Source organism: Chryseobacterium sp. SNU WT5 (assembly GCF_007362475.1).
Taxonomy (GTDB): domain Bacteria; phylum Bacteroidota; class Bacteroidia; order Flavobacteriales; family Weeksellaceae; genus Kaistella.
Map to the genome: position 1 here is coordinate 461,372 of NZ_CP041687.1, position 922,746 is coordinate 1,384,117.

General features: G+C 35.4%; 882 protein-coding genes, 11 tRNA genes, 6 rRNA genes, 1 other RNA gene, 10 pseudogenes and 4 riboswitches (2 of these 914 only partly in view). Of the genes and pseudogenes, 338 read left to right on the plus strand and 572 right to left on the minus strand.

Features of this window, described 5'->3' with window-relative positions; translation table 11 throughout:
- From tnpA (FNJ88_RS02175) to aceB, 6 genes are all read right to left on the minus strand, one after another.
- Positions 1 to 413, minus strand: the 5' portion of a protein-coding gene (gene tnpA, locus FNJ88_RS02175) for an IS200/IS605 family transposase (protein WP_143851527.1). The gene continues 67 nt to the left of window position 1, outside the view; the window shows 413 of its 480 coding nt (coding positions 1-413); the start codon lies at positions 411 to 413; its stop codon lies off the left edge, out of view.
- A gap of 110 nt (positions 414 to 523) precedes the next feature.
- Positions 524 to 937 carry a hydroxyisourate hydrolase gene (gene uraH, locus FNJ88_RS02180; protein WP_143851528.1) on the minus strand — a complete coding sequence of 138 codons (414 nt, stop codon included), beginning with the start codon at positions 935 to 937 and terminating at the stop codon, positions 524 to 526.
- A 94-nt stretch (positions 938 to 1,031) separates the two neighbouring features.
- Positions 1,032 to 1,796: a UDP-2,3-diacylglucosamine diphosphatase gene (locus tag FNJ88_RS02185; protein WP_143851529.1), complete on the minus strand. Its 765-nt coding sequence runs from the start codon at positions 1,794 to 1,796 to the stop codon at positions 1,032 to 1,034.
- Positions 1,797 to 1,892: 96 nt separating this feature from the next.
- Positions 1,893 to 2,339, minus strand: coding sequence for a 6-pyruvoyl trahydropterin synthase family protein (locus FNJ88_RS02190; protein WP_143851530.1), 447 nt, complete (start codon positions 2,337 to 2,339; stop codon positions 1,893 to 1,895).
- A 407-nt stretch (positions 2,340 to 2,746) separates the two neighbouring features.
- On the minus strand, positions 2,747 to 4,033 hold the full coding sequence (aceA, locus tag FNJ88_RS02195) for an isocitrate lyase (protein WP_143851531.1): 1,287 nt from the start codon (positions 4,031 to 4,033) through the stop codon (positions 2,747 to 2,749).
- A gap of 304 nt (positions 4,034 to 4,337) precedes the next feature.
- A complete protein-coding gene (gene aceB, locus FNJ88_RS02200; RefSeq protein ID WP_143851532.1) occupies positions 4,338 to 5,915 on the minus strand; it encodes a malate synthase A in 1,578 nt (525 codons plus the stop codon).
- A gap of 177 nt (positions 5,916 to 6,092) precedes the next feature.
- On the opposite strand from aceB, the gene FNJ88_RS02205 reads away from it, so the two are divergent.
- Positions 6,093 to 7,562 (plus strand): helix-turn-helix domain-containing protein, encoded by a 1,470-nt coding sequence (locus tag FNJ88_RS02205; protein WP_143851533.1) that lies wholly within the window; start codon positions 6,093 to 6,095, stop codon positions 7,560 to 7,562.
- A gap of 207 nt (positions 7,563 to 7,769) precedes the next feature.
- Positions 7,770 to 8,423 carry a ComF family protein gene (locus tag FNJ88_RS02210; protein WP_143851534.1) on the plus strand — a complete coding sequence of 218 codons (654 nt, stop codon included), beginning with the start codon at positions 7,770 to 7,772 and terminating at the stop codon, positions 8,421 to 8,423.
- 152 nt (positions 8,424 to 8,575) lie between these two features.
- Here FNJ88_RS02210 and upp read toward each other — a convergent pair whose 3' ends face one another.
- The 3 genes from upp to der are packed head-to-tail and all read right to left on the minus strand — an operon-like array spanning position 8,576 to position 10,987.
- Positions 8,576 to 9,226, minus strand: coding sequence for a uracil phosphoribosyltransferase (upp, locus tag FNJ88_RS02215; RefSeq protein ID WP_143851535.1), 651 nt, complete (start codon positions 9,224 to 9,226; stop codon positions 8,576 to 8,578).
- Positions 9,227 to 9,285: 59 nt separating this feature from the next.
- Positions 9,286 to 9,633, minus strand: a complete 348-nt coding sequence (locus FNJ88_RS02220) for a four helix bundle protein (protein ID WP_143851536.1) — start codon at positions 9,631 to 9,633, stop codon at positions 9,286 to 9,288.
- A 46-nt stretch (positions 9,634 to 9,679) separates the two neighbouring features.
- Positions 9,680 to 10,987, minus strand: coding sequence for a ribosome biogenesis GTPase Der (gene der / locus FNJ88_RS02225; RefSeq protein ID WP_143851537.1), 1,308 nt, complete (start codon positions 10,985 to 10,987; stop codon positions 9,680 to 9,682).
- Between the two features lie 204 nt (positions 10,988 to 11,191).
- Here der and FNJ88_RS02230 point away from each other — a divergent pair, with 204 nt between their 5' ends.
- The gene (locus tag FNJ88_RS02230; protein WP_143851538.1) at positions 11,192 to 11,746 is read left to right on the plus strand and encodes a LemA family protein; all 555 of its coding nucleotides are present in this window, start codon (positions 11,192 to 11,194) and stop codon (positions 11,744 to 11,746) included.
- A 3-nt stretch (positions 11,747 to 11,749) separates the two neighbouring features.
- The gene (locus FNJ88_RS02235) at positions 11,750 to 13,675 is read left to right on the plus strand and encodes a DUF2207 domain-containing protein (RefSeq protein ID WP_143851539.1); all 1,926 of its coding nucleotides are present in this window, start codon (positions 11,750 to 11,752) and stop codon (positions 13,673 to 13,675) included.
- Positions 13,676 to 13,740: 65 nt separating this feature from the next.
- On the opposite strand, the gene murA is transcribed toward FNJ88_RS02235, so the two are convergent.
- The 4 genes from murA to FNJ88_RS02255 form a co-directional block, all read right to left on the minus strand.
- Positions 13,741 to 15,048 (minus strand): UDP-N-acetylglucosamine 1-carboxyvinyltransferase, encoded by a 1,308-nt coding sequence (murA, locus tag FNJ88_RS02240; RefSeq protein ID WP_143851540.1) that lies wholly within the window; start codon positions 15,046 to 15,048, stop codon positions 13,741 to 13,743.
- Between the two features lie 2 nt (positions 15,049 to 15,050).
- Positions 15,051 to 15,695 (minus strand): DUF4290 domain-containing protein, encoded by a 645-nt coding sequence (locus FNJ88_RS02245; RefSeq protein ID WP_143851541.1) that lies wholly within the window; start codon positions 15,693 to 15,695, stop codon positions 15,051 to 15,053.
- Between the two features lie 305 nt (positions 15,696 to 16,000).
- Positions 16,001 to 16,411, minus strand: coding sequence for a thiol-disulfide oxidoreductase DCC family protein (locus FNJ88_RS02250; RefSeq protein ID WP_143851542.1), 411 nt, complete (start codon positions 16,409 to 16,411; stop codon positions 16,001 to 16,003).
- Positions 16,411 to 16,908 carry a heme-binding domain-containing protein gene (locus FNJ88_RS02255; RefSeq protein ID WP_143851543.1) on the minus strand — a complete coding sequence of 166 codons (498 nt, stop codon included), beginning with the start codon at positions 16,906 to 16,908 and terminating at the stop codon, positions 16,411 to 16,413. The genes FNJ88_RS02250 and FNJ88_RS02255 overlap by 1 nt, the downstream gene beginning before the upstream one ends.
- A gap of 161 nt (positions 16,909 to 17,069) precedes the next feature.
- Here FNJ88_RS02255 and FNJ88_RS02260 point away from each other — a divergent pair, with 161 nt between their 5' ends.
- Genes FNJ88_RS02260 through FNJ88_RS02270 form a run of 3 tightly spaced genes read left to right on the plus strand, consistent with a single transcriptional unit; the run spans position 17,070 to position 18,270 of the window.
- Complete coding sequence (locus tag FNJ88_RS02260) at positions 17,070 to 17,705, plus strand: peroxiredoxin (RefSeq protein WP_143851544.1); 636 nt, start codon at positions 17,070 to 17,072, stop codon at positions 17,703 to 17,705.
- 8 nt (positions 17,706 to 17,713) lie between these two features.
- On the plus strand, positions 17,714 to 18,022 hold the full coding sequence (locus FNJ88_RS02265; protein ID WP_143851545.1) for a thioredoxin family protein: 309 nt from the start codon (positions 17,714 to 17,716) through the stop codon (positions 18,020 to 18,022).
- Positions 18,022 to 18,270, plus strand: coding sequence for a DUF6952 family protein (locus FNJ88_RS02270; protein WP_143851546.1), 249 nt, complete (start codon positions 18,022 to 18,024; stop codon positions 18,268 to 18,270). Before FNJ88_RS02265 ends, FNJ88_RS02270 begins: the two co-directional genes overlap by 1 nt.
- A 53-nt stretch (positions 18,271 to 18,323) precedes the next feature.
- Here FNJ88_RS02270 and FNJ88_RS14260 read toward each other — a convergent pair whose 3' ends face one another.
- The 6 genes and pseudogenes from FNJ88_RS14260 to FNJ88_RS02300 all read right to left on the minus strand — a co-directional run bounded on the left by FNJ88_RS14260 (position 18,324) and on the right by FNJ88_RS02300 (position 24,440).
- Positions 18,324 to 18,806 (minus strand): hypothetical protein, encoded by a 483-nt coding sequence (locus FNJ88_RS14260; protein ID WP_185145844.1) that lies wholly within the window; start codon positions 18,804 to 18,806, stop codon positions 18,324 to 18,326.
- 66 nt (positions 18,807 to 18,872) lie between these two features.
- Entirely contained in the window at positions 18,873 to 19,385 is a 513-nt protein-coding gene (locus tag FNJ88_RS02280; protein WP_185145845.1) for a GNAT family N-acetyltransferase, read from the minus strand.
- Positions 19,386 to 19,408: 23 nt separating this feature from the next.
- A pseudogene (locus FNJ88_RS14590) lies at positions 19,409 to 19,926 on the minus strand (DUF421 domain-containing protein).
- A gap of 82 nt (positions 19,927 to 20,008) precedes the next feature.
- Positions 20,009 to 22,840 (minus strand): excinuclease ABC subunit UvrA, encoded by a 2,832-nt coding sequence (uvrA, locus tag FNJ88_RS02290; protein WP_143851548.1) that lies wholly within the window; start codon positions 22,838 to 22,840, stop codon positions 20,009 to 20,011.
- A gap of 652 nt (positions 22,841 to 23,492) precedes the next feature.
- Positions 23,493 to 23,566 (minus strand) — tRNA-Ala (locus FNJ88_RS02295).
- A gap of 82 nt (positions 23,567 to 23,648) precedes the next feature.
- Entirely contained in the window at positions 23,649 to 24,440 is a 792-nt protein-coding gene (locus FNJ88_RS02300) for a class I SAM-dependent methyltransferase (protein WP_143851549.1), read from the minus strand.
- A gap of 145 nt (positions 24,441 to 24,585) precedes the next feature.
- On the opposite strand from FNJ88_RS02300, the gene FNJ88_RS02305 reads away from it, so the two are divergent.
- On the plus strand, positions 24,586 to 24,804 hold the full coding sequence (locus tag FNJ88_RS02305; protein ID WP_143851550.1) for a hypothetical protein: 219 nt from the start codon (positions 24,586 to 24,588) through the stop codon (positions 24,802 to 24,804).
- Positions 24,805 to 24,811: 7 nt separating this feature from the next.
- Here FNJ88_RS02305 and FNJ88_RS02310 read toward each other — a convergent pair whose 3' ends face one another.
- The 5 genes from FNJ88_RS02310 to FNJ88_RS02330 all read right to left on the minus strand — a co-directional run bounded on the left by FNJ88_RS02310 (position 24,812) and on the right by FNJ88_RS02330 (position 28,344).
- Positions 24,812 to 25,228, minus strand: a complete 417-nt coding sequence (locus tag FNJ88_RS02310; protein WP_125023509.1) for an EamA family transporter — start codon at positions 25,226 to 25,228, stop codon at positions 24,812 to 24,814.
- A gap of 210 nt (positions 25,229 to 25,438) precedes the next feature.
- On the minus strand, positions 25,439 to 26,788 hold the full coding sequence (gene hisS / locus FNJ88_RS02315; RefSeq protein ID WP_143851551.1) for a histidine--tRNA ligase: 1,350 nt from the start codon (positions 26,786 to 26,788) through the stop codon (positions 25,439 to 25,441).
- Positions 26,789 to 26,881: 93 nt separating this feature from the next.
- Complete coding sequence (locus FNJ88_RS02320; RefSeq protein WP_143851552.1) at positions 26,882 to 27,364, minus strand: GNAT family N-acetyltransferase; 483 nt, start codon at positions 27,362 to 27,364, stop codon at positions 26,882 to 26,884.
- A 124-nt stretch (positions 27,365 to 27,488) separates the two neighbouring features.
- Complete coding sequence (locus tag FNJ88_RS02325; protein WP_143851553.1) at positions 27,489 to 27,935, minus strand: HRDC domain-containing protein; 447 nt, start codon at positions 27,933 to 27,935, stop codon at positions 27,489 to 27,491.
- Between the two features lie 79 nt (positions 27,936 to 28,014).
- Positions 28,015 to 28,344 (minus strand): single-stranded DNA-binding protein, encoded by a 330-nt coding sequence (locus FNJ88_RS02330; RefSeq protein ID WP_143851554.1) that lies wholly within the window; start codon positions 28,342 to 28,344, stop codon positions 28,015 to 28,017.
- A 555-nt stretch (positions 28,345 to 28,899) separates the two neighbouring features.
- On the opposite strand from FNJ88_RS02330, the gene FNJ88_RS02335 reads away from it, so the two are divergent.
- The 3 genes from FNJ88_RS02335 (at position 28,900) to FNJ88_RS02345 (ending at position 31,742) form a co-directional block, all read left to right on the plus strand.
- A complete protein-coding gene (locus FNJ88_RS02335) occupies positions 28,900 to 29,553 on the plus strand; it encodes a hypothetical protein (RefSeq protein ID WP_143851555.1) in 654 nt (217 codons plus the stop codon).
- Positions 29,554 to 29,796: 243 nt separating this feature from the next.
- The gene (locus tag FNJ88_RS02340) at positions 29,797 to 30,702 is read left to right on the plus strand and encodes an IS1595 family transposase (protein WP_143851556.1); all 906 of its coding nucleotides are present in this window, start codon (positions 29,797 to 29,799) and stop codon (positions 30,700 to 30,702) included.
- Between the two features lie 92 nt (positions 30,703 to 30,794).
- Positions 30,795 to 31,742, plus strand: a complete 948-nt coding sequence (locus FNJ88_RS02345; protein WP_143851557.1) for an ADP-ribosylglycohydrolase family protein — start codon at positions 30,795 to 30,797, stop codon at positions 31,740 to 31,742.
- Here the strand turns inward: FNJ88_RS02345 and FNJ88_RS02350 are convergent.
- A complete protein-coding gene (locus tag FNJ88_RS02350) occupies positions 31,739 to 32,356 on the minus strand; it encodes a pyruvate decarboxylase (RefSeq protein WP_185145846.1) in 618 nt (205 codons plus the stop codon). The two genes, FNJ88_RS02345 and FNJ88_RS02350, sit on opposite strands and share 4 nt — an antisense overlap.
- 174 nt (positions 32,357 to 32,530) lie before the next feature.
- On the opposite strand from FNJ88_RS02350, the gene rpsO reads away from it, so the two are divergent.
- A complete protein-coding gene (rpsO, locus tag FNJ88_RS02355) occupies positions 32,531 to 32,800 on the plus strand; it encodes a 30S ribosomal protein S15 (RefSeq protein WP_143851558.1) in 270 nt (89 codons plus the stop codon).
- A 133-nt stretch (positions 32,801 to 32,933) separates the two neighbouring features.
- On the opposite strand, the gene FNJ88_RS02360 is transcribed toward rpsO, so the two are convergent.
- On the minus strand, positions 32,934 to 33,176 hold the full coding sequence (locus FNJ88_RS02360) for a GlsB/YeaQ/YmgE family stress response membrane protein (RefSeq protein ID WP_143851559.1): 243 nt from the start codon (positions 33,174 to 33,176) through the stop codon (positions 32,934 to 32,936).
- A gap of 370 nt (positions 33,177 to 33,546) precedes the next feature.
- On the opposite strand from FNJ88_RS02360, the gene FNJ88_RS02365 reads away from it, so the two are divergent.
- The 4 genes from FNJ88_RS02365 (at position 33,547) to FNJ88_RS02380 (ending at position 41,752) form a co-directional block, all read left to right on the plus strand.
- Positions 33,547 to 35,814, plus strand: coding sequence for a polyribonucleotide nucleotidyltransferase (locus FNJ88_RS02365; protein WP_143851560.1), 2,268 nt, complete (start codon positions 33,547 to 33,549; stop codon positions 35,812 to 35,814).
- A 114-nt stretch (positions 35,815 to 35,928) separates the two neighbouring features.
- Positions 35,929 to 37,287 carry an acyl-CoA dehydrogenase family protein gene (locus FNJ88_RS02370; RefSeq protein ID WP_143851561.1) on the plus strand — a complete coding sequence of 453 codons (1,359 nt, stop codon included), beginning with the start codon at positions 35,929 to 35,931 and terminating at the stop codon, positions 37,285 to 37,287.
- A gap of 128 nt (positions 37,288 to 37,415) precedes the next feature.
- Positions 37,416 to 41,414, plus strand: coding sequence for an AAA domain-containing protein (locus tag FNJ88_RS02375; RefSeq protein ID WP_143851562.1), 3,999 nt, complete (start codon positions 37,416 to 37,418; stop codon positions 41,412 to 41,414).
- Complete coding sequence (locus FNJ88_RS02380; RefSeq protein WP_143851563.1) at positions 41,411 to 41,752, plus strand: HopJ type III effector protein; 342 nt, start codon at positions 41,411 to 41,413, stop codon at positions 41,750 to 41,752. Before FNJ88_RS02375 ends, FNJ88_RS02380 begins: the two co-directional genes overlap by 4 nt.
- Before the next feature lie 52 nt (positions 41,753 to 41,804).
- Here FNJ88_RS02380 and FNJ88_RS02385 read toward each other — a convergent pair whose 3' ends face one another.
- The 4 genes from FNJ88_RS02385 to FNJ88_RS02400 form a co-directional block, all read right to left on the minus strand.
- On the minus strand, positions 41,805 to 43,184 hold the full coding sequence (locus FNJ88_RS02385) for a tyrosine phenol-lyase (protein ID WP_143851564.1): 1,380 nt from the start codon (positions 43,182 to 43,184) through the stop codon (positions 41,805 to 41,807).
- A gap of 444 nt (positions 43,185 to 43,628) precedes the next feature.
- Positions 43,629 to 44,573, minus strand: coding sequence for an NAD(P)H-dependent flavin oxidoreductase (locus tag FNJ88_RS02390; protein ID WP_143853856.1), 945 nt, complete (start codon positions 44,571 to 44,573; stop codon positions 43,629 to 43,631).
- Positions 44,574 to 44,840: 267 nt separating this feature from the next.
- Positions 44,841 to 45,206 (minus strand): hypothetical protein, encoded by a 366-nt coding sequence (locus FNJ88_RS02395; protein ID WP_143851565.1) that lies wholly within the window; start codon positions 45,204 to 45,206, stop codon positions 44,841 to 44,843.
- 207 nt (positions 45,207 to 45,413) lie between these two features.
- Positions 45,414 to 45,923 carry a YceI family protein gene (locus tag FNJ88_RS02400; protein WP_143851566.1) on the minus strand — a complete coding sequence of 170 codons (510 nt, stop codon included), beginning with the start codon at positions 45,921 to 45,923 and terminating at the stop codon, positions 45,414 to 45,416.
- 526 nt (positions 45,924 to 46,449) lie between these two features.
- On the opposite strand from FNJ88_RS02400, the gene FNJ88_RS02405 reads away from it, so the two are divergent.
- From FNJ88_RS02405 to FNJ88_RS02420, 4 genes are all read left to right on the plus strand, one after another.
- Positions 46,450 to 46,650 (plus strand): hypothetical protein, encoded by a 201-nt coding sequence (locus FNJ88_RS02405; protein WP_143851567.1) that lies wholly within the window; start codon positions 46,450 to 46,452, stop codon positions 46,648 to 46,650.
- A 133-nt stretch (positions 46,651 to 46,783) separates the two neighbouring features.
- The gene (locus FNJ88_RS02410; RefSeq protein ID WP_143851568.1) at positions 46,784 to 47,686 is read left to right on the plus strand and encodes a tyrosine-type recombinase/integrase; all 903 of its coding nucleotides are present in this window, start codon (positions 46,784 to 46,786) and stop codon (positions 47,684 to 47,686) included.
- Positions 47,687 to 47,765: 79 nt separating this feature from the next.
- Complete coding sequence (locus FNJ88_RS02415; RefSeq protein WP_262711461.1) at positions 47,766 to 48,668, plus strand: IS91 family transposase; 903 nt, start codon at positions 47,766 to 47,768, stop codon at positions 48,666 to 48,668.
- Positions 48,665 to 48,883: a hypothetical protein gene (locus tag FNJ88_RS02420; RefSeq protein ID WP_143851570.1), complete on the plus strand. Its 219-nt coding sequence runs from the start codon at positions 48,665 to 48,667 to the stop codon at positions 48,881 to 48,883. Before FNJ88_RS02415 ends, FNJ88_RS02420 begins: the two co-directional genes overlap by 4 nt.
- A gap of 280 nt (positions 48,884 to 49,163) precedes the next feature.
- Here FNJ88_RS02420 and FNJ88_RS02425 read toward each other — a convergent pair whose 3' ends face one another.
- The 5 genes from FNJ88_RS02425 to FNJ88_RS02445 form a co-directional block, all read right to left on the minus strand.
- Positions 49,164 to 49,817, minus strand: a complete 654-nt coding sequence (locus FNJ88_RS02425; protein WP_143851571.1) for a DUF4919 domain-containing protein — start codon at positions 49,815 to 49,817, stop codon at positions 49,164 to 49,166.
- 454 nt (positions 49,818 to 50,271) lie between these two features.
- The gene (locus tag FNJ88_RS02430) at positions 50,272 to 51,528 is read right to left on the minus strand and encodes a hypothetical protein (protein ID WP_143851572.1); all 1,257 of its coding nucleotides are present in this window, start codon (positions 51,526 to 51,528) and stop codon (positions 50,272 to 50,274) included.
- Positions 51,529 to 51,542: 14 nt separating this feature from the next.
- Positions 51,543 to 52,355, minus strand: coding sequence for a DNA-methyltransferase (locus tag FNJ88_RS02435; RefSeq protein ID WP_143851573.1), 813 nt, complete (start codon positions 52,353 to 52,355; stop codon positions 51,543 to 51,545).
- Positions 52,348 to 53,406, minus strand: a complete 1,059-nt coding sequence (locus FNJ88_RS02440) for a DNA methyltransferase (protein WP_143851574.1) — start codon at positions 53,404 to 53,406, stop codon at positions 52,348 to 52,350. The genes FNJ88_RS02435 and FNJ88_RS02440 overlap by 8 nt, the downstream gene beginning before the upstream one ends.
- A 3-nt stretch (positions 53,407 to 53,409) precedes the next feature.
- A complete protein-coding gene (locus FNJ88_RS02445) occupies positions 53,410 to 53,700 on the minus strand; it encodes a helix-turn-helix domain-containing protein (protein ID WP_143851575.1) in 291 nt (96 codons plus the stop codon).
- A 494-nt stretch (positions 53,701 to 54,194) separates the two neighbouring features.
- On the opposite strand from FNJ88_RS02445, the gene FNJ88_RS02450 reads away from it, so the two are divergent.
- A complete protein-coding gene (locus FNJ88_RS02450) occupies positions 54,195 to 55,196 on the plus strand; it encodes an IS110 family transposase (RefSeq protein WP_143851576.1) in 1,002 nt (333 codons plus the stop codon).
- 54 nt (positions 55,197 to 55,250) lie between these two features.
- Here the strand turns inward: FNJ88_RS02450 and FNJ88_RS02455 are convergent, their stop codons facing one another.
- The 4 genes from FNJ88_RS02455 to FNJ88_RS02470 all read right to left on the minus strand — a co-directional run bounded on the left by FNJ88_RS02455 (position 55,251) and on the right by FNJ88_RS02470 (position 58,555).
- Entirely contained in the window at positions 55,251 to 55,931 is a 681-nt protein-coding gene (locus FNJ88_RS02455) for an ecotin family protein (RefSeq protein ID WP_143851577.1), read from the minus strand.
- Between the two features lie 153 nt (positions 55,932 to 56,084).
- Complete coding sequence (locus tag FNJ88_RS02460) at positions 56,085 to 56,531, minus strand: hypothetical protein (RefSeq protein ID WP_228414555.1); 447 nt, start codon at positions 56,529 to 56,531, stop codon at positions 56,085 to 56,087.
- 284 nt (positions 56,532 to 56,815) lie between these two features.
- Entirely contained in the window at positions 56,816 to 57,394 is a 579-nt protein-coding gene (locus FNJ88_RS02465) for a hypothetical protein (RefSeq protein ID WP_143851579.1), read from the minus strand.
- A gap of 183 nt (positions 57,395 to 57,577) precedes the next feature.
- Entirely contained in the window at positions 57,578 to 58,555 is a 978-nt protein-coding gene (locus tag FNJ88_RS02470) for a hypothetical protein (protein WP_143851580.1), read from the minus strand.
- Positions 58,556 to 59,199: 644 nt separating this feature from the next.
- Between FNJ88_RS02470 and ltrA the strand changes: the two genes are divergently transcribed.
- On the plus strand, positions 59,200 to 60,516 hold the full coding sequence (gene ltrA / locus FNJ88_RS02475; protein WP_143851581.1) for a group II intron reverse transcriptase/maturase: 1,317 nt from the start codon (positions 59,200 to 59,202) through the stop codon (positions 60,514 to 60,516).
- Between the two features lie 58 nt (positions 60,517 to 60,574).
- On the opposite strand, the gene FNJ88_RS02480 is transcribed toward ltrA, so the two are convergent.
- The 7 genes from FNJ88_RS02480 to mutY all read right to left on the minus strand — a co-directional run bounded on the left by FNJ88_RS02480 (position 60,575) and on the right by mutY (position 68,854).
- A complete protein-coding gene (locus FNJ88_RS02480) occupies positions 60,575 to 61,315 on the minus strand; it encodes a hypothetical protein (RefSeq protein ID WP_143851582.1) in 741 nt (246 codons plus the stop codon).
- 330 nt (positions 61,316 to 61,645) lie between these two features.
- Positions 61,646 to 62,272 carry a hypothetical protein gene (locus FNJ88_RS02485; protein WP_143851583.1) on the minus strand — a complete coding sequence of 209 codons (627 nt, stop codon included), beginning with the start codon at positions 62,270 to 62,272 and terminating at the stop codon, positions 61,646 to 61,648.
- Between the two features lie 465 nt (positions 62,273 to 62,737).
- On the minus strand, positions 62,738 to 64,111 hold the full coding sequence (locus tag FNJ88_RS02490; protein WP_143851584.1) for a peptidylprolyl isomerase: 1,374 nt from the start codon (positions 64,109 to 64,111) through the stop codon (positions 62,738 to 62,740).
- A gap of 65 nt (positions 64,112 to 64,176) precedes the next feature.
- Positions 64,177 to 66,006 (minus strand): hypothetical protein, encoded by a 1,830-nt coding sequence (locus tag FNJ88_RS02495; protein WP_143851585.1) that lies wholly within the window; start codon positions 66,004 to 66,006, stop codon positions 64,177 to 64,179.
- Between the two features lie 71 nt (positions 66,007 to 66,077).
- On the minus strand, positions 66,078 to 66,998 hold the full coding sequence (locus FNJ88_RS02500; protein ID WP_143851586.1) for a PfkB family carbohydrate kinase: 921 nt from the start codon (positions 66,996 to 66,998) through the stop codon (positions 66,078 to 66,080).
- Between the two features lie 46 nt (positions 66,999 to 67,044).
- Complete coding sequence (gldD, locus tag FNJ88_RS02505) at positions 67,045 to 67,599, minus strand: gliding motility lipoprotein GldD (RefSeq protein WP_143851587.1); 555 nt, start codon at positions 67,597 to 67,599, stop codon at positions 67,045 to 67,047.
- Between the two features lie 214 nt (positions 67,600 to 67,813).
- Entirely contained in the window at positions 67,814 to 68,854 is a 1,041-nt protein-coding gene (gene mutY, locus FNJ88_RS02510) for an A/G-specific adenine glycosylase (protein ID WP_143851588.1), read from the minus strand.
- 47 nt (positions 68,855 to 68,901) lie between these two features.
- Here mutY and FNJ88_RS02515 point away from each other — a divergent pair, with 47 nt between their 5' ends.
- The 10 genes from FNJ88_RS02515 to FNJ88_RS02560 all read left to right on the plus strand — a co-directional run bounded on the left by FNJ88_RS02515 (position 68,902) and on the right by FNJ88_RS02560 (position 80,023).
- Positions 68,902 to 69,192 carry an HU family DNA-binding protein gene (locus tag FNJ88_RS02515; protein ID WP_143851589.1) on the plus strand — a complete coding sequence of 97 codons (291 nt, stop codon included), beginning with the start codon at positions 68,902 to 68,904 and terminating at the stop codon, positions 69,190 to 69,192.
- 364 nt (positions 69,193 to 69,556) lie between these two features.
- A complete protein-coding gene (locus tag FNJ88_RS02520) occupies positions 69,557 to 71,119 on the plus strand; it encodes a ribonuclease E/G (protein ID WP_143851590.1) in 1,563 nt (520 codons plus the stop codon).
- A gap of 300 nt (positions 71,120 to 71,419) precedes the next feature.
- Positions 71,420 to 72,229 (plus strand): alpha/beta hydrolase-fold protein, encoded by an 810-nt coding sequence (locus tag FNJ88_RS02525; RefSeq protein ID WP_143851591.1) that lies wholly within the window; start codon positions 71,420 to 71,422, stop codon positions 72,227 to 72,229.
- A 47-nt stretch (positions 72,230 to 72,276) separates the two neighbouring features.
- Positions 72,277 to 72,822: a GNAT family N-acetyltransferase gene (locus FNJ88_RS02530; protein WP_228414556.1), complete on the plus strand. Its 546-nt coding sequence runs from the start codon at positions 72,277 to 72,279 to the stop codon at positions 72,820 to 72,822.
- A gap of 115 nt (positions 72,823 to 72,937) precedes the next feature.
- Positions 72,938 to 73,201, plus strand: coding sequence for a DUF3781 domain-containing protein (locus FNJ88_RS02535; protein ID WP_143851592.1), 264 nt, complete (start codon positions 72,938 to 72,940; stop codon positions 73,199 to 73,201).
- A gap of 276 nt (positions 73,202 to 73,477) precedes the next feature.
- Positions 73,478 to 74,533 carry a Gfo/Idh/MocA family oxidoreductase gene (locus FNJ88_RS02540; RefSeq protein WP_143851593.1) on the plus strand — a complete coding sequence of 352 codons (1,056 nt, stop codon included), beginning with the start codon at positions 73,478 to 73,480 and terminating at the stop codon, positions 74,531 to 74,533.
- A 346-nt stretch (positions 74,534 to 74,879) separates the two neighbouring features.
- Complete coding sequence (locus FNJ88_RS02545; protein ID WP_410495114.1) at positions 74,880 to 76,046, plus strand: vWA domain-containing protein; 1,167 nt, start codon at positions 74,880 to 74,882, stop codon at positions 76,044 to 76,046.
- A 72-nt stretch (positions 76,047 to 76,118) separates the two neighbouring features.
- Positions 76,119 to 77,573, plus strand: a complete 1,455-nt coding sequence (locus FNJ88_RS02550; protein WP_143851595.1) for a sigma 54-interacting transcriptional regulator — start codon at positions 76,119 to 76,121, stop codon at positions 77,571 to 77,573.
- Between the two features lie 377 nt (positions 77,574 to 77,950).
- Positions 77,951 to 78,388, plus strand: a complete 438-nt coding sequence (locus tag FNJ88_RS02555) for a carboxymuconolactone decarboxylase family protein (RefSeq protein WP_143851596.1) — start codon at positions 77,951 to 77,953, stop codon at positions 78,386 to 78,388.
- 207 nt (positions 78,389 to 78,595) lie between these two features.
- Entirely contained in the window at positions 78,596 to 80,023 is a 1,428-nt protein-coding gene (locus FNJ88_RS02560; RefSeq protein ID WP_228414557.1) for a pyridoxal phosphate-dependent decarboxylase family protein, read from the plus strand.
- 234 nt (positions 80,024 to 80,257) lie between these two features.
- On the opposite strand, the gene FNJ88_RS02565 is transcribed toward FNJ88_RS02560, so the two are convergent.
- From FNJ88_RS02565 to FNJ88_RS02580, 4 genes are read right to left on the minus strand one after another with little or no spacing between them, the layout of a single operon-like run.
- Positions 80,258 to 81,418, minus strand: coding sequence for a metal ABC transporter permease (locus tag FNJ88_RS02565; protein ID WP_143851597.1), 1,161 nt, complete (start codon positions 81,416 to 81,418; stop codon positions 80,258 to 80,260).
- The gene (locus tag FNJ88_RS02570; RefSeq protein ID WP_143851598.1) at positions 81,411 to 82,535 is read right to left on the minus strand and encodes a metal ABC transporter permease; all 1,125 of its coding nucleotides are present in this window, start codon (positions 82,533 to 82,535) and stop codon (positions 81,411 to 81,413) included. The genes FNJ88_RS02565 and FNJ88_RS02570 overlap by 8 nt, the downstream gene beginning before the upstream one ends.
- A gap of 1 nt (position 82,536) precedes the next feature.
- A complete protein-coding gene (locus FNJ88_RS02575; protein WP_143851599.1) occupies positions 82,537 to 83,271 on the minus strand; it encodes a metal ABC transporter ATP-binding protein in 735 nt (244 codons plus the stop codon).
- Positions 83,271 to 84,182: a metal ABC transporter solute-binding protein, Zn/Mn family gene (locus tag FNJ88_RS02580; protein ID WP_143851600.1), complete on the minus strand. Its 912-nt coding sequence runs from the start codon at positions 84,180 to 84,182 to the stop codon at positions 83,271 to 83,273. Before FNJ88_RS02580 ends, FNJ88_RS02575 begins: the two co-directional genes overlap by 1 nt.
- A 194-nt stretch (positions 84,183 to 84,376) precedes the next feature.
- On the opposite strand from FNJ88_RS02580, the gene FNJ88_RS02585 reads away from it, so the two are divergent.
- Positions 84,377 to 84,940, plus strand: coding sequence for a YeeE/YedE family protein (locus FNJ88_RS02585; protein ID WP_143851601.1), 564 nt, complete (start codon positions 84,377 to 84,379; stop codon positions 84,938 to 84,940).
- Entirely contained in the window at positions 84,937 to 85,350 is a 414-nt protein-coding gene (locus FNJ88_RS02590) for a DUF6691 family protein (RefSeq protein ID WP_143851602.1), read from the plus strand. Before FNJ88_RS02585 ends, FNJ88_RS02590 begins: the two co-directional genes overlap by 4 nt.
- Positions 85,351 to 85,506: 156 nt before the next feature.
- On the opposite strand, the gene FNJ88_RS02595 is transcribed toward FNJ88_RS02590, so the two are convergent.
- On the minus strand, positions 85,507 to 87,555 hold the full coding sequence (locus FNJ88_RS02595) for a M16 family metallopeptidase (RefSeq protein ID WP_143851603.1): 2,049 nt from the start codon (positions 87,553 to 87,555) through the stop codon (positions 85,507 to 85,509).
- A gap of 6 nt (positions 87,556 to 87,561) precedes the next feature.
- Positions 87,562 to 88,875 (minus strand): M16 family metallopeptidase, encoded by a 1,314-nt coding sequence (locus tag FNJ88_RS02600; RefSeq protein ID WP_143851604.1) that lies wholly within the window; start codon positions 88,873 to 88,875, stop codon positions 87,562 to 87,564.
- A gap of 766 nt (positions 88,876 to 89,641) precedes the next feature.
- Here FNJ88_RS02600 and FNJ88_RS02605 point away from each other — a divergent pair.
- Positions 89,642 to 91,066, plus strand: coding sequence for an FAD-dependent oxidoreductase (locus tag FNJ88_RS02605; RefSeq protein WP_143851605.1), 1,425 nt, complete (start codon positions 89,642 to 89,644; stop codon positions 91,064 to 91,066).
- 340 nt (positions 91,067 to 91,406) lie between these two features.
- Positions 91,407 to 91,721, plus strand: a complete 315-nt coding sequence (locus FNJ88_RS02610; protein ID WP_143851606.1) for an HPF/RaiA family ribosome-associated protein — start codon at positions 91,407 to 91,409, stop codon at positions 91,719 to 91,721.
- Between the two features lie 156 nt (positions 91,722 to 91,877).
- Here the strand turns inward: FNJ88_RS02610 and FNJ88_RS02615 are convergent, their stop codons facing one another.
- Both FNJ88_RS02615 and FNJ88_RS02620 read right to left on the minus strand, forming a co-directional pair.
- Positions 91,878 to 92,324, minus strand: coding sequence for a KTSC domain-containing protein (locus FNJ88_RS02615; protein WP_143851607.1), 447 nt, complete (start codon positions 92,322 to 92,324; stop codon positions 91,878 to 91,880).
- 304 nt (positions 92,325 to 92,628) lie between these two features.
- Positions 92,629 to 93,552 (minus strand): mechanosensitive ion channel family protein, encoded by a 924-nt coding sequence (locus tag FNJ88_RS02620; RefSeq protein ID WP_143851608.1) that lies wholly within the window; start codon positions 93,550 to 93,552, stop codon positions 92,629 to 92,631.
- Between the two features lie 202 nt (positions 93,553 to 93,754).
- On the opposite strand from FNJ88_RS02620, the gene tyrS reads away from it, so the two are divergent.
- Together tyrS and FNJ88_RS02630 are read left to right on the plus strand one after the other, a co-directional pair.
- Complete coding sequence (gene tyrS, locus FNJ88_RS02625) at positions 93,755 to 95,050, plus strand: tyrosine--tRNA ligase (protein ID WP_143851609.1); 1,296 nt, start codon at positions 93,755 to 93,757, stop codon at positions 95,048 to 95,050.
- A 101-nt stretch (positions 95,051 to 95,151) separates the two neighbouring features.
- Positions 95,152 to 95,904 carry an acyl-CoA desaturase gene (locus tag FNJ88_RS02630; protein ID WP_143851610.1) on the plus strand — a complete coding sequence of 251 codons (753 nt, stop codon included), beginning with the start codon at positions 95,152 to 95,154 and terminating at the stop codon, positions 95,902 to 95,904.
- A 56-nt stretch (positions 95,905 to 95,960) separates the two neighbouring features.
- On the opposite strand, the gene folB is transcribed toward FNJ88_RS02630, so the two are convergent.
- From folB to FNJ88_RS02645, 3 genes are all read right to left on the minus strand, one after another.
- Positions 95,961 to 96,728: a dihydroneopterin aldolase gene (gene folB, locus FNJ88_RS02635; RefSeq protein WP_143851611.1), complete on the minus strand. Its 768-nt coding sequence runs from the start codon at positions 96,726 to 96,728 to the stop codon at positions 95,961 to 95,963.
- A gap of 144 nt (positions 96,729 to 96,872) precedes the next feature.
- The gene (locus FNJ88_RS02640) at positions 96,873 to 97,592 is read right to left on the minus strand and encodes an SDR family oxidoreductase (RefSeq protein ID WP_185145848.1); all 720 of its coding nucleotides are present in this window, start codon (positions 97,590 to 97,592) and stop codon (positions 96,873 to 96,875) included.
- A gap of 75 nt (positions 97,593 to 97,667) precedes the next feature.
- Positions 97,668 to 98,333: an FAD-binding oxidoreductase gene (locus tag FNJ88_RS02645; protein ID WP_143851613.1), complete on the minus strand. Its 666-nt coding sequence runs from the start codon at positions 98,331 to 98,333 to the stop codon at positions 97,668 to 97,670.
- Between the two features lie 126 nt (positions 98,334 to 98,459).
- On the opposite strand from FNJ88_RS02645, the gene FNJ88_RS02650 reads away from it, so the two are divergent.
- Positions 98,460 to 99,098: an alpha/beta hydrolase gene (locus FNJ88_RS02650; protein ID WP_143851614.1), complete on the plus strand. Its 639-nt coding sequence runs from the start codon at positions 98,460 to 98,462 to the stop codon at positions 99,096 to 99,098.
- Between the two features lie 19 nt (positions 99,099 to 99,117).
- Here the strand turns inward: FNJ88_RS02650 and FNJ88_RS02655 are convergent, their stop codons facing one another.
- Positions 99,118 to 99,573: an Lrp/AsnC family transcriptional regulator gene (locus FNJ88_RS02655; protein ID WP_143851615.1), complete on the minus strand. Its 456-nt coding sequence runs from the start codon at positions 99,571 to 99,573 to the stop codon at positions 99,118 to 99,120.
- Between the two features lie 155 nt (positions 99,574 to 99,728).
- On the opposite strand from FNJ88_RS02655, the gene FNJ88_RS02660 reads away from it, so the two are divergent.
- Positions 99,729 to 100,934 (plus strand): aminotransferase class I/II-fold pyridoxal phosphate-dependent enzyme, encoded by a 1,206-nt coding sequence (locus FNJ88_RS02660; RefSeq protein WP_143851616.1) that lies wholly within the window; start codon positions 99,729 to 99,731, stop codon positions 100,932 to 100,934.
- A 103-nt stretch (positions 100,935 to 101,037) separates the two neighbouring features.
- Here the strand turns inward: FNJ88_RS02660 and purE are convergent, their stop codons facing one another.
- From purE to FNJ88_RS02675, 3 genes are all read right to left on the minus strand, one after another.
- Positions 101,038 to 101,541 (minus strand): 5-(carboxyamino)imidazole ribonucleotide mutase, encoded by a 504-nt coding sequence (gene purE / locus FNJ88_RS02665; RefSeq protein ID WP_143851617.1) that lies wholly within the window; start codon positions 101,539 to 101,541, stop codon positions 101,038 to 101,040.
- A gap of 191 nt (positions 101,542 to 101,732) precedes the next feature.
- Positions 101,733 to 102,899, minus strand: coding sequence for an NAD(P)/FAD-dependent oxidoreductase (locus tag FNJ88_RS02670; RefSeq protein ID WP_143851618.1), 1,167 nt, complete (start codon positions 102,897 to 102,899; stop codon positions 101,733 to 101,735).
- Between the two features lie 120 nt (positions 102,900 to 103,019).
- Positions 103,020 to 103,490, minus strand: a complete 471-nt coding sequence (locus FNJ88_RS02675; protein ID WP_143851619.1) for a CYTH domain-containing protein — start codon at positions 103,488 to 103,490, stop codon at positions 103,020 to 103,022.
- Between the two features lie 201 nt (positions 103,491 to 103,691).
- Between FNJ88_RS02675 and FNJ88_RS02680 the strand changes: the two genes are divergently transcribed.
- A complete protein-coding gene (locus FNJ88_RS02680) occupies positions 103,692 to 104,594 on the plus strand; it encodes a DMT family transporter (protein WP_143851620.1) in 903 nt (300 codons plus the stop codon).
- Between the two features lie 148 nt (positions 104,595 to 104,742).
- Here FNJ88_RS02680 and FNJ88_RS02685 read toward each other — a convergent pair whose 3' ends face one another.
- The 10 genes from FNJ88_RS02685 to FNJ88_RS02730 all read right to left on the minus strand — a co-directional run bounded on the left by FNJ88_RS02685 (position 104,743) and on the right by FNJ88_RS02730 (position 114,148).
- Positions 104,743 to 105,855, minus strand: a complete 1,113-nt coding sequence (locus FNJ88_RS02685; RefSeq protein WP_143851621.1) for a 5-(carboxyamino)imidazole ribonucleotide synthase — start codon at positions 105,853 to 105,855, stop codon at positions 104,743 to 104,745.
- Positions 105,856 to 105,859: 4 nt separating this feature from the next.
- Positions 105,860 to 106,411, minus strand: a complete 552-nt coding sequence (locus FNJ88_RS02690; RefSeq protein ID WP_143851622.1) for a DUF1543 domain-containing protein — start codon at positions 106,409 to 106,411, stop codon at positions 105,860 to 105,862.
- Positions 106,412 to 106,482: 71 nt separating this feature from the next.
- Positions 106,483 to 107,451: a chorismate-binding protein gene (locus tag FNJ88_RS02695; RefSeq protein WP_143851623.1), complete on the minus strand. Its 969-nt coding sequence runs from the start codon at positions 107,449 to 107,451 to the stop codon at positions 106,483 to 106,485.
- A 43-nt stretch (positions 107,452 to 107,494) separates the two neighbouring features.
- The gene (locus tag FNJ88_RS02700) at positions 107,495 to 107,911 is read right to left on the minus strand and encodes a PaaI family thioesterase (RefSeq protein ID WP_143851624.1); all 417 of its coding nucleotides are present in this window, start codon (positions 107,909 to 107,911) and stop codon (positions 107,495 to 107,497) included.
- Between the two features lie 49 nt (positions 107,912 to 107,960).
- Positions 107,961 to 108,527, minus strand: a complete 567-nt coding sequence (locus FNJ88_RS02705) for a 1-acyl-sn-glycerol-3-phosphate acyltransferase (protein WP_143851625.1) — start codon at positions 108,525 to 108,527, stop codon at positions 107,961 to 107,963.
- Positions 108,528 to 108,870: 343 nt separating this feature from the next.
- A complete protein-coding gene (locus FNJ88_RS02710; protein WP_143851626.1) occupies positions 108,871 to 110,595 on the minus strand; it encodes a PspC domain-containing protein in 1,725 nt (574 codons plus the stop codon).
- Between the two features lie 4 nt (positions 110,596 to 110,599).
- Entirely contained in the window at positions 110,600 to 110,971 is a 372-nt protein-coding gene (locus tag FNJ88_RS02715; protein ID WP_143853859.1) for a PadR family transcriptional regulator, read from the minus strand.
- A gap of 274 nt (positions 110,972 to 111,245) precedes the next feature.
- Positions 111,246 to 112,814: a T9SS type A sorting domain-containing protein gene (locus tag FNJ88_RS02720; RefSeq protein ID WP_143851627.1), complete on the minus strand. Its 1,569-nt coding sequence runs from the start codon at positions 112,812 to 112,814 to the stop codon at positions 111,246 to 111,248.
- A 150-nt stretch (positions 112,815 to 112,964) separates the two neighbouring features.
- The gene (locus FNJ88_RS02725) at positions 112,965 to 113,249 is read right to left on the minus strand and encodes a chaperone modulator CbpM (RefSeq protein ID WP_143851628.1); all 285 of its coding nucleotides are present in this window, start codon (positions 113,247 to 113,249) and stop codon (positions 112,965 to 112,967) included.
- Positions 113,246 to 114,148, minus strand: a complete 903-nt coding sequence (locus FNJ88_RS02730; protein WP_143851629.1) for a DnaJ C-terminal domain-containing protein — start codon at positions 114,146 to 114,148, stop codon at positions 113,246 to 113,248. Before FNJ88_RS02730 ends, FNJ88_RS02725 begins: the two co-directional genes overlap by 4 nt.
- 143 nt (positions 114,149 to 114,291) lie before the next feature.
- Between FNJ88_RS02730 and FNJ88_RS02735 the strand changes: the two genes are divergently transcribed.
- Positions 114,292 to 114,933, plus strand: a complete 642-nt coding sequence (locus FNJ88_RS02735; RefSeq protein ID WP_143851630.1) for a hypothetical protein — start codon at positions 114,292 to 114,294, stop codon at positions 114,931 to 114,933.
- A gap of 81 nt (positions 114,934 to 115,014) precedes the next feature.
- Here the strand turns inward: FNJ88_RS02735 and FNJ88_RS02740 are convergent, their stop codons facing one another.
- The 8 genes from FNJ88_RS02740 to FNJ88_RS02775 all read right to left on the minus strand — a co-directional run bounded on the left by FNJ88_RS02740 (position 115,015) and on the right by FNJ88_RS02775 (position 123,214).
- Positions 115,015 to 117,528, minus strand: a complete 2,514-nt coding sequence (locus tag FNJ88_RS02740) for a M1 family metallopeptidase (RefSeq protein WP_143851631.1) — start codon at positions 117,526 to 117,528, stop codon at positions 115,015 to 115,017.
- 47 nt (positions 117,529 to 117,575) lie between these two features.
- Positions 117,576 to 117,800, minus strand: a complete 225-nt coding sequence (locus FNJ88_RS02745) for a hypothetical protein (protein WP_143851632.1) — start codon at positions 117,798 to 117,800, stop codon at positions 117,576 to 117,578.
- A 75-nt stretch (positions 117,801 to 117,875) separates the two neighbouring features.
- Positions 117,876 to 118,670: a thymidylate synthase gene (locus FNJ88_RS02750; RefSeq protein ID WP_143851633.1), complete on the minus strand. Its 795-nt coding sequence runs from the start codon at positions 118,668 to 118,670 to the stop codon at positions 117,876 to 117,878.
- Between the two features lie 65 nt (positions 118,671 to 118,735).
- Complete coding sequence (locus tag FNJ88_RS02755; protein WP_143851634.1) at positions 118,736 to 119,176, minus strand: hypothetical protein; 441 nt, start codon at positions 119,174 to 119,176, stop codon at positions 118,736 to 118,738.
- Between the two features lie 105 nt (positions 119,177 to 119,281).
- Positions 119,282 to 120,559, minus strand: coding sequence for an alpha-amylase family glycosyl hydrolase (locus FNJ88_RS02760; RefSeq protein WP_143851635.1), 1,278 nt, complete (start codon positions 120,557 to 120,559; stop codon positions 119,282 to 119,284).
- 199 nt (positions 120,560 to 120,758) lie between these two features.
- Positions 120,759 to 121,334: an IS1096 element passenger TnpR family protein gene (locus FNJ88_RS02765; RefSeq protein WP_143851636.1), complete on the minus strand. Its 576-nt coding sequence runs from the start codon at positions 121,332 to 121,334 to the stop codon at positions 120,759 to 120,761.
- Between the two features lie 127 nt (positions 121,335 to 121,461).
- Positions 121,462 to 122,493 (minus strand): sensor histidine kinase, encoded by a 1,032-nt coding sequence (locus FNJ88_RS02770; RefSeq protein WP_143851637.1) that lies wholly within the window; start codon positions 122,491 to 122,493, stop codon positions 121,462 to 121,464.
- Between the two features lie 43 nt (positions 122,494 to 122,536).
- Positions 122,537 to 123,214: a response regulator gene (locus FNJ88_RS02775; protein WP_143851638.1), complete on the minus strand. Its 678-nt coding sequence runs from the start codon at positions 123,212 to 123,214 to the stop codon at positions 122,537 to 122,539.
- Positions 123,215 to 123,408: 194 nt separating this feature from the next.
- Between FNJ88_RS02775 and FNJ88_RS02780 the strand changes: the two genes are divergently transcribed.
- Complete coding sequence (locus FNJ88_RS02780; RefSeq protein WP_143851639.1) at positions 123,409 to 126,015, plus strand: TonB-dependent receptor plug domain-containing protein; 2,607 nt, start codon at positions 123,409 to 123,411, stop codon at positions 126,013 to 126,015.
- A gap of 28 nt (positions 126,016 to 126,043) precedes the next feature.
- Positions 126,044 to 127,264 (plus strand): hypothetical protein, encoded by a 1,221-nt coding sequence (locus FNJ88_RS02785; RefSeq protein ID WP_143851640.1) that lies wholly within the window; start codon positions 126,044 to 126,046, stop codon positions 127,262 to 127,264.
- A 54-nt stretch (positions 127,265 to 127,318) separates the two neighbouring features.
- On the opposite strand, the gene FNJ88_RS02790 is transcribed toward FNJ88_RS02785, so the two are convergent.
- The 4 genes from FNJ88_RS02790 to FNJ88_RS02805 all read right to left on the minus strand — a co-directional run bounded on the left by FNJ88_RS02790 (position 127,319) and on the right by FNJ88_RS02805 (position 129,611).
- On the minus strand, positions 127,319 to 127,609 hold the full coding sequence (locus FNJ88_RS02790; protein WP_143851641.1) for a barstar family protein: 291 nt from the start codon (positions 127,607 to 127,609) through the stop codon (positions 127,319 to 127,321).
- Positions 127,610 to 127,724: 115 nt separating this feature from the next.
- A complete protein-coding gene (locus FNJ88_RS02795; protein WP_228414558.1) occupies positions 127,725 to 128,252 on the minus strand; it encodes a ribonuclease domain-containing protein in 528 nt (175 codons plus the stop codon).
- Between the two features lie 21 nt (positions 128,253 to 128,273).
- A complete protein-coding gene (gene nadE, locus FNJ88_RS02800; RefSeq protein WP_143851642.1) occupies positions 128,274 to 129,062 on the minus strand; it encodes an NAD(+) synthase in 789 nt (262 codons plus the stop codon).
- Complete coding sequence (locus FNJ88_RS02805) at positions 129,063 to 129,611, minus strand: GNAT family N-acetyltransferase (RefSeq protein ID WP_143851643.1); 549 nt, start codon at positions 129,609 to 129,611, stop codon at positions 129,063 to 129,065.
- 91 nt (positions 129,612 to 129,702) lie between these two features.
- Between FNJ88_RS02805 and FNJ88_RS02810 the strand changes: the two genes are divergently transcribed.
- The 5 genes from FNJ88_RS02810 to FNJ88_RS02830 all read left to right on the plus strand — a co-directional run bounded on the left by FNJ88_RS02810 (position 129,703) and on the right by FNJ88_RS02830 (position 133,335).
- Positions 129,703 to 130,635 carry a gliding motility protein GldB gene (locus FNJ88_RS02810; protein WP_228414559.1) on the plus strand — a complete coding sequence of 311 codons (933 nt, stop codon included), beginning with the start codon at positions 129,703 to 129,705 and terminating at the stop codon, positions 130,633 to 130,635.
- Entirely contained in the window at positions 130,635 to 130,961 is a 327-nt protein-coding gene (gene gldC / locus FNJ88_RS02815) for a gliding motility protein GldC (protein WP_143851645.1), read from the plus strand. The genes FNJ88_RS02810 and gldC overlap by 1 nt, the downstream gene beginning before the upstream one ends.
- Before the next feature lie 45 nt (positions 130,962 to 131,006).
- A complete protein-coding gene (locus FNJ88_RS02820) occupies positions 131,007 to 132,149 on the plus strand; it encodes a cystathionine gamma-synthase (RefSeq protein ID WP_143851646.1) in 1,143 nt (380 codons plus the stop codon).
- Positions 132,150 to 132,332: 183 nt separating this feature from the next.
- Entirely contained in the window at positions 132,333 to 132,839 is a 507-nt protein-coding gene (locus FNJ88_RS02825) for a DinB family protein (protein WP_143851647.1), read from the plus strand.
- Positions 132,840 to 132,957: 118 nt separating this feature from the next.
- The gene (locus tag FNJ88_RS02830; RefSeq protein WP_143851648.1) at positions 132,958 to 133,335 is read left to right on the plus strand and encodes a YchJ family protein; all 378 of its coding nucleotides are present in this window, start codon (positions 132,958 to 132,960) and stop codon (positions 133,333 to 133,335) included.
- Between the two features lie 4 nt (positions 133,336 to 133,339).
- On the opposite strand, the gene FNJ88_RS02835 is transcribed toward FNJ88_RS02830, so the two are convergent.
- The gene (locus FNJ88_RS02835) at positions 133,340 to 133,588 is read right to left on the minus strand and encodes a VF530 family DNA-binding protein (RefSeq protein ID WP_143851649.1); all 249 of its coding nucleotides are present in this window, start codon (positions 133,586 to 133,588) and stop codon (positions 133,340 to 133,342) included.
- A gap of 149 nt (positions 133,589 to 133,737) precedes the next feature.
- Here FNJ88_RS02835 and FNJ88_RS02840 point away from each other — a divergent pair, with 149 nt between their 5' ends.
- Both FNJ88_RS02840 and FNJ88_RS02845 read left to right on the plus strand, forming a co-directional pair.
- Positions 133,738 to 134,943: an exonuclease SbcCD subunit D gene (locus FNJ88_RS02840; RefSeq protein ID WP_143851650.1), complete on the plus strand. Its 1,206-nt coding sequence runs from the start codon at positions 133,738 to 133,740 to the stop codon at positions 134,941 to 134,943.
- 3 nt (positions 134,944 to 134,946) lie between these two features.
- Entirely contained in the window at positions 134,947 to 137,985 is a 3,039-nt protein-coding gene (locus FNJ88_RS02845; RefSeq protein ID WP_143851651.1) for an AAA family ATPase, read from the plus strand.
- An 86-nt stretch (positions 137,986 to 138,071) separates the two neighbouring features.
- On the opposite strand, the gene FNJ88_RS02850 is transcribed toward FNJ88_RS02845, so the two are convergent.
- Entirely contained in the window at positions 138,072 to 139,091 is a 1,020-nt protein-coding gene (locus FNJ88_RS02850) for an LLM class flavin-dependent oxidoreductase (protein WP_143851652.1), read from the minus strand.
- Between the two features lie 144 nt (positions 139,092 to 139,235).
- Here FNJ88_RS02850 and FNJ88_RS02855 point away from each other — a divergent pair, with 144 nt between their 5' ends.
- Positions 139,236 to 139,784, plus strand: coding sequence for an L-threonylcarbamoyladenylate synthase (locus tag FNJ88_RS02855; RefSeq protein ID WP_143851653.1), 549 nt, complete (start codon positions 139,236 to 139,238; stop codon positions 139,782 to 139,784).
- A 54-nt stretch (positions 139,785 to 139,838) separates the two neighbouring features.
- Here the strand turns inward: FNJ88_RS02855 and FNJ88_RS02860 are convergent, their stop codons facing one another.
- The 3 genes from FNJ88_RS02860 to hutH all read right to left on the minus strand — a co-directional run bounded on the left by FNJ88_RS02860 (position 139,839) and on the right by hutH (position 143,722).
- Positions 139,839 to 141,134 carry an O-acetylhomoserine aminocarboxypropyltransferase/cysteine synthase family protein gene (locus tag FNJ88_RS02860; protein WP_143851654.1) on the minus strand — a complete coding sequence of 432 codons (1,296 nt, stop codon included), beginning with the start codon at positions 141,132 to 141,134 and terminating at the stop codon, positions 139,839 to 139,841.
- 136 nt (positions 141,135 to 141,270) lie between these two features.
- Positions 141,271 to 141,376: riboswitch (SAM riboswitch) on the minus strand.
- Between the two features lie 142 nt (positions 141,377 to 141,518).
- Entirely contained in the window at positions 141,519 to 142,094 is a 576-nt protein-coding gene (locus FNJ88_RS02865; protein WP_143851655.1) for a hypothetical protein, read from the minus strand.
- A gap of 137 nt (positions 142,095 to 142,231) precedes the next feature.
- Positions 142,232 to 143,722 carry a histidine ammonia-lyase gene (gene hutH / locus FNJ88_RS02870; protein WP_143851656.1) on the minus strand — a complete coding sequence of 497 codons (1,491 nt, stop codon included), beginning with the start codon at positions 143,720 to 143,722 and terminating at the stop codon, positions 142,232 to 142,234.
- A 176-nt stretch (positions 143,723 to 143,898) separates the two neighbouring features.
- On the opposite strand from hutH, the gene FNJ88_RS02875 reads away from it, so the two are divergent.
- Complete coding sequence (locus FNJ88_RS02875; protein ID WP_143851657.1) at positions 143,899 to 145,713, plus strand: hypothetical protein; 1,815 nt, start codon at positions 143,899 to 143,901, stop codon at positions 145,711 to 145,713.
- Positions 145,714 to 145,819: 106 nt separating this feature from the next.
- Positions 145,820 to 147,613, plus strand: a complete 1,794-nt coding sequence (gene uvrC, locus FNJ88_RS02880) for an excinuclease ABC subunit UvrC (RefSeq protein WP_143851658.1) — start codon at positions 145,820 to 145,822, stop codon at positions 147,611 to 147,613.
- 3 nt (positions 147,614 to 147,616) lie between these two features.
- On the opposite strand, the gene FNJ88_RS02885 is transcribed toward uvrC, so the two are convergent.
- The 3 genes from FNJ88_RS02885 to FNJ88_RS02895 all read right to left on the minus strand — a co-directional run bounded on the left by FNJ88_RS02885 (position 147,617) and on the right by FNJ88_RS02895 (position 150,473).
- Positions 147,617 to 148,393, minus strand: coding sequence for a hypothetical protein (locus FNJ88_RS02885; RefSeq protein ID WP_143851659.1), 777 nt, complete (start codon positions 148,391 to 148,393; stop codon positions 147,617 to 147,619).
- Positions 148,394 to 148,500: 107 nt separating this feature from the next.
- A complete protein-coding gene (locus FNJ88_RS02890) occupies positions 148,501 to 149,583 on the minus strand; it encodes a PorV/PorQ family protein (protein WP_143851660.1) in 1,083 nt (360 codons plus the stop codon).
- Positions 149,583 to 150,473, minus strand: a complete 891-nt coding sequence (locus FNJ88_RS02895; RefSeq protein ID WP_143851661.1) for a DMT family transporter — start codon at positions 150,471 to 150,473, stop codon at positions 149,583 to 149,585. The genes FNJ88_RS02890 and FNJ88_RS02895 overlap by 1 nt, the downstream gene beginning before the upstream one ends.
- A 321-nt stretch (positions 150,474 to 150,794) precedes the next feature.
- On the opposite strand from FNJ88_RS02895, the gene FNJ88_RS02900 reads away from it, so the two are divergent.
- The 4 genes from FNJ88_RS02900 to FNJ88_RS02915 all read left to right on the plus strand — a co-directional run bounded on the left by FNJ88_RS02900 (position 150,795) and on the right by FNJ88_RS02915 (position 156,532).
- Positions 150,795 to 152,423: an acyl-CoA carboxylase subunit beta gene (locus FNJ88_RS02900; protein ID WP_143851662.1), complete on the plus strand. Its 1,629-nt coding sequence runs from the start codon at positions 150,795 to 150,797 to the stop codon at positions 152,421 to 152,423.
- Between the two features lie 352 nt (positions 152,424 to 152,775).
- Positions 152,776 to 153,354, plus strand: coding sequence for a phosphatase PAP2 family protein (locus FNJ88_RS02905; RefSeq protein ID WP_185145849.1), 579 nt, complete (start codon positions 152,776 to 152,778; stop codon positions 153,352 to 153,354).
- A 1-nt stretch (position 153,355) separates the two neighbouring features.
- Positions 153,356 to 154,324 carry a phosphatase PAP2 family protein gene (locus FNJ88_RS02910; protein ID WP_143851664.1) on the plus strand — a complete coding sequence of 323 codons (969 nt, stop codon included), beginning with the start codon at positions 153,356 to 153,358 and terminating at the stop codon, positions 154,322 to 154,324.
- 63 nt (positions 154,325 to 154,387) lie between these two features.
- A complete protein-coding gene (locus tag FNJ88_RS02915) occupies positions 154,388 to 156,532 on the plus strand; it encodes a S9 family peptidase (protein ID WP_143851665.1) in 2,145 nt (714 codons plus the stop codon).
- Between the two features lie 698 nt (positions 156,533 to 157,230).
- On the opposite strand, the gene rrf (FNJ88_RS02920) is transcribed toward FNJ88_RS02915, so the two are convergent.
- The 5 genes from rrf (FNJ88_RS02920) to FNJ88_RS02940 form a co-directional block, all read right to left on the minus strand.
- Positions 157,231 to 157,338, minus strand: a 5S ribosomal RNA gene (gene rrf, locus FNJ88_RS02920).
- Positions 157,339 to 157,519: 181 nt separating this feature from the next.
- Positions 157,520 to 160,281 (minus strand): 23S ribosomal RNA (locus tag FNJ88_RS02925).
- Between the two features lie 398 nt (positions 160,282 to 160,679).
- A tRNA-Ala gene (locus FNJ88_RS02930) sits at positions 160,680 to 160,753 on the minus strand.
- Between the two features lie 92 nt (positions 160,754 to 160,845).
- Positions 160,846 to 160,919, minus strand: a tRNA-Ile gene (locus FNJ88_RS02935).
- A 179-nt stretch (positions 160,920 to 161,098) separates the two neighbouring features.
- Positions 161,099 to 162,615, minus strand: a 16S ribosomal RNA gene (locus tag FNJ88_RS02940).
- The 16S, 23S and 5S rRNA genes sit together here with 2 tRNA genes alongside, the layout of an rRNA operon.
- 1,247 nt (positions 162,616 to 163,862) lie before the next feature.
- On the opposite strand from FNJ88_RS02940, the gene FNJ88_RS02950 reads away from it, so the two are divergent.
- Positions 163,863 to 165,065: an IS256 family transposase gene (locus FNJ88_RS02950; protein ID WP_143851667.1), complete on the plus strand. Its 1,203-nt coding sequence runs from the start codon at positions 163,863 to 163,865 to the stop codon at positions 165,063 to 165,065.
- Between the two features lie 693 nt (positions 165,066 to 165,758).
- Positions 165,759 to 165,950 carry a hypothetical protein gene (locus tag FNJ88_RS02955; RefSeq protein ID WP_143851668.1) on the plus strand — a complete coding sequence of 64 codons (192 nt, stop codon included), beginning with the start codon at positions 165,759 to 165,761 and terminating at the stop codon, positions 165,948 to 165,950.
- 367 nt (positions 165,951 to 166,317) lie between these two features.
- Here the strand turns inward: FNJ88_RS02955 and rrf (FNJ88_RS02960) are convergent.
- From rrf (FNJ88_RS02960) to gcvH, 7 genes are all read right to left on the minus strand, one after another.
- Positions 166,318 to 166,425 (minus strand): 5S ribosomal RNA (gene rrf / locus FNJ88_RS02960).
- 181 nt (positions 166,426 to 166,606) lie between these two features.
- Positions 166,607 to 169,370, minus strand: a 23S ribosomal RNA gene (locus FNJ88_RS02965).
- A 398-nt stretch (positions 169,371 to 169,768) separates the two neighbouring features.
- Positions 169,769 to 169,842, minus strand: a tRNA-Ala gene (locus FNJ88_RS02970).
- A 92-nt stretch (positions 169,843 to 169,934) separates the two neighbouring features.
- Positions 169,935 to 170,008 (minus strand) — tRNA-Ile (locus FNJ88_RS02975).
- Between the two features lie 179 nt (positions 170,009 to 170,187).
- Positions 170,188 to 171,704 (minus strand): 16S ribosomal RNA (locus tag FNJ88_RS02980).
- 751 nt (positions 171,705 to 172,455) lie between these two features.
- The gene (locus FNJ88_RS02985; RefSeq protein WP_262711462.1) at positions 172,456 to 172,752 is read right to left on the minus strand and encodes a VanZ family protein; all 297 of its coding nucleotides are present in this window, start codon (positions 172,750 to 172,752) and stop codon (positions 172,456 to 172,458) included.
- Between the two features lie 55 nt (positions 172,753 to 172,807).
- Positions 172,808 to 173,185: a glycine cleavage system protein GcvH gene (gene gcvH / locus FNJ88_RS02990; RefSeq protein ID WP_143851670.1), complete on the minus strand. Its 378-nt coding sequence runs from the start codon at positions 173,183 to 173,185 to the stop codon at positions 172,808 to 172,810.
- A 267-nt stretch (positions 173,186 to 173,452) separates the two neighbouring features.
- Here gcvH and FNJ88_RS02995 point away from each other — a divergent pair, with 267 nt between their 5' ends.
- Both FNJ88_RS02995 and FNJ88_RS03000 read left to right on the plus strand, forming a co-directional pair.
- Positions 173,453 to 174,739, plus strand: coding sequence for an aldehyde dehydrogenase family protein (locus FNJ88_RS02995; protein WP_185145850.1), 1,287 nt, complete (start codon positions 173,453 to 173,455; stop codon positions 174,737 to 174,739).
- Positions 174,740 to 174,856: 117 nt separating this feature from the next.
- Positions 174,857 to 175,315 (plus strand): hypothetical protein, encoded by a 459-nt coding sequence (locus FNJ88_RS03000; protein ID WP_143851671.1) that lies wholly within the window; start codon positions 174,857 to 174,859, stop codon positions 175,313 to 175,315.
- On the opposite strand, the gene FNJ88_RS03005 is transcribed toward FNJ88_RS03000, so the two are convergent.
- Positions 175,312 to 177,054, minus strand: coding sequence for an ABC transporter ATP-binding protein (locus tag FNJ88_RS03005; protein WP_143851672.1), 1,743 nt, complete (start codon positions 177,052 to 177,054; stop codon positions 175,312 to 175,314). The two genes, FNJ88_RS03000 and FNJ88_RS03005, sit on opposite strands and share 4 nt — an antisense overlap.
- A 90-nt stretch (positions 177,055 to 177,144) precedes the next feature.
- Positions 177,145 to 177,876 (minus strand): tRNA pseudouridine(38-40) synthase TruA, encoded by a 732-nt coding sequence (truA, locus tag FNJ88_RS03010; RefSeq protein ID WP_143851673.1) that lies wholly within the window; start codon positions 177,874 to 177,876, stop codon positions 177,145 to 177,147.
- A 337-nt stretch (positions 177,877 to 178,213) separates the two neighbouring features.
- On the opposite strand from truA, the gene FNJ88_RS14410 reads away from it, so the two are divergent.
- The 3 genes from FNJ88_RS14410 to FNJ88_RS03025 all read left to right on the plus strand — a co-directional run bounded on the left by FNJ88_RS14410 (position 178,214) and on the right by FNJ88_RS03025 (position 179,709).
- Positions 178,214 to 178,561, plus strand: coding sequence for a hypothetical protein (locus FNJ88_RS14410; RefSeq protein WP_228414601.1), 348 nt, complete (start codon positions 178,214 to 178,216; stop codon positions 178,559 to 178,561).
- Between the two features lie 128 nt (positions 178,562 to 178,689).
- On the plus strand, positions 178,690 to 179,112 hold the full coding sequence (locus FNJ88_RS03020) for a hypothetical protein (protein WP_143851674.1): 423 nt from the start codon (positions 178,690 to 178,692) through the stop codon (positions 179,110 to 179,112).
- A 105-nt stretch (positions 179,113 to 179,217) separates the two neighbouring features.
- The gene (locus FNJ88_RS03025) at positions 179,218 to 179,709 is read left to right on the plus strand and encodes a metallophosphoesterase family protein (protein WP_143851675.1); all 492 of its coding nucleotides are present in this window, start codon (positions 179,218 to 179,220) and stop codon (positions 179,707 to 179,709) included.
- A 21-nt stretch (positions 179,710 to 179,730) separates the two neighbouring features.
- Here FNJ88_RS03025 and FNJ88_RS03030 read toward each other — a convergent pair whose 3' ends face one another.
- Together FNJ88_RS03030 and cdd are read right to left on the minus strand one after the other, a co-directional pair.
- On the minus strand, positions 179,731 to 180,615 hold the full coding sequence (locus FNJ88_RS03030) for an exopolyphosphatase (protein WP_143851676.1): 885 nt from the start codon (positions 180,613 to 180,615) through the stop codon (positions 179,731 to 179,733).
- A 50-nt stretch (positions 180,616 to 180,665) separates the two neighbouring features.
- The gene (gene cdd, locus FNJ88_RS03035) at positions 180,666 to 181,145 is read right to left on the minus strand and encodes a cytidine deaminase (RefSeq protein ID WP_143851677.1); all 480 of its coding nucleotides are present in this window, start codon (positions 181,143 to 181,145) and stop codon (positions 180,666 to 180,668) included.
- 413 nt (positions 181,146 to 181,558) lie between these two features.
- Here cdd and FNJ88_RS03040 point away from each other — a divergent pair, with 413 nt between their 5' ends.
- Entirely contained in the window at positions 181,559 to 182,125 is a 567-nt protein-coding gene (locus tag FNJ88_RS03040) for a ferritin-like domain-containing protein (RefSeq protein WP_143851678.1), read from the plus strand.
- Between the two features lie 33 nt (positions 182,126 to 182,158).
- Entirely contained in the window at positions 182,159 to 184,297 is a 2,139-nt protein-coding gene (locus FNJ88_RS03045) for a catalase (RefSeq protein ID WP_143851679.1), read from the plus strand.
- A gap of 55 nt (positions 184,298 to 184,352) precedes the next feature.
- On the opposite strand, the gene FNJ88_RS03050 is transcribed toward FNJ88_RS03045, so the two are convergent.
- Positions 184,353 to 186,194: an FAD/NAD(P)-binding protein gene (locus tag FNJ88_RS03050; protein ID WP_143851680.1), complete on the minus strand. Its 1,842-nt coding sequence runs from the start codon at positions 186,192 to 186,194 to the stop codon at positions 184,353 to 184,355.
- Positions 186,195 to 186,522: 328 nt separating this feature from the next.
- Here FNJ88_RS03050 and FNJ88_RS03055 point away from each other — a divergent pair, with 328 nt between their 5' ends.
- On the plus strand, positions 186,523 to 187,080 hold the full coding sequence (locus tag FNJ88_RS03055; protein ID WP_185145851.1) for a ferritin-like domain-containing protein: 558 nt from the start codon (positions 186,523 to 186,525) through the stop codon (positions 187,078 to 187,080).
- 145 nt (positions 187,081 to 187,225) lie between these two features.
- Positions 187,226 to 188,272, plus strand: coding sequence for an NADPH dehydrogenase NamA (gene namA, locus FNJ88_RS03060; RefSeq protein WP_143853862.1), 1,047 nt, complete (start codon positions 187,226 to 187,228; stop codon positions 188,270 to 188,272).
- 176 nt (positions 188,273 to 188,448) lie between these two features.
- Here namA and hemL read toward each other — a convergent pair whose 3' ends face one another.
- From hemL to FNJ88_RS03080, 4 genes are all read right to left on the minus strand, one after another.
- Positions 188,449 to 189,732 carry a glutamate-1-semialdehyde 2,1-aminomutase gene (hemL, locus tag FNJ88_RS03065; protein WP_143851682.1) on the minus strand — a complete coding sequence of 428 codons (1,284 nt, stop codon included), beginning with the start codon at positions 189,730 to 189,732 and terminating at the stop codon, positions 188,449 to 188,451.
- A 160-nt stretch (positions 189,733 to 189,892) separates the two neighbouring features.
- The gene (locus tag FNJ88_RS03070; RefSeq protein WP_143851683.1) at positions 189,893 to 190,942 is read right to left on the minus strand and encodes a glucosaminidase domain-containing protein; all 1,050 of its coding nucleotides are present in this window, start codon (positions 190,940 to 190,942) and stop codon (positions 189,893 to 189,895) included.
- 47 nt (positions 190,943 to 190,989) lie between these two features.
- Positions 190,990 to 191,898, minus strand: a complete 909-nt coding sequence (locus tag FNJ88_RS03075; protein ID WP_185145852.1) for a 1-aminocyclopropane-1-carboxylate deaminase/D-cysteine desulfhydrase — start codon at positions 191,896 to 191,898, stop codon at positions 190,990 to 190,992.
- Between the two features lie 531 nt (positions 191,899 to 192,429).
- The gene (locus FNJ88_RS03080) at positions 192,430 to 192,759 is read right to left on the minus strand and encodes a hypothetical protein (protein WP_143851684.1); all 330 of its coding nucleotides are present in this window, start codon (positions 192,757 to 192,759) and stop codon (positions 192,430 to 192,432) included.
- Positions 192,760 to 192,798: 39 nt separating this feature from the next.
- Between FNJ88_RS03080 and FNJ88_RS03085 the strand changes: the two genes are divergently transcribed.
- From FNJ88_RS03085 to FNJ88_RS03095, 3 genes are all read left to right on the plus strand, one after another.
- Positions 192,799 to 192,987, plus strand: coding sequence for a DUF5522 domain-containing protein (locus FNJ88_RS03085; RefSeq protein ID WP_143851685.1), 189 nt, complete (start codon positions 192,799 to 192,801; stop codon positions 192,985 to 192,987).
- 52 nt (positions 192,988 to 193,039) lie between these two features.
- Entirely contained in the window at positions 193,040 to 193,573 is a 534-nt protein-coding gene (locus FNJ88_RS03090; RefSeq protein ID WP_143851686.1) for a DUF4136 domain-containing protein, read from the plus strand.
- Between the two features lie 276 nt (positions 193,574 to 193,849).
- Positions 193,850 to 196,408 (plus strand): M4 family metallopeptidase, encoded by a 2,559-nt coding sequence (locus FNJ88_RS03095; RefSeq protein WP_143851687.1) that lies wholly within the window; start codon positions 193,850 to 193,852, stop codon positions 196,406 to 196,408.
- Between the two features lie 496 nt (positions 196,409 to 196,904).
- Here the strand turns inward: FNJ88_RS03095 and pafA are convergent, their stop codons facing one another.
- Complete coding sequence (gene pafA / locus FNJ88_RS03100; RefSeq protein ID WP_143851688.1) at positions 196,905 to 198,545, minus strand: alkaline phosphatase PafA; 1,641 nt, start codon at positions 198,543 to 198,545, stop codon at positions 196,905 to 196,907.
- A gap of 509 nt (positions 198,546 to 199,054) precedes the next feature.
- Entirely contained in the window at positions 199,055 to 199,981 is a 927-nt protein-coding gene (locus FNJ88_RS03105; RefSeq protein ID WP_143851689.1) for a malate dehydrogenase, read from the minus strand.
- 353 nt (positions 199,982 to 200,334) lie between these two features.
- Here FNJ88_RS03105 and epsC point away from each other — a divergent pair, with 353 nt between their 5' ends.
- Both epsC and cysK read left to right on the plus strand, forming a co-directional pair.
- A complete protein-coding gene (epsC, locus tag FNJ88_RS03110) occupies positions 200,335 to 201,150 on the plus strand; it encodes a serine O-acetyltransferase EpsC (protein ID WP_143851690.1) in 816 nt (271 codons plus the stop codon).
- 62 nt (positions 201,151 to 201,212) lie between these two features.
- Complete coding sequence (cysK, locus tag FNJ88_RS03115) at positions 201,213 to 202,145, plus strand: cysteine synthase A (RefSeq protein ID WP_143851691.1); 933 nt, start codon at positions 201,213 to 201,215, stop codon at positions 202,143 to 202,145.
- A 53-nt stretch (positions 202,146 to 202,198) separates the two neighbouring features.
- Here the strand turns inward: cysK and FNJ88_RS03120 are convergent, their stop codons facing one another.
- The 3 genes from FNJ88_RS03120 to FNJ88_RS03130 form a co-directional block, all read right to left on the minus strand.
- Positions 202,199 to 202,927 (minus strand): hypothetical protein, encoded by a 729-nt coding sequence (locus FNJ88_RS03120; RefSeq protein ID WP_143851692.1) that lies wholly within the window; start codon positions 202,925 to 202,927, stop codon positions 202,199 to 202,201.
- Positions 202,928 to 203,009: 82 nt separating this feature from the next.
- A complete protein-coding gene (locus FNJ88_RS03125) occupies positions 203,010 to 203,672 on the minus strand; it encodes a phosphatase PAP2 family protein (protein WP_143851693.1) in 663 nt (220 codons plus the stop codon).
- A 90-nt stretch (positions 203,673 to 203,762) separates the two neighbouring features.
- Positions 203,763 to 204,776, minus strand: a complete 1,014-nt coding sequence (locus FNJ88_RS03130; RefSeq protein WP_143851694.1) for a nucleoid-associated protein — start codon at positions 204,774 to 204,776, stop codon at positions 203,763 to 203,765.
- Between the two features lie 206 nt (positions 204,777 to 204,982).
- Between FNJ88_RS03130 and FNJ88_RS03135 the strand changes: the two genes are divergently transcribed.
- Entirely contained in the window at positions 204,983 to 205,552 is a 570-nt protein-coding gene (locus FNJ88_RS03135) for a tetratricopeptide repeat protein (RefSeq protein WP_143851695.1), read from the plus strand.
- 196 nt (positions 205,553 to 205,748) lie between these two features.
- Here FNJ88_RS03135 and FNJ88_RS03140 read toward each other — a convergent pair whose 3' ends face one another.
- From FNJ88_RS03140 to FNJ88_RS03275, 28 genes are all read right to left on the minus strand, one after another.
- Positions 205,749 to 206,264, minus strand: a complete 516-nt coding sequence (locus tag FNJ88_RS03140; RefSeq protein WP_143851696.1) for a thioredoxin family protein — start codon at positions 206,262 to 206,264, stop codon at positions 205,749 to 205,751.
- 328 nt (positions 206,265 to 206,592) lie between these two features.
- Positions 206,593 to 207,426 (minus strand): hypothetical protein, encoded by an 834-nt coding sequence (locus FNJ88_RS03145; RefSeq protein WP_143851697.1) that lies wholly within the window; start codon positions 207,424 to 207,426, stop codon positions 206,593 to 206,595.
- A gap of 131 nt (positions 207,427 to 207,557) precedes the next feature.
- Positions 207,558 to 208,169: a DUF6088 family protein gene (locus FNJ88_RS03150; RefSeq protein ID WP_143851698.1), complete on the minus strand. Its 612-nt coding sequence runs from the start codon at positions 208,167 to 208,169 to the stop codon at positions 207,558 to 207,560.
- 131 nt (positions 208,170 to 208,300) lie between these two features.
- Positions 208,301 to 209,281 (minus strand): virulence protein RhuM/Fic/DOC family protein, encoded by a 981-nt coding sequence (gene rhuM, locus FNJ88_RS03155; protein ID WP_143851699.1) that lies wholly within the window; start codon positions 209,279 to 209,281, stop codon positions 208,301 to 208,303.
- 215 nt (positions 209,282 to 209,496) lie between these two features.
- Entirely contained in the window at positions 209,497 to 210,624 is a 1,128-nt protein-coding gene (locus FNJ88_RS03160) for an HNH endonuclease (RefSeq protein ID WP_143851700.1), read from the minus strand.
- A 198-nt stretch (positions 210,625 to 210,822) separates the two neighbouring features.
- Positions 210,823 to 211,260: a hypothetical protein gene (locus FNJ88_RS03165; RefSeq protein ID WP_228414560.1), complete on the minus strand. Its 438-nt coding sequence runs from the start codon at positions 211,258 to 211,260 to the stop codon at positions 210,823 to 210,825.
- The gene (locus tag FNJ88_RS03170; RefSeq protein WP_143851701.1) at positions 211,238 to 212,524 is read right to left on the minus strand and encodes a nucleotidyltransferase; all 1,287 of its coding nucleotides are present in this window, start codon (positions 212,522 to 212,524) and stop codon (positions 211,238 to 211,240) included. The genes FNJ88_RS03165 and FNJ88_RS03170 overlap by 23 nt, the downstream gene beginning before the upstream one ends.
- Positions 212,525 to 212,940: 416 nt before the next feature.
- Positions 212,941 to 216,426, minus strand: a complete 3,486-nt coding sequence (locus FNJ88_RS03175) for a DEAD/DEAH box helicase family protein (RefSeq protein ID WP_143851702.1) — start codon at positions 216,424 to 216,426, stop codon at positions 212,941 to 212,943.
- Positions 216,427 to 216,441: 15 nt separating this feature from the next.
- Positions 216,442 to 217,797 (minus strand): hypothetical protein, encoded by a 1,356-nt coding sequence (locus FNJ88_RS03180; protein ID WP_143851703.1) that lies wholly within the window; start codon positions 217,795 to 217,797, stop codon positions 216,442 to 216,444.
- Entirely contained in the window at positions 217,794 to 218,522 is a 729-nt protein-coding gene (locus tag FNJ88_RS03185; RefSeq protein WP_143851704.1) for an HNH endonuclease, read from the minus strand. Before FNJ88_RS03185 ends, FNJ88_RS03180 begins: the two co-directional genes overlap by 4 nt.
- A 76-nt stretch (positions 218,523 to 218,598) precedes the next feature.
- Positions 218,599 to 219,795 (minus strand): restriction endonuclease subunit S, encoded by a 1,197-nt coding sequence (locus FNJ88_RS03190; protein WP_143851705.1) that lies wholly within the window; start codon positions 219,793 to 219,795, stop codon positions 218,599 to 218,601.
- Positions 219,792 to 221,429 (minus strand): class I SAM-dependent DNA methyltransferase, encoded by a 1,638-nt coding sequence (locus FNJ88_RS03195; protein ID WP_143851706.1) that lies wholly within the window; start codon positions 221,427 to 221,429, stop codon positions 219,792 to 219,794. Before FNJ88_RS03195 ends, FNJ88_RS03190 begins: the two co-directional genes overlap by 4 nt.
- 15 nt (positions 221,430 to 221,444) lie before the next feature.
- Entirely contained in the window at positions 221,445 to 222,362 is a 918-nt protein-coding gene (locus FNJ88_RS03200; protein WP_143851707.1) for a hypothetical protein, read from the minus strand.
- Entirely contained in the window at positions 222,359 to 224,824 is a 2,466-nt protein-coding gene (locus FNJ88_RS03205; protein ID WP_143851708.1) for an N-6 DNA methylase, read from the minus strand. Before FNJ88_RS03205 ends, FNJ88_RS03200 begins: the two co-directional genes overlap by 4 nt.
- A gap of 55 nt (positions 224,825 to 224,879) precedes the next feature.
- Positions 224,880 to 225,869, minus strand: coding sequence for a helix-turn-helix transcriptional regulator (locus tag FNJ88_RS03210; protein ID WP_143851709.1), 990 nt, complete (start codon positions 225,867 to 225,869; stop codon positions 224,880 to 224,882).
- 344 nt (positions 225,870 to 226,213) lie between these two features.
- Positions 226,214 to 232,096, minus strand: a complete 5,883-nt coding sequence (locus FNJ88_RS03215) for a DEAD/DEAH box helicase (RefSeq protein WP_143851710.1) — start codon at positions 232,094 to 232,096, stop codon at positions 226,214 to 226,216.
- A 6-nt stretch (positions 232,097 to 232,102) separates the two neighbouring features.
- Positions 232,103 to 235,126: a hypothetical protein gene (locus tag FNJ88_RS03220; RefSeq protein ID WP_143851711.1), complete on the minus strand. Its 3,024-nt coding sequence runs from the start codon at positions 235,124 to 235,126 to the stop codon at positions 232,103 to 232,105.
- 488 nt (positions 235,127 to 235,614) lie between these two features.
- Positions 235,615 to 236,265, minus strand: a complete 651-nt coding sequence (locus FNJ88_RS03225; protein WP_143851712.1) for a hypothetical protein — start codon at positions 236,263 to 236,265, stop codon at positions 235,615 to 235,617.
- Positions 236,266 to 236,277: 12 nt separating this feature from the next.
- Entirely contained in the window at positions 236,278 to 237,426 is a 1,149-nt protein-coding gene (locus tag FNJ88_RS03230) for a relaxase/mobilization nuclease domain-containing protein (RefSeq protein WP_143851713.1), read from the minus strand.
- A complete protein-coding gene (locus FNJ88_RS03235; protein ID WP_143851714.1) occupies positions 237,423 to 237,878 on the minus strand; it encodes a plasmid mobilization protein in 456 nt (151 codons plus the stop codon). Before FNJ88_RS03235 ends, FNJ88_RS03230 begins: the two co-directional genes overlap by 4 nt.
- A gap of 181 nt (positions 237,879 to 238,059) precedes the next feature.
- Positions 238,060 to 238,941 carry a toprim domain-containing protein gene (locus tag FNJ88_RS03240; protein ID WP_143851715.1) on the minus strand — a complete coding sequence of 294 codons (882 nt, stop codon included), beginning with the start codon at positions 238,939 to 238,941 and terminating at the stop codon, positions 238,060 to 238,062.
- Positions 238,942 to 239,162: 221 nt separating this feature from the next.
- Positions 239,163 to 240,401, minus strand: a complete 1,239-nt coding sequence (locus tag FNJ88_RS03245) for a primase-helicase family protein (RefSeq protein ID WP_143851716.1) — start codon at positions 240,399 to 240,401, stop codon at positions 239,163 to 239,165.
- Positions 240,398 to 240,775 carry a helix-turn-helix domain-containing protein gene (locus FNJ88_RS03250; RefSeq protein ID WP_143851717.1) on the minus strand — a complete coding sequence of 126 codons (378 nt, stop codon included), beginning with the start codon at positions 240,773 to 240,775 and terminating at the stop codon, positions 240,398 to 240,400. The genes FNJ88_RS03245 and FNJ88_RS03250 overlap by 4 nt, the downstream gene beginning before the upstream one ends.
- A gap of 112 nt (positions 240,776 to 240,887) precedes the next feature.
- Positions 240,888 to 241,679: a hypothetical protein gene (locus tag FNJ88_RS03255; protein WP_143851718.1), complete on the minus strand. Its 792-nt coding sequence runs from the start codon at positions 241,677 to 241,679 to the stop codon at positions 240,888 to 240,890.
- A gap of 1 nt (position 241,680) precedes the next feature.
- Positions 241,681 to 242,922 (minus strand): site-specific integrase, encoded by a 1,242-nt coding sequence (locus tag FNJ88_RS03260; RefSeq protein WP_143851719.1) that lies wholly within the window; start codon positions 242,920 to 242,922, stop codon positions 241,681 to 241,683.
- A complete protein-coding gene (locus FNJ88_RS03265) occupies positions 242,919 to 243,488 on the minus strand; it encodes a helix-turn-helix domain-containing protein (protein ID WP_143851720.1) in 570 nt (189 codons plus the stop codon). Before FNJ88_RS03265 ends, FNJ88_RS03260 begins: the two co-directional genes overlap by 4 nt.
- Positions 243,489 to 243,719: 231 nt before the next feature.
- Positions 243,720 to 245,612, minus strand: a complete 1,893-nt coding sequence (gene dnaK / locus FNJ88_RS03270) for a molecular chaperone DnaK (protein ID WP_143851721.1) — start codon at positions 245,610 to 245,612, stop codon at positions 243,720 to 243,722.
- A gap of 163 nt (positions 245,613 to 245,775) precedes the next feature.
- Entirely contained in the window at positions 245,776 to 246,162 is a 387-nt protein-coding gene (locus FNJ88_RS03275; protein ID WP_143851722.1) for a c-type cytochrome, read from the minus strand.
- A 135-nt stretch (positions 246,163 to 246,297) separates the two neighbouring features.
- Here FNJ88_RS03275 and FNJ88_RS03280 point away from each other — a divergent pair, with 135 nt between their 5' ends.
- The 8 genes from FNJ88_RS03280 to FNJ88_RS03315 all read left to right on the plus strand — a co-directional run bounded on the left by FNJ88_RS03280 (position 246,298) and on the right by FNJ88_RS03315 (position 253,609).
- Positions 246,298 to 246,801, plus strand: coding sequence for a c-type cytochrome (locus tag FNJ88_RS03280; protein WP_143851723.1), 504 nt, complete (start codon positions 246,298 to 246,300; stop codon positions 246,799 to 246,801).
- A gap of 89 nt (positions 246,802 to 246,890) precedes the next feature.
- The gene (gene nosZ, locus FNJ88_RS03285) at positions 246,891 to 248,885 is read left to right on the plus strand and encodes a Sec-dependent nitrous-oxide reductase (RefSeq protein WP_143851724.1); all 1,995 of its coding nucleotides are present in this window, start codon (positions 246,891 to 246,893) and stop codon (positions 248,883 to 248,885) included.
- A 147-nt stretch (positions 248,886 to 249,032) separates the two neighbouring features.
- On the plus strand, positions 249,033 to 249,620 hold the full coding sequence (locus FNJ88_RS03290) for a hypothetical protein (RefSeq protein ID WP_143851725.1): 588 nt from the start codon (positions 249,033 to 249,035) through the stop codon (positions 249,618 to 249,620).
- Positions 249,621 to 249,653: 33 nt separating this feature from the next.
- Positions 249,654 to 250,067 carry a nitrous oxide reductase accessory protein NosL gene (locus FNJ88_RS03295; RefSeq protein WP_143851726.1) on the plus strand — a complete coding sequence of 138 codons (414 nt, stop codon included), beginning with the start codon at positions 249,654 to 249,656 and terminating at the stop codon, positions 250,065 to 250,067.
- A gap of 46 nt (positions 250,068 to 250,113) precedes the next feature.
- Positions 250,114 to 251,364: a nitrous oxide reductase family maturation protein NosD gene (locus FNJ88_RS03300; protein ID WP_143851727.1), complete on the plus strand. Its 1,251-nt coding sequence runs from the start codon at positions 250,114 to 250,116 to the stop codon at positions 251,362 to 251,364.
- A gap of 49 nt (positions 251,365 to 251,413) precedes the next feature.
- Positions 251,414 to 252,127, plus strand: coding sequence for an ABC transporter ATP-binding protein (locus FNJ88_RS03305; protein WP_143851728.1), 714 nt, complete (start codon positions 251,414 to 251,416; stop codon positions 252,125 to 252,127).
- On the plus strand, positions 252,124 to 252,891 hold the full coding sequence (locus FNJ88_RS03310) for an ABC transporter permease subunit (protein ID WP_143851729.1): 768 nt from the start codon (positions 252,124 to 252,126) through the stop codon (positions 252,889 to 252,891). Before FNJ88_RS03305 ends, FNJ88_RS03310 begins: the two co-directional genes overlap by 4 nt.
- 166 nt (positions 252,892 to 253,057) lie before the next feature.
- Positions 253,058 to 253,609, plus strand: coding sequence for a fasciclin domain-containing protein (locus FNJ88_RS03315; protein ID WP_143851730.1), 552 nt, complete (start codon positions 253,058 to 253,060; stop codon positions 253,607 to 253,609).
- A gap of 65 nt (positions 253,610 to 253,674) precedes the next feature.
- On the opposite strand, the gene FNJ88_RS03320 is transcribed toward FNJ88_RS03315, so the two are convergent.
- Complete coding sequence (locus FNJ88_RS03320; protein WP_143851731.1) at positions 253,675 to 254,889, minus strand: hypothetical protein; 1,215 nt, start codon at positions 254,887 to 254,889, stop codon at positions 253,675 to 253,677.
- Between the two features lie 51 nt (positions 254,890 to 254,940).
- Complete coding sequence (locus FNJ88_RS03325; RefSeq protein WP_143851732.1) at positions 254,941 to 255,543, minus strand: Crp/Fnr family transcriptional regulator; 603 nt, start codon at positions 255,541 to 255,543, stop codon at positions 254,941 to 254,943.
- A 139-nt stretch (positions 255,544 to 255,682) separates the two neighbouring features.
- Between FNJ88_RS03325 and ppk1 the strand changes: the two genes are divergently transcribed.
- From ppk1 to FNJ88_RS03345, 4 genes are all read left to right on the plus strand, one after another.
- Complete coding sequence (ppk1, locus tag FNJ88_RS03330) at positions 255,683 to 257,749, plus strand: polyphosphate kinase 1 (RefSeq protein ID WP_143851733.1); 2,067 nt, start codon at positions 255,683 to 255,685, stop codon at positions 257,747 to 257,749.
- 13 nt (positions 257,750 to 257,762) lie between these two features.
- Positions 257,763 to 257,935: riboswitch (cobalamin riboswitch) on the plus strand.
- 29 nt (positions 257,936 to 257,964) lie between these two features.
- Positions 257,965 to 259,791: a TonB-dependent receptor plug domain-containing protein gene (locus FNJ88_RS03335; protein WP_143851734.1), complete on the plus strand. Its 1,827-nt coding sequence runs from the start codon at positions 257,965 to 257,967 to the stop codon at positions 259,789 to 259,791.
- 11 nt (positions 259,792 to 259,802) lie between these two features.
- Positions 259,803 to 260,843 (plus strand): YncE family protein, encoded by a 1,041-nt coding sequence (locus tag FNJ88_RS03340; RefSeq protein WP_143851735.1) that lies wholly within the window; start codon positions 259,803 to 259,805, stop codon positions 260,841 to 260,843.
- A 95-nt stretch (positions 260,844 to 260,938) separates the two neighbouring features.
- Positions 260,939 to 261,901: a T9SS type A sorting domain-containing protein gene (locus FNJ88_RS03345; RefSeq protein ID WP_143851736.1), complete on the plus strand. Its 963-nt coding sequence runs from the start codon at positions 260,939 to 260,941 to the stop codon at positions 261,899 to 261,901.
- Positions 261,902 to 262,149: 248 nt separating this feature from the next.
- On the opposite strand, the gene FNJ88_RS03350 is transcribed toward FNJ88_RS03345, so the two are convergent.
- Together FNJ88_RS03350 and FNJ88_RS03355 are read right to left on the minus strand one after the other, a co-directional pair.
- Entirely contained in the window at positions 262,150 to 263,568 is a 1,419-nt protein-coding gene (locus FNJ88_RS03350) for a CCA tRNA nucleotidyltransferase (protein ID WP_143851737.1), read from the minus strand.
- A 124-nt stretch (positions 263,569 to 263,692) separates the two neighbouring features.
- Complete coding sequence (locus tag FNJ88_RS03355; RefSeq protein ID WP_228414561.1) at positions 263,693 to 263,962, minus strand: hypothetical protein; 270 nt, start codon at positions 263,960 to 263,962, stop codon at positions 263,693 to 263,695.
- Positions 263,963 to 264,149: 187 nt separating this feature from the next.
- Between FNJ88_RS03355 and FNJ88_RS03360 the strand changes: the two genes are divergently transcribed.
- The 4 genes from FNJ88_RS03360 to FNJ88_RS03375 all read left to right on the plus strand — a co-directional run bounded on the left by FNJ88_RS03360 (position 264,150) and on the right by FNJ88_RS03375 (position 268,090).
- Positions 264,150 to 264,608, plus strand: a complete 459-nt coding sequence (locus tag FNJ88_RS03360) for a GtrA family protein (RefSeq protein ID WP_143851738.1) — start codon at positions 264,150 to 264,152, stop codon at positions 264,606 to 264,608.
- A 23-nt stretch (positions 264,609 to 264,631) separates the two neighbouring features.
- Positions 264,632 to 265,357: a lysophospholipid acyltransferase family protein gene (locus FNJ88_RS03365; RefSeq protein ID WP_143851739.1), complete on the plus strand. Its 726-nt coding sequence runs from the start codon at positions 264,632 to 264,634 to the stop codon at positions 265,355 to 265,357.
- Positions 265,358 to 265,410: 53 nt separating this feature from the next.
- Complete coding sequence (locus tag FNJ88_RS03370) at positions 265,411 to 267,027, plus strand: MFS transporter (RefSeq protein ID WP_143851740.1); 1,617 nt, start codon at positions 265,411 to 265,413, stop codon at positions 267,025 to 267,027.
- A 169-nt stretch (positions 267,028 to 267,196) separates the two neighbouring features.
- Complete coding sequence (locus FNJ88_RS03375; RefSeq protein ID WP_262711471.1) at positions 267,197 to 268,090, plus strand: DUF3810 domain-containing protein; 894 nt, start codon at positions 267,197 to 267,199, stop codon at positions 268,088 to 268,090.
- Positions 268,091 to 268,402: 312 nt separating this feature from the next.
- Here FNJ88_RS03375 and FNJ88_RS03380 read toward each other — a convergent pair.
- From FNJ88_RS03380 to greA, 7 genes are all read right to left on the minus strand, one after another.
- A tRNA-Met gene (locus FNJ88_RS03380) sits at positions 268,403 to 268,476 on the minus strand.
- Positions 268,477 to 268,526: 50 nt separating this feature from the next.
- A complete protein-coding gene (locus FNJ88_RS03385; protein ID WP_143851741.1) occupies positions 268,527 to 269,807 on the minus strand; it encodes a peroxiredoxin family protein in 1,281 nt (426 codons plus the stop codon).
- Between the two features lie 61 nt (positions 269,808 to 269,868).
- Positions 269,869 to 270,054 (minus strand): hypothetical protein, encoded by a 186-nt coding sequence (locus FNJ88_RS03390; RefSeq protein WP_228414563.1) that lies wholly within the window; start codon positions 270,052 to 270,054, stop codon positions 269,869 to 269,871.
- Positions 270,055 to 270,111: 57 nt separating this feature from the next.
- Positions 270,112 to 272,070: a T9SS type A sorting domain-containing protein gene (locus tag FNJ88_RS03395; RefSeq protein WP_143851743.1), complete on the minus strand. Its 1,959-nt coding sequence runs from the start codon at positions 272,068 to 272,070 to the stop codon at positions 270,112 to 270,114.
- 99 nt (positions 272,071 to 272,169) lie between these two features.
- Positions 272,170 to 273,351, minus strand: a complete 1,182-nt coding sequence (gene clpX / locus FNJ88_RS03400; RefSeq protein ID WP_143851744.1) for an ATP-dependent Clp protease ATP-binding subunit ClpX — start codon at positions 273,349 to 273,351, stop codon at positions 272,170 to 272,172.
- A 66-nt stretch (positions 273,352 to 273,417) separates the two neighbouring features.
- Positions 273,418 to 273,807 carry an HIT family protein gene (locus FNJ88_RS03405; RefSeq protein ID WP_143851745.1) on the minus strand — a complete coding sequence of 130 codons (390 nt, stop codon included), beginning with the start codon at positions 273,805 to 273,807 and terminating at the stop codon, positions 273,418 to 273,420.
- Between the two features lie 134 nt (positions 273,808 to 273,941).
- A complete protein-coding gene (greA, locus tag FNJ88_RS03410; RefSeq protein WP_143851746.1) occupies positions 273,942 to 274,418 on the minus strand; it encodes a transcription elongation factor GreA in 477 nt (158 codons plus the stop codon).
- A 101-nt stretch (positions 274,419 to 274,519) separates the two neighbouring features.
- Here greA and FNJ88_RS03415 point away from each other — a divergent pair, with 101 nt between their 5' ends.
- From FNJ88_RS03415 to FNJ88_RS03435, 5 genes are all read left to right on the plus strand, one after another.
- Positions 274,520 to 274,969: a hypothetical protein gene (locus tag FNJ88_RS03415; RefSeq protein WP_143851747.1), complete on the plus strand. Its 450-nt coding sequence runs from the start codon at positions 274,520 to 274,522 to the stop codon at positions 274,967 to 274,969.
- Between the two features lie 6 nt (positions 274,970 to 274,975).
- Positions 274,976 to 275,425, plus strand: coding sequence for a D-aminoacyl-tRNA deacylase (gene dtd / locus FNJ88_RS03420; protein ID WP_143851748.1), 450 nt, complete (start codon positions 274,976 to 274,978; stop codon positions 275,423 to 275,425).
- Between the two features lie 69 nt (positions 275,426 to 275,494).
- A complete protein-coding gene (locus FNJ88_RS03425) occupies positions 275,495 to 276,001 on the plus strand; it encodes a hypothetical protein (RefSeq protein WP_143851749.1) in 507 nt (168 codons plus the stop codon).
- 11 nt (positions 276,002 to 276,012) lie between these two features.
- Positions 276,013 to 276,795 (plus strand): alpha/beta fold hydrolase, encoded by a 783-nt coding sequence (locus tag FNJ88_RS03430; protein WP_143851750.1) that lies wholly within the window; start codon positions 276,013 to 276,015, stop codon positions 276,793 to 276,795.
- Positions 276,796 to 276,816: 21 nt separating this feature from the next.
- Positions 276,817 to 277,182, plus strand: coding sequence for a DUF1304 domain-containing protein (locus tag FNJ88_RS03435; protein WP_143851751.1), 366 nt, complete (start codon positions 276,817 to 276,819; stop codon positions 277,180 to 277,182).
- Positions 277,183 to 277,191: 9 nt separating this feature from the next.
- Here the strand turns inward: FNJ88_RS03435 and FNJ88_RS03440 are convergent, their stop codons facing one another.
- Positions 277,192 to 278,199, minus strand: coding sequence for a DHH family phosphoesterase (locus tag FNJ88_RS03440; protein ID WP_143851752.1), 1,008 nt, complete (start codon positions 278,197 to 278,199; stop codon positions 277,192 to 277,194).
- A gap of 361 nt (positions 278,200 to 278,560) precedes the next feature.
- Here FNJ88_RS03440 and rpmH point away from each other — a divergent pair, with 361 nt between their 5' ends.
- Both rpmH and FNJ88_RS03450 read left to right on the plus strand, forming a co-directional pair.
- Positions 278,561 to 278,719 carry a 50S ribosomal protein L34 gene (gene rpmH / locus FNJ88_RS03445; RefSeq protein WP_143851753.1) on the plus strand — a complete coding sequence of 53 codons (159 nt, stop codon included), beginning with the start codon at positions 278,561 to 278,563 and terminating at the stop codon, positions 278,717 to 278,719.
- 157 nt (positions 278,720 to 278,876) lie between these two features.
- Positions 278,877 to 279,587 (plus strand): cell division ATP-binding protein FtsE, encoded by a 711-nt coding sequence (locus tag FNJ88_RS03450; protein ID WP_143851754.1) that lies wholly within the window; start codon positions 278,877 to 278,879, stop codon positions 279,585 to 279,587.
- A 76-nt stretch (positions 279,588 to 279,663) separates the two neighbouring features.
- Here the strand turns inward: FNJ88_RS03450 and FNJ88_RS03455 are convergent, their stop codons facing one another.
- Entirely contained in the window at positions 279,664 to 280,620 is a 957-nt protein-coding gene (locus FNJ88_RS03455; protein WP_143851755.1) for an acetyl-CoA carboxylase carboxyltransferase subunit alpha, read from the minus strand.
- Positions 280,621 to 280,667: 47 nt separating this feature from the next.
- Positions 280,668 to 282,179, minus strand: a complete 1,512-nt coding sequence (gene gltX, locus FNJ88_RS03460; protein WP_143851756.1) for a glutamate--tRNA ligase — start codon at positions 282,177 to 282,179, stop codon at positions 280,668 to 280,670.
- A gap of 73 nt (positions 282,180 to 282,252) precedes the next feature.
- Between gltX and FNJ88_RS03465 the strand changes: the two genes are divergently transcribed.
- On the plus strand, positions 282,253 to 283,191 hold the full coding sequence (locus FNJ88_RS03465; RefSeq protein WP_143851757.1) for a glycosyl transferase family 90: 939 nt from the start codon (positions 282,253 to 282,255) through the stop codon (positions 283,189 to 283,191).
- Positions 283,192 to 283,211: 20 nt separating this feature from the next.
- A complete protein-coding gene (locus FNJ88_RS03470; RefSeq protein WP_262711463.1) occupies positions 283,212 to 283,553 on the plus strand; it encodes a phosphomannose isomerase type II C-terminal cupin domain in 342 nt (113 codons plus the stop codon).
- 417 nt (positions 283,554 to 283,970) lie between these two features.
- On the opposite strand, the gene FNJ88_RS03475 is transcribed toward FNJ88_RS03470, so the two are convergent.
- From FNJ88_RS03475 to pdxA, 12 genes are all read right to left on the minus strand, one after another.
- Entirely contained in the window at positions 283,971 to 284,981 is a 1,011-nt protein-coding gene (locus FNJ88_RS03475) for a hypothetical protein (RefSeq protein WP_143851759.1), read from the minus strand.
- Between the two features lie 59 nt (positions 284,982 to 285,040).
- Positions 285,041 to 286,015: a hypothetical protein gene (locus FNJ88_RS03480; protein WP_143851760.1), complete on the minus strand. Its 975-nt coding sequence runs from the start codon at positions 286,013 to 286,015 to the stop codon at positions 285,041 to 285,043.
- Positions 286,016 to 286,025: 10 nt separating this feature from the next.
- A complete protein-coding gene (locus FNJ88_RS03485; RefSeq protein WP_143851761.1) occupies positions 286,026 to 287,084 on the minus strand; it encodes a glycosyltransferase family 2 protein in 1,059 nt (352 codons plus the stop codon).
- Positions 287,081 to 288,055 carry a glycosyltransferase family 2 protein gene (locus FNJ88_RS03490; protein ID WP_143851762.1) on the minus strand — a complete coding sequence of 325 codons (975 nt, stop codon included), beginning with the start codon at positions 288,053 to 288,055 and terminating at the stop codon, positions 287,081 to 287,083. Before FNJ88_RS03490 ends, FNJ88_RS03485 begins: the two co-directional genes overlap by 4 nt.
- Positions 288,048 to 288,857 (minus strand): glycosyltransferase family 2 protein, encoded by an 810-nt coding sequence (locus FNJ88_RS03495; RefSeq protein ID WP_143851763.1) that lies wholly within the window; start codon positions 288,855 to 288,857, stop codon positions 288,048 to 288,050. The genes FNJ88_RS03490 and FNJ88_RS03495 overlap by 8 nt, the downstream gene beginning before the upstream one ends.
- Positions 288,858 to 289,604 carry a glycosyltransferase family 2 protein gene (locus FNJ88_RS03500; RefSeq protein WP_143851764.1) on the minus strand — a complete coding sequence of 249 codons (747 nt, stop codon included), beginning with the start codon at positions 289,602 to 289,604 and terminating at the stop codon, positions 288,858 to 288,860. It abuts the gene before it with no gap.
- 2 nt (positions 289,605 to 289,606) lie between these two features.
- Complete coding sequence (gene rocD, locus FNJ88_RS03505) at positions 289,607 to 290,851, minus strand: ornithine--oxo-acid transaminase (protein ID WP_143851765.1); 1,245 nt, start codon at positions 290,849 to 290,851, stop codon at positions 289,607 to 289,609.
- Positions 290,852 to 290,943: 92 nt separating this feature from the next.
- Entirely contained in the window at positions 290,944 to 292,296 is a 1,353-nt protein-coding gene (gene accC / locus FNJ88_RS03510) for an acetyl-CoA carboxylase biotin carboxylase subunit (RefSeq protein WP_143851766.1), read from the minus strand.
- Between the two features lie 98 nt (positions 292,297 to 292,394).
- Positions 292,395 to 292,877 carry an acetyl-CoA carboxylase biotin carboxyl carrier protein gene (gene accB, locus FNJ88_RS03515; protein ID WP_143851767.1) on the minus strand — a complete coding sequence of 161 codons (483 nt, stop codon included), beginning with the start codon at positions 292,875 to 292,877 and terminating at the stop codon, positions 292,395 to 292,397.
- A gap of 115 nt (positions 292,878 to 292,992) precedes the next feature.
- Entirely contained in the window at positions 292,993 to 293,196 is a 204-nt protein-coding gene (gene rpmF, locus FNJ88_RS03520; RefSeq protein WP_143851768.1) for a 50S ribosomal protein L32, read from the minus strand.
- Positions 293,197 to 293,265: 69 nt separating this feature from the next.
- On the minus strand, positions 293,266 to 293,787 hold the full coding sequence (locus FNJ88_RS03525) for a YceD family protein (RefSeq protein ID WP_143851769.1): 522 nt from the start codon (positions 293,785 to 293,787) through the stop codon (positions 293,266 to 293,268).
- A gap of 89 nt (positions 293,788 to 293,876) precedes the next feature.
- Positions 293,877 to 294,965, minus strand: coding sequence for a 4-hydroxythreonine-4-phosphate dehydrogenase PdxA (gene pdxA, locus FNJ88_RS03530; protein WP_143851770.1), 1,089 nt, complete (start codon positions 294,963 to 294,965; stop codon positions 293,877 to 293,879).
- Between the two features lie 126 nt (positions 294,966 to 295,091).
- Here pdxA and FNJ88_RS03535 point away from each other — a divergent pair, with 126 nt between their 5' ends.
- Genes FNJ88_RS03535 through FNJ88_RS03545 form a run of 3 tightly spaced genes read left to right on the plus strand, consistent with a single transcriptional unit; the run spans position 295,092 to position 297,876 of the window.
- On the plus strand, positions 295,092 to 295,688 hold the full coding sequence (locus tag FNJ88_RS03535; protein WP_143851771.1) for a riboflavin synthase: 597 nt from the start codon (positions 295,092 to 295,094) through the stop codon (positions 295,686 to 295,688).
- On the plus strand, positions 295,675 to 297,129 hold the full coding sequence (locus FNJ88_RS03540) for a sensor histidine kinase (protein ID WP_143851772.1): 1,455 nt from the start codon (positions 295,675 to 295,677) through the stop codon (positions 297,127 to 297,129). The genes FNJ88_RS03535 and FNJ88_RS03540 overlap by 14 nt, the downstream gene beginning before the upstream one ends.
- A gap of 51 nt (positions 297,130 to 297,180) precedes the next feature.
- Positions 297,181 to 297,876, plus strand: a complete 696-nt coding sequence (locus tag FNJ88_RS03545) for a tRNA1(Val) (adenine(37)-N6)-methyltransferase (RefSeq protein ID WP_143851773.1) — start codon at positions 297,181 to 297,183, stop codon at positions 297,874 to 297,876.
- A gap of 5 nt (positions 297,877 to 297,881) precedes the next feature.
- Here FNJ88_RS03545 and FNJ88_RS03550 read toward each other — a convergent pair whose 3' ends face one another.
- Positions 297,882 to 298,460, minus strand: a complete 579-nt coding sequence (locus FNJ88_RS03550) for a DUF6759 domain-containing protein (protein WP_143851774.1) — start codon at positions 298,458 to 298,460, stop codon at positions 297,882 to 297,884.
- 136 nt (positions 298,461 to 298,596) lie between these two features.
- On the opposite strand from FNJ88_RS03550, the gene tsf reads away from it, so the two are divergent.
- Positions 298,597 to 299,421 carry a translation elongation factor Ts gene (tsf, locus tag FNJ88_RS03555; RefSeq protein ID WP_143851775.1) on the plus strand — a complete coding sequence of 275 codons (825 nt, stop codon included), beginning with the start codon at positions 298,597 to 298,599 and terminating at the stop codon, positions 299,419 to 299,421.
- Positions 299,422 to 299,703: 282 nt separating this feature from the next.
- Here tsf and fmt read toward each other — a convergent pair whose 3' ends face one another.
- The 5 genes from fmt to folK all read right to left on the minus strand — a co-directional run bounded on the left by fmt (position 299,704) and on the right by folK (position 305,717).
- The gene (gene fmt, locus FNJ88_RS03560) at positions 299,704 to 300,651 is read right to left on the minus strand and encodes a methionyl-tRNA formyltransferase (RefSeq protein WP_143851776.1); all 948 of its coding nucleotides are present in this window, start codon (positions 300,649 to 300,651) and stop codon (positions 299,704 to 299,706) included.
- A 34-nt stretch (positions 300,652 to 300,685) separates the two neighbouring features.
- A complete protein-coding gene (locus FNJ88_RS03565; protein WP_143851777.1) occupies positions 300,686 to 302,593 on the minus strand; it encodes an ATP-dependent DNA helicase RecQ in 1,908 nt (635 codons plus the stop codon).
- Between the two features lie 88 nt (positions 302,594 to 302,681).
- Positions 302,682 to 304,115, minus strand: a complete 1,434-nt coding sequence (locus FNJ88_RS03570; RefSeq protein WP_143851778.1) for an OmpA family protein — start codon at positions 304,113 to 304,115, stop codon at positions 302,682 to 302,684.
- Positions 304,116 to 304,191: 76 nt separating this feature from the next.
- Entirely contained in the window at positions 304,192 to 305,283 is a 1,092-nt protein-coding gene (locus tag FNJ88_RS03575) for an OmpA family protein (protein ID WP_143851779.1), read from the minus strand.
- A gap of 17 nt (positions 305,284 to 305,300) precedes the next feature.
- On the minus strand, positions 305,301 to 305,717 hold the full coding sequence (gene folK, locus FNJ88_RS03580) for a 2-amino-4-hydroxy-6-hydroxymethyldihydropteridine diphosphokinase (RefSeq protein ID WP_143851780.1): 417 nt from the start codon (positions 305,715 to 305,717) through the stop codon (positions 305,301 to 305,303).
- A 21-nt stretch (positions 305,718 to 305,738) separates the two neighbouring features.
- Here folK and sppA point away from each other — a divergent pair, with 21 nt between their 5' ends.
- Positions 305,739 to 307,496 carry a signal peptide peptidase SppA gene (gene sppA / locus FNJ88_RS03585; RefSeq protein ID WP_143851781.1) on the plus strand — a complete coding sequence of 586 codons (1,758 nt, stop codon included), beginning with the start codon at positions 305,739 to 305,741 and terminating at the stop codon, positions 307,494 to 307,496.
- Positions 307,497 to 307,557: 61 nt separating this feature from the next.
- Here sppA and FNJ88_RS03590 read toward each other — a convergent pair whose 3' ends face one another.
- The 10 genes from FNJ88_RS03590 to FNJ88_RS03635 all read right to left on the minus strand — a co-directional run bounded on the left by FNJ88_RS03590 (position 307,558) and on the right by FNJ88_RS03635 (position 315,928).
- Positions 307,558 to 307,812: a GlsB/YeaQ/YmgE family stress response membrane protein gene (locus FNJ88_RS03590; RefSeq protein ID WP_143851782.1), complete on the minus strand. Its 255-nt coding sequence runs from the start codon at positions 307,810 to 307,812 to the stop codon at positions 307,558 to 307,560.
- Positions 307,813 to 307,938: 126 nt separating this feature from the next.
- Positions 307,939 to 308,892, minus strand: coding sequence for a signal recognition particle-docking protein FtsY (gene ftsY / locus FNJ88_RS03595; protein WP_143851783.1), 954 nt, complete (start codon positions 308,890 to 308,892; stop codon positions 307,939 to 307,941).
- Between the two features lie 108 nt (positions 308,893 to 309,000).
- Entirely contained in the window at positions 309,001 to 309,156 is a 156-nt protein-coding gene (locus tag FNJ88_RS03600) for a DUF4295 family protein (protein WP_133439611.1), read from the minus strand.
- A gap of 19 nt (positions 309,157 to 309,175) precedes the next feature.
- Positions 309,176 to 309,358, minus strand: a complete 183-nt coding sequence (gene rpmG, locus FNJ88_RS03605; protein WP_015806891.1) for a 50S ribosomal protein L33 — start codon at positions 309,356 to 309,358, stop codon at positions 309,176 to 309,178.
- 2 nt (positions 309,359 to 309,360) lie between these two features.
- A complete protein-coding gene (gene rpmB / locus FNJ88_RS03610) occupies positions 309,361 to 309,603 on the minus strand; it encodes a 50S ribosomal protein L28 (protein ID WP_143851784.1) in 243 nt (80 codons plus the stop codon).
- 169 nt (positions 309,604 to 309,772) lie between these two features.
- The gene (proC, locus tag FNJ88_RS03615; protein WP_143851785.1) at positions 309,773 to 310,576 is read right to left on the minus strand and encodes a pyrroline-5-carboxylate reductase; all 804 of its coding nucleotides are present in this window, start codon (positions 310,574 to 310,576) and stop codon (positions 309,773 to 309,775) included.
- Between the two features lie 43 nt (positions 310,577 to 310,619).
- Entirely contained in the window at positions 310,620 to 311,639 is a 1,020-nt protein-coding gene (gene murB, locus FNJ88_RS03620; protein WP_143851786.1) for a UDP-N-acetylmuramate dehydrogenase, read from the minus strand.
- A gap of 3 nt (positions 311,640 to 311,642) precedes the next feature.
- Positions 311,643 to 312,161: a DUF2199 domain-containing protein gene (locus tag FNJ88_RS03625; protein ID WP_143851787.1), complete on the minus strand. Its 519-nt coding sequence runs from the start codon at positions 312,159 to 312,161 to the stop codon at positions 311,643 to 311,645.
- 73 nt (positions 312,162 to 312,234) lie between these two features.
- Entirely contained in the window at positions 312,235 to 313,440 is a 1,206-nt protein-coding gene (locus FNJ88_RS03630; RefSeq protein ID WP_143851788.1) for a pyridoxal phosphate-dependent aminotransferase, read from the minus strand.
- A gap of 343 nt (positions 313,441 to 313,783) precedes the next feature.
- Positions 313,784 to 315,928, minus strand: coding sequence for a M3 family metallopeptidase (locus tag FNJ88_RS03635; RefSeq protein WP_143851789.1), 2,145 nt, complete (start codon positions 315,926 to 315,928; stop codon positions 313,784 to 313,786).
- A gap of 81 nt (positions 315,929 to 316,009) precedes the next feature.
- Here FNJ88_RS03635 and FNJ88_RS03640 point away from each other — a divergent pair, with 81 nt between their 5' ends.
- From FNJ88_RS03640 to FNJ88_RS03650, 3 genes and pseudogenes are all read left to right on the plus strand, one after another.
- Entirely contained in the window at positions 316,010 to 316,807 is a 798-nt protein-coding gene (locus tag FNJ88_RS03640; protein WP_143851790.1) for a head GIN domain-containing protein, read from the plus strand.
- 185 nt (positions 316,808 to 316,992) lie between these two features.
- A pseudogene (locus tag FNJ88_RS03645) lies at positions 316,993 to 317,414 on the plus strand (Fur family transcriptional regulator).
- 49 nt (positions 317,415 to 317,463) lie between these two features.
- The gene (locus FNJ88_RS03650) at positions 317,464 to 319,494 is read left to right on the plus strand and encodes a heavy metal translocating P-type ATPase (RefSeq protein ID WP_143851791.1); all 2,031 of its coding nucleotides are present in this window, start codon (positions 317,464 to 317,466) and stop codon (positions 319,492 to 319,494) included.
- Positions 319,495 to 319,751: 257 nt separating this feature from the next.
- Here the strand turns inward: FNJ88_RS03650 and FNJ88_RS03655 are convergent, their stop codons facing one another.
- The 3 genes from FNJ88_RS03655 to FNJ88_RS03665 are packed head-to-tail and all read right to left on the minus strand — an operon-like array spanning position 319,752 to position 321,563.
- A complete protein-coding gene (locus tag FNJ88_RS03655) occupies positions 319,752 to 320,546 on the minus strand; it encodes a TPM domain-containing protein (protein WP_143851792.1) in 795 nt (264 codons plus the stop codon).
- Entirely contained in the window at positions 320,527 to 320,955 is a 429-nt protein-coding gene (locus FNJ88_RS03660; protein WP_143851793.1) for a TPM domain-containing protein, read from the minus strand. Before FNJ88_RS03660 ends, FNJ88_RS03655 begins: the two co-directional genes overlap by 20 nt.
- A complete protein-coding gene (locus tag FNJ88_RS03665) occupies positions 320,955 to 321,563 on the minus strand; it encodes a LemA family protein (RefSeq protein ID WP_143851794.1) in 609 nt (202 codons plus the stop codon). The genes FNJ88_RS03660 and FNJ88_RS03665 overlap by 1 nt, the downstream gene beginning before the upstream one ends.
- Before the next feature lie 77 nt (positions 321,564 to 321,640).
- Here FNJ88_RS03665 and FNJ88_RS03670 point away from each other — a divergent pair, with 77 nt between their 5' ends.
- Both FNJ88_RS03670 and FNJ88_RS03675 read left to right on the plus strand, forming a co-directional pair.
- On the plus strand, positions 321,641 to 322,138 hold the full coding sequence (locus FNJ88_RS03670) for a dihydrofolate reductase (RefSeq protein ID WP_143851795.1): 498 nt from the start codon (positions 321,641 to 321,643) through the stop codon (positions 322,136 to 322,138).
- Positions 322,139 to 322,197: 59 nt separating this feature from the next.
- Positions 322,198 to 322,764 carry a DUF2892 domain-containing protein gene (locus FNJ88_RS03675; protein WP_143851796.1) on the plus strand — a complete coding sequence of 189 codons (567 nt, stop codon included), beginning with the start codon at positions 322,198 to 322,200 and terminating at the stop codon, positions 322,762 to 322,764.
- Between the two features lie 166 nt (positions 322,765 to 322,930).
- On the opposite strand, the gene FNJ88_RS03680 is transcribed toward FNJ88_RS03675, so the two are convergent.
- The 3 genes from FNJ88_RS03680 to FNJ88_RS03690 form a co-directional block, all read right to left on the minus strand.
- The gene (locus tag FNJ88_RS03680; protein ID WP_143853867.1) at positions 322,931 to 323,509 is read right to left on the minus strand and encodes a trimeric intracellular cation channel family protein; all 579 of its coding nucleotides are present in this window, start codon (positions 323,507 to 323,509) and stop codon (positions 322,931 to 322,933) included.
- Between the two features lie 65 nt (positions 323,510 to 323,574).
- Positions 323,575 to 324,048, minus strand: coding sequence for a pantetheine-phosphate adenylyltransferase (gene coaD, locus FNJ88_RS03685; protein ID WP_143851797.1), 474 nt, complete (start codon positions 324,046 to 324,048; stop codon positions 323,575 to 323,577).
- Between the two features lie 71 nt (positions 324,049 to 324,119).
- Positions 324,120 to 325,106 carry a D-alanine--D-alanine ligase gene (locus tag FNJ88_RS03690; RefSeq protein ID WP_143851798.1) on the minus strand — a complete coding sequence of 329 codons (987 nt, stop codon included), beginning with the start codon at positions 325,104 to 325,106 and terminating at the stop codon, positions 324,120 to 324,122.
- Between the two features lie 166 nt (positions 325,107 to 325,272).
- On the opposite strand from FNJ88_RS03690, the gene lpxK reads away from it, so the two are divergent.
- Together lpxK and FNJ88_RS03700 are read left to right on the plus strand one after the other, a co-directional pair.
- Entirely contained in the window at positions 325,273 to 326,298 is a 1,026-nt protein-coding gene (gene lpxK / locus FNJ88_RS03695) for a tetraacyldisaccharide 4'-kinase (RefSeq protein WP_143851799.1), read from the plus strand.
- Entirely contained in the window at positions 326,282 to 327,100 is an 819-nt protein-coding gene (locus FNJ88_RS03700) for a purine-nucleoside phosphorylase (protein WP_143851800.1), read from the plus strand. The genes lpxK and FNJ88_RS03700 overlap by 17 nt, the downstream gene beginning before the upstream one ends.
- 76 nt (positions 327,101 to 327,176) lie before the next feature.
- On the opposite strand, the gene FNJ88_RS03705 is transcribed toward FNJ88_RS03700, so the two are convergent.
- Positions 327,177 to 327,932 carry an NYN domain-containing protein gene (locus FNJ88_RS03705; protein WP_143851801.1) on the minus strand — a complete coding sequence of 252 codons (756 nt, stop codon included), beginning with the start codon at positions 327,930 to 327,932 and terminating at the stop codon, positions 327,177 to 327,179.
- Positions 327,933 to 328,088: 156 nt separating this feature from the next.
- Here FNJ88_RS03705 and dinB point away from each other — a divergent pair, with 156 nt between their 5' ends.
- The 3 genes from dinB (at position 328,089) to FNJ88_RS03720 (ending at position 331,852) form a co-directional block, all read left to right on the plus strand.
- The gene (gene dinB, locus FNJ88_RS03710; RefSeq protein WP_262711472.1) at positions 328,089 to 329,138 is read left to right on the plus strand and encodes a DNA polymerase IV; all 1,050 of its coding nucleotides are present in this window, start codon (positions 328,089 to 328,091) and stop codon (positions 329,136 to 329,138) included.
- 97 nt (positions 329,139 to 329,235) lie between these two features.
- The gene (locus tag FNJ88_RS03715; RefSeq protein WP_143851803.1) at positions 329,236 to 330,711 is read left to right on the plus strand and encodes an alpha-amylase; all 1,476 of its coding nucleotides are present in this window, start codon (positions 329,236 to 329,238) and stop codon (positions 330,709 to 330,711) included.
- Positions 330,712 to 330,790: 79 nt separating this feature from the next.
- Positions 330,791 to 331,852: an NAD(P)-dependent alcohol dehydrogenase gene (locus FNJ88_RS03720; RefSeq protein ID WP_143851804.1), complete on the plus strand. Its 1,062-nt coding sequence runs from the start codon at positions 330,791 to 330,793 to the stop codon at positions 331,850 to 331,852.
- A 55-nt stretch (positions 331,853 to 331,907) separates the two neighbouring features.
- Here FNJ88_RS03720 and FNJ88_RS03725 read toward each other — a convergent pair whose 3' ends face one another.
- On the minus strand, positions 331,908 to 333,173 hold the full coding sequence (locus FNJ88_RS03725) for an ectonucleotide pyrophosphatase/phosphodiesterase (RefSeq protein ID WP_143851805.1): 1,266 nt from the start codon (positions 333,171 to 333,173) through the stop codon (positions 331,908 to 331,910).
- 167 nt (positions 333,174 to 333,340) lie between these two features.
- Between FNJ88_RS03725 and FNJ88_RS03730 the strand changes: the two genes are divergently transcribed.
- A complete protein-coding gene (locus FNJ88_RS03730; RefSeq protein WP_143851806.1) occupies positions 333,341 to 336,754 on the plus strand; it encodes a gliding motility-associated C-terminal domain-containing protein in 3,414 nt (1,137 codons plus the stop codon).
- A 91-nt stretch (positions 336,755 to 336,845) separates the two neighbouring features.
- On the opposite strand, the gene coaE is transcribed toward FNJ88_RS03730, so the two are convergent.
- The 4 genes from coaE to ruvB all read right to left on the minus strand — a co-directional run bounded on the left by coaE (position 336,846) and on the right by ruvB (position 340,012).
- Positions 336,846 to 337,466 (minus strand): dephospho-CoA kinase, encoded by a 621-nt coding sequence (gene coaE / locus FNJ88_RS03735; protein ID WP_143851807.1) that lies wholly within the window; start codon positions 337,464 to 337,466, stop codon positions 336,846 to 336,848.
- Positions 337,467 to 337,491: 25 nt separating this feature from the next.
- On the minus strand, positions 337,492 to 338,358 hold the full coding sequence (locus FNJ88_RS03740) for an MBL fold metallo-hydrolase (RefSeq protein WP_143851808.1): 867 nt from the start codon (positions 338,356 to 338,358) through the stop codon (positions 337,492 to 337,494).
- A 113-nt stretch (positions 338,359 to 338,471) separates the two neighbouring features.
- Positions 338,472 to 338,849: a GxxExxY protein gene (locus tag FNJ88_RS03745; RefSeq protein WP_143851809.1), complete on the minus strand. Its 378-nt coding sequence runs from the start codon at positions 338,847 to 338,849 to the stop codon at positions 338,472 to 338,474.
- Positions 338,850 to 338,989: 140 nt separating this feature from the next.
- On the minus strand, positions 338,990 to 340,012 hold the full coding sequence (gene ruvB / locus FNJ88_RS03750) for a Holliday junction branch migration DNA helicase RuvB (protein WP_143851810.1): 1,023 nt from the start codon (positions 340,010 to 340,012) through the stop codon (positions 338,990 to 338,992).
- A gap of 104 nt (positions 340,013 to 340,116) precedes the next feature.
- Between ruvB and FNJ88_RS03755 the strand changes: the two genes are divergently transcribed.
- The 14 genes from FNJ88_RS03755 (at position 340,117) to FNJ88_RS03820 (ending at position 352,167) form a co-directional block, all read left to right on the plus strand.
- Positions 340,117 to 340,782 (plus strand): transporter, encoded by a 666-nt coding sequence (locus FNJ88_RS03755; protein ID WP_185145853.1) that lies wholly within the window; start codon positions 340,117 to 340,119, stop codon positions 340,780 to 340,782.
- Between the two features lie 113 nt (positions 340,783 to 340,895).
- Positions 340,896 to 342,041, plus strand: a complete 1,146-nt coding sequence (locus tag FNJ88_RS03760) for an MFS transporter (protein ID WP_143851812.1) — start codon at positions 340,896 to 340,898, stop codon at positions 342,039 to 342,041.
- Between the two features lie 287 nt (positions 342,042 to 342,328).
- A complete protein-coding gene (gene hutI / locus FNJ88_RS03765) occupies positions 342,329 to 343,552 on the plus strand; it encodes an imidazolonepropionase (RefSeq protein WP_143851813.1) in 1,224 nt (407 codons plus the stop codon).
- A 37-nt stretch (positions 343,553 to 343,589) separates the two neighbouring features.
- On the plus strand, positions 343,590 to 343,871 hold the full coding sequence (gene paaB / locus FNJ88_RS03770) for a 1,2-phenylacetyl-CoA epoxidase subunit PaaB (protein WP_039341363.1): 282 nt from the start codon (positions 343,590 to 343,592) through the stop codon (positions 343,869 to 343,871).
- A gap of 87 nt (positions 343,872 to 343,958) precedes the next feature.
- Positions 343,959 to 344,708, plus strand: coding sequence for a 1,2-phenylacetyl-CoA epoxidase subunit PaaC (paaC, locus tag FNJ88_RS03775; RefSeq protein WP_143851814.1), 750 nt, complete (start codon positions 343,959 to 343,961; stop codon positions 344,706 to 344,708).
- A gap of 431 nt (positions 344,709 to 345,139) precedes the next feature.
- A complete protein-coding gene (gene paaD, locus FNJ88_RS03780) occupies positions 345,140 to 345,604 on the plus strand; it encodes a 1,2-phenylacetyl-CoA epoxidase subunit PaaD (RefSeq protein ID WP_185145854.1) in 465 nt (154 codons plus the stop codon).
- 118 nt (positions 345,605 to 345,722) lie between these two features.
- Positions 345,723 to 346,520, plus strand: coding sequence for an enoyl-CoA hydratase-related protein (locus FNJ88_RS03785; protein ID WP_143851816.1), 798 nt, complete (start codon positions 345,723 to 345,725; stop codon positions 346,518 to 346,520).
- A 39-nt stretch (positions 346,521 to 346,559) separates the two neighbouring features.
- On the plus strand, positions 346,560 to 346,910 hold the full coding sequence (locus FNJ88_RS03790; RefSeq protein WP_143853868.1) for a four helix bundle protein: 351 nt from the start codon (positions 346,560 to 346,562) through the stop codon (positions 346,908 to 346,910).
- A gap of 40 nt (positions 346,911 to 346,950) precedes the next feature.
- The gene (locus tag FNJ88_RS03795; RefSeq protein WP_143851817.1) at positions 346,951 to 348,081 is read left to right on the plus strand and encodes a 3-hydroxyacyl-CoA dehydrogenase NAD-binding domain-containing protein; all 1,131 of its coding nucleotides are present in this window, start codon (positions 346,951 to 346,953) and stop codon (positions 348,079 to 348,081) included.
- A 477-nt stretch (positions 348,082 to 348,558) separates the two neighbouring features.
- The gene (locus FNJ88_RS03800; RefSeq protein ID WP_143851818.1) at positions 348,559 to 348,972 is read left to right on the plus strand and encodes a PaaI family thioesterase; all 414 of its coding nucleotides are present in this window, start codon (positions 348,559 to 348,561) and stop codon (positions 348,970 to 348,972) included.
- Positions 348,973 to 349,184: 212 nt separating this feature from the next.
- Positions 349,185 to 349,697, plus strand: a complete 513-nt coding sequence (locus FNJ88_RS03805; protein WP_143851819.1) for an RNA polymerase sigma factor — start codon at positions 349,185 to 349,187, stop codon at positions 349,695 to 349,697.
- Positions 349,698 to 349,708: 11 nt separating this feature from the next.
- Entirely contained in the window at positions 349,709 to 350,380 is a 672-nt protein-coding gene (locus FNJ88_RS03810) for a hypothetical protein (RefSeq protein ID WP_143851820.1), read from the plus strand.
- 10 nt (positions 350,381 to 350,390) lie between these two features.
- A complete protein-coding gene (locus FNJ88_RS03815; protein WP_185145855.1) occupies positions 350,391 to 351,638 on the plus strand; it encodes a DUF4252 domain-containing protein in 1,248 nt (415 codons plus the stop codon).
- Between the two features lie 4 nt (positions 351,639 to 351,642).
- The gene (locus FNJ88_RS03820) at positions 351,643 to 352,167 is read left to right on the plus strand and encodes a DUF4252 domain-containing protein (RefSeq protein ID WP_143851822.1); all 525 of its coding nucleotides are present in this window, start codon (positions 351,643 to 351,645) and stop codon (positions 352,165 to 352,167) included.
- A 51-nt stretch (positions 352,168 to 352,218) separates the two neighbouring features.
- Here FNJ88_RS03820 and FNJ88_RS03825 read toward each other — a convergent pair whose 3' ends face one another.
- Both FNJ88_RS03825 and FNJ88_RS14595 read right to left on the minus strand, forming a co-directional pair.
- Positions 352,219 to 354,189 (minus strand): TonB-dependent receptor plug domain-containing protein, encoded by a 1,971-nt coding sequence (locus FNJ88_RS03825; RefSeq protein WP_143851823.1) that lies wholly within the window; start codon positions 354,187 to 354,189, stop codon positions 352,219 to 352,221.
- Between the two features lie 45 nt (positions 354,190 to 354,234).
- Entirely contained in the window at positions 354,235 to 354,555 is a 321-nt protein-coding gene (locus tag FNJ88_RS14595) for a DUF6660 family protein (RefSeq protein ID WP_410495154.1), read from the minus strand.
- Between the two features lie 140 nt (positions 354,556 to 354,695).
- On the opposite strand from FNJ88_RS14595, the gene guaB reads away from it, so the two are divergent.
- From guaB to FNJ88_RS03850, 5 genes are all read left to right on the plus strand, one after another.
- Positions 354,696 to 356,156 (plus strand): IMP dehydrogenase, encoded by a 1,461-nt coding sequence (gene guaB / locus FNJ88_RS03830; protein WP_143851824.1) that lies wholly within the window; start codon positions 354,696 to 354,698, stop codon positions 356,154 to 356,156.
- Between the two features lie 97 nt (positions 356,157 to 356,253).
- Positions 356,254 to 356,709 carry a DUF6759 domain-containing protein gene (locus FNJ88_RS03835; protein WP_143851825.1) on the plus strand — a complete coding sequence of 152 codons (456 nt, stop codon included), beginning with the start codon at positions 356,254 to 356,256 and terminating at the stop codon, positions 356,707 to 356,709.
- A 199-nt stretch (positions 356,710 to 356,908) separates the two neighbouring features.
- On the plus strand, positions 356,909 to 357,943 hold the full coding sequence (gene nirK / locus FNJ88_RS03840; RefSeq protein WP_143851826.1) for a copper-containing nitrite reductase: 1,035 nt from the start codon (positions 356,909 to 356,911) through the stop codon (positions 357,941 to 357,943).
- A gap of 35 nt (positions 357,944 to 357,978) precedes the next feature.
- The gene (locus FNJ88_RS03845) at positions 357,979 to 358,830 is read left to right on the plus strand and encodes a formylglycine-generating enzyme family protein (RefSeq protein WP_143851827.1); all 852 of its coding nucleotides are present in this window, start codon (positions 357,979 to 357,981) and stop codon (positions 358,828 to 358,830) included.
- Entirely contained in the window at positions 358,827 to 359,402 is a 576-nt protein-coding gene (locus tag FNJ88_RS03850; protein ID WP_143851828.1) for an SCO family protein, read from the plus strand. The genes FNJ88_RS03845 and FNJ88_RS03850 overlap by 4 nt, the downstream gene beginning before the upstream one ends.
- Before the next feature lie 63 nt (positions 359,403 to 359,465).
- On the opposite strand, the gene FNJ88_RS03855 is transcribed toward FNJ88_RS03850, so the two are convergent.
- On the minus strand, positions 359,466 to 360,539 hold the full coding sequence (locus FNJ88_RS03855; RefSeq protein WP_143851829.1) for a DUF4407 domain-containing protein: 1,074 nt from the start codon (positions 360,537 to 360,539) through the stop codon (positions 359,466 to 359,468).
- Positions 360,540 to 360,731: 192 nt separating this feature from the next.
- Here FNJ88_RS03855 and FNJ88_RS03860 point away from each other — a divergent pair, with 192 nt between their 5' ends.
- Together FNJ88_RS03860 and FNJ88_RS03865 are read left to right on the plus strand one after the other, a co-directional pair.
- Positions 360,732 to 362,552: a GEVED domain-containing protein gene (locus tag FNJ88_RS03860; protein ID WP_143851830.1), complete on the plus strand. Its 1,821-nt coding sequence runs from the start codon at positions 360,732 to 360,734 to the stop codon at positions 362,550 to 362,552.
- A gap of 58 nt (positions 362,553 to 362,610) precedes the next feature.
- Positions 362,611 to 363,081 (plus strand): hypothetical protein, encoded by a 471-nt coding sequence (locus tag FNJ88_RS03865; protein ID WP_143851831.1) that lies wholly within the window; start codon positions 362,611 to 362,613, stop codon positions 363,079 to 363,081.
- Between the two features lie 2 nt (positions 363,082 to 363,083).
- Here the strand turns inward: FNJ88_RS03865 and ruvC are convergent, their stop codons facing one another.
- Entirely contained in the window at positions 363,084 to 363,638 is a 555-nt protein-coding gene (gene ruvC / locus FNJ88_RS03870) for a crossover junction endodeoxyribonuclease RuvC (protein ID WP_143851832.1), read from the minus strand.
- Positions 363,639 to 363,980: 342 nt separating this feature from the next.
- On the opposite strand from ruvC, the gene FNJ88_RS03875 reads away from it, so the two are divergent.
- Positions 363,981 to 366,470 carry an ATP-dependent Clp protease ATP-binding subunit gene (locus FNJ88_RS03875; RefSeq protein WP_143851833.1) on the plus strand — a complete coding sequence of 830 codons (2,490 nt, stop codon included), beginning with the start codon at positions 363,981 to 363,983 and terminating at the stop codon, positions 366,468 to 366,470.
- 331 nt (positions 366,471 to 366,801) lie between these two features.
- Here FNJ88_RS03875 and FNJ88_RS03880 read toward each other — a convergent pair whose 3' ends face one another.
- The 10 genes from FNJ88_RS03880 to tssD (FNJ88_RS03925) all read right to left on the minus strand — a co-directional run bounded on the left by FNJ88_RS03880 (position 366,802) and on the right by tssD (FNJ88_RS03925) (position 376,524).
- Complete coding sequence (locus FNJ88_RS03880) at positions 366,802 to 367,830, minus strand: DUF2931 family protein (RefSeq protein ID WP_143851834.1); 1,029 nt, start codon at positions 367,828 to 367,830, stop codon at positions 366,802 to 366,804.
- Positions 367,831 to 367,843: 13 nt separating this feature from the next.
- Positions 367,844 to 368,437: a DUF2931 family protein gene (locus FNJ88_RS14485; RefSeq protein ID WP_143851835.1), complete on the minus strand. Its 594-nt coding sequence runs from the start codon at positions 368,435 to 368,437 to the stop codon at positions 367,844 to 367,846.
- The gene (locus tag FNJ88_RS14490) at positions 368,434 to 368,865 is read right to left on the minus strand and encodes a DUF2931 family protein (RefSeq protein WP_143851836.1); all 432 of its coding nucleotides are present in this window, start codon (positions 368,863 to 368,865) and stop codon (positions 368,434 to 368,436) included. The genes FNJ88_RS14485 and FNJ88_RS14490 overlap by 4 nt, the downstream gene beginning before the upstream one ends.
- Before the next feature lie 12 nt (positions 368,866 to 368,877).
- The gene (locus FNJ88_RS03895) at positions 368,878 to 369,903 is read right to left on the minus strand and encodes a DUF2931 family protein (protein ID WP_143851837.1); all 1,026 of its coding nucleotides are present in this window, start codon (positions 369,901 to 369,903) and stop codon (positions 368,878 to 368,880) included.
- Between the two features lie 13 nt (positions 369,904 to 369,916).
- Positions 369,917 to 370,945, minus strand: coding sequence for a DUF2931 family protein (locus tag FNJ88_RS03900; protein WP_143851838.1), 1,029 nt, complete (start codon positions 370,943 to 370,945; stop codon positions 369,917 to 369,919).
- An 11-nt stretch (positions 370,946 to 370,956) separates the two neighbouring features.
- On the minus strand, positions 370,957 to 372,036 hold the full coding sequence (locus FNJ88_RS03905; protein ID WP_143851839.1) for a DUF2931 family protein: 1,080 nt from the start codon (positions 372,034 to 372,036) through the stop codon (positions 370,957 to 370,959).
- Positions 372,008 to 374,527: a phospholipase effector Tle1 domain-containing protein gene (locus FNJ88_RS03910; protein WP_143851840.1), complete on the minus strand. Its 2,520-nt coding sequence runs from the start codon at positions 374,525 to 374,527 to the stop codon at positions 372,008 to 372,010. The genes FNJ88_RS03905 and FNJ88_RS03910 overlap by 29 nt, the downstream gene beginning before the upstream one ends.
- On the minus strand, positions 374,524 to 375,021 hold the full coding sequence (locus FNJ88_RS03915) for a DUF4280 domain-containing protein (protein ID WP_143851841.1): 498 nt from the start codon (positions 375,019 to 375,021) through the stop codon (positions 374,524 to 374,526). Before FNJ88_RS03915 ends, FNJ88_RS03910 begins: the two co-directional genes overlap by 4 nt.
- Positions 375,022 to 375,050: 29 nt before the next feature.
- A complete protein-coding gene (locus FNJ88_RS03920; RefSeq protein WP_143851842.1) occupies positions 375,051 to 376,028 on the minus strand; it encodes a hypothetical protein in 978 nt (325 codons plus the stop codon).
- 88 nt (positions 376,029 to 376,116) lie between these two features.
- Entirely contained in the window at positions 376,117 to 376,524 is a 408-nt protein-coding gene (tssD, locus tag FNJ88_RS03925; protein WP_143851843.1) for a type VI secretion system tube protein TssD, read from the minus strand.
- 417 nt (positions 376,525 to 376,941) lie between these two features.
- Here tssD (FNJ88_RS03925) and FNJ88_RS03930 point away from each other — a divergent pair, with 417 nt between their 5' ends.
- From FNJ88_RS03930 to FNJ88_RS14600, 4 genes and pseudogenes are all read left to right on the plus strand, one after another.
- Positions 376,942 to 378,903: a type VI secretion system Vgr family protein gene (locus tag FNJ88_RS03930; protein ID WP_143851844.1), complete on the plus strand. Its 1,962-nt coding sequence runs from the start codon at positions 376,942 to 376,944 to the stop codon at positions 378,901 to 378,903.
- A gap of 2 nt (positions 378,904 to 378,905) precedes the next feature.
- On the plus strand, positions 378,906 to 380,285 hold the full coding sequence (locus FNJ88_RS03935; RefSeq protein ID WP_143851845.1) for a hypothetical protein: 1,380 nt from the start codon (positions 378,906 to 378,908) through the stop codon (positions 380,283 to 380,285).
- Between the two features lie 76 nt (positions 380,286 to 380,361).
- Positions 380,362 to 381,342 (plus strand): hypothetical protein, encoded by a 981-nt coding sequence (locus tag FNJ88_RS03940; protein WP_143851846.1) that lies wholly within the window; start codon positions 380,362 to 380,364, stop codon positions 381,340 to 381,342.
- A 29-nt stretch (positions 381,343 to 381,371) separates the two neighbouring features.
- Positions 381,372 to 381,455 (plus strand): annotated as a pseudogene (locus FNJ88_RS14600) (phage baseplate assembly protein V); the annotation flags it as partial.
- Between the two features lie 131 nt (positions 381,456 to 381,586).
- Here the strand turns inward: FNJ88_RS14600 and FNJ88_RS03945 are convergent.
- The 3 genes and pseudogenes from FNJ88_RS03945 to FNJ88_RS03960 form a co-directional block, all read right to left on the minus strand.
- Positions 381,587 to 382,599: pseudogene (locus FNJ88_RS03945) on the minus strand (IS3 family transposase); the annotation flags it as partial.
- A 157-nt stretch (positions 382,600 to 382,756) separates the two neighbouring features.
- Entirely contained in the window at positions 382,757 to 383,617 is an 861-nt protein-coding gene (locus FNJ88_RS03955; RefSeq protein ID WP_143851849.1) for an IS3 family transposase, read from the minus strand.
- Entirely contained in the window at positions 383,614 to 383,886 is a 273-nt protein-coding gene (locus FNJ88_RS03960; RefSeq protein WP_143851850.1) for a transposase, read from the minus strand. The genes FNJ88_RS03955 and FNJ88_RS03960 overlap by 4 nt, the downstream gene beginning before the upstream one ends.
- A 447-nt stretch (positions 383,887 to 384,333) precedes the next feature.
- On the opposite strand from FNJ88_RS03960, the gene FNJ88_RS03965 reads away from it, so the two are divergent.
- From FNJ88_RS03965 to FNJ88_RS03985, 6 genes are all read left to right on the plus strand, one after another.
- Entirely contained in the window at positions 384,334 to 385,092 is a 759-nt protein-coding gene (locus FNJ88_RS03965; RefSeq protein ID WP_143851851.1) for a hypothetical protein, read from the plus strand.
- A gap of 106 nt (positions 385,093 to 385,198) precedes the next feature.
- Positions 385,199 to 385,867 carry a phage baseplate assembly protein V gene (locus FNJ88_RS03970; protein WP_143851852.1) on the plus strand — a complete coding sequence of 223 codons (669 nt, stop codon included), beginning with the start codon at positions 385,199 to 385,201 and terminating at the stop codon, positions 385,865 to 385,867.
- A gap of 11 nt (positions 385,868 to 385,878) precedes the next feature.
- The gene (locus FNJ88_RS14265; protein ID WP_185145856.1) at positions 385,879 to 386,055 is read left to right on the plus strand and encodes a hypothetical protein; all 177 of its coding nucleotides are present in this window, start codon (positions 385,879 to 385,881) and stop codon (positions 386,053 to 386,055) included.
- Between the two features lie 137 nt (positions 386,056 to 386,192).
- Entirely contained in the window at positions 386,193 to 387,530 is a 1,338-nt protein-coding gene (locus FNJ88_RS03975; RefSeq protein WP_143851853.1) for a hypothetical protein, read from the plus strand.
- On the plus strand, positions 387,512 to 387,805 hold the full coding sequence (locus tag FNJ88_RS03980) for a hypothetical protein (protein ID WP_143851854.1): 294 nt from the start codon (positions 387,512 to 387,514) through the stop codon (positions 387,803 to 387,805). The genes FNJ88_RS03975 and FNJ88_RS03980 overlap by 19 nt, the downstream gene beginning before the upstream one ends.
- Entirely contained in the window at positions 387,795 to 388,499 is a 705-nt protein-coding gene (locus tag FNJ88_RS03985; protein ID WP_143851855.1) for a hypothetical protein, read from the plus strand. Before FNJ88_RS03980 ends, FNJ88_RS03985 begins: the two co-directional genes overlap by 11 nt.
- Before the next feature lie 601 nt (positions 388,500 to 389,100).
- Here FNJ88_RS03985 and FNJ88_RS14420 read toward each other — a convergent pair.
- The 38 genes and pseudogenes from FNJ88_RS14420 to FNJ88_RS04170 all read right to left on the minus strand — a co-directional run bounded on the left by FNJ88_RS14420 (position 389,101) and on the right by FNJ88_RS04170 (position 425,926).
- The gene (locus FNJ88_RS14420) at positions 389,101 to 389,574 is read right to left on the minus strand and encodes a transposase (protein ID WP_317132178.1); all 474 of its coding nucleotides are present in this window, start codon (positions 389,572 to 389,574) and stop codon (positions 389,101 to 389,103) included.
- Positions 389,463 to 389,870 (minus strand): hypothetical protein, encoded by a 408-nt coding sequence (locus FNJ88_RS14425; protein ID WP_228414635.1) that lies wholly within the window; start codon positions 389,868 to 389,870, stop codon positions 389,463 to 389,465. The genes FNJ88_RS14420 and FNJ88_RS14425 overlap by 112 nt, the downstream gene beginning before the upstream one ends.
- A gap of 174 nt (positions 389,871 to 390,044) precedes the next feature.
- Positions 390,045 to 391,120: pseudogene (locus tag FNJ88_RS03995) on the minus strand (IS3 family transposase); the annotation flags it as partial.
- Between the two features lie 27 nt (positions 391,121 to 391,147).
- Positions 391,148 to 391,678: a hypothetical protein gene (locus FNJ88_RS04000; protein WP_143851856.1), complete on the minus strand. Its 531-nt coding sequence runs from the start codon at positions 391,676 to 391,678 to the stop codon at positions 391,148 to 391,150.
- Positions 391,662 to 392,282: a hypothetical protein gene (locus tag FNJ88_RS04005; RefSeq protein WP_143851857.1), complete on the minus strand. Its 621-nt coding sequence runs from the start codon at positions 392,280 to 392,282 to the stop codon at positions 391,662 to 391,664. Before FNJ88_RS04005 ends, FNJ88_RS04000 begins: the two co-directional genes overlap by 17 nt.
- Entirely contained in the window at positions 392,266 to 392,886 is a 621-nt protein-coding gene (locus FNJ88_RS04010) for a hypothetical protein (protein ID WP_143851858.1), read from the minus strand. Before FNJ88_RS04010 ends, FNJ88_RS04005 begins: the two co-directional genes overlap by 17 nt.
- The gene (locus tag FNJ88_RS04015) at positions 392,870 to 393,517 is read right to left on the minus strand and encodes a hypothetical protein (RefSeq protein ID WP_143851859.1); all 648 of its coding nucleotides are present in this window, start codon (positions 393,515 to 393,517) and stop codon (positions 392,870 to 392,872) included. Before FNJ88_RS04015 ends, FNJ88_RS04010 begins: the two co-directional genes overlap by 17 nt.
- Positions 393,501 to 394,118: a hypothetical protein gene (locus tag FNJ88_RS04020; protein WP_143851860.1), complete on the minus strand. Its 618-nt coding sequence runs from the start codon at positions 394,116 to 394,118 to the stop codon at positions 393,501 to 393,503. The genes FNJ88_RS04015 and FNJ88_RS04020 overlap by 17 nt, the downstream gene beginning before the upstream one ends.
- Positions 394,102 to 394,707 (minus strand): hypothetical protein, encoded by a 606-nt coding sequence (locus FNJ88_RS04025; protein WP_143851861.1) that lies wholly within the window; start codon positions 394,705 to 394,707, stop codon positions 394,102 to 394,104. The genes FNJ88_RS04020 and FNJ88_RS04025 overlap by 17 nt, the downstream gene beginning before the upstream one ends.
- Positions 394,704 to 395,828 (minus strand): PAAR-like protein, encoded by a 1,125-nt coding sequence (locus FNJ88_RS04030; RefSeq protein WP_143851862.1) that lies wholly within the window; start codon positions 395,826 to 395,828, stop codon positions 394,704 to 394,706. Before FNJ88_RS04030 ends, FNJ88_RS04025 begins: the two co-directional genes overlap by 4 nt.
- A gap of 2 nt (positions 395,829 to 395,830) precedes the next feature.
- On the minus strand, positions 395,831 to 396,892 hold the full coding sequence (locus FNJ88_RS04035) for a LysM peptidoglycan-binding domain-containing protein (protein ID WP_143851863.1): 1,062 nt from the start codon (positions 396,890 to 396,892) through the stop codon (positions 395,831 to 395,833).
- 4 nt (positions 396,893 to 396,896) lie between these two features.
- Positions 396,897 to 397,784: a phage baseplate assembly protein V gene (locus tag FNJ88_RS04040; protein WP_143851864.1), complete on the minus strand. Its 888-nt coding sequence runs from the start codon at positions 397,782 to 397,784 to the stop codon at positions 396,897 to 396,899.
- Positions 397,785 to 398,033: 249 nt separating this feature from the next.
- The gene (locus tag FNJ88_RS04045) at positions 398,034 to 398,378 is read right to left on the minus strand and encodes a hypothetical protein (protein ID WP_143851865.1); all 345 of its coding nucleotides are present in this window, start codon (positions 398,376 to 398,378) and stop codon (positions 398,034 to 398,036) included.
- 51 nt (positions 398,379 to 398,429) lie between these two features.
- Positions 398,430 to 398,735: an immunity protein Tsi6 family protein gene (locus FNJ88_RS04050; protein WP_143851866.1), complete on the minus strand. Its 306-nt coding sequence runs from the start codon at positions 398,733 to 398,735 to the stop codon at positions 398,430 to 398,432.
- Positions 398,736 to 398,874: 139 nt separating this feature from the next.
- Positions 398,875 to 399,330 carry a tetratricopeptide repeat protein gene (locus FNJ88_RS04055; RefSeq protein WP_143851867.1) on the minus strand — a complete coding sequence of 152 codons (456 nt, stop codon included), beginning with the start codon at positions 399,328 to 399,330 and terminating at the stop codon, positions 398,875 to 398,877.
- A gap of 3 nt (positions 399,331 to 399,333) precedes the next feature.
- On the minus strand, positions 399,334 to 399,972 hold the full coding sequence (locus tag FNJ88_RS04060; RefSeq protein WP_143851868.1) for a hypothetical protein: 639 nt from the start codon (positions 399,970 to 399,972) through the stop codon (positions 399,334 to 399,336).
- Positions 399,973 to 401,325, minus strand: a complete 1,353-nt coding sequence (locus FNJ88_RS04065; protein WP_143851869.1) for a PAAR-like protein — start codon at positions 401,323 to 401,325, stop codon at positions 399,973 to 399,975.
- Between the two features lie 4 nt (positions 401,326 to 401,329).
- Positions 401,330 to 402,382 carry a hypothetical protein gene (locus FNJ88_RS04070; RefSeq protein WP_143851870.1) on the minus strand — a complete coding sequence of 351 codons (1,053 nt, stop codon included), beginning with the start codon at positions 402,380 to 402,382 and terminating at the stop codon, positions 401,330 to 401,332.
- 4 nt (positions 402,383 to 402,386) lie between these two features.
- On the minus strand, positions 402,387 to 404,420 hold the full coding sequence (locus FNJ88_RS04075; RefSeq protein WP_410495164.1) for a type VI secretion system Vgr family protein: 2,034 nt from the start codon (positions 404,418 to 404,420) through the stop codon (positions 402,387 to 402,389).
- Between the two features lie 217 nt (positions 404,421 to 404,637).
- A complete protein-coding gene (gene tssD / locus FNJ88_RS04080) occupies positions 404,638 to 405,045 on the minus strand; it encodes a type VI secretion system tube protein TssD (protein ID WP_143851871.1) in 408 nt (135 codons plus the stop codon).
- A 742-nt stretch (positions 405,046 to 405,787) separates the two neighbouring features.
- Positions 405,788 to 407,158 (minus strand): DUF5458 family protein, encoded by a 1,371-nt coding sequence (locus tag FNJ88_RS04085; protein WP_143851872.1) that lies wholly within the window; start codon positions 407,156 to 407,158, stop codon positions 405,788 to 405,790.
- A gap of 25 nt (positions 407,159 to 407,183) precedes the next feature.
- Positions 407,184 to 407,726, minus strand: a complete 543-nt coding sequence (locus tag FNJ88_RS04090) for a hypothetical protein (RefSeq protein WP_143851873.1) — start codon at positions 407,724 to 407,726, stop codon at positions 407,184 to 407,186.
- Between the two features lie 58 nt (positions 407,727 to 407,784).
- Positions 407,785 to 408,930 (minus strand): hypothetical protein, encoded by a 1,146-nt coding sequence (locus tag FNJ88_RS04095; RefSeq protein WP_143851874.1) that lies wholly within the window; start codon positions 408,928 to 408,930, stop codon positions 407,785 to 407,787.
- A 13-nt stretch (positions 408,931 to 408,943) separates the two neighbouring features.
- Positions 408,944 to 409,858 (minus strand): TssN family type VI secretion system protein, encoded by a 915-nt coding sequence (locus tag FNJ88_RS04100; RefSeq protein ID WP_143851875.1) that lies wholly within the window; start codon positions 409,856 to 409,858, stop codon positions 408,944 to 408,946.
- Between the two features lie 51 nt (positions 409,859 to 409,909).
- Positions 409,910 to 410,854 (minus strand): type VI secretion system baseplate subunit TssG, encoded by a 945-nt coding sequence (locus FNJ88_RS04105; RefSeq protein ID WP_143851876.1) that lies wholly within the window; start codon positions 410,852 to 410,854, stop codon positions 409,910 to 409,912.
- 24 nt (positions 410,855 to 410,878) lie between these two features.
- A complete protein-coding gene (locus FNJ88_RS04110) occupies positions 410,879 to 412,759 on the minus strand; it encodes a type VI secretion system baseplate subunit TssF (RefSeq protein ID WP_143851877.1) in 1,881 nt (626 codons plus the stop codon).
- A gap of 12 nt (positions 412,760 to 412,771) precedes the next feature.
- Entirely contained in the window at positions 412,772 to 413,212 is a 441-nt protein-coding gene (locus tag FNJ88_RS04115; protein ID WP_143851878.1) for a GPW/gp25 family protein, read from the minus strand.
- 80 nt (positions 413,213 to 413,292) lie between these two features.
- Complete coding sequence (locus tag FNJ88_RS04120) at positions 413,293 to 414,180, minus strand: lytic transglycosylase domain-containing protein (RefSeq protein WP_228414566.1); 888 nt, start codon at positions 414,178 to 414,180, stop codon at positions 413,293 to 413,295.
- Between the two features lie 98 nt (positions 414,181 to 414,278).
- Entirely contained in the window at positions 414,279 to 416,645 is a 2,367-nt protein-coding gene (gene tssR / locus FNJ88_RS04125; protein ID WP_143851879.1) for a VWA domain-containing protein, read from the minus strand.
- A gap of 25 nt (positions 416,646 to 416,670) precedes the next feature.
- Entirely contained in the window at positions 416,671 to 417,588 is a 918-nt protein-coding gene (locus tag FNJ88_RS04130) for a PKD domain-containing protein (protein WP_143851880.1), read from the minus strand.
- A gap of 20 nt (positions 417,589 to 417,608) precedes the next feature.
- Entirely contained in the window at positions 417,609 to 418,136 is a 528-nt protein-coding gene (tssO, locus tag FNJ88_RS04135; RefSeq protein ID WP_143851881.1) for a type VI secretion system TssO, read from the minus strand.
- A 4-nt stretch (positions 418,137 to 418,140) separates the two neighbouring features.
- On the minus strand, positions 418,141 to 418,686 hold the full coding sequence (tssO, locus tag FNJ88_RS04140; RefSeq protein WP_143851882.1) for a type VI secretion system TssO: 546 nt from the start codon (positions 418,684 to 418,686) through the stop codon (positions 418,141 to 418,143).
- A gap of 11 nt (positions 418,687 to 418,697) precedes the next feature.
- Positions 418,698 to 419,369 carry a response regulator transcription factor gene (locus tag FNJ88_RS04145; RefSeq protein WP_143851883.1) on the minus strand — a complete coding sequence of 224 codons (672 nt, stop codon included), beginning with the start codon at positions 419,367 to 419,369 and terminating at the stop codon, positions 418,698 to 418,700.
- Positions 419,370 to 419,740: 371 nt separating this feature from the next.
- The gene (locus FNJ88_RS04150; protein ID WP_143851884.1) at positions 419,741 to 420,880 is read right to left on the minus strand and encodes a serine hydrolase domain-containing protein; all 1,140 of its coding nucleotides are present in this window, start codon (positions 420,878 to 420,880) and stop codon (positions 419,741 to 419,743) included.
- 126 nt (positions 420,881 to 421,006) lie between these two features.
- Positions 421,007 to 421,405: a GlcG/HbpS family heme-binding protein gene (locus tag FNJ88_RS04155; protein WP_143851885.1), complete on the minus strand. Its 399-nt coding sequence runs from the start codon at positions 421,403 to 421,405 to the stop codon at positions 421,007 to 421,009.
- Positions 421,406 to 421,758: 353 nt separating this feature from the next.
- Entirely contained in the window at positions 421,759 to 422,040 is a 282-nt protein-coding gene (locus FNJ88_RS04160) for a hypothetical protein (protein WP_143851886.1), read from the minus strand.
- Between the two features lie 18 nt (positions 422,041 to 422,058).
- Positions 422,059 to 425,439, minus strand: coding sequence for a methylmalonyl-CoA mutase family protein (locus FNJ88_RS04165; RefSeq protein WP_143851888.1), 3,381 nt, complete (start codon positions 425,437 to 425,439; stop codon positions 422,059 to 422,061).
- A gap of 91 nt (positions 425,440 to 425,530) precedes the next feature.
- Positions 425,531 to 425,926, minus strand: a complete 396-nt coding sequence (locus tag FNJ88_RS04170; RefSeq protein WP_143851890.1) for a hypothetical protein — start codon at positions 425,924 to 425,926, stop codon at positions 425,531 to 425,533.
- A gap of 124 nt (positions 425,927 to 426,050) precedes the next feature.
- Here FNJ88_RS04170 and FNJ88_RS04175 point away from each other — a divergent pair, with 124 nt between their 5' ends.
- From FNJ88_RS04175 to rpsB, 4 genes are all read left to right on the plus strand, one after another.
- Positions 426,051 to 426,383, plus strand: coding sequence for a hypothetical protein (locus FNJ88_RS04175; protein WP_143851891.1), 333 nt, complete (start codon positions 426,051 to 426,053; stop codon positions 426,381 to 426,383).
- Positions 426,384 to 426,543: 160 nt separating this feature from the next.
- Positions 426,544 to 426,999: a 50S ribosomal protein L13 gene (gene rplM, locus FNJ88_RS04180; protein WP_143851893.1), complete on the plus strand. Its 456-nt coding sequence runs from the start codon at positions 426,544 to 426,546 to the stop codon at positions 426,997 to 426,999.
- A 5-nt stretch (positions 427,000 to 427,004) separates the two neighbouring features.
- Positions 427,005 to 427,391: a 30S ribosomal protein S9 gene (rpsI, locus tag FNJ88_RS04185; RefSeq protein WP_143851895.1), complete on the plus strand. Its 387-nt coding sequence runs from the start codon at positions 427,005 to 427,007 to the stop codon at positions 427,389 to 427,391.
- A gap of 167 nt (positions 427,392 to 427,558) precedes the next feature.
- Positions 427,559 to 428,341, plus strand: a complete 783-nt coding sequence (gene rpsB / locus FNJ88_RS04190; RefSeq protein ID WP_143851897.1) for a 30S ribosomal protein S2 — start codon at positions 427,559 to 427,561, stop codon at positions 428,339 to 428,341.
- Positions 428,342 to 428,432: 91 nt separating this feature from the next.
- Here rpsB and trmB read toward each other — a convergent pair whose 3' ends face one another.
- The 13 genes from trmB to lpxB form a co-directional block, all read right to left on the minus strand.
- A complete protein-coding gene (trmB, locus tag FNJ88_RS04195; RefSeq protein WP_143851898.1) occupies positions 428,433 to 429,110 on the minus strand; it encodes a tRNA (guanosine(46)-N7)-methyltransferase TrmB in 678 nt (225 codons plus the stop codon).
- Between the two features lie 241 nt (positions 429,111 to 429,351).
- Positions 429,352 to 430,143 (minus strand): hypothetical protein, encoded by a 792-nt coding sequence (locus FNJ88_RS04200; protein WP_143851900.1) that lies wholly within the window; start codon positions 430,141 to 430,143, stop codon positions 429,352 to 429,354.
- A 175-nt stretch (positions 430,144 to 430,318) separates the two neighbouring features.
- Positions 430,319 to 433,216 (minus strand): reprolysin-like metallopeptidase, encoded by a 2,898-nt coding sequence (locus FNJ88_RS04205; RefSeq protein ID WP_143851901.1) that lies wholly within the window; start codon positions 433,214 to 433,216, stop codon positions 430,319 to 430,321.
- 225 nt (positions 433,217 to 433,441) lie between these two features.
- Positions 433,442 to 434,101, minus strand: a complete 660-nt coding sequence (locus FNJ88_RS04210; RefSeq protein ID WP_143851903.1) for a DUF6048 family protein — start codon at positions 434,099 to 434,101, stop codon at positions 433,442 to 433,444.
- Positions 434,067 to 434,546, minus strand: coding sequence for a DUF6452 family protein (locus FNJ88_RS04215; RefSeq protein ID WP_143851905.1), 480 nt, complete (start codon positions 434,544 to 434,546; stop codon positions 434,067 to 434,069). Before FNJ88_RS04215 ends, FNJ88_RS04210 begins: the two co-directional genes overlap by 35 nt.
- Positions 434,547 to 434,559: 13 nt before the next feature.
- Complete coding sequence (rlmD, locus tag FNJ88_RS04220; protein ID WP_143851906.1) at positions 434,560 to 435,969, minus strand: 23S rRNA (uracil(1939)-C(5))-methyltransferase RlmD; 1,410 nt, start codon at positions 435,967 to 435,969, stop codon at positions 434,560 to 434,562.
- A 99-nt stretch (positions 435,970 to 436,068) separates the two neighbouring features.
- Positions 436,069 to 436,374 (minus strand): hypothetical protein, encoded by a 306-nt coding sequence (locus FNJ88_RS04225; protein WP_143851907.1) that lies wholly within the window; start codon positions 436,372 to 436,374, stop codon positions 436,069 to 436,071.
- A gap of 75 nt (positions 436,375 to 436,449) precedes the next feature.
- On the minus strand, positions 436,450 to 437,964 hold the full coding sequence (locus FNJ88_RS04230) for a TlpA family protein disulfide reductase (RefSeq protein ID WP_143851908.1): 1,515 nt from the start codon (positions 437,962 to 437,964) through the stop codon (positions 436,450 to 436,452).
- Positions 437,965 to 438,143: 179 nt separating this feature from the next.
- Entirely contained in the window at positions 438,144 to 438,911 is a 768-nt protein-coding gene (locus tag FNJ88_RS04235) for a succinate dehydrogenase/fumarate reductase iron-sulfur subunit (RefSeq protein WP_143851909.1), read from the minus strand.
- Positions 438,912 to 438,932: 21 nt separating this feature from the next.
- Positions 438,933 to 440,945, minus strand: a complete 2,013-nt coding sequence (locus FNJ88_RS04240) for a fumarate reductase/succinate dehydrogenase flavoprotein subunit (protein WP_143851910.1) — start codon at positions 440,943 to 440,945, stop codon at positions 438,933 to 438,935.
- Between the two features lie 57 nt (positions 440,946 to 441,002).
- Positions 441,003 to 441,674, minus strand: a complete 672-nt coding sequence (locus tag FNJ88_RS04245; RefSeq protein WP_143851911.1) for a succinate dehydrogenase cytochrome b subunit — start codon at positions 441,672 to 441,674, stop codon at positions 441,003 to 441,005.
- Positions 441,675 to 441,798: 124 nt separating this feature from the next.
- Entirely contained in the window at positions 441,799 to 443,571 is a 1,773-nt protein-coding gene (locus tag FNJ88_RS04250; RefSeq protein WP_143851912.1) for a ComEC/Rec2 family competence protein, read from the minus strand.
- A gap of 51 nt (positions 443,572 to 443,622) precedes the next feature.
- Positions 443,623 to 444,729 carry a lipid-A-disaccharide synthase gene (lpxB, locus tag FNJ88_RS04255; protein WP_143851914.1) on the minus strand — a complete coding sequence of 369 codons (1,107 nt, stop codon included), beginning with the start codon at positions 444,727 to 444,729 and terminating at the stop codon, positions 443,623 to 443,625.
- A gap of 103 nt (positions 444,730 to 444,832) precedes the next feature.
- Here lpxB and FNJ88_RS04260 point away from each other — a divergent pair, with 103 nt between their 5' ends.
- Complete coding sequence (locus tag FNJ88_RS04260; protein ID WP_143851916.1) at positions 444,833 to 445,339, plus strand: DUF2480 family protein; 507 nt, start codon at positions 444,833 to 444,835, stop codon at positions 445,337 to 445,339.
- Between the two features lie 76 nt (positions 445,340 to 445,415).
- Complete coding sequence (locus FNJ88_RS04265; RefSeq protein ID WP_143851918.1) at positions 445,416 to 446,075, plus strand: DUF937 domain-containing protein; 660 nt, start codon at positions 445,416 to 445,418, stop codon at positions 446,073 to 446,075.
- A gap of 56 nt (positions 446,076 to 446,131) precedes the next feature.
- On the opposite strand, the gene FNJ88_RS14605 is transcribed toward FNJ88_RS04265, so the two are convergent.
- Positions 446,132 to 446,458 (minus strand): 30S ribosomal protein THX, encoded by a 327-nt coding sequence (locus FNJ88_RS14605; RefSeq protein WP_410495172.1) that lies wholly within the window; start codon positions 446,456 to 446,458, stop codon positions 446,132 to 446,134.
- 356 nt (positions 446,459 to 446,814) lie between these two features.
- Between FNJ88_RS14605 and aspS the strand changes: the two genes are divergently transcribed.
- Together aspS and FNJ88_RS04285 are read left to right on the plus strand one after the other, a co-directional pair.
- On the plus strand, positions 446,815 to 448,569 hold the full coding sequence (aspS, locus tag FNJ88_RS04280) for an aspartate--tRNA ligase (protein WP_143851920.1): 1,755 nt from the start codon (positions 446,815 to 446,817) through the stop codon (positions 448,567 to 448,569).
- A 124-nt stretch (positions 448,570 to 448,693) separates the two neighbouring features.
- Positions 448,694 to 449,668 (plus strand): Fic family protein, encoded by a 975-nt coding sequence (locus FNJ88_RS04285; protein ID WP_143851922.1) that lies wholly within the window; start codon positions 448,694 to 448,696, stop codon positions 449,666 to 449,668.
- 15 nt (positions 449,669 to 449,683) lie between these two features.
- Here FNJ88_RS04285 and FNJ88_RS04290 read toward each other — a convergent pair whose 3' ends face one another.
- From FNJ88_RS04290 to eno, 10 genes are all read right to left on the minus strand, one after another.
- Complete coding sequence (locus FNJ88_RS04290; RefSeq protein ID WP_143851923.1) at positions 449,684 to 450,418, minus strand: SDR family NAD(P)-dependent oxidoreductase; 735 nt, start codon at positions 450,416 to 450,418, stop codon at positions 449,684 to 449,686.
- Positions 450,415 to 451,188 carry an enoyl-CoA hydratase/isomerase family protein gene (locus tag FNJ88_RS04295; protein WP_143851925.1) on the minus strand — a complete coding sequence of 258 codons (774 nt, stop codon included), beginning with the start codon at positions 451,186 to 451,188 and terminating at the stop codon, positions 450,415 to 450,417. The genes FNJ88_RS04290 and FNJ88_RS04295 overlap by 4 nt, the downstream gene beginning before the upstream one ends.
- Positions 451,188 to 451,877, minus strand: a complete 690-nt coding sequence (locus tag FNJ88_RS04300; protein ID WP_143851927.1) for an SMUG2 DNA glycosylase family protein — start codon at positions 451,875 to 451,877, stop codon at positions 451,188 to 451,190. Before FNJ88_RS04300 ends, FNJ88_RS04295 begins: the two co-directional genes overlap by 1 nt.
- Before the next feature lie 239 nt (positions 451,878 to 452,116).
- Positions 452,117 to 452,581, minus strand: a complete 465-nt coding sequence (gene tnpA, locus FNJ88_RS04305) for an IS200/IS605 family transposase (RefSeq protein WP_143851929.1) — start codon at positions 452,579 to 452,581, stop codon at positions 452,117 to 452,119.
- 22 nt (positions 452,582 to 452,603) lie between these two features.
- A complete protein-coding gene (locus FNJ88_RS14545; protein WP_317132182.1) occupies positions 452,604 to 452,795 on the minus strand; it encodes a DUF6150 family protein in 192 nt (63 codons plus the stop codon).
- The gene (locus FNJ88_RS14550) at positions 452,785 to 452,940 is read right to left on the minus strand and encodes a DUF6150 family protein (protein ID WP_317132179.1); all 156 of its coding nucleotides are present in this window, start codon (positions 452,938 to 452,940) and stop codon (positions 452,785 to 452,787) included. Before FNJ88_RS14550 ends, FNJ88_RS14545 begins: the two co-directional genes overlap by 11 nt.
- 12 nt (positions 452,941 to 452,952) lie before the next feature.
- Complete coding sequence (gene paaZ / locus FNJ88_RS04315) at positions 452,953 to 455,445, minus strand: phenylacetic acid degradation bifunctional protein PaaZ (protein ID WP_143851931.1); 2,493 nt, start codon at positions 455,443 to 455,445, stop codon at positions 452,953 to 452,955.
- Positions 455,442 to 455,732, minus strand: a complete 291-nt coding sequence (locus tag FNJ88_RS04320) for a hypothetical protein (RefSeq protein ID WP_143851932.1) — start codon at positions 455,730 to 455,732, stop codon at positions 455,442 to 455,444. The genes paaZ and FNJ88_RS04320 overlap by 4 nt, the downstream gene beginning before the upstream one ends.
- 282 nt (positions 455,733 to 456,014) lie before the next feature.
- Positions 456,015 to 457,301, minus strand: coding sequence for a citrate synthase (locus FNJ88_RS04325; protein WP_143851934.1), 1,287 nt, complete (start codon positions 457,299 to 457,301; stop codon positions 456,015 to 456,017).
- Between the two features lie 80 nt (positions 457,302 to 457,381).
- Entirely contained in the window at positions 457,382 to 458,674 is a 1,293-nt protein-coding gene (eno, locus tag FNJ88_RS04330; protein WP_143851936.1) for a phosphopyruvate hydratase, read from the minus strand.
- Between the two features lie 176 nt (positions 458,675 to 458,850).
- Between eno and FNJ88_RS04335 the strand changes: the two genes are divergently transcribed.
- Complete coding sequence (locus tag FNJ88_RS04335) at positions 458,851 to 459,270, plus strand: hypothetical protein (RefSeq protein ID WP_143851938.1); 420 nt, start codon at positions 458,851 to 458,853, stop codon at positions 459,268 to 459,270.
- A 97-nt stretch (positions 459,271 to 459,367) separates the two neighbouring features.
- Here FNJ88_RS04335 and rplQ read toward each other — a convergent pair whose 3' ends face one another.
- From rplQ to rplC, 28 genes are all read right to left on the minus strand, one after another.
- On the minus strand, positions 459,368 to 459,901 hold the full coding sequence (rplQ, locus tag FNJ88_RS04340; RefSeq protein ID WP_143851940.1) for a 50S ribosomal protein L17: 534 nt from the start codon (positions 459,899 to 459,901) through the stop codon (positions 459,368 to 459,370).
- A 6-nt stretch (positions 459,902 to 459,907) separates the two neighbouring features.
- On the minus strand, positions 459,908 to 460,903 hold the full coding sequence (locus FNJ88_RS04345; protein ID WP_143851942.1) for a DNA-directed RNA polymerase subunit alpha: 996 nt from the start codon (positions 460,901 to 460,903) through the stop codon (positions 459,908 to 459,910).
- 33 nt (positions 460,904 to 460,936) lie between these two features.
- A complete protein-coding gene (gene rpsD / locus FNJ88_RS04350) occupies positions 460,937 to 461,545 on the minus strand; it encodes a 30S ribosomal protein S4 (protein ID WP_143851943.1) in 609 nt (202 codons plus the stop codon).
- Positions 461,546 to 461,634: 89 nt separating this feature from the next.
- Complete coding sequence (gene rpsK, locus FNJ88_RS04355; RefSeq protein WP_027376638.1) at positions 461,635 to 462,024, minus strand: 30S ribosomal protein S11; 390 nt, start codon at positions 462,022 to 462,024, stop codon at positions 461,635 to 461,637.
- Between the two features lie 12 nt (positions 462,025 to 462,036).
- Positions 462,037 to 462,414: a 30S ribosomal protein S13 gene (gene rpsM, locus FNJ88_RS04360; protein ID WP_143851945.1), complete on the minus strand. Its 378-nt coding sequence runs from the start codon at positions 462,412 to 462,414 to the stop codon at positions 462,037 to 462,039.
- Between the two features lie 9 nt (positions 462,415 to 462,423).
- Positions 462,424 to 462,540: a 50S ribosomal protein L36 gene (gene rpmJ / locus FNJ88_RS04365; RefSeq protein ID WP_007839480.1), complete on the minus strand. Its 117-nt coding sequence runs from the start codon at positions 462,538 to 462,540 to the stop codon at positions 462,424 to 462,426.
- A 141-nt stretch (positions 462,541 to 462,681) separates the two neighbouring features.
- Positions 462,682 to 462,897 (minus strand): translation initiation factor IF-1, encoded by a 216-nt coding sequence (gene infA, locus FNJ88_RS04370; RefSeq protein ID WP_031503426.1) that lies wholly within the window; start codon positions 462,895 to 462,897, stop codon positions 462,682 to 462,684.
- Positions 462,898 to 462,904: 7 nt separating this feature from the next.
- Positions 462,905 to 464,290, minus strand: coding sequence for a preprotein translocase subunit SecY (gene secY, locus FNJ88_RS04375; protein WP_143851947.1), 1,386 nt, complete (start codon positions 464,288 to 464,290; stop codon positions 462,905 to 462,907).
- Positions 464,291 to 464,298: 8 nt separating this feature from the next.
- Entirely contained in the window at positions 464,299 to 464,745 is a 447-nt protein-coding gene (rplO, locus tag FNJ88_RS04380) for a 50S ribosomal protein L15 (RefSeq protein WP_143851948.1), read from the minus strand.
- Positions 464,746 to 464,822: 77 nt separating this feature from the next.
- Positions 464,823 to 464,999, minus strand: a complete 177-nt coding sequence (gene rpmD, locus FNJ88_RS04385) for a 50S ribosomal protein L30 (protein WP_143851950.1) — start codon at positions 464,997 to 464,999, stop codon at positions 464,823 to 464,825.
- Between the two features lie 9 nt (positions 465,000 to 465,008).
- Positions 465,009 to 465,530, minus strand: a complete 522-nt coding sequence (gene rpsE, locus FNJ88_RS04390; RefSeq protein WP_143851951.1) for a 30S ribosomal protein S5 — start codon at positions 465,528 to 465,530, stop codon at positions 465,009 to 465,011.
- Between the two features lie 18 nt (positions 465,531 to 465,548).
- Positions 465,549 to 465,896, minus strand: coding sequence for a 50S ribosomal protein L18 (gene rplR / locus FNJ88_RS04395; RefSeq protein WP_143851953.1), 348 nt, complete (start codon positions 465,894 to 465,896; stop codon positions 465,549 to 465,551).
- A gap of 17 nt (positions 465,897 to 465,913) precedes the next feature.
- A complete protein-coding gene (rplF, locus tag FNJ88_RS04400) occupies positions 465,914 to 466,459 on the minus strand; it encodes a 50S ribosomal protein L6 (protein WP_143851955.1) in 546 nt (181 codons plus the stop codon).
- 17 nt (positions 466,460 to 466,476) lie between these two features.
- A complete protein-coding gene (gene rpsH / locus FNJ88_RS04405) occupies positions 466,477 to 466,875 on the minus strand; it encodes a 30S ribosomal protein S8 (RefSeq protein ID WP_143851956.1) in 399 nt (132 codons plus the stop codon).
- A 125-nt stretch (positions 466,876 to 467,000) separates the two neighbouring features.
- Positions 467,001 to 467,270 carry a 30S ribosomal protein S14 gene (gene rpsN / locus FNJ88_RS04410; RefSeq protein WP_039349136.1) on the minus strand — a complete coding sequence of 90 codons (270 nt, stop codon included), beginning with the start codon at positions 467,268 to 467,270 and terminating at the stop codon, positions 467,001 to 467,003.
- 1 nt (position 467,271) lies between these two features.
- A complete protein-coding gene (gene rplE, locus FNJ88_RS04415) occupies positions 467,272 to 467,823 on the minus strand; it encodes a 50S ribosomal protein L5 (protein WP_143851958.1) in 552 nt (183 codons plus the stop codon).
- 12 nt (positions 467,824 to 467,835) lie between these two features.
- Complete coding sequence (gene rplX / locus FNJ88_RS04420; protein WP_143851960.1) at positions 467,836 to 468,162, minus strand: 50S ribosomal protein L24; 327 nt, start codon at positions 468,160 to 468,162, stop codon at positions 467,836 to 467,838.
- An 18-nt stretch (positions 468,163 to 468,180) separates the two neighbouring features.
- A complete protein-coding gene (gene rplN / locus FNJ88_RS04425; protein WP_143851961.1) occupies positions 468,181 to 468,549 on the minus strand; it encodes a 50S ribosomal protein L14 in 369 nt (122 codons plus the stop codon).
- Complete coding sequence (gene rpsQ / locus FNJ88_RS04430; protein WP_088263399.1) at positions 468,549 to 468,806, minus strand: 30S ribosomal protein S17; 258 nt, start codon at positions 468,804 to 468,806, stop codon at positions 468,549 to 468,551. The genes rplN and rpsQ overlap by 1 nt, the downstream gene beginning before the upstream one ends.
- A gap of 11 nt (positions 468,807 to 468,817) precedes the next feature.
- Positions 468,818 to 469,006: a 50S ribosomal protein L29 gene (gene rpmC, locus FNJ88_RS04435; RefSeq protein WP_143851963.1), complete on the minus strand. Its 189-nt coding sequence runs from the start codon at positions 469,004 to 469,006 to the stop codon at positions 468,818 to 468,820.
- Between the two features lie 11 nt (positions 469,007 to 469,017).
- Positions 469,018 to 469,443, minus strand: coding sequence for a 50S ribosomal protein L16 (rplP, locus tag FNJ88_RS04440; RefSeq protein WP_133439497.1), 426 nt, complete (start codon positions 469,441 to 469,443; stop codon positions 469,018 to 469,020).
- A gap of 83 nt (positions 469,444 to 469,526) precedes the next feature.
- On the minus strand, positions 469,527 to 470,273 hold the full coding sequence (gene rpsC / locus FNJ88_RS04445) for a 30S ribosomal protein S3 (RefSeq protein ID WP_143851965.1): 747 nt from the start codon (positions 470,271 to 470,273) through the stop codon (positions 469,527 to 469,529).
- Positions 470,274 to 470,280: 7 nt separating this feature from the next.
- A complete protein-coding gene (gene rplV, locus FNJ88_RS04450; protein ID WP_143851967.1) occupies positions 470,281 to 470,682 on the minus strand; it encodes a 50S ribosomal protein L22 in 402 nt (133 codons plus the stop codon).
- A gap of 2 nt (positions 470,683 to 470,684) precedes the next feature.
- Positions 470,685 to 470,963: a 30S ribosomal protein S19 gene (gene rpsS / locus FNJ88_RS04455; RefSeq protein ID WP_039341565.1), complete on the minus strand. Its 279-nt coding sequence runs from the start codon at positions 470,961 to 470,963 to the stop codon at positions 470,685 to 470,687.
- Between the two features lie 2 nt (positions 470,964 to 470,965).
- A complete protein-coding gene (rplB, locus tag FNJ88_RS04460; RefSeq protein WP_143851968.1) occupies positions 470,966 to 471,787 on the minus strand; it encodes a 50S ribosomal protein L2 in 822 nt (273 codons plus the stop codon).
- 16 nt (positions 471,788 to 471,803) lie between these two features.
- Positions 471,804 to 472,091, minus strand: a complete 288-nt coding sequence (gene rplW / locus FNJ88_RS04465; protein WP_143851970.1) for a 50S ribosomal protein L23 — start codon at positions 472,089 to 472,091, stop codon at positions 471,804 to 471,806.
- A gap of 3 nt (positions 472,092 to 472,094) precedes the next feature.
- Positions 472,095 to 472,724 (minus strand): 50S ribosomal protein L4, encoded by a 630-nt coding sequence (gene rplD, locus FNJ88_RS04470; protein WP_143851972.1) that lies wholly within the window; start codon positions 472,722 to 472,724, stop codon positions 472,095 to 472,097.
- Positions 472,715 to 473,341, minus strand: a complete 627-nt coding sequence (gene rplC, locus FNJ88_RS04475) for a 50S ribosomal protein L3 (protein ID WP_143851974.1) — start codon at positions 473,339 to 473,341, stop codon at positions 472,715 to 472,717. Before rplC ends, rplD begins: the two co-directional genes overlap by 10 nt.
- 185 nt (positions 473,342 to 473,526) lie before the next feature.
- Between rplC and FNJ88_RS04480 the strand changes: the two genes are divergently transcribed.
- A complete protein-coding gene (locus FNJ88_RS04480; RefSeq protein WP_143851976.1) occupies positions 473,527 to 474,495 on the plus strand; it encodes a hypothetical protein in 969 nt (322 codons plus the stop codon).
- Positions 474,496 to 474,497: 2 nt separating this feature from the next.
- Complete coding sequence (locus FNJ88_RS04485) at positions 474,498 to 477,167, plus strand: hypothetical protein (RefSeq protein ID WP_143851978.1); 2,670 nt, start codon at positions 474,498 to 474,500, stop codon at positions 477,165 to 477,167.
- A gap of 36 nt (positions 477,168 to 477,203) precedes the next feature.
- Here FNJ88_RS04485 and FNJ88_RS04490 read toward each other — a convergent pair whose 3' ends face one another.
- The 6 genes from FNJ88_RS04490 to rpsL form a co-directional block, all read right to left on the minus strand.
- Complete coding sequence (locus FNJ88_RS04490) at positions 477,204 to 478,028, minus strand: GLPGLI family protein (protein ID WP_143851979.1); 825 nt, start codon at positions 478,026 to 478,028, stop codon at positions 477,204 to 477,206.
- Positions 478,025 to 478,297: a DUF1294 domain-containing protein gene (locus tag FNJ88_RS04495; protein ID WP_143851981.1), complete on the minus strand. Its 273-nt coding sequence runs from the start codon at positions 478,295 to 478,297 to the stop codon at positions 478,025 to 478,027. The genes FNJ88_RS04490 and FNJ88_RS04495 overlap by 4 nt, the downstream gene beginning before the upstream one ends.
- Before the next feature lie 425 nt (positions 478,298 to 478,722).
- Positions 478,723 to 479,028, minus strand: a complete 306-nt coding sequence (gene rpsJ, locus FNJ88_RS04500) for a 30S ribosomal protein S10 (protein ID WP_002661363.1) — start codon at positions 479,026 to 479,028, stop codon at positions 478,723 to 478,725.
- 18 nt (positions 479,029 to 479,046) lie between these two features.
- Positions 479,047 to 481,164, minus strand: coding sequence for an elongation factor G (fusA, locus tag FNJ88_RS04505; RefSeq protein ID WP_143851983.1), 2,118 nt, complete (start codon positions 481,162 to 481,164; stop codon positions 479,047 to 479,049).
- A 6-nt stretch (positions 481,165 to 481,170) separates the two neighbouring features.
- A complete protein-coding gene (gene rpsG, locus FNJ88_RS04510) occupies positions 481,171 to 481,647 on the minus strand; it encodes a 30S ribosomal protein S7 (RefSeq protein WP_143851984.1) in 477 nt (158 codons plus the stop codon).
- Positions 481,648 to 481,672: 25 nt separating this feature from the next.
- Positions 481,673 to 482,086 (minus strand): 30S ribosomal protein S12, encoded by a 414-nt coding sequence (gene rpsL, locus FNJ88_RS04515; protein WP_034718671.1) that lies wholly within the window; start codon positions 482,084 to 482,086, stop codon positions 481,673 to 481,675.
- Positions 482,087 to 482,523: 437 nt separating this feature from the next.
- Here rpsL and FNJ88_RS04520 point away from each other — a divergent pair, with 437 nt between their 5' ends.
- The 5 genes from FNJ88_RS04520 (at position 482,524) to FNJ88_RS04540 (ending at position 488,360) form a co-directional block, all read left to right on the plus strand.
- Positions 482,524 to 484,155 carry a leucine-rich repeat domain-containing protein gene (locus FNJ88_RS04520; RefSeq protein ID WP_143851986.1) on the plus strand — a complete coding sequence of 544 codons (1,632 nt, stop codon included), beginning with the start codon at positions 482,524 to 482,526 and terminating at the stop codon, positions 484,153 to 484,155.
- 103 nt (positions 484,156 to 484,258) lie between these two features.
- The gene (locus FNJ88_RS04525) at positions 484,259 to 484,735 is read left to right on the plus strand and encodes a Dps family protein (RefSeq protein ID WP_143851988.1); all 477 of its coding nucleotides are present in this window, start codon (positions 484,259 to 484,261) and stop codon (positions 484,733 to 484,735) included.
- Between the two features lie 83 nt (positions 484,736 to 484,818).
- A complete protein-coding gene (gene pncB, locus FNJ88_RS04530; protein WP_143851990.1) occupies positions 484,819 to 486,000 on the plus strand; it encodes a nicotinate phosphoribosyltransferase in 1,182 nt (393 codons plus the stop codon).
- Between the two features lie 55 nt (positions 486,001 to 486,055).
- Entirely contained in the window at positions 486,056 to 487,549 is a 1,494-nt protein-coding gene (gene rmuC / locus FNJ88_RS04535) for a DNA recombination protein RmuC (protein ID WP_143851991.1), read from the plus strand.
- 43 nt (positions 487,550 to 487,592) lie between these two features.
- A complete protein-coding gene (locus FNJ88_RS04540) occupies positions 487,593 to 488,360 on the plus strand; it encodes a TrmH family RNA methyltransferase (protein WP_143851993.1) in 768 nt (255 codons plus the stop codon).
- A gap of 51 nt (positions 488,361 to 488,411) precedes the next feature.
- Here the strand turns inward: FNJ88_RS04540 and FNJ88_RS04545 are convergent, their stop codons facing one another.
- Complete coding sequence (locus tag FNJ88_RS04545; protein ID WP_143851994.1) at positions 488,412 to 488,753, minus strand: hypothetical protein; 342 nt, start codon at positions 488,751 to 488,753, stop codon at positions 488,412 to 488,414.
- A 168-nt stretch (positions 488,754 to 488,921) separates the two neighbouring features.
- Between FNJ88_RS04545 and FNJ88_RS04550 the strand changes: the two genes are divergently transcribed.
- Positions 488,922 to 490,091, plus strand: a complete 1,170-nt coding sequence (locus FNJ88_RS04550) for a hypothetical protein (protein ID WP_143851996.1) — start codon at positions 488,922 to 488,924, stop codon at positions 490,089 to 490,091.
- A complete protein-coding gene (locus FNJ88_RS04555) occupies positions 490,075 to 490,659 on the plus strand; it encodes a hypothetical protein (RefSeq protein WP_143851998.1) in 585 nt (194 codons plus the stop codon). The genes FNJ88_RS04550 and FNJ88_RS04555 overlap by 17 nt, the downstream gene beginning before the upstream one ends.
- Here the strand turns inward: FNJ88_RS04555 and FNJ88_RS04560 are convergent.
- The 4 genes from FNJ88_RS04560 to FNJ88_RS04575 all read right to left on the minus strand — a co-directional run bounded on the left by FNJ88_RS04560 (position 490,596) and on the right by FNJ88_RS04575 (position 494,613).
- Positions 490,596 to 491,183 (minus strand): 5-formyltetrahydrofolate cyclo-ligase, encoded by a 588-nt coding sequence (locus FNJ88_RS04560; protein ID WP_143852001.1) that lies wholly within the window; start codon positions 491,181 to 491,183, stop codon positions 490,596 to 490,598. The two genes, FNJ88_RS04555 and FNJ88_RS04560, sit on opposite strands and share 64 nt — an antisense overlap.
- Positions 491,184 to 491,286: 103 nt before the next feature.
- Entirely contained in the window at positions 491,287 to 492,642 is a 1,356-nt protein-coding gene (locus FNJ88_RS04565) for a rhodanese-related sulfurtransferase (protein WP_143852003.1), read from the minus strand.
- A 239-nt stretch (positions 492,643 to 492,881) separates the two neighbouring features.
- Positions 492,882 to 494,042 (minus strand): GlmU family protein, encoded by a 1,161-nt coding sequence (locus tag FNJ88_RS04570; protein WP_143852004.1) that lies wholly within the window; start codon positions 494,040 to 494,042, stop codon positions 492,882 to 492,884.
- 319 nt (positions 494,043 to 494,361) lie between these two features.
- Positions 494,362 to 494,613 (minus strand): type B 50S ribosomal protein L31, encoded by a 252-nt coding sequence (locus tag FNJ88_RS04575; protein ID WP_143852006.1) that lies wholly within the window; start codon positions 494,611 to 494,613, stop codon positions 494,362 to 494,364.
- Positions 494,614 to 494,797: 184 nt separating this feature from the next.
- On the opposite strand from FNJ88_RS04575, the gene FNJ88_RS04580 reads away from it, so the two are divergent.
- The 4 genes from FNJ88_RS04580 (at position 494,798) to FNJ88_RS04595 (ending at position 498,839) form a co-directional block, all read left to right on the plus strand.
- Entirely contained in the window at positions 494,798 to 496,183 is a 1,386-nt protein-coding gene (locus FNJ88_RS04580; protein WP_143852007.1) for a hypothetical protein, read from the plus strand.
- Positions 496,184 to 496,420: 237 nt separating this feature from the next.
- Positions 496,421 to 496,747: a nucleotide pyrophosphohydrolase gene (locus tag FNJ88_RS04585; RefSeq protein ID WP_143852009.1), complete on the plus strand. Its 327-nt coding sequence runs from the start codon at positions 496,421 to 496,423 to the stop codon at positions 496,745 to 496,747.
- Between the two features lie 59 nt (positions 496,748 to 496,806).
- On the plus strand, positions 496,807 to 498,033 hold the full coding sequence (locus tag FNJ88_RS04590; RefSeq protein ID WP_143852011.1) for a 3-phosphoshikimate 1-carboxyvinyltransferase: 1,227 nt from the start codon (positions 496,807 to 496,809) through the stop codon (positions 498,031 to 498,033).
- 14 nt (positions 498,034 to 498,047) lie between these two features.
- Positions 498,048 to 498,839, plus strand: a complete 792-nt coding sequence (locus FNJ88_RS04595; RefSeq protein WP_143852012.1) for an SDR family oxidoreductase — start codon at positions 498,048 to 498,050, stop codon at positions 498,837 to 498,839.
- A 14-nt stretch (positions 498,840 to 498,853) separates the two neighbouring features.
- Here the strand turns inward: FNJ88_RS04595 and metF are convergent, their stop codons facing one another.
- The 5 genes from metF to FNJ88_RS04620 form a co-directional block, all read right to left on the minus strand.
- The gene (gene metF / locus FNJ88_RS04600; RefSeq protein WP_143852014.1) at positions 498,854 to 499,810 is read right to left on the minus strand and encodes a methylenetetrahydrofolate reductase [NAD(P)H]; all 957 of its coding nucleotides are present in this window, start codon (positions 499,808 to 499,810) and stop codon (positions 498,854 to 498,856) included.
- 170 nt (positions 499,811 to 499,980) lie between these two features.
- On the minus strand, positions 499,981 to 502,641 hold the full coding sequence (gene metH, locus FNJ88_RS04605; protein ID WP_143852016.1) for a methionine synthase: 2,661 nt from the start codon (positions 502,639 to 502,641) through the stop codon (positions 499,981 to 499,983).
- A 159-nt stretch (positions 502,642 to 502,800) separates the two neighbouring features.
- Positions 502,801 to 503,811, minus strand: a complete 1,011-nt coding sequence (locus FNJ88_RS04610; protein WP_143852018.1) for a homocysteine S-methyltransferase family protein — start codon at positions 503,809 to 503,811, stop codon at positions 502,801 to 502,803.
- A gap of 27 nt (positions 503,812 to 503,838) precedes the next feature.
- On the minus strand, positions 503,839 to 505,377 hold the full coding sequence (locus tag FNJ88_RS04615; RefSeq protein ID WP_143852020.1) for an ACT domain-containing protein: 1,539 nt from the start codon (positions 505,375 to 505,377) through the stop codon (positions 503,839 to 503,841).
- A complete protein-coding gene (locus tag FNJ88_RS04620) occupies positions 505,367 to 506,317 on the minus strand; it encodes an alpha/beta fold hydrolase (RefSeq protein ID WP_143852021.1) in 951 nt (316 codons plus the stop codon). Before FNJ88_RS04620 ends, FNJ88_RS04615 begins: the two co-directional genes overlap by 11 nt.
- Positions 506,318 to 506,370: 53 nt before the next feature.
- Positions 506,371 to 506,474, minus strand: a riboswitch (SAM riboswitch).
- Between the two features lie 110 nt (positions 506,475 to 506,584).
- On the opposite strand from FNJ88_RS04620, the gene FNJ88_RS04625 reads away from it, so the two are divergent.
- Positions 506,585 to 509,209 carry an MGH1-like glycoside hydrolase domain-containing protein gene (locus FNJ88_RS04625; RefSeq protein ID WP_143852023.1) on the plus strand — a complete coding sequence of 875 codons (2,625 nt, stop codon included), beginning with the start codon at positions 506,585 to 506,587 and terminating at the stop codon, positions 509,207 to 509,209.
- Positions 509,210 to 509,368: 159 nt separating this feature from the next.
- On the opposite strand, the gene FNJ88_RS04630 is transcribed toward FNJ88_RS04625, so the two are convergent.
- The 8 genes from FNJ88_RS04630 to FNJ88_RS04665 form a co-directional block, all read right to left on the minus strand.
- Complete coding sequence (locus FNJ88_RS04630; protein WP_143852024.1) at positions 509,369 to 509,797, minus strand: OsmC family protein; 429 nt, start codon at positions 509,795 to 509,797, stop codon at positions 509,369 to 509,371.
- A 44-nt stretch (positions 509,798 to 509,841) separates the two neighbouring features.
- Positions 509,842 to 511,164, minus strand: coding sequence for a DUF58 domain-containing protein (locus tag FNJ88_RS04635; protein WP_143852026.1), 1,323 nt, complete (start codon positions 511,162 to 511,164; stop codon positions 509,842 to 509,844).
- Between the two features lie 92 nt (positions 511,165 to 511,256).
- Positions 511,257 to 511,664, minus strand: a complete 408-nt coding sequence (locus FNJ88_RS04640) for a GxxExxY protein (protein WP_143852028.1) — start codon at positions 511,662 to 511,664, stop codon at positions 511,257 to 511,259.
- A gap of 117 nt (positions 511,665 to 511,781) precedes the next feature.
- Entirely contained in the window at positions 511,782 to 512,789 is a 1,008-nt protein-coding gene (locus tag FNJ88_RS04645) for an AAA family ATPase (RefSeq protein ID WP_143852030.1), read from the minus strand.
- 50 nt (positions 512,790 to 512,839) lie between these two features.
- Positions 512,840 to 513,997, minus strand: coding sequence for a DUF4350 domain-containing protein (locus FNJ88_RS04650; protein ID WP_143852031.1), 1,158 nt, complete (start codon positions 513,995 to 513,997; stop codon positions 512,840 to 512,842).
- Positions 513,998 to 514,024: 27 nt separating this feature from the next.
- Positions 514,025 to 514,813 (minus strand): DUF4129 domain-containing protein, encoded by a 789-nt coding sequence (locus FNJ88_RS04655; RefSeq protein WP_143852034.1) that lies wholly within the window; start codon positions 514,811 to 514,813, stop codon positions 514,025 to 514,027.
- A complete protein-coding gene (locus tag FNJ88_RS04660) occupies positions 514,803 to 515,771 on the minus strand; it encodes a DUF4013 domain-containing protein (protein ID WP_143852037.1) in 969 nt (322 codons plus the stop codon). The genes FNJ88_RS04655 and FNJ88_RS04660 overlap by 11 nt, the downstream gene beginning before the upstream one ends.
- Positions 515,728 to 516,732 (minus strand): stage II sporulation protein M, encoded by a 1,005-nt coding sequence (locus tag FNJ88_RS04665; protein WP_143852039.1) that lies wholly within the window; start codon positions 516,730 to 516,732, stop codon positions 515,728 to 515,730. The genes FNJ88_RS04660 and FNJ88_RS04665 overlap by 44 nt, the downstream gene beginning before the upstream one ends.
- 22 nt (positions 516,733 to 516,754) lie before the next feature.
- On the opposite strand from FNJ88_RS04665, the gene FNJ88_RS04670 reads away from it, so the two are divergent.
- Together FNJ88_RS04670 and FNJ88_RS04675 are read left to right on the plus strand one after the other, a co-directional pair.
- Positions 516,755 to 517,507 (plus strand): RDD family protein, encoded by a 753-nt coding sequence (locus FNJ88_RS04670; protein WP_143852041.1) that lies wholly within the window; start codon positions 516,755 to 516,757, stop codon positions 517,505 to 517,507.
- A gap of 230 nt (positions 517,508 to 517,737) precedes the next feature.
- On the plus strand, positions 517,738 to 518,028 hold the full coding sequence (locus FNJ88_RS04675) for a GNAT family N-acetyltransferase (RefSeq protein WP_143852043.1): 291 nt from the start codon (positions 517,738 to 517,740) through the stop codon (positions 518,026 to 518,028).
- 54 nt (positions 518,029 to 518,082) lie between these two features.
- On the opposite strand, the gene speB is transcribed toward FNJ88_RS04675, so the two are convergent.
- Complete coding sequence (speB, locus tag FNJ88_RS04680) at positions 518,083 to 518,937, minus strand: agmatinase (protein ID WP_143852045.1); 855 nt, start codon at positions 518,935 to 518,937, stop codon at positions 518,083 to 518,085.
- A 151-nt stretch (positions 518,938 to 519,088) separates the two neighbouring features.
- Between speB and FNJ88_RS04685 the strand changes: the two genes are divergently transcribed.
- On the plus strand, positions 519,089 to 519,748 hold the full coding sequence (locus FNJ88_RS04685; RefSeq protein ID WP_143852047.1) for an HAD family hydrolase: 660 nt from the start codon (positions 519,089 to 519,091) through the stop codon (positions 519,746 to 519,748).
- A gap of 257 nt (positions 519,749 to 520,005) precedes the next feature.
- Here FNJ88_RS04685 and FNJ88_RS04690 read toward each other — a convergent pair whose 3' ends face one another.
- The 3 genes from FNJ88_RS04690 to FNJ88_RS04700 form a co-directional block, all read right to left on the minus strand.
- The gene (locus FNJ88_RS04690; RefSeq protein ID WP_143852048.1) at positions 520,006 to 521,397 is read right to left on the minus strand and encodes an arginine decarboxylase; all 1,392 of its coding nucleotides are present in this window, start codon (positions 521,395 to 521,397) and stop codon (positions 520,006 to 520,008) included.
- Positions 521,398 to 521,471: 74 nt separating this feature from the next.
- Complete coding sequence (locus FNJ88_RS04695) at positions 521,472 to 522,140, minus strand: thiamine diphosphokinase (RefSeq protein ID WP_228414567.1); 669 nt, start codon at positions 522,138 to 522,140, stop codon at positions 521,472 to 521,474.
- Positions 522,100 to 522,669 carry a cob(I)yrinic acid a,c-diamide adenosyltransferase gene (locus FNJ88_RS04700; RefSeq protein ID WP_143852050.1) on the minus strand — a complete coding sequence of 190 codons (570 nt, stop codon included), beginning with the start codon at positions 522,667 to 522,669 and terminating at the stop codon, positions 522,100 to 522,102. The genes FNJ88_RS04695 and FNJ88_RS04700 overlap by 41 nt, the downstream gene beginning before the upstream one ends.
- A 184-nt stretch (positions 522,670 to 522,853) precedes the next feature.
- Between FNJ88_RS04700 and FNJ88_RS04705 the strand changes: the two genes are divergently transcribed.
- Together FNJ88_RS04705 and FNJ88_RS04710 are read left to right on the plus strand one after the other, a co-directional pair.
- Positions 522,854 to 523,339: an RNA polymerase sigma factor gene (locus FNJ88_RS04705; RefSeq protein WP_143852052.1), complete on the plus strand. Its 486-nt coding sequence runs from the start codon at positions 522,854 to 522,856 to the stop codon at positions 523,337 to 523,339.
- Positions 523,326 to 523,919, plus strand: a complete 594-nt coding sequence (locus FNJ88_RS04710; protein ID WP_143852054.1) for a hypothetical protein — start codon at positions 523,326 to 523,328, stop codon at positions 523,917 to 523,919. The genes FNJ88_RS04705 and FNJ88_RS04710 overlap by 14 nt, the downstream gene beginning before the upstream one ends.
- A gap of 39 nt (positions 523,920 to 523,958) precedes the next feature.
- Here the strand turns inward: FNJ88_RS04710 and FNJ88_RS04715 are convergent, their stop codons facing one another.
- From FNJ88_RS04715 to FNJ88_RS04730, 4 genes are all read right to left on the minus strand, one after another.
- Complete coding sequence (locus FNJ88_RS04715) at positions 523,959 to 524,798, minus strand: alpha/beta fold hydrolase (protein WP_143852056.1); 840 nt, start codon at positions 524,796 to 524,798, stop codon at positions 523,959 to 523,961.
- Between the two features lie 105 nt (positions 524,799 to 524,903).
- Complete coding sequence (locus FNJ88_RS04720; RefSeq protein WP_143852058.1) at positions 524,904 to 525,791, minus strand: ribokinase; 888 nt, start codon at positions 525,789 to 525,791, stop codon at positions 524,904 to 524,906.
- A 61-nt stretch (positions 525,792 to 525,852) separates the two neighbouring features.
- Complete coding sequence (locus tag FNJ88_RS04725) at positions 525,853 to 526,488, minus strand: DUF4241 domain-containing protein (protein WP_143852060.1); 636 nt, start codon at positions 526,486 to 526,488, stop codon at positions 525,853 to 525,855.
- Positions 526,485 to 529,106 carry a valine--tRNA ligase gene (locus FNJ88_RS04730; protein WP_143852061.1) on the minus strand — a complete coding sequence of 874 codons (2,622 nt, stop codon included), beginning with the start codon at positions 529,104 to 529,106 and terminating at the stop codon, positions 526,485 to 526,487. Before FNJ88_RS04730 ends, FNJ88_RS04725 begins: the two co-directional genes overlap by 4 nt.
- Before the next feature lie 124 nt (positions 529,107 to 529,230).
- Between FNJ88_RS04730 and FNJ88_RS04735 the strand changes: the two genes are divergently transcribed.
- Both FNJ88_RS04735 and FNJ88_RS04740 read left to right on the plus strand, forming a co-directional pair.
- Positions 529,231 to 529,692, plus strand: coding sequence for a DUF1573 domain-containing protein (locus FNJ88_RS04735; RefSeq protein WP_143852063.1), 462 nt, complete (start codon positions 529,231 to 529,233; stop codon positions 529,690 to 529,692).
- Between the two features lie 87 nt (positions 529,693 to 529,779).
- Entirely contained in the window at positions 529,780 to 530,649 is an 870-nt protein-coding gene (locus FNJ88_RS04740; protein ID WP_143852065.1) for a polyphosphate kinase 2 family protein, read from the plus strand.
- A 43-nt stretch (positions 530,650 to 530,692) separates the two neighbouring features.
- On the opposite strand, the gene rnpB is transcribed toward FNJ88_RS04740, so the two are convergent.
- An RNA gene (gene rnpB / locus FNJ88_RS04745) (RNase P RNA component class A) lies at positions 530,693 to 531,021 on the minus strand.
- A gap of 99 nt (positions 531,022 to 531,120) precedes the next feature.
- Here rnpB and FNJ88_RS04750 point away from each other — a divergent pair.
- Positions 531,121 to 531,975 (plus strand): mechanosensitive ion channel family protein, encoded by an 855-nt coding sequence (locus tag FNJ88_RS04750; RefSeq protein ID WP_143852067.1) that lies wholly within the window; start codon positions 531,121 to 531,123, stop codon positions 531,973 to 531,975.
- Between the two features lie 114 nt (positions 531,976 to 532,089).
- Here FNJ88_RS04750 and sucC read toward each other — a convergent pair whose 3' ends face one another.
- Positions 532,090 to 533,283, minus strand: coding sequence for an ADP-forming succinate--CoA ligase subunit beta (gene sucC / locus FNJ88_RS04755; RefSeq protein ID WP_143852069.1), 1,194 nt, complete (start codon positions 533,281 to 533,283; stop codon positions 532,090 to 532,092).
- A 558-nt stretch (positions 533,284 to 533,841) separates the two neighbouring features.
- Between sucC and FNJ88_RS04760 the strand changes: the two genes are divergently transcribed.
- Entirely contained in the window at positions 533,842 to 534,816 is a 975-nt protein-coding gene (locus FNJ88_RS04760; protein ID WP_143852071.1) for a phosphatidylserine decarboxylase, read from the plus strand.
- Between the two features lie 48 nt (positions 534,817 to 534,864).
- On the opposite strand, the gene FNJ88_RS04765 is transcribed toward FNJ88_RS04760, so the two are convergent.
- From FNJ88_RS04765 to FNJ88_RS04815, 12 genes are all read right to left on the minus strand, one after another.
- The gene (locus tag FNJ88_RS04765) at positions 534,865 to 537,255 is read right to left on the minus strand and encodes a multicopper oxidase domain-containing protein (protein ID WP_143852073.1); all 2,391 of its coding nucleotides are present in this window, start codon (positions 537,253 to 537,255) and stop codon (positions 534,865 to 534,867) included.
- Positions 537,245 to 537,730: a DUF305 domain-containing protein gene (locus tag FNJ88_RS04770; RefSeq protein WP_143852075.1), complete on the minus strand. Its 486-nt coding sequence runs from the start codon at positions 537,728 to 537,730 to the stop codon at positions 537,245 to 537,247. The genes FNJ88_RS04765 and FNJ88_RS04770 overlap by 11 nt, the downstream gene beginning before the upstream one ends.
- Before the next feature lie 110 nt (positions 537,731 to 537,840).
- Complete coding sequence (locus FNJ88_RS04775; protein WP_143852077.1) at positions 537,841 to 538,311, minus strand: DUF3347 domain-containing protein; 471 nt, start codon at positions 538,309 to 538,311, stop codon at positions 537,841 to 537,843.
- A 94-nt stretch (positions 538,312 to 538,405) separates the two neighbouring features.
- Entirely contained in the window at positions 538,406 to 538,783 is a 378-nt protein-coding gene (locus tag FNJ88_RS04780) for an HYC_CC_PP family protein (protein ID WP_143852078.1), read from the minus strand.
- A 157-nt stretch (positions 538,784 to 538,940) separates the two neighbouring features.
- Positions 538,941 to 539,471, minus strand: coding sequence for an azurin (gene azu / locus FNJ88_RS04785; protein ID WP_143852080.1), 531 nt, complete (start codon positions 539,469 to 539,471; stop codon positions 538,941 to 538,943).
- A 318-nt stretch (positions 539,472 to 539,789) separates the two neighbouring features.
- Entirely contained in the window at positions 539,790 to 540,656 is an 867-nt protein-coding gene (locus tag FNJ88_RS04790) for a DMT family transporter (protein WP_143852082.1), read from the minus strand.
- A gap of 3 nt (positions 540,657 to 540,659) precedes the next feature.
- Complete coding sequence (locus FNJ88_RS04795) at positions 540,660 to 540,917, minus strand: hypothetical protein (RefSeq protein ID WP_143852084.1); 258 nt, start codon at positions 540,915 to 540,917, stop codon at positions 540,660 to 540,662.
- A gap of 1 nt (position 540,918) precedes the next feature.
- Complete coding sequence (locus FNJ88_RS04800) at positions 540,919 to 541,305, minus strand: DUF423 domain-containing protein (protein WP_143852086.1); 387 nt, start codon at positions 541,303 to 541,305, stop codon at positions 540,919 to 540,921.
- Position 541,306: 1 nt separating this feature from the next.
- Complete coding sequence (locus FNJ88_RS04805; protein ID WP_143852087.1) at positions 541,307 to 542,392, minus strand: hypothetical protein; 1,086 nt, start codon at positions 542,390 to 542,392, stop codon at positions 541,307 to 541,309.
- Between the two features lies 1 nt (position 542,393).
- Positions 542,394 to 542,564 (minus strand): hypothetical protein, encoded by a 171-nt coding sequence (locus FNJ88_RS14270; RefSeq protein ID WP_185145858.1) that lies wholly within the window; start codon positions 542,562 to 542,564, stop codon positions 542,394 to 542,396.
- A gap of 10 nt (positions 542,565 to 542,574) precedes the next feature.
- Positions 542,575 to 542,949, minus strand: a complete 375-nt coding sequence (locus FNJ88_RS04810) for a VOC family protein (RefSeq protein ID WP_143852089.1) — start codon at positions 542,947 to 542,949, stop codon at positions 542,575 to 542,577.
- 10 nt (positions 542,950 to 542,959) lie between these two features.
- Positions 542,960 to 544,294, minus strand: coding sequence for a hydroxymethylglutaryl-CoA reductase, degradative (locus FNJ88_RS04815; protein ID WP_143852091.1), 1,335 nt, complete (start codon positions 544,292 to 544,294; stop codon positions 542,960 to 542,962).
- A 130-nt stretch (positions 544,295 to 544,424) separates the two neighbouring features.
- Here FNJ88_RS04815 and FNJ88_RS04820 point away from each other — a divergent pair, with 130 nt between their 5' ends.
- Entirely contained in the window at positions 544,425 to 545,300 is an 876-nt protein-coding gene (locus FNJ88_RS04820; RefSeq protein ID WP_143852092.1) for a DUF4846 domain-containing protein, read from the plus strand.
- 93 nt (positions 545,301 to 545,393) lie between these two features.
- On the opposite strand, the gene FNJ88_RS04825 is transcribed toward FNJ88_RS04820, so the two are convergent.
- Complete coding sequence (locus tag FNJ88_RS04825) at positions 545,394 to 547,319, minus strand: ABC-F family ATP-binding cassette domain-containing protein (RefSeq protein ID WP_143852093.1); 1,926 nt, start codon at positions 547,317 to 547,319, stop codon at positions 545,394 to 545,396.
- A gap of 668 nt (positions 547,320 to 547,987) precedes the next feature.
- Positions 547,988 to 550,579: an ATP-dependent chaperone ClpB gene (clpB, locus tag FNJ88_RS04830; protein ID WP_143852094.1), complete on the minus strand. Its 2,592-nt coding sequence runs from the start codon at positions 550,577 to 550,579 to the stop codon at positions 547,988 to 547,990.
- 343 nt (positions 550,580 to 550,922) lie between these two features.
- Here clpB and FNJ88_RS04835 point away from each other — a divergent pair, with 343 nt between their 5' ends.
- The 9 genes from FNJ88_RS04835 to pyk all read left to right on the plus strand — a co-directional run bounded on the left by FNJ88_RS04835 (position 550,923) and on the right by pyk (position 558,775).
- The gene (locus tag FNJ88_RS04835) at positions 550,923 to 552,011 is read left to right on the plus strand and encodes an FAD-binding oxidoreductase (protein ID WP_143852095.1); all 1,089 of its coding nucleotides are present in this window, start codon (positions 550,923 to 550,925) and stop codon (positions 552,009 to 552,011) included.
- 25 nt (positions 552,012 to 552,036) lie between these two features.
- Positions 552,037 to 552,297 carry a hypothetical protein gene (locus FNJ88_RS04840; protein WP_143852096.1) on the plus strand — a complete coding sequence of 87 codons (261 nt, stop codon included), beginning with the start codon at positions 552,037 to 552,039 and terminating at the stop codon, positions 552,295 to 552,297.
- A gap of 39 nt (positions 552,298 to 552,336) precedes the next feature.
- The gene (gene paaA, locus FNJ88_RS04845) at positions 552,337 to 553,281 is read left to right on the plus strand and encodes a 1,2-phenylacetyl-CoA epoxidase subunit PaaA (protein ID WP_143852097.1); all 945 of its coding nucleotides are present in this window, start codon (positions 552,337 to 552,339) and stop codon (positions 553,279 to 553,281) included.
- A 167-nt stretch (positions 553,282 to 553,448) separates the two neighbouring features.
- Positions 553,449 to 554,369 (plus strand): formimidoylglutamase, encoded by a 921-nt coding sequence (gene hutG / locus FNJ88_RS04850; protein ID WP_143852098.1) that lies wholly within the window; start codon positions 553,449 to 553,451, stop codon positions 554,367 to 554,369.
- 235 nt (positions 554,370 to 554,604) lie between these two features.
- Positions 554,605 to 554,844 (plus strand): acyl carrier protein, encoded by a 240-nt coding sequence (locus tag FNJ88_RS04855; protein WP_002976354.1) that lies wholly within the window; start codon positions 554,605 to 554,607, stop codon positions 554,842 to 554,844.
- Between the two features lie 24 nt (positions 554,845 to 554,868).
- Positions 554,869 to 556,113, plus strand: coding sequence for a beta-ketoacyl-ACP synthase II (gene fabF, locus FNJ88_RS04860; protein WP_143852099.1), 1,245 nt, complete (start codon positions 554,869 to 554,871; stop codon positions 556,111 to 556,113).
- Positions 556,114 to 556,127: 14 nt separating this feature from the next.
- The gene (gene rnc / locus FNJ88_RS04865; RefSeq protein ID WP_143852100.1) at positions 556,128 to 556,892 is read left to right on the plus strand and encodes a ribonuclease III; all 765 of its coding nucleotides are present in this window, start codon (positions 556,128 to 556,130) and stop codon (positions 556,890 to 556,892) included.
- Entirely contained in the window at positions 556,867 to 557,337 is a 471-nt protein-coding gene (locus tag FNJ88_RS04870; RefSeq protein WP_143852101.1) for an IPExxxVDY family protein, read from the plus strand. Before rnc ends, FNJ88_RS04870 begins: the two co-directional genes overlap by 26 nt.
- A complete protein-coding gene (gene pyk / locus FNJ88_RS04875; RefSeq protein WP_143852102.1) occupies positions 557,330 to 558,775 on the plus strand; it encodes a pyruvate kinase in 1,446 nt (481 codons plus the stop codon). The genes FNJ88_RS04870 and pyk overlap by 8 nt, the downstream gene beginning before the upstream one ends.
- A 494-nt stretch (positions 558,776 to 559,269) precedes the next feature.
- Here pyk and groL read toward each other — a convergent pair whose 3' ends face one another.
- From groL to FNJ88_RS04895, 4 genes are all read right to left on the minus strand, one after another.
- Positions 559,270 to 560,892 (minus strand): chaperonin GroEL, encoded by a 1,623-nt coding sequence (gene groL / locus FNJ88_RS04880; RefSeq protein WP_143852103.1) that lies wholly within the window; start codon positions 560,890 to 560,892, stop codon positions 559,270 to 559,272.
- 101 nt (positions 560,893 to 560,993) lie between these two features.
- Positions 560,994 to 561,272: a co-chaperone GroES gene (gene groES, locus FNJ88_RS04885; RefSeq protein WP_143852104.1), complete on the minus strand. Its 279-nt coding sequence runs from the start codon at positions 561,270 to 561,272 to the stop codon at positions 560,994 to 560,996.
- Positions 561,273 to 561,431: 159 nt separating this feature from the next.
- Complete coding sequence (locus FNJ88_RS04890) at positions 561,432 to 563,801, minus strand: M1 family metallopeptidase (protein ID WP_143852106.1); 2,370 nt, start codon at positions 563,799 to 563,801, stop codon at positions 561,432 to 561,434.
- Positions 563,802 to 564,020: 219 nt separating this feature from the next.
- A complete protein-coding gene (locus FNJ88_RS04895) occupies positions 564,021 to 564,593 on the minus strand; it encodes a HupE/UreJ family protein (RefSeq protein WP_143852107.1) in 573 nt (190 codons plus the stop codon).
- Positions 564,594 to 564,647: 54 nt separating this feature from the next.
- On the opposite strand from FNJ88_RS04895, the gene FNJ88_RS04900 reads away from it, so the two are divergent.
- Positions 564,648 to 565,151 carry a DUF6702 family protein gene (locus FNJ88_RS04900; protein ID WP_143852108.1) on the plus strand — a complete coding sequence of 168 codons (504 nt, stop codon included), beginning with the start codon at positions 564,648 to 564,650 and terminating at the stop codon, positions 565,149 to 565,151.
- Here FNJ88_RS04900 and FNJ88_RS04905 read toward each other — a convergent pair.
- From FNJ88_RS04905 to FNJ88_RS04930, 6 genes are all read right to left on the minus strand, one after another.
- Positions 565,148 to 565,720, minus strand: a complete 573-nt coding sequence (locus FNJ88_RS04905) for an ACP phosphodiesterase (RefSeq protein WP_143852109.1) — start codon at positions 565,718 to 565,720, stop codon at positions 565,148 to 565,150. The genes FNJ88_RS04900 and FNJ88_RS04905 overlap by 4 nt on opposite strands.
- A gap of 63 nt (positions 565,721 to 565,783) precedes the next feature.
- A complete protein-coding gene (locus FNJ88_RS04910) occupies positions 565,784 to 566,362 on the minus strand; it encodes a transposase (protein WP_143852110.1) in 579 nt (192 codons plus the stop codon).
- A 59-nt stretch (positions 566,363 to 566,421) separates the two neighbouring features.
- Positions 566,422 to 567,768, minus strand: a complete 1,347-nt coding sequence (radA, locus tag FNJ88_RS04915; RefSeq protein ID WP_143852111.1) for a DNA repair protein RadA — start codon at positions 567,766 to 567,768, stop codon at positions 566,422 to 566,424.
- A 347-nt stretch (positions 567,769 to 568,115) separates the two neighbouring features.
- Positions 568,116 to 568,757, minus strand: coding sequence for a hypothetical protein (locus tag FNJ88_RS04920; protein ID WP_143852112.1), 642 nt, complete (start codon positions 568,755 to 568,757; stop codon positions 568,116 to 568,118).
- A gap of 215 nt (positions 568,758 to 568,972) precedes the next feature.
- On the minus strand, positions 568,973 to 570,667 hold the full coding sequence (locus FNJ88_RS04925) for a bifunctional alpha/beta hydrolase/class I SAM-dependent methyltransferase (protein ID WP_143852113.1): 1,695 nt from the start codon (positions 570,665 to 570,667) through the stop codon (positions 568,973 to 568,975).
- Complete coding sequence (locus tag FNJ88_RS04930; RefSeq protein ID WP_262711474.1) at positions 570,664 to 571,728, minus strand: phosphatase PAP2 family protein; 1,065 nt, start codon at positions 571,726 to 571,728, stop codon at positions 570,664 to 570,666. The genes FNJ88_RS04925 and FNJ88_RS04930 overlap by 4 nt, the downstream gene beginning before the upstream one ends.
- Before the next feature lie 37 nt (positions 571,729 to 571,765).
- Between FNJ88_RS04930 and FNJ88_RS14495 the strand changes: the two genes are divergently transcribed.
- Positions 571,766 to 571,900 (plus strand): hypothetical protein, encoded by a 135-nt coding sequence (locus tag FNJ88_RS14495; RefSeq protein ID WP_262711481.1) that lies wholly within the window; start codon positions 571,766 to 571,768, stop codon positions 571,898 to 571,900.
- 55 nt (positions 571,901 to 571,955) lie between these two features.
- On the opposite strand, the gene FNJ88_RS04935 is transcribed toward FNJ88_RS14495, so the two are convergent.
- The 4 genes from FNJ88_RS04935 to FNJ88_RS04950 are packed head-to-tail and all read right to left on the minus strand — an operon-like array spanning position 571,956 to position 575,223.
- Positions 571,956 to 572,711, minus strand: a complete 756-nt coding sequence (locus FNJ88_RS04935; RefSeq protein WP_143852115.1) for an SDR family NAD(P)-dependent oxidoreductase — start codon at positions 572,709 to 572,711, stop codon at positions 571,956 to 571,958.
- Between the two features lie 50 nt (positions 572,712 to 572,761).
- Entirely contained in the window at positions 572,762 to 573,811 is a 1,050-nt protein-coding gene (locus FNJ88_RS04940; RefSeq protein ID WP_143852116.1) for a patatin-like phospholipase family protein, read from the minus strand.
- 4 nt (positions 573,812 to 573,815) lie between these two features.
- On the minus strand, positions 573,816 to 574,631 hold the full coding sequence (locus FNJ88_RS04945) for a phosphatidate cytidylyltransferase (protein WP_143852117.1): 816 nt from the start codon (positions 574,629 to 574,631) through the stop codon (positions 573,816 to 573,818).
- On the minus strand, positions 574,621 to 575,223 hold the full coding sequence (locus tag FNJ88_RS04950) for a CDP-alcohol phosphatidyltransferase family protein (RefSeq protein ID WP_143852118.1): 603 nt from the start codon (positions 575,221 to 575,223) through the stop codon (positions 574,621 to 574,623). Before FNJ88_RS04950 ends, FNJ88_RS04945 begins: the two co-directional genes overlap by 11 nt.
- 476 nt (positions 575,224 to 575,699) lie before the next feature.
- Between FNJ88_RS04950 and FNJ88_RS04955 the strand changes: the two genes are divergently transcribed.
- Together FNJ88_RS04955 and yidC are read left to right on the plus strand one after the other, a co-directional pair.
- A complete protein-coding gene (locus tag FNJ88_RS04955; protein WP_143852119.1) occupies positions 575,700 to 577,307 on the plus strand; it encodes a CTP synthase in 1,608 nt (535 codons plus the stop codon).
- Positions 577,308 to 577,472: 165 nt separating this feature from the next.
- Positions 577,473 to 579,284, plus strand: coding sequence for a membrane protein insertase YidC (gene yidC, locus FNJ88_RS04960; RefSeq protein ID WP_143852120.1), 1,812 nt, complete (start codon positions 577,473 to 577,475; stop codon positions 579,282 to 579,284).
- A gap of 76 nt (positions 579,285 to 579,360) precedes the next feature.
- On the opposite strand, the gene FNJ88_RS04965 is transcribed toward yidC, so the two are convergent.
- The gene (locus FNJ88_RS04965; protein ID WP_143852121.1) at positions 579,361 to 579,978 is read right to left on the minus strand and encodes a ribonuclease HII; all 618 of its coding nucleotides are present in this window, start codon (positions 579,976 to 579,978) and stop codon (positions 579,361 to 579,363) included.
- A 133-nt stretch (positions 579,979 to 580,111) separates the two neighbouring features.
- On the opposite strand from FNJ88_RS04965, the gene FNJ88_RS04970 reads away from it, so the two are divergent.
- The 6 genes from FNJ88_RS04970 (at position 580,112) to FNJ88_RS04995 (ending at position 589,519) form a co-directional block, all read left to right on the plus strand.
- Positions 580,112 to 583,174 carry a SusC/RagA family TonB-linked outer membrane protein gene (locus FNJ88_RS04970; protein ID WP_143852122.1) on the plus strand — a complete coding sequence of 1,021 codons (3,063 nt, stop codon included), beginning with the start codon at positions 580,112 to 580,114 and terminating at the stop codon, positions 583,172 to 583,174.
- Between the two features lie 149 nt (positions 583,175 to 583,323).
- Positions 583,324 to 584,694, plus strand: coding sequence for a SusD/RagB family nutrient-binding outer membrane lipoprotein (locus tag FNJ88_RS04975; RefSeq protein ID WP_262711475.1), 1,371 nt, complete (start codon positions 583,324 to 583,326; stop codon positions 584,692 to 584,694).
- A 90-nt stretch (positions 584,695 to 584,784) separates the two neighbouring features.
- Positions 584,785 to 586,563, plus strand: coding sequence for an arginine--tRNA ligase (gene argS, locus FNJ88_RS04980; protein WP_143852124.1), 1,779 nt, complete (start codon positions 584,785 to 584,787; stop codon positions 586,561 to 586,563).
- Positions 586,564 to 586,701: 138 nt separating this feature from the next.
- Positions 586,702 to 587,742, plus strand: coding sequence for an AMP-binding protein (locus FNJ88_RS04985; RefSeq protein WP_143852125.1), 1,041 nt, complete (start codon positions 586,702 to 586,704; stop codon positions 587,740 to 587,742).
- A gap of 85 nt (positions 587,743 to 587,827) precedes the next feature.
- Complete coding sequence (gene arfB / locus FNJ88_RS04990) at positions 587,828 to 588,223, plus strand: alternative ribosome rescue aminoacyl-tRNA hydrolase ArfB (protein WP_143852126.1); 396 nt, start codon at positions 587,828 to 587,830, stop codon at positions 588,221 to 588,223.
- A 321-nt stretch (positions 588,224 to 588,544) separates the two neighbouring features.
- A complete protein-coding gene (locus FNJ88_RS04995) occupies positions 588,545 to 589,519 on the plus strand; it encodes a deoxyhypusine synthase family protein (RefSeq protein WP_143852127.1) in 975 nt (324 codons plus the stop codon).
- A 165-nt stretch (positions 589,520 to 589,684) separates the two neighbouring features.
- On the opposite strand, the gene FNJ88_RS14275 is transcribed toward FNJ88_RS04995, so the two are convergent.
- A complete protein-coding gene (locus FNJ88_RS14275) occupies positions 589,685 to 589,831 on the minus strand; it encodes a hypothetical protein (RefSeq protein WP_185145859.1) in 147 nt (48 codons plus the stop codon).
- Positions 589,832 to 589,884: 53 nt separating this feature from the next.
- On the opposite strand from FNJ88_RS14275, the gene FNJ88_RS05000 reads away from it, so the two are divergent.
- The gene (locus FNJ88_RS05000; protein ID WP_143852128.1) at positions 589,885 to 590,190 is read left to right on the plus strand and encodes an MGMT family protein; all 306 of its coding nucleotides are present in this window, start codon (positions 589,885 to 589,887) and stop codon (positions 590,188 to 590,190) included.
- Between the two features lie 102 nt (positions 590,191 to 590,292).
- On the opposite strand, the gene htpG is transcribed toward FNJ88_RS05000, so the two are convergent.
- Positions 590,293 to 592,188 (minus strand): molecular chaperone HtpG, encoded by a 1,896-nt coding sequence (htpG, locus tag FNJ88_RS05005; RefSeq protein WP_143852129.1) that lies wholly within the window; start codon positions 592,186 to 592,188, stop codon positions 590,293 to 590,295.
- A gap of 1,075 nt (positions 592,189 to 593,263) precedes the next feature.
- Here htpG and FNJ88_RS05010 point away from each other — a divergent pair.
- Entirely contained in the window at positions 593,264 to 594,796 is a 1,533-nt protein-coding gene (locus FNJ88_RS05010; protein ID WP_143852130.1) for a tetratricopeptide repeat protein, read from the plus strand.
- Between the two features lie 76 nt (positions 594,797 to 594,872).
- On the opposite strand, the gene recA is transcribed toward FNJ88_RS05010, so the two are convergent.
- Entirely contained in the window at positions 594,873 to 595,880 is a 1,008-nt protein-coding gene (gene recA / locus FNJ88_RS05015) for a recombinase RecA (RefSeq protein ID WP_143852131.1), read from the minus strand.
- Between the two features lie 146 nt (positions 595,881 to 596,026).
- On the opposite strand from recA, the gene FNJ88_RS05020 reads away from it, so the two are divergent.
- Positions 596,027 to 596,098 (plus strand) — tRNA-Gln (locus FNJ88_RS05020).
- Positions 596,099 to 596,210: 112 nt separating this feature from the next.
- On the opposite strand, the pseudogene FNJ88_RS05025 reads toward FNJ88_RS05020, so the two are convergent.
- Positions 596,211 to 599,024 (minus strand): annotated as a pseudogene (locus FNJ88_RS05025) (SNF2-related protein); the annotation flags it as partial.
- Here FNJ88_RS05025 and FNJ88_RS05030 point away from each other — a divergent pair.
- The 6 genes from FNJ88_RS05030 (at position 599,016) to FNJ88_RS05055 (ending at position 604,055) form a co-directional block, all read left to right on the plus strand.
- Positions 599,016 to 599,369, plus strand: coding sequence for a hypothetical protein (locus tag FNJ88_RS05030; protein WP_143852133.1), 354 nt, complete (start codon positions 599,016 to 599,018; stop codon positions 599,367 to 599,369). The pseudogene FNJ88_RS05025 and the gene FNJ88_RS05030 overlap by 9 nt on opposite strands.
- A 2-nt stretch (positions 599,370 to 599,371) precedes the next feature.
- Positions 599,372 to 600,016, plus strand: coding sequence for a hypothetical protein (locus FNJ88_RS05035; RefSeq protein WP_125025515.1), 645 nt, complete (start codon positions 599,372 to 599,374; stop codon positions 600,014 to 600,016).
- 2 nt (positions 600,017 to 600,018) lie between these two features.
- A complete protein-coding gene (locus tag FNJ88_RS05040; RefSeq protein ID WP_143852134.1) occupies positions 600,019 to 601,287 on the plus strand; it encodes a site-specific integrase in 1,269 nt (422 codons plus the stop codon).
- Between the two features lie 53 nt (positions 601,288 to 601,340).
- The gene (locus FNJ88_RS05045; RefSeq protein WP_143852135.1) at positions 601,341 to 602,345 is read left to right on the plus strand and encodes a hypothetical protein; all 1,005 of its coding nucleotides are present in this window, start codon (positions 601,341 to 601,343) and stop codon (positions 602,343 to 602,345) included.
- A gap of 69 nt (positions 602,346 to 602,414) precedes the next feature.
- Entirely contained in the window at positions 602,415 to 603,389 is a 975-nt protein-coding gene (locus tag FNJ88_RS05050) for a phosphatidylserine decarboxylase (RefSeq protein WP_143852136.1), read from the plus strand.
- 216 nt (positions 603,390 to 603,605) lie between these two features.
- A complete protein-coding gene (locus FNJ88_RS05055; protein WP_143852137.1) occupies positions 603,606 to 604,055 on the plus strand; it encodes a PA2169 family four-helix-bundle protein in 450 nt (149 codons plus the stop codon).
- 155 nt (positions 604,056 to 604,210) lie between these two features.
- Here FNJ88_RS05055 and FNJ88_RS05060 read toward each other — a convergent pair whose 3' ends face one another.
- From FNJ88_RS05060 to FNJ88_RS05165, 22 genes are all read right to left on the minus strand, one after another.
- Positions 604,211 to 606,640, minus strand: coding sequence for a multicopper oxidase domain-containing protein (locus FNJ88_RS05060; protein WP_410495260.1), 2,430 nt, complete (start codon positions 606,638 to 606,640; stop codon positions 604,211 to 604,213).
- Positions 606,641 to 606,716: 76 nt separating this feature from the next.
- Positions 606,717 to 607,199 carry a DUF305 domain-containing protein gene (locus tag FNJ88_RS05065; protein WP_143852139.1) on the minus strand — a complete coding sequence of 161 codons (483 nt, stop codon included), beginning with the start codon at positions 607,197 to 607,199 and terminating at the stop codon, positions 606,717 to 606,719.
- Positions 607,200 to 607,209: 10 nt separating this feature from the next.
- Positions 607,210 to 609,708 carry a heavy metal translocating P-type ATPase gene (locus FNJ88_RS05070; RefSeq protein ID WP_143852140.1) on the minus strand — a complete coding sequence of 833 codons (2,499 nt, stop codon included), beginning with the start codon at positions 609,706 to 609,708 and terminating at the stop codon, positions 607,210 to 607,212.
- Positions 609,709 to 610,078: 370 nt separating this feature from the next.
- Complete coding sequence (locus FNJ88_RS05075; protein ID WP_143852141.1) at positions 610,079 to 610,633, minus strand: DUF3347 domain-containing protein; 555 nt, start codon at positions 610,631 to 610,633, stop codon at positions 610,079 to 610,081.
- 17 nt (positions 610,634 to 610,650) lie between these two features.
- Entirely contained in the window at positions 610,651 to 611,103 is a 453-nt protein-coding gene (locus FNJ88_RS05080; protein WP_143852142.1) for a heme-binding domain-containing protein, read from the minus strand.
- Between the two features lies 1 nt (position 611,104).
- On the minus strand, positions 611,105 to 611,677 hold the full coding sequence (locus FNJ88_RS05085; RefSeq protein ID WP_143852143.1) for a DUF3347 domain-containing protein: 573 nt from the start codon (positions 611,675 to 611,677) through the stop codon (positions 611,105 to 611,107).
- Between the two features lie 295 nt (positions 611,678 to 611,972).
- Positions 611,973 to 612,443: a DUF3347 domain-containing protein gene (locus FNJ88_RS05090; protein WP_143852144.1), complete on the minus strand. Its 471-nt coding sequence runs from the start codon at positions 612,441 to 612,443 to the stop codon at positions 611,973 to 611,975.
- A 93-nt stretch (positions 612,444 to 612,536) separates the two neighbouring features.
- A complete protein-coding gene (locus FNJ88_RS05095) occupies positions 612,537 to 612,914 on the minus strand; it encodes an HYC_CC_PP family protein (RefSeq protein WP_143852145.1) in 378 nt (125 codons plus the stop codon).
- A 388-nt stretch (positions 612,915 to 613,302) separates the two neighbouring features.
- Positions 613,303 to 613,560 carry a heavy-metal-associated domain-containing protein gene (locus FNJ88_RS05100; protein WP_143852146.1) on the minus strand — a complete coding sequence of 86 codons (258 nt, stop codon included), beginning with the start codon at positions 613,558 to 613,560 and terminating at the stop codon, positions 613,303 to 613,305.
- Between the two features lie 105 nt (positions 613,561 to 613,665).
- Complete coding sequence (locus tag FNJ88_RS05105) at positions 613,666 to 615,015, minus strand: APC family permease (RefSeq protein WP_143852147.1); 1,350 nt, start codon at positions 615,013 to 615,015, stop codon at positions 613,666 to 613,668.
- A gap of 103 nt (positions 615,016 to 615,118) precedes the next feature.
- On the minus strand, positions 615,119 to 615,418 hold the full coding sequence (locus tag FNJ88_RS05110; RefSeq protein ID WP_143852148.1) for a DUF5676 family membrane protein: 300 nt from the start codon (positions 615,416 to 615,418) through the stop codon (positions 615,119 to 615,121).
- A gap of 16 nt (positions 615,419 to 615,434) precedes the next feature.
- Positions 615,435 to 615,653, minus strand: a complete 219-nt coding sequence (locus tag FNJ88_RS05115) for an SHOCT domain-containing protein (protein WP_143852149.1) — start codon at positions 615,651 to 615,653, stop codon at positions 615,435 to 615,437.
- Positions 615,654 to 615,755: 102 nt separating this feature from the next.
- Positions 615,756 to 616,235, minus strand: a complete 480-nt coding sequence (locus tag FNJ88_RS05120; RefSeq protein WP_143852150.1) for a hypothetical protein — start codon at positions 616,233 to 616,235, stop codon at positions 615,756 to 615,758.
- 483 nt (positions 616,236 to 616,718) lie between these two features.
- Positions 616,719 to 617,276 carry a helix-turn-helix domain-containing protein gene (locus FNJ88_RS05125; RefSeq protein ID WP_143852151.1) on the minus strand — a complete coding sequence of 186 codons (558 nt, stop codon included), beginning with the start codon at positions 617,274 to 617,276 and terminating at the stop codon, positions 616,719 to 616,721.
- An 87-nt stretch (positions 617,277 to 617,363) separates the two neighbouring features.
- On the minus strand, positions 617,364 to 618,560 hold the full coding sequence (locus tag FNJ88_RS05130; RefSeq protein WP_143852152.1) for an efflux RND transporter periplasmic adaptor subunit: 1,197 nt from the start codon (positions 618,558 to 618,560) through the stop codon (positions 617,364 to 617,366).
- A gap of 11 nt (positions 618,561 to 618,571) precedes the next feature.
- Complete coding sequence (locus FNJ88_RS05135; RefSeq protein WP_228414568.1) at positions 618,572 to 619,810, minus strand: efflux RND transporter periplasmic adaptor subunit; 1,239 nt, start codon at positions 619,808 to 619,810, stop codon at positions 618,572 to 618,574.
- The gene (locus FNJ88_RS05140) at positions 619,807 to 621,054 is read right to left on the minus strand and encodes a TolC family protein (protein ID WP_228414569.1); all 1,248 of its coding nucleotides are present in this window, start codon (positions 621,052 to 621,054) and stop codon (positions 619,807 to 619,809) included. The genes FNJ88_RS05135 and FNJ88_RS05140 overlap by 4 nt, the downstream gene beginning before the upstream one ends.
- Positions 621,055 to 621,073: 19 nt before the next feature.
- A complete protein-coding gene (locus FNJ88_RS05145; protein WP_143852154.1) occupies positions 621,074 to 623,032 on the minus strand; it encodes an efflux RND transporter permease subunit in 1,959 nt (652 codons plus the stop codon).
- 2 nt (positions 623,033 to 623,034) lie between these two features.
- Positions 623,035 to 624,318 (minus strand): efflux RND transporter permease subunit, encoded by a 1,284-nt coding sequence (locus FNJ88_RS05150; protein ID WP_143852155.1) that lies wholly within the window; start codon positions 624,316 to 624,318, stop codon positions 623,035 to 623,037.
- Positions 624,319 to 624,332: 14 nt separating this feature from the next.
- The gene (locus FNJ88_RS05155; protein ID WP_228414570.1) at positions 624,333 to 624,950 is read right to left on the minus strand and encodes a DUF3347 domain-containing protein; all 618 of its coding nucleotides are present in this window, start codon (positions 624,948 to 624,950) and stop codon (positions 624,333 to 624,335) included.
- Between the two features lie 19 nt (positions 624,951 to 624,969).
- On the minus strand, positions 624,970 to 625,371 hold the full coding sequence (locus tag FNJ88_RS05160; protein WP_228414571.1) for a hypothetical protein: 402 nt from the start codon (positions 625,369 to 625,371) through the stop codon (positions 624,970 to 624,972).
- Positions 625,372 to 626,591: 1,220 nt separating this feature from the next.
- A complete protein-coding gene (locus FNJ88_RS05165; protein WP_228414572.1) occupies positions 626,592 to 627,245 on the minus strand; it encodes a TetR/AcrR family transcriptional regulator in 654 nt (217 codons plus the stop codon).
- A 154-nt stretch (positions 627,246 to 627,399) separates the two neighbouring features.
- Between FNJ88_RS05165 and FNJ88_RS05170 the strand changes: the two genes are divergently transcribed.
- Genes FNJ88_RS05170 through FNJ88_RS05180 form a run of 3 tightly spaced genes read left to right on the plus strand, consistent with a single transcriptional unit; the run spans position 627,400 to position 629,336 of the window.
- The gene (locus FNJ88_RS05170; RefSeq protein WP_143852158.1) at positions 627,400 to 628,059 is read left to right on the plus strand and encodes a DedA family protein; all 660 of its coding nucleotides are present in this window, start codon (positions 627,400 to 627,402) and stop codon (positions 628,057 to 628,059) included.
- A 16-nt stretch (positions 628,060 to 628,075) separates the two neighbouring features.
- Positions 628,076 to 628,360 (plus strand): zf-TFIIB domain-containing protein, encoded by a 285-nt coding sequence (locus FNJ88_RS05175; RefSeq protein WP_143852159.1) that lies wholly within the window; start codon positions 628,076 to 628,078, stop codon positions 628,358 to 628,360.
- A gap of 31 nt (positions 628,361 to 628,391) precedes the next feature.
- The gene (locus FNJ88_RS05180; RefSeq protein ID WP_143852160.1) at positions 628,392 to 629,336 is read left to right on the plus strand and encodes a TerC family protein; all 945 of its coding nucleotides are present in this window, start codon (positions 628,392 to 628,394) and stop codon (positions 629,334 to 629,336) included.
- A gap of 186 nt (positions 629,337 to 629,522) precedes the next feature.
- Here FNJ88_RS05180 and FNJ88_RS05185 read toward each other — a convergent pair whose 3' ends face one another.
- The 4 genes from FNJ88_RS05185 to FNJ88_RS05200 all read right to left on the minus strand — a co-directional run bounded on the left by FNJ88_RS05185 (position 629,523) and on the right by FNJ88_RS05200 (position 632,749).
- Entirely contained in the window at positions 629,523 to 630,221 is a 699-nt protein-coding gene (locus FNJ88_RS05185; RefSeq protein WP_143852161.1) for a TVP38/TMEM64 family protein, read from the minus strand.
- A 65-nt stretch (positions 630,222 to 630,286) separates the two neighbouring features.
- A complete protein-coding gene (locus FNJ88_RS05190) occupies positions 630,287 to 630,733 on the minus strand; it encodes a hypothetical protein (protein WP_143852162.1) in 447 nt (148 codons plus the stop codon).
- Between the two features lie 73 nt (positions 630,734 to 630,806).
- Complete coding sequence (locus FNJ88_RS05195; protein WP_143852163.1) at positions 630,807 to 632,075, minus strand: sensor histidine kinase; 1,269 nt, start codon at positions 632,073 to 632,075, stop codon at positions 630,807 to 630,809.
- Complete coding sequence (locus FNJ88_RS05200; RefSeq protein ID WP_143852164.1) at positions 632,072 to 632,749, minus strand: response regulator transcription factor; 678 nt, start codon at positions 632,747 to 632,749, stop codon at positions 632,072 to 632,074. The genes FNJ88_RS05195 and FNJ88_RS05200 overlap by 4 nt, the downstream gene beginning before the upstream one ends.
- A gap of 181 nt (positions 632,750 to 632,930) precedes the next feature.
- On the opposite strand from FNJ88_RS05200, the gene FNJ88_RS05205 reads away from it, so the two are divergent.
- Positions 632,931 to 633,341 carry a PepSY-like domain-containing protein gene (locus FNJ88_RS05205; RefSeq protein ID WP_185145860.1) on the plus strand — a complete coding sequence of 137 codons (411 nt, stop codon included), beginning with the start codon at positions 632,931 to 632,933 and terminating at the stop codon, positions 633,339 to 633,341.
- A gap of 108 nt (positions 633,342 to 633,449) precedes the next feature.
- On the opposite strand, the gene FNJ88_RS05210 is transcribed toward FNJ88_RS05205, so the two are convergent.
- Positions 633,450 to 633,698 carry a zf-TFIIB domain-containing protein gene (locus FNJ88_RS05210; RefSeq protein WP_143852166.1) on the minus strand — a complete coding sequence of 83 codons (249 nt, stop codon included), beginning with the start codon at positions 633,696 to 633,698 and terminating at the stop codon, positions 633,450 to 633,452.
- A gap of 268 nt (positions 633,699 to 633,966) precedes the next feature.
- On the opposite strand from FNJ88_RS05210, the gene FNJ88_RS05215 reads away from it, so the two are divergent.
- Positions 633,967 to 634,644: a DUF2490 domain-containing protein gene (locus FNJ88_RS05215; RefSeq protein ID WP_143852167.1), complete on the plus strand. Its 678-nt coding sequence runs from the start codon at positions 633,967 to 633,969 to the stop codon at positions 634,642 to 634,644.
- Between the two features lie 74 nt (positions 634,645 to 634,718).
- Complete coding sequence (locus FNJ88_RS05220) at positions 634,719 to 635,234, plus strand: MgtC/SapB family protein (protein WP_228414573.1); 516 nt, start codon at positions 634,719 to 634,721, stop codon at positions 635,232 to 635,234.
- Between the two features lie 594 nt (positions 635,235 to 635,828).
- Here the strand turns inward: FNJ88_RS05220 and FNJ88_RS05225 are convergent.
- From FNJ88_RS05225 to FNJ88_RS05240, 4 genes are all read right to left on the minus strand, one after another.
- A complete protein-coding gene (locus FNJ88_RS05225) occupies positions 635,829 to 638,051 on the minus strand; it encodes a M1 family metallopeptidase (protein ID WP_143852168.1) in 2,223 nt (740 codons plus the stop codon).
- A gap of 76 nt (positions 638,052 to 638,127) precedes the next feature.
- The gene (locus tag FNJ88_RS05230; protein WP_143852169.1) at positions 638,128 to 639,009 is read right to left on the minus strand and encodes an SDR family oxidoreductase; all 882 of its coding nucleotides are present in this window, start codon (positions 639,007 to 639,009) and stop codon (positions 638,128 to 638,130) included.
- A 532-nt stretch (positions 639,010 to 639,541) separates the two neighbouring features.
- The gene (locus tag FNJ88_RS05235; RefSeq protein ID WP_143852170.1) at positions 639,542 to 642,469 is read right to left on the minus strand and encodes a M16 family metallopeptidase; all 2,928 of its coding nucleotides are present in this window, start codon (positions 642,467 to 642,469) and stop codon (positions 639,542 to 639,544) included.
- Positions 642,470 to 642,534: 65 nt separating this feature from the next.
- Positions 642,535 to 643,875, minus strand: a complete 1,341-nt coding sequence (locus tag FNJ88_RS05240) for a dihydroorotase (protein ID WP_143852171.1) — start codon at positions 643,873 to 643,875, stop codon at positions 642,535 to 642,537.
- 142 nt (positions 643,876 to 644,017) lie between these two features.
- On the opposite strand from FNJ88_RS05240, the gene FNJ88_RS05245 reads away from it, so the two are divergent.
- From FNJ88_RS05245 to ribA, 9 genes are all read left to right on the plus strand, one after another.
- Complete coding sequence (locus FNJ88_RS05245) at positions 644,018 to 645,469, plus strand: lipopolysaccharide biosynthesis protein (RefSeq protein WP_143852172.1); 1,452 nt, start codon at positions 644,018 to 644,020, stop codon at positions 645,467 to 645,469.
- A gap of 1 nt (position 645,470) precedes the next feature.
- Complete coding sequence (dut, locus tag FNJ88_RS05250) at positions 645,471 to 645,917, plus strand: dUTP diphosphatase (protein WP_143852173.1); 447 nt, start codon at positions 645,471 to 645,473, stop codon at positions 645,915 to 645,917.
- Between the two features lie 37 nt (positions 645,918 to 645,954).
- The gene (locus FNJ88_RS05255; RefSeq protein ID WP_143852174.1) at positions 645,955 to 646,980 is read left to right on the plus strand and encodes a sugar phosphate nucleotidyltransferase; all 1,026 of its coding nucleotides are present in this window, start codon (positions 645,955 to 645,957) and stop codon (positions 646,978 to 646,980) included.
- Positions 646,981 to 647,063: 83 nt separating this feature from the next.
- Positions 647,064 to 647,858: a DUF4292 domain-containing protein gene (locus tag FNJ88_RS05260; RefSeq protein ID WP_143852175.1), complete on the plus strand. Its 795-nt coding sequence runs from the start codon at positions 647,064 to 647,066 to the stop codon at positions 647,856 to 647,858.
- A complete protein-coding gene (locus tag FNJ88_RS05265) occupies positions 647,855 to 649,438 on the plus strand; it encodes a murein hydrolase activator EnvC family protein (RefSeq protein WP_143852176.1) in 1,584 nt (527 codons plus the stop codon). The genes FNJ88_RS05260 and FNJ88_RS05265 overlap by 4 nt, the downstream gene beginning before the upstream one ends.
- 33 nt (positions 649,439 to 649,471) lie before the next feature.
- Positions 649,472 to 649,678, plus strand: a complete 207-nt coding sequence (locus tag FNJ88_RS05270; RefSeq protein ID WP_143852177.1) for a twin-arginine translocase TatA/TatE family subunit — start codon at positions 649,472 to 649,474, stop codon at positions 649,676 to 649,678.
- A gap of 12 nt (positions 649,679 to 649,690) precedes the next feature.
- The gene (locus tag FNJ88_RS05275) at positions 649,691 to 650,305 is read left to right on the plus strand and encodes a DUF4254 domain-containing protein (protein WP_143852178.1); all 615 of its coding nucleotides are present in this window, start codon (positions 649,691 to 649,693) and stop codon (positions 650,303 to 650,305) included.
- Entirely contained in the window at positions 650,298 to 650,768 is a 471-nt protein-coding gene (locus tag FNJ88_RS05280; protein ID WP_143852179.1) for a hypothetical protein, read from the plus strand. Before FNJ88_RS05275 ends, FNJ88_RS05280 begins: the two co-directional genes overlap by 8 nt.
- A gap of 7 nt (positions 650,769 to 650,775) precedes the next feature.
- On the plus strand, positions 650,776 to 651,378 hold the full coding sequence (gene ribA / locus FNJ88_RS05285) for a GTP cyclohydrolase II (protein ID WP_143852180.1): 603 nt from the start codon (positions 650,776 to 650,778) through the stop codon (positions 651,376 to 651,378).
- A 1-nt stretch (position 651,379) separates the two neighbouring features.
- Here the strand turns inward: ribA and deoD are convergent, their stop codons facing one another.
- Positions 651,380 to 652,087, minus strand: coding sequence for a purine-nucleoside phosphorylase (deoD, locus tag FNJ88_RS05290; RefSeq protein WP_143852181.1), 708 nt, complete (start codon positions 652,085 to 652,087; stop codon positions 651,380 to 651,382).
- A gap of 146 nt (positions 652,088 to 652,233) precedes the next feature.
- Positions 652,234 to 652,743: a hypothetical protein gene (locus FNJ88_RS05295; protein ID WP_143852182.1), complete on the minus strand. Its 510-nt coding sequence runs from the start codon at positions 652,741 to 652,743 to the stop codon at positions 652,234 to 652,236.
- Between the two features lie 100 nt (positions 652,744 to 652,843).
- On the opposite strand from FNJ88_RS05295, the gene FNJ88_RS05300 reads away from it, so the two are divergent.
- From FNJ88_RS05300 to FNJ88_RS05310, 3 genes are all read left to right on the plus strand, one after another.
- Positions 652,844 to 654,595 carry a glycoside hydrolase family 3 protein gene (locus tag FNJ88_RS05300; RefSeq protein ID WP_143852183.1) on the plus strand — a complete coding sequence of 584 codons (1,752 nt, stop codon included), beginning with the start codon at positions 652,844 to 652,846 and terminating at the stop codon, positions 654,593 to 654,595.
- A 24-nt stretch (positions 654,596 to 654,619) separates the two neighbouring features.
- Positions 654,620 to 655,753 carry an N-acetyl-alpha-D-glucosaminyl L-malate synthase BshA gene (bshA, locus tag FNJ88_RS05305; protein WP_143852184.1) on the plus strand — a complete coding sequence of 378 codons (1,134 nt, stop codon included), beginning with the start codon at positions 654,620 to 654,622 and terminating at the stop codon, positions 655,751 to 655,753.
- 61 nt (positions 655,754 to 655,814) lie between these two features.
- A complete protein-coding gene (locus tag FNJ88_RS05310; RefSeq protein WP_143852185.1) occupies positions 655,815 to 657,077 on the plus strand; it encodes a DUF2851 family protein in 1,263 nt (420 codons plus the stop codon).
- Between the two features lie 98 nt (positions 657,078 to 657,175).
- On the opposite strand, the gene yajC is transcribed toward FNJ88_RS05310, so the two are convergent.
- From yajC to FNJ88_RS05325, 3 genes are read right to left on the minus strand one after another with little or no spacing between them, the layout of a single operon-like run.
- Entirely contained in the window at positions 657,176 to 657,502 is a 327-nt protein-coding gene (gene yajC / locus FNJ88_RS05315; RefSeq protein WP_143852186.1) for a preprotein translocase subunit YajC, read from the minus strand.
- 12 nt (positions 657,503 to 657,514) lie between these two features.
- Positions 657,515 to 658,021, minus strand: coding sequence for a DUF1573 domain-containing protein (locus FNJ88_RS05320; protein WP_143852187.1), 507 nt, complete (start codon positions 658,019 to 658,021; stop codon positions 657,515 to 657,517).
- A gap of 1 nt (position 658,022) precedes the next feature.
- Positions 658,023 to 658,928: a transcription antitermination protein NusB gene (locus tag FNJ88_RS05325; RefSeq protein ID WP_143852188.1), complete on the minus strand. Its 906-nt coding sequence runs from the start codon at positions 658,926 to 658,928 to the stop codon at positions 658,023 to 658,025.
- A gap of 338 nt (positions 658,929 to 659,266) precedes the next feature.
- Between FNJ88_RS05325 and FNJ88_RS05330 the strand changes: the two genes are divergently transcribed.
- From FNJ88_RS05330 to FNJ88_RS05345, 4 genes are all read left to right on the plus strand, one after another.
- The gene (locus tag FNJ88_RS05330) at positions 659,267 to 659,548 is read left to right on the plus strand and encodes a hypothetical protein (RefSeq protein ID WP_143852189.1); all 282 of its coding nucleotides are present in this window, start codon (positions 659,267 to 659,269) and stop codon (positions 659,546 to 659,548) included.
- Between the two features lie 72 nt (positions 659,549 to 659,620).
- A complete protein-coding gene (locus FNJ88_RS05335) occupies positions 659,621 to 659,842 on the plus strand; it encodes a hypothetical protein (protein ID WP_143852190.1) in 222 nt (73 codons plus the stop codon).
- 515 nt (positions 659,843 to 660,357) lie between these two features.
- Positions 660,358 to 662,019, plus strand: a complete 1,662-nt coding sequence (locus FNJ88_RS05340) for an ABC transporter ATP-binding protein (RefSeq protein ID WP_143852191.1) — start codon at positions 660,358 to 660,360, stop codon at positions 662,017 to 662,019.
- 114 nt (positions 662,020 to 662,133) lie between these two features.
- Positions 662,134 to 662,469, plus strand: a complete 336-nt coding sequence (locus tag FNJ88_RS05345) for a DUF3276 family protein (RefSeq protein WP_143852192.1) — start codon at positions 662,134 to 662,136, stop codon at positions 662,467 to 662,469.
- 123 nt (positions 662,470 to 662,592) lie between these two features.
- Here the strand turns inward: FNJ88_RS05345 and FNJ88_RS05350 are convergent.
- The 19 genes from FNJ88_RS05350 to topA all read right to left on the minus strand — a co-directional run bounded on the left by FNJ88_RS05350 (position 662,593) and on the right by topA (position 686,574).
- Positions 662,593 to 662,668: transfer RNA gene (locus FNJ88_RS05350), tRNA-His, on the minus strand.
- A gap of 34 nt (positions 662,669 to 662,702) precedes the next feature.
- On the minus strand, positions 662,703 to 663,422 hold the full coding sequence (gene bshB1, locus FNJ88_RS05355) for a bacillithiol biosynthesis deacetylase BshB1 (RefSeq protein WP_143852193.1): 720 nt from the start codon (positions 663,420 to 663,422) through the stop codon (positions 662,703 to 662,705).
- Positions 663,423 to 663,434: 12 nt separating this feature from the next.
- Positions 663,435 to 664,112 carry a hypothetical protein gene (locus FNJ88_RS05360; protein WP_143852194.1) on the minus strand — a complete coding sequence of 226 codons (678 nt, stop codon included), beginning with the start codon at positions 664,110 to 664,112 and terminating at the stop codon, positions 663,435 to 663,437.
- Position 664,113: 1 nt separating this feature from the next.
- Positions 664,114 to 664,977, minus strand: coding sequence for a dTDP-4-dehydrorhamnose reductase (gene rfbD / locus FNJ88_RS05365; protein ID WP_143852195.1), 864 nt, complete (start codon positions 664,975 to 664,977; stop codon positions 664,114 to 664,116).
- Positions 664,977 to 665,465, minus strand: a complete 489-nt coding sequence (locus FNJ88_RS05370; RefSeq protein WP_410495203.1) for an acyl-CoA thioesterase — start codon at positions 665,463 to 665,465, stop codon at positions 664,977 to 664,979. The genes rfbD and FNJ88_RS05370 overlap by 1 nt, the downstream gene beginning before the upstream one ends.
- A 60-nt stretch (positions 665,466 to 665,525) precedes the next feature.
- A complete protein-coding gene (locus FNJ88_RS05375) occupies positions 665,526 to 666,020 on the minus strand; it encodes an OmpH family outer membrane protein (protein ID WP_143852197.1) in 495 nt (164 codons plus the stop codon).
- 43 nt (positions 666,021 to 666,063) lie between these two features.
- On the minus strand, positions 666,064 to 666,666 hold the full coding sequence (locus tag FNJ88_RS05380) for an OmpH family outer membrane protein (protein ID WP_143852198.1): 603 nt from the start codon (positions 666,664 to 666,666) through the stop codon (positions 666,064 to 666,066).
- Between the two features lie 11 nt (positions 666,667 to 666,677).
- Entirely contained in the window at positions 666,678 to 669,215 is a 2,538-nt protein-coding gene (locus FNJ88_RS05385) for an outer membrane protein assembly factor (protein ID WP_143852199.1), read from the minus strand.
- Between the two features lie 28 nt (positions 669,216 to 669,243).
- The gene (gene uppS / locus FNJ88_RS05390) at positions 669,244 to 669,996 is read right to left on the minus strand and encodes a polyprenyl diphosphate synthase (RefSeq protein ID WP_143852200.1); all 753 of its coding nucleotides are present in this window, start codon (positions 669,994 to 669,996) and stop codon (positions 669,244 to 669,246) included.
- A 4-nt stretch (positions 669,997 to 670,000) separates the two neighbouring features.
- Positions 670,001 to 670,900: a DUF6089 family protein gene (locus FNJ88_RS05395; protein WP_143852201.1), complete on the minus strand. Its 900-nt coding sequence runs from the start codon at positions 670,898 to 670,900 to the stop codon at positions 670,001 to 670,003.
- A 182-nt stretch (positions 670,901 to 671,082) separates the two neighbouring features.
- The gene (locus FNJ88_RS05400; RefSeq protein ID WP_143852202.1) at positions 671,083 to 673,563 is read right to left on the minus strand and encodes an exopolysaccharide transport family protein; all 2,481 of its coding nucleotides are present in this window, start codon (positions 673,561 to 673,563) and stop codon (positions 671,083 to 671,085) included.
- Position 673,564: 1 nt separating this feature from the next.
- Positions 673,565 to 674,419, minus strand: a complete 855-nt coding sequence (locus tag FNJ88_RS05405) for a polysaccharide biosynthesis/export family protein (protein ID WP_143852203.1) — start codon at positions 674,417 to 674,419, stop codon at positions 673,565 to 673,567.
- 33 nt (positions 674,420 to 674,452) lie between these two features.
- Entirely contained in the window at positions 674,453 to 675,574 is a 1,122-nt protein-coding gene (locus tag FNJ88_RS05410) for a glycosyltransferase family 4 protein (RefSeq protein WP_143852204.1), read from the minus strand.
- Positions 675,575 to 675,578: 4 nt separating this feature from the next.
- Entirely contained in the window at positions 675,579 to 676,709 is a 1,131-nt protein-coding gene (locus FNJ88_RS05415; protein ID WP_143852205.1) for an EpsG family protein, read from the minus strand.
- 15 nt (positions 676,710 to 676,724) lie between these two features.
- Positions 676,725 to 677,714 (minus strand): glycosyltransferase family 2 protein, encoded by a 990-nt coding sequence (locus FNJ88_RS05420; RefSeq protein ID WP_143852206.1) that lies wholly within the window; start codon positions 677,712 to 677,714, stop codon positions 676,725 to 676,727.
- Position 677,715: 1 nt separating this feature from the next.
- A complete protein-coding gene (locus tag FNJ88_RS05425) occupies positions 677,716 to 679,260 on the minus strand; it encodes a hypothetical protein (RefSeq protein ID WP_143852207.1) in 1,545 nt (514 codons plus the stop codon).
- A 66-nt stretch (positions 679,261 to 679,326) separates the two neighbouring features.
- Positions 679,327 to 680,400 (minus strand): formimidoylglutamase, encoded by a 1,074-nt coding sequence (locus FNJ88_RS05430; protein WP_143852208.1) that lies wholly within the window; start codon positions 680,398 to 680,400, stop codon positions 679,327 to 679,329.
- Between the two features lie 86 nt (positions 680,401 to 680,486).
- Entirely contained in the window at positions 680,487 to 683,627 is a 3,141-nt protein-coding gene (locus tag FNJ88_RS05435; protein WP_143852209.1) for a T9SS type A sorting domain-containing protein, read from the minus strand.
- A gap of 373 nt (positions 683,628 to 684,000) precedes the next feature.
- Entirely contained in the window at positions 684,001 to 686,574 is a 2,574-nt protein-coding gene (topA, locus tag FNJ88_RS05440) for a type I DNA topoisomerase (protein ID WP_143852210.1), read from the minus strand.
- Between the two features lie 117 nt (positions 686,575 to 686,691).
- Here topA and FNJ88_RS05445 point away from each other — a divergent pair, with 117 nt between their 5' ends.
- From FNJ88_RS05445 to trpS, 8 genes are all read left to right on the plus strand, one after another.
- Positions 686,692 to 687,177, plus strand: coding sequence for a DUF2062 domain-containing protein (locus FNJ88_RS05445; protein ID WP_143852211.1), 486 nt, complete (start codon positions 686,692 to 686,694; stop codon positions 687,175 to 687,177).
- Positions 687,178 to 687,461: 284 nt separating this feature from the next.
- Positions 687,462 to 690,962, plus strand: a complete 3,501-nt coding sequence (gene ileS, locus FNJ88_RS05450; RefSeq protein WP_143852212.1) for an isoleucine--tRNA ligase — start codon at positions 687,462 to 687,464, stop codon at positions 690,960 to 690,962.
- Positions 690,963 to 691,024: 62 nt separating this feature from the next.
- Positions 691,025 to 691,405, plus strand: coding sequence for a TraR/DksA family transcriptional regulator (locus FNJ88_RS05455; protein ID WP_143852213.1), 381 nt, complete (start codon positions 691,025 to 691,027; stop codon positions 691,403 to 691,405).
- Positions 691,406 to 691,487: 82 nt separating this feature from the next.
- Positions 691,488 to 691,730, plus strand: a complete 243-nt coding sequence (locus FNJ88_RS05460; protein ID WP_143852214.1) for a DUF6576 domain-containing protein — start codon at positions 691,488 to 691,490, stop codon at positions 691,728 to 691,730.
- Between the two features lie 6 nt (positions 691,731 to 691,736).
- Positions 691,737 to 691,934: a DUF2683 family protein gene (locus FNJ88_RS05465; protein ID WP_143852215.1), complete on the plus strand. Its 198-nt coding sequence runs from the start codon at positions 691,737 to 691,739 to the stop codon at positions 691,932 to 691,934.
- A 2-nt stretch (positions 691,935 to 691,936) separates the two neighbouring features.
- The gene (locus FNJ88_RS05470; protein ID WP_143852216.1) at positions 691,937 to 692,575 is read left to right on the plus strand and encodes a lipoprotein signal peptidase; all 639 of its coding nucleotides are present in this window, start codon (positions 691,937 to 691,939) and stop codon (positions 692,573 to 692,575) included.
- A 3-nt stretch (positions 692,576 to 692,578) separates the two neighbouring features.
- Positions 692,579 to 693,220 carry a vancomycin high temperature exclusion protein gene (locus FNJ88_RS05475; protein WP_143852217.1) on the plus strand — a complete coding sequence of 214 codons (642 nt, stop codon included), beginning with the start codon at positions 692,579 to 692,581 and terminating at the stop codon, positions 693,218 to 693,220.
- 132 nt (positions 693,221 to 693,352) lie between these two features.
- On the plus strand, positions 693,353 to 694,321 hold the full coding sequence (gene trpS, locus FNJ88_RS05480) for a tryptophan--tRNA ligase (protein WP_143852218.1): 969 nt from the start codon (positions 693,353 to 693,355) through the stop codon (positions 694,319 to 694,321).
- Between the two features lie 46 nt (positions 694,322 to 694,367).
- Here the strand turns inward: trpS and FNJ88_RS05485 are convergent, their stop codons facing one another.
- From FNJ88_RS05485 to FNJ88_RS05505, 6 genes are all read right to left on the minus strand, one after another.
- Positions 694,368 to 695,063 (minus strand): YjjG family noncanonical pyrimidine nucleotidase, encoded by a 696-nt coding sequence (locus FNJ88_RS05485; RefSeq protein ID WP_143852219.1) that lies wholly within the window; start codon positions 695,061 to 695,063, stop codon positions 694,368 to 694,370.
- An 18-nt stretch (positions 695,064 to 695,081) separates the two neighbouring features.
- Positions 695,082 to 695,216 (minus strand): hypothetical protein, encoded by a 135-nt coding sequence (locus FNJ88_RS14500; RefSeq protein WP_262711466.1) that lies wholly within the window; start codon positions 695,214 to 695,216, stop codon positions 695,082 to 695,084.
- A gap of 40 nt (positions 695,217 to 695,256) precedes the next feature.
- The gene (locus FNJ88_RS05490) at positions 695,257 to 695,847 is read right to left on the minus strand and encodes an RNA polymerase sigma factor (protein WP_143852220.1); all 591 of its coding nucleotides are present in this window, start codon (positions 695,845 to 695,847) and stop codon (positions 695,257 to 695,259) included.
- A 178-nt stretch (positions 695,848 to 696,025) separates the two neighbouring features.
- Entirely contained in the window at positions 696,026 to 696,514 is a 489-nt protein-coding gene (locus FNJ88_RS05495) for a hypothetical protein (RefSeq protein WP_143852221.1), read from the minus strand.
- A 76-nt stretch (positions 696,515 to 696,590) separates the two neighbouring features.
- Positions 696,591 to 697,871, minus strand: a complete 1,281-nt coding sequence (gene metK, locus FNJ88_RS05500; protein WP_143852222.1) for a methionine adenosyltransferase — start codon at positions 697,869 to 697,871, stop codon at positions 696,591 to 696,593.
- A 187-nt stretch (positions 697,872 to 698,058) separates the two neighbouring features.
- Positions 698,059 to 699,012, minus strand: a complete 954-nt coding sequence (locus tag FNJ88_RS05505) for a hydrogen peroxide-inducible genes activator (RefSeq protein ID WP_143852223.1) — start codon at positions 699,010 to 699,012, stop codon at positions 698,059 to 698,061.
- A gap of 87 nt (positions 699,013 to 699,099) precedes the next feature.
- On the opposite strand from FNJ88_RS05505, the gene FNJ88_RS05510 reads away from it, so the two are divergent.
- From FNJ88_RS05510 to FNJ88_RS05535, 6 genes are all read left to right on the plus strand, one after another.
- Positions 699,100 to 700,587, plus strand: a complete 1,488-nt coding sequence (locus tag FNJ88_RS05510) for a catalase (protein WP_143852224.1) — start codon at positions 699,100 to 699,102, stop codon at positions 700,585 to 700,587.
- Between the two features lie 120 nt (positions 700,588 to 700,707).
- Positions 700,708 to 701,475 carry an enoyl-CoA hydratase-related protein gene (locus tag FNJ88_RS05515; RefSeq protein WP_143852225.1) on the plus strand — a complete coding sequence of 256 codons (768 nt, stop codon included), beginning with the start codon at positions 700,708 to 700,710 and terminating at the stop codon, positions 701,473 to 701,475.
- 70 nt (positions 701,476 to 701,545) lie between these two features.
- Positions 701,546 to 701,941 (plus strand): deoxycytidylate deaminase, encoded by a 396-nt coding sequence (locus tag FNJ88_RS05520; RefSeq protein WP_262711477.1) that lies wholly within the window; start codon positions 701,546 to 701,548, stop codon positions 701,939 to 701,941.
- 35 nt (positions 701,942 to 701,976) lie between these two features.
- Positions 701,977 to 702,882, plus strand: a complete 906-nt coding sequence (gene xerD / locus FNJ88_RS05525; RefSeq protein ID WP_143853874.1) for a site-specific tyrosine recombinase XerD — start codon at positions 701,977 to 701,979, stop codon at positions 702,880 to 702,882.
- Positions 702,882 to 703,403 carry an NUDIX domain-containing protein gene (locus FNJ88_RS05530; protein ID WP_143852227.1) on the plus strand — a complete coding sequence of 174 codons (522 nt, stop codon included), beginning with the start codon at positions 702,882 to 702,884 and terminating at the stop codon, positions 703,401 to 703,403. The genes xerD and FNJ88_RS05530 overlap by 1 nt, the downstream gene beginning before the upstream one ends.
- Positions 703,404 to 703,460: 57 nt before the next feature.
- The gene (locus tag FNJ88_RS05535; RefSeq protein WP_143852228.1) at positions 703,461 to 704,138 is read left to right on the plus strand and encodes an RluA family pseudouridine synthase; all 678 of its coding nucleotides are present in this window, start codon (positions 703,461 to 703,463) and stop codon (positions 704,136 to 704,138) included.
- Positions 704,139 to 704,153: 15 nt separating this feature from the next.
- Here FNJ88_RS05535 and FNJ88_RS05540 read toward each other — a convergent pair whose 3' ends face one another.
- Both FNJ88_RS05540 and FNJ88_RS05545 read right to left on the minus strand, forming a co-directional pair.
- Entirely contained in the window at positions 704,154 to 706,349 is a 2,196-nt protein-coding gene (locus FNJ88_RS05540) for an outer membrane beta-barrel protein (RefSeq protein ID WP_143852229.1), read from the minus strand.
- Between the two features lie 122 nt (positions 706,350 to 706,471).
- Positions 706,472 to 708,520, minus strand: a complete 2,049-nt coding sequence (locus tag FNJ88_RS05545; RefSeq protein ID WP_228414574.1) for an outer membrane beta-barrel family protein — start codon at positions 708,518 to 708,520, stop codon at positions 706,472 to 706,474.
- A gap of 274 nt (positions 708,521 to 708,794) precedes the next feature.
- On the opposite strand from FNJ88_RS05545, the gene FNJ88_RS05550 reads away from it, so the two are divergent.
- Both FNJ88_RS05550 and FNJ88_RS05555 read left to right on the plus strand, forming a co-directional pair.
- Complete coding sequence (locus FNJ88_RS05550) at positions 708,795 to 709,799, plus strand: sensor histidine kinase (RefSeq protein WP_143852231.1); 1,005 nt, start codon at positions 708,795 to 708,797, stop codon at positions 709,797 to 709,799.
- A gap of 15 nt (positions 709,800 to 709,814) precedes the next feature.
- Positions 709,815 to 710,510 carry a LytR/AlgR family response regulator transcription factor gene (locus FNJ88_RS05555; protein WP_143852232.1) on the plus strand — a complete coding sequence of 232 codons (696 nt, stop codon included), beginning with the start codon at positions 709,815 to 709,817 and terminating at the stop codon, positions 710,508 to 710,510.
- 32 nt (positions 710,511 to 710,542) lie between these two features.
- On the opposite strand, the gene FNJ88_RS05560 is transcribed toward FNJ88_RS05555, so the two are convergent.
- Positions 710,543 to 712,816: an aconitate hydratase gene (locus tag FNJ88_RS05560; protein ID WP_143852233.1), complete on the minus strand. Its 2,274-nt coding sequence runs from the start codon at positions 712,814 to 712,816 to the stop codon at positions 710,543 to 710,545.
- Between the two features lie 143 nt (positions 712,817 to 712,959).
- Here FNJ88_RS05560 and FNJ88_RS05565 point away from each other — a divergent pair, with 143 nt between their 5' ends.
- From FNJ88_RS05565 to FNJ88_RS05610, 10 genes are all read left to right on the plus strand, one after another.
- Positions 712,960 to 713,250: a CD225/dispanin family protein gene (locus FNJ88_RS05565; RefSeq protein ID WP_143852234.1), complete on the plus strand. Its 291-nt coding sequence runs from the start codon at positions 712,960 to 712,962 to the stop codon at positions 713,248 to 713,250.
- Positions 713,250 to 713,630 carry a DUF2752 domain-containing protein gene (locus tag FNJ88_RS05570; RefSeq protein ID WP_143852235.1) on the plus strand — a complete coding sequence of 127 codons (381 nt, stop codon included), beginning with the start codon at positions 713,250 to 713,252 and terminating at the stop codon, positions 713,628 to 713,630. The genes FNJ88_RS05565 and FNJ88_RS05570 overlap by 1 nt, the downstream gene beginning before the upstream one ends.
- 32 nt (positions 713,631 to 713,662) lie before the next feature.
- Positions 713,663 to 714,415 (plus strand): WG repeat-containing protein, encoded by a 753-nt coding sequence (locus tag FNJ88_RS05575; protein WP_143852236.1) that lies wholly within the window; start codon positions 713,663 to 713,665, stop codon positions 714,413 to 714,415.
- 25 nt (positions 714,416 to 714,440) lie between these two features.
- A riboswitch (TPP riboswitch) is annotated at positions 714,441 to 714,531 on the plus strand.
- Positions 714,532 to 714,597: 66 nt separating this feature from the next.
- Positions 714,598 to 716,730, plus strand: coding sequence for a TonB-dependent receptor (locus FNJ88_RS05580; RefSeq protein WP_143852237.1), 2,133 nt, complete (start codon positions 714,598 to 714,600; stop codon positions 716,728 to 716,730).
- A gap of 193 nt (positions 716,731 to 716,923) precedes the next feature.
- Entirely contained in the window at positions 716,924 to 717,640 is a 717-nt protein-coding gene (locus tag FNJ88_RS05585; protein WP_143852238.1) for a hypothetical protein, read from the plus strand.
- Entirely contained in the window at positions 717,641 to 718,156 is a 516-nt protein-coding gene (locus FNJ88_RS05590; RefSeq protein ID WP_143852239.1) for an acyl-CoA thioesterase, read from the plus strand. It abuts the gene before it with no gap.
- A 53-nt stretch (positions 718,157 to 718,209) separates the two neighbouring features.
- On the plus strand, positions 718,210 to 719,139 hold the full coding sequence (locus FNJ88_RS05595) for a 2-hydroxyacid dehydrogenase (protein ID WP_143852240.1): 930 nt from the start codon (positions 718,210 to 718,212) through the stop codon (positions 719,137 to 719,139).
- A gap of 86 nt (positions 719,140 to 719,225) precedes the next feature.
- Positions 719,226 to 720,485, plus strand: a complete 1,260-nt coding sequence (locus FNJ88_RS05600) for a serine hydrolase domain-containing protein (RefSeq protein ID WP_143852241.1) — start codon at positions 719,226 to 719,228, stop codon at positions 720,483 to 720,485.
- 28 nt (positions 720,486 to 720,513) lie between these two features.
- Positions 720,514 to 722,196 carry an Ig-like domain-containing domain gene (locus FNJ88_RS05605; RefSeq protein WP_143852242.1) on the plus strand — a complete coding sequence of 561 codons (1,683 nt, stop codon included), beginning with the start codon at positions 720,514 to 720,516 and terminating at the stop codon, positions 722,194 to 722,196.
- Position 722,197: 1 nt separating this feature from the next.
- A complete protein-coding gene (locus tag FNJ88_RS05610) occupies positions 722,198 to 722,656 on the plus strand; it encodes a heme-binding domain-containing protein (RefSeq protein WP_143852243.1) in 459 nt (152 codons plus the stop codon).
- Positions 722,657 to 722,737: 81 nt separating this feature from the next.
- Here the strand turns inward: FNJ88_RS05610 and FNJ88_RS05615 are convergent, their stop codons facing one another.
- The 4 genes from FNJ88_RS05615 to FNJ88_RS05630 are packed head-to-tail and all read right to left on the minus strand — an operon-like array spanning position 722,738 to position 725,478.
- The gene (locus FNJ88_RS05615) at positions 722,738 to 723,067 is read right to left on the minus strand and encodes a hypothetical protein (protein WP_143852244.1); all 330 of its coding nucleotides are present in this window, start codon (positions 723,065 to 723,067) and stop codon (positions 722,738 to 722,740) included.
- 7 nt (positions 723,068 to 723,074) lie between these two features.
- Complete coding sequence (locus tag FNJ88_RS05620; protein ID WP_143852245.1) at positions 723,075 to 723,947, minus strand: prolyl oligopeptidase family serine peptidase; 873 nt, start codon at positions 723,945 to 723,947, stop codon at positions 723,075 to 723,077.
- Positions 723,904 to 724,719: a 3-methyl-2-oxobutanoate hydroxymethyltransferase gene (panB, locus tag FNJ88_RS05625; protein WP_143852246.1), complete on the minus strand. Its 816-nt coding sequence runs from the start codon at positions 724,717 to 724,719 to the stop codon at positions 723,904 to 723,906. Before panB ends, FNJ88_RS05620 begins: the two co-directional genes overlap by 44 nt.
- Before the next feature lie 45 nt (positions 724,720 to 724,764).
- Positions 724,765 to 725,478 carry a Crp/Fnr family transcriptional regulator gene (locus FNJ88_RS05630; RefSeq protein WP_143852247.1) on the minus strand — a complete coding sequence of 238 codons (714 nt, stop codon included), beginning with the start codon at positions 725,476 to 725,478 and terminating at the stop codon, positions 724,765 to 724,767.
- A 90-nt stretch (positions 725,479 to 725,568) separates the two neighbouring features.
- On the opposite strand from FNJ88_RS05630, the gene FNJ88_RS05635 reads away from it, so the two are divergent.
- From FNJ88_RS05635 to FNJ88_RS05670, 8 genes are all read left to right on the plus strand, one after another.
- The gene (locus FNJ88_RS05635; RefSeq protein WP_143852248.1) at positions 725,569 to 727,959 is read left to right on the plus strand and encodes a heavy metal translocating P-type ATPase; all 2,391 of its coding nucleotides are present in this window, start codon (positions 725,569 to 725,571) and stop codon (positions 727,957 to 727,959) included.
- Positions 727,960 to 728,093: 134 nt separating this feature from the next.
- Positions 728,094 to 728,297: a cbb3-type cytochrome oxidase assembly protein CcoS gene (ccoS, locus tag FNJ88_RS05640; protein WP_410495262.1), complete on the plus strand. Its 204-nt coding sequence runs from the start codon at positions 728,094 to 728,096 to the stop codon at positions 728,295 to 728,297.
- A 5-nt stretch (positions 728,298 to 728,302) separates the two neighbouring features.
- Positions 728,303 to 730,582, plus strand: a complete 2,280-nt coding sequence (gene ccoN, locus FNJ88_RS05645; protein ID WP_143852250.1) for a cytochrome-c oxidase, cbb3-type subunit I — start codon at positions 728,303 to 728,305, stop codon at positions 730,580 to 730,582.
- A 24-nt stretch (positions 730,583 to 730,606) separates the two neighbouring features.
- Positions 730,607 to 730,798, plus strand: a complete 192-nt coding sequence (locus FNJ88_RS05650; protein WP_143852251.1) for a cbb3-type cytochrome oxidase subunit 3 — start codon at positions 730,607 to 730,609, stop codon at positions 730,796 to 730,798.
- A 21-nt stretch (positions 730,799 to 730,819) separates the two neighbouring features.
- Positions 730,820 to 731,698: a c-type cytochrome gene (locus tag FNJ88_RS05655; protein ID WP_143852252.1), complete on the plus strand. Its 879-nt coding sequence runs from the start codon at positions 730,820 to 730,822 to the stop codon at positions 731,696 to 731,698.
- A gap of 91 nt (positions 731,699 to 731,789) precedes the next feature.
- Positions 731,790 to 733,235, plus strand: coding sequence for a cytochrome c oxidase accessory protein CcoG (gene ccoG / locus FNJ88_RS05660; RefSeq protein WP_143852253.1), 1,446 nt, complete (start codon positions 731,790 to 731,792; stop codon positions 733,233 to 733,235).
- A 6-nt stretch (positions 733,236 to 733,241) separates the two neighbouring features.
- Entirely contained in the window at positions 733,242 to 733,697 is a 456-nt protein-coding gene (locus FNJ88_RS05665; RefSeq protein WP_143852254.1) for a FixH family protein, read from the plus strand.
- Entirely contained in the window at positions 733,688 to 734,431 is a 744-nt protein-coding gene (locus FNJ88_RS05670) for a sulfite exporter TauE/SafE family protein (RefSeq protein ID WP_143852255.1), read from the plus strand. Before FNJ88_RS05665 ends, FNJ88_RS05670 begins: the two co-directional genes overlap by 10 nt.
- A 97-nt stretch (positions 734,432 to 734,528) precedes the next feature.
- On the opposite strand, the gene serS is transcribed toward FNJ88_RS05670, so the two are convergent.
- The 10 genes from serS to FNJ88_RS05720 form a co-directional block, all read right to left on the minus strand.
- Entirely contained in the window at positions 734,529 to 735,797 is a 1,269-nt protein-coding gene (gene serS / locus FNJ88_RS05675) for a serine--tRNA ligase (RefSeq protein ID WP_143852256.1), read from the minus strand.
- 68 nt (positions 735,798 to 735,865) lie between these two features.
- Positions 735,866 to 736,354: a hypothetical protein gene (locus FNJ88_RS05680; protein WP_228414575.1), complete on the minus strand. Its 489-nt coding sequence runs from the start codon at positions 736,352 to 736,354 to the stop codon at positions 735,866 to 735,868.
- A gap of 25 nt (positions 736,355 to 736,379) precedes the next feature.
- Positions 736,380 to 737,627, minus strand: coding sequence for an oligosaccharide flippase family protein (locus FNJ88_RS05685; protein ID WP_143852258.1), 1,248 nt, complete (start codon positions 737,625 to 737,627; stop codon positions 736,380 to 736,382).
- Positions 737,628 to 737,629: 2 nt separating this feature from the next.
- Positions 737,630 to 739,276: a hypothetical protein gene (locus FNJ88_RS05690; protein ID WP_143852259.1), complete on the minus strand. Its 1,647-nt coding sequence runs from the start codon at positions 739,274 to 739,276 to the stop codon at positions 737,630 to 737,632.
- A 64-nt stretch (positions 739,277 to 739,340) separates the two neighbouring features.
- Positions 739,341 to 740,462, minus strand: a complete 1,122-nt coding sequence (locus tag FNJ88_RS05695) for a glycosyltransferase family 4 protein (protein ID WP_143852260.1) — start codon at positions 740,460 to 740,462, stop codon at positions 739,341 to 739,343.
- A 99-nt stretch (positions 740,463 to 740,561) separates the two neighbouring features.
- Complete coding sequence (locus FNJ88_RS05700; protein ID WP_143852261.1) at positions 740,562 to 741,053, minus strand: hypothetical protein; 492 nt, start codon at positions 741,051 to 741,053, stop codon at positions 740,562 to 740,564.
- A gap of 167 nt (positions 741,054 to 741,220) precedes the next feature.
- Complete coding sequence (locus FNJ88_RS05705) at positions 741,221 to 742,006, minus strand: (Fe-S)-binding protein (protein ID WP_143852262.1); 786 nt, start codon at positions 742,004 to 742,006, stop codon at positions 741,221 to 741,223.
- Positions 742,007 to 742,076: 70 nt separating this feature from the next.
- Positions 742,077 to 743,408, minus strand: coding sequence for a 4Fe-4S dicluster domain-containing protein (locus tag FNJ88_RS05710; RefSeq protein WP_143852263.1), 1,332 nt, complete (start codon positions 743,406 to 743,408; stop codon positions 742,077 to 742,079).
- Between the two features lie 13 nt (positions 743,409 to 743,421).
- The gene (locus tag FNJ88_RS05715; protein WP_143852264.1) at positions 743,422 to 744,372 is read right to left on the minus strand and encodes an MlaD family protein; all 951 of its coding nucleotides are present in this window, start codon (positions 744,370 to 744,372) and stop codon (positions 743,422 to 743,424) included.
- 121 nt (positions 744,373 to 744,493) lie between these two features.
- Positions 744,494 to 746,638: a peptidylprolyl isomerase gene (locus tag FNJ88_RS05720; protein WP_143852265.1), complete on the minus strand. Its 2,145-nt coding sequence runs from the start codon at positions 746,636 to 746,638 to the stop codon at positions 744,494 to 744,496.
- A 236-nt stretch (positions 746,639 to 746,874) separates the two neighbouring features.
- On the opposite strand from FNJ88_RS05720, the gene lon reads away from it, so the two are divergent.
- The 10 genes from lon to FNJ88_RS05770 all read left to right on the plus strand — a co-directional run bounded on the left by lon (position 746,875) and on the right by FNJ88_RS05770 (position 758,529).
- Entirely contained in the window at positions 746,875 to 749,277 is a 2,403-nt protein-coding gene (lon, locus tag FNJ88_RS05725; protein WP_143852266.1) for an endopeptidase La, read from the plus strand.
- A 78-nt stretch (positions 749,278 to 749,355) separates the two neighbouring features.
- Positions 749,356 to 750,465, plus strand: coding sequence for an AI-2E family transporter (locus FNJ88_RS05730; RefSeq protein WP_143852267.1), 1,110 nt, complete (start codon positions 749,356 to 749,358; stop codon positions 750,463 to 750,465).
- A gap of 130 nt (positions 750,466 to 750,595) precedes the next feature.
- Positions 750,596 to 751,510, plus strand: a complete 915-nt coding sequence (locus tag FNJ88_RS05735; RefSeq protein ID WP_143852268.1) for a DUF4349 domain-containing protein — start codon at positions 750,596 to 750,598, stop codon at positions 751,508 to 751,510.
- Positions 751,511 to 751,766: 256 nt separating this feature from the next.
- The gene (pgi, locus tag FNJ88_RS05740) at positions 751,767 to 753,407 is read left to right on the plus strand and encodes a glucose-6-phosphate isomerase (protein WP_143852269.1); all 1,641 of its coding nucleotides are present in this window, start codon (positions 751,767 to 751,769) and stop codon (positions 753,405 to 753,407) included.
- Positions 753,408 to 753,425: 18 nt separating this feature from the next.
- On the plus strand, positions 753,426 to 754,310 hold the full coding sequence (locus FNJ88_RS05745) for a bifunctional 5,10-methylenetetrahydrofolate dehydrogenase/5,10-methenyltetrahydrofolate cyclohydrolase (RefSeq protein ID WP_143852270.1): 885 nt from the start codon (positions 753,426 to 753,428) through the stop codon (positions 754,308 to 754,310).
- Positions 754,303 to 754,935 carry a 7-carboxy-7-deazaguanine synthase QueE gene (locus FNJ88_RS05750; RefSeq protein WP_185145861.1) on the plus strand — a complete coding sequence of 211 codons (633 nt, stop codon included), beginning with the start codon at positions 754,303 to 754,305 and terminating at the stop codon, positions 754,933 to 754,935. Before FNJ88_RS05745 ends, FNJ88_RS05750 begins: the two co-directional genes overlap by 8 nt.
- A 123-nt stretch (positions 754,936 to 755,058) precedes the next feature.
- Positions 755,059 to 756,327, plus strand: a complete 1,269-nt coding sequence (locus tag FNJ88_RS05755) for an exopolysaccharide biosynthesis polyprenyl glycosylphosphotransferase (RefSeq protein ID WP_262711467.1) — start codon at positions 755,059 to 755,061, stop codon at positions 756,325 to 756,327.
- Between the two features lie 27 nt (positions 756,328 to 756,354).
- On the plus strand, positions 756,355 to 757,107 hold the full coding sequence (locus FNJ88_RS05760) for an MlaE family ABC transporter permease (protein WP_143852272.1): 753 nt from the start codon (positions 756,355 to 756,357) through the stop codon (positions 757,105 to 757,107).
- Positions 757,107 to 757,916, plus strand: a complete 810-nt coding sequence (locus FNJ88_RS05765) for an ABC transporter ATP-binding protein (protein WP_143852273.1) — start codon at positions 757,107 to 757,109, stop codon at positions 757,914 to 757,916. The genes FNJ88_RS05760 and FNJ88_RS05765 overlap by 1 nt, the downstream gene beginning before the upstream one ends.
- Positions 757,909 to 758,529 (plus strand): outer membrane beta-barrel protein, encoded by a 621-nt coding sequence (locus FNJ88_RS05770; RefSeq protein ID WP_143852274.1) that lies wholly within the window; start codon positions 757,909 to 757,911, stop codon positions 758,527 to 758,529. Before FNJ88_RS05765 ends, FNJ88_RS05770 begins: the two co-directional genes overlap by 8 nt.
- Positions 758,530 to 758,561: 32 nt before the next feature.
- On the opposite strand, the gene FNJ88_RS05775 is transcribed toward FNJ88_RS05770, so the two are convergent.
- Both FNJ88_RS05775 and FNJ88_RS05780 read right to left on the minus strand, forming a co-directional pair.
- The gene (locus tag FNJ88_RS05775) at positions 758,562 to 758,885 is read right to left on the minus strand and encodes a hypothetical protein (protein WP_143852275.1); all 324 of its coding nucleotides are present in this window, start codon (positions 758,883 to 758,885) and stop codon (positions 758,562 to 758,564) included.
- A 69-nt stretch (positions 758,886 to 758,954) separates the two neighbouring features.
- Entirely contained in the window at positions 758,955 to 759,764 is an 810-nt protein-coding gene (locus FNJ88_RS05780; RefSeq protein ID WP_143852276.1) for a M48 family metallopeptidase, read from the minus strand.
- A gap of 99 nt (positions 759,765 to 759,863) precedes the next feature.
- On the opposite strand from FNJ88_RS05780, the gene FNJ88_RS05785 reads away from it, so the two are divergent.
- The gene (locus FNJ88_RS05785; RefSeq protein ID WP_143852277.1) at positions 759,864 to 760,397 is read left to right on the plus strand and encodes a DUF4251 domain-containing protein; all 534 of its coding nucleotides are present in this window, start codon (positions 759,864 to 759,866) and stop codon (positions 760,395 to 760,397) included.
- Between the two features lies 1 nt (position 760,398).
- Here FNJ88_RS05785 and meaB read toward each other — a convergent pair whose 3' ends face one another.
- Complete coding sequence (gene meaB, locus FNJ88_RS05790) at positions 760,399 to 761,382, minus strand: methylmalonyl Co-A mutase-associated GTPase MeaB (RefSeq protein WP_143852278.1); 984 nt, start codon at positions 761,380 to 761,382, stop codon at positions 760,399 to 760,401.
- A gap of 185 nt (positions 761,383 to 761,567) precedes the next feature.
- Here meaB and FNJ88_RS05795 point away from each other — a divergent pair, with 185 nt between their 5' ends.
- From FNJ88_RS05795 to FNJ88_RS05810, 4 genes are read left to right on the plus strand one after another with little or no spacing between them, the layout of a single operon-like run.
- Positions 761,568 to 761,903, plus strand: a complete 336-nt coding sequence (locus FNJ88_RS05795; RefSeq protein ID WP_228414576.1) for a c-type cytochrome — start codon at positions 761,568 to 761,570, stop codon at positions 761,901 to 761,903.
- A gap of 11 nt (positions 761,904 to 761,914) precedes the next feature.
- Entirely contained in the window at positions 761,915 to 762,256 is a 342-nt protein-coding gene (locus tag FNJ88_RS05800; RefSeq protein ID WP_143852279.1) for a tRNA-binding protein, read from the plus strand.
- 21 nt (positions 762,257 to 762,277) lie between these two features.
- Positions 762,278 to 762,976: a 3'-5' exonuclease gene (locus FNJ88_RS05805; RefSeq protein WP_143852280.1), complete on the plus strand. Its 699-nt coding sequence runs from the start codon at positions 762,278 to 762,280 to the stop codon at positions 762,974 to 762,976.
- Positions 762,977 to 762,992: 16 nt separating this feature from the next.
- Positions 762,993 to 763,319, plus strand: coding sequence for an SUF system Fe-S cluster assembly protein (locus FNJ88_RS05810; protein ID WP_143852281.1), 327 nt, complete (start codon positions 762,993 to 762,995; stop codon positions 763,317 to 763,319).
- Between the two features lie 174 nt (positions 763,320 to 763,493).
- On the opposite strand, the gene FNJ88_RS05815 is transcribed toward FNJ88_RS05810, so the two are convergent.
- Complete coding sequence (locus FNJ88_RS05815; protein WP_143852282.1) at positions 763,494 to 763,901, minus strand: OsmC family protein; 408 nt, start codon at positions 763,899 to 763,901, stop codon at positions 763,494 to 763,496.
- Positions 763,902 to 763,918: 17 nt separating this feature from the next.
- A complete protein-coding gene (locus tag FNJ88_RS05820) occupies positions 763,919 to 764,767 on the minus strand; it encodes a hydroxymethylglutaryl-CoA lyase (RefSeq protein WP_143852283.1) in 849 nt (282 codons plus the stop codon).
- Positions 764,768 to 764,951: 184 nt separating this feature from the next.
- On the opposite strand from FNJ88_RS05820, the gene pepT reads away from it, so the two are divergent.
- A complete protein-coding gene (gene pepT / locus FNJ88_RS05825) occupies positions 764,952 to 766,211 on the plus strand; it encodes a peptidase T (RefSeq protein WP_143852284.1) in 1,260 nt (419 codons plus the stop codon).
- Positions 766,212 to 766,413: 202 nt separating this feature from the next.
- Here the strand turns inward: pepT and FNJ88_RS05830 are convergent.
- From FNJ88_RS05830 to FNJ88_RS05840, 3 genes are all read right to left on the minus strand, one after another.
- Positions 766,414 to 766,487: transfer RNA gene (locus FNJ88_RS05830), tRNA-Asn, on the minus strand.
- 74 nt (positions 766,488 to 766,561) lie between these two features.
- Positions 766,562 to 767,899: an RIP metalloprotease RseP gene (rseP, locus tag FNJ88_RS05835; protein WP_143852285.1), complete on the minus strand. Its 1,338-nt coding sequence runs from the start codon at positions 767,897 to 767,899 to the stop codon at positions 766,562 to 766,564.
- Positions 767,900 to 768,009: 110 nt separating this feature from the next.
- Positions 768,010 to 768,453, minus strand: a complete 444-nt coding sequence (locus FNJ88_RS05840) for a DUF6646 family protein (RefSeq protein ID WP_143852286.1) — start codon at positions 768,451 to 768,453, stop codon at positions 768,010 to 768,012.
- 130 nt (positions 768,454 to 768,583) lie between these two features.
- Here FNJ88_RS05840 and FNJ88_RS05845 point away from each other — a divergent pair, with 130 nt between their 5' ends.
- Positions 768,584 to 769,342: an amidohydrolase gene (locus FNJ88_RS05845; RefSeq protein WP_143852287.1), complete on the plus strand. Its 759-nt coding sequence runs from the start codon at positions 768,584 to 768,586 to the stop codon at positions 769,340 to 769,342.
- Positions 769,343 to 769,344: 2 nt separating this feature from the next.
- Here FNJ88_RS05845 and FNJ88_RS05850 read toward each other — a convergent pair whose 3' ends face one another.
- The 13 genes from FNJ88_RS05850 to FNJ88_RS05910 form a co-directional block, all read right to left on the minus strand.
- Positions 769,345 to 769,644 (minus strand): thioredoxin family protein, encoded by a 300-nt coding sequence (locus tag FNJ88_RS05850; RefSeq protein ID WP_143852288.1) that lies wholly within the window; start codon positions 769,642 to 769,644, stop codon positions 769,345 to 769,347.
- Between the two features lie 40 nt (positions 769,645 to 769,684).
- Entirely contained in the window at positions 769,685 to 769,891 is a 207-nt protein-coding gene (locus FNJ88_RS05855) for a hypothetical protein (protein ID WP_143852289.1), read from the minus strand.
- Positions 769,888 to 770,199, minus strand: a complete 312-nt coding sequence (locus FNJ88_RS05860) for a rhodanese-like domain-containing protein (RefSeq protein ID WP_143852290.1) — start codon at positions 770,197 to 770,199, stop codon at positions 769,888 to 769,890. Before FNJ88_RS05860 ends, FNJ88_RS05855 begins: the two co-directional genes overlap by 4 nt.
- The gene (locus FNJ88_RS05865) at positions 770,192 to 770,404 is read right to left on the minus strand and encodes a hypothetical protein (RefSeq protein ID WP_143852291.1); all 213 of its coding nucleotides are present in this window, start codon (positions 770,402 to 770,404) and stop codon (positions 770,192 to 770,194) included. The genes FNJ88_RS05860 and FNJ88_RS05865 overlap by 8 nt, the downstream gene beginning before the upstream one ends.
- A gap of 1 nt (position 770,405) precedes the next feature.
- Positions 770,406 to 770,990: a methyltransferase domain-containing protein gene (locus FNJ88_RS05870; RefSeq protein WP_143852292.1), complete on the minus strand. Its 585-nt coding sequence runs from the start codon at positions 770,988 to 770,990 to the stop codon at positions 770,406 to 770,408.
- A complete protein-coding gene (locus FNJ88_RS05875; RefSeq protein ID WP_143852293.1) occupies positions 770,977 to 771,351 on the minus strand; it encodes a rhodanese-like domain-containing protein in 375 nt (124 codons plus the stop codon). The genes FNJ88_RS05870 and FNJ88_RS05875 overlap by 14 nt, the downstream gene beginning before the upstream one ends.
- Positions 771,351 to 772,760: an MBL fold metallo-hydrolase gene (locus tag FNJ88_RS05880; protein WP_143852294.1), complete on the minus strand. Its 1,410-nt coding sequence runs from the start codon at positions 772,758 to 772,760 to the stop codon at positions 771,351 to 771,353. The genes FNJ88_RS05875 and FNJ88_RS05880 overlap by 1 nt, the downstream gene beginning before the upstream one ends.
- 62 nt (positions 772,761 to 772,822) lie before the next feature.
- A complete protein-coding gene (locus tag FNJ88_RS05885; protein WP_143852295.1) occupies positions 772,823 to 773,206 on the minus strand; it encodes a hypothetical protein in 384 nt (127 codons plus the stop codon).
- Positions 773,207 to 773,214: 8 nt separating this feature from the next.
- Positions 773,215 to 774,009, minus strand: a complete 795-nt coding sequence (locus FNJ88_RS05890) for a sulfite exporter TauE/SafE family protein (protein ID WP_143852296.1) — start codon at positions 774,007 to 774,009, stop codon at positions 773,215 to 773,217.
- A 71-nt stretch (positions 774,010 to 774,080) separates the two neighbouring features.
- On the minus strand, positions 774,081 to 774,524 hold the full coding sequence (locus FNJ88_RS05895) for a hypothetical protein (RefSeq protein WP_143852297.1): 444 nt from the start codon (positions 774,522 to 774,524) through the stop codon (positions 774,081 to 774,083).
- 81 nt (positions 774,525 to 774,605) lie between these two features.
- Positions 774,606 to 776,597, minus strand: a complete 1,992-nt coding sequence (locus FNJ88_RS05900; RefSeq protein ID WP_143852298.1) for a TonB-dependent receptor plug domain-containing protein — start codon at positions 776,595 to 776,597, stop codon at positions 774,606 to 774,608.
- A gap of 135 nt (positions 776,598 to 776,732) precedes the next feature.
- A complete protein-coding gene (locus FNJ88_RS05905; RefSeq protein ID WP_143852299.1) occupies positions 776,733 to 777,590 on the minus strand; it encodes a hypothetical protein in 858 nt (285 codons plus the stop codon).
- A gap of 109 nt (positions 777,591 to 777,699) precedes the next feature.
- Positions 777,700 to 778,062, minus strand: coding sequence for a hypothetical protein (locus tag FNJ88_RS05910; protein ID WP_143852300.1), 363 nt, complete (start codon positions 778,060 to 778,062; stop codon positions 777,700 to 777,702).
- A gap of 132 nt (positions 778,063 to 778,194) precedes the next feature.
- Here FNJ88_RS05910 and FNJ88_RS05915 point away from each other — a divergent pair, with 132 nt between their 5' ends.
- The 7 genes from FNJ88_RS05915 (at position 778,195) to FNJ88_RS05945 (ending at position 788,224) form a co-directional block, all read left to right on the plus strand.
- Positions 778,195 to 779,721 (plus strand): helicase HerA-like domain-containing protein, encoded by a 1,527-nt coding sequence (locus tag FNJ88_RS05915; protein WP_143852301.1) that lies wholly within the window; start codon positions 778,195 to 778,197, stop codon positions 779,719 to 779,721.
- A 15-nt stretch (positions 779,722 to 779,736) separates the two neighbouring features.
- Entirely contained in the window at positions 779,737 to 780,963 is a 1,227-nt protein-coding gene (locus FNJ88_RS05920) for a PolC-type DNA polymerase III (protein ID WP_143852302.1), read from the plus strand.
- A gap of 212 nt (positions 780,964 to 781,175) precedes the next feature.
- Positions 781,176 to 782,375, plus strand: a complete 1,200-nt coding sequence (lysA, locus tag FNJ88_RS05925) for a diaminopimelate decarboxylase (RefSeq protein ID WP_143852303.1) — start codon at positions 781,176 to 781,178, stop codon at positions 782,373 to 782,375.
- Positions 782,376 to 782,876: 501 nt separating this feature from the next.
- Entirely contained in the window at positions 782,877 to 784,310 is a 1,434-nt protein-coding gene (gene miaB / locus FNJ88_RS05930) for a tRNA (N6-isopentenyl adenosine(37)-C2)-methylthiotransferase MiaB (protein ID WP_143852304.1), read from the plus strand.
- Between the two features lie 77 nt (positions 784,311 to 784,387).
- The gene (locus FNJ88_RS05935) at positions 784,388 to 785,662 is read left to right on the plus strand and encodes a sigma-54 interaction domain-containing protein (protein WP_143852305.1); all 1,275 of its coding nucleotides are present in this window, start codon (positions 784,388 to 784,390) and stop codon (positions 785,660 to 785,662) included.
- Positions 785,662 to 786,213, plus strand: a complete 552-nt coding sequence (locus FNJ88_RS05940; RefSeq protein WP_143852306.1) for an LptE family protein — start codon at positions 785,662 to 785,664, stop codon at positions 786,211 to 786,213. Before FNJ88_RS05935 ends, FNJ88_RS05940 begins: the two co-directional genes overlap by 1 nt.
- Before the next feature lies 1 nt (position 786,214).
- Entirely contained in the window at positions 786,215 to 788,224 is a 2,010-nt protein-coding gene (locus FNJ88_RS05945) for a hypothetical protein (protein ID WP_143852307.1), read from the plus strand.
- Between the two features lie 129 nt (positions 788,225 to 788,353).
- On the opposite strand, the gene FNJ88_RS05950 is transcribed toward FNJ88_RS05945, so the two are convergent.
- The 4 genes from FNJ88_RS05950 to FNJ88_RS05965 form a co-directional block, all read right to left on the minus strand.
- Positions 788,354 to 789,001: a DUF4126 domain-containing protein gene (locus FNJ88_RS05950; protein ID WP_143852308.1), complete on the minus strand. Its 648-nt coding sequence runs from the start codon at positions 788,999 to 789,001 to the stop codon at positions 788,354 to 788,356.
- Positions 789,002 to 789,064: 63 nt separating this feature from the next.
- Positions 789,065 to 789,445, minus strand: a complete 381-nt coding sequence (gene rnpA / locus FNJ88_RS05955) for a ribonuclease P protein component (protein WP_143852309.1) — start codon at positions 789,443 to 789,445, stop codon at positions 789,065 to 789,067.
- Complete coding sequence (locus tag FNJ88_RS05960; protein ID WP_143852310.1) at positions 789,438 to 790,166, minus strand: ThiF family adenylyltransferase; 729 nt, start codon at positions 790,164 to 790,166, stop codon at positions 789,438 to 789,440. Before FNJ88_RS05960 ends, rnpA begins: the two co-directional genes overlap by 8 nt.
- 1 nt (position 790,167) lies before the next feature.
- Entirely contained in the window at positions 790,168 to 790,797 is a 630-nt protein-coding gene (locus FNJ88_RS05965; protein ID WP_143852311.1) for a TatD family hydrolase, read from the minus strand.
- A 94-nt stretch (positions 790,798 to 790,891) separates the two neighbouring features.
- Here FNJ88_RS05965 and FNJ88_RS05970 point away from each other — a divergent pair, with 94 nt between their 5' ends.
- From FNJ88_RS05970 to FNJ88_RS06005, 8 genes are all read left to right on the plus strand, one after another.
- Entirely contained in the window at positions 790,892 to 791,518 is a 627-nt protein-coding gene (locus tag FNJ88_RS05970; RefSeq protein WP_143852312.1) for a TetR/AcrR family transcriptional regulator, read from the plus strand.
- A gap of 101 nt (positions 791,519 to 791,619) precedes the next feature.
- A complete protein-coding gene (locus FNJ88_RS05975) occupies positions 791,620 to 792,519 on the plus strand; it encodes an outer membrane protein assembly factor BamD (RefSeq protein WP_143852313.1) in 900 nt (299 codons plus the stop codon).
- A 116-nt stretch (positions 792,520 to 792,635) separates the two neighbouring features.
- Entirely contained in the window at positions 792,636 to 792,959 is a 324-nt protein-coding gene (locus FNJ88_RS05980) for a DNA-directed RNA polymerase subunit omega (protein WP_143852314.1), read from the plus strand.
- 137 nt (positions 792,960 to 793,096) lie between these two features.
- Positions 793,097 to 794,293, plus strand: coding sequence for a bifunctional phosphopantothenoylcysteine decarboxylase/phosphopantothenate--cysteine ligase CoaBC (gene coaBC / locus FNJ88_RS05985; RefSeq protein WP_143852315.1), 1,197 nt, complete (start codon positions 793,097 to 793,099; stop codon positions 794,291 to 794,293).
- Positions 794,294 to 794,330: 37 nt separating this feature from the next.
- Entirely contained in the window at positions 794,331 to 795,236 is a 906-nt protein-coding gene (locus FNJ88_RS05990) for a DUF4835 family protein (protein ID WP_143852316.1), read from the plus strand.
- Between the two features lie 130 nt (positions 795,237 to 795,366).
- Positions 795,367 to 797,016, plus strand: a complete 1,650-nt coding sequence (locus FNJ88_RS05995; RefSeq protein WP_143852317.1) for a DNA repair protein RecN — start codon at positions 795,367 to 795,369, stop codon at positions 797,014 to 797,016.
- Between the two features lie 258 nt (positions 797,017 to 797,274).
- Positions 797,275 to 798,741, plus strand: a complete 1,467-nt coding sequence (locus FNJ88_RS06000) for a DUF5687 family protein (RefSeq protein ID WP_143852318.1) — start codon at positions 797,275 to 797,277, stop codon at positions 798,739 to 798,741.
- Between the two features lie 37 nt (positions 798,742 to 798,778).
- Complete coding sequence (locus FNJ88_RS06005; protein WP_143852319.1) at positions 798,779 to 799,498, plus strand: ABC transporter ATP-binding protein; 720 nt, start codon at positions 798,779 to 798,781, stop codon at positions 799,496 to 799,498.
- Positions 799,499 to 799,583: 85 nt separating this feature from the next.
- On the opposite strand, the gene fumC is transcribed toward FNJ88_RS06005, so the two are convergent.
- Positions 799,584 to 800,966, minus strand: coding sequence for a class II fumarate hydratase (gene fumC / locus FNJ88_RS06010; RefSeq protein ID WP_143852320.1), 1,383 nt, complete (start codon positions 800,964 to 800,966; stop codon positions 799,584 to 799,586).
- 292 nt (positions 800,967 to 801,258) lie between these two features.
- On the opposite strand from fumC, the gene FNJ88_RS06015 reads away from it, so the two are divergent.
- From FNJ88_RS06015 to scpA, 4 genes are all read left to right on the plus strand, one after another.
- The gene (locus tag FNJ88_RS06015; RefSeq protein ID WP_143852321.1) at positions 801,259 to 802,869 is read left to right on the plus strand and encodes a fumarate hydratase; all 1,611 of its coding nucleotides are present in this window, start codon (positions 801,259 to 801,261) and stop codon (positions 802,867 to 802,869) included.
- A gap of 89 nt (positions 802,870 to 802,958) precedes the next feature.
- Positions 802,959 to 803,237, plus strand: a complete 279-nt coding sequence (locus FNJ88_RS06020; protein ID WP_143852322.1) for a hypothetical protein — start codon at positions 802,959 to 802,961, stop codon at positions 803,235 to 803,237.
- A gap of 388 nt (positions 803,238 to 803,625) precedes the next feature.
- Complete coding sequence (prfA, locus tag FNJ88_RS06025; RefSeq protein WP_143852323.1) at positions 803,626 to 804,714, plus strand: peptide chain release factor 1; 1,089 nt, start codon at positions 803,626 to 803,628, stop codon at positions 804,712 to 804,714.
- Between the two features lie 196 nt (positions 804,715 to 804,910).
- Positions 804,911 to 807,031, plus strand: coding sequence for a methylmalonyl-CoA mutase (gene scpA / locus FNJ88_RS06030; RefSeq protein WP_143852324.1), 2,121 nt, complete (start codon positions 804,911 to 804,913; stop codon positions 807,029 to 807,031).
- 303 nt (positions 807,032 to 807,334) lie between these two features.
- Here the strand turns inward: scpA and FNJ88_RS06035 are convergent, their stop codons facing one another.
- From FNJ88_RS06035 to FNJ88_RS06060, 6 genes are all read right to left on the minus strand, one after another.
- Positions 807,335 to 808,264 carry a DUF4349 domain-containing protein gene (locus FNJ88_RS06035; RefSeq protein WP_143852325.1) on the minus strand — a complete coding sequence of 310 codons (930 nt, stop codon included), beginning with the start codon at positions 808,262 to 808,264 and terminating at the stop codon, positions 807,335 to 807,337.
- A 258-nt stretch (positions 808,265 to 808,522) separates the two neighbouring features.
- A complete protein-coding gene (locus FNJ88_RS06040) occupies positions 808,523 to 809,029 on the minus strand; it encodes a hypothetical protein (protein WP_143852326.1) in 507 nt (168 codons plus the stop codon).
- 423 nt (positions 809,030 to 809,452) lie between these two features.
- On the minus strand, positions 809,453 to 810,772 hold the full coding sequence (gene sufD / locus FNJ88_RS06045) for a Fe-S cluster assembly protein SufD (protein ID WP_143852327.1): 1,320 nt from the start codon (positions 810,770 to 810,772) through the stop codon (positions 809,453 to 809,455).
- Positions 810,773 to 810,829: 57 nt separating this feature from the next.
- The gene (gene sufC, locus FNJ88_RS06050) at positions 810,830 to 811,573 is read right to left on the minus strand and encodes a Fe-S cluster assembly ATPase SufC (RefSeq protein ID WP_143852328.1); all 744 of its coding nucleotides are present in this window, start codon (positions 811,571 to 811,573) and stop codon (positions 810,830 to 810,832) included.
- Positions 811,574 to 811,694: 121 nt separating this feature from the next.
- Entirely contained in the window at positions 811,695 to 813,146 is a 1,452-nt protein-coding gene (gene sufB, locus FNJ88_RS06055) for a Fe-S cluster assembly protein SufB (RefSeq protein WP_143852329.1), read from the minus strand.
- Between the two features lie 20 nt (positions 813,147 to 813,166).
- Positions 813,167 to 813,496, minus strand: coding sequence for a HesB/IscA family protein (locus FNJ88_RS06060; protein WP_143852330.1), 330 nt, complete (start codon positions 813,494 to 813,496; stop codon positions 813,167 to 813,169).
- Between the two features lie 148 nt (positions 813,497 to 813,644).
- Here FNJ88_RS06060 and FNJ88_RS06065 point away from each other — a divergent pair, with 148 nt between their 5' ends.
- Positions 813,645 to 814,445 (plus strand): GLPGLI family protein, encoded by an 801-nt coding sequence (locus FNJ88_RS06065; protein WP_143852331.1) that lies wholly within the window; start codon positions 813,645 to 813,647, stop codon positions 814,443 to 814,445.
- 56 nt (positions 814,446 to 814,501) lie between these two features.
- Here the strand turns inward: FNJ88_RS06065 and FNJ88_RS06070 are convergent, their stop codons facing one another.
- Positions 814,502 to 815,266: a murein L,D-transpeptidase catalytic domain family protein gene (locus FNJ88_RS06070; protein ID WP_143852332.1), complete on the minus strand. Its 765-nt coding sequence runs from the start codon at positions 815,264 to 815,266 to the stop codon at positions 814,502 to 814,504.
- Positions 815,267 to 815,407: 141 nt separating this feature from the next.
- Between FNJ88_RS06070 and FNJ88_RS06075 the strand changes: the two genes are divergently transcribed.
- The 3 genes from FNJ88_RS06075 to FNJ88_RS06085 all read left to right on the plus strand — a co-directional run bounded on the left by FNJ88_RS06075 (position 815,408) and on the right by FNJ88_RS06085 (position 819,021).
- Positions 815,408 to 815,782 (plus strand): hypothetical protein, encoded by a 375-nt coding sequence (locus FNJ88_RS06075; protein WP_143852333.1) that lies wholly within the window; start codon positions 815,408 to 815,410, stop codon positions 815,780 to 815,782.
- A 68-nt stretch (positions 815,783 to 815,850) separates the two neighbouring features.
- Positions 815,851 to 818,517 carry a TonB-dependent receptor domain-containing protein gene (locus tag FNJ88_RS06080; RefSeq protein ID WP_143852334.1) on the plus strand — a complete coding sequence of 889 codons (2,667 nt, stop codon included), beginning with the start codon at positions 815,851 to 815,853 and terminating at the stop codon, positions 818,515 to 818,517.
- 33 nt (positions 818,518 to 818,550) lie between these two features.
- Positions 818,551 to 819,021, plus strand: coding sequence for a hypothetical protein (locus FNJ88_RS06085; protein ID WP_143852335.1), 471 nt, complete (start codon positions 818,551 to 818,553; stop codon positions 819,019 to 819,021).
- A 49-nt stretch (positions 819,022 to 819,070) separates the two neighbouring features.
- Here FNJ88_RS06085 and msrB read toward each other — a convergent pair whose 3' ends face one another.
- Positions 819,071 to 819,562: a peptide-methionine (R)-S-oxide reductase MsrB gene (gene msrB / locus FNJ88_RS06090; RefSeq protein WP_228414577.1), complete on the minus strand. Its 492-nt coding sequence runs from the start codon at positions 819,560 to 819,562 to the stop codon at positions 819,071 to 819,073.
- Between the two features lie 115 nt (positions 819,563 to 819,677).
- Between msrB and FNJ88_RS06095 the strand changes: the two genes are divergently transcribed.
- Entirely contained in the window at positions 819,678 to 820,922 is a 1,245-nt protein-coding gene (locus FNJ88_RS06095) for a DUF445 domain-containing protein (protein WP_143852337.1), read from the plus strand.
- 30 nt (positions 820,923 to 820,952) lie between these two features.
- Here FNJ88_RS06095 and FNJ88_RS06100 read toward each other — a convergent pair whose 3' ends face one another.
- Positions 820,953 to 821,960 carry a quinone-dependent dihydroorotate dehydrogenase gene (locus tag FNJ88_RS06100; protein ID WP_143852338.1) on the minus strand — a complete coding sequence of 336 codons (1,008 nt, stop codon included), beginning with the start codon at positions 821,958 to 821,960 and terminating at the stop codon, positions 820,953 to 820,955.
- A gap of 159 nt (positions 821,961 to 822,119) precedes the next feature.
- On the opposite strand from FNJ88_RS06100, the gene FNJ88_RS06105 reads away from it, so the two are divergent.
- The 10 genes from FNJ88_RS06105 to FNJ88_RS06150 all read left to right on the plus strand — a co-directional run bounded on the left by FNJ88_RS06105 (position 822,120) and on the right by FNJ88_RS06150 (position 833,942).
- Entirely contained in the window at positions 822,120 to 823,871 is a 1,752-nt protein-coding gene (locus tag FNJ88_RS06105) for a TrkH family potassium uptake protein (RefSeq protein ID WP_143852339.1), read from the plus strand.
- 10 nt (positions 823,872 to 823,881) lie between these two features.
- Complete coding sequence (locus tag FNJ88_RS06110) at positions 823,882 to 824,568, plus strand: potassium channel family protein (protein WP_143852340.1); 687 nt, start codon at positions 823,882 to 823,884, stop codon at positions 824,566 to 824,568.
- A 288-nt stretch (positions 824,569 to 824,856) separates the two neighbouring features.
- Positions 824,857 to 825,291 (plus strand): META domain-containing protein, encoded by a 435-nt coding sequence (locus tag FNJ88_RS06115; RefSeq protein WP_143852341.1) that lies wholly within the window; start codon positions 824,857 to 824,859, stop codon positions 825,289 to 825,291.
- A gap of 97 nt (positions 825,292 to 825,388) precedes the next feature.
- Positions 825,389 to 826,615, plus strand: coding sequence for a GTPase HflX (hflX, locus tag FNJ88_RS06120; protein ID WP_143852342.1), 1,227 nt, complete (start codon positions 825,389 to 825,391; stop codon positions 826,613 to 826,615).
- 97 nt (positions 826,616 to 826,712) lie between these two features.
- The gene (locus tag FNJ88_RS06125; protein WP_143853877.1) at positions 826,713 to 827,627 is read left to right on the plus strand and encodes a glutaminase; all 915 of its coding nucleotides are present in this window, start codon (positions 826,713 to 826,715) and stop codon (positions 827,625 to 827,627) included.
- Positions 827,628 to 827,897: 270 nt separating this feature from the next.
- Positions 827,898 to 828,482 (plus strand): hypothetical protein, encoded by a 585-nt coding sequence (locus tag FNJ88_RS06130; protein ID WP_228414578.1) that lies wholly within the window; start codon positions 827,898 to 827,900, stop codon positions 828,480 to 828,482.
- 9 nt (positions 828,483 to 828,491) lie between these two features.
- The gene (locus tag FNJ88_RS06135) at positions 828,492 to 830,573 is read left to right on the plus strand and encodes a hypothetical protein (RefSeq protein WP_143852344.1); all 2,082 of its coding nucleotides are present in this window, start codon (positions 828,492 to 828,494) and stop codon (positions 830,571 to 830,573) included.
- Complete coding sequence (locus FNJ88_RS06140; protein ID WP_143852345.1) at positions 830,574 to 831,806, plus strand: hypothetical protein; 1,233 nt, start codon at positions 830,574 to 830,576, stop codon at positions 831,804 to 831,806. It begins immediately after the preceding gene.
- Between the two features lie 162 nt (positions 831,807 to 831,968).
- Complete coding sequence (locus FNJ88_RS06145) at positions 831,969 to 832,682, plus strand: DNA alkylation repair protein (protein ID WP_143852346.1); 714 nt, start codon at positions 831,969 to 831,971, stop codon at positions 832,680 to 832,682.
- A 183-nt stretch (positions 832,683 to 832,865) separates the two neighbouring features.
- Positions 832,866 to 833,942, plus strand: coding sequence for a calcium:proton antiporter (locus FNJ88_RS06150; protein ID WP_143852347.1), 1,077 nt, complete (start codon positions 832,866 to 832,868; stop codon positions 833,940 to 833,942).
- Positions 833,943 to 833,944: 2 nt separating this feature from the next.
- On the opposite strand, the gene FNJ88_RS06155 is transcribed toward FNJ88_RS06150, so the two are convergent.
- On the minus strand, positions 833,945 to 834,328 hold the full coding sequence (locus FNJ88_RS06155; RefSeq protein WP_143852348.1) for a group III truncated hemoglobin: 384 nt from the start codon (positions 834,326 to 834,328) through the stop codon (positions 833,945 to 833,947).
- Positions 834,329 to 834,544: 216 nt separating this feature from the next.
- On the opposite strand from FNJ88_RS06155, the gene FNJ88_RS06160 reads away from it, so the two are divergent.
- Both FNJ88_RS06160 and FNJ88_RS06165 read left to right on the plus strand, forming a co-directional pair.
- Complete coding sequence (locus FNJ88_RS06160) at positions 834,545 to 835,033, plus strand: YkgJ family cysteine cluster protein (protein WP_143852349.1); 489 nt, start codon at positions 834,545 to 834,547, stop codon at positions 835,031 to 835,033.
- 106 nt (positions 835,034 to 835,139) lie between these two features.
- On the plus strand, positions 835,140 to 835,424 hold the full coding sequence (locus tag FNJ88_RS06165; protein ID WP_143852350.1) for a hypothetical protein: 285 nt from the start codon (positions 835,140 to 835,142) through the stop codon (positions 835,422 to 835,424).
- A 134-nt stretch (positions 835,425 to 835,558) separates the two neighbouring features.
- On the opposite strand, the gene gdhA is transcribed toward FNJ88_RS06165, so the two are convergent.
- From gdhA to FNJ88_RS06180, 3 genes are all read right to left on the minus strand, one after another.
- On the minus strand, positions 835,559 to 836,917 hold the full coding sequence (gene gdhA / locus FNJ88_RS06170; protein ID WP_143852351.1) for an NADP-specific glutamate dehydrogenase: 1,359 nt from the start codon (positions 836,915 to 836,917) through the stop codon (positions 835,559 to 835,561).
- Between the two features lie 185 nt (positions 836,918 to 837,102).
- Complete coding sequence (dprA, locus tag FNJ88_RS06175; protein WP_143852352.1) at positions 837,103 to 838,212, minus strand: DNA-processing protein DprA; 1,110 nt, start codon at positions 838,210 to 838,212, stop codon at positions 837,103 to 837,105.
- A gap of 28 nt (positions 838,213 to 838,240) precedes the next feature.
- Complete coding sequence (locus FNJ88_RS06180) at positions 838,241 to 839,011, minus strand: rhomboid family intramembrane serine protease (RefSeq protein WP_143852353.1); 771 nt, start codon at positions 839,009 to 839,011, stop codon at positions 838,241 to 838,243.
- Between the two features lie 152 nt (positions 839,012 to 839,163).
- Here FNJ88_RS06180 and FNJ88_RS06185 point away from each other — a divergent pair, with 152 nt between their 5' ends.
- Entirely contained in the window at positions 839,164 to 840,276 is a 1,113-nt protein-coding gene (locus FNJ88_RS06185; RefSeq protein WP_143852354.1) for a DUF3078 domain-containing protein, read from the plus strand.
- A gap of 2 nt (positions 840,277 to 840,278) precedes the next feature.
- On the opposite strand, the gene FNJ88_RS06190 is transcribed toward FNJ88_RS06185, so the two are convergent.
- From FNJ88_RS06190 to FNJ88_RS06340, 31 genes and pseudogenes are all read right to left on the minus strand, one after another.
- Positions 840,279 to 841,814 (minus strand): YifB family Mg chelatase-like AAA ATPase, encoded by a 1,536-nt coding sequence (locus tag FNJ88_RS06190; protein WP_143852355.1) that lies wholly within the window; start codon positions 841,812 to 841,814, stop codon positions 840,279 to 840,281.
- A 75-nt stretch (positions 841,815 to 841,889) separates the two neighbouring features.
- The gene (locus FNJ88_RS06195; protein WP_143852356.1) at positions 841,890 to 842,795 is read right to left on the minus strand and encodes an IS1595 family transposase; all 906 of its coding nucleotides are present in this window, start codon (positions 842,793 to 842,795) and stop codon (positions 841,890 to 841,892) included.
- Between the two features lie 316 nt (positions 842,796 to 843,111).
- A pseudogene (locus FNJ88_RS06200) lies at positions 843,112 to 844,163 on the minus strand (IS3 family transposase); the annotation flags it as partial.
- A 543-nt stretch (positions 844,164 to 844,706) separates the two neighbouring features.
- Entirely contained in the window at positions 844,707 to 845,036 is a 330-nt protein-coding gene (locus tag FNJ88_RS06205) for a hypothetical protein (protein WP_143852357.1), read from the minus strand.
- 702 nt (positions 845,037 to 845,738) lie between these two features.
- A pseudogene (locus FNJ88_RS14610) lies at positions 845,739 to 845,924 on the minus strand (RHS repeat-associated core domain-containing protein); the annotation flags it as partial.
- Positions 845,925 to 846,568: 644 nt separating this feature from the next.
- Positions 846,569 to 846,793, minus strand: coding sequence for a hypothetical protein (locus FNJ88_RS06215; protein WP_143852358.1), 225 nt, complete (start codon positions 846,791 to 846,793; stop codon positions 846,569 to 846,571).
- Positions 846,794 to 847,006: 213 nt separating this feature from the next.
- On the minus strand, positions 847,007 to 847,864 hold the full coding sequence (locus tag FNJ88_RS06220) for a tyrosine-type recombinase/integrase (protein ID WP_185145862.1): 858 nt from the start codon (positions 847,862 to 847,864) through the stop codon (positions 847,007 to 847,009).
- Entirely contained in the window at positions 847,833 to 848,147 is a 315-nt protein-coding gene (locus tag FNJ88_RS06225) for a tyrosine-type recombinase/integrase (protein WP_143852360.1), read from the minus strand. Before FNJ88_RS06225 ends, FNJ88_RS06220 begins: the two co-directional genes overlap by 32 nt.
- 89 nt (positions 848,148 to 848,236) lie before the next feature.
- Positions 848,237 to 848,875 carry a thymidylate synthase gene (locus FNJ88_RS06230; protein ID WP_143852361.1) on the minus strand — a complete coding sequence of 213 codons (639 nt, stop codon included), beginning with the start codon at positions 848,873 to 848,875 and terminating at the stop codon, positions 848,237 to 848,239.
- Between the two features lie 159 nt (positions 848,876 to 849,034).
- A complete protein-coding gene (locus FNJ88_RS06235) occupies positions 849,035 to 849,475 on the minus strand; it encodes a M15 family metallopeptidase (RefSeq protein ID WP_143852362.1) in 441 nt (146 codons plus the stop codon).
- Positions 849,472 to 850,083, minus strand: coding sequence for a hypothetical protein (locus FNJ88_RS06240; RefSeq protein WP_143852363.1), 612 nt, complete (start codon positions 850,081 to 850,083; stop codon positions 849,472 to 849,474). The genes FNJ88_RS06235 and FNJ88_RS06240 overlap by 4 nt, the downstream gene beginning before the upstream one ends.
- A 28-nt stretch (positions 850,084 to 850,111) precedes the next feature.
- Entirely contained in the window at positions 850,112 to 850,510 is a 399-nt protein-coding gene (locus tag FNJ88_RS06245) for a hypothetical protein (protein ID WP_143852364.1), read from the minus strand.
- A complete protein-coding gene (locus tag FNJ88_RS06250) occupies positions 850,507 to 851,076 on the minus strand; it encodes a hypothetical protein (protein WP_143852365.1) in 570 nt (189 codons plus the stop codon). The genes FNJ88_RS06245 and FNJ88_RS06250 overlap by 4 nt, the downstream gene beginning before the upstream one ends.
- A gap of 4 nt (positions 851,077 to 851,080) precedes the next feature.
- Positions 851,081 to 853,492: a hypothetical protein gene (locus FNJ88_RS06255; RefSeq protein ID WP_143852366.1), complete on the minus strand. Its 2,412-nt coding sequence runs from the start codon at positions 853,490 to 853,492 to the stop codon at positions 851,081 to 851,083.
- A gap of 6 nt (positions 853,493 to 853,498) precedes the next feature.
- The gene (locus tag FNJ88_RS06260) at positions 853,499 to 854,266 is read right to left on the minus strand and encodes a hypothetical protein (protein ID WP_143852367.1); all 768 of its coding nucleotides are present in this window, start codon (positions 854,264 to 854,266) and stop codon (positions 853,499 to 853,501) included.
- Positions 854,267 to 854,271: 5 nt separating this feature from the next.
- On the minus strand, positions 854,272 to 854,733 hold the full coding sequence (locus FNJ88_RS06265; RefSeq protein ID WP_143852368.1) for a hypothetical protein: 462 nt from the start codon (positions 854,731 to 854,733) through the stop codon (positions 854,272 to 854,274).
- Positions 854,723 to 855,595 carry a nucleotidyltransferase gene (locus tag FNJ88_RS06270; protein WP_143852369.1) on the minus strand — a complete coding sequence of 291 codons (873 nt, stop codon included), beginning with the start codon at positions 855,593 to 855,595 and terminating at the stop codon, positions 854,723 to 854,725. The genes FNJ88_RS06265 and FNJ88_RS06270 overlap by 11 nt, the downstream gene beginning before the upstream one ends.
- Positions 855,595 to 855,888, minus strand: a complete 294-nt coding sequence (locus FNJ88_RS06275; RefSeq protein WP_143852370.1) for a hypothetical protein — start codon at positions 855,886 to 855,888, stop codon at positions 855,595 to 855,597. Before FNJ88_RS06275 ends, FNJ88_RS06270 begins: the two co-directional genes overlap by 1 nt.
- Positions 855,872 to 856,213, minus strand: a complete 342-nt coding sequence (locus tag FNJ88_RS06280; RefSeq protein ID WP_143852371.1) for a hypothetical protein — start codon at positions 856,211 to 856,213, stop codon at positions 855,872 to 855,874. The genes FNJ88_RS06275 and FNJ88_RS06280 overlap by 17 nt, the downstream gene beginning before the upstream one ends.
- On the minus strand, positions 856,213 to 856,452 hold the full coding sequence (locus FNJ88_RS06285) for a hypothetical protein (RefSeq protein WP_143852372.1): 240 nt from the start codon (positions 856,450 to 856,452) through the stop codon (positions 856,213 to 856,215). The genes FNJ88_RS06280 and FNJ88_RS06285 overlap by 1 nt, the downstream gene beginning before the upstream one ends.
- Positions 856,449 to 856,946: a hypothetical protein gene (locus tag FNJ88_RS06290; protein ID WP_143852373.1), complete on the minus strand. Its 498-nt coding sequence runs from the start codon at positions 856,944 to 856,946 to the stop codon at positions 856,449 to 856,451. The genes FNJ88_RS06285 and FNJ88_RS06290 overlap by 4 nt, the downstream gene beginning before the upstream one ends.
- Entirely contained in the window at positions 856,946 to 857,917 is a 972-nt protein-coding gene (locus FNJ88_RS06295; protein ID WP_143852374.1) for a hypothetical protein, read from the minus strand. The genes FNJ88_RS06290 and FNJ88_RS06295 overlap by 1 nt, the downstream gene beginning before the upstream one ends.
- On the minus strand, positions 857,917 to 858,633 hold the full coding sequence (locus FNJ88_RS06300) for a DUF6046 domain-containing protein (RefSeq protein WP_143852375.1): 717 nt from the start codon (positions 858,631 to 858,633) through the stop codon (positions 857,917 to 857,919). Before FNJ88_RS06300 ends, FNJ88_RS06295 begins: the two co-directional genes overlap by 1 nt.
- The gene (locus FNJ88_RS06305) at positions 858,633 to 860,585 is read right to left on the minus strand and encodes a phage tail tape measure protein (protein ID WP_143852376.1); all 1,953 of its coding nucleotides are present in this window, start codon (positions 860,583 to 860,585) and stop codon (positions 858,633 to 858,635) included. The genes FNJ88_RS06300 and FNJ88_RS06305 overlap by 1 nt, the downstream gene beginning before the upstream one ends.
- 163 nt (positions 860,586 to 860,748) lie before the next feature.
- Entirely contained in the window at positions 860,749 to 861,045 is a 297-nt protein-coding gene (locus FNJ88_RS06310; RefSeq protein WP_143852377.1) for a hypothetical protein, read from the minus strand.
- A gap of 43 nt (positions 861,046 to 861,088) precedes the next feature.
- Complete coding sequence (locus FNJ88_RS06315) at positions 861,089 to 861,505, minus strand: hypothetical protein (RefSeq protein ID WP_143852378.1); 417 nt, start codon at positions 861,503 to 861,505, stop codon at positions 861,089 to 861,091.
- 9 nt (positions 861,506 to 861,514) lie between these two features.
- Entirely contained in the window at positions 861,515 to 862,717 is a 1,203-nt protein-coding gene (locus FNJ88_RS06320) for a DUF2586 family protein (RefSeq protein WP_143852379.1), read from the minus strand.
- A 6-nt stretch (positions 862,718 to 862,723) separates the two neighbouring features.
- The gene (locus FNJ88_RS06325; protein ID WP_143852380.1) at positions 862,724 to 863,032 is read right to left on the minus strand and encodes a hypothetical protein; all 309 of its coding nucleotides are present in this window, start codon (positions 863,030 to 863,032) and stop codon (positions 862,724 to 862,726) included.
- On the minus strand, positions 863,025 to 863,366 hold the full coding sequence (locus FNJ88_RS06330) for a hypothetical protein (RefSeq protein ID WP_143852381.1): 342 nt from the start codon (positions 863,364 to 863,366) through the stop codon (positions 863,025 to 863,027). The genes FNJ88_RS06325 and FNJ88_RS06330 overlap by 8 nt, the downstream gene beginning before the upstream one ends.
- 9 nt (positions 863,367 to 863,375) lie before the next feature.
- A complete protein-coding gene (locus FNJ88_RS06335) occupies positions 863,376 to 864,290 on the minus strand; it encodes a hypothetical protein (RefSeq protein WP_143852382.1) in 915 nt (304 codons plus the stop codon).
- A gap of 94 nt (positions 864,291 to 864,384) precedes the next feature.
- The gene (locus FNJ88_RS06340) at positions 864,385 to 865,335 is read right to left on the minus strand and encodes an HK97 family phage prohead protease (protein ID WP_143852383.1); all 951 of its coding nucleotides are present in this window, start codon (positions 865,333 to 865,335) and stop codon (positions 864,385 to 864,387) included.
- 168 nt (positions 865,336 to 865,503) lie between these two features.
- Here FNJ88_RS06340 and FNJ88_RS06345 point away from each other — a divergent pair, with 168 nt between their 5' ends.
- From FNJ88_RS06345 to FNJ88_RS06365, 5 genes are all read left to right on the plus strand, one after another.
- Positions 865,504 to 866,037 carry a hypothetical protein gene (locus FNJ88_RS06345; protein WP_143852384.1) on the plus strand — a complete coding sequence of 178 codons (534 nt, stop codon included), beginning with the start codon at positions 865,504 to 865,506 and terminating at the stop codon, positions 866,035 to 866,037.
- Positions 866,037 to 867,572, plus strand: a complete 1,536-nt coding sequence (locus FNJ88_RS06350; RefSeq protein ID WP_143852385.1) for a hypothetical protein — start codon at positions 866,037 to 866,039, stop codon at positions 867,570 to 867,572. Before FNJ88_RS06345 ends, FNJ88_RS06350 begins: the two co-directional genes overlap by 1 nt.
- Positions 867,573 to 867,586: 14 nt before the next feature.
- Complete coding sequence (locus FNJ88_RS06355; protein ID WP_143852386.1) at positions 867,587 to 868,033, plus strand: phage protein Gp36 family protein; 447 nt, start codon at positions 867,587 to 867,589, stop codon at positions 868,031 to 868,033.
- A gap of 12 nt (positions 868,034 to 868,045) precedes the next feature.
- On the plus strand, positions 868,046 to 869,296 hold the full coding sequence (locus tag FNJ88_RS06360) for a DUF935 family protein (protein ID WP_143852387.1): 1,251 nt from the start codon (positions 868,046 to 868,048) through the stop codon (positions 869,294 to 869,296).
- A gap of 299 nt (positions 869,297 to 869,595) precedes the next feature.
- Positions 869,596 to 870,888, plus strand: a complete 1,293-nt coding sequence (locus FNJ88_RS06365) for a phage minor head protein (protein ID WP_143852388.1) — start codon at positions 869,596 to 869,598, stop codon at positions 870,886 to 870,888.
- Here FNJ88_RS06365 and FNJ88_RS06370 read toward each other — a convergent pair.
- Positions 870,868 to 871,101 (minus strand): hypothetical protein, encoded by a 234-nt coding sequence (locus FNJ88_RS06370; protein ID WP_143852389.1) that lies wholly within the window; start codon positions 871,099 to 871,101, stop codon positions 870,868 to 870,870. The genes FNJ88_RS06365 and FNJ88_RS06370 overlap by 21 nt on opposite strands.
- Before the next feature lie 32 nt (positions 871,102 to 871,133).
- Between FNJ88_RS06370 and FNJ88_RS06375 the strand changes: the two genes are divergently transcribed.
- Genes FNJ88_RS06375 through FNJ88_RS06380 form a run of 3 tightly spaced genes read left to right on the plus strand, consistent with a single transcriptional unit; the run spans position 871,134 to position 872,286 of the window.
- Positions 871,134 to 871,685: a phage virion morphogenesis protein gene (locus tag FNJ88_RS06375; RefSeq protein ID WP_143852390.1), complete on the plus strand. Its 552-nt coding sequence runs from the start codon at positions 871,134 to 871,136 to the stop codon at positions 871,683 to 871,685.
- Complete coding sequence (locus tag FNJ88_RS14280; protein WP_185145863.1) at positions 871,682 to 871,828, plus strand: hypothetical protein; 147 nt, start codon at positions 871,682 to 871,684, stop codon at positions 871,826 to 871,828. Before FNJ88_RS06375 ends, FNJ88_RS14280 begins: the two co-directional genes overlap by 4 nt.
- Positions 871,829 to 871,830: 2 nt before the next feature.
- Positions 871,831 to 872,286 carry a hypothetical protein gene (locus FNJ88_RS06380; protein ID WP_143852391.1) on the plus strand — a complete coding sequence of 152 codons (456 nt, stop codon included), beginning with the start codon at positions 871,831 to 871,833 and terminating at the stop codon, positions 872,284 to 872,286.
- A 246-nt stretch (positions 872,287 to 872,532) separates the two neighbouring features.
- Here FNJ88_RS06380 and FNJ88_RS06390 read toward each other — a convergent pair whose 3' ends face one another.
- The 23 genes and pseudogenes from FNJ88_RS06390 to FNJ88_RS06480 form a co-directional block, all read right to left on the minus strand.
- Positions 872,533 to 872,967: a hypothetical protein gene (locus tag FNJ88_RS06390; protein WP_143852393.1), complete on the minus strand. Its 435-nt coding sequence runs from the start codon at positions 872,965 to 872,967 to the stop codon at positions 872,533 to 872,535.
- Positions 872,964 to 873,572, minus strand: a complete 609-nt coding sequence (locus tag FNJ88_RS06395) for a hypothetical protein (protein ID WP_143852394.1) — start codon at positions 873,570 to 873,572, stop codon at positions 872,964 to 872,966. Before FNJ88_RS06395 ends, FNJ88_RS06390 begins: the two co-directional genes overlap by 4 nt.
- 9 nt (positions 873,573 to 873,581) lie before the next feature.
- Entirely contained in the window at positions 873,582 to 873,827 is a 246-nt protein-coding gene (locus FNJ88_RS06400; protein ID WP_143852395.1) for a hypothetical protein, read from the minus strand.
- A 35-nt stretch (positions 873,828 to 873,862) separates the two neighbouring features.
- Positions 873,863 to 874,108 (minus strand): hypothetical protein, encoded by a 246-nt coding sequence (locus FNJ88_RS06405; RefSeq protein WP_143852396.1) that lies wholly within the window; start codon positions 874,106 to 874,108, stop codon positions 873,863 to 873,865.
- A gap of 2 nt (positions 874,109 to 874,110) precedes the next feature.
- Complete coding sequence (locus FNJ88_RS14285) at positions 874,111 to 874,269, minus strand: hypothetical protein (RefSeq protein WP_185145864.1); 159 nt, start codon at positions 874,267 to 874,269, stop codon at positions 874,111 to 874,113.
- Positions 874,259 to 874,480, minus strand: coding sequence for a hypothetical protein (locus tag FNJ88_RS06410; protein ID WP_143852397.1), 222 nt, complete (start codon positions 874,478 to 874,480; stop codon positions 874,259 to 874,261). The genes FNJ88_RS14285 and FNJ88_RS06410 overlap by 11 nt, the downstream gene beginning before the upstream one ends.
- Positions 874,480 to 874,896 (minus strand): hypothetical protein, encoded by a 417-nt coding sequence (locus tag FNJ88_RS06415; RefSeq protein WP_143852398.1) that lies wholly within the window; start codon positions 874,894 to 874,896, stop codon positions 874,480 to 874,482. The genes FNJ88_RS06410 and FNJ88_RS06415 overlap by 1 nt, the downstream gene beginning before the upstream one ends.
- A complete protein-coding gene (locus tag FNJ88_RS06420; protein WP_143852399.1) occupies positions 874,893 to 875,342 on the minus strand; it encodes a hypothetical protein in 450 nt (149 codons plus the stop codon). The genes FNJ88_RS06415 and FNJ88_RS06420 overlap by 4 nt, the downstream gene beginning before the upstream one ends.
- Before the next feature lie 16 nt (positions 875,343 to 875,358).
- Complete coding sequence (locus tag FNJ88_RS06425; RefSeq protein WP_143852400.1) at positions 875,359 to 876,357, minus strand: nucleoid-associated protein; 999 nt, start codon at positions 876,355 to 876,357, stop codon at positions 875,359 to 875,361.
- A gap of 48 nt (positions 876,358 to 876,405) precedes the next feature.
- On the minus strand, positions 876,406 to 876,564 hold the full coding sequence (locus tag FNJ88_RS14290) for a hypothetical protein (protein ID WP_185145865.1): 159 nt from the start codon (positions 876,562 to 876,564) through the stop codon (positions 876,406 to 876,408).
- A gap of 4 nt (positions 876,565 to 876,568) precedes the next feature.
- Complete coding sequence (locus tag FNJ88_RS06430; protein WP_143852401.1) at positions 876,569 to 877,000, minus strand: hypothetical protein; 432 nt, start codon at positions 876,998 to 877,000, stop codon at positions 876,569 to 876,571.
- A gap of 19 nt (positions 877,001 to 877,019) precedes the next feature.
- Positions 877,020 to 877,103 (minus strand): annotated as a pseudogene (locus tag FNJ88_RS06435).
- 19 nt (positions 877,104 to 877,122) lie between these two features.
- Complete coding sequence (locus FNJ88_RS14505; RefSeq protein ID WP_262711468.1) at positions 877,123 to 877,251, minus strand: hypothetical protein; 129 nt, start codon at positions 877,249 to 877,251, stop codon at positions 877,123 to 877,125.
- A complete protein-coding gene (locus tag FNJ88_RS06440; RefSeq protein ID WP_143852402.1) occupies positions 877,251 to 877,949 on the minus strand; it encodes a DUF3164 family protein in 699 nt (232 codons plus the stop codon). Before FNJ88_RS06440 ends, FNJ88_RS14505 begins: the two co-directional genes overlap by 1 nt.
- Positions 877,950 to 877,958: 9 nt before the next feature.
- Positions 877,959 to 878,159: a hypothetical protein gene (locus FNJ88_RS06445; protein WP_143852403.1), complete on the minus strand. Its 201-nt coding sequence runs from the start codon at positions 878,157 to 878,159 to the stop codon at positions 877,959 to 877,961.
- Positions 878,160 to 878,163: 4 nt separating this feature from the next.
- A complete protein-coding gene (locus tag FNJ88_RS06450) occupies positions 878,164 to 878,337 on the minus strand; it encodes a hypothetical protein (protein WP_185145866.1) in 174 nt (57 codons plus the stop codon).
- Complete coding sequence (locus FNJ88_RS06455; RefSeq protein ID WP_143852405.1) at positions 878,330 to 878,569, minus strand: hypothetical protein; 240 nt, start codon at positions 878,567 to 878,569, stop codon at positions 878,330 to 878,332. Before FNJ88_RS06455 ends, FNJ88_RS06450 begins: the two co-directional genes overlap by 8 nt.
- 4 nt (positions 878,570 to 878,573) lie before the next feature.
- On the minus strand, positions 878,574 to 878,966 hold the full coding sequence (locus FNJ88_RS06460; RefSeq protein WP_143852406.1) for a hypothetical protein: 393 nt from the start codon (positions 878,964 to 878,966) through the stop codon (positions 878,574 to 878,576).
- A gap of 17 nt (positions 878,967 to 878,983) precedes the next feature.
- Complete coding sequence (locus FNJ88_RS06465; protein WP_143852407.1) at positions 878,984 to 879,574, minus strand: ATP-binding protein; 591 nt, start codon at positions 879,572 to 879,574, stop codon at positions 878,984 to 878,986.
- A gap of 39 nt (positions 879,575 to 879,613) precedes the next feature.
- Complete coding sequence (locus tag FNJ88_RS06470) at positions 879,614 to 880,492, minus strand: ATP-binding protein (protein ID WP_143852408.1); 879 nt, start codon at positions 880,490 to 880,492, stop codon at positions 879,614 to 879,616.
- 19 nt (positions 880,493 to 880,511) lie between these two features.
- Entirely contained in the window at positions 880,512 to 882,572 is a 2,061-nt protein-coding gene (locus tag FNJ88_RS06475) for a hypothetical protein (RefSeq protein WP_143852409.1), read from the minus strand.
- A gap of 2 nt (positions 882,573 to 882,574) precedes the next feature.
- Positions 882,575 to 882,718 carry a hypothetical protein gene (locus FNJ88_RS14295; RefSeq protein WP_185145867.1) on the minus strand — a complete coding sequence of 48 codons (144 nt, stop codon included), beginning with the start codon at positions 882,716 to 882,718 and terminating at the stop codon, positions 882,575 to 882,577.
- Positions 882,715 to 882,924 (minus strand): hypothetical protein, encoded by a 210-nt coding sequence (locus FNJ88_RS06480; RefSeq protein WP_143852410.1) that lies wholly within the window; start codon positions 882,922 to 882,924, stop codon positions 882,715 to 882,717. The genes FNJ88_RS14295 and FNJ88_RS06480 overlap by 4 nt, the downstream gene beginning before the upstream one ends.
- Before the next feature lie 102 nt (positions 882,925 to 883,026).
- Between FNJ88_RS06480 and FNJ88_RS06485 the strand changes: the two genes are divergently transcribed.
- A complete protein-coding gene (locus FNJ88_RS06485) occupies positions 883,027 to 883,446 on the plus strand; it encodes a helix-turn-helix domain-containing protein (RefSeq protein ID WP_143852411.1) in 420 nt (139 codons plus the stop codon).
- A 509-nt stretch (positions 883,447 to 883,955) separates the two neighbouring features.
- Here the strand turns inward: FNJ88_RS06485 and FNJ88_RS06490 are convergent.
- Positions 883,956 to 884,582 carry a tyrosine-type recombinase/integrase gene (locus FNJ88_RS06490; protein ID WP_143852412.1) on the minus strand — a complete coding sequence of 209 codons (627 nt, stop codon included), beginning with the start codon at positions 884,580 to 884,582 and terminating at the stop codon, positions 883,956 to 883,958.
- 92 nt (positions 884,583 to 884,674) lie between these two features.
- Positions 884,675 to 887,059 carry a CHC2 zinc finger domain-containing protein gene (locus FNJ88_RS06495; protein WP_143852413.1) on the minus strand — a complete coding sequence of 795 codons (2,385 nt, stop codon included), beginning with the start codon at positions 887,057 to 887,059 and terminating at the stop codon, positions 884,675 to 884,677.
- 148 nt (positions 887,060 to 887,207) lie between these two features.
- Between FNJ88_RS06495 and FNJ88_RS06500 the strand changes: the two genes are divergently transcribed.
- Genes FNJ88_RS06500 through FNJ88_RS06510 form a run of 3 tightly spaced genes read left to right on the plus strand, consistent with a single transcriptional unit; the run spans position 887,208 to position 888,139 of the window.
- Positions 887,208 to 887,573: a helix-turn-helix domain-containing protein gene (locus FNJ88_RS06500; RefSeq protein ID WP_143852414.1), complete on the plus strand. Its 366-nt coding sequence runs from the start codon at positions 887,208 to 887,210 to the stop codon at positions 887,571 to 887,573.
- Between the two features lie 13 nt (positions 887,574 to 887,586).
- Positions 887,587 to 887,817, plus strand: a complete 231-nt coding sequence (locus tag FNJ88_RS06505) for a hypothetical protein (protein ID WP_143852415.1) — start codon at positions 887,587 to 887,589, stop codon at positions 887,815 to 887,817.
- Complete coding sequence (locus FNJ88_RS06510) at positions 887,807 to 888,139, plus strand: type II toxin-antitoxin system RelE/ParE family toxin (RefSeq protein WP_143852416.1); 333 nt, start codon at positions 887,807 to 887,809, stop codon at positions 888,137 to 888,139. Before FNJ88_RS06505 ends, FNJ88_RS06510 begins: the two co-directional genes overlap by 11 nt.
- A gap of 92 nt (positions 888,140 to 888,231) precedes the next feature.
- On the opposite strand, the gene FNJ88_RS06515 is transcribed toward FNJ88_RS06510, so the two are convergent.
- The 6 genes and pseudogenes from FNJ88_RS06515 to FNJ88_RS06540 form a co-directional block, all read right to left on the minus strand.
- Positions 888,232 to 888,666, minus strand: coding sequence for a hypothetical protein (locus FNJ88_RS06515; RefSeq protein ID WP_143852417.1), 435 nt, complete (start codon positions 888,664 to 888,666; stop codon positions 888,232 to 888,234).
- 706 nt (positions 888,667 to 889,372) lie between these two features.
- Positions 889,373 to 889,564: pseudogene (locus FNJ88_RS14615) on the minus strand (RHS repeat-associated core domain-containing protein); the annotation flags it as partial.
- Positions 889,565 to 890,208: 644 nt separating this feature from the next.
- A complete protein-coding gene (locus FNJ88_RS06525) occupies positions 890,209 to 890,433 on the minus strand; it encodes a hypothetical protein (protein ID WP_143852358.1) in 225 nt (74 codons plus the stop codon).
- Between the two features lie 213 nt (positions 890,434 to 890,646).
- Positions 890,647 to 891,504, minus strand: a complete 858-nt coding sequence (locus FNJ88_RS06530) for a tyrosine-type recombinase/integrase (protein ID WP_185145862.1) — start codon at positions 891,502 to 891,504, stop codon at positions 890,647 to 890,649.
- On the minus strand, positions 891,473 to 892,345 hold the full coding sequence (locus FNJ88_RS06535; RefSeq protein WP_143852419.1) for a tyrosine-type recombinase/integrase: 873 nt from the start codon (positions 892,343 to 892,345) through the stop codon (positions 891,473 to 891,475). The genes FNJ88_RS06530 and FNJ88_RS06535 overlap by 32 nt, the downstream gene beginning before the upstream one ends.
- 92 nt (positions 892,346 to 892,437) lie before the next feature.
- The gene (locus FNJ88_RS06540; protein WP_143852413.1) at positions 892,438 to 894,822 is read right to left on the minus strand and encodes a CHC2 zinc finger domain-containing protein; all 2,385 of its coding nucleotides are present in this window, start codon (positions 894,820 to 894,822) and stop codon (positions 892,438 to 892,440) included.
- 148 nt (positions 894,823 to 894,970) lie between these two features.
- Here FNJ88_RS06540 and FNJ88_RS06545 point away from each other — a divergent pair, with 148 nt between their 5' ends.
- From FNJ88_RS06545 to FNJ88_RS06555, 3 genes are read left to right on the plus strand one after another with little or no spacing between them, the layout of a single operon-like run.
- Entirely contained in the window at positions 894,971 to 895,336 is a 366-nt protein-coding gene (locus FNJ88_RS06545) for a helix-turn-helix domain-containing protein (protein WP_143852414.1), read from the plus strand.
- A gap of 13 nt (positions 895,337 to 895,349) precedes the next feature.
- Positions 895,350 to 895,580, plus strand: coding sequence for a hypothetical protein (locus FNJ88_RS06550; RefSeq protein ID WP_143852415.1), 231 nt, complete (start codon positions 895,350 to 895,352; stop codon positions 895,578 to 895,580).
- Positions 895,570 to 895,902 carry a type II toxin-antitoxin system RelE/ParE family toxin gene (locus FNJ88_RS06555; protein ID WP_143852416.1) on the plus strand — a complete coding sequence of 111 codons (333 nt, stop codon included), beginning with the start codon at positions 895,570 to 895,572 and terminating at the stop codon, positions 895,900 to 895,902. The genes FNJ88_RS06550 and FNJ88_RS06555 overlap by 11 nt, the downstream gene beginning before the upstream one ends.
- A 92-nt stretch (positions 895,903 to 895,994) precedes the next feature.
- Here FNJ88_RS06555 and FNJ88_RS06560 read toward each other — a convergent pair whose 3' ends face one another.
- The 12 genes from FNJ88_RS06560 to FNJ88_RS06615 all read right to left on the minus strand — a co-directional run bounded on the left by FNJ88_RS06560 (position 895,995) and on the right by FNJ88_RS06615 (position 909,980).
- Positions 895,995 to 896,429, minus strand: a complete 435-nt coding sequence (locus tag FNJ88_RS06560; protein WP_143852417.1) for a hypothetical protein — start codon at positions 896,427 to 896,429, stop codon at positions 895,995 to 895,997.
- A 10-nt stretch (positions 896,430 to 896,439) separates the two neighbouring features.
- Complete coding sequence (locus tag FNJ88_RS06565) at positions 896,440 to 900,057, minus strand: DUF6443 domain-containing protein (protein ID WP_143852420.1); 3,618 nt, start codon at positions 900,055 to 900,057, stop codon at positions 896,440 to 896,442.
- Positions 900,058 to 900,061: 4 nt separating this feature from the next.
- Positions 900,062 to 903,079 (minus strand): hypothetical protein, encoded by a 3,018-nt coding sequence (locus FNJ88_RS06570; protein WP_143852421.1) that lies wholly within the window; start codon positions 903,077 to 903,079, stop codon positions 900,062 to 900,064.
- 2 nt (positions 903,080 to 903,081) lie between these two features.
- Positions 903,082 to 904,686: a T9SS type A sorting domain-containing protein gene (locus FNJ88_RS06575; protein WP_143852422.1), complete on the minus strand. Its 1,605-nt coding sequence runs from the start codon at positions 904,684 to 904,686 to the stop codon at positions 903,082 to 903,084.
- A 69-nt stretch (positions 904,687 to 904,755) separates the two neighbouring features.
- On the minus strand, positions 904,756 to 905,661 hold the full coding sequence (locus tag FNJ88_RS06580) for an IS1595 family transposase (protein WP_143852423.1): 906 nt from the start codon (positions 905,659 to 905,661) through the stop codon (positions 904,756 to 904,758).
- A gap of 144 nt (positions 905,662 to 905,805) precedes the next feature.
- A tRNA-Val gene (locus FNJ88_RS06585) sits at positions 905,806 to 905,880 on the minus strand.
- A 42-nt stretch (positions 905,881 to 905,922) separates the two neighbouring features.
- Positions 905,923 to 905,997: transfer RNA gene (locus tag FNJ88_RS06590), tRNA-Val, on the minus strand.
- Positions 905,998 to 906,048: 51 nt separating this feature from the next.
- The gene (locus FNJ88_RS06595; RefSeq protein ID WP_143852424.1) at positions 906,049 to 907,287 is read right to left on the minus strand and encodes a bifunctional folylpolyglutamate synthase/dihydrofolate synthase; all 1,239 of its coding nucleotides are present in this window, start codon (positions 907,285 to 907,287) and stop codon (positions 906,049 to 906,051) included.
- A 190-nt stretch (positions 907,288 to 907,477) separates the two neighbouring features.
- A complete protein-coding gene (locus FNJ88_RS06600) occupies positions 907,478 to 908,317 on the minus strand; it encodes a ferric siderophore ABC transporter substrate-binding protein (protein ID WP_143852425.1) in 840 nt (279 codons plus the stop codon).
- A gap of 35 nt (positions 908,318 to 908,352) precedes the next feature.
- On the minus strand, positions 908,353 to 908,751 hold the full coding sequence (locus tag FNJ88_RS06605) for an ExbD/TolR family protein (RefSeq protein WP_143852426.1): 399 nt from the start codon (positions 908,749 to 908,751) through the stop codon (positions 908,353 to 908,355).
- A complete protein-coding gene (locus tag FNJ88_RS06610) occupies positions 908,751 to 909,431 on the minus strand; it encodes a MotA/TolQ/ExbB proton channel family protein (RefSeq protein WP_143852427.1) in 681 nt (226 codons plus the stop codon). Before FNJ88_RS06610 ends, FNJ88_RS06605 begins: the two co-directional genes overlap by 1 nt.
- Positions 909,432 to 909,518: 87 nt before the next feature.
- On the minus strand, positions 909,519 to 909,980 hold the full coding sequence (locus FNJ88_RS06615; RefSeq protein ID WP_143852428.1) for a hypothetical protein: 462 nt from the start codon (positions 909,978 to 909,980) through the stop codon (positions 909,519 to 909,521).
- Between the two features lie 176 nt (positions 909,981 to 910,156).
- Between FNJ88_RS06615 and FNJ88_RS06620 the strand changes: the two genes are divergently transcribed.
- From FNJ88_RS06620 to FNJ88_RS06630, 3 genes are all read left to right on the plus strand, one after another.
- Positions 910,157 to 911,950 carry a DUF885 domain-containing protein gene (locus tag FNJ88_RS06620; protein ID WP_143852429.1) on the plus strand — a complete coding sequence of 598 codons (1,794 nt, stop codon included), beginning with the start codon at positions 910,157 to 910,159 and terminating at the stop codon, positions 911,948 to 911,950.
- Between the two features lie 172 nt (positions 911,951 to 912,122).
- Entirely contained in the window at positions 912,123 to 914,363 is a 2,241-nt protein-coding gene (locus tag FNJ88_RS06625; protein ID WP_185145868.1) for a PAS domain-containing sensor histidine kinase, read from the plus strand.
- A 5-nt stretch (positions 914,364 to 914,368) separates the two neighbouring features.
- On the plus strand, positions 914,369 to 914,722 hold the full coding sequence (locus FNJ88_RS06630; protein WP_143852431.1) for a response regulator: 354 nt from the start codon (positions 914,369 to 914,371) through the stop codon (positions 914,720 to 914,722).
- Positions 914,723 to 914,768: 46 nt separating this feature from the next.
- Here FNJ88_RS06630 and nth read toward each other — a convergent pair whose 3' ends face one another.
- Positions 914,769 to 915,386 carry an endonuclease III gene (gene nth, locus FNJ88_RS06635; RefSeq protein ID WP_143852432.1) on the minus strand — a complete coding sequence of 206 codons (618 nt, stop codon included), beginning with the start codon at positions 915,384 to 915,386 and terminating at the stop codon, positions 914,769 to 914,771.
- Positions 915,387 to 915,418: 32 nt separating this feature from the next.
- On the opposite strand from nth, the gene bcp reads away from it, so the two are divergent.
- Positions 915,419 to 915,874: a thioredoxin-dependent thiol peroxidase gene (bcp, locus tag FNJ88_RS06640; RefSeq protein WP_143852433.1), complete on the plus strand. Its 456-nt coding sequence runs from the start codon at positions 915,419 to 915,421 to the stop codon at positions 915,872 to 915,874.
- 135 nt (positions 915,875 to 916,009) lie between these two features.
- Here bcp and FNJ88_RS06645 read toward each other — a convergent pair whose 3' ends face one another.
- The 6 genes from FNJ88_RS06645 to hemC all read right to left on the minus strand — a co-directional run.
- A complete protein-coding gene (locus tag FNJ88_RS06645) occupies positions 916,010 to 917,230 on the minus strand; it encodes an aminotransferase class V-fold PLP-dependent enzyme (RefSeq protein ID WP_143852434.1) in 1,221 nt (406 codons plus the stop codon).
- Between the two features lie 121 nt (positions 917,231 to 917,351).
- Positions 917,352 to 918,491, minus strand: coding sequence for a serine hydrolase domain-containing protein (locus FNJ88_RS06650; protein WP_143852435.1), 1,140 nt, complete (start codon positions 918,489 to 918,491; stop codon positions 917,352 to 917,354).
- Between the two features lie 100 nt (positions 918,492 to 918,591).
- A complete protein-coding gene (locus tag FNJ88_RS06655; protein ID WP_143852436.1) occupies positions 918,592 to 920,133 on the minus strand; it encodes a glycine--tRNA ligase in 1,542 nt (513 codons plus the stop codon).
- A 232-nt stretch (positions 920,134 to 920,365) separates the two neighbouring features.
- Positions 920,366 to 921,394 carry a uroporphyrinogen decarboxylase gene (gene hemE, locus FNJ88_RS06660; RefSeq protein WP_143852437.1) on the minus strand — a complete coding sequence of 343 codons (1,029 nt, stop codon included), beginning with the start codon at positions 921,392 to 921,394 and terminating at the stop codon, positions 920,366 to 920,368.
- Positions 921,395 to 921,425: 31 nt separating this feature from the next.
- Positions 921,426 to 922,115, minus strand: a complete 690-nt coding sequence (locus FNJ88_RS06665; protein ID WP_143852438.1) for a uroporphyrinogen-III synthase — start codon at positions 922,113 to 922,115, stop codon at positions 921,426 to 921,428.
- Positions 922,116 to 922,163: 48 nt separating this feature from the next.
- Positions 922,164 to 922,746 carry the 3' portion of a hydroxymethylbilane synthase gene (gene hemC, locus FNJ88_RS06670; RefSeq protein WP_143852439.1) on the minus strand. It continues 341 nt past the right edge of the window, so the window shows 583 of its 924 coding nt (coding positions 342-924); the start codon falls outside the window, past its right edge; the stop codon is at positions 922,164 to 922,166.

Here is a 922,746-nt window from a genome sequence, read left to right on the forward strand (position 1 = left end):
TCCAAAAGCTCTATATATTCTTCTTTAAAACTCTTTTTTTGATGATGCCTTTCCTGATTTAAAATATATCGATAAACATTGTCGATCTGCGACTGAGAATAAGAAAATGCACCGTAACCTTCCTGCCAAGAAAATCGTCCCATTACGAATCGTTTTTCATTAATAAAATTGGTCGTATTATTTTTTACATCTCTCACCAGATCGGAAAGTCTCATGCTTAGCTTTAACCCAATAAAAAGATGAACATGATCTTCAACACCATTAATAATGATACTTTTTTGCCCTTTAGCTTTTACAATCCCGCTCATGTATTTAAAAACTTCATCTCTAAAAGTTTTCTTCAAAAGATTCTCTCTTCCTTTAACGACAAAAACAACTTGAATATAGATTTGAGAAAAGGTTCCGGAGCTCATGATTTTTTCCTTTTAATAGTTCGTCATTAAAAGTACAAAATTTCCAAAAGGAAAGCGGAATTCAAAATTTCGAATTTCGCCTGAAAATTTTAATTGAAGAAAAACCAGTTTTAGTTTCCTCTATACGTTGAGTAACCGTAAGCAGAAAGCGTAATCGGAACGTGATAGCGATCAGCATTTGTAATTTGGAAAACCACTTCAACCCATGGATAAAAACTTTCAGTATTCATTTTTTTGAAATACTCACTGGTATAATAAGTCAGTTTGTAAATCCCTAAGTTTGATTTGTCATTTGGTAAAAAATCAGGAATACGACCGTTTTTGTCGGTTACTTTTTCTTCTACAGAAGTCCAGATTTTTTCAGCGTCATTAAATTTTTCCAGTTTAATCGTAACTCCTGGCGCAGGCATTCCTTTAGAAACGTCAAGAATGTGACTCGATAATTGGTAAGTAACTTCTTTTTTCTGTCCGAAGGCAAATGCAGAGATAAGCACGAAGATAAGTGCGATAAATGAATTTTTCATGATGATAATCTAGATTGTTGTTTGAAGTAATTTTAACCGAAAATGATATTGATTTCACGTCGATTCTCTTACTCAACAATAGTGCCTAAACTTTTTAATTTTCAAACGATTTTAGCTCAAATTCATTACCGAATTCACCATAAGTGAAATAGGAAATCCAGTCACCTAGGTTGATATACTTTGCTTTTCCATTTTCTAAATCTAAGACCATAGGTAAGTGTCTATGACCGTAAACGAAATAATCTATTTTCTCTGTTTTGAGTTTTTCTTTAGAATAAATAATTAAAAATTCTTTGTCTTCCCCTAAGAACTCTTTGTCCTCTTCACCAGAAATCATCTTGTTTTTGGTGGACGCATAGATCGCAATTTTCATAGCAATATCGGGGTGCAACCATTTGAAAGCCCATTGTGCCAAAGGATTAGTAAAGACTTTTTTCATTCTTTTATATCCTTTATCACCAGGACCTAAACCGTCTCCATGAGCGAGTAGAAAATTGTTTCCGTTGATCTCAAAATACTGTTTGTCGAAAAAAACCTTGCATCCTATTTCTTCTTCGAAATAGTTTTTCATCCACAGATCATGATTTCCGACGAACATAAAAAGTTCAATTCCTGAATCTTTCAACTCTGCTAATTTTCCTAAAACCCGAACATAACCTTTTGGAATGACGTGATTCCACTCATGCCAAAAATCGAAGAGATCGCCCATCAAAAATAAAACCTGAGCATCAGCTTTTATTTCGTCCAGCCAACGGATGAATTTCTCTTCGCGAACTTTACTTTCTTTCGGCGTTGGTGCACCAAAATGTTGATCAGAAGCGAAATAGACTTTTTTATTTTGTTCTAAATTGATTTTCATATTGAAAGGCAATAGGTAGTAGATTTTAAGTTTCGGATGATAAATATAAAATTTGAAGTAATAATTATCAAATTATCTCATCGACAAATTTTCAAATTAAACTTGATCTTCTGCAAACCATTCTCCGTAAGAGTTCTCGGTTTCGTGAAGTTTCAGATAAGCCAAACTTACTGTTTCTGGTAGTTGCTTTTTTATTTTAGTTGCAATGTCGTACAACATATTTTCGCACGTCGGTTGGTAATCGCAATAAATGACTTTGTGACCTTGATTTTCTAAGTCTTCACCCAATTGTTTATGCGGTGAAGTTCCATTCAGCATGACGGCATGATCCCAAACATCGAGGATTTCTGATTTTACAATTTTTTTGATGTCGCCAAAATCTACCACCATTCCGTTTTTTGGATGGTCTAAATCATTGATCGGATTTCCTTTTACCGTAACAAATAATTTGTAGGAATGTCCGTGCATATTTTTGCATTTGCCATCGTAATTGTAGAGAACGTGAGCGGTTTCGAAAGTGAAAATTTTGGTGATTCGTATCATGGTGCAAAGATAAAGAAAGTTTCAACTTTTATGATTAATTCGGTGATTAGGTTTTTAACGCAATGACGCAAAGAAATTATTTTTAAAGCGTTCTACAATTACGGTCGCAAAGGCGCTTCGCTTAGCAAAGGACAACACATTTTTTTTATTTTTCAAGTTTTTATAAAGATTGCGATATTACGTGAGCGATTGCAATGGAAATCCTTTTTTGTCTCAAAAAAGATTGACTCAAATATTTATATTTTTTATTTGAATCGTCGAAACTCGTTCCTCGTTTGCAACGGAAAGCGTGCTCTTTTAACGGAGGGCAAAGCAGTAGTGAAAGACACGCCCACAAAAAAAATCCCTCTCAAAAAATGGGAAGGAAATTCTAACAATTTAAAAATATAGAGAATCTGTGTTTTTAATTAATGAAACTGTTCTGCTTCAGTTGAACCAGCCAACGCATTTGTGGAAGATTTACCAGCCGTTACGACAGTTTGAACTTCATCAAAATAAGAAGTTCCGACAAAACTTTGGTGTTTCACCGCGCGGAAACCTTTGGATTGCAATGCAAACTCTCTTTCCTGCAATTCGCTGTAACCCGCCATTCCTCTTTCTTTGTAAGCCAAAGCCAATTCGAACATTGAAGTATTTAGAGCATGGAAGCCAGCCAATGTGATGAATTGGAATTTGTAACCCATTGCCGCTAATTCTTCACGGAAGGTCTCCATTTCGGGAACAGACAATTTCGCAGCCCAGTTGAAAGAAGGTGAACAGTTATACGCTAACATTTTTCCCGGGAATTTTGCATGAATTCCTTCTGCGAATTTTCTCGCATAATCCAAATCGGGATTTGAAGTTTCCATCCAGATCAAATCAGCGTAAGGCGCATAAGCCAAACCTCTGTCGATTCCCTGCTCTACCCCATTGTTTACTTCATAGAAACCTTCTGTTGTTCTTTTTCCAGTCACGAATTTATGGTCTCTCTCATCGATATCTGAAGTCAATAAATCTGCAGCATCAGCATCGGTTCTTGCTACCAAAACGGTAGGAACTCCGCAAACATCGGCTGCTAAACGTGCAGCAACTAATTTATTAATCGCTTCTTGAGTTGGAACTAAAACCTTTCCACCTAAATGACCACATTTTTTAGCAGAAGACAATTGATCTTCGAAGTGAACTCCTGCTGCTCCAGCTTCAATCATTTGTTTCATCAATTCAAAAGCGTTTAAGTTTCCACCAAAACCTGCTTCGGCATCAGCAACAATTGGAACTAAGTATTCTTTACGATTAGCTTCCTCTACATTATTTACAGTTTGAATTTGATCTGCACGCAACAACGCATTATTGATTCTTTTCACCACAGAAGGAACTGAATTCGCAGGATACAAACTTTGGTCGGGATACATTTCACCACTCAAATTCGCATCGGCTGCAACTTGCCAACCTGAAAGATATATTGCTTCTAAACCCGCATCAACTTCCTGTACGGCTTGGTTTCCGGTTAGGGCTCCCAATCCTGCTACGAAATCCTGATTGTTTAACTTATCCCATAATTTCTCCGACATTAATTTAGCGATCGTGTAATCTAGTTTATAAGATCCTCGAAGTTTCAGTACTTTTTCTGCGGAATAAGGTCTTTTGATACCATTCCATCTTGGGCTTTCTAACCATTCTTTTTCCAGTTGCTGGATTTGTTCTTGCTTGTTCATATTTTAAGGTTTTAGATTGTGGGTTTTAGGTTCTAGGTTTTAGAGTATATCTCAACGCAATCCCGATAGCCATCGAAACGCAAAGATTTTTTTTAATAAACTTCTGAAATTACCTTTGCAAAGGCGTTATCATTTAGCGAAGGGTAATTGTTCATTCACCTTTTTTAGACTTTTGCCTTGCTTTTAATCCTGCTCTTTTGTGACTTTTATGGTTGAAAAACTCCATGATTTTTTCTATTGTTTTAGAGATTGGGACAAGTCGCGACTAAACTCCACTTGTCTCTTTTTACTTTTTACTTGGCTCTTATAAGAATTGATACGCCTTCAAAGTCAGGAATTCTGCGAAATTATCATTGAGAATAAGATCATCAAAAAGTTCAGTTGCTAATTGGAATTTTCCATTGTTGTAACGTTCTTCACCCACATGATTTTTGATTTTCTCTAATTCTTCTTCTTGCCAATGTAAAACCATTTCGGGCATTAAGGTTCTTCCATCTTCCAATTTCGCTTCGTTTTTTAGCCATTGCCAAATTTGAGTTCTGGAGATTTCTGCCGTTGCAGCATCTTCCATTAAATTATATAAGGCTGCTGCTCCAACTCCCATTAGCCAAGATTCGATGTAAAGAATTCCGACATTGATATTTTTTCTGACACCGTTTTCAGTGATCGTTCCTTTTGGAATTTCAAGTAGGTTTTCTTCTGATATATGGTAGTCTTCGAATTTTTGATCAATTTGATTTGATGTCGGCATAAATTCATCGAAGATTTTCTTTGCGACAGAAACTAATCCTGGATGCGCAACCCAAGTTCCATCGTGACCGTTTTTAACTTCTCTTTCTTTATCGGCACGAACTTTAGCATAAGCGATCTCGTTTTCTGCTTCGTTATTTTTAACAGGAATTTGTGCGGCCATTCCGCCCATGGCGTGAACATTTCTCTTGTGACAAACTTGAATCACTCTTTTGGAATAGGCACTCATAAACGGAGAAGTCATGGTTACTTGATCTCTATCTGGAACAAGAAATTCTGGTAGATTTCTGAATTTTTTGATGTAGGAAAAAATATAATCCCATCGTCCGCAATTCAGACCAGAACTGTGTTCTTTTAATTCATATAAAATTTCATCGAGTTGGAAAGCAGCTGTGATTGTTTCAATTAAAACCGTTGCTTTTATTGTTCCTTGTTGAATTTCTAAATAATCCTGAGAGAATTTAAAAACATCGTTCCACCATTTTGCTTCCTGATAATATTCTAATTTTGGCAAATAAAAATAAGGTCCGCTTCCGTTCTCCAATAGTTGTTTAGCATTTCTAAAGAAGTAGATTCCAAAATCAATTAGAGACGCAGATGCCTTTTCACCATTAAATTCAATATTTTTCTCCTCTAAATGTAAACCTCGCGGACGAACCAAAAGCGTTGTTAAGTTTTCACCCAATTCATATTTTTTTCCATTCTCATTTTCAAAACTGATGGTTCTGTTAATCGCATCTGAAAGGTTTCTTTGTCCATCCATACAATTTTTCCAAGTCGGAGAATTGCTGTCTTCAAAATCTGCCATAAAAGTTGATGAGCCAGAATTCAGAGCATTGATCACCATTTTTCTTTCTACAGGTCCTGTAATTTCGACACGGCGATCAAGTAAATCTTTTGGCAAAGGATTACAAACCCAATTTCCATTTCTAATATCTTCAGTTTCAGGATAAAATTTCGGAAGTTGACGATGATCAAACTCGATTTGTTTCATTGTTCTGAACTGAAGAAGGCCAATTCTTTCATTATTAAATTTCACATGAAGTTCCATTAAGAAAGTCATTAATTCTGCAGTAAAAATATCGCTGTATTGTTCTTCGGGTATTATCTGAAATTGTGCTGCCGTTTCCATTTTGTATAAACTTTAATGATTTGGTGAGACAAACATAAGCAAAAAACTTTCACTAATAGCGAACGTTCGCCAAATTTATTCAAAATTTATTATGCGAACAATCGCTTATTTTTATTTACCTTTGTATCCATCGGATTCTACATCCTATTTAGAAATATTATAAATTAATTTTGATTAATGACAAGCGACAGTGATTTTATAAAAACGGTTTTCGGATTGAAAATGAAGCAGTTCCGACAGAGGAAAAGTTTTTCATTGCAGGATCTTGCCAATGCGACAGGAGTTTCTAAATCTTATTTGAACGAAATTGAAAACGGAAAGAAATACCCAAAACATGATAAAATCGCTCAACTCGCAGAAGCATTGAATTGCAGTTACGATGATTTAGTTTCCACAAAACTGGATAAAAATCTAGCACCGATTACCGAGATTTTACAATCTGATTTTTTCAAAGAAATTCCACTTGATCTTTTTGGAATTAACAAGAACAACCTCATCAGTATTATCAGTGATGCTCCGAAAAAAGTAACGGCTTTTATCAATACTTTAATTGAAATTTCGAAGAATTATAATTTAAGTAAAGAGCGTTTTTACTTCGCCGTGATTAGAAGCTTTCAAGAATTACATGATAATTATTTTCCAGAAATTGAAGAGAAAGCAACCAATTATATTCTCGAAAACAATTTGTCGCTCAAGCCTCATTCTGCAGAATTTGAACTCATTTTGAAAAATCAATTTGAATATGAAATAAAGTCATTGGATCTTGAACAATATGGCGCCTCAGGAAAATTACGGTCGCTTTATATTCCTGAAAAGAAACTGCTTTTACTCAATGAACTTTTAGATGAAGACCAGAAAACTTTTATTCTTGCGAAAGAAATCGGCTTCAATATTCTAAATTTAAATCCTCGTCCAAACACTTATTCCTGGCTGGATTTTACCAGTTTTGAGGAATTGTTGAATAACTATTATGCTTCTTATTTCGCTGGATGTTTGTTGATTCGCAAAGAGATCCTAACCAATCAATTGAGTGATTTTTTCCAAAACCCTGAATGGAATCCAGAACTTTTTGAAAATTTAATTGAAGAATTCACCAACTCTCCAGAAACTTTCTATTATCGGTTAACGAATGTTTTACCACAGGAATTAGGCATCAAAGATCTGTTCTATCTCTGTTTCACCAAAAAGAAAAACTCAGATAAAATTCAGATCTTAAAAGAATTACACCTAAATCAGCAACAAGCGCCACACGCAAACGCAACGAACGAGCATTATTGCAGACGATGGATTGCGGTAAAAAACCTGACTAATTTAAAAGGAAACGAAAAAGTTACCGACGCGCAAATCTCTCATTATAAAGATAGTGGCCTAACTTATTTGGTGATTTCAACCTCTCAGAGAAATCCGTTTTCCGATGGAACGAATAGAAGTTATTGTTTAGGAATTTTACTGAATTCAAATTCTTTAAAGAAAATTAAATTTGCCAAAAGTGACCAGATCAAAACAGTGAATGTTGGCGTGACTTGTGAATTTTGCAGCATTCCAGATTGTGAAGTTCGGCAAGCTCCACCTTTAAGATTAGAAAAGGAAATCTTTAATGAGAATATGAAAAAATCGATTCAGATGATTCGAAAAGAAATACTTTAGAATACTTTAAACACCACAAATTTCTATTAACCCCAAAGTCACATAAGATGGCTAATTAATGCAAGTTCACAAAGTGGAAATCTAGAGATTTTCTGTGGTTTTTCGAAATGATTGCTTGAAAATATCTTTAATTTTCACTAATAAAGACTTTTGTGACTTTGTGGTTTTATAAAAACTAAATCGTAACTTTCATTAAACAAATGATAAATGCTCTTACTCGATTTACTTTTCCCCAACCGCTGTTTGGAATGCAACCGCATTATTCATCACGATGAAGTGGTTTGTGAATTGTGTTTTGATCAAATTCATTTTACTCATCATCACTATGCCGAAAACAATCTTTTGACTGAAAAATGCCGTTTACTTTTTCCAGTTGAAAATACTTTTGCTTTAATGCAGTTTGAAGAAGATAGTACAAGTCAGAAAATAATTCATCAACTAAAATATGGTGGACGCCAGAAAATTGGAAAAATAGTCGCAAAGTGGACTTTAGACAATTTAGATTTTAATCATGCGAAACCCGATCTTTTAGTAACCGTTCCACTTCATTCCAAAAAACAGAAAGAACGAGGATATAATCAGTTGCATCTCTTTGCTGATACTGTTTCAGAACAAATAAAAATAAAGTGCGATCATACTTTGATTAAACGCAATTTCTACAAAAAAGCACAAGCGCAAAAAAATCGGGAGCAAAGAGTTTTTAAAGAGAATCTTTTTTCAATCACCAAAAGCATTTCAAATCAGCATATTTTATTGATTGATGATGTTTTCACGACTGGAAACACAATGAGCGCTGTAGCCTGGCAAATTTTGAAAGCGGGAAATAATAAGGTGAGTATTTTGGTAATGGCGATGGATTAATCCTCACCGTACATCCCTTTCCAATAGAGAGGGACTTTTAAAGAATATATTATTATCTGTGTAAATCTGGGAGATCCGTGTGCATTATTCAGCACACAGATTTCACAGATCTGCACGGATTTTTTTTAAATGAAATATAAAATCGAAGATTATTATCTCTGTAATTTTTCGCCGTAAGATAAATCTCCAGCATCACCTAAACCTGGTGTGATATACCCTTTTGAAGTCAATTTTTCATCAATTACGCCCACCCAAATTTTTGCTTGAGGATAAGCTTTTTGAATCGTGTCAACTCCTTGCTGAGAAGCAATTGCTGCAACGACATGAAGTTGCGTCGGAGTTCCGTGGTTTAATAAATCTTTGATTGCTTCAATTAAACTCGCACCCGTTGCCAACATTGGATCTGCTACGATTAAAGGTCTTCCATCAATGCTTGGACAAGTCAAATAATCTTGTTTGATTGAAAAATAATCGTTCGCATCGTGTTTTCGATAAGCTGCTACAAAACCACAATCTGCTTTATCAAGATAATTTAAAATACCCTGAAATAAAGGAACTCCAGCTCTTAAAATCGTAGTGATAACCGGTTGAACCGAAACTTCTGTAACTTTAATCTGATCTAAAGGTGTAGTGATTTCAACTTCTTCAGTTGCTAAACCTTTGCTGATTTCAAATGCAGCGATCTCGCCGATGCGTTCCATATTGCGACGGAATCGTAATCGGTCGCTTTGAATATCGACATTTCGAAGTTCATTGATCCAGGTATTGACAAGAGAAAAGCTATCTGATAAAACGGTAATCATAATATTGATGTGATGATTTTTGATGTGATGATGTGACGATATAAATAATACCTTCTATCTTATTTATTTATTTTTGAAGTCGATATAATTTTAGACAATAGTTTTTGAATACTAAGTAATTTCAATTTTAAGTCTTCATTAGAAGGATAACTCCGTGATTTCTCACAAAGCAAAAGCCAATACTCAGATTCCTTCGCTTCTTTATCTGCGATTTTCAATTTGTGAATAAAATCTGCTCTACTTTCTGCACTCTGGGATTCGAAAACATTTGCACCTACAGATGTTCCGGATTTCAATAATTGATTAGCAATTACAAATTTCCTCTTACTCTCAAGAATTTCAGTAAATTCAATAATATCTAAGGCAAACTGAATACTCAATTCTAAAATCTCATTTCTTTTTTCCATTTGATTAAATCAGCAAATTAAGAAATCGACACATCATCAAATCAACTTATTTTTGTCTAAAATAAATTTCGATAGGGACTCCGGTAAATCCGAACTCTTTTCGAAGTTGATTTTCAGTAAATCTTTTATAGGCTTCTTTTACATATTGAGGTAAGTTGCAGAAAAATACGAACTGCGGACTTGGCGTTGGAAGTTGTACGCAATATTTAATTTTTACGTATTTCCCTTTCAATGCTGGTGGCGGCGTTTTTTCAAAAATAGGAAGCATAATTTCATTCAGTTTAGAAGTTTTAATCTTCTTCGCTCTGTTGGCATAAACCTCCATTGCCACTTCAACGGTTTTCAGAATTCTCTGTTTTGTTAAAGCAGATACAAAAAGAATAGGAATATCCGTAAACTGACCAATTTTTTCTTTAATTGCGGCTTCAAAATCCCGGGTTGTATTGGTTTCTTTTTCTACCAAATCCCATTTATTGACAACGATCACGATTCCTTTTCTGTTTTTCTGAGCCAGTCCGAAAATATTCATATCCTGAGATTCCCAACCTAAAGTGGCATCAACCATAATAATCACGATATCAGAATACTCAATAGAACGCACAGATCGCATCACTGAATAAAATTCAAGATCTTCTTTTACTTTCGCTTTACGACGCATTCCGGCCGTATCAACCAAAACAAACTCATGTCCGAATTTATTGTATAAAGTTTGGATAGAATCACGGGTTGTACCCGCAACATCCGTTACAATATTTTGCTCTTTGTCTAAAAGTGCGTTGGTTAAAGTAGATTTTCCAACATTTGGTCTTCCTGCAATCGTAATTTTAGGTAAACCTTCAAAAGGATCTTTGTATTCGGTCGTCGGGAAATCTTTTACGAGATCATCTAACAACTCTCCGGTTCCGGAACCTGTTGCAGAAGACATGGTGTAATATTTCGAAATTCCCAGCTGATAAAATTCGGTTGCAGCTAATTCTTCTCTGGCAGAATCTGCTTTGTTAACCACGATGTACACCTGCTTGTTGGAACGGCGTAGCATTTCATGAATTTCGATATCCGTATCTGTTAAACCTTCAGCAACATTCAGCATGAAGATGATCGAAGTTGCTTCATCAACGGCTAATTCGACCTGTTTGATAATTTCTCCCTGGAAGGCATCTTCAGTATCTACTTCATAACCTCCAGTATCAATAACGGTGAACTCCACTCCGTTCCAGTCAGATTTTCCGTAATGACGGTCTCTGGTAACTCCGGCTGTGGAATCTACGATAGCTTCTCTTCTTTCAAGAAAGCGGTTAAAAAGAGTGGACTTTCCTACATTCGGACGTCCAACTATGGCGACGATATTCGACATAAAATTTTGTTTAATAATGACATTATTAATGGGTTACTCGAACTTTTCGAGCCCAAAAATTTTTGCAAAGATAGCTTTTTTTTGACGCATCGTTTATTACTTCAATTATTTGTATCTTCCGAATTGATTTGATCTCTGAATACAAGCGATTAATCCAAACTTATATAACTCAAAACAACACTTCAATAACTAAAACTTAAAATTATGATGATTCCTTTAATAATTCTTGGCATTGTTCTTCTTTTTTTCTTTTATGGTATTTCAATCTACAATCGATTGGTAAAACTGAGAACTATGGTGCAAGAAGCATGGTCAAGCATCGATGTTATGCTGAAAAAAAGACATGATCTAATTCCCAACCTGGTAGAAACGGTAAAAGGTTATGCGACCCATGAGAGTTCAACTTTCGAAAGCGTAACTAGAGCTAGAACTGCTGCAATGAGTGCAAATACGGTACAGGAAAAAGAATTTGCAGAAAAGAATTTAAATCAAGCGATGATGAATTTGAATGCTGTTGCAGAACAATATCCAGATTTAAAAGCCAATACCAATTTCTTACAATTGCAAGGTGAACTATCTGCCTTGGAAAGTGATATTGAAAAATCTAGAAGATATTACAATGGAACGGTTAGAGAAAACAATATTCTTGTAGAAACTTTCCCAAGCAATATTATCGCGAACATGTTCAAATTTGTTAAATCTACTTTCTTTGAATTGGATAATATAGCTGAACGTGCTGTACCTTCTATAAAATTCTAAAAAATGAAACGTTTTATTCTACTTCTCTTCCTGCTAATTTTTGGTTTTGGAGCTGCACAAGATATTGAGGCAAGTTCTGAAAACCAGAATAATTATGAACATATCCTTTCGTTTCATTCTGATGTCGACATTTCTAAAGATGCCGAAGTTACCATTACAGAAAAGATAAAAGTATATGCAGACGGTAATGAAATACGTCGTGGAATCATGCGATCTTTACCGCTTTGGCGAAATATTAATGGGAAAAATATTAGAATAAGATATGATATAATTTCCGTTCAGCGAGACGGTAAAAAGGAAGGCTATCATACGGAAAACGGCAGTTCTGATATGATTATTTACTTTGGCAAAAAAGACGTACTTCTAGAACCTGGTGTTTATGAATACGAACTCCAATACCAAACAAAAGATCAAATTAGTTTTTTCGAAAATTATGATGAGTTCTTTTGGAATGTCAACGGGAATTTAGGAAATTTCAAAGTAGATGAAGTTTCGGCGCTAGTTAATTTACCAGATAATGCAGAAATCCTTCAGCAATCTTGCTATACCGGAACTTATGGCACGAATGAATCTAATTGCGTAAGCAAACAAGTCAATTCTCATTCAATTTCATGGTCTGCAAAAAATCTTGCAGAAAACGAAGGTTTGAGTGTAGCCGTGGGATTCAAAAAAGGAATATTTACGCCACCACCTCCACCGACGATGTTGGAAAAATATGGGGTATTAATCGCCTTATTTTTATCTGCTTTAGGCCTCTGTTTTTACTTTTACAATAGCTGGCAGAAGTATGGAATTGATCCGCAAAAACCTGTGGCTTATCCACAATTCAATTCTCCTCAAGGTCTATCTCCAGCGGCAATTGGTTATTTGGAAAAAGAATATTATGCAGGTGAAATGATTACTGCCGCGATCATTAATTTAGCGGTCAAAGGATTTATAAAAATAATTGAAGACGATAAAAGAGTATTGGGAATCTTTGGTGGTAAAGAATACACCTTAGAAAAATTAAAAGAACCCGATCAAACCTTGCCTAAAGAAGAAATCAACTTAATGAATAAGTTTTTCTCTGGGTCATCAAACACCATCGCATTTGATGGGAAATACAATTCGAAAATTGAATATGCAGTTTCTGATTTTACAGCCAGTTTAAAATTTCAATATGATGAGTTCTTAAAAAAAGGCAACAATACGAGTAAAATTATTTTACCAATTATCTCCATTTTTATTCTTTACGGATTAGGTTTGTATTTAAGCTATAACCTCACTTTTAGCGACGTCCATTTAGCAGCAGGATTAATTTTTGGCGGGATTTCATTATTCGTCGGAATTGTTTTGGCAGTGTCTTTTGAACGGTATAAGGTGATGAGAATTCTCTTTGGTTTTGTAGCAATAGGTATGATTGCCCTTCTGGCAACGATAATCGTTGCAGATACACGCAGATTGGATAACATTGGATTTTACGCGAGTTATGCTTTTCTAATTTTTGGATTTATCTTAATGGTGCTTTTTCAGTATTTGATCAAACAACCAACCCCCGAAAAGTTAGAAACAAAATCACTGATAGACGGGTTTAAAATGTATTTGGGCACCGCGGAAGAGAAAACTCTACAGTTTCACAATCCACCTGAAATGACACCTGCAGTTTTTGAAAAAATGCTGCCTTTTGCAATGGTTTTGGGCGTTGATAAAATTTGGGGTGAAAAATTTCAAAACATATTGAAAAATTCCGCGATGCAAAACCAGAGTTATCAATCTAAATGGTTTGTAGGTGCCTCAATAATGAATATGAATTTTGCGAATACCTTAAACTCATCATTGTCACAATCGATTGCGAGTTCTTCTACCCAACCATCTAGTTCCGGAAGTGGATCTGGTGGCGGTGGATTCTCTGGCGGTGGCGGCGGTGGCGGTGGCGTCGGCGGTTGGTAAAGTAAGCAAAAAACGTTCTGAAATTATTCAGAACGTTTTTTGTTTTAGGGTGAAAAATATCAAAGTTAAATTCTTACGATATCAGCACCAATAGCCTTTAATCTTCCATCGATATTTTCATAACCGCGATCAATTTGTTCAATATTATGAATAGTGGAAGTCCCTTCGGCAGACAGTGCCGCAATTAAGAGGGCGTTTCCAGCTCGGATATCTGGCGAGATCATTGTAGTTCCACGCAATGGATATTCGTGATTCAATCCAACAACCGTGGCTCTATGCGGATCACACAAAATAATCTGAGCGCCCATATCAATTAATTTATCTACAAAAAACAATCTTGATTCAAACATCTTTTGATGGATCAAAACAGTTCCCTTCGCCTGAGTGGCAACTACTAAAATGATAGATAGTAAGTCGGGCGTAAAACCAGGCCAGGGCGCATCAGAAACCGTTAAAATGGAACCATCTATAAATTTCTGAATTTTATAATTTTCCTGAGCAGGAACATAAATATCATCTCCTCTTTTTTCCAACTGAATACCTAATTTTCTGAAGGTATTGGGAATCACACCCAACTCATTCCAGTTGACATTCTTAATAGTAATCTCTGACTTGGTCATTGCTGCCAGACCGATCCAGGAACCAATTTCTACCATATCTGGAAGCATTGTATGCTCTGTTCCTTTCAATTTGGTAACACCTTCTATCGTCAATAAATTAGAACCAATACCAGAAATATTAGCACCCATTCTATTGAGCATTTTACATAATTGCTGCAAATAAGGTTCACATGCAGCATTATAAATACTTGTTTTTCCTTTTGCCAAAACTGCTGCCATCACAATGTTTGCAGTTCCCGTTACCGAGGCTTCTTCCAATAAAATAAATTTACCGTTAAGCTCTTTTGCTTTCAAAGAATAAAAAAATTCTTTCTCGTCATAATGAAACTCCGCTCCCAATTCCACCAATCCCTGAAAGTGCGTATCTAGTCTACGTCTCCCGATTTTGTCACCACCAGGAGTCGGCATATAAGCTTCTCCGTATCTTGCGAGCATTGGACCGAGTAACATGACAGATCCTCTAAGTCTTGCTCCATCTTGCTTGAAATCTTCGGATTTTATATAGTCAAAATTAACAGAGTCTGCTTGAAAAGTGTAGTCTCCATGACCATTTTTGGTGATATTAACGCCAAAATCACCTAAGATCTCTATTAACCTGTTGACATCATGAATATCAGGAATGTTCTTAACACGAACTTCTTCATCGGTCAATAAGACCGCACATAAAATCTGAAGCGCTTCATTTTTAGCACCTTGCGGCGTAATCTCTCCATGCAACTTTTTCCCACCTCTAATTTGAAAACTTCCGCTCATTGCTACTTGCGATTTTTATTATTTTGAAAATTCTTTCTGTTATTTTGATTTTTTGGATTATTCTGCCTCGGATTTGACTTGTTGGAGCGATTGGTTGCGTAATAAATTTTACTTTTCTCCAAAGAATCCAAAATGGTAAGGTCTAATCTATTTTTAGATAAATCTTTCAAATGGCGGAAAATAACCTCATCCTGTACATGTTCTTTGTTGTAAACATTATAAGACTTCTTCATGTTATTGGCAATCACCTGAATCAAGGCATCTTTCTCATCACCGCTTTCCAGTTCGATCGCTTTGTCAATCAACTGCAAAATACTTTTGCCATAAAATTTGAATTCACCCTGTAGTACAGGATAATCCATTTTTTTTGGTTTCACCTGCATTTCTTCTTCGGTGGGGATATGAAACGGAGAATCTACGTCTAAATCGTACTTGGCCAAAATAAAAAGATGGTCCCAAAGTTTATGTCTATAATTTTCTTCGTCACGAAGTTGTGGATTTCTTTGTCCCATAAAATCCACTATTGCAACGGCCATTTCATTTCTATCGTCTTTATCTTCAATTTCCTTACATCGTTCAACAAGCTGCTGAATAATACGACCATATTCTGGCATTTGAAGTAAGGTTTTCTGTGTATTGTATTCCATAATTGCAAATATATGAATTTGTTGATGTATAAAGTTTGGACCGTGATAATTTTTTGGGCGTGGCCCTTTCCCCAGCATACCAACCGCTCGGGTCGGTCTGCATTTTCAAAACGGGGAACTAGTTTCGATGTACAAATAAAACAAATAAAATATTGAATCAATCTTTTTTTAGGAAAACCATCATTAAAAATAAGATTCCAAAAAAAAGGATTTCTGACTACACCCTCACGCAGATTGCGCAACGATCAAAGGTGGTCAATAAGTGAAAACTTTAGAGAAGTACAATTCTCCCTGAGCGAGATTCGTTAGTCAACAAATTTTTTACGTTCTTCAGGTGTTGGTATTTCGCACGCTCCAGTAGCTAATTTCTTTCTATTTGCAGCTACTCTATTATAGAAAAAATCGGTAAGCACTATAGGGAAATGACGTAAAAACGATAACAGTCTGTATTTCCCTCCAATGACCTCCGCAATTTTAAAAACCGCATGAGATTTTTGCAAGTAATATTCCTTTGGTTTCCAAAGATAAAGTGTGCTCAGTTCCTTGAGTTCGAGATTTCTCTCAATTAAGAACTCCTGTCCAAAGTCAGACTGTAATGATGCGAACAAAAAATTATTCTTGCTATCTCTTTTCAAGATCCAATGGACCCAAAAGTTGCAGAAACCACATTCGCCATCGTAGAAAACGTAATATTTGGAAGGATCTGTCGTAGTCATTATTTAGTTTTAAAATTAAAGTTTTGAACTTCAGCAGGTATATTATTCATAATTCGGATATCCTGCGCTACCATCTTGAAATATCTAATAACTTCATCTTTTTGGGCTTCAGTTAATTTTGCTTCCGAATGTGCGATCACATAAGAATCCATTGGCATTTTCCCTTTTTCAATCATTTCTACCGCTTCATCCAATTTATGCGCCTGTCTTTTCTTATCGTAGGTAGCAAACGTAGAAAAATTCAATTCTTTTCTTCCTTCATTAATATGATTTTCTAAAAACCAACCGAAAGGCTGTACATTTGAATACCAAGGATATATTGACTCATTACTGTGGCAATCGTAACAAGAATTTCTAATAATAGCTGCGGTGCTTTGAGGTGTATTTTTGATTTTCAAAAAATCGAGCTGCGGTGTCGCGACAGGATTATTCTTGTCAATTGGGAAGAATTGAATCAATATAAACGCGACAATGATAATTATCAGTAACTTTTTCATACTACAAATTTTGTTTTGTGAAATTATAACTTTAATTTTAATTTTGAAGTATGATTGGTTGTTATAGATAATATAAATCGAAAATAATTTTTTCATTGACGAAACCTTTGTACTTTTGCAGTGTTCAAATTCGAATAAGTAATAATTTAAAATAATATAATATGTCAGTAGTAGGAAAAAAATTCCCAAATGTTGCGATTGATGCAATGTCAGAAATGGGTGATGATTTAAAAATCAACATTTTTGAAGAAACAACTAAGAACCAACAAAAAGTTCTACTTTTCTGGTATCCAAAAGATTTTACTTTTGTTTGCCCAACAGAACTTCACGCTTTTCAAGAAGCTTTAGGTGAATTCGAAAAAAGAAATACAAAAGTAATCGGTGCATCTTGTGATACTAATGAGGTTCACTTTGCATGGCTGAACACCCCAAAAGACAACGGAGGAATTGAAGGGGTTACTTATCCAATTTTAGCTGATACCCACAGACAATTGGCAAATATGCTGGGAATTGTTGATCAGGATTATGATTATGATGAGGAAGGAAATGAATCTTTCACTGGTTCTAATGTCACGTACAGAGCTACTTATTTAATCGATGAAACGGGGAAAGTATTCCACGAAGCGGTAAATGATATGCCTCTAGGAAGAAACGTGAAAGAATTTTTAAGATTGATCGATGCTTACGCTCACGTTCAGAAACATGGTGAAGTTTGTCCTGCAAACTGGGAAGAAGGTAAAGAAGCTATGCATGCAAACAGAGTTTCTACTGCAGAATATTTATCTAACCAGAAATAATTCTTCATATGTATAAAGAATTAGGAGAAGATACGCTGCAACAAATAGTTGCAGACAATGAAAAAGTAGTTGTACAGTATGGAGCAACCTGGTGTGGAAACTGTAGAATTATGAAGCCAAAGTTTAAAAAACTGGCTGCCGAAAACGAAGAAATACCATTTCTATACGTGGATGCAGAAAAATTACCAGAAAGTAGAAAACTTGCAAAAGTGGATAATTTACCTACGTTTGCAATTTTCAAAAATGGCGAATTGGTTAATCAAGTACAATCTAATCAAGCAGAAAGTCTTATCAATCTTTTTAAAGAACTTAACTAATGAAATTACCTGTAATCAGACAGTTTTATCAAACGCAAACCGTGGAAAATTTAGAAAAAACTTTAGAAGTCTTGGAAGCATTTACAGAATTCCGAGGGACAACCGAAGAAGATATGAATGTTGCCGGTGAGTTAATCACCAATATTTGCGGTGCGCTGGAGGTTCACGCAAATGTGGCGAACGGAATGGCTGAAAAAGATGCCTTAAACTCTTTTGCAAAAAAGGTTTTAGGTTCTATCGATAAATAAGTCGAAATACAAAACAAGAAAAAGCGGGAATTAAAACTCCCGCTTTTTTGCTTTTAATCGTCATCGCGATTTTTATACTTTTTATTGCTGTTTTTATTATACTTTTTATATTCTTTATGATTTCGATCTCTGTGATCATCACGATCGTGATCATATTTCTTCCATTGATTATTTTGTTTCTTCTGTTGTCCTTTCGCATAATCAGTCGCTTTTCCCCCATAAACTTTTTTGCCTTGTCCAGGTGGAAGGTTACGTCTGTTATTCCTTGGGTAATAAATATCCCCATTCCGGTTTCCTGTTAAAATACCTGGATTTCCATATACATCACCGGTTTTAATAACTCTACCATTTTGGTAAACGTTCCCATTTCGGTCGCGGTACACTTCACCGCGTCTATAGACTACGCCATCATTTGCTCGGTAAACATTTCCGTTTCTATTTTGATCGTTGTTTCTGTACGGATCCTGAACAGCGCCACAAGCTGTAACCAGAACCACTAAACCAGTACTTATTAATATTTTGAATAAATTCTTCATTGGAGATCTGTTAAATATTAAAATGATTTCCAATATTAATGCCAACTTTTAGACGGAGTATTACTTCTACATTTTATTATCAGAAAGACCAACGATTTTACTTCGGCGCTCTAATAAGATAATATCCCGCCAAACACCTTCCATTTCTCCAATTTTTTCACGAGTTCCAACAATTCTAAATCCGTGTTTTTTGTGTATTCTGGTACTTATCTCATTCTCTGGAAAAATTCCTGCCTGCAAAGTCCAAAATTCATGTTCCTCACTATCCAAAATCAGCTTTTCCATAAGAACCGTTCCCAATCCTTTTCCTTGCACAGATCCATCCAGATAGATACTGACTTCTGCTACCCCTTTGAAACAATCACGATTGCTAATGGGTTGTAATGCACACCAACCAACAACTTCATTATTTTCATCTTCCAAGACGAAACGGCAAACATTAAAATGTTTGGTATCCCACGCTTCCCAAGTTGGTGACACTTTATCAAAAGTGGCATTCCCGCCGTTTATTCCCTGTTGAAATATCTCTAAAACTTTTTCACCATCTTCAGGTTGCATTGGTCGGATTTCGTAATTCATTATGTTTTAAATTAAATTTTTTATTAATATTTATGACTTTTTCTTGGAAACTTGCGACGATGACGCGTAAAACTTGTTGAGTTACTTTCTTTATCCATCGAAACAATACTAATATTTCCATCAACCTCCAGTACCGCTAACCGGACTTGCTCCATCTTTTCAACGCCGTGTTCCCGAACTGCTTCTTCCAGTTCATCAAAGCTGACCTGTTGCTGCTTCATTTTTACATTATCGATTACTCCATCTTTAATTAAAATTTCAGGATCAGATCCAACCAAGCTCTTTAATTTAGGATTTTTAAAAATAACTTTTTTACGATAAAATTTGCGGTAAACAAAACTAAGACAGCAACTAAACCACCTTCTAAACTTACATTGGAACCAACCATCGCATTTTGGACTGCGTTGGAAATCAGCAAAAGCAATACAATATCACCTGCATTTAGCTGCGACAACTGGTTCTTTCCAAATATTCTAATTGCAGCAAACATAAAAAGATAGACCGCAAGACTTCTTAAAGCAACATCGAGGAAAGGATCCATTGTTTTTAATTTTATAATACAAAGTAAAGAAAATAAAAAAACCGAACATCACATTCGGTTTTTGATTTCTAAAAAAATACGACTATTTCAATTCTCTTTTTAAGAATTTAGCAGTTAACGATTTTTTCGATCTGGCAACTTCTTCGGGTGTTCCTTTTGCGATAATCTCTCCACCACGATAACCACCTTCTGGACCAACGTCAATGATATGATCTGCCAATTTTATCACATCTAGATTATGCTCAATAATAATAAATGAGTTTCCTAAATCGACTAATTTATTGATTGCATCCATTAACACTTTTACATCTTCAAAATGCAAACCAGTGGTTGGCTCATCAAGAATATATAATGTATTTCCTGTTTGTCTTTTAGATAATTCTGTAGCTAATTTAATCCGCTGCGCTTCTCCACCACTTAAGGTAGTCGACTGTTGGCCAATCGTGATGTATCCTAAACCAACATCCTGCATCGTTTTTACTTTGGCATAGATCTTTGGAATCGGCTGAAAGAAATCTGTAGCTTCGTCTATTGTCATTTGTAAAACATCTGAAATTGACTTCCCTTTATAGCGAACTTCTAAAGTTTCGCGGTTAAAACGTTTTCCGTTACAGGTTTCACAATGCACATAAACATCCGGCAAGAAATTCATTTCAATCACTTTCAAGCCACCACCCTGACAAGTTTCACATCGTCCGCCTTTTACATTAAATGAAAATCTACCAGCTTTATAACCTCGAATTTTCGATTCTGGCAGTTCTGCAAATAAGTTCCGAATGTCGGTAAACATTCCTGTATATGTTGCTGGATTTGAGCGTGGTGTTCTTCCGATTGGCGTTTGATCAACATCAACAATTTTATCAATATTGTCGATTCCTTCAATTTTTTTATAAGGTAAAGGCTCTTTTACAGCTCTATAAAAATGCTGATTCAAAATCGGATATAAGGTTCCACTAATCAAAGAAGACTTGCCACTTCCCGAAATTCCAGTCACCACAACCAGCTTTCCTAATGGAATTTCAAGGTTTACATTCTTTAAATTATTTCCCGTCGCACCTTTTAAAACTAAAGATTTACCATTTCCTTCCCTCCGAACTTCTGGAACTTCAATTTTTCTTTTCCCAGTCATATAATCTGCGGTTATGGTATCTGCTTTCAACAAATCTTTTGGTTTTCCCTGCCATAAGATCTCGCCACCAAATTTTCCGGCACGCGGACCGATATCCAAAACCTCATCAGCTTCCATGATCATGTCTTTGTCATGTTCTACGACAATAACAGAATTACCGATATCCCGAAGGTTTTTTAAAGAGGTGATTAATCTTTCATTATCTCTTTGATGCAGACCAATGGAAGGTTCATCTAAAATATAAAGAACATTGACCAATTGAGAACCAATTTGGGTGGCCAGTCGGATCCGCTGAGATTCTCCTCCAGAAAGTGTTCTTGAACTACGACTTAAACTCAGATAATCTAAACCCACATCCAACAGAAACTGTAATCTTGTTTTGATTTCTTTAAGTATCTCGTGAGCGATTATTTTATTATTCTTGCTAAATTTATCTTCAACCTGAATCAGCCAGTCTTTTAAATCGAGCAAAGACAATGCATTGATTTCCGCAATATTCTTGCCGTCAATTTTAAAACTTAAACTGGACTCCTGTAATCTTGTTCCTTTACAATCGGGACAAGTTTCTTCGGTTGTAAAATGTCTTTCTAATAAAGTTGCCTCATAGCTTTCTTTATCTTCTATCACTTCATTAATCAACACAATAAGTCCATCAAAATTGACTTTAATTTTCTTATTGATTCCTGCATGTTTTAGATCTTTATTGATCTCTTTATGGCAACCATTATAAATATAATCCAACGCTTCTTTCGGAATATCCTTCAACGGCGTTGCTAAGGAAAGGCCATATATCTCTAAAATATTTTTAATTTGTCCCAAAACCCATTTGTTGGATTTAATATCCTCCAAAGGCAGTAAACCACCCTGATTAATTGATAATTTGGGGTTTTCAACGAAATAATCCGTATTTACTTTTTTCACGGTTCCTAAACCTTTGCAATAAGGGCAGCTTCCTTTCGGTGAGTTAAATGAAAAAGTATTTGGTTCTGGCAAAGCCAAAGAATGTCCCGTATCTGCATCCATCAAATTTTTAGAAAAATATTCGATGGTTTCTGATCCCAATTTCTGAATTCCGATCACTCCTTCACCCATTTGCAAAGTTGTTTTCAGCGACTTTTCCATTCTGGCTTCGGAAGCAGTTTCACCGATGATCCACCGATCAATTACAATATCTATATCATGAGTTTTATACCGGTCGAGTTTTAAATCATATTCGATATCCTTGATCTCTCCATCAATTCTTGCCTGTCCGTAACCTTTCTTGGCCATTTGGACAAAAAGCTCATGGTAATGACCTTTTCTGGAGCGAACAACTGGTGCTAAAAGCATCACTTTTTCTCCCTTGTAATTATTTTTGATCGCATCTAAAATCTGTTCTTCGGTATAACTAACCAGTCGATGTCCAGAGGTTAAGGAATAGGCATCTGAAACTCTAGCGAAAAGTAAACGCAAAAAGTCATATAATTCAGTCACCGTACCAACCGTGGATCTTGGATTTTTATTAGTTGTTTTCTGTTCGATGGCGATTACTGGTGAAAGGCCGTCGATTTTATCAACATCAGGTCTTTCTAAACCACCCAAAAACTGTCTGGCGTATGCAGAGAACGTTTCAATGTATCTTCTTTGTCCTTCGGCGAATATGGTATCAAACGCTAAGGAGGATTTACCACTGCCTGAAAGTCCCGTGATCACAACTAATTCATTGCGGGGAATCTTGACATCGATATTTTTTAAATTATGTTCACGTGCGCCGTAAACTTCAATATATTCTTTTTCGTCTTTCATTGTAATGTTCCAAAATTTCAATTTTTGGAATTCTGCAAAAATACGGAATTTTTTATGGGATATTTATCAGACAAAATATCTTCCAATTAAAAATGGAGAAACTATTTAATCATATAAAACATTGTTAGACACTTCTGTTCAGAATTAATTTCAAATAAATTTGATGAATGTACATGATTAAAGAAACACTCACAGACCTTAAATAAAATGAAGGATCAACGGACATTTACAGCATCAAACACATTGCCGAAGCAATCTAAATAGTTAAAAATAACAAAAGTGCAAAATCTTCAAAGTCAATTACAAAATAAAATCAACGATCAAATATTGAAAAGCCGAAATTATTTCTTGTAACGCGGTGGTCGCTTAGTATCTGCAGGCAAAGAATAACTTCGGAATATGAATGAAACATTTAGCTCTTCGTCTACATTTATGTTTAATAATTCTTTAATCAACTTATTATTTTGTCCAATGGGATAGAAAAATGAATTAAAATTAAAATATAGAGTAGTAAATATTTAAGATAATGATAAAGATTCTATAAAATTTATAATGATTTTTTTTAAAAACTAGATATTTTTTTTCCAGAAGACTATTGATTTTATTAAAAAGAAAATGAGTTATAGATTTTCTATAACTCATCTTTATTATGTGGAGGATATCGGGATCGAACCGACCACCTCTTGACTGCCAGTCAAACGCTCTAGCCAGATGAGCTAATCCCCCATTTTGGGTGCTGAATTTTACGATGTAAATTTCAGATTTGCAATGATACAAATTTTTGTGATTTAAAAGCAATATTTTGGCTTTATTTTTTCTCTGCCACCAGAGAATAAACAAGTGGTATTTTATTTCCAAACTGAGGAATTTGATATTTTCCTTTTTCGATTTCTTCGATATGGCGGAAACATGGATACGGCGACCAATTGTATTCCTGAAACGATTGCAGCTGCAAATTCTCCCCTAACAGACTGGTCAAAACTTCGGACAGAGAATGATTCCAACTGACTTCTTCATTGGCCACATCGGCGGTTCGGTCTGCGTAAGTTCCTTCGTTGGTTTCTATAATCTGTTGGTCTTTAAAATAACTGTATTGCACAAAAGTGAAGTCATTATCGTACATCCAAACGACGGGATGAAATTCTACGAAGATTAATTTGCCGCCGGGTTTTAAAAAATGAGAAATTACTTCTGCCCATTTCTGCAAATCGGGAAGCCAACCAATTGTTCCGTAAGTCGTATAAATGATTTCGAATTTCTGATGCAGAACATTTGGTAAATCATAAACATCTGAAACAATAAATTCGGTATCTGTTCCACATTTCGCTGCTAAATCTTTTGCGGCTTCGATGGCTTTATCTGACAAATCGATTCCGGTAACTTTTGCGCCGAGTCGGGAAAGTGAAATAGAATCCTGTCCGAAATGACATTGCAAATGCAGGATTTTTTTATCTTTAATATTTCCTAAAAGATCAAGTTCGATTGAGTTTAAAGAAGTTCGGCCTTTTATAAATTCATTTACAAAATAGAAATCAGATTTGAGGTGCGAATCTACTTTTGCATTCCATAATTTTCGGTTGATGTCGAGATAGTTTTCCATGAGCGGTTTTATGTAAAAATAGAAATTTAAAAACAAATTTTGGGTTGACGATTTGGGTCGCAAATCCGACGTATTATTTATATTTTTACACAAGAACTTAAAAGTGCAGAAATTTGATAAAACCGCCGAAATTTAATTCACTATCATGAAAAAATCTTTACTCCTATTTTTGATGGTTATATTAAATTGGCAAGGAACTCTTGTTACAAAAACCGATGTTTATCTTTGCAACAGCAGCGGTGGCAAAAAATACCATTATTTAAAAAACTGCAGAGGATTGTCTAATTGCAAAGCGCAAATCATCAAGGTAAGTCTTCAAAAATCACACACGTTAGATAAAGAACTTTGTGGCTGGGAAGATTAATTTTCCATTATTTCCAGATTAAAAATAAAGTTCCGGCGATAATTAAACCTGCGCCCACGGCTGTTTTCCAGGTTAATGTTTCGCCTAAAAATATGACTGCAAAAATAATGGTTAGAGCCAAACTGAGTTTATCGATTCCGGCAACTTTTGAAACTTCGCCCATTTGTAATGCTTTAAAGTAAAAGATCCAGGAAAGTCCGGTTGCGAATCCTGAGATGGTTAGAAAAATCCAGTTTCGGGAAGATAATTCGCCGATTGCTTTATATTCGTTTCGGAAGAAAACGATCATCCAAATCATGATCAAAACAACCACTGTTCTAATGGCAGTCGCCAAATTCGAGTTTACATTTTCTACGCCGACTTTCGCAAAAATCGCGGTTAGTGCAGCAAAGAAAGCCGAAAGTAAAGCGTAAATCCACCACATTTTTTTGAGTTGTTAATTGTAATAAAAATCCAGTTCGAATAACAATGAAAAATTAAAACGCGAAAATTTAGTTCGTGAAATTATGTATTTGGTAGTTTGTAACGCGCAACGCTGTTTGACTTCGCAAAATCTTCTATTTCCCTTATCAAAGATAGTATCAAACCGTTAAACCTTGTCAAGGTTTTGAACCTTGACAAGGTTAATTCATGGTTAGGCTATAAACTCTTCTGTCGTCTGAATAATTTGTTCTCCGGTTTTCAAATCCTTAACGGTAATTTTTCCTTCTGAAATTTCCTGCTCGCCATAGAAAACCAAGTTTGGAATTCCTTTCTTTTCGGCGTAGGTAAACTGCTTTTTCAATTTTGCAGATTCAGGATAGAGTTCTGCAGAAATTCCTTTCGCGCGAAGTTGACCGATAATTTTCATCGCGGCCAAAGATTCATTTTCTCCATAATTGGCAAAAAGATATTGCACCGTTTTCACCGAATCCTCCGGAAATAATCCTAGTTCTTCCATCACCAAATAAATTCGGTCCAGACCAAACGAAACTCCAATTCCCGGAATATTTTTCACTCCAAAAACTTCGGTTAAATTATCATAACGACCGCCACCGCCAATGGAACCCATGGCAACATCTGTGGCTTTCACTTCGAAAATAGCGCCGGTATAATAATCGAGTCCTCTGGCTAAAGTGATATCGAATTTTAAGCTTTCTTCGGAAATTCCGAGTTCAAAAGATTTCGTTAAGACGAACTCTAACTCTTCTACTCCAGTCGTTCCGATTTCATTTCCTTGGAATTTTTGTTTTAATTGTGCTAAATTCTCAAGAGCATTTTCACTTTGCGTAAAGAGAAAATCTAATTTATCGATCGATTCCTGATTGATGCTTTTTTCTAAAAGTTCTTTAACAACTCCTTCTTTTCCAATTTTATCCAGTTTGTCAAGCGCAACGGTAAAGTCAATTAATTGATCAGAAATTCCAGCAAATTCTGCTAAACCAGAAAGTATTTTTCTATTATTTAAATGAAGAACCACCTTCACATTTAGTTCCGCAAACGACTTTACATATAATTGAACCAACTCGACTTCCTGCCATAAACTTACACTTCCAACGACATCGGCATCACACTGATAAAACTCACGAAAACGTCCTTTCTGCGGACGATCAGCACGCCAAACCGGTTGAATCTGATAACGTTTAAAAGGGAAAGTCATTTGTCCGTGATTCATGGCAACATATCTTGCGAAAGGAACTGTTAAGTCGTAGCGCAATGCCTTTTCAGAAATTTGTGAAATCAGTTTTTGCGAATTTTTAGCCGACCAGTCTTCGTCTTTTGTTTTGGAAGCATAATCACCGGAATTTAGAATCTTAAAAATCAACCGATCACCTTCTTCGCCGTATTTTCCGGTTAAAGTAGAAAGGTTTTCGAAACTCGGTGTTTCTAATGGTTGGAAACCAAAAAGTTCAAAATTTTTCTGTAAAATATTGGTGATAAATTTTCTTCGGTACACTTCTTCGGCAGAAAAATCTCTGGTTCCTTTTGCTAAACTGGGCTTCATAGTTATTGGTAATGAATAATAAGTAGTGAGTAATTATACTGGCAATATACTTGCGTAAGTCTGCAAAAATACAAAATTATTAATCTAAAATCACTAAAGATGCTTGATCATCCAAAGGTTGCAACCGCTATGTCCTGAATTGCCCAGTGGTTTTTTCAGGTAAGTAAAACCCTGCTTTTCGTAGATGGAAACAGCTGTTGAAAACTCGGGTAAACTTTCTATATAAATGGATTCATAATCCGATATTTTTGCAAACTCAATACTTTCTTCCATTAACTTTTTGCCTAAACCTTTTCCTCGAAAATCTTTGTGGATATAAAACTTAACGAGTTCGGCACAGTTTTCTGATAAACCTTCGGTGGGGAAAATCCCACAGCAACCACATAATTCACCATCAACTTCTGCTACAAACAACGCTGAGTTTTCTTCGCTAAACAATTCGTATAAATGATCTGTCGCTGACTCTTCATAAACAGTTCCTTGCGTAGGAACTTTAAAATCATGAAAGCAACTGCGAATAATTTTTGCTAACAATTCATTATCTGATTTTTGAATTTTTCTAATACCAGTTTCCATTCCCTAAAAATAGAAAATTCGGTGAGATAAAAACAAAAAAAAGAATTTCAATAAACAATTTACAGATCAAAAAGCCAAAGAAAAACTTCTTCGACTTTTATAAAAATATATGGACTTGGTGTTTTTAAACAGTTTCTAAGATCTCAATGATCTCTTCACCGTAATTTTCGATCTTGTATTTCCCGAAACCTTTGATGTCCAGCAACTCTTCTTTTTTTGCAGGTTTATATTTTGCAATAGAAAACAATTCTTTGTTGGTCGCGATCAAGTAAACAGGAAGACTTTTTTCTCTCGCTTTTTCGGAGCGCCATAATTTGAGCGAATCCATAATTTTTACTTCATCCTGACTGAGGTCATCTTCAGTTGCGCTGTATCTTTCAGGTTTTGCTTCGTTAACCTGTATTTTCAATTCTTCGAAATAAAGAACAACCGACCAATAACTTTCTTCGTCTTTTACAAAAGCGGTCTCGTATTTCAGAATATTATTTTCCTGTAAAAAACGGTCGAGCGCTTTTTGATCTGTATAAATAAATTCGTCTGACAATCTTATTTTAAATATTTGAACTTTCATGGTATTGTATTTTTAGTTTTAATTTGAAAAAGAAAAACAAGCCGGATTCCATGGTATAAAATCCGGCCTCACTCCAACTCTACTTAGCACCAAGCAATAGAATTTCCATTACTCGGATTTCTGTGATATAACGTTTCGTGCCATCCTTATCATCGTAAGTTCTGTAAATTACTTTCCCTTCTACGGCGATTTCTTTACCTTTTTCCACATACTTTTCCATAATATCGGCAAGCTTTCCATTGCAGACTAGGTTATGCCATTGCGTTTCCTCCACTTTTTCACCCATGGCATTTGTGTAATGATCGCTTGTTGCTAAACTTACTTTAGCTAATTTGCCGTTTTCGAACTGTACGATTTCGACTTCTTTTCCTGTTCTACCGATTAAGGTAATTTTGTTTCTTAGTGACATGGCTTTAGATTTTATAATTAAACATTAGAATCGAGTCTCACTGATCTTCCTCGAATCTCTGTTGCAAAGGTTCACCAGCTTTCAAAAATTAGTCGGTAATGAACCGCTTAATATCGTTTGTATCCGCTTGTATCGTTTATAAGATTAGTAATCAATTATTTGAAATTTTGTTTTTTGGGAGCAACAAGATGATATCTCCTTTTAAATTTCGGTCCCGCTCTTCGTTGCAATCTTTTTTTATAAAAAAAAAGGATTTCCACTTCGCTCGGGGCTAGAATATAGCGCAGGTTTTTATTCACAGTATTTTCGAATATGGTCTCAATAATTTAACCTCATTTAACTTCACATGAAGAAGATTATAGAAGTCTAAAAACTCCTATATTTACAGAATCAACAACCAAACATAAAACGATGAATAAAATTTTGCTGCTATCCATTTTCTTACTCATCAGCTGCAGCTCGCTGCTCATTGGTGGACTTACGGTAGGTATTTCAATATTTTTTTTGTTGGTATATCGATTTAAAAAAAATATTAAACTTAATTAACATCAAAAAATGAATTTTAACGTCAAAAGCTTGCTAGCACTACCTTCATTAATTTGGCTCAGCCTTCTATTTTCCTGCAATAAAAGTTCTGAAAAAAAAGTAATTGAGGCAAAACCTCTGCCGAAAGTTTCACTGGAGAATATCAAAATGCAAAATATTGCTCCAACAGATAATCCTGAAGAATCGAACGACGAAAAATATGTGATCTTGGAAAGTTTACCTGATTGGGTAAATAGTACCGAGGTCATTACTGATTATAAAATTAAAGACAAATATTCACTGGATATTAGATTAAATCCTTTTTATCTCGAAGAAGATTTTAATGGCGACGGCATTTTAGATATTGTACTTCCGATTAAAGAGATCAGTTCTAAAAAAGTGGGTTTTGCAATTATTCACGGTGGAAAAAATGAAATATTTATAGTCGGTGCCGGTAAAACAATAAAAAATGGGCTCGATGATGATCCGTCTTATATCGATGTCTGGAAATTAAACCGCGAAAAAGAAAATACAGGAACCGATACGGACGAACAGGGCGATCTTATAGAAACTGCGCCGATATTCATCAATCAACCTTCTATAAATATTCTCAAAACTGAGCTGGGCGGTGGCCTGATTTTTTGGAACGGAAAAGAATATGAATATCTTCATCAAACTTGTTAACGCAATCACTGAATAAATTTTTCAGTTGACCAAAAGAACAGTAAGGAGCAAATCATCGGGGATTCTCCGACTTTCAGACCCGCTGTCCGCTTTATCCCACCAAGGCAGGAATGTCGCTTCCATCGCGGATAGAATAAAGATCTTGTTCTTCTTATAAGATTTTCTAAAAATCGTTTAAAAAAAATATGTATGTCCGTAACTTCCCATAATTCCGTATATTTGTTTGATAATTAAATAATTGAGATGAATATTTTTAGTTTTGGCGTAGAGTTTAGCAGTGAAGAGGATTGTATATTTCATTTCAAAGCAGAACGTGACAAAATTGGTGTTTCCTGCAAGTGCGGAAAAACTGATTTTTTTTGGATTAAAAGCAGATTAAGTTACGAGTGTAAATCTTGTAGAAAGCGAACTTCATTACGAAGTGGAACCATCATGGAGAATTCCAATTTGTCCTTTCTAGTTTGGTATAAAGCGATGTTTTTGATGAGTGCAACAAAAAAGGGATTTTCTGCTAAAGAAATGCAAAGGCAATTAGGTTTGAAGCGCTATGAGCCAGTTTGGGCCATGATGCACAAATTGAGAAAAGCGATGGGAAAACGAGATGAAAGATACACTTTAGAGGGCATGATTGAAATGGATGAAGGGTATTTTACAGTTGAATCTAGAGAACTGGAACAAGAGAAAGGGATTCGTGGAAGAGGTGCAGTTGGAAAGCAAAATGTTGCAGTGATGGCGGAATCTACGCCATTAGAAAATATAGAAACGGGAGAGACATCGAAATCTTGTAGATATTTTAAAGCAATAGTATTAGAAGATCATACAGCAGAGGGAATTAATGAGACTATTAAAGAATCTTTGGCAGAATCCAGCATAGTTTTTACAGATCAAAGCACGTCATATGTTGATATATCACAACTTGTAGAAATTCATATTTCAGAAAAATCTTCGAAAGAAACTACAAAAGATACTTTGCGTTGGGTTCACATATTTATCAGTAATGCGAAAAGGAATTTATTAGGAAATTACCACAAAATAAAACGCAAAAACCTTCAACTTTATCTAAATGAGTTTGTTTATAAGTTAAATCGGAGATATTTTGAAGATAAACTGTTCGATAGACTTGTGATAGCAAGCATTACAGAAGTATGATGAAAAACGGATATACATAAAAAAAAATTTAAAAATCGCGAGAAGATTTTTATATTTGAGATTGAATGACCTCCCTAAAAAATGACTTAGTAATGACAGATTTACAGTACAAAATCAAATCCGCTTTATTTGGTGTGGCGATCGGTGATGCCTTAGGTGTTCCGGTGGAATTTAAAAGCCGCGAATATCTCGACCAAAATCCAGTTACCGAAATGTTTGGCTACGGAACTTACAATCAGCCACCCGGAACTTTTTCAGATGACAGTTCCATGACTTTTTGTTTGGCAGAAGCTTTAACTCACGATTTCGATCTCACCCGAATTGGAGAAAATTTTGTGAAATGGTATCACGAAAATTTTTGGGCAGCGCGTGGTGAAGTTTTCGATATTGGTATTGCGACCAGAGAAGCCATAAACCGACTTGCTCGGGGAGAACAACCAGAATTTGCTGGGAGCATTCATCCTTCATCCAACGGAAATGGTTCTTTAATGCGTATTTTACCACTGCTGTTCCACATCAAAGATTTGCCGATTTCTGAACGGTATGAAATCACGAAAAAAGTTTCTTCAATCACTCACGGACATATTCGATCGGTGATTTCCTGTTTTTATTATCTTGAATTTGCAAAAGAGATTTTATTAGGAAGAAACAAATTTGAGATCTATAAAAAACTACAAACCCAAATCCCGGATTTTTTAAATTCACTTTCTATCAATCCGCATGAAATAGCTTTATTTGACCGACTTTTAAAAGAGGACGTTTCAGAATTAGAAAAAAATGCAATTTCGAGCAGCGGTTATGTTCTTCATTCTTTAGAGGCCAGCATTTGGTGTTTATTGACGACTGATAATTATAAAGATTCAACTTTAAAGGCCGTAAACTTAGGAGAAGATACCGACACAACTGCTGCAATAGCAGGCGGATTAGCCGGGTTACTTTATGGTTTTGATACCATTCCAAACAGTTGGCTCGAACTCCTGGCTCGCAAAGACGATATTGAAGATTTGGCAGAAAGATTGACTACAAAAATCGGAAGCTAATTTGCAATAAACGAAAATTGTTCAGCGGGGAACATTTCATATTCGTTTACTGTTGTATACCCAGAGCGGTACTTTTTTCTTAGAATTTTATTTAAAGCTTTCAGCGCACCAAAAGTCCCAATTTTAATTGAATTCTCTGCAGAACCCAACATTCTTCCTTTTTTTCTATAAGTATCATACGAAGTTTCCGCCAGTAAATCACCAGTAGCATTAAATATTTTCATGCTAATAATCACTTGATTAGAGAAAACGTATTTTCCAAAACCAACTTTAAAATATTTAACTTTTGGAACTACCGCAAACTGCGCATTGTTATTTATGCAAAATTCTAAAATTAATGCTTTTTCTACGGTGTCAAATGGAATATTATAGTCAACTCTTAACAACTCAGTATTTTTAGAATTACTTAGTTCATCAGATAAAGCACTAAAAAAAGCGGTGTAAGTAGGTTCCTTAATTTCATTGATATCCGGAAAGACTTCCGGGTTAAAATAAAGTACCTTAGAAATCTTGCGGCCTTTAGTCTCCGACACACTTTGAGCCAGTACTGTATAATAACCTGTTAACAGAAATAGTACGGTAAATGTATTTTTGACAAAGTAAAGATTTTTCATGAGCTTGTGTAGTGCAAAGATACTGCCATGAAGGTAGATACGCAATATAAATTTATGATAATCTTAACATTTCTGGTAGAGGTTTAATTAACAACCTTCAAAACTGTTTTCACAATTCAAAAATAAATCGTACTTTTGCAGCCGTTACATAATAATCATTAAAATAATATTGGAATGTACTTAACAACTGACACGAAGAAAGAGATCTTCGCAAAACATGGAAAGTCTGATGCAGACACAGGAAGCGCAGAAGGACAGATTGCCCTTTTCACTTTTAGAATTAATCACCTTTCAAATCATCTGAAAAAGAATCACAAAGATTATGCAACTGAGCGTTCTTTGGTACTTTTAGTAGGTAAGAGAAAAGCACTATTAGATTATCTTAAGAAAAAAGAAATTAATCGATACAGAGCTATTATTGCTGAGCTAGGAATAAGAAAATAATTTCAATTCAGACAAAAAAATTAAAGCAACTCCTAATCGAGTTGCTTTTTTTTATCCTTCCTGAAAGATTAAAAACAAAAAAGAAGCAATTCATATTTGAATCACTTCTCTTCTATTAAAGAATATTCTTTAACTATACTTTTCCTCTGGTGAATAAGTTTACAATTGCTAATAATACAATAGCACCAACAGTACCGGTTAGGATTTCACCAACTACGCCTTCACCCAGTCTGCCTCCCAGCAACCAATATCCGATAAAACCACCGACAATACCTACAACGATATTCCCTATTAATCCAAGACTTCCGCCTTTAAATATTTGTGATCCTAACCAACCTGCAATTGCACCGATAATCAATGTCCATAGAATTCCCATAATGTTAAATTTTTAATGTTTATAATTATTTTATGTTAACGTTAATATCCAAATTTATGCCGAAATGATTTTTATCATCTTGTAATTAAAAAATTAAAAAATCTTAAAGAACCTTCAATCAACACCCCGCAGTTAGTATCAGAAAGCAATAGAAAGATATTTTATGCAAGATTAAAAAGAAACCGAATTTTTTTTCGAATATTTTCAGTTCATATCAAGTTTTAATCTAACCAGCTAAGCTGAAGAGCCTATTTACGATGGCCCTATACCTATTTATACTCGATAAAAATTCCGTATCTTTGCACACGAAAATTTAAATAAATTAAATTATAATGCACTCAATACGGAGTGCCAAAGACGAACAAATTTTATGAATGCTCCACAAGCAATTATTGAAAAAATTCAATTAAGCGATGGTAGAGAAATCACCATCGAAACAGGAAAATTAGCGAAACAAGCTAATGGCGCTGTAGTAGTAAGAATGGGAGGCACTATGCTTCTTGCAACAGTTGTCGCCAGCAAAGATGCGAAACCAGGTGTTGACTTCTTACCGTTAACAGTAGATTACAGAGAGAAATTTTATTCAGCAGGAAAAATTCCGGGAAACTTTTTCAGAAGAGAAGCAAGACCATCTGACGAAGAAATTTTAACAATGAGATTGGTTGACCGTGTTTTGCGTCCACTTTTCCCATCAGATTTCCATGCAGAAGTTCAGGTGATGATTTCCCTGATTTCTTACGATAAAGAATGTATGCCAGAATCTTTGGCAGGATTAGCTGCTTCTGCAGCAATTGCAATTACCGATATCCCTTTCAACGGACCAATGTCTGAAGTTACCGTAGCGAGAATCGACGGTAAACTTGTTGTTAACCCAAGTATGGAAAATTTAGCGAAAGCTGATTTGAACATTATGGTTGGTGCAACAAAAGATTCTATCGTAATGGTAGAAGGTGAAATGGAAGAAATTTCTGAACAGGAAATGATCGAAGCGATCAAATTCGCACACGAAGAAATTAAAGTTCAGGTAGCAGCTCAGGAAAGATTAGCGGAGAGAGTTGGAAAATCTCTTCCAAAAAGAGAATACACGCACGAAGATCACAACGAAGAAATTCGCGAAAAAGTTTGGGCAGCAACTTATGATAAAGTGTACGAAGTTGCAAAAACTCCTTCTGCTAAAGAAGAAAGACATGATAACTTCCAGGCTATTTTAGAAGAATTCTTAACTCAGTATTCTGAAGAAGAATTAGAAGTTGCAAAACCTTTCGCAAAAATCTATTTCCACGATGTAGAAAAAGAAGCAATGCGTCAGATGATTTTGAACGAAAAAATCCGTTTGGATGGAAGAACTCCGGAAACGATTCGTCCGATCTGGTCAGAGGTTGACTATTTACCAGGAGCTCACGGTTCTGCAATCTTTACACGTGGAGAAACTCAGTCATTGACTGCAGTAACTTTAGGATCTGTAAAAGATGCAAACATGGTGGACACGGTTGCCATCAACTACGATCAAAAATTCTTCTTACACTATAACTTCCCACCGTTCTCAACGGGTGAAGCAAGACCTTTAAGAGGAACTTCAAGAAGAGAAGTAGGTCACGGAAACTTGGCTCAAAGAGCTTTAGCGAAAATGATCCCTACAGAAAACCCTTACACCATCCGTATCGTTTCTGATATATTAGAATCAAACGGTTCGTCTTCAATGGCGACAGTTTGTGCTGGAACTTTAGCATTGATGGATGCCGGTGTTCAAATTTCAAAACCAGTTTCCGGGATTGCAATGGGATTGGTAACTGATCCAAAATCAGGAAAATTCACGGTACTTTCCGATATCTTAGGAGACGAAGATCACTTAGGTGATATGGACTTCAAAGTAACGGGAACTGCAGACGGAATCACGGCTTGTCAAATGGACATTAAAGTAGAAGGACTTACCATGGACATTATGGAAAAAGCATTACTTCAAGCGAAAGACGGAAGATTGCATATTCTTAATGAATTATTGAAAACTCTTGACGCTCCAAGAACAGATGTGAAACCACACGCACCGAAAATGGAAGTATTGGAAATCTCCAAAGATTTCATCGGAGCGATCATCGGACCTGGAGGAAAAATCATTCAGCAAATGCAGAAAGATTTCGAAACAGTTATCGCGATTGAAGAAATTGGCGAAATCGGTAGAATCGAAATTTCTGGTGTTAGCAGAGAAAATATCAATGCAACGATTGCAGCGATCAACGAGATCTGTTTCGTTCCTGTAGTTGGAAACGTGTACAACGGTAAAGTGGTTAAAGTAATGGATTTCGGAGCATTCGTAGCGATTGCAAAAGGAACAGAAGGTTTACTTCACATCTCAGAGATCGAATGGAAACGTCTGGACAAAGTTCCTTACAACGAAGGCGATATGGTAGAAGTGAAATTCATGGGTTACGATGATCGTAAGAAAATGAAACTTTCAAGAAAAGTTTTGTTGGACAGACCAGCTCGTGAAGAGAGACCACAAGGAGATCGTCCTCAGGGAGATCGTCCTCAATACAATAACGACAGACCGAGAGAAGATCGTCCACAAGGCGACAGACCTCAAAGAAGAGATGACCGTCCGGAAAATAACGGACCACGTCAAGAAGATAACCAGAACTAAGAAGATCTGAGATTATATAGAAACTCCCAAAGTAATTTGGGAGTTTTTTTTATAATTTATAATTCCAGAAATTTCTTCAAAACTTTTTTCGTATCTTTTTTTTAAATTAAAAATATGTCCAACATCTTTTCCAAAGTCAGAAACGCTATCGAAATATTTAAATCAATTGATCTTGATGAACTCTCCAAAATATCCGGAAAAGTAGACCTCCCAAAAATGATGGAAGGTTTTTCTAAAATGAATGATAAGCAGATCAAAATGCTGATGCGTGCGATTGATCCGGAAAAAAAGAAAAAAGATTTGCCACCTGTTGACGGCGATTTCTACGATGTGTTCGAGACTTTGACGCCGGAACAGAAAGAGATTCAAATGCGCGTTCGGACTTTTATGGAAACGGAAGTAAAACCTTTGGTCAATAATTATTGGTTGCACGACGAATTTCCGTTTGAGATCATTGAAAAATTTAAAGAACTCAATGTTTGCGGCGTGACTTACGAAGGTTACGGTTGTCCGGGTTTACCTTTTTTAATGGAAGGCGTTCTCGCGATGGAAATGGCCAAAGTTGACGCCTCGATCGCTACTTTTTTTGGCGTTCAGTCGGGACTTTCAATGGGCTCGATTTATATGTGCGGTTCTGAAGCACAAAAAGAAAAATGGTTGCCGCAAATGCAGAAATTTGAAAAGATCGGCGCTTTTGGTTTGACAGAACCGGAAGTTGGTTCTGGCGCGGCGGGAGGTTTAACTACGACCTGTAAAAAAACACCGGAAGGTTATATTCTGAACGGACAGAAAAAATGGATCGGAAACGCCACTTTCGCAGATGTTATTATTATTTGGGCCCGAAGTTTAGATGATGGCGAAGTGAAAGGTTTTATCTTAGAAAAGGACAATCCTGGTTTTAAAGTTGAAAAAATTAAAGGAAAAATGGCGCTCCGAATTGTTCAAAACGGTTTGATCACTTTGACCGACTGTTTCATTACTGATGAAAATAAATTAGAACACGCCAACTCTTTCAAAGACACCGGAAATGTCTTGCGCATGACCAGAGCCGGCGTGGCGTGGATGGCGACCGGTTGCGCAAGAGGCGCTTACGAAAGTGCTTTGGCGTACACTAAAACCCGCGAACAGTTTGGGAAACCCATCGCCTCTTTCCAGATGATTCAGGGACATTTGGTAGAAATGCTTTCTAATTTGACAGCAATGCAAACCATGGTTTTCCGTTTGTCTGAAATGCAGGATGAAGGAATTTTAAAAGACGAACACGCTTCGCTCGCCAAAGTTTTCTGCACCATGAGAACCCGCGATATTGTTTCCCGAGCGCGTGAAGTTCTGGGTGGAAATGGGATCTTGCTGGAATATGATGTGGCGAGATTTGTTGCCGATGCCGAAGCCATTTATTCCTATGAAGGCACGAAAGAAATTAATTCTTTGATTGTTGGTAGAAGTATTACGGGGTTTAGTGCGTTTGTGTAAGGCTGACACCATCTTTCCCGACTTGCTTTTATAATCATTATAATAAATGTTTCACTGCAGAAAAGATTCTTACTTTGCCTAAGGAATTTCCTATTTTTAAAGAATAAATAACTTTCCCACAAAATCCAATGCTCAACCTCAACCCAGAAATATTCGAAGCTTTTCAAAAGAAACTCAAAACCGGTAACCGACGAGGTGTTCACCTCAACGCTATTCCCGGAAATTCGCGGTATAAGTTGGATCTGGCGCAGCTTTCGGAAATCCATAAAAGTTTACCAGAACATTTCATCGTAGACCTTCTGACGCAAAAGAATGTTTCCTTTAAATTTTCGATCCATGATCGAATGGTAGATGAAAATCCGACTGATGTTCGACGTCTTTCTTTTGAGGAAGAAGACCCAGACGAAGTAATAGAAAATTCTAGTGGAAGTCGAAATTTGGAGGACGAAGAGCAGGATAAAAAAAAGGAGAAACTATCTCGGAAATTAGAAAATCTTATTTTTCAGAACGAAGTTATTTACTCTGAAAAAGGAGTCAATTCTTTGGGATTTGGTTTTCCGATACTGATCAGGAAAGATGTTTCAGACGGCCAGATCTCGGCTTCTCCCCTACTCATTTGGTCGATCAACATCAAGCCGACCAACGAAATGAATACCTGGGAAATCAGTCGGGCGGAAGATGATCCGATTTACCTGAATGAAGTGCTCATCAATCATTTGCAAGGGGATTCTGGAGTTGTTTTAAACCAACTCTCAGCCGAAATGCTGTCGGATGGTAAAATTGATAAGCCGGAACTATTCAATATTTGCGAAACCATTTTAAGTCAGTTAAAAGTTACGCAGAATCTGGATTTCATCATGAATAATTATGCGGAAATTCCGGCCATCAAAACCAAAGCTGTTTACGACACTTTACTTCCAAAGAAAGGCGACGCTTTTATTATAAAATCAGGGATCTTTTCTATTTTTGAAGTCCAAAAGCAGAATATCATTAACGATTATGAGGTTTTAAAAAGCAACTTTACACCTTTAGAAGGTCCGTCAAAAGTTCCATTTCAATCCATCACTTCCATCGAAACCGATCCTTCGCAACAGGGAATTTTGGAATCGCTGAAAAGTCAGAATAAAATTTTGATTCAAGGTCCGCCGGGAACTGGGAAAAGTCAGACTTTGACGGCAGTTTTGGTGAATGCTTTGGAAAACCAACAGAAAACCATCGTGGTTTGCGAGAAACAAACGGCGCTGGAAGTTCTTTATAATGCGCTCCATAAAATGGGTTACGCGCGTTATTGCACGATGATCAAGGACAGCATTTCTGATCGGAAACTGGTTGTAAATGCGGTAAGAAACACGATCGATCCTGCAGATTTTAAAAAACCGATTCAATTGTATTCTTCCCAATCTTTGATAGACCAGATCGCGGAAATTACCGATCATCAAGAAAATGTAAATGCGGTCCACCATTTACTCAACAAAGAATTGTTGCCAGAGAAAAACTGGACTGAAATTGTGGGAAATCTTTTAGAGTTTAAAAATTCTAAAGAAACGGTTGATTTACAAAATGCAGCCTTTTCATTTTCGACCGAAGAGTTTAATGAAATTGAAACGGTATTGAATGTTGGTGCTCCACTCTATCAGGAATATCAACCTTTTCTTGAATTATCATTTCTGAATACGGAGAAATTAATTCAGGAAAATTTCCTTAGCAGTTTACAAAATTTAGCTACTTCTTTCCAAAGCTATCAAACTTCCTGGAACGAAATCCAAACGTTGATTCGTGATTTTCAACCAATCTATATTGCTAAGAAAAAACAGGAATTTGCGCAAAATTTACAGAAGCTTACGTCTTTAATCAACGAAACAGAAATTATTACTTCGACCTTAAATTCTAATTCTGACGAGTTTTTGCCAGAAGTAATCGAGAGCTTCTTCTACAAACTGGGAGCGCTTTTCTCGTCTGCCAAGAAAAAGAAAATTCACACCCAGAAAAAATTAATCGAAATCTCTTCATCGATCAAGGAAATCAGTTTGAATCCTCTTTTCCCTTCCATTGAGATCTCGGGAAATCTTTGGAGCAACAAAAATGAAATCCTTAGTTACCGTCAGAAAGCTGAAAGTGCACAAGCGGAATTTTCATCCAACATCGACGAAAATTATCAAGCATTGGATTTTATGAATCTTTTTGATTCAACTATTTCTGACCGACAGACAGAAACTATTTCACAAAAAATTCAGAACCTGAGGAAGTCCGTATTAAATGACCATTGGATCAAAAATACGGTCATTGGAAATACATATCAAAATACGAAAGACCTGATCACTTTAATTTTAGATCAGTATTCAGCAGTCCGCAATCATGCTGAAAATCCTTTATTGGCAGAATACAATTGGTTTTCGTTTTATGAAAACTTATCTTCATTTCAAAAGAATTTATTGGATCAATTATATCCACTTCAGAACTGGAAACCTTCTTTTCTTTCCGCTTATTTTCCCCTTTTGCTAAAACATCACGCTGACCAAAAACTCAATTTCAATGAGCAGCAATACGCAGAAATTATTAAAAAATTAAAAATATTTGGTTTCACGCAGAAAAGTTTCATCGAACAATTCTGGAATACTGCTCAACAGGAAAGCGTGAAAAATTTTGAGAAAAACAATAAAGATATTACGGTTGCGAATCTTTATAACAAGCGCAGCAGCATAAACCACACGCGATTAACTTTGCGACAAATTGCCCAAAAAGACATTGATCTTTTCACCACTTTCTTTCCGATCATTCTGACAACACCGGATGTTTGCAGCAATCTTTTTCAGAATAATAATTTATATTTTGATTATGTGGTTTTTGATGAGGCGAGTCAGCTCAAACTCGAAGATAATTTGCCGGCTTTGCTGAAAGGAAAAAATATCATCATCGCCGGAGACGAACATCAAATGCCGCCGTCGAACTATTTCAGTAAAGTTTTTGACGGTTCGATAGAAGACGAGGACGAATTGGAAGGAGAAAACGATGTGATCACCTATAAAAATGCAATGTTGAATATCGAATCTTTGTTGGATTTCGCCATGGAAAACAATTTTGAAAAGAACCATCTTGATTTTCACTACCGATCCAGGCATCCGTATTTAATTGATTTTTCTAATCACGCTTTCTATAATTCCAGACTAAAACCACTTCCGGCACAATCCCGAATTAATCCGATCGAATTTTTTCAAGTGAACGGGATTTTTAATGATCACATTAATGCGGAAGAAGCGGAGAAAGTGATTGAAATATTAGAAACGATTGAGCCTAATAAAAAGGGGAAATATCCATCGGTAGGAATTGCGACGTTTAATATTACGCAAAGAAATTACATTAAAAGAAAGATCGTTCAGAAAACCGGCCTTCCAGAAAACGAAGCTTTTAAAGAAAGGATTCAAGGTTTGGAAGAAGCTGGACTTTTCATTAAAAATCTCGAAAATATTCAGGGTGATGAAAGAGATATTATTATTATTTCGACGACGTATGGACGAAAACCAAGCGGGAAGTTTGTGCAGAGTTTTGGGCCGGTGAATCATTCCAAAGGTTATAAATTGTTGAACGTGATCATCACCAGAGCCAAAGAAAAGATCTATATCTGCAACTCGATTCCCGAAGAATTCTTTATGAGTTACAAAGATGCGATCGAACAGGAAGGTGCCAATAATAGAAAAGCGGTTTTCTATGCTTATCTGGCGTATTGCAAAACAGTGAGTGATCAAAATGAAACGCAAAGAAATGAAGTCCTCAATGTCCTGGATGTTTTCGGACATAAAGCTGCAGCTGAGAAGGATGATGAGACCAACCTGTTCATTAATGAGATCCACGATCATTTACAAAATAGATTTCCGGACTTAGCAATTTCTAAAAACCATCATTTTGGTGGATATATTCTGGATCTATTGATTGAAAAACCTGAACAAAAATCAATCATCGTTGAATGCATGAGCAAAGAAAAGTACGACGGTAATCTGGGTTATCTGGAAGACTTACACAAAGCGAAGATCCTGCAGAATTCGGGATTTGAATATGTAAGAATTTGGAGTCAGAACTGCTGGCAAAACTTAGATGCAGAAATACAAAAAATAGTAAAAAAGATCGCATGATTTTAGAACAAATAAAAAACAAGCCCGAAAGTATCGATTTTAAAGAAGTCATCAGTTACATTGATGAACATTTCGATTTCACACCGACAAAATTCAACAATGGAAATACGATCAATGAAGTCAATCAGAACAATGGTTCCTGTAAAGTGTTCAGTTTTGCAAAGTTGAATCATTTATCGAAAGAGGAAACTTTATCGTTATTTGGAGATTTCTATAGAACTGATGTTTTGGGGAATCCAAACGAAAATGACCATCAGAATATCAGAAATTTTATCGAGTTTGGCTGGGATGGAATTTCATTCGAGAATGAAAGTTTAAAAATGAAGAAGAATGTCTAATCGACTAAGAGATTTCTGAAAAAACCACCTCTTTCAAGGTGGTTTCATTTATTTAAAGTTGCTCAAATCTCGCTTGAAAGAACCTCAGATATTTCGGTTCGTAAATCATTTTCAAACCTTTGATCTGGTTTCTTCTTTCGTAAACTCGGGCGGTAGATTCTGCAATCACATCCATGTGTGCTTGGGTATAAACCCGACGTGGAATCGTAAAACGAACCAACTCTAATTTTGGATGGTAATTTTCACCTTTGGAATTCCGACCAGCGGAAACAATTCCCCTTTCCATGGTTCTGATTCCAGCATCCAGATAAATTTCTGCCGCCAACGCTTGTGCGGGAAAATCATCTTGGGAAACATGTGGTAAAAATTGTTTCGCATCAACAAAAATACCATGTCCGCCAATTGGCGTTACGATGGGAACACCGAATTCTCTCATTTTATCGCCCAAATAAAAGACCTGACCAATTCTAGCTTTCATATGTTCCTCTTGTACACTTTCGTAAATACCAATCGACATTGCCTCCATGTCGCGTCCAGCCAAACCGCCGTACGTATGAAGACCTTCATAAACGACAACGAGATTACGTGCTTCTTCGAAAATATCGTAATCATTTAAAGCTAAGAACCCTCCGATATTCACCAAAGCATCTTTTTTACCACTAAAGGTTGCACCATCCGTATAACTACAGATTTCTTTTACGATTTCAGCGATTGTTTTCAAACGATAACCTTCTTCCTTTTGCTGAATAAAATAAGCATTCTCAGCAATTCTGGTCATATCAAGCATCACCTTAATTCCTTTTTCCTGCGTGTATTTCCGCACTGCTTTTAAATTTTCCATACTCACGGGTTGTCCACCCGCTAAGTTCACGGTTACTGCAACGCAGATATAAGCGATTTTTTCAGCTCCATATTCCTGTACTAATTTTTCCACCTTGTTTAAATCCACATTTCCTTTGAAGGGAAACTGAGATTCAGAATCATGAGCCTCGTCAATAATCACATCGTGAAAAACGCCGCCTGCCAATTCCTGATGTAATCTGGTCGTGGTGAAATACATATTTCCGGGAACAATATCTCCAGCCTTAATCATGATTTGTGAAAGAATATTTTCTGCGCCACGACCTTGGTGTGTTGGTACTAAATATTTGTAACCATACACTTCTTTCACAGCTTCTTCCAAATGGTAATAATTCTTACTTCCCGCGTACGCTTCATCGCCAAGCATCATCCCACTCCACTGCTGATCGCTCATCGCGTTGGTGCCACTGTCCGTTAAAAGATCAATGTATACCTCTTCGGATTTTAGTAAAAAAGTATTGAATCCAGCTTCCAGTAAAGCTTTTTTCCTTTGATCTGCGGTAGTCATTTTAAGCAGTTCGACCATTTTTATTTTGTAAGGTTCTGCCCAGCTGTCTCTTTTTGATACCATATATTTGTTTTAATAATTAAATAGAATTTTTTAGGTGAACTCAGGATGAATCCACTTCGGTCATGTTAGAAAAACAAATAAAGTTAAGTCGGTTTTCGAAGAAATTTTTTGAAGAGAATTAATGAGAAGAGATCCAAAAACAATTCGGATAATTTCAGAAAAACCAATTGATCGATTCTCATTTTTATAATTCTATGAAACAAATGTAGCGAAAGAATATGTGAGTAAAATCTGATTTGAATCATATTTGGCAAAGTAATTGCAAATAAATCTCGAAAACAAACAATATGAAACGATCAATTTTTAAAAGACTTTTGATTTGGGTAGCACCTCTTGCAATTGGATATATCGTCAAGAAATTCCAAAACAGAAATCAGCAGGCAGTTGCCAAAAGATAGTCATCAAAAAAAATTCCGTTTCAATATCGAAACGGAATTTTTTCTTTTATAGATCGTAGGAATTTACTTCCCGATATTCTTTCAATAGGTTTTCAAATACTTTTTCAACAGACAGAATTTCATGAATTAAAGCGGAGACCTGTCCTATTTCCAATTCGCCTTCTTCTAAATCGCCTTCGAACATGCCCCGTTTTGAACGTGCTCTACCGAGACTTTCTTTTAAGGCTTCTACGTTTCGTCCTTGATCATACAACTTTTCTAAATCGTAATAGAATTTATTTTTTACCATTCTTACGGGTGCGAGTTCTTTTAAAGTTAAATGAGTATCGCCTTCGTTTAAAGTGAGAATAGTATTCTTCCAGCTGTCGTGTGAACTGGCTTCTGTGGTAGCGGCAAATCGAGATCCGATCTGTACTCCATCTGCGCCTAAAATCATGGCTGCTTTCATTTGAGAACCCAAAGCAATTCCACCCGCGGCAATTAAGGGTTTTGAGATATGTTGTCTTACATTAGGAATCAAACAGAACGTTGTTGTTTCATCACGTCCGTTATGGCCGCCAGCTTCGAAACCTTCGGCGACAATGACATCAACGCCGGCATCTTCGCATTTCATGGCAAATTTGGTTGAGGAAACAACATGACCGACTTTTAAACCTTCTTTCTGAAGAGCCTCCGTATATGTTTTCGGATTTCCGGCGGAAGTGAAAATGATCTTCACGCCTTCCTCCAAAATGATCTGAATCACTTCATCTAAATTCGGATAAAGCATTGGCACATTTACACCGAATGGTTTGTCCGTGGCTGCTTTGCATTTCTGAATGTTTTCGCGTAAAATATCAGGATACATACTCCCCGCTCCAATTAAACCTAAGCCGCCGTTATTTGACACCGCAGAAGCCAAACGCCAGCCAGAATGCCAAATCATGCCACCTTGAATGATGGGATATTTTATTTGAAAAAGATTGGTGACTTTATTTTGTTTATCATTCATTTCTTTCAACTTTTTGGCTACACCAAAATCTAAAAAATTACTCATGTGGTAAATTTAATTAAATCAATGAAGAGGAAAAAATGTTGGAGTAGAAAATTAAGATAGGAACGGAAAGACTTGGAAATGTAAAATAGTCTAAAAATGCAAATCTTTAATATTTAACCGCAAAAGAAACAAAAGATAATTGAAGAAAAAGAATTTCAAAAGAATACAAAAAAAGCAAAATGCTTACTGCATGCATCTTTTTACCTACTTTTGATTAATCTACTACACCGAAGGTTTTGATGAACTCTTATTCTTTGTAATTTTATAATCACCCAATTTCCCGTTCCAGTTTTCACCATACGTTGTAAATTCGATATATAAAATTTTACCATCAGTGATATCGATAACATAACCTAAACCATGTTTTAAAGTTTTTATTTCTATATTTTCTTCACCGCTAAACAAGGCGTTGACATCTTCAAAATCTAGGTTTTCCTCGGCATTCACATATTCAAAATCAACCTGCATTCCGGTTTTGGTGATTATTCTTTCCTTCACTTTAAGATAGGAAATATGAGATTTCAAAGAAGGATATTTTTCTACTAAACCATTTAAGAGTGTTGATTCAAGATTGTTTAACTGGTCCATAGTTTTGTTATTTAGGATTATTGCACTCAAGGTGCAAATATAAAAATAACATCTTATAAAATTCTGCAACTTGAAGATTGTAAGATATCAATTAAAAAATAAAAAACGGTTTGAGAATAAACCCAAACCGTTTTTGTTTTAAACCTTATTAAAGTCATTTTAGCTCGCTATGATAAATTACAGAATCTAAAATCTATAATTTTAATTTTAGGCTTGTTTAATAAATTGTGCATCAATAACTAATTTCACTTTGTCTGAAACGACAACATTTCCTGCCTCTGTAACTGCATTCCAGGTTAAATCAAAATCCTTTCTGCTGATTTCTCCGTTTAATTCAAATCCTGCTTTGGTTTGTCCGTAAGGATCAATAGCTACACCATTTAATTCTACATCTAATTCTACTCTTTTAGTGACATCTTTAATCGTTAAATTTCCAATTAATTTTTGGCCGTCAAAAGAGTCAGAAACAAATTTCATATCTGGATATTTTTCTGAACTGAAAAACTCATCAGATTTAAGGTGGGCATCTCTATCTCTGTTTTTAGTGTTGATTGAATTAATTTTTGCATTGAATTTAAAAGAAGCATTCTTGAAACTTTCATCATTTGCATCGATCGTTGCATCAAAATCTTCAAAATTACCCGTCAATGTTGAAATCATCATATGCTTTACTTTGAAGTTAATTTCTGAATGAGCGTTGTCTATTTTCCAAATCATTGTAATATATTTATAGGTTAACATTTATATCATGCAAAATAAGGGAAAACTAAAAACCGTTACATTGATGTAGGATAAGAAATTAATTATCACAACATGATACAGGTGAATACCTGAGGAATAAAAAATGCCAACAAACATGTTTTGATAGCAGCACTGACCTAATCTCAAGAAGAATTTAAAAGTTTATCACCAAAAAAGTCCATCGAAATGCCCAACTGATGGATCTTCCCCAAGGAAATTTCTGGCAATTTTATCACTATGAATTAAACCATTCCAAAAATCGAAATATTCTCTTTGCTAAAAAAGAACCTCTCTTAAATCACTTTAAAAGAGGTGTTGGATCTTATCTCATTTTTTGGAGTAATTGGATAATTGAAGGGTTGTGCAACGGCTACCAATGATAGCAGAATTTTATTATTCTTTAATAAATTTTAAAATTTTTCCACTTTTAAATTTCAATAAATATAGCTCTAGAACGAGTATTAAGGGAAAAACCAGAGTCAGTCACCTGGCGGATAAAAAGATGAAATCGTTGCTGCATATGGTTTCACTCACTGGCATTAAATATGATCCTGAACTGAAAGATTACTACACGCGCAAAAAAGCGGAAGGAAAGCACACGATGCTGGTTTTAAACAACATAAAATGCAAAATTGTGTACAGAATATTTGCGGTAATTCAACGAGAATCAAACTTTGTCAATCTGCATAAATTTGCAGCGTAAATTTTGTGGGATTTGTTTGGTTTTTGTCATAGAATATGTTCAAGCAACACCTTCGGTGAGCGGTAACTGCTTTTCAAAAATAGTCTATTTATTGTAAAATCTCAACTTTACCTTTCATTTAAAAATTTATATTATGAAAGGGAATTCGATTTCAATTAAACCGCTGAATGATAGCGGAAAGTTTTGGTTGCAAAAAGCATTGCAATTGATGCAAATTCAAGAATATGGGAAGGGAAGTGTGCGGAGTTACCTCCAAGAACTGACTTTACTTTTTAAGCATTACAATGATCTCAAAGTTGAAGATTTACGCCAAGCACACATCGAAAAGTATTTGATTTTTATTAAAGAAAATCACAAAGTCGGTCGAGCCAAATGCCGAAGTGTAGCCCAATCTTGCAGTTTTTTCTTTAAAAAAGTAATGCCCAGCAATTACATTGTTCCGAGTAATCTGTACCCCAAAAAGCAATTTATTTTGCCCAACATCATGACGGAAATGGAGGTAGAAAAACTATTTAAAGCACCTCTCAATCTAAAAGAACGTTGTGTGGTGGGCTTGCTTTATCGTTGTGGGTTGCGGATTTCTGAGGTTTGTAATTTGAAAATCCAAGACATCGATAGTTGCAACAGCCGAATTAAAGTCATTCAAGGAAAAGGCGGAAAAGATCGTTCTACCTTGTTGCCACAGACTTTATTGGAACAACTCCGCGCGTTTTATATTGTCGAAAATCGTCCGAAAGAATACTTTTTTACCAGTCCGCAGACCCGAAAACAACTTCATGTTCGCAGTTTACAAGTGGTGGTGAATGGTGCGATGCAAAAGGCGGGTTTCCAAAGTGGACGATTTACGGCGCATACGCTGCGACATTCCTTTGCGACTCACTTGCTTAATCAGGGCAATAACATTCATGTTATCAAGACTTTGCTCGGTCATAGCAAGTTGGAAACCACGATGATTTATCTGCATTTGCAACATCATACCCAACTCGGAATTGTTTCTCCTTTGGAAAAATTAAATGATGTAACAACCGCAAATTAAGCAGTTACTGCAAAGTAAAATCTTCAATCATCCAAGTGCGAAACGCTTTAATTTATACAGTCAAAATGTGCTGCAAAAATTGTCAGATTGCCATACGGTTCGGTTGGGAATGCATGTTTACGGCTGTAATCATTGTCACCATCAACATTACCAATTTCACAGTTGCGGCAACAGACATTGCCCCAATTGTGGAGGCTTGAAACGCGAACAGTGGCTGCAAGACAGGATGAGCGAATTGCTACCGACAGCTTATTTCCATATCGTTTTTACCATTCCTCAGCAGTTGAGAAGTCTGGCGATGGGGAATCGGAAAGCGGTTTTCAAATTGCTTTTTGAGGCAGGTACTTACACTTTGAAAACCCTTGGAAAGGATGAAAAATATTTGGGAGGAATACCTGGAATCATCAGTGTTTTGCATACCAATGGGCAGGATTTAACTTTTCATCCTCATGTTCATTGTATTGTAACGGGTGGTGGACTTTCAAAAGAGGGAAAATGGATCACTCAAAAAAGAGAAAAAGGTAATTTTCTTTTTCCCAGAAGAGCGATGGAAAAGATCTTCAAAGGTTATTTTTTGGCGCAATTAAAGGCCTTAAAAACGAGTGAAAATCTAAAAATAAACAACGAAAAAGAGTTCGACAAAACGATTGATGAAGTGCAATTCATCAAATGGAATGTTTACGCCAAAGCACCTTTTGCAGGTCCCGAACAGATTGTGGAATATTTGGGAAGGTACACGCACAAAGTGGCGATCAGCACGTATAGAATCACTAAAATCAGCGACACCGAAATCACCTTTAAGTACAAAGATTATCGGGACAAAAATCAACAAAAACTAATAACTTTGAGCCATGCAGAGTTTTTACGAAGATTTGAGCAACATATCCTGCCCAAAGGTTTTGTGAAGATTCGGCACAGCGGATTTTTGAGTCATCAAAACAAAACAAAACAAAACGGCTGGAAAGTATTTGTGCACAATTGAAAATAGCGGCTCCCAAACCCAAAGTAGAACTTCCGGTTTCGGTTTTGGCAGCCATGAAATACGGCATTGATATTACCAAATGCAGTATTTGCAAAATTGGAGCGCTGGAATGGGTTGCAACTTACGTAAATGTCGCAAAACAGGGTGTTCATCTAGTAAATGCTGCCAAATTACAAAACCGAGGTTCACCAAAGAAAATCCCCCGTAACCATTAAAAAGTGTAACAAAACCCGAGTAAAAAGCCAACCGAATTTTCCCCAAAATCTCTTATTTTGGGTAGGGGGATTTTTGTTTAAAACGCAAAGTAAACTGCTGGAAACAGAGCACTTTAATGCATTAAAACGGTTTAATTCTACAAATTAAAGAACGCCCAAACCTACAAAACCACCTATGAAAAATGAGTGGCGTCGCTGAACACCGAATAGCAAAAAGGCCTAACATTTTTACGTGTTAGGCCTTTTTTCTATTCGGCATAATGTTAGCAGAAGTAGTTTTTTACAGAAAAAATCCCCCGACTAATTTTACAAATACTTCTCTATCTCCAATCTTATAAATTGTTAATACGCTTCCATCAGAAAGTTGTTTCATTTTTTGGTCAAATTGTGCTCTTGGTCCTGATTGTATTAATTTTTCAAGTTGTTGTAAAACTTCTCCTGCCGTTAAAACACAAATCGCCGTTTCCTCACTTTTTCCGTCTCCACTTTTTTTTATAGTTTGTATTATTAACTCTTTTTGTTTGGAACATAAGTCTGCTTTTTGATTTTCATTTAATGCGCTGTAAATATTAACCATATCATCTAACAGATTTTTATTAAGAGGATTTTTTAAATATTTTAATTGTGCCTCTTTCACGATTTTTTCTGCCTTACTTTTAGATAATTTTCTGTGAGCAGGTTTCCAAAATGTTCCTGATTCACTATTGTAGCTTCCAATTGTATAATCAATTTTCACAAATTTACTTCCGTAGTAAAGTTGATTTAGTTGATCTTGCGTTAATTCAGAAGGATTTGATTTGAAAATCTCTAAAAGTTTATAAAAATTTTCTTTAGGGTTTTCAGTAACATTTTTTTTAATTAGTTCAGTATTAATCTGTGCAAATGAAAATGTAGATATTACACTAAAAATTAAGATTAGAATCGTTTGTTTCATATTGTGAAGAGTGTTTGGAAACTATTTCTGCTAACGGCCAGCTCGGCTTTGTCGTCGTTCTGAAAAGAAGTTGCAAACTTCTTTTCGGAATGCGTCAAAGGCGACTGTTGGGAGAACGTCGTGCGAAAGCAACGATGGTTTCCCGACAGTCGGCGAAGCCGAGCTGGCCGTTGGGAAAAATCGTCCCAAAGGGCGATTTTTCCCAACGGTCTAGTGTATGAGCAGTAGCGGATTAAAACCCACTAACTTTTCGGTTAAACACTTACCTTTATTAATATTCATTTCTTTTCAATTTTGCACTAAACCCGCTATTGTTTATACACATTGTTACCTGCTGGCTTTTTTCCGTTCAGCTTGGTTTTCAGCGTTGGCAAAGACATACTCTTTTGCAATTTTTGGCTTGTGTGTTGGCTGGCGCGAATTGCAAATGTGTATGGCTTTTAGCGTTGGCTTTTTACACAAAATCCAATGGTTCAAAATCAATATCTTGATTCGAAACAGAATCATAAATTTTGAATGTTCCTTCTTCTAACCACACAACTTTAATATTTTCGGAAGTACAAAATTCAATTAAACTGACTTGTGGCTTTTGAGAGTAGACCAAAAATTCTTTAATGTCCTCGTATTCCATTTGCCGGTTTACGATTGAAAACTTATAGTATTTAAGCTGTCCAACTCCTTTAATAGTTTGTTTTTCTTGGTCAGACATTGAACTTAAAATAGTTTTAATTTCAAAAACTAAAGCTGTTTCTTCCATTGTCGACAAACAATCAAACTTTCCTTCATAAAGTTCAAATGCTCTTTCTTCGCAGAACAGTCCAAGTTGTCTTACGATTTCTTGATGTTCTGCCAAACGTTGCTGACGAATTCTAATCGATTCTGTATAATCTATACTAACTGTAGAAATTGTATTAAAAATTGGGTCGACAGCAATTGTACCTGAAGTCACAGGTCTAAATTGTGAATAGAGAACTCCTTCTGCATTTGTTGCATCAGGTGGAATTTCTGTGGAAATTTCATCCTCTGTAATAACAATTCTACCTATTGGAAAAGCATTGTTTCCTCTTCTAACAATATCTCCTAATTGTTCTGCAATTCCAGGAAGAATTTTAACAGCATTTCTAGCCATTGATACAGAAGTTCCTGTAGATTCAAGAATTTCTTCCAATGACAATTCGGAAAGTTCAATTATTCTCTCGTATTCTTCAATTGAATCATTTTCAGCTTCTAAAGCCAGCATTAATTTTTTTGTTTCTATTCCAGATTTATCTTGAACAAGTTTTAGTAAAATTCTATATGGATGACTTATTTCTCCATCTGTACCCTCAACACCTAATTGAATAAAAGCGTTCCTCCATAATTCTTTTCTAATATTTTCGTCTGGTATAGACAAAATTTGAATCGCACTTGGTGTAAGTTCTCCTGATTTGTTATCATAAACAATTAAAAACCCAATTAATTTAAAGAATTTAATAGTTTCCCTTGCTGCCGTATGATAACCTCTATTTGAAGGTGTCTTTGCACTTTGTTCTAATAAATATTCTTCAATAGTTAGTCCTTCACGACCTGGATTAATCACACCATTCCTTAAAAGTTGTTCTCCAAGGTTTTCATCTCTTAAAGGTGTTTCCTCCTCAATTAACTGCAAGACAGTTTGTAGTGCCTCAAAATACTTATCAAGATTATTGAATTGGTGTGGTATGTTTTTCATTGAATTAGCAGAGATTAAATTTCTGCTAATATACCATTTGTATTAATTTCTATCTCAATTTGATTCTCGACATTTAATTCTTCCAAGCGATTATTTGCGATTTTAATGTAGTCTCTGTTTTTTTCGAAAGCAATAAAGTTCCTATGGTTTTTTACGGCACTTACGCATTCGCTACCAGAACCACCAAAAGGAATTAATACTAAATCATTCTCGTTTGAAAAATGTTTGATTATTCTATCGCAAATAGCCAATGGTTTTTGAGTTGGATGGTCAACTTTTTCATTTGCAAATCTTTTACCTGCTAATACAGGAATATTCCAAACATCTCCAGCGTGTTTTCCATCAGGGTTTGGTGTCCAAACTTTACCATTTTTGGTTATTTTGTTTTTTAATCTTTCCTTGCTTTTATATGGCTCTCTTATTTGATGATAAGTATAATCATCAGTTTTTGAAAACCAAAGTATAGGTTCATAATTTGCCGAAGGCGAATTTTTATAACCTGAAAAACTATTTTCATAATGCCAAATTATTTGCCTTCTGTATTTTAAATCTTTCTGATATAGATATACTTGAAGATGACATAAATAATGGTGGATGCCATAAATGAAAATTGAACCAGTTGGTTTTAATTTCGTGATTGCAACATCAAGCCATTTTTTTGACCACTTTATCCATCCATCTACATCATCCCAATTATCTGATGAATTTCCAAAATCCTTGTTGAGATTGTAAGGTGGGTCAGCTATTATTAAATCAATTGATTCATTTTCTAATTTCTGCATTTGCTTAATGCAGTCTCCGTAATGTATTTTGTTAGTCTCAATCATCTTTCTTGATATTTTGAAATATTAAAACGTTTTGATGGTGCATATTTGGAACGAATGAAAAAGGATAGCCGTAAGGATAAATACTTTTGTGTCTTTGATACAATATTTTAATTCCTTTCAAAACGAAATTTCCTTTTTTCTCCAACTCATTCGCTAAATCAGCGTGAAAAGTATAGTATTTCTCTTTTTTTCTAAAATCGCTTACAATTACGCACATATACTTTCCAGATTTTAATGGTCTTGAACAGTCGTTGAAAAATTTTGCAAGTGTTGATAAAAATTTGTCATAATCCTCAATGTTTGCCAAGTCCTCATTATTCTCACTATACTTGTGGTCTAAATCATTTTCAATTCTTTCCTTTCCTTTATGGTCAATAGTTTCTAAAATGTTCCAATATGGTGGGCTTGTCGCAATAAAATCTATTTCATTTTTTTTAAACTTTTTAATTTCTTTCTGACTATTTCCATTTATCAAAGTTTGTTTAGTTTTTAATGGATAATCGTCAGGAACTTCCAATTCAATTCGTTGTAATCCTAAATCGTGGTATTTAGGATTTAATTCAATACCGTAACCAAATCTATTATTGAAAGCACAAGCTTTTACAGTTGAAGCAACTCCAGAAAAAGGGTCAAGAACTTTATCATTTTCTTTAGAAAAGAATTGAATAAGTCTACCAACGTCTTGAAACGAAAAAGGTGCAGGATGCTGTTTTTCAATTTGCGCATCCTTATTGCCTGCACCTAAACCTTTCTGACTGAACACAGTTATAGTTTCTGGCAGCCATTCTTTGGCTGTTAAATCATTTAATCCATTATTTAAAGCAAAAGCTGATTTCTCATTTGGAAATAGAATTGCGTTAGCTTTCTCAACATCTCCTTTTGAATGAAATAATGCAACTTCATCCCACGCTTCAATAAATCTATTTGGGATTCTCAATTCAATTCTTTTTTCAAAAAACTCCTTGAGTTTGGATTTCGCAAGTTTATTAAGTTCAGCTTCTTTAACTGGAACAACTTCTTTTCTATCTTTTTTATATAGTTGATATTTCATCTATTATTTCTTCTCGTATTTCATTTGTTCTTCTGCAACTTTTAAAGCATTCATTCCTTCCTTTTCGTCTTTTACAATATCATAAACCTTTGAACCAATCCATAAAGCTTCCAATTCCGAAAATGAGCAATTGAAAGTTTCGCTAATTGTTTTTAAGTGTTCTCGTTTTAAAGGTTTCTGGTCGCTTTCAACTTTACTTAAAAAACCGTCTCCGATTTCAAGTATTGAAGCAAGTTGTCTTTGAAACATTCCATTTGATTCTCTTAATTCCCTGATTTTCTGTCCAAGTGTCATTTTACCAAATTTAGACTTGACTATTATTGGTCAAATGTAATAAATATTATTTGAAATTCAATTCTTGCGGTGGGAAATTTTAGCTCTTTTGGTTTTTTGAGCGTTGGAATTGTGTGTCGACAAAAACCGAAAGTGCTAAAATGTGCGGCTGGGTTTAGCTTGAAGGTAACGTTTGGGTATTTCTGCAGGCGGGCTAAAAATACGAAATCTCTCTACTTGCTGAAAACTTAATTAATCGCTAAAATCTTCGATGAAAACTTCATACCCGCTTGTAGAAATACCGTCTTTACTTTACATTCATAAAATTAATACCTTTAAATAAACAAGACAGAGGTGAACTAGAAATACCGTTAGAGAGTAGAAGTCTCAAATAACATATCAGTCCTCTGCCTAGTTTTAAAAGGTTGAAACAGCTTTAGATAGAATACCAGATTACCCAGATCTAATAAAGATTTTAAAGAATTTCAACATTTAATTTAATACCCAACTAAATTATGAAAAATTACACAACTTACCTCGGAATTGATGTGGCTAAATTAACGCTAGATTATTGTGTGGTAACAGATGATCAAGAGCTTGAAAGAGGACAGATTCTCAACACCGAAAAATCCCTAAACTCATTTTTAAAAAATCTCAAAAAAACCGGACACAAATTGGAAGAAATGCTTTTCGTCTTCGAAAATACCGGTATTTATTCCTCCCTGCTCTCTTTAGTTTTGAGCGAAAATGAACTCGATTACGCGCAGGTTCCAGCTTTGGAAATAAAACGTTCCCTGGGAATTACGCGTGGCAAAAGCGATAAGGTAGATGCCAAAGAAATTGCCTTTTACGCCAAACGAAATACCGATAAAATAACGCTTTCTGTACTTCCTGAAGTGAATCTGCAGCAACTTAAAATCGTATTTGCTGAACGTGAAAAAACCATCGCCGCCATTAAAGTTTTTGAAAGAACCATGGAAAACGAAATGTTCCTCAGCAAAGAAGTTTTCGGAAGTGTAAAATCGATCAACCGACAAACTGTAAAATACCTGAAAAAGCAGCTTTCAATGCTAGATGACAGGATTAAAAAACTAATTAGGGAAGATGAAACGCTGTACAAACAGCAACAACTTTTAAAAAGTATTCCGGGAATTGGGGAGATCACTTCAGTCTATCTTTTGATGGTTACCAAAGGATTTACAGCGTTTACAAACGGAAGAAAATTTGCGTGTTATTCCGGCGTTGCACCTTTCGAACACAGCTCTGGAACAAGCATCAAGGGAAAAACGAGGGTCAGTCATCTGGCAGATAAAAAGATGAAATCGCTGCTGCATATGGTGTCGCTCACTGCGATCAAATACGACCCTGAACTTAAAGAATATTACACGCGAAAAAAATCGGAAGGAAAACATACGATGTTGGTTTTAAACAACATAAAATGCAAAATTGTCTACAGAATTTTTGCGGTGATCCAACGAGAATCAAACTTTGTCAATCTGCACAAATTTGCCGCGTAATTTTTTCAATTTTTGCTTGGTTTTTGTCATAGAATATGTTGTACGACGTTTTATTTACTTTATTGTTTTATATTGATTGTCTGTTTTCCATAATTTGTATTCAATAGTCCAATTTTCGGGAATATAAAACGGAACAGGATAATAACTTTGATATTCAGTCTGGATGCTCTGGTCACTAATTAATTTTCTTTCAACGATTTTATTTTTATCACAATTTTTGTCGTTATAAAATTCTAATGTTTCAATAGGAATTTGAGATGGTAAAATGTAATATGGAAATCTTGAAGGCTGAATTCCATATTCATTTTTTAAGTTTTTAATGTTAAAACTAAAACTATTACTTTCAGAGCATTCAGAGGTTTTAGATTTCATTCCAAATCTTATTTCCACTTTATGGTTTTTTTCATTTTCAATTTTTGGTAAAATTAAGTCAACTCTTTTCATTCCTGACAAAGGTTCAGGATAGTTTGCTTTTTGTTGACCAAATAAAGTAAATGTTTGAGTTGTTAAAAATAGAATCAGAAAAGGATTTTTCATAAATATTATCTTTTTAATGCGGTTTTTATAAAATGTTGTACAACGGCCAGCTCGGCTTTGTCGTCGTTCTGAAAAGAAGTTGCAAGCTTCTTTTCGGAATGCGTCAAAGGCGACTGTTGGGAGAACGTCGTGCGAAAGCAACGATGGTTTCCCGACAGTCGGCGAAGCCGAGCTGGCCGTTGGGAAAAATCGTCCCAAAGGGCGATTTTTCCCAACGTTTTGCGTATTGGCGATGGTGCGGATTTAACGCGGAAACTTACTTATTATAAAATAATCTTCGTAATATCTCAAATAGTTAAACATGCGATCCCTCCGCACTATTGCCAATACGATGTTACCTGGAGTTGTTTTTTACTCAATCTTAGTTTTAAAATATCCTTTACCACTATGATTTAAGTTTTGATCTTTTCTTACCTCTAAAGATGAAAAATCAACATACCCATAAATACTATCTCCTTTTTTATAGTCTGTTTTATTTAATACTAGTTTTTGATTCTTGAAATAATGTTTTGGAGGTTCTTCGTAAACCTCTTGTCCGTTATCATCTACGAAAACTGCAATAATATCCGTTCCGTAATATGGTTCAATTTTATATTTTTTATCATGATATAAAATTCTGAAACCTTTTGATGAAAATCCACTTGAAAACCCAATACTAATATTTAATGTATCTTTTATGATTTCTGCTTCGCAAACATTTTTGTTATAATCATTGTCGTAAGTAATAAACGATGTTTTTTTATTTCCCGAAATAGAATCATTATAAAATTCGTCGGGGTCATATAATTTATTCATCATTTTTATAGTATCATTTTGCGATATATTCTTGTCAAAATTGGTTTGAGTCCATTCATCGTTTTTTTTATTGCAACTGACAATAATTAAAAAAATAAAAATTATAGAAATTTGGTTTTGGGAAGTCATTTTTATACAATTACAGGTAACGTTCCGGCGCTTGGCGAGGTTGCGAACTTCGGAACTGATTATTTTCTGTTAAAGATAAAATTTCTTGCGAAATGTGAACGTGAATTTACTACAAAATTCGCAATCTTGCCAAACGCCTGTTAGCAGCTGGCATTTAACTAAGGATTTAACGCACATTCACAACCATTCTCAATTTCTTTAAGTGCGTTTGCAAAAGTAAATACTTCATTTTTACATGAAGATTGGTTACATCGCGGTATTTGTTTTGATAAATTCTTTATTGTTCTTCTTAGTTTAGACCAAAATTTTTCTGTAACTTTTTCACTTCCATTACCAATAATTTTATAATGATTTCCAATCCAGCCAAAACTTGACATTGGAATCTCACCAACATTATTAATTTTTATTTCCAAAGAAATAACTCCTGGATGACCTGCGCCAAAATATGGCACATCTAAATCAGCACCGCTTGTAATTTCAGTCCAACCTTCAAATGGATTAACTATTTTTTTTCCTGAATTAATATGGTCGAATAAAGGTAAAGGACCAGATGGAATATGCCAAAGTTTATATTCTACAAAACCGAAATCTGAATTTTGTCTTTCAATTTCTTCGAGAATATTATGTTCATTTTTTGCTATCCACTTTCTATTTCCATTAGAAACCAAAAAAGCTATTTGTTCTTCTTGATTTAATAAATCATTCAGAATTTGAACATCTTTTTTTGTTAAGTACATTGGAATCCATGCCATAAGTTTTAAGTTTCTGTTGCTTGCTGCTAACGGTTGGGTATTTCTGCAGGCGGGTTAAAAATACGAAAACTTTCTACTTGCTAAAAACTTTATTAATCGCTAAAATCTTCGATGAAAACTTCATACCCGCTTGTAGAAATACTTTGTTAGCAAACGTTTTTAGGAATATTATAAATTTGTAAAACTAATTTTGAACGCGGGAAAAATATCATTTGCATTATATAATTTTTTATATTCTTCTTGAGATAAATATGAATAAATCACTTCCGAATTGACCATAGAAGCAGTCGTTAAGCGAAAATCACCACAAGCAAAACTTTTAGCAGACCAATTAACAGATATTATTTCTCCACTATATGCTTTACCACCGTGCATATATTCCAAATCTGAATAATCATCCGTTATATCATATACAGAACATTTCAAAGAATTTAATTCTGTAAAGAGTAAATCATAATTGTAGCGATTTAGAGTGTACAAATCATAAAATATTACTTTTTCATTTCGGGAATTATTTATTTTATTTCCAACTTTTGCAACAAACTCGGTGTCTTTGCTATTATTGTTAAAAACATAGACTGTTTCATCTAAATTTCTATCTTCTTTTTGTTTTAGGCTCCAACCTCTTTTTAATAAATATTTCTTTATCTCTTCAATACTAGAGTATCTAAACCTTAGCAAATCATTAAAAGTTAATTCAATTGTTGATTTTCGATATTTGTGATTTCTTGCCGAATAGTTAATTGAACTTAACTGTTTTATTTTTCTATCACTTGCAGCATAGTTTTGTTTTCTGTCATTTTCTAATTCGACTTCGGACAAAAAACTTTGTTTCCTATCTATCCTAATATCAATATTTTTTCTAGTGTTTAGTGCCTTAAATCTATTTAGTTCGAGGGCATTCAGTGAATCATTTACTGAGTTATTCTTTAAAAGTAATTTTATGTATTCATTGCTTTTATTAATTTCTTCAATTAATAAATTAATATTTTTAATTGATTTTTCACTATTAGACAAACAAGAACCTAACGAGTTTTTCATTGAGGTGATTTGTTCTTTTAATTGAATATTTTCTTCTGATAATATTTTGTTCTCTTGTGAGAAAAAAAAGGGAGAAAATAATAAGAATAGTAAAATTTGCTTCATTGATAGCGATTTTAAATAAAATGGTTGCTAACGGGTTGGGTATTTCTGCAGGCGGGCTAAAAATACGAAAACTTTCTACTTGCTGAAAACTTAATTAATCGCTAAAATCTTCGATGAAAACTTCATACCCGCTTGTAGAAATACCGTGTGTGTGCCCAGCATGGGCATCTTTCTCTTACGAAAGTAGGAAATTAATCTAGAGGGTGCAAGTCCCTTATGGGCGAGGGTAACGCCTTGAACCATTAGTAAGTCGCAAGGGTGGTAACCGTGAGGTTACATCTGAAGGAAGCGAGACTACAAAACTCGGTACTGACGAACAGGAACCGTATAGGAGGCATTTATGCATGGGTAAGCAAGCACATCATTGTAACGCCCTAAGATTACAAAAGTGCATAAATGTAGATACGGCAGGAATTGAGTGAAAGAAGATGCCATTACCTGGGGAGATCTTCGTAGCCACGAGTTGGCAAAACGAAGAAGTCAGCAGAGGTCATAGTACTTAGGAGCAACGAGCCGATGAATAAATCGGAGGACTCACAACCCAAGGAAGGACTGAACGTATTTTGGTTCTTAATTCACAATGGAATTCCCGTTAAACGGAATAGCCTTGGGAAAGCGGAACAGGTTAAAGTAAAAGAACAAGAATGATTGAAAGAGTATTACATCCTCGCAACATGCAACGAGCCTTAGAGCAAGTAATTGCGAATAAAGGCAGTGCTGGCGTGGACGGAATGAACGTGCAAGAACTATCTGATTATCTTCGGAAAGAGAAAACACGACTTTATTCTTCCATAAAAGAGAGGTGTTATCTTCCTCAACCCATTCTTGGAGTAGAGATTCCTAAAGGAAATGGTAAAACCCGACTTTTAGGAATACCAACAGTAACCGATAGAGTGTTACAACAAGCGGTGTCACAAGTTCTGATGCCACACTATGATAATGAATTTAGTGTTCACAGTTATGGATTCAGACCCAACAAAAACGCCCGCCAAGCAGTTGGTAAAGCGTTGGAGCATATCCATGAAGGTTATCCATTTATTGTAGACATTGATCTAAAGACCTTCTTTGATGAAGTAGACCACTGCATTCTTCTGAACTTACTTTATCGAAAGGTAAAATGCCCAATAACCATGCGCTTAATCCGCAAATGGTTACGAGCTCCAATTCTAATCAATGGTCAATTACACAAACGAAGAAAAGGAGTTCCGCAAGGTTCACCTTTAAGTCCGTTGTTGTCGAATATCCTGCTCAACGAGTTGGATAAAGAATTGACAAAACGTAAACTTCGATTTGTACGTTACGCAGATGATTTTAGTATTTATACCCAGTATAAAAGCCATGCAACTGCCACGCTAAAAGCCATAGAAAAGTACTTGAAAACGAAACTCAAACTCACTATTAATGGTGAGAAAAGTGGCGTTAGAAAGCCAGTACAATTTGAACTACTGGGATTCGGATTCGAATCTACATATAAGAAAGGGGACAAGGGAAAATACCAATTGGTAGTAGGTAAGAAAGCGTGGACACGATTGAAAGAGCGACTAAAATCCCTCACCCGCAAAACCGCTCCGATAAGTTTTGATGAGCGTCTCCAAAAGATTAACGAAGTTCAGCGTGGATGGTTAAACTATTTTCGAGGAACAAGTATCAAAGGAAAACTCCTCAGCTTTGACGGATGGCTGAGAAACCGACTGCGGTATTGCATTTGGCATGATTGGAAGAAGCCCGAACGGAAGAGGAAAAACCTCATTCGATTAGGAATCGACCAAAGCCTTGCGTATGCATATAGCCGAACTCGGAAAGGAGGATGGGCAGTCGCACAAAGTCCTATTTTAGGAACAACAATCACTATTTCAAGGCTAAAGAAACGTGCATACATCGCCATGTTAGAACTTCATCTATCACTTAACCCATCAAGATACGAACCGCCGTATACGAGACCCGTACGTACGGTGGTGTGAGAGGCGTACTCCGTTCGATTATGAGCGGAGCCGTCTACTCGATTGTACGATGCTTTTTTCATTTTATCATTTTTTCATTCCAAAGTTTCCACGAAAAAAAAGCACTTGGATGCCTTACAAATACAAATTCAACCTCTCTGTCATCATATTTTGCAATTCTTTTCCTACCAAAAGTATTTCCAATTTTAATTTTCGGGTTTGCACTATCTTTAATTGCAAAATTTTCCTTACCGTATACTTCTCGTATTAGATTTACTTTTGATATGTCTGATCCAAGAAATATACATAATTCAATATTCAATAACTTTATTATATTTTTTAAAACCGCTGCTCCAACTTTGTATTGTTGTTGAGTAGGACGAGTTTTATGATTATCCATCGGTTCTTGGACAAATTGATGAAAAATAATACCCGTCCAAAAATCAAAGCGTTCATTTTCGGTAATATCTTTTTTTCCTGAAAATAAACGTTCAATTCCACGATAAAAATTATGTGTTTTTTTATCTTTATTTAAAAGTAAACCTTGAGTAGAAACTGTTTTCCTTAAAAATATTTCTGAAATGGCTTCATTATGAATTTCTAGGAAATCTTTGTTGTTTTCTTTCCAGAGATAAAGGCTTTCACCAACTATTAAAGTTCTTCTTTCACGCAACTTATTACCAATCCATGGAAGATAATTTAGACCAGTTAAATTTTTTAGTTCATCATCAAATGAAAAATCAATAAAATCATTTAATTTCTCTTTTTGCAAGTCATAATCACTTTTCACAATATCGTGGAATTTCAATCTTTCTTTCATTTGCGTAATTTTTTAAAGTAGCGTACAACGGCCAGCTCGGCTTTGTCGTCGTTCTGAAAAGAAGTTGAAAACTTCTTTTCGGAATGCGTCAAAGGCGACTGTTGGGAGAACGTCGTGCGAAAGCAACGATGGTTTCCCGACAGTCGGCGAAGCCGAGCTGGCCGTTGGGAAAAATCGTCCCAAAGGGCGATTTTTCCCAACGGCCGGGTATTTCTGCAGGCGGGCTAAAAATACGAAATCTTTCTACTTGCTAAAATCTTAATTAACCGAAAATCTTCGATGAAAACTTCATACCCGCTTGTAGAAATACCTTGTTATCTACTGTTTCTATTAATTATCTCGACTTTCGATATATTTTTTTGGTAAGTCCATAACTTTGTTAATATCACAACCGAAAACAAAAGTTCGGTAAGCAATTTTATTAAAAGGAATTTCGTCTTGTAGATAATCAATTTTCATTTCTGTAAGAATTTTTAGTAATTCGTCCGTTTTTTGTTTGTCATAATTAAATCCAACACAATGAGTTTTAGCCCATTTGTCCGATTTAATTTTTTCATACGCATATTTTATTATTTCACTTTCAGTTCTGAATATTTCTAAATTATTTTTATTCCCCTTTTCAGTGTAGTACCAAACATATAAAGAACCATTTTTTTCAATTCCAAATCCCTCGTAAATAAAATTTCCATTAATTGAATAACTGTCAAAATTGTAACAATTAAGTTTCATCCAATTTTCTAATTCAACTTCTGTTTTGGGACTTGGGTTCATTGTTATAGCTGGGTTTTGAAATAGTAGATAACGGCCAGCTCGGCTTTGTCGTCGTTCTGAAAAGAAGTTGTAAACTTCTTTTCGGAATGCGTCAAAGGCGACTGTTGGGAGAACGTCGTGCGAAAGCAACGATGGTTTCCCGGCAGTCGGCGAAGCCGAGCTGGCCGTTGGGAAAAATCGTCCCAAAGGGCGATTTTTCCCAACTTGTTTATATGTCTTACTTCGTCAGACAAATACAACGTATTTGGTAGGGATTTGTCTGATATTCGTAAGACTTATTTCTAATCACTAAGATATATATTTTTTTTTATAAATCATCAAACGGACTCTTTATGTGTTGTACTTTTTGTACTTATGTTCGTGTAGATTTCAGCTTAGTTAATATACTAGGGTACTAAATTTTCCAATAAAACAACAGACTGAACTTCTAGCCCGGATCGCAGTGAAAATCCCGGAATGAGGTGCGATCCGCCGTGGCGGAGAGCGCCGAAATGAGGAATTGCAACGAAGAGCCGGACGGGTTTTGTAAGAAGCGAAAACCTTGTTGCTCCTGATTTAAATTGTCAAGTTTCCATCATCGGTGAAGCAAAAAAAATCTCCGCCGAGGCAGAGATTATGTTTTATACAAGACGCAGATTGACTGCTGCTGTCTTATTTGTCTTCAACTGTTTTACGCCAGTCGGTTTTGAAAGTACAGTCTTTATAACGATCGTTGATGGAGATAAATACGTTTGGTAGTTTCTCTTTTACCCATTTCTCAACCATTTCGTTTTTCTTTTTGTTAAGCGCCATTTGCTTAATTCTGTTATAATCTGTAGCAATATCCAGTTGGTGTGCCGCGATTACATCATCTATTTTCAGTAAAGTAACGGTCTTTCTATCCTGTTGCGCTACATCTTGAAAAACCTCGGTAATGTCACCTTTGTTTAAGCCTGCAATCTGATAGCCGATGGTAGGAGGTAAATCCAATTTCTCAATTTTATCTGATCCATCTTGGGAAGTAAGAATTCCAGCGTTAAATTTGGTTTGTTTGTCATCTGAAAAGCGGAAGGCAGCTTCTTTAAATGTCATGTTACCATCCATTATTAAAGTTCGGATGCTGTCCAGTTCTTTCTTTGCAGAAGCAATTTCCTCCGCATTAGGTTCAGCTTTCAACAAAATATGTCTTGCATCATACTGTTTACCACTCTTTTTAACCAACTGAATTAAATGATAACCAAAGTCTGACTCTACAGGATCAGAAATTTCTCCTTCCTGTAAATTCAAGGCTGCTGCTTCAAAAGATTTTACCATTTTTCCTTTAGAAATACCGGTGTACAAACCTCCTTTTGCGGCAGAACCCGGATCTTCGGAATAGATTCTGGCTTGACTTTCGAAAGATTCTCCTGCAAGGATATCTTTTTTTATTTTATTTAGTTTGGCAATGATCTCATCTTTGTGTGCATCCGTTAGTTTAGGGAACATAGAGATTTGAGATAGTGAAACTTCATCTTTTACTTCTGGCAACTGGGTCTTGAACTCAGTAAAAAAATCAGTTACTTCATTAGGAGTAACATCAGCTTTGTCTGTGATCCGGCCATATTTCATTTGCCCGTAATAGTTATCGCTATCAATCTTTTCAATTGCATTCTTCATTTCATAAGAAGTACGGAATTTATAGGTTTTAAGCATTTCTCTCTCATCTGGAAACTGGCCTAAGATCTGCGCATATTTTTGGTTGGCTGTTTCTTTTATAGCAACGGAGCGATTCTCAATAAGGGTATCTCTTTTTGCTTCATAAATCAATAATTTATTATTGATAATGCTCTCTACAAATTCACATTTGTTAGCTACATTCGAACCCTGCTGTTTTGCAAAATTTGCCTGATCCTCGATATCGGATTCTAAAATAATCTCATCTCCTACTACAACCGCAATTCCATCTACTAAAGATCCTGCTTTCAATTGAGTCTGTGCACTTGCCTGGAACCCGAAAAGCACCATGATAAAAGTGAAGAGTAAGGTCAACTTAACGTTCTTATTCATATTTATTTATTAACAATCTGCAAAATTATCATTCTAATCGAAATAACTTGCATATTTTATTATAATTATTTCTTAAAATTCTTTTCTAAATCTTTTATAAACTCAGGCTGAACAATAATTGAGGTTTTCGCTTTTTGTTCTGCAATAATCTCATTAAGTTTTATTTCAGTTACGGCATTCTGCAATTCTTGAGCAGCTTCTTCTTGAGACATTTGTCTTGATGGCAAAATTTCATCAATAGCAATCACTAAAGATTTTGTACCCATTTCTGTTTGATGTACTCCTTTCTTAAAAGGAACTTTATATTTGGTAAATACGTCAGCATCTTTTGACATTTCTCCATTCTCAAAAGTTACAATAGCTTGTTTTTTTGCGTCAGCTTTTCCGGCATATTTCGTTTTTAAAGCATCCCAATTTTTTGGATCTTTAATATCTTTCGCAATTTCTTTTTTTAACTTACGGTCTGCTATAATTGCTACACGCCCATCTGCTCTTTCATCTAAAATATACTTGCTTTTATTTTTATTGTAATATTCCGTCAACCATTCAGGATGTTTAGTAATTTCATCTGACAGGTATTTCGAGAAGATAAAATCTGAATACATCGATTTTCGGAAATCTTTGAGTTCCTGTTTTACATTTTTTAACTGTGTGAAATTCTGGTTGTAAATTCTTAAAACATCTAGATTATTCACATCGTTAATGATTTCTACCCAAGCTTCCGGAGTTAGTTTTTCAGCTTCACTTTTCTTATCACCCATCATTTTCTTCAGCACACCAACCGTTATTTTTTCGTTCTTGAATTGGTACAAAACATCGCTATCCTTTGCTGCAGCAAAATTTTGATATGATTTTTTGATATTTTGTAAGGCTGGAAATTCTTTATAACTAGCATCTGTCTTTAAAAACTCTACCAATTTATTTTGAACCAACTCCGCGTACAATGAATTATTCATTTCGCGCAGATAGAATGATTTTGTCTTATCATTTAGAACATAAGGCTCTACATTATAAATATTAAATACAAAATACTGATCATTGTATAGTATTGGTTCAGGCGTATAATAACCATCTTTTTGACCTTTAAAAAGTGCATACACTTCATCTGGTAAAGTTGGCGAACCCATTACCACCCCACCATTATTTTTTTCATGATCATTGGCTCCGTATAATTTTGCGACTTCCTGAAAAGATTTTCCTGCTTTCAATTCTTTATAAATATTTCCTTTCAAAGCGTCCGATTTCTCATCTTTCGGAAAGGATATGGTACCAAAAACCACGTATCCCAAACTAGGACGGGAGTTGGTAACCTTCGCAAAACCAACATAGGAGGCGGTATTAAATAACTTTGTAAAAGAATTATTAGGCAAACTTTTTATTTCAGCATACATCGTATGATCAATACTTCCAGGTTTCAAATACACCGGTTTTGGATTGCCTTTCGAATATTTAGAAATGGCTTCTTCCATCGTAATTTTGCCCGATTTCACGTCATTATAAACCTGCTGATAATTGGTTTTATCATCCGCTGTTTTATCAATAATGAAGATCTGTACTTCTTTTTCCGTTTGATTGTCTTTTACAAACTGTGACAATACCGGATCTATCACATTTGCAGGATAAAAATATTTTGCACGAAGTTCGCTCTCCTTTTTAGCCATTTTCTCACGAAAAGAAGTCAGCGTATCTGCTTTTTTCTCTTCGGCGAATTGTTGAAATAATAAGAAATTCTGGGCGGTAGTGATCGTATTATCAACCCCAGAGTTTTCTAATCCATATTTATAATCTTTCTTGAACTGGCTTAGGGATATACTGTCTTTGCCCACAATCATATACTGTGCGGACATGATACTGCTATACCCTACCAACATTAGAACAACGAGTAATTTTTTCATATTTCTATCGATCATATATTTAATGATGTATCTAATTTATAAGTAATTCTGATTCTGTATCCCAGCTTAAGTTAAACCTCAACTTCGAAAGTGGTTAATTCTTTAAAGCTGTTGATTCTTTCCATCATGTCACTTTCTTTCACTTCTTCCAATCTTTCGGTTCCAAATTTTTCCACCGTAAATGAGGCCATCGCAGATCCTACGATCAAAGCTGCTTTCATATTTTCGAAGGTAAATGCTCCTTTTTTTGCTAAATAAGCTGCAAAACCACCAGCAAAAGTATCTCCAGCTCCAGTCGGGTCGAACACCTCTTCCAGTGGTAACGCTGGAATAGCAAATATTTTTCCTTCATGGAATAATAAGGCACCGTGCTCTCCTTTTTTGATGATCACGAATTTTGGACCCATCGCATGAATTTTCTGAGCAGCTTTCACCAATGAATATTCACCAGAAAGTTGTCTGGCTTCTTCATCATTAATAGAGATCACATCTGTTTTTGAAATCATTTGCAACAAGATATCCAGGGCCGAATCCATCCAAAAATTCATAGTGTCCAAAATAACTAACTTCGGACGGTTCTTCATTTTCTCTAAAACAGAAAGCTGAACTCCAGGGTGAAGATTTCCTAATAGCAAAATTTCTGCATCCTGCATTGATTCTGGAATTTTCGGATCGAAGTTTTCTAAAACATTTACTTCTGTAACCAAAGTATCTCTGGAATTTAAATCGTTATGATACTTACCACTCCAGAAAAAAGTTTTCCCTTCCTTAACAATTTCGATCCCTTCTATATTCACTCCTCTGCCGGAAAGCATATCTAAATCTGCCTGTGGAAAATCACCACCAACTACAGAAACGATTCCTGACTGAACACCAAGAACTGAAGAAGCTAAACTGATGTAGGTAGCTGCTCCACCTAAGATTTTATCTGTTTTTCCGAATGGTGTTTCAATAGCATCAAATGCAACTGAACCCACAACTAATAATTTCATATCTATTTATTTTAAAGAGTACGTTTTAATTTAATTTTTTGGAAATCTACTTCCATTGAAAAGTATCGATCATATGAAGCAAATCCTTTTTAATATAATCAATAGCCGGTGCCAAGGAATCCGGTTTCGGCCGGGAATTGAAATATAAATTCGCGGTCATATAATGACGGGTAGAATCGGTGACAAAAAACTGCAGATTGGAAGCAGTAGGTCCTTTTAATTCATAAAAATTACCAAAAACTTTACGTTCAGGATAACTAAAGGATTTGGTATCAATCGATGTTGCTTTTATCGTATGTTCATATACCATCTTCTCTGATTCTTTTACGTGCAGGGCAAAATCACTTTTAATCGGAAAATAGGTAATGAAAACTTTTGCTTTCATCTGTGGATACTCTATATAATACCAACATGGATTTTTCGCATCCCTGATCTTCGCAAAATCAGAATACTCGAAAGTAAAATTACAGGGTGATGTAAAACTCTGGTATTTAGCCACTGGATATTCTAAACGCAGTTCGCCACTCGGTTTTGGTTGAGTGTCCTCGGCACAGGAAAGTAGAAGAAATCCTAAAAAAGTGAAAATGAGTTTTTTAAACATTGCGCAAAAATACGAATTAGTTTTAAATTCTTAGTAAGGTTAATTTTTATCAAAATTGAGACTAGAAAAGGTCAAAACTTAACTTAGAAATCCTTAAGATCTACAATTTGATATTTATTTAAGTTATTGCAATAAATTTTTCACCATGGAACTTATAAAAATCACACAAAATTCTATAAATCAAGTATTTAAAAATTGTGTTTCCTAAATACTTTTACTTCGTAATAAAATAATCAGTGAGGTAGTTTTCTAATGGTTTCGGAAAGGATTTTTGGTGCGCTTCCTCTTCATTACTGATCATGAAATTATTTTCTGTGGAAAATTCGGTGAAGATTTCTTTAGATTCCAAAACAACATGATTAATTTGAATAGATAGGTTTTTATGCGTCAATTTATGAGCGATTGTTTTCTGGTTACTAATAAAAGGTGCTAACTCTTCCGGAATCTCAATCGGAAACTCATATAATTTTTTCCAGATAAAATCATCTTTTCTTTGTTTAATTAAAAATTGCCCGTCAAATTCAACAAAATAATATTGCAAATTCAAGTCTGTTGGCTTCAACTTTTTAGTTTTTACTGGAAAATTTGGAATTTTACCAAGATTATAGGCGAGACAGTCCAAATTTAAAGGACAACTTTCACAAAGTGGATTTCTGGGTTTACAAATTTCTGATCCTAAATCCATCATTGCTTCATTGAAATGCCCTGCTTCCTTTTCGGGCATCATTTTCAAAGCCAATTCTGAAAAGTATTCAAATGCTTTTGACTTTGAGACATCAAAATCATCCGCAAAAACCCTTGATAATACCCGATAGAAATTACCATCAACGGCGGGTATTTTTTTACCAAAACAAATGCTTGAGATAGCCGCTGCAGTGTATTTCCCCACACCTTTCAACTGAATGATATCAAGGTAATCCACTGGAAAAACTCCTTGAAAATCATCAATAATTTGATTGGCTGCTTTATGGATATTAAGTGCCCGGGAATAATAACCGAGTCCTTTCCAATACAATAAAACTTCATCCGTTTCTGCTTCCGCTAAAGTATGAACATTTGGGAATCTTTGTATAAAATTATTGTAGTGATTGATACCTTGTTCAATTCTCGTTTGCTGGAAAATAATTTCGCAAATCCAAATCTTATATGGGTCGTTGGTTTTTCTGAATGGCAGGTCTCTACCATGGATTTTGTACCAATCCAGCAATTTCCTACCAACATGAAGAAAATCAGCATTTTGTTTTTTTGTTTTCAAAAATTCTTATTATATTTGCACACCAAAAATATAAATAAAAAAAGGAAATGACAAAGGCAGAATTGGTAAACACCATCTCAAATAAATTGGGAACTGAAAAGAATGAAACCCAGAAAGTTATAGAGGCTTTTATGCAGGAGATCAGAACATCAATGTACGGCGGAGAGAATGTATACCTAAGAGGTTTCGGTTCATTTATCATTAAAACCAGAGCTGCAAAAACAGGAAGAAATATTTCTAAAAATACAGCAATTGAAATTCCTGCCCATAACATACCTGCTTTCAAACCTTCGAAAACCTTCGTAGAGAAAGTAAAAACTAAAGTAGCAGTAAAATAATTAACTAATAAGAATATACGTTACAAACTAAAAAATTTAAATTATGCCAAGCGGAAAGAAAAGAAAGAGACATAAGGTCGCAACTCACAAAAGAAAGAAAAGAAGAAGAGCAAATAGACACAAGAAAAAATAATCTGTTTGCGATTTACAATATAACAATATAGTTGGTGTTTTTATATGTATAAAATTCATCAGCTATATTTTTGTTTTTATCAAGGTTATCAACCACCATCAAGTCTTCATTAGTCAATAGAAGACTTGTAATTATTGATATAACACAGCACAGAAACTATTAAAAAATTGAGCGATTGAATTGATTTTTTCAGAATTTCTATCCTTAATATTTTAATTTATTATCATTAACATGAAGAAAGAACTGATCATATCACATGAAGATGAGCAATCAAAAATTGCCCTACTTGAAGACGGTCGCCTTTTTGAGCTCCATGAGCAGGAGGATAAAAGCGATTTCGTTGTAGGCGATTTATTTATCGGTAAAGTAAAAAAGCTCGCACCCAATCTTAATGCTGCATTTGTAAGCATTGGTTATGAAAAAGACGCGTTCCTGCATTATCAGGATTTAGGACCGCAATTCTTAACCTACAAAAAATTTCTACACGATACTGTCACCAACAAACAGCAAAATTCATCGTTAAAGAATTTCGAAATTCAAAAAGAAATTAATAAAAACGGAACTGTTGATAAAGTTCTTGCTAAAGACGACAGTGTAATCCTACAAATTACGAAGGAACCTATTTCTACAAAAGGACCAAGAATCTCCACTCAGATTTCTCTTACGGGGAGGTTTTTAGTATTAATACCTTTCGACAAAAGTGTTTCTATTTCAAAAAAGATCGGTAATCCTGAAGAAAAGGAACGTTTAAAGACTTTAATTGAAAGCATTAAGCCAGAAGGCTTCGGTGTTATCATAAGAACTGTGGCAGAAGGAAAAAAAGTTGCTGAGCTCCATAACGACATGAATCAGCTGATTCAAAAGTGGGAAACTACCTTCAAAAACCTTCAGAAAAATAAAGTTCCCAGCAAAGTATTAAGTGAAGAGGATAAAGCTTCTTCGATCTTACGTGATAACTTTAATGCAGACTTCGTTTCTATTATCTGTGATGATGAGCAGATGGTTGACGACATGCGTAATTATATTGAAGTCATCGCACCAGAACGAAAAAACATTGTACAATTCTACGATAAACCAATTCCATTAATGGAATATTACAACGTAGAAAAACAACTGAAGCAGAGTTTTGGTAAACATGTAAACATTCCAAGTTCCAAAGGAGCTTATCTTGTTATCGAGCACACAGAAGCGTTGCACGTTATCGATGTGAACTCTGGAAACAATTTATCTTCCGGCGCTGGTGCTTCTAACAAAGAACACGCACTTCATGTAAATATAATGGCTGCAACAGAAATCGCACGTCAACTTCGTTTGCGAGATATGGGCGGAATTATTGTAGTCGATTTTATTGACATGATCAATGCCGATCACCGAAAAGAATTATACGACCATTTCAAAGAAGAAATGAACCGCGACAAAGCGAGACATAAGATTTTACCTCCGAGTAAATTTGGTTTAATCCAGCTGACGAGACAAAGAACACGCCCGGAGAAAGTGATCAAAACGAAAGAAGATAATCCGAATATCGATGGTGAAATTCTTGCCCCAATTGTGGTGGTAGAGAGAATGGAAGAAGTTATTAGAAACATCATTCAAGTTGAAAAAGGAAAAATATTCCTGCACGTTCACCCATTTGTAGAAGCTTATTTGACCAAAGGTCTCATGAGTATACAAGCCAAGTGGTTTTTGAAATACAAAAAGTGGGTAACCATTATCCCTAGGGATTCATTTAAATATCTGGAATACAAACTGGTTAATTCTAAAAAAGAAGAACTAAGCAGCTATTCTAATTAAAACCGATAAAGATTTACATCTTAGCTAAAGCTTCCGAATTATTTCGGGAGCTTTTTTAGTCAAAAATTGTTAAATACAAATTCCTAAATGAACAAGATTTAATTAAAGAGAAATCATTAGTACCATGCTTTAAGCAAGGTATAAAGAATGAGAAATAGTGATATAATACGTAGCAAAAAAGTAGGGATTAAATTATAAGCTCCATTTTTCACGAAAATTTTACTACAGATAACACCATTGATATTAATTTCATTTTTTTCATAGAAAAATCGGTAAATTTGACTTTATAAAAAACACAAAATGAAATCAATTACGTATTATTTTCTACTTATTATTTTATTAATAGGATGTGGAACTAATCCCCAACCGGAAGATCCCGTTCCTTTACATCAGACGCTGAAGTTACAATCAAAAATCCTTGGTGAAACAAGAGTAATTAATATCTGGACACCACTAAATTATACTACTGGAGATTCATTACCGGTTTTGTTTATGCTTGACGGTGGTGTCAAAGAAGATTTTCCACACCTTGCGAATACTCTTGCAAAATTAATTGCAACTAACCAAATTCCCTCTACCATTTTAGTCGGCATAGAAAACACGGAGCGAAGAAGAAATCTCACAGGTCCCACGCAAGTTGCAAAAGACAAAGAAATTGCTCCTTTAGTCGGAAAGTCAGCAAACTTTCGAGATTTCATCAAAACAGAATTGATCCCTGAAATCAATAAGAAATATAGCATTACAGCCGAAAAAGGAATTATCGGAGAATCTTTAGCTGGATTATTTGTTACAGAAACACTTCTGGTAGAACCCGAATTGTTCGATTATTATATTGCTTTCGATCCGTCACTTTGGTGGAATGACTCCGATTTGGTAAAGAAATCACAAGAACATTTATCAAAATTCCCATCTGGTGAGAAACGATTTTGGTTTGCGGGGTCGAACGAAAAGAATATCTCATCTAATACCAAACTATTAGCTCAAGCTTTATCCGAAAAGAATCTACCGCAACTAAAGTGGAATTACTCCGATGAACCAAAGGAAAAACACAACACGATCTTTCGAGCTACAAAAGAAAAGGCATTAATCTGGACAATGAACAAACATTAAAATTAAAGACTTCAATTTCAAACCATATTTAATAAGGAATTAATACTTTGGAAATAAATCAGTTAGCGATTGACCAACTTGTCACGGAACGATTAATTCTTATTCCCTTTACGACAAGAATCTGTGAGAATATCTTAAAAAATGACTTTAGCGATTTAGCGATTTCTGGACTACAAAAAGGTAAAGGTTGGCCTGACGATGATGTCATGGAAACTCTACCTAAAATAATTGATAATTTACGTAAAGTGAAATCTCCTAGTGGATTCGAATCTTGGATAATCATCAAACGAGATACTTTAGAAATAATTGGGGATGCCGGTTTTAAGGGTTTTGATCCAGCTAAACAAAATATTGATCTTGGTTATGGAATCATAAAAGAGGAACGGAAAAAGGGATATGCAGAAGAAGCCTCTTCAAGTCTTATTCAATGGGCCTTCTCAACCGATATCGTAGCGGAAATTACTGCAAACTGCTTAATTGATAATATCAGCTCTGTTCATTTACTTCAAAAATTAAATTTTATTAAAATAAAAATAGAAGATAAAATGATTTACTGGATTTTAAGTAAAAAACGCTATCAACAAGCACAATAAACAGTAAAGAATGCACTATCGTAGCAATTAACTATTTATAATTTGTCAAAATCGGAAAACCCTACCCTATTAAAAACGTCAGAATGAACTTACTAAAGATTACACTTAGATAAAGATGAGCTTCAATAAATCAGAAATTATAAACAAAATCTGCTACACCGAGCTGGTTTATGGCCGAATAAACAAAAAATTAAAAAGCAATTATTCAAAATCAGAAATAAAAAGAATGCTTTTGAAAGTTTTGAAAGACACTCCGGAAACCGACTTTCAGCAAATTGGTAAGAATATTTATGTTTCAAATACCATAAACCACATTAGAATCACCATAAATTCTTACACGTACAGAATTATAACGGTGGATACACTAGCGATCGGTTAAAGAACAGTCGATATTGAAGTTCTTTTGAATTTTTGGAAGATCTATTCATATTAGAATAAAAAAAATGCCTGGTTAGAAAATCTATTGGTAACCACAATTGATTTTTTACAATTTTTAAATCCTCAAAGAAAATAGAGCTTTTTCCGACAATTTGCTCAAAATTATAATACTACTTTTAAATAGGATCTGTTATTCTAAATTTCAGTGGATAATTTTAAACGGTAAAAGACAGGCAGACCCCATTATTTATAAATATCTTTGTTTAAAAACTCAGTAATGCAATTGATAAAAGTTGGTCTTTGTGCCTTTGGAATGAGCGGAAAAGTATTTCACGCACCATTTTTAAAAGAACATCCTGAATTTTTTATGGCCGCGGTCGTAGAGCGGTCCAAGGAAGAATCAAAATCTAAATATCCCGAAACTACAATCTATAGATCTGTTGAAGAAATGCTCCGGGAGGCAGATGTTAGTTTAATCGTGGTCAACACACCCGTTCAAACGCATTTTCAGTACGTAAAAATGGCTTTGGAAGCTGGAAAAAATGTTATAGTAGAAAAGCCTTTTACGGTCAGTGTTTCAGAAGCTGAGGAACTTGATAATTTGGCCAAGGAAAAAAATCTCTTTTTAAGTGTCTACCAAAACCGAAGGTTTGATCGTGACTATCTTCAGGTCGAGCAAATATTGCGTGAGGGGAAATTAGGAACTATTAAAGAAGCGGAAATACGATTTGATCGTTTTCGTATAACACCTAGTGGAAAGGACCATAAAGAGAACGCAGGACTTAGAGGTTCTGGTACACTACATGATTTAGGTTCTCATCTAATCGATCAGGCAGTACAGCTTTTTGGTTTCCCCGAGAAGCTTTTTGCAGATGTATTCTCGATGAAAGGGAAGGAATTCGCCAATGATTATTTCGAAATTTTACTTTTTTATAAAAGTGATTTAAGAGTAAGATTAAAATCTTCTATTTTTTCTAAAGAAGCTCAATATGCTTATATTTTACACGGTAATAAAGGCAGTTTTCTACAGGAAAGAACTGACGATCAAGAAAATGAATTAGCTATAGGCGTCATTCCTACATTTGCAGAAGCTTGGATGAAACCTTTGACAAAACCAGACGGAATTCTAAATTACATAAATGAAAATTCTGATTCAGTAAGAGTTACGACTACCAGCTTACCTGGCAATTATATGAACTATTACCAGCAAATTTATGAACACCTTGTATTCGGCAAGACTTTACCTTCTGCCGGATCAGAAATCATCAAAAATATGAAAATCATAGAAGCTGCTTTGGAAAGCTCTGCAAAAGGAACAGTCATTAGCTTTTAATGATAATTAATATTAATCAATTTTCCTTACATTTTATTGCTGATCTCTTTCTATAAAATTAATAAAGGTAAAAGTAAATCTATTAAGAAATTTATTCATAAACACTGATTAACAAAACCTTAAATATCATTAATATCAATTCTATAATCAACGAATTACCGTCCCTTAAGAGATATCACCATCATTATTTTTTTCTATAATTTACAGGGCAGCAATGGTATGATATTCCTATATCTTGCATGAACACAATTAAGGATATGTTTCAGAAGTTCAATTTATCCTAAGTGAAAATAACAAACAAAATTGATATTATTAACCTTTAAAGGTTATTTCTGTTGGTGTTCAAATGAATAAAGTAAACGCGAGATTGATGACAAATAAAGATTTAAACTTTGGTAAAGGTTTTACTTTCACTAAACATACCCCAAAAGAAGTATCACACTTTGACCGGGTTTTCGACGTATTCAAAGATCTTCTAACCCATACATCTGGCGACATTGAAGAAGCTTTTGAGTGGCTCGATATGCTGGATAAAGAATATGATATTTTCACCGATGAATATTCTCTTGAAGATTTTGAAGAAGATCTAAAAAAACGTGGATATATCAAAGAGGAAAACGAGGACGAAGAAGGAAACTCAGGTACTGGAAAAGGAAAAAATGTTCTCACTGCAAAGTTGGAAGCAGCATTACGTGAATATGCATTAGATCAGATATTCGGTAAACTCAAAAAGAGTGGTATCGGCAATCACACTACTAAAAAAGTAGGTATGGGTGATGAAAGGGATGGTGAAAACCGATCTTTTCAATATGGAGATGACCTATCGACCGTGAATATGACCGAAAGTCTTAAAAATGCGCAAATCAATAATGGTATCTCGGACCTACGATTAACCGAAGACGATCTTATTGTAGAAGAAACGAAGCACAAAGCACAAATGAGTACCGTGTTGATGATCGACATCAGTCACTCTATGATTTTGTATGGTGAAGACCGTATTACGCCTGCGAAGAAAGTAGCGATGGCCTTAGTAGAATTAATCAAGAGAAAGTATCCCAAAGATTCCATCGATATTATTGTATTTGGAAATGAAGCCTGGCCTATTAAAATCAAAGATCTACCCTATCTTAAAGTGGGACCATACCATACCAACACTGTTGCGGGATTAGAATTAGCTATGGATATTCTGCGTAGAAAAAGAAATACCAATAAGCAGATTTTTATGATTACCGACGGCAAACCAAGTTGCATCAAACTGCCAAGCGGCGAGTTTTATATGAATAGCAATGGCTTGGATGAAATGATTGTATCTCAGTGTTTGAACAAAGCAGCACAAGCTCGAAAACTAAAAATCCCAATCACCACTTTTATGATTGCTCAAGATCCATATCTGCGCAAATTTGTGGAAGCCTTTACCGCTCAAAACCAAGGTAAGGCATTTCTGACTGGACTCTCTGCTTTAGGGGAAATGATTTTTGAAGACTATGAAAAAAATAGAATAAAGAGAATTTAGCCGGAGGTTAGAAGTTAGAAATGCGCGAAGACATTTCAAAATAAATTAAGAATAAAACATCATTTTAAATACATGAAAAACGATATTACATTTAAAGAACTGAAAGATTCGGGTTACACCGACCGAACGATCAGCCAAGAAATTCAAGCAAATCTAATTGCCAAAATTAAAGCAAAAGAATCAGTATTTGAAGGGCTTTGGGGTTACGAAGATACCGTAGTTCCGCAATTAAAGAAAGCTATTCTTGCGGGACATCATATCAATTTACTTGGATTACGTGGACAGGCAAAAACCAGAATTGCCAGGAGTATGGTGAGTTTATTGGATGAATATATGCCGATTGTAAAAGGATCCGAGATTAACGACAGTCCCTTCCACCCTATCTCAAAATATTCCCGAGATCTTATCGCGGAAAGTGGTGACGAAACCATGATTTCGTGGGTGCACCGCTCTAGCCGTTTCTTTGAAAAGCTGGCGACACCCGACGTAAATGTGGCAGATTTAATTGGCGACATTGATCCTATAAAAGCTGCAACCTTAAAGTTACCTTATTCTGATGAACGCGTTTTACATTATGGAATGATTCCGCGAGCAAACCGTTGCATATTTGTCCTCAACGAACTACCCGATCTGCAAGCACGAATTCAAGTTTCGTTATTTAATATTTTACAGGAAGGTGATATTCAGATTCGTGGATTTCAATTGAGAATGCCGCTGGATATTCAATTTATATTTACTGCCAATCCAGAAGATTATACCAATAGAGGAAGTATTGTTACCCCTTTGAAAGACAGAATTGGTTCTCAGATATTCACTCATTATCCAAAAACCATCGCCCTTGCCAAACAAATTACGGAGCAGGAAGCAAAAATTTCACCAGAAGATCAGGCGCAAATCCAAGTTCCAAGCCTAGCAAAAGATCTCTTGGAAGAAGTTGCCTTTGCAGCTCGCGACAGTGAATATGTAGATGCTAAAAGTGGCGTAAGTGCTCGATTAACAATCAGTGCCATGGAAAATTTAATAGCAGCAGCAAAATTGCGGTTAATAGAGTCAGATTCTGAGAAAACGACTGTTCGTTTGATTGATTTCTTGTCGATTATCCCATCCATCACAGGTAAGATTGAACTTGTTTACGAGGGTGAGCAAGAAGGTGCAGACCATGTAGCCAAAATATTAATTGACAAAGCGATCATGGTGCAGTTTGATTCTATTTTTCCACGCATTCCAAAATTAGAAAAAGAAAGCATTAAAACACCTTACACGGATTTGATTTCTTGGTTTAACAAAAACACCCTTGAACTCAACCATACAGACACAGACAAAGAATTTTACGCTAATTTAAGCACGGTGAGGCCGTTAACCGCTTTGGTAGAAGAGTATGCCAATGACTTAAGCAAGGATGATCAAAATTTCTGCAAGGAATTGGTTTTATGGGCTTTAACAATAAACAACAAATTGGATAAGTCACAAAATGAAACTGCTTTTAAGTACGACTCTGCAGGCATAGGCCAGTATTTTCGAAGTTAGATCATTAGAATAAATTTACAGCTTTGTTCCACTCATTGAATTTTTTACGATTTAATTTTATAGATTTCAACCTTCCTTAAAGCAATTAAAGGGAGGTTTTTTATATTTGGGGGCGTGCCTTTTCTTTTTCGCTACCTCAATTCCCTATAAGAGAAATAAAAGTAGGCATCCGGTTCCCACTTTTTTGTTACACTTTATTTCACAAAAAAAGTTCCACCTACTTCCTCACGTAATCACACGAGTACTTCCACTCGATTTATAAAATTAATACGCTGAAATTAAAGAGGGCAAATTAAAAGCGGGAAACTATTTTTCTGTAAATTAGTTCTCTGAAAACTCAAACATTATCAACCTCAAAATCATTCAACATTCTACCAATGGAAACCAGAATAAATATATCAAAAGTAGACCCGAAAGCCTACGAAGCCATGATTGGCTTGGAGAAATATCTTATGCAAAGCGGCTTGGATAAAACGCTGTATGAACTTATTAAAACAAGAGCTTCCCAAATCAATGGCTGCGCATATTGTCTTAACATGCACACTAGAGATGCTATGGAGCTTGGTGAAACACCTCAACGGTTATTTTTATTAGACGCCTGGAGAGAAACAAAACTTTTTACAGACAAAGAAAGAGCGGTTTTAGCCTTAACAGAATCCATGACTTTGCTTTCAAACGGTCAAGTTACAGATGATATTTACAAAAATGCGGAAACTCATTTAACACCAAATGAACTGGCGGCAGTAATCATGGCAGTAGTCGCGATTAACGGCTGGAACCGGATAGCAATCACTACAAGAACGCTTCTGGATTAGAAAAATATTCCTTTTTATAAAATCAGTTGAAGTTAAATTTCTGAACATCAAAAAAAAGCACTTGCCGACTTTAATAAGATTTGATGAACTAAATCCTTTTCTTGCATATTTTCAAAAAATTTTTATCGCTACTTTTAAGATGTGAAAATAGAAATTCGCATAGTCAGCAGTTGCCAGATCATACTTAAATAATAAATCATTCTTATTGTGAATACCGAAGAACTCCTATTAAAACTAACTGAATTAAACGAATTAAGTCAGCAACTAATCACTCCTGAAGAGGAGCGATTAGAAATGCTAAGCACTGTGACCAATTATGCTAATCAGTTTATAAAGGAACTTGATACCGTTAAAGCTTATCACCAGAAAGAGCCCCATTCTTTAGAAATTACGAATCAAAAAAAATCGTTGACTGAACTTTTAGACTTGTATCAGAAGCAAGTTGTAGAAACAGGCATTAACGCAGCTTCTGGAAAACATATGGGATATATTCCAGGAGGTGGAGTTTTTACTGTAGCGCTGGCCGATTTTATTGCTGCTATTACCAATCCATTTGCAAGTGTTCATTATGCCTCGCCGGGTGCAACCACTATTGAAAATGAAGTAATCAATTGGTTAAAAACTACCTTTCTATTTCCAGAGAGTTCAGTAGGTTGTTTATCTTCTGGCGGGTCAATTTCTACTTTGATTGCATTTACTGCTGCCCGTGATCATCATAAAGTAAAGAATGAATTCATTCAGAAAAACGTAGTCTATTTAAGTGAACAGGTACACCATTCCAGCCAAAAAGCCTTGCGGATTATTGGTTTAGAAGATATTATTATTCGATATGTTTCTTTAGACCACAATCACAAAATAAAAACAAAATCTTTAGAAGACCTGATCCAGAAAGATATTGCTGCCGGACTTCAACCCTTTATGGTCGTTGCAACCGCAGGAACTACAGATACAGGAACGATCGATCCTTTGGATGAAATTGCTAAAATCTCCAGGAATTATAAAATGTGGTTTCACGTAGATGCCGCGTACGGAGGCTTTTTCATCATGACTTCAAAAAAAGAACTTTTCAAGGGTATTGAAAAAGCAGATTCATTGATCATTGATCCACACAAAGGATTGTTTATTCCTTATGGTGTAGGAGCTGTACTAGTCAAGAACAGCGATGCTGTTTTGCACTCTAACTATTATACAGCCAATTATATGCAAGACGGAGCAAATGAAGAAATGCTCAAAAGCCCTGCAAATATTTCTCCAGAATTGACAAAACATTTTAGAGGCCTTCGCGTATGGTTACCTTTACAAATGCATGGAATTGATCCACTTATTGCTTGTCTGGAGGAAAAATTATTACTGGTTCATTATTTTAGAAATCAACTTGCGGAACTTGGCTTTCATTTAGGACCAGAACCCGACTTGTCAATTAGTTATTTTTATTATCCTTTTGAAACCGATGCTGATCAAAAAAACAAAAAGTTAATGGATGAAATACATGCTAATGGCTCTGTGTTTTTAAGCTCATCCATTATTGACAAACGTTTTGTAATAAGAATCGCTATCCTGGCATTCAGAACAAAAAAAGAAACTGTTGATGAAGCAGTAGAAATGATTAAAAAATGTCTACATAAAGTGAAATAACTACTTTAACAATCTCTTCGTAAACAAGGTCAGATTTTGCTTTTTGATATATATTCGTTATTGTTTTACTATTAAAAAGATCTTATTTACGTACCAACTTTATTTGTTTATTATTTCTTTTGAGCGTCACTCTCTAAACAGATTTTTTCTGTCAAACAAACACTCAAGCTTTCGTCGTAATTGAGGTAGCAATTTTAACAAAATTCTCAGTAAAAATCTAGAAGAATTAAAACATTACCCCCGAAACAAAAAGAAATCATCCTTCATATCTTCAATTTGTGCATCTTCATTGGTGATGATGTAATCGATGGCTTTGATAGTGAATTCATTTCCTTTTTCCGTCAGAGAAACAACGTCGTTATCAATGATGAACAAGTTGTTTTTTAATCCCAAATTGAGGACCGTTTTGCTGCGGACTTTTTGCCAGTTGATATGTTCATTAAGGTGATTGACATGACGTTCTTCTACTTCTTGATGATTTTTAAGATGCAGAATAAAAGTGATTAAAGAAACTTCAATACGCTGTTGTTTTTCACGATATAACACCGCAATTAAACCTTTGCTTGGTGCAAATAAGTACACGATAAAAAAGACCACACCCAACATCGTGGCAATACTTCCCGCGATGGACGCATCCAGATAATTAGCAGCCCAATAACCTGCAATCGCACTGAAGACTCCAAAGAAACAAGCCAACACAATCATTTTGGTTAAGTTGGTCGTCAGCAAATAAGCCGAAGCTGCTGGCGCAATCATTAAGGCCACGACCAAAATTGCTCCAACGGCATCAAAAGCACCAACAGTCGTTACCGAAGCCACACTCATTAAACCGTAATGAATGATGGCTGGCGAAAAGCCTAAAGAAGTAGCTAGTCCTGCATCAAAAGTACTCATCTTCAATTCTTTATAAAAGGCAAATAAAAGCGTGAGTGTCAGCACCAAAATAACTCCGATCACCCACAATGATTTCGGACCTAGATCCAATCCATCGTAATAAATACGATCGAACGGCGTAAAAGCCAATTCCCCTAAAAGCACGGCATCAATATCGAGATGCACATCATTGGCATATTTTGCAATCATGATAACACCGATACTGAACAGCGCCGGAAAAACCAAACCGATAGCGGTATCTTCTTTGACCAGTTTTGTCTGTTGAATTTTTTCGACCAAAACAACGGTCAATACTCCAGTCAAAGCGGCTAGTAGAATAAGTAATGGCGAATTCAAATCCTGAGTGATAAAAAACCCAACTACAATTCCAGGTAAAATGGAATGACTGATGGCATCGCTTATCATGGCCATTTTCCGCAGCACCAAAAACGTTCCCGGGATGGCGCAGGCAATCGCAACTAAACTGGCGATCAACTGTATTTCTAATTGGGCACTACTCATCCTTCAGGTTTTGGTTATACATATTAGTCGCAGCTTCTACGCCTTCCGGAGTCAGACTCCACATTTCTCCCTGTAAGATCACATAATTTTTGCTCACTAACTTTTGCAGACCTTTTCGGCTATATCCCTGGAAATTATTCAAAATTTTAATAGCGTGCGGATGCGAAACATCTTCATGATCTTCCACAATATGATACATAAAGGTTAAGGTTTTTTGTAATTCTAAATCGTTTCGGTTCTGAATCAATCTTATTTGTCTGAATAAAAGTCCTCGCTTGGGAGAAAATATAAAAGAAAAGAGTACAAAAACGGAAGCGACTAACACAATCACAGGTCCCGTTGATAAATTATTTTGGGTTGAGCTGATTGCGGTTCCGAAAACTCCTGCGGCAGCCCCTATAATTGCGGCCAGAAAAACCATTATCCCTAAACTATTCGTCCATTGTCTGGCGGCAGCGGCAGGTGCTAAAAGCATGGCGCTCATTAAAACTACCCCAACGGTTTGCAAACCTAAGACTATCGCCAACACAATAAAAGTCGTAATTAAAATGTCGATAAACTTGACATTAAAACCTAAAGTATGCGCATAATCTTTATCAAAAAGTAAAATTTTAAATTCTTTCCAGAACAGCAACAGAACGATCAAACATAAACCAGTGATAATACTCATTAACCAAACATCGCTTTCTACCAAAGTGGCAGCTTGACCGAACAGATATTTGTCTAACCCAGCTTGATTGGCATTGGGTTGTTTCTGAATAAAAGTCAACAATAAAATTCCGAATCCAAAGAAGACGGAAAGGATTAATCCTAAAGCAGTATCTGATTTTAAATGGGTCTTTGTCGTAATTCCCCGAATCCAAAAAGTCCCGACAAGTCCACTGATCAAGGCTCCAATTAAAAGAACATTCGTGTCTTTGGAACCCGTAATTAAAAAAGCCAAGGCAATTCCAGGTAAGGCAGCGTGAGAAATAGCATCGCCTAATAAACTCTGTTTCCGCAAGACCGCAAAACTTCCCAACATTCCAGTGACTCCACCCAAAATGGCAGTTCCCAATGTGATAGTACGTAAGGTGTAATCACTAAAAACGAGTTTTATGTATTCTAGTATATCCATCTTATTTCTGAATACTCACTTTGTAGTTGATGCCGTAAGTCTTGGTTAAATTATCATCGTTGAAAATATCTTTGACCGGACCAGTCGCAATTTTCTTCACATTTAAAAAAGTCACCCAATCAAAATATTCTGGGACTGTTTGCAGATCATGATGAACGACCACTACTGTTTTATTGGCTTTTCGAAGTTCTTTTAAAATATTGATAATCGCTACTTCAGTAGTTGCATCAACCCCTTGAAAAGGTTCATCCATAAAATAAATTTCTGCATCCTGAACCAAAGCGCGTGCTAAGAAAATTCTTTGTTGTTGACCACCAGAAAGCTGGCTGATTTGCCGACTTTTAAAAGAAAGCATTCCGACTTTCTCGAGTGCTTCCAAAGCTTTTTTCTTCTCAGATGCTCCCGGACGTTTAATCCAACCCAAACTTCCATAAGTTCCCATCATGACCACGTCTAGTGCTGTGGTTGGAAAATCCCAGTCGACACTCCCTTTTTGGGGAACATAAGCGACTTTTTTGCGCTGAGAATCATACGGTTTATCAAAAATAGTAACGCTGCCTGCGATAGGTTTTAGAATTCCTAGAATGGCTTTGATTAAGGTTGATTTCCCGGCACCATTTGGCCCCACGATCGCCATCAAAACTCCTTCCGGAATTTGTAAATCAATATCCCAAAGTACAGGTTTGTAGTTGTAAGCTACCGTGAGATCATCTACTTTAACTGCTATTTTTTCCATTATTTAAGCGAATTAACGATAGTGTGAACATTAAATTTAAACATGCCGATATAAGTTCCTTCTGGCGTACCTGGATTTCCCAAAGCATCAGAAAACAAAGTTCCACCAATCACTACATTATGGTTTTTGGAATTGACTGCGGCTTGCAGAGCTTCTACTGTGCGTTTCGGAACCGAGCTTTCTATAAAGACTGCTTTTACTTTATGATCGATAATGTAAGCAGCTGTTTTCTGAACATCCTGCACCCCAGCTTCGGTCGCTGTAGACAAACCTTGTAAACCAACGACATCAAATTGATACGCTCGTCCAAAATATGAAAAAGCATCGTGAGCAGTTACCAAACGTCGCTTCTCAACAGGAAGAGTTGCGATCTCAGCTTCAATTTCCTCTTTTAACGCTTTTAATTTTAGCAAATAGGCTTTCGCATTAGCTTGAAAAACCGCTTTATGTTCTGGTCGCGCTTTTGAAAGCTGATCTGCGACAAACACAGTAATTTTTCCCCAGTTGGTCACATCAAACCAAATATGTGGATCGTAGTTCGACGCAAAAAGAGTGGAACCAATCAGATCTTTTTTATCCAAAGCATCTGAAACAGCCACTGTTTTAATATTTTGTTTTTGCATTTTCTCAAAAACCTCCACTAATTTGCCTTCCAGATGCAAACCACCATACAGAATCATATCGGCATTAGAAAGTTTTGAAACGTCGCCTTCACTGGCTTTGTAAAGATGCGGATCAACTCCGGCACCCATCAAACCCTGCACCACCACTTTGTCACCGCCAATATTTTCTACGAGATCAGTAATCATGGAAGTTGTAGTTACAATGTGGAATTTGTCGTCTTGGGGTTTGGTGTCCTTACAACCAATTAGAAAAACGCTTAAAAAAGCGATAAGTATATATTGTTTCATTAATCTAACATTTGTGGCGAAGTTATAAAAAAAAGATGGTTTACGACCAATAAAATAATGAAACACAACAAATTAAAGGTGAATAATTAAAAAAATATACTGTTTAAAATTCTGAAATTACATTGGTGAAGCCAGCGATTCAGTTCAATTTCGCGCTCCATGTTATAATCCTATCTTTGCCGAAAATTAAAAATATGGAGTGGATTTATGAGCCGTGGCCGTGGTATGTGGCAGGACCGATGATTGCCTTAACGATGTTCCTGTTGCTTTACATGGGAAAACATTTTGGAATGTCGTCGAATTTAAGAACGATGTGCGCAGTTGGTGGAGCTGGAAAAATCTCAACGTTCTTTCAATTTGACTGGAAAAAAGAGCGTTGGAATTTGATGGTTATTGTAGGTGCGATCATTGGCGGATTTTTAGTTTCTACTTTCATGTCGAATAACGTGGTAGAAATCAATCCAGAAATTGCCACTCAACTTTCAGAAAAATACGGAATCGAGAGCGCAAACAGTGCTTATTTACCCACGGAAATATTTAATACCGAAAACCTTTCTAATCCTTTTATCCTTGGAATTTTACTTTTGGGTGGATTCTTAGTTGGTTTCGGTGCCCGATATGCTGGTGGTTGCACTTCAGGTCACGCTATTTCTGGGTTGAGTAATCTACAAGTTCCTTCATTGATTGCTGTTGTGGGCTTTTTTGTTGGAGGCTTGGTGATGATTCATTTATTATATCCTTTTATTTTCGGACAATGAGATATTTAAAATTTTTAGCAGTAGGTATATTTTTCGGAATTGTGATGTACAAATCAGAAGCAGCCTCTTGGTTTAGAATCTACGAGATGTTTCATTTTGCTTCTTTTCACATGTATGGAATCATCGGCTCTGCAGTAATTATTGGAATCATCGGTGTTCAAATTATTAAAAGAAAAGATTTGAAAACAGTCGAAAATAAAGAAATGCATTTAAGTCCAAAAAATCCAGGAATCTACAGGTATTTAATCGGCGGTATTATTTTCGGCTTAGGTTGGGCCTTGACAGGAGCATGTCCGGGACCGATGTTTGTTTTGGCAGGTGCAGGATTCTACTCTATTTTAGTCGTGATCGTGGGATCCATTTTGGGAACTTTTGTTTACGGACTTTTACATAAAAAACTACCGCATTAAAAAATTCAGTTATAAATAAATTCTGTACAGAACTTGACTGCAAAAAAGGAGCATCACCTTGTTAAAGACTTCGACTCTATAAATTTAACAAAGAAAAATTTCTCAATAAAAAAACGGCACCGAAAGGTGCCGTTTGTCAATTAATGCGTCTTAAGATTATTTAAAATCTTCAGCTGTAGCTTTGTTGAGCTCATACGATTGCACATCCAACTGCATATCCTGCCCCATTTGATTTACTTTGATCGTAAAGGGTAATTTTACTCCTTCCACCTCTTTGTAATTAGAATAAAAAGTAGGAATTTCAACTTCCTGACCTTGCATTTTTTGCTTTTTAACTTCACCAACTTTTAAACCCGTTTTCACGTCATAATAGTAAGTTGCATCTGCAGATTTAACCGCGTAAGCATCAGCGCCCTCAATTTTTTCGATGCCACCAAGAGTCAAATCTTTAGAAGTTGCAAAAGTCATTTCCGGGAAAAGGTCTTTTTCTTTGGCATAAGCTGCTTGCATTTCTGCTGGCATATCCATTTTATTACCTTGCTGTTCCATGTATCCTTTGGTACCATCGTAAGTCATTTTCTGTACGGTATTCCCCATCATGGTCACTACCAGATTCATTTTCCCTCCAGTTGCCTGCGTATTTTTAATACCTAATTCCATTCCTTGCATTTTGGTAGTAGAAACGGAAGTGATAGAAGTGATTTTCGATACTTTATCTTTTCCTCCAATCGCTGCGATATATTTGTCTGCTACACCCGCCAACGTTACACTGGCATCTACTTTTTTAACTGCTGGTTTTGCAACCGGATTTCCATAAGCATCAAAATATTTTACTGGATAACCCAATGTATCTAATTGATCTGCAAACTGACTCGTTTTACCTGCTACAAATATTCTCATATTATTAGGCTTGATAAAATAGTCAGAAGCTTTCTGAACTTGATCAATCGTTAAAGCATCTACAGATTTCAAATAATTAGTATAAAAATCTTTCGGTAAATCCTGCGTAATTAAATTCAATGCGAATCTAGCTACAGTTTCCGGTCTCTCCAAGGATAAGATAAAACTCCCTTTCAGCTTCTCTTTTGCATTATGCAATTCATCAGCTTTAATGGTTTTAATTCCCTTTATTTCGGTCATGAATTCTTTGATCGCTTTGTCGGTTACTTCACCTCGCACACTTGCGTTACCACCAAAATTAGAATCATATTTAGAGGTGCTCAAAGAGGTATAAGCTCCATAAGTATAGCCATTTTTCTCCCGAAGATTCATGTTCACACGAGTTTCTAAACTTCCACCTCCTAAAATATAATTAGCGGTAGTTGCCGCAAAATAATTAGGATCTTTCATTTTTAAAGGATGGAGATCTCCTAATAAAATAACGGACTGTGCAGCCGTCGGAACATCCACTACATCAATTTCTGTCGTAGCAACATTCGTAAATTTAGGTAAAGGTTGAAATTTATAGTCTGATTTCTTCCAGCCGTCGAAGGCTTTTTCAATCATCTTTTTTACATCATTGAACTTCACATCCCCAATCACGACTAAGTAACCATTGTTAGGTGCGTAAGATTTCTTGTAAGAATCCTGCACATCAGCTAAGGTAATAGCATTTAAAGTTTGTTCTGTTTCGAACTCACCCATCGCTGTATTTTTACCGTAGGTTAATGCGGTAAATACACGATTTCCTATTACCTGTGCGTTTAATTCGTTCGATTTTAAACCTGTAATGCTTCTTTCTTTTGCCTTAGCAAGCTCATCAGCAGAAAATTTTGCATCGGTAATACCTGCAGCAAAAAGATTTAAGATCTCTGGATAATATTTTGAAAGGGTATTTGCATAAGCTCCGTTTGCTCCATAATTAATGGAAGCTCCTAGAAAATCTACTTTTTTATTAAAGTCATCTTTAGAAATTTTAGAAGTTCCGCTCCCCAAAAGGTTAGCCATAATCCCACTAACACCTGCCTTGTTTCCTTCTATCATCGGTGGATGATCAAAGGTTAAAGTGGTATTTACTCTTGGTAATTTATGATCTTCTACAACCAATACCGTCAAACCGTTTTTTAGTTTAAAAGTTTGTGGCGTTGTGATGTTTACCGTAGGTGTTGGTCCAGGAGTTGGCATTTTATTAAGATCAATAACCTGTGCACTCATAAAGCCAGAAACAAAAAATACGGCTGCGATACTATATAATGATTTTTTCATTTTCGATTATTTTTTTTCTGGTAAATAATTAATAATAACTCTCTGATTGCTGTTCAAATATTTTTTAGCAGCTTCACGAATATCTTCACGTGTAATTTTTCGGTAGATTTCAATTTCTTTATTAATTAAATTGGTGTCGCCCTGTAAAACGTGATTCGTAGCCAAAGAACTTGCAATTCCCTGAATACTGGAATTAGCGTTTACAAACTGATTTTCAAACTGATTTTGAAGCTTTTGATAATCTTCTTCACTGATCAAATTCGTTTGAAGTTTTTTCACCTCTGCATCAATGTCTGCTCTCAATGTAGCTTCTGTAGTTGCTCCCATTGGAATTGCAAAAAAAGCAAAAACACTGTAATCTTCCTGACCTAAATTAATAGCCTGAACTTCCAGTGCTTTTTTCTCCTGATCAACCAATTTTTTGTACAATACAGAAGATTTACCTGTACTTAGATAAGATGAAACCATATCCAATACTTTCGAATCTCTCGTTTTATTACCTGGAGTTCTGTAAGTATAAAGGTAGGCCGGTAGTTGAATATTAGGATCGGTATAGGTCATTACTGACTCTTTAGTAATAGGATCCTCCTGAGGGAAATTTCTTACAATTGGAGCTCCTTTAGGAATGGTAGAGAAATAAGTATTGATTAATTTCTTCGTCTCTACTGGATCAATATCTCCCGCTACTACTAAGGTCGCGTTATTAGGAACATAATATTTTTTGAAGAAAGTTAAAAATTCTTCTAATTTCGCGGAATCCAAATCTTCCATTTCACCGATCGTAGTACTTTTGTACGGGTGTTTTTTAAACAAACCAGTCTTAATAGCTTTTAAAATATTACCATAAGGTTGATTGTCTACACGCAGTCTTTTTTCCTCTTTTACCACTTCATTTTGAGTATCTACTCCGATCTGATTGATTACAGGATGTCTCAAACGCTCCGATTCCATCCATAAACCTAACTGTAAATTGTTAGAAGGAAATGTTTCGTAATAATACGTACGGTCATCAGAGGTATTCGCATTATTAGAACCTCCGTTGGCCCCCACAATCTTCATCCATTCACCACGTTTGATGTTTGGCGTTCCTTCAAAGAGTAAATGTTCGAAAAAGTGAGCAAAACCAGTACGGTTTGCGATTTCATCTTTTGCACCTACATGATACATCACTGCGGTAGTGACCACTGGTGCTTTATTGTCCTGATGAAGAATAACATGCATGCCATTCGGCAAATCATATTCTTCAAATTTAATTTCCTGAGCCTGTGACAAAACTCCCAAAAGAAGAAGGCCAAAAGCTGAAAAAGATTTTTTTATCATAATTTTATATTATTTCTATTTACTATAAGTAGCAGATTTGCATAAAAAGTTACATTATCATACCGAATTTTATCCTACAAACTGAATTGGTAATGATTTCTATAATCAACCTGTAAATTTTGCTATCTACATTATCAATTAAGATCGAGACTAATTTGCTCATTTTCAATACCAAAGTGGCTTCGTTTATATTTTGATACAACAACACCCTCGCTGAGGAATTTGTTTTGTTTCTCTCTTATTTTCTCCAGAAGACAACACCATCTAAAAAAAATAATACGGTTTCCAATTTCCTGTTAGTCTGGAATCTTCACCCTATTTTCTTGCAAAATTGAAAGCGTTTACGATAATCAAAGACAGCATCAATCAAAAACCCTCTTAAATTGCTTTTTGTTTGGGACCCTAATTCGTCCTACCTTCGCCCTTTTTTTTATATTGTTTCAGTTCAACAACCGCAAAATAAAAGAGAGTTCCGTTCAGGCTCCCCCAAGTCTTCGTACATAACAAGATTTGAATGTAGTTTTCAATTAATATTATAAATAATAATGGTCTTTGTGTATATTTGAAAATTAGCAAGCTTAACAAAAATACAGGAGTAGAATAACATTTCATGAAAATAATTCCACCTTATAAATTACCAGCGAAATTCTGAACCAATAAATGAGGCTAAAGAAGAAAGATTATAGTTTCACCTTACGTTAATTTTAACAATTGGGATAGAATAAAAAAGGAGATTTAAATATATAATTTTATATAAGATTAGATAATGAAAACTTGTATAGACTGTCAAGGACTTGGCAAAAAGAAGCGACGCATCAAAAAGAGTATTCGGCTTCGCTATCAAGTCGCTTTAGCTGAATTTGAAAAATCAAATGGGGAGATACCTCCGCCAATTCGTCCCGAAGCCCAATCATACACTTGCGAAAGCTGTTCGGGTTCCGGGTTAATTGCTTCTGAAAATTTTCCAGTTCCAAATACCGAAAACTATCCACACGTCGCCATAATTGGTGGCGGAATTGGTGGCGTCGCGCTTGCAGTTGCCTGTTTACATCGTGGAATTCCGTTTACGCTTTATGAACGCGATCGTAGTTTCGATGAAAGATCCCAAGGTTACGGACTAACGCTACAACAAGCCAGTAAAGCCATTGATGGATTTGGAATTTTCAACTTGCAGAAAGGTGTTATTTCGACCCGACATCTGGTTCATACTCCAGAGGGAAAAGTCGTGGGAGAATGGGGAATGCGAAAATGGTTGGACACGGATGTAAAATCCACGCCGAAACGCACCAACGTTCATGTCGCTCGCCAAGCTTTACGTCAAGCGCTTCTCGATCAACTTGGTACAACCCAAGTTCAATGGGCACATCAATTGGTAGATTTTAAAGAGACTAGTGATGGTAAAATAGATCTCACTTTTCAAGTAAACGGAAAAACAAAAAATACCCGGGCAGATCTTTTGGTCGGAGCAGATGGAATAAGAAGTGCAGTCCGAAACTTATTAATTGGCGAAGAAGCTTCTCCTTTACGCTATTTAGGTTGCATTGTGATTTTAGGTATTTGTCCGCTCAGTGAATTAGCAGAGGTCGAAAGTTCTTTACTCGATTCCGCCACCGTTTTTCAAACCGCCAATGGCAATGAGCGGATCTACATAATGCCTTATGATTCCGACTCTGTTATGTGGCAATTGAGTTTCCCAATGACTGAAGCCGAAGCCAAAACATTGAGTGCAAAAGGACCACACGCTCTGAAAGAAGCAGCCATTCGACGTACGCCGTGGCACCAACCTATTCCTCGTATTTTAGCAACCACGAATGAAACTCAGATTTCAGGATACCCTGTGTACGACCGTGCTTTACTCACCTCAGCATTATTAGAAAACGCGGGATCCATCTCTTTAATAGGTGATGCTGCACATCCCATGAGTCCCTTCAAAGGTCAGGGAGCCAACCAAGCACTACTCGACGCTCTTTCACTCGCCCGTACTATTTCAAAAGGCTGCAAACCCTTATCTCATTGGAGGGAAAAGGGATTAAGGGAAACTGTTCTAAATAAATTCGAAACGGAAATGCTAGCCCGAAGCGCTACCAAAGTCGAAGATTCAGCCGCAGCAGCAGAATTCCTTCATTCGGAAATTGCCCTTTACGAGGGTAACGAACCGCGCGGAAGGGTCTTAAAAAGAAAAGAATCTTAGTAATCTTTGATCTGATTGAGCGCCTGTTTCCATTCTCTGTTTTTAAAACAAGGAACGAGTTTCGTTTGTTTAATAAAATAACAATAGAATGATCAATTATTGTTTTTCTAGCCCACGTTTAACAACTGCAAAAAAGGATTTCCACTGCGGCTGGTTCGCAGCAGATTATTCTTAAAAAATTGAGTTCCTAAATTAAATTTTCGTAAGAATTCCTAAGGATAATAATTCTATTTGTTAATCTGATGTTAAACTGTGTTCAAATTTTCATGATTGGCGTGGTATAAGCTATCTTTAAATAAGAGTAAAAACCTTACTTAAAAAATATTAAAAATAGAATAATATGGAAATTTTAATCAATACCGATCACAACGTTTCAGGAAGTGAAAAAATCAGATCTTATATGACCGCTGATCTAGAAACCTCTTTCGAAAGATTTAGTGATCATTTAACCAGGCTGGAAGTGAAGATCAGCGACGAAAATGCGGGTAAAGAAGGTGAAAATGATAAAAAATGTGTATTGGAAGCACGAATCAAAGGAATGCAGCCCTTAGTCGTAACCAGCCACGGGAATTCTATCGATCAAGCCTTGTCTGAAGCGACTACTAAAATGAAAACCTCTCTGGATTCTACCATGGGAAAATTAAGAAGCTATTAGAATTTAAAATAAAATGAAATTAGAATAAATGACGTGTTTATCGCCTTTTTAAGTGCCTCATAAATTCTCAGAATCTTAAATAATTATAAATTAGCATTTACAAAAAAGCACAATTTCTTGCGAAATTGTGCTTTAAAAATAAATTAAACTGGAAAATTAATCTTCCATGGCTTCGCCATTTTTTCTGTAGATATAACTTCCGTAGATGTGTCTTCTTGCAAAACGACTTGGCGAATCTGCGTTGATCATTTTGATATATGTATTTCTGGGAACACCGATGTATTCATATTTTTTACCATTCAAATGCTGAACTTTCAAAATCGCTTTTTCATATTCAAAATCCTGAATATTCGATTTTGAGATGGTTTCGGTATATTCTTCTTTGTATTTTTCTTGTGTTTCAGGGTTAATGCTCACCAAAAAATGGTAGGCCTCAATCACTGTTTTACTTTTTTCTTCTGCTGCCAGCTTCCCTTCTTCGTCATTCACAAATTTATCAGGATGCGCATCTTTCATCGTATTTCTGTAAATTGTTTTTAAATCTTTTAAAGTAGCGGTTTTATCAACGCCTAGAAGCTTTCTGTGCTCTCCAACTCTTTTCATATGTAAATATTTACCGAATTTATAATATCATTTACAATCGTGTTTTTAAATCTATTGAGAATGAATTGCGACTGCACTTACAGATATTTATTTCGGGGTGCAAAATTAAGTAATTAATTTTAAATATTACTATACTAAGACTGCTGATTTTGAAGAACTTAATCAATAGAATATCAGCATCATAATTTAAAGAATACCGTTGATTTTCAGATGTTTTAAAAAATGGTAAAAGAAAAATATATTCAATTGACAGTAATCAATACAATTTCTGTCAATTTCTCTGTTGTAAAACCTTTATTTCTACCTACCTCATTACTCCTTCCGGAAACTTAACTTTGTCTGGCGACCCGTTCAGTTTGGGCAAGGCATATTTTAAAATTCTGTTTCTTCTTCCCGTCGTATCGGTAGGTTCTACAGGATAAGAAATCACGGCTTCCATCCAGGCATATGCGTTATTTCGGAAATATACCGCTGGCTTCCACTTCTTGTGTCTCTGCAAGTCAATCGTAGGATATTTTTCTTTGAAATCTCGTTCTACAGCTTCTAACAAGCAATCTTCTACCAACTGTAAATCACTGGAATACGCAATTTGAAGAGCAGTTTCATTCCAAATAAAAGGAACTTGTGGACCTGAATAATTGATAATCTCTTCACGTAAAATTAAACTATTGGGAAAGCGAATGGTTCTTCCACTGCGTCGGTCATTGCCCAAATAATCTCCACTGCATTCTAAAATTGAAGTATCTAAATAGTTGATCTCTACTACATCTCCACGAAATCCTTTTATCTGAATTCGATCACCTACTAAATAAGAACGTCGTAAAATCAAATAAATCCAGGCGATAAAAGAAGAAATAGGAGCCTGTAAAGCAAAACCTAAAACCAATGAAATCAAACCAAAACTTACAGCGGCAGCGTACAAATTTTGAAACAAAAAAGAAGCAGCGACAATGAGGCTAAAAACTAAAGCAAGGAATTTTACAATTCGTAAAAGATTGTAGCGATCACCTTCTAAATGGTTCTGACTGTAAATGAGTTGCTCAATAAACTTACTAATCAGAAAAATAACAGAGATCAAAAATAAACTCAAACTCAACTTTCTGATGAAAGGAATATATTCTCCCCAAGAAATGAAAATAGGTAAATTAACAAGGTAATAAATAGCGATAAGCGCTACGGCAATAGATGCATAAATGATGATCCATTTTTTGTTATTCTGTTTGTCCATAAAGTGATAATTCAGATTTAAATCAGCTCAAAAACATGTTTAAAATTATTTGAGGAAATAAAGGTAAAAAATTATTAAACAAAAATTGTACAATGAATAACTAGGCCAAAGATATAATTATTAAATCTTCGATAACCCCACTTTCCTATCTCTCGATTTCCCTCAAAATTCTTACCTTTGCCTCTTAAAAATTAGCAAGAAAATGAACGCTTTTATTGAAGAACTGAAATGGCGCAGCTTGTTTGCCGACATGATGCCTGGAACCGAAGATCAACTGAATAAGGAAATGACCACCGCCTATATCGGCTTCGATCCCACAGCAGATTCGTTGCATATTGGGAGTTTAATTCCGATTAAAGTATTAGCGCATTTTCAACAACACGGCCATAAACCCATCGCTTTGGTCGGCGGTGCGACGGGTATGATTGGAGATCCTTCTGGAAAATCCAATGAACGTAATGCTTTGGACGAAGAAACGCTGAACCACTATGTAAGTTGTTTAAAAGCTCAGTTGTCTAAATTTTTAAATTTCGAGGGGTCTGAAACCAACAATGCCGAATTAGTGAACAATTACGACTGGATGAAAGAAATTTCTTTTTTGGAATTCATTCGCGATATCGGGAAGAACATTACCGTCAATTATATGATGGCCAAAGAGTCTGTAAAAAAAAGAATTACGGGCGAAGGTGGTGCAGAAGGAATGAGCTTCACCGAATTCTCTTACCAGTTATTACAAGGGTACGATTTCCTGCATTTATACAAAGAAAAAAACGTAAGACTCCAAATGGGTGGCTCTGATCAATGGGGAAATATCACCACTGGCACAGAATTGATCCGTCGTAAAGTTCAGGGAGAAGCTTTTGCTTTGACCGTTCCCTTAATTACCAAAGCCGACGGTTCCAAATTTGGAAAATCAGAAGCTGGTGAAAATTATTGGCTGGATCCCAAGAGAACTTCACCGTATAAATTTTATCAATTTTGGTTGAATGCGACTGATGATGATGCAGAACGATTTATTAAATTCTATACTTTCTTAAGCAAAGAAGAAATAGAAGCTTTAATCGATGATCACAAAACTGCACCCCACGAAAGAAAATTACAGAAAAAACTGGCGGAAGAAGTAACGGTTTGGGTTCACAATCGCGAAGAATATGAGAAAGCAGTAAAAGCATCTGAAATATTATTCGGTCGTTCAACCGCTGAAGATCTCGTGAAGCTGGATGAAGCTACCTTCTTGGAAGTTTTCGAAGGAGTTCCGCAAACAGAAATTTCTAAAAACGAAGTTGTCGGAAGCAATGTGATTGATTTAATTTCTGAAAAATCAGGATTCTTAAAATCTAAAGGTGAAGCGAAAAGAGAAGTGACAAGTAATGCAATTTCTATTAACAAGGAAAAAATTACCGAAACATTTGCAGTTACAGAAAAAGACCTCATCGACGGGAAATTTTTGTTATTACAAAAAGGAAAAAAGAATTATTTCATCGTAAAAGCAGTATAATTAAAACCAAGTAACAATTAACATAAGATTGTGAGAGCCGGATGATTTCCGGCTTTCTTATTTAATGTTTTCATCGTATCTTTGTACCCTAATATTATACTATGGTTATCATCCTATTTATCGTAGTCCTGTGGTATTCAGGACTTTTTTTTCAGACTTTTTTCCTGCACCGCTACGCAGCTCATCAATCTTTCAAAATGTCAAAATTTGGAGAGAAATTGTGCTATGTTTTAACTTGGGTAACGCAAGGTTCTAATTATCTTTCTGCTTATGGATATGGCGTTATGCACAGAATGCACCACGCTTATGCTGATACCGAAAAAGATCCGCATTCCCCAAAATACGACGACAATTTATTTACGATGATGTGGAGAACTAAGAAAATATATGCCAACATCAACAGTCAGAAAGCAATTATAGAAGAAAAATTTACCAAAAACGTTCCTCAGTGGGCCACGTTCGATAAGTTCGCCAGCTCTTGGGGTTCTCGATTAGCATGGGGAATTGCTTATACTGTATTTTTCTATTTCTTCGCAACTGCTTGGTGGCAGTGGCTTTTGTTGCCTGTTGCTTACATGATGGCGCCTATTCACGGTGTGATTATCAACTGGTTTGCACACATTTATGGTTATACCAATTTCAAAGTTTCTGATACTTCTAAAAACCTGTTGCGTTTCGATTGGTTAATGATGGGTGAAGCCTATCATAACAATCACCACAAACATGGCGGAAGAGCCAACTTCGGCGGCGTAAGATGGCATGAAATGGATGTGACTTATCAGATCATGATTTTGCTGGACAAAATGAAACTGATCAAGCTAAATCCAGTAACTGTTGTAAAAAGAGAGCATTAAAAAGTAAAAACCGAGTTTTAAAATCGGTTTTTTTGTGCTAACTACATAGGTATACTTTAACTGGGAATTTGAATCTCCGGTTGTAGTTGGTGTACAAATTCAATAAGGAATGGAAATTCCCTTATCTCTTTATCCACCATAAACCCATTGTAAGTAGTAACGTCCAGATCAATCTCACGCGGTGCATTTTTATTTGAAGTTCTTACTCTCCCTAATAAGGCTTCAATCTGTTTTAAATGCATCTTTACTTCTGATAAACTTTTTTTTGTGTTCAGCAGAACGGCACCATTGAGAAATTCTGGCTGGTCTTCAAATTTTAATGGTTTTGTTTTAATGAAAGCAGAACGATGCATGATAAATCCTATTTGTTGCAGGAGCGTTAACGCTTTGTTAAAATTTTCCTCTGAATTTATATTAGAACCCAAAGCTATAATTGCAGTATTATAACGGTCTCTACCATCAATCTGCACCATCACATTATCCGCAAAACGTAGAGCATGAGGTTTTTCAACTTGTACCTTAATATTTTGAAGTTGTGCACCGACAGATTGGATATGGTCGTAAATTTTCTCTGCCATAGATTCTATGAGATGAAAGCTTTTATGATCTACCAAATCAATAATCCCTTTCGTAATATTTTTATAATCTACGGCATTTTCCACATGGTCCGTTTGGGACGCTAAGGAAGTATCATATTTAAAAGAAAATGAAATAATGACATCCTGTAACTTTTCGGTTTCCCAATCGATAAAACCTATAAATGCTCTCAGACGTAAATTTTCTACTCGGACTATGGATAATTTTGGATTATAATTTGACCCCATATTTTTCTGAATTTAATTATGATTACCTGCTTCTTTACTGAAATTACTAATTAACCAAAAAGATCGCAAACATTTTTAACTATTGGTTATCATTATGATTGCACTGGTTTCAATTGGCAATAGCTACCTTAAAAAAAGTGCATTTTAAACAAGATGTTCTCCACCATCAATATATAGAATTTGTCCGGTAAAAAACTGACTGTCCAAAATAAACTGGACTGCTTTCAAAATTTCCTCTAAATTACCTATCGTTTTCAGTGGGATATCCTTTGCTAAATTTAAAAGGTAACTTTCATCTTTACCTTCCGGTGGTAGAATTAATCCTGGAGCAATTCCATTTACCCGAATATGTGGTGCCAGTTCTACCGCAGAAATTTTGGTGAAATCTTTTAGTAATTTTTTGCTCAAAATATAATCCAGATGGACCGTGCTGTTTTTAGCAACTTTGGTATCAACAAAGTTAATGACATTTCCTTTACCGAAGACCTTTGCGAAAGCTTTGGTAAGAAGATAAGGGATTTTAAAATTAATCGTCATTTCTTTATCCAAAAGATCACTGCCCTCTTCTTTAAAACTGGATTTAATAAAATCAGACGCACAATTCACCAAAACATCAACCTTTATTTTCTTTTTTTTTAAATCTTGGAGAATTTGATCAAAATTATTTTCTTTCAAAAAATTAATTTGAAGCAATTCTACCTTAAGACCACTATAAATTGATTCAATTTCATCTTTTAGTTTTTCGGCTTTTTCTCTCGATGAATTATAATGTAAGACTAAATTATAATCTTGTTTGGCTAAATGTACAGCGACCGCTTTCCCGATTCTGTCGGCACTTCCCGTTACTAAAGCATAATTTTTCATATTTATCATGGACTACATCATGCTCAAGCTAATAACTTCGATCAAGCATAATAAATTGATTACTTAAAATAGGTTTTAAAAACCTTCTTTTACTATAAATTCTTCTGTTATTCCTAATGCTTTCAATTGCTCTTCAACCGCTTTCATCATGGGCGGAGGACCGCAGAGATAATAATATTTTAATTGCTTTTCGGAATACTTTTTAATTAATTCCGAAGAAATATATCCGTATTCGTATCCTTCTATCTTTTCTTTTGATAATACATTGATGAAATTCTTGCCTAGCAGCTCGTGATAATGATCTTCTAAAATAATATCTGCTTTTTCTTTATTTGCAAAGATGAGTTTGTTCCCATCAATTTGATTTTGTTTTTCTAACTTTTTCAAGATGGCAATAAATGGTGTAATTCCTGCGCCACCCGCAATAAAAATCCCTGGTCCTTTAAAATAGATATCTCCGAAAGGACTATAAATAAGAACCTCATCTCCGGGTTTCGCAGAAAGCAACTCATTGGTCATCCCCTGATGTTCAGGATACGTTTTAATAGTAAATTCTATATCTTCTTCTGGCAAAGAAGTAAAAGTAAAGCAATTCTTCTTCTCGCTCCAATCTGGTTTATTAAGGCCAATGTCTACGGCCTGCCCGGGCATGTAAGTTAAACCTTGCGGCTTTTCAAGAACAACACAAAGAACATCATGCGTAAGATGCTCAATCGATTTAATTTTAGTGATTTGCGACATGGCTACTTATTTAGGATTATAAATATACGATAAAAGAAGGGGGTTTTCTAAAACTTCGGGTACAATTTGGGTTTCTCAGCAGGATTGAATTCTGCTATTATTATCGTAATTGATTATCTTTGCTTCATGGATTTACAATACCTCGTACGCGAACCTCAAAATATTACTTCAAAAACACCCTTACTAATTTTATTGCACGGGTATGGCAGTAATGAGGAAGATCTTTTCAGTTTTGAACCTACTTTGCCTGAAGACTGGTTAATAGTAAGCTTTAGAGCGCCCTTAAAAAGCGATTACGAAGGATATTCCTGGTATGACATTGATTTAATGAATGAAGAAAACAGAATTGATGTAGCACAGGCAAAAGAGTCCATCGAAACAATCCTGGAAAATATAATGAAGATCTCTAACCAATATGGATTAACAGAAAACCAAACCCATCTGGCGGGCTTTTCGCAGGGCGGAATTCTAAGCTATGCGCTTGCACTGAACCATCCAGAATTATTTTCTAAAGTTGCGTGCCTGAGTTGTTATCCTGAAGACAAATTACTTGCTACTATCGTAAAAGATAAAAAAAAGATTGAAAAATTAAGATTTTTCATTTCACATGGATCTGATGATGCCATCATTCCAATTGAATGGGGAAGAAAAGCGGCAGATCTATTATATGATTTAGGTGGATATTTTTCTTTCCGTGAATATATGAGCGGACACGGTGTGAATCAGAAGAACTATATGGATCTAATGGATTTCTTTAAAAAATAAATTCAATTGTGCTGAGCTGTTAAGGTTCAATACTAGTCGAGTTTTTGACTTCTTTAATCATAAAAGAGCTTTGTGTACTTGCAATATGCTGAAGGTTCGTCAATTTACTTACCATAAATTCGCGGTATTCTGCAATATCGCGCACACAAATCTTTAGAATATAATCGTAGTCACCCGACACATGAAAACATTCCAAGACTTCTGAAAATTGCATGATCTCGTTTTCAAACTGGGCAATATATTCTTTCTTGTGTTGAATTAACTTTACATGACAGAGAACGATAAAATTTTTGTTGAGGAGCTCTTTGCTGACCAGCGCCACATATTTTTCAATAATGCGTTGCTTTTCCAACTTCTTTATACGTTCAAAAACTGCTGTAACAGACAGATGTAACTCAGCAGCAAGCTGTTTGGTGGTTTTTTTTGAATCATCCTGCAACAATAGCAGCAATTTTCTATCTTTTGAATCCAGCATTTTTGTAATATTTTCTAATTTAATTATAAAACACCCTCAAATATAAAATAATTATCGGCCAATATTCGATATTGTAGTTATATTTTCTAAAATTAACCTTTCCTCTTGTTTTTTCATTGGTATAGTTGGACTTTTATCGAAACAAAAATAACTTCATGGAAGACTTTAATCCAGCCAATAATATTCAAGACTTACAGTATTTCGGTGAATTCGGTGGTGTAAACCCATCAATTTCAGACAGCTCTACCTATACTTTTCTATCAGCTAAGACCATGTTCGACACTTTTGAAGGGAATACAGAAGGTTGTTATTTATACTCACGTCACTCCTCACCAAGCAATCTTTATTTAGGTGAAGCTTTGGCACAAATGGAAGGAACTGAAAGTGCAAACGTAACTGCTTCAGGAATGGGTGCAATTACCTCTACCCTACTTCAGCTGTGTAAAAGTGGTCATCATATAATTTCGAGCAGAACGATTTATGGTGGAACTTATGCATTCATGAAAAATTTCCTACCAGATTTTAATATCAAAACTTCTTTTGTTGACATTACCGATTTATCAATTGTAGAAAATGCAATTAATGAAAATACAAAAGTAATTTTCTGCGAAACGGTTAGCAACCCTCTATTAGAAGTTGCAGATCTCTTTGGTTTGGCGGCGATTGCAAAAAAACATAATATTAAACTTGTTGTTGATAATACCTTTTCTCCACTTTCAATTTCGCCTACTAAATTAGGTACAGATATAACCATTCACAGTTTAACAAAATTTATTAACGGAAGCAGCGACGCCGTTGCGGGAGTAGTTTGTGCTTCTTCTCAATTCGTCAATGATTTAAAAGATGTGAATTCTGGAGCGTGTATGTTGTTAGGTCCAACTTTGGATAGTTTGCGCGCTTCCAGCATTCTCAAAAATTTGAGAACTCTACACCTTCGAATTAGGAAACATAGCGAGAACGCACAATTTTTAGCTGAGAAGTTCGAGAAGGATGGTTTATTGGTAAAATATCCAGGACTGAAAAGTCACAAACAACATGACTTATTTACAAGCATGATGAATACTGAATACGGCTATGGTGGCTTGCTTACCCTAGATGTGAAAACAGTAGAAAAAGCGAATCAATTAATGGAATTGATGCAAAAGGAAAATCTAGGATACTTAGCGGTAAGTTTAGGATTCTATAAAACCCTATTTTCTGCATCAGGAAGTTCAACTTCTTCGGAAATCCCTGAAGATGAACAAAAAGAAATGGGACTATCCCAAGGCCTTATCAGAATGTCTGTTGGATTAGACCACGATATTCAAAGAACATACGACAAGATGAAATGGTGTATGCAGCAAGTGCACCTCTTACCATAAAGTTTATAATGATGAAATAAATTTTTTCTTAAAACAACCACAATTTTGTGGTTGTTTTTTTCGTTGCTTCCCAATTATTTATTAGTTTTTATAGGTAGAATGGTTACATATCGAATGTATTAGGATGTACTTTACTTATTTCTTTAACGGTACCTAAAACTTTGTCTTTTAAAGAATTTTGGTAGATTTCTAATCGATTTGAAATCTCGTGATCACAAGATCCTAAAATCTTAGCGGCTAAAATCCCAGCATTCATAGCTCCATTCAAAGCTACAGTTGCTACTGGAATTCCCGACGGCATTTGCAAAATAGACAAAATAGAATCCCAACCGTCGATTGAATTAGAAGATAAAATTGGAACACCTATTACTGGCAACGTGGTACAACTGGCAACCATTCCTGGTAAATGCGCTGCGCCTCCTGCTCCCGCTATAAGAACTTTTAAACCACGAGCTTTCGCAGATTTGGCATAGTCAAACATTCTTTCCGGCGTTCTATGTGCAGAAACCACGGTTAATTCATAAGGGATTTCCAATGACTTTAAAAATTCTGCCGCCTGTTCCATCACTTGCAGATCACTTTGACTGCCCATTATTATTCCTACCATTTTTAGTATCAATTTTAAGAATCAAAGTTAAGGAAATTTAAGCGTTTTCAAATTACATTCAAAATTTTGCTTGCAAATCATTTAACTAGCATTAAAAGAAACTTTCAACAGCCAATACATTGCGGTAGCGTATAGCAGTTATAACTCGAATGTAGTTGATAGACAATTAATTAAAATCTTGATAAATGTATTCACGAATTTACAATCGCATTTGCAACAAAAACACCGGAGCTGAAACATGCCTGCAGAAGATAACCACCAGTAGGCGCTTCCCAATCGATCATTTCACCAACGCAATGAACATTCTGGAAATCCTTTAATTCCAGATTCGAATTTAACGCAGAGAATGCAACGCCACCTGCAGTAGAAATTACTTCATCAATCGGTCGAAAACTTAAAACCTCTATCGGAAACTTCTTGATGGTCTTTGCCAAATTATCGATATCCAAATAACTTTGCTTATCCAAAGTCTTTAAAAGATTGATTGCGGTCGTGGACAATTTTAATTTCCTTTTCAGCACAGAACTTATCTTTTCGGTGCCTTGCAACTGTGCTAAAATCTCAGTTTCCGATAAGTTCATTTTCAAGTCGATATGTAGAGTGACTGGGAAATCATGCTTTCTTGTAAATCGGTTCATGTAATAAACCGGACTTCCTTCAATACCATATTTTGTGAAGACGATCTCACCAATTTTATGTTGCTCTTGAAAAGAAACCTTAATATTTTTCAAATACTGACCTTGCAAAGAATGAAACTTAGAATCACTATCGTAACCCGAATTTGCAGATTGTAAGGGAGTAATTTCAATATTTTTCTTAGAAAGCGTCGGTACCCATTTCGCATCTGAACCTGTTTTTTTCCAGGATCCGCCGCCCATTGCCAAAATTAATTTCGAGTATTTTACAGAAATATTTTCTCCGTGATGTTGAAGATAAACCAAAGAATCATCAAAATCGAGAAAAGTATGATCATAATGAATGGTGACATTCAATTTTTCTAACTGGTCCAGCCAGGCTTTTAAAACGTGAATAGGTTTGAAATTTTTCGTCGGAAATATTTTACCGGAGCTCCCGACATAAGTTGTAATTCCAAGATCTGACAACCATTCGATAACTTTTTTATTATCAAATTGTTGAACTATATCCTGTATTGTTTTGGCTTCATATTTTTTGACGAAAGAAATAATTTCTTCATTATGAGTTAAATTAAATCCACCATTTCCAGCTACTAAAAATTTTCTTGCCGCGGCTTTATTCTGTTCATAAACCTGGACCTTAAAACCTTTTTCCGCTAAAATTTGGGCTGCCATTAATCCGGCAGGACCTGCGCCTATAATGATAATTGGTTCTTGATTCATGTTACTACAAAAGTAAGCATTTTGTTTTCCGAAAAGTAAACTATAGAAATTACCTCTGCGTCAAACTTAAGTGCGACCAAATTCAGTAATTTTTACAAAAATTAATACATTCATGACTTTTTACTTCCAGTCTTTATATGGATTTAAGGTCAGGTTGGAGTTGTAATACTTATCTTCTGAAGTGACTTCGCAATCAATCCATTTGGGAATAAGAAATTCTTCCGCTTCGCTTGACAATTCAATTTCTGCTACAATTAATCCTTCATTATCTCCTAAAAACTCGTCGATCTCCCATAAGTGTTCTTCAAAGGCTATTTTGTATCTTATCTTTGAAAGTTCTGTAACTGCGAACCGGTCTAACAGTTCTTTGGCCTCATCTAAAGGGACTTCATATTCGTACTCCGCTCTTGTAGCTCCTACCGAAAGTCCCTTTATAGTTAGAAAACCTTTTTGACTGGTTTGCCGAACACGTATTGTTTTATTGGGATCTGTTAATAAATAGCCTTGCCGATATAACTCACCCGCAGGTTTTTTAAGATTTTTCCATTCTTCTTTTTTAACTAAAAATTTTCTTTCTATTTCTATTCCCATATTGACTATAATCTATGTACTTTTGTTTTATAAACAGTGCAAAATTAAGTGGAATTTATCGAGGCATTAGCATAACTCTGGTAAAATATATTCTTAATCTGTATTGCCAATTGCTCGCATAAAATTTATCTTTGCAAAAAGAAACTAACTGCATCTTTTTTAAGATTAGATCTCTACAGTAATTATAATCCAATTTTTTTCATGCTAAAAGATCCGAAACTGGTACTTGCGATTATCACCGTTGCGTTAGTTTGGGGAACGACCTTTTTAGGAATTCGAATTGCCGTAGAAACCATACCACCTTGGTTTGTAGCAGGAATTCGCCAGTTTTTCGCTGGATTTATATTATTGATCATTCTTCTTGTTTCCAAAGATCTAAAATGGATCGGCTGGAAGAATTTCGGAAACCAGATTATCCTTGCTTCCTTAATGTTGGTGGTTGCGAATGGAATGACTACCGTAGCTGAAAAACATTTGTCCAGCAGTTTAGCCTCGCTCATTAGCGCAACCTCGCCTCTTGCAGTTTTTATTTTGAGTATTGTGTTCAGTATGCAAAAATTCAGTCTACGTGGATTAGTGGGAGTTTTACTGGGATTTACCGGGATTCTTTTGATTTTTAAGGATGGTCTATTAGATTTACTTCAACCTGAATACAGGATGGGAGTTATTTTTATGTTTATTGCCATTTCTGGCTGGGCTCTTGGGACTATTTTCACGAAGAAAATCAATCATCAACCACAAAATATTTCTCTGAATCTTTTCTATCAATTTAGTTTTGCGGGAATTGTTCAAATCATTTTCGGACTTATTGCTGCCGATCAATCGCCTATCTCTACATGGAGTATTAAAAGTATTTTGGCAACGATCTATCTGGCTATTTTCGGATCGGTGGTGGCATTCTTCGCTTTCCATTTTGCCTTAAAGAAAATTACGCCGACTCAAATCTCGATCCTGTCTTATGTTAATACGATTATTGCTATTTTTTTGGGATGGTTAATTCTAAACGAACCCGTATCTGCAACTTTTCTAGCCGCAACCGCATTAATTATCTGCGGTGTTTTCATCACTAATTATAAACCCGGTATGTTTAAAAGAGTACCCTAAATACTATTATTGAAACACGACATTCTATGTTCTGATAATACTTTTATGAACCTAAAAAGCCCTCTTGTTCTTAAGACAAGAGGGTTTTTATTTATTTGTTATTTGCAGGATTTTATTTTATTTGAAAGGGAAATTGCTGTGGCAGGATTTAGTCCACAACTACTTTCACTATAGTTTTAATATGAATCAGCTGTTGCAAAAGTTCCTCACGAGATTTCGCTAGAACATTGATGTGCCCCATTTTACGTCCGGGTTTTGTATCCCGTTTTCCATACAAATGAATATAAGTATTGGGTAATTTCAGGACCTCTTCTAAACCATTATATTTAACTGTACCCGTTTGATGATCTTCACCTACCAGGTTCAGCATTCCTGAAAATCCAAAATTGGAAGTGTCTGCCAAAGGTAAGTTCTTCAATATTCTATACATTTGTTCAAACTGAGAATTAGCATTTCCCTCCTGAGACTGGTGTCCGGAATTATGCAGACGCGGCGCCGTTTCATTAACCCAAACTTTACCTTCCTGATCCAAAAATAATTCAATCGCAAATAATCCTTCGGAGTTAGCTGATTTTATAAACTGATCTGCGATCGCATCAATTTGATTTTGAACCTCATCCGAAATATGTGCCGGACAAATATTAAAGTCAAGCAAATTTAATTTAGGATCTGCAACCATTTCCGTCACGGGAAAAGTTTTAATTTCGCCTTGTTCATTTTTAGCAATAATTAAAGAAAGCTCTTTATCTATATCCACCAAGTTTTCTAATACAGAAGGCTCATTCCACATTTTTGACAAATCAGATTCATCCTTAATGACCTGAACTCCTTTGCCATCATAACCACCGGTATTCAGTTTTTGCACAAAAGGAAACGCGATGTTAATTTCATCGTCCGTAGACTGAATAATTTGAAAATCAGGACTGGGAATATTATTCTGCTGATAAAACTGCTTCTGCAAAATTTTCTGTTGAATAATCTTGATGATATTTGAATTCGGAATCACTTTTACACCTTGATTTTCAAGTGCTTCCAGACCTCCAACACTTACATGCTCGATTTCAATAGAAACGACATCCATCTCTTTTCCGAAATTAAAAACCTCTTCTTTAAGATTAAAATTACCTTTGGTAAAGTGAGAGATATGAGCGCAGGAACAGTCTGAATTAGGATCCAGAATATGAAATTCATCATCATATTTTAATGCTTCCTGAATCAACATTCGACCTAACTGCCCTCCTCCTAAAATTCCAATTTTCATTTTACTATTTTAATTTGCTTATTTTTAAATAACCGATATATGTTACATTCTCTTGGTTTTCTTCTTCCGATTTCTCTAAGACTATTGAAAACCTGTCTGTAAATTCCTTTGGCAGAATGTCCGTAACTTTGAAGATATCATCGATATCAACACCATATTTGTCATCAATATGGCTAACCGCATCTTGGAAACCCATTGTTTTATAAAAGTCGGTTTTCTTAGCTCTTCTAATGATCTGAGCCATCGAATTCCCGACCATTAAATATTGCTTATGAAACTCTTCAAATTTACCAGGTTGATAACCGCCTAGATTAATAAAAAATAGATGATCTTTTGATACCTCTGAGGTTTTCTCTACGATTTTAACTTCGTAGCCATCTACAAATCTCACCTCCTGATAACAGTCTATATGAATTTTACCTTTGGCTTCGGGCCAAAAATTTTTCATGGCAGGTACCAGGTCTTTCAAATGTTCTGCAATACCAAAAAACACGTCGTGCTGCTCAATATTTCTGCCTTTTGGTACGGCTCCAAGAATGGAATAAAATAATTTCATTTTCAAGAAAAAACAAAAATACGTTTAAAATAAATTCTATAAAATTTTTGAGTCGCCTATTTTGCAGAACTTTAATACGAAAGATTGTTCAGGATCGCTTCCGCTTTCATCTCCGTTTCCTGCCATTCTTTATCAGGATTACTATCTGCTGTAATTCCACCACCTACATAAACCAAGGCGGCGTTGTTAAAAAATTGTGCACATCTAAGATTTACAAAATATTGAATGGTTTCCTCCGTTTCTACTTTGATATATCCTGCATAAAAACTTCGTGGATGATCTTCAAATCTTTCAATTGCCTGGGCACACTGTTCTTTTGGGATACCACAGACTGCGGGTGTAGGATGTAGTTCTGCAATTACTTTCTCTAAATCCTGAACTTTAATTTTGGCTTGGAAATCATTTCTTAAATGCTTAATATTTCCAGATATATGATCACAGGTATCAGATTTCTCAACATGCTCAGAATAGATTTTTAAAACAGAACTGATAAAATCCGTTACGGGTTGTTGTTCGTCAATTTCTTTGTGGGTCCAATTTTCATTTACAGAGATCGTACCTGCTAAACTCATGGTTTCAAATTGAGAGGTCGACTTATCAAACCTACCAAGCAATTCTGAAAAAGCACCCAGCCAGCATTTCCCTTCCTCAATTAAAAAGTAAACAAAAGCATTTGGATAGGAGTCGCAAAGATTTAAAAAGGTTTGGGATAAATTGATTGCAGAACTTTCTAAATCGATAAGCTTCCTGCGGGAAATCACCAACTTAGGCAAAGAATGTTTTTTGATAAAACTAATAACCTGCGTTAATTTTTGAACGTATTCGTTTTGGTAATCTTCTTTAAAATTTAGAAGTTGAGAAGATAAATCAGTAGAAAAGATCGGTGATTTTAAGAACTCATCAGTATTTATTGCAGTAATACTACCTAAAAAATCAATATTCTCAGTCTTATCAAATGAAACAAAGCGAACGGTTTTCTTATCAACCTTCTTATCCGTTGTTACTATTTGACTTGTAAAAGGGAATCTGAAATAAACCATTAGTAAGAGTGAATATATTTAGAAAATTGCTTTTTCTAAAGCTTTATCGTGGAATTATATTATTGGTCATGGTGGTATGATTGATGAGCATCCCTTTTTCATCACGGATTTCGATTTCCGAAACGTGCATTGTATTCCCTTTGCGAATAAATCTCGCAGTTCCCGTTACCATTCCCTCTTTTTTACTTCGCAAGTGATTGGAATTAATATTGGTTCCTACCGGGGCAAATTTCTCTATGTCTACATGGATCACAGACAAGCAAGAGCCCAATGTTTCTGCCAAAACACAACTTGCACCACCATGCATAATGCCATAAGGCTGATGAATTTTTGGAGTTACGGGCATTGTTGCTGTAAGCGTTTCATCGGTAACATCTGTAAAAACAATATCTAATGTTTTCCCTAAACTTTCGCCACCCCAGGTATTGAGTTTTTTTAAAATCTGTTCCTTATTTTCCATTAATTTTTTTTTAATTCTATTTTTCAGAGTTCATGGACCAACATAATCATTAATAAATTTTGGGATTCCATTTCTCTGGAAATTTGGGAGTTCTTTTCGTATAATACTCTTCCAGTTCATCCATGATATCCTCGTAAGTTCTTGTTTCTAAATCTTCAACAGAAATTTTCTTACCAAGATATATTGTTTTGTCCTTAAAATCCCCAGAAGCTATAACAATAGGAACTTTTGCCGCTAAGGCCATATGATAAAAACCTTTTCGCCATTTCGGAACCCAACTTCTTGTTCCTTCTGGCGTGATTACCAGACTGAAAGAATCTTTTTTGAACTCGTTAACAACAAAATTTACCAAATTATTTTTTTGTGAGCGGTCAATTCCTACACCGCCCATCGCTTTGATCAAGAATCCGTACCAAGCTTTCGTATGCTGATCTTTTATGATCACCTTCAACGGTTTACCCAAAGACCAATAGGCAAAATTGCCAAGCATATACTCGTCGTTAGCGGTATGTGGTGCAACCACCAGAATACACCGATCCAAATTATCTACATCCCCTTCCAAGACCACTTTCCAGCCTAAAAGTTTTAGCATTAATTTGCCGAATAATTTCTTCATATTGTTAACAGTTTACGTTCTATAAGTCTGAATATTTTTTCAAAAATAAGCAAAAAGGTATAACCAAATAACTTGGTTATACCTTACAAAGATATTGTTTTAAAATCCGAACTAGAATAAACCAGTAACGAAATCTATAATTTTAATTGCTATTTCTAAAACGAATTGTACCATAATAGAGGTTTTTAAAGATGTTAATTAATACCAGATTGTAATTAACAGTACGAAATTAGTAATTATTTTTCAATAAAGGAATTTCCAGACTGTTAATTTTTATTAAAGTTTAAAAAAACTTGAAAAATCAACTAGTGAACTGCTTAATTTTCAATTTTCTTACCATTATCTACTTTGTTTTTATAGACACTTCTTTTTTACCGTCTTTAATTACAATATCGACATTTTTCATCTTCTTCATACCTTTTCCGATAGAATCGATTACATCTTCTGCCTGATCTTTAGACACTTTTTTATTGTTGATAATCACACTATCTTTATCATTAGAATTGTATTCAATCGTAGAACCATTGATCCTGATTTTGTTTTTCTCGATAGAAATTCCTGAATGATTACTGTAATCGTCGTCGTAACTGTCATCACTACTATCATCATCTAACTGCAGCACATTATCTCTTACTTTGAAAATTTTGAAATTTTGTGGTACCACCAACTCATAATTTACATTATAATTTCTGAAGCGGTGTTCGTAAGGATATTTCACATAATTGGGTAGTAGGATTTTATTTCCCTGAATTTCTACCGGAACATTTAACTGAACCGGAACATTATATCCTTTCCCTTCTTTTTTGATGATCAGGTAAGGCGCATTAATATTTGATTTTCTGGTTACCTCTACCGAAGGATAATCTTCTTCAAAAACCGTTTTTTTATCAGAGTAGATATCATCATCATATGCTGTAAAACTCTGAGGAATAGTAACCTGTTTTACGTCAATATACAAGCTGTCTGATCCAGCATTGATCGCCACATTTTCTATATCTTCTTTATGTCCTTTGAAAATCAAGTCCTGTTTAGCCATACTGACACCAAAATAGGTAGCAAAAGCAAACAATAACAGCACTAACGCACCTAAAACATATCCCACATTTCGCAGCTGAGTTTTAGGAGAGATTAATTTAATAGAAAGCAGACTGAAGAGGATTGCAGGGATTAAAGTACCAAGTAACATCATACCAAAAACCGCATTACTTGTTCCCACCTCACTGAAATAGAAATTAAACTCATTCATCCCAGGCAGTCCGGGTACTCCAGGTAATTGTGGAGTTCCGAAGATACCAAATATAAAAAATGCTCCCACGATGCAACCAAGTGCCATCAATCCAAATATTCCACCCAAAGAATATCTAACCAGATTCCAAAGTCCACTTCCTGCTTTGTGGATGTACGGTTTGTTTTCGTTATAGATTTCGCCGACTCTTTGGGTAGATTCGTTTGCAAACTGCACAATTTTAGTAGATTCTTCCTTTAAATTATCAAAATTCATTGGTTTGCCTTTCATTTTTAAAAAGTCTGAGGCAGTTTCCGCTTTTGGTAAAACGATCCAAAGAATGATGTAAATTAATACAATAATCATGGTAGAAATTGCAGTGAATATTCCTATAATCGCTATTCCTAACCAAATTGCACGCATTGCAGTAACATCCATCCCAACGTAATGTGCTAAACCTGCACATACTCCAGCGATTTTTTGTTTCTCTGGGTCACGGTATAGTTGTTTATTCCCGCTAAAGTTTGCAGATGATCTTTGCTCTCTCTTTTTGCTGGAAGTATTATCTGAAAAGTAGGCTTCTTCTTGCTCCTCTATTTTTTCTGGAGATCCAATTTGTGCAATCACTTTCTCTACGTCGGTATCGTTAATCACTTCTCTTTTTCCTAAAAGATCATTAAAGATTTCGACCATTCTAATTTCTATATCGTGCATCACTTCTTCGGCCTCATTGACATCCAAAGAGCTTTTAAGTGCGGCAAGATAATCACTCAATTTTATGTAGGCATGTTCCTCAATAGTGAAAGAGAAACCGGCAAGTCCTATAGATAATGTCTTATTCATCGTTTTAGATTTTATTTTCAAACGAATTGTCGGTATCGTTCGTTGGGTTAGTTTTTTTAGTAATAAAGTTGACAGAGTCAGTCAGATCATTCCAGGTATTCAGCAGTTCAGCAAGGAACAACTTACCCTTTTCTGTCATTTGGTAATACTTTCTGGGCGGACCTCCAGTGGACTCTTCCCATCTATAGGAAAGAAATTCACCATTTTTCAATCGGGTAAGAAGCGGATAAAGTGTCCCCTCTACTACATCTAGTTTCCCTTTTTTCAGTTCATCAATCAAATCGGAAACATACATTTCCCGCGCATTGATTAAACTCAAAATACAGAATTCCAGAATTCCTTTTCGCATTTGCGCTTTAGTGTTTTCTGTGTTCATTATATTAAGGTTTTCATTTTTAAATAGGTCGTGATAAGAAGGTTTTCTTTTAACTTTTTTCATTTGGTTAAAACACTCTTCCTCAACCTTACAATGCAAAGATATATAATTTATTTAGTATTATGCAATACAAAGTAGTAAAAAACTGCTCTATTTTCTAATAAAATTTAGCAAATGCAATAAGCATCGTGTTTTGGAAGCTAAAAATTTTTTCACTAAAAAACAAAAAAACCACTTCAATGATGAGGTGGTTATTATTTAGTACATTGTTTTACTATTTTTTGATCACTTTACGAGATTGCATTGTACCATCTTTCATATAAAGAGTAATAATGTAAAGTCCTGCTTTTAAATGTGCAAAATTAAGTTCGGCAGATGGCTTCATGTTTTTAAGAATTCTACCTGAAACCTCTTTTATGGAAATATTTTTAACCCCTTTTAGGTCAGAAATTTTTAGTACATCCTGGAAAGGATTGGGATATAGTGATATCAGATCTTTAGTAACATTATCCGTTTTTAGCACCGGTTCTTTTATCGTAAGGGAATAATCTTCAAACTGTCCGTAGTCTGTGGTTAGATTGCATGGGTTATTATCCGATACTTCACCATCATAATATGCTTTTTTAATACGTATTCTGGTCGAGCCCGATTTAGCACCTTCTGGAACTACAATATCTCCGTAGACAGGGATGCTTGTAACTCCATCACTATCCGTTTGCATTAAAGTCCCGTCTGCAAAATAAACTTCGCCTGGATCATTTAAACTTCCATTTTGATTCCAGTCGATAAAAACAACATACTGAGAAGTAAAATCCCCATCTGTATTTCCATTTAGATCAATCTTATATGTTTTTGCAGTTTCTACAATACCTTTTGACTCTGTAAAAAATTCATGTGCCGTACCCCCTGTTTCTGCAGCAGAAACATGATCAATTCCCGCAAAATTCACATAAGTAATTGGTTCAACATTTGTAATACCAACTGGACCACAATAATTGATATCGCTATTCGTAGAAAATGAAATTTCATTACAATTAATCGCATCTCCAATACTATTCATCGGAATAACCTTGGCAAAATAGGTGGTTCTTTTTTTTAAGATAACATCCATTGATAAATTGGTCGCAGGGACTATCATGTTTAAAACGCCTGAAGCATTGGAACTTGCGCCAATCTTTAGTTGATATTTGGTAGCACCGCTAACTGCGGGCCAGGAAATATGGGTTTGTCCATAGTTTATTACTGATTCGTTTGCTGGACTGACAAATGTTGCGCAACCCGGCACCGTGCTTACCACTTCTTGGATAATTGATAAGTCATCAAAATATATGGTTCCGCTTCCTGTCGATCGTTGAAAAAATGCACCGATAGAGTATTTAGAACCTGACGCAAGATTATCTTCGAGAACCTTTCCTACGGGAAGTTCTTCGGAAAATGAAGTACATTTAGAAACAGCGGATGAAGTTATATTTTTGCTGGAAATTACCGATATACTCCAAAGTTCCTTAACAGGATCAAAGGTATTTAACGTCAGATATAGTGATCCAGAGAGATTGGCTGTTTTTTTATACTTAACCGATACCGTGATCTTTTGTCCATTACTTTTCTGCTTAACCGGTAAAGCAGAAAAATCGATGGCAAGCCCCCCAGAACTCTCATTGGCAGAATAAGATTGAGACCAAGACGTAAATCCACTACATGCAGCTAAAATACTCGCGTTACCATTTCCAAAAACAATCACGCCATCATACGATTGGAGCCCTTCAAAATTTTGCAGAACGTTATATTGTGCTTTAATACTTATAGTCAGCATTATAAACACTAAAAGTATTTTTCTTATCATCCAATAAAATTAAGGTACCCTAAAAATAATGAAATACGAGGTAACAAACAAGAAAAAATTCAATTATTTATAATAAATAATAGGTTTTTATTCATATTACACAACATTACTTCTTATTTATTAAGATAATGCCATATCAATCCGTGATTATTATTCGGTAATAGAATTCGATTTGTAAAATTTCCTATGTTCATTTTGTAGAAATTCAATTTTCTCCAGCAAATGCTGAATCACCTCTAATCCAGCCAGATTTACATCTAAATCATAATGCCAGGTCATCATTTTTTCAAAAACTGATAGTTGTTCGTAGTGAAGATATTTGATCTCATTTTCGGTTTCAGTCTTAAGCAGGCCAGCCTCTTCCAGAGAATCAAAAAAAGTAATTTCTACGTTATAGATTCTTACCAGCTCTTCCCGTGATATTCTTTCGCTCATTTCTGTAAGTTTTTAAGTTGATTGAATAACTCTTTTTCCTGCTCAGATAAATTTTTAGGCAAAGTCACGTGATACGTTACCAGTAAATCACCGAACTCGCCTTCTTTCTTGTAGACAGGAAAGCCTTTACCTTTTAATCGAACGGTGGTCCCATTTTCAGTTTCTGGTTTTACTTTCAATTTTACAATACCATCCAAGGTCTTAATTTGAACTTCACCACCTAAAATTGCAGTGTATAAGTCCAGATTTAAACCATAACTTAAATGGTCTCCCATTCTTTTAAAATTCGGATCTTCTTCAATTTGAAAAGTGATGATCAAATCGCCATTTGGACCACCATTGAAACCTGGACTTCCGTGTCCTTTTACTTTGATTTTCTGACCATCTGCAATTCCTGCCGGAATTGTGATACGAACTTTTTTGCCGTTGATATTAAAGGTTTGCTGATGGGTTTTTGCAGCGTCTTGCAAATGCAATTTCAAACTGGCTTCTGTATCCTGACCTTTAAATTTCCCGCTTGCACTACCTCGTGAACTGCGGCCACCACCTCCAAACATACTTTGAAAGAAATCTGAAAAATCTGCACCTTCACCAAAATCCTGTCCTGAGTACCCACCATAACTTTGACTGTGTTGGGCTCGCTGGTGGTTTTGAGCTTTCTCATACTCTTCACCATGCTTCCAATTCTCGCCATATTTATCATATTTGGAGCGGTTTTCAGGATGGCTTAAAACTTCATTTGCTTCATTTATTTCCTTAAATTTTTTCTCGGCCGCCGAATCACCCGGATTCACATCAGGATGGTATTTTCTCGCTAACTTCCGGTAAGCTTTTTTAATTTGATCAGCGGAAGCTTTCTGATCGACACCTAAAATTTTATAATAATCAATATATGCCATTGCGTAATGCTTTCCTCAAATTTAAAGAAAGAAAAAGGATTCTGTTTTAAAATTCTGTTAAATTTTATAATAACTTTTTATTTAACACTGTAATAATCAACCTGGCCAAAAAATTATTTTGAAAATGTTTTGTATCTTCGATTATGAAAAATTCTGTTTTTATTTTAGCGGTACTTGCTTTAATTAATTGTAACAAAGAAACTACTGAAATCAAAGTCAGCAATGATTCCATTCAGCTGGATTCTTCTTCTAAAGGAACAACAGATTCTACGAAACCGGCAATAAAAAAGAGTGAAGTCCTTAAAAATCTAAATAATGCTATTTTATCTTCATTAAAAAAGAAAGACTTTCCGGAATTCGCTTCATTTATTCACCCAGAAAGAGGAATTAGATTCTCGATGTATGCGTACGTGGATGATAAGAAAGATAAACACTTTACCAAAGAAGAATTTCTGAAATACATCCCTACTAATATTAAATTTACCTGGGGCCAGCAAGATGGAACTGGGGACCCACTTATTATGTCTATTAACAATTACCTTGATCAGTGGGTTGTTGCAGAAAATTTTAGTAATGTTGAATTTCATCTCAATTCTTTTAAAGGAACAGGAAACTCTTTAAACAATTTACCGGAAAAATATCCTGGATTAGATTTTATAGAAAATTATAAAGCAGGAAGCGGCGAAAGCGCAGACTTTCACTGGAGTGCGCTCCGGTTTGTATTTGAAGAATTAAATGGCGTCTACTACCTCGTTGGTGTAGTAAACGATTCGTGGACCATTTAGAAAAGATCTCACTTTCTATTTTATGAATAAAAAAGCTCCGAAATGATTTTCGGAGCTTCTGCTATTAAGATAATTCTTACTTTAATCTTTATAAGCCTCAATTGTCTTGTTTAAAAGATCAATCTGAGCGTGGATTGTTTTACTGGATGGATTTGCTTTCAAAACCACCATTTTTTTGGCCAGACCATCTGTCAAAATTTGTACAATCATCATTTTTGCTTGCGGATTACTGCCGATCTGACTTTTGACCTGTGTTAAAACTTTGGTTACATTTTCAGTAGCCTTCAAGTTATCAGAACTCATAATCCAGTTAAAACCTTCTTCTGCAGCAGTTCCCAGTTCTGGTTTCTGAAACTTAATAAAAGGATAAAATGCTGCTGTAGAAGCGATCGCCGGCATCTGTTTCTCGATCTTATTTTTTACAATAATTGGTAAAAGCTCACCTATTAAATTATCACTTGCACCTTCTAAATCAAGTTTTTCTGCTAAAGTTGCAACTCTCGCTGGATCAACAGCCGCAATTCCGGTAAGTGAATTTGCTTTCACGGAATTTGATACGGCATTCATTCCATTTTCAAAAAGGGGAAGGTATTTTCTATCTTTTATCTTTGCTAAAGCCGAAATCGCAACACCTTGAACCAAAGTTTTCGGATCACTGGAAGCCATTTTTTCAACTTCCGAAAGAGCGGCCTTGGATTGATCAGCTTTTGATAAATCTAATCCACTTAAGGCCTTCATTCTAATTCTAAAATTCTGATCTTTCAACGCCGCAACTAAAACTTTTAAAGCAACTGGGCTTTTAGAAGAATTTTCTACTCCGTTTTCTACTGCTTTATATCTACTCAAAAAGTCTTTTGAATTTTGATATTGCATGAAATACTGTTCTGGGGTCTTGCTATCTGTAAATTCACCCAGCAATAAACCATCTGCATTAATATTCACCAAATCTGGGTTTTTAGAAACAGGGAAACTAAAATTATTTTTTTCTTTCGCATTTACCCATACATTTTGACGTGTTGGTTTTCCGTTCTCATAGATATCAATTGCCAAAGGAAACTGGAAATTTTTACCAACTTGGGTCTGATTAACAGTTACGGTAACCTGTTTTTTTACCGGTTCGAAAGTCGATGTATATGAAACTTTCGGGTGCCCACTGTCAAAATACCATTGATTAAAGAACCAGTTTAAATCCTTACCTGAAACTTTCTCTAACGAAAGTCGAAGTTGATGTGCTTCTCCCGTTCCGTATTCATTGGTTTTCAAATAATCATTTAAACCCGCAAAAAAAGAATCATCTCCCAGATAATTTCTCAACATGTGAAGAATTGCTCCGCCTTTATTATAAGAGACCCCATCAAACATGTCCTCACGAGATTTGTAACTGAATCGCACCAAATCTTTTGCAGGACTTGACGGATCCATTAAATATCCTTGAATTTCTTTCATTAAACCATAATCGGCTAAATCTTTTCCATACTTATGCTCATTCCACAGATATTCGGAATAGTTGGCGAAAGATTCATTAACTGTTAAATTACTCCAACTTTCGGCAGTCACCAAATCTCCAAACCAATGATGGAATAATTCATGCGCAATCGTGCCTTCCCAACGATTTTCATCGATAAGATCTCCAGGCTTCTGTTGAGCAGACTCCTGATGGAGTACTGCGGTTGTATTCTCCATCGCTCCGGAAACATAATCTCTACCTGTAATTTGGGCATATTTAGACCAAGGGTAATCGTAATTCAGTCGCTTAGAAAAGAACTCCATCATTTCTGGCGTGTTGCCAAAAATCTGTTTTGCATAAGGTTCATATTCTTTCTCTACATAATAATCTACATCAATATTTCTCCATTTATCTTTAACAATTGCATAATCACCGACTCCCATGAAAAATAAATAAGGTGCATGTTTTTTGTCCATTACCCAATGATCCGTTCTTAAACCATTTGAATCTTTTTTAGAAGATTTCATTAACCCATTTGATAAGGTTACGTATTTATCAGGAACGGTCATATAGATTTCCTGCGTTGTTTTTTGGTTGGTTTTATCAATAGTTGGAAACCAAGCAGAACTTGATTCTGTTTCACCCTGCGTCCAGATTTGGGTTGGTTTATCAGCTTCAGTTCCTTTGGCATTAATAAAATATAAACCTTTCGCATCGCTGATTGCAGCACTCCCTTCTTGAGTAACTTCATTAGGACGCGCTGTATATTTGATATATACGGTATAATCTTGATTTCTATTATAGGTTTTGTCAAGATTAATTTTCAGCATATCATTTTTATACTCATATTTCAAAGGACTTTTACTTCCATTTTTATCTAAGGCAACTTCATGAATGAGCATTGCTTTAGCATTCAACACCAAAGAATCAGTGGGGTAAAAATAAGGCGAGGCAGTAAGCCATTCTTCGCCGCCCATCTGTTCTTTTTGGTAATCGAAATTTACTTTTAATTTGGTATGTTTCAATTCCGTCATTTTGGTATGGGCCTGTCTGTAAACTTCAGTTCTTCCTGAAGTTTCAGTCTGTGCGAAAACATTTCCCGAGAAGAAAATTCCGAGGAGACTAATGGAGATAAGTAGTTTTTTCATGTATTTAGGTTATAGTTTTAAAGATTTATGATAAAATCCAGCGGTTTTTACGATTTTTTATTGACAAAAGTCTCAAACAAATCATTGACGAAAGATTCGTAATCGCCACTTTTTAGCTGTTCCTTACTTTTGTTAACAGCTTTTTTAAGATCGCTTTCGTCATTTTCATGATTGATTAATTCTACAGACTTAATCCCTTTAATCTGAATTAAAAGTTCGGTTAGCTTACCAAGGTCGGCGTTATCTTCGAGATTTAGTTTTAAAGATTTCATTGGATAATTGGTAGTATAATTTAAGATAAAGTTACAAAAAAAGTGAAGTTGCACTACTCCACTTTTATAATCATGTTAAATCGCAACCGGCGCTTTTATTCCTGGATCAGGAGAATAGTTTTCCAACGTGAAATCGTGGAAATCAAAATCGAAAATATTTTTTATTTCCGAATTCAATCTCATTGTCGGTAAAGGTTTTGGGGTACGTGAAAGTTGTTTTTCCACTTGCTCAAAATGATTATTATAAATATGAACATCACCAAAAGTGTGTACATAATCGCCAACTTCTAAATCACAAATCTGTGCCACCATCATCAGTAACAAAGCGTAACTAGCTATATTGAAAGGGACTCCAAGAAATACATCTGCACTTCTTTGATACAATTGAAGTGACAATTTCCCATCCGCGACATAAAACTGAAACAAGGCATGACAAGGTGCTAAAGCCATGTTCGGAATTTCGGCAGCATTCCAGGCAGAAACAATTAATCTTCGGGAATCTGGGTTGTTTTTGATTTGCTCGATAACGTCGGTAATCTGATCAATAACTTTTCCATCAGCTCCTGTCCAACTACGCCACTGCGCACCATAAACAGGACCAAGATCGCCGTTTTCATCTGCCCATTCATTCCAGATTGACACGCCATTATCATTCAGGTATTTAATATTTGTATCACCTTTTAAAAACCAAAGTAACTCGTAAATAATAGACTTTAAATGGACTTTTTTAGTCGTCACCATCGGGAAACCTTTTGAAAGATCATAACGTAACTGGTATCCAAAAATGCTTCTGGTTCCTGTTCCTGTTCGGTCGGTTTTATCAGTTCCATTCTCTAAAATATGTTGAAGTAGGTCGAGGTAGTTTTGCATTTAATTTATTTTGAAGATGTGGTAATTTGGAGATATAAATTCACAGAAAAGGTTAGTTTTCAAATTTACCAAATTTTTAGAATTTTATGCTTAAGATTGTTTAAATAAAATTCTTCTTCTTTTTTCTTGCTAAATAAGGATTTACCCAAAGGACTTTCGGTTGAAATAACAAAGATTTTCTGATCATCAAAGATGATTTCACCTAGAGAAACTGCGATATAAAAAAAGCCTTTGTCAGTTTGAACAAGGGAACCTAATCCAATTACTTCATGTGGACTGATACTGATGGATCTTAACGAGTTCTTTGCTTTTACATGTTCATTCAACTGAATCTGCAGATTGTTAATTTGTTGCTGAACCATTTCGCGTGAAGTTTCATATTTATCACCCATCGAGCTTTTTGTTTCGTTATTAGAAGCACGGGTTTCGGTAATCATCTGGTCTAAAACATCAATCTTTTCTGATAATTTAGCGTGAAGAATTTGAAGTATTTCGGATTTATTCATTTATAATTTAAAATGGGTTTGGCTAAAAAAAATGATTGTTTCATTAATAAAAAAGAGACTATTTTAGTATTTAAGCTTAAAATCACTCATTCTAGAAGAATTGATCTATTTTTCTAAGACCGCATATCCTCCAACAGGCAAGTAAAAACTTTTATCTTGTAAAAAATCTTTTACTGGACCACTAAAAATGTTTTTGAAAATGCCAATCACCCTCTCATCATCAATAGTGAAAGAAATATTCTCTTTAGAAAAATTTAATACTGTTAATACCTCATCGTTATCATTTTTTCGAAGATAGGCTAAAATCTTATCATCTGCAGTAGTTTTTATTATGAAGGTCTTCGCAGCAGGATCGCCACCTCTCAAAGCGAGATTACGCGTTTTTAAATTTAATAAAATTTGGTAAAACTCATTAAGCTCCTTTTTATCGGACCAGGGAATTGGATCTTTCTCGAAAAACTGCAGCCGTTTTGTTTTTAAAGGTAATTCCTGACCATTATAAATAAGCGGAACTCCATTCCAGGTAATAGAAAAAACAGCTAATGGAATAGCTAAATCACCATATTTTTCATATTCTGTCCCGTTCCAGGTATTTTCGTCGTGATTACTGGTGAACCAGGCTCTCATTGACGAATCACCGATATTAGAATAGCGGATCAATAAATCTTTTAGATCCTCAAATGAAATTTCATCTTGATTATAAACTTTCGTTTTGTGCATCCACATCCAGGTGTAACTGGCATCGAAAACTTTTCCATACTCTGGATTTTCAAGTTCGTCAAACTCTCCTAATAAGAAAAGTGGTTTAATTTCATCTATTTCAGGTCTTGCCTGTTTCCAAAAATCAACTTGTACCCAACTTGCAAGATCACATCTAAATCCATCAATATCAGTTTCCGAAACCCAAAACTTCATGGCATCTATCATCGCCTGACGCATTGCAGCATTTGAATAATCAAGCTCGATAATATCGTCCATTCCTGAAGCAATTTGAAAGTCATTGGTTGCTGGATCTTTCAGATAAAATTCAGGGTTTGTTCTGGTCCAAACATGATCCCAACCAGTGTGATTTGCCACCCAATCGATCAGCACTTTGAAACCCATTTTGTGCGCTTCACTCACCAGATGTTTAAAATCTTCCAGCGTGCCAAATTCTGAATTAATTGAAACATAATCTTGAGCTGCATATTGACTTCCGAGAGTTCCTTTTTTATTTTTAATTGAAATTGGAGTAATAGGCATGAACCATAAAGTTTCTATTCCCATTGATCGCAGTCGAGGAATTTCCTTTTCGAAAGCTCGAAAAGTTCCCTCTTTTGTGTACTGTCTGATATTGACTTCGTAAATATTGGTGGCATGCTTCCACCTATTGGATAAATCCATTGACCTTTTATTATTGGGAATGATTAAAACCGCTTCTTATCACCCCAGAATGTGGAACAAATTTATAATTTTTAAATGAAAGGGATTCCTTTCCCAGAGAGAATACGTTAGAATTGATACCTTTTTATACTACTTAAGGTCGAAACGATCGCTCATAAAAAAACCCCGAAAGATTCGGGGTATATGCTTATTTTCAACTTTAATCTAAGTCATCTTCAAAATTGTCATCATTGAAATCGTCATCATCATCGTCATAATTCTCATCATCATCATCCTCGAAACTCCCTGCCTTATATTCATCTTCAAAACTTCCGAAATCATCATCTAACAATGGGACAACGTTATTTTTTTTATTTTTCGCACCAGATTTACTTGGAGCTTTTAAAGGCATATTACCAAAACGGAAAACGGTAATTGGATAATTGACCGCCGGTTTCTCATCGATAATTTCTACTAATTCGCAGAAGAACTCCCATAAATCCATAAATCCATATTGAAAATGAATTTTGTCTCCCTTTTTTTCAAAAACTTCACTAATATAAACATCGGACATGATTTCACCGTCCCCATCATCGCTCATATCTTCAAGAGGGACCGATTTCACTACAGCTCCATCTTCATCTAAGATATCAAACAGCGACAGATCATCGCCCATTAAAGAAAACGCACTTTTAATTCCTAAGTGAAGATTCCAAAGGGTTTGCTTACCTTTAATTTCTACATCTCTAAAAATATCCTCCTTGGTGTCTAAAATAATTCGGAGTTTGTAAACCATTATTACCTTAAATTTTAATTAATTTTTACATTTATTGTTCGGGTACAAATATAAAACAATTGAAATTCGACGAGAAAATATTACACCCTTTTTTATTAAAAAGTTTTGCTTACATTTTGGGCGCTCATTAAAACGCTTTTTGTAGATAGAAGCTGAATTTTGAGCCTTCAAGATAGGTGCTTTCCACGCGGATACTCTCATGGTGCGCTTCCAGAATATGTTTTACTATTGCTAATCCAAGTCCGGAACCGCCATCATGTCTGTTTCTACTAGCCTCAACGCGATAGAAGCGTTCGAAAATACGCGGTAACATTTCTGGTTTTATACCCATCCCATTATCGCTAACCACTACCAAAAATTTATTTCGGTGGGCAGTGATTCTTACCGTTATCGTCGCTTTTTCCCGATTAGAATAATTAATAGCATTGGACAATAAATTCATCAAAACTTGAGAGATTTTCTGTTTATCCGCAAGTACAAGGGTTTGACTGGTTGTACTTTGCAATATGATTTTGGTATCTTTCTTCTGGGCTTCTAAATCCAGTAAATCAATCATTTCTCTTACGAGTTGGTTCAGATCAAACTGGCTTTTATTTAGGGTTATCTCACCACTTTCAAACTGGTTGATCATATCCAAATCTTTCACGATTGTCAATAACCGTTCAACTGATTTATCAATTCTACCCAAATATTTATCACGAATTGTAAGATTCTCTACGCCACCTTCTAATAAAGTGTCTACGTAACCTTGTATCGTGAAAAGAGGCGTTTTTAGTTCGTGAGAAACGTTTCCGATGTATTCTTTGCGGTAGATTTCCATCTCTTTCATCGTATCAAGTTCAGTCGTATTTCTTAAATTAAGATCAGATACTCTTTGACCTAATTCGGTAAAATTGAGCGTACTGTCTTCATTGATGATCTCTTCCGGCAAAATAGTTGATATTTTTCTGATTTGCTTTTTTCCATAAAAATTAAATAGAAAATCAAGCACCAGATAGTTGATCAAAGCCATCACGAGACTACTGAAAATAAGCGTCAAAAAGAATTGTTGATTTGTTTCGGAGAATTTATGTTTTGCAGAATCAAAAACATAGATCAGAAAAAGCATGACAACGGTCAGAAAAAGAGAAGCGAGAATAGTAAGCCGATGAAATTTCATGATAATGTAGAACTACTGTTGATTGGAAGGTGGTTTCACAAAGTTACACAACTAATTTATAACCAATCCCCTTCATGGTCTGGATCGTGTTGATTCCCAGCTTCTCTCTTAAACGACGGATATGAACATCTATGGTCCGTTCTCCAACAACCACTTCATTTCCCCATACCCGATCTAAAATCTCCTCTCGTTTAAAAACCTTTTCGGTATTAGATGCTAAAAGATAAAGCAAATCGAATTCTTTTTTGGGAAGTAAAAAATTTTGGCCGTTTTTGGTTACTCTCACATTATCCTTATCAATAATTAAATCACCAATTGTGATTTTAGCGGCATTTTGTGCAGAACTAGATCGCAATTGCAAAAGTGCATTTATTTTGGAAATCAGGATTTTTGGTTTAATTAGTTTTACGACATAATCATTTGCACCTGCTTCAAAACCAGCAAGCTGAGAAAACTCCTCACTTCTTGCGGATAAGAAAACAATAAGTGTTTTCTGAAGTTCCTTGATTGTCCGCAGCTCTGTACAGGTTTCGATCCCATCCTTTTCCGGCATCATTACATCCAATAGAATAAGGTCAGGAATAACTTCTTTCGCTTTTCTTATACCTTCATTTCCATTATTGGCGGTGGTGACTTGGTAACCTTCTTTTATAAGATTGTAGGAAAGAATTTCCAATATATCCTCCTCGTCATCGATCAAAAGTACTTTTTTTTGACTCATTTTTCTCATGGTTTATCTTTTCAAAATTAATCAAATAAAAGGTGCAAAATCCCGTAATTCTAAATATTCATAATTAATTAACATTCGTGGTAGTTTGTTAAGACAATCGTAATTTAAAGTTAAAGCTACCGCAACACCAAACCAGTCTATAATTTCGTCCTTTGCCCCGAAAGAAATTTAACCAAAAAGAAGAAATGAAAATTAGAAAACTGAGTCTTGCAGTTGTAATGTTATACTCCGCCACTCCATTTTTGTATGCCCAAAAATCGGAACAGGATACGGTAAAAAAAGAGAAGAACATTGAAGGAATTATACTGAAAAGTTCTTCTAATAAAAAATCCGAGAGTGCACTTTTAGTAGATCAGAAAAAAGCAATCATTCAAAAGCAATCAATGGGTTCTGAAGAAATCTCTAGAAAAGGAATTTCTAATGTGGAACAAGGACTAAAGAAGGTAACTGGTATTACTACAGTAGAAGGACGTGGATTGTTTGTAAGAGGTTTAGAAGAAAGATACAACACCTTACTTATTAATGGGTTAGGATCTCCATCAAATAACCCCTTTCAGAAAATTATTGCACTAAAACAATTCCCAACTGACGTAGTAGGAAAGCTGAATATTTACAAAACTTTCAGTACCAATTTGTATGCTGACTTTGCAGGTGCTACTTTCGATATCGAAACACTTACGATTGACCGTCCTTTTTCAAAAGTAGAATTTGGAATTGGTTATAATACGCAAACTACCTTTAAAAACTTCAAAGTTAATCCTGACGCCTACACAATGAAGGGTTATATAGGACAAAATTCCAAAGGAAGACAACTTCCTGATGAAGTAAAAGGATATGTTCCTATGAATTACGAATTCTCGAAACAACAATCTTTGAATTCATTTGAAGATGGTTGGAATGTAGATAAAATTAAAGCATTACCTAATACCAATATTGGTTTTACGACTGCACAAAAATTTAAAGTTGGAGAAGCAGGAAATTTAGGTTTGCTTTTATCCCTAAATCAGGGAACTAAATACGAGATGACTGATGGTAACAAAAACCAGTTTCTTTCTTTACAAACGGTAGGAGAAATGAACAATGATTTAAATAGAAAAGAATACACTTACGAATTAGAGTCGTCTGCTTTATTAGGTCTTGGATATAAAAACAAAGGTTTGAATGTAGGTTTTAATACCATCTATCTTCAAAATTCCACAAATTCAATCTCTGATTTTACAGGATATAAAAACCAAGATATACGCAATGCAGGCAAAGGATTTTTTCGAGTAGATCAGATGGATATTTCCAAGTTTTTGGATGTTCAGTTATGGGCTAGTCAGAAAATTGGAGATCGTCATCTCTTTAAAGTTGGAGGAAGCTGGGTGAAAAATAATTTCCAACAACCAGATCGAAAAATTTCTGAGGGAATTCTTACGGATAACCCGAACGAAGTAAAAATGAATTTTGGGGGAAATAACCTCATTCGACAATATTTGGATGTAGATGGTAATAATTATTTCTCTACACTAGCAGAGTACGCTGTACTGCTGGGAGAAAAAGGAGATAGAAAAAGCTACCCTTGGCAAGTTACTGTTGGATACAATGGATTCGTTGATCACCGTAGCAACTCCTACCGATTCATCAATGCTTCTATTAATACAGATATCGCTAAAACGGTTGTTGTAGATATTGACCGTCCACAGCAAAGTTTTGAAGATTATATCCAAAAAGGGTATTTCCACTTTAAAGAAAATACAAATGAAACGGTATATCGATCGAACTTGTATCAGTTTGTGAATGCCGGTTATACTAGTGTAAACTTTAAACCGAATGATACTTGGGATATTCTAGTGGGCGGTCGAGTTGAAAACAGCATCAATATAACGAGATATAAAAAGCAGGGAGATTCTGATTTTAGAGATTTAATTCGAAATCAATATTTTTTACTACCCTCTCTTTCCATTAAAAAGGAACTTAATTCAAAATCCAATATCCGTTTCGCAGCAAGTAAAACACTTACAAGACCAATCCTTATAGAATATATGCCGATTACCTACATTAATCCAGATAACGAAAATATCTTGGGTAATAAGGATCTTAAAAATAGTGAAAATTACAATATTGATCTAAAATATGAAATTTTCCCTACGAATAAGGAAATGTTTGCCATCAATCTTTTCGTAAAAAAAATAGAAAAAGCAATTGAAAGAGGTTATGTTGCTTCTGGAAATTCTACTGGTACTGCCATTACTTTTTTCAATGCGAAAAACGCTGTTTTAGGAGGAGTAGAACTGGAAGGAACTATGAATTTGTCTCGAATTTCCGAATCTCTAAACCAATGGACTATTGGAAGCAACGCGACGTTTATGTATTCCAAAGTAGAGCGAAGTGAAAATCAATTGGAACAAGAAAGACTCAATAACTTCACTGGGGAATTAAAAGACAGAAAACTACAGGGTGCAGCGCCTTGGACTGTAAATGCTGATTTAAAATACGAATTTAAGAATGGACAAAATCTTCCTCAAACTGCATCTTTAGTTTATAATGTTTCTGGATCGAAAATTTTTACTGTGGGAACTTCCGGTTTAGATCACATTTACGAAAGACCTTTTCACCAACTTGATTTTGTATATAATACCCAATTAACAAAAAACTGGAATATAAAAATGGGTATTTTGAACCTACTGAACAGTACCTATCAACTTGATCAAGGGGATGACGGTTATATTCCTTTGAATGTACGAACCAATATCCACACGGATTACAAACGCGGAACTTCTGTCAATTTTACGGCAGGTTATACTTTTTAAAAATAAATAAACGAAAATTAAAATTAATATGAAAAAGAACATTTTATCCTTACTGTCATTAGCAGTGGTACTTTCAGTAACTTCTTGTACTGTAGAAATTAGAGAAGATGCTGATATTAATGGAGGTGGAACGCCGAGTGGCCCAACAACTGGTGCTGTGTTAAGTGGAACGGGGACACTAACTGGAACATTAACGCAAAACACCACGGTAAAAAAAGGAACTTACTCCTTGGAAGGAGTTGTAAAAGTTCCGGAAGGAATTACATTAACTATTGAACCTGGTGCTACGTTTACTGCAAAAACTTCTGTAGGAAGCAGTTTAGTTGTTTTACAAGGAGCAAAAATATTCGCAGAAGGAACCGCTTCGGAACCTATTGTTTTTACTTCAGATAGTAAAAAACCAGGAGATTGGGGTGGTGTTACGTTGTACGGAAACGCACCTATAAAAGCAATTAATGGAGCGATAAAAGCAATTTCGGAAGATGGTAATGAGGTGTATTATGGTGGTGATCAACCAAACGACAACTCTGGAAGTTTAAAATATGTACGGGTAGAATACGGTGGTAAAAAAATTGGAGATGGAACTTCCGAAACGAATTCTATGACATTTTACTCCGTTGGAGCTGGAACAACTTTAGAGAATTTAGTTTCTTACATGGGAACAGATGATGGTTATGAGTTTTTTGGAGGAACAGTAAATGCGAAAAATTTGGTTTCTTACGGAAATTATGATGATGCATTTGACTGGCAAGATGGTTGGAGTGGACAAAACAACAGCAATTGGTTCGCTTATCAAACTGGAACCGGAAACTTCGGGATGGAAATTGAAGCTTCTGGAAACGCTGATAATACTGCACCAAAAGTAAACGGAATTACTTTGATGAGAGCCGCAGGTACCAAACCTGAAAATCCGGGTTCATCAGAAGTAAGTGCCATTCAATTCAAAAAACATGGTTCTGGAATTTTTACGAATGTTTACATAGACGGATACAAAAATACAGATGGCAAAAATGCATATTCTGTTCTTATCCAAGATGCTCCAACAGAAACAGAGCAAGTAAACAAAGGAAAAATAGTGGTTTCACCAGCAAATCATTTAAATTCTGACAACCTGAATATTTGGGGTTATACTTTCTCAGGAAACGGTGGAAAAACTTTTACGAGCGATACAACCGTGAAGAAAGTTTCTCTAATTGGTGGTGCTTGGGCAACGGTAAACGGAGTTGACTTATTGTCTTCATTAAAATAATTTTTTTCATTCTTCATATCAAAAAAGGGCTTTTCAAATTTGAAAAGCCTTTTTTTATTCTTCGTCATCTTCGTACTGCTCGAGGTAGTAGGCAAATGAAAAGTCTTCAAGCTCCTCATCTGCATCTTCTAAAGTTGCCAATAGATCTTCGAAATCTTCTAATTGATCCACACTCATATTCACGAATTCTAGATGCAAAGGCAGTTCGACAAATCCAGTGATCGAATCATAAAGAGCATTTAAATTATCCCCAAACGTTTCTGGCAGTGGCAATTTTTCTTTTAATTGCTGATAAAAATCTTCGGTGTCACCGAGGTCGGTAAAGTCTATATATACAGTATTCATATTTTTAGGTTGTAGGTGTTAGGTTTTTAGGTTTTGGGTTTTGGGTTTTGGGAATTAGCATTTAGATTGTAAATTCTAATCTCATGCCTTTATCTTTGTTCTCTACGTCTGTAAATTACTGTTTCTCAAAACTTTTGTAATGATTTTTGGTGAGCCATACTTCTCCATCTTTTGTAAAGACGATGCGGTCAGCGTTTCTGTTGCCGCAGTTGTAATTTACATCCGCTTCAAAATATTTGTTTCCTTTAGGAAGTGTTTTTTCTCTATTGCTGAAATGATCGCCACCAATAGCTTTCCCAGGAAGAACATCGCAGAGATTACCTTTTGATGCCACCCAACCATTTTTGCGGGCTTCACCTTTTGTCAGGTAATAATCTGGAAGTTTGTGGTTGGTTTTTACATAATTAATAACTTTTCGTTCTTGCGTCAGTTCATCGATATTCCTACTTGATTTTGTGACTTCTGATTGATTAATTCCCGCGGAATTTTCGCTGTATTTATTTTGATTTGAAGAAACCTCTGACTTATTTATACGCTCAGGTTCACTTTCCCTTTTATTATCTTTAATCATGTACATGATCAAAAAGGTACTTAAAACGCCGATGATAAATGTTAGAACGAGTTTGACTTTCTGTCTATCCATATTTAAATTTTGTAGTTATTTTTAACGCCAGTCTTCTGGAATGTTGCAAACTGGAATAGGTTGAATTTTATGTTGTGCCGCTTTATTCATTCTGCTGAAAATTTTATAAACCTCCAGATCTCGACCTGAATAATCACTTTCCGACTTGGTTCCGAATTCTTTCTGAATCTTTTCCAGTTCTGGATAGGTCGCTCCAATTTGCTGTTCGTCGGTTCTTGCTTCATCCCAAAGTCCATCTGCTGGAATTGCATTTTGAATAGATTCAACCAAGTTTAAAGATTTAGCCAAAGCATAAACTTCTGTTTTATATAAATCTGCAATCGGGGAAACATCTACTCCACCATCGCCATATTTGGTAAAGAAACCAACACCGAAATCTTCTACTTTATTTCCTGTTCCACAAACAAGCAGACCATTAATTTGTCCATAATGATATAAAGTTAGCATTCTTAGTCTTGAGCGTGTATTTGCAAAAGCTAGCTTTTCAGCGGGATAATCTTTACCATCCGCATCGAAGGTTTTATACAGCTCTTCGAAAGCAGGAGTAAGGTTAACGGAAATAGCTTCTATATTAGAAAATCGTTTTTTCAGATCTTCCATGTGTTCCCACGCACGATTCACCTCATCTGGATTCTGCCGGATCGGCATTTCAATTAATAAAGTTTTTAAACCCGTCATAGCCGCGAGTGTTGAAACTACTGCAGAATCAATCCCTCCTGAAACCCCTATCACGTAACCTTTCACATTTGCTTTACTAGCATAATCTTTAAGCCAGTTGACTATTTTATCTGTTATTTTATCGGTCTGCATTTAATTTTTACTGTATTTTTCTTTTGTTAATTCATACCATTGACAAATGGCATTATCTACGTCATCAACGAATGTTCCCTTTTCCGCAAAACCTAATTTGTCCTTTAATATTCTGCAGGAATCTCCATTTTTAATATCGGCACAAGCATAAATAATATCCAAATTCATTAGATTAAAACCATAATCCAACACAGCTTTGCCCGCTTCTGTTGCATATCCTTTTCCCCAATACTCTGGCAAAAACCGGTACCCAATCTCATACACATTTTTAAAACCATTAATTGGCTCCGTCAATACTTTTAAACCGCTCCAACCGATTAGCAAATTAGATTCCTTTTCGATTACAGCCCATCTCCCAATACCATTCTCTTTGTATTGCTTTCGGATGTTCTTAATGGTCTTTTCGGACTCTGCCTTAGTGGTCACCGGCTTTACTCCGAGATATTTCATCACCTTCGCATTACTGTCGAGCAGATAGATCATCTCTACATCTTCAGCAATAATTTCTCTTAGGAGAAGTCTGGAGGTTTCAATAAATATTTTTGCCATTAATTTTCCTTATTTTTGCATTTTAAAATTTGATGTAAAAATAATGAAGTTTTTTAGATATCTCTCGTTTTCTCTTGTATTCGTATTAACAATGAGTTCCTGTAAAAAAGATCCGAAAAATCTATGGGAAATAGAAATAAAAAATCCAGGTGAGAAAGCCCAGATCATCGATATTTCTAAAGAGTTTTATGATCCCGGTATCCCACTGGAAATTTTCAAGAACAAATATCCTTGGTTTCAAGGAACAGTGCCGAATGAAGATTTCGCAGAAAGAAGAATTGACAAAGAAGAAATAAAGGTCTACAAAGAAGCAGTTGCAAAAATCGATGTGCAGAAACTCAGCAGTGAGCTTGGTAACTTATTTTCGCACATCAACTATTATTTCCCCCAATTTAAAAATCCAGCTGTTTTTCTCTATTCGTCAAACTTACAGGGGATTATGGAACCAATTTTTTATCAATCTGATGAGAATCTCCTATTCATAGACATTTCTGCATTTATGGGTGAAAACAACCCCAATTATCAAGGTTTGGAGCAGTATTTCCAAAAGAGCATGAATCCTAATAATATTTTACCAAAAGTTTCAGAAGTTTTTGCGAAGAATTTTGTTCAACCAAATACAGATCAGCAGAAATTTATTGATCTCATTGTTTATCAAGGGAAGTTAATGGTTTTACAGGATGCTTTCTTACCATCAGAACCTGACTATTTGAAAATGAACTATACGCAACCACAATATGATTGGGCTAAAGCCAACGAAGCGAATATCTGGAACTATTTTGTAGAAAGTAATTTAGTTTTCAGTGACGACGCGCGTTTAATAGAAAGATTTATCAACCCTGCACCTTTTTCAAAATTTTATACGGAGATTGATAATGAATCCTCTCCACAAATTGGAATTTTCACAGGGTGGCAGATTTGCAGAAAATATTATCAGGAAAAACCAGAAACTAAGTTAGCAGACTTTTTAAAAATGAATGCTCAAGAAATATTTAATCAAAGTAATTATAAACCTAAAAATTAATGAGACAGACCCAAATAACCATAGACATCGAGTTAGATGACAATCACGTTCCCGAGAAAATGACCTGGAATGCTGAAGATGGAGGTATTGTAAAAGAAGAAACCAAAGCAACAATGATTTCCGTGTGGGATGATAAGAAAAAAGAAGCTTTACGAATTGATCTTTGGACCAAAGATATGCCAGTTGATCAGATGAAGATGTTTCTTCACCAAATCTTAATGTCACTAAGCAGCACTTACGAGAAAGCTACAGGCGAAGAAGATGTTGCACAGTGGATGGATGAAATGGCAGAGGAATTTGCCCAGCGTTCCGCGATAAAAATGTAACTTATCACTAAAGCACTGAACAAGTTAATTACAAAAGCAAAACCAATGAATTTTAATACGAAAGTAATACACGGTGGTCAACACCACGAACCCGCAACAGGATCAGTAAATGTTCCTGTATTCCTAACGTCAACATTTGCACAAAAATCTCCGGGTTCACCAGTCGGTGAATATGAATATTCCAGAGCTGCAAATCCGACAAGACAAGCTTTAGAAGACAGTTTAGCCTCTATTGAGAACGGAGCGAGAGGACTGGCTTTCGGTTCTGGTTTAGCTGCTATTGACTGTGTATTGAAATTACTAAATCCCGGCGATGAAGTTATTTCTGTAGATGATTTATATGGTGGATCGTACCGCTTATTTACCCGTTTATTCGAGAAATATCAACTTAAATTTACTTTTGTAAGTTTTGATGAGGTTTCAAAAATTGCAGACGTAATTACCGAGAAAACCAAACTAATCTGGTTAGAAACTCCTACCAATCCACTAATGAAGTTGGTAGACATCAAAGCGGTTACTGATTTAGTAAAAGGAAAAGATATTTTAGTTGCTGTAGATAACACGTTTGCCACTCCTTATATTCAAAGACCTTTGGATTTGGGTGCTGATATCGTAATGCATTCCGCTACAAAATATTTAGGTGGACATTCCGATGCAATTGCAGGAGCTCTAATTGCAAAAACTCCGGAATTAGGTGAGAAACTTCACTTTATTCAGTTCGCTAGTGGTGGAATTCTAGGACCACACGATTCTTATCTGGTTTTAAGAGGTATTAAAACTTTGGCTTTAAGAATGCAAAGACACTCTGATAATGGCTTAGTAGTGGCTGAATATCTAGAGAATCATCCAGCGGTAGAAAAAGTTTTCTATCCGGGACTTAAATCTCATCCGCAACATGAATTAGCAATGAAACAGATGAGGGAACCGGGTGGAATGGTTTCTTTCACTTTCAAATCAGGAAAGCAAGAAGATGCAATTAGGTTTTTAGAAAATTTAAAAGTTTTCACCTTAGCAGAATCTTTAGGTGGTGTAGAATCTTTGGCAAATCACCCAACTTTGATGACACACGCATCTATTCCCGCAAAAAAACGTGCGGAATTAGGTATTACCGATGACCTTGTTCGTTTGAGCGTTGGCATCGAAGACAAAGAAGATCTGATCGCAGATTTGGAAAAAGCTTTTGGTTAAAATCATTTGAAGATTACTGTACAATGGAAAACCACAAAAGGCACAACAGAAGAAGTATAATTTTTAGCTTTTTAAAGATTAAATAAGATTTAAATACTTTGTTATTTGAACTTTAAAAAAGGGTTTCTATTAATTTTCATAAAAACTTTTATGGCTTTTGTGGTCTAAATATAAAATTTTTCGATGACTCAATTTCAAAAATACATTCAAAGATACTTGGATCTCATTCCGACCGACAATTGGTTGGAAGAAATGAAAATCTGCGGAGTTCAAACTATAGAACTCTATAAAGAACTTTCTGAGGAACAAGCTGGTTTCGCTTATGCACAAGGAAAATGGAGTTTAAAAATATTGTTGCAACATCTCATCGACGCAGAACGCATTTTTGTATATCGTGCGTTACGTTTTTCCAGAAATGATGACACTGAACTGGCGGGTTGGGATGAAGAAGAATATGCGAAAAATTATTTTCTTGAAGACACCTCACTGAAAAGCTTAATTGAAGAGTTTGACTATTTAAGAAAATCCACCATTCATTTTTTCAAACACTTAAATGAAGATATTCTCGCCCGAGCGGGAGTTGCAAACCAAAATGAGATCTCGGTGGAAACCATCGGAAAATTAATCGTTGGACATAACCTTCATCATCTGAATATTATTAACGAAAGATATTTACCGTACCTAAAATAAAAGTCAAGTAAATCAGAATTAAATTTACTTAATTATTAAAGCGGGCTTAGTCCCGTTTTCTTTTTTTATTTTGGCTATATTAAAAAAAACAAATCTCTAATTATAAAAACAGATACCGATGAATTGTCCCTGTTGTTCCGAAAAATCTTACGAAGAATGTTGTCAACCTTTTCATCTTGGTGAGAGGACCGCTCCAACTGCGGAAACATTAATGCGATCGCGTTTCTCTGCCTTCGCGATTCCAAATGGAGATTATTTAATGAAAACCACCTTTCCGGCAAAAAGAAAACTTCACAACAAAGAAGATCTGCAGGAATGGGGCGAAATTAACCAATGGACGAAACTTGAGATCATTCAAAAACCGAATGTAAATCAGGTAGAGTTTAAAGCTTTCTATACCGATGAAAACGGAAAACCACAACTTCATCACGAACTTTCAGATTTTAAACAAAAAGAAGGGCGATGGTACTATGTGAAAGGAAAATTTTTAAGCTAAAAAATTAATCGCGAGATCTTTCCTGTTTTTTCTTCTGTCTTAAAACATACAGATACAAACTCTCTACTTTCGTTCGGGCCCAATCTGTTTTCCGTAAAAACTTCAAGGAAGATTTAATGCTCGGATTATCGGTAAAACATTTGATATTGATCTGCTCACCCAGTTTTTCAAAACCTTCGTAATAGTCCACCAATTCCTCCAAAATTACATAAAGACGTTTTCCGTGTAAAGGATCTTTTGATTTCTCTTCCATAATTATTGGTAAAAATAATGATTTTAGTTCTGAAGATCATTTAATTTTCCACCAAATTACTTTTAAATATTAAAATAAAAATCACGTAAAAATTAATTAAAATAAACCGACAAATTCTAAATCCTCTTTTTGTTTCTTACATTTGAGATATGAAAATTCTGCATACGGCCGATTGGCATTTGGGCAAACGATTAGACCGCTTTTCACGGTTAGAGGAACAAATTTTAGTCATGGAAGAGATCGTTCAGATCGCCGATGAACAAAAAGTAGATCTGGTTTTGGTGGCTGGCGATCTCTTCGATAATTTCAATCCGGGCGTGGAAGCGATCGAGCTTTTTTACAAGACCTTAAAACGTTTATCTCTCAATGGAAAACGACCTGTGATTGCGATCTCCGGAAACCATGATTCACCAAGCTTAATTGATGCTCCGGATCCGCTGGCACGGGAATGCGGAATTATTCTGATCGGTCATCCGAAGGCAAAAGTTCATCCCTTTGAACTGGAAAATTTCAAGATCACAACTTCGGTCGATGGTATGATCGAGTTAACATTGAAAAACCACAATTTTCCCATACGCATTTTACACACTGCCTTTGCCAATGAAATGAGATTAAAAGAATACTTTGGCGAAAATAAGGAAGACGCGCTCAATCAGGTTTTAGCCGACAACTGGAAAACAATTGCAGATGAATTTTGTGATGCAAAGGGCGTTAATATCCTGATGACTCACTTATACATGAATAAGAGAGGGACGCCAGTTCTGGAAGAACCGGATGGTGAAAAACCCATTAAGATCGGAAATGCCGACCTCATCTATTCCGATACAATTCCGCCGCAGATTCAATATACCGCTTTGGGTCATTTACATGCTTTTCAAAATATTGGAACGAAAGAGAAACCTGTTGTCTACTCCTCCTCACCTTTATGCTACAGTTTTAGTGAAGCCGGCCAAACTAAATACGTTTCTATTGTTGACGTTGAACTCAATCGAGACGCTTCCTATGAAAAAATTGCCTTAAAAAAAGGTAAACCTTTGGTTCAGAAAACTTTCGACGACGTTGAAAAAGCAATCGAATGGTTATCTGAAAATCAGAATACCCTGATAGAACTCACTTTAGAAAGTGAAACTTATTTAAAAGCGGAGGAAAGAAAAATGCTTTATAATGCTCATCATGGTATTGTACATCTTATTCCAAAAGTTAAAAACCAGAAGTTTCCTGAAAGCCAGCGATCTGAAATTAATCTGAATCAGGATATTCGGAGTCTTTTTAAAGATTACTTTAAATCTAAAAATAACGCTCAGGAACCGAATGAAGATCTTCTCAATTTGTTCAATGAAATTTTAAATCCATAAGAAATGATTCCAGTTCAATTAATTTTAGAAGGTTTGTATTCTTATCAGGAGCGCCAGACCATTGATTTTCAAAGACTGACAGATGCTGGATTATTTGGAATTTTCGGGTCGGTCGGTTCTGGAAAATCTTCAATTCTGGAAGCCATCACATTTGCTTTATATGGCGAAACAGAACGTTTGAATTCCCGGGATAAACGCGCATATAATATGATGAATCTTAAATCCAACCGATCTTACATTGCATTTGATTTCATCAATTTTGAAAATAAAAAATTTCGCGCAACCCGGGAATTCAAAAGGAATTCTAAAAACTTTGAAGACGTAAAAACACCGAATGTTATTTTCTATGAATGGAAAGATGAAAAATGGATTCCGCAGGAACGATCCAATACCGAAGAAATCATTGGATTGAGCTACGCCAATTTCAAACGTACGATCATTATTCCGCAAGGTCAGTTTAAAGAATTCATCGAACTCGGTGCGACGGAACGTACCAATATGATGAAGGAAATTTTTAGTCTTCAGCGTTTTGATCTCCAAAATAATGTTTCTGCTTTAAATGAAAAAAACAAAACTGAACTTCATTTATTAGAAGGTCAATTGAAAGGTTTTGAAACCATTACCGAAGAACAGATTCAACTTCAAAAGGAAAATTTAAAAATTGAAACATCAAATTATCTTGAAGTTGAAATTGGTTTCAAGAAAATTGAAAAACACTATCAACAGCTTAAAAACCTGAAAACTGATTTTGAGATTTTAAACCAAAAGAAAGAAGCATTTGAAAAATTATCGGAACAAAAAGAAAAAATGGATCTACTGTCGGCACAAACCGAAAGATTCGATAACGTTTTCAAACTTTTCAATCCTCTGATTTTAGAAAAGAGTAAACTTCAAAAAGAAATTGAAACGCAGAAAAATAATAAAGAAACTCAGGAGAAAATTTTAAAGGAAATTGTTACTGAATTTAGTACGATCAACGAAGCGTTAAAGATTATTGTACCGAAATACGAAGCTTTGAACGACTCTAAAATTCAGGAACATGATCTGGGTTTAATTGTACAGATGCTGCAGTTTTCAGAAGAGATCAAATTGCTGCAAGAACGCACTAAACATGGCGCTGAAACGGTACAGGAAGTTGATCAAAAACAAAAAGGCATCGCAGACAAGATCAAAATTCTTAATGAGAAAATAAAGGCACTAAAACCTCAAAAATTAGATTCGAATCTTTTAGTAGCGGTCGAGAAGTGGTTTTCAGAGCAGAAAAAGCTAAAAGAAAACCAGAATATTCATACGAAGAAAATTAGAGAACTTCAATTAAAAATAAATGCGATCTCCACAGATCTGGAACCTTTTAAAATTAATATTGAAACCTTTAAAAATGATTTTAAAGAAAAAAATGATGCTTTAGAAGTTCAGCACAAACAACTTTCAGATAAAAAAAACCAATTGGAAGTTCAGCAGCAATTAGCCCATTTTTCCAACCAACTTCACGATGGAGAATCCTGTCCGCTGTGCGGTGCTTTGGAACATCCGAATATTGTGACTTTTGAGGATGTACAATCAGAGTTGAATCACTTGGGAAAACTGATCGAAAACACTGAGAATCAAAAGAAAGATCTTCAACAACAAGTTATGGAGATCGAAAAGATACTGTACCAAAAAAACACCTTTGAAGAACAGTTAGGCACGGAACAGGAAAAATTAAAGCTGGTAAAAGTTCAGCTGGATAAACATCAGCAAAGTTTTACCTGGAAAGAATTCAACTCGGAAAACGAAACTGAGTTTGACCAAAGACGGCAAAAATCTTTTAGCATAGAAGAACAAATTGAAGAACTCAACCAAGAGGTCTCCACTGAACAGAAAAATTTAGAAAAAGAACGCGGAAATTTTGATAAATTCAATAAAGCGCTTGAAACGTTTAAACTGGAAGAAGCACAAAAAGCAACGCAGATTCAAACCAATTGGACTAATCTGAAAATTTTAAACTGGGATAATTATCAAGATCAAAATATAGCTGAGGTTCAGAAAATATATGAGGATTTATCAAAAATCAATCTGGAAACTGAAAAAAATTATCAGCACTTTATTGCGAAAGAGAAACAAGTTGCGCCTAAATTAGCTGCGCAAAAAGCCGGTTTACAACATTTAGAAAAAAGCATTCTAGCGATAAAAAAAGAAATAGCAGATAACGAAAAGCTTTTAAAAGAATCTTTGATCGCGGAAAAATTCGCCGATCTGAAAGAAGTTGAGTTTATTTTAGGTCAACAAATTAACGTTGTAGAATCCCGGAAAATAGTTGAAAATTTCACAGTAGAATTTAAAACGCTAAAAAACGGAATTACAGAACTGACTTCAAAATTGAAAGATTTCTCTTTTGATCAGGAGGAATTCTCTACACTGGAAACTCAATTTGAAACGGCTGAAAAGAAATTAAAAACCGCAAATAATATCGTGGTAAAAACGACGTCTGAAATCGAAAGACTGGAGAAAGAGTTTAAGAAAAAAGAAGCATTGTTAAAGGATCTCGGGAAAATTCAGAAAAGAGCAGATGATCTGAAGGTGATGTTCAATCTGTTTAAAGCAGCCGGTTTTGTACAGTTCGTATCGTCTATTTACCTACGTAAATTATGCGATCATGCCAACGAACGGTTTCATCGGATGACGAGAAATCAGCTCAGTTTACAACTGAATGAAAACAATGATTTCGAGATCATCGATTATCTGAACGAAGGAAAATGCCGAAGTGTGAAAACGCTTTCCGGCGGACAGGCATTTCAGGTTTCTTTGAGTCTTGCATTGGCACTTGCCGAAAGCGTACAGTCGAATGCACAGGCAGATAAGAATTTCTTTTTTATTGATGAGGGTTTTGGCACCCAGGATCTGGAATCGGTGAATGTGGTTTTTGAGACGCTGACCAACCTTCAAAAAGAGAACAGAATTGTGGGAATTATTTCGCACGTTGAAGAACTGAAAGAGAAAATGCCAGTTTCGTTGAATATTACAAAAGATGAGGAACGAGGCAGTTTGATCGAGGTGGTCTAATTTATATTAAAAGTTCATACTGCTAATCAATACGAATCAAAAATAAAAAGGCGGGATCATTCCCGCCATTATTCGCTTCCATTTCATTATCTCACCAATGGCGCCACTTTTTCACCAAATAATTGGATCGATTTCCGCATGATATCATTTTCGGGTGAACCAATATCCATATGCCCAATAAAGCGGGTGAGTCCGAAGATCTCTTTTAGGTAATTAATTTTTTCAGCAACTTCCGCTATGGTACCGACGAATAAGGCGCCCTCTTTGCTTCGGCCTCCGTCGTACTGCATTTTGGTGTAAGGCGACCAACCTCTTGTTGAGCCGATCCGATCCATTTGTGCTTTATAATTGTGGAAATAACCTTCGATAACGCTCGGATCCTCGCTGACAAAGGTGTGTGAATGTATAGCGATCTGCATTTCGGATTCTTTATGACCTGCCGCCAGATATTCCTGTTTGTAAAAATCAATCAGACCTTTAAACTGCAGAGGCATTCCACCAATAATGGCTACGATTAGCGGCATTCCTAATTTTGCCGCACTTAAAACCGATTGTGGTGTTCCACCAACGGCTCTCCATATCGGAAGTTTTCCATTATTTTTAGCACGTGGATATACCGTTTGGTTTTTCATTGGTGCCCGAAGTTTCCCGGTCCAGGAAACATTTTCTTCGGAATTTATTTTTAGTAAAAGCTCCAGTTTTTCATCGAAAAGCTGTTCATAATCATTTAGCGAATAGCCATACAGCGGAAAGGATTCGGTGAAACTGCCGCGACCGACAAATATTTCTGCGCGTCCGTTTGAAATAAGATCCAGCGTTGCAAAATCCTGATATACTTTTACAGGTTCAGACGAACTTAAAACAGTTACGCCACTCGCTAATTTTATATTCTTGGTAACGCTTGCCGCCGCAGCCAAAACCATTTCAGGAGAGGAGACTGCGTAATCAGCACGGTGATGTTCACCCATCGCGAAAACATCGATCCCGACCTTATCCATTAATTGGATCTGATCTATAATTTCGCGGATCTTACTTCCTGCATCTTTATATTTTCCGGTATGCTGGTCGATGGCCAAGTCGCCAAACATTCCTATTCCTAATTCCATACTGTTCAGTTTTTGATGGAACAAAATTACATTTTATGATCTTTAAAAACATTGATGAATGATAAGAACCACATTGTTCTGGCCTTCTTTTTTTAATTACTTTTGCTAATCGTAAATCATCAATAAGATTGACCAAAACAACATATGGAAAAAATCATAGAAACTCTAAAAGCCGGCGGCACCCTTCTTTATCCAACCGATACGATCTGGGGAATCGGGTGTGACGCGACAAATATTGAAGCGATCAACAAAATTTTTGAAATTAAAAAAAGGGAGAAAAACAAGTCAATGATCATTCTGGTAGAATCTGCGAAACGTCTGCAAGAAATAGTTGAAGTCCCAGAAATGGCTTGGGAGCTTATGGACTTATCAGAAAAACCAATCACTTTGATTTATGACAACCCAAAAGGGCTACCGAAAGAATTACTGGCCGAGGACGGAAGTATCGGAATTCGTTTGGTCGATGATCTGTTTCTGAAAAAAATAATTACAAAACTCAATAAGCCCCTGGTTTCTACTTCAGCGAATTTAAGCGGGCAAAAATCACCAATGAGCTTTTCTGACATTTCAAAAGAAATTATCGATGCTGTTGACTACGTTTCAGAAGAAAATCGAGATAAAGTTTCGGAATTTTCTGGATCATCAGTTATACGTCTCTGGATGGACGGAAGAATTAAAGTAGTAAGAGAATAAATGATATAAGATAACAAAAAGAGTGAAATTTCACTCTTTTTGTTTTAGTACCTTTTAAATAATAGAAAAACCCGATTCTAAGTCAGTAATAATATCATCGATATGCTCAATACCAACACTTAATCTAATCTGACCTGGCCGAATTCCTGCCTTCTGCTGCTCGGATTCAGAAAGCTGCTCGTGGGTTGTGGATGAAGGATTGATGATCAGCGTTTTAGAATCGCCAACATTCGCAACATGACTTATTAAGGATAGATGATTAATAAATTTAACAGCAGATTCTTTTCCACCTTTGATGTCAAAACTTAAAACACCACCAAATCCTTTTTTTAAGTATTTCTTAGCACTTTCATGATCTGGAAAACTGGATAATCCTGGATACAGCACCTTTTCAACTTTCGGATGATTTTCCAAAAATTCGGCAATTGTTTGCGCATTACTTACCGTTCTTTCTAACCGAAGCGACAGCGTTTCTAAACCTTGTAGCAGTAGAAATGAATTGAACGGTGAAATAGTGGGACCAAAATCACGCAACCCTTCTACTCTAGCTTTTATGATAAACGCAATGTTTCCAAAATCAGAATTGCTCCCGAAAACATCTGAAAAAACCAATCCATGATAACTTTCAGAAGGTTCCGATAATAAAGGAAATCTACCATTACCCCAGTCGAAATTACCACCGTCGATAATGACACCACCAATCGAAGTTCCATGACCACAGATCCATTTGGTAGCAGACTCTACCACTACATTAGCACCATGTTTTAACGGCTGAAAAAGATAGCCACCAGCACCGAAAGTATTGTCTACAATTAAAGGAATATTGTGTCTTTTTGCGACTTCTGCAATCGCTTCGAAATCCGGAATATTTAAACTTGGATTTCCAATTGTTTCCAAATAGATGGCTTTCGTATTCTCGTCAATCAAGGCTTCAAAATTTTCTGGCTGGTCATCTGCTGTAAAACGGCATTCGATACCTAATTTTTTAAAAGAAACTTTGAACTGAGTATAGCTCCCACCATATAGATAAGGCGAACTCACAAAATTATCGCCATGCTGCAAAATATTGGTAAGGGCAAGAAATTGAGCTGCATGACCCGAACTTGTTGCTAAAGCAGCCACTCCACCATGCAAAGCAGCCATTCTTTTCTCAAAAACATCTGTGGTTGGATTCATTAATCGCGTATAGATATTACCAAACTCTTTTAACCCAAATAAGTTTGCAGCATGTTCTGCATTATCAAAGGTATAACAGGCTGTTTGATACAGTGGAACTGCTCTGGAATTGGTGGTTGAATCTACGGTTTGACCGGCGTGAACTTGTAAAGTTTCAAATTTTAAATTGCTCATATGATTAAATAATTAATTTTATTTTTTTGGCAACTTATCCTTTGAAAATAAATATCGAAAGAGCATAAAAAAAGCTCTTTCGATAAATCAAAAGAGCTTAATATATAGAAATTCTATTTTCTAAATTTTAATATCTGACTTATCTTTCCCGCGCTTGCGAGTTGAATTTTGCACCTTATTTATTTCTAAACAGGTTGCCAAAGCTTCAAAGGGTCAATTCCCTCCACTTTTCTGAATAAGTTGCGATGTTGTTAAAGAACGTCTTTAAGGGTACAAATCTAGAACAAAGTTTTTAATTTAAAACAAAAACTCAATGAAATTTTATAATAAAATACTAATTATCTTTAAAAATACTTTGAAATCATAGAAATAAGCACCTATTTTTCAGTGGATTTGTTCTTTCGTTCCCCAAGGGGCAGCTGGTGTCTCAGTAGTTTTGGTTAGATCAAATCGAACGGTGAACAGTCGATCGCTGCCAATTCTTCGAAGATTGTACGTAAAGCTGGTTTCGTCTATCGTGAACCACCAAACATTTGTTGCGGCTTTCGGTATTAATTGGGCAGTACCTGCATCTGCCGGAAACATTTGAAGATTTTCTAAACCAACATTAGAACTTATACCACCATACTGGGTCGATTTCTCCTCGGTGCCATCGGGATTTCGGTGATCGTGTTTTAAGCTTAAAATCTTATCATCATTCTTATGTAAAACCCAGGTTCGTGACTTATCGTCTCCAACAAAAAATGGAATTCTAATATCATTTTTTTCGCAAGAACGGACATGCATTACTAATTTCTTGCCTGTAAAACCATCACCTGCTATTCCACCAGACGTTATTTCTCCTTCATATGCGTTCTTACAATGTTCCTGGAGTTTTGCCCAAAAAATTTCTGAGGGTTTTAGCTCTTGAGAAACCAAAAGTAAAGGTACTAATGATAATACAAAGTATAATTTTTTCATTTCCTTTTTAAATAACAATTATTAATGTAAAATCTAAACATACAACAAAAATCCCTTGAGCGCTAATTCTCAAGGGACGTTTATAGGTCTACTCTAAAAAACAGACTTCATTTAACTTTATAAAATAATTTCCGTATTTAATTTACTTCAAACTTTCTTTCTCTAATTAAATTCGCGATTGCCAACATATCCTCACCGATTAATCGATCTTCTTCTAATTTTGCCACCTTAGTACGAACCAAAGCATAGGCATTTTCAACGTATTTCGAACATTTTGCAGGTCTTCTAAATTCTAATCCTTGTGCTCCAAACATCAATTCTACCGATAAAATATTTTCCAGATTTCCTAAAACCTGATTGAACTTTCGCCCCGATATACTGCCCATCGAAACATGATCTTCCTGGCCTAAACTTGTTGGGATAGAATCTGCCGAAGCGGGGAAACACAAAGTTTTATTTTCTGTCACTAACGCTGCAGATGTATATTGAGGGATCATAAATCCTGAATTTAATCCTGAACTTTCAGTCAGCAATCGAGGTAAGCCGTATTTACCCTCTAAAAGAAGATAACTTCTTCGATCAGAAATATTTCCAAGTTCAGCAACTGCTAAAGTCGCATAATCTAAAGGTAGAGCCAATAGTTGGCCGTGGAAATTACCTCCTGATATCGACTCTTCGGCACTTAGAACAATAGGATTATCTGTAACTGAATTCAATTCTATTTCTGCTAGACTCTTCAAATGCTCGAAAGCATTCCGACTGGCACCATGAACTTGTGGCACACAACGCATCGAATAAGGATCCTGAACCCTGTCGCAGTATTCGTGGCTTTTCATGTTCTCGGAATTCTTTAAAAACTTCCTCATTCTGGCGGCAACTTTTTTACTTCCATCAAATGCACGAATGTCGTGTAGTTCTTTTTTAAATGGACTTTCAGATCCGCGATAGGCTTCTAAACTCATCGCTGCGGTTAAATCTGCCAGATCGAGTAAATACTCAAATTTATTGAGACCTAAAATCGCATGCGCCAAAATAAATTGGGTCCCATTGATTAATCCTAAACCTTCTTTTGGACCCAATTGCAAAGCCTTTAAACCATTCTCCTCTAAAACTTTTCCTGCTTCTTTGATTTCGCCATTTTGCCAAACTTTGCCTAAACCCAAAAGAGGCAGAACCAGATGAGCTAAAGGAGCTAGATCTCCTGATGCACCCACTGAGCCCTGTTCTGGAACTACAGGGATAATATCTTTTTCTACCATCAAAAGCAGCCTTTCAATTACGTCTAACGAAACACCAGAAAATCCTTTTGATAAAGCATGAATCTTTGCGATCATCATGACTTTGGATAATTCTTTAGCAATGGGTTTCCCAACCCCTACTGCGTGCGAAATAATTAAATTATACTGTAACTGAGCTGTTTCTTCATCAGATATTTTCACATCGCACAAAGGCCCAAAACCAGTATTGATTCCATAAACCGTGCGGTCGGATGCTACAATTTTCCGCACATTATCCTGAGATCTTAGAATTTTTTCCTTTGCTTCTTTGTTAAGTTTTGCTTTATTTGGATCTCCCAAGATCTCCAAAACGTCAGCAATTGTAAAAGTATCTACACCGTAAATTTTCATGAATAAGATTTTGTCTAAAATTACGCCTTTTTAGGAATGTATAAAAATCCAGCGATTTATTTTTTATTTCCTAATAAATATCATACTGATAACGGCTAAGAAAAAATATTATCTGCAACATAATTAAAAATTTAACTCTAATTTTGATAGTCATTTAATAAAAACCGACAATTCATATGGATTTAAAGAAACCGATACATAATTTTCATATTCCTGTAATGGGATTAGCCTATACAATTGATAGCCCCATAAGGGTAGCTCAGTACGGAATTTCTTCCGTAATTTCAATCATAGACGATGAAATCATCGAAAAGATGAACAGCTTGTATCACAAAAGAAATAATTTTAGCTACAAAGAAATTTCCAACAAAGTAGAAGATTATCGTGCAAAAAGAATTACGGCGTACTTGGATATGGTACAAGAAGTCGTCAATGAAAGATTTGATACATTCAAACAGGAATTAAGCAAAAGTAAAGAATCCCTTCAGCAATATATTGCTATGCTTCCAAATAAGTCTGATTTCAAAAAAGGATTAGAAAATTTAGCTGAACAAAAAGAAAATTTCACAGAAAATGTCTGGAAATTTTTAGAAAGTCATCTTTCACCGGGAAGTATTGACGTTAATGTAATGACCAAAGTAGATAAAGATAATTTCGTAAAAGGAGAACAGTTACCTGTTATTTATAATGACGCGCATGTATCTTTGAGAGGATTTGCTAACAGCAAGCTTTCTTCTTCTATCGTATTGTCGGCTGGAATGAATCCTCGCCTGTACAGTTATTTCGAAACTTTCCCTGATTTCTTCCCAAATGAAAAAGGAGTATTAAAAAAGAAAATAATCTTAAAAGTAAGTGATTTCCGATCTGCCATGATCCAAGGAAACTTCTTAGCCAAAAAAGGACTTTGGGTTTCTGAGTATCGCGTAGAATCAGGACTTAACTGTGGAGGACACGCTTTTGCTACCGATGGTTTGTTATTAGGACCGATCATGGAAGAATTCAAACAGAAAAAAAACGAATTGATTGCTTCTGCTCACGAGTTAATGAACAATGCGTTGACTTTAAAAGGATTATGCTATCCAACTCACCCGATGGATATGAAAATAACTGTTCAAGGTGGCGTTGGAACTGCGGAAGAACATGAATTTTTATTAGAAAATTACCAAGTAGACAGTATTGGGTGGGGTTCGCCCTTTTTATTAGTTCCGGAAGCTACGTCTGTTGATCCGGAAACCCGCAAATTATTATCGAAATCCAAAGAAGAAGATTATTACCTTAGTAATATCTCGCCGTTGGGCATTCCGTTTAATACCATAAAAGGGACAACAAATGAATTCTTAAAAAAAGATAAAATTTCCAAAGACAAAGCAGGAAGTTCTTGTCCAAAGAAGTATCTCGCTCTAAGCAAAGAGTTTGGACCTGAAGGAATCTGCACCGCTTCACGTAAATACCAACAAGTAAAATTAGCCGATTTGGAAGTTTCAAAAGCGGAAATCAATATCCATGAATATGAAAAAAGAAAAAATAAAATAACGGAGAAATCTTGTCTTTGTGTTGGCCTGGTCAACTCTTCTTATCTTGAAAATGAGATTCCGATTAAAGGGGAAAAACAAGGAGTTGTAGTTTGCCCTGGTCCTAATTTGGCATATTTTGACAAAGAAGTTTCTCTTTCCGATATGCTAAAACACATTTACGGAAGTATCAACATCATTCCTGATACAAAGCGTCCAAACGTATTTATCAATGAATTGAAATTATATGTAAATTTTCTGAAAAATGAAATTGAAGAATACACCAATATCTTAAATAATGCTCAGGTCAAAAAATGGAAAACGTTCAAAAATAACTTGATCGATGGAGTTACTTATTATGAGAACTTATTCGCGGCAACAAATTTCTTCAAAAATAATTATGCTGTTATTGAGCAGCAGTTGGCTGATTACAAGAGACAGATCATGAATCTTGAAATTCCTGAAGTCAAAATGGTTTAAAATAAAAACATGCATTTTTTATAACAGTCTTTCATCTCCTGGAAGACTGATTTTTTTTGATCAGTTCTTTCCTACGGATACAAAGCAAAATCCGTATTTTTGTATTATGAATTCTGAACTCGAACTTCAATTAAAAACTTTACCCGCTGATCCTGGTGTTTATCGGTATTACGATAAGAATAATCAGTTGCTATATGTTGGGAAAGCCAAAAATTTAAAAAAACGAGTTCTTTCCTACTTTAATAAAAACCAAGCTGGTTCCCGTACCAGAGTGATGGTCAGCAAAATCAACCGTTTGGAAACAACGGTAGTGAATAGCGAATATGATGCACTATTGCTTGAAAATAATTTAATAAAAGCACATAAGCCATTCTACAATGTGATGTTGAAGGACGACAAATCGTACCCTTGGATCTGCATTAAAAATGAAGATTTTCCTAGGGTATTTATGACCCGAAACCGTATTAAAGATGGTTCTGAATATTATGGACCTTACGCAAAAGTCCGTCCTGCAAAGATTTTACTGGATACCATTAAGCATATTTATAAAATAAGAACCTGCAATTTAAATCTTTCACCAAAAAAAATCGCTGAAGGAAAATATAAGGTTTGCCTGGAATATCATATTAAAAATTGCGAAGGTCCTTGTGAGATGCTCGAAATGAAAGAAAGCTATGATAAAAAGATCGACGCCATACGTGGTATTATAAAAGGAGATTTTCGGATAGCTAAAGAATATCTGATTGAGCAGATGATGAGTTTAGCTGAAAATTTGGAGTTCGAAAGTGCACAAATGATCAAAGAAAGAATGGATCTTCTTGATGATTACCAGCACAAGCATACGGTGGTTAATCCAAGCATCCATGATGTAGATGTTTTCGGAATGACAAGCGACGAAACTGCAGCTTACATTAACTACTTTAAAATACAAAATGGAAGTATTGTCCAAAGTTTCACCACAGAAATAAAGAAAATTTTAGAAGAGTCGGATGAGGATATGTTGGAGGAAGCGATGATTGAAATTCGTCAGAAATTTAATTCTGATTCTAAAGAAATACTCATTCCTTTCCACTTGTCTGTTGAAATTCCTAATGTTAAACTGATCGTTCCGAAAGTTGGGGACAAGAAACGAATTGTAGAACTTTCTGAGAAAAATGCGAAAGAATATCGTATTGAGAAACTTAAACAGGTTCAGATCGTCGATCCGGAAAGACATACCAACCGAATCATGGCCGAAATGCAAAAATTATTGCGGATGCCTGTTGAGCCACGTCACATTGAAGGTTTTGACAATTCAAATATTCAGGGTACGAATCCAGTTTCAGCATGTGTTGTTTTTAAAGATGGAAAACCAAGCAAAGGTGATTACCGAATTTTTCACCCTAAGACTGTAGTAGGGCCTGATGACTATAAAACCATGGAGGAAGTTATTTATCGACGGTACAAAAGACTTTTAGATGAAGGTGACGCATTGCCTCAATTGATTTTAATAGATGGTGGAAAAGGGCAACTTTCGTCCGCAGTGAAAAGTTTGAAATTACTTGGATTATATGGGAAAATTACCATTATAGGAATTGCGAAGCGCCTGGAAGAAATCTACTTTCCAGAAGATTCTATCCCGTTATATCTCGACAAAAAATCTGAGACTTTGAAAATTCTACAAAGAGTTCGTGATGAATCCCACCGCTTCGGAGTAAAACATCACCGGGCAAGAAGAACTAACTCAACTATAAAATCAGAACTCGACGAAATCCCTGGTGTTGGCGAAAAAACGATTGAATTATTGCTTCATAAACTGAAATCAGTAAAAAGAATTAAAGAATCAAATTTAGAAATTTTAGAAGAAATTCTCGGCAAATCAAAAGGCAGAATCGTTTGGGATTATTTTAACCCAAACTAAATTTTATTTTTGCGAAAAAACTTCTTTCCTATAGCTTCCATCAGCATTCGCTAATTCCACTACAATTTTACTATCCTCAAAATAACCTAAAGTTGTGGTTCCATCAGCCAGTTGGACGCGATATACCTCTTTTTTCGTGGAAGGTTTAAACATGGCGTAAGGAGCTGAATTATCGGAATGTGTTAAAACAAATTCACCCTTACTCAAATAAATTTTATTAAGGATTAAATTACCATTGGTATAAACTTCTAAATTTTGGATAGATTTTCGGCCTTCTTTCCGACCTATTTCAGTTAGATTTTTATCTATATCATTTTCGATGGTAGTTTGAGCTGTATTTCCTAGTGGGTATGAAGAGTTGGGTGTCACTTTATCTTCCACCATTTCTTTCGGATTTGAGTTTGAGATGGTACGGGTAGCAACTTCTAATGCATCTTGCATCCCAGGTTCGAAATCTTTTAAACTTGATCTTCCTTCAAAAATACCGATAGATTTATCTTTACAATCCTTAAATTCAATTTTCACTTTATTTGAAAAGAGATTACCTGTATCCATAACCTCTGCTTTTAGCATATTACAAAGGTTATTTCCCGAATTTTCTTGAACGATAGTGTATTTTTTAACTTTTAACACCTTGATTAACATGTCTTTGAGACCATATTTATTCGCTTTTATATCATTAAATTTTTCTGGAATCACAATAAATTGATAATCTGAAGTTTTTTGCCCGTACAAAGCAATTGCTAAAAATATTGAGAAAATTTGGAAAAGCTTTTTCATGATTTTTTATTTAAAGGTGAAGCTATGCATTTATCTCTAAATCTTGGATTAAATCAGAAATGAATTAATTACGATTTAAATAAAATGGAATCGAATTTTGAAGCACTCTAATTTCTAAAATTTCCCATATCAAGTTTTAGGGAAAAGAAGTTAGAATAGAAGTTAGATCCGCCGATTCCTGAATTGGTTATTGCATAATCGAGTGTTAAACCTTGATACTTAATCCCAATGCCAGCACTGGGCTGAAAGGAAACTTTGCGTTTTAAGTTTTCAATATCAGTAACTGTTTGAAATTTATTGATCCCAACTCTTACAAAAACCATATCTTGAAATTTGAGTTCTGCACCGGCATAAGGAGTAACACTAGCAAAATCAGTAGAAATCAATGCGGCAGTTTTTGCAAAATCAATATTAACGCCAGCTTCTGGCAAGAGTTCCAAATCCCGATTAATTTCAAAATTACGACTTAATCCAACATTTAATTTTGGCAATGTTAATTCCAGCTTATCTTTCGGAGCAGGATTAAATTCTTCGCCATTCACCACCGCTGAAAGTTCTTTTTGATTAACTGTCCAAAAGTTAACTGTTGTGGTTGCATCTTTTAAAACCGCTCCATAATTCCAGCCATTATCATCATGATAGATCGCTCCAATATCAAATCCAAATCCATAGCCACTCGCAAATTTACCTACATTTCTATAAACTAATTTGGCATTGACGCCTACGTCTAATTTTTGATTATCATTTGGGTGAAAAGCGTACGAAATTAAAGCAGCATAATCAGATTGCGAAAAGCTGGTAATCTTATCATAGTCAATATTACCTTCGGGATCAATTAACTGGGTGGTATTAAGGATATTATCAACACCGAGACGCACCAGAGAGATTGCAAATACACCACCTTTGTTATCCAATGGTTTTGCATAAGCTATATAATCATATTTTGCAATCGATTCAAAATATTCCGCGTGCATCGCTGCACCTTGCCAATCGCGGTCTACGCCAACTAATCCGGCAGGATTCCACATGGGCGAATAAACGTCATTTTGATTGGAAATTACTGCTCCGCCCATCGCTAATCCTCGCGCACCAGCACCGATGTTTAAAAATTCATTCGAATATTTTCGTATGATTTGAGCTTCAGAGGAAAACCCTGAAACTAATAAAATGACCATGAATAATTTTTTCATCAATTTGGTGCTTTAATAGCTGTGCTTTTTCGCGCTTTCAGAACTCCATTTACAATGATAGCCAATATCATAATTAATGAAGCTCCATAAAATATAGGACTCATTTGCTCCGATTCTCCAAAGATAAAAAAAGCTAGAATAATCCCATAAACCGGTTCTAAATTTACAGTTAGAATTAAAGTAAATGGGGAAATATATTTCATTAAATTCACAGATTCTAACATCGGAAAAGCAGTAAATACACTTGCTAATATTACAATTAACGTCAGATCACGACCGCTTATTTCGTTTAGGGTAGTAATTTGTCCCGTTAACAAATAAAAGACCGACAATATAATACATCCAGAAAATATTTCATAGAAAATAATATTGCCAGAACTTGTTTTACCAAATATCTTACCATTAAAAACAGAAAAAACTGTTCCGAACAACGCCGTTAAAATCCCATAAAAAATTCCTTCCTTATAGTGAAATTCAGTCTTGAAAATTAACCCCATACAAATCACAATCACCACGCCCATCACTACTTCAGAAACATCAACTTTTCTTTTAAAAATAATCGGTTCAAGAATAGCTGCAAATAACGTGGATAGCGACAGGCAACTTAATGCTATTGAAACATTTGAAACTTTGATCGAGTAAAAAAAACAAAACCAGTGAAATGCCATGAACCCACCAATAACCGATAGTTGAATGAATAATTTCTTAGAAACTTTGAGACTTTCCTTTTTGAAAAAACGAATAAAAACAAATAGAAAAAAAGCAGCAAATAACATCCGGTAAAAGGACAAGATATGGGCATTTGCATGAATTAATTTACCTAAAATTGCGGTAAAACCCCAAAGGAAAACAATTAGATGAAGACGAAAAAGAGCAGAGTTTTTGAACACTATTTATAATTATTAAGTTTTGCAAAGCTACAAATCCAATTTCTATTTTTAACGAATTTAAACGCCTGATTTTCATCAAAAAACCCTAAAAATCTTATCAACTTTTAGGGTCTTTAAATAATAAACTATTAAAAATAAACTACGCTGGGGAATTCTAAAAAGATCCCATTGCTTTTTTAACGGATAATGCCGGGATTTATTTTTCGTATAAAAAATTTATTTATTAAATAATTTTCTGAAACTCAAATCATTAATCCTATGCGATGTTTTAGATCATATTATTTTAAAAAATCTTACCTTTAAACCAAATTTTTTGCCCTTATGAATTTAGAATTTAACAAAAGAGAAGATCAAAATAAATTAAAGCTTGCTGCTATCAATACTTTATTGACTGAAATAAAAAAAGGTGGCGGCGAGAATAAATTACAAAAGCAAAGAGACCAAGGTAAATTGACCGCTCGCGAGAGAATTGACTACCTTCTAGACAAAGGTTCTGATTCTATTGAAATCGGCGCTTTTGCCGGATACGAAATGTATGAAGAACATGGCGGTTGCCCCAGTGCAGGAGTTGTCGTAAAAATGGGCTACGTTTCTGGAAAGCAATGTTTGGTGGTGGCTAATGACGCATCCGTGAAAGCAGGAGCTTGGTTTCCTATTACGGCGAAAAAGAATTTACGTGCTCAGGAAATCTCAATGGAGAACAGACTTCCAATTATTTATTTAGTTGATTCTGCAGGAGTTTACCTACCAATGCAGGACGAAATTTTTCCTGATAAAGAACATTTTGGCCGAATTTTTAGAAATAATGCAAAAATGAGTTCCATGGGAATCACCCAGATCTCCGCGGTGATGGGAAGTTGTGTTGCAGGTGGTGCTTACTTACCTATTATGAGCGATGAAGCGATGATTGTTGATAAAACAGGCTCCATCTTTTTAGCCGGTAGCTATTTAGTGAAAGCAGCAATCGGAGAAAATATTGATAATGAAACGTTGGGCGGTGCAACTACGCACTGCGAAATTTCTGGTGTAACAGATTATAAAGCTAAAGATGACAAAGATGCGCTCGACCGCATCAAAAATATCATGAAATCTATCGGCAGTTATGAAACTGCAGGTTTTAACAGAATTGACAGTTCGCCACCAAAAGAAAATATAGAAAACATTTTTGGACACATGCCCGTTTCCAGAGCCGACCAGTATGATACATTTAATATTATCAAATGTTTAGTTGATAATTCAGAATACGAAGAATATAAAGCTGACTACGGGAAAACGATTATTTGTGCCACTGCCAGAATTGATGGTTGGAGTGTAGGTATAGTCGCTAATCAAAGAAAGTTGGTAAAAAGTGGTAAAGGAGAGATGCAATTTGGTGGTGTAATTTACTCTGATTCAGCTGATAAAGCAACTCGGTTTATTGCCAATTGTAACCAAAGAAAGATTCCTTTAATTTTCTTGCAAGACGTAACCGGATTTATGGTTGGATCTAAATCTGAACATGGTGGAATTATCAAAGACGGAGCAAAAATGGTGAACGCGGTTGCTAACTCAGTTGTACCTAAGTTTACAGTTATCACAGGAAACTCCTATGGAGCTGGTAATTATGCAATGTGTGGAAAAGCTTATGATCCCCGATTAATTGTGGCTTGGCCATGGGCAGATCTCGCGGTAATGGGAGGCAGTCAGGCTGCTAAAGTTTTAGCTCAAATTCAAACTTCCACGTTGAAGAAGCAAGGAAACGTAATTTCGGAGGAAGAAAATCAGGAAATCCTGGATACTATTTCTAAAAGATACCAAAAACAAACAGAACCGACTTATGCAGCTGCAAGGTTATGGACTGACGCGATTATCAATCCGATTGATACCAGAAAATGGATTTCTATGGGAATAGAAGCTGCGAATCATTCCCCTATTAAAGAAAAATTTAATTTAGGAATTATTCAAGTTTAATTAAAATATCGGAAAACATAATTTTAAATTGAAGGGTTACTTACAAAAGTGACCCTTTTGTTTTAAAAAATAAATTTTGCTTTCCAGGTAATTTGAATCATTTAACGATGAAATTGACGGATTTAATTTATTTAAAAACAACCTTTGTACCTTAGTAAAACAAGATGGTTAATTTTCTTTATAAATTAACACATTGTATTGATTAAATAAATTTATATTTGTAAAAAACTGATCGCTGATGAAAAAAATTTACTTATTCTATGTATTTCTGTTATTTAGTTGTATAAATTTTGCACAAAAAAGAGATTCTTTACGAACCGAAAGTAACCGCCTCGAATTTCAATACAAAAAAATGTACGTTCCTCTGGGATTAATGCTTACTGGAGTTGCTGCCAGCGGTCATAGTCAAAAATCATGGAACAATAAAATGCATGCAGAAAGAGACGAGCATCTTTTGAACTTTGAAAATCATGCTGATGATTATATACAGTTGCTTCCTTTTGTAGCAATCTATGCTTTTGAAATCGGCGGAATGAAACCAAAAACAGATTGGAAAAACCGTACTGCCATTTTAATGAAAGGCCAATTTATCAATTTAGGATTGGTTTATATTCTGAAAACTACTTTCAAAGAAACTCGACCCGACGGGAGTGCCTTATCGTTTCCTTCTGGTCACACAGCACAAGCTTTTTCGGGGGCAACTATGCTTGCTATAGAATATGGAGAGAATTACCAATGGGTTCCTTATGCAGCCTACGGCGTAGCTTCTACCGTTGGTGTTATGCGAATTGCCAATAACAAACACTATCTATCTGATGTGCTTTTTGGTGCCGGTTTAGGTATTCTATCGATGAAAGTCGCTTACTGGACCCATCAATACAAATGGACTCAACACAGAAGTACCACCGATCCGTTTGCGAAAATTTATTAGGATGAGTAGTTATTTAATGCTATTAGGATTGTTATGTTCAACAACTCTTTTTTCACAGACAGACTCAACAATTCAGATAAAGGCGCAGGAATTTCAGGTTTCAGAAAATACCACTTTAATTTATCCAAAACCGAAAATATCTGATCTTTACAGAAAAATTCCAACAAATTTTATTGGAGTAGGCAAAGATGTTGTTTCTAAAGATATTTTTGGATATTCAGTAGCAGCATTAGCATCTACCATTGCATTACTGCCCTTGGATCCCGCAATTATACAAACAAGCAGAAAATTAGGAAATAATATCGGTTTTAGCGAGGATCACTCTTATTCCAACTTAGGACCTTTAAAAATAGTTCCGGGAGATGCTGGTTCCTTTGTTTATTTCATGGGAAACGGAACCACTTTTATTTTGATAGGAACAGGTTTAGCAACTTACGGATTAATAGTTAATGATTATAGAGCGCAAAGCACATCGATGCAGTTGGTACAAAGCATTCTATTATCTGGGCTTTTTTCTCAACCTCTCAAGAGAATCACCGGAAGAGAAAGTCCTTTTGAAACATCCAGTTCAGATCGTAATCATAGCACCTGGAAATTTATGCCCTCATTTTCTGCTTATCAGGAAAACACTTCAAAATATGATGCAATGCCTTCCGGACACTTAACAACCGGAATTGCCGCGTGGATTGTTTTAGCGGAAAACTATCCAGAAATAAGGTGGATTAAACCACTTGGTTTCACTTTAATGGGATTAATGAGTTTTGAAATGGTTCAAAGCAAGGTACACTGGGCTTCAGATTATCCAATCGCTATCCTAATCGGTTATCTTATTGGTAAAAATATTGCAAAAAACGCAATGATAAAAAAAACGAATAATACAAATGAACTAGCGCAGAAGAAGTATAAATTCAATATTGCAGCTTCTAATTTATATGGAGTGCAAACGGTAGGAATGACGCTTAGCTTTTAATTTAACATTGTCTTAACAAAATCAGTTTTAATTTCTTATTTTTAGCTACTAAATTAATAGGAAATGAAATTCTCTAAACTTTCTTTATTTGTACTGCTTCTTAGCGGAAGTTTTCACTTTGCACAAAATCAAAAATTTAGTATCGCTGAAGCTGTTAATGGTTTACGAAGCAATCTTGCAGTAAAAAACATATCACAATTCTCCTGGTCAGATGACAATAAATATTTCTATCAATCTGCGAAAAACAGCTATCTGAAAACGGAGATTTCAACGTTACGACAGGATACTTTAGTTTCACTGCATCAATTAAATAAAGATCTCTCACCTGAGAACAGATTAAAAACGATTCCTAAAATTACATTCGTTAGTGATGACAAAGGATATTATGCTCAAAATTCAAAATATTTCCGAATTGAGCGCAGTGGAAAAGACTGGAAGGTAAACGAATGGATTGTTTTGGATGACAATGCAGAAAATGCAGAAGTTTTAAGTAATAACCAAGGTATTGTTTATACCGTCAAGAATAATCTTTTTCTAAACAAAAACGGAAAAGTAACAGCAATTACTACGGATCAAGATGAAAATATTATAAATGGGAAAGCCGTACATCAACAAGAATTCGGTATAAATAAAGGAATTTTCATATCACCGGATCAGTCAAAAATCGCTTTTTACAGAATGGATCAAACAATGGTGGGTGACTATCCTATTATTGATTGGAGCGTAACGCCAGCCGTAAATAAAAACATCAAGTATCCGATGGCAGGTACACCTTCTCATCATGTAACTTTAGGAGTATATGACTTAAAAACAAATACGAAAAATTTTCTTAATATTGAAGGAGATCCAGAACAATATCTTACCTCCATTACCTGGAATCCAGATTCGAAATCGATATTTGTAGGTGTATTGAATCGTGATCAGAATGACATGAAAATGAATCAGTACAATGCCTCTACAGGTAATTTTATTAAAAAATTATTCGAAGAACAATCAGATAAGTATGTAGAGCCACAACATCCCTTACTATTTCTACCTAATTCTAAAACTGATTTTATTTGGCAAAGTCAGCGAACTGGCTACAATCATTTATTTCACTATAATACCGAAAAAGGATTAATCGCTCAATTAACCAAAGGTAATTGGCTCGTAACAGATATCGTTGGCTTTAATGAGAAAAAGAAAGAAATAGTATACGTATCGACGCAGGAATCCCCATTGGAACAGCATCTTTATAAATTGGACTGGACCAATTATAAAACCCAAAGACTAGATCAGGGTGCAGGAATACATTCTGGAATTTTAAGCAAAGATGGCACTTATCTGTACGATACCTACAGTAGTGATAATGTCCCACGACGAGTAAATTTAATAAATACACATACTTTAAAAACTAAAAACATCCTAAACTCAGAAAACCCTTTAAAAAATTATCAAAGACCTATAATTAAAAATGTAACCTTAAAAGCCGAAGACGGAACTCAATTATTTGGAAAAATTATCCTTCCAATCGATTTTAATGCTGAAAAGAAATATCCGGTAATTGTTTATTTATATAACGGCCCACATGCGCAACTCATTACGGATAGTTTTCCGGCATCTGGAAATTTATGGTATGAATATATGGCGCAAAAAGGATACATCGTTTTTACAATGGATGGCCGAGGATCCTCCAACAGAGGTCTAAAATTCGAACAAGCTATATTCAGAAATGCGGGTGAAGTCGAAATGAAAGATCAGTTAAAAGGAGTCGATTACTTGAAATCATTACCTTATGTTGACGCGGATAAGTTAGGAATTCATGGTTGGAGTTATGGTGGATTTATGACAACATGTTTTATGCTTAAAAACCCCGATATTTTTAAAGTGGCCGTCGCAGGAGGACCAGTTATAGATTGGAATATGTATGAAATTATGTACACAGAAAGATATATGGATTCACCACAAAATAATCCCGAAGGCTACAAGAAAGCGAATCTGCTGGATAAAGTCCAAAACCTAAAAGGGCATTTATTAATGATCCATGGAGCGCAAGATAACGTAGTGGTCTGGCAACATTCATTGAAGTTTTTAAAAGCAGCGGTAGATCATAGTGTTCAGCTCGACTATTTTGTCTATCCAGTACACGAACATAATGTATTGGGAAAAGACCGTGTCCATTTGATGCAAAAAGTAACAGACTATTTTGATGAATATTTAATGAAATAAATATTTATTTCATATACTCATACGTTATCAAACTTAATCGGACCTGTGATGGCTCAGTTTGATAATTTAATCAGGTTTTACATAATAGAATCGTTCGGTAGTTCTATCATAATTTTCCCTCCTAAATAATAAGATTTAGATAATATCTTTTGATTTTTATTAGATCAGTATCACTGTTAAAAACAATCCCGTACTAATGTTTAATCCTGTCTGCAACCGATGCAGTCTCCATTATTATGATTATTGATGAGAATACATTAATTTCTCACATTTTATAATAAGAAAACAATAAAAAATTGATTAGTCCTATTGGCAAAAACAGGAAAATATAACTGCCAAGACTTAACTAACGATATTCTCTAAAAATTAATTTAATAGGAATTATTCATTTAATATTCCAAAACCACTTGGAAAAAATCGAAACTGATCACAATTTAACGAAGCTATCAACACGCAACTATCTTGTGTCCATAGTCATAATTTCATGCTTTTCTACCGTTAAAATATTAAGTCTTTAATTCCGTCGATTTCTTTGGCATCATTACAGAAAAATAGATTCTGCTAGCCGAGAAGATCTACTTCCAAATACCATTATTGCTTATTTTTCTAATTCCTCGATTTTGATATTGATTACTGATCACAAAAAAAGCTCATCAAAATAAATTGATGAGCTTCTGTGTCCGCCGTGGCGGATAAAAAACTGGCGGCGACCTACTCTCCCGCGTTAGCAGTACCATCGGCGCTAGAGGGCTTAACTTCTGTGTTCGGAATGGGAACAGGTGAGCCCCTCTGCTAAAACCACCCTAAAGGCTGTTTTGTACAAAAGGATGTACAGTATATGTTATTAGTAGATAAAAGAGAATAGAAGAAAGATAAAAGACATAAGTGTCTTGCTTCTTTAATCTTGGTTCTTTTAGTCTAACTAAAAAAATCGATAAAAACGTTCACAAAGAGCAAACCTTGTTGCACTGTCGAGTGCCTTAATTAGGCAATAAATCTACGGGTAATTAGTACTACTCGGCTATGACATTACTGCCTTTACACCTATAGCCTATCAACGTTGTCATCTCCAACGACCCTTAAAAGATGTCTCATCTTGAGGCAGGTTTCGCACTTATATGCTTTCAGTGCTTATCCTTTCCAAACGTAGCTACTCAGCGGTGCTCCTGGCGGAACAACTGATACACCAGAGGTTTGTTCAAATCGGTCCTCTCGTACTAGATTCAAGCCCTCTCAAACATCTAACGCCCGCAATAGATAGAGACCGAACTGTCTCACGACGTTCTGAACCCAGCTCGCGTGCCACTTTAATGGGCGAACAGCCCAACCCTTGGGACCTTCTCCAGCCCCAGGATGTGACGAGCCGACATCGAGGTGCCGAACCTCCCCGTCGATATGAGCTCTTGGGGAGACTAGCCTGTTATCCCCGGAGTACCTTTTATCCTATGAGCGATGGCCCTTCCATACGGAACCACCGGATCACTATGTCCTGCTTTCGCACCTGATCGACTTGTAGGTCTCACAGTCAAGCACCCTTATGCCATTACACTCTACGCACGGTTACCAAGCGTGCTGAGGGTACCTTTGAAAGCCTCCGTTACTCTTTTGGAGGCGACCACCCAGTCAAACTACCCACCACGCAGTGTCCTTCCTTGTGAGAAGTTAGGCTCCAAATAAACAAAGGGTGGTATTTCAACATTGGCTCCACCGACACTAGCGTGCCAGCTTCAAAGCCTCCCACCTATCCTACACATTGTTTATTCAAAGTCAATACGAAGTTATAGTAAAGGTTCACAGGGTCTTTTCGTCCCATTGCGGGTACTCGGCATCTTCACCGAGACTACAATTTCACAGAGCTCATGGTTGAGACAGTGCCCAGATCGTTACACCATTCGTGCAGGTCGGAACTTACCCGACAAGGAATTTCGCTACCTTAGGACCGTTATAGTTACGGCCGCCGTTTACTGGGGCTTCAGTTAATTGCTTCGCTTACGCTAACAACCTTCCTTAACCTTCCAGCACCGGGCAGGTGTCAGACCCTATACAGCATCTTTCGATTTAGCAGAGTCCTGTGTTTTTGATAAACAGTCGCCTGGGCCTCTTTACTGAGGCCAGCATTGCTGCTGGCGTCCCTTCTTCCGAAGTTACGAGACTATTTTGCCTAGTTCCTTAACCATGATTCACTCTAGCACCTTAGGATTCTCTCCTCGACTACCTGTGTCGGTTTTGGTACGGGTTGCTTCACTTCGGCTTTTCTTGGAAGCACTTTCCCTACAACAACTTCGCCCGAAGGCTAGGTCTTGACTATTCCGTCAGTCTCCAGTAAGTACGGCACTCCGTCCCCTTTTTAGTGTGAGCAAGTTAGGGAATATTAACCCTATGTCCATCCACTTCCCCTTTCGGGTTCGCGTTAGGTCCCGACTAACCCTCAGCTGATTAGCATGGCTGAGGAAACCTTAGTCTTTCGGTGAGCGGGTTTCTCGCCCGCTTTATCGTTACTTATGCCTACATTTTCTTTTCTGTCCGCTCCACAACATCTCACGATACTGCTTCTGTGCAAACAGAATGCTCCCCTACCAGATATAATTCAAAATTATAAATCCATAGCTTCGGTACTATACTTATGCCCGATTATTATCCATGCCGAACCGCTCGACTAGTGAGCTGTTACGCACTCTTTAAATGAATGGCTGCTTCCAAGCCAACATCCTAGCTGTCAATGCAGTTCAACCGCGTTATTTCAACTTAGTATAGATTTGGGGACCTTAGCTGTTGGTCCGGGTTCTTTCCCTCTCGGACATGGACCTTAGCACCCATGCCCTCACTGCTGCGAAACATTTATTAGCATTCGGAGTTTGTCAGGAATTGGTAGGATTTGACTCCCCGCATCCAATCAGTAGCTCTACCTCTAATAAACTTGTCGCAACGCTGCACCTAAATGCATTTCGGGGAGTACGAGCTATCTCCCAGTTTGATTGGCCTTTCACCCCTACCCACAAGTCATCCGAAGACTTTTCAACGTCAACCGGTTCGGTCCTCCACTTTGTGTTACCAAAGCTTCAACCTGCCCATGGGTAGATCACAAGGTTTCGCGTCTAATCCTACTAACTAAGCGCCCTATTCAGACTCGCTTTCGCTCCGCCTCCGTACCTGAAGTACTTAAGCTCGCTAGTAAAATTAACTCGTAGGCTCATTATGCAAAAGGCACGCCGTCACCCAACTTGTGGGCTCCGACCGCTTGTAGGCGTACGGTTTCAGGTTCTCTTTCACCCTTCTATTCGAAGTGCTTTTCACCTTTCCTTCACAGTACTTGTTCACTATCGGTCTTTCAGGAGTATTTAGCCTTGGAGGATGGTCCCCCCATATTCAAACAGGATTTCACGTGTCCCGCCCTACTCATTTATCACTCAAATATGCCTTTCATATACGGGGCTATCACCCTCTATGGCTGTTCTTTCCAGAACATTCTATTAAACATATAAAAGCTTTTGGGCTAATCCGCTTTCGCTCGCCGCTACTTACGGAATCTCTTCGATTTCTTTTCCTCCGGGTACTTAGATGTTTCAGTTCTCCGGGTTTGCTCTCTAAATAAATTTAGAGTGACTGGTCTTCAACCAGCCGGGTTGCCCCATTCGGACATCTGCGGATCAATTCGTGTGTGCCGATCCCCGCAGCTTTTCGCAGCTTACCACGTCCTTCTTCGCCTCTGAAAGCCTAGGCATCCGCCATACGCCCTTAACGATTTCTTTCCTAATAATATATTAGTTCAGTTTTTTGTCTAACACCTAAGTGTTAAGACTAGTTTTATTTAAACTCGGCACTCGAAAGTGCTCGGTTTTCTCTTTGTGATGTTCTTATCGTTAATGTCAATGATCTTATCTCTTTTTGTAATACTGATGAACAGATGTGTTTTTGGCTCCATCCGTAACTTTTAAATCAGTCCTTCAAAACTGTGAATAAGATAGGTTCGATCCTATCAAACTCCCTAATTCCTTAGGTCGTTTTGCCTCCTTTCGGCATAATTCTATTCTGTATTATAAATATCTTCTATTCTTGCTTCTTTCCGAAGCGTTTCGTTGTATCTCTACAACTTTTCGTACTATTTTAAGTACTCTTTACATTGCACATTTTAATTTGTACAATATTGTGGAGAATAAGGGAGTCGAACCCTTGACCTCCTGCGTGCAAGGCAGGCGCTCTAGCCAACTGAGCTAATTCCCCGCTAGTTCCAGACCTGGAGACTAAAGAATAAAGAGTAAAGACTAATAATCGTCTTTTATCTTTTTTCTATGATCTTCCCGTCTTATTATTAGTAGTCTCGGGCAGGCTCGAACTGCCGACCTCTACATTATCAGTGTAGCGCTCTAACCAGCTGAGCTACGAGACTCTCTCTAATTAATAATTATTAATTAATAACTTTTAATTATCTCTTATCCCTTGATACTAATCCTAGTGGGTATGTTTTATTATAAAATAGCAACCAAATAAAGAAAAACGAAAGCTAACTTTGAGCAAGTGCTCTGATACTTGCGTATCTTTTTTGTTTAACGTCCTGTAGACGCTCTAAAATGAGATGTTCCAGCCGCACCTTCCGGTACGGCTACCTTGTTACGACTTAGCCCTAGTTACTTGTTTTACCCTAGGCAGCTCCTGTTACGGTCACCGACTTCAGGTACCCCAAACTTCCATGGCTTGACGGGCGGTGTGTACAAGGCCCGGGAACGTATTCACCGCGCCATGGCTGATGCGCGATTACTAGCGATTCCAGCTTCATAGAGTCGAGTTGCAGACTCCAATCCGAACTGAGACCGGCTTTCGAGATTTGCATCACATCGCTGTGTAGCTGCCCTCTGTACCGGCCATTGTATTACGTGTGTGGCCCAAGACGTAAGGGCCGTGATGATTTGACGTCATCCCCACCTTCCTCTCTACTTGCGTAGGCAGTCTCACTAGAGTCCTCAACTGAATGTTAGCAACTAGTGACAGGGGTTGCGCTCGTTGCAGGACTTAACCTAACACCTCACGGCACGAGCTGACGACAACCATGCAGCACCTTGAAAAATGTCCGAAGAAGGATCTATTTCTAAACCTGTCATTTCCCATTTAAGTCTTGGTAAGGTTCCTCGCGTATCATCGAATTAAACCACATAATCCACCGCTTGTGCGGGCCCCCGTCAATTCCTTTGAGTTTCATTCTTGCGAACGTACTCCCCAGGTGGCTAACTTATCACTTTCGCTTGGTCTCTGAAGCCGAAGCCCCAAAAACGAGTTAGCATCGTTTACGGCGTGGACTACCAGGGTATCTAATCCTGTTCGCTCCCCACGCTTTCGTCCCTCAGCGTCAGTTAAATCATGGTAACCTGCCTTCGCAATTGGTGTTCTAAGTAATATCTATGCATTTCACCGCTACACTACTTATTCCAGCTACCTCTAATTTACTCAAGACCGACAGTATCAACGGCAGTTTCATAGTTAAGCTATGAGATTTCACCACTGACTTATCGGCCCGCCTGCGGACCCTTTAAACCCAATAAATCCGGATAACGCTTGCACCCTCCGTATTACCGCGGCTGCTGGCACGGAGTTAGCCGGTGCTTATTCGTATAGTACCTTCAGCTAGATACACGTATCTAGGTTTATCCCTATACAAAAGAAGTTTACAATCCGTAGGACCGTCATCCTTCACGCGGGATGGCTGGATCAGGCTTTCACCCATTGTCCAATATTCCTCACTGCTGCCTCCCGTAGGAGTCTGGTCCGTGTCTCAGTACCAGTGTGGGGGATCTCCCTCTCAGGACCCCTAAAGATCAATGACTTGGTGAGCCGTTACCTCACCAACTATCTAATCTTGCGCGTGCCCATCTCTATCCACCGGAGTTTTCAATATAAACAGATGCCTGTCTATATATTATGGAGTATTAATCTTCCTTTCGAAAGGCTATCCTCCTGATAAAGGTAGGTTGCACACGTGTTACGCACCCGTACGCCGCTCTCTCTGTCCCGAAAGACAAATACCGCTCGGCTTGCATGTGTTAGGCCTCCCGCTAGCGTTCATCCTGAGCCAGGATCAAACTCTCCATTGTATGTTTGTCTGACTCACTCAAAGTTATTGACGCTTTGTTTTTCCTTAATTTCTTGGTTGTTATTTATATGTCAATGATCTCTATTCTTCTCGCAGTACTCCGGAATCTCTTTCTGTCGTTAATCCCGAATTGCGAGTGCAAAAGTATAAACTTATTTCTAATTGACCAAATGTTTTTAAAGAAATTTTAAAGTTTTTTTTAAACTATCTCCTCCCTTCTCTATCATTCAATCTGCTCATCTTCGCTTCCCCTTTTCTTTCGATTTGGGATTGCAAAGATAATAACTTTATTTTAATCGGCAAGCTTTTTTTAAAACAAAATAAAAAAAATTAATCCTCTATTCTATTCCTAATTATTAGCTGTCTGATCTACTTCGCTACTCTGTTTTTTAGAGTGGTGCAAATGTAATCCTACTTATCATATCTCACAACTTAATAACAACCTTATTTTATTCTTGTGCATAATTAATACCCTAAGAGATTGAATATCCACACAATGCAAACCGATAAAAGTTATCCACTTTATCTCAAACTGAGATTTTATTAGCTGTAATCTTTAATTACTAGCACTCCACCAAATAAGAATACCCGTAAATATCCTCCAGCCTATCATCACTTCTGGGGGAATGACAGGAACCGGAACACTAAATATAACCCCGCCTGGACTTGAAGATTACGCCCAGCTACTAAAAAAAAGGAATAGCGAAAAGGAAAAAAAAGAATCGTATCAAATACTTACTATAGTAGAGAATTATATTATGACAAATTATTACACTCAATTAGACCGATATCAGGTAAAAAATAGTCAATCTAATAAATTGGATAAAGATTTATATCGTAAAGCTAAACCTAAAAACTTAATTATAATATATCAAACGAGATCGAAAATATATAATTCAGCCTTTAAAATAAGAGAAGTGAAGTAAAGTTATGTAATGAAGAACTAAAATCCAGAAGGTGAATCGAAAACTAGGAATTAAAATCACATTACTTTATATATGGTGTTAAGAAGGAATAATTGGGAGATGGAAATATTCCTGACAATGTGAATTTTATTAATAATAGAAAAATAAGAGACGCATGAAGTAGATAAAAATTGATGAATGCAAATCTGGATCTTGCTCTATTAAAAAGGTAGTGTTTCACTAACTGTGTAAGTTGAAAAGTTATTCTGAAAAATTTTGAGCCTTCAAAAGCTCAAAACTTTTTCGGAAATAACTTTTTACTATTTTTAAACTTTATACAGTTATGATCGACAAAGAAGAATTATTAAACAACAAGGATTTCTACAAATCCTTCAAGAGTGGAGAAGATTTAACCTCTTTCTTCAAAACAATGCACAAACGAGCCGTAGAACATATGCTCGAAGCCGAATTAGATGACCATCTGGATACCGAGAAACATCAAAAAACAAAAGACGGAAATTATCGCAATGGCCATCAAACCAAGAAGATAAAAACCTCTTTTGGCGAAGATGAAATTAAAGTTCCGCGGGATAGGGAAAGTACTTTTGAGCCAGCCTTAGTTCCCAAAAGGCATAATATTATTGAAGGTTTGGAAAATGTTATCATCTCATTTTATGCCAAAGGAATGAGTGTAAGTGATATTGAAGATCAGATCAAGGAAATGTATGATTTTGATGTTTCAACATCCACAATATCCAGGATTACCAATGCGGTTTCCAGTGAGATTGTCGCTTGGCAAAATCGGCCACTAGAGGATTTATACCTCATTGTTTGGATGGATGGAATTGTTTTTAAAGTCCGTGAGAACTCAAAAGTTATCAACAAAACCATTTATCTTGCCGTTGGTTTAAGACGGGATGGAAGAAAAGAAGTTCTGGGAATGTGGCTTGGAAAAAACGAAAGTTCCAGTTTTTGGATGAGCGTTTTAACTGACATAAAAGCACGTGGCGTAGAAGATATACTAATCACTGCAACGGATAATCTCAATGGATTTACCCAAACTATTCGCAGTGTTTTCCCACAATCTCAAACTCAGATCTGCGTGGTGCATCAGATTAGAAATGCTTGTAAATACGTAGTTTGGAAGGACAGAAAAGCCTTTACTTCCGACATGAAACACATTTACAACGCTCCCATCAAGCAAGCCGCAGAAGCCACCTTAAATGATTTTGCAGAAAAATGGGAATCTAAATATTCGTATGCCATCAAATCCTGGAGAGATAATTGGGATGAATTAACGGTATTTTTCGAATTTCCGGTGGAAATCCGTAAAATCATTTACACCACCAATTTAATAGAAAATCTCAACGGAAAAATAAGAAAATATTCTAAAAATAAAATGTCTTTTCCTACTGATGATGCGGTTTTAAAGTCAGTTTTCCTTGCCTTAAGAGAAGCAACAAAAAAATGGACAATGCCGATTCGAGATTGGGGGATCGTATTAAATCAATTTATGCTTATATTTGAAGAAAGGCTCAAGTTATAAAAAACTCAAGCCTTAAACTTTTCAACTTACACACTTTGCGGGACAGTGTCATTAAAAATAATCGACTTTCTTTAGTTCCTATTATCTTATTCTTTTTTTTTAATGAATGATAAGAGTCCTGCTCGAACTGGCGAAACACTACTACTATTAAATTAAATCCTATACGCTATAAAATATCCCGAATAACTGTTCCCACGTATATGTAACAATTTGGCTTGAGAATTAGACTAAACAAAATTAAGGTGTTACTAACTCAAAAACCTAGTTATTTGTGTAGTTATAAATCTAAAAGATAAGAACTTCATCGTTGCCAACTCCTAAAAGGTTCGCTCTCTGATATTTTAAATATTAAAATAAAAAAGATTTTGGTATTTGGCCAATTATTGATTTATATGATTATAACATAATTGGTTAGACGATAAATAATAGAACGAACACCGAACAAGTTAGCGACTTGGGAAATGACTATCAAGAAGAGAAAAATTGATAACGTTCTACTTTTATTAAGATCAACAGGTTTAATATATAATCAATATCGTCTTTAAAATTTTCTTCCATTTACGCCATAAATTTCTGCGATGGCTTTACAGGGAAGCGCTTTTATATCGGCCGATATTTTTTAAGAACTCCGTAACATTCTGTGTCATGCGCGTACCTTTGGCAACGAGATTTCAATCCTTTTGAATAATACTTGTGGATCTATATCCATCATCTTCTGCGTTCCTTATCTTACCACGCAGTGGAAAAGCTTCTACCGTTGTTTCGGGCAAAACCCCTGAATGCAAGGGGAGAGAAGCAAACTTTTTGGGAATCGTATTTTCTTGGATCAAGCACAAAACTTGGGGACTGATCCATGAAGAATCTTATCAATCTCTTCAAATTTAACTACTTCGAAATGTTCAATTAAAAATTCAGCTAATAAAAATTTGAGAAGTTCTGTGTCGTTTACCATCTCACAAAATTATCTAATTTATCTTTTCTCCCCAAGTTTTGAGACTAATCCATTTTCTTCTTCGAACTCAAGATGGAGCACTCTATTTATTTCTTCGAATTTTACAATTTCAAAGTGGTCAATTAAAAATTCAGGTTATAATAATTTGATAATTTCTGTTTGATTTAGCATCTAACAAAATTATCAAATTCATCTATTCTTCCCAAGTTTTGAGACTGATCCTGCTTGATCTATTCGTATTGGGCTTCTCATTTTTGGACACAAAAAACCTCATACAAATTAATGTATGAGGTTTAAAAAAACTGGCGGCGACCTACTCTCCCGCGTTAGCAGTACCATCGGCGCTAGAGGGCTTAACTTCTGTGTTCGGAATGGGAACAGGTGAGCCCCTCTGCTAAAACCACCCTAAAGGCTGTTTTGTACAAAAGGATGTACAGTATATGTTATTAGTAGATAAAAGAGAATAGAAGAAAGATAAAAGACATAAGTGTCTTGCTTCTTTAATCTTGGTTCTTTTAGTCTAACTAAAAAAATCGATAAAAACGTTCACAAAGAGCAAACCTTGTTGCACTGTCGAGTGCCTTAATTAGGCAATAAATCTACGGGTAATTAGTACTACTCGGCTATGACATTACTGCCTTTACACCTATAGCCTATCAACGTTGTCATCTCCAACGACCCTTAAAAGATGTCTCATCTTGAGGCAGGTTTCGCACTTATATGCTTTCAGTGCTTATCCTTTCCAAACGTAGCTACTCAGCGGTGCTCCTGGCGGAACAACTGATACACCAGAGGTTTGTTCAAATCGGTCCTCTCGTACTAGATTCAAGCCCTCTCAAACATCTAACGCCCGCAATAGATAGAGACCGAACTGTCTCACGACGTTCTGAACCCAGCTCGCGTGCCACTTTAATGGGCGAACAGCCCAACCCTTGGGACCTTCTCCAGCCCCAGGATGTGACGAGCCGACATCGAGGTGCCGAACCTCCCCGTCGATATGAGCTCTTGGGGGAGACTAGCCTGTTATCCCCGGAGTACCTTTTATCCTATGAGCGATGGCCCTTCCATACGGAACCACCGGATCACTATGTCCTGCTTTCGCACCTGATCGACTTGTAGGTCTCACAGTCAAGCACCCTTATGCCATTACACTCTACGCACGGTTACCAAGCGTGCTGAGGGTACCTTTGAAAGCCTCCGTTACTCTTTTGGAGGCGACCACCCCAGTCAAACTACCCACCACGCAGTGTCCTTCCTTGTGAGAAGTTAGGCTCCAAATAAACAAAGGGTGGTATTTCAACATTGGCTCCACCGACACTAGCGTGCCAGCTTCAAAGCCTCCCACCTATCCTACACATTGTTTATTCAAAGTCAATACGAAGTTATAGTAAAGGTTCACAGGGTCTTTTCGTCCCATTGCGGGTACTCGGCATCTTCACCGAGACTACAATTTCACAGAGCTCATGGTTGAGACAGTGCCCAGATCGTTACACCATTCGTGCAGGTCGGAACTTACCCGACAAGGAATTTCGCTACCTTAGGACCGTTATAGTTACGGCCGCCGTTTACTGGGGCTTCAGTTAATTGCTTCGCTTACGCTAACAACCTTCCTTAACCTTCCAGCACCGGGCAGGTGTCAGACCCTATACAGCATCTTTCGATTTAGCAGAGTCCTGTGTTTTTGATAAACAGTCGCCTGGGCCTCTTTACTGAGGCCAGCATTGCTGCTGGCGTCCCTTCTTCCGAAGTTACGAGACTATTTTGCCTAGTTCCTTAACCATGATTCACTCTAGCACCTTAGGATTCTCTCCTCGACTACCTGTGTCGGTTTTGGTACGGGTTGCTTCACTTCGGCTTTTCTTGGAAGCACTTTCCCTACAACAACTTCGCCCGAAGGCTAGGTCTTGACTATTCCGTCAGTCTCCAGTAAGTACGGCACTCCGTCCCCTTTTTAGTGTGAGCAAGTTAGGGAATATTAACCCTATGTCCATCCACTTCCCCTTTCGGGTTCGCGTTAGGTCCCGACTAACCCTCAGCTGATTAGCATGGCTGAGGAAACCTTAGTCTTTCGGTGAGCGGGTTTCTCGCCCGCTTTATCGTTACTTATGCCTACATTTTCTTTTCTGTCCGCTCCACAACATCTCACGATACTGCTTCTGTGCAAACAGAATGCTCCCCTACCAGATATAATTCAAAATTATAAATCCATAGCTTCGGTACTATACTTATGCCCGATTATTATCCATGCCGAACCGCTCGACTAGTGAGCTGTTACGCACTCTTTAAATGAATGGCTGCTTCCAAGCCAACATCCTAGCTGTCAATGCAGTTCAACCGCGTTATTTCAACTTAGTATAGATTTGGGACCTTAGCTGTTGGTCCGGGTTCTTTCCCTCTCGGACATGGACCTTAGCACCCATGCCCTCACTGCTGCGAAACATTTATTAGCATTCGGAGTTTGTCAGGAATTGGTAGGATTTGACTCCCCCGCATCCAATCAGTAGCTCTACCTCTAATAAACTTGTCGCAACGCTGCACCTAAATGCATTTCGGGGAGTACGAGCTATCTCCCAGTTTGATTGGCCTTTCACCCCTACCCACAAGTCATCCGAAGACTTTTCAACGTCAACCGGTTCGGTCCTCCACTTTGTGTTACCAAAGCTTCAACCTGCCCATGGGTAGATCACAAGGTTTCGCGTCTAATCCTACTAACTAAGCGCCCTATTCAGACTCGCTTTCGCTCCGCCTCCGTACCTGAAGTACTTAAGCTCGCTAGTAAAATTAACTCGTAGGCTCATTATGCAAAAGGCACGCCGTCACCCAACTTGTGGGCTCCGACCGCTTGTAGGCGTACGGTTTCAGGTTCTCTTTCACCCTTCTATTCGAAGTGCTTTTCACCTTTCCTTCACAGTACTTGTTCACTATCGGTCTTTCAGGAGTATTTAGCCTTGGAGGATGGTCCCCCCATATTCAAACAGGATTTCACGTGTCCCGCCCTACTCATTTATCACTCAAATATGCCTTTCATATACGGGGCTATCACCCTCTATGGCTGTTCTTTCCAGAACATTCTATTAAACATATAAAAGCTTTTGGGCTAATCCGCTTTCGCTCGCCGCTACTTACGGAATCTCTTCGATTTCTTTTCCTCCGGGTACTTAGATGTTTCAGTTCTCCGGGTTTGCTCTCTAAATAAATTTAGAGTGACTGGTCTTCAACCAGCCGGGTTGCCCCATTCGGACATCTGCGGATCAATTCGTGTGTGCCGATCCCCGCAGCTTTTCGCAGCTTACCACGTCCTTCTTCGCCTCTGAAAGCCTAGGCATCCGCCATACGCCCTTAACGATTTCTTTCCTAATAATATATTAGTTCAGTTTTTTGTCTAACACCTAAGTGTTAAGACTAGTTTTATTTAAACTCGGCACTCGAAAGTGCTCGGTTTTCTCTTTGTGATGTTCTTATCGTTAATGTCAATGATCTTATCTCTTTTTGTAATACTGATGAACAGATGTGTTTTTGGCTCCATCCGTAACTTTTAAATCAGTCCTTCAAAACTGTGAATAAGATAGGTTCGATCCTATCAAACTCCCTAATTCCTTAGGTCGTTTTGCCTCCTTTCGGCATAATTCTATTCTGTATTATAAATATCTTCTATTCTTGCTTCTTTCCGAAGCGTTTCGTTGTATCTCTACAACTTTTCGTACTATTTTAAGTACTCTTTACATTGCACATTTTAATTTGTACAATATTGTGGAGAATAAGGGAGTCGAACCCTTGACCTCCTGCGTGCAAGGCAGGCGCTCTAGCCAACTGAGCTAATTCCCCGCTAGTTCCAGACCTGGAGACTAAAGAATAAAGAGTAAAGACTAATAATCGTCTTTTATCTTTTTTCTATGATCTTCCCGTCTTATTATTAGTAGTCTCGGGCAGGCTCGAACTGCCGACCTCTACATTATCAGTGTAGCGCTCTAACCAGCTGAGCTACGAGACTCTCTCTAATTAATAATTATTAATTAATAACTTTTAATTATCTCTTATCCCTTGATACTAATCCTAGTGGGTATGTTTTATTATAAAATAGCAACCAAATAAAGAAAAACGAAAGCTAACTTTGAGCAAGTGCTCTGATACTTGCGTATCTTTTTTGTTTAACGTCCTGTAGACGCTCTAAAATGAGATGTTCCAGCCGCACCTTCCGGTACGGCTACCTTGTTACGACTTAGCCCTAGTTACTTGTTTTACCCTAGGCAGCTCCTGTTACGGTCACCGACTTCAGGTACCCCAAACTTCCATGGCTTGACGGGCGGTGTGTACAAGGCCCGGGAACGTATTCACCGCGCCATGGCTGATGCGCGATTACTAGCGATTCCAGCTTCATAGAGTCGAGTTGCAGACTCCAATCCGAACTGAGACCGGCTTTCGAGATTTGCATCACATCGCTGTGTAGCTGCCCTCTGTACCGGCCATTGTATTACGTGTGTGGCCCAAGACGTAAGGGCCGTGATGATTTGACGTCATCCCCACCTTCCTCTCTACTTGCGTAGGCAGTCTCACTAGAGTCCTCAACTGAATGTTAGCAACTAGTGACAGGGGTTGCGCTCGTTGCAGGACTTAACCTAACACCTCACGGCACGAGCTGACGACAACCATGCAGCACCTTGAAAAATGTCCGAAGAAGGATCTATTTCTAAACCTGTCATTTCCCATTTAAGTCTTGGTAAGGTTCCTCGCGTATCATCGAATTAAACCACATAATCCACCGCTTGTGCGGGCCCCCGTCAATTCCTTTGAGTTTCATTCTTGCGAACGTACTCCCCAGGTGGCTAACTTATCACTTTCGCTTGGTCTCTGAAGCCGAAGCCCCAAAAACGAGTTAGCATCGTTTACGGCGTGGACTACCAGGGTATCTAATCCTGTTCGCTCCCCACGCTTTCGTCCCTCAGCGTCAGTTAAATCATGGTAACCTGCCTTCGCAATTGGTGTTCTAAGTAATATCTATGCATTTCACCGCTACACTACTTATTCCAGCTACCTCTAATTTACTCAAGACCGACAGTATCAACGGCAGTTTCATAGTTAAGCTATGAGATTTCACCACTGACTTATCGGCCCGCCTGCGGACCCTTTAAACCCAATAAATCCGGATAACGCTTGCACCCTCCGTATTACCGCGGCTGCTGGCACGGAGTTAGCCGGTGCTTATTCGTATAGTACCTTCAGCTAGATACACGTATCTAGGTTTATCCCTATACAAAAGAAGTTTACAATCCGTAGGACCGTCATCCTTCACGCGGGATGGCTGGATCAGGCTTTCACCCATTGTCCAATATTCCTCACTGCTGCCTCCCGTAGGAGTCTGGTCCGTGTCTCAGTACCAGTGTGGGGGATCTCCCTCTCAGGACCCCTAAAGATCAATGACTTGGTGAGCCGTTACCTCACCAACTATCTAATCTTGCGCGTGCCCATCTCTATCCACCGGAGTTTTCAATATAAACAGATGCCTGTCTATATATTATGGAGTATTAATCTTCCTTTCGAAAGGCTATCCTCCTGATAAAGGTAGGTTGCACACGTGTTACGCACCCGTACGCCGCTCTCTCTGTCCCGAAAGACAAATACCGCTCGGCTTGCATGTGTTAGGCCTCCCGCTAGCGTTCATCCTGAGCCAGGATCAAACTCTCCATTGTATGTTTGTCTGACTCACTCAAAGTTATTGACGCTTTGTTTTTCCTTAATTTCTTGGTTGTTATTTATATGTCAATGATCTCTATTCTTCTCGCAGTACTCCGGAATCTCTTTCTGTCGTTAATCCCGAATTGCGAGTGCAAAAGTATAAACTTATTTCTAATTGACCAAATGTTTTTAAAGAAATTTTAAAGTTTTTTTTAAACTATCTCCTCCCTTCTCTATCATTCAATCTGCTCATCTTCGCTTCCCCTTTTCTTTCGATTTGGGATTGCAAAGATAATAACTTTATTTTAATCGGCAAGCTTTTTTTAAAACAAAATAAAAAAAATTAATCCTCTATTCTATTCCTAATTATTAGCTGTCTGATCTACTTCGCTACTCTGTTTTTTAGAGTGGTGCAAATGTAATCCTACTTATCATATCTCACAACTTAATAACAACCTTATTTTATTCTTGTGCATAATTAATACCCTAAGAGATTGAATATCCACACAATGCAAACCGATAAAAGTTATCCACTTTATCTCAAACTGAGATTTTATTAGCTACAATGTTTAATTAATAGCACTCCACCAAATAAGAATACCCGTAAATATCCTCCAGCCTATCACCACCTCTCAGGGAATGACAGGGTGCAGAACACTAAATATAACCCCGCCTGGACTTGAAGATTACGCCCAGCAGCTAAAAGAGAGAGAGAGAGAGAGAGAGAGAGAGAGAGAGAGAGAGAGAGAAATAAAAAAAAACACATTATATTATAATACGTTGTAATTTTTTAAAAATAAAATAACCAATGAGGACACCAATCATGTCAGCGATCAGATCTAAACCTTCTAAGGAACGACCCCAATGCATTTCGTCCTGAAGGATTTCTGTAAGCATTCCATAGATCATCATGATTTGAAGGAAGTAAAAAAATTTAATTTTTGGTACCGTCATCATAAAAAAAAAGCCCAAAAAGGCAAAAATACTCAGATGCACCAGCTTGTCAATACCTGGAAACATCCAAGAATATTCTACATTCTCTACCCCTGGCTTGAGTAGCATAAAAGTAAGAAATGCCCAATAAATGGGCAAAATCTTAGTAAATATTTTAGTAATCTTATCCAAGAGAGGCTTGATATTCTTCTGCTGAAAGTAATTCTGACTGATCTGCACCTTCTGCAACTTCTAATTTAATAATCCAACCTTGTCCATAAGGATCGGTATTTAAAAGTTCTGGTTGATCCTCCAACTCTGTATTAAAAGCTGAAACAGTACCGCTCATTGGTAAGAAAAGATCAGAAACAGTTTTCACTGCCTCTACACTTCCGAAAACATCTCCGGCAGAAAGCTCATCATCTACTGTATCTACATCTACAAAAACGATATCTCCCAATTCGCCTTGAGCAAAATCAGTAATTCCGATTGTTACAGTGTTTCCCTCAATCTTAACCCATTCGTGGTCTTTGGTGTACTTTAATTCGCCAGGTAAATTCATTTTGTTAATTTTTATTGTTCAAAAATAATTAAAATAATATGATATTCAAAAATTTCTACCTATTTAAATAAAGACATTCGTTATTTTCTCTTTTAAGCTTGATTAATTAAAAGTTAAATAAGATTCGAAATGATAGTCATTGCCCGTATCAATTCTTTATTTTATCTTGTTTACTTAAATTTGTTCTTTCATATTAAAATACTCACTTACGTTGCCTATTGGTTTTTATATTATATATAAGACTGCAACTTCATAAATTAATAGATAATGAATATTGACAATAAATTAAAAATAGCTCAAAAGAGCTTTGACAGCTGGAAAACAGTCTCATTTAAAGAAAAGCAAAAATTACTTAAGAAGTTAGCAAAGGCATTAGACAAGCATGCAGAGCAATTCGGAAGGATCATTACTCAGGAAATGAACAAGCCTATTACGCAATCTATTGCCGAAGTTAATAAATGTGCATTAATGGTTCGCTACTATGCAGATGCCGAAAATATCCTAAAACCTGAAAAAATAAAAACTGAATTTAGACTTTCGGAAATACAGTATGTCCCAAAAGGAGTGATCTTAGGAGTAATGCCCTGGAATTTTCCTTTTTGGCAGGCAATCCGTTTTGCAGTCCCCGCAATCTTAGCTGGCAATACCGTTGTGCTGAAACATGCATCCATTTGCTTCGGCAGTGGAAATATGATTGAGAAAATTTTTCTGGAAGCTGGTTTTCCAAAAGGAGTGTTCCAGAATCTAGAAATTGGGCATGAACAGGTGAAAGCTGTATTAGAAAACCCTATTGTAAGAGGAGTAAGTTTAACTGGAAGTGAAAAAGCAGGTGCTGAAGTTGCTTCCATCGCGGGAAAAAATATTAAAAAATCGTTACTTGAATTAGGCGGTAGTGATGCGTTCATTGTTTTGGATGATGCAGACTTAAGTATTGCAGCAGAAACGGGAGCAAAATCAAGATTGCTGAATTGTGGCCAGGCATGTAACGCGGCAAAGAGATTTATTATTCAAAAGAATGTGGAGAAAGAATTTCTTCCTCTTTTTTTAAAGGAATATCAGAAATTTGTTGCAGGCGATCCTTTTAAAAAGAAAACCAACATGGCAGGTATGGCTCGACCAGATTTGGCTGACGACTTAGAAAAGCAATATAAAAAAGCTTTAGAAAATGGGGCTGAGATTATTTTGCCACTGGAAAGGATTTCTGAAAATGAATTTGTTCCCGGTTTAATTAAAGTAAAATCTGGAAATCCCATTCTACAAGAGGAACTTTTCGGACCGCTAGGAATGGTCATGATCGCAAAGGATGATCGACAAGCTTTGAAATTAGCTAATGAAATTCCTTTTGGTTTATCAGATTCGGTTTGGACAAAAGATAAAAAAAGACAGCAATTCTTTATTGATCATTTAGAATCCGGAACAGTAAGCATTAATAAAGGCTCCAGTTCTGACCCAAGGTTGCCTTTTGGTGGTGCAAAATCTTCCGGTTACGGAACTGAACTTTCGATGGTTGCCTTAAAAGAGTTTGTTAATGTAAAAACCGTGGTTGGGAAATAGCAGAATCTCTCCACTCAAGATAAAATCCGTTCAATTCTCTTGAGCGGATTTTTTTTAGAAAATTTATTGTGAAACTTAACTTTTTAGTAAAAAAACACTCTACTTTAAAACAACCCTATGAAATATTTACCATTAACCGGATTACTTGGAACTTTAGTTATAGTATCATGTTCGATTAAGAATCCAAAAGAGACTGCCCAGATCAAACTTGGTACTCATCTCGATCAAAAAATCCAAGTTAAAAATGATTACGCTAAAGGTTTAAACAAAATAAAACCAACTAAAAATATTGAAGTCCAGAAAGCGGATTTTCTAGCTTATGCAACTGCTGAAAATTTTGAACTCTTATTAAAAGAGAATAGAGCGTCGTTTGTAGTTTTCGGCATCGTTAATAATGACTACTCAGACTTTGAAAAAAAGTACGGCATCAAAGTTAAAACTGAAAACTGTGTTATTACTCCCGGAATTTCTCAAATCGCAATGATCAACAATCTGCTGATTTCGAATTACTTGAATAAAAAATTTAGTACGGAATGGAAATCAGATCTAAAGATGTTACCGTTTGGTCTCGATTAATCTTTAACAACTTCTACCTTCAACTGTGATTTGTATAAAGTAGCGTAATAGCCGTTTCTAGATAAAAGCTCTTCATGTTTACCCTCTTCAACAATTTTACCGTGTTCCATTACAATAATCTTATCTGCATTTACAATGGTAGAAAGTCGGTGCGCAATAATAATAGAAGTCCTGTTTTTGGTAATTTTCTCGGTAGCCCGTTGAATTAATTTTTCACTTTCGTGATCAATAGAAGAAGTCGCTTCATCAAGAATCAAAATTTTTGGATCAGAAAGATAAGCACGCAGGAAAGACAATAGCTGTCGCTGACCTAATGATATCGAAGAACCTCTTTCCCGCACGACATAATCGTAACCGTCTGGCAGACTTTCAATAAACTCATCAACTTCGATATCTCTGGCAATACTTTTTATTTTTTCTAAAGTTACCGTATCGTCACCGAAAGCAAGATTTTCAAAAATACTTCCGTGGAATAGGAATACATCCTGTAAAACAACGCCGATATGACTTCTCAGATTATACAATTCGTAATCTTTTAAATCAACATCATCCAATAAAATTTTACCGGAATTAATATCATATAATCTTGTAATTAAACTGATAATGGTAGATTTTCCAGCGCCTGTGGCACCAACAATTGCAACTGTTTCCCCAGGATTTACTTTAAAACTGATTCCTTTTAATACTTCCTGTTTTTCATCATAAGAAAAATGAACATTCTTAAATTCGATTTTTCCTTCAAAATGAGATTTGGTAATCGTACCGTGATTCGGCATGGCAAAATCTTCATCCATAATGCCAAGAACTCTTTCTGCACCAACAATTCCTCTTTGAATATTGTTAAAACGATCTGCAATTTGTCGAAGGGGCCGAATTAACATGGAAATATATTGAATAAAAGCGATCACCGCTCCCGCTTTGATGGTAATAAATCCACCATAGAAAAGGATAAACCCTATAAATAAAGACGATATTAATTCAACCACCGGAAAGAATAAGGAGAAAATAAAAACCGTTTTTAGCAAGGCCGATTTTAAGGTAATGTTAATATCATCAAACTTTTTGAACTCTGCTTTCTGTCTGTTAAAAACCTGTACAATCGGCATTCCAGACAGACGTTCCTGAACAAATGAGTTCTGATTGGAAGTCCAGGTTCGCTCATCACCAAAAGCTTTTTTTAGGCGTTTCTGAAAAAAACGCGTTATTAAAACCATTAACGGAAGAATGACCAAAGAAATATAACTTAGGTGAACATCGACTTGAAACATCATGATTAACACGAAAACGATCCGCAGAATATCACCGAAAACCATTAGAAAACCGTCTGTGTAAACCGTTGCAATTGTTTCTACATCGCCAACTGCACGAGTTACCAATTGACCAATAGCCGTTTTATCAAAAAAAGAAGTTCGGAAATAAATGAGTTTATGGTATAACCGCTCTCGAATATCACGAATTACATTCTGTGAAATAAAATTGGAAAAATAGACAAGAAAGAAGTTGAGAATTGTTTCTCCAAAAACCAAAGCGACCAGAATATAAATATGTTTCATCATCAATCCTTTGTCGCGGAGCTGGATGATATCGGTATCAACGATTAACATGGTAAGATACGGTCGGTAGGTAGAAATCACTGACAAAACAATAGAAATAATCAGCGTAACGATGAACCACGACCGAAATTTCATTCCGATGACAAATAGGCGTTTGATAAGTTCCCAAGTCGATTGTTTCTTCATACTTTATTTAAAATACATTGCAAAAATAGTGAATTTTAAAAGCAGATTACCGCCGATGAGATTGAGTTTGAAAATTACAGTGATTGACGATTAGAAATCGTAACCTACATCTACTAAAAACAAACCTTGCGCCGGCGCAGAAGTTCCAGCAGAATTGCGGTTTTTATCCTGGATAATTCTGTGCAAATCTTGCGGCTCTATTTTTCCATTTCCGATTTCCACCATTGTGCCTACAATCGCACGCACCATATTTCTAAGAAATCGATCTGCGGAAATAGTGAATTTTAATTCTAGCTCCTTCTTTTCCCAAAACGCTTTATAGATGTTGCAGTTATTGGTTTTACTATTGGTATGTAATTTAGAAAAACTCGTAAAATCTTCATATTCAAAAAGAATTTTGCAGGCTTCATTCATTCGGTCAACATCCAGATCACGTTTCCAGATCTGCCAGGAAGAATCTTGAGTAAACGGATTTTTTTCTAAAGTGATGTAATATTCGTAAGTCCGGAAAGTTGCATCGAACCGGGCATGAAAGTCGTCCTTAACCGAAAAAATCTTTTTAACCGCAATATCTTCGCCTAAAAAACTATTCAACTGATAAGTTAGATTGTTACCAATATCTTTGTCAGTATCAAAATGTGCAAATATTTTCTTAGCATGCACGCCAGTATCAGTTCTCCCCGCTCCGGTCGTCTTAATTTTTTCACGCAGGATCGTAGACAAAGCATTTTCCAAAACTTCCTGTACCGTAATTTGGTTGGGCTGAATTTGATAGCCAAAATAATTTTTACCCGAATAAGAAAACTCAATACAATACCTCATCGGCTGCAAATTTACTGAAAAATTAGAAGCTACAAAGGTTTGGATTCTAACAAATTTGGTCCGGCTTTCCGCTGTATCTTTTTCTTTTTATCGAAAAAAAGAAAAAGGATGCCGCTGCAATCCAGGCTAGAATTTTCTGTCAGTTTTTATCTTTGAAAACACCGTATTGACTAAAGCGCTCCTAGTTAATGTTATAATATGCTGATAAAATAATTCTATATTTGTTTTTAAGAATGCATTATATACGCCTCACCTACTATTCGAAAGATAAAATATGATTTTATATTATTTACTGTTCGGAATTTAACTATCATTTATATCTTGGATTGTTGGAATGATGGTTAACAGTATTTTTGTGAAAACGCATTTCTATGAAAAATTATCAAACTTTAACTTTATCAAGAGTAAAGGTTTAAATAAAATTATTGGAATCAATTATTTTAAGTGGATTGTAAAGAATTTCTTTTTCAAATTTTTTAATCAAAAAATAAGTTTAAAAAATAAAAAAACGGATTTGATTGAAATACGGAAAGAAATGACCCTTGCAGAAATCAGCCATTTGATCGCGTTTGTATTGGTAACCTTCTTTGCAATTTATATAATTATTACGAAGAATTGTTTATTCGAATTAATGATCATGATTGTAAAGGTAGTGATGAATTTATTTCCTTCTTTGTTACAATAGCAAAATGAACGAAGAAGGGACCCATTAATTAAGAAACAATTGCGAAAAGTAGCCAACGCCACATTTAAGTAAAAGCGTGTTTGGTTTTATAAATAAGATGTAAGAAAATGAAGAATTATAAATCCTAGATGAGAAGTAAAATTATTCCTGCTACCTTCAAAAATAATCCAAAACTGATTTTTTTTATTGATGCTTTGGGTGCCTTCCTGACTACTATTGGATTAGTCGCAATTATAAAACTATTCGAAGACTATTTTGGAATGCCGAGAAAAGCGTTGTATTTATTAGCAGGAATTGCCTTCACTCTTTTCATTTATTCATTGAGCTGTCACTTTTCGATTAAGAAAAATTGGAAATCATTCCTACTGGTCTTAATTTTTGGCAATCTAATATACGTATTCGTATCTATCGGATTGATGATTAAAAACTTTGATCAACTTACTGAATTGGGGCTTGTCTATTTTATTCTTGAAAAATTGATCATATTGATTGTTGTGACTTTCGAATATCAGGCTTACTTGCAAATTAAAAATAAACATCATTTGACCTGATCCTATTAGGAGAAGACAGAGAAAATAAGCGCTATAAACGTGTGATCATTTAAATACACTTAACTTTTACGCTTAAAATAATTCAAAAAACAGGAAATTTAGCCCATGAAAATACTGCTCCTTTCCGACTCTCATTCTTTTATCGACGATCGAATTTTAGAATATGCAAAAAACGCAGATGAGATTTGGCATTGCGGAGATTTCGGAAATCTGGAAGTCATTGAGAAATTAGAAAAAATAAAACCTTTACTCGGCGTTTACGGAAACATCGATGGTACAGAAATTAGAAAAATATTTCCAGAAGTTTTAAGATTTAAATGTGAAGAGGTAGAAGTTCTGATGATTCACATCGGCGGTTATCCCGGGAAATATACTCCGTTAGCGAAAAAAGAAATAGAGGAAAAAACGCCGAAACTTTTCATTTCTGGCCATTCTCATATATTGAAAGCGATGTATGATCAGAAAAACAGCTTACTTCACCTGAATCCTGGTGCTATGGGGAAAGTTGGCTGGCATCAAATGCGAACCATGATGCGTTTTGAAATCAATGGAGATCAAATAGAGAACCTGGAAGTAATTGAATTAGGAACGAAATAGAAAAAAGCGTCCAATACTTCCCTACTTTTTTGGTAAACTCTCATAAATAGTATGAATTAGCCCATCAGCCACAGAAATTTTAGGGACAAATATTTTATCAATGTCACTCCAAGTCATGATGTTATTAAAAATCTGCAACGCGGGAACAATTACATCAGCGCGATCTTCACGCAGACCAAATTTAGTCATTCGCTCTGCAACCGTCAACTCGTTCATTTCTTTATAATATTTTTTTAAATAAGCACCAGACATCGGTTTGCCGTCCTTGGTCTTACTCATCGAAAATATCTTGTTGATATTCCCGCCTGAACCAATAGCTATAAATGGTTTATCACTATTAATGTTTTTACGGATCTCCTCCTTCATTTCTTTCCAGAGTTGCTCTTTAACCAGTCCATTCATTAACCTGATGGTCCCAATATTAAAAGACTTCTCATATTTGATCTTTCCGTTTTCAAAGAATGTTATTTCGCTGGAGCCTCCGCCAACATCAATATAAAGATATGCGCAGTTTTTATCCATGTTATCGGTCACATGATTCTCAAAAACTAAAGTTGCTTCCTGATCACCCGATATGATTTCGATATTAATTCCAGAATTTTTTTTGACTTGGTCAATAATATCCTTCCCATTTTTGGCATCACGCATCGCGCTGGTAGCGCACGCTCTATAATGTTTGACTTTATAGATCTTCATTAGATTGCTAAAGACCGTCATAGAATCAATTACCATTTGCGCCCGTTCAGGACCAATTTCTCCTTTTGTAAAAACATCCATTCCTAAACGAAGCGGAATTCTAAGCAGATTGAGTTTGGTGAATTGTGGCTTCCCCTTTTTAGGTTCCGTTACTTCATTAATCAACAACCGAGCTGCGTTACTTCCGATATCAATAGCTGCTAGAATCATGATAGGGTAAATTTTTGTAGGATTTAAACTTCAAATGAATACAATTAAATTTAAAGGAAAGAAGCATCAAATGAAAAGGGCAATAGTTCACGAATTGATTTCGTTTTATAAATCTCACCATCGAGTGACGCAAAATAGATCTCTATTTCTTCCTTCTGTTTCGCCTCATACTCTAAAATTGATTGTCTGCAAGCTCCACAAGGCGGAATAGGAACTGAAGTAGTCGCTTTTCTTGGAGCTCCGATAACAAAAAGTTTCTTGATTTTTATTTCTGGGAAATTAGCTCCGGTATAAAAAATAGTTGTTCTTTCTGCACACAGTCCTGATGGATAAGCAGCATTTTCCTGATTACTGCCGGTGATGATGTCGCCATTCTCTAATAAAATCGCACAGCCTACCGTGAAATCCGAATATGGAGCGTACGCTATTTCCCTGATCTCCATTGCCTTATCAAAAAGCGTTTTCTCGATGTCGTTCAGATGACTGTAATTTTCGATTGCTTCGAAATTAATTTTGATTTGTTTATCCATTTAAAAAAGTTGGAAAGTAAAGGTAACATTTTTTTTTAATTGTCGCGATTAATCGCGTTGCATAGAAGTTTGCGACGATATTCTCTCCAATCTCATCACTAAAAAATAAAAATGATTATTGTGGAAAATGGAGTGATGAAATTGAAATCTGTTTGAAATACTTGATTTTTATTATCTAAAGGCACTTAGGAAGTTATAGCATTTTACTAAAAAATGTAGCCGCTATAAATATAAGATGATTTTGGTTTAAAAATTGATTCTAAAAAACGCACTAAAACTTTATCTCAAGAATAAATGAGTGATTTCTTATTGAACGTAAAACAGATCTCATAAAACCAAATATAAAAGAAGCAATCATCACTAAGCGTTGAAATACAATCATTTAAAAACACCAATCAATAAAAAATAAAAAAATGGACACAAAAAAAACAAAAGAGCCGAAAAGTAAAGGAAAAAAAATTGCAGCAACACTTCAAGATTTTTTCATCGACAGTCTTAAAGACATTTACTGGGCAGAAAATGCATTAGTAAAGACGCTGCCAAAAATGTTTGATCAAGCCACGGATCAAAAATTGAAAACTGCCATAAAAGACCATTTGGCTCAAACAAAAGAACAAGTCGTGAGATTAGAACAGGTTTTTGAATCAATGGGAATAAAAGCTGAAGGAAAGAAATGCCTTGCAATGGACGGTATTATTAAAGAAGGTGAAGAAATCATGGAAGAAACCGCAGAAGGCCCAGTTCGTGATGCCGGAATTATCGCCAGCGCACAAAAAGTCGAGCATTATGAGATTGCAACGTATGGAACGTTGGCAGCATTTGCAAAAACTTTAAATGAAAGAACAGCTTTAGATCTGTTATTGAAAACGTTAGGAGAGGAAAAGAAATCAGATACTTTACTTAGTTATATTGCCGACACCAATTTGAATTCTCAAGCGGTTACTGGGAAATTGCAGTCGAAAGATCTTAATGCCGTTTAACTAAAAACATTTACCAAATAAGCACACCATACTATGAAAATAAATGAAAGCGAACCGTTTGAAAATGGCGCGAATCCAAAACAAGAACAATTAGGAAAATTTACGACCGATAATCAGGGAGAATTGATGACCACTGATCAAGGGTTGAAAATTAACGACGATCAAAATTCCCTAAAAGCTGGCGAGCGAGGTGCCACTTTATTAGAAGATTTTATATTAAGAGAAAAAATAACACATTTCGATCATGAAAGAATTCCAGAAAGAATCGTTCATGCAAGAGGCTCCGGAGCACACGGCGTCTTTGAACTTTACAAACCCATGGGAAAATATACGAAGGCAAAATTCTTAAATGATACTTCTATAAAAACTCCTGTATTTGTAAGGTTTTCAACTGTAGCAGGTTTCCGTGGATCAACTGATGTCCCAAGAGATGTTCGCGGATTTGCAGTGAAATTTTATACTGCAGAAGGTAATTACGATCTGGTGGGAAATAATATGCCAGTTTTCTTTATTCAGGATGCAACCAAATTCCCAGATCTTGTTCATGCTGTAAAACCAGAACCTCACAACGAAATCCCTCAAGCTGCCTCGGCACACGATACTTTCTGGGATTTTATTTCGTTGATGCCGGAAGCCATGCACAATGTCATGTGGCTAATGAGTGACCGCGCCATACCTAGAAGTTTGCGGGCAATGGAAGGCTTTGGAATTCACACGTTCCGGTTTATTAATGACGAAGGAAAATCTCATTTTGTAAAATTCCACTGGAAACCTAAACAAGGAGTTTTGGGTCTAGCTTGGGACGAAGCCCAGCGAATTGCAGGAAAAGATACCGATTTCCATCGAAGAGATTTATGGGAAGCAATTGATGAAGGGTATTATCCTGAATGGGAATTGGGAGTACAAATTGTACCTCAGGAAGACGAGCACAAATTTCCTTTTGATTTACTTGATCCAACCAAATTGATCCCAGAGGAAATGGTTCCTGTAGAAATTATTGGCAAAATGACTTTGAATAGAAATCCTGATAATTTCTTTGCAGAAACAGAGCAAGTTGCTTTTCACCCAGGACACTTGGTACCAGGAATCGACTTTACAAATGACCCGTTATTACAGGGAAGATTATTTTCCTATACAGACACTCAGATCTCAAGATTAGGTGGACCGAATTTCCATGAAATTCCGATCAACAAATCAATTCCAGAGGTAACAAATAATCAGCGTGACGGAATGCATAGAATGCAAATTAATAAAGGGAAAGCGCATTACAATCCAAATTCTATGGGTGGCGGCTGTCCTTTCCAAGCAAAGATATCAGAAGGAGGCTTTACTTCATTTGAAGAAAGAATAGATGCTAAAAAAATTAGACAGAGAAGTAAAAGTTTCTTTGATCATTTTAGTCAGCCAGATCTTTTTTATAAAAGTATGACGGAAGATGAGAAAAGACATATACAAGATGCATTTGCCTTTGAATTAGGGAAAGTAAAAATTGTTCCTATTCGCCAGCGAATGGTGAATATGCTATTAGAAATTAATGAAGGATTGGCAAAAATTGTCGGTGATAAATTAGGATTAATTCCGGAGAAATTACCTCAGCCAATTACGGGAAGCATCCCAGCAGATGGAGATTTGGAACATTATCACTCTTTTAAAAATGATTTACCAATTAAAGACGCACCATCTTTAAGTATGGCAAATAAATTACCAGCGGATATTAAAGCAAGAAGAATTGCAATTCTTACTGCAGATGGAGTAAGTGATGAAGCTTTCACCAAAGTAAAAAAAGAATTGTGTGACTTAGGAGCAATGGTTACCATAATCGCACCGAGACATGGTTTTGTGAAAACAAAGTCAGGCGATCAGTATCCAATCGATGACAGTTTGCTAACTGCAGCATCTGTTGTTTTTGATGCAGTCTATGTGTCTGGGGGCGACAGCGTGAAAACACTTTCAACCAATGCAGACGCCCTTCATTTTGTTGCCGAAGCCTTTAAGCATTGTAAGCCGATTGGAACAGATCAGGATGCTGTAGACTTTATAAAGAAAGCAATACCCGAAATAAAAATACCTGCAAAGGGAGTTTCGACCAAAGGGAATTTGAAAGATTTTGTAAAAGATATTGAACAGCACCGTTTCTGGGAAAGAGAGGTGAATCCCGTTGTTCCGGCTTAATACTATATAAAAAGAAAGGCTCTGCAAATGGAGCCTTTCTTTACTTTATATTATTTTATAATCCTTCGGTGTTCTCATAAAGTTCGGTGATGGTTTCTATTTCCGCACTCATCTCTTTATTATCCGTAATTTCTGCCAACCACGATTCTACCATTATGAGGCTGGTTGCACTACAGGCCTGCAATCCATAAGAATAAGGTCGTAATCCACCAGTATGAGTGAAATTAATATCATAAAGAAAATGATTGGCTAATCCTTTTTTGTTCACTGTACGATAACTTGAATCGATTTGAATACCTGACAATTTCATTTCAGCTCCGTTAGCTGTTTTAATAAGGCGATCCTGCTCTTCCTCTTTAAGCAGATCTGCACAATCTTTTTGACTGATGCATTTCGATGTTGCAACACTTACCACACCCTCTTTTACCAATGACTGGAACGGGTAATCTGCAAGTTCTAACTTCGTTCCTCCACCACAGTTTACAAAAATCTTATATTCCAGATCCTCCGTTTTATCATCGGTAGCTTTCACAGATATTTTAGTCTTTCCATTTTTGAATGCATCATCTGGAAATTCAACAAAGCCAGGCTTTAATTCGATGCAATCGGCTTCATATAGGGCCAATAGAATTTCTGCAGATTGCAAAGGCAGAGCAGCAATTACGTTCATTAAAAACGACATAATTTCTTTATGAAAAAATAAATGATCTTCGGCCGGCAGTAAATCTGCATGGTAATTTAAACTGTACATAAGATCATCTAAAGTCTCCATCCAGTAAATCGGTATATTATTATAGACCGAATTTTTTGCCGTTACCATCTCCTTTTTCATCCCTTCAAAGGAATTTACATACTCATGTTTATCCGCCATAACTTCTACCAAATCTTTAAAAGTAAAGTTTGAATCCTCCAATTTCATCGCTACATCTAATATTTTATCTTTACGGAAAGCGGTAATTAATGCGGGTCTGCACAATTTATCGAAAAACTGTTCTATTCTTATCAATCCATTGTCATCAATTAAATCCAACAGCATACTGCGGGTAAAATGGCGGTATATTTCTCTAATCGGCTCTTTCTGTTCATATTGCAAATGAGGCAGCCAACCTTCTGCGGAATGTAAAACCAGTCTAAAATCAGGATTACCCTCATTAATTTTAAAGGTCAGTTTTCTGTCAACTTTACTGAATTCTCCATGTCGGTGAGCCAAAGAAGTGACTACATCAAAGGCGCTAAGGGAAGCGCCCAGCGTTCCAACAGGAAAATTATATCCTGCTTCATTCTTGGGAATCAATTTATGGATGGGCCAAGGTGAAGCGAAATATCCCGCATCTGGTTGGTCTTCTTCTTTCCATTCATGCCCATTTGCGATGATTATGCTCGAAAATTGATACTCATCCTGATGACAATCAATAATTGTTACCTCCTTATTTTCAGGATCCGTCGAAACATCAACGACTTCACACTTTACTTTTTCTACCACTTCCACTCCTTTTGAAACCAGAGCAACTATTAGTTTTCTAAACTGCTCTTCAAAATAGTGTCCTAATGCAACGCGGCTATACACTTCTGAATCCTTTATTGGAAAATCAGTCACATTCATTTTTTTTAGCAGGTCGGAATCTTGTCTGCGAAGCCAGTCCCCAAAAGATTCCTGAAGCATAGGTATTTCTTCTGACGATATATTGGCGAGGTTAAAGATATCTGTGGTTTTAGGGTGATAAGGCATTCCCATCCCAAGAACTTTATCTCTCTCAAAAATGGTTATTTTTTTTATCTGAGATTTTAATATATCGATATGTTCCCAAATATATTTCAGAACATATAGAGCAGTAGGACCGCTGCCAATCAATGCGATATTAGATAAATCACTTTTTTCGCTTGTAGATCTATTCATAAAATGTTAATAAAAATGAGGAGTTTTGAAAATGTCTGGCTCGAAAATATTCTATTTTTTTACAACAATAAAGATAGATGATTTTGAAGTTAAATGAGAATAATTTTAAGGAAATAATATAATCTGTATAGGCTACGAAACCATTTTATAAATCTTCTTTCTAATTAAAAAAAATTTTCTTCTTCACAATTAAAGACCACTATTTTTAACCTAAGCGATTTTCGAAATTACCGTGAAATAACTGCTATTCTTGCAAATCTAATATCGTAGTTTTACTTATATAAGTTCTTGCTTTACGATTGTCTTCTTCATAAAATAAATGAGAATCATGAAAAATTCTAACAAACACGTTCCGTCTTCTATAAATGATCAGTTGACATATTCTAATTCCACTTTAGGAAACTTCTTTATTCACTCTTTACAAGAGATGCACTATGCGGAAACTACGATAGCTACTGATTTCAATCTTATAAAAGATCAGATCGTCTCTCCAAAATTAGATGAGATTCTAAAAACCCATTTTGCAATTCACCTAAAACACAAGGAGCGACTCGCAAAAATATTCCAGCTAAGAGCAGAATCAGGAAAGATTAAGGATTGCAAAACTTTTAATGCTTTAATTGCTGAGAGCAAAAATCATCTTTCTTTTTTTTCAAATGATATTGCCAATTGGGAAATCGCGCTTATCCTTGTTTCTCAGAAATTGACCTATTATAAAATTGCATCATACGGCGCTCTGGCACACCTCGCTATTAAACTGAAATACTATAAGGAGGCAACATTACTGGCAGTAAGCGTTCAAGAGGAAGAAGAGTTTATTGCCAATAATTTAAATGGTATTATCGACGCTTTTATGTCTTCCCATATAGAAGGTTATAAAAATTAGATTCTTTACCTTTCTGCTCAACTTAATAAGAGAGGTTTTCGTTTGAAAACCTCTTTTCTTTGCATCAATGTAATGAATGACGAAGTCTAAAACCTCAAGTTCGCTTTTCGTAACTTTGAATTCTTAATTAAATAAAATATTTATGATTTTATATTCTCCGATTAAATTTAGAAATCTCGAATTGAAGAACCGTTGGGTGATGTCACCGATGTGCATGTATTCTTGTGAACATGGAGTTCCTAATGATTTTCATTTCGTTCATTATGCAAGTCGTGCGCAAGGTGGAACTGGACTTTTAATTGTCGAAGCGACTGGAATCGTACCCGAAGGACGAATTACACACAAATGCATGGGACTTTGGAATGATGAACAAAGCCAAGGTTTTAAAAAAATCGTCGATTTTGTTCACCAAAATTCTGACAGTAAAATTGGAATTCAATTAGGTCACGCCGGTAGAAAAGCTTCTACTTGGAATGGCAAACAACTTTCGTTAGAAAATGGTTGGGAAACAGTTGCTCCGTCAAATATTCCTTACGCAGAAGGTGAAAGAATTCCACATGAATTGACAATACCGGAAATTAAACAATTAGTTCAGGATTTTAAAGACGCTACACGAAGATCTTTGGAAGCGGGATTCGATTTGATTGAAATTCACGCTGCACATGGCTATTTAATTCATCAATTTATGTCACCTTTATCCAATGTAAGAACTGACGAATATGGTGGAAGTTTTGAAAATAGAGTTCGTTTTTTGGTTGAGATTGTAGATGCTATCAATGAATTGCTTGATGAAAACCACCCTCTTTTTGTCAGAATCTCCGGAACGGAATATGCCGAAAATGGCTGGGATATTGAAGAAAGTGTAAAACTTGCAGAAGTTCTGAAAAATAAAAATGTGGATTTAATTGATGTTTCAAGTGGCGGAAATATTCAAGGAGCAAAAATTACTTTGTTCGATGGTTATCAAGTTCCCTTAGCAGCAGAAATAAAAAAAGAAACCGGAATTAGAACAGGCGCCGTTGGTTTAATTAAATCTGCGGACCAAGCTGAAGAAATTTTAGAAAAAGGAGAAGCTGATTTAATATTCGTTGCCAGAGAAATTTTACGAAACCCTTATTTGGCGATTCAAGGTTCATTTGATGGAAAAGGAGAATGTGATTTCCCGCATCAATATGAAAGAGCGAGAATTTAAATATTTTTCATGCAAAGACCGCAATGTTTTATTATTGCGGTCTTTTTATGTAAATATTTTTGTTAATTTCTATGATCAATATGCAATAAAATCTTTGTCTCGTTTTAATAACGAGATGAAAATCTTTGTGCGGTTTGCGTGAAACTTTGCGTCTTCGTGAAAATTCCGTAAAATCTTTAAGAATATTCGAAGTTTCTGATAACCTCCAAGGTTCTATCAATCTCAGTTTCTTTGATCGCATCAGAGATAAACCAGGTTTCATAACCACTCGGTGGTAAGTAAATTCCTTTCTCTAATAACTGGTGGAAGAAATTATTAAATAAAGCATGATTTGCCTGAGCTGCTTCATCGAAATTAGAAACCGCATTAATGTGGAAAAAGACACTCATCATCGATCCTTTTCGGTTAATTCGGTGTTCGATACTTTTTGAATTCAAAATTTTGCCAATTTCGAAATCTAAAGTTTCCGTTGTTTTATTCAGATGCTCGTAAAAGTTTTTATCATTTTTGATGAGTTGCAAAGTCGTTAAACCTGCACGCATCGCCAATGGATTTCCACTTAAAGTTCCAGCTTGATAAACTGCACCTTTTGGCGCAAGTTGATCCATGATTTCATTTCGGCCGGCAAAAGCACCAACTGGAAGTCCGCCACCAATGACTTTTCCGAAAGTAACCAAATCAGCTTTCACTCCGTATAATTCCTGAGCGCCGCCAAAAGCCAAACGAAATCCGGTCATAACCTCATCAAAAATTAAGAGTGCTCCATTTTCGTCACAAAGTTTTCTCAATTTTTGAAGGAAATTATTTTCAGGTAAAACGCAGCCCATATTTCCAGCAACTGGTTCAATGATGATTGCAGCAATTTCGCCTTGATTCAACCGGAACAAATCTTCAACTTGTTCGATGTCATTATATTTTGCGGTCAAAGTATCTTTCGCAGTTCCAAGAGTCACTCCAGGAGAACTTGGATTTCCGAATGTTGCCATTCCACTTCCTGCTTTAATTAAAAAGGAATCAGAATGTCCGTGGTAGCAACCTTCAAATTTGATAAATTTATTTCTTCCGGTAAAACCACGCGCCAACCGAATTGCACTCATACACGCTTCCGTCCCAGAAGAAACCATTCTGATCTGGTCAATATTTGGAACATTTTCAACAATATATTTAGCAATCTCTGTTTCCAGTTCTGTCGGCGTTCCGTAAGAAAAACCTTTCTCTGCCTGCTTCTTAATCGCTTCTAAAACTTCGGGATGCGTATGGCCAAGAATGGCTGGACCCCAAGAATTGATGTAATCAATGTACTGATTATCGTCAGCATCAGTCATGTAGGCGCCTTTTGCAGCTTTCATAAATAGAGGAACGCCGCCCACCGATTTAAAAGCACGAACGGGTGAATTCACTCCGCCTGGAATATATTGGTACGCTTCGTCGAATAAAGCAGAACTTCTTTGGTATAACATTTTTTTATAGGTTGTAGATTGTAGGTGATGGGTTTTAGGTTGTTGGCCGCTGGTAATAGTTGATAGTTGAAAATTAAATCTAAATGCAAATTAGATATCTGAATATTATTGTCGCACTATCTAATTTCTAACATCTAAAATCTCGTATCTGCTATCTATCCTACTTTCTGGGTTTTTTACTTTGTAAATAAATGAGTTGTCCAGCTTTTGGTTGTTGACCGTAATCCATTCGGTTTTTAGAATAGAGTTTTTTTAATTTCATTCCAAATTTTTGGGAAATATCATGCATAGATTCTCCAGCTTGCGCTTTGTAAGTCGATGTATTTCCGCTATTTGATTTATTTTCTAAGAACAGAATATCATTTCTCCTTAATTCAGTACCATCGAGTTCATTCCATTTCATCAAAGCAGATTCTGTAATTTGGAATTTTTTCGAAATTGCTTCCAATGAGAGGTCATCTGGAATAATTACAAATTTCTTACCGCCATTCGGATGGCTTTTTATAAGAATAGAATTTAATGGTTCAGCTTTCGAAACCAGTTTATCCACTTTCTGCTGCTGTTTAGCATAAGAAATCTGTTCATATGGTACTTTTACGATTACCTGTTTTTTAGAAGCTTTACTCTGATCGAGTTTTGCCATAAAAATTCGGTCATTTTCCAAATTCGGGTACATTTTCAAAACCGCATAAAGCACGTCTTTCGAATTTACTTTGTCGAATTCATAGAGTTTATTGCGCTCGATCTTATCAATTAAAATATATGCATATTTAGGATTCGTCGCATAGCCCGCTTTTTTCAAACCATGAGCCCACGCTTTATAATCCATCATATCGAGCTTGAATAGATTCACGTAATATTTTCGAAAAGCCAAAAATTTGGAATGATCTTCATACGATTCGCGCGGGTCGTCGTACACTCGAAAACATTCGTTTGGAGCATCATCGGTGTGTTTCATGGTTTTCCCAGACCAGTCTTCTTTACATTTAATTCCGAAATGGTTATTTCCCTGTTGTGCCAAACGACTTTGTCCACCACCGGTTTCCAAAAGTCCCTGTGCTAAAGTAATTGAAGCCGGAATCTTATATTTTTCCATTTCCTCTACCGCGTACAAGGCAAATTTCTGAATGTATTGCTCGTCTGTTTTCCAACCCTGAGCGTTGAATTTCGCAAATAAGATCAATGCGAGAGCAAAAAATACTTTCTTCATATATTATATTTTATGACTTTAAAACCAGTAATGTTCTATATCATATTTCAATTTATATCGATTAATGCGCGATTCTGTTTTTTCAATAATTCATTGGCTCCAGAAATTCCCTGTAAGCCACCAGTATGAAAAGTCAGAATTTTACTTCCTGCGGGAAAATGATCTCCCTCAATTAATTCAAATACCTTCTTCATCATCTTTCCGGTATAAATCGGGTCGAGTTGAATTCCGTAGTTCTGCTTGAAGTCATTGATAAAACGAATATTTTCGTCGGTTATTTTACCATACTTTCCATCGTGCGCCTCAATCAATTCAAAGTTGTTTCTTTTTGAAAGTTCCAACACCTTATTGTATAAGGACTGATCATCAACAACCTTAAAACCTAAAATCTTTTGATTCTCCGGTGCAAACTTGGAAATTCCGGCGATTGTACCACCAGTTCCAACTGCGGTGCAAAGATAATCAAAACTTTTTGTTTCCTCAGTGAGCATGAACTGAATCCCTTCAACAGCGTTCTCGTTGCTTCCGCCTTCTGGAATAACTAAAGCGTCTGGAAATTCTTTTTCTAAGATTTGGGTTAAAGTTTCTTTGTCTCTATAAACTTCGCGCGTCACAAAGCGAAAGTCCATCCCGTTTTGGTGCGCGAGTTTTAAAGTTGGATTCTCTTCCCATTTATGCTGAAGTTCCTCACCACGAATTATTCCTAAAGTTTTCAGATTGTATTCTTTTCCCAATGCAGCAGTTGCGGCAATATGATTAGAAAAAGCACCACCAAAAGTGATAACAAAAGGCTTCTCTGGATTTTGGTCTAAATAGGAATTGATATTATAAAAAAGTTTCCAGTATTTGTTCCCTGAAATCTGTGGATGAATAAGGTCTTCTCTTTTTAGAAAAAGCTGAATGTTTTTCTGAAGTGGAATCTCGACAATTGGGATTGAAATATTAGGAATTTTCATGTTGCCAAAGTTCGGGAAATAATCGCAGTCTATTTAAAAGTATAAATTAATTATTTTGGTGTAATTATTTAACAATATGTAGATCAATCTACATCAATTTGAAATAGTTGGATAATTTTATATTGACTTTTTTATACTCAATCTGCGCCCCGACCTGAGTGAAGCTCTTTTTGTGAAACGAAGCGGAACAAAAAAGCGGGAACGAAGGGCGGAAATAGGCGCCCAAAAAAAAGTAAAGTTTAGAATTATTTTACTACTTTTGAAATTATAATTGATGAAATGATGCGTAAAAAAGAAACCTGGTTTATGAATCCCAGTAAAAGAATAGTTATATTATTTTGGTTCCTCTCGCTTCTGGCAATTGGATTACTAATGGGTGCCATGACCGATTTTTTTAAAGAACCGCTGCAATTCAAAAAATATGTTCTGCTTTGGATTCTTATTTTTTTAAATCTTAGTACCGTTTCCAGATTGACTTACAACTATTATAAAAATACACTTTCCCATTAGGAACTATTATAATTGGCCGCTTTATATTTTATATTTCCAAAAACTCCAAATTTTTCGGGTTTCTAGGTAATTCAAATCGTCTTCCATGGCGTAAGCTTCTCTTTCAAATGAAATTGATTTATAGGCCAAAAAGGAATTCTTTAATCTGAAGAACCAGTAATAATATTCGATCACATACCACAGATAAAAGAAAATCACCAACAACTCCGCCTGCTGACGCAAGTGGATTTTTTCGTGGTTGATTAATATTTCATTTTGTAAATTTTCTGGCTTCTGCAACAAGATAAAAGGAAAAAGGGTAATCCCTGAAATTTTTGTATTTTTGAGAAGTCTTTGGCAAACCAGTATCATGAAACAAAGATATTAATTTCAGGAAATCTGATTTAACTTATGTACCAGAAAATCATCAAAGAACACGAAGACTTTTATTATAACGAACAGGGCTATAAGGTTTTTATAGAAGCCTACCACCTAAAGCGCGGCTATTGCTGCAAAAGTGGTTGCAAACATTGTCCGTATGGTTATGATAAGAAGACGGATACTTTTAAGAAAATCCAGAGACCGGAGACGGGTAAATAATAGACGGATAGATAATAGATTTTAATATACAGTTAGACAAAATATACCAATCATGAGCAAAAAATATATCTTACTTTTATTGGCTTCTGCCACCTTAGGACTGACTTCTTGTAGCCCTTTTCAGGTGAGATCTGATTATGCAGAAACTGCGAATTTCAACATGTACAAATCATATAAATTGCGAATCGACGATTTAAAATTGAATGATATTGATAAAGACAGAGTTCTGAACGAAGTCTCGAAGCAATTACAAACAAAAGGCATGAGCGTTTCCGACAATCCAGATTTAATTGTCAACGTAAAAGCCAGTCATAAAAAAATTCAGGACATCCAGAGTGCTCGTCCATACGGAATGTATGGTTGGGGCGGACCTTTTGGTTGGGGTGTCGGAATGAGTAGAACCTGGACGCAGAATTACAACCAAGGTGGTTTGACCGTCGATCTAATTGATGCAAGAACCCAGAAATTAGTTTGGCAAGGAGTAGGAAGTGGTATTTCTGTGGATTCGCCAAAATCGAAACAAAAACAGATTCCTGAGATTGTTGCTGAAATCATGGCAAATTATCCTCCGAATAGAAATAAATAATTTCATTTAAAATATTGAAGACCGCAGTGATGCGGTCTTTTTTTGTTTTCGACCGTTTGGCTTTCTGCTTTTTTCCTATGGTCAATCTTATCATTTGAAGAGGGAATATTCTCCAAATATATATTTTTCTATAGTATAGTACCCCATTTTATCACTTTGAAAAAATAGTATTAATAAGAAGAATAAATCAACAATAATGACCAACTAAAAATTTTAGAAATAAAAAATCTTCGTAACTGATAAATGAATTATATTTGCCCAAAATCAAAAATATTTATGAAAAGAATATTACTTCTAGCCATATCCCTATCTTATGTTTGCAGTTTTGCGCAGGAATCACAAGAATTGATAAAATTTAAAAAACAGACCAATGCTAAGGTCACGATAAGTAGCAGTACCTCTAACCCTAACTTTATTAGGTTTGAAAATGGGGATGGGCTTCATCTAAAATCCGCACAACCAAAAGCAAAAGCACAGGAATTTCTAGTAACGAATTTTAAACTCTTCAATTTAAATTCGGCAAAGGATATGGTTTTTGTAGAAGAAATTACAGACAATTACGGTCTGAAGAATGTTATCTACGGGCAATATTACCATGGTATTCCTGTTTATGATGGTCTTTTAAAAATGCATTTTAACGGGCAAGAACAACTATCCTCGCTGAATGGAAATACAATTTCTGATATAAAAGTGAGTCCTACCCCTTCAATTTCTGAATCAGAAGCTAGTTCAATAGCAAAAAATTTAGTTCGTGAACAGCATATTTCGCGGTCAAGATCTGCTCTGGAAACAGGAAAAAGTACCCTTCTTATTTTTCCTAAAAATTTAGTTCAAGGTGGAAACGTAGTTCCTTATTTGACTTATAAAATTGAAGTGACCAATAAAAAAGATGTTAGAGAATTTTTATTTATCGATGCTCATACGGGAGAATTGGTCGAGCAGTTTACCGGCATCCATCCAATTGACCGAAAATTATATGAAACCAATAGCGATGCTACTAATTTAATATGGAAAGAAGGTGATGCTTTGCCAGGGACTCTGGACCTATGGCAACAAAATGAAGTAGTTACATCAGAACATGTTTACAATTTCTTCAAAAATGCATTTAGTTTCATCTCTTTTGATAATGCAGATGCGACCATGATCACCGTTAATAATGATCCAGATATTGAATGTCCTAATGCTAACTGGAATGGAGTAACGGCAAACTATTGCACAGGAACTGCCGCTGATGATGTTGTGGCACATGAATGGGGTCATGCCTATACCGAATATACTAGCGGTCTTATCTACCAATACCAAGCGGGAGCACTCAATGAGTCCTATTCTGACGTCTGGGGAGAAACCATAGATTTACTTAATGGATATGAAGATAGCAGTGAAAATTTGAATGTAAGAACATCTACATCGTGTGCTAATACGGAACGTTGGAAAATGGGAGAAAAAGCAACTGCTTTCGGCGCACCAATCCGTGATATGTGGAATCCTACCTGTAATAATAACCCAGGGCGTGTGTTGGATGCAACTAATTATTATTGTGGAACAGGCGATTCAGGAGGAGTACACAAGAATTCCGGCGTTCCAAATCATTTGTATGCCTTATTGGTAGATGGCGGGACCTACAATGGATATACTATCTCCGGAGTCGGTTTTGTAAAAGCAGCTCATTTATGGTGGAGAGCACAAAATAATTATTTAACGCCAACCAGTAATTTTGCCATATTTGCAGATGCATTAGAAGCAGCCGCTAACGATCTGCTAGATGTTAATCTTAAAGATTTATCCACTACTAGTTCACCTTCTGGGTTAAGCGGGCAGTCTTGGGTAGCTGGAGATATTCAGAATCTTAAAAATGCAATTTTATCAGTACAGTTACGATCCTCACCAAATACCCAATGTAACTATAAACCATTGCTGAAAGCTACACCAGCATTGTGTGCAACTGCAATTTCAGGTGCTTTATTTACGGAAACCTGGGAAAATGGATTAGGAAACTGGACGGTGAATAACATCCCAACTAACCCTTCATCCTGGGAAAATAGAGACTGGGTTATAAAAAGTAATTTGCCAAAAGGAAGAGCTGGGAAGGGAATTTTCGGAACGGATCCTGCAAACGGAAACTGCACCACAAGTATGCAGAATGGAATTCTAAGATTACAGAGCCCCCTAATAACCTTTCCTGCTATTACCGTTGGGACCTACGAAATGGCATTTAATCATTTTGTGGCAACAGAAGCAAAATGGGACGGTGGTAATATTAAATACAGTTTGAATGGAGGCGCCTGGACCTTACTTCCTAAATCTGCCTTCACCCAAAATGGCTACAATACTTCTCTAGATGGAACGTCTAACAATGATAACCCTTTAAAAGGTCAAGCCGCTTTCACGGGAACTGATGGTGGCTCATTAGATGGCAGTTGGGGACAAAGTGTTATTGATCTATCAAAAATTGGAGTCATTTCTAATTCAAATATCAAGTTTAGATTTGAAATGGGTACTGATGGCTGCAACGGCAACGACGGCTGGTATTTAGATGAAATTTATGTTTATAACTGCAGCCAACCAGTACTAGCTGTTAGTAATGCAGAAATGAAAAATGACCTACAAGTTTTCCCAAATCCTACCTCTGGGCTGCTCACGATTCAAAATAACAAACAATTAAAACTGAATAATGCGCAGGTTTACTCTGTGTCGGGTCAGTTGATCAAGAGTTTCAAATTGGAAAGCACTTTTAAGAATTCAACTATAGACCTTAGCTCTTTTGCAAAAGGGACTTATATTGTAAAAGTCAGTTCGGATACAGAAACTACTAACATAAAAGTGATCAAGAAATAGAGAAAGAAGAATATCTTCTTTTATACCATACAATCAATCTATTTACAATCTGGAAAAGTTTTCTTTTCCAGATTTTTTGTGTGTAAATTACAGGTTGATCAAGGATGCAATATTTTCACATATGCCATTACAAAAAAAGGAGACCGTTTTAAAACAATCTCCTGTATGTCACAATATTTTCAAATTCTACATAGGGTCTCATAACTCGAATTGGTCTCTGAGATTCTGATAGTTGGAATCCCCAGGCGATAAAAGTCTTATATAAAACTATAAAAAAGCCGTTTCAACGAGTTATGAAACGACCGTATTGTATAAATGTATTAATATTAAATGTATATCCAAAAACGTCATTATTATATTTTCTCTGCGAACTTTGCTCAATGAAATGCCTTTGCGAAACTTAAAAAAGCTAAAACAGCATTATTGTAATTAATAGTTGAGGACTTTGCGTTTAAAATTTACAATATGATTGAAAACGGATATACATTTAAAATTATTATTTCCCAGCTACCTCAACAATTGGGTTCCCGATATTTCCGCTTGGGAATTGAATGTGCAACAATGCTGATAAAGTTGGTGCAATATCGGTCATGCTGTATTCTTTATTGCTTTCACCGTTTTTAATTCCCCAACCCATAAAGATCAAAGGAATATGTGAATCGTAGGAATTCCAAGAACCATGAGTAGTTCCTAATTTCGAATACGTCGGCAACCAAGAATCGTGGTAAATCACTTGAATATCACCACTTCGTTGCCAGTTGTATCCATTGACAATTCGGGTTCTGATAGGCTCTGGAACGGACGATGAACCCGCTTTTTTCATATCTACGGCAAACAAAACCGATTTGTCTTTGTTCAAGATATCAATTAAATATTGTTTGACTTTGTCAACATCCAATTTATTTTCTGTCATTAATTTTTCATCCAGGTAAACTTGATTGTTGGTTATTTTGGTAATCAATTTATCAACTTTAAATTGATCTTTTAACATCAAATTAAATTCTTTATTGTCTTCACCATAAAAACCAGTTGGCATTTTATGTTCGTCCATAAATCCTTTTGCATGTGCACCACCGTGATCTGCAGAAAGGAAAACCGTGTATTGATCTTTTCCAACAGTTTGATCTAAATAGCTAAAGAATTCTGCCAAATCCCGATCTAATCTTAAATAAACATCTTGAACTTCAATAGAATTAGGTCCAAATTTATGTCCGGCATAATCAGTTGACGCTAAATTAACGGCAAGAAAATCGGTGATCGCATCTGCTCCTAACTGTTCGCCTTTAATGGAAGCTTTGGCAATATCAAGCGTCAAGGTATTTCCAAAAGGAGTAGAACGAATATCTCCCTTACTCGATTGATACTCAGTAGCTAAATTACTATACGGAAAGGTTGGCGTTTTTGATTTTCCCTGCAGTCCTTCCCAAGCTGAATTGTCTGGTGAACTTTCTGTGTATTCTCCGATCGGAAGCAAAGTATTCCAACCGTTTTTAACCAGCTGCTCACCTATCTTAAGTTTATTGAAATCATTCACCCATTTTGGCAATTCATTCATATAATAAGAACTTGTCACAAAATTTCCTGTAGTATCATCAAACCAATACGCTCCAGTTGGATTATGTCCGGCGGGCAGAATGGAGGCACGGTCTTTCAAAGAAACGCCTACCACTTTTGCTTTAAAATTGGTTGCCAATAAAAGTTCATCTGAAATGGTGGTGGACCATAAATTTCTAGGAGAATGGTTACCGACTTTGGTACTGGGAGTTCCCACTGGTTTTACAGTATCATCACTTGTACAGTAAACATTTTTACCAGTTTCTTTATCGAACCAATCATTACCAGCAATACCATGAATCGCTGGAACTGAACCAGTGTAAATAGTAGTATGACCAATCGCAGTATAAGTTGGGATATAATTAATATGAACATTATTCAAAGAATATCCTTGATTCAATAATCTTTTGAATCCATCATTCCCATATTTTTCATAATAGCGATAAAGATAATCCCAACGCATTTGATCCACAACTAATCCGACCACCAATTTAGGTCTGTCAACTTGATTGGGTTTATTTTTTTGTGCATTGAATCCTGAGCACATCACGGCCATAAGAACGATGCTTAATTTTTTGAACATATTTTGATAATTATTATTTGCTAGTTTTTAAAGATAAACACAAATTTAAGGATTAATTCTAAAGAGGCGAATGAACATTCTATTAACTTTCCAGTTTAACTACGTTGATCAAAAAAAACCTAAAATACAATTACATTGAACCATTAAGATTTGATGAAAGGATTAAGAATATTAAAATTTCCTTCGGTAATTGCTCGCGGAATATAATTTGTGAATTCTTAAACTTCTTAGGGAGATTTAGATCTTATCATTCGAAAATCTTAAAAAGCCTTCGACAAGCTCAGTCTAACAGTTTTAGAATAGTTGGGTACGATGAAAGATTTGTAAAATTGAAAAAACAATCTGCCGGGATTTCTAGCCCAGATGGGAGCGGCATCCCGCGAATCTGCGAAAGCAGTGAGCGGATATAGCGGACAGCTGGACGGGTTTTGTAAGAAGCGAAAATCTTGTTGCTCCAAAAAAAAACGCACCTTCGAAAAGATGCGTTTCTATATTTGAGATTGATTTTCTTAGAATTTCAAATCACCATTCACCTCACGAACCGCTTGTGCAGCAGAAGCGAATTTTTCTTTTTCAGCATCAGTTAAACTGATCTCAACGATTTTCTCAACTCCATTTGCGCCAATGATCGCAGGTACTCCAAGGCAAATATCGCTTTGACCGTACTCTCCGTCTAACATTAGTGAACAAGGAATCATTTTTTTATGGTCGCAAAGGATCGCCTGAACCATTACAGAAACGGCTGCACCTGGCGCGTACCAAGCGGAAGTTCCTAATAGTTTAGTTAAAGTTGCTCCACCAACTTTGGTTTCTTCGGCAACATGATCTTGTTTTGCTTGGTCTAAAAATTCAGTTACCGGCACCCCATTTCTGGTTGCTTTACTCATCAAAGGAAGCATTCCTGTATCACTGTGAGCTGCAATTACCATTCCGTCAACGTCTGAAATTGGACATTCTAAAGCTTCTGCTAATCTGTATTTGAAACGTGCAGAATCTAAAGCTCCACCCATTCCGATGATTTGATTTTTTGGAAGTCCAGAAGTTTTGTGAACCAGATATGCCATGGTATCCATTGGATTAGAAACTACGATGATGATTATGTTTGGTGAATGTTTTACCAAGTTTGCGGTAACATCTTTCACGATCCCGGCATTGATCCCGATTAGTTCCTCACGCGTCATTCCCGGTTTTCTTGGAATACCTGAAGTAATTACAGCAACTTTTGATCCAGCAGTTTTGCTGTAATCGCCAGTGGTTCCGGTAATTTTAGTATCAAATCCATTTAGAGAAGCGGTTTGCATTAAATCCATGGCTTTCCCTTCGGCAAAACCTTCTTTAATGTCAACTAAAACAACTTCTGCTGCGAAATTTTTCATCGCAATGTATTCTGCGCAACTTGCGCCAACTGCTCCTGCTCCAACTACGGTAACTTTCATATCTTTTTATTTATTAATTTTATTTGTGATATGGAAACGTTTGTTTTCATATGTAAATTTTTATTGATTTTTAAAGGTCATATGGAAACTGACGTTTTCATATCTTTTTATTTATTGATTTTATTTGTGATATGGAAACTTGCGTTTTCACATCTAGATTTTGATTTATTTAATGAAATCCAAATTTACGAAATGTTAAAGTTGTGAGCAATATTTGACCTTATTAAAGTTTTACCGCACTCTAATTTATTTCCTAATATATCAAACACATTGTGGTCATCGTAATTAATTACCTTACATCAAGTGGTTTGGCAAAGAGTATGCTGTAACTTTGTTTCAACTAAAAATGAAGAATGGGTTTTTCCAAACGTTTGCACGAAGGTTATTCTAACCGAAAATATGATATTGATAAAAAGAAAATTGAGAGTTTTATTGACCGATTTTTTCGTTTCATCTTTTTTTTGGAATATCAGCGGTGCTCCGAACTTACCGATATTGAAGTTCGTTTAAATAACTTTAAAACTGAATTTAATGAAATTTTATTCTCGGTGACCGAAGAGAAAGATGATGTTCAAACCGATGATTTTTTTCAAAGTTTCCCTAGAATTTATCAGTCGCTAGAAAATGATGCGCAGTCTATTCTAGATAATGATCCAGCGGCTAACAATCTTGAAGAAGTCATGTTTTCTTATCCGGGATTTTTTGCAATCACTGTTTATCGGTTCGCCCACGAACTTTATAAAAGCAACATCCCATTAATTCCAAGAATATGGACCGAATTTGCACACAGCAAAACAGGAATCGATATTAATCCTGGTGCAACAATAGGTGAAAATTTCTTTATTGATCACGGCACAGGAATTGTGATCGGGGAAACGGCAATTATTGGAAACGATGTGAAAATTTATCAAGGAGTTACTTTGGGGGCGCTGTCTGTAACAAAAAACCTGCAGCATATTAAGCGACATCCTACGATTGAAAACAACGTGGTTATTTATGCCAATGCTACAATTCTCGGCGGTGAAACGATCATTGGAGAAAATTCTGTCATCGGCGGAAATGTTTGGATCACAGAAAGTGTAACACCCAATTCAGTGGTTTTTCATAAAGGGCAAGTCACCGTAAAGAACAAGCTCCCGGGAAACGAACCCATTATTTTTAGCATCTAACAGACCTTATTTAAGTCTATATAATTATTAAAAATTCACCATTAACTTTTTAAATACCATTTATGAAACTGAACAATATATTAGAAGCCATCGGAAATACGCCGGTCGTAAAAATCAATAAATTATTCCCGAACAACGTTGAAGTTTGGATGAAACTTGAAAGACAAAATCCCGGTGGAAGTTTAAAAGATCGAATTGCCTTTGCTATGATTGAAAAAGCGGAACAGGACGGGGAAATTAATAAGGACACTTTAATTATAGAACCTACTTCTGGAAATACTGGTGTTGGACTAGCAATGGTTTGTGCGGTAAAAGGATACAAACTAGTTTTGGTAATGCCTGAAAGCATGAGTGTAGAACGCAGAAAATTGATGAGTTCATATGGTGCTCAGTTTATTTTGACGCCTAAAGAAAAAGGAACTTCTGGTGCGATTGCTAAAGCGATGGAGATGGCAAATGAAATAAAGAATTCTTGGGTTCCACAACAATTTGAAAATCCTGCCAATCCGGAAATTCACGCGAAGACGACTGCTCAAGAAATTTTAAATGACTTCCCGGACGGAATTGATTACCTGATCACAGGCGTTGGAACGGGCGGACATATTACAGGAGTGACAGAAATTCTAAAACAGAAATTCCCGAACATGAAAAGTTTTGCGGTAGAACCAACCGATTCACCAGTGATTTCCGGTGGCGCTCCAGGCCCGCATCCGTTGCAAGGAATTGGTGCTGGCTTTGTCCCAAAAGTTTTGAATACCGAAATCTTGGATGGTACCATTGAAGTGGAAAAAAATGAAGCTTTTACTTTTACCAAAAGATTGGCAGCGGAAGAAGGAATTTTAGGAGGAGTTTCTACAGGTGCATCATTAGCAGCAGTAAATAAAAAATTGGCAGAAATCCCAGAAGGTTCTAGAATTTTGACGTTTAATTATGATACCGGCGAGAGATATTGGTCGGTAGAAGGGCTTTTTGAAGAGAATATTTTCAAAGGTTAAACGAAATAATTGACTTGACAAACTAAAAATCCTGCGACTATGCAGGATTTTTTTTATTTAAATAATTTCTGGCACTTTGGACAAACGTACGTTTTCGTACTTCCTACCGTTTCGATGATAATTGGAGTTTTGTCTTTTGGGCAGTTTTTCTTTTCAAAGATCAAGGCGTTTTTTTCGACGCTATCAGTTTTTAATAAAGTCAAAAACTCTTCGGCATAATCCTGAACCATTTTTAATAAGAAAATTAATTTCTTTTCTGGAATTGATTTGATTAAACTATCAGGATGAATTTTTGCGTGGTACAAAGTTTCCGTTCTAATGATGGGACCGACGCCAGCAAGAATATTTTGGTTTAATAAAGCCTCCCCAATACTTTCTTCAAAATGGTTCGTTTGCCATTCATTTAAAATAAAGTCGGCATCAAATTCTGCTTTTGAAATATCGATTTTGAAATTAAAACAGTCGCTCGGTTTTCCTTTTTTAACGGATATTTCAGAATCATAGAAATTGATCTCATTCTCCTCAAAATGGAAGGAAAAACTGGCTGCAATTTTCTTTCGTTTATTAACCAAAACATTTCCGACTAAACGAACTTCAATCGCAACAAAAAAATCTTTAAAAACGAAAAGGAAATTTTTACCATAAGTCTGAATATCGATGAGTACTGAATTAGTAAACAAGGATCCGTCGACTTCTGCCTTGCCAGAAACTTTTGAAACCGTTTTCCCTTTGTACCGTTGGAGTTTATTTTTAAGAAAAAGTATGGATGGTCCTTCTGACATGGTGTAAAATTTTAATAAAATAGATTGCTCAGCAAAAGTAAAGAAATTAAATGCGGAATATTAGGAGTAATGCGTTGCCGATTTAATTTAAAGGAAAATATCTTCTGAAAGTGTAGATCATTAAAAATAACCATGAATATCCGAGGCAAAATCCGCCCAGAACGTCGCTGGCATAATGTACATGCAGATAAACGCGGCTAAATCCTATCATAAGAGAAAGCAAAACCAAAAAAGTCATGGCGATATTTTTCCAGATTTTGGGTAAATCGGTGAGCCACATAAAATAAGCTAATGTTCCGTAAAAAATAAAACTGAACGTAGCATGACCACTGGGGAAACTGAAACTTTCTTCTCTGTATAATATCGGATAAGGCGGTCTTGGTCTTTCAAAAAACATTTTCATTACATATATAATGAATAAACCTCCCGTTCCCGCCACAAACGTGAACAACGCTTTTCTGTAAAATTTAAAAAGAACCAAAATACCTATCAATAATGGATAGGCAATTTTCATCAACGTAACCGAAGAAAGCTGCGTAATGGCGTACATAGAACATGTCAACTGATCACTTATCAAATATTTTTTGAAAAATTCGAAAACCAGGAAATCGATGGTTTCTTCTTTTTCTAAAATAATTTCATTCGTAATTACGGCAAAAATCACTAGAGCCAAAACAAAGAACAAAACCGATAGCAATAGTTTTGCCGAATTATTATGATAATAATCTTTAATAAAACGAACCATAAGCGATTACTGGCTTTATATGTTTTTTTTAAAAAGTTGTCTTCCTAAATTATAAAAAAGACAAAACTATAATAATTAGATTGATGTTTTTTATTTCTCTTCGTCGAAATAAAGACGGTAATATTTTCCTTTTTCATCGCTCCCCTGCTCGATCATTTTGCGATCTCCATGTACATAAATACTGAAATTTTTATCGAGTTTGATGATACTTTTAAATCCACGGCTCTGTTTTTTTACCGCAGATTCATTTATAGCAAAATCTTCTGAAATAGAAACCTGCATTTCCTGTTCGTAATCAGATTTAAAGTTGCTGAAACTTTCAATCACATTTTCGTCTTGCAAAACCTCCTTTGTAAATTCTTCATAATCAAATTGTTCTCTTTCCTTAAAGAATTCAATTGATTTATTAAGAAACTCCGCCTGATCCGCTTTTGTAGTTTCGTATTCCTGTGGAAGTTGTTTGGTGATGAATTCTTTGTAAACGGACAAAGTTTCCTGAGTGTGGAAATATTCGTTATCGCGTTGTTTTACTTTCAGAAAATCTTCAAACCAGTAATATTGATCTCCGTTCTTATTATTATCGATCACCGAAACAGCAAAACCAGATTCTTTGAAGCTATTATAGATGATACAACCTTTATCGAGTTTGGCTAATCCAATTCCGTAATCTTTTTCAATATCAAAAGCATCTCCTTCAGGAAATATTTTCAGAAAAGGAGTTTTATTTTCGGTTTTAAAAATTCCAATGGAATCGATTTTTTCACCGTCTGTCTCTTCCCCTTCAAAATAAGCTATAAATAATTCTCCTGGCTGAACCCTTGGATTTTCAGTAATATCATAAAGATGTTCTGCAATCATCTCAGATTCTTGTTTGAATCTCGAAATGTCTTCAAAAATCTCTGATGCAGAACTGTAAACTGGATTATTTACCAGATAGCTGTCACTGTAAAATTGAAATTGCTCCTCTGATTTAAAACCTTTTAAGAAAAAATCCTCCAGCATTTCTTTGAATTCTTCGTCAAGCTGATATTCTTCTTGTGAAAGAATCAAAGATTCCTGATTGATTTTATTTCCGACTTTATGAATGATTATTTTGCTGAGCATTATTGAAATTTTGTGTCTGCAAAGATATTTTTAAAAGATCGAAGCAGGAAATTTTTAGAGAAAAATATCTTTTTGGGATCCGTTTTTATATAAAAATTGAAAAAGTTAAGATTGTAATAAAAATATTAAACTTTCAAAAAAAAGAAAACCGTGGAATTATTGTTGTTTTAGCAGAAGCAACTAAACATTAATCAAAAAAATTGAATATGAAAAAGGTAAAAGTGATAAATACACAGAAAGCAGTGATTGCTGCATTATTTTTTGGAGCGGTAACTTATGGTTACGGACAGAATACTTTAGGCACAAAGGACACTATTAAAGTTGAAGAAACAGCACCAGTTGAAGCATCTCAGCAAAATCCAACGATTGAGGTTCTGAAAAAACAAGTGGAAGCGAATGCGAACGATACTGAAGCTTTGGTTAAACTAGCAACTGCCTATCAGGATACTCAGGACTGGAATAATACTTTGGCCACATGGACAAAGATAACGACTTTGCTGCCTGACTGGGCCCCGGCTTACTATAGTAAGGCTTATGTCTATCAAACAATGAAAGATGAGGAGAATGCAAAAAAGGAGTACGAGAAATATATCGTTACAGTAAAACCAGCGGAACTAGAAGCGAATAAAAAAAATCTAGCTTATGCACATTTCTTTGTAGCTTATCAATTACAGAAAACTGACAAAGAGCAAGCAAAGCAAAATATTGCAAAGTCGCTACAATATGACGCTGCCAATGAAGATGCAATTAAATTAAATGCATTACTTAATCAATAAGCAGATATTGCTGTAACAAAAGCACTACATTATTTAGTACATTAATTCCCCAAGTTCTCACTCGGGGAATTAATGATTTATAACATTGTCACATGATATTTAGTGAGCGTTAGAGATTACGTTAAACTTTTTAATAATCTTTAAAAAGTACATCATTTCCTTCATAAGAAGATTGAAGTCGCTTATAATTATATCTTTATTTCTCCCCGAAAACCTTCTGGATAGTTGCCAAATCAGCTTTATTAAGTTTCGATGTTTTCTCTAATTTAGCAATAAAAATTGCAATTTCTTCGGTGGTCGATGGGCATCCTAGGTTATCACCGTTTGCATCAAACGAGTTTTCCAACACTTCACCGTTGCCATTAATAAATACAAAAAAAGGTAAGCCAGCCGTTTTTCCACCATATTTTGCCATCCATTCTTCTCCGTTTGGATTTTCTAACTTTTCTTTTTCACCCCTTTCTAAAACGTCTAAAGATGCCAGCACATAATTATCATTGAATAGTTTTTGCGTTTCTGGTAAAGTCATTTTCTTCTCCATCTTTTTACACCAGCCACACCATGAAGCATGAAAGAAAACCAGCACATTTTTATTTTCAGCTTTGGCCTTTTTCTGAGCATTTTCAATAACAACTTCAGCTGCTTCTTGCGAGAATACATTTTGCATAAAGCAGAATAAAAAAGCGATCAATAAGATTTTGGTATATTTCATTGGAATTAATTTTAGATGTAAATGTAACAATTTTTTGAACTTATAATCTTTTGATAAAAAAATTCCCCAAGTTTTCACTCGGGGAATATCTATTATAAGTTTTTTTAAGTCTTATTTCACTTCTTCAAAAATAACGGGTATTGTAAATCAATTGGTTATGATTTTATGGTACAAATAAGGTATTGAATAAATGACATATCGATACTACTTTACTAAGTCTAAACACTCTATTTTTCCAATAAATCAATGAACAACAACCATTTAACAAAAATAATGTGCGCACAATATATCTTATACATTACAAATATGAAATTTCACCAATATCGGATCAAGGATCTAAGAGTTCATCCTTTTCATTTAATAAAGGATTTATCCATCTTGCTTTTTTAATACCCCATTCAAAATAGTTTTTCTCTTCATCAGTAAAAAGATTTTTCGATAAAAGATATTCTCTTCGCTCATTCAGATAATATTCAATCTTTTTAGAGTTATCGAGATCATCAGAAAATTTTATTAATTTTTCTAATTTATTCTTTTCATCTTCCCGCTTTTGCTTCAGTTCTTTTTCTTTTTGTAAGTTTAATTCATAAAGCCTACTCCATTCATCACGTCTTATTTCTTCCTGCTTTTCCACATCTGCGTACGCTTCTAAGTAAGCCACTATACGAACTAATTTATCTTCCAAATTAACAGTTTTAACATCAGACCACTGTTTTGTTGAATATGTATCCTGATAAGCTTGTATTGCTAAAATATCTGTTTTAATATACTGTCTGGTTGAATATGTTCCTTTCGGACCTTGGATATAGTTGCCTAGTTGCCGAATATTAAAATGAAGCTGGATGGTATTAATAACTACTACCGTATTTCCATAATTATCTAAAGCGAATTCATGTCCCCGATGCTCAAGAAGTCTACACATAAAATCTAAAATTCTGAAAGCTCTGTTTTGAAGATGTTTTTCAACATGAACGCTGAAACAAAGCGTCGGCGTACCTTTACTTTCAATAATTGATATTTTTGGATTACTTCGGGACTGCGCATTTAATGTAATAAAGTGTGGAGAAGTAAGCCGAGTGGAAATTTCTAAAGGTGCATTTTTATCAACTAAAATCTCTTTCAATCTTTTTTCAATTAAATCTTTTGGAATACCACTAAACATCTTTTTTATTTTTTTAGAACGAGATTTAACAATCTATTGTTTTTGATTTCCAGCAAAAAGTAATTTATGCTTTAATCTCACCAGATAAAATTTTCTATTTTTTTTTGATAAGACAAATTTCTACGAAAAAATTACTTTCCATTTGTTTCATTTAAAGCTTTACGCATAATAATTCTAATCCATTCAGGAGCTAATTTGATATCATGTTCCAAACGATTAGGGTCTTCTTTTTTTAGATGTTCTAAAATCTTTTCAATTTCGATATCCGTAACATTCTCCTTTCCTATATCTTTGAGTGCCTGAATGACAATCCCACTAAAAATTCCAATAGCGGCAAGATTTTTAGGACTGGCTTTTTTGAAAACAATACTTCGATTCCCGACCTTTATTGTTCTAGCTGATCCATCCGTTAAGTAGACTAAATTCGTTGGAATTTGAGTTGATAACCGCAACATATTTAGAGCTAAAGAACCAGTAGGAAAAATTCGAGCTTTGTCTCTCTTCCTTATAGATTCGGCAATTTTTTCTGCTGTTGGCGAAATCTCACCCAAGTAATTCTCTTTTATTAAAATAGCAAAAATGCCGCGTGCAACTCTAGAAAGTTCATTTTCATTCACCAAACGCTCTAATGCTTTTGAAACGGCTTTATAGTTTCCAAATGAAAGAAAATCTTCTGTATAAAAAAGCGAACCCCTATTCGCTTTTTTAATTTTTTTAAGTATTTTACTATCAATGCTTTCCATTGCTTAAACTAATCGATTTTGTCGCAAATTTAGTAAACATTTGCGACAAAAATTGCGTTGTTTTGTATATTCAGTTCAGTAGCAGTAAATTTATTTTACAAATTTACCTCTACTGAACGCTTTCGAATTGTTTACTTATTCCGGTTCAACACGCTAATTACTAGTCGTTTCACGGTTTCCATTTCTTCTGGTTTACTTGATGCAATAAATAGCGTTAAACTTGCTAAAGTATCATTGCCTATAATCAGTTCTTTTTGAGCGTTATAAAGCATTTGATTGCTTTGCAAAAATTTCAGAAAACATGCTGCAGCAATTCTTTTGTTGCCATCTACGAACGAATGATTTTTCACAACTAAGTACAAAAGCATGGTCGCTTTCTCTTCCAAGGTTGGATAAAAATCGTTTTCTCCAAAACCTTTTTCTATTTGGGCAATGGAACTTTGAAAATTTTGATCCTTTTCCTTTCCAAAAACCTGCGAATCAAAATCTACCACCATTTTGTTGATGAGTTCTTGATAATCTTCTCTTGTTGGATAAAGTGCTTGTTTTTTCGTTAAACCTTTAGCATCTAATTGCTCGTGATCATAATCATCTAATAATTGTAATCCTTTAGAAAAAATAGACAACCATTCATTTTCCTCCGATTTTTGTTCAATGGCTCTGCTTAGAATCTGAATTCCATTTTTCAAAAGTTGAACTTCCTGTTCTTTTTGGGCTAATCTTTTTTCGTTGATGGAGTAACCTTTTACCAAATATTCTTTTAAAATTTTATTTGCCCAGATTCGGAATTGTGTTCCTTGCTTGGATTTTACTCTATAACCAACTGAAATTATTACATCCAGATTATAATATTTCACATCTTTAGACTGGCTCTTCCCTTTAATAGCACCATGTTGAGTGGTGTGTCGGAAATCCCGACATACCACTTCTTCTACAAGTTCTCCTTCAGTAAACACATTATTTATATGTTCAGTAATTGTAGTTCTTCCTTTTCCAAACAATTCTGCCATTTGTGCTTGTGTAAGCCAAACCGTATCCTGCTCAAATTGTACATTTATTTGAGTAGAACCATCATTGGCTTGATAAATTTCAATTTGGTTTTTAATTTTCATTAATCTATTTTCAATATAAAAAAGCGAACCCCTCTTCGCTTTTTAATTTTTATCAAGTAATTTAATAGCAATACTTTACATCACTTAAATCGATAAATATTGTCGCAAATTTAGTAAACATTTGCGACAAATAATTTATCACAATCTTATTAAAATTCATCTCCAATACGCTGATAAAAAATGGCAATTTAATACATTTATTCGTTGGAAGAAATTTAAGAGTGTTTAATTAATAAAGTTTCAAAAAAGCCTCCTAAAAGATAATTCTGATCAAATATCCTCATTGATAGATCTGCTTTAGGCATCCAAACTCTACCTAATTGTACAGCTAATGAAATTGGTATTGCCGGAAATATATTTAAAACTACATCTTGTCCGTGTATTTTCTTTATTTCCCTAAAAGCTTCTTTCATTTTCTCTCCAAAATCAATAATCTGTTTTCTTGATTTTATAATGTCGTTATCTGGGTTTACAATATTGATACTGTATATTGCAACATCCTCACCTAAAACTTTTGTAATCCTTTCGTCAGCAATTGAATCGCTTAACTCTAACTTCAAAGCAACCTGAGTTTTTATATATGCTGGAGATACGAAATTATAAATTGTTTCTATATCGTCATCAAATTTCCAAGTATCTGGATTTCTTCTCTTTTGACGTATATCTACGGAAGTAATATCATTCAAGAGAACACCTAATTTTATCAATAATGGTATTGGAGCAAAACCAAATAATGAGATATGCTTAACGTCGCCACTATTTAATAATGGATATAACAAACGATCAAATCTCCTTTGAAGATTGCCCAATTCAAAATTCCAGAAATTTAGATCAGAATCTTTATTTAAAGTATTCACCGTTCCCAAATCAATATTAGCTGCAATTGCTGGATAGTAATCAGGCAATAATGATTGACTGATTATACTATATTGTACATTGGGGGTATGAGTTCCAATGTTTGCGTTTAGAGTAACAATATGACTTTGCTTGTCCGATGATATATTACAGGCATTTGCAACTCGATTTTCATGTTCGGCTTTCATCTCTAAAAGTAAACTTTCGGGATTGCCAATTACATCATCTCTATCAATTAATCGATGATGAGTGTCGCATAACAACATCAAATTAGTAATGTCATCTGCAAGCAATGTCGATCTTGTAATACAACCCCTTGGACCACCTGCTACATCAGCTACAATATGAGCAATATATGACTGATTGAAGTTTCTTTTAGTTAAAATATCCGTATGTAATATCTGATTACACCCTCTATATTGACAACGCCCACCAGAGATTGCCCAAAGCATAAACTTATTTTTATTATCGATAGATGTAACACTCATATTTTCCTTTACTTTTTAATTAATTATTAATGAACTAATTCTGTTCTACCACTTAAGCGAATTTAGTATCGTCTTGTATTATTAGGTATTTTAAAATTTAACATCATTTTGCTTTTCTGGATAAAGATTAAAAATCTTTGATTCAAAAAGAATTATTCTTAAACTTTTCGCATATTTAAAATGCACTATTAGTAATTATTATGTCTTGTTTTTCAAGTTTGGATGTTTCCCACCACCCAACCATTTACCTGTTATTAACCAAATTTCATAATGATACAACCATTCGATTGTCCAAGGAATTATGGTGCTGGCAACTATTTTAGAATCATTCCATTGCGAGCCGTCAGGATAAAATAGACATAACTTCTGCTTGTCTTGACTATACACATGTTCTAGTTTTGTTTTACCCTCAGCTAATTTCAATTTCGCTGGTTCAATTACATAAACTGCTGGTGAAACCTTTTTTTCAAAAACTACTTTAATGTTATATGTATCACCCAAAGGAGAGGATTTTAGTTTCCCTAGCCAAGTAAATCCCTTATTTTTGTTAAGCTGAATTTGACTTTCCGGAAAATAATTTTGCAAAACTCGGATTTGATCAGAAATAGAAATTTTACTCTTCTTCGTTTGTGCCATAAAAATCATGCGTTTTTACTGGGTTAATAGAAGTTAATCCTGCAGTTGCGAGACCAACTAGGCCTGAATTGCGATCAATATTATTATTTCCAGACTTAGTTAAAGCTCTCATTTGGTCAGCCATTTGGCCGAATGCAGCTTGCACTGGTTTTCTACCAAATGCTATCGACAGTGATTCAGAAATGTTTTGCAAGCCAGTTTTATTTTCGGCCTCATTAAGGTCAACATTCAACTGATCTAGCCACCGGTAGAAATTGTCTCTACGATATGAACTTTGATCATTCCATCTATCCGCAAAATTTTCAGAAGGATTTACAGGATTTGATATCCATTCTACTTTTGTTCCATATTCTGGAACATATTTAAATTCTATCTCATCTTTCATTCGATTAATAACTCCCCACATTGCATCGACCAAATTAGATTCACCTCTGTAAGCCCTCGCTGCTAAAGTTGTTATGATACAAGAGATTGGTTTTTGTTTTCTAATATCATCATCCTGTTCTTTTGAAAAATAAATATCTCTATGTCTTTTGAGAAGTTGTACAACTCTTTGTAATGGAAGTCTTTCTTCTTGAAATTCAGGAGTTGGTTTTACCGATTCGTTTAAGGAATACAAATTCTTGAACTGATTACCAACCAAAAGAGCCTTTTTCATAAACCATTTAGCATAACCATAGGGATTACTTTGCAACCACTCTTCAGGAAATGTTGACACGTAATAATTGCTCTTCTCTCTGTCGGTAATACTTAATTGAAGTTTTTCATAATCTTCGTCCATCAGATTTTTGAATGAACTTTCAAGAATATATGAATATCCGTTTGCTACTATTGCTGGAAGGATATCCATATGATATCTTTGGTTTGTTAAACCTTCCTCCCGATATTTAAGAGTCCAACATCTTCTACCTTCCTCGTCCAAAATTTTTTCGTAGGTTCCATGTGCTTTTAAATGGTCACCCACGGCATTTTTTAAATGATATTGCGTCCAAGTACCTTTTTTTCTTTTAAATTCGCACACAACATCTAAATCAATATCTCCGTCCTCCTCAATAGATTGTATTGTTGTCCCAATAATAAAAGAACCTTGTGGTTTTACATACGGTTCGTATTCCGCGAGAGGAGAGGTTTCGGAAGATAAATATTTCCCAACAGCTTTGTAGCTTTGAACTGCAGAGTCATGCTGTGATCTTGTGATACTTAGATTTGTTGATAACTTCTTCAACAAGTCTTCGAATTGAATTTTTTGACTAGATATTAACATATACATATAATTTAATTATTTGACAATTATCGTGACAATTATCGTGACAGTTCTATGACTGCAAATTCTGCTTTAAAATCCATAATTAACCTGGTTTCATTTCTTTTATAATCTTCATAAGAATATAAAGAATAGTTTGAAATGGCTATATTTTAGCTTTTTCTTCTGAACTTTGAAACAAATTTAGATGGTATGTGCGCAATGTATCTGCACAGTAAAAAATAAGTTAATCTCCAGCTATATTTCAAATCAATTTTCTTGACCTTTGAATGGACATATGTATATATGAAATGCAGTGATACTGCACCTTGAGGAAAGATATTTTTGAAAATGTATGGTAACTAAAATTTGTCCAATCTTAAATGTGATTTCACACCAAGACTGAAAACAAATTCATGTCTTAAATTAACGATTTTTTAGTTCGCCTGACTATGATTGAAATACTCAATAATACTAAAAATATTATCTGCTTGTTCGTTGTTGAAAATTCCATCAATTCCTTGATTATGGAAATTTTTGAATGGTGAATCGTAGAGCTTTAGCGGATCTATTTTTCCGTTTTTGGTAAGGAATAATTTCAGTGTATCGAGAAACTGAATTTGAACCGCCGAAAGTTGATATTGATTCATAAATTCAGAAAAAGCTGTGTTGACCTTATCTTCGGAAAGACCAATTAGGTTCACAATGAAATTCACGAGATTGAGCTGACGTCCCAATTCATTTTCCACCTGCTCTTTTTTTACTTTATCCGAGAACAGAATTTTTTCCAGCGATTGTAACTCGTCTTCGGTAATTATTTCACCATTCTGAATTCTTTTGACGGTGATATTATTTTTGTTTTCTCTTACCAACTCTTCCAAACGATGAAGATTGTTGGCAAATGTATTTCCATAGAAGGGTTGTTCTTCTTCACTAACACCAGTAAATATAATTTCGTTTTCTAAAATAGCATCCTCAAAATTGGTCGTTACATATTTTTGATCTACCGGATCAATATATTTCACCAATTCTCTTATGCCTTGACGTATTTTTTCGAGATGCTTCAAGCCGTCGTTTTTCCAGAAATCTTCTTGTAATGGGAGCTTTACCAAATCCTCATTGTTTTTAATTTCTGGAATGCTTGTTTTTTTGAGCAGTTTTTTTGAGATTGTTGCCACTTTAGTAATCGGAACGCTTAATTTTACCATAAACTCTTCTGTATTGGGAGTTTCTACGCGTTTCAGCATCAAAGCATAAATCATTTTATCATAAAAACGAGCAAGATCGGTATCAGATTGAGCGGGTCTTACCAATGGTGCCAAAACATCATAAATCTTTTTCACATCTCCTTTATCGAGATGATTCCAGGTTTCACGGCTGTTGTAATCCATCACCGTTTCCAGTTTCATTTTAACGTCGAAGCGATCTTTGTTGAGTTCAGCGATCGATTGATGCAATTCGTTGAGCAAATTGATGCTGTAATCTTGAAGTTCAGGATCCTCAATAAATGTTTCGCCTTTCAGATATAAAGCCAATTGTAATTTTAAGCCAAAGACAATCTCATTAAGGCTTTTTTGTGAACTCGCTTCTATGCCTTTCGGGTTTTCTCTGAAGAATTCAAAGTTTCCGTAGAGGTCAAAAATCAAGAAGTGCTCTTTGTCTAAGCCTTCCCCAAAAAGATTTTTTCTCAAACGGGAACCACGACCAATCATCTGCCAAAATTTTACCTTCGATTTTACAGGTTTGTAGAACATCAAATTCACACAGCTCGGCGCATCAATTCCTGTATCCATCATATCTACCGAGATTACAATCTGGGGAAGCCTTTCTTTCTCCTCGTCGCAAAACCTTTCGATAAATTCCTCGGCTTTCGGCTCGCCATGGGTAATTACTTTTACATATTCGTTGCCATACAATTCCGGATCTAGCTCCAGAAACATATCTCTCAGAAATTGAGCATGCTTTCTGTTTCGGGCGAAAATAATGGTTTTTCCTAGTTCGGTGCCGTCTCTTTTTTTGATTCCTTTATCGACAAGATATTTAAGCGTTTTTATGGCTGTATCTTTATTAAAAAGCCAATTATTGAGTTCGTTAGCTTCAATTATTTCTTCGCCAGACGCTTCTTCACCATTCAATATTTCTTCTTCAAATTCTTCTTTTTCTTCTTCCGATAATTCGTCGTAATGAATTCCGCTGCGCAAAAATTTAGTAGGAACTTCAATGGAATGATAAGGAACCAAATGTTTGTTGAAAACCGCTTCTTCAAAGGTGTAAGCATCTGTCGGCGATTTATCTGGTAAGCCAAACATTGAGTAGGTACTTCTGTCGATATTTTCAATCGGTGTTGCTGTTAAACCTAAAAACATGGCGTCAAAATAATCGAAAATTGCAGCATATTTTTTATAAATCGAGCGGTGGGCTTCGTCGACAATGATCAAATCAAAATGACCAACGCCATAAAAACGTTTGTCATTATCTTTGGAACCATCAATCAATCCCATCATCGTTGGGTAAGTAGAAAATGTAATCCTGGCATCGGGATTGTCTTTTTCTACGAGTAAATTCACGCAAGTGTGTTCCGGCATCAGTTTCACGAAATTATTTTTTGCTTGTCTTACTAAACTTCTGCGGTCGGCAAGAAACAGAATTCTTTTTGCCCAATTTGCTTCCAATAAGAGTTTTGAAATGGCAATACTAATTCTTGTTTTTCCCGTTCCCGTAGCCAAAACCAAAAGAGCAGCACGATGAGTGCCGACGAGTTTTCCGGAGATTTTGTCGTTACCTGCGAAATGTTCTGCGACCGAACGGATGGCTCTTAGCTGATAAGCTCTGTCGGTAATGGTGGTGTCAATAGTTGTCGTTCTGATATCGAGACGATTGGATCTGCGAAACATTAAAGTCTGCAATTCTTTTTTAGTATAAAAACCGTGCACCAGTCTTGATTTCTTGTAAAACTGATCGTCCCACAAATACGTTTCAAAACCGTTGGTGTAATACATTACCGGACGGCGACCAAACATTTTCTCTAGAGCTTCTGCGTAGAGTTGTGCCTGATTTTCTCCTTTAGAAGCGTTTTCCAAAGTTCTTTTTGCCTCTACTACAGCCAGTGGCAAACCGTCGTCGTCCCAAAGCACATAATCGATGTAGCCGGTTTCTGAAACATTGGTGGAAACTGGCATATATTCTACTTTAAATTCTTTGTCTTTACTCCCGGACAACTTCCAGCCTGCTTCACGGAGCGAAACGTCGATAAAATATTTTCGGGTTTCGTACTCGTTTCTTGGATGAGTGGTTTCGTCGGCCTGGTTGGCCATCCGTTTGTTGGATTCTATCTGTGCCTGAAGTTCTTGAATTTTTCTTTGGAAGAGTTGATTTTTCTCTGCCAGTTCAGCATTTTTCTCAGCAGATTCTTCCAGTTTAATTTTAAATTGATCAAGATCACCTTCAAACTTTTTCTGAAGTTTTTCCAGTTCTTTTTTAGATAAAGTTTCGGCACCTTCTGTTGGAACAAAATCCCAATCGAAAAATCCTAAATCTCCTAAATCCTTTTTTGAGTAGGATTTAGTAAACCATTTTGAAAAATAAAAAAGATGGCTAATGACCGTTCTGGAATCATAATCAGAAACTTTTTTGTTATGAATAGCTAGATTTCCTACTTTGCGAATTAGGTCGATTTCTGTATAAAATTTCTGCTGAAACTGATCTTGAAAACTTCTTTGCTTCATCAAAGAGTTGAGCGAAGTATCAAAAGGGAAATCTAATTCTTCATCATTGCTGAACATCCAATTAATTGCTAATTCCAACGCAGATCTTGAGATCGTCAAAGAAGTACGCGGGTCAGTAATGGTAAATTTTTCAGCTTTTATACAAAGTTCAAAAAATTCGGTCCATTCTGTGGCGAGAAATTGGAAATTGGTGTTCATAGTTGGTGTTTTTATTTATTGCGAAGACGCAAAAATATTTAAATCGAATAATTGCTCATATTTCATTTGAATATCTGTAATCAATTTTGCTAAGGGTTGTAAATCATCTATTCGTGTATCAATTTTTTGCACATAATCTACAGGAATTATAGTTTCTATTTGATATCCGATAGACAGCGTGAGATAATTTCGATTGGTCTGGACAAAATTCTTCTCCCATTTCATATATTTTCTCCAATTGAAATCTTCTTTAATATGATCATCTAAAAACGACTCTAATTCTGACCATTCATCACGGCTATATTTACCGGTGTGTTTGTCATGAATCGACGAAGAAATAATTCTTTTCCCATCCCTAATATCTTTATCAGTGATAACGATATTAGTTATAAATCGATTAAAATGACAAAATTTAATTTCATAACCCCAATTTACATTAAATCTCTCATTGTTGACAACAATTTCTTTAGGTGGAGCCCAGTTTGAGTGCTTACTCAGTTCATTAAGCATCTTCCATCCCTGAGCTTTTGTATTGCCAGGCCAAATTCCGAAATGGAGATCAAGTTTTTCTTGGTTGTTTTTTTGGACGTTGACAACAATTTCAGAAGCCCAACCATTGGTGATCTGCAAACCAATTCTATCGAAATAATCTAAGATATTTAAATCTTCAGAAACAAAATTCAAGGCCGCTTCAATACGCTTCTTGAACTTATCTTTATTCTGAGGAATATCTGCAATTGAAACAAAAGGTGCAACAGGTAGCCAGTTTTGGTTGTGCGATTTCACCAAATCAATAAAGTCGACAAGGAAACGATCATTTTGAAGATTTAAAATTTGGAAACCGTTGATTTGTGTGACCATTTCCATCAGTTTTCGCCAGTTGAAATCAAGAGCGTAAACATTATCGGGATTGATATCTTTTGTAAAAGCTGCGACTTGCTGATATAGCTGGCTTCTGCAATCATCATCATTCCGCTTTACTTCTATTACAATTGCAATATCATTGATTGAAATAAAGATGTCTGTAATATGACTTTTGTTTGTATTGGCTTTGTTTGAATAAAAACCGGACATATCTAAGGTTCTTCCAGAAATGGCAATGGCAAAAACTTTTCTAAATTCTTCTGAATTGATATCGTCAGTTTTGACCTGAAGATCTATTTTCAGATTATCCAGTTCTGTAACATCTGTAAAAATGGAATTGTAAAGCGCTATCTGTCCTGTTTCTGCAAAAATATTTTTTAAAAATTCGTGAAACAATAAACTATTATACTGTAAACAAATAACCAAAGCACGGCTTAGGTTATCCTCAATATTTTCGTGGGATAAATTTTGACTAAACGCTTTAAATAAATTTAGATGTCTATTCATAGTTTCCATTTTTGAAGCAATTGTTTTAATTCATCTATTTGGAACGCCGGTTTTCTTTTATGAAGCATTGCGTGACAGTTTGGGCAGACAGGAACTAAATCTTTTATAAAATCAACTTCATATTCTCTTTTGATCAATGATAGGTCTAAAATGTGATGAACATGGATAAAACCTTTTCCTATAACTCCATATTTTTGTTCAAAATTAAAGTCACATACTTTACAAACCGCTCCAAAATGTTCGATACACTTTGATCGGGCTATTGGATTCCGTTCATAGATATTAACCGTAATCTGCTTGGTTAATCCCTCTATTAATATTTTATCTTTTTCAATTTCATCATCAAAATACTCATCACAAGACACTTGATACTTTTCTAAATATTCTTCAAGAATTAATCTTAGCATAACAACGTTACGTTTAGATACATTTTGGTAATAATCAATATGAAGAGAAATCGCCTGTAAGGCATTTTTCAGATAAGCTAATCCCTTAGTTTCATAAATTCTGTCTAAATAATATCTTGTAGCTTCAGCGTTGATGGTTCCTTTAAAAATTGTCCCACTAATTAAACTTGGATAGATATAAAAATAGTAGTTTGCGGAATTTGGATTTACACCGTAATCTTCTAACTCCTTTTTTGCTTGCTTAAGTTTAATTTCTTTATTGTAAACCTTTACAGCATATTCATAAAAAAGTTTAATTTTTGGTAAGTCTATTATCATATCTATTTTCTTAAATATAAAAGTTCAAAATTAAATTGTGTACTCTGTAAGGTCGATGTTATATCATTACTAAACATTACACCAATTCTCCTTTAAACGCTTTCTGCAGAAGACAGTTGAACAAATCTTCACTTTCTTTGAGTTCCTGCTTTGCCAGTTCTTTTTGCTGTTCGATTAAAGCGATTTTTTCGGCAAACTGTTTTTGGAGGGCTATGGACGGAAGAATAATTTCAAAATTTTCTAATTGATCTTTTGTTATTGCTTCCCTTGTTGCGCCACCTTGAGAACTTACACCTAAAAGTTTTGCCTTGCTATTTGGCGATATTAATAAATGAAGTAAAAAAACAGAATTTAAAATTGAGGATTTAGGTCTTAAAATTGATACATGTTGATTAACTCTTGCTGGTAATAACTCATCTGGAACAATAGTAGATCTTGCTACTGAGGCTCCTGTTATATTTATCAAGACATCATTTTTCTCTAAACTTACATTCTTCAGTTTATTAGCCTGTCTTTCATCTATGAAAGCTAAATCTTTCATTTTAAAAAAATTGTCGTGAATGTTTAAACTTCTAATCAGGGAAATCCCTTCTTCATGATATGCATCTTTACCCCCACTCGGAGTAGATCCGCTACCAATTTTAGATGTTATTTTTTTCAAATTCTCTAGCTTCCAACCCTTCTCATTTTTCACCGGATCTCCAAACATCTCCAAAAAGATAGATTGTGCTAGAGTGTCATATTTGATTAATAAAGTCTTATTATTTAATCTTAATATGTCAGCAGTATCAAGTATGTCAACTATTTTTTGTTGAACTTTTAATGAGGGGAAAGGAATCTCTAACTCACCCAGCTTTTTTCGAGTAATCCTTTCTCTTGTCGTACCTGTTTTTTGGCGATTGATAATGCTTCTTATTTCAGGAGAATTTAAGCAGTATTGCAAATATCTATTATTACATTTATCATTTGGTCTTAAAATACAAACATCTACAGCAGTAATATATTTATTATTTTCTTCAAATGGAAACAGACAAGCTCTACCCAAAGGATCAGGCATTCTAGCTATCAATATATCATCTTTTCTAAGAAATGTACATCGTAGTTTTCTAGCTGTTTCTTCATTAATAAATTTTTTTGATTTGTTTACGAAATATCCGTCACCAATATCTGAAAGCTGTATTAATCTAATATCTCCATTTGCATCCTGATCTTTACTTTCAATCCAGTCGCCATCAGTAAATAAGCATCCCTCAAGTATATCTTTCAATTTCATTTTAACAGCTCTTCTAATATTGCTAATTTCGTACGGTTCTCTTCTTGCAGACCCTTTATATCATCAATAATTCTAGATGGTTTTTCGTAAATGAGTTCTTCATATACAACATCCTTATATCGATTAATTGAGAGATCCCATTCATTATCTTTAATTTCCTTAAACGAAACTAGGAAAGACTGCGATATTCTATTGCTGTAATCGTGGGTAATCGTTTCGGGCATAAAATGGTTGTAGCCTAATTTTTCAGGTACTGCATTTACTTGCAACAATTCTCCGTTTTCAGCGTGCATTTTTCTGAAGAAATCGCTTTTGTAATAATGATAATGGTCTATAATCTGCGGAAGATTAAACTTGCTGTGTAATTTTTGCTTGGTTTCCAGATCCATTGTTTCCAACGCATTTCCAAAAGAGAAAGAGGTAAACAGATCTTCATCTACTAACAACGATCTTTTGTCGTCAAGAGATTTTCCGTCGGCCAGCATATCGTAGAACCAAACATTGTCGGTACCGCCGTTTCCAGTTTTTGTAAAAATAATTATGGCGGTGCTAACTCCGGCGTAAGGTTTAAAAACGCCACTCGGCATAGAGATCACGGCTTCTAATTTGTTGTTGGCAATAATTTCTTCCCGAATGCTTTTGTAGGCTTTTCCGCTTCCGAAGAGTACGCCGTCGGGAACAATCACCGCAGCACGACCACCGGTTTTCAGCTGACGGAGCATTAGTGCTAAAAATAACAATTCTGTTTTAGAAGTATCGGTTACGTTTTTCAGTCCAGGAGAAATACTTTCTTTGTCAATTGTTCCTTTAAAAGGTGGATTGGCTAAAATCAAGGTATGTTCGTTGGCAATTGTATTATCTTTTGAAACGGCATCTACATCTAGGATGTTGGGTTCTTCCACACCGTGCAAATAAAGATTCATCGAGGCAATACGCAACATAGTGGCATCAAACTCGGTTCCGTTGAACATCTTTCGGTTGATGTGATCTGCATATTTATCGAGCAAAGTTACGTCGTTGTGCTTATCAATATATTCTTTTGCACCTACCAAAAACCCAGCTGTTCCCACCGATGGATCAGAAATAGTATCTTCCAGAGTTGGTTGCATAAGTTCCACCATCATTTTGATGATGTGTCTCGGTGTACGAAATTGCCCTGCAGTACCGCCGCCTTCTAGTTTAGACAAAAGATATTCATAGATATCACCTTTCGTGTCTTGATGAGTCATATCGATATTGCCAAGCTTTTCGATCACCTGATCCAAAACGGAAGGTTTTGAAATCCCAAATGTTGCACCTTTCATGTGAGTGGCAAAAAGGCTGGTTTCTTTTCCTAATGAACGGATGAATGGGAAAATTCCATCAATGGTATTTGAAAAAATCAGATGTCTTGCGTTGACATCCATTTCCTTAAGATTTTTCCAACGGAAATTTTGTTGGTCTTCCGTGAAAATGGGTGTGTATGTAAAACCACGTTTAGCTTTGAGCTCGTTTCTGATTTCTTTTTCATCAAGATCTTTAATGAAAATCAAGTAGGTAAGCTGCTCTACAATGGTTATGGTATTGGTAACACCTCCTGTCCAGAAGGTGTTCCATATTTGGTCTATTTGGGATTTTAATTCTCCTGTGATCATTTATTATAATTCTAATTAAATATTTTCTTTATAGGTTTTTTTAAACCATAATAACAATTCTAAAAGTCCTGAAAACATTGATTGAACTGCATAATTTGATATAAGCTCGCCCGTGTATTGTGCCTTATCCAAATGATGAATGTACGTGCCGCAAGTAAGATATATCCATTCTTGCAAAGTTTCTATTTCAGAAGTCTGATATTCTAGTGATGTAGCTTGCCAATTACTTGTGGCAGATTTATTTCCGGAAAGATGGGCATTCTTTTTTCTGAAAGATAACGCAACTGGTAAAACCCTAATACCTTCAAGCTTTAAAAAAATACTTTCTTGAATACTTCTAATATTAGTAAGAATCCCTTTCAATTCAGCTCTGCTTTCATAACGTGGCATTTTAAATATTGAAAGTAATTGATCTTCTACATCTTCAGACAAAATACCTTCTTCAAAAATTGAAAAAATCTCTGCATTTTGTACTTTTATTATTCTTTCAGGATTAACATCTGCATTTTTTTTTATCTCATTGAGCAACTCAGTAAGATCCTCATCCTTACTTTTGTCGAATACTTTACCATCTGCAAAAGAACTATCTTTAAATAATTCTACAAAACTATTTTTATCTTTTACAAATGACGGCTGTCCCGAGTAAATAAACCAAGGCAAAATTTTATTCTGTGCTTTTAGCTCTGATAGAAATTTTGCTACTTCGCCAAATGCGCTATCATCAATATTGCTACCCTGATGATCAGCAGTTTTGAAGAATAGACCATCCAAAATTATAGCATCATAATGTTTATAATTATTTTTTAGCTCATCAATTCCTTCAATAGCATTGGAATACCCAATAAGTTGAACATTTTCTAGTAATGCTTCATCTTTTATAGATTGAAAATTAGCATGCTCATCATCAAACCATAGTACTTTGTATTTTTTCATATTCCTGGTATTAGTGGGAATGTTAATTCCATTGTTGTTACATATTCATCTTCGATACCATCAGGGCCTGTTTCATCGGTAAAACTAAAATATCCTCTATGTAGTTTCATAACATCATTTACAAACCATAAACCGATCCCATCTCCCGGATTACTACCTAAAGAACTGCCTTTACGAACCATAGATTCAAATGTGATTTCTTCAGATAATAGTTTTCCTGTATTACTAAAATCTATTTGTACAGTAAAATCAGTAAAATCATATAAAAGTTCAATCTTTATTTTGTTCTGATTTCCATTGTTAAGCCCGTGATCAAATGCGTGCTTTTCCGCATTTTCTATTATGTTATCAAATGCTTTTCTTAAAAAATCTTTATCCGCATTAATATACACTCCAATAAAACCATCTTCTTTTATCGCATCTTCACCTAAATCTAAAACGACTTTGTAAAAATTCATTGATCTTATTTTAAGACTTTCAACATATTCACGGATAAATTGCAAAAGATCAAAATTCTCAACATTCAATTCCATAAGTTCGATCTTATCTCCAAATCGGTTTACTGATTTATTTATAGAATTTAAATCTCTTTCAACTATTTGTAAATAATTTGCAAGTGTTGTATCTAGTTTGTCGCTAGCTTTTAAATCATACAAGCCTGGAAGTTCAGGATTAACTTTATCTTTTAATATTCGTTGAATAAATTTAAATGCCCCTCTCACATTTTTAAGTGAACCTGCAATCTGATGTCTTAAAAAACTATTCTCATCATTTACATCTAAAATTTCCTTATTCAATTCTGAATTAAATTGTTCAGATTTTATTGATAAAGATTTTTCAGCCTTAATGTAGTAAGACTTCGTTTGTTCTTGGATAGAAGGTAGTTTAATTTTAATACTAAATAAATCGTCTTTTTTAAGATTTGGAATAATGCTAGAACTTCTATAAGCATCTAATTGATCAATTACATAGTCTGAGTGTAATTCTGCAATTAAATAATTTATATCAATTTTCTTTTTGTCTATTCTTATTGCTGCTATATCGGTAGAAATATAGATTGGATCCCCTTTATATTCGAAAAAAGTTGGCTTTAATGTTTTCCATCTCAATGCAACTAAAAGACAATCTTGCTCTATTTTTTTGAGTCCATTCACGGGAATTTCTCTCGCTTCAATTGAATTGAAATCTAATCGATTATTTACAATATCATTTTTTAGATCTCTTATTCTTACATATTTTCCCACTGAATCCTTGATCCCTCTTGATCCGAGTAGAAAATATCCTATATCTCCAAATCTTTCTCCATCAAAATCATTTGAAATAAAATATCTTGTTACAGCAAGATTATATTCCTTCTCTTTTATCTCCTGTGAATCAACATATTTTATAAACCTATTATTTTTTTGTTTTTTTATGTCTTCGTAAAGTTCTACATCATTAAATGTTTTATTTCTTTTACTTTCAGAATCATGAACATATTCTGATGCATCGACAAATCTAATCTTTTTGTTATCTGATTTTTTGAAAACAATTATACAAAGTTGTATTGAGGAATGTTGAAAAATTGAATTAGGTAATAACACGATCGTGTCAATAAAATTGTTATCTACTAATGCTTTGCGTAATTTTTTATTCTTTCGATTTTCAGAGAATAAAAATGACACTGAAAATAAACAGATTAATTTTGCATGTAATCGTAATTGACTGAGACTATTACCAATTATAAATGATTCCAAAGAAGAATTTTCAAACTTATATAGATAATTTGATAATTTCATCCCAAATGGAGGATTGGTTACTATTAAATCGAATTCGCTAAAATTATTCCAATCAGAAATGGAATCATCTATCTCATATACAGCATTTTTTAAATCATATGCCATTAACCTTAGTTTACCTAAAGCCCAAGTTTTACGATTTAGCTCTTGTCCAATGTATCGTTGATCAGAATCAAGAAAAGTTGCGAAAGAGGCTAAGCCTGCAAATGGATTATAAACCGTTGCATTCTCAGGTAACTCAGCCAAATTCATTATAAATCTTATTATTTCTTTTGGATGAATAAACTCTCCAAATGTTCGACTTTGATTTTGTACAAGTTTATATAGTATTGAATCGAATATTGAAGCAAAATTTTGCTGTAACTCAAATAAATCAATATTTTCAAAATATCTTAAGATTTCATACAACCTATCATTTGACAGATATTTAATAATCGGACTATAGACTTCTGCTAAATCACTATACTTATCATCGAAACGTATAGAATCCGCAACAGATTGACTAATGTAAGTGGAGTGATTTAACCCACTTCTCAATCTTCCATCTTTATAAAGTGAAAGTAAAAAAAGAATCACATGATAATCTTCAGCAGGTACCGCATTTTTTAAAATATCAAATATTTTCCAAATCCTTTCTGTAAAGTAATTAATCTGCTCGCTGTTATAATTATAATTCTCTTTCATTTCTAAAAATTTTTCTAAGTGCAAATATTAGTTTTTAATATGCAACTCAACTGCACTAATGAGCAAATTTAATCTTATTTACTCTTTCTTTTATAACTGAAGCTAACTCTTTCGGTTCTAAAACACACATTTTTTCACCATATGAAAGAATCAGAGCTTCGAGTTCGTAATTTAGTTTCACATGAAGATGCAGTATATTATCTTTGATTTTCTGTGATCCATGAATAGGTTTTGAGCTGATGTATGGAATAATATTTTCCGAAAGTTCAATTTTTACATCAACAGCTTCTTTGGATTCATCATTACTCACCCCGATAATGTCTTCAAAATACTCCTTAAAATCAATCTCACAAATTTTGAATGTTGTTTTAGACGGTTGAATATCAACCATCCGATCCAAAGCTAAATTTTGAATTTTATCAAACTGATGATTATGACCGAATAAAAACCAACGATTATTGTATTGTTTCAGGTAATATGGCGAGATTTTAAAAGTATTTTCTTTATCCGAATTGAATCCCTGATATTTTATATCTAAAGTTTGAGTGTTTGCGATATGATGATACAAAGGATTGAGTAGTTCTATGCCTTTCAGGAATTCGTTGTCTTCAAAACTGATGATTTGTCTTTGGTTTTGAAATTGGTTTATGCCAGAATTTAATTTTGCCTGCATTGTATTGACCCAATCGAAGCCTGGTAGATTATTTATTCTTGACAGGGTTTCCATCGCTTCATTGAGTGAATTTAATTCTGATGGATTTAATGGACTTTTTAAAATTGAAAATTCAGAATCTGCGTATCTGTAAAAAGCTTTTTTACCATCTTTATAACTTTCAATAGGTGCATCGTAGCCAGCTTCGCTACGCATAAAGTCAATGTCTGCAAAAATTTGTCTGCGCGAAATCGTAGTTTCCTGTGCAAAATGTTCTGTCAGAATTAAGGAACAATAATTAATTAGATCTTGTATGAAGAATTTCTTATAAATATTAGAGAAACATTTGTCCAGTGCTTTATATCTTATTACCGCATTTTTATTAGTTGCCATATAGTCTATTCGTGAGTTTTCCAAAAATACGAAAAGAAAAACATCCGTACTCACAATCATCTTAAAATGTAAATGGCAGCAATTATTCAATAAATCCATCACTATAGATGAATTTCACTCTTCAAAAAAATATTGCTAGGCGAACCTATAACCTCCATTATCTTAGGCACACTCAAAAGTAGCATTTTTTATTAATAATTTTTTGTTGTCGTTGTAAAAATAGTGTTAGAACCAACTTGGTCTATTTAATTTTTCTAAAATATTTATAAAGGTAAAATTACAAGATTTCAACAAATTTAAAAAAACCTGTGCAGTAAAAATGCACAGGTTAATTATTTTAAAACTTACCCGAAACTAATAGTATAAATGAGATCGTGAGCGACATCCTTTTTAATTTCAAAATTAAAATTATCCAAAGGCATTTCGATGGATTTTAAAAACTGTATTGGCTTTAAACCATGAGCTACACCTCCATCTATTCTAATAATAAATGATGAACTGTCATTTTTAAATTCAAAATATCTGTAATGTGGTAATTTTTTTTCTTTCTTAATATTAATTTCATAATCATATTCTTCTGAAAGTTTTTCCAAATCTTCTCCGTAATCTTCAATAGATCTGTAATTATGAATAATATAATTAGGTGTTTCATAATTTCTTTGGAAATCGAAATCTGCCAAATGAATTGTAAAATTATCAATCTTAACTTTACCTATTTCTCTAATACTATTTACAAATTGTAAAAGTAAACGCATTGAAAATTCAGATTGGTTGTATTTGTCAAAATAGTCGACTGAAAAACTATGATTTGAAATTTTGTTTATAAGTTCTTCTTTATTGTCAATTCCATCAAACATTATTTTTGCTAAATCTGAACTTTGAAAATTCTGTGGCAAATAAGAAATTTTCGCTTCATAGATATCCGAACTAAAAACTGGTAAATCAATACTATTTAAGTCTAAGATTTCAAAATCTTCTACCTTGTAAAACTTCACTTTAGATGTTTTGATAAGATCATCTTCTAGGTTCTGATAGGCAGAATTCGCTATATAGCCGATGCTTTTGTTATCGTTTAAAACAATAGAAAGATGAACCGGATAATCTAATAGTTTTTGATTTACCCCTTTCTTTAAATTAAAATTATAGGATAATTTGTGAATGGATAATTTTTCCAAATTACCAGTGTAATTTATTTGTCCCTCAATGATTAGATTAATGATAATTCTATTTCTTTTTAATTCTTCTAAATTTATTAATTGATCTACATCCCAATTAAAAATATCATTACTAATATGAATATTGACTTCCTTTACGCCATGATGATAATGATGGCTAATTATTTCATTGTTTAAACTTCCAAGAATATTAGAGATATTGAAATCCTCGTTTTGCAACTCTGTCGGTAATTGATTTGCTTGAGCAAACTCTAACCACTCTACAGCAATTTTTCGATCTAATTCCTCCAAATGCCACTGCGTCGATCTATCAATAAGGCATTTAGTACATGCTTGTTCACACTTGCAATTTTCCAAAATATCATAAGCATGCTTTATAACATCCTTGGTATATAATGAAAACTGTGATGAATAACCAGCTCCACCCTTCGCAGTATCATAGATAAAAATGGTTTGATAGCCATTGTATTGTTTTACGCCAAAACCGAGTTCATTTTCTTCGATTCCTAAAAATTCTGCAAGAGATTTTGTGAATATAACACCTAGGGTATATGTTAGCGTTTTATCATTTAAGCGTTTACCGTTTTTATTTAATAGTCTAATTTCGGTAAAATCCGTTTTGAATCTCGCTCCTAAAATAATATGGTCTTGTACTTTAGCATCACAGTGACTGTCTCCGTCATTATTTTTACCGCCTCGTAAACGAGTGTGTCCTTCTAATTTTTCATTTGAAGTTTCCACTCTTCCACAATTGGTACACAAACTATATCCTTCACCATCGCCCATATTATAAAATAATATTTCAGAATCTTTATCTTGTTCCGTAGATCGTATATCAATTACATTACTTTGGTCATCTTTCCAGGGTTTAATGTTCAGCAACAAAGGTTCAAGATATTGTGGTTTAGATTTTTCGGAAATTACACGCGTCGGAGTTCTGTACAAATCTATTGCAAATCCAACAGGCTCAATAAGTTCGGTATATCTACCACGATGTTCACCTAAATCTACTCCCCTGAAAGAATCTATTGCGTTGCATGAAGGACAAGTATCATCTAATCTATTTTCTTCTCCTACAATTCTTTGAAATCCACAATTTTTGCAACCTTGTACTGCATTTTTCTCACCAGATTGTCCCCAAGTATTTTTCATTATAATCCCAGCAGATTTGTAATTGAGCCCATCAATTAAAATATTATTACCGGGTGCGAATTCTGTAAGTGCGCTACCAACGGGATAACTTGGATTTTCTTTGAATTTGCTATTATTATTTGAATTTTTTATTTCATCAATTGTAGTGTTTTCAAACTCAACAATTCCAGTTGGCAATCCTGCGTTTGGTAAGAAATTATTTTCTGCTAAATAGTTGAGAATATGCTTTTTAAGAAATTGCCCTTTTCGATAACTCACTGCTTTGTAAGCAGGACTATTATCTCCGAAAGCAGCTTCTAACTCAGATAATTTATTATCATACCCTTGATGTAATTTTTGCACATCAATGATTGCTTTCGCAAAATTATCATACACGATTGTTTTTAACTGTTTTACATCTGTATTCTCTAAAGGAGTTCCTTTGATCAAATAAAGCAAGTTTTCTTTGTAGTCATCTATTGGTAAATCTGATAACCAATTCATAAATGCTTGCCCCATATTTGGGGCTGTACCAAAGAAAAAACGTTCAATATTTTCTTTTATGTTTAAACCTCTGTTATCATTATTTCTAATAAATAAGCCAAATAACATTGAGTTTAGATGTCTTTCAACAATATTTTTACTGTCAAACTTCAGAATAGGAGGAGCAATTTTATGTTCTAAGGCCCATTTAGGATTGTTCATAGTTCTTAATCCAATTGGGTTTGGAGCGCAGAAAGTAAGAGCTAATGATTTATTTTCTGATCGACGTCCAGCTCTACCAGCTCTTTGTAAATAATTTGCGGGCATAGGTGGAACATTACTCATTACCACAGCCGATATGCCACCAATATCAACTCCCATCTCCATTGTAGTAGAACAGCTTAATACATTTATTTCTCCGCCTTCAAATTGTTCTTCGAGCTCATCTAACCTCTTCTTTCTTTGTTGAGCAGAGTGTTCTCCAGCTAAATATAATTTTTCAAAATCAAAAATACGTTCGTGGAGATCATTCCACAATCCCTTACTTCTTGCTTCAACGCTATTATCAATAATCCATTGTTCTACGATTTCTTCATCTAATTTTTCGTTTTCACTCGTTAATTGAGAAGGATAAGGATACACGGGAAACTGAATTTCTATTTGAGAATCAATATGATAATTTCTAATATTTTCTTCTGTTAAAGCTCCTTTTATCCAAGGTGTATATCCGCGGAACGTTTTATCTAACAAACGGTTAGTAATTGGGCACAAAAATTCTTTTCCTGCAATTTCTAAGTGAGTATTTTTTACTAAATCTAATTTATAGCCATCACCATCCGCAGTAAGTATTTTTGCAACTAATGTTTTCCATATTCTTTCTAACAATTGATTAAGTTGATCTTCTTTTTGAGTATCAATATCATCTTCTGAATGCCAACCTAATCCTGCACAAATGAGCAAAACCAAACGCGATTGAACTACAGAGTTGGGATTGAATAATTTCCAACTATTTTTTTGTTGTGACGCACTTGAATAAATAAGTTGATGTCTGTAAAACTTAGAGGTAAACTTATGCATACTATCATCAAAAGTAAAATTAAAGAGATATCTAATGGTATAATCAGCTGCAATTTTGAGCAGATCTTTCCATTCAGCAATATTTATTTTTAAAAGACTTGCCTCTTCTGGCAAAACTATATTGTCAAATTCCGGATAAACAACATTCACCAAACCAAGATTTTCTAGCGATCGCTCTCTTCCTAATCTTCTAGCAAATTGATCATATAGTAAACTTTTTGCATAAATTTCATTTTCTAAACTGAAATCTCTACCCTTGGCTGCTTTTATAAACAAAGTTTTAAATCCATTTTCTTCTTTTATTTTGTTTATAAGTTCCTGCCAAGAAGTTCTCGTTTTTTTCAAATCAACTGAATCTTCATTTTCGAGCAATTTTTCTATCTCATTTAATCTATTTTGAATATCCGCTTTTAAGAATGGTGGAGCTTTTTCTAATTCGTTAATTCTATATGCTCTTTCTTCCTTTAATTCAGCATTATTTAGAGATTTATCACCATCGTGAAGTTTATTTATCATGTAATGATAAACCTGATGTCGGATCCAATCTGTCTCAGCATCAATATTTATAAATGCCGCGATTTTTGCAGTTCCTTGTCGACTATCTGTAAAAGAAATATATTTTCTACCATTGTAGAGGGTTTTGGTAGTAGGACTGGAAATTAATTGAGTCTGATCTAATACAATATCAGATAAAATACGATTGGTAAAGGCTGAAGAAATTCTAAAATGTATCGATTTTTCATTACTATTTCCACAATGAGGACACTTACAATCATATATCATAAGTAAATTATTTTTCTCATCAGTGATTTTTCCGTTATCATCAATTCCACACTCTTCATATTCACCATTAACTAACCTTTGTCCCTCTATATTTTTAATAAATCTCACAGTCGATGATGAATTAATTTGGTCTGACTGTTCATCATTTTCGTCATCATCTATCTGAAAAGCTTCATAACCAGTACTTGCTTTCTGAGAGATCAATCTATTCTTCATTTCACCTTCCATCATCATATTGCCGCAACTATTACATGCTATTAGTTCCAGCATAGGAAATCCACATTTACACTTTGTACCTGCTATGGTGGTCATTTTACCTAATGCTTTTTCTGGACGAGAGTAATGTTCATCTTCTGTACATTTTTTATTTGTACAAACATAAACCCCTCCAATTCCTCGTGTGAAAAAATGACCTCGCAATGGTAGTAAATTTTGACCATTAATTTCCTGATCAGCAATACAATCAATTGCCTCCAACTGCTCTGATCTATCCTGTATATTCAAAAATTTTTCACCAATATCTTTGGTTGATAAGCAAGCATTTTTTAGGAGATCTCTTCGTAAATTTATAATTTTAGCAGACGTTAAACTATCCGAAAGAGATGTTATATTTTTATCTTCTATTAGATTATTAACTCGACCTCCCTTGATTACTTCTATTTGATTTTCCGAAATACCACATAAGTTCGACATAAACCTTTTTAAGACACTCGCATCACCATCACCAACCGTTGCAGAAGTTATTGCAAAGCGGACATTCTCTATTTTAACGTCGAAAGCTGAAATTACTCTCCGAATCAATAGTGCCATTTCAGCAGCTTTTGATCCTGTTAATGTATGCGCTTCATCTAATAAAATCCAACGTAATTTACCTCGCGACTTTTCTAGAATTGGCACGTCAGCATTTCTCACCAACATATACTCTAACATTGTTGGATTCGTAAACAGGATTTGCGGCGGATTATTTCTAATCTGCTCTCTTGATATTAATTGAGGCTTAGCTTTTTCTTTTTGATCTGCACTTTTTACTTTATCTTCTGTACTTCCTGTTAATAAACCATAGTTAATACCTCCTATTGCCTTACACCAAGCATGCATCCTTTTTTGTTGACTTGCAATAAGCGCATTTAAAGGATATAAAAAAATCGCATTTATACCCTCTTGATTTTTACTATTTTCATAAATATCATGCAAAACTGGCAACATAAAGCACTCTGTTTTACCAGAGCCAGTTCCTGTAGTAACGGCGATTGATTTTCTAGTATTCAGTAACATTCTCCAACTTTCCAATTGATGTTTATAAGGATGTCTTTCTTTTGGAAATCTAAATTCTGGATTTTTTATTTTATCCAATGATTTAATAAAATTGGATTGAAATACATCTTCTGCATTTTCAAAATTAATAGAAGCTTGCTCCCAAGGAAAAGTTGCCTGAAAAACTGGATCAGACATTATGGGTTCTTTTGATAAAATATTTTTAAAATAATCTTGCATTTCTTTGTCTCCAGTTGCCCAAAGCGAAAGTATAGAATCAGTCAAACGATTCTCGGATTTTGTATAAAATTCTTTGAAGTTCATTGTGTTTTAGTTTTGTGATAAGACTTGTTGTATGATTCTACTATAGAACTCTGGAGCTAAATAATGTGCGTATTGAATATTTCTTCTAATTTGTTCTCTAAAATCGTTACCTCCCCAAATAGGGTATTCATGTTGTAAATCTTTTATAGATTCGGCAACGGCTATCGGAGCATTTATAAGTAAATCGAACGTTCCATAATTATTTTGCGGAATATTATAGTACCCTCTAATTTGGGGTTTCATTTCCGGCAACTCGTTTAAAACGCGTTGTCCAAGTTTTCCTCTAATTTCGTTAATGAAAGGATTATAAATTATATTAGGATTATTTATTTGCTGTCCAAGTAAAAATGGAGAAATAGGAGATAAATCGTTCTCATGCATGTAATTAGATAGTAAGGAAAATACCTTACTAAAATAATCATTACCTACAAATATTATAGCCTCTTCCAAAGCTTTTTCCCAATCATCTCTTTTTATCCAATGGAAACAAAATCCTAAATCTTTCTCTAAATCCGGCACTATTTTTTGAGCATACTCATCAGAGTCTGTTTGATTAATACCAAGATAGAAAAATGCCATCGATGAAACTTCAGAGCTTCTAGAAATAGCTCTTAATTGATCAAATGTAGAAAATGGAAGATTTTGGCTTATACAAATATTAAAGTAGACCAGTACTAGCTTCCATATTTCATCATTAAAATATGAATTTTTTAGTTGATTATGATATCCTTCTATTCTTTCATTTTTATCAATTCCTATAAAATTGACATCCGTATTTACAAAACGCGGCATCAAATGTCGATTTGCTTCATAAGATGAAATGATGATAAACTGCTGTGCGATATTAATATCCGGTAGGATATAAAAATTTTCTTCTTTAGATAATGGAATTAAACTAATTTCTTCGACACAACAATTTAGGGGAACTGCATATAAAATTAGGTCATCTTCAGAATCAAATAAACTACATTTGTTCTCATCTTGTTGATCAACACTTAAAGTGTGGGTAAATCCTTTTAAAAAATATTGTTTTCTCTGATTCCCACTTTGCAGCTCAATAATTACATTATTTTTGTAATTCATTGCATCAGCCAGAAAATAAAGTCGCAAAAGTTCATCTCGATAAGAAATTAAAGGTTGTGAAGCTATCTTTATTTCTTTCGAAATAATTACATCGGGTCTTAAAGCATTTTTAAATTTAATAATTACATTACCGTTTTCTGGACTTAAAATCCTAATACCGTGCAAATGATTGAATGTCAGATGATCATTTTCTGCTATTATATTTCCAGTTCCATCAATTAAGGTCATACCCAAAAATGGTGAAATAAATTCAAAGAATAAACTTTTTGAACTTCCCTTTTTCAAACTTGCATTTACACTTTTGGGTATTTTGTGTCCAGCAAGATTAACTTCAAGATTAAAGAGATTATTATCTTGATTGATGCAAAGTTCATTCGATTCATCAATTTTAAATATAAAGCCGTTATTCAATACTTTAATCTGTGCAGAGTTAATAGTTTGGTTTGCATATTCAATTTTTAAATTTCCAATATTGAAAAAGGTATCAAAAGCTTTAATACCATCTTTTACGATTTTCAAATCAATACAACCAATTGGCAAATTCTGTACATTGTTTAAAAGCTCCCATTCAATTGAAGATCCTCTTGGTTTAATATAAATGTCATAATTATTGTTGACAACAATCTCATTCTTCTCATTATAAAGAATAATCTTAGGTTTTATCTGAACAACTACGATATTAGATTTCAACATCCATTTTGGGTTTTGACTAACGATTGTCCAATCAAAAGATGAAACATTTGTTAAAAAACTTCTTACCTCAGAATTCCATGATAATGCAATTTGATTTTCAAAAACTAACCAATTAACAGTGTTACTTGATAAAATCAAAGTCTCGCATTCTCTATCTGCATTCCAATCTTTGGGAAATAGTACCGCAGCTTTTTGACTACTACTATTATTTCCTTTAACTAAACGCCATTCATCCTCGGAAAAAGGAGCCCATAAACTCGGTTGGGTAAGATCTGGAAGTGTTTGAATAAAATCTTTAATTTCAATTCTTTCATTATTTACAATAACAGAACAATTTGGAAATTGATCATTTTCTGCCCACTCTTGTTTGTACTGACTTCGCCAATCTGTTTTATAATTACCATTTAGCATTTTTCTGAAAACACAAATCAATTCATTATTAATATAAAATTGATACTGCCTTTCTCCAACCGAAAAACCAAAAATATTTTCTAAGAGAGTTTCTGTATAGCTATTTGCAATACCTAAACGAAGATTAATGGTAGGTTTATCTTTTTTTAAATTTAATACCCAATAATTTTGAAGCTTTGATAATCTCTGTCTTCTCTGCAATTGATTTTTTCTAACGCGTAATTCATTAGATATTTCTCTGATTTTTTCGTTAGAGCTTAATAAATCATCATAAGTACTTTCATCATTTAGAATTGATTTTACAATTTCCAGACAGTTTTCAAAGATAATATCATTTCTACTAGAAGGTGGCAGTAAATTGGTAATATGGGTTTGAAATATGAAGTCTTCAATTGTTTCAGGTTGTTCATCTAAAACAGCTAATAGAAAATTCTTGTAATTGCCTTGATTATCAGAAATGTGCTGCAATGGAAGACCACCCTGCAGTAATAAAGTTCTAAAAAACAGAGTATTTTGTTTCTTTATCCATTTTATTCCAAGCATTTCCGCACCAGTTTTTGCTCTATTATAAAACTCTTTATGACTAAAAGCATATGTTGTTTTTCTACCAATAGAGTCAAAAATATTCTCCTTACTAGGTTTTCCACCTTTATAATTTCTCTTCCACCATTCTGCAAAGTAGAGCGTACAATCTTTTGGATCTATCTCACTAATTCTTTGTGCAATTAAAAAAGTTATTTTCAACTGTTCAAACTCAAAGTCAGTTAGTTGATATTTCCACAAAGGTTCCCCTGTGCGATGTTGTAAATTACGAGATGCTAAAATTTTGGAAAACTCATTCATATTCTAAATTTTTTCAAAAATATTCTATATCAATGCAGTATAAATGCACTAGTTGTTTTTTTTCATTAATCCTATAGTTTCTTTTGCATAATGTTCTGCAAAATCATTAATGCAATTTCTTTTTAAAAGCATTAGAAAAGCACTAATCAAGCGCTTTACATCTGATTACCGAAATTTATTACTTGGCATTTATTCTTTTAGTGAGTCTTCCAAAAATACGAAAAGAAAACAAGCAAAAAAAAAGCATATAAAACACCTCTACTCACAATTGGTTTCAAATATATATGTCCGCTATCACTAAAGTGATAAAGTTCACTCTTCCAAAAAATCTTGCTCGTTGAAAACTTCACAAGTAATAAATATAAAAACATATAATTCTTACAAACAATTATTTAAACTAATTTAAAAACATAATTCAACCAACAAAATGTCCAGTTTTTTAATTAAAAAACTGGACATTTCGAAAATCAAAATTAAAATTCATGTAATTACTCACTCTCTCTTTCCGTAGTGTTTTTCGCATCATACCCATCCTTAAACCGCAAAAAATCTTCCGCCTTTTTAGGATTATTCTTAATCCATAACTGCATCAATTTAGTATTTTCACTCAAAGCTTTTACCTCACTTTCATCATATATTTTTTTCCCTTCACCAGCAATTTCATTTAAAATATTTTGGCGAAGTTCACTTTTCGCTTTTATGCTTTCTTTATACCAGTTCGTAGCAAAATTGATAGAAATAACTAAAATCAAAATTCCTAAAATCATCGTTCCCAAGCTGGACCATGTTAAGATTTTCATTTCTTTCATTTTTGAATTTATCTTCTCAAAATCTTCTACTGTTTCTGGCGAAAGAACCGCTTCGATTTTGGTGGGAATATTTTTTAAGAATTCAGTTCTTTTTACAGATTCTAATTCATGAAATTTCATTGCATCTTGATATGTCTCGCCAACCGCTTCAAAATCTAATTGAGTCTGACCCATCATCTTTAAATGATCTTCGAACATAAATCTCAGTTTCACATAAAGTTTAATTTTATCTTCATTTGATTTTATATTCTCTTCGTTTGATTTGATTACTTTTTCTAAAAGTTCGAATCCATCGGTTTTAGATTCTTCAATTTGATTATTGTTTTCCATTTTTATATTTTTTTATCGATTAAATTTTTTCTTCTTTTTCCACCATTCGTCTTCCGCTTGTGAAACATAATTTGGTTTTAGGATGTCTTCAACTGCATCCAAAGCAATTTCTACTATATTTTCATTATTGCTATTGGCAGAAAGTACTGATGATTGTGCGGTGGCATTTATCAATTTTTCAATGATTTGAAAATTACCACCGATTGCAGAAAGAGAAAACCCATCGTATTTATTGTAAAAGAAACCATCTTTCTCCTTACTGGAAGTTGTGGTCGCAACTCTTTTGATCCAGATATCATGAACTTGATTAATTTGATTGTGTCGGAATTCTTTTTTATACTGAACTTTCATCGCCCATCCTTGCCGATACAGATTATCCCGAAGTTCTTTCAAACTTGAAGACGCTTTTAATTCTTGTTTCACAATATTTTTTAAATCAAAAACACTTTTAATCTCCGCTATTTTTAGACTTGATGTTATTTCTGAAAGTTTATAACCCGGTTTGTATTGTCGTTCGGTTTGATGATTGATGTCGCTCTCCAAAATGATTCGCATTCCCGAAATTCCAATCTTTTCATTTTTAGAAAGTTCAGCTAAAAAACCTCTTTTCTTCATTTCTGAAATTAGTTCATCAAAATTATTGCAGCACTTCAAACTCTCAGTAAGATTTTTCAACATTATTGCCTTCTTTTCAATTCCAATCTCAACATCGGTTTTTATATTTCGTTCCTGACAAATTTGGCGGACTGCTTCACCGAATCTTTCACCAACTTTACGCGATTTTACCGTACATTTTCCATTAATGTCCATTCGATTCACAACAAAATGAATATGTTTCTGCCTCGTGCTGTTATGGATGTCCAAGCGGTATTGGTTTTTGTTTGTAACTCCAATCTTCTGCAGTGCTTCAATTGCAATATCTGTTAGTTCTTCATCTGATAATTGCTTTATGATTTCAGTAGGTGGAGAAATAAATCCGGTTAGAGCCCACTTTTTCACTTTTGAATTTCTGTCGGCTACCGTTTTCATTTCTTGGTATTGTTGTTCCGGATTGCTGCTTAAAAGGATATTAGATGCAGCAGCGATTGCCATTCCTTTATCGTTCCCATTATATTCCAGCGCAATTTTAGAGATCATTCTAGTTGTTGCAGAATTGTTCATTGTTTATTTTTTCCGTTGATTTTTGAGTATAAATACTGACGAATGAGTTCAATTATTTCTTCGATCTCTACAATAATTTTCTTTTTATTTGAGAAAACATTCCATTCTCTGTGCCGTAGTAAATTTTTAATCCTTTTAAAATTATTTCCATAATCCAATAAGATTTCATCGGTTTTAAATTCATCAATTTTCAGCACTTTTCCCTGGTAAACCATTCGGGCAAAAGTTGATAATTTCAACTCGACTTTCTCAGCTTTTTTTAACTCAATCTGATATTCACTTTCAGTCATCCTGAAGGAAATTACTCTCGTTAATTGCGGATCAGATTTCATTTTCAAACCACCTTTTCGACCTAAATCTTTAAAGTGATTTTTTCTTTTTTCAGCAATCAATTTTTGCTCATTTTCCTGTGTTGCTTTTTGTATAAATTTTTTAAAAAAATCTTCTTTCATGTTTTAATTTTATTTTGTTTTTTACTGTAAACTGTATTTCTGACGACAGGAAGAAATCAAAAATCCCAGTTTTATAAAAAGCGTGAAACGCTTATTGTAAACAATGGGTACTTTTTGCACTACCATCTAACCATATTTTGACCGTCACCTTTTTACGCAGGTCTTTATAGTTACTTTTATGCTAATACCTCCTTCCTTTTAAAGATTGAAGATTATCTTTTTGTGGGTCATTATGAACCAACCAAACATTCAAATCTTTAAAATCAGAATACAAAACCCTACAATCTTCTGCTTCATTTTTTTCTTTTTTTATGATTTCAACGGCACGATTACCGGCTTCGTCATTATCAAAATAGAGGTCTATTTTTTCATAATTTTCGAGTGAGTTTTTAATCTTATTGATCATCGAAACCGAATTCAAAATCATGTAATCTGAAACTTTATTTTCTAATGATTTTTCGATATTTTTAAAGGAAAGAAAATCAAAAAATCCTTCAAAAATCCGAAGCGATTTTGAATTATTTTTAATGGTAGAAATATCTTTTTTACCCAGGCAGATTTTAGAATATGCGTTCCGACTTTCATATCCATCGGAATCATTTTTAAAGCAGATTCCAAAATATTTTTTGTTGCTCATTTGATAATGAATTTCCTGAATTAGGTGTTTTTGATTTTCAACTTTTCTACTTTTTAAATATTGAATTAATGCAGGATGCTGAATATCTTTCACCTCTAAAATTTCATAAGTTTTGGGAAGATTAAATAATTTCTGATTATTGGTTTGCTGGTGAAAAGAAGAAAAATTCTGATTTTCTGCCCAGTTTAAAACTTCAGATATGGAAGCGTTTAAATATTTTTTCATAAAATCAATATTGTTTCCACCAATTCCTTCTGAAAATAAATACCAATAATTGAGGTTTTTATTAATTTTAAAAGAGGCGTTGATTTCTTTGGAAAACGGATTTATAAACCATGCTTCTTTTTTATTTTGTTTTGTGGGAAAATGTCCGAGTGATTGTAGGATCTCTTCCACAGATATTTTATTAAATTGTGTGCAGTTCATTGCTGTAAAGTTTAGGGGTTGAGTTTTAGGAAAAGTTTGATGAATTGATGAGAAAACGCTGTATCTATGTGTATATCATTAATTTATATAACCATCAAATGCTCATCATCTCATCAAACTTCAATTTATTTGCTCATCAAACACTCATCAAAAATGACGGGTTATAAATTTGATGAGGCTTTTGATGAGTAGTAACTAATTGATTTTCTTTTCATTATCAACTAACTCATCATTTCATCAAATTTTTGAGAAATAAAATTTCTTTCTATAGTAAAATAGCGTCCAAGTTTATTTTGCTGAAAGAAACTTCCTCCATAATCCATGTCGTATTTGATATAAGCCAAGGAATTTTGTTGCGGTTCGAGTTTCCAAATTTCCTTTAATAATTTCCTCACATCATTGATCGTCCAATAACTGCTTTTAAACATTTTATTGAGCATATTCAGAATATCTTGAGGGACAGCATTTATTTCGGGGTCTTCTACACTTTCGAAAAATTCAAACAGTAATTCGATAATTCTGGATTCCAGTTTGTTATTATTTTTCCAGACTAATTTCTGCAATGCAGTTGTCCGAAGTTCCGTGTGATTAAACCACATTCGAGTTTTCTTCTGGCTGTAAAAAGGTCTTTGAATCAAATAGTTTAAGAAGTAAGGTATTTCAGAAGTAAGATCACGCAGAAATTCTGTTCGTTCAGATTTAATCGGTTTAATTTTGAGAATCCAGAAGCGCACTTCATTTTCATCGATCTGAATAAAATTATCTTCATTATTGGAGCAAAGAATAAACTTCGCAAAAAAATCGACTTCTTCCCGGTCCTTTCCTTTCGCTTCTTTTTTATCTTTATCTGTCGTGGAAAGATATTTTAATCGTTCGGTGATCTCTTTTTTATCGAAAAAGACTTCATCGATTGCCACAATTAACATTGATGTCCAATCTGCGTTAAATTGACTTCCAAATGAATCTCCTTTGATGTAAGTCATATTCAATCCGAAAATACATTTGAGCCATTTTATAAATGTCGTTTTTCCGGTAACCCTTTCTTTGCTTACCAAACAAAGTATAGGAAGAATTTGCGTGGGATATAGAAGTAATATTTTTAAATAGTCCAATCCTAATTCTATTTGTTCACCAAAAATATGATGCATAAAATCCAGGGAAAAAGGAATTTTTTCTTTAATTGATTGAAGGTCGGCTTTTTCACTATTTGGTTGAAAAGGCATTTCATTGTACACATTGTAGAATCCTTCAATTACTTGTTGATAATTCAAATGGTTTGGAATACAGCAAAATCCATCAAATTTCGGAACGCTTGAAACGTATGTTTTTCCGTGGTCGCTTATGATTGTTTCTCGATTCCAGCGAACGAGAATTGAGATTTTATCACCAGAAATCAGTGGCTTTTCAATGGTTTTGTAGTAGGAAGTTCCTACTCTTAAATAAGGGATTTCTGTGCTCATAATTTAGATTTTAGATTAAATTCTGCTGAAGTTTTTCTAAAATTCTTTTTGAAATCTGCGGTTGCTTCCAGTTCAATTTCCTGCAAAGTTTTCTTTCTTCCTTTGGAAATCCACTCCAATAGTTCGTCCTCGAAAAAATAAAGTTTCTTCCCATTTTTGTAGCAAGGAATCAATCTTTTCCGCACAAGAGTATAAACGGTAGGTTTGGCCTTTCCAATAATTTGGCAGGCTTCCGTTATATCTATTGGAATTCTTTTTTGAGGAACTTGCTGTGGTTGCTTTACTTCTACCAAAAGTTTTATTATAGCAATTTCGCTGACCAGATGTGCCACGGCTTTTGGCAGATTTTCGAATGAGATTTCATTACTCTCCATAACTGTTGTTTTTGATTGTTATGGTGCAAAGAAAAAAAGTGATTCCTCTGTGATGGTCGTAAACACGCAATCACAGAGAAATCACTTAAAATACACTTCGTTTTGTGATTTTTTATGACTTTTGGTAGTCTGCCAGGTTTTCTTGAATTTTTATAATACCTTTTTTAGGTTCATCTTTCAAATGGGATTTGATACTTTCCAAATCAATATCATCAAGCGAAACGAAAACATTTTTTAATAACTTTGAAACCTCCTCCTGTTTTATGGGTCTGAAATGATGCCAAATATTCCAGCCGAAGTGATAAAGGTCCAGATTTGTTAAGTCTTCTGTAGAAATAGGAATATTATTAAGAATATCTTTTTTTAGTGAATATAAATTTACGGCGTCGCAAAGTGCATCTAGATCTTCATCCTTTAAATATAATGCAAATTGATTTCGAGTATAATCTACAGCGACTTGTAATTTCTCACTTTCAATCTGTTGCTTTTGCTGAAGTTGGGTTTTTCTTATAGACTCAAGATTTACCTTTTGCGCAGTTTGATCCTCAATATTTTCCTTTGAATATTCAATTAACTGATTTGCTGTATTGTCATCAATTATTTTTTTTTGCCCGACTGTAATATGCTCATGACTATTAGTTGGAATAAAATCTAGAGTAGAATTTTTGGAATTATTCTTTTTGCGAAATATTTTTCTGAATCCAACAATTATGACATCAAGAAACAAAATGATAATCGCATAAAATAAAATACTTAATGCTGTAATTGACCAAAATACAATATTTGCGCTATACTCATCACCACCTTTACCAATAAAAGAGATTCTTGCTAACGCTCCCACGACTACACATACCACCAGGACCGAAAGGTAAATAACAATATATTCAAAATATTTCAAATTCATTTTAAAAGTTTTTCAATTGAATTGCTTTTGATGCTGTATTTTTCTTTTCATCAACAACCTTTGCATAAACCTGCGTAGTTTTTACGTTGGTATGTCCTAGCATTTTACTGACGGTGTAAATATCTGTTCCGCTAGAAAGTTGCAAAGTCGCAAAAGTGTGTCTGAAATTATGAAAGGTTATTTTTTTGGTAATTCCTGCACTTTCTATCCATTTTTTAAGTGGTCGGGAAATCCAAGCTGGGTTCGTCAAATTTTCAAACACCAGTTCATTTGGAAGACCAACTTCTCCACATAGTTGTAATGCTTGTTTAGACATCGGCATATATTCAACTCCTTTTGTCTTTTTTTGAGTGAAATTTATTCTGGCTTGATCGTTTTCAATACTTATTTCATTCCACGTCAATTTTTGAATATCGGAATGTCGCAAACCTGTCAATGCAGAAAAAAGTGCCGCTCGTTTTAAAACATCAAGTTCGCATGGTGTTTCAACCAAAGTATTGAGTTCTTCTAACGTTAAATATTCTCTTCTCGATTCTTCATGTGGAATTGATTTTACTTTAGCCGCAATATCAATTGTAAAATAGCCATCGATAAACGCTTCTTTCAGTGCAGCTTTGAAAACAGAAAAATAGGTTGAAGCTGTATTTTGAGAAATTATCGCATCTTTATTGCTACCACTTTTTGCAGTCAACAAATACGATTTGAAATTTTCACAGAATTTTGTGTTAATCTGTGAAAACATAATTTTTTCACCTCCGAAATCTTTTAGAAATTCTATCGAGCGATACCAATTCACCTGAATAGATTCGGAATTGTTTTTATGCCTTTTATTGACAAGCAAATCAAAATATCTTACAAAATTCTCCTGAGATCTTTCTTTTTCCTCCTGCTGGATTATATCAAGTTCGTTATAAAGTTCAATGTTATCGTATTCTCTCTGTCTCAATTTGCGCAATGAATCTGCGTAAAACATTGTCTCGCGGTCATTTTCACTTTTGCAAACGATAATTCCATTATCATCTCTTTTGGGTTTAAACGAAACTGAATTTTGTGTTGTCCGTGCCGGTCTTTTCTTATCGAAATGTACAGTTGTTACACTCCGGTTCAAGTATTCTCGAATTCTCTGGGGATCATTTTTACCTGGAATCATCACGGGGTAACTTTCCAAATAAATGAACCATTCTTTTCGGAACTCGGCTTTTCGCAGTCTTACGGTAACTTTGGTTTTTAATAACTCTTTCATTTTCCGTCAAAAATTTTGTCAATTAAATTTTTAGGTGCGTACACAAAACTTCCAACCTTTTTAGTTGGGATTTTGTTTCTTTTAATGACACTATTTACCGTTCCCGGATCAGCATGGTATTTTGCACTAATTTCTGAAATTGTATAACAGTTACCTACTTCAAAAACTTGTTTTTCCTCAATCTTTTCTTTTTCCGGCGCAATTTTTACCACAGTAAATATTGATTCCAAATCCGACTTACAAACTCGGGTTAATCTTTCACCAAAATTATGTGCTGAAATTCTATTGCTTTTGATTAATCTATAAATTGTATCCTTCGACATTCCAAAAAATATTGCAGCTTCACCTACAGAAAGATAAGGTCGAGTTTGAATTTCCGCAATTTTATTTATTGATTTTTCCAATAAAACTTGTTTAGCTTCTACTTCCTGAACTAGTCTTTTTTGTCTTTTTATAGATTTTTCCGAACAAAGTTTGCTACAAAATCTTGTAGTAACTGTTTTTGCTTCAAATGGTTTCTCACAAAATTCACAAAGTTTTGGTATCCTAAGATTACTAAAGCCCATAATTCCACTATTTTAAAAAAATAAAAATCAAATTAGCCTAAATAAGACATAATAAGAAGCAGATTGTCTGCTATTAAGACGCGGTACAAGTAAGATACAATAATACGATAAAAATCCATTAAAATCAACTATTATTAAAAAATGTTAAAAACAAAAAAATCGCTGTAAACATTACGTTTACAGCGATTTACTACTTAATTTCAATCGATGTTAATCGATGATAATTGCTAATTACTTGACTTCTTCGAAGTCAGCATCCTGAACATCTTCTGTTCCTGCATCTCCTTCTGGACTTCCTTGCGCTTGCTCAGCACCTGGTTGTCCGTTTTGAGCGTACATTTCTTCAGAAGCTGCCATCCAAGCTGCGTCTAAAGCTTCTGTTTTGGTTTTTACGCTGTCCATATCTTTTGCTTCGAAAGCTGTTTTCAATTCTGCGTGTGCAGTTTCGATCGCGGCTTTTTTGTCAGCTGATAATTTCTCGCCAAACTCTTTCAATTGTTTTTCTGTTTGGAAAATCAATCCGTCTGCTTTGTTGAAGATTTCAACTTCTTCTTTTTTCTTAGCATCTGAGGCGGCATTTTCTTCAGCTTCACGTTTCATTTTTGCGATTTCTTCTTCAGAAAGTCCTGAACTCGCTTGGATTTTAATAGACTGCTCTTTTCCGGTTCCTTTATCCTTTGCAGAAACACTCAAGATTCCGTTAGCATCAATATCGAAAGTTACTTCGATCTGAGGAACTCCTCTTTGCGCTGGTGGAATGTCTGACAAGTCAAATCTTCCGATTTCTTTGTTATCATTAAACATTGGTCTTTCTCCTTGTCCTACTCTAATAGAAACTGCAGGCTGATTATCACTTGCTGTTGAGAAAACCTCTGATTTCTTAGTTGGAATGGTTGTATTGGCATCAATTAATTTGGTGAACACAGAACCCATTGTTTCAATTCCTAATGAAAGTGGTGTAACATCTAATAGAAGAACGTCTTTCACATCACCAGTTAAAACTCCCCCTTGAATCGCAGCTCCTAAAGCTACAACCTCATCTGGATTAACTCCTTTTGAAGGTGTTTTTCCGAAGAATTTTTCAACTTGTTCCTGAATGATCGGGATTCTAGTAGAACCACCAACTAAAATTACTTCATCAATATCAGATGTTTGAAGACCTGCATCAGAAAGTGCTTTTTTACAAGGTTCCATAGAACGTCTTACTAAATCTTCAGCCAATTGTTCGAATTTCGCTTTGGTCAAAGTTTTTACTAAGTGTTTTGGACCTGTTGCAGTTGCTGTAATATAAGGAAGGTTAATTTCTGTTTGAGAAGCAGACGACAATTCTATTTTCGCTTTCTCTGCTGCTTCTTTTAATCTTTGCAACGCAATTGGATCACCTTTCAACTCAACACCTTCTGCAGTTTTGAATTCATCTGCCAACCAATTGATAATTACATCATCAAAATCGTCACCACCTAAATGCGTATCTCCATTTGTGGACAATACTTCAAATACACCGTCTCCTAAATCAAGGATCGAAACATCAAAAGTACCACCACCTAAATCATATACTGCGATTTTTTGGTCTTTGTGACTTTTATCTAAACCATAAGCTAAAGCTGCTGCCGTAGGCTCATTGATAATTCTTTCTACTTTTAAACCAGCGATCTCTCCTGCTTCTTTAGTCGCCTGTCTTTGTGCATCATTAAAGTAAGCTGGAACAGTAATTACTGCTCTTGTTACTTCTTGTCCCAAATAATCTTCAGCCGTTTTCTTCATTTTCTGAAGAATCATTGCAGAAATTTCTTGTGGAGTATATTCTCTGTCGTCGATTTTTACTTTTGCAGTATCGTTTGGACCAGCAACTACTTTGTACGGTACTCTGGAAACTTCAGAAGCATCATCTTTAAAGTGAGTTCCGATAAACCTCTTAATAGAGAAAACTGTTTTCGTTGGGTTGGTTACTGCCTGTCTTTTTGCAGGATCACCTACCTTTCTTTCGCCATCTTCTGTAAATGCTACAATTGATGGTGTTGTTCTTTTACCTTCTGCGTTAGGGATAACTACAGGATCTTTACCTTCCATTACCGCAACACATGAATTGGTTGTACCTAAGTCAATTCCAATTATTTTACTCATTTTATTTATTTTTTAATTATTTGCTATTTGCTTGTTGATGATCAACAATTCTCAAGTTTTATACCAAGCACTTTTTTATGACAAATTGACATATTGCCAATCGAATGACCATAAAAAAAGACACCTTAAATCATAAGATGCCTTAATAACTAAAAAATAAATTTTATTTTTTTAGAGTCATAATATACTCTACCATTTTTTTCGCGTTTTCTTTACTCATGCCAGCATGCGGAGTCATTGGGATCTCTCCCCAATTACCTTTCCCACCATCAATAATTTTATTAGCAAGCATATCTAAATCACCTTCTGTGTATTTGTCCGCCACTTCCTGATAAGATGGCCCCACAACTCTTACATCCATTTTATGACAAGTTAGACAGTCAGCACCCTCAATAAGTGCAAGACCTTCATTTTTCCCTGCAGCTGCTGAATCTACAACCTTTGCAACAGGTTCTTCCAACATCACATTAGAGTCCATATTAGGATTAGCTTCTTTTTTACTACATGAAACGACTGCGATTAAAGCGACAATCATTAAATACTTTTTCATTTTTTTAAATTTTATATCTGTTTTATTTTCTGTAGCACAAATTTCACGATAATTATCATACTACGTATATGATTACGGTCATACCGATAATGTGCCAAACTGTAGTACTTTTGAACATACAAAAAAATAAATATTATGAAATCATTAAGAACAATTGCATTTGCAGCACTGGCTTTTACACTATTCTCTTGTGGAGGAGACAAGAAAACAGATTCTATTCCTTCAGGATCAGCAGAAACAACTGCAGCTACTAACAACGAAAGCACTGCTGAAATGGAAGCAACTGCGGCAAAGTATGACCCAAACAGAGGTTTAGGTAAACATGAAAACGTTGATGTATCTAAATTTGATCCAGCAATGGCTGCTGCAGGTAAAAAAGTTGCTGAAGTTAAATGTACTTCTTGCCACAAAACAACCGATGAAAAATTAGTTGGTCCAGGTTGGAAAGGGGTTACTACAAGACAAACACCAGCATGGATCATGAACTTTATTTCTAATCCAGATCCAATGATCGATGTAGATCCAGAATTACAAAAACAATTAGAACTTTGTTTGGTAAGAATGCCAAATCAAGGTCTTAGCGATACTGAAGCTAGAGAGGTTCTCGAATATATGAGAGAGATCGACGGCGCAAAATAATTTCCTCTATGATGAATGGTAAGTCATCATGTATTTACCATTCATCTTTCTTTTTTCTCTCTATTCTGAAAGAAATAATCAAATAATATATGAAAACTTACAAGAAAATTGGACTCGCTGCCTTTGCAGCGGTTAGTATTGTCGCATGTAAACCGAAGGGTACGGAAACAGCTGTTTCGGGTGATGCGGCACAGAAAGTTTACGTTGCTCCAGGCAAACATGATGAAGTAATGAGTTTCGTCAGCGGTGGCTTCAACGGTCAAATTAGTGTGGTTGGATTGCCAAGTGGTAGAACTTTGAAAATCGTTCCTGTATTTTCGGTTCACCCAGAAAATGGATATGGATTCAGTGAAGAAACCAAACCAATGCTCGAAACCTCTCACGGATTTATCCCTTGGGATGACCAACACCACCTTGCTTTGTCGCAAACAAACGGTGAAATTGACGGTAGATATTTATTTGCTAACGCGAATAATACGCCACGTGTTGCAAAAATTGACTTGAAAACTTTCAGAACGACGGAAATCCTTGAGATCCCAAACTCTGCAGGAAATCACTCATCTCCTTTCTTAACAGAAAACACCGAGTATGTTGTTGCAGGTACCCGTTTTGCAGTACCAGTTGATGGCCAAGGTGACGTTCCAATTGAATCTTTCAAAGAAAATTTCAAAGGTTACCTTTCTTTCATCGGAATTGGAAAAGAGGACGGAAAAATGGACATTACCTTCCAGATTGAAGCCCCAGGATTTAATTTTGACCTATCCCATGCAGGTAAAGGAAAATCTCACGGATGGTTTTTCTTCTCTTGCTATAACTCTGAACAGGCTAATACGCTACTTGAAGTAAATGCTTCTCAAAATGAGAAAGATTTTATCATGGCAGTGAACTGGAAGAAAGCTGAAGAATATCTGAAAGCAGGAAAAGCTAAAAAAATGGCGGTAGAATATGCTCACAATACATTTGATGAGTCTACCCAAATGGCGAAATCAGAAATTTTAAAAGAAGTATCCGTACTTTCTGCTAAAGAATTAAAAGACATCTGTTACTTAATTCCTTGTCCAAAATCTCCACACGGCTGTGATGTTGACCCAACAGGTGAGTATATCATTGGATCTGGTAAATTAGCAGCTTTAATTCCTGTATTCAGCTTTGATAAATTAATGAAAGCGATTGAAAAGAAAGATTTCTCTGGTGAATTTGATGGAATTCCAATTCTTAAATATGAATCAGTATTACACGGTGAAGTTCAAAAACCGGGTCTCGGACCACTCCACACAGAATTTGATGGAAAAGGAAATGCTTACACATCCATGTTCGTTTCTTCAGAAGTAGTGAAATGGGACATTAAAACTTGTAAAGTATTAGACAGAACACCTACGTTCTATTCTGTTGGTCACCTTATGGTTGTTGGCGGAGATACTAAAAAACCGTATGGAAAGTATTTAGTAGCTTATAACAAAATTACTAAAGACCGATATTTACCAACTGGACCTGAATTGGCACAATCTGCTCAATTATTTGACATCAGTGGTGATAAAATGAAACTGCTGCTAGATTTCCCAACCATTGGTGAACCGCATTATGCACAAGCAGGACCTGCCGAACTATTCACTAAAAACCAGGTAAAATTCTATAAACTGGCAGAAAACAAACATCCTTATGTAACTCGCGGAGAAGGTGAAAGTAAAGTGGTAAGGGAAGGAAATAAAGTTCACGTTTACATGACTTCTATCCGTTCTCACTTTGCACCAGATAATATAGAGGGAGTAAAAGTTGGTGACGAAGTTTACTTCCACGTAACGAATCTAGAACAGGACTGGGATGTTCCACATGGATTTGCAGTGAAAGGCGCACAAAACGCCGAACTCTTAATTATGCCAGGTGAAACAAGCACCCTTAAGTGGGTTCCAGTGAAACCAGGAATGTATCCAATGTACTGTACCGACTTCTGTTCTGCACTGCACCAGGAAATGCAGGGATATGTACGAGTATCTCCCGCAGGTAGCAATACCCCACTTATATATTCTTTGAATAATAAGAAAGACAACGCACAGAGCCCAGTGAAAGAAGGTGAAACAAAGTAAAGTTTATAACTAAAAGGGCAGTTTCACTGCCCTTTTTTCATTTAATGAGATAAATCATTTTGTAATCATAAACACATTGATTCTTCAATAAATGAACGAACTTTACTAAAGAGAAATCATTTACGATCATCACCTCAAATTAAAAAAATGAAAACACAAAACTTAAACAAATGGACTAAAGTCCTGCTTATCATTTTAGGCATAGGCCTGGTTACCGCGATTTTTGTACCCATCTGGTCCATCTATCTGAATGCGCCACAATATCCCGAAGGTCTAGCCATGTTCATCCACTCCAATAAAATTAGTGGTGAATTTCAGATCATCAATGGACTGAATCATTATATTGGAATGAAAGAAATTCATGCAGATGAATTCTGGGAGTTTAAAGTCTTACCTTACGCTCTCGCCTTTTTTGCCGCACTTTGCTTCTTAGCGACATTTTTAAACAGTCGAAAAATTCTCTACGCTTTGACGGGGATCTTCTTAACTTTTGGAGTTGGATTCGTATTTGATTTTTGGAGATGGCTATACGACTACGGACATAATCTAAACCCCCATGCGGCGATTATCGTACCGGGAATGTCTTATCAACCACCCCTACTTGGCTACAAACAATTATTAAATTTTGAAGTATGGTCTTATCCTAATATTGGCGGTGGGATCATGATAGGAGCTGGCGTTATTTTGATTATCTTAGCCTTTGTAGAATTTAGAATCGCTAAAAAAGCAATTTAAAACGTCAACATTCAATAAAACAAAATTAAAATTATGAAGTTATTTAGAAACTCAATTATTGCGGCTAGTATGATAACCTTAGTTGCTTGTGCAGAAAAAGGTCCTCAAGAAATTTCAGTCGGTAAAGACCAATGTGATAATTGCAAAATGACCATTTCTGAACCTAAGTATGCTACCCAATTATTAACAGAAAAAGGCAGACTTTATAAATTTGATGACATCAGCTGTCTTCAGGACTATGAGATTTCTAATGCAGAAACGACGGTTAATGCTAAAACTTACGTTGCCGATTTTCCCACAGGAGATTTTTTTGAAACAAATACTGCGACTTTAATTAAAGGAGGCGAAATTAAAAGTCCAATGGGCGGAAATACGCAAGCATTTAAAGATAAATCTACCGCTGAAAAAGCTGCCGCTTCATTGGGAGCTACTCTTGTCACAAAATAAATAGCTGCAAACTTGTAATTTTTTCCAATTACGGTTAGTATGAAATATGAAAAACACCATCACTTTCTTTTTACTTTTGTTTTTACCGGTTTTAGCATTCTCAGCTACTTTGAAAGTCGGTAAAGGTGAGCAGTTTACTTCCATAAAATTAGCTGTCGCCGCCGCAAAGAGCGGCGATACCATTTTGGTGTATAAAGGACTTTACAAAGAAGGAACGATAGATCTTGAAAAATCCTTGACCTTAATCGGAATTGACAGGCCCATTATCGACGGTAACCTTGAGGGTGAAATTATCACTCTGCGAGCAGATCACATCGTTTTAAAAGGTTTTAAATTAATAAACAGCGGAAGAGATGAAATCCGAAGTGTGGCCGCGATACACATTTATAGCAGTGCAGATTCCGTAATTGATAATAATATTTTGGAAAATAATCATTTCGGAATTTACGTTCAAAGAGGAATACGCTGCCTAATAAGCAACAACAAGATCACCACCAACCGCGGAACCTCAGAAGAAAACATTGGTGACGGGATTCATCTTTTAGGAAGCAGGGAGATCTGGGTGAAAAACAACTATATCACAGGACACAAAGATGGGATCTATCTTGAAAAGAATGTGAAGTGTTACGTTTATCATAACCTTTCGCGCGCTAATCTTCGATATGGTTTACACTTTATGTTCTCAAACGACAGTGTTTACACTTCCAATGTTTTTGATAATAACGGTGCCGGAGTTGCGGTCATGTACGCTATGAACGTGAGTATGTACAATAATAAATTCATTAATAACTGGGGAGACAGTGTTTTCGGTCTTTTATTAAAAGAAATTTCTTACAGTAAGATCAAAGGCAATGTATTCCAAAGCAACACAACCGGAATTTTTGCAGATGGTGCCACCAAAATTGATTTTTATAATAATCAGTTTGAAGATAATGGCTGGGCGATAAAAATAAATTCTAACTGCATGGAAAATCGGGTGATGAGAAATGATTTTATTAATAATACTTTTGACATTAGTACTAACGGGTCCACGGTAATGAATGATTTTAGATTGAATTACTGGGACAAATATGAAGGATATGATCTGAACAAAGATAAAATAGGAGATATTCCTTTTCATCCACTTAGTTTATATTCTGTTTTGGTAGAACAAAACCCATCCGTCATGTTATTATTTAGAAGTTTCCTTGTTGACATGCTCGATAGGACAGAGAAAATATTACCAAGCCTTACCCCAGAAAGTTTTGTTGATGATCAACCATTAATGAAACCCGTAAATTATAAAACAGATTCGTAATAATCGAATATTCAACTACAGAAAGCGATGTTTACAACATCTTAATGCTATGATTGAAATTAAAAATTTAACTAAGAAATTCAATAAATTCACCGCTTTGAATGATATCAACTTGTCGTTTCAAAATGGACATTCTATTGCGTTAATTGGACCCAACGGTTGTGGAAAAACAACTCTGATAAAATGTATTCTGGGATTAAATGTCGTAATAGATGGTGACATCCTGGTGGATGGAAGAAGCGTAAAAGAAGATTACAAATATCGTGAGATTATCGGGTATATGCCGCAGATCGGCCGTTATCCTGAAAACATGACAATTGAAGAAACGATCAAGATGATTAAAGATACCCGAAAAAATACGGATGCTGATCTTGACACCGAACTTCTGGACGCCTTTGAACTCAGAGAAATTTACGACAAAAAAATGCGCACTCTTTCAGGTGGAACTACGCAGAAGGTAAGTGCTGTTCTGGCATTCTTGTTTAATCCAAAAGTGATCATTCTAGACGAACCCACCGCTGGTTTGGATCCCTTGGCGACTGAGATCCTGAAAAACAAAATCATTAAAGAAAAAAATAAAGGCAAATTGATTATCATTACCTCTCACTTATTGAGTGAATTAGATGATATTATTACTGAAATTGTTTTCATGAATGAGGCAAAAGTGGTCGTTCACCAATCTGTTGAAGAGTTAAAAGAACAGACGAACACTGCAAAAATTTCTGACGGAATTATTTCCATCTTAAAAAGCATGAAGAAATGAATAAAATAGCGCGTTTTATCTTATTTGATATTTTAAAAAATAAAATTGTCATCCTGTACACCATTTTACTTTTTATCATTTCCTGGTCGGTGCTGGGTTTAGAAAATAATTTTACGAAGGCAACTTTAAGCTTATTAAATGTCGTTTTACTGGTTGTTCCTTTAGTAAGCATTATATTTTCTACAATTTATGTTTATAACAGCAGTCAATTTATTGAGTTACTTTTGAGTCAGCCTGTACCAAGAGGAAAAGTATGGTTTAATTTATTCCTGGGATTATCCACTGCATTAATATTTGCTTTTTTGATTGGTTGTGGAATTCCGATCTTGCTCTATTCTTCGATTGAAACTGGTGCATCTTTATTGATTACCGGGATTTTTCTTACGGTTATATTTACTTCTCTGGCAATGTTGGCCGCTATTTACAGTAGAGACCGAGCAAAAGGAATTGGTATTTCTATTTTCATCTGGATGTTCTTTGCAATTATTTATGACGGTATTTTACTTGTATTGATGTTTCAATTTGCAGACTATCCAATAGAAGGAATTATGGCAACGTTAGCAGCAGTTAACCCCATCGGACTATCCAGAATCTTCGTTCTTTTACAGTTAGAAGTGGCAGCAATGCTGGGGCAGGCAGGTGCAATTTTCAAGCAGGTTTTCGGATCAGGAGGTGGAATGGTTATCTCACTCATCATTTTAGCGATCTGGACTTTAGTGCCGTTTCTTTGGTCTTTAATTATGTTTAATAAAAAAGATCTTTAAACCTGTTCGATTGCTGTTTCCGAGCTGATAAAACTCATCCAATTAATGGGTTACAATGTGATTGCAGTCATAAGTTAATACTTCATTTTCAACTTAATTTTATAGTATAATTAAAGCACACGCTCAGTGTTCTAAGATTAAAAATATAACAATTAGAATCAATACTATGAAAAAGTCAATCATGTTGCTTGCAGTTATTTCACTCGCATTCTCTTCTTGCAACCAGAGTGAGGCAGCAACAACAGCCACTACCGAAACTTCAGAAACCGTGGGTGCAGGTCAGGAAGCAGTACAAGATGATGACAGTGCGCCAGATATTGTAAAATTAGCCGCTGGAAATGCAGATCTATCAACTTTAGTCGCTGGAGTAAAAGCAGCCGGCTTAGCAACTTCATTAAGTAATGCAGGACCATTTACGGTCTTTGCACCGACTAATGCTGCATTTGATAATTTACCTGCGGGAACATTAGAAGATCTACTGAAACCTGAAAATGTAGATAAACTGAATGACATTTTAAGCCACCATACTTACGTAGGCGTGATTAAAACAGACCAATTAACAGACGGACAAAATCTTGGTATGGTAGATGGAAAACCAATCAGTATTAAGATCGTAGATGGAAAGCCAGTTGTAAATGGCACCATTAATATTATTGCATCAGTACCCGCTTCTAATGGAATCGTTCACGTTATTGACAGCGTAATTCTACCGAACTAAGAAAAAAGTAATAGTTTAAATTTAATGTTTGAAACACTTCCCGAATTTATTTCAGGAGGTGTTTTTTATGTTGATTTCTTTCTTAAACTGACCAAAATCAGCAGCAAAGAGAACATCATTAATAGAGAAACTCCAAGTAATATTTCTGGCGCAAAAGGAACAGCGATATATTTAATTGAAAAAATTCCCATTACTCCTAATACCGCTTCATTTAAAAAAATTCCCAAGAGCAGCAGTTTTAAGCCCCTAGTAACTGGCTTGGTGATTTTGAAGACGTTGGTTGCCAGAATGTGATTAATTAGAAATACTGAAATACACATCAACAGAATTAAATGCAAGTAAGCGATAACTACATTTCTGAAGCCAAATGCAAACTGGCTTAATGCGGGAACGTTAGAACCTAATTGCAAAAGTGTTTTCATAAAGAACGCGAATCCTACGTACATTAAAACGAATCTCTGCAACGCCGAAAAGTGAACCACAACGTGACCCCAATTTCTTTTGACCATTTGGTAAATTTTTATCGCCCCAATTGTTTGTGAAATGGATGCTAAGATAATTGCAATAATGATCCATAATGGTAATTTCATATACAATACTGAAAGACCAAAACCAACAAGGCAACCAAAAAACATCAACCAAAATATCAAATTATTTTCTTTGGGGGAAATTTCTGCACCAATTTTTCTTAAGGAATGAATTAGTAATCCAATACAACTAAAAAGGAAAAATCCATTGTATTGAAAGTGAAGATAGTAATAAGACGAGCCCAAATAAAGCATCTGCGTCACATTACCCGACATCATCATATAACTAAGCATAAAGACTCCAGCAGAAGAAATAACCGCAAAAAACAAGCCTGCAATAAACCAAGGTTTAGCCAAATCGGATTTGCCTTTTAAATCACGGACTAAGAAAAAGAAGAAAACAAAACTTGTTAACAATGCGGCAGTTGATGCTGCTATGGATAGCCAATAATAACCGCTGTAAACAAAACTCGGTATCATAATAAAGGCAGAAACAGCATTAATGACCAACAAGATCTGGTATTTCTTCAACTGTCTTTCGGGAAGGATTCCGACCAAATAACGAATAATTAAGACATAAATTATTTGGGTAATCCAACCATAAAAGGCAAAATGAGAATGCGCTTCCTGTACATGTTTTTGATCGACGATTGGCAAGGAGAAAGCAATTTTATATCGCATAAGAACCCCTAAAACTGAAACTAACAAGAAATTAAGAACTGAAAACCTCAACCAAAATGTAATATTCTTCATCCTTCAAAATTATTATAAATATAATTAATAGACTATGACTACCATCACCTCCTAAATGAAAATTTTTCCATTTACAATCTCCAGTTTCCCTTCCTTTTCCATCTTTTTGATGGCCCGGATCACTGTCTCTATTCGAAGTCCCGTCATGTGAGAGATTTCTTTTCGAGTCATTTCTACCATCACTTTATCAGTAGTCTTACCATAGTCTCTTTTATAATCACGGAGTTGTAAAAGAATGCGATCTTCTGGATTAAAAAGTACGATCTGTTTTAATAACTGGCTTTTTTTAATGGATTTTCGCGCAACAGAAAGGGTAAATTCAAAAAGTTTTTCAGGGTGGGATTTTAAATAATCGATCAGGGAATCTCTTTTTATGCGTACTATTTCAACTTTGTCTGAACACACTTCTACGTTTCCAGGAAAAGGCTCACCTAAAAGAACAGCTGGTTCCGCAAAAAAATGTCCGCTTTTGACCTTGTGTTGTAAAAGCTCTTTACCTTTTTCGGTTAAATTGGATACTGACAATTCGCCTTGTTTTAAATAGTAAAACCACTCTGAACAATCACCTTCATTTAAAACCATATCACCTTTGTAATATCTTTTAAATTCAGCGTTAGTTACTTCCACCAAATCATCATCTAGTACAAAACCCATAAAATTTCTTTCTATTTCCTCAAATATACCAAAGTTTTTAGATATTTTCAAAAAGCAGGATAATTAGTTACCTTATTAACAGTAACCATTCTATAAAGCATTTTGAAATTCTTACTTTTGAGTTTATAAACCAGCTACAATGTCAAACCACTTTAATCCCCGAGATATCACCTGGCTTTCATTTAATGAAAGAGTTTTGCAGGAAGCCATGGATCCAAACGTTCCCTTACAAATGCGTATCCGTTTTCTGGGAATCTTCTCTAATAATCTGGACGAGTTTTTTCGGGTTCGGGTTGCAGGATTAAAAAGAGCAATGGATTTTAAGGATAAGTACATTACAGAATCTTTCTACCAACCACCAACAAAAATCTTACAGCGAATTAATAATATTGTCATAAAACAGCAACAGAATTTTGATAAAACATGGAAGAAGATTCAAGTAGAAATGGCAAGCCAGAAAGTTTTCATCAAAACATCGAAAAACCTAACAAACGACCAGAAAAAATTTGTAGTTTCTTATTTTGATGAGATCGTGGAAAGTAATGTAATCCCAATTCTTCTGAATGAAAATTCTGCAATGCCCTATTTGCGTGACAAATCTCTTTACTTAGGTGTTGCGATGAGAAAAAAGGAACTTCAGTATGAAAGTAAATTTGCGATCATTGAAATTCCGTCACGCCTTGTTGGGAGATTCGTTCTGCTGCCTTCCGAAAAAAATGAAAAAAATGTGATGTTATTGGAAGATGTCATTATTTACAATTTACCCCATATATTTTCTTACTTCGGGTATGAAGAATTTGAAGCTCATTGTTTTAAAGTAACGAAAGATGCTGAGTTTGACTTAGATAACGATATCAAAACTACACTCGCACAAAAGATTGAGAAAGGAGTGAAATCCCGACGAAAAGGAAAACCAACGCGTTTTGTTTTTGATAAAGAAATGGATAAAGCTTTACTGGAGTTTTTAATTCGGAAATTACATTTAACTAAAAAAGACAGCATCATTCCAGGAAGTAAAATTCATAATTTTCGGCATTTCATGGAGTTCCCAGACGTTTTTGAAGCCTACGAAAAACCGAAAGAACGAACTTCATTCGATCATCCTGATTTTTTTGGATCAAGAGTAACGGACGTCATTCAAAATAAAGACATTCTGTTAACCTTCCCTTATCATAATTACACGCCAGTTATCGATTTACTACGCGAATCCGCGATGGATCCAGACGTGAAATCAATACAGATTACTGCGTATCGTTTGGCAAGCAATTCTAAAATTATAAATGCACTTATTAATGCAGTTAGAAATGGCAAAGAAGTAACGGTAATGCTTGAACTCCGAGCGAGATTTGATGAGGAAAATAATTTGAAATGGAAAGAAATACTGGAACAGGAAGGAGTAAAAGTACTCGTCGGAATTCCCAATAAAAAGGTTCATGCAAAACTTTGTGTGATTAAAAAGCGCTCGCAGAATAAAACCTTACAATATGGATTTGTTAGTACTGGGAACTTTAATGAAAAGACAGCAAAAATTTATGGAGATCATTTATTAATGACTTCAGACCGGGGCATTATGGCGGACATAAATAAGGTTTTTAATGTTCTACGGAAACCTAAACAGGATATCATGCCACAACTGAAATCTTGTAAGAAGCTGGTGCTTTGCCCCGATCTGATGCGGGAGAAAATTATTGATCATATATCCAAGGAAATCGAAGAAGCAAAAGCAAGTCGAAAAGCACTCATTATCGTAAAAGTGAATTCTCTGAGTGACAGGGCTTTGATTAAAGCCTTGTATGACGCTGCGAAAGCCGGTGTCGTAGTGAAAATGATTGTAAGAGGCATCTATTGTGCAATTAATCAAAAAGATTTTAAACAGAAAATTACCGCCATAAGCATTGTTGATGAGTATTTGGAACACTCAAGAATTATGTATTTTTATAATAAAGGTCATGAAGACGTTTACATTTCTTCTGCTGACTGGATGACGCGGAATTTGGATTACAGAATTGAAGCCGCTGCAAAAATCACTCAGAAAAATCTTAAAAAAGAAATTAAAGATCAACTTGAAATTCAGTTAAATGATAATGTAAAGGCTAGAATATTAGATAAAAGATTAAAAAATGACTACGTAACGGCGGGTAAAGTACCGATTAGATCACAAGTGGAAACCTTTCATTATCTTAAGAATAAAACAATTTCACATTAGGCACTTATAACGCATCGAAATTACTACCTTTGCACTGCTTTTAGAAAAGGGAATTGCGTGTAAATCGCAGACTGTCCCCGCAACTGTAAATCACACCACTAGTGAAGCTGCAATACAACCACTGAGAAATCGGGAAGGTGCAGTTTTGTGAAAGTCAGGAGACCTTACTAAAAGCAATAACTTTAAAAAATGCTTTCGGAGGAAAGGCTTGAATAATGACTAAAACTTACCCTTTTTCGGCGGTTCTATTATTTTGCTTTGTTCTGGGATTCTCTCAGGAAAAAGAAATTGACACCGTATACATCTTCGACAATCAGTTGAAGAATTCTAAGAAATTTCAAAAAATTGAAACTTTAACTGAAAAAGATCTGTTGAGAAATACAACGAATCTATCTGAAGTTTTACGTTTTCAGTCACCTGTTTACATCAAAGAAAATGGTCGCGGAATGGTTTCCTCGCCGTCGTTCCGAGGAACCACTGCGCAACAGACGGCTTTTATCTGGAATGGAATTAACATCAATTCAATATTTTTAGGTCAGGGTGATGTTAACAATCTCAATCTTCTCGGTTACGACCAACTCGAAATAAAATCGGGTGGCGGGAGTGTGATCTATGGAAGTGGTGCCATCGGAGGATCTATTCACCTGAACAACGAACTCAGTTTCAACAAAGGTTTAAAATCGAGTTTATTTGTAGAAGGTGGTTCTTATAATACGTTTAATTCTTTTCTTAAAACTTCGTACAGTAACGATAAATTATCGGTTAAAGTTTCAGGAAATTTTGTGAAAAGTGAGAATAACTACGAAGTTCCGGAATTAAGAAATTATGTTAATTTAAATGGGCAATATGACAACAGAAATTTCAATCTAGGAGCAGCTTATAAAATTAATTCCAAAAATAGATTGTCTTGGCAAACTCAAATATACGATGGTAATCAACACTTTCCAACGTCCGAATTTGGAACCAAAACAAAATATACAAGCAATACCTTTAGGAGCTTAGTTGCTTATGATTTTAATTCTAAAAAAGTAAATAATAGTTTTAAAATTGCCTATTTAAAGGATGAATTTCAATATTTTGATAATATAGAGTTCCCTAAAACCAGTGGAGGTATTTCAGAATCCTATTTTGTTAAAAACGACATCAACTACCTGTTTAATAATAAATTAGCACTAGATGTAATTTTGGATTACCATTTCGATGAAGGCGAAGGGTATAAATCAGGAATTAAAAATGTTACCCGACATGCGAGTTCACTTGCAGGATTATTGAAGTGGAACCCAAAGCCGCAATTTAATTTTGAAGCAGGAATAAAGAAAGACTTTGTTGATGAAATTACAACTCCTGTCCTATTTTCATTTTCTGGAAAAGTAAAAGTAAGCGGTTGGTATTCTTTTGTTTTAAATGCCTCTACCAACTTCAGATATCCCTCATTTAATGATTTATATTGGCAACCCGGAGGAAATTTGGATTTGAAACCCGAAACTTCAAAACAATTAGAGGTAGGAAATAATTTTAAATATAAAAATTTTAAACTGAATATTACTCCCTACTACATACACCTCATCAATATGATACAATGGTTACCAACATCCAGCGGTTATTGGTCCCCTGTCAATACGAATAAAGTAGAATCCTACGGGTTAGAGTCACAACTGGATTTTGAGAAAAGTTTTGGAAAAAACAAAACGAAACTATCAGTAGGCTATTTGTATACCCATTCCAAGAATCTAGAAACCAACAAACTTTTAATGTATGTTCCCCTGCATAAAATATATGGAAATGCAAGTTACAGCTACCATTTTGCAGAATTATATATCCAAGCGATGTACAATGGACTTACACATACTACAAGCAATGAAAAACGAAGTGAAGCCCTTAACCCATACTTTGTTATGAATAGTGGAGTGAATTTACAATTTCTAAAACAGTATCAACTCGGATTTAAAGTCAATAATATATTTGACCAAATTTATGAAACTACCGCTTACTATCCTTTACCAAAAAGGAATTATAGCATCAATCTCTTAATTAACTTTTAAATAAAATAAAAATGAAGCTTTCAAAAATTTTAATGTCGGCTTTCGCCTTCACTTTACTATTTAATATTTCTTGTCGAAATGAAGACCCGATTACGCCAGATGCACCAAAAGGTGCTTATGAAAACGGAATATTAGTTACAAACGAAGGGAACTTCGGTAGTCCAACAGCTTCTGTTTCATTCATTTCCAACGATTTAAACACCGTAGAAAATAATATCTATAGCGCAAACAATGGTCAGGCCCCATTGGGAGACGTGCTACAAAACATTGGAGTACAAGGAGACAATGCTTATTTGATTCTTAATAATTCTAATAAAATAGAAATCGTGAATCGCTATACCTTCAAAAAAACGGCTACGGTAACTGAGCAAATATCGCAACCACGATACATCGCATTTGCAAATAATAATTATTACGTGACTAACAGTTCAGGCAGTTCAAAATTCGTGACAGTATACAGTACTGCAACGAATGCATTTGTTAAAAAAATCGATTTAGCAAGTACAGGCGAGAGAATCGTAGAAGCAGGCGGAAAAATTATTGTTCAAAATGCCGCATATAGTTCTGGTAACAAATTAACTTTCATTAACCCAACTTCCAATACGATAGAGAGCGTATTAGCAGTTCCTACCGGGACCATTCAAAAGACTATTTCTAATGGTGGTTATGTTTATACAATCGCTTCAACATCTACGGATTCCTATATCTATAAAATAAATCCTTCTGGAACAATCAATTCCTCAGTAACGTTAACGGGAATAGGAAACGCAAATAACCTGGAAATTGATGGAACTAAATTTATCTTTTCTTCAGGGAATAATGTTTACACTATGGACATGAATACGACTAAAGTTCCTACCACCCCAATTATCACTTTAACCAATACTACTTGGTCCTCCATGTACGGTTTCGGTGTGGTCGATGGTAAGATCTTCATTTCTGATGCCAATGGATTTACTGCTGACAGTACCGTAGACATTTATTCTACCTCTGGGAGTTTATTAAAAACAATTAATACTGCAAGAGGAACAAACGGTTTCTATAAAAACTAAATAATAGGAGGCCTCCGTATAAAATTTATATGGAGGTTTTTTTATTGTTCATATTTACTAAACACGATTTATATTTACATCTATTCTAACACATTATGAATAAAATCTACTATCTAATCCTTTCTTTACTACCCACCTTATTATTTTCACAATTCGATCCCGCAGCTGGCCAGCCAGGATCAAAAGCGATTCATAAAGATGACCTCAAATTTGTAAACTGGGCAACTGGTATTACTGTTGATCGTGGTCCACAAGACATTTCCGCAAGTACTCCTATTCTAACGACTGCAGGAACCCCATCCAACGCTACTGGTAAAGCAACCGGAAGTAGCATTGTGAGTTTAGGAGATGGAGGAAGCGCAATTTTAACGTTCGCTAAGCCAATTACTAATGGAGAAGGTGTAGATTTTGCAGTCTTCGAAAATTCTTTTAGTGATACGTTCTTAGAATTGGCATTCGTAGAAGCCAGTTCAGACGGCATCCATTTTTTTAGATTTCCAGCAATAAGCAATACTTCCACCGCGAATCCAGTTGGGAGTTTTGGCAATATAGATCCCACACAGATCAATAATCTTGCGGGTAAGTATAAGGCGACCTATGGAACTCCTTTTGATATTTCTGAATTGCCTAACGACGCTTCTCTCAACAAATTAGCTATTACCCATATTAAAATAATTGATGTAATAGGGACAATTAATCCATCATTTGCAACTTACGACAGTATTGGTAATATTATTAATGATCCCTACCCTACTAATTTTAATTCAGGTGGTTTTGATTTGGATGCAGTTGGTGTTATTAATGAATGGAGCGGCAGTTTATCTACTAATCAAGTTTCAAAATCAGAATTTGAAATTTATCCTAATCCAGCAACAGACTTTATCACAATTAAAACTAAAGAAGCAATTAATAATCTAACCATTTACTCAATGAACGGACAGCGCATCGTAATGCCTGCTAAAGCGAAGATAGACGTTAGGACTCTAGCGCCTGGACAATATCTTTTAGAAATTATTACTGATAAGGATAAACAAACTCGAAAATTTATTAAAAAATAAAATGTATATCCACAAATCGTCATTATTGTATTTTCCCTGCGAACTTTGCTCAATGAAATGCCTTTTCGTAACTCAAAAAGCGTGTAAAACAGCATTTTTGTAATTAAATCTTTGCGTCCCGATGGCTATCGGGATTGTGTTTAAGATTTGCAACATGATTGAAAAGATATACATTAAAAAATAATAAAATAGAAGAAACGCTTTTAAAAAAGCGTTTCTTCTATTTTAAATCAATCAACAAAAACGATCTATATCGTTAAACCGAATTCCTTGGCCTCATTAATCACAAATTTTCTGGCTTCTTCTTTGTCATTTGCAATTTCACCATCCAAGATCGCTTCTTTCACTTTCTCTTTTAAAATTCCGATTTCGCGGCCTGGTTTAAGTGCAAACATTTCCATAATTTCTTCTCCTGATATAGGAGGTTGAAAGTTTCTAACCTGATCCTTCTCCTCTACCTCCTTTATTTTATGGGCTACTACTTCAAAATTCTTTTTGAACTTAGTTTGCTTTGATGAATTTTTAGTGGTGATATCCGCCTTACAGAGGATAAACAGGTCTTCCAGATCTTCGCCTGAGTCAAAAAGCAATCTTCTTAAAGCAGCATCAGACGTCCCATCATCAATAAGTGCAATAGGCCGAGAAGATAATTTAACCAATTTCTGAACGTATTTCATATCACTCCCCAAAGGAAGTTTTAAGCGATGGAAAAGTGATTTTACCATTTTAGATCCTACAAATTCATGACCGTGAAAAGTCCACCCATTTCCTTCCATAAATTTCTTAGTAGGAGCTTTTCCAATATCATGGAGCAACGCCGCCCAACGTAACCACAAATTTTCTGTACTTTTTGAAATATTATCGACTACTTCTAAAGTATGCCAAAAGTTATCTTTATGCGTTTGGCCTTCAATTTCTTCAATACCTTTCAATGCGGTAAGTTCAGGCATAATCATCGACATGATTCCGGTATCTTCTAATAATTTTAAACCTATTGAAGGTTTTTCCGAAAGCATAATCTTATTAAATTCTACCATGATTCGTTCCATGGATACAATCTTAATTCGATGTGCTTCTTTTGTAATAGCTTCCAAAGAATTTTCTTCTATCTTAAAATTAAGGGTAGATGCAAAACGAATTGCACGCATCATGCGCAACGGATCATCGGAGTAGGTTTGGCTAGGCTCAAGCGGTGTTCTTAAAACCTTTTTATTGATATCATTTATGCCATCAAAAGGATCAATTAGTTCGCCAAAATTTTCGGAATTTAATGAGATTGCTAATGCATTGATTGTAAAATCGCGTCTTTTCTGATCATCCGACAAGCTTCCAGATTCTACAAATGGGTTTCGTGAATTCTCCGCATAACTTTCCTTTCTTGCGCCTACAAACTCTAAGTCTAAACCCTGATATTTAAACATAGCCGTTCCGTAATTTTTAAAAATTGAAACTTTGGGCGAGGGTTTTATTTCGTGTGCAATTGCTTTTGCTAAGTTCATCCCATTTCCTTCGGTTACAAAATCAATATCCGTAGGCGCTTTTCGATGCATGATCAAGTCGCGTACGTAACCACCAACAATATAAACGGTTTGATTATTTTCTTTAGCAACTTCAGAAATTAATTTGAAGATTTTTAGGTTTTTATTTTGACTGAGATTAATATTCATAACAATTCGACCACAATTTCTGCAAAGATAAAGCTTCTCGTTCAATGATGCACTTCCTGACAATAGTCGATCGATTTAAAACCAAAAAAACTCATACCATTATGAGTTTTTTGATTTAGTTGATTTATTTAATTTCATCGTCTAGAAGCCAATCACCAATTTCATCTTCCAAATATTCCGTTTGTAATTTTACTGCATCTATAAAATCATCAGGGATGTTTGAGATATCTGTATTTTCCAAATTCCAAAGTTGTTCAGACATGAGTTCATATTCAGAATACACTCTTTTAAATCTAGGATTTCGTTCCTCTAATTCTTCAATCCGTTTTTGCTCAGGTTTAAATTTCCTGTAAGTTCGCTTTGTAGTCATGAGATTATAATTACTGAAATTCATTGAATAATTACGTTTAAAAACTATTTTCCGACCAGAAAACCAATCATTCCCTCATCGAATTTGTATCAAATCTGTTTTCAAAAGCATCTTTGATAAAATAAATGTAAGCAATATTTTAAGATCAAAAATTTATTTAACAAGTTTTTCTGATTGTTTAACATATAGTTTTAAATTTGCACTTATCGATATGAAAGAATTTATATTCAAACAAAAACAGATTATACTTTTCGCCATTGCTGGAGCCCTGAGTGCTGTAGTAGAAATTGGGTCTTTTAAGATGTTCAGCGTTTACCTGCCTACCATCTTTTTACAAGAAAGTAATTTCCACGGAATTCACTTTCCATTAAGCAACATATTTTCAACAAGCTGTGGAATTGTCACCAATTATTTCTTAAGCATTTGGTTTGTATTCGAGCGCGGAAAACACTCCAAAAGAAAAGAATTCGCTTTCTTCATGATTGTCTCTTTCTTTTCTACGCTGTTGAGTTTAAGTTTCTTCCAAATCTTCTTTAGATTTATTTTCACTACGCATATCGACATAGGCATTTTCGTATTGAGCAGAGAAATCTTAAGTAAAATCGCTGCGATATTACTGGTTTCTGTCTTAAATTATTCTGTGAAGAAAAAAGTAATCTTCAACGGATAACTTCACAACATTTAAAAAAATTAATGACAAAAGTTTTAAATTATATTTGGCGGGGTTGGATGCTAATTTTGGGTACGGTACTAACGATCCTTTTCGGAATTCCCGTGCTCCTCTTTTCAATAAAAAAAGAGCATTATCCTTATGCGTATCAGTGCATTCGAGGGTGGTGTTTCGGAATGTTCTACGGAATGGGTTTTAGATATGAACTTAAAAATCTGACCGACAAAAAAATTGATAAGAATGAACAATATGTTTTTATCTCTAACCACACCTCCATTATGGATGTCATGTTACCTTGTATTTTAATGCCTAATCACCCACTTTGTTATGTTGGAAAAAAGGAATTGGTCAAAATACCTATTTTTGGAATCATATATAAGAGAATCTGCGTAATGGTAGATCGATCTTCGGCGAGGAGTCGTGCCGATGTCTACCGCCGATGTGCGGAGAGAATGGAAGAAGGAAAAAGCATCGTGATCTTTCCAGAAGGCGGTGTCCCAGATGATACTTCTGTTCTTTTGGATTCTTTCAAAGATGGCGCATTTACGCTTTCGAAAAAACATCATTCCCCTATTGCTGTATTTACATTTGTTGGCTTAAAGGAGATGTTTCCGTTTGAGTACGGAAAAGGATTTCCCGGGAAAGTAAAAGTTTATTTCACAGATATTTTAGAACCAGCACAATCGGTGGAGGTAACTAAAACCGCCGCACATTCTAAGATTAAAAATGTTTTGGAAAACCACCATTGAGTAGATAAATTAGTTATATTTGTTTTCAAAAATTTAACAAAACCATAAAAACCATGACGGAAACACAACAAAAAACCAATTACCCAGCACTTTATACATTAATTACGGTATTTTTCTTTTGGGGTTTTGTTGCTGCCTCCAATGGGATTCTTATTCCCTTTTGTAAGACGCATTTCTCTTTGACAAATTTTGAGTCACAATTGCTGGGATCGTCATTTTTTGGTGCTTATTTCATAGGTTCTTTAATTCTGTACCTTGCATCAACTTTTTTAAAATTTGATATTATTAATAAAATTGGGTATAAAAACTCCATCATAACCGGCCTTGTGATTTCGATTATTGGAGCGTTAATTATGATTCCAAGTACCAACGCGAATTCTTTCAGTATGATGCTGTTGTCTTTGTTTATCGTTGCCTTGGGTTTTTCCTTACAACAAACTGCTGCACAACCATTTGCACTCGCTTTAGGTTCACCCTCAACCGGAGCTCACCGTCTCAACTTGGCAGGAGGTCTTAATTCCTTCGGTACTACGATTGGACCTATTATCGTGAGCTACTTTTTGTTTGGGAGCTTAACTTCGAACATTGCACCATCGCCTTCTAATATCAATACCCTGTATATCATCTTAGCATCTGTTTTTGCTTTGGTTGCAATCATTTTTATATTCTCAAAATTACCTTCTGGGAAAACTGATGAAGATTTAGAAAACTCCCCAAAAGCTACAAAATCTCTCGTTTTTATGACTTTGGCAATCTTAGGAATTATTGCACTTGGTAATTTCACAGAGGTATCTAAAGTAATATTATTGGTTATAACCATTGTAGCCATCATTGCCATATTAGTAACCTCAAATAAAATGAGTATAAAAAACAGTGAAGGATGGGGTGCTATGAAATTTCCGCAATTAGTATACGGAATGATCGCCATATTTTTCTATGTGGGAGTAGAAGTTACGATCGATAACAATTTTGGTTCTTTATTAAAAACACCCGGATATTTAACTGCTAACGGTCTGGCGGAGTCAGAGATTTCAAAATACATCTCGCTATATTGGGGGAGTTTGATGATCGGCCGCTGGATGGGCGCTATCAGTGTATTTAATCTTAAGAAAACAACAAAACTTATCGCAACATTTGTGGTGCCATTTATCGCATTTGTGGTGATTATTATCTCCAATAATTTAAAGGGAACCGACATGAGCGACTTATATGCTTATTCGATCTGTATCATCATCACCATCGCCGCATTTATTTACGCTAACGAAAAACCGGTAAGATTAATGATTACGGTAAGTACACTCGCGATCATCGCGATGGTTATCGGAATATTCACAACTGGCATTGTATCCGTTTATGCGTTTATCGCTGGTGGTTTATTCTGTTCTGTAATGTGGCCGTGTATATTTTCTTTAGCCACCACAGGTTTAGGAAAATTTACTTCTCAAGGGTCTGCTTTTTTAATTATGATGATCCTTGGTGGAGCAATCATCCCTCCGTTCCAAGGCGCTATAGGCGATACTAATTTAGGAATCCATTTCTCTTACATCATTGCAGCGATTTGTTTTGTACTCCTATTAGTCCTAACATTCCTAATGACAAGAAGTTTAAAGAATCAAGGAATTGATCTGGATCAAGTTGAATCACAAACCGAACCACAAGTTGAAATTTAGAACTATCAAAATATATCAGAGAAAAAGATTTTGGGCGGGTATTTTACTTGCCCAATTTCTTTTATTTTACCTCTTCTCAAAAGTAGAATTCGTTATTTCTATTTTTGGAAAATTCTTTGAATTACAGAAAAGAAATCATCAACTCCTATTTTCAAAAATCCCATTTTCTGTGGGAGACCTTCTATATATCTTCATAATATTGCTAGGAATATTTTCCATATTGAAAATTATAAGAACACAAAATAAAAATAAATACTTCACAGCAATATTAATAGGAATAAACATTTTATACTTTCTATACCAATGTTTTTGGGGTATGCTTTATTTTCAAAGGCCGATAAAAGAGAGACTTCCTAACACAGAGATAAAGATCAGTAAAGTAAAAGCACTAACCTTAGAATACTTACAGCGCAGTAAAATGAGCAGAAAATTAGTACAGGAAGATCAGCACGGAGTTTTTAAAATCAAAAACCAACGAAGTATTGAAACTGAAATACTTAACCAACAAAATCATTTGCCTTTTCATATTACCTCTAAAAAAAGCACATCTGTATACTCGTTTAAAAGAAGTTCATTTACAACGGTAATTAATTATACCGGGATCTTGGGATATTACAACCCCTTTACCGCGGAGGCTCAATATAACAGCGCTTTGCCGGCGACCTACATTCCTTTTACACTAGCTCATGAAAGCTCGCATCAATTAGGATTTGCTAGAGAACAAGAGGCTAATTTCATTGGGTATTTAATTGGAAATAATTCTGAAAATTTAGATTTAAAGTACAGCACCGAATATTTTGTATTAAAATCATTACTCAATTACCTACAAAAAGATGATGTAGATTTCGTAAAATCAGTTATTAACCAATATTCTGAAGGGATGAAGAGAGATCGAAATGCTGAAAAAATGTTTATAAAAAAGCATGAGGGTATTCTAGATATCATTTTTGGATATACTAATGATCTATTTTTAAAAAGCAATCAACAGGAAGGAAGCATTACCTATAGCTACTTTATTGACCTGCTTCTGCAATACCAGCCAACTTCCGATCATTCTACATAAAAAGAATCGCACCTTACGGTGCGATTCTAAAAACACAAATGATGAAAAAAAATTTATGAAACTAATAGCCATTGCCACTAATAACACGATGTAAAATTACTACTAATATCTCAAGTGGCAAAATATTATTGATAAATTTGCAAAATAAATTTCAATAATTATGAATCAATCAAAAATATAAACTCCACCTTTAACACTATTCAATAGGAGCGAGCGATACTTACATTTTATTTAATCCAGAAATATCATTGAATAGAGGAAGAATACCATGTAAAACAACAAAGTCCAGCACGATGGCTGGACTTTATTTTGTAGCGAAGACGGGAATTGAACCCGTGACCTCAGGGTTATGAATCCTGCGCTCTAACCGACTGAGCTACCTCGCCTTTTTTAAGGTGGTGCAAATATAAAAATATTTTACGAGGTAGCAAAAATTTTAGTTCAATTTTAAATAAGAAATTACATCTGCCGCATGATCAGGTTTTGCAATAATTTTATTAGCTCCATCTAAGATGAAATAAGTGGGTGTAGCGTGGATATTATAGGTTTCTGCGTATGAACTACTCCAGCCTTTCAGCTCGCTGTCATTAATCCATGGTAACATTTTTACTTTATTCTCATAAGCCTGTTTTTCGCTGTCTAAAGACATGGCAATCACTTCTCCTTTCATTGCTTTAATCGCCGCATATTTCTCGATAAGTTTCGGAAGATCTGTTTCACAATGGGAACAGGTTGACGCCCAAAAAACAATAATCTTACGGTCCGCTTTTACATCATAAATAGATTTGGCTGTCGTGTTGGTGGCATTAATAAATTTATTATTGGGAAACAGCGCACCAATTTCCGTTCTTGTATTTTGAGTAATCGTTTTAGCGAGATTGTCGTTGATGCTGCATTTTAGATTCTTTGCCTCGGTAAGGTATTTATCTTTTAAATCCTGCATTCCATACGTATCAAAAATCTCAATCAATTCAGATAATACCGTTTGTCCACGAGGTGTTTCTGTATTAACTGCCTGAATTAACGCATCAACATCTTCCATTATATTGGCACTTTGTCCAGTATTTAAATAAGATAGCAACATAGGCCTCATCAAAGATGAACTTTCTAGCATATCATTAGAATTCACGAAAAAATGAATAATTTCTTTATGTGTAGCTGGTGTTGCAGCACTTTTTTCTAAAAATTTACTATAATTGGAATTATAATAGGTAATGAACGGAAATTTTGTATAATCTGTAGAGGGCCTAGAAAGACGAAGCACTTCATTTTCAAGTGCAGTACCAAAATCACTCTTCTTTTTATAATATTCTTTGATTTGATATAACGCCGGAAGAATGAACTCTTTCTTCTGCTGAATATCCTGAATCTGATTCATGGTATAGTTGGCCTCATCCAAATATTCCACATTTGTTATTTTATTTTTATCACTGTCAAATTTTATTTTGACATCTTTATTTTCAGAAATAAAGTTAATGGTTGCATTAATTTCCGGAAAATACAGTTTCAGCATTCCTTTGTAGGGTTGAGCTACGGAAATACTCCAACTGTTTCCTTTTTTGACCTCTTTGCTGTTTAATACATCTTTCGATCCATTAATCGTGTAGAGATAAACTTCTTTAGAAGAAAATGTTGCAGGAGCGTCAACACTGATCTTAAACTGAGCATGATACATACTCATGACCAACAAACTTAAAATGACCGTAATTCTTTTCATAATGTAAATATAAAAAAACTCATTGAAATTTCAATGAGTTCTGTGTATTGTAAAAAAGTATTTATACCGTTTGTTTATTTATTATTTTTTTGGAATATAAGACAATAAATAAGACAGCTGCTAGTCCCAAAAGATAAACATACATATCGATTGGGGAAGATGCCGCTTCTGGATTAGTTCCACCTACACCACCGCCACCCGGTGGACATGTTGGACATGGAGGCTGACCATATATTACAACTCCCATTAAGAAAATGAAAGCAGTTAAAAAAAGTTTAGAAATAATTTTCATCGTTTGTGTATATTATCTTAAAATTTTTGTACTTATTTTATCCCCTTTATCAGAAACGATATTGACGATATATCCTGACGTTGTATTTTGGAGAGGAAGAACATATCTGTTATTGGAAGAAACTTTGGAAGCAGAATGTACTAATCTACCGCTCATATCAAAGACTTGTACATCTGCAGTTTTCCAACTCGGATCAAAAATGACAAAATAATTATCTTGATCTGGATTGAATACGACAATTGTTGCAGATCTCTTCACCTCATTAGCACCCAAAACATTGTCCTTTGGTGCACCATAATAAAGATCATATTCGGTAGAGATACCAGAAACAGTAGCGTTTTGCAAAATCGGCTTAACATTTTTTTCGGCAGATTGTTTATAATAAAAACCTTCACCTTGCGATAACAGATGAACATTATCATCGACTAAAACCGCATTTTCTCGCACCTCAAATTTAAAACCTACAATTTTTGGATTATAGTTAACAAGCTTAATATTTTTACCTCTAAAATCATTTTCGTTTGCTTCATTTAAATAGAGCCAGTAAGAAACATTGTTATTGTCATAACCTCCGTTGATTGGATCTTCTTCAAACGTACCAAAGGTTTGTCCTCCAAATGCGCCTATCTGTGCTTTCACATCTCGAGATGCGCCAGTTACGGTATTATTTGAAACAACGTAATAAGTTCTTTCTACTTCATTGCCATCTGCATCTAATCCAATTACTCCTAATTGTTTAACAGTGGAAATATCGACTCTCTTTGCTGCTGTTACATCGTATGCAGTTGTTGAAGTTCGAGGGTGATAATTAAACCTTCTTAGTTTTGAAAAATCAAAGTCTGGTTTCAACGTATTATTGTTTAATTTAATAACAAAAGAACCCATTGGCCTAACAACTTGAAATTCAACATCACCTGTTGCTACTCCTGAACCAAAAGTTATCGATTTAAAATTGGTAGAACCACCTCCCTTATTAGGATTATAGGTAACACCAGAAACTTCTAACCTCACCCCATAAATATTGGAGAGATTATTACCGTCGCCATTTACTTCATTCGTTGCAATTTGTGATAGATCTAAGTTCGTGAGATATGGATTTCCGAACTGGTAAATATTTCTACCAAAATCGCCTTGCCAAGATAAACCTCCTGAGACACTAAAATTATCCTGAAGATAGGTATTGTATTTCCCACCATATAGATTGTTCTTATTGCCGCCAACACCAAAATCAATATTAAATCCAGCATCTTCCAACTTGATTTTCTTCTCGGCATTTTCAGTATCAGCTACAGGTCTGCCTTTTAAAGTTCTGGTTACAGTAGAAACATTTAGAGACTTCCCACCTACACTAAAGTAAGCAAAAGGACTATAATTCACACCTGTTTTAGCAGAAAGATTTGGCAGGTTATCGAACACAACATTTCTGTTATTCCATACCAAAATTTCGTTTTCAGATCTTCTTGTATTATTAAACGTTTTTCCCAATTCATTACTTAGGGTAGAAAAACTTTTATCGTAAAAAGGCAATCCGACTTGCTGATAAGCACCATGGCTCACTTGGCGGTATTCTTGATTAACGATCCCTGTAATTTTGGCCTGTTGAATTCCTGTAACATACAGTTGACCGTAGGTATACACCGGAGCAACTAAAGGATCAACAGAGTTACGGGATGCATAAGCGTCTGGTTCATTAAGTTTATTAATAAAATTACCACCACCAGTCGCTTCGGTCTTATCAACGTTGCCTGCATCAATTGTTTTGAATACAGAGTTAACGTTATCACCGACCACCATAACATTCCCATGGTTTTCATAGAGGGCATTGCCCTTCATTTGTAATCCGCCACCATTATATACCAGTGCATTTTTTCCAACGTAAAAGGTAGCACCTTGATCTACGTGACAAACTACTTGCGAAGAAAGTGAAGCGCTTAGCGCCAGAAATCCTATTATCAATAGATTTCTTTTCATTATAATTAAATTTGTGTTTATAAAGTACAATAAATGAGCCGCAAAGATACGACATTTATTTTTTTAATTATATTTTTAAAAAAAAAGAGTGGTATTTAATTAAAATTTTATATTTTTACGAGATATTGAAACTTTTTTATGAGCCCCAATATTAAACATATAGTCCTCTAAAACCTTTTCAGTAGTTCCTCTTAGCCCTCTGGCTCCTAATCCTTTTTCTATTGTTTCTTCGACAATTGCTTCCAAACCATCTTTGGTAAATTTCAGCTCTACGCCATCCATTTTAAACAATTCTACGAACTGGTTTACGATCGAGTTCTTGGGCTCCGTCATAATTTTGATCATGGTTTTCTTATCCAATTTATCCAAGTAGGTAATAATTGGAAACCTTCCTAAAAGCTCTGGAATCAACCCAAACTTCCGTAAATCGATGGCATTCAATTGACTTAAAATATATTCTTCTTCTTGAGCTTTATTTAACTTTTCAGCACTGAACCCGATTGCTTGTTTATTTAGTCGTCTTTCGATAATTTCCTTAATACCATCAAACGCACCTCCAGCAATAAAAAGAATATTCTGCGTGTTAACCTGAATATATTTTTGATCCGGATGCTTACGACCCCCTTGCGGTGGCACATTGACAATACTTCCCTCTAATAATTTAAGCAAACCCTGTTGCACTCCTTCACCAGAAACATCTCTGGTAATACTGGCATTGTCGGATTTTCTTGCAATCTTATCAATCTCATCGATGAAAACAATTCCTTTCTCTGCTTTCTCCACATCAAAATCCGCAACCATCAAAAGTCTTGACAGGATACTTTCCACATCTTCACCTACATATCCTGCTTCTGTAAGGATTGTAGCATCTACAATACAAAATGGAACATTTAATTCTTTAGCAATTGATTTTGCCAAAAGCGTCTTTCCAGTTCCAGTTTCCCCGATCATAATTACGTTAGATTTTTCAATCTCCACGTCTCTATTTTCCTCTTGGGCATGAAGCAATCTTTTGTAATGGTTGTAAACTGCGACAGATAACTGTTTTTTAGCCTGGTCCTGACCGATCACATACTGATCAAGAAACTTCTTGATCTCAATAGGTTTCTTTAAATCTTCCATGCTTGTCGCTGCAGAAGCCTCGTAACTATCATTTTGTTCATGTACAATTCCGTGAGCTTGCTCAATACATTCTTCACATATAAAACCGTTGTTGCCGGAAATTAACATTTGAACCTGATTTCTTTTTTTTCCGCAAAATGAACATTGGTTTGAATCCATATAATATAATTAAGAATAAGTTGTAAAAAATTTTGTCAAAGTTAATACTTTGACAAAAGGTAATTTTTAAGAATTAATAATGTGTTGCTGAGTACCCCTGTATTCTTCATCAGAAAATTTCAAACGTACATTTTTAAAATTCATGTCTTCCATATTAGTTATAGGAATCAAGTGAATATGAGCGTGTGGAACTTCTAATCCTACGACCGCTACAGCAATTCTTTTATCTGGGAAAGCGGCTGTCATTTTTTTGGCTACTTTTTGAGCAAAACTCCAAAGATCTTTAAAGTCTTCGTTTTCCAAATCAAAGATAAAATCTATTTCTTCTTTTGGTATCACCAGACAGTGACCTTCTACCAAAGGCATCGCATCTAAAAAAGCCAAATGCTTTTCATCTTCTGCAATTTGATAAGAAGGAATTTCCCCAGTGATTATTTTTGTGAATATTGAGCTCATAGTAAACATTTTTTAATCAAAATCCCGCGCATATGCGAGGGAGCAAAATTACAAAATTGATAGAAAAGCTCATGTTAAAGAAGTTGTAAATTTTAAATAAATATTTTACATTCTAAAGTAAGAGCGTGTATTTTCTAAGCTTCAAGAAAAATTTCTAAAATATCAAAAGATAATTTATTGCCATTTGGTAAAACAATATCTGCAGTTTCCCCTACTACCTTGCCAAGTAAACCTTTTGCAATCGGAGTATTCACCGAAATCTTACCAGCTTTCAAATCACTTTCATTATCTGGAACCAAAGTAAATTTTTGCTCTCCTTTTGTCGCATTATTCTTCAATCTTACGGTTGTCAAAATTGAAACTTTAGACGTATCTAAATTAGTTTCGTCAATAATTTTAGAATCAAAAATAATATTCTTTAATTTTGAAATTCTCATTTCAAGCATTCCCTGCGCCTCCTTCGCTGCATCGTATTCTGCATTTTCTGAAAGGTCGCCTTTGTCTCTAGCTTCAGCAATCTGTTGTGTAATTTTCGGTCTCTCAATCGTTTCGAGCTGTTCCAGCTCTAATTTCATTTTATTTAACCCTGCGTTAGTGACATAACTTGCCATAGTATCTATTATTTAACGTTAGTATAAAAAAATAATCCGACATTTGTCGGACAATGTTTTTGTGATGATTCGTTTCACAAATATATATAAAAATATTTTAAATGAAAAGGAAATTACATCATCTGCTCTGCACAATAATTCTCATTTTCAACTTATCACTGGTCACCTCATGTTCTAATCGCGAAGACACCATAAACTGTTTCCCAAAGACGCCGATCAATGTGGTTCTTAACTTAAATCTGCCGGCCTATTTTAATCTACAAAACACAGGCGGTTGGATTTATATTGATGAGCAACAAGCAGGAACACGTGGGTTAATTATCGTACGAACAACTAATGGCTTTCTTGCATTTGATCGTAACGCTCCTCATATCTGTCCTGGTAGCGACACCACTCTTTCTGTAGAGGGTAATATTAAAATCGTTTGTCCAAAAGATGGTGCCGAATGGATTTTATTTACTGGTGAACCCACAAAAATCGCACAAGTACCACCAAAAACTTATCCGTACAGCTACGATTCTAACAGTAACACCTTATCAATTTATTACTAAGAACAAATGAAAGTTGTCATTCAAAGAGTTTCTGAAGCTCAAGTTAAAGTCAATGGTAAAATTGTCGGTAAAATATCCAGTGGTTTACTTCTTTTAATTGGTATTGATGAAGAAGATGAAAAAACGGATGCTGATTGGCTCGTTCAAAAGATTCTTAATCTTCGCATTTTTGGTGATGACGATGGCAAACTAAATCAATCCCTGATTGACACTTCTGGCGAAATCTTGTGTATCAGTCAATTTACCTTGATTGCAGATTATAAAAAAGGCAACAGACCTTCTTTCATCAAAGCCGCAAGACCAGAAAAAGCAATTCCACTTTTTGAATATTTTAAAACAGAAATTTCAAAATCTACTCTAAAAACCGAAAGTGGCATTTTCGGTGCAGATATGAAAGTATCTCTGTGTAATGATGGACCGGTCACTATTGTGATGGATTCAAAGACAAAATTATAAACATAAAATCTTAATTTCTACATTTTAAAAATTCATTTTTTTAATTAAATTTGAGGAATAACTATTTATATGAAAAAAATTATTTTAGTTCTCATCGCACTCAATTTCTGTTCGTGTGCCAAAAATGCAGATAATGAGTTAAGTGAACATGCTTTAGAAATAAAGAGAATTGAATCCATTAATATTGTTCGTCAGAAAATGAACGACAGCATTTCGATTAAAAACAAAACGAATATTTTTAAAGATATTTCCGGTCAACATCAACTCAAATACGGTTCAAATGAAAGCGCCTCCTTTTCAGGACAGATAACATTTGATAATATTGGCAAGGATCTATACTCGGTTTCGGGGAGTGCAACCTCAGGGAAAAATAATCTTAATATTAAGGGCGAGATCAAAAGAGTCTCAGAAAAGCATCTTAATTTTGATGGAGTAATCAGTCAAAAAATTAATGGTAATAGTTATGAACGAACGAAAAAATCTACTTTTTTTGATGAAGGGAAGGGAAATTTCTGGAGACTTCAGAACAAAGTAAATGGTTCAGGGTTTGTTGATGATATTGATATTTACTTTTAAAAACAATTACCATGTTAAATTATAAAATATCAGGAAAAGGAAAAGAACCACTTGTTTTGCTACACGGATTTATGGAAAATCTGAGTATTTGGGATGAAATGGAACCTTTTCTTTCAGAACAATTTACTTTAATTAAGATTGATCTACCTGGACATGGTTTATCAAACGTCTACAGTGAAATTCACACGATGGAATTCATGGCAGATGAAGTTAAAAAAGTTACCGATTCTTTAAATATTCAGAAATTTCACCTGCTTGGCCATTCAATGGGTGGTTATACCACTTTAGCATTTACTGCAAAATTTCCAGACATTTTAAAAAGTATCACGTTATTCTTTTCATCTTATCTTGCGGACGACGAAGAGAAAAAAGAACAAAGACAAAAAAGTTTAAGAATTATCAAAGAAGCATTCCCAGCTTATATAAGCGCTGGAATTCCAAATCTATTTAATCCTAATGAGAAAGATTTCCTGGAAGGAAAAATGGATAAAGCTAAAGAGATTGCACTTTCTACCAATAATGATGGCGTTCTGGCTGCCGTTAAAGGAATGATTGAAAGAACTGATAAAACTTCAGTAATCGAGAAATTTGAGGGGAAAATTTTAGTAATCGCCGGGAAACATGACAATGCTGTAAAGACAGACCTTATTCTTACCAATCTCCCAGATAACACCAATATTAAATCTTATTTACTAGATTGCGGACACAACGGACACTGGGAGAAGCCTGGTATTTGTGCAGAAATCATCAATACTGAATTGCTGCATCATTTACCAAAAAAATTCGTTTTTTAATTTAAAATAATTACAATTCTGATGGAATTACTCTCAAAAATATTAATAGGTATTGTAGCGCTTGAACATCTTTTTATTTTATACATGGAGATGTTTGCATGGGAAACGCTTGGCAAAAAGGCATTTAAAGGCGCTATGAAAGATGAATTATTTCAACCCACAAAAACATTAGCCGCTAACCAAGGATTGTACAATGGTTTTTTATCAGCTGGTCTAATTTGGTGTTTATTTATTTCAAATAAAGAATGGTCATCGAATGTAGCAGTTTTTTTCCTAGGATGCGTAATTGTTGCCGGAATTTACGGCACATTCACTGCTTCTAAGAAAATATTTTTTGTACAGGCTTTGCCCGCTATACTCGCGTTATTATTTGTTTTACTTCAATAAAATTAACTGTTAAAATTCCTCCTGCTCAATTTTCATCTTGAAATCTTCAATGGTTTCTTCGATAGATTTCATGTATTTTCCACCAGCTGCATTGATGTGGCCACCGCCGTTGAAATGATTTCTAGAGAATTGGTTTACATCCACATCATCTTTGGAACGGAAAGAGATTTTGATAAAATCGTCATAAAGATCTTCCATGAAAAATGCAGAGACTTGAGTTCCCATTATGCTTAAACCATAATTAACAAACCCTTCTGTATCGCCTTTCTGGAAACCTAAATTTTTAAGTTCATCTCTTTTTAACCAAAGAATAGCAACTTTACCATCTTTTATTACTTCAATCCTACCAAGAATTAAAGCAAGCAGCTGCAGTCTTGAAACTGTGTTGGTATCCCAAGTATTAGAAGTAATCATGGCTGGATCAGCACCTTTTTCTATGAGGTTGGCAATTATTCTATGGGTTGTTGCACTGGTGGAACGGAAACGGAAACCACCTGTATCTGTCATTATTCCGGTATATAGACATTCTGCTATTTCTTTATTCACCAAATCTTCCGCTTTCAATTCCTGAATAAAATGATAAATCATTTGGGAAGTTGCTGGAATGGTAACGTCTGAATACACAAAATCAAAATCGTCCGGTTGTTGATGATGATCTATTAAAATCTTCTTGGCTCTGGCTTTTTCGAGCCAAGGCCCAACCAAATTACCACTCCGGTGCGACGCATTGAAATCAAGAATAAAAATAACATCTGCATTATAAATTGCTTCTCCGGCTTGCTTTCTTTTGTAATCTGCAATGATAATCTGTTTTGCGCCCGGCATCCACTTCAAAAATTTCGGAAAATCGTTTGGAACGATCACATCAACCTCTAAACCTTTGGCACTAAGGAAATGCTTTAAACCCAAACTAGATCCAACCGCATCACCATCAGGATTATAGTGGGAAATAATCACAATTTTATGGGCTGGAGTTAAGAGTTTTTGTATTTCTGAAATTTCGGAGGAAGTAAACATTTATTGGGATATTTTTTAAGAAGAGCAAAGATAGGTTTTGTTTTTATTTTAGGACAATTCACTTTTAAAAAAAACAAATAGTCTCAATTGAAAAAGAAATTTTAACATCTAATAGCATCTATTCTCACCAAACTTCAAAAAAAATATAAATCTTTTATAATTGATGATAGAAACCGAAACAATTCCATTACAAAAGGTTATTAAAAACATACCCATTTATTTAAATAGAGAAGAGATTTACTTTTAAGCGAGACGCTCTTTTTCTTTAGAAAAATTTAAAATATAGTTTGCAGTAAATAAAAAGTTTCCTATATTTGCAATCTGAAAAATAAGATATAGTTTTTACTTAAAAATATAAGCAATGCCAAAAAGAACATTTCAACCATCTGAAAGAAAGAAAAGAAACAAACACGGTTTCCGTTTAAGAATGTCAACACCTAACGGCAGAAGGATTTTGGCTGCAAGAAGAGCAAAAGGAAGAAAGAGTTTATCTGTAAGCACGCAACGAGCTAAGAGATAATCCCTGGACTTATCATAACAGATTATGCTTGAAAAGTACATTTTCAGGCATTTTTTGTTGTTAAAATTTGCTAAAGTATAGCCTTAAAAGAAAGTTTTTTTTTACTTTTGGCTTAGGAACATGATGTTCACTTATATAAACAACAATTTAACTCAATATGCCACATTCTTATCAGGAAGGACAAGATGTAATTCAGCTGAAAAACGCAAAAATTGCACAAAAAAATTTCACGGTTCTTAATGAGGTCAATCTAAATATTAAGAAAGGAAAGTTCTGTTACCTTATTGGTAAAACCGGATCAGGTAAAAGTTCTTTACTAAAAACTTTATACGGTCACATTCCGCTTGGTTCAGGGCAAGGGACTATTGCTGGTTTTGATTTAGGAAACCTTAAAATGTCGGACATTCCCAATTTAAGAAGAAAGCTGGGTATTGTTTTCCAGGATTTTCAGTTATTACCAGACAGAACGGTTGAGAAGAACTTAATATTTGTTCTTGAAGCTACTGGATGGAATGATAAAACCAAAATCGACGACCGAATTAATGAAGTTTTGGCAAGTGTAGGGATGAAATCCAAAAAACATAAGATGCCCCATGAACTTTCTGGAGGGGAACAACAGCGTATTGCCATTGCGAGAGCACTTTTAAACCACCCAGAATTGATCCTGGCAGATGAACCGACCGGAAACCTGGATCCGGAAACTTCTAATGAAATTATGACTCTATTGAAGCAGGTCGCTTTTGAAAATGGATCTGCAGTTGTAATGGCTACCCATGATTACCATATGATACAAAATTTCCCTGGTGAAGCAATTAGATGCGAAGACGGAAAAGTAACCGTTTTGAATACTGCTGAACTCTTTGAATAAGCAATCCATTCACTTTAAAACATAAAAAAAATCCTGTAATTACAGGATTTTACTTTTTTTATTTGGTTTGTAATTCTTAACCTTTAAATTGGCCCATCGCGATAAATTTATCCTGTCTTTGCATTTCTAATTCCTTACCAGTAAATTTCGAAAACGCTTTAATATTTTGAAGGATAGAAGCCTTCAAATGATCATATGCAACTTGCGGTTCATAATGTGCTCCACCAAGTGGCTCTTCAACGATTCCATCAATGAACTTCTCTTTTAAAGCATCTGCTGGAGTTAATTTCAATGCATTGGCTGCATCTTCTTTATGATCCCAGTTTCTCCAAAGGATTGATGAACAACTCTCTGGCGCAATAACGGTGTACCAAGTGTTTTCCAGCATGTAAACCTTATTTCCAACTCCAATTCCCAATGCTCCGCCACTTGCTCCTTCACCAATTATATAGACAAAAATAGGTGTTTTTAACATGGTCATTTCGAAAATATTTCGAGCAATAGCTTCGCCTTGTCCTCGCTCTTCAGCTTCTAAACCAGGATAAGCACCAGGCGTATCAATTAAAGAAATGACGGGAATTTGAAATTTCTCTGCAAGTTTCATCAATCGCAAAGCTTTTCGGTAACCTTCAGGATTACTCATACCAAATCTCCGGTACTGTCTTTCCTTGGTAGTTCTTCCTTTCTGGGTTCCAATAATCATTACTCTTTGCCCATCAATGGTAGCCAAGCCACCAATCATTGCAGGATCATCAGCAAAATTTCGGTCACCATGCAGTTCCAAGAAACTGTCTTTGTCGGTTATGCCTTTGATAAAATCTAAAGTATAAGGACGGTCAGGATGACGGGAGAGCTGAACTCTTTGCCACGGTGTAAGATTATGATAAATTTCTTTTTTCTTATCTATAATTTTATCTTCGATCTGCGAGCAAGCGAGCTTTACATCTACTCCACTTTCTTCGCCCACTAATGAACAGGTTTGATACTGATCCATCAGATCTTTAATCGGAAGTTCAAAACTTAAGTATTCCATTTCAGTAATTAAAATTATCTTTCAAATTTAGGGAAAATTATAAGAAACTAATGAATATTATTCACTGCATTTTTTATTCTGGCGATAGTTTCTTCTTTACCAAGTATTTGCATAATATCTGGAACGTCGGGTCCCTTTAATTCTCCAACTAAGCATAAACGCAGTGGCATCATCACTTTTCCCATTCCTACACTTTTACTTTCTGCAAAATCATGAATATCCTTTTTTAAGCTATCGACCTCAAAATCTGAATTTTCCAATTTTACTGCAAAGTCATTCATTAATTCAATTGTAGCCTCGTTCCAAGACTTCTTTACTGCTTTTTCATCATATGCAGCTGGTGCTTCAAAGAAAAATTGACCGTCAGTAATAATATCTTTTACGAAAGTAGCCCTTTCTTTCATGAGCGATATAATTCGCAAAAGCTTATCATCACTACAGTTTTTCAACTCAAGACCCTTGCAATCTTTCAAAAGTTTTAAAACATCTTCATCAGATCTAGATACCAAATATTCGTGATTGAACCATTCTGCCTTTTCTTTATTAAATCTCGCACCTGCTTTATGAACTTTATGCAAATCAAATTCCTGTACCATCTCATCTAAAGTTAAGATCTCTCTATCATTGGCAGGACTCCAACCTAGCAATGCAACCATATTGATAAACGCATCTGGCAAATATCCTTCCTCCCGATACCCTTTGGAAACGTTACCTGTTTCTGAATCTTTATAATCTAAAGGAAATACAGGGAACCCAAATTTATCACCGTCTCTCTTGCTCAATTTTCCTTTTCCTTCGGGTTTCAGAATTAAAGATAAGTGTGCGAACTGGGGCTTTTCCCAACCCATTGCTTCGTATAATAAATAATGCAAACCTAGAGAAGGCAACCATTCCTCGCCTCGAATGACATGCGAAATTTCCATTTCGTGATCATCTACAATATTAGCAAAATGGTAAGTTGGCATCCCATCATTCTTCACCAAAACCTTATCATCTAAAGTATTGGTATTCACAGAAGATTTTCCACGGATGATATCCTCAAGATTTAAAATTCTGTCCACCGGCATTTTAAAACGCACTACATAAGGAACTTTTTCGTCAATTAACTTTTGAACTTCTTCTTTTGAAAGCGTTAAGGAATTTTTTAGTCGGTTTCTTGTAATATAATTATACGCAAAAACGTCACCATTTGTTTCAAATTCTTTTCGAACTTCATCCAATTCTTCAGTCGTGTCGAAAGCAAGATAGGCGTAATCCGTCTTTAAGATTTCTCCTAAATATTTATCGTAAATATCCCGTCTTTCTGACTGTTTGTAAGGCGCAAAAGGGCCACCATGTTTTGGACTTTCGTCAGGAATGATTCCACACCATTCCAGTGCCTCCATAATATATTCTTCTGCACCTTCCACATATCTTGCGGTATCGGTATCTTCGATTCTTAATATAAATTCACCCCCTTGGTTTTTAGCAAAAAGATAATCGTATAAAGCGGTTCTTACTCCTCCTAAATGTAAAGGTCCTGTTGGACTTGGTGCAAAACGCACTCTTACTTTGCTCATTTTCCTTAAAATTTAAGTTGCAAATTTAAAGAAAAATGATTTGATTTATTAAATTATAATTAATTTTATCCCCATGACTAAGGTTTACAAGAAAAACAAAATTAAATTCTACATTCAGGGATTTAGCCAAGGACTATTTCCATCGAAAAATTACGACGTCATAATTAATTCACTTTATAAAAAACTATCGAAAGAAGAGTTGAAAAATGTTGAGGAGAGAGTTGATTATTATAATAAGCTTGATCATGATTTTGATGCATCGCAAATTACTACTACCATCAAAGATCTATCAAAACCGAAAACTCCAAAGGCTTACTATTTCGACACGGCAGAATACACGAAATATTTTCCGAAAAACCAAAAAATCGATTTTTCTTTTGGTGATGTAAATACCATTTTGGATTCGCCAAAAATCACTAAGAGTCGACCAATACATGGTGATAATAAGAATAATGTCATCCTTAATTTGGACAAAGTAAGACATTTCGTTTCAGTATCTGACGATAAGACTTTTGAAACAAAGAAAAATTTGATGATAGGTAGGGCTGGAGTTTATCAACAGCATAGAATCGATTTTTATAAAAAATATTTCAACCATCCAATGTGTAATATAGGACAAATTAATAAAAGCGGCGGAAATCAGGACTGGATTAAACCAAAAACTTCAATCGACAAACATTTGAATTATAAATTTATCTTAAGTCTTGAAGGAAATGATGTAGCAACTAATTTAAAGTGGATCATGTCTTCAAACTCCCTTGCGGTATCCCCACCTTTAAAAATGGAAACCTGGTATATGGAAGGAAAACTAAAATCAGATGAACATTTCATTGGCATCAATGAAAATTATGACAATCTGGAAGACCAACTTCAATATTATATAGATCATGAAAAAGAGGCAAAAGAGATTATTCTGAACGCAAAAAGATATAGATCACAATTTGATAATAAAAATATTGAAAATTTGATTTCATTACTGATCTTAAAAAAATATTTTGCTTACATTCGTTGAAAAGAAATAAGAACTATCATATGTTAGAAGTTGGTGAAAGACCTTGGGGGAAATACTATGTGTTGGAAGATGAAATGCATTATAAATTAAAGAGAATCGAAGTTGATCCAGGGCATCGTTTATCTTACCAATTCCATCATCATCGTCAGGAATTTTGGACAGTCGTACAAGGTGCTGCAGTTGTCGTGCTTAACGGTATAGAACATCATGTAAAATACAGCGAAAGTATTCATATTCCATTGGGTGCCAAACACCGAATTGAAAACAGATCTTCGGAATTACTTGTTTTTATAGAGGTCCAGACCGGAACTTATTTCGGAGAAGATGATATCGTGAGATTGCAGGATGATTATGCACGGTAGTTCAAAAAAACTTGAATAAGATCATAATTTCTCAGCTGTAATGTAATATTTGTCTTTTACTTAAAAAATTCTATACCAATTTAAGAACTTCACAATTAAAGCAAACTTTCTATTCATTTCGGAATTATTAATATGGAGTCTTGCTTCAAATACTTTCAATGTGGTTTTGAAATTCTTTTGATGATCTGGAAACGTTTCTAATAACACTACATTTTTTCATGAGCTGACGAGAATATTTTTAGCAACTTCTTTAGTCTTTAAATGGTCTATTTTTCTTTTCAAAACTGAAATAGTTAGTGAATCGGTATTTTATCTTCTTCTGTGTTTTTGTAAAAAGTCCACCAATTTTGTAATAAATTTTTCACCATCGATGGTGCGCATTACTACTGATATTTTCAGCGGGTCATGTTCCTTATTTTATTTAAAAATATAATTAATCCAACTTGTAAATGAATATTTATTTTTAATTTCTTTATCTAATATTTCGTAGTCCTTTGAAAGAAACTCCTTAAGTTTTTCTTCATCAATACTCTTTTCCCATACCAAAATATTGTTTGGGGAATAAAAATCATAATTTTTCACCAAAGGATTATTAGTAATTAATTTTTTGGAAAAGCAAAGCGTTTCAAAAATCCTAAAAGATAATCCATTGTGTACAGTATCAACAAAATCTAAAACAATATTAGATTTTTTAACCTCTTCTAAAGCCTCAAGATAACTTAAAGGTTTAGTAATAAAATTAATTTCACTTCGCTTGTATTTTAGGGGGGATTGCTCGTCAAAATATAGAAGATTAATATTTGTGCTAATTTCTAATTTATTAAAAATTCTGATTAGATTGAAGACATCTTCCATTCTACTCTCAATAAAACTACCGATAAAAAAAACTTCTTTTTTTTCTTTCTCGCTAAAATTTTTTAGGTCCGCAGAATCAAAATCGAAATAGAAATTAGTGATTGGAAATACGTTAGAAAAAATTGATTTGTATTTTTTATAATCATCTAAATCAAATAAAAAGAAACGGTCGAATACACCTATTAAATCTTTCACTTTAGGGTACCGATCGATTCCATCCCATTGATAAGCGACAAGTTGATTTGTTTTCTTTTTAAGAAGTTGAATGGTTTCTTTTGAAAAATAATCAGGTCGTATAACAAGTGCATGGTCAGCCTTTTTCTGAACATTAGACAAAGCTTTCGTCAAACATTCATCATCATATTTATTCTTAAGATTTTCCTTATATTTTTTATCACGTAATATAGTCTTTCTAAAAAAATTAGTAATCCTCTGAGAAAAGCTTTTATATCTGAACTCTTCATCACTCGTGAAAAGCAATACTATATCAAATCCCATTTTTTCTAAATTCGCTGAAAAAGCTTTATAAATCTTAAAATGGTTTGGAATTATAAGGATGATTGTTTTTTTCAAACGGATTGTTATTTTTAGTTGATATGAAATTTGTAATATAACAAAAGATAGATAATAACTTATTGAATAATCTTGTCAATCCAACTACTAAAACTATAACTTTTCACAATATCATCCGAAATTTCATGGTAAGGAATTTTGATAAAATTTTCAATTTGTGAGTAATTATCATCAATTATAAAGATATTGTTTGAATTATAAAAATCGTAATTTTTGACCATTTTATTATCCGTAATTATCTTTTTCTTATAATACATTGCTTCAAAAAACCTTATAGAAAGACCATTATGTACAGGATCAACAAAATCTAGTAAAATATCTGCTTTTTCTACATTCTTCAAACTTTCTAAAAACGTAATCCGGTTCTTTATATAGGTTATTCTCGTATTCTTTATTTCTGATTGATTATTATATTGTAAAATAATAGATAATTCTACGTCAATTTTTGAGACTTCTTTTATGAACTTGTCAATTTTCGCTTCTCTCCCTTTCCAATAAAGGCCAAGAAAATATAAACGAGGTTTATGATCATTAAATTCTTTGTAAACCGGTGGGATACAATCAAAATAAAAATTAGTAATCGGTTTTATATTTTTTTCAGCACACTCTGAGTCAAAACAAAAAAAAGTATCAAATAGAGAACAATATTTTTTTACTTCAGGAAACTTTTCGAGACCATCCCATTGATATGCAATTAATTTTTTGGCCTTTTTTCCCAATTCTTTAATCACATTAATTGGAAAGAGATCTGGGCGGATAACTAGAGCATAATCTAAATCTCCTTCAATTTCTACAATTTGTTTGTAATACTCTTTAAGTTTATGTTGCTTAACAAGTCTTTTCTTATAATCTTTATTTTGTTTAAAATTTTTATGAAAGAAATTAATAATGCGCTGAGTACCTTTGTACCTGAATTTCGACGGATTATCTGTAATTAAATAGGGGCAGAAACCTTCCTTTTTCAGATTTTTCACAAATAAATCCGGAAAATCTGAATAATCAGGCATCATTAAAAGAAAAGTTCTATTTGACATTTTAAAAATACTATTTTAAAAAATATTTTATTTGAAGTAATTTGTATCGCTTTCTAATGCTGTTTACAGGATTTTTAAAAAAATAAGATTCAATCATATTAAAGGGGAATAAAGATAATTTGTTTAGTGCTTTATAGTACGTTTCATTTTTTTTCGACAGAATTGAAAACGGGTCACTTTTCGTATGAACTATTTTTAATACCTTCGTCAATTCCAATAAGCATTCAACACTTAGTTTCTTTTTCTCCCGAATTGCAAAATCAATAATTACCTTTTTTAGATACTGCAAATATCGTTCGACAACCGCTTTTCTGTAAGATGTTGTGTTACGATAATAATTTTCAAAAATATTTTCCAAAATTATTAGGTAAGATTGCAGATTTCTGTCCCCAAGGTTTTTGGTAATAGATTCGGAGTTATCAGTTCTATAATAATAGGTTTTATGGTTGATGAATTTTACCTGTTCTGCTCGAAACATTACTTCAAAGAACCATGATTCGTCTTCATGTAGAATACCGCTTTTGAATCGTAAATTATTTCTTTTCAAAAATTCATTATTGTACAGCCGGTTTTGTGCCACTGGCGCGAGTCCTGCTTCTATGGCGAAAATCAGAACTTCCAGATTATTATTTTTAAACAAAACGCAACCTTCCTTTGGATGTTGAAGTTGAGAAATCTCTTCTAAGTTTTCTCCATTTACTGTGACGGTAATTCCGGTAATAACATCAATATCCTCTTCAATTTCATTAATAAATATCTGTAAAGCATTTTCAGGTATCAAGTCATCGGCATCTAAAAAAAACAAATAATCTCCTTTTGCATTATCCATTCCTAAATTGCGCGTTTCAGAAATACCTTTATTTTCATGAGACAAAAATTTAAATCGAGTATCTTTTAAAGAGTATTCCTGCAGTATTTGCGCCGTATTATCTTTACTTCCATCATTAATTAAGAAGCATTCCCAATTCTTATATGTTTGTTTTAGAACAGATTTAAGCGAGAAATGAATATAATTTTCCGCATTATAACACGGAATAATTATCGTAATTAATGGTTCTTCAACATTCATAATTTTATAAATCGAATATATTTCTCGTAAAAATTAATAAAAAACCGAAGATAAAGATAGTTTTCTAGACCGATCTTAAAGGGCGAATATTGTAAAAATACAACCATGCTCTTTCTAATATCTTCTTTTTCAGAAACCATTTCATTTGATCCAGTGTTTCGAATTATTCTTTTTAAAACCATAAAAGATTTTTTGATGATATTACGAATCACAGCATTTCTAAAATCTGAATCCATATTCACCGTTTCCAAAAATTTTGACGCCTCTATTAATGCCAGAAAGAAATGATATGCTCTTTTTGGCGTTAGATTGTGGGACAAACTATCAGCAAACTGCACATAATGATAAATTTGTTTACTAATTTTTACAATTTTTTCTGAACTGTTAAAAATCCGAAACATGATAAAATAATCTTCAAAGGCTTCCAGATTTTCTGGAAAAGATGTATTTTTCAACAGGTGAGATTTATAAAGTTTAGCCCAAGGTTGACTTTGTATTACTTTATCTTCCAACAAGTATTTGAGTGCTGTTTGTTTATCATAAATTTCAAGTGAATCATCAAAGACCTGTGCTTTATTATTATACTTTATATCTCCATTTTCTAAAAAAGCGCCGGCAATACTAATGTCGGCATTATTTTCTACAATAATTTCATACAATAAAGAACAATATTCTTTCTCAACCCAGTCATCAGAATCTACAAAACAAATATATTCTCCGGATGCAATTTCAACTCCTACATTTCTAGCTTTCGATACTCCCGAATTTTTTTGATTAATAATAATTATCCTCGAATCTGTTTCCTCAAAATTTTTTAAAATTTCTAAAGTATTATCGGTAGAACCATCATCAACAACTATTATTTCTAAATTTTGATAACTTTGGGAAATGACGGATGTCAGACATTTCGAAATCGTAGATGCACTGTTATAGCACGGAATTATTATACTTATAAGAGCCGTTTTACCCATAGATTATATAATCTTTTTGAATTTGGAGAAGGCCATTTTCACAAACTGTTTCTTTAGAAGCTTTCAAGTTTTCAATCTTTTCAACCTGATCGTCATGATTGGTTTTATCACTTTCTTTATGGAAAATATGATACTGTATCGCTCCAAATTTTAGTTTCCTTTTTACTAATCCCAGATTGACAAAACGTTGAGCGATTTCTTTATCTTCAGCTCCCCATCCTTTCAGAAGATTATTATATCCATTTACTTTTACAAAATCATTACGCCAAAAAGCCATATTGCTACCCAAAATGCCGTCTGCTGAATTCTCTTCTTTACTTTCAAAAATTTGATTATAAAATGGAATTCGAATACCATGTTCCCTCATTTTAATGTCCGAGCTTAGAAAAGAAATGGAAATTGATTTTTTTTGCAAAAGCTTATTACTTTTAATTTTCCCAATCATAAGCCTTCTACCTTTTATGAAAGAATTCCGTTTTGCAAAAGTCTTGTGATCCTTTATAAAGTCTTGATGTAAAATAACGTCACCATCAATCTGTATGATATAATCTCCACTAGAAACTTTGATTGCTTTATTTCTAATTTCTGCCAATTTAAACCCATCATCCGGGTGCCAGACATGTAGTATTGTATTATAATAAATTTTTCTGTTATGATCAATTATTTCCTTCGTAGATCCTGTAGAACCGTCATCCGCAATTATAATTTCCTCTGGCTTTACAGATTGCTCCATCAAACTTTGGAGACATAATTCTAAAGCTTCCGGCCAGTTATACGTTGAAACAATTACCGAAACAGTCATTTATTTTCTTTTATACTCTACCAATTTTGCCAACGTAGCAAATTTATACTGAGATTTCAAAATTGCAAAGATTAATCCTTCTTTTCCGTCTAAAAATCCTTTCTTTATAAAGTAATATTTAAAAAACCAAAAAAAAGGAGAAAATATAAGTTTACTTATTGTTACTTTATTTCCTAGTCTTTTGGTGATCTCAGCTGTCGAGTAATTATTATTTTTCTGCAAGATTGTCGAGACCGAGTCATTAGCCAAATGTTCTATTGCAAACTGTAAATTTTTGGGATTGACCTTTAGGGTTTTCCCATTTATTTCTGGTTTTGAATGAATAAATTCCGGCCAAGAAATAAAATCTTTCCTAAAAAAACGATACACGTAATCAGGATAGGCAGATCTCATAAATTTCCCCAAAAAATAATTTCTTCGAGGAATTGCTAGACAAACATTCCCATCGACATTATCTTTATATTCATATAAAAAAGTCTTTAAATCCTCGGAAACGATTTCATCAGCATCTAATAAAAGAACCCACTCGTTTTTTGCACTTTGAATTGCAAAATTTCTTGCAGGTTCTACAAAATTTAATTTCTCATGTGGTAAAATAGTACAGTTATATCTATGGGCAATTTCAATCGTACGATCATCACTTCCCATATCGCAAATTAAAATCTCATCGAAATCCTGCACGCATTGCAATACCTTTTCAAAATGCAATTCAGCGTTGTAGGTATTTATAACCACAGATATTCCCATAACTACTTCTTATATTCCAGAACCGTTTTCTCAATAATCGCAACACAATCCAGAAGTTGCTCTTTTGTTATAACTAATGGGGGTGCCAATCTGATAATATTTCCATGAGTTGGCTTAGCAAGTAAACCATTTTCTTTTAGTTTCAGGCAAATTTCCCAGGCTGTAGAACTTTCTGGCGTATCATTAATCAAAATAGCATTCAACAATCCCTTTCCTCTAACTTTGGTAATTAAATCTGATTTTACAATCACTTTCTCTATCTCAGAACGGAATAAATTTCCTAATTCTTCAGCACGTTCTGACAATTTCTCCTCTTCAACAACTTTCAGAGCCGCCATTGCGACAGCACATGCAATAGGGTTACCTCCAAAGGTAGAACCGTGTTGTCCAGGATGGATAACATTCATAATATTATTGTTTGCTAAAACTGCAGACACAGGATACATTCCACCAGAAATTGCTTTCCCTAAAACCAGTATATCCGGTTGAACATCTTCATGATGACAAGCGATTAGTCTTCCTGTTCTTGCGATCCCTGTTTGTACTTCATCTGCAATGAAAAGAACATTGTATTTTTTACATAAATCTGAAGCAGCTTTTAAATAACCTTCATCAGGAACATAAACTCCAGCTTCACCCTGAATAGGTTCCACTAAGAATGCTGCAATATTGGGAGCATCGTTTTTTAAAGTTTCTTCTAAAGCTTGAAGATCGTTATATGGTATTTTAATAAATCCTGGAGTAAAAGGTCCATAATTATTACTGGCATCAGGATCATTTGAGAAAGATACAATTGTAGTCGTTCTTCCGTGGAAATTATTTTCACAAACGATGATCTTGGCAGCGTTTTCAGCAATACCTTTTACTTCATAACTCCATTTTCTTGCTAACTTCACCGCCGTCTCTACCGCTTCCGCTCCAGAATTCATCGGTAGAACTTTGTCAAATTTAAAGAGTGAAGTAATCATTTTTTCATATTCTCCCAAATTTGAATTATAGAATGCTCTGGATGTTAAAGCCAATTTCTTAGCTTGATCGATAAGCGCTTCTAAAATTTTCGGATGAGAATGACCTTGGTTCACTGCAGAATAGGCTGAAAGAAAATCATAATATCTTTTTCCTTCTACATCCCAAACAAATACTCCTTCGCCCTTCTCTAAAACCACAGGAAGTGGGTGATAATTATGAGCGCCGTGATCGTTTTCTAAATCAATATAATACTGAGAATTTTTCGCTGTTGCTGACATAAAACTACTTTTTACAAATTTACTACTTATTATTGAAATTTATAAATAGAAAATGCCCCAAAAGAGGCATTTCTTTTTATAAATTGACTGGACTAGTTATCAAATTTTTTATCCATTTTAAAATCTTCCATGAATTTAGTGGTGTAATTTCCAGCTAAATAATCTTCATCTTCCATTAATTGCCTATGGAAAGGAATGGTCGTTTTTACACCTTCAATATAAAATTCTTCCAGTGCCCGTTTCATTTTTGCGATAGCCTCATCACGAGTCTGAGCCGTGGTGATCAATTTTGCAATCATTGAATCATAATTGGAAGGAATGGTATACCCTGAGTAAACATGCGTATCTACACGAATACCGTGTCCTCCTGGAATATTCAATTCCGTGATTTTTCCTGGGGAAGGTCTAAAATCATTAAAAGGATCTTCTGCATTGATCCTACATTCAATTGAATGGAGTTTTGGCAAGTAATTCTGTCCAGAAATCGCAGTTCCTGATGCGAGAAGAATTTGCTCACGAACCAAGTCATAATCTACAACCTGCTCTGTAATCGGGTGCTCTACCTGAATTCTGGTATTCATTTCCATAAAATAGAAATTTCTATGTTTATCTACCAAAAACTCAATCGTCCCAACTCCTTCGTAACCAATATATTCCGCAGCTTTCACAGCTGCATCACCCATTTTCTGACGAAGCTCATCGGTCATAAATGGCGATGGTGTTTCTTCAGTCAACTTCTGATTTCTTCTTTGTACAGAACAATCTCTTTCTGATAAGTGACATGCTTTTCCATACTGATCACCAGCAATTTGAATCTCAATATGACGTGGCTCCTCGATCAGTTTTTCCATATACATCCCACCATTTCCGAAAGCAGCGACTGCTTCCTGAACTGCAGATTCCCAATGCTCCTTCATATCTTCTTGTTTCCACACGGCACGCATTCCCTTTCCACCTCCACCTGCGGTTGCTTTAATCATCACCGGATAACCGACTTCTTTAGCAATTTCTATGGCGTGTTCGAAAGAATCAATCAATCCATCAGAGCCCGGTACACACGGTACTCCAGCTTCTTTCATGGTTTTTTTTGCATTGGCCTTATCACCCATTCTATCAATTTGTTCAGGAGTAGCACCAATAAACTTGATCCCGTTTTTCTGGCAAATTCTAGAGAAGTTAGCATTTTCAGATAAAAATCCATAACCAGGGTGAATAGCGTCAGCATTAGTAATTTCCGCCGCTGAAATAATATTTGGAATTTTAAGATAAGAATCCTTGCTCATGGCGGGACCAATACAAACAGCTTCATCTGCAAATCTTACATGAAGACTATCTTTGTCGGCGGTAGAATATACAGCAACGGTTTTGATTCCCATTTCTTTGCAAGTACGAAGAATCCGCATTGCAATCTCGCCGCGATTGGCGATTAGTATTTTTTTGAACATACTTTTAAATTTGATAATTAGATAATGTGATAATTTGATAATGAAAAAAGATGTAGTTTTTAATCTAACATCTAATATCTAAAATCTAATATCTAAATTTAAGACGGATCAACTAAGAATAAAGGTTGGTCATATTCAACCGGTGTAGCGTCATCTACTAAAACTTTTACAATTTTTCCTGAAACTTCAGACTCAATCTGATTGAATAGTTTCATTGCTTCAATTACGCAAACCACTTTTCCTTCTTTAATTTCATCACCCACATTTACAAATAAATCTTTATCTGGAGATGGTTTTCTGTAGAACGTTCCAATCATTGGAGACTTAATGGTAATAAACTTACTGTCATCTGCAGCTTTTTCTTCTGCGGAAGGAGTTGCAGGGGCATTGGTTGCTGGCGCTGCAGCAGGAGCTTGTTGTGGAGCTGTATGATAAACCGCTGGTGAAGCCATATAGTTAGTTTCACTTCCTCCAAGCGGAGTTTTGATGGTAATTTCGAAATCTTTGGTTTTGTATTTTACTTCTGAAACCTCAGCTTTAGACACGAATTTAATAAGATTTTGGATGTCTTTAATGTCCATATAATTAGTATTTATTTATAATGCCAAAGATAATAAAAAACAACAAAAAACCACTCAAAATTGTAAAAATTGAGTGGTTTATGTATAAAAACGAAGTATTTCTAAGTATTTTACCCTAGTTTTCGTCCGCAGTTGCTACTTCTTTATCAATTACTACTTTACCTCTGTAGTATAATTTTCCTTCATGCCAGTGTGCTCTATGGTACAGGTGCATTTCACCTGAAGTTGCATCTTTTGCTAATTGAGGAACTACAGCTTTGTAATGTGTTCTTCTCTTATCTCTTCTTGTTGACGATTGTCTTCTCTTTGGATGTGCCATTTTCTAATAATTTTTTAATTTGATGAGCGATGAGTATTAATTTGCACAATGCTCATCATTTTAAACTATTTAATTTTTATCTTTTAACTTCTTCAAAGCTTCCCATCTTGGGTCACTTTCCGGTTCTTCTTCTATATCTTCTTTTGGACTAAACTGCTCTAATATTTCTAAATCATTATCTGAAATATTTGGTGAAACTTTCTTCATCGGAATTGATAACATAACATCTTCATAAATCAACTGCGTTGCGTTGAACGCGTGATCTGTTCTAGGTATGGTAATTACATCACCATTGCTATCATCAAATTCTTCTCCGAAATTTACCAACACTTCAATTTCATGCTCTATGGGATGATCAAAATTTTCATTTGTGAGATCACAAACTAAATTAACTGTTCCCACAGTCTTAATCCACAGTTCTAAAAAGGTGGTATGCTTATCCATGAGGATCGTAGCCACAATTTTAGGTTCTGTAAATTCCTGTTCAGTATCGAAAAGTTGAAAGAACACCTTATCTATCTCAAATCTGAACTCGTGTTTCCCGTTTTTTAGCCCTGAAAACACAATATCGTAGTTTCTAAACTTGTCCATAAATTGAGTGTGCAAAAATATGCATTTTTTTTAATATTACAAATTAAATTGAAAACAAATCCGAAGTAATTATCTTTTGGGACAAATTACTACGCACGATCGATGGGTAAATCTTCCTCAACATTGTTGTTAGAGGAGTTTCGGCGCGGTTTCATGCGATTATTCATCAAATCGTTATATTCAGTTCTATTTTTAAAGATTTTTATTCCTGTAAATATCGCTTCACTAAAACTTTGTTCATCCGCAATATTTTTTCCGGCTATATCATACGCTACTCCATGATCGGGTGAAGTTCTAATAAAAGGTAAGCCAGCGGTGTAATTCACTCCTTCTTCATAAGCTAAAGTTTTAAAAGGTGCCAAACCTTGATCGTGGTACATCGCTAGAACAGCGTCGAAGTTGTGGTATTTACTGGGCTGAAAAAAACTGTCTGCAGGAAAGGGCCCAAAAGCCAAAATACCATTCTCAAATAATTCACGGATCGCAGGTTCAATAATTTCAATTTCTTCTCTACCGATTGCGCCACCATCACCAGCATGAGGATTTAATCCAAGGACTGCGATTTTAGGTCTCTCAATACAAAAATCTTCAATTAAACATTGATTCAAAAGCTTGATCTGTTTTTTAATTTTATCTTTCGAAATATTTTCGGCCACATTTGCAACCGGAATATGATGGGTAGAAACAGCAACCTTTAAATCATCAGTTACCAAAAACATCAATCCTTTTTTACCAAATTTCTCTTCCAGATATCCGGTATGACCAGCATGTTGAAAACCATACTTCATCATTTCCTCTTTGTTGATCGGTGCAGTTACCAATACGTCAATCTCACCACTCATCAGCGCGTTTGTTGCCGCCTCTAGGGATTCAATCGCCATTTTAGTTGATTCCTCGGTTGGAGTTCCTAAGTCAACGTTTACATTGTCTTTCCAAAGATTGACCATATTGATCTTGTCGTCTTGAGCTTGAGAAACTTCAGTAATATAATTAAAGTTATGCTGCAATTTAAATATGTTCTTCTGATAAGTAAACAATTTCCCAGAACCGAAAATAATTGGTGTAAAAAAATCAGTAATTGCTTTATCCTTTAGAGATTTCATAATGATTTCGGGGCCGATCCCATTGTAGTCACCAATAGAAATTCCTACTTTGATTTTATGCTGTTTCGGACTCATTTTTGTTATCTTTGAAAATTAATAGAATTTTACAAATTTAATAAAATTAGGTTTAACAATTTTACTTTATTTAAATTCTACGTAAAGCCTTTATTTTAGATAAATTTTTTTTGAAATAGTTACTATATGTTTACAGGAATTGTAGAGACAACCGGAATCGTAGAAGCAATACAGCAGAATGAAAGCAATATTGATTTCACACTGAACTGCCTCTTTACCCAACAATTAAAGATCGACCAAAGTCTAGCGCATAACGGCTGCTGTCTTACGGTCGTGGAAATTAATGACACTAATTACAAAGTCACCGCTATCAAGGAAACCTTAGAGAAAACAAATCTTGGAAAGTGGAATATTGGAACAGAAGTGAATTTGGAACGTTGTTTGAAGTTTGATGGGAGATTAGATGGTCATCTTGTTCAAGGCCATGTTGATAAAACAGGAATAGTAAAAAACATAAAAGATGTAGATGGTAGCTTTTTAATAACCATCGCTTATCAGGAAACCGATGAATATACTACAGTTTCGCAAGGTTCAATTACCGTAAATGGAATAAGTCTAACTGTTGCTGAAAGTGGTGCTAACGATTTCTCTGTGGCGATTATTCCTTATACCTGGGACTTCACAAATATGAAAAATTTAAAAATTGGTGATACCGTAAATCTTGAATTCGACATTATTGGAAAATATGTAAATAAATTACTGAAAAAAAATGCCGTTCACTAAATACAAAGGTTTTAGTTTAAGAAATAGGGTTTTTTGGGGATTTCTCCTGATATGCTTTCTTAGCATAACCAGCTCCTCTATATTATCTTATTTTATTTTAAGAAATAATGCAACTGAACAAAGTAGAACTGATTTACAAAAGCGATCAGAATCGCTTATGTCCGCTCTTGACTATGCAGTAAGCCATACTCAAGCCCAGACTTCTGACCTCCCTTTAATTTTATCAAATGAGATTTTCGAAATCGCAGATATTAACAATCAAGATATCATTATCTATGATTTAGAAGGAAAGTTTTTAATCTCAAATAAAGACGTGAACCTTATTGCGATGAAAAAAATTCCTTTAGAGGTCATTAACCGCGTTCTTAAAAGCGATCGTAGAGTTGATTTCCAAACCTATGATGACAATACAGATTCCAATGTCACTTCTTCATACATGTTGCTTAAAAACAACATGTTAGAACCTATCGCAATTGTTTATTTTCCGTATTATCATAATGATTCTTCCTATGTAAGTGTCTTCAACAAATATCTTAATTACATTTTCATTGTTAATATATTTGTGATTGCGTTCGGCATTTGGTTAAGTTGGATAATCTCTAATAATCTTACTAAAGCAGTTACTAAATTCTCTGACCTTATCAATCGCATCACCTTATTTGAAAATAACCCACAGCCCATTAGGTATTATCAGAACGATGAACTGAATCAATTGGTGAAAGCTTACAACAAAATGATTTTACAAATCAAAGAGCAGAAAGAACGGCTAAGCTTTAAAGAAAAAGAAGAAGCGTGGCGGGAAATGGCCAAGCAAGTTGCACATGAGGTTAAAAATCCGCTAACACCGATGAAATTGACCATTCAAAATTTTGAAAGAAAATTTGATCCAGCCGATCCGGAAATAATGGAGAAAGTGAAACGAATGAGCAAGACGATGGTTGATCAAATTGACTTGGTTGCTACCGTAGCTAATGCATTCTCTCAGTTTGCACAGCTTCCTGACAAAAACAATGAACAATTCGAACTGAATAAAGAGATTAAAGATATTATCCGCATTTTTAGTGATGAAAAGATTTATTTCCATACGAATAGAAATAAAATAATGGTCGAAATGGATAAGATCTACTTATCACGAATCATTACCAACTTAGTTTCTAATGCACAGCAAGCCAGTGATGACGAGCGTGAAAACATCATTAATGTAGATGTGGAACAAAGGCAAAAAAGAATCGTAATCACTGTTGAAGATAATGGTGTAGGTATTCCAGAAGAACTTTATGGAAGGATTTTTGAGCCTAATTTCACCTCTAAATCAAGCGGTATGGGACTTGGATTAACTATGGTTCGTAAAATGGTTCAAGATTACCAGGGCGAAATTACCGTAAAGTCTGAAATTGGCAAAGGAACAACCTTCACTATTTTATTACCGACAAACGTCTAATTATCTTCAATTCTGGCAATCTATAATTTCTATTTTCTATCAATCCTTTAAATGAAACCTTTTCACTTTAAAAAATTTAGTATTCAGCAATCAAAAGAAGTATTTCGTGTTGGTACAGACGGCGTTTTACTGGGTGCATTGGCGTCCATAAAAGGTTGTAAAACAATTCTTGAAGTAGGGACGGGAACAGGGCTTATTTCAATGATGTTAGCACAAAGAAATAAGGAAGTAAAAATTTTAGGAATCGACATTAACGAAAACGCAGTCCACCTTGCGAAAGAAAATTTTGAAAACACACCATTTCACCAAAGACTAGAAGTTGTTTTAAAGGATTTCAAGTTTTTTACAGCGACTGAGAAGATCGATTTAATTGTTTCAAACCCACCTTATTTCGAAATAAACAGCTCTGAAAAGGATGATATCGCACGACAACAAAAAGAACTTACCTTTGAAAATTTAATTTCAAAGTCTGCATCGTTGTTAAGTCATAAAGGTATTTTATCTGTAATTATTCCTGCTGAATCAGAAGACCAATTTATAGCGGCTTGTAAGCGGCACGGATTATCTCTCCACCACAAAGTTATAATACATGGCATTCTTAAATCAAAACCACAAAGATTGATTTTAGAATTTGGTTTCGAGGAGAGAGAAATAAAAACAACTGAACTCACAGTTGAAAAGTTGCCTAGAGTCTACACCGATGAATATTTGGAACTCACCAAAGATTTCCATCAATTTCAAAAGTAAAAAAGTTACTTAGGTGCATTTAAGGTGATCACAACATCTTTTCCTATCTTTTTTGTAGAGGAATATTGTGCATCACAAACAGAAGTCGTTATGGTATAGCTCCCTTTATCCAGTAAAATAAAATTCTGATTATTAGCTGGAACGTCTAAATTATAAAATCTTCTTCCGCTGATTTTAACAATTAAATTGCATTTTGATTTATTAACAATTTGTACGTAAGCAGTCTTGCTACTAGGATCGGTATTAAAAAGATGGTTGAGCAGATCTTCTGTACGTTTATGTTTTATATTGGTTCCGTTTTTCGCTACATCCCGATTTACTTCCTTCTCCAGTTTCTTGGTATTAATTGGTGCAACTGTTGGTTTAGCAACATTTGCCTGTTTTTTGGGCGATTTATCATTATTAATCACCGCAAAGAGTTTTCTTTTAAATTCAGGAGTTTTCGGATGATCTGGGTTATATTTAACAAAATTTGCAATAACCTGGGCATCTGTGCTTTTTTCAACCTGAGCAACGGTATATTTTGATTGAGAAAATGAATAAACCGAGAAAAGGAAAACAAATAATAAGAGTAGTTTTTTCATTAACAAATTAATTTTTAGTATTTTAAAAATTTTATATAACGCTACAATGTACTTTTTAGTTTGTACGAAATTTATTATCTTTGCAACGCTTAAAAACAAAGCAAATCTAATCAATTTTTAATATAAAAGATAAAATATGTATACACCAGTTGCTGCAGATGTGGCTAAATTAAGAAACATTACAGGCGCAGGAATGATGGACTGCAAAAAAGCATTAGTTGAAGCAGAAGGAGATTTCGACAAAGCAATTGATAACCTAAGAAAAAAAGGACAAAAGGTTGCGGCTAACAGAGCTGATAGAGATTCTCACGAAGGTGCTGTAATTGCAAAATTGAATGAAGATAGCACGATGGGAGCGATCATTGCTTTGAATTGTGAAACAGATTTCGTTGCAAAAAATGATGCTTTTGTAGAAATTGCGCACGAACTAGCACAACAAGCTGTTGCTTATGCAAGCAAAGAAGAATTTTTGGCTTCAGATTTCCACGGAATGACTGTTGCAGAAAAATTAATCGAGCAAACAGGTGTAATCGGTGAGAAAATTGAAATCGGTTCTTTCGAAAGAATTGAAGGTCCTTTTTTAGGAGCTTACATTCACGCAGGAAATAAAATCGCAGCCATTACTTCTCTTTCTGAGCAGGTTGATGGTGCGGCGGAAGTTGCAAAATCTGTTTCTATGCAAGTTGCAGCAATGAATCCTATTGCTTTGGATGAAACTATGGTTTCTCAAGAGACGATCGATAAAGAATTAGAAATCGAAAGAGAATTATTAACTAAAGAAGGAAAACCTGCAAATATTATCGATAATATCCTTAAAGGTAAAATGCAGAGATTCTACAAGGACAACACTTTGGTACACCAATCTTTCATTAAAGATTCAAGTGTTTCAGTTGCTGATTATGTAAAATCAGTAAACAATGATTTAAAAGTATTAGGATTTGTAAGAGTAAGTCTTACTTAATTCTAAGTTTTATAATAAATACAAATCTCTTTCTATTTTTTAGAAAGAGATTTTTTTAATCGGTAATAAGAAGGAAATTTAAGTACGCTCGTCGTACGAATATCCTGCATTGTATTAAATATTATCAATTCATTGTAAATTGTTACAAAGATTACGGCAGTACTAATGGCAGAGAATTACCCTCTGAACCTTACTGTAAGCTTCTAAGATGGATTAAACCTAGTTACAACCTTCGCGACTTCTATGAGCGTCGCATGTTACTGAAAAATAGAAATCAAAGATTTACAATTGGGATATTTGATCATACTGTTGGAATCCATTTAAAAAATCTTTTACACTCATCCTTTTCTTCCCTTCTAATTGTACTTCTAAAGGGAAATAACAACCATCGTTGGTGAAAATTTTGAATTCATTCTTATTAATTTCTAAAACGCCAGGCGAATTTTGATGCGACACCATCTCAACTTTCCCTTTGTATATTTTTAAAACTTTCTCTTCTTCACCAATTTTTACGGTTGTAAATGCGGCTGGATAAGGGGACATTCCGCGTATAAAATTACGAACGGTTTCTGAATCTTGAGTCCAGTTAATTCGAGTATCTTCTTTGAATATTTTAAAAGCGTTCTTCGGATGTAAAACTTCCGGTTGGGCCTTTTCTGTAATCGAATTCTCCGCTAATCCATCGAGGGTTTTAACCACTAATTTTGCACCCATTTCCATTAAACGATCATGTAATTCTCCAGCATTTTCGTCGGCTGAAATTTCAATTTCATCTTGTAAAAGAATATTTCCTTCATCAATTTTTTCATTGATAAAAAAAGTAGTGGCACCTGTTTTTTTCTCTCCATTGATTACCGCATAATTAATGGGTGCCGCACCACGATAATCCGGTAGTAAAGATGCATGCAGGTTGAAAGTACCAAGTTCTGGCATTTCAAATAAAACTTTAGGCATCATTCTGAAAGCTACCACCACAAAAACATCAGCATTTAATTGCGCTATCTCTTCTAGAAAGTCTGTATTTCGTAATTTCTCTGGTTGGAAAACAGGTAAATTATTTTCGGTCGCAAAGATCTTTACTGCAGACTGATTAATTTTCTGTCCTCTCCCACTTGCTTTATCGGCAACGGTTACGACGCCCACTACTTCATGTGAAGATTCGTGTATCGCTTGTAGTGATGTTTTTGCAAATTCAGGAGTTCCGAAGAAAAGGACTTTTAATGATTTCATTTAAATTAGAATTGTTGGATTTTAGAACTGTTAATTAATCATGATTGTAGGCATAGGTCCGGAAATTAAGCATTTTCACTTTTCCAGCATCTAAAAGATGAATGAGATTCTCTAAAATATTTTCTTTCGAAAAATAATTTAACCGTATCGTAATCTCTTCCACATTAGCTGGGGAATTTTTCAAAAGTTCTAAAATCTGTGCAGAAATATCGCGTCCGAAAACATTTTCTTTTTGCTTTTCACAGACCGAACATTGCCCACAATTCCTGACATTTTTTTCACCAAAGTAGGACAAGACGAGTTTCATTTTGCAAAAATCATTATTTTGTACAAAGAATTTCATTTCTTCCCATTTCTGAATTTTATTTTTCTGAATCTGTAGAAAGAGATTCCAATATTTCCCTTCGGTTGCACGATGGTCTCGATGTTTCAAAAATTTAACACTCGACAAAGCACCATCGATATAATCAAAATGTCCTTTCTTTTGAAGTTCTCGTAATCGTTCTTTAACCAAATGCTGATCAGACTGGATTTTATTGCTAAAATTCTTCTCGCTAAACATCACTTTATGCGTTGCAAAACCAGAAATATTCCGCAATAATAATTCAATGAAATAAGCATCTTTTCGTGGGAGCAGATCTATTTCCTCTGGAGAAATTTTTAATTCTATAGATGATAATGCATTTTGCGTATTGTATAAAATTATTTCTTGATGGTGCAGAAAATTGAGTACATTTCTAATCTTTGCCAGCGAACTTTTGGTAAAAGCCTGAATACGCTGAATATGCAGTTGAAAAACATTTTCCGGTAAATCATTTTCTGCGACTTGAAAAGTAGAATATAGATAGGAAACTATATTTTTAAATTCTGCTTTAGAAGGTATTTGATAGGATAAAAGCTGATCGAAATTTTTAAGTTCCTGTTCATTCCACAGTAAAAACGCATAGGATTCTTTACCATCTCGGCCTGCTCTTCCAATTTCCTGATAATAATTCTCAATAGATGCTGCTGGTGAAAAATGGATAATAAAACGAACATTCTCTTTATCAATTCCCATCCCAAAAGCATTGGTAGAGATCAAGACTTGATTTGGACTGTTGATCCAGCGTTGTTGCTTGGCATTTTTCTCTTTAAAAGGAATCCCAGCGTGAAAAAAATCTACATTGTTAATTTGATTTCTGTGCAGATAACTGCATAATTCTTCCGCTTCCTTTCTCGTCCTTACATAAATAATTCCGGATGCATTATTATAAGTGAGTAGATTCTTTATTCTCTCATACTTATCGGCAATCTGATCAGAAACAATTTTTATATTCTCCCTTCTAAATGTCTTTTGAAAAATTTCGGGATTTTTTAAATTTAGTTTTGACTGAATTTCAACTAAAACCTTTGGGGTAGCAGTCGCCGTAAGCGCTACACATGGAATTCTATGCAATAATTCTCTAAACCCTTTAATATGTTGGTAACTTGGTCGAAAGTCCTGTCCCCACTCCGAAATACAATGCGCTTCATCAACCGCAATAAATGACACCTGGATCTCTTCTATATTTTGTAAAAAAAATCGGTTCGTAAGTCGTTCTGGTGATACATAAAGTAATTTCGTCAATCCATCTTTGCACCGGTTGAAGATAATTTCTGCTTCAAAATCATCTAATTCTGCAGAAAGATATTCTGCTTCTATACCTCGGTTTTTCATCTGGAAAACCTGATCTTTCATTAAAGCTAAAAGTGGTGAAACTACGATGCATGTTCCTTCCAGAATGAGAGCGGGAAGTTGGTAACATAAAGATTTTCCTCCCCCTGTTGGTAACAAAACCACTGCATCTTTCCCCTCTATAATAACGTTAACGATTTCTTCTTGTGCATCTCTAAACTCGTCATAACCCCAAAAATGTTTTAGGGTCTGCTTTTTTAAAATTGAAAAATCTTGAGAAGAGATCATGAAGTAAAATTACAGAAACAAATTTCATAAAACAAAGAAAGCCACGATAAACGTGACTTTCTTTCTATATTTATTAATTTAATAAATATTATTTTCCTTCGAAGTAAACTCTTCTGTTGGCTCTATTTTTCCATTCTGGACATTTAGTAGCTGGATCACATTCTGGATATTTAAGGCTTGATTCCCCTCTTCCTATCGCATTCAGTTTACCTGAGTTTGCACCATTTTGGATTAAATAGTTTTTAACATTATTTGCTCTTCTTTCTGATAATTTCTGATTGTAATCTGCGGTACCTCTAGTATCAGTACCACCTATAACATTGTAAGAACCATCTGAAGAATTAATGTAGCTAACAGCGTTACTAAGTATCGGAGTATTTGATGGTAAAATTCTGTCAGAATTCAAATCAAATTCGATTCCTTCTAAAGTTCTTGTATTATCTGAAACGATCGCAGATCCACCGGTTGGACAACCGTTATTTTCGATAGTACCAGGCACAGTTACACATTTGTCATATAAATCAATTACACCGTCCAAATCTGTATCAAGGGCAACACCAGCTCCATCAACTCTTGCTCCAGCAGGAGTATCTAATTGTCTGTCCCAATCATCGCAAACACCATCGTTATCGGCATCTCCTTTTTTACACACTTCAACATCCTGATTTTTATTGTCCAAAACGTCTAATTTCCAATACATTTCCTGAAGAGGATCGTGCCAGAATAAGTGAGATTCATGTTTTCCTAAATTTAATGTTGCACCTAAAGTGACATTAATTAAGTTGTCAGAAACATTATCATTAACTGAAGTACTTCTTGCACCATCAAAGGTGTCATCACCTGTATAGATATACATACCTCTTGCTTCAAAATCCAATGATTTTGTCGCACGGAATTTAAGTCCCGCACCAGCCTGTCCAAATAAACTTCCAAAATTGAAAGGTTTAACTTCAGTTATTAAAGCTTGATTGTATGTCGGACCTTGATCTTGTCTATAAGCTCTATAAGCTAAAGTACCAACACCTGCATAACCATGAAGTGCCCATCTAAAAGGGGAATTATTATCTACTCTTCTCATTAGATTAGAAAAGTTAATATCTCCTAAAAGAGAAATCGCATCATATTGCGTTCTTGCACCATCACCTGCTGTAGCAGCTACATGATCTTTAGTATTTACAAAACCTTGTCTTGATTCTCCTTTGTCATACTGAAGTTTTAAACCAAAAGTATGATTTATCGCTTTGTCTACACTTAAATAAGCAGACCAGCCATATAAATTTTTTCCTGCACCATAACCTTTAATAGAGGTTAAATCTGATGATTGCATTAATGGCACTCCTGCTCCAGCAGAAATAGCCCAATCATTAAATCTTTTAGATTCTTGAGTAAACGGTGAAACATTTGCAGAACCTGACGTATAACTGTTGGGGTAATTCCCTGTAGAGGTTGATATAGTATCCTGTGCAAAAACAGAAGCAGGTAGTACTAAAGCCAACGCAATACTTGTTAAATGTAGTTTCATATTCTTATTTATTTTTAATTATTACTAGCAGGCTACAAAATTACTAAATTTAAACTTCTTAACAGTGCTAATTTTATTATTTATTAACGTTTGTAGGGCAACCATCATTTTCTACTGGCCCAGGTACTGTTACACATTTATCATAAAGATCTGCAACACCGTCAAGATCCATATCTAATGCAATTCCCGCGCCATCTACCCTTGCACCACGAGGAGTATCAAGTTGTCTGTCCCAATCGTCACATACTCCATCATCGTCTAAATCGCCATTTTCACACACAACCAAATCAGTTTTTTGATTGGTCAAAATATTGATTCTATTGTTAATATCTCTTAAAGGATCCACCCAAGTTAAATGCGTATCATGATTTCCTAATTTGAACGATAAACCTAAATTCACTGAAAATAAGTTATCCGAATGACCATGAACGATTGCATTATAGCGAGGAATTCCATTTTTTCCAAAGCCACCTCCATCAAATGAGTCATCACCACTAATTATATACATTGCTCTCGCTTCTACATCAATCAATTTGGATAGATTATACTTTAAACCTGTTCCTAATTGAAAAAAGAAGGTATCAAAACGCAATTCCTGTTCAATTTGAACGGGTATTCTTCGTGGGCTTATACTGTACCTAGACATATCATTATCTAATAACAAGGTATCATATCCTTGCAGACCTACCCCACCATACCCGTGTAATGCCCACCGATAAGTAGAATTATTGTCTACCCTTCTCAATAGGTTTGATAAATTAATATCGCCCAAGATAGAAATCTGTCGATATTTAGTCCATGCAGTAGCCACACCTGCAGCAACGCCAGCGGCACCAGGCAGCAATGCTTTCTGATTAGTTTTACCCATTTGGTATTGAAAGCTCATCCCAAAAGTGTGCGTGATCTGTTTGTCTAAACTTGCATAGGCATTCCACCCAAAATTTACTTTTCCATCATAAAAAGAATTAACGTCTGCAGCATGCATAAAAGTACCTCCACCACCTACGGACACTGACCAGTCTTTAAATAGTCTTGATGCGTTATCGAACTTAGTAACCTTTCCAGATCTAGAAGAATAAGCTTCTATATTAGAACCATCTGATATTGGACTCTGCTGAGCCCAAGACAATAGAGGCAGTGCTAATGCCCATAATAAATTTAATTTCATATAAGTGTTGTTTGTATTTATTCTAACTGCTCTAATAATTTTCTCGAAAAGTCCCTTTGATGTAAATGTTTAACATGCGGAATCTCTAATCTTCTAGACCAAAAAAAGAGATTACAAATTGAAACAATATCAATATCTATGATCCGATCTTGGTATTCTCCTGAAAATATGGTATCATATTCCCTACCCATTTTTTTTTCAATCGACTTTATCAAATTCAGTATATTAACAGGAGATTCTTGTGTTTTTATTAAGAGCGCAATATTACAAAAAATATTGGTACTATCAAACTCTACTGGCTTTGTAATCAGGACCTCAGAGCGCTTTTCAATAGATCCGATCTCTTGCTCTATAAAAGTGATTGCCTTCTCAATATTATTTTCAGGATTACCTAAATTACTTCCCAGTAACAAAGTGACTTCATGTTGCGACATATTGTACATATAAATTAAATTATGAAGAGTTTTTTTAAAAATGTGTTAGCAAATATAGTCGCTATAATCATTATTGCAGCTGTATTTTGTGTCTTTTTATTAATGCTTATAGCATCGAGTGCTCTAAGTGGAGATCAGAAACCGTCGATCAAAGATAATTCTGTTTTGACTTTGGATTTTAAAACAAATATTATCGACAGCCCCACCGAAGATCAAGATGACTTTTTTGCTTTTGCCAATAAACCAAAAAACATCCTGATTTATGATATGTTAGAAGCTATTAAAAGAGCCAAAACTGATGATAAAATCAAAGGAATTAGTTTGGAAACTGATGGACTTCGGGCAGGTTTCACTCAAATAGATGACCTTCGTAATGCGCTGGTAGAATTTAAGAAAAGCGGGAAATTCGTTTATGCATATGGAAACAATGTTTCTCAGTCAGCATACTACCTTGGGTCTGTAGCTGATAGTTACATATTAAATCCTACAGGTGGTATCGACCTAAAAGGTTTATCTACCGAAGTTTTATATATGAAGAATTTTGCCGATAAATACGGGATAGGTATTCAGATCATCAGACATGGAAAATACAAGTCTGCAGTAGAACCTTATATGAGAGACGATATGTCTCCGGAAAACAAAGAACAACTTTCTACTTTATTAAATGATATCTGGTCTGTAAATTCACAAAAAATAGCAACATCAAGAAAAATAGACAGTGCACAATTCAGAATTGTAGTAGATAGTTTATATGGAGTAATACCAAATTTAAGTCTTCAACACAAATTGATAGACCGCTTAATGCAGAAAAGTGAATATGATCAGATGATCAAAACAAAATTAAATCTTAAGGAAAAAGATAAAATTTCAAAAGTTTCGTTTAGTAAGTATATCAACTCTAAAAAAGATGATGATTCTAATAAGGATAATCAAATTGCCGTATTGTATGCTTCAGGAGCAATTTATAATGGAGAAGGATACAACGATATATTCGCCGACAATTTTGTAAAAGAAATAAAAGAAATAGCAAAAGATGAAAAAGTAAAAGCTGTAGTATTAAGAATTAATTCCCCTGGAGGTAGCGCAAACGCTTCTGATGAGATCCTATTCGAATTACAACAACTTAAAAAGAAAAAACCTGTCGTGGTTTCCTTTGGTGATTATGCTGCATCGGGTGGATATTACATCGCAATGGCTGCAGATAAAATATATTCTGAGCCCAATACAATTACTGGCTCAATAGGAGTTTTTGGAATGATTCCTTACTTCAAAGATTTAGCTAATAAAAATGGACTAACCTCGCACGCGGTCACTAGCAATGCAAATTCTAATATGTATTCACCAATCAACGGTGTTACGCCGGGTGGAGTAGCAATATTGACAAAAAGTGTTGAGGGAACTTATAAAAGATTTGTACACTTTGTTACAGAAAATAGAAAGAAATCGTTTGAACAAATTGACGAGATCGGTGGCGGAAGAGTCTGGAGCGGAACCCGTGCAAAACAAATTGGTCTTGTGGATGAATTAGGAAATTTGCAGGATGCAATGAACTTTGCGGCGCAAAAAGCAAAATTAAAAGAATATCAAGTGAGCACTTATCCTAAAAAAATAAGTCAATTTGAACAACTTTTCAAAAACTTAGACGAAGATGAAATTTCGACAAGATTGATCAAGAATAAAATTGGCGAAGACCGATACAAAATGTTTGAGCAGATGACCAATCCTAAATTCCAAGAAGGCGTAATGATGCAAATGCCTTTTCAAATTAAAATTGAATAATTCGCTAAACAAAAAAATCCCGCACTACGAATAGTGCGGGATTTATTATAATATTCAGATATTAACCACGTTTAGTCGCCATACCGTAAATCCATAGAATTGCCAGAGCTCCAACAACTGCAAGTAAGATTCCTTTGATATCAAATTCCTCTACTGTTCCCCATCCTAGCATACTACCGATAAATCCTCCAACGAAGGCACCTACGATACCTAGAATTATCGTCATCAGCCAACCCATTCCCTGGTTTCCTGGCATAATGAATTTAGCGATTGCACCTGCGATAAGACCAAAAATGATCCAAGTTAAAATTCCCATAGTTTTAAAAATTTAATGTTAGTATTTATTATTTGCTTTCTAAATATCAAACATAAGACCAAAATAAAATTAGAAACCGAAATTTTTACAAATTTCGGTTTCTTGTATAGGATTTCACGGAAAAAATTATCGCTTTTTAAAGAAAGAATCAACGAATTCTGGACCATTAAATAATTGCAGATCGGTCATTTTCTCCCCTACTCCAATATATTTTACAGGAATCTGAAACTGATCAGAAATACCAATAACTACACCTCCTTTTGCAGTACCATCTAATTTCGTTACGGCAAGCGCATTAACTTCTGTTGCAGCAGTAAACTGTTTCGCCTGTTCAAAAGCATTCTGTCCAGTAGAACCATCTAATACTAAAAGAATCTCATGGGGTGCATCCGGAATTACCTTTTGCATTACTCTTTTAATTTTGGTAAGCTCATTCATTAAATTTACCTTGTTGTGCAATCTTCCGGCGGTATCGATGATGACTACATCTGCATTGTTTGCAACCGCACTTTGCACGGTGTCAAATGCTACCGAAGCAGGATCACTTCCCATATTTTGCTTCACAATAGGAACTCCTACTCTTTCGCTCCATATAACAAGCTGATCAACAGCCGCGGCCCGAAAAGTATCTGCTGCTCCGAGAACCACTTTTCTACCTTCACTTTTAAACTGGTACGCAAGTTTACCAATGGTCGTTGTTTTACCAACTCCATTTACACCCACTACCATTATCACATAAGGTTTCTTCGTTTCATCAACATTTCCGGTGCCAGCATGTGGATTTTCTAGTAGCAATCCTGTAATTTCCTCACGAAGAATTTCATCCAATTCATCTGTTCCCACAAATTTATCTCGTGCAACACGCTGCTCAATTCTTTCAATTATTTTAATGGTGGTAGATGCGCCTACATCGGAAGCGATCAAAACTTCTTCTAAATCATCAAGAACTTCATCATCTACTTTTGATTTACCGACGACCGCTTTAGAAATTTTGTCAAAGAATCCTTGACTGGATTTTTCCAAACCTTTATCTAAAGTTTCCTTTTCTTCCTTTTTGAAAATTTTTTTATACCAACTCATTATAAAAATTACCTATTAAAATTACAAGTATTTGTGCTAACAAACAAAGATAAAATAAAAAAAACTATCCTAACAGGATAGTTTTATATATTCTAGCGAGAGCTGAGATTATTTTTTCAAATAAGCATCAACTTCGTCAGCGTTCATTACTTTTTCGTCAAAAACGTAAGCACCACTTTTCGCAGATTTTACCATTTTCACAACTTTGGTCATTTTTTTTGAACCTGCACCACCTTGAAGTGTTGCTACTACTTTCTTTGCCATTTTTTATTCTTTTAAAAAATTACTTAATTTCTTTGTGAAGAGTGTACTTCTTAAGAACAGGGTTGAATTTTTTCAACTCTAATCTCTCCGTAGTGTTCTTTTTGTTTTTAGTAGTGATGTATCTTGACATTCCTGCTACTCCGGTTTCTTTGTGCTCAGTGCACTCCAAAATCACCTGTACTCTATTACCTTTTTTTGCCATGATTATGATTTTTTAATAAAACCATTTCTGGTTCCTCTTAATATTGCTTCTTCAATCCCTATCTTGTTGATAATTCTCAATCCATGAGCCGTAACTTTTAAAGTTACAGATTTCTCTTGCTCAGGAAGGTAAAACTTCTTCTCTAATAAGTTAATTTCAAAACGACGTTTCGTTTTGTTATTAGCGTGAGAAACATTGTTTCCTACCATGGCACGCTTTCCGGTTATTTGGCAAATTCTTGACATATCTCGATGTTCTTATTTCTGAATGAATATTTGAGAGTGCAAAATAACGAAGAAAATTTCAGTTAGACAAATATTTATGAAATTAATTCTACACATTTTTTCAAAATTAATGTTAACCGAATGGTGTTGCTTATTTTCTACAATAATTGGCTTAGGGAAAAATTTACTCTTACTCACTCAACTCTCTAGACCGGCTCTCTGCAGCTAAAATTCCTTTATTTAAGGTTTCTTTCAACCTGTTTTCTTCGAACATTTTCAGCGCAATTTCCGTAGTCCCGCCTTTTGATGCAACATCTTTAATCAGTTGTTCCAAACTTTTCTCCGAATTATTCATTAAATGATAGGCTCCTAACATGGTTTGCTGTACAAATAGTCTCGACAGATTCTCACCAATTCCCATTTCTATTCCCGCTTTGATCATGGCATCAACGATATAGTAAAAGTAAGCAGGGCCACTTCCCGAAAGTGCGGTAACCGCATCTAAAAGATTTTCATCTTCTAAGTACACGGAACGCCCGGTCGCATTCAAAAATCTTTCAATTTGCATCAGATCAGGGAACGAAATTCCTTCCGTAGCGGTATACCCTGTAATTCCCATCCCAAGAAGCGTAGGTGAATTAGGCATGGCGCGCACCACTTTCTTATGATTGAATAATTGCTGAATTTTCTCAATCTTTATTCCTGCCATAATCGACAGTATCATTTGATTCTCGTTAAATCCAGATTTAATATTTTCGGCTACGAATTGGAAATCCTGAGGTTTAACTGCTATTATAATAAGATCTGCCTCAATTTTATTAACCTCTTCGAAAACAGAGACCTTAGAGCCGGGAAATAATTTTGAAATTTTATGGACCTTTTCTTTTTTCCTCGTAATTAACTGGAGATTTTCTGGTAGAATAAGTTCATATTTTAAAAATGATTTTGAAAAAGATAAACCCATACTTCCTGCGCCAAGAACTGCAATCTTCATAATTCTAATTTATATTTATATTCTAAACATGGTTAGAAAATTTTTAAATAATATTAACCTCTCTCTCGAGTTCAATTCCGAATTTTTCTTTCACTGATGCAATAATCATGGTAGAGAAGTCATAAATTTCTTTTCCTGTGGCTTCACCGGTCACATTTACAATAACTAAAGCTTGTAATGGATGAGAACCCACATTACCGATCTGCTTTCCTTTCCAACCACATTGCTCAATTAACCAACCTGCAGGAACTTTTACCAGATTGCCATTAGGGAAATTTGGCATTTCGGGATAATTTTTCTGAAGTTGGAGAAATTGTTGTTGCGAAATAGAAGGGTTCTTAAAAAAACTTCCCGCGTTACCAATCACTTTTGGATCTGGTAATTTACTTTGCCGAATATTGATAACCGCCGTAGAAATATCCTGAATAGTTGGGCTTATAATTCCTAATTTCTCCAGTTCAGATTTGATTGCACCGTATTCGGTTTTCATGGAATGCTCTTTTCGAGTCAATTTAAAAGACACTTCCAAAATCACATATTTACCCTTTCCTTCTCTTTTAAAAATTGATTCTCTATAGCCAAACTGACATTTTTGATGATCAAACTCTTCGACGTCCAGCGTTTCTAAATTCAACACTTTACAACTCAAAAATGTATCCTTGATTTCCGTTCCGTACGCCCCAATATTTTGCATGGGTGAAGTTCCTACGTTTCCCGGAATCAAAGATAGATTCTCTAGTCCTCCATAATTTCGATCAAGACAAAACTTTACAAATTCATGCCAGTTTTCACCTGCTTTTGAAGTGACTACGACTTCATTATCATTCTCTATTTTTTCTGAAATACCTTTCAAATTCAATTGAAGAACAACGCCATCAAAATCTTGAGTGAATAAAATATTACTACCACCACCTAAGAAAAGCAGTTGCGAATTTTGGACAGACGGATTCCTTAGGATATTGGTAAGTTCCTCCAGCGAGGTTACTTCACCAAAATATTTGGCGGAAACATCAACACCAAAAGTGTTGTAATCTTTAAGAGAATAATTTTCTTGGATATTCATTTTTTATTGAGAAATATTTGAGAGCATATTGTGAATTCTTTTTTCTGCTTCCTCTTTGGTGATCCCGTGATAAAAATCAATCACAAACGGATGACTAAAATCCAGCTGAGGATAAACTTCCGGTCGTTCATTCCCCGCTTTTGTTTTAACATCCATGGCGATACTTTTTTCAAATTGATAATCCGGCAACGCATTGCTCAGCCAACCAAAATAGATAGTTTCATGATTTTTATTATTAAAGTTGACCACATAGTCTTCGTAGTCCTCTTCACTTAAAGAAACCCAAAGTCCATATTCCAGATAGAGCGAGGATTCTGCAATCTTCTGCTTTAAAACAACTCGAATAAATCGATCGATTCGATCCAGATATTCAATCGTACAAAAATCACTATCAATATGAATTTTGTAGCTGTTTTTTTGTTCTTCAGTTAGCCAATAATACGAATTGGGATAGGCAAAACTGAGTGCGGGGTAATCGTGATGAATTTCACCACAAATGCCGCATTTAATTTCTGAGTTCATTATTTAAATTTTCTTCAGATCTATTAATTTATTAAAAAAAATAAATAGCGGGCTAAAAACCCGCTCATCATATTTAAAGACCAAATTCTATCTTATATTTCTGTAGCGAATCATTTAATAATTCCACACTCCTTCTCAAATCCTCTTCTTTCAAAACATACGCAATTCTTACCTGTTTTCTACCCAATTCAGGATTGCTGTAGAAACCACTCATTGGCGCAACCATAATCGTTTCATTGTTATGAGAATAACTTTCCAGTAACCATTGAGCAAACTTATCAGTGTCATCAACCGGAAGTTCTGCAACGCAATAAAAAGCGCCTTTCGGCTTTGGACAGATCACTCCCGGAATACCATTAAGTAAATCAACTAAAACGTTTCTACGGTGGGTATATTCTGCACGAACTGTCAAAATATAATCCGCATCATTCTGATGTGCTGCAGCAGCTGCAATCTGACCTAAAAGCACCGGACTCAATCTGGCCTGAGCAAAAAGCATCGCAGCATCATGAATTTTTTTTGAACGGGTGATCAAACAGCCAATTCTTACGCCACACATCGAATATCTTTTTGATTCTGAATCGATAATAATACAATTTTCTGAAATTTCCGGAAATTCAAACATTGAAATCTGCTGTTTTCCATCGTACACATACTCTCTGTAAACCTCATCAGAAATAATTACGATATCGTGTTTCAAAGCCATATCTGCTAACTTTTGTAACTCTTCTCTGGTATAAAGATAACCTGTTGGATTTCCTGGATTACAAATAAGAATCGCTTTAGTTTTCGGGGTAATTTTTTTTTCAAAATCCTCAATCGGCGGCAATGCAAATCCAGTATCAATTGAAGAGGAAACCGCTACTACATTTACATTGAATGTATTAGAGAACCCGTTGTAATTCGCATAGTAAGGTTCTGGGATAATAATTTCGTCACCATCATCACACAAAGTGGAGATTGCAAAATTTAAAGCTTCAGAACCACCATTGGTTACAATAAAATTATCAGTTGTGAGATCTGCAAAACCAAGCTTATGATAATACTCTTTCAATGCTGTTCTATAATCCAAATTCCCTTCCGAAAGAGCGTATTCAAAAATTTTAAGATCATTATTTTTCACTGCATCCAAAGCAGACTGTGGCGTTTCTATATCGGGTTGTCCAATATTTAAATGGTAAACTTTAATTCCTTTTTGTTTTGCTTGCAACGCGTAAGGAACTAATTTTCTTACCGGTGACGCTGGCATGTTTTGAGCTCTCTGAGAAATTTTTGGCATGATGTAAACTTTTCAACAAAATTAAGAATTTTTTCGAAGCAACACCGCTTTTACTTCGATGTAATTTCCCTCCGATTTTCGGTTGAAATCTTCCTAATCACTTTCGCTGACGCAAGTATTATTACTGAAATAGTGGCAAGAACAACAGTAGTTTATATTTTCAAAAATTCGAAATGATATTAATGGTAAAAATTTCTTCTCTTAAAAAATGATTTGCTTAAACTCCGGTATCGATCAGTTTATAGTTTACTTTTAAATCAGATTTAAACCCAAGATAATTGAAATAAAAAAAACCGCAGAAATTTCTGTGGTTTGCTATGACCTATCGTTTAAATCCTACGACTTATTTAATAAATCCTTTATTTTTCAATAATGGGTTAAGATCAGGTGTTCTTCCTGTAAAGTCTTTAAATGCTTGATTCAGATCTACTGAATTTCCTACAGATAAAATATATTTACGGAATCGGTCCCCATTCTCCCGAGTCATTCCTCCATGGGTAGAAATCCAATCCCAGGCATCAGCATTCAACATATCACTCCACATATAAGCGTAATACCCGGCAGAATAACCTCCACCCCAAATGTGAGCAAAATAAGGAGAATGATATCTTGGCGGAACTTCTTTTAGGTTAAAACCATACTTCGCCAAAACGCTTTTTTCAAATTCCAATGTTGGTTTAAACTGTGATGCAGCTGTTACTGAATGCCAATTCATATCGATTGTTGCAGCTGAAACTAACTCTGTAGTAGAATACCCTTGGTTAAAAGCTCCTGCTTTTTTAATCTTATCTACCAAAGCTTGAGGCATTGGCTTTTTCGTTTGATAATGCAGTGCGTAATTTTTCAAAACCGATGGTTCCAATGCGAAGAATTCATTGATTTGGGAAGGGAATTCTACAAAATCACGTGGCACATTAGTTCCTGAAATAGAAACATATTTCTGATCTGCAAATAATCCATGAAGAGTATGTCCAAATTCGTGGAACATAGTAGTCACATCATTATAAGAAATCAAAGACGGCTTTCCTTTGGCGGGTTTTTGGTAATTAAAGACATTAACGATCACTGGTTTTTGATCTCGTAAATGAGACTGTTCTACAAAATTACTCATCCAAGCACCGCCATTTTTATTATCTCTGGTATAAAAATCCAGATAATAAATAGCCAATGATTTCCCATCGCGATCGAAAACCTCATAAGCTACTACATCTGGGTGATAGACTGGTAAATCCTTTCTTTCTTTAAAGGTAATTCCATAGAATTTTTCAGCTGCGTAGAAAACTCCTTTTTCTAAAACTGTTTTAACTTCAAAATAAGGTTTGATTTGATTTTCATCTAAATCATATTTCTCTTTTCGTACTTGTTCAGCATAAAAATTCCAATCCCAAGGCTCTACTTTAAATCCACCTTTTTGCTTATCTATTAAAGCTTGAATATCGTCACTTTCTCTTTTTGCTGTTTCAACTGCAGGTGTCGCTAATCTTGCTAAAAGATTCATTGCATTTTCAGGATTTTTCGCCATTTGATCCTGCAATTTCCACTCAGCGAAAGATTTCTTACCCAAAATATGCGCTTTCTCCATTCTGAGTTTTGCTTGTTTTTCCAGAATACTTCTGGTATCATCAGCATTTCCCTTTTCTGCACGATACCAGGAAGCTTTGAACAACTTCTCTCTGGTTGCACGATTTTTTAAATTTTGCAGTAAAGGCTGTTGTGTGGTATTCAACAATGATAATAAATACCGTCCGCTTTGTCCGGCAGCTTTTGCGTCTGCCGCAGCAGCAGCTATTTCATCTGCAGTAAGTCCATCTAGTTCTTTAACATCTGAAATAAGAAGTGCTCCATTCTTTCTTGCATCCAACAATTTAGTTGAATACTGAGTAGAAAGGGTTGCCAACTCTTCGTTGATTTTCTTTACTTTTTCTTTACTGGTAGCGGACAAATTCGCACCTGCAATTTCGAAATTGGTTCGATATAACTCCACCATACGTTTGCTTTCAGAATCTAGATCGCTGGTTTTTAACCCTTTAATCTTTTGGTAGATTTTATCATTAAGATAAATTTTATCTGATAACGCCGCAAAAATCGGAGCATACTCTTCCTCTATTTTCTGAAGCTCCGGATTAGTATTTGAACCTGTAAGATTATAAAATACCAATTGCGCACGACTTAAAACCTCTCCACTATTCTCTAAAGCAAGAACAGTGTTTTCAAAAGTAGGAGTGGCTTTACTGTTGGCGATCTGCTCAATTTCTGCTAATTTAACTTTTATACCATATTGAAAAGCTGGAATAAAATGTTCATCCTTAATTTTATTAAATTCCGGTGCTTGATACTGCAACGTACTTTTCACCATAAAAGGATTATTCATCATTTTAGCATCGGGCACAGGCATTTCTGTGGAATTATTTTCTGTGGTTTTCATAGTGGTACAGGAGGTTATCATCGCCAAAGATGAAAGTAAAAAAACAGATGTAATATTTTTCATTCGTAAATTGTTATTAAAGTATAAAGGTATTAATTTTAATTTTATCTTTAACATCATTAAAAACTAATCAAACATCAAATTATGAAAACATTATCCATCTGCGCGCTTGCAACAGTCCTATTTTTAAGCTCATGTAACATAACATCCGAAAACGGATTTCCTATGAATCTGACGCAGAAAGAAGGAACAGGAATCATAAAAAACAAAGTTTATAATATCTCATTCGATGAAATTAGAGTTGCACAATCCATCAGCGCTGAAGTGGTAAAATCAGATGAAGAAAAAGTAGTAATTACCGCGCCAGCTGATATTTTAGATGATATTTTAGTCGAAAATTCTGGCGGACAATTATATATTCATTTTAAACCAGGGCTTAATATCTCGGCGAGAAATGTAGCGGCAAAAATTTTTGCTAAAGATTTCTCTGCGATTAAAGCAAGTTCTTCTGCAAGGATTATTATAAAAGATCAATTTACACAGGACCGAACGGATATTTCTGTTTCCAGTTCAGGAAGTATAAAAGGGAATCTGGAAGCTAACGACTTATCTATTGAGGCCTCAAGTTCTGGAAGCTATTCAGGAAAAATATGGGCTGTTAATTTGGATGCGAAGGCTTCATCTTCTGCAGATATTCTGATCTCTGGGAAAACAAAAAATGCAAATATCAAGACTTCTTCTTCAGGTACTGTTAATGCTAAAGATGTTATCGCTGAAAATGCCGAAATCCAGGCATCAAGCAGTGGAACAGCTAAAATTTCGGTAGTAGATAAACTTCAAGCAGGCGCCAGCTCTTCTGGTAATATTGATGTCTATAGAAAAGGCAGCTTAAATGTTATTAATAAAAAAGAAAGCAGTGGCGGTAGTATATCCATTCAATAGTTTACATCCTTCATTTTAAACAACTAAAATCAGTCACTAATGGCTGATTTTTTGAAATTAATAATAACTCTTAGTGATCTGTATGCTCACATGAAAATTATTTAACTTTGAAAAAACTGATTATAATTCCTATAATCAGGAAAAGGGCACTTTTTTTGAGACCTAAAAATAACGAATTCTCTTTTATGAATAAAAATATTGAAGAAAAGCTTTTAGAAAAAAACACCCATCCTACCAGCATGAGAATTTTGGTTTATGATTTATGGAAAAGCAACAAACTGCGTTGTCACTATCCCAAATCGAAAATCATTTTTACAAAGCTGACCGTACTACAATTTACAGGACGTTAAAAACTTTTGAAGAAAAAGGTATCGCACACAGCATTCAAGAAAATAATACCACCAAATATATTTTGTGCCACGACGGTTGTGATGCGGAGACTCATCAAGACTGGCATCTGCATTTTTATTGTAAAATTTGCAAAGAAACCACCTGTAAAGAAGAATTTATCATACCCAAAACTAAAGATTTCGCATTTCGGATTGATGAAATAAAATTATTTGGAAAAGGTATTTGTGAAAATTGTGTTAACGAAAGTTTGCAATAGCATTGCACGCATTCATTTAATAAATTTGTCCTAATAAAAAAATGATTTAATGGAACACCAACATATTTATGATAAGGAAGGTCACAGATTATGCTGTACTGAAGAAGAAAAAGTTTATAAAGATGCAGGAGCTGAAGAACTTTTAGATGGTTCTAAAAAAAATAATGCTCATGAACATGCACACGATGAAGACGGGCACAATCACGACATTCCTGATCACAGCGTTTTTCAAATGTTTATACCGTCCGGTGTTTCTTTACTACTTTTATTGATTGCAATCGGCCTTGACTATTGGATTCCACAACAGTGGTTTACCGGGAGCGCCCGTTTTATGTGGTATGTTATTGCTTTCATTATTGTAGGTTATCCTGTTTTAAAAGATGCAGTAAAAAGTATTATTGCAGGTGAAGTATTTTCCGAATTTCTGTTAATGAGTATTGCAACTATTGGAGCCTTCGCAATCGGTGAATATCCAGAAGGAGTTGCAGTAATGCTATTTTATTCCGTAGGTGAAGTATTCCAGACCATGGCAATATCCCGAGCTAAAAGCAACATCAAAACACTTTTGGATCAGCGTCCAGATGAAGTCACCATTATTGACAATCAGCAACCGAAAATCATTAAAGCTGAAAATGTTGAAGTCGGGCAAATCATTCAATTAAAACCTGGAGAAAAACTTGGGTTAGATGGAGAGTTACTATCTGCTCAGGCTACATTTAATACCGCTGCACTTACAGGAGAAAGCAAACCAGATACTAAAAATAAGGGCGAAACTGTTTTGGCAGGAATGATCAACCTTAATAAAGTCGCACAAATAAAAGTTACTACAGCATATACTGACAGTAAATTAAGCAAGATTCTGCAGTTGGTTCAAGATGCAACCTCTCAAAAAGCTCCAACAGAATTATTCATCCGGAAGTTCGCAAAAATTTACACGCCAATCGTGGTTTTTCTTGCCATTGGTATTTGTTTAATTCCTTATTTCTTTCTGGCAAACTACATTTTCACTGATTGGTTGTATCGGGCATTAATATTTCTGGTGATCTCTTGCCCCTGTGCTTTGGTGATCTCTATTCCTTTGGGGTATTTTGGTGGAATCAGTGCAGCAAGTCGGAACGGAATCTTGTTTAAAGGCAGTAACTTTTTAGATCTAATGGCTTCCATTCAAAATGTTGTAATGGATAAGACAGGTACAATGACGGAAGGTGTTTTTAAAGTTCAGGATGTTAATTTCAATGCAGAATTTGATAAAAAAGAAATATTAAAACTCGTAAATGCAGTTGAAAGTTTAAGTACCCATCCAGTGGCCACTGCGATTCATGAATATGTTGGTGAAGTAGATTCAACACTAAAAATTGAAAACACAGAAGAAATTCCAGGACTGGGTTTAAAAGCTACAGTAGATGGCAAAGAAATCTTAGTAGGTAATTTCAAGCTGATGGACCAGTTTAACATCAACTATGACACCGATCCTGTCAGCATTATTTATACAACAATTGCCGTGGCATTTGATGAAAAATTTGTGGGCTATATCACTATTGCGGATCGAATAAAGGAAGATTCACAACAGACCATCAATTTACTGCATAAACTCAATATAAAAGTTACCATGTTAAGCGGCGACAAAAGCACTGTTGTAAAATATGTGGCAGATCAGTTAGGTATTGACCATGCATTTGGAGATCTATTACCAGAAGACAAGGTAAATAAAGTAAAAGAGATGAAGGCGACATCGCAAACCGTAGCATTTGTTGGCGATGGTGTAAATGACGCTCCCGTTGTAGCTTTGAGCGATGTGGGAATCGCGATGGGTGGTTTAGGAAGTGATGCAACGATAGAAACGGCAGACATCATTATTCAGGATGATAAACCTTCTAAAATACCGATGGCGATCAATATAGGCAAACAGACTAAAAAGATTGTCTGGCAGAATATCACATTAGCTTTTGTCGTAAAAGGGGTAGTGCTTATTCTAGGTGCAGGTGGGTTAGCTACTATGTGGGAAGCCGTGTTTGCAGATGTTGGAGTAGCATTACTTGCGATTCTTAATGCAGTAAGAATTCAAAAAATGAAATTTTAAGGGATAAAAATTATAGTATTTTTTTTGAATTGAATAATTCTAACAATACCAGGCATCAAAGTACTTTTACAGTCATTTACTGGTTAAAAATGTCATATCAACTACGAAGAATGCACGAATAAAATATTCGTGCATTCTTCGTTATTTTACATTAAAATAAAACTTCTATTATTCTGAATTGGTATAATACAGACTATTTATTTATTACTGAGCTTGATTATTTTTTCTTGGTTCTTACCTTTGGTCTCTTAACATAATTACCAACCTCCAGAAGCTCCACCGCCGCCGAAACTTCCGCCTCCGCCAAAGCCACCGAATCCGCCACCGCCAAAGCCACCGCCCGAGCCACCACCAAAACTTCCTGGGAATGGAAAGAATCCACCTGGGTAAGTTCGTCGTCCTCTGCGGGATAAAATTACATCATCATCGTCACCGTTTCCACCACCACCGCCTTTATTTTTGAACAAAAAGCTGATGATTAAAAATATAAAAAAAGCGATCATTAAAATTTGGAAAGAACTTAACCCTTCTTCATTGGCATTTTTGACGATAGGTTTAAATTTACCTTGAACTGCTTCCATTAACGCAGTTGTGCCACGATTTATACCATCGTACCACAATCCCTGTTTAAAATTGGGTGTAACAATATAGTCCATGATTTGCCCGGCAACCGAAGCGGTTAGATACTGCTCTACTGCTCTACCTTGTTGAATCGACATGGTGTGATCCTCGGTAGCAATCAAAAAAACAATTCCGTTATCACTTTCTTTTTTACCAATTCCCCATTTCTCACCATACATGGTTGCCAGATAATTAACATCTTCCCCTCCAGTTGTCGGAATTATGATCACTTCAATTTCAGTAGATGTTGAATCGGCGAATTTGATCAGTTTTTGATTCAACTGATCCTTTTCAGTTTGGGTTAAAAGGCCAACTTGATCGTAAACAGGATATAGAACTGCAGGTTTCTCAGGTATTTTCTGGGCATAAACACTCATGCTTAGGCCTAGTAAAAAGAGAATAAAAAAATATTTACGAGAAAGTAATCTCATTGGATAGTTCATTCGGATTTTCTCCCATAATTGGGAAATGTTTTTTTAGTTCAAGACCAGTTTCTAAAACTGCTTTTTTTAAACCATCATGGAAGTTTCCTTTCGAGAATTCCCTTGTCACTTCATCATGCATTTTATCCCAAAAACTTTGATGAACTTTTAGATGAATCCCTTCATCACCAATGATAGTAAGGTACTGCTGTTCGAAATTCACGTGAAAAAGCACAGCATTACGCTCAGCAGTTTTATTTTGGCAAAGGGTCTTGAAAACTTCAAAGGCAATCTCTGCATTATTTCCTTCGGTTGTAGAATCGATATGGATTCTAATTTCCCCCGTAGAATTATTTTCTGCTGTCTGAATGGCTTCTACAAGAGAAGCCATTTGATATTCTGTTAGAAAACTGTTCATTAGTTTGTAAAAACTTCCGGCGCATTTTCCGCACCAGCCGCTGCTTTGAAGTATGGTTTTTCTTTAAAGTTGGTGAAATTCGCCAAGATATTGTTTGGGAACGTTTTTATTGAAGTATTGTAATCCTGAGCAGCCTCATTGTAATAAACAGTTTCGCTACGGATGCTATTTTCAATTGCGGTATACTCTCTTTGGAAGTTTAAGTATTGCTGATCCGCTTTTAAATTAGGATAACTCTCAACAACTGCCATCAATCTGCTCAATGCACCACTTAATTCACCCTGCGCAGCCTGGTATTTTGCCATATCTGCTTCGGTCATGCTGGTAGGATCTATTGTAATAGAAGTTGCTTTTGAACGAGCTTCGATTACTTTAGTTAAAGTCTCCTGTTCAAATTGAGAATATGATTTTACAGTACGTTCCAAATTAGGAATCAAGTTCGCACGTTTCTGATAAACGGTCTCTACATTCGACCATTTTGTGTTAACCGTCTCCTCTTTAGTAGTAAAATTATTATAGCCATTCTTACCCCATAAAAAGACCACTACCGCAATTACAAGAAGCGCAATACCAATGGTTCCAGCGCTCATACAACCTTTATTTCTCATCGTTTTTTATTTTTAAAATTTAAATTTGCAACCCAAATATACAAATTATGTGCTAAATTTGTTAAAATTTATTTTAAATGATAACAATTGTGGTTGCAATGGGATTAGACAATGAAATTGGTGCTGACAATCAGTTACTTTGGCATCTTCCGACTGATCTAAAACATTTTAAGGAACTCACTTCTGAACACCCAATTATTATGGGTAGGAAAACTTACGAAAGCATAGGGAAGCCTTTACCTAACAGAACAAATATCGTAGTAAGTAGAAAAAAAGACTGGTTTGAAGAAGGGATTTTGATCGTAGGGAGTATTAAAGAAGCAATTAAATTTGCCAAAAAAATAAATGAAGATATATTCATCATTGGCGGCGGGAATATTTATGAGCAAACTTTAGAACTTACCGATAAACTGGAAGTAACTTTGGTGAAAGCAAATTTAAAAGCAGATGTTTTCTTTCCGAAAATCAATGCAAAAATCTGGGAGAAAAGAGACGAGATCTGTCACGAAAAAGATGAGAAAAATGAATATGATTTCTGCTTTCAAACTTATGAAAGGAAAATAAAATTATCTTAGAACGACTCCTCACCTATTTTCAACACAAATTATTATCTTTGCACCACAAAAACTGAACAATGAATAAATACATAAAATTCGTCATCGCAGCACTAATGATTGCTGCCGGAGTTTATCTGATGATGAACCGAAATATCGGTTGGGGTATTGTAGTGGTATTACTGACTGCAATTCCGATCTTACTTTTTTTCAAGAATGAATATATCTTATTAGCGTTCTGGTTTTTACGCAAACAAAACATGGTAAAAGCTTCTAGCTGGCTGAATAAAATAACAAATTATCCTTCCCAACTGCATAAGTCTCAATATGGTTATTTTCATTATTTACAAGGACTTACCTTAGCACAGGACAATCCGGCGAAAGTAGAACCTTACATGAAAAAAGCTTTAGAATATGGTCTGAACATGAAACATGACCGCGCTATGGCTACTCTTAACATTGCGGCAGGAGCTATGCAAAAAGGCCGGAGACAGGAAGCTAAAAATCTTTTAGAAGAAGCGAAAAGATTAGATACTTCTGGAATGATGACCGATCAGATTAAAATGCTGAAAGATCAATTAAAAATGCCATCGATGCAGAAACATATGCACAATCCTAATATGAGACAGAGAGGAAAGTTTTCTTAAAGAATTCTCCTTCGATTATAAAAAACAAAAAGTCCGAAAAATATTCGGACTTTTTTATGTGGTAGCGCGAGCGAAGCGCGCAAAAGGTTTATAGAATAAATATCACGAAAACTCGGGTAATTAAAATAGGATTTAGAACCCATTACTTAAAAACTAACATCTAAAACTACATTTCCTGACTATGATCTCTACCGTAGAATTTTGGAATTTGCCATTGGTATTTCACTGCAAAAGTTCGAATCGCGACAATTAGAAGAATCGTAGAAATCTGCACAAAAGCATAAGAAAGCGAAGTGTATTTAACAAGTGACAAAAAGATTCCACCGCCTACTATGCACGCTGTAGCATAAATTTCTTTTCTGAAAATCAACGGAATTCTATTTAACAATATATCCCGGCTAATTCCGCCAAAACACCCGGTTATCGTTCCCAGTGTGATACAAATTAGAGGATGTAGATCTGCATTCAACCCTTTCTGAACACCCACAATGGTGAATAACCCCAAACCAAAACTGTCAAATAAAAATAAGGTAACCTTAAATTTTTTCTCCAGCGATTTGAAAATCATTGAAACAAGGCACGTCATAAAAATAACGGTACAGATCACCATATCGTGCATCCAAAAAACTGGCACATCGAGTAACAGGTCACGGATCGTACCACCACCTACGGAAGTTACAAAGGCGATAATTAATACACCAAAAGGATCTAAGCGTTTTTGCATCGCGGCAAAACTTCCCGACATCGCAAAAGCAATGGTGCCTAAAATCTCAATAGCTAACGTAAAGTTTTCTTGAACCTGCAATTTATTTAGGATTTAAGTGCAACGCGTACGGCTTCTGGAACTAAAAGTTCATAATTCCCGTTAAAAGTAATAATCTCACGCACAATACTGCTGCTGATGAATGATTTTCCGGAAGAAGTCAGCAAGAATATTGTTTCGATCTTATTATCTTTGGTAAGTTCCCGGTTAGTTTGTGCGATCGCTTTTTCAAACTCAAAATCTGCGGGATTTCTTAAGCCTCTTAAAATAAAGTTTACATTTTTACTTCTACAATAATCTACCGTTAACCCTTCGAAATGATCAACTTCTATATTAGGAAAATCCTTGAAAGTTTCTTTGATAAATTCCATTCTCTGTTCCAAAGAAAACATGTATTTTTTCTGAGAATTTTGCCCAATGGCAATAATTATTTTGTCGAATAAAGGATAAGCTCTTTCAACAATATCGTAATGGCCAAGTGTTATTGGGTCAAATGAACCTGGGAAAACTGCAACTCTCATAAAATGATTTTAGATTTTAGAATATAAATTTTAGATAAAAATCATTTTTAAATCTAAAATAAAATTATTATTTATTTTTTTGTCAAAGCCTTTTCAACTTCATTTCCGCATAGATCTTTGATAGAAATCCCGTAATAAGCAGCTTGCTGTGGCAAGATAGAAGCTGGTGAAAATCCAGGATTAGTATTCATTTCAAGCATATAAGGAATTCCATTCATAATGATAAATTCACTTCTTGAGAACCCACTCATTCCTAGAGCTTCGTAAGCGCGTTTAGAAATATCCTCCACTCTTTTTCTGGTTTCGTCATCAATTCTGGCTGGCGTAATTTCCTCGGAAGCACCTTCATATTTTGCTTCATAATCGAAAAATTCTTTATCTGGAACAATTTCGGTAATTCCCAGCACAATTGTCTCTCCATTAAAATCAACTACCCCCACAGAAACTTCCATTCCGTCCAAGAAACTTTCAATTAAAATTTCTTCGTCTTCTGCAAAGGCAAACTCTAACGCATTCTTCAATTCTGATTGCTCTTTCACTTTAGTAATTCCTAAAGAAGAACCTGATTGATTGGGTTTTACAAAAAGAGGTAATCCTAACTCTTCAACAATTTGATTCTCGTCAAAGTCTTCTCCTAATCTTAAATAAATACTTTTCGCCGATGGAATTCCATATTTCGAAAGAACCGCTAAAGTATCTTTTTTGTTAAAAGTTAAAGCGCTTTGATAAAAATCGCAACCGGTATATTTTTGACCAATTGTATTCCAATATGCTTGAAGTTCACCATTCTCTCCTGGTTTTCCGTGAATGATATTAAAACAAACATCAAACTTCACCTCAAATCCGCTGCTTAAGCTTACCGTAAAATCAGCTTTATTGATGGCAGCTTTTTGTCCGCGATCATCGAGGAAATACCACTCTTCTTTCAGAATGACTACTTTATATACATTATATAAATCACGGTCAAGAGAATCATAAATTAATTGTCCGCTTTTTAGGGAAACTTTATATTCATCAGAATATCCGCCCATCACTACGGCTACACTTTTTTTGTTCATTTTGTAAAACTATAGAGACAAAATTAAACAAATTGTTTAAAAGCTATCGTTATAATCAGAAATTTTACAACATTCGCCTCCTGTTCTATCTTAGAAAATGAAAATATTAGAAAAATGAAGAATCTTCTACTTTCTTTAATCTCAAAAAGTTGTAATTTTGCCACCTATGAAAAGATGGTATCTCTACCCTTTTTCCCTAGGTTATCATTTGGCAACGTCCGTTAGAAACATAATGTATAACTGGGGAATCTCTAAATCAACCCAATTTAAAACCCCGATAATCAATGTCGGGAATCTTTCTGTGGGCGGCAGCGGAAAATCACCAATGGTCATGTATATTGCCGATCTATTATCAAAACATTATCGAACGGGGGTTTTGTCTCGTGGGTATGGCAGACTGACCAAAGGTTATGGCATCACGAATTACGACAGCAATTATAAAACAGTGGGTGATGAAGCTATGCAGCTTTTTGAACGCTTTAAAAACAAATTCGTTATCGGTGTTTCTGAAGAACGCGTTCCTGGAGCCAAAAAGATGATCAGCGATATGGATCTAAATGTGTTGGTTTTAGATGATGCATATCAGCACAGAGCCATCAAACCAGGATTTAATATTTTAATGACGGATTATAATGATCCTTATTTCAAAGATCATCTCTTGCCCGCTGGCGATTTGCGTGAAAGCAGACGTGGTGCAAGACGTGCACAAATTATCATGGTTTCTAAATGCCCAGATGATTTAACGGACGAGAAAAAGCAATATTATATTTCCCGAATTAAACCTCAGCATTATCAAAAGGTGTTCTTCTCGAGCATTGGATATGATGAAAATGTTTATTCCAGAGACAAAATGTTACCTGACAATAATTTAGGATATTACGATATTTTATTAATTACGGGAATTGCCAATCCTAAACCTTTACTTAAACATTTAGCTCGCTTTTCACAAAAAGTAAAGCATTTGAAGTTCCGCGATCATCATAATTTCTCCGATCAGGATATCAAAAATATCGTAGAAGAATATAAGAAACTGGGTGAATATAAACTGATTCTCACGACTGAAAAGGATTATGTACGACTGAAAACTTTTGATTATCTTAGAGATCTTGTTTATTACTGGCCTATCAATGTGGTTATTGACAAGAAAGAAGAGTTTAATCAAATCATCCTTGACTATGTTGAGAAGAATTAAAGAGACTGCCAATTTTATTAAAAATATTATTCAGGACACTCCTGACTTCGCCATCATTTTAGGTTCCGGCTTAGGAAAACTTAAAGATGAAGTAGAGGCGATTCATATTTTAGATTATTCTGAAATCCCTCACTTTCCACAAACTACGGTAACTGGACATGGTGGGCAATTAATCTACGGAACCCTAGAAGGTAAAAAGGTACTGATTATGAGCGGGCGATTTCATTATTACGAAGGTTACGACATGCAAACGGTAGTTTTCCCTTACCGCGTTTTTCATCTTTTAGGAATTAAAAATCTGATCTTATCTAATGCTGCAGGTGGCGTAAATCCTGCTTTCAAGGTAGCAGATGTAATGATCATTAACGATCATATTAATATGATGCCGGAACATCCCTTAAGGGGTAAAAATCTGGATCAGCTGGGACCTCGATTTGTAGACATGAGCGAACCTTACAATAAAAAAATGATTGAAGTCGCGGTAAATATTGCCCAAGATTTAGGTATTTACGTGCACCAAGGTTGTTATGTTGCTTTACAGGGACCGACCTTCGAGACTCCTGCAGAATACGGTATGATCAAAGCAATTGGTGGCGATGCAGTTGGAATGAGTACAGTTCCTGAAGTGATCGTTGCTAAACATCAAGGAATGGACTGCTTCGGAATTTCTATCATTACGGATCTTGGCGGACCCGATATCGCATTAGCAGTTTCACATGATGAAGTATTACACGCCGCTGAAAAAGCAATGCCGAATGTTATTAAAATCGTAAAAGGTTTGGTGAAAAACTATAATGTTTAATCTTTCAAGGATATAAGTACAAAAACGCATCTCGAAAAGATGCGTTTTTATTTTGGAAACGATTGATAAATACTTCTTATTTTACTCGAACATAAATATGTCGGATATTATTCACACCTGTCTCGCGCTCATCGATTTCAATTTTACCAATACTTTTAATTAAAGGTAATAATTTAGGAAAACCGAAGTTTCTGGGATCAAAATCAGGTTTCTTTTTGATAATAAAACTCCCGAGGTTTCCAAGAAAAGTCCACCCATCTTCATCTCCTAAAGCATTGATGCTTTCTGTAATCAACTTTATATTGCGCGAATCAACTTTGCTAAGCGGTTCTTTTTTTGTTTTGGGTTTTTCCGCTTTTTTGGTAGGAGTATTTTCAGAATCTTTCTCAGAATCCTCAGTATTGTTTAGTATTTCCAAATAAATAAATTTGTCGCAGGCAGAGATAAATGGTTTTGGCGTTTTCTTTTCCCCAAATCCAATAACGGTCATTCCGGCTTCGCGCAGTCTGGTCGCAAGTCTTGTAAAATCACTGTCACTGGACACAATACAGAAACCATTTACTTTCTCAGAATATAAAATATCCATAGCATCAATGATCAAAGCACTATCGCTGGAATTCTTACCCGTAGTATAGCTGTATTGCTGAATGGGCGTAATTGCATTTTCAAGAAGCACGTTTTTCCAGCCCGAAACCGTAGGCTTGGTCCAGTCTGCATAAATTCTTTTGATGGTTGGCGTTCCATTTCTGGAAATCTCCTCCAGCATTTCTTTTACGTTTTTATAGGGAACATTGTCCGCATCGATGAGGACTGCTAATTTATCGTCGGTCATATAATGTTATATTTTATCTGTTTTAAAGTCTATTATATTACTGTTTAAACCCAAATTTACATCATTTTTCCTAAAGCGTTAATAAATAATGACTATCCCAAACCCATTACTTAATTTTGTACTGTGGAATCAAACCGAAAAATAATTCATGTCGATATGGATGCGTTCTACGCTTCTGTGGAGCAACACGACAATCCGGAGCTTCGTGGTAAACCTTTGGCGGTGGGTGGTGGAATGTACGGTGTAGTTGCCGCTGCAAGTTACGAAGCACGAGTATTTGGAATCCGTTCTGCCATGCCCGGACGACAGGCTCTAGAAAGATGCCCTCACTTAATTGTCGTAAAGCCTCGTTTTAATAGGTATAAAGAAATTTCCCAACAGATCAGAAGCATTTTCTATGAATTTACCGATCTAGTAGAACCTCTTTCTTTGGACGAAGCCTATTTAGATGTAACGGAAAACAAAAAAGACATAGAATCCGCACAGGAAATTGCAAGGCAAATCCGCCAGCGAATTTTCGAGGTAACAGGTTTAACTGCTTCTGCTGGCATCTCTGTAAATAAGTTCTTGGCAAAAGTAGCTTCTAATTACCGTAAACCAAATGGGCAGAAAACCATTCATCCCACTCAAATATTGGAATTTATGGAAGAACTTCCTATTGAGAAATTTCATGGTATTGGAAAAGTGACTGCTAACAAAATGCACCAGCTTCATATTTATACTGGTAAAGAATTAAAGGAAAAATCTTTGGAAGAACTTAGCAGTCTTTTCGGGAAATCTGGGCAATACTATTATAATGTAGTGCGTGGAATTCATCACAGTAAAGTAAAACCAAATCGCATACAGAAAAGTGTAGCCGTAGAAGAAACCTTCTGGGAAAATCTGGTTGATGAAGAGGCTGTTTTTAAACAATTACAAATTATTAGTGAAGATTTAAATAACCGCCTTTTGAAAAAAGAAATCAAAGGGAAATCCTTAACATTGAAAATTAAATATAAAGATTTCACCGTTTACACCAGAAGCAGAACACAGGAGGAATATTATGGAAATGCGCAAGATTTCTATCTGACTGCACAGAAACTTTGGGAACTCCGACCTTTTGACAAACCAGTTCGCCTGCTGGGACTATCACTTTCTAACTTGAATACGCAGGAGAAAAAACACATTTCTGTTCAGTTGAAAATTCCATTCGAAGAGTTTGAATAGGCTTAGAATTCCAAAATTATTTTCATTATCTTTATTCCTTCAGTCAAGAGTGAAATTCAAAGTAATTTTACTTCTTTACCTACCAAATAACTTACTCATGAACGCTACGATGATTCAATTCTTCCATTGGTACTCAGTTGGAAATGCACAGTTATATGACCAAATTAAAGACTCAACAACTTATCTAAAGGAATTAGGAATTTCTGCAGTTTGGCTCCCACCTTCATACAAAGGTGCTGGCGGAGGTTATTCAGTAGGTTATGATCCGTATGACTTATTTGATCTGGGCGAATTTGACCAAAAAGGCACAGTCCCGACAAAGTACGGAACGAAAGAACAATACCAGGACTGTTGTAAAAATTTACAGGAAAATGGTATTTCTGTGATTGCCGATATTGTACTGAATCATAAAGCAGGTGGTGATGAAAAAGAAAAATTTAATGCGGTAAAAGTTGATCCCGAAAACCGACAGATCAATATATCGGAACCTTTTGAAATAGAATCCTATACCAAATTTACCTTTCCAGGAAGGGGTGAAAACTATTCAAATTTTAAATGGAATTATCATTGTTTTTCCGGTGTGGATTTTGCCGAAGGACAAGAAGCTGGAATCTACCAAATCATCAATGATCATGGATATGGTTGGGAAGAAATGGTGTCGGATGAAAAAGGAAATTACGACTATTTGATGTATAATAACGTCGACCAAAGAAATCCTTTCGTACGTGAAGAATTGAACAAATGGGGAAAATGGTATCATGATCAAATACATTTTGATGGTGTTAGGCTAGATGCAGTAAAACATCAGTCACCGGAATTTTATCAGGAGTGGTTGTATGCATTACGTACAAACACAGGAAAAAATATTTTTGCAGTGGGCGAATATTGGGCACCAGGAGAATTGCCTCTTTTAGAAAAATATATTGAAGCTACTAAAGGATCAATGAGTTTATTCGATTCCTCCTTACAGCATAATTTTCATGAAGCTTCTTTGGCAGGAGCAAATTACGATTTACGTAAAATATTTGATAACACTTTGACTCAAGCAAATCCCCTTCTGTCAGTTACTCTGGTGGACAATCATGATACGCAGCCTTTACAAGAACTGGAAGCCCCCGTAGAACAATGGTTTAAATCTCTAGCATATGCATTAATTTTACTCCGACAAGATGGCTATCCCTGTATTTTCTATCCGGATCTATTTGGCGCCCATTATACCGACAAAGATAAAAATGGGAATGACCAGGAAATTTTTTTAAATATAGTAGAGAATATTGCAGAATTGTTAAAAGCTCGACAGTTATTTGCGTACGGAAATCAACGTGATTATTTCGAAGATGCTGATTGCCTAGGGTGGATTCGTGAAGGTGATCATGAACATCAAGGTTGTGCCGTAGTCTTGAGCAATAAAGATGCTTACCATAAACCCATGGAAATGGGCACGCAATATTCTGGACAAATTTTTTATGACTTTCTAGGATGGTTTCAAGAGAAAGTAACTATTGATGAAAATGGCTGGGGAAACTTCCCTGTGCCAGCAGGAAACGTATCGGTATGGGTTTGTGAAAATTAATATTTATCAGATATATTAGTAGTTTCTTAACATATTATCTTTTCCTAACATCTTATCTTTGTTTCATTAAATTAAATAAATGAATAATAATACTAATATAAAAGCTTTTGGAACTGCATCTAAAGATGAAGATTTAAAAGAAATGATCATTGAGCGACGAACGGTACAACCAAAAGATATCGAAATTGATATTTTATATTGTGGGGTTTGTCATAGCGACTTACATACCGCCAAAAACGATTGGGGCGGCACAAAATATCCTGCAGTTCCAGGTCATGAAATTGTGGGAAGGATTACAAAAGTAGGCAGTGAGGTGACTAAATTTAAAGTTGGCGATTTAGCAGGAGTTGGCTGCTTGGTAGATTCCTGCCGCGAATGCGACAGTTGCAAAAAAGATTTGGAACAGTATTGCCTCAATGGTTCTACAGGAACCTACAATGGAAAAGATAAATATTTGAATCAGCAGACTTTCGGGGGATATTCCGAGAAAGTCATCGTGGACGAAGATTTCGTTTTGAGAATTCCAGAAAATTTAGATCTGAAAGCAGTTGCACCTTTACTCTGTGCCGGAATAACCACATGGTCTCCACTTAAGCATTGGAATGTGAAAGAAGGAACTAAAGTGGCTGTGGTAGGTTTAGGTGGGCTGGGTCACATGGCGATCAAGTTGGCAAAAGGTTTAGGTGCTGAAGTTACCTTGATTTCCCGAAGCCCCAATAAAATTCAGGATGCTTTGGATTTAGGTGCTGACGCCGTTGTAATTTCCACCTACGAAAATGAAATGAAAGCTGCAGCTGGAAGATTTGACTTAATCATCGATACCGTTCCTTACGATCATGATATCAATCCGTATCTCGCTACACTTAACATCAGTGGGACTTTAGTCTTAGTAGGATTTATCGGTCAAATGGAAGATGCGCTTTCTACGCCACCAATGATCTTAGGAAGAAGATCAGTTGCAGGGTCTGTCATCGGAGGAATAAAAGAAACACAGGAAATGCTCGATTTCTGTGGAGAGCACAATATAGTATCTGAGATTGAAACAATCGAAATGCAGGACATTAATAATGCCTACGAAAGAATGCTGAAAAGTGACGTTCGTTACCGTTTCGTAATTGATATGCAGTCTTTAAAAAATTAAATTTTCCTCACTAATAAGTAAATCCGGTTGATCAGTCAGCTGGATTTTTAGGTATTTATTTTAGAATTTTCTCAGCAATTTTTTGAGTTCCGTCAATGGGTGTGGTAATTTTTAAACCGAGAACATCCGTTACTACTGGGTAAACGTTTACATTTTCAAACTCACCAATTTCTTTATTATTTTTAAAGGCTGGACCAAAAACAATGAATGCAGCTTTCATTTCAGGAACCTTGTAGGAATTGTAACCATGTTTACCCAACGAAGTATTTTTGCCTTCTTCTAGAAATATTTTGGGTGCTTTTGGAACAAGAAGAATCTGTCCAATTCGGTTATACCGATCATCCTTCGGTGAGAATTTTAATTTTTTAGGGAATCTTTTGTCCAAATAAACATCGTAGTAAGTGCTTTTGTGTTTTTTTAACTCGCGATAAACTGATTTCACTTCTGCTGCATTTTTCACAACAACTCTCATTAAAGTCTGAGCATTATAGAAGTCAAAACGATTTTTATCAAATAAGATTGCTGGAATTTCAAGTGGGTGATCACGATCTACTTTTATCAGTCCATGGTCCGCAACGAAGATATAATTCACATTTTCCAATCCTAACTGATTGATTTTTTCTACCAGATCTCCGATTGCACGATCGACCAAATGTACCGCGTTCTCCGTTTCTTTTGAATCGGGCCCGAAACGATGTCCACTTCCATCTACTTCCGGAAAATATAAACTGATAAAATGGGGCCTGCGTTCTTCTGGTAATTTTAACCACTCAATCACTTTATCAACCTTTTCACTGGGCGAGAATTTTTCATGATAATGATAATAATATGTTGGTCTTACTCCAGCAGCATCACTTGCTGAACCCACCCACATCATCGATGCAGAAATCATTCCCTGTTTCTCTGCTAAACTCCAGAGAGGGGTCCCACCATACCATGAACCATCTTCTGCATTTTCTTTGCTGCTCATTTTATAGAATTCTTTCTTCTGATAATCATAAAAAAAATTATCGATCAACCCATGATGAGCTGGATATAAACCCGTAATCAGACTCCAGTGATTGGGAAAAGTAATGGAAGGAAAACTGGGCAACATCGCTTTTGCAGATACACCACTTCCAGCAAATTTCAAAAGATTTTTAGCATTATACTTTTTAGCATAATCATATCGGAACCCATCCGCAGATATTAAAATAACGTAAGGTTTTGAAAATACCTCAACCGAATTTTTTCTATTTAAATCAACAACTTGCGCCGTATCAGTTTGGCAAAAAGCATCAAGAAAACTTAAAATAAGAAATAAAAAAATGAATTTTTTCATGATATTAAATAAGTACAAATTTACTTTTTATAAACAATTGAACCGGCAAACTTTTTATTAATAAAACGCAACAGGAACTAAATAAGAATATTATACTTAAAAGCATAATAATTAAACTCATTTTTGTGTTAAATAATACTACATTTGGGACGAAATTAGGTACTTATATGAAAAAAGCACTACTCTTTTTATTTTTCTTTATTTTCTTTAATTCTTTTGCACAACTCGATCGTGAACATTGGTTTGCCCCAATGATGGATCGTATAGGAAATAGCTCGACATATCAATCTATCTATATATCTACTAATGATCCCGTTCCCTTTAATGTGGATATTTATAACAATAATGTTATTGTTAGCTCAGTAATAGTTAGTAAAAATAATCCGGTTAAATATAGCATCCCAAGAAGTGAACGAAAAAGAATTATTACTACAAGTCAATTTGATTTATTCAAACCTGTACCAATGGGTTTTTATTTAAAAGGAGATAAACCATTTTTTGCAACATTAAGGTTTTCAATAAAAAATCATGGTGAAATTCAAACTTCAAAAGGAACGGCTGGTCTCGGTAAAGAGTTTCGTGCGGTTATGGCTCCAATAAGCGTAAATAATAGAATTCTAAGTTTCATGAACAGCATTATGGCTACAGAAGACAGTACAAATGTTACCATTACTGATTTCAAGCCTGACGTTCAATTTTCCGACTATATTCCCAGGACTCAGATCAATTTTACTTTAAATAAAGGACAATCCTACATTATTGATGGAACAGGCGATTCTTCAAATAACTATACCGGATACATTGGGGCAAAAATAGTATCAGACAAGCCTATCGTGATTGCAAATGGCAATTTTAATGGGCAGTACGCCGGAGACTTTGGCGGTTCTTCAGATATTTTAATGGACCAAAGTGTACCAATCGATAAATTAGGACAGGAGTTTGTCTTAATGAAAGGTAATGGCGAAGTTAGTTCTAATATGGAAAAAGGACTGATTCTCGCTACTGAAGACAACACAGAGATTTATATTAATGATGGTACTATCCCGGCGATCACCCTTAATGCAGGTGAACACTATGTGACCGATAATTCCTCCTACATCGACCAGGGATCGGATCATTATAATATGTTTGTCAAAGCCACAAAAAATATCTACTTATATCAATTATTAGCTGGTGCTAATGCTTTAGAAGGAACAGAGCAGGCAACAGGTGGTTTTAATTATGTCCCACCGCTCAATTGCTATCTGCCACAAAGAATTGATGAAATTGGTAATATCGATGAAAATGAATACTCATCTAACGGCGTTATTTACAGTTTAACTGTTCGTACTAAGCTAAATATCATCACAGAAAGAGGTGCCACTATTGACGTCCTTAGAAATGGAATATCCTTACCTTTAAATGTGAGCAATGGCCCGTTTGATGTTTTGGGTAATGCAAATTGGGTAACCTACTCTATTCCGAACATTACGGGGAATATCGCAATAATTTCTTCCAATGCTGTTACTGCTGGAATCTCCGCTGGAAATGATGCGGTTGGATATGGAGGCTACTTTGCCGGATTCTCCTCAATTCCATTGATTGTTAAATTAGAAAGCGACTGCTTACCAGATGTGAAACTAGGGGTTACACAAGGTTTCAAGTCGTATTTATGGTTGCTGAAAGTTGGTAACACCTATATTCCAGCTCCTGGTGAGAATGATAAATATTTTTACAAGCCATCTCAAGCTGGAATTTATGCCGTGCAGGTTCAACAAGGTTCCTGTACTGAAGTTCAGACTCCTGATTTTAAATTTTTTAATTGTACAACTTTTACAAATGATGACTATAACATCTGCTCTGAGGTAGAAATCACTCCTAAATTTGGTTTAAGTTCCCAAACTATTAAAAACGGTACAGTACAAATAGAAAACATTCCGACAAAGGGTACTGTCATTATTAAAGCTGATGGAAAACTAGCCTATACCGCGTATCCAAATACTTTTGGAATTGATACTTTCAAATATAAATTTTGTGGTATTGGAGATATTCCTGATTGCGAAACGGTTCAGGCAACCATTCACATTAATCAAATTGTAAAAAAAGATGCGATACTAGAGGCATGTACGTCCAACGGTATTGCAACTTATGATTTAAGTTTGGCCTCCGTAACAGCCAACAATACAGTTAAAAAAAACTACTACCTAACAGAAAATGGAGCGGAAAATGATATAATTTCCGAATTGATCAGTAATTTTGCCAACTTTTCCTCAGCAGACCAGACTCTTTACGTACGAATGGTAAATGATTTCGGCTGTATTGCCATTGCAAAAATTAAGCTTCAATCGAAATTACCAGCTGATGTAAAACCCGAACTATACACTAAAGTTCACTGTGATGAAGATATTGATGGAATAATTGATGGAATTTACAAAGTCGATGTGCAAAATATATCTGCAGTTGTTTTACAAAATCCAGCTGATTATTATCTATCATACTACGAAACAGAAATTAAGGCATTAGCTGGATTAAACGATGATATCAAAACTATTTACAGTTTTTCTGCTAACGATAAAATATGGATCAGAGTGGAGCCAAAAAATGGATGTAATATCGTTATTAGGGAAATATCTCTGCAAATTGGTGTTAAGCAGTCTATCACTTCGGTAGTCAATGAATTCTTATGTGATGATAATTTCGATGGAATTAGAACCGCAAATTTATCCGACTACATTGCGCAGTTTACACATGACAATAGCCTTAGTTTTAGTTATTATCAAAATTTGACTGATGCTAAAAATAAAAAAAACCCTATCCAAAGTGCTGTAACCATTACTAATTCCGGACAATATTATATCAGGTTTCACTCACCGATCCTGTGTGATGAAATCGGAACTTTGAACTTAACAGTCAAAATTCCTAAAAAATCTACCACACTAATTGACCAGAAGATATGTCCAAATTCTACGACAACCTTAGATGCTGGGCCCAATTATAGCAGTTACTTGTGGAGTACGGGAGAAACCTCGCAAAGGATCAAAATTCCTATTGGTGAATATTGGGTAGATTTAACTTTTGATGGCTGCAAATACAGACAGAGAGTTTCCGTATCTACAGTTCAATTACCGGAAATCCAAGTTGTAGAAATTCAAAATGGTACGGTTACCATCTTAGCAACTGGGGGGAATGCACCTTATCAATATTCGTTGGACGGTTACCATTACCAAACCTCTAATATTTTCAACAATGTGGCGCCGGGTAATTATACCGTTTATATAATTTCAAGCGACTTATGTGATCCGGTCACTACCAACATCGACGTTATGCAAATTTTAAATGTCATTACACCCAATGATGATGGTAAAAATGATATACTGGACTACTCTACTCTGTTGAGAAAAGACGAACCCTCGTTGCAGATTTTCGACCGGCATGGTATTTCTGTCTTCAAAGGAGACAAGGGTAATCGCTTTAGCTGGGATGGTAAAGTTGGCGGCAGAACGGTTTCCTCAGGATCGTATTGGTACGTCTTACGGTGGAAGGAACCACACTCCGAAACAATGACCAAACTAACTGGCTGGATATTAGTAAAAAGCAGATAGATTATTTTTCTAGTTCAATATAGCTGGACTATTTACTAAAAAAAACCTGAATTCAAACGAATTCAGGTTTAGATATCTTAGTAAAACCTACTTATAAAAGTACAATTTCATTTAATACTTTCTTGGTTTCTTCTTCAAGTTCTTCTAAACCGTCATTATTAAAAATAATAAAATCAGCTAATTTGATCTTATCTTTTTCCGGCATTTGCTTAAGCATGACCGACTCTACTTCTCGGTAGGTCTTATCGTCTCGATCCATCACTCTTTTTAGTCGGCAATTATCATCCGCAGTAATCAAAAGTGACTTAAAACAACTTTCATTTAATTTCAATTCAAATAAAAGTGCTGTTTCCTTAAAAACAAAAGGAGTCATTTGCTGGATGACCCAATTCTCAAAGTCAATTTTCACTGCCGGATGAATTAATGCGTTTAAATTTAACAATAATTCATCATTTTCAAAAACAAGATCAGAAACGTATTTTCGGTTGTATAAACCATCTTCATCATACGCATTTTCACCCAAAAGTTCTTTGATCTGCTGTTTAAGAGGTAAATTATCATTAACAATAGTTTTCGCCCGAATATCTGAATAGTAAACAGGGTATCCTGCTTCTTCTATAAATTTCGATACTGTTGATTTCCCCGAGCCAATTCCGCCCGTTATTCCAATAATTTTTGTGCTGACCCTGGGTTCGGGTTCGTCGTTAATCATATTTTATTATTTAATTTTTCTAATTTTAATAACCAAAAACCTCATTCATACTGAAGGTTTCATCTAATCTTATTCCTTTCTCCGTCATTTTCAAACTCGCCAATTCATTATGTGCATCGTGTTCAAAAAACAACAAATACTCATTATCAACACACTGTTTTAGAAACTTTGCCTTTTCTTCCATGGTTAAAAGCGGACGAGTATCATAACCCATCACATAAACCTGTGGAATATGCCCAACAGTCGGAATTAAATCCGCTGCGAAAACAATTGTTTTTTCCTGATACTGAATCACTGGAAGCATTTGCTTTTCTGTGTGTCCATCCACAAAGATAACATCCATTTTTAAATCTGGCGCAAAACTGTAGTTTCCATTTTGTGGAGTTGGCAAAAAATTTAATTGTCCGCTTTCCTGCATCGGCATAATATTCTCCTTCAAAAAACTTGCCTTTTCTCTTGGGTTGGGTTCGGTTGCCCATTTCCAATGTTCTTCATTCGTCCAAAAATGGGCATTTTTAAAAGCAGATTGATAACCGGTTCGGTCATCGTTCCATTCTATTGCGCCACCACAATGATCGAAATGAAGATGCGTCAAGAAAACATCCGTAATATCATCTTTTATAAAACCATATTTTTTCAGGTTTTTATCCAAAGTATCATCCCCCCAAAGAGAGTAATGACCAAAGAATTTCTCATTCTGTTTGTCACCCAAGCCACAATCGATAAGAATCAGTTTTTTACCGTCTTCCACCAAAAGTGATCGCGTTCCCAAATCAATCAAATTATTTTCATCAGCAGGATTGGTCCGTTGCCAAAGCGTTTTCGGCACCACACCAAACATGGCACCACCATCTAATTTAAATTTTCCGCACTGTATAGGATAGAGTTTCATAAAATTTTAATTTTTTCTTGATATATTTTAAACGCAAAGAGTCGCAAGGATTTTTTTCTTGCTACTCACTATTAAGTTCGCAAAGGCGTTTCACTCAGCGAAGGAGTACTCTTTTATAAATTATTCGCTATTCTTTTGACACCATTTTTAAATAACACGGAATGAAAATTAAGAACCATCCCAAGTTTAAGTTTTGTTATTCTTAAATAATTCAAAAGCTGATAAGTATGATAACTGTTAATTTCTGGAACAGCTTTAATTTCTATAATTACTTTATCTTCAATTAAAAGATCAACTCTGAAAGCTTTTTCGATAAGTAAACCCTCATATTCTACAGGAATATCTTTTTGATTCTCAACTTTTAAACCGTTTCTCTTTAATTCATAAACTAAACATTCTTCGTAAACTGCCTCATAAAGACCAATACCGAGTTTTCGATGAATTTTTAAACCCGACTCAAATACTATTTTCGAAATTTCATTTTCAGTCATTTTTCAGTCATTTACCGTTAAGATCTTTTACTCAAGCCTTGGCTAAGTGAAACGCCTTTGCGATCGAATAGTCACAAATATATTAAAATCTCTTTGCGTCTTTTGCGTTAAAGAATTTCTCTTGTTTAAAGTAAAATCTTTCAAAACAATTCATCCGGTCTTCTCGGCACTGCAATCTGCAAATGTTTATACGCTTTCTCCGTCACCTCTCTTCCTCTCGGCGTTCGAATAATAAAACCTTCCTGAATCAAAAATGGTTCATAAACCTCTTCCAACGTTTCCGGATTTTCTCCAATTGAAGTAGCCAACGCCGAAATCCCCACCGGTTTCCCACGGAAATTCTCTATCATCACGCGCATAATTCGATTGTCCATATCATCCAAACCGAATTCATCGACATTCAATGAGTTCAAAGCAAATTTCGTAATATTAATTTCAATTTCACCGTTTCCTTTGATCTGGGCAAAATCGCGAACTCTTCTCAACAACGCATTTGCAATTCTGGGCGTTCCACGACTTCTTCTGGCAATTTCCAACGCAGCATCTTCGTAGATTTTAATATCTAAAACACGTGCACTTCTTTCAATAATAATTGATAAAAGTTCAATCGTGTAATATTCTAATCGTGATTGAATGCCGAATCGTGCTAACATCGGTTTGGTCAACATTCCACTTCTTGTAGTTGCACCAACTAAAGTAAAAGGATTCAATCCGATCTGCACACTTCTCGCATTGGGACCACTTTCCAGCATGATGTCAATTTTATAATCTTCCATTGCAGAATACAAATACTCCTCAACAATCGGAGAGAGTCGATGAATTTCATCGATAAATAAAACATCATTTTCTTCTAAATTCGTCAGCAATCCTGCTAAACTTCCAGGTTTATCCAAAACAGGACCCGAAGTTATTTTGCAGCCAACTCCCAACTCATTTGCGATAATATTGGCTAAAGTAGTTTTCCCCAATCCAGGTGGACCATGCAAAAGTACGTGATCCAAAGCGCCACCACGGTTTTTCGCGGCTGCTACAAACACCTCTAAATTATCCAAAGTCTTGCGCTGTCCGGCAAAATCCTGAAAGCTCTGCGGACGGATTTTCTCCTCGTGGATCAATTCATCTTCGGAAAAATTCTCTTTATCGGGGTGTAGGAAATCTGACATTGTAATATTTGAAATCTTTCAAAGATAATATATTTACAACAAAAGGTCAGAAACTTGATTGCAAAAATTTTTTATCCTTGAAAAAGGATTTATATTTACTTGATATGAAACATGCAGTTTTTTTAGTGATGTTTTTTCCAGTTTTTCATTTTGCCCAAATGGAAACAGATCGACCTGGAGAAGGAACTGCCAGTACGGTAATTTCCCCAAAAACAATTCAGTTAGAAAGTGGAATTATTTATAACAGAAGCGAAAGAGGATTCACCTCGGATCATCTTCTTCGTTTTGGACTGACCGAAAAATGGGAAGTTCGTTTGCAAACCAATCAAAATTTTAGCGATTCCTCTGAAAGCTCTTATGGCTTTTCGTCAAAATATAATTTCTTACCTGGGGAAAATTCTTCACCATCTCTAACTTTGATTGCAGATACAGATTTTAAATTTGAAGAATATTCTTTTATATTGGCTTCGGATAAGGAGTTAACAGAAAATTTCGGAAGTTCTGCAGGAATAGGATATTTAAAAGAAAACCTCGAAAATTACTTTTTCCTATCGTTTGGTCTGGATTATAGCTTCAACGATCGATGGGCAATATTCACCGAATATTACGGCTACTTTAATGCTGCACTTTCACCGGAACACGGCTCCGACTTCGGCATAACTTATTTGGCTTCACCCCGACTACAACTGGATTTATCTTTCGGAAGTAATGTGCAAAATATTTCTAATCAATACTTTTTGAGCACGGGGATTTCTTATCGATTCAGATAAAAATAATTTCTATAGAATAATTTAATGCGTAGTTACTTTACTACCCAATAATTGCTATTTAATCGCGAAAACACTCACAGTTTAAAACTCTAAAGTCGTAATTTTGCGCGAATATGTTTTCAACACCTCAAAAGCAAAGAATTGCACTATCAGCCTACTTCTTTTTATCTGGAATTTGTTTTTCTACTTTCGCTTCCAGAATACCCACTATTAAAGCAATTTTTAATCTTACGGAAGGAGATTTAGGAAGTTTATTAATGATCATGCCAGCAAGCGCAATTATCGGAATTCCTCTTTCAGGCTGGCTTGTGGCCAAATACGACAGCCGAATTCCTCTGCAATTAGCCAGTGTACTATTTCTGTTAGCTCTATTTTCTATAGGTTGGGGATTTTCACTGTTTGGTCTTGTACTATCTCTTATTTTATTTGCCATATCTCTACGGATTATTAACGTTGCAATTAATACGCAGTCACTTTCTATACAAGAAAAATTCGAAAAAAGAATCGTGGGAAAATTTCACGGTATTTGGAGTATTGGTGGTATTGTAGGCGTGCTCTTTTCTACCATCATGCTCGAATATAAAATTTCTATTTTCTGGCATTTCTTGATGGTCATTTCATTTGGCCTCCTAATAATCATTTGTATGTTTCCTTTTCTCATAAAAAATGACAAAGCCAAAACAAGCAATCCATTCAAATTCCAAAAACCCAGTAAATATATTGCCTTGTTGGGATTTATGGTTTTTTTCGCGGCAATTTGCGAGGGTGGAATGTACGACTGGAACGGTGTTTATTTAAAAGAAGTTGTAAAACAAGAAGTTTTCACTTACGGATATTTACTGTTCATGGTCTGCATGACGATTTCCAGATTGACGATCGATAATCTGATGGGACGATTTGGAATGCAAAATCTCTACATTACAAGTTCGGTTCTTATAATCTCGGGAGTTCTTATTGTTACTGTTTTCCCCACCCTTTATCCCGTTCTTACAGGCTTTTGCTTGGTGGGATTTGGAGTCTCCGGCCTTTATCCTATGACTTTGATCCTTGCTGGTAAGGCAAAAAAATATTCGATCCCCATTGTGATTTCCATTATCAGCACTTATTCGACGGTGGGAATGTTTTTAGGACCACCGATTATTGGTTATCTTGCAAGTGCATTTGGATTACAAAAAGCGTTTATAACATTTATTGTCGCAGGAATCATGTTTATTCCGCTTTCTAAAATGGTTTTTGATCATTTAAAAAAGACCGGTTAACTTTAAATTAAATGCATTTAAAACCATCATTAAATTACTTTATATTAACGCATTACGTAAAATAAACCGCAAATATCACAAAGATTTTTAGCATTTCTTATTAATAGATTTTGTGTTAAAGATAAAAAAAGTTGATGCAAAAGCGCTCCGCTTATTTGAACGTTAACAGGACTATTTATATGCTTTTTTCTTTTGTTACTTTTGTTGTTGAAAAAATTCAAATATAACCTGTTGTCATTCCTAAAGTCTTTTATATTAATTTTGAACAGAATTTAAAAATTACCTTAATGAAATTAATCGGTCCTTTCAAACAAATTGTTACGCTTGCCAATCTTCCTTTACGAGGAAAACTATCAGATGATCAGCTTGAAATAATCGGTGATGGCGGCCTTCTAATTAAAGATGGCAAAGTAGAAACTGTAGGTTCTTTTCAGAATTTAAAAAACCAATTTCCAAATATAGAAATCGAAAATATTGAAGATGAACAAATCTGTTTGCCAGCATTTACAGATTCTCACACGCACATTTGTTTTGGTGGAAATCGGGCGAATGATTTTGCGATGAGAAATGCCGGAAAAACCTATTTGGAGATCGCAGAAAGTGGCGGCGGAATTTGGAGTTCCGTGCAACACACGAGATTGGCGAAGGAAGAAGAATTATTAAAAACGATTTTAGAAAGAATCAATTTTCTGATTTCATTGGGAATCACGACGATTGAAATAAAATCCGGTTACGGTTTAGATGTTGAAAATGAACTGAAAATGTTGCGCGTTATTAAAAAAGCACAATCTTTTACAAAAGCGACTTTAGTTCCGACCTGTCTTTCGGCCCATTTAAAACCAAGAGATTTTGAAGGAAGTTCTCAGGAATATTTACAAGATATTTTAGATGAAATTTTACCAAAAGTAAAAGAAGAAAACCTGGCCAAAAGAGTTGATATTTTCATTGAAAAGTCCGCCTTTTTGCCGGAAGAAAGCAAAACGTTTTTATTAAAAGCAAAAGAATTAGGATTTGAAATTACGGTTCACGCTGATCAATTTACTTCCGGAAGTTCGCGAATTGCGGTGGAAGTTTGTGCAAAATCAGCAGATCATTTAGAAGCAACAATTGATGAAGACATCGAATTTTTAGCGAAATCAGAAACCGTCGCAACGGCGCTTCCGGGAGCGAGTTTAGGTTTGGGTGAAAAATTTACGCCCGCTCGGAAAATATTAGACGCAGGTGGAATTCTAGCCATCGCTTCCGATTGGAATCCAGGCTCTGCACCGATGGGAAATCTGATCGCACAAGCAAGTATTTTAGCGACTTTCGAGAAATTATCAACTGCAGAAGTTTTGGCAGGAATTACTTTCCGCTCAGCTCATGCTTTGAATTTAGAAGAGCGAGGAACTTTAGAAAAAGGAAAGAAAGCAGATTTTGTAACTTTTAAAACTGACAATTTCCAGAACGTGTTTTACCACCAAGGAAGCTTAAAAGCGGAATCCGTTTATATTGACGGCGAAAAAGTTTAAAAAAATCTTTATCTTTAAAACCATAAAAATTAGAACAATGAGCAACTTAGATATGTGGGAAGTTTTTATCCAGACAAAACCAGGACTTTCCCATAAACACGCGGGAATTGTGCAAGCCGCAACCGCGGAAATGGCACTTCAAGCAGCAAGAGATGTGTACACCAGAAGAATGGAAGGAACCTCGATTTGGGTCGTACCAAGTAAATATTTGGTGACTTCTGAAGGTGTTGATAAAGAAGCGTTTTTCGATCCGGCAGATGATAAACTCTATCGTCACCCGACTTTTTACGAAATCCCGAATGATGTGAAAAATATGTAAAACTAGAAATTAGATTTTAGAAATTAGAATTTAGAGATACACTCTACCGTCTAACTTCTAATTTCTCACTTCTAAAAATCTATCTTAATGAATCCACTTTTTAATTATACTTTAAAATTAGCCGACGACACTTTGATTTTTGGTCAAAGGTTGGGCGAGCTGTGCGGACAAGGACCTTATCTGGAAGAGGATATTGCCTTGACCAATATCGCTTTAGATTATCTCGGACAGTCTAATAATTTTTATAAATACGCCGCTCAAATTCAAGACGAAGGAAAATCTGAAGACGATTTGGCTTTCTTGCGTTTGGAAAAAGATTACCTGAATTGTCAGTTGACAGAACTTCCGAATGGCGATTATGCGCAGACGATTCTGAAAGTTTATTTCTTTTCGGTTTATCAGAAAATTCTTTACACAGAATTAATGAAAAGCAGCGATGAACAAATTGCCGCCATCGCCGAAAAATCTTTGAAAGAAGTAAAATACCATTACACCCATACTTCAACCTGGATCAAAATGTTTGCTGGCGGAACTGAAGAAAGTAAAACCCGTTTAAAAAGCGCAGTAGAAAATCTTTGGGAATATACCGGCGGAATGTTCGCTGAAACTCCAGGCGAAGGAGATCTGGCAAAATTAGATGTGGTTCCTGATGGAAAACATATTCACGAATTATGGACGAAAATTATCACTGATGATTTCCAAGACTTTGGAATAGAGATTCCTGAAAATGATTTCATGCAAAAAGGTTCCCGAACCGGCTATCACACAGAATATTTTGGTTTTATGTTATGTGAATTGCAGTATATGCAAAGAACGTATCCTAACTGCGCGTGGTAAATTTAAAAGCGCACAGATTCCACAGATTTCCACAGATAACTTTTTTTAAAAATCAGTGTAAATCAGTGTAATCAGTGAGAAACAAAATAATGCAAAATCTCTTAGAAATATTATCCCAAATTCCCGAAAGTGAGTTTATACAACAAACTTATCCTAACGACGCTTGGTAATTTTAAAAGCGCACCAATTTCACAGATTTTCACAGATTCCATTATTTAAAAATCTGTGCAAATCTGTGTAATCAGTGAGAAACAAAAATAATGCAAAATCTCTTAGAAATATTATCTCAAATTCCCGAAAGTGAGTTTATACAACAAACTTATCCTAACTGCGCTTGGTAAATTTAAAAGCGCACAGATTCCACAGATTTCCACAGATAACTTTTTTTAAAAATCTGTGTAAATCAGTGTAATCAGTGAGAAAAAAAAATAATGCAAAATCTCTTAGAAATATTATCCCAAATTCCCGATCCCGAAATTCCTGTCATCAATATTGTGGAACTAGGAATTGTTCGGGAAGCAAAAATGATTTCTGACAATGAAGTAGAAATCGTTATTACGCCGACTTATTCGGCTTGTCCGGCGATGTTTAATATCGAAGAAGACATCGTTAAACTCTTTAAAGAAAAAGGAATTCAGGCCAAAGTAATCACAAAAATCGCACCTGTTTGGACCACTGATTGGATTACGGACGAAGCTCGAGAGAAATTGAGAATATACGGAATCACGCCACCAGAAAAAGGAAATCACGAAGATCATTTAAACGTTCCAAAAAAATGCCCGAGATGCGGTTCTGAAAACACGAAACAGATCAGCCGTTTCGGTTCTACCCTTTGTAAAGCCAGCTATCAATGCAACGATTGTTTGGAACCTTTCGATTATTTTAAATGTCATTAATTCCATTTGAAAATGTGGTAATTTGAAAATTTAATGATTTAAAAACCATTATTCAAAGCATTATTTTAAATATAATTAAAGTTTTATCTTTGTTAAAATCCATTTTCAAATTAATAATATGTACACACAACTCGAAATAGAATCTCACCTGGATGGTAAATTACAAATCGCCTATCTTAATGACGAGAAAACTTATAACAGTTTAAATAAAACATTACTTTCTGAACTGAAAACTTTCATTCATGACGGAAGTCGTGATGAAAATATCCGTTGTCTTGCGATCTCAGGTCGTGGAAAAGCTTTTTGTTCCGGACAAAATTTGAAAGATGCCATGTCTTTTAGTAATCCAGAGGAAGATCGGGTGATTCAAAGAATGGTCATTGATTTTTATAATCCTTTGGTAAAAGAAATTGCAAATGCCAGAAAACCAGTTATTTCTTTGGTAAATGGACCTGCTGTTGGAGCAGGCGCCATGTTAGCTTTAATCTGCGATTTTACTTTGGCGACAGAATCTTCTTACTTTTCTCAGGCTTTTGTCAATATCGGATTAATTCCTGATACGGGTGGAACGTACTGGTTACCAAAACTTTTAGGAAGACAACAAGCCAATTATTTAGCTTTTACAGGAAAAAAACTATCGGCAACAGAAGCAAAAAACTTAGGATTGATTGCTGATGTTTTTGAAGATGAAAATTTCATAGAAAATGCGATGGGAATTTTAACTCAAATTTCAAATTTACCGACGAAAGCAATTTCATTGACGAAGAAAGCATTTAACGAATCTTATGAAAACAGCTTGACCAAACAACTGGATATCGAAGGAATTCTCCAGCAGGAAGCAGCAGAATCAGAAGACTTTATGGAAGGTGTTTCTGCATTTTTAGAAAAACGAACACCTGAATATAAAGGGAAGTAAATTAATTTGAAAATGAGATAATTCTAAAATTTGACGATGATGAGAAATGATAAAGAAAATATAATCGTTAATAAAACTTTTGATTTTGCCCTTAAGATTATCGAATTCTCAGAAATATTCGTTCACCAAAAGAGATTCTCATTAGCAAGTCAAATTCTTAAATCAGGTACTTCTATTGGTGCAAATGTGAGAGAAAGTCAGAACGCAGAGAGTAAAGCAGATTTTATTCATAAGATGAAAATCTCGGCAAAAGAAGCTGATGAAGTAGAATATTGGTTACTTCTCTGTAAGCATTCTAAGGTTTTAACTTCTCCTGATGAAGAAATGTTTTATGATTTAAAAGCAATTCAACTAATCCTCTCAAAGATTATTTCAACTTCTAAATCCTAATTATCAAATTAGCACATTATCAAATTTTCAAATTAAAATTATGAATATAGGAATTATCGGGTCCGGAACGATGGGAATTGGAATTGCGCAAGTTGCTGCAACTTCTGGTTGTGAGGTTTTTTTATACGATGCTAATAGCGCTCAAACCGAAAAATCTCTGGAAGGACTGCAAAAAGTATTGGCTAGATTAGTCGAAAAAAATAAAATCGATTTCGAAGAAAGTGAAAACATTTATAACCGAATAAAATTCTGCACGGAACTTATAGATTTTAAAGATTGCGATCTGGTCATCGAAGCCATTATCGAAAATAAAGAAATTAAGACTAAAGTTTTTCAACAACTGGAAGAAATTGTTTCTGACAAATGTATTATTTCGAGCAATACGTCTTCTATTTCAATCACTTCCCTATCTTCAGAATTAAAAAATCCAAAACGTTTTATTGGAATTCACTTTTTCAATCCGGCTCCTTTAATGCCTTTGGTAGAAGTGATTCCTGGATTATTGACGGAGAAAACTTTAGCGCACGAAATTACTGCTTTAATGGAAAGTTGGGGAAAGACTCCTGTGATTGCGAAAGATGTTCCGGGATTTATTGTGAATCGAATTGCGCGTCCGTTTTATGGTGAAGCCTTAAGAATTGCTGAAGAAAATATCGCAACGCCTGAACAAATTGATGATGCGATGCGCACTTTGGGAAATTTCAAAATGGGGCCATTTGAATTGATGGATCTTATTGGAATTGATGTCAATTTCTCTGTCACAAAAACCGTTTATGCCGATTATTTCTACGATCCGAAATACAAACCGAGTTTGCTTCAACAAAGAATGAGCGAGGCCAAATTACATGGTAGGAAAACCGGAAAGGGATTTTATGACTATTCAGAAAACGCTCAAAAACCAGCTCCAGAAAAAGACGACGAACTGTATCAGGAAATTTTCATGCGGATTTTATCGATGTTGATCAATGAAGCCGTGGAAGCAAAACGACTTGGAATTGCCAATGATGAAGCCATAGAATTGGCCATGCAAAAAGGCGTAAATTATCCGAAAGGTTTATTGCAATGGGGATTTGATATTGGTTTTGAAAAAGTCTCAGAAACTTTACAAAAACTGTACGACGAATATCAGGAGGAAAGATACAGACAAAGCCCTTTGCTGCGTAAAATGTAACAATATTTTTAATGTAACATTGTATCAATTTAACAATATAACAACCCTATAATAAACTAACATCCGTGAAAATCTGTGCAATTTGTGAGCACTAAATTATCGCACAGATTCCACAGATTTCCACAGAAAAAATTAATTATAACGCCATTAGAACTTGCTAATCACATGGATAAAAAAAAACGAACTTTCTGAATTATCAGACGAGAAATTAATTAAAAGAAGAGATTTATTAAAAGGAGTTTTAATAGGAATGTATATCGTCTGTGTTTTACTTATTGTTTTGCTTTTATACATCTTTTTCAAAAAAGAATTCAGCACAATATCGATTGCTACATTTATTCCGGTTTTCATGTTGCCGGTGATTACCTTGCCCTTACTTTTTCAAGTCAACACTTTAAATAAAGAAATCAAAGCCCGTAACTTGAAATAGAACCCGTTTTTTACATTTTCAAATTAACACATTTTCAAATTAATTTTATGACTCCACACGAACTCGCTCAATACCTACTCAATCAGGATCACTTCTCGCAACGGCTGGGTATCAAACTCATCGAAGTTCGGGAGAAATATTGCCTGATCGAAATGCCGATTAAACAGGAAATGATCAATGGATTGAGAACGGTTCATGGTGGCGTTACGTTTTCACTCGCCGATTCGGCTTTGGCTTTTTCGAGTAACAACACCAATGAAGCGTCTGTTGCTTTGCATTGTTCAATGAACTTTACAAAAGCCGTGAAATTGGGAGATACTTTAACGGCGGAAAGTATTCTGATTTCTGATACCAGAAAAACTGGGGTTTATGATATCTCAATTACGAATCAGCATAAAGTTCTGGTGGCCACTTTTCGGGGAACAGTTTATAAAATTGAGAAGAAGGTGACCGATTTGTAAAATACTTTGCAGCCCGACTTGAACGGAGCTCTTTTTTGCAAAACGAAGTGGCGCAAAAAAAGCGGGAGTGGAAGGCGGATTAAGCTGCCCAAATAAAAATTATCACTCGAAAAATTGCTCTAAAACTAAACTTCAAAAACTATTTTGAAGTTTTTTTTATTTTGATGTAATATAATCCCGAAATTAGTTGTCTTACTTATAGAAACAAAACAATGACCCACGAAATCTTTAAAAATACGGTATTCTGTCTCAAGGATGAGATGTATCGTTTTGCGAAAAGATTTGTGATCAGCAGCGATGAAGCCGAAGATGTTGTACAGGATTTAATGATGAAGTTTTGGCAGAAAAAAGAAGAGCTGGGGAATTTTGGAAACATAAAATCCTATGCGATGAAGTCGGTGAAAAATGAATGTTTGAACAGATTAAAGCATGAAGATGTAAAATTAGGTTTTGCAGATTTTCAAAAGCATAGAAGTGAAATTCATGAAGTGGAATCGAATAATATGAAAGATCAGATTATCGGATTTATCAACGAACTGCCGGAAAAGCAGAAAGCAGTAATTCATTTGAAAGACGTAGAAGATTTTGATGTCTCAGAAATTTCTGAAATTCTGGAAATGGAGCAAAATGCAGTAAGAGTAAATCTGATGCGGGCCAGACAAAAAGTGAAAGAACAAATCCTGAAACTCATGGATTTTGAAAATAGAATGATTGAAAGTTTATAACAATTATTACCATGGAAAAAGATAAAGTTCAAGATAAATACAAGAAAATCACCCAAGAACTCAAAAAAGAGAAAATGGACTGGGATTTCGAAGATTTCCTGGAGAAAACAAAGCAGGAAGAAAAAACAATTCCTTTAGTTAATAAAACGAAAGGCGGCTCTATCCCCAAAACATTTTGGATGGCGGCAAGTATAGTTTTACTTATTTCAGTAGGGCTGTTCTTTGAATATGGAAATGGACGCTCGGCTTCTGAAAAAGAATTACTGGTACAAAATGAAATTGTGAAAGCAAAAGATACTTTCCAGCAGGAATCAAATCTGGCAATCAATCAGGCTTCTGATACGCTAAAAGTAGAACCTAAAAAGACAATTTCTGACTCTACGGCTACGGTAGAACAGAAAGAAAACGATATCATGGATCAAATTTTGCCAAAAAGGGGCCGTCTAAACAAAAATAGCCGTCAGCGATATGCAAATAATGAAACATCGAGAAAAGCAAATAAGAAAGTCCAATTAGATCATTCTGACTACGAATCTAATTACGTAATAATTAATGGTCAGAAAATTGAAAACGAGCAGGAAGCGATTGACTTGACGAAGTATTCCTTCCGAATATTATCTGAAAATGTTTCTAAAACGATGGCTCAAACAGATGTCCTCAACAACTTTAACAATGATTACTAAATTAAATATCATGCAAAAATTACTTCTAATACTCGCCCTTATTTTTTCACATTTCTATCAAGTAAATGCGCAAAAAGATAAGCTTGATCAACTTTTTGAAAAATATCAGGAAGCAGATGGAGTTACTTCTATCAAGATTGCAAAACCAATGTTCAGCATGTTGAATAAATTGAACATTGCAGATGATGAACTTTCTCAAATTAAACCGTTACTGAACAAAATCAATGGACTAAAGATCTTAATTGTAGAAAAACCAAGCAGTTCGGCTCAAACAAGTCAGTTTCAAAAATTACAGGGAGACATTAACACTTCTTTAAAAAGTATGAAATATGAGGAATTAATAACCGTTCACAGTAAGGATAATAAAATAAAATTCTTGGCATCCGATACGGTGAATGGGGTTTTAGACAATCTCTTATTAAATATCAATGCAGATGGGAACACTGTGTTAATGATGCTCGACGGAAAAATAACGATGGACGATGTAAACAATCTCATAAATGAAGCAGAAAAATCTACGACTAGAAGTTCGGTGACTACTGAAAATATTACTTCTACCGGAACCATACAAGTTCGAAATGTGGGGAAATTTAGCGGGGTATCAGTTTCAAGTGGAATTAAAGTTAACTTTACTCAAGGTCCTAATCAGTCTGTCATCGTGGAAACAAATCCTAATCTTCAAGAATATGTATCGACTGAGGTTCAAAATGGAGTTTTAGTGATCGGTGTGAAAAATAACAATAATAAAAAGCTAAATTTTAAAAAGCTTTTGGTTACGATCGAAGCTCCTCAATTAAGTACTGTAAGAGTAACTTCCGGATCTCTGTTTTCCACTTTAAATACCATCAATGAAAATGATTTTAAAGCTGATATTTCTTCTGGTGGCGACTTGAATGCTCAATTAAACATCACGGATGAAGCCGGATTTAATGTTAGCTCTGGATCATCAATGAGAGTTGATATTCAAACGAACCAGCTAAGATTTCAGGGAAGCAGCGGTTCAACTTCCACACTTACGGGCAATGCAGAAAAAGCAAATCTTAATGTATCAAGCGCGGCCTCTGTTAATGCCAAAAACCTTGTCAATAAAGTAGCAGACGCACAAGCATCTTCAGGAGCGAGCATACGAGTAAATGCCACCAAAATTCTAAATGCGCAAGCTTCTTCGGGATCCTCTATTCGTTACCAAACAAACGCTACAATGACCAAAACAAATAGTAAAACTTCAAGTGGAGGCAGTATTGAACCTATAAATTAATCTCATGAAAAAAATACATTTTTTATCCGCTTTTTTGATTATATTCCTGTCGCTGCAATCATGTATTGTTTCAAAAAAACCCAGTATAGGATTCTTTGATAACCCTTATTATGATTATAAAGGTGCACAATTTACCAGCGTGAATGTACCCATATTTCTGGCAAAACCATTTGTAAAGAAAGCATTGCGTGATGATGGCGAGAGTGAAGAGCTCATTAACCTCATCAAAAAAATTTCTGATGTAAAGGTAATGACTATAGAAAATGGCAATAAAGAAATGATTGCAGGTTTTGCAAAATATTTGACTAAAAATAATTTTGAAGAATGGATGACCGTAAAGAAGGAAACAGAAACGATCAACTTTCAGGCAAAGCAGAAAGGTGACGTGATTAGAAACCTGTTAATTACAGTTGCATCTGGTAACGAACTTGTTTTCGTTGATGTATCCGGGAAATTCACGCCGGATGATATATCTAGAATAATCAATTATTCAGAGAAGAAAGACGTGGGTAAAGTTATCTCTAAGTGATATAAAACAAGTGCTGAAGCAATCTTCAGCACTTGTTTTATTTGGATTTTATTATAATTTAAATTTGATACCACTATTGATAGTGCGTCCTTCTACGTGCGTCCAGATTTCGTCAAATTGCGGATTTTGATGAGTTCCGGAAACAACAGGTTTATAATTAATTTGTTTGGTATCCGTAAAGTTTTCGAGGTTCAGGAATATAGAAAACCTTCCAAAAAATTTCTCTACCATAAAACCAAGTTCCCAATAAGGGTTTGTATTTTGGCGATTGTATAAAATCTGTTTATCCGTATAATACGCTTCGAAACCGGCTTTATAATTTCCTTCTTTCTCTGCAATTAAGGCAAGATTCACTTTACTTTTCGGCACCAATGGCAACATTTGATTGTCTGGGAGATAATCTGCTTTGGTATCGGTAAAGGTATATCCTGCAAATAATTTAATAAAATCTTTATAAATAAATTTCAAATTGGTTTCAAAACCTTTGCTGAAAACAGGAAAACTGGTATTCATAAGATTAAAAGTTGAATCAATATTCTCATTCAAAATAATTGAATTGGTGAGTTTTGTATAAAAGAACATTTGATTTAAACTCAAATTAAAATCATCACCTAATCTTGTTTTAAAATTAAGGTCAGCGGTGGCACCCAAACTTTTTTCGGAAGTAACATTCTGTAATGCGCGCAGATTTTGATAGCTGAAAGTATCTGTTTGCTCTGTAAAAGAAGTTGGTGTTTTATAACCAAAACCTCCTCCAACTCTACTTGTTAATTGAGGTGAGATTAAAAATAAGAACGATGTCTTCGGTAAGAAAAAAATTTCTCCTTTATCGTACAAAGCATTATTGTAATTAACAAAATCTGTCCTAATTCCATTTTCAACCTTTAAAAAATCAGCAATATCCCATGTATGTTGTGCGTAAACCCCTGAAGTTTCTGTCTGTAAATTAAGATCAAAGGGATTCGCAGAACTTTGTCTAAACTCATCTGCAATATAATTTCCTCCTAAAATTAATGTCTGATTGGGAAATGATTGATTCCAGGAGAGATCTGAATAGAAATTTTGATTCTCTCCCTTAAAATTATAACCTGGAATTTTTATTTTACGATCAAAAATAGAATAAGCACTCTTAAAATTTAAAGAAGAATTGTCGGTGAATTTCTTTTCAAATTCAAGCGTAGTTGTATTTCTTATGGTATTATTTTCTTCGAAATAAGGGTGATTCGCACTTCGGCCGCCACCGATATATTGCATATCTCCTCCCAAGCGGTTTCCTTTGGTAAAAGCATTGCCCAGGATCATCTTCGCATCTCCGCCAAGATAAAAGAATAATTTTGGGTGAATGGTAAAATCTTTAGACTGTGGCAGTTCCGAAAAGTCATTACCATCCACGTCGAACGCTTTCTGATTGTTGTAAGTGGCCATAAAAGTATAACCGAAATTGTTCGTTTTCTTTGAAGCGTACACACCAAAATTCAAAAGTCCGGTATTTGCATAATTGGTGAGAATATTCAGATCCTGTTTTTCCCGAGGTGTTCTCGATATAAAATTGATCACCCCGGCAATTGCTCCAGCTCCGAATAAAGTGGAAGATGGACCTTTAATAATTTCCACCTGTTTTAAATCCAGGGGCGGGATTTCCAGAATACTTAATCCGTTTGCAAAATTTCCAAAACTTGGAAACCCATCTTTTAAAATCTGCGTATATCGGCCATCTAACCCTTGAATTCTAATGCTGGAATTAGCTGAAGTTGCAGACGTTTGCTGTACTGCAATTCCTGTACTTTCATGTAAAATCATAGCAACATTGGAAGGCCGCATATTAGACTTTTCATCGATCTCTTCCAATTCTATAGTTTCTACTCTGGTTGGAGTATTTGCGATTGTCCGACTAGTTCGCGTAGAATTAATAATGACTTCTTCAATGTCATCTTCACGCTCAGTGGGCGTCTTTATAGTATCATTTTGCGCAAACGATAAAGCGTACAGCAAAACTGCTATAGTTAAAAATATCTTTTTCATTAAAAATAATTGAATTAAAACTTAAGTAAATAATTTCTTTAAATTTCAACACAATTTAGGCGGTTGCCAAATTCCGAAAGGGATCTTTGAAATAGTAAACAGCTGAAAATCAACAATTTTTGAATTGTGATTTATTTCTGTACTGTCTTTGATTTGTAAATTAATCTTTTCGAACACCATCACTATGCCACAGCAGGCGCAAGGGCAAAAAACGGAACATGCATCCAAATCTGAAGGATGAGAAAAGACCTCACTTTTTTTAATAGAAGTTGAAGATACGTTTGAAAATGGAGAAATCCCGTCATTACAAGAAACTGTAATGAGTATTGCAAAAAATAGCGATAAGACTAATGCAACGATTTTCACGCAGCAAAGGTAATAATTTTCGGATGCTAAGAGTCAATTATTTTTAGTCGAGAACAACTTTTAACATTAATTTAATTCATAAAAAGCTTCAATATTTTCATTTTAAATAAAAATAACTTAATTTTGCACAGAAAGTAAAGATGTCTATCCACAACAAAATCGTAGAAACTGCCATCACTTTCGATGACGTACTTCTTATCCCTTCTTACTCAGAAGTTTTACCTAATCAGGTTTCCCTCAAATCAAGACTTTCCGATAAAATCACACTTAATGTTCCTATCGTTTCCGCAGCTATGGATACGGTTACAGAAGCAGAAATGTCAATTGCACTGGCACGCGTCGGTGGCTTAGGTTTTATTCATAAAAACATGACGATCGAAGAACAAGCGGCAGAAGTGTATCGCGTAAAACGTTCGGAAAACGGAATGATTACAGATCCTGTTACCCTTACCAAAGATCATACTTTAAAAGAAGCCAGAGATTTGATGGCTCACTATAAAATTTCTGGTTTACCCGTTGTTGATGAAGACAACACTTTAATTGGAATCATTACGAATCGAGATGTAAAATATCAGGAAAACTTAGAGGCAAAAGTTGAGCAGTTGATGACAAAAGATCATTTGATCACTTCTGACAAAGCAACTAACCTGGAAGAAGCAAAGCAAATCCTGTTGAAAAACCGCGTGGAAAAACTTCCGATCGTGGATAAAAACTTTAAATTAGTAGGACTTATTACCATTAAAGATATTGATAATCAAATGGAATATCCGAATGCTAATAAAGATTCAAGTGGCAGACTGATGGTTGGTGCGGGAGTTGGAATTGGTGAAGATACCATTGACCGCGTAACAGCATTGGTAAAAGCTGGGGTGGACATTATTGCGGTAGATTCTGCACACGGACATTCCAAAGGAGTTTTAGATAAAGTTAAAGAAATCCGAAAAAACTTTCCAGATCTAGATATTGTAGGTGGAAATATCGTTACCGCAGAATCCGCTAAAGATTTAATTGAAGCTGGTGCTAATATTTTAAAAGTTGGCGTTGGGCCAGGTTCTATCTGTACTACAAGAGTTGTTGCAGGAGTTGGTGTCCCCCAACTTTCTGCGATTTATAATGTATTTGAATATGCTAAAACCAAAAACGTTGCAGTAATTGCGGATGGTGGAATTAAACTTTCGGGTGATATTGTAAAAGCTCTGGCTTCTGGAGCAAGTGCTGTGATGCTTGGTTCTTTACTCGCAGGATCTGATGAAGCTCCGGGTGAAGAGATTATTTTCCAGGGAAGAACATTCAAATCTTACCAAGGAATGGGTTCACTTTCTGCAATGAGAAGAGGTGGAAAAGAGAGATACTTCCAAAGTGAAGCGAAAAAATTTGTTCCGGAAGGAATTGAAGGAAGAGTTCCACATAAAGGTAAACTGGAAGATGTCATCTTTCAATTAACCGGTGGATTAAGAGCCGGAATGGGCTATTGTGGAACGAAAGATATTGAAACCCTACAAAGAGATGGTAAAATGGTTAGGATTACTGGAAATGGCTTAAAAGAATCTCACCCACATGATGTAATCATTACGCAGGAAGCGCCGAATTATACGTTATAAAAAAACACTTATTCATTAAAGTGCCAAAGGTAATTCTGTAGCATTTTTTATTAAAGTTTCAAATTATCATTATATTTACTTTCCAATTAAATTTACAATGCAAAAAATTTATCTGCTCTTCTGTTTTACACTGCTGGTGAGTTGTAATATTTTACCTTCAGGCAACACGGTCTACCGTTCCGGCAACAGCTATCCACAGAAAACTCCTACTGTAAAGAGCGAAATAAATGAGTTTGCAGTCTTAATGGAAAAGGATAAAATTAATAAAAAACATGTGAATGCAGAAGTCCTCACCCACTTGCTTAATGATCCTGATCCTAATGAACTAAATACCGCTGCAGTAATCGATAATACTTCAAACTGTGATATAATCATTAGAATTGTAGGAATTCGCAGTAATGAAATTTATAACTTACCTATTCCGCGTAACTCCAAAAACCAATTTATCATTAAAAAAGGCACTTATACCTTGAAATCTAATATCTGCGGAGCCAATTATTATTCTCAGAAAAATATTATTGAGCCTCTTATCTTAAAGCTTTCTACCAACTAATTTTTATTTGTCTAATAAATTCCTTAGTTTACCAGATAATTCTTAGCAAAAAAGTGCAGATTAAAAGCGCATACACTCACAATAACATGAGAAACGAATGATGGAAATCACCACTGATAAAACTCATACTTGAAAATTTTAGAATCCGATTTAAATCGGATAAATTTGTCCTATTAAAAAACAGTTAAAATATTATCTCATGAAAAGAATCGTAACTTGTTTTACATTAGCCCTCTTAACATTGCAGGCTTGTAAACAAAACCCTTCAGAAAACTCTTCAGCAAAATCTGAAAACACAATGGACATCGCTGTAAGTGGTGACGCAATTAATCAAAGTATTGTAAATCCACCAATGCTCCCGGCTCCAATCGGAGACAGAGCAGCTAAAAAAGTAGTGGTCCGTTTAGAAGCGACTGAAGAAGTTGGTGAATTAGCAGACGGTGTAACTTATAAATTCTGGACTTTCAACAGTACCGTACCAGGAACTTTTATCAGAATTAGAGTTGGTGACGAGGTAGAACTTCACGTAACCAACAGAAGCGATAGTGTTATGCCGCATAACATTGACCTTCATGCAGTGAATGGCCCAGGTGGAGGCGCAGAAGCAACCAACGTAGCACCAGGAAAAGAAGCGATCTTCAATTTCAAAGCGCTTAATCCTGGATTATATGTCTATCATTGTGCTGCAGCTCCAGTTCCTTTACACATTGCGAACGGAATGTATGGTTTGATCTTAGTAGAACCTGCAGGTGGATTGCCAAAAGTAGATCGTGAGTATTATGTGATGCAAGGTGAATTCTACACCAAAGGAAAAACCGATGAGAAAGGACTTCAGGAATTTGACCAAGATAAAGGGGTAGATGAAAGACCAACTTACGTAGTATTCAACGGTAAAAAAAATGCACTAATGGGCGCCAATGCTCTAGAAGCTAAAGTTGGTGAAACAGTTCGATTCTTCGTAGGAAATGGTGGACCAAACTTGGTGTCTTCTTTCCACGTAATTGGAGAGATCTTCGACAGAGTTTATGTAGAAGGTGGAAGCAAAATCAATGAAAACGTACAAACTACAGTAATTCCAGCTGGTGGAGCGGCAATCGTAGAATTTAAAGTGGAAGAGCCTGGTAATTATATTATCGTAGACCACTCTATCTTCAGAGCATTTAACAAAGGTGCTATTGGTATGCTTAAAGTGACCGGAGAAAAAAATCCAAAAATTTACAATAAAGTACAATAATCACATTTCAAACAAATTATAAAGAAGAAACCGCCATGTATAAAATTTTCAAAATATTAATGTACGCTGGTGGTTTCTTTTTTCTAATGGCTTCTTGTGAAAAAGCAAATACCCTTACCTCAGCAAAAGTATCTTCTGACACGCTTGATAAAGAAGTTGCCATTACGCCTGATGTCAAAATGGTTTTGATTAATGGTGGTGAATACCAACCTTTTTATGGAACAGACAGTAGTTTAGTTGAAGTAAAAGATTTCCTGCTTGATGAAAGACCTGTAACAAACGCAGAATTTCTTGACTTTGTTAAGAAAAACCCTAAGTGGAAACGTAGTAAGATCAAAGCATTATTTGCAGATGATACTTATTTGCAAGATTGGCAGGATGACGAAACCCTTCCAAAGAATGCTGATCCCGAAGCTGCAGTAACTTTTGTGTCATGGTTTGCGGCGAAAGCCTATGCCAAAGCTGCCGGAAAAAGGCTTCCAACATTGGACGAATGGGAATACGTTGCGATGGCAGACGAAGAATCTGCAAACGCAAGAGACAAACCTACTTATTCTGCCCACCTCATTAATCTTTATAATGAAAAGGACAGACAAAAAAATAAAGTGAAGAGCTCTGCACCAAATTATTGGGGAGTTTATAATATGTTTGATCTTGTTTGGGAATGGACCGACGATTTCAACTCCATTATGACGACCAGTGATTCCCGCACTGCAGAATTTGATGACAAAGGACTTTTTTGCGCATCTGCAGCTACCAGTACCACAGATGTTCTAAATTATGCTTCTTTCATGAGATACGCGTTTCGATCCAGTTTAAAGGCAAGTTACACCGTTGGAAATTTAGGTTTTCGATGCGCAAAAGACACCACAAATAGTACAAAATGAAAAATTTAATTCTTCTAGTATTTTCAGCAGTCTTCTTTATTTCCTGTTCAAAAACGGAGAAAACACAAACTGCAAAAAAAGAAAATCCTGCTGCATCTATATTTCTATTAGATTCTAAATGGCAAAACCAGGATGGTAAAGAATTACAGTTAAAAGATTTACAAGGAAAAAATCTGGTAATGGTGATGATCTTTACAAGTTGTAAAACGGCATGTCCACTTTTGGTGGCCGATATGCGAAAGATCGCTTCCAAGATTGATCCAAAGAAATTAAAAGAAACCACAATGGTATTGGTTTCCATTGATCCGGAAAACGATACTCCTGAAGTTTTAAAGGAATATGGCCAACAGCAGAAAATGGACGGCGAGCCTTGGCTTTTCCTCAGAAGTGATAAAGAGTCGGTACGTGAACTGGCCAATGTTCTGGCAGTGAAGTACAAGAAAATTTCGCCAATCGTTTTCTCACACTCCAATATCATTAGCGTCTTTAATAAAAATGGAGAAATGGTAGACCAAGCAGAAGGAACCGTAAATTCTGAAAAAGTTGCCAATACAGTAAATGGTCTGAATTAAAATAACACTAACTCAACCATCCAGGCCTGCGAAAGAAATTTTGCAGGTTTTTTTATCTATTTTTTATTTGCCTAAATTATCTTTAAAATCATCTATTCGCCAATCCGTCAATGCATTCCCTTTTTCTATTTTTTCTTTTGAATAGAGTTTAAAATCATTTTCGGTTTTTTCTAAAAGGTAATCATAAGGTCCTACGCCCGATATTAATTTAACCAAAACCGGAGCAATTTCCAGCGCGATGAAAAGCCCCATGATAAAAGCAGCTGCAACTCCAATAATCGCAGAATTTTTTCCAAGCTCATCTAATGCCTGTAATCTTGCGGCAAATCCATTGAATTGATCTTCGAAGGTTTCTGTTTTACCTCTTTCTTTTTCTATATTGGTGTATACTTTAGACACTTCTTTATCCAAATATTCTATTCTTGGAGCAATCTGTTTCTGATAACTTTCTAAATCCTGACGGCGTTGCTCCTTCAATTCTACTTTCCTTTTCGCGTTTGTTCCGAATCCTACTTTTCCACTGGTCAAACCACTTTGCTTTCCTAAAATTTCTTTTTCTAATTCCACGGCAGCCGAATCATAAGACTTTTGATACTCTGCTATTTTACTTTGGATTTCTTTTTTCTCAGTATCAAAAGGTCCGGTCTGCTGCAAGATCCTACCATTCATTTCCGTTTGCAACTGGGTTTTATTTCGCTGAATAATCGTGTTCAGTTGTTTATTTACTTCCTTTTCGAAAATCTTTAATTCTAACGGTTTGGAAATTATAATTCCTAGAAAAGCAGCTAAAATCAACCGTGGAATGGTCATTAAAATCTGATTCCACCATGTTCCAGTTTTCTTAATTGACGATACAATATACCGGTCAAGATTGAAAATCATTAATCCCCATACCAATGCAAAAGTTACAGAGATCCAAAGATTGTCAAAAACCGTAAACATCGCATAACCTGCAGAAAGGGTCGCAAAAACGGCGGTGAACAAAACAATACCTCCAATCCCTGCGAATTTATTCCACTCACTCGGTGTTTTTCTTAGAATATGAATATTCCCTCCGGAACAAATCATTAGAAATTGTTGAAACCAGTTCATCGAATGATTAACGTGGTTTAGCGGATTTATTTGTGGCGTTTTCATTATTATAATCTTGCTTTAACTAATTTGTGCTAAAAAATATTTTTTCGTTACAGATAATAACAAACTTTAACTTTTAAAATTAGGTATTTTCAAGAGGCAAAATGGAATTCTAAATAAAAACCAGCATTTAATATAAATTAACAAAAGAATCGTAAATTCGCGTACTAATAAATGATCACTTAAATATCTCTAATGAAAAAACATTTTACTCTTTTGACGCTTCTTCTGGCGTTTACAATTTTTGCTCAGACCTGTGGTTTTGATCAAGTTCAAAATAACTTAGAAAAGCAATTTCCTCAACTTAAAAAAGACAGAGAAGCAGCTGATGCAAAATTGCTCAATACAAACGTTAAATCATATTTAAATAAGATTGGAGCAACCTCAAAAGCAGGTCAATATACAGGGACAATTTATGAAATACCTGTAGTAATCCATGTAATAACCTCAAGTGATCCCAGTAACAGCAGTCTTTCCCTGACTGATGAACAAATTAAAACCTGGATTGAAAATTGCAACAAAATGTATGCAGCCACTTACGGTAATGGCTATGCACCAGAAGGTTCTGGAAGCCTGGATGGAAATGTGATTCCTATTAAATTGGTCTTAGCTAAAAGATCTCCATCTTGTGCTTCAACATCAGGAATTGTTAGATATGACGGAAGCACAATCGCTGGTTATGATCAAAATGGAGTCAACAGCTCCAACACTAATGGAGCAAGTACCGAACAAATTAGATCTTTGGCTCCTCACTGGCCGGAACAATCTTACTTCAATATTTATGTGATCCTTGGTTTTGACGGTGATAAATCAACTTATGGGCTTATGGGTTGGTGTGGTTACCCTACCAATCCAGATGCTTACTATGAGAGTTTCATGAAAGTAAAGGTAGTTACCAACGTACACGACTCCACTCTTGCTCATGAATTTGGACATGGAATGGGCTTAAAGCACACTTTTGAAGGTGCTAATGCTTCGCCAACTAACAACCCACCTTTGGCATCAGATTGCCCAGTTAATAATAATTGCGCTTCCGATAATGATATGGTTTGTGATACAGAAGCTGGTGCCAGTTTACTACGCGTTTACCCAACACCAACTAATTCGGCCACAAATCCTTGTACCGGCACAAACTATGCAGGCGTACAATATAATGTTATGAACTATACTAATAGTCCACGAAAATTTACAGCGGGTCAACGTGACAGAGCGCTTGCAATATTCATGCAATACCGAGGTAATCTGACCAGATCTTTGGGTGGTACTGATCTTAGTTCAGGACCGGCAATACCGGCAGCACTCAGAAGTTCTTGTACTCCACCTGGAGTTACGAACCTTGCTGATTATGGAATGGGACCGCGCAAAGTTACTCTTGGCAATATTGTAAACTCCTCCGAACCACTTTATAAGGACACTGGACTTTATTATGTAGATTACAGTTTGTACAATTGTTTCTCTACCTCTGTTTATACTGATATTCCTGATAATAGTTCAAGTAACCTCTCTGTTGAGTTCGGCACTAACCCACAGTTTGTAAAAGCTTGGATTGATTATAATGACAACGGCGTTTTTGAAACATCTGAATTAATTGGGGGATCAGCTGCTAGAGTTCCCATAACTAGTTCTCCTTACGTAATTAACTTCACACCACCTGCTAATGCCGTAAAAGGAACTTATCTGAGAATGCGTGTTATTGTAGATTATGCAAATACTGCTTCATGCGGCACTTTACAGTACGGCCAAGCAGAAGATTATTCAGTAAGAATCATAAACCCTCTCTCTACCTCCGATAATAATATTGATAACTCTGAGTCTATTATCTTTATTAAAAATGAAAATAAAATCCAGTTAGTAACGACTAATAATAAAGAATTTGGAGACTATGAAATCTACGATATGACTGGTAAGATTATTCAGAAAGGAAAGTCAAAAAAGGAAATTATCTTAAAAACACAACTCACCAAAGGAATGTATATCGTTAAGTACGACAACAAGTCTAAAAAGTTTATGAATTAAATAATTGAAAACAGAGTCGTATGAAAATATGGCTCTGTTTTTTTTAAAACTAAGCAACATGAAGAAAGTTATATTATTATCCCTTCTAAGTTCATTTTTTCTACAATGCAATTCTCAGAAACAGGAACAGATTGCTAAACACATAGAAGAGCTCACAACGATTACCAATACAGATTCGAAATCCTTGATTGGTAAATGGTATTTAACCGGAACCTATGTTCTAACGAATACCGGCAGAAAAAAAGAAACAGACACTAAATGTCAATTGCAATCCTATTGGAAATTTTACCAAGAACATGAACAACTGAAACAATCGCGAGTTACCGCAAACGGAAAGGATTGCTCTGAGCTTATTTCGACTACCGCCGGAAATTTTACATTGAAAAATGGAGATTTCATCTATTTTATTGATGATGTAATGTACACCGCTTCCCTTAAAATGGTATCATCTAAAACGATGACTATCACTACCAGAGATTTTTATCTTGGAAAAGACACGCTTATCGAAAAGACGTATGAAAAAAGATAATCTTACTTTAAACGCTCAGGATTTTGTTTTAGAAAACTATCCCATCCAGTATAAGATTTTTCTGTAGATACCGAACTGGAGTTAAAATAATGGCAAACTGCCACCGCTAAACCATCGGATGCATCTAAATATTTAGTTGGAAACTCTTTTAAATTCAGCAGATTTTTCAGCATGCCTGCTACCTGTTCTTTACTGGCATTACCATTTCCAGTAATTGCCATTTTAATCTTCTTGGGCGAATATTCTGTTATTGGAACATCACGATAGAGCGAAGCCGCCATAGCTACCCCTTGAGCACGACCCAGTTTGAGCATCGACTGTACGTTTTTACCAAAAAAAGGTGCTTCCAGAGCCACCTCATCAGGGTGATATTCATCAATTAAAGCTAAAGTCTTTTCAAAAATATACTTGAGCTTCGTCTCATGATTTGGATATTTAGTGAGAATGAGTTCATGCATAAAAATCATTTCCATTTTACTGCCTTTCACACTGATCAAACCGAAACCCATAATCGCGGTTCCGGGATCTATCCCTAAAATTATTCTTTCCGACTGCATGGCTACAAATGTAGAGATTATGATTTTAGTTCAGAAAAAAAATCAATAAAACACCAATTTATTTCACAGATTAAAAAATAGAAACTAATCATCCGATGAGGTGATTTTACAAATCGACAGAATTTCCGACTGGTAAAGATCTGAGCGAATACTTGGCGACTTCCTCCCTTCCAATTCGGTTGTCATCATAGTAACTAAAGTAAAACAGACACTGTTTGCTGCATTTTTAAAGATGACTAGAATAAAATTAAGCCAAGGGGAAATATACCCCACTTTCTTGAACTATTTTCAAATAAAAACTTTATATTTGAAGAACATCTTAACACAAATAAAGAAAGAATAATGAGTGTATTAATATCGAATGAAACGGTAAAGGAACTTTTTCACATTGCACAATCTATCGCAAAAGAAAACTACAACGCCACTTTTGGAGCACCCCATCTTTTACAAGCTTTAATGCATCAGGACATTGGTCTGCGTGATATTTTACAAAACATGGAGAAAGATCCCAGCTATTTTTACGAGTGGGCTGATGTAAGAATTGAAGAATATCCGAAGACCGCACATCTTCCAGAGGAGGTTGCTCAGGCAAATGACATTAAAAACATCCTGCAGGAAGCAGATGAAATGAGTGTTAGATTGGGGTTAGACGAGATCACTCCAATTTGTATTTTGGCCAGTATCGCAAAACCTCATGTTGTTTATGATGCGCAGGAACTCAAATCACTTCCTCTTAGAGACCATGAAATATTAAATTATTTCCGAGGCGAGGAAAAAAATATTGGTGATAAAGTAGATGCCATATTTGACTCTCCGTTCAAGGAAAATGGTTCCTACCCAGCAATTAGCAGCTATTGCATCGATAAAACAGCTCAGGCAAAACAAGGGAAGTTAGATCATATCATAGGAAGAGATAAAGAGCTTAGGATGTTAATTGAAGTACTGTGCCGAAGGTCGAAACCTAATGCAATTATTGTAGGTGAACCAGGAGTGGGAAAAACGGCTATGATTGAAGGTTTTGCAGAAGAAATTAACAGAGGAAATGTTCCGGAATTATTGAAGAATGCTACACTTTTAGAATTAGACACTGGCGCATTATTGGCTGGAACATCTTACAAAGGTGAAATTGAAGATCGTCTGAAAAAAGTTATTAATGAATGTAAACAAATTGAAAAAGCAGTTTTATTCATTGATGAAATTCACGCACTTTTAGACCCAAAAGGAAGTGCGGGGAATGTAGCAAATTTACTGAAACCAGAACTAGCCAGAGGCGAAATTACCGTTATAGGAGCAACAACCCAAGAGGAATACAGAAAAATAATAGAACCTGAAAAAGCGTTCAACAGACGTTTTGAAGTCTTAAATATTGAGGAACCAGATGACGCAACGTGTGTAAAAATGATTGAAGTCCTTCTGGATGGCTACAAAATGCACCACAAAGTTGAAGTTGACCGTGCGGCCTTACCTGAATGCGTACGCCTTTCTAAAAGATATGCCAAAGGTAAAAAACTTCCGGATGCTGCAATTGATTTGCTAGACAGAACAATGGCAGCAATTAAGATGCTCGATGAGCTTTCTGAGGGTGAACTTGCTAAATGGAATGAGGAATATGAAACTCTGTTAAAAGAAGAGTATGCTGAAGAATCGGATTTGGTGGAAGAATTGATTTGGCATTTTAGATTATTACAGGATCGATTAAGCCCTATTTTGTGGGGCTCTTTGTCCGATCAGCCGGAGATAGACAACTCTATGAATGTTGATCAAATTAAAAAAATTATTGAAGACACTTATGCTGAACTCTTAACGCACGCTTCTGTAAAAAGAGAAAAAGTAGATAAATTGGAACTTGCAGCTGTGATGGCAGCAAAAACAGGAATTCCAATTGGTAAAATTCAGGCGCAGGAAAAAGAAAAGCTGATCAATATGGAATCTCTACTTTTAAAGAGAGTAGTTGGACAAGATCATGCTTTGAAAGTTTTATCAGATGCCATCGTAGAAAGCCGAAGTGGCCTGAACAAACCAGGGCAACCCATTGGATCGTTCTTCCTTCTGGGACCAACCGGAACAGGAAAAACAGAACTTGCAAAATCGATGGCGGAATTACTTTTTAATGATGAAAAAGCCATGGTTCGCTTTGATATGTCGGAATTTAAAGAAGAACATTCTGCTGCATTGCTTTATGGTGCGCCTCCAGGATATGTTGGTTATGAAGAAGGTGGAATGCTGGTGAATAAAATCCGTCAGCAACCTTACACGGTGGTTTTATTTGATGAAATTGAAAAAGCTCATCCATCTGTATTTGATGTCTTCCTTCAGATCATGGACGAAGGGAAAGTACATGACAAATTAGGAAAAGAAGGTGACTTTAGTAATGCATTAATATTATTTACCTCTAACATCGGAAGTGAAGAAATTGTGAAAAAATTTGAAGAGAATCAAATTCCGGATTCTAAAAATCTCATGCAGATCATGTCTAACTCAGGAAAATTCCGACCGGAATTTTTGGCCCGGATCACGGAAATTATTCCATTTGCACCCATCACCGAAAGTATTGCCGAGCGTATCTTCAAAATTCAGTTAAAATCACTGATCGCCTCTCTTACGAGATTAGGAATGGAATTGGAGATCAGCGATGAGGCTGTTCATAATCTGGCAGTCAATGGATTTAGCAGCAAATATGGTGCACGGCAGATCTCTGGAGTTATACGCTCCAGACTTGCCCGACCGATCTCTAAAAAGATTGTACGGGAAGAAGTAAAAGCTGGTGAAATTATTCAAGTGGGTTGGGATGAAGCTTCTCAAGAACTCACTTGGAATGTCATACCACAATGATAAACACAAAACCCCGGATCGAAAAATTCGGGGTTTTTTACGTCTGTAAATTTTGATCGTCAGAAACAAGTTCGTTAAACTGCCACGCGAATATTCCGTAAACGATTATGAAAAAATAATAGAAATACTTCTTTTGAAAAACGCCATGAAAACGCCGGAGTGAACCATTATAAATTCAAAGGCGATCATAGTGCATAACGTGTAAATTGCAACCGCATCGCCAATTTGAGGATTTATTCAGTAATTAAAAACTGGTATAAAATATAACAATTAAGTAAAATGCCACTTAATGAGAATGATCGTCTAATTTAGATATAAAATTTTCAATTTTCTACCCACCCCAGACTCCTTTAACTTTGTATTTGGTTAGTGGTATTATTTCATCTTCACATTTCACAGAGAGTTTAAAATCTTTGTACATAAAAGTAGGAATTATAGTGATATACATAGGTTTATTAGGATGCTTACTTTGTAATTTTTTAAATACGGAAAGCATTTCTTTGTCATCAAAAAGAATTTTTGTGTTATATTTCGTGAACATCGGATAAATACTAAAAGGTATTGCCGCTAATTCATATTCACCTTTTGCAAGCTCATTTGGTCGTAAATAAAACCGATGTTCTCCATTATAGTATCTAATGTCATTGGTAAGGATAACATCTTTTTCATCATAGGGTTGCAGTACAAAACGGTATTTAAACCTTTCCCGATAGTTGTCCCATAAACCAAAAGGAATTCCTTTCTCCCTAATCTCTTCTTGTGCTTTCTCAGGAACAGCAATTTTGAACCAAGAATCAAAAAATTGCTGCTGATTTTCCTCATCGGCATTTTGATAGAAATCATTTACATCCACAAAAACCTCTTTAGCCTGCAGTCTGCATATTTCTACCCGATTATGATTTCCGGAGAGCCAAATTACAACCACACCACCGGGAGCGGCACCAATAGTGAAAGTATTATAAGTATCATGTACTAGCGGATTTTCCCCATCAACCTTTTTTCTTCCCTGTACATCAAAACCTTTGTTAAATTCCTCCAAAATCTTATCCACTGGCAGATCAGCATCTACCGTGTAAAACTTTTTTTCGGCATAGGCTACATAAGTCAGGTTCAAATGATAAGGGATTCTGCTGCCACCCTGTCCGGCTTTGCTACCGTCATACTCCCATCCCCCACCTTCATTACCTGCTTTTGGCATAGAGCAGATAAATTTTTTCTGATCATCCATTAACCAACCTTCATGTACTTCTACTGGGTACTCTTCAGGAGCGCTAACTGTAACGCTATAACTGAATTTTGTTTTTTCCTTACACGCCCAAAAAAGTAATGCTAATAAAGTCGAAATTATGATTTTCTTCATTCATTTATTTTTTCTACCCACCCCAAACGCCTCTTACTTTATATTTTGTTAGTGGAATTATCTCGTCTTCGCATTTCACAGAGAGTTTAAAATCAGTATACATAAAAGTTGGAATAATAATGATATCCATTGGTTTATTGGGATGTTTACTTTGTAATTCTTTAAATACGGAGAGCATTTCTTTGTCATCAAAAAGAATCTCTGTGTTATATTTTGTGAACATCGGATAAGTACTAAAAGGTATTGCTGCTAGGTGATATTCGCCTTTTGCAAGCTCATTTGGTCGCAAATAAAACCGCTGTTCGCCATTATAAAATCTAATATCATTGGTTAGGATAACATCTTTGTCATCGTAGGGTTGGAGTACAAAACGGTATTTAAACCTTTCCCGATAGTTGTCCCATAAACCGAAAGGAATACCTTTTTCCTTGATCTCTTCCTGCGCTGCATCCGGCAGCTGAATCTCAAACATTTTATCAAAGAAACCTTCTTGAGTACGCTCATGCGCATTATCATAAAAATCATTTCTATCAACAAAAACCTCTTTAGCCTGCAGTCTGCATATTTCTACCCGATTATGATTTCCGGAGAGCCAAATTACAATCACACCACCGGGAGCAGCGCCAACGTATCATAGGTATCATGTACCACTGGATTTTCCCCATCAACTTTTTTTCTTCCCTGTACATCAAAACCTTTGTTAAATTCCTCCAAAATCTTATCCACTGGCAGATCAGCATCTACCGTGTAAAACTTTTTTTCGGCATAGGCTACATACGTCAGGTTCAAATGATAAGGGATTTTGCTGCCACCCTGTCCGGCTTGTTTGCCATCATATAACCATCCAGTATTAGCTACTCCTGCTTTCGGCATCGCGCAGATAAATTTTTTCTGATCATCCATTAACCAACCTTCATGTACTTCTACTGGGTATTCTTTTGGAGCGGTTACAGTTACGCTGTAACTGTATTTTGTTTTATTGCTACACGCCCAAAAAAGTATTGTTAATAAAGTCGAAATTATAATTTTCTTCATTCATTTAATTTACTATCCACCCCAGACACCCTTTACTTTGTATTTGGTTAGTGGTATTATTTCATCTTCACATTTTACAGAGAGTTTAAAATCTTTGTACATAAAAGTGGGGACTACCAGAATATCCATTGGTTTATTGGGATGCTTACTTTGTAATTCTTTAAATACGGAGAGCATTTCTTGATCGTTAAATTCTATATCGGTATTGTACTGAGTAAAAGATAATTTTGCAATGTTTGGTATTCCGACTAATGTATAGTCATTCTTGTTTAGATTCGGTAAATAAAATAGATTGGCTTCTCCATTAAAATAACCAACTGATTGAAAGGTAAACTTATCCTTGTCATCATAGGGCTGCAATACAAATCGATACTTAAATCTTTCCCGATAGTTGTCCCATAAACCAAAAGGAATACCCTGTTCTTTAATTTCTTCCTGTGTTGCTTCAGGAACAGCAATTTTAAACCAAGAATCAAAAAATTGCTGCTGATTTTCATCATCAGCATTTTGATAAAAGTCATTTACATCCACAAAAACCTCTTTAGCCTGCAGTCTGCATATTTCTACGCGATGATGTCCCGCGGAGAGCCAAATTACAATAACGCCGCCGGGAGCTGCGCCAATCGTAAATGTATTGTAAGTGTCATGTACCAATGGGTATTCTCCATCTACTTTGTGATCTGCTTCGACATCAAAACCTTTGTTAAATTCCTCCAAAATTTTATCTGTAGGAAGATCAGCATCTACCGTGTAAAACTTTTTTTCGGCGTAGGCTACATAAGTCAGGTTCAAATGATAAGGGATTCTGCTGCCACCCTGTCCGGCTTTGCTACCGTCATACTCCCATCCTCCACCTTCCGCACCTGCTTTCGGCATCGCGCAGATGAATTTTTTCTGATCATCCATTAACCAACCTTCATGTACTTCTACTGGGTACTCTTCAGGAGCGCTAACTGTAACGCTATAACTGAATTTTGTTTTTTCCTTACACGCCCAAAAAAGTAATGCTAATAAAGTCGAAATTATGATTTTCTTCATTCATTTATTTTTTCTACCCACCCCAAACGCCTCTTACTTTATATTTTGTTAGTGGAATTATCTCGTCTTCGCATTTCACAGAGAGTTTAAAATCTTTGTACATAAAAGTGGGGACTACCAGAATATCCATTGGTTTATTGGGATGCTTACTTTGTAATTCTTTAAATACGGAGAGCATTTCCTGGTCATCAAAAATAATTTTTGTGTTATATTTTGTGAACATCGGATAAGTACTAAAAGGTATTGCTGCTAGGTGATATTCGCCTTTTGCAAGCTCATTTGGTCGCAAATAAAACCGCTGTTCTCCGTTATAGTATCTAATGTCATTGGTAAGGATAACATCCTTTTCATCATAGGGTTGGAGTACAAAACGGTATTTAAATCTTTGCCGATAGTTGTCCCATAAACCGAAAGGAATACCTTTTTCCTTGATCTCTTCTTGTGCTTTCTCAGGAACAGCAATTTTGAACCAATAATCAAAAAATTGCTGCTGATTTTCCTCATCGGCATTTTGATAGAAATCATTTACATCTACAAAAACCTCTTTAGCCTGCAGTCTGCATATTTCTACCCGATTATGATTTCCGGAGAGCCAAACTACGAGTACACCACCAGGAGCGGCACCAATAGTGAAAGTATTATTAGTATCATGTACCAGCGGGTTTTCCCCATCAACCTTTTTCCTTCCCTGTACATCAAAACCTTTGTTAAATTCCTCCAAAATCTTATCCACTGGCAGATCAGCATCTACCGTGTAAAACTTTTTTTCGGCATAGGCTACATACGTCAGGTTCAAATGATAAGGGATTTTGCTGCCACCCTGTCCGGCTTGTTTGCCATCATATAACCATCCAGTATTAGCTACTCCTGCTTTCGGCATCGCGCAAATGAATTTTTTGTGATCATCCATTAACCATCCTTCATGTACTTCTACTGGGTAGTCTTTTGGAGCGCTAACTGTAACGCTGTAACTGAATTTTGTTTTTTCCTTACATGCTCCAAAAAGTAATACTAATAGAGATAAGATTATAATTTTCTTCATTCATTATTTTTCTACCCACCCCAGACTCCTTTTACTTTGTATTTGGTTAGTGGTATTATTTCGTCTTCGCATTTTACAGAGAGTTTAAAATCAGTGTACATAAAAGTAGGAATTATAATGATATCCATAGGTTTATTGGGATGCTTACTTTGTAATTCTTTAAATACGGAGAGCATTTCCTGGTCATCAAAAAGAACATCTGTGTGATATTTTGTGAACATGGGTTCTATACTGTATGGTATTGATGCTAATTCGTATTCACCTTTTGCAAGCTCATTTGGTCGTAAATAAAACCGCTGTTCTCCATTATAGTACCTAATGTCATTGGTAAGGATAACATCTTTTTCATCATAGGGTTGCAGTACAAAACGGTATTTAAACCTTTCCCGATAGTTGTCCCATAAACCAAAAGGAATTCCTTTCTCCCTAATCTCTTCTTGTGCTGCTTCAGGAAGCTGAATCTCAAACATTTTATCAAAAAAGCCTTCTTGGGTGCGCTCATTCGCATTATCATAAAAATCATTTCTGTCCACAAAAACCTCTTTAGCCTGCAGTCTGCATATTTCTACCCGATTATGATTTCCGGAGAGCCAAATTACAACCACACCACCGGGCGCTGCGCCAACCGTGAACGTATCATAGGTATCATGTACCAGTGGATATTTCCCTTCTACTTTCTGATCTCCTTCTACGTCAAACCCTTTGTTAAATTCCGCCAAAATTTTATCTGTAGGAAGATCAGCATCTACCGTGTAAAACTTTTTTTCGGCATAGGCTACATACGTCAGGTTCAAATGATAAGGGATTTTGCTGCCACCCTGTCCGGCTTGTTTGCCATCATATAACCATCCAGTATTAGCTACTCCTGCTTTCGGCATTGCGCAAATAAATTTTTTGTGCTCATCCATCAGCCATCCTTCATGTACTTCAACCGGATATTCTTTTGGTGCGCTTACGGTGACGCTATAACCGAACTTTGTTTGTGCCTGACTATTCATGTCATTTTGTTTATTACATGCCTGAACTGATATAAACAAGAACCAAGCAAAAATTATTTTTAATTTAGTGTACATTTCGTTTTCTTTTTCCATCTTGTATATTTGGATGATTTTTTCCGGATAGCCACGTTCCTACGGCCTCTCTGGGTGAGCCATAAGTAGCATTCCAGTGCAAATAGTGATAGCGGAGGTTTTTCAAATTTTCATTCTCTTTTCCATTGTCAACATATCTGATAGGTTCGCCTCCTTCAAAACTATAAGCCCAGAGCTTATCTTTTATTTTTTGAAGAAATTTTTTATGGTCCATGCTGAAATTTTTAAATTCTAGCAAGGTTTCATCATTTATGGGTACTTCCTTTTTTTGACAAAAACCGGACATAATATGCAGTGGTATAAAACTATACTGATTGCTTACATTTAGCTTATCGCCCTCTAAGCGATATTTACCATAATACTCACTTATGGTCGTCTTGATATTTAACTCCGGTTCTTTGAACCATCCCTGCTGTATAAAATATTTCTTCTCTTTTTCCAAATCATCTTTGTCGTGAGAAAGGAGCAACCTATAACACAAATTTCGACCACCTTCCGAATAGGCTCCACCTACATCACAATGCACCCCCGGAAAGGTAAGTTCCATACCCCCTTTTTTACCACTATCAGTAGAAGTTCTCGCAACTGAGGAAATTTTAACTAAGTCAAAATTAGCTCGGTACTCATCTTCTGCGACCATATGCACTACATAGTTTGCTTTATTTACATCATGAAGCCCCAAATGTTTAGCATCATTTCCCTGAACAAGTCCGTGATGAGGGACGGTATCATAAATCCCAACGAATCGCACATTAACTTTCGTCCGCGAATCCAAAAGATCGATCTCCTGCAAAAGCTGTCCTAAAACACCGAAATCGGGCATTAATTTTCCTAAGTAGGACAATGGCAAAGGGTTTTTTTGCAAATCTTCTACGAGATGGACAAGACCCATTTTGGCCACATAGGGTCCGTGTTTTACTACATGTACAAAGTGCCGCGCGGCCGCTGCGCCACGGCTGAAACCGAAAACATCAAAAGTAATAGTATTTACAAATTCCTTTTCTTTCTTTATGTTTTTCTTAATAACTTTCAAAATGTCAACAATACTTTTTCTTACCTTATCACGAATCCCGGCGTCTCCAGCACCAAATGCAGGTGCCTGCATTATGTCGTCTTTTTTATAATCCTCTTTTTCTAATTGTCCGCCTTGATTTTTTGGAGCACTGTGAGTACCTACTCCTTCTGTGTATATTGCAAATTGCATAATGTCCTCACTTCGATCTTGAATATAATTTTTAAATAAAATAGCAGGATTAGAAAGATCATTTTCATAGCTAGTTTCGCTATAGTCGGGATCGCCGTTATCTTTGTAGATAGCTTTCATATCATCAACATCAAGATTACCCAAACCTGTTGTATTTTTCGGAGCAGTTTTTTTTGGAGATCCCAAGCTATCCATTTTCCGCTTCATTTCCGTGTTGTACATATTATTGAGTGTACCGTCTATGAAAACGCCGAAAGTGAAGTTTAGACCTTCTTTATTATCTTTAACAACGGTATCTATTTCACCTACAACCACAGGCATATTGGTAACCTCCTGAGTTTGGTCTTTTTTAACGCCGTTTTTTTTAGAAACGTTTAAAACTGGTTTTAAACTTTCATTGTTTAGTACTTCTACATCTTTACCTGTCGCTTTTTGAAGTACCCTTGTCTCGATCTGCAATTCATCCCCAAACGAACCCTTTAGATCCATACTCTGTCCAAATTGCCAAATGTGATCGATCCCAACTTCGATCACCGCTTTTTGTATGGTGGTTGCTGCTTCTTTAGGATTGTCATCTTTCACCAGAAGACCGGAAACAACTTTTTGCCCGTCTTCAAATGTCTGTACCGGATATGTTTTTACTTCTCTCTCAAAAAATTCACTGTTGGCTATATTCAGATCTTTGTTTAGCCCGTTTACATCTTTCAAGCCAACAAGAATTTCCTGACCGTAAAGACCTTGTGTGTAAATATGCAATAAAAGTTGAGAACCAAAGGCTATCTTTGTATCTTTAATCGGATTGTACTGCCTATCAGTCCATTCTATCTTAATGATTTTGGATTTTCCAGTCGCTTTTACTACGATTCCGTTTGGTATATTTCCTACAGGAGACTCTCCATCGAAGAAGGCTTCGATATAACAATATCCACCACCTTCCAAAACCTCTGGAAATACAAAATTTTTACCCAGATTTGAAATTCCTTTTTCCACAAATTCATTGTGGTTCGCCGCTTTGGTATCCATTCCATAAACGGTGTTCCATGCCCAATTTACCGTCTCGAATTTTGCTATTTCGATTTTCGAATCAGCCATTTCTTTTACAGCTGCTGCGTTTTTTGGTGTTGCCGTTAAAATTTTTTCCAGATCGAGAATTCTTTTTTCCAGATCCTTTTTTTCTTTTATGAAAACAGTAAAACTTTTCTCTTTATCTAAGGTTAATTCCCCCTGAGCAAAACTGTAATCTATTAGTGATTTTGTTTCTAATTCTAAATGTAATCCCTGACTCATAACTGATTGGAATTTATGATGTGGTATATTTTCTTCTTATCTTCATCCAGATCAACAAACGGAAACAATTCCGCCAAAACGTCTTTATCCGCATTCTCCACATTTTGCGCAGAAACTTCTGCAGTCTGACCGTGGTCAATAATCTTTATACAATCCGGGCCACCAATTGGGCAGGTTGCTTTGCTGTCTTCCAGCAGCGCTTTTCCGTTGTTGTCTTGCAAAGTAATTTTTTCGTAAAAGCCAGTCCACGCTGTTACTACAATTTGGCAAGGTTTGAAACCTCCTCCCGGAAGGGGTTGCATTTTGCAAGGGCCAAAAGTATTTTTTTCGAAAGTTGCAGCACCAATATCCATATTAGTAGCCATCAATTTGGTGCTCCCTTCTTTATCATTGATGTAGCGTTTCGTTTGGGTTAATACCTTTAATTTATCGGGAGTAGCGCCGTAGGTGCAGCTGCAAATTGCGCCTTGGCAGACTAAATGTTTTTCACTCATCTTTTGTGTTTTTGTGTGATTTAAATGTACTATGAATTTTCTAATTCATAAAGCTGAAAATCAAGTTGAAATTTCTGGTCTTTTTCAAATACAGAAAGAGCTCCAGTGATCGAGGATATTTCTTGCGTGTCTTTATGCAATTTGTACGATAAGTCGACTCTTCCCTTTTCCCTGTTTTTATTAAAAAAGCTTTCTTCCTCCCGTCCAGATAGCTGTAAAACGATCTTATCGGTTGTGGTAAATTCTTTTTCTAACTGATAGTTTATGTTGTACGTAACTTCTTGTCCAATACTCGAAAAATAAATTTGTAAAACGTCATCTTTTAAAAAGGATGGATAACTTTGGTAAATGGGCAGAAAAAAAAGTTTATAAAAAACATTCCTTTCTAACAATGCTCGCTTTTCCTGAATATTGAAAATTGCCTGATCGAGTTTCTGCAAAAGTTCATCTGTAGTGGTTGATTGATAATATTCTTTTAACTTCGGACGACACTCATTTTTCCACCTTTTAGCAATTTCTCCAGTATTCAAAATATTTAGCAAACTTCCATTACCATCTCTAGCAATTTCTAAAGGATATAAAACCTGCTCTGCTTTTTCAAATAATTGCTCAATGGTTTGATCAATCGTCTGATTGTTGACATTGGTTTGTCCCTTGGACAATTGCAGTGAAAGAGAGGTTCTCTTAATCTTAATCTCATAGTGCATTTGCAATTCCTTGGGAAGAAATTTAATAATAACTCCGTAAGTTTTCTCAGAATTATTAGTAGGTAGATCAAGAATTGTACTTTTTAAGAGCTGACGATTTCTATCCTTATAATTCTTTTGTGGTACATAAACATATTTTACATATTTGGGTAAAGTGAGCGTCAATAATTCTTGAAGGTTACAGTGTGAATTATGGAAATCAACCACTTCTTTTGGAGTCATTTCATATTCTTTTGAAAATTCCTCAATATTAAAAACCCCTTCTATCTTTGCTTTTACATATTTTTTGTCAGTATCCATAAGTCCTCAAGTCTCAATTTAGTTGAGTTAAAAATACCCTGAATATTTCAGATTCAGGGTACCTTTTATAAATAATTGATTCGGTTTCTTATTTTCCTGGCCAAATACCTTCATATTCGCCACCACCGTAAGTGATCTTCTCGGCACTGATAACGAAAGAAACCAACATACTGTTGCTGTCCATTGCGTCGAATTCTACTTCGTGCTGAATTACATATCCGTTCTCCCAGTTCAACTTGATCAAAGTTCCTTCTTCATGAGATTTATTGAAGGTTACTTCACCTACCGTTGGTTTGTATTTTCCATTCAATAATGATTCGATGATGTCAGATTTGTCTGTCGCTTCGATCGTTACTTTAATAATTGCATTGCTTGGATCAGATGCTACTCTACCCGAAACATCTGTAGATCTCGCTACACTGTAGTTTAGTTTTAGTACTTTGGAGTCTTCTCCGTTATTGAATTTTAAGACTGCTCTTGAATTGTTTGCTGCCATGATTTCTAAATTTTAAGGTTAACTATTAATTTGTGATTGATTTTAATAATTCAAACCTACAAGTCTTTCAGTTCAATCACAAGCGATTTTTATTTATTTTGGAATTTGTAGTAGTTTTACTACAAGCCCGAAAAGAGCTGATTTCGCTCTTTTATTTGGCGTTAAACTCTTTGGTAATAGGCGCACGCGGATTTTTTGATTTTTAAAATTCCCAAGCAAAATTTTCATTTTACAGCTAAAATCACGAAAAATCCCGAAATTTTGTAGTAGATCTACTACAACTTAGATTGAAGTATTTAAACTAAATTTGTTTTTGTACTTGGTCCCTTTTAAACGAAGCCAACGATCACCTATTTTGAAATCACCTTGAACACTAAGGTTTACAAGGTATAATTTTAATTTTTCAAAACACACGATATGGAAAAGAACGGAAATTCAGAAGCAGTATTTTTCAAACCCCAGAAGTTTACGCCTCAAAATAACGCAGATAGTATTAAAAATAACCATCAGGCTGGTATCAACCGTTTGGTGAAACTTTCTGTCGTCATCAATGGAAAGATCATCAAGCATTACAAACATTTTAAACTCACTCAAAGTGCACGACGGCACCACAGTTTTGAATTGACCCTTGCCCATGATGCTTTAGGAGAAAGACAAACTCATCAGCTGGAAGAAGCCAACCGCTTTCTAGGCAACCGATTGACGGTAAAGATCATGCACAAAGATATCGACGACAGTCCGGAGCGTGTTTTTGTGGGCGTCATTACGGGAGTGAGTTTCAGTCAGGACGGTCACAGTTTAGGAAATATTGTTTTGAAAGGATTCAGTCCGACTATTTTATTGGATGCTGCGCCACACACCCAGAGTTTTGGCGGTGATGGTCCGGTGAATATGGGAATCATTGCAGATCGTGTCATTAAACAGGGAATCAGCAGTGCTTATGATGTAAGAGTGGATGCCAAAGCTTCTTCTCAGATATTATATAGTGCACAATATGAAGAAACGCATTATAATTATCTCGCGAGAATGGCAGAAGCTTACGGCGAACAGTTTTTCTACGATGGTGAGGTCCTGCACTTTGGAAATATGCCACCTCAGAACAAAGCAATTGAATTGACTTTCGGCAGCAATGTTTCTGATATCAATGTCGAATTAAAAGCAGTTCACATTAAACCCACTTTTTATGGTTACAACAGCAGCTCTCATGCAAAGCTGACCTCTGGAGAAACACCCATTAAACATAAAAGTGATCTGGCGAAAACGTCGTACACTAATAACGAAGGAATCTTCAAAACAAAATCACTGCAAGTAGCGCCAATTAGAGCGACCACCGATATGGATATCGTGAACTCTCAGACAAGTGAAGCCGGGAGTAAAGCCGTAGAAGTTTTCACCGTCTCGGGTGGCACCACGGTTCCTTTTTTGTATCCAGGCTGTGTCGCAGATCTGAAAATGCGAAAAACAGATTCTAACCAAACGAGTTACTTCACCCGCGTCATGATGACGGAAGTCACGCACGAAATCGATACGCTAGGTCATTACACCGGAACTTTTGAAGCCATTGCTTCGGACACGGGTTACATGCCGAAACCGGATTTTGTTTTACCCAAAGCTGAACCTCAAATCGCCACAGTGATCTCCAATATGGATCCTTCAGGGCAAGGCCGCGTCACCGTTCGTTTCGACTGGCAAATGCACGATACGACTAATTTTATCAGAATGATGTCTCCCGACGCCGGCGGAACGGATCAGGTTTCCCAAAACCGCGGTTACGTGGCCATCCCGGAAGTCGGCGATCAGGTCATGGTTGGTTTTGTACACAATCATCCCGACCGACCGTTTGTGATGGGAGGAATGTTTCATGGCGGAACCGCCCTGGGTGGATTTGCAGATAACCGTGTAAAGTCGATCATGACCCGCAGTGGGCATAAGATCGTTTTTACCGAAGATGAAAGTATTATTATCACCGACAAGTCTGGCAATAAAATCCACATGGACACCACAGGAAGCAATATTAATATTACGGCGCCGGAGACGATGACGCTGAACTGCAAGAATATGAATATCAATGTGGGAGAGAATATGACGGCTTTCGTAGGAAATAACCAAAGTACAACAGTTGGTCAAAATCAAACTAATACTGTAGGTATGAATCAAACCGAAAGTGTGGGAATGATGAAGAATCTTTCTGTTGGGGCAAATTTTATGACTAATGTTGTAGGAAGTTTGATGGAATTTGTAAAAGGAAATCGAGAAAGCAAAGCCAAAGAAGTGAAAGAAAATTCGAAACGACGAGAAATTGTATCACAAGAAAATAATGATATTCATTCTCAAAAACAGTTCAATAATAATAGTGGTGAAAATTCAAAAATGCATTAATTATGTCAATCATACGAATTACAGAGGGAGAAAATATTACAAATATAGAGAAAGGATGGACAGTTTTTACCGATACATTTGATGCTTATGCAGGACAATTTAGTCATTTTACTGCAACGGATGGAACTGTTTTCGGAAATCCTGAAAGTGATAAGAGTGAAGAAACCCATTATTTCAAAGAAGGATGGTGGAGTTCTGATTCGCAAGGTAATAGTAGGATAACAGAAGCGGGAATTGGACAAGTAGTTTATTTTCAGGTAAAAACTAAAAACATTACTGAGCCAAATGCAGATGTGGGGATGCAACTATATGATAAGGATGGGGGATTGGGAGGAGAAGATGATCCTATTGGTGTAAGAAAAGTTACTCAAGATGGCAGTTTGGGAGCATTAGTAACAGAAAAACGAGTGACAAATAATGCAATAGTGTATCATCTTACTTTAAGTGATGGATTAGCAAGTTTTATTGAAGACGATTTTGGAGACGAAATAGAACTTTATTTTGAGTGCAGCTATAAAGAAGATATAAATGTAAAACTACCATTATCTTCAGAGTTATATCTCAAAGTAGAAATATGTGACAAAAATGTTGTTCAAAGTTTTAACAATAAGCAATATGGCAGCTGTGATTTTTATCGTTTTAGATATGATGATTTTATGCGAAGACATAAACATTGCGGACATATGCCTCCTGTGTATTATTTTGGAGAAATGCGGGAATTAAGTTATTGGAGTGTAATAGATAACATAACAGAATGGTGGACACCAAGTCTTACAAATGAAATGAAACAAATAAGCGTTTCTGTGGAAGAAGTAGAAAAACAGGGTTATAAATACAAACCATCACCTTCTACCAGTTATGGTTTTAAATATTGCACACGGTTTTCCAGAGTATTGATGCCAACATTAACACAAAGAGGGCAAGTATGGCTTACTGAAGCTAGATTTAAATTACAAAAATATATGGAACAAGGAGTTATTAATAAAACATATATAGCGAATTATGACGTTGTCATTCTAGACTCATTGGAAAATAATTTTAATGATAACTTCAAAAAATTTAATTGGAGCTCCATGAGTTATGAATTTGATCAGGAAATGCAAACAAAATATTATACGAATATCGAAATAGATAATGATAAATTTCAAGATTTTGCTTTCGCGACACATCCAGACGCTTATGACCCTGTAAAGATGTCATATTTATCAGCAGATGACCTATTGAAAATAATGTCAACTCCTGATATGAAAGAATGGCTGGGGTCTGCTACTTGGGCACAAGCTTTAATTATGGCAAGAAATCTGAATTACCGTGAAATTACCGAAGCAACTTTAAACCGTTTCTTCAAAAAATATATACTAGGAGATGACGGATTTAAATAAGATTATAAAAATAATTAGCTGTTTTTTGTTAATAATCTCGAACTACAGCTGTTCCCAAACTACAAAACCAGCAAATATGAAATGGATAGAAAAATACAGTTTTTACGATCTTTATAAAAAAAATATAAACAATGGAAATTTTCCACCTGGAACAGGGTTGAAATTGACAATATTTAAATTTTTGAATGAAAAAACTATTTTTCTAGCAGGAAGTAAAGACTTAAATGCATTTTATAATAGGCCTGGAGATTGTGCAATATTATTTGTTTCTAAAGACAAAGGCAAAAGTTATCAAGAAATTACTTTTACCGAAGAAAATGTTACATTTCTCACTCCCACAGAAAAGTACACCTTAGTTGAAACCAATATTAACGGTTATAGTTCTTTAGGTAAAAATGTAATTTATCTTTTGGATAATATAACATTACAATTTAAGAAAATTGATGAATATTCATCTAATAATAAAATCAGCTACAAGCAATTTAATGGAGAGTATGTAATTTATTCTGACAATAATGAGACCTATGTACTTAATATTTTGACAGATGAAAAGTATAAATTACCAAATGATGTTGTTGAGAAAAATTTTATTCTAAATGATTCTGATGCAACAATAACCTTTTTAAGAGAAAATAATAAAGTCGTTTTATATAATGCAAAAAATAATTTATACGAGATTTCGAAAACGCTGAAAGGTTCCTATTCTACGATTATGAATACTTTTGGTGAAATTACTTTAGGAAAAGAAAATTTGTTAAAAACTTCTGGAACTATTTATGATTTGAACGAAAAAAAACTATTTGAAGCTTCGCCTAAAACAGAGAAAGGACTTTACCGTTATAAAAACTTTGCCAGTTATTTCAAAGAAACAAGACCAAATGTAATATTCTTTTATTCGTACAATTATGGAAAAACATGGTATGAGTATAAAACACAAAATATATTTACCACATCGGTTCCTAAAGGTTATTATAAAGATAAATATATTGTTTTAGATGTAAGTTATTATGACAAAAAAAACGATGCGGATATAGAAGTTGGAGAATTTCAAAAATAATTATGATAAGGAATTTTATATAAGTTAGGCAAGGATACGTCGCCATCCCAGAAGTTGGCGATCAGGTCATGGTGGGATTTGTGCACAATCATCCCGACCGGCCGTTTGTGATGTTGTAGACTCCCCATTTTCAGTACGGTTCAAAAATAGAATTTTTTTTTAATACATTGGTACTGTTGTCGTCGGATGTGGGAAAGTGGTCAGGAATAGAGCTGGCCTTAAGGTGGGCTTGCTGTCCATTTTTCCACATCACAGGTGATAATCCGCCCAGTGATTCATGTGGTCTTTCGTGGTTATAATCGTTAACCCAATCTTGCGTGATGTTCCTTACGTCATCCAAAGTTTCAAAGATGTATGCGTCCAGAATTTGCTCTCTGTAAGTTTTATTAAAACGTTCAATATAGGCATTCTGCGTGGGTTTTCCTGGCTGAATGTAAGCAAACGTTATGTCATTAAGCGTGCTCCATACGGAAGCAATATTGGCAACGAACTCAGGACCGTTATCCATACGTATCTTTTTGGGTTTGCCATATCTGTTCACCAAATGATTTAAAATCCAAATCACCCGTGAACTTTTCAAACTGTAATCTACCTCAATATGCAGGATTTCCCTGTTATAATCATCAATCACATTAAAACTGCGGAACTTCCTTCCATTTGATAATACATCACTCATAAAGTCTATGCTCCATGTATGAGTAAAGGTTTTGGGTACTTCCAATGGCACCTTAACTCGTGCAGGAAGACGTTTCTTGGCCTTACGACGTAACGGAAGTTTCATTTGCTTATAAATCCTGTGAAGACGCTTATGATTAATTTTTTCGCCTCTATTACGTAAGCGGTAATAATACTTCCAAAAACCTTCACGCGGGTAATTTTGCGTGAGTTGTTCCAGTTCCATCATTACCGTAGAATCATCTTTGATCGAGCGGTAGTGAAAACTGCTCCTGCTTAAATGTAGTACGCGTAAAGCCCTGCCAGAATCCTTCGGATGAAGTTCTTTAATCTCTCTTACGATCTGACGTTTCCGACAAGGCTTTAGAGCTTTTTTTCGATAATATATTTAGCAACATCGAGTTCCATCGCCAGATTGGCGTACATACGCTTAAGCCGGGCGTTTTCCTCCTCCAGTTCTTTAACACGTTTAAGCTCACTGGCTTCCATGCCGTTGTACCTTTGACGCCATTTATACAAAGTGGCGATACTGATGCCATTTTCTCTGGCTAATTCTTCGGCACTACGACCTCCACTAAACTCCTATAGTTCCCCCCAAAGTTTGGACAGTAAATTGTAAAAGTTAAGTTTGATTTTGTTTGTTTTGAGGGTAACAGTTTTGCAAATTTCCACATAGGGAAAATCCCTTCAAAGATTTTTCCGTGTAGTGTGGGAATGTGAAAAACTGTGTGAATATTCATTAAGCTGCTATCTTTTTTGAAAGGTTATAAATTGCTGCGGGTACTTCATATCCAAGACTTTGATGCCTTCTCTCTTTATTGTAGTATGATATGTATTTTTTAAGACCCTCAAAACACGCTCTGCCATCCTGATAAGCATAGAGATATACATTCTCATATTTCACACTTCGCCAGAACCTTTCAATGAAAATATTATCCAGAGCGCGTCCTTTGCCATCCATGCTTAAGGCTATTCCCTGCTTGGTGATAAATTCGGTGAAGAGATCTGCCGTAAACTGACTGCCCTGATCGGTATTGAAGATTTCCGGTCTTCCGTATTTTTCAATGGCCGTCTCTACGGTATCGCGGCACCATTCGGAAGTCATCGTGTTGCTCAGGCTCCAACCTACCACAAACCTGCTGTACAGATCTATTACCGCACAAAGATAAAGATAGCCGCCCTGCACAGGTATGTAAGTAATATCCATTGCCCAAACCTGATTGGGAGCTGTAATTTTTAAATTTCTCAAAAGATACGGGAAGATCTTGTGTTTCTTGCCTTTTCCTTTTTTGGAGGTGGCGGGTCCCGGTGCAGAAGCACTCAAACCCATTAGCCGGTAAAGCCTTTCCACTCGCTTTTTGTTAATAGTATACCCCATATCCTGCTGTAGCCAGTTGGTCATTCTGGGAACGCCTTTCCATGGACGGTTCAGAAATTCCTCATCAATCAGGCGCATCAGTTCCAGATTCAGACTGCTCTGCGGAACTTTCCTGTAATAATGGGAGCTGCGGGAAATCTGCAATACTTCACACTGCTTTTTAACGCTGAGTGCATTTGCCTTGTCAACATGAGCTTTACGGGCTCTGCGGGACTGTTTCATGACAAGGCTTTTTTTAAAAAATCGATTTCCATTTTCTGCTGACCGATAACCTTATAAAGCTTGTCGACATCCTCTTTTTTCTCTTCCGCAGGAGTTTCCTTGCCAAAAACATCGGCACCTTTCTGCAGGAATTCTTTCTTCCATGAAGAAATCTGATTGGGGTGAAGGTCATGCCTTCGGGCAAGTTCCTGCATCGTGTAGCGTTCGCTTAATGCTTCAACTACTACTTTAAATTTGAATCCTGAATTGAATTTTCTTCGCTGTGACATATTGTAAATTTAATTGTTTTTTTTCAACTAAACTTACTGTCCGATTTTCCGGGGGAACTATACTCCTTTAAAATACCTGCAATCTTGGCAGGACTAAAAACACTCTTTTTCATGATAATAATTACGATTTAAAGTTAATAATTTTATACTTTTGAATCGTACTGTTTTCGGGGGAGCTTACAATATGGTCAAGCTTTTGATCTGGGAGTTCCTGAAAAATCTGTTATAGTTCTTACAAACGGATTTAATGACAGTACATTAGCGCATGAAGCTTTGCATGCCATGAATTTATACCACACTTTTGATAATAATAGTAAATACACTTTTCTAAATTATGAAACAGATAACATAATGGATTATTCTGATATAGAAAATAGAAAATTTCCAGTTATATCAACATTTGCATGGCAGTGGAAAATTTTGCATAAATTTTTAAAATAAATTATAATGGTGAAAAAATTAACCTATTTAATTGCAAGTGTATTTATATTTTCTTGCAATGGACAAAATAATAATAAAAAAAATATGTTAGATATTCAATATTTAGAAAAACATGGGACACTTTCATATGTATCTTACAATGGAGCATTAAGCACGACAGCAGAAGACCATAATAAAGGTGTGAAGCATTATGAACTTTCAGAAACGAAAAATGGTGTAAAAACATACATTGATGGCGATGAGGAAATAGGATTTAATAAAATTGTTGAAAATAATGAATTTACCGAATTTACCGAATACGACAATAAAGGTATTCCAAAAGTAGAACTGAAAACATCTGTATTTGGTTATATCATTTCAAAAATAGAATTTGATGTTGATGGAAATATTTCTAAAGAAATCAATTTTGAAAATCTTTTTAAATTTAAAAGTGATAATTTATTTCGTTATATGCGTAGTAATAGTTTTGATTTAGATAAAAATCACTACAAAGAAATTTCAAAATCTGAAATCCCTCAACCTAAAATAATAAGAGGATATTCCGACGAATTTAAATTTCTAATTCCAGAACTTAATTTAAAAAATAAACTTATATGGATAATACTAAATATAGAAGGTAAATATAAAAATACTGAAGGAATATTCTTTATATGTTTAGATGGCAGTTCAGGAAAAGAACTTTTAGTAAAAAAATATCTTGGAAAAAAATCTGGGAAAAACGGAATTGGGACTTATGCAAATTACGAAACCATTTTTCCAAAATAAAATCTTATTTTTAATTCAAATCTATTTGCTACTTTTTTATCGAAAAAAAATAATTTTTATTTAAAACAAAAATTTTTTTCAAAATTGATTATCATAGTTCATCCGCATGATGTCTCCCGATGCAGGTGGAACGGATCAGGTTTCCCAAAACAGAGGTTACGTTGCAATTCCCGAAGTCGGTGACCAGGTGATGGTGGGTTTTGTTCATAATCATCCGGACAGACCATTTGTGATGGGTGGAATGTTTCATGGGGGAACCGGTTTGGGAGGAGGCGCACAAAATCACATGCGCTCTATTCAAACAAAAAGCGGGATTAAGGTTTTGATGAATGATAATGAGAAGAGTGTGACGATTCTGGATCCTAGTGGGAATACGTATTTTATGGATGGGAATGGGAATATTGAAGTTACTGCTCCAAATGACATTACTTTCACCGCAGGAAAAAATATGAATATTAATGTTGGGCAGAATATGACCACAAGTGTAGGAGCAAATAAAAGCAACACCATCGGAATGAACAATTCTGAAACGGTTGCAATGAATGACACTCAAAGCGTAGGTGCAATGAAAATGACTTCCGTAGTTGGTGATGCAAGTATGTTCATCACTGGAAAATTAACAGAAATGATTGAGGGTGATGTGCATAGTGAGACGAAAATGGAACGGAATGAGGTGAGTGAAGGCAAAATTGTGACACAAAGCTCCGGAACGAACGAACAACATTCAGAAAAAACTGTAAAAAATAACAGCGCAGAAAAGGGAAATAATTTCTAAAACTCCAAAGAATGAGCAGATCAAGAATTGTAAAGGGAAATATTACCAAAATTATAGGAGGAAATTATAAAGTTTACTCTAAAGAAAATATAGAAAACAGCGGTTCTAAGGTTATTCAGGTTGGGAAAGAAAGTGGTGGAGCTATGGTGAACCGGAGAAATTTATTCCCTCCGAAACTACCATTTTAGAAAATAATTATAACTTAGAAAGCACCTATATTCACGACCATTTAAAAAATGTTGCTGTAGAAATTGTTTCAAAATCGAATGGCGATAATGCTGGGATAATTTTTCAAATTTACAAGGATATTGCTGAGGGTAAAATCTTGAATCCTCAAATTACTGTTACCAAAACACTACATTCCAGTAAAGCGAAATTTGATGAAAAAAGTCAAAGCATACTTGTCTGGGAAGAAAATTTGAGAGGTATCGAAAAGGATAATGATAAAAAGATAAAATTAATTTCTTGGCTTGCAGAATCTTATGGAAAGTACATAGATTCAATTGTGAAAGAAAGCATCAATATTCAAAATAATTTGGAAGTTTATGATTATGATTTATTTCAGTTTGATGCTTTGGGAGAATCAACAGTTACGATTGGAAAATTAGAATCTCCAACATTTAATGGAGACTTAGATATTAGCTTTCCAAAGATAGAAGAAGAAAAAAAATTCCAGCCTCCACAACATTATTTTGAAGAGAACCGCAAGCAAAAAGGCGATCCAAATGCAGGAGATTATAATCAAAATTTTTACGAGGAAGAAACATCAGAAACCGCTAATTTGAGCGGAGGACCAGGAGATCCACCTTTTAATGTTGGTATGAAATTTAGTTTTAGTCTTGGTGGTGGTTTTACTGCAAGTTTATATGCAGGAATTTCTCAAAAAATTGCAAAAACAGGCGATTTTGAAGTTATGGCTAGTTTCAACGGTGCTTTAACCTATTATGGTAATGGTTCTCCAGGAACTTCACCTTTAAGTAGTAATTTGGTTACATTAAGTGGTACACCTTCTGCAACTTTAGGGTACAAAACAGGAAATGCAATGCCAATGAATTTATTTAATGATTTTTCTGGAACTGGCGTAAATGTACCTTATGAATATGCTTTTTCTGTAGGTTCAACTGGAGTTTTAAGTTCTGGGCGAGTGTCCAGTGAATTTGAATACGAATATGATGATCTTGGGAATAAAACAGTGGCTAGGAAAAAAGATGATTACAATTCTCACGATAATCCTAATCGTCACCAGATTTTGGGAGGCGCATCAATCAAAGTGGGAAATTTTATGATTTCATCTTATAATGATATTTTTAAAGTTCCATTATTTTTGGGGATGGATTCTGACCAATATTGGTCAGCAGGAGTTAATATGCAGGCAAAACTAACCGACAAAATAAATATGGCGTACGCTTTTGATTTGTATTATGGAAAATCAAATAACAAAAATCCATACAACCTTGATAAATCCATAGATGGACAAAATTATGATACGCAGCGATTGTTTGATGTTTTGCTAAACCGTGGGCAGGAAAGTTTTTCTTTTACAGATGCGAATGGAAATTTTAATAAAACCACAAAATTTGGATATGGAACATTTTGGCCTTCAAATAAGATGCATAATGCTATAGATTTTCTGAAATACCTAAAATGCCAAAAGAGCCGATAAGAAGTAAATATTCTAATGATGAAAAATATAAATTAGCAAAAGAAAAATATAAAGATAAATTTGAAAAATACGAGAGAGATTTGGTAAATTATAAAATCAGTTTAAGATTGAAGCCATTTTCTACTTTTCATCATTTATTTGTATTATATGATGGAAAAAGTAACGAACCAAATTTTGGAAGGTTACAAAATTATATGGAAGCAGACATTCCAAAAAAAGATTTGCAAGAATTTTACAAGAAAGAATTTTATAAGAAAAAATCCAATGAAAATTAAAATAAATAGCCTAATTTCAGTACTTTTTTTTATTCTTATCATTATAAATTGCAGTAGCCAAAAAACTACAATTAATAACAATTTTAATGGAAAAATTGATAAGCAATTTGAAGCATATTTAAGATTAAAAAATATTCCCTTTAAAGAACTAAATGACAGTATTTACTCTGCTCATTTTTCAAAATTTTTAGATGATGAATTAAAACAAAAACTTGTACGCAATCCATATTTAAAAATCAATAAAGTTTATATGCGTCATATAACTCCAACTTCTGTCGAATTTTCAATATATTCTGATAAAGGTACTTTTTGTATAAGCACTTTTGACTTAAAGATGGATGGTAAAACATTAAGTTTTCCAGAAAATGGAGTAGTAAAAATTTTAGAACCTATTCAAGTTGAAGATTTTGGAGATTTCAAAATAGAAAATAATATTATAAAAACTAGAAAAAGGCAGAAAAGCCCGTTTAGAGAAACTTATTATTATGTGAATGGGACTATTAAAAATGACACGATTAGTTTTACGGAAAAATACATAGGGAAAGAGCATAAATTTGAGAAAAAATTGTTTGCAAAAACTAGAAAAGTTAATAAAAAAGAAGTTTATCAACCTGCACTTAAAGTAGTTCAATACAAAGTTGGTAAATTTTTAGTTTCCTACGAAGTTACAGGAGAATTTAGAATAGAAAAATAAAAATTTCATTTTTCTATTAATTTGTACTTTATTCAATTTTATAACTATTCTGATGGATGTCTTTATTGTAGATATTCCTAAAAAATCTTTACAAGAGTTATATAAAATAGAGTTTGAAAATAAAAACAAAAATGATTAAAACAAAAATCTATAGACTAGAGCTCCTATTTTTTATTTTTATTTTCTTATTTAGTTGTAGTGGACAACAGTTAAATGAGAACAACCAAGAATATAAAGATCAAAGAGACTTTGCATTCAAGGAATATATGACTTTACAAAAATTCGATTTAAAGAATTAAATGATAGCATTTTTAAAGCACATTATTCCGATTTTTTAAAATATGAAAAAAACTAAGTACATGACAAAAATTGCAAAACGTTGATATTTAATTTGTTAAATAGATCTAGTAAAATATTGTTCAAATAATTTAAACCATATTTGAAAACACTAAAGGCCTTCCTTTGGTGTTTTTTAACTTTTATGCATTTTATATTCGCATCAACATAGTCACCAATTTTGTAGCACCAAAGTAAGGCAATCATTACAATCATAAAGAGTTTTTCCAGTCTATTATGGTCTGTAACGTGAGTTTCCTCAAGATTAAACCCTTTTAAAAGTCTTAAATAGCGTCTCTATCTGCCATCTTTTCTTATAGTATTGCAAAGATTCCTCAGGTTTATTAAAGGATACTAAAATTAGATAATCTAATTTCCCTTCTCTATTATGACTTTTTAAACCAGATACATAGCATAAAACCCCATTAATTTTCACAATCTTCGGATGATGCCTGAATTCGCCTTTTTTCAAATTATTAAACAACCAAAAAACAGGTTTTTCTTCATTCTTATCAAAGCAAAAAACCTTGAAATTATTCCGCAAACGAATATAATACCTGATCTTATTTTTGTTCAAGAAATCTAACCAATGATGCCCAATAAACTCCCTGTCTGCCAGCAAACAATCTATACAATCTGTCCCGAACCAGCTGATAAATTGCTTAACCAGTTCAATCCTTTCTGCGGTGTCCGAATTGCCCCTTTTGTCCAGCATTTTAAACATGATTGGAATGGCCATGTTTTATAACAAATCCCAAGCATCAGAATATTGATATTAGCATGTCCAAATTTCCAATTCGTTCTATCCATAACCAATACCAGATCTTCTTTCTTGGGCAATATGTTGAATATAAAACAAGAAATTAATTTCATTGGCAAATCAAAATCTGCCATAAAACGTTGGATTCTTCTAAGTGAACTTTCAGCCTCTGACTCACTATCAAAAACATTTGCCAAAGCCATATAATTGACCGTTTTTATTTTGCACAAAGCCAAAATCATCATTGAGATGAATTTTAATCTGGCTTTGTTCATTTTCGTTTCAAAATTTTGTTCTAAAATTGAACTTAATTCTGTAATTTTGTAATCTCACCCATCTTAGGCACACTCAAAAGTAGAGTTTTTTGTTAATAATTTATTGTTGTCGTTGTTAAAATTTTGTTGGAATGTGGGAAACTCGTTGGCCTTTGCTTGGACAAGTTTTCCATATTTCAATAAAAAATCCCTTGGTGTGAGGTATTGCAATGATTTGTGAGGACGCTCATTGTTATACATCCACATCCAGATTTCCGAATAGTTTCTCATTTGCTTGATGTTCTCAAAAAGATAAACGTCTAAAAATTCTGTCCGAAAAGTTCGGTTGAATCTCTCCACCAGAGAGTTTTGCGTTGGTTTTCCGGGCTGAATATAATGAAGGACAATTTCATTCTTGCCACACCAATCTTTTAATTTTTCTGCAATGAACTCCGGACCGTTATCCACTCTTATTTTTTCAGGTTTTCCACGCCACTCAATTAATTGTTCCAATTGCGAGATTACTTTTGCAGAGGGCAAACTGCTGTCAATAGTGATGTTTAAAATCTCTCTGTTAAAATCGTCAATGATATTAAGGGTTCTCACGCTTTTACCGCATTCCAAAGTGTCGTGCATAAAATCCATACTCCAAGTAACATTAGGATAAATCGGGCGAAGTAAGGGCTCTTTAATCCTTGCTGGAAGGCGTTTTTTTCTTTTGCTTCTCAAATTCAGCTTCATGGATTTATAAATTCTGTAAACCCGTTTGTGATTCCATCCAAAACCCAAGTTTCTCAAACGGTGGTGCATCGTCCAAAACCCCCAGGTTTGGTACTGGTTTGCAAGCAAAACCAGTTCCTCCCGAATCTTGTCGTCTTCATTATTCGTCTTCTTTTTGTAGTAAAACACAGAACTGCATATGATAAAAAGTTTACACGCATTCCGAGTGCTTATTCCGTGTTCTGATTTGGAATAAACAACCAGTTCCCGCTTCTCAGAAGGTGTTAAAACTTTTTTGAAATCACATCTTTCATGACCACATTTTCCAGGGTAAGTTCCGCTACAATTTTTTTATACTGCGAAAGTTCCTTTTCCAGTTCCTTCATTTTCGAGAGTTGCTGCACATCCAATCCTCCGTATTTACTTTTCCACTTGTAAAATGTCGGCTGGCTGATGCCGTGTTCGCGGCAAATCTCATTTACTGTTTTTCCTTGATTTTGTTCAGATAAAATCTTGATGATCTGAACTTCTGAAAATTTACTGTTTTTCATAGTCTTCCAAATTTGAAAACTATATTTTTAAATGTTCTTGTTTTTGGGGAAGATTACACCATAATTAGCACGAGTGAAATTTCTTTTTGCGGTATTTTCCACTCTTCCTTTGTATCTTTGGCTCAAACGAGACCGGTCTTGTGCAGCAATTCGCCTAGCTTTAGTATTTAATTTCTGTTGTCTTTGCTGTTGTCGTCCATAATGCTTACTCTTTTTACCTTTACCATATTTATGTGCAGAGTTTTCTTGTTTAAACTGATCAATTTTCTTTTTTTCAAAATCATTCAGACGATTGGTGGCTTCTGTACTTCTATTGTTAACAATGACACTTACCTCCGCACCTTTTTCAATTGGATTCGTAGCTATTTTCCCATAATCATTTTCAGCAATTTTAATTTCTTCACTATCTTCGATATAGGCGTATATGTACTTTTCTACATCATTTCCTTGAAAAAATAATTTATTTACACCAAATATTAGTAGTGGTAAAATGACTAAACCTGCTAAAATGTATCCGATTGCGTAAGGAATCCCTAAATTTTTATTTATTTTTTTCAAACCTTTCTTTAAATTCTTCTTTGGACATTACATATTTTAAATGGACATAAACGCTATTTTCATATTCTTCATCTTTAATATCCCAATTGTCGTAGATTGTACTTTTACCATCAACACTTTGCGTAGAAAGTTCAATTGGTTTTTCATCGCCTACAACTTTAAAAACAGGAACAGGATTTGATTTTGTACCCATTCGTGGGTTTTCCATATCTTTTTTGTTTACAGTTATTATAAGCCCTAATTTACCAAAATGATTATAAAGAGCAGAATAAAAATTATCGGGTATATTTGCAATGCGCAATTGAAAATATTTATTATAATTTGATGAAAAAAAAGTTTTTGTTCTTATTTGAATCTTTCCACCTCGCTTTTTACTTAAAAAAGCTGTATATCTTTCATGATCAGAAATAACTTCATCGTCATTATTTATAAAAATTTTAATTTCTTCACTATCTTCGATATAGGCGTATATATACTTTTCTACATCATTTCCTTGAAAAAATAATTTATTCACTGCAAAAATTAACAATGGAAGTAAGACAACTCCTGCTAAAATATAACCTACTGCGTAGGGAAACCCTAAATTTCTATTTATTCTTTTCAAATCTTTCTTTAAATTCTTCTTTTGACATTACGTATTTTAGGTGTACGTAAACGCTGTTTTCGTATTCTTCATCATTAATATCCCAATTGTCGTAGATTGTACTTTTACCATCAACACTTTGCGTAGAAAGTTCAATTGGTTTTTCATCGCCTACAACTTTAAAAACAGGAACAGGATTTGATTTTGTACCCATTTGGGAATTTTCCATATCGTCTTTGTTCACAGTCATTATAAAGCCTGCTTTTTTAATATGATTTGAAAATGCAGCGTAAAAGTTATCTGAAACGTTTGCCATTCTGAGTTGAAAAAACTTTTTATATTTAGTTGAATAAAAGGTCTGAGTTCTCACATGAATAATACCACCATGTTTTTTCGCTAAAAAAGCAGTATATCTTTCATAGTCTCTATATGTCTGAGGTCGTTCATCAAATTTTACTTTAACTTGCATACTTTTTTGCAAATACGCATTCAAATAATTGTCTACATCATTACCTTTGAAAAAAAGTTTATTAGCACCGAATATTATTAGAGGTAAAATGACTAAACCCGCCAAGATATAACCTACTGCGTAGGGAATCCCTAAATTTCTATTTATTCTTTTCAAATCTTTCTTTAAATTCTTTTTTTGACATTACGTATTTTAAATGGACATAAACGCTATTTTCATATTCTGCTTCTGTGATGTCTAAATTCTCGTAAGTGGTTTTTCCGGTATTTGACGTGAAATCTATAAGTAATGGATTTTCGCCTACTACTTTAAAAACAGGTATGGGATTAGCTTTTGTACCCATTTTTGGGTTTTTCATGTCATCTTTATTAACTGTAAGAACTACATTTTTATTATTTATTACATTACTAAGATGGTAATTATCACCCATATTCGTAATTCTGATGACAAAAAATTTATTATATTCTTTAGCGTAAAAACCAATCTTATCTATGTAGATCTTCCCACCTCTTTTTGATAAATATGCAGTATATATTTCATGTCCAAATGTAAAACCTTTACCTTCAGCTATTGATTTAAAATCTTCTTTGCTTGAATTTGAATTTAAATCAATTTTCACTTTCAATTCTGTTGTGTTTTTTATATATTGATTTATATATTTTTCAACATCATTCCCTTGAAAATAAAATTTATTTACTGCAAAAATCAACAATGGAATTAGTACAACTCCTGCTAAAATATAACCTACTGCATAGGGAATCCCTAAATTTTTATTTATTTTTTTCAAATCTTTCTTTAAATTCTTCTTTGGTCATCACATATTTTAGGTACACGTAAAGGCTGTTTTCGTATTCTTTTTGGGTAATGTCATAATTATCGTAAATTGTACTCTTTCCATCTACACTTTGAGTGGGAATTTCAATTGGTTTTTCGTCACCTATTACCTTAAAAACAGGAATGGGATTTTCTTTTGTGCCCATTTTTGGATTGTGCATATCGTCTTTATTAACAGTTACGATAAATCCTATTTTCATTTTAATATGAATGGGAAAGGCATCAAAAAAACTACTTCGTCCAGTTTTAATTATTCTAAAATATTTTTTATATTGATTTGAATAGAATTTTTCAGACTCCAAATGAATTTTACCACCACCTTTTGATAAAAATGCTGTTCTAATTTCATAATTATATTCAATTTCTGCATCAGGATGTAAGTGAATTGGGATTTCTTCTGAATTATGCATAAAGGAATACATATGTTTTTCCGCTTCATTACCTTGAAAAAAAAACTTATTTACAGAAAAAATCGATAGAGGTAAAAGTACAAGGCCTGCTATTAAATAACCGAATGCATAAGGTATTGCTGAATTTCTATTTATTCTTTTCAAATCTTTCTTTAAATTCTTCTTTAGACATTACATATTTGAGGTGAACGTAAACGCTAAATTCATATTCCTGTTGGGTAATGTCATAATTTTCGTAGATGGTTTTTCCATTTTTATCATCATGCCATATACGAATTGGCTTCTCATCGCCAACTACTTTAAAAACAGGAATGGGATGTTTTTTTGTGCCCATTTTTGGGTCGTTAATATCATCTTTGTTAACGGTAATAATAAAATTTAATTTTTTTATATGATTATAAAAAGCAGTATAAAAATTATCGCTAATATTAGCCATTCTAAATTGGAAATATTTTTTTTGTGATTCGGAATAAAATGTATTAACTCTTATGTGAATTATTCCTCCATGCTTTCTTGCTAAAAATGCTGTATATCTTTCATAATCCATTTCAATTTCTTGCTCAGGAGAAATATGCATATTAATTTCTTCAGAATTACTTAAGTATAAATTTAAATGTTTCTCAACCTCGTTTCCTTCAAAAAAAAACTTATTTACTGTAAATAATAATAAAGGTAAGAGTACCAAACCTGCAATAATGTATCCTATTGCATAAGGAATTCCTAAATTTTTCATGCTTCTGTTGCTATAATTGATATACTGTTACTACCATCTTTTATATCTGATTGATCTGCTGTAAATACAGAATTTCCATGCATTCTATCCTCGTAAGAATTCGACCATTGGTCGATTCCAAAGTTGACCACACCTGCTGCCAGACCAATTCCCAACCCTTTCAGCATTCCTTTCCAAGGGGTGTTGTAAACACGGGATGCTGCGCCTTGGGCAATCCTAGCGTTAGCTGCTCCTGCGACATCTCCCGCGGCTTCTCTGGCTGCTGCCTGTTGCCCGAACTGTATCGCTTCCCGTTGAGCAGCCTGGTTAATTATTGTAGATTCCGCTACACCTTCTACAAAACCTCCTGGCAAGCCTAAGCCTGTATCTCTCAAGTGATCTTTTCCTGCATCTGCCGCTCTTCTACCAAAAGAATCCCTATCTTGGTTCGCCAATCTTTGCGCCTGTTCGGTACTTTCTGCATTATTGTAAGAATATATAGCCAACGGTGATGCAACTGCCAATGCTGCTGGTGTTGCAGAAGTAGCTCCTGTAATTAATCCCATTACAAACTGGCTCGTCATGTGCGCTGCAACTTCATTTTCATTGTTGCTAATGATCTGATCTGCGGCGCTTTGTGCTATTACAGGATCTACAATGATGGTTACTTTTCCACCTTTACTGCAGTTTAAAACTGAGCGGTTAAGCAATGCTTTTGCTCCGTCTATATTTACAGTATTATGAAGAAAAGACCACTCTGCATCTTTGGTTACATCACAATCATGTATAGTTTTATAAATTCCAATAACACCAGCTGATGCACTTACAAGTAATGTGCCTGCAACCGCTACTAAAAGTACAGCCAATGCGCCACCAGTCAAAACTGTACCAACAACTGCCAATACAACCAATGCCCCGATTGCAATTCCTAAACAGAGCGTTTGTAAACCTCCCCAAAATTTAGAGGCGTTTTTGCATTGAAAAGATTCGCTAATTTTTTTATCATTGCCATTAAGCAAAGGTGCAGTTTTTCCTGGATGAGTAACATAGGACGTTCGATCTCCCAATCCAATTTTGTTTGGACCCTTCTGCATTAATGTGCAGATGACATCAGTTGTTTCTGGTATATACGATTCTGCCATGGTTATTCTATTTTCCTTAGTTTGTAATCAATTAAAACTTGTACATTGTTTTTTACCTCTTCAATAATAGTAATGTCCGATTTATCAATCCACCGATCTGTGGTATTGATGGTGCAATGTTCCCTTACACTAAAATTGTATTCGGAAAATTGGTATTTAACTATTGGTCTGAATTTAGCTTCATACTGCTCATTTAAGAATACATTATCAATTCTACTTTTATCGATTTTACTTACTTTTCTTAGTTCAACACGATCTGGATCCTCTGCCAATATATCTTGAGTGAAATTTAAATTCACACCGTATCCATCAAAAAGTTGGGAATGATAAGTTTTAGAATAATCATCTAAGTAATTCTCATCAGTAAGATATTTATCAAAAAAAACATCAAAAAAAAGTTTAGTATTCAAATCATTGATTATATTTTGTTGACTACTAAATTGCAGATCATTTAATTCCAAAAAGTCTAGAATATCTTTATGGGCTTTCTTATCTCTCATAAAAGAAAAATCTCTTTCTAAAATTTTCTTCTTCTCATTCCATTTTTTACGAATTTGTTCAAAATTGACAATTTCTCCTATTTTTCCATTCCCTTTTAAAGATACCGTTACATCACACTTGATCATATCAATTTCCGAAACCATTTTAATAGCAAGTTCCAACTGTTTTTGATAGGCTTCTACAATATTCTCAATCATTTTGATTTTAACATACTGCACTCCATCATTTCGATACTTTTTTACTTCAAATTCTCTTTTAGTATCTGCGTGACTGTGAATAATGCCACTTAACTTCATTACAACGGTTTGCTCACACCTATATCGAGCTACTTGTGCCGATTCCTCAGCATCTAGGTGAATGGATGAGACCTGATTTATTTTAATAGGTTTTATTTCAACAAAAATATACTCCAAATGTAAAGGTAAATAATCTGAAGTTATAGATTGGGTGAAGGTGCTGCAAGAATTATGGAAGTTGATTAATTCCTCAATGCTTATATTCTGTTTTTCCGAAATAGATTTTAGGGTGTCCCCTTCTGTAATTTTGTATCTCTTTTTTTCCATTATCTTAATTAATATCTACTTGACTTCCGGTTATTTTTGTAGTTCCTTTAAACAAAGCTTCAGCACTTCCTGACCCTTTGATATGCACTTCTCCATCAGAGGAATTACAAACACTTTTTGTTCCTTTTATAGAAATGTTTAATCCTTCAATGTCTATACAACCGTCCTCATAAAGTGTAATAGAACTGCTACCTGTTTTAAACTTTATTTCTTTGTCACAGGTTATACTTACATTTCCCGCACTGTCCATCTTCAATACAGCGTTTGCGCCCCCGCCATCTTTAGAACCAATATTTATCGTATTGTTTGTCCCGACATTAATGGTGCGGTTTACGCCAATTTTTTCCGTATTGTTATTACTAACTTCGGTAGTGACATCTCCATCACCACTCAAAGTAACGTGATTTCCATTTTTATCCTTAATCTCAATCCCTGCGCCGTCATTTAAACAAATAACATTGCCGCTTTTACCACTGATACTTTTTATATTATTACCAGCACCGCCGCCACCGCCTACTTTGCCGTGGAACATCGATCCCATCACGAAAGGCCGGTCTGGTAATTGATGTTGAAATCCAACCATTACCTGATCTCCAACTTCGGGAATGGACATGAATCCTCTATTCGTACTCACTTTATCACCTCCTCCCGCATCTCGAGTCATCACGCGGATCCATTCTGTAATATTGTGCATTTGCCAGTCAAAACGAACCTGAATATGTCCCTGGTTTAAAGGATCGGAATTGGAGATAACCATTGCAGGGTTGAGACTCTGCGTTGGGAGAAATGAATTCTGGACGCGGTAGATAACCCGTATCTGCTGCGATGGCTTTGAAATTATCGTTGTAATATCCTTTTTGGCGTCTACTTCGTGCGTACATTCCGTGATCATCAGTTTGATAAAATAGGAAGTTTTGACACTGTCTTTTTTACGCACCTTAATATCTGCAATACATCCTGGATATAGATAAGGAATGGAAGTATTTCCGGTGGTGATAAAAACCCGTGTGGCTTCACTTCCAGCAGCGCCTTCCTGAGAGACATCTACATCACTTAGGTTTCCGTACGAATTGGTGCAACGCGTAGAGAAGTGGTTTTGTAGGTTTCTTTAGAGATCTTGTAAGTATTTATTCAGCCAATTTTAATCTAAAGTTTCATTCATAATATCAACTTTTCTCATCTCTGGAAAAACATTAACTTTATTTTCGTCAAAAATTTTAGTGATTATTAAAATACATTCATCAAAATCTGCAAATTGCTGATCATTAATCAAATCAGGAAGATTCGGGATATCCACTAACCATTTGTCATCAGTTTCCAAAACAAATTGGATCGTTTTGTCAGAATCATCAATGATTCCAAAGTAATTTTCCGTTTCAGAATTTAATGTTGAAAAAATCTCAAGAGCTTGAGAAACTGTTGCAGTTTGAGGATTATCGGAAGGAATTCCTTGTCTTGTTTTATAATTGTGAAAGAATATTTTCATTTATTTATGTTTTAAAAAAGATTTAATTTATGAATAAAGAAAAGAATGATATCAGGTTTTCAACTTATCTGGCAAATTTAAATATTTATAAGACATTCCGTAAACAAACATCAGATTATTACCATAAATTGTATAATCAAAATTCTTTGCAGCAATTGAACCAAAACTATATTTGTCAAAAAGTTCTTCTCTACTTATTGTTATTTCTTTATCTATAAGTCTAACTTTTAATATTTCCAATTGATTAAGTACTATTTGATAGAGTGGTATTTCTGGAAATTGAAGTGTTAGTTTCTCTGTCTGTTTAATACATTCATTAAAAACTTTTTTATAATTGTTTTTAGATTCTTCGTACATAATAAACATTTGTCCCGTGCTAAAAAAGCGATACACATTATTCGAAAAAAATAAGAAGTATTAGGATGTAAAATAATTTATAAGATCCATTCTCCGATCCTGCTGAACAAATTTGGTTTATTTGTTAAGGCTATTCTAGTTATCTACTTTGAATTTGTTTTAAAGAGTCTACAATTTCTATATTTCTTTTACTGTTAGGATTTCCAAATTTCACTCCTTCTTCAAGAAAAAATTGCGCTTTATCTAACTCTCTCGTCTGAAGGTAACAATAACCCAGAGAATTTAAGATTTTATTAAAATCCTCACTACTGTATGATTGTTTATTTTTGTAAGCCTTCTGAAGATTTAGTATTGCATTGTCATAATCTTTTAATTCTAAATAAGATGCTCCCAAACCCATAGAGACATCAGGATATTTAGTTTCGTCTACATGATTAAAAAAAAATATTGATGATTCGTAGTTCTTCTTTTCAAATGCAGTCCAGCCATCATTGTAGAATTGAGTGCTTGTATCAGTAAAGAGCGAATTTTTTGCAATAACTATAATAAGACCTACTGCAATAATCCCAATAATTATTTGTGTTGCTACCTTCATACTTTATATTAAAATATTTACAATATTTATAACCATTAAAACCCAAAAAATATAATCAATTTTAGAAAAATACGGTTTTTTAATGTTTTGAACGATTTCTACTACCTTTGTTCCCTTAATTAATTTAATGATTAAACCAGGAAGTATTAAAAACACTATAAATATCCACCAGCTATAGTTAAACTTCCATAAATCGAGTATTAACAGAAATTTATTAGAGTCGACCGATATATTTCTTAATCCAAAAAAAGGAATAGATTCTATTTCATTTAATTCCTCACCAAATAAATCTTTTCTGTGCTCAATTTCATTTTTTAAAATTCTTTTATAATCCTTTTCTCGAACATAAAAAGAAATATCCAACTTTCTATCTTTTTTATTGATATTCCATAACCAAGTATTTAGCCCTTCTAAAATACCAGGATATTTGCGGCTTATTCTTACATTATCTTTTACAAAATTATAAGTTACGGTGGTACTTCTCCTACTTGAATATACTGTGCTTTGGTTTTCTGCCTGCTTCCATGATATTTTTTTAATTTTAGAAAAATCAGTGAAAGTTATTAGAATTGTCAACGAAGCATAAGCTATCCAGAGATAAACTGAAAATAAATACAAAAAATCCAAGTTAAGTTTTTTCATTTAATCTTTTCCTGCTAAAACACTAATTTTTGCTCTTGCTTCAGATTCTTCATTTTGCAATGCATTTAATAAATCTTCAGCTTGATCCTTTAATATAAAATTAGTTATCCCTTTATAAGCATCTTGCAATAAGCCAATATATAGACCTCCTCCTTCTACTCCTTTTGTACTATTAAGCTGAGGTTTTCCAAAATTATCTTTTAATGCGTTAAGTGCCGAATTTAATGCAATGTTCCCAGATCCTTTAAGCGATAAATCATTTTTAGCATATTGAGAATTACTCGTTGTGGAAGTTCTTTCAATCTCTTGATATCTTCCCCCAAAATCTTCATCTATAACATTTTGGGTATTAACTGTGTTAGGGTTTTTTCCTTCTATTGCATTTGGCAAACGACCAATTTCATTTCTTGAAGTAACTCCATGTTCCTCTATATCATCTAAACGTACAGATGTTGTTCTATCTCTAGTAATATATTCAGAACTTCTGTTGCCAATTGTTTCCTTACCGACACCAGTAGCTCCACCAAGATCATTTGCATGTTCTTCTACACCTTTATTACCATCTGAATTTAATAAATTATGATTTTGAACTAGCTTCTCTGGATTAGTTTCGAATCCATCTACATAGTCTTTTATTGTATTTCCGTCACCTGTTGGAATTGTTGAATAAACCCCTCCTTTTGCTTGGTCAATTCCAAAACCTACACCATATGCAACACCTGTAGAAACGCCTATACCACCAAGATAATTCATTCCTGCTGCCCAACCGAACGTGGCAATAGTGCTTTTTACCGTTACAGCTGTAGATCCGATAGCAGCGAGAGCTGGATACAAAAGATAAGACAGTGCTACAACGCCAATTACATCAATTGCAGTTTTTCCTAAAGTAAGATCTGTAAACTCATTTGCTGCTTTTTCTGAATAAAGAATCATTACATTTCCTCCTAATAAACATGGAATTTGTGAGTTTTCTAATAGCGGCGCTTTTCCAGCCGTTGTCACATTTACATCGAAAGGCAACCATTCCTTCAATAGCATACCGCAAATCGAAGGAATTAACGATACACCTACTCCTGCAGCTGCACCTGCAGCTGCACACGCCGCCACTGCCAGCGCACCACCAGTAAGTATTGTACCAGCAACTAATGCAACACCTACCGCAGCACCAATTATAGCTCCAGCTAAAGCCATTTTCCCACAGATAAAATTACCTCCTGGTCTATCATCTACAGTAGCTTTTAAATGACTGCCAGCAATTGTTACACTACTTTGACTCGTAACTTTGATTTGTTGTTTCATCATTCCATTTGAACAAACTAACCAAGCTCCATCAGGTACATATAATTTACTCATTTTTTTAAATTAATTTTATTTCATGAGCAGTTAGGTAAATATATCTACTACTTGCCTGCTCCTTAATATTAGATTTACATAAAAGCATTTTTGCTTTGTCAATGTCATAATGATATTCTACAGACCAGGATAGTTTATAATTAAATTCTTCTTGTAAAAATTCCTTAAGCTTCACATCGTAAATGTTTTTCAAATGTCTATTATTGTCAATATTACCTTCTGAATAAAATTTTATTTTAGCAATATTATCTTTCTTTTCTATTTTTCTTTTTGTAGTAATATTTACTTTTTCACCATTGAAAACCTGAGAGTTATAATGCTTCTTTCCTAACTCTACAAAGTTACCGATATCACTATATTTCTGATATACTTCATTAAGAAACAAGTCATATAACAAACTATTTTTTAGCAGCGGTAAAGTATCTTTAAAATCTTTGTCGCCTCCTTCTAGTATATTTTTCTCTTCAAGAGTGTTCCCCATTTTTCCAACTAAATCTACTCTAAGACTTTTCCAGGAATTTTCTATCTCTTGCTGGTTATTGATACCGACTATTTTTCCTTTATTACTAAGTTCTAAATTAAGAAACTTTAGAGGCTTATTAAACCTTTGCATATATTCTGCAAATTGACGATAAATTGATTTTATATATCTTATATTATGTGATTTCTGTAAAATATGCGCATAAAAAACATTTCCATGTTTTTCTTTTTTAAAATTCCATAAAATTTCACTTTCAGAGTCAATTAAACTATTACCAGAGATTTGCATATCAACCTTTTGAAGGATTTTATAATTGGACTCATTTATTTCAAACTGTTCTAAGTTGAGGATGTTTTCAGATTCTTTTTGATTTTTATTTTCTCTCAAATTATTTTCCGAATCAGGTAATTTTATATGACTACTCCATAAGGGTAGTGAATTATCCTCCCTTATCCACTCGTGTGGTTTTGAATTGTTATTATGAAAATTTTTCAAAGTTGAAGTACTTAGGCCAAGTTGTTGAGCTATTAAAAGTAGTGTATCTCCTTCTTTTATATGATATCTATATAATTCCAAAATTTTAATTTTCTATTATTTGACTTCCCGTTATAATTGTAGTGCCATTAAAAATCGCTTCGGCGGGAGATGACCCTTTAATTTTTGATGAAGTAATGCCATTTACTTCTATTTCATCACTATATATCATTATTTTACAGTCTGTAATCTCTATGTAACTACTATCAGAAACTTTAATTTTAACTGAAGTATTACCTGACAAATCTATAACTCCATCATTACCCATTGTCAAAATACTTTTACCTTTTCCAACATCGGTTGTATGTTTGCAACCTACATTCGTTGTGTTATTGTTGGTAACTGTTTTTTCATTATTATTTCCAACGTTAACTATTTTATCATTATTCGCATTTGTCGTCGCATTTCCTGCTCCATCAAATTTCATATTTGCTCCTCCTTTATCTGTTAGAAAGACCGAGCCTTCTCCATCATGTAGTTCTAATTTATTCCCACTCTTACTACTCAAACTCTTCACATTATTTCCGGCACCGCCGCCACCGCCTACTTTGCCGTGGAACATAGATCCCATCACGAAAGGCCGGTCTGGTAATTGATGCTGAAATCCAACCATTACCTGATCTCCAACTTCGGGAATGGACATGAATCCTCTATTTTTACTGACTTTATCACTGCCACCAGCGTCCGGGGTCATCACCCGAATCCAGTCTGTGGTGTCGGGACCACCTTGCCAATCAAATTGCACTTGAACACGGCCTTGATTTTTTGGATCTGAATTAGAAATAACTTGCGCAACCTGTACTTCGGATCTCGGAACTTTAAATTCCGGACGCGGCATAAAACCAGTATCTGCGGCAATAGATTCAAATGTTCCCGTGTAATATCCCCTAGCATCAACTTCATGAGACACCTCCGTAATCATCAGTTTGGTAAAATAGTTGGTGGTTGTTTTACCGGGTTTACGCATTTCTATATCAGCGATACAACCTGGATGCATGAAAGGAACTGTTGTCGTTCCGGACGTTACAAAAACATCTACGGCCTTACTTCCTGCCGTGCTTTTCTGCGAAGCTCCAATGTCCATATCAGTGGATGCTTTTATGGGTGCCAATCGTAAAGCCGGCGTGGTAAAGGTTTGTTGGGAAATATTGTAGGCTCTTTTGGCGATGTCTGATTTATGATCGATCGCAGAGGCGCCGGTGGTGAGTTTTTTATGATCGCTGCTGTTATAACCATAAAAAGTTGGCTGTACATGTTGCGCTTTCATTCGGACTTTAATATCGTTAATATTACTTCCGTATTTTAGGGTAATAGGTTTCTCCGGCGGTGGTAACTGTCCAAAATGTAAGACCTCACCATCGTAAAAAAACTGTTCTCCATAAGCTTCTGCCATACGGGCGAGATAATTATAGTGAGTTTCCTCATATTGAGCACTGTAATCTAAATTTCCATATTTCGCATCGATGCGGTAATCGTAAGCACTCTTACTAATTCCTTGTTTGATGACGTTATCTGCAATACTGTTTAGACTGATTGATTGTGAACCTCCAAAACTCTGGGTGTGTGGAGAAGCATCCAGAAGGATGGTCGGACTAAACCCTTCGATGATCATATCGCCCAGACTTCCTTTTTCCTGACTGAAACCGACTTCTGTAATCACACCAACAAAAGTTCGTTCAGGTCCATCGATCACATCTTTATACCGAAAAACAACGGTCAGCCTTTTACCCAAAAACTTCTGTCCTGTTTCTAACTGATAACTTTCTTCTTCTCCTAAAGCATCATGCGGGATCATCAAGCTGAAGGCATGATGTTTTACGGCACTTTGAGTCAGTTTAAAATGCTTGAAGTTTTTAATGATCTCGCCATCTATAACGATCAAAAGCTTTACCACGCGGTTGATTCCCTGTAGCGCATTTTCGACAATTCCTTTCGCATTATGTATTTTCGATGTGGGTTGGTGACCCCAGATGTTATTTTGAGAATTTGCGCCAGTAGTTTTTGCCATCTTTCCATACCCTTCAGCAGAAGGCTTTAAATGGGAATTATTAGCTTTTGGGGATTGATTATCTTGGAACATAACTTTACTGTAATTTGGGTTAAGGACTAAAGATCATGAAGAATGAAGTTCGTAGTGAATCAGATATTATCTTTCTTAAACAAAATTTTAATAATCATATTATATAGAATGAATTTTTTCTTCCTCCATAATGATTCAAAAGGATCTATTATACTAAAACTGAAAAATAATGCACTCCTAAAAATGCATTATTGATCAGATTAAAAATATGATTTTATTACATTCCTGGCCATACACCTTCGTACTGTCCACCACCGTAAGTGATTTTTTCTGCACTGATAACGAAAGAGATCAACATACTGTTGCTGTCGATTGCATCAAAGTCAACTTCGTGCTGGATAACGTATCCGTTCTCCCAGTTTAGTTTGATCAAAGTTCCTTCTTCATGAGATTTATTGAAGGTTACTTCACCAACCGTTGGTTTGTATTTTCCATTCAATAATGATTCGATGATGTCAGATTTGTCTGTCGCTTCAATCGTTACTTTAATAATTGCGTTGCTTGGATCAGATGCTACTCTACCTGAAACATCTGTAGATCTTGCTACGCTGTAGTTTAATTTTAAAACTTTGGAGTCTTCTCCGTTGTTGAATTTTAAGACCGCTCTTGAATTGTTTGCTGCCATGATTAATAAATTTTAGTGTTAATATATATTTGATGTGTTTTTATGAACTTCTAGGTTAATCGAAAGAATTTTATGATCCAAATATTTAATTTTTGAAAAAAGATTCCGATTTTGTTAAGCCAAAGATAAAGAGCTTTATTTATTTAAAAGCATCTTTTTTAAAAAGTTCAGAAAGTGTAGTAGTTTTACTACATTGATTTTTTTCTACTTATATCTCCTTCAATTTCCGCTTAACCCCTTTCAACAAAGGGAATTTTCAGACTGATCAAACTTGATCGGAAAAAATATGGTGCTATCGGTAGCGTAATTTCAGTCAATTATCTTCAAAACTGTAGTAGTTTTACTACTTTTTTAACGTAAAACTAAAGATAATCCACCTATTTCACTGATAAACAACACATTGCCAATATAATATCAATAAGTGGATTCCTTTTAAAACATCAATACAGGAATTTATCATGTGTTTTAAACTAAAAGTGTCACCACTTCTAAAGTAAGATTTTCTAACACTTCAAATATATTTTGTAAAAATAGATCAGATCGAACTCATAAAGTAAGCAGTTTACAATCAGTAATTTATTAAAATTGACAAGAATTAATAGTAATTCATCAAACCAACGGTTATAAAAGCTGGTTTCATCATTTTATTGGCCTGCCGCGTAATTAAAAAAAAAGCCTTATGATTGATTCATAAGGCTTTTTTACAGCTTCTTCTTTAACGTTTAGAAGTAGAAAGAAGATATTAATCCTGGTTGTAGCTAGATTCCCATTCATTCCCATCATCTCCTTTGTGACCATCAAGTTTAATTACGAAACTCTTGGTTGGGAAATAAGGTGTTAAACGGATGTCTAACCATACACGGTCTTTGTTTACTTTATCCTGTTCGAATCGTACAATTTTGAAATTTTCGATCAATTTATCAGCTCCTTTGATCCCATCCAGGAAGGTTACGATTTGTTTTCTTAGATCATCCTCGTTTCTTGGAGTCCAGTTTTCAAAAGCTCTTCTGTTTAGGAAATCTAAAAGTACTTTCGTCACATAATCAAAAACTCTAACAACAGAATACGTTTGAAGACCGATATTGTCTCCGGTGAATAAGGTTTTTGCGGAGAAAGCCATGATCTTACCATACTCATTTACCATTGGCACTAATCCCATTTTCTCTAACTGAGAAATTTCACTTTTCTTCAGGTTGAATTTCACGGCATCCACTTCGTTAATATTACCATGTTTTTTACCCGCTGCAACCTGGGACATTAGTGTTCTATGGATCTTTCCGGCCAATGAAGTTGATGGTGGCAAATCTACATTTTCTTCCTCTCCTACTTCCTCTGCTTTTCCACGCCCAACTAAATAATTACAAGTCATAATTACATTACTACGGTGCACTTCTCCACCCGTTAAGTTAGCAGAATGGAATAGATCAACCACATCATCTGGTTTATCCAGATTAGCAAAATCCGTAACCATCATCACTTTATTTTCATTGCAGATCTTTGCCCACTTTTCGATCACTTTATTGGAACCTAAATATCCAGGTACTGCAAGAATAGAATAGTTATCTCTAAGGTCTAATCGGTCGTAATTTTCTTTGAATTCCTCGGCTATAGCATCAATAAATAAAGGATTGTCAATATCTTTCATTTGCTCTAAAGAGGCATTAATGATACTTACATTGTCCACTTTATCCAGCTCTGTATTTTTATAGAACTGAGCAACCGTTCTGTAAGAAACTTCCAGATCTCTTACACTGTCCAGCGTATTTTTTAGATTAAGTTTCAGGTTGTTCTCTGCAGAATTTGCTTTCTTTTTAGATGCATCTGCCATTTCCTCAACCGAAGAATTATTTTCTAAAAGATTAATCCAAAGATTAATTCTTTTTAATAAATCTCTTCTTTCTGTTTCCTTATTTTGATCGTTGATGAAAATTTCTTTTCTCGCTTTTCGGCTGGAGTTCATGTTGGCAATACCATCAATCACTGTTTCTACGAAACTAAATCCTCCAACTTTTCCTAATTCGTCAATTGGATTTCTTTTCGGTTGTCCACCTTGTTGATGCTGTTGCTGCTGTTGACTATCTTCCTGAGCAGCCATTTGTTTTTTATTTTCCATTACAGTTTTTTAATTTGGTGAACGACTATTTTTCTAACTCCTTAGCGACTTCTTTCAGAACCTCTACAAAAGCGGTTTTTGTCTGCTCATTTTCTAACATACTGCGTAGAATTTTATTGTTTTTCAGCTGACGCAAAATCTTGTTGTATTGTTCTTGTTCAATACTTAACTGCTGTAAGTAGGCAGAATTCTGAGTTAAATTCTTTGGTGTAAAATCACCTAAAGTCTGAAAACGAAACTCTTCGTCTACAATCGTCCCTTCATCTGTTTCATGCTGTACAGAAACAGCAGGCTCAAAATGTCTGAAAACATCCTCTACTGTTTTTAAACCTCTTACGATTTCAGGAACCATAGTTTCATCAGCAGTTAACTGACTTACGACTAAGGATCTATTCTCCTGAATTTCCTGTATTGCTTCGTTGGCGTCAACTTTAACTTCGTTACCGCCAACACCATAATTGAACATTGCCATATTTGATGTGTTTTTTGTTAATTTTAGTTCTTTTTCTTCTTTTTTATCAAAAAGTTTATTTAATGACTTTCTAAAGTTAGAAAAAATATTAGACATATTTTTATTATAAAGGTCATCACACTGTCCATAATATCAGTGTTTCAATCTTTGTTTACTAATCCAGTACACTCCATCCTTTTTTAGGATCAGTTTTCGATTTCACTTCTTGTTCGGTCACAATAATATTTTCTTTTCGCTGTCCGATGTAATCTAACTCACTTAGTTTTCCAAATACAATTTCCAAACAGTTCAGCAAAGATTGAATATTTTTAAAATATTCTCCACAACTGTAATGGTCGTAAGAAATTTCTGAAACCAGTGTTAACTGACCAATGAAAGTATGCGGCGCAACTTCACTCCATTCCAGACTATAATTCAGCATTTCTTCCAATTCAGCATTTGGAATTACCTGGGTTGCATTATAAAGATGCAAAGCCATTTTCGAGAAAATATCAATAACGTAGATCGGCGGCTGATCCAAAGACATATTTTTGAACTGGAAGTAACTATCTGCTAACGTATTGATCAAAACCTTACACAAAGAGCGAACATTTGCTGCCAATGCGGTATTCTGATCTTTGTGAGAGGATTTCTGTATGATTTTAAATGTAAATTGCTGAAGATTAGATACTGAACGAACGAAATCAGTATAATAATCTACTTGCTTCTGGTGACTTTGCAAAGCGGTTGTAGGCGGAATAAAATTCGTATCGATCTGTGCAAAATTTGATTTAAAATTGACTTTTCCTAAAACGATATAATTTCCTCCTGCAAGATTGCTGTTAAGGGCTGCAACATCAACCATTTCTATACTATAGTTCGGTTTGGTACTTGGATGTCGAGGTGGAGTTTCTTCCGGATCTATTTCCCCAAACGGAATTTTATTAAAAGGATTTACCGAAATAAGAATATAATAATCACCCTCGATATTATCTTCAGTAGCACTTAGGTTCTTGCCAAGAGATCGTACATTAACACTGAAATCTTTAATCTCAATTCTATAACCTGCCAAAGTAATCGCGTTGCAGTTTTTAATGACAAGTTGTGCATCATTGGTAGCAGTACTGTAAATCTCAAAGACTGTTTTATCTGCAAATTGACCAGCTATTGGTAAAATACCGTAGTTAAAGTTATTAATTTGTAGCGAGTTGCTGTCTCTAATGCTGTCAATGATAAAATTATCCTGATCATTAAAGTGGGTTTGTGAAACCTTCATTCCATCTACCCAATTAATGGCGTTATGTTTTATCGGTTGTATCATTTCGTGTTTATTTTTATTCAGTAATAATTAATTTTTCTTTGTCATCTTCTTCCTGATGGTTCAGAACTCTTTTACAGATGATCACTTGATTTTCAGCAATTTTATTAGAAGAAATATCTTTCTCAAAGTCAATATATTTTCTAGAACTGAAAAATGATTTTTTTATATAAAAGATCCAGTAGTGAGCATTATTATTATGATCCATCAACTGAATTTTAGAATTCGGATTTTTATGGTTATAGTCATCTACAACTCTAAAAAACCAGTCGCCATAGGTGATCTCCGTAGGCAATGTTTTCGCTTTAATCCTAAAACGTTGCTGATCCTCTGAGTTTTTACTGAGTTCTACATTTAAAACCATCAACCGATCAAAATCGACTCCCCGAAAATCATAAGGTTTCAAGCTCGGATCGTAGCGCCAAGTCTTATAAATATCTAATGGAATACTTATGAAAGAGATATAACAATAATAGAATAATAGCGGAATGATGAAAGCCACCAAACTGGAAGCAGCCATATATGGATTTCCCTGCTCAAAACTGATCCATTTGAAAATAATCGTGAAGAGATATCCTCCCATTACCATACAGGTAATCGTAAGTACCACCTCAAAAATCATACTTTTTGTAGTCGACGTAAAATGTTTTCTAAAGTAATGATGTAATAAGTTAACATGTAAAATGCCAAGTCCTATTGCCAAAACCAGTACTCCCAAATACCAATAAGGATTGAAGAGATTACCCGTAAATCCTAAAAATCCAGGTAGAGCCAAACATAAACCACACAACAATACATAAATAATGATATGTTTTATTTTAATAGCGGGCTTATTTTTCCTTAACCTAACCATTATGAACATCATAATAGCAGCAAATAAAGGCATCAAAATATACCTAAAAAAAACGCCCTTTATAGAGGATATCTCCATGTTCAAATCTTAATTTTTGTTTCGAAAGTAAATATAATGTTTTCTCATGAGTTATAAAAAAGTAGAATATCCTAATCTATTAGTATCACTTTTCACGTCAATCATAAATGAGTTTGGGTCTTTTTCAGTAATAAAATTCTCAATTATTTTTACTGATACAGGAACGAAGAAATCATAAATCTCTGTCAACAGTTGTCTGAAAGAGCTACCTGGAATATAATGATGCAGTTCATGATAAGGAATTGTTCCTATATTGATCTTCCAGTTCCGGTCTCCATCCATATGTTTTCCCATAGGAATCAAAGTGATTCCCAAACGCGCAGTACCTAAGGCTGTAATTCCTTCTTTATCATCTTGCGCTTCAATATTGTTGGGGACAAATGTAATTTCGACGGGAACTCTTAAGAAAGCGCTCAAGAATTTCTCGATCCAAGTTTTATTCCCTCTTACCTCATGAATAAAGGGAAGTAAATTAACCAAGACTTTAGCAGAATCAGGATCGATTTTTGATAATATTGGCCATAACTCAGTTGCAAATTCTAACAACGAATCGGTCTTACTTTCAGAGTCAAATTCGGATTCCTTTAACAACGCGGTAACGTGGGTATAGAAAAACTCTAATTCAAACGGGTGGAAAAATTTTCTTGCTTCTTCTTCTACCAATTTTTGTTTTCGCATTTCGCGAACTACACTGTCTACATTCTTACTTGAAATACCTAAAGAAGGGGGATGAAAAATGCCTTCTGGCATATAGTCGTAAATCCCTTCGCGATAGGTTTCAATAACGATATTTTCTTCATCTAAATCGTAAAATGAAGAGCTGATCCCCTTAATATCTTTTAAATAAGCACGATCATTAAGACCAATTCTTTTAATTAAGATATTAGCATCGGGATTATAATATTTAAGGATATTAGCCGCTACAGACTCCACTCTATAGTCGGTCTGCAATTGATTATATTTTTTTCCTGAAATTGATATATCGTTTTTCTCCATATCTATACTTGATCTAGCTCAAAGCTATATTTCCACAGTAGTTTCTTCATTAATTTTCACCCGATAGATCACGCCATCAATTGCACGTATTTTAATATTATTCACTAAAACAGTTGCAAGATTATCCCAATATGCTTTTCCATAAAACGCATAACTCTGAGGAATTAAATTTACATCAACCGTTTTTACGAATCCTTCTTTCGGTTTATCACTGATGATGGTTCCGCGTGTTATTTTGATTGATTTCAAATCATCTTTCATCATCATCTGACAATACGCCTTTATGTCTTCTACAGATACAATTTTATCTCTGGTCATCAGCGCATATCGGTATGCCTGAATGCTGTTTGCTCCTTTCTGTTCCACATCACCACCATTCGTTTCGGTTAGTAAAGTGATCCTTTTCGTTTTTTCCTGTGAATTAAGAATGGAACCAGGTCTTATATTATTACCCAAAGCACAATGCGTCACCCAAAATGCAGCAAAACAATGTGCAGAAGAATCTATAGGTTCTAATATAACATAATTGACATCTTCTACTAAAGACTTATCGGCATTTTCGACTTTTTTGATCATGCCTTTCATTTTATCCGACATCTCACTAAGGACATCTTTAACTTTATCTCGATTGAAAACAGAAAATGCAGCAACCTCATCCCGAGTTAATTCTAAAACATGAATCATCAGATCGACCGCATTTCGTTTACTAAACCGCTCCATACCGCCTTTTCTAACAGTATAAAGTCCTTTGCTCAGACTATCATTCGGGGTAAAAGGAATTTCTTCATACTTTTTCCCATGTCCATCGATTACTTCCTGAACATAAAGAAAATATTCACTTTCCGACGTTTCCAAAGGGATATTATTACCCATAATATCAAGAACGTATTCCGTTTTTTTCCAGGCCCGGTTGTAAATTGGAAAAGCGTTTAGAGCAAATGAGAAATTATCTAAAATCTGCTCCGTAAACTGCGGCGGAAACTCAAAAGTTAACCACACAATTTTACTTTCATTAATAATGTGCTGCAATTGAGGTGAAGTATCCCGAAGATGCGCCAATTCAAATGGAAACAATCCTTTATCAATAATTAACTGATCAGAGATCCCTTCAATTTCTATAAATTTATGATTATAATTTTTTTTGATATCCTCGGTTACTTTGTAACGTATTGATTGTTCTCTGAAAACATCTTCAAAACCAGAATACATTTGATCATTGTCATAACCTCGTCCTGAATTGATCTGTAATGGTTTGCCGTTGCTGGTCACTTTTACGTGTGGCAAAAGGCGATATACATAATCGATATGTTCAAAAGCCAGATTTGCACAATAGAGACTGAATTTTTCCGGAAGTCGGCCACCGTTATATTTCGAGACATCGATACCGATGGTGATTCGTCTGTAATCTTCTACCCTGCTGTTAATCCTGCAAATTGGAGTTCTATTTAAACTTTCATCAAATTGATAACAGGTATTTCCAACAATCATAGTGGAAACCTGTGCGTTGATCACTTTAATATTATCAATCGGGGTAAATGCAACATCGATCTGTTTGTCGGACTGTGATTTCGTATAAGAGTTAATACTTTTTTTAAAGAAAAACTCGTCGTAATTCATCAATAACTCAGTATCGTCTTCCGGCATGTAAAAAGCTATAGCATGTGCCGGTGCAGGATGGGTATATTTGGTGGGAGTAAGCATTTTTGCCAATCGTTCCAGCAATCTGCTATTTACATTTTGTATTTCGTTATTGGCTTTAAAAACTTCCGTACTAAAAGCATCAATAAGTAATTTTACGAATGGATCCAATGACTGAACACTTTTCACGCCCCATAATTTGGTTGCGTTCTGAAGCATTCTTGCTTTTATTGTTTCTTTGGAGTAGATATTCTGATCTAAATTCATCTTATTTTAACTTTAATCAATGGACATTGGACTTAAAAAGAGCTCCGTTACAAAATTATACTGTTCTCCTGTAGATTCTAACTTCGCATTAATTGCTATTTTAACCTTCTTTTTGATCTCTGTAAACTCTCTGGTATCATAATTATGTTCTACAAATATAATATGAGCTTTGATCTCCGGACTAAGGATACGCGGTTCATAATCTGCAATTTGTCGTTTTAAACTTTTAATGAAAACATTCTCCCAGACCGCAGTAGAAACTCCATTATCAAATTCCAAATTCCAAACATCATTGCCGTATTGGTCATCGTATCGATTCTCACCTTTTTTGGTAATAATCAGCAACATGATATTTTGGGCGATACTTTCTGCGATATCGCAGGTTTCTATAGCTCCATTTTCCTTCATTAATAAAGAAGGTTTAAATGGAAGGGTGTAATTTGAACTGTCCATAATGCGTACAATGGTATGAATAATAATTCAATGAAATTACAAAGTTTAATCGATTTTTTTGCGAAAAACACTTTACTCTTTTACCTTAATAATGAAAGTCTTAATATTTTATTCTTATTAGACTCAAATAGAGCCATCTCTTCAGCTGGTAAATAAAAGGTAACCTCTGATTTTTGTTTAAGTTTACTAACAATATCAGGATTCCATTTATTAATATTACTTAATGTAGTACTCAAAAACTCTGCTATAACACCCAAATCATAACCGGAATTAATCTGTGTTTTCAATAGAGATCCGTTTACAGATCCTTCCACAGTTACACTTTTTGCTTTTGATCTGAACGCCTGCGCCCCTTTTACTTTACTTTTAGCAGGAGATTTACGTGTATTTCGTAATAAGTCGTCTAATTCCCCAGTGACATAGCAAGCATTGATATATTTCCTGATGGAGTTAGTCGTTTCATTTGGAAGGTACAAGTAGTAATCTTCGTAATTTTTTGACCCTGCTTTTGCCATGGCTTTTGCGATGTTACCTTCGCCACAATTATAGGCAGCCAATACCGTTATCCAGTCTCTATATTTATTATACATTCTGGTCAAAGAATTCACTGCGGCCTGGGTGCTCCTGTAAACATCTGCTCTATCCACCTGGCTTAATCCATGATCATCAGCGTGAGCGGGCATAATTTGCCAAATCCCTACTGCGCCAGCATGAGAAACACTACTGTTTGCAAAACCCGATTCCAATAAAGAAAGATTTCGTAAATGTCTTGGTAAACCTCTGCTAACTAGGGTATACTCGATATAATTTACTATTTCGCGATTTGCGTTGATGGTACTTCTTATTCTATTTGCGTGAGCCTCAGACTTATCAGTAACCGCAAGGACCTGGGCAGAAACAGTGACATTAAAAAAAAGCACCGATACAAAACCTAAAATAAATAATTTAAAAAAAACTTGATTCATCATTTTAAAAACCTGCAAAAGAACATTTTCTAAAACGGGTTTGAATTTGTTAGTTATTTGGCCAAACAAAAGTCAAGAAATTATAGTATTACTTTTCATTTTTATAATACTGCTGCATCCAGCACGGTAGGCATGAAATACTCATTTAACCAATAGAACACAGTTCCATTTTGATTAATTTTAATCTTTGGATTATTCTTATTTTCAAGAAGTCGATCTGCTAACTGCTTATAATTTTTGAAATATTGCTGGACAACCTCATTACTGATTAACTTTCTATTCTTCCAGTCACGTAACGTAAGTTCAGACATAATCGTTTCATCTGAAATATCAAGTCCCGTACTTAACGCTACGGCAAAGTTCATTGGTTTACCGTATAAAGTACTGCTTGACAAATCTGAAATCGCCGGATTGTACTTTCTAATAATTTTCACAAATTTAGAAATTGCAGTGCTCTGGCTGAAATTGATATTATCTGGCTGTGTCTCTTTATAGATCTCGGTATACATTTTTCTAAGATTCTCATATTCTGGTTCCGAAATCAGAATTCCTTTTTGTACACCTGGCGCAGACTTTCTTAATTCTGCAGGAATATATCCAGAAGCTACCATCGGAAAGTCGTAGGTAATTAATTCCGAAGAAACGGGCACTGGTATCGGATTAGGTGCATTCTGAAATTTAAAACTATACCGACCATCTAAAATAGTTTTATTGGATCCTATCTCTGATTTAAAATAAGAGGTTAGTGATTTGTTGGTGAAGATGTTCTCATCCGTTACCTGCATTAACAAGGTATCTAATGCTTTCATTAAAAACGAATTATTATTCGCCTCTCTTCTTTTGGGATAAATGACAAATCCCTGAGTCATACTCTTTGCAGGATAATCCAATGAATAAACACCTTCGTCTCCCTCCACAAGATTAAAGTTATTTTTATTTCTGATAAAGCTTTGATCAGCTACTTTTTCTTTGTTTAACTCGGAAATATTCTGTGAGGTGGACGTCACAATATTTTCTGATAAAAGAACAAAATTATTATAAACGTCAGAAGCTCCAGATTCAGTTTGATACGAAATCAATTTGGCCTTAGCGCTCGAAAGCAAACGTACGGTACTCGATGCTGCACTATTCGATGCAGCAGTAGAACCAATAAGAACAATAAGATTGGTTTCATCCGGAACGGTGTTTAGCAAATCTCCAGCAGTTGCTAAAGCATCATTCACAGGTTGCCCACCTCCTCTTTCACACTTCATTTCAGCGGTTTTCTCATCGATATAATTAAATATTCCACTTGCATCGCTAGACAACATGGAAGCAATAACATTAGTTCCGCAAGGATTATTTTTAAATAAAACCACACTGTATTTCACACTTCTGTAGTAAGACAGTTTACTAATTTTAAGTTGGATATCCTGAATAATGGACTTTGCTATTGGAGTATAAGCTCTGTTATCCGCACTTACATCCAGTGCAAAAACTATATTTAACTTTTTAGCTCTTCTTGATATTTGTTTATAACGGTTGAACGGAAGCTTCTCCCCAATTACATTAAAAATATAGTTTTGACTGTAATCAAAAGCATTCATGAAATATCTGGTAGAATTTTTATTTAAAGCTACAGAGGTTGGATAAATATTTTCAATAACACTTCTGTTTACTGCTTCGGACAAAGGAATAGTAGGATTATCTTTCGTGCTTTGTGGTACGGTATTAAAAATCCCAGTTCTTGGTGTCGTGCTGTAGTCAAAATTACTATCAAGTTTGATAGCCGATCTTTCGCCCCAACTTGAGATCATATTAGAGCTCACCCAACCATAAATATTATCACCAATACTGTCTAAATCAATTTTAGGTTTCTGTCCTATTAAATATCCTTTTTCATCTGCTGATTTTTTATAAACATAAACCAGTTGTCCTACAGCGATTTTTTTCTTGATTGGTTCTGAAAAATTGGGAGAAGAATAAACAATCGCAGAATCATTTTTCAAATAAGCTCCCGCATTTCTTAAAACATCTACATTACTCGGAGCTACAGCAGCTTTCATGGTAAACCCAGAAGTTCTTTCACTTAGAGCATTGCTCCAAAGCAATAAATTATCTTCTGAGATCCAACCATAAGACTTAACTGACTTTGCAGGAATCTTTTTTAATAAAGCATCAGGATTATACTCTGCTACTTTTACTAATTTTCTGGATTTATTATGGTCCAGAACCAATAGTGGTTCTAAGAATTTAATTTCTTTAGGCGATTCGTTCTTCTCTTTTTTTAAGAATACATTATTTTTTTCTCTGTCGGAATAGACTACCCAAGGAGCTGCATTTCTAGGAAAACCATTGATCACCATCGTTTGTTCGATGTTGCCATAGTATTCTGGCTTCGGTGTTTTCACAGAAGGTACTCTTACTGCACAAGCCGTAAGAATAAAACCTGCTCCTAATAAAGATATGGTAGAAATAGTATTTTTCATAATTAGTGTTTAAGCGTGTAGAAGTCTATTTACTTTGTGTGATTTCCAGTTTTATGATACAGCTTTGGCGGTTGTCAAAAGTTGCCTTTACCTCCTGCACGATGTTATTTTTATCAAATTGTAAACCTGTACAGTAATAGTAGAAATTTTTCACTTTCTGCCCATTTACGGTTACGGCTACATTATCATTATTACACATATAAGACCTCAACAAATAATTGTAATTAGAATTGAAATTATTACCATTGGCAATTTGCTGAATTACCTTTTTCAAATCGTCATCAATATCACTTTCCACATCAGGTTCTGGAGCTGAGATGGCAGGTTCTACGATTTCAATCGGATTATAAGCCGGCATTACTCTGATTTGCTGGGTAATAGGCTCTGCATCGTCTGTAATAAGGGTTACCAGATAGTTTCCAGGTTTCTTATAAGAATAGAAAGCCATCTTATCCCTTGAGTCAATTTGTCCTGTTTCGCCAAACTTCCAGTGAAAAGATTTTGCCGTAGAAGAAACCGCTCTAAAGATCACATTTTCAAGTTGCATGGCCTGCATCGGTCCATCAATAGTTGCCGTATTCTCATTAAAAAGAGGTTGTTCTATGATTCTATTAGAAACCAAAATAGGAAAGGTTTTGGTGTATTTATTATCAATCGTAAGTTTCACTTCGTAAAATCCTGGTTTGGAATAAAAATGAACTCCTTTATTTTTTTCTGAAGTTTTGCCGTCACCAAAGTCCCATTTTTTTGTTACTGCATTATTTGTTTTATCTTCAAATTTCATAGAATCACCAACTGCTAAGTTTGCAGGAAATGCTACTGCAGCAATATCATCAGGATTCACGGATTTTCTTTGGAGCCAAATTGCAATCAAAGAGGCTACCAGCAGGGTAGAAACTACCGCGATAATTATGTTCTTTTTGTTTTTCTGAAAGTAATTCATTTTCTTCGAATATTTGTGTTCTAATTTTTTGAGCTCATTATCTGTGCGTTTCTACGCTCGCTGATCTGCTGTTGTTTGATCTTCATTCCAATGGTACATTCTTCAAAATCTTTTGTAAATTTTTTGACATTTTCATTCCGTTTAACAATGATTTTTTTATCATCGTAATACATCTTGTAGAACTTGGCGATAAGATTGTAGTTGTTTTTTCGGGAGTCCGTAATAACGATATCTGAAAAAGCATCGTTGATATCATTAATATCATAGCGTAATTCATTTTCTTCCACTGGTTGCGGTTTTTCACTGGACAACCTCTTCAACTTTATAAAAGTACTATCAACTTTCGGTTGAATCGATTTCTGCCGATCCGCGAAAATTGATTTTTGCTTTAAAGTTTTTATTTCAATACTATCGGAATCAACAAAGGGCGAATTCATTTTATGTAGAAAAATAATTCCTAAAAATACAACACCCATTAGCAGCATTGCCATTAAATAAATGAAATAGTATCTTTTTTCCTTTTGAGATAAAGTAATTTTCAACTGCATATTTTTATCGATTACGACGGCCAGCCACAGGACGTCTTCTAGGTGTAGGTGTACTGTTAATGAGATTTTCGTTGGCCGTGATAAGCCGGTCCTGACATTCCAATAAATTTCGACTTGCAACCTGCTCGTCTGCGGCCACAGAAATCAGATCATTTTTAAGGATGATCATTTCACTCATATTTTTGATCAGGGTTGCATACTGTTTAAATTCTTTGATGCTGTCTTCCCCCATAATATTCTTACAATCGCGGATGTCTTCGATAATTTTATCTCTTAAAAAAATTTCATTCTGAACCTGATCAGAAGCCAACCTTGACATATTGGAGTATATTGTTTCCATTCTATCCTGCAACAGATTATTTTTACTCTGAAGCATTCTATAGTTACTCACTTCTTTATCAACTTCTTTTTGTTGAAACTCACTGCTTTTAAAAAACATAAAAACTGCAAGAAATGTTATTCCCGTGAGCAAGACGAAAGAGATCACGAATCCCCAAATCCCTTTATTTACCGCTTTCTTATTTAATTTTTCCTGTCCTGAAGTCACCATACGCTAATTCTTTAAATACTAGTATTGTAAATCCCACTTTCTACACAAAAACGAACCAAGTCCAACTTGCTTTTCAAACCCAACTTTTGGGTAAGTCTTTTGACATAAGTATCTACGGTTCGTGCGCTTAAATTCATTCTTTCTCCTACATCCTTATTACTGAATCCCTCATAGCAGAGTTTAATAATTTGGATCTCGATTACAGTTAGATCTTGCTGGCTATTTCTCTGTCGATCCAAGTAATTTTCAACTTCCTGCATCTGTTGAGACCATTCTTTCTTATAATCTTCAAAATCCACACTATCAGACAAAACACTGTTTTTAAGAACATCCTTTATCACAATGCTGTTCTTTTGACAATAATATGTATTGGGTATCTCAGAAAGAATCTCGTCCATATCACTTTGATAAGTGCCGGAATAAGTTATGATTGGTGTATTGGGATTTGATTGTCGAATAAATTTTATGGCTTCTAAACCACTTAAGATCGGCATATATAAATTGATGAGAAAAACGTCTTCCTGTTTCCAGTAGAGCCTGTTAATCAGTTCATGTCCGTTATTGCAATCATTAACAACCCTGTAAAAAGGGTTTTCCAGCAACATTTTCAATAAAAACTGTTTAAAGTAAAAGTCATTGTCAGCGACAGAAAATCGAATTACTCCAGTAGATCTTTTCTCCATTAATTACATTTGTGTTATGTTTGGCATAAAATTATGTATTTATTACCACATAAAAAAAAATGAAATTCAGCGTTTTGCAAATTTCTTCAATTTTGTGTTTTGAATGGATAAATATAGGAATTTTTAAACCAAAATAAAAAAAAATATTATTAAATAATTATTAACTAATTTAAGTGATTTGCTAATAATTTGCTTTATCAATAATCTAAATCAATAATTAAAAATATAAAATCATTTCTATAAACAATTTTTTATCATATTTAGTAATATCAAGGTTTTCACGAAATTAGAAATTAATTTATAACACCTCTTGCTGCATAAATCCGAAGCGTTTCTACCTCGGATTTGATTTTTTTCAAAATATTCAGCTATTATTTTATAATTACAGGATTAATCATTTCCTTCCGTAAATCGATCACCGTATTTTGAATTGCATCTGTAATTTGCCTGATTTCTTTATGGGGATTGAAAATCGCTTTCTTGCCTTTTACCTCATTTGCAATATTGGACAGAATTACTACTGAAGTTTGGCTTTCAGGATAATAAATTAATAGCGAAGGAGCACCTTTAACATAACCAGTATGAAAATACGCGAGCGGTTTCCCCACATTCATCATAATACCAAATCCATAATCCATTTTCCCAATAATCTGATGATCACGTTCTGAGCTTTTTTCTACCAATTTCTTTAAGGACTCAGGGTTTAAAATTTCACCTCCATAAAGCGCGGTATTCCAAAGATGCAAATCATTAACTGTTGACAAGATCCCACCTGCCGGAACACTTATGGATTCATCTGCAAGGCGCTTTGGCATATTCTCTACTTTTTGAAAATTATTATTATTCCCAATAAAAGCAGCAGCGAAATTACGTCCCGTGAAAACATTTGCTGTAGACGAATATTCCATACCAATTTTTATAAATAATTCTTTAATATTTTCATCATACGATTTGCCGGATACTTTCTCAATGATTTTCCCTAAAAACCTAAATCCCTTGTTTGAATAATGAAATTCTTTCCCTGGTACCGATAATAATCCATTGCCAAAATCGCTTATGCCTGAAGTATGATTCAAAAGTTCTTTAATACTAATATTTTGAAACTGTACTGTTTGAAATTCAGGCAAATATTTTGAAACTTTATCATCCGTATTGAGCTTACCCTTTTCCTCTTGCAACAATACCAAAACCGCAGTAAACTGCTTGCTAATAGATGCGATGGCAAAAACAGAACTATGATCTATTTTTTTCTTTTGATTGAAATCTTCAAATCCATTTTGTTGTTCATACAAGACATTTTCACCTCTAAAGATTGCTACAGAACCATTAAAATTATATTTTGAAAACACAGAATCAATTTGCTGTGCTAATATTTTTTTTTGAAATTGAGTAATGACACTGTCAACTAAAATATTTCGAGCATGCGTTTTCTCTGCCAGGGTTTCTGTTTCAGATTTGCAAGAACATATTAAAAGTACAACAGCTAAAAATAAAATAGATTTAAAATTCATAAGCTTCCTCATTTTTCAAATATAAAAAATGAAAATGAAATGACTGGACTTAGACGGCAATCATTTTTTAAAGCAAAAAAATCTCCCAAAAAATTGAGAGATTCTAAATTAAATATTTTTAATAACTTAGAGAGCGATGGCACCCGCTTCTGCAACAGCATGATCATTTTCAACTGAGCTTCCACTTACTCCAATAGCACCAATTATTTCACCTTCTGCATTTTTCACCAAAACACCTCCTGGGAAAGTAATCAGTCCACCATTAGAGTGTTCTATATTATAGAGAGATCCACCAGGTTGAGAAAGATTTCCGATCTCTCCAGAATTCATATCGAAGAACCTAGCTGTTTTGGCTTTTTTAATAGAAATATCTAAAGATCCTAGCCAGGCGCCATCCATCCTTGCGAAGGCCACTAAATTAGCCCCTCCATCAACGATTGCGATGTTCATTTTACAGTCGATTGACTTTGCTTTCTCTTTAGCTGCTGAAATTAATTTTTCAGCTTGTGATAATGTAATATTCATTTAATTTATTTTTTTAATTTTTATAGAAAGAGTTTCTAAAAAAACCACCAAGTCTTGTAGGTCTTGATGGTTTCAGTTATTGATTGGTAATTTACTTATTACACGTGCAACCTTTACAGGTGCAGTTAGTACACGTACATTTTTTACAATCTCCGGTTTTGCAACCTTCACAATTGCAAGTACATTGAGTGTTTTCCATAATATTATATTTAAAAATTAGAAGCTAAAGGTAAAAAATGATTTTAAGAATCAGGATGCAATTATATGATTTAACGAAAATTAACATCAAAAAAACCGTGCTAAGATCTAAAGTCTTGGCACGGTTTATTAATCAAAAGATATAATTAATAAAATTACGAAAAAATTTTCCCACCACGCTCAAACAGTTCTTCAAATGAAATTTTCTTTCCAGCTAGTCCGCTTTTAGTTTCAATACTTCCATACGTTATTTTGTCACTATCATTATATTGTAAAGTAATTTCACTAATATCATTTACCACATTATATGTAACAGCCCAAGATCTAATTATTCTTCTTACAATATTTACTGTTGTAAAATTGCTTCGTAGTGGATACGTCTTAGTTAAAAACCCCTGAGAAGTTCTATTATGAGATATAGTTAATACAGAATTCATCTAATTTTTAAAAACGATTTACATATTTCGTCTGTACATTCCACCTACTTCAAACAAAGCATTCGTAATTTGTCCAAGTGAACAATACTTCACCGCTTCCATCATCTTTTCAAATAGATTTTCCTGGTTGATGGCAGAAATCTGCAAGTCGTGTAATATCTGTTCGCTTTTATCAGCGTGAGATTGCTGGAAATTTTCTAAATTCTGAATCTGCAGTTGTTTTTCCTCTTCGGTTGACCGAATAACTTCTCGTGGTAAAACAGTTGGTGAACCATCTTTTCCTAAGAACGTATTCACGCCGATAATTGGAAATTCTCCAGTATGTTTCAGCATTTCGTAATGCATACTTTCTTCCTGAATTTTAGAACGTTGGTACATGGTTTCCATTGCACCAAGAACGCCACCTCTTTCGGTGATTCGGTCAAATTCCGTGTAAACAGCTTCTTCTACTAAATCCGTTAATTCTTCAATAATAAATGAACCTTGTAATGGATTTTCATTTTTCGCTAAACCTAATTCTTTATTAATGATCAACTGAATTGCCATTGCACGTCTTACAGAATCTTCAGTCGGCGTTGTGATTGCTTCATCATAAGCATTAGTATGCAAAGAGTTACAGTTATCGTAAATTGCATACAACGCTTGTAATGTGGTTCTGATATCGTTAAAGTCAATTTCCTGTGCGTGTAAAGATCTTCCAGAAGTTTGAATGTGGTATTTTAACATCTGACTTCGTTCATTTGCCTGGTATTTCAGCTTCATCGCTTTTGCCCAAATTCTTCTTGCTACTCTACCAATTACAGCGTATTCTGGATCAAGTCCGTTAGAGAAGAAGAATGATAAATTCGGTGCGAAATCATTGATATTCATTCCGCGGCTCAAGTAGTATTCTACGTAGGTGAATCCATTTGCCAAGGTAAACGCCAATTGCGAAATGGGATTTGCACCCGCTTCTGCAATGTGATATCCAGAAATAGAAACGGAATAAAAGTTTCTTACTTTTTGATCGATGAAATACTGTTGAACGTCACCCATTAATCTCAGAGCAAATTCAGTGGAGAAAATACAGGTATTCTGTGCCTGATCTTCTTTTAAAATATCTGCTTGAACAGTTCCACGAACAGTTGCAATGGTTTCCGCTTTAATTTTATTATAAATTTCAGCATCGATCACTTCGTCACCGGTAATTCCTAACAATTTTAAACCTAAACCATTATTTCCTTTCGGAAGTTCACCTTCATACGAAGGTCTTTTTAAACCTTTGTCATCAAATTTTGCTTTTAATTTTGCTTCAACAGCTTCCCAAAGATTATTTTCTGACAGATATTTCTCAACATTCTGATCAATGGCTGCATTCATGAAAAAGGCAAGCAACATTGGAGCAGGACCATTAATTGTCATGGAAACTGATGTCATGGCATTCACCAAATCGAAACCAGAATACAGTTTTTTCGCATCATCTAAAGTTGCGATGGAAACACCCGCATTTCCGATCTTACCATAAATATCTGGCGGTAAAGCAGGATCTTGTCCGTATAAAGTCACCGAGTCAAATGCCGTTGATAAACGTTTCGCATCCATATCTGCCGAAACATAATGGAATCTACGATTCGTTCTTTCTGGTCCACCTTCTCCGGCAAACATTCTGGTTGGATCTTCACCTGTTCTTTTAAAAGGAAATAATCCAGCGGTATATGGAAACTGGCCTGGAACATTTTCCTGACCTTTCCAACGAAGCAGATCACCCCAGTCCTGGAATTTTGGTAAGGAAATTTTTGGAATTTTTAAATGGGAAAGAGATTCGTATTTCGTTTCTACTTTAATTTCTTTTCCACGAACGAAATAAGAGAAAGATTCACCTGCTAATTCTTCTTTAAAATGTTTCCATCCTTGTAGAAAAGCCAGGTTTTCTTCGGAAAGTTCTTTTCTGGTTTTCAGAAATACTTTCTCCAATTTTTCATAAGTATCTTGGTCATCTTTAATGATCGCCTTCGTTCCATCCAGCATATAAAGTTTTCGCCCGATTTCAGCCTGAGCATCTACTTCCTTATCGTACTGATGATTACTTTCTACAATTTCAGAAAGGTAGCGAACTCTTTTTGGTGGAATCACCGTAGTATCATCAGAAACGTTTTGTTCTATAAATTCATTAAAATGAACTGCATTTTCACCTTGTGATTTTTGCAGGGTTTCATTAACCTTATTAATTAAAGCGTTGTACAGTTCTGTGGTTCCATAATCATTGAACTGACTGGCTTTTGTAGAAAACACCGGCATTTCTTCCAACTTTTTGTCAAAGGCAACCTGATTTCTTTGGTAAGTTTTACGTACCGCTTGCAATGCATCCAAAGCACCTCGCTTATCTGATTTATTTAATGCAATCAAGTCGGCATAATCCAGCATGTCAATTTTTTCCAATTGTGTGGAAGCACCATACTCTGGGGTCATTACATACATTGAGACATCTGCGATATCTGTAATTTCAGAACCTGATTGTCCAATTCCGGAAGTTTCCAAAATAATGACGTCCGGTTTTGCCAATTTTAGAATATCTAAAGTAGAATGAATGAATTTTGAAACAGAAACATTATTTTCTCTTGTCGCCATCGACCGCATATAAACTCGAGCGTCATTAATGGAGTTCATTCTGATTCTATCTCCTAATAAAGCTCCACCAGTTTTCTTTTTGGAAGGATCTACAGAAACTATTGCAATTTTCTGAGTAGGATTTGAACGTAAAAAACGACGAACCAACTCATCTGTCAAAGAAGATTTCCCGGCTCCACCCGTTCCTGTAATTCCAATAATTGGAATTGGCGAGTTTTTCGCTTTTTCATCGATTGCTTTTACCAATTCCGGTTTCTCATTCGAGAAATTCTCAACAGCTGAAATAACTTCTGCAATAGATTTAGAATCTTCAAATTTTATTTTATCTAAATCTGAAACTTGGATATGTTCGCCTGTTGCGAAGTCAGATCGTTGAACAAGATCGTTGATCATTCCCTGTAAACCTAATTCCCGTCCGTCATCTGGTGAGTAAATTCGATCGATTCCGTACTCCATTAATTCTCGGATTTCTTCGGGTAAGATTACGCCGCCACCGCCACCAAAGATCTTGATTTGGGGCGCTCCTTTTTTGCGTAAGAGATCATAGATGTATTTAAAATATTCGTTGTGGCCGCCCTGATAAGACGTTAAAGCAATTGCATTTGCATCTTCTTGAATAGCACAATCCACCACCTCTTCAGCAGATTTATCATGACCAAGATGAATAACTTCGGCACCAGTTGCCTGAATCATTCTTCTCATTATATTAATTGCAGCATCATGTCCATCAAACAAAGAAGCAGCAGTTACTACTCTTACTTTGTTTTTGGGTGTATATTTTTGGGATTCCATAATTGAATTTCGATTGGCATCAAAGGTAAGGAATTTTGAAATTTTGAGAAAAGAAAACCCTTTCTGTTTATGGAAAGGGATTATAAGTAGTTTATTTTTTCTTTAAAGTCCAAGTGCCAGAATTTCCTTCACTCATTTTCCATGTACCGGCATAAGTTTTTTCCGCGCTGGGTATCAAATTACCCAATAAGGTGAAACCAGAAGAACGCGACTGCACACTATTGAATGAAGAACCGGACATTCCGCCCTGAAATGTTTCTTTAAAATTGTTGTTGGAAGAAGTTCTTGTTACTTCTACATAATCTTTGGACGAAATGTCAATTTGCAAGACACCTTGATCTGAACCGCTATAAGTTCCGATGTAACTTCCTTTGTACGGCGAAACATAATTTTCTTCTGCTTTCCTTTCCCAATAATTGTCTAAAATTTGGTCACAAGATGTAAGTGAAAATAAAGCAATTAAGAAAATAAATTGAAAAACCTTCATTGAATTTTTTTAACAAAAGTAACTTTTTATTTGAATTATATTAAAAAAGACATGGACGATCGAATCATTTATTAATATTTGATTAAACTTTAAAAATGGCTATTTTTGCCCAAATTAATTTCAAATGCAAAAGTCTATTCTTTATTTAGTCGCAGGAACTGCAATAAGCTTTCTGTTGAATTACTTCTTATTAGGAAGTCAAGGTTGGGAATTGGATCTTTATTATGGCTTTGCATTTGGACTGGCTTGGGGAACTGCTTACTTCTTAGATGATGAAAAGTTTTCTTTACCTCAGAAATTAATATATTCTTTTTTGGCGATGGGAATTTTACTATTAATTGGGTACTTAATATTTAGATTTGAGTTAGCTATTCCTTCTATCATAAAATTCTCAATGGTTTTCGTTGCCTACTATGTTTTTGCAAGTTTTAGAAAGACAAAATCTCTTCGTAAATAAGGATTTTAAAAATTTACGGTAGTTCTACAGACTCCAATTTTTACTTTTAAAAAAATCCACAGCGAATAAACTTTCTAATTTTATTTCCAGATAGAAAAAATATTCATACCTTTGCACACCCGTTTTGGGGAAAATTATGTTTAATCGTAAACGAAAAAGTGTGAATACATTAAGTTACAAAACCGTCTCAGCTAACAAAGCTACTGCAAATAAAGAATGGGTTGTGGTAGACGCTGAAGGACAACCTTTAGGAAGATTAGCTTCCAAGGTTGCAAAGATTTTGAGAGGTAAGCACAAAACGAATTTTACACCTCACGCAGATTGCGGAGACAATGTAATCGTTTTGAATGCTGGAAAAATTACCCTTTCTGGAAACAAGTGGGCTGACAAGACTTACATTTGGCATACTGGTTATCCAGGTGGTCAAAAGTCGATGACTGCGCTCGAACTTCAAAAGAAAGATTCTTTGAAAGTATTGGAAAAATCTGTAAAAGGAATGCTTCCAAAAAACAAATTAGGATCTGTATTGTTTAAGAACCTTTATTTATATGAAGGAACTGAGCACAAACATGAAGCTCAAACGCCGAAAGTAATCAATATTAACGAATTCAAATAATTAATATGTCAATAGTTCATAAAATTGGAAGAAGAAAAACTTCTGTTGCAAGAGTTTACGTGAGACCAGGTTCTGGTGTTGTCACGATAAACAAAAAGGATTCTAAGGAATACTTTGGAACTGACGTTTTAGTTTACAAAGTGAATCAACCATTTTTGTTAACGGAAACAGCAGGTCAGTATGACGTAACTGTGAATGTTTTCGGTGGTGGTATTACTGGTCAGGCTGAAGCTATTAGACTAGCTATTTCTAGAGCTATGTGCGAAATCAATGAAGAAAACCGTTTGCTTCTTAAGCCACACGGATTACTTACGAGAGACGCAAGAATGGTAGAAAGAAAGAAACCAGGTCAGAAAAAAGCAAGAAAGAAATTCCAATTCTCGAAACGTTAATTCAAAACGAGATTTTGGGAGACAAGATGTTGGAAATTTTATTTCTTCCCTCTTTATTCTATTATTAACCAAAAAATGCCCCGTTAGTTTAGCACCCAAACATTTCTCCCATCAAAGAAATTGTTGATTGCATAAAGCGGCACGTAAACTAAAAACAAAAAAGAGACATGGCAAAAGCAAATGTTAAAGACCTTTTAGAGGCAGGAGTACACTTTGGTCACATGACCAGAAAGTGGAATCCAAATATGGCTCCATACATTTTTATGGAGAAAAACGGTATTCACATCGTAGACTTACATAAAACAGCTGTGAAATTAGACGAAGCTTGTTCAGCTTTAGAAAAAATCACTTCTGCAGGTAAAAAAGTTCTTTTCGTAGCTACTAAAAAGCAAGCGAAAGAAGTTGTAGCGAAATATGCAGCAGAACTTAATATGCCTTATATTACTGAAAGATGGCCAGGAGGAATGTTAACAAACTTTGTTACGATCCGTAAAGCTGTTAAGAAAATGAACCACATTGATAAAATGAAGAAAGACGGAACTTTCGAAACTTTATCTAAAAAAGAAAGACTTCAGGTTGATCGTCAAAGAGCTAACCTGGAGAAAAATTTAGGTTCAATTTCTGACATGGTTCGTCTTCCATCAGCACTTTTTGTTGTTGATATTATGAAAGAACACATCGCTGTAACTGAGGCTAAGAAATTGGGAATTCCAATTTTTGCAATCGTAGATACAAACTCTGACCCAAGAAAAGTGGAATACGTAATTCCTGGTAATGATGATGCATCTAAATCTATTGATATGTTGTTGAGCATTGTTTCATCTTCAATCAAAGACGGTTTGTCTCAAAGAAAAGCAGACAAGGAAAAATCCAAAGAAGAAGGAGAAAAAGTATCAGCAGAAACTGATGCAGATTTCACATCTGAAGCTTCAGCTCCCGCTGCGGAATAAGATCATATCTTACATATAAAAAAAGGTTCAGAATTATTTCTGAACCTTTTTTTGTTTATCTATCTAACAAAGACTAGCAGTGAAATAAAACTTATTTCAACCTAAATTTAATATACGTAATGGTTTTTCCTTTGGATTCAAACAGGCCTTCATAATAGGTTTTAATTTCTCGTAACAGAGGAGTTTCAGGATCGAATTCCGGCGCGCCATAAATATCATGGTTGGCAAACATAATCTCATGACCTAAGCCCTGAAGCAGTCCTAATGTGTAACCATGTAGAAACTCAGAGTCTGTTTTTAAATGCATTACCCCTTCTTTCTTTAGAATTTTCTGATATCTTTCTAAAAAGTCTGGATGAGTCATTCTGTGTTTAGTACGTCTATATTTAATCTGTGGATCCGGAAAAGTAATCCAAATCTCATCAATTTCATCCTCAGCAAAGAAGTGATCGATCAGTTCAATTTGAGTTCTTACAAAGGCAACATTGGTTAGAGTATTTTCAATAGCATCTTTGGCTCCAAACCAAAATCTAGCACCTTTAATATCAATTCCAATAAAGTTTTTCTCGGGGAATGCTTTTGCTAAACCTACAGAGTATTCTCCCTTGCCACATCCCAGTTCTAACACGATAGGATTTTCATTCTTGAAAACATTCTGGCGCCACTTCCCTTTTAAATGATAATCTGCCAATGCTTCCTCTCTGGTAGGTTGAAATACATTCGGAAGAATTTTATTTTCGGCAAATCTTGCCATTTTATTTTTACCCATATTCTATTTAAAAATTTACTGTGGTACAGAAATTTGTGCGGCGTATGTATTTCATTTATAACAGTCATAAAACTGACAACTTCAATTTGCAAAAAATTCTAAGAGCATTTTACTCTAAAATAAATACTACTTAAAAACTCTTAACAAAGTTGAATACGCGACATCATTATCAGACCGTAAAGTAAGAGCGCAAAGATAAAGAATTATCAGTAAAAATAAATTGATCGGTAAGGATTAGAACTTAATTTATTTCCTGCATCAAATTAGAGTTTTTTAAACGACGCTGGTAAATTGGTAAATATTTATCTATATAAATTGAGATTGCTTCATAGTTATTCGCTTCCACATAAGGAGAAATATCATCTGAAGTATATACAAACTGTAGAAAGTTGTCAATTAAATTAACGGGTATTTTCAAGTTTGTAAAATAAGCGGCACCAAAATAATTTCTAATATTGGCAACATTAGAATTCATTTTTTCATATTGCTGCGCACGTTCTTGTTTTTTTCGCTCTCCTGAAAATATATCATAAATACTCCCTAAGTTAAATGTTAATCCGCCCCCAGTAAATCCTGCAACGGGTAGTAATGGAGGAGTTCCGTCTCCTTTCGGTGTTGGCAAGCCTATCATTCGCTGTAAAGCGAGCGTTTTCTCTCCATTTTTGAGCGAAGTGACGTCTTTACGAAGATTTCCTGTAGGTTTAAATTTACTGATTACCACCTCTTGAATGTCGTAGTAGGCTACTTTTAATTCTACAAAATTATTTGGTGTCTGTACCTGTTCCTGCGTCAACGTTATATCTTTTCTATCAGTAACAATTGAAGTAAAACGTATTATATCCCCAGGTTTTGCAGGAATTTTAAAAGTACCGAAATAGTCAGTATAAACCGTTGTATGAGAAGTGATATTGGTTACAAAAATTTGATTTAAGTAGTAAATAGATTTATCTTTTATAACAATCTCTCCGCTAAAAAACTGGGCTTGCACTTTGGCCATAAAAGCGAATGCTATCAGCAGTAAAAACTTCTTCATATAGTCAACAAAATAAATGAATTTTTCATCATATAACTATAGGTTAGACTGCAAATTAAGGTTAAAGTTTGGTTAAAACTTCAAAACTTTTCCTAATAGAATAGTCTTAATATTAATGTTTAAGCAAAAAAGCCTCCAGGATACCCCAGAGACTTTTCTTTATAAATATTATTTCTTATTTTTTAATAAATTTCATTTGGCTTACATCTCCATCATTCTCAATTGCAATAAGGTATATGCCCCTGTTTAATTCTGAAACAGCAATTTTATTATCTATGATTTTACCTTTCGAAATAAGCTGTCCTGAGATACTGTAAATAACGTAAGTAGCATTCTTAGAAACTAGTGATACATTTAAAATATCTTCTACAGGATTCGGATAAATTTGAATTTTCGACTTATGTACGTTGTCAGTTGCAGCAGCTGCTTCAATATTGATGGTATAATCTTCAACTTGCCCATATGAATTAGTACCGCAAGCCGCATTATTCATCCCATAATTAGTATCCTGCATTCTAACTCTCATGCGCGTTAAGCCAATTTTGGCATCTGCCGGAATAGTGATCATACCTTCCCACGGTGCTGCTTTTTTTGCGGTTATTAGAACCAGTTCCGTCTCATCTTCAAATAACCTGTTATTGTTAAAGTCGATCCAAACTCTTAATTCATCACTAGAGTAAGACTTATCGGCAGTTGCTGAAAAGTTATAGGAAGTTCCTCTAAATACATTTCCTACAATGGCAGTGAAATCTTCGTACCCGTCTTTTGTAATAGAACTATTATTAATATTAGAAAAAGTAACATTATTAATTATCTCAAAAGTAGTGTTAGCCGCTGCTGCAGTACAATACGGTCGAACAATCGTCTGAAAGGTTGTAGAAGGCGTAAAGGTACCAGTACTGCCTAAGCATACTGCGGCTACCTGAACGTTATATTGAGTTCCTTCTGATAGATAGTCCAAAGTATAACTGTTGGTTGCAACAGGTATATCTGTAAATGAAACATCCGTAGATTTTTTATACCTTAGAATATAGGTAGCATTAGAAACTGCATCCCAAGTAACTACAGCAGTATTAACATCTACTGAAGAAACTTCTAATAGCGATGGCGCGGTACCATCACAAGCGATAACACTGGATATCTTTACTGGATCAATCGTGTAAAAAACATTTCCTATCGCAGAAATTCTGACCTTAACGATTGTCCCAGTTGCAAAAGGGGTTACATCAAAAGGCTCAGTTCCATCGTTAGGGGTTGAATTTGCTAAAACAGTCCATGTTGTTCCATTATCGACAGTATAATCAATTTTAACATTAGTTGCGTTAAAAGGAGCTGCATTGGTTCCCGCTACATCCCAAGTTAATGGTCTGACCTCATTATTATATAAAGTTAAACTGGTAATTTTAAAGGGCCCATTTGGGCTTGTGACAACACTTTGTAATGCAGTTTCAGTTTGTTGCTGCATTGGATCTGGATTGTTGTCCCGAACCGTTACTTTAAAGTTGCTGGTTCTAGCTACCATTGATACAGATTCCCAACCATCGGGATTTCTAACCAAACCGCCAAGAACGGTCTCAAACTTTGGAAAGTACCTAACGGGGTTTGCTGTACCCATTACCGATCGGAAAGAAGCACCATTGTTCGTCTTGCCTAAATTACTTTTTGTAATGATGTCTGTTGCATTGTCCGTTTGCTCCCACGTGTAAGTTAATGGATTATTCTCAACATCAGTCGCTTGAGCAGTTAATGAAAAAGCAGTGCCTTTAGGAATCGTGATCTGTGGCATTGCAGTAATCACCGGTGGATTGTTAATCATAGCGGTTTCTATATCACATTGCTTTGAAACCAGATTATTCTGAACTTGAATGATCGAATTAATATGAAAATAAGGATCTGAGTTCATTTGCACATTATCAGCAGTAATACCTGCATATCCCATGATCGTTGATCCAGATCCTGGTTCGACGTTTTGCAGGCGTGATTCTAATTTATGTGCGAAGGTATGATTGGCTCCTAACTGATGACCCATTTCATGAGCAACGTAATCAATATCGAAAGAATCGCCTTGAGGAATTGCATTCGCAGGCGAAGTAATGCCCGAACCTTTTCCATTTTCCATAGGGATCCCATTCACATCTAATTCAGGACTAATACAGACACAGCCAATACAACCAGCACTTCCACCACCACCGGAAGCACCAAACAGGTGACCAATATCGTAATTACTTTCTCCCACCACTGCTGTAAGTGTTTTCTGTAATTCAAAGTTCCATTTACCTAATGATGAATATGGATCTGTTTCTGGGTCTGTGTAAATAAGTTGTGGTAAATCTTGTAAAATTAACTTTAAAGCAAAGTCTTTTTCAAATACAAAATTAACACGCGTTAAAGTAGCGTTAATTGCAGTTAAAGCTTGAGAAACACCACCGAAATATTGCGTATACTCTGCTGTAACAGACATTGCAAGACGCATCGTTCTATATTTTCTATCGGAAGATTTACTGAAATCTGCCGGATTATTAGTGAAATTTTTTCCTGCAGAATAGAGTTTTTCCATTTGTTCCTTATTCATCGCAGGTTCATTGGTAGAACATACGAAAGCTTTATCAGAATTGATCTTGTTGGTCTTTGGATGCACTCCATAAACTGATTTATCAGCATTCTGAGGTTCAATAAATTCGTAAACTCCATTTTTCAGCATCATCGACTGAAAATCATTTGGTGCTATACTAAATCTTATATAAGCAGTAGGATCATCAACACCTACACCAACATAAGATCCTAACTCTAATCGATCAGCAAGAGACTTTACTACTACTGGTGAACTATACACTGCAAATCTTTCGATCTTACCATTAAGAGTTGGAATGTTAATTTCAACCGGAACTGAACCTCTACCAGTTTCTACTGCGCTGGAAAGCTTAGCTCTCAAAGCTTTTATATCTAACGAGTAGTGTTTTTGACTTTCAGATGTAGGTCGAACTTTCCCATCTTGTAAAGATGTTGGACTCCACTGTGCGAAAGCTAAAGAGCTCATCAACCCGCAAAGTAAAATAATAAATGTCTTTTTCATATTTGTGTTTAAAAAATATAATATAATTTTTTCCAAAAGTAATTTAAATTTAGCCGTTGTCAAAATACGTTTTACGAATTTTAATAAAGAAGAGAGAAATAGCTATCAAAACATAGCAATAGTCTATTCAAAAATATCAATAATTAATGATATCACTAAAAATAGCTACTAATAAGCGAGAGAAACTATATGAATTTCTATACGAAAATATAGGGAATAAATTATTTAAAAGGAATAGGCAACATTCCAGGAAAAACCCATATTAAATTTGGAAGAGCTTTTACCAAAACCAGGGACAATCATTGGCTGGATACCCTCTTGCGTTGTAGTGAAAACCAAATATTTAGGTTGCATCGTAACTTCTATAAAAAAAGGAGATTCAAATAAATGAACTCTTCCTCCTACGCTGGCTTCAATCCAGTACGAACTTTGTTTAGAAGCGGGAAAGCTTTGCGACATTTCATTATTCCCAAACCCCCGAATCGGTACGGCAAGATATTCCTGATTATAAAAAGAACCTGCTAATTTACCTCCCGCCAGAAAACCATTTCGGACATCTTCTTTATCATTAGCCAACATATATAAAGCACCTATTTTTAAGAAAGATCCATTTATACTAGCGTCATATCCATTTTTTTGGTAGATATTTTTTTCAAAACCTACATCCGCAATCGCATACCACTTACCAATAACATTTGTGGAAACGAATCCCTGAATTAATTTCCTGTCAGAGAATACTGCTAAACCAGCGTTTAGAACATCGATCCCCACGGAGAAATTCGGATTGTATTTCCATTTCGTTTGTAGAGAATCCTGCTTCTTTTGTGCGATAGCATTTATCAAAATAAAACTAAAAAAGAAGGAAAAGATGTGTTTTGCTTTCATCAGTAATTTGATTTTGATTTTGTTCAACAGACAAAACTGCTGCGGGAGTTTCTACTATGGAGTTTAGATCTTTATATGTTTTTTTGATACCACATGCTGGCGAAACATATTCTGAAACGGTATTGTAGTTTATTTTAATTACAGAATTTACAGCGTCTTTGGAAAGCCCAACGTAAATTTTTGTGAAAGGAGAATCATCAACTCGCAAAGGAATTATGACAGAATCTGTTTTGGAAGCATTTGCAACTACCGCTATTGGTCCATTTCCGTAATCTACTTTAATGAAAAGAGAATCTAAAGTTTTAAGCTTTCCACTGGCTTGGGTCTTGAATTTTATTTTCATTCTTGGCGTCGCTTCACCGCTTACACAGATATCATCATCTCCTCCGCATGAAAAAAGCGATAGGAGAAAAATCGAAAAAAATAATAATTTCAAGAATTTCATCGATCAAATGTAATTAAATTCTTACTAAAAGAGCAATATTTTCTACGTGATGCGTTTGTGGAAACATATCTACCGGTAAGATCTTCACGAGTTTATAATGTTCTTTCATTAATGCCAGATCTCTTGCCTGTGTTGCAGAATTACAACTTACATAAACTATTTTTTCAGGAGCCAATCTAAGAATTTGTCCTACCACTTTTTGGTGCATACCATCTCTCGGTGGGTCTGTAATCAGCACATCTGCTTTAGGATGTTGGGCAATAAATTCATCATTGAAGATTTCTTTCATATCACCACAATAAAAAGTACAGTTTGTCAAACCATTCAATTCTGCATGTTCTTTTGCTGCATTAATTGATTCTTGCACAGATTCTATACCAATAACCTGTTTTGCTTTTCTGGCAACGTATTGAGCAATCGTTCCAGTTCCAGTGTAAAGGTCATATACAACCTCATCACCCTTTAAATCTGCAAATTCTAAAGTTTTTTGATATAAATTTAATGCTTGTTTATAGTTGGTTTGGAAAAAAGATTTCGGTCCTATTTTAAATTGTAAGCCTTCCATCTCTTCCATTAAAAATCCATCGCCGAAATAGGTTTGGACTTCCTGATCATAAATAGAATCATTCTGTTTGGAATTAACAGCAAAAAGCAACGTTTTAATTTCAGGAAATTTTTCAAGTAAAAAATCAAAGAGCTTTTCTCTGCTTACTTTATCATTCCGAAAGAGTTGGAATAAGACCATCCACTCTCCTTTTGAATTTTGACGAAACATCACCGTTCTTAAAAATCCAGCTTGACCTCTAACGTCAAAAAATTCTAAACCGTTTTCCACCGCATAGTTTTTAATCGCCAACCGCATCGCGTTGGAAGGATCTTCCTGCAGAAAACACTCTTTTAAATCCAAAATTTTACTCCACATTCCTGGAATATGAAATCCTAAAGCATCTCTGTTTCCAAAATTTTCTTCGGAACTAATTTCGTATTGCGTTAACCAACGTGCATCAGAAAACGAAAATTCCATTTTATTACGATAGAAATACTGCTCCTCACTTCCAAGAATTGGTAAGGTTTCAAAATCTTCGATTCCCGCAATTCTTTTAATATGGTTATAAACTTCGTCTTGTTTAAATTCCAGTTGTTTTTCATAAGAAAGATTTTGCCACTTACAACCACCACAAACACCAAAGTGAATACATCTCGGCTCCACTCTAAACGGCGATTTTATAACGATCTCCGCAACTTCTGCTTCGTAATAGTTGGATTTTGATTTTTTTACGCGAGCATTTACGACATCTCCTGGAACTGCACCAGAAACCAAAACGGTTTTTCCTTCATCAGTTTTCCCAACAGCAACACCTTTTGATCCAGCTGAAACCAGCAATATGTTTTCTAAGATAATATTTTTATTCTTCTTTCTCATGATAATTAATCTGGACGCAAAAGTAACGTTTTAAAATAAAAAAAACGGAATATCATCCCGTTTTGTCTTGATTCCAATTTTAGGACAAAAAACTATATTTTATTTTGATTTTGAAGTATAATAAGAGCGATTGCGTAAGTAAAAATAACCAAGAAAACCTCCTGAAAAAAGAAACACTAACGTCCAGAGATATTTACCATCTACATTATTGACAAATACATCAATAATGAGTACCGCTGTAGCTATGAAACTTGCCAGCATCGCGAAAAAAACCAAAGATTTTCCTACGCTGTCAGAAATTCCATAATCTTCTAACTTAAGCACTAAGTTTAGAAAATTTATAACGAACCCGACGATTATTAAAAGGTAAAGTATATTTCTTGGAATTAAAAGATCTTTGCTCATATTGAAATTTAGACTAAGATATAAAAAATCCTGCAAGATTTTCTCATGCAGGATCAGGTATAGTATTTTTATTATTTATTTGCTCGCTGGTGTTTCTGGCATTGCCATCGGTGGCTCAACAAGATCATTCTGCAATACTGCTCCTTGTGGTGCTTCCGGAGCCTTAAGACCAGTCATTTTATCCAAAACTTTAATTAATTCCTCATCACCTAAGTTATAGAAAACTTTACTGGCTACTTTCCCATCTTTGTCAATTACCATAAAGGAAGGAAGTTTAAAACCATAAATTCCTAAATCTTTAGCAATTTGAGAGTTCATTCCATTTTCTGCATATACCTTTGTGCCTTTAATACCACTTAGCATCGCATTACTTGTTTTGGTAAATTGGTCTTTAGTATCGTCTAAATTTACAAAAACGAAATCCATTTTCGATTTATAGAAATTAGCAACCTCTTTCATCACAGGCATTGCAGATTCTGAAATGTAGGGATTCCAAGATGCGTAGAACATCACCATGGCTGGCTTTCCTTTAATATCGCTTAGTTTAAACTCTTTTCCTTCAATAGTAATTAATTTTGAAGAAGGCGCCGCTTCACCAATTTTTGGTCCGGAGATCACGAATTGAATTCGTTCCAAATCTTTTTTAATTTCTACGTCTTTAATTTTATCCTGAACAAGCTTACTAATTTTCGCAGCATCAGCTGGAGTTGTAGAAGGATTGATATCACTGTTTGAGATAACAAAAGCTAATAGATAGTCCTTCGCTAATTGCGACATGTCTTTTTTAGTATCTAAAAATTTCGAAAACTCTATAGAAGAAGGCTCTGTCGCAGTTACTTTATGCGCTTCCGAGTACTTTTGGAATTCAGGACTTAACTTACCTAACAAATAGTTTCTATAAATTGGCTGATTTTTAAGCAATCTGCCTTCCTCCTTTTTAAGCTTTGCTTCAGCATCTGTGAAGTTTTTAGTTACTTTAAAAGCGGCATTTTGAGTAATTTGTCCATGGTTCATTTCATATTGATTCATCAATCCAAGAATACTTGCATTCAGCTCATCTTTCTTAAACTCTATCACATCTTTGTCTGGAGATGTTTTTTTAGCAGCAGTATCAATATGCTTATCAAGATCAGCTCTAATTTTTTCGACCCCTTTTAAGAAGGCTGCCTCATCCTTACTCACCAATTCCTGAACGTTGATCTTTCCAGCATAATCTTGAATTAAAGTTTGAATTTCCTGTAGGAAATCATTATTTTTCTTCGCATCACCCGTTACTGTGAATTTAGCTGGGAAATTTACTGCCTGTCCAGAAATATTCAATTTCTGACCGCCCTTTAAATAGATATTAGCTTGCTTACCACCGTAAGTCATGATATACATCCCATCTTTTGGTGCGTCAAAACTTCCTGCAAAATTGCCTTTTGCATCTACACCCATATTCACCAAGGGTAGCGTTGCGACACCTGAAGCTTCTATGAATTCTATCCTTTCTAAAGGAGAACCACCAGCAAAATTACCAGTAACTTCTACTTTCTTTGAACATGACATTGTAACAAACGCAACTAACAGCATTAATAAATACTTGCTCATCTTTATTATTTTACTTTTTTAATTAATAGTTATATCTCGAGATCGATTTATATCAAGACAGGCAAAAATAAGGTTTTCACCGAGTTATTAAAAATTAAATGTGAAGTTTTGTGAAAGTTTAACAAAACAAAAACTGCCTTCATTTCTGAAAGCAGTTTGTTAACTATTATTTTACTAATTTATCCTTTGTCAAGGTTAGCAACAAAATATTCTCTATTCATTCTAGCGATTACTTCTAAAGTAATTCCTTTCGGACATTCTACTTCACAAGCACCAGTATTTGAACAGTTACCAAAACCTTCTTCATCCATCGTTTTCACCATATTCAGCACTCTTCTTTCTGCTTCTACTCGACCTTGAGGAAGTAAAGCGAACTGAGAAACTTTAGCACCAACGAACAACATTGCGGAACCATTTTTACAAGTAGCAACACAAGCTCCACAACCGATACAAGCAGCGGCATCCATTGCGCTATCAGCATCTTCCTTAGGGACCAAAATCGCATTGGCATCAAGTGTATTACCTGAAGTATTTACAGAGATAAAACCTCCAGCAGCCATTACGCGGTCAAAAGAGCTTCTATCTACTACTAAATCTTTAATAATTGGAAAAGCAGCACTTCTCCAAGGTTCGATATGGATTGTTTCACCATCTTTGAACATTCTCATGTGCAACTGACAAGTGGTAATTCCAGTGTCTGGTCCGTGCGGGCGACCGTTGATGTACAAAGAACACATTCCACAAATTCCTTCGCGACAATCATGGTCGAAAGCAATCGGCTCCTGACCTTCATTAACTAGGTTTTCGTTGAGCATATCCAGCATTTCCAAAAATGATGAATCCGTAGAAACATCGGAAATTTTATAAGTCTCGAACTGTCCTTTTGATTTATTATTTTTCTGTCTCCAAATTTTCAGAGTCAGGCTTAATCCTTTTTTAGCACTCATTTTCTTTATATTTTTTGGAGATTATTTATAACTTCTAGTTTTGACTTCGATATTTTCATAAATCAAATCCTCCTTATGCATTACTTCCTGGTTGATGTCTGAACCGTTATACTCCCAAGCAGCAACATATTTGAAGTTTTCGTCATCTCTCTCTGCTTCACCTTCTGGTGTTGCATGATCCCAACGGAAATGTCCTCCACAAGATTCTCTTCTTTCCAAAGCATCTTTAGCCATTAACTGTCCTAGCTCCAAGAAATCTGCAACACGGAACGCTTTTTCCAGCTCCATATTCATTTCATTTGCTTCCCCTGGAACTCTTACATTCGCCCAGAAATCTTTTCTTACTTCTTCAATCTCTTGAATTGCCTCTCTTAAACCTTCCGGAGTTCTTCCCATTCCCACCTTGTTCCACATAATGTGACCCAATTTTTTATGGAAATGATCTACACTGTGCGTTCCTTTATTATTGATGAAGAAGTTCACTTTATCTTGAATTTCTTTTTCAGCAGTATCAAACTCGGCATTATCGGTGGATATGGTACCTGTTCGAATATCTGCGGAAAGGTAATCTGCGATCGTGTAAGGTAATACAAAATACCCATCTGCGAGACCTTGCATTAAAGCAGAGGCTCCTAATCTGTTCGCTCCGTGATCAGAGAAGTTAGCTTCACCAATTACAAAACAACCAGGAATTGTGGATTGTAGGTTATAATCAACCCAAACACCACCCATTGTGTAATGAACTGCCGGATAAATTTTCATTGGGGTTACATATGGATTGTCCGCAGTAATCTTTTCATACATTACGAATAAGTTACCATATTTTTCTTCGATCCACGATTTTCCTAAATCATAAATCTGCTGTTCTGTAGGATTATGAATATTTTGCTCGATTGCTGCTTCTTTTCCTTTTTTAGTAATCTCTGTAGAGAAATCTAAATAGACACCTTCGTGAGTATCATTATTTTCAATACCATAACCAGCATCACATCTTTCCTTAGCAGCCCTAGAAGCAACATCTCTTGGAACTAAGTTACCAAATGCAGGATATCTTCTTTCTAAATAATAATCGCGATTTTCGTGAGCGATATTTTCAGGTTTTAATTTGCCTTCGCGAATCGCAACAGCATCTTCGATATTTTTTGGAACCCAGATTCTTCCCGAGTTTCTTAAAGATTCTGACATCAAAGTCAGTTTAGATTGTGCGGTTCCGTGAACGGGAATACAAGTTGGGTGAATTTGTACATAACAAGGATTTGCGAAATACGCTCCTTTTTTATGAATTTTCCAAGCTGCAGAAACATTAGAGCCCATTGCATTAGTAGAAAGGAAATAAACATTTCCATACCCACCAGAAGCAATAACCACAGCGTGAGCAGAATGTCTTTCGATTTCTCCAGTCACTAAATTTCTTGCGATAATTCCTCTTGCTTTGCCATCAACGATTACTAAATCAAGCATTTCGTGACGGTTATGCATTTTAATTCTTCCTTTACCGATCTGTCGGCTCATGGCTGAATAAGCTCCTAATAATAACTGTTGTCCTGTTTGTCCTTTGGCATAAAAAGTTCTTTTAACCTGAACTCCACCAAAAGAACGATTATCTAATTGTCCGCCATATTCTCTTCCGAAAGGAACACCTTGTGCGACACATTGGTCGATAATGCTTGCAGAAACTTCTGCCAGCCTGTATACATTTGCTTCTCTGGAACGATAATCTCCACCTTTGATAGTATCGTAAAATAATCTGTAAGTAGAATCTCCATCACCTTGATAATTTTTAGCGGCATTAATACCACCTTGCGCAGCAATTGAGTGCGCTCTTCTTGGTGAGTCCTGATAGCAAAATGCTTTCACATTATAGCCTTGTTCTGCTAAAGTTGCAGCAGCAGAACCACCTGCTAAACCCGTTCCAACAACAATGATATCAATTTTATCACGGTTATTTGGTGAAACTAAGTTCATATGATCTTTATGATTTTTCCATTTGTCCGCTACAGGACCAGCCGGAATTTTTGAATCTAATTTGCTCATTTTTAGAAATTTTAAATTTTAGATTTTAAATTTTAGGGTCGATATAAAACTTAAAATTTATTGAGTTACGTAATGATAAACAGCTACTAAAATAAAACCAGCTGGGATAAGGATAGAATACCAGGTTCCAATCGCTTTGATCACGGGGGTGTATTTTGGATGTCTCGCTCCTATCGACTGGAACGAAGACTGGAATCCATGCGCTAAATGCAATCCCAATAAGACAAAAGAAATAACATAGAAAATCACCCTCCAAAGTTCTGAAAATTTTGAATGGAGCTCTGGCCAAAATCTGGTTAGATCATTTACATCACCTTCACCAGGAACATATTTGTAAGTCATTTCATGAAACCAGAAATCATACATGTGTAATCCAAGAAAAGCTAAAATAACAGCTCCAGTAATAAGCATGTTTCTAGACATCCAGGTGCTGTTCCCCGAACGGGTGTTCATCCCGTACTTTATCGGTCTGGCGTTATTGTTTTTAATTTCAAGAACAAAGCCCATCACAAAGTGAAAAATTAATCCTATTACCAGGATAGGTTGCATTACAAACTGGATCAGCGGATTGTAACCCATGAAATAAGATGCTGCGTTGAACGGTCCATCCTCTCCTCCTAGTGAGAGTAAGTTAACCGAAAGGTGCATAATTAGGAAAATGAGCAAAAACATTGCCGACAATGCCATTGCGTATTTTCTTCCGATAGAAGAAGTTGTTAATCCTGCCATAATTAATGTTTAAATTTGAATTCTTACAAAGTTAGAAAATTGCAGAGGTTAATCCATGTGAGAAATGTCAGAAAATTTTAGTTTGTAATCTTTCTAAATAAGATTGTGATTGAATTACGGTAATTTAAGGCTTTAAAATATATTTTTCACCTTGAATTTCAATTTCTGGTAGATTATTCGGAATGGTCGTGATGGAAAATGCTTTAATTCGCCGCGAAGAAAGATAAGGATCTATGATATATTGTTTTATTTTAATTTGATCCGTATTCTCCGAAATATAAAATGTAAGACGCTCTCCAACTTTCTCTGAAATAACTTTCTCTTTAAAAAATTGATGTACCAAAACCTCATTAAGATGGCTTGCCTTATAATTGAGCAGGCATCTAAGACTTACAAAAAGCAATAGAAGATATAGCACTCTAAAACAATGCTTCAACGTAAAACTCTTCAAAGGAAATCTTATTAGATAAAGTAAAATATAAAGCACACCCACTTCTAAAAGAGTCATTGGAATTGTTCGGCTCATCGCATAATCAACATCAGCAAAAAAATGAATCAATTGTAAAGTCATTGAAATAAGTTTCTCAAAAATCATATTCAACCAGGAGAAACTGATGGAACTTGCAATGAGCACAACCATAAGCAAAGATAGGACAATGAGTACTTCAGCAAATGGAATAATAATCAAATTTGCAATAATTGATATAAAAGAATATTGATGAAAATAGAATATCACCAACGGAAGAGTCGCAAGTTGTGCGGCTAAACTTATCGAAAAAATATTGAGAATGAAATTCTGAAATTTATTTTTGGGCTTCGGTAATTTTTTTAAAATCGGCTGATTGAACCAAAAAATTCCAAGAACCGCAGCAAAACTTAACTGAAAACCAACTTCAAAAATTTGGTTGGTATTGAGAACCAAAATTATTAAACCCGCTAGCGACAAAGAATGCAAGAGATCTGTTTTCCGTTGTAACAAGACAAATGAATAGTAGGTAGAAATCATCAAACAACTTCGAACAACAGAATTTCCAAAATCTATAAAACAAGCAAAGGACCAGATTATAATTAAAGCAACAATAATTTTATAACTGCGGTATTTTGGTGGAAAAACGAAATTCAACAGCATCAAAATCACTCCAAATATAATTGCGACGTGAGTTCCCGAAATTGCTAAAATATGCATCATTCCAGAATCCCGAAAATCACGAATGGTTCCCTCATCCATTTCTGTTCGATCTGCCAGAATAATTCCTTTCACAAATTCACGAGTTCTCTTATTGAGCTTCGAATGATCAATCCTAGTTAAAACCGCAAGACGTCGTTGCTTTACATTTTCCGAAAAACTAATATCTGTTCGATTCGCAATCTTTACCGTATTTGGCAGATAACTTTGGTAATAAATTCCTTTGCGCTGCAGATACTTTTGATAATCGAATTGAAAATCACTGTATGCTTTCTCAACTTTATTGATGTAGACTTCACCCTGATAGTAATGAAGATAATCAAGTGCTTCTTCCTGTTTGGGAATAGAGATCACGCTTTGAAATTGATTACTGCCTTTCCACGCAGTAATTTCGTAGCGACGATTTTTTTCATTTGAATTAAGTTTTTTAAAAACTTTGAAAGTGAGCATTTCCTTACCCTTCAATTCCGGCAATAAAGGCTTCTGTGAATGTAAAAAATGAGCAAAGACTCCCAGACCAATGACAAAAGAACCAATCAACACTGGGCGAACTTTATAAAAATAGAAGTTCTTAATAAAGCAAAAAGTCACAATTATCAAACTGAATATCAATATAATATAAACAGCAACTGACGAGCATTGGAAAAAATCCTGTAAGAAGATCCCTATTATAAATGAGATAAAAAGAATGAGAATCGGTTGTTTCTGCACCTTATGTTTTGGTAAAACTAAAAACTTTTGATATAAAAATCAAAGGTAAAATCACCCATTAATAATTAAAGCTGCGGCTTCGTCACTAGCTCCTTTTCCACCTAACTTTTCTCGAAGTTGTTTGAAATTTGCTAACATTTCATCTCTTCTTTTACCTTGCAAAATCAAGGTGAGTTCTTTGACCAAATTCTTTGTATTCAATTCACTTTGAATTAGTTCCGTTACGATTTCCTGGTCCATAATTAAATTAACCAAAGAAATGTATTTAATGTTTTTTACCACACGCTTTCCAATCTCGTAAGAAATCGTGCTGCTTCGGTAACAAACTACTTCCGGAATATTTAAAAGTGCTGTTTCTAAAGTTGCAGTTCCAGATGTAACCAAGGCCGCTTTTGAACATCTTAATAAATCATAGGTTTTATTGGAAACGAAATGTACATTTTCATCGACGTATTTTTGGTAAAACTCTTTTGGTAAACTCGGTGCTCCTGCAATTACAAACTGGTACTCTTTAAAATGTGGACGAACGGAAAGCATCAATTCCAGCATCTTGGTAACTTCCTGTTCACGAGATCCTGGTAAAAGTGCGATGATTTCTTTTTCGTTTAAATGATTATCTGTTTTAAATTGATCAATATCCATTTCCGGCAAATCGGAAATCGCATCTAATAAAGGATGCCCGACGAAATGTGCGTCAACATTATGTTTTTTATAGAACTCCTTCTCAAACGGAAGAATGACTAACATTTCATCGACGAACTTTCTGATTTTTTCTACCCGACCTTCTTTCCAAGCCCAAAGTTGTGGAGAAATATAATAAATTACTTTAATTCCCAAACTTTTAGCAAACTCGGCAATCCTTAAATTAAATCCAGGATAATCGACCAAAATCAAGACAGCAGGTTGGTATTTCTGAATATCTTCTTTGCAGAATTTAATATTTTTAAGAATTGTTCCAAGGTTTTTAGCAACTTCCAGAAATCCCATAAACGCTAATTCTTTGTAATGTTTTACCGGTTCAAAACCAGCAACAGCCTTCATTAAATCTCCACCCCAAAAACGAAACTCCGTTTGGGAATCCTTTTTGAGAAGTGATTTCATTAAATTGGAAGCGTGTAGATCTCCTGAAGCTTCACCAGCGATGATGTAATATTTCAATTGATATTTTTGATTTTTGATTTTAGATTTAGATTTAGATTTGCTGATCTTCAATATAAAATCGATTATTTACCTTAATTTTGTTCAAAGATAAAATAAAAAAATGTCTGATTTAGAAATAAAAAATAAAATAGCCGAAAGCGGATTGGTCAATTTCGATCTCGCACAATTGCTTCCAAAAGGCAAAAGAATCGGCATCGATTTGAAGGATTTTCTCTTCCAGGAATTAATTTTAAAAGAAAAGGATTTTCGAGAAAAAATCGCAGCCATTAATCCTGATGAATACAAAGATTCTTATATCTATATTTATAATTCTGCAGATGCGATTGTTCCTCTTTGGGCGTACTTTTTAATCACCGCGAAATTAACAGAAACAGCGAAGAAAATCGTTTTTGGAAATAGAGAAGATTTAGAAATTTTGTTGATGCATAACGCCGTTCAAACTTATGACTTCTCAGAATTAATGGGTAAAAGAGTTTTGGTAAAGGGCTGCAGCGATCAATCAATTCCAGAGAACGCATATATCGAATTGGTGGAACAATTAAAACCTATTGTAAAATCACTGATGTTTGGGGAAGCCTGTTCTAATGTACCCATCTTTAAAAATTAAAGATTTCAAAAGAAATTTTGGACTATTTTTTGCTAACTTTGGTTGTCAATTTTTATTAACCTAAACAAAAAAACACATGAGTTTAATAGACCTATTAACAGGTAGCGCCGGAAATCAAGTCGCTTCAGAAGCTGAAAACAAATTCGGAATCAGCAAAAATCAAGTGATTGCTTTATTAGCAGTGGCAGCACCGTTGGTTATTTCTTACTTAAGAAAAAAATCTCAAGATAACGCTCAAGAAGCGGATGCTTTGAATAATGCACTTGATAAAGATCACGATGGAAGCATCCTCACTGATCCAGCACAAGTTACCGCTAGACAGCAAGAAGGTGGCTCTATTTTGGATCATGTTTTCGGTGGTCAAAAAGCAGATGTAGAAAATCAATTATCACAAAACACTGGTATCTCTATGGACAAGATCGGTCCAATCTTGGCGATGTTAGCTCCAATAATTATGGGATATATCGGTAAGGAAAAGCAATCAAACGGAGTTACTTCTGGCGGAGGTTTAGGAGATCTGTTAGGTGGCATTTTGGGTAATGCTCAGAATCAAGCGCAATCGCAAACTTCAAATCCTTTGAATGATATTTTAGGAAGTGTGCTTGGCGGAGGTCAACAACAATCTTCAGGAAATCCTTTGAATGATATTTTAGGAAGCGTTCTTGGCGGAGGTCAGAAACAATCTCAAGGAGGTTTAGGCGGACTTTTGGGAAGTATCTTAGGAGGAGGAAAGTAAATCACTTTTTATATATAAAAAAACCGAAGATTGATCTTCGGTTTTTTTGCTTTTACTTATTTAGATTTGGCTTCCTTGCCGTCAGTTGCTTTTTCAGCTTTCGGTTTGGCTTCCACGGGATCTTCTTTTTTCTCGGCTTTAGGTTTAGCTGCTGCTTTAGGCTTAGCTTCTGCTTTAGGTTTTCTCTCTACTTCTGCATTTTCAGATTTACCCGTAGGTTGACCTACTTCTTTTCTTACTTTTTCCTTAGAAGCTTTTTTGTCATCCTCATCCAAAACTTTTACAGGAATATGATTTGCAGAACTTGCTTTTCTCGGTCTTTTAATACCGTAGCTTCCCGCGATAATTTTTCCCTTTTTCGATTTTTTATCACCTTTTCCCATAATTAAATATTTTTTTTGATGTTGATTTACACAAAGTTAGAAATTATTTTGGCAATCACTTCTTAAATAATCATAAATTTTTGGGCCTGCCCCTTTCCCGTGCTTACAAAAAACGTAACTACTTCTAACCGCTAGGGTCGGGCGTTGTGTTGCAATCTTTTTGTTATTTCCAGCAGCGATTCCTAACGCTCCCTAAAAGAGAGTTCATAAAAAATAAAAAGGATTTTCAATGCAATCCCTCACGCAGGGAATCTCTTAAAAATCACTTCCGGCACTCATCCAAAAAACTTATCTTTGCACCTGAAATTTTAGCCCATTTCTAATATCGCAAGTCTAACATCTAATATCTTAAAAATATGTTTCGTACGCACACCAATGGAGAATTAAACATCCAAAATCTTGATCAAAACGTCACCCTTTCCGGCTGGGTTCAAACCATTCGTGACAAAGGTTTTATGATGTGGATCGATTTACGCGATCGTTACGGAATTACCCAATTGGTATTTGATGCAGACCGTTCTTCGAAGGAACTATTTGAAATCGCAAGTAAATTAGGTCGTGAATTCGTGATTCAGGTTGAAGGAAAAGTGATCGAACGCCAAAGTAAAAATCCCAAAATCCCAACTGGAGAAGTGGAAATTTTAGTTGAGAAACTTACGATTTTAAACCAGTCAGAAATCCCACCATTTACTATTGAAGATCAAACTGATGGTGGTGAAGAGCTTCGAATGAAATACAGATATTTAGATATCCGCAGAAATCCGGTAAAAGACAAATTGATTTTCCGTCATAAAATGGCGCAGAAAGTCAGAAATTATTTATCGGAACAGGATTTTATCGAAGTAGAAACACCGGTTCTTATTAAATCAACTCCGGAAGGTGCAAGAGATTTCGTAGTTCCAAGCCGTATGAATCCTGGACAGTTTTATGCATTGCCCCAATCGCCACAAACTTTCAAACAGTTATTGATGATCGGTGGAATGGATCGTTATTTCCAGATTGTTAAATGTTTCCGTGATGAAGATCTAAGAGCCGACCGTCAACCGGAATTCACGCAGATCGATTGCGAGATGGCTTTCGTAGAACAGGAAGATGTTTTGGAAATATTTGAAGGAATGACTGCGACTTTATTGAAAGATATCGCCAGAAAAGAATTCGGAAAATTCCCAAGAATGACTTTCGCCGATGCGATGCAAAAATACGGAAACGATAAACCGGACATTAGATTCGGGATGGAATTCGTGGAAGTAAATGAATTGGTTAAAGGAAAAGATTTCAAAATATTCGATGATGCAGAATTGGTGGTCGGAATCAATGTTGAAGGTTGTGCAGACTATACCAGAAAACAAATCGATGAATTGATCGATTGGGTAAAACGTCCACAAATTGGAGCCAACGGAATGATTTGGATTAAATTCCAGAATGACGGCGTTGTGACTTCTTCAGTAAATAAATTTTACAATGAAGAAGATTTAAAGAAAATTACAGAAAAATTCGGAGCAAAAGCAGGAGATTTAATTTTCCTCATGTCCGGAAATGAAAATAAAGTAAGAACTCAACTTTCCGCTTTGAGAATGGAATTGGGAAACAGATTAGGATTAAGAAATCCAAAAGAATTTGCACCACTTTGGGTAATCGATTTCCCATTATTAGAATGGGATGAAGAAACGAATCGTTTTCACGCAATGCACCATCCATTTACTTCTCCGAAACCGGAAGACATCCATTTATTAGAAACCGAACCAGGAAAAGCCAGAGCAAATGCTTACGATTTGATCCTGAACGGAAATGAAATCGGTGGTGGTTCGGTAAGAATTTTCGATAAAGATTTACAGGCAAAAATGTTTAATCTTTTAGGATTTACCAAAGAAGATGCAGAAGCACAATTTGGATTCTTGATGAATGCTTTCCAATACGGAGCACCGCCACATGCAGGATTGGCATTAGGTTTCGACCGTTTGGTTGCAATTCTTGATGGTAATGAAGTGATCCGAGATTATATCGCTTTCCCAAAAAATAATTCTGGAAGAGATGTGATGATCGACGCACCAAGTTCAATTGCTGATGAACAGTTGAATGAGTTGGCTTTGAAAGTTGAACTAAAAGATTAGTCCAACTAAAATAAATAATTAAAGAGGAAGCGAAACTTCCTTTTTTTTGTTGGAAACCTTTAATATCGGATACTTCTTATCTTGTATTTGAACGATTTTAAAATAAAAGATGTATATTTGTGAGATGAGATGGCAAGAATACCCATATTACTTTGAAGGCTTAGAAAAACAACTCGAAAGAATTCACGAGAAAAAACGTGAACTGGATAAAAAGCGTCCTATTCCGACCTACGTTCTAAAAAGCATAAAAGAAAGTTTAAACATAGAATGGACTTATAATTCAAACAGTATTGAAGGAAATACGTTGACTTTACAAGAGACAAAAATGGTGATAGAAGACGGTTTTACCATCAAAGGAAAATCTTTGCGGGAACATTTTGAAGTAGTAAACCATCAAGAAGCTATTGAATTTGTAGAAAGTTTGGCTTCTAAAGATTATGTTCTAGTTGAAAAAGATATTTTATCTATTCATCATCTTGTTTTGCAAAAAATAGAAAAGGAATTTTCTGGAAGATACAGAACTTCGGGAGTTCGGATATCTGGAGCTAATTTTGTTCCACCGAATGCTTTGAAAGTTGATGAATTTGTTAATGAACTGGTAAATTTCGTGAATGATTCTCAGATTGATATTCTTATAAAATCTGCAGTATTTCATCATCGTTTTGTTTGGATTCATCCATTTTTTGATGGAAATGGTAGAACTGCGAGATTATTACTCAATTTGCTATTAATGAAAAAAGGTTTTCCACCGGCAATTATTTTAAAGAATGATCGCAAAAAATATTATGATGCATTAAACCAAGCAAATAATCAAGATTATTCTAAATTATTACTTCTAATTTTGCAAGCAGTTGAAAGAACTTTGGATATTTATCTGGGAAACCTTAACAATACCTACGACCAATATCAAAACATTTCAGATATCGTGCGTGAACCCGATGTTCCTTACGGACAAGAATATTTGAGTTTATTGGCGCGACAAGGGAAAATAGATGCTTTTAAAGAAGGCAGAAATTGGCTCACTACAAAAGATGCGGTTTTGAATTATATTGAGAATCGTGATCGAAAAAGAGTTTTAAAAACAGAAGCGGAAAATTAATCTTTTCCGCTTTTTTTAGGGCAATTTTGAAAGTAAACTTTCCGGTAATATCTTCAGAATATAATAAATCATTTTCCATTTAAAATTAGGGACAATTGAAAAAGAATTTCCAGCATTTACAATATATTTCGCAACATAATCTGGCTCCATTATTAAAGATTTATTAAGTTCTAAACCGGTATTAATTTTAGTATTGATGTAACCACTCACCAAAACATTGACGACGATCTTCCTCGAAGATAATTCCTGTCGCAGTCCCGCTAAATATTGCGTAAAGGCTGATTTTGTACTTCCATAAATAAAATTACTTTTCCTACCACGAACTCCGGAAAGTGAAGACAAACCGATAATTCTTTCTAAACTTTTATTGGATCGATCCATTGCAATAATATTCAGAATAGAAACCGCGCCCATATAATTGACTTCCATCATTTGTTTTGCAGCTTCGAAATCATGAAGTGCTTCCTGATTCTCCACTAAGAAACCAGCAGCATAAATTACGATATTGGGTTTTACGGGAAGTTCAACATAAAAATTTTGATGAGAAGAAAAGTCGGCTGCATCAAAATAATTTAGAAAGATTTTAGAGGAATCAATGTTATTATCCTCAACGAAACTTTCTAAAGAAGTAAGGTTTCGCGAAGAAGCAATAATAGAATGTCCCTCTTCCAAATATTGCAAAATGCATTGCTTTGCAACATCAGAATTGGCTCCGAGAATAAGGACCGTTTTATGGGGATTGTAACTCATCGATTATTCGCACGAAGTCTTTCTTTAATCTTACCAATATTTTCTTTAGCAGAATCTTCCAAAATTAAACTGGCACTCATCAAAATTCTTTCCGGCATTAACTGTTCAAAATGTTCTGTTCCTTCCCACGACACTTTTTTAATTAAAGCCAACGCCTCAGAACTTCTGGTGGATAATTTTTCCATGAATGTATTAATTTCAACATCCATTTTTTCAATACTTTCTGAAACGGAATGATAAACATCGTGTTTTTCACACCAATCTGCACTTCTAAAATCAGCATCGATAGACATCGCTGAATAAGCTGATTTCCCGATTTTCCTTTCCACGAAAGGTCCGATAACAAACGGTCCGATTCCTAAATTTAATTCTGTTAAAGCCATTGCAGAATCTTTGGTGGCAAAACAATAATCTGCCGCACAAGCGATCCCAACTCCGCCGCCCGTTGTCTTTCCCTGAACTCTTACGATGACTAATTTTCCGCAGGATCGCATCGCATTTAAAACTTTAGCAAATCCGCCAAAGAATATTTTTGATTTTTCTAATTCTTCAATTTCAAGGAGTTCATCAAAACTGGCTCCGGCGCAAAAGGCTTTTTCGCCTTCAGATTTTAAAAGGATTGCTTTTACATTTTGATCTTTGCCACTTTCTAAAATAGTTTGCGCAAGTTTTTCTAAAATTTCTCCTGGTAAAGAATTGCTTTTAGGTGTTCCGAAAGTGATTTCGGCAATATTATTTTTTAATTCTTGATTTACGAATCCGTTGTTCATTATGCTTTATTTAGTGCTATTAAATATTTATCGATGTATAATTGTTTTTCTTTGCTTTTGTATTGCTGGATATACCTCGGATGTTCCAGCACGGTCATTTTATCAAAAAACTTTTCCTGACTGTTGATCTTGTCAATGAAAGTTGCATTCTTTTTTCCTAAAATAAAAACTTCGGAAGTGTCTAACCCCAAACTGATATGATCTTTTAAACTTTGAATCATAAAGGGTTTTACGTCTTCAAAAAGATCTTTATCATCATAGTAATTGGCGTTTACAGATCCACGAAGATTTCTTCTCGTAATGGCTAACGGAAATGGCGAATTAATATAAAATTCTTTATAAAATAGTTCAGGCCCGCCGAATTGTTCAATCACATCGTAGAGGTAAAAGGAAGAAATCTCGTGTGTATGCGCAGATTTCATTTCAATTCCACAAACCATTTCCAGTCTTTTGGTATCGGTAAATGGAACACCTGTAACTCCGGCTCCATGCCGACTTGGATTAATTCCGATGATGAATTTTCTTGGATTATGATCATTGTAAAACTTCTGATAGAATTCGGTCATCACCGTTAACGTTTCAGGATTATCGAAGAAAGGATTGAGCACTTCGAAGCCGTCAGGAAGCTCTCCTGAGTAATGCAGTTTTTTATTGAATGCTACTACTTGTTCTCCGATTGTTTTTTTCAAAATATTTTGCTTTTATTTTAAAGAATTAATCATTTAGATACCGTTCCTACGGAACGCAAATTTTCATTCTAATATTTTTTTCTACACAGATATTGTTCCTACGGAACAAACTTTATATTTAAAAAACCACTCTAAACTTCCAATTGATTCCGTAGGAATCGTATCTGTGTAGAAATAATGAGATAATATTTTCTGTGCGTTCCGTAGGAACGCTATCTTAAAAACCTTGCTTTATTCTTCTAATCATAAAACTCAAACAAATACTCCTCCTTAAATTCAATTTCAAATTTATTCAATAAATCTAAATACTCTTCCTTGAAATTCCTTTTCTTATGATGTTCTTTTTGATTAAGAATATATTTTGTAACCGCCTCTTTTTGGCTTTTTGCATAAGAAAAAGCACCATAACCTTCTTGCCAATAAGATTTCCCCTGAACCATTTTCTTTGTGTTAATGAAATTAGTCGATTCAGTCTTCACCACCTTTACCAAATCTGGAATATTTATTTTTAGATTTTTGTAACTAAAAAAGATATGAATATGATCTGGATTCAAATATATTGCAATGACCTTTTGTCCTTTATTTGTAAAAATACCCGTGATATATTTTTCAATTTCATCTCTAAATTCAGGACGAATTTTCATCGCACGTCCTTTCGTGGCAAAAACCAATTGAATATAAATCTGAGTGTAAGTATTAGGCATTTTTACAATTTTTAATAATCTTTCAATACATCAACTGTTTCTTTTCTTTTTTATTCCAACCAGCCTGACTTTGATATTTCACAAAAAATATTTTTAATTCTGCCTGACCTTCGTAATCGACAAAATAAATCTTCTTATCTGCCTGACTGGAATATTTTACAAAAAACCATTTCCTCTCATTTCCTTCGGCCTGACTTTGGTAATTAACTTTTATACACTTTCAAATCTGCTTGACTTTCACATTTCACTACGAAAACTTTAACATCGGCCTGACTTTGATAATCTACTGAAAAAATCTTTTGCGTAGAAAATTGCAAAGTAAATAATAGAATTAAAATTAATGTCACACGCCTTTTCATTTCAAGTAAAAATTAATCTATTAATCCAAATTGCTCAAAATGATGCGTCACATGTTTTTCATGAAACAACTCCATCATTTCTTTATTTAATTTGCCAAAGACAAAGTGCAAATGTTCTGCTTCTGGATTCTCGCGGTAATAGATCTGATATTTCTTTACCGATTCGATGAAATGAGTTTTTGCTTCATCCAGATTTTTATATTTTAATTCCGGTAATTTTCCATCTTCTAAAAACGGTGCAGGAAAATCTTTCGGCATTTTATAGAAATTATAAAGCGAATCCTGATATTTTTCTAAATGCTCTTCGGGAGTTTTGCAAAAATCGGTTTCCAATTCGCCGGTACTGTATTTCATGGTGGTTTCCAAATGTTCAAGCATTTGTTGAGCATTCATTCTTCCCCACTGTGGTACTGTTTTCTCCGTTAAATTGTTTAAACGTTTCGCAAAATCTTTATAATCAATTTTAATGAAAGGAGATTTCTTCGCCACTAAGGTTAAGATCGTTGCAACACAAACCGTTTCTTCACGTTGATTCACAACTTCAACCAACCATTTCACAACGCCACTTGGAACGTTTCTTCCTTTTACGCCTTTGTTGATTCTTTCTTTCGCTGTTAAATAAACTGTGATCGTATCGCCAGCATAAACGGGTTTAAAGAAATTTGCATTTTCTAAACCATAGTTGGCAATCACTGGTCCTTTTTTACCGGACACAAATAATCCTGCGGCTGCTGAAAGAATGAAATATCCGTGAGCAACTGTTTTATCGAATATGGTTCCGTTCAAAGAAGTAGCGTCCGTATGTGCATAGAAATGATCCCAGGAAACATTTCCAAAATTGACGATGTCGGCTTCCGTTACTGTTCTTCCGGCGGTTTCCAGAGAATCACCGATTTCTACTTCCTCGAAATATTTTCTAAATGGATGTTTATCTGAATAAGTTGGAGTTGCACCTTGTTGATACACTTTGGTAATCGCTGTCAGAATATCCGGTGAACCTTGAATCGCCGTTTTTTGCAAAAAGAAATGAAGACCATTCAATCCTCCCATTTCTTCACCACCTCCCGCTCTTCCGGGACCGCCGTGCATTAATGTTGGTAAAGGCGAACCGTGACCAGTTGACTCTTTTGCATTATCACGATTCAGAACAAAAATTCTTCCGTGTGACGATGCCATTTTCCAGGAGGTTTCTGCGACAAATTTCTCGTCGTGCGAGATTATTGAACCTACTAAACTTCCTTTTCCGCGCTTTGCTAAAGCAGCGGCTTCATCAGCATCTTTGTAAGGCATAATCGTTGAAACAGGACCGAAGGCTTCTACTTCGTGAGAACTATTTTTTTCAAAAGGTTTATCGTTGTAGAAAACTTTTGGAGTCATGAACGCCCCACTTTCATAATCAGCATCAACGAGTTCATGTTTACCGTCGTAGATCAATTCTGTTTCAGCTTTCAATAATTCTATCTTATCTTGAAGAACAGCCATTTCTTTTTTACCAACGATAGAACCCATTCGGGTTTCGCGGCTTAAAGGATTTCCTATTTTTGTTTGATCTAAGGCTTTACTTAAAGCGTTTTGAACGTCACCAACTAAGTTTTCCGGAACAATAATTCTTCGGATTCCGGTACATTTCTGCCCAGCTTTGGTGGTCATTTCGCTACGAACTTCTTTAATGAACAAATCAAATTCAGGTGTTCCGGGTTTTGCATCCAAGCCGAGAATTGAACAGTTTAAAGAATCAGCTTCCATATTGAAACGAACTGAATTACTAGAAACTGAAGGTAAAGATTTTAATTTTTTTCCGGTGGAAGCGGAACCTGTAAAAAGAACAGAATCTCCATCCTGAACATAATCCAAAATATTTCCTGGTTCTCCACATACCAGCTGGATTGCTCCTTCGGGAAGCAAACCACTTTCAATCATATCCTGGAAAACGGCGTTCGTCAAATAAGAACCTGGCGTTGCTGGTTTTACAATTGCTGGAACTCCGGCTAAAAGTGAAGTTGATAATTTCTCCAACATTCCCCAAACCGGGAAATTGTAGGCATTTATTTGAACGGAAACCCCTTCACTCGGCGTTAGAATATGCGTTCCAATGAAAGTTCCGTTGGCTCCAAGTTTCTGTGTATCACCATCAACCCAAAAAGGAGTGTTGGGCAACATTCTTTTTGCAAGACCAGAATAGGTGAAAAAAGTTCCGAAACCTCCTTCGATATCTACCCAAGAATCAGAATGTGTTGCGCCGGTTTTATAAGATAAATCGTAATATTTTTTCTTTCTTTCTAATAGATATAAAGCTACTTTCTTCAACATTTCACCTCTATCATAAAAAGTCATGGAGGAAAGATTTTTGTAACCAACGGTTCTTCCGTACTCTAATGCCTGTTCAAAGTTGATTCCGCCCGTATCTGAAATTGCTACTAATTCCCCATTCACTGCGTTATAAAGTGGAACTTCATTTCCTGATCCTTCGATCCATTGTCCGTTGATGTAATTTTTTAACTTCATGGTCTTTTAGGTAAAGATTTATTTAAAATTTTCGTGATGAATTTATACAAAAGATAAAGTAAGAACATGACTCCGATAATATCCAGCGTAATTACCACTGCTGCAAAAATCATCCCTAAAAACCCATTTTGTTGCGCGGCTAACTCGACTGCAGGATCTTGCATTTCGCTAGCAGCAAGAGTATTGGCGATATTGGCATTAATAATATATAGAGCAAGTCCATTCAGGACTGCTAATATAATTCCGACGACGATCAGCCACTTCTTTTTGTTGATATGTTTAAACATTGATGATCTTACTTTTCGTTTTGTTTCTGTTTTTTTTAAGTTGATTATTCTCTTCTAAAATTGAGGAAAATTTCTGAGCGTTAAGATACTGAAATTTTCAATTTTGCTAAAATCTTTGTTGTAGAAATAATCTGCGCCCCGGCTCGAGTGGAAATCCTTTTTTCAATCCTTCACGGATTGAAAAAAGATTGGGAACGGAAGACGGATTAAGGCGCCCAAATAAAGTAAAAAGAAATCCCTTCCAATTAAAATTGAAAGGGATTTAAGTATTTTAAGCAAAGATTATCTTGCGTTCATGTCAACGTAATCACGTTTTGTAGCGCCTTGATATACTTGTCTAGGTCTTCCAATTGGATCGTTGTGCAATCTCATTTCTTTCCACTGGGAAATCCATCCTGGCAATCTACCTAAGGCAAACATTACGGTGAACATTTCTGTTGGGATTCCTAATGCTCTATAGATTATTCCTGAATAGAAATCTACGTTTGGATAGAGTTTTCTTTCGATGAAATATTCATCTTCCAGCGCTACTTTTTCTAATTGTAATGCGATGTCTAAAGCTTTGTCTTCAATTCCTAACGCTGCAAAAATATCATCTGCTGCTTTTTTAATGATACGTGCTCTTGGATCGAAGTTTTTGTAAACTCTGTGTCCAAAGCCCATCAATCGGAAATTATCATCTTTATTTTTTGCTTTTTCTACATATTTTGCAACATCACCTCCATCTTTTTCGATCATCTCCAACATTTCGATCACTGCTTGGTTTGCTCCACCATGAAGTGGTCCCCAAAGTGCAGAAATCCCAGCTGAAACTGAAGCGAAAAGCCCAGTGTGCGCAGAACCAACCATTCTTACCGTCGAGGTAGAACAGTTTTGCTCATGATCTGCATGAAGAATTAATAATTTATCTAAAGCATTTACTATTGTAGAGTCTAATTCAAATTCTTCGTTTGGACGACGGAAACACATCTTGTAGAAGTTCTCGACATAGTTTAAACTGTTGTCTCCATGATTGATCGGTAATCCCATTTTCTTACGGTAAGTCCAGGCGCAAAGGTGCGAGAATTTCGCAATTAGCATTTCTGCTGCATGATCCATTTCTTCCTTTGAAGTAACATCTACCGACTTTGGGTTAAATGCCGTAAGTGCAGATGTTAAAGATGACAAAACTCCCATTGGATGAGCCGAACGAGGAAATACATCAATCAATCTTTTCATTTCATCAGCGACAAAATTATATTTTTTTATTCCTTTTTCAAAGCCTTGAAACTGATCGTTTGTTGGAAGGTCACCGTTCAACAAAAGATACATTACTTCTGTGAAATTTGATTTTTCGGCTATTTGGTCAATTGGATAACCCCGGTAATACAACTCTCCATTGTCACCATCTAAATAAGTGATGTCGCTTTTTGTAGCGCCCGTATTTTTATAGCCTAAGTCTAAAGTAATTAAACCGGTTTGATCTCTTAATTTTGAAATATCGATTCCTCTGTCACCGATCGTGCTATCTATGATCGGGTATTCAAAAGATTTCCCGTCATAATTCAATACAACTTTATTATCTGACATTATATTTTATTTTTTACTAATTTATGAATATTGGTACAAGAGTGCAAATAGAATTTGCACTTTTCGATATATTTTATCTATTATCGTTTTATTTTGAAAGCATCTAACCCTGGAAAGTACGCTGTATCCCCTAATGCCTCTTCAATTCTTAACAGTTGGTTGTATTTCGCCATACGATCTGAACGGGAAGCAGAACCTGTTTTGATCTGTCCACAGTTCATTGCCACTGCCAAATCTGCGATAGTAGAGTCTTCCGTCTCACCTGATCTATGCGACATTACGGTGGTATAACCATTATGTTGCGCCATCTGAACAGCATCCATTGTTTCAGAAAGAGTACCTATTTGGTTTACTTTAATTAAGATAGAATTTGCAATATCTTCTTTGATTCCTTTGGCTAAAATCTCACTATTGGTTACAAATAAATCATCACCAACGATCTGAACCGTTTTTCCTAATCTTTCTGTTAATAATTTCCATCCTTCCCAATCATTTTCGTCCATACCATCTTCGATAGAAATGATAGGATATTTTGAAGCTAATTCTGCAAGATAATCAACTTGTTCTTCACGAGTTCTACACGCTCCATTCTCCCCTTCAAATTTTCTATAATCATACTTTCCATCTACATAAAACTCTGACGCTGCAGAATCTAATGCAAACATAATGTCGTCTCCTGCTTTGTAACCAGCATTTTCAATCGCTTGTGTAAGCGTATCTAAAGCGTCTTCAGTTCCTTTGAATTTTGGCGCAAAACCTCCTTCATCTCCAACTGCCGTTGAAAGATTTCTAGTTTTTAAAATTGCTTTTAATTCGTGGAAAATCTCTGTTCCTTTCTGTAGAGCGTGAGAAAAAGAATCGGCTTTTACAGGCATGATCATAAATTCCTGGAAAGCGATCGGTGCATCTGAATGCGAACCACCATTAATAACATTCATCATTGGAACTGGAAGTGTATTTGCGTTTACTCCACCAATATATTTATATAAAGGAATTTTAAGGTCCAAAGCTGCCGCTTTTGCAACCGCCAAAGACACTCCTAAAATTGCATTTGCACCCAGGTTGGCTTTGTTTGGTGTTCCATCCAATTCAATCATCACCTGATCGATAAAGTTTTGTTCAAAAACAGAAGTACCTATCAATTCTGGTGCTATTATTTCTCTTACATTTTCGACTGCTTTTAAAACTCCTTTTCCTCCAAACTCTTTTTCTCCGTCTCGTAACTCTACGGCTTCATGTTCACCAGTAGATGCTCCGGACGGAACTGCTGCACGCCCCATAGAACCCGCTTCTGTGAAAACATCAACTTCAATTGTAGGGTTTCCTCTTGAATCTAAAATTTGTCTTGCATCAATGTAAGAAATGTAACTCATTGTAACTTTTGTTTAATTATATAATGTTACTGCAAATCTAGTTAAAATTGAGTAATTGTGCTGATGATAGGAAGTGATTTTAATAAGGTTTCAGTTAAGTTTTAGTTAATTACAAATCAAAAATCGTAATTAGATAATTATATCTAACTTTGATGTCAAAACAAAAATTAAAAAAAATGAAAAAGACCCTATTAATACTATCCACTACACTATTTCTAGCGCCTTTAAGCTGCAAAAAAAGCACCGATGGAAATAAAAGTGTCATCCAACAGGAAAATGGATATTCCGCTGATCTTCCTAAAGATACCGTGACCGCAGTTGAATCTAAAGATTCAAATAAAAATACGCAGGAATATACGGAGCGATATGTTGGCGACGATGGTACATCTGCCTTGGTTACATTCAAAAATACAGACAATGAAAAGATGATCAGTATAAGAAGTAATAATAAAACAATATCAGCACCGCAGAAAGAAGCTTTTGTAAAAGGAGGAATTTATGGAGACTTTGACATTGAAATTATAGCAAAAAATGATAGTGTAACGATTACACAAGGAGGTAATGTTATTACTTTGAAGAAAGCAAGAGGACAATAGATTTCTATATTACAGTTAGGATTTAAAATATCTCGTTAGAAACAAAAATCCGTCTCATTATCAAATGAGACGGATTTTAACTTATAAGCTTAAAGTATTATTCTCCAGCTTTTTCATCTATAGAATCTGCAGCTTCTGCTGTTGGTTCTTCAGTTTTCTTTGCTTCTTTAGCAGGTGCTTTTTTTGCATCAGCAACAGTTTCAGTTGCTTTTGGAGTTGCTCTTCTGCTTCTTCTTGTTACTTTTTTCTCTTCAGCATTCGGGTTGTAAAGATCGTTGAAATCTACAAGTTCGATCATTGCCATATCGGCAGAATCTCCCTGTCTGAATCCAGTTTTGATGATTCTTGTGTAACCACCATTTCTTTCTGCAATTTTAGGAGCAACTGTTCTGAATAATTCAGTAACTGCTTCTTTACTTTGCAGGTAAGCGAAAACTGTTCTTCTGTTGTGTGTTGTATCTTCTTTCGATTTTGTCAAGATTGGTTCAACATACACTCTTAAAGCTTTCGCTTTAGCAACAGTAGTGTTGATTCTTTTATGCTCAATAAGAGAACAAGCCATATTAGAAAGCATTGCACTTCTGTGTGATGTAGTTCTTCCTAAGTGATTGAATTTTTTACCGTGTCTCATTGTTTGTTATTTATCAGCGTCTAATTTATATTTAGCAACGTCGAAACCGAAGTTAAGACCTTTTGCATGCACTAATTCTTCTAATTCTGTTAAGGATTTTTTACCGAAATTTCTAAATTTCATCAAATCAGACTTCGTATAAGAAACCAGTTCTCCTAAAGTTTCCACTTCAGCAGCTTTCAAGCAGTTTAGTGCTCTTACAGACAGATCCATATCTACTAATTTAGATTTAAGGAGTTGTCTAGTATGTAAAGTTTCTTCGTCATATTGAATAGATGCTTTTACCGCTTCAGTTTCCAACGTAATTCTCTCATCGGAGAATAACATGAAATGATAAATTAATATCTTCGAAGCTTCAGTTAAAGCATTTTGAGGACTAATGGAACCATCAGTTTCAATATCCAATACTAATTTTTCGTAGTCTGTTTTTTGCTCGACACGATAGTTCTCAATAGTGTACTGTACTTTTTTGATCGGGGTATAGATGGAATCAATTGCAATAGTTCCGATGGGAGCATTTGCTGATTTGTTTTGCTCCGATGGAACATAACCTCTACCTTTTTCAATATTGAATGTGATTTCAAATTTCACATCTTTATTAGTTGAACAGATTACCAATTCAGGATTCAATACTTCGAATTCTTGCATTGATTTTCCTAAGTCACCTGCGGTAACAGTAGTTTGTCCAGATACTTTCGCAGTAACTTCTTCTGCTGTAGCAGTTTCAGTTTTTGCTCTAAGTCTTAATTGCTTTAAGTTAAGAATAATTTCTGTAACGTCTTCAATTACACCTGGTATTGTTGAAAATTCGTGCTCTACGCCTTCTATTTTGATAGATGAAATAGCATATCCTTCTAGAGAAGAAAGTAAAACTCTTCTCAAAGCATTACCGATCGTAAGTCCAAATCCTGATTCTAATGGTCTGAATTCAAATTGCCCTTTGAAGTCATTAGAATTAAGAAGGATTACTTTATCGGGTTTAATAAATGTTAAAATTGCCATATAATATAGGTTGAGCAAAAATTTGAAAAATTATTATTTAGAGTAAAGTTCAACGATCAATTGTTCTTTTAAGTCTTCCGGAATTTGAATTCTCTCCGGTGCAGAAGTAAAAGTACCTGATTTTGTCTCGTCGTTGAATTGTAACCACTCGTAGTTTGATTTGTAAGCTAATGAATCAGCAATTACTTCAAGAGATTTTGATTTCTCTCTAACTGCAATTACATCACCTGGCTTCAAAGTATACGAAGCGATATTTACTAATTCTCCATTTACTGTAATGTGTCTGTGAGAAACTAATTGTCTTGCACCTGCTCTGGTTTTTGCAAACCCTAATCTGTACACTACATTGTCTAATCTAGACTCACATAATTGTAAAAGAACTTCACCTGTAACGCCTTTTGCTCTGTTAGCTTTTTCGTATAGGTTAGCAAATTGCTTTTCTAGGATACCATAAGTATATTTCGCTTTCTGCTTTTCCATTAACTGAACAGCATACTCGGATTTCTTTTGGTTTCTTCTTTTGTTCACACCATGTTGTCCTGGTGGTTGGTTCTTTCTTTTCTCGAAGTTTTTATCATCTCCGTAGATTGCAGCACCAAATTTTCTTGCAATCTTTGTTTTTGGTCCAATATATCTTGCCATATTTTTTTAAGATTTTAGATTCTAGACTTTAATTTTTCAATAGGAATGGATACCATTATTAAAAAAACTTAAATCATAAGATTCTTAGATTATACTCTTCTTCTTTTTGGTGGTCTACATCCGTTATGTGGCATTGGAGTCACATCAACGATTTCACTAACTTCAATTCCTGAATTGTGAATCGTTCTAATTGCAGATTCTCTACCTGCACCAGGACCTTTCACGTAAACCTTTACTCTTCGTAGTCCAGCATCGTGTGCTACTGTTGAGCAATTTTCTGCAGCCATCTGCGCTGCAAAAGGAGTATTCTTTTTAGAACCTCTGAATCCCATCTTTCCGGCTGATGCCCAAGAGATGACCTCTCCACTTTTATTTGTCAAAGAAATAATGATATTGTTGAATGTAGCTTGGATGTGTGCTTCACCAATCGCTTCAACTTTAACTTTTCTTTTCTTAACTGCTTTAGTCTGTTTTGCCATAATTCTTACCGATTATTTACTTGCTTTTTTCTTGTTAGCAACAGTTTTTCTCTTTCCTTTTCGGGTTCTAGAATTGTTTTTAGTTCTTTGGCCTCTTAAAGGTAATCCTAGTCTGTGACGTATTCCTCGTTGGCATCCAATGTCCATCAATCGCTTGATGTTAATTTGTGTTTCAGAACGTAATTCACCTTCTACTTTGATGTTTTCAGTGATGTAGTTTCTGATTAGTGCCAATTCATCGTCATTCCATTCGTTGACTTTCTTGTCTTCGCTAATACCAGCTGCTTTTAAGATCTCTGAAGAAGTACTTCTCCCAACACCGTAAATATAAGTTAAACCGATAACGCCTCTTTTGTTTTTTGGTAAATCAATACCTGAAATTCTCGCCATAATTTAATTTTAACCTTGTCTTTGTTTAAATTTTGGGTTCTTCTTGTTGATTACAAACAGAACGCCTTTTCTGCGAACAATTTTGCAATCAGCACTTCTTTTTTTGATAGATGCTCTAACTTTCATTTGTTACTTTTCTTTTCTAATTTTACAACGGTTAAATGAGATCTTACGGAATCATTCCCATTTTGTTTAAATTTAAAACTTCAATAAGATTCTGTAATCTTACAAGTTCTCTTCTATAGTTAAATTCAGCCTGAACTGATCTTAATATCTAAATGTGATCCTTCCCTTTGATAAATCATAAGGAGATAATTCTAACTTCACCTTGTCTCCAGGTAGAAGTTTGATATAGTGCATTCGCATTTTACCAGAAATATGCGCAATAAGAACATGCCCATTTTCTAATTCAACACGGAACTGAGCGTTCGAAAGTGCTTCCGTAATAACGCCGTCTTGTTCAATATGTTTTTGTTTTGCCATTTAATACTTACAGGTTGTTGTTGTTCGTTCTAGATAATTTAGACTGCATTAAACCATCATAATGATGATTTAACAAATACGTATTGATTTGTTGTACAGTATCTAAGATTACTCCGACCATAATTAAAAGCGACGTACCACCGAAAAACAGGGCAAATCGGTCGGTCTGAACGATCGTTCCATACACAAGTGCTGGAAGGATTGCAAAGATAGCTAAAAATATCGAACCTGGCAAAGTGATTTTTGACAAAATATCATCAAGATAATCAGAGGTTTCCTTCCCTGGTCTTACCTTAGGAATTAACCCACCATTTCTCTTTAAATCATCAGCCATTTGGTTAACCGGAATAGTAATTGCGGTGTAGAAGAATGAAAAGATGATAATCAAAATAGCAAACAATACATTGTACTGCCAACTGAAGACATCCTTAAACCCTGCCAAGAATGGATTGGATTCATCAACTTTCGTTAATAGACCAGGAACAAACATTAAAGCCTGCGCAAAGATGATCGGCATTACTCCAGAAGCATTCACTTTTAGAGGAATCCATTGTCTTGCTCCCTGCATTAGATTTCTGTTTACTCCACCTCTTGCCTGCGCTCTACTTACATACTGAATCGGAATTTTCCTTACTGCGACCGAAAGTATGATAGCAAGAAGAACAACCAACATCCAGAATAATACTTCAATCAGAATCATAATGGTCCCAAAACCACCTTTACCTGTTTGAGTTGCAATTTCTTGAATGAAAGATCCCGGAAGATCTGCAAGAATCCCTACCATAATTAAGATAGAAATACCGTTTCCAATTCCTTTATCAGTAATTTTCTCTCCTAACCACATAGCGAATACAGAACCTGCAACCAAAATTACAATACTAGGCAACCAGAACATAATAGACTGCGGATGTACATAGTAAGCGGAAGCAAACTGTGCATGTGGCAAGAACATTTGTGTGATTGATGTAAGGTAAGAAGGTGCCTGAACCAAACAAACTGCGATTGTTAACCATCTTGTAATTTGGTTTAATGTATTTCTACCACTTTCACCATCTTTCTGCAGTTTCTGAAGATATGGAATTGCCATACCCATCAACTGTACAATAATGGAAGCAGAAATATAAGGCATAATTCCGAGTGCCATAATCGACGCTCTACTAAATGCCCCACCTGTAAACGAAGAAAGCAACCCAAGAAGTCCTGCTCCTTGCTTGTTGCCTCCTTGGTTTTGGTAATTTTCCAAAAGATTCCCTACTTCTGCCATATTAATAGCAGGTAGAGAAATATAAGATGCGAATCTATACACGAGGACGATACCGAGAGTAAAAAGTATTTTATCTCTCAATTCCTTAAGACTCCAAATGTTTTTTAGTGTTTGTATAAATTCTTTCATGGTAGATTTTAAAGAGTAATTGCTTTACCTCCTGCTTTAGAAATTGCTTCTTCAGCAGATTTAGTGAACTTGTGAGCAGAAACTGAAACACCAGCTTTTAATTCACCTCTTCCCATGATTTTAATGATTTCGCTTTTCTTAGCTAAACCATTTTCTACCAAGATTTCTTGAGTGATTTCGGTAATATTTTTCGAATCAGCTAAAAGTTGCAAAGTATCTAAATTGATTCCTCTGTACTCTTTTCTGTTGATATTGGTGAAACCAAATTTTGGTAATCTTCTTTGCAAAGGCATTTGTCCACCTTCGAAACCGATTTTTTGTGAATAACCAGCTCTTGCTTGCTGACCATTATGTCCTTTCCCTGCTGTTCCTCCTTTTCCACTACCTTGTCCTCTACCGATTCTTTTAGTACTGTGAGTAGAACCTGCTGCAGGTCTAATATTATTTAAATTCATTATATTTAGATTTGAGATTTTAAGATAAGAGAGAAGAGACTAAATAGAATAAAGTCTCTTTTCTCTTGGTCTGTTTTCTATTTAACAACTACTACTAGGTGATTGATTGCAGAGATCATTCCTAAAATTGCAGGAGTGTCATCATGTTCAACCACTTGGTGAAGTTTTTTTAATCCTAATGCTTCCAGCGTTCTCTTTTGGGTCTTTGTTCTACCAATAGCGCTTCTTACTTGTTTTACTTGAATTTTTGCCATCGTTTTAAATTAACCGTTAAACACTTTATCTAATGAAACACCTCTCAATTTTGCAATTTCTTCTGGTCTTCTGATATCCAACAATGCTTTGAAAGTAGCTTTCACAACGTTATGTGGGTTAGATGAACCTTTAGATTTTGAAAGAATATCTTTAATTCCAGCTGCTTCAATAACCATACGAACTGTACCACCAGCAATTACACCGGTACCATGAGTTGCAGGTCTCAAGAAGATATCTGCTCCACCGTATCTTGCAGAAGTTTGGTGTGGAATGGTATGATTTACAACAGGAACTTTTACTAAATTTTTCTTAGCATCTTCTACTGCTTTCGCAATAGCTGAAGCTACATCTTTAGATTTTCCTAAACCGAAACCAACAGTTCCAGCTTCGTCACCTACAACCACGATTGCAGAAAATCCGAAAGCTCTACCTCCCTTGGTTACTTTAGTAACTCTGTTTACTGAAACGAGACGATCTTTAAGTTCTAATCCTCCCGGTTTGATTTTTTCTATATTATCTAGTCCTAACATATTTCCGAAATTTAATGATTAGAATTTTAGTCCGCCTTCTCTCGCACCATCAGCTAAAGCTTTCACTCTACCATGATATACGAATCCGTTTCTGTCGAACACTATATTTTCAATGCCTGCAGCTTTAGCTTTTTCAGCGATTGCTTTACCAACTTCTGCAGAGATTTCCACTTTATTACCTTTAGCTTTCAACGCTCTTGAAGAAGCTGAAGCTAAGGTTTTACCATCTTTATCATCGATCAATTGAGCGTAAATTTCTTTGTTGCTTTTGTAAACTGATAATCTTGGTAATTCAGCAGAGCCAGAGATTTTTCCTCTTACTCTTCTTTTAATTCTATTTCTTTTTTGTACTTTGCTTAGTGCCATGTTCTTAAGTTTTAAAATTAAGCAGATTTACCAGCTTTACGTCTTACAATTTCTCCAACGAATCTAACTCCTTTTCCTTTATAAGGCTCTGGTTTTCTGAAAGATCTGATCTTTGCTGCTACCATTCCTAATAATTGTTTGTCAAAAGATGTTAAGGTAATAATTGGATTTTTACCTTTTTCTGATAATGTTTCTACCACGATTTCTTTAGGAAGATCCATTACAATTCCGTGTGAGAATCCTAAAGCTAAATCTAATCTGTTTCCTTGATTAGATGCTCTATATCCTACTCCTACAAGTTCCAGTTTTTTGGTCCACCCTTCGGCAGTTCCCTGAACCATATTATTGATTAACGCTCTGTAAAGACCGTGTAATGCTTTATGTTGCTTTGATTCGGACGGTCTATCTAAAGTTAGAATTCCGTCTTCTTGTTTTAGAGTGATTCCTTCTTCTAATTGCTGTGTAAGTTCTCCTTTCGGTCCTTTCACAGTTACCAACCCGTCTTTCTCGGTTACAGTAACATTAGCTGGAATTTCTATAATTGATTTACCAATTCTTGACATTTTCCTTTTATTATGTATTAATAAACATAGCAGATTACCTCTCCACCAACTTTTTCCTGACGTGCTTTTTTATCGGTCATAACTCCTCTAGAAGTGGAGATAATTGCGATACCCAAACCATTTAATACTCTTGGCAGTTCTCCTGATCCTTTGTATTGTCTTAGTCCTGGTCTAGAAGCTCTTTGTATGCTCTTGATCGCAGCTCTGTTGGTTTGTTTGTCGTACTTTAAAGCGATTTTGATATTTCCCTGAACAGCATTATCTTCGAACTTGTAGTTCAAAATGAAACCCTGATCAAACAAAATTTTTGTAATCTCCTTTTTGATTTTCGATGCAGGAATATCCACCACTTTGTGGCCTGCGCTTTGTGCGTTCCTTACTCTGGTTAGGAAATCTGAAATTGGATCTGTTACCATTTTTCTATTTTAATTATTGGTTTGTGATAGTTAGTTTTAAAAGGTGGTAGGCTTTAGGTTATAGTTAAACAATTTCCTATAACCTACAACCTAATAACTTTACTATCTCGATTGTTCTAAATTTATTACCAACTAGCTTTTTTCACTCCCGGGATAAGACCGTTGTTGGCCATTTCTCTGAAAGTTACTCTAGAAAGACCAAATGTTCTCATGTAACCTCTTGGTCTTCCAGTTAATTTACATCTGTTGTGTAGTCTTACTGGTGAAGCGTCTTTTGGCAATTTTTGTAAACCAAGATAATCATTCGCTTCTTTCAAAGCTTTTCTTTTCTCAGCATATTTTGCTACTGTCGCTTCTCTTTTGCGCTCACGCGCTTTCATTGATTCTTTAGCCATCTTAGTTCTTTTTGAAAGGTAAACCGAAGTGAGTTAATAAAGCTTTTGCTTCTTTGTCTGTGTTCGCAGAAGTTACAAAAGTAATGTCCATCCCTTGGATTTTCTTTACTTTGTCGATTGCGATTTCTGGGAAAATAATTTGCTCAGTAATTCCTAAGTTATAATTTCCTCTTCCGTCGAAACCGTCTGCTTTAATACCAGAAAAATCTCTGATACGTGGCAAAGCTGAAGCAGTAAGTCTGTCTAAGAACTCATACATTTGATTTGATCTTAAAGTAACTCTAGCTCCTACTGGCATTCCTTTTCTTAATTTGAAAGCAGCTTCATCTTTCTTAGAAAGAGTACCAACTGCTTTTTGACCGGTGATTGCTGTAAGTTCTTCTATTCCGTAGTCAACAATTTTCTTGTCTGCAGTTGCAGCACCCAAACCTTGTGACACAACGATTTTAAGTAATTTAGGAACCTGCATAACAGATTTGTACCCAAATTCTTCCATCATTGTAGGAATAATTTTCTCTTTATATAATTGTTTTGGTCTTGCTATATATTCCATCGTCTTTTATAATTATAAAGTTTCACCGGTTGTTTTAGCAACTCTTACTTTTTTATCACCGTCTACCTTACTTCCAGTTTTTGTTGCTTTACCGTCTTTGTCGATAAGCATAACATTAGAAATATGGATTGATGCTTCTTTTTCTACAATTCCGCCTTGAGGATTTCCTGCAGAAGGTTTAGTATGTTTTTTAACAATATTTAACCCAGCTACAATAACTCTAGCGTCTTTGCCTTCTTTTCTGATTACTTCAATAACTTCACCTTTCTTTCCTTTGATTTCTTTCTTTCCTGTGGTGATGATTACGTTATCTCCTCTTTTGATTTTTAACTTTGTCATTTTCTGTAAATTTTAAAATTAAAGTACTTCAGGAGCTAATGAAATAACTTTCATGTATTCTTTGTCTCTTAGTTCACGAGCAACCGGTCCGAAGACTCTGGTACCTCTCATTTCACCAGTAGCGTTAAGAAGTACACAAGCATTATCGTCGAATTTGATGTATGAACCATCTTTTCTTCTTACTGCTTTTTTAGTTCTAATTACTACTGCTTTAGAAACAGTTCCTTTCTTTGCGGTACCTTGTGGTGTAGAATCTTTGATAGTAACTACGACTTTATCACCAACTGAAGCATATCTTCTTCTAGTTCCTCCTAGAACTCTGATTACAAGTACTTCTTTGGCACCTGTGTTATCAGCAACTTTTAATCTTGATTCGGTTTGTAACATTACTTAGCTTTTTCAATGATTCTTACTAATCTCCATCTCTTACTTTTACTTAAAGGTCTTGTTTCAGTAATTAATACTGTATCTCCTTCAGTACACTCATTGTTCTCGTCATGAGCGGTATATTTTTTCGTTTTTAAAACGAACTTACCGTACATTGGGTGCTTTACTCTCGTAGTTTCACTTACAACAATGGTTTTTTCCATTTTATTGCTAGAAACAATTCCGATTCTTTCTTTTCTTAAATTTCTATCCATGATAAAAGGAAATTCTATTGTTGTTTTAGTGTTAATTCAGTCTCCAGACGTGCGATTGTTTTTCTCATGTCTCTGATTTGAATAGGATTTTCAATAGGGCTTACACTATGAGACAATTTCATTTTATTGAAATCTGCTCTAGCTTCTGCCAATTTGTTTTGAAGATCTCCTGCGCTTAGATTTTTGATGTCAGCTTTTTTCATAATAATTCAGATTATTGAGGTTGAACAAAATCGTTCGCCACTACAAATCTTGTAGTTACAGGAAGCTTCTGAGCAGCAAGACGCAATGCTTCTTTTGCTACTTCATAAGGAACACCTCCTACTTCGAACATTATTTTACCAGGTTTCACAACAGATACCCAATATTCCACAGCACCTTTACCTTTCCCCATCCTTACTTCGGCTGGTTTTTTAGTAATAGGCTTATCTGGAAAGATTTTGATCCATAACTGACCTTCTCTTTTCATATATCTAGTTGCAGCAATACGCGCAGCTTCTATTTGTCTTGCAGTGATCCAAGCACCTTCGTTGGCTTTGATCCCGAAAGTTCCGTAAGCAAGTTGACTACCTCTTTGGGCAATCCCCTTCATTTTCATCTTGTGAACTTTACGGAATTTGGTTCTTCTTGGTTGTAACATAATTTCTAGGAATTTTAGATTTTAGATTTTAGATTTTAAAAAAGTAACGGTCATTTAAAAAATATCCTCCAAAATTTCATTAATTATTTTCTATCTCTTGGTCTACGGTCGTCTCTCTCTCTTCTGTCATTACGATCATTACGATCTCCTCTACCTGCAGGACCTCCTTTTTTCTGTTGTCCTACTAGTGGGCTAAGGTCTACTTTACCGTAAACTTCTCCTTTCATAATCCAAACTTTCACTCCTAATTTTCCGTACTGAGTAAGTGCTTCACCGATATGGTAATCGATATCTGCTCTAAAAGTTGACAATGGGATTCTACCTTCTTTAAAAGATTCGCTTCTTGCCATCTCAGCTCCGTTCAATCTACCAGAGATTTGAACTTTGATTCCTTCAGCTCCCATTCTCATGGTGCTTTGAATTGCCATTTTCACAGCTCTTCTATAAGAAATTCTATTTTCAATTTGTTTTGCAATACTGTCTGCAACTAAAACTGCGTCAAGCTCAGGTCTTTTGATTTCGAAGATATTGATCTGGATATCTTTATCCGTCAATTTTTTTAATTCTTCTTTTAATTTATCAACTTCCTGACCTCCTTTACCGATGATTAATCCCGGTCTAGCAGTAGTAATTGTTATAGTGACTAATTTCAATGTTCTCTCGATGTAGATTTTTGAAATTCCACCTTTGGATAATCTAGCCTCAAGGTATCTTCTGATCTTGTAGTCTTCTGCAATTCTGTCTCCATAATCTTTACCACCATACCAGTTTGAATCCCATCCTCTGATGATACCTAATCTGTTACCAATTGGATTTGTCTTCTGTCCCATACCTTGATTATTTATTATCTTTAGTTCCTAAAATTAAAGTGATGTGGTTTGATCTTTTTCTGATTCTATGACCTCTACCTTGTGGTGCTGGTCTTAGTCTCTTCAATTGTCTTGCACTGTCAACCATAATTTCTTTTACGATTAAGTTAGCTTCTTCGATATCTGCACCCTCATTCTTCAACTGCCAGTTAGCCATTGCAGAAAGAAGTACTTTCTCTAATTTGTTTGAAGCCTCTTTTTTGGAATATTTAAGGATTGATAACGCCTTATCTACTTGTACTCCTCTAATGATATCAGCTACTAATCTCATTTTTCTTGGAGAAGAAGGGCAGTCATTATGTAACGCTTTGGCTACATCTTGATTTGCTATTTTACGTGCTAGTGCACTTTCTCTTTTTCTTGATCCCATGATTATCTACCTCCTTTATTTTTGTTACCGCCGTGACCTCTAAAAGATCTTGTCGGAGAAAATTCGCCTAACTTATGACCTACCATATTTTCAGTTACATAAACCGGGATAAAAGATTTCCCGTTGTGTACTGCGATGGTTTGTCCTACGAAGTCTGGAGAGATCATTGATGCTCTAGACCAAGTTTTGATTACTGTCTTCTTACCAGACTCTATATTTGTCTGAACCTTCTTATCTAAAGTGTGATGAATGAAAGGTCCTTTTTTAAGTGATCTTGACATAATTATTTTCGTTTAGATATGATATGACGGTTAGACGCTTTGTTTTTCTTTCTAGTTTTGAAACCTTTTGCAGGCATACCATTTCTTGATCTTGGGTGACCTCCAGAAGATTTACCTTCACCACCTCCCATTGGGTGATCAACCGGGTTCATTACAACTGGTCTTGTTCTAGGTCTTCTACCCAACCATCTGCTTCTACCTGCTTTACCTGAAACGGTAAGCATGTGATCGTGGTTAGATATTGATCCGATCATTGCCATACATTCACCAAGAACCATTCTAGATTCTCCTGAGGGTAATTTAATGATTACATATTTCTTATCTCTAGAAGTTAACTGTGCCGATGAACCTGCACTTCTTGCCATAATTGCACCTTGACCAGGCTTCAATTCGATACAAGAAATAACAGTTCCTAAAGGAATGTTTTTCAACTTCATTGCATTACCAACATTTGGTTCTGCTGCTTCTGAGGAGATTACTTTCTGGTCTACTTTGATACCGGCTGGAGCGATGATATATCTCTTCTCTCCATCTGCATATTCTAATAAAGCGATGAAAGCGGTTCTGTTTGGATCATACTCAACAGTTTTTACCGTAGCTTCAACATCAAACTTGTTTCTTTTGAAGTCGATAATTCTGTATTTTTGTTTGTGTCCACCTCCGGTGTAACGCATGGTCATTTTACCAGTATTGTTACGACCACCTGACTTACTAATACCAACGGTTAGAGATTTCTCTGGTTTGTTGGTAGTAATTTCATCAAAGTTATTTACAACTCTGAATCTCTGTCCCGGGGTGATAGGTTTTAATTTTCTAACAGACATTACTATTATTTATTAATTAATTTGCAAAAATATCAATCACTTCCCCTTCTGAAAGGGTAACGACTGCTTTTTTCAATTTGTTGGTTTTCCCAACCTGTAATCCTTTTTTAGTGTGTTTCGACGAAACTTTAGGTCCATAAATCATGGTTCTAACCTCCGCTACTTTAACACCATAAAGCTCTTCTATTGCTTTTCTAACTTGGATTTTATTCGCTTTAGGATTAACTAAAAATGAATAAGCTCCTCTTAAATCAGTTAGATAGTTGGCTTTTTCTGAGATAATTGGTTTAATTATAACTGACATGATTTATTTTCTTAAATTTTCTTGAAATTTTTCTAATGCACCTTCTAAGAATATAATCTCTCCAGCGTGTACCAAGTCGTAAGAACTAATTTCGTTATAGGTCAAAACTTTGGTTTTAGCCAAGTTTCTTGAAGACAAGTAAACGTTTTTGTTCGCTTCTGGTAAAATATAAAGAGATTTCTTTCCTTCAAATCCTAACGCATTGTTCAAAGTGATAAATTCTTTAGTTTTTGGAGCATCAAAATTGAATGACTCTAAAACTTTAATTGAATTATCTCTCATTTTTTGTGAAAGAACTGATTTTTTAGCTAATCTTTTCAAAGCTTTGTTCAATTTGAATCTGTAGTCTCTTGGTTTTGGACCAAACATTCTACCTCCTCCTCTGAAGACTGGATTTTTGATATCTCCATATCTTGCAGAACCTGAACCTTTTTGCTTTTTCAACTTTTTAGTTGATCCTGCAATTTCGCTTCTTCCTTTTGATGAGTGAGTCCCTTGGCGCTGAGCGGCAAGATATTGTTTCACTTCTAAGTAAACCGCATGCTGATTTGGCTCTATTCCGAAGATCGCTTCATCTAGAGTTACTTTTCTTCCGGTTTCTTTTCCTGATGTATTAAATACTACTAGTTCCATTTTCTGATAATTACATAAGAATTTTTTGCTCCCGGAACAGCACCTTTTACTACTAAAAGATTTTGTTCGTCATCTACTTTTAACACTTGTAGGTTTTGTACGGTAACTTGTTTACCACCCATTCTTCCTGCCATACGCATTCCTTTGAATACTCTGGAAGGATCTGAACCTGCACCGATAGAACCTGGAGCTCTTAATCTGTTGTGCTGCCCATGAGTTGCCTGCATTACCCCCGCAAAGTTGTGTCTTTTCACAACCCCTTGGAAACCTTTACCTTTTGAAGTTCCAGTTACATCAACATACTCACCTTCAGCAAATAAGTTTACTTTCACTTCATCTCCAACGCTTAACTTCTCAACGAATTCATGATAGAATTCTACAAGTTTAGCTTTTGGAGTTGAACCCGCCTTTTTAAAGTGGCCGGCTAACGCTTTACCAACGTTCTTTTCACTCTTGTCATCGAAACCAAGTTGAGCAGCTTTGTACCCATCCTTTTCAACGGTTCTGACCTGTAAAACCGAGCAAGGACCTGCTTGAATAACGGTACACGGCATGTTTTTGCCATTTTCGTCAAACAAAGAAGTCATCCCGATCTTTTTACCAATAATACCTGACATTGTTTATATATATCTAATTAAGTTCTCGCTTGCCAATCAAGGGATGGGTGATTTCTATTTTTGAAATAGGCGCACTTCTTCCTTAAATTGAGTGTGCAAATGTATGAAGAATATTTTAATTGACAATATAACAGTGTAAAATATTTTGATTTTTAACATATTACAATTTTTTATAATTTTATCACATGAAAACATTCAGTTTCGTTCTTCTTTTTACATTGATGATTTCTTGCGAGAATTCAAAAGAACATGATTATACTTTATATTATTGGCGAACTCACCTTTCTCTAAATAAGACAGAAAAAGCGGCTCTGAAAAAAGCAACCATTCCATATATATACACTCGATTTTTTGATATAGAAAAAAAAGACGGAAAATTTCAACCTGTTGCCGTAATTACGAAAGACAATTCTTTTCAAACTGACAAAGAGATTGTTCCGGTCGTATTTATAAAGAACGATGTATTTTACGATATCACTATAGATGAAGTTAATTTTCTGGTAGAAAACGTATATACTTTAGTCAAAAAAAAACAAAGTGAATTTGGATTTAAAATATCAAAGGAAATTCAGATCGACTGCGACTGGACTGCAGGAACGAACAAAGAATACTTTGTCTTTCTTAAAAAGCTAAAAGAACTTTCGGGAAAAGAGATCACCTGCACCCTTCGGCTTCATCAAGTTAAGAACAGCAAGCTGTCGGGAATTCCGCCCGTGGAAAAAGTGTATCTGATGTGCTACTCCACTTCTTCACCTTTAGAAAACTCAGATCGAAATTCTATTCTCGATATTCCAACTTTAAAAAACTATCTAAAAAACATCGATCTTTATCCTTTAGCGATAGATATTGCTTTGCCGATTTACTCCTGGGGAATTGTAACCAATCATGTTGGCAAACATAAGTTAATCAATGCGCTTTCAATTAAAGATTTAGAAAACCCTAACTTTAAAAAAATATCTGAAACGGAAGCTGAAATTATGAAAGACGGTTTCTACTTCGGAAACTATCTCAATAAAGGCTTTACCATCAAAGCAGAAGAAATTTCCGATCAGCAGTTAACCGAGGTTAAGCGCTATCTGAATAAAAAAATACCAGACTATGCTATTGTATATTACCATCTGGATCGTAAATTTACAGAACACCACGAATTTTAGTTATGAAAAAAGTTATCCTTTCCGTTGCCCTGTTTTTTATGATGTATTCGAAATCCAATGCCTGTGCCTGGTATGATCCGGATTACGAATATTTCAATCTGTTTACCCAAAGTATCATTAAAGACAAATCCTATGTTCCTTTTCTGCACACCTTATCTAACCGGTTCTATGGTCACGAGCATTTTGAGATTCCCGATGAAAATATTGAAAACTGGCAGAAGTATTTCGGAAATTCACTGAGTTATGTGGAAACTAAAATGCTGGTGGAAAAAATGCCGATGAAGGATTTGAATGATTTTAAAAACGGCAGTGCCGGAAATTCGATTCTTCAAAAATTAGGAGGGTATCAAAAATATGAAGAAGGAATTGATTATTTAATTGAGGCAAAATATCTGGAACCTTTCATGCGCATCAATTATGTGGAAAGTCCGGATTCTTGGTATAGAAGTTCCGAAGAAGAATCAAAAAACGCAACCGGGCTAGATTATGACAAAACGATCTCGGCTTTAACTTCACTTTACAATGCAGTAAAAAATCCTGAGATCAAGTTACGATATGGCTTTCAACTCGTACGGTTTAACCATTACACCAGAAATTATGAGGAGGCGACGAAAGCTTTTATAAAATACATTGAACCATTACAGTTAAAATCTGCTCCTTACTTTATGGCGTTGGATCAGTTGGCGGGTGCACAACGGGGTTTGAAAATGTACAGTGATGCAAACTATAATTTCTTTCAGGTTTTTATGAACAGTAAGAGCCGCAAAGAAAGTGCATTTGTTTCTATGCGTCTGTCTGATTCTGCTTCTTTTGAAAATCTTTTGAAAATAGCGCAGTCACCACAGGAAAAAAATATGGCGTATTTTCTTTTAGGTTATGAAGATTTTAATGATCCAATTCCTATGATGCAAAAAATGTACGACATTGATCCCAACTCTGAGATTCTAAAAGTACTGGCTGCGAGAAGTATTAATGAGCTGGAAAGAAGTTACCTTCCCGTGTATTTCAGTGCCGACACCCAAAAAACAACGAGTGAACCACCGACGAATAAAACCATGTCTGTAGAAAGGCCATCACCTTCCACAGAAGTGAGTTTTTGGCAAAAAATTAAAAATTTCTTCAGTGGCCTTTTCAGTTCTGATAAGGTGATTTCACCAACCAAAGGAAATGATCAAAATGAAAAAGAACTGCTCAAAAACCCAAACCGGATTCCGTTCTACAATAAAACGACGAATCTTTGGACGGACGAAACCTCAGAGAATTATTTAAACGAATTTGAAAAAATTACTTCAAAAATTAAAGAAAAATCAGATGACGAATTCTGGCAGATCGCAGATGCATATCTCTCCTTCCTTAAAGCAGATTACGAAAAAAGTGCACAAACTTTAAATAAGATCAAAACCACTAACAACGAATACATTACAGAGATCAGCCGCATGAAGATGCTAAATGATATTGTATCGCAACCAAAAATTACGGCTGAGTACGAAGACCATTTAATGAAAACCTATCCAGAGCTATTTAGTAGCATGACCTCCAAAGAGGAGTTGCCCAGCTACTATGGAGAAGACCGGAATGCAACGCAGGATTTCATCCGGGATATTTTGGCTAACCGATATTTTATTCAAGGCGAAGAAGGGAAATCGTTTCTAATGAGTAACAGACTTTCTGATCTACAGTATAATCCAAATTCAAACCTTGTTAAAAGTGTAGAAGACTTTTACAAAAAAACCAATAAGACGCAACTGGAGCAAATGATCATCGCCAGCAATATCGATGAAGTAGGAAACATAGATGCTTTCTTTAATGTAATTTATGGAGATCGGGAAATGCGCCTGGCCAATTTTGAAAAAGCGAAGAGTTATTATGACAAAGCACAAAATTTCAGCGGAATTCCAAGAGTGCAATATGACTGGCAGGAAGGAGAAAAACCGATCATTAACAAAGTCAAATATAGTGATTCATATAATGGATTCGATCATATTAGTGCATTGATTTTTGGACATCATGTTTTCGAAAGCTTTGAAAGTCCTGACACACAAACAATGACTTCAGAGAATTTTGGAAACTTTGATTTCATTAAAGATGAAATGAATAAATCCGAACTTGCAGCTGCTTTGATTGAATTAGAGAAAACCGGAATGGGAACGGGTGAAAAAGCAGCGAACGCAAATCAACTCATCGGAAATGTTTTGTATAATACTTCAATCCTGGGATATTACCGGCATTTATTTGTAATGGATGTGGATAATGCCAACAGTCCGAAATTTCATTTTTACAATACGGACCAACCAGTTTTCCAGTACTATTATAAAAACTTCACCTGGACGAGTTTCATTGAACCGGATAACTTTGACCTTTCTATAAGATATTATAAAAGAGCATTAAAACAAAGCCAGGATGAAGAGCAGAAAGCCAGAATTCTTTTCCAAATGGCGAGTGCCGAACAGGGAAAATATTATCAATGGGAACAAAAACAATCTTACGATTTAAAATATGATGATCCTGATTATGACCAAAAGCAGGCAGCATATGTTCAAAATTTAGATCTTACTAAAAACCAAAAGTACAGATCATACTTTGCGGAATTGAAAAAGAATTATAGCCACACGCAAACTTCAAAAGACTTGCAGGGAAGTTGCTCTTACTATGATCATTTTATGAAAAGATAGTAATAATGAAAAGGGATCAATGTGATTCCTTTTTTTTTATTTCGGATAAGGAATGGCTTTATCAAGTTCGATGGGGTTGTTTTCCTTGCGCATTTCTTCCTGGGTCATTGCAGTTAATTCTTTGAACTGATCGAGACTCTTTATTTTAACGCCCATCACTGAAAAAGTGGTGTCTCCATTATTGTTTTTAAAGTCTTCTTTGAAATCCTGCAATGGATCGTTAAATAATTCCATTTGCTTTTTTAATAAAATTTTCTCCGTGACTGGAATGGCTTTTTGACCGGCAAACGACTCCAGGAAACCTGTAGTATCGTAAGTCGATTTTAACTGATAACTTTTTACGAGAGTAAAATTAAATTTATTTTTATCATCGGCAATCTCAAAAATTAAACCTGGTAAACCACGGAACTTGTATGGACCTTCATTTAACGTAATTTCGGTATTGAACCAAGCAATCCAATTTCTCCCTCCAAAAGCTGTTGTCGCTTTTTGAAGGTTATAATTGCCGACTTTTTTTGTTTCAGTGGATAATTTCCAATTGATCAAATCTTCGGTCTGAAGACTGAAAAGATCATTTAATAATATGTAAGAAGTATTCTTGTTCGCATTTCGATTTCTTTTTAAAACCGGAAGCGCATCATCCCAACTTGAATTTCTATTATTAGTCGTTTTATTGATGGAATCGTTTTCAGCAAAAAAGTATGGATAGAATTTCACTTCGTCTGGATTGATATCGAGGATCATATTTTCTTTGGTGAACTCTTTTGCAAGCGAATCACTTTTGAATTGATATTCATAGATGAAACGGTGGGTTTGTGCAGTTAACAGAAAAGGAACCAGAATCAGGATTAGATACTTCATTGGTAGTAATTGTAAAACAAATATATTATTAAAATCTGAATCACGATCACCGTCAACATTTTGAAGATGAAACTTTTCTTGTTGGTCTTATGCTTAAAGATCAGCATCCCTAAAATGGAGCCGATTGTTCCGCCGAAGAACGTCATGATCAATAATGATGTTTCGGGAATTAGATGTTGGTGTTTTACGGCTTTGCGTTTGTCAAGGCCGAAATAGATGAAACTGCCGATATTAATAGTGGTAAGAAAAGCGATGGAGAATTCATTCATTATACGAAAATACAAAAAAACTCTGCTCGATGTAAGGTTGAATTCATACCGTTTCAGTTTTTGGAATTTAAAAACCCTTTCAACCTTTGGAAGACTGAAAGGGTTTATGAAAATTTATCAACTGCTTAATAAAAGATGTCGCCACATGCTTTTCAGAAATAGAACGGTCTGAAATTTTAGCCGCGATTGCAGCGACATCCTTTTGCAGAACGTAGTGGCGCAAAAGATATAGCGGAAAGCGGGACTGCACTTGAAGAGAGAAAATAATCCGGATGCTTCTGATTGAGATTTACTTATTAATTATAATGAGAGATTACTTCGTCGTCGTTCCTCCCTTTCGCAATGACGGTAAATAAAAAAATCCCTAATCTTCCGATAGTTATCGGAACGAAAAGGGATTTATATAAGAACGATAATTTAAATTATCACACTTTAATTTCTACGTCAACTCCTGAAGGTAACTCTAATTTCATTAGGGCATCTACAGTTTTAGAAGAAGAAGAATAGATGTCCATCAATCTTTTGTGTGCAGATAGTTGGAACTGTTCTCTTGCTTTTTTGTTTACGTGAGGAGATCTCAACACGGTGAAGATTCTCTTATTCGTTGGCAAAGGAATCGGACCGTTTACAACAGCACCGGTAGCTTTTACCGTTTTTACGATTTTCTCAGCAGATTTGTCTACCAAATTGTAATCGTAAGATTTTAATTTTATTCTGATTCTTTGTGACATTTTGATCTAATTTAAATATTAACCTCTTGCTTTTTCGATTACAGATTCAGCTACGTTAGACGGTGCTGCTTCGTATTTTTCGAATTCCATAGAAGATGTAGCTCTACCTGAAGACAGGGTTCTAAGCGTTGTTACATAACCGAACATTTCAGAAAGCGGAACGAATCCTCTGATTACTTTCGCATTGTTACGGTCATCCATACCATTTACAGTACCTCTTCTTTTGTTAAGGTCACCTACGATATCACCCATGTATTCTTCCGGAGTTACCACTTCAATTTTCATGATTGGTTCCATGATTACAGGTTTAGCTTTTTTACCAGCTTCTTTGAAGCCCATCTTAGCAGCTAATTCGAAAGATAATGCATCTGAATCCACCGGGTGGAAAGATCCGTCTTTCAAAGTTACTTTAATGCCTTCGATTTCGAAACCAGCTAAAGGACCATTTTTCATTGCTTCTCTGAAACCTTTTTCAACAGATGGGATATATTCTTTTGGAACGTTACCACCTTTGATTTCATTGATGAATTCCAGGCCTGGTTTGTTGTCATCAGCCGGAGCCAATTCAAACACGATATCTGCAAATTTACCACGACCACCAGATTGTTTTTTGTAAACTTCTCTGTGATTAGCCGACATTGTAAGATTTTCTTTATATTCTACTTGAGGTTGACCTTGGTTAACTTCAACTTTGAATTCTCTTCTCATACGGTCAACAATAATATCCAAGTGAAGCTCACCCATTCCGGAAATAATTGTTTGTCCTGAAGCTTCGTCAGTTTTAACCTGGAAAGTTGGATCTTCTTCAGCTAATTTAGCTAAAGCGTTCCCCATTTTATCCTGGTCAGCTTTCGTTTTAGGTTCTACCGCGATACCAATTACCGGATCTGGGAAGTCCATAGATTCAAGAACGATAGGATTTTTCTCATCGCAAAGAGTATCTCCTGTTTTGATGGATTTGAATCCTACTGCTGCACCAATATCTCCTGCCTCAATATAGTCTATTGGCTCTTGTTTGTTGGCATGCATTTGGAAAATACGAGAGATTCTCTCTTTGTTACCAGATCTTGTGTTCAAAACATAAGAACCAGCATCTAATCTACCAGAATAAGCTCTGAAGAATGCAAGTCTACCTACGAAAGGATCGGTTGCGATCTTAAATGCCAATGCTGCAAAAGGTTCAGTTACTGACGGCTTTCTGATAATAGGTTCCTCTGTTCTTGGATCTATACCATCAATTGCCTCCTTATCCATTGGTGAAGGAAGGTATCTACATACAGAATCCAGCATGAACTGAACTCCTTTATTTTTGAAGGAAGAACCACATGTCATTGGAATGATGCTCATATCCAAAGTTGCAGCTCTAAGTGCAGCATGAACTTCTTCTTCGGTAATGGAATTTTCGTCTTCCATAAATTTTTCCAGAAGGTTTTCGTCATACGCAGCGATCTCTTCAATCAACTGTGCTCTGTACTTTTTTACTTCATCAGCCATTTCAGCTGGAATCTCTACAATATCAAAAGTAGAACCATGGTTTTCATCGTGCCATACAATTGCACGGTTTTTAACTAAGTCTACCACTCCTTTAAAGTCAGCTTCGTCACCGATCGGCAATACAATTGGAACCGCATTGGAACCAAGCATTTCCTTTACCTGCTTACAAACATTAAGAAAGTCAGCACCTTGTCTGTCCATTTTATTTACGAATCCCATACGTGCAACTTTATAGTTGTCCGCAAGTCTCCAGTTGGTTTCAGACTGAGGCTCTACACCATCAACGGCTGAAAAAAGGAATACTAAACCATCAAGTACTCTGAGAGAACGGTTTACCTCAACGGTAAAATCAACGTGTCCTGGGGTATCAATAATGTTAAAGTGGTAATCCTTTGCTTCCGGAAGAGCTTTTCCTTGTTCGGTTGGGAACTTCCAGTCTACAGTTACAGCCGCAGAAGTAATAGTAATACCTCTCTCTGCTTCCTGCTCCATCCAGTCAGTTGTAGCGCCACCTTCATGAGTTTCCCCAATTTTGTGATTCTTTCCTGAATAAAACAATATTCTTTCTGTCGTGGTCGTTTTCCCTGCGTCAATATGCGCAGCGATACCAATGTTTCTTGTTAATTTAAGATCTCTTGCCATTTCAGATTAGAATTTAAAGTGTGAAAATGCTTTGTTCGCTTCAGCCATTCTGTGAGTGTCTGTTTTCTTTTTGTACGCAGCACCTTCTTCTTTAGCAGCAGCAATAACTTCAGTAGCTAATTTCTGAGCCATTGATTTATCATTTCTTGCTTTAGAATATTTAATTAACCATTTCATCGCCATAGAAATTTTTCTATCAGCTCTAATTGGCATTGGGATCTGGAAGTTAGCACCACCAATTCTTCTTGAACGTACTTCTACGTGAGGCATAACGTTGGTTAAAGCATCTTTCCAAATTTCCAAAGCGGTCTTTTCAGTTTCCCCTTTTTTGTTTTCTACGATTTCTAATGCATCATAGAAGATTTTGAATGCGATTGACTTTTTACCGTCATACATCAAATTGTTTACAAATCTTGTTACCAGTTGATCATCAAATTTAGGATCCGGTAACAACGCTCTCTTTTTCGCTTTTGTCTTTCTCATTGTTTCGTTTCTTACTAATTAATGATTACTTTTTCTTACCTTTTGCAGGTGCTGCCGCAGCTTGACCTGGTTTTGGTCTTTTTGCTCCGTACTTAGATCTTCTCTGGGTTCTCCCAGCTACTCCTGCGGTATCCAAAGCTCCACGAACAATGTGATAACGTACTCCCGGTAGGTCTTTCACCCTTCCGCCTCTAACCAATACTATCGAGTGCTCTTGTAAATTATGTCCTTCGCCCGGGATATAGGCGTTAACTTCTTTACCGTTTGAAAGTCTTACCCTTGCAACTTTTCTAAGTGCAGAGTTAGGTTTCTTAGGTGTGGTAGTATATACTCTTGTACATACACCTCGTCTTTGTGGACAAGATTCAAGGGCAGCCGATTTGCTCTTCTTGGCAAGCGAGACTCTTCCTTTTCTTACTAATTGTTGAATAGTAGGCATTTATTGCTTTTTATTTTAGGGTGCAAAATTAAGAAAATATTTTCAATTGACAATTGTGAATTGAAAATTATTTAAAAAATAGAGGGTAGTGTATTATATAAAAGGAGCACAAAGCTTATCAACTACCGTTTTTTAACGAGTCGTTTGAATATGGGAGGATTTTTTCTGTCTTTATATATTAGTAAAAACTCAAGATATTTTTTTAATATCGCGGAATCTATTTTATTATAATACATCCTTTAAAAGAACCTATCGCAATACAGCCAATATTTAAGACAGACATTAACACCAAATAAATTGCATCTAAAATGGCTTCATACTTCTCTTTTCTATAAAAGTATCACAAAAATAGCTCTATTCAACTCCTGGTTAATAATCAATAATGCTACATGCTCTCTCTCATTTTCATCTATATTTGCAAACTTTAAAAATAATAGGTGAAAAAAACGCTACTCTTTATTCTTATATCAACCTTATGTTTTGGACAAAAATGGAGTATTTCTTTCGCAGAGAGATCGTCTCTGGTAAATTTCTACCAAGCAACAAATGGCGATCACTGGAGTATAAAATGGGACTTCGAAAAAGATCCCAAGTATTGGTATGGGATTAAAATAAACAAAGGAAGTGTAATTGAAATCAATTTGAGGGGTAATGGCTTGAAAGGAGATTTCCCGAACACTATTTCTGGTTTTGATAAATTAGAAAGATTAGACTTAAGCTCCAATCAATTGGGAGGAGAATTGTCAAATTCTATCGCTGGCCTCCGTCATCTGAGTCAATTGGATCTAAGCAACAATAGATTTACTGCTGACCCCAGCTTTTCTCTTGAATCTCTTTCAACATTACAAGAACTTTCTCTTGGGAATAATAATTTCAGCTTTGGTGACATCGATGGATTTCTCCAAAATTTTCCAGATTTAAAAGTTTTGGATCTAGCACATGCAGGAATCATTGCGGTCCCACAAAAAATCTCTACTTTAACTAAACTTGAAACATTAGATTTAAGCAATAATCTGATATCGAAAAACTTTAGCAATCTTTCTACATTATTGATTTTAAAAGAATTGAATCTCTCGGGAAATCAATTAACCAAAGTGCCTAGCGAACTTACGACACTTACTCAACTTAAAATTCTCAATTTAAGTCGTAATGCAATTTCACAAAATTTCACCACTGCACTTTCTTCATTAAAAAATCTAGAATGGCTTTCCTTTCAAGATAATAACATGACTGGTTTCCCACCGGAACTCCCTCAATTAAAAAAACTGATCCATCTGAACTTTTCACACAACAAAATCTCCAGCGGATTTGAAACTCTTATTTCATTACAGAATTTGGAGCAAATTTATTTTGATAAAAACTTAATTTCCGGAGTCTTCCCATCTTCATTTCTTCAATTAAAAAAATTGCAGATGCTGTCATTAAATGGCAATCAACTTTCCGGCGACATTCCAGAAAACATTCCACCACTAACCTTTTTAGACAATAATAGGTTTACAAAAAATAATATTAAAACATTCTTATTAAAAGAAAAAGCTCTTGTTGACTTTACCTACTCTCCACAAAGATATGATGAACAAAAAACGATCGTTGCAAGTTTGGGGAGCTATACAAAATTACCCCAATCAATAGACGGATCAGATTTTCAGTTTACGTGGTTTAAAAATTTAGACCACAATACCTCTTTGCATACGGAGCAATACTCAATAAACGATGTAAAAGAAGATGATTTCACAGATTACACCTGTGAAGCCTATTATTTTGAAGTTTTGCACGCTGATTTAATGGAAGTATCCTTCTTCCGCGAACCTGTCACGTTATCGAAAGGCTTAGGAACAAATGAGGTAAAAAGCGACTTAGTGGTATATCCTAACCCAGCTAAGGATTTAATTAATATTAAAACGACACAACTGAAGATTGAGGAAGTTTATATTTTTGACTTAAGTGGAAAACTCATCCTTACAACAAAAAACAAAAACATTAAAATTAATGACTTACCCTCAGCTATTTATATTATTTCCATTAAAACTGACGAAGGAATAAGATCTGTTAAATTCATTAAAGAATAATCGTTTTCGTTTATTGAAGCAATCATATTGATAGGCTTCATCAATTGACATACCTCTATAACCCGCACCCGATTTAGTATCTTTGCTACTAAATAACAAGGTAATGAACAATTCGAAAATTATCGGTTTAAACGAAACCGACTGTCAAAAAATTTCAGAAAAATTAAATATTTTATTAGCAAACTATTCAATTTTCTATCAAAATATAAGAGGCGCACATTGGAACATCAAAGGAGATCAATTTTTTACCCTTCATCCCAAATTTGAAGAACTGTATAATAACCTGGTTTTAAAAATTGATGAGCTTGCAGAAAGAGTTTTAACGCTGGGTTCCACTCCCAACCATAATTATTCTGATTACTTAACCCTTTCTACCATTAAAGAAAGTAAAGAAAATTCTGATGGGACAAAATGTGTTGAAAATATTCTGGCCTCTTTTAAAATCGTGATCGATCTACAGAGAGAATTGCTTGATATCACTGACCAAGCGGGAGATGAAGGTACCAATTCCCAAATGAGTGATTATATTACGGAACAGGAAAAAGAGGTTTGGATGTACAATTCTTACTTGGGAAAATAAAAAAAAATTTAAATTTATCAAAAATCGCCTTTCGTAGGCGATTTTTGTTTTTAATTTTTACATTTGTTCAAAGATTATAATTTATGCCTGAAGTTCGCCTAAGATCAATTCTCGATAATGATTTCTATAAAATAACGATGCAAAATGCGGTTATCAAACTTTTTCCTAACGAGAAAGTAAAATACCAATTTATCAATCGGGGAAAACATCAATTTCCACCAGGATTTGCCGAGGAACTCAGAAATTCGGTCAACGCGATGGCAGAATTGAAATTGACTAAAGATGAGAAACAGTTCCTTCGCGAAACCTGCCCTTATTTAGATTTACCATATTTGGATTTTTTAGGAGGCTATCATTATGATCCAACTGAAGTTCATATCACACAAACAGAAGATTCTCTGGAAGTTACCGTAGAAGGTGAATGGTACCGAACTATCTTATGGGAAGTGCCAATTTTAGCCTTAATTTCGGAACTGCATTATGAAATGAAGCATCTTGGACGAGATTCTAATGCAGATGTAATTCAGAAAACACTGGAGAAGGCAGATCAGCTGAATCATCTTGGCGTCACCTTCGCAGAATTTGGAACCAGAAGGAGACATTCTTACAAAGTACACGATCTGGTTGTTGATTCACTGGTGAAAAATAATAGCTTGGGAAACTTCATAGGAAGTTCTAATGTTCATTTCGCAATGAAATATGGTATAAAACCAATTGGTACTCATGCTCACGAATGGTTTATGTTTCATGCTGCAGAATATGGATTTAAAATGTCGAACGCTCTTTCTCTAGAACACTGGGTAGATGTTTACCGAGGAGATTTAGGAGTTGCTCTTTCTGACACTTATACGACAGAAGTTTTCTTCCAGCAGTTTGATAAAAAATTCGCAAAATTGTTCGATGGTGTTCGTCATGACAGCGGGGATCCTATTGAGTTTGCGAACAAGACCATTGAACATTATAAAAAAAATGGTATCAATCCATTATTTAAATACATTATTTTCTCTGACGGTTTGAATCTTGAAAAAGTAGAAGAAATCACCAAAGCCTGTGAAGGCAGAATTGGAATTTCATTTGGTATAGGAACCAACTTAACGAATGATGTTGGCTTAAAACCCATGAACATTGTAATGAAACTAATTGCGGCACAATCCATTAACGGCGACTGGATTCCAACGGTTAAACTTTCAGATGAACACGGTAAATATACAGGTGATCCTAAAATGATTGAGCTTGCGAAAGAGTTTTTACGCATCCAGGATTAACGCTTCCGCTATTTTTCCACTAATTAAAATCGATTATCTTTCGTATTTTTGAACAATGGACTTGATTTCTATTTTAATCGGTGTAATGATCGGTGCAGGTATTATCTATTTTATTCTAAAATCTTCCCACCTTCCGCGTAAAGCTTTCGATGAGTTGAATGAGAAATTTATTAAGACGAATTCAAATCTTGAAAATTCAGTAGGTAGATTTGAAGAATTACAGCTGGATTTTACAAAAGAAAAAGAAACCAATCAACTTCAGCAAGAATACATCAGCCAACTCAAAAATGAAGTTGCAACGATCTCCGCAGAACACTCTTCTTTAAATATGCGTATTCAGCAACATTACGAAGCAAATTTGAAGCAGGAGGAAAGAGTAGAAGAACTGAACTTTGAAAAACAAATTATTTTTGCAAAAAATTCTGAACTCTCCGCAATTAATGATTCGTTAAAGAACTCTCTGGAAAATCAGAAGGAAGAAATTACTAAAATGCAGGAATTAGCTAAAAATGAATTTCAAAATTTAGCGAATAAAATCTTAGAGGAAAAATCCGAAAAATTTACAGCTTTAAATCAAAATAACCTCAAAACCATTCTGGAACCCTTTCAGGAAAAAATCACTGAGCTACGTAATAAAGTTGGTGAAACATATGATAAAGAATCAAAAGAAAGATTTTCTCTCGGTGAGAAAGTTAGAGAACTTGCCCAACTAAACCAGCAAATATCTGAAGATGCTAAGAAACTCACACGCGCACTGAAGGGGGAAAGCAAAACCCAGGGAAACTGGGGCGAAATGATCCTAGAAAATATTTTAGAAAAATCCGGTTTGGTGAAAGGTCGTGAATATTTTCTGGAGCACGAACTTAGAGACGAAGACAATAAAGCGTTATCTTCCGAATTTTCAGGGAAGAAAATGCGTCCCGATGCCGTAGTCAAATATCCCGATGAAAGGAACGTAATAATTGACTCCAAAGTTTCTTTAACAGCTTTTGTTGAACTTGTAGATGAATCCGATCAAGATATTTATCAGTTAAAACTTAACCAGCATCTGAATTCAATAAAGAACCACATCAAACAATTAAGCGACAAAGCTTATGATGATTATGACAAGTCGCTTGATTTCGTAATGATGTTTATTCCAAGTGAATCCGCGTATATAGCAGCAATGCAGGCAGACCCCAATCTTTGGAACTTTGCTTACGACAAAAGAATTCTGTTGTTGAATCCAAGTAATTTAATCACCTCATTGAAACTGGTTTCTGACTTATGGAAAAGAGAATATCAAAATAAAAACGCCGCAGAAATTGCAGAGCGGGGAGCGAAATTGTACGATAAGTTCGTAGGATTCGTCGAAAATCTGGAAAAAGTCGGAAAAAACATCGATCAGGCAAAGAATGTTTATAATGATGCTTTCAAACAATTATCAACCGGAAATGATAATTTAATCAACCAGACAAATAAATTAAAAGCCCTCGGAATTAAAAACAAAAAGAATATCCCGCAAAGTTTAGAAGAATCTGCAGAACAGTGGTTAGATTACAATGAATAGCAAATTATTCCATTATCTCAAAAAAAAATATCTTAAAAATCATATGTTAATCGAAAGCTTACAAAACGAAAAAATTAAATACGTAACGCGACTTATCACAGATAATCGCTTTCGAAAGAGAGAACATGTATTTGTTGTGGAAGGAAAGCAGGAAAATGAACGCGCCCTAAGATTTGGATTTGAGCCTGTGGAATATTTTATTGAAGAAGAAATTTTTAATGATAAGCAGCCGAATGGAAAAGTTCACTTTGTATCAGCAAAAGTATACGACAAATTAGCTTATCGGGGTTCTTCTGAAGGAATTATAGCAATTTACAAAACTAAATTTAATGATTTAAAAGATTTTGAGCCAACAAAGAATTCTTCAATCATAATTTTAGAAGGTGTTGAAAAGCCGGGTAATTTGGGAGCGATATTAAGAAGTTGCGAAGCTTTTGGAATTGAAGCACTTATTGTAACAGACAGCAAAGTTGATTTCTTTAATCCAAATGTTATTCGCTCCAGTGTAGGTTGCCTGTTTGGGATGAATATCTTCATATCTGATAATCCTGAGATTTATAAATTCTTACAACAACACAATTTCCATATCTACACTACCATTATGGACAAAGGTTCAGTTGATATTCAATCTCAAAATCTTACGGAAAAAAGTGCAGTTCTATTTGGCACCGAACATTCCGGCTTAACAGATTACTGGGTTGGTAAAGGTAAGAATACCCTGATCCCAATGGCGGGAAGTATTGATTCTTTAAATTTGAGTAATGCGGTTGCTATTAGCTGTTACGAAATGCTTCGTCAAAAAATGGCATAAAAAAAACCGCTTCTCTAAGAGAAACGGTTTAATTGTATTAGACTTTGCTAATTATTTTTTAACAGCGTCTTTTACTGCATCTTTAGCGTCAGCAGCAGCACCTTTAGCAGCATCAGCAGCACCAGTTGCAGCATCAGCAGCACCTTTAGCAGCATCTTTAGCCATATCAGCACCAGCAGCAGTAGTAGCAGAAGCAGCATCTTTAGCAGCATCAACAGTTACGTTAGCAGCAGAATCAATAACAGTTGCAGCAGAATCAGCGATCACAGCAGCAGAATCAGACATAGCAACAGCAGCAGAATCATCAGCGTTAGCAGTTTCTACAGTTTCAGTTTTGTTACAAGCTACTAATGCGATTGCAGCGAATGCAGCTAAAAAAAATGACTTTTTCATAATAATTAAATTTAATTGTTTGTTTTAAATTGAAGCGTTCGTTTATTTGAACAGGACAAAGATATAGTGAGAATTAAATTTGTTTTGGAAAATTAATTGTAATATATTTGTAAAATCGTTTTACAAAATAAAGCATCTGAAAATCAATAAATTACATATAATTAGCAATTGAGCGATTTAGATTTATTACACTTCGAACAACTAAAAAATGAGGTTCAAACTCAATATTTAGAGAATCACACCCCCTCCTTTGAAGATATTTCAAAATGGAAAGGGATTGATATCATTTATTTCCAGGAAGACCTGCGAAAAATTGCCAAAGGAAATATAAGCGAAAAATCATTTTATACTTACTTTAAAAACTCTCCTGTCACTAAACTTCCACGTATTGATATGCTAAATATTCTCTCTATTTATGCGGGATATATTTCGTGGTATGACTTTAAAAAGAATCATCTCTTTGCAGAAGAATTGCTTAAAGAATTTGAAGAGGAAGATGAAACTCTAGCTGAACAATTAGAACAGTCTGTTCAGAATACAGAACTATTTGACAATAATCAAGCGCCTTCAGTAAAATCAGCTCAAAAAGAGCAAAATAATCCAATCCAACTATCCGATAAAAGAGATTTACAAAAATCTACCACTGAGAACCAACTGGTTAACATAAAAAACTCTAATTTAGAAACGGACGCCACTGCTGGCCAAGAATCTCCAATTTCAGTGGTGAAAAAATATTTATGGTTAGGGATTTCTACTATTTTAGCAATAGCAGTTGGACTATTAGGTTTTAAAGATGAAATTTTCAGTAAAAAATTCTATTATAGTTTTGTTGATGCCGACCGGAATTCAAAAATAAATGCAGAATTGCAAGTCCAGATTCTAAAGGAAAATGAATCTCCTATATTCTATTCCGCAAAACCTAATGAAGCATTTGTATATACAACCAAATCAAAAGACCTTACGATGGTTGTTTCATCTCCTTACTATCGAACAGATACGATCAAACGAAATCTAGAAAACGCACCAGAAGCTGAGACATTTGAGTTAAAGCCAAATGATTATGCAATTATGCTTTTCTATTATTCAAAATCTATTAAAGAGCTTAAAATCAAAAGAGAAACCCTTAATTATCTGATTAGTGACAACGCTCTTATTTATCAGGTTTATGACAACGAGACTTACGGAGTAGAAACCATGGACAAACAGCGGTATATCAACTTAGTCACTTTACCATCTACCTCTCTGGAAAATTTAGAAGTCATCGATACCAAAAATGACAAAAACAATAAGATTATCATGATTAAATTTAAAATTGCCACCAATGAAAAATCTAAATAATATTTTTCTTTTCATCTTTTCCATCTCAGTAATCCTCAGCGCTTGCAATAAAGATACAGCTAAAAGATCTGACCTTGACATTGTTAGAACTAACAATAATAAAATAACATATCCTGTCACTTCCATGGATAGCGCTCAGGCAATATCTTCGATTACTAAACAAAAAATTCAGGAATTATTCGATCTATCTACCCTTTACACTTCGGGGAATAGGGACACTGAGATTGACTCAGTAATTTATGCACAAATGAAAAGCTATTTCTCCGAAAAGGATTCTTCTAAACTTAGTCCGTTGCTGTATCAACTGGATAGCCTTAAAGTTCAGACTGCAAAAGTAGGAGATATTTCTGTGTCAAAAAAAATCCGAGGAAAAGACACTTTAGATTTTGCCAAGTTTTCTGTTGAGTACTTTGATGCGAGAAGCCGCCCGGTCGGGAAATTCGAAAAAAACGCTCAATATATACTAAAAACTTCTCCCGTCAACTTTAAAAAAGAATTTAAGTTTTATTTCGTAGAATTTGACCCAATATTTCCAAAAGACAGTACTTCAACAGGAGTTACCAAATAATTCAGAGGAATATCAAAAGAAGATGCGTCATCCACTTTTTCAACTGGCGAAAAAAAACTGACTCCAACTTTCAGCGTTGCTGGCTCAATTTCTGAAAAAAATCGGTCATAAAATCCTTTTCCATACCCCACTCTATTTCCAGATCCATCGGAATATAAAAGTGGTGTTATCACACAATCATAATCCTTCACACCGCAATCTTTATTTCCAGCTGGCTCTTTAATTCCCCAAGCATTTTCTATTAGATGTGTTTCTCTATCTATTTCGAGCGAAATTAATTTTCCTTTTACAATTTTTGGAACAAAAACACGGATTTTATTCTCAAAGAAATAATTTAAAAATGAGGAAGTATCAACTTCGCATTTTTCTCGAATTGATAAAAAGCAATGAACTTTCTGATTCCCTACTAATTCAAATTTAGAGATGAAATTTATGAATATTTTTTCAGATAAGGAATCAACTTCTTGTCCTGCTAACGCTTCTTTTCTTCCTAAATAAAGTTTTCTGATTTCAGCTTTTTTCATCTTCAAATATAAATTAAATTGCGCCTTTGTGAAACGCAATTTATAATTTGAGCTGAATATTTTAAATCATATTTCAACTCTCGCTTATTTATCTGCTAAATTTCTACGATAAAATTTTATAGAGCTTATCAGATAAACGAATTCTAAATGGAGTTTCAAAAGTAATTTGATCTCCACCTTTTGCAGTTTCACAAGGACCTCCATTTGCGAAAAGTTCCGTAATCATAAATTCTTGTTCACCAGTTGTTGGACCAGAGATCAAAACTTTATCACCAATTGAAAGTGCATTATTTTCAACAAAAAACTGAGCGATTTTTGATTTTGTATAATAATGTTCTGCTTTTCCAACGAAAACTTTCTTGGTGGTAATTTTTTGACGGATATTCTTAGTTTCAGCTTTCGCTAAGGCTTTTTTTGGTAAATTGCCGGAGTTCTTAAATTTCAAAGCTTCAGATTTTCCTTTTCGAAAAACCTTATTTCCAACCTGGATTCCTCTTCTTAATTTCACCTGCTCAGCTAAAGGCAGATGAATGGTTTCCAAACATTCTGTAGAACAGCAGTTTTCCATGGCAGCTTTACAATCATCACATTGAATAAACAATAAATGACAACCATCATTCGCGCAATTCGTGTGGTTATCGCATGGTTTGCCACATTGGTGACACTGCGAAACGATATCATCGGTAATTCTTTCCCCTAACCGATGATCAAACACGAAGTTTTTACCAATGAATTTACTTTCAATATCTTCTTCTTTGATCTGTCGGGTATATTCGATAATTCCTCCTTCTAACTGATATACATTTTTAAAACCCTGATGTTTAAAGTAAGCGCTGGCTTTTTCACATCGGATTCCACCGGTACAATACATGAGCAGGTTTTTATCTTCTTTAAAATCCTGTAACTGTTCGTTGATGATCGGTAAACTTTCTCTGAAAGTCTCTACATCCGGTGTAATAGCGCCTTCGAAATGACCAACTTCACTTTCATAATGATTTCTAAAATCCACAACGATCGTATTTGGATCTTCCAGTAAATTATTAAATTCCTGCGCTTTGAGGTGAATTCCTTTATTGGTAACATCAAAAGTATCGTCATTCAAACCATCGGCTACAATTTTATGTCGAACTTTGATGGTCAATTTTAAAAAAGAATGATCATCTTGATCAATCGCTACATTCAAGCGAATTCCTTTCATGAAATCATAAGCTTCCAGCGTATCGCGAAAAGCATCTATATTATCAGCAGGAATACTCATTTGAGCATTAATTCCTTCATGGGCGACATAAATACGGCCGAGTGCATCAAGTGCATTCCAGGCTATAAATAATTCGTCGCGAAATTGTTTGGGATCTGGGATTTTGGCGTACGCATAGAAAGACAAGGTAAGACGTTGCTTACCAGCTTCATCAATAAGTTGAGCTCTTTCTTCTGCGCTTAAGGTGTTATACAGTTGCATGCTATAAACGGTTTAAGTGAGAAAATAATTTCGACAAAGATAAGGAATTCAGACTTGACCTTAAAATTTATGTTGCTTTGGGGCAGCTTTTTGACTACGTCGAATATCTATTTGTGATTTTTTTGGCAGACATTTCCATCCTCCGTTCCCGCTTTTTTTACTGTGATCTTCGCCTTCGCTCGGATAACAATAAAAAAGAGCTCCACTCAGGCTGGGCTGCAGATCATGTTAAGGTGAAATTAAGAGTTTTCGTAAATATGTTTCAGAATATTTTGATCTTCTTCCGTAAAAGGAACCTTTCTTCTTGCCATCGCTAATTCTGCAACTTCGTATGCTTTTTCCAGTTTGAATTTTTCATCACCTTTCATCCCGCCCCAAGAAAAACTCTCTATTAAGTTTGGAGGAAATCCACTTTTGAAGATGTTAGCTGCAACACCAACAACAGTTCCTGTGTTAAACTGGGAATTAATGGCAGATTTTGAATGATCACCCATAATTAAACCCGCAAACTGAAGGCCTGTGTTCACAAATTTTTTGGCCTTATAATTCCATAATTTCACGATGGCGTAATTATTCTTTAGATTAGAAGAGTTCGTGTCAGCACCGAGATTACACCATTCGCCAATCACAGAATTTCCCAAAAATCCATCATGACCTTTATTGGTATATCCGAAAATTACAATATTATTGACTTCACCACCAACTTTACAATGCGGACCAACAGTCGTTGCACCATAAATTTTTGCACCTAGATTAAATTTAGAATCATTACAAAGCGCAATCGGACCTCGAAGATTACAGCCTTCCATCACTTCGGCATTTTTTCCGATATAGATTTTCCCTGTTTTGGTATTTAAAGTTGAAAATTCGATCTCTGCTCCTTCTTCAATAAATAAATCACCTACATTCCCCAGAAATCCATTGGTTGCAGAAAGCACAGCGGAACCCCTTCCTTTGGTAAGCAATTCAAAATCAAAATTGATTGCCTCTTCGTTATAGGTGAACAAATCTGTTGGCTGCTTAAAAAACAAAACATCTTCTTCGATATCAGTCATCTTATCAATGTGACTCAAAGAAAAATTCTCCATATTGATTCTTACTGCAAGCAATTCGTCTCTATAGACCAATGCCTCTCCAAGTTTTAATTCTTTAATTTGATTTACTAGTGTTTCATTCGGCAGAAAGTTAGGTACGATAAGTAAACTTTCTTTAAGTTCATAAGTTTTAAATTTATCCTGTAAATAATCTTCGGTTAGATAGGTGACTTCTGAAGTATCTAACAACTTTTGCCATCTTTCTGAAAATGTAAGAATACCGCAACGCATTTCTGCAACGGGTCTGGTAAAAGTAAGTGGTAAGAAGTCTTCCCAAAACTGGGCGTCGGAAAATACAAGTTGCATAGGTTATAATTGATGATTGATAAATAATATATTTTAAATGTACGACATGAACCACTTATTTTTTTCAACCACAAAGTCACAAAAGAGTGCATTATAGATGAATTAATAAAAGTTCACAAAATGAAAATCTATAGATTTTCAAAACTTTGTTATCTTGCAAAAGATGAGATTTTAGACTTTTCATCATTTTAACCTTTGTGACTTTGTGGTTTAAAATTCCTGATACTTAATCGCTTTCGGCATGCATCAAACAAATTTACACTAAAAAAAGTCTTTCAAAAAACTTGAAAGACTTTAATTATCGTTAAAATTCAAAAAATTACTTTGAGAATTTCTTGTACTTGTTCATGAATTTATCAACTCTACCTGCGGTATCGATCAATTTCACTTTTCCTGTGTAAAAAGGGTGCGACGATGAAGAGATCTCCATCTTTACCAATGGGTAAGTTGCTCCTTCATATTCAATAGTGTCTTTGGTATCTGCGGTAGATTTGCAAAGAAACACCTCGTCGTTACTCATGTCTTTGAAAACAACAAGTCTATAATTTTCTGGGTGGATTCCGTTTTTCATAACTAAATTTATTATTAATAATTAAAGTTTTGCTGTCGAAATAGTAATGGTATTTCTCTGCTAAATTTTAGACCGCAAAAGTACAAATAATTTTCTAATGTGCAAGCACTCCTACAATTTTATTTATAATTTTTCCGTTCAACATTTTTAATTAAATTTGAAAACTGTACCTACTTCTTACTCAATGAATAAATTTAAAGTTATAACTGCATTCTCATTCTGGGCTCTAATAACCGCAATTAGCTGTACCAGAGATGATCTCAATTTTGAAAGTCCATCCAAAGTGTTGCGGCTATCACAAGACACCGTTTTCTGCGATACGGTTTACAACCAGGTGCGCTCGGAAACTTATGCTGTTAAAATTTACAATGAGGAAGATAAGGATATTCTGATTCCCAAAATAGCTCTTGAAAATGGAGCTGGCTCTCTATACCGAATTAACGTGGACGGGAAAGCCGGTACAGACTTTAATAATGTTCCGTTAAGAAAGAATGACAGTATCTACATCTTCGTAGAGATTGCACCTATTGCAAACGCTCCTGAGGCCATTGCAGAGGATCGAATCAACATCCAAACTCCAGCAGGAAATCAACATGTGACCCTATTCTCCGTAATGCAAGATGCAGAATTTTACATTCAAAACAGCAACAACCCTAACATACTGGCTTCAAATACAATTTGGACCAACAATAAAGCAAAAATTATTTTTGGTAACCTAACGCTTGCCTCCGGGAAAACACTTGATATTCAGCAGGGAACAAAGGTCTATTTCCATAAAAATAGTGGCCTGAAAATTTCAAAAAATTCCAATCTGAATATTAATGGAGATCTAGGAAACGAGGTTATTTTCCGGGGAGACCGTAATGACACCAAATATGACACGCTTCCTAAAAACTGGAACGGAATTGAAATGGACACCAACTCAACTTTAAATATGAATTATGCAAAAGTTTTTGGTGGAACCAGAGGTTTAGAAATGAACCAAACGACTGCCAACATTACCAATTCAATTTTTCATACCCATCAAGAGTACGGGATTTATGCAATAAATTCTGTAGTGACTGCGAATAATTTAGTGATGAATAATTCTGGTAACGCCAATTTTGCGATCTACAAAGGTGGAACATATAACATTACCCACTCTACTTTGGCTAATTACTGGAATTTAAATTATGTGCTTCCAGGGTTTGGGTTATATGCTACGAATGAATACGACAACGGAACATCAATAGAACAAGGAGCCCTAACTTTAAACATAAAAAATTCTATTATTTATTCTGATAAGGAAAATGCAGTTCTTTTTAAGCCAACTTCAGGGCAAACTTTCAATTATAGTTTTCAAAATTCATTATTGAAATACGGAAGCACAGCCAACTACGCAATTGATCCTGCATCGATTAAAAATCAAGATCCAAAATTTCAGAATTATTTCATTCATAAAATGAATTTGAGAGTGAAAGCTGATTCTCCAGCAAAAGGAAAAGGAAATACTGGAACTGCAGCAACTGTTCCTTTTGATATTACGAAAGTTTCCAGAACGGTGACGCCAAGTATGGGAGCGTATCAGTAAAATGAGGTCTTTCTAATTTGGAAAAAGCTTTTAAAACGTGTCGAAAGTTGCAACCCGACTTGAACGGAAATCCTTTTCCTCACCCTAACCCTCTCCAAAGGAGAGGGAACTATAAGAAAAAAAGATTGAGAGTGAAAGGCGGAATTGTCTGCCAAAAAAAATAATAAATAGGCTTTCGACAAAATCAAATGTCTGCCAAAATAAGAAGAAACATTTTCACTGACTTAATACTACAATATGGAAATCACAAAACTTCAAAAAGAAGTTGACGAATGGATTAAAAACATAGGCGTTCGTTATTTTAACGAACTTACCAATATGGCAATGCTTACGGAAGAAGTTGGTGAAGTCGCCCGAATTATTGCCCGCCGTTATGGCGAGCAAAGTGAAAAGGAATCTGATAAAACGAAAGACCTTGGTGAAGAATTAGCCGATGTTTTATTTGTAACTTTATGTTTGGCCAATCAAACCGGAACCAATTTACAGGAGGCGTTTGACCGGAAAATGAAAGTCAAAACTGATCGCGATAAGGATCGTCATCAAAATAACGAGAAATTAAAATAAGAAACGCATTCAAAAGTCCCTCTCCTTGGGAGATGGCTTTAGGGTGAAGAGAAAAAAATATGCAATTAAAAAAAGCAAATTTAAAAGACAATGAAACCATTGAAATTACCGGTTCGAAAAGCATTTCGAATCGTCTTTTGGTTTTAAGTTATCTTTTTGAAAACACCATGATGATTGAGAATCTTTCGAACTCGCAAGACACTCAAGTACTAAAAAATGCATTGGAAAGTAAATCGGAGCAGATTGACATTCACCACGCGGGAACAGCCATGCGATTTCTGACTTCTTATTTCGCAATTCAAGAAGGCAGAACGACCTTTTTAACGGGTTCTAATAGGATGAAACATAGACCGATTCAGTTTTTGGTTGATGCTTTACGCGATTTGGGTGCAGACATTTCTTATGTTGAAAAAGAAGGTTATCCACCCTTAAAAATTGTCGGAAAAAAACTGGTAAAAAGTAAGGTGACTATTCCCGCAAATATTTCCAGTCAATTTATTTCTTCATTAATGCTGATTGGATCGAAATTAGAAAATGGCTTAAAAATTCATTTAGAAGGCCAAATCACCTCTCGTCCCTATTTGGAAATGACTTTGAAAATCCTGCGAAATATTGGAATTTCCAATGAATGGGAAGGTCAGATCATACAGATATTTCCAAATATACAAAGTGAAAAAAGTTCACAAATCATCACCTGCATCAGCGAAAGTGACTGGAGCTCTGCTTCTTACTATTATTCACTAGCTGCAATCGGTAGAAAATGTATTAACTTAAAAAGTTTCCGTCCTCATTCTCTCCAGGGCGATTCTGTGATCCGAGAAATCTATTGGGATTTCTTCGGCGTCAACACGATTTCTCAAGGTTCTGAAAGTAAAATTTCATTATTACCAGAAAGCACTTTCGTGTTTCCAGAACTGATTTCATTGGATATGAACGACTGTCCAGACATTGCGCAAACGCTTTGTGTGACGGCAACCGCTTTGAATATCCCTTTTGAGATTACCGGTTTATCAACTTTAAAAGTAAAAGAAACCGATCGATTAGTTGCTCTAAAAAACGAACTTTTTAAAATCGGCTGTATTGCGGAAATTACTGAAGACGCTATCTGGTCAACAAAATTTTTCGAATCGAATGATCACATTTCCATTGAAACGTATGACGATCACCGAATGGCCATGAGTTTCGCTCCGTTTTGCTTAATTAAAGCGCTAACGATTGAAAACGAACAAGTGGTTGAAAAATCTTATCCACAGTTTTGGGAGGATTTTGCACAATTATTAGACTAAACTTAAATAAGAAAATGACAATACTCATCACCGGAACTTCTGCCGGAATAGGATTTACCCTGGCCGAATATCTCGGAAAAAAGGGACATACCGTGTTCGGATTAAGCAGAAAAAATATAGAATCGGATTACTTTAAAACGATTCCGACCGATATTACCGATAACCTTCAAGTTCAAAATGCAATTGCTGAAGTTTTGAAAACCGAGACCAGAATTGATGTCCTTATCAATAACGCCGGAATGGGCATGGTTGGTGCCGTAGAAGATTCTTCACAAGACGAGATTCTGAAATTATTCAGTTTGAATTTAGTTGGTTCTGTGCAAATGATGACCGCAGTTTTACCAAAAATGCGCGAACAGAAAGCAGGAAAAATCATCAATGTTTCCAGTATCGGAAGTGAAATGGGTCTTCCGTTTCGTGGATTTTATTCAGCCTCAAAAGCTGCTGTAGATAAAGTCACAGAAGCCATTCGGTACGAAGTTTCCCCCTGGAATATTCAAGTTTGTGCGTTGCATTTAGGCGACATTAAAACAAATATTGCAGAAAACAGAGTTAAAACTAAAGTTTCAGAACCTTATCAAAAAACTTTTAATAAAGTTTATGGGTTGATGAATTCCCATGTGGACGAAGGAACTGAACCACTCGAAGTTGCAGAATATATTGAAAAGCTACTAGAGAAAAAAACCTGGAAAGCCCATTTTTATTTTGCAAAATTCGGACAGCGAATTGGTGTTCCATTAAAATGGATGTTGCCCCAAAATTTTTACGAAAATTTAATGCGGAAATATAACAAACTGGATGCGTAATATTTCTCCCGGCTTTAAAATAATTCCCTTGCGATTTTTTTAATATTATCACTTTTACCCATCGAATAAAAGTGCAAAACCGGTACACCAAAATCGAGTAATTCTCGGCATTGGTTGATTGCCCATTCCACTCCGATTTGTTTTACGGCCGCATTATCTTTCGCATTTTCAACGGCCGAAATTAAATCTTCTGGTAAATCAATTTTAAAAACTTGCGGTAAAAGTTGCAATTGCTTTTTCGTAGCAATGGGTTTAATTCCTGGAATAATTGGAACTGTAATTCCTATTTCTCTGGCGCTTTTTACAAATTCAACAAACTTTTTGTTCTCGAAAAACATCTGCGTCACAATATAATCCGCACCGTTATCTACTTTTTCTTTCAGCCATTTTAAATCGTAATTCATAGATGGTGCTTCAATATGTTTTTCTGGATAACCGGCGACACCAATACAAAACTTGTTATATTCGTCACAATCTTTCTCTTCATGTAAATACTTTCCTCGACCTAAATCATTGATTTGATGAACCAGATCCATTGCATTTTTATGTCCGCCTTCAGTCGCTTCAAAATACTGCTGTCCTTTCATCGCATCACCTCGTAAAGCCATAATATTCTCAATTCCCAGATACATACAATCTACCAAAAGATACTCGGTTTCTTCTTTTGTAAAACCTCCACAAAGCACGTGCGGAACTGTATCTACATTATATTTATGCTGAATCGCTGCACAAATCCCCAAAGTTCCCGGACGCATTCTGGTCGTTTTTCGCTCCATCAAACCGTTGCCTTTATCCAAATAAATAAATTCTTCCCGCGAAGTCGTTACGTCAATAAAAGGTGGTTTAAATTCCATTAAAGGATCAATATTTTTATACAGATCCTCGATTCCCGTTCCCTTCGTTGGCGGAACAATTTCTATAGAGAACAACGTTTTTCCGTTGGCATTAATAATATGATCAGTAATTTTCATTTGATTAGTTTAAAGTCTAAAATTCAATATTCAAAGTTTCTTTTGGGCGTGTCCCTCGCCAACGCTTTTCCCACAACTCGGGTCGCGCTGTCCGCTACAATTCCTCGCGCCATCGCTTTCTCCCACGCTTACTCCGGGATTTCCACTACCATCGCTCACGCAGTTCTCGCTTAATCTGCCAGGTTCGGACTCAACCATTTTCGGGCAAAGTCTACATCAACTCCTTTTCTTTCAGCGTAATCTTTCAATTGATCTTCAGAAATTTTTCCAACCCCAAAATACTTCGATTTTGGATTTCCAAAATAATATCCCGAGACTGCTGCAGTTGGAAACATGGCTAAACTTTCTGTCAATTCTAAACCGATATTTTCTTTTACTTTTAGCAAATCCCAAATCGTTGTTTTTTCCAAATGATCTGGACAAGCAGGATAGCCAGGAGCAGGTCGAATTCCTAAATATTTCTCCGCGATTAAATCTTCGTTTTCTAAAGTTTCATCTGCCGCATAACCCCAGAATTCTGTTCGAACTTTATGATGTAAAAATTCGGCAAACGCTTCTGCTAAACGGTCCGCTAACGCTTTCACAATAATTGCATTGTAATCATCGCCGTCATCATAATAGGTTTGAGCCAATTCCTCCGTTCCAAAGCCAGTTGTCACGGCAAACGCTCCAACATAATCTTGTTTACCTGAACTTTCAGGAGCGATAAAATCACTCAAGGCGTGATATTCTTTTCCTGCAGATTTCTTCAGTTGCTGTCTTAGCGTATGGAATTTCGCCAGTTCATTTTTCTGTTCATCATAGACCAGAATATCATCTTGTTCATTAGCATTTGCTGGGAAAATTCCAAATATTCCTTTGGCTGTAAATAGTTTTTCATTCAGAATTTTATCTAATATTACTTTTGCTTCTTTGAACAATTCAGTGGCTTGCTCACCAACAACCTCATCTGTTAGAATCTGCGGATATTTTCCATGCAATTCCCAACTTCTGAAAAAAGGAGTCCAGTCCATAAAGTCAAGCAATTCTATTAAGTCTTGATTTTCAATAATATGAATTCCTAAATTTTTAGGTTTCGTTATTTCTTCATTTTCCCAGTCTATGGTGAAGTTTTGTTTTCTCGCTTTTTCGATTGTGACATATTCTTTATCAATTTGTCGGTTTAAAAATTTAACCCGGAAATCTTCGTAATCGATCTTCAAATCCGCTTTATACTGCACATTATTATGATCCAAAAGCTGCGAAACCACGCCAACTGCCCTTGAAGCATCATTCACATGAACGACGGTATTTCCATACTTAGGGAATATTTTTACCGCGGTATGCGCTTTAGAAGTTGTGGCTCCACCGATCAATAAAGGGAAATGCAAGTTCTTTCTTTGCAATTCATCGGCGACGTGCACCATTTCATCTAAACTTGGTGTAATCAGTCCACTCAATCCAATCACATCAACTTGGTGATCGATCGCTGCCTGAATAATTTTATCCGCCGGAACCATCACACCCAAGTCGATGATTTCATAATTGTTACAACCTAAAACTACGCTCACAATATTTTTACCGATATCGTGGACATCGCCTTTTACGGTCGCCATCAGAATTTTTCCGTTTGGTTTTTGCTTCTCATCTTTTTCTGCTTCGATAAAAGGCTGCAAGTACGCCACAGCTTTTTTCATCACTCTTGCTGATTTTACAACCTGCGGTAAAAACATTTTTCCACTTCCAAATAAATCACCGACAACGCCCATTCCGGTCATCAAATTAATTTCAATAACATCCAAAGGTCTTTTAGCAACTGTTCTTGCTTCTTCTACATCTTTAATAATAAATCGGTCGATTCCTTTTACTAAAGCGTGTGTAATTCGATCTTGTAATGGTTCTTTCCGCCATTCTAATTCTTCTACGAATTCTTTTCTAGTGGATTTTACTCTTTCAGAATAATCAAGTAATCTTTCTGTGGAATCTTCTCTTCGATCGAGCATTACATCTTCAACTAATTCTAATAGTTCTTTTGGAATTTCATCATAAACTTCTAACATTGATGGATTCACGATTCCCATATTCATTCCCGCTTTGATCGCGTGATACAGAAAAACCGAATGCATCGCTTCCCGAACATTATCATTTCCTCTAAACGAAAACGAAACATTAGAAACTCCGCCACTCACCGAAACATTCGGTAAATTTTCACGAACCCATTTTGTGGCTTCAATAAAGTCCAGAGCATTTCTACAATGTTCATCCATTCCTGTCGCAACAGGGAAAATATTCAAATCGAAAATAATATTTTCGGATGCAAAGCCAACTTGGTTGACCAAAATATCATAAGACCGCTTACAGATTTCTATTCTTCGGTCGTAATTATCTGCTTGTCCGTTTTCATCAAAGGCCATTACAATCACTGCAGCTCCATATCTTTTAATCGTTTTTGCGTGATGAATAAATTCTGCTTCACCTTCTTTCAAACTGATCGAATTCACTACACATTTTCCCTGAACAACCTGTAATCCAGCTTCCAAAATCTCCCATTTCGAAGAATCAATCATAATTGGAATTCGAGAAATGTCGGGTTCAGATGCAATCAGATTTAGGAATTTCACCATGGCATATTTTCCGTCAAGCAATCCATCATCAAAATTGACGTCCAGGATTTGCGCACCGCCATCAACCTGATCACGTGCAATATCAAGTGCTTCAGAATATTTTTCTTCTTTTATTAATCGCAGAAACTTTTTAGAACCCGCGACATTTGTTCTTTCTCCAACATTAATAAAGTTGGATTCAGGCGTTATAATTAAAGGTTCGAGACCTGAGAGTTTTAAATATTTCATTTTTTTATTCTTTTATAAAGCCGCGAAGTGGCGTAATCATTAACATTGGGTATAGCCCAATGAAAAATATAAAGTGTGAATCAATGCTTTTAATTGCGTCACTTCGTGGATTTATTGCTTTATTGCTTTACTGCTTTACGAAATTCAATATTTATTGATCTACGATTCAACACTAATTTTCCTAGGTTCATAATCCTTCACCAAATCGGCAATTGCTTTAATGTGTGGTGGCGTCGTTCCACAGCAACCACCAATAATATTGATGAGTCCTTTTTCTGCATACTCACGAACTTGTTCTGCCATAAATTCTGGGGTTTCATCGTATTGTCCAAAAGCATTTGGTAATCCAGCGTTCGGATATGCAGAAATAAAGAAATCTGAATTCTTGGATAAAGTTTCTAAATACGGCGTTAATTGTTTTGCTCCTAAAGCGCAGTTTAAGCCGACACTTAATAAATTCAAATGTGAAATAGAAATTAGAAATGCTTCAGCGGTTTGTCCGCTCAGGGTTCGTCCCGATGCGTCGGTAATCGTTCCTGAAACCATAATTGGAATTTTAATATTTCTTTCCTCCTGAATTTCATCTATGGCAAAAAGTGCGGCTTTCGCATTTAAAGTATCGAAAATTGTTTCGACCAAAAGGATATCTGAACCTCCGTCTAACAATGCTTCTGCTTGTAATTTGTATGCAATTCGCAATTCATCAAAAGTAATTGCGCGATAACCTGGATCGTTAACATCCGGACTTAAACTCGCAGTCTTATTTGTTGGCCCCATCGAACCAGCAACGAATCGTGGTTTGTCAGGATTTTGAAGTGTGAATTCATCGCATACCTTTCTCGCAATTTTTGCAGATTCGTAGTTGAGTTCATAAACCAAATCTTCCATGTGATAATCAGCCATGGCGATTGTGGTTCCAGAAAAAGTATTGGTTTCGATAATATCGGCGTCGGCTTCTAAATACTTTCGGTGAACTTCTTCAATCGCTTGTGGCTGCGTGAGTGAAAGCAAATCGTTATTTCCTTTTAAAGAATATTCCCAATCTTTAAATCTTTCGCCTCGGTAATCTTCTTCCGTGAATCTGTAGCGTTGCAGCATTGTTCCCATCGCACCATCGAGGACTAGGATTCTTTTATTTAATGCTTTATAAAGTGTCTCTGTATTTTCCATTTGTTTTAAATAAAATTAAAAAGACAATTATTTGTTTTCGGACAATCTTAAAATATCTCCGAATACTCCTCTGGCAGTTACTTTTGCTCCGGCTCCAGCACCCATAATTACGATCGGATTCTCACCATAACTTTCAGTGTAAATTTCAAATATAGAATCTGAACCTTTCAATTGTCCAAGAGCCGAATTGGCCGGAACAGAAATTAATTGAACATCGAGCTCTCCTTTTTCCTGTTGTAAATCGCCATGTAAATCTCCAACCAAACGTAAAACATGATTTTCTTTTTGATTCTCTTTTACTTCTTCAAAATGAGCATCTAAATCATCTAAATTATCGAGGAAATCGTTTTTATCAAGATGTGCTAACTGATTCGGAATTAAACTTTCGATATTGATATCTGTAAATTCATTACTCAAATCCAACTCTCTTGCTAAGATTAATAATTTTCGGGCAACATCATTTCCAGACAAATCCTCACGTGGATCGGGCTCCGTAAATCCTTGCTCCATTGCTTCTTTCAAAATGGTTGAAAACTTCTCCACCCGCACCGAAAAATTATTAAAAATATAACTGAGTGATCCAGAGAAAACTCCCTTGATTCTCGTAATATTCTCTCCTGACAAATGCAATAATTTAATGGTATCAATTAAGGGTAAACCTGCACCGACATTCGTTTCGTACAAATATTTTTTGTTTTTTTTATTTAAAACATGACGGAAATCCCGGTATTCAGAAATGGATAACGTATTGAAAATCTTATTGGAAGAGACCAAATCAAATCCACTCTCTGCCAAAAGCGTATATTTCTTAACAAAATCTGTACTTGCCGTATTATCAACTACGATTAGATTTTCTAACTGATTAACTTGTGAAAACTTAATTAACGAATCCATATTAGAAACATTTTCTGCGACTAAAAGATCATCTGACCAGCTTTCATCAAATCCGTATTTATTGAAAACCATTTTTCTGGAATTCGCGACGGCTACGATTTTTAAGTCAATTTTTTTACGGTTTCTGATTACTTCAGCGCTTTTTAACACCTGATCAATGAGAACTGAACCTACTTTTCCATGTCCAATCATCGCCAAGTGAACCGTTTTAGGCTTCGCAAAAATCTCAGCTTCAATAATGTTTTTGGCTTTCTGATCTTGTGAAGAAGTCACTACAATATTGACTTTGTTCTCTGAGGCAACTTGATTTAAAATCAGAGGAAAAATATTATTTCTTGCTAATTCGGATAAAATCTTATTAAAATCTTTGGCAACAAAGCCTAAGACTGAAACATTGTTAACACTAAAAATCTGGTTTACCTTTCCTGACTTTCTCTCGTTTTCAAATTCGTTAATTAAACAATTTACTGCTTTTTCAGAATCGCTTTCGTTCACCAAAACAGAAAGACCATTTTCTGCTGATTGTTGTGAAATCACGCCTACGCTTATTCTGGCGTAAGTCAATGCTTTAAAGATTCTGCCGTCTATCCCAACTTCTCCTAAGAAATCTTTTCCTTCGAACTTGATGATGGACTTATGTTTTAAAATCTTTATTTCGTTATTATTTTTCATGAATGATCGTATTTAAAATTTGATTGAGTTGTTCGTATTCCATTAAAAAAGCATCGTGGCCATGAATGGATTTTATTTCGTGATAGAAAGTGTTTGATTTTGTTGGCATTAAAGAATCTCGACACCTGTGCATTTCAAAAGCTGGAAAAAACAAATCAGAATCGACGCCGATGAGATGAATGTCTGCTTTGATCTCCTTCAGTTTTTCGTCATCAACATGAATGGTCATCAGCAAATGATTCATCAATTGATATGCGCTTAAACTAAATCGTTCATTTAATTTTTCGCCGTGATAATTGAGCCAGTCGTGTGATTTTAAGATTTGTTTTTCAGGATGAATTTCATTCTTAAATCTATCATTTAAAGATGCTGGAGTGCGGTAACATAACATCGCGTGTACTCTGGCTTTTTGCAAAGGTTGATCTGGTTGATTCAATAAAAACTGCTGAACCACACATTGCGCATGCAACCAATCTGAAGTTTTATAATCGCACGCAATCGGAATGAAATATTCTGCTAAATCAGGATTTATCGCTAACATTTCCCATCCAATCGCCCCGCCCAATGAACCGCCAATTAAAGTATGAAGTTTGGTCATATTCAAAAAATTTAAGCCCGAAAGAAAAACATTTGCAACGTCTTTCGAAGTAAAATCGTGATAGTTTTCGATTAAATTTCCATCGAAACCGTTTCCGGGAATATTAAAACAAACGACCGTATAAATGGCAGTATCAATGATTTTGTTATCACCGATCAAAGAATTCCACCAGCCGTTTTCACCGGTAACAATTGAATTTCCGGTCAAGGCGTGATTAACTAAAATGATTGGTGCAGAATGTAAATCCTGACCAAATAGTTGATACGATAAATCAATATCAAGGATTTTTCCTGATACTAATGGATGATTTTTGAGTTTGATATGTTGTAGCGAATTTTCCAATTTTATATAAAATTAAAATTGAAAATGCTACCGAAGAATGGTAATAAAAGTTTCTGTTATCTCTTCCCAAATTGGGATAGAATGTAGCACCTTCTTCGTTTCCGAAGGGTTGCCAAGGTTTCATTGAGTCTAATCTCTCCACCTTTCTTAATAACATTTTCAATATGTAAATGAACTTATTTCGTTGCAAAGGAAAGCATTAAAATGAAACCTCACAAACATTGTTAAATTTTTTTATTCGCTAATTTAGTCGCAGAAATTTTGATAATGATGACCGAGAAAGATAGAATGCGTGATGAAAACTGGAGAACATGGGGCCCTTATGTGAGTAACAGACAATGGGGAACGGTTCGCGAAGACTACAGTGCCACCGGAAATGCGTGGGGATTCACGACTTATAGGGAAGCATGCAGCAGAGCATATCGATGGAGTGAAGATGGAATTGCGGGAATTTGTGATAGTAAACAACGTATTTGTTTTGGTCTATCATTTTGGAATCGTAAAGATAAAATGTTAAAAGAGCGATTTTTCGGCTTAAGTAATCACGAGGGAAATCACGGTGAAGATGTAAAAGAAATGTATTACTATTTGGATAATACACCTACCCATTCTTACATGAAAATGGTATATAAATATCCGATTACTGAATTTCCTTATGATGATTTAATCGCGGAAAATGGGAGAAGAACAAAAGATGAACCCGAATATGAACTTGTTGACACCCAGGTTTTTGCCAACGATAATTACTTTGACATTTTCATTGAATACGCCAAAATAAACCACGATGATTTTCTCATTCGTGTAACCGTTGTCAACCGAAGTAAGGAAAAAGCACCAATAGTCGTTTTGCCCACTGTTTGGTTCAGAAATAACTGGACTTGGGGATATGGATCTTATAAACCACAACTAAAATCGGAGCAACACGGAATCATTGAAATCAATCACGAATCTCTTCCCTTAAAAAAATTATATGCTAGAAATCCTAAGACTAAAGCTGTTTTTTGTGATAACGAAAGTAATCCAAATATAGTCGCCGGCACTAAAAATAGCGCTCACTTTTTCAAAGATGGTATCAATAATTTCCTCGTTAATGGAGATGACACTGCAATTAATCCAGAAGGATTTGGAACTAAAGCAAGTTTTCTTATCGAGGAAGAAGTTGAAGCAGGTGAAACAAAAATATTTGACTTTAGACTCAGTCCGCATGACATGGAAAATGCGTTTTTTGACTTCGACGAAGTATTTAGTTTAAGAAAACAAGAAACCGCAGATTTCTATGGCGAAATCCAAAGTGAGATTAAAAACGAAGAGGAGAGAAACGTTCAGCGACAGGCATTTGCGGGTCTTTTATGGAATAAGCAATTTTACCATTACAATGTTTCAAAATGGCTGAATGGCGATCCTAATTTGGAAGCTCCCCGACAATTTGATCACTTCGTGAGAAACACAGAGTGGGAGCATATGCAGAATAAAGATATTATTTCTATGCCAGACAAATGGGAATACCCATGGTTTGCAACCTGGGATTTGGCCTTCCACTGTGTTCCTTTTGCAATCCTTGATTCTACCTTTGCAAAAAGCCAGTTGAAACTGCTAACAAAAGAGTGGTATATTCATCCTAATGGTCAACTTCCTGCATACGAATGGGACTTCAGCGACGTAAATCCTCCTGTTCATGCATGGTCTACTTTCCGCGTTTTTAAAATCGATGAGCATACGAATGGCAAACCAGACATTCCCTTCCTGGAAAGTGTTTTTCAAAAGTTATTACTCAATTTTACCTGGTGGGTCAACCGAAAAGATAAAAATGGTAATAACGTCTTCGGTGGTGGATTTCTGGGCCTTGATAATATTGGCGCCTTCGACCGAAACATGGAATTTAAAAACGGGGATCATCTGGAACAAGCAGATGGAACAAGCTGGATGGCGATGTTTGCTTTGAATATGATGCGAATATCAATGGAGTTAGCGCTTTACAATCCAATTTATGAGGATATGGCGATTAAATTCTTTGAGCACTACTTATATATAGCTGAAGCAATGGAAAATATTGGACAGCTTAAAAATGGATTATGGAATGAGGAAGATGGATTTTTCTATGACCTTTTACAATTAAACAACGGGGATTCTATTCCGCTTAAATTAAGAAGTATTGTTGGTTTGATTCCTTTGTTTGCTGTGGAAATTGTTGAACATGATCTATTAGAAAAACTTCCTAACTTCAGGGAAAGAATGGAATGGATTCTTAAAAACAAACCGAAACTTGCAGATTTAGTTTCGCATTGGGAAGTAGAAGGAAAAGGAGGAAAACACTTAATGAGTATCTTAAGAAAAACAAGATTAAAAAGAGTTTTAAGCCGAATGGTAGATGAAAAAGAATTTTTATCTGATTATGGAATTCGATCTCTGTCGAAAGTATACGAAGAAAACCCTTTCACTTTTTCCGTAGATGGCAAACAATTCAATGTTAAATATACGCCTGCCGAAAGTGACAGCAGTATGTTTGGAGGCAACAGTAACTGGCGTGGGCCGATCTGGTTCCCCATTAATTTTCTGATTGTGGAAAGTCTACAGCGTTTTCATTACTATTATGAAGATAATTTTCAAATCGAATATCCTGCTAACAGTAATGAAATGCGAAATTTAGATTTTGTGGCAAATGATTTAAGCAAACGCCTCTACTCTATTTTCAGCAAAGATGAACACGGAAACAGACCGTTCAATGGTGGAAATGATCTATTGAATCACAATGAATTCTTCAAAAACTATATTATGTTTCACGAATATTTCAACGGTGATACCGGTGAAGGAATCGGCGCTTCTCACCAAACCGGCTGGACGGCTACCATTGCCAAATTAATTCAGCCGAGAATGGGATCGAGACCGCAATAGATTTTAGACCTAAAAAGTTTTTACCGCAAAAGCACAACGGAATATATTAAATTTTAAATTATACAAAAGTTTGTAAAAGTGAAACAAATTTCATTTTTGCAAACTTTTGATTTCCGATCTTTTCTGAATTACTCTTTTGTACCTTTTGTGGCTAAAGGATTATATTCCCACTTTCTCGCCATTCACAAAAACCTCATAATTCACCGTTACATTCGGCTCCATGGTTTTTGAAACAGAACAATATTTTTCGAATGAAAGTGCCGCAGCTCGTTCTGCTTTTGTACGATCGATATTTCCTTCGACAAAAAACTTCACGATAATGGTTTTAAATGGTTTGGCTTCGTCAACCTGAATTCTTTCGCCTTCTACTTCTGCTTTGAATCCCGTGATTTCCTGTCTTTGCTTTTTTAGGATTGAAACCATGTCGATTCCACTGCAACCTGCTACGGCCATTAAAATAGTTTCCATCGGAGAAACACCTTCTTTACTTTCTGATTGCGAAGTATTGTTTAAAAGTATTTTGTTGCCCAACGAATTGGTGCATTCAAATAAATAATCGTCGTTGATTCTATTAAGGGTAATTTTCATAATAATGATTGTTTAAATTGGATAAGTAAAAATTGAGATTTTAATTACAAAATCCCTCTTGCTTTAATTTCCAAATATTTATTAATGACTTCAATATTCAAATTTTCAGGCAAAGTATAAACGGTGTAAATTCCAAACTTTCGAAGTTCCTGAATAATTAATTTTTTTTCGTACTCGAACTTCTCGGCGATGATCTCATCATACACTTCCTGAATGTTTTCCGGATTAGAGTTGATTACACTTTGAAGTTCCGCATTTTTAAAGAAAATAATCACCAACAAATGGTTTTTCGCAATTCCACGCAAATATTTCATTTGTCGATTTACGGCATCCAAAGTTTCGAAATTGGTAAAAAGTAAAATCAAACTTCTTTGTCCAATCGTATATTTTACATCCTGATATAATCGACTAAAGTCACTTTCGTATGAGTTGGTTTGAATATTATAAAGTGCTTCAGAGATCTTTCTCAACTGTCCCGATTTATTATCCGCAGCCACTTTGTGCTCTGTCTTCTTGGAGAACGTCATCATTCCGGCGCGGTCATTTTTTTTGAGAATAATGTGACTTAGAGCCATTGTAGCATTAATGGAATAATCGAGTAAACTCAATCCATTGAAAGGCATTTGCATCGTTCTGCCGTTATCAATCAACATAAAGATTCGTTGTGATTTCTCATCCTGAAACTGATTCACCATCAACTGATTTCGTTTCGAAGTCGCTTTCCAGTTAATGGTTCGCACGTCATCTCCGGGCACATATTCTTTGATCTGCTCAAACTCCATCGTGTGACCGAGTTTGCGGATCTTTTTAATTCCACCTAAAAGAAATTCGTTTTGGAGCGCCATCAATTCATATTTTCTTAAATGAATAAACGACGGATAGCTCGGCAAAATCGCTTCTTTCTGAAAAGTAAATCTCTTAGAAACCAATCCTAAAGGTGACTGCGCAAATACATTAAGGTTCCCAAAACTGTATTCACCGCGTTCTTTCGGTTCTAAAATATACTCAAAAAGGATATTTTTATTTTTATCAATGGTTCTTTCAATATTAAAATCGCGCTTTTGAAACTGAAACGGAATTTCGTCAATAACCTTTGTTTTAATGGTAAAAGGATAATTGTTTTTTAGATCAATTTTTATAGAATTCTGATCGCCATTTGATAATTTTTCCGGTAAAATTCTTTGTGCCTGCACCGCATTTTTTTGATTAAATAAAAGCATGAAATCCACAATAAAAGCAATCACCACCAAAATCAATAAACCATGCGCAGCCCACATCAATACTGGAAAGAAAAAAGCCAGCACATAGATAAATCCCACGCCAAAAAGCGTGAAGAAAAAACGGTTATTGATGTATAGGTTTTTCATTTCTTTTAAAATTTTCACCACAAAAGGCACAAAAGTTCTCAGCTATTAAAGTTGATTTTTTTTCCCTTTAAAGGAATAAATAAGATTTGCGTTTACATTAACATTTCATAATATTTATTTACTAAGGTTTCTTGTCCTTCGTGATAAAGGTTGATGACATTGAAATTTAACAATATTCCCTTTGGAACTTTTAATAAATTCATGTAATTTAGTAACTGTGCTCTATGGATATCACTTACTGTCGAAACTGATTTTATTTCTACAACAATTAGATTTTCAACTAAAAAATCACATCTTAAATCACAATTTAAACTTTTACCTTTATAAATAATAGGGACCACAACTTCACTTTTAAAATTAATATTTCTTAAGGTAAATTCTTCAATCAAGCATTTATGATAAACCATTTCAAGCAGTCCGGGACCTAAATTCTTGTGAACTTCAATTGCGGCACCATTAATTTTGTAAGTCAAATCTGTTAAAAAACTTTGTGTAATCATAACTTTGTTTTTTGATGAATGTTTACAGCATAGATCCTCCTCTTTTTTCTTCCTTTTAAAAGAAATATTAAGTCTTTTAGACGAAAACTTTTGTGCCTTTTGTGGTTATATAATTTACTATCTCGGAATTTCAATTGCTTCCAGAATCTGACGAATAATTTCATCGGCAGTTAAACCCTCCATTTCATGTTCGGGGGAAACCATTACGCGATGGCGCAGAACGGCGTAACTTGCCTCTTTGATATCTTCTGGTGTTACGAAATCTCTTCCACGAACGGCGGCAAAAGATTTGGACGCCGTCAATAAAGCCAGACTTGCTCTCGGTGAAGCACCTAAATAGAGGAATTGATTCTCTCTCGTGTTCACTATAATTTTTGCGATATATTCTAACAAATGAGTTTCCACGACCACATCTTTTACAAGATTCTGATACATTTTCAACTGCGCTCCGGAAATCACTTTCTGAACGGCATCGGTTTTATCTTCTAATCTATTTTCATGTTGGTTTTTAATGATTTGTACTTCTTGCGAAAGATTCGGATAACCGACATTTATTTTGAAAAGAAAACGGTCGAGTTGGGCTTCCGGAAGTCGATACGTTCCTTCGTGCTCAATTGGATTTTGAGTAGCAACAACGAGGAAAGGTTCCTGCATTTCGTACTGTTTTCCATCTATGGTGATTTGGCGTTCTTCCATGACTTCAAACAAAGCAGCTTGCGTTTTTGCTGGTGAACGGTTGATCTCATCAATCAAAATAAAACTGGAAAATATGGGTCCTTTTTTAAATTCAAACTCAGAATTTTTAACGTTAAAAATAGAAGTTCCCAAAATATCTGACGGCATTAAATCTGGTGTAAACTGAATTCTACTGAAACCAACATCGATCGTTTTTGCCAATAATTTTGCCGTAATGGTTTTCGCCACGCCCGGCACACCTTCTATCAAAACGTGTCCATTGGATAAAAGCGCGACCAATAAATGTTCAATCATCGATTCTTGCCCGATAATTACTTTTCCAATTTCGGCTTTTACCAATTCCAGACTTTGTTGAAGTTCGGTCATATCCAATCGGGAATGAAATTCTGTATTTGTATTTTCTTGATTTTGATTTTCAAAATTTTCCATAATTATATTGGGTTCAATGGTATTCTATTTTAATTTAAATTGCTGTGATTTTAAAGTAAAATCTCGTCTAACAACTTATTCATTTTCATTAAATCTGCCTGCATCACGCTTGCATAAGGATCCTGTCCTTTTTTTATCAATTCGGTGGCTTCTTTAATTTTCTCCACACTTTTTCCTGTTTTCAAATGGAGAAGGTTGATAAATTTCTCATCTAAATCTTTGGTATCAATCATTAAATCCATTCTCACCCGATTCAGAAAGTATTGCGCTTTCTTGGCCATCATATCGTGAAAATCTCCTTCCTGTAAATATAAATTCCCGATGCTTTTTACAAATTCAACCGATTTATTTTTCTTGGCTTCAATAATGGGAACAATTCTCTGTTTGCGTTTTGCATTAAAAATGATAAACAGTAAAAGTCCGCCTAATAATAACCACCAAGCATAACGCAAACCAGGACTGGCTAAAATAAATCGCAACGGCGAACGAGATTCTGCTACATTTTTATTATCACCTGAAAACCAAACTGTTTCACGATTAGGTAGATAAGAAAATACATCTTGAACATATTTCTCGTTTCCGGGTTTTAGTAAATAGTAATTGGTCAATATCAAAGGTTCTGAATGTAAATAAAGATGACCTTTCCCGTGATTAATCTTTATAAAATTTGCAATTTTAGTTTCACTTTCTTCTATTCCTAAAATTTCATGTTTTTCGATAATCAGTTCAAATACTTTTCCTGAGGGTAGCTTATCTAACAGTAATGAATCCTTCGAAAATTTATGATCAGTTAATGTTAACAAATAACGGTCTTCATAATTGACCTTGGACACAAAGAATCCAAGAGAATCTGCTATCTTTCGACTAAAGGAACCGGTTAGTACCATTGCGTCTGAACCTTTTTTTACGTTCTGAAGAATTTTGTTCCAGGATTCCGAATCTATTTCTGACTCGATTATTAAGATGTTATGCGGTTTTAATTTTTGAGTTTTGTAGAAGTCATAAGGTGAAAAATTGGTTCGTTTTACTTTATCATTCAACAGTTGATCAACTTCTTTAGAAAAAATAAAAAGTCCGAAAGGTGATTTTTCATTAACGTCGAAATTTTTACGCCAATCGGTAACGGCGGATTTGCTCAATTCCAGCAACGCCAAAACCACCATCACGATGATGAAAATTAAACCATATAATTTGAACGTCTTATTCATATTTATTAAAACCTCAACAAGGTTTCTTTATATCTTAAAATTTAAAAACTTCTGTTTGAAGGTATTATAATTCTCTTCATTCACCTCAAATTCACCATACCAAACATAATCGAAAATATAAGCCAGTTCTTTGAAACCCATTTTTAATTCTTTGGTTTTTAACTCTGACAAATAATCCTTATTGGTTTTTTCGGCATTCCAGGTAATGAGCTTTTTATCAGCCAATTTCTTTAAGACTAATAAAAATTGATAGCGAACTGCAGAACGGTAATCTTTCTGTCGTTCAAATTTTTTAATGCTTTCGCTGAAATTAATTTCGTGGATATTCTCGTGAAGATCCTGATCGGCAATTTTGAATTTTTTATTTTTCTTGCTGAAAAAGAAATTTCCGTCTTTGCCCAATAAAAATTTTATTAAAAAGTAAAGGACAAACCCGATAACGATTATCGCAAAAATTCGCATAATATTCTCAGCATATTTTTCCGTTTTGTTTGGGTCAACTTTGCCAAAAATCGATTCCAGAATTTTGCGAATTCTTTTCTGAATTTTTTGCCAAAGCGATTCTCTTGGTTTTATAGTCGTGTAATCGTAATCTGAACCTTTGTATTTGGATTGAAATTTCTCTTCAAAACTTTTTGAAAAAACAATATTATCGGTCGTCGGTTTTTCAAGCAAAAGAGAATCGGTATAATACTGCCCGTTTTTAGAAATTTGCACAGAATCTTTATAACCGGACATCGGTGGTGGCGGAAGTTCCTGAGAACTTCCGGATATAAATTGTAATAGAGAAATGAAGATGACTATCCTAAATTTCATGGGTGCCAATCGTATCAATTTCTGATAAGTCTACGTTTCTGTGAAGGTCTGTTCGGCTGTCGTAATACTGCAAACCGGAGTTGACGAAAATAACGTTCATCATTAAAAATGAAAATAGAAGCGATACGCCATACAAGATAAAAATGAAAATTCCCATCGGACCTTCAAAAGGATTTTGTTGTAATTCGCCAGTTTCCGGAATCGTCATCATTCCACCAAAAATGAACATCATTGGGATCATAGTGAAAATAGAAGATACCGTTTGAATAATAAAATACATGACAATGGTCGAACCCCAATATTTCCAAAATGGAGATTTTTCTCTTCCATTTTTATAGGAGAATTGCGCTCTTACGGCATAACTTAAAGATTCAAAAAATCCTTTTCTCGTATTGAAATAATCGAACATTAAAAAATTCACGACGTTCATCAAGGCTGGTCCCAATAATATCAGTAAAAAGAATCCGATAAGGATAAACATTAAAACCACCGTTAACCCGAAAACGATCATTGCTAATGGAGTTACAATAAAAAACAATCCGAGAAATAATTTAAAAAACCGCCCGACATTATTTTTCAAATCGTTTAAAATCTCATCGGCTTTAATGTTCTTATTTCCAGTTTCTGTTAATCTTTTCAGATATAAAATCGGATAAGAATACGAAACCATGGTCACTGCCAGAAATAGAATAAATACAATGGTGGATACTAAAATCAGCACCGCTTGATTCTCTTGAAAATAGGCTTCAAAATAATAATTCTGTCCGCTGGTATTCGAGCCCAACATTTGCGAAAATAACTCCCGATAACCCAAGACAAAAATAATCACCATCAGAATTAATAAAATCCCATTGATTAAAAGATAATTTTTGAAATAGTTTTTCCCGTGCTCTTTAAAAAAAGCAAACGTGTCGCTAATGAACGTTCCGAAGTCTCTCTTCTGATAAAATTGAATCATGTAATTGTGTTTTTTTTGCTACTAAATATGGATATATAAAATAATAGTAGCCGATTAACGAAAGCGTCCCAAATATTAGCAGAACATTAATAAATCCAGGCATTACCAAAGCGTATCTGGTAACATAACCTTCAATAAATCCTGCGACAATCGTAAATGGAACCGTACTTAAAAATATTTTAAAAGCATCTTTAAAACCTAATTTAAAGGAATTAAATCGCGAATAAGTTTTCGGAAAAAGAATTGAGGCTCCTAAAATTAATCCAGCCATCGCTTCCACAACCATGCTGAAAATTTCGAATACTCCATGAAGCCAAATCCCACTGGCACTTTCTTTTAACGCCCCATGTTCATGGAAAAAGTATTGAAATGAACCGAGCATAATGCTATTTTGCAGTAACGCATATAAAGTTCCTACTCCACCGAAAACGCCGTAAATAAAGAGAATAGCACCAACTTTAAGATTATTAAAAATAATAGCAATCGAACTTCCCCAGTTTGAACCTTGCTGATAAACGCCAACCGCATTTCCTTTTTCAATATTCTCAATGGTTTTGTTCACATATTCATCTCCCAAAATAATCCGTACAAAATCTTTGTCGTAATACGCTGAAATAAAACCAATTAAAGTAAAAAGAATAAAGAAGCCGAACGCATAAAATAAATACCTACGATAGTGATGAACCAAAAGTGGAACTTCAGTTTTAAAAAACTCCAACAATCGATTTTGTTCTGACCGTTTGGTTTTATAAATTCGCTGGAAAATAAGCGAGGAAAGATTGTTGAGATAAATCGTGGTTTTGCTTTTGGGATAATAAGTTTGTGCAAACGATAAGTCATTTACCAAATTAATGTACAGCGACGAGAGATCATCTGGATTTTTTTTAATTTTTCCAGCGATAACCTGCTCGATTCCCAACCATTTTTCTTTATTTTGTTTGATAAACGCAACCTCTCTCATTCGATGCTAAAATAATAAAAATATGTCGCTCATTGCCATAAATACTTCACAAAATGTAAATATAAATTTCAATACTGCGAGTATTGGTGAGCGCATTTTGGCCTTCATTATAGATCTTCTCATTAAAGGAGCCTATGTTCTGATTCTTTTCTGGATTCTTTTCAAAGTGTTTAATTTCGCATCGTATATCAACGGTCTTGATAATTGGTCGCAAATGGCCGTATATATTATCCTTACGGTTCCGATTCACATTTACACTTTGGTTAGTGAAAGTCTAATGGAAGGACAGACTTTTGGCAAGAAACTTCTCAAAATAAAAGTGGTGAAAATCGATGGATTCCAAGCGAGTTTCGGAGACTATTTGATGCGGTGGTTCTTTCGATTGATTGATGTTTTCTCCAATTCAGGCGTGGTCGGTTTAGTCAGCATGATCGTTTCTAAACACAACCAAAGACTGGGTGGAATTGCTTCCGGCACCGCAGTTATTTCATTAAAAAACCGCGTCAATATTTCACATACCATTTTAGAAAACCTAAAAGAAGATTATATTCCTCTTTTCCCGCAAGTGATCGCCTTAACTGATAACGACGTAAGAATCATTAAAGAAAATTATCAAAAAGCACTGAAAATTGATGATCGCCAGGTCGTTTCAAAACTGTCAACTAAAATCAAAGAGATTCTGAAACTGGAAATTGATCCCACCAAAATGACGGAGCGACAATTCATCAACGTCGTCATTAAAGACTATAATTTCTACACGGGAAAGGATCTGTAAATGATGATTTGGGCAGACATTTGGCAAAGCCGAACCTTTTTTAATTTATTATTGTTTTTTATGGCAGCGATTTCCGCCTTCCGTTCCCGCTTTTTTATTCCACTTCGTTTCATAAAAAGAGCTCCACTCAAGTCGGGCTGCAATGATCGCATCCGAACGAGGTCAGTCATAATTAGAGAATCTTTCTTCCATTTATTTTCCTTAAATTTAAGGAACTAAAAAAGATTACAATGAAATACGAAAATAACAGATCAGGAAACGGTGGCGTTTTAACTTTGAGTAAGGAAGAGGACGAAGTAGGCAGATTGACCTACACCATTTTCCCGGACGAAAATAAATTAGTTATTTCGTACGTCTTGGTTCATTCAAAATTCGAAGGAAAAGGAATGGGGAAATATTTAGTCGAAGAAGGCATCAAATTCGCCCGCGAAAATAGCTGGAAAGTTTATCCACATTGTTCTTACGCACGTTCGGTCATGAACAGAATGAAAGATGTTGATGATATTTTATTAGAAAGATAAAAAAGCAAAACCCATAGAAATTCTATGGGTTTTGTATTTAATAAAATCTAACTTTTAATTGTTATTGATGTGGTAATACGCCAACATCTTATAATACAGTTTCGCTGCTAAGAAAGCAGTCGGTTTCGGCATTGGAGAATCCATTAATTCAACAATATCAAAAGCAACCACATTGCATTTTTCAAACACCTTTCTCAACAATTCCAAAGTTGGATACCATTGTAAACCACCTGGTTCCGGAGTTCCCGTTGAGGGAGCGATCGATGGATCGAAAGCATCCAAATCAATCGTGATATAAACGTTTCCGGAAACTTTCTCTAACACATCATTGATCCAGTTTTCATTATTGGCAATTTGGTGCGCCCAGAAACACTGTTCCTTATTCACATATTCTATTTCCCCAATATCGCAAGAACGGATTCCTACCTGAACCAAATTATGTTTTTGGCTCGCTTCATAAACCGCACAGGCATGATTAGAAGTTGAACCATGAAAGTCAGGACGCAAATCGGTGTGTGCATCTAATTGCAAAACCGTTAGATTTTCATATTTCTCACCAACCGCACGTATCGATCCAATAGATACGGAATGTTCACCACCAAAAAGAGTAAATAACTTTCCGTCATTAGCAAGGAGTTCCTTTGTTTTGTTGTAAACCGCTTCTGTCATGGCTTCAGGAGAAGATTTCTCTGTGATATCTCCCGCAAGATAAACGCCTTCCAAATAAGGTTCTGTACTGGTTTCGATATCGTACAATTCCATATTTTCGGAAGCATCTAAAAAAAGTTCCGGGCCTTTATCCGCGCCTTTTCCCCAAGTAGAAGTTCCATCATAAGGAACGGTTATCAACATTACTTTAGAGGTTTCTAGCTGACCAAATTCTTCCGGAATATCTGCGTATGTTTTCATAATTATTCGTTTTTAAATATTTTCTCAAAAACTGAGAATTCGATTTTCAAAGATAAGAAAATGTAGGGATTTTATTTATTGAAGTTTCCGATTTTCCCCAAATTAATCTTATATATTATTCAAAATTTTTTAATTTTACAAAAACCAATCAATGCCATTAAAAGCTGTTTTATTCGATATGGATGGAGTGATCGTTGACACCGAACCACTCCATAGAAGAGCATATTTTCAAATGTTTAAAGATTTAAATATTGAGGTTTCCGAAGAATTATACACTTCTTTTACGGGAGCTTCAACCAAAAAAGTTTGTAATACCGTGATTGAAAAATTTCAGTTACAAAAATCACATGAAGAGCTAGCATTTATAAAAAGAAAATATTTCAAGGACTATTTTTATAACGATGCAGACTTTCATCTAATTACAGGAGTTAGAAATTTGATTGAAAATTATTTTGCAAACGGAATTAAACTCTTGCTCGCGTCTTCTGCAAGTATGACGACGATCAATATGGTTTTTGAAAAATTCGAACTGGAAAAATATTTCATTGGAAAAATAAGTGGTGCCGATTTGAAAGAATCGAAACCTCATCCGGAAATTTTTCTTCTTGCATCGGAAATTGCTGACGAACCCAAAGAAAACTGCATGATTATCGAAGATTCTACGAATGGAATTATCGCTGCTCATTCTGCTGGAATTTTCTGTACGGCGTATAAAAGTGAACATTCTGTTGGTCAGAATTATGAGAAAGCAAACTTGGTGATTTCAGACTTTTCGGAGATTGAGGTTGAGAAAATGAAGAACTGTTTTTAAGGTTCTGATAACAAAATTTCAACCACATAAGCACTTAGATGTCACATTAATTTTAGTGAAATGCACAGCTCACAGAAGATTTGCAGCGATCATCTTTGAAAAGAAATCCTGAAAGTTGTTTTAGCCTAGATGGAAATCTCGTCTAAAAACGAGATAAACTGGCATCCTTTATTGAGGAGGAACGACGAAAGAAAGATATAGTGGACAGCTGGACTGCAAATAAAAAGGAGCGACAATGATGTTGCTCCTTCAATTTTTTAATATCCCAATAATTTCAAGACATCTTCCGGTTTCTGCTCTTCGCGGAAAACGGAATAAGTAAAGTTGCCTTCTTCGTCTTTATCGATCAAAATATGTTTCGGCTGAGGCATCAAACAGTGATGAACACCGCCATAACCACCGATGGTCTCCTGATAAGCACCTGTATTAAAAAAACCGATGTACAAAGGTCTTATATCGCTAAAGGTTGGTAAATAAATCGCATTCGTATGTTGTTCAGAATTATAGTAATCATCTGAATCACAAGTGAGTCCACCCAGAAATACCCGTTCGTAAGTATCTTCCCAACGGTTGATTGGAAGCATGATAAACTTTCTGGAAATCGCCCAAGTATCTGGCAAAGTCGTCATGAAAGAAGAATCGATCATGTTCCACTTTTCACGGTCATTCTGGCGTTTTTGAGAGATTATTTTATAAAGATGTCCACCACTTTCGCCAACGGTAAAACTACCGAATTCGGTATAAATATTTGGTTCTTCTACACCTTCTTCTAAGCAGAATTTTTTGATTTGAGATACAATCTCGTTGACCATATACTGGTAATCGTAATCGAAATTTAATGAAGTTTTAATTGGAAATCCACCACCAATATTGAGGGAATCAACTTCGGGAGCGATCTTTTTCAAACGAGCGTAAACGCGTAAACATTTATATAATTCGTTCCAGTAATAAGCAGTGTCCTTGATTCCGGTGTTGATGAAAAAGTGCAACATTTTCAATCGCGCATTCGGATGGTCTGCAATTTTTTGGCTGTAATAAGGAATAATGTCTTTATAACCAATTCCCAATCTTGAAGTATAAAATTCGAATTTCGGCTCCTCTTCCGAGGCAATTCTTATCCCGATATTAAATTTGCAGTCAATGCTTTCTGTCAGTTTATCTAACTCTCTGTAATTATCTAAAATAGGCGTAATATTTTCAAACCCTTTATTGATAAGATCAGAGATTTTTGCTAAATAATCATCGGTTTTGAAACCGTTGCAAATAACTTCAACGTTTTTGTCGAACTTCCCTTTTTCATATAGAGAATTAACGATGTCGATATCATACGCGGAAGAGGTTTCCAAAGAAATATCGTTTTTCAAGGCTTCTTCCAAAACGAAAGCAAAATGACTGGACTTGGTGCAGTAGCAATAACGATAGCTCTTCTTGTAATCATTGATTTCAAATGCTTCTTTGAACCATGCTTTTGCACGTTGAATATTCATTGAAATTTTCGGCAGATAATTAAATTTCAAAGGGGTACCAAACTTCTCTATCACTTCCATCAAAGGGATATCGTGAAATTGAAGCGTATTATCCGCGACGTTAAATTCTTCCGTCGGGAAATACAGAGTTTGGTCAATAAGTTCTGAATATTTAATTTTCATATTGTTGCTGAAATTTTACCGTTTTAGAAATGCAAAGTTGAGAAAAAAAGTTGGGTTTTTATTTTAAAATTCCGTTAAAATTGATGAACTCCCTTATTTCCTAAAAAGACAATTAAATTACCATTTTCAAATTCTATATTCACCTCATCTTCTTTCGCGAAGTTACGAGTTCCAATTTTGCTGGTAATATCTAAATTTTCTTGATTTAAAGGCCAGTTCAAGCCTCGAGTTGTGACATTTTCTGCAGTTGGAAAGGGATACAAGGAAATCAATTGATCTTTAACATTCTTTAAAACTAATTTACCCGGTGAAAAGAAATAAGTGGAAAAATCATCGAAAAAAGTAATTTTTAAATCCTCTTTAAATCTAAAAGCTACGGTTAAATTCCCAAGAAAATGATCCATCTCGCCGCCACTTCCGCCATACACATCGATGGTCTTAAATCCTCTTTCCTTGATAATTTCTAAAGATTTCTCAAAATCGGTTTTATCTTGATCTGGAGTATAAATGAATTTTTCCTGATAGATATTTTCATCTTTTCCTGAATGAGAATCGAAATCTCCAGAAATAAAATCGAGTTTCTCCAGTGCAAAACCTTTGTCTTTTAAATAATTAAAAGCACCATCAGAACAGGCAATCAAAGAATAATCTTTTGTTTCAGGAAGATTATTCGGTGGAACTCCGTTAATGAAAAGAAGCGCTTTACCGGTCATTTGGGTTCCAGTATTCTTCGGTTTCACCATTTATTTTGGACACATAACGTGCTAAAACGAATAAGTAATCGGAAAGTCGATTCAAGTATTTTATCAATTCTGGACGAACTTCTTCAGATTCATTTAGGGACACCAAACTTCTTTCTGCTCGTCGACAAACGGTTCTGCAAACATGCAAAGACGTCGCAGATCTACCACCTCCAGGAAGAATAAAGTATTGCAAGGGCGCTAATTCTTTTTCAAAAGCATCCATCCAATTTTCCAACTCTTCAATCTCTTTATCGGTGATCATTAAAGCCAAGCGGGATTTTCCGTTAGCCAAAGTCAATTTATCAGTTGGAGTTGCCGATTCTGAACCCAATGTAAATAAATCAAACTGAATTTTCTTCAATTGATTAATCACTTGCTCGTCTTTAACTTCACTTTTTGCAACACCAATAAAAGAATTCAGTTCATCGATAGTTCCGTAGGATTCAACTCTCGCTGATGCTTTAGAAACACGGGTTCCACCGTAGAGTGCGGTTTGTCCTTTGTCGCCGGTTTTGGTATATATTTTCATTGAATTTTCTTTGACGTAAATTTAATGATTTTAAAATACACTCGAGTTTTTTTATTAATTTCTGTAATAATTTCAGAATATTGATATCCAATGTATAGAAACCAGAAAATCTGATTCATTCATTACAAAAATAAGAATATGAGAAATTTTAATCTAAAACTAACTTTCACAAAACATTTAGTAGATGGTTTACGATTTTGATTTGCTTTACAAAGAATATTCAGCGAGAATCTACAAATTATGTCTGAGCTATTCGGGAGATCGCTTTTTTGCAGACGATCTTCATCAGGAAACCTGGATCGCTGTCTGGAACAGCTTACCAAAGTTCCGCAACGAAAGCAAAATAAGCACCTGGATTTACAGAATCGCCATCAACACCTGTCTGGTAGGACTTAAAAAAGAAAAAAACAAAGCAGAAAATTCTGAAGTCATCCTATCCAAACTTGTTCATGAGGAAACGTATGATAACTCCAAAGAAATCAACCGTTTGTACGAATGCATCAGTAAACTAAAAGAAAGTGAGCGGATTATCATCACCTTGGTTTTGGAAGAAAAACCATATGAAGAAATAGCAGAGATCACAGGTATTACCGAAAATAATCTGCGTGTAAAAATTCATAGAATAAAAAAAGAACTTCAGCAAATATATAAGCATTATGGAAGAATTTAAAGAACTGGAAAACCTTTGGAAACAATCTGAAACCAAGGTCCCTACAAAAAACATCGATATTTCAAAAATAAAAAATAACCGTATGAAACTCAAAAACACTTACATAAGAGGAGCAATACTGCTAATGCTTACAGGAATTTTCATCTTGGTTTTAATGTCTTTTTTAGACTCCAAATTAAAAACCATTCCTATTATTTCATCAATGGTCATTATTTCTATAATCTGTTTTATGCAAGCAATTTTAATGCTTTTCACCGCAAACAAAATCAGTAAAATTGATGAAACTCAAACACCAAGTTTTCATTTGAAACAATGGCAGAATTTTAGGAAATTTCAGAAAAAACAAAGACATTGGAATATGCCTGTTTATTATATTTTGTTAGGTTCTGCTCTTGGAGTGTACTTTTACGAATTACTAAAAAACATCGATTTATGGAAGATGATTCTTGCTTATGTCATCACCTATTCCTGGATGCTTTTCGCGTATTTTTATCTCGGTAAAAATGAAGTGAAAAAACAGGATGCAAAATTAGACAATATCATTTCGGAGCTAGAAAATCTGGAAAATCAATTTCAATAATTTAAAGAATCTGGAAACTGAAAACTTCCAGATTTTTTTTTAAAGTTGATTTAACACAATCTTCCAAAGGTTTTTATTATAACTTCTAAAAAAGTTGACATGCCCGATTTCACCTTTTGGTGATTCTGAAATTTTAATCTCTCTGTGTTCAGTTTTTAAATTCGGATAAACGTTTTTAAGTAGATTGCTCATTCCCTTTTGAGTTAACCAGGTGTCGTCTTCTGCATGAATGATAAATACTTTCTGATTTAATTGTTCGGCATAATTCCCCTCAATTTTCTCATAAAGTCGGCTCGTCGATTTTTTATTTAAAATTAACGTTTGCCAATCAAACGCAACACCTTTCGGTAAAGATTCGCCCAAACCAAAACGGTGCGCTGGGAAATAACCAAAAAAATTCGTCATTACTGGAAGCGCGATTCCAAAGCCGAGTAAAGCAGTAACTGCAACTTCAAATGTTAAGTTTCCAATATATGCATCTTGTGTTCCCACAAAAATAAATTTTGCAAAATTCTTTGAATAATCATTCATCCCAAGAATTAAAGCTCCCACGGAATGACCCAAACAAAATTTGGTATAACTCAGATATTGTTCTTGAATAAAATCTGTTATTGTTTTAAAATCGATCGTTCCCCAAATGCGCATACTTGCGTGGAAACTTCTCATTTTCTCAGGTTTAGACTCGCCTATCCCACGATAATCGTAAGTAAGAACGATGAATCCGTTTGCAGCTAAAAACTTTGCAAATGAAAAATAAATTTGTTGTTTAACTCCAGTAGCAGAATTGATAAGTACAAGTTTCCCATTAGAATTTTGAGGCTCGAAAATTTTGACAGAAAGCTGAATTTGATCAGCTGTTTTAAGGAGAAGTTCTTTCATTCTTACAGAAATTCCACCTGATAATAAGTGGAATTTATATTAAAAGTATTAATTTAAAGTGTAATAAAAAAGACAAAGAAATATGCTTCAAATAATATCTTATTCCTATTCAATATCTTTCAGATAAGGAAGTCCTCTTTGAGAACCTCTGTTTTTAGTTACTTTTAAAGATACATCATTCCCAAATTTCACGCAATCATCAATATCGTTTTTATGACAAAGAGCGACTGCAAATCCTGCGGTAAATGCATCTCCCATCCCCATTTTATGCAAAACAGAATCGTGATCATTACGATAATATTTCATTTCTGTACCATTGAAATAAGTGGTAGAATTGGTATCATCACGTACAAATAATTTATTGGGGTATTTTCTTAAAATTTGTTCTCTGGGTTCATCTCCAAAAATAATTGATAACTCATTACTTTTTGCCACTATAAAAGTTGCGTTTTCGATAATCTCTGTTGATAGTTTTTTTGCCGGAGAGGCGTAGATTCCCAGTTTCTTATTATTATTCTTTGCTATTTTGGAAGTATATTCAATAACATCCATTGGAATCTCCAATTGAACTAAAATCAAATCAGCAGAAGGGAAAATTTTCTCAGCTTCGGCAACATGCTGCGGTTTTAAGCAGAAATTAGAAGCAGGGACTACCACAATAGAGTTAACTCCTTTTGCAGCAATAACATACGCTGTACCTGTAGCAACATCCTCAACTTCAACCACATAACCTACGTTCACGTCTTCTTCTACCAAATTTCTCAAAATTTGCTGGCCTTTAGGGTCCATTCCTACGGCTCCTATAAAATAAACGCTTGCGCCTAATCGAGAAGTAGCAACTGCCTGGTTTGCACCTTTACCTCCAAAAAAACTCTCTGATTTCTCCGCCATCACCGTTTCATTTGGTTGCGGAGGGTTTTCCGTATTTAAAACAAGATCAATAGATGAACTGCCAACTACAATTATTTTAGGTTGCTCGGTCGTTATTTTCATTTTTCTTTAAAGCTTTACGTTCAAATATAGTTAAAATAAGAATTGAAATGGAAAAATTCCACTAAATAATCTCTATCAATTCAGAAACTAATTTCACAGGCTTCTCATTTTGGTCAAATCCAATATAACTCGCATAAAAACCTTCACCGTATCCCGTTTCGAAAGCAAATATAGTCCCTTCTTTTTCTTCATCAGGTTTCAGAATGGCAAATTGATTAATGGCACCATCTTGCTGATAAAAATGCTCATGAAAGAATTCTTCATAGATTCCCATAAAATCCTCTCCTTTCCTATCAAACAATTTCTTTTCTAAATGATTTAAACCCTGTTGAGTTTCGTAATCCATAAAACAACCCATCCCACTTTCCACAGGGTATCCGTAGATTTCCTCACCTTCTAAATCCTTCACCGTTTGACCGTCAGAAACTGCGAGTTCCCATTTTGTGATTTTTGAGTTGCTAAAAACGAGTTCAACATAAGCAATACAGTTACTTTCTCTTTCCTTATGAACCAAAATCTGAAATTCACCAATAGGAAAAAGGGTAGAGAAAACTGGCATATCACTCGTGATCAAAGGATCGCAAACTACTAACCTGCCTGAAGAAACATTTATTTTTCCTGCGTCAAAAGTTTCTATTAGCGGATTCTCAATAAAATCTTTGGTAAAAAGCTTACTTATATTTTCAATGTGGATCATGATAAATTTTTTAATTTTTCCTCCAATATAACTAATTTATCCTGCGCATCTTTTTTCTTTTTCAATTCATTATCAACTACTTGTTGGGGCGCTCCTGCCATAAATTTTTCGTTTGATAATTTTTTATCAACTGACATCATGAAACCTTTCAAATATTTAATTTCTTCTTCTGTTTTCGTTTTCTCTTCGCCGAGATCTAGGTTTTCACTTAGTGGAATTGAAACTTCCATTCCTCCAATTAAAAATGAGAATGTTGGTTTATCGGTTTTTTCCGAAAAATTAATTTGAGAAATATTTGCTAACTTTTTCACTAGATCCTCATTATCAAAAGCAGTAGTATTGGTAAAGATCTCTACACTTTCACGTGGTGAAATACCTTTGCTCTGTCGGTAATTTCGAATTCCAGAAATGATCTCTTTTGAAACATCGAATTTTTTAATTAATTCTTTATCAAAGCTTTGAGGTTGCTTTTGTTGAGATATGACTAATGCGCTTTCAACCGTTCTTTCCGATATATTCTGCCAAAGTTCTTCCGATAAAAATGGCATAAATGGATGCAGTAGTTTCATTAGTTCTTCAAAATAATGAATCGTTTTATCGTGTACTTCGGCAGAAATTGGCTCACCAAAATTTGGTTTAATTGCCTCCAAATACCAAGAACAGAAATCGTCCCATATCAATTTATATAAAAGATGTAATGCATCAGAAATACGGAATTTCTCGAATTGATCTGCAATTTCAGCAATGGTTTTGTCCATTTGATTTCCGAACCAAGCGATTGCCTGTTGGTCTGCCTCATTGGATTTTATCGAATCGTCTTTTTTCCAACCTTGAATTAATTTATTGGAGTTCCATATCTTGGTTGCGAAATTTCGTCCCTGTAACATTAACTCTTCATCGAAGAGTAAATCATTTCCGGCAGCAGAACTCAATAAGATACCGACCCGAACGCCATCTGCTCCATATTTCTCTATCAATTCAATTGGATCTGGAGAATTTCCAAGTGATTTCGACATTTTTCGTCTTTGCTTATCCCGTACAATTCCAGTGAAATAAACATTTTTAAAAGGAACTTCTTTTCTGTATTCAATTCCTGCCATGATCATTCTCGCTACCCAGAAAAAGATAATATCTGGACCGGTAACCAAATCAGAAGTGGGGTAATAATAATTAATATCTTTATTCTCGGGATCATTAAGTCCATCGAAAACTGACATTGGCCACAACCAAGAAGAAAACCATGTATCGAGCGCATCTTCATCCTGCTTTAAGTCGTCGGTTGTCAGTTGTTGGTTGTTGGATTTTTCTTTTGCTAAAGTCAAGGCTTCTTCAATAGTTCCTGTTACGACGAAATCATCTTGTCCTTCACCATAAAAATAAGCCGGGATTTGTTGTCCCCACCAAAGTTGACGTGAAATATTCCAGTCACGAATGTTTTCCATCCAGTGTTTGTAGGTGTTCTTGAATTTTTCTGGGTGAAATTTCACCTCATCATTCATCACGACATCCAAAGCTGGCTTAGCTATTTCTGACATTTTTAAAAACCATTGAACAGAAACTTTAGGTTCGATTACCGCTCCTGTTCTTTCAGAGGTTCCTACCTTATTTACGTAATCTTCTGCTTTTAACAAAAGATCATTTTGCTCTAATTCTTTAACAATTTCTTTACGAACGATAAACCGATTTTTTCCTGCGTAATGTAAACCGTGATCATTTAAATTGGCATCATCATCCAAAGAATCAATCATTGGTAAACCATGACGTTTTCCAATTTCATAATCATTGGTATCATGTGCAGGTGTAATTTTCAACGCTCCGGTTCCGAATTCGATATCTACATAATCATCTTCAATAATTGGAATCGCGCGATTGACGATGGGAACAATAACATTTTTCCCTCTTAAATGCATATAACGTTTATCTTCAGGATTGATACAAACGGCAGTATCACCAAAAATCGTTTCTGGTCGAGTTGTGGCGACTGAAAGAAACTCTTCAGTTCCTTCTATTTTATATTTTAAATAATACAGTTTTCCATTTTGTTCTTTGAAAATAACTTCTTCATCAGAAATATTGGTTTTGGCTTCCGGATCCCAGTTTAGCATTCGGTACCCTCTGTAAATCAAACCCTTATTATATAGATCGATAAACGATTTTACCACTTGCTGTGAAAGTTTTGGTTCCATTGTGAAACGCGTACGCTCCCAATCGCAAGAACAACCTAATTTCTTTAGTTGCTCCAGGATTGTACCTCCATATTTATCCGTCCAATCCCATGCATGTTTCAAAAATTCCTCACGGGTAATATCCGATTTATTAATACCTTCTTCCTTCAACTTAGCAACCACTTTTGCCTCCGTAGCAATCGATGCGTGATCTGTTCCTGGTACCCAACACGCATTGAAACCTTGCATTCTTGCTCTACGAACCAAGATATCCTGAATCGTATTATTCAGCATATGTCCCATGTGAAGAATTCCAGTTACGTTTGGTGGTGGAATTACGATCGTATAAGGCGGTTTTTCGTTTGGTTCGGAATGAAAATAATTATTGTCGAGCCAGTATTGATACCATTTCTGTTCGGTTTCTTGAGGCGTATATTTTTCTGAAATCTGCATAAGTTTTTTCTTGGGCTTAATAGTTGCAAAAATAGGGAAATAAAAAAATATGAGCTTGCTATAAAAAATATTTTTAACTTTGTGAGTTCTTTTTACTCAAACAAGGAACTATAAAATTAAAAATATGAAAAAGATTTTTGCAAGTTTATTTTTGGCGGGAACTTTTGTACTTGCTTCAGCACAAACAATTTCCTTTGATAAAACAACTTTAGATTACGGAACGGTAAAAGTAGGTGCAGATGGACATCGACTTTTTACAGTAAAAAACACAGGTGATAAACCTTTGATTATTTCCAAAGTACAAGCATCTTGTGGTTGTACAACACCTGAATGGAGTCAAGATCCAATTATGCCAGGGAAAACTGCTCCTTTAAAAGTTGGTTATAACACGACGATCGTAGGTCCATTTACCAAGATCATTGAAGTTTATACGAATGATCCTGAAAACAGCAGATCCGTAATTACTATTAAAGGGAATATAGATGCAGGAGTAACCGTTGTACAAGATCCTGTTGTAGCTAAGAGTGAAGTTGTAGCACCGGCTAAAAAAGTTAAAATTACTGGTAGAAAAACATCCGGTAAATAAATAGCAAATAAATTATTCTGCGTATTTAAACTTAAAATCATTTCAATATTGAAATGATTTTTTTAATTTAGTAGAAATATTACAGTTATGGATTTAGATTTCAGCGACAATTTCATCGTGAAAGGAAAGTTTTCAATGAAAAAAGCCGATACAGAATACCAAGGTAAGTTGAAAAAGAAAGAAGGTCAAAAAATGTTAGCCCTGGAACAAGGGAAACTTCGGGATCTACAGGAAAAATTATACGCAGACGGTAGCAAATCTGTACTGATCGTTCTGCAGGCAATGGATGCCGCTGGAAAAGACTCTTTAATTAAACATGTTTTTGGTGGGGTAAACCCTCAAGGTTGCATTGTGCACAGCTTTAAAACTCCTACCGACAAAGAATATGATCATGATTTCTTATGGCGCCACTATATTGCACTGCCGGCAAAAGGAAAAATAGGAATTTTTAATCGAAGTCATTACGAGAGCGTCTTGGTCTGCAAAGTTCATCCTGAATATAATCTAAATGAAAAAGTATGGGATTCCGTAAAGGATTTTGATGGTGATTTTTGGGATGATCGATATGAAAGCATCCGGAATTTTGAAAAGCACCTTGCTGATAATGGAACTACCATTGTGAAAATTTTTCTAAATGTTTCGCAAAAAGAACAGAAAAAAAGATTCCTGGATCGAATCAATGAACCTGACAAAAACTGGAAATTTTCTTCAGGCGATTTACCGGAACGTGCATTGTGGGATGAATACATGAACGCGTACGAAAAAGCAATTAACGAAACTTCAAAAGACTGTGCCCCTTGGTACGTTATACCAGCAGATCATAAATGGTTTTCCCGAGTAGCAGCTATTCAAATTATTATTGATGCGATGGAGAAAATGGATCTAAAATTTCCAACACTCTCGGAAAAAGAGACCGCTGCTTTAAATGATGCGAAAACACAACTGGAAAACGATTAAAGTTAAAAAGCAGAAATTAAATTTCTGCTTTATTTTTTAAAAACCCACAAGAGAAACTGTAAGCCGGATTCTGTAAATTGGTCGAAACCAAAATGCCTGTTATTTATCTACGATTTACATTGCTGCAAAACTTTAGCTGTTTACCCCTCGGTTTTTGGAACGAGCCACTCCTATTTTCATTGCTGAAAAAATCCGATATACTTAACATTGCACCGCAAAGAGTTTACCTGGTTTCACTATAAATTAATATACATACTTTCTGTTGCACTTGTCCTGATCTCACGACCGACGGATGTTATCCGCTTTGCTGCTCTACGGTGTCCGGACTTTCCTACCCCAAACGAATTTGGAATCAACAGGACGTTTTTCTTGTGGATGGCAAAGATACATAATATTGAAAATTTAGCCAGGTTTATTTTTTGGAAAGAATTTTGCTATGAAGAGAACTTAATTTATTGATATATTTGACTTATGAACTATTACGAAACGATAATGAGTGTCCTGAACAAGTGGTACAGGGGTTTTGCGGAGGCAACTCCGAGACTTGCCGTGGGGATCTTGGTCTTCCTTCTTTTTTTAACGCTAAGTAGTTTTCTGAGCAAAATCTCCGTAAAAATCTGGCATCGCTTTTTCCCGAAAAGTAAAAACACCTCTGTTGTTACTTTAATCAAAGTTTTTAAATTCCTGATTATTCTTTCTGGAGCCTTTATTTCTCTCGAAATTATGGGAATGGGTAGCTTTGTTATAAAATTTATCGGAAGTCTGGGAGTTGCTGGGGTGATCGCCGGGGTTGCATTAAAAGATCTGGTCTCCTCCATGTTTTCCGGAGCATTGATCAGTGTAGATAAAGCTTTTGCCGTGGGTGATTATATTACCATTAGAGATGTATCAGGAACTGTCGAAAGCATTGATTTTCTTACCACTAAAATAATTACCGATGAAGGTAAAAAAGTACACGTTCCCAATCAATTGGTTTTCAGTGCGCCATTTACCAATTATTCTGCGTCCGGACAGCGAAAGGTATTTCTGGATATTCAAATTTCAAATAATCAGGATTTAGAAAAAGTAAGTGACTTGATTTTGAGTGAAATTAAAACTTTTGATTTTGCGGATCATGTTGATGATGCTCAAGTATTTATTCAAAAACAGTCATTTGGCATTTTTTATATGCAGGCTAGATTTTTCATGAAAAGTGGCGCCAGTATTAACAAGGTGAAAACAGATGCACTCATGAGATTAAAAAGCAAACTGGAAAGTGAAGGCGTGCAACTGGCAACACAGGCTGACCTTGCTCCTCAAGTCATGAATAAAGTGGGCGCAGAATAAGAGAATATTTGTGATTAAAAACCCATAAAGAGAAGCTTTTCAATGCATCTCTCCTTAACAAAAAAAACCGTTTCAATTGAATGAAACGGTTTCTCTTTTTATATATCTAAGATTTTAGTGACCTAAAACTTCTTTTACTTTTTTAGCAGCTTCATCCAAAGTAATCACGGAATGAACTGGCAATCCAGAATCATCGATCAATTGTTTCGCTTCAACTGCATTGGTTCCCTGTAATCTCACGATCAACGGAACTGGAAGACTTCCCATTGCTTTGTAAGCATCTACGATACCTTGAGCGACACGGTCGCAACGTACGATTCCACCGAAGATATTAATTAGAATTGCTTTTACATTCGGATCTTTCAAGATAATCCCAAAAGCTTTCTGAACTCTTTCTGCATCAGCGGTACCACCAACGTCCAAGAAATTCGCCGGGTTACCACCAGATAATTTAATGATATCCATAGTCGCCATTGCAAGACCAGCACCGTTTACCATACAGGCAACGTCACCATCCAACTTCACGAAGTTCAAACCAGCTTCACCAGCTTCAACATCGGTAGGATCTTCTTCTCTTGTATCTCTTAATTCTGCCAAATCTTTGTGACGGAATAAAGCGTTGTCATCTAAAGAAACTTTAGCATCAACAGCGATAATTTTGTTATCAGAAGTTTTTAAAACCGGGTTGATTTCAAAAAGAGAAGCATCAATTCCAACATAAGCGTTGTACAAAGAAGCGATAAACTTTACGAAATCTTTATGAGCAGCTCCTGTTAAACCTAAGTTAAACGCGATCTTTCTCGCTTGAAAACCTTGCAATCCAACAGCAGGATCTACTACTTCATTATGAATTAAGTGCGGAGTTACTTCTGCAACGTGCTCAATATCCATTCCACCTTCTGTAGAATAAACGATCATATTTTTTCCTTGTGCTCTGTCTAAAAGGATGGAAACATAAAACTCTTTAGTTTCAGTTTCACCTGGATAATAAACATCTTCAGCTACTAAAACGAAATTCACTTTTTTCCCTTCCGCAGAAGTTTGTGGAGTAACCAACTGCATTCCGATGATGTTTCCAGCATTTTCTTTCAGTTTTTCCATGTTCGGAGAAAACTTTACGCCGCCGCCTTTACCACGTCCACCTGCGTGAACCTGTGCTTTAACTACCCAGCCTTCATTTCCGTTCATTTCTGTTAACTTTTTTGCTGCAGCTTCAGCTTCGTCAACATTATTTGCGATAAAACCTCTTTGGATGTTTACGCCGTATTTTGCCAAAATTTCTTTCGATTGGTACTCGTGAAGATTCATATTATTTAAATTAGATATTTATTTTTTTTAACGATTGACAAATTTAAGAAAATTTGGTTAGATAGTAGGTTTAGTCTTTAAATTATTTGGATCCTCTTTGAAGGTCGTCTAAAGCCATTTTTATGATATTTTATTTGGACGCACCTTTGATTTTGTTGAAAGGCAATCTTTCTATTTTTTTTATTTTGAGCGCCATTTTCGGCTTTCACTACTCGCTTCCCGAACAAATGCCTCGGCAGAGCTCAAACATGCCTTTCAATCCGGGGCGCAGTTTGTTTCTCATTAGAAATAATGGAACATCAAAATCAGCGCACAGATCTCAGGGATTTACGCAGATTTTAACAAAAAACTAAAAAATTATAACCTCTGATAATACCCCGTATTAATCCGTACAAATGTGTGCTATCTGTGTACCAAAAAACACATCGACAAATCATTATTCCGCAGTTCTTAAGCCAGGACTTGGGCTATCCCTCAAAAATGTCATAAATTGCCACGGTAGTCAAAATCGATCGATATCCCGAAAATTATTGATTGAGTTTAAGGTATACTAATTCTATGAAATTTAAAAAGCCCAATAAAAAATGGACGATCGTTTGGTTTATTGCAGCCATAATTTTCGTCCTAGCTGTTTTCCCCGTTCCATCCCAAAACCCTATAAAATATATCGATCGGGAAAGTGGACAGGTAAAAACTGAAAATGTTTACGGTGAAAAATGGCTCGATTGGCTGTATCATAATCCAGTTGGCGAAGCGACATTATGGACCATCGCAAAACGGAAAATCGTAACTTCTATTTATGGAGACATGATGGATAAAGAATCGTCAGCGTCTAAAATTAAGCCCTTTATAAAAGAGTATGACGTCGATATCAGTATTGCACAAAAACAGAGCTTCAATAGTTTCAATGATTTTTTTACCCGAAAACTCAAACCAGAAGCCCGACCGATCGATGCAGATTCACTCGTGGTAACTTCTCCAGCTGATGGTAAAATCTTAGTCTATAACAATGTAAGCAAATCCGATTTTTACATCAAAGGTTTTCGGTTTAATGTTGATTCTTTTTTAGATAATAAAGAATTAGCAAAGAAATATAAAAATGGATCCATGATCGTTTTTCGGCTTGCGCCGCCAGATTATCATCGCTATCACTTTCCGGTAAGTGGAACAACCTCATCTTCAAATATAAAAATTGATGGTGATTATTACTCCGTCAATCCTTTGGCTCTCCGTAAAAAAGCCGAAATTTTCTGGCTCAACAAACGGGAATATGGAGTAATTGAAAGTCCAGCTTTTGGTGATATTGTCATGGTAGAAGTTGGTGCCACCATGGTTGGAAGCATGATTCAAACTTACTCGGGTACGACTGTAAAAAAAGGGCAAGAAAAAAGATATTTTAAATTTGGCGGTTCTACGATAGTTCTATTGTTTGAAAAAAATCAAATTAAAATTGATGCTGATTTATTGTCCAATACAGCAAACGGCCTGGAAACGACCATAAAAATGGGCGAACAGATTGCAGTAAAAAAATAAAAGCCGCCTTATTGCTAAGACGGCTGATAAAAATACAGATCGCAGAATTTAATACATAAAAGTCAAACCTCCTCCAAACCCAAACTCACTATCATAGTTTGTGGATATTGAAACCCATTTTTGCACTATATATTTTAGTCCAAAATCAAATTCTTTATCAGAATTCACGGCAAAACTTCCGCGAATTCTAGGTGAGATTTTAATTCTTTCACGGCTCAATTCCAAACGGACTTTTCCATTGTTATCAACGTTAGCATCGGCTGTCACCAAAAATGGTAAGATGTAACGAATACCCGCGATGGCTACGTTTTCATTTTCAGGCATCACATTTTGTCCAAACCACGTTTTTGCCAGGTCATGTGTTTTCTGCGTTCTAAAACCTACATAAGGCATTGCCCACTGATATTTCCCAAGAAAGCGTCCTACCTTTACACTTCCTTCATAATGCGTGAAATCATAGTTGGAATGTAATTCATTAACGTTCATCCAACGTGCACCAAGCATACTCATGTTTTCAAGATGTAATTTATTAGAAGCAACATCCAGCATTGCCGTTGTGCTGATCATTCTGTTGGTGTTTAGAAACTTTCGGTAAGCCGCTTCTTTATTCGGAAGCTGCGGATTGGATGCCGAATTTTCATACGTGAAGACCTTGCCCATTCCGGTCATCATGTGATAAAGAATATGACAGTGAAAAAACCAGTCTCCATCCTGATTCGCTGCAAACTCAATCGTATTGGTTTCCATCGGTGCCATATCGACTACATTTTTCAGTGGCGAATATTCACCTTTAGAATTAATCAAGCGAAAATCATGACCGTGAAGATGCATCGGATGACGCATCATCGAATTATTGTACATCGTAATTCGTACAACCTGACCTTTTTTAATTAAAATCTTATCACTTTCAGAGACTGTTTTATTATCTAAAGTCCAAAGGTAATTTCGCATATTTCCTTCGAGTGTAAAATTTAATTCCTTTACATTATCATCAGGCAGTGAAGTTTTAAAGGGCGATTTCAGCATATTATAACTCAGGCGTTTGATCGTTTTCGTATCAGACTCACCCATATTATGCGTACTGTGATCCATTTCACCATTTGCCGAATTCGTATCCATTTTACTATGATCCATTTCTTTGTCAGAGTCCATTTTCTTACCAGAAGATTTCTCCTTCATGCCCATCATTTCATTCATATGCTTCATCGTCTGCATTCTTTGGCTTTTTGAAATTTTGGGATACATGACTTCATTCATATCCATCATCTGATTGCCCATCGTCATGTTCATCGGTTTCATATCACCGCTCATCTCCATCATGCCGTTCATCATCTTCATTCCTTCAAAAAGCATCAATTTTGGCAGGTTTGGCGCTTCCACTTTGTCACCGTTACCTAACCACAAAGAAGCGTGCCCCTGGCGGTCTTCGGACGTGGAACGGAATTCAAAACTTTTATTTTCGGGGATCGTAACTACAATATCATAGGTTTCAGAAACACCCACGATCAATCGGTCCACTTCCACAGGTTCTACTTCATTACCATCATTTCCTATAACAGTAATTTTTCCGCCACCATAATTCAACCAGAAGTACGAAGATGATCCACCGTTGACCACACGCAGATGAACTTTATCACCGGCCTTCAAATTTTTATAATCAGAAGAAATTTTACCATTGATGAGAAAATTATTGTAGTAAACATCGCTCACATCCATGGCTTCCATTCGTTTCCATTCGTTCAAAAGTTTGGTGCCGAAATGACCAACTTTCGCCGCCTCGGAATAACTTTGAACGGTACCTTTTTTCACGGACCAATAATCTCCCTGATCCATGTGCAGACGACGCATGATCTGTTTCGGATTCTCATCCGTCCATTCTCCAAGAAGAACCGGAATATCCGCATCGAATTTTTTGTCAGGCTGACCATCTCTTTTTTGGAAAACCAAAATACCATTCATCCCAATCTGTTCTTGAGTTCCCTCATGAGAATGGTACCAATAGGTTCCATTTTGAGAAATACGAAATTTGTACAAATGCGTTTCACCGGGTTTAACTTCTTTCGTTGTTAGATAAGGAACGCCATCCATTTCATTGGGTAGAATTACGCCGTGCCAGTGAAGACCTGTGTTTTCTTTCAATTGATTATGCAGATAAATTTCTGCAGTATCTCCTTCTTTAAAATATAAAGTTGGTGCCTGCAATTTTCCATTCGTGGCAATGGCCCGGGCGGGTTTTCCGCTAAAATTAACAAGCGTGTCTTTTACGTACAGATCATAACGAACCGTTTTTCCACCAAAAGAAATTTTTCCGGTAGACTCGTTTTTTGAATCCGTTTTTTTCTCCATATGCATAGTGTGGTTCTGAGAAAATCCCTGAACCGACACGACTAGAAAAAGAAGCGTGCATAATTTTAAAAAGTTGGGTATTTTATTTTTCATTTTCTAATCTTTTAATCATGGCTTTCATTTCTTCAATTTCTTTTCTTTGAGCCTTGATGATATCATTTGCTAATTTCTTCACTTCAGGATCTTTGATATCGGCGCGTTCACTTGTTAATATGGCAATTGAATGGTGAGGGATCATAGCGCGCATCCATAGCAGGTCGTCAATTGGTTTTTGCGCACGGACTAAATAAAGAGAGCCGAAAAACAGCAGAAGACTTCCGACGACAATTGCAATATTATGTTTTTTGTTTTTATACATTTTCAGCATAAAACCGAACATTAGTAAAGCCATCGAGGCAATCATTAGACAAGTCATATAAAATCTGGTCATGCTGAAATAAACATGATCCAATTCGTAAGTGTTAAAATACATGACCACATACATAACGATGAACGAAACTGCCATCATCAATAAAAATTTCGGATACGGATTAGAATGTGATTTATTTTGTTCTGAATGAGTATTCATAATTGTAAATTTTCGTTAGTGTTGATAAACTGTTAGATCTCCATAATCTTCCACTCCATGATAAACAGGAATGGAAAATTATCAGTGAAAATAGAGCGGTAAAAGTTTTATTATTTTAAAACGTTTTTCACACTTCCACATTTCAACATCGAACTGCCGTAGTAAGGATTTCTGATCTCTTTTTCAGCACTTAACCAAGAAGCATCTGCCATGGGACAATACTGTACAAATACAGAATCATCGGCAAGTTTGAATTTTTGACCTAATGAAATCATATTTAAAGAAAGTGTATTAAAGAACTCTCTCTGCTTATCGATACTTCTGTTTTCTGCAATTTGAGATGCGTCTTTTCGCAAGATATCTAAGTTGCCTTCCGATAAAACTTTGTAGTCAACCATTGAGGCAGATTTTGCAAAGTTGCTAGCTGCTTTTGAGGCTTCGTCAGAATTATCTGAAGCTAAAGCCGTTTTGATGTTCAAATAATTTTGATAGAGTCTTGAAATGGAAGTATCACTCTTTTGAGCCGAAATGTTTAGAATTGAAAATATAGAAAATACGGTTGTGAAAATTAATTTTTTCATTGTAATAAATTTTAGATTGTTTTAAATAGGGAAGGTCCAAAAACATTTGGACACGGGAAATCATCATTAATCATAAGAAAAATGATGTTCTATTCTAAATTCTAAAATTACAGTGAGAAATAAATAAAGGAAGTTCCGCTGTCTCAGGCGGCGCGTTGATATGAATTGAAAAATTGTTACGCTCTAAAATCGGTGTTATAAAGTTAACAAAATATTCCTGTGGAAGAACTGCTCCTATTGGAGCATCATTAATAAATGAAATATTTGCTTTTGGACCTACATCAGTTTTTAAAACTTTGACTTCACTTTTACAGCAATCTTTTTTATCTTCTGTTCCACAAACGTCACACGTTTTACTTGACGAAACCGAAGAAACTAAAATTTGATCCAGACAATAATGCACGTTATAAACCATTCCGGAAGAAAATCCGAAATAGAAAACGGTAAACATGATGGCAAGATATTTTTTCAATTTTAATAATATTCGGTAAAGATACAAAATGAGAAAAGAATTGATCGGATAAACAATTGATAACGTGTATTAAACTTATGTTAAAATAAAAAAGGGATCAGCTTAATATACTAATCCCCTATTTAATTTTTAACGACTACTATAAGTCCTTAAAGGTTTATTTTACGTTAAATTTACCTTTCATCATAGAATAATGTCCTGGGAATGAACAAAGGAAATCATACGTTCCTTTTTCGGGTGCCTGGAAAGTTATCGTGTCAGATTCGCCACCACCAATCAGTTTGGTATGTGCGATAATTTCACTTGTGTCAGCTGGAATGTAGCCATCTTTCTGAGCTTTCGCTGCTTCTGCTTCGAATTTATCGAGATCAGTACCTTTTTTCAATAGCACAAAGTTGTGTCCCATTGAAGCCATCGGCATGGTACCGGTATGGTTCAAAGTAAGAACAACAGTTTGTCCTTCATAAACATCAATTTCTGAAAGATCATACTGCATCTTATCATTCCCATTTAAAGTGATATTAATCGTATCCTGCTTGGCAGGATCAACAACAGTAGTTTTTTCAACGGTAGTTTCTACTGGTGCATCAGAAACAACAGAACTTTCTTCTGTTTTGTTACAAGAAATTAAAAGCGTACTGCTAATTGCTAATAACGCTAGAACGGATTTGATTTTTGAATAATTCATATTGTATTATTTTTATCAAAGATAGATATTTACTACGAATAAAGCAAGCTCAAATTTAAACAATACCCAATAAAATCGAGCAGACCGCATCAACAATTGATTTACATCTTGTAATTTTTCAAAACTATATCAAGACAACCAATAAAATCAATTCTTTTTCTTTTAATTCCCAAAATAGAATCACCCTCATAATCGCACCTCATAGGAATACAACTACAATAAATTAAAATATCTTAAACTAATCGGCAATAATTTAATTTATTACAAGCTGAAATTTACCATTCACTACTTAAAGCGATTATTTATTTTCAATATAAATTATAAATTTACTGTTGAATTTTTCTCATAAAAGGTCGTTGCAATTCCTGCTAATATAATGACACTTGCAACCATTTGAATTACTGTGATCTGTTCATTCACAAAGACAGCAGCCAGGATCGTGGCAAAAATAGCCTGACTTAAAAGACTTAACGAAACTCTGGTCGCCCGCATAGTCTGAGTGGCATAACTGATGAGCAACCACGCGATCAACTGGCAAACAACTCCCTGAACTAAAAGTGAGAACCAGGCCTTATTAGTGAAACCAAAAAACTGTTCTCCGAAAGCAATATTGATGATAAAAAGGAAAATGGCACTGAAGATCATACTATAAGTAATGAAGGTAATGACTTCTAATTTTTCTAAAACTGATTTGCTAACCAAAATATAAAGAGCATACAGAACTCCCGACAATATTCCCAGAAAAAAAGCGAAATCCAGTTGTAAGTTGATAATAGTGTCGACTCCTACAAAAACCGTCATACCCACTAAAGCGATTACGGTGCCGAGCCAAAAACTTTTTCGTGGGCGAAATTTCAAAAAGACCAGCGAGAAAACTCCTACCCAAATAGGAGAAAGATTCGTAAGCAATGTCGCTTGTGTTGCTGTAGAATTCTGAATCGAAATATTCCAAACTGCGATATCTGAGGCAAATAAAATACCGCAAACCATCATTGGCAAGAGCATTTTTACATTCTCTAACTTCAGTTTTTTCTTATAAAGCGCATAAGGCAAAATTACCGCCGTCGCAATTGCCATTCTGTAAAAGGCAGAAATCAACCCGGAGGTCAAATTCATCCTCACGATCACCGGAAAAATGGAGATGCACAAGATCCCTATGAATAAAGCAATTCTCGGCTTAGTCATTTTTTAATATTTTCTACCAACTGCTTTACAAATCTCCAAATACTCTTTAGGCATTTTAGAGAACATCCCTTGCTCATAATATTCATCAGAATGCGGAATGTAAATACTGTACTTTTTCCCCAGCGGAATTAAGGGAATGAAGAAAAGTTCAAAGTAATTTTTATAAACAGTTATCACTGCATTCACTTCAAAACCATTCTTCATTATTTTGCGCTGTTCTTTACCTACAGGTTTCTTATTAAGTCCAAAAATGAAAAACATTTTAGAATTTATTTTTTACAAAATAGAAAATTAACATCGCCCACGAAATAATCATCAATAACCCCCCAAGAGGCGTTATTGGGCCAACCGCTTTTGAAGGAATCGCCGCTACTTCGCTAAAAGCTAACAAATAAATACTCACCGAAAACAAAAAGGTGCCGGCAATCATTAAAATTGATATCCATTTTTCTGAAGGGGTCTCAAACTTCAAAATATAACCGACAATCAATAAAAATAAGGCCGAGTACATTTGATATTTGACACCTGTTTCAAAACTCGCTAGTTTGTCTACCGACAACACTTTCTTTAAAGCGTGAGCTCCAAATGCTCCTAAAATTACGGAAACCAATCCGTAAACGGCTCCGATTACTAATGTAAATGTTTTCATATTATAATTCTTCTAATTCTAATTTTAAATATTTTTTTGTTCTGTAATCCTGCCAGGTTCCGGTAATATTTCTGTTATTCAAGTCGGCCTCTATTTCTGCACGAGGAATCCATTTTTTCATTTCTTCATCGTGATAATCATCTTCAGTGGCAGAAAAGTGATTATTTTTAAAGGTTCCGCGCCAATCGATGAGTTTCTTATTCTTTTTATACCAATAAACGATTGAAAGCGAACCATCCTCATAAATATCTTCCACCAAAAGCATGATTGGATATTTTCCATCAATTCTTCCTTGGTATAATTTATTCTGAATGCTTCCACTAGAAACTGCAACCTCAGAATCCGACAACAAATTTCTAGCAAATGGACTCCAGTATTTTTCAAGTTCTTTAAACTTAAAAACAATTTCATGACTTCCTAAATCGTCCAAAGCGCGCATCGCATGATTGGAACACCGACCTGCAACAACGGTTAACTGATCTTTTTCTAAGTAGAATTTTAAATAAGGTAAAGTATTTTCTGTAAAGCAATTTTCGTACATCGCAATTTGCTCATCCTGATCGCGTGTTGGTGATGATTTTAATTCAAAGATGTAATCTTTAATTCTTTTCCTTATTTTATCATTAATGACTTTTTCAATTTTCGCAATCGAATTTGGTTGAAATAAATCTTGCAAATTAAGGAAATTCCCGGTTCTTAAATCAAAGTTTCGGTAAGTTATAAAACCTTCTGAATAAGCGCCACTAGCCTCACCTTGCAGCTGAAAGGAAAGAACATTTTTGGGCGAGTTTAGCTTTTTCCAGCTATAGAAATAAACATAATTCGTGTAAGAATTGGTAGCAGTAGAAGCGAGTTGAAAAGGGTTTTCTCCAGAACCTGGAACAAATTCCAGTTCACTTACCTGTAAAAAGGTATTAATTTTATCTTGGACTAAAGGCTTCTCTTTAAAAGATATTAACGGAAATACAAAATTTTCAGATTGAGGTTGCAGATTGGTGATTTTCAAATTTTTCTGTTGTGAAAAACTCAAAATCGACATCAGCATTATCAAGAATAATATTCCCTTATAAATCAAATGTTTTATCATTCTATAATGTTTCTGTTTGATAAGCGACCAGTAATTTACCGATGATGGACAATGCTCCAATCAAGATAAACATCCATGCAAATTTCTTTGATTTTGAAAAACCGGGATCCTTGGTAACTTTAAGAAAAACCCCAAAAATTAATATTAAAAATCCTAGAACGAGTTGAAACATAATTATTATTTTATTCTTTCGGTTCCCACAATTCAATTTTATTATCTTCAATATCTACAATATGAACGAATTTCCCGTAATCGAATTCTTCAATTTTATCTAAAATGGTGACCCCTTCTTTTTCCAGTTCTGTAACCAGCGCTTCCAGATCATCTACGCGATAATTAATCATGAAGTCTTTGGTTGATGGTTCAAAATATTTGGTATCATCAGCAAAAGCACTCCATTGCGTAGAACCTGGTTTGGAAGAATCTTCTTCTTTCCAGTAGAAGTTTGCGCCATAATCGTTCGTATCAAAACCAAGATGTTTTTTATACCATTCATTCAGTTTCTGCGGATCTTTTGCTTTAAAAAAAATGCCGCCAATACCGGTTACTTTTTTCATTATGGAACGATTAAATAGATTGTGTTCTCATTTTATTAAACTCACTGATTACCTCATGATGGCTTACCGTTTTGTCTTTAAAATAAGTCACAAAATGATTTTTCTCTTCTTCTGTTGCTCCTAACTGATTGAGAATATTAAACAGGTGCATTTTCATATGACCTTTTTGAATTCCAGTCGTGACTAAAGAACGAAGTGCACCAAAATTTTGAGCCAAGCCAGAAACCGCTAAAATACTCATCAATTCCTGTGCAGAAGGTTTTCCTAATAATGCCAAAGAGAATTTTACCAATGGATGGAGATTCGTTAAACCTCCGACAACTCCCACAGAAATTGGTAAATCTATCCAGAATCTAAAAATTCCATTATCAATAGTACAATGCGTCAGACTCGAATATTTTCCATCTTTTGCTGCATAAGCGTGAGCACAGGCTGCGGTTGCCCGAAAATCATTGCCGGTTGCAATTACCACAGCATCTACGCCATTCATAATTCCCTTATTATGCGTAGTCGCACGAAAAGGTTCAATTTCAGCAATCGTTACCGCACGTTTAAACTTGGTTGCAAATTCCTCATTAGAAATTCCACTATCGTCTTTTAGATCTTCAATTTTACAGGAGACTTCTGCTCTAACGATGCAGTCAGGAGTAAAGTTGGAAAGTATATTCATCACGATCTGCAAAGAATCTTTTTCTTCTTGAGTAAAACTTTCTTCATTATGAACTTCCTCTGTTAAGGTTTTTCCAAATTGCTCCAGACACGAATTAATGAAATTCGCACCCATTGAATCTACAGTATCAAAACTCGCTTTCAGTTGAAAATAATTTTCCAGCTCCGAGGTTTTATCGATCAAGTGAATATTGAGAATACCGCCTCCCCGGTTTCTCATATTTTTGGTAATATCATCCGTCGCCTCGAATAATCTTTTCTTTAATTTAAAATTAAATAAATGCTGAAGTTTATGAGGTTCCACATTCATTATAAAATGAGTATGACCTAATTTCTTGGTATTAATAATAGTTGTTTTGAAACCACCTTTATCAATCCAGAATTTCGCTGCTTTTGAAGCTGCAGCAACAACAGAACTTTCTTCTACTGCCATTGGCAACGCGAATAACTTCCCGTCGATCAGAAAATTTGGTGCAATTCCATATGGCATATAAAAATTGGAAATCGTATTCTCGGAAAACTCTTCGTGAAGTTTCTGAAGGGCATGATCTCCATTCCAGTATTGCTGAAGAACCTGTTCGTAACTGCGGTCTTCATTGAGATATTCTTTGATGAGCCAATCGATTTTTCTTTGTTTTGAGAGTTTAGAAAAACCTTCAACAGGTTGGTGATTCATAGAGGTAAAATTTTGAAAATCAAAGATAGGAAATTAGGTTGGATGTTTGGCGGCAGATATTAGGTTTTAGGAAGTGAGTCGTAGTTGATGGATGATGATGGCGTGCAGGAAATTTAATTATATTTAGTCCATGAAAAAAGCAGTTTTATTTATATTCTTAATATTATTTTTTAACTGTACAAAAGCACCTGATTCTTCACTAGACAACAATGATAATGAAGGATCTGAAGTTTTAAATACACCATCAGTTATAAAAATTAATGAAGATAAAAATACCATTAAAGAAAGATTTCCAGCGCCGAAAGGTTATTCGTGGACTGAAGAACAGCCCAATTCTTTTGGATATTATCTGGAAAACTTTGATCTGAAAAAATACGGTTCTCCGATTTTGAAATATGATGGAAGTGAAATTGAAACTCAACATCTCCATGAGGCGATTTTTGACATTGATACCGGAACAAAAGATCTACAGCAATGCGCAGATGCATTGATTCGATTAAGAGCCGAGTATTTATTTAAGAATAAAAAGTTCGATGAAATTAAGTTCCATTTTACAAGTGGAGATTTAATGACCTGGAATGATTACAAAAATGGAACCCGCGCTTTTGTCAATGGTAACTCGGTTCAATTTAAAAAGACGGCTGCCTTTGATGATTCTTATGATAACTTTCGGAAATATCTGGACTTGATTTTTAATTACGCAGGAACCATTTCTCTAACTAAAGAAACAAAGCTGGTCTTGAAAAATGAGCAGCTGAAAACAGGCGATTTCCTCATCACACCGGGAAGTCCTGGACATATTGTTTTTATTACAGGTGTTTCGGAAAACAAAAGAGGAGAAAAACTATTTCTGCTTGCGGAAGGTTATACGCCTGCACAATCAATTCATGTATTGAAGAATCCCTTTAATTCAGAAGTTTCACCTTGGTACAGACTAGATGTGAATGCAGCAGAAACGAAAACAGCGAGATATTTCTTTGAGGCAAGTAATTTTCGAAGTTTTTAAATTTCATTCTACAATCTTTAATAAAGAAAACGTGTCAAGGTTTAGAAACTTGACACGGTTAAATGAGTAAATATTTTAAAACGAAACCTTTAGTTATCCTTCCAACTGCGTTCCCAAAAACTCCCATTCCTGCAAAGCTAGATCTAACTCTTCTTTTTTAGAATTGTAAATTTCTAAAGTTTCTGCAGACGGATTTTCAGTGGTAAAAGTCTTTTCCATTTCTTCGATTTTTAATTCGAGTTCGGAAATTCGTTCTTCAACTTTCTTTATTTTATTTTGAACATTTTTTTGATCCTTACTAACGATCACTGGTTTTTTCTCCACCGGTTTTTCAACGACTTTAGTGACAACAGGCTCATTTCGTAATTCCTGTAATTTCGATTTCTCTGCAGAGATCTCGCGGATACTTTCTTTTTGTCTAAACGAAAGATAATCATTAATATCACCAAGAAATTCTTTCATCCGGCCATCGCGGAATTCGAAAATCTTATCGCTCAAACCTTGTAAAAATTCACGGTCGTGAGAAATAACGATCAACGTTCCTTCAAATTTCTGTAGAGCGAGTTTGATAATTTCCTTCGACTGAATATCCAAGTGATTCGTAGGCTCATCCATAATCAATGTATTGAATGGACGAAGCAATAATTTACACAAAGCCAAACGGTTACGCTCCCCTCCGGAAAGTACTTTTGTTTTCTTCGTCACGTCATCACCTTGAAAAAGGAAACTTCCCAATAAATCACGGACTCTTGGTCTTGTTTCTTCAGTAGCAGAATCTTCAGCTTCTTCTAAAACTGTTTTATTGGGTGTTAAAACTTCTTCCTGATTTTGAGCGAAATATCCAATGCTTACATTGTGGCCGAGATTCCATTCACCAGAATAATCGGTAATTTCTCCAGATAAAATTTTAGCTAAAGTTGTTTTTCCTTGTCCATTCTGACCCAGCAAAGCAATTCGTTGGCCACGTTCTATGAAGAAGTCAACCTTATCAAAAATCTGTTTATTACCGTATGCTTTTCCTAAATTTTTAGCTTCAAAAACTACTTTCCCCGGAGTTACAGCGGGTTGAAATCGTATATTAAATTTAGAAACATCATCCGTATCAACTTCAATTCTTTCTAATTTATCCAGTTTCTTTATCAAAGATTGCGCGAAAGAAGATTTGGTTGCAGAAGCGCGGAAACGGTTGATATTATCTTCCATTTGCTTAATTTCTACATCCTGATTTTTCTTGGCTTGAATTTGTTTTTCTTTTCTTTCTGAACTTAATTCTAGATATTTAGTATAATTGGCTTTATAATCGTCAACTTTTTTATTGTTAATGTCAAAGGTTCTGTTACAAACCGAGGTCATAAATTGTTTATCGTGACTTACCAATACAATAGAACCTGGATAATCTTTCAAAAAACTTTCCAGCCAGATGATGGATTCCATATCCAGGTGATTGGTAGGCTCATCGAGTAACATCAAATCATTTTTCTGCAAAAGCAATTTCGCCAGTTCAATTCTCATTCTCCAACCTCCAGAAAACTCATCTGTAATTTTATGAAAATCATCTGCTTTGAAGCCTAATCCTAACAGAATTTTCTCCACATCGCCTTCTAAATTATAAGCATCGTGATTCATTAACAGATCATTGAGTTCCGTCATTCGGTGAATAATATTTTCATATTCTACACTTTCATAATCGGTTCTTGTAACCAGTTGGTGATTCACCTCATCCAGTTCATTCTTCATGGCATTAATCTGTTCAAAAGCCTGCAACGTTTCATCCCACACCGTTCTTCCCTTCACAAAATCCAAATCTTGTTTTAGAAATCCCATGGTCACAACTCCTTCCTGAATAATACTGCCCTCGTAAAAATTAATTTCGCCTGTAAGCATCTTTAATAAAGTAGATTTACCTGCTCCATTTTTCCCAACCAATCCAATTTTATCATCTTTTTTGATGGTGAAATTGACGTTTTGAAAGAGATAATTTCCTGAATGATGAAGACCTAAATTTTGAACCGAAATCATATTGATGAGTGCTAATTGATAAGTGAATTTTCGAGGTGCAAAAGTAGTGAAACTAATTGAATTACAGCACACATTGACACAAACAGTTGGCCTCTATAATCACTGGATAACCAATGTTTTAAAAACGACCTCGTAAGTTATTAAGATAATGAAGGGAATTTGAAGAAGAAATGTATTAAATCATTATTGAACAAAAAATGATGTAGGTTCTATTCAGTTGATGAGAATTTATAAAACCAAGACGACTCCGAAATCTATGATCCAGGGTATATATAAAAATAGAATCCACTGATGAAGGTGGATTCTAAAAACACAAATGATGAAAAAAAATTATTCACTGCTCTTTCGAACATTTGAACACTACAAAGATTGAGTATTTTTTTCAAACGGCAAAATTAATTACCTATTAAATTCACTTTTTATGTTAAATGTCATTAATATTAAAAAATGAACCCGCCGATTACTCAACGGATTCAAAAACACAAATGATGAAAAAAATTTTCATTTACAATCAGCAAAATATATGCTAATTTTTGTTAAAATCAATTAAATCCTGTATATTAAACGTTTAATGTCAGATAATATAAATCTACAACCTGAAACTAATTAAAAATAAACACCTGTTCAGTTAGGCCGAACAGGTGCTTTTACTATTAAAAAATCTAATTTTATTCAGCTTTCCTAAAAACAAGTCCGCTTTCCTCGAAATAATCTAAAGTAATTCTATCACCATCATTTACATTGCCTGCAAGTATTTCTTTAGATAATTTATTCAATACCTCTTGTTGCAGAACTCTTTTTAAAGGCCTTGCACCAAAACTTGGATCATATCCTTTGTTAGTGATGTAAGTAATAGCGTCTTCTGTTGCCGTCATAATAATTCCACGGCGCTCCAACATTTCATTGAATCCACGCAATTGATAATGCACGATCTTGCCAATTTCTTTCTTATTTAATGGTTGGAAAAGAACGGTTTCATCAATTCTGTTTAAAAACTCTGGTCTTAAAGTCTGTTTCAACAAAGTGAAAACTTCTTCTTTCGTTTTGTCCACAATTTCTTCAACATTGTCATCACTAATCTTTTCAAAATTTTCCTGAATGATATGCGATCCTAAATTCGACGTCATAATGATAATTGAATTTTTGAAATTCACAACCCGACCTTTATTATCAGTCAATCTACCATCATCTAAAACTTGCAACAAAGTGTTAAAAACATCGGGATGCGCTTTTTCAATTTCGTCTAAAAGTACAACTGAATAAGGTCTTCTACGAACCGCTTCTGTTAATTGCCCACCCTCATCATAACCGACATATCCCGGAGGCGCACCAACCAATCGCGACACTGAATGCCTTTCCTGGTACTCACTCATGTCAATTCTGGTCATATTATTTTCATCGTCAAACAGATATTCTGCGAGCGCCTTTGCCAGCTCCGTTTTTCCGACACCAGTTGTACCGAGGAATAAGAAACTCCCAATTGGTTTTTTCTCATCACTTAAACCAGCACGATTTCTACGAATTGCATCTGCGACAGAAGTGATTGCCTCTTCCTGACCGACTACTCTTTTATGAAGTTCGTCTTCAAGGTGCAATAATTTTTCTCTTTCAGACTGAATCAATTTAGTCACTGGGATTCCTGTCCATTTTGAAATCACTTCTGAAATATTTTCAGCAGTAACTTCTTCTTTAATTAATTCATTCTGATGGTTTTGCATCTCTAATTCGAGTTTCTGCAAATCACTTTCTTTTTCTTTTATTTTTCCATATTGAATCTCGGCAACTTTCGCATAATCCCCAGCTCTGGAGGCACGCTCAGCTTCTAATTTCAGCGCTTCAATATCTTTTTTTATCGCCGTTAAATCTTCAGATTTTTGTTTTTCCTTCAGCCATTTCGCATTGATCTCATTTCTATCAGCTGAGACTTTTGAAATGTCTTCTTTTAAATGCTGAACCTTGATATCATTTCCTTCTCTTGAAATTGCTGCCAGTTCAATTTCCATCTGCATCAGTTTACGATCCAAAACATCGAGTTCTTCTGGTTTTGAATTGATTTCCATTCTCAACTTAGCGGAAGCTTCATCAATTAAATCGATGGCTTTATCCGGTAAAAACCGATCCGAAATATAGCGTTGAGATTGTTCAACGGCAGCAATAATCGCTTCGTCTTTGATACGAACTTTATGGTGTGCTTCGTATTTATCTTTAATTCCACGCAAAATGGAAATCGCCGATTCTGTATCAGGTTCTTCAACCATCACTTTTTGAAAACGTCTTTCTAAGGCTTTATCTTTTTCAAAATATTTTTGATATTCATTTAAAGTCGTTGCACCAATCGCACGAAGCTCACCTCTTGCCAAAGCGGGTTTCAAAATATTTGCAGCATCCATTGCGCCGTCTCCTCCGCCAGCACCTACCAGAGTATGAATCTCGTCGATGAAGAGAATTATTTGCCCCTCCGATTTAGTAACTTCATTAATCACCGATTTCAGCCGTTCTTCAAATTCTCCTTTGTATTTTGCACCGGCAATCAAAGCACCCATATCTAAGGAGTACAACGTTTTATCCTGCAAGTTTTCAGGAATATCACCGGAAATAATTCGGTGTGCAATTCCTTCTGCTATCGCAGTTTTACCAACGCCGGGTTCACCAATTAAGATTGGGTTGTTTTTAGTTCTTCTGGAAAGAATTTGTAAAACACGACGAATCTCTTCATCTCTTCCAATTACTGGATCGAGTTTTCCTTCCGCAGCGAGTTCATTAAAATTCTTGGCGTACTTATTCAGACTTTGATAAGTTTCCTCAGAACTTGCGGAAGTTGCTTTCGAACCTTTTCGCAATTCTTTGATAGCCATCTCTAAACCACTTTTGGTAATGCCCATATCTTTGAGCATTTTCGAAACATCGGAATTTACATCGAGAAGTGAAAGCCAAAGATGTTCAATGGTCACAAATTCATCATCCATTTTCTTGGCGACATTTGGTGCATCGAGCAAAACTTTATTGGCAGATTGAGAAAGGTAAACATTTCCACCTTCTACTTTCGGTAGTTTTTCAATATTCTCGCGGTTTCTCTCTCGGACTAAAGTTAATTCTGCTTCTGATTTCTTTAATAAAAATTCAGAAATATTTTCATCTATCTGGAAAATACCTTCCAATAAATGTTGTGGTTCTATACTTTGATTGCCAAACTCCATCGCGATCTGTTGCGCTTTCTGAATGGCTTCCTGTGATTTTACGGTATATTGATTTAAGTTCATAATAGTAAGTTTTTAATTATCAGAAACAATAAGAATCCATAATCTTGTACGAATTCCTAATGTCTCTTTACAATCATTTTTTAATTCTTATTTCAGTTACTCAAAAAGCATTCTTTTATTTAAAATTAAACTAAATGAGTCAAAATTTCCGAATTTCACAAAAACTGATAAAAATATTAAGTCAAAATTTCCGATTTTGTAACTTTAAATTAATTCTAGCAGCTGAAATTATAACAGAAATGAATTTTAATTAAAATAGTGAATGAAATAAACAAGCCGTTTTTATACGTTTCAAAAAATAAGTATATTTGTTGAACTCACTTTTTTCGAGATTTAAAATACTATGCATCATTTTCATCAATTAAAAGCAACGAAAGTATCACGGGAAACAAACGATTGCGTCCATATCGCATTTGAAATTCCTGAAAACTTAAAACATGAATTTTCTTTTAAACAAGGACAATACCTAAATGTTAGGTTTGTTTTTGAAGAAGAAGATTTGCGGAGAAGTTATTCTATTATCAATGCGCCGAGCGAAGAAAACTCGGAACTTGAAATTTTAGTAAAACATCTTGACGAAGGAAAAGTTTCTACTTATCTAAATCAACAACTAAAAGAGGGAGACCTTGTGGAAGTAATGGCCCCTTCTGGGCATTTCTATACGCATTATCATGTTTCAAATGAAAAGACGTATATTGGTTTAGCCGCGGGAAGTGGCATTTCACCCGTTTTATCAAACATTAAAGAAGCCCTTTTACAAGAACCAAAAAGTAAAGCCTATTTATTTTTTAGCAATAAAAGTTTCAGCGAGATTATCTTTAAAAAAGAAATTGATCATCTAGTTGAGAAATTTGAAGGAAGATTAAAGGTCATCTTCTTGTTATCAAGAGAAAAGCATTTTGAAGACGAACTTTTCGAAGGGCGTATTTCAGCCGAAAAACTGGATCTTTTGTTCCAAAGATTTACGGATATTCCAGTTCAGGATTCGACTTATTTTATTTGTGGACCTTCGGAAATGATCAAAGGAATTTCTGATTATTTGAAAAAAGAAAAGAAAGTTCCATCGCTGCAAATCATGTATGAATATTATGCTGCGCCGGATGAAGAAGGAAATGCCGAAATGAGTGATGAATTTAAAGCGATTCCTAATTTAGAAAGTATGGTTACTTTAATAATTGATGATGACGAATATTCATTTCACCTTAACTCAAAGAAAAACAGTATTTTAGACCAAGCCTTAGCCGAAAAACTGCCCGTTCCTTTTGCTTGCAAAGGGGGCGTTTGCTGCACTTGCAAAGCACAAGTAATGGAAGGAGAAGTTTTTATGGATAAGAACTTTGCATTAACCGAAGACGAAGTAGAACGCGGATTCGTATTGACTTGTCAGTGCCACCCCACAACAAATGTAGTGATGCTGAATTACGATGTATAATTAATGAATTCTTAAAAATCAGAAAATGGAAACTTGGAAATTTGCCTCTTATATAGAAGAGAACAAAGAATATAAAATTGAAGGAATAAACATCTGGAATCACGACTGGCACTGCGCTGATCGAAAGATTGAAGTTATCGGCCCACGCACAGGAAATCCTTATCTATTTAACCAATACGAAATCCGAACGCCAGAAAAAATCGTAACTTTTGTAGCTGGTGAATTTTCTGATGAGTTGATGGGCCTTTATATGAGAGAAGGAAATGGTTTCCAAAAATCTTCCTAATTCCAAATCAAACATTTATAACCTTAAAATATCATCCTCATGGATCAAGATAAATTTTTAGAATACGTACAGGCCGAGAATAAAGTAGAACCAAAAGATGTGATGCCCGATGATTACAGAAAGTTATTGGTTCGTCAGATATCGCAACACGCACATTCCGAAATTGTAGGAATGCTACCTGAAGGCAACTGGATTTCCCGCGCTCCTACTTTGAGAAGAAAAATGGCACTTTTGGCAAAGATTCAGGATGAAGCTGGACATGGCTTATACCTATATGCAGCAACAGAAACTTTGAACAACGGCGAAATTGCGGCTGACCGCGATTCTACTTATAACGATATGCTTTCCGGAAAAGCAAAATATTCCAGCATCTTTAACTATCCTGCACTATCTTGGGCAGATATTGGAGCAATCGGCTGGCTCGTTGATGGCGCTGCGATTATGAATCAAGTAATGTTGATGGGAAATTCTTACGGTCCTTATTCCAGAGCGATGGTAAGAATTTGTAAGGAAGAATCTTTTCACCAAAGACAAGGTTATGAAATTCTTATGACGCTTTGCCGTGGGACGAAAGAGCAGAAAGATTTAGCTCAAGAAGCATTGAACCGTTTTTGGTGGCCAGCCTTAATGATGTTTGGCCCAAATGATGCCGATTCTCCTAACTCTCAGAAATCAATGAACTATAGAGTGAAGCGTGAGAGTAATGATGATTTGCGTCAAAGATTTGTAGATGTCACCGTTTCGCAAGCAGAATTTCTCGGTTTAAAAGTTCCTGATGAAAATTTAAAATGGAATGAAGAAACTCAACATTATGATTTCGGAGAATTGCCTTGGGGCGAATTTATGGAAGTTCTAAAAGGAAATGGACCGTGCAATAAAAAGCGCTTGGAAACGAAGAGAAAAGCACAACGAGAACATTCTTGGGTGAAAGATGCGGCGATTGCGTTTGCTGCGAACATGAAAGAGGAAGCTGTAAATAATTAAGGAGCTTTCAAGTTTTTTAACCTGGAAAAGACACAAGAGCTTTCGTATAATAATAAGCTATTCAAAAGTTTGCAAAAGAATCACCTAATTAAAGGTTTTGCTTTCCACATTCTTTTGAATAGCTTTTTTTTAACTTATTTATTAGGATCTCGATTAAAATTAGAATTATGATTTGGCAAGGACGTTTCGATGGCGAAGAACCATTATTTCACAGAGTTTTCCAGAGGGTTTCTTTGGAAGAGAATTATAAAGTTATAAAGGAAAATGATTTTGTGCTTCACGGTTTTGCAGTTGATGAAGGTGTAAAAAGAAACAAAGGAAGAATCGGGGCGAAAGATGCTCCAGATGTGATTCGCAAGAATATTTCTAATTTCCCTGTCGTGAATCCAGAATTTAATTTAAAAGACTTTGGAAATATTCATTGTTACGACGACAATTTAGAAAATACTCAGAATGAATTGGCTGAAAAAGTTAAAATCGTTTTACAAAAAGGTGGAAAATCTGTTGTATTCGGCGGTGGACATGAAGTGACTTTCGCCCACTATTCAGGTATCAAAAAAGCATTTCCAACTCAAAAAATTGGTGTTATTAATATTGATGCCCATTTCGACAATCGAGAAATCGACCCAGAAATAGGCGCAAGTTCTGGAACGGGCTTTTGGCAAATCGCACAGGAAGGCGACATTCACTCATTACATATTGGAATTCAAAGAAACTCAAATACTTTAAAATTGTTTGATACTGCACATCAATACGGAATGAAATATATTTTAGCAGACGAACTCTTCTTTGAGAATCTTCCCAACCTTTATCTAAAACTCGACGAGTTCATCAAGAAGTCAGACGTTCTTTATTTAACCATTTGCATGGATGTTTTCAACGCTTCAGTCGCTCCAGGAGTTTCAGCTCTGGCTTATAACGGGATTTTCGCAGATGTAGCTTTTATGCACTTGTTTAAAAATATCCTAAAATCAAAAAAACTTCTCGCTATGGATGCTGCAGAAGTAAATCCAACTTACGATGGCAATGAGATCACTGCCAGATTAGCCGCTTCTTTAATAAATGAATGGTTTATGCATACGGTTTAGGTCACAAAAAAGATGATTTCAATAATAAATTGAGTTAATCATAAAATAATATCAAGAAAAAATTTACGAAACAATTTTTAGAGTACATTAGCACTGTGCTACTTAAAAAAATAAACGCTTATAAAGATGAATAAAACACTTCTTTATATTTGAAAAAGCATTAAAAAAAGTTCTAATGACAAAGAATTTTATATCTTTGCATCAACTAACAATAATTTAATTAAAACAACTTACTATGTCAGACATTGCATCAAGAGTAAAAGCGATTATCGCGGACAAACTCGACGTTGAAGAAACAGAAGTAACTCCAGAAGCTAGCTTCACTAACGATTTAGGAGCTGATTCTTTGGATACTGTAGAATTAATCATGGAATTCGAAAAAGAATTTAACATTCAAATTCCGGATGATCAAGCAGAAAAGATCACTACGGTAGGACACGCTATTGCTTATATTGAAGAAGTAGTGAACAAATAATATTCTATCAAGAAAGAAAAATTTATGGAATTAAAAAGAGTAGTTGTAACTGGTTTCGGCGCTATTACGCCTGTTGGAAAAAACGCCAAAGATTTCTGGGAAAGCCTTGTGAAAGGTGAGAGCGGAGCTGCTCCAATTACTCTTTTTGATGCCACAAAATTCAAAACCAATTTTGCGTGCGAAGTGAAAGACTTCGATCCATTTGCTCATTTCGATAAGAAGGAAGCGAAGAAAATGGACCGTAATACACAGTTAGGTCTTGTCGCTGCCCGAGAAGCCGTGGAACATTCACGTATTATCGAAGACGGTGTTGACAAAAACCGTGTGGGCGTAATTTGGGGTTCTGGAATTGGAGGATTAGAAACCTTTGAAAAAGAAGTTTTAGGTTGGGCGAATACAGAAATTCCACGATTCAATCCATTCTTTATACCAAAGATGATCGTTGATATCACACCAGGACATATTTCTATAGAATACGGCTTTCATGGTCCAAACTACGCTACTGTTTCTGCCTGTGCCTCTTCCGCTAATGCAATTATTGATTCCAAAATGCTGATCCAATTAGGAAAAGCTGACGTAATTGTTTGTGGAGGTTCTGAAGCAGCAGTTACCGCAAGTGGTGTAGGAGGATTTAATGCTATGATGGCACTTTCCACTCGGAATGATGATCCAACCACTGCCTCAAGACCATTTGACAAAGACAGAGATGGCTTTGTTTTGGGAGAAGGAGCAGGAACGATTATTTTGGAAGAATATGAGCATGCCATCAAACGAGGCGCTACTATTTATGCTGAACTAAAGGGTGGCGGAATGAGTTCCGATGCCTATCATATGACAGCACCTCATCCGGAAGGATTAGGAGCTTATCTTGTAATGAAAAACTGTTTAGAAGATGCTGGCATTACTGCCGATGAAGTAGATCACATCAATATGCATGGAACTTCTACTCCATTGGGAGATATCGCGGAATCTAATGCAATTTCTAGATTACTTGGTGAACACGCATTTGACATTCAGATCAATTCCACAAAATCAATGACCGGTCACTTATTGGGTGCCGCTGGAGTTGTTGAAGCAATTGCCGCAATTCATACTATTATTCACAATATCGTTCCACCAACCATCAATCACTTTACGGATGATGAAAGAATTGATAGCAGACTTAACTTTACCTTTGGTACTGCAGTGAAAAAAGAGGTGAACGTAGCAATGAGTAATACATTTGGTTTCGGTGGACACAATGCCTGTGTACTCTTTACTAAAATTTAAGACCGATATACTTTATGGAGTTACAGAAATACATTTCTAAATTCCTAACCAAGAGAAAAAAAAAACTTTCTGAGAAAGACTATATTCTTTGTAATGAAATAGCCAAAATCATTGGTTGTAACATTCAGAATATCAATCTTTATCGAGAAGCGTTTTCTCTAAAAAGTTCCTCAAAAAATCAAAAAAAATCAAACTACGAACGCTTAGAATTTCTAGGTGATTCTGTATTGGGAACCATTATTTCCTGTCATCTTTTTTCAACTTATCCAAATGCTAATGAAGGTTATCTCACGCAGATGAAATCCAAAATAGTGAATCGGAAAAATTTGAATAAACTAGGGAGTGAACTTGCTTTACCCGATTTGCTACAGAATGAATCTACTACACCACTGAGTGACAATATTGCAGGGAATCTACTTGAAGCACTTGTAGGTGCAATATTTTTAGATTTTGGTTACGATGCTTGTAAGAGTATAGTTTTATCACGATTACTAACCGCCTCTGAAATAAATAAATTAGAAAATAAAATTGTCAGTTATAAAGGTTTACTTTTGGAATGGAGTCAGAAGAAAAAAGTTAAGATTAGGTATGAGACTTCTGAAGAAATCCATGTACATAAAAATTTAGTGTTCAGAACATGTGTTTGGTTGGATCATGATAACGTATCTAATGCGACAGACACTTCTAAAAAGAAAGCCGAAGAGAAAGCTGCCCAACGCGCTTTTTATATATTAAATAAAAAACAGTGCATCCTTGAAAACCCAAAAGATCACACTTGATATTGATGAAGACGAAGAAATCACCCTAGGATTAATTCGATTGGTAAAGAAAGTTCCGCACCATGAGCTTTTCTTTCATCTCAATGTGCTCAATCCCTTCACTTTCAAAAGGATCGCTGACTTACATTTTCAAGGTAATTACTACGATTATTATTATCCAAGGTATGAGGCGTTTCATCACGACTCACAGATCTGCATTCATATTATAGCAAATAAATCCAGCCATAGCCTTCAGAAGAAAACTTCTGTTGAACTTTTTCAGGCAGAGCAAGATATCAATTATTTACTCGATGATTTTCAAGATGTCGAATACTTAATCCAAACCTCTGAGCCGTTTGGCGATTTTTCTGTAATTTTGCTCCCTGAAAATCTGATGTTTCAGATCCAAGATTTTCAATTAAGTCCTCAAGAGAGACTTTATCAACTTATACAATACTATGAATAAATATTTAAAAAAAACTAAAATTATCGCAACCCTAGGACCAGCATGTTCTGACAAAGAAACAATGCTACAATTGGTACAGGCAGGTGTTGATGTTTTTAGAATAAATTTCTCCCACGCAGATTACGATATCGTAAAATGGAATGTGGATACCATTCGGGAAATCAACAAAGAATTTGGTTACTCTGTTGGAATCTTAGGTGATCTACAAGGTCCGAAACTAAGAGTTGGAGTGGTGAAAGAAGGTTCTTATTTAAATCCCGGTGATGTTTTAACTTTTACTAATGAAAAAATAGAAGGAGATTCTAAAAGGGTTTACATGACGTATCAGAAATTTCCGCAAGATGTAAAAGTTGGAGAAAGGATTTTGATCGATGACGGAAAACTGGTTTTAGAAGTTACCGAAACCAATAATCAAGATACCGTAAAAGCAAAAACCATCCAAGGTGGACCATTAAGTTCTAAGAAAGGGGTGAATCTTCCAAATACAAATGTTTCTTTACCAGCTTTAACAGAAAAAGACGTAGAAGATGCGAATTTCATTTTAGATTTAGAATTGGATTGGATCGCATTATCTTTTGTTAGACATGCTCAGGATATTATTGATTTAAAAGAAATCATTAAAAATCACCCCACAAATAAGCAGAAAACCCCAATCATCGCTAAGATCGAAAAGCCAGAGGGGGTAAAAAATATTGAACAAATTTTACAGGAGTGCGATGGCCTAATGGTTGCGCGTGGTGATTTGGGAGTAGAAGTTCCTATGGAGGAAGTTCCTGCCATTCAGAAAAATCTGGTTGAAATTGCCCGTAAATTTTCTAAACCTGTGATTATTGCAACGCAGATGATGGAGACGATGATCAACAGCTTAACTCCAACTAGAGCGGAAGTGAATGATGTGGCTAACTCCGTATTAGATGGTGCCGATGCAGTGATGCTTTCTGGCGAAACTTCCGTTGGAAAATACCCAGTTGACGTCGTAAAAAACATGGCAAAGATTGTAAAAAACATCGAACAAACTCATTTTTACAGAACTAAAAACTCACCCATAGAGCACGAATTTGACTGTATTGATGAACGTTTTATAACAAACAGAATTTGTCTGGCCGCGGTAAGAATTGCTAAAACAACAAATGTTGAGGCCATCATTACCCTAACCTATTCTGGATATACTGCTTTTCAGATTTCTGCACACCGACCAAATTCAAATATTATCGTATTCAGTTCAAACAAGCGTGTTATTACCATGCTGAATTTACTCTGGGGAGTTCGTGCATTTCATTATGATATGCAGAAATCAACCGACGAAACTATTATTCAGGTGAATATGTTAGCGCACACTCATGGATATGTACAGCAAGGCGATTTTGTATTGAACCTTAATGCTACGCCCGCCTATGAAGACGGTAAAACAAATACTTTAAGATTAACTACTATTTAAATCTTTTAAAAAAATTAAAATGCGTTCCAGTGGGAGCGCATTTTTTTTGGATACTATTTTAAAAACGAATAGACATAAGTGTTCTTCTTAGAACCTTTATTGACAGAAAAAAGTTAATGAGTCTTATTCTATTACCTATCAACAGGAATGACTAAAAAACCGCACAAATTAATTGTACGGTTTACTAGTATAAATACAAATAGTATTTTATTGATAAATTTTTAGAAAGTATAAGAAAGACGTCCTTTTAAAGTACCTTTTGTTCCAAGAATTGTTTTAAAAAATACTCCAAACTTTTACCATCACTGATTCCAATTGGAGACCCACCCAATAAAATATAGCCAAAGGGGAGAATACTTTTTTCATAGTTTAAATTAACCACTAATACACAATTAAATACTCTAAAAAAATTAATATTATGTTAAAAAAATTAATTACAACAAAAACGCCCGGGAAAAATCCCGAGCGTTTATATATTAAATGCAGAACGATAATTACATCATTCCCGGCATTCCGCCACCCATTGGCATTGCTGGCTCAGCGCTTTTTATTTCAGTAATAACACATTCTGTAGTCAACAACATTCCAGATACTGAAGCTGCATTCTCTAAAGCAACACGTACCACTTTCGTTGGATCAATAATTCCCGCTTCATACATATTTACGTACTCATCAGTTTTTGCATTGAATCCAAAGTCTGCTTTACCTTCTGCAACTTTCGCTACGATAACCGAACCTTCTCCACCAGCATTAATCACGATCTGTCTTAGAGGCTCTTCGATTGCTCTTTTTACAATTTTGATCCCTGTAGTTTCGTCCATGTTATCACCTTCAAAATCTAAAGCTTCAATACTCCTAACCAGAGCTACTCCACCACCAGCAACGATACCTTCTTCTACTGCAGCTCTTGTCGCGTGAAGTGCATCATCTACTCTGTCTTTTTTCTCCTTCATTTCTACTTCAGAAGCCGCTCCTACATAAAGAACCGCAACTCCACCAGCTAATTTAGCCAATCTCTCCTGTAACTTTTCTTTGTCATAATCAGAAGTAGTAGTTTCCATTTGAGCTTTGATCTGGTTCACACGTCCTTTGATTTGAGCTTCGTCTCCTCCACCGTTAACTAAGGTAGTATTATCCTTATCAATTACCACTTTTTCAGCAGTCCCCAACATTTCCAAAGTAGCATTTTCCATTGTGAAACCTCTTTCTTCAGAAATAACGGTTCCACCAGTTAAGATGGCAATATCTTCTAACATCGCTTTTCTTCTGTCACCAAATCCTGGTGCTTTTACTGCCGCAATTTTTAGAGAACCTCTTAATTTATTTACTACTAAAGTTGCTAATGCTTCACCTTCAACCTCTTCACATATAATTAACAGACCTTTTCCTGCTTGTGCTACTGGTTCTAAAACTGGCAACAATTCTTTCATTGAAGAAATTTTCTTCTCAACTAAAAGAATATATGGATTTTCTAATTCTGCAACCATCTTCTCTGGATTAGTTACAAAATAAGGAGATTGATAACCTCTGTCAAACTGCATACCTTCTACTACATCAACAGTAGTATCAGTACCTTTTGCTTCTTCTACTGTAATAACTCCTTCTTTTCCAACTTTTCCAAATGCTTCAGCAATCAAGCTTCCGATATTGTCATCATTATTTGCAGAAATTGCAGCAATTTGCTTAATTTTTTCTGAAGAATCACCTACTTCCCGAGATTGAGTTTTTAGATTTTTTACAACTGCAGCTACTGCTTTGTCAATTCCTCTTTTCAAATCCATAGGATTTGCTCCTGCAGCAACATTTTTTAAACCTTCGCGTACAATAGCCTGCGCTAATACTGTAGCTGTAGTTGTCCCGTCTCCTGCAATGTCATTGGTTCTAGAAGCAACTTCTTTTACCATTTGAGCACCCATATTTTCTACTCGGTCTTCAAGTTCTATTTCTTTTGCAACAGAAACACCATCTTTCGTTACGTGAGGAGCACCAAATGATTTTTCAATCACTACGTTTCTACCTTTTGGACCTAATGTTACTTTTACTGCGTTTGCCAATGCATCAACCCCTCTTTTCAAGGCGTCTCTTGATTCAACATCGAATTTTATTTCTTTTGCCATTTTCTTTTGTATTAATGTAGTACCGTCGCGTACTGTTTTACTTTCTAATTATTTTTTATACGAAAAATCTGTTGTACTTTTTATTAGGTACAAACGATATCTTACCCAATTATTCCTAATAAATCACTTTCTTTCATAATAAGATAATCGGTACCATCTAACTTTAACTCAGATCCAGAATATTTACCGTAAAGAACTTTATCACCAACTTTTACAGTGGTAGGTTCATCAACTTTTCCTGGCCCTACTGCTACTACCATACCTTCCTGTGGTTTCTCCTTTGCAGTATCCGGGATGATAATTCCTGAAGCTGTTTTAGTTTCTGCAGCGGTAGGTTCTACCAATACTCGATCTGCTAATGGTTTGAAATTTACTGACATATTTTTTATTTTTTATTGATTATTATGATGTAACGAAATAGTCTAAAAGAATGCCATTAAAGATTTTCAGTAAATATGTCAGCCGAAACATAGGACCGTGAAATTTTGGCAGAAAAAAAGTCATCCCGCTTGGGATGACCTTTAATGTTTTCAATCTCTTTAATTCTTTTTTCCCGCAGCCTGCATTGGATTCACTTTTCCGCTGGCAGCACCTCTTGCAGCGCTTTCCTGTTTCTTTTTGAAGACCTGGAATTTTGAAGTAGGTTCCGGAATTTCACCCCAAAAGTTATTAGCAGTATCGATATCTGCAGTTTCGCGCATTGGATCCAACTGAACAGACTTTACTTTCTTGTCGAAGTAGAACGTTTTAGATACCTTTTGCTCATTTTTTCTCCAAATTTGAGCAGATGATTTATCTGTTAACTTAGAACCATCTTCAAATGTAAATTCTAAAATAATCGGCATTACTAAGCCACCTTTGTTAACAAAATCAATTTGATATGCATTGATATCTTTCAGAGCTGTCCTATCTTTTTTCGGTACAGTTTCCAAATTATCAAATTTAATTTTGTATTCTTTTTTAGTGTCTACCTTCTCCTGTCCACGGTTATAACGCCAGTAAAAATCCTGTGTCTCCTTATCCAAATCTGTATAGAAAACGATATTCTTATCAGCTTTATTTCTAATTTTAGAAATATCTTCAAACTCGTTTTGTTGTGGCTTATCTACAGTATAAGCGAATTCTCTACTTGTAGGAACCGCATCAAAATCAGGTTGCATCACCGTTACTTTATCGATTGCAATATCAACTGGATCGATGCTATAAAACCATCCTCTCCAGAACCAATCCAGATTCTCACCACTAGCATCATTCATTGTTCTAAAGAAATCGGCCGGCTCGGGGTGCTTAAACGCCCATCTTTTCGAATAAGTTTTAAAGGACTTATCAAATAACTCCCTACCCATAATAGTTTCCCGTAAAATATTTAGTCCAGTAGCTGGTTTAGAATAGGCATTCGGTCCAAATTGAATAATATTTTCGGAATTAGTCATAATGGGCTCTAACTGATCTTTCGGTAATTTCATGTAATCAACAATCGTATGTGCAGGTCCACGGCGGGATGGGAATTTATTGTCCCATTTTTCCTCTGTTAAATACTCCACGAAAGTATTTAAGCCTTCGTCCATCCATGACCATTGTCTTTCATCTGAATTAACAATCATCGGAAAGAAGTTATGTCCAACTTCATGGATAATTACGCCGATCATTCCGTTTTTAATTCCTTCGGAATACGTTCCGTCTTTTTCTGTTCTTCCGTAGTTAAAACAAATCATTGGATACTCCATTCCATTTGCCGCTTCTATAGACTGAGCCACTGGATACGGATAAGGAATGGTATATTCTGAATATGTTTTAATGGTATGTGCAATTACTCGTGTAGAGAATTTACGATAAAGATTATAAGCTTCCTTAGCATATAAACTCATCGCCATTACTTCATTCTTATTTTCAGGAATAATCACTTTCATTCCGTCCCAAACGAATTTTCGCGAAGAAGTCCAGGCAAAATCCCGAACATTATCGGCCTCAAACCTCCAAATTTTTCTCTCTTTGGATTTGTTTTTCTCCGCTTTTTTAGCTTCTTCCAGAGTTACAATTTCTACCGGCTCTTTGGCAGTTTGCGCTTGTTTCCATCTCGCTAATTGTACGGGCGTAAGCACTTGGTCATAATTTTTTCCTGCACCAGTTGATGCTACAATATGATCTGCTGGAACATTCATAGAAACTTTGAAATCACCAAAAGCAAGAGCAAATTCTCCTCTCCCTGTAAACTGATTATGTTGCCATCCTTTAAAATCGCTATACACGCACATTCTTGGATACCACTGCGTAATTGTGTACAAATCATTTCCATCTTCTGGAAAAAATTCATAACCACCTCTACCTCCCATGTCCATTCTATCGGATATATTGTAATTCCAGTCAATCTTAAAAACAAATTTCTCTCCTTTTTTCAAAATTTGGGGGAGATCAATTCTCATCATGGTTTTATTAACCACATATGACAATGGATTCCCGGTTGCATCTGTTACTTTTTGTAAGTTAACTCCATATCCATTATTTTTTACAGGTAATTCTGAGGTTTTCAAATCAGCCGAATTAGCTTGTCTTGGTAAGAAAGTAGAACTATCGAAACCCGCATTATTAATAGAAGAATGCTCGTTTTCATCTAATTGTAGCCAAAGATAATCTAGATTATCTGGTGAATTATTATAATAGGTAATGGTTTCTGATCCTCTCAAATTTCTTTTATCCTCGTCCAGATAAGCGGTGATATCATAATCTGCCCTATTCTGCCAATATCCTTGTCCAGGTGCTCCGGAACCGGTACGGTAATAATTAGGTGTGGGAAGAATTGTTCCGAGTTGCTCAAATTTATTCCCATGATTACTCGTTGGATTGTTTTGGGTATTTTGTCCAAAAATAAAAGCAGAGCAAAATAAAAGACTTAGTAATTTGAGTTTCATAAAGATAGAATTTAGGAGGGGTGAATTTTCAAATTTAAATATTTTTCTTGGAATAAGAATAATATTATGTTAAAAACATTTTGTCTTCTGCGTCCTCTCGTAATTAAACTAACCAAGGGCAAAAAAAGACAGCGTGTTTGATTTTATTTATTTTGATTTGAATCCCCGAAACCCATTACCTCTTTCAAAAGAAGATCGAAAAAGCACTCCAATACAAATCTAAATACGCTCTAGAATCATTTGCCCGGAAAGCACAATAGCAATAACCGAAATACCAATTATCCAAAACTTTTGTTGAAACTTAAAAAATCTTGTTAGCAAATACAACAATCCCATAACCAATAACACAACGGTAATTTGTCCTAATTCTAACCCAATATTAAATCCTAATAGCGGAACGGCGATATTCTGCTCGGAAGCCATCGTCATTCGGGCCGTATTCGCAAACCCCATCCCATGAATCAAACCAAAAACCAACGCCAAGACATAATTGATCTTCATGAGTTTTGTCTGACTTTTACGGAATAATATATTGTCGGCTGCAGTGAGCATAATGGTAATCGGAATTAAAACTTCCACTAAATTAGATGGAAGTCGGACTACATCTAAAACACTCAAAGCCAAAGTTGCTGAATGACCAATAGTAAATGCAGTAATTAAAATAAGAATTTTGCGCCAGTCTTTATAAAAATAAACAGCCACTAACACCAAGATAAATAACTGGTGATCTAATGCATCCCATGAAATAATATGTTCCCAACCAAGTTCTAAATAAAATAAGAAGTCTCTCATGCTAAAAATTTTTACGAAAATAATGATTAATTTCGTCATCTGATTTTTAAAATAATGTTGAGAAAATTCTTATTACTTTTCACCGTGTTCTTTTCTCTTTGGTCTCAAGCCAAGAATATCCACCCATATCATGTAGGTTCGGTAGAATTCAATTATAATTCAAAATCGAAAACATTTGAAATTACCGGAAAATTCTTTCTGGATGATTTAGAAAATGCACTGAAAGAGAAGTATGGTAAAGCAGTTCATTTTAACGATGAAAAATATAAAGCACAGATCAATGAGCTCTTGAAAAATTATTGCGAAGAATATTTGAAACTGAAAGCTGACAATAAATTCCTTAAAATTAATTATATAGGATTTGAAGAAGATAGTGAGGCCGTAAATATTTACTTAGAATCTGAATCGGTGAATACTCCCAGAAAAGTGGAAACGGCAGTGAGCTTCCTCTATAATTTTTTTAATGATCAAATGAACATTATCCATATCATAGTTAATGGAAAGCGCCAAAGCGAAAAACTAAATTATCCTGACCGTTACCTTTATAAGTCTTTCTAGAAATTCGCATTTATCTCCTGCGTATGTACGAGAAGATCCGGAAAAAAAATATCGAAATGCTTTTTCAGTTGCGGCTTGTTATTAAGAAAAACCTCGTAAACTGCTAAGCTTTTATCCAAGTATTTTGCTTTATTCAAAACATTCTGCATCGAATATTTGATTCCCCAATCCTCCTTGTAATTGTAGAGCCAGTTGTCTTTCTCCATTCCATCTACCATTCTTACAAGTTGTTCAGGAAGGAATTCTTCATATTTCCTCAAAGCATTGTATACTTTGTTCGCATGTTTTTGCAAATTTTTATCAGACAAAGAATTTGCGAGAAAGTAATCCATTGACACATCGACAAAAGCACCAGAATACAGCCTCACCAAAGGACTGAAAATTTTCTTAGCTTCACTCAGTTCCGGATGTGAATCCGTAAAGGTATCGATTTCGCGGTGCAATGTAATTCCCTGCTGCATTCCTTTAGGATAAGAATAACGATCTCTGTTGGTAATAAAATCTTCTAGAAATTGTCCAACTATTTGTTCATCCGTAAAAGCGAGATAAGAATGGGCGAGGTAGTTCATGGAATGTTGGATTTGGGGAGCGCTGTTAGAGCTTCGAGCTCTAACAGCGCTTAGTGTTTTATTTTAAACCTGATAATTTTGCAACGCTAATTTAAAATTATCTTTATCATTAAATAATGATATCACTTCAAAACTTTCAACAAACAAGTTGATCTCCTTTAAAATGTCATTTACAGATGAATACGGATAACTTAAAAAATCATTTGTTATTTTATGCTTTTCAGCATTCTTATTAATATACAAAATAATATTAACGAGTTGCTGTTCCGTGGTGATTTCTTTTCTTCTAAAAGGCAATTCGAAAAGCTTCCTCGTTCTGCCAAAATGTTTATTGATCGCTTGCGAATAACTGTTAAAAGTATTTGAAAATTGCTGGCTAATAATAGATTCAATTTGCGAGATTTCTTTTTCTGGAAAATTTATTCTAATCAGATCTTCGCTTTTTATTCTCACCAAAATATGAAAATGATTCTGCAATAAACAATAACTGTGGATTTCAGCAACAGGTTTTATTTTTTCTGAAATGAGTTTTAGAAAATAAAGATAATTTTGATGATTGAAAAATAGCTGCCCTCCATTTATTCCTCTGTTATAAATATGATAGAAATGATCTGGTTTTAAAGGGGATATGTTATTTTTCATTTTTCGGATATTTTTAAGCGCTGTTAGAGCTTTAAGCTCTAACAGCGCTCTGCAAATTATTAAAACAAACACTCATGAAAATCCTCGATCTTGCTTACTTCCACGATGACGATTCCGTATTTTTTCTTTGGGATTTTATTGAGGTTTGAAACAAATATTTTCTCGTATCCTAATTTCTCTGCTTCAGAAATTCTTTGCTCAATCTGCGGAATCGGGCGAATTTCTCCGCTTAATCCTATTTCCCCAGCAAAACAGAAATGTTCAGAAATCGCAACATCTTCATTCGACGAAAGAATTGACGCCACCACCGCCAGATCCAAAGCAGGATCTCCCGTTTTTATTCCGCCTGTTATATTCAGGAAAACATCTTTCGCACCTAACTGAAAACCGGCTCTTTTCTCTAAAACTGCTAGCAACATATTCAGTCGTTTCGAGTCAAAACCTGTGCAGCTTCTTTGCGGCGTTCCATAAACCGCCGTACTTACTAAAGCTTGAATTTCAATTAGCATAGGACGGTTTCCTTCTAAAGTTACAGCCACAGAATTTCCGGAAAGCTCTTCGAATTTCTTGGTAATTAATATTTCGGAAGGATTTTTTATCTCCTTCAAACCTTGCGAAACCATTTCGTAGATCCCGATTTCGGCCGTAGAACCGAAACGGTTTTTACTCGCTCGCAATAATCTAAACAAATGATTTCGGTCTCCATCAAAATTTAAAACAACATCGACCATGTGTTCCAAAACTTTTGGTCCTGCGATCTGACCGTCTTTGGTGATATGACCAACCAAAAAAACCGGCGTATTGGTATCTTTCGCGTATTTAATAATTTCATTAGAACATTCTCTAATCTGAGAAACCGTTCCCGGAGAACTCTCGATCGTCTGACTTTGAAGCGTTTGAATAGAATCAACAATTAAAAAATCAGGTTTCAATTTTTTAGCTTCGTGTAGAATCTTCTCTACGGAAGTTTCTGTAAAAAGAAAACAGTTTGGATTTTGAAGTTCTGTTAACCGGTCTGCACGCATTTTTATCTGCGATGCACTTTCCTCCCCAGAAACATAGAGAATCTTCTTCTTCATTTTTAAAGCCAGTTGCAACAACAATGTCGACTTTCCAATTCCTGGTTCGCCACCAATTAAAGTGACAGAACCCAACACGATTCCTCCACCCAGCACCCGATTCAATTCTTCAGAAGGACTTATAATTCTCGGTTCTTCAAAAGTTTCCACTTCAATAATATTGATGATATGCTGTTTTGAGCGATCGGTAAAACTTTTGGTTGTAGATTTCTCTACAATTTCTTCCACCAAAGTATTCCACTCCCCGCAATTTTTACACTGCCCGAGCCACTGGGGATAATTGGTTCCACAATTCTGACAGATATATGCTGTTTTCACTTTTGCCATGTTGCGAATTTCCTGAAAATATTTGAATAAAGAAAAGTTTTGTGATCAGGAGCAATTAAAATTTCGCTTCGTTCAAAATCAGGCGCGCTTTGAGCTGTAATTCCTCAAGGCTACAAACATCTTCACTTTTTCATTTCCCATTAAAATCAAATTATTAAAGTTTGAAATAAGAACCTAAAAATTATAATAAAACTTCCTTATTTTTAAAAACAAGGAAGTTAAGTATAAAGGAGATCTTCAAAAAAATAATCAGTCCTGACTTTTCCGAGGATTTAGATTTTGCTTAGTGATTAATATCGAAGCAAGTGAGGCGACAATTAATTGATCATTATCACTTAGGGACTTCTTTATCCAAACTTTTCCGTTTCCGATAACGGAAACCGCTCCAACAGAAACACCATTCCGAAAAAGCTCGTATCCGAACGTTTTACTATCGTCTGTAAAAAATTGTTTCCAGCAAGTTGTTTGGTACCTTTAATCTCTATTGTATTACCTTCTTCATCCATAGCAATCCCATTGTCAGTTTCAGATTTAAGTGAAGAACCTGAATTGTCATTTTGTATAAGAACTTCCCAAACTGGACCATTGTTTTTTGGCATAATGATACCGAAATAACCATTCCACAAATGATCTGCATAATTTTGCAAACCTTTAAATAATTTAAAATTATTATTATCGAAGTTACTGGATCCTACAATTTCTGCAGAAGAGCCATTTAAACCAAATTGGGTAAACTCAATAGGTTGTTTTGCTTTTTCATGTTTAATCCTTAGAACACTCAACTCTGTCCTGTTCGTCCAACCTCTTTTAACCGGAGAAGTATGAAAACCCCCAAAAGAAATTTTTTGATTAATTAAAAGTCCGGCATTTCCTTTCACATCCATTACCGAAGAATTCTGTTTTAGATTTTCAGAAACTGCAATATTTGAAGTAGAACAAGAAGTCAGTAATGCAAAAGCAAGTACATAAAGAAGTAATTTTAATTTCATATTTTCAGGTGTTTTAGCATTCGATTATCTTATATTAATAAAGTTAAAAGTATTGAAATATTATTTTTAAAATCAATGTAAATGATATATAATTCGGTAGTTTATTTTTGTCCAAGTCAACAAAAGATAAAGCCTGGAACAAACTTGGGTTAAATCCCAACTCGTTCCAGACTCTAAAATTCTAATTGCAGCAAAATGCAGAAATTATAATTGAACTAAGCATTCACTTTCGCAGATGAAACGGTAAAAATCCCGAAATCATCGATCAGCATATGCTCTTTTTGAATGTCGTTGTACGTCATCAATCGATCTAGTTCTTTTTGAGAACGTCTTCTCATGACCCAATTTTTCTTCTGGTGGCTGTTTAAAACGTACGCAATCATTTTCAATTGCGGATGCCACGGCTGGCCTGTATAAACGACGTAAGAATTCTTCTCAGCAATTGAACGAATACCGGCGAGTGCTTTACTGGCCAGTTCATTATCGCCAAAAAGCTCTAAAATGCCTGAAATAATAACAATATTGGGTTCGAAATTAACTTTCTTATAGGTTTCAGGATCAAAACAGTCAAAATTGGTGAACCTTACATTTTGATATTTTCTCTCATTGATCACTTTTTCTCCGACCGTAATATTATCCTTTATAAATTCATTAATTACAATTTCCGCCTCTGGGTATTTATCTTTGATATCAAAAAGATAATTTCCAGTACCTCCAGCAACATCTAGAATTTTAATCTTACGACCTTCTTTCTGTAAATTTTCTATATTCTTTTCCAGAAGTTGTAATAAATGTTGTTTGCGGATTCTAATTCCCTTCCAACCAATGGCTTCGAGGTAATTCTTATCCATCATTTTACCAAAGCCTAACTTGCCTTTTGGCTGATTATGATAGACATAGTTTAATGAAATTCCAGAATCGAAACCATGTTTGATTCCAATTGCCATCCCATCGCTCATTTTCCCAATCTTGCTAAGAGACCATTTCTGGAATTTGTAATTCAGATTATTACCCACTTTATTTTGAAGATCATCATGCTCTTTAACCGAAAACTGGTCGGGTTTTAAACTGGCTTCTTTTTGAGGTTGATTAAAACATTCGTCTGCAAAAGCCTTAACCTTATCGTACACCATTTCTTTTTGGGTCTCGAATAATATCCCATGAAAAAAGTCTGGTAACACTTCAACTTTCTTCAACTTGGTATCTAATTGATCGAAAAATATTTTTTGATCAGAATTGAAAACCACTTTATCTTTTTCGGCAGATAAGATCAGAGTTGGCGTATCAATTGCTGACGCATCTTCTACCAGTCGCTTGCCGGCTTTTGCTAAATCTATTAGTAATTCAGCATCAATCGATCTGGTAATTAGTGGATCTTTATCATAAGCTTTTTGCTCCTCTACATCGTGGGTGAGCATTTCCGCTTTAACGTAACTTTTAATGATCAATCCTTTTTTCAGTTTCGTTCCAAGCGTAATCATCTCATTTGCGAAAGGGACGATCAAGTTGATTCTGAAAGCCGGTGCAAGCAGGGCCATTCCAGCAATATTCGGGGCGTAATCGTGCACCCAGGCAGAAGCAACCACACCACCAATACTATTTGCAAGGACAAAAATATCGGAAGAGATAAGCTCATATTTTGTTTCCAAAAACTTTGCAAAAGAATCTAAATCTCTTACATAATCCATGAAAACGGAAGATGTTTCCGTTTTTGTATGCCCATGCCCACGCAAATCAAAAGCGAAAATATTAAATTTGGAAAACTGTGGTGATTCGGCGATATGGTCTAACCTTCCCGAATGCTCATGTCCACGATGTATAACGATGATGCTTTTTTGAGTAGGTTGAAAATTCCATTCGCGATAAAAAATTTCGCTGTGATCAAAACTGCTAAAATGTCCTGAATTCATAAATTATTTGTTTTTAAAAAATCCTGTAAATATTTTTGAATTACAGTGTGCTTATTTGCTTTTGTTACTATTATTATTGCTTCTTCTAAAGGTAAAGATAGAATTTTTTTGACTACCAGAATACCAATGACCGCACTTCTGGTAAATCCCATTGTACAATGAATAAGAATTTTCCCACCGGCCGGAAGTTGCGTGTAATTCGTCGTAATCTGTAAAACTAGTTTCTTCGTTACTATCAATTCGAAAGAACCAATATCTAAAAAAGGAACACAAAAATATTGAGACTTTTCTTTAATTACATCATTCTCTTCGAGTTCAGCGGACAAGTCATATACGAAGGTCTTTTCATTAAAATCAAAATCTTGAATCTCTGTTTTATCCAACTTTGAGGAGATAAAAAGCCCAGGCAAAATTCTAGTCGGCTTTGTGTACTTTCTCAAAAATTTCCAGAAAAACCAATATATTGCTCGATACGGAAAATAGAAAACTTTTTTATAAAAAGGAATATTTCCATAGCGGTCTTTTAAAAAATGAATATTGTTTTTTTGATATTGATAACCGATCATAAAAATAACGAGAACAATCCAAACTAAAATCAACCAGAAATGCGCGTGAAACTGATTTAATATTAAAACCAATAAAACAGTTATCCATCCTACTAAAAAGTAATAATTGGCCACCTGAAAATTCCTTAATTGAAAATTATTTTTCTGAAATGGAAAAATTATAAAACTGATTTGGGCCAAAATAGCTCCACAAATAATATCGATAAAATGATGCTGATACGTAGTAATCGTAGAAAGAGCCAACAAGAGAAGCCAAAAAGCCGCAAGAGCTCGCCAATAACTTTTAAGATTTCGGAAGACCGTCCAGAAAAGGAGAGCAAAAGCTACATGTAGTGAAGGTGCTTGATTATAAGGAGAATCAACCTTACTTAAAAACTGAAAGAAGAATTGGAAGATGGTATTGTTTGCTTCTGGTTTTATTAAAGAAAATCTTAAAGGAAATAATAAGAAACAAATTCCCGCAGAGATAATGATGAAAAGCATACGCTTGGTCAAAGTAGTTAGTTCGTCTTTGTTCTTACAGAAGAAAAAGATGGAACAAAAGAATATCCCGCTTGTTAAATACGGAACGATTGTCCAAGAAATAAAAGGAATGTACGGTTCAAAACTGAAAACAAAAGAGGGAACAAAATCTGAGGTAGAAGTATACCACGCCGAAAAATGGTAAACCACTGCAAAAATGCCGGCACATAAAATAAAGGTTCTTATTTTCTTTTTTAAACCTAGTCGTTTTTCATCCATTTGGCTTTTCTATACATGATGAGGTTAAGAAATGACGAAGGAAGAAAGGATAAGGATTTCATCATCCATTTCATTTTTGTAGGGAAAATGAGTAGTTTTTCCCGATCGTTAATAGCGGTAGAAATTATTTTAGTTGCAGAATCAATATCGATCAGAAATGGTTTTTTACTTACATCGCCCTTATTTAACGCTCTCAATTTCGGGGTGTCGATGTAGCCAGGAGCAACGGTAGTCACGCAAATTCCAAAAGGCCTCAAAGCACGATGGTAAGCGTCTGCAATTTGAATGACCGACCTTTTCGTTTTGGTATAAAGACTGGAGTTTTCATAATCCAAGATGCCCGACACGGAGGCGATCACTGCAATTTGACCCGACTGCTGATTTTTCATTGCGGTCCTTGAAACTTCAAAGCAGTTGATGGTTCCTAAAATATTCGTTTTTAGCATCTGCTCGGCTTCTTCGTATGAAATCTGCCCAACAACATCTTCTGCGTAACTTCCGGCGCAATTTATAAAAAGATCGAGATCTTCTTTTTCATTTAGAAATGACTCTACTGCTAAAAATACAGAAGACATGACTGAAACATCAGCTTCATAAACTTGTAAGTCGACCTCTTTATTATTCGGAACTGTGGTAACATTTCTACCACAAATACCCACGCGGCAACCTGTGGAACTGTAATGTTTCGCTAAAGAATATCCGATTCCTGAAGTGCCGCCTGTAATGAAAACTGTCATTATAATTTAAAACATTCGTTAATAGTAGAGGTAAAATTTCAAAATAATTCTTAATCTATATCTCTTTTTGGAAAACAGTTCATGGTTTGTTGAAATCCGTAATTCCACTGCCTGTCCATGTCTTTCCGAAACTGGCCGTACGATTTTGGTAAAGAGAGGGAAACTTCCAGTTTTCTCCAATTGATCGTTTTCTTTATGTAATGTCCTTTCAATTCTGTTTTAATATGGCTGGTATCAATTTGAAAATCAGCTTTTTGACATTTAATTTCATCTAATCGTTGATTTCCGCTGTATCCTAAGACGGCACGAACAAAAGCTTCTTCGACTAAAGTATAGGATTGCTTCTCCTCAACTATTACGGTCTTCGCTAAATGTCTTGCTAATTCGATCGGAATTAAATCGATGGCTCCACCAGCATAATATTTATCTTCAAGAAAAACAGGAGCGACATAAAACATATCTGAAACAGAAATTCTAGCACTGTTAAGCATCGATAAATCAGTTTTGACCTTGATGTTAGCAGAAACTGCACTGTTCATAAAATTTTCAGATGATAAACCTAATTTTTTTAGATCAATTTTACGCGCTGTCATCGAATCTGTAAAAATTACTTTTTGATATAGCTTTCGATGATTTCTTTCCTGTCCAATATTTTTAGGATCAAAAAGTATTTCAGAACCGATAATCAGCGTTGGAATTTCTTTAGAAAAGCTGATCTTTTCCAAATAAGGAAAGTGACTGGATAAATCCTGGTTCATTTCCGCCAAATATTTCCCAATGACATTTTCTATAAAAGGAGCATTTCTCTTTTCCCGAATTTTACGCAGAGAAAGAAGTCCAATTCTAGAAAGTTTGTTCTCCGTCGTCAGTTGAACTTTTGTTACAAAATTAAAATAGTCTTGCGACTTCAAATATTCTTTGCGCGATTCATTGTCAGGAAAAGCATTAATGACTGTTGCAGCGAAAGCTCCACCACAAGTTGCAATTAAAACATCTGGTTTTCGATTTAATTTCTCCAACGCTGCAAACATTCCCAGATAAACCATGAGCCTTGTGCCACCACCGGATAAAATAAAAGCATTATTAAATGGAGTCTCCATGATTTCAATTATTAAGAAGTAAAGGTAAAATCCAAAAAAAGATGGGCGCATTAAAAATCAGACTATCCATCCTATCGAGCAAACCTCCATGTCCTGGAAGAAGATTTCCCGTGTCTTTTATATTCGTTTTTCTTTTTAGGAAAGACATCAACACATCTCCAAAAAACCCTGAAATCCCCAGAATTAATCCTAAAATGATATTAATTAAAATATGCGATGGTAAAAGGAAATATCCCAAAATTGTACTTAATAGCATCGTAAGTAGAACTCCACCAACAAACCCTTCCCAGGTCTTGTTCGGACTGATCTTCGGCGTGATTTTATGTTTCCCAAAGAATTTACCCATTAAATACTGAAAGACATCGTTGACCTCGGTAATTACTACCAGGAAAATAAGTGCTTTTACACCAAAAACCGTCTCTCTTACCAATGCCAAATGAGGAAAAATGAAAAGCGCGATTACTAAACCAATGCTAATTCCTGTCATCTGCTTCGCGGAAACTTTTATAGATAAGAAAAATAAAACAACGGCCAATGCGAACGACATAGCATAAAGAAGGTAATTTTCAAAATTAAATAAATACAATAACAGGAATTGAACGATAGCCAAAATTACGGAAACGACCACTTTATACCGTTGAATTTTAAACATTCTCAAAAACTCAAAAAAGACCTGAAATCCTATCCAGGAAACGAAAATTTTCATAGCGATCGGATGGGAAATCCCTAACGCAAAAGCCAGAATGATAAACATCCAGGTTTTGATCCGAAGCGGAACATCTGCAAACTTGTTATCAGAAATATTATTTTCAAGCTTCATTCAGCGCTTTCTTAAGTCTCGTAAAAGTACTGATTAGCAACAGCAAAATAACTGCTCCAAAAATATAATTTGAATAACTGGAAATATGGACTCCAATGAATGTCACAATACCATAAACCCCTAAAAGAAGAGCGCGATCACTTTTACCCATCGGTCCCTCATAGCGGCGGTCTTCTCCTATTACTTTACCCAATAATCCTGAAAATTCATTTATGACACTCAGCACAATAAAAGCAACGACTAAATAAAGACTGTCCGGTTGAAACTTCAATAACGGAAAAAAGATAATGACATCAGAAACGATATCGCCTACTTCATTTAGGACTTCTCCCAACTTGCTCATTTGATTAAATTTACGAGCCATCATTCCATCCAACGCGTTTAAAGCCATTCTCAATAAAAGGCCGATCGGTAAGCTTAGAAAAAACCAATTGTAGGAATCGGCATTCCAAAATAATATTCCAATGATCATGGACAATATAATTGAAGCGATCGTAATTTGATTAGCGGTTACTTTCCGCTTGTGCAAAAAGAGAAGAACCGGATTAAGAAGTTGCTGAAATTTGGGTTTTAACTGGTAAACGGAAATCATTAAAGTGTTTTTTTATCGTACTCAAATCTAGGAATTTTATTAGAAACTATATAAAATGTTTATGAAATATTGAGAAAGGATTAATTACGAGTGAACATGCTGAATTTCATTTAAACTACGAAAGATACAATAAACTGACCTGCACTATTTATCTAAAAGATTAAAAAAGAAGGGTCTATAAAATCTTCTCTTCAAAGGCTAAAAGTAACATACCGTTGTTAAAAGATTTTACACTATTCTACCAGAGTGCACTTTCCTCGGCCTGTAAACACAAATTAAATATAAAATCTGTACCTTCAATTTATACCACTTCTGATTTAAATAAAATTCTTTTTTGCGAATAAAGAATTGAAAAAGATGCAGTGCTTCAGCAACTCAGGATCAACTGCAAGCGTGTTCCTGAATCTTGAAAATTTTAGTTCACCTTTATTTGCGCCATCTTTCAAAATCCATTAACTTTGCACAAACCTAAACTAATGAGTAAAAAGAATACGAAATACATCTTCGTAACCGGTGGTGTAACTTCTTCTTTAGGCAAAGGAATCGTCTCTGCGTCACTTGGCTTACTGCTAAAATCGAGAGGATTCAATGTCACAATCCAGAAACTTGACCCCTATATCAATATCGACCCGGGAACTCTAAATCCCTATGAACACGGCGAATGTTACGTGACTGAAGACGGTGCAGAAACCGATTTGGATCTTGGTCATTACGAAAGATTCCTAAATTCCAATACTTCCCAGAATAATAATGTAACGACTGGTAAAATCTACCAAACTGTTATTGAAAAAGAAAGAAAAGGAGATTTCTTGGGAAAAACCGTTCAGGTGATTCCTCATATTACCAATGAAATCAAGCGTCGCATCAAAATGTTGGCGAAACAAAATTACGATATCATCATCACCGAAATCGGTGGAACTGTGGGCGACATAGAATCGCTTCCTTATATAGAGAGTGTTCGCCAATTGAAATGGGAATTGGGCGAACATAATTCTATGGTGATTCACCTAACATTACTTCCTTACCTTGCCTCTAGTGGTGAATTAAAAACCAAACCTTCTCAACATTCTGTTCGTCAATTAATGGAATCCGGGATTCAAGCTGATGTTTTAGTTTGTAGAACAGAGCACGTTATTCCGAAAGAACAAAGAATGAAATTGGCGCAATTCTGTAATGTAGCTTTAGAAAACGTAATCGAATGTAAAGATCTGGAAACCATTTATGAAGTTCCTCTTTACTTGCAAAAACAGGATTTCGATGATGTTGTTTTAAAGGAATTGAATTTAAAATCTGACAAACAAGCTGATTTAAAAGACTGGAAAACCTTCCTTAAAAAATATAAAAACCCGAAGAAAAAAGTAGAAATTGCTTTGGTTGGTAAATATGTTTCATTACAGGATTCTTATAAATCTATTGCAGAAGCTTTTATTCACGCCGGTGCTGATTTGGAAACTGAAGTTAAAGTAAGATGGGTTTACAGTGGAGAAATTGATGAAAGCAATATCGCAGAGACCTTTGCAGGAGTTGATGGAATGCTCATTGCTCCTGGATTTGGTGATCGAGGAATTGAAGGGAAAGTTTTATCAGCTAAATACGCGAGAGAAAACAATATTCCACTTTTAGGAATCTGTCTGGGAATGCAAATAATGACCATTGAATTCGCCAGAAATGTCTTAGGTTATAAAAAAGCAAATTCCATGGAATTTGACACTTCGACTCCAGAACCGGTAATTTCTTTAATGGAAGAGCAGAAGAATGTAGTTGAAAAAGGTGGCACTATGAGATTGGGCGCTTGGAAATGCACTTTGAAAGCAGGCTCCAACTTGAATGATATTTACGGTACCAAAAATATTTCAGAAAGGCACCGTCATCGTTATGAATTCAATTCCGAGTTCAGATCAGAATTTGAGAAGAATGGATTAGTCCCAACCGGCTTTAATCCAGAAACTGATCTTGTTGAAACTTTGGAATTAAAAGACCATCCTTTTTATATAGGAGTACAATATCATCCTGAATATAAAAGCACAGTTGCTTCACCACATCCTTTATTTAAAGCATTAATTAAAGCATCTACTAAAAATTAAAAAGAAGGAGGTAAAAGACGAAATGTTTTTTATCTCTTTCCTTTTTAAATGAAGGGTGAAAAAATTCTTCATTGCCAAAAATTTCAGTATTTTTGTCACCCAAAATTAAAAGGTAAAGATTTACAAAATTAAAAACCTTGAAATTAAAATTTCAAATAAATTAAAATGCAGCAAAACAACGGTTTAGATAAAAACCAATTAATCATTTTCGTACTATTTACGATGATGCTAGTTGGCTTTATGTTTTATTTCCAAAGCAAACAAAAAGTTGAACAACAAGCGAATGGTAATGCAGATAAAACACAAGTAGCGCAAAAGCCAGCAGAAAACACTACAAAACCTGCGATGGTAACCAATCTAAATGACAGCGTTCAGGTAAATTCTATTCAGAAAGTAGAATTAAAGAACAAAGAATTGACGGTTGCAATTTCTTCTTTGGGCGGCCAACTTTCTACTGTTGAACTGAACGAATACAAAGCTTACAATAAAGCAAGCGATATTAACGATAAAAAATTATTACTTTTTGATAAAAACAACTCCACTTATGGATTCCAGTTCAAGGATAAAACTGGAAAAGTTTTTAACACTAAAGATTTAGTTTTCGCACCTACTCAGAGCGGGAATTCGGTAACGATGCAAGCTAATGTAAATGGCGCAACTATTCAGTTTATCTATACATTACTGGATAAATACACCATTGACTTTAATGTAAAAACACACGGATTATCTCAGGTGGTGTCTGATTCTAAAGCGGATTTCGTTTGGGATTTCAGTGCGAGACAAATGGAAAAGGGCCGTTCTCAAGAGCAAACCCATACCGAGTTTAACTATACGTTTGATAATTATCAAAGTTTTGATTACGATGGAAGAACAACCATGGAAGAACCAAAAGAAACACTAAACTGGTTAGCGATTAAACAGCAGTTTTTCTCTATGGTAATTGAACCACAAAATGGCTTCAAAAACTCTCATGGTTCACAAGATATGATTGATGAAGGAGAATTTGTGAAAAAATTCAATTTTAACGGTCAGGTTGATTTAGTTGGAAATGAATTGAACCAAAACTTCAAATGGTACTTTATGCCATTAGATTTACCCTTGTTGAAATCTTACGATAAAAATTTCGATGAATTACTTCCTTTAGGTTGGTCATTTATCGGAACTTTGAACAGATGGTTTTTCATACCTATGTACAACTTGATTTCAGGGTGGGGAATTGCTGCAGGATGGGTTATCTTTTTAATGACAATCATCGTGAAAATTATTTTATCGCCGGTAATGTTTAAACAGCATAAGCTGAGTGCGATGATGAGAGTTATTCGTCCAGAAATTGATGAAGTAAACGCCAAATACAAAGGTGCCGATGCGATGAAAAAGCAACAGGAAACTATGGCAGTTTACCGAAAGGCTGGTGTAAATCAAATGGCAGGCTGTCTCCCAGGGTTATTGCAGGTCCCAATTTTCTATGCGCTCTTCCGATTCTTCCCGAATATGATTGATCTGCGCGGAAAAAGTTTTTGGTTTGCCAAAGATTTAACTGCGTATGATGATGTGATTAAACTACCTTTTCATGTTCCATTACTTGGTGACCATTTAAGTATTTTCGCAATCGCATGTACGGTAGTTATTTTAATTTATACCATTATGACTGCAGGTAATATTCAGCAACCTACTCAAGAAGGAATGCCAAATATGAAAGTCATTATGTATATCTTCCCGATTACGTTCTTGTTTTTCTTAAATACCTCAGCATCAGGACTTTCTTGGTATTATTTCGTATCCAATGCAATTAACATCTTAATTATTTTGGTGATCAAATACTGGATTTTAGATGAAAAGAAAATTCATGCTCAAATACAAGCTAACAAGCAAAAAGAGCCAAAGAAAGAGGGGAAATTCCAGAAGAGAATGCGTGAAATGATGGACAAAGCGCAAGAGCAGCAAAAAGCGCAACAGCAGACTGGAAAGAAAAAATAAAAACACTATATTTATCAAGAGTATTAAAGACGGGAGAGCATATCTTCCGTCTTTTTTAATTTAGATTCTTAAATGATTATTTGCTACAATTTTTAGTATCGTTCTTATCTTCCGAATAATCCAACCGAAATGACTGTCGGTGATGAACGGTGGGTCCATATTTATTCAAAGCTTCTCTGTGTTGCTTTGTACCATATCCCATATTAGTATTCCACCCATATTCAGGAAAATTATCATGCAATTTAATCATTAAGCGATCTCTATAATTTTTTGCTAAAATAGAAGCACACGCAATCGAAAGGAATTTTTCGTCACCTTTTACAATACACTGATGCGGAGTAAAATCGTAAGGTTTAAATCGGTTTCCATCGACAAGAATTAATTCCGGTCGAATAGTAAGCTGACGTAATGCATCATGCATTGCCTGAATACTGGCATTTAAGATATTATGCTGATCAATAAAACTTGGAGAAAGTTCAGCAATCGCAAATTCCTTAACGTTTTCCTTAATATAGGAGTCTAACTGCAAACGGGTTTTAAATGTTAATTTTTTTGAATCGTTAACCAAATTTTGGTTAAAGTTTTTATCGAGTATAACCGATGCTGCTACAACGGGACCACACAGACATCCGCGACCAACTTCGTCGCAACCCGCTTCTACAAATCTATTAGACCAACTATTCAATAGTTTCATTGTAATACCTTTTCTGTAATTATTTGAATGTTACGATAGTAAAAATACAAAATTATTAAGAATTTCTTAACAAATAATTTGGTCATCTTAATAAAAGTTTGCACTTTTGCCTTAATGAAAAAATTAATTTGATATGAAGAAACTAACAACAAGCGTTTTAGCTGTAGTTTTAACTGCGTCATTTGCTATGGTAGATGCACAGAAGAAAGACACTGCTAGAGTGCAAGATATCGAAGGCGTAGTAGTAACAGCCTTAGGTATTAAAAGAGATGAAAAATCTCTTCCTTTTGCTACTCAGGTTATAAAATCTGAAGAATTGAACGTTACCCAAAACGTAGACGTTAAAAATGCAATTGTAGGAAAAGTATCCGGTGTTCAATTAAACGGACAAGCAGGATCAAAACTTGGAGAAACTGGTAAGCTTAGGATTAGAGGTGCAGTATCCATGCTATCAGACGCAGATCCTATCTATGTTTTAGATGGAGTAATTGTAGATCCAAATACAGTTGACATGGACAACTTGGAGTCTGTTAACGTACTGAAAGGACCTAATGCTACCGCTCTTTATGGTCAGAGAGCTCAATATGGAGTAGTAGTTATGACTCTTAAAAAAGGAGCAAAAAACAGACTTAATATTGAACTGAATAGCACTACCAATATAGATTTCGTTGCGAGAACAATGAAATTTCAGAATGAATATGGCCAGGGTTATGATGGTCAAAACTCTTTCGGAACGTTTAACTTCAATCCAGCTAGACACCCAGCAGAATGGGCCTCTTTACAAGGATTAAGATATAAAAAAGGTCAAAATTATCTTGCTGACGAATCTTGGGGGGCAAAGTTTGATGGCCAAGATTATTTACCATGGTATGCATTTTGGAAAGACAGTCCATATTTCGGACAAACTGCAAAATGGAATGCTCAACCAAATAACGTAAAAGATTTCTACGATAGTGCTTTAACTTCGAAAAACTCAGTTTCAGTTTCGGGCGGAACGAATGATTTTACCGGAAGAGTTTCATTTACTAATTTAATGCAGAATGGTATTACACCATATACTGAACTTAAAAGAAATTATTTTAACACAAATGCTAACTATAAATTTAATGACAAATTAAATATTGAAGCAGTGATGAACTTCTCTCAAGGACGAACAACTGGTGATTTTGATGATGGTTATTCCAACCAGACTTCTGGATCATTTAATCAGTGGTTCGGTAGAGATTTGGATGTTAACAAACTGAAAGAACTAAAAGATCTTGAAACGCCTTTCGGTCATCATGCATCTTGGAACTGGTGGGGACCAGATTACCTTAACATCAATGCGAGTCCTTCCTTACAGTATAGAAAAAAACCTGGATTTTGGTACAATCCATTTACCTATATGGAGAGATTCCAAAATTTTAATGATAGAAAAACTTTAATGTTCTCCGTTGCTCCTACCTATAAAATCACTGATGATTTAACTGCTAGAGCATCGTTTTCAAGAGTTAACAACATCTCACAAAATAGCTATTACATGCCTACCTCACTAACCAAAAGCGCGAGTGGAATGGAAGGTGGTTATATGGATTATCTGAACGGATTTGGTGTTAGCGATTCTGACTATACAGAGGATCAGTATGAAGGTCGATTAAGTTATGCGAAAAAATTCGGGTCATTTGATGTGAATTCATTTGTAGGAGGTAATGTTACCAAACAACGTTGGTCAGGTGTTTCAAACACGATGGATGTATTTGGTAAAACACAATTCTTGTTAACTCCAGATGTGTATTCATTTAAAAATGCAAATATAGCACCTGTTCCCGATGCTTATAATTACGGCAAGACTTACAAATCTTTATTTGGTAACGTATCAGTAGGTTATAATGACTATGTTTATGTTGATGCTTCCGTAAGAAATGATATCAACTCTGCTTATTTGAACAATCAGAATTCATTCCTCACCTACTCGTTAGGAACAAGTATCTTATTGCATAATTTGATTGAGAAAAATGATTACATCACTTATTTTAAACTAAGAGCTGGTATTGCACAAATTGCGAGTGATATTTCCGCAAGACAAACAAATCCGCAGTATTTCTTCTACGATAAACCATTACTGGTGGGTACTCAATCTTATCAAATGGCTTTGCAACCGACCAGATATGTTGACCCTAATCTGAAACCTGCAATTAATGAAAACTTCGAAGTTGGAGCTGACATCAAATTCCTTAAAAATAGAGTAACCTTATCTGGGACCTATTATAAAGAAAAAAGAAATGATGAGCCAATTCCTGTAACATTACCATCTTCCAGTGGAGCTTTAAGTTATTTCTTAAATTCTGGAGATGCTCAAAGAAAAGGAGTGGAATTATCTCTTTCTGGAGACGTATTAAGAAATTCAGATGGATTAAACTGGACAACTTCGCTTAACTTTGCCCAAAACAAATCTACAATTGTAAGAGTTGCTGAAGGTTTAGATAATATTAATTATGGCTTCCAACCAGCATTTGGGTATGTTTCCGTTATTCAAAAAGAAGGAATGGAATGGGGACAATTAGTAGGAAACGGATTCTTATATGACGGTGCTGGAAATAAAGTAATTGATGCTACGACCGGACTATATGAATTCCAAACAAATGTAAACTTCGGAAGTATTTTACCAAAATTCACAGGTGGATGGTACAATGCCGTAAGCTATAAAGGAGTTACATTAGCAGCAAGTATCGATTTCCAGAAAGGTGGTAAATTTTTCTCCCTGTCAGAACAATGGGGTAATTCAGGTGGTTTACTAGAAGCAACAGCAGCAATGAATGACAGAGGATTCAGTGTACGAGATGACGTAGCTGCAGGAGGAGGAGTTCATGTGGTAGGCGTAGATGCTACTGGTGCTGCAGTGGATACCTATGTAGGAGCTCAAGATTACTTCACCCAATTTCACGGGAATAGATTAGCAGAACCATATATCCACGATGCAAGTTATATCAAACTTCGTGAAGTCGGATTATCATACACGCTACCAAAAGCAATATTTACAGGAACCAGTATCCAAGGTTTATCTGTTGGTCTAACCGCTAGAAACCCATGGTTAATAGCAGTATCCAAAGATAACACTCACAGACAGGATCCATCAGAAATGTCACAATCATATGGTGAAGATGGACAATTACCATCTACTAAAGGTTATGGTGTAAATGTTAAAATTAACTTTTAAACGATTTAATAAATAAGATAATGAAAAAATTAAAAATAATACTTATAACACTTGTCGCTTTTGGATCACTGAGCTCTTGTCGAGATGAGGACTTCGGTGACTTGAACAAAGATAAGTTTGGGCAGTATGAAGCAAGTTATTCCGCATTGATGGCAGGCTCCATTGTGAGTTTCTCTCAAAATGGGGGTGGTTCATACTTGATGAATCCCCAATTATACGTACAGCATCAATCTCAAGCTGTGTATACAACCCAGCAACTTTATGGTTTTGAACCAGGTGCATGGGGAAGGTACTACGCTAACCAAATTATTAACTTAGACAAGATAATAAAAGACTATTCAAATAGTCCGACGCTTGTTATGACAAATCAGGGTAGTGCTGTAAATATGATTGGAGTATCTAAAATATTTAGATCAATTATATATAAAAGGATTACTGATACCTATGGAGATATTCCATATACAGAAGCAGGAAAAATTGGAGAAAATATAAAGACTCCAAAGTTTGATACTCAGGAATCTGTTTACAAAGCATTGATTTTGGAACTGAAGGCAGGAAGAGATATGCTAAATGCAGCAACAACAAAACCTGGAGGGGATATCCTTTATCAAGGTGATGTAACTAAGTGGAAGAAATTAGCTAACTCGGTACTCCTACAAGCGGCATTGCAACTAAGTAAGAAATACCCGAATGCTGGTGAGTTCGCTGCATTAACTTTCAACGAAGCGTTAACTAACTCGGCAGGTGTAATAGAGAACGTAGCGGATGAAGCATTCTTCACATATTCTGCTGCTAATAATATTTCTAATCCCTTAAATACATTTAGAGCTGCAGATTATTATCTTTCAAGAGAATTTACAGAATCCTTAAAAGGAGCTGCTAATTCCTTTAACAAGACAAGTAATCACACTTTGGATACGAGATTGAGTGTTTATAGTACTGGAGGAAACACTGGTACAGGACTTGCGTACGGATATACGCAAACAGACTTAGAAGCAGCTAATTTGGACAATAGTGCCAATGCTGCGCAAATGACTACCAAGTTTAAAGGTTCAGATGCACCGATGGCTCTCATGACTGCTGCACAAACATATTTGAACAGAGCTGAAGCTGCTCAACGTGGTTGGACTGCTGAAGTCGTTTCAACTATGTTTACTTTGGGTATCACCAGAAGTTATCAATCACTAGATACACGTTATGGTTCTGCGATCAGTGGTAACGCAGCAGCCTATGCTGCAGCGAGAATTGCTGATATGGGCGCAAATCCTCTGAAAGTAATAGCTGAAGAAAAATGGGTAACCTTATTCAACAATGGACATGATGCATGGTCTGAGTGGAGAAGAACAGGATTCCCAGTACTAACTCCTGCAACAAGTGCAATCAACGGTGGAGTAATTCCAACAAGAATCCCTTACCCAATAGAAGAAGCTAATTACAATACTACAAAGTATAATGAAGCTGTTTCTAGATTAGTACCAGCAGTAGATAAGAATACATCAAAATTCTGGTGGGAACTATAATTAAAAAATAGTACTTATATCTAGTAAATTCTAAACCACTCTTCGGAGTGGTTTTTTTATTTCCGTATATTTGCTCTTCAAAATAAAACCATGAACATTAAAGATATCATCCAACATAAACTCGCCGAAATTGTAGAGACCGTTTTTCAGATAGACGATGTAAATCAGCGAAATAATCTTAAACTTGAAATTCAACAAAATAAATCCGAGTTTGAAGGAGATTTCACCATTGTTACTTTTCCTCTTGTTAAAATATTGAAGAAAAGTCCTGACACTATCGCAATGGAATTAGGAGATGCATTTACAACACAATCTGATTTCGTAGAGAGCTATCATGTGGTAAAGGGTTTCCTAAATCTCAAAATAAAAAATAAATTTTTCTTAGATAATTTCAAGTTTATAAGTGATCATTTCGATCAAAAAGAAAAAAAGAATCAAACGGTAATTGTAGAGTACTCTTCACCGAACACGAATAAACCACTGCATTTAGGTCACATTAGAAACAATCTTTTGGGTTATTCCGTCGCGCAAATTTTAAAAGAAGATGGATATGACGTTATAAAAACGCAAATTATCAACGATAGAGGAATTCATATTTGCAAATCGATGCTTGCCTGGCAAAAGTCCGGCGCAGGTGAAACACCAGAATCCACCAATATAAAAGGGGACAAACTTGTTGGAAACTATTATGTAGCATTCGACAAAGAATACAAAAAGGAAATTGCCGCACTAATAGAAAAAGGATATGAAGAAGAAGCTGCAAAAAAACAAGCTCCTATAATTTTAGAAGCTCAAAAAATGTTGCTCGATTGGGAGAAAGGCGATGTAACCGTAAAAAACCTGTGGTCAGAAATGAATTCGTGGGTATATGCAGGATTTGCAGAAACCTACAAGAGATTAGGAGTCGACTTTGATCAGGTGCAATACGAAAGTAACACGTATTTATTAGGAAAAGATTTGATACAGGAAGGATTATTGAAAGGAGTATTATATAGAAAAGAAGACGGATCAGTTTGGTGCGATCTTTCGGAAGAGGGTCTTGATCATAAATTGCTACTTCGTGGCGATGGTACGTCGGTGTACATGACTCAAGATTTAGGAACCGCAGTCCAGCGATTTCAAGAAAATAATATTTCTAAATTAATCTATACTGTTGGTAACGAACAGGATTATCATTTTGATGTTCTATTTAAAATTCTTAAAAAACTTGGATATAGTTGGGCAGATCATTTATACCATCTTTCTTATGGTATGGTCGAACTTCCAGAAGGCAAAATGAAATCTCGCGAAGGAACCGTAGTTGATGCTGATGATTTGATGCAGGAAATGTATAAAACTGCTAAAGAAAAAGCACAGGAACTAGGTAAACTTGAAAATTTATCCAAAGAGGAGAAAGAAAATTCTTACGAAAAAGTAGGAATGGGAGCTCTTAAATATTTTATGCTAAAAGTAGATCCAAAGAAAAAGATGTTATTTAATCCGGCTGAAAGTATTGATTTTGCTGGCAACACAGGTCCTTTCATTCAATATACTTACGCAAGAATCCAATCATTGTTAGCTAAGGCAAATTATCAACATACCACGGTATCTGATTATGAAATTAACGCATCTGAAAAAGAATTGATTATGAATCTTTCCAACTTCAAGGAGGTAATTTCCAGAGCCGCAGAAACTTTGTCGCCAGCACTTGTAGCCAACTATATTTATGAGGTAGTAAAATCTTACAACTCCTTCTATCAGAACAATCCTATTCTTAGTCAGGATGATCAAAACGCAAAAAACTTCCGTTTAGAATTATCAGAATTAACCGGCAAAACAATTAAGAAAGGTTTAGAACTTTTAGGAATTGGAACTGTAAATCGGATGTAATATTTGGGCGTGCCCCTTCGGGTCGGTCTTCGGTTCCCAATCTTTTTTCTGCGCTCTCGTTTACAACGAGACCGCAGAAAAAAGGATTTCCACCTACGCCCTCACGCGGTGATCGCTATATTTAAAAATTTATTCCAAATGAAGATTGATTTCTCAACTAAAATTTTGCCGATTCCAAACTCTGAATTTGAAAAACAAGTTTCTTCTTTTATTCAAGAATGGTTCGATGACTCGAAAACAGTTAAAGTTCAAACTTCTGGCTCAACTGGAACACCAAAAGTTTTTGAAATTGAGAAAGAACGAATGCGATATTCGGCCAATAAAACTTGTGACATCTTAAATTTAGAAGAAGGTGATTCTGCCCTACTCTGTCTTCCTGTTGAATATATTTCAGGTAAAATGATGGTCGTTCGAGCAATTGAAAGAAAATTAAATTTAGTAATGAAGACACCTTCCATAAGTCCAATAACTAATCTAAAAGAAGAAATTGATTTTTGTGCAATGTCTCCACTTCAAGTTGAAAATTCTTTAGAGAGCATTCATTTGATTAAAAATACCATTATCGGTGGAGCTGCAGTTTCACAATCTTTAAAAACTAAAATTGTCGATAATCTTAACAAAGATAAATCGACCATTGAAAATCATATTTACGAAACCTATGGAATGTCTGAAACACTTTCTCACATCGCCTTAAAACAAATCTATCCGATATTGGAAGATTACTTTAAAGTTTTAGATGGTGTTGAAATATCATTAGATGAAAGAAAGTGCTTAAAAATTTTCGCACCAAATTTAAATCCTGATCTTCTTGTAACGAACGATCTAGTTGAAATTAAAAATGGTAAAGAATTTAAATTCTTAGGTAGAATTGACAATCTAATTAACTCTGCAGGATTAAAAATACATCCCGAACAATTAGAAAGTTTAGTCAAAAAAGAAATTCCTAATGAAGTTATCTTCTTAGGAATTCCGGATGAATTGCTCGGCCAAAAATTAATTCTAATCCTCGAAGGTGAAGCGAATAGAATGATTGAAAAACAATTGAGCACAATCATTTACCCATCCAAAAATCATCATCCAAAAGAAACTATTTTTATTAAAGAATTTCCTCGGATTCCCAATGGAAAGATCAACCGTAGAGAATTGACCGAAATGATTTATAATAGTTTAAAAAAATAGTTTGAAGCTAGATACAAACCTACTCTCTCTTGGCTATTGACTTTATTATCTTTATTCTTTTATCTTTGTTCTTTCCTCTTATATCATGAAAGACTTTACTAAAGAACTCGCTTACAAAACTTCCCGCAGCAGTGGCGCTGGCGGGCAAAACGTAAATAAGGTAGAAACTTCGGTAACAGTCACGTGGAACGTTGGCGAGAGTGAGTGTTTTTCTATTGAAGGAAAAGAGTTAATATTTGAGAAACTCAAAAACCGCATCAACTCTGAAGGAGTTTTACAACTCACAGTTTCTGAAAGCAGAACACAGTTGCAAAACAAAAAAATTGCGACAGATAAGATCTTACAAATGATCGAAAAATCTTTATTCATCCCCAAATCCCGAAAGGCCACCAAACCCTCCCGCTCAAAAATCGAAAAACGGATTAAAAACAAAAAGCAGCTTTCTGAGAAGAAGGAAAATCGCAGGTTTAGAGGAGAATAACAGTAGCAACTATAAGTTATCTAAACCTAATTAAGATAGAACATTAGCGCTACGAAATTTTATAACATTAAGGTATGAACACTGCTTTTAATTCTTATTTACCCGATTTTCAAACTAAGAATAAAGATTATTTACAAGAGAAACTATTTTTCATTCTAGCCACGATTGCAGAGGAAATTCTTTGTTGTAGTCCTGTGTAAAGAAAAGACCACAACAAAAGATTGGAACGAAAAGCGGGACCAGGTTTTAAAAAAAAAGCAAAACACACATGCTCTTAAAAAAATTCTATAAATTGATTATCTTTGCTAAAATCAAAAAATTATGAGTAAACCGATTACGGAATTTATCGAAAAATATTATCTGCATTTTAATTCTGCAGCTTTGGTAGATGCTTCAAAGGGATATGTTGCCCATTTGAAAGATGGCGGAAAAATGATGATCACTCTAGCTGGTGCAATGTCAACTGCCGAGATTGGGAAAATTTTAGCTGAAATGATTCGTCAGGACAAAGTGCATATTATTTCTTGTACAGGTGCGAACTTAGAAGAAGATTTGATGAATTTGGTTGCACATTCTCATTACAAAAGGGTGCCAAACTACCGAGATTTAACGCCCCAAGAAGAGTGGGATTTGATGGAGAAAGGTTTGAATCGTGTTACTGATACTTGCATCCCAGAAGAGGAGGCTTTCCGAAGATTGCAGGAACATATCGTGAAAATCTGGAAAGATGCCGAAGCGAATGGAGAGCGGTTTTTCCCACATGAATACATGTATAAAATGATTTTGTCAGGAGTTTTGGAGCAGTATTATGAAATTCCAAGAGAGAATTCCTGGATGATCGCTGCTGCAGAGAAAAACTTGCCGATTGTTGTTCCAGGTTGGGAAGATTCCACCATGGGAAATATCTTCGCCAGTTACTGTATCAAAGGTGAGTTGAAGTCTTCTACTGTGAAATCGGGAATTGAATACATGATGTATTTAGCAGATTGGTATCCGAAAAATTCAGGTGGAAAAGGCGTTGGTTTCTTCCAGGTTGGAGGTGGAATCGCTGGTGATTTCCCAATTTGTGTGGTTCCGATGTTGTATCAAGATATGGAAATGACGGACACGCCTTTCTGGTCTTATTTCTGTCAGATCTCGGATTCAACAACTTCTTACGGATCTTACTCCGGAGCTGTTCCTAATGAGAAAATCACTTGGGGAAAACTGGATATCACTACGCCCAAATATATCGTTGAAAGTGATGCAACCATTTGTGCACCATTGATGTTCTCTTATATTTTAGAGAATTCTTAGAATGCTAGATGCTAGATGTTAGATATTAGATGTTAGATGATAGAAATCTAAAGTCTGAATTATATTCTAAAATTATATAAACGCCTTTTTCAGGGCGTTTTTTTTGGTGAAAATTCAAACCGTAATTTCCATTAACATCTTGAAACGTTTTAAGAAACAAGGCTTTTAATCCAAAGAGTTGATCACCACATAATACCGATAAGCCAATATCGCTTTTTGAAATTTATTCATTTTCAATGGATCCTGTCCACCAAGCTTTGGCAAAACCTTCTTGTTGAATTTATTAAGAATTATAAAGAATTTCTTTTTCATGCATTTATATATTTGTAAATTTCAATTTACAAAATTAGCATTAAACTTATAAAGTGAACGAACTATTCAAAAAACAGGTCTTTGAAGTCATCATGATGATTCCCGAAGGAAGAGTTACGAGTTACGGCGCAATTGCAAAAGCGGTTGGCTATACTCATCATGCAAGACATGTTGGTAATGCGCTGCGAAATTATGATGAAGATTTTCCGGCGCATCGCGTTTGTAATTCTTCAGGTAGAATTACGGCAAGTTGTGAACGGGATTTCGTGGGAAAATTAAAAACAGAAGGTGTAGAAGTGAAAGACGGAAAAATCCAGAATTTCAAAAAAGTGTTTTGGAACCCGCTGGAGGAATTATAGTTTCGGATTCTGAAATAAAAAAACCTTGCCAAGGTTTAAAACGCTGACAAGGTTATATTAGGAAACAAAAAAGTCTTTTCTCTTTGTTCTTTTCTCTTCAATCTACTTACTCAACTGCTGATAACTTCTTTGAATAAAATCCGTCAAGTCTTTCCCTTTCAAAAGGTTCTGAGAAAGTTTCGCCAAATCCAGTGCATGCTTGATCTTGGTAATCTTACTTTCCGCATCTTCATTTTTCAAAATTTCTGCAGCCAACTCACTGTTAGAATTTACCACCAAATTGTACATTTCCGGGAAACCGCTCATTCCAAACATTCCGCCACCGCCGCCGGTTGCCTGCATGTCTTTCATTCTCCGCATAAATTCCGGTTGCGTGATCATGAACGGCGCTTCAGTACTTTCTAAATCCTCAACTTGAACCGTGAATTTAGTGTCATTCACTGCTTCTGTAATATTTTTCTTCAAAGATTCTTTCTCCTCATCATTCAATTTGGAAATCGCTGCATCTTCTTTTTTAATCAAGTTATTTACATGATCTGCATCAACTCTTGCGAAAGAAATTTTGTCTTTCGACTGTTCTAATTTTTGAATCACATGCGGAACAATTGGAGAATCTAAAAGGAGAACTTCATAACCTTTGTCTTTCGCAGACTGAATATAACTATGCTGATCATCTGCATTTGTCGCATACAAAATCACAAAATTTCCGTCTTTATCGGTTTGCATCGGCTTTACCTTTTCTTCCAATTCAGACCATAAATAATATTTACCATCAGTTGTTGGATACAACGCAAACTTGTCAGATTTATCAAAGAATTTATCTTCGGAAATCATCCCATATTCGATGACGATTTTAATGTCATTCCATTTTTGCTCGTAATCTTCGCGATTTTCATTAAATAAAGAAACCATTTTGTCGGCAACTTTTTTCGTGATGTAAGAAGAAATCTTCTTTACCGCACCGTCAGCTTGAAGATAAGAACGGGACACGTTCAACGGAATATCTGGAGAATCGATTACACCGCGTAATAACATTAAGAAATCAGGTACAATTCCTTTCACCTCATCAGTAACATAAACCTGATTTTGGTACAACTGAATTTTATCTTTTTCAATATTTAAACCGTTGGTCAATTTCGGGAAATAAAGAATTCCTGTTAAATTAAACGGATAATCAACATTTAAATGAATATTAAATAAAGGCTCCTCAAATTGCATTGGATACAACTCGTGATAGAATTCTTTATAATCAGCATCTGAAAGTTCACTTGGAGCTTTTGTCCACGCCGGTGTTGGATTATTGATGATATTATCAACTTCTACCGTTTCTGCTTTTGCATCTTCTGCAGCATCTTCTGCTAAATGCAAAGTTTCAGTTTTCGTTCCAAATTTAATTGGTACCGGCATGAATTTATTGTATTTCAAAAGCAATTCACGAATTTTTGATTCTTCTAAAAACTCCGTAGAATCTTCCGCTATATGAAGAATAATTTCAGTTCCACGATCGGTTTTGTCCGTAGTTTCCTCCAAAGTGTATTCCGGACTTCCATCACATATCCAACGAACCGCAGACTCATCTTTATAAGATTTCGTAACAATTTCTACTTTTTCAGCAACCATAAACGCCGAGTAAAATCCAAGACCGAAATGACCAATAATTCCCGAATCTTTAGCGGAATCTTTATATTTTTCCAAGAACTCTTCCGCACCGGAAAAGGCCACCTGGTTGATGTATTTTTCAACTTCCTCCGCCGTCATTCCTATTCCTTGGTCAATAATGCGAAGTGTTTTTGCTTCTTTATCAATTCTAACTTCAATCATCGGATTTCCATAATCCGTCTTGGCTTCACCAATACTCGTCAGATGCTTCAATTTCAAAGTTGCGTCTGTCGCGTTAGAAATAAGTTCGCGCAAGAAAATTTCGTGATCGCTGTACAAAAACTTCTTGATTAAGGGAAAAATATTTTCCACCGATACATTAATATTTCCTTTTGTCATGTTAATTGATTTTTAAATTATAAATATAATTTCTCAAAAGAAACACCAATCTTAAGAAAGTGACATAATGTCAATATTGCATAAATTATTCTATAGTAAATCTGTAAAATCTCCGTTACCATTTCTTTTTTTCACTTTGTCTATTTACTTAGGAACTAAAAAAATATTAAAGCAGTATTTTTTTATTTTTTATAAATAAAAAGGTTTCGACTGAATCAAATAGTAAAAACTTTTTATTGGTAATTCAGAAGTTCGTTGAAAAAACATTTTACTCTTTAAAAACACCTTGGTATAATACAATTAAAACAGACTAACATTTATTTAAAATTCTGTAAAACAATTGATTAACACAAAGCAATACTTAGATAATACCTCTATTTTTCTTGAATTGACAAATATTTTTGTTCTTTTACACTGTTCAAAATGACAAATAGTCAAGCTATTTTAATTGAACAACACAAATGATGAAAAATAACCCGCATGTTTAATTACTTGCGGGTTTTTTAGTTTAATCCTGGCTCCCTATTATTTGAAATAGCAGTATATTCTTATTTGTTTCCACTAAATTATGTACTTGTACTCTTTTGAAAAAGATAAATTTTATCTTACAAAAATCACTGACTGCAAAATTTGTAATCGAAAGATGTTTTTTATTTTTCGAATTCTTTTCAACTGAGGTCAATCTGCCTCGAGATTATAATTTTCAAATAAATGTGATCCTCACCTTATTACTACTTTCTGAAAGTCTAATTTTTTCATAAGCAAAAATAAAAAATTTAAAAAACTAATAATCAAACGCTTAAGTAAAACTAATACCTATATAATACCTGTGTTTTTCTTTAAATAAAATTTTTTTTCGTTGATTTACTATGCTTAATTGATACAACGACACAATGTATTTAAGCAACACAAATGATGAGAAAAAGATCCACATTTTTAAATAAGTGTGGATTTCTTTGTTTATTTCGGATCAGTAAAGACAAACAACTGCTATTCAGAGAATAGAATATCATATTTTTTCTAGATAAAATTCTGTATTTTTAGCCTCCTTCAACAATGAATTTTCTAGAAAAAATTGAATACTGCCAGATCCGCTTTTATAAGGTACTTCGTATTTTTCGCACTCGTCGTGAGTGGGAATCTTTGTACTGCGCAAGAAACTCCTAACGAAACGAAACAGATTGATGCGCTAATTTCAATAGCAAATCAAATGCATGTAGAAGGAAAATCTAAGCAATTACTGACGATTTCTAATGACATCATCTCCAGATCCAACAAATTGAAATTCGACAGAGGAATGGTGTATGGGTACTATTATATTGCAAGTTGTTTTTCTTTTGATGGAAAGTTTACAAAAAGTAACGAATATTTAAAAAAAGCACAGACCTTTTCTAAATATTTAGACTCAGATTATCGGCAAAACTATAGAATAAATGGTCTATTGGCAGATAATTACCGTGACTTAGAACTCTACCAATTATCTATTTCCAGCTATCACAGATCGATGCAGTATTTAAAACACATCAAACTAAAAACTGTAATCGACTCCTTATCCCTGGCAACTAATTATGATAATTTAAGCGTACTATATAATGCCATGAATTTGGGTGATTCTGCTTATTATTATTTAAATAAAGATAAAGCGATTCTAAAGAACATCACTTTCGAAGATGCGTATATAGAGAAATCATCGTGTTATCTGGGATTGGGAACTTACCATTATAAGTTGAATCATATTGATTCTGCTACGTTTTACTATGATCAATCTTTGGATTTATTAAAAGGGAAAAATCATCCTTTTGAAATAAGCGCACTATATAGTAAAGCAGAGATCTACGCAAAAACAGACGATTCTGAGGCTTTAAAATATTTTGAACTCGCTTTAAGTAAAGCAAAAGAGCATGATTTACCAGATCTGCAGGCAGATATTTATAAAGCTATTGGTGAAATTTACAGCAGTCGGAAGAATTATAAAGAGGCAAATTGGTATCAAGAAAAATACATGAAGTTAAAGGAGCAGCTAAATCGCTCAAGAACAGGACAGCGAGACTTTGCGGTAAATGAGGTCTTAAACCAACAAAAGCAGAAATTTAACAATAATCAAACGAGCAATACTTATAACACTTATGCCGTTCTGGGAGTTTTTACTTTTCTATTGGTGATCGCGTTATATCTTGTACATAAGTACAGAACTAAAAATGAAAAGATTACAACGGAAACAGAATTATTATTAAACGAAAAGGAAACGATTATCAGTAAGAAAGAGGAGGAAACACAAGTTTTAAAATTAAAAGTAAACGAATCATTCGAAGAAATCGTACAACTTGCAAAAGACAATTCACCTGAATTTTTCTCAAGATTTCAGGAAGTGTACCCGAACTTTGTAACCAATATTATGGGCGTAAATGACAAAATGCGACTTTCTGAACTAACACTCTGCGCTTATATTTTCTTAGGATTTAACACGAAAGATATTTCCTCCTACACCTTTAAATCAGTTCATACCATTCGAAGTCGTAAATATAATCTACGGAAAAAATTTGATCTGTCACCAGAAGAAAATATGGAATTGTGGCTCAAAAACTTACCAAATAACCCTACAACTTAATTTCATAATAAAGGTAAAAACAAGAAAAAGACAGCGAAATCGCTGTCTTTAGTTTTAGATATCATCCAGATTTTATCTAGCTTTTTCTACTGATAATTTCTTCTCTAATCTTACCTTCCAATTCATCAGAAAGTTCTGGATTGTCTTTCAACATATCTCTTACGGCATCACGACCCTGACCTAATTTTGTTTCGGCATAACTAAACCAAGAACCACTTTTCTTCACGATTCCCATATCAACCGCCGCATCCAAAATCTCACCGGTTTTAGAAATTCCTTCCCCGTACATGATATCAAATTCGGCCATTTTAAATGGAGGTGCTACTTTGTTTTTCACAATCTTCACTTTAACACGACTTCCCACAGCCTCATCTCCTGTTTTAATCGGTGCGCTGGCTTTTCTGATATCAATCCTTACAGACGCGTAAAACTTCAATGCATTTCCTCCGGTAGTTGTTTCGGGGTTTCCGAACATAACTCCAATTTTCTCTCTTAACTGGTTAATGAAGATCACAGTACACTTCGTTTTAGAAATTGTTCCTGTTAATTTTCTTAGAGCTTGTGACATTAGCCTAGCATGAAGTCCCATTTTAGAGTCTCCCATTTCACCCTCGATCTCTGCTTTTGGTGTTAAGGCTGCAACTGAATCAATTACTACGATATCTACGGCTCCCGAACGAATTAAGTTATCTGCGATTTCTAATGCCTGCTCTCCATTATCAGGTTGGGAAATAATTAAATCCTCCAGCTTGATACCTAGCTTAGCAGCATAACCACGATCGAAAGCATGTTCTGCATCAATAAAAGCGGCAATACCACCCAATTTTTGAGCTTCTGCAATTGCGTGCAATGTTAAAGTTGTTTTACCTGAAGATTCCGGTCCATAAATCTCTATGACTCTTCCTCTTGGATAACCACCTACACCTAAGGCCAAATCAACTCCTAACGATCCAGAAGGAATTACCTCAATAGTATTGTCCACAGATGCGTCGCCTAAAGTCATTACGGTTCCTTTCCCGTAGGTTTTATCTAGTTTCTCAAGCACCAAAGCCAGTGCTTTTTTCTTATCTTCGATACTGCTCATTTATAATAATATTTTTTCAAAAATACGGAATTAAAACTTGAATAAAATCAATTAAAATTATAATTATTATTTTTTTAAAATAATTTTTGAAAAATAATTGTTCGTTAAGAAAAATTTTTTTAGATTTGCACCACCAAAATAAACATAGACCCATGGTGTAATTGGTAACACACCGGTTTTTGGTACCGACATTCGGGGTTCGAGTCCCTGTGGGTCTACAAACAACTACTGTAAATCAGTAACTTAACATTATCGGGGACTAAATCGGGGACTAACGTTCCCGATTTTTTCCTTTTTTTATAGTTTTGTCTAATAAAGATATTTTGTAAATCATCTTCTCGCTGCAAATTTATTTTGATTTAGAGTTTCACTTTGGTAAATATTTTTATTCTGAATTACTTCTTTAGGAATTAAACTTGTTGCATTCCTATTATGCTCTACAGCAAATAAGTTTTCATTTTCAACTTGTCTATCTTTAACATAATTCCTATTCACATTAAACTTCAGTTGCAATTCCTTTTCTTCCTGATATTGAATGAGTAGTGTATCTTTTGTCAGAGGCAACTCCTCAATTTGTGCTTCAATAATTGCAATCTTTTCCGCAGTCATTTCCGTTTGTTTTTCTATCTCTGTAACATTCACTCCTTTTTCGGACAGTTTTAAAATGGTATTATGAACTTCGGCTTTGGCTAAATCTATACTTTTTTGGTAAGATACCAATTGCGTTTCCCAGTAAGTGGCATTTACATCATCACTGTTTTTAGAGTATTCTAAAATTCTTGCGTAGGCATTTTCTGCTTTGTATACTTCCGATTGAACTTTTGTATAATCCTCGTACTTTCTTAAGACAAAAGCATTATCTGCAAGAAATTTATTCTTTTCACTCTCTAATTTTTTCTTCAGCAACTCAATTTCAATTTTTGCTCGGGTTTCAGGATTTGTAATAATGGCTGTTTTTAATTCTTGCGTACTGATATCAGAAATATCTAAAACATTTGCACCTTTTTTCATTGCCTTTAAATATCTCGCCTGTTTTGCCTGTAATTTTTGCAACATAAAAACATCAATGCTATCATTCGTAAGCATAAAATTGATGCGCACATTTTCATTTTTGTTTCCTTGTCGCCACGCTCGACCTTCAACCTGTCGAAGAGATGTAAAGTTGTAAGGCAATGTAAGCATGTAAACATCTGTTGTGTTTTCTTGAAGATTCATACCTTCTTGAATGGCTTCACTCCCAATTACAATTTTAATTTTGCCGGCATTAAAATCATCTTGAGTTGCTACTCGTTGTTTTTTACTCGTACCACCAGTAATAACGCCTACTTCTTCGGGTTTATACCCTAGATCATGTATGAGAAATTCTTTTAGTTTTGGAAATTGTGCCACAGCCAATTCAGAATATATGATTTGTCCAGAATTAGGGATATCTTTTTTATTTTGTCTGATCAGATTCATCATCTCAAATAATTTCGGTGAATTTTCTATAAATTCACTAACAGTTGGTTCTTCACCATTATAGTAAATTGATAGATAAGGAGAGAAAGCAATTAAGCGAGCATTCAAAATGTGGGTTAAAATTGCTCCAGGCGTTTCTGAATCAAAATTATCATTCAGTAAGTCGTATTGCTCTTTCGTCAAATCATTCTGTTCAATTTTATATTCTTTATTAATTTTATTAGGGCGGATTAATTCTAAATTATCCTCCTCGCCTTTGATATCTATAAATTCTGAAAGTAATTGCTGAAATAACTGATTGTTTTTAAACCTCCTTACATTTGCCTTAAATTTAATATCTCCTTTCGCATCAATTTCCATATCATTATCTGCTTCCATAAAAGTTTCAAAAAATGTATTGACATTAAAATAACCAGATTCTTCTAATCGTTTATTCGCAATCAATGATAGAATTGAATAATATTCCAGCGGTTTATTTGTAAATGGTGTTGCCGAAAGTAGCGTAACATTTCGTCCATTTTGCTTATCCTGAATATATTGGGCTGCCATCCAAGTATTAATACCAAGTTTTGAAGTTTGTTGATTTTGATTTCTAAAATCTGAAGAAAAACGTCTGTCTTCAATCTTCACCTTTCCAATAATATGATTGGCGTTATGAACTTCGTCGTAGGTTAAATGATCAAAACCAAAATCTTCCCAATCATAAATTTTTCCACGTTTCATTTTCCCTTCAATCTCTTTTTCTTTCTGCAATAGAATCTGTTCCTCTCGTTCGGTATTTGTAACGCCCTTCATTTCGCTCGCGGAAATATACTTAAACTTTGAGGACAGTTCTTCCGTAATTTCATTTGAAAATCCAATGTTATTAAACCCAGCATAAGTAACTATGGTTATTTCTCCCTCTTTATTATCAAACTTTGAGAGATCGTAATCATTTCCCAAATTGCCTAAAACATTAACTTTAGCATCTGGAATTGTTTCAAAAATAGTTTCCACCCATTGTTTCAGGATACTGTCATTTGGAACTACAATCAATGGTTTTTTTGAGTTTCCACGTTGCATCGCTTCATGTAAAGAAAGTATGCCAGATAATGTTTTTCCGAACCCAACTTCATGCGCCAAAAGTCCAACACCTTTGGTCGTTTGTCTTCCTATTCCAGATTTTTGAACTTCTGTCAATCTTAATTCTGTTCCTTTAAAGTTTTGGTAGATCTTTGAAAATAAAGGAAATTTTGAATAATCAGGCACGTGAATGTGATTGTAATTTTTGTTGAATTCCTTTACAAATCGCTCTCTTAAATCATCAGATAATTCTTCTGAAATGAATTTTGAAAATAAATCTTTTGCTGCAACTTTTCTACGTTCTCTAATTAGTGCATTTCTCTCCTTATCACTACCAGTAACCGTTTCATTATCTACAAAACTTCTAACTTCCCAGGAAGAAGATCCTGCAAAAGCCTCGCTCGGAAGATTGTTTACAAAATCTTTAAATTTTTCGGCAAGATTGTACTCCACCACGACCATTTCAGTTTCGCGCTTTTCATGATTGTATTGTTCTTTCTCAATCTGACCTAAATTGAATTTATGAACAAACTCGTGATTAGGATTAATGGAAATTTCTTCTAATGTTTTCAGTTTAGGTAGTACATTTATTAAAAGTGCCTTTTGCTTCTCATAATGTTTCTTTTCCAAACCTCCGCAATTAAGAATGATTCAGGATTAAATTCCGATACCGTCGAAAAAATATTGATTGCATTTACAGATTTGAATCCAGAATGGTTCATATCTGGAACTGGGGAAATGCTAAAGCCAGTGAATCAAAATATTCATAGCAATGGATCGCCAAATAGCGTAAATAATAATATTAATGGAAATGTAAATGGCAATGGTAATTTTTCTATTACCCACAGTGAGTTTTCAGGCATGATTGAACTTCAAGCAGAAACAATGAATAGGCTGAAAACAAGTCAAGATCAGTTAACTGAAAGTATGAGGCAAGTTAGCTTACTCATAGAACTATTAAATAAGTAAACATGAGGAAGTTTTTACTTATTGGCTTTTTTACCCTTGGAGTTTCTTTTCATGCACAAAAACAAAAGCAAACTTTAAAGAAAAAAACTTCAACAATTGTTAATAACGCAAAAAATCAGAAATCAAATAATTCTCAACAAAACATAAAAGTTGAAATAGTTAATAGCGGAGATTGGAACCAATACGAGCAATCTTCTTGGTGGCGAATTGTAAAACGGAATGATAAAGACCTCTCTCAAATTTTAAATTTAGATAATTCTCAATTACAAATCAGCGAAAGTGCTATGGGTAATAATAATTGGAGAGATGAAAATGGAAATTTCAGTTTCAGGTCTATTTCTGAACCTTTAAAAATATCACAGGAATTTATTAATAAAAAAAATGAGAAAGGCGAGAACAGAGATTCTGTAGCTGAAAATGAAGCATTTGAAACTACTGCACTAATTTCTTCATTATCTTTCAAAATTTTACTACACCCAAAAGACAATAAAGCCGATACGTCCAAAAACATTGCAAAAACTATCACCATTTTTTCTGACGGTCAATTGGTTAAAACTCTGATTTATTCGTATGATGATTTAGTTCAAAAAGGAGGAATCTCTATAGAAAATTTTAATGTAGAAATCGACAAATCAAATATTAATTAGTTATGGAAATTAATTATCATTCTCAATTTTTGCTTGACAAAGAAAAAGACAGCACGACCGGAAAAATCCGATTTAGAATAAAATGGGATAAAAATATAATCGCTTTTGGAGTTGGTCACAGGGCAGAATTTGACAAATGGAGTTTAGAAACACAACGTTGTAAAACAAACTCTACACATGGTGTAAAGAAAATTCCGGCAAGTGTAATAAATAAAAAAATAACTGATTACGAATTAGCATGCGAACGTGTTTTTAGAAATTTCATTTTTGAAAACAAAACACCGGATAAAAAATCTGTAAGAGAGCAATTTAATTTAGAAATAGGTAGAAAAGTTGTGACAGAAGTTGAAATTGAGAAAACGGTGTTTGAAATTTTCGATTTATTTGTTAAAGAAGAATCAAGGATAAATCTTTGGGCAAACACAACTTTCGCAAAGATGAAAACATTTAGAAAACACCTTAAAACATTCGACCCAAAAATAGATTTCAAGAGCATAGATGAAGAGAAACTATTAAAATATCAATACTTCCTACAGGAAAAATTAGAACTTCAAAACTCAACTACATTAAAAAACTTTTCCTTTCTTCGATGGTTTTTAACGTGGGCGACTAAAAAAGGTTACAACTCAAATACGACTTTCCAACATTTTAGACCAAAACTAAAAACTGTTCAAAAGAAGATTATATTTCTTACTCAAGAAGAATTAAAGAGTGTGAAAAATTTAAAGATTCCAGCGAAAAAGAAATATTTAGATAGAGTTCGTGATGTTTTCCTTTTTCAATGTTTTACAGGTTTGCGATATTCTGACGTAGAAAATCTCAAACGTAGTGATATTAGTGAAAATTTTATCGAAATCATTACTGTTAAAACATCTGATAGTTTAGTCATTGAATTGAATAATCACAGCAAAGCACTCTTAAATAAATACAAGGATGCAAAGTTTGATAACTATAAAGCACTGCCAGTAATTAGCAATCAAAGAATGAATGAATATCTACGAGAATTAATGGAATTAGCAAAAATTGATGAACCTGTAAGAGAAACTTACTATAAGGGAAATCAGAGATATGATGAAGTTTTTCCAAAGTATGCACTCATGAGTTCTCATGCCGGTAGAAGAACATTTATTTGCAATGCATTATCTCTTGGAATTCCACCACAGGTTGTCATGAAATGGACAGGTCACAGCGATTATTCCGCAATGAAACCTTATATCGATATTGCAGATCAAACGAAAATTAATGCGATGGAAAAGTTTAATATGATGTGAAAAAATTGATATCTTTATTTTTACAGTTTTGTTAAAAATTCAGGCAAATAATTATGGACAAAAGATTAATCGATAAAATCCGTGAATCAGGAGGTCATGCAGATATTGGAACCGCAGAAGAAGGTGCTATTGTAGAAATGAAAAATTACGATGGACGGTTGATCATTTTAAAAGAAAAAGCCATTTACGAAATGGTTTTTGCCGATTTCATAGATCCAGATAGAACAAACGAATACCTTTCACCGACCATTCATAAATTGATTATTAATAAGGGTGCAGATTCTCCAATAGTTTGCAAAACTTTTATAATTGCAAAAACTTTATTAAATAATGATCATATAATTGAAGAAGTTAATTGTAATGAAATAGTATATTTATCAATTAACTTACTCGAAGAAATTAACCAACTCGAAAGAGAAATTTTAAATTACAAATCAGATCAAGATAGAGTTAGTGAAATTTACGACCAAAACCGCAAAAAAAATCAGGCTTTGGAAGTTCCCTCTATTACAGAATTGGACTCAAAATGTAAAACAATTTTTCAAAAAACAGATCATATAGAACAAATTTTAATGGTGATCATTACAAATTTTTACTATAAAAATAAACTCACTAAACAATCTCATTTCCCAAAATTTTTAGAAATTATTGTAGAAAAGTATGGAGAAGAAGATCAGTTTGTTTTATTCATTAGTAGTATTTTAAAATTTATGGAAATACTAAGAGAATTGAGAAATGGATTTGACCATAGATTGAACACGGTGAAAGCAACTAACTTTGATATTCAAAAAGATGGAAATATAATTTCGCCCACTATTGAGTTAAACCATAAAACTGTAAAATTAGAAAGAACTGATTTACTACAATTTTTAGAATGCACTTTACAGAACTTTCTATTGATAGCGGAAAATACTTTTGCTTTTCTCGCGGAAAAACATAAACGAACAGATAGATTACCAATATTCGTCAATGAAATACCAATGGAAAAGAGGAGATATGAAAATGTTAGTTATTGCTTCTGGTCAAATATCGGTGAAGGTGGTTTTTATATGCAGTGATAATAAATGCTATGGGAAATTGTCATAAATTGTTCCTCTCGAGAAGATCAATTCATTTATCGAAAAACTATGAAATTTAAAAACCCAAAGAAAAAATGGATCATCATCTGGTTTATTTTAGCCCTTATTTTTATTATCGCAATTTATCCAGTTCCGCCCCAGAATCCTATTAAATATGTGGAGCGAGAAAACGGACAGATTAAAATTGAAAAGGTTTACGGCGAAGAATGGTTGAATTGGTTGTATCATAATCCTATCGGTGAAGCGACTTTATGGACTATTGCAAAACGAAAAATAGTAAGTTCGGTGTATGGAGACATGCAGGAAAAGCCAGCATCAGCGGAAAAAATTCAACCTTTTATAAAAGATTATGGAGTGGATATGAGTGTTGCCCAAAGGCAAAATTTTAAAAGTTTTAATGATTTTTTTATCCGGAAACTTAAACCAGAGGCTAGACCAATTGCTGGCGATTCACTAACCGTATCTTCGCCCTCAGACGGAAAAATTTTGGCTTACACCAACATTAACAATTCAGATTTTTATATCAAAGGAATAAGATTTAATGTTCTTTCTTTTTTAAATAATACAGAGTTAGCGAAAAAATATGAAAACGGAGCGATGATCGTTTTTCGTCTCGCGCCGCCGGATTATCACCGCTATCATTTTCCAGTAAGTGGAATTACGGCAAGTTCAAATATTAAAATTGACGGTGATTACTACTCCGTAAGTCCTTTGGCTCTTCGCGAAAAGACAGAAATCTTCTGGCTGAACAAACGGGAATATGGCGTTATAAAAAGTTCGATTTTCGGTGATGTTGTTATGGTAGAAGTTGGAGCAACAATGGTTGGAAGTATGATTCAAACTTACACAGGCACAACTGTGAAAAAAGGCGAAGAAAAAGGCTATTTCAAATTTGGTGGCTCTACTGTGGTATTGCTGTTTGAGAAAGACAAAATTAAAATCGATAACGATTTATTGATTAATACCTCGAAAGGTCTTGAAACGACTATAAAAATGGGAGAAAAAATTGCAGTAAAAAAGTAATACCTATAGTTAATGAATAGGATTTATGAAAACGAAATTAAAGAGATAAATAAACAGATTTCAATTTTTAAAGGGCTAACAGATATCAATAAATATTTGAAACTTAATCTTTTAGTATCTCTATGAGCGTAAAATTAAACTTTATTTAGAAAGATTAAATGATTTTAAGTTGTAAATTAGTTCTTTTAAATTGACAGAAACCATAAAATTTGTACAATGGAAAATGGTAAAACAATAGATGTTCTAAACAATCTTTTACAAATCATAAATGACAGAATTGAAGGATTTAAAGATGTGAATGTAGAAATGATTGAATCTCATTCCAATCTAAAAGAAGAGTATGATTGTATGGTGCAGAATTCTTATAAAATGAGAACAGAACTTTCAGCCCTCATTGAAGAACGAGGTGGAGATCTAAAAAACACCACTACAATTGCAGGAGGATTGCACCGAGCGTGGATAGATGTGAAAAACTCCTTTACTTTTGACAAAAGTGAATCTACGTTGCAGAATGTGATTTTCGGAGAAGACGCCGCAGTTAAAGCATACGAAAAAGCATTAGATAGTGGTGACCTTTGTGCAGAAAGCAGCAAAATCGTTCAGGACCAACTACAGGAATTGAAATCTTCATACCATAAATTCGTTAGTATGGAGGAGGAATTGTAGTTGACTAAATAATTATTTTATAAAATCTTACCGATTAATAACTCTAGTTTTTATTATTTTGACAATAGACTTATGCCTGATCGTTGATTATTCAAATTTTCTACAAAAATTACCTCTCATTTTCATGAGAGGTATATTTAAACATTTTTGATGCTTTAATACATAAAGGTTAAACCAGCTCCAAATCCATATTCACTGTCGTAATTGGTAGAAACGGAAACCCATTTTTGAACGATATATTTTAATCCAAAATCGAATTCTTTATCTGAATTAACGGCAAAATTACCGCGAATTCTGGGTGAAATTGGAATTCCTTCCCTGCCTAATTCCAAACGTACTTTTCCATTATGGTCTATATTTGCATCGGCCATCACTAAGAATGGAAGTAGATATCTAACTCCGGCTATGGCGACATTTTGATTTTGCGGCATTACATTTTGCCCAAACCAGCTTTTTGCCATATCGTGTGTTTTATTACTTCTGAATCCTACGTAAGGCATTGCCCACTGGTATTTTCCTAAAAACCTACCCACTTTTACACTCCCTTCGTAATGTGTAAAATCGTAATTACTATGTAATTCATTCACATTCAACCATCTTGCTCCTAGCATCGTCATGTTTTCAAAATGAAATTTATTAGACGCTACATCCAACATTGCTGTAGTATTGATCATTCGATTCTTGCTTATAAACTGTTTGTAAGAAGCTTCTTTATCCGGTAATTGTGGGTTTGGAGCTGAATTTTCATAACTGAAAACTCTTCCCATTCCACTCATCATGTGATATAAAATATGACAGTGGAAAAACCAGTCTCCATCTTGATTCGCGGCAAATTCTATCGTCACAGTTTCCATCGGTGCAATGTCAATTACATTTTTTAAAGGTGCATATTCCCCTTTAGCGTTAATTACACGGAAATCATGACCGTGAAGATGCATCGGATGGCGCATCATGGAATTATTGTACATGGTAATTCTCACTACTTCACCTTTTTTAATTAAAATTTTATCACTTTCAGCCACCGTTTTATTATCTAATGTCCAGAGATAATTACGCATGTTACCTTCCAAAGTAAACTTCAAATCCTTTACATTATCATTGGGCAAAATAGTTTTGAAGGGAGATTTTAACATATTATAGTTAAGACGCTTGATGGTTTTTTCTTCTGAAGATCCCATGTCATCGTTGCTGTGATCCATGTTCATTTTATCATCATCCATTTTCATGTCAGATTTCATGTCCATTTTGCTGTGATCCATTTCCATTTTTCCATCGTTCATTTTCATGTCAGATTTCATATCCATTTTGCTGTGATCCATTTCCATTTTTCCATCATTCATTTTCATGTCAGATTTCATGTCCATTTTGCTGTGATCCATTTCCATATTGCCACCTTCCATCTTCATGTCAGATTTCGTTCCCATCATTTCCATCATATGTTGCATGGTTTTCATGCGCTGGCTTTCTGACAATTCCGGATACATTACTTCATTCATATCCATCACCTGATTACCCATCGTCATGGTCATTGGCTTCATGTCGCCGTTCATTTTCATCATGCCGTTCATCATTTTCATACCTTCAAACAGATTCAGTTTCGGTAAGTTTGGTGCTTCCACTTTTGCCCCGTCTCCCAAATAAAGTGAGGCAAACCCTTGTCGGTCTTCCGAGGTTGCACGAAATTCAAAACTTTTATTTTCCGGAACAGTAACTTCTATATCATAAGATTCGGAAACGCCTATAATTAAACGATCTACTTCTACGGGCTCTACTTCATTGCCATCAGTTCCAATAACGGTGATTTTTCCACCGCCATAATTCAGCCAAAAATAAGAGGAAGATGCACCATTTGCTACTCGAAGCCTCACTTTATCTCCGGCTTTCAAATTTTTGTAGTTAGACGAAATTTGTCCATTAATTAGGAAATTATCGTAATAAACGTCACTCACGTCCATGGCTTCCATTCTTTTCCATTCATTCAAAAGTTTGGTGCCGAAATGTCCTTTTCCGATAGCTTCAGAATAACTTTGAACAGTACCTTTTTTGATGGCCCAATAATCTCCACGATCCATGTGCAATCTTCGCATGATCTGTTTCGGATTTTCATCGGTCCACTCTCCCAAAATCACTGGAATGTCTGCCGCGAACTTTTTACCTGGCTGAGTATCTCTTTTATTAAAAACCAAAATACCATTCATCCCGATCTGTTCCTGAGTTCCCTCATGTGAATGATACCAATAAGTACCATTTTGAGAAATACGGAATTTGTAAAGATGCGTTTCACCAGGTTTCACTTCTTTAGTAGTTAGGTAAGGAACACCATCCATTTCATTGGGAAGAATTACGCCGTGCCAGTGAATACCTGTATTTTCTTTCAATTGATTGTGAAGGTAAATTTCGGCCGTATCACCTTCTGTAAAATATAAAGTTGGCGCCATTAATTTGCCATTGATGGCAATTGCTCTGGCTGGTTTTCCGGTGAAATTTACGAGCGTGTCTTTTACATACAGATCATACCGAACTGTTTTTCCGCCAAAAGAAATTTTGCCATCTTCTTTTGTAGTCTCTTTTTTCTGCATGTGCATGTTATGGTCCTGAGAAAATCCCTGAACCGACACGACAAGGAAGAGCAGCGTGCATAATTTTAAAAAGTTGGGTATTTTATTTTTCATTCTCTAATCTTTTTATCATTGTTTTCATTTCTTCTATTTCTTTTCTTTGCGCAGAAATGATGCTTTCGGCTAATTTTTTGACTTCAGGATCTTTGATATCGGCTCGCTCACTTGTTAATATAGCAATCGAATGGTGAGGAATCATTCCTTTCATCCAAAGTACATCACCTACGATAGGACTTTGCTCACGAACCAAACCGAGTGCAGCGAAAAACAAACCTACACTTCCCACTATTATTCCAAGGTTTTTCTGCTTATTTTGATACATTTTTCGCATAAAAAAGAACATGATCAAAGCCATAGCAGAGATTCCAAGACATACCATATAAAATCTGGTCATGCTGAAATAAACATGATCCAGTTCGTAGGTATTGAGATACATGGTAATGTACATCGCTACAAATGAAGCCGCAAGCATTAAAACAAATTTGGTGTACACGTTACTTTTTGAGTGGTCCATTGAATTTTCCATAATTTTATTTTTAAATTTTAATGTTTTTTAAACGTAGTGAATTACCGATCACTGATACGGAACTGAAACTCATTGCCAGCGCTGCAATCATCGGAGATAAAAGGATTCCGAAAACTGGAAACAAAACTCCCGCTGCAATTGGAATTCCTAGTATATTATAACCTAAAGCAAAAAATAAGTTTTGTTTGATATTCTTCATCACAGCGTCGCTTAAATTTCTTGCTTTTACAATTCCGTGCAAATCGCCTTGCACCAAAGTGATCATTGCACTTTCAATGGCAACATCAGTTCCGGTTCCCATCGCGATTCCAACATCACTTTTTGCCAAGGCAGGTGCATCATTAATTCCGTCTCCAGCCATTGCTACGATCTTTCCGTTTTTCTGAAGTTTCTCTACTTCCTGCAGTTTATTTTCAGGTAGCATTCCAGCTTTAAAATGGACAAGATTGAGTTCTTTCGCGACCGCTTGTGCAGTATCATGGTTATCTCCTGTGAGCATGATCACGTCAATGCCTTTTTCCATTAATTCTTTAATTGCTTTTGCACTGGTCGGTTTTATTTTGTCTCCGATAACCACATATCCCGCAACTTTTCCATCGACAGATAAGTATGAAACTGTTTTTCCCTGCTTCTGAAAAGTTTGGGCTTCTGTTTCCATTTCAGAGGTAATTTCAGCCTTGGCATATTCCATCATTTTAGCATTCCCTAAATCGACTTTCTTGCCGTTGACCTTTCCTTCAACACCTTTTCCTGTGACTGCGCTGAAATTTTCAGCAGTTATAATTTCTGTATTTTGTTCTTTTCCATATTTTACAGTTGCATCTGCCAAGGGATGTTCGCTCATCTTATTTAAAGAAACGATGAATTGTAAAACTTCTTTTTCTGTAAAGTTATCTCCGAAAACTCCAATTTTTTCAACGGTTGGTTTTCCCTCTGTAATCGTTCCTGTTTTATCGATGATCAAAGTATCTACCTTATCCATTTTTTCTAAAGCTTCGGCATTTTTAATAAGCACTCCATTTTGTGCACCTTTTCCAACACCGACCATGACAGACATTGGTGTGGCTAATCCTAATGCACATGGACAGGCAATGATCAAAACTGCAATTGCATTTACGAACGCATAAACATATACCGGTTGTGGTCCAAAAACTGCCCAAATAATGAAGGTAATAATTGAAACAAGCACGACAATCGGCACAAAATAACCTGAAACGGTATCGGCTAACTTTTGAATCGGTGCCCGACTGCGACTGGCGTTATTCACCATTTCCACAATTTGCGAGAGCAACGTATCTGATCCTACTTTTTCGGCTTTCATTAAAAAGGATTGGTTACCGTTAATGGTTCCGCTGCTTACTTTATCGTCTATGGATTTGGTTACAGGAATTGGTTCACCGGTGATCATCGATTCATCCACCGAAGTTTCACCCTCTGTAATGGCACCATCCACGGGAATTTTTTCGCCAGGTTTTACACGCAGGATGTCACCGATCACTATCTGTTCGATTGTTACTTCTTCTTCAATGCCGTCTTTAACTCTGATCGCTCGGTTTGGTGCGAGTTTTAATAATTCTTTAACCGCGGAATTGGTTTTGCTGTGCGCTCTGGCTTCCAATACCTGTCCCAATAAGACTAAAGTCAAAATCACTGTCGCAGCTTCAAAATAAACGTGAACTGCTCCAGTATGCGATTTAAATTGTTCTGGGAAAATATCCGGAAAAAACATTCCAAAAACACTAAAAAGGAAAGCGGCTCCAGCGCCAATTCCTATCAATGTAAACATGTTAAGATTCCAGGTTTTAATACTTTTATAGGCACGCTCAAAAAACATCCACGTCGCATAAAATACAACTGGAATGGACAGAGCAAACTGAACCCAATTCCAGTATTTTTGCTCCATCAACTTGTACAAAGGATTGTTTGGAATCATTTCACTCATTGCCATTAAAAAAATGGGTAAAGTAAAAATACTGGCAAGCCATAATTTTGTTAGTAATTTTTTATAGGTCTTTTCTTCCGCTGAAATATCAGGTTCCATCGGCACCAGATCCATTCCACATATCGGACAAGCTCCCGGTTCATCTCTGATAATTTCGGGATGCATTGGACAAGTCCATTGTTCCGTATTCGAACTGCTTAATTTTTGTTCTTCAACCAAATCCATTCCGCAGACCGGACAATCACCCGCTTTGTCGTAGGTTTTCTCGCCTTCGCAGTGCATTGGGCAGTAGAAAGTTCCGTTGCCTTTTTCTTTTTTGACTGAGGTAAAAACCGCATCCTTTTTTGGCAGGTCATTTATATTATGAATGCTGTACGTTCCACCGTCTTGTTTTAAGGCTTCCTGATATTTTTCGATGTGAAGATGCTCGGTTGTTTCAATAACCGCTTCCTCTTTTGCCAGATCAACGGTAACTTTTGAAACACCTTCTACTTGTGAAAGTGTTTCTTCTACGTGTTTCCGACAACCATCGCAGCTCATCCCGTGTATGTGGTAAGTATGTTTCATAATTTTACTTTACTTAAATTTTTAATTTACCAGGATTTGATCAATTGTATCAAATACCGATTCGTTAGGGATCCTATTTCCCAAACAATTGCAATACAATGACTCCAATAATAATTGCACCAATAAATGCGTACAGTCCGTAACTGAATTATTTTTTCAGCCCAGATTTTTTTAGTTCATCTTCATTACCTGTTTTGCAACAATCTTTCATAACAATTTTTTTTTTGCCTAAAAAAGAGAAAAGATTACTAAAATTGTTAGATTACAAAGTTATCCTTTCTCTTATTAGAACTTAAAATCTAATCTTATTATAATCTTGCATATTTTTAAAAATAACAATATCTAATAACAATTTTCAGATTATAATAATTTATTGAATAGTTCTCTGCACTTTACCACATGTCAGCATTTTGCTGCCATAAAATGGATTCCTAACCTCGTTACTTTTACTCAACCAAGTGCTTCCTTTTTGATACATTGGGCAAAACTGCTCGTATAATTTTATTTTAGTTCCAGTAATTGCAACCAGATCTGAGATATCTTTGCTTAATGTTTTAAAATGCTCACGTTGATGATCGATCGGGCTTTTTGAAATATGTTCGGCGTGCTCTGTAGCATCATCTATAATATCTGCCAATTCTTTTTTATCTGCTGCAGAATATTTTGAAGCACTAAAAGCCTTTAATGAAATGGCAAGTTTCGAACCTGCAGTCGCGGCTTTCTTGCTGTCGTCTCCTACCAAAGCATCTTTTAAACTAAAATAATCGCCCAAAATAGCTTCTGCTTTAGCATCGCTTTTCATAGACATCATTTTACCATTGTTCATTTTCATTTTACTGTGATCCATATTGCTTTTCTGTTGCGCGTTTGCAAAAGAAATAGCAAATAACATAACTGTAACTACACTTACTTTTAAATTTTTCATTTTGTTTTTTTTAAATTTTATAAACTGTCTCTTTTTTGTGTCATCCATTGTATCATTTCCTGCTTTTCAGCTTTTGTAAATTTTGCATCCTTATGTATGATGGTGTAGGAGCTCAAAGGCATTTCGTCATCTTGTATCTGACTGGCTATCGCTTTCAATTTGCTTTTTCTCCGCCTTACAGATAAGGAATCCCATTCACTAAAATTCAGTTCTTTTTTTCCATCAATAACATGGTTTTCCAAAAACTTTGCAACCGGCTGAATCTTGCTGTACCATGGATAATTGGTATTATTACTGTGGCAATCATAGCACGAGGTCAGCAACTTATTTTTAATATTTGCCGGAACCTTATTAGCCACCAGAAAATCGGCTTTTGAAATGGTCTGACTTTTATTAATTTGTTTTGGCAGAAATTGTATCCCAACAAATACGATAAATAAAACGACTGCTATGATCTTGAAAATTTTCATTTTAGTTCAATTCCTTTTCCATTTTTCCACAATCAATCATTTTCTCACCATAATAAGGATTTTGCACCTCTTTGCTTGAACTTAACCAGTTGCTTCCGCCATCATACATGGGACAGGACATTTCATAAACTTTGGAATCTGCGCCTGTAATTGCGATCATGTCTGTTACGTCTTTTGACAATGCTTTGAAATGCTCCCGTTGGTGTTCAATTTCACTCATAGAAATATGTTCTGCGTGTTCTTTTGCATCTACAATAATATCTTTCAATGTTTTTTGCTGTTGCTCTGTGTAAGTGCTCATATCAAAATTATTCAATGCTGTTTCCATTGCAAGTCCTGCTTTTGCGGCTTCGTCTTTATTTGTTGCTACCAAAGCGTCTTTAATTGTTATATAATCTGCTACGATCTGTTTTGCGCTTGTAGATTGCGCATCAGTTGTTGACATTTCGCCAGATTTCATCATGGTGTTGTCCATCGTGGTTTCCTTTGAAGATTTATTTTCATTGCAGGAAAAGGCAGTAAAACTTAATATAACTGCTGTTGCAATTGTTGCTGTAATTTTTAAATTTGTCATTTTTTAATATTTATTGTATAGATTTCATCTGCAAAATTAACCTATGAATACTATTTTTCATATGATAATTTGGTTTAAGATAGATACAATTCGGTTAAAGAAATAATTTTCAGTTGCTTAAAATTGAAGCAGTGAAAGTTGTAATTTAGAGAAATTAAAATCAGAAATTTGATCAAAATTAGATTCAATAAATTTTAGATTAAAGTAGAACAAACTCATTAAGAATATGATTCTACTTTAATTAAGAATTGAAAGGAATTTTTTACTCATGTTGCAAAAAAGACCTCAATTGAATTTATTTTAATTCTGATTTCATACTTCCGCAAGTAAGCATAGCGCTACCATAAAAAGGATTTTTAACTTCTTTTTGAGCGCTTAACCAAGAGGCATCCTGCATCGGGCAATAAAGTACAAATACAGAAGAATCTGCCATTTTAAACTTTTTTGCCAATTCAATCATGTTAGCAGATAATTTTGCAAAAGATTCCCGCTGGGTTTCTATACTTCTGCTTTCTGCAATGGTGGAAGCATCTTTTCGAAGTACGTCCAGATTGCCTTCCGACAAAACTTTATAATCTACCATAGAGACAGATTTTATAAACTCGTTCGCTGCTTTTGAGGCGGCGTCTGAATTGTCTGTAACCAAAGCATCTTTGATGCTTATATAGTTCTGGTACAATTTAGATATTGAGGCATCAGTCGTTTGAGCTGATAAATTTAGAATTGAAAATATTGAGAATAATGCTGTGAAAATTAATTTTTTCATTGTAATAATTTTAGATTGTTTTTGATAAAGAATTGTCCAAAAAACTGGACATGATTACTAATCATTTTTCAGATGAAAAATGAGGACTTTATTTTAAATTCTAAAATTACAATAAGAAATAAATAAGGGCAATTCTGCCTTATCCGGTGGTGCTTTTACTAGAATAGAAAATTGATTGCTTTCTAGAACAGGTGTTAAGAAATCTGCATAGAATACTTGTGAAATGATGGCTACAAAAGGTGCGTCCGCAATAAATGAAATATCTGCCTTTTGAGCGGCATCTGTTTTTAAAACTTTAATCTCACTTTTGCAGCAGTCATTCATCTTCTCTTTACCACAGAGTCCGCAAGTGTTGGTGGAAGTTGAAAACGATGTAAAAACCTTATCCATACAATAATGAATATTATAAACCATTCCGGATGAAAATCCGAAATAGAAAACTGTAAACATTATGGCTAAATACTTTTTCATAAGGTTGTACAAAGATACGAAACAGAAGGAAAAAGATTTATATAATTACATCTTTTATTGGTAAAATTCGGTATTTCTCATTTTAAATGTGAATGGTTTAATATGTTAAGACAACAATCAAATTCATATAGAAGTGGCGTGCCGGTTTCTATCTCAACTTTCTCTATATTGCAATGAGGAAATTTTGCTTGTTGATCGCATCGGCTACTCTTTTACCAATGACGTCATATCCTATTAATCCTATATTCTTCATTTTGTTGTATTTTTAAATTTAACTTTACAATAATTTGATCTGATTAAAAAGCATATTAAGTAAACAGGAAAAAGAAATTTTCACCTTCTTCAACTTGTCTACTTCACATACTTTTAAAATTTTTACAGATTGTCATTAGCCACAACCACAGCCACCAGATTTTTTTGGTGCACCATCACCTTCGGAGCTCCCTGCAATACTGTAATGTCCTTCTTTCGACAAAGCATGCTTTAAGTCTGCATCACTTATGGAGTGATTAGTCTCTAAATTAGCTACTGGTGGATTTAGAGTGACATTCACTGTTTCTACGCCCTCTATTGTTTTCAGCGCTTTCTCTACACTTTTAATACAACCTCCGCAGGACATGCCGTTAATTTCTACTACTTGATTCATAATGATATATTTAAATTGTTAAAAAATTGTTTTATTATAAATTTGTCTTTTTAATTTGATTAAAGAAATCTCTACGATTTCAGTTTTGTATTCTTGTAGCTCATTCTATTTTTCTGCATCTGCTTCGTCTTCCATTCCCATTGCCATTTCCCCGTTAACATTGGTGTGAGAAGCCATAAATAATCGCTCCGCAATGAATATCAAAACAATCCCAATCGCTGCCACAATTAATATTAAAGGATCACTTAAATATTTTATATAGAGAAAAGCAGAAAGTATGGCGACGTCCATTACAATCGCAATTAGTGGAATAGCAGGTTGAAATTTCACTTCCTTCCTCAAATGCTTAAACAAACCCCAGTGAATTGCAATATCCATGATTAAATAAAAGATGGCTCCTATCGATGCTATTCGCGTTAAATTGAGCAACATCGTGAGCAAAATAGCGAGAGTCACAGTAAAGATGAGTGCTGGGTTTTTAAAATTTCCCATCCGTTTTAATGATGGCACCTGTTTCATACTGCTCAACATTCCTAATAATCTGGAAGAGGAAAAAACGCTGGCTATCACTCCTGAAAATGTTGCTATAATGGCAAGTAAAATAGTGATCCAGGAACCCCAAACTCCAAAAACCGGTTTTGCAGCAGCCGCCAAAGCATAATCTTTTGCTTCGATAATTTCGGGGATACTTAATCCGCCCGCTACAGAAAGTGCCAACGTGACATAAATAAAAGTACAAATCACAATAGAGATAATTATTGAACGTCGGACATTTTTATGTGGATTTACAATATCCCCACCTTGATTAGTAATGGTGGTAAAACCTTTATAAGCAAGAATGGCCAACGCTAACGCCGCGATAAAACCAAAACTTTGTGGCAGTTCTGCTGCATTTTTAGCAATATAATCGCCTTTAATATCTGCAATTCCTGAAACGATGAGTCCTGCAACAGCGAGTAATGCAATACCTGCGACCTTTATAATTGCTGTAAAGGTGGCAGTTGCACCAATCACTTTATTTCCTAAAATATTAATGATATACGCTGTCACCAAAAGTAAAACACCAAGAATCGAAGCGTAACCCGAAAAACTATCTGGAAACAAACGAAGGGTATAGGCTCCAAAAGTACCGGCTACCAAACTTTCTGAAACAACCATTGAAACATACATTAGCAAAGAAAAAACGCCTGTAGTCGTTCCGGGTCCATAAGACTTATTTAAAAATTTCACGACGCCTCCCGAAGAGGGAAAAGCATTTGAAAATTTCACGTAAGAATAAGAACTAAATCCGACCACTATTGCACCTGCAACGAAAACTATGGGAAATAAATCTCCTACTAATTCTGCGATCTGTCCCATCAATACAAATATCCCCGCCCCAATCATCACTCCCGTTCCCAATGAAATGGAACCTATGAGGGATAGTTTGTTTTTTTCGGTTTGGGAATTTTTCATATTTAAAATCTGTTTTTATTTGATTTAAAGAATTGGTGAAAGCAATTGAGATTTCCAATTACTTCGCTGAATAACAATCTTAATCTATCTAACTTATTAGAACTTAAAAACTCTCTGCTGATTTTATATCGTGTGTTTTGATCTGCGCGTTGTAAAAAGCCGCAATGAAAGCACCCACAATAAATCCTAAAATAAATGTTTGTAAGATTCCAAGTAAGGCTTCCGGTAAAGACACATTCATTCTAATAATGGTCGTAACATCCAGGCCGTGCAACAAACTATTGAAAAAAATTATTGCACCTTCTTTTCCGGCGGTAACCATCACCAACATACAACCCAAATAAATAATTGCACCTGTTAGCCCTAAAGCAAATCCCAGTTTTTTTACATTTAATTTGTACATAATATTTTTTTAAAGGTTAAGTAGCCGAATTGATAATTGTTTTCGCCTCATTAAATTCCTCCTTGCTTATCTCGCCTTGGGCAAATCTTTTTTTCAAAATATCTAATGGGCTTTCTTTTTTATTTTTTTGATAAGGAATATCTGCGGGAATAAAAAATATCCAGGCTAAAAATAAGAACCATAGGATCCACCAGATTAGGTGCATACCTCCAAAACTTCCGTCGTAGTAGTGCATAATTTTAATTTTTAAGTTGTTAATAATTAGTTTCAATAACTGTATTTGCAAGTGCTATTGCTTTATTTTGCACGTCACATTTTTATTTTTCCAGTATTATTTCTAATGATGATTTTTATGATCATCCATTACTGGCGAATCGCCTGTACTCATCTTTTTCATTCCCTTCATATCCATACCTTTACCCTCCATCATTGTTGTGCAGGACTTCATACAATCCTTGCTCATCATACCTTTATCGTGCATTTTCTTCATCATTGTTCCCATCATTTTACCATCTTTCATCATACCGTCCATCATGGAGTGCATCATTGTGCTGTCCTTCATCATCATTTTCATTTGATCTTCCTTCATCATTGACCCCATCATATTTTCTTTTCCCTGCATCATTGGCATTGCACTACTATTTCCCATTGCAATTCCCATGAATTCTTTTTTATATTGCGAATTTTCTGCAATTGTTTTAATAGCTTCCTGTCTTTGAGCAGGATTTTCAAGCATTGATTTCACTGATGACTGTTGTACACAACTGCTTAAGACGATAAGTCCAAATGCAGATAAAGTGATTGCTAAATTTTTCATAATATTGATTTTGTAATTATATGTTCATAAATCGATTTGAAAATTGGTAGAAGTCAAAATATAAAGTACAGCGATATTAACTGCAATTAGTTTTACAGCATAGAATTTTGACTAATGTTGATGTCACGATTAAAAAGACCGGTGATAGAATTGTAGATAACAATAATTAATTCTATCAATTTTTGAAGAGAACTTTCGCATTCGAATTATCCATCATCTCTTCTCTAATGTATAATTCTTCGAAAAAGTTTACTGACTAATGTCGGAGCATAGATGCTCAATGTAACTTGGGTTTTATTACTTCCAAGATTTACTTTTGTTTGGAACAAAATAGACTTTGCAAAAATAATTTGCAGAGATTTTTTACACTGCTTTGAAGGGAAACCCTTGAAATTTAAATGTTTAAGTCTTTGGATATTTATTTCTTACTATACAAATGTAGGAAATCAAATTTCCATCCCTTGGTAGAATTCGGTTTATTACTTACACAATATCATCGATAGATTTTCTATCCCACTTCCGAATATTTTTAAATTCCGTCATAGACATCCCTGTTTCATGTTTAAACTGTTTCGCTAAATGTCCACTGTTGTTATAATCTAAAGTGTAGGCTATTTCTGAAAAATTCAATTCTCCTAACTGGATCATTTCCTTTACTTTTTCCATCTGTAAATTAATCCTGTATTTTTCGATGGAAATACCTTCCTTTAAACTAAATAATTTACTCAAGACAGGATAAGACTTATTAAAGGTCGAACTTAAAAAAATAGAAAGATTAGAATGGTCTTGATTTTCAACTTTATTGATAATTGCTGTTTTTATTTTTTCAACCAATACATCTGTTTCGTCTATCAACAATTCAAAACCGAGTTCTTGTAAAATCTTTTCCAATTTAGAAATCTCAACTGGCGTATCCTGATCCAGCACAACTTGCCCTAATTCCAAAGAATCAATATGATAGCCTAAAGCATTTAGCTCTCGAATCACCGCCGTCTTACAGCGGTCGCACACCATATTTTTTATATATAAAGTTGTTTTCATTTTGGTGTTTTAATGGTTAATAATTTGAATAGTTTTTTTGTAATTTGAATCCATGGAGATGTTGAATGCATGAACTTGATGAAAATTTTACATATCGTGACCCGCCATTGGATCTGCACCTTTTTTGAAAATATATTCGCTATTGAGCAGATAAGTTCCCGAAATCACAATCTCATCATCTTCTTTGACGCCCGACAAAATTTCAATACGGTCGTCCGTTTCTAAACCTGTTTTCACCATTTTATTGACGAAGGTATTTTTTGCAGTTTTTACCCAAACCGTCGCCATTTTTCCATCACGAATCACAGCGTCTGTTGGCAAAGTCAGCGTTTTGCGGGACTCGTTTTCTACCAAAACATAAACCGGCATTCCGGGTTTTAGCAAATTATCTTTGTTGGGAATGGAAACCCGCACCAGATTTATTCTGCTGGCGGAATTTATTTCTGGATTGGTAAAATCGATTTTTCCTTCAATTTTCAAATTATCCATATCGGGGATGGAAACGATCACTTTTGTATCCCGATGGATCAGTGCCATTTGCGAAGAATAAACCTGAGCTTCTGCCCAAAGTGTAGAAAGATCGGCAAGCGTCAAAATGGTTCCACCTTCTGAGAGATATGCACCTTCTGATATATTTAAATCTGTGATGTATCCTGACCCAGTACTATATATTGTGGTAGTGAGCGGTGCTTTTCGCGTTCTTTCCAACTGGGCGATCTGACCTTTAGACATTCCCCACAGCGAAAGTTTATTGCGGGAACTTTGGAGCAACTGATCGAAATCGATGGAGGTATTTCCTTTAAAAAGATGTTGCCGCTCTAATGCCAAAAGATATTCCTGTTTGGCATTATTCAGTTCTTCACTGTAAATTTCTATTAAAGGAGAACCTTGAGGAACGAATTCGCCGATGTTTTTATAGTACAATTTTTCCACTCTGCCCATGACGCGGGAACTGACAGAATGCATTTTATACTGATTGAAATTGAGTGTTCCAGTAAGTGTTAATTTGTCGGACAATTCATCATTTCCGAGACTGACTGTTTTTATATTGCCCAGTTTGATCTGCTCATCATTCAGTACAAGTGCGTTCGGATCATCATTTTTTTTCTTCTCTACAGGAACAAGATCCATATGACAAATGGGACATTTACCAGGTTTGTCTGCCACGATTTGTGGATGCATTGAGCAGGTGTAGTATATATCGTGGTTCGCGTGTGGATCTTCTTCTTTTTTACAGGAAAAGAGAAAAACCAGCAGTACCATTACTAGAATATTGAATTTCATTTTTTGTTTATTTACTTGTTTACTTTTATCAGACTTTCACTATCCATGAGATATTGAGCATTTTCTGCTACTTCGTCTTCGGGTTTCAACCCACTTACAATTTCAATTTTATCTTTTACGATAGCGCCGGTTCCGACTTTGTGAGCAGTGAAACCGCCAGGTGCTTTCTTAAAGACAATTTTATCAATACCCAAAGAAACTACGGCTGTTTTTGGTAACCAATCGGCTGATTTAGAGTGGCTTGAAATTTCGGCATTTACCTGAGTACCAATCGGTATTTTCGCTACGCTGTTGTCGAAATAAACTCTTGCTGTAACTGTTTTGCTATCCGGACGGAAGAAAGGTTCAATAAAATCAATGGTACCTTTAAACCGACTTGACGGATCGTTTTGCGGAATAACGGTAACCGACTGCCCTTTGCTCACCAAAGCAATATCTTCTGCAAAAATATTGAGGAGTGCCCAACTTCGATTGGGATTGTACACCGTAAATATATTTTCTCCTTTTTGCAGATACATACCTTCTTTAAGTGGCAATTCTGCAGTAACTGAATTGGCCTGCATTACTTCAGTCGGTTGTGACTGGTTTGCCATACCTCCGGCAGATTGAATATATCCGCTGTAATTGCTAAAGACAGGAACACTCAAATCTGGTTTACCTTTCCTGCTGATACTTTGAATCTGTGACGCTGGCATTCCCAAAAGAAGCAATTTTTGTCGGGATGCATTGATCATCATAGCGTTTGAACGGTCATTTTTCAACACGAATAAATGATTTTGCTGTGCCGTGAGTAACTCTGGACTGTAAATGTCCAAAATCCGTTGACCTTTGGAAACTTTTTGGAATTTGTACCGAACATACAATTTCTCGATCCTTCCGGCAATTCGGGAAGAGATCGTTCCGATCTGGCGCGTGTCGTAATCTACAATGCCCAATGCATCAACGGTGGTTGGAATATTTTCCTTCGATAGACGAATAACAGGCAACTGAGAAACAACATAGTTATTGGTGGGTTGTAAAAGATCGTCCAGTTTGATACCATCTTCTTTTTGTGCAGGCGCATCTTTCAGCACCAGATCCATTCCGCATTTCGGACATTTTCCAGGTTTATCTGAAATTATTTCAGGATGCATTGGGCAGGTATAAGTATGCAGTCCCGCAGCTTGCGAGTGCGAGTCTTCCCAGAATTTTAATTTTTCACAAGCTGATAAAGTGAACAGCATTAACGTGAATAGTATTATTTTTTTCATCTTCTTTCAAGTAATCGGTCTAATTCGGTTTGAGCCTGGAGCGCTTTTGTAAGAATATCAAAATATTCTAACTGAGTCATATTGAGTTTTTCCCACGCATCGTAAAGCGTAAAAAGATCCTCCGTATTTTGCTCGTAGCCCAATTGCATTAATTTGTAATTGTTTTTCAAAGCCGGAATAATGGTGTTTTCATACAATTGAATCTGTTTTTTATTCAGTTCTAATTCATTGCGCATTCCATATGCTCGACCGCTGTATTCATTCACCATGACGGCTTTTTGGGCAAGCAGTGCTTCTTCTTTGATCTGTAAACTTTCGATATTGGCGTCATACATTTTAGAAGCCCACGGAACCAAAGGAATCTTCGCCATCACCATAAGGGTATACTGCATAGGCTGACCTCCAAATGCAAACATATTTTCGAATTTTACACCGAATTCTGGTCGCAAATTTTGTTTTTCCAGATCCTGTTTCAATTTTGCGATGTCAATTTCTTTGTCAATACCACGCAAATCGCTTCTGTTTTGATAAAAAAGTTCTGGATCAAAAAGTTCCAACCCATATTCATTTAAAGTAAAATCAGGCTGTACTTCCAGTTCTTCCATTGCGTTTCTTCCCATCAAAGCGTTCAGGCGAATTCTTTTAACCTTAATATCATTATCATACATGAGTTGCATATTATCTGCTGAACCGAGTGCCGCTTTGGCTTTGTAGTAAGCAGAAATTTTTCCGAGGCCGTTTTTATACCTAATTTCTGCATTCCGTATCATGAAGTCCAGCATGTTTTTATTATCCTTAACTACTTTTATTTTCTTGTCCAGGACGATCCAGTCGTAGTAGAGTTTTTTTGCATCCTGAAAGTTTTCATTCAAGGTGGCAGACAATTTTTCTCTTTCGACAGATGACAACGCAAGCATTAGATTTTCATTGGCATCCAGTTTCTTTTTATTCGGAATCATCTGTTCGACCGAAACTGCAAAAGAACCCATACCCAGCATATCACCTTTTCTGCTCCAACGCTGTGGATTGTAAGGCGTCATAAAAAGACCTGCACCAACCGTCGGTGGCATCCAACTTCTGGAACCTTTGGCGGCTGCGTCGAGTGATCTCACTTCGGCATCGTACATTTTTACGACCGGATTATTGGCAGCAATACTGTCTAAAATTTCAGACAAAGGCATTTGCTGCGCTCCCATTTTGCCGGAAAAAAAGGCAATTATTAGTAGGAGTGTTATTTTCTTCATTTCTATTATCATTAAATTTTTAATGGGAAGCATCAAGTACATCTATTTTCCCGAGTTTATTCAGCTCCCATTCTTTCTGCATCAAAAAGATGATTGGCGTAACCAAAAGAATATGAATCGCCGAAGTGAAAACGCCACCCACCATTGGTAAAACAATAGGTTTCATCATATCACTTCCGACGCCGTGACTCCAAAGAATCGGGACTAATCCAAATAAGGTCACACAAACAGTCATTATTTTTGGTCTCAACCGTTTGGCGGCACCGTAAATAACATATTCGCGCAGTTCCTCATTGGTTATGGTTTCCCGAGAGTTTCCATTCTTAGCTACCAATTGCACCATGGCATCGTTGAGATAAATGACCATTACAATTCCGGTTTCTACGGCGAGTCCGAAAAGTGCGATAAACCCGACTGCCACTGCGACGGAAAGATTCACGCCCCAAATCGAAACCATAAAAACACCGCCAATTAAGGCAAAAGGAATACTGATAAGATTAAAAAACGCTTCGCGATAAGAGTTAAAAGCAAAATACATGGAGAGAAAAATGACGATGAGCACGATGGGCATTATCATCTTTAAAGTTTGTTCGCCTCGAATCAAATTCTCGTATTGGCCGCTCCACTCAACATAGTATCCTTTTGGCATTTTTGCCATTTTGGTATCTATCCTTTTCTTGGCTTCTTCTACGGTACTTCCTAAATCCCGGTCTCGCACATTGAATAAAACTGCGCCACGCAACATGGCGTTTTCTGAATTAATCATGGGAGGGCCTTCGGAGAGTTGTATATCTGCTACATTATTTAAAGGGATCGAACCAAATTTCATGGTTTGTAAAGGCAATCTGCGGAGCGATTCTATATTATTCCGAAAATCTTGCCCATAGCGTGCATTCACCGAAAAACGCTGCCGACCTTCGATGGTCGTGGTCAGTTTCATACCACCCAAAGCACTTTCTACCACGGCGTTTACATCATCCACACTTAAACCATATCTACTGATTTCATCTCTTTTAACTTCAATATCGATGTATTTACCACCAGTGATTGGTTCTACAAACATGTCTTGAATACCATCGATACCAACAAGTTCATTTTTAATTTGTTGAGATAAGGCGTAAATACTATCTAAATTTTCACCGTATACTTTAACACCGACATCAGTTCTGATTCCGGTGGAAAGCATATTGATCCGGTTGACAATAGGCATTGTCCAGCCATTAGTGACACCTGGAATCTGAAGTTTAGCATTCAATTCATTGATCAAACCTTCCTTGGTTGTTCCCTCTCTCCATTCATCTTGAGGTTTTAATAAAATAATGGTTTCAATCATGGAAATGGGCGAATTGTCGGTCGCAGTATTCGCTCTACCGGCTTTACCTAAAACATGATCTACCTCCGGAACACTTTTAATAATTTTATCCTGAACCTGCAGCAATCTTTTTGCTTCCGAATTCGAAATATCAGGCAGCGTTACCGGCATAAAAAGAATCGATCCTTCATCCAAAGGCGGCATAAACTCCCGACCGAGATTCAGCACCATCGGAATACTAATTAAAAGAGCGAGAAGATTGATGCCCAGCGTTGTTTTTCGCCACTTGATACACCATCTGATCAAAGGTTCGTAAAACCTTTCCAAGCCTCTATTAATAGGGTTTGTACTGTCATCTTTAAACTTTCCTTTCATAAAAAAGGATATGAGCACTGGTGCCAAAGTAAGGACCAAAAACGCATCAACTATCAGTATGAAAGTTTTGGTATAAGCCAAAGGATGAAACAGTTTTCCTTCTTGCCCCGTCAACATAAATACGGGGAGAAATGAAACCACAATAATCACTGTAGAAAAAAATACGCCTCTTGAGACCTGCTTGCATGATTTCTCAATAATACTCATCCGAATATCTTCGGGTATTTTTTTATAACTATCCGGCTTTTTACTTTTCTTCCGGAATATATTTTTAAACCAATCGGTCTTCATTATTAGGAGTTTTTGTTTTGATTATGATTCTGCCAATCCGACAGATTTTTGTACGCATTTTCAGACATTATAATTCCGTTATCTACGATAACCCCAATTGCTAAGGCAATTCCTGTAAGCGACATGATGTTGGAGGAAAGTCCAAAAGCATTGAGCAAAATAAAGGCAATCGCAATAGTGATCGGGATTTGAATAATAATACTCAAAGCACTGCGCCAGTGAAAAAGAAAAACAATGACAATAATAGCCACCACAATCATTTCTTCAACGAGTTTGGTTTTAATATTATCTATTGCTGCCTCTATAAGAGTACTTCTATCATAAGATGTTTTTAGAGTAACCCCTTCCGGAAGTCCTTTTTCTACCTCTTTCATTTTCTCTTTTACATCATTGATCACTTTATCGGCGTTTTCACCGTAGCGCGCAACGATAATTCCGCCCACTACCTCACCTTTGCCGTCAACATCAAAAATACCCGTCCGCAGATCGCCACCCATTTGCACTGATGCAACATCTTTCACACGAACTGGAATGCCCTGATTATTGCCGACGCCAATGTTTTCGATATCTTCAATATTATTGATGTAACCAAGACCGCGAATGATGTAAGCCATATCTGCCATCTCGAATTTTCGGCCACCGACGTCATTATTATTGGTCTTCACCGCCTTCATTACGTCTAATAAGGAAATATTGTAGTATTGCAATTTTACCGGATCGATCACCAGTTGGTATTGTTTTTCGAACCCACCAAAAGAGGCGACTTCTGAAACGCCAGGTACTGTTTGTAGGGCAAATTTGATATACCAATCCTGTAAGGCACGCTGATCGCCCAGATCCATGTCTGGTGCATCTAAATGATACCAGTACACATGACCTACGCCTGTACCATCGGGCCCGAGCGTCGGAGTAACATCTTGTGGAAGTAATCGCTGTGCATAATTGAGCCGTTCCATGACCCGTGTTCTTGCCCAATAAATATCGACATCATCGTCGAAAATAACATACACGAAACTCATCCCAAACATGGAGGACGCTCGAATATTTTTAATTTTCGGAATCCCCTGCAGATTACTGACCAAGGGAAAAGTTACCTGATCCTCGATGATCTGTGGACTTCTTCCCATCCACTCCGTGAAGACGATTACCTGATTTTCACTCAAATCAGGAATCGCATCAATCGGATTATTTCGGACGGCAAAGATCCCCCAGATAAACAGACCTGCTGCAATCAGCAGTACAAAGTATCGGTTTTTAAGAGATAATCTTATTAAATTTTGAATCATTATATTTTATCAGTTTACTTAATTTCCTCCTGCACTTCCCCACAGGTAAGCATTCCTTTACCGTAATAAGGATTTTTAACGTCTTTAGAAGAACTTAACCAGAAAGCACCTTTGCTGTCATTATACATTGGGCAGAAGACTTTATAAACCGGCTTTGAAGCGCCGAAATCTTTAACCAAATCATAAAAATCTGCACTTAACAAATCCAGATGTTCTCTTTGATGTTCGATATTTCCAGCATTTTCCGCGATGTGTTCTGCATGTTCTTTAATCTCAGCGACGATATCTGCGTATTCTTTTTTTTGCTCCGTCGAAAAACTGGTTTGGTCAATTTTCGCTAGCGACTGTACCATATCTTTACCGGAAGAAGCTGCCTCCCCAGCATTATCATCTGCGAGCGCTGAAGTTAGTTGCATATAGTTTGAAGTGAGATTATCCAGATTGGCGGAGGATTTTTTGGCTTCAACAACGGTCATGTTTTCATTCATGGACATACCCTCCATTGTTTCGCCATCTTTCATGCCGTTCATATCGTGCTGCATGGTGGTATTAGCGGTTTGTTCTTTGTTTTCTTTACAGGCACTTACTGTTAATGCGCCAAGGGTCAAAAGACCTATTACTGCTATTTTCATTGTTTTGATTTTTAAGTTATTAATTATTGAAATAAGTTTCATAGTTGGATTGGTTTTCGAAATACAATACATTATCATTTTCGTCTGCCTTTGCAATAATCGCAGTTGCTTTATCGACCGGTTTCTTAGATACTGGATCCAAAGCAATACGTGCGCTTTCTTGGGTCGGGATCTTCTCCTGACAATCTGCGCAACAGCCGTAATAAATTTTGCCGTCATATTTTACTTCCAGTTGTTTTTTACCCATGTAGGCATTATTCACCATGCATACTTCATCGTTTGGAAGAAGGTCGCCAACTTTGGGCTGACCATTAACGACAGCAGCATTTACAATTTCATTGTTATTATTGGTTTCAGGACTGTTACAAGAATAGAGAAACAAGGCCAATACGGCCATTATTCCAAATGTCAAATTTTTCATGAAATTTAGATTTAAGATTAAGATTGAATTAAAAGATGCGTGACGCATAGACTGGCTCTACGAGTTAATCGTATACTATTATGAATATGACCATAGTAGCATTTCGGTAGATCAAAAAGTTGAGCACAATAAGTATAACGAGTTAATAAAGGACAAACGCACTTTAGAACATCGCATAACTCGGGCTGTAAGAACGGTATTTAACCTATTTTTGGCGGTTGCCAAATGGTGTGAAATCCACTGGAATAAAATGGACTAAGATAATAGAATTGCGATCTTTTGGAAGTAAAATCAAACTTGTTTTGAGAATTTAGAAACTTATCGCTATTAGCGAGCACTGGATATTGAGAAGAACTGCAAGTATTTCCACTGCAGTTACCGGAACAATCACCGGTTGAACATTGATGGGATTTAGGATGGCAACATTCATCTTCACAGTCTCCGCTGGAACATTCCGGCTGTATCTCGGCGAATGATTGCCTGAACTCTAATGCAGTCACCGATTTTTCTACTTTATCAGTCTTTTTATTTATGGCGCACCCGAATACAAGATTAGGTACTAGAAATAAAACCAGTATAAAACAGGAAAATAGTATTTTAGAATTAATATGCATTTATAAGTAATCCGTAACAAATATAGTTATTTTAATTTATTGAAAGACCATCATTTGCTTTTATTTAAAATGAAAATCAGTTTTAAATTTAGGATCTCATTATAAATTTCTGTGGGTATAAAATATACTCTCTCTATTGTAAATGCTAACTACATTACGATCTTTAATCATTATACTGGTTACGCTATAATTAGTCCCTACTTCAAAAATCAGGGACTAAATTCGGGATTGTTTAATGGTTTTGCTGATGGTTTACGATTGTTTAAATTTATCTAACTTGCTTATTTTCAATGAAATGATGTTTTAAAATGGTATATTGGGTTATGCCAAAAGTACCATCCTCTCTACAACACACCTGTAAGTTATTAATTTACAGGTTTTTATTATTCATAGGGACTGAATCAGGGACTAAAATTCTTGATTTTTTTTTCTATAATTTTTAATTTAAACATCACCAAATTTATTAATAACGTTCTCGATAGTATTTTTCAATTGAGTTTTTGTGAAAAATAGCTACATTTATCTATAAACAAAATAATATCGTAATTTTCAAGCGATTCGCAAAACCACATATCTTAACATTGCAAAATACATAGTTTAAAAAAGTTAAGATCTGTCCAAACTTGAAAAAACCAAATCATTTAGAAATTCAACTATTTCAGTCTCTTTATTTCTTTTGCTGAAATCGGTCAGTGAGGAAAGATTGTGCATGAAAAAGTTTTGAAAATGCGCTATTTCTACGATCGTTGACGCTAAAGATTTGGGAAACTTATAATTTGGATTGTATGCTAAAATGACATTGCCGATCAAGGTGCATAAATCTTTGTAAGGTTGAAAAAATTCTGATTTATTATCTTCCTCCACTTGTTTCGTTAAATAGGCTTTGGAACCTTCCGCCACGATTACGGGATGCAGAAGACTTTCATCTATATAACTCGTTTGCTTATCATCTTCAATGGGAGATGTTAACAGGTTTATTATTTTTTGCAGTTTGACTTTGTGATCTTTGATGTTATTCGTCTGGAAATTGATCTGAAATTCTATCCATCCAAAATACCACGCAGTAATATAAATCAATAATTTATGCTTGTTTTCAAAATAGCGATAAATACCCGCCTCTGTTGAACTAATTTCTTCGGCGAGTTTTTTAAAAGTAAAAGCTTCGAATCCTAACTTATAAATCAGTTCTACACTGTGTTTCAGAATTTTTCTTCCCAAATCCGTGTCTTCAGGATTACGAAGATATAAATCTTCATTCATTTTTATTTTGAACTGGTATTCCATAGGTATTAATTCTTTCCTGAAAAAGTTTGTACAAATCTACCGAAAAAAACTTTACTTTTTTTTATGATAGTATTACTACTATTTAAAATAGTTTAACTACTTTTGTCAAGAATTAAAAAACTTACTGCAAATGGATTTTATATTAGAATCCCTTCAACACCTTTTAGATCCGGATTGGATCATGAAAAATGGCGGATTATATTTAGTTCTGCTGATCTTATTTATTGAAACAGGAATTATCATTGGTTTTTTTCTACCAGGCGATCCTCTTTTGTTCGTTTCAGGAATGGTCATTGCTTCTGCCAATGAAACGCCATACCCTTTTGAGACGCAAATTTTCAACCTTTTATTTTGGATGGTATTATTTATGAGTTCAACAATTTTAGGAAACTTTTTTGGCTATTGGTTTGGCTACAAATTCAAACATGTCGTCAACAGAAAAGAAGATACCTGGTTTTTGAAACGTAAACACATTCAGACAGCGCACGATTTCTATGAAAAAAGAGGAGGCTTTGCAATTGCTATTGCTCGCTTCTTACCAATCGTAAGAACATTCGCACCGATCATTGCCGGCACAGTGGAAATGAACTTTAAAAAGTTTGCGATGTACAATGTCGTTGGTGCAATTATTTGGGTTGTAAGCATCACCTCATTGGGTTACATTTTAGGTGATATTCCATGGGTTAAAAATAATTTAGAATATATTTTAATAGGTCTGGTTTTATTGGTTACAGCTCCAGTTATCATAAAACTAATGACTAAAAACGAAAATACAAATCAAACAATTTAATAAAAAATAGAAAATTATGAAATGTCCAAATTGTAATGTTGCCTTAACAATGGCAGACCGAAACGGAATCGAAATTGATTATTGCCCGGATTGTCGCGGGGTTTGGTTAGACCGCGGTGAACTCGATAAAATTATCGAACGCTCCGTTCAGCAACCACCGGTTCAACAACCCCCAGTTCCCCAGCGAAGTAATTACCCGAATCAAGAAAGATATTATTCCGATAAGGATCAATATTATTCTGACAAGGACAGATACTATAAGAAGAAAAAGGGCCTTTTAGGTGATCTATTTGATTTTTAAAAAATTAGAACACCATTTTAATCGATAGCTTATGATAGTTTGGATAATATTTATTGCAGTAGTAATTTTTGCACTGATCTTAGATTTAGGGGTCTTTAACCGCAAACCTCACGAAATAAAAACAAAAGAAGCGGCCATTTGGACCAGTGTCTGGGTAACGTGTGCCCTGCTTTTTTCGGGAGTAGTCTATCTTTCCTTTGAGAATAATTGGATCGCGAACCCAACGAACCTCACGCCAACAAATGCAGTTCTAAAATTCGTAACGGGTTATTTAATCGAACTCTCTTTGAGTGTTGATAACATTTTTATTATTGCACTCATATTTTCGTCTTTTGCGATTCCTAAAAAGTATCAGCACGAAGTCCTCTTTTACGGAGTTTTGGGTGCGATTGTTTTCAGAGCCATAATGATTGTTTTTGGAGTAGCACTCATTACAGAATTTAGCTGGATGATCTATGTTTTTGGGGTATTCTTGATCTTAACTGCGCTTAAACTGTTATTCAGTCACAACGAACAAAAAGACCCACACGATTTTAAGATCTATAAGTGGATCGCTAAAGTTTATCCCGTTACAACAACTATTGAAGGCGATAAATTTTTCGTAATAAAAAATGGTGTAAAGTATGCTACGCCATTATTTGTAGCACTGATTATCATAGAATTGACGGATGTATTTTTTGCTATAGACAGCATTCCTGCGATATTAGCAATTACTGCGGATCCGTTCATCGTTTTCACCTCTAATATTTTGGCTATAATGGGATTACGGTCGATGTACTTTTTAGTTGTGGGTATGTTGGATAAATTTAAATACATCAATTACAGTTTGGTGGTAATATTGGCATTCGTTGGTGTAAAAATGATCATTTCTCATCATGTGGAAATCCCTGAATGGTTGTCACTTGGCGTAATCGTATTGTCACTCGCTGGAGGAATGTTGGCTTCTAAATTTATAAAAGATCCTGAAGTTGAATAAGAAACTGTCTTTAACCTTTTAAATCTGATGCGGGATCTATTTCTAAATTTAGAAAATGAGATCTATTCTAATTCTCAACTCAACGATCCCGCAGACCGGTTTAGGCTTATGTTATATTTTCAGTTAATTGCCGAATTATTAAAAATTCTGTAATTCCAGAAGATGGATTTTTAGAGAGATCTAGTATTATTTGACAGACCTTCTCTTTTTATCCCACCAAATATAACCTCCGAAAACAATTAAACTCGCAATAGAACCATAAAGTAAACCCGTCTTCAGAGAATCTGTGTTTTGACCGGTAATGGCGATCAGTAAAATTAAGGGTGTAATTCCCACGGCGGTTGCACTGATAAATTTCCAATAATTCATTTTGAGAATGCCGGCAACAAAACTGATGGCGTCATTTGATAAAAAAGGATTGATCCGCGTGATGACTACCGCCCAAAATCCGTAATTTTCAATGAATGTTGTGATTTTTTTGGTAGTTTTTTCCCCTAATAAACGCTCAATAAAAGACAATCCCAGATACTTTCCGATTGCATAACCCACAGATGAAGCAATAATCACGGCAGTAAAATTAATGATGCTTCCCCAAATTGGTCCGTACGCAAGTGTGGAAACGATCATCAAAAGAATGGTAGGAATTACTAGCAAAAACATTTGTACGATCATTGCCACAACGATCACGACCGGACCGAACCAGCCAAAATCTTCTACCCATTTTTTTACCCGCGCTTCGTCATCACTGGTAAGTACACTCCAGGCTTCCTTAAAGAAATCATTTACGGGCGGAACTGCAAAATAACTGATTACCAAAATTGCGACTAAAAGCAGAGACAAATAAAAAGGCAGTTTACTTTTCTTTGGGGAAGAACTTTTATTCATTATGCTTCATATCATTACAATTTCAGAATGTTGACGTAGTATTTTTTTAAGAATTAATGGTTAATTTAATTCCAATATTTAATGTTAGACAATTCTTTTCCACTGTTGTCCAGAACCAGTTTTGTATCAGTAAAGAAACCTTCCAGTTCTATTTGAAAATATTTGGAATTTCCATCCACAATATATTCCGCATCGTCCCATTTTCCTTTGGGGTGATTTTGTGCAAGAAATGCTCTAATACCTTCTGGTACGGCGGTTCCATCAATTCTGTGTTTGTATTTTAAGAGATTTCCGGAACTGTCCAAAAGCGCATCGTGGTCTACGTTTTCCACGTCAAAACTTGCTTCATACGTATCATTTGCAAACTCCCACTCCACATTCTTTGCCTGAACAAATTTGCTTTTAAAAGTATTTTCTACAATCGAGGGAACTTCTGAAGTTGTAATATCGTTTTCACAGGAAACGAAACTTAATGATAGTGCAAGTGCTATTAAATAAGTTATTTTAGACATATTTTTAAATTATTTAATGCAAATATGCGAGGCAAAACTGTAAGAATTTGGGAAAAATTTTAAAATGCAGGATTTAATTAAACTCAACCGTAAAATAATGTTGCCCATTTTGAAAATGATATTCCAAAGTAAACCCTAATTTTTCTGCGGTACTTTTGGCAATGGAAAGTCCCAAACCGGTAGAATTTGGATTATTTCCTATTTTTTGGAAACGTTCGAAGATATCTTCGTTTTGTAAGGAATCTCTTTGCGAATAGTTGCTGATCACGAAATCTTTATCGCTCAGTTTCATTGAGATTTCGCTGCCAGATTGCCCGTGAGCGATGCTGTTTTTAATCAGATTTGAAAATAAAATATAAATTAAATCCGGATTAGCATTTTTAACAGTTCTGTGTTCTGCATCAAAATTGATCTTTTGATTTTTATGATAAAGCATTTCAGAAAAATCTGAAATATTTTTTTCTATCACAACTTGTAGGTCTACTTCTACACGCATTTGAAACTGATCGTTTTCAATTTTTGATATCAGTAAAAGGGAACGGTTCAACCTCGTTAATCTTTCCAGATTTTCCAAAGTCTCTTGCAATTGTTCCGCCTGCGTTTCGGTTAATGTTTCATCTTCAAATAAAAGTTCCAGTTTATTGATCGCAATAGCCAATGGTGTTTGCAGTTCGTGACTGGCATTTTCTATAAACTGTTTTTGATTGGAATAACTTTGCTGCGTTCTGTTTAACAGTTTTTCAATACTTTTATTTAACAAAGAAAATTCTTCAATATTCGTCGCTTTATAATGAATGGGTTCATTCTTTTCGAGTTGATACACTTTTAATTGATCTAAAATTCTATAAAAAGGTTGCCACACTTTTCGCAAAAACAAATTATTTAAGAGCAAAATACTGAGGACCAAAACGGCATATAAAATGAGGGTATATTTTAATAGATTATTAATCTGATCATCTTCCTCTACCATTGAAGTAACCACGGATATTTTGTAATAATCGTCATTTTTTTTAAAGATACTTTCCAGCAAACGAACCGGCTCATAATCTTTTTCATTAACCATATACATTACAGAATCCTTGTAAATATCTTTAAAACCACGATAGTTATTATAATCAACTTTCTTTACCGTGAATAAATATTCGTCATATTGTGGTTTGTCTAAAAGTGATAGATCCTCGTTTGCACGGGCGATCAAAATCATTTTGCGGTGTTCCAAACCATCATCGATACTATCATAGATCTCATTGAACATGGCGTAATAAAAAACTACTGCCCAAATGGAAAGTAATCCCAAAAGCATAACAGAAAAATAGGTAGAAGTGTAATTAAGAAGTTTCACTTATTCTGCATTTTGTACCCAATTCCATATACCGCCTTTATTTCAATATCAGCGCTGTTAGAATCAAGTTTTTTACGTAAATTTTTTATTTGAGAATAGATGAAGTCAAAACTGTCTGCCTGATCGATGTTGTCTCCCCAAACGTGCTCTGCCAATGCATTTTTATTGACCAACCGATCTTTATTTGAGGCTAAATAAAGCAGAACATCATATTCCTTTCGGTTCAGTTCCACTTCTTTGTTTTCAATAAATAATGTTCTGTTTGAAGTATTAATCGAAATGTTTCCTATTTTCATTTCATCATGACCTTCAAATTTTTTTCTTCGTAAAACTGCTTTCACACGGGCACGAAGTTCAGCCATATGAAAAGGTTTCGGGAGATAATCATCCGCGCCAAGATCCAATCCCTGCAATTTATCATCCAAAGAATCTCTCGCAGAAACGATGATCACGCCGTCTTGTAAACCTTTCTCTTTGATAATTTTAAGAAGTTCCAGACCGTTTCCGTCGGGAAGATTGATATCCAAAAGAATACAGTCATATTCATAAACGCCGATGCGTTCTTGAGCCTGTACAAAATTGCTTGCAGTTTCAACCAAATAGCCTTCCGCCAAAAGGTTTTTAGTCATATTTTCAAGCATTTGTACTTCGTCTTCTACTATTAATATCTTCATTAAAGAATTATTTGCGATAAATATACCTATTAAAACTGTAAAGAATTGGGATTGAAGATCCTTTCTACGAAGATGTATTTAGGACTACTAGAACTCATTCCAAATTGTTTACAGATTCAAAGGCTTACTTTGTTTAAATTTAAAAAGAAAATAGTATGAAAATATTAAAAATTTTAGAATCTTGGTTTTCACCACTGGTTTTGCAAAAGCACAGGAATTAAATTCAGCTGACGTTCCCGGCAATCTGAACGATGCTTTTAAGAAAGAATATCCTAAAGCAACAAATGCAGAATGGAAAAAAGAACTGGATCATTACAAAGTTGAATTTGATCTCGATAGACGTGACCACGAAGTTTGGTACAATGCTTCCGGAAATATGCTGAAGAAAGAACAGGAAATTACTGAAGTCGAACTTCCGCAAGTCGTTCGTTCTATAATTAAATCGAAATACGCAGGCTACAGAGTCGATGATGTAGAAATGGTGTGGAAAAATAAGGTGAAAACCTACGAAGTAGAACTTGAAAAAGGACAGGACGAAAAACACATTATTTTTGATGAAAAGGGAAAAGTATTAAATGAAAGAAATCACTAATTCGTTGGTGTGACATACTAAAAACCCGCTCTAATGGCGGGGTTTTTTGTGAAACATTGATAAAAAATAGATTGAAAACCACCGTTTTTAAAATTGGCCAAAGAGCGTTTAAAAATCGAAAAGATCACTTAAAAATGACTCCTTCTTTTTCGGTCTGTAGCCAGTTTCCTGTTGATTCATATTTGTATTTTGGCGGTCATTGGAATAACTTCTCTGTTCTGTTTGTGAAGAACGCTCAATAATTTTATCCAGTTCTCCCCTGTCAAGCCAGACACCACGACAGTCCGGACAATAATCGATTTCTACGTTGCTGCGATCGGTGATCACTAAATTTACATTACAATTGGGACATTTCATATTACTGTTTTTTTTGATTTAATTATTAAAACTTTTGTAGTTCCATTTTACAGTTTATCTATAAACTTAGAGACGAAATTACCCTTGAAATCTGGAAAGATATGGGAATTTTGAAGTATTGGGATTTGAGAAAGATTACGCTGCATATTATGGTTTTCCCAATTCTTTACAGTATTGCTTTCTATTTTTGTAGGTGATTTTTTAACTGGCATTGTATGTTAACTCAATAAAATTTGAAATGATTCCCCTCTTACTTTAACACCACTATATGAAGAATTTATTTTCTATTGTTCTCGTCGCACTGGGAACTACCATTCTTTTCGGACAAAATAAGTTTAATGGATTCTATGAACCGTATATTAAGTTAGATTATGATGTAAGTAAGAATTTCTTGCAAGAGTTTATTCTTGAAGAGCGAACCATTTGGTATGATGATGAATCTTTTAAGTTTGATGTCAAGCAAATTGATCTTGCCCATTTCTCCAAATTGAAATTAAGCGATAAAAATGCAGTGGCAGTTGGAATTCAATATCGGTTTAGAGAAAATTTTGATAAAGACAAAGAAAATGAATTGAGATTTACAGAAGAATATACTTACACTACAAAACCAAAAGCGACTGAATTTGAACACCGTGTTCGAGCAGAACAGCGCATCACTTCATCAGAAACTTCTCATCGGTTTCGTTATAATTTTGCAGTCAACCGTTCTTTTAATGGAACTGAAATTAAGAAAGGCAATGCTTATATGATCGGAGATCTGGAAACGCTGCTGACCGTAGCCAAAACCAGCAAACCCGAATATGAACAAAGAATCGGAGCGGGAGTAGGTTGGGTTTTGTCTGATCTGATGAAAATTGAACTGGTCACAGAATATAGATTGAGTGACTTTACGCAAAATTTGGTGCACGAATTATATTTTGTAACAGGGCTAAAAATAAGTCTTTAGGGATACAAAGTTTATATAACGAACACATTTTCAAACCCATATTTTTAACCTTTGTAAATTAAAAGCCAAAACAAATGATGATTTCTATTCTATTTTTAACTTCCATACAAACCACAGAACAGCTTTTAACACGAGTTGGAGACCAACCCGATTTAAGCTTTAATTTTGATTTTCTTTTCAAAATTCTTTTGGCAATTGGAGCCGGACTTTTGATAGGAGTTGAACGGGAATTTAAGGGAAAAGATGCAGGCTTAAAAACCAACATGCTGGTTTCTGTAGGCTCCTGTGTCTTTGTTTTTTTATCGCTGCAGTTTCAGGGAGGGGAATCTTTTGATCCGACACGTGTTTTAAGTCAGGTCGTAACGGGAATTGGTTTTTTGGGTGCAGGGGTAATCTTAAAAAAGGGTGCAAATGTACAGGGCCTTACCACGGCTGCTACGGTTTGGTGTAGCGCTGCGGCGGGATGTATCGCTGCATTTTACCTGGTTATGGATTTATTATTATTTACGGGCACCGTAGTTTTTGTTAATATGATCTTCGGTTACGTCGGAAAAAAAATTACACCAGATGATACATCTCCTCCTGAATAATTTCCCGAGAAATAATTAAATTTTCTATTTTTAAAATTTCACAAAATGCTGTATAATAGGCAATAACATTGAGGAGCAGAAAAGTTTTTTGAAAACATCGTATGTGTTATAAACCCGCATTATATATCAGCACATCTTAAACAAATACAGTAGATTTTAGCTGTTATTAAATGTTTTTTTATAAATCACCTTTTACAATAACACGCATAATTAATTATTTAAAAAAAATTCAAAAATTTTGCATTATAGCACAACCAAAATAAAACAATCATTTAGTCCCCGTTTCCAAAATCGGGGACTAAATTAGGTATTGTTCAGAGTGTTTTATAGATATGCAGTGTTGTTTCAATTATTGTAAAGCATTAAATATCAGTAAAATAGTTGTGTATGATGGTGTAGTGATGTTTAACTTTAATCCCTGTGGGTCTACAAATTAAGGTTAAACGCTCTGATAATTCAGAGCGTTTTTATTTTGTTAGAATCTAAGTGTAAACGATAGAAATCAATCCTCACTCATAGCTTGTAAGTTTATAAAAAACGTTCTACAAAACTGGTTTGCAGAACGTCTTACAATTATTAGGAAGTAATTCCTATTTAGTCCTTCGTGAAGGTGAATTTTTGACCACCTTGATTAAGAATAAAGCTTTTCTTATCCTTTGCAAATTCAAACTCAATCCCTGCCATTTCGAAACTGAACTTATCAGACCCTTCATAATCTAAAGGAAAACTATTTTGTTCACCAGCTTTTGCAGTTAGTTTACCATTTTCTTCTTTAGTGACAATCTTAATTGGAATTTGTTTGCTTGAGAAAGTCCCGGTATAATCGCCTAGATTAATTTTCTCTACAATTACCCCTTCCATTTTAAAGGTATTATTCTTAACATTAGCATCGGGCAAGGTTCCTTTTGGATCAAGTTGTACAGAAGTAATTTCTTTGGTAGTCGGGGCTTCAAAAGACCATTCTGCATTTCTCTTCCAAACCTCCACTGGAAGTTTCATATTTTGCACCGTTCCGTCTTTGAATTTTATTTCTAAATCTACCGGCATTGGCATTTGGCCTATATTTTCAATTTTAATGATAGAACCTTTTTTAAAATCACCATTTACATATTTCACATTCGTTACCGCTTGATCAATTTTCCATTTATTTAAAAACCAACCTCTCCAAAACCAATTCAGTTCCTCTCCAGAAACATTTTCCATTGTTCTGAAGAAATCATCTGGTGTAGGGTGTTTAAATGCCCATCTCTCGATATATTCCCGTAAAGCTTTATCAAAACGCTCTTCCCCTAAAATATTTTCCCGCAACATGGTTAAACCCGCTCCTGGTTTGTAATATCCTAAAAACCCTAAGTTTCTTTCTTTTAAATTATCAGGTGCGGTAACTACGGGCTCCATAGAATCACTATTAAATGCTCCCGCCATTCTTTGTAAAGACTGAGGTTTATAATACTCTCCTTTATTAAAATCTTTGTCAGATACTGAGTTGATAAAAGTATTAAAACCCTCATCCATCCATGCATACAGTCTTTCGTTGGAACCAACAATCATCGGAAACCAGTTGTGACCAAATTCATGATCTGTTACTCCCCATAAACTAGCACCTTTAGAATTCATATGGCAGAAAACAATTCCGGGATATTCCATACCACCTTCGTTTCCGGCAACATTTACTGCCGCAGGATACGTGTACTCATACCATCTTTTTGAGTAATGCTCAATGGAGGATTTCACATATTCAGTCGATCTTCCCCAAGCTGCACTCCCTTCACTTTCTACTGGATAAGCAGAAATTGCTAAAGACTTCTTACCACTTGGCAAATTAATTTTAGCCGCATCTAAGATGAACGCAGACGATGAAGCCCAAGCAAAATCTCTTGTATTTTCAATTTTAAATTTCCATGTTTTGGTCCCGGAACTACTTTTCGGCGCAGCACTAACTTCCGCAGCAGAGCGAATCATTACCGTGCTTTCACTATTTTTTGCCTGATCCCACTTTTTATTTTGATCATTCGTATACATTTCTTTGGAATTCAATAATTCACCCGAAGCAACAACATAATGGCTAGCAGGAACAGTTAGATTTGCAGTAATATCTCCATATTCAAGATAAAACTCTCCGGCTCCTAAATAAGGAAGAGTGTTCCATCCCATTTGATCATCATAAACACACATTCTTGGAAACCATTGAGCAATAGTAAATATTTTTCCATTTTTTGTATCCTCAACACCCATTCTATCGGAACCGTATTTTGGGGAAACAAATGAATAATTAATTATAAATTTCACTACTCCACCTTTTGCCTTCAAATCCTGAGGAAGATCAATCTGCATTCTGGTATCGGAAACTGTGTAGGTAGGATTAACTTTTACTTTTTTACCATTTGCGGAAAGAATTTCAACAGATTTAATCGTGTAACCACCATCGAACTCCTGGCCTTTGGCGCCATTTCTACTTCCGCCCATTGGGATTACGGCATTTCCACGTGAATTCTTTTTGAATAAATTCTGATCCAACTGTAACCAAAGAAAACCTAGATTATCATAACTGTTATTAGTATAAGTAATTTCAGCAGAACCCGAAATTTCGTTTTGAGCTTCATTTAAAGTAGCATTCAATACATAATCTGCACTGTTTTGCCAATAATTGTGTCCTGGCTGACCACTTGCTGATCTGGTTTCTGTCGCATTATTTTGGTAAAAATAGGGCTTGAATGCATCCGTATAGCTATACTTTGGCGCGTCGGTTTGTGCAGATACATTAAGAGATACTGCAACAGCCAGCAATAAGGCAGGTTTAAAGAATTTCAAATTCATAGGATCGTTTTATAATAAGTATAAAAAAAACCCAATATTGTTACAAATATTGAGTTTTTAATTTTATTCTTTTGAATTAGTTAGACTTCTTTGCCTTGATCATTGTTTCAAGCATATCCCACATTTCCTGAGGAATTTCCTCTAACATATTGAATTCTCCTGCTCCCTGAAGCCATTCTCCACCATCGATAGTGACCACTTCCCCATTCATGTAAGCAGAATAATCAGAAACTAAATATGCTGCGAGATTGGCAAGTTCCTGATGCTCTCCCACTCTTCTTAAGGGAACTTTCTTTCTCATATCAAATTTTTCCGCTAAATCTCCAGGCAACAATCTCTCCCAAGCTCCTTTGGTTGGGAATGGTCCTGGCGCGATCGCATTGAAACGAATGCCATACTTCGCCCACTCTACTGCTAAACTTCTGGTCATTGCCAATACGCCAGCTTTTGCACAGGCAGATGGCACGACATAGGCAGAACCAGTCCAAGCGTAAGTTGTTACGATATTCAAAACTGTTCCGGGGATTTTATTCTCGATCCAATATTTCCCGATCGAAAGCGTACAGTTTTTGGTTCCTTTCAACACGATATCTAAAATAGAGTCAAAAGCTGAATGGGTTAACCGTTCGGTAGGTGCAATGAAATTACCTGCAGCATTATTCAAAAGAATATCAATCTTCCCGAATTCTTTTACTGCGGCGTCTTTCATGGCTTCAACTTCCTCCCAATTTCTAACATCACATTGAACACACAAAACCTTTCCACCTGTCTCATCTTCGAGTTCTTTTGCGGTAGTTTTTAATTTTTCTAAATTTCGTGAAGTGATGACCACGTTTGCACCTAACTGAAGAAAATATTTCGTCATGGCTTTTCCAAGTCCGCTTCCGCCACCTGTTACAACGGCTACTTTATCTTTTAATGCATCATCTTTGAGCATTGGTTGAGTGTACATATTCATATTTTATTCTTTTTGTAAATTTAAGAGAAATAAGTTTCTGAAAGTTACGAACAATTATGCAGGGAATAAAAAACGATAATGGACCGATTGGATGATGTGGTGATAAGGTGATTTGAGAATGGTTTCAAAATATTACTTTAACACCAACACATTTAAAGGGTAAATTGAAATTTTGTGTATAAAGTACCTGCAATGATTCTTTTGCAAATTTAAAACGGATTGGAATATCCAAATTATGCGAAATGCCTAATGGTGAATTTTATGGCCAATATTGGGTATTAAACACTCAAAATTTAGGTAAGAAACAAATTTTCTTTTTAATAAAAGTTTTGGAAACCAGTGCGGATTGCGCCCCGACTTGAACGGAAATCCTTTTTTGTAACGAGCATCGAGGAGCAAAAAAGATTGGGAGTGGAAGGCGGAAATGTGCGCCCAAATAAATTGCAACTCAATTTTTATATCCTTCAAAAAAAGGGATTAAAAAAACTGCTCTTAATTAGGAGCAGTTTAATGGTTTTAGAAATTTTAGAATTTAGTATCCGAAAAGCTCTTCTAAAGAAATTTTCTTCACTTCACCCAATTTCTGCATGTCTTTCATCGAAACTTTTTTCTCCGATGCTACGATTGCATATGTGTATGGCTTTTTTGAAAAATTATTCTGATGGAAATTCTTTAAATCCTGCATCGTGATTTTATCCACAGAATTGTAAATATCCTTCCGAGGATCCTGAGACAATCCTAATTCTTTCGCCGCCAAGTAATTGAAAATAATATTATCCTGTGTAATTCGCTCGGTTTGAATATCTTTTTTAACCTGGGTCTTCGCTAAATTTAAGTTCTCATCTAAATGTGGCATCGTCGTTAAAAGTTCATTCATCGCAGTAGTAGCGTCATTAAATTTATCTGCCTGACTACCAACGTAGCTTACCATATAATATTCCTGATCTTTTTTCTGAGGCTGCACATAAACACCATAAGTACTGTAAGCCAAAGCTTTGCTTTCTCTGATGGTTTGAAAAATAATAGAACCCATTCCGCCTCCAAAATAATTATTGAATACTTTTACTACCGTGTTCTTATCGGCGTTATATTTCTCTGTATTTCTAATCCAACGGGTTTCTGCCTGGACCATGTCGTAATCTGTAAACAATACCTGATTTTTATTCTGAGGAATTTGCTTGAAAACCTTTTCCGGCGGTGCAACTGCAAATTTTGCCGGAAATTGATGCATCTCTTTCAACTTTATATCTAACTCTTTCAATGAAGCAGGACCATAGTAAATTACAGTTTGTTCGTAGTTATTAAGATTTTTAATCCTCTTCACCAATTCCGCAGATGTCGTAGCTTCCAATGCTGCATTGCTTAAAACATTGTTAAATTTATTATCCTGTCCGTACAATGCATAATTGGTAAGACCTTGCATAATGGCACCTTTATTAGCTTTTGCATCTTTTCTGGCTTTTGCAATTCTTTCTTTCAAACTTTTTAAAGCAGCATCATCCGCTTTTACATTTTGAATTAAGTCTTCATATAATTGGACTGCCTTTTCAAAATTCTCCTGTAACCCTTCAATAGATACCGTAGTATATTCTTCTCCAGCAGAAATATTAAAATTACATGCAATTTTATAGAATGCTTTAGAGATTTCTTCTGCAGACATTTTATCCGTTCCTAAAAACTGGAGATATTGTGAGGCCAGTGGCTGTTTTAAATCATTTAATGAACCGATTTTGTACCGGTATTTTAAACGAAAAATCTGATTTTCGGTATTTGGAACGTATAGCACTTCCGCTTTTCCTAATTTCGATTTTTGAATATCCTTATTATAGTCTAAAAACACTGCTGCAGAAGCAGTATTCGGCATATCCCCAACCATTTTCACAAATGCAGATTGTTTATCCGCATTGGTTTCTACTGGTGTAATCTGCGGTTTTTCAATTTTCAGTGTTCCTTCAGATTCTCCTTTTCTTTTTAAAACAGCAACGTAGTTATCACCTAAATATTTATTGGCGAAATTTACGATATCCGTTTTTGAAACTTTAGACAGATCATTTACATAAGCTACCTGATCTCTCCAGTTTAATTCTGAAGTGAAAGCGTCCATCAACGAACTTGCTCTGTTGCTGTAATTCTCGGATTCGTAAATCTTATTCTTTTTGATATTATTGATGATAGAAGTAATTAAATCTTCATCAAAATTTCCTTTTTTAAGATTATCTATTTCTCCTAAAACCAAAGCCTTTACTTCTTCTAAACTCTGGCCATTGGTAGGTGCGGCACTTAAATACAAAATACCGTGATCAATGAGCGTATAAGTAAATGCTGAGGCACGCAACAATTTTTGCTTTTTAACTAGATTTAAATCCAGCAAACCAGCTTTTCCATTCGTTAAAATCTGACCTACTAAATCAGCAATCAGAACATCTTTGTCTTTATTTCCGGGCAATCTGTAACCAATGGTTACATTTTCTGCATCAGGACCCGTAATCTCTTTTACAATTGGTGCTGTAATAGCATCTTCCTGTGCAAAGGCATATTTTGCAACAGGTTTCGTTTTCATATACGAAAATGCTTTATCTACTTTTCCTATTACGACATCTGGATTAAAATCTCCTGATAAAATTACCGCCATATTGTTAGGCACATAATAGTTATTGAAATATTTACGGATTTCAACCAATGAAGGGTTTTTCAGATCTTCTACTGTCCCGATCGTGGTCTGTTGTCCGTAATTGTGTTTTTTAAACAGTTGTGCAAAAAGCTCTTCAAAGACTTTGTCACCGTCATCATCTAAAGTTCTGTTTTTCTCTTCATAAACTGCTTCCAACTCGGTGTGGAATATCCGTAGAATAGGATTTCTAAATCGTTCTCCCTGAACGGTCAAATATTTATCCAGAGAACTGCTTGGTACATCGTCTGTATAAACAGTCTGCTCAAAACTTGTAAAAGCATTGGTACCTTGAGCTCCCATAGAAGCCATCATTTTGTCATATTCATTGGCAATGGCAAATTTACTTGCAACACCAGATACTGAATCAATCTTTTTATAGATTGCTTTTCTTTTTGTTTCGTCTTTGGTTTTATTATATTGCTCATAAAGACCATCAATAATATCTAATTGAGGTTTTTCTTTCGCCCAGTCCAGCGAGCCATATTTATCGGTTCCTTTGAAAACCATATGTTCCAGGTAATGTGCGAGGCCGGTATTTGTTCGCGGATCTGTTTTACTTCCTGCTTTCACAGCTATATAAGCTTGAATTCTAGGATCTTTCTTGGTAGGACTCAAAATAACTGTCAAACCATTTTTCAAAGTGTAAAATCTTGCACTCATCGGATCATTGGTCACATACTTATAGGTGTATCCATTTCCGGAGGCTTCTTTCCACTGAAACTGATTCTGCGCAAATACTTGCAAAGAAATCAGTAAAGCGACAATCGCTAAAGGTATTTTTTTAAACATAGATGATTATTTTATAATGAATTAGACGCAATTTATGTCAAAACGTTTCACAATATTTGATTTTTTTAATAATTTCGATCGAAAAGCAGACGTTCGCCGTGTTTTTCTTCGGAAACTTTCCCGTCTGCAAAGGCTAAAAAGCCGTTTACAAACGTATGGCTGATTTTAGAATGAAATTCTGTCCCTTCAAATGGACTCCAACCACATTTGTAGAGAACATTTTCTTTGCTGACCGTGTAACTTTCTTTTAAATCGATTAAAACCAAATCTGCTTTGTATCCTTCTCTAATATATCCCCGCTTTTCAATTTGAAAAAGAGTTGCAGGGTTATGACACATTTTTTCCACAATTTTCTCTAAAGAGATTTTTTCATTTCTAAAATTTTCCAGCATTACATTTAAAGCATGTTGCACGAGCGGACCTCCAGACGGCGCTTTTAAATAATTTTGAGATTTCTCTTCTAAAGTATGGGGCGCGTGATCAGTTGCGATGACATCAATTCGGTCATCCAGCAAAGCTTCCCATAATCCGTCTTTATCTTTTTGAGTTTTTACGGCAGGATTCCATTTGATGAAATTTCCTTTGGTTTTATAATCTTCATCGGTAAAAGTAAGGTGATGAACACAAACTTCAGCGGTGATCATTTTCTCCTTTAAGGGAATATCATTTCTAAAAAGCTCCATTTCTTTTGCCGTTGATAAATGGAAAACGTGTAATCTCGCACCCGTTTTCTTTGCCAGTTCAATTGCTTTTGAGGAAGAAATATAACATGCATCTTCGCTCCTGATCAGATGATGACACTCCACAGGAATATCATCACCATATTCTTCTTTAAAGGTTTCGGTATTTTTCCGGATGGTTGCTTCATCTTCGCAATGAACTGCGATCAGCATTTTGGTACTGCAGAAAATCTTTTCTAAAGTTTCTGGATTATCGACGAGCATATTTCCGGTGGAAGATCCTAGAAACAATTTTATTCCGGCGACGTTTCTTGGATTGGTTTTTAGAACTTCTTCCAAATTATCATTTGTTCCACCCATCAAAAAAGAATAATTGGCGAATGATTTCCCGGCGGCAATTTTATATTTTTCTTCTAATAATTCTTGGGTAACTGCATTTGGAACCGTATTGGGCTGTTCCATAAAACTTGTAATTCCACCTGCAATTGCAGCTCTTGATTCACTTTCGATATCTCCTTTCCAGGTTAAACCCGGTTCGCGAAAATGGACTTGATCATCAATAATCCCTGGCAGCAGATATTTCCCGGTTCCATCAATAGTTTGGTCTACATTTTCTTCAGATAAATTTTTTGAAATTTTAGAAATCAGATCATTTTCTATAAGTAGATCACTTTCGAAAATTTGGTTTTCATTGACTATTTTAACGTTTTTAATTAGGATTCTCATTTATGCTTTTCTATTTATTCAGTGTAAATTTAGGAAATTCAACGGAAGTCTAAGTTAAATTTGCATTAAAAAAACGTTTCAAAATCCATAAAACATTCATTGATTTTAATTAAAACAATACATTTGTAAAAATTTATAAGTTTTGTATAAAAAATTACTGGGACAAACTGCAATTTATGGCTTAAGCTCTGTTATTATAAGGGTTTTTCCATTTATAATTGCACCCTTTGTTACTGAGCGATTTGGTCCTTCTGCATTGGCTCCCTTTATCGATTTCTATTCTGTAGCAGGAATCATTATTGTATTGCTATCTCATGGCATGGAAACGACTTTCTTTCGTTTTGCGGAAAAAGTAGATGATTCTAAAAAATTAATCTCAACCGCGACTTTAAGTGTCGTATTTGCTTCCTTGATTTTTGTCCTATTTTTTTATTTATTTCGGACTGATTTAGCAATCGCTTTTAAAACACCAGATCAGGTTAATCTTTTAACTTTAATTGTTATTGTCTTAGGCTTAGATGGCTTAAGTACCATGCCTTTTGTTATTTTAAGAAAAACTGGAAGACCAAAAAAATTCGCAGTCATTAAAATAATTAATGGTGTCGTCAATTTTTTACTGGTCATGTTATTCATTGTTATTCTGCCTAAATTTGGAACTAACGGACTTTTTGGGTTTACCTATAATCCAAACTTTGGAATTGGTTATGTTTTCGTCGCAAACTTAATTGCAAGCGCAGTAACATTTGTATTACTTTTTCAAGAACTGAAAAGTGTAAGTTTCAAAGCATTCGATTGGTCGCTCTGGAAAAAAATGATGGCTTATTCTTGGCCAATAACGATTGCGGGCTTAGCGGGTGTCATCAATGAAACGATGGATCGTCAGTTTTTAAAATATTTACTTCCAGACGGTACGAATACGGAGCAAATGGCAATTTACGGGGCTGTTTGTAGAATCGTTACTTTTATTACGCTTTTTCGGCAAGCCTATCTTTTAGGAATTGAACCTTTCTTTTTCGCACATGCAAAAAATGAAAACTCAGGGAAATCTTATGCAAAACTGATGGATATGTTTGTCGTGGTCAATTGTATATTTCTCATAGCGTTGTGTGTAAATTTAAACTGGATTGCCCCTTTATATTTGAGGAATTCTGACTACAATAGCGGAATAGCTATAGTACCACTTGTTTTGATCGCCGCGGTTTTTTTGGGAATTTATTTAAACATGTCGGTGTGGTATAAACTTTCGGATAAAACTATTTTCGGTGCTTATCTTTCTATTATTGGGGCAGCTGTTACGGTTGGGATCAATATTTATTTTATTCCAATGTACGGGTTTTGGGCTTCAGCATGGGCAACTTTATTATCCTACTTCTCTATGATGACTGTTTCGTACTTTCTGGGTCAGTATTATTATCCTGTTCCTTATCATATGAAAAAAATCATTGGCTATCTCAGTTTAAGTATTCTATTTTCAGTCATTTCTTATTATCTATTTAAAGGAAATATTTTCATTGGAAACACATTATTATTAGTATTTTTAGCCATTGTAGTATATGTTGAAAAAGATATTTTAAGAAAACTCAGAAAATCTTAATATGAAAATAAAAATCATTAATAAATCCCAAAATCCTTTACCAAAATACCAAACTGAGCAATCTGCAGGAATGGATTTATATGCGAACCTGGACGAAAGCATTACTTTGAAATCACTGGAACGAAAACTAATTCCCACCGGATTATTTTTAGAACTTTCTGAAGGTTACGAAGCTCAGGTTCGGCCACGAAGTGGATTAGCTATAAAAAATGGGATCACGGTGCTCAATTCCCCAGGAACTATTGATGCAGATTACCGTGGTGAAATTGGCGTTATTTTAGTAAATTTGTCAAAAGAGGAGTTCATCATTAATAGTGGTGACCGAATTGCGCAAATGGTGATTGCCAAATATGAAACCGCAGAATGGGAAACAGTAACAACCCTTGCTGCAACAAATCGCGGCGAAGGTGGATTTGGCAGCACTTCAAAAACAGAAAACAAACACTAATAAAAAGGTGAGCTTCACCAAAAAAATATAATTAAATATGAAAATTATAGTTCCCATGGCTGGACGTGGCTCTAGACTAAGGCCACATACTTTGACAGTTCCGAAACCTTTAATTCCTATTGCCGGAAAACCAATTGTTCAGCGTTTGGTAGAAGATATTACGAAAGTAGCTGGTGAAAAAATTGACGAAATTGCATTTATTATTGGTGATTTCGGAAGTGAAGTAGAAGCATCACTCATCCAGATTGCCGAAAGTTTGGGAGCCAAAGGAACAGTGTATACTCAAGATGAACCTCTTGGAACTGCTCATGCAATTAAATGTGCGGAAAAGTCCATGCAGGGTGATGTTGTTGTTGCCTTTGCAGATACTCTGTTCAAAGCTGACTTTATTTTAGATAAAAATTCTGATGGGGTGATCTGGGTGAAAAAAGTAGAAGACCCCTCTGCATTTGGCGTCGTGAGATTAGACGATTATGGCTTTATTACTGATTTTGTGGAGAAACCAAAAACTTTCGTTTCAGATCTTGCGATTATTGGGATTTACTATTTTAATTCTGCAGAAAAATTAATGTCGGAGATCAATTATATCATGGATAACGACATTAAAGTTGGGGGTGAATATCAACTAACTACTGCTCTTGAAAACCTTCGTCAAAAAGGAGCGAAATTCTCCTTAGGTAAAGTTGATGACTGGATGGATTGCGGAAATAAAAATGCTACCGTAGAAACCAACGGGAAAGTTCTGGAGTATGAAAGAGAAAACGTTGCGCAGTACCCTGCATCTGCAAAAATTGAAAACTGTTTGATAATTCCACCATGTTTTATTGGGGAACATGTTGAGATTTCTAATTCTAAAATTGGACCTTATGTTTCTCTAGGAAATAACACGAAAATCATCAACTCTAATATTGACAATTCATTGATTCAGGAAAATACGACCATCGATCACGGAAATCTTAGTAATTCTATGATTGGAAATTCCGCACAATATTACGGGGTGGCTCGGGAGATTTCTTTAGGAGATTTTTCAGTGCTCGATTTCTTGTCCAAGAACGAACATTAAACGTATTAATTTTGATAGACAAAACATTTAAATCGGTTTGGCGTTATAATGGTAACTTTTGAATTTAATTTCAAAAAAATTCAATGAAAAAATACATTTTATCTACACTTGTTGTACTAACTTTAGCATCCTGTAAAACCAAACAGGCTACTGATCATCCTATTGATACTAACGTAACAATGGTCTCTAATGCTGCGTTCTTTAAGAAAATAAATTCTGACCTAAACTTTCAACAACTCAAAATCAATACGAAAATCACTGCAGAAACAGGAAAATTTATTCCGCAGTTAGATGCGACGATTTACATTGAAAAAGACCAGAAAATATGGATCAATATGGTCGCGATCTTTTTAAATGTTGGTCGTGGGATTGCTACCCCAGAAGGAATTAAAGGTTATGAAAAATGGAATAAAACCTACATCGAATCCGATTTTGCTTATCTCAACAAACTTTTAAATGTTAATTTTATTGATTACAAATCCTTCCAGAATTTACTACTTGGTCAGGCATTTATTCCCGTGAATGAAAATAACTTTCAAGTATCTAAAACCCCCGAAGGTTATCAACTGAAATCCACAAAAAACCTGCATTTCGAAACTGATGGCAAAGTCACTGAATATTCAGCTACTTTAGATTACAGTCCAGAAATGAATCTAAACAAAGTCTCTTTGCAGAAAATTAATTCATCAGACTATTTAGAAGTTTCTTACGGCAATTGGGACAATTTCGAGAATATACCTTTACCTAGAAATGTTAAAATAATAATAAAAGACAACAAAGACAGCCAAATTTTACTAGAAAACACGAAATTTGACCGTTCTAAAATGGAAACGCCGTATTCCGTTCCGTCTAATTATACGAAAACTGAGATTAAATGATAAAAAAAGTAAGCTTTTTAATAGGAATTTTTTTGTTTGCTTTATTGTCTGCACAGAAGAAAGAACAGCTTCAACAACAAAATACTGAACTTAAAAAGCAGATTGCAGCTATTAATTCTAACTTAGCAAAAACTCAGCAACAATCAAAGTTGTCTATATCGTACCTGAATGAGGTCAATAAAAAAATACAGCTTCGCGAAAAGGTTTATACGAACACCCAGAAAGAGAAAAAGCTCATAGAGGATGAAATTTATTTACGACAACTCGAAATCAACAGACAAAATAAAGAGTTAGCGGTATTAAGAAAAAATTATGCAGAGGTTTTAGTAAAAGCGTACAAAAATAAGGGTGTTCAGAATAAAGTAACCTTCATCTTATCGTCCAAAAATTTAGGTGAAGCTCTAAGAAGAGTACAGTACCTGAAGGATTACTCCGACTACCAGGACAAAAAAGCAGCTGAAATTTCTGATGTTGCCAAAATGTTGCTACAAAACATAAATCTAAAGCAAAAAGCGGCTAAAGACAAAGAAATGATTCTCTCTAATCAGCAAAAAGATTTGTTGACTATAGAAGTAGAGCGAAAGCAGAAAGAAAGTCTTTTAGAAGACTTTAAGAAAAATGAAGTTGCACTGACCAGTGAGTTGAAAAAGAAGCAAACCGAATCGAAACAATTGGAAGGGCAAATTCGTTCCATTATCGCTGAAGAAATCAGAATTGCAAAAGTTAAGGATGCTGAACGAAAAAAAGAAGAAGCAGAAAAAATGCGACTGGCAAAAATTGCTTCTGATCGAGAAAAAGCACGGATAGATGCCGAAAATAAAGTGCGAATGGAAGCATTAGCTTTAGAAAAGAAAAAAGCAGATGATGAAGCTCGCAGATTAAAAGAAATATCTGACCGTAAAGCTGCGGAAGAAGTTGACAAAGCTAAATTAGCTGCAATCGCAGATGCTAAGAAAAAAGAAGATTCACGTCGTTCTGCTGACGCAGAGAAAGCTGAAGCGCGTAGGCTAGCTGCAGCAAAAGACGCTGCTGAGGCTGCAGCTAATGCAAAAGCTGCTGCTGATAAAGCGGCAACTGCAAAAGCTGCCGAGGCCAATATGGCCAAGAAAAATAATGATGAAAAAAAGGCTGCTGAAACCAAAGCAATGACTAATTATGGGGTTTCGTCTGCCGTTGAAAATAATTTCGCAGCCAACCGAGGAAAAATGGGAATGCCTGCCTACGGTACTATAACACATCGTTTTGGAAGACAACCGCATCCTGTTTTTAAAAATATCGTAGAAGAGAATAATGGAATTAAGATTTCTGTGGCAAAAGGAACTGTGGCAAAATCTGTTGCACCTGGCGTTGTTTCTCGTATAATGCCTGCTGCTGACGGGTCAAAAACGGTCATGGTAAAACACGGCGATTATTTCACGATCTATGCAAATTTAGCAAACACAATGGTATCCGCCAATCAAAAGATCTCTGCAGGAACTTCTATAGGGACGGTGGCTTCTGATTTTGATGGAACCTACACGCTAGATTTCCAAATTTGGTCTGGGACAAATCCAGTAGACCCTTTAAGTTGGGTTAATTAAAAAAATAACATAACTTTGCATAAAATAATGGATATGAATACATTAACTATATTGGCACTTTCTTGGCAACATTTATTGATTGTTGGAATAATTATTTTGGTTTTTTTCGGTGGACGAAAAATCCCAGAAATGATGAGAGGCCTTGGTTCAGGAATTAAGGAATTTAAAGATGCCGTAAAAGAAGACGAGCACAAAAAACCGGAACAACCAAAGAGCAACTCAAATTCCACTACCCCTTAAATAAATCCCGTAATGAATTTTACAGAAACTGCCTGGAAAATATTCAATCAATCTATTGCTGACTATCATCTTGCGGACAATGTAGATGCCATCATAAAAAATCCCTATCCTGACGAAAGTTTGGAATGGCTTTTGTATGCTAAAAATTGGATTGATACCGTTCAATGGCACCTAGAAGATATTATACGAGATGAAAATATAAATCCAACTGAAGCATTGGCAATTAAAAGAACAATTGATGCTTCTAATCAGAAAAGAACTGATTTGGTAGAGTTTATTGACAGTTGGTTTCTTGAAAAATACAAAGACAGTGCGACAAACGCAAATGCGAAAATTAATACAGAAACACCAGCCTGGGCGATTGATCGCCTGTCGATTCTTGCATTAAAAGTCTATCATATGAATCTTGAAGCTCAACGTTATTCTGCAAGTCAAGAGCACAGAAATAAATGTTCTGCTAAACTTAATGTTTTACTAGAGCAACAAAAAGATCTTTCTGAAGCGATTAATCAATTGCTTATTGATATAGAGAACGGTAATATTAAGATTAAAGTCTACAAACAGATGAAAATGTATAATGACGATACCCTTAATCCGGTCCTTTATCAAAATGTGAAAAATGAATAAAGCTAGGTTTGGATATATTATAATACTGCTATTCGCTCTATCCTGTTCTGCGGAAAAGATTAATTTGTCCCCGATCGGCAATTCAATTGCTGAGATAGACTTAGAAACAACTTCTTATAATTATAAGGAGCGGAAAAATTTTATTATCTATTCATCAGAAATCACCAATTTACTTTCATCTTTTCCTAAATTTAGAAACGAAGCTCTTAATAATGAGATTGCAAAACTGAAATATCATTTAAAGGACTATATTGGTGCTACGGAAGCGTATAACATTAATGGTCGAAATAACGCACATCGTAATTTTGAAAAATCGTACAAAAAACTTCAAAAGCTGCGTAAATTTCTAAATAAAGACGAGGATCAAGTGCTAAACAGATACCTCGTTAGAATTAAGACCAATATGACTTTCTTAGAAAGTAATTTATCCAAAGATTCAATCGCCCTACCCCCAAAAAATTAAGAACGTCATGTTAAAAATCCAAGCAGAATCTAATGTACCTACAGCGTACGGAGAATTCCGCATGATTGCATTTGCAGAAGTAGAAACTGACTGGATGCCACATCTTGTAATTATTGCTAAAAATACCGACTTTTCAAAACCGGTAAATGTAAGATTTCATTCCGAATGTATTACAGGGGAGGTTTTTCACTCAAAAAAATGTGAGTGTGGACAGCAACTTGATGCAGCTATGAAATTTATGCATGAAAATGGGGGAATGATCATCTATCTCCGACAGGAAGGTAGAAATATTGGCATCATTAATAAGCTAAAAGCATATGCGTTGCAGGAACAGGGCTTTGATACTGTAGAAGCTAACCTTCGATTAGGACTTCCTGCAGATGATAGAAACTTTGAGAGCGCAATTGAAATCTTGAACATTTTAAATATTAAAGATATCAATCTTTTGACCAACAATCCCGACAAGTTGCAATTTGTAAAAAACAGCAACATAAGGTTGAATAAAAGAATTCCTTTGCAGATGAACTCTACAAAGGAAAGTGAAAATTATTTGAAAGTTAAAAAAGATTATTTCGGTCATCTTCTTGACGATGAGACGACTTTATTCTAATTTACATTAAAACAGCTGTTTCTAAAGCCAGTTCAATCATTGTTTTCAAAGCGGTTTGTCGCTGGTCCGCAGAAATGTGATCGCCAGTAGGTATTACATCTGAAACAGTTAACAACGCAGCCGCATTTTTTCCTAAGTATTGTGCGTTTGCAAAAAGAGCAAAAGCTTCCATTTCTACCACAGAACAATTATATTTCTGCGCGATAGCGGGTATAGAAGAACTCTTTGTATAAAAAATATCACTGGTATGAACTGTCGTAGGTTTAATTATAACTGATGAATTATTTGCACATTCATTGATCATATTAAACACGTTTCCCTGATGAGATAATTTATCATCTTCAATTTCCCAAGCATATTTTGCGTACGTAGATTCACTCGCTGCAAATTCTACATTTAACAAATCGAACACTTTTAAATCTGTAGTGTAAGCACCACAAGTTCCAATTCGGATAATTGTATCAACATCAAATTCCGTAAATAACTCGTAAGAATAAATTCCTATACTGGGAATTCCCATTCCACTGGCACCCACAGAAACTTCTTTCCCTTTGTACAGCCCTGTGTAATAAAAAATATTTCTGGTTTGGCTAACCAGCTTTACTTCTGTTAAGAAATTGTCAGCAATATATTTCGCTCTTAAAGGATCTCCTGGCAGTAAAACAGTTTTCGCAATTTCACCTTTTTTTGCAGCGATGTGAACACTCATAAATATTATTTTTAAAATGAATTTTAAATGTAAGGAATTTCAATGATAAATTGAACACCTTGGTAATAGTCTTAAATCAAGAAAGCTCAATGTTTTCCATTGAGCTTTGAATTTAATATACTAATTATTAAATACTTAAACGATAATTAGTCACGATCTGGAATGTTATAAAATTTTAATACACTCTCATAGTCTCTATAATCTACTTGCGCGTTCTTACCTTGTAACGCTGGGATCAGAACAATTCTAAAACGTTGATTATTGAAGTATTCTGCTGCCTCGCCTGTTGTAATCTCTGTTGGTAAATTAAAATTATTATCATCAATTCTAATTTGTACTGTTTGGGTATCAAACACGAAATTATAATCAAATTTCCTGTTAGTTGGAAAAGACACAACATCATCTAAATAAACTGTTTTAGGAATAAGTTGCCAGGAATCGCTTAATCTTCTGTAAACTAGTACAACATCTGTACTGTTTAAATTTATTCCTTGCTCGATAGCATATGAATTACCGACATTTAAACTACCTGTAACATCTGTCATTACTGCAGTTATTGGTTCAGGAACAACAACGTCATCATTCCGGTCATTACAACCTATTATAGCTGAAAAGCTGAAAATTGCCACTACTGATAGTATAAAATATTTTTTCATCTTGAAGGGTTTATGGGTTAATTAATATTAAATTGTCAATATTTATGCCAATGGATAAAATTAAAAAATTGTATTTTTGTTTTCATCTATAATATAAAGAATGAAAAATCTTAAAATTCAAATATCCTTTTTCTTATTTCTCTTTATTTGTACGCCATTAAGCATTTACGCTCAATATATTCCAAAAAATATTTCATCAACTGATTTGCAAAGAGCAAATCAATGGGTAGACAAAACTTATCAATCTTTATCGCAAGATGAAAAATTGGGGCAACTGTTTATCGTCGCTTTATACACCAATAAAGATGAAGCTCATATCAACGAAGTCCGAAACATTGTTTTAAAGGATAAAATCGGAGGATTGATCTTAATGCAGGACGATGCTGCGCGTGAAATTAATCTGGTAAACGAATTTCAGCGTGAATCAAAAATACCTTTGATGATTGGTATGGATGCTGAATGGGGACTGTTTCAAAGAATTGCGACAGCTCATAAATTCCCATGGGCTATGACACTTGGTGCTATTCAGGATAAAAGTTTAATTACGGAAATGGCGGCAAAAATTGCGGAAGACTGTAAGAGAATGGGTATCAACTGGGATTTTGCACCAGTTGTTGATGTGAATACCAATCCTAATAATCCTATTATTGGTAATCGTAGTTTCGGCTCAGAAGTTCAAAATGTCGTGAATTCAGCGATGGCTTACTCCAATGGTTTACAAGACAACAATATCTTGGCAGCGATCAAACATTTCCCAGGACATGGCGATACTGATAAAGATTCTCATCTTGATTTACCAGTAGTTTCTCATTCTTTGAAAAGATTAAATGAAATAGAGATTGCACCATTTAAAGCATTGATGGACAAAGGAATCGGCGGAGTTATGGTTGCCCATCTTTATGTTCCAGCATTAGAAAAAACAAAAGGAATTCCCGCTTCAATTTCTAAAAATATCATTACTGGACTTTTAAAAGAACAATTGGGATATAAAGGTTTAATCATCACCGACGCTCTTAATATGGGTGCAGTTGCAAATAAATTCAAAGCTGGCGAATTAGATGCGATGGCTTTTAAAGCAGGAAATGACATTATGCTCTTTTCCCAAGATGTAGCAATGGGGAAAAGATTGATTCAGCAGGCAATCACCAACGGAGAAATCTCACAAGATAGAGTTGAAGAGAGTGTAAAGAAAATTTTATTGACTAAATATTACCTGGGTCTGAGTAAATATGATCCTAGAGATCCAACAAATATTATTGAAGATTTAAATAATGCTTCACATTCAGAAATTGTTCAAAAAATGTATTCTCATGCATTGACTTTAATTAAAGACGAAAAAAAGATGCTTCCGCTGAATTGCAAGGAAACTTACTATTATGTTCCGATGGAGGAAGCTCCGTATCAAACGTTCTTGGATCAGTTAAATCTAAACACAACGGTAGTCGTTAAAAAAGCTTCAGAAATTTCCTCTATTCCGATAAATTCGAAAGTGATTGTAGGTTTTCATAAAGATAATTCCACCGCATATAAACCTTATAAAATCTCTGCAGAAAGTAAGAGAGTTTTAGCTGAACTGACCAGAAATCAACAGGTCATCTTAGACGTTTTTGGATCTGCATACGCTTTGAAAGATGTTGATATTTCTAAAATATCAACGGTTCTGGTTTCTTACGAGAATAATGACGACGCTATGATCGCAACTGCAAAAGCACTTGGTGGTCAAACTAAAATATGGGGCAAACTTCCCGTTTTAGTGAATGAAAACTTAAGAGCAGGAATGGGATTAGAACTCAATCCTTCTTCCAGAATAGACCTTCCGTCCCAACAAAATACAAAAACAGTAATTGAGTAATTTCAATTTTAAAAAAAATAAATAATGAAAATAGGGATTCTCTGTTATCCAACTTATGGTGGAAGTGGCATCGTTGCTACGGAACTTGGTATGGCACTCGCAAATAAAGGTTATGAAGTACATTTTATAAGTTCTGCATTGCCTGCGAGATTAGACATCACCAATCCTAATATATTTTTTCATAAAGTAAACGTGCAGACCTATCCCCTGTTCCAATATCAACCCTACGATATTGCGCTTTCGTCTATGATTTACCGAGTCGTAAATTTATATAAATTGGATTTACTCCATGCGCATTACGCCATTCCTTATGCTTACGCTGCATTTACTGCAAAGCAAATGCTGAAAGAAGAAGGTAAAGATATTCCGTTGGTAACAACCCTTCACGGAACAGACATTACCTTGGTAGGACAACACCCAAGCTACAAACACGCAGTTGAATTCTCTATTAATCAATCCAATACGATCACATCCGTTTCTGAAAGCTTAAAAAAAGATACCCTACAATTATTTAAAATCACCAAAGAAATTCAGGTAATCACCAATTTTATTGATAACGATGAATTTCAAAAGGAATCAGATTGTAGGCGAAATCATTTCGCAACGAAAGAAGAAAAGATACTCATCCACGTTTCCAATCTCCGTCCGGTAAAGCGGGTACAAGATGTTTTACAGATTTTCAAAAATGTAAATGCAAAAGTAAAATCCAAACTGATCATCATCGGAGAAGGTCCTGATATGGAAATTATCAATGAGTTTCTAGAAGACCATCCAGATTTAATTGGAAAAGTTCGTCTGCTCGGAAAAGTTAATGATCTTTATAAAATCCTTCAACTTTCTGATGTATTTTTACTTCCTTCGGAACAGGAAAGTTTCGGTTTGGCAGCTTTGGAGGCTATGGCCGCAGAAACTCCCGTAATTAGTTCAAATGCAGGCGGTATCCCAGAGGTTAATATTCAGGGAGAAACCGGTTATCTTACAGAAATTGGAAATGTTGAAGCAATGAGTAATTACACTATTAAACTCCTGAGCGACGAAAAGCTTCTCATTCAAATGAAGAAAAATGCCAAGGAACAAGCTTTAAAATTTGATTTAAAAAACATCCTGCCCGTTTACGAAAAAATGTATGCCGACACCCTGCATCATTTCCAAAAATAGTTATTTCACTCTTTTCTAATCAGAATTTGCTTTGTTACTTTGTGATTAAAGGGTTCTGACCATGAATGAAAAATTACTCCAATATCTGTGGAATTTCAAAATTTTCAATAATTTTGATTTTAAAGATGTACAGGGAAATACTCTTGAGATCTTAGAATTTGGAACTTGGAATTTTGATTCGGGGCCAGATTTTCTTTTAGGTAAAATTAAAACGAAAGACTTAGTTTTAGTTGGAAACATAGAACTTCACGTGAAATCTTCGGACTGGATCTTCCACCGTCATTCTGGCAATCCCGAATTTAAGAATATTATCGCACACGTAGTATTCATCCATGATATCGAAATTGAGGAATTTACAGACAACAACATTCCGACCTTAGAATTAAAAAATTATATTGATGAAAAACTGCTTTCAAAATATCAACTGCTGTTAGAGCAAACTCAATTCATTCCCTGTGAGAAAATATTTGACATCAAGCATTTACCGGTAAATTTCCATGAAGAAAATCTACTGAAGAAACTAGATGTAAAATCGATTGAAATCGAGGAAAGATTGCAAACCTTCAAGAACAATTACGAAGCTGTTTTGTTTCATCAACTCGCCTACGCGTTCGGATTAAAAGTAAATGCACCGCTATTTAAGCAACTAGCAGAAAGTATAAATTATACCATCTTCAATAAAATCAGGCAGAATCAAACCCAATTAGAGGCACTTCTATTCGGAATGTGCAACTGGCTGGAAAATCCGCTAGATGAACAAACTACAATATGGAAACGTGAATTCGAGTTTTTGAAAAAGAAATATCAGCTATCAGAAACATTTATCCATCCTAAGTTTTCAAAATTGAGACCACCGAACTTTCCTACCATTCGCCTTTCCCAATTGGCGTCCCTCTATCATGCTAATCAAAATCTCTTTTCAAAATTGATTACTGCAAAAAATATTGACCAACTCTACTTTATTTTTACAAAAGTAGCAGCCAGTGAATATTGGTATAACCATTATAATTTTGGCAAAATCTCTCCGGTACAAACTGAGAAAAGGTTAACTAAGGATTTTATAGCGCTTATTCTTATCAATGCCGTTTTACCTTTAAGATATACTTATCATAAAAATACTTCAGCGAGTATTGTAGAAGACATTTCCACCTTGTACCAGAATATTCCTGCCGAAAACAACACCATTATCGAAAACTGGAAATCCTTAGGAGCTCATCCTAAAAACGCACTCGAATCTCAATCTTTACTATATCATTATCATCATTTATGTCTCACAAAAAACTGCTTAAACTGTAGTATTGGGCTAAGTTTAATGAAATCTTGATTCCCATATTAACCAAATTGTAAATGAAACAATGTTATCTTTTTTAAAGTAAAAAAGCAACCCGAAAAGGTTGCTTTATATTTTAGTAACGACAGAAATTACTTTGTTTCTGTCGTGTTATCGGGAAAACGCTGTTGTGTGAATTCTCTAGAAATCGCTGCTTTTTCAAACTTCAATTTTCCTGAAAGTGTTTCTATTACAACCCCATCTTCCTGAATTTGAGCAATTCTTCCATGCATACCCGAAGTAGTCACTATTCGGCTGCCTACTTTAATTTCTGCTTGAAAATTTTTCTCTTGTTTTGACTTCTTCATTTGTGGGCGAATCATAAGGAAATAAAACCCTACGAACATAAGACCCATCATTAGCATTGTTGGCATCATAGAACCTTCTGCTCCGGCTGCCTGTAAAAATATTGTTATCATTATATAAATTTATTAAGGTTGAATATCGGCAGAGAAACTCAGCACGATCGGTGTTTTCTCTACGTTTGCGAAAACTTCTGCTTGCTTATTAACCATTCCATCAAAATCGGAAGAGTTAAACTTTAAAGTAATTTTCCCTTTCTTCCCAGGAAGAATTGGTTCTTTTGTATAATCCGGAACGGTACAACCACAACCAGGTTTAACCTGTGAAATGATCAAAGGATTTGCGCCCGTATTTGTAATTTCATAAATGTGCTCTTTCTGATCTCCTTTTTTTATCTTGCCAAAATCAAAATGTGATTCTGACAATGCGATATTGGTTAGAGGTTTAGACTGCGCAGTTTCTATCATCTCTTTTTGCGCATCTACAACTGGAGCATCTATCACAGAAGCATTACTTGTAGGAGCTTCCACAACGTTTTCTTCTTGAACAACAAGTTGATCTGCTTTTTGATCTTTTTTACAACTTACAACTGTAAACGCGATAATAAAAGGCGCTATTTTAATAAAATTTCTCATATTAACTTCTGTTTAAATCTTTAGTATACTTATCTAAAATCCCATTGATAAAAATGTTAGAACGATCGGTAGAGAAAACTTTGGAGATTTCAATATATTCATTGATAATAACTCTGGCTGGTGTCAAAGGAAAATAGTCCAGCTCTGTTATTGCAGTAATGATAATAATTTTATCAAGTAAAGAAATACGATCAAGATCCCAGTTTACTAACCTGCCTTCCAGTTTTTTCTCATTTTCTTCCCAATGATTCAATGACTCTTTTAAAAGTTTTCGTGTAAATTCGCGATCATCTTCATCCTTGATCATCTTGATTAAAGTGTGACTAGGCTCATTTTCTTTGAAAAATCCTATTGTTTTTTGAACCATAGAATTAGAAATGTGAAAATCATCTGCCCAGCATAATTCCTTTTCTTCAAGATGCTCATGAAAATCTTCGTTTTCAGCAATATATCTTAAAAATAGCTTACCGATAAATTTTTGATCTTCCTCAAAAGAATAGCCATCTTCTTTCATGAAATCCTGATACCTTTTACCGGCAGTCATTCTTTGAAAGGTTTTAACCATCAATTCATCGTATTTGTCCCATTTTAAATCCTGATGTTTAGAAGTAAAAGAAAGCCTTTCCTGATTTTCCTCAATTTTAATCAATACCTGATTAGTGATAAACTTTTTATTTGGATTTGTATCTAAGTCTGTTTTCAAATACTTATTCTTTCCAATTTCGATCTGTCGTTCTGCGAGATCTTTAAGCGCCACTAAGAAATTGAGCTGATAAATATATAAATGATATATTTTATCGATTTCTGAGAACATATTTTTCTCTAAAACATCAAATTTTATGGGGTTTTGATAATAAGAATAAAGTGATCCCACCACCTTTTCACGAATTTGTCTTCTTCCTAACATTTCAAAGAGCTTTTAATGGGTGCAAAGATAGATTATTTGAGTGACTTATTTTAAGTGTAATTCTAAGAAATATTTTTGTTGAAATATTTTTACGTATAATATAAAATATTTTATTTATTTTAGCTTTGTAAAAAAATAACAAATGATTTGTTGCGTATTGTCTGTGTGCGTAAATATCTTAAACAACTTCAGGCAAAATTAAAAAAAACGTTATGATAAAAAAATTAAAATTGAAACATTTATGGTAATTAGTGTTAAGCTTATTAGTAGTTGCTTGTAATAGGGATATAGATTCCACTAAAAGCGACTTCGTTTTATTAAAAGAAAGTACTACAAAAATGTCAAATACATTGCTAGACTTAGGAGCAAGTGGAATTATAAAAAGTGGGGACGTTTATACATTCACTTCTTATAGAGGATTATATTTGCACAAAAAAAAGGAAAATTTATCAAATTTTTCATTTAAATATATTAATAATGAAATTTCGTTTGCAGATACGGACTCTTATAAAATATATTTACAAGACAATAAATTCTTCGTCAAAACACCTTATTTTCAAGGCTCATTAGACAACATTGAGCAAAAGTTTTTGAATGAAGATGCTAAGCTTAATATTTAATTAATATTTTTAGGTGAAGTCACTTCTCCTAATATATCTGGTAAAATCGAATATAATTTATACAAAAATAATATGACAAGCTCTTCAAAGATTAGAGAGGCTTGTTCTTTTTGGGATACTGTTTATAATGTAGGAGTAGGAATGAATGGCGCTGCTGCTAAGGCAAATTTAACTCATAATATTGCAACTGATATGATGGATGGCGACTTAAACGGATGCATAACAATTGGGGCACCTGAAACCAGCACCATAGGAGCTGTAAGTTATGCTACCCAAGCATGGTGTTGTAAATAAATAATCTAATTATGTTATTACTAATTAATCCATATATTATTTTCAGCTTAGCACTGATTATATTTATCACTTATTTATATGCAGTTATGATTGTATATAATGATAAAAAATCATTATTATTTAATATAATCTTGATTATTATTATTCCCATCATAGCACCTTCAGTGATTATTTTAATCCATCTTTTAGAAAAATACAGATATAATTTAAGATAAAAATTGGTCGCAGTTGTTATTTCAAATTTTGTGGATATTAGTGCAGCTATTTAAATTACTGAGTAAACAGTATCAAAGTATTTGATACTGTTTTTTTTATCTTTAAATTTTATCTCACAACTTGAATATCTTACCTAATTATTAATGTAGTTCAATTACATTTTTATTTAGGAGTTTATTTTAATAAATATTCAAATGGTTATATAATAATTTTATGTGAAATAATAACTTCTCAAATTTCAATTTATTACTTTTGTGTCGCTTAATTGGCAAGAATATTGTCGGATAGCGATCTTATTTATGAATGCACTCAAAACCCTTAATCCCTATTTTTGGAAACATAAAACACTCTTGTTTTATGGTTTTTTATTCATTATTGCCAGCAATTTCTTTAATATTTATAAGGTTCAGTTCGTCGGTAGATCCATTGACGAAATTTCTAATACATCCAGTCTTGGATTTAATAAGCAAGTATTGTACTATGTTGGAATCATTGTAGGATCATCTTTGCTTACGGGCTTCTTCACCTTTATGATGCGGCAAACGATCATTGTATCCTCAAGAAGAATTGAATATGAATTAAAAAATAAGATTTACAAACATTACCAAGAACTTTCACTAACGGACTTTAAAAAAACGACTATTGGTGATTTGATGAATAGACTGAGTGAAGATGTTGTCGCTGTTCGTATGTATTTAGGTCCGGGAGTAATGTATATAGTCAATTTGCTTATCCTACTTATTATCACCAGTATTTACATGCTGAAAACAAATACAGAAATGACTTTATGGTCTTTGATCCCTTTACCAATATTATCTTTTCTGATTTATAAAGTAAGTTCGATCATCAACAAAAAGTCGAAAATCATGCAGAAGAGCCAGTCTGCAATTTCAACTTTTGTACAAGATAGTTTCTCTGGGATTCGGGTAGTAAAATTTTTCGCTAAAGAAAGTTATATCGAAGAAAGTTACGGAACCAAAGTAAAGGACTACCAGGATAAATCTTTGGATCTGGCGAAAACGGAAGCATACTTTTTCACGATTATTCTTTTTGTAATTGGTTTATTGAATGTGGTCATCCTATTATTAGGCGGTCAAAAATATCTGAACAATGAACTTACAGTCGGGAAAATTGCTGATTTCTTTTTATACATTAATATTCTTATTTTCCCCTTTTCTATGGTCGGTTGGGTCACTTCAATCAATCAACGGGCAGAAGCCTCAATGTCCCGAATTAATGAATTTCTAGACATGAAAAGTGACATTATCAATACCAATAATGATCAATATATTATTAAAGGAGACATCGAATTCAGAAATGTATCGTATGTTTATCCGAATACAGGAATTAAGGCGCTAGATCGGTTAAGTTTTAAAATCTCAGCGGGTAAATCATTAGCGATCATGGGCAAGACTGGAAGCGGGAAATCAACGATTGCACTGTTGCTTTGTCGCTTGATCGATCCATCAGAAGGAGAAATCCTGATCGATGGAAAAAATTTAAAAGACCATAATCTTGAGATTTACCGTAAGTTCATTGGTTATATTCCACAGGAAAGTTTTTTATTTTCGGATACAATAGAAAACAATATTGGTTTTGCGATCGATAAGCCATCACTTGATAAGGTGATAGCGTATGCTAAAAAAGCAGACGTTCATAAAAACATCATCGAATTCAAAGATCAATACAAGACAATGGTTGGAGAGCGCGGAGTGATGCTTTCGGGAGGGCAGAAACAACGGATCTGTATAGCAAGAGCTTTAATTAAAGAGCCAAGTATTCTAATTTTTGACGATTCTCTGTCGGCTCTGGATACCGAAACGGAAGAAAATATATTACAAAACATTGAAAATCAAATTCAAAACTGTACTTCAATTATTATTACCCACCGACCTAGCAGTGCGAAAAGGGCGGATAAAATACTGAACCTCACCCCAGTAGAAAATGAAAATTTGAATTAAATCATCAATTTATTATGAATAACCTATTTTATCAGTAAATAGTTACAAATATATTTTGCATTTAAAAGAAATCTTTTATATTTGTTTAACAAAGATTTCAAAAAATAGCTACAAATGAGTGAATACAAGGAACGCCACGAAAATGAAATTTTCACCAAGGTTTTGAAGGCCGGGAGAAGAACATATTTCTTTGACGTGCGTGAAACAAAAGCAGGGGATTACTATCTAACAATTACCGAAAGTAAAAAAAACTTTGGCGAAAACGGAGAAGCATCTTTTGAAAAACATAAAATATATCTTTACAAAGAAGATTTTAAAAGTTTCGAAGAAATGTTTAAAGATTCCACAGATTTTATCATTAGCCAAAAAGGAGAAGATGTAATTTCTGAAAAACATGATAAAGATTTCAAAACAAAATCATTTACCATTGACTCAGACGAGGAAATTTAAACTTCTAAATAGATATAAAAAAGCATTCAATTTTGGATGCTTTTTTTGGTCCTGTTTTCCCTATATTTCAGATAACACTTACTAAAAAGAAAAAACGCATTGAAAATCAATGCGTTTTAACGTGGGTGAATGAGGGGTCTCGAACCCCCGACCTCCGGAACCACAATCCGGCGCTCTAACCAACTGAGCTACAATCACCGTTTGAGGTTGCAAATATAAGATTTTTCGATATACTACAAAATTATTCCATCAAAATTTTTGAATGCTAAGAGTTTTTCCGTGGTGAAGCCTTCTGCAAATGCAACCCCGGAAAGTCTTCCAAGATCTTGCGCACGGTAAGTTAAACTCTCTAAGAAATCTTTACTTGAAATAGGAGTCATTGGTTCTGTGGATGTTGGATCATAAAACTGGGTTTTATAAGCCAAACAAGCTTCAATCTTTCTAGGCATAAAATCTGAGATATCTACCACAAAGTCAGGTGTGATATGTTTCCACTGGATGTAGTGAAAAATCTGTTTCGGGCGCCACGCCTGTTGAATCTCCCGATCCAAAGTTGTTTCAATTTTAACCAAACCAGAAAGGAAGCACGCATCGGACACTAATTTTGAGGCTTTTGCGTGATCCGGATGCCGATCATCAATAGAATTAGCAAAAACAATTTCTGGCCGGTATTTTCTGATCATTTGAACAATTTTCATTTGATACTCTTCTGTGTTGAGCAGGAAACCATCTCTCATTTTGAGATTTTCACGATCTGCATAACCCATTATTGCGGTAGATTCAGCAGCTTCCTGCGCTCGGGTAACATTGGTTCCACGTGTTCCCAATTCTCCTTGCGTAAGATCTATAACGGCTACGGTTTTACCTTCAGAGATTAGTTTCGCCAAAGTTCCACCACATCCCAGTTCTACATCATCAGGATGTGCACCAATTGCTAAAATATCTACTTTCATCTTTTTTTATATTTACTTAAGAAGTTGATAAATAGTCGTCAAAAACTGTGCATAAGATTGCTCTAATCGGACAATATCGCCGGATTTTAAATTAATACCAGGTTCTCCCGCTGAATTCGAATTTACAGAAAATCCGGAAACTTGAAAATAAGTTGCAACCTGATTTTCTTGATAACCAACCTTTATTGTTGATCCCAAGATATTTCTGGTAGAAATCGTATAGATCTGAGCCGGTTCGAGAATCAATTTTGTATAGGTTCTTGGCTCAAGCGTTATATTCTTCTGATTAATTGAAATCTTCTGTTTCTTATAGGGCGAACCAATAATATAAACGATGTTATTTTCTTTCGGAATTTCATGTGCATCCAAGTAATATAAGCTCAATTTATAATGGGTAAAATCAAATTCTGAAACTGAACCGTCAATTTTTTCAAAAGGCTGGTAACGAAAGGAATTGGCGCCAATTTCTTTTGCTTTTTTATAAATTTTGTTAAAAACTTCTACATCATTGTCAGAGAAACCCTGAACTTCCAACTCTCCTAAATATTCTGCCCCTTCAATTACTGAATCCAGCCTATAAAAAATTTTATCCGTATTTGAATGTGTTTTTACAACCTTACTTAAAACTACGTTCTGCCCAAACAGGAAGGTTGATAAAAAAATAAAAGACAGGAGAATAAAGTTTTTCATTTTAATCATTTTTCAAAATTTCGATACAGTCGTGTAAGGAATTCTCCCAATGACAAGGTTCTATTTTATAAATACTTTCAATTTTATCCAAAGATAAAGTACTTCTTTTCGGACGTTTCGCCGGTGTTGGGAATTCTTCTGTCGTAATTGGTTTCAATTTAATTTTGGAATTAGAAAAATCTGCAATTTTAGTAGCGAAATTAAACCAGGTAGTCTCAGGATAATTAGAAAAGTGGAAAATGCCAAAAACCTTGGTTTCAGTTTCGATAATTTTCATTACTGCCGCAGCTAGATCATTAGCATTTGTTGGTTGACCGTACTGATCTGCTACAATTCCCAATTCTTTTTTTGTTGAGAATAGTTGCAGCATAGTTTTTACAAAATTTTTATTGAATTCTGAATAGAGCCAGGAAGTTCTTAGGATAATTGTTTTGGGATTCGCTTCCAATGCTAACTCTTCGCCTTTAAGTTTGGACTCGCCATACACTCCCTGTGGATTGGTAAAATTATCTTCCGAATAGGAAATATTACTGTCGCCATCAAATACATAATCTGTAGAAATATGGACAAATATTGTTCTAGATTCTGCGCAGGCTTCTGCTATATTCTCGACACCAAACGCATTGACAGCAAAAGCTCTATCGCTCTCCTCCTCTGCTAAATCCACGGCGGTGTAACCTGAAGCATTAATACAGAAGTGAGGTTTGTAATCATCTAAGAAATTAAGAACAGCATTCCTATCTGTGATATCTAGATCTGCAGAAGTTGCAAAGTTAAATTCATACTGAAGTTCGTAATCACGTGCAATCTTTCTGAAACAATTGCCCAATTGCCCATTTGAGCCAATTATCAATATTTTTTTCATTAAATATTTACTTTTTTATTTTGCTTTCTAAAAAGAGCAACTCTACTTTTAAAATCCTTTTCTTCCAACTCCATCAAAAATTTTTGAAACAATTCTTTCGTTTCTTCTGGGTGTACCGCAGATTTTCTCGTTTTCATATTAAAATAAATAATAGAAAGCCAAAGAATACTATGAATGGTTTTCCCGTCTTCACTTTTCATTAAGATCTCCACCTTAGACAGGCGGTCACTTAGTTCAATTGTTTTACTGGAAATAATCACTTTGGAATTATAGCGCACCTCTTTCAAATAAGCAATCTCATTTTGAATGGTGATCCATGTGCATCCCGTTTTTTTTGTGTATTCTTCGTAAGTGAACCCATAACCGGATTCTACATGATCTTCCCTTGCGTTCAGCATGTATTCGAGATACTTCACATTATTTAAATGCCCAATAGGATCGCAATCGCTAAAGCGGACTCTTACAACATTAGAAATTTCTTTGTCCATCATACAAAATTAAAAAAACCATCCCGATTTCGAGATGGTTTAGGTATTTAAAATTTATTTTTAAAGTCCTAATTCTTTCTTTACAGCTGGTGTCGCATCTGGACCAGCTTTATAAATTAGTGCAGTTGAGTCTATGATAAAATCATATCCATTTGCTTTCGCTACTTTATCAACAGCCTTGTTAATTTTATCAACGATTGGTTTCACAGCGGCATCTCTTCTTTGCGCCAAATCATTTTGAGCTGTTTGCTGCAATTCTTGCAAATTTTGTTGTTTTTTCTGAAGTTCAGATTCTTTAGCTTGTCTTTGAGCTTCAGTCATTTTTGCACCTTCCGCTTTATACTGCTCTACTTCTTTTTGGAAAGCTTCACCTTGTTTTTGCAACTCGCCTCCTTTTGTTTTGCTAAAAGTATCTAGATCACTTGTCATTTTCTTCGTTTCTGGCATCATCGATAATACCACTTCATATTCCATAGATGCAACTTTCTGAGCTTTTGCAGATCCTGCCGCACAAACCATCATCACAGCTGCAAATAATACGCTTACTTTTTTCATAATTGAGATTCTATTAATTTATAGTTGTTATTTATTATTAAATTTAATTTTGCACTTTCTGAGATTTAACTCTTTCGTTTCGTTCGTTCTTTTTTGCCGTCGGTCTTTCAGTAGAATTTGAGTTAGGACCAGCCGAATTTTTCAAGAGTATATCTAAAACTTTATCGGTGTAATCATACCTTTTCTCGAGGAAAATTACGCTGATATTGTTGCTTTTATCAAGAACTATGCCTAAAGTATTCTTCTCTGACACGGTCTTAATTGCATTCCAGATTTGATCCTGGAAAGGCTTTGTAAGGTTCGCCCTAGCATTATTCATTTCACCCATAGAACCAAAGCGGTTGTTGATCATCGTTTTGATTTTCTTATCTAAGTCATCAACTTCTTTCTGTCTTGTCTTTAATTGATCCCCAATCAGCAAAACCTTTTCATTCTCAAGCGTTGCCTTCTTTGAATCAAATTCCGTCTGCAACGTTTGAATTTCTGCCTGCCAATTAGTAATTTGCTGATTCAATCTCGCTTCTGCATCTTTATATTCAGGCATTTTGCTCAAAATATAATCTGTATCAACAACGCCAATTTTCTGAGCATTTGCTGGAATAGCAAAAACAAAAAGCGCTACAATTAATAGATGAAACTTATTCATTAAAGTTAAATTTACAAAGTTTGATTCATTAAGAAGTGAGTTTTCCAACCTGCTGGTTCCGTACCCATTGCTGTTTTATCAAATCCGTAGGCGAAATCAAATCCGATCAATCCAAACGCACCCATATAAACTCTAATCCCAACACCCGCTGAACGTTTTAACTGGAATGGATTATAAGTTCCAAATGAATTGTATGCGTTACCCCCTTCTAAGAAGGAGAGTGCATAAATCTTCGCCGTTTGATTCATTGATATTGGATACCGTAGTTCTAACGCAAAGCGGTTATAAATGGTAGCTCCACCGTAAGGAGTTACATCTTCTATCATACCTCCTGTAGAGGAAGCATTTTCATAACCTCTTAAAGGAACCAATTCTCTACCATCATATCTCCCACCGAAAAGACCTGTACCACCCATATAGAATCTTTCAAATGGTGGCGCACCCAACTCTTTATTGTATCCGTCCAAGAATCCCATTTCTGCGGTTGTTCTCAACACCATCTTACCAACGACTGTATTATAGATATCAGCTTTTAGTTTTACTTTATAAAACTCCAATAACTTATATTTCTCTACAGGTGCCAGTGTTGAATAATCTTTTTTATTAAATAATGAATATGGTGGTGTAAATTTAACCGAAGCCTCTAGGTTGGATCCTGATGTTGGGAAAATTGGATCAATACCTGCAGAGTTTCTACTTAAGCCCACATTGAAACTGAAGTTTTTCGCAGATCCATTATATTCTGTTGTATTTCCAAATTGGAAGGGATAATTTGTAAAATCATAACTCTGGTACTGGATTCCAGTATACAAAGAGAAGTAATCATCCGGCCAACTTAACAGTCTGTTTAACCCTGCACTAGCAGAGAAAATATTTAATTTTTGTGTTGCACCATATTGATCAGAATACCTAACAAGAGATTGGTTTAAAGATACTGACAATGCTGTTGGTTTGGTCCCAAACAACCATGGTTCTGTAAATGAAATACCATAATTCTGGAAGAACTGACCTGCTTGAGCCTGAATAGACAATGTTTGTCCATCACCTTGAGGAACTGGCTTAAAGTCCTTAAACCTCAGGAAATTCTTTAATGAGAAGTTATTAAAAGTCAGACCTAATGTACCAATGAAAGATCCACCACCATATCCTGCTTGTAACTGCACTTGAGAAGATCCTTTTTCTACTAAGGTCCAGTTAATATCTACCGTATTATCCTGTTGATTCGGAACAACCTGCTGGCCTACCTGTTGAGGATCAAAAAACTGCATTCCTGCTAAATCAAAATAAGTTCTTTTAATATCGCTTTTTGCAAATAAACTACCTGGTTTTGTACGCAGTGATCTTAAGATGACGTGGTCATGTGTTGTGGTATTCCCACTCCACGTTACTCTATTCCAAGTAGCTTTTTCTCCTTCATTAATTCTAATTTCAAGATTAATAGAGTCTCCTTCTACCGATTTTTCGATGGGTGTAACGTTGGAGAAAAGGTAACCACTGTTCATGTAAAGAGATTTGATATCACTATCATCCTCTTTACCACCGTCTTCACCTACTTTTTTATTAAAACCTACAGCATCATAGATGTCACCGGTTTTGTAACCTAATACTTTTTCTAAATAATCTGTCGAGAATGCTGAGTTTCCTAAGATTTTAACATCTCCGATATAGTATTTTTTTCCTTCGTTCAGTTTTACATTAATCTCATACTGATTGTTCTTATTTCTCCATACAGAATCAGAAACAATTTGAGCGTCTCTAAATCCTAATGATCTGTAATAATTAATAAGATTTCCTTTGTCATCCTGATATTTATCTTCAATAAATCTTGAAGGCTTCAAAATCCCCGCGATGCTAAGGCTTTTCCGCTTAGTGTCCTTAAAAGCTTTTTTACGAAGTTTTTTGTCGGAAACGTTATCATTCCCTTCAAACTCAATATGGCTGATTTTTATTTTCTTGCCCTTATTTACATTAATGGTCCAGTCTACTAGCTCAGGATCTTTCGCATTTACTCTATCTTCAATGGAGATCTTTGCATCTGCAAAACCTTTTTTAATATATTCCTGTGGAATATTTGTTTTTAGGGTAGAGATTAAATTTTGAGTGATTTTCGTACCAGGTTTAAGATTATTGTCTTTCGCTAGTTTTTCACTTTTTGACTTAGATATTCCTTTACCTGTAAATTTAACTTCACCCAAGTCTTTTAAATCTTGAAGGTTAAATCTCAAAGTAACTTTGTCACCTTCAACACTTTCTATATAAACCTCTACTTCCGAAAAAGATTGAGTTTCCCATAGTTTTTTGATGGCGTTGCTTATTTTTTGACCAGGAATTTCTACACTCTCGTTTTTATTAAGTCCCGTAAATCTTAATATTTGAGCTGGAGTATACTTTTTTACGCCATCTACGACGATGTCTTTCAGGATATAGGTTCCTGTTTCGTTTTGAGCATATACTGGATTATTATCCTTATTAGTCTGCTCGGGTGTAATCTGACCATAGAAATGTGCCGATGCCACAAACATGATGATGGGTAAGAATTTAAACTTCATTTTTTGTCTTGCTAACTTTTTCTATTTTCTAAATATTTTCGTCAAGCTGCTCGCTTGTTTTTCCGAATCTTCTTTCTTTATTCTGATAATCATAAATGCATTTATAGAAATCTTCCTGCCCGAAATCTGGCCAGAGAATATCTAAAAACTGCAATTCTGCATAAGCGATCTGCCAAAGTAGGAAATTACTGATTCTTACTTCGCCACTTGTTCTAATCATTAGGTCTACCGGTGGAAAGTCTTTGGTATACAAATGGTTTTCAAAAACCTCTTCTGTTATTTCTTCTTCCTTTAATTCTCCGGATTTAATTTTTGCACCAATTTTCTTCACTGCGCTCAAAATCTCTCTTTGAGACCCGTAACTAAGCGCCAGGATCAAATTGCCTTTGTCGTTATCTTTAGTAATATCTACCAATTGATTTAGCTGTTGCTGCACCAATTGCGGTAGTTTTTCGATATCACCAATAATATGCATTCGTAAACCTTTGCTAAATATTTCTTCAGCCTCCAAAAGTAGTGTTTCCGAAATTAAACTCATCAGCGTATTTATTTCTTCATCTGGTCTGTTCCAATTTTCGGAAGAGAACGTATAAAGAGTGAGATAAGGTATCTGCATTTCATTACACGCATCAACCGCATTTCTTACCGCCTGAATTGCACATTTATGCCCATAGGTTCTTTCCTTACCACGAGATTTTGCCCACCTTCCGTTCCCATCCATAATAATGGCGACATGTTTCGGTAGAGGCTCCTTTTTTATTTTTTCTTTTATCGACTGCATAATTCTAATTACAATAACATGGAGGTCTTCCAAATGAATAGCTTAGTCCAACAGAAATACTATTTACCCAATCTTTGGAATTAATATTTCCAATTTGTCTATTTTCTACTATTGCTGCAGCTTTCGCATCTGCCATTTCTTTAAATGGACTTTCCTGTAACACCGACTTATTATCGGTTCCAGCAGCCAAAATATCTTTATTGTAAGTAACCTTAATATTTTTATCATCAATTACACTGTAATCAATAGAATCTGAAAATGTAGGTCTAAACATAAATTCACCAAAAAGCGCCCAATTATAATTAAACTTATACTTAAGTCCTACTCCAAATGGTATCGCCATTGTTAACTGCTTTCCTGTGCTGTAAGTTTCTTTGGTAATAAAACTGTTTGGATCCCCAGCTACAGGATTTATTGCAACTCCCACCGGGTTTCTTTTGAAATCATTTTCTATGACAAGTGTTGGTGTACTGGCATATAACGCTCCTAACCCACCAAAAATGTATGGGCTCAACATACTTTTCTGTTCATCATTTACGGGCAAAAAATTATATTCAAAAAGGAGATCTGCTTCTGCGATAGAGTTTGTCCCAAATAATCTTCTGTTACTACGGTATTGCTCTTTAGCAAGCGTATCTATAAATTGTATATTACTGTATGAAATATTTAATCTCACCGTTTGATAGGGATTAAAATTCATCCGGTATAGAATACCGGCATACAGAGGAACTCCATATTGGGATAAGTTACTTAGTGCTGGTTTCTGTAAGACATAATTTGTTCGACCAATATCACCTACCAAATTACTCATCCCTAATTGTACCCCTATTTCATGGCGTTGTCCATGGAAGGAAGCCGAAATAAAAAGCAACAATAAAAGAGGGTAAAAAAATTTGTTTCTCATGAATGATCTAACGTCAATTTCTATAAATAATTTTGCAAATATAAAACATTTTTAGTTTAAGGAAATTCTTAATTAATAGTTAAAAACCCTCAAAAAAGCATAATTTTTTGATAAGATTCTCCTAATTCCAGTTTTATATAATTTTATAACAGAGGAACCTTCAAAAAGAGGATTCTATATTTTTACTTTCTTCCTATGAATTGATTAACTTTATTTCTAATTTTTATCAATGTTGGTTCTTTATAGTTTGCGTCCTCTTCAAAGTAGCCATATCCATAGCCGTAACCGTAGCCGTAACCATAACCCTGTTTCGCTTGATAGTCATTATACACAATACCCAGATCTTTTACTTCGTGATTATGATATTTTTCTGTTATCATTCTTAGCATGTGCTTTTCTGTACATTCATGGCGAACGACGTAAATATTAGCATCTGCATATTTCATTAATTCAAATGGATCCGCAACTAAACCTACAGGTGGAGAATCTATAATAATGAAATCGTACTGTTTTTTTAAATCTGTAATGAAATTGATATTCTGCTCACTCATTAACAATTCTGAGGGATTTGGCGGAATAGGGCCTGAAGTCACAACATCTAAATTTGGAATTGATGTATGGTTAATAATCGCATCCATACTTACTTCTCCAGTTAAAAAATTGGAGATTCCATATTTGTTATCGATTTTGAAATCGCCGAAAATCTTTGGCTTTCTTAAATCCATCCCAAGTAAAATTGTTTTCTTACCACTTAATCCTAATACTGATGCAATATTAATAGAAATGTAGGTTTTTCCTTCTCCTCCTATAGATGAGGTAAGTAAAATTACTTTAGACTTATTATCCTCCTTATGCAAAAATCTTAAATTTGCCCTAATTCCTCTAAAAGCTTCTGAGATAGACGAACGAGGCTGCTCTAATACAGTGAGATTATTGTCATGATGATTTTCTCCTATAACGCCTAGCAATGGTATTTTTGTAGCTTTTAATAGCTCTTTAATATTTCTAATTTTGCTGTCTAACAATTGTGAAACTCCCAATAAAAGAAGGGGTAATAAAAGAAAACCTCCTATCAGCGTGTACTTGACCTTTTTAATATCAGGTGCAATGGGACCTTGTCCTAAATTTTTCGCATTATCAATTACGGTAATATCTGATTTATTTGTTGCCACTCTAATATTGGTCTCATTTTGCTTTGTCAATAAGGTATTATAGGTAGCTTCAATCATATTGTATCCGCGCTCCGCATCCATATATTTCCTTTCCTTTTCGGGATAAGTGACCAAATCAACATTGGCGCGTGCTATTTCTCGATCAATTTTTGATATTTCGTTAATATAATTGTTGTAATAGTTTCGTAACGAGCCTGTAGAATTCGATTTAGCTTCATTAATAAGTCTATTAATTTCTCGCATTGGCTCTGAATTCGGAGTATATATCGTTGCTAATTCTCTTCGTTTCAGATATAAGTTTTTAAGCTCTGAGACGGTAGCACTAAACATTCCATCCGAAATTCCTGCTGTGCTGGTATTGATCATTCGATCTAAATTCTGAGATGCTAACGTGCTTTTGATCTCATTTAAAGAATTTAATCTTGTTAGAATCTCGGCTTTCTGAGTATCAAGATCTTTAATTCTCTGCAAGGATTTCTCGTCACGGTCTTTAATATCATAAAGCTTTTCCGACACCTTCATATTATTTAATATGACAGCACTTGAATCCAACTTTTTACGAATTTGCGACAGATTATCTGTTAAATACTCCTCGGTATTTTTATCTACAATGTTACGATCAATCAATCTTTTCTTTTGAAGTACATCTACAGAAGTATTTAGGAAATTCACAGTCCCGTTCAAGTTAAAACCCCTTTTAGAGATAATCATAATGGAATTGATCTCTTTATCAAAATCAACATTGATGGTACTCACCAGGCTATTTACAGTGGCATTCACGGTAGACAGACTGATAATAATGTTTTCTAAAATAATGGAACTTTGTTGCGGGTTCGTTATCAATTTAAACCTCAAGTTAGGCGAAGTGTACCACTCATTAACAGATATCGTTTTATTCGCTGGCCTTTTATAGGGTTTTATAGTACTAAAGCCTTCACTTTCGAACGAATACAAAGAAGTTGAATGTCCTTCTTTTGGTAAAACGACTTCATATTTATTTCCACCTTTAGGAATTAAAGTGACAGGATAATCGACTTGTTGTGCGTAAGACTCATCAATCTCCATAAAAACAGGCGAATCATATTTATCCAGATAGGTCTGTTTTATTAAACCTTTTGTAGAATAATTGACATAAAGATCCAGTTGATTAACAAGGTACTCATTGTGTGATCTAGAGAGCAACATCTTTTTCAGATACACTCCATCCTGATTGCCATTTTGACCCCAGATAAAATTAATTGATTGGTTAGGAGTAAAATAGCTGGCGGTATTGTTGGAAATACTTAAAGATAAATTAGAGGCATAAATTCTCTGTGCATAGTATTTACTGTAAAACCACGATATTCCATATCCTAGAAGAGCCATTAAAACAAACCAGTACCAATTACGGAGAATTCGTCTGATAAAATGCTGAATGTCGAAAATAGCAAATGAGCCTACCTTATCGTTAGGTTGTTCTGTACTATTTGTGTTTTCTTTTCCCGGGATCATCTTAAAGTCTAGTTAAAATTAGATAAATCGACATTGCGGTCGTAATAACCGAAACCCCCGTGGTTAATGTTTGTATAGGATCTTTACCGAATCCATTTAGATTTTTTGCTCTTGTACTAAGGAAAATCTCATCCCCATTCTGAACCCAGTAATAAGGAGAATTCATGACATCTTCTCTAGTCAAATCTACTCTTGCACGTTTAATTCCTTCTGGCAACTTTCTGTGGATCACGATATTGGTCCTATCAACAGTCCGGTTTAATCCTCCATTGATCGCAAGCGCTTCCGTAAGTGTTAAGGTATTTTTATGTGCTACCTTCTCACCGCTAACTCCAATGGATTCTACATCTCCTAATATATAATAAGTAATCCCGTCTGTATTCAAACGAACTTCTGATTTCCCATCTACAAAATTCTGATTTACTTTTCCTTGCAGTTCCTGAGTTACGTCTTCTAATGTTCTTCCTTCTGCTTTGACATAGCCAATACCAAATACATTGATATCTCCCCGGGAATCCACTTTCAATCCATTAAAGTAAATATTCGTATTACCTCCCTGTCCGTTCCCTTGCGAAGTCACTGATGACCCCCCTGCTGAATCACCTCCAGTTGCTTGTGCTTTTGCATTAAGGCTGGAATAAAATTGAGCTGCATCTCCTTTTGGAGTTGTTACAATATTAAGCGTAAGAATATCATTTTTTGTGATTCGATAAACTGGAATGTTATATGGAACTAAACCCTCTTCATTAATCACCAAACTCTCATTAGGTTGCATATAGCGTACATCCTTTGTAGACACGCAGGAAGAAAGCATAAAACTAAAAAGAAGCAAAAAAGTAATCTTAAATATTTTCATCTGTTGTAACGTAATTTGCAAAAATAACAATAATTAATAAGCTTTTTTTCTATTTTTTAAAATAAAACGAGGAATGTATGCCCCCATAAAGCCTAATGCTAAAACAATTAGTAATAAAATATTGACATCAATATGTCTGAAACAGAAGGCGGTGGCGACAATAAATAGATAATAACCGATTATATATACGGACGATCGCCGATGCGTTAATCCCAAATCTAACAGACAATGATGAATATGATTTCTGTCGGCTACGAAAAGAGATTTTTTATTGATTAAACGGATAATGATAACGTGTAAAGTATCTACTATTGGCAAAATCAGGATTGCTATAGTTACTGCTGGAGCAGCTTGCAAGTAATATCTTGGCACATTAGGCAAATGTTTATCAACAAAAGTATCGATAAAGCAGATGGCAGTAAACGCCAGCAAAAATCCTAAAATCATAGATCCAGTATCGCCCATGAAAATTTTATTAGTTCGGTAATTTGATAAATTATAATAAAGAAAAGCAACAACGGAACCGATAATAGTAGCAGATAATATTACCAAAGGATAATTAAATTCCCCTAATCGAAAATAACTTATACCGAAGAAGAGACTACAAACCACCGAATAACCACCCGCTAATCCGTCAATACCATCTATTAAATTAAATGCATTTATCAAAATAATAAAAGTAAACATGCTTACGATAACGCTTATAAAATAATTAAGTTCATAGATACCCAACAGCCCAAAAAAACTTCTGATCCGGACATCGGATCCTAAAACCATTAAGGCTGTCACAGCGATCTGAGCCAGCAATTTTTTATAAGCTCTCATCACCACGATATCATCCATTACTCCGACATATAACAGTATAACTAAAGAAGCAAATAAAAATTTATAAAGTTCAAAGAGTTCAAATGCAAATATAGATGCGCAAACGGAAAGAGAGAAAAATATGGCTATCCCACCAAGATTTGGAATTTTTCTTAGATGGGAACTTCTCACTCCTGGCTCATCCATAAGGTTTTTCCGGCGAGAAATTTTAATAATTGTCGGAATAGAAATGAAAGTAATTACAAATGATAACAGCATACCAAGTACTAACTTTATATAAAATAAAGGTATGCCCCAACTCTCAAAAAAATCTTTAACTAGCTCGTTCATATATTTACCAAAGTGCGTTAGTGTACCGATCTGATGTAAAACCACCTCTATCTCCGTTCCCTTTTCCAAAGTAGAAAAACATCGCCACCAAATAACTCATAAATCCTATGTATAAAATTTGTCTGGTCTTTTCTCTTACGGCATATACCAGATTACTCATGCAGAACATGGTCATAAAAAACATATAAGCACCGGGCAGCCGGACTGCAAATATCTCATTCGACCGGAAGAAATAGAAGAGGGCAAGTCCAAAAACCGCGAGATTCCTCATATACTCGTACCACAAGACATTCTCACATCCTTTCTTATCATATTTGATAAGAATTCCTATAAAAAATAATTTCACAATATCATTTAAACCCGTTTCCACTTCTGTACCATAATACCGATCATCAAGATAACCCGTATACGCACCAGAAAGATCATCGGGAGAAATAGAACTAAAAAGGCCACCACCAAACCTATACAGTTCTAGCGGCGAACATAACAAGGCAATAACCAACACCCAAAAAATCCTCTTGCTGTTCATCGGTATTTTCACCAACCAATAAGCAGGCAGAAATGCAACTGAAGTTTTATGAAAACCAAGCGCGATATACATACATAACAAGAACATGGACAGATTACGGTCTTTAATAAATTTAAAAGAGGCTATACAAAAAGCAATTCCAATTCCTTGCCTCATCTGTCCAGAATCTTCAAAAAACATAATGGGCATAAAGTAAAAAAGCAATGCTAAAGTAGGAAAAGCTACATTTTTGTAAATAGCAGTAAACTTAAGACTCACCGTAATAAGCGCCATTATAAATGTAACGATATAAAAAGGAAAACCAAAATCAAATACCAATTTATTAATTAAAACAAAAATCCATTCTATCTGTTCGGTATTTGGGCGAAAAAGCGCTTTGTCCAGAACATCTCCGTAAGTGGTATACATTGCAAAACCGGAAAATAACATTTTGTACACAGGGTAATCTGCCCCCGCGTTCAGTCGAAACCCAACTGCAATTACAATTAATATACCTGCAATCCACACGAAGACACTCTGCTTCTTTTGCAACCTGAATATTTCCCAATAACTTCCAAAAGCAAGAAACAGAAAAATAATTACGAAAATAGGGTGTAGAATTGGCATCAATAAGTGGTATTTTTACAACAGCTTTTTCAAGAATTTATCGGCTCCAATAAAGTAAAAGAGGTAATAAATTTGTTTTCTCAATGGTAAAGATAAAAGATAATTTTTACCAAATCGTCTATAGAATAAAAGATCTAACAATGATATTTGATTTTTTAGTCTATAATTTCGCATTTCAAGAGACATTTTTGTGTAATCATGCTTATCTTTTACAAAAGCTTGATAAGCAATAAAGGTATAAACCCCTTCTAAGATTTGAAAATTTTTCAGATCTGCCATTTGATTTTTATATGGAGAGGTTAAAAAAAACTGCGTCACATCATTTACTGCTTTTAAAATATCTAAACCCTTTACCGTGTGAATTTTGGTAATAGAATCCTGCCTTTCTAAATAATTATAGTGATACGTTTGTGTTTGTGCAATCCTTTCACATTTTAAGAGCACCTGAGGAATTAACTGAATATCTTCAAAATGTATCCCTTTCTTGAAGCGCACCCCACAAAAAAGTTCTTTCTTAAAAATTTTATTACAAGCAAAGTAGGAAAGATCCGAAAAAACCGAGAAATGGTCTGGCAACTGGATACTTTCGGGCATATTTGGGATTTGTGTAAGTTTTTGAGTAACATTACCATTTTGATCAACTTTTTGCAAATTACAGATCACTAAGTCTGCTTGATGCTTTTTAGCGAGCTCGTACATTTCTTCAAACATCGTGGGCGAGACATAATCATCACTATCCACAAACCCTAAAAATGATCCTGTAGCTTGCTCTAAACCGAAGTTTCTGGCATCACTTAAACCTCCATTCGATTTATAAAACCCCTTAATTAAATGCGGAAATTTCTGTTGATACTCATCAATAATGCTTTGTGAATTGTCTACACTGCCATCATTAACTACGATGACCTCAATATCCTGCAGAGTCTGATTTACCAAAGAATCCAAGCATTTTCTTAGATATTCTTCCACTTGGTAAACCGGCACAATAATAGATATCTTCGGCATTCTACTGAAATTTTTCGTTGCGTTTCTTATAAAGAAAATAATCCTTACCAATCGGCCTAAGTTGATAAATCCATTTCAAAATCACGGGCGCACTATTGTGGATCCTTGCGATTGGATATTCTTTTACTAGTTGATAATTCCTTTCAAAACTCAACATGTCTGCCTGATTGAGTGAATACAAACTGTTTTCAGCTCCCGGCTTTTTCGAAATTGTTAAAATGTAATCAGGCTCAAATCTCTTCACAGAGTTACTCCACCAGAAATTTTCATCTTTTAGCATTTCATCATTTATCCTGGAATTAACCAACCCTACCTCATCATAAGTATATAGATTCGTATAAAATGGAATAATTCCCGCAGGTTCCAGTAATATCGACTGTTTCATGCTCACCCCATCTTTATTAATATCAGACGCGATAGTGAACCTTTGTCTTTCTTCCATAAACCCAATGGTATAAGATTGAATCCATTGGAACGCATAAAGTCCTATGAAAAACAAAATTAGAACCGAATAAACACCTTTTCTATTCCAGGTATTCACTGCTAAGAAGTAATAAAGTAAAACGACAAAAAGAAATACACGTGGGATCCAATAATACCAATCAAAATAGGCTTTAAAAAATGAAAAGATCGTAATTTTCGATAGCGCGAAAACAACCAGCAAGACTAAAACAACTTTAACAATAGAAATTCCCGAAGTTTTTTTCTTAAGTATTTTGTAAATCGTAAATCCAGTGAAAATTAAATAAAGTACAAACACAGCAAAGGTTAAAAATCCGTACTTTTTTATTAATCCTCCATAATAAGCCCATTGATATAAGAAAAATTCAACACTGTTATTCTGCATCAAATTTTTATAAGCAATTTTTTTTGCACTAATGGTATGATTAACGATTTCACCAAAATAAATATAATTAAAGCCGACCACAGTAATCAATCCAATAATACCACCGAAAACATAGATGTAATTTAGTTTTCTTTTTAGATATAAATCTCCGCAAAAAAATATGCCAAGAAAAATAACAGTATCTACTCTTGTCCAAAGTAAGAGAATTGGGAAAATAAAATAAGCCCACTTATTCTCTTTAAAAAGCCCAAAGTAAAGCAGTCCATTATAGAGAAAAAACAAGATCCCATATTCCATCCCAAGACAAGATGCAGTAAGTGCCGGTGGGGTGATGTTAAGAAGAACTACAAAAAACCCTTGAAGAAACAGGTTAGAAGGAAACAGTATCCTGCTCAACCAAACTGACCCGATTGCAAATAATACACTACTGAAAATGAGCAAAGGGAAAATAAAATTTTCGCCAAAAATCAATTGAAAAATCGAGGTAATAAAAACATAGAAGTGAGTTGTAGATGCTGATATTCGCTCATCACCATTAAAACCTATCACTCCATAATCAATGAAATTTCTTGCAACCCTCCATGTTATAAAGGAGTCTTCCTGAATATTTTTAGTGAAAAACAGAGGGATTTTCAAAAGAGTGGCCAGGAGAATCAGCAAGTAAGGTGTCGAAAATACTTTTGTAAATAATCTTTTCATACTCTGTTTAAGCCGCAAAAATAAGTATTTTTAAGTACTTATTAACATTATTCATATTTCCCGAAATTATTTAAGAAACCGAGGATTAACAAGTCCTCTTTTAGCTGCCTCATAATCTGAAAAAGAACATGGAATCCAGTTTTCTTCCTTTTCATCATCACCAAAAAACCATAAATCACTAAATACATCCCGCTGAAAAGCATACTTCGTATCTTCTGTCATCACCCAAAATGTTTCATATGAGCGCTCAGCTGGATGTGTTCGCTGAATATTAATGCCTTCAACCAAATGCCAAATCATTTGCGCTAAAAGCTGATGATTCATAAAATTTTCTGATTCAGCATTATAATTAAAAATTCCTGCGGATTTCAGATTCCTGCTTAATCCAATCTCTTTCATATAAGCACAGATTTCCCTATTATTTAATCCATTGACTTGCGGATTTACCGAGAAGGCGCCAGTTCTGCTTTCAATCGCATCACAGTTCACTGTTATCAAATCTGCAAACCGAAAGAAGGGCTCAGTCTTTTCTGTATTATTCATCATCTCTGCTAATCGAATCACCTCAAAATCTACCTGACGCATCAACCTTACTGAATCTACTTCATTTAAATGCTTTTGATATCCTAAATGGTGGTAATTCTTAATAGTAAAGTTTTTAGAACTTAATATTTTTGACAGGAAATTTTTTTCAGTAATGGTATCGCCGCTGTTATCTAAGTTAATGAGATTAGAAATCTGAGTATAATTAATGTTCTGGTGATGAAAATTAATCGCAGAGAATAAAGCAAAAGCTAAATCATTTCCACCCCCAACAATTATTGGAATTGCATTCTTAGAAAGGCAAAGCGAAATAATTTCCTGTAAAATGAAGTGTGTATCTTCATGCCCTTTTCCAGAGATTAAATCTCCTAAATCAGCAATCGGGATCTCAAAATCGAGTTTTGAAAGATGATATAATTGTTCTCTTACCCTCTTGTAATCCTGAATCTCTGCTTTTCCATTTCTCACTCCACGATAATCTGAACAGAACACAAGCACGATTCCCCCTTCTCTAATTTCAGTTGAGATTGTACTGCCAAGTTGCCACGCTTCACTTTTTATTTCTTTTGGTGCAATCAAGATATCTTCTAAGTTCATAATCAATTTCTATAAATAAAAACAAAAGTAACGAAAAAGCACGACCAAACTGCCGTGCTTTTTTATTAAGTTCACGTCCAAGTAAATTAGTGCTTTATTATTTTCTTGGTAATTACAGTTTGATCTTTCATCGTTACTTTTACAATATAAATACCACTTACCAGTCCATGAGCACTTACCAGTCCATCTTGAACGGCAGTTTGTAAAACTAATTTTCCTGAAAGATCAAAAAGTTCAACCGTCTTTGTATCTGCATTTTTAATAAAAAACTGCTCTTTAAAAGGATTAGGCAGAATTTTCAATTCTTTATTTACAGGATTTACAATAATATCACGGTTTTTTGCATTAGACTGTTCATTATTATCGCTAGTATCATCAGGTGACCCCAGCATTCTTTTTTCATCTTTAGCACACCTTACCGACATGCCAGCCTGTGGATATGCTCCAGTTCCAGTTTGCATTCTGTTACCTTCAAATTGCATGGATAATGCAAAGCCTGTATTTAAATCGGCCATTGAGGCTAGCCATAACCCAGATCGATCGAAGGTCATTTCACTTTCACCCAATTCACCACGCATTCCATCATTTGGAAATTCACCGATAGGATATAATGCATTCTCAAACTTCCATCCATTTTCACCATCGACAATTCCTAAATATGAATCAGCAATATTATGCCACTGATCCTGGATAACCCCTGATTTTCCATAAACATCATTCTTATATCCATTGTACCATGGAGAATTGCCTTTTGAACCAGTATATAAATTAGTAAATGAAACATCAGGCACGCGCCAACCTTTTGGGCAGGGATCAAACGGAGATTTTTGATCTGCATGCCCCCATCTATTATCAGCTTGAGCACGACCATCCGTAATCCAATCGCGGATCTCTGATAAATTATTGGCATAATGATTTCCACCGTTATAAAGATTCCCTATGTTGGGTTGATAAAAGAAAATCATTGGATTCTCTACAGAATACGCTAGATTTTCTTCAATTTTCTGCTGCGGTATTGGATTGGTAGATCCATAATTTTCATAAGATTCGGTATACTCATTCTGATAATCTTCTGAGGTGATTTCTAAATATTGCACACCATTTGCCCCTCTAACTTTTGCTTTTGTTTCTGAAATAAGAGCCGAACGTGAAATTTGCTGTGGTGGCAATTTCGTACTCGGAGCAGACCTATAGATTGATTCACCATTAGGAAACGAGGGCATGGGATCCTTTCTTCCCCATTGATAATGCATTCCATTCGCTAGTCCCGTTGAGATATCTTTACTTATCGCGCCCAGATTCCGATCCATAAAAACAGTAGTTAAACTCGGCAACTTACTTGCTGTAGCATTTACAAAATTAAATTGAGTAGGAATAGTAGATTCCGTAGTGTAAACTATCGGTTGGGCAGTTGGACTATCTTCTGCAACCCAAATATGCCAGGTCCAGTAAATAGGGCTATCTGCAACACCGTTATGTAAAGAAATTACAGCATTTCCCTTCTGTCCTTGAATTGCGGCAATATTAATTATCGAATTTCTTGGATCCTGTAAATCCTTACTGATAGAAATTTTTCCTATAAGATTGGGATTTGTTGTCCATAGAACTTTTGCGACCAAACGATCACTTGGTAACATTTCGTGATCGGAAAGATATTGATTATAAACTGAAAATGCTTTACTAACAGGAATTGCGAGATTTCTTTCATTAACTAAAATATAGGAATTTGGATCTTCAAGCCCAACTCTATAGTCTTCCTTCTCATTAGCAAAATATGCAGTGGCAAAATTACCAATTGCCGCCATATTAGGATCCTTCATGCATCTAACCGCATTTCCTGCTTTTGTAGGATTGGTCTGGTTGTTATAGATCGCATGCAAACCTACTGCAGTATTTGTTCTGAAAGGATCCGAAATCATAGAAAACAACCTTGCTCCATCATAGCTAAAAGTTGCACTCCACAAACCTCCGTTTGAAGCATTATCCTGAAAGGTAACCCCTATTGGTGCATTCGGCGCAACGCTATTGGGATAATAAACATATCCACCAGAAACCGGCAAAATTCCTAAATTTCTAGATCCTCCTTGGGCACTGGTAAAATCCATACCTATTCCTGGATAAACCTTTATGCCGTTAAGACTCTGATTAACCGTATTTGGAAAAAGCTGTCGTTGATTAACATTGTTATCATCATTATTCCAATCTCTTTTACCAAAAAATGCCAAATTATTATTCTGGGTGACACGCCCATAATAAGAGGGAATTCGCCAACCGTTTGGGCATGGATCCAATTCGGATTTCAATTCATAAGAGCGGCTTTCTTTTTTTAACGTGGCATTAGAACTATTTGCGTTACTATTCCCTCCCTTTGCATTATCGGACCATAGATCCCAAGTTTTATAATCCGGATCGGCACCAGGTATTTTAAAACGCTGATTTGAAAACCAATTTCCGGTATTTTCTGTGTTAATAATATATAGCAGTGGATTATTTACTGCTAATTTCATGTTCTTTTCAATCTCATTAAAAGGTCGAATCTGTACTGGAATTGTATGAACAGCATCTATTTGCTTATGCTTCAAAATACCTAACTCCCCTGATATCTCATAGAAATTTGCATCTTTATATACCAACGGTGGAAATGGATCTTTACGTCCCCACTGATACATTAATCCACCACTTTTTTGCCATTGATCCCCTAAGAAACTATTGCTTAGGGCACCCAAATTACGATCCATATATTGAATAGAAACAGGGTTGTTATTAATATCCGTTTCAAATCCTTGACCGTAGGTAACTCCCTCAGTTGGGTTGTCTGTTACCCAAATATGCCAACTCCAATAAATAACTCCATCTACTTTAAAAGTAATAACAGCATTACCTTTACCTTTTGAATTATTAATAGAAACTTTAATGTTAGAAGCAGCAGGATCACCGGACTCAACTATAGCAACATTCTGAACTAATCCAGGAACATCCTCCCAATACATGGTCGCTGATTGAATACCCTCCGGAATTGGGCTAGCGGTTCCATTGATTTTTAAATATTCGTAATTTGACCACATTTCATAAGCTTTCTTCACAGGAATCTCTATCCCGCCCAATCCGTGAAGACGTGCAAAATCAATATCGTAAATATAACTATTGGGAGCTTTCGCTGGGATGGAAGTCTGAGCAAAAAGCATCTGCGTAAAAAAGCAGCTTATTAAAAGTAAATATTTTTCCATAATTTAAAAAATTTAACTAATTGCACATTATCAATTGTTCACAACAACAAACTACTTTCGATATGAATAAACTGAAAATAATATTTTTAATTTCAATATACCCACATAAATCTATGATAAAGTTAACAAAATAATAAATACAAAATAAAAAATAATGTTAAAATTTTTCGTTTAAAACTCCCTATAAAAAATTTTATTCAACATTCTGTAAATGAGAAGATAAAAATTGATTTTTATGAAAATCATTAGTGCTTTAGTAAGCAAGCCAACTTCTTGCAAGAAATTTTAGCTCCAAATATTAACGCGAATAAATAAAAAAATCTTCTAAAGATGGTATCATTAGAAGATTAGAAATTCAATCGAATTAGTTTTTTTACTCCTTTTTCGGACTCGCTTTCTTTACCGCAACTTTCTTCACTGCAGCCTTTTTGGTTGCGGGTTTTTTCGCAGGTGTTTTTTTCGCCTTTACTTTAAAGGCATTTTTATCCTGTGCGGTAATCCATTTCTTCACTTCCTCCAGAGAAACATCTGCCAATTCTTCAGCAGTATATTTTTCTTCTTTCTTATTTTTAGGAATTTTAAAAATGTTTTTTCCAAGTTTAACAATTGGACCCCATCTCGCATTCTCTATGGATATTTTTTCTTCTTCCCATTGTTGTATATAACGGTTCGCTTCTTTTTCCAGTTTTGCTTCTATCAACTCATTGATGTCACTTTGGGAAAGATTATCAAAATCATACCGCTTTGGGACATTGATGAAAATGGACTGATACTTGATAAAAGGTCCGAATCTCCCGGTTCCTTTGGTCACCGGTTCACCTTTGAAACTGGCAATGGGCGCATCAGCAATTTTCTTTTCTTTAATGATTTCTTCCGCTCTTTCCTGAGTAATAGAAAGCGAATCTTCACCTCTTGGAATACTGATAAAAGTTTCTCCCCATTTCACATAAGGTCCAAAACGACCAACACCGATGGTCACCGTTTGATCTTCGAAAGGCTCTAGGTCAAATGGAATTTTGAATAATTCTAAAGCTTCTTCTAAAGTAATGGTTGCAATATTTTGGGATGCCATTAAACTTGCGAAAACAGGCTTCTCTTCGTCATCCTGTTCTCCAATTTGAACCATAGGTCCAAACCGTCCAATTCTGGTGAGTACATTTTTTCCAGATTTAGGATCTACACCTAAAATCCTTTCCCCGTTTGCACGATCTGCATTTTCTTCTACATCTTCAATTCTAGGATGAAAATCTTTATAAAACCCCTGCAATACTTCTTTCCACTTTTCCTCACCATTTGCAATGTGATCGAAATCCTGCTCAACTTTCGCCGTAAATCCATAATCTAGAATTTCAGCAAAATTCTGAGTTAAAAAATCGTTCACAACCTCCCCAATATCCGTGGGCACAAATTTATTTTTATCACCTCCAAATTTTTCAGTCAGAACCTCCTTCTTCAGGTCTGTCTTATTCAAAGATATCTTCATGATCTCCCGCTCCTGTGGAATCAATTCGCGCTTATCTACATACTCACGGTTTTGAATCGTCTGAATCGTGGGCGCATAAGTTGAAGGTCTGCCGATTCCCAATTCTTCGAGTTTCTTAACCAATCCCGCCTCTGTATATCTGGCCGAAGGTCGAGAAAACTTCTGGGTTGCTTCTATCTTTTTATAATCCAGATCTTCACCAACGGCGACTTTTGGTAATAATTTTTCGTTGTTTTCCTCTTCTTCATCTTCTGCCTTTACAATTCCGTATGCTTTCAGGAAACCATCAAAAATAATCACCTCCCCTTGCGCTTCAAAATGTTGTGGTAATTTTTCATTTCCAATTTCGATCACGGTTTTTTCGATTTTAGCGTTCGTCATTTGAGAAGCTAAAGTTCTTTTATAAATTAACTGATATAATTTATTCAATTGTACATCACCAATCGTTTTCATTGCGAAATCAGTTGGACGAATCGCCTCGTGAGCCTCCTGCGCAGTATTGGATTTGGTGGTATAATTTCTGGGATTAGAATACTCATCTCCGTATTCTGAAAGAATTTGTGCTTTTGCACCGTTGATTGCTTCCTGAGAAAGATTTACAGAATCTGTTCTCATATAGGTAATAAATCCCTCTTCATATAATCTTTGTGCTACTCTCATCGTTGCAGTCACTCCATAACCTAATCTGTTACTTGCTTCCTGCTGTAGCGTAGAAGTTGTAAAAGGCGCAGAGGCTGTACGGGTTCCTGGTTTTGTTTCCACATTTAAAACCGAGAAGCCAGTCCCTTGACATTGTTTTAAAAACGCTTCTGCTTCCGCTTCTTTTGCAAAATCTTTTTTGAGTTTTGCCGTAATTTCCTGTTTCGTCTTATTGAGAAAAACACCTTCTAATTTAAAGGTAGATTTTGGGATGAAATTTCTAATTTCCAACTCTCTTTCAACCACCAAACGAACCGCAACCGATTGAACTCTTCCGGCAGAAAGTCCGGTTTTCACTTTTTTCCAAAGCACTGGTGACATTTCAAAACCTACAATTCTATCAAGAATCCTTCTGGCTTGTTGTGCATTCACCAAATTCTGATCAATATTCCTCGGATTATCAATCGCTTTTAAAATTGCATTCTTGGTAATTTCATGGAAAACAATTCTTCTCGTATTTTCTTCTTTTAACTTTAATTCCTGCGCCAAATGCCAAGCAATCGCTTCACCCTCTCGATCTTCATCGGACGCTAACCAAACGATGTCCGCTTTTTTCACAGCTGCTTTTAACTCGGCTACTAACTTCTTTTTATCTGCAGAAACTTCATAATCCGGAGTGAAGGAAGTCAAATCGATTCCCATTCCTTTTTTAGGCAGATCTCGGATATGCCCGAAACTCGATTTCACCTCGAAATCGCTCCCTAAATATTTTTGAATCGTTTTTGCTTTCGCTGGTGATTCTACAATCACTAAGTTTTTTGACATCCTCGAAATTTTGTGCAAAAGTAGAAGTTTTTTTTTAATGACAAGCTTTAAGTCTTTATATGCAGTGGAAGAAGAAAGCATAAAAACCCTTACATTTGCTTAAATCCGCCAATTCTCTTGAAAAAATTGATTCAAAATACCTTACAAAGTCAGAAAGTTTTTTACCGATACTTTCGTAGGAAAGGTTTGAAAAAATTCCTGAAGGAAAACGTGATGGAAAGTGATGGAAGCAACGAAGTGAAAGCAAAATCAATTGCTCTTGGAATTTTTATCGGTCTCTCCCCTTTCTGGGGATTCCACTCGCTCTTAGCTATTTCTTTGTCTGTTTATTTTAAAATGAACAAAATGTTGACTTTCATGGCTTCCCAGATTACATTCCCTCCGTTTATCCCTCTAATCATATTCGCTTCCATGATCGTTGGTGCGCCCTTCGTAACCACACAAGGAAATATGGACAATCAGAATTTCGATTTGGAATTCATTAAAGAAAATCTGACTCAATATATAATAGGGAGCTTAATACTTTCAGTCACCTTCTCTATCTTAATTGGATTCCTTTCTTACCTCTTTTTACAAAAGTTTAAGCCGCAGAAAAAATCATGATTAAGACAGCTATACCACTAATAAACAAAACATTACACAAAGCCTAAAGAAATACGGACAATAATTTCTTTAAATTTTAAAAGAGATAAATTCGGTATCATACTTTGAAAAATAGCTCGTCAGTACCAACAGATTAATGGAATAATCAAATATAATTGTAACCTCCTTAATTTTAGGAATCTCCAAAAACAAAATTTCCCTTTCTCTGTACTAAAAATTTCCCTTAAAATCCTTATATTCGCAAACTTAATAAATCAGGATAAATCCTGTTAAACTGATTGAAAATGAAGAAGTTTACCGAATATAAAAATCTTAACCTAACGGCCGTAGCCGAAAACATTACCCAATTTTGGGATCAGAATCAAACTTTCAAGAAATCCGTCGAAATTCGTAACGGGCAACCGGAATATGTTTTTTATGAAGGTCCGCCATCTGCGAATGGAATGCCTGGAATTCACCACGTGATGGCGAGAGCTTTGAAGGATATTTTTTGCCGGTACCAAACTCAAAATGGAAAACAAGTTTTTCGAAAAGCAGGTTGGGACACCCATGGTTTGCCGATTGAACTAGGCGTAGAAAAGGAATTAGGAATTACTAAAGAAGATATTGGAAAGACCATTTCTGTAGAAGATTACAACCAAGCTTGTCGTAATGCAGTAATGCGCTACACCGATGTTTGGAACGATCTGACCGAAAAAATTGGATATTGGGTAGATTTAGAAGATCCTTATATCACATACGAACCGAAATATATGGAAACCGTTTGGTGGCTTTTGAAGCAACTTTACGATAAAGATTTAATGTATAAGGGTTATACGATTCAACCATATTCTCCAGCTGCCGGAACCGGTTTATCTTCTCATGAATTAAATCAGCCAGGAACATATCGTGATGTTTCCGATACCACCGTAGTTGCGCAGTTTAAATTAAAACGAGCCCCTGAAAACGCGAGCGAGGCATGGAAAACATTATCAGCAATCGCTTATCCAGATTCCAAAAATGAAAGCTGCGATATTGCAGAAAACACTTGTGGAGGCGCATTGCATTGGGAAGAATTTGAAGCAGCGAAACCAAAATCAAATGTATATTTTCTTGCGTGGACGACAACACCTTGGACTTTACCTTCCAATACCGCTTTAGCAGTTGGAAGAGATATTGAATACGTTTTGGTGAAAACCTTTAACCAATATACTTTTGAGCCAATTCTTATCGTTTTAGCCAACGTACTTTTACAGAAGAATTTTGGCAAGAAATATTCTATTGGAACGGATGAGGATTTTGCCAATTACACTTCAGAAAGCAAAACGATTCCTTATCAAATATTGAAGGAATTCACTGGTGCTGATTTAGCTGGAACCGAATACGAACAATTGATTCCATGGTTTTTGCCTGCTGAAAATGCTGACAAAGCTTTCCGTGTAATTATCGGAGATTTCGTCACCACAGAAGATGGAACCGGGATCGTACATATCGCGCCGACTTTTGGAGCGGACGATGCTCGAGTTGGAAAAGAAAACGGCATTCCGCCAATGTTGATTAGAGATGAAAACGACAATCTTGTTCCGTTGGTTGACTTACAAGGACGTTTTCTAAAAGGAGGGAATACACCAGAATTATTCGCTGGAAAATATATTAAAAATGAATATTACAACGCTGGAACTGCGCCTGAAAAATCTTGGGATGTAGAATTAGCGATTCTTTTAAAAACAGAAAACAAAGCTTTCAAAGTAGAAAAATATGTTCACAGTTATCCGCATTGTTGGAGAACTGACAAACCTGTTTTATATTATCCTTTGGATTCTTGGTTTGTAAAAATGACAGCAGTTAAAAATCGCTTGATTGAACTCAATGAAACCATCAACTGGAAACCAAAATCAACGGGTGAAGGACGATTTGGAAACTGGCTTGTAAACGTAAATGACTGGAATCTTTCCCGCTCTAGATATTGGGGAATTCCTTTGCCAATCTGGAGAACGGAAGATTTAAAAGAAGAAATTATCATTGGATCTGTAGAAGAATTAATGACTGAAATCCAGAAATCAATGGATGCTGGATTCATGTCTGAAAATCCTTTTGCAAAATTCGAGGTTGGAAATATGTCGAAAGAAAATTATGCGAATATCGATTTGCATAAAAATATCGTCGATAAAATTATCCTTGTTTCAGCTTCAGGAAAACCAATGAATCGCGAGTCTGATTTGATTGATGTTTGGTTTGATTCGGGCTCAATGCCTTACGCACAATTGCATTATCCTTTTGAAAACAAGGAAATGATCGATTCTCACAAAGCGTTCCCAGCAGATTTTATCGCGGAAGGAGTTGACCAAACAAGAGGTTGGTTTTACACTTTGCACGCAATTGCAACGTCCGTTTTCGATTCTGTAGCGTACAAAAATGTAATGTCTAATGGTTTAGTTCTGGATAAAAACGGCCAGAAAATGTCAAAACGTTTAGGAAATGCTGTAGATCCATTTACAACCTTAGAAAAATACGGACCTGATGCGACGCGTTGGTATATGATCGCCAATGCAAATCCTTGGGAGAATTTAAAATTCGATCTTGAAGGAATTGATGAGGTTCGACGAAAATTCTTCGGAACATTATATAACACTTATTCATTCTTCGCTCTTTATGCGAATGTTGACGGATTTACCTACGCTGAAAAAGACGTAGAAAACCGTCCGGAAATAGATCGTTGGATTTTATCTGAATTAAATCTATTAGTAAAAGAAGTAACTGCTTTCTACGAAGATTACGAACCGACAAAAGTGGCGAGAGCCATTAATAATTTTGTTAATGACAATTTAAGTAACTGGTATGTAAGACTTTGCCGTAGAAGATTCTGGAAAGGTGATTATTCTGAAGATAAGATTTCAGCCTATCAAACTTTATATACTTGTTTGGAAACTGTGGCGAAAATTGCAGCACCAATTGCACCGTTTTTCATGGATCAGTTATACCAGGATTTAAATAAAATTACTGGTAAGAACGACGCAGAATCTATTCACTTGACTGATTTCCCGAAAGCTCAGGAAAGCTTGATCGATCAGGATTTGGTAGAGAAAACGCATTTAGCACAACAGATTACATCGATGGTATTCTCATTGAGAAAGAAAGAAAACATCAAAGTAAGACAGCCACTTCAAAAAGTGATGATTCCAGTTTTGGATAAGAAAACAGAAGCGCAGATATTAGCAGTTTCAGAATTGGTAAAACAAGAAGTAAATGTGAAAGAATTGCAATTGATCAATGCTGATGAAGCGGCAGATTTAATTATCAAACAGATCAAACCGAATTTCAAAACTTTGGGCGCACGACTTGGGAAAGACATGAAAACGGTAGCTGGAGAAATCACCAATTTCAATGCTGAACAAATTTCCACTCTTGAAAAAGAAGGAAAAATGGAAATTCAAGGTTATGAAATCTCTTTGGATGATGTGGAGATATTTACGAAAGACATTCCAGGTTGGACGGTTACCAGCGAAGGAAAACTTACTGTGGCATTGGATTTGACATTAACCGAAGAATTAAAAGCAGAAGGAATTGCGAGAGAATTCATTAATAGAGTTCAAAATTTACGAAAGGAAAAAGAATTCGATCTAACTGACAAAATTTCAATACGTTTGGAAGAAAAGAGTCCCTTTGAAAATGAACTTATGAACAATAATGCATATATTTCTACAGAAGTGTTGTCAGATAGAATAGAAATTGTAAATTCACTCTCAAATTTTGATGAAATCGAGATTGACGATGTCAAATTTAAAGTAGAAGTTCAAAAACGATAATGATTTGATAATGAGATGCGTTTAAATTCGTGATTCATTTCAACCAATAAAAAAATAAAACTATGGCAGAAGACAGACAAAAGTACAGCGATGCTGACTTAAAGGAATTTAAAGTAATTATTCAGGGTAAAATAGCGAAAGCTGAAAGAGATTTAATGCTGATTAGAGAAAGTTTCATCAACAACCAAAATAATGGAACTGATGATACTTCGCCTACCTTCAAAGCTTTTGAAGAAGGTGCAGAGACATTGAGCAAAGAGCAAAACTCAATTTTGGCGGGAAGACAGGAGAAATTCGTAAGAGATTTAAAAAATGCGCTAATTCGTATTGAAAATAAGACGTACGGAATTTGTCGTGTAACAGGAAAATTAATCCCTAAAGAAAGACTTTTTGCAGTACCACATGCAACGTTAAGCATTGAAGCAAAAAATATGCAACGATAAATAAATCGTTTAACTTTAATAATGTACAAAGTAATAGGTGTTAATGAATACAGACTACTTTGTACATTTATAGTTTAAATTCATGAGCACATTATTTATTTTACTTGCTGTTGCAGTTATCTTCATCTATTTTTTCCGAAAAGATCTCAAAGAAAAATTTATTCCGAATAAAGAAAACTATTATACGATTGATGATCAATATAATTCCGAGAAAAAAGACAGACAAAACGAGATTGATAAAATCTTAAGTAAAATAGGGAAAAATGGGCTGAAAGATTTGACCCCAAAAGAAAAAAAGCGACTAGACGAACTATCAAAAAAATAATTTTAAATGGAATCCCTCATCGTACATCCCAAAAACCAAATGGAACTTAATGCACTGAAAAGTGTAATGAAAGACATGGGTATTAAATTCGAGAAGTTTCACACCAGAAATCATAACGCGGCTCCGAAATCGGAACCAAAAACACCAACAGATAAAGGAGCAAAACCCGCAAGAAATTTTAAAGACAAACCTAAGAGAGATTAGTAATGAAGAAAATAGCATTAGTTACCATTATCATTCTTTTAATTGATCAGATTTCTAAATTTTACATCAAGACCCATTTTAATCTAGGTGAAAGCATTCCGGTATTTCCGGGGTTTAAACTCACCTTTGTAGAGAATCCAGGAATGGCTTATGGCTTTCATTTCGGTGGATTATTAGGTAAATATCTTTTGGTTATTATCCGTGTGATCCTCATCGGTGCCATGGTTTATTTATTTAGAAAATGGCTGAAAGAAGGTGCTAGCAACTATCTTTTGATTCCAATGGCCATGATCTTTGCAGGAGCAATCGGAAATTTAATAGATGGAATGTTTTACGGAATGATTTTCGACAGCGGGACCGTTTATGACGAAAGTATAGGCAGATGGATCGAATACGGCGGCATTTCTAAAGTAGTCCCCATTGCGGAAGGCTACTCCACATTTATGAAAGGTTGTGTAGTTGATATGTTACATTTCCCTTTAGTAGACTGGAATGTTCCCGAGACCTTCCCTTTAATTGGCGGTAAGCATATTGAATTCTTCAAGTATATTTTCAATGTTGCGGACTCGGCTATTACTGTAGGTGCTGCGTTATTAATTATTTTTAGGAAAAAGGCTTTTCCTGATGGATTTGACTTCTAAAAGATGAAAATTATTAAGAACATCATCATAGCAACACTGATTACCCTTGGCTTTTCAATTATTTTAATATGGTGGAGTAATGCGCAGGTAGAACGTGAAACCAAAGACTACGTAACTTCCGATCTCTCTACGCTGCCTCAAGAAAAAACCGGCCTTCTGTTGGGAACCAGTAAAACACTTCGGAACGGACGACCGAATGCATACTTCTTCAATAGAATAAAAGCAGCTTCACAATTGTACCAATCGGGGAAAATTCAAAATATCATTGTAAGTGGTGACAATTCTACTAAAAATTACAATGAGCCGGAGGATATGAAGAATGAGCTTATTAAAGCAGGAGTCCCTGAAGAAAAAATTTTTGAAGATTTTGCGGGATTCAGAACTTTAGATTCCGTTGTTCGAGCAAAAGAAATTTTCGGACAACCCTCTTTTATTATTATTTCCCAGCGTTTTCATAATGAAAGGGCGGTATTTCTCGCACATAAATATGGGATCAAAGCTTATGGTTACAACGCGAAAGATGTAAATATTTATGCTGGGATCAAAACCACAATGAGAGAGAAACTCGCACGGGCAAAAGTTTTTATCGATTTTCTTTTTGAAGTAGAACCAAAATTTGGAGGCAAAAAGATTCTCATTCCGTGATCGGTTTTTCAGATCTTTGTTCACCTCCATGTTTAAACATGATCAACTACAGCTTTGAATTCTTTATCATTCATTTTAATGTAGATTCACTTAAATTCGCAGTTCATTAATTTTATTTAAAAATTCAAACAAATGCCAAGAATTCTTACCGGAATACAAGCAACCGGAACACCACATTTAGGAAATCTTTTAGGTGCTATTATACCCGCCATCGAACTTTCTAAACAAACAGGTAACGAATCATTTTTGTTCATTGCGAACCTCCATTCTTTGACGCAGATCAAAAATGCAGAAGAATTAAAACAGAACACTTACGAAATCGCTGCAGCTTGGCTTGCGTGCGGTTTAGATACAGACAAAACTTTCTTTTACAGACAGAGTGATATCGCGGAAACGTGTGAGCTTACCTGGTATCTATCCTGTTTCTTTCCTTATCAGAGATTAACATTAGCTCATTCATTCAAAGATAAAGCAGACCGTTTAGACGATGTAAATGCAGGGTTGTTTACCTATCCGGTTTTAATGGCAGCCGATATTTTATTGTACGATGCAGAAATAGTGCCTGTAGGAAAAGATCAATTGCAACATTTAGAAATGGCGCGTGATATGGGTTCTAGATTTAACCATCAAATGGGAGAAGTTTTTGTCTTGCCACAAGCGGAGTTGCAGGAAGATACCAAATATGTCCCAGGAACTGACGGACAGAAAATGTCGAAATCCAGAGGAAATATCATTAATATTTTCTTACCCGAAAAAGAACTGAAAAAACAGGTGATGGGAATCGAAACCGATTCAAAATTACTTGAAGAACCTAAAGATCCACACACCGATAAAGTTTTTGCATTATATGAATTAATTGCAACTCCAGCAGAAACAGAAATTTTAAGAGAGAAATACCTCGCGGGGAACTATGGTTATGGCCATGCAAAAACCGAATTGCTGAATTTAATTCTGACCAGATTTTCCAAAGAAAGAGAACTGTTCACTTATTATATGAACAACTTGCCGGAACTGGAAGACAAACTTCAGGAAGGCGCGGTAAAGACCCGAGCAGTCGCTTTAGAAACGCTTGCACGAGTAAGAAAGAGTGTAGGAGTTTAGTAAAATTCAAGATTTCATGAAACCTTTTCCATGCGAAAAGGTTTTTTTATAAAAGCTCTTTCAATTCAATCAACTTCTTGATTACTTTTACTCCATCAGCTTTAAAATTATCATTAAAAGCATCATAGAAAATTACTTCTAATCCGAAGGATTTTCCACCTTCCACATCAGCGATCCAATCATCACCAATCATCATCGATTCCCCTGGTTTTGCATTGGCTTTATTAAGCGCATAATCGTAGATCTGAGGATGTGGTTTGCGAATATCAATTTCGTCTGCACTTGTAATGGTTTGGAAATAGTTCTGTATTCCGGAAAGTTCACATTTTCTATGGGTAACTTCTTTAAAACCATTGGAGAGGATATGCATTTTATAACCTTGATCATGTAAGTATTCTAAAACTTCAAAAGCACCTTCTACAAGGTCATTATAATTAAGAATTTCATCCAAAAAGTTGCTTTCAAAAGTTTGGGCAAGCTCAAAATCGTCAATTCCAAAAAAGAGAAATGAATCGTAAAACCGATGCTTTCTTAAATAATCTTTATCAATTTCACCATCACGAATTTGCTCCCAAAGTCTTTCATTGATCGTAAAATATTCACGATGGAAATCTTCAAAATCTAAATTGTATTTCTGATGGACGTTTTCTCTCTTAAATATTTCCTGTAAAGTGGAATGAGCGTTTCCGCGGTGATCCCATAGCGTATTGTCGAGGTCAAAAAAAATGTGCTGAATTTTCATACAGCACAAATTTAAGATTTAGTTCTTAAAAACGAGATTAATTTTTGAGTTGAAGTTCAACATTTCTATATTTCTGGAGTAGTTGAGCAAGAACGCAATGGTTTCTTTTCTAGGTTTCAAGTCTTTTTTCTTTAAAATGTAATTTTTTTTCATATACCCGACTTTTATTAAAAACGCCAGTATTTGAAAATTATTATCTCGTCAAAATAATTTGATGCTCTTCCATGATTTTTCTGAGGTTGATCAGCGCATATCTCACTCTACCTAAAGTCGTGTTAATGCTAGTTTCCGTTTGATCCGCTATTTCTTTAAAGGACAAGCTATCAAAAAAACGAAGTTTAATCACCTCCTGCTGATTTTCTGGTAAGTATTGCAGCATACTAAGTAGATCCTCCTGAATTTGTTTGCTGATCAACTGCTCTTCTATATTTTCTTCTTTCCCGGAGATCAAATCAAAAATAGAAAATTCTTCATTATCATAGGAAGTTTCTGAAACCTTGTTATGCTTCGCTTTCAAGCGGTAATGATCAATAATGAGGTTGTGGGCAATTCGTTTGGCCCACAGGACAAATTTACCTTCTTCATTATATCTCCCCTCTTTTAGAGTAATGATGATTTTCATAAAAGTATCTTGGAAAACATCGTTCGCTAACGCGTCGTCCAGAACTTTGTAAAAAATATAAGTGAAAATTTCTTTTTGGTGTCTTTCAATCAATACAGAGAGCGCTTTTTCGTCTCCTTGAATGAAATTAGTAATCAGCCAGCTATCAGTATTTGTGTTCATAATTCTCTTATTTAAAAATTCATGGATCCACAAACCAAATTCATTAAGGTTTTATTGAAAATCCAAGATTAAAAAAATGTAGAAGTATAAATCTATATTCGCTGGGTTGTTTATAAGTGGCTAAAATAGTAAAAAATCTAACATCGTTTAACTTTTGTTAAAAAAATAATAAAAAATATTATTGAAGCAGCTGATGAATAAGTACTATCGGCACATTCACTGTGAAATTGATATTCAGACCTTCCAGTTTTTTACCGTTAATAACAGCTTGACCAATTGGGAAAGCATACCCACCAGATAAATCAACCAATCCAAAAAGCGTTACTCCTAATTTTGGAGCAATGTATTTTGTGGTAGCTTCTGCACCAGCTAAAAAGTAAAACGAGTGGTACAAATCCACATTACGCTGAAAATTCAGCAAAATATCTCCTTGTAATTTAGGCAACACCGCAAATTGTCCATTCACACTTCCCAATAGCCCTGCAACTCCAACCCGATAAATTACATCGTCATTTTCTAGAAAAAGCAATCGTCCACCTAATTCTGCAAAAGTTTGATTTTGGTAAACATATCCTGCATGAACCATTTTATGAACGGTAAGTTGAGCCTTGCCCAGGCTACAAAACAACAGAGTTAATAAAATCGAATAGCTGATTTTCTTTTTCATAGTATCATTTAAAGAAGGTATAAAGATAAAAAAAACTGCTTTAACATTTCTGAAAAAGCAGTGTATTTAAATAATTTTAAAGACCAAATTCTTTTTTTATTTCGTCTACTTTGTCGAGTTTCTCCCACGTGAAGAACTCTAAATCCTTAACAACTAAATCCGCCCCATTTGCCTTTTTAAAAGTTTTATCTGCAATATAAGGCTCTCTTCCCATATGTCCGTAAGATGCAGTCTCTTCATAAATAGGATTTCTGAGTTTCAGGTTTTGTTCAATCGCGTAAGGACGTAGATCGAATATTTTTTGAACTCTCTCTGCAATTTCTCCGTCATTCAATCCTAATTTCGAAGTTCCGTAGGTATTAATATATAATCCACATGGTTGTGCCACTCCAATCGCGTAAGAAACCTGTACTAAGACCTCTTCTGCAACTCCAGCCGCCACTAAATTTTTCGCCATGTGACGAACCGCATAAGCTGCACTTCGGTCAACTTTAGAAGGATCTTTTCCAGAGAATGCTCCACCACCATGTCCACCTTTACCACCGTACGTATCAACGATTATTTTTCTTCCGGTTAAACCGGTATCACCGTGAGGTCCACCAATAACAAATTTTCCTGTTGGATTGATGTGGTATTTAATTTCATTATTAAAGAGTTCTTGAATTTCTCGCTTCTGCTTTGCTTTCACTTTTGGAATCAGAATCTCAATCATATCTTTTCTGATTTTGGCCAACATTGCCTCCTCGCTTCCAAAGTCATCATGTTGCGTAGATATTACAATAGAGTCAATTCTAACTGGTTTATGATCATCTGAATATTCAATGGTCACCTGTGATTTCGCATCTGGCCTTAAATACTTAACAGCATCGTTTTGACGTCTCAATACTGCTAATTCCTTCAGGATCGTGTGTGCCAGATCCAGTGCCAATGGCATATAGTTTTCAGTTTCATTAGTTGCATACCCAAACATCATTCCCTGATCTCCAGCACCTTGGGAATTTGCCTTCGATTCAAAATCATCATTTTCTGAGATCCGATCTACCCCTTGGTTAATATCTGGTGACTGTTCATGGATTGCAGAGATAATCCCGCAAGAATCCCCATTAAACATATATTCGCCTTTGGTATAACCAATTTTATTAATGACTTTTCTGGCAATATCCTGCACATCCAAGTATGCGGTAGACTTCACTTCTCCTGCCAAAACAACCTGTCCTGTTGTAACCAACGTTTCACAAGCCACTTTTGAGGTGGGATCATTTGCAAGAAAATTATCTATCAGAGCATCGGAGATTTGATCAGCGATTTTATCTGGATGTCCTTCAGAAACGGACTCAGAAGTAAATAAATAAGACATATCTCTATTTGTTTTAAATTAAAAATAGAAGTGAAAAACTGAAGATTGCAATCGAAAACTAAAAGAGAATTTTTGTTTTAGCATTTTTTTATGAGGTTGCAATCAGTTCAAATTTTTCCTCCTGAAATATTAGCAGCAAATTTAAAGACTATTTATTAAAGAACAAAATTTATAATGCTGTTATAAATCATTGTGGTTTAACACCTACAAATTCAGAAGTATTATCGTTGAAATTCAATTTTGTTTTCAAAGAATCTGCGATAAAAAGGATCATTTCATCCAAAATTTTCTGCTTGTAGGTAGGTTTGTAATAGATCATGGAAATTTCACGATAAGGAAAAGGACTTCTAAATCTTTTTACCTTCTTTTGTTGGCTAGGCGATAATTGTTCGACCGCCAATTCTGGTAAAATACTCATACCTCCCAATTTATCTACCAGTTGAATTAAGGTATTAATATTAGATGCCACAAATTCTAAATTCTTTGGCTTTACCGTATTTTCTCGAAGTTCACATATATTTTCAAATTGAGTTCTAAGACAGTTTCCTTCCTCTAACAACCAAACTTTTTGTACATCAATTTTCTCTGGAACTACAAAGCTGTCTTCCTTTTGCTCTTCACTTTCGTCCGAAGAATAGAGCATTAGCTCTTCATTGAAAAGAAAATCCTGGTAAAATTCATTGGCTGCAGTGTACGGCGTAGAAATTATACCTGCATCAAGCTCACCGGATTTTAAAGCCTTTATTATATTATCCGTGGTCATCTCCTTCACATTAAGTTCAATCTTTGGATGATTTTTTAAGAAGTCAAAGATTACTGTGGGAAGTATAAAACCCGAAACGGTTGGGATAATCCCTAAATTAAGTTTTCCTGCCAACACGTTATTGAGTAGATTAGCTTTACTCTTTAATTCGTTGATGGCATCAATTACTCTTTTCGCTTCCGTAACAATCTCTATTCCTACATCTGTGGTCCGGATCGGATGCGTAGTACGGTCAAAGATCTTCACATCCATTTCATCTTCAAACTTCTGAATCATTGCACTTAACGTGGGCTGTGTAATAAAACACGCTTGTGCAGCGTTTCCAAAGTGTTTGTATTTATCTACGGCGATAATATATTCTAATTGCTGAATATTCATTTGATTTATTTAGTCTATGTCAAATATACTTACAATTTAATTTATCTTCATTATTTTTAATAAATTTGACCTTTTAAAATTATCTATATGAGCGATAAAAAGCTGACTAATTCTGTAGGAATTCCTTATAGCGATCACGAGGATTCACAAACTGCCGGATTTAGAGGTCCTGTCTTACTTCAGGATTTTATCTTACAGGAAAACCTCGCTCATTTTGTACGGGAGCGAATTCCAGAAAGAGTTGTACACGCAAAGGGGACTGGTGCTTACGGCACTTTTACAGTGACGCATGATATTAGCCAATATACAAAAGCCAAAATCTTTTCAGAAGTTGGAAATTCATGTCGAATTTTCACCCGCTTTTCTACGGTTGGGGGTGAAAAAGGAAGCGCTGATACCGAAAGAGATCCTCGCGGATTTGCAGTTAAATTTTATACAGAAGATGGAAACTGGGATTTGGTGGGGAATAACACACCCGTCTTTTTTATTAAAGATTCGAAGAAATTTCCAGATTTTATTCATACCCAAAAGAGGCTACCTAAAACAAACTTGAAAAGTGCGACCATGATCTGGGACTTTTGGAGTTTAAATCCAGAATCTCTCCATCAGGTACTTATCCTTATGTCTGATCGTGGAACGCCATATGGATACCGCCATATGCATGGTTTTGGCTCTCATACTTATTCTATGATCAATTCAGATAATGAAAGAGTATGGGTCAAGTTTCATTTTAAAACAAAGCAGGGAATCAAAAACTTCAACCAAGATGAAGCAACGAAAATGAAGGGAGTAAATCCTGATTTTGCCCAAGAAGATTTGATGAGTGCTTTAGAAGAAAAAGATTTTCCTAAATGGACTCTATATATTCAGGTAATGACCGAAGAACAGGCGAAAGAATTTCGCTGGAATCCTTTCGACGTTACCAAAGTTTGGTTCCACGATGAATTCCCTCTAATTGAAGTAGGAGAAATGGAACTCAATGAAATTCCAGTGAACTACTTTGCTCATGTCGAACAGTCTGCCTTTTCACCGAGTAATTTAGTCAATGGGGTTAGCTTCTCACCCGATAAAATGCTACAAGGAAGATTGTTTTCATATCCAGACGCACATCGGTACCGATTGGGGGTCAATTCCCATCTATTAGAAGTTAACCGATGTCCATTTGAAGTTAACAACTACCAAAGAGACGGTGCAATGGCAGATTCGAGCATATATAAAGATGCTCCCAACTATTTTCCTAACAGCTTTGGAGACCTGTCACCTTCTCAAAAATACAAAAGCTTAGAGGAGGATCTAGAAAATAATCATGTAGCATTCTACGATCGAAATGAAAATGACGACGACCATTTTACACAACCCGGCTTATTGTATTCTAAAGCTATGAACCAAGAAGCTCGTGAGAATTTGATCTCAAACATTGTAGCATCGATGAGGAGTATATCGGGACCTAAAAAAGATGAAATTATTAACCGTCAACTGTGCCACTTCTTTAGAGCTAATATTGAGTTAGGAATGAAAATAGCGCTAGGATTACAAGTAAACATCGATGGCAACATGATGAATCATTCGATATAATAATGAAATAAAATAATCAATAATAGTTCAATAAATGAAATTTAGGGGCATTTCACCCATTTATAATTCATTTATATTAATTAATTTGCACCAATTACCAATACCTAATTTCCCGTTCAAATGTCTTACCAGAATATTGTCTTAGAAAAAGAAGAAAAGCTCGCAATCATTACCATTAATCGTCCCCATAGTCTTAATGCTCTTAACGCACAGACTATTTCAGAATTAAGCAGCGTGTTGGATAATCTTGCCGCCGAAAATGAAATTAGGGCAGTAATCATTACAGGAAGTGGAGAAAAATCATTTGTCGCGGGAGCGGATATTAAGGAATTTGCAGATTTTGGCACTTCAGCTGCTGAAGATCTGGCCAGACAAGGACAAAAAACACTTTTTAATAAAATTGAAGACTTTAACAAACCAGTAATCGCTGCAGTTAATGGTTTCGCACTAGGTGGTGGGTTAGAGCTTGCCCTATCTTGTCACATTCGATATGGATCAGACAATGCAAGACTTGGCCTGCCTGAAGTAACCCTAGGATTAATTCCCGGGTATGGAGGAACACAGAGATTACCCAAATTAGTAGGAAAAGGATTGGCAAATGAGTTGATTTTCTCTGCAAAAATGATCAACGCGGAGCGTGCGAAAGAAATAGGACTTCTTAATGACGTTTATAGTTTGGAAGATCTTTTACCAAAGGCCAAAGAACTCGCAAACGTAATCGCACAGAATTCACCTATGGCAATTTCTAAGGCTATAAAAGCAATCAATTTATCCGATTCTGACCAAGGCTTCGAATCGGAAATCACCGCATTCGGTGAATTATTTGAAATGGAAGATAAGAAAGAAGGAGTAAGCGCTTTTCTGGAGAAGAGAAAGCCATCTTTTTAGAAAATAATAAAATCAGTACTGAAAAATAGATAAGTTGGAAGTTACAAAATTTGATGTTGCGTATTTGAAAATGGCTCGTGTTTGGGCAAAATTGTCTTATTGCAAACGTAAACAGGTCGGCGCATTAATTGTAAAGGACCGAATGATCATTTCGGATGGTTATAACGGCACCCCTTCTGGTTTTGATAATTGCTGCGAGGACCCATCGGGGAACACCCAGTGGTTTGTACTCCATGCAGAAGCAAATGCTATTTTAAAATTAGCAAGCTCTACGCAATCTGCAAAAAACGCAACCCTTTACCTTACCTTATCTCCATGTAAAGAATGCAGCAAACTGGTGTTGCAGTCTGGTATCAAAAAAATAGTCTACCTGGATGACTATTCTGATAATGAAGGAATTAAATTCTTGAAAAATCATGGCATTGAAATAATGAAAGTTCATGAGGACGAATTAAAAAGCTCATGATTCCTACTAAATAAAAACACAAAACACACACAATGATCACTTGGGATGAAAAAATTAGCGACTTTGAAACTTTTCTAAAATTTGAAAGGAATTTCTCAGACAATACAGTCGATGCATATATGCGCGACATTAAAAAACTAAAATGTTTTTCTGAAACTCACTTGGAATCGACCTGTCCAGTTGAAATTACTTACGAAAATATACAGGAATATTTCTTTCAACTTTCGAAAAAGAAATTTAGCGAGCGTACACAAGCCAGATGGGTCTCTTCAATTAAAGCTTTTTTTAAGTATTTAATAGATGAAGAGATCAGAGAAGACAATCCTGCTTCTTTACTTGAAGGGCCAAAATTAGGACTCTATCTTCCGGACACCCTTAGTTTTGAATATGTAGAACGCATTATTGAAACCATCAATATTTCTACAGATTTAGGGAAGAGAAATCAATGTATGATCGAAGTTCTTTATGGTTGTGGTCTTCGGGTTTCTGAACTGATTGACTTGAAAATTTCCAATATCAACTTTAAAGAATCTTACTTAAAAGTAGAAGGAAAAGGTGACAAAACACGATTCGTGCCTTTAGCAGAATATACTGCAGATTTACTGAAAGATTACATTTCCACCGTTCGTCCGAAATCCAAAATCAACAAAAAATTTGAAGATATTGTTTTCCTGAATAGTAGAGGATCATCAATGTCGAGAGTAATTGTGTTCATCATCATTAAGGAATTAACGGAAAAAGCAGGAATCAGCAAAAAGATCTCACCTCACACCTTCCGACATTCATTCGCTACCCATTTACTGCAAAATGGTGCTGACTTACGCTACATTCAGGAAATGCTGGGACATTCAAGTATCACCACTACTGAAATTTATACTCATTTAAAAAACGAAGAATTACGCGATGTAATCTTAAACTTCCATCCGCGGAATAAGAATTAATGAAAGACTTAAAGTTTTGTCCTCAATGTGGAAACACAACACTTAATTGGGATGGCGTACAGAAATTGAGCTGCTCCACTTGTGATTATGTCTTATACCACAACACCGCAGCAGCAGTCGCTGTGGTAATAAGACATGGTAATGAGATTCTATTTACCCGCAGAAATCAAGAACCTCAAAAAGGTAAATTAGATCTTGCAGGCGGATTTGTAGATCCAAAAGAAAGTGCTGAGCAAACGTGCGAAAGAGAATTGTTTGAGGAATTGAAAATGAAACTCGATCAATCAAAACTACACTATCTCTGCAGTTTACCCAATGTTTATGAGTACAAGAACATATCTTACAATACTTTAGATCTATTTTATGAATACGAGGTATCAGAGAAATTCGACTTGAAATTAGAGTTATCGGAAATTTCCGAAAGTATTTGGATTAATAAAGCTAGGATCAATTTAGATGATATTGCTTTTGATTCTCAGAAGATATTTTTCCGTGCCTACAAAAATTTAGAGCCGGAATAAGTTCTTGCAGTTTTAGTGGTTTATTTATCTTAATTTTGAAAACTGTAATTTCCACTTATGCAAGAACAAATCGTTTTCGAAGACAATCATCTTTTGATCATCAATAAACTGGCAGGTCAGCTGGTTCAGGGCGATAAAACCGGCGATCTTTCTTTGCTGGATCTCCTTAAAAATTTTATAAAAAAAAGAGATCAGAAACCAGGGAACGTATTTCTGGGATTAGTACACCGAATCGATAGGCCAACTTCTGGATTGGTGATTTATGCTAAAACCTCAAAAGCGCTGTCGCGACTTACGCAGATGGTCAAAAATCGTGAAATAAAAAAAACCTACTGGGCTGTAGTTCCTAAGACGGAAATTCCACAACAGCAGCGATTGATCCATTATCTTCAGAAAAATGAAAAAAACAATAAAGCAACCGTTTTTCCGAAAGCAACGATTGGTGCGAAGGAGTCTATCCTCAATTACCAAATCATCAAAATTCTTGATAACTTTCAGTTGTTAGAGGTTGATTTAGAAACAGGTCGCCATCATCAGATTCGAGCGCAATTATCAAAAATTGGCGTTCCCATTAAAGGGGATTTAAAATATGGTTCTGCAAGGTCTAATCCTGATGGGGGAATCCACCTTCACGCGCGTAACCTAGAATTTATGCATCCCGTCTCCCTAGAGAAAATCTCCGTCACCGCACCAGTTCCTCAGAATGATGCGGTTTGGAAAGCTTGTGAAGAGTAAACGTCAATTATCCTTTTAATTAGGTGATTGTGGCATTACACCACCATTACCGTCATTTTGATTGGTCTGCTTTAAAATATTAGCATCTTCTTTTGCCAATTTGTTCTTGGTCGGAATCTTATAATTCACTGAGATACCGAAATTTCTGGTATCTGTTTTATTGTATAGGAATACACTATTTCCCGTAAGTGGTTTCGATCTAAGCTGAGTCACTTGTGTATTAAACAGATCTTTACCAAAAATCGAAATCGTTAATTTGTCATTAAGGAATTTCTTGGTGAAATTTAAATCCACCTGTTCATTAAAAGGTATTTCGGACTCAAAATAATAAAATCCAGCTTTCTTGGACAGCACGTTGTAATTGGCGGTCATTTTAATTTGAGAAGGAAGCATTACCTGAGCCATCAAGTTTACAACCCACATTCCTTTCGGATCAATTTCTTTGATCTCGTGTTTCATATAACCCGCATAAACGTAAAGGAAATTTATTTTATCTGGGTTAAAATTCATCTTCATTATCTCACTAAATGGTTTGGTGAAAAGCATAAAAGGGATCGGCATGCCCACATTAAAATTGTGAATTCTCATGTTGGGAATATTCACCTGCTCATTAGTAATGACATCTCCATCTCTGGACAAAATTTGCGCAACTTGATTGTCGATTGAAGAAACATTGTATCCGATAAAAGCATAGTCAAACGCCGAAAGTTTTATTTCAAAATTATCATAAATCGTGGGCTGCAAATATGGATTCCCACTCATGTTAGAATTGGGTCCGGTAAATGTGTTGTTATTTGGATTTAGGGCCGATATACTTGGTAAGGTAATTTTCTTGTTATAATTAAAGGCAAGATAGACCTGATTCATTAAATTGTATTGAATACTAGCATTTGGGAATAATTTGAATTTGTTAAAAGGAATGAGCTCCTTTTGTTGTAAAATTCCCTGTGAGTCTCTCAACCTTGTAGTCCCAGAAATATCATAATTTTCTGCTCTTGTCCCGATAACAAAATCAAACTTTTTTAACTTTGCTTGAAATTCTAAATACGTTGAAGCGGTATTTCTTTGATATTCCAAATTGGTAATTCCCTTACTTTCGGTATCGAAAATCTGATTTTCATATAAACCACCAAAACTTACTTTACCTTCATCTAGAATTTTAACGGGTTGCGAAAAATCTACTTTAAAGTTCGAAACCTGCATCAAAGAACTGTTATCAAGTTTTCTGCCTTCACTTAAATATCCAAATGACGTCGATTGGTTATAAATATTATCTTGATAAAAATCATTATCTGAACGCGTATATCCCGCTTGGAAATCGAGCTTTTTGTTTTTGTCATCAAAACGTTTCTGATACGTTATAACTGCTTCTTGGCGAAGTGAATTGGTTTTAGCCGCATCCAGTGAAGTATAGGTATTTAAAATATTAGTTGGCAATCTGTACGCCCCATCACTTAAAGTAAGATTATCATTATTGTTGCTATAAACATCGTAGTTCAATAATAATTTATCGTTTCCTAGGTCAAAAGTAACTCCAGCTTTGGCAAAAGTTCCACGAGCAACTCGATCGGTATTTGATAAAACCAAATTATCCTGATTGCTATTCATTTCACTTTCACGATAGCTTTGACCAACTCTTAACTGCCAACCGAAATATTTATTTCTGGCATTTAAACTTAATGAGTTGTTGGTTCTACTGCGAAATTTATCTTCATTGGTAAAAGCGTAATTCCCAGAATAAGTTGCAGTTAAATATTTATTTGCATTTTTATTGGTAATAATATTCATAATTGCTCCACCGGAAGAAGCAGGAAATTCCGCACCAGGTTGGGTAATTACTTCAATCCTCTCGATAGAATTTGCTGGCATTCCTTCCAAGAAGGAAGTTAGATCGTTGGTAGAAATATTTAAAGGGCGACCGTTCAAATACACATCAAGCATTTTTCCCTGATACATCATTCCGGCAACATCCGTAGCAATTAAACCAGGAAGTTTTTTAATTCCTTCCATTGCAGATCCTGTATTGAGGCTCTCTTGCTCTGAAAAATCAAAAATGGTGCGATCAGCTTTTTGCTCAACGGCTTTTTTAGTTTTAACAATGGTAACTCCTTCAATCTCCTTTTCTTTAGGTTCTGAATTTGGTTTTTCCTGTGCAAAATATAGTTGAGAAAATAATAAGGCGACAATTGCTGCGGTAATTTTTTTGGTCATAAATGAATTTCTATTTAATTAGACAACTTTAAAAGAGATTTGTTACAGAATTAATAAAAAGCGTATAAATACATTCAATCTTTTTTCAAATCTTCATCTTTAAAGTCCAGAGATGTTAATATTTAATTCGCTCGATTCTTTTCATCAAAATCAACTGAACGGTTATTTGCTTTCACTTTTTGATTTCCAAAATTATAGGTTACCGAGAATGTTAACTTTCTTGCATCCCAATAATTATTATAAGACTGAATATTATCAGCAAAATATTCGCTTCCTCTGTAGCCAGACTGCCGGAATAGATCATTGACTGAAAGGTTTAATTGTAGTGCTTTTTCCATCAAGCTCAATTTAATTCCAGCACTAAAGTTTCCATTTCCTTCAGAAGAACCACTCCCACTTTTCGATGGTAAATTTCGCCAGTAATTCATCAATAAAAAGAAAGTTTTCTGTTCGTTAAGTTGAAAAGTATTTTTGGTCGAATAATAAAAAGATTGACCTTTTTGGGAGATGGCGTCGAACTTTAAGATTTGCGAATCACTGTAACTGAAGGAAGTCGAAAGATTGGTTTCCCAGAATTTAAAAAAAGTGTTCGAATAATTAAGGTTGAGACCGTACGTATTCTCATTATAATAATTTTCAAAGGTACTGATCATGTTGATTCCCTCTAAAAAACTAATCTGATCAAAATTATCAATGCTTCTTTGATAATAAATATTTGCAGAAAATTTACTTTTAAAAATATAATTAAATTCTATATTGTGATTAAATGAAGGTTGCAAAGTTGGGTTTCCTGTGTGATAACTATTAGGATTAGAATACCAGCGAAAAGGATTCAAAGCTCGGAAGTAAGGACGATTTATTCTCTTAGAATAGTTTAAACTGAATTGATTATTTTCGTTGGCGTTGTATGAAACATACGCCGTTGGAAATAATTGACCGTAACTGTTTTCAGATTTTGACCGCGTAATTGCAGAAAACCCATCTGTCTGCGCATATTCATATCGAATACCAAATTTCGCAGACCATTTCTCACCAAAATCTTTACTGCCACTTAAATATGCCGCATAATTCTTTTCATCATATTGAAAAAGATTGCTTCTTTCAGAATTGATTTCATAATCATTATTAAAGAACTCAAAATATTCAATATTTGATCTATTAGAGAACTGACTGTACTTTAAGCCCGTTTCTAATTTAATATTTTTAAAATTTAAAGAAAGATCACCTTGTCCGGAATAAATTTTATAATCTACAGACGATAGATTTCTCACCATTTGGCTTGATTGATTTGTTAAATCTGTAGTAATAAAATTCACCTGAGTTTCTGGAAGATTTCCGTAATAATTTCCGCCGAAACTTAATTTGTGTTCACCCAATTTTTGGTCATAATATAAGTTCAGCATTTGAGACGAAGATGTTGAGCGATGCTTAGAATCAGTTTCCGTGCTCAATATATTTTGAGTTCCAGAGAAATATTGACTTCTTGAATTAATATCCATATTTAAGTGGCTTTTCGAAAGATCATAAATAAAACCGACATTGGCTCTATCGGTCAGCGAATAATCAAGAATTACATTGGCTCCAACACCATCGTTCATATCGCGTCTTTCATCTCGGCTTATTTCAGAACTACTTCCAATAAAGGCAGTATTTTCAACTGATTTTTTTTCGTCATCAAAACCCCGAAACTTTACCGAAGTTTTTAGTTTTTTATTTTGATAGTTCAAACCCACCGAACCGCCAAAACCTCCGTAAGCAGATTGTTTATAATAAGAGTTCAGATAGCCGTTCCAGCCAAGTTTCTGGTTTTTCTTTAAAATAATATTGATAATTCCACTATTTCCCTGGGCTTCATATTTTGCCGGCGGTGTGGTAATGACTTCTATTTTCGCAATATTCTCAGATCGTAAACTTTTCAGATAAATCATTAATTCTGCACCAGCAAGATTCAACATTCGGTCGTTTACCATAATCGAAGCGGCACTTTTTCCGACTATAGAAAGTAAGCCTTTATCTTCATCAATTTTTAATAATGGCGTACTAGCCAAAACCTCAACGCCAGAACTTCCTTCCGAAACCATGGCATTCTGAACATTATAAATAAACCGATCTACTTTCCTTTCGAAGATCTTTTTCTTTCCTTCGAGAACTACGGTTTCGATATTTTTCATTTTTAAAGAATCTTCTATTTGTGCAAATAAGGAAATAGAAAAAAGTGATAAAATAAGTAAAGGTAATTTTTTCATAATTGTATTGCTCCTATTAATAACACTCTACAAAGTGCTTCTGTTAAATTGATAGCGTAAAACTATTAAAGTGGAGCCGAACTTAAAACCGATTTTAGATAAAGCCAATTCCTGAACCGATTAAATTGTTTCATCGGGAAATTTTACTCTTTCATCGAATTTTCACCATAACCTTTCAATAAAATTCTATTTTTGGACTATGAAAAACAAGGCTCTTCTTTATTTACATATTTTCTATTGGTTAATCTATATGATTGGGAGCATACTCATTCCCTATTATGTGTTTCAAATAGGTCACCCTATTTTAGACGTTACCTTCTTTATTACAAGTTTTGCCTGTTTCTATATTAATTATTTCTTGGTCGCACCAGCATTTTTCGACATCAATAAATTGTATAAAACGATTGTGGGATTCTTCTTAAGTGTTTTGTTTTTTGTAGCCATCCGATTTTGTATCGAAGAATGGTTTCTTCCGCACTTTTGGGGTTTTAGAAATTATGCTGAAGAAACAAGTTTTGGTTTCTATTTTTTTGATAATATTTATTTCAGCAGCAACACTATATTTCTCAGTACGGTTTTTTGGTTATTTAAAAGATTCTCTGATTCTGAAAAAGAAAAAAGTCTTTTATTGAGTGAAAAGAAAAGTGCGCAACTTCAAGCTTTAAAAACACAAATTAATCCACATTTTATCTTTAATTCGTTGAATAATATCTATTCGTTAGTGTATCAAAAATCAGACAAAGCGTTACCAGCATTGGAAGAACTAAGCCAGTTATTGAGATACAGCACCAAAGATTTGGAAAAAGATTATATTTCTTTAGATAAAGAAATTGGATATATTGATAGTCTGATCGCACTCGAAAAATTAAGAATTAAAAATCCCGAACTTTTAATAGTAGAAAAAAACATCAATCATCCGAACCTGCATATTTCACCAATGTTATTGGTTCCTTTTGTAGAAAACGCTTTCAAACATGGAGATTTCGGCGGAAAAGGATTTACTTTAAAAATGAATGATACAGATTATATTTTAGGCTTTTATCTTCATAATTTTAAAAATGAAAAAGTGAAAGATGCTGTTTCCGGAATTGGAATTGACAATGTTAAAAAGCGTCTCGAAATTTTGTATCCGAAAAATCACGAATTAAATATTATAGAATCTGAAACAGAATTTACCGTAGATTTGAAAATCAAATTAGGATAAAAGACGAATTTAACCATGCAGAAAATAAAATGTATTATCGTTGACGATGAACCTTTGGCAGTTCAGTTGCTGGAAAATTATGTTCAGAAAATTCCGTTTTTAGAATTGGTTTTTACTTCCGATAATCCAATCACGGTTTTGGAATATATTCAAAATAATGAGGCTGATCTTATTTTTCTCGATATTCAAATGTCACAATTATCAGGTATCAACTTTATGAAAATTGCTGGCGAGCAACTCAAATATATTTTGACAACTGCTTATTCAGAATATGCTCTAGAAGGGTACGAGCACAATGTTGTTGATTATCTTTTGAAACCAATTTCATTCGTCCGTTTTGAAAAAAGCACTTTGAAAGCACAAGAATTTTTTCCTATAAGAGATTCTGCTCATTCTCATTTTTTCGTAAAATCTTCCGGCCAACAGAACCGAATTAATTTTGACGATTTACTTTTTATTGAAAGTATTAAAGATTACGTCAGTATCAACACAGAAAATCAGGAACATATTGTTTTAGAAACTTTAAAATCCTTAGAAAATCAACTTCCCGATCGTTTTGCGAGAGTTCATAAATCCTTCATTATCAATTTAAATAAAATTCAAACTATTGATGGGAAAAATATTCAATTGATTTCTGAGAAAACAATTCCGATTGGGGAAACGTACAAATCTGATTTTCTTTTAAAAATAAAGAACCGCTCAATTTCTTGAGCGGTTCCAAAAATATCTTTTTCTAAAAAAGATTAAGCATTTGCTGCCTCAGCTGCAATTAGATTTAATGCGGATCCTGCAACATACCAAGCGATTTGCTGCGCATTGTAAGTATGATTAGTTACAATAACATCTTTTGATCCATCTGCATGAACAAGCTCTAAAGTTAGAGGTTTCCCTGGTGCAAACTGATCTAAATCTAAAAAGTTAACGGTGTCATCTTCCTGGAATTTATCATAGTCTGCTTTATCTGCAAAAGTTAAACCAAGCATTCCTTGTTTCTTCAAATTCGTTTCATGGATTCGAGCGAATGATTTTACCAAAACGGCTTTTACACCAAGATGTCTCGGCTCCATCGCTGCATGCTCTCTAGAAGAACCTTCCCCATAGTTTTCATCGCCAACTACAATTGTTGGTATACCAGCAGCTTTATAAGCTCTGGCTACAGCAGGAACTGCCCCATACTCACCTGTTAAAGAATTTTTAACGGTGTTGGTTTCCATATTATACGAGTTAATCGCTCCGATCAACATGTTATTAGAAATATTATCTAAATGTCCACGATATTTTAACCATGGTCCCGCCATTGAGATATGGTCAGTAGTACATTTTCCAAACGCTTTAATTAAAACCTTAGCACCTGTAATATTCTGTCCGTCCCAAGCTTCAAAAGGTGCTAACAACTGAAGTCGATCTGACGTAGGGCTTACCGCAATCTTAACAGCAGAACCATCATGTGATGGTGCTTGATAACCATTATCATCCACCGCAAAACCTTTAGCAGGTAATTCGAAACCGCTCGGCTCATTTAATTTTACTTGCTCTCCGGCTTCATTCGTCAAAGTATCGGTAATCGGATTGAAATCTAATCTACCTGAAATTGCCACAGCAGCTACCATTTCTGGAGAAGCTACAAAAGCGTGAGTATTTGGATTTCCATCTGCTCTTTTTGCAAAGTTTCTGTTGAATGAATGAATAATTGAGTTTTTCTCTCCTTTATCAGAACCTTCTCTATCCCACTGCCCGATACATGGTCCACATGCATTAGTAAAAATTCTGGTAGATTCAAACTTTCTGAATGAATCTAAGAACCCATCTCTTTCAGCAGTAAATTTCACTTGCTCTGAACCTGGATTGATTCCTAAAATTGCTTTAGGTTTCACTCCTTTTGCAAAAGCATCTTCTACAACAGATGCTGCTCTTGATAAATCTTCGTAAGATGAGTTGGTACAAGAACCAATTAATGCCCACTCTACTTCAATTGGCCATCCGTTAGCCACTGCTTTATCATGAAATTCAGCTACCGGCGTTGCCAAATCTGGAGTAAATGGTCCATTTAAATGAGGAGTTAATTCATCTAAATTAATTTCAATTACCTGATCAAAATATTGTTCTGGATTTGCATAAACCTCATCATCCCCGGTTAAGTGCTCTGCAATTTTATCAGCAGCATCTACGACATCCTGTCTTCCAGTTGCAGATAAATATCTACGCATAGAATCGTCATATCCAAAGGTTGAGGTCGTTGCACCGATTTCGGCACCCATATTACAGATTGTTCCTTTTCCAGTAGCAGAAAGTGATTGTGCACCTTCACCAAAATACTCTACAATACATCCTGTTCCTCCTTTTACAGTAAGGATCCCAGCAACTTTAAGAATAATATCTTTTGCAGCAGTCCAGCCGCTTAATCTTCCTGTTAACTTAATACCGATCAGCTTTGGCATTTTAAGTTCCCAAGCCATTCCTGCCATTACATCTACCGCATCTGCACCACCAACACCAATTGCGACCATTCCTAATCCACCTGCATTTACGGTGTGTGAGTCAGTTCCGATCATCATTCCACCTGGGAATGCATAGTTCTCTAAAACTACCTGGTGAATAATTCCAGCACCTGGTTTCCAAAAACCAATACCATATTTATCACAAACAGAACTCAAGAAATTAAAAACTTCTGAGTTTTTATTAATTCCCTCCTGTAAATCTGCTTCCGCACCGACTCTAGCCTGAATTAAGTGATCTGCATGCGCTGTTGAAGGAACTGCAACTTTAGCTTTTCCTGCCTGCATAAATTGCAATAACGCCATTTGCGCAGTTGCATCCTGCATCGCTACTCTATCTGGAGCGAAATCTACATAAGAGTTTCCTCTCTCATAAGTTTGCGTTGCATTACCCTCCCAAAGGTGGGTGTAAAGAATTTTCTCTGCAAGTGTTAGCGGTTTTCCCACAGCTTTTCTAGCTGCTTCTACCTTTTCAGGATAACGCTCGTACACTTTCTTAATCATATCAATGTCGAAAGTCATATTTATATTGTTTTAATTATCAACGTTAGAAACCCAAAAATACAAAATTTTTTAGGTATAGATTGCTTAATCTCATTTAGAATAAATATAAATATGATGTGGATTATCTATTTTTCATTACTTTTATCGAAAATTAACAACAAATGACGACTCAAGATTTCACTCCGAACGCAAATGGTATTCCACCAAAAACATGGTTAGTAGAATCAATTTTAGTAACGATTTTCTGCTGCCAAATTCTGGGAATCATCAGCATTATCTATGCTGCGGGTGTAGAATCAAAATTCTACCGCGGCGATGTAGCAGGGGCAGAAAGTTCCTCAAGAACAGCAAAAACCTTAGTACTTGTAAGTGTCGCCTGTGGTGTGATTACTGTAATTTCAATTGCGATCATGTTATCACTGGGAGTGTTTGCAGGCCTTTATAATAATTAGTGAATATCCTTAAAAAGAAATACTTATTTTTAATAATATCACTACTTTTAGGCGGCGGGTTATTATTCTATTATTGGTTTAATCCGCAATCTGAAAGCTATCTGCTAAAATGCCCTTTCAAATTCTTCACGGGATACGATTGCCCTGGCTGTGGTAGTCAAAGAGCTCTTCACGCTACATTGCATGGCCAGTTCCGCGAAGCGTTTTCATACAATCCGTTATTTATTATCGCTCTTCCCTATGTGTTGACAGGGATCTTATTTGAGTGGTTTGGCTTAAAATATTCTTATCCTAAAACAAGAAAAATTTTATTTGGAAGTACAGCGATTTATACTGTCACTGGAATCATCATTCTGTTCTTTATTATAAGAAATTTATAATTTCTTATTTTTGCAGGCATGCTCAATTACTAATGAAAAACTTCTTCACTTTTCTTCTTTTAACCACCTCTATCATTTTCTCCGCACAGAAAAAATCAGTTGTTTCTAAAAACACTACGAAAAAGCCAATTGCTTCCGTAAAACCCACGCTACATTTAGATCATGTAAAACTGAATGATTCTGTATGTGCTCTTATTCCGTATAAGAAAGATCGCAAGTCTGGATTCACCAATCAGCAAGGCAAAATAATAATCCAACCAATTTATAGTAATGTTGGCTTTTTTACAGAAGATTGTAATCTCTTAAATTCTCCGAATAATAAAGTCCGGAAATTTGGTACAAAAAAATATGCATCCGTACGTTTGAATGATGAAGACTACAGAATTAATGACCAAGGCAGGAGAGTATATCACTTCAAAAAGGAGGATTTAGGAAAATGTCCATCAGAATTCAAAGCGCAATTATTTCATGCCTATATTATGAATCGCTCTTATGGAATAATAGAGGATTCTAAATTTGAGAATCCAGCAGATTTTCGACAATTTACCATTTATCCGCAATATGATTATCTACACATTTTAGAAGGTGATGATTTGAAAAACCCAATGATCATTGCTGTGAAAAATGATAAATTTGGCATCATCAATGTGAATAGCAAAGTAATAATACCTTTTGAATATGCCGATATCAAAAGAAATTACAGCTGGAAATTGGGCCGTTTATTTGAAGTTTCTAAAGACGGTATCAATCACTACTATGTTGACATCAATAATAGATCATATTAACGAAAACTTTTTGTAGTTTTGCACCCAGAAATTAAAGGGGTGCTATAAAAAGCTGAGATTATACCCAATGAACCTGGAACAGGTAATGCTGTTTAGGGACAATTCGAAATCATGCAAATGATATTCGAAACCGTATAACAATCGAAACCCCTTTTATTCAATTAATCTTAAAAATTAAAAGAATGAAAGGATTTATTTTTTTCGGACTTATCGCAAGTCCATTCTACTTCGCACAAAACACCGTGCAAGATTCCCTCAAGACGAAGGAAATTGAAAGCATCAACTTTCTAAAACGACTGCCCGTCACCAAAGAAATCATTAATGTCGAAAAAGATTTAGGTCAAAAAAACCTTGGTCAGGATTTACCGATTTTATTAAAAAATCAAATGTCTGTGATTTCGACTTCTGATGCTGGAAATGGTGTTGGCTATACTGGATTTAGAATTCGCGGAGTTGGTGGAACAGCAATTAATGTAATGCTGAACGGCGTTCCTTACAATGATTCAGAATCTCAAGGAACATTCTTTGTAAATGTGGGTGACTTAACAAGTTCTGCTTCTCAGATCATTATTCAGCGCGGGGTTGGTACTTCATCAAACGGAGTTTCTGCTTTCGGAGCAAGTGTAAATGTGATTACCAAAAGCCCAGCGAACGAATTCTATTTGAAAACAGACGATTCTTATGGATCTTTCAACACTTATAAGTATTCCGCAGAAGCGGGTAGCGGGAAATTCTGGAACAACCGCCTTTCTGTGATGGGAAGATATACCAAAATTCATTCTGATGGTTATATTGACCGGGCATTTTCGGATCTGAATTCCTATAATTTTTCGGCGCTTTTTGAAGAGAATAAAACAAAAATTCGACTATTGGCGTTTGGTGGTAAGGAAAAAACCTACCAAGCTTGGAACGGCATTAGCAAAGAGAAATATGAAAAGGACCCTCGAACTAATGGATCCGGCAAATATAAAGATCTTGCCACTGGTGAAAAGAAATTTTATGATAATGAAACTGATAATTACAGACAAAATCATTACCAATTATTGTGGGAACAAAACCTTAATCCGAATTGGAACTTAGAAACTACTTTTCATTACACCGATGGAAAAGGGTATTATGAAAATTACAAACAAGTCGATGAAAATGATCAATGGGCGGCTAAATTCGCCGATTACAATCTACAAATACCAGTAGTAAATGGCCTTCCCCTAGCAAAGTCTGATTTTATAAGAAAAAAATGGTTAGACAATGATTTCTACGGAGCAGTTTCTACTCTTTACGGTAAATTTAATAATATCGATGTAAATTTTGGAGTTGTTGGAAACCAATATTATGGCAGACATTTCGGCAATGTAACTGGCGTACAACTTACCAATGTGAAAGAACACGAATACTATCGGAACCGATCTATAAAAAACGAATTGTCAGGTTTTGCAAAAGCAATTATCAAATTAAATCAATTTGAATTGTATGGGGATCTGCAGCTTAGAAACATTAATTACGACACTAAAATAATTCAGCAAGGAGATAGTGAAGGTGTAAACTTAGAACGAAATTGGCTATTCTTTAATCCAAAAGCTGGTGTTAATTATAAAATAAATTCAGGCAAACTATTTTTCTCTTACGCACACGCTCATCGTGAACCCAATAGAGATGACCTTTTCGCCAGTCCTGGGGTCAAGGCAGAAAGACTTCACGATTTTGAAGCTGGGTTGGAAAAATCTTTTGGTGTAGTCTCTTTTACCACCAATTTGTATTACATGAAATACAGCGATCAGTTGGTTTTATCTGGTGAAATTAACAGTATAGGTTCTGCCATAAGAACTAATGCGAATGGATACCGCATGGGTGTTGAAGTAGGAGCACTTGCAAAGCTTTCTGATCAATGGAACATTTCGGGGAATTTTACGCTGAGTAAGAATGAAAACATTGATTTTAAAAACAAGACAACAACCGGATTCGAGAATCTTGGAAATACTCCAATTTCATTTTCACCAAATATTATCGGTAATATTTTATTAAACTATTCACCAGCAGCTAATTTTAGTTTAGGCATTCAGAACCAATATGTTGGAAGCCAATACTTAGACAACACCAATGATGAAAACCTCAAACTAAATGATTATTTCCTGACGGATTTCAATGCAAAATATACTTTAAATTTAAAAAGAACCGAAATCGATTTAAAATTATTGGTGAATAATGTTTTAAACAAAAAATACGTAAACAATGGCTATGTTTATGATAAAGATCCTTACTACTTTTCACAAGCGGGTACCAATTTTATGTTTGGGATGAGCTTGAGATTTAATTAAGAAAACACATTTCTATATATTCATTACATTTTTTTTATTAAGGATACTCCAAATTTTTTTGGAGTATTTTTTTGAAATAATAAAAGTTTGTAACCATAACAGATCGCTCGACAATTAATAAGTAAATTAGGTTGAATTGTGTATCGTTTATAATTTTGATTAATACAATCAAAATACATAAATTTGCCAACGTATGAATTTCTCCTCCTTACTTCTAGAATTTTTAAAAAGAAACAGCACTGCGACCATTATAGGTTTCGGAACTTTTTATTTGAATTATATTAATGCTGAACTTGATAAAGATGGTAAAAGCATTCTTCCACCTGGTGCAGAGGTAGCATTCAAGACAGAAGTATCTGCAGATGAAAGTGATTTATCACAGTTTATTTCTGAGAGAAAAAACATCACCCTCATCGATGCTCATATTGAGGTTAGAAAACAAGTTAATTATTGGAATTCTACCTTATACAAGGAAGGTCAACTTCACCTAGAAAATTTAGGGGATTTTTATCTTAACGATCATAAAATACATTTTACCGGCTTAAGAACTGAAAATATATCGCCTGATTTTTACGGTTTAGAGGAAATTAAGTTATCAGAAATCAATAATAAACCAAACCAGTCAAAAGCTTTTCAATTAAACAAGTCTATATTTTGGACAGTTACTTTGGTGATCTTCATCGCCGGAATTAGCTATTTAGGAGTTACTCAACCAGAAGTAATTTTCGGTAAAAGGTCTTTCAGAAAGGAAACTCCTAAAAAAAATATCGCACTCATTAAAAAGGACTCTCTACAAAAAGACTCCTTAAATACAGAGAAAATAAGAATCGACTCGCTTAAAAATGATTCTTTACAAAATTCTTTAGCACCTCCAGTTAATAAATGGAGCTCAAAAAACAAAAAAAAATAAATGGAAAAATCCAAAAAAGCGTCCCAATCGCTAACCATAATGACCAATATCGTTTTACCTAACGAAACAAACTCTTTACATAATCTTTTCGGTGGTGAATTATTGTCCAAAATGGATCGATGCGCTTCAATTTCAGCAGCAAGACATTGTGAAAGACGGGTTGTAACTGCTTCTGTAAATCATGTTTCATTTGATCATCCCATCCCGGAAGGAGGTATTGTGGTTTTAGAATCTAAAGTATCCCGTGCATTTTCCACATCAATGGAAGTTTATGTAGATGTATGGTTAGATGATCCCATTAATCAAAAAAAAATTCACACCAATTCAGGAATCTATACATTCGTGGCAGTTGATGAATTCAACAGACCTATCCCAATTCCGAATATGGAACCTGTAAGTGAACAAGAAGTAGAACGATATAATGCTGCACTTCGAAGAAAAGAATTGTCACTAATTCTCTCTGGTAGAATGAAGGCAGCAGATTCTGTAGAGTTAAAGAAGTTATTTGGCAGCTAATTATATTACTGATCCCCGAATAATCAATAAATCCGACCGAAAATATTCTGATCATGAAAATTCTACTGCTTGATAAAAACCATCTCTTAATCACAGAACAGCTTACCGCTAAAGGTTTCACCTTAATTGAAGATTTCACTTCTACTTACGATGAGATTTTAAATAAAGTTAGCGATTATGATGGTATTATTATCCGCAGCAGAATTCCTATGGATAAGAATTTTATCGAACACGCTAAGAATTTGAAATTTATTGCAAGAGTTGGCGCAGGACTGGAAAATATCGATGTGGAATTCGCCAAAAAATCCAATATAGAAATCATCAGTTCTCCAGAAGGGAATCGCGATGCTGTTGCAGAACAAGTATTAGGAATGCTTTTGCTCTTGATGAATCGTTTATTTATTGCCTCACAAGAAGTTAAAAATGGCATCTGGAAACGTGAAGAAAATCGTGGCGATGAAATTCTGGGAAAAACCATTGGACTGATTGGCTACGGAAACATGGGAAAAGCCGTCGCAAAAAGATTTTCCGGCTTTGGTTGCAAGGTTATTTTTCATGATATTTTGGCAAATATTGGTGATGAATTTGCTCAACAAGTTTCTTTAGAAAAACTTAAAAAGGAAGCAGATATCCTTAGCTTACACTTGCCGATTACAAAAGAAACTCATAACATCATCGATCAAAAATTCATTTCTGAGATGCGAAAGAATTTTTACTTTGTAAATACCGCCAGAGGTAAAAATGTTAAAACTAAAGATCTAGTAAAAGCACTAAAATCCGGCAAAATAAAGGGTGCTGCTCTTGATGTTTTAGAATATGAAAAAACATCATTTGAAAATATCGAATTAAAAAACGATGACTTAGATTTTCTACTTCATTCAGAAAAAGTAATTGTCACTCCGCATATCGCCGGCTGGACCATTCAAAGCAAAGAGAAACTGGCTCAAGTTATTGTAGATAAAATTCTGACAAAATTTTCCTAGACTTAACAAATTTTTATGATCACGGTCTTATCCGTTATTACTAATTTGCCTTATATTGCGATAATTTTCAAGTCAAAATTCTTTCAATGAAATTTCCCAAACCACTCTATCTTCTGTTTTTATTTGTTCTTATTTTGTATTCTTGCAATAAGGAAAAAAAAGAGGAAGAGAGTATTACAACGAGTTTGCCCAATTTTGGGAATATCGATTTAGATAAAATATTTCACAGAAAAGACCGACAATTAAAGAATGAAGATTCCATTGTTTCGGCTATTGACCGTTACTATAAAAACACTTGGGAAAATGGAGATTTATGGGGTGGTTTTTTAGTAGCGAAAGGTGATAAAGTTCTCTATGAAGAATACCGCGGTTTTGCCCAAGATAATAACCAAGTTCCCATTACTGACACGATAGCTTTGCACGTGGCCTCCATTTCAAAAACCATTACCGCAATGGCTACTTTGAAATTAATTGAAGCTGGAAAAATTGAATTGAATGATCCCCTGACCAAGTATTTTCCAAAATTTCCCTACCCGAAAGTGACCGTTTTCACCTTATTAAGTCAAAGAAGTGGTTTACCAAAATATGAACACTTCATCGAAAAAATAGAACCGAAACCCACAGAACTGACCAAAAAATATTTAACAAATCAGGATCTCTTAAATATGTTGATTGAATACCATCCTGAATTAGCAAGAAATACAGATACTGGTTTTATGTATTGCAATACCAATTACGCTTTATTGTCTCTGTTAATAGAAAAAGTTACTGCGAAAAGTTTTCCCGAAGCAATAAAACAGATGGTTTTTAATCCTTTAAAAATGAAGAATTCCTATATTTTTCAGGAAAAAGATACTTTGACGGCAGCAAAATCATTTTATCAGCGAGGCCCAAAAGTATATCCTTACGACCGACTGGATCTCATCAACGGTGACAAGAATGTCTATACCACTCCAAGAGATCTCTTAAATTTTTCAAAAGCACTCTTCGCTAAAAATTTTTTAAGAGCAGATTTAATGGATCAAATATTCGAACCATACAGCAATGAACGTCCGGGGATTAATAATTACGGTTTAGGGTTTAGAATGAAAGTTTTTGATGAAAATGAAAAACTAACCTATCATAATGGATGGTGGCACGGGACCAATTCAGTTTTTGCCCACTTACTGAAGTCGCAAGTCACGATCATAGCCATTGGAAACAAATATTCAAGCCGCGTTTATTCAGCATTGGCACTCTCCGGGTTATTTGAAAATTTTCCTTACGAAAAAGAAAAATTTCAGAAAACAATGAACGAAACCGATACGCTGAAACAGAATCAGACCAATGACAGCTACAGTGAATAAATTTCTTAATTTTGCACAAATCCGATACATGAAAAGATTCTTATTTCTGATAATCATCAGTTTGATTTTAGCGTCCTGCGCTCGGGTTGGCTCACCAGTTGGCGGCGCAAAAGACAGCATCGCGCCCAAGGTTATCGGCAGTAATATTGACAGCTCAAGAGTAAATGTTCCGAGAGACATTAGAGAACTTAGAATTGATTTCGATGAGTACATCAATCTGAAGGACATCAATAAGAATTTAATCATCTCACCGCCGCTGAAAAAAATCACAAAAATGTTGCCCACGGGAATGGCTAATAAATATTTATTGATAAAATGGCAAGACACCTTAGAGGCAAATACGACTTACAATTTCAATTTCGGAAACGCTATTGTAGATAATAATGAAGGCAATGCACTCAGCTACTACAACTTTGCATTTTCTACGGGAAGTAAAATAGACAGTTTGTTTATCAGTGGGGAATTAAAAGCACCTTTTGTTGAAAAGGACCAAAAGAATGAAAATGGTACCAAAAATTTGGTGGTAGGTCTTTATCAACAAAAAGATTCAATGAATTACCGCCAAAAGCCTTACTATATTACCAAAGCTGATGAAGATGGTTATTTTGAACTGAATTATCTTGCTCCTGGAAAATACAGAATCTTGGCTTTTGAAGACAGTAACTCTAATTCGGTTTATGATATCGGAAAAGAAAAAGTGGGATTTTTGAAAGACAGCATCTCTTTAAATAAAAATATTTCTGGTCTAAAAATTAATTTATTCCCGTCTAAGAAAGTATTTAAGGATGTTGAAATGAAAGAAGCTCCTGGGGGAATATTAATGACTTTCCAAGGAAATCCTGATACTATAAAAGTTGTGGCACTTAATGAAAAGTTGAAGGATTATAAAGTAACCCATCAACCAAAATCCGATTCTGCGCGCATCTGGTTTAATGCCACTGAGCAAAATGTGGGCATTAATACTAATGAAAATTTAAAATTCAGTTATGATACGGGGGTCAAAAAAGATTCTACTTCACTTTTCTATCGATATAATACAAAAAATGAGATGTCTCTGGCAAATAATGTTGGAAACTTACTGCCACCGAAAAGAGACTTCGTGCTTACCTCCAATTATTACCTTGATAAGATACAACCCGAAAAATGGACTTTAGTTTCCGATAGTGTACAACAAAGTTTCACTGCAGAAATTTCTAAACAAAATCCATTTGAAATTCATATTAAATCTGATTTTAAAGAAGGTAAAAAGTACGGACTTACCATTCCAAAAGAAACCGCTTCTTCATTCTATGAAAGTACGAAAGTATCAAAACGATTTGATTTTGAGACAGATAAATTAGAGAACTTTGGTGATTTTATTCTAACAATAGAAAATGCTCCAGCAAATAAATTCTGGACTCAGTTAGTATCCGGAAGCGGTGAAGTTGCTTATTCCAGATACGGAAAGGATACTACAATTACTTTCAACTCAGCGAAACCCTCCAAATATAATGTTCGGATCTTGGTTGATGAAAACGAGAATGGAATATGGGATTCTTCTGATTTTATAAATGGTATTTTCGCAGAACCTGTATTTGTGTACGAAAAACAAATTGAAATAAGACCACTTTGGGAAATACGAGAAACATGGAATCTTGCTCCTGAGGAAAAAGAAGTTGAAACTGAAGTGTTGCCAGAAAAAACTCCTACACCTGATCGCAAAAAACTTTAAAATGAAAACTTTTCTAAATATTCTCTACTGGTTTCTGATAGGAATTGCATTAATTCAATTCATTCCCGTTAATCGAATGAACAAACCTATAGATGCTAAACTGAATTTTGTACATATTCAAAATACACCGAAAAACATACAATCTGTACTGAAGAAAGCTTGCTACGACTGCCATTCTAATGAGACCGTTTATCCAGATTATGCTTATGTAGCTCCAGTCTCCTGGTCCATTAAACATCATATAAACAAAGGTCGTGATCACCTTAATTTATCTGAGTGGGGCACTTTTGATCATTACTTAAAAAAGAGTATGCTTGAAAAATCGGTACACTCGATAAAAGAATACACCATGCCGATGCCAGGTTACATTGCACAGCATCCGGAAGCTAATCTTACCAAGGCTGAAAGAGTACTGCTGACCAATTACTTTGAACAGCTTTTAAAAACAAAAAACTACTAATCTGATTAAAGAATAGTAGTTTTTTTATGTTACCTGGTTGCTGTCAACTCTACTGACAAGAAGTTTTTTCTCTTTGAAGAATTAATCTCTTTTAATTTTCGGTCTGCTGAAGATCGACATTAGGACCCCTGCGAATAAACCAATTGTTTTAATAATTGCAACTTGTGAATCCGGACGCATAAACGCACCTACAATACACAGTCCTGCAGCAATGTACATAGGATATACTAAGTTTTTATTCGTTAATGTCGGCGCCTGCACCAAGAAACTTGCTCCGATCAAAATATAAAATAATCTATTGTACAAAAAACTGTTAATCTCTGGTGAGAAAAGATTAAAATATCCCACCAGGATGCATACTAAAGCACCAATTGATAATATTCCCTGAATAGTTGTAGTATTGGTTTTCATTGTTTATTTATTTTTGTTGTTTAAATAGCCATTGGGGCATTTGTTCGATTAAATCTGCAGATAGAATGTTGTTATGATACTTGTCTTTGTATTCCCATAAAAATATTTTTCCAATATCTTTCATTTCCTCATAAAATTTGAAATTACTTTGCGGGAAATTATCCGTGTCTAAACTCCCATGAACAATCCAAATCGGGAGATTTGTTAAATTCTGTTTATTATCAAATTGCGATATTCCCGATATATTAACAGAAGCAGCAAAAAGATCAGGCCGTTTGGAAATTGCATTCATAGTTGTAGCACCACCCATTGAAAAACCCATTACATAAATACGGGACCGGTCTATATTTTCGTGGTTTGATAAGGAGTCAATGCTTTTTAAAAGTAGATCTAAGTATTCATTTGATTCAGAAACCTGCACTTTTCTTTTTTTATCGAGATGATAATTAGAAGACCTAACTGGAAATTGTGGTGACAAGACAAATGTAGGGTATAGTTTTCTATTTGTGGGAAGCAACCACATTTTAGACAATACGCCCATTTGCGACGTGTTATTTTGTCCGATTGCTCCTGACCCATGAAAAACTAAAATTAAAGGATATCTTTTACTTTTTTCGAGATTTTGGGGGTTTAGAAACCTATAGTTTAAAGAAATCTCTCCATTCTCAAATTTACCTGGTTTAAAATCAGTGTAATTTAAGTTCTTGATCAGACTTATTTTTTCCAAAGCCCTGGACGAATCTTTTGAATCTTTAATGGTTGTTCTGGTCCCAAACTGTGTTTTCTGTGAAACACAAGCATGAAAAATAAAAAAAGAAATCAGTAAAAATGTAAATTTAGTAGCTTTCTGTCTCATTCGGAAAATCTCCTGTTTTAACATCTTTTACAAAAGTTGACACGGCTCCAGTAATCTCGGTGTATAGATCTAAATATCTTCTTAAGAATTTTGGTGAAAAACCTTTGTTCATCCCTACCATATCGTGATAAACAAGCACTTGTCCGTCGCAACCAGCACCAGCACCAATTCCAATCGTTGGAATAGAAATGCTTTCCGACACCCTTTTTGCCAAATCCGCAGGAATTTTTTCCAAAACTATAGCATAACACCCTAATTCTTCGAGCAACTTAGCATCACTCATCAATTTTTCAGCTTCGTCATTTTCTTTTGCACGTACTTTATAGGTTCCAAATTGATAGATCGATTGTGGAGTTAATCCCAAGTGACCCATTACTGGAATTCCAGCGTTGATAATTTTAACAATTGATTCCTGAATTTCTTTTCCACCTTCAATCTTAACAGAATGTGCACCTCCTTCTTTCATCATTCGCACTGCTGAATCCAAAGCTTTCTCAGGATTACTTTGGTAAGATCCGAAAGGAAGATCGGCAACGATCAAAGCCCGCTCAACACCCCGTACAACGCATTGGGTATGATAAATCATTTGGTCCAAAGTAATAGGCAAAGTTGTTTCATGTCCAGCCATCACATTTGCAGCCGAATCACCAATCAATATCGCATCTATCCCACCAGCATCAACCATTTTAGCAGTCGTAAAATCATATGCTGTTAGCATTGTGATTTTCTCTTTGTCGAATTTCATTTTTCGCAAAGTCTCGGTAGTGATCTTTTTTATTTCTGAATGTACAGACATATAATTTTAATATTGATGTTTAGAAAATGGTTAAGCTAAAACTTATTATATGATAACATGACCCAATCGAATCAGTTTTTCGTGATTTAAAATCTTGATATTTCTCCCTTCCACTTCAATCAGTTTATCCTGTTTGAATTCAGATATTAATCGGATGGCACTTTCAGTCGCAGTTCCAATAATATTGGCAATTTCCTCCCGAGTCAAAGAGATTTTAATAAAGCCTTCAGGATCAGTTCCTAATTTTTGCTCTAATAGTAGTAGAATTTCTGCCAAACGTTCCCGAACTGTTTTCTGCGCCAGGAAAGTAACTGTATTAGAAGATTCGCCTAATTCAAAAGCAATTTTCTGTAACATTACAAAAGAAAGTTGTGGAATTATCTCTAAAAGGTGAAGAAATAAGGAGGAAGGTAAAAAGGTAGCCTCAATATCAGTCATTGCTTCGGCCTTCGCTTGAAAAACTTCGCCACAAAGCAGAGAACGATAACCAATAATATCCCCTTCTTTGATGAACCGAAGGATTTGATCCTTTCCGTAAACTCCTTGTTTTGAGAGCTTTGCAGTCCCTTTATTCAAAAAATAAACTCCATTGGGGGTTTCACCATCTTCAAAAATAATCCCTCCTTTATGAAAGGTAAGACTCTGTTTAGACGAAAGATATTTTTCATAATCTTCTGGCGAAAGTTTCTCTTTAAAAGCCTGATCATTAAAAACTTGCTTAAGTTTCTGTTCAATAAGCGTATGTTGTTCTAAAGACATAATTGCATGACATTTATCAGCAAAAATAGGGTATTTAAAACCTTAAACCAATATATTTGTTATAATTTTGCACGTTAAACATTTAAAAAATTGTCAGAAAACTGTTTCCACTGCGGTCAAAATATCGAGAAAGAGCGTATCGCCTTTGATGAGAAGACTTTTTGTTGTAACGGATGCAAATCGGTATACGAAATCCTGAATATGAATGATTTAGGAAATTTCTATGAACTAAATAAACGTTCGGGAATTCGTCCTAATAATGAAAATGCTGGACAGTTTGACTATTTAGACACTCCCGAAGTTTTCACTAAAGTAACCGATTTCTCAGAAGGAAACACTTCTCTAGTTACATTTAAAATCCCGGTAATTCACTGTTCGTCCTGTATTTGGCTTCTAGAAAGCCTGCAGACCCTGAATGAAAACATTAATTATTCCCAGGTAAATTTCACCCGGAAAAATGTTCAGATTTCCTTTAATCATAACGAATTAAAGTTGAGTGAACTGGCAAAATTCCTTACGAATCTAGGGTATAAACCCGTTATCAATTTAGAAACAGCCGAAAAAAAGGAAGAACATTTTGATAAAACATTAGTAATCAAACTTGCAATTGCTGGCTTTGCGTTCGGAAACGGAATGTTTCTCAGTTATCCCGAATATGCAGAACAGGTAATGGGAACCACCGATTTCTGGATGGAACAATACAAGAATCTCTTTCGATTCACCATGTTTCTTTTAGCGACACCAGTCGTCCTCTATTCTGCATCAGATTATTTCAAATCAGCTTGGTTTGGATTGAAAAACAAAATTGTCAACATCGATGTCCCTATTGTTCTGGGTGTTTTGATGCTATATGGAAGAAGCATCTACGAGGTTTTAACCGATTATGGTCCAGGGTATTTTGACACATTATGCGGCCTTTTATTCTTCATGCTTCTCGGAAAACTATTTCAAAAAAGAACTTACGATGCCCTTTCCTACGATCGAGATTATAAATCCTTCTATCCGATTGCAGTTACTAAAGTAGATTTCAGTGGTAAACAACAAAATATTTTACTCAATGAATTAAATGTTGGTGATCGCATCATGGTCCGTAATCAAGAAATCATACCAGTTGACGCGATTTTAATTCAGGGAGAAGGAAACATCGACAACAGCTTTATAACCGGTGAAAGCGCCTCTATTCCTAAAAAACCGGGCGACAAAATTTTTGCTGGTGGAAAACAGGTGGGTTCCGTTCTTGAACTGGAAGTAATCAAAACGGTGAATCAAAGCTACCTGACCCAACTTTGGAACAAAGAAGCATTCAAGAAATTCGAAACGGGACTTGATACCATGACGAATGACATCAGTAAATATTTCACTTTTGTAATTTTAGGAATTACCTTACTTGCTGGAATTTACTGGGGCCAACAAGATTTTGAAAAAATGTTCCAGGTGGTTGCTGCAATACTGATTGTTGCTTGTCCATGTGCCTTAGCATTATCTGCGCCCTTTACTTTGGGGCATATTATGAGAATTATGGGTCGCAATAAATTCTATGTCAAAGATACGCTGACCATCGAAAAATTATCAAAAATAGATACTTTAGTTTTTGACAAAACGGGAACGATTACGCACAATAAAAAAGCAACGATTCTCTTTGAAGGCCCAGAAATGCAGGAATTTGATCTTAAAAATTTAAAAAGCCTGCTAAAAAATTCCAATCATCCTCTATCCAAAAGTCTTTACGATTTTTTAGAAATCGATGATGAATATTTCCTAATAGAAAATTTTGTCGAAACGGCAGGTAAAGGCTACTTCGCAACATTAAGAGGAAAATCTTACAAAATTGGGTCAGCATCTTTTACCGGGCAACCTTCCAAAAATTTAGAAACTGCGGTTTATATTTCATGCGAGAACCATTTTTTGGGAAAATACATCTTTACTAACGAATACCGTGAAAATACCTCCGGAATGTTTTCTGAATTAAAAGACTATCAACTCAATATTTTGAGTGGAGACAATTCCTCAGAAGAAGATTATTTAAAAAAATTAGTACCCACGGTGGCAATGATGAAATTTAATCAAAGTCCAGAAGACAAACTAAATTTTATCAGAGAATTACAGGATCAGCATCAAAAAGTAGCCATGATGGGCGACGGTCTAAATGACGCAGGCGCATTAAAGCAAAGTAACGTAGGAATTGCTGTCGCAGACGACACTCACTCTTTTACACCCTCATCAGATGTAATTATGGCAGGTGAGAAAATGAACGAATTGAAAAAGTACTTTGACCTTTCCAAAGATGCTGTTAAAATCGTCAAATTCACCTTCGCAATCAGTTTGTTTTATAATGTCATTGGATTATCTTTTGCGGTTACCGGCCATTTATCACCTTTGGTTGCTGCGGTTTTAATGCCAATAAGTTCCATCAGTGTGGTAATTTTCACCTCACTTGCAACATGGATTCGATCGATTAAATATTTTAAGATCAACAAGTAAAGCCAATGAACCACTTATTTAGAAATAATTTAAATTAACATAATTTAACACGAACTGAGGAATATCATAATTTTTGAGTAAATTTGACGGAGTTAATTTCTAAATTTGCACAGACGATGGATATCTTATATTTAATGATTCTTTGCAGTGTTTCACTGGCTGCCATTTTCTTAGTAATTTTTATAATTAGCGCTAGAAAAGGACAGTTTGAAGACGATGAGTCACCAGGAGTTAGGATATTGTTGGAGACGGAGCTCATAAAAGAAGATAGATCTGCAGAGAAAAAACCCTCGCAGACAGAAGAAGTAAAGAATAAAACAGAAGAAAAAAGTGATTAGTTAATATGGAGACACAAAAGTTTAGTTATGACAATAACATTGTGCGCGCATTCCTTTATGCAACAGTAGTTTTTGGTATTGTTGGATTTTTATTAGGACTTACTGCGGCCTTAATGTTATTCTACCCAGAACTTCCGGAATATTTTTTTGGAACTGACGATGCTACCATCGCGAGTTTACAAAGCGGAAATCTACAAGGTTTAATTAATACCCATGGTGCATTTGGTTTCGGCCGTATCAGAATGCTGCACACCAGTGCGGTAATTTTTGCATTCGTATGTAATGGTTTCTTCGCAGGAGCTTATTATTCATTGCAAAGATTGTTAAAAACCAGAATGTATAGCGACACGCTTTCTTGGATTCACTTCTGGGGCTGGCAGTTAATGATTGTAGCGGTAGTTATTACGTTCCTTATGGGAATTAACACTTCAAAAGAATATGCAGAACATGAATGGCCAATCGACATTTTAATAACTGTTATTTGGCTGGTGTTCGGAGTTAATATGTTTGTAACGATTCTGAGAAGAAGAGTCCGTCACTTATACGTAGCTATCTGGTTCTACCTGGGAACTTGGGTTGCAATTGCGATGCTACACATTTTCAACAACTTAGAAGTTCCATTAACATTTACAGGATGGAAATCCTATTCTGCTTATGCTGGGGTTAAAGATGCTTTGGTCCAGTGGTGGTATGGTCACAATGCTGTAGCATTTGTATTGACAACACCAATTCTTGGTTTAATGTATTACTTCTTGCCAAAAGCAGCAGACAGACCAGTTTTCTCTTATAAACTTTCAATTATTCACTTCTGGTCATTAATCTTCGTTTATATCTGGGCAGGACCCCACCACTTGCAATACACTGCAATTCCTGGTTGGGCACAAGCTTTAGCAACAGGATTCTCGATTATGCTGATCGCACCATCTTGGGGTGGAATGCTTAACGGACTATTGACATTAAGAGGAGCTTGGGATAAAGTTAGGGAAAATCCAGTACTTAAATTCTTCGTCGTTGCAATTACCTGTTATGGTATGGCAACCTTTGAGGGCCCAATCTTAGCAACTAAAACATTAAATAAAATTGGTCACTACACGGATTGGGTTATCGGTCACGTTCACGTAGGAGCTTTAGGTTGGAACGGTTTCATGACTTTCGGGATGATTTATTATCTTCTTCCAATCATGTGGAGAACCAAACTATGGTCAACAAAATTAGCGAATTGGCATTTCTGGCTAGGAACTTTAGGAATCATTTTCTATGCAGTTCCTTTATATATAGCTGGATTTACACAAGGGTTAATGTGGAAACAATTCAATCCGGACGGAACATTGGTTTATAAAAACTGGTTGGATACCGTAACTGCAATTATTCCTTACTATGAAATGAGATTTCTAGGTGGATTACTTTATATTTCTGGTGCAATCTTAATGTGTGTAAACGTTGTTGCAACAGTGAGAAATGGATCATTCCAGAAAAATGTTCCTGCTGAGGCTCCACCATTGGCAAAAATCTCAAATCAGAGAAAAGAAGGAGAAGGATTTCACCTTTGGATTGAAAGAATGCCAACATTGCTTACCGTATTATCATTTATAGCGGTTGCTATTGGAGGTTTCTTAGAAATTGTACCTACGCTTACTATTAAAGAAAATGTACCTACGATCGCCGCTGTGAAACCTTATTCACCGCTGGAGCTGGAAGGTAGAGATCTTTATATCAGAGAAGGTTGTAACTCTTGCCATACGCAAATGATCAGACCTTTCCGAGATGAAGTTGTAAGATTCAACGGAAAAAATGGACAATACTCAAAAGCAGGTGAGTTTATTTATGACAGACCATTCCTTTGGGGATCCAAACGAACCGGACCGGATTTACATAGAGAAGGCGGTAAAAACCCAAGTTCTTGGCATTACAAACACATGTTGAATCCCAGAGTTACCTCTGCTGGCTCTATCATGCCACGTTATCCTTGGTTAATCGCAAGAGATCTGGATAGAAGCCAGATGGTTGCCAAAATAGAACTTATGAAGAATGTTTTTGATGTACCATATAGCAAGGCACAGATTGATTCAGCTGATGCATGGGCCGATAATCAAGCAGCAGCAATTGTAAAGGATATTTATGCGGAAGCAGCCGATGTGAAAAAAGCATATGCAGATAAAAAAGCTGCTGATGGTGAGAACTTTGTTCCATTAGAGAAGAAAGAGATCGTTGCATTAATCGCTTACCTTCAAAGGCTTGGTACCGACATTAAAACTACAGAAATTAAAACTGCAAGTACAAATTAATTCATTTATAAACTGCATTTAAAAATGATACCACAAAGTGTAAAAGACATCGTAGCAAATGGTAGTAATGTTGGTCTCTACCAAACTATTGCCATGCTCTTATTTATCATTTTCTTCTTAGGTATTGTTTGGTACGTTTTTTCAAGACCCAAAAAGTTTTATGAAGAACAAGAAAATGCACCATTAAATGATGATATAGAAGATACAGATCTTTAATTTTAAATAAATTAAACTATTATGAAAAGAAGAGCACCGGTTTACATAACCATACTGATTATACTTGCGATTTTATTTATCGTGTTCTATATGTTTGTACAGGAGACAACATTCCTATCATCACCTTATTTCTGGGGAACGGTAGTAATTAGTGGTATTCTTGCAATGATTCAGAATGCGATCGGAGATTTGATTGAAAACGATCAATTCAAAAAATTAAGTGCTGAAGCTAAAAGTGAATATGTTGCTGAGAAGCAAAAACCTTATTTCAAAGGTTTATACGAAAGTGCGTTTAAAAAACAATCCACGACTGAAGAGAAAGACATCTTAATTGACCACGGTTTTGATGGGATTATGGAATTAGACAATCAGCTTCCGAAATGGTGGTTAGGTTTATTCTATTTCGGTTTGGCATATTGCGCTGTTTACATGGTTTCGTACTGGACCACTGATTTTGCACACCAAGGTGTAGAATATGATGCAGAATACAAGGCCCAAACCGCAAGTATTGCAGAGTATATGAAAAATACGCCCCCACCAACAATTGAAAATGCAGTGTACTCACCAGACAATATCGCAGCAGGGGAAGAAGTATTTAAAACAAACTGTGTATCTTGTCACAGTGCAGGTGGAGCAGGTGGAATTGGACCGAACCTAACAGATAATACCTGGATCAATCAACCAGAAAAAACATTATTTAAAAATGTATTCCATATGGTTGAAAACGGCAGTCCAAACAATCCAGCGATGCAGGCATTTGGTAAAAATGGAGTATTAACTGGATTCGATATCCAGAATGTAGCAGCTTATATTTACCATATTAATCAGGAACAACCTCCAATTACTACTGCTCAAGGTGGAGCAGCTCCGCAGGGAACGCCTGCAAATTGGGAGAAATAAAACTTAAATAAATAAAACTATGAAAACATAATTCGTTATCTTTTATACCAAAGAGATAGCGGATTATGTTTTTTTACTTTAAGAATAAGAAATGTCAGATAATAATTACAGAGGAGGACAAGGACAAGTTATAGAAGCAGAAACATTCAGAGATTCTGTAGGAACGATGGACCAAGCAGGTAAGAGAAGGTGGGTTTTCCCTAAAAAACCACAAGGTCGATATACCGATTACCGAACATTAGTAGCCGTAATATTACTGGCTCTCTTTTTCGCAATTCCTTTTATTAAAATTAATGGTAATCCATTTTTACTCATCAATATTTTAGACAGACAGTTTTTTATATTTGGACAACCTTTCTTTCCGCAGGATTTCTTTATTCTTGCGCTGGGAGCAATTACTTCTATCGTATTTATTATTTTATTTACGGTAGTTTTTGGAAGGATATTTTGTGGATGGATTTGTCCACAAACCATTTTTCTGGAAATGATTTTCCGCAAAATAGATTATCTTATTGAAGGAGACCGTAATAAGCAGATGAAGCTTGATCGCCAGGAATGGAATGCAGAGAAAATATGGAAACGAGGATTAAAATATTTCATATTTTTAATAATATCTTTGGTAATTACCCACTGGATGTACATGTACATCGTTGGTTATAAAGAAGTATTCGCAATTATGCAGGGCGGTCCATTTGAGAATTTTTCCAACTTCCTGGTAATGATTATATTCACTGCATCTTTCTATTTTACATTTGCATGGTTTCGCGAGCAAGTTTGTACTTTAGTTTGTCCTTACGGAAGATTGCAGGGAGTATTGATTGACAAGCAAACAATCAATGTGTATTATGATTTCAAGAGAGGAGAAAATCGTTCAAAATGGAGAAAAGGTGAGGATCGAGCAATTGAAGGAAAAGGAGATTGTATTGACTGTAATCAATGTGTAGTAGTTTGTCCCACAGGAATTGATATCCGCGATGGCCAACAGTTAGAATGCGTAAACTGTACTGCCTGTATCGATGCCTGTGATGAAGTCATGGTAAAAGTAGGACTTCCAAAAGGCCTCATTCGCTATGCTACAGAAGACGAAATTGAAAAAGAAATTCCATTTCGATTCACGAATAGAATGAAAGCTTACACAGGTGTTTTGCTATTAATGATTGGCTTCCTAGGATTCTTACTCAGCAACAGAGGAGCAATGGAAGCAAAATTTATTAAACCCGCAGGTTCTACGTATTTCGTTCGGGATGGGAATATTACCAATATCTACAATTACACTTTCCTAAATAAATCTACGAATGATCAAATGGTCACTATTAAAGTCCTGGAACCTTTACATGGTAAAGTGAAGTTAAGTGGTGACGAGCAAATTTTACTGAAAAAAGACGAGATTACAAAAGGAACTGTAAATATCAGCTTCCCTGAAAAAGAAGTTCAACTCTCCAAACAAAAAGTAAAGATTGGAGTATATAATAAGTCTGGAGAACTCTTAGACTCTTTCGATACGTATTTCGAAGGTCCATTTAAAATTCAATTTTAATTCAATATGTTTAAAAAATTCACATGGGCACACGGTGTCGTTATAGCCCTGGGATCATTTATATGTTTCATTTTATTTATGGTATTGGTTTTTCCTAATGGCCAACAAGGTTCAGATTTAGTTTCAGATAGCTATTATGAAGATGAATTGATTTATCAAGAAGTTATAGACGGAAAAAACAATGCAGACCAACTTGCAGAAAAACCCGTATTTACTCAAGGAGCAACTGGAATAAAAATTGACTTTCCAGCAAGCGTGGTGGTAGATGCCAACAAGGTACATTTCGACTTATTCCGTACTGATGATGCCAATTTAGATGTAAAAAAAGATCTAACACTAGACGGAACTCATTCTTTTACCATTCCAAGACAGGTTATTTCTAAAGGATCATACACCTTAAAAGTCAAATGGAAACAAAATAAAAAACCGTATCAGATCGATTACGATGTTCTATGGAATTAGCACTGGTTATTTCTGCACTTGGATTAGGGTTTGCTTCTGGCTTCCACTGCATCGGTATGTGTGGGCCCATCGCCTTGTCAATGGGGTTAACCAAGAAACAGGCGACCAATTTCTATTTACAAAACCTAACTTATCAATTTGGAAGAATTGTAACTTATTCCTTTTTAGGTGCTATTTTAGGTATTGTCGGCCAAGGTTTTCAAATGGTAGGATTTCAGCAATATTTAACCATTGGAGTTGGAATTCTTTTAATTCTGATGGCAATATTCTCTTTCGGTGGAAGGGATTTCGCATCTAAGATTCCATTCCTTACTGGTTTCCTTTTAAAGGTAAAATTAAACCTATCTAAACTTTTACAGAAAGCAGACTACCGATCAAGATTTGCAACTGGAATACTTAACGGATTTTTACCTTGTGGCATGGTCTATATGGCGTTGACTGCAAGTTTAGCTGCAGGAGGAATTTGGCAAAGCGCTGTATTCATGAGTCTTTTTGGTTTAGGAACGTTACCATTTATGTTTCTTGTCGTATTATTAGGAAATCTAATGACCACAGCACTACGCATAAAAATTCTGAAATTCGTCCCCATTATGATGATCATTCTAGGTGGTCTTTTTATTTTAAGAGGTCTAGAAATTGGAATTCCTTACTTATCTCCTAAAAAAGAAGCCTTAATTATTCACCACAACGGATCGCAAGAGCATCTGGAAGGAAATCACGAAAGTTGTCATTAAATATAAATTCTCAAGATCTAATGATGTGACATCTTATTAAAAAATAATTAAACCACCGAAATTTCGGTGGTTTAATTATTTTTCGAAAACTACACTTTTAGTTAATAAGGTCAAATCTCGCGTACTCTGCAATTTTAGCAGGCAACTTGATACCTTCTGCAGTTTGATTATTTTCTAATAAAGCAGCCATAATTCTCGGTAACGCCATAGCTGAACCATTTAACGTATGAACCAATTGTGTTTTTCCTTCACTTTTATATCTGCATTTCAAGCGATTTGCCTGAAATGTTTCAAAATTGGAAACAGAAGAAACTTCTAACCACATTTCCTGCGCCGCACTCCAAACTTCAAAATCATAGGTCATAGCAGCTGCAAAGCCTGTATCACCTCCACACAATCTCAAAATTCTAAATGGCAACTGTAGATCCATTAAAATAGATTTGACATGTTCTACCATTCCTTCTAAGGCTGCGTAAGAATTCTCAGGCTTTTCGATACGAACGATCTCAACCTTTTCAAATTGATGCAAACGGTTTAATCCTCTTACATGAGCTCCGTAACTACCAGCTTCCCTTCTATAACACTGAGAAAAAGCGGTATTCTTTATAGGTAATTCTTTTTCATCAACGATAACGTCCCGATAGATATTTGTTACAGGTACCTCTGCTGTTGGAATCAAGTACAAGTTATCTTCATTAATAAAATACATCTGCCCCTCTTTATCTGGCAACTGCCCTGTCCCATATCCGGAAGCTTCATTTACAACCTGCGGTGGATTTACTTCCATATAACCAGCTTCTACATTGGTATCTAAAAAATATTGGACCAACGCCCTTTGAAGTCTTGCACCTTTCCCCAAATACACAGGGAAACCTGCGCCAGCTATTTTCACGCCCAATTCAAAATCGATAAGATTATATTTTTTCGCCAATTCCCAATGTGGAATCGCGCCTTCACCTAAGCCTTTTACATCATGAGACTGATAAATAATTTCATTATCCTCTGCAGTACTTCCAGCTTTTACTTTTTCGTAAGGAATATTGGGAATTAAATAAAGGATCTCCAAAAGTCGAGCTTCAGCATCCTTTAGATTTTGTTGTAGATTTTGGGATTTCTCTTTGAATTCTGAAGTTTTCGCTTTTGCAGATTCAGCTTCATCTTTTTTCCCATCTCTCATCAAGAGACCGATTTCTTTCGAAATCTTATTCATTTCTGTTAAATTCTGGTCGAGTTCAAACTGGGACCTTTTTCTTTGATCATCAACAGCAATTGCTTCATCAATCAACTCCAACTGTTTGAAATTTCTTTTTTGTAAACCCTCCAATACGCGTTCTCTATTCTCGCGCAAAAAATTAACTTGTAACATGAAATATAAGTATTATTGTTCTCCTCAATTCTTGAATAAGCTCAAGAATTGAGTTGTAAATTTAGTGATTATTTAGTGATTTTCACGATATTCAACTGTCCTTCAGTTTTCGTGAATTTCAAAACTCCATTATACCAAACTTTAGAAACCTGAAATAAATTGGGCGTTGATGTATATTGGATGGTCATGGTATCATTAGTTATTCTCCGAACCGAATCATTCACTTTTTTAGTCAAAATTAAAGCGATTTTCGACTCATATGTTTTATTGCTCCCTGACGAATCAATACCTACTCTTTTCGCTCCGGCAAGATACTCCATGTAATTAATCGTATCAGCGTTTTTTTGCATTGAAAAAGAAACGGGTGCATTATCTGTCAACCCATAAATATCGTTCATTTGCTGATTAATATAAGAGCCTGGAATTTTTGCATTCAACATATCCTGTCCTAACGAATCGATATATAAATTCAAAATCTGATCTATCTTTTGCACAGAATCATCGTCATTTCTACACGAAAGAAGAGCCAGGAATAATAACATGCAGATAAAAACCATATTTTTCATTAATACAAAGATAATTTTATTTTAAATCTTTCCAATAAAGATAAAAAGAAAAAGAAAGTAGAAAGCCACCAAGAATCATACTTAGACTTAAACTGATGGCCATTCCTACAACTCCAAATTTATTGATCAATAAAAATGCAGAAAAGAACAAAATAGCTAAAGTCAACATTGATATAATCGTATTAATCTTCATCTTCCCAACAGCGGAAAGCAGGTTCCCATATAGGTTTCGAAAGAGCATATTCGTACAAAATCCTGCTAACAAAATAATGAAAACAATTATATTCTCAGAATATCGTTTCCCAAAGAATATATTAAGCAATTCTGATTTAAATACAAATCCAAAGATAAAAACAAGTAAAGTTATTGGTATAAAAATTTTATAATAATTAGAAATATAATTTCTTAAAAAACTTTTGTTCTGATAGTTTTTTGCTAAAACTGGAAAATCACTTTGCATAAATGTTAATGCTAGAAATGTAATATTTGTAGGTATTAATATGGCGACTTTATAATTTGCAACTGCTGCTTCACTCATCATGAAACTCAGCATCAAAACATCTACTGAAAAAAGCGTATCTGATAATAAAGCAGTCCCGGCTGCATGCAGTCCGTATTTTCTAATTTCTAATTTGCTGAAGGAGATTTTTCCGACAGTGGACGACAGGTGATTACTTCTAAAGAAAAACAAAGATATAAATGGGGTAAGCGCAATCGCTATCAAATACCCTTTCAAACCAAATAAGTATGAGAGAAGTACTAATAGAAAAAGGCCAATAACATTCACAACATTTGTCAAAAATGAATATCTTTTATTATCACCGAAAACTCTAGATTCTGACTGTAAATGATTAAAGAAATAGAAACCTATCAAACGAACCGTAAAAAAAATAAAAATTAAAAATATTTCTTCATATCGATCAACATAAAACAAACTGATGACCATGAATATAATACTTAATAAAATCTGGTGCACCAGTCCTTGTTTGAAAAGATACCTTGATAAATTTCGTTTTTCAGAAATAGTATTACTTATGGACCCAAATCGCAATAAACTCTGTTGACTTCCAAATCCACTAAATGGTAAAAACATTGCAAAAAGTGAAGCTACAATTGAAATAGTCCCAAATTGATTTTCGGGCAGAATTCTAATGATAAATAATGAGCCGGCAAAAGCACAAATTTTGGCAATCAGCAATGAAAGAAAGACGTGTTGTCCTTTGTTTTTGATAAAATCAATAATAAAATTGCGAAGACTTTTCATCTTTAAAAATAGAGTTTAAAGATGGATAAAATGTTAATAGCTTTTGTTTTTGAGAAGAATCTATCAGAACGAAATAATAGAATAATTTCTTTATAGAGTTCTGGGTAGCCTTCAAGTCGATTCAGATTCTCATTAAAATATCGATCATAGCACTGCTGAATAGAAAGATTTTGATCAAAATAATATTGATAAGGATACATACTTCCATTCTGTGGCGTTCTCAAAATTTTGTTATTCAAAAGATTAAAACCACGTTTCAAAACTTTATCTCCAAAAGTTGTTTTCCACTGTGCGTCTGGTTTCATCAAAGTTCTTTCCCAGCGGTAATGAGTAGCTTCTTTGCAATGTTTGTTGATCCACTCTAGATAAAAACGGTGATTATATTTCCACTCTTCGGGAAGTGATAATGCAAATTGTAGAAATTGTTTATCCATAAATGGTGAAGTTTGATACCGTTTCTGCTGCAAAACGTGCGCTCCAAGCACCGTTCTGTTAAAGGCTATATTCCGCAGTAAAAAAGCTTCCTCCGTTTCATAATTTTGGAGCGTTTTCTCTAAAGACTCACTCACTTGCGGTAAAAAATTCTGATCATTTACAATTTTGTAAAATGAGGGTTTTTTCCTCCGTGGTTCTGTATTAAATGCACCTAGAACACCGTCACCGATCTGGCCACTGTGAAAAAGAGCAAAATTCTCATACGCCATATTTTCAACAGCATGTTGTACATGAATACCACCGGTGAAACTTACCAGTCCTTCAGAAATCTCGGTTAAATGATCAATCTTCTCTAAGAATTTACCAGCATCCAGTGGGATAAACTCATAATGAATGTCTTGATCCACTGCAATTTTCTTGGATATAGTATGATCGTAATAGTTTGACTGTGAAAAACATAATGCATTTCCAGGTTTGAAGTTATTTTTCAAAGCATACATCATCGCCACCCGACTGTCTAAGCCACCACTCAGTAAAGCAAGATGATCTGTCTTAAACTCTAAATCTTTTTTATATTCTAATGTGATTGCAGCAGAGAAAACCTGATCCATTTGGTCAATCGCTGCTTTTTTGGAACCAATAAACATTGGTGTTTCCGCAAGGTTAAAATATTGTATTTCATTAAAATACAGATGCTTACAATCAACTTCAAAATAATGACCATCTAATAGTTTTTTGATATTTTCTATCGGTGTTTTTTCTTCCAGAATATTGCTAAAACATAATAACTGATAGAGAGACTCCAAATCAGGTTTGGTTAAAACCCCTGCTTCTTTAAGGATTGCGTTTAGTCGAACCAGACTTGTATCTATATATACTGCCTGATTAGCTTTGGTACCAAAAATTCTTTGTGTAGAGGAAATATTAGTAAAGGCTACAAATTTATTTTCGTCTTTATTATAAATGAAACCACGAAACTCTCCTTCAAAGTAATCAATAATACGACTCCCCTTGCTGAGATACAATTCTTTAATTAACGTTTCAAAATCTTTCAGGGCGAAATCATTCAATAGTTTTTGTTTATTGAGTAGAACACCCTCGAAAAGAAAATCAAAATTTGCTGATTTCAAGTACAGATTATCATACTCCTTTGAAATAAAAGAATTTACAACAACTTCACCTTCGAAAATAGTTACAGAAAACCCTTTCTTCATGCTGAATAACTAATAAAAGTATTAAATATTAAAGTACGTGAATTTCAAGTGAATTTAACTAAATTTATTGGAGGATCTCTCTGTAAATCTCATCAAATTTCCTGGCAATTACCTCAATCGAAAAATGCTTTTCTACAAATTCATGTAACAACTCGGGCTTTTTAAAAATCACCTGATTTAATAAGACTTTCTTCATTGCCTGATACAATTCTTCCTCAGAATTATCGATTAAAACACCCCTATCTTTATTTACGATTTCAGGAATACCGCCTACTCTGGCAGCTATTGCCGGAGTTCCAGACGATAAAGTTTCCAGCAGGACGCACGGAAGGTTCTCATAATCGCTGAATAAAATAAAACAAGTGCTGTTTCTCATTTTAGTTGCAACTTCATTTAAAGTTAGCATGGAAAAAGTTTTAATAAAGGAGCTTGCATTATTTTCATCAATTAAATGATTTAACTTTTCTATGTTCCCATCGCCACCAATATGTAGTTCAAAATTTTGATTGATCTGCCTTAATTTTACGGCCGCGAGAATGATTTTATCCGGATTTTTTACTGGAACTAAATTAGAAATATGCAGAAAAATAAAATTTTCTGGAATGCTTGATTTCACTTGAAATAACTTTATATCGACTACATTTCCAACCACTCGAAAATTCGTTTTCCAATTCATCTTCATTAAATCATCGCGAAGATATTTACTTACAGGCAAAACAAATGAAGCGTTATTAGCAATTAATTTAGCAATTAACCGCTCATTATTTGAAAGTTTCTGACGATTGATTCCTAAAAAACCTGACCAATGTTCAGTAACTAAAAATGGGATTTTAAATATCTTCTTTAAATAAACTGCAAAAAGCATCGAATTTTGTAAAACATTTGCATGAATCAAATCCGGTTTTTCTAAATGCTTAAAACCTCTTTGATAAGCTTTCATTCTACGCAAAAAATTCAAAAAGGGAATCTTAGTATTTTTATAATAAATAATTAAAGTTCTTACGCCATTGATAACCTGATCATCAAAAAGATAATTGATTTGCTGAGATGAATCGCCGATGGCGTGCAGGACTTCTACATCGTGTAAAAGTGAGACTGCTTCTGCATGACGTTGAACAAAATTTCCGCTGGTGGGTTCCAATTTATTAGGAAACCAGGATGAAATAAAAAGAATTTTGTAACGCATTAGAATACTTAATAAACAAAAATACAATTTTAATCAGCAGTTACAAAAAACCCTTTCAGTCTAAAATTGAAAGGGTTTATGTTTTAAAGTTTCTATTTTTTAATCAACGTAAATTCCTGCCCAACTTCGACGTAGCGGTAAAAGAAAATCACTCAAAAATGCCACATAAGTGTTCTTAGAAAAGTCGAAAACTTCAATATCTGTAGATACCGTTCCTGCTTTTAAACCTTGTCTAAAATCCTGCAGTTTCATTGTTTTTACTTCCCCATTCTCGACAAACGTAGCTTTCATCCGGTCGAATAAACCAAGATCGAATTCCTGATCGATCTCTCTCATTACGCCACCAAGGGAATCAATGGAGCATCCTGAAGCAGCCTCCTTGTCTTCATCTACACAAACTACTATAAACTGATTTTTTTCAATTTTAAATGAAGATGATAATGGTTTACCGTGAGCTGCCCACGTCGCCAAGAAATCATATAGCTTTTCAGTAATAACCTTACTCTCTTTTGGTGTAAAAGGTCGCGATGCAGGATAGATAATCACTCTGTAATCATCAGTTTCTACAATATTTGTTTCGTCGATTTTCATGTTTTAATATTTTTAAGGGCTATCGCACCGACAAGAATAATACAAATGTTACTAGCAACCCTAATCCATGCTGTCCCTCCATTTTCAAAACAAATTAATTCATATACGTTAAAAAGTAAAAGAAAACCTCCTGCTATGGTTAAAGTTAAAGCTACATTCTTTCTCATTTACAAATCGTCTGCTTCTGCTAAAAGCTCGGCAATATCTTTTACTGCTACTTCGTCATTTTTATTAAAATGTTTTACACCATCGGTAATCATTGTACTGCAAAACGGGCAACCGGTTGCAATAATATTGGGTTTTTCTGCTAATGCTTCTTCTGTCCTTTCGATGTTGATGTCTTTATCGCCCTTTTCAGGCTCTTTAAACATTTGTGCTCCTCCTGCTCCGCAACATAATCCACTGGATTTACAGCGTTTCATCTCTACCAATTCAGAGTCTAATTTCTGCAAAAGCTGACGGGGTGCTTCGTATTCTCCGTTTCCTCTTCCTAAATAACACGGATCATGAAAAGTAATTTTCTTTCCTTTAAAGGTTCCGCCTTCTATTTTAAGACGGCCCTCTTCCATTAATTTGCGAAGGAATTGCGTATGATGCATTACTTCATAATTTCCACCTAATCCCGGATATTCATTTTTAATGATATTGAAACAATGTGGACAGGCAGTAACAATTTTCTTTACGCCGTAACCGTTCATAATTTCGATATTCGTATGCGCCATCATTTGAAAGATGAATTCGTTTCCTGCACGTTTTGCAGGATCGCCATTACAGGATTCTTCCTGACCAAGCACCGCAAATTCCACTCCAACTTTATGTAAAATTTTACAAAGCGCTTTCGTAACTTTTTTTGCCCGATCATCAAAACTACCCATACAGCCTACGAAAAATAAAACTTCGGGTACTTTTCCTTCGGCAGCATATTCTGCCATTGTTTTTATCGTGAATTCCATCTTTTAATTACCAGTTTACAATGGGACAATTTTAATCATTGTTCCATGGTTTGATTAATACAATCTTAATTTAATTCTCATTTGCCCACTTCAGTCGGTCGGCTTGATTATACTGCCACGGAGCGGCGTTGTTTTCGATATTGGACATCATCTGATTAAGTTCCTGTGGTGCCGCTGACTGCTCCATCACTAGAAATCGTCTCATTTCTACAATGATAGAAAGTGGATCAATCAAAATAGGACAAGCTTCTACACAAGCATTACAAGTAGTACAAGCCCAAAGTTCTTCCCTTTGGATATGATCGTCTAACAACATTTTACCGTCATCTACAAATTTTCCGTTTTTATTAATGTTCTTTCCAACTTCTTCAATACGGTCACGAGTGTCCATCATAATTTTTCTCGGAGATAATTTCTTACCCGTAATATTTGCAGGACAAACAGCTGTACATCGTCCACACTCTGTACAAGAATAAGCGTTCATTAACTGAACTTTATTTAAATCAAAAATATCACTTGCTCCAAATTTTTCTGGAACTGCATTGGGATCTGCCTCCGGCTGTGCTGCGTAAGGATCGGCATTTGGATCCATCATTAATTTAATTTCAGCGGTAACTGAATCTAAATTATTAAACTGACCTTTTGGTTTTAGGTTAGCATACCAAGTGTTTGGAAAAGCTAAAAGAATATGAAGGTGTTTTGAGTAATAAAGGTAATTCATGAAAAATAGAATACCAATAAAGTGAAACCACCAAGCTCCCCTTTCTGTAAATATCAATGCGTTATCACTAAAATTTTGAAAGACAGGTCCTAATAGATTAGATGAAATAGGAAAACTACCATGCGTTTCTAAAATTTGCCTTTGCTGTAAAACCCAATCAGAAGAGTTCATCGTGAAAAATGCTATCATCAAAGCAAATTCAATAATAAGAATCCAGTTCGCATCATGTTTTGGCCAACCAAAGAGCTCTTTCATCGTGAATCGTTTGATTCCATAGAAGTTTCTTCTGATAAAGAACAGTACTACTGCGATAATTACCAAAAGTGCTAATACTTCGAGAATAGCGGTGAAAACATTATAAAAGGAATCTCCCAAAATAACCGCTAAAAAACGGTGTGTTCCAAAAATACCATCAATAATGATTTCAACCAATTCTATATTAATAATGACAAAACCAACGTAAACCAAAATATGTAAAAATCCTGCCACAGGCCTTTTTACCATCTTACTTTGTCCCAATGCTACTCGAGACATGGTTTCCCATCTTTTTGCTTTTTGGTCTGAACGGTCGATATTTTTGCCCAACTGGATATTGCGGTAGATTTCCTTTAAACTTTTAAAGAAAATTCCGAATCCCACGACCATGGCAATGAAAAAAATAATATTGTCAATATATTCCATATTGAGAGTGTTTTTAGTCTTTAGTATTTTTACCGAAAACCGAGAAGTTAAGATATCTTTTCGGATTGGTTTTTAAATCTTCTACAAGAATATTTAAATTCTCCGCAGTTTTATTAAGATTCTGGTAAAGTTCTTCATCTTGCGTTAATTTACCAAGACTTCCTTTCCCATTCTGTATGCCAGAAATAACACCACTCAGTTGATCAGCCGTTATGCTTAGTTTATCGATGGTATTATTCAACTTCTTTACATCAACTTCATCTGCAACTCTACCGTACTTATCAATAGCAGTTTTTGCACTTATCGTAGCAAGATTTGCATTATCAAGCATCTTTTGAATCCGCGGATCATTATTGCTGAGCAATGCATTTGTCTGTCTGGATGTTCCTTCGAAGGAGGCTACAGTTCTATTCAAATTACTTAATAATGTGCGAATCTCCGCGCGGTTTTGATCATCAAATATCTTATTGGCATTATTTGTCAAGGAGTCTACCCTTTTCAAAACAACTTGTAACTGGTCTTTCACAGGTCCAACCTGAGAAGAAATATTGTTCAACATAGACAGTTGAAATTGTCCAGACAAAGTATCTCCATCCTTAGCCATAGGCTTACCGTACTCTAAATTGACCCGCATTTCTTTTCCTGACATTAAACCTGGTTCGAAAATTTCTAAATGGGATTTCTTCGAAAACTCAAAATTATCATCTATTATAACTTTGACTACGAAATGGATTTTACCATCTTTCTCGGTAACTGGAATAATCTTATCAACCTGCCCAACTTTCAGACCGTTAATAGATACTGGATTAGATGCTGCTAAACCTTCAACGTTATCAAATTTTGCATAGAAGATATTGTCGGTTGTAAAAAGACTTTTCCCCTTCATAAACTGGAATAAGAATACGAAGCCAATAATGGCTAAAAGTGCGATAAGTCCTGCTTTTATTTCTTTTGTGAATTTCACTTTTAATACAATTTTAATCAACAAATATAATACATTTTAAATAAACAGCTGATAAAACCGCAGTTGCTTTCAACAAAAAAAGCGACTCGCAAGTCGCTTTTATAAGGTTGTAATTAAGCAATTACTGCTGTGCAGATTGATTATAAATTTCAATTCTGTGATCTTTGATTTTTGCGTTGTCCTGTAAGCTTTTCAAAAATGCCTGACCGAACTGCTGAGAATTTTGTCCTGCAATTGCATCTGTCATTTGCTTGACATCTCCAGGTTGCTTATTAATTGTTTCAGATTTCTTAAGGACAACATAAACACCAGTCATTCCCTCAACAGGATTAGAAAGTTTGTTTTTTGCTACTCCGAAAGCTGCTCCACTCACTCTAGGCTCCATCGCACCATTTACTTGTGGATTTAATAAATTAACCTTTGCAGACTGTTTAGTAACGCCGAACATTTTTGCAACCTGATCTAAACTGGTTGCTTTTGCAGCAGTTATTTTATCAGCTATTTGTTTTGCTAATAATTTATTCTTAATAATCGGTTCAATTTGCTCTCTTACTGATTCCGGATCAGCTGTTCCTGCATCCTGAATACCGTTTACAAAAGCGACGATACGATCACCTGTCCCTTCTACTGCAAATATATCAGTATCTCCTTTTTTAGTTTTCTTGTTAAACGCCCACGCGATTACTTCCTCATCCTTGTCAGTTCCTAATCCAGGAATTTGACCTTGGAAACGACCAATCTCTTTCGGATTAGTGAAGTTGTAATTGTTTTTCTTTGCAATATTTGCAAAATCGTTGAAACTCTTACCTTGAACCTGTTGAATAAACTTGGTTGCTTTGGTGTAAATTTCATTTTCAGTTTTATCAGAAGGCTTAACTGCTTTCACTAAGTTAGCAACCTTATAAGTCATTGCTCCCGCTTTTTTGTCTTCAATATTGATAACGTGGTATCCAAATTGAGTTTCAACAACTGAAGTGGCTCCTTTACCATTTGTTGCTAGAAAGTTTAAATACTCAGGAACAAAAGGAGTTTCCGGAGTCGTCCAACCAACACTTCCGCCTTGTGCTGCTGAGTTAGGATCCGCCGAATATTTCAAAAATTCTGTAAATTTCGATGGATCAGCTTTAATAACATTCCCAATTGAGTCTGCTAATTTTTTAGCTGCCTCTTTTGTTCTGGTTTCTTTCTCACCAGCTTGATTTCCTTTGTAAGTCACTAAAATATGACGGGAAAGTGTAGAATCAGATGGTTTTTTATCTAAAAGTTTTGAAACTACTAAATAATTCTGCTCTTTGTATGGTCCGAAAGTCGTCCCGACAGCTGCACCTAAAACCTTATCTTTAATAGACGGAGGAAGTTGATTCGCTGCAAAATATTGAGGATTGTAAGGTAGATCCGAATTCAACGCAATGAACATCGAGTCATTCTTTGTCGTCTGGAAACTTTCGTTTTCACTTAAATCACTTCCCGTTGTAAATAATTTATTAATTTCCTTCTGTGCTGCTGCTTCGTCGTCCGCACTTGGTGCAGCTGGAAAAAATACCAGACCAAGATTTCTGCTCGCATCTCTTTTAAACATGATTGGATGCGCTTTTACATAATCCGCTAAGTCTTTCGTCGTTACTTTAATCGGATTCTTTTTAGCATATGCATCATAATCAATTTTCACAAAGTCGATATCTGCTACTTGATCTCTTTGTTTGAGGATTTCTTCAACTTCTTTTTTGCTAACCGTAACACCTGTTGTTACATTAGCAAAAAGCTGACGGGCCATCATTCTATATTCAATAGCTTTTCTGGTTTTCATCCAATTGTTATACATTTCTACATTAGTCCCTTTCAATTCTTCGACTTGCTTCTTGATTTCCTGTACTTTGAAATTTCCTTTTTCGTCAAAATTATCTTTGTTCTGAGCAAACATAGGATCGAACTGCAATTGATTCCAAAACATATCTTCTGTTAAGGTAAGTCCCATTTTCTCAAACTGTTGTTTGATCAATTTAGACTGGATCAACATTTGCCATGCCTGTTCCTCCAAACCTTTTGTTGGCTGTCCCTGCTGCTGGGCTTGCTGCTGAAGTATGAAAAGCTGATCATCAAAATCTTCTTTCGAAATTTCGTCACCATTTACTTTTCCATAAACACTCGGTTCCGCCCCGAATAATTTTTCGAGACTATCAGGGTTTACCACAAATGCAAGCATTGCTACTGCGATAATTCCCATTAAAAGCCAAGGTCTGTTTCTAATTTCTCCTAAAATTGCCATCGTTTTTGTATAATTTTATCAGTTTGCGAAAATACACATTTTTAACAGATTAGAAAAAAAATTGACTACTTATTTAGCCATCAAGCTTTGGCTATGGCAATTTTGTCTAAATTTTCAAGTGGCACAATGCTTGTCAAATTAGACAAGCCTTTCTATAAGTAGTACTTTCTCGGGAGATTGTACCATAAAATTGATTATCCTTTAAAAAAAATGACAAATTGTCATTCAACTATATTATGACAGAATTAGAAGACATGAACTTTGACGAAATATTAGAAGACGGATTCAGCATGGTAGCGGAAGAAATAAACATTGAGGACTTTACCAATGAAGATGTTAATAACGAGCAAAAAATTTTTCCTATTCTTCCAGTGAGGAATATGGTGATGTTTCCCAAGGTAATTATACCGATTACAGCAGGAAGGGAAATGTCGATTAAACTACTGGAGGAAGCTCAAAAAAACAATGAATTTATAGGGATTCTCAGCCAAAACAATTCCAGTATTGAAAATCCCACGGAAAACGATTTATTTCAAATTGGTACGATTGCGAAGATTATTAAAATCATTAAATTGCCAGAAGGTAATATAACCGCTATTACAAGAGGCTTCCAACGTTTTAAAATTAAAGGTTTTACAGATTCTCGACCTTATTTTAAAGCAGAAATTACGAAGCTTAAAGATGTTGGAACAAAAAAGAAAGAAGAGTATGAGGCTTTATTAGAAAACATTAAAGATCTGGCGTTAAAAATCATCGACATCGATCCAAACATCCCTAATGCAGCAAGTTTTGCTATTAAAAACATAAGCGATCATGAAGACCTGTTGAACTTCATTTGTTCCAATGCCAACTTTTTATCGAATCAAAAGCAAAAGCTTCTTGAAGAAAAAAGCTTGATGATTCGTGCTGAGAAATGCTACACATTAATGCATGATGAATTCCGAAAACTGGAATTAAGAAGTCAGATCCATCAAAAAACCTCTAAAGACCTCGACAAACAGCAGAAAGAATATTTCCTCAACCAACAAATTCGGACTATTCAGGAAGAGCTAGGTGGTGGGCCAGAATCTGATGTTGAAGAATTACTGGAAAAAGCTAAAAAAATAAAATGGAATCCCGAGGTAGAAGATCATTTCACCAAAGAAATTAATCGTCTGCAACGGCAAAATCCAAACTCTCCAGATTATAATGTACAGCGGAATTATTTAGATTTTTTCACCGATTTACCTTGGGGTAAATACTCAAAAGATGTATTTGACATTATAAAAGCCGAAAAAGTTTTAGATAAAGCTCACTATGGTTTAGAAGATATCAAAAAGAGAATTCTGGAACATATGGCGGTTCTAAAATTAAAAAACAATATGAAATCTCCGATTTTATGCTTAGTTGGCCCTCCTGGTGTTGGAAAAACATCTTTGGGAAAATCCGTTGCTGATGCACTGGGCAGAAAATACGTTCGCGTTTCCTTAGGTGGGCTTCATGATGAATCAGAGATACGAGGACACCGAAAAACCTATATTGGTGCTATGGCAGGGCGAATTTTACAGTCTATTAAAAAATCAGGCACCTCAAATCCAGTTATTGTTTTAGATGAAATTGATAAAATTGGACAGGGAATTCACGGCGACCCAAGTTCTGCATTACTAGAGGTTCTTGATCCCGAACAAAATAATTCCTTCTATGATAACTTTTTAGAATTAGGCTATGACCTGTCGAAAGTGATGTTTATCGCTACTGCAAACTCTCTTACAGAAGTACAAAGACCACTTCTTGATCGTATGGAGATTATCGAAATCGCAGGCTACACTTTAGAGGAAAAAGTAGAGATTGCGAAACGACATTTAATTAAAAAACAACTGGAAGAAAATGGTTTAGAAGCGAAAGCTTTCAAACTGGGCAATGCCGAACTTAAGCATATTGTTGATGCACACACTTCAGAAAGTGGCGTTCGAGGGTTAGAAAAACAAATTGCGTCTATCGCAAGATGGGTAGCATTACAAACCGCAATGGAAAAGCCATACAACCCTAAAATCACGGTTGAAAAAGTTGATGAAATTATTGGAGTTCCCCGTCCAAAAAATTTCTCAGAAATTACAAGTGTTCCTGGTGTGGTTACTGGTTTAGCTTGGACTCAAGTTGGCGGAGATATTCTTTTCATTGAAAGCATATTAAGTGAAGGCAAAGGAAATCTGACCATGACTGGAAATCTGGGAAATGTAATGAAAGAATCTGCAACGATTGCGGTAGAATATATTAAAGCCAAACACGAGGAACTAGGGATTTCGGCAGAAGACATTCAGAAATATAATATTCACGTCCACGTTCCGGAAGGAGCAACCCCGAAAGATGGTCCTTCAGCCGGAATTGCAATGCTGACTTCTATTGTATCAAGTTTTAAAAATAAAAAAGTAAAATCGCATTTGGCAATGACCGGGGAAATTACTTTGAGAGGAAAAGTTCTTCCTGTAGGAGGAATAAAAGAAAAACTTCTGGCCGCTGCAAGAGCGGGAATTAAGGAGATTATCTTATGTGAAGCAAATCGAAAAGATGTAGAGGAAATAAAAAAGGATTACCTTAAAACTCTGAAGGTTAATTATGTGCAGCGAATGAGTGAAGTCATCGATCTGGCACTGGAATAAAATTTAATTATAAAAACGCTTCAATTTTTTGAAGCGTTTTTTTTGTATTGAAAACCTCTTTTTGCTTTACTTTGTATTATGAAAGAAATAAAATTACCATTTGTTCTTCGCTTAGCTTTGATACTCGTAAGTATCTTAGCTTTGGGATACTTAGCAAAAATAGGCAAGGGTGTTTTGGCGCCGTTATTTTTTGCTGCCTTGATGGCACTTTTATTTCTACCGTTTACAAATTTTTTAGAAAGAAAGTTGCGTTTCTCCAGAACCATTTCAACATTTTCTTCTCTATTCGTCATGTTGATGTTTCTTTTCGGACTCGTTTACTTCTTTTCAACACAAATGAGTGATTTTGTAAATGACTTTCCGGTGTTGAAAGCGCAGGTAACAAAATCTTTTAATGATCTCCAGATTTGGGTTTCCAGAAACTTTCATTTGAATATGAATAGCCAAATGGACTATATCAACCAGGGGTTAGAGAAACTTCTTTCATCTACCGCAGTTATCTTAGGGTTCACTGTTTCTATGTTTTCCTCAACGATGGCATTTTTCATTTTCAGTGCGCTATTTTTTATCTTTATTCTTAATTATCGCCGTGTTCTGTACCAGTTCGTTATTTCAATTTTCCGTAATGAACATTTTGAAAAAGTGAACGAGGGCATTATGGAAATTCAAAAAATAATCAAAGACTATATTTCTGGTTTATTCATACAGATTATTATTGTGAGCATCTTAACAAGTATATTACTTTCCGTCTTAGGTGTAAAATATGCCATTCTTCTTGCAGTATTAACCGGGTTACTCAATGTAATTCCGTATATCGGCATTATCTTTTCTGGTTTGATTGCATGTTTAATTTCGTTTGCAACTGGTGGAAATCACACGCTGCTGGTACTAGTAGGATATCTTGTAATTCACACAATAGATGCCAACATTACACTTCCGCTTGTCGTGGGATCTAAGGTGAAAATTAATGCATTGTTTACTTTCATAGGACTATTAATTGGTGAAGAATTATGGGGAATTTCCGGAATGTTTTTAAGTATTCCTTTTTTAGCCATTTTGAAAATTATATTCGAACGTGTGGAAGGTTTACAACCCTGGGGCAAAGTTTTAGGAGAAGATACTAAGATCATTAAACGCCGTAAAAAGTATAAAATCACGAAGAATATCACACTTGAAGAAAAAGAGTAACTACATAAAGCACTTATTATCAATTTCTTAAATTGAAAAATCGTTTTACAAGAACTATAACACGTATTTACAAACTTTACAAACGATTCATACGGACATTTGATTCTATTAATCAATAAAAAACACCGTTATGAAAACGCAAAATTTCTCCATCTTACTTGGATCGCTTATGTTAGGCACCATCTTTTCCTGTAATAAAACGGAAGGTTCGGCAACCTATGACCAAGTTAATGCAATCGATCAAACAACAACTGCCGAGATTTCAGATAGTATTTCCACAGTTGCTTCTCTACAAGTAAAAGACAAACAATTCATCAAATCCGCAGAAGTAAACATGGAAGTAAAAGATGTTTATGACGCAACTGTTTTTATTGAAAAATCATTAAAAAATCTAGGTGGATTTGTCACTAAAAGCCAATTACATTCACAAACTATTTCCGAAGAAACCTTCGCTATTTCCGATGAAAATGCGATGCTGGTCCGAAAATTTCAGACAGAAAATGATATGGAAGTTCGAGTTCCAACTGAAAAACTGGGCGATTTTCTGCAACTGATCAATGATAAAAAAGTATTTTTAAATTCACGCGTTATCTTAGCCGAAGATGTGACCGCTAACATAAAATTTGCAAAATTAGAAGAGGTTAGAGTTGCAAAAACCGGAAGCAACATCACGAAACTTAATCATGATAAAGCGAAAGTAATTTTGACTGATGATAATGATAGCGAAGGGAACCATCAAAAAATAACTTCTTTCGAAATGCAAGATCAATTAAAATACAGCAATGTTCACATTTCTTTAAAAGAACCGCAGCTAAGGATCACACAAATTGCAGTTACTAATGCCCAAAACTTAGACAACCAGTATAAAAATAATTTTTTATACGATGCAAAAAACAATGTAATAGAAGGTTTTTACCTCATCCAAAAAATAATGCTTGGTTTATTGAAAGTCTGGCCGTTGATTGTGATTGGCATTATAGCTACAATATTTTACAGAAGATCTAAATCGAAAGGTATTGTAAAATTCACAGAGAAAAATGACTGATTACCTACTTTACAATCACGAGAACGATCACTCATTTTAGAAATTTGGCCTTAACAATTATCTTTTTGCACAAGCTATCGTTCACTCAGAGCAAACGCTTTACAGAAAGCAGCTTATCTATTTGGTTAGGTATTACATAGCTTACTTGATCAAGTTGTAACTTAATGAACCTCTGGAAATTTTTCGGAGGTTTTATTTTTCCGTAAATTTGTCAGGATTCTGAATCTTAAATTAATTCTCTTAAAAAGATTTTAAAATGTTTCCTACGATAAATCCCACCCACACAACAGCTTGGAAAAATCTGAAAGAGCATTTTGGTCAAAATGAGTTCGACCTTCGTACATTATTTAAAGATAATCCTACGCGTTTTGAGCAGTTTTCGATTAAGAGACCTGAATATCTTTTTGATTTTTCTAAAAATTTATTGGACCAGAAAACATTTAACTTATTACAAGATTTAGCTAATGAATGCCAGCTTAAATCCGCAATTGAGGCAATGTTTTCGGGAGAGAAAATCAATAAAACTGAAGGACGAGCAGTTTTACACACTGCTTTAAGAGATTTTTCAGACAAAGAGATGTTCGTAGATGGGCAAAATATAAAACCTTCAATAAAAAAGGTTTTAAACCAAATGAAAACGTTCTCAGAAAAAGTCATTTCTGGACACCATACGGGATTTTCGGGACAACCAATTACAGATGTTGTGAATATTGGAATCGGAGGATCTGATTTAGGACCTGTAATGGTTTGCTCTGCACTGAAACATTTTAAAACCCGATTAAATATCCACTTCGTTTCTAACGTTGATGGCAATCAAATTGTAGAAGTGCTAAAAGACCTAAATCCTGCAACAACGCTTTTTATTATTGCATCCAAAACTTTTACAACACAGGAAACAATGACTAATGCAGAATCTGCTAAAGCGTGGTTTTTAAAAGAAGGCAGTAAAGAAAGTGTTTCTAAGCATTTCGTTGCATTATCAACGAATAGAGAAGCGGTGAAAGATTTTGGAATTGCAGACGAACATATTTTTGAATTTTGGGATTGGGTAGGTGGTCGATATTCCCTTTGGAGTGCGATTGGTCTAAGCATTGTTCTTGCAATTGGATATGAAAACTTTGAACAGTTGCTAAAGGGAGCCCACGAAACTGATGTCCATTTTCAAAATACCGATTTTAAAGAAAATATTCCCGTAGTAATGGCACTAACAGGAATTTGGTATCGTAATTTTTTCGGTGCAGAAACCTATGCGATTCTACCTTACTCTCAATACCTGAATCGTTTTCCAGCATATCTGCAACAAGGGGATATGGAAAGCAACGGAAAATCCGTTGACCGAAATGGCGAATTTGTAGACTATGAAACAGGACCCATCATTTGGGGTGAATCTGGAACTAATGGGCAGCATGCTTTTTATCAACTCATTCATCAAGGTACTGAGTTAATTCCCGCTGATTTTATCGCGTATTTAAAATCTTCTAATAAATTATCTGATCATCAAGAAATATTATTAGCTAATTTTTTTGCGCAAACAGAAGCTTTAGCATTTGGAAAAACCAAAGAAGAAGTTCGGGAGGAGCTAGAAAAAGATGGCCTTTCAAAACAAGAAATTGAAAAATTGACCAATTATAAAATATTCCACGGAAATACTCCAACAAACTCCTTGTTTTTTAATGAATTGACTCCCTTCTCATTAGGACAATTAATCGCACTTTATGAGCATAAAATCTTTGTACAGGGGGTTATCTGGAATATCTTCAGTTTTGATCAATTTGGAGTGGAATTAGGAAAAATTCTGGCAGGGAAAATCTTAAGTGAGTTAAAGAACTCAGAACAGAAAAGCCTTCATGATTCTTCTACGAACGGCTTACTCAGTTATTATCAACAGCAGAAATAAAATTAAAGTAATATAAAAATGGCACAAATTTTAGACGGACTAAAAGTTTCCAAAGAAATCAAAGAAGAAATTCGCCTTGAGGTAGTTAAAATTGTCGATCAGAAAAGAAGACCACCGCATTTGGTAGCAATTTTGGTTGGTAAAAATGGGGCAAGCATGACTTATGTCAACAACAAAATAAAAGATTGTGAGCAGGTAGGTTTTAAATCCTCACTCGTTGAATTCCCAAGTACTGTTTCAGAAGCCGAACTTTTAGAAAAAATTGATGAACTGAATAAGTCTAAAGGAGTGGATGGTTTTATCGTACAATTACCCTTGCCTAAACAAATTGACCAGGAGAAAATAATCATGGCAATTGACCCAAGAAAAGATGTGGATGGATTCCATCCTGAAAATTTTGGAAAAATGGCCTTGGAGATGGATACTTTTTTACCAGCAACTCCATTCGGGATTCTTACTTTATTGGAAAGATATGAAATCGATACAAAAGGTAAACACTGCGTGATCATTGGGAGAAGTAGAATCGTAGGAAAGCCGATGAGTATCTTAATGGGAAGAAAAGATTTTCCTGGAAATTCAACCGTTACTTTAACGCACTCTTACACGCCACATATCGAAGAATTTACAAAAAATGCAGACATTGTCATAACTGCATTAGGTGATCCAAACTTCCTTAAATCAAATATGATTAAAGAGGGTGCAATCATCATAGATGTAGGAATTACGCGCGTAGAAGATCAATCCCCAAAAGGATATACACTCGTTGGAGATGTAGATTTTGAAAGTTGCAAAGATAAAGCAAGTTGGATCACTCCCGTCCCGGGCGGTGTGGGGCCAATGACCAGAGCAATGCTTATGAAGAATACCCTTCTGGCATATAAAACTTCCGTATATAATGATTAAAGAAGAAGAAAATATTTTATTACAACAAGGTAAAATGCTCCCCGTTATGGAGCATTTTTACACCTTGCAAGGCGAAGGTGCACATACCGGAAAAGCCGCTTACTTCATACGTCTTGGTGGTTGCGATGTCGGCTGTCACTGGTGTGATGTAAAAGAAAGCTGGGATCCGAATTTACACCCGCTCATGAACACAGAAGAAATTGCAGAAACTGCAGCGAAATATTGCAAAACCATAGTTTTGACCGGTGGAGAGCCGTTGATGTGGAATCTAGACCTCTTAACACATAAGTTAAAAGAACTTGGCTGCGAAATCCATATCGAAACTTCCGGTGCTTATGAAATGAGCGGAACATTAGATTGGATAACGCTCTCTCCGAAGAAAACAGGTTTGCCTAAACCAGCAATTTATAAGAGAGCTAGCGAATTGAAAATGATTATTTTTAATAACAGCGATTTCAAGTTTGCCGAAGAGCAAGCCAGTAAAGTATCGGAAGACTGCGTTCTCTACTTACAAAGTGAATGGAGCAAACGAGAAGAAATGTATCCGAAAATTACCGATTTTATCCTAGCAAATCCGAAATGGCAGGCATCTGTGCAAACCCATAAATATTTGAATATCCCGTAAATAGAACCACATTTACAAGATCAAGAAAATAGTATGCAAAAGATCCGGTATTCAAGATATTTTAAAACCATTTTTATTGTCATCGATGTTATTGTGATATCGGCCGTCTTCGTATATTTTTTTATGAAAAATAACAAACTGATTTTATCGGAAGTTATTTGGGAACAAAATATACTCTCTATTGCCCTGCTAACTTTCTTTTGGATTTTACTCAGTAGTAGGACAAAACTATATTCTGTTGCCCGAAATATTACGTATACTATCTATCTCGAGCGCGTAGTTACTCATATTTTTATTTTTATTTTCGGAATCGCTCTTTTAGCGAAGGTGAGCAATAATAATTTTCTGAAAAATGATCAGTTCTATATCGCTTTAAATCTATTTTTACTGCTGTTAGTCGTAAAATCTATTTTGTTTGTTTCTTTAAAGTATATCAGAACAATAGGACTTAATTACAGAAATATGATGTTTCTGTCCAATGATTCGTCTGCGGAAATTCTTAAAAACATTTTAGAGGAAAGGAAAGATTATGGATTTAAAATTTACAAATATCCAGTTGAAAATGGTTACGATTCTCAAAAATTAGTTGCTTTTTGGAAAGAGAATGGAATACACACCATGTTTCTCTCCTCTGATCAACATGACAAAGAAACAGAAGTTTATAAACTTGCTGATCTTCACCAGGTTCGAATATCTCTTATTCCAAACATGATCGCTAATAACTTTTTTCAATATGATCTAGATTACATTGAGACTCAACCGATCCTGGTGAGATCTCAATTTCCATTAGACCATATGATCAATATATTCTTGAAGAGGGTTTTTGATGTCGCTTTTTCTTTGATCGTTCTTATTGCTATTGGTACTTGGCTTTTCCCAATGATCGCTCTTTTAATTAAACTGGATAGCAAAGGACCAGTAGTGTTTCGGCAAAGGAGATATGGATTTCATGATGAAGTTTTTAATTGTCTAAAATTTAGGACAATGTACATTAATGGAGACACTAACTTTACGACCCAAGAAAATGACCCCCGAATAACTAAGATTGGAAGATTTTTAAGAAAAACCAGTCTGGATGAAATGCCACAATTTCTAAATGTTTTTCGAGGGGAGATGTCCATTGTTGGACCTCGACCACATATGCTTTTAGTGGATCACATTTACAAATTAAAGATAGGTCGTTATTCTGTGAGAAGTTTAGTAAAACCTGGCATTACTGGTTTAGCCCAAGTAAACGGTTTACGTGGTGATGGGGGAAACATGGATCTTGAGATGCAAAAAAGGATTTTAGCAGATGCTTTTTATGTGAAAAACTGGACCATAAGTTTAGATCTCGTTATTATTTTTAAAACAATATTTCTCGTAATCGGTGGAGATAAGAATGCCTATTAAAAAAATAAAAAAGACTAATTTAGCACCATGTTAAAAAATTTGTTGAGCCAAGTAGGCGCCTATTTCATTTTAATGTCCAAAGCGATTAAAAGACCGCAAAAAACTTCGGTTTTTATGAAGCTTTTTATGCGGGAAATATACGATCTAGGAGTTAATTCATTTGGATTGGTTTTATTCACTTCTACGTTTGTAGGAGCAGTTGTAGCCATTCAGATGTTTAATAATTTCAGTGCTTCAAGTTTTCCGATTCCCAATTCATTTATTGGTTATGCAACCAAGGTTGTTTTGATTCTTGAATTTGCACCAACTATTATCTCCGTTATTTTGGCAGGAAAAGTAGGATCATACATCGCCTCCAGTATTGGTACAATGAGGGTAACAGAGCAAATAGACGCTTTAGATATTATGGGAGTAAATTCTCCAAACTTTTTAATATTGCCGAAAATATTAGCGAGCGTCATCTTCAACCCTTTGCTCATCGCCATTAGTATTGTATTTGGAATCTGGGGTGGATATTTGGCAGGGACCGCTACTGGAAGCTGGAGCAAGGCCGACTATATAACTGGGGTTCAAATGTACATGCCACAGCATTTTATCTGGTATGCCTTTTTCAAGACTGCAGCTTTTGCCTTCCTGATTGCTACCATACCCGCTTATTTCGGTTATAATGTGAAAGGAGGTTCGCTAGAAGTAGGCCGCGCCAGCACCCAAGCTGTAGTTTGGACGATCGTAGCAATTATCGTCATGAACCTTATATTAACTCAAATGTTCCTTAGCTAATGATAGAAGTAAAAGATTTAAAGAAAAGTTTTGAAGAAGTTCAGGTTTTGAAGGGAATCACTTCAACTTTTGATACAGGAAAAGTAAACCTTATTATTGGGCAGAGTGGCTCGGGGAAAACCGTGTTTCTAAAAAGTTTACTCAATGTGTATCAACCTACTTCCGGAGAAATACTTTTTGATGGTAAAGATATCAACAAAATGGGTCGGGACGAAAAACAACAATTACGCTCCGAGATTGGGACGGTATTTCAAGGCAGCGCACTTTTTGATTCAATGACCGTCGAGGAGAATATTACCTTCCCACTGGACATGTTTACTAATCTAACGTTCCGAGAGAAAAAGAGACGTGCATTTGAGGTGATCGGGCGTGTACATTTAGAAAAAGCAAACCGAAAATATCCCTCAGAAATTTCTGGAGGAATGCAGAAAAGAGTTGCAATTGCACGAGCAATTGTGAACAATCCAAAATATTTATTTTGTGATGAACCAAATTCTGGTCTTGATCCTTATACTGCAAATATCATTGATGACTTGCTGCTGGAGATCACCAAAGAATATAATACCACGACCATTATTAATACGCACGATATGAACTCCGTAATGACTATTGGGGAAAAAATTCTCTATCTGCGATTAGGAATTAAAGAATGGGAAGGCGATAAAGACGTTCTAATCAATGCCGGCAATAAAAACCTCATCGATTTCGTTTATTCCTCAGAGTTGTTCAAGGAATTAAGAGATTATTTCATGAAAACCAATAAAACTTCAATAGACAATATAATTACAAAACCTCACTCTAATGAATAAAATTCTTAGTATAGCTCTACTTACAGCCAGCATTATGGGATCTGCACAAATTTCTTTTGCAGGAAAATCCAATGTGCTAATCCCTACCAGTTCTGCAACTTGGAAAAACTTTAAAACAGCGACATCCAATGCGATTGAACAAAATGGTAAAAATATCACTGGATTTAATGTCGGGCTTTCTGCTAAAATAGATTTACCAGGTTCTTTGTACGTAATGCCTGAACTTTTTTACTCTAACTTCAATAACGAAGTTACCGTTGATCAGACTACAATAAAAGCCAAGACAAGCAGAGTAGATATTCCTGTACTTTTGGGGTATAAGCTTCTAGGCAACACCTTAAGTGCTTATATTGGTCCTGTAGCGAGTATCAATCTTACTAAAGATGATAGTTTTGGAAACTTTATTCAGAAAGTAAATTCTAAAGATTTCACGATAGGATATCAAATTGGAGCACAAAGCGAGATTTCTAAATTAATTATTTCTGCGAAATATGAAGGAGCATTCTCACAAGATCAAAGAAAATTTGTAAATAATGTCGCTGGCTCTACTCAGCAAATAGATTATGATAACAGAGCGAGTTTATTCATGCTAGGTTTAGGTTATAAATTCTAGTTGATAAAAACCCATAAAAGAAATCCTCTGAATTAGTAATTCGGAGGATTTTTATTTTCATCTGGTATATAAGACACCGTTTGTTGTTTCGCTAACTCTGCGGCTTGCTTTTCCAAATCTTCATTTACTTTACGAAGTTGTTTTAATTCTCTTCTTTTCTCTTCTTCCTTTAAAGCAGCCCCTTTACTTACGTAACCTACAATCCCACCGATGATCAAGCCAATTCCGATACCAGCCAAAATGCCCATCAAATTCATAGGTTCAAATAGTTTGACCACTGAAAACTCAGGAAGCATGTAATAGAGCAAAAAAGCCAAACCAAGTAGTAAAGCACCAATAAAAGTTAAATTTTTCATAGTAATTAATTAAAAACCTTCCCAAATTTAAGAAAAATAAGGAAAGGTTCTGTTATATAATAAAGGGTTTTATCTTTTTCCGCTCGATGCCCGGTAATATTCGAGTGCTTTCGGCATATGTTTTTCTAAATCTGCCCTTCTTGTATCTGGATTAGGGTGAGTTGATAGAAATTCTGGAGGTCTGTTTCCAGTGGAAGCAGCCTCCATTCTTTGCCAGAACGGCTGTGCTTCTTGCGGATCATATCCAGCCATTGCCATTAAATAAAGCCCCATTTCATCAGCTTCCAGTTCTTGACTTCTGCCATACTTCAGTAAAGCGACCTGTGCGCCAATAGGATAAGCTTGCTGAAATATAGCAGCCAGCTGACCGTTCGAGATTGTACTTCCTAAGATTGCGCCTCCATATTCAGCAATCATTCCTTGAGATATTCTCTCATTTCCATGACCTGCAAGAGCGTGAGAAATTTCGTGTCCTAAAACAACCGCTAATCCTGCATCTGATTTAGTAATAGGTAATATTCCAGAATAAACAGCAACTTTACCACCTGGCATACACCAAGCATTGATTTGCTTATCATTTAATAAATTGAATTCCCAGTTATAACCGGCAAGGTCGGCTTCCCGGCCAATACCACGATAATAATTATTCGCAGCATTTTTAATTCTTAACCCTACATTCTGAACGCTTTTTGCTTGCGTTGTACCAGAAATTACTTTTGCCTGTGACAACGCCTGTTTGTACTGTTGCAAAGCCATTGCGGTGATTTCCTGATTGTTTGCCAGCTGCAGTGATTTACGGCCAGTAATTGGGTTTGTCGTACAAGCGACCATCATTACGGATAGTACACTGATGCCTAATAGTTTATTTATTTTATTCATAGTAGTATTATTACTTTCCTATCGATAAACAATTTTTATTCCAAATAAAAAAGGTAGCTTAGTATTGCTTTAATTTACTTTAATTTAAAAACAGTCAAAATGAAAAAATTATCGAATATAGTGACAGTTTTTCTGTCGTTGATTTTAGTGGTTTCTTGTACTACGCAAAGTTCCATGAATTCTGCGAATGTTACTGCACTTTTACAAAAAGCTGAATTTACTTTTGTTGCCGAGCATGCTAATCCCACTAATTATGAAGTTGTTAATGTTATGAACTCGCTTCCTTCTGGCAGTGCTAGCAGAATGCTAAATTTGGATCCTGGATATACTCTTGAAATCAAAAAAGAGGTTTTAGAAGTTACTTTACCATACTTTGGAAGAATGTATCGATCGAATATGGACCCCCAAAAAAATTCTTACAGATTCACTTCGAAAGATTTTACGGTGACTCGTTCTGAAGGGAAGAAAGACAGTTCAATTTTCACCATCAAGACAGAAGACCAAAGTAACATCAACAGCATTATTATCGAGGCTTACAAAAATGGGAAGACTTATGTATCCATTGATGCAAATGACAGACAGGCGATCTCTTATGATGGTTATATTACCGAAAATGCACCGGTGAAGAAGTAAATTATTTCTTCAGTAGTTTATCAACAAATATTTTTGCTTCTGTACTTGGATTTGATTTCAGTTCAGAAGCATTTTTTTTATGATTTTCGTAAAAGGCTTCTGTGGATTTATCTGCTTTTGTTGTTTGCAAGATATATTCCTGAACCCAGTAATCGAAACGCTTCTCTGCTTGTCTCTTACGGGTACCTTCGAAAGTGTGATTAGAAATTTTCAGATCTATGAACTCTTGAATTTTTTCATAGACCTCTTCCAAACCCTTATTATTTAAAGCGGATCCAAGCAGCACGGGAACTTTCCAGTTTTTTTCTTTTGAGGGTAGAAAGTGAAGAGCGCGCATTAATTCTACTTTTGTATTTTTTGCTTTAAGGCGGTTTTCTTCTTCTACTTTATTAATGAAAATAAGATCTACCATTTCCATGATCCCTCTTTTTATGCCTTGAAGTTCGTCGCCACCGCCGATAATCTTTAAAAATAAAAAAACATCGGTTATATCCGAAACCAAAACCTCACTTTGTCCAACTCCAACAGTTTCTATTAATATATAATCATACCCTGCAGCCTCACAAATGAGTAAGCTTTCAAAGGTTGCATCGGCTACTCCTCCCAGGAATCCCGAACTCGGACTTGGACGTATAAAAGCATTTTCTTCGGTCGCTAACTGTTCCATTCTCGTTTTGTCACCAAGAATAGATCCTTTATTTAATGAAGAACTTGGGTCGATTGCCAAAACGGCTACTTTTTTTCCTTGTTGAATAGCAAATTTCCCAAAACTCTCAATGAATGTCGATTTTCCTGCACCTGGAACGCCAGTAATACCTACTCTGACTGAGTTTCCTGTAAAAGGCAGAATCTCTTTTAGAAGCTCATCTGCCTGCGCGCGATGTTCTGTTTTTTTACTTTCCACCAAAGTAATGGCTTTGCCCAGCAATCTTTTATCACCGGATCTTATTCCTTTTATCAGTTCTTGGTTAGAAAGCGTTTTCATTTAATCAAAAATACAATTCTTTTAGGAAATTAATTCTATCACGAAACCAAGTTTTTCAATTACTTCAAATAAAACTCAACAATTTCAACACCGTCCCAGTGATCTGTATAAATCCTGTTTATTTTAAGCCTTTAAAACACAGCTATAGATAAAATTACTTAATTTTGAAATAAATAAAATATAAAATGAAAACTCAAACAATGAATTCCAGAATAGCAAAGGAGACTTTAAGCTCAACAAAATGTTTCTTAGGTACAACGGCAGTAGCCCTCGCTTTGTTATTTTCGTGTGCACCAAAAACTCCCGGAACAACAGCAACTAAAACGATTACGGTAGAATATCTTGCTCAAGGGAAAACTGTTTTTGAAAACTCTTGTGGAAAATGCCATGATTTACCAACTCCTACAGATCATTCTGCACAAGAGTGGGTTGGGATTATGAATGCAATGGCTCCAAAAGCAAAGTTAACAGACCCTCAACATGAAATGGTTTATGATTACATTGTTTCGGTTAAGCCTTAATTATCTGATTTATGATAAAACCAGAAATAAACTGGCAAGATTTTGACAAACTTGATCTAAGAATTGGCACAATCATTTCGGCTAACGATTTTGATGCTGCTCGAAATCCCTCTTATCAACTAGAGATCGATTTTGGTCCATTAGGTATCAAAAAATCTTCTGCACAAATTACGGACCTCTACAAAAAGGAAGATCTCATTGGCAAACAAATCACTGCCGTGGTTAACTTCCCTAAAAAACAGATTGCTAATTTTTTTAGTGAGTGTTTAATATTAGGTATTTATGGTGAAAATAACGAAGTGACTTTACTCACCACTGATCGTGACGTGAAGAATGGTTTTAAAATTGGTTAAAATTCAAGTAAAAATATAACTATGATCCAAAATATTCCATTAGAAAAAGTATTATTTCTCGATATTGAAACAGTTCCTCAATATGGGAAATGGGAGGAGCTTGATCCAACCACTCAATGTCTTTGGGACAAAAAAACCAGATTCCAACGTAAAGAGGATATTTCTGCTGAGGAATTCTACAAAGACAGAGGCGGAATTATGGCGGAATTTGGTAAAATAGTTTGTATTTCGGTCGGTATTCTCGGCAAAGACGATCAGCTAATGATTAGAAGCTTCTATGGCGATGATGAGAAAAACCTTTTAGAAGAATTTGGTGAAATATTTAATCGCCCGAAATTACGAGACGTGATTTTGTGTGCTCACAATGGGAAGGAATTCGATTTCCCATGGATTGCAAGAAGGTTTTTAATTAATGGCATGCAACCACCGCAACCTTTTCAATTGTTCGGAAAGAAACCCTGGGAAATCCCTCATATCGACACCATGGAGCTTTGGAAATTTGGAGATTACAAAACCTTTATATCTTTGGAACTTCTCGCTAATATCTTTGGAATTCCCACACCGAAAGATGATATCGACGGCTCAATGGTGTCGTCTACTTATTATATAGATAAAGACTTATTTAGAATAGTTCAATATTGTGAAAAAGATGTCTTAACTTTGGCAAATGTTTTCCGGCGGATGCGTCAGGAGAACTTATTACAACAAAGCGAAAGATAAAATTTCCAACAACAGAATGAAATATACAGAAGAAAAGATCGCCGAGATCGGTGAAAATATTATTTTAGCTCTAAAGACGGTTTACGATCCAGAGATCCCGGTTGACATTTATGAATTAGGTTTAATTTATGATGTGCAGATTTCCGAAGAAGGTGCTGTTAAAGTAATAATGACCTTAACAACTCCCAATTGTCCAGTAGCAGAAAGTTTACCAGCAGAAGTTCGTGAGAAAGTTACAGAAGTAGAAGACGTAAAGGAAGTAGATTTGGAACTTACTTTTGAGCCATCCTGGAATAAAGATATGATGAGCGAAGAAGCCCGCTTCGAACTTGGAATGTTCTAAAATTAATCAAGGACATCAACAAAATTATAAATGGTCTGTTACGCATTATTAGGCACAACTGCTATTTACATCATTATAAACAGTCCTAAAAAAATAAAAAGCCTCGTCATCAGAAGATGTCGAGGCTTTTTCTATTAAAAATTTCTAGGTGGAAAACTCCAGTTTTCATCAACATTAATTGTCATATTTAAAGCTGATTGTTTTTTTAAGATCTGCACTAAGAGAAAGCGCTACGGGGCAATTTAAAGCCGTTTCTTCAATAAAAGATTTTTGTTCCGGGGAAAAATCTCCTTTAATTTGTAAATCACAAATGACCTCGGCAATTTTTCTAGGTTTAGGGTTCATATTTTTTTGAACTTCCGCGTAAGAACCATCTATGGTAATTCCTTTATCTTTTCCTAAAATAGCAATGGTGGTAAGCATGCATTGCGCAAGAGAAGTTGCACACAGATCGGTCGGCGAAAACGCCGCTCCCTTCCCGTGATTATCAGTGGGCGCATCAGTTATTATGATGGTACCCGATTGAATATGTTCTGATTCACAACGTAAATCGGTTGTGTAAGTCACTTTTGAAGTTGCCATAATTAGTTTGGTTTTAATTAGAAGTGAAAGATATCTTTCGCTTTGTTATAAGAACTTTCGAAATTTAGTAGATTCAATGAATGCTCAATTTTATCATGAGCCATAAAATTAATGACTTGTTCTGTTGGCATATTTCCGACTAAATCGTCTTTTGCCATTGGACAACCACCGATCCCTTTAATTGCAGAATCAAATCTACGACATCCATTATCATAAGCCGTCTTCAATTTAATATAGGAATCCTCGTACCGATTGTGAAAATGGGCCCCAAAATCAATTTCTGAATAATTCCCGGGAATATTTTTAAAGAGCAGTTCTATCTGTTCCAAAGTTCCTGTTCCCGTCGTGTCGGAAAGCAAGATGTTTTTAATTCCAATATCGCTAAATCGTCGCGTCCAGTATTCTACATCGGATATTTTCCAAATTTCACCGTAAGGATTTCCAAATGCCATAGAGAAATACACGTTTAATTCGCGACCATCCGATGCCAAAAGGTTTGTAATCTCTTTAATATCATCAAAAGCTTCCTCTTGACTTTTATTGGTATTGCGGTGCTGAAAGGTTTCTGAAATTGAAAAAGGAAACCCCAAAATATCAACTTGCTGATTTTCTAAAGCTTTTTCAGCTCCACGAAAATTGGCTACGATTACAGATAATTTGGTATTCGACCGACTCTTATCTATTTGATCAATCACCGTTCCCGAATCTGCCATCTGCGGAATTGTTTTAGCAGAAACAAAACTGCCACAATCCAACACATCAAAACCTACATCCATTAACGAATTAATATAATCTATTTTCTTCTCTGTGGGAATAAATTCACCCCAACCTTGCATAGCATCACGCGGACATTCAGTTAAAAACATTTTGAATTTTGAATTTTCTCAAATATACCAAAACTTTGAAAAACGCGACATTTAAAAACCACTTTGTTAAAGTCTTGATATCCTTTCATTTATATTGGACCTTCATTTTAAAGCAACAAAAATAATTCCTAAATCATTGCTTTAACCTCATCCTAAAATTTTAACTTTGTTAAAAATACCGTTTATGACACCAATAGATTTTACGCAGGACTGGAAACAAAAATTACAAAATCGTTTTATCAACTACGTGAAAATTTACTCAACCAGTGATGCAGAAAGCGAAGCTACGCCTTCTACTCCACAACAATGGGATATCGCTAATTATATTTTTGAAGAATTAAAAACAATCGGTCTGGCTGATGTTTCCATTGACGAACATGGATACATCTACGCTTATGTCCCTTCTAATTTAGAAAATGATGAGGAGCCCGTAGTTGGATTTATTTCTCACTATGATACTTCACCAGACTTTAGCGGAGAGCATGTAAAACCTCAAATTTGGGAAAACTACGATGGGAAAGATCTTGTATTAAACTCCGAAACGGGTTTTACTCTTTCTCCTACACGATTTGAAAGCTTGAAAGATCACATTGGGAAAACACTAATTACAACAGACGGAACGACTCTGTTAGGCGCCGATGATAAAGCTGGTATTGCAGAAATCGTAACAGCAGCAGAATTTTTAATGGCTCATCCGGAAATTAAGCATGGGAAGATTGCTATTGGATTTACTCCTGATGAAGAAATTGGACGAGGTGCTCACAAATTTGATGTGAAAAAATTTGGTGCAGAATGGGCGTATACGATGGATGGAAGTGAAGTTGGAGAACTGGAGTATGAAAATTTCAATGCTGCGGGTGCGGTGGTGAAAATTCATGGCTTGAGTGTTCACCCAGGGTATGCTTTTGGAAAAATGATTAACGCTACCCTTTTGGCGGCAGAATTTATACAAATGCTTCCTGAAAATGAAACACCTGCTACAACAAAGGGGTTCGAAGGCTTCTATCATTTAATGGATATAAAAGCTGATATTTCAGAAGCGAAAATTCAATATATCATTCGTGATCATGATGAACAAAAATTCGAAGCAAGAAAAAAATTCATCAGTGATCAAGTATCCGTTTTTAATAAAAAACACGGCGATGGAACTGCAGAAATTGAGATTAAGGATCAATATCGTAATATGAAACAGCAGTTTGAAGGCAAGATGCATATCATTGACATTGCAGAACAGGCTTTAAAAGATGCGAAGATCGACCCGAAGATCAAAGCTATCCGAGGCGGAACAGATGGAGCACAACTATCATATATGGGGTTACCTTGTCCCAACATTTTCGCTGGTGGACTAAATTTCCATGGACCTTACGAGTATGTTGCTCTGGAATCGATGGAAAAAGCAGTAGAAGTAATTATAAATATTGCGAGATCGAAAAAGAAAAGATAAATAATTGATTCATTTATACCAGAAGAACCATCACTTTAATTTGTGATGGTTTTTTATTAAACAGTTTTATTCCTTTGAATATCGAATTTTAAAAGAGAAAAAACAAATCAATGGAATACAAAAGACTGGTTTTCACAGGAGAAGAGAAATAATTCTCCGATATAAAGACACAAAAAACCACCACATTTCTGTGATGGTTTTGCTCCTCTTCTTGGGCTCGAACCAAGGACCCTCTGATTAACAGTCAGATGCTCTAACCAACTGAGCTAAAGAGGAGTGTTGCTCTTTGCGCTAAGCGTCTGCAAATATAAAAACTTTTTTAGTTTTGCCAAAATATTTTTAAGAAAATTTTAAAATTTTCCTGTAATCCACTTAACAATGTCGTTTCCGAAGATCAAAATCATTAATCCAAGTAGGAAAATAACCCCAATCATCTGTGCATTTTCTAAAACTTTCTGCGGGACTGGTTTCCCAGTGATCATTTCCCAAAGCGTAAAGACTACATGACCCCCATCTAAGCCCGGAATAGGGATTAAGTTAAGGAAAGCCAACCATACTGAAAACATCGCGGTAAAACTCCAAAAGAACTCCCAATTGATCGTCTCTGGCATTTGTTTGATAATTCCAATTGGTCCTGAAACCTTTTTATAGCCTTGCGTCTTTGTATTGAATACAATCTTGAATTGTTTGATCTGCATCGTAAGCACATCAATAGTACGCGTTAAACCACGTGGTATTGCCTCACCAATCGAATAAGATTTAGTAACCTTTGCATGATCAAGTTGATCTTTAACAACTTCAAAATCACGTGTAAATCCAAGTTTTCCATTTCCATCGACCTTTACAGTAACCTCTGATGGAGCATTGTTTCTTTGGATTTGCAGGACAACATCTTGATTCTTACTCTTTAAAAGTTGCGATTGTAACTGATCATAAAAAGGAACTGAAACACCATTAATTCCGGTAATCCTATCTCCTTTTACCAATCCTGCAGCCTGGGCACCTCCAGTAGGAGTTAAACTGTCAACAATAGTAGTAAAACGAGGACTGAAATACATTTTAGCTTCATTTTCAGCCAAAACATCTGCTACTCCATCTTCATTTACGGGAAATACAACTTCTTTTCCATCTCTTAGAACGGTTACTTCATTTGCAAATAACATATTAATCGTAGAGGTCTCCATTCGTTCAGCTGGTTTCCCATCGATTTTCAGGATTTTATCTCCGTTTTTTAAACCCATTTTTTCACCTGCAGAAGATACTGAAATTCCGTTTTCGAACTTGGTGTTGTCATGATAAGTTTCCCCTTTGAAATAGCTTAAAGATGAATAAATAATCCACGCTAAGAAAAAGTTAACGGTAACACCACCCATCATGATGATTAAACGTTGCCAAGCAGGTTTACTTCTAAATTCCCACGGTTCAGCAGGTTTTTTCAATTGCTCGGTATCCATGCTTTCGTCAACCATACCTGCGATTTTCACATAACCACCAAATGGTAACCAGCCAATACCGTATTCGGTATCGCCAATTTTCTTTTTCGCGATCGAGAACCAAGGATCAAAAAAAAGATAGAATTTCTCCACCTTTGTTTTAAAAAGTTTTGCCGGTATAAAATGTCCCAATTCATGAAGAATTACAAGAATCGAGATGCTCAATATAAATTGAAATAACTGAATAAATGTCATTGAGTATAATTAAATTATTTTAAGATTTGCGAAGATACAAATTATCAAAGGCATGCCAAATAAAAAAGGTTCTCAAAATGAGAACCTTTTGTCTTATATATCTTGTATTTCTACAAGTTAAACGAAACTCCAATGCTTCCATTGTTACCCGCTTCCAGATATACACCTACATTATTGTTGAAGAAGTATCTTACTCCAACATGTGCTCCGAAATACGTTCCACTTTTACCTAAAAGACCTAAATCTACACCTGGATAAATATCCCAGTTAGAAGGCAGTCCTAATGGATCCTGTAAGTGAAAGTTCAAACGTCCGAATACTCCAAAGTCGTCATCAGCATATTTTGCATTGTCGTGGTCGAAAAAGAAATTTGCACCAGCCCCAACTGAAATAATTTTAGACAAACCATAATCGTAAGTTCCAGTAATCCCGGTTCCGTAACCCCAACCGTTGAAGCCAACTTGAATTTTCTGATCACCTTTACCGGACCAAGCTTGTGCGAATGCCATTTGTCCAACGAACAACAATGAGCATACTAATAATAACTTTTTCATAATGTTAAATTTTATTGTTACTTTTAATGATGTCGTTCTTCATTCAATAATCGAACCAAATTAAGAGAAAATTAACTTTATTATCATAAAATTTGTAGATTTATGAACTCAAATAATACTAAAAATCAAAATGAGAAACCTACAAATAGCTGGCTTAAACTTTGATATTCAGTGGGAAAACAAAAAATCAAACTTCGAAAAAATTGAGGGTGACCTTTCAAATATTGAATCTGATTTATTAATTCTGCCTGAAATGTTTTCTACGGGATTTCATATGGATCCGGAAAAGATTGCTGATTGTACGGAAGAAACTTTAAACTGGATGAAAACCTTTTCTAAAGAGAGAAATATCGCAATTTGTGGAAGTGCTTCCATAAAAGAAGGTGAGCTTTTCTACAACAGATTTTATTTCGTTCTGCCCGATGGCACCTATCAATTCTACGATAAAAAGCATCTCTTCTCTTATTCTGGTGAAGATGACAGGTATGATGCAGGAAATGATAGAGTAATTGTTACCTACAAAGGTTGGCGCTTTTTACTTCAAATATGCTATGACTTACGGTTTCCTGTATTTTCAAGAAATACTGAAGATTACGACGTGATACTATATGTTGCAAATTGGCCAAAAAGTAGAATTGACGCATGGACTACCCTTTTAAAAGCAAGAGCGATTGAAAACCAAGCATATGTTTTTGGACTCAATAGAATTGGTACCGACGGAAATAACCTCGAATATCCAGAAAGCTCCTATTGTTTTTCTGCTGATGGGAAAGAAGTGTCAACAAAGACAAATAACATTATTTCAGCAGTTTTAGATGCAAATAAGCTTCAAGAGTTTAGAACAAAATTTCCATTTCTTTCAGACCGAGATGAGTTTCTAATAAGATAGTTTTATGCAAAACGCTTCAAAAGTTCAGTCAATCTGTTGACATCATGAACACCACTTTCTTTATAAAGCAATTCTCCTTTCTTAAAAACCGCCAAAGTTGGAACGCCTCGAACGCCATATTCTGAAGCAATTGCCGGAAACTGATCAATATCTATTTTCACTATTCTGGCTAAATCACCGATATTTTCTTTAACGGTATTCAATACGGATGACTGAACTTTACATGGACCACACCAGGTTGCAAAGAAATCAATAAGCACAGGCCGTTCAGAGTCAATAAGTTCTTTAAATTTTTGTGACATCGCTTTTAATTATTTTAAAATTAAATATTTTGACTATTCTTTATAAAGATTGATCAGGTTCTTCCTTCGATGAAATTCCACATGCTCCACTGGCACAACCAAACTTAAATATAGCCATCGCCATGAAATAAAGTCCTAAAGGAATCATCAACCAAACACGATCGAAAGCAGCAACCAAAACAAAAAATGTTCCCGCTAATAAGTAGAGTAATCTGCTTAAAGTCCACTTTTGAACGAATGATTTCATTTGTTTAATTTATTTTCAAGCGAACTCCAACCACCACCATTATAAACCTGGAACCCGTTTTGTTCCAGAATCGCTTTTGCTGAGGAACTTCTCATTCCACTTGCACAACACGTAATTATTGGCTTTTTTAGATCCAACTTCTTCATTTCACTCTTCAGTTGTTGCAGAGGAATGTTTTTGGACTGTTTGATGTGCCCACCACTAAATTCAGATGGTGTACGAACATCAATAATCTGTGCTCCATTTCTAATAAGCTCTTTGAAATCCACTGTTGTACCAGCGAATAATTTTTTAATAAAATCAAACATTTTCTTGATTAATTATAGATTTCTGAAAAACGGAGAACATTAAATAACCCATCACCATTCCGTACGCAGTAGAATTAATTGGCTTTGATGTAATTGCACAACTTCCTGTAGTACAACCTATAAAATGATAATAAGAATATCCTAAAATCCCACCAACCAGAATGCCAACGATACCTAATTTATATTTCTTTAAAAATAACCTCATTTTAAATCTCTTTTTTAAAGTTAATGAAAATCTCACTACCCCGTCTAGACTGAATACTATTGTAGCATTCTTCCATTTTTTGAATTTCGAAATATTTTTCAAAAATCAACTTGTACTCGGAGATACTTCCTCCGAAAGGCGGTCCACTTTCTTTAAAGTTTCTATTAAACATTACCCCGATAATCCTTCCATCTTTATTTAATAACTCATGCATTTTGTCTGCATACTTAATTCTTAATGAAGGAGGAATGGCACAAAAAAAAGTTTGCTCAATAATAAGGTCATAAGTTCCGTGATGGTTGAAGAAATCTTCACAGATTACAGAAACCCCTTTCATCTCCTTGCATTTATCTTTTAAAATCTGCACCGCAGTTGGTGCAAAATCTAAAATGGTGACATTCCTGAATCCAAGTTTCCAAAGAACATCAATTTCGTACGCATTTCCACATCCTGGAATTAAAACTTTCGCCTCTGTGTTTTGATAATGAGAGAGATACGCTTCAATTGCGGGTGAGGAATAACCGATATCCCAACCCGTTTTTTTACTTTCCCATTTTTCTTCCCAATAATCCTTATCGAGTTTCATTTCTTATCGCTTGCACATTTTGCAGTGATTTAGCCGAGTATGCATTTTTTATTCCGTTCTTTCTTAAAATCTCTATTGCCTGATCCGCCTGCCTTCCTGTGTTACAGAAAATAACAATCTGTTTTTGCTTTTTTAGAAAATCGAGATTATCTTCTATCAGCGCCAGTGGAATATTAATGGCTCCTGATGCTGTTTTATCTGAAAATTGGTCTGCAATCCGTACATCAATTAATGTAGTTTGGGGATCATTGACTATTTCCTTGATGTCGCTTCTGGAAGCCACTGCGTTAACATCAGTTGTCTTACATGAGGAAAAGGCAACAAATAGCAGCAGAGTGATTATAAAATTCTTAAACCTCATCAATTTAACGTTTTACTTTGGCAAACAAAATTACTTTTAGGAATAGCAGTTTCTTTAATCTTTCCAAAACCACCTTCCACTTCTGTAAAATTTCGTATTCCTCTTGAATTTAAAATACTTGCTGCAATCATACTTCTATAACCTCCAGCACAATGCAAGAAGAAATGCTCTTCTTTATCTAAATCAGCTGACCACTCATTAATATCTACCAGTGGTCTGCTATAAGCTTCGTTAACGTGTTCTGCTGCATATTCCGTTTCGTTCCGTATATCAATCACTTTGGAATCATCTTTTAGTTCAGTGGCAAATATTTCAGCTGAAATTCTTTTTACAGAATCAACATCTTTACCTGCATTTTTCCATGATTCAAAACCACCTTCTAAATAACCGATCACATGATCAAATCCTACTCTTGACAAACGGGTAACCGCTTCTTCCTCATTGCCTACTTCCGTTACCAATAAAATAGGTTGCTGTACATCAACGATCATCGCTCCAACCCATGGTGCAAAATCACCTTGCAATCCAATATTTATAGCGTTGGGCACAAATCCTTTATGAAAAGAAGCTGCACTTCTGGTATCTAAAATTAAAGCACCTGTATCTTCTGCAACTTTTTCAAAATCTCCAGCATTTACAGGTCTTGTTCCTTTTTTAAGGATGCTGTCAAAATCTTCATAACCCCCTTTATTCATTGCAACATTCATCCCGAAATACTTTGGCGGCGCAGACAGGCCATCAAGGACTTCTCTTACAAAAGATTCCTTATTTGGCTGGTTAAGTGCATAATTGGTTTTCTTTTGATTCCCCAAAGTATCCACAGTCTCTTTCTGCATATTTTTACCACAGGCGGAGCCTGCCCCGTGCGCAGGATAAACAATAATGTCATCTGCGAGAGGCATAATTTTAGTTTGTAAACTATCGTATAAGATTCCAGCTAATTCTTCCTGAGTCATGCTCGCCGCTTTTTGTGCAAGATCAGGTCTCCCGACGTCTCCTAAGAAAAGAGTGTCGCCACTAAAAATAGCGGTCTCTTTACCGTTTTCATCAATTAAGAGAAAAGTAGAGCTTTCCATGGTATGACCAGGAGTATGCAAAACTTTAATTTTAATATTCCCTACTTCGAAAATCTGTCCGTCTTCTGCGATAATCGCATCAAAATCAGGATTGGCGGTAGGTCCGTAAACGATTGGGGCATCTGTTTTTCTGGATAAATCTACGTGACCAGACACGAAATCTGCATGGAAATGAGTTTCGAAAATATATTTCAATTTTACCCCATCTTTTTCCAATCGGTCAAGGTACGGTTTTGTCTCTCTTAAAGGATCTATAATAACCGCTTCCTTCTCAGAAACGATATAATATGCTCCTTGAGCTAAACAACCAGTATATATTTGTTCTACGTTCATTTTTATTTATTTAAGGCTATTGATCTTTAATTATTTCAGTTATTATAATCAATTATGAATATTTATTTTGTTACTTCTTTTTCACGATATTCAGTAACATTTCCTGCCACGTCTGTTAATTTTCCACCTGTTCCAATTGAACCTTCCCACATCAGTTTTTCATTAGTAAAAACAGGATCTCCTTTACTTGAAACTTTCTTTGCTATCAAAATTTCTTCTGGTTCATTATCTTTAACAATTTTCACTGCTACATCTTCGCCTTTTGCAAAATAAGTAACGGAAACTGTTTTTCCGTCTTCACTCTGAAGTTTAATTGGCGTTTGTTCCAAACTTACTTCATTGGGATCTTTTTCTGAAACAGCAGTCTCCATGGAGGAAGCTGTTTGCTCTTTTGCACAGCCAGTTGCTAAAAAAAGCGCAAAAGTAAAAATCACTAATTTTTTCATATCGTAAATTATTGTTTAAAAAATATTTCTTTAATAATGATAAATAATCCCATAACCCAGACAATATATCCAAATATGGGTTTTAATTTTCTACCGTCAATTTTTTTCGAAATACCAATTCCGATAAAAATACCGATGACTGATAAACTTGTAAAAATGGCAAGGAAACCCCAGTCTGCCGTTATCATTTTAAGAGAACTTGCAAAACCAAGTAATGAATTCATTGATATAATAAAAAGAGAAGTTGCAACCGCTCTCTTCATAGGCAACCCGATCAACATTACTAAAGCCGGCACTATTAAAAAACCACCACCAGCGCCAATAAGCCCTGTTATAATACCTACCAACAGACCCTGAGACAGAAGAATCGTATAATTATTCCCATTTTCTTTTCTACCGAAAGGTCTTTCTGTTTTCCTAATCATTTTGAACGAAGAAATCAACATAAGGATTGCAAAAAGCAAGAGTAAAAACATGTCTTTTGTCATCGTAATTCCCCACCTATTAATGATGTAATCAGGTAAGTGCGGAATGATCAACCTCCTGGAGAACAGCACTCCCAGTATAGAGGGTACTCCAAATATAAATGCAGTTCGAAAGTCAATTAATTTCTGTCGCATGAATCCTGTAGTCCCAACCAAACTTGTAGTTCCCACTACAAAGAGTGATAGCGTAGTAGCAGTAATTGGATCAAAACCAAATATATAGACGAATATAGGAACACTTAATATACTACCACCACCACCAATCAATCCCATTACGAGTCCAATCAATATTGCAGCAAGGTATCCTAATATCTCCATCTAAATAATTTTAGCAAATTTAGTCTTTAATTATTGGTCTTATTGTGATAGAGGTCACAAACAGATTCACTTTATGATAAAGATATAATTTTAATCATGTTTTTTCCGACCTCGGCCGAATCACCTTTACTTTTGCCTTTTATACTTTCAAAAACCGGTGCCTGTTCAGAAAAAGAGATAACCTCTTTATCTTCAAACTTAAAAACCGGAACAGCAACACCAATGAATAAATAATTAATATTGGTTTCTACAAGAGCTCCTTTCTCAATACTGTCATGTTGTAAATCGAGCTCTTTGTTTAAGAATTCGATTTGGAATAACGCTTCTCTTAACATTTGCTCATAACGGAGCTGCATATCTTTAGCTTGTGTTTGCTGTGAGAAATCATCTGGATCGTGCGTACTTTCTTCATCTAGATCAGAGGCGATTTTATACCGATCTACTGATTGTTGCAAACTGGCAACAACTGCATTTTGCTCTTCTATAATTCTGCTAATGATCTCCTTTCTTTTCATAATTCTATATTTAGTTATTCTAACAAATTTAATAAATTTTTACACGGCAATATTCCGACCAAAGAGATCGAAGTGCCTTTATTACCACTTAAAATTCAGATTGACAAAAAAGTTCCTTCCTGGTCGTGGAATTGCATTCCAGTCTGAATAGGTGGTATAAAAACGGTCAAAAACATTTTCTACTCCAACTTTCGCATAAATTTTAATTTTTTCTAAAGGAAACTGGTAACCAAGATTAGTACTTACAATAGCATAATCGGGTGTTTTTGACTCCCCATATCGCGGAGCAAAATCAACATGTTTCGTATTTCCAAATAGAGAAAATTCTGAAGAAAAATTATTTCTGTCAAATCTCAAGGTTGTTTGATAACTGAGTGGACTCATAAAAGGTAAATTCGCATTATTCTTATCCCTTCCTTGCATGTAAACCAGCTGAGTACTCCACTTTAATGGTTCCAAAACCTGTAATTCTGTAGACAGGCTAATATTGAAAACATTAGCATAATCTAACGCAGTGTAATTTTTGACACCGCTGGCACCAATCGTCATTGGGACGAGATTATCAATAATCTTTCCGACGATATAATCTGAAATATGAAAATAAGAAGACGAGATTTTTGCCTTGAAATTTTTCTTTTGAATTCCTACAAAAGCATTTGCCTCAATGGAAGACTCATTCTTAAGATTGGGATTTCCAATATAATCATACCGTTCATAGCTGTTGAATAAATAAAATCCGTAGCCTTCAGAAACAGAAGGCGCCCTATCACCATATCCCACTCCTATTCCCACCTGAAAATCATTCTTATCAAACTGATAATTAGCGGCAATACTTTTCAAAATTCTACTTTTCTCAGGATTCATTTCTGGATAGAAAATCTGCAGACTGTTTAACCCAAATTTACTTTCAATCTTATTTTGATGCATCGTTACAGAAGCTGATAATTTTAGACTTGAAGTTTGGTTCAATTCTATCTGATCTTCCAAATAAATAGATTGCGCGAGAGTTCTCACATCCGGCCAAGTCAGCATAAACATTAATTTTTCATCTTTATCTTCTGGATACATCGTCATTTCTGCCGATGATTTATTATAAAACCCATTAATGTTAAGTAAAAAATGGTGTTTGTTAACAACAGATTTTAAATGAGAATAATATCCATATGTTTTGCTCCAACCTGGCATATCCATATGAATGGGAACATTTGGTCTTTTAGTATCATCCATTCTGTGCATGATATTATTAAAATACACTTTAGTTTCCCAGTTTTGTACAATATCACTTTCAGGAAGCAATTGAAATTTTAAAGACGCAATCAACGCTTCTGCAATAGAAACATCCATAGGCAAAGCAGGATAACCTACATCATTCGCTTTGTCGTAAATAACAGATGCCTCCAGTAATTTATTTTCACCCAGTTTCACTCCAGTAATTCCAGAAATATTAATTTTTTTGAATTGTGAAAACGGAATTTCAACATTCTTACCTGCTTTATAATTCTCCGCATCTCGCATCATAAAATTAACATCGGTATAGAATCTTTCAGTTTTAAAGGTCGTTCCTGCTCCAAAAATCTTTTGCTGATTGACGGTTTCGTACCCGCTATTTACATTAAAGTTCCATTTTTTTTGTCCAAACATCATTTTGTTTCTTTTCAAGTCGATAGCGCCGCCGATGGTATTTCCATGGCACGAACCTTCTTGTCCAGAACTGATGCTGGCTTCCATTAGGTTAGAAACTTCAATATAAGATGTAATGGGATCCATCTTATCGGTACATGCTCCGAAAATTCGCATTCCATCAATAGTTACCAAAGTTCTTTCAGTAGGCAAACCATTGATAAGTGGCTCCCAGGCATAAGCTCCCCGTTTGACCATCTCTACTTTTGGAGATTTTTGCAAATATTCATCTATTGAACCCAAAGGTTTATTTTCTTTAGTTGCTATTTTTGTTGTTCCAATCACGATAACCTCTTGAATAGATTGTGACTGAATGGAATCTGCGGAGTTTTTCTGTGCTTGTATTTGAATAATTAAACCCAAAAATGCAGGGATAAATAATAGTCTTTTCATGAGAGAAATGGATTAATCATGGCCACACGTTGTCATCATTGAAAGTTCAACTTGAACAGGTCACCATAGATTGATAAATAATCAAAACTAATTTGTAACATTAGAACAAATTAGTTTTGATCTAAAATTAGTGTGTTAAAATTCGATTTCGAAAAAGATGCTGCTTGCAGGGTTAGTTTCCGTAATTTCTTCTCCCTTTAGAACAATTCCATCTGGGTTAACCAATTGCAAATTGAGCTTCCAATAACCGGTCATCGTTAGGGCAAGCTTTCCGTTATACAAATTTCCAGGTCCATTTTGGGATGCAGGAATATTATTAGGCGAACTGTGATTTCCCATACTGGGCATTCTTGGATCTACTTTTACCGTATATCCATCTACAATTGGAAAACTCATCATGTCTTGCATTTTCCATACTCCAATTATCATTTCATTTGTTTTCACTTCCGGAGTCCGTGGTTCCACATAAGCCATAATATATCTATTATTATCACTTCCCATAAAAGAAGTAACGGTTCTTTTTCCAGCAGCAGGAACATTTATGATCGTGGTGGCAGTATATTCAGTAGACCCAATCGTATAATCAATTTTTAAATCCCAATATTCACTACTGTTGTCCGGCATTTGGAAAACTATAAAACCTGAATACAGCGAACCTTCTGGATTTACTTTTTTCACCAAAGATTTAGGACAAGAATGGGACATAGAAGTCATATGCATTAAAGGCATCCAGTTAACGACCGCATTTTTTTCAAATGTTCCTGTCGCTTTATTTCTAATTCGTAATTTAATGTCGTTATATCCTAACGCAGTAGTTCCGGATTTAGAATATAACTCAATGATATGCGTGTTATTGGTAACTTCCTTTATTTTTATCAATCCTTCCATTTCAGAAGTTGGAATAACGGGCTCATCCATATCGGAAGTTCTACATGAGATCACGAGAAGTGCCATTGCCAATAATGCAAATAGCGTGTTGAATGAAAATTTCATTTTTTTGATTTTTAAGTGATAATTTGATTTTATAACTTCTCTAAATATCAGAGAAGGAGTAACCTCTTCATTTTAAAATAAAAAGAAAAGGTGAATAGAAATAATCAAATTATACTTGCGGAGGATGCGGTAAAATACCTAACACAATTGCAGGAAAGAAAAAATCCTGATAACAAAAGGTGAACGTATGAAGACCTTCCAGATCTTGCTTTTTCACAAAAAAAGAAAGAGGTGCAGTAGGTAAAATATTAAATTCAAAGGAATACTTCACCAGATTAAATGGATTAGTACTTTTCTCACTCTCCATTTTCATCTGACACTTACCGTGACAATCGAGCTGAGGTTTGGATTTATTGATACAGTGAATTTCATAAAAGTCCTGATTAATTTTATAATCAATCATAAAGAGAGAATTCTGAAAACTCGCTCCAAAAATGATGACTGATAATATGATGTTTAATATAGACTTCATTACAGAACAAAATTAAGACTTTTAAGTCTTAATTAAAAATGATATACGTCAGCTATTAGCGCCAACATTTTATCGTAATACAATTTATACTCTTGATTATTTTTTATCTTTATCCCTTGAAAAACATTTGAAATGGCAGACAAAGCAAAATTTATTGAAGAGTTAACTCCGAGATACACTCCAAAAGGCGAATTTATAACGTTAGGGAAAGGAATGCTTGACGGCGAAGTGGTTCCTGAATTAGATGTAACAATTCCTTTAAAAACAATAAACAGGCACGGTTTAATTGCAGGTGCTACTGGAACTGGAAAAACCAAAACAGTCCAGGTATTTGCGGAGCAGCTTTCCCATGCCGGAATTCCATCACTCGTTTTAGATATTAAAGGAGATTTTTCTGGTATTGCCGAACCAGGAACTGAAAACGCGATCATCACTGAAAGATATGCAAAAACAAAACTCCCTTATCAGGCACAAGCTTTTCCGGTGGAATTAATGTCTATTTCAGGTGAGAAAGGAGTCAAGCTGAGGGCTACCGTTACCGAATTTGGTCCTCTTTTATTGTCAAAAATCCTAAATTTAAATGATACCCAACAAAGTATTATTTCAATTGTTTTTAAATATTGTGATGACAAAGGTTTGCCGCTAATTGATCTGGATGATTTGAAAAAAGTCCTGCAATATGTTACTGATAATCCGCAGGGGAAAGCAGATCTATCCAATAATTATGGCTCTATCTCGCCGGCTTCTTTAGGAGCAATTCTTAGATCAATTGTCGCATTGGAACAACAGGGAGCAACTTCATTTTTTGGCGAACCAAGTTTTGATGTGGAAGATCTATTACAACAAAGAGATGGCAAAGGAGTCGTGAATATCCTCCGAGTTGGTAATATTCAAAGTAAACCACAACTGTTTTCAACTTTTATGCTATCCCTTTTTGCCGAGATTTATATGATGTTTCCGGAAGAAGGTGATAGTGGAAAACCAAAACTAGTTCTCTTCATCGATGAAGCTCATTTGATTTTCAAAGAAGCTTCGAAAACTCTTTTAAGTCAAATAGAAACGATGGTAAAATTGATTCGTTCCAAAGGTGTTGGTATTTATTTTATTACTCAAATTCCTGGTGATGTTCCAGAAAATGTTTTATCGCAATTGGGTCTTAAAATCCAACATGCCTTACGCGGATTTACCGCAAAGGATCGAAAAGAAATTTCAAAAGCGGTCGAAAACTATCCGATCACTGAGTTCTATGATGCTAAAGAGTTAATTCAAAACCTGGGGATTGGGGAAGCATTTATCACTGCGCTTGATGAGAAAGGAATTCCAACACCGTTGGTTCACACTTTCTTGATCTCACCGGAGTCAAGAATGGATATTTTAAATGATGCGGAAGTTTCAGATCTAACGAGTCGTTCTGCGATGGTCGCGAAATATGAGCAAACCATCAATAAAGATTCTGCCTACGAAATGTTGACTAGTAGAATGGAACAAGCTGTTCAAAATGCTGCTCCCACGGTCAAAACAAAAACAATAAAACAAGAGCCTGGAGTTTTCGAAAGCGTTATGAAATCTCGAGCAGGCCGTACGTTTGCTACCACAATTGCCAGAGAAGGTGCGAAATTTGTCTTAGGGATGTTTGGTCTAGGAGGAAGAAAAAGATAATTAAAAAGAAAAAAATTGTATTCAGTAATTGACATAGAAAGTAACGGTGCCGGTTTTCGAAAAGAGAGCATTATCGAGATCGCCGTTTATAAATATGATGGTCACCACATTGTTGACCAGTTTATTTCTTTGGTAAACCCAGAAAGTGACATCACCCCTTTTGTGCAAAGACTGACTAATATTTCACCAAAAATGGTGAAAAATGCCCCAAAATTCCACGAAATCGCAAAACGAGTGGTGGAGATTACACAAAATACGACTTTAGTAGGTCATAATATTGAGTTCGATTATAGAATGCTCCGTCAAGAATTTAAAAGATTGGGTTACGAATTTAAAATCAATACGGTAGACACAATTCCTTTAGCAAAAAAATTGATACCAACAGCCGAGAGTTACTCATTAGGCAAATTGGTTAAGTCTTTGGGAATCCCACTGGTAGACCAACATCGTGCCTCGGGAGACGCTCGTGCGACCTTGGAATTATTCAAATTATTGATGATCAAAGACAAAGATTCGGAGATTATTCAGCAACATCATGATGAAGTTAATGCAAAAACCTATCAAAATAAAATCCGTGATCTGACTCAGGATTTACCAGCTGAAAAAGGTATTCTATATTTTCAAAATAAAGAAGGTTTTATTATCTATTCTGAGTTTGTAGACGACCTAAATAAATCAGCCAAAAGTATATTTCATTCAAAATCAAAAAGATGGGAATCTATGCAGGAAGAAGTTGAGCAGATTTACTTTGATATAACAGGAAGTAATATTCTCGCAAAATTGTTAATGAAAACGAAAGGTTTAAAGAAAAAAGAATCTTTAACTTTTGGTCTTTACCATAAAAAAGGCCATTATTTCGTTGATAAAATTGCACAACAACAGACGGAAAAACCATTATTAAAATTTAAATCATTTACGCAAGGATCGAAAGCGGTGAGCTTCATCAATACAAAACCAGACTTACAACAAGTTAGAAATCTGCAACAACTATTAACCATTAACAAAAATGATGAGCTTTGGATCTCTGCAGGAAGAGTATTGGGAGAAAAATCCTTTTTACTTTTTGAAAAGGGAAAATTAAGTGCTTACGGTTTTTATGAGCTTTATACCCAGATTGAATCCTTGAAAAAGTTAGACCACCTGAAAATAGTTATTGATTTCCCCGTTACCGATATAATAAATGACTTAAAATTAGGACTTCTCTGCGGAGATTTCGAAATAATTGCAACTCCTTCAAAATAAATAGTATAGATTTAAATAAAAAAAATTATTTTTGATAAAAATTTAGAATAAGCAAAGTGAAAGTTCTTACATCTATAAAAAAGGTTACTGCAAAAGGGAAAAAGTTTTTCTCTAAAGCAATCGATGTGGATTAAGGGCTCGTATTTTAACAATATTTGTAAAGCAGGCTCTTTTTAAGGTCTGCTTTTTTTAATTTAATAAAACAACGTAATATGACTGATAAACATTTAATTAAAATCGCCGAGGAATTCGGAACCCCAACTTATGTATATGATGCAGAGAGCATTAAAAACCATTATGAAAAGCTAACATCCTCTTTTCATAAAAGTACACGGTTTTTCTATGCTGCTAAATCACTGACGAACATTAATATTCTAAAATATATAAAGAGTTTGGGTGCAGGTTTAGATTGTGTTTCTATCAATGAAGTCAAATTAGGTCTAAAAGCAGGTTATACCCCGAACAAAATCCTGTTCACTCCCAACTGTGTTGATCTATTCGAAATTGAGGAGGCAATGCAACTGAAAGTTCATATCAATATCGATAACATCTCCATTCTAGAACAGTTTGGTAACAAATACGGCAACAGCTATCCTATTTTTGTAAGAATCAATCCTCACATTTATGCGGGTGGAAATCATAAAATATCAACAGGCCATATCGATTCTAAATTTGGTATTTCTATCCACCAGCTTCGTCATATCGAAAGAGTAATGAAGTCGACCAACCTTCTGGTTGAAGGACTTCATATGCATACCGGAAGTGAAATAAAAGATACAGATGTTTTCTTGCAAGGTCTAGAAATTATGTTTGATCTGGCGGTACATTTTCCGGATTTAAAATACATCGATATGGGTAGCGGTTTCAAAGTACCGTACCAGGAGGGAGATTTGGAAACCGATGTGAAAACATTAGGAAAAAAAGTAGAAAAAGCACTAGCAGATTATCATCAGGAAAGCGGCCGAAAATTTGAATTGTGGTTTGAACCCGGAAAATATCTAGTGAGTGAAAGTGGCCATTTCCTGGTAAAATCGAACGTTATCAAACAAACAACTGCTACGGTTTTCGTGGGAATTAATTCCGGTTTCAATCATTTAATCCGCCCGATGTTTTACGATTCTCATCATATTATTGAAAATCTATCCAACCCAAAAGGTGCTGAAAGAATTTATACCGTTGTGGGGAACATCTGTGAAACAGATACTTTTGCATGGGACAGAAAATTAAATGAAGTTCGGGAAAGTGATATTTTGGTTTTTAGAAATGCAGGAGCTTATGGATTTGAAATGAGTTCAAATTTTAATTCCCGTTTAAAACCTGCGGAAGTTTTGTTTCTGGATGGGAAAGCACATTTGATCAGAAAAAGAGAAGAATTTGAAGATCTGTTGAAAAACCAAATTGAAGTCATATAAGTGCCAATTTCAATTAAGAAAGCAGATTTTCTATTTTAAAATCAACTATATAAAAGCAAAAATCCGATATTTGATATCGGATTTTGCATTTTGACAAATTGTAAAATTTATCAGCTATGGTTATTCGTATTTTTCAGTAACAAATTAGAAATCTTATCCAAATCTTAAAGAAATGACATTTGTTTTCACTTTCTCTATAAATTTCTGACCTGACCCTAAATTCACTAAATCCACGACTTGCTGGGGTCTACAAAAATAAACCTTCAGAAACTATTATCCGATTTATATTTCGGTCACGTTGTTTCACAGATAGATACCCCTTCGATCTTGATTAGAGAAAGATTCTTCTTTATGCTACCATAACAGAAATTCTTTAAACGTCATCCAGAAACCCACTCACGTTTTTATTCCGATCACTGCCATTCTGTCATAGGAATTTGTATCTTTGCATTCCCATTTTGTTTTTTAAATCTAAAATTCAAAATCTAAAATTTTATCAAGGTGCAAGAAAAATATATAGACGAAACGAAACAAGGCGAAGCGTTTGGCATCGCCGAAAAACCCGAAAACTCTAAAAAATTATTTTTAGAAAGTTATGGTTGCCAAATGAATTTCTCTGATTCTGAGATTGTTGCTTCAATTCTTAATGAACAAGGTTACAATACTACTTTACTACCGGAAGAAGCAGATTTAATTCTATTAAATACCTGCTCGATCCGAGAAAAAGCAGAACAAACGGTAAGAATGCGACTTGCACAATTCAAAAATCTGAAGAAAGAAAAACCAAATTTAACCGTCGGCGTTCTGGGTTGCATGGCCGAACGTTTGAAAACTAAATTTTTAGAAGAAGAACAGTTAGTTGATCTGGTTGTTGGACCGGATGCATACAGAGATTTACCCAATCTATTAAAAGAAACAGAAGGAGGCCGAGATGCCATCAACGTTATTTTATCGAAAGATGAAACTTACGCAGATATTAATCCTGTTCGTTTAGGTGGAAATGGAGTTACAGCTTTTGTAACAATCACCAGAGGTTGCGATAATATGTGTACATTTTGCGTGGTGCCATTTACTCGAGGTCGTGAGCGCAGCCGCGATCCACATTCTATTATTAAAGAGTGCGAAGATCTTTGGAACAATGGCTACAGAGAAATTACCCTTCTTGGTCAAAACGTAGATTCTTATTTATGGTTTGGTGGAGGTGCTAAAAAAGACTTTAAAAAAGCAACTGAAATGCAACAGTTAACAGCGGTAAATTTCGCTCAGTTGATGGAAATGGTTGCAATTGCAGTTCCCAAAATGAGAATCAGATTCTCCACCTCCAACCCTCACGATATGAGTACCGAAGTATTCAAAGTGATGGCCAAATATGATAATATCTGCAAATACGTTCACCTCCCGGTACAAAGTGGAAGTGATAGAATGTTGGAAAAAATGAACCGCCAGCATACCCGTGCAGAATATTTGACTTTAATTAATAAAGCAAAAGAACTCATTCCTGAAGTTTCTTTTTCACAGGATATGATCATCGGATTTTGTGGAGAAACAGAAGAAGATCACCAGTTAACATTAAGCTTAATGCGAGAAGTAGAGTACGACTATGGTTATATGTTCTCTTATTCTGAAAGACCAGGAACTCCCGCAGAAAAAAGAATGGAAGATGATATTCCAGCTGATGTTAAACAAAGAAGATTGGCGGAAGTCATCGCTTTACAAGGCGAACTTTCCCGAAAAAGAATGCAGGGTTATGTGGGCAGAAATCACGAAGTTTTAATTGAAGGAACTTCCAGAAAGAATGAAAACCAGTGGAAAGGGCGTAATTCCCAAAATGCTGTTTGTGTTTTTGATAAACTCGAGGGTCAGAAATTAGGTGATCTTGTGACCGTTTTCGTTCATGGAAATACGCAGGGAACACTTTTAGCGAGAACAGTGTAGCCAATATTTACATCAAATTTTTCGAAAAAAATTGATATTCACTGTGCTTTTTAAAATGCACATTATACCAAGAAAAAATGACAGATTTACAATCCATAAAGACACGCTTCGGAATTATCGGAAATTATCCGGTGCTAAACCGTGCTTTGCAGAAAGCAATTCAGGTAGCACCAACAGATATCTCTGTTTTGGTGATGGGAGAAAGTGGTGTGGGAAAAGAATTTATCCCCAAAATAATCCATGGTGAGTCCCGAAGAAAACATCAACCCTATATCGTTGTAAACTGTGGTGCAATCCCCGAAGGAACCATAGACTCAGAATTATTTGGCCACGAAAAGGGAGCCTTTACCGGTGCAACTTCTACTCGAAAAGGATATTTCGAAGTTGCAGATGGCGGAACGATCTTTTTAGATGAAGTGGGTGAACTGCCTTTGCAAACGCAAGTGCGATTGCTTAGAGTTTTAGAAAGTGGCGAATTTATGAAAGTTGGCTCTTCACAAGTTCAAAAAACAAATGTTCGGATCGTTGCAGCAACCAATGTCAATATGATGAGTGCCATTAATGATGGAAGATTTCGTGAAGATTTGTATTATCGATTGAACACGGTACAAATCGACATGCCGGCATTGCGGGAAAGAAAAGGAGATATTCATTTGCTCTTTAGAAAGTTTGCAATTGATTTTGCAGAAAAATACAGAATGCCAGAATTGGTTTTAAGTGACGATGCAGTTAACTATTTAGAAAATTATGCGTTCCCAGGGAACGTTCGGCAGTTGCGAAATCTGGTTGAACAAATGACTGTTGTAGAACAGGACCGAAGTATAAACTCGGTAAAATTAGCCGAGTACATTCCCATGCAATCAAAGCTCCCGGCAGTGATTCAGAAAGGAGGTGGTATCTCATCGAACGAATTTAATTCTGAAAGAGAAATCATGTACAAAATCCTGTTTGACATGAGAAATGACCTCAATGATTTAAAATCACTAACTTCGGAATTGATTAAAAACAGAGGAAACGCCGATTTTAGCCATCAAGAAAAAAATCTGATGAACCGCGTTTTCACGCCGGATGCTTCAACTCAGAATCCAAACTCGATGCTCTATTTTGAAAATCAAAACCAATATCAAAATCCTACCATTATTTCCAAAAACGACGAAGAATATGATGATGTAGAAGATATTGAAATTGAAGAAACAAAAGCAGATTCTCTTTCCTTACAAAACAATGAAAGAGAACTAATTGTAAAAGCTTTAGATAAGCACAAAGGGAGAAGAAATAAAGCGGCGGATGAATTGGGGATTTCCCAAAGAACACTTTACAGAAAAATAAAACAATATAATTTAGAAGACTAATGAAGAAATTTCAGCGCGAAAATTCCGAAATCAAGAATAGTCTGAAAATACTTTCTTTTTTCGCTCTTTTTTTACTGTTCACGGGATGCTATTCTTTTACGAATGTCAATTTAGACAGTCGGTATGAAACTATTCAGATCAAGGATTTTCCTAATAATTCGGCATTGATGAACCCTAATTTGGCTCAGCAATTTTCGACTGATATTCAAAACAGGTTCTTGCAGAGAGCCAATTTAAAAGGAACTACCGAAAAACCTCATATTTTAATTGAGGGTGAGATCACAGACTATGCAATTACGCCCACAACTATTTCATCTTCGGTGAACGCACCAGGCGGAAACATTCAGGCAGCTCAAAATAAACTGACCATTACAGTCAAGGTACACTATGAAAATTCAATAGAGCCAGAAAAAAGTTTTGACAGAGTATATTCTGATGAGGCTGTTTTCAGTAGCGATTTAGATATTAACACCATCGAAACTTCACAAGTTAAATTGGTGAATGAGAGAATTATCAATAAAATTTTTAATGATATTGTAGCCAATTGGTAAGATGAACGGAAGAATTTTAGAACTAGCAAGAAACCCAGCATTATTTCAAATCAACGATTTGGAATTACTGAATAGTGAGATTCAGAAGCACCCCTATATCCAAAGCTTACGTGCTTTGCACTTACTGGGAACCCATCGGTTAAAGCCCGAGAATTACTCAAACGAACTTTCTATAACTGCAGCTTATACGACTGATAAAAAAATACTGTATCAACTCATTAATTCAGTTGAAGAAAAAACAACGCCGGTAGAAACCGCTCCAGAAGTAGAAGCTAAACAACCAGAGCCGACAAAAGAACCAGAAGATAAGTTTTGCGAAATTAAATCGAATCCGATTGAAGCTCCAACACCCGTTTTCATTAATGGAGAATTAAACCGAATACTTTTTGAAGGAGAAGAAGACTTTCTGGACAGAGAACCAGACAGTATAGATTTGGAATCTACCATTGAGTCTGGACAACTGGTAACTCAAAAACCGGATCAGGTAAATACATCTGCAGCCAATACAGAAGAAGTACAAAACTTATCTATTGATTCTGAAGCTGAAAATATACTTAAAGAAGAGATCATTAAAGAAAATCCTGGTATAGAAGATCAATCTAAAGTTGAACAGACACCTGAAATTAATTTACCAGAGGTAAATAGGGAAGAAAACTCGAAAATCACGAATACAGATAACGATAATGAGTTTTCTGAAATGCCCGTTGTAGAAAACTTTAGTCCTGAAAAAATTGTTAAAGAAGAAGAAATTGAAGAGGATAAACAGGTCATAAAAAAGGCTGAAAATGTAAGCTTTCATGAAGTAGAAGAGTTACTACCAAAAGTAGAACTTGATAACGAGGAAAAAAAGACAGAAAACGAGGAAAAGCAAAAATTCACTGAATCCGCTGATGCTGAAAACTTTAGCAAAGAAGAAATTGTAGTAGAAGAAAATATTTCCGAAGAACAACCAGTTGTTGAAGATTCCTCTGAACTAAGCTTTCACGCAATGGATGAATTCTTACCAGAGGTGAAAATTACTGTAAACGCTGAAAAGTCGGAAATTCAGGAAGCTCCAAAACCTTCAGTGAACAAACATGAGGAGGAAATGAAACGCTTAATTGCCGAAGTAGAGGCCAAAGTAAAAGCTGCAAAAAAACCGACTACCAATTCTAATGAAGATGATCAGATTCCTGCAAATGCAGATGTTAATTTTGGTGAAACTCAAAGTTTTGACATTAAGAAAGAAGACAAACCAACTGATAGAATAGAAGAACTTATAGTTAAGGGCACTCAACAGAAGAAAGAACAAATTCAAGAAGAAAAATCTCCCATAAAGGAACAGCAAGCAGCAGCAAGTATTGATTCAGTTGTAAAAGAAGCAAAATCGGCATGGAAACCGATGTCCTTTTCAGCGAACACGCCGGATGCTCTTATTTCAAAAAAGAATCAAGAAATTCCAGTAAAAAAAGAAGAAATTTCAACTGGAATTATCGAGACTGGAAAAAAGGCAGAAACTGAAGCTAACAAAAACCAAGAAACTCAATCGATGGAAAGAACTGCTTTTAATGTTTCTTTCTTTTCGGAAAATGTATCTCCTTTAAGTGAAGAGGAAAACCAAAATCATAAAATAACCGCAGAGAAATCTAAGGTTGAAGAGCTCGTCAATAGCAATGTTCCTACTTTTATAAATACTTGGCAAAATTGGTTGAAAATTAATCGCACAGAAGGTCAGACAAAAGAAAAATTAGAGATCTCGATCACAGAGATCAAGAATAAAGTCATTGAAAATTTTATCGAAAAAGAACCTCGGATCTCCAAATTAAAAGATGAGTCAGATTTCGTGATCAAAGAAAAAAATGATGACATTTCGCATTTGATGACTGAGACGCTAGCAAATCTGTATATAGAGCAAAAACTATACGCCAAGGCAATTAAAGCCTTCGTAATTCTTTCGAAAAAACATCCAAAAAAGAAAGCATATTTCGAAGAGAAAATAAAGGAAATTAAAGAATTGCGCCAAAATAAGTAAAAAAAATAAAGCCGTTTCATAACCAAATGAAACGGCTTTTCTTATTGTTTTCTGATGATCTCCTATCCGAGAATGATGCCCAAACATTTCAATATCAAAGGGTGAACTGAATACGGTGAAGGCTTTCTTTCATTCTATATCTTTTCGATCAACCGCTTGAACCTTAATAATTTTTGCGCTCCGATCTGTTTTAATGTTTCTAAATTTCCGCCAGAGCTTTTTTCCTAATATCAATACAATCACAACTAAAATGATCGTAGCAATAAAGGCGATGACCGGAGCTGCTAACGCAAGAAACGACATAATCCCTGCACCAGCAGTTTCAGTTGTTGCCACAACCGAGTTGCCCAGTCCTCCTGTAGTAGCTGTAGACGCAACCCGTGTTCCGGCAAAACCAGAACTGATCGCTGCGGCTGTTCCTCCTCCTGCAATCAAAGCCAAAGCCCATTGTGGAAAAGTTCCCATATCTGCAAATTGACTAGCGAACATTACGGAACCGGCAACCGTTGCAAGCGGTACTGAAATTGTATCTAAAAGATGATCAATAAATGGAATGTAATACGCCATAATCTCAACAATCGTAGCAATTGCAGTAGTGATCAAAACCGGCAAGCCTGCTAACCACTGAAAACTTTCATTCATGGGAATCCATCCTAGATAAGATGCAAGACTCACGGCAAACATAGGTAAGAAAACCCGAAATCCTGTTGCAGCAGCTAAACCAATGCCCATAAAGGCACTGAGTAGATAAGGTAAATACGGTATAGTATCCAGCATCTTTTTTTAATCTAAAATAATTTATAATTCAAATTTACAAAAAGCATTGAAATTTTACGTAATTTATTTAACTGATTCACAAAGCTTTAAGAAATTTTCTTCTACGATCTTGAAATGTTCAGGTTCTTTACTGGAAATCCAAAAGACCATAGACAACGAATTTGAGCCAAACTTACTAACAAACAGGTCTTTATTTAATCGATAGCATTCCCGCAACAATCTCTTAATTCTGTTACGATCGTGGGCTTTTTTAAAATGCTTTTTAGACACAGAAACTCCAACCTTTTGGTTGTCAAAAGTAAAATCTTCTTGTGGTTTTTTATCTAAATTAAGCGTAATAATTCTAATATTCTCACAAGTCTTCCATTTCCCTTTTTCGAAAAGAAGACCTATTTCTTTCTTATGTTTCAGTTTTTCTTCTCTCGGAAATTTGAAATCACTCATCTTTTTTTATTAAATAATTAATGACTTCCGCAGCAGCATACAAACCAAAGATCGCTGGTATATAACTGATCGTACCATAAAAAGATCTTTTAAAATTCGTTCCATCTGTTAATTTTAAACTTTCTTCATCCTGAATTTCAGAAGAAAAAACACAACGTACGCCTTTATCTATATTTTCCTTCTTCAAGCGTTTTCTAACTTGTTTGGCAAGATGGCAACTTTGCGTTTTGTGAATATCGCGAACCAACACTTTGGCGGGGTCCATTTTCCCACCAGCTCCCATACAGCTTACGATTTTCACTTTTCGCCTTCTGGCGCTCAAAATAAGATTAACTTTTGGCGAAACACTATCAATACAATCCAGAACATAATTGAACGTTTGATTTTCAAAAATAGCTTCCATATCCTCAGGATGGAGAAATTGATTAATTTCTGTTAGATCCAAATTTGGATTTATATCTAAAAGCCGTTCGCCTACCAATTCAACTTTCGGTTTTCCAATCGTAGAATTTAAGGCTGGCAACTGTCGGTTGATGTTGGTCATGTCAACCGTATCTCCATCAACAATAGTCATTTTACCAACTCCTGCTCTCGCTAAAAATTCGGCAGCGAAGGAGCCAACACCACCTAAACCTACCACTAAAAGATTTGCTTTTTGCAGTTTATGTAAGCCGCTTTCCTTAATCAGCAATTCTGTTCTTTCGAGCCAGTCGTTATTCATTTTAAAGGGGAATATTAAAAATTTTTAGATTTTCTTCAATTTGTTTAATGAGATTTTCTATTTTTATATTTTTCAAATCTGCTACTTTTTGATAAATTAATTGAAGATCAATATCAGAATCATCGGTCTCTAGAAATAATTTTTCGCAGGGAAAATCTTTTACAAATTCCTGCAAATTTACATTTTGCAAAACGGATTTTCCAAAACTTAAATAAAAATCATGTTTTTGTAATTCTACACCAATGGATTTTCTTTTGTTATAGCCGTGAATCACCATTGGAACCTTTGCCATCTTTTTAAAATGAAGCAACTGCGAAAACCTTCGAACACAATGAATAATTAAAGGTTTGTTTCTTTCATTGGCCAGTTCAATCTGCCACTTAAATATTTTTTCCTGTACTTCATCTTCAATTTTACTCAAACCATCTAAACCGCATTCCCCGATTGCTAAACACCTCGAAAGTTGAGTGACCTCCGATAACCACTCAAATTGCAGTTCGGTAATACCCTCACTTAAAGCAGGATGAATCCCTGCAGAATAACAACCGTCTGGTGGTGTTTGGTTCAAATGAAGATTATAAATCCCCGAATGCTTCGTTAATTGATGATGGTGAAAATCAAAAAAAGTCATTCTCAAAAATAGGTAAAAAAGTCAAAAACCGTCGTTAAACGTTTGTTTCAAATTGTGTTAAATTTTTCTTAACTTTACTTCAAACTATTCCTGTATGAAGAAGAAATTTACTGAAAAACAAATCCACATTTTAAATGTTGCGGAGAAATTGATCGCAAAGAAAGGGTTTGAAGGAACCTCAGTAAGAGATATTTCTTCGAATGCGAACATTAATGTTGCAATGATCTCCTATTACTTTGGATCAAAAGAAAAGATGATGTCGTACCTTTATCGGTATCGCGTGCAAAAAACCAGAGAGAGTTTTGCGGAATTTGCAGAAGTGATCCGGGAGGGCAAACCAGAGATGCAGATGAAAGAACTGGTTAAGTATGTCGTAACACAACTTTTCAAGTTCAATTATTTCCACGGTTTTGTAACACAGGAATTACGGCACACGGAACATTTAAAAGAAGATCTACTGGAGTTTTATACCACTTTCACTTCCAAAATTGACGACGTAATTAAAAAAGGAGTTACTTCTGGAGTATTTACAAACGCTCCGAAACCAGAAGATATTCTTACCTTAATTGTAGGCTCCTCTCTTTTCGTGATCAGAAATAAAAATTTTTACGAATTATATGTGTCTGGTCAAGAAGAAAATTACTTGGAAGAAGCGGAGAAAAAAATTATGGCAAACCTATTAGTAACAGTTTTCTCGTTAATTGGTTATCAAACTGATTAAATAAATAGTTAAATTATCATAAAAAAAAATCTATTGACAAAAAAGTTATATTTTTGCACACTGAACCGCGGAAATTCAAAAATTTCTGCAATATTATATTTATGAAAAAGTATTTAATAATTGCTCTTGCATTCTTTGCATTATCTGCCTGCAACAGACAACAGGATTTGGCATTGAAAAGTGCGGATAAAGATTATATCCTAAAAGTTGCGAACGAAAAATTTGAAAAGAAAAAGTGGAAAGACGCTTTGGCCCTGTACGAAAGACTTTCTAATTTAGTTGCTGGAACAGATGATGCCCCAAATGTGGTATACAATTCTGCCTATGCGAACTATTATGATAAAAACTACAAGTTAGCCGGCCATCAGTTTAAGAATTTTGCAGTAACATTTCCACAAGATCCGCGAACTGAGGAAGCATCTTACCTGTCGGCTCTTTGCTACTACGAAGGTAGTATGGATTACAACTTAGACCAGACAAGTACAGAATTAGCGATTAATGAATTGCAAAACTTTCTTAATAGCTACCCCAATTCTGACCGCGCAAAAAACATCAACGAACTGATTGATGAATTAACTTATAAGTTAGAATTTAAAGCGTATGAGAACGCGAAACAATATTATAAGATGGCCGAATACAAAGCAGCAACTACTTCTTTTGAAAATGTTCTGAACGACTTCCCAAGTACAAAATTACGTACGAAAATCTATGATTATATTCTACAATCTAAATATGAATTAGCTGTAAACTCACAATATCAATTGAAGAAAGACCGTATTGAAAGTGCTTTGGCTTTTACAAAACAGATTGAAAAAGAAATGCCGGGAACTGATCTAAGCAAGACTGCTGTCGATCTTCGAGGTAAATTAGCCAAAGAAAAAGAAAGCTTTCTGGAGCTTGAGAAAAAAGTCGAAGCTCGTAACAAAGAGATTAGAGAAAAACAAAAAGAAGCGGAAGCAAAAATCAATTTGGAAAAAGAGAAAGAAAGTGCAGAGAAATAAAGCTACATGATGTCGCGGTACATCTCTTATCTAGCAATATTTCCACCAACAGTGACTTTTGAAATTAAAAGATAATCACTACATTTGCAAATTCCAAATATAACAACCAACTGAAAATGAGCGTAAAAGATTCTAAAGCCGAATTAAGTACTATAACTTACGATAGAGATAAAATTGAAGAGAATGTAGGTTCTATCTATGAAGCGATCGTGGTAATGGGAAAGAGAGCAGAGCAGATCAATGCTGAAATTCGTTCTGAACTTCATAATAAACTAGACGAATTTGCGGTGCACAATTCAACTCTTGAAGAAGTTTTCGAAAATAAAGAACAAATTGAAATTTCTAAGCATTACGAAAAACTTCCAAAACCAACTTCAATTGCAATTCAAGAATGGTTAGATGAAGAGATCTACTATAGAAAAACAGACGAAAGAAACTAATTATTTATTTCTTTAATTATTATAAAAGTCGCGAAACAACTGGTTCGTGACTTTTTTATTTAAATAGCGTAATTAGTGAAACACCATCTTCATTAATTAAAATTTAAGTAAATTCGTTTCACTTTAAAATTACCTCAATGAAACTTCAGGATAAGAAAGTACTACTCTGCATTTCTGGCGGAATTGCTGCCTACAAAATTAATTACCTCATCAGAGATCTTATCAAAAAAGGTGCTGAAGTTCAAGTTTTAATGACGCCTTCCGCGGAACAGTTTGTTTCTAAACTAACGCTATCTACCCTTTCCAAAAATCCAGTTTACAGCGACTTTTATTCTGAAAACGGAACATGGAACAATCATGTAGAATTTGCACTCTGGGCAGATGTTATGATACTTGCACCTTGCACCGCAAATACCTTATCGAAAATGGTCCACGGGACTTGTGACAATTTAGTTCTTGCAACTTATATGTCTGCAAAATGCCCTGTATTTATTGCGCCTGCAATGGATTTGGATATGTATCAACATCCTTCTACCAAACAAAACTTAGAATTAGCAGAAGACTTCGGACATCATATCATTCCTGCTGAAGATGGTGAACTGGCAAGTGGTTTATCTGGTCAAGGACGAATGGCTGAACCAGAAACGATTGCAAGAAAAATAGCAGATTTCTTTCAAACCAATAAAACATTAGAGAACAAAACCGTACTCATTACGGCCGGACCAACTTATGAAGCGATTGATCCGGTTCGATTTATCGGAAATCACTCTTCGGGTAAAATGGGCTTTTCAATAGCGGAAGAAGCTGCCAACCGAGGTGCCAAAGTGATTCTTATATCAGGTCCCAGTTCTGAGAAAATACAGCATTCCAACATAGAAATTTACCGTGTTACCTCCGCAAAAGAAATGTTTGATAAAGTCTTTGAACATTATCATGATGCAGATATTGCAATTGCCAGCGCTGCTGTTGCAGATTACGCTCCGAAAGTAATTGCAAAAGAAAAAATCAAAAAGAATGATGATTCTTTAACTATAGAATTAGTTAAAAATCCCGACATTCTGAAAACAATGGGTGAAAGGAAAACCACACAATTTCTTGTTGGTTTTGCGCTGGAGACTCAAAACGAAGAAGAAAATGCGAAAGGAAAGCTGCACAAGAAAAATCTCGACATGATTGTACTCAATTCATTGAAAGATGAAGGTGCTGGTTTCAAAGGAGCTACCAATAAAATTAAGATCATCACCGAATCAACTTTAAACGAATTCTCTTTAAAATCTAAAAAAGAAGTTGCGAAGGATATTTTAAATTTTGTTGAAGAACAGATTTTGAAATAATATGTCTAAATTCCCGTTTTCAATTTTTAATGCAACAATGAAGAAATTTTTCACTCTTTTTATTATACTCCTTTCTTTTCAAATCAGTTTTGCGCAAGAACTTATTGCAAATGTGCAAGTTAACGCCGAGCAATTAGGCGGAAGTAATACTCAGGTATTTAAGACGTTAGAAAAGAATCTAAGGGATTTCATCAACAATACCAGTTGGACAGGAAAGAAATTGCAGAATTTTGAGAAGATCAAATGTAATTTCGCGATTATCATCAATGAAAGAAGTGGCAGTAACAGTTTTAAAGCCAGCATCGTGGTACAAGCTGTTCGTCCGGTTTTCAACACCACTTACGAAACGCCACTATTGAATCTCAATGATACCAATTTTGCTTTTGACTATACCGAAAACGAAAATCTTGTTTTTAACGAGCGACAATTTTCAGGTAAAAATTTAATTGATGTTATCAGCTTTTATGTTTACACAATTTTAGGTTATGATGGCGATAGTTTCAAAGCAAAAGGTGGGCAGGAATGGTTTGAGAAAGCGCAGAAAATTTCTAACAACTCTCAGAATCAAAACTTTTCCGGCTGGTCTCTAATAGAAGGACCAAGAACAAGAGCCGCCTTAATTGATAATCTGTTAAAACCCGAACAGACCATTCTAAGAAACATTTACTACAGCTACCATCGTGCGGGTTTAGATAATCTTGGGAATCAGGACCAGAGTTCTGGTAAGCGAATCGTTTACGATGCATTGATCCAACTGAAAGAATATGAAAATAATTTCCAGATGAATTATCCTGTAAATGTATTCATCGATACCAAAAAACAGGAAATATTTGACATCTTCAATACAGGTAATAATGCAAATGTTAATATGGCAGATCTAAAAGCATTATTTACCATTCTTTCACCGAAGGATATCGACTCCAAATGGAATAAGTGGAAGTAAATAGTTTTCGAGATTAAGGTATTCATGCGCAAAGTTTAGCATCCACGTTCATTTATTCGCAGAATCTCTTTTAATGTCTTAAATTTGCAGATTGCAAAATACTTTATAATTCAAACTGCTTTTTCAACTTATGCTTTCAAGAATATTTATTCAAAATTTCGCACTCATCGATTCACTCGAAATCACTTTAGACAAAGGTTTACAGGTTATTACGGGAGAAACAGGTGCGGGAAAATCGATCATTCTTGGTGCATTACGTTTAATCTTGGGTGAGAGAGCAGACAGCAAATCCATTCAAAGTTCTGAAACTAAAAGCATCGTTGAAGCAGAATTCATCGTTAATGAAAGTTTCAAAAACTTCTTTGATGAAAATGATTTAGATTTTGAAATCAATACAGTCATTCGAAGAGAGATTTTACCAACAGGAAAATCCAGAGCATTTATAAATGATGTCCCAGTTACGTTAGAAATTTTAAAAAAACTTTCTGAGAAACTGATTGATATCCATTCCCAATTCGAAACGTCAAATTTGTTTGATGAAGAATATCAGTTCCGAATGATTGATGGCCTTTCAAAAAACAAAACATTAATTGTCAATTATCAACAAGATTTCTCGGCGTATAAAAAGTTAGTTCGCGAACTTGACCAATACAGAAAGCAGCTTTCTGAAGGCAACAAAGAAAATGACTATAAAGTATTCTTATTAGAAGAATTACTGGAGGTCAATCTGGATGAATTTGACTTAGAAGACGTTCAACATCAATTAAGTAAACAGGAAAACGCCGAAACGATTATCGAAAATCTATCTTTAATTTTTAATAAAATTGATCAGGAAGAAATAGGTTTACTGGATTCGATGCTCGAAGTTAAAAACAGATTAGCTAAAGTTGCAACCTTATCACATGAATACTCAAGATTAAATCAAAGATTTGAGGAAACTTTTGTAGAGTTTAAAGACCTTCTTTTCGATCTTCAAAACGAAGCGGAAAAAATGGAAACAAGTCCGGAAGTGCTTTCTGAGTTGTCTTCCCAGTTGAATAAGATTAATTCTTTATTTTTAAAACATAAAGTAAATTCTATCGAAGAACTGAAAGAAATTCGTAATGAGATTCAGAATGAACAAACTGGTTTCGCCGAATTAGAATTATTAATTGATCAAACCGAAAAGAAAATTAAAATTGCTGCTGAACAATTAACAAAGGCTTCAACTGAATTATCACAAAATCGTAAGAAAGAGATTCCAAATTTCATTAAGAAAACCGAAAAGTTACTCAATCAGTTAGGATTAGAAAAAGCTAAAATTGAAGTACAGTTAGCTGATGCCGATACTTTTACTAATTTTGGAAAAGAAAACATTCAGTTACTATTTCAGGCAAATTCAGGTTTCCCATTAAAACCAATTCAAACTGCAATTTCAGGTGGTGAACGATCCAGAGTGATGCTTTCCATTAAAAAACTAATGGCAGAAAATGCAGAACTTCCAACCTTAATCCTTGATGAAATTGATACGGGAGTTTCGGGGAAAGTTGCCGAAGAAATTGGAAATGTGATGAAAGACATGTCGGAAAACATGCAACTCATCGTCATCAGCCATCTTGCGCAAGTCGCTGCCAAAGGGAATAATAATTACAAAGTAATCAAAAGAGAGGTAAATGGAAAAACCCAATCCACCATTATCCCTTTGAACCATGACGAAAAATTACAGGAAATTGCACAACTCCTTTCTGGTAGTAAAATTACTGATGCTGCGATCTCGCAGGCGAAAGAGTTGATGAAGTAAAACTATATACTCATGGATTTGCTATATGCTTGATTTCTAGTATTTTTCGCCGCTTACCTTCTTCTATTTTTAAGAATTAAAAGAAAAGGAATTAAAAAAAATTCAAAGGATAATATTCCTAGTTCGAATGACTTAGGCGAACTTTTTCAAATATATTTAATTTTTACGATTCTTGTTGGTTTCACTATCTATTTCCTGTTTCGGTAATTAATTTGTAACATTTTCCTTATTTTTAGACTTATCTATAAAAGTAAGACTATGTATTGGAGACTTCTACAACTTGAATTCAAAAATTTTATACGGAATCCGCAATTCGGCGCCAACCTTGGAATGAAAATTCTGATGTTTTTCGGAATGGCCTATTTCAGTGCCATATTCGTGGCGTTGCCTTTTCTACTCTATTTTTTCGCTAAGAAGAAAATGGACGCAGATCCACTGATGCTCTTCTGCAAATTTTTTATTTACTATTGGGTTTTTGATTTATTGGTTCGTTATTTCTTACAACAGATGCCCACCCAAAACATCAAACCTTTTCTTACTTTAGGAATTACCAAGAAAAAATTAGTCAACTATACGGTTCTGAAAATTCTTGTTAATTTCTTCAATTGGGGAAATTTATTATTTCTTCTCCCCTTTGCTAGCTTACTTATTTATGATGGCGGATATTCTGTAATCCATGTAATCATGTTTACCATTGGGATCTTCGCTATCTTCTATTTCAATAACTTTTTGAATATTTTGCTGAACGGAAAGAGCGCGGTGGTATTAATCGTATTCGGCGTGATGGCAGCTTTCGCCGCTTTGGAATATTATGGAATCATTCAACTCTCATCTTACTCTCAAAAAATATTCTACAGCTTTTATGAATATGCGGGCGTTTTCCTTATACCTGTATTATTGGCAATTTCAGTCGCATATCTTGCTTATCAGGAAATTTATAAAAACTTTTATTTAGACAAAGGACTGGAATTAAAAGTCGCAGAAGGAAAAACAGAGAATATCGAATTTCTAAACCGTTACGGAGTAATGGGGACTTTTATTAATAATGATATCCGGCTACTAAAAAGAAGCAAGGCTGCAAAGTCTGCTTTATTCGCCAGTGTTATGTTTCTATTTTACGGCTTACTGACGTTTACTAAAGGATATGACAACAGTTTCATGCAAGTCTTTATGGGAATTTTTGTTACAGGAGGATTTATGCTCATGTTTGGTCAACGGGTACCAAGTTGGGACAGTTCTTATTATCCATTAATGATGACTCAAAATGTGCCGTACAAAGAATATCTGAAAGGTAAGTGGTCGCTGATTATTATTGGTATTTTCACTTCAATGATCCTAGCATCTGGTTATCTTTTAATTAGCTGGGAATTTTATCTCACCGTATTTGCGGCAGGTCTTTATAATTTAGGAGTTAATTCATATATCACTCTTTTAGCAGGAGCTTTTAATAAAAAACCAATTGACCTCAACTCGAAAAGTAAATCTTTCGGCGGCGGCGGAAATAATTTCAACATGAAAACAATGCTCCTGATGCTACCTCAAATGGTGTTACCGATGGCTGTATTTGCAATCGTTAAATACTTCTTCGGGATTTATCCGGCAGTAGCCAGTCTGGGAATCTTAGGAATTATTGGTTTCCTATTGAAAAATAAAATTTTTGATGTTATCGTGAAAGTTTACAAAACCGAGAAATATTCTACCCTTGAAGCCTTTAAAAAAGTTTAAATTTAAAATCTGTTCTATTAATTAAAATATTTAAATAATGATCTCAATTCAAAATATATCTAAAGTTTACGGAACCAAAAAAGTTCTTCATATTGAAAACCTCGAAATTCCGAAAGGCGAAAGTTTCGGATTGGTAGGAAATAATGGTGCTGGAAAAACAACTCTTTTCAGTCTTTTATTAGATTTAATAGAACCTACAACGGGTTTCATAGAAATTGATGGAAACAAAGTCAACGAAAATGAGAACTGGAAAAAGAAAGTTTCTGCCTTTATCGATGAAACTTTCTTGATCGGCTATTTAACACCCGAAGAGTATTTCTATTTCTTAGGAGAACTTCGTGGACAAAATAGAGCCAGCGTTGATGAATTCCTAAAACAGTTTAATGATTTCTTTAATGGTGAAATTTTGAGTGCTAAAAAGTATATCCGTGACTTATCAAAAGGAAATCAGAAAAAAGTCGGAATTGTTGGAGCTTTAATAGGAAAGCCAGAAATAATTATTTTAGATGAACCTTTTGCAAACCTTGATCCTTCTACCCAAATCAAATTGAAGAAATTAATTAAAGAATGGACTCAAAATGAGCAAGTAACGTTTCTAATTTCAAGTCACGATCTCGCTCACACGACTGAAGTAAGCAACCGTATCGTTCTGCTCGACAAAGGCGAAATTGTCAAAGATATCATAACAACGCCGCAAACATTAAAAGAGCTGGAAGATTTTTTCACAACCTCCGTTGAAGCGACGGCTGAAATATAAAATTCTGGTAAAAACCCTAACAAAAATTCCGAGTTCAGCACTCGGAATTTTTTGATTTATAATTAATCTACGCTCTGCTAGATGTTTAAACCATATCTCCCGGTTTCACCCATTCATCAAACTGTTCCGCCGTCAACAAACCTAAATTGACCGCTTCTTCTTTCAAAGTGGTTCCATTTTTGTGAGCCGTTTTTGCAATTTTTGCTGCATTTTCATAACCGATATGCGTATTCAAAGCTGTTACCAACATTAATGATTTTTCAACCAGTTCTTTAATTCTTGGTTCACTCGGTTCAATCCCGATAGCACAATGATCATTAAATGAAATACACGCATCGCCTAACAATTGAGCAGATTGTAAGAAATTATAAGCCATCACCGGCTTGAAAACGTTCAGTTCAAAATTCCCCTGCGTGCCGGCAAAAGATATGGTCGTGTCATTTCCGAGAACTTGCGCACAAACCATGGTCATCGCTTCATTCTGGGTAGGATTTACTTTACCCGGCATGATTGAAGATCCCGGTTCATTTTCTGGGATATGAATTTCACCAATTCCACTTCGCGGTCCAGAAGCCAGAAAACGAATATCCTGCGCAATTTTGAAAAGTGAAACCGCCAATTGTTTTAGAGCTCCATGACTTTCTACAATCGCATCGTGAGCAGCAAGTGCTTCAAATTTATTCGGCGCCGTCACAAACGGAAGACCTGTAAATTCTGAAATATATTTTGCTACTAAAACATCGTAACCTTCTGGGGTATTTAATCCTGTTCCAACAGCGGTTCCACCAAGCGCAACTTCTTGCAAATGGTCGAAAGTATTGCTAATCGCTTTCATCGCATAATCCAATTGGGCCACGTAGCCCGAAAATTCCTGACCCAAAGTCAACGGAGTAGCATCCATTAAATGTGTTCGTCCAATCTTGACCACCGTTTTAAAACTCTCTGCTTTTTCATGTAAAGTGTTTCTCAGTTTTTCTACGGCAGGCAAAGTATGTTCAACTACTTTTTTGTACGCCGCAATATGCATTGCTGTTGGGAAAGTATCGTTTGAACTTTGGGATTTATTGACATCGTCATTGGGATGAATTTCAGATTTTTCACCTAAAGTTCCGCCATTATTTACGTGTGCTTTATTCGAGATCACCTCGTTTATATTCATGTTCGATTGTGTTCCAGAACCGGTCTGCCAAATCACTAATGGAAACTGATCATTTAGTTTCCCCTCCAAAATCTCATCGCAAACTTTCGCGATCATGTCTCTTTTCTCGTTGGGGAGTACACCTAATTCAGCATTCGTAAACGCTGCAGCTTTTTTCAAATAAGCAAATGCTTCTATAATTTCGTGTGGCATCGAAGCTTCAGGTCCGATTTTAAAATTGTTTCGCGAACGTTCAGTTTGTGCGCCCCAAAATTTATCTGCTGGAACCTGCACATCGCCCATCGTGTCTTTTTCTGTTCTGTAATTCATTTTTTTATAAATTTTAAGAGCAACCCGTTTTTCGCTGCTCTTCTGGTTCAGTCCCGCTTTCCACTATATCTTTTACTCCACTGCGTTTCGTAAAAGGATGCCGTTACAATCGGGGCTATAATTCAATTTTATGTTATCTTTCAAAGGATTGAGAATCCAATTCTTTAAAATTAAACAATTCTACCCAAAAGCACAATTTATAACCATTTTAAATATCAATTGAACCTAGTTATGCTGTTTATAAAGACTATAAATTTTCCTTATTTTTGCATCTTCAAAAACCAAATTTATTATGGAATTTCATTACCAAGAACCTTTTCCAATTCTGAAGGACGAAACACAATATAAAAAACTCACTTCTGAATATGTAAAAACTGAGTTTTTGGGCGATCGCGAGATTTTGACCATCGATCCGCTGGGTTTAGAACTATTGGCAGAAAATGCTTTAGCCGATGTCTCTTTCATGCTTCGGTCTTCCCATTTGCAGAAACTAAAAAATATCATCGACGATCCGGAAGCGACCGACAACGATCGTTTTGTCGCCTATAATCTTTTACAAAATGCGGCAGTAGCAATTGAAGGCGCATTACCTTCTTGCCAGGATACGGGAACTGCGATCTGCGTGGCGAAAAAAGGAGAAAATGTTTATACAGGCGTTGAAGATGCTGCCTGGATTTCCAAAGGGATTTACAACACATACCAAGATCGAAACTTAAGATATTCCCAGATTGTTCCTTTAACCATGTTCGAGGAAAAGAATTCCGGTTCAAATCTCCCCGCACAAATCGACATTTATGCCGAAAGAGGAAACGAATACAAATTTTTATTTTTAGCAAAAGGTGGTGGTTCCGCCAACAAAACATTTCTTTATCAAAAGACAAAATCTTTATTGAACGAAAGTTCTTTGGATGTATTTGTCCGTGAAAGAATTATGGATCTGGGAACCGCCGCTTGCCCACCTTATCACCTAGCACTCGTCATTGGTGGAACTTCTGCAGAAGCAAACTTAGCCGCAGTGAAAAAAGCAAGTGCAGGTTATTATGATCATCTTCCAACTGAAGGAAATATGGGCGGCCAAGCCTTCCGAGATCTGGAATGGGAAAAAAGAGTTCAGAAGATTTGCCAGGAAAGTTCCATCGGAGCGCAGTTTGGTGGAAAATATTTAACGCATGATGTTCGCGTAATTCGTCTTCCCCGTCATGCCGCAAGTTGTCCCGTCGGAATGGGAGTTTCCTGCTCTGCAGATAGAAATATCAAAGGAAAAATAACGAAAGATGGAATCTTTTTGGAGCAACTGGAAGTTAATCCCAAACAGTTTTTACCTCTAACTCCACCACATTTAGAGGAAGCAGTTTCTATTGACTTAAACCGGCCAATGTCTGAAGTCTTAGCGGAATTATCTAAATATCCGATTAAGACACGATTAAATCTAAATGGAACTTTAATCGTTGCACGCGATATTGCCCATGCAAAGATCAAAGAATTGTTAGACAGCGGCCAACCAATGCCGGACTATTTCAAAAATCACCCGATCTATTACGCGGGTCCTGCAAAAACTCCAAACGGAATGGCCTCTGGAAGTTTCGGTCCTACCACTGCCGGAAGAATGGATGTTTATGTTGATGAATTTCAATCGCACGGCGGAAGTATGATCATGCTTGCCAAAGGAAATCGTAGCAAAGACGTAACCAACGCTTGTCACAAATACGGCGGATTTTACTTGGGATCAATCGGTGGACCCGCTGCAATTTTAGCAAAGGAGAACATAACCTCTGTTGAAGTTGTTGATTTTGAAGAACTTGGCATGGAAGCAGTTCGCAAGATTGAAATTAAGAATTTCCCAGCGTTCATCATCTCTGATGATAAAGGAAATGACTTCTTTGAATCAATTGCAGCGAAATAATATTTAAAATCAGTTTAAATTACAAAAATGAGTGATAAAACTTTTGTAACAACAGAAATTTATCCTATTTTTGCCTAAAATCTATTACGATGATCCTGTTATCAGCATTTTATCCTTTCTATCAGTTTCTTTGGACTATCTACTTCGTATGCATGTTCCTTATAGGATTCTGGTGTATCTTTATGTTCTTTGGATATATCATCCCACTTTGGCTTACTGCTGGACTGGCTGAATACTTCGGAAAAACAAAACCTTTCGATCCGGAAGAAGTAAGAAGAAAAATAATGACAGAACAGGAAGGAGTAGAGCTTCTTTACAGCAATCCAAAAGGGCGTGGCCCATTTCTTCACACCGACGGTCATCACTAGTTGATGTCATTGCTCTCCCACTTTAATTCCGGGAAAAGCAATCACAAAGCAAAATCATATATAATAATCAGTTTCTATTTTTAGGAACTGATTTCTTTTGTGCAATTTGCCTCTGTCAGAAGTATGTTATTCAACTTCCAAGGAGGGGTTTTTCTAGGAGCTTCAACAATAGTTTGTACTTAGAAAAACCCACCCGCTTTCCACTATATCTTTTCTTCGTCGTACCTCCTCAAAAAAGGATGTCGTTTCAATCGGGGCTATAACATCTTTCGGCTCTACTCTTCACAGGTTGAATTAAAGTCCCTCTGCTTTGGAGAGGGATTTAGAGAGAGGAACCTTTTTACTTGATTCATTTTTCTTTATCTTTGCAAACTACTAAAATTCAGAAATGTCAAAGTCACTTATACCGAAACTCGAAGCCATTAAACAACGCTACAACGAAGTTGCAGATCTTATTATTCAACCGGATATCATTTCTGACCAAAAGAAATATTCTACCCTGAATAAAGAATACAGCGACTTGGGAAAAATCGTTGCCGTTTTCGATCAGTATATGCAGGCTTTGAATACCATTGAAGAATCTGACGAAATCATCGCTGATGGTTCTGATAAAGAGTTTGTCGAAATGGCAAAAGTAGAAAAGTATGAAATGCTGGACAAAATTCCGGGCTTGGAGGAAGAATTAAAAGTTCTTCTAATACCAAAAGATCCTACCGATGATAAAAACGTGATCGTTGAACTTCGTGCCGGAACTGGTGGAGATGAAGCTGCAATTTTTGTTGAAGATGTGTATAGAGCTTACGCCATGTATTTCAAATCAAAAGGTTGGAAACACGAAATTACCGATTCCAGCGAAGCTTCCAAAGGGTACAAAGAACTGATTTTGAAAGTTGAAGGAAATGACGGCGTTTACGGAATCATGAAATTCGAATCTGGCGTTCACCGTGTACAACGGGTTCCGGAAACTGAATCTCAAGGTAGAGTTCACACTTCAGCAATTACAGTCGCCGTTTTACCAGAAGCTGAAGAAGTCGATTTTGAATTAAATCCAGCAGATATCGAAATGCAAACTTCAAGATCTGGAGGAGCAGGTGGACAAAACGTAAATAAAGTAGAAACGAAAGTTCAGTTAACCCACAAACCTTCCGGAATGGTAGTTGTTTGTCAGCAGGCGCGTTCGCAGTTGGCCAACCGTGAATTGGCAATGGAAATGCTCCGTACCAAATTATACGATATCGAATTGCAAAAAGCAGTTGGCGATGTTGCCGCTCAAAGAAAATCAATGGTTTCCACCGGAGACCGTTCAGCAAAAATTAAAACCTATAATTATTCTCAAGGAAGAGTTACGGATCACCGAATCAACAAATCGATGTACAACCTTGATGCCTATATGAATGGTGATATTCAGGAAATGATTGATGCCGTAATTATGGCAGAAAATGCAGAAAAAATGAAAGGCGAGGAAGATAATTACTAATATAACTTCAACGTTTTCAACTTCTTAAAAACACTTTCATAAAACCTGAAAGTGTTTTTTTGAAAGCATTTAAAGCATTCGGTCCGCTCGCTTCACTCCTTACCAAAAAGGCAATATCACAAATTAGACGATAATTTAAGTCTGTAAAATTTTTCTTAAAAAATCGTAACTTTACTTTTTTATAAAGCCTAGTAAAATGCGCAAAAAAATACAGAATCTAAATCCGGACTTTTCCCTAGCATCGGAAGCAACACTTCCCTACTTATTCGAAAAAGACGGTTTGGAAATGAAATCTTCTTACACGGAAAATGATTCAAAAACATTAACAGAAAAACAATATGCTGCTGGTGTTGTGCCTTATTTACGAGGACCTTATTCCACCATGTACGTTCAAAAACCCTGGACGATTCGTCAGTATGCAGGATTTTCTACTGCAGAAGAATCTAACATATTTTATAAAAAAAATCTAGCGGCGGGACAAAAAGGTTTATCTGTTGCATTTGATCTCGCAACACACCGTGGCTACGATTCCGATCACCCAAGAGTAGAAGGTGATGTTGGTAAAGCGGGAGTTGCAATTGATTCTGTGGAAGACATGAAAATTTTGTTTAACGAGATACCGCTGGACGAAATTTCGGTTTCTATGACGATGAATGGTGCTGTTTTGCCAATTTTGGCTTTTTATATTGTGGCGGCAGAAGAGCAGGGAGTACCTCAGGAAAAACTTTCTGGAACCATTCAGAATGATATTTTAAAAGAGTTCATGGTGCGAAACACTTACATTTATCCGCCAACACCGTCCATGAAGATCATTGCTGACATTTTCGAATATACAGCTCAAAATATTCCGAAGTTCAACTCCATCTCCATTTCAGGTTATCACATGCAGGAAGCTGGAGCGACACCAGTTTTAGAAATGGCCTATACTTTGGCAGATGGTTTAGAATATGTAAGGACCGGAATGAAAGCAGGAATGAAAGTCGATGACTTCGCTCCTCGCTTATCCTTTTTCTGGGCAGTTGGAATGAATCATTTTATGGAGATTGCTAAAATGCGGGCAGCCCGTTTTATTTGGGCAAACTTATTAACGCAATTTAATCCGCAGAACCCAAAATCGTTAGCTTTAAGAACACATTCGCAAACATCAGGTTGGAGTTTAACAGAACAGGAACCTTTCAATAATATTACCAGAACTGCGATTGAAGCTCTATCTGCGGCTTTGGGTGGAACGCAATCTTTACATACAAACGCACTCGACGAAGCAATTGCTTTACCAACGGATTATTCAGCAAAAATTGCGAGAAATACCCAAATTATCTTACAACAGGAAAGTGGAATTTGCGATGTTGTAGATCCAATGGGCGGAAGTCACCTGGTAGAAAGTTTGACACAACAAATGATCGATGAAGCCATGAAATTCATTGATGAAGTGGAGAAAGAAGGTGGAATGACGAAAGCCATTGAAGCCGGAATTCCAAAAATGCGTATCGAAGAAGCTGCGGCGAAAAAACAGGCGAAAATTGATAGTGGTGAAGAATTCATCATCGGTGTAAACTCATTTCAATCGACCCAGAAACAAATGGAACTCGATATTTTAGATATCGATAATTCTGAAGTTCGAAGAAAACAAATTGAGAGACTGAACCAGATAAAGAGAGATAGAAATCAAGATGCTGCTTTAGAAATCCTAGAAGTCATTAAAGATGCTGCAAAATCAGGTGAAGGGAACCTGCTGGAAATCTGCATAGAAGCTGCGCGAAGAAGAGTCACATTGGGGGAAATGAGCGACGCTATGGAAGAAAGCTTCGGGCGTTACAAAGCCAATATCAGAACCATACAAGGAGTTTACGCGATGAATGCAAGCAAAAATGAATATTTTGGAAAAGCACTTTCTTTAGCAGAAAAGTTTGAAGAAAATGAAGGAAGACGGCCGAGAATTATGGTCGTAAAAATGGGACAGGACGGTCACGACCGTGGAGCAAAAGTAGTTGCAACCGCTTTTGCAGATATGGGATTCGACGTTGATGTGGCACCATTATTTCAAACCCCCGCAGAAGTTGCGAAACAGGCGGTGGAAAACGACATTCACATTTTGGGCGTTTCTTCATTAGCCGCCGGACATAAATATCTCGTGCCAGAAGTCGTTTCAGAATTAAAGATACTCGGTGCAGAAGATATTACAATCGTTGTTGGCGGTGTAATTCCGAAACAAGATTATAACTTTCTTTATGAAAATGGTGCTGATTTTATTTTCGGTCCGGGAACAAATTTACCGAAATCGGCATGTGAGATTTTGGAGAAAATGATTAAAAATTAATGTAAATCCGTTCTCAATCATCTTACAAATTTTAAACGCAATCCCGATAGCCATCGGGACGCAAAGATTTAATTACAAAAATGCTGTTTTACACGCTTTTTTGAGTTTCGCGAAGGCATTTCATTGAGCAAAGTTCGAAGAGTAAATACAATAATGACAATTTGCGGATATACATAAAAAATTAAATAAAAATACTTGAGGAGAAACTTAAACGTTACCCTTTTTAAAAGTAGCTAAAAGAAATATTTCTATAAAAAAGAAAGAAACCAAATAACGGTTTCCTTTTTTATTGTATTTATGACTCTAATTCTGTGCTCTTTTCCTTTTCATAAAATAATAAATTCCACCACCGATGAGAAAAAGTGGCCAAAGAGGTAAAATAAATAAGAAAATTTCCTGAATAACATTCCATCCACTTCCGACGGCGCCAACGGTTCTTCCACCGAAGGATTTAGAAGTTACGGGAACAACTGCTTCTTGAGAATGACTAGTAAGTGTTATTTCCAAATAGCAAACTGCGTTTTTTCCGTATTCCTCCCCAATAATTTCTATATTCCGAGAAACAATTTTACCGACATTAGTTTCTAAATCCTTGATAAGATATTCTGATTTATTAAGAGGAACATTTATTTTTAAATAGTCGAACTGTCGGTTTTGGTAACTCGATATCTCCTCACTTTTTATTGTTCCATCATATTTTCTGATTTGCTCTTTGGTGATGGTCTGTGCAAGTTCTATGTCATCAACCTGTATTTCTAGTTCTCCTTTCTTGGTTATTTTTTGTACCCTTGTAATTACTTTCGGTTTGGGAACATCACGATAAATTACTTTAGTTTCTCTTGCAACCCTTGGCGTAATCGTCTGCTTTTTCGACACCGAAACAATTTTACCTTTTACGGAATCAATTTTCTGTTGAGTAATCTTTATTTCAGAGATAATGGTGGATCTGGTTGCAGAGTCGATCTCCTTGGCTACTTTTTCAGTCAATAATTGTTTTTGCTCTTTCAAGTCTTCAATTTTTACAACCGCAGTATCTTTTATACTGGAAGAAGTGGTTTCATGTCCGTATTCTAATGGCTTTTGAACACTGTCAAATTTAACAGCATTAGAAGTGGATGCTGAATCTGCATTAATAATCGCCGATTCTGAACTTTCGGAAGTTGCGTCTGATGTCGGTTTTTCACAAGCAATTAAGCTAAATACAGTAACGAATGTTAGAATAATCTTTTTCATCTTAATTTATTTTTAACTGGTTAAAATCAATAGTGTAAAACTATCCCAGATTAAAAATTTTTAATTGAAAAACAGATGTAAAGATTAAGTAAACAATAAAACATTGATTGACAGCTACTTAAAATACTTTTTACAAACGATTTACAAATTTAAATTTCAGATTTCAAATTGATTAGCCCGTTTTCGTACTATTATACCGATAAAACAGCAATTTTATTAATATCTATTCTTCGGGTTCCAAAAAAGATAGAAATTTAACTATAGAGCTAAAATTAAATTATCAATCTCATTCCTTTGTTCCAAGTACTTCTGTTGTAATTCTGACTTTTCACCCATTCTTTTGTAATATTCCAACGCTTTATCTCCGAAGAATTTCTTATGAAAATCAGAAACTGCTGGAACGAGCGGGAATTCCTTATGAAAAAGCATTTCGTAATACGCTTGAAATTCTCTTTCGTTTTTATCTTCAACTAAGTTTCCGGGAGCTTTTTGTCGAACGTGTAACATTTCATGGGCAATCATATTTACCACAATATTCAGATCAAAATCAAAAAGGTTTTTGGGAATCATCACCATTTGCTTTTCGCCAAGCGGACCTTCTGTGGTAAGTAACATCTTATTGGGCTCCAATTCCGGACGAAAGCCAATACCCGCTAAATTTTCATGTTCAAGACCGAAAGTATCGATGAGGAAATGTGCTGCATCAAAAAGCTGGTCGTTTTCTTTGTAGGCTTCGAGATGGTCTTTGATTTGTTCTACATTCATTACTTAAAGATATTAATTTTTGATTGAAACGTTCTGTGTGACTAAAGTTTTTCAACGCAAAAACGCAAAGAAATTACAAATACACTGTAAAAAACTTTGATCGCAAAGGCTTGCCACTTAGCAAAGGGTTAAAACTTGACATTTTTTTACTCAATTTCCTGCTGCACTGAAATTAATAAGGTGTTCAATTTTGGTCAAAGCTAACTACTTATTTCCATAAAAAAACGGGCTAAAGCCCGTTTCTATTAATGGTTTTGTTTTTAAAACATGTTTTATTTTTAACTCCCAGTTGCGACCCGACTAGAGTGGAGCTCTTTTCAATTATTGGCTGAGCGAAGTAGAAGCTAATAATTAAAAAAGCGGGAACGGAAGGCGGAAGAGTCGCCCAAAAAAATAAACTTTAAACGAAGTCAAATTGTTGCGCTACTCCACATCTTCGAACTCCATTTCCACTTCTAATTTTTCTGCCAGAAGTTTGGAAATTTTCACTCTAAGTGGTTCGATATCGATGTTTTCCATGGCATCATTTGCAAAGGCGAATAATAACATGGCCTGTGCTTCTTTCTTGGAAATCCCACGGGCGCGAAGGTAAAACAAAGCATCTTCATTCAACTGACCAACTGTACAACCATGTGAACATTTCACATCATCTGCGAAAATCTCCAATTGTGGTTTGCTGTCGATCGAAGCGCCTTCATCGAGCAACACATTATTATTCTGCTGATAGGCATTGGTTTTCTGCGCGATCTTATCTACATAAACTTTACCATTGAAAACCCCGTGAGATTTTCCTTTGTAAATTCCTTTGTAGTTTTGGTAACTCTCGCAGTTCGGTGTTTTGTGATGAACCGCGGTATGATGATCCACCAACTGCTCCCCATCGATGATCGTAATTCCATTCATAAACGAGTTGATATTCTCGCCGTTGTGAATAAAATCTAAGTTGTTACGCACTATTTTCCCACCGAACGAAAAAGTATTGACCGTCGTTAAACTGTCGCGCTCCTGTTTTGCAAAAGTATGATCCATCATATACGAGGTATCACTGTCATTTTGTACTTTATGCCAATCTGCTTTTGCATTTTGTGCGGTGAAAATCTCCGTTACTGTATTGGTGAAAACATAAGTTTCATCAAAGTTGTGGTGACTTTCAATCACTTCAATTTTTGAACCTTCTTCTGCGATCAGTAAATTACGGGTATTGTAAAAGGTATTTTCGTCCTGATTTTGAGAGATATAGAAAACGTGAATAGGCTTTTCTATCACCACATTCTTTGGAACTTTCAGGAAGAATCCTTGCTTGCAATAAGCAGTATTCAAATTGGTAAACGCTAATTTTTGGTCAGCGATGGTATTGAAATAATGATCGAAAACATCTTTGTGTTTTGGATCATTCAGGGCAAAATTGAAAGATAATAATTCAACATTTTCAATTGAAATCTTGGACAATTCTTTGTGTAAGCGTCCATTAATAAAGACGATCCAGTCAAAGTTCTCTTCGCCCAAATGCAATTCTGCAATTTGTTCTTTTGAAATGGTATGAGCTTCTTTCGGGAAGAAATTATAGTTCTTCTCGGTGATCTCTCTTAAGTTCGTGTATTTATATTCCTCGTCTTTTTTAGTTGGAAAGCCAAAATGAAAGAACTTTTTCAAGGCAGCATTTCGGGTCTCATCCAGAAAACGGTGTTGAAGCGTTTCTAAAAAAGATGCGTGGTTGTTTTGTATATTTTCTAATAGAGCCATTGTATTGATTTGAAATTCGACATTTTAAAAGGAAATTTGTAGTTTACAAATCTCAAATTAATTCAAAAGCCAATCGTATCCTTTGTCTTCTAATTCTAAAGCAAGTGATTTATCACCGGTTTTGATAATTTTTCCATCGGCTAAAACATGTACAAAATCTGGTTGAATATAATCCAAAAGTCTTTGGTAGTGGGTAATTAACAAAACAGCATTCCCCTCATTTCTGAAAGAATTTACACCATCTGCAACAATTCTTAATGCATCGATATCTAATCCTGAATCGGTTTCATCAAGAATAGCCAATTTCGGATTAAGCATCATCATTTGGAAGATTTCGTTACGCTTTTTCTCCCCTCCAGAAAACCCTTGATTAAGTGAACGTGCTAAGAAATCTCTTTTGATACTTAACTTTTCAGAATTTTCTTTGATCAAAGCCAACATTTCTTTTGCAGGCATATTTTCCAAACCTTTTGCTTTTCGGTTTTCGTTAATGGCTGATTTGATAAAGTTCGTTACGGTAACTCCAGGAATTTCTACCGGATACTGGAATGAAAGGAAGATCCCTTCATGTGCTCTTTCTTCCGGAGCATCTTCAATAATGTCTTTTCCTTCGAAAAGAATTTCTCCGTCAGTAACTTCGTATTCTTCTTTTCCTGCAATTACAGAAGCAAGGGTAGATTTCCCAGCTCCGTTTGGTCCCATGATCGCGTGAACTTCACCAGGATTGATCTGTAGATTGATTCCTTTTAAGATTTCTGCTCCGTCTTGGATTCTAGCGTGTAAGTTGTTAATTTTTAACATAATATGAAATGAGGTAATTAGATAATTTAAAAGTTAATTACTTCCTGTTTTTTTACTGTTATGATATATAAAGTCTTTAAAAAATAAGTTTGAAATGAATGTTCAAATCGAACAATTCGTATTATCCAACACTTCCTTCTAAAGAAATTTCTAATAATTTTTGAGCTTCGATGGCAAATTCCATCGGTAATTTATTCAATACTTCTTTTCCGAAACCGTTGACGATCAAAGCAATTGCTTTCTCTGTACTGATTCCTCTTTGGTTACAATAGAAGATCTGATCTTCACCAATTTTTGAAGTAGTTGCTTCGTGCTCCAATTGTGCTGTCGTATTTTTAACTTCGATATAAGGGAAAGTATGTGCACCACACTCATTACCCATTAATAAAGAATCACATTGTGAAAAGTTTCGCGCTCCTTTTGCTGAAGGCATCATTTTCACCAATCCTCGGTAAGAGTTGTTTGATTTTCCGGCAGAGATTCCTTTAGAAATAATCGTTGACTTGGTATTTTTTCCGATGTGGATCATTTTCGTTCCCGTATCAGCATATTGATGATGATTGGTTACCGCAATTGAATAAAATTCTCCTACAGCGTTATCACCCTTCAAAATACAACTCGGATATTTCCAGGTTACGGATGAACCAGTTTCAACTTGGGTCCATGATATTTTTGCATTTCTCTCACAAATTCCTCGTTTGGTTACGAAATTGAAAACACCTCCTTTACCTTCTGAATCTCCAGGATACCAGTTTTGCACGGTAGAGTATTTAATTTCAGCATCATCCATGGCGAATAATTCTACCACAGCGGCGTGCAACTGATTTTCATCTCTTGCAGGTGCTGTACAACCTTCTAAATAGGAAACATAACTTCCTTCATCAGCAATCAGTAATGTTCTTTCAAACTGACCACTTCCTGATTTGTTTATTCTAAAGTAAGTTGAAAGTTCCATCGGACATTTAACGCCTTTTGGAATATAGCAGAAACTTCCGTCTGAAAACACAGCTGAGTTTAAAGCTGCATAATAGTTATCACCTCTTGGGACTACCTTTCCGATATATTTACGGACCAATTCTGGATAATCTCTGATTGCTTCAGAAATTGCACAGAAAATAATTCCTTTATCTTTTAAAGTTTTCTGGAAAGTGGTTTTTACAGAAACGGAATCAATTACAATATCCATTGCAACTCCCGAAAGTCTTTTCTGCTCCTCAATATTGATTCCCAATTTTTCAAAGGTTTTCAATAATTCCGGATCTACTTCATCTAAACTTGCTAATTCTGGTTTTACGGTTGGTGCTGAATAATACCTAATTGACTGGAAATCTGGTTTTTCATAAGTAACATTTGCCCAATTCGGTTCTTCCATTTTCAACCATATTCTGTACGATTCCAAACGCCATTCGGTCATCCATTCCGGCTCTTCTTTTTTAGCGGAAATCATTCGTACAATATCTTCCGATAAACCAGTTGGAAAATCGTCATATTCGATATCCGTGGTAAAACCGTACTCATATTTTTGATTTTCAAGATCGATCCTAAGATCGTCTTCTGTATATTTTGTTGCCATTTTTTGTCAAATTAAATGTTTCACAGTGAGAAACTCTCACCGCAACCGCAAGTTCTGTTTGCATTTGGGTTATTAAATACAAATCCTTTCCCATTCAACCCTGCTGAAAATTCCAATATTGTTCCTGCTAAATAAAGTACTGATTTTTTATCGACAATGATTTTAATACCATTATCTTCAAAAACCTGATCTGAATCTGTTTTTTCATTGTCAAATTTCAGAACATATTCTAAACCGGAACAACCGCCGCTTTTTACACCGACTCTAATATAATCTTCAAAAGGCTTGAAACCATCCTCAGTCATTAACTGAATGGCTTTTTCTTTTGCCAGATCGCTTACTTTTATCATTGTTTTTATTTAGAATGAATTTAGATTGCAAAATTACTAATAATATAATGAAAATCAAATTCGCTTCGGTATATTTGTCTATGAATGTGATAGATGTTGAGATTTAACTTTTACGGTTAATTCACATCAAAAAATCAAATTATTTATAATGAAAAAAATAGCACTTCTTCTTTTGGGAATAACTTCTCAGATAATTTTTGCTCAGGCAAATCGATTCGTTTACCAAGTAACGATGAAAACAGACTCTACTGACAGAGGAAATACCAAAACAGAATTGGCGAATCTAGATGTGTCTGCGGGCAGTTCTATTTTTTATTCTGAAAACCGTTTGAAAAGAGATTCGATTATGGGGAGAATGAGACAGACAGGAAGTTTTAATTTTGACAGAACCCAGATGCAAGCACTTCGAAGCAATATGGATTTTATAATTGAAAAAGATTATAAAACCGGAAAGAAAATATATAAGGCAGGAATTCTACGCGATCAATACGCTTACGAAGAAGACCGACTAATGGATTGGAAAATTCTGCCAGAAACGGCAACAATTGGTGAATATAAAACTCAAAAAGCAGAAACTCAATTTGCTGGAAGAACTTGGTATGCTTGGTTTGCAGCAGAAGTTCCACTTCAGGATGGCCCTTATAAATTCTCAGGACTGCCAGGTTTAATTGTAAAAGTTGAAGACGCTAAAGGTGATTATAGTTTTGATTTAAAAGAAGCTAAAAAAATTGATGCGGTTGCCAGTTTCAATCAAAGAGGTTCTACGATTACCGTTAAAAGAGCAGCATTTAAAAAGCAGCAAGATCAATTCAGAAAAGACCCGGCTGCAGCGATGTCTGGAGGAAGAGGTGGTTTCCGTATACAAATGGATCCTAATCAAAGGAAACAAATGGAAGAGCGACAAAAAGAGGAAACCAAGAAGAATAACAATCCGATTGAGTTAAAATAAATTACAAAAAAACCCGGTTAGCAATTGTTAACTGGGTTTTTTATGTTTTTAATTCATTAAATATTTTCCTCCGTTTTCAGCCATTTCGAACTAGAAAGATATTGATGGTCTGGATAATAAATAAAGAGGCAGCTCTTTCCTTTTATGGTATTGATAATCGGTTCAGCCAATGCTCTGGGAATTGCTGGACAACCCCAACTTCTACCAAGACGTTTTTGATTTTTTATAAAATCTTCGCTCACATAATCAGCGCCGTGCATTACGATCGCTCGTTGTAAAGCCGCATCATTATAACCTGCATCCATACCCAAAAGTTTTAATGAATAGCCATTTGAACCATTGTACGTATTCTCGGTAACGTAAAAGCCGATGCTGCTTTGTAGAGAGCTTTCTGTGTTCGAGAATTTCTGCGCAAATTCTTCACCCGTATTTTTTCCGTGAGCAACTAAGGAATTATAGACCACTTTTTTTTCATTCAAGTCGATCACCCACAGTCTCTTTTGAGTAGAAGAAAGTGAAAAATCACAAATGGTTAGTAAATGAGAATCTTCATTTAACTTTCCTTCTCTTTTAAGATTTGCAAATCCAAGATAAGCTTTCTGAAAAACCTCTGACTGCAATTGATTGAAATGTTCAAAATTGATGGAGTTATAAATCTCTTCCGCATAGCTTCCAACGGATCTGGGACTTTCTTTTGGTAATGGATTTTCCGTTCTAGGTTTTAAAAAATTTTTTGAGAATTTTTTTTCGGTACTTTTAATTTTATGAAAGGATGTAGCGAAAAATAAGACAGTTAATAATGACAAGAGGACTTTCTTCATTCGATATTATGTTAAATGATTTTGACTCGGCAAAAATACAATTAATTAATTACCAAGCTATTAAATGATAATTTTTTAACTTTTTTTAAGGACTTTTAACAAGCAGTGTATATCCAAATCTTTTATTAAATTTGCAAAAGCATGCTGAAAACTTTAAAAATATTTTTAATTGTATTGGGTTTGGGGATTTTCATCCTCCCCAAACAAATGATATTTGCTCAAAGTGTAATTGAATGCGGCGACAAGATGACGAACACTGAAAACTGTTGCAAAACAGAAAAAACGGAATCTTGTCATACTGATAATTCCGACAGGAAGTCTGAAAAAAGCAATTGCGAGGACGATTGTACGCAATGTCACTTCTGTACCGTTAATTTTGTACTCAATTTCCTTTTACCGGAAATTAACGAGAATTCTCCGGACCATCTTTTTACAAAAACACTCAATTTCAACTACGGAATTTCTTACTTTTCATCATCCTTTGAAAATATTTGGCAGCCGCCTAAAATAGGTTAACACTTTAGATTATAGCCGAAAGAATGTTCTTTTGGTAAAACTTTTTGTCAATTAACTTATTTTAAATAATGAACACTTTATTAAAAAGTATTTTTGTATTTTCTCTTCTCTTTTCTTCTGTTCTATACGCTCAAACCATTACCAAATCTACCTTTATGGTTAAAGGAGATTGTAGTATGTGCAAAGAAAGGATTGAAAGCACCGTGAAAAAGACAGGTGCAAAAACAGCAAACTGGAATCCTGAGACCCAGCAACTTGAAATTGAATTCGATTCTGCAAAAATATCTGCAGATCAAATCTTAAAAAATATCGCTGCTGTTGGACACGATAATGAAAAATACACGGCCTCTGATGCGGTGTATGAGCAACTACCCGATTGTTGCCATTACGAAAGAACTCCTTCATTTCTGAAAAATGAAATTGCAAAGCAACCTTTAAAAAATAAAAATCAGTTTTTCGTTCGCGGTAATTGCGGTTCATGTAAAGTACGCATCGAAAAAGCAGCTGCGAGTGCTGGAGCAGATTCATCAACCTGGGATGCAGATACGCAAACGGTAACATTGAACTTTGATCCTGCAAAAACTTCGTCAGATTTAATTTTGCAAAAAATCGCAGAGGCTGGTCATGACAACGAAAAGTTCACTGCAAAAACTGATACTTACGACAAGCTCCCAGGATGTTGTTTGTATGACCGGGAACTACCTTTAGGAGTGAAAAGTGATTTAGTTCATCATGAAGAAGCGCCGACTCCCAAAAAAGATTTCTCTCAAAATTCTGATCATTTCGATAAATCAATTGAAGAAGTACGTTTAACAAAATGGTCAGACCCAACCGCTTTAAGTAAAAAAGAAACAGGCTTAACCTTTAATATTGGTAAGAAAGAACTACTGAAAGCGGCCTGTTGTAACTTATCTGAAAGTTTTGAAACCAACGCTACTGTAGATGTGTCGTTTAGTAATGCTGTAACGGGAACTAAACAGCTGAAAATGCTGGGGTTAGATCAAAAATACACTTCTTTGACCAAAGAACTTTTGCCCTCTATTCGTGGTCTTGCCGCTCCATATGGTTTAAATTTAATTCCCGGAAGATGGATTGGAGGTATTCAGTTAACAAAAGGAGGAAGCACCGTGGTTAATGGTTACGAAAGTATTACCGGACAAATTAATACGGAACTTTTGAAATTTAACGAAAAACCCGAGACGGCGGTAAATCTCTTTGCCGACATTCATGGAAGAGTTGAGACCAATATCACTTCCACGTCACAACTTAATGAACACTGGAATCAATCGGTCTTATTACATGGCAATGCCACTTTAGCAAAGACAGATTCAAATAACGATGGATTTTTGGATCAACCGACAGGAAACCAAATCAACGCGACGTATCTTTTAAATTACAACGATTTAGAAGACTCAGGATTAGGAACACATTTCGGAATTAGCTTTGTTAAAGATGACCGTTTTGGCGGACAAACTGCTTTTAATAAAAAAATAGACCGCTCCCAGCAAAATGCTTATGGTGTTGGAATTGACCTCTCGCGATTTGAAATCTGGAATAAAACAGGGTACGTATTTAAAGACAAACCATATCAGAGCATTGGCTGGATGAATCAATTCACGACCCACCAACAAGACAGTTTCTTCGGAAATAGAAATTATTGGGGCAATCAATACACTTTTTACTCCAATTTAGTTTTTGAAAGTATTATTGGAAATACAAACAATAAATTCAAAACAGGCGCTAGCTTCTTATATGATCAATATGATGAAGATTATCTTACGCAAAATTACAAAAGGACCGAAACCGCTCCCGGACTCTTCTTTGAATATACATTAACAGGGCTAAAATATACTTTAGTTGCCGGCGTGAGAACAGATTTTCATAATTTAGCAGGAACCCAGTTCACTCCAAGATTAAACTTTAAATATGATGTTTCGCCCAAAACAATTCTTCGCCTGTCTGCCGGAAGAGGATTTCGAACAGCTAATATTTTCGCAGAAAGCCAACAATACTTTGCTTCTAACAGGACCATTGATGTTTTAGGTAACAATGGAAAAATCTATGATTTGAAACCCGAAATTGCCTGGAATTATGGTGCAAGTCTGCAGCAGGAATTTAGATTATTTAATAGAAAAGCCACGTTAGTTGCAGATTTCTTTAGAACTGACTTTCAGGATCAGGTTTTGGCAGACTTGGATATTTCCCCGCAGAAACTTGTATTTTATAACCTCGCAGGGAAATCTTTTGCCAATAGTTTTCAAACCCAGTTAGACCTTACCCCAGCCAGAAATCTAGAAGTAAGATTAGCCTACAAGTACTATGATGTACAGGCAGACTTTATTGGAGGAAAACGTGAGATTCCTTTTATGGCCAAAAACAGAGGCTTCTTCAATGCCTCGTACGCCACAAATAAAACAGATAAAGATGCATTCTGGAATTTTGATGCTACGCTTCAGCTTATTGGTCAGCAGAAATTACCCAATCTTAATTCCAACCCTTTATCATACCAAATACCAGAGTATTCAAAAAGCTACGCAACGCTGAACGCACAGATTTCCAGAAGCTTTAATAAAAATATTCGTGCTTATATTGGTGGTGAAAATCTAACTGGACATACTCAAAAGGATGCGATCATCGACGTACAAAATCCCTTCGGAAGTTACTTTGATGCAGGAATGGTTTATGCCCCGGTTATGGGAGCAAATGTATATGTTGGTCTAGATTTCTCCTTTTAAATAAAAATATTACTTTTGAAAAAATAGAAAATTATGAAGATATTTCCTTTAATAATAGCAAGTGCATTGCTCCTATTATCTTGTGATAAGAAAGAAACCAGCAAACTGGAAGCAGTTACAAATCCGGTAACGGACTCTGTGAACGTTGCTGGTAGCACCATGTCAGTTAATACAGAAACAACTGCAGACCCACTGCCCACAGACGCATCAGCTGCAAAAACTTCGTCTGTTCGGCCAGCGTTGAATCCAGAGCATGGACAACCTTATCACCGATGTGACATTCAGGTAGGCGCTCCAATAGACAGTGCTCCACAACAAAATGCTGCTCCACAACCGATCACACAGAATACAACAAGTGCTGGTTTCAACACAAATCCCATTGCGCCATCCTCAACTCCTTCTGTTGCTCCGGTGACCGCAACAGGTCCAAAACCTGCTCTTAATCCTGCACACGGCGAACCTCATCATAGGTGCGATCTACAAGTTGGAGATCCTTTAATATAAACCTGAATTTACTTCAAATAAAAGAATGCAGCACTTAAAGCTGCATTCTTTATTTAGTTTTAGAATCCGGCACGAATTCCAAACTAACAGAATTCATACAGTACCTAGTTCCAGTTGGCGGTGGACCATCATTGAAAACGTGTCCTAAATGCGAGTCGCATCTTTTACAAACAACTTCAATCCTTTCCATTCCGAGGGTAGAATCCCGGTTATAGGAAGTTCCTTCCTTGTCAGCTTCGAAGAAGCTAGGCCACCCACAAGTGGAAGAAAATTTAGCATCTGAACGAAATAAATGATTGCCGCAAACTGCACAGTAATACTCGCCCAATTCATCATAAACATTATATTTGCCGGTACCAGGCCTTTCAGTTGCTGCTTCTCTAGCGACAGCATACACTTCTTCCGGTAATATTTTCTTCCATTCAGAGTTTGGCACATTCAGTTTAGTTCGGTCTGTCCTGGAGTAGTATGGATTGTTTTTTGTAGTTGTTGAATTGTCCATTAAATTTGATTTTTCGGGTGGTTTGACTTGAGTACACATCTGCATTGAAAAACAGACTAATAAGTAAAGTGCGATTTTCATAAACCATTAATCATGATTTTATTGAAAGAGAATCACTTAAATTTTCCAAACCAAATTTACTACATTTGAAATAATGAATGATCTAGAAAAAAGGATACAATTAAAGAAGTACAAAATGTTTGCCACAGGACTTTTCGTTTCGATGGCTGTAATTTTTGTAGTAATGACTATTTTAGCCAAGAACAACCCTGCCCACTGGATTGGTTACATCCGTGCTTTTTCTGAGGCTGCGATGGTTGGTGCTTTGGCAGACTGGTTCGCAGTAACCGCTCTTTTTAATTATCCATTAGGAATAAAAATTCCGCATACCAACTTAATTGAAAACAGTAAAGAAAGGATCGGTGATAATCTGGGAAATTTTGTAGTCGACAATTTTCTTTCTCCTCAGAACATTCGTCCCTATATTCAAAAAATAAAAATCTCCAATTTTGTTGGCGACTGGCTTTCAACGGAAAAAAATCAAGAAAATTTAATGAAAGAACTTTCCAATATCGTATTGGACATTTTGAATAAATTAGATGATGCCGCGGTCATTAATTTCATTGGTAAGAAAGCTAAGGAAATGTCTGATGATTTAAAGTTTAACCAGATCATAGGGAATGGGCTCGAGTACGTTTTAGATAAGAAAGACCATCAGCGTTTCATCACCAATCTCTCCAAACAAATTAAAGATTATGTTCTGAACAATCAAGACCTGGTAAAACAAAGAGTGAAGAGCGAAAGCTTTTTTCTGGTTCCTAAATTTGTAGATGATGGTATTGCGGATAAAATTAGCAAAGGACTTTCTAAATATTTTGAAGAAGTAGAACTGGATGAAAACCATCCCTTGAGAAATGAAATCACCGCAAAACTCTATTTATTTTCTAAAGAAATTAAAACGGAAGAAAAGTGGGCAGAAGAGTTTAAAACTATTAAAAATGATTTCCTAAAAGAAGAGAAAATTCAAAAATACGCTGCAGATATCTGGAACTCTATCAAACAATCGTTATCCAAAGAATTAGAAGAAGAAAATTCTGCTTTAAAAAATTATATTCGTAAAAATTTAGCTGAATTATCTACTAACTTAAAAACGGATGAAAAATTCCAGAACAAAATAGACCATTGGGTTCGGTTAACTGCTTATAAATACATCTTGAAAAACACGCATCAATTTGGTGATCTAATTAGTTCCACGGTCGGAAATTGGGAAGGAAAAGAACTCAGCGAAAAACTGGAACTGGAAGTCGGAAAAGATTTGCAGTTTATCCGCGTGAATGGAACAATTGTCGGTGGATTAGTTGGATTGGTGATTTATACGGTGACAGAGTTTTTTATATAAGGAGGAAGTAAGAAGGCTTCAAGTCTACTATCATAAACTTTCTAAAATCTTTTCATTAATTTCTCGAATCAATTCCGGTCCTTCGTAAATAAATCCAGTATAAAGTTGAACTAAACTTGCGCCTGCTTCTAATTTTTCTAAAGCATCTTCGGCAGAATGAATGCCGCCTACTCCAATAATTGGGAATGCTTTGCCACTTTTCTGGGAGAGAAATCTGATAACTTCTGTAGAGCGTTTTGTTAAAGGCTTCCCTGAAAGTCCGCCGGTTTCTTTTTTATTTTCAGAACTTAAATGCTCTCTAGAAAGGGTAGTATTTGTCGCGATTACCCCCGCAATTTGGGTTTCTTTGATAATCTCAATAATGTCCAAAAGTTGGCTATTCGTTAAATCCGGCGCAATCTTTAAGAGAATCGGTTTTGGATTTTTCTTTGTCAGATTTAATTCTTGCAAAGTCCCGAGCAGTTTTGTTAAAGGTTCTTTATCCTGAAGTTCACGCAGATTTGGTGTATTTGGTGAACTTACATTCACTACAAAATAATCAACGTGATCAAATAATTTCTCAAAACAGCTGATATAATCATTTACTGCATCTTCGTTAGGAGTGATTTTATTCTTACCGATATTTCCACCGATAAGAACGTTCTTATTTTTCTTCAATCGTTCAACTGCAGCATCCACTCCACCATTATTGAAACCCATTCGGTTGATGATTGCTGAATCTTCTTTTAAACGAAATAATCGTTTTTTAGGGTTTCCGTCTTGAGCTGTGGGAGTTAAAGTTCCAATTTCTATAAATCCGAATCCTAAATCAGAAAGTTCATTGAACATTTTCGCATCCTTATCGAAACCTGCTGCCAGCCCAACCGGATTTTTAAATTTCAAACCAAAAACTTCTCTTTCTAATCTTTGATCTTCAATTGGTTTCGGAAGAAAGGTCTTGGCTATAAAAGGAAACTTCTTTAGTACTGAAAAAGTAAAATAATGAACTTCTTCTGGATCAAATTTAAATAAAATGGGACGAATGATGGATTTGTACATGATAATATTAGTTAGCGCAAAAATAAGGAAATTAGTAGGTATGCGGAAACTCTTTATTTAATTTTGTTGAACGGGTGAGTTTCTAATTATTTTAACTGAAAATTAATTACTTTCGTAATAATAAAAATTCTAAAATGCAATTGCAGTTACTTTTGAACGATGTGGAATAACAAACTAAATCTTTTCTCTTTTTACACGAGTCTTTTAGCCGTGTTAATCATGATTGTCGAAACTGGCTTTTTCGAAGAATTTCTGTTTCGAAGCCAATTTATTTATTTCTATGATTTTAGCTTTATTCTTACGCTGTTTAATATCTTACACTACAATTTCCATAAAAAAAGTCCTGCCACTAAGAAAATATGGCCGTTGGAAATTCTCGTAACGACTTTAATAATTGTTTATTATTTGGCTCGTTTTGAGTATAATTTCTCCCAAACCCGCAACTTTCAGTTTTTTAATCTCCGGCTGTTATATGTTCTGATTATTCTCTGTTTCGTGCGTGATTTCTCCAGTTTGCACATTAATTTTAAGAGGACTTTTATCAATCCTGCTCAGCTTTTTATCTTGAGTTTTCTTTCCATCATTTTGGTTGGCGCAGTATTACTTATGATGCCCCATGCGACGGTTAACGGCATCAAACCTTTGGATGCACTGTTCACTGCGACCAGTGCGGTATGTGTTACAGGGCTAATTGTTTTGGATACTTCTAAAGATTTCACCCTGTTTGGAAAGGTTATTATCCTCTCACTTATTCAGATCGGCGGTTTAGGAATTATGACTTTCGCGAGTTATTTCAGTTACTTTTTTCGCGGTGGTGCCTCTTATGAAAACCAGCTTAGTTTAGGAGAAATGACGAGTTCTGATAAATTAGGGGAAGTCTTCAATACTTTAAAAAGAATTATTATCATCACCGTGATCATAGAAGCTTTAGGTGCTGTTTTTATTTATTCTTCGCTTGATCTATCTTTAGTCGGGGGATCGATCAACAAAGGAATTTTCTTTTCTATATTCCATGCTATTTCTGCTTTTTGTAACGCGGGCTTTTCTACCCTAAGCGGCAATTTATATGAGCCCGGTTATCAATTTAATTACGGATTGCATTTTACGATTGCTTCTTTGTTTATTTTCGGAGGCTTAGGATTTCCAATTGTTTATAATGTATATACTTATGTGAAACATCTTATTAGAAATCTTATTCGTTCCTTATTTTCCAAAGAGAAATTTCATCATACGCCTTGGGTCATCAATTTGAATTCCAGAATAATATTAGTAACCACTTTTTCTTTGTTAATCTTCGGAACAGTAACCATTTTCCTGTTCGAGCATGATGGCGCTTTGAAAAGCCATTCCAACTTTGGTGCTTGGGTAGAAGCATTTTTTATATCCGCAAATAATAGAACTGCAGGATTTAATACGGTAGACGTTTCACTGATATCTGCACCTACATTGATGATCTGTATATTTTTAATGTGGATTGGTGCATCACCAGCTTCTACAGGAGGAGGAATTAAAACAAGTACTTTCGCAATCGCTGTGTTAAATATTATCAGTCTCGCAAAAGGCAAGCAAAGAACAGAAATATTTCGTCGGGAAATTGGGCAGCACTCTATAAGTAGAGCTTTTGCAATTATTGGACTATCCTTAATTGTTTTAGGAATTGGAATTTTCTTATTGGTTATTGTAGAACCAGAGAAAGATTTAATGAGTTTGGCTTTTGAAGCTTTTTCAGCCTACTCTACTGTTGGTTTGAGCATCAATATAACACCTTCTCTATCACTTGTCGGAAAAATTATTATCATTTCAATTATGTTTATTGGAAGAGTGAGTATGTTTTCTTTATTAATTGCTATGATGAAGAAAGAGAAATACTATAATTATCGGTATCCCAAAGAGGAAATCTTAATCAATTAAATTTAAAAACATGAAATATATTGTTATCGGTATGGGGAATTTTGGACTTTCACTTGCTGAAAAACTAACTAAATTAGGTAATGAAGTTATCGGTATCGATAATAGCATGGCTAAAGTGGAAGCAGTGAAAGAAAAGATCTCTCATGCAATTTGTTTGGATGCTACAGATGAATATACCATGAACGGTCTCCCTTTCAAAGATACTGATATCGTGATCATCGCTATTGGTGAAGATACGGGCGCTAATATTATGGCAACTGCGATGGTAAAAAAACTGCATCCTAACCGCATCATCAGTCGCGCAATTACGCCAATTCACGAAACGATACTAGAAGCCATGGATGTGGAAACCATTATTCATCCAGAGGATGAAAGTGCAGAACGATGGGCCAAAAAGCTATCGCTAAAAGGAATGGTAGATTCCTTCGAGCTAAGTATCAACTATAGCATCGCTGAAATTGCAATACCGGATAAACTTATTGGAAAAACTATTGAACAGGTGGCATTTAGGAATAATTATAACCTTGTTTGTGTGACGATTATTAAAAAAATCGCGGATAAAAATATTTTCGGAAAGATAAAGCGAATTAATCAGATCCAGGGCGTAGTAACCACGGATACAGTATTGGAAAGTGCAGACATCTTAGTGATTTACGGTGAGAATGAGGATATCAAGAAATTCATCAAAGAAAATTAATCCTGTTCTCCAAGTTTCAATGATTAGAAACAAATTAGTAAAGACACAAAAATATATAAATGCATGTCGTTTTTAAAAATCCTGACGCATTTACTCGCTTTAAGAAGCAACAGTACAACAATCATTTTTAATTACAAATTATTTGTTTTCAAACCGAACTTATTATAAAGTTATAGATCATTCTTTGCCTCTTAGGCACCTAATAACCTCGTTTTAAAAATAAAATTATCCTAAAAAGAAATCGATAACATGGCATAAAAATGGCAATGTTGAAGGAAATTCTTATAAATGAAACAATTATTATCAGGTCTTATAGTCGTTTTTGCCCTTTTGTTGTTATCAAATTGCACCACTCAAACGAAAACGCCAGAGAATGTACAGAGAGAATGGATGTTAGTTCAATTCCAGGACTTCAGCAAAGATTTGATGGTAAGCAGCAGAGCGCATCTTAATTTAACCAAACAAAAAGAATCAACCAATCATTTTTCAGCCAATATGGGTTGTAACACTCTATTTGGTAATGTGTTATTTACTCCTGATAACAAGGTGAAATTTTCAGAAATTGCAAGTACCGAAATGTATTGTGATAAAAGCATGGATTTAGAAACCGCGTTAGCCAAAGAGCTGGAAACAATTACTCACTATAAAGTAGAGGGACATTATTTCACATTAAGCAATTCTAACGGCATGAGAATGAAATTTATCGCTGCTGACTGGGATTAAAGTGTAAGATGACCAATTAAATCTCAGCTATTTTAGTCCAATTTTTTAGTTGTGAAAATCAAATTATTATCTTTGTACAAATGCCGAAAGGAAATTTATGTTAGACAAAAAAGAACATCAATACGAAAAAGCCGTTTTAGTCGGTTTAGTGACCCAAAATCAAAGTGAAGAAAAACTTGTCGAATATCTTGATGAGTTGGAGTTTCTGGCTTTGACAGCTGGAGCTACTGTCGATAAAAGATTTATCCAGAAATTAACACAGCCCGATCCCAAAACTTTTATTGGAAGTGGAAAAGCACAAGAAATAAGAGATTATGTAAAATCAAACGGAATCGGAACCGTTATTTTTGATGATGAACTTTCGCCTTCGCAGCTCAAGAATCTTGGAAAAGAAATAGAAGAGGTTAAAATCTTGGATAGAACCAATCTGATCCTTGATATTTTTGCCCAAAGAGCGCAAACTTCATACGCGAGAACGCAGGTGGAACTAGCTCAATATCAGTACTTACTCCCGCGATTGAGCAAAATGTGGTCTCACCTTGATAAACAAAAAGGGGGAATCGGAATGCGTGGTCCTGGTGAGACTGAAATTGAAACAGATAGAAGGATCATTCGCGACCGCATATTTCTATTAAAAGATAAATTGAAAATTATCGATAAGCAGATGGCGACCCAAAGACAGAACCGTGGAAAAATGGTTCGTGTAGCATTGGTTGGTTACACCAATGTCGGTAAATCTACTCTGATGAACGCGATCTCAAAATCTGATGTCTTTGCTGAAGATAAATTATTTGCAACTTTAGATACTACCGTCCGTAAAGTAGTTATCGGAAATTTACCTTTCTTGTTAACTGATACTGTTGGATTTATTAGAAAACTGCCAACACAGTTGGTAGAAAGTTTTAAATCTACTTTAGATGAGGTCCGAGAAGCAGATTTATTGATTCATGTTGTAGACATTTCACACGAAAGCTTTGAAGATCACATCAATTCGGTTAACCAAACTTTAATGGAAATAGATGCACATCAAAAGCCTATGATTATGGTTTTCAATAAAATTGATGCTTTTGCTTACGAGAAGAAAGAAGAAGATGATCTTACGCCTGAAACTAGAAAAAACATTTCTCTGGAGGAATGGAAAAAGACCTGGATGTCGAAATCACAGTATCCAACTGTATTTATCTCTGCATTAAAGAAAGAAAATTTTCCAGAGCTGAAGAAAATGATTTATGATGAGGTTTTGAAAATTCATACCGCTAGATTTCCTTACAATGATTTTCTGTTTGAATATCATGATGAGGAAGACACAGAAATAAAAGAATAAAATATAGGATACTAATCCTGCATTCCTTTTTTAAATGCTTAATTTACGTTAAGCATTTTTTATTTAATTACAGCAGATTTTATTAAACAAGATGAGTATAGATTATCAAAGAATTATTTCAAAAGTATACACTTCCACTTTAGCCAAAGACAACATAGGTAAAGTTCCGGATTACATTCCGGAACTTGCGAATATTGACGAAAAGAAATTTGGAGTCAATTTCACCGATTTAAAATTTAACAGTTATGGCCATGGAGATTTTGAGGAAAAATTTTCGATCCAAAGTATTTCTAAAGTGTTTGCATTATCTTTTGTATACGAAAGACTTGGCGAGAAAATATGGGATCGCGTAGATGTAGAACCTTCTGGGAATGCATTCAATTCCTTAATACAGTTAGAGGCTGATAAAGGCATTCCTCTAAACCCATTCATCAATGCTGGTGCCTTGGTAATTTGCGATATTCTACTGGAAATTTCCTCAAATCCTAAAGAAGAATTGCTTTCTTATATTCGAGATCTCGCGGAAGACGATAATATTCATTTTAATGAAAAAGTTGCGGTTAGTGAAATAAAAAATAGTTTTAGAAATACTGCGATGTGTAATTTCATGAAGTCTTTTGGTAATATTACCAATCAACCAGAAGCGGTAATTGATCTGTACTGCCATCTCTGTTCCATTGAAATGACGTGTAAGCAACTTAGCAAAAGCTTTTTGTATTTAGCAAATGAAGGAATTAAACCGTTGAGTAATGAAAAGATCTTATCTTCAACAAAAGCTAAAAGAATAAATGCCATCTTGCTTACCTGTGGATTTTATGATGAATCCGGAGAGTTTTCTTTCCTGGTAGGCTTACCCGGGAAAAGTGGAGTTGGCGGTGGAATTGTCGCAATCTACCCCAATCATTACTGTATTACGGTCTGGAGTCCCAAACTAAATAGAAAAGGAAATTCCTATCGAGGCATGAAGTTTTTGGAAGAATTTACCACAAAAACCGGCGAAAGTATTTTTTGAAAAAACCAATTCCTATAAAATGTTAACCTATAACGATAAGGGACGAAATAAAGATTAAAAAAAAACTACAATATAAGCCTCCGTTTTAATGAAAGCTCAGTATCTTGATTTATTTACATCATTTATTAAGTAATTGGGATATTTTGCTACAAAAAATTACCTTTGTGGAAACAATGAAAAAAATCTGTGAAAGTATTTTTTAAATCTCTTTTATTTTTATTCACACTCGTTACATTAACAAGTTGTTTTGATATCCTTGACAAAGTTAATATGAAATCCGATGGAAGCGGTGTGTATACCATCATTTTGAATGCGAGTAAAAGTAAAACACGAATTTCCTCCATTTCTAAAATGGAAACCATTAACGGAAAAGCAGTTCCTAAGAAAGCAGACATTCAAAACAAAGTTAGCCAAGCAGCGGCAGTTTTTAAAACGGTTCCTGGAATCAGCAATGTGAAAACAAGTACTGATTTTGATAATTATATAATCAAATTGAGCTGTAATTTCGCAAAAATTGAAAATATTAACGAAGGGATTGACCGACTGAAAGCCAAAGGAATTATTGGAAAACTGATTCCTTCGCAATTATATACAAATAATCTTGCAAAAAGGGTTTTTACAAAAAATAAAGTGAACACTTTTAAAAGTGATTACAACAAGTTGAGCAGTGCTGATAAAGAGATTTTCACCACTGCCAGATACACCACTATTTTACAATTCGAAAACACGATAAAATCCCAATCCAATACAGTCTACAGCATTTCACCAAATAAAAAAGCACTGAAATTAGAAGGAAATGTTTTGGATTTTATTCTTCAGAAAAAACAATTCTACAACACGATTACTTTCAACTAAACTCACTTTATGAAATATTTTTTACTCAGAAAACAACTTACTTTTTTAGGTCTGTTTTGTCTTTTGGCAATGCACGCACAAAATAGTTTTCAACTTCCGGATAACACCGTACTATATATGGAAATGAACGGAAAACAACTTAATAATAAAGTGAATTGGGCAAAGTTTAATCCCGTTTTCAAAGAGGTTTTTAATAAAAAAGATAAAAGTACCATTTGGAATGATTATTCTAAAACTGGTGTAAAGTACGATGAGAAGCAAATTCATTATTTCGTTTTTAATGATTCGGTAAAATCCTACAGCGCACATTTTATTTTAGATGACGAAAAGCGTTTTGTAAATTTTATTAATTCTGCCAAGAAAGAAGGCTTAGAAATTACTCAAAAAACAAAATATTCCTACGTTAGTATCAATAAGAATACCTTCATCGCCTGGAATGGTAAGCATGCCGTTCTTAAAACAATTAACTATACAAAACCTTATTCCCATGAAGATGACGCATCAGAAGTGGATAGCGCCGTTGCGGTAGAAGAAATGGCGGTAGATAGTGTTGCAGTTGCACCATATAATGAAAGTGGAGACGAGGAAGTTGAAACCGAAGAGCAGCCTTTTGATTATAAAGAAGAAATCCAGTATTTGGAAGAAGAATTGGACTATTATAAAAATACCATAAAAGAATCGCAAGCTGAAGTTGAAAAAATTAAAAAGAACATTCAGTATCTAAAGAAACATCATCAATATCCTGTAGTGAAGCCAGAATTAGAGGAAAAAATTATTGAGGAGAGCGAAGCGAATCTTACCCCTTCCGATGAAGATTCTTATGATGCAGAAGATGACGAAGGTTCTGATAATTCTATTTTCGATGAAGAATATCAAAATAGAATAGACTCCAGTAAGTTAGAAGAGTATAAAATCGCGAGAGAGCTTTTGGAGCAGTCTTTTGACGAGATTTTCAATTCTAATTTCATGATTGAAGTTCCTGACGACATAATAAAATTTAAAGATGCAAAGTCAGATGTGTTTGCTTATACCAATTTTGGAGGAATATTTAAAAATATGGGGTCATTTGGACCAATGGGTAGTTTTGGAATCATGCAAAAATATATAGGGAAAATGTATGATGCGGATTCCTCCTATAATTTATATTTTGAAAATGACAAAGTAAAATTGGTTACCAACTACCAACATAAAGATCCTGTAATGCAGAAAAGTATTTCGGATATCTATAAAGGAAAAACGAGCAGGAAATTATCCAAATTACTTTCTGACAAAAGCATTGGTTATTTTGCGATGAATATCAATGGATATAAAACCTTTGATGCTACTTATGATTTAATTGAAAATATGGCAGAGAGCCAAGAGTACCAAAAAGAAATCTCTGTAATGGTTGAAACCATGAAAATTGTACTGGATGAAAAGGCAATTTCTAAAATTATGCCTGGAAATGCCATCTTTATTCTTAATGATTTAACCAGTAAAAAAGTAGAATATAGCGACTATGAATACGATGACGATTATAATGAAAAAGAAGTAAAGAAAACCAAAGAGGTTGCAATACCCAATTTCACCTTTGCATTCATAACCGAGAATGAGAACTATTGGAATCGGGCTTTTGATATGATCTCATCAAACAAAAAGACAGCGGAACATTTTGTTAAAAGAGGAGACTATTATGAATTTACAGCTAAGGATAATAGCGAAATTGATCGACTGTTGTTTACAGTAAAAGACGGAATTGTATACATCACAACTTCTTTAGAAAATATTGTAGAAAAATCCCAATCTACCGACACAAAAAAATTAGCGAGAGAAGTTTCCCGACATTCCCTATCAGGTTGGTTGGATGCGCCGAAATTAGTTAAAGGTTTGGAGAAGGAATTTAATGATAGAAAAGATAAAGAAATGTTCCACCTTGTCCGAAAAAATATCGGAAAAGTAACCTACAAGATAGATGTAGATTCAGAAAGCATAAGATCAGAAATGAATTATAATATTAATAATTCTTCCGAAAACAGTTTAATGTATTTCTTCGATTTATTTGATGAGGCTTATAAAATAATGGGCTCCAAAGAGGCGACAAAAACACTATAAATGAAAAAAAAGCTCTTCGCAGTCTTTTTATTGCTGTGTGCATTTGGGATTTACTTTGTTTTTTTTCATAAGGACAAAACCTTAAAATTTGTTCCAGAAAGTGCAGATTTGCTCATTTTGATCGATGTAAAGAAGGTAGTGCGCCAGACTGCATGGAGTTTTGTAAGTCATCCTTCGCAATGGGGAAAGTCGTCAAAAAGTGAAAGCCTACTTAGTTCTTTAAGTAATTCAGGTCTTAAAATTCCTGATTATTTACAGGTTTTTCATTTGAAAAGTAACCAGATTGCCATTTGGCATACGGTGCTTGAAATTGAAAAGCCAAAAGAATTTTTGATCTTTTTGAAAAAGCATCAATTCCGTAAAATAGAGCAGAATATCTTTCAACGAGATCATTATGTTTTGAAGGTTGTCGGAAAAAAATGTCTTCTTGGAAATTCCAGAGCGGGATTTCCATTTTTAGAAAATACTCTTTTAAAAGACAATCACAATCTACTGAATGCAAACGACTGGATTAATGATTCACCAGCAAGTCTTTCTTATCTGACTGCTGAGAAATCGCAGAATTTTTCAATTGATTTTACTGATGATGAAATTGAAATTAAGAATGGTTTGGATGACGACTCATTAACGGATCTGCTTCACTTATTAGAAAAACAAACCAACTTTTTAGAAGCAGAATTAGACTCCAAAAACATCAAAGCTTTTGCTAATTATTTTGATAAGGATTTCGGGGATTCCACGGGAATTGTGAAGTTCAAGACCTCCGCAGAATTACAGCAGGTAAAAGACACAATTATTACCTATACCTATGATGACGACTTTAATGAAATTGAAGAAAAGAGTTTTCAAAAGGTCGTACAGCCAAATTATGTGATGTCTTTTCAGAGTTCTCAGTCTGCAAAAACGTGGGAATATTTTAAGAATAAAAAATGGATCAATTCGGAAGAACAGTTTACCATAATCCCGTTTCAACCGAATTTAATTTCGCGTGATCGCAATAATATTTTTGTAAAATCTACTCGCAAACCTATAACTTTAGGTGAATGGCAAAACAAAAATTACCTGTTTATTAGAAACAGCCCATTACTTACTTCTTTTTATAGCAGGCTAAGCGCTAGCGAAAAAAAAATTATTTCTGAGCTCGACTATATTTTCTATGCGAACCGTGAGAATGATTATTACATTAAGATAAAAATGAAACCTGGCGATTTGCCATTCATTCTTAGACTGTAAATTTATTTTTTGATATAATTTCCTTCTTGTTATTTGTCATTAGCAACATCCTTATTTACTTAAGTAGTTTACTTCCTAAATTATGCATTAAAACTTAAAAGTAAGGAAGAACCTTTTTTTATAAAGTGATTAATTGAGTAACACCCAATGATAATGTAATTTATGATGATAAACCAAATTAAATTAGCCCTGCAAGAACTGTCACTACCGGAGAAAGCTTCGTTTTATCCTACCTTTTTTAAATCACGCAAAGGAGAATATGCCGAAGGAGATCAATTCATAGGAGTTACCGTTCCCGACCAAAGGAAAGTTGCTCAAGAATTTTGGGATAAGATTTCTTTAGATGATTTAGCCGTGTTGTTATCTTCGCCAATACACGAACATCGACTATGTGCATTATTAATGTTGATTTTAAAGTTTGAAAAATCAAACGACTCCGATCAAAGAAAACAAATTGTTGAATTGTATTTAAAGAACAAGAAATATGTCAATAACTGGGATTTAGTAGACACCTCCTGTTATAAAATTTTAGGACGCTACTGTTTTGAAAATAATGACGATTCAATTTTAAAAGATTTAGCTGAGGAAGAAAATTTATGGAGTAAGAGAATTGCCGTTGTTTCTACAATGTTTCACGTAAAAAAAGGTTCTTTTGATTTAATCAAAAAGTTGGCAGTCAGAAATCTGAATCATGAGCATGATCTGATGCATAAAGCAAATGGCTGGCTTTTACGAGAAATGGGAAAGAAAAATGAAAAGGAACTTCTTGATTTTCTTAATCTTTATTATCAACATATGCCACGGACTACGCTTCGTTATGCCATAGAAAAATTGGATGAACGTGCTCGTCAGGATTATTTAAAAGGAAGTGTTTAAAGGATGTGTTTTTACAGCAGAGATTATTTTTTGGGCGTCTATTTTTGAACGATCACTTTCATTTTCCCTTTCCATCTATTGAACCGTTGTAAATATTACTGGGTCTGGAAAATCATGTTGCATCGCACTTAACTTAATTTATTATTATCAGTTTATTTTCATTATATTATCGCAAATAGAAATATGCAATTAAAAAACTTTACTCACTGGACCGTGGTCCTTCCTCTTTTATCAGCTGCTTTTTATTTATTTGGATTTTTAAATAATACGCTCTTCACTAATATTGTTGGAGCAATATTTTTATTCTCCAGTGTTATGGCCGCCGTGCATCACGCGGAAGTAGTTGCTCATAAAGTGGGAGAGCCCTATGGAACGGTGATTCTGGCAATATGTATAACGATTCTAGAAGTAGGATTAATTATCTCATTCATGCTTTCGGGTAGCGAAGGCGCACTCACGTACGCCAGAGACACCGTTTTTGCGGCGGTAATGTTGATTCTGAACGGAATTTTGGGAGTTTGTATCTGGATTGGAAGCAGAAAGTATAAAGAACAGTTTTTTATCACCAATTCGGCTACAACTTATTTGGTGAGTTTAGTGGCGATTTTGGTCCTCACCCTTATTCTTCCCAATTATACGTCAACGGAGCATGGCCCTTTTTATAGTGAAGCGCAGCTCGTTTTTGTTTCTTTGGCTTGCCTTACCATTTATGGAACTTTTCTGATGTTCCAAAACGTAAGACACCGAAATTATTTTGTGGTAGAAAAACAAGATCAATCGGCCCATGAAGCAGATCCACCATCAGTTCCTAAAACTTTACTCAGTTTACTTTTATTGATAATTTGCCTTGCAGTAGTTATTTTTATGGCAAAAGGGCTTTCACCCGTAATTGAAGGTTTTGTAGAAAGCATAGGTGCACCCCATGAACTGGTCGGAGTAATCATTGCCTCTGTTGTATTATTGCCGGAAGGTCTAGCTGCAATTCGTGCTGCCAGAAATAATCAGATACAATCCTCGATTAATTTGGGCTTAGGATCGGCACTAGCGAGTGTAGGATTAACGATCCCGACAGTTTCTGTGGTCTGTATTGTTTATGATATTCCTTTTGTTTTGGGTCTGGGAATGAAATCCATCATTCTTCTTGCCTTATCCGTTTTTATTGTGATGCTGTCTTTGAGCAGTGGAAAAACCAATCATTTGTATGGAACTGTACTTCTGGTAAATCTAGCAGCTTATATTTTTACAGTGATTGTTCCGTAAAACTAGTGGATTTTTCTAGCAACTTCCATTTTATGACCCATTAAATTGGCGATATTGGTTGCTTTGTAAATGGCTAGATCAGCCATCTCTCCCGTGAAGTTTTCTTCAATCGTTGACGTCCATAATTTCACCCAATGTTGAAAATGAAATTTCTCCATCGGAACTTCCGCATTGATCGGGAAATGTACAGCCATTGGATTTCCTTTGTACGAAATCTGACCAAATAAAAGAGTCTCCCAAAAAGAATACATTTTTGGTAAATGATGTGACCAATCTACTTTTGCTACGTCATTAAAGAAAAATCCAATCGTTTCGTCGTTTTGCACTTTATCATAAAAACGATTCACCAAATCCTCAATATCTTGTCGGGTCTCCAATTTTTTCATAGTTCAAAATTAGTCAAAATTTTCAGCAAAGCCCTATGATTGCAATCACTGTTTATAATTTGGGCGGACAATTCGCGCTTTCCGCACCTACTCCTCAATCGGCGGCTACACTCCTTTCCGCCGTCTCATTGCGGAGTAAACACTGCTATCACGGCCGCAAGATCTAAATAATTATAAAGAACCGTTATCAAATAGAATAAGTCTTACTTTTGCACCATGAATTTAGAATTCTATAAAAATCAAGCACTCTTAAAACAGAAAGAACACCGCAAGTTTCTCGAGGCTTTAAAAAAGAAACCGCCCAGGAATCTGGATTATGTCGTGCAGGAAACTCATGATCAGGTTTTCGAGAAAATTAATTGCTTGGACTGCGCAAACTGCTGCAAGACGACCGGACCACTTTTTACCCCTAAAGATGTTGAAAGAATTGCGAAATATCTGAAAATGAAAGTTGCTGATTTCGAAGATAAGTACTTGCGAACTGACGAAGATCAAGATAAAGTATTACAGGATTTACCTTGCTGGTTTTTAAATGACGATCATACGTGTTCCATTTATGAAATTCGTCCAAAAGCCTGTCGAGAATTTCCACATACCGATCGAAAAAAAATTTACCAAATCAATAATTTAACAATTCAAAACACGATGGTATGTCCCGCTGCTTTTGAATTTGTAGAAAAATTAAAGAAAAATTTTGATAAATGATTGATTTTCTTAAAATATTATAAACTGCGTTAAACTTTGCTAGCGTAAATGCTTTAACTAAATATCCTGCGTTATAGTTTCTTATTAACCAAATAAGAATTTTATTATGAAAAAGTCAATGTTAGCAATCGTGTTATTAGCAACTGGAGTTACCTTTGCAACAGCACAAACCACGAAGAAAGATCTTAAAAATAAAAAAGAAGTAAAAATAGAAACGGTAAAAAGTTCCGATTCCAAGATGAAAATGGATACTCCCGCAGTAGTGACTGAAGTACAAGTTGAGGCTACCGAAGCAACACCTGCTGAAATGACCGTACAAGCAGCTGACAGCACCAAAATGCCTGAGAAAACAACCGGCGTAAAGCAAGCGACAAAAGAAGAAATAGAATAAATTGACTCCTCTACAGCACAAATAATAAAAAGCATTGAAAATTCAATGCTTTTTACCCTTTCACTTTACTTTTTACCCATTAACCCGGGACAGGTATTATTAAAAAAAGCCGAGATAAAACCCGGCTTCTATTTTTATACTACACCTTGCGCCAACATTGCTTCGGCAACTTTTACGAAACCGGCAATATTTGCCCCTTTTACGTAATTTACATAACCATCTTCCTCTTTACCGTAATCTCTACAAGCTTTATGAATACCAACCATAATTTCTTTTAACCTGGTGTCCACTTCTTCCGAACTCCAGTTCAGTCGAATAGAGTTTTGAGTCATTTCTAACCCTGATGTTGCTACTCCACCAGCGTTAGACGCTTTACCTGGAGAGAATAATACTTTATGCTCCAAGAAATAATTGATTGCATCTAAAGTAGAAGGCATATTTGCAGCTTCCGTTACACACATCACTCCATTTTCAACCAACATTTTTGCGTCTTCAAGAAATAATTCATTTTGTGTTGCTGCAGGAATTGCTACATCACACTTTACTTCCCAAGGTCTCTTTCCTGCATGGAATACTGCGCCAGGGAATTTGGCAGCAAAATCTTCAGCTCTGTTATTACCAGAAGATCTTAATTCAAGCAGGTAATCAATCTTTTCACCATCGATACCATCTTTATCATATACATATCCATCGGGGCCAGAAATCGTTAATACTTTTCCTCCTAATTCGGTGACTTTCTTAATCACTCCCCAGGCAACGTTTCCAAATCCTGATACTACAAAAGTTTTACCTTTAAGGTCTTCTCCGATTGTTTTCATCATTTGCTCACAGAAGTAAACAACGCCATAACCTGTAGCTTCTGGCCGAATTAGGGAACCACCGTACGCTAAACCTTTTCCAGTAAGAACTCCGGTAAATTCATTTCTGATTTTCTTGTACTGTCCAAATAGATACCCGATTTCTCTGGCTCCAACGCCAATGTCTCCTGCGGGGACATCAGTTTCCGGTCCGATATGTTTGCATAGCTCCGTCATAAAGGCTTGACAGAATCGCATAATTTCCATGTTTGATTTCCCTTGTGGATCAAAATCTGCTCCTCCTTTTCCACCACCCATAGGCAGCGTAGTTAAAGAGTTTTTGAAGGTCTGCTCAAATGCCAGAAACTTCAATACGGATAAATTTACGGTAGGATGAAAACGTATTCCACCTTTGTAAGGACCAATTGCGGAATTCATCTGGATTCTAAATCCTCTATTAACCTGAATTTCACCTGCATCATCAACCCAGGGAACTCGGAAAATAATGGTTCTTTCTGGTTCAGCCATTCTTTCCAAAAGTTTCATCCCGTCGTATTGCTTCCTCGTCGCGATAAAAGGTATTACAGTAATTGCAACTTCTTTTACTGCTTGTAAGAATTCTGGTTCGTTTGGATTTTTCGCTTCGATATAAGCGATAAATTCCTGAATTTTTTGCTCTACGTTATAGTGTTCCATAAAAAGGATATATTATATATAAACAAATTTAATTTTTTTTTCAAAGCACTCAAAAAAAACTTTAAATACTGCTTAATTATTAATATAAATTATAGTTTTGTTAATTAAATTCATAAAAAATCAAATTTAAGTATGAAAAATTTAATATTAAACGAATATAAGTAGGTTTCTTAAAACTTGAAAATCTACAAAGCCAAGTATTGTCTTCCCGATAATGCTCTAATATAGCCAGAAATTTCCAATTGTAATAAATCTGGTAAAATTTTGTAAGATGGTATTTCAAGCTTTAAACTGATATCATCTAAAGATAAAGGTATTCGTTTATCTAACTGATCAATAATCTTTTGCTGACTATCTGAAAGTAAAATTCTAATTTCGTTGTTGGGAAAGAGTTCACCAATCTTTTCAGATTTATTATTAAAGCCCAGTTGATCGATAAGATTTGGGATTGTGGAAATTACCGCTGCTTTATTTTGATAAATTAGCTGGTTGCAGCCTTGGCTGTATTTTTCGTCAATTCTACCTGGTAAAGCATAAACTTCCCTATTGTAATTATTGGCAAAGGTCGCTGTACTTATGGAACCACCGCTAAAAGCAGTTTCAACAACAATGGTGGCTGGTGCTAGACCTGCAATAATACGATTGCGTTGTATGAAATTTTCGCGATCAGGCTTTTGAGAAGAATTAAATTCAGTAAACAATACTCCACCATTACTCAATATACGTTCAGACAGTTTTCGATGTTTAGATGGATATAACGTGTGAAAACCATGAGCTAAAACTGCGGCGGTTGCTAGATGATGGTCTAAAGAAACCTCATGAACTTCCGCATCTACACCCAAAGCTAAACCACTAACGGTTATAGCGTTTCCACCCTTAATTCCATCAATAAAATTATGAATAAACTGCTTGCCATATAAACTTATATTTCTTGTTCCGACAATACTAATGGGTTTTTTGAGAGAATCAAATTTTCCTTTTTGATAGAGTATGGCTGGGGCATCTTCACATTCATTTAATAATATAGGAAGATCTCCAAAATGCCGAAGGTTTATGACAATATTATTTTTTTTGCAAAATTCAATTTCGTTTTCTGCAAATTTTAAGTGTTTCGGATCACCAATTTCTAAAGCGATCTTTTTACCTATTCCGAAAATGTTTTGAAGTCCTGTTTTTGAGAGTTCCCAAACTTCTTTTGCAGAACCAACTTCACCCACGAGTTTACGAAAAACAACATCCCCAATTAGCGGACAGTGCCGTAGTGCAATGGAATAAAACGTTTCTTCGGAGCGCATAAATAAGTTTATTCAAATTTATCGAAAATTATTCATTCTTTCTTATTTCATCTAGATGTTTCCAAATACTTTGTTTCTTTTGGTAAGGTAGTTCAAGAAAATCGTCGGGATGATTCTCTTTATATTCCTGCCACAATTTATCGTCCTTCTCACTATAGTAATTAGGAAATTCCCAAATGTACTTTTTCTTTTTCTCTCCATTTTTTCGAAAAATAAACGCCATCATGATTCCTATGATTGCACCGGAAAGATGTGATTGCCAGGAAATTCTGCTGGGTTCTGATAAACTCGAAAATAATTCTTCTGGTAAAACGCCCCAAATTAAACTCCCGTAGTATAACGCCACCACCATAGAAACGGTAAGGAGCTTCATATTCCACCTGAACACTCCACTAAAAAAAATAAAAAAAGCCAATACATATACAATTCCACTGGCTCCAATAATGCATACTGCATTAAATTCTCCCGAATAGATATCCACAGGTGGTAAAAGCCAAACTAAAAACCCGGTCAATAACCAACCAAGGAAGAATATTTTCTTTGCAATAAATGGGTAAAATTGGAATAACAGAAAAGTTAACACAAAAATTGGGACCGAATTTCCGAAAATATGCTCTAAACTACCATGTAAAAAAGGGGACAGGAAAATTCCTTTTAAACCTGAAGGGTTTAGTGGGATTATCGCTCCTTCGCAACCTGTAAACCACCCCAGATTTTGTAGAAGAAATCCCAGCCACATCAGCGCAACCATGATAGTGCCGTATAATAATGCAGAATAATTTAAGACTTTGTTGCGCATAGATCAAATTTGTCAAAAGTGTAACCAAAATAAAATATCAAGCAACTTTGGCTAAAAGTTTCGATAAATTTATAGAAAATCAGCCAAAAAGAACTAAAATATTCTCTAACTCAATTTTATAGATATAGAAGTTTGTCTTAAATTTGTGAGCTATGAGAAAGTTAATAATCATTTTGTTTTGTTTTAATTCTATATTGATTTTATCGCAGAAAGATCAAAACATACTGGGAGAGATTGATTCGATCTCGCAAAGTAGATGGAATCGCACTGCACTGGATACAGATAGCTTAGCGAATCCTAAATTCGAAAAATTTGTGGTTCATTTTAAAGATACTATTGTCATTGGGAATAAGATCAATCTTGCAGCGTCTAATGATGAAATCCCAGTAACTCCATATAACCTTTTACGGTTAAAGGATCCAATAAAATGGTTTTATCATGGTCAAAATAACATTGTTTTTAATCAGTCATCTTTTTCAAATTGGAATTCTGGTGGGAATAATAACATTGGAATTATCGGTAAACTTAATTACAATATCAGCTATAAAAATAATCGACATTTCTTAGATAATAATATACAGTTAGGTTACGGTTTTGTCTCTTCTCAGTCGGAGGCTTCACGAAAGACGGAAGACTATATTAACCTGATTACCAACTATGGCTATGACATCGGGAGAAATTATTATTTATCAACAGGATTTCAGTTTCTTTCCCAGTTCGCTGCAGGATATAATTACACCGCCACTCCAGATCCAACTTTTGAAGACCGCATTTCCCGTTTCTTATCACCGGGTTATTTATACGCCGGAGTCGGGATTTTGTATAACCCAAGTGAAAATTTCCAGGTAATCGTACGACCACTGAATGGTAAATTTACCTTTGTGACTGATCCTTATTTGCAAAAGGCCGGTAAGTATGGTCTTGAAAAAGATGGTCAATCCATGAGATCAGAGCTCGGTGCTTTAGTAAACATCCTTTACCGGGTAAAAATACTAAAAGATATTAATCTGGTTAATCAAGTTAACTTTTTCAGCAATTATGTTTTTCATGTGGAACGAGTTGATATTGCATACAATGGAACACTCAATATTAAATTCAATAAATTTATCAACACCCAGGTGAGTTTGGATTTACTTTACGATCATGATCAAACGCAGAAACTGCAGTTAAAACAAACCTTGGGCGTTGGCTTCTCCTATAATTTTGGTTTTGAGATCAAAGAGAAAAATAAAAAAATGATCAAGCCTTTTGTAGCAAATAAGTAAACTTATACATTCCAAAACTCGCGATCCAAACTTCGATACTGAATTGCTTCTGAAATATGAGCAGCATTTAATATTTCTGCTTGTTCCAAATCAGCAATCGTGCGTGCGACCTTCAAAATTCTGTCGTAAGCTCTGGCGGACAAATTTAATTTATCCATTGCAGTTTTAATAAGTGTTTTTGAAGCTTCATCAAGCTCACAAAACTTTTCAATATCTCGGGGACCCATTTGGGCGTTATAGTGGATGTCAGAATCTTTGTATCGGTTGCTTTGAATTTCTCGTGCAATTAACACTCTTCTTCTGATGTCATCACTTTGTTCACCTTTCCTTTTATCTGCAAGTTGTTCAAATTCTACTTTTTGAACTTCGATGTGAATATCGATTCGATCAAGTAACGGTCCAGAAAGTTTATTCATATACCGTTGCATTTCGAACTGTGAAGAGGTATTATTGGGGTCGTCCGGGAAGAAGCCACTCGGACTTGGATTCATGCTTGCTACCAACATGAAGCTTGCGGGATAGTTCACGGTGAATTTTGCCCTTGAAATAGTTACCTCTCGATCTTCGAGAGGTTGGCGCATTACTTCTAAAACGGTTCGTTTGAATTCCGGCATTTCATCAAGAAAAAGAACGCCATTATGGGCTAGTGAGATCTCACCCGGTTGCGGATAACTTCCGCCTCCAACTAATGCTACATCTGAAATAGTATGGTGAGGACTCCTAAAAGGACGAATGGTCATTAAGGAAGTTTCTGTGCCTATCTTTCCTGCCACAGAATGAATTTTGGTCGTTTCTAAGGCCTCCCTTAACGTTAAAGGTGGCAATATGGTCGGAACTCTTTTTGCAAGCATGGTTTTCCCGCTTCCTGGCGGCCCAATTAAAATAATATTATGTCCGCCTGCCGCCGCCACTTCCATTGCTCTTTTGGCTGTTTCCTGGCCTTTCACTTCTGAAAAATCATTTGGGAAATGATGAATTTTTTCCTGAAACTCTTTGCGAATATCTATTGTGGTTCTTTCCAAAGGAATTCCCTCATTAAAAAAATCAACAACTTCTTTGATGTTATCAACGCCATAAACTTCTAATTCACTCACGATTGCTGCTTCGCGAATATTGAGTTTGGGTAAAATAATTCCTTTAAATCCTTCTTCTTTTGCTTTAATGGCGATTGGCAAAACTCCTTTTATGGGCAATAATCCACCATCTAAAGATAATTCTCCCATGATGAGGTATTCTCCGATGTTTTCTGCCTTGATTTGTTCCGAGGCAGCCAAAATACCCAGGGCAATACTTAAATCATAAGCAGATCCCTCTTTTCTTAAGTCCGCCGGCGCCATGTTGATGGTAATTTTCTTACCTGGAATTTTGAAACCGATATTTTTTAAAGCTGCGGAAATTCGGTAACTGCTTTCTTTAATTGCGTTATCTGGGAGTCCAACCAAGTGATACCCTACGCCTCCAGTATCAACATTAACTTCTATTGTAATTGTTTGTGCAGAAACTCCAAAAATGGCACTCCCGTAAATTTTTACTAACATGATTTGTGTTTGGAGATAAAATTAATAAATTATTATCAATCAATGAGTAATTATTTTATGTATATCCGTTTTTCATCATACTCCTGTAATGCTTGCTAGCACAAGTCTATCGAACAGTTTATCTTCAAAATATCTCCGATTTAACTTATAAACAAACTCATTTAGATAAAGTTGAAGGTTTTTGCGTTTTATTTTGTGGTAATTTCCTAATAAATTCCTTTTCGCATTACTGATAAATATGTGAACCCAACGCAAAGTATCTTTTGTAGTTTCTTTCGAAGATTTTTCTGAAATATGAATTTCTACAAGTTGTGATATATCAACATATGACGTGCTTTGATCTGTAAAAACTATGCTGGATTCTGCCAAAGATTCTTTAATAGTCTCATTAATTCCCTCTGCTGTATGATCTTCTAATACTATTGCTTTAAAATATCTACAAGATTTCGATGTCTCTCCCGTTTCTATATTTTCTAATGGCGTAGATTCCGCCATCACTGCAACATTTTGCTTTCCAACTGCACCTCTTCCACGAATCCCTTTCTCTTGTTCCAGTTCTCTAGATTCAACTGTAAAATACCCTTCATCCATTTCAATCATGCCCTCTAAAGTGTATCTTTCATCTCGTTTTCCCATCGCTTTTCTCAATTTGTGCATCATGGCCCAAACTGGCTCATAGCGCTTCAAACCTAATTGCCTTTGCATTTCTTTAGCAGAAAATCCTTTTTTTGTTGCACTCATCAAAAACATCGCTTTATACCAAACTAGAAAGGACAAATTGGAATTTTCCATGATGGTTCCACTTCGTAATGTAGTTCGCTTTCTACAAGATTTACACTCGTAACTTAATCTGCTTTTAATCCAAAAAAAATCAGTTTTTCCGCACTTGCAGGAAACGCCAATTTTGTCACGTTCTGCTTTAAAATGAGATATACAATCCTCTTCACTGCTAAACTCTACGCCAAAACTAAAAATATTCATCTCAATTATTTAATTATCAAACAAATATACGGAATTATGGGAAGTTACGGACATACATAAAAATTTATTATAATATCCACCATATAAAGTATTTCCGAATACTCCTTGCCCATTTTTTCTAAAAGCTACATCAACATGATATACACTTCCTTTGTAAGTACTACTTTTATATTGGACTGTAGACTCCCCATTTTCAGTACGATTCAAAAATAGAATTTTTTTTTAATACATTGGTACTGTTGTCGTCGGATGTGGGAAAGTGGTCAGGAATAGAGCTGGCCTTAAGGTGGGCTTGCTGTCCATTTTTCCACATCACAGGTGATAATCCGCCCAGTGATTCATGTGGTCTTTCGTGGTTATAATCGTTAACCCAATCTTGCGTGATGTTCCTTACGTCATCCAAAGTTTCAAAGATGTATGCGTCCAGAATTTGCTCTCTGTAAGTTTTATTAAAACGTTCAATATAGGCATTCTGCGTGGGTTTTCCTGGCTGAATGTAAGCAAACGTTATGTCATTAAGCGTGCTCCATACGGAAGCAATATTGGCAACGAACTCAGGACCGTTATCCATACGTATCTTTTTGGGTTTGCCATATCTGTTCACCAAATGATTTAAAATCCAAATCACTCGTGAACTTTTCAAACTGTAATCTACCTCAATATGCAGGATTTCTCTGTTATAATCATCAATCACATTAAAACTGCGGAACTTCCTTCCATTTGATAATACATCACTCATAAAGTCTATGCTCCATGTATGAGTAAAGGTTTTGGGTACTTCCAATGGCACCTTAACTCGTGCAGGAAGACGTTTCTTGGCCTTACGACGTAACGGAAGTTTCATTTGCTTGTAAATCCTGTGAAGACGCTTATGATTAATTTTTTCGCCTCTATTACGTAAGCGGTAATAATACTTCCAAAAACCTTCACGCGGGTAATTTTGCGTGAGTTGTTCCAGTTCCATCATTACCGTAGAATCATCTTTGATCGAGCGGTAGTGAAAACTGCTCCTGCTTAAATGTAGTACGCGTAAAGCCCTGCCAGAATCCTTCGGATGAAGTTCTCTAATATCTCTTACGATCTGACGTTTCTGACAAGGCTTTAGAGCTTTTTTTCGATAATATATTTAGCAACATCGAGTTCCATCGCCAGATTGGCGTACATACGCTTAAGCCGGGCGTTTTCCTCTTCCAGCTCTTTTACACGTTTAAGCTCACTGGCTTCCATGCCGTTGTACCTTTGACGCCATTTATACAAAGTGGCGATACTGATGCCATTTTCTCTGGCTAATTCTTCGGCACTACGACCTCCACTAAACTCCTTTAAAATACCTGCAATCTTGGCAGGACTAAAAACACTCTTTTTCATGATAATAATTACGATTTAAAGTTAATAATTTTTATACTTTTGAATCGTACTGTTTTTGGGGGAGCTTACAATAAGTACATAAGTAATTTAACTACCATGCGGATATTGGATTATATGCGCGCTTTGTTTTGACCTCCATAATAAGAACCAATTATTAAGAAGACATCAGGACCGAAACAACCAGCAGGATATTCCTGTTGATAAATTGGTTTTTATTACTAAACATTTCTGGATTTCCGTTGATGATATTATTCTCTTCAACGAAAAAAATAATGTGTACAACTAAGTTTCTATAGAAGATATCGCAGTTCTTGAACAGTTAAAACTTATCAATGAACTCGACAATGAAGAAAAAATATTATCCTAAAACTTATTGAACTTTGTTTCTAAAAAAGTTTTAAAGATTATCTGCAGAAAAATATTGCTGCACGTCAGTTCTGTTTCCATACACAGAACAGCACATTAGATAACACAAAACCCACCGCAAAAAACGGTGAGTTTTTTATTTATCTACCACACAATAAAATCGTGCGGAAGAGGAGTTTATTTTAAATTATTTATAATTTTCTGTAATCTTTCCTTTGTTATTTCGCCATTTATTTCTGGATTAGCTAGCTCAAAAATTATTTCTTGAAGTTCTTCATCTTCAAAATCCAAATCATCTCTGCATTCCAAAGCATTAGCCCAATTTGTCATATCTTCTATGTCAATTTCATCTAAAATATACAGATTCAAAACACTTAAAAAATCTTGCTTATTTATTATAAGAACAGGTTCACTATCCCAAGAATACTGAGATAATTCATCTTGTAACTCTGACAAGTTCCCTTTGAAAAAAAACAAATCCGTTAGAATCTCTTTTCTACTTCTCATATCTTATTATTTAGGTTTAACATGAATGATACCACCATCAGGAGCAAATGTTGTTTTTAACATTTTAAAAGTTTCTCCTTGTGGATTAACCCATTTTTGGTATAGGGCACTTGAGCCTGGCACCTTACCTGGCGATGTTGCTTGAAATAGATAATTTCCATCTTCTAATAATTCATAAGATGCACTTGCTTTAGCATTTGCAGGGGCTTTGTTTACAAATCTTTTAAAATTACTTTCAACTGCTCCTTCTAAAACCGGTACTTCTGCCTTGACTGCAGGAAATAACTTACCTAACAACTTACTTCCAATTCCTCCCGTCACAGCATCAACAACAGCACCTTGTACCAAAGGATTTTCCGAAACCATTGTTTGAATATCCGTTTTCCCTCGAGACTCAGGAGTAGGACCCATAGTTGAACCCCAAGGATCAACAGCCGATGTACCTGGTGCAACGTCACCATAACCACCTCCTTCGGCTGAGCCTACTGAAAAAGAAGAAACTAAGCCTTTTGAACCATAAGTATCAGTATAAGAGAAGTTAGATGTGTGATAAGTTACCTCAAATGTTCCTTTTTTATCTCCCTTATTAACTACGGTTCCATAATGACCAGTTTGTGGATTCTTTCTATCAGATGCTTGTTCTGCATGTATTCTAGCATCAGACTTAGTGATATTATTCCAAAATCCAGCTCCTCTAACCCATCTACCATCAGGATCTGTAAAATTAATAGGATTGTTTACTGTATAATTATATGGAGAAAAACGTCTATACATTTCCGCCAGTGGATCCACAACACCCCATCTACCAATATCCGGCATATACATTCTTGCCCCATAATCATACATCCCAGTCTCTTGTAGTTCTTTGCCGTTGTACTTGTAGTTGTATAATCCCGCTCTACTTTTCAGGATTTGCCTACTCTGGCTTTTCCTCGTGCGAGGCTCTACACTTTGAACTTCTACGCTTGCTCGCTCTTCCAAAGATAATATTTTTTCTTTTCAATTGAAAAAATAAATATCCGGGATTTTAGAACGATTTTTTGCGTCACAACTTTTTCCAAGTCGATAAAATACCTTTGTCTTGTAATAATTCGTACTGGTTTACAGATACTTATAAATTGGTTTAGCAAAACCGATTTCCGTTGACTTCAATATTATATTTGTAAAAATCAATGTGATTTATTTGTCACACTTTTTTCGGGAAGCCTTTACTTATTTTGTAAAATATATTATTATTTAAATATGAATGAGAGTATCCTCTTTTTAGCAATGCTTCTTTTAGTCATTTTAGCGATGGTAACTTTTGTTATCGTTTCAAAAAATGCCGGGAAGTAAAAAAGTGACTGCGTGAACAATAGTAGCGCAATCACTTTCGGTAATTTTAGTTTTAATAGCCCGCTCTGATCAGCGGGCTATTTTCTTTACAAAGATATATTTTTTTCTTATTGATTTATTTTCTGGTTCAGGTGGATTTTTTTTACAGTTGTTGTCGCTGTTGTAAATGTGGGATTGTGGTAAAAATTGCGTGGGGGTTAGCGTTGGCTTTTTCCACAAATCCACATTTCTTTTCTTTCTGCAACTGCTTTTCTTTTGATTACTGCACTAAAGCGATGGCGCATTTTTTCCTTATTCCGGGTGGTTGAAGCGTGGGCAAAAAAGTCTTTTTCTGTGGCGGGAAAGTTTCGGGAAAGCGGTCGGCTAAAAGCGTTGGAAGCGAAGTTTTTCTCAAAAACGAAGCGTAGGAAAGCATTTAGCATAATCTCAAATTATAGGCAAAGATGCGGCTGGTTTGTGCGTAGCGTAGCGGAGAACAACGGTTTGCGTGGGCAACTGCGTATAATTTCGATTATGTTACTTGCTGTGGCATTAAAGCGTTGGGAAAGTGTCGGGGAAGAGGCTGGCGAAAATGTCTTTTTTTATTCGGCGGGCGGGATATTATTTCAAAATGCAAGCGGTGGGCTTTCTGGCTTTTATCTGATCGGGTGATACTGGTTGATTGCTGATTGCAAAGCTTCAATTCCTGTTTCTCTATATTTCTCTGTCGTGTCTGCATGTTTGTGTCCAGCAAAATTTTGGACTTTTCGCAGGTTCTCGCCCTGGTCTAATTTCAGTTTTATAACACTTTGGCGGATTTTCACGCTTGTAATTTTCTTTGTAAACGACTTCTGATAAGTTGATATGAGATAATTAATATCATCATTTGTAATTCTACTTGCCAACTTGTTCAATAGAAAAAAAGAAGTTTTTTCTCTTTCCAATTCAATTCTATCTTCTTCTAAATATTGATAAAATAAGAGGATTTGGTCGGCTTTTAGATTTAAAATTCTTGCGTTGGTAATTCCTGTTTTTTGGATGCTGATAGTGGCATTTTTGAGATTTAGGTCTTCTATTTTCAATCGCTCAATATCACTCACTAAAAGAGCTTGATTAACCAATAAGCTCATAATGATCTGATTCCTTTTGGCAAGTATCGGATAACGTTCTTTTCGAGGTTCTAAGAGTTGTTGCAGTTCTTTTTCTGTAAGAAGTTCCTGCAATTGTATTGGATTTTCCTTGCCGTCTTTTATTTTGATATTTTGTGCAGGATTGTATTTTATTTGCGATGTTTCTACTAAATAATCGTAGTATTTTTTCAGGGCATAAATGGTTCTGTTGGTGCTTTGCGGATTGTAGTTTTTGCGCAGTAATTGTACATATTGCATTAAGTTTTGATAGTTCAGTTTTTCTGGGTTTTTATAGTTTTTTTTGAACTTTTCTATTTCATAAAGATAGTTTTTTATAGTTCCTGCAGATAAATTATTTTCTAAATATTCTTTGAGATTCTCCATGGATTCTTGTATAAATTTGAGTTGTTCCCAGACATTCATGGCCAAGAAAATCCCTTACTTTCTCCAGTTCCATTCCCTGTTCTAAAAGCTGTGTAGCAATAGTATGTCGCAGACAATGAAGCGTAAAGTTTTGATTTTCTAATCCTGCTTTTTTTAGGAGTTTTTTAAATTCTTCGTAGATTCTTTCAGCCGTGATATTGAGTAAATTTTCAGTTTCTACATTTCTATTTTGCCTCCCTAAAGTCGGCGAATCTCGTATAATCGCCAAATCGAAAAGTAACAAAACCCAAAACTAAATGTAAAGAAAAAACACAAATTCGATCAGCGATCACAAATATAAGCCTTTCACTCGAAAGGCTTTTTAAATGTCTTTTAATTCACGTTTAAAGCGAATTTAACAGGCTCACCACTCAGTAACTTCATAGTGCTTTCCTTATTGTTTTCATACACGTGTACGTTACCGAGGAACAGCGAAATACTTTTCAATGGAAGATCAATCTGCCGACTGATAAGATACAAGTGATAGATATCGGCTGGCAAGCCTAAATTAGCGTCAGAACTACGCTGATATGCTGATACTGCAAGTTTGCCCTGATCAATCTGAAACTGTATCAAAGATAAGCACGGCTGTTGGTTGCTTTCCGTGTCATTCTTACCCAAAAACAAAACATAATTCTTACTATTCCGCTTTTCTTTGTTGATTTTCTTAATCAGATCCGGCAACTGTTCAAAATACGTTGGATAACTGTTCACCAGTATTGGACCGCAATAATCCCACCACGTGATCCCAGCCTCTCGATAACGCTCTGTTAACCTTTCACCTGACTGGAATAAATCCAATTCTGTTTTGAGCTTATTTCGGGCGATTCCGTGACCTTCAAATATCTCTAGCAGATCGCCCGGCTTTAGTGTTAGATGTTCATTCAGCAGGTAGGTAATGTTTCCCTTTTTGTTTTCCTGCACCTTACCTCTTTTAAGGATTTTTTCTAAAGTTTTGTGATACTTATTCATACTATTGATATTAGTTTTATATTTGCAAATCTCACCCCTGAAATACAAAAACCCGCAAGTTCCAGAAGACACTTAAGTCCTCCGTAACCTGCGGGTGTGTTTTTAAAGGGGTGAGATCTTTTAAAAAGCGGAGGACGTTTTTATCCTCCTATCTGGTTTTTAACCAAGTTGAAAATGAGGGGGATCATAAGGAGACTTCCAGTCACCGCCCCACGTTATCTTTATTCCCAGTTGTTTGGCAGTCACTTTTACGTGATCAGCAATTATTTTCAAATTCTTAATCGTGTCTTTATGATGCACTTGTACTTTGCCTTCAAAGAACGGATATAAGTCCACCGCCTGTCCTAAACCATCTTTTCGGCCGTCTGCCTCATCTTGATGATTTGAAAGGTTTTTAACGCCATTAGCATTCGTTACTTTCATTCCTGGTTTAGTACGTCCTTGTGCAAATAAATTCTTTTGCCGTTCTGTAGTTCTTAGTCCTTCTGTTATTGTAAAATCTACCGGACTATTTGCAATAGCGGCTTTCATTACCTTTACTAAATTAGGATGCACCCCTACGAGATTATCAAGGCTTCTTTTGCTTAATTGATATTTCATGATTTTATTAGTTTTTTAAAGTAAAATTTTAGCAATTCCCACGCAATCACCGATAGAACACCCATCCAAATAAAAGCCGACAGCGGCGATGATTTTGTTTTTAGGTCCAGTTCTAAATATTTACTGATGAGTTCTGCACTTTGATTAATATTGGTAGATTGAAGCGTTTCATTATCTTTCTTAATAGAATCATTTTCTTTGATAAGACTTGAATTTTCAATTTTAAGAGTTGAGTTTTCCGTTTCTAACTTTGATTGTGAACCGAACTGCAAATCGGTGTTATCATTAACGGGGATTGATGTTTGATTTCCGTGCGAATCTGTGACCTGAACAAAACGAACTGCACCAGGATCACTACATTTACCATTATTAGTCAGGTTGAAATTCTGACTGTTCGCAAATAATGACTTAGCACCGTTATACTGCGACTTATGAACAGTAGAATCAGAAAAGGAACTATTTTCCACTTCTTGATTTTTATTTGACAATTCAGTCTGAGTAGTAGTTTGAGAATTCAATTCTGTCAACTGTTTTTGTTTGTTCTTGTTTTTTATGATGCTGCAGGAATACAGCATCATCAATAATAAGATGATTAATAGTTTTTTCATGGTTATTAGTTATTTTGTTTTTTGTTTATTATCTCGGATCAACCCACTCACCCAACTCATAATTAATCCAAAGAATGCAATGATCCTTTTCTAATCTGTTGAGAATTCTCACTAATTTTTCACCTTCAACAGTGAGCGTACCCATCAATTGATTTTTACCCAGTGCGCTGGAAATCGTTTCACCATCAACACCAAATTTATACGGATAGATGATCACGCCGTCAACTTCAATTGCCTGAACTAAGCGAGCGTTCCATGTGGCTCTAAATTCTTTGTTTGCCCAGATGTCGATATTCTTTGCGGTCGATTGCCAATAGCCGTCTGTATTGCCGTACTTTTCATCTACATAGTGGCGGTTGATGACCGTAAGCGGAATAATTAAACCGGTCGCGATAATTAGCAACGCGAAACCTTTCTTTCTCTTCATCGTTTTTTTGCCTGCTTAAAAGTTGGATTCTCAAACTCTAAAGGTTTGTTGATCAAAAACTCCTGAATATTTCCGTACACATCGAATACGTTGTTCATTTCATCATCCATATCTACAATTTTCTGAAACAGCACTTGTGCCGGTACAGCATAAGTTTTGATCATGCGTGAAAATCTTATGTAAGCAGGTAGAACCATATAGGGAGTTAGTTGATTTTCTGTATATTCTATTCCTTCGATTCGATCAGCTTCCGGAACAAAGTCCGGGTTTTGGATCATGGCTCCATTGGCATCGCGTAAAACTACTTTGTAGGCGTTTGAAACAACCCAATCTTCTAAGCAATCTTTGAAAGAATTAACTTTTTCATTGGTTTCTAAATCTACATGAACCAAATAACCAAAGATTGAAAGCCGTTGATTATCTGCATCGGGAAAGTATTTTGTAACCACTAAAACGCGCCCGATCTTTGCCGGAAAAAGTGGATGATCTGAAATTTGACCAGCGTACTGAATATCATCGTTTGCTGGAATAAAACCTGCAATATCGAAAGGTGTTTTTATTTTCATAACATTAATTCATTATTCTTGCTGTAATCCAAAAGGTTTTGATAGTATTCGCAGAACCCGGAAAACCTAATCCTGCAAAATATAAGGCATAGTCTTTACTTGTGTTGATTGAATACTGCCAGTATTGAAAGTTTGACATATTGTTTTTATTATACATTCTTACATATAATTTATCACCTACTTTACTAAAATATATCCACCAAAACTGGCCCGGATTACCACCAGTTAATATGGGCGCATTACTGGAATTTAATCTTATACTCGTCGCAGTTGATTCCATTACGTAATTGTTCTTAATGATATTTTCAACATTATTAAAATCAGCGTGAGTTGTTTCTGTCAACCCTATCAACGTACTCCAATCTAAAGCATTAGTAGTACCGGCAGTACTTTGAAGCATAATATCAAAATCCCAATCTTTTGAACCTAAAAATATATTTTGGTATTTTGCAATCACACCTGTTTGATTTAATGTGCCATTAATACCCATTGAGGTAATCGAAAGAATGTTGTCAGCAGCGGTATTACTTCCGTTCCAAGTGTTGGCATCCGTAATGCCATCATCTAATTTTCTAACTGCTCTTTTCCAATTACTTGCTGTTAAAGTAGTAGGTACAATGCTATCTACTTTCGTAAACACTGCATTTGATAAACCTTGAACTGTAACACCATTTTGTATTTTTATTGAGTAATTCCCATTTGGTAAATCCGCTGGAATATCCCATACAGAAGTTACAACTGTTCCCGAAACATTATAAAAATTTGTCGCAAAAACCTTTGTTAAATCAGGTTTTTCAATCCACAAAAAAGTAGGATCAAGCAAAGTAAGATTTAAACCAATTAAATCGATCAAATTAACTCCCGGCTGAATAAATCTTGAACTTGCATCTTGAAGTACCGGATTTGCAGGTGTTGCTGTACCTAATAAAGCGGTTCTCATTGCGGTTTTTTGTGTGGCGTTGGCATTTTGAACCGCCAAAGTCGTTGCGGCAGGATCAGCGAAATCTCTTGTCACTGTTTCACCTGTGGTTGGGTGGATTATTAACGATTTAGAGTACGCAGCGTTACCAGTTTTATCAACCAAGCCTTTCCAAAAATATCCAAATCCACCAGTATTCCAAGTAAAAGAATTTCCCTGCGTAAAAGTCCTTGCCGAAACATTGCTCAAATCTGCATTAGAAATATTACTTCCGATCGCAGTCCAAGCTCCGCCTTCATATTTCTGAAATCCTTTAGGGCTTTCATTCTGATAAATCAGCATTCCTTCCTGCGGACTTGCAATTGCATTTTTTTGCGCAATAGTATATCCCTGAAAAGAAATCAACTTTAATTTTAACCAGGCATTTCCTAAAAACTCGATTCCCTTAACAAATGAACTCCAAATTCCAGTTGTCCCTGCTTTAATTAATACTTCATCATCATTCCCTCCACTTGGTAAACTACCTAATTCACTTAATGGTTTAGTGCTTCCATTTCCTAAAACTACTCGATCGGCTGTATTGTTAGGTGTAAGTGGTTTGTCTAGTTTAAAAGGATCAGATGGCAGTTTTAAAGCTATTAGTTTCCCATGATATATTTTAATAATACTAAAATCCCCAGGCTTTAGGGCTGTTGCGCTTTCAAAGGGTAAAAGTGATATTGTTTGGCTTTCTACAGGAAGTTGTATGGTTTTTGAGGAATTATTCCAAAGCACTAAGGGCTTACCATCCCAAAGATTTATGCCTGTTTGCGTAAAAAGACCTAAGATTTTAGGGGTAACAGAACTCTCAGTAACGTTAATCTCAAAACTTGATTGCGGTGAATTCATAGTTAAATAAACCCCTGTGTCGTTGTCTATTGTGAGGTTTTTCCACCCGTCTTCAGCAATATATTTTAAACCGCTTTCAGTTTGTTCAATGACATTTCCACTGGAGCGCATGGTGATCTTGAAAATCTCCAAAGCATCTTCTGGTATTTCCGGTTCTTCATAAGTTGGCAGTTCCGCACCTTCAGCTAATAAAAAATCGTCATTATTTTTCACAGCGTAACCGCGCAAAACTTTCACGCCATCTGCTACAATAGGTGTAATTGTCCACTTATTTTGAAAAGTACGCGTGATCAGTTTTCCTTTAACCCGCACTTTGTTCGCTCCGGAACTATGAAGTCTTAAATAAGTTTTATTGTCGATCAATTCTACAGATCCTAAAGTGATCACTTCAGAAGTCACGACGGAAAACGGAAGTTGCGATTCAGGAACCACACCGTTTACTAAGTCGGCTTTCTTCTGTAAGGTGGTAACTAGATTTTCTACAGCTGATTGTGGAATCGGTTCATCTTTATGCCAAAACGAATCCAGCCAAGACCAGAATTGCTCCTGTGGCGGTTTCATTTGGTTTTTAAACCAATCTTTTATGATATTGATGCTTACTTTGGCCATAATTCTTTATAAAAATCCTACAAAACGGATAAATTTCACGATTCGTGACGGTTGAATATTGGTCATAGGAGTGGCAACTCCAGTTTTAATACTAAAGGTTGAAGATCCACTAGAACCACCTCGTCCGTACATATTTGCCCCTGGAGAATCAGGATTTGGCGCAACAGGAATTGTAACTGAGATTGGAGGTAAATTAGTATTCTCCAAAGCAACCTGTGGAGTTCCGATCACGGCATCCAACGCGCCAAAATTCACGTCACCAGTATTATGACCAACAGGCACATTCCCTTTTAAATCATCATGCTCCACCCAACCTTCTGGAATAGCGTCTGCAGGTAATCCCCAAACCGCAACCAAGCCGATCGGCACCGCTTTTTCTAATTGCGTCAACCGATCTTCTAATTGAAACAAGGTTTTCGGCCTTCTGAAATCTGTCCAGGTGAAAACATCTGGTCCATCGCCAAACGTGGCGTATCTCGCATAGATTACAGGTTTTACCGAGCCGTCTTCGAATCCTCGAGCGTCTGGAGTTTCCACGATGATCACGTTCGCAGTGACCGTAGTTCCCACAAACGGAAGTAATTCTCCATTAATAGAAACAAAGCCATTGGTCACAGAACCACCCGCGCCAACTTCGCAACCCGTAATGATCACCAAATCATTTCCAGCCAAATAGCCGTACTGGTTAAAATTCTTATACGCTTCCTGTGCAGCGTCCAATATCTGTGTAGACAAAGGAAAACCGCCTGTTTGATTAAAATCTATTCTATTCATGTCTTTTATTCTGTAACTATTTTATATCTTTTTGAAGCCAATCGGTAAAAATCAATCAATGCCCGCATTTCGTAAACGCTATACACCAAATCACCAGGTACGATCACGATAAAATCTACTCCGGTATCTGAGTAATCAGAATCATCATAAAGAAAGATCGTTCCCAGGTACTTCGGTTTTTCCTCGCCATCGGTATAGATGTATTTTCTTTTAAAAGCGTTCCCATCATCAATTCTTATCCTGCGAAGCTCACGGTCAAAGCGATCATTTAAAGCACCTCGCAGATAGCATTTTTGAGAGTTATGGGCGAGTTTGTAGATGTTGCCAGCTCTATATTGCAACCATTCATAATGCAATGTTTCAACCGCTGAAACTAAAAGCAGAATCCAAGACTGAACCGTCATACTTCGCAGATACGGCGGTAAAAGAGATAAAGCAAATATTTTCCAATTGATGCTAAACCACATATTCAATATTGTTAAAGTTTTCGATCTTGAAATATCCTGATGTCGGTATCTTTTTTACCGTAATGTTTTCGAAATTCCCATAAGTTGTTCCGGTTGGATCAATCCAACTCGATGCAGCATTGATCATGTGTGGAATTTTAACGCCTTCTGTTTTTTGCAACTTATCAATTAACGATGACAATATTAATTCACCATCAAAAGGTAATTCCTTCATGTATTCTTTAAGTGCTATTTCGACAGGTTTTTTACCGCTTAAAATGGAAACACCAGACGCAGTTAGAACCAATGGATCGTAATAGATTTTAATGTTTAATCTCAGGATATCCGGTAAGTAATTAATGATGGTCACTTTCACACCAGCATCTCGTATCTCATCGATATAAGCATCAAAGCTTTCTTTTTGTGGAACTAATATGGGTGACAATTCCTGATTTCCATCCTCAGTTGCAATCTTTATAATTAAACGGCTTTCATTGACAGCCTCTGTGACTGCTGAATATTTAATAATCTTTGATTTCTCTATTTGCTCAGCAGAATACCCCTCATTATTAAAAACATCGGTATCAACATAGAGATCAAAACCAAATTGAAATGAAAGGGCTTTTTGGCGGTACCATCTAGCCGTGTGAGGTTTTAAAACTGAAAGAATTCCGTTCACTTCTGTTTTGTGATTATCGAATAGTTTTTCCATAGTCCAGAACAGGAATACAAACACGTCAATTAAAACATTTTCAAAAGCCGTTAACGAAAATTGATCTTCAAAAGTTTTAGAATTATCAAGACCATAGGTATTGACCAAATTTTCATCGATCATAAATCGGTCAGTGATGCTTTTCTTTATTTCTGTAATTGTGCGTGCCATTATTGTACGATGAAATTTTTGTTAATAATCCAATATCCAATACCTTCTAATTCCTCAATCGGTTCCTCTAAATTATTTTGCAAAGCCGTTGCCGGTTGTTTATTTGCAAACAGGTTTGCGATCGCTTGATTTCGAACCACTGACCCTTTAATTTCGGTGTCTATTTCCAAAGGCGTGGTAATACTTCTGTTATTTAAAATTGCCATTTCCAAAACCTCTTCAAATGTACCTGTCAACTGGCAAACCATATCAATGAAGTTTTGGCCCTGCTGCGTTTTATTCGTATTCTGCATCGATATTAAATTTTTGAAGGTTATACAAATCCAAATGTTTTACGTTAAGATTATCCAGGGAAAACTGATTTTTGATTGCATGGCGATATTTCAAAAGATCTTCATCCAATAAAGCCGATCGCAACCCAACGCCTAATCCTAAATTAGCTTTGAAGTCCCCAGGTTCTGCGATGAGAATCGACGCCATGTTTTGCTCTAAAGTTTCACCGATCACCAAACCGCTGACAATTTTTCCAAACTGATCTTTCACCACCTCAATTTTGAGATCGTAAACCTGACCGTTTGAACTGTCTTGGTATTGTATGCCGGTTGCTTTTGATTTCATTATTTTAATATTCCTGTTCCTTTGGTTGTGGTAGTTCCTGTTTGAGCAGTTGCAGTTCCTGTTGTTGAGACTGCAATACCTGTATTCACTTCTAATTCTGCGGTTTTGACAAATGTGTATATTAGTTCTGTCATCTGTTCTGCATAATAATCCATTGAATAAACTTCTCTAGTCATCATTTCTTGATGAAGTGCCAAAATGCCCGCTTTTAATGATGGTTTTCCCGTTTCTAAACTCATTTTAATAGTGTTTTAAAATCCGTTTCAAAATTTTCTATTTTCACAATCGAATCCGGTAAAGGAATCCCACTCGGTCCAACTGGCGTAAAAACTTTTAAGGTTTTTAGCAGATCTACCAATTGTTGAAATAAAGTTTTAATACTCGTTTCATTATTCTGCAATTTTACTTTTCCGGTTGTGCTGTCGATCTCAACTAAAAGTCCGTTTTCGTTATAAAATATCTTTTCAGCAACATCACATTTTATTACGGTTAGGTTTCCGATGGTTCCATCCGTGCTCAGCATTAAAACCCTGGTGCCGATTTTTGGAATGATTAGTAAATTATCAGTTCCGTCTGCGGTTGCTTTTAATCTGATATCTGATATCTCAAAATCACCTAATTTCACAGAACAGGTATCACCACTAATTTTAGTAACAATTCCATCTATTGGTAAGTTGGGATTAGCACCAACCAACAATCGCAGATTCTCTTTTAATTTTACTGTTTTATCCATTATTTACTCAACTTTATTCCTGGTGTTATGGTTCGCTTCCCGCCATTTTCGCTAAAGTTAGTCACCACACTTTCCGCGTAATATCTTCCATCTTTGTAAGGATAATCCTTATCATAAATTCCAACTGTGAAATTCGGTTCTACATATGGTAATAACCATGCATCAAAACTCCCTTCATAACCTGGCGCCATTTTATTACTGTATTCTGTATCTGCAATTATTTTGATTGCATTGGCTGACATTCTACCTACTTTTTTAGTAATCTTGTCACCGCCTGTCTGGCCAACTGTTTTACTGATGGTTTTCCCATCAAGGCCAACACTTTCCACGGTAACTTCTACTTTTCTATCATCTGCCGATTTATATTCTAAAGAACTTGTTTCAATATTGTGTTGCATACTGTAATCGACTTCACCTGCTTTTCTTGTGTATGCTGGATGAATGTGTAATTCTTTGTTTTGCATATCGAAATAAATATCGGCGCCCGTTTCTTCCTGCAGTTTAGCCAAAACATCAAACCCTGTCGCTTGATAGATGGTGAATTTATCATAAGGTAAATCGTAAGTGCAAACCACTTTGTACGACTGATCTATTTGCCCGACTACATATTGTGCAATCTGCTTCACCGATGCAGGTTTAAATTCTTTGTTCTTGATTCCTTTTCTGAAAAGAAACAAACCGTCTTCACACAATATTTTCAATGAACTGTCTTCTGTGATGATCTCTTTTACATATCCTTGAAACTCGGTTTCTAATTTCCCATCATAACCTAACTTTATTCTAACTTCATCAGATCTCTTAATAAAGTCCTGAATTTTCAAAACGATATTCATGTCAGCTTCTGGTAGAATAATCGTGGCAAAATCAGCGAGGTTCTTCACCGATTTTTCGATTTCACACTCGGCCAAGATTCCTAACCGCCAATCACCATCCTTGTTTTTAAAATTGATATTCCAATCTAATTGATACATTATCTCTCAAAATTTCCGTCAGCATCACCAACTGTTAAAGTTCCTCGTTTGCGTTTATAGATCAAATTATACGGAAAGTCCGAAAGTGCTTTAATCTCAAAAGCTTGTACATTTTCGCCTTTTGTGAAAGGAAATGAAACCGACTCGATCACGATTTTATTAATGTTTAAAATCTGCAAAGGCTCACACAGAACCTCAATCGCTTCCGCAGTCAGAAGATAATCCCTCAGTTTTTCCATTTCGTATCGGGGATAAGTCTGTGATGATTTTCCTAACATTTTATCGCCATAAAAAGCGCCTGTAATCGTAATTTCGTAATCATTAGTGGACCATCTTTCTTTTATCGATCCAATCAAATTTTTTCCCGCTTTCGCAATGTTTCTTTTCACGATGGTATTTCCACCAGATATATTTATCATCGGTTCCCAAGGTAACAACCACCAGTTTTCATCTTTCGAGCTTCTGAATGAAAATGGAAAAAACTGATTGCCTTCAGAAATTGAATCATCATTTCGCCACAATTCATCTCCATTATTCTCAACCCGATAATTAGGATAGCCAACTTTTACGGGCTGATTGAGAATGGGTAAAAATCTTAACGGTGGTAAAACATGTTTAGAGATTTCATTCTGCACCGCTTCAAATCGTGGGATCTGTTCCACAACTTTACTTCCCATTAGTGAAGCCAACAATATATTTTCGTTTGTAAATTTCATTATCCTGCTGCTGTTGTGGCTGATGCCGTTATTCTTAATAATTCATCTAAAACCTCTTCACCTGCTTTTCTAACTGCAGAACCTGTAGAGCCTGCGTAGTTCTGAATTCCAATAAGTTCTTTTATATGTAAGGTCACATAATTGTGTTTGGTGCCACCAGTGGCAATACTTTCGGTATTATTCTTTCCTTTTTCTTTAGTCTCTTTATCTTTAGCACTGCCTCCTGCACCGCCTGAAAGTTCTGAACCTGGAATACCTGCTGGTTTTGCAATTCCATTATTTACAGAAGCGGCGTTATTCGCTTTTCCTAATTTTTTGGTGTAAGCATCAGAAGTTGCCTGTCCTGCTGTCATTGCAGCACCCCAACCACTTTGTACCTGACCAATTGCAGTTCCTGCGGAACCTGCACCGCTCAAATCAAACATTGCCTTTTTCCCGGTGTCCCATGCTTTTTGCCAATCTCCATTAAAGAAGTCTAGTAAGGCATCACCAATCCCGCTAATTCCCGAAAGAAGTTCTTTGAATCGATTAATCACATAATCTTTGATTACGTTACCAAACATTTTCATAGCCTCCCAACCTTTGAAAATTACTTTTCGGAAACCTTCAAACTTATTCCAACAAGCAACGATTACTGCAATTAAAGCAACGATACCCGCAACAATCCACAATACAGGAAATGCCATAATAGAAGCATTCCACAACCATTGCGCACCTGTTACAACAGACGTCCAGGCTGCTGCCATTTTTTGAGTGTTGGTAAGAAAGGATAATGCAGAACCTGCCAACCCAAAAACAGGTGCAAGGTTCGCAACATCACGTGCAGTATCACCAATAACGGACGCGTAGGCCATCCAACCATTGGTTGCATTAAACAACGTTATTTTGAAATCATCTAACTGAGATTTTAGCCTGGCGTTTTTTTCTGCAGGACTTTCCATGATAATCGCGGATTGGTCATAAGCTTCAGTAGTGCCTTTTACAGCAGTTGTTAAACGGTCCATTTCGGTGGTCTGACCAATCAATGCCATTGCAGCATTGCTGTTTTCCTTTCCAAATAATGCTGACATCAGAGCCGAATCTTTTAATAATGGTTTCAAATGATTCAATCTCTGAGATAGAGATAAAGAAGGATCGTTTAAACTGTTGATGTTGATACCGAGTTTTTGAAATTCCTCCTGAACTCTTTTCGGTAAAAAACGACCTTGACCAAGACTTGATAAAACATTTCGGTAAGCCACACCGCCCTCGCTTCCTTTTTTACCAGCTTTGTCTAAAATCTGAATCGCAGCGTTGGTTTCTTCAAAGGCAACATTAGCCGATTTAGCCGCCATACCTGACTGCTCCAAGGCTTGTTTAATTTGAGGTAATTCAGCCGCACCTTCACCTGCTGCGGCCGCCATAACGTTCATCATGGATGCCATTACTTTGGAAGCCTGTGTAGGGTCATCGAGCGAAATTCCATATTGGTTCATCGCCGTGGTCAAAACTTCAGCAGCTGCAGTGGAATCACCACCCATTAATTTAGAAGTATACTGTATGGTTTCACCCATGCTTTTCAGCGCGGTCGGAACCTTTGCAATTTCGGGGGATAACTGACCGAGCACTAATTTGTAAGATTCTGCACCCTCAGCAGCAGAACCGCCAAAGGTTTTGGCAGCGTTCCTGGCGTAACCTTCAATTTCTTTCAACTTATCACCTGCAACACCTGTCATTGCAGATAAATCATGCATTGATGTTGAAAGAGCCATTCCGGGACCATTCAAACTATTAATTCCATCAGCAACCCGATTAACTTGGTCGATGATGGAAGATAACTTAATAGATGATAATTGTCTGTTGATATTGGTAACCATCGACGTGGTTTGCCTCTGAACATTATTTACCGAAGCGAGAACAGCATTCTGTCCTTGCATTTGTACAATAATATTATAGAGCAAATCATTATTCATGGTTATAATCCGGTTTCAAGTTTTCTGATGTGTTTTAAATCTGCAACGCGTACAGCCCATTCTCGGTCGCTTAATAGGCTTGGGTCTGCTATATGGAAGTAATAAGTGAGTTGGGCGTTTTGAACTCTTAACCAATCTTTGTTTGGATCTACTTCCGCCTGAGCTATAGCTTTACCAGTTCCGCCTCTTTAATTTGAATGAGTTCGGGTAATTTGGATGAAGCCGATAGAAATAAACCGTCATTGGTTTGTATTTCTTCGTCACCGCCTAACCAACATTGTTTCAGAATGATTTCGTTAAATGCCATGTTGTCTTTTTGACCAGCCATTGCAGCATAACTCAATGTTTTTCTGTTAGGAGTTTTTAAGTAGCAAATTTTATCACCGATCTTCAGTGCGAAGATTTCGCCATGTTCTACTTTCCAGGCGTCGATTTGTTTTTGAGTAATTTCTTTTGACATGTTGTGAATGAATTAAAAAGGCGACCGTAATCGCCTTTGATTTTTATATTTGATTTTTGATGCGCAATGCGATAAATGGCAAAGTGATTTCCTGAAACTTATCGCCCTGGTTAAATTCTTTTGCCGCTTCCGTAAATCGAAGAGATTCGATTCTATCAGTAATCATAGCATTGCCTGATAATGGATCGCCATAACAAGCAAGTGCATCCAATGACAGACTTAGAATTGAACCTTTACCGGCTTTCACCAAAGCTTCATATTCTGACTGCAGCATTTTTACTTCACCTTCATAGCCAAGATTCCCAGACTGAATGGAAACAGGGTTTCTGCCTTTCGCATGAATGGCCTCACGTTCGATTTTCTCGGAATATTTCAAACCTCGAAATCTGGTTAAATCTCTACCTCCGAGAATTAGGGTGAGATCTGCCCATTCGTATTCTCTGTCGTTAATTAGTGCCATAGTTTTTTATTAAGAATTAAGTTCAAAACCGAGTACCACATTAATCCATCGGTTATAGCCGAATGGTCGAATTTTAACCACAACCTCCAATCTGGAACTGGTGACCACATTTTGAGTAGGATCAACAAAACATTTCACACCGGAATCATTGATGTCGTTCGTGTCACGGCTTAGATCATCGCCCATACTGTTGGAAATTTTACGCTCAACAGCACTTTCAATCGTTTTTGCATACGTGGCAATCAGAGTTCCGTCCGAATTGGTTGGCACATCATCCAAAAGAAAATCCAACAATGCATCGTAAGAGAATCTGAAAGCTTCGTTAATTGTTCTGCGTCTTGACAAATAATGGTAATCATCATCAATAGCACATGCCAAAGGATCATCCATTACGAAATATCCTGCACGGCTTTGATGCGTGGTAAACGTGATATATCCTTTGTCATACAATGCTTCACAGTCGTAATTTTCGACCGGTAGATCATTGATGAAAAGTTTCGGAGCCTTCAATGCACCGTTGTTCACTTTTCCGGCATTTACTTTTGCAGGAAAAGCCGCTAATCTTCCGGCAATAACACCCATTGCACTTCCTTTGCTGGTGGTAACACCTGATAATGTTTCGGTGTCACCGATCAGGATTCCAACACTATTAAATGCTGATTCTGCTAAATCCGGTAGATCTACCTTATTGCCTGTAAAAGCATAGCCTTCTAATATCGTGAAGAAAGGCGCGTATTTGCGTCCTATATAATCTTCAAAAAGGGTTTGCGCTTTTGTAGCAGCCAGTAAAACATCGGCATCCATTCCGGCAGTAACTACGGGAACAGCGGTCGAATCATTTACGGTAAATAATCCGCGAATTTTGCCATTTGCTGAATTCAAAAGATTTTCAACTGGTGTAATCCCGGCAACTGGTGTAAACCATTCTGAAACTTTCGCAGTTTTTGCAATGCCATAGATCCATACTTCAGAACCGCTTCCGGCTTCGTCATAAAATTCAGAAAGCGCTTTGAATAATCGGTGATTATCAATACTGTCTGTTAATTTTAAGTTGGCAACATCTTTCATAGATTTTACCTGGTACGCCGTATTGAGTTGAAAACCGCCAACAACCGCAACAGCGGATGCAACGATCCCAAAGCAACCGGTATCTAATGGCGTCACCGCTCCGATGACGCCGTTATTAAATGCTATTGAAATTTTTGGTTTCATCAACTATTATTTTTGAAGTTCTTCAAGATGTGCAGTCAATGCTTCCACAACTGATTTTCTTGGTTTAGCCAAAAGGTTTTCAGCCATTAGAAATTCTGTAGCATCATCAATATCCATATCAGGAATTAATTCTAAAATTTCAGCTGCAGGTTTTTTCACCTCTGCCTCTTCGGGTCTCGAAACCGCAGTTACCGCCTTATCTTCCAATGTTCTGGCGTGATTTTTAGCCAGATCTTCTTTGTAGAATTTTGTACCATCACTGGTTTCGAAATATTCCTGTAAGTCAGGGTGATTTTTGAATGTATCTTTACTCATGGGTAATAATTTTTCCGTTTAATTGTTTGTACTTTTTCAACTCTTCAATAAGAGCTCTGTTCTCATCTGCTAACTGATTAAATCTGATTTCCATCGAATTCAAATCCTTTATTGCCTGCCGATACAATGAATTCATTGTATTGGCTTCATCTGTTGCAGCTTTCCATCTGTTCGCGATGTCTTCAAGCTGTTCACGGTAAAACTTAACGGCTTTTTCAACGTTGTCCAGCTCACCGCTTTGTACGTCTGCGAGGTTTTTCCGTCTGGCCGCAAACCAAGTTCCTAATGATGTGAAGACGCCGATTAAAGCCGTAAGTAGTACCTCTATATTCACAACAATGAATTAGATGATTGCGCCGATCATTTCATTTTTCGCAGGCATTGCGATGAAATAATGACGGTAGTTCAATAAGTTTGTTTGCGTTGTTGGTGCATCAGCAGATTTAGAGAAATACTGCTTTGTAAGACCTGTCTTTTTCGCCACGTTTTCTTTATGGAAAGCTACCGATGCAACCAAATCAGTTGCCGGAACTCCAACTGCTCCGAATGCGTTCTTAGTTCCTGCTACCGCATATTTTGGATTAGCAACATAAGAGAAGATTTCAAATCCTGCGATTTTTGGTGCAACTTTTCCGCTATTCATATCAGACAATCGATTTCCGAATCTATTTCTATCTAACAACAAAATATTTTCGTGATCAGTTGATAAAACCAAACGTCTCCCTTCTACCGGAACTTCTTGTGAATCAAATTTGCCTTTTAACGCAACCATTGCTTCATAAAGGATGTTGGCTTTTTCTGGACCAGTTTCAGTACCAGCAAAAACCATTTTGATCACAGGTGTTTTGGTGGTGTTCGCTGCAGGTGCTTGTGCGTGGATTGCTTTTTTGTACTTGGTAGAATTAATTTGAATAACGTGTCCACGTGTGGCAGAATCAATTCTAGCATAAGATGCACCCATAATCTGATCATCAGATAATGATGTTGCTTTCGTTTGGTATTTATCTAAACTAATGATCACATTAGTGTCGGTAAATTCCTGAACGGCGATTGGGTAAGTGCTGTTATTCAACAACACTTCTGGTTGAAAAGTTTCAACTGGTAAATGAATAATATTAGTTTCGCCGGCAGAACCGGAACCTACTTCTATAACTTCTGTATCAAGTTCTGGAATTCCATCCAACCAGGGTGCCACGTTTTGCGTGGTCAATAGCTGAATTACTCGCGAGCTCCATACTTCTGGAAAATTTGCTGGCATTATTTTGTAGTTTAAATGGTTATTAGTCTTTTAAAAACCAACCTCCTTCACAGGAAGAAGGTTGGGAAAATTTAAAAAAATGAAAGAAATGATGTTATTTAAAAAGGGCTTTGTATTGATCGGGATTTCCGTTTTTAAATTCCAACTGAGCCGTTAGATCCAATTTTTGGAAGGTTTCTAAATCTTTTACTTCACCAACTGGTACGGTGTTCACCTGTGCTCCTAAGTTGGATTTTGCAGGGACATCAGTTACGGTGGATTTGTAAATGCTTGGAAATTCTGCGTGAAGTTTGATATAATCAGCTTCCTTGGTCGCATCAATTTTACCAGCGATGATATCGGCTTTTACAGTACTTGCTGATAACTGTGCTTTTTTGTCGTTTTCGAGTTCCTGGAAACCTGTAATTTTCAGATTGGCAGCATCAAGTTCTGACTTCAAATTGATGATCTTTTCATTTACGATTGATTCATCATGTTCTAGCGAATTACCCGGCAAACCTAATGCGGCAATTGCGGATAAATTAAGGGTGATTTTTTTCATGGAATTATTAATATTAAAATTTGAAATGTCGGAGGCCGTCAAGAGAATTTGGGAAATTTCACTTTCCTGCAATTCCTTCATACTGTCTTCTGTTGTTGCATACAGTTTTATAGCGTTGGCGTTATTCGGTATCGCAACAATCGATGCTTCCAGAACCTCTGATTTTACGAGGTCGTAAACTTCATCGGGTGCAATCTGAAAATTGTTCATTGAGAAAGGATTGAGGCCTAAACTGCAACCACGTAAAAATCCACGCTCCACCTTTCCGGAAATCATTTTAGCGTTTGGGTCTTCGTCATCAAATTCCGCTTCCGCTGTGAGCAGGCTTCCTTCTATTTGAATATTTTCCCATCTGCCAATAACGGCTGCATTTCCTTGTTGGTGATAATCCAGAATTACAGGATTCGCACGGAAACGCGCCAGATCAATTCCCAGGTTCAAAACCCGGAATCCGAACTGATTTACTTTTGTTTCATCGTTAAGTATAAATTTATGTTTTGACATGCGTTTTGTCGGTTTTAAAGCGCAAACATCAGACGTAAATTTCTCATTAAAAAATAGTTGTACAGAAACTGAGCAACATTGTACAGTACCTGAGCAACTGTGTTCAGAAGCTGTACAGTTTTTTTTTAACTGGTTTGTATTATGGCAATTTTGCTACAAACTAATAGCATGGGTCTCAAAAAAACGGAGCAAAAGGAGTACGCCAAATTTCTATATACCGAAAAGAATTTAACGCAGAAAGAAATTGCCGAAAAGGCAGATGTAACTGAAAAAACACTGATCAAATGGATCGGTGAAAATGATGGTGAATGGAAAAAACTTAAAAAATCTTTACTCACCACGAAGCCACAGCAGATCAAAATGCTTTATGATCAGTTAGCACGGCTTAATGATGATATTCTAAACAGGGCGACAGTAACACAGTCGATGTTAAAACCTGTGAAAATTGATAAAGAAGGAAATCCAACAGAAGCCAAACCTGAATACGATCCTATTATTCTTTCCAACGTACCAACTTCAAAAGAAGCCGATACCATTATTAAGATCACCAATGCCATCAATAAATTAGAAGGTGAAACAAGCATCGGTGACTCTGTAAATGTTGGAATGGATTTCTGCGAATTTGTACGTGAAATTGATTTTGCTCAGGCTCAAAAATTCAGTGAGTTTTTTGACCTATTTATCCGCCAACAATTGCAATAATGGCAAAAAAGACAACAGATAAAAGACATCTGGAAACATGGGAATCCTTTCGCAATAACATTGCGAAAAGTACGCCTGTGGACTTAAATGAAAGCCAACTTGCAAAGAGAAAAAGAATTGAAGCTTTGGAAGCGGATCCCGAAAAATGGTTCGCCTGGTATTTCCCGTCTTATTACACCGCCAAACCTGCACCTTTCCACATAGCAGCCACAAAAAGAATTGTAAATAATCCCGAATGGTTAGAAGTTCGTTCCTGGTCCCGGGAACTGGCAAAGTCTGCCAGAACCATGATGGAGGCTTTGTATTTGTCATTCACCAAAAAGAAGAAGGTTTGGTTAATGATCTCCAATACGGAAGACAATGCCAAACGTCTGCTTTTGCCCTATAAAAATATTCTGGAGTCAAATAACCGAATCATTAATGATTACGGCGTTCAGAGACAGGTCGGGAAATGGGAAGATCACGAATTCACTACAAAATTTGGTTTCTCCTTTCGTGCACTCGGTGCCGGACAATCACCCCGTGGTACCAGAAATGATGCAGCACGTCCGGACGGAATTATCATCGATGATTTTGATACCGATGAAAAGTGCCGAAATAAAGACCGGGTAAAAGCAGATACCGACTGGATCCAAGAGGCGGTTATTCCGACGCGTTCAGTTTCAGTTCCCTTATTGGTGATCATCAACGGAAACATTATCCACAAATACTGTACAATCACCATCATGGGTGAGCTTGCAGATGTTTGGGATAAAATAAACCTTACAGATAAAAAAGGAAACCCAACGTGGGCGAAAAATACGGCGGAAATGATCCATGCCATGTTTTACAACTCCAAAGGCAAACGGAAAATTTCTAAAAAAGCCGAACAAAAAGAATATTACAATAATCCATCTGCTGAGGGTGATACTTTAACCCAATTTTTATATGGCAAATGTCCACCGCTGAAGAAATGTGAAAAATTAGTGACTTACGTTGATCCTTCACCCTCAAATAGTACAGAAAAGAAAAGCAGTTCTAAAGCTGTGGTTATTGTAGGCTTATTTGAAGGCAGATATTATGGATATAAAGTGTGGTTAGGAAAAGTTACCAATTCTATAATGGTTAACTGGATCGGACAGGCTTACAATTATCTCGACAGAAACGGCATCGACACCAAAAAGATGTTTATTGAAAATAACAGTCTTCAGAACCCGCATTTTCAACAGGTAATCAAACCGCTTTTGGAAAAATACCGAAAAGAACATGATGTCAGATTACCAGTTCGGGAGGATAAACGGAAAAAAGCCGACAAATTCGAACGGCTTGAAAATATGAAAGATGATAATGACAACGGTGATATTATTTTCAATGAAAAAGAAAAGGAAAATCCCATGATGATCGAAATGGAAGATGAGTGGTTAGGAGTTTCCGAAAAGTCGAAAGAAATGGACGGACCTGATGCTTTTGAAGGTGCAAAAACCATGATCGATACCCGAGTGGTAAAAGATGATATGGCTTACGCGTCCGGACAGGTTGAAAGTCGCAGATATTAATAAAAATACAAACTATGTTTTTACAAAAAGCCGATTTAGGCACGACCATTTACAGCTATCAAATTGAGCAAATTACGGAAGGCAATGAAGATATCACGGCTCAGGCAATGGCAGCTGCTGAGGAAGAGGTTCGCAGTTATTTAACTGCTGTAGAATGGAGCGACGGACGTACCAAATACGATATCGAATTAATTCTGGGAGCAACAGGAACTGAACGAAATTCTTTGCTGGTCCGAATGACGGTAACACTCGCAAAGTTCTACATCATAGAATTATGTAATGTTGATATCATTTATGAAACGGCGAAAGAAAGGTATGATCGGGCGATCACCTGGTTAAAGCAATTTGCTCGTGGTGAAATAAAACTGAGCACCCTGCCACAAACGCCAGATATCGACCCCAATTCTGCCGGTACCGAACCTTTCATTTACGGCAGCCGTGAGAAATTTAACCACGAATAAAAACTATAACCAATGTCAAGACTTACCAATAAAGCCCGAAATAACAGATCACAGTTAGCCGCCAAAACCACTGCCAAATCAACACCCAATAGTGTGGGAACTAAACTTTATCCCCAGTTGGTGGATAAAACCGTCACGCAAACCCGACAGGATATTGCAAAATGGCGGACGGCGCTCAATGGTTTTAATAATACAGACAGTCCTTCTGTATATCTGTTGTATAATTTATACGCCACTATTTTAGATGACGCGCTTTTGACGTCACAGATAGAAAATAGAATTCAGGATTCGTTGGGATCTTCTTTTAATCTTCGAAAAAAAGGCGGTGACATTGATGAGGAATTGACAGAAACTTACCAAAATTCTGAACTGTTCAATGATATCGTTACGCAGATCATTAATTCAAGATTTTACGGTCATTCTTTGATTGAAATTGATTGGAAAAAAGACGGACAAAATGAACCTCAATTAAAAGTCGATTTGATTCCACGACAAAACGTTCTTTCAAAAACAGGAGTGATGCTTTTTGATTACAATGAAGACAAAGGCGTAAAGTATCGCGAACTTCCAGAGTTTGGAACTTGGATTTTAGAATTCGGGAAACCGGGCGAAAAAGGACTTTTAAATAAAGCGGTTCCACATGCTTTGTTTAAAAGATTTGCACAATCCTGCTGGTCTGAATTGTGTGAAATTTACGGAATACCTCCAAGAGTTTACAAGACCGATGCCTCAGATCCGGCAGCAGTATCGCGCGGTAAAAAAATGATGCAGGACATGGGTTCGGCGGCTTGGTTTATTATTGATACGACAGAAGAGTTTGAATGGGCAAAAGGCGTCAATACTAACGGGGACGTTTACAGTAATTTGATGACTTTTTCAGACAATCAAAATTCCTTATTGATTTCGGGTGCCATTGTCGGTCAGGACACGAAGCACGGAAGCAACAGTAAAGAGGAAACGTCTCAAAAACTATTGACTAAGTTGGTTATGGCGGATATGGCTTTGGTTGAAATGTATATGAACTCCAAAGTAATGCCGGCACTCGCACGAATTGGAGCGGTGCCCGCTGATTATGTGTTCAACTGGGAAATTTCCGAAGATCTTCAAACTTTATGGGACCGCACCGTGCAGGCTCTTGCTTTTTTTGATGTAGATCCTGAATGGATCAAAGATAAATTCGGCATTGAAGTTACCGGCGTAAAACAAAATGCGGTACCTATTCCTGGAACAAATTTAAACGCTGCAGATTATTTTTTCACTTAAGAGCTGGCAACCAACCGTTACCTGTCAGTTCTAAAATATATTTCAACGGTCTTCATACGAGATTAAGTTCGCTGTACGATTGCAGTTGTGAAAGTTGTCAAAAAATCAACCTTGCTGCAAAGTCGGATGAACCTCAATTTAAAACTGTTTTAAAAGCCGCTGAAAACGCTTTTAAACATCTGCACGAAAAAGGAAGTTACAGCCCGGAAGATATCAACGATAAACCGTACAAAAAACTCATTGACGAAACCAACAAGGTTTTAAATTATGCGATTACGGACAACGATGTCCCGTCTCAAATGCTGGAAAAACTACAGAACGATACTTTCATATTTTCGGGTTTACGTACGCATGCTCAACTTTTGGAAGCGTCATCGTTTTTGATGGAAGATGGAAAGGTGCGCAGTTTTGATGCATTCGCAAAAGATTTTAACCAGGTTAATTCCCGGTACAATCAAGATTACCTGCAGGCAGAACATCAATTTGCAGTATCTAGTTCTCAAAGTGCTGCCAATTGGGCTGCAATCGACCAAGACGGTCGGTATAATCTACAGTACAGAACTGCGAACGATGATCGCGTTCGTGCAGATCATGCTGCTTTACAGGATATCACTTTACCTAGTGATGATTCGTTTTGGATGTCTTATTATCCGCCCAATGGATGGCGTTGCAGATGTACTGCAGTTGAAGTGAGAAAAACAAAGTTCGAGGTTTCGGATTCGGTGAAAGCAAATGAAGCCGGCGACAGAGCAACCACCAAAATCGGTGCAGACGGGAAAAACAGAAGTGAGATTTTTCGCTTTAATCCGGGAGCTCAACAAAAAGTATTTCCACCGAAACATCCGTACAATAAATTGAAGGGTGCAGATGAAGTGAAAAAGATAATCGATGATCAACCATTGAAAACGGTTAAAGATTTAAAAAACCACTTCGAAGGTTTTGCTAAGGATAACAAGGAACTGTTTGCAAGAGGTTTCAAAGAAATTAAAATAACTCGATCTAAAAAACTAAACGGTTTTACCGACATGAACGGAATGATTGCTTTGACTTCGCAGATCACAGAACTTTCCATCGGCGGAATCAATAACATTAAGAGCGGTAAACCAACCACTTTAGATCAGGAACGTGCATTATCAACTCTTCATCATGAAATATGGCATAACGCCAACAAGCCGGGAAACATGTATTCAACAAAAGACCAAACGAAAACGATGGAATTGGCCAATGAATTTGTTGCCAGAAAAACGCTTCCGGAATTCATGAAAAAACTGGGTGGAAAATTAGAGAATGAGGAACTGCAGAACCATCGCTCCAATACCGCTTATAATAAAATGGTTGTCAACTATGACCTGTTGATTAAATGGTCAGAATCTGACCCTAAAAAAGTGGTTAGCGATGTGAAAACTACTTTGGTAGAGGATAAATACACGGAACAGATGAGGGGATTAGTTGCTGCAGTGAAAAATAATAGCAAATACGATATTAAAGATTCGGTAATTGAGTCATTAATCAAGTACGCAAAAATTTATGATAATGAAAAATTTGTTGAATTATTGAAAGCGAATACCAAACTAAGAATTGAAAGAAAGTAATTCATCCTTGAAAAGTTTCTGAAGCTTTTCTTTAAGATCGGTTAATTTATAATAATCAGCGTAGGATACAAGACCAAGAATACGAATGTTCTCATCGGACAATTCGTCATCTGGACTGATAAGCAATGGCGGTTGATCCGTAAAAAGTTCTGCGATGTCGTACATCGTTACTTTACGGAGATCAAGGTTTTTATATGTGGAACTATTTTCCATTTAGCAAAGTTACAATAATTATCAAATAAGCAATGAATTTAGATCAACTTCATAAAAATATCATCAATGATGTTAGGATCGAGCTGAAAGATGAGTTCGACCGCAATTTTGAAAGAAAGGCGTTTTTTGAGAAGAAATGGCCAACCAATACGCTGATCAATCGGCGCGGATCCATGATGGCTAGAACCAACAATTTGCGCCGTGGTTATCAGGCGAAAATCGACGGTTCAAAAATAGCCTTCAGCAATTCAATGCCGTACGCTTCTATCCACAATGAAGGCGGTGAGATTACGGTCACAAAAAAAATGAAGAGTTATTTCTGGGCAATGTATTATCAGGCATCTGGTGGGATCTCGTACAGCATCAAAACCAAAGCGGCTGCCAAAACCAAAAGAAACACTGCTTTAAGCATCGAAGCGCAACAATTTAAAGCCCTGGCATTAATGCCAATCGGTAACAAAATAAAAATACCGGAAAGAAGAGTGATTGGGGCGCATCCTAAAATTAGAGAAATCATTTCGGGCGTGGTCGATGATCACCTGAAAGAATTAAACGATATCATTTTATACCATTTAAAACCATGAAAACAATTATTTTTATTATTGGAATCGACGTGCTTAGATTTCCATTGGCGTGCATTCATCGTTTGCGTGATTTTCACAATACGTGTAAAATTCCGAACAGAAATATCATCACTTCCGTTCAGTCGGAAACCAAAACTTTGTAAATATGGAATCGATATTAAAATCTATCCAGGATAAATTAGGAACTGAGGTAACAGATCTGAAATACATTGATGAGAATTGGGGACAACTGGATCTGTATGGTCCAGAAATTCCCGTACAATGGCCATGCTCTTTGATTACCTTAACTAGTGCTAATTATAGCAATTTAGGAACCGCCGTAAGCGCACAACCTATGAACCGGCAGGAAGCAACCGTGAGTATAGAACTTACTTTTGCAAAATTGAAATTAACAAATTCCAGTTATAGAGCACCGGCATTGCAAAAAGATAAAGCGTGGGAAATTTGGGAAATCGTAAGGAAAGCGCACGAGGTTCTGCACGGTTGGAACCCTGCAGTTAATTGTGGCAAAATGATCAGAACGGGAATGAGCTCAGTTCGTCGGGATGACGGCGTGCAGGAAATCAGAGTGGTTTACTCAGTTGGCTTGCACAATTGCTAGCGTTCTTTTCTGCAATCAATTTATCAATTGGCGTACTTAGAATAGTGTTGAGCGTTGTTCTGCTGATTGGGTACAAGGGGTAAATATAATTTCTGAGGACAACGGTATCAGCGATGTCCTCAGTTTTATGCAGCAAATACAGATCTCGTATGAGTCTGTAACGAAGTAAGGTATTGCGTTGTAGAATTTTGCCCATGTAGCGATCAGTCTCGCAAATATATGGAAGTATATTCCATTTAACAAAATTTAATCCTGACTTAAGTAAAAATAATTACTCATGTAAGTTTCTGTATTGTCGCCATTTATAGCGATTTGTTCCTCGAATTTTTCTTTGTAAACCCTGCCGACAAATTTATTTTGGGAATCGTAAAAATTGTAAGAAGTTGGATCCTGGTACACAGAAATAAAAGGCAGATTTTTATCTGTTGTAAATTTCGCTTCCTGCAGTCCTTTTAAAAACAGAGTGAATGCCTGTTCTGTATTGTCATCATTCTCTTGTTTGGCAGTTTCAATAATATATTTGCATCGCTCAATATTACCTGTCAGATCTTCATTATTTACCTTTAACTTCTGATTATAGAGTTCTATCAGATTATCGTACGAAACGGCTTTATATAGCGTTTTCTCCTGTCCAAACGCGAACGCAGAAATGAAAAGGAAGATGAGTAATAGTTTTTTCATTCTGTTAATTCTTTTAAATTAATTTTAAATTTTTGATGAGTCAAATTTAACTCATAATTAAATACAGATTCATTATCACTTAACTGGAATATATCACCTAAAAAGTAGCGATGCACTTTTTTCAATAACTCAATTCCATTTTTATCATAAATGTAAATGAAGTTGCTTTTATTTTTATTATCGCCCCAATCTTCACAAATCAAAACACCGGAACTCGTTACTAAGCATCGTTTTGGCCTAACTAACTTTTTCTTGAATAATATTTTTTGATTTGCAACATCAACAAGTGCTAAATTATATTCAATATCATCGTCCAGATTTACAGCGCAATAATTTCCATCGGAGGAATAGTGCTTTAATCCATAAAATCCTATTTCATTTCTTTCTACGCTGTTAACTCTATTTGTTTTATAGATAATGTGACCATCATCGCTAGAACCTTCAATGATGTTTTTACCTATCCATCGATTCAAATACTCATTTTCTAATTCTTCATTTATTTTTTGAATGCCTTCATCATTTAAGTTAACTTCATAAACAATGTGATGATCGTTTTTAGATTTAATAGGCTGTGCCTTTTTTCTGAAAAAACTAAAGAACCCCATTTTTCAACCTTAATCATTAAATAAAGTAATAAGCACATATATCTCTTTATGCCTTGGACTTCTTAACCAAGCAACATTTTTGACGATTAAAGAATCTATATTCGGGTTTTTATTTTCCGAACATATTTTGTTTTCCTCCTCTTCAGTTATAAAATCTCCTAAAAATATTTGGTGTCCAATTTGTGGTATTAATTGCATCGGAATGGTGCTTGTTGTAAAATTCAAATCCGGTACCTGAAAAGTAACTCCTATCATCTTTTTTTTGTAAAGTTAATAAAAAAAACCGCTCACTATACAAGTGGCGGTTTTACGTTAATTTGTTGAAATTCATTTTCTGCCACTTTCTGCCACTGGTTGCTTTCTTCTGGTAGATCTCTACCTTTCAAGGCGCATTCTGTGGTGTAGTGGTGTTTAATAAATCGGCTGCCGTGCACGTGCTCTTCATCGTGAAAGGTGTGTTTCAATATCAAATATCCTTTCTTTTTCAAAGCGGCCAAAACCTCTTCTTTGCTGTATTCGTGGTCGTTAATTTTCATATTTAATGTCTTTGATATTTAATCATTACCACCACTTTTTTCTCAGTAGTTTTAAAAGTGACATCCAATATTTTATATATTTTTTCGTGATCTGAGATCCAGGCATTAACCTTTACTTCCAATTCATTCGTGATTGAATCGGTAAACATTTTAATTTTCATTTAAAACAGGTTTAATTGTTATTTCTTCTACAATTTCCTCTGGTTGGTAATCGCAATCAATTACGATGTTCCAGGCCGATCCTTCGTAAATTGCATCCGGTTTAATCATTGCGAAACCATTTTCAAAATTTATTAATACATCCCAACTGTCACTATCAGTGTATTCCATTTCGAGTCTTTCTAAAAGCTCTTTTAATTTTTTAACTTTCATTATTTCCAATATTTTTTATTTAAGTAAGCAGCGGGATAAGGGAACGCGGTTCCATCGCTTTTCAGTTTGATGAGTTCCGGGATAAACAGGATTGCTTCCATTTTATCTACATTTCCCAATTTGTTCCAACTTTTTTCTGTGAGTTCTTTGGGTCCTACCTTTCGGGGATAGTTTTTATAGAAATTCGCGAAGCTCACATCTGAAAGTTCGGCGAAGATCCACGATGAACTCAGGTCTTGGTTTTTAATCTTTTCGAGCATGGCCTCGGTAGTACTGGTAATGTTGGCGGTTACCCTTTCAATTTTCCCAGCATCCCAATCACCTTCATACTCCAATACTCTTAAAAGTCCGTTTAAATCGTATTTAAAAGTCAGTTTAAGACCTGTTTTAAAATGTTTCGCGATAAATGTTCTCATAGTAGTAATTGGTGTAAATCGTTTTTTAATTTGTCGAGACCTGTTAGATACGTTCTGTCATCCACTGCACAGTATTCAATTAAAATATCCAACAATTCTTCAGCGAGATAAAACGGAAGTTTCATTTTAAAATCTTTGTTTTCGGGTGCTGAAAGTGTTTTTTTGATGAACAGGTGACGAAGTTCCAGGCGCATGGCAAAAGTTCTTTTTTGCGCTTTGCTGAGCGTGTGAAACTCTACCGAGTCATAACCACCCATCACCTGATTAAGTGCAATAACTTTTTGGCGGTCTATTCTAAATTCTATTTTCATAAAGTAATTATTTTCGGTAAACTCTTCGATTAAATCATCCATACCGACCAACGAACCACTCACACCGTACGCATCCGGAAAGAAGTAATCGCGGAAACGGTGTTTGAGTTTTAATAGAAGTTGTTCGGTAGTCATGATTTAATATTGGACTTTACTTTTCGTCTTCGAAATACAGTTTATAATACTTACCAATTTCGTCGGTACCCTGGTCAATAAGTTTGCGGTCGCCATGAACATAAATACTAAAGTTTTTATCCAGTTTAATAATGCTTTTGAAACCGCGACTTTGTTTTTTTACGGCTGATGGATTGATATCAAAGGCTTCCGAGACTGAAACCTGCATTTCCTGTTCGTAATCAGATTTAAAGTTGCTGAAACTTTCAATTACTGTTTCATCTTGCAAAACTTCATTGGTGAATTCATCGTAATCAAATTTTTCTTTTTCTTTAAAAAATTCAATAGACTTATTAAGGAACTCGGCTTGATCCGCTTTGGTAATTTCGAACTCTTGTGGTAGTTGTTTAGTGATAAACTGTTTGTAAACTGATAAGGTTTCCTGCGTATGGTAATATTCATCTTGTCTCTGCTTCACCTTCAGAAAATCTTCAAACCAATAATACAGATCACCGTTTTTGTTATTATCTACAACTTGCAGAACGTAACCTGTTTCTTTATCTTGGTTGAAAATTAGCGCAGCTTTATCAATTCTCACTAAACTCACACCTTTATCAACTTCAATAGGATCTATTTCGTTGGGTGAAATTTTTAAAAATGGTTCTCTTTTTTCCGTTTTGAAGATTCCAATTTTATCAACTTCATTTTCGTTTTCGGCTTGAAAATAAACGACAAATAATTCACCACCTTGGACCCTTGGATTTTCGGCTGCATTGTATAAAATATTTCCAATGTTTTTTGAACTATTTATGAAGTTCCGATGATCTTCGAAAATTTCTGATACACACCCAAAAATTAGATTATTCGTCAAATAGGTGTCACTGTAAAAATGGAAGGTTTCTTCAGACTTAAAAGAACCTAAAAAATAATTCTGTAAAAGGTCTTTTTTATCATCGCTGATGTTTAATTCTGTATCAGAAAAGCCACAGCCTTCATTTGATACTTTGTTTCCGATTTTGTGTAATGCTATTTTCATTTTTTTGATTTTTTTTTGATTGTTTCTCTTTTCTCTAGTTCAGTTTGTTTAAGAATTGGTGTAAAAAATGTAAATAATACAGGCAATCTGTACCGAAAAACTCAGCATAAAAAGTCTGCAACGTTTTGGAGTGTCTTTTTGAAGAATTAAAATTCCAACAGGAATTAATATAATCATCAACGCAGTGAGTAAAATTGTAATATTCATTGTTTTATTTGTTAAAATTAGATTTAAGCATGTTTTGAATAGCGAAAATGATTTTAGATAATTGGATTTTATTCATCTCTTTCAACTGCATTTTCACCGGGCTTTTGTCAGATTTCAACCATCCACCCAAGCGGTGCAGATCTGCAAACTGTGGATTTTCTTCCTGTACCCATCCCAACTGATGACAAAGCGACAGGATGGTCTTGTGCTGCGTGTTATTGCGGTCAAAAAGTGCCCAAGACGAATGATCTAACGTTTTACCTGTATTGAAAAAGTAAATTAACTCATCAGCTTGGGTTTGGTTCAAATCTTTTACGGATAGAACTTCTACACCCATCATATCAGATAAGCATTCTAAACGCTCTTCACGGCTTCGGAATTTACCAGCGCAAATAGTTTGTAATTGCTGGATTTGTGGTTTTGTAATTGTGCTCATTTTTTAAAATTTATTTTTGCTCCTCCGGCAGGATTCGAACCTGCGACCTTTAATCCGTTTAACACTTGCAAGTAAAACGCTCTATCCACTGAGCTACGGAGGAAAACCGCTTTTATCAATTATTAATCATATTCATCATGCGGCTTTGATAAATCGATTTGAAATAAACCATCTGCAATGAGATAAGCAATGAGTCCTAATAGGAAACCGATACAGATTCCAAACATTAATACTATAATAAGTGTTATCATTATTCAGTTTCTTTAGGAAGTAAAAAAGTAAGATCCACATCATCGGGTAAGTTGACACCGGTAATAGAAAGTGGCACACTTTGTTCGATGCCTGTACCATCTATCAGATACGCTTCAATAAACCATTTCGATATTTTCGGTTTGTACGAGTTTTGAATGATTTCTAAACCTTTTTGAAAGTCGGTATCTGCATAATATTTATCCGCGATTTGTCTCAGTTCTAAAACCTTCTTACTATCCAAGTCGCCTTTTGCGTTTTTCTGCAAGAGCCTTGAAATAGTTGCTAAGAGTTTTTTAGAGTTTTCATCTTTTGCCAAGGTTGCGAGAAACTTGTGAACCATTGCCAATCCGTAACCTGCGTCATCGGTATAACCATCTGTAATTCGGTAACCCAATTTAATCGAGTGATTGCCGTAGGTAATGGTGTGACTTTGCTGATTGCTTTTGATGCCGATGGTGTCGATCTTCATTTCTAAATAATCAATGAAGTTTTTGAACACCTGTTCTTTAGCTTTGGCTAAATTATCGGAAGCCTCCAACAAAAGTGCAAACGATACCGGAACCACTTCTTTTGCAATATCTTCTAACGCCTGCAGGTCATTAACTCGTTGTTCTTTTTCCTGCTTTTCAATTTGTTTCGCCTGAGCGACTAGGTTTTTTCTTTCTTCTGGTGAAAGTTTGGTAATGTCTAATGTCATGGTAATTAATTATACTGGGTGAACTAAAATGCTGTGAACTATTGTTTTGTTTCCGATTTTCTGAAATACTCTTTTGTATTTCTGTACGCCGATCACCACCAGTTGAATTCCTTTTTTATTGGAAAACTCTCGTTGTGGTTTTTCTCGTCGTTGACTTCTGTTTAATCCCTTTGTAAGGTTTCCATAACCTATATTTGCTGAATTGGTCATAATTTTAAATGATATTGTTGTTAATTAATAATTGTCTTCTTTGTTCTCTCAAATCTTTCAATCGGTCGTGCAGAACATCGTATTCCAATTGGGTAAGTGCTGAGTCCATTTCTTTCTGAACCTGTACGATCATTTGGTCTAAGTCGGCCTCGGTGGGTGGAAAAAACTCGTTAGCCATTTTCGGAAGCGTTTGTAAGTTCATCAATGGTCAGTTTTTCCAGTTCCAGCACAAAAGCTTCTTTCATTTCGTCACTGCTTTCGATTTGGTTAACTACCAATTGAGCAACGACTTCGAGTTTGCAGTTTTTTACATTGATAAAATGTTCCCCGTCGAAGGCTAGGAAAATGGCAGGCATGTTGGCTTTTCTCATGCGTTCCAGGATTGCTTTGATTTCTTCTTTTTCGTCCATAATTTTAATTGAGGTTAAATTGATATTGAGGTTTTGGTTTCGGTTTTGGTTGCTTGATCAGCGAAGCCGGATAATAATTTTCCAGTTCCATTGCGAACTCATAAATGAATTTGTAATAGGTTTGAGCGGAATCTTGTATATTGTTCTGCAGATAACCGCCGTATTCCTGAATCATTCTGGTTTCTACCAATATTTGCCACTGCCTTTGATAATAATTGTACAGCGTTTCATTGGAAATAAGGTCTCTGTCTTTATGGAAAAATTTCAGAGCCATTGCCTCGCACCAGGTAACGAAAAACTGATGAATCAGATTATCGTACCCCCAGTCATTGTACCCTAGAGCGCGCTTGATCAAAAAGCGGTTCGGGTTGTTTGGATTGTTGTTTATGGTTTTCATTGTTGTGAATGTTTGCGTTAGTTATTAATGATATCAGATCCGTGAAGGATCATTGCTTTTTCCTGGTCGATGCAAAACTGTCCGCCGGTGGTTCTGCCGCCAACCGTGGCAACCAATCCCTGAACTCTTACAATTCTGTCCGCTAATCTCTTGATCATCTTTGCGGTCGCCGTGTACGGTTCGCCACGATCTTCGTGGGCTAAGAAAATGAAGAGTTTATCTGGATTTTCTTTTAAGAGTTCCTGCAGTCCGCCGTTTTTCAGTTCATCCGAATAAAAAGTAACGTTATCGATAAAGACCAGTTTGGGGGCGTACCGTTTTTTCAAAGTGGCTTTTAAATCTGCCAAGGGAACATATCCGTACGCTTTGAACTTCTTATTTTTCGGGTCGAAATTGGCTCTTACAATCACTTCCTGGAACGTTAATCCCAAACCCTCTTCTGCTGAGATATAAAGCACTGGTTCCAGCGTGCTGAGGAATTGAGCCAGCAACATGGCAAACCATGTTTTACCTTGTTTTTCTTCGCCGTAAATGATCCATACTTTTCCGGTTCTTTCGGGATTTCCAAAGATGGTTAGCCAAATTCCTGTGAGCGTTAATATTTTCATTTTGCGGTTCAGTATATTACTTACAGTGTAGGCCCTCATCTATACAGAAATTTTGATTAAAGTTTCCAGATGTCTCAGGGTTGCTTCTTTGTTCAGACAGATTTTCACCAGTGCTTCTACTGGTTGGTTTCCGGTATGGTTGGCGGTGGCAACCTGCGTTAATAATTCATTGTAAAATGCTTTTTTATCGGCAACACCATTGGGTGTCAATTGAATGAACTCGTCAGAAAAGCGGCTGAATATTTCAGCAAAACCAACTTTCTTATTGTTGATTCCTTTCTGGATTTTGTTTCGCAATCCATCTGCACCCATCATGAGCCAACCACAGGTCCCGTCTGCTGAATTCCACAGTTCTTTTAATTCTAAAAAAGCCGTGTATTCTAAGTCTCCAACTTCATCCAACACAAACACCGGACTGTCGAGCTGATTGATATAATATTTCAGATTCTCTTTTACATCGACGTATTTTCCTTTGTTATCGATTCCTAAAGTTTTGGCGAAGTGGCGAACGAATAACTGCTTGCTTTTGGCTTGGGAACAATCCACATAAAAAGCATTGCGCATAGTTTTCACGATATTCTTTGCTGAGAAAGTTTTGCCGATTCCACAGGCATCAACCAAAACCATAGAGCGTGAGAAAGTCTGGCAGAAATGAATACTGGATTCTATTTCAGTATAAACCTTCGTGCGAACTACTTTCCAACTGCTTTTCTTTGGATTAATATCAAGTTCACGACCGATTTGAAGCCACTGAGACGGTGAAATAAGACCGTCGATTTCTCCTTTGTTCAATCTGCTGAATACTGAACCATTGATGCCGTAGATCTTTGCAAACTGCGCATCGGTACCGCCGAAATTAGGGCGACGTTCCAAAAGAACCGTTTTTACTTGCTGCTTATATTCTAGTGATAATTCCATCCTTATTTTTTTTAAAAGTTTATTTCATGAATGCGTTTTGCCAACTTACAGACGGCACGGCTGCCATTTTCTCTTCGTCTTCGATATCAATAGTTTCTACCGTGTCAGGATCTGTTGGGCTAAACCTGTTGTTATGTTTCATTCCCGGGATAAAGAATCCATTCTGTGGTATCGGTTTCGGTTGGTGATAAATATTAATTTTCATTAATGATTTTTCCTGACTTCTGATAAAGCCGTCCACACTTGCCACATAACTGCTTTGTAATTCTCTGGCTGCTTCATCAGCATCGGTGCGTTCAATAATGGCTCTGTTGTATTTCGGCATTTCCTGAACTTCACAGATAAATCTTCCTTCGTAGAATGCTAATGCTTTCATCACGTTGCCTTGGTTATCATCCAGCCAGTAGATGTCGATTTCTTTTCCTTCAATGGCTTTCATTACATTGATGAGTTTTTCACCTAAGCAGATTTTTCCATCCATTGCGATCGCTCTTGGTTTTCCCTGCAGTTTGATGTAACCGGTGTTACAGGATGATTTTTGCTCATAACCTAGAAAGGGCAAAATCGCTTTCCAGTTCGTTGGTTTCAGTTCCGGGTGTTGATTCTGTAAGAAATATTCCCAACGGGTAACTGATGGATCCTGAGAGTGTGGCGAATTATTCCAAGTGTATAAATCTTGTATGGCACCTTCCACAATTTGATCATAAGGAACCATCGGAACTGTTGCTGCACCCATCTGATTGGATTCTGATTTCGCGTGCGGTCTGGCCAACCATCCTTCACGTTGTTTCTCCACTTCATATCGCAGTGCTCCGAAATAGCGCTCAATTCTTTTTCCTCGTGCATTGTTGGCTTCAATCCGTACATTCTGGAACATATATCCTTCTTGCAGGAAAGTTTCTTTAAAACTGCTGTTCAATGCAGACTCAGCTTCGAGTCCATCAGGAAGATTTAAACCCCATTCTGTGTAATTTCTGACCATCTGACGGTAGAACTCGGTGATAATTCCTTCTTTGGTTTTGCCGTAAACAAAAACGGTGTAACATTCAGAAGCCAAATCGATCCCGTTGTAAAACCAAACTCTTTTACCGTCTAAATCTTTGAAAGGTGGGTTTCTGTCATCAATTGAAATCAGCGAACCTGCAAACTTTGGACGCTCCAATTGGTGGTATGGTTTGAATTTGCCCATATATTTCTGACGATCCCCGGAACGAAGTTTGTGCGTGGCTGCTTGATTTTCCCATTTAGAGATATATAGAGCAACTGTACTTTCCGAAAGTTTCGGGAATGCTTTCGGATCGTAGATTTCGCCTGTATCTTCGTTGTAAACCTGTGCATATCCGTTTAAAAATGCTTCATAAGCACGATAAATTTCAGTTGCGGTCGGTTTGTGTGAGATATTGGCGAAAAGACCGTTTAAGATTGCTTCTGTAATATCATCTACAATTCGGGCGTTCTGTTTACGTTTTCCTTCCACATCTTTAATGATCGATAGAAAGTTGTAAGGCCATTGATTAAATGGAGTTTCAAACTCGTTTAAAGCTTCTTTAAATCGGGTTGGATGCGTTGGCAGATTATGACTAAAAGAAAACTTTTTCAACAAAATAGGATTGAATGAGTTGCTTTCTTCACACAGAAAAGTATTGAGACCTTTCAGCGACATTCCCATTTTGATGCGCTCGGTTTGGTGCTTGCTTCTGAGTTTCACCACACTGATCATTACGCTTGCATTGGTAATATATCGTTGCTGTTCGTCTGGATTCAAGTGAGAACCATCTGGACGCGTGAATGAGGTGTAAAAATCAACGGCAACAGAATCGGTTTTGTAGAAATACAAAAGATTGTGTTCCATTTTGCGTGGATCTCCCAAAGCTTGCTGAATGTGTGCTGGCAATGAATCGAAATCAATGATCATTTTTTTGCCTTTGCCACCACCGCGCTGCAGTGCCTTCACTCCGAAAGAATTAGACTTGTTTCTGCTGATCTCAACAGACAGGCAAGCTTGGTTCTTCCAGTGCTCCGGTATAAGTTCTTCCGGAAATACTGCCACGGTATTTGTGTTGTTCCAAAAGTGTGGCATATCTAAGTGGTTAAATTAGCGGGCAATTTTTTTGAAGTCATCCAGGTGATTGAACCTCCGAGTACAGAATGGTATATTCTGATTTCTACTGTATTCCCTTCTAAAGGGAAAAAAATGTTCTTTTTATAGGAATAAATGAATCTCATATCAGGTTTTTTTTAAAGTTTTTGATTGCGTTAAGAGAAGCGCCAGCCATTTCGTTATATTTCTTTCTGATGTTATCTGCAGTGAGGCTGTGTTTTTCTTTTCTAATGCACTGTCTTACGAATTGAGAAGAAACTTCGAACTCTTCTGTAAGTGCATTGATAACTTCTACATTGTAGGTCTGTCTTTTTTTCGTAGGTTTGTTCATTGTCTTTTTTGTTTCATTAATGAAGCAAAGAAAGGAACTATATTCCATTTAAAAAAATATTAATGGAATTATTTTCCTTTTTAGTGAAAAAAAACTAACATCATGATAATTGGAAGTAGAATCAAAGAAGCTCGTGAAGCGATAAATTTGAGTCAAAAGGATCTTGCAGAAAAACTGGGAATGGATCCTAGTCAGTTCTCAAAAATTGAGCGTGGTAAACTAATGCCGACACTTTTACAAGCGATTGAGTTAGGTAAAATTCTGTCTAAATCCTTAGACTGGTTGGTTTCAACTGTTGAATCTGATCAAAAACCCGAAATGATTTCGGGCGATCACTACAAAGAGCAGTATGAATGGGCAAAACAGAATATCGAACTCTTACATACAATACAGGAACTAAAAGACAAAATTCATTTGTTGGAAACGGAAAACACCAACCTACAAAATAAAAGATACTCAGAGACGGTTTCTTATTCTATGGTTGCTGAACCTGAACCTGAATTAAGTAAAAAGAAGAAATAACACGTCTTTTTTGCTACGTTATAATTAAACACATATCATAACTTTCAGTTAGTCAGCTGTTTACGCTCATTCTTTCTGTTGATCAAGATGTAATTAAGGCGATTTTGAACGGGGTTTTATGCTGTTTTGATGCTTTTAGAGTACAATAGAGTTATTCCACGATGTTTATTTTACTACACTTTGTTAATCCAAGTGTTAATCCAAGTGTTAATCCAATAGGAATTTAGTTCCTTTTTTATAAATCAGAAATGAGGCACCAGTACCTATATCAAAGGATGATCTTTGAAACGAAAATAGTCCCAGAACAGAGGTTCTAGGACTATTAACAGTACTATTGGTCGCTATATTGGCTTTACATAGTGGTAATGAGTTTAATCTTCTTTTAAAATTGATTTAAACGGTAGCATTATGGTACTAAACGGTGATAAATTTACATTTCGATTTATCCATGATTAACAATCAAAAACACCCGAAACACTTATGATTATTGGCTTTTTTGGCTTTTTTGTTTATGTTTTATTCTTTACATTTAGTATTGAGGGGCATACTCGTTCCTCGATTTCAGTTGAAAAAATAAAATCTTTAATATCTCTCTGAACCTGCTTTGTAAATGGGATCACTCTTCTTTTTTTGCCTTTTCCTTTTTTGATATACAGCAGACAATTTTCTAGATCGATATCCTTTATCTTTAGTTCTGCGGCTTCATTCCGGCGCAATCCACAACCGTAACATAAATGCAGGATAATGAGTTGTAAGGGACTGCTTTTTTCATATAATTTTGTTATTTCTTCCCGACTAAATATTTTCCTTTCTTCATACTTAGGGGATTTTATTTTCAGTTGGTAGGGATTGATTTTTATCTCTCCAATTCTCTGTAAATAATCAAAATAAAGTCTTATACTTCGCATTTTTCCTGCAATAGAACTTTGGCTTAAATTGGATTTTGTAACCCGGCTTTTGGTGGTTTCTAAACTTTTGTGGTAGTCTAAAATATCCCTGGAAGTGATGTCTTCTTTTTCTTTTTTACAGTAATCTAAAAACCATCTAATCTGCTTGGGATAAGAGTTTACAACAGCTTCACAATAGCCTAAATTCTGTAATTCTATTCTAAATTTTAAGATTGATTCTTCATTCATTACTACACCTATGATTGGTTTGCTTACTCAATATATTCAGTTTTACCGAACGCTAAATAATTGTTGGTTGCTAATTGTTGGTTGTCAGCATTTTAAGCCATCGTAGGTTGTTCTTTAGCGCTCGGCTGGCTTCCGTTTAGTGTTCGCTTGTGTTCGGTAGCGTTCACACCTTGCAGGTGAGGCAATTTTTTTAATTCTTCTATTTGTTTGCTAAATTCTTCTTTTAAATCCTTTCTAACTTTCTGGATATTATCACTGTAAGAGATTTTATATCTAAATCCTTTGTTGGCAAAACCGATTTGTTTTAAATATTCCAACCTTACCAGATCATTGAGATAAAACTGCAGTTGGGTTTTCTTAAATCCCGTCACTTCCATCGCATCAAACCTTGTAAAACTTTCTTCCTTAAAACTCTTCTTTAATTTCTCAAAAAACTGCCTCAAACTGCCGTCCAATTCATCAATCTTTAAAATAATACTCTCGAATAATATCTCCACTGCATTCTCAATATCCTCGATTTCTGTAATTAAAAAACCGTTTTTAACTTCTCGCTGGAACTGATGGATTAATGTGATTTGCTTAATGATACTTTGGAACATTTCATTTAAGCGCCTTTTATTTTTCACGTTATTCGGTAGTTTTATCTGTGTGGCGTAGGGATTTACAACCTCGTAATGCTTTAGATTTCTGACGATTTTCTGTGTAAAACCAATCGCTTTTTCTTGGGTGTTTTTATCGATTTCTCCCGCATTCCTGCGGTTTTGGTAGGCGATTATTTTCTCTGTCTGTTCTTCGCTTTCATTAATGGCGACTATAAAACTGCGGTTCATATTGTCCTCATACATTTCGCCTTTTGTGGTGGCAGAAAGTGAGGAAAACTGTCCTTTCACGATTTTATGAGAAGATTTATTGTTTCCCTTTTTATCTTTAATGGTTACCGAACTTCTTAAAACTTGGTTACTGATAAATTCTCTTAAAGCATACAAAGCATCTTCTTTTAAACCGTCCAGATCCTCGATGATGATTATCTTTTGGAATAAATCAAATTCTCCCCAATTGTACAGACTTGATTCGGTAATTCTTGTAAATCTTAAGACATCTTCCTGTGGCATTAAATCCGCTATTCTGCTGATGATATGGGTTTTTCCGCTTCCGCTGGATCCTTGCACAATTCCATGAAGCGGACTTTTATTTAAATAACTGATCGTGATTAAAAACAATAATAACCGACTGTTTTCCTCGCCGATGATGCCGGCTTTTTCTATGAGTTTGTTGAGTTCCTGCAACAGGTTTTTTTGGCTTAAAAAGTCGATAGTGTTGCTCACTGGCTTTTCTGCTTTTTGGCTCACAGATCCCACGGATTCCACAGATTTATTTTCAGTTATTTTTTCAGTTGAAAATAAAATAGTCCGCTTTTCTAAAAGTTCTAAAAATATTTCCTCGTTATGAAGTTGCAGGGTTTCGTTTACATCGTTGTTGGGTAATTCTAAATTTGATGTTTTTATCTTTGGGATTTCCTCCTGCAGAACTTTTGCATATTTATTTACGGCTTCTTTTCCTGCGTCGTCCTGATCAAAACAAAAGATAATTTCCTCCAGTTCTGGAAGTTCTTTGATAGATTTTAAGATTTCATCATTCAATCCGTTTGTTCCAAAACAACTTATAATTTCATAGTCCTTTTTTATAGATTCAATTTGTAATAAACTTGCTCCATCAATAATGGCTTCCGTTAAAATAAGTTTTTTAGTTTCGGGTTTTGGATAACCTGGGTAAATCCCGCTTCGATTTTTTAGATAATAATGTTTCGCTTTATCATCATTTAAAACACTTCTAAAATACAATCCTGTAACTTCATTCTTCTGATTTCTGAGCGCAAAACAGATGCACCATTTCCCAAAAGGACTAAATCCTTTTTCTCCGGTTCTGCTGTTGATTAGTCCTTTATCTAAAAGCAATCCTGTTTCTAATGCCTGTTTCAATAATTCCTCCGTTTTCCTTTCTCCATGGTGAAACTGACCAGAGTTGTAACCAATCTCTAAAATGGAATTGTCTAAATTCCTTTTTTCTAAATATTCCTTTGCAGGCTTGCTGTTGCTGATGGCATTCCTAAAATATTGGAACATATTTCCTAAAAACTGGCTTTGGGATAATTCCAGATTCTGGACTTTGGTTTTTACATTTCCATTAATGGACAATGCAGGACTACTGTTCAAAAGCGTTTCTGCTTTTATTAATGCTTCGTGTTTGGATAGGCTTTCCTTGTACATTATAAAATCGATCACGTCTATACTCTTGCCGTGGGTTTTGCATTTGGAAGAAAAACAATAAGCCGTTTGGGTTTTGTAGTAAACCTGCATTGATGGTGTTTTATCCTCATGGAACGGACAACACATTTTTGTGTTCTTGTCGGGTTTTAAGCCGTAATACTGCAGGATAGTGGATAAACTTAATTGTTCTTTTATCGCTGTAATCTCCATAAACAATGGTTTATAATTATTTTTAGTCTTTTTGACTATTGCAAAGTTATAAAATAATTAATTATTTGACAATTATAAAAGGTCAAAAAGTTTATATATTGGATTTAAATATACTAATTGACTATATTTGCTTTATAAACTTTGAGTTATGCAAATAGGATTGAACATTAAAAAAATCAGAGAGCAGAAAGGATTGCTCCAAAAGGAAATTGCTTTAGCAGCGGGTTTACATCCTGCTAATTACAATAAAACAGAAAAAGGCGAACGTGAGCTTTCCATTGATGCATTAAATAAAATTGCCCAACTTTTCGGAATGACTATAGACCAGATTATTAATTACGAGGGCAATATTCCGACTGAAGTGACCATTGAAAATAAAAATATTAATGAAAAACTTTTATTGATAGAACAACTGGAAGACGAGGACAAAAACGCAATCTACCGCATTATTGACGGGATGCTTACCAAATCTAAATTCAAAGATTTTTTTAATAAAAACGTTGCAGCACTATAAAATTTAAAATATTATGCAAACACAAAATATCGTGATTTTTGAACCCGATACTTCTGAAGAAGTTAATGCTTTAAAAGCCTTTGGAAAAGCCTTAAAATTAAAGTTCAAAATCTCACAAAGCAATATAAATACTGATAAAAAAGCCATTATTGACAACATCACAAAGGGTTTAATTGAAGTAAACCAAATAGAAAAAGGCGAGAAAAAAGGAACTTCTTTAAAAAGTTTCCTCAATGAGTTATGATCTAATTCTTACCGATAATTTTAAAAAGGAAGCCAAAAAATTATTAAAAAAATATGCCTCCTTAAAATCTGAACTCGCAGAACTGGGTGAACTTTTACAGGAAGACCCAACACTTGGAACCTCCCTTGGAAACGAAATTTTTAAAATCCGTCTCGCCGTGGCTTCTAAAAACAAAGGCAAATCCGGCGGGATGAGAGTGATGTATCTCGCACGTATCATTAACCAAAAAATATATCTTTTCTCTATTTTTGACAAATCTCAACAGGATAGTATCTCACAGAAAGAGATTACAGAAATTCTGAAAAATGAAAATCTTTTATAAGCCAAAAGCCAACTCCTAAAAGTTGGCTTTTGTTTATTAATACCTCAAAGTGAGGACACTTTGCGGAGCGGGGGTCGATGGGATTTTAGTTATTATTTAGAGAAAGTCGCTTTCCATTCTTTATAGCGCTTGTCTATTATAGGCTTTATCTTATCATAATTTGACCAAGTATCATCTACTTGATATAAATTATTATAATTATTAAAAGCTTTCTCATAATCTAAAATATAATCACCATATTCCTGATTTGCATAATAGTATTTAGCAAATTTATTCCCTTCTTCATTCAAATCTTCATCCCAGAACTTACTGTCACATTCTTTTATTAAAAAATCTCGTCCTGTAATTTTTCTATTCTTAACTTTTTCTAAGGATTCTTTAGAATCTTGTAGATGAAGTTCTCCAATTAAATTATTTTGAATAGTCCATGTTATAAACATTCCTATATGTGTTCCTCCATTTTTGAACTCTAAACTCCTAGGAAAATTATCGCCCGATGAATGCCAATCTATTCTGTCGTATGTCATTTTATTTTTATTATGGTCTAACTACTTGAACAGGAGTGGGTGGAATTGTAGTACCGTTAGGTAATCCTATTCCAGCTCCATTATTTCCTACTACTGTTCCTCCTGTTTGTTGGATTTGAGGAAATGCCGTTTTTTGATTTGGTGTGAGCGGTGCTGTTGCTGATGATTTACATTCAATACAATTAATATTTCCTTGTCCATTTTTAGTAACAAAATCTAATCTTGTTTTTGTTCCGTCAGCAGCTTTGACAGTTACTTGTTCTGCAACTTGACTTCCAGTAGATTCAAGTTTTGTTTTTGTCGTCTTTTCAAAATCTGCTCCTCGTTGACGGTTTGCACTTAACACACTTGCTTTTGAGGAAGTAGTAGCTTCGGTAGCTGCTTCTCCATTAGAGAATAAAGATTTTATAGGATTAATAACATTTCTTGATAACCAACTACTACCTTTCGTTATCATTACCTCAGAAATATTGATAATTGGTGTATAAAATTCACCAAAAACATCCAATCTACTTCTATCCTCTAAATCCTGAACTTGTCCATTTATACTTACAACAGGATGACTCATATTGCCATCCATAAAAGAAACATTGATATTGTCATTCAGTAGGCCGGTATACATATTCTGACCTGTCATCTCTAAAGCATTCTCCCAATAACCTCTATAATTAGCCCAATCTTCTGCTGTTTTACAACTTGGGCAATAAACTTCGTTTCCGTCTGGATCAATAAATTTTATAGGATTATTGAGAGCATAATTATATGGAGATTCTGTAGTGTATTTTTCCGCTTTATTATCAATTACGCCCCATCTTCCGATATCCGGCATATACATCCTTGCGCCATAATCGTACATTCCGGTCTCTTGGAGTTCCTTCCCATTATACTTGTAGTTGTATAATCCCGCTCTACTTTTCAGGATTTGCCTACTCTGGCTTTTCCTCGTGCGAGGCTCTACACTTTGAACTTCTACGCTTGCTCGCTCTTCCAAAGATAATATTTTTTCTTTTCAATTGAAAAAATAAATATCCGGGATTTTAGAACGATTTTTTGCGTCACAACTTTTTCCAAGTCGATAAAATACCTTTGTCTTGTAATAATTCGTACTGGTTTACAGATACTTATAAATTGGTTTAGCAAAACCGATTTCCGTTGACTTCAATATTATATTTGTAAAAATCAATGTGATTTATTTGTCACACTTTTTTCGGGAAGCCTTTACTTATTTTGTAAAATATATTATTATTTAAATATGAATGAGAGTATCCTCTTTTTAGCAATGCTTCTTTTAGTCATTTTAGCGATGGTAACTTTTGTTATCGTTTCAAAAAATGCCGGGAAGTAAAAAAGTGACTGCGTGAACAATAGTAGCGCAATCACTTTCGGTAATTTTAGTTTTAATAGCCCGCTCTGATCAGCGGGCTATTTTCTTTACAAAGATATATTTTTTTCTTATTGATTTATTTTCTGGTTCAGGTGGATTTTTTTTACAGTTGTTGTCGCTGTTGTAAATGTGGGATTGTGGTAAAAATTGCGTGGGGGTTAGCGTTGGCTTTTTCCACAAATCCACATTTCTTTTCTTTCTGCAACTGCTTTTCTTTTGATTACTGCACTAAAGCGATGGCGCATTTTTTCCTTATTCCGGGTGGTTGAAGCGTGGGCAAAAAAGTCTTTTTCTGTGGCGGGAAAGTTTCGGGAAAGCGGTCGGCTAAAAGCGTTGGAAGCGAAGTTTTTCTCAAAAACGAAGCGTAGGAAAGCATTTAGCATAATCTCAAATTATAGGCAAAGATGCGGCTGGTTTGTGCGTAGCGTAGCGGAGAACAACGGTTTGCGTGGGCAACTGCGTATAATTTCGATTATGTTACTTGCTGTGGCATTAAAGCGTTGGGAAAGTGTCGGGGAAGAGGCTGGCGAAAATGTCTTTTTTTATTCGGCGGGCGGGATATTATTTCAAAATGCAAGCGGTGGGCTTTCTGGCTTTTATCTGATCGGGTGATACTGGTTGATTGCTGATTGCAAAGCTTCAATTCCTGTTTCTCTATATTTCTCTGTCGTGTCTGCATGTTTGTGTCCAGCAAAATTTTGGACTTTTCGCAGGTTCTCGCCCTGGTCTAATTTCAGTTTTATAACACTTTGGCGGATTTTCACGCTTGTAATTTTCTTTGTAAACGACTTCTGATAAGTTGATATGAGATAATTAATATCATCATTTGTAATTCTACTTGCCAACTTGTTCAATAGAAAAAAAGAAGTTTTTTCTCTTTCCAATTCAATTCTATCTTCTTCTAAATATTGATAAAATAAGAGGATTTGGTCGGCTTTTAGATTTAAAATTCTTGCGTTGGTAATTCCTGTTTTTTGGATGCTGATAGTGGCATTTTTGAGATTTAGGTCTTCTATTTTCAATCGCTCAATATCACTCACTAAAAGAGCTTGATTAACCAATAAGCTCATAATGATCTGATTCCTTTTGGCAAGTATCGGATAACGTTCTTTTCGAGGTTCTAAGAGTTGTTGCAGTTCTTTTTCTGTAAGAAGTTCCTGCAATTGTATTGGATTTTCCTTGCCGTCTTTTATTTTGATATTTTGTGCAGGATTGTATTTTATTTGCGATGTTTCTACTAAATAATCGTAGTATTTTTTCAGGGCATAAATGGTTCTGTTGGTGCTTTGCGGATTGTAGTTTTTGCGCAGTAATTGTACATATTGCATTAAGTTTTGATAGTTCAGTTTTTCTGGGTTTTTATAGTTTTTTTTGAACTTTTCTATTTCATAAAGATAGTTTTTTATAGTTCCTGCAGATAAATTATTTTCTAAATATTCTTTGAGATTCTCCATGGATTCTTGTATAAATTTGAGTTGTTCCCAGACATTCATGGCCAAGAAAATCCCTTACTTTCTCCAGTTCCATTCCCTGTTCTAAAAGCTGTGTAGCAATAGTATGTCGCAGACAATGAAGCGTAAAGTTTTGATTTTCTAATCCTGCTTTTTTTAGGAGTTTTTTAAATTCTTCGTAGATTCTTTCAGCCGTGATATTGAGTAAATTTTCAGTTTCTACATTTCTATTTTGCCTCCCTAAAGTCGGCGAATCTCGTTCCTCGATTTCAGTTGAAAAAATAAAATCTTTAATATCTCTCTGAACCTGCTTTGTAAATGGGATCACTCTTCTTTTTTTGCCTTTTCCTTTTTTGATATACAGCAGACAATTTTCTAGATCGATATCCTTTATCTTTAGTTCTGCGGCTTCATTCCGGCGCAATCCACAACCGTAACATAAATGCAGGATAATGAGTTGTAAGGGACTGCTTTTTTCATATAATTTTGTTATTTCTTCCCGACTAAATATTTTCCTTTCTTCATACTTAGGGGATTTTATTTTCAGTTGGTAGGGATTGATTTTTATCTCTCCAATTCTCTGTAAATAATCAAAATAAAGTCTTATACTTCGCATTTTTCCTGCAATAGAACTTTGGCTTAAATTGGATTTTGTAACCCGGCTTTTGGTGGTTTCTAAACTTTTGTGGTAGTCTAAAATATCCCTGGAAGTGATGTCTTCTTTTTCTTTTTTACAGTAATCTAAAAACCATCTAATCTGCTTGGGATAAGAGTTTACAACAGCTTCACAATAGCCTAAATTCTGTAATTCTATTCTAAATTTTAAGATTGATTCTTCATTCATTACTACACCTATGATTGGTTTGCTTACTCAATATATTCAGTTTTACCGAACGCTAAATAATTGTTGGTTGCTAATTGTTGGTTGTCAGCATTTTAAGCCATCGTAGGTTGTTCTTTAGCGCTCGGCTGGCTTCCGTTTAGTGTTCGCTTGTGTTCGGTAGCGTTCACACCTTGCAGGTGAGGCAATTTTTTTAATTCTTCTATTTGTTTGCTAAATTCTTCTTTTAAATCCTTTCTAACTTTCTGGATATTATCACTGTAAGAGATTTTATATCTAAATCCTTTGTTGGCAAAACCGATTTGTTTTAAATATTCCAACCTTACCAGATCATTGAGATAAAACTGCAGTTGGGTTTTCTTAAATCCCGTCACTTCCATCGCATCAAACCTTGTAAAACTTTCTTCCTTAAAACTCTTCTTTAATTTCTCAAAAAACTGCCTCAAACTGCCGTCCAATTCATCAATCTTTAAAATAATACTCTCGAATAATATCTCCACTGCATTCTCAATATCCTCGATTTCTGTAATTAAAAAACCGTTTTTAACTTCTCGCTGGAACTGATGGATTAATGTGATTTGCTTAATGATACTTTGGAACATTTCATTTAAGCGCCTTTTATTTTTCACGTTATTCGGTAGTTTTATCTGTGTGGCGTAGGGATTTACAACCTCGTAATGCTTTAGATTTCTGACGATTTTCTGTGTAAAACCAATCGCTTTTTCTTGGGTGTTTTTATCGATTTCTCCCGCATTCCTGCGGTTTTGGTAGGCGATTATTTTCTCTGTCTGTTCTTCGCTTTCATTAATGGCGACTATAAAACTGCGGTTCATATTGTCCTCATACATTTCGCCTTTTGTGGTGGCAGAAAGTGAGGAAAACTGTCCTTTCACGATTTTATGAGAAGATTTATTGTTTCCCTTTTTATCTTTAATGGTTACCGAACTTCTTAAAACTTGGTTACTGATAAATTCTCTTAAAGCATACAAAGCATCTTCTTTTAAACCGTCCAGATCCTCGATGATGATTATCTTTTGGAATAAATCAAATTCTCCCCAATTGTACAGACTTGATTCGGTAATTCTTGTAAATCTTAAGACATCTTCCTGTGGCATTAAATCCGCTATTCTGCTGATGATATGGGTTTTTCCGCTTCCGCTGGATCCTTGCACAATTCCATGAAGCGGACTTTTATTTAAATAACTGATCGTGATTAAAAACAATAATAACCGACTGTTTTCCTCGCCGATGATGCCGGCTTTTTCTATGAGTTTGTTGAGTTCCTGCAACAGGTTTTTTTGGCTTAAAAAGTCGATAGTGTTGCTCACTGGCTTTTCTGCTTTTTGGCTCACAGATCCCACGGATTCCACAGATTTATTTTCAGTTATTTTTTCAGTTGAAAATAAAATAGTCCGCTTTTCTAAAAGTTCTAAAAATATTTCCTCGTTATGAAGTTGCAGGGTTTCGTTTACATCGTTGTTGGGTAATTCTAAATTTGATGTTTTTATCTTTGGGATTTCCTCCTGCAGAACTTTTGCATATTTATTTACGGCTTCTTTTCCTGCGTCGTCCTGATCAAAACAAAAGATAATTTCCTCCAGTTCTGGAAGTTCTTTGATAGATTTTAAGATTTCATCATTCAATCCGTTTGTTCCAAAACAACTTATAATTTCATAGTCCTTTTTTATAGATTCAATTTGTAATAAACTTGCTCCATCAATAATGGCTTCCGTTAAAATAAGTTTTTTAGTTTCGGGTTTTGGATAACCTGGGTAAATCCCGCTTCGATTTTTTAGATAATAATGTTTCGCTTTATCATCATTTAAAACACTTCTAAAATACAATCCTGTAACTTCATTCTTCTGATTTCTGAGCGCAAAACAGATGCACCATTTCCCAAAAGGACTAAATCCTTTTTCTCCGGTTCTGCTGTTGATTAGTCCTTTATCTAAAAGCAATCCTGTTTCTAATGCCTGTTTCAATAATTCCTCCGTTTTCCTTTCTCCATGGTGAAACTGACCAGAGTTGTAACCAATCTCTAAAATGGAATTGTCTAAATTCCTTTTTTCTAAATATTCCTTTGCAGGCTTGCTGTTGCTGATGGCATTCCTAAAATATTGGAACATATTTCCTAAAAACTGGCTTTGGGATAATTCCAGATTCTGGACTTTGGTTTTTACATTTCCATTAATGGACAATGCAGGACTACTGTTCAAAAGCGTTTCTGCTTTTATTAATGCTTCGTGTTTGGATAGGCTTTCCTTGTACATTATAAAATCGATCACGTCTATACTCTTGCCGTGGGTTTTGCATTTGGAAGAAAAACAATAAGCCGTTTGGGTTTTGTAGTAAACCTGCATTGATGGTGTTTTATCCTCATGGAACGGACAACACATTTTTGTGTTCTTGTCGGGTTTTAAGCCGTAATACTGCAGGATAGTGGATAAACTTAATTGTTCTTTTATCGCTGTAATCTCCATAAACAATGGTTTATAATTATTTTTAGTCTTTTTGACTATTGCAAAGTTATAAAATAATTAATTATTTGACAATTATAAAAGGTCAAAAAGTTTATATATTGGATTTAAATATACTAATTGACTATATTTGCTTTATAAACTTTGAGTTATGCAAATAGGATTGAACATTAAAAAAATCAGAGAGCAGAAAGGATTGCTCCAAAAGGAAATTGCTTTAGCAGCGGGTTTACATCCTGCTAATTACAATAAAACAGAAAAAGGCGAACGTGAGCTTTCCATTGATGCATTAAATAAAATTGCCCAACTTTTCGGAATGACTATAGACCAGATTATTAATTACGAGGGCAATATTCCGACTGAAGTGACCATTGAAAATAAAAATATTAATGAAAAACTTTTATTGATAGAACAACTGGAAGACGAGGACAAAAACGCAATCTACCGCATTATTGACGGGATGCTTACCAAATCTAAATTCAAAGATTTTTTTAATAAAAACGTTGCAGCACTATAAAATTTAAAATATTATGCAAACACAAAATATCGTGATTTTTGAACCCGATACTTCTGAAGAAGTTAATGCTTTAAAAGCCTTTGGAAAAGCCTTAAAATTAAAGTTCAAAATCTCACAAAGCAATATAAATACTGATAAAAAAGCCATTATTGACAACATCACAAAGGGTTTAATTGAAGTAAACCAAATAGAAAAAGGCGAGAAAAAAGGAACTTCTTTAAAAAGTTTCCTCAATGAGTTATGATCTAATTCTTACCGATAATTTTAAAAAGGAAGCCAAAAAATTATTAAAAAAATATGCCTCCTTAAAATCTGAACTCGCAGAACTGGGTGAACTTTTACAGGAAGACCCAACACTTGGAACCTCCCTTGGAAACGAAATTTTTAAAATCCGTCTCGCCGTGGCTTCTAAAAACAAAGGCAAATCCGGCGGGATGAGAGTGATGTATCTCGCACGTATCATTAACCAAAAAATATATCTTTTCTCTATTTTTGACAAATCTCAACAGGATAGTATCTCACAGAAAGAGATTACAGAAATTCTGAAAAATGAAAATCTTTTATAAGCCAAAAGCCAACTCCTAAAAGTTGGCTTTTGTTTATTAATACCTCAAAGTGAGGACACTTTGCGGAGCGGGGGTCGATGGGATTTTAGTTATTATTTAGAGAAAGTCGCTTTCCATTCTTTATAGCGCTTGTCTATTATAGGCTTTATCTTATCATAATTTGACCAAGTATCATCTACTTGATATAAATTATTATAATTATTAAAAGCTTTCTCATAATCTAAAATATAATCACCATATTCCTGATTTGCATAATAGTATTTAGCAAATTTATTCCCTTCTTCATTCAAATCTTCATCCCAGAACTTACTGTCACATTCTTTTATTAAAAAATCTCGTCCTGTAATTTTTCTATTCTTAACTTTTTCTAAGGATTCTTTAGAATCTTGTAGATGAAGTTCTCCAATTAAATTATTTTGAATAGTCCATGTTATAAACATTCCTATATGTGTTCCTCCATTTTTGAACTCTAAACTCCTAGGAAAATTATCGCCCGATGAATGCCAATCTATTCTGTCGTATGTCATTTTATTTTTATTATGGTCTAACTACTTGAACAGGAGTGGGTGGAATTGTAGTACCGTTAGGTAATCCTATTCCAGCTCCATTATTTCCTACTACTGTTCCTCCTGTTTGTTGGATTTGAGGAAATGCCGTTTTTTGATTTGGTGTGAGCGGTGCTGTTGCTGATGATTTACATTCAATACAATTAATATTTCCTTGTCCATTTTTAGTAACAAAATCTAATCTTGTTTTTGTTCCGTCAGCAGCTTTGACAGTTACTTGTTCTGCAACTTGACTTCCAGTAGATTCAAGTTTTGTTTTTGTCGTCTTTTCAAAATCTGCTCCTCGTTGACGGTTTGCACTTAACACACTTGCTTTTGAGGAAGTAGTAGCTTCGGTAGCTGCTTCTCCATTAGAGAATAAAGATTTTATAGGATTAATAACATTTCTTGATAACCAACTACTACCTTTCGTTATCATTACCTCAGAAATATTGATAATTGGTGTATAAAATTCACCAAAAACATCCAATCTACTTCTATCCTCTAAATCCTGAACTTGTCCATTTATACTTACAACAGGATGACTCATATTGCCATCCATAAAAGAAACATTGATATTGTCATTCAGTAGGCCGGTATACATATTCTGACCTGTCATCTCTAAAGCATTCTCCCAATAACCTCTATAATTAGCCCAATCTTCTGCTGTTTTACAACTTGGGCAATAAACTTCGTTTCCGTCTGGATCAATAAATTTTATAGGATTATTGAGAGCATAATTATATGGAGATTCTGTAGTGTATTTTTCCGCTTTATTATCAATTACGCCCCATCTTCCGATATCCGGCATATACATCCTTGCGCCATAATCGTACATTCCGGTCTCTTGGAGTTCCTTCCCATTATACTTGTAATTCTTAAGTGCCCTATTGCCGGCAGTTATATTGGCACCTGGATTATTGTGCTTCAGGCCAAACGGGAAGTAGTCATTTTTATCTATTATGTCAAGAGCTTGCGTGAACTGGTTTTTGGCATAACTCAGTCGCGTGTTGCCCAGATGATCTTTGTACTGGTAAATATACCTCTTTTCTGTGAAATCATAAAATCCTTCGGAAGTGGGCACAAACTGTAAGACCGCTTGTCCACCATTTCCTTTAGCCAAATCCTCAGACGTTTCTCCAGACTTTTCATTAAACGCCATTCTCATCTCCTGGTCGGGAGGTGAATGCGGCCGTATAACTGTAGTGGCCAAATATTGAAATCCATCCAAATAATCGGTTTGATCAGTCGTAATAACGTCCCCTAGTATACCCCCCACTATCGTGGTAGCCTCTTTATATACTTTTGTTCCATCCGCGCGATAGACCGTGTTAACTTCCATTCGCTCTACTTCTTGGATAACTTGAACCTGCGTAGGTAAGTTTAAAATATTATACACTATTGCAGTAATACCTTTATCAACCATGTTTTCCATGTTGCCATTGACATCGTAGCCAATGGTCCCTCCATATCCCTGATAACCTTCAGGATTGTTGGTCTTATCCTTAATAGCCAGCGCTCTGTTTCCCTCATAGCTATAGTTTAAATCATCGATCATATAAGGCGCTGTATACTGCTGATAGGAAAACCGCTTCAAATTATCGATATTGCCATTAGCATCATATTTTAACAGTTCATTATATTCTCCAGTAAAATCATACTGAGTCCCTGCCTGCTTATAATAAAATCCCGCCAACAGTCTGTTCACTGAATCATAAACATAAGCATACTTTTTTGCTTCCGCATTAGGAACATCATTGTACTTCCAGGTTACGGTAGCAATGTTACCATTAAACTTTTCTGCCACGGATAGTGACTGGTCCGCTAAATAAGGTGTCTTTACTAATTTTTCCAAATTCTCATTGTACCCAATTTTATAATTGAACAGTTTGCCAAGTTGGAAAGTGTTGTCATCATTCACATTGACACCTGTCAACCATCCCCGGATATTATAACGATAGTAAATTTCCTGTAGCGGTGCAGCAGTACTGGTGCCCCCTACTTTTTTCTTCTCTAACTGTCCAATCTCATTGTACGTATTCTGCGCAAGAATTTCTTCTGGTTGGCTGTTCACTTGATGCTTGTGACCCAACAGTCTGTTTTGTGCGTCGTACGTGAAGGTCTCTTTGATAAGTGTTTCAGCCGCACCAGCATTCCGTTTATGATAGGTAACGTTTTGCTGAGGGACGCCCACAAAATCGAGTAAAGTTTCTGTTTTTGTATAACCTCCCAGATGATTAATAGAATGTGTGCCAATTGCTCTTCCTTTCGTATCGTACCAGGTGAAGTTTTTCGTCCACTCATTAGTTTTCAGATTTTTTACAAAACCTGCGGTCGGCAAACTCTTGGTGCTGACAATCGCTGTAGTCGAGCTTTGCAGAAGAACGGGCTGTCCCAAAATACTTGTGGGCAAGGCTGGACTTCCTGCGGGATAGGTATCATAATAATTTACAGAAAGTAGTTCAATAATACTGTTAGGATAATTATTTGCGGAATTACTATCATAATATACCCCAAGGCCGGAGGCGTTAAAACCTATTGCTGAAGTTCGCATTACGTTGTTACTTCCTTTCCCATCCAAAGCTGTCTGTTCCAGTTCGCGGGAGGATCCTGTAGTAATTCCCGTATATGCCACTCTGGAAAAAAGATCATATTTGGTAAAAAGCCACTGCATATCTAATCTCATTTTCGCGTCCTGTGCCATTACCAAGCGGTCCTGACGGTCATACACCATATACTCCCAGCCTTTACCCGGCAGTTTTTTTTCTGCCAGTCTTCCTCTGCCGTCGTAGCGATACTGATAGCAAAGATCATTTAATATATGATCCGAGATTGCCTGTGGAGCTGCTTTAGGAGGAATTACAAAAGCCAGCTGGTTATATTCATTATACACATAATAAGTGTCTATATTGCTACTGCCATTATTTTTTCGGACCAACAGCGTTTGCCCCTGGCCGTTCTTAAATTCAATACTGATATTGCCGTCTTCATCTGTAACACTGTTTTTATAAAGTTGTGAGGCTCCAAAATCGCCGGACTGAGTAAGTACCGAAACGCTTACACCACTACTCCATGTAGTTGCTGTAGTGAATTTCTTTACTTCTGCCACAACATTGGTTTCATAGCCAAACTTAACGGGATGAACAGACCAATCATTTCCAACCTGAGTTTGCTGCAGGATTCGATCTAAAGGAGAGTTTTCTAAAACTTTTTCAGTATAGATCTTTTCTCCGCTATAACCAGGAAAGGCCGCGGTATTACCCGTAGGATTAGGTTGGTAGATCGCTCCATTAGTACTGGAAGATTGTGGAATCGGTAAATAATCCCGAACCTGCCGACCAAAATTATCGTATACAACAGGCGTTACAAAGTCGTTACCCAAAGGTGAGGCCTTTATAAGCACATTTTGTTTGGGCCTGCCCAATCCATCATAATAAGTAGCCGACGAGGACTGCTTGGCGACGGTACTGCTTGCCGTAACTGCTTCCAAATAGGTTCTGGTAAAAACATAATTCTCATTAGTAGACAGTCCTGTTGCCGGGCTTTTTACCTGAGCCAGGATAAATCCGGACAGCATTACCAAACCAAAAAGGGTTAAAGTTTTTTTCATAGGATCAAGGCTTGAAATTGTATTGATTTTCTGTTAAAATATTTCCAGCGCCATCTTTTACAGATTGCAGCCGGTTCGCGCTGTCATAAAAATAATAGGCTCTAACTCCACTCGGTGGAGTTATACTGCGCACCCCGATTAAAGGATCATAGGTATAAGTGGTAATCTGAAAATCCGGAAATTTAAGACGGAATGTATCCAGTGCGGCGAGTAGGGCCGTTTCATCATTATTGGTTGTTTGAGAAGCGTCATTATCAGATGCGGTTATGATGTCAGCGGCTGAAGCTGCAACATCAGCATATAATCCACCTTCTATTTTTGCAATAGGCTGAGTTTGATGGTAACCCCAAATAATCGTAACTGGAGCGCCTTTTTTTGTAGTGTATTGTTGCAGATTACCTTTGCTGCCGTATTGGTCGTAGGTTACTTCGGTTGATGAAGTTGCTGGATTTTGAAGATCATAAAACAAAGTTGACGTAGGTAATACCAAATTTCCTGTTTGAGCTGTGGGTATCGAAGAAGGATATATTGTTTCTATTTTAGATAAGATTTTAGTGAGTCCGTTTCTTGTCTGTTTTATTTCTGTTCCTATTGGTAAACCGACCATATTTTTACTCACCATCAAGCTATTATTGACGGGGTAAGTATAAATAGTCTCATTTATAGTATTATCTCTAAATTCATTAATTTTTTTTGTAGGATTTAAATGAAAATTACTATCATAATTATTCGTTGATTTTTCTTCAATAATCAAATTATTAAGATATCTTTTTACAACAGATTTTTTTAATACATATGGCCATCCATAAAGCTTATATGATGATCTCCATGCTAAAGGCAATTCAACAAAAGTCACATAATTACTACTCAATAACGGATGGGTACTAAGTGAAGAATATGTGTTCAAATTTTCCTGAATAATATTATTTCCATCTTTATAAAAAACCTCTCTAACGAGTTTTCCTCTTTCATTATCCTTATTATCAAGATACCTTAAAAAGTAGTTTTGTTGGTAGTTACTTGGATTAACACTAATTCCAGTATATAGTACTTGTGGACCTTGAGTGTATGCTAATGAGTCAGGATTGGTTGCATAATCACTAAAAAAATACTTCTTTTTTAACTCATTGTTCTCAAGTTCTGATACTTCAGAATATCCAATATGATATGAGCTAAGAGTAGAAGTATTAATATTGGTTGCATGTTCGGAAATCCTTCTTAAACTGGAACTTCCACTAATTAGATCTATAAAATTTACCATACGATAATCATTATAGAGAATCCCACTAGAAATCCCGTTTGTAATATTTCCTGAAAAATCTTTGATATATTTATATTCCTTAACTAAAGAAGCGACGCCATCAAATGAAGAAATCTTTTTTATTCTTGCCCCTCCAGCGTAGTCAGTAGATGAAACCAATTGTCTTATAAAGTTTGTAGAACTATTCCCCATAACTCTTTTAGTATAATAATTAGGTTCATATTCAAATAAGCTATATCCTCCTGTCGGATAAGTAATTTTTTTCAGTAAAGCTGTATCAAATAAAGAACCATTTGCGTTGCGGCTCGTACCTGTAATTGTTATATCTCCTGTGGAAAAATTTAACTGAAAATTAGGAACCAGAAGATTACTTGTTTCATTTCCGCCATTCCAAAACCCCCAATAGTCAGTGCCAAAAGTATTGAACTTAGGCAGAGTCGTGCTAAGATTATAATTGAGTACATATTTTTGGCTACTATTTTTTGTTATTTCCGTCAGAAAATAATAATCTTTATTAGATGTATTATATTTTAAATCAAATTTTTCAATGTTAAAGGTATTTTGAGATCTGTTTTTAACCTCAATAGATTCTAAAAGATATGCATCAAAATTTTCTGTAATATTAGCAGGTTGAATTTTATAGTTAAAATTTATATAGAATTTATTAGGAATCTCAATACTCTGCGGAAACACTTTTTTAATCACCTCAATGTTATAATGAGGTGCTGCTGTATAAAATGATGACCCTGACCCTCCGTTAGATACGGTTGTTTGAGTACTGTTGTTCTGATTTGCACTTAAATATAATTCATAATAAGGCTGAATGCTTTGCATTGTAGAATTGGAAAAACTTGTAAAACCACTTTTTTCAGGGAGAAAATTTAATATAGTACAAAAAAATTTACTGCTTCCAAATGATCGAGGTTTGGCTTTATATGTTATATTAAGCTGCTCTCCATCTACAAATTTGACTTTATATAGATACCAACCCGTAATAGTATAATTAGCATTACCTCCTGGTGAAAGTCCACCTGCTTGTGTAGGATTTAGGTGATGTCCTAAAGAATAGGATACTTCCATATTATTTAAGTTATCGCCAAAATAATATTCATTTCCATTTCCATCTATAATGCTAAAACCTGAAGGAGTTGGGTCACAGGATGAATTATATTGATAAATAAAATTATCTAAATTTATTTTAAGATTAGGAGTATTAGATGAAATTACCGGGATTCCATTATTACCAATATAAAAGTACCCATTTATTCCTAAAAAGTTAAAATTAAACTTATCTGGCTTTAGTTCACAATATCTTCCTCCAACATTAACATAATCAAGGTTAAAATAATAATTATATCCGTTGTTATAAGCACTTGAGTTACTGATTGGATTATTTTTAGCAGTATATAGGAATCCTTTAAAAGTAGCGTCATCAGAATTAAGGTCATCCGCTACACCTCTTATTTCTCTTGTTATTGCCCCTCCATAATTTAAATTCCAGTTATATCCTACATAATTACTTTTTTTACTTGGAATAAATCCCGATGAATTATAGCTTAACGTAACATTATTTTTTTCACTAGAAAAAATAGGGATTTGTAAATCTAGTCCACCTGTAAATAAATTGACTGGTATATTACCAAACCTTTCCATATCGGATGTTTCAGGAGCTTTTGGTAATGTTGGCACATATGAAGCTGAAGATTGTCCTAAAATCTTTAAGCTAATTAAAAATAAATTTAGAATTAATATTCTCTTCATGTCTATTTCTTAATTAATTTAGAGTTAGCAGTTTTATTTGTATCTGTTTTTATCGTCACAAGATAAGCTCCCTGGATAAGATTCTGTGTATTCATTTTAGTCACCTTATTCTTGGTTGTTATCATTTGCAGCTGTCGTCCACTCATATCATGTAGGGTGATCTCCGCATCTTTTGTAAAGTTTAATCCGATCTCCACATAACAATAATCTTCTACAGGATTTGGATATATTTTTAGTTCCTGCTGTTCCATTAATCGCTCCACCTCTTTATCCGCCAGTTTCATTATTTTCCAGGCTTCCTGTCCTATTTCGGGTGTGGAAGTTCCCGCCAATATATAGGAGCCATCGTTTTGCAACTTTACATCAACTAATCGTTCCTCTTGATTTTTCGACTTCCCTTCAATATGTTTGCGCCAAACTTCATCTCCATTTGCATCCAGATACAACATCCAAAAAGTCTCTTCATCCTGTTTAATTCGTTGATCAGCCTTTGTGTAGCCACCAATTAAAAAACCTTTTGTTTTTTGACCTCCTGCTTCACTCAACATATTTTGACTCATTAACACATCTTTATTTCCAAGGGAATAAGATTTTTGCCATAATTCTTCCCCATCTTCATTCAGAGCGACAAACCACAAATCCACACCTTCTTTATTAGAAGTCTGCTTATTTCCGGATCTGGAGGAATGACTTTCACCACCTATTAAAAATCCATGCTCAAAAACGGAGAGTGTTTTTAAACGGTCATCATCTTTACCACCTAAGTTTTTCTGCCACTGTATTGCTCCTTCCTTACTGAATTTTACCACCCAATAATCTCCTTCTCCGTAATTATCAGTTGATTTGGCTACCGCCTTTACTGCGGAAGATTTTTCTGTAAAGTCACTGTTTGCTGCTGATAAAAAAGATTGTCCACTTCGGGAATATAAGCCGACTAGCACTCCCCCATCATTAGTGGATATTATGTCCTGCACCTCATCGGTACCCGCTCCTCCGAAGATTAGTTGTGAAATTAACTTACCTGATTTGTCTAATTTTAATATAATAGCATCCTGTTCTCCAAATCCTGCGGAGGCTCCACTAATGTCTCCTGCGATAAAATAACCCAAATCCCTCGACTGAATCACTGCCTTCGCAACTTCATTTTTGGAAGTTCCTATCGTTTTTTGCCACTCTTCTTCACCCTCCTCATTTATTTTTATCAACCAGATATCGGATCCTCCAAAGCTTTGCTCTTTCTTATCTTTGCCATAGCTGGAATAGGAGGTGCCAGCCAATAAGAATCCACCTTCTGTTGTTGGAGCAGTAGCGGCTAGATAATCATGTTTGTCACCAGAAAAATATTTCTCCCAATTCACTCTTCCCTGTTGGTTCAGTTTCACCACATGGTAATCAAATCCAGCATTTGTCACGGATTTTCCCGCAGAACCAGGAGTGGACGATTGGATCGAACTGCCGGAGATTAGAAGCTGACCATCGGGACTTGTGGAAACTTGAGACAGGAAATCCTGACTGGCGGTGGCAAAGTCTTTTTGCCAAACAACTTGCTGTGCGGAAAACACTCCAACACCAAAAAAAGCGAAGAAGCCGAGGTAAATGTTTTTCATAAATATTGTGGGAATTTTCAGATTGCAAATATATTTCGATTTAATTTATTAATGTATATCCGTTTTTCATCATACTCCTGTAATGCTTGCTATCACAAGTCTATCGAACAGTTTATCTTCAAAATATCTCCGATTTAACTTATAAACAAACTCATTTAGATAAAGTTGAAGGTTTTTGCGTTTTATTTTGTGGTAATTTCCTAATAAATTCCTTTTCGCATTACTGATAAATATGTGAACCCAACGCAAAGTATCTTTTGTAGTTTCTTTCGAAGATTTTTCTGAAATATGAATTTCTACAAGTTGTGATATATCAACATATGACGTGCTTTGATCTGTAAAAACTATGCTGGATTCTGCCAAAGATTCTTTAATAGTCTCATTAATTCCCTCTGCTGTATGATCTTCTAATACTATTGCTTTAAAATATCTACAAGATTTCGATGATTCTCCTGTTTCTATATTTTCTAATGGCGTAGATTCCGCCATCACTGCAACATTTTGCTTTCCAACTGCTCCTCTTCCACGAATTCCTTTCTCTTGTTCCAATTCTGTAGATTCAACTGTAAAATACCCTTCATCCATTTCAATCATGCCCTCTAAAGTGTATCTTTCATCTCGTTTTCCCATCGCTTTTCTCAATTTGTGCATCATGGCCCAAACTGGCTCATAGCGCTTCAAACCTAATTGTCTTTGCATTTCTTTAGCAGAAAATCCTTTTTTTGTTGCACTCATCAAAAACATCGCTTTATACCAAACTAGAAAGGACAAATTAGAATTTTCCATGATGGTTCCACTTCGTAATGAAGTTCGCTTTCTACAAGATTTACACTCGTAACTTAATCTGCTTTTAATCCAAAAAAAATCAGTTTTTCCGCACTTGCAGGAAACACCAATTTTGTCACGTTCTGCTTGGAAATGAGATATACAATCCTCTTCACTGCTAAACTCTACGCCAAAACTAAAAATATTCATCTCAATTATTTAATTATCAAACAAATATACGGAATTATGGGAAGTTACGGACATACATATTATTTTTAACTCAATCGATCTTGATTGTTGAAAATAATAAATTAAATATAAAAAATCTCACCAGGAAGCGAGATTTTTTGAAAGTGGGCGGTACTGGGTTCGAACCAGTGACCTCTGCGATGTCGACGCAGCGCTCTAAACCAACTGAGCTAACTGCCCTTAAATTAAAAAAAACCTCAGAATAAACTGAGGTTTTTTGGGTGGGCCCTGAGGGATTCGAACCCCCGACCCTCTCGGTGTAAACGAGATGCTCTGAACCAACTGAGCTAAGAGCCCGATCAAATTTTGAAGTATCAAATTTTGGTTCGGCAAATGTACAAAAAATTTCTAATGTTCCAAATTTTTTTCTAAAAATTCTCCAACGATAAAGTTGCTGCCACCTATAAAAATCATTTCCTCTTTTTTAAGTTGTTGTTTTGCAAAAAGATAGGCTTCATCTACAGTAGAAAAAATTTTGTAATTTATTTTTGATTTTTTTAATAAATTCTCATAATCTTCAGGATGGCGCCCTCGGTTAACCTTAGGTTTTACAAAATGGAACACTGCATGAACTGGAAGAATCTGTAAAACTTCATCAATGTTTTTTTCAGCAACAAATCCTAAGATGATATGTTTAAACTTTGGAATGGAATCAAGCTGCGCAAAAACCTGCTCCAAACCTGCCTGATTGTGAGCGGTATCACAGATAATCAGTGGATCTTGGGAAAACTCAAACCAGCGACCAATGAAGTTGGTGTTTTTATATACGTTCAAAAGCCCTTTTTCTATATTCTCATTAGAGACTTGTACCCCCAGTTGTTGTAATTCTGCAATCAAAGCTAATACGACTTTGATATTTTTCTGTTGATAATTGCCTTTTAGATCAGATTCTAGATCTGTTGTAATTGTAGATGCGTCTACGAATCGTGCATTTTGTTTTGCTGCTGTTGTTTTAATGATCGTAGTGACGATGGGATTTTCGGCACCAGAAATAATGGGAATGTTTGGTTTAATTATCCCTGCCTTTTCGAAAGAAATTTCTTCAATTGTATTTCCTAATACATCCTGATGATCCAAAGCGACATTGGTAATGGCAGAAATCATGGGCAAAATGATATTGGTAGAATCTAATCGGCCACCTAGACCGACTTCAATAATCGCGTAATCTACTTTCTTTTTATGAAAATATTCGAAAGCCATGATCGTCGTAAACTCAAAGAAAGAAGGTGAGATTTCCTCAGGTAGATTTCTTAATTTCTCAATAAATTGATAAACAAATTCTTTGTCACAGTTCGCACCATTTACTTTTATTCTTTCTGTAAAATCAATGAGATGTGGCGAGTTATATAGTCCTACATTGTAACCAGCTTCCTGCAGGACAGAGGCAAGCATGTTACTTGTGGACCCTTTGCCGTTGGTCCCACCAATGTGAATAGTTTTTAATTGCTCTTGAGGATTTCCAAACAAGTCACAAAGTTTTCTGATGTTATACAAGCCTGGTTTATAGGCTTTCTGACCATCGTTTTGGTAATTCGCAAGTTGTGCGAAAAGCCAATGAATCGCTTCCTCGTATTGTTCATTTGTCATGGTACAAAAATCCTAAAAGTTTTGATTATTTAAAAGTAATTTGTTTTAATTATGCTCTTTATTCGACGTGGATAATGCGACCCGACTGAAGCGGAGCTCTTTTTATAAATAAAAATGCGGCTGGAAAAGCAATGGATTATTTTATAAAAAAGCGGGAGTGAAAGGCGGAAAATTGTCGCCCAAAAAAACCTTAAAAAGTAATGCTGTAAGTCCCTGTAGAAGAGGTGCTTGCTCTTTCAGCTTTCACATAAGTCTTGACCCACTTTACAGAACTTGAAACAACACAGGGATCCGATACGCCACTTAATCGCCTGGCAGAAACCACATTACCTGCTTTGTCGACTGTGTAAGATACATTGATCGTTCCACTTGCAGAACAATTATTAGCGGGCTGCGCACCACCACGGCCCATAGTACCTGGAATAAATCCAATGAGTTTTCGGTCAATACCAATTTTACTATCTCCATTTCCGTCGCCACCTAATGGATCACCTAAATTTCCTGCAGTGTCTTTGTTTCCTTGCGTTCCGGGTTTTGTACCGCGACCTTTCAATAGGTTTCCAATGGCTGCATTTCCTTTTCCATCTCCATTTCCTGTTTTAGAATTGGGTGTGGCTGCTTTTGAAGCTGTTGTTTTGCTCGGTATTTTTTTACTAGTGGTTACTTTGTTTTGCGTTTTATTAGGACTCGCTTTGTCGGCTTTGGTTACACTGGTTACAGGATTAGTTCCGGTAATCATCTTTTCTTTTACGATAGGCTTAGCTTCCTCAATTACGGGTTGGGTCTCTGCAGCTTCGTTATTTGTAGCTAGACTCCCTTCTTCATTCGCAGGCTCTTCGATTTGGGCTCCTTCTCGGTTATCTCCAAAATTGATAAGCATGGTGGTAACTTCTTCCGGCTTTTCGGTGATTTTAGTGAACTTATAAAAGAAAATTCCTAGAAAAATCAATAGTGAGATCAACAACGTCAGGAGGAGGCTGTTTCTTCGGTCTTTATCTTCGTTTCTTTTATGTTGAACGGTATAATGCATTTCTACGGACTTCCTTGATTTAAAATAATGGCAACTTAATTTTCCTGGGTTGTTGCAATAGCCAGATTATACTGGTGACTTTCTGCAATTCCCATCACAAAAACTACATCTTTATGTTTGGTATTTTCATCAGCACGAATAGTAAATGAAGGTTTCTCTACGTCTTTTAATGTATTGACCAAATATTCTTCAAGCTGTTCTTTTGGGATCTCCTTATCATTTACAAAATACCTGCCGTCTTCTTTGATGGTCACCACTGAAGGATCCTGAACACTTGGATTGTTAGCGGTGGCTTTTGGCAATTTCACATCTATTGCGCTTTGACTGATGGCAGAACTCGTGATCATAAAGAAAATCAACAACAGAAAAATAATATCCGTCATCGATGCCATACTGAACTCGGCATTGACTCTGTTTTTTCTCTTTAATTCCATTATAATGGGGTATTTAAGGTATCCAGAAATTCATTCACATGGGTTTGAATTTTTAAAACCAGACGATCTACATTGGTTACCAAAATATTATAAAAAAAGTAGGCTGGGATTCCTACGAATAAACCAACTGCAGTGGTTGCCATCGCGGTATAGATTCCCGATGCCAATAACTTTGGGCTAACTGCACCGGTTACATTTGAGATTTCGAAGAACGCCATGATCATCCCGACAACTGTTCCTAAAAATCCTAGCATTGGAGCTGCACCAGATGCAGACGCTAAAATGTTGAGATTCTTTTCCAGTTTCGAAACTTCTAACTGACCTTGATTTTGCATCGCGTTGGAAATATCAGAAATAGGTCTTCCTATTCTAGCTAAGCCTTTCTCAATCATTCTTGCCTCTGGGGAATCAATGGTTTTGCAATAGTCGATTGCTGTTGTGATCTTGCCTTCCTGTACGAAATCCTTAATGTTTTCTAAAAAATTTGGAGTTTGCTTGGATGCTCTTTTAATGAAAAAAAATCTTTCTAAGAAGATATACAATGCTAAAATCCCCAGTAGAAAAATTGCAATCATAATAATATTTCCGACAAGGCCTCCTCCGAAGAGAATTTCCCAAAGTGAAAAAACATGTTTTTCGGTAGTCGTGCTAATAATCTGCGTTGGAGTTTGTAAAAACATATGTTATTTAGATTTTAAAATTGAACGTCAAAATTACCTTAATATTACAGTATTTAAGGTATTTATTTAAATCTTAGAGAAAGTAAACTAATCTTCGTCTACAACGATTTCGTCTTGCTTGAAATTACATTTCAATTTAAAAGGAATAGGCTGCTCAGAACCTGTGTAGAAATCGGTGATGTTCCCTTCCCAGAAAAGCTCTAACTCACCTGAAACATCATTTTTGAAAACGAGTTTGCTTTCGGTAAGAAAAACATCTTCATCATCAAAAAGATCAACAGCGGTATAATTATCAGTGTCTGCATCTTTAATCTCGAACGTTTTTCCAGCCAATTCTGCATCTTCAATAGGAAAATCGAACACGTTGATCGAGATTTGTGGGAAATTATACTGCAAAGAATCATCATCAACATGATCCAAAGAATCATCTGTAATGATTTCTACTTCCAAAAAATGCTGTGTATTACTGTAAACCGCTTTGCAATAAGTACTCTGGATGTGGTATTTAAGGGTTTCGTCTGGATGGTAGATTTTTAAAATCCCTTTCATTTCTAAAGAAAAATTGAGTTAAATAAGTTCTCGTTAAACTGATTGAACAAAGATAAAGAATTGATTGATTGGGCAAAATTATTTATCATATTTTTAAATGCCGACGAAAAGCTTATTTGGATTATCAATTTTTTAATAAAAAAACATTTAATTTAGCTTTCTTAAAAATATTAAAAATGAAAAATTTTCTATACTTCACCATGATGATCTTAGGAATAGCTACCAATTTCGGTAGTTGTAAGAAATCTGATTCTCCGCTAACGAAAGAAACACCTATTGAAATAGATTTTATCGCCTCTGATTATTATGAGCAGTACCTGAAGTTATACCCGTTGGAAGCTACGGCTCAAGGTGATGTTCGCTATAATGATCAATTGCCGATTAACATTGATGAAGATTTTATCTCTGGTGAAATTTCATTTTACAATTCAGTGCAGATGAAGATGAAGAAAGTGGACTACAAGTCGCTGAGTGACGAAGATAAAACGATTTACGATGTGCTTGATTATACTTTAAAGGATAAAATAGAGCGTTACGCCTATCACCCCGAATATATTCCGTTCACACAATTTTCTGGCTTGCCGCTCGATTTTCCTTTGCTTGGAAGTGGGAAAGGCAATCAGCCTTTTGAAACGGAACAAGATTATGAGAACTGGTTGAAAAGAATGGATAAGTTTCCGGACTGGATGACCTCAGCTACTGACAATTTCCGTGAAGGAATGAATAGTAAAATGGTCTTGCCTAAAAAATTGGTTACGAAAATGATCACTCAAATGAAGGCGGAAGAACTGACAAGTGCCGCATTTGAGAAAAATATTTTCTTTGGCCCAATTCAAAATTTTCCTAAAACCTTTAGTAATGCGCAAAAACAAAAATTCACAAAACTTTATACCGACGTAATTATTAATAAAATTATTCCTGCATACAGTCAAATGGGTATTTTTCTCGAAAAAGAATACTTACCAAAAGCGCGGTCTACGGACGGAATCAACGGATTACCGAAGGGAAATGAGATTTATGCATATTATACCAAGAGCTGGACAACAACAAATAAAACTCCAGCGGAGATTAATGAAATTGGTTTAGAACAAGTTGCCATGTTGAGAGGCGAAATGGAGAAAATTAAAGAAGGACTTGGATTTACGGGACCCCTGGAAGAATTTATTACTTTTTTAAAATCAGACCCTAAGGCAATGCCATACAAAACAGACAAAGAAGTTCTGGATGGATTTAATGGTATTTTAAAAAAGATTACTCCCAAACTGAGTTCTATGTTTGGAGTTAACCCCAAAACTCCTTTTGAAATTCGCCAAACTGAAAAGTTTCGGGAAGCTACAGCAAGTGCAGAATATATGCCTGGTACGCCAGATGGTAAACGACCAGGAATATTCTACATTCCCATTCCAGACGCATCAAAATTTAATGTAACTTCTGGTATGGAATCCCTGTTCCTGCATGAAGCAATACCGGGTCATCATTACCAAGTTTCCCTGCAACAAGAAAATTTGAGTCTGCCAAAATTCATGAGATTTGGATGGATTGGTGCATATGGAGAAGGTTGGGCTCATTACTGCGAAACATTAGGTCCAGAATTCGGATTATATACTGACCCTTACCAAAAAATGGGCTATTTGAGTGACCAGATGCTTCGTGCAGTACGACTTGTTATTGATACGGGTTTACATACCGGAACGATGAATAGAGAAGAAGCAATTAAATATTTTACAAGCAATATTTCCTATGATGAAGCCAGCGCAACTGCGGAAGTTGAGAGATACATGGCAACGCCGGGACAAGCTTTAGGTTATAAAATTGGCTCGCTAAAGATTCGTGACTTAAGAAATCAGTACGAAAAAGAATTGGGCAATAAATTTAATCTGGCAAAATTTCATGACGAAATATTAAATCAAGGTTGTTTGCCTTTGGATGTACTCGATCGAAAAATGCAGAATTGGGCGAAAAAACAGTAATTAGTAATTGAATGCATGAGTTAACGAAGTCTTTATTTTAATCAATCTTTCTTTTTATTAAATAAAAGAAACCCGTAATAGTTTCCCGATGCAAAATAACTAAAACATCCTGCGGTCTTTTAGGAAACAATTAATAAAATGAGTATTTTTACGGTTATAAAACAATATGCCAATGGAAGCTAACTTACCCCTTCCGTCGATTTTCGAAACAGAAAGTATACTGCAAGATGTATTGCAGAATTCACCATTTGGTTTCTCATTAATTAATGGGAATTATATTTTTGATTTTGTAAACGATGCTTTTCTTGAAATTGCGCAAAAATCAAGAGTAGAAGTTTTAGGTAATAAACTATTTGAGGTTTTTCCTGAAACAGAAGATCAACTGGGATCCGTTTTCGAAAATGTAAAAGCATCAAAAAAAGCATTCAAAATTCCAGAATACAGGCTTAATTTACTTCGTAAAGGAGTGTTAGAGGAGTTATTTTTTAGTTTTATTTTTCACCCTATTTTTAATAATAACGATGAGTTTCAATACTTCGCTGCAGTAATTATAGAAGTTACAGAACTGGTACACAAAAAAAACAAGATAAAAGATGCTGAAAAAAGACTTCGTTTGGCTACCGAAAGCTCTCAAATTGCGACTTGGGATTTGAATTTAAAAACATCCGAAATTATCCATTCTCCTTCTTTATCAAAAATTTTCGGTTATAACGAAGAAGAAAATGTTACTCATCAACAGTTAAGAAACCAACTGCATCCTGAAGATGTTGACAGTATAGTGAACAAAGCTTTCAAAAAAGCAGTAGAAACAGGGGTTTATAATTATGAAGCGCGGGTAATCGATAAAAATGGCAAAGAGAAATGGATAGCCACAAGTGGGAAGGTGTTTTTTGATGTTCATGGTACACCCGAGAGAATGCTTGGAGCCTTACAGGAAATCACCAAAAGGAAGAATAACGAAATACTGCTGCAACAGAGCCACCATCAGTTAAATACAGCCATGGATGCTACGAGACTAGGTCGTTTTGATATGGATGTGGAAACACAGATGAAATATAACTTTTCACCACGGTTTTTAGAGATTTTTGGATATGACCCCGAAACGGATAGTATTGACTCCTCTGTTTTAGACAAACATATAGACAAAAGCTGTACTGAGGTAAGAGTGCAAGCTTTGAAAAAAGCAAAAGATACTGGAGATCTGTACTATCAAACCAAAATTAATTTGAGGGATGGCAGTACAAAATGGATTGAATTTTATGGCCGTCTTTTAGAGTCTTTCCAAGGAAGTAAACCATTTATTTCCGGTACCATCCGTGATATTACAGAGCATAAAAATTACGAAAAAAATATTAGCGACAGCGAAAAAAAATACCGTTTCCTCGCCGATGCCATGCCGCAGATTGTTTGGATTGGAGAAAGTGATGGTCGCCTTACCTACTTTAACCAAGCTACTATGGATTTTTCAGGTAAAAATTACAATGAGTTTTTAGAGGCAGACGGTTGGCTGGACATTGTACATCCCGATGAAAAGCTCAAAAATGCACAGCTGTGGATGAAGAGCGTGACGACTAAAACTCCTTTTTCTTTTGAGCATCGTTTTCGTAACAGAGACAATGAATACCGATGGTTTTTAAGCCGTGCATTTCCGCAGCTTGATGAGTTTGGAAACGTAAAAAAATGGGTGGGAACCAGTACGGATATTGACGATATGAAAAAGCAGGATGAACATAAAAATGATTTCATCAAAATTGCTAATCATGAACTGAAAACTCCTGTTACTACCATAAAAGGTTATGTTCAGCTTCTACAAAAAATGCGGGGTAATTCCGATGATAAATTTCTGGTAAACTCACTGAATACAATTGAAAACCAAGTTAATAAGCTTAATTTATTAATCGGTGACCTTTTAGATATTTCAAGAATAGAATCAGGGAAGTTACCTTTGAATAAAGATTATTTTTCAATTGTTAAGTTAGTTACAGAAACTATTGAAGACATTAAAGCTTCTGATCAAAGTCACCAAATTTCCTTTGAATTAAGTCATAGTTCTGACATCGAAGTTTTCGCTGACAAAGATAGAGTTACTCAGGTTTTGAATAATTTATTGACCAACGCCATAAAATATTCACCAAGTGCAGAAGATGTAGACGTAGAGCTTTTTATTGAAGGAAACAGTGCAGTCGTTTCTGTACAGGATTATGGAATTGGAATGGATCAGGATGAATTAACTAAAATATTTGACCGCTTCTACAGGGTTTCTGGAGAAGATGAGATCACCTTTCCTGGATTTGGAATCGGTTTATTTATTGTGAAAGATATAATGGAGCGCCACAAGGGGAAAATTTGGGTAAAAAGTTCAAAAAACAAAGGAAGTAAATTTTACTTTTCGCTACCTCTTTTAGAGAATTAAATAATATGAAGATATTAATAGTTGATGACAATAAAGATATTTGTCTGCTTATAGAAAGCATTCTCCTTTCCGAAGGCTACGATGTAGAATCCTGCTGTAACCGTGCGGAATTTCAGGAGAAACTACAGAGCGGGCAACCAGAATTAATCATAACCGATATGTTGATGTCGGGGTTTGACGGACGCACTTTAACGAAAGAAATAAAAAGTGACCCTAAGAAAAAAGATATTAAAATTATCATGATGTCTGCTCATCCCGATGCTAAGAAAATCTGTGAGGATATCGGGGTGGATGATTTCCTGAGCAAACCTTTTGAAATTGATGTTCTGATAAGCAAAGTAGAAAAATTATTAACATAAAAAATAAATTATTTTCTCTCTTTGGATTTCTTTCATCCATTTTCATCTATTCAAAAAGCATTTTAGTAATATAGTCATTTTCTTTATTTCCTCTCGCCGGCGAATATTCTCTACCATAGAAAATAATTTGAAGATGTAGTTTGTTCCAGGTATTTCTTGGGAAAAGCTTTTTAGCATCTTTTTCAGTTTCTACCACGTTTTTACCGGAGGTTAGTTTCCACTGACTCATCAGACGGTGGATGTGAGTATCTACAGGAAAAGCAGGTACACCAAATGCCTGACTCATCACTACAGATGCAGTTTTATGACCTACTCCGGGTAATGCCTCCAGTTCTTGGAAAGTTTGCGGTACAATTCCGTCATGCCTTTCTACCAAGAGTTCCGACATCCGCTTTAAGTTTTTCGCTTTTGTATTTGCTAAGCCAATTTCCTTAATTAAATATTTAATCTCATCTGCTTCCAACTCCTTCATTTTAAAAGGATCACCAGCCACTTCGAAGAGTTTCGGTGTAATTTGATTTACTTTTTTATCGGTAGTTTGTGCGGAAAGTGCTACGGCCACTAATAGGGTGAAAGGATCTTTGTGATCTAGTGGAATAGGAACGGTAGGGTATAGCTTTTCCAGTTCGGTCATCACAATTTCTGCTCTTTGTTTCTTTAACATTTAAATTCTAAATTTGAACAAAATTAAACATTATGTTGAAAGTAGGCGATCAATTACCAGAATTTGAAAGTGTTAACCAAAATGGTGAAACGGTAAAGTCATCAGATTTTTCCGGAAAGAAATTGGTGGTTTTCTTTTATCCAAAAGCAAATACTCCAGGTTGTACCGCTGAAGCCTGTGACTTGAATGATAATATTTCACTCCTTAAAAAACAAGGGTATCAATTATTAGGAATATCTGCTGATTCTGTGGCTGCTCAAAAGAAATTCCATGAGAAGTTTGGATTTAAATATCCTTTAATCGCTGATGAATCCAAAGATATTTTAGAAAAATTCGGAGTTTGGCAGTTAAAGAAATTCATGGGTAAAGAATTCATGGGAATCGTTCGCACCACTTTCATTTTCGATGAAAAAGGAATTTGTAGTCGTGTAATTGAGAAAGTGAAAACGAAAGAAGCTGCAAACCAGATTTTAGATGTTTCTATATAACAATAGAACCACAAACCATGATTTTCCAGAGACTTTAATGGATTCCAATAACTGTGTTTTGTATTTTTTTTAAAATTAATCTCTAGAAGTACTGACAGAAATTAAATAAAATTTTTTGTTTGTGTGGTTTAAAATTTAGCTCAACATTCGTTGGGCTTTTCTTACCCCTTCAGTTAAAACATCAATTTCATCGAACGTATTGTAAACGGCAAAACTTGCGCGAACTGTTCCCGCAATATTAAAAAAGTTCATAATTGGCTGCGTACAATGATGACCCGTTCTTACTGCGATTCCAAGTTTATCCAGAATCATTCCGACGTCAGAAGCAATTCCAATTCCCTGCAAATTGAAAGAAACAACACCTGTACGATTTGCTTTTTCACCATATATTTTTAAGCCGTCAATTTCTAAAAGCTTCTTTTGAGCGTAATCCAGCAAAGCAGTTTCATGCGTTTGAATATGCTCATGTCCAATATTATCCATAAAATCTACTGCTGCTCCTAAAGCAATATTTCCACCCACGTTTGGCGTTCCAGCTTCAAATTTGAAAGGCAGATCTGCGTAAGTCGTTTGTTCAAAAGAACACGTTGCAATCATTTCTCCGCCGCCATGGAAAGGCTGGATTTTTCGCAAGATATCTTCTTTACCATAAAGGATTCCGGTTCCCATCGGAGCATACATTTTATGTCCTGAAAACACAAAGAAATCACAATCCATTTTTTGAACATCAATTTTAAAGTGAGGGACAGATTGAGCACCATCGATCACAATCATTGCGTTTGAATGAGCTCTTGTTTTTGCAATAATTTCATCAATAGGGTTAACAACTCCCAAAGCATTGGAAACTTGATTAAGAGAAACAATTTTGGTTCTTTCACTTAAGTTTTTATCTAGAAAATCCAGTTGAAGAACTCCATTTTGATCCATCGGGATTACTTTCAATTTTGCACCCGTTCTTTCACACAACATTTGCCATGGGACAATATTAGAGTGGTGCTCTAAATAAGAAATAATGATCTCATCATTTTCTTTAATTAGATTAGTCACTGCATAAGCAATGAGGTTAATTCCTTCTGTAGTTCCTTTGGTGAAAATAACTTCAAAATCATTTTTAGCATTGATGAATTTTTGCACTTTTCTGCGTGAAACTTCCATTTCTTCGGTCGCTAATTGGCTCAAAGTGTGAATTCCCCGATGAACATTGGCATTGATCTCCTTATAATATTTTTCCCAACTCTCAATAACGGAAATCGGCTTTTGAGAAGTAGCACCATTATCAAGATAAATCAAGGGTTTTCCATTGACGGTCTGAGAAAGAATAGGGAACTGATTGCGAATATTTTGGATATCGAACATAATGCTTATTTAGAATCTTTCAAATTTACGGAAATTAAATTTGAATAATCTTTATTTAGGGAGCCAAATAAAATAGACGATGGATAAAAATCTTTGTATTGAATTGAAAATGACTACAATTTTAATTAAAATTTTTCACTACTTCATTCACTAAAAATTCAACTTGGGAAGGTCTGCCTTTTTGATCTAACGGCTGATCTTTGTACATTCCTGTATGAACGATAACAATTTGCTTTTCAGGAATGATGATAATATACTGACCATACAATCCCCAGAAATAATAGTGTTTTATCGGGGCATCGTAATTGATCCAAAGCCCCATTCCATAAGCTCCATTTGATAGCTTAGTAGGCGTACGCATCTCCTCAATGAAATTGGGATTAAGAATTGCCCGCCCATTAAATTGTCCGTCATTTAAAAAAAGTTGACCAAGTTTTGCAAAGTCTCTGGAATTTGAATTGATACAACAAAATGTTTTTTCCATTCCGAAATCATCCGTATTCCATGCTCCATTCTGCTCCATTCCGAGAGGCTGCCATAATTTTTCAGAAGCGTATTCTGCAATTGATTTGTTAAGTGATTTTCTGAGCGCGAAACCAAGAAGTTGAGTCGCTCCAGATTGATATTCGAATTTCGTTCCTGGCTGATCTTTAAACCCACGCAGAAAAACAGCTTCTTCCAATGACTTTCCATAATAAGCTTTCGCATTTTGAAGGAAAGGATTTTTGAAATCTTCTGTCCAATTTAAACCAGCTTCCATTTTTGCTAAGTTGAAAAGGGTTAAATGTTTACCAAATTGTACGTTCTTATAATTTTCATAAAAATCAGAGAACTTTTGATCAAAGTCTTTTATTTTTTTTTCTTCAATCGCTTTTCCGGTGAGCATTACGGTTACACCTTTTGCCATAGAAAAAGAATTCGTTTTGGTATTTTGGTTATAATGATCCCAATATTCTTCGTGTATTAATTTTCCGTTTTTAATGACTAGGAAAGAAGCCGTATTCGACTTTTTCAAATCTTCAACTAGACTTTTAGGTAAATTTTTCTTATTGTATAAAGAATCATTTTTCCATGGAATAGAAACTCCTTTGGCAATCGTATGTGAGGAAGAATAACCTCCATCGTCAATGCTGGATCCTGTGGTCCCCCGGAGATACGTTTCTCGCACTGCTTTGAATAAATAGCTATATCCAAAAGTATACGAGAGCGCAATTAGCGCCGCTATAGCGATTAATATTCCCTTTAAAATCTTTATCAACATATTAAATATTTAATGCAAATTTAGGTTTTATAATAATATTTAATCCAAACAAAAAGTCCCGGATTTCTCCAGAACTTTTGTTAATGATATTTTTAAAAAATTAGATCTGAGAAAGTAAATTTCTGAAATTCGTTTTCTCGTCAATAATTCTTCTTAAATCTGAAACTGCAACTCTCTCCTGCTTCATCGTATCTCTGTCTCGCAAAGTCACGGTGTTGTCTGTTAAAGAATCATGGTCGATCGTAATACAGAATGGCGTTCCGATTGCATCCTGCCGTCTGTAACGTTTTCCGATAGCATCTTTCTCCTCGTAGAATAAATTGAAATCATATTTCAAATCATTAAAAATTGTTTGCGCATATTCCGCCAAACCATCTTTTTTCATCAAAGGTAAAATCGCAGCTTTATACGGAGCCAAAGCAGGTGGAAGCGAAAGCACTGTTCTTTCTGAACCGTCTTCTAAAACTTCGTCTTTCAAACAGTTAGAGAAAACTGCCAGGAATAACCGGTCTAAACCAACCGAAGTTTCAACAACATAAGGAACATAGTTCTCATTTCTTTCCGAATCGAAATACTGCAACTTACGACCGGAATGCTTTTCGTGCGCACTTAAATCAAAATCCGTTCTGGAGTGAATTCCTTCCAATTCTTTAAATCCAAATGGAAATCTGAATTCAATATCTGCCGCAGCATTTGCGTAATGGGCCAATTTTTCGTGGTCGTGAAATTTATAATTATCTGCACCTAAACCTAATGCCAAATGCCAGTTCAATCGCTTCTCTTTCCAAGTTTCATAGAAACCTAATTCCGTTCCTGGAGGTACGAAAAACTGCATTTCCATTTGTTCAAATTCACGCATTCTAAAAATAAACTGTCTTGCAACGATTTCATTCCTGAAGGCTTTACCGATTTGCGCAATCCCGAAAGGCAGTTTTTGGCGGGATGTTTTCTGAACATTCAAGAAGTTCACAAAAATTCCCTGCGCGGTTTCCGGTCTCAGATATAAATCGGTTGCAGAATCTGCAGACGCTCCTAATTTCGTTCCGAACATCAAGTTGAACTGGCGAACATCGGTCCAGTTTTTAGATCCCGTGTCAGGATCCGCAATTTCCAACTCTTCGATCAAAGCTTTTACATCGGCAAGATCTTCTTTCTCTAGAGATTGCGCCATTCTCGAAAGAATAGTTTTTTGTTTTTCACGGTATTCTAAAACACGTGGATTTGTAGATTCAAATTCTTTTTTATCAAAAGCATCCCCAAATCGCTTGGCTGCTTTATCAATTTCTTTTTCTGCTTTGTCTTCTAATTTTGCACAGTAATCTTCCAACAAAACATCTGCTCTGAAACGTTTTTTTGAATCTTTATTATCAATTAAAGGATCGTTAAAAGCATCAACGTGGCCGGAAGCTTTCCAAATAGTAGGATGCATAAAAATCGCAGTATCAATTCCTACAATATTGTCATTCAGCTGCACCATTGCTTTCCACCAATATTGCTTGATGTTATTTTTCAGCTCTACCCCATTTTGTCCGTAATCATAAATCGCAGAAAGCCCGTCGTAAATTTCACTTGAGGGAAAAATAAAACCATACTCTTTTGCGTGCGAAATCAATTTTTTGAAAATATCTTCCTGTTTTGCCATCGTTTTTAGAATTTATGCAAAAATAGGGAAATTTATTGTGATTTATCGGCGCAGAAATCAAGACAATTTTGGAACAGGAAACCTGCTTGGAGTTTATCCTAAGCTAGTCGACGGGTAGTAACTTCTTAAGAAGAGCGTTACCAGTGTAATCAAAATTATGACGATTATAATAAGGTAAACAAAAAAGAACGTTCCATGTGAAACGTTCTTAAATAACTTTAAAACTAAACTTTTAGTTAGGCTTCCAGTCAACAACTGCCCTAATAAATGCCTCTGCGTTTTCTAAAGGAATATTAGGTAAAATTCCATGTCCCAGATTGGCTATATATCGGTCTTTCCCAAATCGGTTAATCATTTCGGTCACCATTTTAGTTATCGTTTCCGGAGATGAATTTAACCTGTTGGGATCAAAATTACCTTGCAGAGTCATGGTATGATTGGTTAAGGTTCTCGCTAATTCTGGAGTAATTGTCCAATCGACACCCAAAGCGGAAACTTTGGATAAAGTCATTTCTTCCAAAGCAAACCAACACCCTTTACCAAAAACAACCACGTGCGTCAATGGACTCAATGCTTCTACAATTTGGTTAATATAAGGCCAAGAAAAAATCTGGTAATCTTCTGGCGACAACGTCCCACCCCAAGAGTCAAATACCTGAACCGCAGAAACTCCTTTCTCTACTTTTCTTTTCAAATAAGCAATAGTAGTATCTGTAATCTTCTGTAATAATAAATGTGCAGCTTCAGGATTTCTAAAGCAAAAACTTTTAGCAACATCCCAAGCTTTAGAACCTTTGCCCTCAATACAGTAACACAAAATCGTCCAGGGTGATCCTGCAAAACCGATCAATGGAATATTATAATCTAATTTATGCAAAGTCATTTCGATCGCATCAAAAACATATCCCAACGTTTCATTTACATCTGGAACGATTACATTTTGCACATCTTCTAAGGTGCGGATTGGATTCTCTAACCAAGGTCCAACTCCTTCTCTCATCTCGAAATTTAATCCCATTGCTTGCGGAACCACCAAAATATCTGAGAATAAAATCGCTGCATCCAGTGGATATCTGCGAATTGGCATCATCGTAATATCCGAAGCAAGTTCTGGAGTTCTACATCGGGTGAAGAAATCATATTCATCACGCATCGCACGAAATTCCGGTAAAAATCTACCAGCCTGTCTCATCATCCACACCGGCGGGCGCTCTACTTCTTCGCCTCTTAATGCCTTTAGGTATAAATCGTTTTTAATCATAATCTTTAAATAAAATCAGAGACCGAAGTCTCTACATCGGGATTTGTAAACTCCCTTCCTTTTTAATCAATTTGAGCAAAGCCTTCAAATCATTGTCTTTGCCTATAAATATATTTTGACTCGTATGCTTGCGAACTTCTTCACCCGTAGTTTCACCAATTGCATAAATCTGTTTAAAATCTAAATTGTTATTCTCTACAAAGCTACGTACTCCACTTGGAGAGAAGAAAGCGACCGCGTCATATTCTTCTTCTACTTTTGGATAGGTAAGTTCTGTTTCATAAACCACTACTTTTTTATATCCAATATTCTGTAATGGTAATTTTTTTTGTAAAATATCCAGTGCCAAATTTCCACAGAAATGGATGAATTTTTCCTTAGAACAGTGCTCTATGATAAATTCTGATAATTCTTTAGCGTTTTTCTTCATTTTAAAAACACCAAAACCATATTTGCGCAAACGCATCTTGGTTTTTTTACCTACGCAATAAATTTTATTGAAATTTCGGCCGGTAAAGTTTTCATGGGGTTTAAATCCATTTTTGAAAAAAGCTTCTACTCCATTTACACTGGTGAAAATCAAAGATTTATTTTCCAATGGAAACGAGGGTATTTTTATAAATGCAATCTTAATAACTTCTAGAAATGAAGAATGGAATTCTGCTTCCAGAACAACTGAAACTTCTTTTTCATCGAGTATTTTTGTAAACAGAATCTTCATTAAACCTAAATAAAATTTATTATTCTAATTTCCAGATCATCACTTCAACTAAGGCAATTGACTTTTAATCTCTTTCATTAATGCTCTACCTCCATTTTCAAGGACTTTCTGAGCTAATTGTTCACCAAAATTTTCCTGATCATTCCATTTGAAAATTTCATCAGTTTCGATGCATTGCTTTCCATCAAGCGAACATAGCCTTCCAATAAACCGAACTTCGTTTGCTTCATTAATTACTGCATAAGCTCCTATTGGTGCTGTGCAACCGCCTTCTAAAGTTTGTAGAAAATTTCGTTCTATGTCAATACAAATTCTGGTTTCGCGATGGTTTACTTCCTTAAAAAGTTCCTTAATTTCTTGATCATCGGATCTGGCACAAACTGCGACTACTCCCTGTGCGGGTGCAGAGATCATCATCTGAAGATGCTCATAAGCCACAGGCAGTCCCATTCTTTCAATTGCTGCCAACGAAAAAAGAGTAGCATCAAAATTCTGATCCTCTAATTTTTGTAAACGAGTTTGTACGTTTCCACGAATATCAAAGAATTCTGTGTCAGGATAATGTTTTGCCCAAAAAGCACGACGTCGTAAACTACTGGTCGCGATCTTAAGTTCGTGATGTTCTTTATCT

Excerpts from the sequence above, each read along its gene's own strand:
- FNJ88_RS05615 (WP_143852244.1), bottom strand. The coding sequence starts at position 723,067 with ATGAAAACCAATACTACAACTATTCAGGGAATATTATCAATTGGTGCT.
- FNJ88_RS04325 (WP_143851934.1), bottom strand. The coding sequence starts at position 457,301 with ATGTCAGATAATAAAGTTGTATTGAATTATGACGGGAAATCTTTTGAA.
- FNJ88_RS02520 (WP_143851590.1), top strand. The coding sequence starts at position 69,557 with ATGAAGAAAGAACTGATCATATCACATGAAGATGAGCAATCAAAAATT.
- FNJ88_RS05085 (WP_143852143.1), bottom strand. The coding sequence starts at position 611,677 with ATGACAAATTTAAAAATTACAGCAACAATTGCAACAGCAGTTATATTA.
- FNJ88_RS03900 (WP_143851838.1), bottom strand. The coding sequence starts at position 370,945 with ATGAAGAAAATTATAATCTTATCTCTATTAGTATTACTTTTTGGAGCA.
- FNJ88_RS05935 (WP_143852305.1), top strand. The coding sequence starts at position 784,388 with ATGACAGATTTACAATCCATAAAGACACGCTTCGGAATTATCGGAAAT.
- FNJ88_RS05425 (WP_143852207.1), bottom strand. The coding sequence starts at position 679,260 with ATGAAAAGATTATTTACAAAAGTATTTTCGACACCTTACTTGCTGATT.
- FNJ88_RS05915 (WP_143852301.1), top strand. The coding sequence starts at position 778,195 with ATGGCAGACAAAGCAAAATTTATTGAAGAGTTAACTCCGAGATACACT.
- FNJ88_RS03455 (WP_143851755.1), bottom strand. The coding sequence starts at position 280,620 with ATGGAATACTTAAGTTTTGAACTTCCGATTAAAGATCTGATGGATCAG.
- FNJ88_RS04205 (WP_143851901.1), bottom strand. The coding sequence starts at position 433,216 with ATGAAAAAGACATTTATTATTTTACTTTGCGGGTTGATGAGCTCTTTA.
- FNJ88_RS05520 (WP_262711477.1), top strand. The coding sequence starts at position 701,546 with ATGGCTCGTGTTTGGGCAAAATTGTCTTATTGCAAACGTAAACAGGTC.
- FNJ88_RS06135 (WP_143852344.1), top strand. The coding sequence starts at position 828,492 with ATGAAATATTTTTTACTCAGAAAACAACTTACTTTTTTAGGTCTGTTT.
- rpsL (WP_034718671.1), bottom strand. The coding sequence starts at position 482,086 with ATGCCTACTATTCAACAATTAGTAAGAAAAGGAAGAGTCTCGCTTGCC.
- FNJ88_RS05465 (WP_143852215.1), top strand. The coding sequence starts at position 691,737 with ATGGAATCCCTCATCGTACATCCCAAAAACCAAATGGAACTTAATGCA.
- FNJ88_RS05860 (WP_143852290.1), bottom strand. The coding sequence starts at position 770,199 with ATGTTTGATTTTATTAAAAAATTATTCGCTGGTACAACAGTGGATTTC.
- FNJ88_RS03550 (WP_143851774.1), bottom strand. The coding sequence starts at position 298,460 with ATGAAAAAACTACTCTTATTATTTGTTTTCCTTTTCTCGGTTTATTCA.
- FNJ88_RS03325 (WP_143851732.1), bottom strand. The coding sequence starts at position 255,543 with ATGGGTTTTGTACTAGATGATGATTTGGTGGAAGTAACTAACGCTGAA.
- rnc (WP_143852100.1), top strand. The coding sequence starts at position 556,128 with ATGGAGTTACAGAAATACATTTCTAAATTCCTAACCAAGAGAAAAAAA.
- FNJ88_RS05100 (WP_143852146.1), bottom strand. The coding sequence starts at position 613,560 with ATGAATCAAGTAGTAGAAATTAACGGCATGTCCTGCGGAGGTTGTATT.
- dut (WP_143852173.1), top strand. The coding sequence starts at position 645,471 with ATGAAAATAAAAATCATTAATAAATCCCAAAATCCTTTACCAAAATAC.
- FNJ88_RS03790 (WP_143853868.1), top strand. The coding sequence starts at position 346,560 with ATGAGAAATGATAAAGAAAATATAATCGTTAATAAAACTTTTGATTTT.
- rhuM (WP_143851699.1), bottom strand. The coding sequence starts at position 209,281 with ATGAAAATTAAAAACCAAATTGAAATTTATCAAGCCAATGATGGTTCT.
- FNJ88_RS04790 (WP_143852082.1), bottom strand. The coding sequence starts at position 540,656 with ATGACTAAGCCGAGAATTGCTTTATTCATAGGGATCTTGTGCATCTCC.
- FNJ88_RS14410 (WP_228414601.1), top strand. The coding sequence starts at position 178,214 with ATGGTTAACAGTATTTTTGTGAAAACGCATTTCTATGAAAAATTATCA.
- FNJ88_RS05065 (WP_143852139.1), bottom strand. The coding sequence starts at position 607,199 with ATGGAAAATTCAATGGACCACTCAAAAAGTAACGTGTACACCAAATTT.
- hutG (WP_143852098.1), top strand. The coding sequence starts at position 553,449 with ATGATTTGGCAAGGACGTTTCGATGGCGAAGAACCATTATTTCACAGA.
- FNJ88_RS05540 (WP_143852229.1), bottom strand. The coding sequence starts at position 706,349 with ATGACCAAAAAAATTACCGCAGCAATTGTCGCCTTATTATTTTCTCAA.
- FNJ88_RS06075 (WP_143852333.1), top strand. The coding sequence starts at position 815,408 with ATGCTGAAAACTTTAAAAATATTTTTAATTGTATTGGGTTTGGGGATT.
- FNJ88_RS05990 (WP_143852316.1), top strand. The coding sequence starts at position 794,331 with ATGAAGAAATTTTTCACTCTTTTTATTATACTCCTTTCTTTTCAAATC.
- FNJ88_RS02725 (WP_143851628.1), bottom strand. The coding sequence starts at position 113,249 with ATGAGCGAAAGAATATCACGGGAAGAGCTGGTAAGAATCTATAACGTA.
- FNJ88_RS03865 (WP_143851831.1), top strand. The coding sequence starts at position 362,611 with ATGAAGAAAGTTATATTATTATCCCTTCTAAGTTCATTTTTTCTACAA.
- FNJ88_RS03310 (WP_143851729.1), top strand. The coding sequence starts at position 252,124 with ATGAATAAAATAGCGCGTTTTATCTTATTTGATATTTTAAAAAATAAA.
- FNJ88_RS04720 (WP_143852058.1), bottom strand. The coding sequence starts at position 525,791 with ATGAAAATAACGACCGAGCAACCTAAAATAATTGTAGTTGGCAGTTCA.
- FNJ88_RS06310 (WP_143852377.1), bottom strand. The coding sequence starts at position 861,045 with ATGTCAAAAGAAATTACTCAAAAACAAATCGACGCCTGGAAAGTAGAA.
- FNJ88_RS03415 (WP_143851747.1), top strand. The coding sequence starts at position 274,520 with ATGAAAAGGAAATTACATCATCTGCTCTGCACAATAATTCTCATTTTC.
- FNJ88_RS02370 (WP_143851561.1), top strand. The coding sequence starts at position 35,929 with ATGTCCAACATCTTTTCCAAAGTCAGAAACGCTATCGAAATATTTAAA.
- FNJ88_RS05670 (WP_143852255.1), top strand. The coding sequence starts at position 733,688 with ATGGAATTAGCACTGGTTATTTCTGCACTTGGATTAGGGTTTGCTTCT.
- FNJ88_RS05270 (WP_143852177.1), top strand. The coding sequence starts at position 649,472 with ATGAATACATTAACTATATTGGCACTTTCTTGGCAACATTTATTGATT.
- gldC (WP_143851645.1), top strand. The coding sequence starts at position 130,635 with ATGAGACAGACCCAAATAACCATAGACATCGAGTTAGATGACAATCAC.
- FNJ88_RS03300 (WP_143851727.1), top strand. The coding sequence starts at position 250,114 with ATGAAAAACACCATCACTTTCTTTTTACTTTTGTTTTTACCGGTTTTA.
- gdhA (WP_143852351.1), bottom strand. The coding sequence starts at position 836,917 with ATGGAACACTATAACGTAGAGCAAAAAATTCAGGAATTTATCGCTTAT.
- FNJ88_RS06250 (WP_143852365.1), bottom strand. The coding sequence starts at position 851,076 with ATGAAAATAAAAACACCTTTCGATATTGCAGGTTTTATTCCAGCAAAC.
- FNJ88_RS04945 (WP_143852117.1), bottom strand. The coding sequence starts at position 574,631 with ATGAAGCTTGAAAATAATATTTCTGATAACAAGTTTGCAGATGTTCCG.
- rplO (WP_143851948.1), bottom strand. The coding sequence starts at position 464,745 with ATGAATTTAAATAATATTAGACCTGCAGCAGGTTCTACTCACAGTACT.
- FNJ88_RS04775 (WP_143852077.1), bottom strand. The coding sequence starts at position 538,311 with ATGAAAAAATTAATTTTCACAACCGTATTTTCTATATTTTCAATTCTA.
- FNJ88_RS03860 (WP_143851830.1), top strand. The coding sequence starts at position 360,732 with ATGAAAAAACATTTTACTCTTTTGACGCTTCTTCTGGCGTTTACAATT.
- FNJ88_RS06240 (WP_143852363.1), bottom strand. The coding sequence starts at position 850,083 with ATGAAAAAACTATTAATCATCTTATTATTGATGATGCTGTATTCCTGC.
- FNJ88_RS03135 (WP_143851695.1), top strand. The coding sequence starts at position 204,983 with ATGAAAAAGGTAAAAGTGATAAATACACAGAAAGCAGTGATTGCTGCA.
- FNJ88_RS03470 (WP_262711463.1), top strand. The coding sequence starts at position 283,212 with ATGTTAGAAGTTGGTGAAAGACCTTGGGGGAAATACTATGTGTTGGAA.
- FNJ88_RS14505 (WP_262711468.1), bottom strand. The coding sequence starts at position 877,251 with ATGATAACACTTATTATAGTATTAATGTTTGGAATCTGTATCGGTTTC.
- FNJ88_RS02540 (WP_143851593.1), top strand. The coding sequence starts at position 73,478 with ATGCAATTGATAAAAGTTGGTCTTTGTGCCTTTGGAATGAGCGGAAAA.
- FNJ88_RS06350 (WP_143852385.1), top strand. The coding sequence starts at position 866,037 with ATGGCAAAAAAGACAACAGATAAAAGACATCTGGAAACATGGGAATCC.
- FNJ88_RS04765 (WP_143852073.1), bottom strand. The coding sequence starts at position 537,255 with ATGAAAAATAAAATACCCAACTTTTTAAAATTATGCACGCTTCTTTTT.
- FNJ88_RS05655 (WP_143852252.1), top strand. The coding sequence starts at position 730,820 with ATGAAAAGAAGAGCACCGGTTTACATAACCATACTGATTATACTTGCG.
- FNJ88_RS05975 (WP_143852313.1), top strand. The coding sequence starts at position 791,620 with ATGAAAAAGTATTTAATAATTGCTCTTGCATTCTTTGCATTATCTGCC.
- FNJ88_RS06605 (WP_143852426.1), bottom strand. The coding sequence starts at position 908,751 with ATGGAATTAAAGAGAAAAAACAGAGTCAATGCCGAGTTCAGTATGGCA.
- FNJ88_RS04495 (WP_143851981.1), bottom strand. The coding sequence starts at position 478,297 with ATGAATGAATTCTCCATCGCTTTTCTTACCACTATTAATATCGGCAGT.
- FNJ88_RS03280 (WP_143851723.1), top strand. The coding sequence starts at position 246,298 with ATGAAATCATTAAGAACAATTGCATTTGCAGCACTGGCTTTTACACTA.
- FNJ88_RS04525 (WP_143851988.1), top strand. The coding sequence starts at position 484,259 with ATGAACAATTCGAAAATTATCGGTTTAAACGAAACCGACTGTCAAAAA.
- FNJ88_RS03800 (WP_143851818.1), top strand. The coding sequence starts at position 348,559 with ATGACTCCACACGAACTCGCTCAATACCTACTCAATCAGGATCACTTC.
- FNJ88_RS03245 (WP_143851716.1), bottom strand. The coding sequence starts at position 240,401 with ATGAGCACAGAAATCCCTTATTTAAGAGTAGGAACTTCCTACTACAAA.
- FNJ88_RS03385 (WP_143851741.1), bottom strand. The coding sequence starts at position 269,807 with ATGAAAAGAATTACGGTCATTTTAAGTTTGTTGGTCATGAGTATGTAT.
- FNJ88_RS03105 (WP_143851689.1), bottom strand. The coding sequence starts at position 199,981 with ATGAAAGTTACCGTAGTTGGAGCAGGAGCAGTTGGCGCAAGTTGCGCA.
- FNJ88_RS14500 (WP_262711466.1), bottom strand. The coding sequence starts at position 695,216 with ATGAAAAAAAATTACATTTTAAAGAAAAAAGACTTGAAACCTAGAAAA.
- FNJ88_RS04565 (WP_143852003.1), bottom strand. The coding sequence starts at position 492,642 with ATGCAACTGTATAACACCTTAAGCGCAGAAGAAAGAGCTCAACTTATT.
- FNJ88_RS02700 (WP_143851624.1), bottom strand. The coding sequence starts at position 107,911 with ATGGAAAATAAGGAACAGATTTTAAAAAAACTCAATACCTGGGGTGGC.
- fusA (WP_143851983.1), bottom strand. The coding sequence starts at position 481,164 with ATGGCAAGAGATCTTAAATTAACAAGAAACATTGGTATCGCTGCGCAT.
- FNJ88_RS02335 (WP_143851555.1), top strand. The coding sequence starts at position 28,900 with ATGAATTTTAACGTCAAAAGCTTGCTAGCACTACCTTCATTAATTTGG.
- greA (WP_143851746.1), bottom strand. The coding sequence starts at position 274,418 with ATGGCAAGTTATGTCACTAACGCAGGGTTAAATAAAATGAAATTAGAG.
- sufB (WP_143852329.1), bottom strand. The coding sequence starts at position 813,146 with ATGGCAACAAAATATACAGAAGACGATCTTAGGATCGATCTTGAAAAT.
- FNJ88_RS06550 (WP_143852415.1), top strand. The coding sequence starts at position 895,350 with ATGCAAACACAAAATATCGTGATTTTTGAACCCGATACTTCTGAAGAA.
- FNJ88_RS03405 (WP_143851745.1), bottom strand. The coding sequence starts at position 273,807 with ATGAGCTCAATATTCACAAAAATAATCACTGGGGAAATTCCTTCTTAT.
- truA (WP_143851673.1), bottom strand. The coding sequence starts at position 177,876 with ATGAGGTATTGTATTGAGTTTTCTTATTCGGGTAAAAATTATTTTGGC.
- FNJ88_RS04800 (WP_143852086.1), bottom strand. The coding sequence starts at position 541,305 with ATGAAAACATTTACATTAGTAATCGGAGCCGTTTACGGATTGGTTTCC.
- FNJ88_RS02890 (WP_143851660.1), bottom strand. The coding sequence starts at position 149,583 with ATGAAAAAATTATTCATGGTCATTTTATTAGTTTCAGGGTTTTCCTCT.
- lysA (WP_143852303.1), top strand. The coding sequence starts at position 781,176 with ATGACTGATAAACATTTAATTAAAATCGCCGAGGAATTCGGAACCCCA.
- FNJ88_RS04675 (WP_143852043.1), top strand. The coding sequence starts at position 517,738 with ATGAAATACGAAAATAACAGATCAGGAAACGGTGGCGTTTTAACTTTG.
- FNJ88_RS05410 (WP_143852204.1), bottom strand. The coding sequence starts at position 675,574 with ATGAACGAGCTAGTTAAAGATTTTTTTGAGAGTTGGGGCATACCTTTA.
- FNJ88_RS02185 (WP_143851529.1), bottom strand. The coding sequence starts at position 1,796 with ATGAAAATCAATTTAGAACAAAATAAAAAAGTCTATTTCGCTTCTGAT.
- FNJ88_RS02450 (WP_143851576.1), top strand. The coding sequence starts at position 54,195 with ATGAAAAATTACACAACTTACCTCGGAATTGATGTGGCTAAATTAACG.
- FNJ88_RS05745 (WP_143852270.1), top strand. The coding sequence starts at position 753,426 with ATGGCACAAATTTTAGACGGACTAAAAGTTTCCAAAGAAATCAAAGAA.
- FNJ88_RS04670 (WP_143852041.1), top strand. The coding sequence starts at position 516,755 with ATGTCGCTCATTGCCATAAATACTTCACAAAATGTAAATATAAATTTC.
- guaB (WP_143851824.1), top strand. The coding sequence starts at position 354,696 with ATGTCTATCCACAACAAAATCGTAGAAACTGCCATCACTTTCGATGAC.
- rplW (WP_143851970.1), bottom strand. The coding sequence starts at position 472,091 with ATGTCAGTTATAATTAAACCAATTATCTCAGAAAAAGCCAACTATCTA.
- groES (WP_143852104.1), bottom strand. The coding sequence starts at position 561,272 with ATGTCAGTAAATTTCAAACCATTAGCAGATCGAGTATTGGTAGAACCT.
- FNJ88_RS03240 (WP_143851715.1), bottom strand. The coding sequence starts at position 238,941 with ATGAACTGCACACAATTTAATAAAATATCTGTGGAAGAGATCCTACAA.
- FNJ88_RS06220 (WP_185145862.1), bottom strand. The coding sequence starts at position 847,864 with ATGGAGAATCTCAAAGAATATTTAGAAAATAATTTATCTGCAGGAACT.
- FNJ88_RS03440 (WP_143851752.1), bottom strand. The coding sequence starts at position 278,199 with ATGTTTACTTCCTCCGAAATTTCAGAAATACAAAAACTCTTAACTCCA.
- clpB (WP_143852094.1), bottom strand. The coding sequence starts at position 550,579 with ATGAACTTAAATCAATATACCGTAAAATCACAGGAAGCCATTCAGAAA.
- FNJ88_RS02555 (WP_143851596.1), top strand. The coding sequence starts at position 77,951 with ATGGAAACCAGAATAAATATATCAAAAGTAGACCCGAAAGCCTACGAA.
- FNJ88_RS04840 (WP_143852096.1), top strand. The coding sequence starts at position 552,037 with ATGGAAACTTGGAAATTTGCCTCTTATATAGAAGAGAACAAAGAATAT.
- FNJ88_RS02595 (WP_143851603.1), bottom strand. The coding sequence starts at position 87,555 with ATGAAAAAATCATTATATAGTATCGCAGCCGTATTTTTTGTTTCTGGC.
- FNJ88_RS04585 (WP_143852009.1), top strand. The coding sequence starts at position 496,421 with ATGGAAATCACAAAACTTCAAAAAGAAGTTGACGAATGGATTAAAAAC.
- FNJ88_RS05880 (WP_143852294.1), bottom strand. The coding sequence starts at position 772,760 with ATGAACGTAGAACAAATATATACTGGTTGTTTAGCTCAAGGAGCATAT.
- bcp (WP_143852433.1), top strand. The coding sequence starts at position 915,419 with ATGTTGAAAGTAGGCGATCAATTACCAGAATTTGAAAGTGTTAACCAA.
- FNJ88_RS05405 (WP_143852203.1), bottom strand. The coding sequence starts at position 674,419 with ATGAAAATATTTAAGATTACTTTTTTGCTTCTTTTTAGTTTTATGCTT.
- FNJ88_RS02910 (WP_143851664.1), top strand. The coding sequence starts at position 153,356 with ATGAGTAGTTATTTAATGCTATTAGGATTGTTATGTTCAACAACTCTT.
- FNJ88_RS06655 (WP_143852436.1), bottom strand. The coding sequence starts at position 920,133 with ATGGCAAAACAGGAAGATATTTTCAAAAAATTGATTTCGCACGCAAAA.
- FNJ88_RS02835 (WP_143851649.1), bottom strand. The coding sequence starts at position 133,588 with ATGGAAGAGAAATCAAAAGATCCTTTACACGGAAAACGTCTTTATGTA.
- rpsN (WP_039349136.1), bottom strand. The coding sequence starts at position 467,270 with ATGGCTAAAGAATCAATGAAAGCGCGTGAGCGCAAAAGAGAAGCGACA.
- FNJ88_RS03905 (WP_143851839.1), bottom strand. The coding sequence starts at position 372,036 with ATGGAAAAAGAAAACGAAATGTACACTAAATTAAAAATAATTTTTGCT.
- eno (WP_143851936.1), bottom strand. The coding sequence starts at position 458,674 with ATGAGTTACATTTCTTACATTGATGCAAGACAAATTTTAGATTCAAGA.
- rpsO (WP_143851558.1), top strand. The coding sequence starts at position 32,531 with ATGTACTTAACAACTGACACGAAGAAAGAGATCTTCGCAAAACATGGA.
- pgi (WP_143852269.1), top strand. The coding sequence starts at position 751,767 with ATGTTTCCTACGATAAATCCCACCCACACAACAGCTTGGAAAAATCTG.
- FNJ88_RS06180 (WP_143852353.1), bottom strand. The coding sequence starts at position 839,011 with ATGCGCAACAAAGTCTTAAATTATTCTGCATTATTATACGGCACTATC.
- rpsM (WP_143851945.1), bottom strand. The coding sequence starts at position 462,414 with ATGGCGAGAATTTCAGGTATTGATTTACCAAAAAACAAAAGAGGCGTT.
- gldD (WP_143851587.1), bottom strand. The coding sequence starts at position 67,599 with ATGTTTAAAAAACTCATTTTCACTTTTTTAGGATTTCTTCTACTTTCC.
- rpsC (WP_143851965.1), bottom strand. The coding sequence starts at position 470,273 with ATGGGACAGAAGACAAATCCAATTGGTAACAGATTAGGTATCATCAGA.
- FNJ88_RS05300 (WP_143852183.1), top strand. The coding sequence starts at position 652,844 with ATGAAAAATCTTAAAATTCAAATATCCTTTTTCTTATTTCTCTTTATT.
- FNJ88_RS04090 (WP_143851873.1), bottom strand. The coding sequence starts at position 407,726 with ATGTCTAATATTTTTTCTAACTTTAGAAAGTCATTAAATAAACTTTTT.
- murA (WP_143851540.1), bottom strand. The coding sequence starts at position 15,048 with ATGAGCGGAAGTTTTCAAATTAGAGGTGGGAAAAAGTTGCATGGAGAG.
- FNJ88_RS06555 (WP_143852416.1), top strand. The coding sequence starts at position 895,570 with ATGAGTTATGATCTAATTCTTACCGATAATTTTAAAAAGGAAGCCAAA.
- FNJ88_RS04075 (WP_410495164.1), bottom strand. The coding sequence starts at position 404,420 with ATGTTCCAAGATAATCAATCCCCAAAAGCTAATAATTCCCATTTAAAG.
- FNJ88_RS04645 (WP_143852030.1), bottom strand. The coding sequence starts at position 512,789 with ATGGAAAATTTTGAAAATCAAAATCAAGAAAATACAAATACAGAATTT.
- FNJ88_RS14275 (WP_185145859.1), bottom strand. The coding sequence starts at position 589,831 with ATGAAAAAGAAATTCTTTATAATTCTTAATAAATTCAACAAGAAGGTT.
- dprA (WP_143852352.1), bottom strand. The coding sequence starts at position 838,212 with ATGCGCTCCGAAGAAACGTTTTATTCCATTGCACTACGGCACTGTCCG.
- proC (WP_143851785.1), bottom strand. The coding sequence starts at position 310,576 with ATGAAGATTGCAGTTCTTGGCGCAGGAAGTATGGGTTTATCTTTTTCA.
- FNJ88_RS04610 (WP_143852018.1), bottom strand. The coding sequence starts at position 503,811 with ATGGAAAATACAGAGACACTTTATAAAGCATTAAATAAAAGAATCCTA.
- FNJ88_RS02820 (WP_143851646.1), top strand. The coding sequence starts at position 131,007 with ATGAATTTTAATACGAAAGTAATACACGGTGGTCAACACCACGAACCC.
- FNJ88_RS03265 (WP_143851720.1), bottom strand. The coding sequence starts at position 243,488 with ATGGGCTTTAGTAATCTTAGGATACCAAAACTTTGTGAATTTTGTGAG.
- rpmF (WP_143851768.1), bottom strand. The coding sequence starts at position 293,196 with ATGGCACATCCAAAGAGAAGACAATCGTCAACAAGAAGAGATAAGAGA.
- FNJ88_RS06450 (WP_185145866.1), bottom strand. The coding sequence starts at position 878,337 with ATGGCTAACGAGTTTTTTCCACCCACCGAGGCCGACTTAGACCAAATG.
- FNJ88_RS05475 (WP_143852217.1), top strand. The coding sequence starts at position 692,579 with ATGAAAATTATTAAGAACATCATCATAGCAACACTGATTACCCTTGGC.
- FNJ88_RS06140 (WP_143852345.1), top strand. The coding sequence starts at position 830,574 with ATGAAAAAAAAGCTCTTCGCAGTCTTTTTATTGCTGTGTGCATTTGGG.
- FNJ88_RS05460 (WP_143852214.1), top strand. The coding sequence starts at position 691,488 with ATGAGCACATTATTTATTTTACTTGCTGTTGCAGTTATCTTCATCTAT.
- FNJ88_RS02775 (WP_143851638.1), bottom strand. The coding sequence starts at position 123,214 with ATGAGTCAAAAAAAAGTACTTTTGATCGATGACGAGGAGGATATATTG.
- FNJ88_RS03085 (WP_143851685.1), top strand. The coding sequence starts at position 192,799 with ATGTACCAGAAAATCATCAAAGAACACGAAGACTTTTATTATAACGAA.
- FNJ88_RS03205 (WP_143851708.1), bottom strand. The coding sequence starts at position 224,824 with ATGAAAGAGAATTATAATTATAACAGCGAGCAGATTAATTACTTTACA.
- FNJ88_RS04655 (WP_143852034.1), bottom strand. The coding sequence starts at position 514,813 with ATGAAATTTAGGATAGTCATCTTCATTTCTCTATTACAATTTATATCC.
- FNJ88_RS03215 (WP_143851710.1), bottom strand. The coding sequence starts at position 232,096 with ATGAACTTCAAAGAATTTTATACAAAATCCGAGAATCGTTTGACTGAT.
- nosZ (WP_143851724.1), top strand. The coding sequence starts at position 246,891 with ATGAAAACTTACAAGAAAATTGGACTCGCTGCCTTTGCAGCGGTTAGT.
- FNJ88_RS04210 (WP_143851903.1), bottom strand. The coding sequence starts at position 434,101 with ATGAAAGCAAAACACATCTTTTCCTTCTTTTTTAGTTTTATTTTGATA.
- FNJ88_RS02220 (WP_143851536.1), bottom strand. The coding sequence starts at position 9,633 with ATGGAAAAAAGAAATGAGATTTTAGAATTGAGTATTCAGTTTGCCTTA.
- FNJ88_RS03290 (WP_143851725.1), top strand. The coding sequence starts at position 249,033 with ATGAAAACACAAAACTTAAACAAATGGACTAAAGTCCTGCTTATCATT.
- FNJ88_RS03630 (WP_143851788.1), bottom strand. The coding sequence starts at position 313,440 with ATGCCAAAAATTTCTCAGAGAGCTCAAAACATGCCAGCGTCACCGGTA.
- FNJ88_RS03490 (WP_143851762.1), bottom strand. The coding sequence starts at position 288,055 with ATGGGTAAAACGGCTCTTATAAGTATAATAATTCCGTGCTATAACAGT.
- nadE (WP_143851642.1), bottom strand. The coding sequence starts at position 129,062 with ATGCAGACCGATAAAATAACAGATAAAATAGTCAACTGGCTTAAAGAT.
- FNJ88_RS03000 (WP_143851671.1), top strand. The coding sequence starts at position 174,857 with ATGAAATATTTACCATTAACCGGATTACTTGGAACTTTAGTTATAGTA.
- FNJ88_RS05255 (WP_143852174.1), top strand. The coding sequence starts at position 645,955 with ATGAAAATTATAGTTCCCATGGCTGGACGTGGCTCTAGACTAAGGCCA.
- FNJ88_RS05760 (WP_143852272.1), top strand. The coding sequence starts at position 756,355 with ATGTTAAAAAATTTGTTGAGCCAAGTAGGCGCCTATTTCATTTTAATG.
- paaD (WP_185145854.1), top strand. The coding sequence starts at position 345,140 with ATGCAAAATCTCTTAGAAATATTATCCCAAATTCCCGATCCCGAAATT.
- rpsG (WP_143851984.1), bottom strand. The coding sequence starts at position 481,647 with ATGAGAAAGACAAAAGCGAAAAAGAGAGCGTTGTTACCGGATCCTAAA.
- FNJ88_RS03690 (WP_143851798.1), bottom strand. The coding sequence starts at position 325,106 with ATGAACAAAAAAAGTGTAGCCGTAGTGATGGGCGGATATTCTGATGAA.
- aceB (WP_143851532.1), bottom strand. The coding sequence starts at position 5,915 with ATGGAAACGGCAGCACAATTTCAGATAATACCCGAAGAACAATACAGC.
- FNJ88_RS03170 (WP_143851701.1), bottom strand. The coding sequence starts at position 212,524 with ATGTTAATATCTAGTCAAAAAATTCAATTCGAAGACTTGTTGAAGAAG.
- FNJ88_RS05275 (WP_143852178.1), top strand. The coding sequence starts at position 649,691 with ATGAATTTTACAGAAACTGCCTGGAAAATATTCAATCAATCTATTGCT.
- FNJ88_RS05505 (WP_143852223.1), bottom strand. The coding sequence starts at position 699,012 with ATGAATATTCAGCAATTAGAATATATTATCGCCGTAGATAAATACAAA.
- trpS (WP_143852218.1), top strand. The coding sequence starts at position 693,353 with ATGCCAAGAATTCTTACCGGAATACAAGCAACCGGAACACCACATTTA.
- FNJ88_RS02680 (WP_143851620.1), top strand. The coding sequence starts at position 103,692 with ATGCTAAAAGATCCGAAACTGGTACTTGCGATTATCACCGTTGCGTTA.
- FNJ88_RS02440 (WP_143851574.1), bottom strand. The coding sequence starts at position 53,406 with ATGAAATATCAACTATATAAAAAAGATAGAAAAGAAGTTGTTCCAGTT.
- FNJ88_RS03915 (WP_143851841.1), bottom strand. The coding sequence starts at position 375,021 with ATGAGTGAAAAACATTTAGTCTGCCAAGGCGCAATTTGCAGCTGCACC.
- rpsH (WP_143851956.1), bottom strand. The coding sequence starts at position 466,875 with ATGGTAACAGATCCAATTTCAGATTTCCTAACCAGAGTAAGGAACGCA.
- FNJ88_RS04245 (WP_143851911.1), bottom strand. The coding sequence starts at position 441,674 with ATGGCAGGATTAACAACTTCTTCTATCGGAAGAAAATACGCAATGGCA.
- FNJ88_RS03070 (WP_143851683.1), bottom strand. The coding sequence starts at position 190,942 with ATGAAGAAAGTATTTTTTGCTCTCGCATTGATCTTATTTGCGAAATTC.
- FNJ88_RS03805 (WP_143851819.1), top strand. The coding sequence starts at position 349,185 with ATGACCCACGAAATCTTTAAAAATACGGTATTCTGTCTCAAGGATGAG.
- FNJ88_RS05055 (WP_143852137.1), top strand. The coding sequence starts at position 603,606 with ATGGAAAATGGTAAAACAATAGATGTTCTAAACAATCTTTTACAAATC.
- FNJ88_RS02205 (WP_143851533.1), top strand. The coding sequence starts at position 6,093 with ATGACAAGCGACAGTGATTTTATAAAAACGGTTTTCGGATTGAAAATG.
- FNJ88_RS02685 (WP_143851621.1), bottom strand. The coding sequence starts at position 105,855 with ATGAAAATTGGAATTTTAGGAGGAGGGCAGTTAGGTCGAATGTTGATT.
- FNJ88_RS05395 (WP_143852201.1), bottom strand. The coding sequence starts at position 670,900 with ATGAGAAACAAATTTTTTTACCCTCTTTTATTGTTGCTTTTTATTTCG.
- FNJ88_RS02480 (WP_143851582.1), bottom strand. The coding sequence starts at position 61,315 with ATGAAAGAAAGATTGAAATTCCACGATATTGTGAAAAGTGATTATGAC.
- rplV (WP_143851967.1), bottom strand. The coding sequence starts at position 470,682 with ATGGGATCAAGAAAAAGAGAAAGTGCACTAGCACGTAAAATAGCAAAT.
- FNJ88_RS06620 (WP_143852429.1), top strand. The coding sequence starts at position 910,157 with ATGAAAAATTTTCTATACTTCACCATGATGATCTTAGGAATAGCTACC.
- FNJ88_RS04160 (WP_143851886.1), bottom strand. The coding sequence starts at position 422,040 with ATGAATTCTGTATTAACTATATCTCATAATAGAACTTCTCAGGGGTTT.
- FNJ88_RS06085 (WP_143852335.1), top strand. The coding sequence starts at position 818,551 with ATGAAGATATTTCCTTTAATAATAGCAAGTGCATTGCTCCTATTATCT.
- rpsS (WP_039341565.1), bottom strand. The coding sequence starts at position 470,963 with ATGTCAAGATCACTTAAAAAAGGACCTTTCATTCATCACACTTTAGAT.
- FNJ88_RS05295 (WP_143852182.1), bottom strand. The coding sequence starts at position 652,743 with ATGAAAAAATATTTTATACTATCAGTAGTGGCAATTTTCAGCTTTTCA.
- FNJ88_RS03590 (WP_143851782.1), bottom strand. The coding sequence starts at position 307,812 with ATGGGAATTTTAACTTGGATCATTTTTGGTCTTATCGCAGGTGCAATC.
- FNJ88_RS06300 (WP_143852375.1), bottom strand. The coding sequence starts at position 858,633 with ATGAAATTTACAAACGAAAATATATTGTTGGCTTCACTAATGGGAAGT.
- FNJ88_RS05840 (WP_143852286.1), bottom strand. The coding sequence starts at position 768,453 with ATGAAAAAGTTATTATTAGTATGCTCATTGTTGTTCGTTGGACAAATG.
- FNJ88_RS02430 (WP_143851572.1), bottom strand. The coding sequence starts at position 51,528 with ATGAAAAACATACCACACCAATTCAATAATCTTGATAAGTATTTTGAG.
- FNJ88_RS03795 (WP_143851817.1), top strand. The coding sequence starts at position 346,951 with ATGAATATAGGAATTATCGGGTCCGGAACGATGGGAATTGGAATTGCG.
- FNJ88_RS03700 (WP_143851800.1), top strand. The coding sequence starts at position 326,282 with ATGTTGAGAAGAATTAAAGAGACTGCCAATTTTATTAAAAATATTATT.
- FNJ88_RS02985 (WP_262711462.1), bottom strand. The coding sequence starts at position 172,752 with ATGCTACTCAAGCCAGGGGTAGAGAATGTAGAATATTCTTGGATGTTT.
- FNJ88_RS05735 (WP_143852268.1), top strand. The coding sequence starts at position 750,596 with ATGAAAACGCAAAATTTCTCCATCTTACTTGGATCGCTTATGTTAGGC.
- FNJ88_RS05820 (WP_143852283.1), bottom strand. The coding sequence starts at position 764,767 with ATGTTTTTAACTGAATGTCCGCGTGATGCTATGCAAGGTTGGGGTGAA.
- FNJ88_RS02525 (WP_143851591.1), top strand. The coding sequence starts at position 71,420 with ATGAAATCAATTACGTATTATTTTCTACTTATTATTTTATTAATAGGA.
- FNJ88_RS04975 (WP_262711475.1), top strand. The coding sequence starts at position 583,324 with ATGGCAGGCTCCATTGTGAGTTTCTCTCAAAATGGGGGTGGTTCATAC.
- rplQ (WP_143851940.1), bottom strand. The coding sequence starts at position 459,901 with ATGAGACACGGTAAAAAATTCAATCACTTAGGAAGAACTACATCACAC.
- FNJ88_RS04555 (WP_143851998.1), top strand. The coding sequence starts at position 490,075 with ATGAAAAATCTAAATAATATTTTTCTTTTCATCTTTTCCATCTCAGTA.
- FNJ88_RS03495 (WP_143851763.1), bottom strand. The coding sequence starts at position 288,857 with ATGACTGTTTCGGTAATTGTTTCAACGTATAACTGGCCGGAAGCTTTA.
- FNJ88_RS05215 (WP_143852167.1), top strand. The coding sequence starts at position 633,967 with ATGAAGAATTTATTTTCTATTGTTCTCGTCGCACTGGGAACTACCATT.
- FNJ88_RS05165 (WP_228414572.1), bottom strand. The coding sequence starts at position 627,245 with ATGAATGAAGATTTATATCTTCGTAATCCTGAAGACACGGATTTGGGA.
- FNJ88_RS05220 (WP_228414573.1), top strand. The coding sequence starts at position 634,719 with ATGATGATTTCTATTCTATTTTTAACTTCCATACAAACCACAGAACAG.
- FNJ88_RS02425 (WP_143851571.1), bottom strand. The coding sequence starts at position 49,817 with ATGAAACAAACGATTCTAATCTTAATTTTTAGTGTAATATCTACATTT.
- FNJ88_RS05095 (WP_143852145.1), bottom strand. The coding sequence starts at position 612,914 with ATGAAAAAGTATTTAGCCATAATGTTTACAGTTTTCTATTTCGGATTT.
- azu (WP_143852080.1), bottom strand. The coding sequence starts at position 539,471 with ATGAATTATTCAAAAATCAAATCCGTTCTAGCGTTATTAGCAATTAGC.
- FNJ88_RS06060 (WP_143852330.1), bottom strand. The coding sequence starts at position 813,496 with ATGATAAAAGTAAGCGATCTGGCAAAAGAAAAAGCCATTCAGTTAATG.
- FNJ88_RS02585 (WP_143851601.1), top strand. The coding sequence starts at position 84,377 with ATGGAGTGGATTTATGAGCCGTGGCCGTGGTATGTGGCAGGACCGATG.
- FNJ88_RS02250 (WP_143851542.1), bottom strand. The coding sequence starts at position 16,411 with ATGACTACGACAGATCCTTCCAAATATTACGTTTTCTACGATGGCGAA.
- FNJ88_RS02545 (WP_410495114.1), top strand. The coding sequence starts at position 74,880 with ATGAATAAAGTAAACGCGAGATTGATGACAAATAAAGATTTAAACTTT.
- FNJ88_RS04035 (WP_143851863.1), bottom strand. The coding sequence starts at position 396,892 with ATGGAAAAAAAGAGATACAAAATTACAGAAGGGGACACCCTAAAATCT.
- FNJ88_RS04740 (WP_143852065.1), top strand. The coding sequence starts at position 529,780 with ATGGATTTAGATTTCAGCGACAATTTCATCGTGAAAGGAAAGTTTTCA.
- FNJ88_RS02885 (WP_143851659.1), bottom strand. The coding sequence starts at position 148,393 with ATGAAAAAGCTTTTCCAAATTTTCTCAATATTTTTAGCAATTGCTTTG.
- FNJ88_RS02410 (WP_143851568.1), top strand. The coding sequence starts at position 46,784 with ATGAAAGGGAATTCGATTTCAATTAAACCGCTGAATGATAGCGGAAAG.
- FNJ88_RS06235 (WP_143852362.1), bottom strand. The coding sequence starts at position 849,475 with ATGAAATATCAATTAAGCAAAAGAAGCCTTGATAATCTCGTAGGGGTG.
- FNJ88_RS06565 (WP_143852420.1), bottom strand. The coding sequence starts at position 900,057 with ATGAAAAAAACTTTAACCCTTTTTGGTTTGGTAATGCTGTCCGGATTT.
- FNJ88_RS05120 (WP_143852150.1), bottom strand. The coding sequence starts at position 616,235 with ATGAAAAATTTAGCAATCACTTTATCTGCATTTGGACTTATCGTCTTA.
- FNJ88_RS03130 (WP_143851694.1), bottom strand. The coding sequence starts at position 204,776 with ATGCTCAGCAAAATAATCATTCATAAAGTCGGAAATAAAATCAATCAG.
- FNJ88_RS06510 (WP_143852416.1), top strand. The coding sequence starts at position 887,807 with ATGAGTTATGATCTAATTCTTACCGATAATTTTAAAAAGGAAGCCAAA.
- rpsK (WP_027376638.1), bottom strand. The coding sequence starts at position 462,024 with ATGGCAAAACAGACTAAAGCAGTTAAGAAAAGAAAAGTTAAAGTTGAA.
- FNJ88_RS05185 (WP_143852161.1), bottom strand. The coding sequence starts at position 630,221 with ATGAATAAAAGTTCTTCCCCAAAGAAAAGTAAACTGCCTTTTTATTTG.
- cdd (WP_143851677.1), bottom strand. The coding sequence starts at position 181,145 with ATGGATAAACAAATCAAAATTAATTTCGAAGCAATCGAAAATTACAGT.
- FNJ88_RS06150 (WP_143852347.1), top strand. The coding sequence starts at position 832,866 with ATGCAATTAAAAAACTTTACTCACTGGACCGTGGTCCTTCCTCTTTTA.
- FNJ88_RS05035 (WP_125025515.1), top strand. The coding sequence starts at position 599,372 with ATGAGGAAGTTTTTACTTATTGGCTTTTTTACCCTTGGAGTTTCTTTT.
- FNJ88_RS06570 (WP_143852421.1), bottom strand. The coding sequence starts at position 903,079 with ATGAAGAGAATATTAATTCTAAATTTATTTTTAATTAGCTTAAAGATT.
- rpmG (WP_015806891.1), bottom strand. The coding sequence starts at position 309,358 with ATGGCAAAAAAAGGTAATAGAGTACAGGTGATTTTGGAGTGCACTGAG.
- FNJ88_RS03640 (WP_143851790.1), top strand. The coding sequence starts at position 316,010 with ATGAAAACATTATCCATCTGCGCGCTTGCAACAGTCCTATTTTTAAGC.
- FNJ88_RS02735 (WP_143851630.1), top strand. The coding sequence starts at position 114,292 with ATGAAAAATTCTGTTTTTATTTTAGCGGTACTTGCTTTAATTAATTGT.
- FNJ88_RS05550 (WP_143852231.1), top strand. The coding sequence starts at position 708,795 with ATGAAAAACAAGGCTCTTCTTTATTTACATATTTTCTATTGGTTAATC.
- FNJ88_RS03165 (WP_228414560.1), bottom strand. The coding sequence starts at position 211,260 with ATGGCACAAACGAAGAAGAGTAAAATTTCTATTTCTGATCAAATCCGA.
- FNJ88_RS06095 (WP_143852337.1), top strand. The coding sequence starts at position 819,678 with ATGAATGATCTAGAAAAAAGGATACAATTAAAGAAGTACAAAATGTTT.
- FNJ88_RS02600 (WP_143851604.1), bottom strand. The coding sequence starts at position 88,875 with ATGATAAAAAAATCTTTTTCAGCTTTTGGCCTTCTTCTTTTGGGAGTT.
- FNJ88_RS05795 (WP_228414576.1), top strand. The coding sequence starts at position 761,568 with ATGAAAACTCAAACAATGAATTCCAGAATAGCAAAGGAGACTTTAAGC.
- FNJ88_RS03565 (WP_143851777.1), bottom strand. The coding sequence starts at position 302,593 with ATGATCTCTTCTCAAGATTTTTCAATTTTAAAAAAGCAGACCCTAAAA.
- FNJ88_RS04805 (WP_143852087.1), bottom strand. The coding sequence starts at position 542,392 with ATGATAAAACATTTGATTTATAAGGGAATATTATTCTTGATAATGCTG.
- argS (WP_143852124.1), top strand. The coding sequence starts at position 584,785 with ATGAACATTAAAGATATCATCCAACATAAACTCGCCGAAATTGTAGAG.
- coaBC (WP_143852315.1), top strand. The coding sequence starts at position 793,097 with ATGAAACTTCAGGATAAGAAAGTACTACTCTGCATTTCTGGCGGAATT.
- rplR (WP_143851953.1), bottom strand. The coding sequence starts at position 465,896 with ATGGCACTAAGCAAAGTACAAAAAAGAAATAGAATTAAAAGAAGAGTA.
- FNJ88_RS05875 (WP_143852293.1), bottom strand. The coding sequence starts at position 771,351 with ATGAGGTTTAAGAATTTTATAATCACTCTGCTGCTATTTGTTGCCTTT.
- FNJ88_RS04685 (WP_143852047.1), top strand. The coding sequence starts at position 519,089 with ATGCCATTAAAAGCTGTTTTATTCGATATGGATGGAGTGATCGTTGAC.
- FNJ88_RS02380 (WP_143851563.1), top strand. The coding sequence starts at position 41,411 with ATGATTTTAGAACAAATAAAAAACAAGCCCGAAAGTATCGATTTTAAA.
- FNJ88_RS05665 (WP_143852254.1), top strand. The coding sequence starts at position 733,242 with ATGTTTAAAAAATTCACATGGGCACACGGTGTCGTTATAGCCCTGGGA.
- FNJ88_RS05360 (WP_143852194.1), bottom strand. The coding sequence starts at position 664,112 with ATGAAAAACTTTATTCTCCTGTCTTTTATTTTTTTATCAACCTTCCTG.
- FNJ88_RS05545 (WP_228414574.1), bottom strand. The coding sequence starts at position 708,520 with ATGAAAAATATCGAAACCGTAGTTCTCGAAGGAAAGAAAAAGATCTTC.
- FNJ88_RS05320 (WP_143852187.1), bottom strand. The coding sequence starts at position 658,021 with ATGAGAAATTTTATTAAAATAGCGCCTTTTATTATCGCGTTTACAGTT.
- FNJ88_RS05780 (WP_143852276.1), bottom strand. The coding sequence starts at position 759,764 with ATGAATAAAATAAATAAACTATTAGGCATCAGTGTACTATCCGTAATG.
- FNJ88_RS04925 (WP_143852113.1), bottom strand. The coding sequence starts at position 570,667 with ATGAATTCAGGACATTTTAGCAGTTTTGATCACAGCGAAATTTTTTAT.
- FNJ88_RS04965 (WP_143852121.1), bottom strand. The coding sequence starts at position 579,978 with ATGAAACTATTGAATAGTTGGTCTAATAGATTTGTAGAAGCGGGTTGC.
- FNJ88_RS04995 (WP_143852127.1), top strand. The coding sequence starts at position 588,545 with ATGAGTAAACCGATTACGGAATTTATCGAAAAATATTATCTGCATTTT.
- FNJ88_RS14295 (WP_185145867.1), bottom strand. The coding sequence starts at position 882,718 with ATGAGATTCATTTATTCCTATAAAAAGAACATTTTTTTCCCTTTAGAA.
- FNJ88_RS05510 (WP_143852224.1), top strand. The coding sequence starts at position 699,100 with ATGAGCGATAAAAAGCTGACTAATTCTGTAGGAATTCCTTATAGCGAT.
- FNJ88_RS04595 (WP_143852012.1), top strand. The coding sequence starts at position 498,048 with ATGACAATACTCATCACCGGAACTTCTGCCGGAATAGGATTTACCCTG.
- FNJ88_RS05950 (WP_143852308.1), bottom strand. The coding sequence starts at position 789,001 with ATGCTGGATACTATACCGTATTTACCTTATCTACTCAGTGCCTTTATG.
- fumC (WP_143852320.1), bottom strand. The coding sequence starts at position 800,966 with ATGAATTACAGAACAGAAAAAGACACGATGGGCGATGTGCAGGTTCCA.
- FNJ88_RS04170 (WP_143851890.1), bottom strand. The coding sequence starts at position 425,926 with ATGAAGGTTTTTCAATTTATTTTCTTAATTGCTTTATTTTCACTTACA.
- FNJ88_RS05705 (WP_143852262.1), bottom strand. The coding sequence starts at position 742,006 with ATGGAATTCACGATAAAAACAATGGCAGAATATGCTGCCGAAGGAAAA.
- infA (WP_031503426.1), bottom strand. The coding sequence starts at position 462,897 with ATGGCAAAACAAAAACATATTGAACAAGACGGCGTTATTACGGAAGCA.
- FNJ88_RS02805 (WP_143851643.1), bottom strand. The coding sequence starts at position 129,611 with ATGGCAAAAATATTTATTGAAACCTCCAGACTTCTCCTAAGAGAAATT.
- FNJ88_RS05130 (WP_143852152.1), bottom strand. The coding sequence starts at position 618,560 with ATGAAATTCAATATTCTAGTAATGGTACTGCTGGTTTTTCTCTTTTCC.
- FNJ88_RS05080 (WP_143852142.1), bottom strand. The coding sequence starts at position 611,103 with ATGAAAATTTTCAAGATCATAGCAGTCGTTTTATTTATCGTATTTGTT.
- FNJ88_RS05600 (WP_143852241.1), top strand. The coding sequence starts at position 719,226 with ATGAAATTTCCCAAACCACTCTATCTTCTGTTTTTATTTGTTCTTATT.
- FNJ88_RS02390 (WP_143853856.1), bottom strand. The coding sequence starts at position 44,573 with ATGAATGATAAACAAAATAAAGTCACCAATCTTTTTCAAATAAAATAT.
- FNJ88_RS03875 (WP_143851833.1), top strand. The coding sequence starts at position 363,981 with ATGAGTGTATTAATATCGAATGAAACGGTAAAGGAACTTTTTCACATT.
- FNJ88_RS14270 (WP_185145858.1), bottom strand. The coding sequence starts at position 542,564 with ATGTTTCAACTCGTTCTAGGATTTTTAATATTAATTTTTGGGGTTTTT.
- FNJ88_RS06630 (WP_143852431.1), top strand. The coding sequence starts at position 914,369 with ATGAAGATATTAATAGTTGATGACAATAAAGATATTTGTCTGCTTATA.
- FNJ88_RS04705 (WP_143852052.1), top strand. The coding sequence starts at position 522,854 with ATGGTTTACGATTTTGATTTGCTTTACAAAGAATATTCAGCGAGAATC.
- FNJ88_RS04825 (WP_143852093.1), bottom strand. The coding sequence starts at position 547,319 with ATGATTTCGGTTCAAAATTTAGGTCTTCATCATTCAGGAAATTATCTC.
- bshB1 (WP_143852193.1), bottom strand. The coding sequence starts at position 663,422 with ATGAAAGTAGATATTTTAGCAATTGGTGCACATCCTGATGATGTAGAA.
- hemL (WP_143851682.1), bottom strand. The coding sequence starts at position 189,732 with ATGTTATACCAAAGAAGTTCTGCTTTATTCGACGAAGCGTACCAATAT.
- FNJ88_RS04900 (WP_143852108.1), top strand. The coding sequence starts at position 564,648 with ATGTTGAGAAAATTCTTATTACTTTTCACCGTGTTCTTTTCTCTTTGG.
- FNJ88_RS03390 (WP_228414563.1), bottom strand. The coding sequence starts at position 270,054 with ATGGGAGTTGTAATATATGGTCAGCCTCCATGTCCAACATGTCCACCG.
- FNJ88_RS04285 (WP_143851922.1), top strand. The coding sequence starts at position 448,694 with ATGAGATGGCAAGAATACCCATATTACTTTGAAGGCTTAGAAAAACAA.
- FNJ88_RS03930 (WP_143851844.1), top strand. The coding sequence starts at position 376,942 with ATGGAAAAGAACGGAAATTCAGAAGCAGTATTTTTCAAACCCCAGAAG.
- FNJ88_RS05325 (WP_143852188.1), bottom strand. The coding sequence starts at position 658,928 with ATGTTAGGAAGAAGACAAATTCGTGAAAAGGTGGTGGGATCACTTTAT.
- FNJ88_RS02720 (WP_143851627.1), bottom strand. The coding sequence starts at position 112,814 with ATGATAAGAAAAATACTTTTAGTGTTTATAATGCTGACTATAAGTATT.
- FNJ88_RS03545 (WP_143851773.1), top strand. The coding sequence starts at position 297,181 with ATGAAACCTTTTCACTTTAAAAAATTTAGTATTCAGCAATCAAAAGAA.
- uvrA (WP_143851548.1), bottom strand. The coding sequence starts at position 22,840 with ATGAAAGACGAAAAAGAATATATTGAAGTTTACGGCGCACGTGAACAT.
- FNJ88_RS06375 (WP_143852390.1), top strand. The coding sequence starts at position 871,134 with ATGAATTTAGATCAACTTCATAAAAATATCATCAATGATGTTAGGATC.
- FNJ88_RS03720 (WP_143851804.1), top strand. The coding sequence starts at position 330,791 with ATGAATAATAATACTAATATAAAAGCTTTTGGAACTGCATCTAAAGAT.
- FNJ88_RS06505 (WP_143852415.1), top strand. The coding sequence starts at position 887,587 with ATGCAAACACAAAATATCGTGATTTTTGAACCCGATACTTCTGAAGAA.
- FNJ88_RS06445 (WP_143852403.1), bottom strand. The coding sequence starts at position 878,159 with ATGACCAATTCAGCAAATATAGGTTATGGAAACCTTACAAAGGGATTA.
- FNJ88_RS06380 (WP_143852391.1), top strand. The coding sequence starts at position 871,831 with ATGGAATCGATATTAAAATCTATCCAGGATAAATTAGGAACTGAGGTA.
- lpxK (WP_143851799.1), top strand. The coding sequence starts at position 325,273 with ATGAAAAGATGGTATCTCTACCCTTTTTCCCTAGGTTATCATTTGGCA.
- FNJ88_RS06455 (WP_143852405.1), bottom strand. The coding sequence starts at position 878,569 with ATGGACGAAAAAGAAGAAATCAAAGCAATCCTGGAACGCATGAGAAAA.
- rplE (WP_143851958.1), bottom strand. The coding sequence starts at position 467,823 with ATGGAATATATAGCAAGACCAAAACAATTATATAAAGAGAAAATTATT.
- FNJ88_RS06205 (WP_143852357.1), bottom strand. The coding sequence starts at position 845,036 with ATGAGAAGTAGAAAAGAGATTCTAACGGATTTGTTTTTTTTCAAAGGG.
- FNJ88_RS05470 (WP_143852216.1), top strand. The coding sequence starts at position 691,937 with ATGAAGAAAATAGCATTAGTTACCATTATCATTCTTTTAATTGATCAG.
- FNJ88_RS05420 (WP_143852206.1), bottom strand. The coding sequence starts at position 677,714 with ATGCCGAAGATATCTATTATTGTGCCGGTTTACCAAGTGGAAGAATAT.
- tssO (WP_143851882.1), bottom strand. The coding sequence starts at position 418,686 with ATGGTGACTTCAGGACAGGAAAAATTAAATAAGAAAGCGGTAAATAAA.
- FNJ88_RS03095 (WP_143851687.1), top strand. The coding sequence starts at position 193,850 with ATGAAAAGAATATTACTTCTAGCCATATCCCTATCTTATGTTTGCAGT.
- FNJ88_RS06645 (WP_143852434.1), bottom strand. The coding sequence starts at position 917,230 with ATGTTCGATATCCAAAATATTCGCAATCAGTTCCCTATTCTTTCTCAG.
- sppA (WP_143851781.1), top strand. The coding sequence starts at position 305,739 with ATGAAGAGTTTTTTTAAAAATGTGTTAGCAAATATAGTCGCTATAATC.
- FNJ88_RS05680 (WP_228414575.1), bottom strand. The coding sequence starts at position 736,354 with ATGGTTTTTATCTGCATGTTATTATTCCTGGCTCTTCTTTCGTGTAGA.
- FNJ88_RS03845 (WP_143851827.1), top strand. The coding sequence starts at position 357,979 with ATGTATAAAATTTTCAAAATATTAATGTACGCTGGTGGTTTCTTTTTT.
- FNJ88_RS02405 (WP_143851567.1), top strand. The coding sequence starts at position 46,450 with ATGAAATCGTTGCTGCATATGGTTTCACTCACTGGCATTAAATATGAT.
- FNJ88_RS03815 (WP_185145855.1), top strand. The coding sequence starts at position 350,391 with ATGCAAAAATTACTTCTAATACTCGCCCTTATTTTTTCACATTTCTAT.
- FNJ88_RS05190 (WP_143852162.1), bottom strand. The coding sequence starts at position 630,733 with ATGTCTAAAATAACTTATTTAATAGCACTTGCACTATCATTAAGTTTC.
- FNJ88_RS02655 (WP_143851615.1), bottom strand. The coding sequence starts at position 99,573 with ATGCTGGATTCAAAAGATAGAAAATTGCTGCTATTGTTGCAGGATGAT.
- FNJ88_RS05430 (WP_143852208.1), bottom strand. The coding sequence starts at position 680,400 with ATGAACTTAGAAGATATCTTGATTGCACCAAAAGAAATAAAAAGTGAA.
- FNJ88_RS02470 (WP_143851580.1), bottom strand. The coding sequence starts at position 58,555 with ATGAAGCAAATTTTACTATTCTTATTATTTTCTCCCTTTTTTTTCTCA.
- FNJ88_RS04615 (WP_143852020.1), bottom strand. The coding sequence starts at position 505,377 with ATGAAAAATAATAACGAAATAAAGATTTTAAAACATAAGTCCATCATC.
- FNJ88_RS02780 (WP_143851639.1), top strand. The coding sequence starts at position 123,409 with ATGAAAATTAGAAAACTGAGTCTTGCAGTTGTAATGTTATACTCCGCC.
- FNJ88_RS04265 (WP_143851918.1), top strand. The coding sequence starts at position 445,416 with ATGAGTTTAATAGACCTATTAACAGGTAGCGCCGGAAATCAAGTCGCT.
- FNJ88_RS05845 (WP_143852287.1), top strand. The coding sequence starts at position 768,584 with ATGAGAAACCTACAAATAGCTGGCTTAAACTTTGATATTCAGTGGGAA.
- FNJ88_RS06465 (WP_143852407.1), bottom strand. The coding sequence starts at position 879,574 with ATGAAAATATTAACGCTCACAGGAATTTGGCTAACCATCTTTGGAAAT.
- FNJ88_RS05060 (WP_410495260.1), bottom strand. The coding sequence starts at position 606,640 with ATGCACATGCAGAAAAAAGAGACTACAAAAGAAGATGGCAAAATTTCT.
- upp (WP_143851535.1), bottom strand. The coding sequence starts at position 9,226 with ATGATTACCGTTTTATCAGATAGCTTTTCTCTTGTCAATACCTGGATC.
- FNJ88_RS05905 (WP_143852299.1), bottom strand. The coding sequence starts at position 777,590 with ATGAAATTTTCATTCAACACGCTATTTGCATTATTGGCAATGGCACTT.
- FNJ88_RS04855 (WP_002976354.1), top strand. The coding sequence starts at position 554,605 with ATGTCAGACATTGCATCAAGAGTAAAAGCGATTATCGCGGACAAACTC.
- FNJ88_RS06625 (WP_185145868.1), top strand. The coding sequence starts at position 912,123 with ATGGAAGCTAACTTACCCCTTCCGTCGATTTTCGAAACAGAAAGTATA.
- FNJ88_RS03970 (WP_143851852.1), top strand. The coding sequence starts at position 385,199 with ATGATGTCTCCCGATGCAGGTGGAACGGATCAGGTTTCCCAAAACAGA.
- FNJ88_RS04065 (WP_143851869.1), bottom strand. The coding sequence starts at position 401,325 with ATGAGTAAATTATATGTACCTGATGGAGCTTGGTTAGTTTGTTCAAAT.
- FNJ88_RS05260 (WP_143852175.1), top strand. The coding sequence starts at position 647,064 with ATGAAAAAATACATTTTATCTACACTTGTTGTACTAACTTTAGCATCC.
- FNJ88_RS02740 (WP_143851631.1), bottom strand. The coding sequence starts at position 117,528 with ATGAAAAAACTACTTATCTCCATTAGTCTCCTCGGAATTTTCTTCTCG.
- recA (WP_143852131.1), bottom strand. The coding sequence starts at position 595,880 with ATGAGCAGTATCGAAGATAAGAAAAAAGCACTGGCTTTGGTGCTTGAG.
- FNJ88_RS05135 (WP_228414568.1), bottom strand. The coding sequence starts at position 619,810 with ATGAAAAAAATAATACTATTCACGTTAATGCTGTTCACTTTATCAGCT.
- FNJ88_RS03275 (WP_143851722.1), bottom strand. The coding sequence starts at position 246,162 with ATGAAAAAGTATTTAATGATTGTCGCTTTAATCGCAGTCGTTTCATGT.
- meaB (WP_143852278.1), bottom strand. The coding sequence starts at position 761,382 with ATGAAAACGCTTTCTAACCAAGAACTGATAAAAGGAATAAGATCCGGT.
- rpmB (WP_143851784.1), bottom strand. The coding sequence starts at position 309,603 with ATGTCAAGAATTTGCCAAATAACCGGAAAGCGTGCCATGGTAGGAAAC.
- FNJ88_RS06130 (WP_228414578.1), top strand. The coding sequence starts at position 827,898 with ATGAAATCCGATGGAAGCGGTGTGTATACCATCATTTTGAATGCGAGT.
- FNJ88_RS05805 (WP_143852280.1), top strand. The coding sequence starts at position 762,278 with ATGATCCAAAATATTCCATTAGAAAAAGTATTATTTCTCGATATTGAA.
- FNJ88_RS02810 (WP_228414559.1), top strand. The coding sequence starts at position 129,703 with ATGAGTTCCTGTAAAAAAGATCCGAAAAATCTATGGGAAATAGAAATA.
- FNJ88_RS03370 (WP_143851740.1), top strand. The coding sequence starts at position 265,411 with ATGACGGAAACACAACAAAAAACCAATTACCCAGCACTTTATACATTA.
- yidC (WP_143852120.1), top strand. The coding sequence starts at position 577,473 with ATGCAGCAAAACAACGGTTTAGATAAAAACCAATTAATCATTTTCGTA.
- serS (WP_143852256.1), bottom strand. The coding sequence starts at position 735,797 with ATGTTACAAGTTAATTTTTTGCGCGAGAATAGAGAACGCGTATTGGAG.
- FNJ88_RS02620 (WP_143851608.1), bottom strand. The coding sequence starts at position 93,552 with ATGGACAAACAGAATAACAAAAAATGGATCATCATTTATGCATCTATT.
- FNJ88_RS04060 (WP_143851868.1), bottom strand. The coding sequence starts at position 399,972 with ATGAAAAAACTTAACTTGGATTTTTTGTATTTATTTTCAGTTTATCTC.
- FNJ88_RS05050 (WP_143852136.1), top strand. The coding sequence starts at position 602,415 with ATGAAATTTAAAAACCCAAAGAAAAAATGGATCATCATCTGGTTTATT.
- FNJ88_RS06540 (WP_143852413.1), bottom strand. The coding sequence starts at position 894,822 with ATGGAGATTACAGCGATAAAAGAACAATTAAGTTTATCCACTATCCTG.
- FNJ88_RS03715 (WP_143851803.1), top strand. The coding sequence starts at position 329,236 with ATGAACGCTACGATGATTCAATTCTTCCATTGGTACTCAGTTGGAAAT.
- FNJ88_RS02855 (WP_143851653.1), top strand. The coding sequence starts at position 139,236 with ATGGAAAAAATCATAGAAACTCTAAAAGCCGGCGGCACCCTTCTTTAT.
- ileS (WP_143852212.1), top strand. The coding sequence starts at position 687,462 with ATGAAGAAGTTTACCGAATATAAAAATCTTAACCTAACGGCCGTAGCC.
- FNJ88_RS05490 (WP_143852220.1), bottom strand. The coding sequence starts at position 695,847 with ATGAACACAAATACTGATAGCTGGCTGATTACTAATTTCATTCAAGGA.
- FNJ88_RS02750 (WP_143851633.1), bottom strand. The coding sequence starts at position 118,670 with ATGCAAAACTACCTCGACCTACTTCAACATATTTTAGAGAATGGAACT.
- FNJ88_RS14550 (WP_317132179.1), bottom strand. The coding sequence starts at position 452,940 with ATGAAAAGGCGTGTGACATTAATTTTAATTCTATTATTTACTTTGCAA.
- FNJ88_RS05225 (WP_143852168.1), bottom strand. The coding sequence starts at position 638,051 with ATGAATTTGAAATTCTTTAAACCTGCCTTATTGCTGGCTGTTGCAGTA.
- FNJ88_RS14425 (WP_228414635.1), bottom strand. The coding sequence starts at position 389,870 with ATGAACAAAGCCAGATTAAAATTCATCTCAATGATGATTTTGGCTTTG.
- FNJ88_RS04895 (WP_143852107.1), bottom strand. The coding sequence starts at position 564,593 with ATGAGAGACTTCTTATTTTATTTAGAACTTGGTTGGGAACATATTATT.
- FNJ88_RS02550 (WP_143851595.1), top strand. The coding sequence starts at position 76,119 with ATGAAAAACGATATTACATTTAAAGAACTGAAAGATTCGGGTTACACC.
- FNJ88_RS02630 (WP_143851610.1), top strand. The coding sequence starts at position 95,152 with ATGGTTATCATCCTATTTATCGTAGTCCTGTGGTATTCAGGACTTTTT.
- FNJ88_RS02575 (WP_143851599.1), bottom strand. The coding sequence starts at position 83,271 with ATGGAAAAAATAGCAGTTAAAGTAGATGATCTCACGGTAGCTTACAAC.
- FNJ88_RS04690 (WP_143852048.1), bottom strand. The coding sequence starts at position 521,397 with ATGAAAATTAAATATTCAGAACTTATTGACCAAACTCTGTATTTCCCG.
- FNJ88_RS02365 (WP_143851560.1), top strand. The coding sequence starts at position 33,547 with ATGAATGCTCCACAAGCAATTATTGAAAAAATTCAATTAAGCGATGGT.
- FNJ88_RS05340 (WP_143852191.1), top strand. The coding sequence starts at position 660,358 with ATGAATGCACTCAAAACCCTTAATCCCTATTTTTGGAAACATAAAACA.
- FNJ88_RS05400 (WP_143852202.1), bottom strand. The coding sequence starts at position 673,563 with ATGATCCCGGGAAAAGAAAACACAAATAGTACAGAACAACCTAACGAT.
- FNJ88_RS06430 (WP_143852401.1), bottom strand. The coding sequence starts at position 877,000 with ATGAGCACAATTACAAAACCACAAATCCAGCAATTACAAACTATTTGC.
- FNJ88_RS03600 (WP_133439611.1), bottom strand. The coding sequence starts at position 309,156 with ATGGCAAAGAAAGTAGTAGCAACACTTCAAGGTGGTGCAGGTTCAAAA.
- FNJ88_RS05700 (WP_143852261.1), bottom strand. The coding sequence starts at position 741,053 with ATGAAAATCGACGAAACAAATATTGTAGAAACTGATGATTACAGAGTG.
- paaA (WP_143852097.1), top strand. The coding sequence starts at position 552,337 with ATGGATCAAGATAAATTTTTAGAATACGTACAGGCCGAGAATAAAGTA.
- FNJ88_RS04165 (WP_143851888.1), bottom strand. The coding sequence starts at position 425,439 with ATGGAATCCCAAAAATATACACCCAAAAACAAAGTAAGAGTAGTAACT.
- FNJ88_RS04890 (WP_143852106.1), bottom strand. The coding sequence starts at position 563,801 with ATGAAACTCAAATTACTAAGTCTTTTATTTTGCTCTGCTTTTATTTTT.
- gcvH (WP_143851670.1), bottom strand. The coding sequence starts at position 173,185 with ATGAATTTACCTGGCGAATTAAAGTACACCAAAGACCACGAATGGGTT.
- FNJ88_RS04725 (WP_143852060.1), bottom strand. The coding sequence starts at position 526,488 with ATGATCCACATTGAAAATATAAGTAAGCTTTTTACCAAAGATTTTATT.
- FNJ88_RS02445 (WP_143851575.1), bottom strand. The coding sequence starts at position 53,700 with ATGACACTTGGACAGAAAATCAGGGAATTAAGAGAATCAAATGGAATG.
- FNJ88_RS05435 (WP_143852209.1), bottom strand. The coding sequence starts at position 683,627 with ATGGAAAAATATTTACTTTTAATAAGCTGCTTTTTTACGCAGATGCTT.
- FNJ88_RS05335 (WP_143852190.1), top strand. The coding sequence starts at position 659,621 with ATGACAAGCTCTTCAAAGATTAGAGAGGCTTGTTCTTTTTGGGATACT.
- FNJ88_RS02460 (WP_228414555.1), bottom strand. The coding sequence starts at position 56,531 with ATGATGAATAAATTATATGACCCCGACGAATTTTATAATGATTCTATT.
- FNJ88_RS02305 (WP_143851550.1), top strand. The coding sequence starts at position 24,586 with ATGAAAAAATCTTTACTCCTATTTTTGATGGTTATATTAAATTGGCAA.
- FNJ88_RS03220 (WP_143851711.1), bottom strand. The coding sequence starts at position 235,126 with ATGAATGAGTTTTCCAAAATTTTAGCATCTCGTAATTTACAACATCGC.
- FNJ88_RS02385 (WP_143851564.1), bottom strand. The coding sequence starts at position 43,184 with ATGGTATCAAAAAGAGACAGCTGGGCAGAACCTTACAAAATAAAAATG.
- tsf (WP_143851775.1), top strand. The coding sequence starts at position 298,597 with ATGTATACACCAGTTGCTGCAGATGTGGCTAAATTAAGAAACATTACA.
- FNJ88_RS06315 (WP_143852378.1), bottom strand. The coding sequence starts at position 861,505 with ATGGCACTAATTAACGACAGAGAATACGAATGGGCAGATCTCACCCTA.
- FNJ88_RS06460 (WP_143852406.1), bottom strand. The coding sequence starts at position 878,966 with ATGAAAACCATAAACAACAATCCAAACAACCCGAACCGCTTTTTGATC.
- FNJ88_RS06390 (WP_143852393.1), bottom strand. The coding sequence starts at position 872,967 with ATGAAAAAACTATTACTCATCTTCCTTTTCATTTCTGCGTTCGCGTTT.
- FNJ88_RS05870 (WP_143852292.1), bottom strand. The coding sequence starts at position 770,990 with ATGAAACTCGATAAGGATTATTGGGAAGAAAAATGGGAAAGTAAAAAA.
- FNJ88_RS04025 (WP_143851861.1), bottom strand. The coding sequence starts at position 394,707 with ATGAAAAATTTAGGAATTCCTTATGCAATAGGATACATTATTGCAGGT.
- cysK (WP_143851691.1), top strand. The coding sequence starts at position 201,213 with ATGAAACTGAACAATATATTAGAAGCCATCGGAAATACGCCGGTCGTA.
- FNJ88_RS06275 (WP_143852370.1), bottom strand. The coding sequence starts at position 855,888 with ATGCAGAATACGAATAAAACGCAGCAGGGCCAAAACTTCATTGATATG.
- paaC (WP_143851814.1), top strand. The coding sequence starts at position 343,959 with ATGAATCCACTTTTTAATTATACTTTAAAATTAGCCGACGACACTTTG.
- FNJ88_RS05155 (WP_228414570.1), bottom strand. The coding sequence starts at position 624,950 with ATGAAAATAGCAGTAATAGGTCTTTTGACCCTTGGCGCATTAACAGTA.
- FNJ88_RS06020 (WP_143852322.1), top strand. The coding sequence starts at position 802,959 with ATGATCCTGTTATCAGCATTTTATCCTTTCTATCAGTTTCTTTGGACT.
- FNJ88_RS04820 (WP_143852092.1), top strand. The coding sequence starts at position 544,425 with ATGAAAAAAGCAGTTTTATTTATATTCTTAATATTATTTTTTAACTGT.
- fabF (WP_143852099.1), top strand. The coding sequence starts at position 554,869 with ATGGAATTAAAAAGAGTAGTTGTAACTGGTTTCGGCGCTATTACGCCT.
- paaB (WP_039341363.1), top strand. The coding sequence starts at position 343,590 with ATGAGCAACTTAGATATGTGGGAAGTTTTTATCCAGACAAAACCAGGA.
- FNJ88_RS02465 (WP_143851579.1), bottom strand. The coding sequence starts at position 57,394 with ATGTACTTAACAAAAAAAGATGTTCAAATTCTGAATGATTTATTAAAT.
- FNJ88_RS02795 (WP_228414558.1), bottom strand. The coding sequence starts at position 128,252 with ATGGATAGACAGAAAGTCAAACTCGTTCTAACATTTATCATCGGCGTT.
- metK (WP_143852222.1), bottom strand. The coding sequence starts at position 697,871 with ATGTCTTATTTATTTACTTCTGAGTCCGTTTCTGAAGGACATCCAGAT.
- tnpA (WP_143851929.1), bottom strand. The coding sequence starts at position 452,581 with ATGCCTAATACTTACACTCAGATTTATATTCAATTGGTTTTTGCCACG.
- sucC (WP_143852069.1), bottom strand. The coding sequence starts at position 533,283 with ATGAATCTTCACGAGTACCAATCGAAAGAAATTTTGGCAAAATACGGC.
- FNJ88_RS03450 (WP_143851754.1), top strand. The coding sequence starts at position 278,877 with ATGCCACATTCTTATCAGGAAGGACAAGATGTAATTCAGCTGAAAAAC.
- FNJ88_RS04485 (WP_143851978.1), top strand. The coding sequence starts at position 474,498 with ATGAAAAAAGTTATCCTTTCCGTTGCCCTGTTTTTTATGATGTATTCG.
- FNJ88_RS04540 (WP_143851993.1), top strand. The coding sequence starts at position 487,593 with ATGTTAATCGAAAGCTTACAAAACGAAAAAATTAAATACGTAACGCGA.
- FNJ88_RS06190 (WP_143852355.1), bottom strand. The coding sequence starts at position 841,814 with ATGTTAGTAAAAATTTACGGGAGTGCCATTTTTGGAGTTTCTGCACAA.
- FNJ88_RS05855 (WP_143852289.1), bottom strand. The coding sequence starts at position 769,891 with ATGAAATCATTCGTTCAAAAGTGGACTTTAAGCAGATTACTCTACTTA.
- FNJ88_RS02515 (WP_143851589.1), top strand. The coding sequence starts at position 68,902 with ATGACAAAGGCAGAATTGGTAAACACCATCTCAAATAAATTGGGAACT.
- FNJ88_RS06400 (WP_143852395.1), bottom strand. The coding sequence starts at position 873,827 with ATGATAGGAGTTACTTTTCAGGTACCGGATTTGAATTTTACAACAAGC.
- radA (WP_143852111.1), bottom strand. The coding sequence starts at position 567,768 with ATGGCAAAAGTGAAAACAGCATATATCTGTCAGAATTGTGGAACCAAT.
- FNJ88_RS05895 (WP_143852297.1), bottom strand. The coding sequence starts at position 774,524 with ATGAAAAGAAAGGAGATCATTAGCAGAATTATAGAAGAGCAAAATGCA.
- FNJ88_RS03730 (WP_143851806.1), top strand. The coding sequence starts at position 333,341 with ATGAAAAAAGCACTACTCTTTTTATTTTTCTTTATTTTCTTTAATTCT.
- FNJ88_RS06615 (WP_143852428.1), bottom strand. The coding sequence starts at position 909,980 with ATGAAAGGGATTTTAAAAATCTACCATCCAGACGAAACCCTTAAATAC.
- FNJ88_RS06265 (WP_143852368.1), bottom strand. The coding sequence starts at position 854,733 with ATGTGGTTTAGCATCAATTGGAAAATATTTGCTTTATCTCTTTTACCG.
- FNJ88_RS06360 (WP_143852387.1), top strand. The coding sequence starts at position 868,046 with ATGTCAAGACTTACCAATAAAGCCCGAAATAACAGATCACAGTTAGCC.
- FNJ88_RS02845 (WP_143851651.1), top strand. The coding sequence starts at position 134,947 with ATGATTCCAGTTCAATTAATTTTAGAAGGTTTGTATTCTTATCAGGAG.
- FNJ88_RS04050 (WP_143851866.1), bottom strand. The coding sequence starts at position 398,735 with ATGTACGAAGAATCTAAAAACAATTATAAAAAAGTTTTTAATGAATGT.
- hutI (WP_143851813.1), top strand. The coding sequence starts at position 342,329 with ATGAAATTAATCGGTCCTTTCAAACAAATTGTTACGCTTGCCAATCTT.
- FNJ88_RS06185 (WP_143852354.1), top strand. The coding sequence starts at position 839,164 with ATGAGAAAGTTAATAATCATTTTGTTTTGTTTTAATTCTATATTGATT.
- FNJ88_RS04100 (WP_143851875.1), bottom strand. The coding sequence starts at position 409,858 with ATGGAGATATCCTCTATAAAGGGCGTTTTTTTTAGGTATATTTTGATG.
- rplN (WP_143851961.1), bottom strand. The coding sequence starts at position 468,549 with ATGTTACAAACCGAATCAAGATTAAAAGTTGCTGATAACACAGGTGCC.
- FNJ88_RS04175 (WP_143851891.1), top strand. The coding sequence starts at position 426,051 with ATGCAAAAGTCTATTCTTTATTTAGTCGCAGGAACTGCAATAAGCTTT.
- FNJ88_RS05810 (WP_143852281.1), top strand. The coding sequence starts at position 762,993 with ATGAAATATACAGAAGAAAAGATCGCCGAGATCGGTGAAAATATTATT.
- FNJ88_RS04630 (WP_143852024.1), bottom strand. The coding sequence starts at position 509,797 with ATGAAAATTACCCTTAATAGAATCAACGACGATTATTTATTTGAATGC.
- FNJ88_RS05605 (WP_143852242.1), top strand. The coding sequence starts at position 720,514 with ATGAAAAGATTCTTATTTCTGATAATCATCAGTTTGATTTTAGCGTCC.
- sufC (WP_143852328.1), bottom strand. The coding sequence starts at position 811,573 with ATGTTAAAAATTAACAACTTACACGCTAGAATCCAAGACGGAGCAGAA.
- FNJ88_RS02245 (WP_143851541.1), bottom strand. The coding sequence starts at position 15,695 with ATGGAATACAATACACAGAAAACCTTACTTCAAATGCCAGAATATGGT.
- coaD (WP_143851797.1), bottom strand. The coding sequence starts at position 324,048 with ATGAGAGTTGCAGTTTTCCCAGGTTCATTTGACCCAATAACACTTGGC.
- FNJ88_RS05940 (WP_143852306.1), top strand. The coding sequence starts at position 785,662 with ATGAAGAAATTTCAGCGCGAAAATTCCGAAATCAAGAATAGTCTGAAA.
- FNJ88_RS05770 (WP_143852274.1), top strand. The coding sequence starts at position 757,909 with ATGAATAAAATTCTTAGTATAGCTCTACTTACAGCCAGCATTATGGGA.
- FNJ88_RS03230 (WP_143851713.1), bottom strand. The coding sequence starts at position 237,426 with ATGAACAATTCTGCAACAACTAGAATGATCTCTAAAATTGCGCTGGAA.
- FNJ88_RS04665 (WP_143852039.1), bottom strand. The coding sequence starts at position 516,732 with ATGAGAGAGGTTGCGTTTATCAAACAAAATAAAGAAAAATGGTTGGGA.
- FNJ88_RS05565 (WP_143852234.1), top strand. The coding sequence starts at position 712,960 with ATGACGACTCAAGATTTCACTCCGAACGCAAATGGTATTCCACCAAAA.
- FNJ88_RS14285 (WP_185145864.1), bottom strand. The coding sequence starts at position 874,269 with ATGAAAATTAAAATGTTTACCGATTCAATCACGAATGAATTGGAAGTA.
- FNJ88_RS05280 (WP_143852179.1), top strand. The coding sequence starts at position 650,298 with ATGAATAAAGCTAGGTTTGGATATATTATAATACTGCTATTCGCTCTA.
- der (WP_143851537.1), bottom strand. The coding sequence starts at position 10,987 with ATGTCGAATATCGTCGCCATAGTTGGACGTCCGAATGTAGGAAAGTCC.
- FNJ88_RS06650 (WP_143852435.1), bottom strand. The coding sequence starts at position 918,491 with ATGTTGATAAAGATTTTAAAGGGAATATTAATCGCTATAGCGGCGCTA.
- FNJ88_RS03430 (WP_143851750.1), top strand. The coding sequence starts at position 276,013 with ATGTTAAATTATAAAATATCAGGAAAAGGAAAAGAACCACTTGTTTTG.
- msrB (WP_228414577.1), bottom strand. The coding sequence starts at position 819,562 with ATGTGTACTCAAGTCAAACCACCCGAAAAATCAAATTTAATGGACAAT.
- FNJ88_RS02905 (WP_185145849.1), top strand. The coding sequence starts at position 152,776 with ATGTACGTTCCTCTGGGATTAATGCTTACTGGAGTTGCTGCCAGCGGT.
- FNJ88_RS03080 (WP_143851684.1), bottom strand. The coding sequence starts at position 192,759 with ATGATACTGGTTTGCCAAAGACTTCTCAAAAATACAAAAATTTCAGGG.
- sufD (WP_143852327.1), bottom strand. The coding sequence starts at position 810,772 with ATGGCTCTATTAGAAAATATACAAAACAACCACGCATCTTTTTTAGAA.
- FNJ88_RS06245 (WP_143852364.1), bottom strand. The coding sequence starts at position 850,510 with ATGAAGAGAAAGAAAGGTTTCGCGTTGCTAATTATCGCGACCGGTTTA.
- FNJ88_RS02650 (WP_143851614.1), top strand. The coding sequence starts at position 98,460 with ATGGATTTACAATACCTCGTACGCGAACCTCAAAATATTACTTCAAAA.
- FNJ88_RS05150 (WP_143852155.1), bottom strand. The coding sequence starts at position 624,318 with ATGATTCAAAATTTAATAAGATTATCTCTTAAAAACCGATACTTTGTA.
- FNJ88_RS02705 (WP_143851625.1), bottom strand. The coding sequence starts at position 108,527 with ATGAAGAAATTATTCGGCAAATTAATGCTAAAACTTTTAGGCTGGAAA.
- FNJ88_RS02590 (WP_143851602.1), top strand. The coding sequence starts at position 84,937 with ATGAGATATTTAAAATTTTTAGCAGTAGGTATATTTTTCGGAATTGTG.
- FNJ88_RS05785 (WP_143852277.1), top strand. The coding sequence starts at position 759,864 with ATGAAAAAATTATCGAATATAGTGACAGTTTTTCTGTCGTTGATTTTA.
- FNJ88_RS03965 (WP_143851851.1), top strand. The coding sequence starts at position 384,334 with ATGGTGAAAAAATTAACCTATTTAATTGCAAGTGTATTTATATTTTCT.
- FNJ88_RS06160 (WP_143852349.1), top strand. The coding sequence starts at position 834,545 with ATGAATTTAGAATTCTATAAAAATCAAGCACTCTTAAAACAGAAAGAA.
- FNJ88_RS05690 (WP_143852259.1), bottom strand. The coding sequence starts at position 739,276 with ATGAAGAAAGGGTTTTCTGTAACTATTTTCGAAGGTGAAGTTGTTGTA.
- FNJ88_RS05030 (WP_143852133.1), top strand. The coding sequence starts at position 599,016 with ATGTTTCTTTTCCAAACCTCCGCAATTAAGAATGATTCAGGATTAAAT.
- FNJ88_RS03535 (WP_143851771.1), top strand. The coding sequence starts at position 295,092 with ATGTTTACAGGAATTGTAGAGACAACCGGAATCGTAGAAGCAATACAG.
- FNJ88_RS05380 (WP_143852198.1), bottom strand. The coding sequence starts at position 666,666 with ATGAATAAGTTTCATCTATTAATTGTAGCGCTTTTTGTTTTTGCTATT.
- FNJ88_RS04200 (WP_143851900.1), bottom strand. The coding sequence starts at position 430,143 with ATGAAGAAGTTTTTACTGCTGATAGCATTCGCTTTTATGGCCAAAGTG.
- FNJ88_RS05730 (WP_143852267.1), top strand. The coding sequence starts at position 749,356 with ATGAAAGAAATAAAATTACCATTTGTTCTTCGCTTAGCTTTGATACTC.
- FNJ88_RS06420 (WP_143852399.1), bottom strand. The coding sequence starts at position 875,342 with ATGACTACCGAACAACTTCTATTAAAACTCAAACACCGTTTCCGCGAT.
- FNJ88_RS04480 (WP_143851976.1), top strand. The coding sequence starts at position 473,527 with ATGAAAACATTCAGTTTCGTTCTTCTTTTTACATTGATGATTTCTTGC.
- uppS (WP_143852200.1), bottom strand. The coding sequence starts at position 669,996 with ATGCAGTCGATAAAAGAAAAAATAAAAAAGGAGCCTCTACCGAAACAT.
- FNJ88_RS03185 (WP_143851704.1), bottom strand. The coding sequence starts at position 218,522 with ATGATAATAGACTTACCAAAAATTAAACTTTTTTATGAATATGCTGTA.
- hflX (WP_143852342.1), top strand. The coding sequence starts at position 825,389 with ATGTTAGACAAAAAAGAACATCAATACGAAAAAGCCGTTTTAGTCGGT.
- FNJ88_RS06470 (WP_143852408.1), bottom strand. The coding sequence starts at position 880,492 with ATGGAATTATCACTAGAATATAAGCAGCAAGTAAAAACGGTTCTTTTG.
- FNJ88_RS03465 (WP_143851757.1), top strand. The coding sequence starts at position 282,253 with ATGACTAAGGTTTACAAGAAAAACAAAATTAAATTCTACATTCAGGGA.
- FNJ88_RS05330 (WP_143852189.1), top strand. The coding sequence starts at position 659,267 with ATGTCAAATACATTGCTAGACTTAGGAGCAAGTGGAATTATAAAAAGT.
- FNJ88_RS06335 (WP_143852382.1), bottom strand. The coding sequence starts at position 864,290 with ATGCCAGCAAATTTTCCAGAAGTATGGAGCTCGCGAGTAATTCAGCTA.
- FNJ88_RS02770 (WP_143851637.1), bottom strand. The coding sequence starts at position 122,493 with ATGAAATTTCATCGGCTTACTATTCTCGCTTCTCTTTTTCTGACCGTT.
- FNJ88_RS04760 (WP_143852071.1), top strand. The coding sequence starts at position 533,842 with ATGAAATTTAAAAAGCCCAATAAAAAATGGACGATCGTTTGGTTTATT.
- FNJ88_RS03665 (WP_143851794.1), bottom strand. The coding sequence starts at position 321,563 with ATGAGAAATAAAGGTTGTATGAGCGCTGGAACCATTGGTATTGCGCTT.
- FNJ88_RS02400 (WP_143851566.1), bottom strand. The coding sequence starts at position 45,923 with ATGATTTGGAAAATAGACAACGCTCATTCAGAAATTAACTTCAAAGTA.
- FNJ88_RS02235 (WP_143851539.1), top strand. The coding sequence starts at position 11,750 with ATGAAACGTTTTATTCTACTTCTCTTCCTGCTAATTTTTGGTTTTGGA.
- FNJ88_RS05375 (WP_143852197.1), bottom strand. The coding sequence starts at position 666,020 with ATGAAAAAAGTAAGCGTATTATTTGCAGCTGTGATGATGGTTTGTGCG.
- FNJ88_RS05110 (WP_143852148.1), bottom strand. The coding sequence starts at position 615,418 with ATGTACAAATTAAATGTAAAAAAACTGGGATTTGCTTTAGGGCTAACA.
- FNJ88_RS03760 (WP_143851812.1), top strand. The coding sequence starts at position 340,896 with ATGTTTTCAACACCTCAAAAGCAAAGAATTGCACTATCAGCCTACTTC.
- FNJ88_RS05310 (WP_143852185.1), top strand. The coding sequence starts at position 655,815 with ATGAATGAAAAATTACTCCAATATCTGTGGAATTTCAAAATTTTCAAT.
- FNJ88_RS04905 (WP_143852109.1), bottom strand. The coding sequence starts at position 565,720 with ATGAACTACCTCGCCCATTCTTATCTCGCTTTTACGGATGAACAAATA.
- FNJ88_RS05555 (WP_143852232.1), top strand. The coding sequence starts at position 709,815 with ATGCAGAAAATAAAATGTATTATCGTTGACGATGAACCTTTGGCAGTT.
- FNJ88_RS02615 (WP_143851607.1), bottom strand. The coding sequence starts at position 92,324 with ATGAAAAGAGTTGGAGAGCACAGAAAGCTTCTAGGCGTTGATAAAACC.
- FNJ88_RS06105 (WP_143852339.1), top strand. The coding sequence starts at position 822,120 with ATGTGGAATAACAAACTAAATCTTTTCTCTTTTTACACGAGTCTTTTA.
- groL (WP_143852103.1), bottom strand. The coding sequence starts at position 560,892 with ATGGCAAAAGAAATAAAATTCGATGTTGAATCAAGAGACGCCTTGAAA.
- FNJ88_RS05720 (WP_143852265.1), bottom strand. The coding sequence starts at position 746,638 with ATGGCAATTTTAGGAGAAATTAGAAACAGACCTTGGCTTTTAATGGGA.
- FNJ88_RS05890 (WP_143852296.1), bottom strand. The coding sequence starts at position 774,009 with ATGGAGATATTAGGATACCTTGCTGCAATATTGATTGGACTCGTAATG.
- FNJ88_RS02715 (WP_143853859.1), bottom strand. The coding sequence starts at position 110,971 with ATGAACACAGAAAACACTAAAGCGCAAATGCGAAAAGGAATTCTGGAA.
- FNJ88_RS03725 (WP_143851805.1), bottom strand. The coding sequence starts at position 333,173 with ATGAAAAAATTCATTTTTTTATTTCTTATTTTAAGTTTTCTTGATGCT.
- FNJ88_RS04085 (WP_143851872.1), bottom strand. The coding sequence starts at position 407,158 with ATGGAAAATAAAAAACAAATGGCTGCTCAGGAAGATAGTCAACAGCAG.
- FNJ88_RS04290 (WP_143851923.1), bottom strand. The coding sequence starts at position 450,418 with ATGAGTTACAATCCCCATAAAACGGTCCTTATTCTCGGAGCCAATTCT.
- FNJ88_RS03125 (WP_143851693.1), bottom strand. The coding sequence starts at position 203,672 with ATGGTTCGTTTTATTAAAGATTATTATCATAATAATTCGGCAAAACTA.
- FNJ88_RS03485 (WP_143851761.1), bottom strand. The coding sequence starts at position 287,084 with ATGAATGTTGAAGAACCATTAATTACGATAATTATTCCGTGTTATAAT.
- FNJ88_RS04970 (WP_143852122.1), top strand. The coding sequence starts at position 580,112 with ATGAAGAAACTAACAACAAGCGTTTTAGCTGTAGTTTTAACTGCGTCA.
- FNJ88_RS04215 (WP_143851905.1), bottom strand. The coding sequence starts at position 434,546 with ATGAAATTCTTGAAATTATTATTTTTTTCGATTTTTCTCCTATCGCTT.
- FNJ88_RS04040 (WP_143851864.1), bottom strand. The coding sequence starts at position 397,784 with ATGATCACGGAATGTACGCACGAAGTAGACGCCAAAAAGGATATTACA.
- FNJ88_RS05850 (WP_143852288.1), bottom strand. The coding sequence starts at position 769,644 with ATGTCACAAAAATTTAAAGAACTTATTGACTCTGAACGGCCTGTGCTT.
- FNJ88_RS02760 (WP_143851635.1), bottom strand. The coding sequence starts at position 120,559 with ATGGATTTATCCAATAGGTGGAAGCATGCCACCAATATTTACGAAGTC.
- FNJ88_RS05765 (WP_143852273.1), top strand. The coding sequence starts at position 757,107 with ATGATAGAAGTAAAAGATTTAAAGAAAAGTTTTGAAGAAGTTCAGGTT.
- FNJ88_RS05980 (WP_143852314.1), top strand. The coding sequence starts at position 792,636 with ATGAGCGTAAAAGATTCTAAAGCCGAATTAAGTACTATAACTTACGAT.
- FNJ88_RS03675 (WP_143851796.1), top strand. The coding sequence starts at position 322,198 with ATGAATAAATACATAAAATTCGTCATCGCAGCACTAATGATTGCTGCC.
- rfbD (WP_143852195.1), bottom strand. The coding sequence starts at position 664,977 with ATGAAAAAAATATTGATAATTGGCTCAAATGGGCAATTGGGCAATTGT.
- rocD (WP_143851765.1), bottom strand. The coding sequence starts at position 290,851 with ATGTCAGCAACAGCGAAAAATTCTCAGTATTATATTGATTTAGAAAAC.
- ruvB (WP_143851810.1), bottom strand. The coding sequence starts at position 340,012 with ATGTCAGATTTCCTACACCCCGATAAAGAGAATTTTTCCGAAGATGAA.
- FNJ88_RS02375 (WP_143851562.1), top strand. The coding sequence starts at position 37,416 with ATGCTCAACCTCAACCCAGAAATATTCGAAGCTTTTCAAAAGAAACTC.
- tssR (WP_143851879.1), bottom strand. The coding sequence starts at position 416,645 with ATGAAAAATACTATTTCTACCATATCTTTATTAGGAGCAGGTTTTATT.
- pdxA (WP_143851770.1), bottom strand. The coding sequence starts at position 294,965 with ATGAGTCCGAAACAGCATAAAATCAAAGTAGGAATTTCTATTGGTGAC.
- FNJ88_RS06475 (WP_143852409.1), bottom strand. The coding sequence starts at position 882,572 with ATGCCACACTTTTGGAACAACACAAATACCGTGGCAGTATTTCCGGAA.
- FNJ88_RS06500 (WP_143852414.1), top strand. The coding sequence starts at position 887,208 with ATGCAAATAGGATTGAACATTAAAAAAATCAGAGAGCAGAAAGGATTG.
- FNJ88_RS05230 (WP_143852169.1), bottom strand. The coding sequence starts at position 639,009 with ATGAATATGTACACTCAACCAATGCTCAAAGATGATGCATTAAAAGAT.
- FNJ88_RS03655 (WP_143851792.1), bottom strand. The coding sequence starts at position 320,546 with ATGAGATTACTTTCTCGTAAATATTTTTTTATTCTCTTTTTACTAGGC.
- FNJ88_RS06165 (WP_143852350.1), top strand. The coding sequence starts at position 835,140 with ATGAAAAAGTCAATGTTAGCAATCGTGTTATTAGCAACTGGAGTTACC.
- FNJ88_RS02330 (WP_143851554.1), bottom strand. The coding sequence starts at position 28,344 with ATGTCACTAAGAAACAAAATTACCTTAATCGGTAGAACAGGAAAAGAA.
- hutH (WP_143851656.1), bottom strand. The coding sequence starts at position 143,722 with ATGAAAATTTACGGTGTAGATACTTTTACAATTGCTGACGTTTTGGAG.
- FNJ88_RS03910 (WP_143851840.1), bottom strand. The coding sequence starts at position 374,527 with ATGAGTCAGGGATTACATTTAGAATTAGAAACAAAATCACTAATAGAT.
- aspS (WP_143851920.1), top strand. The coding sequence starts at position 446,815 with ATGTTTCGTACGCACACCAATGGAGAATTAAACATCCAAAATCTTGAT.
- FNJ88_RS02995 (WP_185145850.1), top strand. The coding sequence starts at position 173,453 with ATGAATATTGACAATAAATTAAAAATAGCTCAAAAGAGCTTTGACAGC.
- FNJ88_RS04795 (WP_143852084.1), bottom strand. The coding sequence starts at position 540,917 with ATGTTTTTCATTTTTGGACTTAATAAGAAACCTGTAGGTAAAGAACAG.
- FNJ88_RS05710 (WP_143852263.1), bottom strand. The coding sequence starts at position 743,408 with ATGGAATATATTGACAATATTATTTTTTTCATTGCCATGGTCGTGGGA.
- metF (WP_143852014.1), bottom strand. The coding sequence starts at position 499,810 with ATGAAAATTACTGATCATATTATTAATGCCAACGGAAAAACGTTGTTC.
- FNJ88_RS04225 (WP_143851907.1), bottom strand. The coding sequence starts at position 436,374 with ATGAGCAAAGATCTTTTAATTCCAAGAAATATACTTTACCTTTTAATA.
- rmuC (WP_143851991.1), top strand. The coding sequence starts at position 486,056 with ATGGACTTGATTTCTATTTTAATCGGTGTAATGATCGGTGCAGGTATT.
- FNJ88_RS05815 (WP_143852282.1), bottom strand. The coding sequence starts at position 763,901 with ATGGCAACTTCAAAAGTGACTTACACAACCGATTTACGTTGTGAATCA.
- FNJ88_RS02660 (WP_143851616.1), top strand. The coding sequence starts at position 99,729 with ATGGAAGACTTTAATCCAGCCAATAATATTCAAGACTTACAGTATTTC.
- murB (WP_143851786.1), bottom strand. The coding sequence starts at position 311,639 with ATGAATATCCAAGAAAATTATTCTCTTAAAGATTACAACACTTTTGGT.
- FNJ88_RS04920 (WP_143852112.1), bottom strand. The coding sequence starts at position 568,757 with ATGAAATTAAAATTACTTCTTTATGTACTTGCTTTTGCATTACTGACT.
- ppk1 (WP_143851733.1), top strand. The coding sequence starts at position 255,683 with ATGTCAAACCACTTTAATCCCCGAGATATCACCTGGCTTTCATTTAAT.
- FNJ88_RS03360 (WP_143851738.1), top strand. The coding sequence starts at position 264,150 with ATGAAAGAATTTATATTCAAACAAAAACAGATTATACTTTTCGCCATT.
- FNJ88_RS05535 (WP_143852228.1), top strand. The coding sequence starts at position 703,461 with ATGCAAGAACAAATCGTTTTCGAAGACAATCATCTTTTGATCATCAAT.
- topA (WP_143852210.1), bottom strand. The coding sequence starts at position 686,574 with ATGTCAAAAAACTTAGTGATTGTAGAATCACCAGCGAAAGCAAAAACG.
- FNJ88_RS05755 (WP_262711467.1), top strand. The coding sequence starts at position 755,059 with ATGAAAAATAACAAACTGATTTTATCGGAAGTTATTTGGGAACAAAAT.
- FNJ88_RS02645 (WP_143851613.1), bottom strand. The coding sequence starts at position 98,333 with ATGTCGCAAATCACTAAAATTAAATCGATTGAGCATCTTACGCATGAT.
- FNJ88_RS05125 (WP_143852151.1), bottom strand. The coding sequence starts at position 617,276 with ATGAAAACAACTTTATATATAAAAAATATGGTGTGCGACCGCTGTAAG.
- FNJ88_RS03355 (WP_228414561.1), bottom strand. The coding sequence starts at position 263,962 with ATGAATTTCAGTAATTATAATCTCATGACTACAAAGCGAACTTACAGG.
- FNJ88_RS03250 (WP_143851717.1), bottom strand. The coding sequence starts at position 240,775 with ATGGAGAGTAATGAAATCTCATTCGAAAATCTGCCAAAAGCCGTGGCA.
- rpsD (WP_143851943.1), bottom strand. The coding sequence starts at position 461,545 with ATGGCAAGATATATTGGACCAAAAACAAAGATTGCAAGAAAATTTGGT.
- lon (WP_143852266.1), top strand. The coding sequence starts at position 746,875 with ATGACAGAATTAGAAGACATGAACTTTGACGAAATATTAGAAGACGGA.
- FNJ88_RS02640 (WP_185145848.1), bottom strand. The coding sequence starts at position 97,592 with ATGAAAAATTATGCTTTAGTAACGGGAAGTGCCGACAGAATCGGGAAA.
- FNJ88_RS03340 (WP_143851735.1), top strand. The coding sequence starts at position 259,803 with ATGAAGCTTTCAAAAATTTTAATGTCGGCTTTCGCCTTCACTTTACTA.
- FNJ88_RS05575 (WP_143852236.1), top strand. The coding sequence starts at position 713,663 with ATGAAAAACTTCTTCACTTTTCTTCTTTTAACCACCTCTATCATTTTC.
- FNJ88_RS05075 (WP_143852141.1), bottom strand. The coding sequence starts at position 610,633 with ATGAAAAATTTAAAAGTAAGTGTAGTTACAGTTATGTTATTTGCTATT.
- FNJ88_RS02865 (WP_143851655.1), bottom strand. The coding sequence starts at position 142,094 with ATGAAAAAATTATACTTTGTATTATCATTAGTACCTTTACTTTTGGTT.
- aceA (WP_143851531.1), bottom strand. The coding sequence starts at position 4,033 with ATGAACAAGCAAGAACAAATCCAGCAACTGGAAAAAGAATGGTTAGAA.
- FNJ88_RS02580 (WP_143851600.1), bottom strand. The coding sequence starts at position 84,182 with ATGAAACAATATATACTTATCGCTTTTTTAAGCGTTTTTCTAATTGGT.
- FNJ88_RS04590 (WP_143852011.1), top strand. The coding sequence starts at position 496,807 with ATGCAATTAAAAAAAGCAAATTTAAAAGACAATGAAACCATTGAAATT.
- FNJ88_RS06370 (WP_143852389.1), bottom strand. The coding sequence starts at position 871,101 with ATGGAAAATAGTTCCACATATAAAAACCTTGATCTCCGTAAAGTAACG.
- FNJ88_RS06290 (WP_143852373.1), bottom strand. The coding sequence starts at position 856,946 with ATGGATAAAACAGTAAAATTAAAAGAGAATCTGCGATTGTTGGTTGGT.
- ccoN (WP_143852250.1), top strand. The coding sequence starts at position 728,303 with ATGGAGACACAAAAGTTTAGTTATGACAATAACATTGTGCGCGCATTC.
- FNJ88_RS06395 (WP_143852394.1), bottom strand. The coding sequence starts at position 873,572 with ATGGGGTTCTTTAGTTTTTTCAGAAAAAAGGCACAGCCTATTAAATCT.
- FNJ88_RS04700 (WP_143852050.1), bottom strand. The coding sequence starts at position 522,669 with ATGAAAATATATACCAAAACCGGCGACAAAGGACAAACCGCACTCTAC.
- FNJ88_RS03350 (WP_143851737.1), bottom strand. The coding sequence starts at position 263,568 with ATGAATATTAATCTCAGTCAAAATAAAAACCTAAAAATCTTCAAATTA.
- rplD (WP_143851972.1), bottom strand. The coding sequence starts at position 472,724 with ATGGAACTAGTAGTATTTAATACATCAGGAAAAGAAACCGGAAGAAAA.
- FNJ88_RS05775 (WP_143852275.1), bottom strand. The coding sequence starts at position 758,885 with ATGAAAAATTTAACTTTTATTGGTGCTTTACTACTTGGTTTGGCTTTT.
- FNJ88_RS02565 (WP_143851597.1), bottom strand. The coding sequence starts at position 81,418 with ATGAGTAGTGCCCAATTAGAAATACAGTTGATCGCCAGTTTAGTTGCG.
- FNJ88_RS06365 (WP_143852388.1), top strand. The coding sequence starts at position 869,596 with ATGCTGGAAAAACTACAGAACGATACTTTCATATTTTCGGGTTTACGT.
- FNJ88_RS03785 (WP_143851816.1), top strand. The coding sequence starts at position 345,723 with ATGTACACACAACTCGAAATAGAATCTCACCTGGATGGTAAATTACAA.
- FNJ88_RS03855 (WP_143851829.1), bottom strand. The coding sequence starts at position 360,539 with ATGAAAACGCCACAAATAAATCCGCTAAACCACGTTAATCATTCGATG.
- FNJ88_RS04335 (WP_143851938.1), top strand. The coding sequence starts at position 458,851 with ATGAAAAAGACCCTATTAATACTATCCACTACACTATTTCTAGCGCCT.
- ccoS (WP_410495262.1), top strand. The coding sequence starts at position 728,094 with ATGATTCTTTGCAGTGTTTCACTGGCTGCCATTTTCTTAGTAATTTTT.
- nirK (WP_143851826.1), top strand. The coding sequence starts at position 356,909 with ATGAAAAGAATCGTAACTTGTTTTACATTAGCCCTCTTAACATTGCAG.
- FNJ88_RS02270 (WP_143851546.1), top strand. The coding sequence starts at position 18,022 with ATGAAATTACCTGTAATCAGACAGTTTTATCAAACGCAAACCGTGGAA.
- FNJ88_RS06065 (WP_143852331.1), top strand. The coding sequence starts at position 813,645 with ATGAAAAAAATAGCACTTCTTCTTTTGGGAATAACTTCTCAGATAATT.
- FNJ88_RS03740 (WP_143851808.1), bottom strand. The coding sequence starts at position 338,358 with ATGAAACTCTATCCTATACAGTGCGGAAAATTTAAATTAGATGGTGGT.
- FNJ88_RS05265 (WP_143852176.1), top strand. The coding sequence starts at position 647,855 with ATGATAAAAAAAGTAAGCTTTTTAATAGGAATTTTTTTGTTTGCTTTA.
- FNJ88_RS04045 (WP_143851865.1), bottom strand. The coding sequence starts at position 398,378 with ATGAAAATATTCTTTCACAATTATAAAACAAGACAAGGAATTCCTTCC.
- FNJ88_RS03480 (WP_143851760.1), bottom strand. The coding sequence starts at position 286,015 with ATGTCAAATAGAACTTTTCTTTTAATGATGCCTGATTATTCAGATTTT.
- tssD (WP_143851843.1), bottom strand. The coding sequence starts at position 376,524 with ATGGCAGCAAACAATTCAAGAGCAGTCTTAAAATTCAATAACGGAGAA.
- FNJ88_RS03395 (WP_143851743.1), bottom strand. The coding sequence starts at position 272,070 with ATGAAAAGAAATCTATTGATAATAGGATTTCTGGCGCTAAGCGCTTCA.
- FNJ88_RS03005 (WP_143851672.1), bottom strand. The coding sequence starts at position 177,054 with ATGAAGAAACAATCGACTTGGGAACTTATCAAACGCCTATTTGTCATC.
- FNJ88_RS06515 (WP_143852417.1), bottom strand. The coding sequence starts at position 888,666 with ATGACATACGACAGAATAGATTGGCATTCATCGGGCGATAATTTTCCT.
- FNJ88_RS05910 (WP_143852300.1), bottom strand. The coding sequence starts at position 778,062 with ATGAAGTCTATATTAAACATCATATTATCAGTCATCATTTTTGGAGCG.
- FNJ88_RS03175 (WP_143851702.1), bottom strand. The coding sequence starts at position 216,426 with ATGAACACCAATTTCCAATTTCTCGCCACAGAATGGACCGAATTTTTT.
- clpX (WP_143851744.1), bottom strand. The coding sequence starts at position 273,351 with ATGGATTCAAACCAATGTTCATTTTGCGGAAAAAAAAGAAATCAGGTT.
- FNJ88_RS03160 (WP_143851700.1), bottom strand. The coding sequence starts at position 210,624 with ATGAGTGTTACATCTATCGATAATAAAAATAAGTTTATGCTTTGGGCA.
- pafA (WP_143851688.1), bottom strand. The coding sequence starts at position 198,545 with ATGTTCAAAAAATTAAGCATCGTTCTTATGGCCGTGATGTGCTCAGGA.
- deoD (WP_143852181.1), bottom strand. The coding sequence starts at position 652,087 with ATGAGTGTTCACATCGCTGCAAAAAAAGGTGAAATTGCGAAAACTGTT.
- rpmJ (WP_007839480.1), bottom strand. The coding sequence starts at position 462,540 with ATGAAAGTTAGAGCATCTATCAAAAAAAGAAGTGCTGATTGCAAAATT.
- FNJ88_RS05070 (WP_143852140.1), bottom strand. The coding sequence starts at position 609,708 with ATGAAACATACTTACCACATACACGGGATGAGCTGCGATGGTTGTCGG.
- FNJ88_RS05630 (WP_143852247.1), bottom strand. The coding sequence starts at position 725,478 with ATGTCTTTAGAACAACATACGCTTATTGAACAGAAACTTAAGCAAGTT.
- FNJ88_RS03315 (WP_143851730.1), top strand. The coding sequence starts at position 253,058 with ATGAAAAAGTCAATCATGTTGCTTGCAGTTATTTCACTCGCATTCTCT.
- FNJ88_RS04120 (WP_228414566.1), bottom strand. The coding sequence starts at position 414,180 with ATGATGAATCAAGTTTTTTTTAAATTATTTATTTTAGGTTTTGTATCG.
- rplF (WP_143851955.1), bottom strand. The coding sequence starts at position 466,459 with ATGTCAAGAATTGGTAAATCAATTATAGAAATTCCAGCTAATGTTACT.
- rplC (WP_143851974.1), bottom strand. The coding sequence starts at position 473,341 with ATGTCAGGTATTATTGGTAAAAAGATCGGGATGACTTCTTTGTTTGAC.
- FNJ88_RS03825 (WP_143851823.1), bottom strand. The coding sequence starts at position 354,189 with ATGAAAAAGATATTTTTAACTATAGCAGTTTTGCTGTACGCTTTATCG.
- FNJ88_RS05610 (WP_143852243.1), top strand. The coding sequence starts at position 722,198 with ATGAAAACTTTTCTAAATATTCTCTACTGGTTTCTGATAGGAATTGCA.
- FNJ88_RS03955 (WP_143851849.1), bottom strand. The coding sequence starts at position 383,617 with ATGAAACAGTCCCGCAGAGCCCGTAAAGCTCATGTTGACAAGGCAAAT.
- FNJ88_RS05750 (WP_185145861.1), top strand. The coding sequence starts at position 754,303 with ATGATTAAAGAAGAAGAAAATATTTTATTACAACAAGGTAAAATGCTC.
- FNJ88_RS06285 (WP_143852372.1), bottom strand. The coding sequence starts at position 856,452 with ATGAGTTTAGAAACGGGAAAACCATCATTAAAAGCGGGCATTTTGGCA.
- FNJ88_RS03050 (WP_143851680.1), bottom strand. The coding sequence starts at position 186,194 with ATGAATAGATCTACAAGCGAAAAAAGTGATTTATCTAATATCGCATTG.
- FNJ88_RS02790 (WP_143851641.1), bottom strand. The coding sequence starts at position 127,609 with ATGAATACTGTATATATAGACTTTACCGACCTCGGTGACACCGAAGAT.
- FNJ88_RS02350 (WP_185145846.1), bottom strand. The coding sequence starts at position 32,356 with ATGAAAAATCTTTACTTTGTCAAAAATACATTTACCGTACTATTTCTG.
- tssO (WP_143851881.1), bottom strand. The coding sequence starts at position 418,136 with ATGCAGTTGAAAATTACTTTATCTCAAAAGGAAAAAAGATACTATTTC.
- FNJ88_RS03030 (WP_143851676.1), bottom strand. The coding sequence starts at position 180,615 with ATGATTCTAGCAGCTATTGATATCGGAAGTAACGCAGCTCGGTTGTTG.
- FNJ88_RS05590 (WP_143852239.1), top strand. The coding sequence starts at position 717,641 with ATGGAAAAATCCAAAAAAGCGTCCCAATCGCTAACCATAATGACCAAT.
- rpmC (WP_143851963.1), bottom strand. The coding sequence starts at position 469,006 with ATGAAAAAAGCTGACATCAAAAATCTAAGCGCAGGAGATCTTCAAAAC.
- FNJ88_RS06525 (WP_143852358.1), bottom strand. The coding sequence starts at position 890,433 with ATGCTAAATGCTTTCCTACGCTTCGTTTTTGAGAAAAACTTCGCTTCC.
- FNJ88_RS03140 (WP_143851696.1), bottom strand. The coding sequence starts at position 206,264 with ATGAAATATACCAAAATCTTATTGATCGCTTTTTTATTCTGCTTTATG.
- FNJ88_RS05345 (WP_143852192.1), top strand. The coding sequence starts at position 662,134 with ATGAGTGAATACAAGGAACGCCACGAAAATGAAATTTTCACCAAGGTT.
- FNJ88_RS03670 (WP_143851795.1), top strand. The coding sequence starts at position 321,641 with ATGATAACAATTGTGGTTGCAATGGGATTAGACAATGAAATTGGTGCT.
- FNJ88_RS02490 (WP_143851584.1), bottom strand. The coding sequence starts at position 64,111 with ATGAATAAGAACGTTAAGTTGACCTTACTCTTCACTTTTATCATGGTG.
- FNJ88_RS05455 (WP_143852213.1), top strand. The coding sequence starts at position 691,025 with ATGGCAGAAGACAGACAAAAGTACAGCGATGCTGACTTAAAGGAATTT.
- FNJ88_RS02765 (WP_143851636.1), bottom strand. The coding sequence starts at position 121,334 with ATGGTTTACAAACTCCGAATTATTTTAGACACCAAGGAGGATATTTTT.
- FNJ88_RS02345 (WP_143851557.1), top strand. The coding sequence starts at position 30,795 with ATGACAGATTTACAGTACAAAATCAAATCCGCTTTATTTGGTGTGGCG.
- FNJ88_RS03255 (WP_143851718.1), bottom strand. The coding sequence starts at position 241,679 with ATGAATTTGAAATATTTTGAATATATTGTTATTTACCTTTCGGTCCTG.
- FNJ88_RS04130 (WP_143851880.1), bottom strand. The coding sequence starts at position 417,588 with ATGAATTACTTTCAGAAAAACAAAAAGAACATAATTATCGCGGTAGTT.
- FNJ88_RS06215 (WP_143852358.1), bottom strand. The coding sequence starts at position 846,793 with ATGCTAAATGCTTTCCTACGCTTCGTTTTTGAGAAAAACTTCGCTTCC.
- FNJ88_RS03680 (WP_143853867.1), bottom strand. The coding sequence starts at position 323,509 with ATGTCGGGAAGTTTTGCCGCGATGCAAAAACGCTTAGATCCTTTTGGT.
- FNJ88_RS06035 (WP_143852325.1), bottom strand. The coding sequence starts at position 808,264 with ATGAAAAAGATTATTCTAACATTCGTTACTGTATTTAGCTTAATTGCT.
- FNJ88_RS04950 (WP_143852118.1), bottom strand. The coding sequence starts at position 575,223 with ATGATTTCCGTTTACCAGTTAAAACCCAAATTTCAGCAACTTCTTAAT.
- FNJ88_RS03150 (WP_143851698.1), bottom strand. The coding sequence starts at position 208,169 with ATGGAAAGCATTGATAGTAAAATACTTAAAAAAATTAAAAAAGCGAAT.
- FNJ88_RS04230 (WP_143851908.1), bottom strand. The coding sequence starts at position 437,964 with ATGAGCAAGTATTTATTAATGCTGTTAGTTGCGTTTGTTACAATGTCA.
- FNJ88_RS05210 (WP_143852166.1), bottom strand. The coding sequence starts at position 633,698 with ATGAAATGTCCCAATTGTAATGTAAATTTAGTGATCACCGATCGCAGC.
- htpG (WP_143852129.1), bottom strand. The coding sequence starts at position 592,188 with ATGACAAAAGGAAATATTAATGTATCGGTGGAAAATATTTTTCCCTTA.
- FNJ88_RS02535 (WP_143851592.1), top strand. The coding sequence starts at position 72,938 with ATGAGCTTCAATAAATCAGAAATTATAAACAAAATCTGCTACACCGAG.
- dtd (WP_143851748.1), top strand. The coding sequence starts at position 274,976 with ATGAAAGTTGTCATTCAAAGAGTTTCTGAAGCTCAAGTTAAAGTCAAT.
- FNJ88_RS06480 (WP_143852410.1), bottom strand. The coding sequence starts at position 882,924 with ATGAACAAACCTACGAAAAAAAGACAGACCTACAATGTAGAAGTTATC.
- FNJ88_RS02915 (WP_143851665.1), top strand. The coding sequence starts at position 154,388 with ATGAAATTCTCTAAACTTTCTTTATTTGTACTGCTTCTTAGCGGAAGT.
- FNJ88_RS03040 (WP_143851678.1), top strand. The coding sequence starts at position 181,559 with ATGGACACAAAAAAAACAAAAGAGCCGAAAAGTAAAGGAAAAAAAATT.
- FNJ88_RS03235 (WP_143851714.1), bottom strand. The coding sequence starts at position 237,878 with ATGAAAGAAGATTTTTTTAAAAAATTTATACAAAAAGCAACACAGGAA.
- FNJ88_RS05140 (WP_228414569.1), bottom strand. The coding sequence starts at position 621,054 with ATGAAGAAAATAACACTCCTACTAATAATTGCCTTTTTTTCCGGCAAA.
- FNJ88_RS05515 (WP_143852225.1), top strand. The coding sequence starts at position 700,708 with ATGTCTTACCAGAATATTGTCTTAGAAAAAGAAGAAAAGCTCGCAATC.
- FNJ88_RS05175 (WP_143852159.1), top strand. The coding sequence starts at position 628,076 with ATGAAATGTCCAAATTGTAATGTTGCCTTAACAATGGCAGACCGAAAC.
- FNJ88_RS05695 (WP_143852260.1), bottom strand. The coding sequence starts at position 740,462 with ATGCGTTACAAAATTCTTTTTATTTCATCCTGGTTTCCTAATAAATTG.
- FNJ88_RS06490 (WP_143852412.1), bottom strand. The coding sequence starts at position 884,582 with ATGAATGAAGAATCAATCTTAAAATTTAGAATAGAATTACAGAATTTA.
- FNJ88_RS02825 (WP_143851647.1), top strand. The coding sequence starts at position 132,333 with ATGACTCAATTTCAAAAATACATTCAAAGATACTTGGATCTCATTCCG.
- paaZ (WP_143851931.1), bottom strand. The coding sequence starts at position 455,445 with ATGAAGTTAAAAAATTACATCAACGGACAATGGATCGAAGGATCAGGA.
- FNJ88_RS04640 (WP_143852028.1), bottom strand. The coding sequence starts at position 511,664 with ATGATTACACAAAGTTTTTTAACAGATTTGACTTACAAAATTAATGGT.
- FNJ88_RS06415 (WP_143852398.1), bottom strand. The coding sequence starts at position 874,896 with ATGAGAACATTTATCGCGAAACATTTTAAAACAGGTCTTAAACTGACT.
- epsC (WP_143851690.1), top strand. The coding sequence starts at position 200,335 with ATGGGTTTTTCCAAACGTTTGCACGAAGGTTATTCTAACCGAAAATAT.
- FNJ88_RS03880 (WP_143851834.1), bottom strand. The coding sequence starts at position 367,830 with ATGAAGAAAATCATAATTTCGACTTTATTAGCATTACTTTTTTGGGCG.
- tyrS (WP_143851609.1), top strand. The coding sequence starts at position 93,755 with ATGAACGCTTTTATTGAAGAACTGAAATGGCGCAGCTTGTTTGCCGAC.
- FNJ88_RS03210 (WP_143851709.1), bottom strand. The coding sequence starts at position 225,869 with ATGGCAACTAATAAAAATGCGGTAATAAGATATAAAGCACTGGACAAA.
- FNJ88_RS05415 (WP_143852205.1), bottom strand. The coding sequence starts at position 676,709 with ATGCCAATTCTACACCCTATTTTCGTAATTATTTTTCTGTTTCTTGCT.
- FNJ88_RS04295 (WP_143851925.1), bottom strand. The coding sequence starts at position 451,188 with ATGAACAACGGATTCGTAAATCAAGAATTAAAAAATAATATTGCCGAA.
- FNJ88_RS06145 (WP_143852346.1), top strand. The coding sequence starts at position 831,969 with ATGATGATAAACCAAATTAAATTAGCCCTGCAAGAACTGTCACTACCG.
- FNJ88_RS03090 (WP_143851686.1), top strand. The coding sequence starts at position 193,040 with ATGAGCAAAAAATATATCTTACTTTTATTGGCTTCTGCCACCTTAGGA.
- FNJ88_RS04750 (WP_143852067.1), top strand. The coding sequence starts at position 531,121 with ATGAACTATTACGAAACGATAATGAGTGTCCTGAACAAGTGGTACAGG.
- FNJ88_RS06110 (WP_143852340.1), top strand. The coding sequence starts at position 823,882 with ATGAAATATATTGTTATCGGTATGGGGAATTTTGGACTTTCACTTGCT.
- rlmD (WP_143851906.1), bottom strand. The coding sequence starts at position 435,969 with ATGAGAAAGAAGAATAAAAATATTATCTTAGAAAACATATTGCTGGTT.
- FNJ88_RS05160 (WP_228414571.1), bottom strand. The coding sequence starts at position 625,371 with ATGAAAAATTTGACATTTGGAATAATGGCCGTATTGGCCTTGTTTCTC.
- FNJ88_RS04710 (WP_143852054.1), top strand. The coding sequence starts at position 523,326 with ATGGAAGAATTTAAAGAACTGGAAAACCTTTGGAAACAATCTGAAACC.
- purE (WP_143851617.1), bottom strand. The coding sequence starts at position 101,541 with ATGGTAGGAATAATAATGGGCAGTCAAAGTGATCTGCAAGTGATGGAA.
- ruvC (WP_143851832.1), bottom strand. The coding sequence starts at position 363,638 with ATGCAGTCGGAAAGAATAATTTTAGGGATAGATCCCGGAACCGCGATT.
- rplX (WP_143851960.1), bottom strand. The coding sequence starts at position 468,162 with ATGACAAAGTTAAAAATCAAAAGAGGAGATAACGTAATCATCACCACA.
- FNJ88_RS04055 (WP_143851867.1), bottom strand. The coding sequence starts at position 399,330 with ATGAAGGTAGCAACACAAATAATTATTGGGATTATTGCAGTAGGTCTT.
- FNJ88_RS04545 (WP_143851994.1), bottom strand. The coding sequence starts at position 488,753 with ATGAAAAAGTCATTTTTTTTAGCTGCATTCGCTGCAATCGCATTAGTA.
- FNJ88_RS06665 (WP_143852438.1), bottom strand. The coding sequence starts at position 922,115 with ATGAAGATTCTGTTTACAAAAATACTCGATGAAAAAGAAGTTTCAGTT.
- FNJ88_RS14495 (WP_262711481.1), top strand. The coding sequence starts at position 571,766 with ATGGAACAAAAGAATATCCCGCTTGTTAAATACGGAACGATTGTCCAA.
- FNJ88_RS06600 (WP_143852425.1), bottom strand. The coding sequence starts at position 908,317 with ATGCATTATACCGTTCAACATAAAAGAAACGAAGATAAAGACCGAAGA.
- FNJ88_RS03820 (WP_143851822.1), top strand. The coding sequence starts at position 351,643 with ATGAAAAAAATACATTTTTTATCCGCTTTTTTGATTATATTCCTGTCG.
- FNJ88_RS06260 (WP_143852367.1), bottom strand. The coding sequence starts at position 854,266 with ATGAATAGAATAGATTTTAATCAAACAGGCGGTTTTCCTTTGTCTACA.
- FNJ88_RS05170 (WP_143852158.1), top strand. The coding sequence starts at position 627,400 with ATGGATTTTATATTAGAATCCCTTCAACACCTTTTAGATCCGGATTGG.
- metH (WP_143852016.1), bottom strand. The coding sequence starts at position 502,641 with ATGAAATATTTAAAACTCTCAGGTCTCGAACCTTTAATTATAACGCCT.
- FNJ88_RS03295 (WP_143851726.1), top strand. The coding sequence starts at position 249,654 with ATGAAGTTATTTAGAAACTCAATTATTGCGGCTAGTATGATAACCTTA.
- rpsE (WP_143851951.1), bottom strand. The coding sequence starts at position 465,530 with ATGTTAGGACTAGATAATATAGAAAAAATCAAACCGGGAGGATTAGAA.
- FNJ88_RS04150 (WP_143851884.1), bottom strand. The coding sequence starts at position 420,880 with ATGAATTTTAAATCTATTTTATTTTTAGCTGTTGTACTTTTAATATGT.
- FNJ88_RS03625 (WP_143851787.1), bottom strand. The coding sequence starts at position 312,161 with ATGAACTCAGAAATTAAATGCGGCATTTGTGGTGAAATTCATCACGAT.
- FNJ88_RS03850 (WP_143851828.1), top strand. The coding sequence starts at position 358,827 with ATGAAAAATTTAATTCTTCTAGTATTTTCAGCAGTCTTCTTTATTTCC.
- ftsY (WP_143851783.1), bottom strand. The coding sequence starts at position 308,892 with ATGAGTTGGTATAAAAAAATTTTCAAAAAGGAAGAAAAGGAAACTTTA.
- FNJ88_RS14490 (WP_143851836.1), bottom strand. The coding sequence starts at position 368,865 with ATGAAGAAAATTATAATTTCGACTTTATTAACAATACTTTTTTGGGCG.
- FNJ88_RS06595 (WP_143852424.1), bottom strand. The coding sequence starts at position 907,287 with ATGACAAATGAACAATACGAGGAAGCGATTCATTGGCTTTTCGCACAA.
- FNJ88_RS02570 (WP_143851598.1), bottom strand. The coding sequence starts at position 82,535 with ATGGATATACTAGAATACATAAAACTCGTTTTTAGTGATTACACCTTA.
- FNJ88_RS03305 (WP_143851728.1), top strand. The coding sequence starts at position 251,414 with ATGATTGAAATTAAAAATTTAACTAAGAAATTCAATAAATTCACCGCT.
- rpmD (WP_143851950.1), bottom strand. The coding sequence starts at position 464,999 with ATGGCAAAAATTCAAGTAAAACAAGTAAGAAGCGCTATTGGTAGAACA.
- FNJ88_RS03500 (WP_143851764.1), bottom strand. The coding sequence starts at position 289,604 with ATGGGAATATCTGTGGTTATAAATACCTACAACGCTGAATTGCATTTT.
- FNJ88_RS03180 (WP_143851703.1), bottom strand. The coding sequence starts at position 217,797 with ATGAATAGACATCTAAATTTATTTAAAGCGTTTAGTCAAAATTTATCC.
- rpmH (WP_143851753.1), top strand. The coding sequence starts at position 278,561 with ATGCCAAAAAGAACATTTCAACCATCTGAAAGAAAGAAAAGAAACAAA.
- FNJ88_RS14420 (WP_317132178.1), bottom strand. The coding sequence starts at position 389,574 with ATGGCCATTCCAATCATGTTTAAAATGCTGGACAAAAGGGGCAATTCG.
- trmB (WP_143851898.1), bottom strand. The coding sequence starts at position 429,110 with ATGGGTAAAAATAAAATGGCAAGATTTGCCGAAAATAAAATTCTTCCG.
- FNJ88_RS03190 (WP_143851705.1), bottom strand. The coding sequence starts at position 219,795 with ATGAAATTGAAAGATATACTTGAGGGATGCTTATTTACTGATGGCGAC.
- FNJ88_RS02675 (WP_143851619.1), bottom strand. The coding sequence starts at position 103,490 with ATGGGAATAGAAATAGAAAGAAAATTTTTAGTTAAAAAAGAAGAATGG.
- FNJ88_RS06115 (WP_143852341.1), top strand. The coding sequence starts at position 824,857 with ATGAAACAATTATTATCAGGTCTTATAGTCGTTTTTGCCCTTTTGTTG.
- FNJ88_RS04835 (WP_143852095.1), top strand. The coding sequence starts at position 550,923 with ATGCATCATTTTCATCAATTAAAAGCAACGAAAGTATCACGGGAAACA.
- nth (WP_143852432.1), bottom strand. The coding sequence starts at position 915,386 with ATGTTAAAGAAACAAAGAGCAGAAATTGTGATGACCGAACTGGAAAAG.
- gltX (WP_143851756.1), bottom strand. The coding sequence starts at position 282,179 with ATGAGCAAAGTAAGAGTGCGTTTTGCACCAAGTCCAACAGGACCTTTA.
- FNJ88_RS03195 (WP_143851706.1), bottom strand. The coding sequence starts at position 221,429 with ATGATCACAGGAGAATTAAAATCCCAAATAGACCAAATATGGAACACC.
- fmt (WP_143851776.1), bottom strand. The coding sequence starts at position 300,651 with ATGAAATCATTAAAAGTCCTTTTCTTCGGAACTCCTGAATTTGCAAAA.
- FNJ88_RS03320 (WP_143851731.1), bottom strand. The coding sequence starts at position 254,889 with ATGAAGAATATTACATTTTGGTTGAGGTTTTCAGTTCTTAATTTCTTG.
- arfB (WP_143852126.1), top strand. The coding sequence starts at position 587,828 with ATGAAAGACTTTACTAAAGAACTCGCTTACAAAACTTCCCGCAGCAGT.
- FNJ88_RS06040 (WP_143852326.1), bottom strand. The coding sequence starts at position 809,029 with ATGAATGTAGAACAAATCAAAGACCATCTCGAAGCCTACAAAGAAAAC.
- FNJ88_RS03660 (WP_143851793.1), bottom strand. The coding sequence starts at position 320,955 with ATGAACAGTTTTCTAACAGAATATCAAATGGCTTCTCTTGTAGAAGCC.
- FNJ88_RS02190 (WP_143851530.1), bottom strand. The coding sequence starts at position 2,339 with ATGATACGAATCACCAAAATTTTCACTTTCGAAACCGCTCACGTTCTC.
- FNJ88_RS06560 (WP_143852417.1), bottom strand. The coding sequence starts at position 896,429 with ATGACATACGACAGAATAGATTGGCATTCATCGGGCGATAATTTTCCT.
- FNJ88_RS02500 (WP_143851586.1), bottom strand. The coding sequence starts at position 66,998 with ATGAAATTATTAGTTGTGGGTTCAGTTGCATTTGATGCTATTGAAACA.
- dnaK (WP_143851721.1), bottom strand. The coding sequence starts at position 245,612 with ATGAGTAAAATAATTGGAATTGACTTAGGTACAACCAATTCATGTGTT.
- FNJ88_RS02900 (WP_143851662.1), top strand. The coding sequence starts at position 150,795 with ATGAATTTAGAATTTAACAAAAGAGAAGATCAAAATAAATTAAAGCTT.
- FNJ88_RS05200 (WP_143852164.1), bottom strand. The coding sequence starts at position 632,749 with ATGAAGATATTAATAGTAGAAGACGAAGTACAAATGCTTGAAAATATG.
- FNJ88_RS05385 (WP_143852199.1), bottom strand. The coding sequence starts at position 669,215 with ATGAAGTTTAAATTCTTACCCATCATCATGTTTGTGGCATCGGCACAT.
- FNJ88_RS14290 (WP_185145865.1), bottom strand. The coding sequence starts at position 876,564 with ATGAATATTACAATTTTACTCACTGCGTTGATGATTATATTAATTCCT.
- FNJ88_RS03045 (WP_143851679.1), top strand. The coding sequence starts at position 182,159 with ATGAAAATAAATGAAAGCGAACCGTTTGAAAATGGCGCGAATCCAAAA.
- FNJ88_RS06195 (WP_143852356.1), bottom strand. The coding sequence starts at position 842,795 with ATGAATATTTTTAGTTTTGGCGTAGAGTTTAGCAGTGAAGAGGATTGT.
- ribA (WP_143852180.1), top strand. The coding sequence starts at position 650,776 with ATGTTAAAAATCCAAGCAGAATCTAATGTACCTACAGCGTACGGAGAA.
- bshA (WP_143852184.1), top strand. The coding sequence starts at position 654,620 with ATGAAAATAGGGATTCTCTGTTATCCAACTTATGGTGGAAGTGGCATC.
- FNJ88_RS06270 (WP_143852369.1), bottom strand. The coding sequence starts at position 855,595 with ATGGCACGCACAATTACAGAAATAAAGAAAAGCATCACTGACCGATTT.
- FNJ88_RS05115 (WP_143852149.1), bottom strand. The coding sequence starts at position 615,653 with ATGCACTACTACGACGGAAGTTTTGGAGGTATGCACCTAATCTGGTGG.
- FNJ88_RS03985 (WP_143851855.1), top strand. The coding sequence starts at position 387,795 with ATGAAAATTAAAATAAATAGCCTAATTTCAGTACTTTTTTTTATTCTT.
- FNJ88_RS02785 (WP_143851640.1), top strand. The coding sequence starts at position 126,044 with ATGAAAAAGAACATTTTATCCTTACTGTCATTAGCAGTGGTACTTTCA.
- FNJ88_RS04115 (WP_143851878.1), bottom strand. The coding sequence starts at position 413,212 with ATGGACAGTTCAAATTACACCCTTCCATTTAAACCTTCTTTATTAATG.
- FNJ88_RS05960 (WP_143852310.1), bottom strand. The coding sequence starts at position 790,166 with ATGAATAACGACTGGCTCGAAAGAACAGAATTGCTGATTAAGGAAAGC.
- FNJ88_RS04735 (WP_143852063.1), top strand. The coding sequence starts at position 529,231 with ATGAAAAAGATTTTTGCAAGTTTATTTTTGGCGGGAACTTTTGTACTT.
- FNJ88_RS02340 (WP_143851556.1), top strand. The coding sequence starts at position 29,797 with ATGAATATTTTTAGTTTTGGCGTAGAGTTTAGCAGTGAAGAGGATTGT.
- FNJ88_RS02280 (WP_185145845.1), bottom strand. The coding sequence starts at position 19,385 with ATGAATTACGAAATCCGACCAATGCAACCTGAAGATGGTGAAAAAGTT.
- FNJ88_RS05145 (WP_143852154.1), bottom strand. The coding sequence starts at position 623,032 with ATGAAGACCGATTGGTTTAAAAATATATTCCGGAAGAAAAGTAAAAAG.
- FNJ88_RS05965 (WP_143852311.1), bottom strand. The coding sequence starts at position 790,797 with ATGACTTTTTTTGATTTTCACCATCATCAATTAACGAAGCATTCGGGG.
- FNJ88_RS05970 (WP_143852312.1), top strand. The coding sequence starts at position 790,892 with ATGAAGAAGAAATTTACTGAAAAACAAATCCACATTTTAAATGTTGCG.
- FNJ88_RS03260 (WP_143851719.1), bottom strand. The coding sequence starts at position 242,922 with ATGAAAGAGTTATTAAAAACCAAAGTTACCGTAAGACTGCGAAAAGCC.
- FNJ88_RS03980 (WP_143851854.1), top strand. The coding sequence starts at position 387,512 with ATGCCAAAAGAGCCGATAAGAAGTAAATATTCTAATGATGAAAAATAT.
- FNJ88_RS05800 (WP_143852279.1), top strand. The coding sequence starts at position 761,915 with ATGATAAAACCAGAAATAAACTGGCAAGATTTTGACAAACTTGATCTA.
- FNJ88_RS03705 (WP_143851801.1), bottom strand. The coding sequence starts at position 327,932 with ATGACCGACGATAAATTAGCAGTCCTCATCGATGCGGACAATGTTCCC.
- FNJ88_RS03745 (WP_143851809.1), bottom strand. The coding sequence starts at position 338,849 with ATGACTGAAAATGAAATTTCGAAAATAGTATTTGAGTCGGGTTTAAAA.
- FNJ88_RS06440 (WP_143852402.1), bottom strand. The coding sequence starts at position 877,949 with ATGACATTAGACATTACCAAACTTTCACCAGAAGAAAGAAAAAACCTA.
- FNJ88_RS03200 (WP_143851707.1), bottom strand. The coding sequence starts at position 222,362 with ATGAAAAAATACAAAGTACTATGGTTTGATGATGAGCATGCTAATTTT.
- uraH (WP_143851528.1), bottom strand. The coding sequence starts at position 937 with ATGAAAAATTCATTTATCGCACTTATCTTCGTGCTTATCTCTGCATTT.
- FNJ88_RS06080 (WP_143852334.1), top strand. The coding sequence starts at position 815,851 with ATGAACACTTTATTAAAAAGTATTTTTGTATTTTCTCTTCTCTTTTCT.
- FNJ88_RS06340 (WP_143852383.1), bottom strand. The coding sequence starts at position 865,335 with ATGTCAAAACATAAATTTATACTTAACGATGAAACAAAAGTAAATCAG.
- FNJ88_RS03940 (WP_143851846.1), top strand. The coding sequence starts at position 380,362 with ATGAAATGGATAGAAAAATACAGTTTTTACGATCTTTATAAAAAAAAT.
- FNJ88_RS06155 (WP_143852348.1), bottom strand. The coding sequence starts at position 834,328 with ATGAAAAAATTGGAGACCCGACAAGATATTGAGGATTTGGTGAATCGT.
- FNJ88_RS03055 (WP_185145851.1), top strand. The coding sequence starts at position 186,523 with ATGAAAAATTCTAACAAACACGTTCCGTCTTCTATAAATGATCAGTTG.
- FNJ88_RS04770 (WP_143852075.1), bottom strand. The coding sequence starts at position 537,730 with ATGAATACTCATTCAGAACAAAATAAATCACATTCTAATCCGTATCCG.
- hisS (WP_143851551.1), bottom strand. The coding sequence starts at position 26,788 with ATGAAGCCCAGTTTAGCAAAAGGAACCAGAGATTTTTCTGCCGAAGAA.
- rpsB (WP_143851897.1), top strand. The coding sequence starts at position 427,559 with ATGGCAAAAGCAAATGTTAAAGACCTTTTAGAGGCAGGAGTACACTTT.
- FNJ88_RS05885 (WP_143852295.1), bottom strand. The coding sequence starts at position 773,206 with ATGAAAAAATTAGTGATTTTTACTTTTGCGCTTTTTTTAGCAACTGGC.
- FNJ88_RS05595 (WP_143852240.1), top strand. The coding sequence starts at position 718,210 with ATGAAAATTCTACTGCTTGATAAAAACCATCTCTTAATCACAGAACAG.
- FNJ88_RS06545 (WP_143852414.1), top strand. The coding sequence starts at position 894,971 with ATGCAAATAGGATTGAACATTAAAAAAATCAGAGAGCAGAAAGGATTG.
- FNJ88_RS05585 (WP_143852238.1), top strand. The coding sequence starts at position 716,924 with ATGAATTTCTCCTCCTTACTTCTAGAATTTTTAAAAAGAAACAGCACT.
- FNJ88_RS05530 (WP_143852227.1), top strand. The coding sequence starts at position 702,882 with ATGAAAGACTTAAAGTTTTGTCCTCAATGTGGAAACACAACACTTAAT.
- accB (WP_143851767.1), bottom strand. The coding sequence starts at position 292,877 with ATGGACATTAAAGACATCCAAAATCTTATTAAATTCGTGTCTAAAGCT.
- rpsI (WP_143851895.1), top strand. The coding sequence starts at position 427,005 with ATGTCAATAGTTCATAAAATTGGAAGAAGAAAAACTTCTGTTGCAAGA.
- FNJ88_RS04935 (WP_143852115.1), bottom strand. The coding sequence starts at position 572,711 with ATGACAGTTTTCATTACAGGCGGCACTTCAGGAATCGGATATTCTTTA.
- FNJ88_RS02830 (WP_143851648.1), top strand. The coding sequence starts at position 132,958 with ATGAATTGTCCCTGTTGTTCCGAAAAATCTTACGAAGAATGTTGTCAA.
- FNJ88_RS06535 (WP_143852419.1), bottom strand. The coding sequence starts at position 892,345 with ATGAATGAAGAATCAATCTTAAAATTTAGAATAGAATTACAGAATTTA.
- FNJ88_RS03570 (WP_143851778.1), bottom strand. The coding sequence starts at position 304,115 with ATGAAACTACATTTAACAAGTATTGCGTTGGCTTTAGTACTACCTGCT.
- FNJ88_RS03025 (WP_143851675.1), top strand. The coding sequence starts at position 179,218 with ATGAAAATACTGCTCCTTTCCGACTCTCATTCTTTTATCGACGATCGA.
- FNJ88_RS03525 (WP_143851769.1), bottom strand. The coding sequence starts at position 293,787 with ATGGACAAGTTTAGAAACTACGATATTGTGTTTTCAGGGCTAAAAAAC.
- FNJ88_RS02690 (WP_143851622.1), bottom strand. The coding sequence starts at position 106,411 with ATGAAATTATTTTATTCCATTCTTGGAGCCGTACCAAAAGGCAGAAAT.
- FNJ88_RS03075 (WP_185145852.1), bottom strand. The coding sequence starts at position 191,898 with ATGAAAATTCCTAATATTTCAATCCCAATTGTCGAGATTCCACTTCAG.
- FNJ88_RS05370 (WP_410495203.1), bottom strand. The coding sequence starts at position 665,465 with ATGGACAAAGAAATTTCTAATGTTGTAAGAGTCCGCTTTAGCGATTGC.
- FNJ88_RS02210 (WP_143851534.1), top strand. The coding sequence starts at position 7,770 with ATGCTCTTACTCGATTTACTTTTCCCCAACCGCTGTTTGGAATGCAAC.
- FNJ88_RS02730 (WP_143851629.1), bottom strand. The coding sequence starts at position 114,148 with ATGGCATATATTGATTATTATAAAATTTTAGGTGTCGATCAGAAAGCT.
- FNJ88_RS05945 (WP_143852307.1), top strand. The coding sequence starts at position 786,215 with ATGAACGGAAGAATTTTAGAACTAGCAAGAAACCCAGCATTATTTCAA.
- FNJ88_RS05485 (WP_143852219.1), bottom strand. The coding sequence starts at position 695,063 with ATGAAAATTCAGCACATTTTTTTTGACCTCGACAATACGCTATGGGAT.
- FNJ88_RS03650 (WP_143851791.1), top strand. The coding sequence starts at position 317,464 with ATGGAACACCAACATATTTATGATAAGGAAGGTCACAGATTATGCTGT.
- prfA (WP_143852323.1), top strand. The coding sequence starts at position 803,626 with ATGTCAAAGTCACTTATACCGAAACTCGAAGCCATTAAACAACGCTAC.
- FNJ88_RS02265 (WP_143851545.1), top strand. The coding sequence starts at position 17,714 with ATGTATAAAGAATTAGGAGAAGATACGCTGCAACAAATAGTTGCAGAC.
- secY (WP_143851947.1), bottom strand. The coding sequence starts at position 464,290 with ATGAAAGAATTTATACAAACACTAAAAAACATTTGGAGTCTTAAGGAA.
- speB (WP_143852045.1), bottom strand. The coding sequence starts at position 518,937 with ATGAAAACATACGCAGATATTCCGGAAGAATTTGGTCAGCTAGAAACC.
- FNJ88_RS06305 (WP_143852376.1), bottom strand. The coding sequence starts at position 860,585 with ATGAATAATGATTTGCTCTATAATATTATTGTACAAATGCAAGGACAG.
- FNJ88_RS04345 (WP_143851942.1), bottom strand. The coding sequence starts at position 460,903 with ATGGCAATTTTAACATTTATTAAACCCGATAAAGTAATCCTTCTTAAT.
- FNJ88_RS03540 (WP_143851772.1), top strand. The coding sequence starts at position 295,675 with ATGCCGTTCACTAAATACAAAGGTTTTAGTTTAAGAAATAGGGTTTTT.
- FNJ88_RS06100 (WP_143852338.1), bottom strand. The coding sequence starts at position 821,960 with ATGTACAAATCCATCATTCGTCCCATTTTATTTAAATTTGATCCAGAA.
- FNJ88_RS06530 (WP_185145862.1), bottom strand. The coding sequence starts at position 891,504 with ATGGAGAATCTCAAAGAATATTTAGAAAATAATTTATCTGCAGGAACT.
- FNJ88_RS04635 (WP_143852026.1), bottom strand. The coding sequence starts at position 511,164 with ATGAAAAACCTATACATCAATAACCGTTTTTTCTTCACGCTTTTTGGC.
- FNJ88_RS05620 (WP_143852245.1), bottom strand. The coding sequence starts at position 723,947 with ATGTTAAAACAGGAGATTTTCCGAATGAGACAGAAAGCTACTAAATTT.
- FNJ88_RS04580 (WP_143852007.1), top strand. The coding sequence starts at position 494,798 with ATGAATAAATTTAAAGTTATAACTGCATTCTCATTCTGGGCTCTAATA.
- FNJ88_RS06425 (WP_143852400.1), bottom strand. The coding sequence starts at position 876,357 with ATGAAAATAGCATTACACAAAATCGGAAACAAAGTATCAAATGAAGGC.
- FNJ88_RS05560 (WP_143852233.1), bottom strand. The coding sequence starts at position 712,816 with ATGACTTTCGACATTGATATGATTAAGAAAGTGTACGAGCGTTATCCT.
- FNJ88_RS14280 (WP_185145863.1), top strand. The coding sequence starts at position 871,682 with ATGAAAACAATTATTTTTATTATTGGAATCGACGTGCTTAGATTTCCA.
- FNJ88_RS14605 (WP_410495172.1), bottom strand. The coding sequence starts at position 446,458 with ATGGGAAAAGGTGATAAAAAATCGAAAAAGGGAAAAATTATCGCGGGA.
- FNJ88_RS06485 (WP_143852411.1), top strand. The coding sequence starts at position 883,027 with ATGATAATTGGAAGTAGAATCAAAGAAGCTCGTGAAGCGATAAATTTG.
- FNJ88_RS02710 (WP_143851626.1), bottom strand. The coding sequence starts at position 110,595 with ATGAATAAGACATTATCTATAGGACTTGCCGGTTTCTCTTTCACTATT.
- hemE (WP_143852437.1), bottom strand. The coding sequence starts at position 921,394 with ATGATTAAAAACGATTTATACCTAAAGGCATTAAGAGGCGAAGAAGTA.
- FNJ88_RS04235 (WP_143851909.1), bottom strand. The coding sequence starts at position 438,911 with ATGAGTGCTAAAAAAGGATTAAGCCTGACTCTGAAAATTTGGAGACAG.
- FNJ88_RS05240 (WP_143852171.1), bottom strand. The coding sequence starts at position 643,875 with ATGAGAATCCTAATTAAAAACGTTAAAATAGTCAATGAAAACCAAATT.
- FNJ88_RS06005 (WP_143852319.1), top strand. The coding sequence starts at position 798,779 with ATGATCTCAATTCAAAATATATCTAAAGTTTACGGAACCAAAAAAGTT.
- FNJ88_RS04660 (WP_143852037.1), bottom strand. The coding sequence starts at position 515,771 with ATGATTCAATTTTATCAGAAGAGAGACTTCGGAACGTTCATTAGCGAC.
- FNJ88_RS02230 (WP_143851538.1), top strand. The coding sequence starts at position 11,192 with ATGATGATTCCTTTAATAATTCTTGGCATTGTTCTTCTTTTTTTCTTT.
- FNJ88_RS02875 (WP_143851657.1), top strand. The coding sequence starts at position 143,899 with ATGGATTTAAAGAAACCGATACATAATTTTCATATTCCTGTAATGGGA.
- FNJ88_RS06345 (WP_143852384.1), top strand. The coding sequence starts at position 865,504 with ATGGGTCTCAAAAAAACGGAGCAAAAGGAGTACGCCAAATTTCTATAT.
- FNJ88_RS05105 (WP_143852147.1), bottom strand. The coding sequence starts at position 615,015 with ATGAAAAATTCCCAAACCGAAAAAAACAAACTATCCCTCATAGGTTCC.
- FNJ88_RS14260 (WP_185145844.1), bottom strand. The coding sequence starts at position 18,806 with ATGAAGAATTTATTCAAAATATTAATAAGTACTGGTTTAGTGGTTCTG.
- rplB (WP_143851968.1), bottom strand. The coding sequence starts at position 471,787 with ATGTCTGTTAGAAAATTAAAACCTATCACCCCGGGACAGAGATTCAGA.
- FNJ88_RS05580 (WP_143852237.1), top strand. The coding sequence starts at position 714,598 with ATGAAAGGATTTATTTTTTTCGGACTTATCGCAAGTCCATTCTACTTC.
- FNJ88_RS02840 (WP_143851650.1), top strand. The coding sequence starts at position 133,738 with ATGAAAATTCTGCATACGGCCGATTGGCATTTGGGCAAACGATTAGAC.
- FNJ88_RS02300 (WP_143851549.1), bottom strand. The coding sequence starts at position 24,440 with ATGGAAAACTATCTCGACATCAACCGAAAATTATGGAATGCAAAAGTA.
- FNJ88_RS03020 (WP_143851674.1), top strand. The coding sequence starts at position 178,690 with ATGAGAAGTAAAATTATTCCTGCTACCTTCAAAAATAATCCAAAACTG.
- pyk (WP_143852102.1), top strand. The coding sequence starts at position 557,330 with ATGAATAAATATTTAAAAAAAACTAAAATTATCGCAACCCTAGGACCA.
- FNJ88_RS03425 (WP_143851749.1), top strand. The coding sequence starts at position 275,495 with ATGAAAAAAATTATTTTAGTTCTCATCGCACTCAATTTCTGTTCGTGT.
- ccoG (WP_143852253.1), top strand. The coding sequence starts at position 731,790 with ATGTCAGATAATAATTACAGAGGAGGACAAGGACAAGTTATAGAAGCA.
- FNJ88_RS06070 (WP_143852332.1), bottom strand. The coding sequence starts at position 815,266 with ATGAAGAAAGTCCTCTTGTCATTATTAACTGTCTTATTTTTCGCTACA.
- FNJ88_RS04240 (WP_143851910.1), bottom strand. The coding sequence starts at position 440,945 with ATGAGCAAATTAGATTCAAAAATTCCGGCTGGTCCTGTAGCGGACAAA.
- FNJ88_RS02310 (WP_125023509.1), bottom strand. The coding sequence starts at position 25,228 with ATGTGGTGGATTTACGCTTTACTTTCGGCTTTCTTTGCTGCACTAACC.
- FNJ88_RS04815 (WP_143852091.1), bottom strand. The coding sequence starts at position 544,294 with ATGAATCACCAACCTGTTGAAGGTTTTTCTAAACTCTCAAAACAAAGA.
- FNJ88_RS03335 (WP_143851734.1), top strand. The coding sequence starts at position 257,965 with ATGACTAAAACTTACCCTTTTTCGGCGGTTCTATTATTTTGCTTTGTT.
- FNJ88_RS04155 (WP_143851885.1), bottom strand. The coding sequence starts at position 421,405 with ATGAATATTACATTATCACAAGCTGAAAAATTAATTTCAGCAGCTAAA.
- rnpA (WP_143852309.1), bottom strand. The coding sequence starts at position 789,445 with ATGAGTGATTTCAAATTTCCGAGAGAAGAAAAACTGAAACATAAGAAA.
- FNJ88_RS05235 (WP_143852170.1), bottom strand. The coding sequence starts at position 642,469 with ATGTTTAAAAAAATACCTTTAGCGATTGTCGCTTTACTGATTTCTTTG.
- FNJ88_RS02860 (WP_143851654.1), bottom strand. The coding sequence starts at position 141,134 with ATGAGCAATTTAAAATTTGAAACTTTACAAGTTCACGCCGGTCAAACC.
- FNJ88_RS05995 (WP_143852317.1), top strand. The coding sequence starts at position 795,367 with ATGCTTTCAAGAATATTTATTCAAAATTTCGCACTCATCGATTCACTC.
- FNJ88_RS05650 (WP_143852251.1), top strand. The coding sequence starts at position 730,607 with ATGATACCACAAAGTGTAAAAGACATCGTAGCAAATGGTAGTAATGTT.
- FNJ88_RS04695 (WP_228414567.1), bottom strand. The coding sequence starts at position 522,140 with ATGGTGAAACCGAAGAATACTGGAACCCAAATGACCGGTAAAGCGCTT.
- FNJ88_RS04095 (WP_143851874.1), bottom strand. The coding sequence starts at position 408,930 with ATGATACAACCGATAAAACATAACGCCATTAATTGGGTAGATGGAATG.
- coaE (WP_143851807.1), bottom strand. The coding sequence starts at position 337,466 with ATGATTAACGACGAACCCGAACCCAGGGTCAGCACAAAAATTATTGGA.
- FNJ88_RS03145 (WP_143851697.1), bottom strand. The coding sequence starts at position 207,426 with ATGTTTAGTGGTATTCCAAAAGATTTAATTGAAAAAAGATTGAAAGAG.
- FNJ88_RS03575 (WP_143851779.1), bottom strand. The coding sequence starts at position 305,283 with ATGAAATTAAATTTATTATGGGCATTAGCACTGCCTCTATTGTCTTGG.
- FNJ88_RS02325 (WP_143851553.1), bottom strand. The coding sequence starts at position 27,935 with ATGAAAGTTCAAATATTTAAAATAAGATTGTCAGACGAATTTATTTAT.
- FNJ88_RS05685 (WP_143852258.1), bottom strand. The coding sequence starts at position 737,627 with ATGAAAAGTCTTCGCAATTTTATTATTGATTTTATCAAAAACAAAGGA.
- FNJ88_RS14265 (WP_185145856.1), top strand. The coding sequence starts at position 385,879 with ATGAGCAGATCAAGAATTGTAAAGGGAAATATTACCAAAATTATAGGA.
- FNJ88_RS02745 (WP_143851632.1), bottom strand. The coding sequence starts at position 117,800 with ATGAAATCTTTAAAACTAAATCTCGAAGATAACGCCGACCTTGGTAAG.
- FNJ88_RS04105 (WP_143851876.1), bottom strand. The coding sequence starts at position 410,854 with ATGGAGAAAAACGATATATCAATTTCAGGAAAAAAATATAATCAATTG.
- FNJ88_RS05865 (WP_143852291.1), bottom strand. The coding sequence starts at position 770,404 with ATGAGGTTATTTTTAAAGAAATATAAATTAGGTATCGTTGGCATTCTG.
- FNJ88_RS05040 (WP_143852134.1), top strand. The coding sequence starts at position 600,019 with ATGGAAATTAATTATCATTCTCAATTTTTGCTTGACAAAGAAAAAGAC.
- FNJ88_RS04030 (WP_143851862.1), bottom strand. The coding sequence starts at position 395,828 with ATGGCAGAATCGTATATACCAGAAACAACTGATGTCATCTGCACATTA.
- panB (WP_143852246.1), bottom strand. The coding sequence starts at position 724,719 with ATGTCTGTACATTCAGAAATAAAAAAGATCACTACCGAGACTTTGCGA.
- FNJ88_RS04110 (WP_143851877.1), bottom strand. The coding sequence starts at position 412,759 with ATGAATTTAGATCAGAATATCTACTCCAAAGAAACAATAAAAGCAAGA.
- FNJ88_RS02320 (WP_143851552.1), bottom strand. The coding sequence starts at position 27,364 with ATGGAAACTGGTATTAGAAAAATTCAAAAATCAGATAATGAATTGTTA.
- accC (WP_143851766.1), bottom strand. The coding sequence starts at position 292,296 with ATGTTCAAAAAAATACTAATCGCCAATCGCGGCGAGATTGCAATGCGG.
- FNJ88_RS04625 (WP_143852023.1), top strand. The coding sequence starts at position 506,585 with ATGATGACCGAGAAAGATAGAATGCGTGATGAAAACTGGAGAACATGG.
- FNJ88_RS04570 (WP_143852004.1), bottom strand. The coding sequence starts at position 494,042 with ATGCAACTTGTATTTTCCGACGCCCAGTTTTGGGAAGACTTCTTACCA.
- FNJ88_RS03960 (WP_143851850.1), bottom strand. The coding sequence starts at position 383,886 with ATGTCACAGCGAAGAAAATTCAATTCAGGATTCAAATTTAAAGTAGTA.
- FNJ88_RS06325 (WP_143852380.1), bottom strand. The coding sequence starts at position 863,032 with ATGAGTAAAGATACATTCAAAAATCACCCTGACTTACAGGAATATTTC.
- FNJ88_RS04320 (WP_143851932.1), bottom strand. The coding sequence starts at position 455,732 with ATGTTTAAACATATCAACAAAAAGAAGTGGCTGATCGTCGTCGGAATT.
- folB (WP_143851611.1), bottom strand. The coding sequence starts at position 96,728 with ATGGGGTCAAATTATAATCCAAAATTATCCATAGTCCGAGTAGAAAAT.
- FNJ88_RS04650 (WP_143852031.1), bottom strand. The coding sequence starts at position 513,997 with ATGAATAAGACGTTCAAATTATATGGTTTAATTTTCATCATCGTGATG.
- FNJ88_RS03895 (WP_143851837.1), bottom strand. The coding sequence starts at position 369,903 with ATGAAGAAAATCATAATTTCGACTTTATTAGCATTACTTTTTTGGGCG.
- FNJ88_RS02610 (WP_143851606.1), top strand. The coding sequence starts at position 91,407 with ATGGAAATTTTAATCAATACCGATCACAACGTTTCAGGAAGTGAAAAA.
- pncB (WP_143851990.1), top strand. The coding sequence starts at position 484,819 with ATGCCTGAAGTTCGCCTAAGATCAATTCTCGATAATGATTTCTATAAA.
- FNJ88_RS03365 (WP_143851739.1), top strand. The coding sequence starts at position 264,632 with ATGACAAAAGTTTTAAATTATATTTGGCGGGGTTGGATGCTAATTTTG.
- FNJ88_RS03635 (WP_143851789.1), bottom strand. The coding sequence starts at position 315,928 with ATGAAAAATATTACATCTGTTTTTTTACTTTCATCTTTGGCGATGATA.
- FNJ88_RS05495 (WP_143852221.1), bottom strand. The coding sequence starts at position 696,514 with ATGAAAAAGAAAATCAGCTATTCGATTTTATTAACTCTGTTGTTTTGT.
- FNJ88_RS06610 (WP_143852427.1), bottom strand. The coding sequence starts at position 909,431 with ATGTTTTTACAAACTCCAACGCAGATTATTAGCACGACTACCGAAAAA.
- FNJ88_RS04985 (WP_143852125.1), top strand. The coding sequence starts at position 586,702 with ATGAAGATTGATTTCTCAACTAAAATTTTGCCGATTCCAAACTCTGAA.
- FNJ88_RS02605 (WP_143851605.1), top strand. The coding sequence starts at position 89,642 with ATGAAAACTTGTATAGACTGTCAAGGACTTGGCAAAAAGAAGCGACGC.
- FNJ88_RS02695 (WP_143851623.1), bottom strand. The coding sequence starts at position 107,451 with ATGGTTTATTTCAGATTCCCTTTTACAAGTCAAATAGTAACAACGGAT.
- scpA (WP_143852324.1), top strand. The coding sequence starts at position 804,911 with ATGCGCAAAAAAATACAGAATCTAAATCCGGACTTTTCCCTAGCATCG.
- FNJ88_RS02260 (WP_143851544.1), top strand. The coding sequence starts at position 17,070 with ATGTCAGTAGTAGGAAAAAAATTCCCAAATGTTGCGATTGATGCAATG.
- FNJ88_RS02850 (WP_143851652.1), bottom strand. The coding sequence starts at position 139,091 with ATGGAATTAGGAATAGGAATGTTTGGCGACTTGGCCATCGACCAGCAT.
- uvrC (WP_143851658.1), top strand. The coding sequence starts at position 145,820 with ATGAATTCTGAACTCGAACTTCAATTAAAAACTTTACCCGCTGATCCT.
- FNJ88_RS03920 (WP_143851842.1), bottom strand. The coding sequence starts at position 376,028 with ATGGATACTGACAAAAAATATGTAAAAGCAAAGATAGAAGGGGTTTTT.
- FNJ88_RS05900 (WP_143852298.1), bottom strand. The coding sequence starts at position 776,597 with ATGAAAAGACTATTATTTATCCCTGCATTTTTGGGTTTAATTATTCAA.
- pepT (WP_143852284.1), top strand. The coding sequence starts at position 764,952 with ATGACACCAATAGATTTTACGCAGGACTGGAAACAAAAATTACAAAAT.
- FNJ88_RS06255 (WP_143852366.1), bottom strand. The coding sequence starts at position 853,492 with ATGGCCAAAGTAAGCATCAATATCATAAAAGATTGGTTTAAAAACCAA.
- FNJ88_RS06320 (WP_143852379.1), bottom strand. The coding sequence starts at position 862,717 with ATGAAACCAAAAATTTCAATAGCATTTAATAACGGCGTCATCGGAGCG.
- FNJ88_RS04810 (WP_143852089.1), bottom strand. The coding sequence starts at position 542,949 with ATGAAAAAAGTAACCGGTATTGGCGGCATTTTTTTTAAAGCAAAAGAT.
- FNJ88_RS04940 (WP_143852116.1), bottom strand. The coding sequence starts at position 573,811 with ATGGAGACTCCATTTAATAATGCTTTTATTTTATCCGGTGGTGGCACA.
- FNJ88_RS04955 (WP_143852119.1), top strand. The coding sequence starts at position 575,700 with ATGAGTAAAAAGAATACGAAATACATCTTCGTAACCGGTGGTGTAACT.
- tssD (WP_143851871.1), bottom strand. The coding sequence starts at position 405,045 with ATGGCAGCAAACAATTCAAGAGCGGTCTTAAAATTCAACAACGGAGAA.
- FNJ88_RS02435 (WP_143851573.1), bottom strand. The coding sequence starts at position 52,355 with ATGATTGAGACTAACAAAATACATTACGGAGACTGCATTAAGCAAATG.
- FNJ88_RS06410 (WP_143852397.1), bottom strand. The coding sequence starts at position 874,480 with ATGAAAGTTAAAAAATTAAAAGAGCTTTTAGAAAGACTCGAAATGGAA.
- FNJ88_RS04560 (WP_143852001.1), bottom strand. The coding sequence starts at position 491,183 with ATGAAAAAAGCTGAAATCAGAAAACTTTATTTAGGAAGAAAAGAAGCG.
- FNJ88_RS06405 (WP_143852396.1), bottom strand. The coding sequence starts at position 874,108 with ATGAAAATTAACGACCACGAATACAGCAAAGAAGAGGTTTTGGCCGCT.
- FNJ88_RS03835 (WP_143851825.1), top strand. The coding sequence starts at position 356,254 with ATGCAAAAAATTTATCTGCTCTTCTGTTTTACACTGCTGGTGAGTTGT.
- FNJ88_RS04730 (WP_143852061.1), bottom strand. The coding sequence starts at position 529,106 with ATGCAGATTTCAGAAAAATATACGCCTCAAGAAACCGAACAGAAATGG.
- FNJ88_RS06355 (WP_143852386.1), top strand. The coding sequence starts at position 867,587 with ATGTTTTTACAAAAAGCCGATTTAGGCACGACCATTTACAGCTATCAA.
- FNJ88_RS02495 (WP_143851585.1), bottom strand. The coding sequence starts at position 66,006 with ATGAAAAAATTACTCGTTGTTCTAATGTTGGTAGGGTATAGCAGTATC.
- FNJ88_RS06495 (WP_143852413.1), bottom strand. The coding sequence starts at position 887,059 with ATGGAGATTACAGCGATAAAAGAACAATTAAGTTTATCCACTATCCTG.
- FNJ88_RS06280 (WP_143852371.1), bottom strand. The coding sequence starts at position 856,213 with ATGAAATCAAAAGCAACCGGCATACAATACCAAGACAGTTCAAACGGT.
- dinB (WP_262711472.1), top strand. The coding sequence starts at position 328,089 with ATGGATGCGTTCTACGCTTCTGTGGAGCAACACGACAATCCGGAGCTT.
- FNJ88_RS03120 (WP_143851692.1), bottom strand. The coding sequence starts at position 202,927 with ATGTCAGAAGGACCATCCATACTTTTTCTTAAAAATAAACTCCAACGG.
- rplP (WP_133439497.1), bottom strand. The coding sequence starts at position 469,443 with ATGTTACAACCAAGAAGAACCAAATTCCGTAAAGTTCACAAGATGAAA.
- FNJ88_RS05180 (WP_143852160.1), top strand. The coding sequence starts at position 628,392 with ATGATAGTTTGGATAATATTTATTGCAGTAGTAATTTTTGCACTGATC.
- FNJ88_RS03435 (WP_143851751.1), top strand. The coding sequence starts at position 276,817 with ATGGAATTACTCTCAAAAATATTAATAGGTATTGTAGCGCTTGAACAT.
- FNJ88_RS06580 (WP_143852423.1), bottom strand. The coding sequence starts at position 905,661 with ATGAATATTTTTAGTTTTGGCGTAGAGTTTAGCAGTGAAGAGGATTGT.
- FNJ88_RS06000 (WP_143852318.1), top strand. The coding sequence starts at position 797,275 with ATGTATTGGAGACTTCTACAACTTGAATTCAAAAATTTTATACGGAAT.
- FNJ88_RS03935 (WP_143851845.1), top strand. The coding sequence starts at position 378,906 with ATGTCAATCATACGAATTACAGAGGGAGAAAATATTACAAATATAGAG.
- FNJ88_RS04490 (WP_143851979.1), bottom strand. The coding sequence starts at position 478,028 with ATGAAGTATCTAATCCTGATTCTGGTTCCTTTTCTGTTAACTGCACAA.
- FNJ88_RS06015 (WP_143852321.1), top strand. The coding sequence starts at position 801,259 with ATGGAATTTCATTACCAAGAACCTTTTCCAATTCTGAAGGACGAAACA.
- FNJ88_RS04145 (WP_143851883.1), bottom strand. The coding sequence starts at position 419,369 with ATGGAGAAAAGATCTACTGGAGTAATTCGATTTTCTGTCGCTGACAAT.
- FNJ88_RS02395 (WP_143851565.1), bottom strand. The coding sequence starts at position 45,206 with ATGGACCAGTTAAACAATCTTGAATCAACACTCTTAAATGGTTTAGTA.
- ltrA (WP_143851581.1), top strand. The coding sequence starts at position 59,200 with ATGATTGAAAGAGTATTACATCCTCGCAACATGCAACGAGCCTTAGAG.
- rpsJ (WP_002661363.1), bottom strand. The coding sequence starts at position 479,028 with ATGTCACAAAGAATCAGAATAAAATTAAAATCTTACGATTACAATTTG.
- FNJ88_RS03225 (WP_143851712.1), bottom strand. The coding sequence starts at position 236,265 with ATGGAAAACAATAATCAAATTGAAGAATCTAAAACCGATGGATTCGAA.
- FNJ88_RS04715 (WP_143852056.1), bottom strand. The coding sequence starts at position 524,798 with ATGAAAGAACTTCTCCTTAAAACAGCTGATCAAATTCAGCTTTCTGTC.
- FNJ88_RS04260 (WP_143851916.1), top strand. The coding sequence starts at position 444,833 with ATGTCTGATTTAGAAATAAAAAATAAAATAGCCGAAAGCGGATTGGTC.
- yajC (WP_143852186.1), bottom strand. The coding sequence starts at position 657,502 with ATGATAACAATATTTTTACAGGCAGCCGGAGCAGAAGGTTCTATGATG.
- FNJ88_RS02950 (WP_143851667.1), top strand. The coding sequence starts at position 163,863 with ATGATCGACAAAGAAGAATTATTAAACAACAAGGATTTCTACAAATCC.
- folK (WP_143851780.1), bottom strand. The coding sequence starts at position 305,717 with ATGTCGCAACATGAAGTCACTTTGTTACTGGGAAGTAATTTAGGTAAT.
- FNJ88_RS05045 (WP_143852135.1), top strand. The coding sequence starts at position 601,341 with ATGGACAAAAGATTAATCGATAAAATCCGTGAATCAGGAGGTCATGCA.
- FNJ88_RS02360 (WP_143851559.1), bottom strand. The coding sequence starts at position 33,176 with ATGGGAATTCTATGGACATTGATTATCGGTGCAATTGCAGGTTGGTTA.
- FNJ88_RS02670 (WP_143851618.1), bottom strand. The coding sequence starts at position 102,899 with ATGAATCAAGAACCAATTATCATTATAGGCGCAGGTCCTGCCGGATTA.
- FNJ88_RS05090 (WP_143852144.1), bottom strand. The coding sequence starts at position 612,443 with ATGAAAAAATTAATTTTCACAGCATTATTCTCAATATTTTCAATTCTA.
- FNJ88_RS04575 (WP_143852006.1), bottom strand. The coding sequence starts at position 494,613 with ATGAAAAACGGAATCCACCCAGAAAATTATAGACTTGTTGTTTTCAAA.
- FNJ88_RS04910 (WP_143852110.1), bottom strand. The coding sequence starts at position 566,362 with ATGAAAAATAACATATCCCCTTTAAAACCAGATCATTTCTATCATATT.
- rseP (WP_143852285.1), bottom strand. The coding sequence starts at position 767,899 with ATGACATTTATTCAGTTATTTCAATTTATATTGAGCATCTCGATTCTT.
- FNJ88_RS06230 (WP_143852361.1), bottom strand. The coding sequence starts at position 848,875 with ATGAATAAGTATCACAAAACTTTAGAAAAAATCCTTAAAAGAGGTAAG.
- FNJ88_RS06575 (WP_143852422.1), bottom strand. The coding sequence starts at position 904,686 with ATGAAAAACATTTACCTCGGCTTCTTCGCTTTTTTTGGTGTTGGAGTG.
- FNJ88_RS03345 (WP_143851736.1), top strand. The coding sequence starts at position 260,939 with ATGAATAAAATCTACTATCTAATCCTTTCTTTACTACCCACCTTATTA.
- FNJ88_RS06295 (WP_143852374.1), bottom strand. The coding sequence starts at position 857,917 with ATGTATCAATTAGATTGGAATATCAATTTTAAAAACAAGGATGGTGAT.
- FNJ88_RS03810 (WP_143851820.1), top strand. The coding sequence starts at position 349,709 with ATGGAAAAAGATAAAGTTCAAGATAAATACAAGAAAATCACCCAAGAA.
- FNJ88_RS03755 (WP_185145853.1), top strand. The coding sequence starts at position 340,117 with ATGAAACATGCAGTTTTTTTAGTGATGTTTTTTCCAGTTTTTCATTTT.
- FNJ88_RS02755 (WP_143851634.1), bottom strand. The coding sequence starts at position 119,176 with ATGAATAAATCCGAAATACTTCAAATTCTTCACGCTAAATTATCAGAA.
- FNJ88_RS02255 (WP_143851543.1), bottom strand. The coding sequence starts at position 16,908 with ATGAAAAAGTTACTGATAATTATCATTGTCGCGTTTATATTGATTCAA.